Here is a 922,746-nt window from a genome sequence, read left to right as displayed (position 1 = left end):
AGCACCAGCGCCCGCGCCCCCGCGGTGTCTGGCCGGGTGCAGATCCAGGCGTCCCCGGCGAGCTCGCGCAAGTCCACCTCCGCGGCCCCGGCCAGCCGGTGCGCCTCGGGCAGCGCCAGCCGCAGCGGCTCGGCCATCAGCTCTTCCACGCACAGCTCGATCGGCCACTGCCGCGGATCGAGGTCGTACTCGAAGACCACGGCCGCGTCCAGGACGCCGTCCAGCACGTCGCCGAGCACCTCGTCCGGCTCGCCCTCGTCGAGTTGCACCTCGGCGCTCGGCCGTTGGGAGACCACGGCGGCGAGCACGTCCGGCAGCACGCGAGCGTTGGCGGTGGCGAAGCTGGCCAGCCGCAGGCTGCCTTCCTCCCCGGCGACCATCGCCCGGACCTCGCGCTCCAGCGCGTCGAGCGCACCGAGCGCGTCGCGGCTGCGGTCGGCGAGCCGGATCGCCAGCGCGGTGCTGCGGGCGCTGCGCGCGGAACGCTCGAACAGCGGCGCGCCGACCGCGCGTTCCAGCAGCGCCATTTGTTGCGACACCGCCGATGCCGTGTAGCCGAGCACCCGCCCGGCCTCGGCGAACGAGCCGGTGCGAACGCATTCCTGCAGGGTTCTCAAGTGGATCGGGTTGAGCACGCCTGACCCCCTCTGCTCTCGTCTTCCAAGCCGCGCACCCGGGGCCGGCTCGCCCCGAGTGCCGGCAGCGCCGCGCGATGCGAGTTCAACGCAGTCCGCACGCGGTCGCGGCTCTGGGCAATCGACCCCGCAGCCGCATCGCAGTCCGCACGCGTTCCTTGGCCAGGTCCAGCGCCGCCTGGTGCGGTAGTACGCCACCGGCCTGCGCGGTGTCCAGGACCAGCACGGTGTTGCTGCGGGTGCGTTCCGCCACCGTCCGCAGGATCGCCGCCGGTTCCGGCCGGAACGCGGAATGCCGCGCGTCCATGGCGAAACCGGCTGCGATGGCACCGCCGGCGTTGGCGATGAAGTCCGGCACGATGGTGATCTCCCGGCCCGCCAGCAGGTGGCGGGCGTTGGGCGTGGTCGGCAGGTTCGCCCCCTCCACGATCAACCCGGCCCGGATCTCCGCGGCGACGGATTCGTCGATGACGTCCTGCCCGGCGGCCGGGATCAGCACGTCGCAGTCCACCTGAAGCTCCTCGCCGCGCGGGATCCGGTGCCGCGCCGAGGCCTTGGCCACGCACGCGTCGCCGAACTCGGCGCGGGCGTCCAGCCACTGCGGCACGTCGAGCCCCGCCGGGTCGTGCACCGAGCCGTCGATCGTGGACAGCGCGACCAGCTGGGCGCCGAGCTCGTGCAGCCGCTTCGCTGCGGCGGCCCCGACGGCGCCGAAGCCCTGCAACGCCACCCGCGCCCCGGCCACGCCGCGGCCCCGGTGGGCCAGCGCCGCGTCCACGGCCTCGGCGACGCCGTGACCGGTCACGCCCAACTGGTCGTAGGGCACGCCGCCCAGCGATTCGGGGACGCCGACCGCCGCGCCGCGGTCGCCGAGCTCGTCCTGGATGATCGCCGCGTCGTGCTCGGTCATCCCCATGTCCAGCCCCGCGACGTAGCTGGCCGGGATCTGGTCGGCCAGCCGCCGCGCGAAGGCCCGCACGATCCGCTCCTTGTCCGGCGCGTCCGGGTCGGCGAAGATGCCCGCCTTCGCGCCGCCGTGGAACAGGTCGACCGCGGCCCACTTCCAGGTCATCACGCGGGCCAGCCGGGCGATCTCGCCGACGGTGACGGTCGGGCTCATCCGGGTGCCGCCCTTGCCGGTGCCGCGGGCGGTGTTGTCGATGACCAGCACGCCCCGCATGCCGGTGCGCGCGTCCGAGACGCACACCACCTTCTCCGGGCCCCATTCGTCGATCTCCTGCAACAGATCACGCACGGTTCGCGCTCCTTCGCCGGCTGCGCCGAGCACAGTCCGGATATCGGGGGATTTCGCTCGTGTCTCACGAAGTTCTTCGTCCTCGAAGCGGCCGGGCCGCACTGCGTGTCGGGGGAACCGCTCGAAAGGGCCGCGGATGAGCCCGGGTTCCGCCTTTCAGACGCAGTTGTGCTCGGGCCGGACCCCGGTGCCGGCGAAACGGCGGACGTCGAGGCCGGTGACGTCGACGACCGGCGGTCGGCCGAGCACGAGGTCGCGCATGACTTCGCCGATGGCCGGTCCCTGCAGGAAGCCGTGGCCGGAGAAGCCGGTGGCGTAGAGGAACCGGCTCGGTCTCGCCGCCTCCCCGACCAGGGCGTTGTGGTCGGGCGTGACCTCGTAGAGCCCGGCCCAGCCGTTCGCGACGCCGATGTCGGCCAGCCGCGGTGCGCGCCGCGCCACGGTGTCGGCGAGCCTCCCGAGCCAGCGGTCGTCGGTGTTGAGCCGGAACCCGTACTCCTCGTCGGGGTCGGACATGCCGATGAGCAGACCCGGTCCTTCGTCGTGGAAGTAGAAGCTGGTGCTGAAGTCGATGGTGAACGGCAGCCGGGGCCGCAGGTCCGGCACGGGCTCGGTGACCAGGATCTGCCGCCGCAGCGGCCGGACCGGCAGCTCGACGCCGGCGAACTCGCCGACCGACGCCGACCACGCGCCCGCCGCGCAGACCACGGTCGACGTTTCGACGGAACCGAAATGGGTGTGCACCGCGGTGATCTCACCGCCGGTGACCTCGATGCCGGTCACTGGGCAGTGCCGCCGCAGCAGGGCGCCGTGCTGCCGGGCAGCCTGCGCGTAACCCTGCACCACCGCCTCCGGGGTGCAGTGCCCGTCGGTGGGGGAGAAGGCGGCCGCCAGCAGCCCGTCCGGCACCACGTACGGCGAGAGCTCGCAGGCCTCGGCGACGGTCAGCATCCGGCTCGGCACGCCGAACCCGTTCTGCAGCCGCACGCTCTGCTCGAACGTCGCGACGTCGTCGGGATCCGACAGCAGGAACAGGTAGCCGAACTGCTTGAGGTCGATCTCGCCGCCGGGCCGCCGCGCGAAGTCCTCGAACGCGTTCAGACTGCGCTGCCCGAGCTCGATGTTGACCGGGTCGGAGAACTGCGCGCGCACCCCGCCGGCGGCCTTGCTCGTGCTGCCTTCGCCGAGCTCGTCGCGCTCCAGCAGCAGCACGTCCACGCCAGCTTCGGCGAGGTGAAAGGCGGTGCTGACGCCCATCACGCCGCCGCCGATCACGACGACCTCGGCCCGGCCCGGCAGCATCACCGGGCACCGCCGAGTTCCGGGGGCAGCCGGAAGTCCAGCTCCGGCTCGACGGTGTCGACGTCCATCTGGGCCTTCTGCAGCTTGCCGGAGAAGTCCCAGTTCAACGACTGCCAGCGGGTGAACTGGTCGAGCACCCAGATGCCGGACTGGCGGCTGCCGTTGCCGGACTTGCCGTTTCCGCCGAAGGGCAGGTGCGCCTCCGCGCCGGAGGTCGAGTTGTTCACGCTGACCATGCCCGCCCCGATGCCCTGCCGGAACCGGAACGCGGTGGCCGGGTCGGTGGTGTAGATCGCCGCGGACAACCCGTAGCCGGGGGCGTTGCCCAGCTCGATGGCCTCGTCCAGCGCGTCGTAGGTGGTGACGCCGACGATCGGGCCGAAGGTCTCGTTGCGGAACACGTGGTCGTCCGGCCGCAGCCCGTCCAGCAGCACCGGGTGGTAGTACAGCCCGGTCGAGGCATCGCCCTGGAAGCCCTTGCGCGGCGCGGAATCCCCGATCCGCCCGACCGACTCCGAACCCAGCACGGTGTGGTGCTCGGCGATGTTGCCCAGGATGTTCTCGAAGTTGTCCGCGAACTTCTGGTCCAGCAGCGGGCCGTAGAGCACGTCACCGGTCGGGTCGCCGATGGTGGCCGCGCGCAGCGCCGCGTCGAGCCGGCGCACGAACTCGTCGTGCACGTCGCGGTGCACGATCAGGTTGCCCAGCGAGGTGCAGCGCTGCCCGGCGGTACCCCACCCGGAGAACAGGGCGCCCTCCACTGCGAGGTCGAGCTCCGCGTCCGGGGCGACGACCATCGGGTTCTTGCCGCCCAGCTCAAGGCACGGGCTCTGCAGGTACCGGCCGCACAGCTCGCCGACCCGCGCGCCGACCGCGCTGGACCCGGTGAACCCGACCTTGTTGACGGTGCCCGCCGCCAGCGCGGACTCCAGTCCCTCGAAGGTCGTCTCGCCGTCGGTGTAGACGAGGTTGAGCACGCCCTTGGGCACCCCGGCGCGCCAGGCCAGCTCGGCCAGCGCCCGCGCCGCGCCCGCGGCGTACTCGGCGGGCTTCCACACCACGGCGTTGCCGCACAGCAGCGCGGGCACCATGTACCAGGACGGCACCGCGACCGGGAAGTTACCCGCGGTGATCACCACGGCGACGCCCACCGGCACGCGGAAGGTGAACAGCTGCTTGTCCGGCATCTCCGAGGGCACCGTCTGCCCGTAGAGCCTGCGGCCTTCGCCGAGGAAGAAGTCGCAGGTGTCGATGATCTCCTGCACCTCGCCGAGCGCTTCGGCGTAGGGCTTGCCGATCTCCCGGGTCACCAGCCGCGCCAGTGACTCCTTGTTCGCCTCGACCAACCGGCCCAGCCCGGCCACCACCCGCCCGCGCACCGGCGCGGGCACCTGCGCCCATTCGTGCTGCGCCCGCTGCGCCTGTTCGGTCGCGGCCGGCAGTGTCCCGGGTCCGCCGAGGGAGACCTCGGCGACGACGTCCTCCAGGTTCGCAGGGTTGCGCGAAAGGTACTCGCCTCCGCCGTCGACCCGGGCGGGTGCGTCCGGACCGATCACGGAGTTCAACGTCGACTGCACCGACATGCACCTCTTCCAGCTCGTTCGGGTACCAGTGCGCAGGTGTGCCGCGCGACACCTCCGCCGCCGGGATCACCGTAAGTCCCCGGAGGCACGTTCGCGGAGAATCAGAAGAGTGATTTCTGTTCCCCCTGAGCGACAGCACAGCTTGCGCTCGATCGGCTAGGGGATACACGTGCTTCTCCCCGCCTTCCGCGGCGACATGTGGATCGCTACCGCTGCGTGCTTCGCCCCCTTTCCCGGATGATCTCCATCGACGAACGTTCCCGCATCGCGTGAGCGCGAACCGTCGTCGCCAGCGGTGAGGCACTCGGTGCGAGATGAGACTGCTGAGACCGGAGGGTCGCTGTTCGGGACGGGCCGAACGGGATCTTCCGCCGCACGGTATCGAAACGGGAGGAGCAAACCGACCGGCGGATGCTGCGCGTGCCCGGACTGCCGCTGTGGCTGTTCCAGCTGTTCTGGCTGCCGGGAGCCTGGGCCGCGGTGCTGGTGTCGTTCCTCGCAGATCGACCGGTCCGGGCCGTTCCCCGGGCCGTTCCCCGGGCCGGACATGATCGGGCGGCCGGGCCTGGCGTGCTCCCGGAACCTGCGGATGATGGTGTTCAACGGGTGGGACATCATGGTCGCCAACCTGGCCCTGTTCGCGGTCCTGTTCATCGTCCTGATCCGACCCGGGCAGCTGATGGGTGGGGGACACCCTCGATCGGCACAGCCGCTTCTTCAGTCGGCACAGCCGCTCGAAGGTTTCCCTCACCAGGCCGAATTTCACCCGACGGGAGGCGAGTGATGGGGTTTGCGGAGCGGTTGCGGGCCGAGTTGGCGTTCGACGGCCTCCCCGGGCGGGCCGGGTTCGCGGCCTGGGACCTCGACGAACAGGAGCCCGTGCTGGTCGATGCGGAGCGGGTCGTGCACGCCGCCAGCACGATCAAGGTGCTGATCATGATCGCCGCGCTGCGCGCCGTGCAGGATGGGCGGATCGAGCTGGACGAATACGTCGAGTTGCCCGCCGAGCGGGTCGGCGGGTTCGGCATCCTGCGGGAACTTCCCAGCGTGACGCGGATTTCGCTGCGTGACCTGATCACGCTGATGATCGTGATCAGCGACAACGCCGCCACGAACGCGGTGATCGACGCGGTCGGTTTCGAGGCGATCCGGGACTGCGCCGCCGACTTGGGGTGCACGGCGACCCGTGTCGAGCGCCGGCTGATGGACCCCAACGCCCACGGCCGCAACGAGACCACCGCGCTGGACCAGGCGCGCGTGCTCGACGCGTTGGCCAGGGGAACGGCGCTGCCACCGGAGCTGACCGAGCACGCGCTGGAAGTCTTGTCCAAGCAGCAGGTTCGGGACCGGCTGCCCGCGCTGCTGCCGGACGGGGCGCAGTGCTGGAACAAGACCGGCGAGCTGCTCGGGCTGCGCCACGACGTGGGGCTGATCGGCGCCGACCGGCCGCGAGCGGTGGTCGCGGTGCTGGTCGACGAGCTCACCGACGAACGCTCCCGCACCGGCTACCGGGGAGGCCCCGCCTGCGACGTCATCGCAGCCCTGGGGGCAGCGGCATACCGCGCGCTGGCGTGACCTGGGCCGCGCGGGGCGGTTGACGACCGCAGGGCTCGTGCATTGCACCGTCGCGGGTCAGGACGCCGGTGGCGTCCGTGTAGATGATCTCGCCGGTCCGGTCGTCGCCTGTGCTCGGCCCATCCGACAAGATCTAAAATCACTCGAATGCGTGTTCTAAAACGGTCTCTGAAGTGCTAGAATATTGTTGTCGGGCAGGGAGATTGGGCGCATTCAGACCACTGTGGACTGTCGTTTCGATGGACGGTTCGCTGTGGCGTTGGATGCTGCCCTCGACTGCGGGAAGGGGTACTCGTGGACGGTGTGCAGATCAGTCTCGGTTCGTTCCTCGACTACATGCGCAGCACGCCGCGTGGTTGCGCGGGCATCGTTCGGGACCAGCGGGAGATCTACCTCGATGAGACGAGCATGGCGTGGGCGTTCTACGGGCCGTTCCGGCTGGCGCTGCGGCGGGCGGTGACCTCGCCGGACGCGGTGGAGATCGTCGCGGCGGCGGTGCGGCAGGCGCGTCCGGTGCAACAACCGCACTTCCGGCAGCTGCATGCGGGATTCGAGCGCTGGTGGGGGCGCGCCAAGGTCACCGGCCTCCCGACCGTCTCCACGCGTTGGGAGATCGGCGGGCTCGCGATCACGATCTCGGAGCGCAGCTCGCTGGCGTTGCGCCACCGGGGCGGTCGGACCGAGGTCGTGCTGCCGTACCTGAAGGAGCCGCAGCTGGGCACGGATTCCGCGAACCTCGCGCTGCGGGTCCTGGAGCGCGCGATGCCGGCCCTGTGGCCGGGTGCGACGCCGATGGTGCTCGACGTGCGTCGCGGCAAACCGTTGCGGCTGCGCAAGAACGCGAACCGGGTCGAGCTGGACGCGCTGCTGGCCGCCGAGGCGGCCAAGTACCTCGCGCACTGGACGGCCGTGGCCGGAGCGCCGGTCGCGTCGAGTGACGTGGCGTTCCGGCCGAGGCCGGTGTCGGAGAGTTCGCGGGCGGCAGGTATGTAGGAGTTGTGGGAGCTGTGTCAACCGCTCGCGGGTTGGGGCCCCTGTATTTTCGGGGGTCCCAACCGCGGTGATTTCCTGTTTCGGCGTGGTGAATGGGGTATTCACGCGAGCTGCAGCGGGACGAGGACGGTAGTTCTCGCGAGGACTGCTAACCGCGCCGCCGTGCAAATCCGCTCCCGGAACTGCCTTCGGTGTCAACTGCGGCGGGGCTGGCGGTGCATCAGGCCGAAGCGCGACCACTGGGTCTCGGCTGCCTCGATGGACCGACGGGTCCGCTCGGGATCCACAGTAGACAGCTGGGCGGCGATGGCTTGGGCGACCGCCAATCCCGGTGCGAGCGAGGGGAAAACGCCACGCCCTCGGCGGGGATCAGCACGACCTGTTCGGCTGCGGCGGCCAGCGCAGGACTGGCCGCGTCGGTGAGGGCGAAGACCCGGGCGCCGCGGTTGCTTGCCTCTTCGGCCGCCGTCACCGTGCTCTGGTAGAGCCGCCAGAAGCTGATCGCCACCAGCACGTCGCGGGGCTCGATCCGGGACACCGAGTTGGCCAGGTCGGCGTCGTCGCGCACCACCGTCGCGTCGTACCCGGCCAGCCGCACGTTGTGCCCGAGCGCCGAGCCGACCGCGACGTAGCTGCCGTTGGCGATGATCAGCACCCGCCGGGCCTGCGCGATAGCCTCGGCGATGGTCCGGATCTGCTGCTCGTCCAATCGTCGGTTCAGCACGGCCAGCGACTCCAGGTCGCGGCGCAGCGACGCGGCCCCCAACTCGCCCTCGGTGCGCTGCGCGGCGGCGACTTCGGGGGCGCTCAGCGAGGACAGGTAGCGCGCCCGCAGTTCCTGCTGCAGGTCCGACCAGCCGCTGAAGCCGAGGGCCTGCGCGGTCCGGCTCACCGTCGCGACGTTGACCCCGGCCAGCTCGGCGGCCTCGGCGGCGGAGCTGTAGGACGCCCGTCGAGGCTGCGTCAGCAGCACCTCCAGCACCGACGCGCCCTTGCTGCGCAGTCCGCGCTCGGGCACGCGCCCGCGCAGCCAGGTCTCGATCCGTCGGATTCCCGGCCGCGCTGCTGGTGGCGCTGTCGGTGGTCATAGCGTTCCTCTCGTAGGTCGATCGATGCGCGCCGATGCGCGCCGATACACCCTGTAACGAGCCTCAAACGCAACAGGTATTGCATATCTAGATAACTGCACTATATGTTGCCGGTCACTTCGTGCGTATCCGGTCGATCGAGCACGGCAACCTCATCGACGAGTCCAATGTGGCAGAGTTCCTGGAGCACGACGCGTTCCTGGTGCCGACCCTGGTGACCTATCGGGCTTTGAAGGCCGAGGCCCGCGAGTTCGGGTTGCCGGAGGACAGCTGGCGACGACGTGCTGGGGCCGGGTTGGCGGCGCTGGAGATGGGATGGCGCACCGCGCAGGCGTCAAGATCGTCTATGGCAGCGACCTGCTCGGCGGCATGCACCGCCACCAGAACGAGGAGTTCCGGATCCGCAGCGAGGTCCAGCAGCCGCTGTACATCATCCGCTGTACATCATCCGCTCGTCGACCAGCACCGCCGCCGACCTCCTCGGCATGACCGGCGAGATCGGCACGCTGCGGGTGGGTGCCCTGGCCGACCTCGTGGTCCTGGACGGCGACCCGCTGGCCGGCATCACCAACCTCGCCGACCCCGGGCACATCCGCCACGTCATCCAGCGGGGCGCCCTGGTGTGAGTCGTGATGACGATCCGTAGCTGAAGCCCGGCTCCGTCACCCGGGGTTGGCGCAATTTCGCGAGAATTGTGCCTTCACCCGGGTGACGGTCGATTTCTCGCGAAATTGCGCCGCGTCGGGCCTCAGCCGAGCGCCGGGTCCCAGGACGATGCCAGGCGGGCCAGCGCGGTGCCGAGGCCGTTGGGACCGCGGAGAACGCTCGGTGCCGGGCCGAGCGGTGTGGGGCTGAGCGGTGTGGGGCTGAGCGGTGCCGGGCTGAGCGGTGCCGGGCCGAGCGGTGCCGGGCCGAGCGGTGTGGGGCTGAGCGGTGTGGGGCTGAGCGGTGCCGGGCCGAGCGGTGCCGGGCTGAGCGGTGTGGGGCTGAGCGAGGCATTTTGGCGCAGCTCGGAGTCGGAGTACCGCCGGCATTCCTGGTGCCAGTTCAGGATCCCCGCCATCCAGTCCTGCAGTTCGGCGGCGTAGCGTTCGAGCGCCGCGCGGGACTCGGTGTCCAGGTCGTACTCGTCGAACAACGCCGGCAGCTCGACTTCCACGGTGCGCTGGAACTGCTGCATCCGCGCGGTCATCAGCTCATGCACGACGTCGAATGCCCGATCCTGGTCGCAGTCCAGGAAGTTCTGCACCACCAGCACCGCGTTGTGCACCTCGCCCTCGTACTCGATCTCCTTGCGGTACGAGAAGACGTCGTTGAGCAGCGTCGCGTAGTCGGTCGCCGCGTTCGCCATGCTGCGGATCGTGCGGGTCCGGTAGATCTCCGGTGGCACCGCCTGCTTGTGGGAGAAGCGGGACAGGCTCATGGTGAGGTCCGAGCCGGAGGTCCGGCGCCGCATCTCGATGTAGTCGATCGGGTCCGGAATACGGTTCTGGCGGTGGTTGTCCAGCTCCCAGAGCCAGGAGTCGAGCATGACTTCCAGTGTCTTCCGGAAGGTCCGCCGCGCGTCGAGCGACATCGCGCCGGTGGTGCGCGCCCACAGGTCGGCCAGGCCGCGCTCCATCATGTTAACCGGGGTGATCGGGCTCGTGCCCTCGACGGGCATCAGCTCCTCCAGCCGGGCGTTGAGCGCCTTCGCCCCCGCGATGTCGCCGGTGCGGCCGAAGACTCGCGGGTAGTAGTCGTCGCCGTAGGTGCCCCACGTCAGCCAGGCCGAGGAAAGGTCGAGTTCCTCGACGGTGGCGTCCGGGTCGAGCCCGGCGGAGCAGTGCGGGAGGTCGTTGGCCCGCAGCATCTGCTCGTTCCAGACCTGCGGCATCTCGTCGAACATCCCCACGGCGCGGGCCCATTCGACGGTGTGCTCCCGCGAGACGTCGAGGTGCGGGCACATCGAAACCGCGTACGGCAGGTAGATCTCCCGCCGCCGGATCTCGCCCACCGGCTGGAACGGAACGTGGGTGAAGCTGCGCAATCGTTGCGGCGCGGTCGAAATCAGCGACGAGACGATGCGCGCCGCCGAGGTGCCCAGCCCCGTCGGCCCGGCCAGCACGGTCGGCCCGGCCAGCACGGTCGGCCCGGCCAGCACGGTCGGCCCGGCCAGCACGGTCGGCGTGGCGGAGCCGTCCGGATAGCGGCCGGACTGCACGTGCCACTCGTGGCCGCCGGACTGCCAGTCCTGCAGGCCCTTCACGTAGCCGAGCACCGCTAGCCGTCCGGCCGGGTCGATGCCGTGCTCGTCGAGCAGTCGCGGCACCTCCGTCACCGCGGTGTGCTCGAACTGGTGCAGCCGGGAGGTGAGCAGGTCGTTGACCGCGTCCGCGGCTTCCTGCGTCGTGCAGCCGAGGAATTTCTCGAAGACCAGCACGCCGTTGCTCAACTCGCCCTCGTCCTGCACCTCGCGCTCGTAGGAGAACAGGTCGTTGCGCAGGTGCACGGCGTCGGAGAAGGTGTCGCGCAGCACCTCCATCGGGCGGGTCGCGGCGACCTCGGCCGGAACCTCCGCGCCGACGGCGTGCTCAACCAGGTTCGCCGACCACGGCGCGCCGCCCACCTTGCGGCGCATCTCCACGTACTCGATGGGATTGGCCAGCCGGGCCTCGCTGATGTTGGCCAGTTCCCAAAGCGATTCGTCCAGCAGGTGCTTGGTGTTCTCGGCGAACCGCCGCCGCCAGTCCGGGCTCATCGCCGGTACCGTGCGGGCCCACAGGTCGGCCAGGCCGCGCTCCACCGGGTTCGTCGGTTCCGCCGTGATCGGGCCCTCGACCGGTATGAACGCGGGCAGCCGTCCGAGGTGCTCGCGCGCCCCGGCCAGGTCCGGATTCCGCTTGTAGAGCTCGACGAAGTGGTCGTCGAAGTAGAACACCCACACGTACCAGTCGGTGATCAGGTCCAGCTCCGGACCGTCCGCGTCCGGATGCGTGTACGCGCACAGCAGCGCGTAGTCGTGACGGTCGAAGTCCGCTTCGTCCCAGATCGGCTTGCCTTCTTGCGGCACGTCGATCATGTCCATCCCGTAGGCCCACGCCTTGCTGTGCTCGCGCGCCCGTCCGAGGTTCGGGTTCAGCCGCGCCGGGTAGGACAGGTAGAAATCTGGCAGTCGAAAGGGCTGCATTGGTTCGCGCACCTGACCTCTCTGCGATGGTCGCCGACCCTGGGCACGAAACCAGCGAAGGCCGCGACGGCCAATGCCCGCGGAACGGGTTGTACACGATCGGGATTCGGCGTCGCCCGACCAGCCCAGCGCGGCGCTGCGGTGAGTCACGCCTTCCGCTCGTGCACGACCACGCCGTCGACCATCGTCAGGTCCACCCGGCACTGCCCGATTTCCTCTGGTGGCAACGAGAACGGGTCTCGGTCTAGCACGACGAGATCGGCGGCCTTGCCCACTTCGACGGTGCCGGTGTCGCCGTCCACGTGGTTCACCCAGGCACTGCCCGCGGTGTAGGCGGCGAGCGCATCCACCAGGTCCAGTGCTTGTTCCGGCACGAACGGCGCATCGTCGGTGCCGGGTTCGCGCCGGTTGACCGCAACGTGCACCGCCCGCATCGGATCGGCCTCGGAGACCGGCCAGTCGCTGCCGGCGGCGAGCACCGCTCCGGCGGCGCGCAGCGACCGGAACGGGTACTGCCAACCGGCTCGCCGGTGTCCCAGGTGCGGCACGGTCAGCTCGGTCATGGCGGCATCGTTGACCGCCCAGCGGGGCTGGATCGTCGCGGTGACGCCGAGTTCGTGGAACCGCGGGACATCGCTTGGGTGCACCACCTGCACGTGGGCGATCTGGTGGCGCAGGCCCCGGCCGGTGGTGGCCGCGGCGAGCGCGTCCAGCACGTCGCGCACCGCTTGGTCGCCGATGGCGTGGAAGTGCAGCTGGAAGCCGTCGGAGGCGAGCTCGGGCACCACGGCCGAGAGGACACCGGGGTCCACGAAGGACATGCCGCGGCCGTGGTTGCCGAGGTAGGGCAGCTGCAGCGCCGCAGTGAAGCTCTCGCAAACCCCGTCCTGCATGATCTTCACCGCGTCGGCGCGGAACCGCCACCCGCGCGCCCGCCTGCGCCGCTGGCGGAGCTCCTCGATCTGTTCCCTGCCGCGAGCGCGGTCCCACCACAGCGCGCCTCGGACCTTGCCGGTCAGGAGGCTCTGCCGGTCGGCGCTCAGGTAGGTCTCCAGCGGGTCGTCGTAGCCGAGGTACGGGCCGATGATCGCGTCGTGCCAGGACGTCACCCCGCACGAATGCAGGTAGCGCTGCCCCTCCAGCAGCCCCGCGAGGTACTCCTGCGCGCCGGCCGGCGGCAGCACCTGCTCGACCAGGCGGGTGGCGCCCTCGTGCAGGGTCCCGGCGGGTTCGCCGGCGGCGTCGCGTTCGATCCGGCCGTCCGGCGGATCCGGAGTGTCCCGGTCGATCCCGGCCAGCCGCAGCGCCGCGGAATTCACCCACGCGCCGTGGTGGTCACGGTTGAGCAGGTACGCCGGACGGTCGCCGGTCACCGCGTCCAGGGCGGCGCGGTCGGGCGTGCCGTGCGGGAACTGCCCCGTGTCCCAGCCGCCGCCGAGCACCCAGCCCGCATCCGGCCGGAACTCGGCGATGAGCCGCAGGCAGCCGGCGGCGTCGAGGCATTCGGTGAGGTCGCAGCGCAGCCGCTCGATGCCGCCGTACACCGGGTGCACGTGCGCGTCGTGGAAACCGGGCAGCAGCAGCCGGCCGCCGAGGTCGATCACCTCGGTCGACGGGGTCAACCGGGCTCGTACGGCGGCGTCCCCGACGGCCGCGATCCGGCCGCCGCGCACCGTGACGGCGTCGGTGAACGAGCGCGCGGCGTCCATTGTGGCCACCGGTCCGCCCATGAAGGCCACCTCGCGCATGCAGAGATTGTCGCAGCATCACGCCGAGGAGTGGCCCGGTCTTCGGCGAACCAGAAGTCCGGCTCGCCGGGCCACTCCGCCCGGAGGCGTCCCCTCAGCGCGCGAGGCGCTGTCGGTCTCGCGCGAAATCGCGCCGGGCCGAGCGGGCTGTCAGCGGCCGTCGCCGGTGATGACCGCGACGGCCTGCTCGCGGGCGGACTCGTCGACCTCGGGGATCTGGAAGCTGCGGCTGCGGATGTGGGCCACCAGCTCCGCCTCCGGCGCGACGCCGTGCTGGCGCAGGTAGTAGCCGACCGCGCCGGGCCAGATCCAGCTGCCGTCGGTGTGGAAGGTCATTGGCACCGCCGGGCTGCGGTTCGGATCCAGCCGGTCGGTGTCGTAGCTGCGCGCGGCCAGCACGACCGGGGCCCGCTCCAGGTACTCCGCCACCTGGTCGAGCTCGGCCGGGTCGAGCCCCGGCCGCTCGGTGATCGGCCGTCCGCCATCGTCGAAGACCTCCGCGGTGCGCAGCCCCGGCCCGGTGCTCGGCGGCGCCAGCCAGTCCGGCGTGGCCGCCGCGGGGCGCGGGTAGCGGCGCAGCTCCTCGGCGAAGGCTTCGGGTGGGGGAGCGACGCGCCAGTTCGGCTCGTAGTCGCCGTTGAAGTCGACGGTGTAGCTACCCGGTCGCTGCAGCCGGTAGAGCGCGCTGATCCAGGTGCCGCGGTCGGGCTGGTACATGCCGTGGCGCAACTGCACGAACAGACCAGCGACTTCGGTGGGCACGGCCAGCGGGACGACCGTGCCGTTGGGGGCGAGCAGTTGCGCGACGAGTTCGTGGTGGTCGCCGAGTTCGCGGTATTCGACGGTGGTTTGCTGCCAGCCGGGAGGGAGGGAGCGCACGATGACGCGGCCGATCTCCTGGAGTAGCTGCTGCTGCGCGACGTCGTCCAGCGATCCCGGTCGGTCATGGGGTCCCGGTTGGCTCATGCCTGCATCCTCCCAGTCGCGCGGGAACCGTGGGAGCCGTTTCGGCCAAGTTCCGGTCCGGTTCGCGCGGCACCGTCGTACGTCGTGACCGGAAGCTTAAGACCCCGTCCGGGTGATCGTCGCGGCCCAGTTGATCACGTTTCGCAACAAGTTGTGACCCCCGAACTCCCAGGTAACCGGGGGGCAGGCACCCGTTCCGATGACGTAACGAGAGCGCTGAGCGCAGATTGTTGACAATCCGACGAGGTCCCGTTTAATTTCGAGCCATTCCAGCCGGACGCGGGAGGTGTGCTATGCGAACCGAGTCTTATCGCAACCCCAGTCCGGCTCGTTGGTTGTCTTCTTCCCCGCTTTGGCTGCGACATCACTGACCGGAGTCTTCGGCAGTGCCGGTGACGGCCGCGGGTGCCCCGCGGGTCGCCGCAACATCGATCACTGATGGATCCCGGGCGCGAGCGCCCGTGTCAGGTATGCGCTCTGAGAGGAGGTTCGGCCCGTGGCACTCGTCGACCGCGACCCGCTGATGAGGGTGATCTGGACGGACTCGGTGACCGGCTGCAACGGTTACCTGGTCGTGCACAGCTTGGTGTCCGGTCTCGCCACCGGCGGGACTCGGATGCGGGCCGGCTGCACCCTGTCCGAGGTGGAGGCACTGGCCCGAGGCATGGCGCGCAAGACTGCCGTGTTCGACCTGCCGGTCGGCGGCGCGAAGGGCGGCATCGACTGCGATCCGAAGGATCCCGCCGCCCGCGGCGTGCTGAGCCGTTTCGTTCAGGCGATGCGGCCGTGGCTCGATGCGCACTGGGTCACGGCCGAAGACCTCGGGGTGCCGCAGCACTTGATCGACGAGGTGTTCGCCGAGGCCGGACTGCACCAGTCCTACCATGCGGCGATCCGCCGGGCGCCGGACGCGGAGCGCACGCTTCGCCGGGTTCGCGCCGGGCTCAACGCGCCGGTGCCGGGCGGCCTGCTCCTCGGCGACGTGGTCGGCGGCTACGGCGTCGCGCAGAGCTGCCTGGGCGTCGTGCACGCCCGCGGCTGGGCGCAGCAGGAGACCACAGTGGCCGTGCAGGGCGTCGGCACGATGGGCGGCGGCGCGGCCTACTACCTGCACGAGGCGGGGCTCAAGGTCGTCGCGCTGGCCGACGCGGCGGGCACCCTGTTCCACCCGGACGGGCTGGATGTCCCAGCGCTGCTGGAAACCCGCGACCGCTTCGGCGAGATCGACCGGGCCCAGGTGCCGCCGGACGTCCAGCGGCTGCCGCGCGAAGCCGTCCTCTCCGTCGAGGTGGACGTGCTGATCCCGGCCGCGGTCTCGTTCACGATCAAGGCGCCGCAGGTGCCGGAGATCGCCGCGAAGGTGATCATCGAGGCGGCCAACACCCCGGTCACCTCGGACGCCGAGGAAATGCTCGCGACACGCGGCATTCCGGTGATCCCGGACTTCGTCGCCAACGCCGGCGCGGTGGCTTGGGCGTGGTGGTTGCTGCTCGGGCGGGTCGATGCCGATCCGGTGCTCTCGTTCCAGGTGTTGCGCGAGGAGATGCTGGCCAAGATCCCGCCGCTGCTGGCGGCTTGGGACACCGAGGGGCGCACGCCGCGGACCGCAGCACTGCTGCTCGCCGAGCACCGGAACGAGGAGAATCGGGCCGCTGAGGCGGCTGGTCGCGGGCTGCTGAGCATCCCCTGACGCCAGCGGTTTCGAGGTGCTGCGACTGCGGGTTGGCTCGTTGCTGACACGGGGCAATCGATGTGTGACAACCCGCAGTCGGAGTGCTAGCTTTGCGGTGGTTGCAGTTTTGGTCCCAGCAGTACTGGAAAGTGCCTGCCAGAACGCAGGCACTTTTTTTGTGCCGTGGTGCTCCGCAGCAGCGTTGGGCACCGGGTGATCAGCTCGGCGACCGGGGGTCTGCGCAGTGTCGACCCTGGCCAGCAGAATCAGGAGAAACAAGGAATGGCTACCGGTAAGGTGAAGTGGTTCAACGCGGAGAAGGGCTACGGGTTCATCACCCCCGACGGCGGTGGCGCTGACGTCTTCGCCCACTACTCCGCGATCCAGTCCACCGGTTTCCGCACGCTGGAGGAAGAGCAGCGGGTGGAGTTCGAGATCGCTCAGGGGCCGAAGGGTCCGCAGGCCGCGGACATCCGCGTGATCTGAACCAGGTCGTGCCGGACAGGCATGACGACGCATCGGAGAGAGCTCTGATGCCGCCTCCGATGGGCGGCAGATCCGGGCCGCCTGCGGTGCCGGTCTGCCGCCGAGGAGGACAACCCTTTTCACTCATTAAGGGGTACGTTGCCGGGGTACGCTTCCAGCCCGCTGACGTTTAACCCGGTGCGAGGTCGAAGTGCCCCTGCGTGTGGTTGTCGCCGGTGCGACCGGCGTGGTCGGGAGAACACTGCTTCCGCTGCTGCGGGAACGCGGTCATCACGTGACCGCGCTCGTCCGCCACGCGGACCGGCTGGACGGCGCGGCTCCGGCCGACGACGTCGCAGTCGCCGACCTGTTGGATTCGGCCGGATTGCGCCGGGAATTGCGCCGCGTCGAGCCGGACGTGGTCATCGACCAGACGTCCGGCTTCGGAAGAGCCGACCTGGACGAGGGCTTGCGGCGCACCGCGCAGTTGCGCGAGCGCGGGTCCCGGAATCTGGTCGAGGCCGCCGTCGAGGTGGGCGCGCGGCGCATCATCGGTCAGAGCATGACCGCCGCCTACCGCCCGCACGGGCACGACGTGCTGGACGAGGAATCACCACTGTGGACAGACGCGCCGGGCTGCTGGGGCGACGCGGTCCGAGCCCTTGCGGCGATAGAAGAAGCGGTGCTGACCTGTCCGGACATCGAGGGCGTCGCGCTGCGCTACGGCGCGCTGTACGGCCCGAACACCCACTACGCGCCGGGCGGGACGATCCACGCGCGGGTCTGCGGCAGCGCGCTACCGCTGGTGGACGACGGCGTCGGCCTGACGTCGTTCACCCACGTCGACGACGCGGCCGGGGCGGTGCTCGCGTTGGTCACCGGCGGTGAGCCAGGCGCCTACAACGTCGTGGACAACGAGCCCGCCGAATCGATGGAATGGTTACCGGCCTACGCGCGGATGGCGGGCGGCCCGGCCCCGGTTTCGCTGACCATGGACCAGGCCAGGGCGCAGTTGGACTGGTTGACCGTGCACCAGCTGACCGAGCAGCGCGGTGCCACCAACTTCCGATTACGCGAAACGCTGGGCTGGCGGCCGATGTGGCCGAGCTGGCGCGAGGGATTTGCCGCCTTGTTCGGCCTTTGGTCCGGATAGTCGCGGGTGAACTGCGGCGTCGCTCGGCGGGTGGGCCATGATCGTTCCCGCGCGAGCAAGCGCACACTGCGGTCCTGGAGCTGGGAGATCCGCAGTGGCACGGGTTAGGTTCAGAAGTAAGACCATGCGCCCCGAGGCCGGAGACGAGAGCAGCCGATGACCGCCACTGACGTGCACCCGCTGCGGGAGCTGTTGCCGGAAGGCCGCGTGTTCGACGACGTCGACGTGCTGGAGGCCCACCGCAGGGACCGGGCCACCTTCTGCCCGGCCGGAAAACCATCGGTGCTGGTCCGCGCGCGGTCCACTGAGGACGTCGCGACGACGCTGAAATGGGCGCACGAGAACCGGGTTCCGGTGGTGCCGCAGGGCGCGCGCTCCGGGCTGTCCGGTGCGGCCAACGCCATCGACGGCTGCATCCTGCTCTCGCTGGAGAAGATGGACCAGATCGTCGAGATCGACACCGGCGAGCAGATCGCCGTCGTGCAGCCCGGCGTTGTCAACGGCGTGTTCGCGGCGAAGGCCGCCGAGCACGGGCTGTTCTACCCGCCCGACCCGGGTTCCCGCAGCATCTCTACCATCGGTGGCAACGTGGCCACCAACGCCGGGGGCATGTGCTGCGTGAAGTACGGCGTGACCGGCGACTTCGTGCGCGGCCTGGAGGTGGTGCTCGCCGACGGCCGGGTGATGCGCACGGGGCGCCGCACCGCCAAAGGCGTCGCCGGCTACGACCTGACCCGGCTGATGGTCGGCTCCGAGGGAACCCTCGGCGTGGTCACCGAGGTCACCGTCGCGCTGCGGCCGGCCGCAGCGCAGCCGCTGACCGCGGTCGCGTTCTTCCCGACGATCGCCGACGCGGCCCGCGCCGTCGCCGGATACCTGGGGGAGGGCTACCGGCCGTCGGTGCTGGAGTTCATGGACGCCCCGACGGTGCGCGCGGTGCAGCGCATCGCAGACCTCGGCTTCCCGGACGGCGTGGCAGGAATGCTCCTCGTGCAGTCCGACCGCGGCGAGGCCGCTCCGGCCGACCTGGCGGCCTTCGAGCGCGTGGCTCGTTCCTTCGCCGCCACCGAGGTGGTCGTCGCGGACGACCCGGCCGAGGGCGAGCTCCTGATGCGGGCCCGGCGGCTGGTCGGGGACGCCCACGAGAAGCTCGGCCTGTCGCTGCTGGTCGACGACGTGTGCGTACCCCGGCGGCGGCTGGTGGACCTGGTCGAGGGACTGGGGAGGATCGCGGAGCAGCACCGGGTGCAGGTGCTGTGCGCCGGGCATGCCGGCGACGGCAACATGCATCCGGTCGTCGCCTTCGATTCCGACGCCCCGGACGAGGTGGTCCGCGCGCAGCACGCGTTCGACGCGATCATGGAACTGGGGCTGGAGCTCGGCGGCACCATCACCGGTGAGCACGGCGTCGGCCACCTCAAGCGGCGCTGGCTGGGTGAGGAGCTCGACAACGCGGGCCTATGGACCCAGCGAACGATCAAGAACGCCCTCGACCCCCACGGCATCCTCAACCCCGGCCGAGTCCTGCCCGACCCGGTGTGAGAGCCTGTTGGTGAATGGTCTGGGTGGGTGGTCGCTTAGCGGAACCTGAGAGGTTCCCTGGACTGCGGGTGCCCCTCCTGATGTATGTCCAATACGCGGCGGAGGGGCCGTCCTCGCCAGAAAACCTCTCAGAACCCGCCGATGGTCGTCTTGGCAAGGTGAATGCAAGCGGCTACGCCGCTTCCAAAGGCGCGGACGGCATTCGCCGACAGGCTCTGAGGCGATTTCAATCGGAAATCAGCGCGCCGATTCGCATTGAGCCCATCCTGGCCGATCCGCAGCCGCGACGCTGGAAGCCCCATCGGTACGGGGCTGCCGCAAGCGGCGTAGCCGCCTCGGCCCACCTCGCAACTGGCACCGCCGCGGGTTCTCAGCGGTCTTCTCGACGGCGTCGAAGCCGGAGTCGCATACCACACTGCCCCAACTGCCAACCCTGATCCGCCCAGCCCGCAGGTGCGGACAATTTCGCGAGAAATCGCACCAACCCCTGATGAAGCGACCCACCACGTTCCGTGATCACCCCGCGCCGTGCCGTGGGGCGGGGTGCAATTTCGCGAGAAATTGACGTTCACCCGGGTGACGGTCAATTTCTCGCGAAATTGCGCCAACCCCGGCTGGCGGGGCTGGCTTCAGTGCTCGGCGGCGGCGCTGCGGGCCTCGGCGAGGCTCCGCAAGATCGGGTCGACCAGCACGATGCCGACCGAGAGGCCAGCCCGGACGCGTGGTCATACGTGCGTCCGGGCTCCCACAGCCGAGAAGGCCGCTGGGGTTCCGTTACCCGCACCGCTACGCAAGAAGAGGTTGGAGAACGCTCGCTGGAATCGCCGGTGGACCGGTCAGTCGTGGTCGTAGGAGTCGTCCACCGGGACCGGGCGGTGCTGGTCGGCGAGGTCCGCGGGGTCGGCGTCGAGGGGGACCTCGATCTGTTCCGGCTCTTCCTCGTCGGGCATTTCCTCGGCTTGGCGCGCCTGTTCGGCGGCGTCGGCTTCCGGGGTTTCGGGGTCCATCGATTCCTCCAGTCGGTTGCTGGCCGGATCAACCGCAACGGTAACGAGCCCGGCCACACGGCGCGCGGCTCACGGCGACAACCGCGCGAGTTGGTCGCCCAGGTCGTGCAGCCGGTGGAGACCCTCCAAGCGGCGCAGCCATGACTGCGGCCAGCCAGCGGCGCCGCGCATGGCCCCGGTGAGCGCCGCCGCCATGCTGGCGATGGTGTCGGTGTCGCCGCCGGCCCGGATGCACTGCCGCACGACGTCGACCGGGCTTTCGGCGTGGCCGAGGAACGCCCACAGCGCCAGCGGCACCGAATGCGTGGCCCGCACGTCGTTGCCGAGCTCCTCGGCGGCGCGGTGCGGGTCCCGGTGCCCAAGCTGTGCGGCGACCGCTTGCAGCCGCCGCACCCACCCCGGTTCGTGGATGACGTGGGCCAGCTTGCGCAGGAAAGATTCCGGGTCGAGCGACCCGCGGGTGTGCAGGGCCAGGTACGCGCTGCAGGCCTGCACCGCCGCGCCTTCCTGCCCGTCGGGGTGGCCATGGGTCACCGATGCCGCGCGGCGGCCCAGTTCCGCGGCGTGGTGGGCGCTTTGCGCGGCCAACGCCACCGGCGCGCAGCGCATCGCGGCGCCGTTGCCGAACGAACCCTGCCCGCGGAACATCGACACGGCCGCATCCCGCCACGGCACGCCCGAGTTGAGCTGCCCGAATAGGTCCGCCGCCGAGGTTGCGAATCCGCGCCACGGTTCCCGGTTCCAGGCGCAGGCGAGGGCGGCGGCGAGCTCGCCCTCGTCTAGCAGGTGCCCGCCGAGGCGGGCACGCTCCAGCAGGTGTTTGGCCACGGCGATGGTCAGCGCGGTGTCGTCGGTGTAGCGCAGCTGGTGGTTGGAGTGCTCGAACTCCCGCAAGGTCAGCTCGCTGACCGATGGCTTGCCTTCGAACGGGGCGCCCATGGCGTCGCCGAGTCCGACTCCTGTGAACAACCCGCGGGCGCGGTCGTGCGCCGACGCGAAACCGGTCGAGTTCACCCGCGACCTCCCGAGGACACAGGTTGTTGCCGTCAACGGTACGCCCAGCGCGGGGGAATGGACGTGGTCAACCTCCCGCCTTCCCCGGATAGCCGCTGCCTCGAACGCGCTCGAACGCGCTTTCAACCTGGGAGAAAATGGTGTCGGCCGTCCTGGGCGCCCTGATCGTCTTGTCCGCCGTGGCAGCCTTGGCCGGCTGGCGGTGGTCCCGTCCGCACGGCGCGGCGCGCACAACCTCGTTGCGGCATCCGGGTTTCTGGCTTGCTCGTGGTGTCGGGTGCGGTCTACGTGAACCAGGTGTTGTGTACGGTCTACTTGATGCGGGTGTGGCACGGCGCGAAACGATCTCGGCATTGTCGGTCTGGGCCCGCGGAACTCGTCCTCGCGCTGGTGTTGGGCGCGGCGGCCTCTTGCGCCGGATTCCTGGCCGTCGGCGGATATCCCGAAGCCCGGATGCTCGCTGCCGCCGACACGCTCCTCGTCCTAGCCAGCGGTGTGCGGTGCTCGACCGGGTTGTTGTCGCCAGGTGAGCGGGACCCAGGGGTCCCGCTCACCTGAGGCGTTCAGCCGATGGATCGGCCCGCGTACTCCGGCGCGGGCTCGGCCAGGTCGGCGAACCGCTCCGCCACAGCCGTCGGGAACGGAGTCGTGCCGCCCTGCTGGCCGTTCACGTGCAGCGCCATGATCTCCTCGGTCGCCACCAATGCACCGTCGACCGACATCTCGTGGCAGATGTGAACCTTTTTGGCGCCAGTGCTCACGATGCGGCTGGTCACCACCAGGTCCGAAGCCGACTTGACCTCCCGCAGGTAACGCACGTGGGCCTCCACCGTGTAAAGCGAGCAGCCCGTGTCGGTGCGGTAGGACGCGTCCAGCCCCACCTGATCCATCACCGCGTCGGTGGCGAACCCGAACACCAGCACGTAGTAGGCCTCGCTGAGGTGGCCGTTGTAGTCGATCCACTCCGGACGGACCCGCTGCCGGTACTCCCGCAGCCCGGTCACGGCTTGCCGTTGCGCACGCCATCGATCGCACGCATGACGGCGATCACCGCGAGGTCGCGGTCGGCGATCAGTTCGGCGATGCTGCGGCCGTCGGCGGCCTCCTCGCAGCCCTTGACCATGGCGTCGCGCAGCTCGTCGGTGAGCTCCGGCGCCTCCAGCCGGGTCCACGGCGACTTCAGCGACGGGCCGAAGTGGTCCAGCATGTGCGCCATGCCGCCCTCACCACCGGCAAGGTGGAAGGTCAGGCACGGTCCGAGCAGCGGCCAGCGCAGGCCGGGCCCTTCGGTGATCGAAGCGTCGATCTGCGCCGGTGTGGCCTCGCCGTTGGCGACCATGTGCAGCGCCTCGCGCCAGATCGCCTCCTGCAGCCGGTTGGCGATGAAGCCCGGAACCTCGCGGTCCATGGTGATCACCGACTTGCCGGCGACCTCGAAGAACTCCGCTGCCCACTGCACCGCCCACGGCTCGGTCCGCTCGCCGCCGACGACCTCGACCAGCGGGATGAGGTATGGCGGGTTGAACGGGTGCCCGACCACGAACCGCTGCGGCATCGGGCAGTCCACCTGCATCTCGGTCATGCCGTAGCCGGAGGTGGACGACGAGACCACGACGCCCGCCGGGGTCGCCGCGTCGATGCGGGCCAGCAGATCCCGTTTGAGCGCAAGGTCTTCCGGCGCGCTCTCCTGCACGAAATCGGCCTCGGCGACGGCTTCTGCCAGAGTCGGGGCGATGACGAGGTTGTCGCAGGAGGCGCCGTCGGCCAACCCGAGTTCGATCAGGGCGGGCCACGCGGCGTCGACCAGCCGACGCAGCTTGGCCTCGAAGTCCGGGGCCGGGTCCCACGCGGTCACCTGGTAGCCGCGCGCCAGGAAGTGCGCGACCCAACCGCCGCCGATGACACCGGCACCGATGCACGTGACCCGCCGCACCGCCGCGGGGGAGGGGGTGTTCTCGTTCAACTTGGGATTCCTTTTCGAGGTCGTCTTCGACGCGGCCGCAGCCGCTCGCGTCGGGGGCGGCGATTTCGCGCGAAATCGCCAGTCTGCACGGGGGACGGGCGGCGATTTCGCGCGAAATCGGCGGTCTGCACGGGGGACGGATGGCGATTTCGCGCGAAATCGCCAGGGCCTACGGAACGTCTGGTGTCAACGCTTCTCGAGGCCGAGCTGTTCGCGGGCCTGGTCCGGGGTGGCGACCCGGATGCCCATGCCCTCGACGATCGTCACCGCGCGTTCGACCAGCTGTCCGTTGGTGGCCTTGACCCCCCGGCTCAGGTAGAGGTTGTCCTCCAGGCCGACGCGGACGTTGCCGCCCAGCGCGGCCGTCAGGCCCACCCAGCGCAGCTGGTCGCGGCCGATGGCGAAGCTCGCCCAGTTCGCGCCGGCGGGCAGCATGTGCACCATCGCCTGCAGCAGGCCCGGGTCCGGCGGGGCGCCCCACGGGATGCCCGCGCACAGCTGAAACAGCGGCGGGTCGTCGATCAGACCCTCCTCGATCAGCTTGGTGGCGAACCACAGGTTGCCGGAGTCGAAGATCTCCAGCTCCGGCTTGACGCCCAGCTCCTGGATCCGCTTGGCGCCGGCGCGCAGCATGTCCGGGGTGGAGATGTAGAGCTGGCTGCCCTCCCCGAAGTTCAGCGAACCGCAGTCCAGCGTGCAGATGTCCGGCAACAGCTCCTCGACGTGCGGCAGCCGGTCCAGGCCGTTGACCAGGTCGGTGCCGTCCACCGGCTTGAGCGGGTCGTCGACGTCGATGACCAGGTCGCCGCCCATCCCTGCGGTCAGGTTGATGACCACGTCGATCCCGGTCTCCTTGATCCGCTCCACCGCCTCGCGGTAGAGCGACACGTCGCGGGAGCCCTGCCCGGTCTCGATGTTGCGGACGTGGATGTGCACCACGGCTGCGCCGGCCGCGGCGGCCTCCACCGCGGACTTGGCGATCTGCTCCGGGGTGACCGGGACGAACTCGCTCTTGCCGGTGGTGTCACCGGCGCCGGTGAGCGCGGCGGTGATGATCACTTCGTTGCCCATGGGGCTCTCCCTTCCGTGGGGGCGGCTGATCGCCCGGGCGCACCGGAATCCGCGCCCGGGTGGGGTCTTTCACTTCAATGCCGGACGATCTCGCGCTCGACGAACTCGCGCAGCACCCGCCGCATCCGCTCCACCGACCGGCCGGGCCGCCCGGCGAGCACCTGGATGCCCAGCCCGTCGATGAGCGCGGTCAGCGTCACGGTGAGCTCTTCCGCGTCGGTGTCGGTGAACACGCCCTGCTGCTGGCCCTGCCGGATGGTGCGGGCGATCGTGTCGTGCCAGCGCGTGTAGGAATCGCTGTGCAGCACCTGGAGATCTGGGTTCAGGGCGCTCTCGGTCCACACCTGCAGCCAGATCGACCACTCCGCGCGCAGCAGGCCCGGCGTGGGCAGCTGGAGCTCCACCAGCCTCAGCAGGCGTTCGTGGGCGTCCTCGATGCTGTGCAGCTCGGCGACCTGCCGGTCGAAGGCCAGCCGCACCGAGTAGCGGAGGGTCTCGGTGAGCAGGTCGTTGCGGCCGGGGAAGTAGTAGTGGATGGTCGCGGCGCTGGTGCCGCAGGCCTTGGCGACGTCGGCGACCCGCACCGAGTGGTAGCCGCGCTCGGCGATCAGCGTCCAGGCGGCGTCGAGGATCTGCTGGTACCGGCCCGCTTCGCGGAGGTCGCCGGGTTCGCGCCCGGGCCGTGCGGTGCGCTGCGGCGCGGCGGCAACCGTCTCGATGTCGTCGCCGCCGTTGATCAGCCAGTTCACCGTGACGCCGGTGAGCTCGGCGATCCGGGTGAGCTCGACCGGGGTGAACCGGCGGGTCCCGGTCAGCGACTTGGAGAGCTTCGTTGGGTCCAGTCCGATTCGCTCGGCGAAGGCACGCTGGCTCCCGGGATACTTGCGCAACACATCGCGCACTCGCTGGCGCAACGTGGCCGTCGTGTCTTCCACGGGACGGAACGCTAACAGCACGTTGCGAGAATCGCAATGAACTGTTCGTGTTGCGATCCCGGTGGGTTGCCGTGGGCTGCCTCGCATTAGAGCAACATGCCTAGCCAATCGCGTTAACATGGCCCGTGGCGACGATCACGCATGGAGTGGGTTGTGATTGATAAGTCAGTCGGTCGCAATGCCGGTGCGAGTCTCGGATGGTGCGAGCGCAGAACGAACGTGCTGAGCTGAACTCGTGAACAGCACCAGGCCGGTGGCGAAGACCGCCGCGGGGCAGGAGAGCGCGCGGCGCTGGCGAGTACTGGCCATCTGCCTGGTCGCCGGCTTCATGACCCTGCTCGACGTCAGCATCGTCAACGTCGCGCTGCCGTCGATCCAGCAGGGGCTGGACGCGCCGGCGGCGGCGCTGTCATGGGTGGTCTCCGGCTACGCCCTGACCTTCGGCCTGGTCCTGGTGCCGGCCGGTCGGCTCGGCGACGACCGGGGCCGCAGCCGGATATTCCTGCTGGCGCTGGCGGCTTTCACGCTGGCCAGCGCACTGGCCGGATTCGCGTTGACCCCGCTGTGGCTGGTCATCGCCCGCCTGCTGCAGGGGGTGGCCGGCGGGTTGCTCAACCCGCAGGTGCTCGGCCTTATGCAGCAGCTGTTCCACGGCCGCGAGCGCGGCAAGGCTTTCGGCCTGTTCGGCGCGGTGGTCGGCATCTCGACGGCGATCGGCCCGCTGCTGGGCGGCCTGATCATCCAGCTCGCCGGGCAGGAGCACGGCTGGCGCTGGGTGTTCTTCGTGAACCTGCCCATCGGTATCGCGGCGGTGCTCTACGGGCTGCGGGTGCTGCCGCGCGACGGCGAGCGCGAACAGTCCCGCAGCCTCGACCTGGTCGGGGTGCTGCTGCTTGGTGGTGGCCTGCTGTGCCTGTTGTTGCCGCTGGTCGAGCAGGAGAGCGGCCATGGCGCGCCGTGGTTCCTAATGATCGTCGCCGCGGTCCTGCTGGCGCTGTTCGTGGCGTGGGAGTACTGGTACCGGGCGAGGGGGCGCGTGCCGCTGGTGAACATGCGGCTGCTGAAGATCCGCAGCTACTCGTTCGGCGCAACGCTGGGGCTGCTGTACTTCGCCGGGTTCACCAGCATCTTCTTCGTGCTGGCGGTGTACTTCCAGCGCGGCCTCGGCTATTCGGCGCTGCAGGCCGGCCTGGCGCTGACGCCGTTCGCGGTCGGCTCGGCGGTGGCGTCGGCCGTCGGCGGCCGGATCGTGCACCGGATGGGCCGAAGATTGGTGATCATCGGCTTAGCGGCGGCGCTGCTCGGCCTGCTGGCGACGGACCTGCTGCTGGCCACGCATCCGGGAGAGGCGGCTGGAATGGTGACGGCCCTGCCACTGCTGATCGCCGGAACCGGCAGCGGCCTGGTGATCTCGCCGAACCAGACGGTGACACTGAGCGAGATCGACGCCGCCCACGGCGGGACGGCGGCGGGAGTCCAGCAGACGGGCCAGCGCATCGGCTCGGCGGTGGGCACGGCGGCGGCCTCGGGTCTGTTCTTCGGCACCCTGACGACGAGCGGCTTCGACGCGGCGATCTCGGACGGCCTGATCGTCTCGGTCGGCTTCGTCACGGCCGCCCTGGTCGTAGCCCTCGCCGAGGTCGTACTGGCAAGGCGCACCGTTTCCGCTGCTGAAGACCCGTGAGCGCTTTTGGGTGTTATAGCCCCCAAAAGTACTCACGGGCCCTGATCAGCGGAAACGCTATACCTTTAAGGAAGCCAGGAAGGTGCTCCAAGTGGCGGAGCCGAAGCTGAGCACGCCGTCTTCGGGAGCCTTCGAGTCCCGCACGCAAACGGCGCTGCCGAGCAACTGGACCTCGACGCAGTTGTCGCTGCTCGCGGTGCTCCGGGAGCTCTTGAACCAGTCGGTGTTGAGAGGAGTTCGCGACGTCATTCCATACCCTCCAAGATTTGCTCGATCAACCGCAAGGATGCGCGCGGACTGAGCGCCGGGGTCCGCATGCGGTCGAACACACGAGACATGATCGCAATGTCAGTGGTGTCTTGGTAGTAGGTGGAAGGCCCGAACAGCGTCGTCGAGAAGCCAACCGGTGTTCCCCTGTGCCCGAAGCCGAAGACGGTGAGCCCACCGCCCCTCGTTGGGTTCTGGGCATCGTGTCGTAGCACCTGGACGACGAGGTCGTTCCGGTTGTTCGTCAAGTGCAGGATGTGTGCCAACCTCCCGCATGACGTCAGGAACGCCGACTCTTGCGTGTAGGACTTCCTCGGACACCACGAAGTGGAGGGACTTCGTGGTGTCATGGTTCAGCGTTCGCACCTGACGTTCGAGTCGGAAAGCAACACGTTGCTCGCGTTCGGGGTCTTCTGCGCCCCACCAAGCTCCGTCGGCCTCGTCGAAGACAGCGTTGATGTAGCTGGGAGCTTGCAAAAGGCCTGGGATGATTCCTGATTCGCAACTCTTGATCTCCGTGGCGCTGGCCTCGAGGTCAGCAAAGCGCTGGAAGGTTGAGATGGAGGACGAGGTGCCGATGCGGTACGAGATCGATCGACTGAACGATCTCGTGATTCTCTACTGTGGACGCAACAGCGAGTACGTCCTCAGCATCGGCCGGGAGAACCTCGCCGCGCTCATCGGCCTCGGCACCAAGGCGATTGAAGAACTCGCCGCGGCCTGAGTGCACGATTTGCAGCGGGTGAAGGGCATCATCATTGGCCGGCAAAATCGGTCAAAGTGCCCTTCACCCGGAATTCTGTCGGACGCCGATGGCGGATCGTTCGGACGGAGTTAGTCGCGGGCGGCTTCCGGAGTGGGGTTGGCCAGGCGGGCGTGGCGGTGGCCGTAGCCGAAGTAGATCACCAGGCCCAGCACCAGCCAGGTCGCGAAGCGCAGCCACGTGATGATGTCCAGGTTGGACATCAGGTACAGGCACGCCAGGGCGGTGATGATCGGTAGCACCGGCGACAGCGGCATCCGGAACGGGCGGTGCAGTTCCGGCTTGCGGCGGCGCAGCACCGGGACCGCGATGGCGACGATGACGAAGCCGGACAGCGCGCCGATGCTGACCATGTCGGCCAGCTCGGAGATCGGGATGAACCCGGCCAGCAGCATGATCACCACCGCGCCGCCGATGGTCATCCGGTGCGGCGTGCCCCACTTCGGGTGCACCTGGGAGAGCTTCGGCGGCAGCAGGCCGTCGCGGCTCATCGCGAAGCCGATGCGGCCGATGGTGACCAGCTCGACCATCATCACCGACGTCAGCCCGGTCACCGCGCCGAGCGCGATCAGCGCCGCCACCCACGGCTGACCGACGGTCTGGAAGGCCGCCGCCAGCGGGGCAGCCTCGTCGATCTGCCGGTAGTCCACCATCGCGGTGAGCACGACCGCGACCGCGACGTACAGCAGGGTGCACACGATCAGGCTGCCGAGTAGCCCGATGGGCAGGTCGCGCTTCGGGTGCTTGGTCTCCTCGCCGAGGTTGGCCAGCGCCTCGAAGCCGGTGTAGGCGAAGAACACGATCGCCGCCGCGGTGAACATGCCGCCGATGCCGTACATGGACTGCTCCATGCCCAGCGCCGCCTGCAGTAGCGGCTGTTCCAGCACGCTCGCGGTGGTCGGCGCGGGCTGGGCGGGCGGGATGAACGGCACGAGGTTGGCGCCCCTGACGAAGAACAGCCCGGCGACGATCACCAGCACGCACACCGCGACCTTGACCACGACCAGCGCGTTGGTCACCCACGACGATTCGCGTATGCCGATCACTGCGATGACGGTCAGGATCGCGATGATCAGGATCGCGCCGACGTTGACAGCGGCGTCCTCGCCGAACCACTGCGGGGGCAGGCCGAGCAGGTTCGAGACGTAGCCCGACCAGCTGCGCGATACCACCGCCGCGCCTAGCGCGAACTCCAGCAGCAGGTCCCAGCCGATGATCCAGGCGAACAGCTCGCCGAGCGTGGCGTAGCCGTAGGTGTAGGCACTGCCTGCGGTCGGCACCGCCGAGGCGAGCTCGGCGTAGGCGAGCGCGGCCAGCGCCGCGACGATGCCGCCGACCACGAATGACAGCACCACCGAGGGTCCGGCGTGCTCCTTGGCCTCGATCCCGGCGAGCGTGAACACCCCGGTGCCGATGATGATGCCGGTGCCGAAGCCGACCAGGTCGCGCCCGGTGAGCCGGCGGATCAGGCCGCTGCGCTCGCCGCGGGTCAGTACGTCCTCGACGGGCATTGTTCGAAAGACGTTCACAAGCTGCCACGGTAAGAGATGCGAGCGGCGGGGCCCAATCGGCATCGCGTGCGTCATCACGTCGGTACGAAACGTGACCCTGGGTGGTCGGCTGCAGGTTGCGATGCGATCCGTTTGGAGCGAACGGACAGTGAATCTCGATAGAGCGGGCGAACAGATGCTCCTATAGATGTCAAGCGGCGGTTTTTGGAGGGGTTTGTTGTGTTGTGGGGGTGGTGGTGAGTGCGTGGTAGACCTCGCGGGCGACGTAGCGTTTGAGGCAGCGGATGATGTCTTTTTTGGTGAGTCCTTCCTGGGTGCGGCGTTCGACGTAGGCGCGGGTTCGTTCGTCGTGGCGCATGCGGACCAGGACGATGGTGTAGAGGGCGTTGTTGGCGGCGCGGTTGCCGCCGCGGTCGAGGCGGTGGCGGTCGGTGCGGCCGGAGGAGGCGGGGATGGGGGCGGCTCCGGTGAGGTGGGCGAACGCGGCTTCGGAGCGCATGCGTTCGGGGTTGTCGCCGGCGGCAACCAGGAGGGTACCGGCGGTCTGGGTGCCGACGCCGCGGAGTTCCAGCAGCTCCGGGCAGGCCTGCAGGATCAGCGGGGCGATGGCGTTGTCGAGTTCGGCGATCTCGGTGTCGAGGGCCTGGTAGCGCCGTGCCAGTAGGCGCAGGGCGGCGCGGGTGGCCGTCGCCGGGTGGGCTAGGTCCTGGCCGGGTCGTAGCCGGGCCAGGGTGGTGATCAGTGCGGCGGTGTTCAGGCCGGTGGTCTGTTCGCGTAGCACCGCGGGTGCGGAGACCAGCAGTGAATGGATCTGGTTGATCGCCTGGGTGCGGGCTTTGACCGCGCTGGTGCGGGTCACGCGCAGGGCGCGGATGGCCTCGACCACACCGTCACGGCTTTTCGGGATGCCGGTGGCGCGTTCGGCCAGGACCGCGGTGGCTGCGGCGTAGGCATCGATCGGGTCTGTTTTTCCTTTTAGGCGACGGGTTTTACGGTCGGGGCGATCCACCTCGATGACGGTGATGCCAGAGGCGGTGAGTACCCGGGCGAGCTCGGCGCCGTAGGCACCGGTTCCCTCGACCCCGATCGCGACGAGCTGTCCGTGCGACCGCATCCATTCCAGTAGCCGCCGGTAGCCATCGGTGGTGGTGGGGAACTCCTTGTCGGCCAGGTGCCGGCCCACCTGGTCGATCACCGCGCCGTGATGGGTCTGGCCATGGGAATCGACTCCGCCGATGACCCGCGGGCTTTCTTGCGTCATGCTGGTCCTGTCCGTCCTTGTGTCCGTTACCTCGGGCGGCACGCGCCGGTCGGGCGGGAGGACAAGACAGTGACGGGGCTTCTAGCCAAGCTCCTATAAGGTCACAAACGCCCGTCCGGCCGCGTGCGTAGCAACGCCCGGTAAGGCCGACAGATCCGTTCCAGGACAGGCAAGCCGTCAGTCCGTTCGAGGGTCAGACCCACCAGCGGCGTCACTACACACATCATCACTGTCCGTTCGCTTCATCTCACGCGTCGTGAATACGGCCGCGCCACCCGGCACGATCAAAACGCCGCGACAATGTGCTCCTTCTCCGAGTGGGCCATGTTGTTTCAGAACAGAGTGGCCTGGCGGTAGAAGTCCTTGAAGCTTTCGCTGCGCCTGCGGATCTTGTGCCTCTCGGCCTTCTCCTGGTAGTGCGGGAAGGCACCCTCGTCGGCCAGGCCGGGCAACCGCCGCCGAGGCTGTTCTCGACGTAGCTGGTCCGTCCCTTGTGGACGCGCTGCTGCCCGTAGCCGTCCCGCCGGTTGTTGGCGACCTCGGCCACCGGGCGGTTGACCGGCAGCTGCGCGAAGTTCGGACCGCCCAGCCGGATCATCAAGCTGTCGTTGCTTGGCGTCGTGCCCATCGTTGTCGATCGCGGCTGCTCCCCTCGGTGTCGGCTGAACCGCCCCAACGGGTTCCCGGTCACCCGGGCCGGGATGCCACGGTTACGAGCCGAGCGCGGCGGGGAGCCAGTGCAGCAGTTCCGGCGCACCGGCGACGATCAGGAAGTGCAGCGAGCGGCCGATGAGGCTCGCGACGAGGAAGCCGATCAGCGGAATGCCGGCCGCACCGGAGAGGAAGCACATCAGGCTGTAGGGCGGGATGCCGGGGACGGCGCTTAGGCAGAACACGCCCAGTCCCCACCACGGGCGTTCCTGCGTCCGCTGGTGGAACTTCTCGAACCAGGCGGACCACCTGCGGCGACGCTTGGCTTCGACGCGTTTGCGCAACCGCTCGCCGAGCGCGAAGCCGCCCTTGCCCGCCAGGTAGAACAGCGTCTTCCCGGCGATTTGGCCGACGGCCGCGGCCAGCCCGAACGCCCACCAGCCGACGCCGTCCACGGTGGAGACCACGCCGAGCAGGTAGAGCTCGATGTTGACCAGTGGGAACACGCTGCCGAGCGCGGCCGTGCCCGCGGTGGCCAGCAACCACCCGATCATCGGACCACCCGGCCGACGGCACGCCCGCGTTGCGAACCCGGATGGTGGATCAAGTCGAAAGCTCCGTAGCTGCTGGAACAGGCCCGCCAGAGCCTACCGACCCACTTCCGGCCGCCACCCATCCGGACGGATTTTCGCGCCGGGACACCCCCTCGCGACGGTTGGTCGTCAGCGGAAAGAAGGGAAAACTACCGAATTGCGGAAATCTAGTTTCGTTCCCAGCAATTTCCATTGAAATTGGACCTTCGATTTCCATTGAGGTGATCTCAGTAAGAAGTCTCTGGAGGGCGGCCTGCCGGAATGGGTGTGTGATCGGGTAGGGCTGGCCCGGGGAGAGTGGGACGTGGGGTCCCTGGTAGAAGAAGTTCGACCAAGAAAGGATCTTCGACCAGGGAGGGCCCCACGTGGTCACGTATTCTGCCAAACTCGATGTTCCCCGTGAACTGGTGGTCTTCCTCAGCCGGCTGTTGGCCGGTGAACGCCGCCGGAAAGGGACCCGCAAGGGGCGCCGGGCGTTGACCACGTTCTGGCAGGCTGTGCTGGTCCTGCGGTGGTTCCGGGACGATACCGACATCACCAAACTGGCTCGCGATCACGGTGTCGCCCGTGCCACCGGCTACCGGTATGTCGACGAGGGCATCAAGGCACTGGCCGCGCAGGCCCCGGATCTGCACGACGCCCTGCAACGGGCCAAAGACAACGGCGACGCCTATCTGATCCTGGACGGCAAAAACTTCTCCTCCGACCGTCTCGGCGAAAAGACCACCAGTGCCAAAGGCGCCGAGATCGACCTGTGGTACTCCGGGAAAACCCGCGAACAAGCCGGCAACATCCAAGCACTGACAGACCCGGACGGGTTCCCGCTGTGGGCCTCCGACGTCGAGCCCGGGTCCATCCACGACATCACCGCCGCTGAAAACCACGTCCTCGGCGCCCTGTACTGGGCTTACTCCCAGCTCAACCTACCCACCCTGGCCGACGGCGGCTACCAGGGTGCCGGAGCCGGGGTCCTCACCCCGATCAAACGCCCCAAAACCAGCAAAGGCCGCCCACTCGACGTCGACAACCAGACCTACAACAAACTGCTGCGCGGCCTGCGCGCCCTCGGCGAACGTGGATTCGCCCTGCTCACCGGCCGTTGGCGCGTCCTACGACACTTCACCACCAGCCCCCGCAAAATCGGCCTCATCGTCAAAGCCGCACTCGTACTCACCCAATTCGAACACGGCCGACTCGCATAACCCCCTACTGAGATCAATTCATTGAAATTGCGTCAAATCGGACGGTGGTTTCGTGCTGTGGAAATTTGTGCCTTTTAAATCTCGTCTGGGCGGGCGGGTTCGGCGTCGGGGTCCCAGGAGAGGAGGCGGACCCGGCTGACCGTTTGGAGGTGGCGGCGCATGGCGGTGACCGCCGCGCGCGGGTTGCCCGCCCGGATCGCCTCGGCGATGCGTTCGTGCTGGGCCAGCGACTTGCCCGGCCGGTTGGGTTGGCGCAGCGACTCCTGGCGGCTCTCGGTGATCTCCGCGGCGATGGTCCGCATGAAGTCGCCCAGCAGCGAGCTGTGCGCGGCGGCGGTGATCGCGGCGTGGAACCGGCGGTCCCCCTCGCTGCCGAGCCCGCCTTCGGCTATCTCGCGGCGCATGTCCGCCAGCGCCGCGTCGATCTCGGCGAGGTCTGCTTCGGTGCGCCGCTGCGCGGCCAGCTCCGCGAGCTTGGTCTCCAGCGCCTCTCGCGCCTCCAGAACCTCCGGCAGGCGGCGCTTGCGCGCGACCAGGTCGGCGACCGGTTCCGCGTCCAGCGATTCGCGGCGAAGGTAGGTGCCACCGCCGTGGCGCACCTCGACGAGGCCTTGCACTTCGAGCACGACGATCGCCTGTTTGACCGACGCCCGGCTGACGCCGAGCCGCTCCGCGAGCTCCCGCTCCGGCGGTAGCCGGTCGCCGACGCGCAGGCCCGAATCAGCCACGTGCTCCCGCAGTCGCTGCACCACCTGCTCGTACAGGCGGGGGCGGGCGAGTGGGCGCAGGGCTTCGGGCACCGGGTTCCTCCAGGCCGGGAATCAATGGAGAGAAGGCTAGCACCGGCCATCTGGCCGAGTGGATGAGCCAATTTTGCCACACTTCCTTGACGCGGCGTCGAGATCGGCGCGAAAGTGGTCGAGCCAGTGGACCACTGTCGGCTTCCGGCTCACCGGGCATCGCGGGTCCGCGGGCGGGACATTGAGGAGCGTGGAGGTGGTCATGGCCGGCGCGGCGCAGGTGCTGTTTCCCAAGTTGCGAAAGCCCGACGAGAAGGAGGCGCTGCGGTTCGGGCCGCGCGCGCTGAACTACCGGGAACTGTCGGAGGTGGCCGCCGCGATCGCCGAGCGGGTCGGAACCGCGAAGCGGATCGCGGTTTGGGCGACCGCCACGCCGGAGACCTGCGCCGCCGTGATCGGAGGGCTGAGCGCTGGCGTCGCGGTGGTGCCGATCAACCCTAAGGTGGGGGAGCGGGAGCTCGCGCACATCCTCGGCGACAGCAAGCCGGAACTCCTGCTGGCCCCGCCCGGTTTCCAGCGCCCGGAGGGGCTCGGCGACGTGCCGGTGCACGAGGTTGACCTGGGTGCCCGCGGCGGTGAGCTGCCGTCGAAGGCCGGCGAGGACGACCCCGCGCTGATCGTCTACACCTCGGGCACCACCGGGCCGCCGAAGGGCGTGGTGCTGCCCCGCCGCGCGATCCGCGCCAACCTCGACGCGCTGGCCGAGGCCTGGGAGTGGACCGACCGCGACGTGCTGGTGCACGCCCTGCCGTTGTTCCACGTGCACGGGCTGATCCTCGGCACGCTCGGCCCGGTGCGGCTCGGCGGGACGGTCCACCACCTGGGCAAGTTCTCGTCCGCCGCCGTGGCCGAAGAGCTCGCCGGGCCCGCGACGATGATGTTCGGCGTGCCGACCATGTACCACCGGCTGGCCGAGGACGCCGAGCGCGACCCGCAGATCGGGCGGTCGGTCGGCAAGGCACGGCTGCTGGTCTCCGGTTCCGCGGCGCTGCTCGCGGTCGAGCACGAGCGCATCGAGCGCCTCACCGGGCAGCGGGTCGTGGAGCGCTACGGCATGAGCGAGACGATCATGAACTGCGGCGTGCGCGCCGACGGGGACCGCCGGCCCGGCTACGTGGGGCGCCCGTTCGCCGGGGTCGAGCTCAAACTCGTCGACGAGCAGGGCGAGGAGATCACCGCCAGCGACGACGAGACCGTCGGCGAGATCCTGGTGCGTGGCTCGAACCTGTTCAGCGGCTACCTCAACCGGCCGGACGCCACCGACGCGGCGTTCGTCGATGGCTGGTTCCGCACCGGTGACGTGGCCACCCGCGCGCCGGACGGCTACATCCGGATCGTCGGCCGCAAGGCCACCGACATCATCAAGAGCGGCGGCTACAAGATCGGCGCGGGCGAGATCGAGAACTGCCTGCTGGAGCACCCTGCGGTCGCCGAGGTCGCGGTCACCGGCGAGCCCGACGCCGACCTGGGCGAGCGCATCATCGCCTGGATCGTGCTCGCACCCGGCCAGCAGGTCGCCGAGCAGGAGTTGGCCGACCATGTCGCCCGGCTGCTCACCCCGCACAAGCGGCCGCGCGAGGTGCGGTTCCTGGATGCGTTGCCGCGCAACGAGATGGGCAAGGTGCAGAAGAAAGCGCTGCAGCATGGCTGAGCACTCCGCGGCTCGCGCGCTGGTCGAATCGATCAGCCGAGGGTTCGAGGAGTTCGAGCCCCCGGCCGGGCCGTCGGCAGCGGACGGCCCGCTGGGCTGGCCCGGCTACGACGACCAGCGCGCCCGCGCGACCGAGCGGATTGGGGCGGAGGAGTCTGTCCTGTGCGGGCGGGGTTGGGTCGGGTCGCGGCAGGCGGTGCTCGTCGCCTTCGACTTCGCCTTCCTCGGCGGCTCGGTCGGGGAGGCGTCCGGGGCGCGCATCGTGGCGGCTTTCGAACAGGCCCGGGAGCTCCGGCTGCCGGTGATCTCGCTGGTGGCTTCGGGCGGCAGTCGCATGCAGGAGGGGATCTGCGCCCTGCGCCAGTTGCAGGAGATCGCGCGGGCCTGCCTGCTGACCCGCAAGGACCGGATCCCGCACGTCGCGGTGCTGCGCAACCCGACCACCGGCGGCATGTGGGTAGCGCTGGCGGCGGCGGCCGACGTCGTGCTGGCGACGTCCGGCGCGGCGGTCGCCTTCGGTGGCAGCCGGGTGCGCAGCGCGGCGGATAACGGCGAGGCGTTCCACGCCGAGGGCAAGCTTGCCGACGGCCAGGTCGACCGGGTCGTCGACGATGCCGAACTGCCCCGCGTGCTGGCGGACCTGTTGTCGCTGCTGCACCCGCAGCAGCTGGTCTGGCCGGCTGAACCCGCCCCGGTCCCGGCCGCGCTGACCGCAGGCGACCTGCCCGCGACCGGCTGGGACGCGGTGCAGCGGGCGCGCTCGGCCGACCGTCCGCGCGCCCGGGCCTACCTGGACGCCTACCTCGCCCGGCGCTTCGAGATCAGCGGCGACCGGGCCGGTGGCTACGACGAGGGGATGATCTGCGGATTCGGCGACCACAACGGGCGCACCATCGCCTTCGCCGCCCAGACGGGAACCGCGAACACCCCGGCCGGGTTCCGCACCGCGGCCCGGCTGATTCGGCTCGCCGACCAGCTCGGCATCCCCGTGCTGACGCTGGTCGACACCCCGGGCGCGGCCAACGACGCGGCGGCCGAACGCGGCGCCATCGGGCCGGCCATCGCGGAGGTCTTCGCCGCGGTCGCCGACGCGCAGGTGCCGGTCACCACGCTGGTCGTCGGCGAGGGCGGCTCGGGCGGTGCCCTGGCGCTGGCGGCCCCGGAGCGGACCTGGATCACCTCGGATGCGTACTTCGCCGTGATAGCACCGGAATCCAGCGCCGCGATCCTCAAGCACGACCCGGCCGAAGTGCCGGAACTCGCCGGACGCCTGCGCCTGCGCCCGCAGGATCTCCTGGACCTGGGCTTCGTCCAGGGCATCGCGCGCTGACCCGCCCGCGTCGAAGGGGCCGCGTTTTCGCGCGAAATCGGCGTTCGCCGTGCTTGCTGGTTGGCGTTTTCGCGCGAAATCGGCGTTCGCCGTGCTTGCTGGTTGGCGTTTTCGCGCGAAATCGGCGTTCGCCGTGCTTGCTGGTTGGCGTTTTCGCGCGAAATCGGCGTTCGCCGTGCTTGCTGGTTGGCGTTTTCGCGCGAAATCGGCGTTCGCCGTGCTTGCTGGTTGGCGTTTTCGCGCGAAATCGGCGTTCGCCGCGCATGCCGGATGGCGATTTCGCGCAGTGATGATGTGGGTGGTGATCGTCCGGGGTGTCAGGTGGCGCTCGACCAGCTGACCACCACCGGGCCCTGCGCCCACATCGGCTGCCTGATGACCGCGGCCGAGGCGTTCCAGCATGACATCCAGGCGTTCGTGGCCGCCGACGCCGTCGCGGACTTCTCGTTGGCGGAGCACCGGATGGCGCTGGACTACGCGGCCAAGCGGTGCGCCGTGGTGGACACCTCGGCGGCGCTGGGGCGGCCGCTGGTGCTGCACGGCTCCGAAGTGGCTTGACGAGTTCCGGGGAGAGCGTGGGGATGTCGCAGACGTTGACACTGGAAGACGTGCGGGCGCAGGTTGCCGAGCTGCTTTACGAGGAACCGGCTGAACTGACCGACGAGGAGAACCTCATCGACTGGGACCTGGATTGGGTGCGGATCATGTCGCTGGTGGAGAAGTGGCGCCGCCTGGGCGCCCAGATCACCTTCGCCGACTCGCCGAGCGCCCGACCCTGGCGGAGTGGTGGGCGGTCCTCGACCCCAAGGGTGCCCCTCACCTGTTCAACGACTCAGTCTTGCCAGGGGATTTGGGGGGATCGGTGGTAGTCGATGCCCGATGCCGCCAGTCGCGGGGCGTGGGTGGCCAGGCGTTGGCTGAAGGACTCCCAGTTCTGGGCGGACTTGGGAGACCAGCCGAGTTCGGCGATGGCCGGTAGCCGGGGGAAGGCCATGAACTCGATGTGGTCCGAGTTCTCCAGGGTTTCCGACCACAGCGGTGCCTCCACGCCGAGGATCGACTCCTCCGGCACGCCCTTCAGGTAGCTGCCCGGATCCCAGCCGTAGGCGTCGGCGACCTCGATGTAACCCGCCCAGTGCAGGCCCAGCTCGGTGTTCTCGTCGTACTTCTGGTCCAAATAGGACTTATTCGCCGGCGAGGCCAGGATCTTGTTGCCCCGGGCGACCGCATCGGTGAGCAGCGGGTCGAAGTCGGTGGTGCCCCAGTACTGCAGCACCGCGTCGCCCTCCGGAGCCGCCTTGCCGTACTCGTGCCAGCCCAGCGCGGTCTTGCCGTACTTGGCGGGCAGCGGGATCACCCGCTCGAAGAACTGCTTGTAGTCCTCGTCGGTGGTCGAGTGCGCCTCGTCGCCGCCGATGTGCAGGTACGGCCCGGGGGTGATCGCCGCGATCTCCCGGACGACGTCTTCGACGAACTGGTAGGTGATCTCTTTGTCCACGCAGAACGAGCTGAAGCCGACCTCGATCCCGGTGTACAGCGGCGGCGCGACGCCGTCGCAGTTGAACTCGGGGTAGGAAGCGAGCGCGGCGTTGGTGTGGCCGGGCATGTCGATCTCCGGCACGACGGTGATGTGCCGGGACGCGGCGTACTCGACGATCTCCGCGTAGTCCTCCTGCGTGTAGTACCCGCCAGGGCCGCCGCCGACCTCGGTGCTGCCGCCGTGCTCGGTCAGCCGCGGCCAGCTGTTGATCTGGATCCGCCAGCCCTGGTCGTCGGTGAGGTGCAAGTGCAACCAGTTGATCTTGTAGCGGGCGACCTGGTCGATGTAGAGCTTGATCTGGTCCACGGTGAAGAAGTGCCGCGCGACGTCGAGCATTGTGGCCCGGTGCTCGAACCTCGGCTTGTCGACGATCTCGCCGCCGGGCACGGTCCATGGCCCGGGCTGCTCGGTCGGGCTCTCGATCGCGGCGGGCAGCAGCTGGCGCAGCGTCTGCACGCCGTTGAACAGGCCCTCGACACTGGTCGCGTGTATGCCGATGTTGTCGTCGGCCGCCTGCAGTCGATACCCGGCCGCGCCGAGCTCAGGCGATCCGTCGAGCGCCAGCGAGATGTCGCCGGAGCCGAGCGCGCGCTGGTCGACCGGCACCGGGAATCCGGTGGCCGGGCGCAGGATTCCGGCCAGGTACTCGCCGGCCTCGGCGGCTTCGCCGGCGGCTTTGACCGAGGTCTGCCCGGTCAGTTCGAAGGTGGTTCCGGGGGCCGGCTGCACCGACTCGGGGGCGGGGATGATGTTTTCCATCGCGGTGTTCTCCACGGCTGGTGCGCCGCCGACGGGAGCTACGAGCCCACCGGTGAGCAGCGCACCCGCCACGACGGCGAGCGCTGCCTTGCGAACCGTCGGTAGGGGCGGTCTGGTCATGTGTCTCGCTCCATGATCGGGGAACGGCCCCATAAAGGTATAGACCAAATTTGGAACGGACAGCCTCCAACTGGGCGTATCGGGCCTACCTGCCAGGTTCCTTCGCGGCAAACCATGCCAACCCGAAACGAAACATATTTACCCAGCTCCCCCAACAGTTGGGCCCCCCTCGCCGCGAAGCGCGGGCCGCAGCTTGTCCAGCACCCCCGGGTCCTCGATGGTGGAGGGCACCTTGGTGTCGCCGGTATCGGCGATCTCGCGCATCGACTTGCGCAGGATCTTCCCGGAGCGGGTCTTGGGCAGCCCGTCCACCACCGCCACGTCCCGGAACGCCGCCACCGGCCCGATCTGCGCCCGAACCGCCGCGACCAGCTCGTCGCGCAGCGTCTCTTCGGCGATGTCCACACCGGACTTCAGCACCACGAACCCGCGCGGCACCTGTCCCTTCAGCGAGTCGTGCACCCCGATCACCGCGCACTCGGCGACCGCCGGATGCTCCGCGAGCACCGCCTCCATCGAGCCGGTCGACAACCGGTGCCCGGCGACGTTGATCACGTCGTCGGTGCGGCCCATCACGAACAGGTAGCCGTCGGCGTCGATGTAGCCGTTGTCGCCGGTGAGGTAGTAGCCGGGGTAGCGCGACAGGTAGGACTCGTGGAACCGCTCGTCGGCGCCCCACAGCGTCGGCAGCGTGCCTGGCGGCAGCGGCAGCTTGATGCAGATCGCACCGTCGGTCTCCGGAGGCAGCGGCTGCCCGGCCTGGTCGAGCACCACGACGTCGTAGCCGGGCACGGGCACTGTCGGCGACCCCGGCTTGACCGGCATCGGCTCCAGCCCGCGCAGGTTCGCGCAGATCGGCCAGCCCGTCTCGGTCTGCCACCAGTGGTCGACCACCGGCACGCCGAGCCGCTTCGATGCCCAGTGGTAGGTCTCCGGGTCCAGCCGCTCGCCGGCCAGGAACAGCGTCTGCAGGCTCGTGGTGTCGTGGGCGGCCAGCAGCTCCGCGTCCGGGTCCATCCGCTTGATCGCCCGGAACGCGGTCGGCGCGGTGAACAACGCCTTGACGCGGTGGTCGGCGATGACCCGCCAGAACGCACCTGCGTCCGGCGTGCCCACCGGTTTGCCCTCGTAGACCACGGTCGTCGCCCCGGTCAGCAGCGGCGCGTAGACGATGTAGGAGTGGCCGACCACCCAGCCGACGTCCGAGGCGGCCCAGAAGACGTCACCCGGCCCGATGTCGTAGATGTTGGCCATCGACCAGCGCAGGGCGACCGCGTGCCCGCCGTTGTCGCGCACCACGCCCTTCGGGCGCCCGGTGGTGCCCGAGGTGTAGAGCACGTACAGCGGATCGGTGGCCTTCACCGGCACGCAATCGGCCGGTTCGGCCTGCGCCAGCGCGTCCTGCCAGTCCACGTCGCGCTCGCCGAGTTCGGCGAGGGCCTGCTCGCGCTGGAACACGATCACCCGCTTCGGCTGGTGCTCGGTCATCCGCAGCGCTTCGTCGACGATCGGCTTGTACTCGACGATCCGGTTCGGCTCCAGGCCGCACGACGCCGCGACGATCAGCGTCGGGCGGGCGTCGTCGATGCGCGCCGCCAACTCCTTCGGCGCGAAGCCGCCGAAGACCACCGAATGCACCGCCCCGATACGCGCGCAGGCCAGCATCGCCACGACGGCCTCGGAGATCATCGGCAGGTAGATCACGACGCGATCGCCCGGCTCGGCGCCCTGCGCCCGCAACGCCCCGGCGAACAGCGCCACCCGGTCCAGCAGCTCCCGGTAGGTCCAGCGGCGCACCTCGCCGGTCATCGCCGAATCCCAGATCAGCGCCGTCTGCTCGCCGCGGCCATCGCGGACGTGCCGGTCCAGCGCGTTGAAGCAGGTGTTGAGGACGCCGTCGGGAAACCACCGGAAGAACGGATCCCCGGTGGCGTCCAAGGCACGCGAGGGTGCCTGCTCCCACTCGATCGCGGCCGCCGCGTCGAGCCAGAAGCCCTCCGGTTCGGCCAGGCTCCGCCGGTAGGCCTCGGCATACGCACCCATGACCACATTCCTCCCGCTCCCGCCGCGATGTCGCCTGTGGTCCTACCGCACAACGCGGAGTAGCGCCAGGGTCACCCGCAGCGAAGTGCGAAACGCTTTTGTCACAACCGAAACACGGATGATCGGACGAGCGGTGACCGGACTTCGGTCGCGCTGAGCGCCGTTCGGATATCCGGATGCACTTCGGCGACACAACGTGTCCGTTTGGCGCTGGGTGGCCGGATCGGCGCGACAGAGCGTGCTCGGCCGAACACAATCAATCGAAGTCGATGATCGGGCTAACACCACGGCGCATCGCGCCGACAACCGAATCGGAGGTGCTACAACGATGAGCACGGAACCGGCCCTGTCTTCACAGGCATTCGCCGCCCAGTCCGCCGAGGCCGCTGCCGCCGGGGTTGAACCCGCACGCAGCCCGTCCGCCGAACTGCCCACCGCGCCGTGCAGCGTGGTGTGGAGCGGTGGCCATTCCTACGTTCGCGAAGGGTCCACCGGGGCTCGCTGGGCGGGTGTCGACGACCGAGGCCGGGCGCGGTTCCTCACCGATGCGGATCTCCGCCGCCGCGGCTGGAGCCATAGGCAGGCCTAGGCCGCGCCGGTGGCCGACGGCTCCCGCCGCGCGGAGCAGCCCGATCGACCGGCTTCGCGGGAGCCCGGCCGCCAAGTGTGTTGTGCGAGGAATGTGAGACCCTGATCTGGCCGGGATGCACAAGTTGCGTCCGAAGTGGGGGCAGGCCGCACAACCATTCAGGGGAGGCTCGTGGTGCAGGATGCTGAGCGCACCACGGAGAACACCACGAGCGGAGACGGCGGGATGAACGCCGGTCCGGCGGGCCAGGAACCCGCAGCAGGACGACCCGATCCCGGCATAGCCCGGATCCGGGAGGCGGCCGCGGGTGTGTGGGCCGATCCGTGGTGGACGCTGCCGAACCTGCTCAGCGTGATCCGGCTGGCCGGCGTGCCGGTGTTCCTCTGGCTGCTGCTCGGCCCCAAGGCCGACCTGCTCGCGCTCCTGGTGCTGGTGATCAGCGGCATCACCGACTGGCTCGACGGTAAGCTCGCCCGCTGGCTCAACCAGTACAGCCGCATCGGCGAACTGCTCGACCCGGCCGCCGATCGCCTCTACATAGTCGCCACCCTGGTCGCCTTCGTGCTGCGCGACGTGGTCCCCTGGTGGGTCGCCGCCGCGCTCGTCATCCGCGACGTGGTGCTCACGCTGTGCCTGCCGGCGTTGCGATGGCACGGTTACGAGCCGCCGGACGTGCACTACCTTGGCAAGGCCGCGACCTTCTGCCTGATGTACGCGTTCCCGCTGTTGCTGCTGGTGCAGGAGGACTTCCCGCTGTCCGATGTGGTGCGCCCGATCGCCTACGCCTTCACCTGCTGGGGCGGCGCGCTCTACCTGTGGGCCGGCATCCTCTACCTCGGGCAGGTGGTGGCGGCGGTCCATCAGGCCCGCGCCAAACCGGTCTGAGCACCGCTCGGTCGTCCCGCGCGAAGGGCACCTCCCGTTGAGCAAATCGGCAAGAGGTGCCCTTGGTGCGGCATGGGTGCGGCATGGGCTCGAGAGTCGCCTTGCGGCCTGTGCCGCGTGGTGAATACGCTCGCCGAGCCGATCACGTGAACCTCGTGGCCGGTGATCCACAGCACCAGCGGACCAGGAAGGCGGGACCACGTGGCGGCCCCGGACGAGATCAAGTACACCGAAGAGCACGAATGGGTTCAGCGCACCGGCGACGACACGGTGCGCATCGGGATCACCGAATACGCCCAGCAGCAGCTGGGCGACGTGGTGTTCGTGCAGCTGCCGGAACCCGGCCAGCAGGTCACCTCTGGCGAGTCGATGGGCGAGGTCGAGTCGACCAAGAGCGTCTCCGAGATCTACGCCCCGGTGAGCGGCGAGGTGATGGCCCGCAACGAGCAGCTGGAAGACGAACCGGAGCTGGTCAATTCGGCACCGCTGGGGGGCGGCTGGATGGTCGAGCTCAAGCTCGCCGACCCGGCCCAGCTGGACGCCCTGCTCGACGCCCAGGCCTACCAGAAGCTGACCGAATCCTGATCCGACCAGGCAAGATCGTCGGACTGTCGGGGGCCGGTAGGAAAATGTCGGGAGTCCCGCGTTCCGTGCTTGTACCTGCACTGTACGTTGGGTACATACTTGGCACGATCTATCCGCGTAGAGGAGAGCTCAGGTGAGCCAATTCCCCGGGCACGGCGATGTTCCGCCGGAGCAGTCACCGGAGACCACCTCGGTCTTCAGGCCCTTCCTCTCGGAGCCGGAAAGCACCGAGAGTGCGTCCCCGGAGCCCGCCGCCGCATCCGCATCCGCATCCGGGGTCGATGCGCTGCCCGCAGGGTCCGCCCTGCTGGTGGTGAAGCGCGGCCCCAACGCGGGGTCGCGATTCCTGCTGGACCGGGAGACCACCAGCGCGGGACGACACCCCGACAGCGACATCTTCCTCGACGACGTCACGGTTTCCCGTCGGCACGCCGAGTTCCGGCGCGAGGGCAACGACTTCGTGGTCGTAGACGTCGGCAGCCTGAACGGCACCTACGTCAACCGGGAACCGGTGGACACCTCGGTGCTCGCCAACGGTGACGAGGTGCAGATCGGGAAGTTCCGCCTGGTGTTCCTTACTGGTCCGATCGATGGGGGCCCAGGCGCCCGCTGAGGACGCCCTGGGAACGACTTGTCGACCCGCCAGCGGGGCGACGCCGAAGCGGCGTCGCCCCGCTAGCGCGTCAAGGTACTGCGCAGCCGAGATCAACTGCATCCTCGCACGGGGAATTTCCCGACGTCTCAACCGGTTTCCACGTTGCAGCGGTCCTCTTTCCACCGGCCCAACGGGGCGGTGGGCGGTGTATCGTGCTGGTAATGCTCGATAAGGAGCTCAGCCAGTGGTTCGGGCCAGATGCACCGGCAGGAAGGCCGCGAATTCGGTGGTCGACCAGACCGCTAAGGGATGGGCGTGTCCGCCGCAACGCGGGTAGCGTCGGAGGCGTCGGTGCGCGATCCTCGACGGGGATGTCACGCTTCGGCGCGCTGGAGGAGGCGATGTGACGATGAGCAGCGAGATGCGCGTCGTCGGCGTGCGAGTTGAACTACCAGCAAACCAGCCGATTCTGCTGTTGCGCGAGGCGCACGGCGAGCGTTACCTGCCGATCTGGATCGGCTCGGTCGAGGCGACCGCCATCGCACTCGAGCAGCAGGGTGTGCGGCCGCAGAGACCCCTGACCCACGACCTGCTGAAGGACGTCATTGGGGCCCTGGGACGCGACCTTGAACAGGTGCGGATCACCGATCTCCAGGACGGCACCTTCTTCGCCGAGCTGGTGTTCGACGGGGATGTGCGGGTCTCGGCGCGGCCGAGCGACTCGGTGGCGCTGGCGCTGCGCATCGGGGTGCCGATCCACGCCGACGAATCGGTGCTGGACGAGGCCGGGCTGATCATCCCGGACGAGCAGGAGGACGAGGTCGAGAAGTTCCGCGAGTTCCTCGACTCCGTGTCGCCGGAGGACTTCCGCGGCGCGGACACCTGAGCCTGCCGATCGACCCGACGAGACCTCCCGGCCCCCGTCCGCGCGCTGCGGGCGGGGGCCGGGTCGTCCGGGTGCCCGCGCGTCGCGTTGACCTCCCCGCGGGGCAGGCATACCGTCGAACTTACGCGAATTGCCCCGGTGTGATTCGGCCGCTGGGCGGTGTTCGCGGCCCCGGATCGCGACGGTCCGGGAGCTGGTGATCGTCGTCGTCGGCTTCGTGCCGGACGAGGGGAGGCAGGCGTGGTCGAGGAAGCGCCCAACCGGGAGGCTGCCGCGGAGCAGGGCGAGCTGTTCCCCGACGCCGCACTGCCGGACGAGCTGGTCGGCTACCGGGGCCCGGCCGCCTGCCAGATCGCCGGCATCACCTACCGCCAGTTGGACTACTGGGCGCGCACCAAGCTGGTCGGCCCGTCCATCCGCAGCGCCGCCGGCTCCGGCTCGCAGCGCCTCTACTCGTTCAAGGACATCCTGGTGCTCAAGGTGGTCAAGCGACTGCTGGACACCGGGGTTTCGCTGCACAACATCCGGGTCGCGGTGGACCACCTGCGCAACCGAGGAGTGCAGGACCTGGCCCGGCTCACGCTGTTCAGCGACGGGACGACGGTCTACGAGTGCACCTCTGCCGAGGAGGTGGTCGACCTGCTGCAGGGTGGCCAAGGGGTGTTCGGCATCGCCGTCAGCGGCGCGATGCGCGAGATCAGCGGCACCATCCACGACTTCCCGGCCGAGCGGGCCGACGGGGGCGAGCTCGTGCCGCTGGTCGACGACGAGTTGTCCCGCCGCCGGCGCGACCGGCAGGCTGAAACGGGCTGATCGCGGCGGGCCCCGGCCGGGTGGTGTGCGGCCGGTGACATCACGGGTCCGCTCGATCCCCTGGTCGGGTAAGCTGCGGCACATCGCCGACCCCGTGCGGGAGAGTCCGGCCCGGCTTCGGCCGTGGTCGGCGCCGAAGGAGCAAACCTCCCCGCCAACCTCTCAGGCCACCTGGACCGCACGGGCGAGATGCCTCTGGAAAGAGGATGCACCACGGCTGTGGTGCATCCCGCCGACGGTGCAAGCCCGGTTCCCGGGTGAAGCTCTCAGGCGTTCGCTTCGCGGACAGTGACAGAGGGGGAGAGCAGGCAGTTCCGGCTGTTCTGCCGCCCTTTGCCCGCCGCGACAATTGAGGTTTGGCGATGACCGACGTGACGCACGATCGCATTCCACTGGCCGCCCTGGAGCACGGAACGCCGTTCGCCGACCGGCACGTCGGGCCGATGCCGGCGGAGCTTGCCCGCATGCTCGACGTGATCGGCGTCGGCTCGTTGGAGGAGCTGGGTCAGAACGCCGTGCCGGACACCATCCGGGAAGGCGACCTGCAGCTGGCGCTGCCCGAGCCGGCCACCGAGTCCGAGGCGCTGGCCGAGCTGCGCGAGCTCGCGCGCCGCTGTCGCCCGCACGCCGAGATGATCGGGCTGGGCTACTACGGCACGGTCACGCCGCCGGTGATCCTGCGCAACGTGCTGGAGAGCCCGGCCTGGTACACCGCTTACACCCCGTACCAGCCGGAGATCTCGCAGGGTCGGCTCGAAGCGCTGCTGAACTTCCAGACGATGGTGGCCGACCTGGCCGGGGTGCCGGTGGCCAACGCGTCGATGCTCGACGAGTCCACCGCGGCGGCCGAGGGCATGACGCTGGTGCGCCGCGCGGGCCGGTTGAAGTCGCCGCGGTTCGTGGTGGACGCCGACACGCTGCCGCAGACCATCGCGGTGATCGAGACCCGCGCGGAGCCGCTGGGCATCGAGATCGTCGTTGCCGACCTGTCCGCCGGCGCGCAGGCGCTGCCGGAGGACGAGTTCTTCGGCGCGCTGCTGTCCTACCCGGGTGCCTCCGGCGCGGTGCGCGACCAGGAGCAGATCATCGCCGAGGTGCACCGGCGCGGCGCCAAGGTCGTCGTCGCGGCCGACCTGCTGGCGTTGACGCTGCTGCGCTCGCCCGGCGAGATCGGCGCGGACGTGGTGGTCGGCAGCACCCAGCGATTCGGGGTGCCGATGGGCTTCGGCGGCCCGCACGCCGGATTCATGGCCGTGGCCAAGGGACTCGAACGGCAGCTGCCGGGCCGGTTGGTCGGCGTGAGCGTCGACGCCGACGGCAACCAGGCCTACCGGCTGGCGCTGCAGACCCGCGAACAGCACATCCGCCGCGAGAAGGCCACCAGCAACATCTGCACCGCGCAGGTCCTGCTGGCCGTCGTGGCGTCGATGTATGCCGTGTACCACGGCCCCGCCGGGCTGCGGTCCATCGCGACCCGCGCGCACCGGATGGCCGCCGTGCTCGCCGAGCAGCTGCGCCGCGGCGGGGTCGAGGTGCTGCACCGGGAGTTCTTCGACACCGTCGTCGCGAGGGTGCCGGGCAAGGCCGACGACGTTGTCGCCACGGCCCGCCGGGGCGGCATCAACCTGCGCCGGGTGGACGCCGACCACGTCGGGATCAGCTGCGACGAGACCACCACGCGGGCGCATCTGGCGGCGGTGTGGCAGGCCTTCGGCGTCACCGTCGGCGACGCCGACGAACTCGACATCGAGACGCCGGACGCGCTGCCCGTGGCGCTGGAGCGCACCTCGGAATACCTGACGCACCCGGTGTTCCACACCCACCGCTCCGAGACCTCGCTGCTGCGCTACCTGCGGCAGCTGTCGGACAAGGACATCGCGCTGGACCGCAGCATGATCCCGCTGGGCTCGTGCACCATGAAGCTCAACGCGACGGCCGAGATGGAGCCGATCACCTGGCCGGAGTTCGGTTCGCTGCACCCGTTCGCGCCCGCGCAGGACGCCGAGGGGCTGCTGTCGATCGTCAAGGACCTGGAGACCTGGCTGGCGGAGGTCACCGGCTACGACGCGGTGAGCCTGCAGCCGAACGCCGGTAGTCAGGGCGAGTTCGCCGGGCTGCTGGCGATTCGCGCCTACCACCGCAGCCGTGGTGCCGCCGACCGGGACCTGTGCCTGATCCCGGCGAGCGCGCACGGCACTAACGCCGCCAGCGCAGTGATGGCCGGGATGCGGGTGATCGTGGTCCGCTGCGACGACACCGGAAACATCGAGCTGGAGCACCTGCGCGAGCTGGTCACCGAGCACGCCGACATCCTCGCCGCGATCATGATCACCTACCCGTCCACGCACGGCGTGTACGAGGACACCGTGCGCGAGGTGTGCGGCCTGGTGCACGACGCGGGCGGCCAGGTGTACGTCGACGGGGCGAACCTCAACGCCCTGATCGGCTTGGCGCGGATGGGCAAGTTCGGTTCCGACGTCTCGCACCTGAACCTGCACAAGACGTTCTGCATCCCGCACGGCGGTGGCGGGCCGGGCGTCGGCCCGATCGGCGTGCGCGAGCACCTGGCGCCGTTCCTGCCGAACCATCCGATGCAGCCCGCGGCCGGACCGGTCTCCGGCGTCGGCCCGATCAGCGCCGCGCCGTGGGGCAGCGCCTCGATCCTGCCGATCTCCTGGGCGTACGTGCGGATGATGGGTGCCGACGGCCTGCGCCGCGCGACGCTGACCGCGGTGGCCGCCGCCAACTACGTCGCCCGCCGCCTGAACACCTACTTCCCGGTGCTCTACACCGGCAAGGGCGGCTTCGTGGCGCACGAGTGCATCCTTGACCTGCGGCAGATCAGCAAGACCAGCGGAATCACCGTCGACGACGTCGCCAAGCGGCTCGCCGACTACGGCATCCACGCGCCGACGATGTCTTTCCCGGTGGCCGGGACGCTGATGGTCGAGCCGACCGAGAGCGAGAACCTGGCGGAGCTGGACCGCTTCTGCGAGGCGATGATCGCCATCCGCGCGGAGATCGACAAGGTCGTCGCCGGGCAGTGGCCGGCCGACGACAACCCGCTGGTGGGCGCCCCGCACACGGCGGCCTCGCTGGCGAAGGACTGGGACCACGCATACTCCCGCGAGGAGGCGGCCTACCCGCTGGGCACCGATGTGGTGAAGGTGTGGCCGCCGGTGCGCCGCATCGATGGGGCCCGCGGCGACCGCAACCTAGTCTGCTCCTGCCCGCCCCTGGACGCCTACCAGTCGTGAGGGGACGTCCGTTGGGAAGCGCCTCCGGTCCGCCGTTGCGGCCGGGGGCGCTTCCGCGTTCGGGGTGGGTGCGACACGCCCGGCCGGGTTCGGTTTGCGTGCGGTGTGGGCGGGGTGACACGGTGGCCCGGTCATCTGACCGGCTCCGAGAGGAAGTGGAGCAATGCTCACCATCAGTGAGAGCGCGGCGGAGGTCATCAAGCTCGTCCTCGTCGGCGGCGACTCTCCGGAAGGTTCCGGCCTGCGCATCGCGCCGGCCGAGCAGGGCCTGCAGGCGTCGATCGCCGACCAACCGCAGGCCGGCGACGAGGTGATCGAGGAATCCGGCGTGCGGGTGTTCCTCGAATCGCAGGTCGCGACGTTGCTCGGCGACAAGGTGTTGGACGCCGAGCAGGACGCCAACGGGGAACTGGCGCTGGCCGTTCGCGACTGACCGAAGGGACTTGAACCGTCGGCTCGGGTGTTTTGCCCGGGTCGACGGTTTTTTGCGCCGAACTGCGACCTAGGACTCCTGCCAGGTACTGGTGATAGCGGTATTGCGGCAACTACTCTCGATGCGCAACTGCTCAGGTTGGGAGGGAATGCGTCGTGCAGACCACCACGCTCGCCATGCACATGAGTGACGGGCTGCTGAACGCGCAGACGGCGCTGCTGTTCGCGGTCGTGGCGATCGCCGGGCTGGCGGTCGCGCTGGCCAAGGCGCGGGCCGACCTGGACGACCGGACGGCGCCGATGGCCGGGCTGGTGGCCGCGTTCGTCTTCGCCGCGCAGATGATCAACTTCCCGGTGCTGCCCGGCGTCAGCGGGCACCTGCTCGGCGGGGCGCTGGCGGCGATCTTGGCCGGGCCGTGGGTCGGCGCGCTGTGCGTGGCGATCGTGCTCGTGGTGCAGGCGCTGCTGTTCGCCGACGGCGGGCTGACCATGCTGGGCGCGAACATCACCAACATGGCGCTGATCGGCACCGCCGTCGGCTACCTCGTCGCGCTCGCGCTGCGCCGCCTCGCGCTGCGCAGCCGCCCCGGGTTGCTGGTGACTGCCTTCGTCGCGGCCTGGGTGAACACCGTCGCCGCCTCCGGCGGCTTCGTCATCGAGTACGCGCTCGGCGGCGCCGCCGGTTACGGCACGGGCACCGCTGCGCTCGCGGTGGTCGGGGTGCACTGCCTTATCGGCATCGGAGAGGGCGTGATCACGGCCGCCACGGTGGGTGCGGTGGCAGCCGCCAGACCGGACCTGGTCCACCTGTTGCGCATCGGGACGCAGACGAAGGAGAACGTGCGATGAGTGCGTCGCGTCGGCGTTTCCTGTTGGTCTTCGGCCTGTTTATCCTCGTCATCGCGGGCGGGGTCGCCTACTTCGCGGATTCCGACCCGGACGGCCTGGACGCGGTCACCCAGCGCGGCTGCACCGTGGTCGAGACCGACCAGGGCGAGCGGTTGGACGGCCAGTGCATCGCGCAGCACGCCCAGGACCACGCGCTGGCCGGCGGTCCGCTGGCGGATTACGCCGTCGGTGGCGATGACCGCTGGACCGGGGTGGCCGGCGTGATCGGCGCGGTGGTCACGCTCGGTGCCGCGGGTGGTTTGTTCTGGGGCCTGCGTCGCCGGACCGGAGGCGAGTAGCAGTGGGTGCCGGCCACGCCGGCGCGCTGCATCTGCCCGGCGATTCGGCGCCGCACCGCATGCCGCCCGAGGTCAAGATCGTGGCGGCTTTCCTGATGGTGCTGTGCGTGGTGGCGACGCCGCGCGAGGTGTTCTGGGCTTTCGGCGGGTATGCCGGGCTGCTGTCGGGGCTGGTGCTGGTGGCCAGGGTTCCGCCGCGCTGGCTGGCCAGTCGCCTGCTGATCGAGGTGCCGTTCGTGGTGCTCGCGTTGGTGCTGCCGTTCACCGCGGGCGGCGCGACGACGGAGTTGGCGGGTTTCGCGCTGTCCACCGAGGGGCTGCTGGCGGGCTGGAACATCTTGGCGAAGGGCACGCTCGGGCTGGCCACCTCGCTGCTGCTGGCCGCCACGACCGCGCCCCGGGAGCTGGTGGTCGGCCTGCAGCGCCTGCGCGCGCCCAGGCTGCTGATCACCATCATCACGCTGATGCTGCGCTACGCCGAGGTGATCGTCGCCGAGGCCAAGCGGATGCGGGTCGCGCGGATCTGCCGCGGCCACGATCCGCGGTTCCTGTGGCAGATCGGCGCGACCGCGCGCGGGATCGGGAGCCTGTTCATCCGGTCCTACGAGCGCGGCGAGCGCGTGCACCTGGCGATGGTGTCACGGGGTTGGCAGGGTGCGATGCCCGAGCTGGGAGAATCGCGCCGGACATCATCGGCGGCGTGGTGGCTGGGCATGGCGCCACCGGCCGTCGCCGCAGTCGTGCTGGGAGTCGCCTTGTGGACCGCCTGACCGAATCACTGCCGGAGCGCACCGCCGAGTCGGATTCCGCTCCGGCGCTGGAGGTTTCCGGGTTGGCGTTCCGCTACCCGGACGGCCACCGCGCGCTGACCGGGGTGGACCTGCGCGTCGAACGGGGGGAGCGGGTCGCGGTGCTCGGCCCCAACGGCGCGGGCAAGACGACCATGACGCTGCACCTCAACGGCGTGCTGCGCGCCGGCTCGGGCAGCATCCACGTCGGTGGACTGCCGGTGGATTCGCGGAACTTGAAGGAGATCCGCCGCCGCGTCGGGCTGGTGTTCCAGGACCCCGACGACCAGTTGTTCATGCCGACCGTGCGGGAGGACGTCGCGTTCGGCCCGGCGAACTTCGGGGAACGCGGCGAGGCGTTGGCGGAACGCGTCCGGTCGGCGCTCGACGCGGTGGGCATGGCCGAACACGCGGACCGCTCGCCGCTGCACCTCTCCGGTGGTCAGCGCAAGCGGGTCGCGCTGGCCGCGGTGCTCGCGTGCCAGCCGGAGCTGCTGGTGCTGGACGAGCCGTCGTCGAACCTCGAACCGGTGGCCCGGCGCGAACTAGCCGAGGTGCTGCTGGCCTGGGGCGGCACGATGCTCATGGTCACCCACGACCTGCCGTACGCGTTGCAGCTGTGCCCGCGCAGCGTGCTGATCGACGACGGCACGGTGGTCGCGGACGGTCCCACCGCGGAACTGCTGGCCGACGCCGAACTGCTGGCCGCGCACCGCCTCGAACTGCCTTACGGCTTCCGGATTCCCTGACCTCGCCGCCCGTTGCTGGTTCCCGCGTTCTGCGGTGACCGGCTTTCTGGGATCGCTTGGCGTCCTCAGCGCTGGTGCGTGGCCGGGGCGGGCTCCAGGAAGACCACCGGCACCTCGTTTTCCAGCACCACCTTGCCCAGCAGGTCCGCGAGTGCGCCGCGGTCGGTGTCGCTGAGGCCGGCCGGCAGCCTTTCGACCCTGCGGCAGGTCTCGGCGTAGAACTCGTCGACGAGATCGCGGCCCTCTGCGGTGAGGGCGACCCGGACCGCGCGCGCGTCCTCCGGATCCGCCTCGCGCTGGACCAGGCCGCGCTGGGCGGTCCGGTCCACCAGGCCGGTGAGACTCGATTTCGCCAGTCCCAGCATCGCGCCCAGCTCGCCCATGCCGTACGGCTGTGCCATCAGCACGCACAGCAGCTGCCCTTGCTGCGGTGTCAGCCCGTATTCGCGACTCGACTCGGCGTACACGGCATTCACGAGGAAAGCGGAACGTACCAGCGCGGTGACGACCCCCATCGCCTCACCTGAGGTCTTGCTCATTCGCCCAAGTTACCACCGAACGACCCGGTGATTCGTATCGCGAATTACCGTGAGCGCTTTTCGGTGCTATAGCGCCGAAAAGCGCTCACGGGTCCCGGCCCTTAGGTAACCAGTTGTGACCGACTGCTCGAACGTGTTATAGGTACCTCGTGGTTACCAACGAGGACAGCATCCTCAAGCGCGGGAATCTGACGGATCCGAACTGCCCGACCCGTCTGGTGCTGGACCGCATCGGGGACAAATGGACGGTGCTGGTGGTGACGCTGCTGTCCGACGGTCCGATGCGCTTCACGCAGCTGCGCACCGGAATCGGCGGGGTGGCTCCGAAGGTGCTGACGCAGACGTTGCGCGCGCTGGAACGCGACGGCTTGCTGATCCGGACCGTGTACCCGGAGGTGCCGCCGAAGGTGACCTACGAGCTGACCGACCTCGGGCATTCCCTGCGTGGGCCGGTGGAAGCGATCGCCGACTGGTCCGAACGCAACGTCAACCGCATCCTCGCCGCCCGCGCCGCCGCCGGCGAAAGGTGATCACGCCGGCTGGGCGGCCCAGTCGAGGATCTCGCGGCAGGTGTCGATCAGGCGTTGCCGCAGGACGGCGGCCTCGGTGGCGAAGTCGCGCTGCCGCCGGACGTAGTCGGCGCGGCCGTCGGGGGTTTCGATCGGTACGGGCTCGTAGCCGAGGTCGCGCAGGTCGTACGGGCTGGCCCGCATGTCGAGCTCCCGGATCCGAACCGCGAGCTCGAAGCAGTCCGCGACCATTTCCGCAGGGACGAACGGGTCCAGTTTGTAGGCCCATTTGAAGAGATCCATGTTCGCGTGCAGGCAGCCCGGCTGCTCCAGACGCACCTGGTCGGCGCGTTCAGGCTGCAGGGCGTTGCGCGGTCGGGCCTGCGGGGTGAAGAACCGGAACGCGTCGTGGTGCGTGCAGTTGATCGGCATCGACTCGACGACCTCGTCGGTGCCGTGGTGGCCGAGCCGCAACGGCCACCCGGTGTGCCGGATGTCCTCCGGTTGCGTCCGGTAGACCATGGCCCACTCGTGCAGGCCGAAGCAGCCTAGCCGGGCCTTGCGGGACGCCGTGGCGGTCAGCAGGCCGAGCACGAATTCGGTGCTGCCGCGGCGTTTCTTGGTCAGCGCGGCGGGATCTAGCGCGACGCCTTCCGGGGTCTCGACGAACCCCTTGCGGGCCAGGAACTCCTGGCCGTCTGCCAACGCGACGCCGACGCTCGGCTGCCAGCGCTCCAGCCGGGCCGGGCGGAAGGAGTAGTACTCGAAGAGGAAGTCCAGCACCGGGTGCTTCTCGTGCTGGCGCTGGCGCTGGCGGTGCGGCTGCGTCCAGCGCGCGGCACGTTCCCGGTGGGCGGCCTGCCGGGACCGCCATTCCTGCTCGGACAGCACAATCATCGAAGAGAGCACCTCCCGGCCGTTAGCGCACGTGGGTGGCGTCGCGGACGGTGCCGACGTATTCCTCGACGAGGTCTTCGAGGGCGACGATGCCGATGGGTTGGCCGGTGGTGTCGGTTGCGGTGGCGAGGTGGCTGCCTGTGCGGCGTAGGGAGGTCATGGCGTGGTCGAGGCGGGCGTGGGCTGGGACGGTGGGTAGTCGTCGGATGCGGGCGGGGGCGATGGGAGTTGTGGGGTCGTGTCCGGCTTGGTCGAGAACGTCTTTGATGTGGAGGTAGCCGGTGAGTGTTCCGTCGTCGCGGCGGAGGGGGAATCGGGAGAATCCGGTGTGGGCGACGGCTTGTTCGACGTCGCCGAGGGTGGGGTGTTGCGGGAGTGTGGTGAGGTCGGGCAGGGGGACGAGGACGTCTGCGACGGTGTGTTCCACTGAGGACAGTGTTTGGGCGAGTCGGCGGTGTTCGGATTGGTCGAGGAGACCTTCGCGGCGGGATTCGACGAGGAGTTCGGCGAGTTCGGCGGAGGTGTAGGCGGTGTCGAGTTCGTCTTTGGGTTCTACGCGTAGCAGGCGGAGCACGGTGTTGGCCATCATGTTGAACAGGGCGATGAGTGGCCGGGCGAGTTTGACGAAGCCGACCAGGGGTGGGACCAGCCAGAGGGCGAGTCGTTCGGGTTCGGCGATGGCGAGGTTCTTGGGGACCATTTCGCCGACGAGGACGTGGAGTATGACCACGATCGCTAGTGCGATGGTGAACGCCACGGCGTGGGTGATGGTGTCGGGGATGCCGAGGGCGGTGAAGGGTGTTTGGAGTTGGTGGGCGACGGCGGGTTCGCCGAGGCGGCCCAGGCCCAGGGAGCAGAGGGTGATGCCGAGTTGGGCGCTGGTGAGCATCAGCGAGCCTTCCTGGCTGGCTTTGATCACCACTCGGGCGCGGGTTTTGCCTTGGGCCAGCAGCGCTTGCAGCCGGTCCCGGCGGGAGGACAGCAGGGAGAACTCCGCGCCCACGAAGAACGCGTTGAGCAGCAACAGGACAACACCCAGCACGATCGCGAAACCGTCGCTCATCGAACCTCCTCCACGGCCTCGGCGTGGGTCGGCTGGTGGGTGAGGCGCAGTTCTGCGATCCGGTGGCGGTCCATCCGGGTGACGGCCAGCCGCCATCCGTCCGGGATGAGGTGGTCGCCGACCTCGGGAATGCGTCCCAGTCGAGCCAGCACGAAGCCGGCAACGGTCTCGTATTCCCCGTCGGGCATGGCGAATCCGGTGGCCTCGGCCAGTTCGTCCGGGCGCAGTCGTCCGGAGATGATCCAGGTGTCGTCACCGAGGCGGCGCACCGCGGCGATTTCGCGGCGGTCGTGTTCGTCGCGGACGTCGCCGATGATCTCCTCGACGACGTCCTCCAGGGTCACGATGCCCGCGCTACCGCCGTACTCGTCGACCACCACGGCCAGCTGCAACCCCGATCCGCGCAGCCGGTTCAGCAGCGCGTCGCCGTCCAATGTCTCCGGCACGGTCGGCACCGGGCGGGCCAGCGACCTCACCGGGGTCGTTTCGCGGAGTCCGGCGGGGACGCCGAACGCTTGCTTGACGTGGACGACGCCGTGGATCTCGTCCAAATCACCGCCGTGCACGGGGAAGCGGGAGAACCCGGTGCGGCGGGCGGTGTCGAGCAGATCCATCACGCTGTCGCCGGCGGTCAGGGATTCCACGCGGACGCGGGGGGTCATCAATTCCTCGGCGGTGCGGTCGCCGAAGCGCAGCGACCGGTCCATCAGTTGCGCGGTCGAGGAGTCCAGCGTTCCGTGTTCGGCGCTCGAGCGCACGATCGAGCCGAGTTCTTCGGGGGAACGGGCGGACCGGAGTTCTTCTTGGGGTTCGATGCCGAAACGGCGCACGACCCAGTTGGCGCTGTTGTTCATCGCATCGATCAGCCACCGGAAGACCTGCGAGAACCGAGCGTGGTAGCCCGACACGGCACGGGCGGTGGGCAGTGGGCGGGCGATGGCGAGGTTCTTGGGCACCATCTCCCCGAAGACCATCGACAGGGTCGTGGCCAGCAGGATCGCCAGCGTCAGCGACACCGCCCCGGCCGCCTCACCGGGCAGCCCGAGCGCGGTCAGCCCCGGGCGGATCAGGTCACCGATCAACGGCTCCGCCACGTACCCGGTGACCAGCGTGGTCAACGTGATCGCGACCTGGGCGCCGGAGAGCTGGAACGACAACGTCCGGTGCGCCTTCTGCACCGCCCTCGCACGCCGGTCACCGACCTGACGGACATGCGCGTCCACCGTGCTGCGTTCCAGGGACGTCAGCGAGAACTCCGCGGCAACCGCCAACCCGGTGCCCAACGTCAACACGCCAACGAAAACAAGGCCGAGAACGGCCAACAGGATGTCCATCACCGACCACCCCAGAACGGGGCATCGGCCACCAGTCGCGGAAAGCCGGGACTATGTCCCGGCCCGGTACTGCCCTCTGGGGATTGCGCTTCGCGCACTGAAGACGTCACTCCTAGACGCAAATCCGGAAAAATACGCCGCCAGTATACGTGTCCATCGCAGATTCGGCTGCGAGAACGTCATCACGATCTCCCAAGCAGTGCCAGCAGCTTCGTCTGCGCATCGGCGTCGGCCGCCACCGGTCGCGGCGGGGCGAAGATCCCCATGCCCTCCCAAGCCGGGATCTGCGGGGCGAACACCGTGCGCACGGCAGCCACCAGCGCCGGATCCAGCCGGTCGTCGTCGCCGATGCCGCGGGCCAGGTCCCAGGCGTGCACGGCAAGGTCCAGCGTCATCTGCCAGCCGTAGTCCTCGGCCGGGATCACGCCGCCGGTGACGTTGACCTCACCGCTGGTCGCCCCCGGTTCGTCCCACGCGCGCCGGGCCGCCGCGGCTGCCTCCCGCCACGCGCCGACCGGTTCGGTGCCCAGCACGTCGCCGTCGAAGCGGTCGCCGACCTCGTCCAGAGTGGCGCCGTCGAGCAGCCACGGCGCCCACAGCTGCTCGGACACCAGGTGGTTGAGCAGATCCCGGACGCACCACTGCGCGCAGGGCGTAGGGGAGTCCCACTGGTCGTCGCCGATGTGCCCCACCCGGTTGTCGAACTCCGCCATGGCCCTGCGGTGCGCATCCAACAGCTGCATGATTCCTCCTGTGAATTCGGTCACGGGGTGCCCAGTGGTGGCGGCGGAATCCCTGGCCAGGCGTCCAGTGTGGCCGGATCGGGGTGTGCGCGGCATCCGCGCCGCGGCGGGTTTACGCCCCGGTGGTCTGAGCCACTTCTGGTCGCCGTAACCTGCCGCAGTTCGTCGGGCGGCCACCGCCGCCAGGTCACCCAAGAGAGGACGTGATCGTGAGCACACCCACGGTTGCGGACGCACCGCAGCGGGGCTTCTTCGGGCACCCGCGCGGCTTGTCGACGCTGTTCTTCACCGAGATGTGGGAGCGGTTCTCCTACTACGGCATGCGAGCGATCCTCGGGTACTACCTGTACTTCGCGGTCGCTGAAGGCGGCTTGGGCATCCCCGAGTCGACCGCGCTGTCGGTGGTCGGCGTCTACGGCGCCTCGGTCTACATGACCGGTGTCCTCGGTGGCTGGCTGGCGGACCGGGTGGTCGGCGCCCAGCGGGCGGTGTTCTACGGCGGCTGCGTCATCATGCTCGGCCACATCAGCCTGGCCCTGCCTGGCGGCGTCGCCACGGTGGTGCTCGGGCTGGTGCTGCTGGTGATCGGCACCGGCCTGCTGAAGCCGAACATCTCGGGCCTCGTCGGCGGACTCTACGGCGAGAACGACACTCGCCGCGACGCCGGGTTCTCGATCTACTACATGGGCATCAACCTCGGCGGGTTCCTGGCCCCGTTCGTTGTCGGCACCCTCGGCGAGAAGGTCAGCTGGCACGCCGGGTTCGGTGCGGCGGCCGTCGGCATGGCGCTGGGCCTGGTCCAGTACCTGCTCGGGCGCAAGAACCTGGGTTCGGCCGGGCGAGCACCGGTCAACCCGCTGCGCGCCGGGCACAAGGGCCGGGTGCTGGGCCGCACGGCCGGCCTCGCCGCGGTGTTCATCGTGGTTCTGGTGGGCCTTTCGGTCAGCGGTGTGATGGGCCTGGACGGCCTGGTCAACCTGATCAGCCTGATCTCGGCCGTGCTGCCGATCGTCTACTTCGTGGTGATGCTCTCCAGCAAGCAGATCACCAAGATCGAGCGGGACCGGCTGATCGCCTACATCCCGCTTTTCCTGGCGACCGCGCTGTTCTTCCTGCTGTTCGAGCAGCAGCCGAACACGCTGGCGAACCTCGCCGAGGCGGACACCGACCTGAACGTCCTCGGCTTCGTGATCCCGGCTTCCTGGTTCCAGTCCATCAACTCGCTGGCGATCATCCTACTGGCGCCGGTGATGGCGTGGCTGTGGACGAAGCTCGGCGAGCGGCAGCCGTCCACCCCGCAGAAGTTCGTCGGCGGGCTGTTCTTCGTCGGCGTCTCGTTCCTTTGGGTGGTGCTGTCGAAGTTCGTTGCCGGTGACGAGAAGCACCTGCCGGTCATGCTCGCGCTGGTGTTCGTGATCATGACCGTCGGCGAGCTGATGCTCTCGCCGGTCGGCCTGTCGGTGAGCACCAAGCTGGCGCCGAAGGTCTTCGCCTCCCAGACCATGGGCCTGTACTTCCTGGCCCCGGCGATGGGGCAGGGTCTGGGCGCGCAGGTCGTGAAGCTGTACTCGGTGGACAACCAGCAGGTCTACTTCGGCATCGTCGGCGTGGCCACGATCGGTTGCGCGGTCCTGCTGCTGCTCGCCTCGAAGAGCATCAAGCGCTACATGCACGGCGTGAACTAGGGAATTTCCAGGCTCTCGTCTGCGTGGCGGTGCTTCAACAGCAGACCACCAGGGCAAACGGGCGAAGGCCGGTCCCGAAGATCCCGGAACCGGCCTTCTCACGGCGGACGGACTCAGTGCAGGTCGAAGGTCCGGGCGGCCGCCGGGTTCTTCGGGCCCGGCACGCTGACGTTCCCGCTCGGCACCACGCCCCTGACCAGGTAGTCGGTGCCGATTCGGTCGGCGTCGGCGTTGCCGGCCAACGCCCACACCCCGTGCTTGCCCGTGTCCTTCTCGGTGACCAGCACCGAGGACGGCAGCGATCGGTGCCGCAACCTGAACACCCCGGCCAACGCCCGGGATCTGGACCGCGAATGTAGGACAAACAAAAAAGACCCCCTCCCGGCCGAAGCCGGGGAGGGGCTTCTTGTGTTCTCTGACAACTAGAATGTACCGGTCCGGTTCGCTGTCCGGCAGGCTGCCCCGCCGAGGTGCTCGACTCCTACGACCTGATCGGGTTCGACACCCGCAACACCGCGCACAGCAACCCGATCACCTGCGTGGACCCGGCGACCTTCTGGAAGAACCCGCTGCCCGACCCGGACTCCCCGCAGACCCGGGAGCAGAACTGGCGGCGCGCCCAGGAGTACGCCGACGGCTGCCAGCAGCGCGCCTGCTACTGCCGCGTCTACATAGCCTCAGTGAGGAGATGTCTTTTCACGCGCCTGGCAAGAAGATCCACCAAAGCTTCCATTTCTTTCATGTCTTGCTGGCGGACCGGCAGACATATGCGGGATGTATGGTCACTCGTCGAACTTTCGACATTTCTGAATTGCTCAACATTTGACGGCTTGAGGATGCCGAGCTCGTACCCCAGAATCACCGCGCCGACACGGTTGCGTAGATTAAACTTGCGGTAGAGACCACCCAGTCGGGACTTTACGGTATCTTTCGAGATGAACAACCGCATCGCAATTTCACTGTCGGTAAGTTCGCAGGCAATACAATATATGACGTCCCTCTCTCCCTTGGTGAGATTTATCAACTCATCGGTGCTGAATCTTTGCGGTGAATTTCTCACTACATTAGAACCGTTCGTACTAGTTTGAAAATGACGGAATCACGTGGGTGCGGCCGCGACGGAACCGATGCCGGGCCGTGTCTGGGGTCATGCGGTACGTCTATTCCGTCCGATAGCCACTTCGGCGGGTGATTCTTCCCGCATTGCCTCTTCAAGGCAGTCGCGGCACGGTCTCACGAGTGGTGGCGTATTGGACTTGCCCATGTTGAGCCCGCATCGCGACGTCGCAATGGTGCCGGGCTTGCGTTCGTGCACATACCCGAGATGGTCAGTCCAAACCACCCGGACCCCAGGCACACACGCGTACCCTTCCATCGCGGGCGCTGGTCCGAATACGACCGACCCGCTCACTCTGTGCCCCCGTCTGATCTCATGGCATGCGCCCGAACGTGAAGTACATGGGAGAGTCGCCGCAATTTGTCCGCTAGCGCTACCTGATTCTCTAGCGGGTATTCCCCCCGCACGATATTGAACTGCGCATCGCTGATTGCCCATTGGACTTCAGCAAGCATCACAGCAAGCGTATCGGCCGGAACCTGACTCACCACGGGTGGAATATCGGCCAGTCGATCAGCTCGGCCAAGGACGACTAGCAGGCAGGGAACGCACGGTGCCCCCTCACCTTCCTTGCACACCTCCACCTGCACGCGTGGGAACTTCTCCCCAGACACGGACGTCACCGTGCCATCCCGAGATTCTTCCGATCCCTCCGCGCAGTGCAGGACACGTTTCGATTCACGGACGACGCCATGTTTGTAGCGGAACCACTGCACGTTGCTGCCCTCGGGCATCTGGTCGGGCCGACCAGCTGCCATCGGCGAACTCGTTCCCACAACTGGCTCCTCCTCCTTGTTCTGGTAGGGCAGTCCCCGCCGATCGGTCGGGGGGCACTTCGCGAGTACCCGATCGACGGGGACCGCCCGGGAGAAAGTTTGTCGGCGCAGGACGAGTGCAGGTGATACGCGACGTATCACTACCCGATTGGGCTAATTAGTGAACGTTCAACGTCCTAGCGAGAGTGCGCAGTTGTGGTGATTTCGATGCCGGGGTGTGTAGTAGGTCCCTGACAATGGATTTCGGCAGGCGCTGATTTTTAAACCAGAAGGGTACGGCGGCAGCGGTTGCCGATAGCAGTGCAACTGCCCTGTCCTTATCCCCGGTTCTGAGGCATACCAATGCGCGATCTGTATCGTGCCTGCATTTACTTAAGATGGGTAGGGCTGAGCTGCCCCCTGGCATGGTCTTAGTCGCTGCTAGTGCGTCGCCGAATTCGCCTAGATTGATCGCTATGTCTGTATGCTGCATCGCGATCGATGACGGACCGAAGATACTGCCGTGGTGGCACTGTCCGTCAGGGACCTTTGCGGCTATTTCTCGCGCCTCGGACAAGAAATGCTTTGCATCCACAGCGTTACCTGCGCGTGCTTGCGCGTTACCCGCCTGAAGCAACAGAGATCCGTACACGCTCATTTGGGGAGTGGTGTAAGTCCTGCCCGGTTCTATCGCTACGGCGGTTGAAACAGACAGATCTCGTGATTCCTCGTACCTGCCGGAAACCATGAGCTGCCAGGCCAAAGACCCCGTTACGGATGCCGTCATTACGGGATCGTCTAGCTCAGTGGATAGGCTAATAGCCCTCTGCGCGGCTATATGTGCTGCGTCAGGATGCCGTAGTACCGTGAGCGTCCGGGCAGCAGCCCACAGAACCCGTGACAAGGAATAGATGTAAACCGGTCGATCGGCGTCGGCCGACGTGGCAAGCCCCGACTCTAGTCGCCTGATTCGCTCCGGTAGCGCGCGCACAGCGTCGTCATGCTGCCCACTCCAATACGTGCGCCACGTCGCTATTTCGACAAAGCGTGCTTCTTGAATCGTCGCAGGGTCATCCTTCGGGGGGGTTGCCAGACTTACGGCGTGACGTAGCGCCGTCACCCCTTGATCCTGGTCGTGTTCCGGTATCGAGACCGGTACCAGTAGATCCGCGAGTGTCACATCAAGAGCGCGGGCGATTTTGTGGAGGCTTGCGACGCTCGTTGTCTGCCTCGCACCCTGCTCAAGCTTGCGGATCAGGACAACAGACAGACCCGCCCGGTCCGCAAGCGCCTGTTGTGTGTAGATCGCCCCACGCAGCTCCCGTATGCGGTCACCTAGTGACCGTTGGTTACTCATGTGGCCACGGTACAGCCGAGTTGCTCTGCGGAGAAGATGATGCTAATGCGCTCCGTGACAGCTGCCGCATATCTGGCAGGGCACTCCTACGCCGTGTAGCTCTACGTGGATTTCCATAGCGTCTGTTGCCATCTGCCCCGTGTCGACAAGCACGCGGTAGCACCGAGGGCCACCGATTGGGCAAACCCACCAACGGCGTCCGTCGACTAGGACAGCGTCGTAGCCGCTCTCAGACTGGGCCAACTGGGACATGTGAGCCATGCTAACCGGACTGGGCCAGCAACCGAGCCAACGACAGACAAACGTGACACGTTCGGGCTTATGCCCCGGCCGAAGTTGCTCACGTCGTCCCAGCTCGCAGACGAGCTGGGGGTCTCGCGTCGTTCAGTGGCGAGGTACGTGCAGGCTGGGATCTTGGTACCTGAGCTGTTCACGCCAGGTGGTCAAGCCAGGTTCGACCTGGAGGACAGCAAGGAACAGCTCCGGGAGCACACGCGCAAGATGCGCGGTTCCGGTTCTTAAGTGTGTTGTGTTCGAGCAGCAGCCGAACACGCTGGCGAACCTCGCCGAGGCGGACACCGACCTGAACGTCCTCGGCTTCGTGATCCCGGCTTCCTGGTTCCAGTCCATCAACTCGCTGGCGATCATCCTACTGGCGCCGGTGATGGCGTGGCTGTGGACGAAGCTCGGCGAGCGGCAGCCGTCCACCCCGCAGAAGTTCGTCGGCGGGCTGTTCTTCGTCGGCGTCTCGTTCCTTTGGGTGGTGCTGTCGAAGTTCGTTGCCGGCGACGAGAAGCACCTGCCGGTCATGCTCGCGCTGGTGTTCGTGATCATGACCGTCGGCGAGCTGATGCTCTCGCCGGTCGGCCTGTCGGTGAGCACCAAGCTGGCGCCGAAGGTCTTCGCCTCCCAGACCATGGGCCTGTACTTCCTGGCCCCGGCGATGGGGCAGGGTCTGGGCGCGCAGGTCGTGAAGCTGTACTCGGTGGACAACCAGCAGGTCTACTTCGGCATTGTCGGCGTGGCCACGATCGGTTGCGCGGTCCTGCTGCTGCTCGCCTCGAAGACCATCAAGCGCTACATGCACGGCGTGAACTAGGGAATTTCCAGGCTCGTCTGCGTGGCGGTGCTTCAACAGCGGACCACCAGGGCAAGCGGGCGAAGGCCGGTCCCGACGATCCCGGAACCGGCCTTCGCACGGCGGACGGACTCAGTGCAGGTCGAAGGTCCGGGCGGCCGCCGGGTTCTTCGGGTCCGGGTCCGGGTGGCCCGGCACGCTGACGTTCCCGCTCGGCACCACGCCCCTGACCAGGTAGTCGGTGCCGATTCGGTCGGCGTCGGCGTTGCCGGCCAACGCCCACACCCCGTGCTTGCCCGCGTCTTTCTCGGTGATCAGCACCGAGGACGGCAGCGATCGGTGCATCTCCACGGCGCCCGCGTAGGGGGTGGCCACGTCGTACTCCGAGTTGAACACCAGCAGCGGCGGCAGCCCCTCACCGGTGATCTTCACCGGCTGCTGCCGGGGACCGTGCCACACCCGGCACGGGGCGACGCCCCAGCTGTTGTACCAAGCCCCGAGCGGGTTGTTGGCGGCCAGCTCGGCGGAGTCGAGCTCCCATTCGCGGCGGCGGGCGGGCCATGGGGCGTCCGCGCATTCGACGGCGTTGTAGATGGCGTTCTCGTTCTCCGCGGCCGCATCCTTGGTGGAGACCTGCGCGACGAGCTTCTGGTCGTCGTTGCGGAGGCTGAAGTCGGCGATCGCCTCGGCCAGCGCGGTCCAATTGTTCTCGCCGTAGAGCGCCATGAATGTGATGTCGATGAACTCCAACGGGCCTAGCTTGCCGCGCGCGGCCTTGCGCAGCTCGGCCTGGATGCCGTCCCAGGCGGCCTGCACCCGGGCGCGGTCGGTGCCGAGGTGGAACACCTGGTCGTGCCGGGCGATCCAGTCGAAGTAGCGGCCCAACCGCAGCTGCGCGGCGATGTTCTGGTTGAGGTTGTTGCGGTACCACACCTCTGAGGTGTCCGGGTTCACCGCGCTGTCCAGGATCATCCGGTCCACGCGCTCCGGGAACAGCTGGCCGTACACGGCGCCGAGATAGGTGCCGTAGGAGTAGCCGAGGTAGCTGATCTTCTGCTCGCCGAGCGCTTCCCGGATCCGGTCCAGATCCCGGGCGTTGGCCGGGGTGTTCAGGTGCGGCAGGTACTTGCCGGCGCGCTGCTGGCAGCCGTCGGCGTACTCCTGGGCGCGCCGCCAGTTCTGCTCCCGGGTCTGCGGAGAGTCCGGGTCGGGCAGCGGGTTCTTCCAGAAGGTCGCCGGATCCACGCAGGTGATCGGGTTGCTGTGCGCGGTGTGGCGGGTGTCGAACCCGATCAGGTCGTAGGAGTCGAGCACCTCGGCGGGCAGCCTGCCGGACAGCGAACCGGCGAAGGCGATGCCCGGGCCGCCCGGACCGCCGGGGTTGACCAGCAGCGAACCGCGCCGGGCCTCAGGCTTGCGCGCGGGGGTCTTCGAGACCAGCAGCTGCAGCTTCTCGCCGTTGGGCGCGTCGTAGTCCAGCGGCACTTCGACGTTGGCGCACTGCATCTGCGGGTGGGGCTTGCTGATGTCCTCCGGGCACGTACCGAACTGCAGGCCAGGCGCGGCCTGGGCGATCACCCCCGTGACGGCGGTGCCGGTCAGCACCGCCGTCACGGCTAGACCGAGTGCGATCGAGCGCTTCACATGCGTCTCCTCACGGAATGAGATCGGGATCGAACGGAGCGTAATCGTTGATCCGACACCGTACCCGGCAGCGAAAGTACGTGTCCCCCGGCCGTTCCCGGGTCACGCCGCCCGCAGGGCATCCGCGACCGGGGGTTCCCTTGTAGACGGTCGGGGTGCGGAATGCGAAGCCGGTTTCGGTGACGGCGCGGGCCAGCTCGGCGACCCGTTCCGCGGTGGGTGCCTGAAGGCGGCGATTTCGCGCGAAATCGGCACCTGCCAAGCGTGGAGAACGGCGATTTCGCGCGAAATCGGCGTTCCGCCCACCGGGGTGGTCGCTGGTTCCGCGTGAGAGCTCAGCCGATCGGTTGTTTCTCGGGGGTGGCCGCGCCGAGCTCGCGGGCCAGGTCTTCGACGACCTGCGCGGTGCGGTCCAGCCAGCGGATGCTGCGGTGCAGGGAAGTGGGGCCGTCGGTCAGTGATTCGGCGATGTCGTGCAGCGCGTCGGCCGTGCGGTGCGCCGAGGTCATCGCCGCTTCGAAGCTGACCTGCGCCTCGTCGGTCATCGACTCCACCGCGTCGGCCAGCGCCCACAGCAGTTCGGAAAGCCGGTTGCGCGTGTCGTCGTCGACCATGTCGGCAGTGGCCGACAGCGCCACCGCTAGGTTGCGCACGTAGTAGGCGCAGCCGCTGAGCATCGCCACCGACCGGTGGACCTGGCTTCGCAGGGAGCGCAGCCGGTAGCTGGTCAGCGGCTTCGCGCTGTTGATCACCCGCTGCAGCCCGTCGTCGAGCTCCCGCATCGACTCCTGCAGCCCGTTGGCCGTGCCCAGCTCGCTGATCTCGGTGCCCGTGCCGCGCAGGAAGTCGCGCAGCGACAGCAGGAAGTCCTGGATGTTGTCGCGCACCAGGGAGCGGGTGCGGGTGGGCAGCACGAACACCGCCGCCAGCGCACCCGCCGCCGCGCCGACCGCGGTCTCCCACAGCCGAGCCTCCAGGACCGCCACGTTGAAGGTGCCGAGCATCCCGTAGAGCGCGCCGAGCAAGGTGGTGATGAAGAACGTCATCACCGCGTAGGAGTAGCCCGCGAAGTAGAAGCCGAGGAAAACGCAGACCAGGATCATCGCGATCTCGGCCAGGGTGTTGCCGGTGATCTGCGCGGCGACCAGGATGCCCGCCACCACCCCGAGCACGGTGCCCGCGGTGCGCTGCCACGCCCGTACCAGCAGCTCGCCGCGGCTGTTGGTGCTGATGAACACGACGAACGCGGTGATCACCGCCCAGTACCACCGGTTCGGCGAGACCAGCTGGCCGAGCATGATCGCCAGCGCCGTCGCGCAGGTCACCTGGATCGCCATCCGCAGCTCCGGCCGCTGCAGCCCGGTCTCGCCGTCGTCGGATGGTTCCGCTTCCTCGGCCGGTTCCGGTGCTTCCTCGACCTGGCGCTCCCCGCCGAGTTCACCGGTCGCGTCGGCCAGTTCCGCGAGCCCGGCGCCGAGCCGCCGCACCGCCACGCGACCTCCACTGAACCCTGCTGCTCGATCCGCTCGGCGACCAGCCGGGTGGCTTCCCGGATCTCCTCCGGCTCGGTGCGCAGCACCGCGAGCAGCGCGCCGATCGCGTGCGGCACGGTGTCGCCGCCGCTGGGGTGGTCGACCAGCCGCATCAGCGGGGTGAGCAGGTTTTCGGCCGCGAGCTCGACGTCCAGGATGCGCTGCCGCAGCAGCTCGCGGCCCGCCTCGTCGAGGGTGTCGAGCTGGCCGACGGTGTTCTCCAGCATCAGCGAGGTCTCGTTGAGCCGGACCGAGCGGTTGTGCAATTCGCGGCGGCGCTGCGCCGAATCCGGGTGCTCGGCGACGTCGCGCACCGCGTGCAGCAGGCCGTGCACCCGTGCGAGCAGCGTGCGGCGGCCGCGTTCGAGCACGCCTTCGGGATCGTCGCGCAGCACCACGAACCGCATCACGAACGCGGACAGCGCTCCGGCGACTGCAGCCGCGATCAGCGCGGGCAACTGCGGCAGCTGCGGCTCAGGAACATCGCGAAGAAGTAGCCCATGAACGCGACCATGCCCAGCGGGAAGAACCGCGGTCCGAACCGCCGGATGTAGGTGGACGCGAAGATCACCACCAGGAACAGCAGGCTGTGCGGCAGCGCCCACGGCGCGGTGAGGATCGACAGCAGAAGTGCGAACGCAGCGGGCAGCGGCATCAGCAGGTTGGTGATCTGCTGCTGACGCCGGTCCGGGTCGTTGACGCCGAGCGAGGAGTTGATCGCCACCACCGCGCCGATCATCGCCAGCGGCAGCGGCTGCCCCCACCACGCGAGCAGCGGTAGCATGATCGCGATCGCGAGCGCGACCGACAACGTCACCCGAGCCGCGGTGCGCAGTCGGCGCAGCGACGGATCGGAAGCAATGAAGCGGTTCCACCACTCGCTCCACATGCGCCGCACTGCTCCTTAGCCTTAGCAGCCTGTTGGTGAATGGTCTGGGTGGGTGGTCGCTTAGCGGAACCTGAGAGGTTCCCTGGACTGCGGGTGCCCCTCCTGATGTATGTCCAATACGCGGCGGAGGGGCCGTCCTCGCCAGAAAACCGCTCAGAACCCGCCGATGGTCGTCTTGGCAAGGTGAATGCAAGCGGCTACGCCGCTTCCAAAGGCGCGGACGGCATTCGCCGACAGGCTCTCAGACGGGCAAGGACCAGCTGGAGGACGGCACGAGTGGCGGAACCTCGGACGTCGCCTGGACTCCAGGATGTCCGGGCGGCCGTCCTCGCGGGAGGACCGCTGAGAACCCCGCGGCGGTGGGGAGCGCAAGCGCCGCTTCGAGGGCGCCGACCCGGGCCCTCAGCCGCCGCGGTGGCGGCGGACGCTCTCCTCTACCAGGTCCAGCACCGAGCCGAGGTGCTCGGCGGGCAGGCCCATCGCCAGGTGCGACAGGAGGCCTTCGAGCACCAGTTCCAGGTAGGCGGTCAGCACGTCCACGTCGACGTCGTCGCGGAGGTTCCCGGCGTCGCGCTGCCGCTGCAGGCGGGCGCGGGTGGCCGTGGTCAACTGCTCGGAGCGCTGCGCCCAGCGCGCCCGGAACTCCTCGTCGGTGCGCAGCCGGCGGGACACCTCCAGGCGGGCGCCGAGCCAGTCCACGCCGGGGGTGTCGCCGCCGTCGGCGGGATCGTCGAGCAGGTTGCGCATCACCTGCACCAACCCCTGCTCGGCGACCACGTCGGCCATCCGGGTCGCGTCGTCCTCGGCCAGCGCGAGGAACAGCGATTCCTTGTCCTTGAAGTGGTGGAAGATCGCGCCGCGGGACAGGCCGGTCGCTTCTTCCAGCCGTCGCACGGTGGCGCCTTCGTAGCCGAAGCGCGCGAAGCACGACCGGGAGCCGTCGAGGATCTGACGGCGCCGGGCGTCGAGGTGGTCCTGGCTGACCCGAGGCATGGTCTGATCGTCCCAGGTCCGGCCGCCACATTGCAATCCGTACGTACGTTTTGCTGCGCTCGTCTCACCCCCTGGTGGGTCCTCTCGAATCATATGGTCGCCGCGGCCGGCGGAGTCGTTACTCGTGCGCCGCGTCGCTAGTCGGGAAAAGCGGGCGGGGAAACGACATTCCCCGTTCTCGTAGCAGCTGCCGGGCTCAAGAACAAGGGTCGCGGACGTCAGAGGGGAGCGGTAGCGTCGGTAACCGGCCAATTACAGGCGGTGATCATATTGCCCGTTTCGACCGATCCTGCAGCCGCTGACTTCCCAGTCTCCCGGGTCCGCACCCGGGCCGAGGCGGAGGCCTACGTGGCGTCGGTGTGCTTCAAGCACGGCCCACCGCGGCTGCTCGGCATCGAACTCGAATGGACCGTGCACCACTCCGACGACCCGACCCGAACGCTCGACCCGGCGACGCTGATCGCCGCGCTCGGCCCGCACGCCCCGCGCTCCCTGGTCCCGGACAGCCCGCAGCGGAAGTTGCCCAACGGCTCCGCGCTCACCGTCGAACCCGGTGGCCAGGTCGAGGTCTCCAGCCTTCCCACCACGTCCATGCGGTCGCTGTTCGAAGTCGTCGCGGCCGACGCCGAGTACGTCGAGCGCCGGTTGCGCGCCGCCGGGCTGGTGCTCGGCGACCAGGGCACCGACCCGTGGCGGTACCCGAACCGGATCCTGCGGGTGCCGCGCTACGCCGCGATGGAAACCGCCTTCGACCGCATCGGCCTGGACGGCCGCTTGATGATGTGCAGCACCGCTGGGGTGCAGGTCTGCCTCGACGCCGGCGAACCGGACCGGGTGGCCGCTCGCTGGGCTGCGCTGCACGCGCTGGGGCCGGTGATGATGGCCATGTTCGCGAACTCGCCGATGCTGTTCGGCGAACGTACCGGCTGGGTGTCCACCCGCACCCGCGCGCTGCTGCGCACCGATCCGCCGCGCACCCGGCCCGGCCCGATCACAGTCGACCCGGCCACCGGCTGGGCCAAGCGGGTGCTCGACACCACGATCGTGTGCCTCCGCCGCGACAACGGCGACTGGACGGCGCCCAGCGGCATCAGCTTCGCCGAGTGGATCCACGGCGCGCTGCCGGATCCGCCCACCCGCGACGATCTCGACTACCACCTGTCCACGGTGTTCCCACCGGTGCGGCCGCGCGGCTACTTCGAGGTCCGCTACCTCGACGCGCAGCCCGGCCAGGACTGGATGCTGCCCGCCGGGGCGCTGATCGCGCTGTTCCGCGAGGAATCCACGGTGGACAAGGTGCTCTCGGTGGCGTCACCGGCGGCCGGCCGCTGGGTGCACGCCGCACGGCACGGCCTGCGGGACCGGGCGTTGGCGCGCACCGCCCACGACGTGTTCGAGCTGGCGTGCCGGCACTTGCAGGATCCGGACAGCCCGGCGGGACTGCCCGACCGGCTGGCGGATTTCGTGGCGAAGCGGCTCGCCGCGGCCGACGAACGCTGAAAAACCGGAGGTGACCGGTGGAAAGCACGCAAGATCTGGCCGAACTGGGGATATCGAACTTGCGCTCGCACGTGGCCGCCGAACTGGCGCGCACCCGGCAGCGCAGCGCGGTGCTGACCGACGCCGTCGACGACGAGGACCTCGTCAAACAGCATTCGCCGTTGATGTCGCCGCTGGTCTGGGACCTGGCGCACATCGGCAGCCAGGAGGAACTGTGGCTGGTGCGCGATGTCGGCGGCGCGCCGGCGATCCGCCCGGACATCGACGAACTCTACGACGCCTTCCAGCACGCCCGCGCCGACCGCCCGCAGCTGCCGCTGCTGGGGCCGGCCGAGGCGCGCGACTACGTCGGGACGGTGCGCACGAAGGTCTTCGACCTGATCGACCGAGTTCCGCTCGAGGGGCGGCGGCTGGTCGAGCAAGCCTTCGCATTCGGCATGATCGTGCAGCACGAGCAGCAGCACGACGAAACGATGCTGGCCACCCACCAGTTGCGGGACGGGCCGCCGGCCCTCACCGCAGACCCACCGCCGCCCGGCGCGGCAGCGCCGCAGGCCGAGGTGTTCGTGCCCGGCGGGCCGTTCACGATGGGCACTTCGGCGGAACCTTGGGCGCTGGACAACGAGCGACCGGCGCACCAAGTGCACGTCGACGACTTCTACCTCGACAGCACGCCGGTCACCAACGGCGCGTACCTGGCTTTCATCGACGCCGGTGGGTACGACGATCCGCGCTGGTGGAGCGGCGCGGGCTGGGCGTACCGGCAGCGCGCCGACCCGCGGGCGCCGCGGTTCTGGCGCCTCGACGGCGACCGGTGGCTGCGGCGCAGGTTCGGCCACGTCGAACCGGTACCGCCGGACGAGCCGGTGGTGCACGTCAGCTTCCACGAGGCCGAGGCGTACGCGGCGTGGGCGGGCAAGCGGCTGCCCACCGAAGCCGAGTGGGAGAAGGCCGCGCGGTTCGATCCCGCCAGCGGCCGGTCCCGTCGGTACCCGTGGGGCGATGACGATCCGCGGCCCGAACACGCCAACCTGGGCCAACGGCACCTTCAACCGGCACCCGCCGGGGCGTACCCGGACGGGGCCGCGCCGTGCGGCGCGCGGCAGCTCATCGGCGACGTGTGGGAGTGGACGGCGACGGATTTCCTGCCTTATCCCGGCTTTTCGGCCTTCCCGTACCGCGAGTACTCCGAGGTGTTCTTCGGGGCCGACTACAAGGTGCTGCGCGGCGGTTCCTTCGGCACCGACGCCGCCGCGTGCCGCGGCACCTTCCGGAACTGGGACTACCCGATCCGGCGGCAGATCTTCGCCGGATTCCGGTGCGCCCGGACACCACGACGCGGGGAGCGCGACTGACCGATGTGCCGACACCTGGGGTATTTGGGGCCAGCCGTGTCGCTGGCGGAACTGCTGCTCGAACCGGCCCATTCGCTGCTGGAGCAGGCGTGGGCGCCCGACGACATGCGCGGCGGCGGCACGGTCAACGCTGACGGCTTCGGCGTCGGCTGGTACCGGCCGGACGGCGCCACCGCCCGCTACCGCGCCGCGATTCCGATGTGGACGGACGGATCCTTCCGGCAGATCGCCGCGGACGTGCGCAGCGGCGCGGTCGTCGCGGCGGTCCGCTCGGCGACCGCCGGGATGCCGGTGACGCCTGGCGCGTGTGCCCCGTTCACCGACGACACCTGGCTGTTCAGCCACAACGGCCGGGTCCCCGGCTGGCCCGATTCGCTGGCGAAACTGGCCGCCCGACTGGAAGTCGTGGACCTGCTGACCCTGGAGGCGTCGACCGACTCGGCGGTGTTGTGGGCGTTGTTGCGGCAGCGGTTGGTCGAGGGGGCGAAGCCGGATCAGGCGGTGCGGGAGCTTGTCGGCGAGGTCGTCGCCACCGCGCCGGATTCGCGGCTGAACCTGCTGCTCTCCGACGGTACCCGCCTCATCGCCACCACCCGGACGCATTCCTTGTGGGTGCGCCGCACCGAGACGGCGGTGACGGTGGCCTCCGAGCCGTTCGGCGCGGACACCGGCTGGGTGGAGGTCCCGGACCGGTGCCTGCTCGTCGCGGACACCGAGAACGTCCAGCTGTCGTCGTTGCCGGGAGGGGATCGATGAGCGAGCCGGAACTGGTAGTCCGATTCACCGAGGAAGACGCGGCCCGGGAGCTGCGCGCCGAGGCCCGCGCGGGCCTGACCGACAGCCCGAAGTGGTTGTCGCCCAAGTGGTTCTACGACGCCGTCGGCAGCGACCTCTTCGAGCAGATCACGGTCCTGCCGGAGTACTACCAGACCCGGGCCGAGCAACAGATCCTCCAGCAGCGCGCACTGGAGGTCGCCGAGATCACCGGCGCGGCCACCCTGGTCGAGCTCGGGTCCGGTTCGTCGGAGAAGACCCGGCTGCTGCTGGACGCGTTGCGCAAGAACGAAACCCTGGAGCGATTCGTGCCGCTGGACGTCTCGGGCGCCGCGCTGCGCGCCGCGGTGGAGTCCATCGCGCTGGACTACCCGGAACTACGAGTGCGCGGCGTCGTCGACGACTTCACCAGCGGCCTCTCCGCGTTGAACGCGGGCGCCGGGCGGCTGGTCGCGTTCCTCGGCGGCACGATCGGGAACCTGCTCCCCGCCGAGCGCGCCCGGTTCTTCGCCGCCGTGCGCGCGGCGCTGCGGCCGGGGGAGTGGCTGCTGCTGGGCACCGACCTGGTGAAGGACCCCGACCGGCTGGTCCGCGCCTACGACGACGCCCGGGGCGTGACCGCGGATTTCAACCGCAACGTGCTGCGGGTCCTCAACCGGGAACTCGGCGCCGACTTCGAGCCCGGGAACTTCCGGCACGTGGCGTTGTGGAACGCCGAGCAGGAGTGGATCGAGATGCGGCTGCGGGCGCAGCGGCCGATGCGGGTCGGGCTGCCGGGACTGGGGTTGACGGCGGATTTCGCCGAGGGCGAGGAAATCCGCACCGAGGTCTCGGCGAAGTTCCGGCACGATCGCGTTCGCGACGAGCTCGCGGTGGCAGGCTTCGAGCTGCACCGCTGGTGGCTGGACGACGCGGCGGACTTCGCGCTCTCCCTGGCCGTGGCGCGGTAGGGCCGATCGGTGAATCCGTCGGTGATCACCCCACCGGCGGGTGATCAGAATGGCGCGTGCTGCCGGGCGCACGACTATTGCGGCGTAGTGTCCGTTTTTCCCGAAGAAGGGACGATTTCGATGCGGCTACGCGCAATTGTCACCGCGGCTCTCGGTGCGGCCGGTCTGCTGCTCACCCTGCCCGGTTCCGCGCTCGCGGCGCAGGGCGAGTTCATCTACTCGTTCGACCGGTACGGCGCGGTCCAGCGGGATGGGCTCTTCGATCCGGCCGGGCGGTTCTGCCACCGGCTCGACCTGCCCAACCAGTCCGTCCCGGCCTACCGGGTGCAGAACCGGACCGACGCCACGGCGGTCGTCTACCTGGACGACAGCTGCGCCACCGACGTGTTCTACGTGCTGCGGCCCGGGCAGAGCGCCCCGGCCGGGGTCAAGGTGCGATCGGTGATGTTCTCGCGCTGATCTGCGTCGACGAACCGCACCTGTCCGGGCTCCGGACAGGTGCGGCTACACCCGCCACCAGAAGGTGCACGTGCGTGTTTTTGGGTGCTATGACGCCCAAAAGTACGCACGGGGCTTTCGGGGCGCCGGATCCTGAGGCGGCGCGGATGCGTCAGAATGTTGCCGTCGAGGATGCCCGGATCGTGCGTAATTCCAAGCCTTGTGGCCCCTAAAAGGCTCACGAGTGTATCCGTGCGGGCAGCTCGCTTCTCTTTAATGGTGTGCCTCTACTCATTCGAGAATCGGACCAGGCGGATTGGGAGCTGCTGAACCGAAGCCAGCACGCCGTGTTCGCCCGCAAGCAGTTGCGGAAGTTCGGGATCAGCGACGACGTGGTGCGGGCTAACGTCAAGGCCGGGAGGTGGCAACGCGTCCACCGCGGAGTTGTCGCCTTGTTCAGCGGTCCGCTCCCACGATCGGCCCGGATTGCCGCCGCCCTCCTGTACGGTGAACTCCCGGCCGCGCTCAGCCACCGCACCGCTGCGCAGGAATGGGGGTGGTGGCCGGTCGATGACGGCCCTATCCACATCACCGTTCCGTACGGGACTTCAGCTCTGCCGCAGGCAGGCGTGGTCGTGCACCGCAGTCGCGCTTTCAAGAAAATCGTCGTTTCCCACGACCCGCCGCGGACGTCGCGTGCGGATACCGTCATCGACCTGGCCACCGCCGAACCCGATGAGGCGTCGGCAGAGCGGACATTGCTGTCGGTCGCCTCCGCGAACCGTGTTGGCGCGGACGAACTCCGCACCCGGTTGGCGGCAAGACCTGCTTACCGCCACCGGATCGCTCTTGATCGCGCAGTCCGCCTGCTCGGCGAAGGGCTCACGTCGATGCTGGAAACCCGTTACTTCCTCGACGTCGAGCGCGCACACGGGATTCCGCGCGCGCGTCGTCAGGTGCCCGTCAACGCATTCGGCCGGAAACTCCTGGAGGACTGCAGCTACGAGGCGACCGGGGTCCCGCTGATCGTCCGGTTGGACGGGCGGACTTACCACAGCGATGCCGAAACGGCGTTCCGGGACCGCAGGCGGGACAACTTCGCCGAGCTCAGCGGAACGGCCCGGCTGGTGTACGGCTGGCAGGACGTCGCCCGCACCCCGTGCGCAGTGGCGCGCGAGGTCATGGTCGTGCTTCGCAGGGAGGGGTGGCAAGGACCGACGATGAGGTGCCGGAAGTGCCTGGGTCCGTGAGTGGTTTTGGGTGCTGTAGCGCCTAAAACCACTCACGGGACCAAGCCAGCAGCGCGACGTGCAACGACACCAGCGAGGCGGTGGAATTCGCGGCTGCCGTCGTCGATGTGCAGCGCCGCCTCGGCGACCTGCGCGGCCTCGGTCAGCGTCCGGCGCGCCCCGGAGATCATGCCGACGGTGCTGCCGACCGCGATCACCACCGGCAGCGAATGCGCGTCCGCGGACCGGCGGACGTCCGCGGCCAAGCGGATCAGCACCGCGTCGTTGGTCGTTTCGAGTACCACCAGCGCTTGCACCGTGACGTCGTCGACGACCCCCACCAGCACCGGCAACCTCGCCTTGCGGGCGGCGAGCGCCGTCGCCTCGGCCAGATCCCGTAGCGCCTGCTGGGCCAAGCGGGTCGCGTTCGCCGCCGATCTCGACCTGGCCGCCGACGCCGCGGTGTCCGCCGGGTTCGGCTCGGCGGGGGAGCGGTGCATGGCCATCTCCGCGGTCCTCGCCGTCGACCCGGTCGGCGACGAGCTCGTCGCCAAGATCGCCGAGCGGATGGCAAGCTCAACGTCGGTGACGGCCGGCGCAACTGCGACATGGGCCCGCTGGTCACCGCCGCCCACCGGGACCGCGTGACGTCCTATGTGGACGCCGGGGTCGAGGCGGGCGCCGAGCTGGTGGTGGACGGGCGCGGCGTGCAGGTCGACGGCGGGGCCGACGGGTTCTGGCTCGGGCCGACGCTGTTCGACCACGTGGGCACCGGCATGTCGATCTACACCGACGAGATCTTCGGGCCGGTCCTGTCCGTGCTGCGGGTGCCCGGCTACGACGCCGCGATCGAGGTGCTCAACAACAACCCGTACGGCAACGGCACGGCGATCTTCACCGAGAACGGCGGCGCGGCGCGGCAGTACTGCGAAGAGGCCGAGGTCGGCATGGTCGGCGTGAACGTGCCGATCCCGGTGCCGGTGTCGTACTACTCCTTCGGCGGCTGGAAGGACTCGCTGTTCGGCGACGCGCACGCCTACGGCCCGGACGGCATCCAGTTCTACACCCGCACGAAGGTCGTCACCACGCGCTGGCCAGACCCCTCGCACGGCGGCGTCAACCTCGGATTCCCGCAGAACAGCTGAAAAACCTTAGCATCCCGCGCGCCGAAGCCGATCTGGACGGGTGATCGCGCAGCGCCGGGATCGCCGATAGCAGGCGCTGGATCCGGGGAAGAGCGTGGTCCTCGGGGCAGATCCGGAGGCCATCTCCTACGCTCGCGGGCATGCCCGCACTCAGTCCTCGGTCCGTCCTGGAAGGCCGCAGCTCCAACCGCGCCCCGATACCGCTGATCATCGGCCTGGTGGTGTCCGGTTTCTGCCTGCTGCTGGCGCTCGCCTTCTACCTGCTGCAGGGCGGGCCGCTGAACGTCGTGATCGGCACCGCGCTGGCGCTGCCGACCGCGGTCGTGCTCATCGCACTGATCCTGCTCATCGACCGGTTGGAGCCGGAGCCGCAGCTCAACCTGTGGCTGGCCTTCGGCTGGGGTGCCGGGGTCGCCATCATCGGCGCGCTGATCGTGAACACCGGCAGCGGGCTCCTGATGGCCCCGGCGCTGGGTGCCGAGGTCGCCTCGGTGATCACGGTGTCGGTCGTGGCCCCGGTGGTCGAGGAGAGCTTCAAGGGCGCGCTGCTGCTGTACTTGCTGTGGGTGCGGCGGCACGAGATCGACGGGCCGACCGACGGCATCGTGTACGCCGGGATGTGCGGGCTGGGCTTCGCGCTCGTCGAGAATGTCCTCTACTACATGCAGGGATTGGGCGCGGAGACCGGGGAGATCTGGGGGACGGTGCTGATCCGCGGCGTGATCGCGCCGCTCGGGCATCCGCTTTACACCGCGATGACCGGGCTCGGTGTCGCCTACGCCGCGACGCACCGCGGCCCTGGCCGGTTCTTCGCGGTGGTCGGCGGTTGGTGCGGCGCGGTCTTCCTGCACGCGCTGTGGAACGGGAGCCTGACGTTCGCCGGTTTCCTGGGCATGGTGGTGGCGTACCTGGTTGATTTCCTGGTGCTGGTCGCGTTGGTCGTGGTCGTCGTGCTGGACCGCAAGCGGCTGGTGCACCTGATCCGCAAGTACCTGCCCGCCTACATCCCGAGCGGCTTGGTCCAGCCCAACGACGTGCAGATGCTCGGCAGCCTCTCCGGGCGGCGGAAGGCCCGGCACTGGGCGCGCGCGCAGGCGGGCGCGACTGGGGCGCGGGCGATGGGTGACTACCAGTTGGCGGCAACCGAACTGGCACTCTTGCACGCGCACGCGGAGAAGGAGACGATCCCGCCGGACAAGTTCTTCGCCAGACGGGAGGCCATCTTGGGGTTGATGCGGACTGCGCGGGACGCGTTCTTCCGGCGGATGCCGCAGGCGCCCCCGCCGCCGTGGGCGCTGCAGGAGCGGTCCGGCTTCTTCGCGCCGCCGGCGCAGCTGGCACCGGGCGAGCTGCCGACCTACCAGCCGCGTCCGCCGGGCTTCGGCGGCCCGCCGCCGGGCGGGTTCCCGCCTGGCGGGCACCGTCCGCCGGGGCGTCCGCCGCAGCCGCCGGGCCCGAACGGCCCACGGCCCGGCGGGCCGTGGGGACCTCGCTGAGCGTCAGCTGGCGCGGATCCGCGGCCACAGCGCGTGCCACGGCCGCTTCGGGTTCTGGTAGAGCGCGATCGTGTTGCCCTGGACCAAGTTCGCCAGGCCGGTCTCGATCTCACCGAGCTCGCGCGACCGTCCGAAGTGGTCGGCCAGCGGGTGATCGTTGCCGATGTACAGCACGGTGCCGGCGTCGTCCGGTGGTGCGCCGAAGAACCAGTAGGACCGGGGTGCGGGCGAACGGCGGGTGCTTGATTAGGTCGCTGCAGGGCTGAACGCCGTGCAGGAGCCGCCGGATTGGGTTACAACGGGCGCATGGCGGAAAACTCGAACGACGACTTGTCCGCCCTGAAACCGGGGCAGGTCGAGTCCAAGGACAACGGGGAGCGGTTCGGCCGCTCCGCCGGCGGATGCCTGGTGCAGCTGCGCCGCCGCGTTTCCGAGCCGGGGTTCGTCGTCACCGTGGACGCCGAAACACGGCCGGGCGTGCCGACCGAGTTGATCACTCACGAGTGGGGCGCGGCCAACGCCGCGTTCGACCGGTTCATGCACGAATACTGACGCATCCGTCCACAAACGACATCTGGGTTCGAGCGCAAGGCTTCCTGCCGCCCGCAGGCGCGATGACTCGCGCTGGGCGTTGCGGCCAAACCGGAGTTGGATTCAATATACGTTCCACCCCCGCGACGACCAGCTGCCGGTTCGCGGCGCAGGTGCATTTATCGTTATGGAATATGCTTTCCTGGCACGGGGGAAGCAATCCGCCTTTAGGTTTTCTTCTCCTGCCGCATGCCTCCCCTGATGGTGGACAATGGCCCCGATTTGGTGAACCAAAGGTGCTTTATCGAGCAGAATGCGGCGACGGGCGTCTACTCTTCCATTTGTCCCCGGACTGTCTACTTGAGAGGGATTCAGAATGATGCGACGGCGTGTGATTACTGCTGTGATGATCGCAGGAATGATCTCGGTGGCGCTCGCAGGAACCAGTACGGCCGAAGGGGCGACGGGAGTTGGCACGCGGGCCGGTTCCTGTTCGTCGGGACGGGTTGTGAGTGGAAATCAAGAGGGATCAGGTTCCAATTGTTTTCGTGCCGAATATCCAGGGGAAAGATTTCGCGCGGTGGCGTTTTGCGCGAGTCGGCGCGGCCCGTACACGGTATTTGGACCAGATAGGCTGGTAGGCAGCGGACAAAGTTCCATTGCTTGGTGTGCCCCGGGGGACCGAGTTACGGGAGGCGATACGCAGGATCGCCGGTAGCTTCAAGTGCCGAGAATTTTGGGAGCCCCGATCAATGCGATCGGGGCTCCGTCACGTACACGGTCAGTAACACGGCTGGTCGTCTTACCTGGCGGACCGGCGAGCAGCTGCTATCTCGAGCACCGATACGGCGGCGATGTGCTCGCTCGCCGCGAATCCGCGCAGTTCGTCGTCGGTGGCCATCCGGGTCGGGTCCGCTGGGCTGACCAGGTGGGCGAACACTGCGACCGGTGGCATCCCGGCGAGTCCGACCAGGTCGAAGGCCGATTCGGCGAGTCCGGCGTTGCCGAGCACACCGGCATCGCCGACGGCCACCGGCACCACGTGGCCCGGCCGGGTGAAGTCCGCAGGGCCCGCGTCGGGGTCGGCGAGCACGCGAGCGGTCCTGGCTCGGTCCGAGGCGGAAATGCCGGTGCTCACGCCCGTGCTGGCATCCACGGTGACGCACACCGTCGCGCCGTGGTGCTCCTGCAGCCGGGGAGACATGGGCGGCAGCACGAGCGCATCGCAGCGCTCGCGTGGCAGCGCCACGCACAGGAAGCCCGATGAATGGCGGACCGCCAAGGCCGTCAGCTCGACGTCCGCGCGCGAAGCGGCGAACACGAGGCCGCCGTCACCGGACGTGCAGCCGTGGACGATCGCCGGCCGGCCTGCCGCGATCTCTTCCAGTGCCAGGCCGATCGACCTGAGCTCGCCCGGTCGGCGATCGAGAACCGCTGCGCGTTTCCGCTGGTCGTCCATTTTCTCCCCTTGGAAAGACGGATCCGGGCCGATTCAGTTCCACTATCCACATCGGACCAGTGAAGCGGCCCGCGACGTCACACGCCGGGTAGCGTGGCCGATCCGGTCTTCCAAGCATCGCTGCCCGAGATCTCGAACGTCAACGTCTGCCAGCTGCCGTCCCAGTACCTGAAATCCTCGCGCCTCCGGCGGTGACATGCTGCATCGCGCTTGACATCGCGTCGGCCGCCTCCATAGCGTTGCCGTGTGCTCCGACCGCTGCTGACCAATCGCCGCCACGTGGATCTGCTGCGAATTGGTTCGGCGGCGTGTTCGGCCTCCTGATCATCCGAGCCCGAAACACCGCTGCCGATACGGCACGGCTTCGACGTCAGCCGCTTCCGCACGGACCGTCGCTGTTTCCCGGTCTGGAGGCCGGTCACACACTCCGACTCGGAGACTCCGTTGCGCGGTAGCCGGATTCCGGACGTCACCGACCGACGACTGGATCCCCCTGCCAGGAGGCAACCGTGACCACGACCGCCACCACCGGACGGCGGCGTTCTTCGGCAAGGGCATCAACATTGCTTCGTCCTAGCTGGCCGCCTCCTTGTGTTTCGGTTGTGTTTTCCGTGGGATCTTGCCTCGTGGGATGCGTTGGCTGGCCCTGTTTCGCGACATATAGTCCCCTCGTGAGTGATTCACTCCTATGGTCCAGGCGAGAGGTCGACCTCGTGTTCTTCGCCAGCGCTCGGTGTCAGGGCTGATCGACAGCCGTACCGTTCGCGCCTGAGTGCCGGCAGCGAACCTGCGCAATCCTCTGGGTTTCAGAGCCCTTCAAATCTGTGAGAGCGCTGTGCGCGCTCTTCCGCCCAACGGCAGAGAAATCCGCCCGCGGTGGCAGGACCATGCCTGCCGACCACGACGGATGTCACCAGCTCGTGCCGTCGTCCGCTGCCTTTCCAGCACGGGAGAAGTCCATGTCCGACCTTCACAGTTCCATCGAGAGCGCGACCTCCGCGCGCAAGAAATGGCGGTTGCCGGCGATCGCGTTCGCTATCCTGCTGATCGCCGGAATCGCTTTCGCCGCAACCAGGGGCGGCAGCGCCGATCCGGGCGCGGCCGACGGCGCGCCCGTCCGCGGTGGCACGCTGCAGTTCGCGCTGATCGACTACCAGCGCAGCCCCGATCCGCAGTGGGGCACCAACTACGCCGAGTCGCTGATCGGCAACAACATCACCGACAAGCTGACCTGGCAGGACCCCAAGACCGGTGAGATCACGCCGTGGCTGGCCCAGTCGTGGGAGTACAACAAGGACCTGACCGAGTTCACCTTCCACCTGCGTCGGGACGTGACGTTCAGCGACGGGTCGCCGTTCAACGCCGAGGCCGTCAAAGCCAACTTCGACCAGTACGTGCACGGCGACCCGAGCCTGGGGATCCTGCCCAACGGCGCCACCCTGCTGTCCGGCTACCTCGAAACCAGGGTGGTGGACCAGTACACCGCCGTGGTCCGTTTCGAGAAGCCGCTCGCGAGCTTCCTCCAGGCGTCTTCGTTCACGGCCAATGCGCAACCGGGCTTCCTGTCGCCCTCGACGTTGAAGCTCAGCGCGGAGCAGCGGACGGACCCGAAGAAGGTGATCGGTACCGGCCCGTTCGTATACGAGTCGTGGGAGCCGCAGGCCAAAACCGTCTTGGTCAAGCGAAACGGCTACGACTGGGCTCCGCCCGCGCTGCGCCACCAGGGCGAGGCGTACCTGGACAGGATCGTGTTCAACACGATCCCGGAGGCCAGCGTCCGCACCGGTTCTTTGGTGTCCGGGACGATCGACGCGACCCTCGACGTCGGCACGACCGACGAGAAGCCCTTATCCGCACAAGGTTTCGAGATACTCCACCGCGGCGTGTCCGGCACGGCGATCCGGTTCGACTTCAACAGCTCGCTGTTTCCGACCAACGACATCGCGGTCCGCAAGGCGATCCAGCTCGGCTGGGACCGGCAGACGATCCAGAAGACCATCCTGACCGACTCCTACTCGGTTGCGAACTCGATCCTAGAACCGTCGGTGCCCGGACACGTCGACTACAGCGGCTCGGTGCTGAAGTACGACCCGGAGCAGGCCGCGCGGATCCTCGACGAGGCCGGCTGGGCGACCGGCCCCGACGGGATCCGAGTCAAGGACGGGAAGAAACTGGTGGTCAAGCTGCTGGGCATCAACAACCTGGTGGTGAACAAGCCGGCTTACGAGTCGATCCAGCAGGACCTGCGCAAGATCGGTATCGATCTGCAACTCACCGTCGTGCCGATCCCCGACTACACCGCCCAGCAGGCCAAGGCGAAGACCGACTGGAACGTCGTCGCCGCCAACCGCTCCCGCAACGATCCGGCGGTCCTCAACCTGCAGTACGGGCCGCAGAACGGCAACGGCGCGTACGTCACGAAGGACTCCACCGGGGTCGACGCGAACGAGGTCACGCAGGTGCTGGGCAGGCTCGAAACGACCCTCGACCCGGCCGCGCGCACCCAGTACGCCAAGGAGGCGCAGGACCTCCTGCTCGACAAGTACGCGCTGGTGAACCCGGTCTACAACCCCTCGCAGGTGATCGCCCAGGCGCCGTACGTGCACGGCATCGTCTTCGACGCCCAGTCCCGCAACCACTTCGTGGACACCTGGAAGAGCGACGGGAAGTGATCGTCCGCCGGGAGCCCGGGCTCCCGGCGGGCCACGCCTCCTGCGAAAGGAAGAGTCGTGCTGCGTTACGTTGCGCTGAAGGCCGGCCGGGCCGCGTTCGTGGTCTGGGCGGCGTTCACCCTGACCTTCGTCCTCTTGTTCGTGCTGCCGGCCAACCCGGTCGATCTCCTCTTCGACCCGACCGAGCTCAACTCCGTGCCGCCGGAGGTGCGCGCGCAGGTCGCGGACAGCTACGGCTTCAACGAGCCGGTCCTCCTGCAATATCTCGGCCGGCTCGGACACGCGCTGCGGGGCGACTTCGGAACCTCCGTGCAGTCGGGCCAGGCGGTCAGCGCGGTGGTCCTCGACGTGCTCCCGCACACCCTGGTGCTCGCCGTCGGGGCGCTGCTGCTCGCGCTGGTCATCGCGTTCGCCATCGCGCTCGTCGCGACTTCGACCCGGCACCGGTGGTTGCGCAACCTGGTCGAGTCGCTGCCGACGGCCTCGGTGTCGGTGCCGGTCTTCCTCTCCGGCATCCTGCTGCTGCAGATCTTCTCCTTCAAGCTCGGCTGGTTCCCCTCGTTCGGGGATCGAGGCTGGCGGAGCCTGGTGCTGCCGCTGATCACGCTGGCGATCCCGGTCTCCGGTCCCATCGCGCAACTCCTCGTGCGTTGCTTCGCCGCCGAGTTCCGCTCGGGATACGTCACGACGAGCTGGGCGAAGGGCGCCACCCGCAGCCGGGTCATCGTCGGTGACGTCTTCCGCAACGCCAGCCTGCCCGCGCTGACCATCGCCGCCGTCACCTTCGGCAACCTCGTCGCGGGATCGGTCATCACCGAGACGGTCTTCGCCCGCAAGGGACTCGGCCGAATGACGCAGACGGCGATCAACACGCTCGATCTCCCGCTGGTGCAGGGAATCGTCGTCTTCGTCGCCGTCACCTTCGCGCTGATCAACCTGGTCGTGGACCTGATCTACCCGCTGCTGGATCCGCGGCTGCGCGCCACCTTCGCCGTGCCCACCGGCCCGTCCGGCGGCCTGAGGAGGACCAGTTGACCGTCGAATTCGACGCCCTGACCGTGCCCAGCGGCAGCCGGGGGGCCGACATCGCTCGCAGCGCGCTCGACCGGCTCGGTGGGATCGCCCGCAAGCCGGGACTGCTGCTCGCCTGGATCATACTGCTGGTCGCGGTCGGCTGGGCGCTGCTCCCCGGAGCGTTCACCGCCCACAGCCCCTACATCGGCGATCCCGGCGCCAGCTTCGCGCCGCCGAGCGCGGAACACTGGTTCGGGACCGACCGACTGGGCCGGGACCTCTTCGCGCGCAGCGTCTTCGGCGCGGGGACCACGCTGGCCGCCACGTTGTTCGCCGTGCTCATCGGGTTCGGTGCCGGCACCGCTGTGGGACTGGCCGCCGGGTTCGCCGGCGGCGTGACCGACACCGCGATCATGCGCGTGGTCGACGTCTTCCTCGCGATCCCGAACCTGTTGCTGGCCATGGTCATCGTCTCCGTGCTGGGTTACTCCACCAACAACATCGCCCTCGCGGTGGGTATCTCGTCCGTCGCCTCCTTCGCGCGGGTCATGCGAGCCGAGGTGATCACCGTCGTCTCCCGGGATTACGTGCGCGCGGCGTACGGGCTCGGTGTCGGCCGGCTCGGCGTGGTGCTCCGGCACATCGTGCCGAATTCGCTGAGCTCGGTGCTCGCGCTGGCGGCACTGGAGATCGGCACCTCGATCCTCGCCGTGGCAGGTCTCGGTTTCCTCGGCTACGGCGCGCCGCCGCCGACGCCGGAATGGGGACTCCTGGTCGCCGAGGGACGTGACTTCATAGCGGTCTACCCGTGGATATCGCTCCTGCCGGGAGCGGCACTGGCGGTGGTCGTGCTCGCCACCCACCGGATCAGCACCTCGTTTAGAAAGGACCACGACTGATGGCCGACACTGCCACCGCTTCCGTAGCGACCGCCGCTACGGCGGAGGATGACCGGGCGCTGCTGCGGATCACCGATCTGGCGATCGACTACCGCACCGGGCACCGCAGGTGGACCAGGGCGGTCCGCGGGGTCGGCCTGCAGGTGGCGCCGGGCGAGTTCGTGTCGCTGGTGGGGGAGTCCGGATCGGGCAAGACCACCGTGGTCCAGGGCGCGCTCGGCCTGCTGCCGAGCTCCGCGCGGATCCGGTCCGGTTCCATCGTCTATTCCGGCGTCGACGTCACCGGCTGGAACGATCAGCGGATGGCACTGGTGCGGGGCAACCACGTGGGCTTCATCCCGCAGGACCCCAACACCTCGCTCAACCCGGTCAAGAAGATCGGGCAGCAGGTGATCGAGGCGGTCCGGTTCAACGAGCGCGCGGCGAAGAACGCGTCGCAGCATGAGGAGGCCGCGTTGGAGAGCCTGCGCACCGCGGGCCTCAACGACGCCGAGCGGGTGTTCCAGCAATACCCCCACGAGCTCAGCGGCGGCATGAAGCAGCGCGCGCTCATCGCGATCGCGCTGGCCGGCAAGCCGAAGATCATCGTGGCCGACGAACCCACCAGCGCGCTCGACGTCACCGTCCAGAAGGTCATCCTCGACCACCTGCTGCGGCTGCGCGAGGAACTCGGCATCGGCGTTCTCCTGGTCACCCACGACCTCGGCGTCGCGCTGGACCGTTCCGACCGGATTCTGGTCATGCGGCAAGGCGAAATCGTGGAAGACGGCCCGGTGCACCAGGTCCTGGAGAACGCGACCGACGACTACACGCGGCGGTTGCTCGACGCGGCCCCCGCGCGCCACCTCGGTCGTCTCGAACCGGCATCGGGCGCCCGGCTGGTTCCCGCCGCAGCGCCGACGGTGCTGGAAGCACGCGAGCTGACCAAGACCTACCGCCTGCGGGGCCGGGGCGAGCTGAGTGCGCTGGACTCGGCAAACCTGTTGGTGCGCAAGGCAACGACGCACGCGATCGTGGGGGAGTCCGGGGCCGGCAAGTCGACGCTGGCGAGCATCCTGGCCGCCTTCACCGCGGCGGACAGCGGCACGGTGCGCGTCGGCGATCGCGTGCTGGGCGGCCTGCGCCGCGGGCAGCTGCGGGAGATCCGCCGGGACCTGCAGTTCGTGTTCCAGAACCCGTTCACCTCGCTCGACCCGCGGTTCACGGTGAGCAGGATCATCGCGGAGCCGCTGCGCGCATTCGGACTGGCGACGCGCAAGCAGGAGCGGACGGCCCGGGTGGTCGGGCTGCTGGAGGCGGTGGCGCTGGACGCGAGCTACCTGCACCGGCTCCCGAGCCAGCTCTCCGGAGGCCAGCGGCAGCGCGTCGCGATCGCGCGGGCACTCGCGCTCACGCCGAAGGTCCTCGTCCTGGACGAGGCGGTAAGCGCGCTCGACGTCTCGGCCCAGGCGCAGATCCTGCAGCTGCTGGTCGACCTGCAGGCCGAGTACGGGCTCAGCTACGTGTTCGTGACCCACGACCTCGGCGTCGTACGCCTGATCGCGCACGACGTCACGGTGCTGAAAGACGGTGTCGTGCTGGAAACCGGCCCGGTGGAGCAGGTGTTCCGTTCGCCGCGGCACGAGTACACCCGGGATCTGCTGGCGGCGATCCCGGGCGCCCGGCTCGCCCCCGCCGGCGTTCCCTAAAGGGTCCGAATTAAGGCTCTTCTGCTGCTTCCGTGGGTGTCAGGTTCGTCGAGGCGGCGAAGCCTCGTGGACGGCGCAATTTCGCGAGAAATTGGCGTTCACCCGGGTGACGGTCAATTTCTCGCGAAATCGCCACCTAGCAGGCGTGGCGGTGGGCGATTTCGCGCGAAATCGGGCTCTTCTGCGGCGTGGGACTCAGCCTGCACCGCCGCGGGTTCTCAGACGGCGCCTGGCGAGGACAGCCCCTGGACATACATAAGGAGGGGCTCCCACCGTCCGGGCGGCGTCTGAGGTCCCGCTACCGGCACCGCTAAGCAAGCCGTTCTGAAACCACTCCTAAGGAGGAAAAGCGTGTCACGTCAACTGCACATCAACGTCAACATCCTCAACGCGGGAGTCTTCGGCGGGTCATGGCGATTCCCGAACACCGACGGCACCGCGAGCTACCGGATCGAGCACTACACCTCGATCGCGAAGAAGGCCGAGGAAGCCAAACTCGACGCGGTCTTCCTGGCGGACAGTCCGTTGCTCGACCCGAGCATCAAGCACCGCACCGGCAACAACCTGGAGCCCACCACGGTTCTGGCGCGCATCGCAGCCCAGACCGAGCGGATCGGTCTGATCGGGACGCTGTCGTCGTCGTACAACGACCCGGCCGAACTGGCGCGCCGGCTCGGCGACCTCGACCACGTCAGCGGCGGCCGCTTCGGCTGGAACGTGGTGACCACGGCGGGATCGGTGGCGGCGCGCAACTTCGGCCGCACCAGCGAGCCCGAGCACGCTTCGCGCTACCGCCGCGCCGCCGAGTTCACCGAGCGAGTCATCGCAGACTGGACGGGGAGGACCCAATTCGGTTCCCCGCAAGGCCGGCCGGTCGTCGTCCAGGCCGGTGGTTCCAGCGACGGGCGGCGGCTGGCCTCCCGCGTCGCCGAGGTGATCTTCTCCGCCGATCAGGACCTCGACCACGCCCGGGCGTTCCGCACCGAGATCCGCAACGGTGCAGCCGAGTTCGGGCGCAGTCCCGAGGAAATCGTGGTGTTGCCGGGGCTTTCCACCGTCGTGGGCAGCACCGAGACGGAGGCCAAGGCCCGGCGGGAGCTGTTGGACGACATCCTCCCCGACGCCTACGCCCGGAACCGGTTGGCCGGCCAGCTCGGGATCTCCCTCGACGGGCTGCGCGACGACGAACCGATCCCGGCCGAGCTGCTCGTCCACCCCGACGAGGCCGGTGGTTCGCAGAGCTTCTACCGCGTCGTCAAGGAAATCATCGACAGGGAACGACCGACGCTCGGCCGGCTGTTGAAGAAGCTCTCCGGCGGCGGTGGCCACCGGATCGTCGTGGGGACGCCGGAGCAGATCGCCGACGACGTCGAAACGTGGTTCCGCGCCGGTGCGGCCGACGGCTTCAACGTGATGCCCGACGTGCTGCCATCGGGCTTCGACGACTTCGCCGATCACGTGATTCCCGAGCTGCAGAAGCGAGGCCTGTTCCGGACCGAATACGACGGGACGACCCTGCGCGAGCACCTCGGGCTCGGTCTTCCCGCAGTGCCCGCCGCGGCGCACGAGCGCCATCTGCTCGACCCGTACCAGGAAGGACAGGTGATCTCCGCATGAGCAAGGCGATCCAGCTCACCCTCGCGGTCGGCGAGGCGACCGGCCGGCCGGTCGACGGCGCGTCGCCGGTCTCGCTCGCCGAAGCCGCCGCCATCGCAGCGGTGGCCGCAGAAGTCGGGGTCGCAGCGATCCGGCTCGTCGACGGCGGAGCGGGCCGCACGCTCGACCCGACCGTCGTAGGCGCCTACCTCGCCGGCATCCACGGCGGCGTCGGTTTCGTCGCCGAGGTCCCGACGACCCACAACGCGCCCTACAACGCCGCGCGCCGGGTGCTCTCCCTGGACCGGGCCGCCGGTGGCCGAACCGGTGTCGCCCTGCGCGCGGGCGGCGGCGACGAGGTGAGCGAGGCAACCGTTGCGGCCCTCAGCGCGACCGATCCCGCCCAGCGCTGGGCGGAGTACGCCTTGGTGCTGACCCGGCTGTGGGAGTCCTTCCCGCGCGTGGCGCTGATCGGTGACCAGGAGTCGGGCCTCGTCGCCGACGACGCGCTCATCGAACCGATCAACCACGAAGCCGCCTTCTACCGCGTCGCAGGCCCCCTGGACGGCCCCTCGTCGGCGCAAGGACGCCCCGTTCTCGTGGCAGATCTCGGGGCCCTCGACCCGACCGCGGTGGCGCGATCCGCGGATGTCGTCGTGGCCGACCGTGAGCGTGCCGCCGGTGCCGACGTCGCGCTCACGGTGGCGTTGCGGCGAGCCGGCCGTTCCCGGGAGGACGTCGCGCTGCTCGGCCGCGTCGAGGTCGCCGCGGACGACCCGGCTGCCGCCGCAGCCGTCGGCCATGAGCTCCGTGCCTGGGCCGACCTGCACCGGCTGGACGGTTTCGAACTGGTACCCGCCGGTGGCGCCGAGGACGTGGTGACCGTGCTGCGGGGGTTGGTCCCGCAGCTCGCGGACGCCGCTGCCGACTCGTCCCCACCGACCTTGCGGGCCGCGTTCGGCCTGCGCGAGGTCGCGGAGGCGCTGAGGTGAGTGCCGAACTGGTCGACACAGAACCCGCCACTGCGACCGAGCCCCGTGCTGGGCGGCTTCCCACCCCCAGCCGGTTCACAGTCGAAGGCATCCGCACCGCCGTTTCCCCGATCCTGCAGCGCATCGGAGCCTGCGCCGGCGTGCGGGAACGAGCCCGCGAGTACGCCTTCGAAGACGTCCGGGCACTGGCCGAGCAGCGGATCACCTTGGTCGGCATCGCGGCGGAGGACGGCGGTGCCGGCGGCTCGCTGCGGGACGTCACCGACCTGGTGATGGCCATCGCCAGGGCCGACTCCAACGTGGCGCAGGCGTTGCGAAACAGCTACCTCGTCGCCAACCGGGTGGCGACCCGGCGCGATCTGCCGAACCGGGCGGTGACGCTGCAGCGGCTGCGCAACGGCGACCTCTTCGCCGGCACCGCCAACGAGCGCACCGGCGGGGCCAGCGGAACGGTCAACACCACCATCCGGCGCGCCGGCGACGGGTACGTCATCAACGGGGAGAAGTACTACTCGACCGGTGGGCTCTACGCCTCGTGGTTCTCGGGCTCGGCCCACGACGAGAACGGGACCGTGCTGGGCTTCACGGTGCCGGTGGATCGCGAGGGCGTGCAGCGGCTCGACGACTTCGACGCCGTCGGCCAGCGGCTCACCGCGAGCGGCACCACGCGGCTGGTGAACGTGCGAGTCGACGCGGACGAAGTCGAGGTCCGCGACAACACCCGGTTCGACAACCCATGGCTGGGATCCTTCGCCCAGCTCTACCTGGCGGCCGTGGAAGCGGGCATCGCCGCCGCTGCGCTGGACGACGCCATCTGGTTCGCCCGCAAGAAAGCGCGACCGATCAAGCACAGCACAGCCGACAAGAGCGTCGAGGACCCGTACGTGCGCGAGACCGTGGGCGAGATCGCCGCCCGGGCACAGGCAGCCCGCGCGGCGGTGCTGTTCGCCGCCGACGCACTGGCGGGCGTGCACGACCTCACCGGCCCGCAGGCGCGAGCCGCGGGCGCGGCGGCCGCGGTCACCGTGGCGCAGACCGGCGTAATCGCCGTCGAGTCCGCGCTGCGCGCCGCCGAGCTGCTCTTCGACGTCGGCGGAGGCTCGATCACCAACCGCGACCTCGGATTCGACCGGCACTGGCGCAACGCCCGCACGGTCGCCAACCACAACCCCCGGCAGTGGAAAGCCGCAGTGGCCGGCGCGTACCACCTGATCGGCGAGGAGCCGCCGACAACCGGGCTGTTCTGAGCCACCCGATAAACCGACCCAAAGGAACCCGATGACCATCGAAATCAACCGCGCACTCGGCCGCACCGGCGTCCTCGTCACACCGCTGACGCTCGGCACCATGAACTTCGGCCGCTGGCAGGAGGAAAGCGAGAGCACCAGGATCATCCGGGCCGCCCTGGATGCCGGGATCACGGCCGTCGACACCGCCGACGTCTACGCCCAGGGCAAGTCCGAGGAGATCGTGGGCAAGGCGATCAAGGGCCGCCGCGACGACGTCTTCCTGGCCACCAAGTTCCACGGCCAGATCGGCGACAACCCCCAGCACGCGGGCAACTCCCGACGCTGGATCCTCCGCGCGGTGGAGGACAGCCTGCACCGGCTCGGCACCGACCACATCGACCTCTACCAGGCGCACCGGCCGGATCCGCACACCGACCTGCTGGAGACGCTGCAGACCCTCAACGACCTGATCAAGCAGGGCAAGATCCGTTATTACGGCACGTCGGTGTTCCCGGCGCACCAGCTCGTCGAGGCGCACTGGCTGGCCGAGAAGCACGGGCTCATCGCCCCGCACACCGAGCAACTGCCGTACTCCCCGCTCATTCGCAGCGCCGAGCGCGAGGTCTTCCCCGTCGTGCGCAAGTACGGCGTCGGCGTGCTCAGCTACGGTCCGCTCGCCGCCGGCTGGCTTTCCGGGAAGTACCGCGTCGGCGGAGAGCAGCCGGAATCCGCGCGCGCCGACCTCGTCCCCGGCCGGTTCGACATCAGCCTCGAGCGAAACCAGCGCAAGCTGGCCGCCGCCGACGCCCTGGCCCGGCTGGCTGAGGACAACGGCCTGGCACTGGTCGAGCTGGCCGTTTCGTTCGCGCTCAACCACCCGGCGGTCAGCAGCGTGATCATCGGCCCGCGCACGCTGGAGCACCTGGAGGCGTACCTCAAAGCCGCCACCGTCGAACTCGGTGCGGACGTCCTCGACCGCATCGACGAGATCGTCGACCCCGGCACGCACTTCGTCGAGCGGGACACCGGCCACGACACCCCAACGCTGCAGCCGACGGCGCTCCGCCGCGACCGCACGAGCAACCGCTGACCGGCAACAAGAAAGGAATCCAGCCATGAGCTACGGCGTTTTCGAGAAGACTTACGCGGCGGCCGAAGACCGCTACGACAAGATCGAGTACCGGCGTGCCGGCGACTCCGGCCTTGACCTGCCCGCGTTCTCCTTCGGCCTGTGGCAGAAGTTCGGCACCGACTACCCCTACGAGACCCAGCGCGAAATCGTGCTGCACGCCTTCGACCTGGGCATCACGCACTTCGACAACGCCGACCGGTACGGCCCGCCGCACCGCGCCGCGCAGCAGCTGTTCGGGAGGGTGCTGGGCAAGGACCTGGCCCCGTACCGGGACGAGCTGATCCTGTCCACGAAGGCCGGCAACCCGATCGGCCCCGGTCCTTACCAGAAGGGCGGCTCGCGCAAGTCACTGCTGGCCTCGCTCGACCACAGCCTGCGCGATCTGGGCACCGACTACGTCGACATCTTCTACAGCCACCGCGCGGACCCGACCACGCCGCTGGAGGAGACCGTCGGTGCGCTCGTCAGCGCGGTGCAGCAAGGCAAGGCGCTCTACGCCGGCATCTCCAACTACCCGCCCGGGCGGGCGCACGAGGCGGCCGACCTGCTGCGCCGGTCGGGAGTTCCGCTGCTGGTCCACCAGCCCCGGTACTCGATCTTCGACCGCAGCCCGGAGCACAACGGGCTGCTCAAGCTGGCCGCCGAGGAAGGGTTCGGCCTGGTCGTCTACTCGCCGTTGGCGCAGGGACTGCTGACGGACAAGTACCTCGAGGGCATTCCGGCGGGTGCGCGCGCGGAGAACAGCACGTTCCTCTCACCTGACGTCATCGACGGCACCTATCGGCAGCGGGCCAACGCCCTCAACCAGATCGCCGAGCAGCGCGGCCAGTCCCTGGCGCAGCTGGCGCTGCAGTGGGTGCTGCGGCAGCCGCAGGTGACTTCGGCGCTGATCGGGGCCAGCTCGGTGCGGCAGCTGGACCACAACGTCAAGGCGCTCGAATTCCCGCCGCTGACGGAGGAAGAACTGGCGCTGATCGACGAGCACGGTGTGCACGGTACCGGGCTGAGGCTCTGAGATGACCGACCTCGTTGAGACGATCGGGGCCGGTGTCGAGGACGGCCGCCCCTTCCGCCTGGGCTTCCTCCTGCACCTCGACGGTGATCAGCCGCCGGCCCGGGCGTACCGGGAAGCGATCGAGCTGTTCGCGGTCGCGGAGGAACTGGGCTACGACTCGGGATGGGTCATCCAGCGGCACTTCCGGCAGGGCAACGAGCACGTATCCGCGCCGCTGATCTTGCTCACCGCGATCGCCGAGCACACCAGCCGGATCGCGCTGGGCACCGGCGTGCTGGTGCTCCCGCTGGAGGATCCCCTCAAGGTCGCCGAAGACGCGGCGACGCTCGATGAGCTCAGCGGCGGCCGACTCGAGCTGGGTGTCGGGTCGGGACCCTTCCCGGGTGCCTGGGAGGCGTTCGGGAAGGACTTGGCCGACAGGCACCGGCTCTTCGACGAATCGGTGGCACGGCTGCACGAGGTGCTGGCGGGTGCGGCGCTCAACAGCCTCGGCGAGGTGCTCCACCCGCCCGCGGCCGGCGTACGGCGACGGTTGTGGCAGGCCCCCACCAGCGACCCGCAACGGGCCGGTGCCGGGGCGGCCGCCGCCGCAGTCGCCGGCGACGGGCTGCAGCTCTCCCGCGCGACCGGCTGGCGCGGCACGACCGTTCGCGAAGCGCAGCACCAGCAGGCGCGGTGGATCGCGGACTACCGCGCGGCCTGGCGTGAGCCCGACCGGCGGGCCCGGGTGCAGGTCTCCCGGGCCGTTTACCCGCACCCGGACCGCGAAGCGGCGGTGCGGCTGGTCACGCCCGGCGTTCGCCGGTGGCAGAGTTGGCTTTCCGCTCGGCGCGACGTCGCCGGCCTCGACGTCGAGGAGTACTTGACGGGCGACCGCGCGCTGCTTGGTCCGCCGGAGGCACTGGCCGCCGAGCTGGCCGCCGATCCCGCGTTGCGCGAAATCACCGACCTGCTGGTGAGTTTCGTCCCCGGGGTGCCCGATTTCGACGAACACGTCCGCCTGCTCACCTCCGGCGCGCGGGAACTCGCGCCCCTGCTCGGCTGGCGACCCGCACCGCTGTCCCCGGCGCAACCGGCCGGCCGCCCTCTCGTGGGAACCGGCCACCGCACCGGGCGATCAGACCGAGCCACCACGTCGAGAGGGACACCATGAAGGGATTCCACCTCAACCTGTCGGTGATGACCCCCGGCCACTTCCGCCACGCCTGGCGGTTGCCGCACGCAGACCCGCTGTCCTACCTGGACATCGACTACTTCCAGCGGCTGGCGCGGATCGCCGAGGACGCGAAGATCGACGCGGTCTTCCTGGGGGACGCCCCGGCGCTGCACGACGAGATCGAGGAGGCACCGGGCACGGGGCTCGACCCGTTCGTCCTCCTGGGAAACCTGGCGGCGATCACCACGAACCTCGGCGTGGTCATCACCAGCTCCACGACCTACAACTCGCCGTACGACCTGGCCCGCAGGTTGCAAGACCTCGATCACGTCACCAAGGGGCGAGCGGCGGTCAACGTGGTCACCACCGGAACGCCCGCCGCAGCCGCGAACTTCGGCCTGACCGAGCACCCCGACAAGCGGACTCGTTACCGCCGGGCAAACGAGTTCCTCGAAGTCATGACCCGGCTGTGGGACGGCTGGGAACCTGACGCGATCATCGGGGACAAGAACAGCGGTCGCTACGCCGACCCCTCGCGCATCCACCGGATCGACCACGAGGGCGAGTTCTTCTCCGTGGCCGGGCCTCTTCCGGTCAAGGCGGGCCCGCAGGGCAGGCCAGTCGTCGTTCAGGCAGGCGGTTCCGAAGGTGGGCTCGCGCTGGCCGGCCGCTTCGCCGATGTCGTGTTCACAGTGGCGCAAACCCGTGCGAAGGCGGTCGCTTTCCGCGACGACATCCGCCAGCGCGCGGCGGCGGCCGGCCGGCACCCCGACGACGTGAAGACCTCCCTCGGAGTGGTGGTTCTCGTCGCGGCAACCGAGCAGGAAGCCCGACGCCGGGAGCAGCAGCTCTACGCGACACTGCCGATCGAGCGGCTGACCGCTGCGCTACTCCGGAACCTCGGCCTGCCGCACGGCGAATTCGGTCCGGACGACCCGATAGCCGCCGACGATCTCACCGGCACCGTACCGGGCGGGGCGTTCTCCGCAGGCTTCAGCTCCTCCACCCGGGCCCTGATCGCGGAGGGGCCCCGCACTCCCCGCGAGCTCATCCAGCGCGGTGCCGGCGGTGCGGGACATCGGCTGCTGGTGGGCTCCGCGCGCCAGGTCGCCGACGACCTGCAGTCGTGGTTCGAGGCGGGCGCGGCGGATGGCTTCACGGTCATGCCGGCGGAAACCGTCGTCGACCTGGAGAACTTCGCCAACCTGGTGGTGCCGATCCTGCAGGAGCGCGGCCTGTTCCAGGACGCCTACGGCCACCGCACCCTCCGCGGGCGTCTCGGGCTGCCGTTGCCGAGCCGACCATTGCCGACAGCGCTCAAGGCCCTGGCGTGATGTCCGTGCTGCGCATCGCTTTCCAGGGCGAGCCCCACGCAATTCGCACAACCGGCCACCGATCAGAACAGGGGACTCAGCCATGAGCCTCGAACTCCTCTGGTACATCCCGAACCAGGTCTATCCCGGCCATCGCGGCGACGACGTCGTCGACGAACACAACAGCCTGGCGACCCTCACCGGCCACGCCAAAGCCCTCGAAGAACACGGCTGGGGCGGCGCGCTCATCGGCGCCGGATGGGGCAGACCCGACACCTTCACGGTCGCCACCGCGCTGGCCGCGCAGACCACGACGTTCCAGCCGTTGATCGCGATCCGGCCCGGTTACTGGCGTCCGGCGAACTTCGCCGCCGCCGCCGCGACGCTGGACCACCTAACCCGCGGACGGGTGCTGGTGAACATCGTGTCGGGCAAGGACGACCTGGCGGCCTACGGCGACAGCGAAGGCGATCAGGCCTACCGTTACTCCCGTACCCGGGAGTTCCTCCAGATCGTGCGCAAGCTGTGGACCGAGGAGAACGTCACCTACCGCGGCGAGCACTTCAGCGTCACCGACTCCACAGTGCTGCCCCGACCGGTCGTCCGGGGCGGACGCCAGCACCCCCGGCTCTACTTCGGCGGGGCCTCTTCAGCCGCCGAGGAGGTGGCCGCTACCGAAGCGGATGTCCAGCTCTTCTGGGGCGAGCCGCTCGACGGAATCAGCGAGCGGATCGACCGGCTCAAGCGGCTCAGCGAGAAGCTGGGCCGCGAGCACGCTCCGCTGGAGTTCGGGTTGCGGGTCACGACATTGGTGCGGGACACGACCGAACAGGCGTGGGCCGACGCCGAGGCGAAGGTCGCGGAGATGGCGCAGGGCAAGGGAATCGGCCTCCTCGATCCGGACCGGCGGACCGCCGCGGGTCAGCAGCGGCTGCTTGACCTGGCCGCTCGGGGCGAGGTGCTCGACGACAACCTCTACACCACGCCCGGCAAGTTCGGCGGCGGAGGTGCGGGCACCACCTGGCTGGTCGGTTCTGCCGAAGACGTGGCCAAGTCGCTGCGGAAGTACCAGGGCCTGGGCATCACCCACTTCGTGCTCTCCGACACCCCCTACCTGCCGGAGATCAAGCGCCAGGGCGATCAGCTCCTACCGCTGCTGCGCGGATGACCAATACCCCGGATGCGACAGCGACGTCCACTTTGGACAACGCGCACCGCGCGGGCAACGGTGGCACCGCCGTGAGCGGCACGGGCCACGAGGTGGAGATGCGCGACACGCACGACGTGGACGCCTACGCCCCTGGCGCGACAGCTGAAGCGCCCCCCCGCGTCCACGATTCGGATGCAGGGGGCGCTTTCTGCTGTTTCAGGGCGCTGCGCTCGGCGGTAGCTGGTTCCGGGCATCGAGCTGATCCCTACCTGAGTTCCTTGATCAGGACGTCGAAGATCGGCGAACCAGGTAGCGGGTTCCGCTTTTGCGCGACCTTCTGCCAACCCCACTTGGCGTAGGCGTGCTGAGCGGGACCGGCTGCAGGCTGCACCGTGAGGGTTGCTCGTTCTTCGGGCCGGTTTTCCAAGAGAAGATCGTGGAGCCGGGTAGCCACGCCTGCACCTCTCCACGGACGGCGAACGAGCAGCTCGATCAGCACAAAGGTTCGCCCGGGCGGCTCGTCGGCCATGCCAGGCTCAATCTCGGTTGTGAGGTCGGCCCACCACGGGGCGTTCGGTGGCATGGTCAGGCCAAACGAGAAACCAGCCATCCGCCCAACGGAGTCGCGGGCGATTACGAGCCCGGCCCCCTCTCGCTGATGTTGGATCGCGAAGCGGTCCTTGAACAGGCGGACGTGCTCGTCCCCGTACTGGTAAGGAGGTTCTGAGAACACCTCCCGGTAGACCTCACCCAACTCGTCACCGAGCTGGCCTGCTTCTTCGACAGGAACACGACGGAACTCGACTTCACTCACGCCAGCTCGTGCTTTCTTCCTGGGAAGGCTTTGTGCACGTGGTCCGCTACGTTATTGATTCGTAGGGCAATTGTGTGATGTCAGGCGGCGTAGCGGACGTCGGGTTTGCCGAAGTAGGAGCGAACTCGGCCAGGCGGCTTGTGGAGCCGGTGGAGGAAGGAGCGGACCGCTTGTTTCAACTCGTCGCGGGTTTTCGGTGCTGTGCCGGTGGACATGGTCCGCTTGAGGTCGGCACTCCTGGATCTCGTCGGGGTTGAGCTCGGGGCTGTATCCGGGCAGGAAGTGCATCTCGATCGCCGCAGCGTGATCGGTCCAGCCACTTGCGGACGGTGTTGCGGCGGTGGACAGGATGACCGTCGGCGATCACCTGGACCGTACGGTCCAGGTGACGGGTCAGACGGTCCAGAAACGGCACGAACACGCCGGCGTTGAACGACCCGGTGTAGACGGTGAAGTACAGCTCGCCCCTTGTTACCGATCGCGCACATGGCGTTCACGCTGAGCCGTTTCCCCGGTCTTGCCCACCACCGGTGTCCGGGCGGCCGGTGCCCAGGTTCGGCCCACTGCGGCATCCGAGCGGATCCCGGTCTGGTCCAGCCACACGATCACCGCGCCCTCGCGGCAAGCGCGAGCGACGATGGCCGGATAGTCCTCCTCCCCCCATCGGCGCACGGCCTCGGGGTCCCGCTCGTAGGCCCTGCGGATCGGTCTCTACAGCGACACACCCCAACAGCGCAGAGAGTCGCCGACGGTGCGCAAACTCAACACGACGCCGTGGCGCACCCGGATCAACTCGGCCACCGCCTTGCGGGTTCACACCACCCCAGCCGAACGCGGCGGAGCACGACCGGCCCGAAAGGGGACTGCATCCGCGAGGACACCCGCATGCGCTGCCGGCACACCCTCACCACCCGCCTGTGGTCACCCGAGGAGGGCGCAATTTCGCGAGAAATTGACCGTCACCCGGGTGAACGTCAATTTCTCGCGAAATTGGCACCACCCTTCGCCCCACCGAAGGAGAACCACCGATGTCCTGGGCCCAGCTAGGCACGTGCGTCCTGTTCACCCTGCTGATCTTCGCCATATTCTCCACCCAGCTACCCGCAAGAGCCCTCGCGTTCTCGATCCGGCCAGCACGCCGGAGGCGGCGGCGAAGCCGCCTACACGGTCTGGCACCTCATAGCCGACATCGAAGCCGAATGAGGTTCCCCCGGGGTAGTGGACACCACGTTGGCAGGATTGGTTCCTGCTGGAAGGATGTCTCATGCCTCCTCGTAAGCGTCGGTCGTTCACGGCCGAGTACAAGGTCGAGGCTGCGCATCGTGTGATCGATTCCGGCCGCACGACCGCTGAAGGGGCTCGTGAGTTGGGTCTCAACGACGGGTTGCTGAGTAACTGGGTCAAGGATGAGCGGCGCAGGATCGCCGCGGCCGAGGCTCACGGCGAAAAGCCTTTGGAGGCTGCGGAACGCGCCGAGTTGCTACGGTTGCGTAGACAGGTCGCCGAGCTGGAGAAGGACAACGCGTTCCGGCGCTTCTGTGCGGTGACCGGACCTACTTGTCGATCATGTGAAGCGCTCCGGCTGGGCTGGTCTAGAAACCCACATCGGGCCGTAGATGACCAGCTGGCCCTGCTGTAGTGGCCGGTAGCCGTCCCGCTACAGTGCCTCATCCCATCGAGCAAGGGAGGACAATCAGGATGGATACGTTGCCAGTGGGCGCGACACTCGCAGACCTCCAGTGCTACGTAGCGAAGATGGAGGATGAGCGTGGGTTCTCCGACAGCACTGTGCTGGAGCAGTCCCTCAAGCTCGGCGAAGAGGTCGGCGAGCTGTTCAAGGCCATCCGCAAAACGGAAAACCTCCCAATTGACCGCAACTCGATCACCGGGAGCGTCGACGAAGAATTGGCGGACATCCTGATCTACGTGTGTGCGATCGCCAACCGACGGAACATCGACCTCGACGAGGCGCTACGGGAACAAGGAACTCTGCAACGAAACGCGGGTCTGGGTATAAAGGAGCGCGTCGGCGTCGGAAGTCTCGGGCACGATCACGTTCATGTCTGCCGTAGAGGACGTAGACAAGGCGCTGAGCTTCGTGCTGGGCAAGCTCGCCGAAGCGACAGAACAGCTCAGCACGGCGCAGGCTGCGCTGGAGGAGAGCGGCACCGGTCTCTCGGTGCTCGACGTCACCAACGACGATGAGGCGCAACAAGCCCTTGTGTACCAACAGGGACGGCGTGGAGATCGAGGGTTATGTAACCCCGGATGGACAGATCCAAACCGGCTACCCGGTGCGTGGCAAGGGCGTCGTTCAGAACGATGAGTTCGGCAACCCGCACCCGGTACCCTGAAGCGAGTGAGGGAGACAGAACGACAATGGATGCTGCCAAGCTGAATGAGGCGGTGCGCGAGCTACTGGAGCAGCTCGCCGATCGCCTCCCGCAGCGTCGGTTGGCTTCGTACCGCGCTCTGGGCGAAGCCGGTGAGTCGGCGTCGTTGGTCAACGAAATCTGCAAGATGCTGGTCAATCGCCACACCGAAGTGACACCGGCAGAGAAGGAGACGCTGACCCACCTGCTTGATGTGGTCCCCACCGACACCGGCGACTACGCCTACATCCGCAACCGTGGCCAGACGCTAGCCGCGATCCAGGTCGCCGATCAGCCGCGGGTCGTCACCCATGACGACCTGCGCAAACTCAGCGCGGATTCGCATGCCCTTCTGGAACGGCTGGCCGATCGCCTCCCGCCTGACCGGTTGGAGGAGTACCGCACGCTGAGCCGCGTTGGTGAATGGGGAATGTTGGTCAACCTGTTGTCTGCGAGCCTAGTCACCCGACAGATCCCAGTGAATCCTCCCGAACGGGATGCACTGGCCGCTCTGCTGAACTGGTTCCGCCTGGCCACGGTTGGCGACCTCGAATACATCCGCGACCGTGAGAACACGCTTGCCTCGCTGAACGTCGCCGACCAGCCTTGAGCGGTTTGACAGCAACCAGCATCGAGCCCGTTCGGCGTTCTCCCACGTCGTTATCCTCCGCAGCAGAACCCCCGGCGCGACCCCTGCGCCGGGGGTTCTCGCTGATCGGGGCGTCCATGTTTGTGATCTTGTGGGTAGCAGCCGGGTAGCAGGAACGCAGGGGCAAAGTCCTTAGCAGCACAAATAGATACCTTCGAACGGTGAGCGGCCGGTGGGTTCGGCGCAGGTTGTAGTGCCGTACCGGCGTGGTTCTCGTGCGGGCTCGTCGCCCTGGTGCTGAGGGACAAGTACCTCGAGGGCATTCCGAGTCCCTGGCGCAGCTGGCGCTGCAGTGGGTGCTGCGGCAGCCGCAGGTGACCTCGGCGCTGATCGGGGCAAGCTCGGTGCGGCAGCTGGACCACAACGTCAAGGCGCTCGAATTCCCGCCGCTGACGGACAAAGAGCTGGCCCTGATCGACGAGAACACAACTCATCGGAATCAAGACCGGTAAGAACCGGCACCACCACTCACGACCGCACGGGCGCTGGTCGTGAGTGGCTGTTCCGGTAAGAACCGGCATCAGCACTCACGACCCGACGGGCGCTGGCATTCTCGTGGGAAGATCGCCGAAAATGGCGATTAGATGGGCTCTTCTGCCGCTTCCGTGGGTGTCGGGTTCGGCATGGGTGGACAAGCAGCAAAGGGTCTCGTCATGGATCTTGAGGGCACCGGCCGCTGTGTGAACGCCGTGGGGTAGCTACATCGCCACGCCGTTGCCGAGTGGGCTGCCGGATTAGACCGCCGCCGGGTTCACGGCCAACTGCGTGTGGCGGATGAACGGTCCGCGAACCTGACGGGTGCGTCAGGCCCCTGTGCTTGTGTGGGTGGCGAACGTGTCCAGTGCCGCTTTGAAGGCGTCGGGGGCGACGCCGAACGGTCCGTGCAGCGGGTGCAGCAGCTCGATCGAGATGAAGATGGTGAAGCCGATGGTCAATGTCAGCAGTACCATCGTCACGACGTTGGCCGGCCGCATGCTAAGCCCGGTGATCAGCGGGAATGCGATCATCAGCACGCCGCCGAGAATGCTGGCCATTAGCAGCATGATGTTGAAATTCTGGTCATCGGTGGCCACGTCGACCCGCTGGCGATGCCCTTCGTCGATCTGCCGGACGTTCTGCATCGACTGTTCCCGCGCCGTCTTGAGCGTCTCGGTGTCCGCAGGGAGCGCGAGCACCTCGGCACGTAGCGAGTTCAGCAACCGGTCGGTCTCGGGGTCGGTCTCGCCCCGGTCCAGTGCGGACCATTCGTGGTCGGCGACCCGCGCTGCGTACTGGGCGGTCAGGGCCTGGATGGTGGTTGCGTGTGGCTCGGGCGCCCTGCTGACCTGCCAGTGCGTGTCGATGAGCGCGTTCGCCTCTTGGTCTGAGGCCTTGCTGATGTCGTCGCCGTTCTGCCAGGCGAACACGATGTAGAACGCCAGTACAACGGTGAACAAGGCGTTCAGCACGCCGCCGGCGAACGATTGCGAGTCCGAGTCCGCCTCACCGGAGGCTGCGGTCTTGCGGCGGGCGTTGAGCACGGTGAACCCGACGACGAACAGGGGCAACAGCACCAAAGCCAGCAGGGTGAGGAGAAGCACGGAACTTCCGTTCTTGGTTGCCTGACAGGACAAGAATGGGAGCGGATGTGGAGCGGAACCACTCGACCTTCGAAAAACACTACCTGCTGCGGATTGACGTGAAACCCGTCTTGTGACTAGTGCCGGTAACTTCACACGATAGGGTGATCTTGAACGGTCGTCGGGAACGGATACTGCGCATCCGCAACCGCTTCTTGGCGCCGTGTGGTCTCGGGTAATGCCTGAACATGTGGCCGTTGAGTCCATGATGGACATTCGGAAATGCCCTACAGGCACCCGCCTCGCCCCTGCTACGGTCCAGTCGGGTTGATGTGAAAACCCAGGCGGACGTCGTCGCCGGGTTGGATTCGGCCAGCAGGTGTGGGAACTTCTCCCGAGCAAACGCACGAAGGGCGGTGAGATGCTGTGCGGAAACGGCGTGTGTCAAGGCCATCCTGGTTGCTCGTGTTCGCGCTGGTGTTGCTGGCGCCGCTGCTCTGCTCCGCGTACTTCCCCGGGGCCGCGCGGGTCGAGCCGGATGACCCCGGCGCGGGGTCCACGACGATCACAGGCGTCTCGCCTCCCGGTGCTCCGTCGGTGGCCAAGCTGGAAATCCCGCGTGGAAAGCGGGTTGTCGATGCGGAACTCCAGTGGACCGGACTGCAGTCGACCGGCAAGCCGAAGGACTGTCTGCTTCCCGGCATCGGGGAGCTGGAGCCGGTCGTGCCGGCGCTTCCGATCGGTTCGGAGCAGGTGGTGGCCGAACGCATTACCGGGGGTCCGCATGGCGACATCGCACACGCGAACGTGACCGAACGTCTGCCCGGCATGCTCGCTGCCGATGGGAGCACGATCGCTTTCGACGGCTCGTGGCAGGGGCCCGGGGCTTCCTGCGGCGTCGGTTGGACGCTGCACGTCATGTGGACCACCGGGAAGCCTGCCATCGATATCCGCACAGAGGCGACTCCAGCGGAAGGCCTCCCTGGTGACCGGCTAAGCCAGACCGCCGTGATCACCAACACTGGTGATATGCCATTGGTCGGCGTGGTGGCCGATCTCGATTCCGGACCGTGCCCCATCCCGATCGGCCGGCTCGATCCCGGAAAGCAGCGCGCGGTTTCCTGTCCGGGTAAAACGCCCTTACACGGCCAGGTGGCCGCGGAGGCGCGCGGCTGGAGCCTCGGGGGCTGGCCGGTTCATGCGGAGGCGATCGGGCCGGTTCAGCTGCTTCCCCCGCCGCAAGCGGCGGTGTCGCTGGACATCGGGCAGATAGAGCGCATCCCGGGCACGGATGCGGCCGAGGTTCCGGTCACTGTGCAGAACATATCTTCATCGGTACCACTGGTCGACGTCGTGGTGACCGGGCGGCCGGCTTCTTGCCGGCGCGAGGTCGAACGCCTGGAGCCGGGGGAGATTTTTTCCTACCGCTGCCGGGCGAGCCTCGGGGAGTCGGTCGACCTCACGGTTGTCGGGAGACCGTTGATCGGGGGTGAGGTGGCGGAATCCGCACATCTGGTGCGAGCCACCACGCATGCGGTGGTGCCCGCCGCACCGCCCGTCACGCCCCCTGGCGCCGCGCCTGCTTCGCCACTCGATGAGTCTCCAGCGCCGCGCTACGAGCAAACCGAACCCAGTGTCATGCGGGAATCGCCCGAGAAGGTAGCGGGTTTCATCGCAATCCTCGGTGTGCTGGTGATGATGGTCAGCGTCGGTGCGCTGTCCTCGGCGACCCGTGCCGGCAAGTGACCTCGCGCGGGAGCTTCGCATCGGTTCGGCTTGTTGAACAGACGAGTAGCTAGGAGTCGCGCATGTCCGCAGAACTGGTCGTCGTTGGGCTCGGTTACGTCGGGTTGCCGCTGGCAGCCCGGGCGTGTGAAGCCGGTTTAGCAGTCATCGGCCTGGACATCAACAGCGAAGTGGTGGCCGAGATCAACGCGGGTCGCTCGCACGTCCGGGACGTCTCCAACGATGTGATCGCCGGCATGGCAGCGAACGGATTCACCGCGACCACCGACCCTTCGGTGCTCGGCGACGCCGACACCATCGTGCTCTGCGTGCCCACGGGGCTGTCGGACACCGGTGAGCCGGACCTGATGGCGGTGCGGACGGCGGCCCAAACGGTTTCCGGGCACCTGCGCCCCGGCACCCTCGTGGTGCTGGAATCCACCTCATATCCGGGCACCACCGAGGAGGTGGTGCTTCCGATCCTGGAACGGGGCAGCGGGCTGCGCGCCGGTGGCGATTTCCACTTGGCCTACTCGCCGGAGCGAATCGACCCGGGCAACGCGGCGTTCGGTGTACAGAACACGCCAAAGATCATCAGTGGTGTTACTCCGCTTTGCGCCAAGTACGCCGTCGCGTTCTACGGCCGATTCGTCGACACCCTCGTGGTGTCCCGCGGCACGCGGGAGGCCGAGATGGCCAAGATCCTGGAGAACACCTACCGCTACGTGAACATCGCGCTGGTGAACGAGGTCGCGCTGTTCTGCGACCAGATGGGCATTGACGTCTGGGATGTCCTGCATTGCGCAGCGACGAAACCGTTCGGTTTCGCCGCGTTCCATCCCGGGCCGGGGGTCGGGGGCCATTGCATCCCGGTCGACCCGCTGTACCTCCAAAGCAAGGCGCACAGCGTGGGATTTTCGTTCAACGTGCTCGCCGCCGCGCGCGAGGTGAACCAGCGCATCCCGGAGCACGTGGTGACCCGGGTGGTGAAGCTCCTCGAGGAGCAGGGGCAGCCGGTTTCCGGTGCGCGGGTGGTGCTGCTGGGCGTGACCTACAAACGGGATGTGGCCGATACGCGCGAGTCGCCGGCGTTCCCGGTTGCGCGCGGCCTGCTGGCTCGAGGCGCTGATGTCCGCTTCCACGATCCCAACGTGCAGTCGTTCGCGGTGGACGGGGCGGCACTGGTCAAAGTGGACCAGCTGGCCGATGCGCTGCAGACCGCGGACATCGCGATCCTGATGCAGGACCACTCCTGCTATGACCCGGTAGAGCTCGCCGCCTCAAGGTGCGCGCTGCTGGACACCCGGGGACGGAGCACGGGCGCGAACGTGACCCTGCTGTGACGGCCTGTTCGTGAACTCGTTTTGCACCCCCTGACATCGTCGGCGAGATCACCGGACGAAGCGGCCGGTGCTCATCCCGTGGGGGTGGCACCGGCCGCGTTTCGCCGCTGGTGGTTTACTTCGCGGGTAGCAGTGCGGGGGCGAATGCGACCGGCATTTCCGGCTCGAGCCGCAGGTCCGCACCGGTCACCGGTGTCTCGGCTTGGATCAGAATGTTGTAGTGGTTCGGAAAGTGGCAAGCGTCGAAGCCCAGCACGGTCCCGAGCAGCGTTCCCCCGATCCATAACTCGTCGCCGCGGTCGATCACGCCGGCGCACCCGATCTCGGCGAACCCCAGGAAGCCGACGCGGTCGATGCGGGCGCCGGGCGAGGTGTCCTCGTGGTCGGTGGTCACCAGCTCGTGGACCTCGCCTCGCCGGACACAGCGGCTCGCGTGCGGTTCGAGGGACATGCCCCGTTGTTCCCGGCGGTGCAGCAGCACTTTCACCAGCGTGCCGCTGACGGCTCGTTTCGCGCCGTCCTCTTCGAAATTCACCTTGCCTGCCCTTCCGGCGCGAGGACGCCGGCTCGTTCGATTCGATAGCTCTGTGCGACGAGGTCGAGTGCCGGTAGGCCGCCGTCCTCTCGCGGGGCACCGGAGATGGTCGCGGCGAAGTCGCCGAGGATTCCGGCGTATTCGTGCCACAGCGAGGATTTGAAGCCAGGGTGACCGGCCAGCATGTCCGCCTGGAACCGCGTTCCGCGCGAGAGCAGGACGTCGACGTCTTTGATCTCCCCGGAATACGACCAGTCGAGTTCGACGGTGGCCGGGATGCCGGTGGCCGAGCGCAGTTCGATCACGGCTCGGCGGTCCGTTCCGCGCCGGTCGCGTCGCACGCTCGCGGCCGCGACCGTGACATCGCCGACGAACATGCGAACCAGGTCGAAGGCGTTGGGCCCGTTGTCGGCCACGCATCCGCCGCCGCACCGCAGCGGGTCCAGGTACCAGTTGTCGGCACCTATGTGGTCTTCGATGAGTTCGTTGTACCGGACGGTCAGCTTCTCGATGGGGCCGCCCCGGCGGACCTGGTCCGCCAGGCGCAACACGTTTTCGTTGTACCGGCGGTGGAAGGCGGTGAACAGCGGTGTTCCGGTGGCGTCGGCCAGCGCCGCTAGCTCACGGCCGTCGTCGAGCGACACCGCCAACGGCTTTTCCACGCAGACCGGGAGACCCGCGCGCAGGGCGTCCCGGCACACCGCCGCGTGGACGTCGTTGGGCGCGGTGACCACCACGGCGTCCAGGGCTACCTCCTGGAACATCGTGCGGTGGTCGCCGAAGCACGGCGTGCCGGATCGGTGCGGTGCCAGCGCTTCGGAACGGATGTCGCACACCGCCGCCAACGTCCAACCGGGATCGCGGTGGATCGCGTCCAGGTAGTACTTCGAGATCGTGCCCAGGCCGACGATGGCCACCTGTCGCGCGTTCTCGGCTGTCGGGGTCACCTGATCTCCAATCTGCGGATGCCCCGTCCTTCAGGGTGGGGAGGAGCAGATCTCGCGTGTCGGTCGCGTAGCGACCGCTGATAGTCTTGATTTCGGTAGGTGAGACCTACCACCCCCACGCAAGTGGGAACACCCGAGCAAGTAGGTGGGTACCGCTGGTCGAGCGGGAACCCGGACCATCCCGGTCCGAACGCCTGAGTGAGATCGTGTGAGACCGAACCGCCACGGTGGGGACGCTGCGGTCGTTGAAGCAGGAAACTCAGTCCGCGAGGACTGAATCTCCTTCCTTCAGGGAGGAGAGAAGTCAATGGTGCTCACCCGCCGGTTCGGTGCCGGGCAGCCCGAGTTCGAGCAGTTCGCGGTGGACGTGTGCGGGGATCGGGACTCCGCAACGGTGGCGTTCGAGGGCTCGTTCGGCCTCCCACCAGCCGGGATACCGGACAAGGTCGCCCGGGGCCGCCGGCGGGCAGTCGGCCAGGGTGGTGAACATCGTGTGCGCGTCGGCGCCGAAGGCGCCATCTGGGCGAAGCAGATCCGGCGCGATCGCCAGGACGAAGAAGCCGATTCCGTCATCGCGTCCGTGCGGGCCGCCGTCGCCCTGCAGGGCCGCCGGCGCGGGGCCGAGGTCGGCGCCGGGTAGCAACGCGGCCAGCAACTCGACGACGAGACCCAGTCCGTAACCCTTGTAGGCGCCGGTTTCCGGGGATCCACCAAGCCAACCCAGGTGCGCCGTGCCGCGGTCGAAGACAGCGGGATCGGTGACCGGGTTCCCGGCGTCGTCGGTGAGCCAACCCGGTGGAATGGTCTCGCCGCGGCTCGCGGCGATGCGCACCTTGCCGGTGGGAACCACCGTGGTGCTCATGTCCAGTACGAATGGGTGGTCCGGCAAGGCTGGGGCAGCGACGGCGAGCGGATTGGTCCCGAGCATCGTCAGCGCGCCGAGCGGGGGCCGGGCGATGCGTTGGCCTCCGCAGTTGCTCGCGACGATGCCGACCATGCCCCGCTCGGCGGCACGTGTCGCGTGATAGCCCGCACAGCCGAAGTGCGTCGCGTCGCGGACGGACACCAGGCCGATCCCGTGTCTTCCGGCGCGTTCGACGGCGGTGTCCATCGCTTCGGCGGCCGACCACAGGCCGAGTGCGCGCCGCGAGTCGACGACGGCGCAGGCACCGGTGTCCGTGACGATCTCCGGCTCCGCGGCCGGGTCGACGCGGCCGGAGTCGAACAGCGGCAGGTAGAGGCGGGACAGGTTGAACACGCCGTGCGAGTCGAATCCCGTCAGATCGCCGTGGCACAGCGCGGAAGCGGCAGTGCGTGCGCGGTGCGGCGGCATCCCGCGTTCGGTGAACAGTTGGCTGACCCAGGCGTGCAGCTCTTCGTAGCGCACCTGGACGGTGCCCGCGGCGGCCCGCGTTCGCTGTTGCAGCGTCATCGAATCTTCCCTTCCTGGAACTGGCGGCGGTGCTGATCGGCGAAGCCGGTGAGCAGCGAGGACACGATGGACGCAAATCTCCCGAGTTCGTCCAGTTCGGCGAATTCCCCTTCGGCGTGGGCGTTGTTCCCGTCGAGGGTTCCGGGACCCAGCACTGCGGTGTAGGTGTCGGGGACGCCGTGCATCCAGATCGCGTCGCAGGTGAAGGCCGGGGTGCTGTCCGGCCAGCGAGCCGCGCCGGCGTTGGTGAGGAGCTCTTCGGCCCACGCCGCGGAGTTGTGCAGGCACGGCAAGCCGCGCTTGAGCCAGTCCACGCGGGTGATGGACGAGGCGTCGGCCGCGGTGCGGGTGAATTCTCGGGTGCCGGCGAAGGTCGCGGTGAACTGCTCGACTCCGCTGTTGACCGCTGCGAGCAGTTCGGCCTCCGCCGCGGCACCCTCGGAAGCGTTCGAGTAGGAGAGGTTGATCAGCAGTTTTCCGCTGCCGTAGACCCGGTTGTGCAGGTCACCGGTGTGGATTCCGGCGACGCAGAGCCGGCCCGGGCGGTGCCGCGGATCGAGTTCACGGGCGATGTGCTGGGCGAGGAAACCGAGGAGCACGGTGGCGTTGTGCCCGGTGTCGGGCCGGTCGTCGATGGCGCCGTGGCCGTCCACCTGCACGCACGCCGTCATCGAGGCCGTCGCACGGGGCAGGTACTGCAGGCCCGTCGGTTCGCAGAAGATGTTGAGCCGGCCGAAAAAACCGGACTCCACGAGCGGGCGGGTCCCGAAAGTGCCCATCGCGCCGCCTTCTTCGCCCGACACGGCCTGCACGAGGACTCCGACGTCGCGCCCGAGTGCGGGGTTGGTCCGGGTGGCGTCGCGGATGCCCGCGAGCAGGGCCACCGCCGGCCCTTTCGCGTCGATGGCGCCGCGTCCGGTGAAGCGTCCGTCGTGGAAGGCCACCGGTTCGACGCCGGCGACCGTGTCCAGGTGGACGTTGAACAGCACGGTGGCCTCGCGCGGGAGTTCGGGGCCGAGGCGGAGCACCAGGCTCGGTTGTTGTGCGAGGAATTGCGGGTCTGCTGCGGCGTCGCGCACGGTGCGCGGTACGTCGGCACGCGCCAAGACGTCAGGCGCCGGGCTTTCGTGGCGCACCGTCTGGAATCCGAGGGCGGCGGCAGCCTGGGCGTAGCTGCGCTGCGCTTGCCACAGCTGCGGTGGTGGGTCGGTTGCGGACGCTTCCAACGGCCCGACGGTGGGGGTCGCCAGCAGGTGCAGGAGTAGGTCCCGATCGTCGCGGCCGAAGATCTCGCGCTGCATCACGATGTGACGTGCCCGGTCTTGGCGGAACGATCCGGCTCGTCGAGCGCGGCGGGCGTTCCCGCTTCGTTCAGCAGCGTTTCCAGGCACCGGCCGGCCTGCACGAACGGCTCCGCGTCGGAACCGGCCGCCTGGACGCCTTCATGCGGCCGGTTGAGCAGGTGCGGTTCGATCGACAAGGCTCCCGGGTAGCCGGACGCGATCAGCAGTCGCAGGCTTTCGGCGACGCGGCACTGCCCTTCGCCGGGCAGGACGTATGCGGCGTCGCCCGGCGCGCCGATCGCGTCCTTGATGTGCACGTGCGCGACGTGCGGCAGGATTCGCCGGAGTAAGTCGTGGGAGTCGTAGCCGTACTCGACGCCGTTGCCCGTGTCGAAGAGCAACCGCAGCGAGGCACCGCCGGCCTCGCGGACCAGTTCCAGCATCCGGTCGGCGTTGCTGCCTGCCCATCCCGCGCAGTTCTCGTGCACCAGCGTGACGCCGTGCTCTGCGGCGCGTTCGGCCAGCCGGGTGACGCGGGCCAGCGCGCGATCACGCCACTCGGTGTCGGGAAGGCCGTCGTTGGGGTAGGACATGATGCGGATCAACCGGGTGCCCAGTTGGTGGCAACGTTCCGCCAGGACGTCGAGTTCGTGTATGTCGTCGGCGAACGGCGAGGTGATGGTCCGGGACCAGTTGCCGATTCGGGAGGCGAGGCACACCACGTCGAGGTCCGCGGCGCGGACGGTGCGCAGCACGCTGGAGAACTGCTTCGCGTCCAGGTCCGCCAGCGCGATCCCGTCTGCTGTGCGCAGTTCGATCGCCGACCAGCCGAGACGTTTGACGGCGGTGATCTGGTCGGTCAGCGCGGCGGCCGCTTCGTCTCCGATACCGGCAAGCGGGTTCGGCACGGGAGGTTGTTCAGCACGCATCGTGGAGAATCCTGCCTTTCGGCGTGGACGTGACGACCTGCTCGGCCGCCAGGCAGTGCTGCTTCGCTGCCGCAAGCAGCCCGACGACGTCGCAGTGCAGGTCGAACGTCCCGTGGTCGCTGCGCTCGGATCCTTGGAAATGGCGGTAGGCGCGCACCATGAAGCTGGTCAGTGCGTCATCGCGGAAGACCTCCCGGCCCGGGGATTCGCCGCGGATCATTAGCTGTGCGTGGTCGTCGCTGTCGCTGATGGGGTAGTGGCCGATCGCCTGGCCGCGGTCGAATTCCAAGGTGATCTGGCGTTGCTTTACCGGTGCGGTCAGGTCGGAGAAGATCTCGGTGACGACGCCGTTCTGGTGCTGCAGGACCAGCCGTGCGCTGCCCATCCGGGGGAGCACGGCGTTCGGTCCGTGCATGTCGGTCAACTTCGCGTGCCGGACCGTTGCCGGCCCGGCCAGGTGCAGCACTACGCCGAGGGAATGCGGTACCTCGACGTCGAATGCCGTCGGGTGCCCGTCGGTCCCGGTGGAGCGGGTGAACCGGGGTTTGTGTTGCGCCACCGTGATTGATCGGAGTTCACCGAGCCGTTGCTGCCGGATCAATGACACGAGCCGGCGGGTGAGCTCGGAGTCCAGCCAATGCGTCACCACCGCCGGGTCGAGCCCGTGCCGGCCGCGCAGCGCGCTGATCTCACCGAGCTCATCGACACCGGTGGCGAGGGGTTTCTCGATGATGAACCGCTGGAAGCCGAGTTCGGCGAGGCCGGCGAGCGCTTCGGCCCGATTCTTCGGCGGCGTGCAGAGGTGTACCACGGTGCCATCCGGGTCCAGTCGCTGCGCGGCCGCGCGTGCGGAGTCGACAGTGGTCACGCCGGGAGTGGCCGGGCGCTTGTCCGGGTCGGGGTCGCAGGCGACGACGGGACCGGGCCGGAAGAGTTCGCTCGCGGCGGCTCGCGCTTTTGCGAGAACCGGTAAATGCAGGCCGGCGCCTGCCCGGCCAAGGCCGACCACGAATGGTTGCAGCATCGTACTCCGTAGCCCTTGCGGGTTGATTTTGGGGGGACCGGATAAGTGGTTCCATGCCGATCGGAACAACTCGGATCGGCGGAAGTCCGGTCGGAGCGAAGCTACTGTCCTCAAAGGTCTGGTGGAAGTGGCAACGAAACATGGAGATTCATCTCTCACCGGAAAGAGTGAAAAATTCTAGCGAGGAGGCTGACGGCTTTCGGTTCGGGTTGCGAGTCGGCTAGGTTCATGATCGCAAACCCGATCGAGTGTCCTAACAGGAGTGTGGTCGTATTGTCCTGCGGGACGGATCCCGTCAGCGATGAAGGATTAATGACATCGCCGAATGAAACAGCCGCCGCCGACGTTTCTGTTCCGTTCTTCTCGCAAGCCCGAACGTTCGACCGGCTTTGGTCGTCCATCAGCGCCCGCGTCGAGGAGGTCTTCGACAACGGGAAGTTCTCCCACGGGCGCCAGGTCGGCGAATTGGAGCGCCGGCTCGCCGACTACACCGGTGCGCGTTTCGCGGTAGGGGTCAACAGCGGCACCGACGCGCTGATTCTGTTGCTGCGCGCGGCTGGGTTGCGTCCCGGGGACGAAGTGGTGGTGCCGGCGTATTCGTTCGTCTCCACCGCGACGTCGGTCGTGCTCGCCGGCGGGCGGCCGGTGTTCGCCGACATCGATCCCGTCACCTACGCGCTGGATGCGGCCGAGGTCGACCGGGTCGCGGGGCCGCGCACCCGCTTCGTGATGCCGGCGCACTTGTTCTGCCAGATGGCCGATATGCCCGCGTTGCGCGAAGTCGTCGACCGCCGAGGGCTGACCCTGCTGGAGGACAGCGCCGAGAGCATCGGGATGCGGCAGGCCGGGATCCACGCGGGCCTGCACGGTGCCGGTGGTGTGCTTTCGTTCTTCCCCAGCAAGACGTTGGGTGCGCTGGGTGACGCCGGTGCGGTGCTCACGAACGATCCGCAGATCGCTGAGCTGGTCTCCGGGCTGCGGCACCACGGCCGATTCGGCCGGACCCTCGACAACTTCCCGGGCATTTCCACCGAAACCGGTCTGGTGGGCACCAACAGCAAGATGGACGACATCCAGGCGGCCGTGCTGCTGGCCAAGATGACGAGCCTGGATGCCGACATCGCCCGCCGAGCGGAACTGGCCGAAGCCTACCGGGAAAGGCTCCGCGGGGTACCCGGCGTGTTCCGGCTTCCGCAGGTGGTCGACCGGGGACCGGGGTCGGCGGCGGTCTTCTACGCTTACCTGATCGAGGTCGAACATCGCGACGAGCTGGTCGACCACCTGGCCCGGTGCGGGATCGGCACCGAGACGTACTACCCGACGCCACTGCACCTGCAGCCCTGCTTTGCCGGGCACGGGCACCGGCGAGGGGACTTCCCGACCTCGGAAGCCGCCAGCGAGCGGGCCGTGGCGCTACCGCTGTACCCCGATCTCGAAGACGGGCAACTCGACCGGGTCTGCTCCGCCGTTCGCGAGTTCTGCTTCCGGAGGTGCGCCTGATGCGTTCGGAACTCCCGTTCTTTCCAACGGACCTGTTCGCCGACGACCGGAAGGTAATGCTCGAGCTGCTCCGGGAGATCGGCACCGGGCGCGAGCAGAAGTTCATCCTCGGTGAGCGCACCGCCGATTTCGAGGAGCTGCTGCGGGAATCGCTCGGCGCAGCCGATGTCGTCGCCTGCGGTAGTGGCACCAGCGCTCTCGGCTTGGTGCTGCGCGCGATGGACATCGGGTCCGGGGACGAGGTGGTGGTGCCGGCCTTCGGTTGTGCGCCATTGGCGTCGTCGGTGCTCGAGGTGGGGGCGAAGCCGGTCTTCGCCGACATCGCCCCGCACACCATGGTCGTCGATCCGGACGACGTCGAGCGGCGGATCACCGACCGGACCAAGGCGATCATGCCGGCGCACATGTTCTCGATCATGGCGGACATGCCGCGCTTCGTGGAGCTGGCGGCGAAGTACGGGCTGCGGCTTCTCGAGGACTCCGCGGTAGCCCAGGGGGCGGTGCTGGACGGCACGCCCGCCGGGCTTTGGGGTGAGGCCGGCGTCTTTTCTTTCGTGCAGGTGAAGTCCTTCGGCATGCCCGGCGAGGGGGGTGCTGTCGTCACTCGCGACCCAGAGTTGGGGCGCAGGGTGCGGATGCTGCGCAACCACGGGCAGAACCGGCGGCGGTTCGTCTACGAAATCGTCGGTACGAACAGCCGGTTCGACGAGATCCAGGCGGCCTTCCAGACGTACCGGTTCGCGGGACTCCCGGCGCGCCTGGAACGTCGGGCCGCCATCGCCGACTACTACACCGAACGCTTCTCCGGGCTGGACGGTCGCGGTGTCGTGCCCCCGCCGTCGGGTAGGGAAGGACGTTGCTACTACGTCTATTGCGTTCAAGCCGAGGAACGCGATGAGTTGCGCGACCACCTGGCGGAGCGGGGCATCGGCTCGCACGTCTACTACCCGCAGCCGCTTCCGCTGCAGGCCGGATTCGCGCCGCACGCCGCCGCGGGCGGGCGGTGGCCGAACGCCGAATACGCGAGCCGGCGGATCCTGGCACTCCCGATCTACCCGCACCTCAGTGACTCCGAGGTGACGTACATCGCCGACGCGGTCTGCGATTTTGCCGACGAGGAAGGTGTATCGCGTTGACGACGGTCGCATCCGACACGCACGACTACGTGTTCAGTGACAATAGCCGCCGAGGTGAGCAGTACCGCTGTTTGACCGCTGCGTATGACCCGATGACCACCGAACGCCTTGCCGCCACTGGGGTTTCGGACGGCTGGCACTGCCTGGAGCTGGGGGCCGGCAATGGCTCGGTCGCGAGATGGCTCGCCGATCGCGTCGCGCCCACCGGAAGCGTCCTGGCCACCGACGTCGAGCAGGGCCGCATCGATGATCACCCAAACCTGACTGCGGCCGTGCACGACGCCAGGATCGAACCGTTGCCGGAAAACCGGTTCGATCTGATCGTGGCCAGGCTGGTTCTCCAACACCTCCCCGAACGCGACGCGATCATGGCGAAACTCGTCCGGGCGCTGAAACCGGGCGGCTGGTTGCAGATCGAAGAGTTCGACACCGCATACGAACCGCTGCTGCTGGCACCTGATGAACGCGCCGCGCAGGTCTACCAGAAGTTCCTGACTGCCAAGACGAGGTTGATGCGCTCGCGTGGCGGCGATCCCGAGTGGGGAAGGCGGGTCGCCGCGGCGATGCGCGCGGCGGGTCTGGTGGAAATCGACCCGCAGCCGTACATCCAGTTGCGGCACGCGCAGTCGGCGGCTCTGCAGCTGCAGCTGAACCACACGTACCAGCTGCGGGACGGGCTGGTCTCGGTGGGGATGACAGACGAGGAGCTGGCGGAGGTGCGCGCGATGATGCGCGAACCGTCGTTCCAGGCATCGTCCAGCGTCATGTACTCGGTGCAGGGGCGAAAGGAACTGCAGTCGTGACGACGTCGGCTCCGGTTCGGAAGGCGGCCGCAAAGGTCGCCGCCCGGGTGGCGGAGGCGCAGCTGAGCGCCTTGCCGGCGGACTGCGCGGCAGCGCAGGTCGATGCCGATATCGATTGGTCCGGCCCGGTCGGTATACCGCTGCCGGACGAGTCTGCGGTGCAGGCGGCGTGCGGGATCATGCACGTGCACGGGCGGGCCGCCGGTCGGCCGGCCAGGCTTGGCGTGGACTACGCCTCGACGGTGGCCGGGGTACTTGCGGCGCAGGGAGTCCTGGCGGGATCCATCGCACGCGAGCGGGGCGTCCGGCTGAGCGCGGTCCGCACGTCCGTCGCGCAGGCCGCGTTGCTGGCGGTACAGCAGTATCTCGCGGCGGCGACCAGCGACGACGACTGGGTGGAGAGTTGGGAGGCTGGTGGCCGTCCACCGTTCCGGTCGCGGGACGGGATCCGGTTCGAAATTGAAACGTTGTATGCCGAGGGCTGGCAGCTGTTCTGGCGTGCGCTCGGTGCCGAGCCCGCAGCGATCGGCGAGGGCTGGTGGCCCTTCCAGCAGCGTTTCGCCACGGCATCGGCCAATCTGCCGTCGGAACTGCACAAGACGATGGCGGGCTTGGACTACGACGTCATTTCGGCCGCAGCCCTATCCGCCGGTATCCACGCGCTGCCGTTGCGGGAATATCCTGCGCATCCGGTCGACGTTGCCGCGTGCAGCCTGCGCATTCTCCCGGGTATGGGGGAGGTCCGGCCGGCGACATCCCTTGCGAGACCACTCGAGGGGATCGTCGTGGTGGAGTCGACACGGCGGGTCCAGGGCCCGGTAGCGGGGCATGTTCTGCGGATGCTGGGGGCCGAGGTCATCCGCATCGAGCCGCCGGGTGGCGATCCGATGCGGGGAATCCCACCGATGGCGGGCGATTGCTCCGCGCGCTTCCGCGCCCTGAACGAGGGCAAACGGGTTGTCGAGCTGGACTTCAAGACCGATTCCGGTCGGCGCGCAGTTTACGAGCTCGTCGCGGAGGCTGACGTGTTCGTGCACAACTGGGCGCCCGGCAAGGCCGAGCAGCTGGGTCTGGACGCGGCGGATCTCGCCCGCTGCAGACCGGGACTCACCTATGCGTGGGCATCGGGCTGGGAACCGCTGCCCTGGCTCGATAAACCGGTGGGCACCGATTTCCTGGTGCAGGCGCATAGCGGTCTCGGCGCCGCTGCCTACCCCGAGGACGAGCTGAGCGCCCCGTCGTTGATGACACTCACGGACATTCTCGGCGGGCTGGTGTGTGCGCAGGGAGTGCTGGCTTCGTTGCTCAGGCGGGTTCGCACCGGTAACGGGTCGAGGGTGGACTCTTCGTTGTACTCATCGGCCGGCGTGGTGCCGCGGCCTCGCCACCGTCAGGTGTGGACGGAGCTCGATCGTCCCCTGGCGACCGGTGACGGATACCTCGTGCTGCCGCGGGGAATAGCTCCCAGCAGCGTTGCGGGGCCACTTGGACTCAGGTCTTCCGGCACCGCCGCCGAGATCGCTACCAGGCTGCGGGAGCAACCGACGGCGACATCGATCTCGCTGTTGGCCGAGGCAGACGTGGTGGCGACACAGGTGTGCACCGAGCTGCGGGACCTGGCCGCCGATCCGAGATTCGACTTGGCACTGGGACGCGACGAGCACGTATTTCCTCTGACACCTTGGGAGTTCGAATGAACGACCACTGGATTTCTCTGGCGGACACCGAAATCCGGGACTGCGTGCCTGCGGAACTGCGGAGCCAGTGGGTGCGCCAAGGCGACTGCCCGGGTAAGGACATCTACACGCTCTTCACCGAGCATGTTCGCGCACACCCGGATCGCGAAGCGGTCATCGACGCGCAACGGTCGCTCGACTACGCAGCGCTGGACCGTGAGGTGCGCCGGATCGCGGCAGCGCTGACCGATGCCGGGCTTGGCGCGCGGGACATCATCGGAATCCGCATGCCCAACGGGTGGCGGATGGCCGTAGCGGAACTCGCGGTCGCCGCCATCGGCGCGGTGGCGCTGCCGTACCTGGCGGGCCGCGGTAGCAGGGATACGATCAGTTTGCTCGGCCGGTCGCGTGCCAGCGCCGGTATCTTCGGCGCCGCGCCGGACGCGGACGTCGCCCGCGAGCTGCCGCATATTCGCGCGGTATTCACCTTCGGTGCGGGCGAGAACGGAACACGCTCGCTGGACGACGTGTGCCCGTCGAACGATTGGTCCCCGCGGCCGGTCGATCCGGAGGCCCCCGTCCGGATTCTCGTCACCTCTGGTACCTTGGCGGAGCCGAAGATGATCGCCTATTCGCACAACGCCATGGCCGGCGGGCGAGCGAATTATGTGCGGGCCCTGCACGGCGGAAATGGGCCGGCGCGCGGCCTCATCCTCATGTCGATGGCCTCGTCCTACGGTTCGTGCGCGACCTTCGTCGCCATCGCGGCTTTGGGCTGGACGCTGGTGCTCGCTGAGCGGTTCGATTCGGCGCAGGTCCTGCGGATGGTCACCAAGTACCGTCCGACCCATCTGTTCGGGGTACCGACGATGCTGCGGCGGCTATCGGAACATCCCAGCGCACCGGACGAAGACACGTCGAGCCTGCGCGCCGTCGTGTCGAGTGCTGCTCCGCTCTCCGATGTCACCGCGGCGCAATGCCGTCGGCGGCTTGGCTGCGAGGTCATCACCATCTACGGATCATCGGACGGGGTGAACTGTCACACCGCGAGAACCGGCACCAGCCGGGAAAAAGGTACCGGAACTCCGGATGAGTCGGTCGCATCGATCCGCATCGTGGACCGCCAGGGGCAGCCTGTTCCGGTGGGCGAGTCCGGCGAAATCTGGGCTCGTGGCCCGATGACTCCGCTATGCTATGTGGCGGCCCCTGAGCTCGATGCCCGTCATCGCGCCCCGGGCGGTTGGGTACGCAGCGGAGACCTGGGGTTGCTCGACGAGCACGGGCGGTTGCACGTCCTCGGGAGGATCGAGCAGGTCGTCTCGAGGGGTGGCTACAAGATCAGCCCGGCTGAGGTCGAGCGTGAGATCAGCGCACATCCGGCGGTCGTCGATGTGGCTTGCGTTCCGGTACCAGATGACGATCTCGGCGAACGAATGTGCGCGTGCATCAGTCAAGCAGCGGGAACTCCCGAGCTGTCTCTCGCCGAGATCACCGGGTTCCTAGAGCAGGAGCGCGGCCTTGAACGGCGGAAACTACCGGAGTTCCTGGTTCGGTTGCCGGAACTTCCGTTGGCCCCGACCGGGAAGGTATGCCGCCGTACTACCACGGCAATCGCCGTCGAACGCAGTACTGCCCAGATTTGTGACCCGGTTGGGAGCTGAAACCATGAGCCAGCGAGTCAATCTCATCCAGGAATCGCCGGAGAACTTCGGTGCCCTGAACACGCTCAGCCGGGACGCGGAGGAACGCGCGCGGGAATCCGGTGTGGACGCGAAATTGCTCGAGCTCGTCCGCATCCGTGCCTCGCAGCTCAACGGGTGCCAGTTCTGCATCGCGATGCACACGCGGTCCGCGCGAGAGGCGGGCGAGTCCGAACATCGTTTGCAGGAGCTGGAGAACTGGCCGGACTCGAGCCTGTTCACCGAAAGGGAGCAGGCGGCGCTGCGGTTGACCGAGTCCGTGACGCTGCTCAACGACCGAAAGGTGCCAGACGAGGACTACCGGCCGGCGGAGAAGCACTTCGACGAACCGCAGTTGGCGAGTCTGCTATGGACGATCGCGTTGATCAACGCCTACAACCGGCTGTCCATAGCGACCTCCTCGTAGCGAAGCGAGATGTGAGAAAGGAACCCGCATGTCTAGGACGGGTATGGCTCTGCTAAGTTTTTTCGGTGCGCTCGCCGCGATGGGAGCTACCGCAGTTCCCGCCTTGGCAGCCACCGGACAGGTCACGGTTTTCGAATCCGAAGTGCAGCCGCTGACCACATACGAGAACCCGGACGGCTGCTACAAACTGCCGCTCGCGGCGCACGTCTTGAACAACCAGACCGATAAGCCGGTGCGCATCTACGGAGATCCGTTCTGCCTGGGGCCGAGCCTGACTGTCGGGCCGGGACAGGGCGCCCACGTTGCTCCGGGCAGTGGGAGCTTCTCCGTCTGAAACGTGGCGTCGGTGCTCGCTGCGCGTTCGGTACTGCCGCAATCGACCGCGGTATTCCGATGGCTCAAATCTAAGAGCCTGGCGGCGAATGCCGTCCGCGCCTTTGGAAGCGGCGTAGCCGCTTGCATCCACCTTGTCAAGACGACCATCGGCGGGTTCTGAGAGGTTTTCTGGCGAGGACGGCCCCTCCGCCGCGTATTGGACATACATCAGGAGGGGCACCCGCAGTCCAGGGAACCTCTCAGGTTCCGCTAAGCGACCACCCACCCAGACCATCCACCAACAGGCTCTAAGAAATAAACAATCTTACGCGGACGATCAGCGAACGTCTGTGTGAGGCGACGCGCGCTTCGCGCGCCGCTTTTTCCAGGTAATAACGAAATGGAGTGATTGAGAGATGACCACTACCGTCGCCACCGAGCGGCTGCAGAAGCGTTTTGCCAAGTGGGACCACGACGGCAGCGGCCGTTTGGAGCGGGCGGACTTCGAGCAGGAGGCAGCCCAGATCGCTCAGGCTTTCGGTAAGAGCGTGGACTCGGCGGACGTGCAGCCGATCAAGAACGCCTTGATCGGTCTGTTCGAATACGTCGACCAGGAGGCCGGGAGCAACGGCCGGGTCACCGAGGAGCAGTTCATTGGCGTCACGGAGAAGCTCATCTTCGAGAAGGGTGAGGCCGAGTTCAACCGTGCGCTGACGCCGGTGGTACAGGGCATCGTTGCGTTGTGCGACAAGAACGGCGATGGGAAGATCAACGGCGCGGAGTTCGCCACTTGGCTCACCGCCCTGGGGATGGACGAGAGCCAGGCCGCGGCGGCGTTCCAGGGGGTCGACAAGGACGGCAATGGTGAGCTGTCCACGGACGAGCTCCTGGCGGCCGTCCGCGACTACCACTTCGGCCTGTCCGACGTCGAGCTGTTGGGCTGACCTTCACCGCGGATGCTGATTCCGTGCGGCCGGTGCCGTTCTGGTCACCGGCCGCGCGGACATCCGAACTGAGGAGATAATCCTTGTATAACACCACTTCTATTGTCACGGCAGGTGACGTAACGGAAGAGTGGCGGCAGCGGGCCCAGCGGGAGGGCCTGGCCCGCGTGATGCGTGCTTCCCAGCCGGCGGAGTACAACGCCGACACGACGGAGCGGACTCGGCAGGTGGTGGCGGGGCAACTGCGGACCGCGGCACGAGAACTCGCCCGTCCGCTGTCCGCCGCGCTGGAGATCGGATGCGGGATCGGCCGCCTGACACCGACTCTGGCCGCAGAGGCAGACCGTGTTACGGCGCTGGACATGACTCCCGGAATGCTGGACGTAGCAAAGGAATCCTGCTCCGAGCTGTCCAATGTGGAGTTTGAGCTGGGTCGTGCCGAAGACTTGCCCTGGCATGGGCGGAAGTTCGATGTCGCCGTGTCGGTTTGGGTGCTGATGCACGTACTCGACGAGGCGGCACTGGCCGAGATCTGCCGGTCGATCTCGCACTCCAGCCGTTACTTCGTGCTCGTGGAGTACGCGCAGGCAGCGATCCCGGTCAGCGAGTGGTCCCGGCTGCGGTCGGTGGACGACTACCTCGCGCTGATGCCGGGCGCACAGCTCGTTGAGACGCAGGAGCTGGATTACGGCGGGGACCGTTCCACGGCGGCACTGATCCGGTTTCCCGGCTGAAGCGGGTATCGATCATGAACACTGAAACGAGGCGGGGGAGCCCGACCGGAGAAGTCCGGCCGGAAAGCAAGCTCCGCAGTTACGCGCGACTAGCCAAGCTCGACGTCTACGACTACTACCTCAGCATCTTCGTGGCCGCCTCCGCGGTGGTCCTGCCGTTGGGTGCGCTAAACGCACGCACCGTCCTTACCCTGCTCGGCTTCCTCATCGGCGAGGTCCTCGTGACCGTCGCGCTGGTCGCTTTCGACGACCTCACCGGGTTCCGCGACGGCAGCGATATCAAGAACTACGGGCCGGACAATCCGCTCCGTAAGAAGCTGCGGAAGCCGCTCGTCGCCGGCACGCTGCAACCTCGCGAAGCGGAGCGCTTCGGCTGGATCGCCGCGCTGCTTGGGGCCGCGGCCTGGGCGGGCACGCTCGCAATCGCGCCCGCGAGTCCGGTATGGACTGTCGCGGTAACCGGCGTGCTCTATGTCCTGGCGTTGCAGTACTCCTACGGACTCAAGCTGAGCTACCGCGGGCTTCAGGAGATCTTCCTCGTCTGGCTCGGCCTCTCTATGGTTATCGCGCCCTACGGCCTTGTGTCCGGGCAGTTCTCCTGGTTCGTGTTCGTGCAGGGCGTTTTGTTCGGCTTCGGCCCGCTCATGTTCGGTGTCTACTCCAACAGCAACGACGTCGAGGGCGACCGCTTGGTGAACCGGCCGACCGTTGCGGCTCTCGTCTCGGAACGGGGCAACACGATTTTCATCGGTGCGCTCTCGTTCGCCGAGTTCGCCATCGGTGCGTTGGCTTCGGCGCTCGGGGCCGCGCCGTGGTGGTTCGTGCTGCTGATGCTTCCGGCGACGGCGCTGCGCGCGCGGCAGTACTACCTCGGCTTCCGAGCCGGCGACATCATGCGAGCCCGCAAGTTGGGCTTCAAGGTTCACCGGGTCAGCGTCGGGCTGCTGATCGTCGCGAACCTGCTCATCGGTCTGGGAGGCCCGGCGTGAGCACTGATCTCGACGTCGCCGTCGTCGGGGCGGGCGTTTCTGGCCTGACCGCGGCGCACGAGTTGCAGCGGGCAGGCTTGGATGTGCGGGTGTTCGAGGCGCAGCCGGAAGTCGGCGGCCGGATGCACAGCTTCCGGCACGAAGGTTTCGTGCTCGATGAGGGGGCGGAGCAGTTGTCCCCGCACGGCTACCGTGCCACCTGGCAGCTTCTGGCCCGCCTTGGGGTGTCGCTCGACGACATTCCTAAGATCGGCAGCGCCATCGGTATGTGGCGGGACGGGCGCGTTCACCACGGTGTCGCAGACCGGGCTGGGATGCTTACCGGCGCGGGGCTGTCGTTGCGGGCTCGCCTCGACCTGGCTCGAGTGCTCGGCGGCGCATCGCGCCGGAAGGCAGAATACGACTGCGACTTTCCGGAGTCCACACCGCTGGGCGCCGCGACCGTCCGCGAGTTCACCCGGCGCTACCACGACGAACTGCACGATTACCTGTTCCAACCGGTTGCGGGCTGTTTCTTCGGCTGGGATACGGCGCGCTCCGCTGCGGCACCGATGTTGAGTCTGCTGCTGGCCGTTGGCCAGGTCGGCAGCTGGCGAACCTATCGCGATGGGATGGACACGCTCACGCGCCGCCTGGCCGATGGCCTCGACGTGGCCACCGGTGTGCGCGTGGACCAGGTCGCTGCGGAGCGGGATTCGGCACGCCTGCTGATCGGTGGGGATACCGTGACGGCCCGTTCGGTCCTGCTGTGCGTGCCGGCGCCGATCGCCGCGACGCTGCACGCCAACACGCCCGAGCACGAGCGTCCGTTCCTTTCGGCGTGCACGTTCACCCCGACGCTGAAGGTCAGCTGCCTGCTGGACCGACCGGTGGCACCGGAGTCCCGCCATCCGATGTATGTGCTGCTCACCCCGGAAGCCGAGGAATCGGTGCTGTCCGGGATCATCATCGACCACGCCAAGCACCCTGGGCGCGTGCCGGCGGGCAAGGGACTGCTGACCCTGATGGCCAATGCCCGCACCGTCGCGGAGTTGCTGGACGCTCCGGAGCCCGACGTGATCGCGCGGCTGACCGCTGCGGCGGCCCGCTACGTGCCCGGTTTGGAATCGGCCAATGCGGCGAATTTCGTACACCGGTTCCGGTATGGGCTGCCCGAAGCGACCCCGGAGGCTCTGCGGTTGCGTTCCGCGTTCATGGCACGCGCCTGCGCGCCGGTCGACTACGCGGGTGACTGGTTGACACTGCGGCCGTCGAGTGAAGGCGCCGTGCGCGCGGGAGCGCTCGCCGCTTCTCGGACGCTGAGCCGGCTCGGAGGAAAAACAGACCGTCGACGACCGTCGCTCAATTCGGCATTGGAGGCCGTGTGAAACCGGACGATATGGGCGTCCTGTTCGATGAAGTCGCCGAACACGGCACCCCAACCACGGTTCACCTGGACCGCCCTTTCGACCTCGGCGACGACCGTCGCAAGTTCGGCGTCGCGGACCTCGCGGAGCTGGTGCAAGAACTGGCCGGCTGGCTCGCGGCGGCTGGTGCCGGTCACCGCGACCGAGTGGCGATCGTCAAGGAGAACCACTGGGACTACGACTTGTTGTCCTGTGCGGCTGTGCGCATCGGCGCCGTCCCGGCGAAGCTTTCCGACCGCTTGTCCAGCAGCACCGTCGAGGCCCTTCTCAAGCGCCTCGATCCCAAAGTGCTGGTCACTACAGCAGCGGTGCTCGAACAGGCCCGCGCGGCAGGCGTCGACCTGGCGTCGTTCGCCGGCACGACGCTGGTACTCGACGGTGCGGTGCCCGGCACGCTGTCCCTGGATGATGTGCGCGGGCACACCGCACCCGGCCCGCGCCGGCGCCATGGCGACGATCCGCTCGCCGTGATGCATACTTCCGGGACGACCGGGACGCCCAAACTGGTAGTCCACTCGCGGAACACGATCATCGGCCAGTTGGCGAGATTCGAGACGGTGCGCTACCCGGTGATCGGGATGCGTCGTGACGATACGCTCGTCAATGCGAGCGCGTACGCGCATGGCCGCACCTTCTGCTGGACCGCGAGCGCGTTCTGCCTGGCGCCGCGGGAGATCGTCGTCATCTCGCAGCAGGACGCCGACCGGGCGGACCCGGTGTTGCGCGCACATCCGCCGACGGTCATGGAAGCCCTACCGGCGACGTACGTGCGGTTCGCACAGTTGACCGAGCGGCTGGACAACCCGTTCCGGCGGACGCGGCTGTTCGTGAGTACCTACGACGCCATGCACCCGCCCACGATCCGCTCCTATCTGACCGCAAGTCACCGCAAGCGTCCACTGTGGATGCAAGGATGGGGGCAGTCCGAGACCGGGCCGCTGACCTTCCGCTTCCACACCCGGTCCTCGGTTGATCTGAAGCACAGCGGCCGCACGAGCCGCAACGTCGGCTACGCGGTCCCGGCCAAGACCCGGTTGCGCGTGGTCGATCCCGACAGCTTCGAGCCTGTGCCGCGCGGCCGGCCTGGGCTCGTGCTGACCAAGACCGCCGCCCGCTGCCTGGACTACGTCGGGGAGACGGACCGATGGCAGGCCAAGCACTGGGGAGACTGGTGGATCACCGGTGATCTCGGGGTGCGCAACCGGGATGGCAGCGTGGATTTGCTCGACCGCGAGGTCGACATGGTGCCGGGGATGAGTTGTTTGCGTGTCGAAGACATCTTGGAGGAACGGCTACCACAGGCGCTGGAGTGCGTGGTCCTCGGACAACCGGGGAAGGCGCCGCTGCCGGTCGTCGTCACCGTCGACGGCGAGCTCGACAAGGCGAGCTGGCTGCGAGCGACCCACGACATTCTGCCGCTCCAAGCGCCGATTGCCCTGACTTGGGATCAGATCCCACGCACCGGAACCGGCAAGGTCCGCCGCCTCGCCCTACTTCAGGAGATCACGGCAACGGACGAAACCCATGGCACCGGACGGTGGACCTGACACAACGCGGCTGCGGGGATCGAGACCCTGCCCGGAACCTTCCAGCAGGCGGTGGCCTCCAGTTCGCCGAACTCAGCTCTCCCGCCACGATCCTCTGGTCGTGTCCGGGTGGCGGAAGAACACCCGTGAGCGTTTGTGGGTGCCATAGCACCCAAAAACACTCACGGCGTCCCGCTTACCGAAACGCCCGTCGCGATTCCTCAACTCGGAGTGGCTGAGCTTGGGTGGCCGACCTGGCAGCCGCGCTAAACCGGCCAGGTCATCGTCGATTTTGACACCCGTCGTGAGTGGCAACGGTGGGTTCGTGAGTGGCAATGCCGGTTCTTACCGGAATGATCACTCACGAGGTTGGTTGTAGATCCGGTCTTCGATTTCGTGCGCTGCGGCGCGCAGTGGCTCTTCCAGTGCGCGTAGTGCTGGTTCGGTCCATCGGTAGGTCGGGAGTGTGACGTTGACGTACGCCAGATCTCGGCCTGCTCGATCTCGGACCGCCGAGCTGATCCCGCACCACTCCTCGCGGTGCTCCTTGTAGTTCACCGCGACACCGGTTTGCCGGCATTCGGTCAGTTGGCTGCGCAGCGTTGCCGGGTCGGCGACCGTGTATTTCGTGGGTGCCTCCAGCGGTGCTTCCAGGTATCTGGCCAGTTCGTCCTCCGCGAGCGTGGCGAGGTAGAGCTTGCCGATTGATCCGCAGTGCAATGGGATGTCCATCCCGGCGAGGTCGACAAGGACGGGACTTGCGGCCCGGGCTTCGTCGAGCACGACGAGGCGTCCGCGGCTGGCGACTTCGAGGAAGGCGCTGCCATCGGTTTTGGCCGCCAGCCATTGCAGGGTGGGGCGAGCCCGCCGAACCAGTGCCGAGAAGTTGGTCGCCATCGATAGGCGTACGGCCCCGTAGGACACCGTGTACCGGCCGCTGTGCGGGTCCCGCTCGATGAGGTCGAAGTGCTCGAGGGTGCCCAGCAGGCGCCAGGCGGTGGCCCGGTTGACTCCGGCTCGCTGAGCGATTTCCGGGGCGCTGAGCGGATCCGGGCTTGCTGCGACTTCTTCGAGCATGAGCAAAGCTCGTTCGACAGCTTGGACGCGGTCGGTCACTTCATGCTCCCTTGAGCTTCTTCCATCACTACCGGCACTGGACGCGGGTCTCGGCGCGATCGATATCGTGACGCTTGCCGAAGCGGCGAGAAGCCTCGGCTCTTCGTGGTCGTCCGTGCTGTTGGACGCCAGAGTGCGCGCTCAGCTGCGCGACGAGATCCGCCGGGTGCAGCTTGACGTTGGCACCACGACCCTGTTCGTGACGCATGACCAGGAGGAAGCGCTGGCGATGGCCGATCGGGTCGGGGTCATGTCCGCCGGGCGCCTGCAGCAACTCGCCACGCCGGTCGAGTTGTACAACCGTCCCCGTACCGCGTTCGTTGCCGAGTTCGTCGGACTCACCAACCGGCTGGCCGGCGTGGTCGACAACGCAGAGACCACCGTTCTCGGAACTCGTCTGCCGTTGCTCGAAGGCTCCGCGACATCTGGTGACGCCACCGTGTTCGTGCGGCCCGAGTCGGTTCAGGTGACACCGCGCGACGACGGCAACGGACGAGTGCTCTCGGTCAGCTTCCTCGGATCGCTGTGCCGGATCCACACCCGGCTCGCCGACGGTGCCGAGGTCCTCGCCCAGGTCTCCAACACCGAGGGCGCGAACCTTGCGGCGGGAACTCCGGTGCAGGTGTCGATCCGGCCCACACCCGTCCTCGCGACCAGCGGCCGGAAACCCGACAACATCAACTGACGTAGTCCAGCGGAACGACGGCGTGAGGCGGTCCGGCGGCTCCGGCAACGGAAGGCGATTCATGACGAACGAAGACGAGATTACGAACATCGAGACGTTCTCCACCGAAAATGTTGCCCTGGTGCGCGTCCGCACAGCCGACGGAGCTGAAGGCTGGGGACAGGTCGCGCCGTACAACGCCGACATCACCGTCCACGTACTGCACCGGCAGATTGCACCGCACGCCCTCGGTGCCAATGCCGCCGACCTCGCGACGCTGGAAACGGAGATCCTCGAACGAGAGCACAAGTTCCCAGGCTCCTACGTGTGCCGGGCACTCGGGGGTCTGGACACCGCGCTATGGGACCTTCGCGGCAAACGGGCTGGTGCGGGCGTGTGCGAGCTTCTCGATGGCAGGCCCGGGCGGTTTCCCGTCTACGCCTCCAGCATGCGCCGGGACATCGAGCCGCGCGACGAGGCGGACCGGCTAGCACGGCTTCAGGGTGAGTACGGCTATCGCGCCTTCAAGGTGCGTATCGGGCGCGAGTGCGGTCATGACCAGGACGAGTGGCCTGGGCGGACCGAGGAGCTGCTGCCAGCGGTGCGGAAGGCACTCGGAGACGACGCGATCCTGCTCGTCGATGCGAACAGCAGTTACACGCCCACGCGGGCGATCGAGGTCGGGCGGATGCTCGACGACTACGGTGTTGCTCATTTCGAGGAGCCTTGCCCGTACTGGGAGCTTGAGTGGACCGCGGAGGTCAGCGCTGCCCTCAGCCTCGACGTCGCCGGCGGCGAGCAGGACTGCCTGATGCCGGTGTGGCGCAGGATGGCCGAGATGCGGGCGGTCGATGTCATGCAGCCCGACGTCTGCTACGTCGGGGGCATGTCCCGGGCATTGCGGGTGGCGGAACTGGCGCGCACTGCTGGGCTACCCATCGTCCCGCACTCGGCGAATCTCACGCTCGTGACGGTGTTCGCTCTCCACCTGATGAGCGGGATCGAGAACGCCGGGAACTACGTCGAGTTCTCCATCGAGCCCGACGACTACTACCCCTGGCAGCGCGGCATCTTCGAGCCGGAGCTCGTCCCACGCGACGGAACCGTGGAGATACCGCCTGGCCCGGGGTGGGGCGTCGAAATCCGCCCTGAATGGCTACAGCGAGCGAAACACCGGGTAAGCGCCCTGCGCTGAACAGCTGCTCGGTCCGGTCCGGCCGAAGATCATCCGTTGTAACGACGGCTTGGCGGGCTGTGTGGTGCGCCCAGCCACCGCCGCAATGTCGTCGATGGCGGGAACCTGGCGATTATCAAGAGTTGAGAATCGGGTTGTCGCATGTTGATGCCTGAATGACTCTTTAGGCATGCCTGAACCCAACGATCTCGTCGCTGACCTCGCGGTCGTCGGCCACCTCGTCACCTCGGACGCGCAGTACCCGCGCGGCGAGGTGCGGGTCCGCGACGGTCGCATCATCGCCGTCCTCGACGTCCCGAGCGACGCCCCCGCCGAGCAGCGCGTCGACGTGGGCGAAGCGTACGTGATGCCCGGAGTGATCGACCCGCACGTGCACTGCCTGAGCTACGCCGGTGAGGGCATCGAGGCGGGCACCAGGTCGGCCGCCGCGGGCGGTGTGACCACGATCCTGGAGATGCCGTTCGACCAGGAGGGACCGATCTGGTCGGTGTCGGCGTTCAACGACAAGCTGGCGCGGGTACGCCGCGAAGCGCACGTCGACGTCGCCGTGTACGCCACGGTCGAACCTGGTGGCAACGGGATCTCGCAGATCGCCGGCCTGGCCGAGGCGGGGGCCGCCTGCTTCAAGGTCTCGACGTACCACACCGACCCGAACCGGTTTCCGCGCACTCCGGACGACGAGCTCATCGAGGTGTTCGCCGAGATCGCCAAGACCGGCCGTCGGCTGTGCGTGCACGCCGAGAACGACGAGATCGTGCGGGCCAAGGTCGCCGAGCTGCACGCCTCGGGCGAGCTCGACCCGCGCCTGCACTGCGCCGCGCGGCCGCCGGTCACGGAGACCGCGGCGGTGGCCAATGTGCTGGAGCTCGGCCGCGACACGGGCGTGAAGCTGCACTTCTGCCACATCAGCACGCCTCGTGCGGTCGATCTGGTGCAATGGCACCGATCCGGGGGAGCACCGGCCACTGTGGAGGTTTGCCCGCATTACCTGACACTGACCGCCGAGGACATGGTCCGGCGCGGTGCGTGGCTCAAATGCAATCCGCCGCTGCGCGACGCCGAGCACGTCGACGGCCTGTGGGAGCGCTTCCGCGCCGGTCAGATCGACGCGATCGCCTCGGACCACGCACCATGGCCGAAGCACTACAAGGACAGGAAGAACATCTTCGACAACGCCTCCGGCGGGCCCGGTGTCGAGACGCTGCTGCCGGTGACCGCGAGCGAAGCGTTGCACACGCGCAAGATCGACCCGTGCGAGCTGGTGCGCACCACCGCGACGAAGGTGGCGAAGGCGTTCGGCCTCGCCGGGCGCAAGGGCGACCTGAAGCCGGGGCTGGACGGCGATCTGGTCGTGCTCGACCCGCACCGGGAATGGATCGTCGACGGTGCTGAGCTGCACTCCAACGCGGGTTGGAGCCCGTTCGACGGGATGCGGGTGCGCGGCAAGGTGCTGCTGACCGTTTCCCGCGGCGAGGTGATCTGGGACGGCTCCCACCTGCACTCCGAAGCAGGCCGCGGCGAGTTCCTGGCCGCGGATTGCTGACAGGGGAAAGCGATCATGCCCGACCAATCCGGCTCCCCCTCGTCGTTTGCGCGGGGCTTGGACGTGCTGGCCGCCGTGGTGGATGGCGGGCCGCAGCGCGTCGAGGAGATCTCGCGGCGCACCGGCCTGCCGACGAGTTCGGTGTACCGGTTCCTGCGCACGCTCGTCGCAGCGGGCTTCCTCGAACCCGACGACGGGGTGTACCGGGTCGGCGCGCGGCTGGCCCGCAGCGGCGAAGGCGGCAACGAGCGCCTGCGGGAGCTGGCGCTGCCGCTGCTGCGGCGGCTGGTCGAGCAGACCTCGGAAACCGCGCTGCTGACCGTGCGCGTCGGCCGGTCCGCGCTGGTCGTGGAGAGCGTCGACTCCCCGCACTCGATGCGGGTGTCGTTCACCCGGGGCCACCTGCGCCCGCTGCACGCCGGTGCCTCGGCGAAGGCCCTGTTGGCGTTCGCCCCGGCGGAGGTGGCCGACGAGGTGCTCAAGCACGGCATGGAGCGGTTCACCCCGAACACGCCGACCAAGAGCGCGCTGTGCCGCCAGCTGGAGACGATCCGGCAGCAGCGCTACGTGATCAGCCACGGAGAGGTCGACCAGCACGCGGTGGCGATCGGGGTGCCGGTGATGCGTGGCGGCGAGCTCGTCTGCGCGTTCAGCGTCGCCGGACCGGAGCACCGCCTCGACGGCTCGCGCGCCCGCGCGGAACTGCGGGCGCTCCAGGCCGCCGCCGCGCAACTTGAAGCAGCACTCGACGACCCCGGCAAGCCCAGTGCGCTGCCGGGGGCCTGACCTGCGAAAGGCTCAACCATGAAAACGGAATCGTCCCCGACGGTCCCGGCTTGCTCGGCGGCGCGGATCCGCGCGGATCTCGACGCCCTCGCCGAATTCCGCGCCCCGGACCGGCCGGGCTGGACCCGACCGGCGTTCTCGGAGTGGTACGTCGAATCGCGGGCCTGGATGACCGAGCGGATGGCCGACGCGGGTCTGCAGGTTCGCCGCGATGCCGCGAACAACCTGATCGGCACCCTCGCGGGCACTCGGGGTTCGGGACCGGCCCTGGCGACCGGCTCGCACACCGACACAGTCGAGGGCGGCGGCCGGTTCGACGGGATCATCGGCGTGCTGGCCGCGCTGGAGGTGGTCCGCACCCTGCGCGACCAGGGCATCCGGCTGCGCCACGACCTGCGGGTGGTGGACTTCTTCAACGAGGAGCCCAACCAGTTCGGGCTCAGCTGCGTCGGCAGCCGCGCCATCGCGGGCAGCCTGTTGCCCGCGCACCTGGAGCTGGACGACGGCGCGGGCGACACCCTGGCCGCCGGGCTCACCAGGGTCGGCGGTGATCCGGGCCGGGTTGCGGACGCTGCCTGGGATGCCGCGGAAGTGGCCGCCTTCCTGGAGCTGCACATCGAGCAGGGGCCGGTGCTGGAACGGGAGGGGCTGCCGATCGCGGTGGTCAGCGCCATTGCGGGCATCGACCGGTACCGGCTGGAATTTGCCGGGCAGCCCGACCACGCCGGGGGCACCCCGATGGACTTCCGGCACGACGCCGCCTGCGCTGCGGCCGAGGCGGTCCTGGCGGTCGAACGGCTGGCGTCGGACGGCAATGGCGTCGGCACCACCGGACGGATCGAGATCGAACCCGGGGCCGCCAACGTGGTTCCCGGAACCGCGCGGCTGTGGGTGGAGTTCCGCGGCGGCGAACGCAGCTGGCTGGACGCCTGCGGCCGTGCGCTCGGGCAGGATGCGCGGGCGGCGGCCGAGCGGCGCGGCGTGAAGCTGAGCGTGCAACCGCTCTCGGCGGTCGACCCCGTCCCGGCCGACCCGCGGGTGCGGGAGGTCCTGGCGAACGCCTTGCAGCGGCTGGACCTGCCGCATCGGGCCATGTTCTCCGGAGCCGGGCACGATGCCGCGCACCTGGCGCGGTTGGCGCCGATGGGCATGTTGTTCATCCCGTCGCGTGGCGGGCGGAGCCACTGCCCGGAAGAGTGGACCGATCTCGACCAGGTCGCCACCGGCGCGCGGGCACTGGCCCAGTCGCTCATCGAGCTCGACGGCGCGGAGCTTTCATGAGCGGGCTCTTGGTCCTCAACCCGAACAGCTCGGCGTCGGTCACCGAGGCGGTGGCGGTTGCCGCGCGCAGTCTGGTGCCGCCGGAGATTCCGCTGCGGGTAGACCAGCTCGACGATGCGCCGGAAGCGATCGAGAACGCTGCCCAGCACGCGGCCGTCGCGCCGATGGTCGCGGACCACGTCGCGCGGGCGGTCGGCTTCGACGCGGTTCTGGTTGCCTGCCACGGAGATCCCGGCCTCGATCGAGCTCGTGCCGCGACGGATGCGCCGGTTGTAGGCATGGGCGCGGCGTCGCTGCACGCGGCGGCCGCCATCGCCGGGCGCTTCGGCGTCCTGACTCCGGCCGAAGGACTGGTGGAGCGCAAACACGCGCAGGCCGCGCGACTTGGTCTCGCCGAGCAGTGCGTGGCCGTCGAAGTGGTCGGCGGCGGAGTGCTCGCCGGAGTCGGAGCCGACCCGGACCTGACGCCATTCATCGCGGCGTCGCGGCGCGCGGCCGACGCCGGCGCGGAGGCCGTGGTACTCGGATGCGCGGGCTACGCCGGGCTCGCCGGCGCGTTGCAGGACGCGGTTTCCGTCCGGGTCCTCGAGCCGGTGCGGGCCGCCGTCGGCCTGCTCCTACCGCTTTGCCTCGGCGGTGGCCGGTGACCGGGTTTGCGGTCGATCCGACCGCTATCGCCTCCGACGTCGCGGCACTGGGCCGGATCGGTGCACAACCGGACGGCGGCGTCACCCGCACCACCTACGACCCGGCCTGGGTGCAGGCGCGCGACCTGGTCCGGAAGATGATGGCGGACCGGGGGTTGTCGGTTCGGGTCGATGCGGTCGGCAACGTATACGGGAGGCTCGCCGGCACCGACGGCAGCCGCACGGTGCTCACCGGATCCCACCTTGACACCGTGCCCAACGGCGGGAACTACGACGGTGCACTTGGCATCGTGGCCGGCATCGCGGCGCTGGACGCCCTGAACCGCGATCGAGGCCGCCCGCGCGACAACGTCGAAGTAGTCGCGTTCGTGGAGGAGGAAGGCACCCGCTTCGGGGCGGACTTCCTCGGCAGCCGGGCCCTCGTCGGGGGAGCAGACCCCGCGGAACTGCATGCCACACGAGACGTCGACGGGGTCTCGGTCGCCGAGGCGATGCGGGCGGTCGGGCTGGACCCCGGGCACATCGGTGAGGCGAAGCGTACCGATCTGAAGGCGTTCCTGGAATTGCACATCGAACAGGGACCCGTGCTAGAAGGCACCGGAACGGATCTGGGCGTGGTCGATGCGATCACGAGCCTCGCCGTCGAAGATGCGCGGGTCACCGGCCGTGCCGATCACGCGGGCACGACACCGATCACGCATCGCGCCGACGCCCTGCGCGCGGCGGCGCGCATGATCGTGGCTGCCGACGAGCGCGCCCGTGCCTGCGGTCCGCCCGCCACGGCCACCGTCGGGATGTGCCGGGTCCACCCGGGTGGCGCCAACATCGTCGCGGAGCGGGCCGAATTCAGCCTGGACGCCCGACATCCGGATCCGGCGGTGCTGGGACGCTTGGTCGAGGAGATCCACCAGCAGTGGCAGGCGATTGCCGCCACCGAGGGCGTCGACCTCGCGATCACGCCGCGTCGGGTCACCGACGGCGCGCTCATGGACCCGGGACTCGGGGCCCTCCTGCGCGAGGCCGCCGGGGTATGCGGGGCGAGTGCATGGACGCTCACCAGCGGCGCGGGGCACGACAGTCAGGTCCTCGCCCCGCACGTGCCCACCGGAATGTTGTTCGTGCCCAGCCGCGCAGGCCGATCGCACTGCCCCGAGGAATTCACCGAACCCGAGCACGCCGCGATCGGTGCCCGCGTGCTCGCCACCGCACTGCACCAGCTCGCTTATTGACCCGCCCAGGCGCGGGCCCGCCCCAGGAGGTACGCATGAGTTCCCCGCCGACGACCAACCCGCCGAACGCGGTCCGGCGGGTCGTGGCCGCCAGCCTCATCGGCACGACCATCGAGTGGTACGACTACTTCATCTACGGCACCGCCGCAGCGCTGGTGTTCCCGAAGCTGTTCTTCCCGGGCTTCTCCCCGCTGGCCGGGACGCTGTCGGCGTTCGCCACGTTCTCGGTAGGATTCCTCGCCCGCCCGCTGGGCGGCGCGTTCTTCGGGCACTTCGGCGACCGCATCGGCCGCAAGGCCATGCTGGTCACGACGCTGTTCATCATGGGTGGGGCGACGTTCCTGGTCGGGGTGCTGCCGACATTCGCCGCCATCGGAGTGGCGGCCCCGATCCTGCTCGTGGTGCTGCGGTTCGTGCAGGGCATCGCGGTTGGCGGCGAGTGGGGCGGCGCGGTGCTGATGGCCGTCGAACACTCGCCGCCGGGCCGCCGGGGCTTCAACGGCAGCTGGCCGCAGGTCGGTGTGCCCGCCGGGCTGCTGCTGTCCACCGGAGCGTTCGGGCTGCTAGCAGCGCTTCCCGACGAGGCATTCGAGTCCTGGGGTTGGCGGGTGCCGTTCCTCGCAAGCCTGGTGCTGGTCGTGGTCGGCCTCGCAATCCGGCTGAAGGTGGTGGAATCTCCCGAGTTCGTCCGGATGCAGCAGGACAAGGCCCCGGCGAAGCTGCCGCTGGTGGAACTGCTGCGGAACAACCCGTCGGGCGTGCTGGTGTGCATCGGCATCCGCATCGGGACAGACGTGTCGTTCTACGTGCACTCGGTGTACGCGCTGAGCTACCTGACGACGAATCTCGGCCTGCCACGAAGCATCGGGCTGACCGCGACGCTGATCGCCGCCGGAATCGAGATCGTCACCATCCCGATCGCGGGCCTGCTGTCGGACCGCTACGGCCGTCGGCGGGTGATGATGGCCGGGGCGGCAATGCTGGCGTTGTGGGCGTGGCCGTTCTTCTGGCTGCTCGACTCCCGAACCCCGGTCGGGATCGTCCCGCAGCCAAGTTCGCCCTCCAGCAGCCGGCGCAGTGAGCAAATCCGGGAATTGCAGCTGGTCGCCCTGCTGGGAGTTTTCGTCACGAAGTACCGGAACCCCGTGTTCACCGAGCGGGAAGAGAGGTGGGCCGTGCGTGATTTTCGGTGCTATAGCGCCCGAAACCGCTCACGACAACCAGCGACCGGTGTTCATCCCACCGCCCACAGCGGACCCAAGGAGAACATCGCCGTGAGGCGAACAGCGACCATCACGGGTTTCGTGCCTGGACGGCTGGGACTTCTGCCGAGGTGCTCTCGGATACGGCACGTTCTTGCCGCCTGGTCAGGGTGGCCCCGACGAAGGCGACGAGACTGGCCGGCACCCGAACATGACGGGTTCATTGGCGTACAGGCCTGATAGGGCCATGAAGATGATGCACACCACCGAGCCGGCGACAATGTGTTCGCTCGGGGTCGGTCAGGTACTTCAAGGAATGCCTCCCCGGGCTTCGAGCACGGGGGTGCGGCGGATCTGATGTGTGTTGGATGCGATCGCCGAAGCCTATTTGTGATCTGTGATCACAGATCTGAGCCATGCGATCGCCGCACGGTTGCAGCCGGCATCGATCAATGCCGGTCAAACTCCCTTGCGATCACCAGGAGTGCGCGCACGCTCGCTGAATCCAGGTCGAGCCCGAGCAGTTCGCCCACGCCGTGCACCCGTCGTCGAAGGGTCTGGCGGTGCACGGCGAGCGAGCGGGCGGCGATGTCCACGACGCCGTTCGCGTCGAGGTAGGCCTCGAGGGCTTCCTTCAGGGCTAGGTCGGTCAAACGATCCCATGTCGCGGCGCGGAGGTACCGGACTGTCTCGGGTGGAAGAGCCGCAGGAACAACACTTTCGAGCGGGAGGTCACCGGCGGCGATGACTGTTTGGCGCCCTCGCGCGGCGAGTGTGGCCAAACCGGCTGCCTCGTCGTACAGGACCAGCACCTGAGCTGAACGCTCACTGTGGGATAGGCCGATGCGCACGGCCGCCTTCGAGGATCCGCACGACTGCGCCCAGCCACGGAGCGCAGTCGAGAGCACCCCTGATTCTTCTGGCGTCGGTGAGTCGGCTTCGGGACGTCGTACTACGAGCGCGCCGATCGTGTCATTCGTCGACCAGGCCCTGGCCGACCACCCGACGTCGCGAACACAGCGCTCAAGCGTCTCGACATCAGTCGGGACGGTCGGTGCCCCGACCTTGGCCACAACGACCCGAATGTTGTCTGACTGGCCAATGCCGAGCGCGGCAAGCAGACCCGAGCGCGTCTCAGGAGACGTGTCTGCATCGAGGATCGCCCGCAGCGAGGCAGTACGCAGGCGCCGTTCGGGATCACGGAGGACGTGACTTCTCGACAGCTGCAGGGCCAGCAGCGAGGCAGTGCTTGCCAGGAGAAGCCGTTCCTGGTCATCAAACCGGGTTTCCCGCACGACAAGCAGCGTCGGGGCGTTGGCGCCCGGCCCGCGATTGACAACGACGTCCCGGTCCGACTCGCGGATGGCGCCCGAGGCGGGCTCCGAGCCGGCTTGGAATCGCTTGAAAGTTTCGGCGAACTCGTCGGCAAAATCCTCCGCCCCAGCCCCCGAGGCGGCAAGGGTGGCATGTCTGCGATCGACGACCGCCGCGCGGCAGCGCAGCCGCCGGGCGAGCTCGTGGACGAGTGGTTCGCAAGTGTCCTCGGTGAGGCAGAGGTTAGCGAGTGCCGTCTCGGCGATCATCAGCGAGCGCAGACGCCGCCGCGCAGCGTCGATCCGGGCGCGTGCGACATACTCCGAGATGGCAATGTAGGGCGTTTTCAGAGGCACGACCAGCAGTGGGATACCCCGGGCTTCAGCCAGCTCTGCCCATCGATCGGGGACATCAGGGTGCTGCTCATTGACGCCGCATCCGATACCGGCCACGCCGACCCTGACCAACGCATCGAAGATCCGTTCAGGGTTTGCCTCGGGCCGGCGAACGAACAACGTCGTGAGGAGGAATTCGCCGCCTGACAGCCACGGAGTGGGGTCGGCGACCTCGGAGACGTGGACCCAGCGCACGACGTTCGACAGCCCTGCGGCGCCTGCGATGCAGCGAAGTTTGAGCTCTGCCGCACCGAGCAGATCGCCAACGGTGACGCTCAACCTGACCCTCGTTTTCGATCACTGATCTGTCGATCCGCGAATATCGGTATCGCCAAAATAGTGTATGACACGTCTGCGTGTGCTCCTCAAGATGATGAGCGCCGAACGGAGCGGTTCGGCGTGATTCGAGGAGGAGAGCCGGGCACATGCAAGCGCGAGAACAACGGCGGTACGAGCTCATCGGGATCCCGTTCGATGGTGCGGCAACTCTTGGGTGGCCGGGATCGCGCTACGCGCCTGCGCGGATTCGTGAGCAGCTCGCGTGGATGACGATGCGATCGGAGGACGGCGAGGTCTACTCGCTCGAGACCGGAGAGCTTCACCCGGCACCAAAGATCGATGATGTCGGCGATGTTTCTGTTGTGCCGCATGATGTCTCGGAGACACTCGACCGTTCAGCAGAGCAGATCGCCGGCTCTGTCCGTGCGGGCGCGGTGCCGCTGGTTCTGGGAGGCGACGATAGCGTCCTCTACGCCATCGTCGAGGGAGTGCACAGGGCCACGACGGGACGGCTGGGCATCATCCACTTCGACGCCCATCTCGACATCATGAACCACAACCAGCGGCAGGGTTCGTGGAGCCACTCCAGCGGCATGCGGCGCGGGCTTGAGCTTGAGCGTGTCGATCGCGAGCACGCGATCCAGATCGGACTGCGGCACTTCAACTACCCCAGCTCACGTGCGGCCGTGTGCGAACTCGGTCCGGCACAGATCACCGCCAGTGAATTCCACCGAATCGGCGTCGAATCCGTGGTGGAACGCGTCCTCGATCACGTTCGCGGAGCCGATCACATCGTGCTGAGCTTCGATATCGATGCGATCGATCCGGCGCACGCACCCGGGGCCGGTGCCCATGAGCCTGGCGGTCTAACCTCCAGGCAGGCCATCGACACGGTACGCGCGCTCGCACCCCACATCGATGCTTTCGCCGTGACCGAGGTCAATCCGCTCACCGATCACCGTGATCTCACGTCGAACCTCGCCGCCTACCTGACCTATTACACGGCCGTCTTCGGCTGACATACCCGCGTGAGCGGTCTTCCGGACACAGACAAAGGAGTCGTCATGTCCACTCCCACTGGCTCGTCGGATGCGTCGAGAGCCAGCAGCCCCGGCACACTCGATACCGGCTCGATCCTCGTCATCGACCGGGCACGCCTGCGCCGCGCTGTCCGCGGTACCTTCGTCGGCAACCTCATGGAATGGTACGACGTCGGCGTTTTCGGCTATCTCATCGTCACGATGGGGCCGGTGTTCCTTCCCCAGGCCGGTTCTGCGGCACAGGTCCTGTTCATGCTCGGCACCTTCGCGAGCACCTATCTGTTCAGGCCGCTGGGCGGGATGTTTTGCGGCTGGCTTGGTGATCGCATTGGACGCCAGCGCGTGCTCTTCGCGACCCTTGCGCTCGTCGTCGCCGCAACCTTCCTCATTGGCACGCTGCCGTCCTACGACGCGGTCGGCATCTGGGCAGCGCTCCTGCTCATCACCCTGAAGATCGTGCAGGGCTTCTCCGCAGGCGGCGAGCTGACGGGGGCGATCACTTTCGTGAGCGAGAGCGCACCCGACCGCAAGCGCGGCTTTTACACGGCGTTCCTCGACGCGGGCAGCTACCTCGGCTTCACACTCGGAGCCGTGTTCGTGACCGTCCTACAAGTCACGTTCGGACAGCAGGCAATGGAGGACGGCTTCTGGCGGATCCCGTTCCTGGTCGCCGCACCCCTGGGTGTCATCGCCATCTACTTCCGCCTTCGCGTCGGGGAGACTCCCCACTTCGAGCAGGTCAAGGCACTCAGGGCGTCAGGAACCACGGAACCGCCGCGCGCACTCGGACCGTTCGGTCTCCTCCGGCGGTACTGGCGGCAGATGCTCCAGGTACTGGGCCTCGTCGCCGCCGCGAACACCGTCGGCTACGCCTTCACCTCTTACATGCCCACATACCTGTCCGGTGTCCCGGGCTTCGACGCCGTCTCGAGCAACCTCGTGAGCGTGCCCCTGCTCATCGCCATGGCGTGCTCCATGCCTTTCGTCGGCATGCTCTCGGATCGGATCGGGCGAAAGGCCGTGCTCTGGGCCGCGTCGGGATGGGTCGTCGTGCTGAGCATGCCGGCCTTCCTTCTGCTCAACACGGGCAAGATCGGCCTCGTCGTACTGGGACTTACGATGATCGGCATCCCCGTCGCTCTCTACATGGGAGCGCTCGCCTCGACATTTCCAGCGCTTTTCCCGACCAGCCACCGCTACGGCGGACTCGGTATGTCGTACAACATCAGCGTCGCGCTCTTCGGCGGCACTGCGCCCCTGTTTATCGAGTCGCTTATCCGGTGGAGCGGTGACCACCTTTCTGCGGCCTACTACCTCATGGCAATGTCGGTTGTCGGCATCCTCGTTGTCGCGACGCTGCGGGAGTCCGCGCGACAGGCCCTGCCAGGCTCGCACCCGGCGACCGATTCCATCGAGGAGGCACACGCGATGCACTTGGCCCGCTCGAGCGCTGAGCACGACTGACCGACCAGCCAAGCCGGGCTGAGCTGCAGAGGCCCGCGATGCCCTCTGCATGCGGGTGAAATCGATTTTCCATTGAAATCGTGCGAGTTATCCACACCCTCCGGCGTGTCGTGACCCGACACGCCGGAGAACCGCAATTTCAATGGAAATCGGACCTTCGATTTCCATTGAATTGATCTCAGTAGGGGGTTATGCGAGTCGGCCGTGTTCGAATTGGGTGAGTACGAGTGCGGCTTTGACGATGAGGCCGATTTTGCGGGGGCTGGTGGTGAAGTGTCGTAGGACGCGCCAACGGCCGGTGAGCAGGGCGAATCCACGTTCGCCGAGGGCGCGCAGGCCGCGCAGCAGTTTGTTGTAGGTCTGGTTGTCGACGTCGAGTGGGCGGCCTTTGCTGGTTTTGGGGCGTTTGATCGGGGTGAGGACCCCGGCTCCGGCACCCTGGTAGCCGCCGTCGGCCAGGGTGGGTAGGTTGAGCTGGGAGTAAGCCCAGTACAGGGCGCCGAGGACGTGGTTTTCAGCGGCGGTGATGTCGTGGATGGACCCGGGCTCGACGTCGGAGGCCCACAGCGGGAACCCGTCCGGGTCTGTCAGTGCTTGGATGTTGCCGGCTTGTTCGCGGGTTTTCCCGGAGTACCACAGGTCGATCTCGGCGCCTTTGGCGCTGGTGGTCTTTTCGCCGAGACGGTCGGAGGAGAAGTTTTTGCCGTCCAGGATCAGATAGGCGTCGCCGTTGTCTTTGGCCCGTTGCAGGGCGTCGTGCAGATCCGGGGCCTGCGCGGCCAGTGCCTTGATGCCCTCGTCGACATACCGGTAGCCGGTGGCACGGGCGACACCGTGATCGCGAGCCAGTTTGGTGATGTCGGTATCGTCCCGGAACCACCGCAGGACCAGCACAGCCTGCCAGAACGTGGTCAACGCCCGGCGCCCCTTGCGGGTCCCTTTCCGGCGGCGTTCACCGGCCAACAGCCGGCTGAGGAAGACCACCAGTTCACGGGGAACATCGAGTTTGGCAGAATACGTGACCACGTGGGGCCCTCCCTGGTCGAAGATCCTTTCTTGGTCGAACTTCTTCTACCAGGGACCCCACGTCCCACTCTCCCCGGGCCAGCCCTACCCGATCACACACCCATTCCGGCAGGCCGCCCTCCAGAGACTTCTTACTGAGATCACCTCATTGAAATCGCACACCTCCTGGGGAGGTGGGGACGTTCGTCAGTCTGCTTGGCAGCCGATCTAGCGCCGGCACCACACGCCCTGGGGCCTTCGGCTGCACTGAGAGTGCAGTATGATGCCACCATGGGTGAACCGGACAGACCTGCCGTCGATACGAATGCCGTGGCTGAGGCCATCGGTGGGCGCGTCCGACGCTGGCGCGCCGAACGGAACTGGACACTGGACGCGCTTGCTGAGCGGTCCGGCGTGAGCCGACGGACACTCGTGATCATCGAACAGGGCCAGTCGAATCCCAGCATCGCGGTCCTCCTTCGACTCGCGAGCGCCTTCGGCGTCTCGCTGTCCGATCTTGTCGAAGACGGCGCGGTCAGTCCTATTCGCGTTCACCGGGCTGGGGAATCACACACCCTGTGGCGCGGGCCCAGCGGCGGCCGCGGTGTCCTCGTCGGGGCGACTGAGCCGCCGCAGGTCGTTGAGCTCTGGGACTGGGACATGGCGCCTGGTGAGCGGCTCGACAGCGAGCCCCATTCGCGGGGTACACGGGAAGTGCTGTTCGTGCACGCGGGCAAGCTCGAGGTCTACGTCGGCTCGAATGTGGAACGCATCGCCGAGGGAGATTCGGTTGTCCTCTACGGCGATCAGTTGCACGGGTACGCGTGTACGGGAAGCGACAACGTGCACTTCTCGATGACGGTCTTGCAGCCGGGCGTAGGAGGAAACTGATGGAAGCCGGGCTTATCGATCTGGAGTTACTGACCTCCGCATCCGCCGCCGACGGCGTTTTCCGGCTGTGACCTGACTACAGGGCTTTGCTCGTGCTTGCAGAAGGTCTCGTCCCTGGCTCGAGTGACGCCTTGAGCGACCAACTCTGTAGCAGACCCCGCCGCTGACAGAACGCGGTTCCGGGAACTGTTGCGCACGGCAAATCCCTCACCTGAGCTATCGGCGGGGTGAGGGGTGCACTGCGGTCGTGTGTCCCGCAGAACACCACGAGGTATTGCGGTGCACTCCAAGTGCAGTATGATGCAACTATGCGGGCAACGCGACATTGGGCGCTGAGCTGCAGGTTTCGAAACCTCGGCAGGTGCCCGCGCGGTGGAGCTCGTGAGCTTGCAGTACGGCGCGAGGCTTGCCGTGCACGGGCACTCGGGCGTAGTCGGAGTTGACTGTTGCTGGTGGAGAGCCGAGCGATCTCCACCAAGTTTTAACTCGAAGGCACGATTGCCCCGGCTGATCTTATACCGGCTTGTTGACCTGACGAAAGAGATTGATCTTGATGAGTGAGAACGTTCGCAACGGTTCTCGGCCTGACAAGCATGACCTGGCGAGTCTCGCGTTTGCCACTCAGGCTGTTCATGGTGGGAATACGACGGATTCGGCCGGTGGTGCGATTCGTACTCCGATCGTGATGGCGAACTCGTATCTGCTTCCGGATGACCCGTCCGAGATGGACTGGTCTGACACCGAGACGCTGTCGTACACGCGGAACTCGGGGTTTAATCAGATCTGTCTTCAGACGAAGCTGGCTGCTCTGGAGCGTGGCGAGGATGCGGCCGTGTTCGCAACAGGCGTGGCTGCTTTGCATGCCGTCTTCTTTGCGCTGCTGAAGTCCGGCGATCATGTGGTGGTCGGGGACGTTACCTATGAGGCGGTGTGGCGCCTGATGGCGGAGTTGCTCCCCGAGAAGTACGGGATCGAGACGACGTTCGTCGACATGAGTGATCTTGAAGCGGTTCGGGCGGCGATGCGACCGAATACGCGTCTGGTGCATACGGAAGCGATTGCGAACCCGACCACGAAGGTCGCCGATGTTGCTGCTATCGCTGAGATCGCACACGCGCATGGGGCGCTGGTTTCGATTGATTCCACGTTCACTCCGCCTCCGTTCTTCCGTCCGCTCGAACTGGGCGTCGATCTCGTCATCCACTCGTTGACGAAGTACATCAATGGCCACGGCGACTCGATGGGTGGAGTTGTCATCGGCTCCCGTCGGCTTGTCTCGCGCATCAAGTCGGAGGCCCTGGTCGATGTTGGTGGGTCCATCTCCCCGTTCAACGCCTGGCTCATCATGCGTGGGTCTGTGACGCTGCCCTTGCGGTTGCGTCAGCATTTCAGCTCCGCGGAGAAGGTCGCTGCGTTTTTGCAGACCGATCCTCGAGTCGCGTACGTCTACTATCCGGGGCTTGAGTCGCATCCTCAGCACGAGGTCGCTGCACGTCAGTTCCGCGGTCGTGGCTACGGCGCGATGATGGCCTTCGCTGTCGAGGGAGACCCCGACACTCAGAACCGGTTCGTTTCCAACCTCAAGATCATCACCTCCGCGGTGTCTCTTGGCCATGACGAATCACTCATCGTCCACGTCGCAGGGGAAGCGCGTGGCGGCTCGGAAAATTATCCCGAGCTTTTCCAGAAGTATGGTCACCTGCGTCTCTCGGTTGGCCTGGAAGATCCGGACGACCTCATCGCCGACCTCTCGGCGGCTCTTGACGCCACATTCGGAGGCAACTATTGATTCGTAGGGCAATTGTGTGATGTCAGGCGGGCGTAGCGGACTTCGGGTTTGCCGAGGTAGGAGCGAACTCGGTCAGGTGACTTGTGGAGCCGGTGGAGGAAGGAGCGGACTGCTTGTTTCGGCTCGTCGCGGGTTTTCGGTGCTGTGCCGGTGGTCATGGTCCGCTTGAGGTCGGTACCCCTGGATCTCGTCGGGGTTGAGCTCGGGGCTGTATCCGGGCAGGAAGTGCATCTCGATCGCCGCAGCGTGATCGGTCCAGCCACTTGCGGACGGTCCAGAAACGGCACGAACACGCCGGCGTTGAACGACCCGGTGTAGACGGTGAAGTACAGCTCGCCCCTTGTTACCGATCGCGCACATGGCGTTCACGCTGAACCGTTTCCCCGGTCTTGCCCACCACCGGTGTCCGGGCGGCCGGTGCCCAGGTTCGGCCCACTGCGGCATCCGAGCGGATCCCGGGTCTGGTCCAGCCACAAGATCACCGCGCCCTCGCGGCAGCGCGAGCGACAATGGCCGGATAGTCCTCCTCCCCCCATCGGCGCACGGCCTCGGGGTCCCGCTCGTAGGCCCTGCGGATCGGTCTCTACAGCGACACACCCCAACAGCGCAGAGAGTCGCCGACGGTGCGCAAACTCAACACGACGCCGTGGCGCACCCGGATCAACTCGGCCACCGCCTTGCGGGTTCACACCACCCCAGCCGAACGCGGCGGAGCACGACCGGCCCGAAATGGGACTGCATCCGCGAGGACACCCGCATGCGCTGTCGGCACACCCTCACCACCCGCCTGTGGTCACCCGAGGAGGGCGCAATTTCGCGAGAAATTGACCGTCACCCGGGTGAACGTCAATTTCTCGCGAAATTGGCACCACCCTCGCCCCACCGAAGGAGAACCACCGATGTCCTGAATCCAGCTCAGCACGTTCGTCCTGTTCAGCCTGCTGATCTTCGCCATATTCTCCACCCAGCTACCCGCAAGAGGCCTCGCGTTCTCGATCCGGCCAGCACGCCGGAGGCGGCGGCGAAGCCGCCTACACGGTCTGGCACCTCATAGCCGGCATCGAAGCCGAAACCCGCACCGAAGACACCGGGCGGAACAAGAACACCCCCACAGACCACCGGGATCCCCACAGCCGACCCAGGCGAGCTCGGCGCCCCGGGAGGAGCCCACCGGGCGGCACCACCTGTGTGTCTGAACGCTCGTGAGTGATCCTTCCGGTTCTTACCGGAAGGATCACTCACGAGGCCTGACCTCCCCAAGCCGGGCCGGTGCGGCGCCTCCCCCGGCCTCCGCCGCACCAGCCCTTCCCCGGTGACCGGGCGCGAATGCCCCACGCGCCCGGTCACCGACCGCCCTGCGCTTCAGGAAGAACGACATGACACCTTCAGGCCGCCCGGACGCGAGCGGAATGCCCTGGCTTCGCCTCGTAGAGACAACTCACGCCGCACGAAGCGAGTAGGTCGATCAGGTCGGCTGCCGGGCGAACCGGCACCGCAATGGCGAGCTGGTCGTGCTTGACCCTTCGAACCCTGTTTCCGCCACACCTGCGCCCATCCGGACACCGACTGCGGCGCTACCGCGAACACCAGCGCCGCCTCGACCTGCCTCATCCCACCATGCACCGCCGCGACCACCCTGCGCCGCAGATCCTCCTGCACCTCAGGCGATAACCTCCGCGCATCCCGCACACCAGCGATCCCGCCAGACCAACGAAGATCACACCCTTGAGTTCCCTATCAATAAGTCAAGCCGCCCCCTCGGCGCTGATCTGAAACGTCTCAACGACCTCGCCCACGACCGCGCCGCGCCGATCTCGATGACACCAGCCTTGGCTACCGCGGCTGCGACGCGCTCCACGCTGACGGAAGGCCCTCATGACCCGCCCCGCGAAACTCCCCAGGAACCTCGTGCTGTCACCGACACCGACCGCGGTCGCCCGGTGGCTGGCCGGGCTGGCGATGGTAGCGATTACGGCGGCGCTGGCCATCGTGCTCCCGGGCGCCGCCAGCGTAGTGCCACATCTGCTGCCCGACTACGAAAGCTGGCAGAACGAGGCCTACACCAGCATCCCGCAGTTCCTGCGTTGGTGGGTCAGCGACACCACCGAAGCGCAATTCTTCAAGACCGAACTCGGCGGGCTGGGCATGCTCGTCGGCGGCTGGGTCGCCCATCTGGCCTGGAAACGAGGCCGCCGCTGGGCAGGATTTCCCGTCAGCTACGGCACCGGACTGTGGCCTTGGGTAGTCGGCTCCGCGCTGTTGGGACTGCTGCTGTCGGAGATAGCCTGGGGCTGGGCATGGACTGTCACCAGCACGTCGCAGCCCACCTTCGTGCCATTCGTTTCCGTCCCGCCAGCCATCGTCCTCGTCTACGGCGCAGGGTGGGCGGTGGCGGTCACCGGTGCCGTGCTCGGGGCCGCCCTGACAACCCCGGTTGCTCTGCTGGTGGTTAACTTCGGGTGTGCTCCGCTTGGCCTTCCTGGCGTGATCGGCAGCGTCACTGGCATGTGGATCGGCGCTCTGATCGCTTTTCTGTTCTGCCGACACCTGCCGTGGATGCCGCAACCTGGCGGCGATTCGTCCGCGGACACGCCCGAGGCAGCCGGGCAGGAAGACGTTCCGGCAGGCACACCAGCCGTGCCTTCCCGACAGGGACCAGGATGGGTGATCCGGCGGGTTCTCGCCGATTTCACCGAAGCACCCTTCTACGGCAACGAGATCGCCGCAGTCGGTCTGATCGCCGGAACCATTCTGACCTATGTGCTCAACCCGTTGGCTCCGGTCTACGGCACCGGCCTACTGCCTGCGGTGCTGATGGCCCAGGTACTCACTGCGACGATCGGCGTTCTCGTCTACCACCGCCGCTGGGTCGAAGCCGGCTGGTATCCCACTTTCGTCCCGGTCGTTTCCGTCGCGCCGGCCACCGTGCTGACGTATGGACCGACGGTGCAGGCCATCGTCGTCGGTGCTGCCCTCGGAGCTATCGCGGGACCACCGCTGGCCGCCCAAATCTCGAAACGCCTGCCATCCGATTTTCACCCCTTCATCGGTAACGTCTTGTCGATGACCGTCTGCACCCTCATCACCATTCCACTGCTGAGCGTGCTACCGGGCTTCACCTCCGCCAGCTGAGCCACCACAGTCACTGCTGAGCCGTGGCCGGTCGTCCGGCGGACACGCCAGCAAGCCATAGCCAAAGCCATAGCCCCACAGGGCTGGGAAACAGCAGCTGGTTTGCGTTGGGAGAGCCGACGCTTTGGCGTTGTGGGCGTCGGTGGCGAGAACGCCGATGCCGGCGCACAGGGGCGAATTGTCATCGAGACAGTGCAGACAGGCATGGGCTTCGGCCGTTGCGGCATGGTCGCGGTGCCGCTCCTGGCGGCGAGACTTTGCGTAGTCGCACTGTGAGGGTTGCGGCGCACTGCGAAGGAGACATCAAATGAGGCGATATGACCTTGCGCTCATCGGTTTCGGCGGTGTCAATCGGGCGCTTGCCGCGCTGATCGAGGAGCGTGGCGATGAGCTCGCCCAGGAGCTCGGGTTCGCCCTTCGGGTCGTTGCGATCACCGATCTACGTGCCGGATCACTGGTCGACGTTGATGGCCTCGACCTCGCCCCGCTGCTGTCCACGGCTCCCGGCGAGCTGGCTTTCGCAGACATGAAGGGCGGCAGCCCCGATCCGCGAAACGAGTGGGTGATCCGCGAAGTCCCCGCCGACATCGTCGCGGAGGCCACCTTCACCAATCCCGCCGACGGCGAGCCCGCCGTTTCCCACGTGCGCTGGGCACTGGAAGCGGGCAAGCACGTGTGCACCACGAACAAGGGACCGGTCGCATTGCACGGCCGCAAGCTCCGGAACCTGGCTGCCGAGCACGGTGTCAGCTTCGAGTTCGAGGGCTCAGTTCTCAGCGGTACCCCGGTCCTGCGTACCGCGCAGCGTCTGCTCAGCGGCCTCCGGATCACCGGCGTTGAAGGCATCATGAATGGCACCTCCAACTTCATTCTGGGCCGGCTGGAAGACGGTGCCGACTTCGACGCTGCCGTCAGTGAGGCCCAGGACCTGGGATATGCGGAGGCCGATCCCACGGCCGACGTCGAGGGACACGACGTTGCGCTCAAGGTCATGATCCTTGCCAACGAGGTCCTCGGTGCTGACCTGCGAAGCGGGGACGTCTTCCGTGAAGGGATCTCCGGGATCACCGCGGAGGACATCAAGGATGCCGCCGACAAGGGCTTGCGTTGGAAGCTGGTCGGCTCAGCCACCCGTCGCGCCGACGGCAGTGTGGATGCCCGGGTGGCACCGATCGCCCTGTCCGCCGATCACCCGCTGTCCGGGATCGCTGGGCCGGTCAACGCCGTGGCTTTCCGCACCGATCTGCTCGGCACCGTCACCGTCTCCGGGCCGGGCGCTGGGCGTATCGAGACTGCTTACGCCCTGTTGTCCGACATCATCGCCATCCACCAGCGAAACGCAAACGACGCCGCCGCTTCCTGCGGGCACGCCCTTGAGGAGACCGTTCATGGCTGACATCGCCCTAAAAGCCGAGCGCACTTTCGACGACCAGATTTCGGCCGTCCGCAACCCCTATTCCGGTGCGGTCATCGGCTCGGTGCGCATGGTGGACGCCGCTGCCATCGACAGCATCCTCAAGCGTGCCCGCAACGGCAGCCGTACCGCCCAGGCCATGTCGCGCGCGTCGCGGGCGGCCGTGCTGGAGGGGGCTGCTCGGCTGGTCGAGCAGCGCGCTGAGGTCTTCACTTCGCTGATTGTGAAAGAGTCGGGCAAGACCATCACCCAGGCTCGCAAGGAGACCGCACGTGCGGCGAACACCCTGGCGCTGTCGGCGGCTGAGGCCCGGCGTAACGCTGGTGAGATGGTTCCCTTCGATGCTTTCGAGGGCTCGGAGAACCGCAAGGGATGGTTCACCCGGGAGCCGCTTGGCATCATCGCGGCCATCACGCCGTTCAACGACCCGCTCAACCTGGTCGCGCACAAACTCGGCCCGGCGATTGCGGGCGGCAACGCGGTGATTCTGAAACCTTCCGAGCTCACGCCGCTATCGGCGCTGCGCCTGGTGGGCACGCTCGTCGAGGCGGGCCTGCCGGAAGAAGTCGTGACGGTCGTCAACGGTAATGCCGAGGTGGGGGCTGCGATCGTCACCGCCCGCGAGGTGCGGATGGTGTCGTTCACGGGCGGCTTCGCAACTGGCGAGGCCATCGCGCGGTCGGCAGGACTGAAGAAACTCGCCATGGACCTCGGCGGGAACGCCGCTGTCATCGTCATGGAGGACGCCGACCTGGACCTCGCGGTCGACTCTTGCGTCTCTGGCGCATTCTGGGCAGCAGGCCAGAATTGTGTTGGTACGCAACGAATTCTGATCGCTCGTGAGGCGTATGAGAACTTCCGCAATGCGTTTGTCGCCCGCACGAAGCGCTTGCGCGTCGGCGACCCGGCCGACGAGAGCACCGACGTGGGCCCCATGATCACTGCCGACGCTGCCCGTTCCGCCCGGGCGAAGGTGGACACGGCCATCGCCAGCGGCGCGACACTGCTGTGCGGCAACCAGTTGGACGGCTCCTTCTACACTCCGGCGGTTCTGGAGGACGTCCCGGCGGAGTGCGCGATATGGCAGGAGGAGGCGTTCGCGCCGGTGGTGTGCCTCCAGCCGTTCGACTCCTTCGATGACGCGCTCCAACGAGCCAACGAGGTCGACTTCAGCCTGCACGCCGGGATTTTCACCGCGAACCTCGACCGAGCGCTGTCGGCCGCCCAGTCGTTGGAGGCGAGCGGAGTGATGATCAACGATTCGTCCGACTACCGTTTCGACGCGATGCCCTTCGGTGGTTTCAAATACGGCAGCATGGGCCGCGAGGGTGTGCGCTTCGCCTACGAGGAGATGACCCAGACGAAGGTGGTCTGCATCAACCAGAAGGACGGCGTGCGGTGACCGTGTACCGGACGGAATCCGACACGCTGGGTGCGCTGGCGGTCCCGGCGGAGGCCTATTGGGGTGTGCACACCGCCCGCGCTGTGGAGAACTTCCAAGTCAGCGGAATACCACTTTCCGCACACCCGGTGCTGGTACGGTCACTGACCACCGTCAAGCACGCGGCAGCTCTGGCCAACAACGAGATCGGCGCCATCCAGCCGCACAAAGCGGATGCGATCGTCGCAGCCTGCCGGGACATCGAGGCGGGCCGTCACCACGATGAGTTCCGCGTCGATGTCATTCAGGGCGGTGCCGGCACGAGCACCAACATGAACGCCAACGAGGTCATCGCCAACCTCGCGCTAGAGCACATGGGCTACGGGCGGGGACGTTACGACATGCTGTCTCCGCTCGACGATGTCAATCGTTGCCAGTCAACGAACGACGTTTACCCTACGGCGCTGAGACTCGCGGTGAGCATGGCCTTGAATGGGTTGCTGGCCGAGCTCGGTTCGCTCTCAAAAGCGTTCGACGCCAAAGGTCAGGAATTCGCTGCCATCATCAAGGTCGGTCGCACCCAGCTCCAGGATGCCGTACCCATGACGCTTGGCCAGGAATTCACCGCCATCGGTGTCACGCTGGCTGAAGACCGTGCCCGTATCGGGGAGACCCTGCCGCTGCTGCATGAGATAAACCTCGGTGCAACGGCGATCGGCACCGGTATCACGGCCGAACCCGGATATGCCGCGACGGCAGTGCGCCACCTGCGCGCTCTGACTGGGCTGGACCTGCGACCGGCCACCGATCTGGTCGAGGCCACCGCCGACACCGGCGTGTTCCTGCAGGTCTCGGGCGTGTTGAAACGGACGGCCGTCAAGCTGTCGAAGGTCTGCAACGACCTGCGGCTGCTCGCGAGCGGTCCGCAGAGCGGCTTCGCGGAGATCAACCTGCCTCCCCGCCAGGCGGGTTCATCGATCATGCCGGGCAAGGTCAACCCGGTGATCCCCGAGATGGTCAACCAGATCGCCTACGCGGTGGCGGGGGCCGATGTCTCGATCACGATGGCCGCTGAAAATGGCCAACTCCAGCTCAACGCATTTGAGCCGCTGATCGGACACCTGCTACTGACCATGGTCGAGTGGCTCACCCGTGGCTGTGCTGCGCTGCGCACAATGTGCGTGGAGGGCATCACCGCCAACGAAGAACGGCTCGCCCGCCAGGTGGCCGGCTCGGTCGGCTCGGTGACAGCGCTGACACCGCACATCGGTTATGCGGCCGCCGCCGCGATCGCCAAGCAGGCCCTGGCAACCGGATCCAGCGTGGCCGACCTGGTCGAGCAGGCCGGCCTGCTCAGCCGGGAGCAGGCGACTGGGCTCATGGCTCCGATTCCGCAGAGCGTGCCTTCCGTGCGCGGTTGATCACCCGGGACAGTGCGAATGCGGTCACCGTGTCGCTTACGCCAGGCATCTGGGCAATGTCTTCCCAGATGCCGCGTATGCGTTCCAGGGACCGCGCTTCCAGCCGCACCATGAGATCGAAATCGCCGCTGAGGACCTCACAGATGACGACCTCCGGGATTCGTTTGAGCGCGGCCAGGACCTCCCCACCGCGCATGCGGTCCTGCCGGTAGACGAGCACCAGCGCAGACACGAAATCACCGGTGTCGCGGTCCTCATCGCGCACGATCGTGTAGCCACGAATGTGTCCCTGACGCTCCAGCCGGTCGATCCGCTGGCGCACGGCGTTACGGGACAGCAGGACTCGATGGGCCAACTCGGCATGCGAGATACGCGCGTTGCGAGACAGCTCGGCAATGATCTTCTCGTCGATGGCATCCACAGCAGGTGATCTCCTTTGCGCTGCCCCAGGATGGCCAGGTTCCGGCCCCGGGGGCATGCGTTTAATCTGGCCGACAGCCAGGCAACGTGCCACACGTTGCCTGGACCAGCCTGGGCAGGACCCACGGCCCCGGACGGGCGAGGAGCCCCTGGGCTGCGGAACGGGGGACGCACCCGATGCTAGAGCGGCCAACCCGCAAGATAAACCGCCAATAACAACAGCAATGGTTTAGATTTTCCTAATGGATCTGCATCAGCTTCGGGTGCTGCGTGAGCTCGCCGACCATGGCAGCATCGCGGGCACGGCCCGGGCGCTGTCGGTCACCCCGTCTGCCGTTTCGCAGGTGCTGACCGCCTTGCAGCGCCAGTTCGTTGCGCCGCTTACGCACAAGCGTGGCCGGTCGGTCGAGCTCACTGACGCCGGTCGGGCATTGGCCAATGCTGCGGTGTCAGTGGCCTCGGCAATGGCCCGAGCTCAGGTGGCCGTCGACGAGTACCTGGGGGACTTATCGGCGATCGTCCGGGTTTCTGGATTCCATAGCGCCACAGTCACGTTCTTTCCCGCACTGGCCGCGATGTCCAACGGGGCTGACCATCCTCCTGTGGAATGTGTCGACGAGGACGTCGCCCAGGATGCGTTTCCGGCGCTGACGGCGTCCTACGACATCGTTATCGCGCACCGGATGAGTCACACGTATCCATGGCCGTCCCAACGACTGACCGTGGTGCCCCTCCTGCGGGAGCCAATGGACGTGGCGATGCGTGCAGATCATCCCCTTGCCCAGTACGAGTCTGTTAGCCCAACGGAACTCGTCAACGAGTCATGGGTTTCCACGCATGCCGGGTTCTCGCCTGCCGACATGCTCGAAGTGATCGCAGCGTCAGCAGGCCAACCTATGCGGGTGGTGCACAGGATCAACGATTTCACGACCGCTGCGGCGATGGTCGCTGCTCACGGCGATCTGCTGGCGTTGCTCCCGCGCTACACGGCCCGCCCACCAGCCGGGTCCGCCGTGACGCTGCGGCCGCTCGCAGGGGTACGAGCAGTGCGCAACGTCGACGTCCTCGCTCGTCCTGAACAGACAACCCGGCGAGCGGTGTCGGTTGTGCTGGGTTCTCTCCGGCAGATCGCTAACTCGCTCGTGGAGTCAGCTGAAGCTCGCTCGGCAAATTGATGCCTACAGGTCAACGGCGTGGAGCCAGGTGAGACGGGTCGGATTTCGTGGCCGGGTGCACCGAGGGAACGGGTTCTGGTGGAGCATCAAGGGGCTGCGACATTGAATTCCCTTTCGTGGCACAGGTTATGCAGCACACGGCAGGATTGGCGGATGGCTCCGCACGGTGCGCTTCCGGAGCCATCCAGACCGGGATGGCCGGTGCTGGCGGCCCCCACGGGATGGCCATTCCACCCGGGTCAACCAGCACCTCTCGGCTGCAACGCCTGCTGTGGTCGCCGAGCGGTCCGGCGGTGGCTGGGGCCGTTCGCCGCGCGGTCAATTCCTGGACGGACGGTCAGCTGATGATCGACTGACGTATCCCTGCGAGGCACTGAGCGAACTCGCGGGCCTGGGGGCGGGTCAGTCTCGAGGCGGTGATGCGGATCCCGTGCGGGGTCTTGCTTGTCGGGGTTCGGAACGGGGAACCGTCCCGAACCGACCAGCCGGCCTCCCGCAGCGCTGTGACCATGGCGGCGCAACCAGCGGGCTCGGGTACCCAGACATTGAAGCCGTCGGTGGGGAATGGGGTGTCAATTCCCGCTTCGGTCAGCGCCTCGCGCAGTACGTCCACGCGCTCGGCGTACGCATGACGCGCGTGATCTAGTTGTCGTGCAACGGCATCTGACTCGAGGAGATTCGCCGCGAGCTGCTGGAGCAGATGGCTCACCCAGGTGGCGCCCGGCCGCAAACGGCTCCCGAGCCGATCGGCGGTTCCCTCGTCGGAGGCGACGACCGCGACGCGCAGGTCTGGCCCGAGGAACTTCGCCACCGACCGCACGAGCGCCCAGCGTTGCGTGGTGCTTGGGGTAACCCGGTTGTAGCAGTTGCGCGAGATCGCGGAGAAGTGGTCATCCTCGATCACAAGTACGTGCGGATAGCGCTGCAACACGGACCTGATCTCTTGGGCCCGCTCGGCCGTCACGCTGACGCCCGTCGGATTGTGCGCCCGGGGCGTGACGATGACGGCCCGAGCTCCCGCGGCCAGGGCGATCCGCAAGGCTCTTGGCTCCATCCCCTCGGCATCGACGCTGACGGAGGCCGCGCGGAATCCGTTGAGCCGTACCGTCCCTTCGCTTGCGTAGAAGCACGGGTCTTCCATAGCGACCAAATCGCCACGCGTGAGATGGGCGGTGAGCAGTCGCTCGACCGCATCGACAGCGCCGTGCGTCACCGAGATCTCGAAGGGGCAGTCGAGTTCGGGTGCCAGCGTGTTGCGTGCCCACTGGTGCAACCTGGGATCGATGACGGGGCTTCCGTACATCTGCATCTGGTAGTCGATCTGGGACAGCGCCGATCCGATGTTGGGTAGCAGTGCCGGATCGGGGTTGCCGCTGGACAGGTCGACCAGTTCGGTATTCACGGCCATCTCGCCCTCGAGGTGGGGAAGGGACGTGATGACGGTGCCGCGCCGACCATGGGTTTCGGCCACACCGGCGGCGACCAGCATTCGGTAGGCGGCGGCCACGGTGTTGCGATGCACTCCGAGCTCGAGTGCGAGGTCACGAATCGGCGGGACCGAATCACCAGGCTGCAGTCGACCTGTGCTCACGAGGTTCCGCACGCTATCGGAGATCTCACCTGCTGAGGCGCCGATGATCTTGACCGGCGCACGATCCGCGGCGTCTTTCGTCACCTCGCCAGTGTATGGCACGTGACAGAAGTCGTATCTACCCTGTAGAGTCTTTGTCATGTGACAAACTGGGCTGGTTGGCGGTTGCCCCACCCACAGGCGATCGAGGAGTGGTCATGTACCTGCCGAAGCACTTCGAGGTGTCCGAGGACGACACCGCGGCCCTGCTGCGCAAGGGGGGATTCGGTCACCTGGTCACCCCGGCTCCGGACGGCAGCATGGAGGTGACCGCGATGCCGCTGCTCTACGATGCCGACCGTCACTCTCTGGTCGGGCACATGTCGCGGCCGAACCCCCACTGGCAGTACACCGCCGAGGCGGAATCGGTGGTGATCATCCCCGGCGTTGACGCCTACGTCACGCCGGAGTACTACCCGAGCAAGCAAGACACCCAGAGAGTCGTCCCGACCTGGAACTACCAGATCCTCAACGTCTACGGGCAGTTGCGAGCCCACGACGACCGCGACTGGCTGCTCGATCACGTCACCAAGCTGACCGACCACCACGAGAACGGCCGCCCGACGCGGTGGAAGGTCACTGACGCACCTGAAAAGTTCATTGCGACGCAGCTGAAGGGAATCGTCGGCATCGAGTTGTCGATCACTCGTGTGGTGGCCAAGGCCAAGCTGAACCAGAACCGCACCGCCGAGGACCGCACCGGCGTCATCCGCGGTCTGGAGCAGGGCAACTTCCCCGAGCGGGAGACCGCCGCGCACATGGTCGCCATCGGATTGGACAACGCGTAAGAGGACGACCTCGTGACAGCTGCAACCGAACCGACTCAGGCCACCAGCGCCCGAGGCAGGTGGATTCCGGCATTCGTACGCGGTGATGCCCGTCCTGGCCCAGGAGTACGCGAACTTGTTCTCGAAGCGAAGGCTGGCCACCGCCTTCCCGGGCCTTCCCCGGGAAGCCATGTCAGTGTCCAACACGCTAGTGGCGTGACGCGCGAGTACCGAGGTGGCCCGTGCGCGTTTTTCGGGGCTACAGCGCCCGAAACCGCTCACGACACTCGTGCTGGCGGTGTGCTGGTGCTGGTCGGGTGTCGCCTTCGGCGTGCCCTGATTCTCGTTGCTGCGTAGTGGCTTTCGGCGCTTTCGCTTCCGGCGGCTTGGGCTTTGGGTTTTTGGGTTTCGGGTCGGGTGTTTCACCTGATCAAGCCACCATAAAAGAGTGTTCATCCCACCGGCCACAGTAGATCCCGAACGAACACCACGGCCAGGTGGCAGGGCGCTACCCGCCCAGCACCGCGATTACCTCCGGGACCTTATCCCCGCACCACGGGGCCCGGCGGGCGAACCGTGATGTCCTGGTTCGGTCGTGGAGTGTCAGGCCCTTGTGCGGCCTCCGTCGACGTCGATCACCGTGCCGTTGACCTGGGTCAGCACGTAGCCCCGGGCACTCCTGGCGATGCTGTGGAGCTGATGTGCGTACCTGTCGCACGACTTCCCGCCGTACCAGGGACCCCGCGTCCCACTTCTTCCGGGCAGGTCCGACCCCGGACACATCAAACCCCGAGACCACCACCCAAAAACGATCTTACGGGAATCGCCTCAATTGTTGTCCCCCCGAATGGACTATTAAAACGCGAGCTAGCCGAGGCGGGTTTGTGCGCCGCTGTTGCTCCGGTTGAGTGAAGATGCGTCCACTGCTGGTTCGATCTTGACCAGGTCGGGGGAACCTTCTAGTGTTCGAGGCATGTGTGAACTGGGATGAACAAAGTTACTAAGTGTGCCAATTTTTTCTCGAACGTTTTCCGGGGGAGCGTTTTCGAGGGAATTCTTCACGCTATTCCTATGACTGCATTTGCGCGGGAAGCGAGGGAAATATCGGGCGGCGGGTGCGGCCGGGTTCCCTGTTGTGACGAGGTTTCCCGTGCTCGCTCTGCTGCTCGGTCACATCGGTGACAATTCTTTCGATCGCGCTGAAGCGGCCGGGAGCCGGTCCAGCGCGGATTCTGGGGGAGGTACAGTCAGTGAGTTCGGCACAGGAGGCGGCTCCCTGGTCGTTGCGGAGGCTGCCGGAGGCAAGGGCGCTGGAGCGCTACCGCACCCTGCGGGATGAACCGGACGTCGAACTAGAGCTACCGGAGCGGCGAAATTCGGTGGCGGCCGCGTCCCTGATCGGCGCGGACGCCATCGCCCGCGGGCGCAGCGTGGTTTATGTGACCAGTGACGAGCTGGTGGACCAGACTGTGAAGCAGATCGCGGCGCTGCCGGAGCCGGCGGCGGTGAACCTGCACCGGGGCGTGAATCAGCTGCGAGATCTGGTGGCCCACCACAATGCGCAGGCGCTCGGTGTGCTCGGCTTCTCCACCTACTTCAGCGCGAACCCGCGGATCGACCCGGCCGACGTGGTGCTGCTCGACACCGATCGCATCGGTGACGGGGTGATCGGCAGCCTGTTCATGGTCCGGGTGGACCGGCGGTTGCAGCCCCACGCCTACGAGCAGCTGCGCGAGCTGATCGGAGAATCGGCGACGCCGCGGGTGCTCGAAGCGGACGGCTGGACGCCAGTTGCCGCCCAGGCCGGGGAGCTGCTGACCGGGCTGTTCTGCGGGGAGAGCACGCAGTTCGTCTGGTTGCGCTTACAGCCGTTCCTTGGTGATTGCCAGGTTGTTGTCGGGCCGGACGACATCGAGATCCGGCCGCCCCACGAGCTCCTGCACTCTCTGCCGGGTTACCGGCACGCCGGGCAGCGCGTGCACCTGAGCACCGCGCCCGCCGAGGCGGCCGCCGCAGACGTTGATGCGGCGGAGCTGGACCTGGCCGGGCTCTCGCCCAGCGTCCGGTACGCGATGGACTATCTGCGCACCTGCTTCACCGATCCGGATCTCACCCTGAACCGGGTGGCGAGCGCGGTGTACATGAGCCGTTACCACTTCTCCCGCAGCTTCCGGGAGCAAACCGGGTGGCGGTTCATCGACTTCGTCACCATGTTGCGCATGAACGAGGCGCGATTCCTGCTGCGCGAAACGTCGACCTCGATCACCGATGTCGCGCGTGCCGTCGGATACCGGGAGCTGAGCCACTTCCAGCGAATGTTCAAGAAGCGGTTCGGCATGTCCGCCTCCAGTTACCGGGCCGGTGCCGGATCCGCGCGGGAGCGGGACCTCCAGGTCGGCTGAGTGCGCCTCCGCTGCGGGGCGCACTCAGCCGACCTGCTCAATGGCAGCAGCTCTCCCGCGTCCACTCCGGACGGTGCCAGTAGTGCTCGGCGCGGGCCGTCGCCGAGGGCAGCGGCGGGGCCGTGGCCACCGTCCCCGCTGCGGCGAAAGCCCTGCCTGTGGACCGGAACGGCGCCAGCAGATCCGGCACGGTGTGCCGCACCCCGCCGACGAACACCACTCGCACGGCGGCTGCGGCGCGGATGTCGGTCAGCGGATCGCCCTCGACGGCGACCAGGTCGGCAAACCGGCCCGGCGCCACCGCGCCCAGCGTGTCGCCGTAACCGATTGCCTTCGCCGCGTTACCGGTGGCGGTCAGCAGTGCCTCCTGCGGGGTGAACCCGTACTTGACCAGCGCACGGAGGTTCTGGTGGGCGCTGATGCCGATGTCGTCGAGCGGGGCGTCGGTGCCGGAGACCACCAGTCCGCCCGCGCGGTGCACCCGCAGCAACGCGTCGACCATTCCGGCGGTGATCCGGCGGTACGGCTCGGCGTGCGGGCCGATCGCTGCGTCGGCCTTGGCCTGGAGCCGCTCGTACTCCCAGCCGGGGAACAGGGTCCGGGTTCGTTCGTCGTCCACCAGCGAGCGGTCCTCGGCGAGCAGTTCGCTGGCGAAGATCGTCGTGGAGGAGACCCACATCCCGCTGGCCGCCAGCACGTCGACGGCGTCGGCCGACATCCGGTACAGGTTGTAGCTGAGGGTGCGGGAGTAGCCGAGACGGTGCCCGCCGCCGGGATGCTCCATGCCGTCCAGCCCGCTGTGCGCCGCCGGGTACAGGTAGTGCGAGGTGACCGGAATGCCCTTGGCGTGTGCCCGTTCCACGGCCCGGCGCTCCAGCGGTACGGGCAGGCGCATGTACAGCTTGACGAGGTCGTAGTCCAGCCCGGTGGCCCGGTCCAGTTCCCGTTCCAGCTGCCGGGCCGACATCGTCGTGCGCATGCAGTTGTACGAGGCGCGGGAGCCGTCGAGCGCCTCGCCGGAGCCGAGATATCGAGGGCCGACCCGGGTGCCTGCCTCCAGCGCCTCCCGGTTCTCCACCATCTGGTAGGCCGGATCACCGGGGGAACGGCTGGTCGTGACGCCGTAGGACAGCCATAGCCGCCCCTGCCGGTCGCCCCACTGCCGCCCGCGCATGTGCCAGTGGTTGTGGGTGTCGATCAGGCCGGGGAGCACCGTCAGCCCGGACAGGTCGATCACCTGGGCGCTGCCGGGGCTGTGACCCGCGCTGGGCACGAGCGCCGCCACCCGGTCGTCCTTGAGCACGATGTCGACGTCCCGTTGCAGCTTGTCCGAGGTGCCGTCCCACACCGCCCCGGCCCGCAGCACCACCCGGCCGGTGGCGCGGGCCGGCCGGTACCGGAGGTCGGCGGCCACGGTGCGAGCGGCCCCGCCGTCGGTCAGCCGCAGCGTCCCGTTGCACAGGTAGAGCACCGTGCGGCCGTCGCCGCTCACCGAGAGCGAGTCGGTGACCTCGTTGGTCAGCTGTACGGGCGGGGCGGTGATGGTGCCCGACGCGTCCGCCGGCACGCGCCAGGCGAGGCTCTCGGCGCCGAATACGAAGCCATCTTTCGTCCACAGTGGACCGTCGTCGCCCCTGGTGGAGAGGGAACGCTCCGGGGCCACGGCCTGGTAGCGGAGCTCGCCGCTTTCGAGGTCCACAACGAGAATCTGGTTGTGCCCGGTATCCGTGCGCCGTGAGTAGGGTCGCATGGCGGCCAGCGCCAGCTTGCCGCCGTCGGGTGACCAGCTCGGCCGCCCTGGCTGGTACAGGGTGGGCAGCACCTGCCGGGCGGTCCGGGCGGCAATGTCTAGCACCCAGGTGCCGCCCGACTCGTCCTGGTAGGCGATCTTCGTGCCGTCCGGGGAATACCGGGGCATCAGCTGGGCGTCGGTCGCGTCGGTCAGCCGTTCGGACCGCCCGGTGCCCAGGTCCAGCCGCCACAGGTTCGCCGTTCCGGCGCGGTCGCTGACGTAGACCAGCGAGCGGCCGTCCGGTGCGAAGTCGGGGTCGGAGGAGAAGTAGCCGTCGTCGACGACCTTGCGGGCAGTGCCTCCGATCGGCAGCACCCACAGGGCGTTCAGCGCGCGAAAGGCCACCTGCTCGCCGTCACGAGAGAGCACCGGGCTGGCGATGCCCTTGGCCTGCCGGACGGCGGTGGAGCCCAGGTCCCGTGGCGCGCGGTGGTAGCGGCGGGTGGCCAGCGGCAGGACCGCGGTGAACGGGACGTCGGTGCCCGGGCCGGTCAGTCCACGGCGCCGCACGCGGCCACCTGCGGTGTAGAGGAACTCGCTGGCGGACAGCCACGCCATTGGGAGCGGGGAAAGGTCCTCACCGGTGACCACGGCTTGGTCGCCCACCACCAGATCGGTCTTGGGACCCTCGATGCGCACGTAGGTCAGGTTCCGGCCGTCCGGGGTGAAGCCGGGCGCGGCCAGCCCCGCGTCGCCGGTGACCGGGCGCTCGCGGTTGCCGGAAGCAAGGTCCAGCACCTCGATGACGTTGTCGCCCACCAGGTATGCCAATTTGCTGCCGTCCGGAGACCACGCCGGGCTTATGTGCACCTCGTCGGCGCTGGTGACCGCGGTGAGCGTCCCGGAATCCAGCTCCAGCACCCAAATACGGCTGAGGTGGTCGCGATCGGAAGAGAAGGCGAGCCGCTTGCCGTCGGGGGAGAGACGGGGCTCGGTGTTGTAGCCGGGGCCGGTGGTCAGCCGGGTCGGCGCACTGCCGTCCGGGGCGACGGTCCAGGCGTCGTACACCCCGTCACGGAAGGACTGGTACAGGATCCGCCGCCCATCGGGGGAGAACTGCGGGCGGCAGGCGTCGTGGTCGAGCGGGGTGATCAGCCGCGCCGCGCCGCCGGCGACGGGCAGCACCCAAATGCCGCCCGCGACGTCGATGGCCAGCGTGCGGCCGTCCGGTGACACCGTGACACCCAGGTTCGCGCTTTCCCGGACGGTCACCGAGAGGGCCTCCGGCGTGCCTTCCTGGGCCAGTGCCGGGACCGGCCACGATGCCAGCCACACCGCACCGGTTCCCGCCGCGATGCCACCCAGTCTCAGTGCGCCGCGTCGTGAGATCTCCATCTGCGTCCTAAGGTCCGTTTCGAAAGTTGTTTGCGTAGCGGTGCGGGTAGCGGAACCTCAGAGGCCTTCTCACGCATGTGTTCCCCCGACATCATGAATGCCCAATTCACCGCGTCGGGGACTGGCCTCGCCGAGAGCCCTTCGGCGGGCACAGCCCCTGAGAACCCGCGGCGGTGCAGTTGAGTCGCACACCGCAAGCGGCTCCCGCCGCTGATAAAACACGTCCTAAGAGCCCGCGATGGCGATTTCGCGCGAAATCGCCGCGTGGCAGGCGTGGGGGGTGGCGTTTTCGCGCGAAATCGCCGCGTGGCAGGCGTGGGGGTGGCGTTTTCGCGCGAAATCGCCGCGTGGCAGGCGTGGGGGGTGGCGCGCGAAATCGCCGCGTGGCAGGCGTGGGGGGTGGCGTTTTCGCGCGAAATCGCCGCGATCCTTGTCCGAGGTGAGGCGCCAATCCGCGCACCCTCTAAATCCTTCGTGCCGTGGTGTACCGGGGCAGGTCGTTGTGATCGGTGTGGTCGGCGATGTCCTCGAACGCCTGGAGCTCGCCCAGCAACGACATCACGGCTTCCGCCTGCTCGTCGTCATGTTCGATGGCGACTCCGCCGCCGGGCCGCAGCAGCCGCGCCGCCGCGCCGGTGACCGCGCGGATGACAGCCAGGCCGTCGTGCCCGGAGAACAGCGCCGGGTGCGGCTGGTGCTCCTCCCACTCGGGCGGAAGTACCCGGCCCTCCACCACGAACGGCGGGTTCGCCAGCAGCAGGTCGACACCGCCGCGGAGCCCGGAGAACAGGTCGGGTGCGGTGACGTCGCCCTCGTGCAGCGAGATCGGCGTGTCCCCGGCGGCGGCCCGCGCGGCGACGTTGCGGCGGGCCCAGCTCAGCGCGTCCGGCGCCAGCTCGACGGCGTGCACCGTGGCGTCCGGGCGGGCGTGGGCCACGGCCAGCGCGATCGCCGCGGAACCGGTGCACAGGTCGACCACCACCGGGTTCTCGACGTTTTCGAGCACCTTCAGGCCCCAGGCCAGCAGCGGCTCGGTGTGCTTGCGCGGCACGAAGACCCCGGGCCCTACCTCGATGTCGATGCCACCGAGGCGGGCACGCCCGGTCAGGTACTCCACCGGCACCCGCCGGGCCCGGTCGGCCAGCAGCTCCTGGAGCCGGCCGGTCGCGGCCGCCCCGAGCGGCTCGTCCACCGGGAGCTCCTGGGCCGGTCGGCCAAGCACGTGCGCGGCCAGGGTCTCGGCGTCTTGCCGGGGTGCCCAGGCGCCGGCGACGGCCAGCGTCTTCTCGGCGTCGTCCAGCACCTCGCCCAGCGTTCGGGGAGCGCTCATCCGAATCGGGTTCCTTCCAGGATCTTTGCCGCGGTCTCCAGATCGCCGCGTTCGTGAAGGGACGACAGCGCGAAGCGGACCAGGCCGGTGCCCTTCGCGACGGTGGGGAAGAACGCGGGAAGGACCAGCACCCCGGCGTGTTTCAGCGCGGCCGTGGTCTGGAACGCATCCTCCTCGGCGGCGAAGTGCGCGCCGCGCACCGGGGACCACAGGCCGGAGTTGACCAGTCGCCCGCCGGTCAGATCGTCGAAGTCGGTGACGTTGCGCCACAACTTCTCCTGGAGCGCGGCCACCTCCCCGTTCACGTGCAGCTCGGCGGCGGCCACGTTCGCGGCCAGCAGCGGCAGCATGATCGAGTGCCCGAACACCAGTGGGTTGGCGAACTTCCGCAGCACCCGGACGTCGGCCTCGCCCGGCACCAGCGCGAACCCGCCGGAACCGCCGAACGCCTTGGACAGCGAACCGGCGATCACCACGTTCTCCGGCAACTGGTCGCCGAGGCTCTCGAAGGCGTACCCGGCGCCCATCGCGCCCGCGATGGAGATGCCGTGCGCGTCGTCGATGTAGAGGTGGCCGCCGTAGGGCCGCAACGCCTCCAGGACGCCGGCCACGTCGATCAGCCCGCCCATCGAGCCCACCCCGTCGACCAGCGCGATCGGAGTGCGCCCGGTCTCGCCGATCTCGCGCAGCGCGGTCTCCAGCGAATCGGCGGAGTCCAGGTCGAACCGGTGCGTGGGGCCGATCTGCCCCAGCAGGCCACGCAGGATCTGCATCGACGAATGCGCGGTCTTCTCCACCAGGAAGGCGGTTCCGGCGGGCGCGATCCGGTAGCTGGGCAGCGCGCCGCTACCCAGCAGCGGCAGCAGCCCCAGGTGCACGGTGCCCACCGAGGTGAAGGCAACCGCTCGGTTGCCCCGGTAGACCGTGGCCAGCAGCTCCTCCAGCTCAGGCAGGTAGTGCGGCCGCATCCGGTTGCGGGAGGAGGAGAAGTGCACCCCGAACCGGCGCAGCGCCGTCTCGGCGGCGTCGATTAGCGCCGGATGTTCTTCGAGGCCGAGATACGAGCACGAGACGAACTCCAGCGCCGCACTCCCGTCGGCCAGCCGCACCTTCTTGCCTTCGCGGGCGGTGATGGTGTGTCCGGTCAGCCCTTGCTCGAAGGCACGGTCGAGGGAGTCGGAGGTCCGGCTGATCCGGGACTTGACCCAGTTGACCGGCTGGGTCTCCTGCGGCTGGATCATGCTTCCTCGCTTGGGGTTAGGCCGTCGAACAGCTGGGCGCACACGCTCGCGTGCCGGGGCAGCTCGTCGCCGAAGAACGCCCGCAGCCTGGCCAGTGCTGCTTCGAAACCGGCTTCGTCGCCAGCGTCGACCAGATCGGCGATCTGCCGGATACCGGCTGCCAGGGCGGCGCGGGCGCCGGGTGCGTCCGGATTGGCCGCCTGGACGTCCCAGTAGACCTCCGGCGTTCCCGAGGCGATGCGGGCGAGCAGCGCGAGCAGGGTGCGATGGGGCGGCGGGGCCAGGGGCGCCACCTCGCGGACGCCGTCGGCGAGCGTGGTCAGCGCCAGGCCGAAACCCAGCACGGTGGCGTGGGTGAGCGCCTGGGTGGCGGCGGCGAGGCGATCGTGGTCGCCCGCCTCGCACAGCACCGCGTGGCCGCCCCAGTCCCGCAGCAGCGCCAGCAGTTCCGTCACCTTGGGTCCATTGTGGAGGATAACGGCGGCGACCGGCTTGCCGGCGAAGCCCAGCGAGGGGGCGAACATCGGGTTGAGGCTCACCGCCTCGATCCCGCTCATCTCCCGCAGCACCGTCGCGACGGTGCCCTTCACCGACAGGGTGTCGGCGACCAGCGTGCCCGGACGCAGATGCGTTGCCAGCACTGGGAGTGCGGCGAGTGCGGTGCGCTCGGGCATCGCCAGCAGTACCAGGTCGGCGGCGGCCAGCTCGGCGCGCAGCGCCGCGTCCGGGGCGGTGGCGTCCCCGCTACCGGCCGCTGGGTCGGCGATTACCACCTCGGCGCCGGAATCCCGGAGAGCACGCGCGAACAGTTCACCCACCGCGCCCGCACCGCCGAGCACCAGGCAGCGGCGCAGCGACCGCACGCCGGTCACAGCGCGCCACCCATCGCGGGACGCATCGCAGTCCGCGCGACCGCGGTGAGCACGGCACGGGACTTGACCACGGTCTCCTCGAACTCCTCCACCGGATCCGACAGCGCCACGATCGCGCCGCCGACGCCGAAGCTCAGCCGTTCCCCGTCGGCGACCAGCGTGCGGATCACGATACTCAGGTCCGCCGCGCCGGACAGGGAGAACCAGCCGATGGCCCCCGAGTAGACCCCGCGCGGACCCTCCTCCAAGCGGTCGATGATCTCCATGGTGCGCACCTTCGGCGCGCCGGTCATGGAGCCGCCGGGAAACGCCGCCCGCACACAGCTCACCGCCGACTCCCCGGCGCGCAGCGTGCCGCGGATGGTGGAGACGAGCTGGTGCACCGGCGCGTAGGTCTCGACGTCGAACAGCGTCGGCACGTGCACCGAGCCGATCTCGCACACCCTGTTCAGATCGTTGCGCACCAGGTCGACGATCATCAGGTTCTCCGCGCGGTCCTTCTCCCGGGCGGACAGGTCGAGCTTGAGCCTCTCGTCCTCCTCCGGGGTAGCACCGCGCGGGCGGGTGCCCTTGATCGGTTTGGACTCCACCACGCCGTCCGCGCCGATGGACAGGAATCGCTCCGGGGAGGCGCTGAGCACCGCCAGCCCGTCGAAGTCCAGAAACGCGCCGTAGGGCACCGGGCTGATCCGCCGCAGGGCCTGGTAGGTGTGCAGCGGGTCGATCCGCTCGTCCACGGTGACCGTGTTGGTCAGGCAGATCTCGTAGGACTCGCCATGCTTGATCTCTTCCAGGCAGGTGGCCACCCGGGCGAGATAGGTGGCCCGGTCGTGCCGCGGCCGCGCGGTGTCCAGCCGGTCCAGGTCGGTGGCCGTGCCGGGGTCCAGCACCCGTGCTTGTCCGTCCACATCAGACGATGGCAGGGCGAGTAGCCGCAGCGCGGTCTCGTCCAGCCAGGCGATGGCGGTGGCCTCGGTCTGCTCGGTGCTCAGCGCGAGCAAGTACGAGCGGTGCTGGACGTGATCGATCGCGAGCATCCGATCGACGAAGATCATCGCCGCGTCCGGGGTCTCGGACCGGTGCGCGGCCGAGCCCGAGGTCTCCGCCTTCAGCTCGTAACCGAGGTAGCCGACGTAACCGAGATCGAACTCGAACGGCAAGCCCTGCGGCGTCGGCACGGCGCGTCGCCTGAGCTGCTCGTCGAGATAACCGAAGAAGTCCTGCCGGATCCGCTGCTCGGTGCCGTCGCCGCGGCGGACCCGCACGGTCCGCTCCGCGACCCGGTAGGTGAGGTGCTCGGCCAGCGGGCCCCGATCGTCGCCCAGGAAGGAGAACCGGGACTGGCCCGGCCGGACTTCGCTGGTGTCCAGCCAGAAGCTGTGCGTCGCGCCGGCGAACAGCTCACGGTGCGCGGTGGCGGTGTCCGGTTCGCACTCGATCTCCCGGACGTGCACCCGCAGGGCCTGGACGTCCGATGTGGACGGTCTGGCGGGCGGTGGCGGCGCCACGGCGCCCGCCCCCAGCGCCAGGTCACGGAAGTTCGCCAGCAGCTGCCTGCCGTACTCGCTGCTGATCGACTCGGGGTGGAACTGCACGCCCCAAAGCGGCGCGGTGCGGTGCCGCAGCCCCATCAGCACGCCGTCCTCGGTCCATGCCACGGCCTCCAGCTCCGCCGGCAGCCGGGTGACGGTCAGGGAGTGGTAGCGCACCACCGAGAACGGCGACGGCAGACCGGCGAACACCCCGCTGCCGGTGTGGTAGACGGGCGAGCTGCGGCCGTGCATCGGCTCCGGCGCCAGGTCCACCGTGCCGCCGAGGAGGTGTGCGATGCCCTGGTGCCCCAGGCAGACCCCGAGCACCGGCAGTCCCGAGTCCCGGATGGCCTGCGCGCTGGTGCCGACGTCGCGGCTGCGATCGGGCCGCCCAGGCCCGGGAGAGATCACCACGGCGTCGAACTCGGCGGCCAGTCGGGCCGGCAGCTCTTGGTCGTTGCGCATGACCACCGGGGCCCGCCCCGTCACCTCACCGAGCAGCTGGTGCAGGTTGTAGGTGAACGAGTCGTAGTTGTCGATCAAAAGGGTCCGCATGGGCCCGTCCTCCAGCTGGTCCTTGCCCGTCTGAGAGCCTGTCGGCGAATGCCGTCCGCGCCTTTGGAAGCGGCGTAGCCGCTTGCATTCACCTTGCCAAGACGACCATCGGCGGGTTCTGAGGTTTTCTGGCGAGGACGGCCCCTCCGCCGCGTATTGGACATACATCAGGAAGGGCACCCGCAGTCCAGGGAACCTCTCAGGTTCCGCTAAGCGACCACCCACCCAGACCATTCACCAGCAGGCTCTACGGTGCCGCCGGCGTGCCGATGACCAGGTCCTCGACCCGGCATGTCTCGCCGATGACCAGGTCGTAGAGCGCACGCAGGAATGCCTGGTCGATGCCGTGCTCGGCGCCGTAGTCGGCGGCGCGCTGCTGCACCACGCCGATGCGGTGCGGCTGCATCATCGGCACGCCGTGCTCGCGCTTGTGCTCGGCTATGCGCACGCATAGCTCGATGCGTTCCCGCAGCACGTCGAGCAGGCGCAGGTCGATGCCGTCGAGGTCGGCCCGCAGGGCTTCCAGCTTCGTCTCCTGCGAGGTCATCACTGCTCCTTCGGCGTCATTCGGCTGTCAGGCGCGTAAAGAACGGGGACCTTGCCGCGATCGGTGCGCGCGAACAGCTCGGGCGCGACGCGCTCCACGCTGAAGCCGAGGCACTGCGCGCTGTTCAGCACCGCGCGCAGTTGCTGGGCGCGGCTGAGGCAGTCGACCACCGCCTGGGTGGTGATCCATTCGGGCGTCCGGCTGGACAGCAGCAGCCGCAGCCGGTGGCCGTGCTGCTCGGGCAGCACCTGGAGCTGGCAGTCGGCGGGTTCGGTGACGCCGAGCCGGCCGAGCTGGCCGAGCAGCAGGTCCGAGGACACCACCTCGGTGTCTATGTTGAGCGAGGTCGCGGTGCGACCGTGCAGGGTGAGCAGCCGCGCGGGGCTGCCGCACGGGCAGGGGGCGGTGCCGAAGGAGCCGGCATCGCCGATGCGGTAGCGGAACAGCGCCATCCCGGTGTCGCTCAGCGCGGTGACGATCACCTCACCGGTGTCCCCGTCCGGCACTGGCACCCCGGTCTGCTCGTCGACGATCTCCACCACGACCGCGTCCTCGTGCACGTGGTGGGTGGCACCGGAGAGCTGCTCGCACTGGTAGCCGATCGGCCCGGTCTCCGAGGTCGAGTAGGCCAGCGAGCGCACGGCGACCTGGGGCGCGGCCTCCGCGATCGCCTGAGTGCGGGCCTTGCCAAGCAGTTCGCCGATGTAGAAGAAGTACCGCAGTGCGGCGATCTGCCCCGGCGGGGACCTGGTCAGCAGCTCGACGCCGTAACCGGGGTTGGCCGCCAGCGCGTCCACGCGGTGCTCGGCGATGACCGCCGCGCTCTCGGCCGGGCTCGTCTGGCTGGCCAGCGGGTAGGAGCGGGCGCCGGCGAGCCGGATCACCTCCTGCGTGAACAGGAAAGCGCCGCCGCTGAGCTCCGCCGGGTAAAAGCAGTTGGCCACGCGCCGGGCCGGGGCCGAGCGGGTGGCCGCGAGTAACCCGCGGGCACCCAGCCGCCCGACCTGGAGGTTGAAGTCCCAGGAGTGGTACATCATCTTGGGCTTGCTGGCCGTGCCGCTAGAGCGCAGCACCATTCCGGGGCCGTCGCCGCCGAGCTGGAACTCCGGCGAGTGCGGCGGGCTGCCGTCGGCCAGTTCGCGGCTGCTGAGCAGGGGGAGGCGGGCGAGGTCGGCGGTGGTCATGCCTGGCGCGAGGTCCGGCCAGCGGCGGCGGACCGCGGGGGTGGCCAGCGCGGCGTCGACCATCGCGGCGAAGTTCCGCTCCCGCAGCCGCTCCAGCTCCGCGCGGTCCAGCCGGTCTGGGTCCGCCGCGAGCCGGATCTTCGACGCCACTGGGCGATCAGGGTCGCCGGCCGCGTTCAAGGGCATGCTCCGCTCCAGTGCTCTGATGGCTGGTGATCGGGGGATTTCTCAGATATACCGCGTCGTTGTCGCGCCGGACCCCGGTTCGACGGTTACCGGCAACAAACGCGGTGTGGCGCGGCAAGGAAGGTCCACAACCGCAACAAATCCGTCGCGGCGGCCCGGGGCGGCTGAGCACGATCAGTGCTTGAGTACCCGGACCCGAAAGGCGCGACGATGGCTGCGATGGCTCTGTCTGGCCGAACCTTGCTGTCCCCGGAGGGCCGCGCGAAGCTGGCGGCCGATCCCGGACTGGGCGGCGGGAACGTGCTGCGGTCGGCGCTGACCGTCGCCGCGCATCCCGACCTGCCGTTCATCAGCTCGGGCCGGCCGCTGGCCACCCCCGGTGGCGAGTGGCGCACCGATTTCAGCCTGCTGGAGCTGGACAAGCTGGCGCAGAGCTGGTCGGTGCACTACCTGGGCCTCGGTGTGCGCCCGCGCGACCGGGTGCTGGTCTACCTGGAGGACTCGTTCGCCTATTCGGTGCACTTCCACGCGCTCGCCCAGATCGGTGCCATCGGGGTGCTGGTCAACAGCAAAGCGCCCCGGGCCACCTCGCTGGAGCTCTGCCGCCGCACCGCGCCGGTCGGCATCTGCACCACGCGCTCCCGACTGGCCGCGCTCGGCGCGGAATTGTCCGAAGTCGGCAGCGTCGGCTGGCTGATCATCGCAGAGGAGCTGCCCGCCCCGCCGGCCGCCGAGCTGCCCGAGTCGGCCCGGTTCCGGCACGCGCCGGAGGACCCGGTGTCGATCCTGCATTCCTCGGGCACCACGGGCTTTCCCAAACCGGTGGTGCAGACCCACCATTCGAGCATCGCCGGGCCCCGGTTCCGGCTCACCGACTTCATCGACGGGCCCGACGCGACGATGATGGCCGCGCAGCCGCAGTCCCACCTCGGCTCGGTGATGTACGCCAACTACGCCATCCTGGCCGGCACCCCGCTGGTGCCGCTGTACGACCCCACCGGTGCCGAGCTGGCCGAGGCGATCGCGAAGCACCGGCCCACCACGGTGATGGCCTTCGCGCATGCATACGCCGAGCTGGCCGAGGTGGAGGTCGCCGACGGCGCGCTGGACTCGGTGGACGGCTGGGTGACCATGGGCGACGCGATCCACGAGGCGCACCTGAAATCCATCCTGGCCAAACGGAACCCGGAACTGCCCTCGGCGGTGTTCTACGACCGGTTCGGCGCGACCGAACTGGGATGGGGAATCATGGTGCAGCCCCGGTCCCTGACCTCGCAGCGCAACGATCGCTGCGTCGGCCGCCCCGACGCCGTCGCCGAGGTGGTGGTGCTGCGCGCGGACGGCACCCGCGCCGAACCCGGCGAGATCGGCCTGTTCGCGGCCAAGGGCCCGACCATCACCGCCGGGTACTGGAACGACTCGGACGCCACTTACCGCAGCCGCCTGGCCGGGTTCTGGCTCTCCGGTGACCTCGCCTACCAGGACGCCAACGGCGACTTCTACCAGGTGGACCGGGAAGTGGACGCCATCGAGACGGAGACCGGCACCGGGCACTCGGTGCAGCTGGAGGAGTTTCTGCTCAACGAGCTGCCGGCGATCGCCGACTGCGCGGTGGTCGCCGGCAGCCACCGCGGCCGGACCGTGCCGGTGGCCGTGGTCACCACGGCCGACCAGCGCATGACGCCGGACGTGCTGCTGGCCACGGCGAACCAGGCGCTGCGCTCGGCCGGACTGCTGGAGCTGGCCGTGCTGGAGCTGGCCCGGACCGAGGCCGACTTCCCCCAGGGGACCACCGGCAAGGTGCTCAAACGGCTGCTGCGCGAGAAGTACTCCGCGCTGGAAGACTTCCTGGCTGCCGGCGAGCGTTCGAAGACCGCCACCACCCTTGAGGAGATCTGACCGTGTACTCAGCGGTTCGAGAGGTCGTCACTCCCTCGGCCAAACCGGCCGAGCGGATGGTCAACTGGATCTACAACCCGGACGATTTCAACCCCAGCCATCTCGGCAAGATCATCGCCGATATCACCGACCGGTGGACCGCGCAGGGTGCCCGGCACGGCTTCGGCTTCCAGTTCATCCCGGCCAGCGAGCTCACCCCGACCTGCGTGGACCGGCCGCGGCTGTGGCGTGGCGGGGTGGACCTGCTGGAGACCCGGCAGTGCTACATCGTCGACGACATCGGCAACGACCAGCAGGCCGTGTCCTACCTGCACGGCATCTCCCGGATCATCGACGCCAGCGACTCGCTCGTGCTCAACCACGCGATGGCTGCGCCGGAATGGCTGGAGCGCGACAAGCTGGCGATGATCGGCCGGGCGGCGCAGCTCGGCCTGAAGGTGCCCAAGACGGTCGCGCTACCGTTCCGCCGCCACGCGCGGGAGGGCCTGGAGGTGGTGCGTCGCGAGATCGGCGGCGGCCCTTACATCCTCAAGGCGCGCGAGTCCGGCACGGGGTTCGGCGTGCTCAAAGTGGACACCTTCGAACAGTTGCGTTCCGCGGTGGACATCGCCGCCCAGACCGGCAAGGGCTACCTGGTGCAGGAGTTCCTGCCCAACTCCGGCGACCTCCGGGTCGCGCTGGTGGAGGGCGAAGTGGTCACCAGCATGCTGCGCGAGCAAGTGATCGGCCGCTACCTGTCCAACATCGCCCAGGGCGGGAACGCGAGTCCAAGCGCCGACTTTTCGGCGGTGCTCGACGACTGCCTGCGCGTGGTCCGCACGCTCGGCGCCGACTATCTGTGCGTGGACTTCCTGATCACCGAACGGGGCCCGGTGTTCGGCGAGTGGTGCACGGTGATGGCCAACTTCTCGCAGTTCCCCGAGCCGGCTCGGTCCGAGTTGGCCGACGCGTTTTTCCACTGGGCCGGGCGCCTGCTGGAGCAGCGGGGCCGGGGTTAGCAGCGGCTGAGGAGGTCGTGCCCGTTTCAGCGAAACTGATCGCAGGAACCCCGGCCGTTCACGGCCGGGAGGAATGCGATCCCTAGAGCACGGTCTCCCCCGGCAGCGCGCCGTCCGTCGCCAGGAACCCGCAATGTAGGACGGGGACCAGAAGTGGCTCCCCCACAGGTATTTGCGGATGTGCTCGGGAAACTCCCGACGCAGGCGGCGCGAGGAGACACCTTTAAGACTGTTGACCAGGCGAGACAAGGCGACCTGTGGCGGGTAGTGCACTGGTAGGTGCACGTGGTCGGTTTCGCCGTTGAACTCGCGCAGCTGGGCTGCGAAGTCCGCGCAGACCGCGCGCATGGCGTTCACGCTGAACCGTTTCCCCGGTCTTGCCCACCACCGGTGTCCGGCCGACCGGTGCCCAGGTTCGGCGTACTGCGGCATCGGAGCGGGTCCCGGTCTGGTCCAGCCACAAGATCACCGCGCCCTCGCGGCGGCGATGGCCGGATAGTCCTCCTCCCGCCATCGGCGCACGGCCTCGGGGTCCTGCTCGTAGGCCCTGCGGATCGGTTTCTGCGGAGACAGACCCCCGGGAACGCAGACAGTTACCGACGGTGCGCAAACTCAACACGACGCCGTGCCGCACCCGGATCAACCCGGCCACCGCCTTGTGGGTCCACACCACCCCAGCCGAACGCGGCGGAGCTTGCGCGACCGGCCCGAAGCGGACTGGATCCGCGAGGACACCCGTATGCGCTGCCGGCGCACCCTCACCACCCGTCTGTGGTCACCCGAGGACGGCGCAATTTCGCGAGAAATTGACCGTCACCCGGGTGAACGCCAATTTCTCGCGAAATTGACACCCCTCGCCCAACCGAAGGAGAACCACCGATGTCCCGGATCCAGCACGTTCGTCCTGTTCAACCTGCTGGTCCTGCTGATTCTCGCCATGCTCACCACCCAGCTACCCGCAAGAGTCATCGCGTTGTCAACGGGCCGGCACGCCGGAGGCGGCGGCGGTGCCTACACGGTCTGGCACCTCGGCCGACATCGAAGCCGAAACCCGTAACGAAGAGCACCGGGCGGAACAAGAACACCCCCACAGACCACCGGGATTCCCCGCAGCCGACCCAGACGAGCCCGGCGCCCCAGACGAGCGCACCGGGCGGCACCACCTGTGTGCCTGAATTACGCACGGTGTCGATCTGGACCGTGCACGGGCGGATGCGCGACGTTGCGTTCACCGGCTCGGAAAAGCGGCCTGAAAACCCTGGTGGATCACCGGCAGGGTGAGTCGAGCCTGCTGTTGCGGGACGGCAAGTGGTTCATCATCGCCACCTGCGACGTTGCGGAAGAACCACGGTTTGAGCCGGTGGAGGGGATCGGGGTGGACCGGGGCATTAACAACCTGGCCATCACCAGCGACGCCGCGAACTGTTCCGGTCGTCGCCTGAATCGTTACCGGCGTTGGCAGGCTAAGAAGAAGGCAGAGATCCAGGCCGGAAACACCCGTTCGGCAGCTCGCCTGCTGAAAAAGCGCGCGAAGCGGGAAGCGCGGCACGACGCGCACATGAACCATAAGATCGCGAAGGATGTGGTGGCCGTCGCCCAACGCACCGAACGCGGAATCGCCCTCGAAGAACTCGGTGGTATCCGCGAGCGGGTCACGGTCCGACGCGACCAGCGGGCCACGCAATCCTCCTGGCCGTTCGCCCGGCTCGGGGACTACGTCGCCTACAAAGCCCGGCGTGTAGGGGTTCCCGTGATCGAGGTGGACGCGCACTACACCTCGCAGCACTGTCCGCGCTGTGGTCACACCGAGCGGGCCAACAGGCCCAATCGGGACTTTTTCTCTTGTCGTCGGTGTGGTCTCGCTGGATCCGCTGACGTCGTCGCCGGGGTCAACGTGCGCGACCGCGCACGCTCGGCGTGGGTATTTGTAAACATGCCCGATCGCACCGGGTATAGGTGTGTATGCGACCCGTCTCGTCACAGCCAGCGGTGAGACGGGAGCGCAAGCAAAGCCCCTATGAACCGAGCCGCTTAAAAGCTCGGTCCTTAAGGGCCGAGTTGTTTACCCGCGCGCGGTCCGCTCCCCGGAGCGAGCCGCCCCGGCGCGCTGCTCCCAGTCGGTGGCCAGCATCGCGTAGACGGCGAGATCGGCGCGCTCGCCCTTGAGCATCTCGCCCTGGACGAAGAAGGCTTCGCGTCGCATGCCGAGGCGCTCCATCAGGCGCTGCGAGCTGTGGTTGTTCCCGTTGCACAGGCCGACCACGCGGTGGAACCCGTAGCTCTCGAATGCCATTCGCAGCACCTCGGCTCCGGCCTCGGTGGCATAGCCGTGGCCGGAGTGGTCGGGATTCATCACGAACCCGATCTCGGCGCGGCCAAGCTCGGCGCTGAGCCACTCCAGGTTGAAGTCCGCGATCAGGCGGCCGGTCTCGCGCAGTTCCACGGCGATCGCCAGGTTCTCGCCCTCGGCGGCCAGCTCGGTCTGGGTGATGCGCACCGCCAGCGCCTCCCTGGTTTCCTCCAGGGTGCGGGCGTTCCAGAACAGGTAACGTGCGACGTCGGGGCGGCGCTGGATGTCGTACAGGTCGTCCAGATCGGATTTGGTGAACGAGCGGAGCAGGAGACGTTCGGTGACAACGGGTCGCATGAGTGAGGGCCGCTCCGGATCGGGTTCTCGGATCGATGAATTCCGTCGCGCGGATTTTCCGGTCGGACGGCGCGGCAACAATAGCAGCCCGGAATACGACTGTCCCGCATCTCCGCCGGAATCCACCCCGTTCCGGGTGGTCGGCCGGTGACGCGCACGACGCCATTGGTCGCGCTGGTCGCGGCGGGCGGCATCGCCACGGTGGGATCGACGATGACGCTGATCGCCATTCCGTGGTTCGTGCTGCAGACCACCGGCAGCGGGGTGAGCACCGGGCTGGTGGCCGCCGCCGAGACGCTCGGACTGGTGCTGTCGGTGGTGCTCGCCGGCACGCTGGTCGACCGGTACGGTGCCCGGCGCGCCAGCTTGGTCGCGGACCTGTTCACCTGTGGTGCGGTGGCGCTGATTCCGTTGGCGCACAACACGGTGGGCGTGTCGCTGCCGTTGCTTGTGGTGCTGGCGCTGGGCATCGGCGCCGGCCGGGCCCCGTCCCGCAGCGCCAAGCAGGTGCTGCTGCCCGCGGTGCTGGCTGTCACCGGGACCCGGATTTCCCGTGGCACCAGCGCGGAGGAGGCTTCGCAACGGGCGGGTGACCTGTTCGGGGCCATGCTCGGCGGCCTGCTGATCGCGTTGTTCAGCCCGGCCACCGTGCTGCTGGCCGACGGCGCTGCGCTGCTGCTGGCGGCGGTGCTGGTCGGCATGTTCGTGCGGGTGCGTCCCGTGTCCGGTGGCCCCAGCGCCGCCGGTTACCTGCAGGAGCTGCGGGAGGCACTGGGTTACCTGCGGCGGGATCGGCTGCTGGTGGTGCTGGGCGCGAGCAACGCCAGCAACAACGCGCTGACCACCGGGCTGCTTTCCGTGCTGCTCCCGGCGTTCGGCGTGCTGGTCTGGCACAACAGCACGCTGGTAGGGGTGCTCATCGGGGCTGCCAGCGGCGGCAGCGTACTCGGCACCGCGCTCTACGCGCTCCGTGGCACGGGACGGCACCGCTGGCGCACCTTCGCCGTCTGCGGGCTGCTCTCCGGTCCTCCGGTGTACCTCGTGGTGGCGCTCGGCCCCCCGCCGGTGCTGTTGGTGGGGCTGGTTTCGCTGAGCATGGTGGCCAACGGCGCGCTGAACCCGGTGATCGCCGCGGTCAAGTACGACCGGGTGCCGGAACCGTTGCGCGGCAGGGTGTTCAGTGCCCTGCACGCGGTGGGCAGCGCGGCGATGCCACTCGGCTCGGTTACCGCCGGGGTGCTGCTCGATGGGATCGGTCCGCACGGCGCGGCGTACGCGCTCTGCGGCCTGTGCGTGATCGCCGCCGGGTGCCCGTTCGTCTTCAAGGTGTGGCGGCAGATGGACGCCGCTTCGCGGCAGCTCGGTTCAGCTGCCGCGAGCTGACCGCTTCGCGTGGCATGTCGCGCAACAAATGCCACCTGCCCGCAATAATTGCCGTGTTCGTGAGCAACAAAGCCGGTCTGGTGCGCGCCGCGAGTTGCCTAATGTTGACCGGGAAAGCCAGGAAAGTGCGGGTTTCCTCTGCCATTTCGGTTTCTTCGCCATTTCGAGTTCAGGCCGTGTGGTGGCCCGGGAGTTGCGTGTAGATGATTTCGCCCGATCCGACCGTCGCGCGGGTGGTGAGCACCGGCCCGTCAAGGCGTGCCGCCACGGTGGTCCCGCGCTGGCCGGCGCCGGGCGCGGCCACGCCGGTCGGCTGCCGCTTGGAGATACCGGCGGCGTTGCTGGACCGGCTCCACGCGACCGCGAACGCGCGGCACGGGGCTGTCGATTCTTTCCTGCTCGCGGCGCACCTGGCCGTGCTCTCCGCCGTCACCGGTGAACCCGCGCCGGTTGCCGGGTTGATTACCGAATCGGCTATCCGACCGGTGCGTGCGGAGGTCGGCGGCCGGAGCTGGCGGGAGCTGGCGGCGGGCGTCGTCGAGGTGCGCGCGGACTCAGAAACCGAATCCGTTCTCGATCTTTCTCCTGGCGGTGTTGTGCACGACGGGGTGCTCGGTGTCCGGTTCGCCGACGGCGCGCTGTCGGTGACTTCACGATCCGACTTGCTCGATGCCGAGGCGGTGACCCGCATGGCCGGGTATCACCTGAGCGCGTTGCGCCTGCTTGCCGACGACCTCGACGCGGTGCACCGCGTCGAAGATCTCTTGAGCGAGCAGGAAATTCGTCATCAGCTTCGGGATCTCGCTGGGCCGCGCGAGCCGCTGGGCGAGCGGATGTTCGCCGAGCTATTCACGGAGCAGGCCCGCCGACGTCCCGACGACATCGCGGTTTCACATCGCGACCGCAGCTGGACCTACCGCGAACTGGACGAGCGTTCCACCGAGGTGGCTGCCGCCCTGTTGGACCGCGGTCTCGCCACCGGTCAGATCGTCGCCGTGGTCTCGGCGCGGGATCTCGGTTGGGCCGCGGCGGTGCTCGGTGTGCTGCGGGCCGGTGGCGCCTATCTCCCGGTGGACCCGGGCGCGGCCGCGAGCCGGATCGCCGGGGTGCTGGACCAGGCCGGCTGCTCGATGGTGCTGGCCGGAGCGGGCATCGACGGCGCAACGGTGGGTGCCGGGCGTTGTGTGCTCACCATTGACGAATTGCTCGGCACCGGCGCGTCCGCCACCACGGTCGCCGTGGCGGCGGACGCGCTTGCGTACGTCTACTTCACCTCGGGCTCCACCGGGACGCCGAAGGGCGTGATGTGCGAGCACGCGGGCCTGCTCAATCACTTGCTGGCCAAGGTCGCCGACATGGAGCTGACGCCGGGGGAGGTGGTGGCGCAGACGGCCTCCCAGTGCTTCGACATCTCGCTGTGGCAGCTACTCGCGCCGCTGCTTTGCGGTGGCAGCTCGCGAATCGTGGATTCCGAGGTGTTGCTGGACGTGGACGCTTTCCGCGACGAGCTGGCCGCTTCCGGAATGCGGGTCGCGCAGCTCGTGCCGTCCTACTTCGAGGTGCTGGTCGCCCGGCTGGAGAGCCGGCCGGGCGGGCTGGGGCGGCTGCGGGCGATGTCGGTGACCGGCGAGGTGCTGCGCCCGGATCTGGTGCGCCGGTGGTTCGCCTGCTGTCCGGGCATCACGCTGGTCAACGCCTACGGCGCCACCGAGTTGTCCGACGACACCACGCACGCGGTGCTGCGGCATCCGGACGAGCCGGTGACGCTCGGGCGCGCGGTGCGCAACGTCGACGTCTCGTTGATCGGTGACGACCTCTCGCTGCTGCCGCTCGGCGCGCCGGGGGAGATCGCCTTCTCCGGGGTCTGCGTGGGCCGCGGGTATCTCGGTGACGAGGAGCAGACCGCGCGGGCCTTCCGGCCCGACCCGCACCGGCCGGGACAACGGCTCTACCGCACCGGGGACCTCGGCCGCTGGCTGCCTGGCGGGCGGCTGGAGTTCCTCGGCCGCCGTGACGAGCAGATCCGCATCCGGGGCGCACGGGTGGAGATCGGCGAGGTCGAGCACGGGCTGGCCGATATCGACGGAGTCGACTCGGCGGCGGTCGTGGTGGACAGCGCCGAGGGCCGGGAAGCCATCCTGGTGGCGTTTTTCACCGGCTCCGGGGAGCTCGATGGGGGAGAGGTGCGCGCGCGGCTGGCCGCGCAACTCCCCGGCCAGCTGGTGCCCACCTACGTGCACCGGCTGGACCGCCTGCCGCTCAACGCCAACGGGAAGACCGACAAAGCGGTGCTGGTCGCGCTGGCGGCCACGCTTGGGCACGCCGACGGGCCGTACGCCGCTCCGGCCACGCCCACCGAACGGGCGCTGGCCACCGCCTGGGCCGAAGTGCTGCACGTGCCGTTGGAGCGGATCGGGCACGCGGACGACTTCTTCCGCCTCGGCGGCACTTCCCTGTCGGTGGTGCGGCTGCTGGTCAAACTGGACGGGCTGGTGTCACTGCGGCAGGTGCTGGCGCACCCGGTGCTCTCCGAGCTCGCCGCGGTGATCGACGAACGCCGTCCGCTCCCGCCCCAGCGCCTGCTCCACTCTCTGTCCGAAGTGGACTCCGATTCCGTTGCGACGTTGGTCTGCTTCCCGCACGCGGGCGGGAACTCGGTCAACTTCCAGCGGTTGGCGCGGGAGCTGCGGGCACCGGGCGTCCAGGTGCTCGGCGTCGAGCCGCCGGGTCATGATCTCGGCGCCGAACCGGCCGAACTGGCCACGGTGGACGCGATTGCCGAGGCGGTGCGCACGGAACTGCGCGATCACCGGAGCGCGCCCCTGCTGGTGTGGGGACACAGCACCGGCGCCGCTCCCGCATTGGCACTGGCCCGGCTGCTGGAGGACGAGGGCGCACCGGCGCACCACGTGTTCCTCGGCGCGATCCGGCCCGCCACCGAGGACCAGTTGCGGGCCGAGGACATCCGGGTGACCGTGCTGGGTGATCGCGAACTCGTGACGGCGATGCTGGAGGATAGCGGCTACATCGAGGTCGACGGCCTCAAACCGGAGCGGGCCCGCGTCGTCGGGGCCGCCTACCGCCACGACGTGCGCAGCGCCGGTGAGTTCTTCCGCGGCGCGCTGCGCTCGCCGCTCGCGCACCGGGTCGACACCCCGGTGGAGTTGGTCGTCGCCGCCGACGATCCGCACACCAGTGAGGCCGCGCGTCACCTGCCCGCCTGGGCCGGGCTGACCCGCCGACTGAGCCTGCGCGAGCTCGCCGAGGGCGGCCACTACTTTCCGGGCAGCAGAGCCACCGAAGTCGCCGGCGTGGTGCTCGGCGCCTGCCCACACCTGTTTCGAACGAGGAGCCCGGTTTGAGCATCGACCACACCAACCTGACCGGCCGGATCTCGGCCGGGCCCGACGGCCTGCTGCGCACGGAGATCCTGGAACCGCAGCTCCGGTTCGAGCTGGCCTGTCTGCTGCCGCACTACGTGCGCTTGGAGAAGGTGCTGCTCGCCGAGTACGCCAGGATGGGCCTGCTGACCGGCGAGCAGGTGGGGCTGATCTCCGGGCTGCTCGATCGCGCCACCCCGGACGCGGTGGAGCGGTCCGCGCGCGGGGCGATGAGCGACCTGGTGTTTTCGCTGGAACGCTTCATCAGCCAGCGGTTGCCCGAGGTGCCGCCCGCCTGGCACGTCGACCGCAGCCGCAACGACCTCCAGGCCTCCGCGCAGGTGCTGTACGGCCGGGCCCGACTGCTGGACACTGCCGAGCTGCTGATCGAGTTGGGCCGCGCCGCCGGGCGGCTGGCCGCCCGCACCGGCGGGCTGATGATGCCCGGCTACACGCACATGCAGGCCGCCCAGCTGGTCAGCCCGGCGTTCTACTTCTCCGCGCTGGCCGAGCAACTGCTCCACACGCTCTCGCGGCTGGAGCCGGTCTACCTGACCGCCAGCGCCTGCCCGATGGGCGCGGGCGCGATGGCCGGTCAGGAGCTGGGCTGGGATCGCGAACGCATGGCCCGGCTGCTGGGCTGCGAGAGTGTTCAGCGGCACGCGTTGCGCGCGGTGTCGCAGCGGGACTGGGCGCTGGAGGCCTGCGCCGAGTTCTCCATGCTGGGCGTGGCGCTGAGCCGGTTTGTCACCGACCTGATGATCTGGGGCGGCACCGGCTACGGCTACCTCGACCTGCCCGACGACTGGTCGGGCATCTCGTCGGCGATGCCGCAGAAGAAGAACTTCCCTGTGCTGGAGAGGATTCGCGGCCGCACCGCGCATCTGCACGCGGCCTATCACGGCATCGCGACCGCGCAGCGCGCCACCCCCTACAGCAACTCCGTGGAGGTGTCCAAAGAGGCCAGTGCCCAGGTGCCCGCCGCGTTCGACACGCTCGCCTCGATCTCGCGCCTGCTTACCGGCGTGCTGGACCGCCTGGAGTTCAACGAGGAACGCCTCGCCCGTGCCTGCGAGGCGGAGTATTTCGGCGGATTCACCCTCGCCAACCAGCTGACGCTGCGAGCGGGGGTGCCGTGGCGGACGGCCCAGGTGGTCACCGGCCGATACATCGTCGCCGCGGTGGCGAAGGGGCTGCCTCCCGCCGAGCCCGAGCCGGCCCTGCTGGAAAAAGTGCTGGCGGAGCACGGATATGCGACACCGCTCGCGGAAACCCTGCTGCGCGAAGCCATGGACGTCACGGCCGCACTGCCCGCCAAGCGCACCGCCGGGTCGACCGGGCCCGAGCCGATGCGCGAGCTGCTCGCCACGCAGGAGGCCGAGTTCGACCAGCTGGCTTCGGCCTGGGCCGCGCGGCGCACCCGGCTCGCCGACGCCGATGCCGAGCTGGCCGCCGTGCTGGCCGAGGCCGCGGGAGCGCGGGCGTGAGCGGAGCCACCGGCAGCCTCGCCGGGCCCCGGCCGTTCTATCGCGGGGTGACCGGCGTCGGCACCGCCTTCGGAGTGTTCGGTGAACTGCTGCAAGGGGTGCTGCCGGAGCCGGAGGGCGATTTCCTGGTCACCTTGCCGATCGCGCGCTGGTCCGTGGCGACCTTCCGGGGCAGCGCGGACACCGGCGAGCTGACGGTGTGGCCGCGCCGCAAGACCAAGGCGCTCCGGCTGGCCCGGATGATCCTGGCCGACGCCGGGCGGCCGATCGGCGGGGAGATCACCATCGACAGTGGCCTGCCCGAGGGGAAGGGCATGGCCAGTTCCTCGGCGGACCTGGTGGCTACCGCCCGGGCCGTGGCCAACGCGCTCGGCATCAACCTGCCGCCCCGGCGGATCGAGAACTTCCTGGCCCGCATCGAGCCCACCGACGGCGTGCTCTACCCCGCGGTGGTCGCCTTCTACCACCGCCGGGTCGCGCTGCACTCGGTGCTCGGCTCGCTGCCGCCGATGACCGTGGTCGGCGTGGACGAGGGCGGCGAGATCGACACCGTGGAGTTCAACCGCATCCCCAAGCCGTTCACCGCGGCCAACCGGCGCGAATACGCCGGACTGCTGGCGCGGATGGCGGAAGCGGTGGGGCGGCGGGACCTCGCCGAGGTGGGCCGGGTGGCCACCCGCAGCGCCCTGATGAACCAGGTCCTGCGGCCCAAGGCCACGCTGGAGCGGATGCTCGGTGTCTGCGCGGACGTCGGCGGGCTCGGGGTGGTCGCCGCGCATAGCGGGACCAGCCTCGGTGTGCTGCTGGACCCGGCCGTGCCCGGCTACCCGGACCAGGTCGCCGCGGCGGCCGGCGCATGTTCGTCCATCGCGGGAAACGTCGCGGTGTACCGGTGTTTGAGCTTCGACGGAATGGGAATGGGACGGCGCTGATGCTGAGTCACAGCCTAATCGACGCCATCGGCGGCACTCCGCTGGTGCGGTTGCGGGCCGGAGCGGACCGCGGCGTGGAGATCCATGCCAAGCTGGAGTTGCAGAACCTGTTCGCGATGAAGGACAGGGTGGCCAAGCAGATCATCACGCGCGCCCGCGAGTCCGGCGAACTCGCCGAGGGCGCGCCGATCGTTGAAAGCTCATCGGGCACCATGGCGCTCGGCGTGGCGCTGGTCGGCACCCTGCTGGGGCACTCGGTGCACATCGTCACCGATCCTCGTATCGACCGGATCACCCTGGCCAAGCTCACCGGCCTCGGCTGCCAGGTGCACATCGTGTCCGAAATGGACGAACACGGATGGCAGGGCGCCCGGCTGACCAAGCTGAACGAGCTGATGAACACGCTGCCCGGCGCCTTCTGGCCGCGGCAGTACGCCAACCCGGAGAATCCCGCCGCCTACCGCGCGCTGGCTGATGAGCTGGTCACCGACCTGGGGGGCGTCGACGTGCTGGTCGGCTCGGTGGGCAGCGGCGGGTCGCTGTGCGGCACGTCGCGCGCGCTGCGGGAGCGGCTGCCCGACGTGCGGGTGATCGGGGTGGACTGCGTCGGCAGTGTCCTGTTCGGACAGCCGGACTGGCCGCAGCGGCTGCAGAGCGGGCTGGGCAACAGCCTGCACCCGCCGAACCTCGACCACTCGCTGATCGACGAGGTGCACTGGCTCAACGACCGGGAGGCGTTCGATGCCACCCGGGCGTTGGCTCGCGAGGAGAAGCTGTTCACCGGCAACACCTCGGGGTCGGTGTACCGGGTGCTCACCTGGCTCGCCGCCACCGCCCCGCCGGGCACGCGGATCGTCGGCATCTTCCCCGACCGCGGTGACCGGTACGCCGAGACCGTGCACCACGAGGGGTACTGGGCCGAACGCGGCCTCGCTGAGCTGCCGCTCGCGGAAATTCCACGGCAGGTTCGCGCCGGCACCACGGTGTCCAGCTGGTCCTACCGGGTCGCCGACGGCGACCGCCCACCGCTGTTCGTCTTCGTCGAGTCGAACACCACCGGCACTGGCATGCGGGCGCTCGGCGTGGCCAGGGAGCTCGGTTACCGGGCCGTGCTGATGACCAACTGGCCCGAGCGGTATCTGGGCCTGGCCGATACCGGGGCCACGGTGGTCACCTGCGACACCAACGACTTCGACGCGCTGAACCAGGCGGTCGGCAGGGTGGCCGGTCGAGCCCCGATCGCCGCGGTGACCACGACCAGCGAGTTCTACCTGGCCACGGCCGCCCGCCTGGCCGCCGGGCTGGGCCTGCCCGCGGCCGACGCCGAGGCCGTCGGACGCTGCCGCGACAAGGGCGCGCTCCGGGCCGCGCTGGCCGAGGCCGGTCTGCGGCAGCCGGTGTACACCGTCGTCACCGACGCCGTGTCCGCTTGGGAAGCGGTCGCCGGGGTCGGCCTGCCCTGTGTGGTGAAGCCGGTGGACGACTCGGGCTCGACCAACGTGCTGCTGTGCGCCACCGTCGGGGAGGCGATCGCCCAGGTGAACCGGGTCTTGGCCGTCACCGAGAACGGCCGAGGCCAGGCGACCCGCCGCGCCGCGCTGGTCGAGCAGTTCCTCGACCAGCCCGAGTACAGCGTGGAGATGTTCGGCACTGGCAAGGAGCAACGGCTGGTCGGCATCGTCGAGAAAACCGTGACGCCAGGCCCGAACTTCGTGGAGAGCAGGCACATCGTGCCCGCGGATCTGCCCGCCACGGTCGCCGAGGAGATGGCCGCGGCGGTCCGTGCGGCACTTTCCGCGGTGTCGCTGGAGTTCGGCCCCAGTCACACCGAGGTCAAGCACGGCCCGGACGGCACCGCCGTCGTCGAGATCAACCCGCGCCTGGCCGGGGGCATGATTCCCGAGCTGTTCCGGCTGGGCACCGGGATCGACCTGCTGGAGGCCCAGGTTCGCTTCGCGGCGGGCGCGGAGATCGAGCTGCCGGAGTCGTTCGAGGGCTATGCCGGCATCCAGTTCCTGCTGCCGCCTGAGGAAGGCGTGCTCGAAGAGGTGACCGGCGTGGAGCAGACCAGGGCGCTACCCGGCGTGCGGGCCGTGACGGTCACCGCGAAACCCGGGCAGCGCGTCGCCCCGCCGGTCGACGCGTACGGCCGCGCCGGGTATGTGATCGCCACGGCGGCCAACCGCGGGGAGCTGGTCGAGATCCTGGACCGGGCTCGCGCACTGATCGGCTTTCGGTTGCGGCCGGGGTCTGCCCGCGTGGCGTCGGCGTATCCGCTGGTGAGCAGAGAGGCGCGCGAGAGCCGTTCGGTGGTGGAGGTCGGTGGCGTCGCCATCGGCCCGGACACGTTCACCCTGATCGCCGGACCCTGCGCGGTCGAGACGCCGGAGCAGACTTTTGCCGCTGCCCGGCTCGCCAAGGCCGCGGGGGCTTCACTGTTACGGGCCGGCGCGTTCAAACCGCGCAGCTCGCCGTACGGTTTCCGGGGCCTGCGCGCGGAGGCGTTGCGCATCCTGGCCGAGGTTCGTGCCGAGACAGGGATGCCGGTGGTCACCGAGGTGGTCGATAGCCGAGACGTGGAGTTGGTCGCCGGCTGGGCGGACATGCTCCAGGTCGGCACGCGGAACATGCAGAACTTCGGTCTGCTGGAAGCGGTGGGGGACAGCGGGAAGCCCGTGCTGCTGAAGCGAGGCATGAGCGCGACGGTCGAGGAGTGGCTGCTGGCCGCGGAGTACATCGCGCTGCGTGGCAACACCCGAATCGTGCTGTGCGAGCGCGGCATCCGCACCTTCGAACCCGCCACCCGCAACACGCTGGACCTCTCGGCGGTGCTGGTCGCGCAGGCCCGGTCGCACCTGCCGGTGGTGGTCGATCCGTCCCACGCGGCCGGGCGGCGAGAGCTGGTGCTGCCACTGGCCCGCGCGGCCGTGGCGGCCGGGGCCGACGGGGTGATGATCGACGTCCACCCGGACCCGGCCGCGGCGCTGTGCGACGGCCCGCAGGCGCTCGGCGAGCCGGAGGTGGCCGGCCTGGCCGGGGCGATGCGGGACTGGGCCACGCTGGCCGGACGTCTGCCGCAGGAGTTGCTCGGCTCCGAGTCGGCCGCGCTGCGCTGACCCGGCCGAGCATGGTGGGGGCCGGGCGCGGGGTGTGTCCGCAGTGGAGCGTCGGTGCGTGACGATGTCCACTAAGGACGAACATTCACCGCCGCTGAGTGGCCGGCCATGCCGTCATATCCGCCGACCGATATGCGGGCAGCCCATCCCAGATCAAGGTGACCGGTTGACCGCCCAGATGCTCCCGCAGGTCGGTGAGGAACTCGATCAGCGAGGCGGTGTTGTAGGCACCGTGCCTGTTCTGGAACACGAACGTGGCCGGCTGCGGTCGGGCTGATACGCCGGCACACCGGCCATCGACATCCGCTTCCAGGAACATCGGTGGGTCAACACCGGAGTCTGGCCACGCGGCGCCCAGATAGCCCTCACCACTGGCAGCAGCGAGACCCGCTCCCGTCCTGAAAGCAGGTTACGGCTCTCCCCGGCGCCGGGCGCTCCTTTCTGGCTCTTCCGCTTCTTCCATGGGTGGGTTAGGCACGTCAGGGGATTCACACAGCTACCAAGACATGACACCGGTAAGAACCGGCGACACCGCTCACGACGCCACAGGCACTGGTCGTGAGTGGCTGTTCCGGTAAGAACCGGCATTGCCACTCACGACCCGACGGGCACTGGTCGTGAGTGATTGTTCCGGTAAGAACCGGCATTGCCACTCACGACCCGACGGGTACCGGTCGTGAGTGATTGTTCCGGTAAGAACCGGCATTGCCACTCACGACCCGACGGGTACCCGTCCGGATCAACCGACTGGCCCTGGCCACAGCAGTCGAAGAACAAGGACTCACCGTTGACGCCTCGGCCCTGGACCGGCTCGCACTGGTCACCCAACGGCTGCGCCCGTGGCCGGATGCGGCGGCTGCTCTCCGCGCCCTGTCGGGACGTTCACCCTGGCGGCACTGCCCAACGCGGCCACGGCGATGCTCGCCGATATCGGCCGCCGAGGCGCTCTACCTTGGTACCGCGTGCTTTCCAGCGAACTCGTGCGCGCCTACAAGCCCGACCCCGTGGTGTACGAGATGGCGCTGGATCTCCTCCGCGTCGAACCCGAGCAGAGCATGCTCGTCGCAGCTCGGTACGCAGCGGCGGTCCGGGCTGATCCGGTACGAGCCCGGCGCTTGCCCCAGTCATAGCCGGGGAAGCGCCGGGCTCGTCGGCGTCAGCCGAAGTTGCCGGTGGCGACGGCCTTCCAGTCGTTCGCGCAGCCGGGGCCGCACTTCCACGACAGGCGCGGGTCACCGGTCACGGCGCCCTTGCCGTTCAACGTCCACGTCGCGACCTCACCCGTGGTGGCGTTGTGCCACACCACGTCGTTCTTGAAGTCGTTGTTGAAGTCGTTGACACCGACGATCTTCCACTGGTTCGCGCAGTCGGGCCCGCACTTCCAGGACAGCTTCAGGTCACCGGTCACCGTCTGCTTGCCGTTGGTGAGCCATGCCGACACCTCACCGGTGGTGGCGTTGTGCCACAACAGGTCGTCGAGGTTGTCCTCGTTGAAGTCACCGGCACCGACGGCCTTCCACTGGTTCGCGCAGTCGGGCCCGCACGGCCAGGACAGGTTCGGGTTGCCGGTCACGTGTCCCTTGCCGTCGAGCAGCCACGTGCCCACCTCGCCGGTGGACGCGTTGTGCCACACGATGTCCGACTTGTTGTCGGCGTTGAAGTCGCCGATGGCGACGGCCTTCCACTGGTTCGCGCACTCGGGGCCGCACTTCCAGTCGAGGCTCAACGCCTTCGTGACGGTGCCCTTGCCGTCCAGGATCCACGCGGACAGCTCGCCCGTCGTGGCGTTGTGCCACAGCACGTCGGAGGTGAAGTCGTTGTTGAAGTCACCGCCGCCGACCACGCGCCACTGGTTGGCGCAGTCGGGCCCGCACTTCCAGGACAGCCTGTTGTCCCCGAGCACCGTGCCGTGACCGTCGGTGAGCCAAGCGCCCACGTCGCCGGTCCTCGGGTTGTGCCACAGCAGGTCCGCGTTGCCCGCAGCGGCCTGGGCAGGCGCGGCGGTGAACGCGAGTGCTGCCGCAGTCGCCGCGAGTGCGGCGCCGATTTTCCTGCCTAGCATTGGTTTTGTCAGCTCGGCAGATCGCATGTGTTCTCCCGATCGTATTCATAGCCCTTGATCCCTGACGCGCGAGGTAAGGGTCTGTCGGTCGATTGGGCCGTCAGCCAACTACCAGCGCGCAACTTCGAGGATCGTTCGGCGCGGGAAGTTCGTGAATCCCAAGCTTTGGGGGGTGACAAGAGCACGTGTTGCCTGTAGCGCGGATGTGGCCATGCAGCCGTGTCGGCGGCCAGGCCGCGCAGTACTGTGTGACGTCCGCTGATCACACCGCCGACAAGGAGAAACCAGGGTGCACGCAGCTACCCGCCCCCCAAGGCTGTCACGCGCTACCGTCGCCAGACGGCTCACCGCCCGGTTGCTCGCCGTCTCGATGTGCATGGGACTTCTGATCACCGGCACCCCCTCCGCTTCCGCAACCGCGACGGGAGGAGCAGGCTGCACGCTAGTCCCAACCTCGGGAACCGTCAGCCGTGAGGCCGCGGGCAGGACCTACCACGTGAACGTGCCACCGGGTCTGTCCGGACCTTCGGTGCCGTTGCTGCTCAGCCTCCACGGCGCGCTCCAGCCGTACTTCTTGCACGAGAGGGAGACTCGTTGGTCAACTGCCGCCGCTACCAGGTACTTCATCGTCGCTTACCCGTCGGCAGGGGCAGGACTGGTGTGGGACGCAGCCCAGCGGTCCGGTGACGTCACCTACCTGCGTGAGGTGGTCAAGGACATCTCCAGAACCTGGTGTGTCGATCCGCGCCGGATCCACGTGGAGGGCTTCTCCAGCGGCGCCAACATGTCGGCCAGGCTCGCGTGCGACGCCTCCACGGTGTTCGCCTCGGTTGCCGCCTACGGTGGCGTTTCCCCTTCGTTCACCGGCAGCCCCTGTGTACCGGATCGCCCGATCGCGGTGGGTCTGTTCCACAGCGATGGTGACCTCATCAGCCTTCCCCCGCTCGCCGTCGCGCACCGCGATGAATGGCTACGACGAAACGACTGCCCGGCGACCCCGGTCACGGAACCGGGTGTACCGGTGGAGGCCGCCGTGTACGGCCCGTGCCGTGCGGGCGTTCAGGTGGTGTGGCGCGTCTATCGGGGCACTCACTTCTGGCCCGGGGACGACAACCGTACTGATATCGCCAACCGTATGTGGAACTTCTTCATGCGAAATCGGCTCCCGTGAGGTGCTTGACCAATCGACCTCAACGAGACAGCACAGCCATGATCTCCTCGCGGCTGGTGATGCTGATTTTCCGGTAGATCGACTTGAGGTGATCATTCACGGTGTGCACCGACAAGTCGAGCCGTCGGGCGATCTGCTTGGCGGGTATGCCCTCGCGGAGTTGGTCGATGATGGTGCGTTCTCTGCCAGTGATGTCGTACCAGGCCGACAGAGCGGGCAGCAGTTCCACACCAGCCGCCTGGATGATCACTGCCACGTCGCCCGTGCCATCCGCGTTGAGAGGCTGGCCTTGGATGCTGACCCAACGTCCGGCGTATGCCGAGGGCAAACAGGCCACCGGGCGCGATGTTGTTGGGTCACGTACGAACCTCCGGCTGGCCATCGCCACCTCGCTCGAGAGAGCTGTCGCTGCCCACTCGGGCTTCGCCAGGGACGCTGGCAGGCGTATTTCACGTAGCCACGCGTGCCCCTCAGGAGTGATCCCGCGTACCGCGTGATCGGCGCCCACCATGATGACTCCTGGGGGCAGGTCCTGGTCCGGTGGACGCAGGGGGGTTGCCCTGATGTAGCTCCGCGACGCCGCCACCAGGGGTTTGACAAGCTGCGCGACGCGGTCCACATCGCATTGTTCGAAGGGTCTGCCGCCCTGTTCCCGGAACAGCACGAGTGTTCCCCACGACCCATGGGAGCCCCGCAGGAGCAGACGCAACTCGCTGCCGAACCCGTTGTCCAGCAGGATCTTGTACGCAAGCCGGTCGCGCGCATTCACCACCTGCGCCAGGACGCCTCGGTGTGCGTGCTCGGCAGGATGGGCCGGCTCCTGGCCCGAGTACAAGTTGATCATCTGCATTCGGCCGATCTTCGCGGTAAGCCGATGCCAGAATCCGAATGAGGCCATGTTCGTATCCGGGTTCCGCCAGCACACGTGGAGGGAGTCGTGTGCGACCAGGCCGACGATTGTGCGGGAGATGACCTCACCCATCTCGTCTGAGGTCAGGCCGTCCCCGGCCGCTGAACAGAGGTCACGCCCCAGGCGGTCCATGTCTGGTGTCACGATGTTGAGTTTTCCGGATGTGCCGTTCCCGCCGAAAGCGAATATCCTTAGTCGCCTGGCCTTTTCGGTGCACATGGAGACCGTTCGGATCCGGGGCACCAAGCTACGGTGGTGAGCCCAGTGAGCTACGGTCCCCAGCGCTTGCAGTGCGCACCCGTGGTGACCTGCCGATCAAGGTCATTACCCGATGTCGGCGTTTGCCAGGGGGAGCGGCTCGGGAAGCGCTAGAAACCGCCGTCGTGCGCCACCGTGCCGATCCGGTCCTTCACCGCCTTGAGGGTGTCTCCCGCCTCGGTCATTTCGCGTACCGCCACGAGGAAGAGGCGGCCGTTTTCATGGTCCAGGGCCTGTCCGCAGTCCGCGCTGCTCTCCCTCGCCTGCGCGATGAATTCCTGCCAGCGGGATTGGGCCTGCGGCTCGGGTACCGGGAAGAAGCGATCGGCGTCTCGCGCGATCTGGGCGAGGTCATCGCAGAAGGGGCGAACGCGGGCCGGATCGATGGCGCCTTTCGTGACGGTCGCGGCCTCGCGCAGGACCTCGGACAGGCTGCGGGCGTCGGCGGCAAAGCGGTCCATCAGCGCCCATCCCCCGACTCGGCTCCAGGCGATCACCTGCATCGCACGCGTGTGGGCGGAAACCGCTGTGTTGTCGCCGGGAACGATCCTTCCCACGGCCGGTGCGTGTTCCAGTGGGCGTTTCAAGACCAGCGGTATCTCCTGGGCCAACGTGATCACCACCGCCATTGCGCACAACGCGCCTACGCAAGTCCGGCGGGCGAGCAAACCATCCCGCCCCGCCCGGGGCTCTTGCGTCGCTGGCGGCCACGCTCTGCGGATCGCCGACACGGCGGCGGCCGCAAAGACTGCCACCAGCGCACCAAGCACCAGGATGACTCCCAGGATGTGCTGGAAGCCAAGCCAGATCGAGGCGGGACTCACCACGCAGGACGACTGGAGTGTGTTCAGCGGCTGGACACAGCCGTCCATGTCGGCGAGCACGAAAACCCCGGCGAAACCCGCCAAAGCCGCGGTCTCGGCCGCGATGAGCGCAATGAGAAGCCGGTATCGACTCGCCAGCACGCTCGCGATTACGGCGGCGGTGACCACAGCCGCTACCAGGGCCAAGAACACCCATGCCTGGTAGAGCAAGGTGGTGACGTCTCGTTGCCCGAGCGGCGGCTGCCACGTGTGCATGTACGCCATCACGCACACGACGACTGCCCAGCTCAGCACCCCGCCCAGCAGGCCCGGCAGCAACGCCCGTCGCAGCGGCGGCAACCCCTCCCCGTGCGGTGGCACGCCACCGGACGCCCCCACGGCGTCGCGCACCCAGCGGGGCGAGACCGGGGCCGGAGGAATCACCCAGGCCAGCAGCGGCATGAGCCACAACACCGCAACCGCGGACAGCACAACGGGCAAGTAGGTGATCGTCTGCAGTTGTGGCCACCCAAAGGCAATCGCGGACAACGCCGTGTAGTGCTCCGCGACCTGGTCCGGCGACAGTCCCTGCATCAACAGTTGGCGGACGCCATCCGGGTTGACCTGCCACCCGTGCCCGATGATCGCTCCCACGCCCTGCCACCACGCGAACCACGCTGACAACGCCACGCATCCGGCTGCCAGGCCCGGCAGCATCGCCGTCCAGATCCGACGCCCCGGCCACACTACGCTCCACAGTTGGGCGCATTGTGTTGTCCACCAAGCGAAGACCACTCCTGCGAGCACCACCAGCACCAGGACCGCGGGTTGCGCGGGAAGCCACCCGAAGAGGACAGCGCGGTTGACGAACAGTTCCGCAGCCGCCATCCCGGCTCCCAGCCACAGCCCCGCCCGCACACCGGATGGTGCACGCCGAGCGGTGAGCCTCGCATGGGCCACTGCACGCCACAGGGCGATTCCAGCAACACCCGAAACCAGCGTCGCCGCCGTCAGCGCCGCCGCCTGCTCGGCCCACTTGTTGTTCTGGGCGTACTGCTGCGCCAAGGACCACAAATGTGCGTTGATCAGCGCGGCGGCGGCCCCGGCCAGAAACATCGGCAACGCCGGCACAGCGAACAGTGCCGCCGGATTGGTCAGGGCATCCCGGCGCAGATCCCATCGCGGATGGGTGCGCCACAGTTCGGCAAACGAACCGAACGCCGGCCGCGGTGCGCCTCCGGCTGCGGCGGGTGTCCTGGCGGCCCAGGTTCGGGGGTCCGCGCCCCATCGCACGGCCGCCAGGTCGGCGTACATCTCCCGGCTGCGCAACACATCCGCGCGCGCCAGGTAGACCAGCACGACCAGGAATACCGTGAGCAGGAGGCCACGCGTGGCCACCGGCTCCTCGTTGGGGCCGATCGTCGATCCCAGTTCGTGGGCGAACATCGTGATGTAGCGGACCAGAAAAGGCAGCAGCACCAAACCCAGGAACACCCGCCACAGGCTGACAGTGACGTACGTGATGGTGACATCGCCATTGCGGATGTGGGCCAACTCGTGCAGCAGCACCGCCCGAAAACCGGGGGAGTCGGTGCGCCTGCGGGCGAGCAGACCACCGTCCAGGCAGACGGTCGGCCGGCCATTGCGGCCGAACACCACCGCACCGGTCGAGGGCGCCGCCGGATCGACGACGACACGCGGCACACGGGTCAGGCCCGCCACCGCCGCCAACTCGCCCAGCAGCCGATGCAGCGCGCCATCGCGGTCGATCGCCTCCAGCGGGACGACCCGTCCCCGCCGCGTCCGCCAGGCCGGCAGGCCCCAGAACAGCAGGCCTGCACCGATCAGCAGCAGCGTGGGCCACACGACGAGGGTCAGCCACCACGGCGGCGATGACTGGTAGCTAGCGGTGCATGCCTCGAACGCGGGCGCGTGGACGATGGCGCCGATGTACAGGCTGGAGTTCTGGCTGGGATCTCCTCCGGCCGCCAGCACGCAGCTCATGTCGCCTTCGCCGTAGAACCCGAGCGCGACATCCAGCATCATCCGGCCGCTGCTCACCAACAGCAGCGCCACCAGGAGCACGAAGCGTATGGTCGTGCCCGCCACAATCGCCCGCTCGTCGGTTTGCGGTTGATGAATCGTCTTGGTCATCGGGCGCTAGCCATGGGCCGGGGTGCTGGCGTCCGGATCGGTGGGGCCCTGCGCTGGACCGCGGGGCAGCGCCAGCCGAGCCACCACCGCGTCGGCGATCGTGATCGCGTGTTCTGGCTCCAGGCCGCGTTGCGCGGCCAGCTCCAGTACCCGTTGCCGCACCTCGGCGAGCTGCTCGGGGGCTAGCGGCGGGACGACCGCGGGCGTCTTCTTCCGGCGGAAGACCTTGCCCAGCAAGCCCTTTGCGCCCTTCGCCGCGCCGTCCACGGCGGCGCCGGCGAGCCGCTGCGCCACCTCGTCGACCGCCAGCCACACGACGGGAGTCACCATCGCCGCGATCTCGGCCAAGCCGAAACCCAACGGCTCCCGCCGCTGGCCCCAGCGGCTCAACCGCCTCACGACCGTGGCGTCGTCGGACCGCGCCAGTCCGGCCACCAAAGGTAGTTCGTCCGACGCGACCTCGGCCACCACATCGTGGACCACATCGCGCACCCTGGCCCCGCCCGAAGCATCGGTTTGCCTATCTGGCAAGGCTGATCCAGAGCTCATAGCACTCCCAGCGAGTCGCATCCACCGTGCCCAGCCAGTGTCCAGATTCCCGATCACGGCCGACGGGCCTTGCCGAAAAACCACTCCAATGGCTCAACGCCTGCTGATGTCGTGCTCCGCGGGGCGCGGATCGCCGTGTTCGTGGCAATTCCATGAGCGAAACCCTCAGCTCACGTGGCATCGCAGGGTTGTTAAACCCGCATGCTGCCGGAGCGATAGGTCGTGGGTGAGCCCACGCAGTGGCGACCCTAAGGTCCACTGTGGATTAATGGGACCATAGGTATGGCTGGTCAGGCCCTTGCGGGTAGCGGAACTCCTCGATTTCACGCTGATGGATGTTCTCTCCGCCCCGAACGCCAGTGATGCCGGCGTAGCCCTCGTCCTCCATGGCGGAGCATGATCGGGAGCGGACCCACTCGCCTAGAGTTGCGACACGCCCGGGGCGGTCCGCCTGTTGATGAAGCTCGTTGCGACACGCCCGGGGCGGTCCGCCTGTTGATGAAGCTCATGGTGGTGTAGTGTCTGTTGTGGTCGCAGTAGTTCTGGATCGTGTTTCGTGCACGCTCGCAGGATATCGATGCGGGCGAGCCGCTCTCTTTGGTCAAGCTGGAGTTAGCAGCCGTCTGAAATCCCGCCGGCCCTGGCAGGCACGCAAGGTGTCGCGCCGGTTCTAGCTCTAGGTTCTAAGGAGATCGTCATGGCACAGGGAACCGTGAAGTGGTTCAACGCGGAAAAGGGCTTCGGCTTCATCGCCCCCGACGACGGTGGCCCGGACGTGTTCGTGCACTTCTCGGCCATCGAGGCCTCGGGCTTCCGTGAGTTGTCCGAGGACCAGCACGTGACCTACGAGGTCACCCAGGGCCCTAAGGGCCCGCAGGCCGCCAGCGTGCGCGTCTGACCTGCCTCTCTCCGGTGGCTCCCTGTCCGACCTGGGCTGGGAGCCACCGGTGTCTGTGCTAGGCGTCTTTTGTGGATCGACGACTGGCTGAATCACTCCGCGTTACGGGTCCTCCGGTTCACGCCGGGTGAGCACCAAGGGGGCGTCCTCGGTGATGGCGACCGTGTGCTCGGAGTGGGCCGTGCGTGAGCCGTCGGCCGACCGGATGGTCCAGCCGTCGGCGTCATAGACGATCTGGTCGGTCGTGCGGGCGAACCAGGGTTCGAGCGCGAGGGTCAGGCCCGGCCGGAGCGTGAGGCCGCGCCCTGCCTGGCCCTTGTTCGAAACGTGGGGTCCCTCGTGCATGGTGCGGCCGAGGCCGTGGCCGCCGAACTCGGTGTTGACCGGGTAACCGTAGTCGTGGGCTACCGCCCAGATGGCCGCCGAGACGTCACCCAGGCGGTTACCCGGACGCGCCATCTCGATCGCCGCCTCCAACGCTTCCTCGGTGGCGCGGATGATCCGCAAGTCCTCCTCGGCGGCGGTCCCGACGACGACCGTGCGCGCCGAATCGGCCACCCAGCCGTCGACGCTGACCGCGAGATCCGCGCTGAGTACGTCGCCGTCACGCAGCGTGTAGTCGTGGGGCAGGCCGTGCAGGACGGCGTCGTTGACCGACAGGCAGATGACGTTGCGGAACGGGCCGCGTCCGAAGGAGGGCGCGTAGTCCCAGTAGCACGACTCCGCCCCGCGTCGTTTGATCATGCCGCGCACGTGGTGCTCCAGGTCCAGGAGATTGATGCCCACGTCGGCGAGCTGGCCGACCTCGGAGAGTATTTCGGCGACGAAACGCCCGGCGACCTGCATGCGTTGGATCTCCGCAGGCGTCTTCAGTTCAATCACGAATACCTCGCGTCACAGGGTGTTGGTATTACTATACCGCCACCCTAACACTTGCCGGTATAGTAATACCAGTCATATCCTGGGCGCATGGTCCGCCAACCGCTAACACCTGATCAGATCGAAGCAGGCAGGCGTCTCGGCGCCCTGCTGCGCCACGCGCGAGCGGGACGCGACCTAGCGGAAGTCGCGCACGCGGCTGGCATCTCGCCGGAAACCCTGCGCAAGATCGAGACCGGACGGCTACCTTCTCCCGGATTCGGCACGATCATCTGCCTCGGTGAGGCGCTCAACCTGCCGGTGCAGGAGTTGGCAGCCACCTGGCGCGGCAGCGACCTACTGCTGGAAGCCGTCTTGTAGCCGCTGCTCCACCCGTCCACGGAGCATCACCCGTGAGCGTTTGTGGGTGCCATAGCACCCACAAACACTCACGGGTGTTCTTCGATGGGTTCTAGAACTCATCCGGTGAGGTGTGCTAGAACATAGCAATGAGTTCTAGAACAGTTGGAGAGGCGGGGCACCCGGATGGGGGCGCGCTGGATGCGCGGCCGCCGAGCGGGCTTGGCCGGTTCGGCGAGTACGGAGGTCGGTTCGTGCCGGAGTCGTTGGTGCCGGCCTGCGACGAGGTCGAGCGCGAATTTCGCGCGGCATGGGGGGATCCGTCGTTTCGGAGCCGGCTCGAGCGCGTTTTGTCGGTTTATGCGGGGCGGCCGACCCCGGTGACGCCGGCCTGGCGACTGTCGGCCGAGCTAGGGATCACATTGCTGCTCAAGCGGGAAGATCTCCTGCACACCGGCTCGCACAAGATCAATAACGTGCTTGGTCAGGCGTTGCTCGCACAGCGGATGGGGAAACGTCGGCTGATCGCCGAGACCGGGGCGGGACAGCACGGGGTGGCCACTGCGACCGCAGCCGCGTGGCTGGGCTTTGCGGCCACGGTGTTCATGGGGGAACGGGACATCGAGCGTCAGGAACTCAACGTTTTCCGCATGCGCATGCTCGGCGCCGAAGTGGTGCCGGTTAGCACGGGCAGCCGGACGTTGAAGGACGCGACCAGCGAGGCCCTGCGGCATTGGGTTTCTTCGGTGGATGACAGTCACTACTGCATCGGCTCGGTGATGGGGCCACATCCGTATCCCTGGATGGTTCGGGAGTTCCAGCGGGTGATCGGCGACGAGGCGCGGACGCAGTGCGCGGCTGAGCTGCGTACGGGCACGCCGGACTTCGTCGTCGCATGTATCGGCGGCGGCTCGAACGCGGCCGGCACGTTCGCCGGTTTCCTTGACACCCCCGCCCAGTTGGTCGGGGTCGAGGCGGCAGGTGGTGCCGCGGTCAATGCCGGTACCACCGGGGTGCTGCACGGCTTCAGGACGAAGGTGCTGCAGGATTCGCACGGGCAGATCAGCGAGGCGCATTCGATCGCGGCGGGGCTGGACTATCCGGGCATCGGTCCCGAGCACGCGTACCTCGCCGATCTCGGCCGCGCCCGCTATGTGACGGTGGACGATCACGAGGTCGTCAAGGCTCTGCGCAAGCTCGGGGGATCCGAGGGGATTCTCTGCGCGCTCGAGTCCGCGCACGCCGTCGCCTGGGTGCTCCGCGCGGTCGAGCAAGGTGAGATTCCCCCAGGCGCGACCGTGCTGCTGACCCTGTCGGGCCGCGGTGACAAGGACATGCCAACCCTCATGGAGTCGACCCGATGAAGTCCTTGCGCCACGAGGTCAAGGCTCTCGAAGCCCAGACCCGACAGGTCCGCGACGCCGGGGGCAAGATCCTCGCCCCGTACATCACGGGAGGTATCACCGAAAACTGGACCGACTACCTCCATGCGAGCGAGCAAGCTGGTGCCGATCTCATCGAGATCGGGCTGCCCTTCTCCGATCCGACCCTTGACGGGCCCACCGTGCAACGCGCGTCTGAGAAAGCGCTGCGGCGGGGGGCAACCGTCGAGCGGATCCTCCGCGACGTCGCCGGCCTTGGCCTATCCGTGCCGCTGGTCGTGATGACATACGCGAATCTCGTGTTCCGCAACGGTGCGGAGGAGTTCTGCCGGGCACTGTGCGAGTCCGGGATTGGCGGGCTCATCGTCCCGGACCTGCCGGTCGACGAGGCCGGATCGCTGTCCGAGGTGGCCGGCAGACACGGTATCGACCTGGTCCTGCTGGCCTCGCCGGTCACCCCTCCGCAACGGCAGCAGGTGATCGTCGAGCGCAGCCGGGGGTTTGTCTACGCCGTGAGCCTGATGGGCACCACCGGCGAGCGACTGGAACTGGCGGGTTCCGGACGGGAGCTCGCCATGTCCCTTCGACGCCGCACCGACCTGCCCGTGCTTGCCGGTTTCGGGGTGTCGTCCCCGCACCATGCCGCCAAGGCGGCGCGGTATGCGGACGGCGTCGTCGTGGGCTCGGCGCTGATGCGTAAAGTTCTCGACGGTGCCGGTCCTGAACAGCTCGGCGCCAGTGTTGCGTCGCTGCGGGCGGCGCTGGACACGGCCGACGGGTGAGCTGAGGAGCGGACGGGGTGTTGGGCAGTGATCGCGGGCCACGCACGCCGAAGTACGCGGTGATCGCCGCGGACCTCGAGGCCAAGATCAAGGCAGGGATGTATGAGTCCGGCCAGGCGCTGCCAGCGCAGCGTGAGCTCAGCACCGCATACGGCGTCACTTTGATGACCTTGCGGCAGGCGCTGCAGGTGCTCGCCGAACGCGGGCTGGTGACCCGGGAGGCCGGTCGGGGCACCTTCGTGACGGCGCCGAAAGCCGTCTACAACATCGGATCGCTGCAAAGCTTGTCCGACGAGCTCCGCGCGCAAGGGCACCCGATCGACACCGTCTTGCTGAGCCGGACCAGGCGCAAGCTACCCGGATGGGTGGCGGTCCGGCTTGGCCGGGAAGCCGGTGCACCGGCGGTGCGGGTCGAACGGTTGCGTCGAGTCGGTGGTGTACCCGCGATCCACCAGGTGTCCTGGCTTCCGGAAGCCGTCGCCGGACCGCTGGCGCACGTCGATTTCACCAGCACCTCGCTCTACGGCGCCTTGGCCGAAACCGGCGCCGTGGTGGAACGGGCTACCGAACGCCTCAACCCCGGCGTGCTCTCGGCTCGTCTGGGCAAGATCCTGGAAAAGCCGACCGGCGTTCCGGTGTTCCTCAGCGACCGGGTGACCTATTCCGCAGGCGACGAGCCGGTGCTCTTCGACCGCGCGACGATCCTGGGCGAGTTCATCGAGGTCCGGACCGATCGTGCCGCGTCCGCGGTATCCGTTCTGTGGACCCGTGCCGGCCAGGAAACGTCGGCGTAGGCCCGCGCCTGGCTCCGGCGGCTCGTGACAGCCGCGCGATGGTCACGTGTCCTTCGCGCTGGCGCGTGCAGCTTGGAGCAGATCAGCTCCATGACCGACGCATCCTGCAGCGTCGTGCCGTCGCCAACGCACCGATTTCCATTGAAATTGCGGGAGTTCTCCACAGGCGTCGGTGTGTCGTACCTCGACACGCCGATGGACGCAACTTCCATTGAAATCGAAGGTTCGATTTCAATGGAAGTTGCGGGCTACCGAAATGCGGTGCAGTGCGCCGCCCTTCAGGGCGGTGGTGAAGCACCGCGTCGCGAAGCCCGCCAAGGGCTGAGTGGCCCGTTCTCAACGGGGCGTTGCTGTTGCTCGATGTACTGTTTGAGCGAGCTGATGTCCGGGGCTCCGCGGATCGATCCGGCGAAATATGAGCCGGGTCAGAGGCGTTTTGGCTTGCCAGTAGTGCCACTGCGGTTCGGGGAACTCCCTTGCGCATGAACCGGGACGAGACCTCTGTTTGAGGCTGTTCACCAGCCGCGAGATCGCGATTGTGGGCGGGGGAGTTCACCGGTAGGTGCACGTGGTTGGGTTCGCCGCTTGAATTCCACCGGTCGGTTTCGAAGTCTGCGCACACCTCGCGCATCGCCTCTTCCACGCGGCTGATGTGGCGTTCGCGCAACACTGGGTGCCGGTACTTCGTCACGGAAACCAAGTGCTCGTGGAGCATGCGGAAGCAATGCCAAGCCGGCCAGTACGAAACTCTTTGTGTTCAGCGATGAAACCAACGGTATATGATCACGGTGTGCAGCTTCGGTACGGTTTCCGCTTGTACCCGACGCCGGACCAGCAGGCCACACTGGCTCAGGCGTTCGGGTGTGCTCGCGTCGTGTTCAACGATGCCATCCGGGCACGCCAGGTCGCCTATGCTGAAGGGCTTCCCGCACCGAAATCCGCTGAGCTGTCGAAGACGTTGATCACTGAGGCGAAGAAAACGCCTGACCGATCTTGGCTGGGTACGGTGTCAGCGGTGGTCTTGCAGCAAGCGTTGCGGGATGCCGAGCGGGCGTTCAAGAACTTCTTTGACTCGATCAGCGGGAAACGCAAGGGCCGCAAGATGGGGGCGCCGAGGTTGAAGACCCGCCGTGATCGGCGGCAAACGGCCCGGTTCACTGCCAACGCCCGCTGGTCGATCACGCCGGGCGGAAAGCTGCGGTTGCCGAAGATCGGTGACATCCCGGTGCGTTGGTCACGTGCGCTTCCCTCAATGCCGTCGAGCGTGACCGTGATCAAAGACGCGGCCGGCCGGTACTTCGCCTCGTTCGTCATCGACACCGACCCCGAACCGATCATCGACGACTCCCCGGAGATCGGAGTCGACCTGGGGTTGGGGCACTTCGCGGTGCTCTCCGACGGCGGCGAAAATCACCGCACCGAAGTTCTTGCGCAAAGCGGAGAAGAAACTCAAACGGGCACAGCGAAACCTCTCCCGCACAGAGAAAGGCAGCCGAAATCGGGACAAGGCCAGGATCACGGTGGCTCGCGCTCATGCGCGGGTCGCCGACGCACGCCGCGAGTTCCACCACCAGCTCTCCACGCGTCTGATTCGAGAGAACCAAGCGATCGCGGTGGAAGACCTGGCGGTATCGGGACTGGCACGCACCCGCCTGGCCAAGTCCGTACACGACGCCGGATGGTCGGAGTTCGTGGCGATGCTGGAGTACAAGGCCCAGTTGTACGGGCGCAGGGTGGTCCGGATCGGCAGGTTCGAACCCACCAGTCAGGTGTGCTCGAACTGCGGCGTCAAAGACGGACCCAAACCGCTGCACGTGCGCACCTGGCAATGCCGGGTGTGCTGGGCGCATCTGGACAGGGACATCAACGCGGCGGTCAACGTCGCGAAGGCCGCTGGACTGGCGGTGACAGCCTGCGGAGCGCACGTAAGCCCCGAACCTGTTCGGGCTGAGCGCGGTGAAACAGGAACCCACCGAGGTGACCTGGCGGCGCGAAGCCCGCGCCGCCAGGCGCGGTAGGAATCACCGGCGTTCACGCCGGTGAGGAAGTCAACTCCAAGGAATTCGCGGAACGCACACCCGTGGCGCCGTAGAACGCTTCGCCGAAAACCGTCGGTGTGATTCCTCGTGGCCCTCGTTCGAAGAGCTGGACGCCGAGGATGTCCTCCAGCTCATGCAGGCTGCGAGTGACCACCGGCTGAGTGATGTGCAGCTCGGCTGCGGCGCCGACCACGCTACTCTGCCGGGCCAGTGCGTCGAGCAGCACCAGATGACGGAATTACCGTCCGTCCAAGAGTCGCGGGCTCCTCACCCTCTCACCCTAACCTCTAGTTTACTGTCTCTGTTGCTTCGCCTTCCTGTCCGCTCCAGCAAGGGTGTGTGCGGTGCAGGACCGAGGTCCGTGAGCGTTTTTCGGTGCTATGGCGCCCAAAATCACTCACGGCCGAATCCGTTACGTCATACCGCGGTCAGGGACACCGAGCCGAGAGTGCTGAACTTGGCTCCGATCTGGTCTCCCCGGTGGACGAACACGGCGTCCGTCAGCCCGCCAGTGAGCACGATCTGACCGGGCTCGATGGCCTCACCGCGTTGGGCGAGGAGAGTGAGGTTCCCCCTGAGCGGTGGACAGGGGGTTTATGCCGGCGCGGCATGGTCGGCGGATGTTGCGCCTGCAGGCATTGTCACAACGACGCGTGGAGTGGATGTAATCGGAGCGGGCGCACTGTGGAGCAGGCGCACTGTGGAGCGGGACGCCCGGCGGCGCGCCTGCACCGGCATCTCGCCGTCTCGGATGATGTGGTTGTCGTTGCGGGAAAAATTGCCACTGGACGGTGCGGCGTCAACGGACCCGCTTGGTGCGGTGTTGTACCTGGGCGAACAGTCCGGTCGCGACCAGTGCCATCAGGCCAGGAAGCCAGTACTGCCAAGCCTGGGAGAGACCGGCGAACGAGGCGGTGTTCTGTGTCACCTGAAGCAGCAGGACCCCGAAGAGAACCCCGATGAAGCTTCCGCGGCCGCCGAAAATGGAAGCACCACCAAGGACCACCGCGGTGATGCTGGCGAGAGTGTAGGAGATGCCGGCCGTCGGGTCACCGATGCCGGTCTGTGCCGCCAGCAAGAACGCGCCGGATAGCGTGCACATCGAGCCCGCCACGTAAGCCAGCACGTAGACGCGAGTGACGGGGATGCCCCGCTTGTACGCGGCCTGATCGGCGGAACCAGTGCCACGCAGGCACAAACCGGCCATGGTGCGGCGCGACGCGAGTTCGAGAACGACCAGAATTACTGCCCCGGCGATCACGGGCCACGGGACGGGGCCGATCTTGACCTTGAGCAGCGAGGTTACCGGTTCGGCGATCAAGCCACCGGGGACATCGCGCATGAACAGCGAAAAACCCTGCAGCGCCATATAGGTCACGAGTGTGGCCACCACGGGCGTGACGCGGGCGAACTTCACCAAGGTGCCGTTCACCAAGCCGATTCCACCGGCTACCAACACCATCATCACGAACCCCACGACCCACCAGCCCATGGCGTAGTCGTCACTGACATAGAACGACGCGACGACGACGAGCGCTCCGCTCAGCGGCCCCACCGAGAGATCGATTCCGCCCGTCAGCATCACGATCAGCTGACCGGCGGACAGGAACAGCAGCGGGCCAAGGAGCTCCAGCATGCTGGCGATGTTGAAGCTGGACAGAAACCGGTCGTTCTGGGTGGTCCCGACGATGGTCAGCGCGATGATGGCGGCGATCAGGAACGTGCTCGGTCCTTGCTCGCTGGACAGCAGCTTTCGCCAGCGGCGTCCCGGTGCTTTCTCCCGCGACGCGACCCGCTCCTCTTGCTCGGCGGGCGAACCGGTCAGTGCGGCCTCGGTGATCGCGTTATCGGTGATCGCATCGCCGACCAGTTCGGCGACCACCCGGCCCTTCGAGAAGACCAGGACGCGGTCGCACAGTCCGGCGAGTTCCACGTTGTCGGAGCTGAGCACGACGACGGGCACGCCGCTGTCCGCCGTGTCCCGCAGCCGGTGGTAGATGTCCGAGCGGACGCCGACGTCGATGCCCTGGGTGGGTTCATCGCACAGCAGGACCTTGGGATCGGACAGCAGCGAACGACCCAGCACCACCTTCTGCTGGTTGCCTCCCGAAAGCGTCCCGACGGCGACGTCCGGGGACGCGAGCTTGACGCCGAGGTCGGCTACTTCCCTTGCGACGAGCTGATCTTCGCGTTGGACAGCGATGATTCCGGCGCGCGATGTCCGGTCGGTCGCCGCGACGGCCAGGTTCTCGCGGACGGAGTGAATGGTCGCGACACCTTCGACATGACGTTCCTGGGGCATGAGCACGACACCCGACTCGCGCGCCCGGCGAGGGCTCGACACGTCGACCGGTCGGCCTTCGATCAGCACCCGCCCCCGGCTCGGCGCGGCACCGCCCAATGCCCGGATGAATTCGCGCTGCCCGTTGCCCTCGACGCCGGCGAGACCGAGGATCTCCCGCCGGGCCAGGGCGACGCTCACCCCGCCCAGCCGATCGGATGTCAGGTCCCGCACCTGCAGGACCGGTTCGCCCGGATCGGCGGCGCGATCGGGGAACAGCGAGGTGACCTCCCGCCCGGCGACGCGCGTGATGACCTCCTGTTCGCTCACCTCGGCCCGGTTGAAGGTGCCGCGTATCTGGCCGTCGCGTAGCACCGTGATGCGGTCGGCGAGGGCGAACACGTCGGGCAGCCGATGGCTGATGTACACGACGGCGACACCGCGATCGGCGAGCTCACGAATCCGCTCGAACAGCCGCTCGGTCTCGGCGGACATGAACGGCTCGGTCGGCTCGTCGAAGATGACGACGCTCGGGTCGCACGCGAGTGCGCCGCAGATCTCGACCGCCTGCTTCTCGGCGAGGGTGAGCGCGCGAACCGGGACGGTGGCGTCGATCGGCATGCCCATCGCCCGCAACTTCTCCGTCGCCCACCGCGTCGCCTCGCCGAAGCGCGGACGCTTCGCCGCGGGCACCGACAGCATGAGATTCTCCGTCACCGTGAGGTCCGGGAGCAGTGTCGGGTGCTGAAAGGCGATCGCGAGGCCGTGCTCGCGCGCGGCCACCGGGGAGATCTCGGCCAGTGGTCGGCCCGCGATCGCGATATGCCCACTGTCCGGTTTCACCGCGCCCGAAGCGACTGCCATGAGGGTCGACTTGCCCGCGCCATTGCCGCCGACGAGCGCGTGGATTTCACCCGCCTGGGCCTCGAAGTCGACCCCGTCCAGGGCGAGTACACCGGGAAAACGTTTGGTCACACCGCGCATCACCAGGCGGGCGCTCGATTCGTCCATCGTGTGAGTCCCTTCCGGTGCTGGTCCGCGGCCGCCGACCGCGGACCAGCGCACAGATCGATCAGTTGTAGATGCTCTTGAGCTTCTCGGGCGCGAGTTCGGCCGAGAGGATGGCGCTGGTCGGCAGCGCCGACTCGCATTTCGGCTGCTTGCCGCTGTCGAAACTGTCTTCGTAGACCGGGATGTTGATGATGTCCGGCTCGTCGTTGTTGATGCCCTCCTTCGCGGCGACGGCTTTGCGCAGCGCGAGGCGGACGAGCCAGGTCCGGCTCGAGACGGTCACGAGGTTGAAGCCGGGCTGCTGTGCCCTGGCCTTCTGCCATTCGCACGCCAGGCCGTTGTTGTCGTTCGCCGTCCACAGTGGAAGCTTGCGGCCGGCCGATTCGAAGGCGCGAACGCCACCGACCGAGCCGTCGCCCGAGTCCGAGATAATCGCGTCGATCTTGTTGTACTTGGTCAGCAGGCCCGCGACGACCCGCTGCGTCTGGGCCGGGTTCCAGTTCGTGTCGATCGGTTTGCCCGGTTCGTTCAGCAACTTGGCATTCTTGCAGGCCGGGTTGCTCGTGAACTCATCCTCGATGCCCTTGATCTCCGTGGTGCTCTGGGTGTTGCCCGGCGTGCCGCCCAGGAACAGGACGTTGCCACCGGCATCCCCCAGGTGCTCGCAGGTCCAGCGGGCCCAGGTGTGCCCGTCGTTGACCGTGTTGTGGCCGACGAACGTGGTGTAGTCAGTACCGGCGGTGCCACCCGGGTTGGCGGTCCACGGCACGATCGCTACGCCGTTCTGGAACGCCTCCCGCAGCGTTGGGAGGAGCGCTTGGCCCGCGTCGGGGAACACGACGATGGCGTCGGCGCCCTGCGCGACGAGCGCCTTGATGTCGCTGATCGCCTTTTGCGGATTGTTCTGGGCGTCGGAATACGGCATGACGGTGAGGTTCGGGCACTTGCTCGCCTCATCCTCGAACTCGGCCCGTGCCGTCTTGCGCCAGGCGTTGTCCCCCGTACCGTCGGCCAGCGCGACCTTCAGCGGTTTGGTACCGCAGAACTCATTGATCGATTTGAGTTGGGAGACTTCACCGATCTTGCCTTTGTCGCTGTACACCTCGTTGACGTTCGAGGTGGAACCGCCCTTCGGGCTCGCGCATCCGGTGACGGCGATGAGTGCCGCGACGACGATCGACCCGCCTGCCAGCACAGGGCGTCGCTTGTTGACCATTGTCACTCCATTGTGAGGGTTACTGGATGTGGTGGGGAAATGCCTGCCGACTACCGAGACGTGGCCCGGTTCCCGCTCAACCGACGGGGGATCGCGCTCAGCGGCACGCGGCGCAAGACAACGGCCAGGGCGAGAACGGCCGCTTGCACGAGCAGTTGAATCGAGGTCGCGGCACCGGCGGCGAGCACGACCTGGTTGAGCTGGGTCAGGAACAGTGCCGCCACGCCGGTGGCGACCGCGCTGCTCATGCCGCCGGTCAGCAGGCTTCCCCCGAGGACGACCGCGGCAATGGACGACAGCTGGTAGGTGTTGCCGAGCAGGATGTCGGGCGTACGCAGGTACGCCGCCAGCAGAAGTCCCGCCAACGCATACAAGAGCCCGCCTATGGCATAGGCGGAGACCTGGTACCCCTCGGCTCGGATGCCGAGCAACCGTGCGGCGGCCGGGTTGGCGCCCACGCTCAGGAAGCGTCGCCCGGGCACCGAGCGCCGCCGGAGCCACTGGGTGATGGCGACCAGGATCACCGCGACGATCAGCAGGTTGGGCACCGTCCACACGGAACCGGTCGCGAACGCGCTGACGGCCGGGTTCGCAGACGCCGGAAATCCCTTCGATATCTCTAGCACGACACCGATGAGGATCGTGTTCATGGCCAGGGTCGCCACGAACGCGGCGATCCCGAACCGCACCACCAGCACGCCGATGACCAGTCCGCCGGCCGCCCCGGCGAGCAGTCCGAGTACCGCCGAGACGGCCAGAGGAAGTCCGGTCAGCTCGGGCACCTTGGTGGCGAACAGGGCCGCCAGCGCCATCGCACCCGGCACAGAGAGGTCGATGCCGCGCTGAGTGATCACGAAGGCTTGCCCGAGCGCGGCGAGGACCAGGATCGAGGCGAAGGGAAGCATCGAGCTCAACGCGGCCCCGGAAAGGCTGCCAGGCGCGATCAGTGGGCTGATCGCGAACAGCACCGCGGTCATCGCCCACACCGGCACGAACGGACCGCGGGGCAGCCTCAGTCGTGGCCGCCGGGCCTGCGCGGCCCGTTGCACGGATTCGTGTAGGCCGAGGGACATCGCTAATCCTTTCTGTTGGGCCGGAAGGCGGTCACACAGCGGTGTAGCCGCCGTCGACGGGCACATCGGCGCCGGTGATGCCCGCCGCGTTCCGATCCACCAGCAAGACGGGTTTACCGGTGGAGGCGACGGAGCGCGCCACGGCGGCCCCGATCCGGCTGCCGGCGCCGATCCTGCTGCCGGCGCCGGTGACCACGGCGGCGTTACTCACGAGTATGTCCCTCGATCCCGTCGTTCGGCGAATTCGTCCGGGACGACAGATCCCTGACCTGCGCCAATGACTTCCAGAATGGCGATGAGAGTGACATGCTGCATGCAGCATGTCAAGGAGTTGATATGCAGCATGCGGCATGCCAATATCGGCCCGGAGCGGAGTGAGAAGGGCGGTGTTCTGGACTTGAGCCGGACGGATGAAGCGGTACGGATCGCGGTTGCCCAACTACCTTCGGCGGGACCGAAGCTCGACGTCAACCTCGGTGCCACGATCGACGCGATCGAACTGGCGGGGGCGGCGGGCAACGATCTCGTCGTGTTTCCGGAATGCACGCTCAGCGGTTACATGTTCGCCTCGCGCGCTGAGGCCGAACAGGTGGCCATCGGCCTGGGCGACCAGCGGATCGAGCACCTCGTGCGGGCATGCCGCCGCGCGTCGACCGTCGCGGTGGTCGGGTTTCTCGAAACCGACGGCGACGCGCTCTACAACTGTGCGGTGACGCTTGGACCCGACGGCGTGCTCGGGACCTACCGCAAGCAGCACCTGCCCTACCTCGGCGCCGATCGCTTCGTCGAGCCCGGTCGCGGTGAGGCCCCGCGCGTCGTGACGACCCCGATCGGGCGCATCGGCGTGATGATCTGCTTCGACCTCCGCTTTCCCGAATCGGCGCGGGTGCTCGCCCTGCAGGGAGCGGACGTGATCGCGATGCCGACCGCCTGGCCGCAGGACGCCGTGTTTCTCGCCGACCACGTCACCCGGGTCCGCGCTCTGGAGAATCTCGTCTACCTCGCGGTCGCCGACCGAGCCGGCGACGAGAACGGCACGGCTTTCCTAGGCCAGAGCCAGGTGATTTCGCCCGCCGGAGAGGTGTTGATCAACGCCGGAAATGATCACGGAGTCTTCGGCACCGAGGTGGATTTCGCCCAGGCGCGCCGGAAGAAGCTCGTGGTGATTCCCGGCGAATACGAGCTCGGGATCTTCGCGGAGCGCAAACCCGATCAGTACACGGAGATCACGCGTCCAGTCGAGTCGTCGACCAGCGAGGCACGGTAGGAAAGGAGATTGGTCGTGTGTGGACCTGAGCTGATCAGCGAGGCGACGCGCCGCAAGATCGCGGCGTACGCCGCCGAGTTCCGGAAGGTGACCAAGAGCCCGTTCGGCGCCGATGACGAGATCGGCATGCTCAACCTGCTGTCGCCGGAATCGGCGCGTGAGGTGATCCGGCGGGCGGATGGCGGTGCCGCGATCGACTTGTCCGTCGACATGTTCGTGGGCATGCCGTCGTGGGTCAAGGCCGGCGACCCGGCCTTCCAGCAGTGGATGACCCACACGCCCAAGGGCACGATCCTCGACGACCTGACCGGGGCCGGAGATGCGCAAAACCGGCTGGTGTCCTATTCCGGCGACGCGGTGTCGATGTACACCCATACCGGAACGCATATCGACACGCTCAATCATTTCGGCTACCACGGCGAAATATGGAACGGGTTCTCCGCGGCGCAGCATCTGAGCTCGCGGCATTGGACCAAGTGCGGCGCTGACAAGATCCCGCCCCTTATCGGCCGCGGCGTGCTCTTCGACGTGGCCGGACTGCACGGGGTGGATGTGCTCCCCGCCAATTACGGGATCGGTGCCGACGACCTGCGCGCTGCGCTGAAACGGCAGGGCACCACGTTCCTGCCCGGGGACATCGCACTGGTCAGGACCGGACGGATGACCCAATGGCCGGATCCGGCGCGCTATATCGACAACAGTCCGGGCCTGAACCTGGACGGCGCACGGTTCCTGGCCAGGGCCGGGGCTGCGCTGATCGGCGGCGATAACTCCGCGCTCGAGCAGATGCCGGCCGACGATCCCGAGAACTGGCAAGTGGTCCATACCTACCTTCTCGGGGAGGCCGGGGTGCCGATCATGGAGCTCGTCGACTGTGAACAGCTCGCCGCGGAGTCGCTCCACGAGTTCGCCTTCATCGGCGCCGGACTGAAGATCCGAGGCGCGACAGGCGCGCCGATGCGACCAATCGCGATGCCGCTGACCCGCTGAGGACCGCGACCCGTTATCTACAAGTGAGGCGAGTTCCACCATGTCTGAGAATGATTTCACGTCCGCGGTCGACCACAGCCGGACCTCGTACGGCGACGAGGGGTTCAGCCGGTTCCTGCGCCGCGCGTTTCTCGCCTCCCGCGGATTCGACGACGTCGATCTCGACCGGCCCGTGATCGGGATCGCGGTGACCACGTCCGACTACAACACGTGTCACCGCGATATGCCGGCCCTCCTGCAGGCGGTTCGGCGGGGGGTCCTCGAAGCCGGCGGACTCCCCATGGAGTTTCCCACGATCTCGCTCGGCGAGATCCTCACCTCGCCGACCTCCATGCTGTTCCGGAACCTCATGGCGATGGACACCGAAGAAATGATCCAGGCGCTGCCGATGGACGCGGCCGTGCTGCTCGGCGGATGCGACAAGACCGTGCCGGCGCAGCTGATGGCCGCGGCGTCGTCGGACAAGCCGGTGCTGCTGGAAGTCGTGGGGCCGATGATGACGGGCAGTTGGCGTGGGGAACGGCTGGGCGCCTGCACCGACTGCCGCCGGCTGTGGGCGAGCCACCGCGCCGGCGAGCTGGACACCGCGGAGATCACCGAGGCGCGCAGCGAGCTGGTGACGACCGCAGGCACCTGTGCGGTCATGGGCACCGCATCGACGATGGCCTGCCTGACCGAGACACTCGGCATGATGCTCCCGGGCGGAGCCACCCCTGGCGCGTCGACCGGCGCACGGCTACGGCACGGCGTCGCCACCGGGCGGCGCGCCGTCGAACTGGCCCGCCAGGGCACGCCGAAGCCCCGGGATGTCCTCACCAGAGCCGCGTTCGAGAACGCCATCAAGGTCCTGGCCGCCCTCGGTGGTTCCACCAACGCGCTAGTCCACCTGATCGCCGTGGCTCGGCGAGCGGGTGTCGAGCTGTCGCTCGCCGACTTCGACATTATCGGCGCGAAGGTTCCGCTTCTCGTGGACTGCAAACCGTCCGGCGCCAACTACCTGCCGGACTTCCATCAGTCCGGTGGGGTCCCGGTACTACTCAACGAGCTCGAACCGCACCTGGAAACGTCGACGGTCGGCGTCACCGGACGTTCCCTGGCCGAACTGCTTAGCGACGTCCGGCCCCACGACGACACGCGACACGTCATCCGGCCGCTCGACGATCCGCTCGGTCCGCCTGGTGCGCTCGCGGTGCTGACCGGTTCGCTCTGCCCGGACGGCGCGGTGATCAAGACGTCGGCCGCGAGCCCGGAACTGCTGCAGCACACCGGCCCGGCCTTCGTCCTCGATGCCGGGCAGGACATCGCTGCGGTGCTCGACGATCCCGACCTTGACATCACCCCGGATCACGTACTCGTGCTACGCCTGGCCGGCCCGATCGCCGCCGGCATGCCCGAGGCCGGGGCGCTACCGATTCCGGCGAAACTGGCGCGCCAGGGAGTTCGCGACATGGTCAGGGTTTCCGACGGGAGGATGAGCGGCACCTCCTACGGAACCGTGGTGCTGCACTGCGATCCCGAGGCCGCGGCGGGCGGGCCGCTCGCCGCGGTGCGCAACGGCGACCTCATCCGGCTGGACGTCCCGGCACGGCGGCTCGACCTTCTCGTGGACGAGGACGAGCTGGCACGGCGCCTGCGCGAGTTCACGCCAGCGCCGCTGCCGGCTCGTGGCTGGCGGCGGCTCTACGCCGAGACGGTCCTACCGGCCAGTCAAGGCGCTGACCTGTCGTTCTTGTAGGCTGATCGAAAAGGGGGTACGGGACCGATGGCGCTTTTGACATGCCGGCGAAATGGCGCGGGCGAAGCTGGTTCCTCGCTTGTCAACAGAAAGGGTAAGAACGCGTGAAGCCACTGTCGGGCGACAACGCCTCCTTGACCGAGCGGGTTTTCGAGCAGATCAGAACCGCCATCCTTTCCGGGGAATTGGCGCCCGGCTCGCTGTACTCGGTCGTGGAGATCGCGAGCCAGCTAGGCGTGTCACGCACACCCGTGCGCGAGGCACTCCTGCAGTTCGCGGCCAACGGCATGGTCCGGTTCGAACGCAGCCGTGGCGTGCGCATCCTCGAACTGTCGGTCAAGGACATCGAGGAGATCTATTCGCTGCGGCTGCTACTCGAGGCGCCTTCCGCCTATCGCGCGGCGACGCAAATGAACGATCGCGATCGCGCGGTCTTCAAGAAGGCGTTCGCCGGAATGCGCAAGGCGAGCGATGCCGGCGACGAACGCCTCTTTCAGAAGCACGATATGGTCTTTCACGAGACAATTGTCCGGGCGGCGGGCAACGAGCGCGTCGTCCAAGCGGTGGCCAACACGCGCTCGCAGATGCACGCACTGGGCCTTTCCACGATCAAGACGCGAACGCTCGCCGACATCCTCGCCGCCCACGAAAAGATTTACGACGCCGTTCTCGCCAACGATGCGTCCGGTGCCGGCGAGGCGGTGCAGGACCATCTCATCGGCACGCTTAAGGTGCTGGTGAAACAGTCACTCGACTCAACCGAGGCCGGCGAGGACTATCAGCCCCCGGTCGCGCGGTTGAAATTGCTTCCTCAACCTTGATTCACCGGTGGTTGGCCGCATCAGTCCTCCGGCCCCTCGCCAGCCAAGATCAAAAAACTGCGGCTGGGTGCTAACCGCTCCTTATTTTTTGCCTTGTGCCACCAGCGCGGCGATCTGGCTGCGCGAGGTGAAGCCGAGCTTGGTGAGGATGTGTTCGACGTGGGTTTCGGCGGTGCGCTGCGAGATGACGAGCGTTTCCGCGATCTGCTTGTTGCTCATTCCCTGCGCCACGAGGTTGGCGACTTCCTGTTCGCGTTTCGTCAGTAGGTGTTCAGCCGTTTCCGCTCGGTCGGATTTCGTTCGTGCGGCGGGTTCTCCGAGTAGTTGGGTCGCTACCTGATCGAACGTCAGGTGGGTACCTTTCTTGAAGGCCCGGGCGTATCTCTTCTCGCCGAGAGATTGCCGCGCCTGCGCTTGCGTGCGGTCCTGGTACTCGGTGAGGAAAGGGAATTGTGAAAGTGGGCCGCTGCGGTCCCGGCGGAGGGTGTGGGCGGCCCCGGCCAGCTGGGCGGCTTGCTCACTCCGCTCCGTACTCGCCGCGATCCAGCTCAGCGTCTCAAGGCAGTTGGCCGCGCAGGTCGTGTCGTCGAAGACGCGTTGCGCGTCCATGCACTGGAGCTCAAAAGCTTCTGCCCGGTCCCAATCACCTTCGCGCCATGCTGCGAATCCGAGGCCCCACAGGGCCCAGGTCCGGCGCCAGGTCTCGCCGTGGTGCACGCACAGATCCAGCATCTTGGTCCAGTTGGCCATTGCGCGTTCGCCGTCGCTGAGGACCGAGTGACAGATGCCGAGGTTCAGCAGAGCAGAGGCGAGCCAGTCGAGCTCTTCGGTGTCCTGGTGCCGCGCCACGAATTCCTCAAGCAGCACAATAGCCTTGGAAAAGTCCTTTTCCTGCATGGCCGCGACTGCTTCGCACACCTGGTACAGAGTCGCGGACTGCTCCTGGCCAAAGTCCGCGGCCAGCTTCCGGCTTTCTTCAAGACTGTCCTTCGCCGTGGCCAGGTCGTTTTGCATCAGCGCGAGGTAGCTGGCGCTGGCGAGCGCGCGGATCCTCGGCACGCTGGGTTCGACATCGTTGTCCAGCAGTCGGGCGAACCAGCGTCGCCCCTCACTGGTGAGTCCACCGACCCGCCACAAGTCGCGGTAGGCGTCGGCCAGGCGCAGTCCTTGGTGGGATTCATCGGATACGGTGAGGCAGAAGTCAAGCGCAGCGCGGACGTTGGCGTCATTCAGACGTGCCTGCTGGACCAATTCCAGTTGGGCGGGACCGAACCACTGGCGCCGCGTTTCCTCCGCGTTTTTCACGTACCAATCCCGATGCCGCTTCCGAAGCTCCTGCTCTTGCCCGGTCGTGTGCAGCACCTCGCGGCCATATTGCCGGATCGTTTCCAGCAACCGATAACTAACACCGGTTTCCCGCGCATCGCGGATGACGACGGACTTGTCCACCAACCCGGTCAGTGCTGTCAGTATCTCGCCGTGCGGCAATGCGGCATCCGCGCACACGGCTTCCACCGCAGCCACGTCACAACTCCCCGGAAAGATCGACATCCGAGCCCAGAGAGCTCGTTCGTGCTCGGTGCAAAGACCGAAACTCCAATCGATCGACGCTCGCAGGGTCTGGTGCCGCGGCAGCGCGGCCCGATTGCCCGAGATCAATACACGGAACCGGTCGTCGAGACGCCGCAGGAGCTCGTCAGGCGAGAGCACCCGCAGACTCGCCGCGGCAAGTTCGACGGCCAGCGGGATCCCATCCAGCCGCCGACACAGCCCTGCCACTGCTGGCCCGTTGCGGTCATCAACTTCGAAGTGCGGTACTGCTGCCGCCGCGCGGTCCTCGAAGAGCCGGATGGCCTCGAATCGACGCAGTTCCTGGACGGGAGATCGCATGTCGCCGGGGGGCACATCGAGAGCCTGTACGGGCAGCACGCGCTCTCCCTGGATGCGCAACGGTTCGCGGCTGGTGCCGAGAATCCGCAGTCCAGGGCACCGGGTCAGCAGCGTCGCCACGAGTTCGGCACACGAATCCAACAGGTGTTCGAAATTGTCCAGCACCAACAGCACTCGGCGCTCCCTCAACCGCTCCGCCAGCGTGTCCGCGGTCCATGCCGTGAACGAGTCCCGAATCGCCATCGCCGTAGCGACGGTCTGGGGCAGCAGGCGTCCGTCGTCCAGGCTCGCAAGCTCCGTCCAGTAGACGCCGTCGGGAAACGAACGCCGCATCTCCCATGCGGCGCGCATGGCCAGCCGTGTCTTGCCCACCCCGCCCACACCGGTGAGGGTCAACATCCGGGAAGCCGACAACCCGCGCCTGATCTCGCTCAGCTCCGCGCGTCGCCCGACGAAAGAGGTCACTGCGACTGCTTGCAGGCCCTCTGCTGAGACGAGTGCCATGGATGCCCACCCACGCTGGTTTTGCTTGACGCAACAGTGTCTAAATGGTAACTGCGCCTGGAAGCGGCCCACAGCCGCACGTCGTGGCGACGTTATTACGGCGTACTGCTGTGTCCCTCGTTGTGCTTGCTGCCGACGGCCCAGGCGGCGATCTGCGTGCGTGAGGTGGCGCCCAGCTTGATCAAGATGTGCTCAACGTGGGTTTCCGCGGTGCGCTGCGAGATCACCAGGCGGCTGGCGATGTCCTTGTTCGACAGCCCCTGCGCCACGAGCTCGGCGACCTCCCGCTCCCGCCGCGTCAGCACAGACCCACCCGCCGCGGGGACCTTGCCTGGGGGCGGGAGCGGAGCCTGTTCACGCAGCGCGTAGGCCACGGCCTGGTCAACGTCCAGCTGCTTGCCCTGCTGGTAGGCCGCCTCGTACGCCCGATCACCCAGTGCCTTCCTGGCCCGCCGCTCACAGTCGCTTTGCCATCGCACGAGGAACTCGGCGTTCCCCAAGAGCGGGATGGCGCCCATCAGCTTCCACAGCTGCTCGAGCACACCGAACAGCCGCGCCGACCGCTCTGCGTCGCCGCGATCCATCGCCACCAGGGCCAGCAGCATGAGGCACAGCGTCACGTACAGCACATCGTGGAAGCTGTGCGTCAATCGAAGAGCGGCCCGCGCCTCCTCCTCCGCCGCCGCGACGTCGCCGGCGATGCGGCGGACCGCCGCGAGCACCCAGTGCATCCAGCCCTGCGCCAACTCGTCGCCGGCTCGTTCAGAGATCGACCGGCCCTCCTCGCCGAGCGCCATCGCGCGGTCGAGGTCGCCCAGTTCCAGGTACGCGATGGCTCCGTAGACGAAGGTGCGCAGCGCAGGCTGACGCAGCTCGCCCAGAGCCCGGTGCATGGCCAACGCCTGCTCCTCCAGCTCCGCCGCCCGAGCTATGTCGTCACAGAGCACCGCATGAAACCCGAGGAACTGGGTGGCATGGGCAATGGCCGCCCGGTCGCCCACCCGGTCGGCGACGTCGAGGCACTCCCCCAAAGAGCGCTCGATCCGGGGCAGATCGCCCTGCACGAGGCCGATCCAGCCGTCCACCCACAGTGCCCTGGCCCGTTCCCGGCTTGCCCCGTAGGGCAGTGCCAGCACCCGGTCCAGCCAGTACCGGCCGTCGCGGACGAAACCGCAGGCCACCCAGTAGAACCACAGCACGCTGGCCAGCCGCAGCCCGGCCCGGGCCTCACCCGGCTGCGTGCAGCAGAAGTCGAGTGCCGCCCACAGGTTCGGGCCCTGCCCCTGGAACCGCTGCCACCACTGCCGCTGCCGCACCCCCAGCCACTGCGCGTCGGCCTGTTCGGCCAGCGCCAGGTAATAGTCCCGGTGCCGCCGCCGCAGCATTGTCTCCGCACCCTGAGCGGCAAGCCGCTGCCGCCCGTACTGGCGGATGGTCTCCAGCATCCGGTACCGCGTCGTGGTGTCGTTCTCCGCGCGGCTCAGGATCGACTTGTCCACCAGGCCGAATATCGTGTCCAGGACGTCGCCCTCGGCGACGTCGGACCCGGCGCACACCTGTTCGGCGGCTTCGAGGTCGAACTCACCGGCGAACACCGACAGCCGCGCCCAAAGCGTCTGCTCGGTGGGTGAGCACAGGTCGAAGCTCCATTCTATCGCCGCCTGCAGCGTCTGATGTCGCGGCAGCCCGCCCCGCGGCCCGGCGGTCAGCAGCTGGAACCGGTTCTCCAGACGTTGCAGGATCTGTTCCACGGACAGCCCCCGCAGCCGCCGTGCTGCCAGCTCGATCGCCAGCGGCAGCCCATCCAACCGCTGGCACAGCCGCGCCACCGCCGGCTCGTTCTCGCGGTCCACCCGAAATCCCGGCAACGCGGCCGCACCACGCTCCGCGAACAGTGTCACCGCCTCATACTGACCGACGCCGCCGCCCGACGTATCCAGCTGGGGAACTCCCAGCGGCGGCACGGGAAACACCTGTTCGCCGGGAACGTTCAAGGGCTCCCGGCTGGTAGCCAGCACCCGCACCCCGGGCGCCGCTGGCAACACCGCATTCACCATCTGCGCGGCCGCTGTCACCAGGTGCTCGCAGTTGTCCAGCACGATCAGCAACCGCTCCTCTGCCAGGAACTTCAGCAGCGCCGTCAGGGGATATCGCGCCGACTGATCCGGCAGGTGCAACGTCGTCGCCACCGCGTGCACCAACATCCCCGGGTCCTGCACCTTGGCCAGCTCCACCAGCCACACCCCACCCGGGAAAGCGCGCTGCAGTTCCCGGGCCACATGCACGGCCAGCCGGGTCTTGCCCACCCCACCCGGTCCGGTCAACGTGACCAACCGCGACGCCGGCAGCAGCCGCTTCACCTCAGCCGACGCCTGCCGCCGATCCACGAAAGTCGTCCGCTCGGCAGGAAGATATCCGGCATGAGGCCGGGGAATGGTACGCATCGAAAGCCCTCGTCACCGATACTACGAGTGGTGTCAATGCGCGAGCCTGGCTCGGGCCGCGTCGGGGTCCGTGAGTGTTTTTGGTTGCTATGGCACCCAAAAACACTCACGGGCCCTCGGCCAGGGCGTGTGCAAGGTTGACCTGTCCGGTTCAGGTAATCGGGTAGGGAGGTGGGGGGCAGGTTGGCCAGGTGGTGGACCGTTTCGATACCGGCGGCTTTGCCGTTCGGGCCGCGCCAGCGCCATATCCGGATGCCCTGCCGGGCCCCCCGAGCAGATCGGTTCGCAGGTTTCCGTCCAGAACAAGGACCTTTCAGGCTGCGGGCCCTGGCACGTCCGTACCCGTCCACGATTTCCATTGAAATTGCGGAGGTTGTCCACAGGCATCGGCGTGTCGGGGTGCGACACGCCGACGGTCCGCAAGTTCCATTGAAATCGAAGGTTCGATTTCAATGGAACTTGCGGGTTCTCGCCGCCGAGGCGGACTCGATGAACGTCTTCGCACCGGCGGTCACCGCCAGCACCGCCAGGGCCGGCAGCAACGGCAACCCATACAGGATTCCCCGCCCACCGCCTCCAGAGCCCGCCAGAGTCCATCCACACGACCCCGTGAGGACTCGACTGTGAGGGTGGGCCGGTCAAGCACAACCCGAACCTGGGAAGCCAAGAACACAAGAGCGCGGCTCCTGGATAGACCGTCACGGCTTGGACAACCCGATGATCTCCCACCGGAAACCGCGCCCTCGTCTCGCGTCCCACCTGGACAGAAACCCGCCGCAGCCCTCAGATCAACCTTGCACACGCCCTGGGCCCTCAGCTTCCAAGCAGGGCGTTCCTGAGTTTCCGCATCGTGGGAAAACTTGTCGTATGCGACTTCGTATGCGAAGTTCACGGCACTGAAAACGGGTCCGCAGCCGGATCCGGCCGATTCGCCCGCCCAGGAGATCTCCCATGACCAACTTCTCCCTGACCCGGCGCGGTTTCCTCCGCGCGACGGGTCTCGCCGGCGCGGCGACCGTGCTCGCCGCCTGCGGCACGCCGGGTGGGACGTCCTCGTCCGGGGGCGGCCCGGCGGGCACCGAGATCACGATGTTCCACTGGGCCGGAGCCCAGGGGACGGTGCCCGAGCAGGTCGGGAAGGCTTTCGCCGCATCGAGCGGGGTGACCGTCAAGTACATCGAGGGCACCAACGCCGACACGTTCCCGAAGCTCGTCTCGTCGGTTCAGATCAACGCCTCGAAACCGCTGGTCAACCTCGGTTTCTTCAATGCGCAGAGCTTTTCGCAGGGCAACGGCCAAAATCTGTGGCTGCCGGTGCCGGATTCGGTCACCGCGATCGATCAGGTCCTGCCGGAGTACCGGGTCCCTGACCGCCGAGGCGCCTACCTGGTGATGGACGCGATGGGGCTGGTCTACAGCAAGAAGGCATTCCCGACACCACCGAAATCGTGGATGGACCTGTTCGCCGCCGCCAACCGCGGCAAGGTCACCACGTGGGACGCGCCGTCGTTCGGCGTGAACGCGTTACCGGTGATCGCGAAGCTCAACGGGGGCAGTGAATCGAACCTCCAGCCCGGGCTCGATGTCTTCGAGAACGCGGCGAAGGCAGGCCAGCTCCGCGGTTTCATCGCCTCTCTGGACGCCCTGCGCCAGCAGCTCAACTCCGGTGAGGTGGTGATCGCGCCCGGGTTCCAGGGCGTGGCCGAGCCGTGGATCCAGGCCGGGGACCCGATCGGCTTCGCCGTGCCGACCGAGGGTGTGATGGCGTTCCCAGAGGGTTTCCAGATCGTCAAAGGCTCCAGCGACGCCCAGGTCGACGCTACGGCGAAGCTCATGAACCAGATTTTCTCGCCCGAAAACGTCAGTGCTTACTGCAACGCGACGGGAACACTTCCGCTCGTCCAGGGCGCGAAGCTCGACGCCAAATACGCCGACCGGCCCAGTTTCCAGCTCTCGACCGTGGAAAACGCCATCCGCCTCGACTGGAATGCGCTCGTCGCCGCCATCCCGGCCGCGACCAAGGTGTGGAACGAGCAGGTCAAGGCCCATATCTGATGGCACATCCAGCAACCGGTTTCGCCGCCAGCTCCGTCGAGGCGCGTGGCGTGACCCGCCGCTTCGGCGAGCACACGGTGCTCGACGCGGTCGACCTCACGATCCCGTCCAGTAGCTTCTTCTGCCTGCTCGGGCCGTCGGGCTGCGGGAAGACAACGCTGCTGCGGATCATCGCCGGGCTCGACCTGCCCGACGCGGGAACACTCCACATCGGAGGGACGGACCACACCCGCACGCCGACGCATCGCCGGCCCACCAACCTGGTCTTCCAGAGCGGGGCACTGTTCCCGCACCTGAACGTGGCCGAGAACATCGCCTTCGGCCTTCGCACGCGGAAGACGCCGAAGGCCGAAATACGCCGCCGGGTCGGCGAAATGCTCGAGCTGGTCGCGATGGATGGGTATGAAAACCGTTCCCTGGAAACGCTTTCCGGCGGTCAACGGCAGCGCGTCGCGATCGCCCGCTCGCTGGTCCGCCGCCCGGACGTGCTGCTGCTCGACGAGCCACTGAGCGCACTGGATCTGAGCCTGCAGCTGCGGATGCGCCGCGAGCTGCGGACCTGGCAGCAGGAGACCGGCACGACGTTCGTCTGCGTGACGCACAACCAGGCCGAGGCGATGGAGCTGGGCGACCGGATAGCGGTGCTGAACGCGGGCCGGATCGAGCAGGCCGGCACCGGCCGCGAGCTGTACGAGTCGCCCCGCAGCCGGTTCGTCGCCGGCTTCATCGGCGAGAACAACATCTTCGACGCCGCCGACTCCGTTGACGGCATCGCCTTTCCGGACATCGACAACACCGGTGTGGAAGCTTTCGCCGTGCGCCCCGAAGATGTTCGCCTGGTCGGCACGAAAGAGGGTGGCGCCCGCGGCGAAGCCATCGTGCAGACCGCGAGCTTTACCGGCAAGTCGATACGCGTCGCGGTGACCACGAGCACGGGCCGCGAACTACTCGCGGAACTCGCCCCGTCGCACGGCGAGCTCTTTCCCGGGCAGCAGGTCGGCATTGCGTTCCCGGCCGAAGCGGTGCGGCGGCTGGGCCGGGTTCCCGGCCAGGTGCCCGCATGACGGCCACGCGCCGCAGGCTCGGCCTGCTCCTGCTGGCGCCCGGAACGGCGTATCTCGTCCTCGCCTTCGTATCTCTCGCGCTACTGCTCGTCTCCTACAGCGTCCGCATCGAGCAGAAGTCGACCCTCTTCGCGCCCTTCGATCTCGCCACCTGGCGGGCCGCGCTCGGTGACGGATACCTGTGGTCGACGGTCGGCACAACGCTCCGGTTCGGCCTGCTCGTGACCGTCCTTTGTGTCCTGATCGGCTATCCGCTGGCGTGGTGCGTGCGCGGGATGCGCCGACCGTGGCAGGCCGGGGCGATGCTGTTCTTGATCTTCTCGCCGATCCTGGTCAGCGTCGTCGTCCGCAGCTACGGGTGGGCGATGCTGCTGCGCCCCGGCGGGCCGCTGGGCGGTGTCCTTGGCAGCTGGCTGTACCACGAACCGGGGGTGGTCCTCGCGCTGGTACACGTCGAGCTGCCATTCGCGTTCTTCCCGATCCTGGCCGCCGTGCGCACGCTCCCCGCTGAACTGAGCGAGGCCGCGGCCGACCTGGGCGCGCGGCGCGCCCGGCGGTTCTGGCAGGTGCAGCTGCCGCTCACCACGCCAGGCCTGCTCAGTGGTGCGCAGCTGACGTTCACGCTGACGATCAGCGCCTTCGCCACACCCGCGCTGCTCGGTGGCGGGCGTGTGACCGTGCTAGCGCAGAGCATCTACTCCGACATCCAGCAGCTGCAGTGGCCGCACGCGGCGGTGCAGGCCGTGGTCCTTCTCGTGCTCACCCTGGTCGTCCTCGCGATCTTCGGGCTCGTGGGCCGACTGGCCGGACCGAGGAGGCCGTTGTGAACCGTTTGCTGCGCACAGTTTTCCTGACCCTGGTCGGGCTTTTCATCGTCGCGCCGCTCATCGTCATCCTCGTCGCATCGGTGAGCACGGACGAGGCGCTCAGTGGCCTGCCGTCCGGGTTCACCACCCGCTGGCTGAGCGAAGCCCTTGCCAACGACCAGTTCCAGGTAGGTTTCGCCTATTCGATCCGCGTCGCCGCCATCGCCACCGCCTGGGCCGTCGTGCTGGGCACGAGTGCGGCCTACGCGATCCACCGGTTCGATGTGCCGGGGAAATCCTTGCTGCGTGCGGTTTTCATCGCCCCGCTGAGTCTGCCGCGCGTCGTGGCCGGCTTCTGCTTCTTCGTGCTGTACGCGTCGCTGGTCCCGGCGGCATACGGGACTGTCGGAGGGGTCGCGTTCGCGCATGTCCTGCTCCTGCTCCCGTTCGTGGTGTCGCTGGTCGGCGCGGGCCTGGCCAACCTCGACCCCGAGCTGGAGGAGGCCGCACGCGATCTGGGCGCCACGCCGTGGCAGGCGTTCCTGCGCGTGACCCTGCCACGAATCCGCGTGTCGGTGATCATCGCCGCCGTGTTCGGGTTCCTCACGTCATTCGACGAGGTGGACCTGTCGGTATTCCTGATGCCCGCGGATACCACGACGCTGCCGGTCGCGATCTTCCTCCGCCTGCAGCAGAACCAGGATCCGGTCACGTCGGCCGTGTCGAGCCTGATGATCGTCGGGTCGCTCGCGCTCACCGGGCTCGTCGCCCTCGCCGTGCGCCGCGCCGGGCTGTTCGCGACCCGGAAGGAGCGCATGTGAGTTACCGATTGGGCGTCGATGTGGGCGGCACGTTCACCGATGTCGTGCTCGCCGACGCCGTCACCGGCGAACTGGTCACCGACAAGGTTCCCTCCGATGCCGAGCAGCCCGCCCGTGCGGTCCTGCACGGAGTCCGCCGGGTGCTGGACCGCTCGGGCATCTCGCCGGAGCAGATCGAGTACTTCTCCCACGGCCAGACCTTCGCGCTCAACACCGTTTTGCAGCGGTCGGGGGCTCGGGTCGGTCTGCTCGTGACTCGCGGGTTCCCGGATCTACTCAGCATCGGCCGCCTTCGCCTGGATGATCCGATCGACCTGTTCACCGCCGAGCGCACCCCGCTCGTCGCCGAGGCCGATGTCCGTGAGATCAGTGAACGGGTGACGGTCGGTGGCGTGGTGGTGCGGGCGCTGGACCCGGACGAGGTGCGTCGTGCGGTGCGGGAACTGGTCGCGAGCGGGGTCGAGGCCGTGGCGGTCGCGTTCTTGCATGCCCACCTGCATCCCGAACACGAGCGCGCGGCCGCATCGGCGATCGCCGAGGAGTTCCCGGAGCTGCCGGTCGCGTGCTCGGCCCAGTTGTGGCCCGAAGAAAAGGAGTACGAACGCGCCACGGTCGCGGTGCTCGCCGCGCATGTCGGCGGCGCGCTGGGTGCTTACCTCGCCCAGCTGGCCGGAGCGCTCCGCGAACTGGGCCTGTCGTGCCCGTTGCACATCACCAAGTCGAACGGCGGGGTGGCCGCGGTCGACGAGCGCCCAGGCGAAAACCTGCTCGCCGCAGTGGAAACGCTGTTGTCCGGCCCCGCATCCGGTGTCGCGGGTGCGATCCGGCTGGCCGCGGCCGCCGGGGTACACCGGATGATCACGATGGACATGGGCGGGACCAGCGTGGACTGCGCGGTGGTCGACGGCGCGATCCCGTACTCGACGCAGAGCCGGATCGGCGAGTTCCCGTTGATTCTCCCGTCGGTCGAGGTGAGCTCGATCGGTGCAGGTGGCAGCTCGGTCATCCGGGTCGATCCGGCCGGGGTGCTCAAGGTCGGCCCGCGCAGTGCGGGCGCGTGGCCCGGTCCCGCGTGCTATGGCCGCGGTGGTACCGAACCCACGCTGACCGACGCGTACGTCGTGTGCGGCTATCTCGATCCGGAGGACTTCGCGGCCGGCACCGTGCCGATCGACGTGGCGGCGGCGCGCGCCGCGCTGGAACCCGTCGCGAACCGGCTCGGACTGGGCCTGGAGGAGGCCGCCGAGTCGGCGGTATCCGTTGCCACGGCGATGATGCACGCCCAACTCGTCCCGCTGTGCGCCCAGCGCGGTATCGACACCGCGGACCTGGTCCTGGTCGCCTACGGCGGGGCGGGGCCGGTCCAGGCCGCGCTCCTCGCACGGGCGCTACACACAGCCGAGGTGCTCATCCCCGCCTCGCCCGGCACGCTGTGCGCGCTGGGAGCCCTCTCCACCGAACTGCGCGCCGATCTGGTCGCACCGATCGGCTGGCGCGTCGCCGACGAAGTGCTCGCCAGGACCTGGGAAGAGCTGACCGCCAAGGCGCGCGCCTGGTACCTCGCACAGGAGCACACGCTACATCCCGACGTCCAGCTCACCCGCTGGGCCGACGTCCAGCTCGACGGCCAGTCCTTCACCCTGCCGGTCGCGCTCGCCGACGGCGTGCCCGCGACCGTCGCCGCGCTGCGCGAAGCCTTCGCCGCGGATTACCGGCGGGCCTACGCCGTGGATCCGGGCGACGCCGGAATCGACGTGCGGACCCTGCGGATCACCCTGGCCGCCGCGGGGAACCTGCCCCTGGCGCGGCGGCAGACGGCGGAGCCGGCGCAGGTGCGACCGCATCTCGTCGTCGAGAACGGACGTGTCGTGAAAGGGGAGGTACACCGGCGGCCCGGCATAGCCGCCGGCACGGAAATCCAGGGCCCCGCGGTCATTTCCGCACCCGACACCACGGTGTTCGTCCCGTCCGGGTTCCGGGCGACGGTGGACGGGTTGGGCAATCTGCGGCTGCGAGGAGAGGCCAATGCGTAGTTCCCCGGTCTGGCTCGAAATCCTGGCGCACCGGTTCTCCGCGGTGGTGGAGGAGATGGCGGAGACGATCCGCCGCACGAGCTTCAGCACGTTCGTCAAGCAGACCGCCGATTTCGGCACCTGCCTGGTGACTCCCGAAGGCGAGCTTTTCGCGGCGCCCCGGCGGATTTCGGGAAACACCATGATCGGCGTGCCCGCGGGTGCCGCGATCCGTTCGCTCGGCGAATACCGGCCCGGCGATGTCGGGATCAGCAACGATCCGGACTCGACCGGTGGACTGGTCACGCATCTGCCCGACCTGTGGACCTGGTGCCCGCTCTACGCCGGCGACGAGCTCATCGCGTTCGCGCTGAGTTTCGTGCATTCATCGGACATCGGCGGCAGCGTGCCGAGCTCGATCGACTGGGGCCTGACCGACCAGCACCAGGAGGGTCTGCTCATCCCGCCGGTGCGGCTGATCGACGACGGCCGCCGCAACGACGCGCTGTTCGCCCTGATCGCCCGCAATTCCCGGGTTCCGCGGGAGAACATCGGCGATATCGAGGCCCAGATCGCCGCGTTGCGCACGGCCCAGCGGCGAATCGGGGAGATCCACGAAACCTTTGGTGCGCAGGCGATGAAAGACGCCGTCGCCGACCTGCTGGACACCGCCGAAAGCCGAGCGGGGGACATGCTCGGCGAACTCGCCGACGGGACCTACGAGTTCGTCGACTATCTCGAAGGCGCGGCAAGTGTGCCGCCGACCCGGCTGCGGCTGGCGCTCACGATTTCCGGCCGCACCGCGCATCTGTCGTTCGAAGGGACGTCGCCGCAGGTCGTCGAAGCGATCAACCTGCACACCGGCGGCGAGCCGGGACACTACATGCTGGCCTTCGCGCTGGTGAACTGGTTCTACTCCCAGGACAAGTCGGTGCCGTACAACTCCGGCCTGGTCCGTCCGCTGACCGCGACGCTGCCGCCGGGTTCGGTGGTCAACCCGCATGCCGGGGCGACCTGCGGGGTCCGCGCGGCGGTGTTCTTCCGGATCATGGACTGCGTCCTCGGATGTCTCGCCCAGGCCGCGCCGGACGCGGCGATGGCCGCCGGTGCCGGAGCCGTCGCCATCGCGGCGATCTCGCATCGCGACCCGGTCACCGGGCGTCGGCACGTGTCGGTCGGGCAGCCGCTGACCGGCGGTTCGGGCGGGCGCCCGGGGCTGCCAGGGCTGCGCGGTACCAGCTACATGGGCGGCTGGCTGCGCAACGTGCCCAACGAGGTGCTCGAAGCCGAGGTGCCCGTGCTCGTCGAGCAGTACCGCTACCGCCGGGATTCCGGCGGCTCGGGTGCGTTTCCGGGCGGGGACGGGCTGATCGTGGAGCTGCGCAGCCTGGACGACAACGTGACCTTCGCGGTGCGGGGGCTGGAAAGGCTGGTCTACCAGCCCTGGGGCGTACGCGGCGGGGGGCCGGGGCAGCGGGGCCGCGCGACCCTGAACCCTGGCACGCCGGACGAACGCGACCTGGGCCGGGTTCGCACGATCACCCTGAACCGGGGAGACGTGCTGCGGGTGGAGACTCCGGGCGGAGGAGGGCTCGGCGAACGGCCGCCCGGCGAAGGCCTGTTCACGCTCGGCGAAGCCAGGGAAACCCACGACCGCCGCTGGCCAGGCGCCAGCCAGCGTGCGCTGATCGACGCCGTACTCGGCCGTGTTCCGCCGGCACGCCAGGCCACTACATACCGGACGCTGTACCTGGAGGCGGAGCGGCGCGCCGCGGACGGTGTGGTGACCGAAGAGATCGTGCACGCGGTACTGGAGGGGGCGTTGTGACCGCCTTGCGTTTCGGCTTGATGACCCACGAATCGGCACCGTGGCCCGAACTCGCCGAGCGCTGGCGAGGCTTCGAGGCCGCGGGGTGGGACGCGTTGTGGGCAGGCGATCACCTGTGGAGCGGCGGCGATACGGCGAAACCCCGGTTCGAGGCATGGCTGCTGGCCGCCGGGATCGCGAACGCGACCTCGACCGCGGCCGTCGGCACGCTGGTGAGCGCCATCGGCCTGCGGAACCCGTCCGTGCTGGCGAAACAGGCCGTGACGCTGGACCATATGTCCGGCGGGCGTGCGATAGCCGGGATCGGCCTGGGCGGCAACCCGAAGGACCTCGCTGCCGCCGGGCTCGACCCGTGGCCGGCGGCCGAACGAGGGCCACGCCTGGCCGAGTACTGCGCGGTCGTGCGCGCGATGCTCGACGGCGGTGCGGTCGAGGTCGGCGGGACCTATTACCGGGCCCGGGGTTTCTCCGCGCCCGGGCCGGTCGCGGACCGGATCCCGCTGCTGATCGCCGCGCACCTGCCCGCGTCGATCAAGGTGGCAGCGCGCTACGCGGATGTCTGGAGCACCTACGGAACCCTGTTCAGCCAACTAGCCCGAGGCATCTCGCTGACGCCGGACGAGAGCCTTGCCGCGACCGCGCGGCGTTCGCGGTTGCTCGACGCCGAATGCGAGCTCCTCGGCCGCGATCCGGCTTCGGTGCGCCGGTCGTTCATGCTCGCGTTCACCCAGGACACGCCCTGGCTGTCGGTGCAGCACTTCCGCGACACGATCGGCCGCTACGCGGAGCTCGGGATCACCGAGTTCATGTTCCCGTTTCCCTTACAGGGCAAGCATGATCTGGAGGTCTTTGCCGAGGTCGTGGAGTCCGTACTGCCTCGGCTGCGGAAGGGGGAGCGGCCGTGAACGACGACCTGATCGCGCTGCGACGGAGCCTGCACGCCGCTCCCGAGGTCGGGTTGCACCTGCCCCGGACCCAGCAGAAAGTGCTGGACGCGCTCGACGGCCTTCCGCTGAAGATCACCACGGGGATCCGGTGCACGTCGATGACCGCGGTCCTGGAAGGCGCCCGGCCGGGGCCGGCAGTGCTGCTGCGGGGTGACATGGACGCCCTGCCAGTTCGCGAGGACACCGGGCTCGACTTCGCCGCCACGGGCGCCGCCATGCACGCGTGCGGGCACGATCTGCACACCGCGGCTCTCGTCGGCGCCGCCCGGTTGCTGTCCGCGGAGCGCGAAGTGTTGGCGGGCAAGGTCGTGTTCATGTTCCAGCCCGGCGAGGAAGGCCACGGCGGCGCCCAGCTGATGCTCGACGAAGGCCTGCTCGACGTGGCCGGCGCCAGGCCCGACTTCGCCTACGCGCTGCACGTCCTCGCCGACCGGCCGCGTGGACTGGTGCTGTGCCGTCCCGGGCCGGTCATGGCCGCCTACTCGGTACTGGAGGTGACCGTCGAGGGCCGCGGCGGGCACGGCGGTCGCCCGCACGAGGCCCATGACCCGGTCCCAGCGCTGGCCGAGATCGTGACCGCGCTGTACACGTATGTCGCCCGCCGGTTCGATTCCTTCGACCCCGTGGTGCTCACCGTCGGCGAGATGCATGCCGGATCGGCGCCGAATGTGATACCCGACAACGGTTTCCTGAAAGCCGGGGTGCGCACGTTCTCCGAAACGGCGACCACCCGGATCGCGGCCGAGCTGCCCGCGGTGGCGGGCTCGGTGGCCGCCGCGCACGGGCTCACCGCCCGCACCAGCGTCCGTCCGGTAATGGCGCCGACCGTGAACGACCCCGTCGCGGCGGCCGTGTTCGCCGACACCGCGATCCGGCTGTTCGGTCCCGGCCGGTACCGCGACCTCGAGCATCCGCGCGCCGGCTCGGAGGATTTCTCCCTGGTACTGCGGGAAATCCCCGGTGCATACGGATACCTGGGCGCGGCGGAGCCCGGTGCGACCGAGGGCAACCACTCGCCCCGCGCCCGGTTCGACGACAGCGTCCTGCCCGATGCCGCGGCGCTGCTGGCCGGTCTGGCCCGTCATCACCTGAACCCCGCGAGGAAGGCCAAGTCATGACCGAACGATGTACCCGCGGCGCCGACGTGATCGTCGACGCGCTGATCCGCAGTGGTGTGACCACAGTGTTCGGCGTGCCGGGTGATACCGGGGTTGTGCTCTACGACGCGTTCTACCACCGGTCGGGCGAGATCGAGCACGTCCTGGCCCGCGACGAGCGGCACGCCGCGTACATGGCCGACGCGTATGCCCGTGTCACCAACCGGGTCGGCGTCGTCGAGGTGTCCAGCGGCGGGGGCGCGACCTACGCGGTCGGCGGGCTGGGAGACGCGTTCGCCTCGGGCGTGCCGGTGCTCGTGATCAGCTCGGACATCCACGCCGCGAGCCGTGGCAGCGGGGCGCTCACCGAAATCGACCAGCGCGGGCTCTTTTCGGCCGTCACCAAGGCACAGCTCGTTGTCGAACGAGCCGACGAGCTGCCCGCGGCGATCGAGGAGGCATTGACGACCGCGATCACTGGCCGTCCGGCGCCGGTCGTGCTGATCGTGCCCGAGAATGTGCTGGACGAGCACACGTCCGCGACCGCACGAACCAGTGTGATCGCCGCCCCGGCCCGGCGGGAGCACGCCGACGAAGCCGCCGTCGAGATCGCCGCGCGGGCGCTGGCGGGAGCACGGCACCCGGTGCTCGTCGCGGGCGGCGGCGTGCACATTTCGGGCGCCTACCAGGAATTGCGCGAGCTGGCCGAGGCGCTCGGCGCGGGTATCGCGACCACGATCCACGGCGTCGGCGCCGTAGGCACCGGCGATCCGTGGCGGCTCGGGATCGTGGGCAACAACTCGGGCCAGCCTGGCACCAACGCCCACATCGCCGCTGCCGACGTCGTGCTGCTCGTGGGTACCCGGGCCAACGCGACGGACACCAACAGCTGGACGGCCCCGGCACGATACGGTCAGACGGTGATCCAGATCGACATCGACAAGGCCAGGGCGGGCCGTAACTTCCCCGGCTCGCTCCCGCTCGTCGGAGACTGCCGCACGGTTCTGGCTCAGCTACGCCGAGCCGTGACACCGCTGGAGCCCGGACAGCGGGCGCGGCGGCTGGAGGCGGTGGCGTCGGCGCGCGCGAACGCCACCCCGTCGACTGCCTCCGCCGAGTACGCGCCCGGGTTGCTCTATCCACGCGCCGTGGTGGAAACGGTACGAGGCCTGCTGGGCGAAGGCACGACGGTCGTCGCCGACCCGGGCACGCCGACCCCGAACGTCGCCGCCTTCTGGACTCAGCCGCGACCTGGCCGCGGGGTCGTGATTCCACGCGGGCACGGGCCGATGGGTTACGCGATCCCGGCGGCGATCGGCATCGCGAAGGCCCGGCCGGGGCGCCCGGTCGTCGCCGTGACCGCAGACGGAAGCTTCGCGATGGCCTGCGGTGAGCTGGAGACCGCGGCCAGGTTCGCGCTGCCGATCCTGTTCGTGCAGCTGACCAACCACAGCATGGGCTGGATCAAGATGCTGCAGCACCTCTACACGGGCGGCCGGTACTTCGGCGTGGACCCCGGCCCGACCGACGCGGTGATGGTGGCCGCCGCCAACGGGATCGACGGCGCCGCCGTGACTTCGATCGAGGAGCTCGAAAAGCTCGCCGGAGAGTTCGCCGCGAACCCGCGGCCCTGCTATGCCGACGTCGTGGTGCCGCACCTCATCGAGTACACCCCGCCGGTTCCGGCGTGGGACGCGGGCCTGGCCGGTCACGGCGAACGGCCGGTGTACTGATCTCATGCCGACCAGCGCTCCTGTCCCCGGAGGCCGCGCCCGGCTTTCCGAAGAGGTTTACCGCAGGCTTCGGGCCGACATCATCGACGGCGTGATCCTGGCCGGCTCCCCGCTCGTGGAGGACGAGATCGCCGAGCGGCTTGGCGTGTCCCGGACCCCCGTGCGGGAGAGCATCCAGCGGCTCGCGGCCGACGGCCTCGCCGAATCGCGGCGCCGCCGGTGGGTCGTGCGCGCCTACTCCGCCGAGGAGGTCGTGGAGATCTACGGCGTACGGGCGGCGCTCGAGTCGCACGCCGCCCGGCTTGCCGCGCTGAACGCGAGCGATGCGCAGCGCGCGGAGATCGAGGCACAGCGGGAGCTGATGACCACCGAGGACGCCTCCGTGCTCGCGGAACGGGCCAAGACGAACGACATCTTTCATGATCTGATCACCGCCGCGTCCGGCAACAGCCGGCTGCTGGAGGACCTTCGCGAACAGCGGCTGTTCCACTTCAACGCGCGCGTCGCCTCCGTCTACACCGCGGAGGATCTGCACCGCTCTTCGCGCCAGCACGGCGCGCTCATCGATGCCGTGGTCGGTGCCAGGCCGGCCGAGGCGGCTGAAGTCGCGCTGGAGCACGTCGAGTTCTCAATGCAGCTCGTGCTGCGCAAGCTGTACTGAGCGCCGGGCCCGCTTGCCGGCTCTTGTGGACAGTGGATCGCGGTCGCCGGGTGTTCTCGGTGACGGAGTTGGAGGATGTCCGCCGCAGGCGTGGATCGGTACCGCCTGTTGAGGGCGTGGTGTTGTATGCGCGGGTGTCCTCGCAGCGCCAGTGCCGCGAGGGTGCTCTTGTCCGGCAGCGCGTGAGAGGTGAGGTGAGGGGTGAGGCGGTGGCACGAGGAAAGCTTCGGCTGATCGCTGTGCCGGTCACCGCGGCCTCGCCATCCAGGGGCGCGTGTCCGCGATCGTCTCCGGGTGTCGGCTGTCGATGAGCAGGTGCTGACTCGGGTGGGACAGCACCTTGGTTCTCTCGCCCCAGTCTCACCAGGGCAATCCGCGCTATCGTGAGCGCTATTGGGTGCTATGGCACCCAAAAACACTCACGGGTTTGCGAAGGTGGCCATCGGCACCCAGGAACATCAGCACCAAAAATTTGCCCGGTCTTCTTTTGATGTCCGCCCGCAGATCCTTTTTGGAGACCTTGCCGACGTTCGTCAGCGGCAAGGTCTCGACGACCTCGACTCGCTCGGGCATGGCGACGATCGCGGCGTTGCGCACGTCGGGGTGACGTACGAGCAATTCCTCGACCTCATCGGAATGGATCTTCTCGGCACCGCGGTTGATGGCGTCTTTGATCCGGCCGTCGATCCCGTAGTACGCGCGCCCATCCAGCACGTGCAAGGTGACCAGGTCGCCAGTGCGGTAGAACCGTCCGAGGTGAATGTCGACGCGTTGTGTTCGGGCGCCCGGTAGTAGCCGGTGATGGTGTACGGGCCACGGCACGCGAGCTCGCCCGGTGTGGGCTTTCTCCGGTCGGGTCCAGACCCGCGGCGTGGTGGTCGCCCGTGCCGACGTCCAGGTCGAGGAACACGCCATGTGTGCTGGTCATACACCAGGTACTTCGCGTTGTGCGAGAGCTGGTCACCGGTCGGGCGTCGGAGGCTGTCACGGAGAGGAATCTCTCGTTTACGCCACCAGGGAGACAGTAGTCCGGGCGGGCAGGTGGTGCCTGACGTTCGGGTAAGGGGTTTGGGGACTGGGTGTGGTGGGGCTCATACTGCGCTGGAAATGGTTTGGCGAGTGAGGGGGCGCAGCGGCATGAACGAGCTCGCGGAGCGGGCACGCTCCTGGTTGCACGACACCTATGGGCAGCGTGTGGCGCTGAGGGATGAGGAGGCGATCCTCTCGACGGAGCGGGTGGCGTTCTTCGGTTGCCGCTATGTGGAGTCTGATGAGCCGATGTTGGCGGCGACGATCTGCGTGCCGCGGGACGGGGCGGATCCGTTTCCCGCGTCTAATGCCGGTCCGCTGGATGAGGCTCTCAATGTGTCACGGTCCGAGCCGAGGGCGTGGCGCTGGCGGGTCAACGCACGGAACTGTGTGATCGCGACCGATGCCGCGGTGAATTGCTGGCCTGCCTCGGCGCTGCCGTGGGATCCGGCCGGCGAGACGCCGGGCTGGTGGGATCGGATGCTGGCGACGTATTTCCCCGATGCCGAGGTGTTGACCTGCTCGACGTGGGCGGATGCGAGCAGGGCCATTGTGGACGGGGGCGTGGGGACTCGGGCCGTGGTGTGGTTGCGTCGTCAGCTCGGTGGGCGTGAACTGGCCGGTCACCTGCTGTATGCGGACTACGCGGATGACGCTGTGGTCTTTCTCGACGGTCTACGTGGGACTGTCGCCGAGCAGAATGACGCCGAAGTGGCTGAGCTCGTGGTGGCGCGTTTCCGCCGTCGGCAAGATGAGTCGGTCGGCGGGCTGCTGCCGTCGGAGGCCGCGGCGGACGAATTCGCCGGGGCTGTCGAGAAGGCGCAGGCGTGGCTGGCGTACCGCTATGACGGCGAGGTGGAGCTAGTCGGTCCTGATCCGGCCGATGAGACCGAGCGTGGCTGGTTGTTCGCCTGTACCACCCGGAGTTTCCAGCGTAGTGGCGACTGGCGTGACCAGATGCTGGATGCGGCTGTGGTGGTCCCAAAAGCGGCCGGTGAACAGCCGTTCGGTTTGCCCAACCGTGATCCGTGGACGTGGCTGGATGACTGGAACGCCGGGAAGCCGGGGTTGATGCCGCCGCCTGAGCCCGCGCAGGCTGCGTGGTTCGGTCCTATGGTGGCCGAGCTCGGACCCGTGGCCGGTAGCAGCGTTCACGAGCATTGGTTCGGGGTTCTGGAGGAGATCGCTTCTTTTCCCGCGCGAACCCAGGCACTGGTGTGGCTGCGCAGGAGGGATACCCGGGGCCGGGAGAGCGTCGGGCACCTGTTGGTGGCCGTGAACGAGACCGAGGGTGTTCAGCTGTTTGACCCGATGGACGGGCGTGCTCAGCCGCTCATCGAAACCGCACCGTTCGAGTTCCGTGTCATGCGCTTTGACTCGTGAGTACGGATACGTGTTGCAGGTCCCCCTTTTTCGCTCGCAAGCGTATCCGTTGAGAGTGACATCTTCATGAATACGAGTGGCGGGGTGAACCTTGCTGCTTGAAGGAGCCGTGTGTTCGTTGTGAGAGACGTGTTGTGGTTCGGGTGCCGGGCGGCTGAGGCCGCCCGGCTACCGGGCTTTGATGCGTCACCGCGCCGGCAGGTCACGGGGCTGGTTCCCAGCGGGGCCGAAGGGCTGGTTCCCGCATACATCGTTGCTGCCTTGGGTTGGGGCGGCGTTGGGGTGGGGTGGGTGTGATGTTTTCGTCGATCATGGTGCCGGAGGGGGTGAGGCGGCTTTTTCAGGTGTTGACCGGTGAGGATATGACGGATGCGGATGAGGGTGCGTTGTTCGCGGTGGCGGACGTGTTGGAGTCGGGTGCGGCGGGGCTGGGCGAGGTGCGGGCGTTGGTGGCGGAGTTGGTGGGAAAGGTGCGGACGGAGTTTTCGGGGAAAGCGGCGGACCGGTTCGCGGACGGGTTGGGGATTTTTGATGGATTGTTGTCCTCGGGCCAGGCGGGGTTACTGGATTTAGCGGCGTTCGTGCGGAAGACGTCGCAGCAGGTGCGGTATCTGAAGTTGGTGACGATTTATGGTTTGCAATTGCTGGCGGTAGAGATGGCGTGGGCGATGTATTTTGCGGGGGCGACCGCTGGCGCGACGCTGGCGTGGCTCGCGGCGCGGATGGCGGTGATGCGGTTTTTGTTGACGAGCTGGTGGAGGCAGTTGTTCATGCGGTTGGCGATGATGGCGGCTGGTGGTGTGGTCTTCAACGTGCTGCCGGACGTGGCGGCCCAGCTGCAGATGCTGGGTGAGGAATCGGCTGAGAAGTGGGATAGGACGCTGACCGAGCAGGCGGCGGGGATGGGGGCGTTCTCGGCGTTGGTGGCGCTGCCGTTGTCGGCGGTGGGCGGTCTGATCAGCAACGCGTTGACGAAGGTGCTGGTGAAGGGCCTGGGCGATGACGTGGACGCGGCGATCCTGGAGGCGGCGGTGAAGAAAGCGGTGGCCGAGCACGCGGAGTTGTATCCGGTATCGGCGATGGCGAAGTTCGCGGATGTCGTGGCGGAGCATCTGGATAATTATGCGGGGATGTCGTTGAAGGCGATGTGGTTGGCGCGGTTCGGCAGCGGGCTCGGGGAGGCGTTGGCGGGCTCGTTGTCGGAGTTGTTCGGGGAGGCGGGATATTTGGCGGCCACGGGCCAGGAGGTGACCTGGAACCCGTTTAGTTTGACGGCGGGTTTCTTCGAGACGGTGTTCAGCGGTGTGGGCAATCTGGCGGGTTTGGCGTTGCGGGGCAAGCTGCACCCGGAAGGCCCTAGCCCGTACCTCGAGGGCACCGTCGGGGGCGGGGACGGCAGCGACGATGGTGGCGGGTCCGGCGGGGAGAAGACCCCCCTGCCGGGGGCAGGGTCCGGGTCGCAGCCAGGGAACATCCCTGGCTCCCCAGACAAAGACAGCGTGTTCATCCCATCCGATGCCTCCGATTCCTCGGATGGCTCGCGATCGGATGCCTCGCGATCGGATCGCTGGGCCGGCTCGGATTCCGGGGCCGGCTCGGATTCCTCGAGTGTGTCTGATGTGGACTCTGTGTTCTCGGATACCGGGTCGGTGGATTCGGCTGCGGTGTCGGTGCCTTCTGATGATGGCCTGGTGGTGCCCGCTTCCGCTGTGGTGTCTGCCGTTGTTGTGGGCGGCACAGACGGTAAGGACGGTAAGGACGGCACGGACGGCACGGACGGCACGGACGGCACGGACGGTAAGCGGGGTGTCGATGGCGGTGTGCCAGGCGGGACCCCGGCTCGTGATGTCCCGGTGGTGCCCGGTGCCGGGCAGCACCGGCCGGGCACACCACCACCCGCATATTCCGGTGGGGTACCGGGTGTTGGTCCGGACCGGCCGGGCACACCGCCACCGCCGTACAGTCCGGTTGCCGGTGGCGATCAGGCCGTGCCTGGGAGGCGGCCGCTGGAGGTGTCTGCCTCGAAGACACCGGACCCCCCGACAGTGACCCCACATGCTTCCGATGTGCCTGCGGATGCCGCGCGCCCGGAGACTGGCAGGCGTGGGTCTGTCGTGGAGTCCGGCGGTCGTGTGCCTGCGGATGCCGCGCGCCCGGAGACTGTCGGGTCTGGGTCTGTCGTGGGCCGCGACGGTCGTGTGCCTGCGGGGCATCCGGTGTCGGAGACTGTCGGGTCCGGGTCTGTCGTGGGCTCCGGCAGTGGTGTGGCCGGGGGGCATCCGGGGTCGTCGGGTGGGGTGACCGGCCGCGATGGGGACCCCGGTGCGGACTCGGTTGCGGGGCGTGGAGATGCGCATCGCCAGGATGAGACGGTGGTGTCGCCGGACTCGGCGACGCTGCCGGGGGAGGGATCGCTGGCGGCGCCGTCTCTGCATCGGGATCCGGCGGTGCTGCTGGCGGGCTTGCCGGCGGACACGGTGCGGGTGCCGGTGTCCGCGGAGGTGGTTGCTGGTGCCAGGTTGGCGGATTTCATGCCGGACGGTGTCGCGGATTCCCCGGGCGGGCCTGTGCTGCTGGTGTCCGACAGCGATCGGAACGCGGGTGTGGTGGTGACGCGGGACCAGGGGTTGGCACTGGCGAAGGAGACGGGCCGCAACGTTGTCGCGATGATGCCGGGACAGGCCGGGCGCGAGCCGCAGTTCATGGTGTTCCCCGCGGATCGTTCTCGTCCCAAGCCGCTGGCCGGGCCTGGTGCTGCGGTGCTGACCGGCGGGCGGAGTGGGGGCGTGGCCGGTCTGGCGGACGCCTCGGTAACGGTCCCGGCCTCCGGTGACAAGACGGTGGCCCGGGGTAAGGCACCGGCTACCGGGACGGGGTCTGCCCAGGCGAGGTCGGTGGCTGGGGAGGGACAGCCCGCCGCGACCACACCCGATGCCGGGACGGGCACGGTACGGGATACCAGTCGGATACCGGTGGGGCAGTGGACTCAGGAGGATCTGGTCCGCGCGATCGCCGAGGCGAAGGAGCTGGGCCTGTCTAGCAAGGAAAAGGAGACGGCGGGGCAGATTGTGTGGCTCGCGCATGACGTCGCGGGGCTGGCTCGCGGGGATGCTCTCGCGCCGCTGGAGGATGTGGTGGCGCTGGTCGCGGCCAAGCGCCGCGAGCTCGCCAAGGACCACCAGGATCACCAGGATCACCAGGATCACCAGGTGCTGGAGTTTTCCCGGGCGCTGGCGGACTGGCTGCGTACGCGGCGCAGCGAACCGGTCGTCCACGCCGGAGCCGGTCCGGAGGGTCACACAGCGGACGGCGGTGCGCCGGGCTCTTCGTTGGCTGCTGTACCGCCCAATGTGGAGGGACACCCCCTGGCCCAGGTGACCAAGCAGGCGGACGAGCGGATCGAAGCGGCGCGGGATAGGAAGAGAATGCGGAATTTACGTTCCAACCAGCGTCGGGCCGACAGGACGGCGGCGCAGCGTGCGAAGATTGCGGAGTTGGAGGAGTCGCTGGAGGCGCTTAAGGCTGAACAGGCTTCGTTGGAGGAGTCGCTGGAGCTGCTTAAGGCTGAACAGGCTTCGTTGGAGGAGCCGCCGGGGTGGGCGGATGCGGCGGATGCGGATTTGCGGACGCAGCGGGAGAAGCGGCTGGAGGAGCTGCAGCAGAGTATCGCGTCAAAGCAGTGGCTGAAGGAGCTGCTGCAGCAGCGTATCGCGCCGATGCAGAAGGAGTACAACGATCTTAAGGAGAAGGATAAGCGATCGCGTGCCTTGGTCGCGAAAGCCGGTCGTAAGTGGAGGGAGAAGCATGGTAAGTCGCGGGCTGCGCGGTCGGGCCCGGGGCGGTCCGGGGAGTCTTCTGCGGCGGCCGAGCTGAGTAAGTTGATCGCTGAAGCGAACGCTGGGCTGGACAGCATGCGCCAGCAGGGGCTACCAGTAGACCAACTGATCGATGAAGTGAAGCCGCAAACGGAAGCTTTTGAGGGCCATAACGGTCTCCGGGATGTGATGGCGTATCACATCCTGAAAAAACCGGAGAATGAAGTGGACACCCTGGAGTTCGAGTGGAAACTACATAAGTTGACGACGGTGCGGAACTGGGATGAGTGGTACGAGCGGGACGCGACGCGGTTGGATAAGTGGGCCGGGATCGTGGGTCGTGATGCTGTGGACAGGTTGTTGGCTGATGCGGACATGGTCTTGGGGCCGCTAAGTGTGTCGTTGCGGTTCCGGACTGTGCTGGCGCAGTGGTTGGGTGAGCATCCGGGTGACCGTCGTGGTGCTCAGGCGGTGCGGGGGATAATGGCCGATTACCTGGACGGCGACCCTGACCTTGGCGTGGCGGTCAGTGGTTTGACTCTCGACGCGTTCGAGACGGCGAAAGCGGAAGAGGCGCGTTGGCAGGCAGATCGTGCTGCGAACCCGGCGGAGGCTGATGCCCCGATGGTGCGCGGGGTCGCTGATGATCCAGCGCTGGACGTTATTTTCCGGATTAGCTCGATACAGCATAAATTCGAGGATGTCGGTCAGGAGTTGCGGCAGTGGACCCGCGACGCCGAAGATCAAGATGCTGTGGACCTTTTGTATGATCAGGCGGACCAGGTCTTGGGGCCTCTTAAGGAGTCGGAGGCCTTCCGGTATGTGATGGCACACGAGTTGCTGATGAGGCGGAATAACCTGCGGGATGATCAGCAGCTGCAGCAGTTGATGACGAGCCCGCAGGATGATCCGCAGTTGCGGCAGTTGCGGTGGGAACTGGCCCGTTACCTGGCTGGTGACTTGACCGGCGGTGCGGACCCGGATACGGCCGACAACTTGCTTTCCGCCGGGATGGGGCCGTTGCCTGAAGAAAAACGATCTAAAGCAAACCGGATGCATTTGCGGCGCCTGACGATTGGCAAGGCGCTGAGCGGGTTGCAAGAGGATAAGGCTGTCAACCGAGTGTTGCGAGATGCGGCACTTGTGGACCTGCGTCGCGGGGAATACTCCTTCGCCACTTTAGCGAAGCGATTCTACAGAGTTAAGGCCTGGGGCGACAGCGTTTTTGCGATCCGCGATTTGCAAGATGCGGTGGGGTCTCTGCGGCAGGTTTTGGCGGAGGCGGAGACAAACACTGACCTGCGGGACGAATATGAACCCAAGATCGCGGAGTGGTTGACTACAAGTGGGTTGGATTTCGCCGCGATCCGCAGCCGGGCAACAGAAGTTGCCGATGCTGTTCGGTTGCTGCGCCGAGAGAACGCGAACCGGGAATTGCAGAAGGTTTTCAAGGAAGCAGGCGACACGTTAATGCAGCTGCTCGTTCTGCCCGATCAAAATCATGATGTGGTCGGTGAGGTCTACCAGCACTTCCTGGAAAAAATACCGGTTGATGATCACGATTTGTGGGATGCGATCGCGCATCGGCTGCTGACGAATGCAGGTCAGGAGGATCGGATAGGGGATGCGCAGCAGTTCCTGGAGCGGCTGCAGCATCTGAGGCTCGAGGCATCGGCCGTTGATGTGCCTGCGGATCCCGCGCGCCCGGAGACTGACACGTCCAGGTCCGTCGCGGACGCCGGCGGTGGTGCGGCTGGGCGCGAGCCGCAGTTAACGGTGTTCCCCGCGGATGGGGCGGGCGCGGTACGGGATATCAGTCGGATACCGGTGGGGCAGTGGACGCAGGAGGAACTGGTCCACGCGATCGCCGAGGCGAAGAAGCTGGTCCTGTCCAGCGACGAAAAGGCGACGGCGGGGCAGATTGTGTGGCTCGCGCATGACGTCGCGGGGCTGGCTCGCGGGGATGCTCTCGCGCCGCTGGAGGATGTGGTGGCGCTGGTCGCGGCCAAGCGCCGCGACCTCGGCGATGACCACCAGGATCACCAGGTGGTGGAGTTTTCCCAGGCGCTGGCGGACTGGCTGCGTACGCGGCGCAGCGAACCGGTCATCCACGCCGGAGCCGGTCCGGAGGGTCACACAGCGGACGGCAGTGCGCCGGGATCTTCGTCGGCTGCTGTACCGCCCAATGTGGAGGGACACCCCCCGGCCCAGGTGACCAAGCAGGCGGACAAGCGGATCGAAGCGGCGCAGGAAAGGAAGAGAATGCGGAACCAGCGTCGGGCCGACAGGACGGCGGCGCAGCGTGCGAAGATTGCGGAGTTGGAGGAGTCGCTGGAGGCGCTTAAGGCTGAACAGGCTTCGTTGGAGGAGTCGCTGGAGCTGCTTAAGGCTGAACAGGCTTCGTTGGAGGAGCCGCCGGGGTGGGCGGATGCGGCGGATGCGGATTTGCGGACGCAGCGGGAGAAGCGGCTGGAGGAGCTGCAGCAGAGTATCGCGTCAAAGCAGTGGCTGAAGGAGCTGCTGCAGCAGCGTATCGCGCCGATGCAGAAGGAGTACAACGAGCATACGGAGGAGAATAAGCGAGTGCGTGCCTTGGTCGCGAAACGCAGTCGTAAGTGGAGGGAGAAGAAGCATGGTAAGTCGCAGGCTGCGCGGTCGGGCCCGGGGCGGTCCGGGGAGTCTTCTGCGGCGGCCAAGCTGAGTAAGTTGATCGCTGAAGCGAACGCTGGGCTGGACAGCATGCGCCAGCAGGGGCTACCAGTAGACCAACTGATCGATGAAGTGAAGCCGCAAACGGAAGCTTTTGAGGGCCATAACGGTCTCCGGGATGTGATGGCGTATCACATCCTGAAAAAACCGGAGAATGAAGTGGACACCCTGGAGTTCGAGTGGAAACTACATAAGTTGACGACGGTGCGGAACTGGGATGAGTGGTACGAGCGGGACGCGACGCGGTTGGATAAGTGGGCCGGGATCGTGGGTCGTGATGCTGTGGACAGGTTGTTGGCTAATGCGGACGGGGTCTTGGGGCCGCTAAGGGGGTCGGAGCGGTTCCGGACTGTGCTGGCGCAGTGGTTGGGTGCGCATCCGGGTGACCGTCGTGGTGCTCAGGCGGTGCGGGGGATAATGGCCGATTACCTGGACGGCGACCCTGACCTTGGCGTGGCGGTCAGTGGTTTGACTCTCGACGCGTTCGAGACGGCGAAAGCGGAAGAGGCGCGTTGGCAGGCAGATCGTGCTGCGAACCCGGCGGAGGCTGATGCCCCGATGGTGCGCGGGGTCGCTGATGATCCAGCGCTGGACGGTATTTCCCGGATTAGCTCGATACAGCATAAATTCGAGAAGGCCGGTCAGGAGTTGCGGCAGTGGGCCGACGCCGAAGATCAAGATGCTGTGGACCTTTTGTATGATCAGGCGGACCAGGTCTTGGGGCCTCTTAAGGAGTCGGAGGCCTTCCGGTATGTGATGGCACACGAGTTGCTGATGAGGCGGAATAACCTGCGGGATGATCAGCAGCTGCAGCAGTTGATGACGAGCCCGCAGGATGATCCGCAGTTGCGGCAGTTGCGGTGGGAACTGGCCCGTTACCTGGCTGGTGACTTGACCGGCGGTGCGGACCCGGATACGGCCGACAACTTGCTTTCCGCCTGGATGGGTCCGTTGGCTAGAACCGTACAATCTAAAAAAAATCAGATTCGTCACCGGCGCGCGACGATTGGCAAGGCGCTGAGTGGGTTGGACGATGAGGCTGTCAACCGGGTGCTGAAAGATGCGGCGCTTGAGGACCTGCGTCGCGAGAACTACACCCCCGACACTTTGGGGGCGCGGTTCTACAGATCTCGGCAATGGGGCAACGGCGTTTTTGGGATCCGCGATTTGCAAGATGCGGTGGGGTCTCTGCGGAAGGTTTTGGCGGAGGCGGAGACAAGCACTGACCGGCGGGACGAATATGAACCCAAGATCGCGGAGTGGTTGGCTATAAGGGGGTTCGATGACGTCGCGTTCCGCAGCCGGGCAAGGGAAGTTGCCGATGCTGTTCGGTTGCTGCGCCGAGAGAACGCGAACCGGGAATTGCAGAAGGTTTTCAAGGAAGCAGGCGGCACGTTAGCGCAGCTGCGCGGGCTGCCCGGTCAAAATCGTAATGTTGTGGTCGATGAGGTCGACCGGCACTTCGGGGGAATACCGGTTGATGATCAGGAATTGCGGGATGCGGTCGCGCATCGGCTGCTGACGAATGCAGGTCAGGAGGGTCGGATAGCGGATGCGCAGCAGTTCCTGGAGCGACTGCGGCGTCTGAGGGGCGAGGCATCGGGCGTGATTGAGGGCGCGGGGCCGGAGCAGGGGCCGGTTAGGGACATGCAGCCGGAGTCCACCGAGGATGTGTCGGGAAATGCGGCGACCGATGACGCCGGGAGCGTCTTCGGCGAGAGAGCACAGCTCGAGAGGGACCAGCTGCTGGCGCGGCTTCATGGCTTGAGGGGAGACGAGGATCCGTGGGAGCCGCAAGTGGAGGATCCGCCGGAGACGCAAGTGGTGGATCAGACGGACGGCTCAGGGGAGCCTTTTGCGGCGGTCAGGCTGAGCGAGTTGATCGCTGACGCGGAGGCTGGGTTGCAGAGGATGCGCGATGAGGGGCGAGAAGTTCCCGTAGACGGTCTGATCGATGCGGTGAAGCCGAGCATGGGAGCTCTTGGGGTCCATGCAGGACTGCGGCATGTGATGGCGCACTACATGCTGAGTCCTCCGGAGAATGGCAAGAGCATCGTGGAGTTGCATGAAGAACTACGTGAGCGGGTGGTGAAGGACCCGCAGTTGCATCAAGAACTACGTGAGTTGGCGGTGCGGGACTGGGACGAGCGATACAAGCGGGCCGAGGAGCAGTTGGATAAGTGGGCCGGGATCGTGGGTCGTGATGCTGTGGTCCGGTTGTTGGCTGATGCGAACGGGATTTTGGGGCCGTTGAGGGTATCGGCGCGGTTCCGGGTTGTGCTGGCGCACTGGTTGGGTGAGCATCCGGGCGACGCGCGCGGTGCTGAGGCGGTGCGGTGGGAAATGGCCGATTACCTGGCCGATGACCTCGCTGACCTCGGTGACCTTGGTGACCTTGGCGTGGTGGTGAGTGGTGTGCCTCACGACGCGATCGAGGGGGTGAGAGCGGGAGAGGCGCGTTGGCAGGCAGATCGTGCTGCGAACCCGGCGGAGGCTGCTGCCCCGATGGTGCGCGGGGTCGATGATGATCCAGCGCTGCGCATTATTTCTCAGATTAGCTCGATACAGCAGACATTCGAGGAGGCCGGTCAGGCGTTGCGGCAGTTGGCCGACGAACAGGGTCAAAATGCCGTGGACCGGTTGTATGCTCCGGCGGAGAAGGTCTTGGGGTCTCTCAAGAAGTCGCCGTCCTTCCGGGATGCGATGGCACACGAGTTGCTGAAGAAACTGAAGAACCTGCGGGATGAGCAGCAGTTGCAGCAGTTGATGACGAACCCGCAGGGCGATCCGCAGTTGCAGCAGTTGCGGTGGAAACTGGTCCGTTACCTGGCTGGTGACACAACCGGCGGCGCGGACCCGAGTGCTGCCCACGCCCTGCTTTCCGCCACGGTGGCCCCAGCCCCTGGACGGGACGAGAATGGGTCTACAGAGCAACAGATGTATTACCGGCGCGTGGCGGTGGGCAAGGCGCTGAGTGGTTTGCCGGACAATGCCGCTGTCGAACGGGCGCGGGTGTTGGCCGAGATTTCGGCTGCCGAGGGGCGCGTTGCGGGATCGTCTGGTGGGGAAGGCTCGTCTGCTGGTGCGCCGGCTTCCGTTGCCGCGATTGTTGACCCTCGCGCTGTGACGTTGAAGGAACTGGGGGAATTGAGCGGTGCGGCCGCAGCGCGGTTGAAGAAGCTGGGTGATGAAGCCGAGCTCCGTTTCTTGGAGGACGCGTCTAGGAAGTTGGGGTGGCCCCTGAATTCCGATCTGAAATTCGTGAACGTGATGGCCGATTACTTGAGCACGGTGTCTCATGATTTGCCATCAGGTAAAGTCGAGGAGCCGGTCGACGCGTTTCGGGGAAAGCTGGCCGAAATTTCGGCAGCGATAACGGCTGGTGACACGTCCAGGTCCGTCGCGGACGCCGGCCGTGGTGCGGCTGGGCGCGAGCCGCAGTTAACGGTGTTCCCCGCGGATGGGGCGGGCGCGGTACGGGATATCAGTCGGATACCGGTGGGGCAGTGGACGCAGGAGGAACTGGTCCACGCGATCGTCGAGGCGAAGAAGCTGGTCCTGTCCAGCGACGAAAAGGAGACGGCGGGGCAGATTGTGTGGCTCGCGCATGACGTCGCGGGGTTGGCTCGTGGGGATGCTGTCGTGCCGCTGGAGGATGTGGTGGCGCTGGTCGCCGCCAAGCGCCGCGAGCTCGCCAAGGACCACCAGGATCACCAGGTGCTGGAGTTTTCCCAGGCACTGGCGGACTGGCTGCGTACGCGGCGCAGCGAACCGGTCGTCCACGCCGGAGCCGGTCCGGAGGGTCACACCGCGGACGGCGGTGCGCCGGGATCTTCGTCGGCTGCAGTACCGCCCAATGTGGAGGGACACCCGGCCCGGGTGACCAAGCGGCCGGACGAGCGGATCGAGACGGCGCAGGAAAGGAAGAGAATGCGGAATTTACGTTCCAACCAGCGTCGGGCCGACAGGACGGCGGCGCAGCGTGCGAAGATTGCGGAGTTGGAGGAGTCGCTGGAGCTGCTTAAGGCTGAACAGGCTTCGTTGGAGGAGTCGCTGGAGCTGCTTAAGGCTGAACAGGCTTCGTTGGAGGAGCCGCCGGGGTGGGCGGATGCGGCGGATGCGGATTTGCGGACGCAGCGGGAGAAGCGGCTGGAGGAGCTGCAGCAGAGTATCGCGTCAATGCAGCAGCTGAAGGAGCTGCAGCAGCAGCGTATCGCGCCGATGCAGAAGGAGTACAACGATCTTAAGGAGAAGGATAAGCGATCGCGTGCCTTGGTCGCGAAACGCGGTCGTAAGCGGAGGGAGAAGCATGGTAAGTCGCAGGCTGCGCGGTCGGGCCCGGGGCGGTCCGGGGAGTCTTCTGCGGCGGCCGAGCTGAGTAAGTTGATCGCTGAAGCGAACGCTGGGCTGGACAGCATGCGCCAGCAGGGGCTACCAGTAGACCAACTGATCGATGAAGTGAAGCCGCAAACGGAAGCTTTTGAGGGCCATAACGGTCTCCGGGATGTGATGGCGTATCACATCCTGAAAAAACCGGAGAATGAAGTGGACACCCTGGAGTTCGAGTGGAAACTACATAAGTTGACGACGGTGCGGAACTGGGATGAGTGGTACGAGCGGGACGCGACGCGGTTGGATAAGTGGGCCGGGATCGTGGGTCGTGATGCTGTGGACAGGTTGTTGGCTGATGCGGACATGGTCTTGGGGCCGCTAAGTGTGTCGTTGCGGTTCCGGACTGTGCTGGCGCAGTGGTTGGGTGAGCATCCGGGTGACCGTCGTGGTGCTCAGGCGGTGCGGGGGATAATGGCCGATTACCTGGACGGCGACCCTGACCTTGGCATGGCGGTCAGTGGTTTGACTAGCGACGCGTTCAAGAACGCGAAAGCGGAAGAGGCGCGTTGGCAGGAAGATCGTGCTGCGAATCCGGCGGAGGCTGCTGCCCCGATGGTGCGCGGGGTCGATGATCCAGCGCTGGACGTTATTTCCCGGATTAGCTCGATACAGCATAAATTCGAGGATGTTGGTCAGGAGTTGCGGCAGTTGACCCGCGCCGAACCTCAAGATGCTGTGGACCTTTTGTATGATCAGGCGGACCAGGTCTTGGGGCCTCTTAAGGAGTCGGAGCCCTTCCGGGATGTGATGGCACACGAGTTGCTGATGAGGCGGAATAACCTGCGGGATGATCAGCAGGTGCAGCAGTTGATGACGAGCCCGCAGGATGATCCGCAGTTGCGGCAGTTGCGGTGGGAACTGGCCCGTTACCTGGCTGGTGACTTGACCGGCGGTGCGGACCCGGATACGGCCGACAACTTGCTTTCCGCCGGGATGGGGCCGTTGCCTGAAGACATAAGATCTAGAGGCAAGCTGATGTATAACCGCCGCCTGACGATTGGCAAGGCGCTGAGTGGGTTGCAAGACGATGCTGTCAACGAGGTGCTGCGAAATGCGGCACTTGAGGACCTGCGTCGCGAGAACTACACCCACGACAGTTTGGGGAAGCGATTCTACAGAGCTAAGACCTGGGGCCGCACCGTTTTTCGGATCCGCGATTTGCAAGATGCGGTGGGGTCTCTGCGGCAGGTTTTGGAGGAGGCGGAGACAAGCACTGACCGGCGGGACGAATATGAACCCAAGATCGCGGAGTGGTTGGCTACAAGGGGGTTCGATGACGTCGCGATCCGCAGCCGGGCAACGGAAGTTGCCGATGCTGTTCGGTTGCTGCGCCGAGAGAACGCGAACCGGGAATTGCAGAAGGTTTTCAAGGAAGCAGGCGACACGTTAATGCAGCTGCTCGTTCTGCCCGATCAAAATCATGATGTGGTCGGTGAGGTCTACCAGCACTTCGTGGAAAAAATACCGGTTGATGATCACGATTTGTGGGATGCGATCGCGCATCGGCTGCTGACGAATGCAGGTCAGGAGGATCGGATAGGGGATGCGCAGCAGTTCCTGGAGCGGCTGCAGCATCTGAGGAGCGAGGCATCGGCCGTTGATGTGCCTGCGGATCCCGCGCGCCCGGAGACTGACACGTCCAGGTCCGTCGCGGACGCCGGCGGTGGTGCGGCTGGGCGCGAGCCGCAGTTAACGGTGTTCCCCGCGGATGGGGCGGGCGCGGTACGGGATATCAGTCGGATACCGGTGGGGCAGTGGACGCAGGAGGAACTGGTCCACGCGATCGTCGAGGCGAAGAAGCTGGTCCTGTCCAGCGACGAAAAGGAGACGGCGGGGCAGATTGTGTGGCTCGCGCATGACGTCGCGGGGTTGGCTCGTGGGGATGCTGTCGTGCCGCTGGAGGATGTGGTGGCGCTGGTCGCCGCCAAGCGCCGCGAGCTCGCCAAGGACCACCAGGATCACCAGGTGCTGGAGTTTTCCCAGGCACTGGCGGACTGGCTGGGTACGCGGCGCAGCGAACCGGTCATCCACGCCGGAGCCGGTCCGGAGGGTCACACCGCGGACGGCGGTGCGCCGGGATCTTCCTCGGATGCGCGCAATGTGGAGGGACACCCGGCCCAGGTGACCAAGCGGCCGGGCAAGCGAGGACCGAGCGGGATCGAGACGATTCAGGATAAGAAGAAAAGGAAGGTTAAACGAATGATCGAAGCTAGGGAGAAGCGGCGTGCGAGGATTGCGGAGTTGGATGGGAAGGCGTCGCTGTCTGAGGTTGAACAGAGGACGCTCGTTGTGCTTAAGGCGGATGATAAGCGACAGCGTGTCGTGAACGTGGAAGCCAATCGTAGGTGGAGGCAGAACCAGCGTAAGTTGCGGGCTGCGGAGTTGGGCGCGGAAGGGCCTTTGTCTGCTGGTGGGTCCGCTCAGGTAGCGGGACGGTCCGGGGAGTCTTCTGCGGCGGCCGAGCTGAGTGCGTTGATCACTAACGCGGACGCTGGGCTGAAGAGGATGCGCGGTGGGCGGGGGGGAGACGTAGGCGGGGTGGATGTAGGCGTAGACGGTCTGATCGATGCAGAGAAAGTGAAGCAGCAGCAGTCGGGCATGGGAGCTCTTGGGGTCCGTGACGGTCTCCCGGATGTGATGGCGTATCACAAGCTGAGTCAGCCGAGGGATGCCGAGGACGTCAAGGAGTTTGATCGAAAACTACAGAAGTTGGACTGGGAAGCACGATACGAGTGGGCCGCGACGCAGTTGGAGAGTTGGGCCGGGATCGTGGGTGGTGATGCTGTGGACCGGTTGTTGGCTAATGCGGGCGTGGTCTTGGGGCCGTTAAGTGTGTCGGAGCGGTTCCGGACTGTGCTGGCGCAGTGGTTGGGTGAGCATCCGGGTGACCGTCGTGGTGCTCAGGCGGTGCGGGGGATAATGGCCGGTTACCTTGGTGGCGACCCTGACCTTGGCGTGGCGGTCAGTGGTTTGACTCACGACGAGTTCGAGAACGCGAAAGCGGAAGAGGAAGAGGCGCGTTGGCAGGCAGATCGTGCTGCGAACCCGGCGGAGGCTGCTGCCCCGACGGTGCGCGGGGTCGATGATGATCCAGCGCTGCGCGTTACTTCTAAGGTTAGTTTGATACATCGCGAATTCGAGGATGCCGCTCAGGAGTTGCGGCAGTTGACCCGCGCCGAACCTCAAGATGCCGTGGACCTTTTGTATGATCAGGCGGACCAGGTCTTGGGGCCTCTTAAGGAGGTGAAGCCCTTCCGGGATGTGATGGCACGCGAGTTGCTGAAGAAGCCGCGGGGTGATCAGCAGTTGCAGGAGTTGCGGTGGAAACTGGTCCGTTACCTGGCTGGTGACCTGAGCGGCGGTGCGAAACCGGATACGGATACGGCCGACGACTTGCTTTCCGTCGGGAAGGGGCCATTGCTTAGCGGCGATCGACCTAAAGCAGCAAGGTGGGTGTATAACCGGCGCGTGATGATTGGCAAGGCGCTGAGTGGGTTGAGGGACTATGGGGATCTCAACGGGGTGCTGAGAAATGTGGCACTTGAGGACCTGCGTCGCGAGGACTACTCCTTCGACGGTTTGGGGGTACGGTTCTGCAGAGGTCGGAGCTGGGGCGCCACCGTTTTTGCGATCCGCGATTTGCAAGATGCGGTGGGGTCTCTGCGGAAGGTTTTGGCGGAGGCGGAGACAAGCACTGACCGGCGGGACGAATATGAACCCAAGATCGCGGAGTGGTTGGCTATAAGGGGGTTCAATGACGCCGAGATCCGCAGCCGGGCAACGGAGGCTGCCGATGCTGTTCGGTTGCTGCGCCGAGAGAACGCGAACCGGGAATTGCAGAATGTTTTCAAGGAAGCAGGCGGCACGTTAGCGAAGCTGCGCGGGCTGCCCGGTCAAAATCGTAATGTTGTGGTCGATGAGGTCAACCGGCACTTCAGGGAAATACCGGTTGATGATCATGAATTGCGGGATGCGATCGCGCATCGGCTGCTGACGAATGCAGGTCAGGAGGATCGGATAGCGGATGCGCAGCAGTTCCTGGAGCGACTGCGGCGTCTGAGGGGCGAGGCATCGGGCGTGATTGAGGGCGCGGGGCCGGAGCAGGGGCCGGTTAGGGACATGCAGCCGGAGTCCACCAAGGATGTGTCGGGAAATGCGGCGACCGATGACGCCGGGAGCGTCTTCGGCGAGAGAGCACAGCTCGAGAGGGACCAGCTGCTGGCGCGGCTTCATGGCTTGAGGGGAGACGAGGATCCGTGGGAGCCGCAAGTGGAGGATCCGCCGGAGACGCAAGTGGTGGATCAGACGGACGGCTCAGGGGAGCCTTTTGCGGCGGTCAGGCTGAGCGAGTTGATCGCTGACGCGGAGGCTGGGTTGCAGAGGATGCGCGATGAGGGGCGAGAAGTTCCCGTAGACGGTCTGATCGATGCGGTGAAGCCGAGCATGGGAGCTCTTGGGGTCCATGCAGGACTCCGGCATGTGATGGCGCACTACATGCTGAGTCCTCCGGAGAATGGCAAGAGCATCGTGGAGTTGCATGAAGAACTACGTGAGCGGGTGGTGAAGGACCCGCAGTTGCATCAAGAACTACGTGAGTTGGCGGTGCGGGACTGGGACGAGCGATACAAGCGGGCCGAGGAGCAGTTGCGTGAGTGGGCCGGGATCGTGGGTCGTGATGCTGTGGTCCGGTTGTTGGCTGATGCGAACGGGATTTTGGGGCCGTTGAGGGTATCGGCGCGGTTCCGGGTTGTGCTGGCGCACTGGTTGGGTGAGCATCCGGGCGACGCGCGCGGTGCTGAGGCGGTGCGGTGGGAAATGGCCGATTACCTGGCCGATGACCTCGCTGACCTCGGTGACCTTGGTGACCTTGGCGTGGTGGTGAGTGGTGTGCCTCACGACGCGATCGAGAAGGTGAGAGCGGGAGAGGCGCGTTGGCAGGCAGATCGTGCTGCGAACCCGGCGGAGGCTGCTGCCCCGATGGTGCGCGGGGTCGATGATGATCCAGCGCTGCGCATTATTTCTCAGGTTAGCTCGATACGGCAGGCATTCGAGGAGGCCGGTCAGGCGTTGCGGCAGTTGGCCGACGAACAAGGTCAAGAGGCCGTGGACCGGTTGTATGCTCCGGCGGAGACGGTCTTGGGGTCTCTCAAGAAGTCGCCGTCCTTCCGGGATGCGATGGCACACGAGTTGCTGAAGAAACTGAAGAACCTGCGGGATGAGCAGCAGTCGCAGCAGTTGATGACGAACCCGCAGGGCGATCAGCAGTTGCAGCAGTTGCGGTGGAAACTGGTCCGTTACCTGGCTGGTGACACAAGCGGCGGCGCGGACCCGAGTGCTGCCCACGCCCTGCTTTCCGCCACGGTGGCCCCGGCCCCTGGACCGGACGAGGCTCGGTCTAATGAGCAACAGATGTATTACCGGCGCGTGGCGGTGGGCAAGGCGCTGAGTGGTTTGCCGGACAATGCCGCTGTCGAACGGGCGCGGGTGTTGGCCGAGATTCCGGCTGCCGAGGGGCGCGTTGCGGGATCGTCTGGTGGGGAAGGCTCGTCTGCTGGTGGGCGGGCTGTTGCCGCGACTGTTGACCCTCGCCCGACGCCGTCCGCTGACGATGCGCGGGCGGAGACCGATGAGGACATGCAGTCGGAGTTCGCTGCGGATAACAACGATCGCGACTTCGATGAGCAACGGCCAGAGGCGCCGGAGCGGGTTCCTTCGTCTGTGTCTGGGCAGGTGTTGGGTTCGGGTATTGCGGAGATTCCGGCGGGGATTATGGTGTCGCCGTCGGATTTGGGGGAGGATCTCGTTGCTGTAGCGCGTGATTTGCCGGTTGAGGATGGCGTGTTGGCGGTGGTGGCGAAAGGTGATGGGCACGGTGGAGTGCTTCTCGGCGGTGAGAGTCTGACTGCCTCGCAGTTGGCTATTTTGATTCGCAGGTGGCGGTGGGGGAAGAGCAAGATCCGGTTGTATGCCTGTGAGGTCTTGGAGGGGTTCGCGACGACGCTGGATGGGGCGTCGGGTGTTGAGGTGATCTGGACGCGGGGCCTTGTGTGCTTCGGTCCGGATACCAATGGGCTTTCCTCCATGGTGGTTGGTTACTATTTGGATGAGTATTTGCGTCTGAACGTTAGGGAGGACGCCAGCACTTGGGTTACGACCCGGCCGGAGGCTTGGCTACCGGGGCAGTCCCCGTCTGATGTTTCCTTGCCGCCGGACCGGCGCGGGTTGAGTTCTCGCTGGGTGCATTTGCGTGCGGAGACGGCGCGGTTCCGGACGGGGCCGCAGCCGGATCTGGCGTGGCTGCGGGAATCCGGTCAGACCGCGAAGGTGGCTCAGGCTGGTGGCGGGTCCGGTAGGGAGAAGACCCCGCTGCCGGGGGCAGGGTCCGGGTCGCAGACAGGGGACATCCCTGGCTCCCCAGACAAGGACGACAGCACGTTCATCCCATCCGATGCCTCGCAATCGGATTCCTCGGATGGCTCGCGATCGGATCGATGGGCCGGCTCGGATTCCGGGGCCCCGGACTCGGTTGCGGGGCGTGGGGATGCGCATCGCCAAGACGGGGCGGTGGTGTCGCCGGACTCGGCGACACTGCCGGGGGAGGGGTCGCCGGCGGCGCCGTCTCTGCATCGGGATCCGGCGGCGGTGCTGCCGGCGGGCTTGCCGGCGGACACGGTGCGGGTGCCGGTGCCCGCGAATGTGGTCGCTGGTGGCAGGTTGGCGGATTTCATGCCGGACGGTGTCGCGGATTCCACGGGCGGGCCTGTGCTGCTGGTGTCCGACAGCGATCGGAACGCGGGTGTGGTGGTGACGCGGGACCAGGGGTTGGCACTGGCGAAGGAGACGGGCCGCAACGTTGTCGCGATGATGCCGGGACAGGCCGGGCGCGAGCCGCGGTGGACGGTGTTCGCTGCGGATGGTTCTCGTCCCAAGCTGCTGGCCGGGCCTGGTGCTGCGGTGCTGGCCGGCGGGCGCGGGGGCGTGGCCGGTCTGGCGGACGCCTCGGCAACGATCCCGGCCTCCGGTGACAAGACGGTGGCCCGGGGTAAGGCACCGGCTACCGGGACGGGGTCTGCCCAGGCGAGGTCGGTGGCTGGGGAGGGACAGCCCGCGGCGACCACACCCGATGCCGGGGCGGGCACGGTACGGGATACCAGTCGGATACCGGTGGGGCAGTGGACGCAGGAGGAACTGGAACGCGCGATCGCCCGGGCGAACGAGCTGGGCCTGTCCAGCGACGAAAAGGAGACGGCGGGGCAGATTGTGCGGCGCGCGCATGACGTCGCGGGGTTGGCTCGTGGGGATGCTGTCGTGCCGCTGAGGGATGTGGTGGCGCTGGTCGCCGCCAAGTACCGCGATCTCGGCGATGATCACCAGGATCACCAGGTGGTGAAGTTTTCCCGTGAGCTGGCGGACTGGCTGGGTACGCGGCGCAGCGAACCGGTCGTCCACGCCGGAGCCGGTCCGGCGGAACACACCGCGGGCGGCGGTCCGTCGGGATCTTCGTCGGATGCCGTACCGCCCAATGCGGAGGGACACCCCCCGGCCCAGGTGACCAAGCAGACGCGCAAGCGAGGCCGGATCGAGACGGATAAGGAAAGGACGGAAAGGAAGAAACAGAAGATTGCACGTGACAAACAGCTAAGGATCGAAGCTAAGGAGAATCGGCGTGCGAGGATTGCGCAGTTGGAGGGGAAGGCGTCGCTGTCTGAGGTTGAACAGAAGGAGTTCGACGCGTTTAAGGCGGAGGATAAGCGACAGCGTGCCGTGAACGTGGACCGCAATCGTAGGTGGAGGAAGAAACAGGTAGCGGGACGGTCCGGGGAGTCTTCTGCGGCGGCCGAGCTGAGTGCGTTGATCACTAACGCGGACGCTGGGCTGAAGAGGATGCGCGGTGAGTCGCGGCAAGTTTACGTAGACGGGGTGTATGTAGGTGTAGACGGTCTGATCGATGCAGAGAAAGTGAAGCAGCAGCAGTCGGGCATCGGAGCTCTTGGGGTCCGTGACGGTCTCCCGGATGTGATGGCGTATCACAAGCTGAGTAAGCCGACGGAGGACGTCAGGAAGTTTGATCGAAAACTACAGAAGTTGGACTGGGGTGAACGATACGAGTGGGCCGCGACGCAGTTGGATAAGTGGTCCAGGATCGTGGGTCGTGATGCTGTAAACCGGTTGTTGGATAATGCGGACGGGATTTTGGGGCCGCTGAGGACGTCGGATCGGTTCCGGACTGTGCTGGCGCAGTGGTTGGGTGAGCATCCGGGTGACCGGCACGGTGCTCAGAACCTCCGAGTGGAAATGGCCGCTTACCTGGCCAGGAATCCTGACCTTGGCATGGCGGTGAGTGGTTTAACTCGCGTCGCGTTCAAGAACGCGAAAGCGGAAGAGGCGCGTTGGCAGGAAGATCGTGCTGCGAATCCGGCGGAGGCTGCTGCCCCGACGGTGCGCGGGGTCGATGATGATCCAGCGCTGCGCGTTATTTCTAAGGTTAGTTCGATACAGCGCGAATTCGAGGATGCCGCTCAGGCGTTGCGGCAGTTGGCCCGCGCCGAAGGTCAAGATGCCGTGAACCGTTTGTATGCTCCGGCGGAGAAGGTCTTGGGGCCTCTTAAGGAGTCGAAGTCCTTCCGGGATGTGATGGCACACGAGTTGCTGAAGAAACGGCGGGATGATCAGCAGTTGCAGCGGTTGATGACGGACCCGCAGAGTGATCAGCAGTTGCAGGAGTTGCGGTTTAAACTGGTCCGTTACCTGGCTGGTGACCTGAGCGGCGGAGCGGAACCGGATACGGATACGGATGCGGCCGACAACTTGCTTTCCGTCGGGATGGGGCCGTTGTCTGAACGATCTAAACGCGTTCAGATTATTAACCGCCGCCTGACGATTGGCGGGGCGCTGAGTGGGTTGCAGGACGATGGGGCTCTCAGCGGGGTGCTGCGAGATGCGGCACTTGAGGACCTGCGTCGCGGGAAATACACCCGCGACACTTTGGGGGCGCGGTTCTACAGATCTCGGCAATGGGGCGGCGCCGTTTTTGCGATCCGCGATTTGCAAGATGCGGTGGGGTCTCTGCGGAAGGTTTTGGCGGAGGCGGAGGCAAACACTGACCTGCGGAACGAATATGAACGCAAGATCGAGGAGTGGTTGGATATAGGGGCATTCGATGACACCGCGATCCGCAGCCGGACAAGGGAAGCTGCCCATGCTGTTCGGTTGCTGCGCCGAGAGAACGCGAACCGGGAATTGCAGAAGGTTTTCGAGGAAGCAGGCGGCACGTTAGCGAAGCTGCGCGGGCTGCCCGGTCAAAATCGTAATGTTGTGGTCGATGAGGTCGACCGGCACTTCAGGGAAATACCGGTTGATGATCATGAATTGCGGGATGCGGTCGCGCATCGGCTGCTGACGAATGCAGGTCAGGAGGATCGGATAGCGGATGCGCAGCAGTTCCTGGAGCGACTGCGGCGTCTGAGGGGCGAGGCATCGGGCGTGATTGAGGGCGCGGGGCCGGAGCAGGGGCCGGTTAGGGACATGCAGCCGGAGTCCACCAAGGATGTGTCGGGAAATGCGGCGACCGATGACGCCGGGAGCGTCTTCGGCGAGAGAGCACAGCTCGAGAGGGACCAGCTGCTGGCGCGGCTTCATGGCTTGAGGGGAGAGGAGGATCCGTCAGAGCCGCAAGGCTCCGGTGGATTGCCGGAGGATCAGGCGGACGGCTCAGGGGAGTCTTCTGCGGCGGTCAGGCTGAGCGGGTTGATCGCTGACGCGGAGGCTGGGTTGCAGAGGATGCGCGATGAGGGGCGAGAAGTTCCCGTAGGCGGGGTGGACGTAGGCGTAGACGGTCTGATCGATGCGGTGAAGCCGAGCATGGGAGCTCTTGGGGTCCATGCAGGACTGCGGCATGTGATGGCGCACTACATGCTGAGTCCTCCGGAGAATGGCAAGAGCATCGTGGAGTTGCATGAAGAACTACGTGAGCGGGTGGTGAAGGACCCGCAGTTGCATCAAGAACTACGTGAGTTGGCGGTGCGTGACTGGGACGAGCGATACGAGCGGGCCGAGGAGCAGTTGGATAAGTGGGCCGGGATCGTGGGTCGTGATGCTGTGGTCCGGTTGTTGGCTGATGCGAACGGGATTTTGGGGCCGTTGAGGGTATCGGCGCGGTTCCGGGTTGTGCTGGCGCACTGGTTGGGTGAGCATCCGGGCGATGCGCGCGGTGCTGAGGTGGTGCGGTGGGAAATGGCCGATTACCTGGCCGATGACCTCGCTGACCTCGGTGACCTTGGTGACCTTGGCGTGGTGGTGAGTGGTGTGCCTCACGACGCGATCGAGGGGGTGAGAGCGGGAGAGGCGCGTTGGCAGGCAGATCGTGCTGCGAACCCGGCGGAGGCTGCTGCCCCGATGGTGCGCGGGGTCGATGATGATCCAGCGCTGCGCATTATTTCTCAGATTAGCTCGATACAGCAGTCGGAGTTCGCTGCGGATAACAACGATCGCGACTTCGATGAGCAACGGCCAGAGGCGCCGGAGCGGGTTCCTTCGTCTGTGTCTGGGCAGGTGTTGGGTTCGGGTGTTGCGGAGATTCCGGCGGGGATTATGGTGTCGCCGTCGGATTTGGGGGAGGATCTCGTTGCTGTAGTGCGTGATTTGCCGGTTGAGGATGGCGTGTTGGCGGTGGTGGCGAAAGGTGATGGGCACGGTGGAGTGCTTCTCGGCGGTGAGAGTGTGGATGCTCAGCGGTTGGCTAGTTTGATTCAAGGGAGCGTGTCCGGGAAGAGCAAGATCCGGTTGTATGCCTGTGAGGTCTCGGGGGAGTTCGCGACGGCGCTGGATGGGGCGTCGGGTGTTGAGGTGATCTGGACGGGGGACCTTGTGGTGTTCGGTCCGGATACCAAAGGGCTTTCCTCCATGGTGGTTGGTTCCTATGTGGATGAGTATTTGCGTCTGAACGTTAGGGAGGGCGCCTGGGTTACGACCCGGCCGGAGGCTTGGCCACCGGGGCAGTCCCCGTCTGATGTTTCCTTGCCGTCGGGTCGGCGCGGGTTGAGTCCTCGCTGGGTGCATTTGCGTGCGGAGACGGCGCGGTTCCGGACGGGGCCGCAGCCGGATCTGGCGTGGCTGCGGGAGTCCGGTCAGACCGCGAAGGTGGTTCAGGCTCGCAGTGCGATCACGGCGGCTGATGACCGGCTCACCCAGGTTTACAGCATGGTGGATGCGCCGGTGCCGGAGGAGCCGGCCACGACTGTCACGGCGGCCGGTTCCGCCGAGACCGACGTGTTGGTCAAGGCGGCGACGGATGTCACTACCTCGGCCGCGGCGAGTGTCGAGCGTGCTGCGCGGCAAGCCGGGAAGTGGACGGCCGCGCAGCAAGAGTTGACGGCGGCCACGCAGCGGCAGGGCGAAGTGCGTGCCGAACTCAAGGCGGCACGGCAGGATCTTGATGCGCCATGGAAGGACCTGGTTCAGACATGGGCGGAGGAGAGGGTGGCCCGGGAGCGGGTGGAGTTGCTGGGAAACGAGGACGAGGACCAGGGGGTTGAGCGGGAGAAGTTGCGTGCCCAGCACGCTGCCGCGGCAGCGCGGGTGAAGACCGCTGAAGCGGCGCTGACCGCTGTGCAGGAGCGGGTTGATCGACTGGCCAGGGCGGATCGGGAAGCGGGTGAGCATATCGCTGTGGCGGTTGCCCGGGTGGAATCCGAGCGTGGTTTCACTGTGGACGCGGCCAGGACGGCCACCAAGGCGGTGGCTCAGGCCCGTATCGCGGCGGATCGCGCGGATGTGACGGTCCGGCAGGTCGATCTGCCGTCGTATACGGGCGATGGTGCGATGGGCAGCGGGAAGATCTGGAGGCCCGGCGAGATCGATCCGGAGCAGGTTCTTGCGGCGTTGCCGGTCGGTGTGCGCGAGGGCGCCCGGGCGGTGGTCGAGGAGTTGTTCTCCGAGGCCAAGATCGGGGACACGCTGCGGCGTCTTGCCGATGAAGGTATCCGGGTCGAGGTCGATTCCCGTGAGCTGCATGTGAAGTTCGAACGGACCGCGGCGACGCCGGTGCAGGTGCCCAAGGGTGAGGGTTTCACGGAGTGGGGTATTCGCTCGGCCGATGCGAGCCGGACTATCACGCGGGAAGGGGGCCCGCAGTACAGTCTGCCCGCTGGTATCCCGAACATGCTGGGTGCGGCGACCGAAGGGGTGGCTCGTAGCTGGCTGTTGCATCCGTCGGTGCGGCCGTCGTGGGGGACCAACGAGCAACGCAACCTGGTGTCGACGACCGAGTTTTCCCGCGGGATCAACAGCCGGCCCGCGGAGCGGCATAGTATCCAGGTTCCGGAGCGGCATTTCGTTGTCGATGGTCGTTTCGTGATCGATGTGCGGGTGGGGGATGCCCCGCCGCGGACGTACCGCAGCGACGTGATCCGTGATGTGGCATTGGTGCGTTTTTACGGGGAGGATGTGCCACCGGCGACCATCAACCCGGGCCCGGGTGGGCCGGTGCTGCCTGTGCCCGCTTCCGCCTTGCATGAGGTGTTCGTGGTGCCGCAAGCCGCGGCGGTGCGGCGGATCCGTCAGCGGGTTCTGGCCGGGTTGCCATTGCCGAAGGTGGGTGTGGAAGTCCGTGATGCGGTGTCGCGTGAGTTGGCGGAAGACGCCGCGATCGTGAAGTTCGGGGAGATCACCGGTGGTGGTTACCGGTCGAGCCCGTTGCGGTTGCCGGGTGCGACGCTGAACACGTTGTCGTTGGAGGTGTCCGCGGCACTGCGGTCGGTGCGGCGGGTCGATGACCGTGTTGTGCCGGATGTGAACCTGCGGCAGATCGCCGGCGGTGACACGAAGTTTGACACGAGCGTGGCACAGTCGGCGAGTATCGAAGGTTCGGCGAGTGTGGGGCCTGCACTGGTCACCGAACTGAAGGAGCAACGACGCGGTCTCGGCGCGTATACGGTGATCACACCGTTCACGGTGTCCGGTGCGGCGGAATCAGGTGAGACGCTGACGCAGGTGGTGGGCACGAGTTCCGGGAAGAAGACCGTCGCGAGCATCGAGGGCGATTCCGTTCTGGTGGAGGCGACGCTGGACATGCGGGTGCAGCGGTATTCCACGGATCCGGCGCTGGAAGGCTCGGATACCGTGGCGGAGAAGGTGTTTTTGTGGATGCCGGTGGAGGAATTCGCGCGGCTGGAGGAGATTTCCGCGGCACACTCCGCTCTGCGGGTCGCCGAGGAGCACGACGGGCCGCACGAACCCCCCGCGGTTCCGGAGGGGCTGCGGCAGAGCCAGAACTTCCGTGACCTGGTGGATCGTGTGCGTCCCGAGGGCACCCGCACGCCGGCCGAAACCGAAACCGTAACCGAAGCCGAAGCCGTAGCCGTAGCCGAAGCCGTAACCGAAGCTGAAGCCGGGGGAGGGGATGCCCGGCTGGGAAACGACAGGGCCGAGCAGCTCGCCTTGTCGGTCTTGGCTGATTACGGTAAGCGTCCGGAGATCACGATTCCGGTGGGTGGGCGCCGGCAGCCCGACATGCTGGCGGCGGGTAAGAGCACCGGTGGTGGTGTGGTGGATCGGGCGCCGGGGATCGAGCGGGTGCTTCCGGAAGTGCGGCGGTTGCTGCGTGAGTCGGTGGGTGAGGAGCTGGCGTCGCTGGACCATGACCTGCGGTCGGTCGTGGAGAGCTTGTTGTCCTCGGCTTTCGGTGCGCCGGGGTTGTTCCGGGAGTTCAGTGGCGAGTTGCGTGGGGCGACCGAGACGATCCGGGTCGGTGACCGGTTGGTGACGATCGAGGTCAGGCCGCGACTGGGTGCGCTGGTCGGGACCGGTCGGGTGGAGAAGGCCAATGTGGATGTCACCGCGAGGAACGCGATCCGTGGCGAGGGCAAGGCGAAAGCGGGCACGAAGCAGCGGATCGGTGTCGAGTCGGGTGCCACGGTCGGCACCAAACGCAAGGATTTCTGGCGCACCCTGGGTTTCCTCGCCACCGGGTCGGTCCAGTTCTCGCACAGCTATATCGGCACTGTCGGGCAGAGTCACAAGGTCCACCGGCGCGCGAGGTTCGTGGGGCCCGCGGTCACCTTCGACCGGCGGGTGACCTGGTCGATTTCCGTGTCGACGAAGACCATCCCTGCCGAGACCGGGCAGCCGGAGCCGTCGCAGGCCGGGCAGCCGGAGCCGTCGCAGGCCGGGCAGCAGGGGTCGCAGGCCGGGCAGTCGGGGTCGTGGTACCGGGGACTGGGGCTGTTGGGGGGGTGGGGGAGGCGGTCTGATGAGGCTGATAGCGGTGGTATCGAGCTTGACACGTTGTCCGGGGATACCGTGACGGCGGGCAGTGACTCGGACAGTGTGGGGAGTTTTGGGGGTGCTTCGGCGTCCAGTAGTGCCACGACGGTCAGTGGTTCCACGGTCGATGGCTGGACGCGGGTGCTGGTTCCGGAGCCGTTGGCACCCATCACCGAGCAGGGTGATCTGAGGAATCTGGGTACGGTCATCAGGGACTTCGACTACGACGACCAGGACGGTAACCCGTTCCAGGTGCAGGTGGAGTTCGTGATGCCGCAGGGTGTGGCGACGCCGTCCACGGTGTTGGGTGAGCCTGTCGAAGCGATCCTGGAGGACCGTGCGGGTGGGCAGCGGCAGGACTTGACCACGGCTGGTGAGAACTCGCCGGATTCGCTGGAAGCGCAATTCGACCAGTTGGTGTCGCCGGGTGGGGTGGTGATCGCGGGGAGCCGGGTGCGGTTGCGGCTGTTCGATGTTCATCCGGTGGGGACGGCCGCGAAAAAGCTGAATCTGGAGGTGGGTACCGAGGGCGGGCTGAAGCTGGACGGTCAGGAGATGAGGGGGAGAGGTTTCGAGGGGCGTTTGCGTGGTTCGGCGTGGATGTTGTTCGGGGGTAAATCGAGCCGGGCCTATGTGGCTCCGTCGTTGACCGGGCGGGGCAGGTTCGGTGAGGAGGAAGGAGCCACGTTCGGTCGTGGCACCCAACGCCGGCGGGTCGGCCGGACGACCGGGGCCACGCATCTGTACCGGGCGCATGGGGTGTTCGAGATCACCAGCTACGGGGAGTCGGGGTCCGGGGCTGCCGGGAGTACCGAGACGGTCGTGGTCGGTGGTGGTGTGGAGTTCCTGCTGTCCGACATCGTCGCGCAGCGGCTGCGCACCCACCCGGTCCGGGAACCGGCAGCGCAGGGACGGCCCCCGCGGACCCGGCACCTTGAGTTGCCCGCGGGGGTGGAGCCGAAACCGGCACCGGTGACCGAGGTGCGGTATCCGCCGGAGTTCGTGTTCTCCGGTGCCGCGCTGGGCCCGACCCTCGTTACCGAGATCTCCAACGCACACGAGGTCGCTCCGCTGATCAAGAGCATGATCTCCGAGCATGCTCCCGGTTTCCGGTCGGGTCGCTGGCTGGAGGTACCGACCGGGATCGCGGGGTCGGTGGACACACTGGCGTCGGTGAACGCCTTGGCTGCCCGGTTCGGGCAGGAAGCGACGTCCGGGGTGCCGTTGCTGGCGGCCCGGCCGTATCGGGGCGGCACCGAGACGATCGAGTTCGTCATCCGCGCGCGGTACGCGCCGGACGCTGTGGCCACCCCGGATAAGGACACCAAGTCCGACACGTCGTTTTTGCATTCCGAGAAACGGGTGCGCACCGTGGCCCGGTCGCGGGCCGTCGGCGGCGGCGCGAGTGTGCTCGTGGCCGGTAAGGGCCGCGGGAACCTGCGCCGGGGGGGCGCGCACCCCCAGGTGGGCTACGACAACGAATCGTCACGGATCCAACGCGACTCCGAAAGCGATACGTTCAAGTCGCGGGTGCTGGGGACCGAGGCGATCTCTTACTCCTACACCTGGCCGACGTGGTTCCAGGTGGAGATGTACCGGACGTGGACCCCGGACGCGATGCTGAACACCCTGCTGCTGAACAAGCCGAGGCAGGGTATCGAGATGTGGGCGGCGATGCGGGAGGACACCCGGACCCCGCTCCAGCGGGGGTTCACCAGCGAGGGCACGGCCCGGTACATCATCCCGGGGGGCCTGACCACGACCACGCCGCCGCTGCCCCGCCCGGTGCGTATCGGCGGCCGGCTGGTGCCGGCCGGAGGTGCGCAGCGGCTGGGGCCGCTGCCGCAGGATCTGCGGGGGGTGGACGTGATCCCGCTGGCACTGCCCGGAAGCGAGCGGTTGTTCCCGTGGCTGGCCGCGGTGCTGGCGCATCCCGCACCCGAACCGGCCGATGACGCCGACCCGCAGACCTCGGAGGGGTCGATGCGGGCGCCCGCCGGCAACGGCTGGGTCCGCCCGGCCACCCTGCCGGCGCAGATGCTGTGGCAACTCGGCGGGGAAGAAGGCTTGACCGCGATGATGCCGGACCTGCTGGCCGACCCGGTGGTCTTCCCCGCCATGGTCGAGACCGGGATGGTCTGGGACGACGAGCACGGTCTCGCGGTGCGCCTGCGGTTCACCGGGATCGAGTACGTCGACTCTTTCACCGCGACCGGCGAGCTGACCCAGGAACAGAAAACCGAGCAGGAGCTCGTCCAGTCCGAAGGCGGCAAGACCAGCGCGGCTGTGATCGGGCAGGCCACGGTCGATAGCGGCGGACCCGGGGCCAGTGGTGAACACGGCAAGCTCACCGGGGACATGCTCTTACCCGGCGAGACCAGCACGCTTGATCCCTCGGTCGGGCTATCGGCCACCTGGTCGGACCCGCGCGTCCAGAAATTCACCGGCGGCACTACCCGGGAGGCCACCACCGAGAAGAAAGGCACCTACCACGTCTACCGGGCTGCCGAGGCGGTCTACACGATCACCGACCTGACCAAGCGTCGCGTCTTTTCTGCTGCCCTGCCGGGAAAAACGGCCGAGGTCGAGGTGACCATCACCAACGGCGGGTACTTCGCGGTGGAATCCACACAGGCCGCGGCGAAGAACCTGCCCGGACCCCCACCCAAGCCGACCACACCGGCTACCACACCCGCTACCGCACCGGCCCCGACCGCGGCCCTGGGCCCGGCCGCGTTGCCCGCGGTCTGGACACCCCACACCGGCGATGAGCACGCAGCCGGGCTGCTGCCCAAGATCCGTGGCCACCTGGTGGTCGGGCTGACCGCCTCCGGCGGCACCCTCACCGTGCCCGAGCTGGCCGCGCGGATCGAGCGGCTCCCGGGCTGGGCCAGACGGCCGATCGTGCTGGTGGGCACTGAGGGAACGCTGGAGCTCTCCGATGCGGCCGGGCTGCGTGACACCCTTGGTGTCGACGTGATCGCGGCCGATCACGAGGTCTGGCATGCCGCCGACGGCCGAGTGGTCACCGGCAGCTTGTCTTTCGTTCGCGGCGGGGCGCCGACCTGGAGCGAACGGGCCGAAGCGGTACTCGGCGGTGAGGTCCGCTCCGCCACCGCCGGGCACTGGCACCTGCTGTCGGCCGCGGGCGGCACCCGCCGGCTTCCCGGCGCGGATCTCGTCGCAGCACTGGCCAGTACCGGCACCCCGGCACAAGCGGGAACCGCGCCACGATCCGACTTCCGCTGGGGCGCACGCAGCGCGCCGGTAGCTCTGGCCATCCACGGGGCCACCGACACCGCCGACTACACCACCTGGACCCGCTCGCCGTATCACGCCGCCGCCCGCCCGGAGGGCAGCAAACCACTGCTGGTCCTCGGGCACGACGACACCATCATCCCCAACACCGAGGTCACCAATCTGCGCGACCATACCGGCGCGGACGTGCTGGCACGGGTCAACCGGGGCCGGGGCCCGAAATGGATGCTGCACCGCGCCGACGGCAGCCGACCACGACCGGTCGACCCCCCCACCGAGGTGACCCCCACACCACGACCGCAACCCCTGCTGTTCGCCGGCCCCGAGGATTCCCCCGCGACGATCGCACAGGCCGCGCGGTCGGCACCCGACCTGCCGGGCACCCAGCCCGTCGGCGTGCACGTGACACCCGACGGACTGGCGGTGCTGCCCGATGGCCGGAAGGTGACACCCGAAGCCTTCGCCGACGAGGTACGACAACACCCGCGTTTCGTCCCGGGACTGACCATCGCGCTGCTGGGATGCGCCGCCAACCGAGAACCAGAGCCGGGCCAACCCACGTTCGCGCAGCGGTTCGCCCGAGCACTACGCACACGGGTGTGGACAACAACCGACGATGTGGTTCAAACCACGGACAAGCGTGTGCACGCCACCCAGGTCACGGTCACCGGGGACGGCACGTTGCTGCCGCAGTTCAAAGACGGGCAGGGCACCGGACACTGGGACCTGCTAGACCCCGAAGGCCAACCACTGCGGACGGCCGGACCGGACCTGGCTGCCGCGGTCACACCGGACGGCACCGCCCCGCCGCCCTACACCGACGGAACCCATCCGACCCCGGTGATCAGATGGACGGGTCGCAAGCGAAAGGCCGCCGCCGGCCCGGTTGGTGCGGGGGCCTCTGGGCCCTCTGGGCAGCAGGATGCTGAGGCAGGGAAGGCGAAGCGGGTCCGGCGGCCCGGGATCCCTCCGGAGGAGTTGGGTGAGTGGGTGGTGCGGGCTCAAAACGAGGGAGGGGCCAAGACGGCTGAGGAAGGACTGGAATGGGTGCATAGCAAGGAATTCGGGGTTAAGAAAGAAGCTTGGCTGGATGCGTGGCGTGCTGACGGCGGGAAGCAGAAGCGGGTTCCGCGGACCGGGATCCCTCCGGAGGAGGTGGGTAAGTGGGACGAGGAACGCAAACAGAGACGGAAGGAAGTGAACAAACGTTACTGGGCGGAGCTCCCCCCGGACAAGAAAGAGGAAATGCTACAAGAAAGAAGGGAATACAAGAGACTTCGCAGGGCGGAGCTCCCCCCGGACAAGAAAGAGGAAATGCTACAAGAAAGAAGGGGATACGAGAGACTTCGCAGGGCGGAGCTCCCCCCGGACAAGAAAGAGGAAATGCTACAAGAAAGAAGGGAATACGAGAGACTTCGCATGGCGGAGTTCACCGAGGAGCAGAAAGCGGAGAAACGGCGGCAAGAGGAGCTGTTGAAGGAGTGGGTTAGGAAAGCTCAAGCGGTGGCCAAGACGGCTCAGGCTGGGCTGACGTGGGCGAATGGGCAGGGGTTCTGGGTTGGGAAGAACGTTTGGGGGGATATGTGGCGTGAGGAGGCTGGGAAGGAGAAGCGGGGTCAGGGCTCTGTGCGCGATGAGAAGCTGGTGGAGGAGTGGGTTGTGCTGGCTCACGTGGTGGGAGAGGCCAAGACGGCTAAGGCAGGTCTGGAATGGGTGAATAAGCTGGGGGTCAGGGTTAACAAAAATCTTTGGGGGAAGGTGTGGCGTGAGGTGCTTGGGAAGGAGGAGCGGTTTCAGCGGCGTAGGGTAGATAAGATTTCTGAGTTGGTTGTGCTGGCTGAAAAGGTGGGAGGGGCCAGGACGGTTGAGCAAGGGCTGGAATGGGTGAATGGGCTGGGGGTCGGGGTTGACAAAAATCTTTGGGGGGAGATGTGGCGTGGTCGTGCGTTTTTGGATAACTGGTCTACTGCTTTTGAGGATGAGGATCCACTCGGGTGGACGGGGTTTGACGGTATTGGTGAGAGGGATGTTGCAGGCGATCTGAGTTTGGTGCCGATAGATTGGGCGGGGTTTGCCGAGTCGGAGGGTTGGCCGGAGGTCGAGAGGTTGCAGTTGGCTGCTACGGAGCTGGTGAGTCCGTACTTGTTCGCTCCGCAGTTTGTGGGTGTGAGGCCGCCGGAGAAGGTGGCGTTTGATTTGGTGGTGGATCAGGTTGCATTCAGGCTGCATCAAGCCTCGCTGGTTGGTCTGTCCGAGTCACAGGCCGTTGCGGCCGCGCGGACGCGTGCTGAAGAGTTGGCGGATAGGGTGCGCGAGGCGGGTTTGGGGGGCGTGCCGGATTTGGGGCGTACTGCTCCTCCGCCGGTGCGTGGTGTTGAGGGTGTGCCGTCGGTTGTTGGGGGTGTTGGGCAGCGCGAACCAGTAGGGGGTGAGGACTTGGAGCGGGGGTCGGGGGAGGGGTATCCGGGTGAGTCGCAGGCTGGGCCGTCGACGGTCCAGGCCGCCGCCCACCAGGGGTCGGCTGCGGGTGGTGTGGCGGCCTCTGGGCAGCCGCATGCTGATGCGAAAAAGGCGAAGCGGGTTCAGCAGCCTGGGAGAGATAAGGAGCTGTTGAAGAAGTTGGTTCTGCAGGCTAAAAACGAGGGAGCCGCCGATACGGCTAAGCAAGGACTGCAGTGGGCGAACGAACAGGGGTTCCGGATTGGGAAAAACATTTGGGGGGCAATGTGGAATGAGGTGTTTGGGAAGTCGAAGCGGGGGCAGGGGTCTGCGAGAGATAAGAAGCTGTTGAAGGAGTGGGTTACGAAGGCTCAAGCGGTGGCCAAGACGGCTCAGGCTGGGCTGACGTGGGCGAATGGGCAGGGGTTCTGGGTTGGGAAGAATGTTTGGGGGGATATGTGGCGTGAGGAGGCTGGGAAGGAGAAGCGGGGTCAGGGCTCTGTGAGTGATGAGAAGCTGGTGAAGGAATGGGTTGTGCTGGCTCACGTGGTGAAAGAAGCCAAGACGGCTAAGGCAGGTCTGGAATGGGTGAATGAGCTGGGGGTCAGGGTTAACAAAAATCTTTGGGGGGAGGTGTGGCGTGAGGTGCTTGGGAAGGAGAAGCGGTTTCAGCGGCCTGGGGTGGATAAGAATCGGTTGCATGAGTTGGTTGTGCTGGCTGAAAAGGTGGGAGGGGCCAGGACGGTTGAGCAAGGGCTGGAATGGGTGAATGGTCTGGGGGTCGGGGTTGACAAAAATCTTTGGGGGGAGATGTGGCGTGGTCGTGCGTTTTTGGATAACTGGTCTACTGATCTTGAGGATGAGGATCCACTCGGGTGGACGGGGTTTGACGGTATTGGTGAGAGGGATGTTGCAGGCGATCTGAGTTTGTTGCCGATAGATTGGGCTGGGTTTGCCGAGTCGGAGGGTTGGCCGGAGGTCGAGAGGTTGCAGTTGGCTGCTACGGAGCTGGTGAGTCCGTACTTGTTCGCTCCGCAGTTTGTGGGTGTGAGGCCGCCGGAGAAGGTGGTGTTTGATTTGGTGGTGGATCAGGTTGCATTCACGCTGCATCAAGCCTCGCTGGTTGGTCTGTCCAAGTCACAGGCCGTTGCGGCCGCGCGGACGCGTGCTGAAGAGCTGGCGGATAGGGTGCGCGAGGCGGGTTTGGGGGGCGTGCCGGATTTGGGGCGTACTGCTCCTCCGCCGGTGCGTGGTGTTGAGGGTGTGCCGTCGGTTGTTGAGGGTGTGGGGGAGCGCGGGCCGTTTTGGGGTGGGTCCTCGGAGTGGGGGTCGTGGCAGGTGTATCCGGGGCGAGCTATAGATGAGGGAGGGGCCAGGACAGCTGCTCAGGACGGAAGCTGGCCGTGGCCGGTCGATCCGCTGGCCGAAGCGACCCACACGCCACGACCGCAACCGCTGCTGTTCGCCGGGCCCAAGGATTCCCCCGCGACGATCGCACAGGCCGAGCGGTCGGCACCCGACCTGCCGGGCACCCAGCCCGTCGGCGTGCACGTGACACCCGACGGACTGGCGGTGTTGCCCGATGGCCGGGAGGTGACACCCGAAGCTTTCGCCGACGAGGTGCGACTACACCCGCGTTTCGTCCCGGGACTGACAGTCGCGCTGCTGGGATGCGCCGCCAACCGACCACCAGAGCCGGGCCAACCCACGTTCGCGCAGCGGCTCGCCCGAGCACTGCGCACATGGGTGTGGACAACAACCGACGATGTGGTTCAAACCACGGACAAGCGTGTGCACGCCACCCAGGTCACGGTCACCGGGGACGGCACGTTGCTGCCGCAGTTCAAAGACGGGCAGGGCACCGGACACTGGGACCTGCTAGACCCCGAAGGCCAACCACTACGGACGGCCGGACCCGACCTGGCTGCCGCGGTCGCACCGGACGGCACTGCACCGCCGCGCGACCCCGACGGAACACACCCAACCCCGGTGATCAGGTGGATGGGTCGCAAGCGAAAGGCCGCCGCCGGCCCGGATGGTGCGGGGCCCTCTGGGCAGCAGGACGCTGAGGCGGGGAAGGTGAAGCGGGTCCGGCGGCCCGGGATTCCTCCGGAGAAGTTGGGTGAGTGGGTTGTGCGGGCTAAAAAGGAGGGGAAGGCCGAGACGGCTGACGAAGGAATGGAATGGGTGCGTACACAGGAGGTCGGGGTTGACTCAAACGCTTGGCTGGATGCGTGGCGTGCTGACGGCGGGAAGGAGAAGCGGGTTCAGCGGCCCGGGATTCCTCCGGAGAAGTTGGGTGAGTGGGTTGTGCGGGCTAAAAAGGAAGGAAAGGCCGAGACGGCTGAGAAAGGACTGGAATGGGTGCGTACACAGGAGGTCGGGGTTAAAGCAGAAGTTTGGCTGGATGCGTGGCGTGCTGACGGCGGGAAGGAGAAGCGAGTTCGGCGGCCCAGGATAGATGAAAAGCTGTTGAATGAGTGGGTTGTGCGGGCTAAAAAGGAGGGAAAGGCCGAGACGGCTGTGGCAGGACTGAGATGGGTGAATGAACAGGGGCTCGAGGTTAACAAAAACGCTTGGGGGAAGGCGTGGCGTGTTGAGGGCGGGAAGGAGAAGCAGGTTGGGAAAGATAAGAAGCTGTTGAATGAGTGGGTTGTGCGGGCTCACGAGGAGGGAGGGGCCAGGACGGCTGCGGCAGGACTGGAATGGGTGCGTGGACAGGGGGTCGAGGTTGGGAAAAACGCTTGGGGAAGGCGTGGCGTGGTCGTGGGGTTTTAGATTACTGGTCTGCTGATTTTGAGGATGCGGATCCACTCCCGTGGGAGGGGTTCGACGGTATAGATGAGAGGGATGTTGCTGGCGATCTGCATTTGTTGCCGGTGGAATGGGCGGGGCTTGCCGAGGGCGAAGTGGCGAGGTTGCGGTTAAAAGCTGCGGAGCTGGTGAGTCCGTTTTTGTTCGCTCCGCAGTCTGTGGGTGTGGAGGGTGTGGAGTCTCCGGAACGGGTGGCGTTTGATTTGGTGGTGGATCAGGTTGCATTCACGCTGCAGCAAGCCCCGCTGGTTGGACTGTCCGAGTCACAGGCCGTTGCGGCCGCGCGGACACGTGCTGAAGAGCTGGCGGATAGGGTGCGCGAGGCGGGTTTGGGGGGCGTGCCGGATTTGGGGCCTACTTCCCGGCCGCCGGAGCGTGGTGTTGACGGTGTGCCGTCGGTTGTTGGGGGTGTTGGGCAGCGCGAACCGGTAGGGGGTGAGGACTCGGAGCGGGGGTCGGTGGAGGGGTATCCGGGTGAGTCGCAGGCTGGGCCGTCGACGGTCCAGGCCGCCGCCCACCAGGGGCCGACTGTGGGTGGTGCGGTGGCCTCTGGGCAGCAGGATGCTGAGGCGGGAGGGGCCAGGACCGTTCAGGACGGACGCAAACAGAGAAGGACGAAAGCGGCCAGCCGTTACTGGGCGGAGCTCTCCCCGGACGCTCGGGTGTCTGCCTCGCTCATGAGCGAGCGGGACAAGCTGATTGAGGAGGCGAATGCGTTGCCGGAGCTCGATCCGGCTCGAGAGGCGGAGCTTGGTCGTATTGAAGATCTGCAGGGGGGGATAGACGACCTGCAGGAGGAGGCGAGTTCGCGAATACTCCTAGACGAAGAAGCGGCTCCGGCGATCGAGGCGGACTCGGAATCGTTGGGTGCCGCGGTAGCGCCGGACCGCACGGCCCCGCCGCGCTACACCGACGGAGCACACCTGACCCCGGTGATCAGGCGGAGGGGTAGTGAGAAACGGACCAAAGAGGAGCGCCTAGAGAGAAGGCGGGAAACTAGCAGACTTTCCATGAGACGTCACCGGGCGGGGCTCACCGAGGCGCAGAAAGAGGATAAACGGCGGAAAGATCGGGACGCAAAGAGGCGCAAGAAGGAGGAGCGGGACGAGCTGGTGTTGGCGGAGTGGGCTGCGCAGGTGCGGGCATCGCTGGAGGGGATTAAGTCTCGGCAGGATTGGTTTGAGTGGCAGGATCGGGATTCTGCTCTGCAGTTGGGGCAGGAGTTGCCGACGTTGGATGAGGCTATGCGGGACGAGCGGGAGGAGTTGCAACGGCAGTTAGTCAAGATTACGGCGGAGGTGGTTGTTGAGTTGAAGAGGTTGGTCGGGCTTTTGGACGGGCATTTGGCGGCGTTGCCCGCGGATTCCCTTCCGAAGGTGCGCGAACAGTTCGCTCTTGCGAAGGCGGCAGCGGAGCAGGGAAGTTGGCCCCTGGATCAGGTGTACAAGATCGCGTCGAAGCTGGGGGGGATGCTGAAAATGGAGCAGTTTTTGCGGAATTACCGGCTGGGCTTGGCGCGGGACGGCGACTCGAGGCGAGCTCCGGATGACGAGTGAAGCACGGCGGCAGTGCGGCCCCAGCGCCAGCCGGATGACACGGCCCGGACGCGATGGATCGAAACCCCCGAACTCGATTCCGAGGCGTATCGCTGCTGCGTGGTTATGGCTCGTCGGTACCTGTCGGTGTCTACCCGGAGTCCCCGCGATCATTTCCGTCGTTGCCATCATCGGTGCCAGGAGACGAAGGTATTGCTTGGGAAACAAGATCAGATGCCGTTGAACCCTGGAGTGTCACAGCCGTTGCCGATAGGCCTGCAGTGCTTGAGCGAAGCGCTCTGAAGATCGCGTTTTGCTTTGCGGCCCGGAAGTACTCCCGCTTCGAACAGCCTCTTGCGGCTGTGTGCTTGCCGGGAATGTAATCCCTCGACGTCAGGCTGCGTGTCGAGGTATCGCAGGAGCTGCCCGGCATGCGGGGCGCCGCGTTGTCCGGTGTGGTGCTGGAGATGGGTTGTCAGGGTGGGGGGAGACGGGCTGCCAGCGGACGGTTTCGCCTTTTCCGCGGGCGCAGCCGGTACGCCTGCACGGTTCCACGGTCCGCGATGATGTGCGCCTTCGCACGTCGGTGCGCGGCCTCGGACAGGTGCGGTTGGACGAGCCTGACATGGGTGCGTGTGTCGTGCGGGTGCCGATCGAGCGCGTCCAGGAAACCCGCCGCCGTCGCTCGCGCACCGTCGCGCCACGTCGCCGACCAGGGTCTGCTCCGGTCGCCCAGCCGCTCCCAGCGGCTCACGCTCCATCAGTCCCTTGTTCTTCGTCGCCTGGCTGACCGGCTGCTCGAACGGGACCAGCGAGATCTGACGACCCGTACTCGTGGAACCCGACGCCTTCACGTGGATCGCGGTGAGCTGCCCGCCGCCGGTCAGGTGCAGGAAGTCGGCGACCTCGCCGTTGCCGTCATCGCACAGCAGCCAACCGGATCGGCACTGGTCGACGACCCAGGCGAACAACGAGGTGTCACCGTGATCCACGATGTTCCGGTGGATCCGCTGATCGTCCGTCCCGGCGGGTTTCTCCTCGTCGATCGCCTACCCGCTAAAGTCGCCGAACTCGATGTTCGCGAACGGCGTAGTGCCGATGTTGCGGCGGAACAACGTCCGCCCGTCGCAGGCGTGCCCCGATCCGTACAGCACGCGCAACAGGCTTCCGCTGCACAGGTGCTCTTCCACCTCGCGCAGCTCGGGGCGCGGCGTTCCGCCCACGTGACACCTCGTGGACCGCGCACCTTGTGGTGGCCTGGCATGCTCCGGAGATTCGGCCAGCGCCCGTAGGAGGTTTTGAACGTCCTCGCTGTCGGCGTCGACATTGCGGATCGGGTAAGTGTCGGTGGAGTACTGGAGCAGGATCCGGGGCAGACCCGCCTTGGTCCCGTCCGGCAGCACGACGGGCAACGTACGTGTGAGCCGTGCCCGGAAGTTCCCGGCGAGGCCGTCTCGCAGCACCCGTCCTTCGTTCCTTGATCCCGTGAGTACTTTTGGGCGCTATGGCACCCAAAAACGCTCACGGGTCCTATACGGGACGGCATCCAAGAGTTGTACTGACACCTGTCTCATCAGCCCGGGTACATCGTCCAGAACTGGGCAAATCCATGATTCTTCCCCCGAACTCCGGCCCCGGCTCCCCGGGCTGAGAGTCCAGGCGGCGTGCCTAGCCGACGTGCTTCGGTGGCGTCCCCCGCCACCGAATCCCATAGGCGAACCCCGGTTCGAGCCTGCGGAAGTTTGCCCGCACCTCGCCGGCCCCGTCCGGGTCCAGCGGCTCGCCGGTCACCGCTTCGTCCTGCACCTCAAAACACCCCCGTCACATCACATACCAGGTGTCATGTCTGCGGCCGGGACTCTTGTGGACAGGCCGGGGATCAGACCGGGGTGGAACAGCGTGAGGATTGCCAGCACGACGAAAACGGCCGAGGCTGCCCAGGCAAGAGCGTTTCCATGTCGCCACACCTTTTCCAGAAAGATCAGCGCGGTGAGCGCGACCATGGCCACCAGGTTCATCACGCCGACGCCGACCAGGATGAGCATCAGCGCCCAGCAGCAGCCCACGCAGTACCCGCCGTGGAGCAGGCCCACCCGAAAGTCGATTCCTGGTCCCCGTAGCGACCCGAAGCGCAGGAACTGTCCTAGCGGAGACCGGCAATGCCGCAGACACACCCGCTTCAGCGGCGTCAGCTGGTACAGCCCCGCAGCAAGGTAGGCCCCCGCACCAATCCACCGCGCGGCGCCGGGCGACTGACCTACCAGCCGCTCCGCCCCCAGCAGCAGGCCGAAGGCCACCAGCCCGTACACGGTCCACACCACGATGTAGCCGACGACGAACGAGCCTTGCCGCACGACTCGGCGCGTACCCGTCTCCACTCGGTTGATCGACCTGCCCCAGAGGATGACGACGGGCGCCAGGGCGGGAAACATCATCGCCGCCATCATCGGGACCCACATGACGAGGAACACCGGCAGCGCCAGGCCCATGGTCCCCAGCCCGACTCCCATCCGCCAGGACTGACCGACCGTCAGCCCCCATGCAAGCGTGGCCGCGACAAGCAATGCTGCCCAGGTCCAGCCCAGCACCCGAGTCTGGCCGCCGGAAGACTGCGGCCGAAACGGTCCCGTTCCGGGTACGGCCCCCATCGCCTAGCCCGAGTAGGCGAATTCGGTGAAGAAGGCGTTTCGCTCCTGGGTGGAGAAACTCCAGGCGCCGTCGTATCGGACCTCGGTGGACCGTCCCTGCCGCACGGGTTGCGCCACGGCTCCGAATGGCGGATTGGTGATCACCGACGGCTTCTCGCCGTCCATGCCAACGCTCTGCTCCGCCCGCACCGTGAGCACACTGCCGACCCGGACCGATCCCTTCCCGTTCGACGACTCGAACTCGATGGGAACGGCCTCCACGCCGGCTACTTCGGCGATCAGGGGTACCAGATTCGCTAGATGACCACCAGCCTGCCCGGAGAAGATCGCTCCGAGCGCCTCCCGCTGCTCCGAGGATGCGCGGTCATCGAGGTAAAGCGCCACCCGCCAATTCCCGTCGGTCATCTGCTTCGGCGTGTGCACCGCGAGCGCCGCGTTCAACCCCGCCAGATCGACGCCGTCTTTCTCGCCGCGCTCGACCCGCCAGGCGCAGAAAAGATCACAAGCATCCTCCGTCGCCGGTCCGAGGAAGACACAGGGACAGCTGACCGCACAGCTGCAAGCCTCGAAGTAATCGCCCTCGACGGTGAATCCCATATCGCACTCCTCCCGGACGCAGCACCCAATCGCCCGCCGCGGGCAGCAACACCCACTCATGAACGAGGACGACGTCACAATGCGCCACCGCGGCGACACCTCAATTAAAAATCCCACGACCAGGGGCAGCCAGAGGCCTTCTGCCCACCACTCTCCACGATCGTGTTGTACTCGATCCGGAGAATCTCGAAGCCGCGATCTTGCTTCCTGGGTGGTGCGCCCATCACCCCCTGGGGCCTCAACACCCGCTTGTTCGAACACCGAGCACCGGCATCGCCCCTATCCAGCGCGTTCTGGGCACGTATGCGACGGACTCGGTACGGCCGGGCGCAGGACAAGCACTGAGGCGGCGAACCTGCGCGGCGGCGGACACAATCGCCGACATCGCAATGAGCTTGGTACGAGGAGGAAGCCCATGCCTGCGTTTCCGTCGATCGCCCACGTGGCGATTACTGTGACCGATCTCGACCGCAGCACGCGCTGGTACATCACCCTGTTCGGTGCGCAACCCGTGCTCGACGAGGACGAGACGACCGGCGGTTTCCACCACACGGTCTTCGAACTTGACGGTGGGCAAATGTTCGGTCTGCACGCCCACCCGGGCGGCGCCACAGGTGGGCCGTTCGACGAGCACCGGAGCGGCCTGGACCACGTCGCGTTCGCGTGCACGGACCGGTCGGAGCTTGAATCGTGGCGTACGCGGCTTGACGAGCTCGGCATCCAGCACGGCGGGATCGTCGACGCGCACTACGGTTCCGGTCTGTCGTTTCGCGACCCTGACAACATCGCGCTCGAGTTCTTCGCCCCGCCCGCCGACTGAACTCCGGCGCCAGGCGTGGCCGAGACCGTTGTTGTGCCCGCTCGGCGAGACACGGAGTCGGTTGGGGAAGCCCGTCAACGGGATGCTTCGTTGTTCTCGCAGTCGGCCGTCCAGGACGACAAGCTTCGTGCCAATGAAGGCATCTGCTGGTGGCAGACAGGCGACGGTGGTCGCGGCTGCGTAGGCAGAACGGCCCGTGCGTGGTTTTCGGTGCTATAGCACACGAAATCGCTCACGATGCCCTTGCTGCTCGTGAGCCCTCGTCCAGCCGGTCCAGCAGGAGGGCGATCCCGACCACCGCGGAGAACGCCAGGCATCCTCCTGCCACGACATCGGTGGTGTAGTGCAGGTGCATCCGGATCATCACCACGACCATGACGGTGACCACGAAACCGATCCCGGCGAACGCAAGTCCACTGAGAACCGAGATGTAAATATTGGTGCGATATAGAAGGAACACGCCTACCACGGCCAGGAGCGCGACCAGTCCGGTCGTGTGTCCGCTGGGCAGTGCCCAGTAGTCGTTGATCGTGCGGCCGATCAGCGGCTTCAGCAGTTGGCTGAGCACAATGGCCGTCGCGGGCGCGAGCGCCGCGAGCAGCACGTGCGTCCAGCGTCCGCTGAGATATCCGATGCCGGCGACGAGGGCGGTCGCGGCCATCGTGGGCCTGCGATCGCCGAGCTCGGCGATCTCGTGCAGGACTCGGAGCTGCTGGTCGGCGATGTGGCTGCGCAGCCAGTACTCGACCGCGAGATCGAGGCCACCCGGCCCGGCCTGCCCACCGTGGCGGGCACCAAGCATCAGGACGACTAGGGCGCACGCGATCGCAGCAAGTCCCGCCGGGCGCCGGACCCGTCGTGTGATCAACGGTGCTCGTGGTCCTCCCGAGGTGACGGTGTCCACTCGCCGTTCTGCGGAAGAACCGGTTGCAAACGTGCTTTCCTGCCACCGGGCGGACCGTCTGCTCGGATCCCTCACAGCTTTTCCACTCCCGCGGCGTGCACCCGGTTCCGCGTGTCGAGCACCCGATCGGCGTGACGTTCCAACAACTCCCAGTCGAAGGCGTCGTGGTCGGTCAGCACGATCACAAGGTCGGCGCGCGCTATCTGTTCCGGGGCGCACGGCACCATCTGCACGTCCACCGGCACCTGCGCCGGGTCGATCAGTGGATCCACGGCACACAGTTCGGCGCCGAGCGCGTTGAGCCGCTTGGCCACGCTCATCGCCGGGGAGTGCCGGGCGTCGCCGGAGTTCAGCTTGTACGCCAGTCCCGCCAACAGGATCCTGCTGCCGTTGACCGCTTTGTGTCGCCGGTTGAGGTGCTCGACGGCCCGGACGACGACGTAGTCGGGCATGTGCTCGTTGACGTCGTTGGCGAGGTCGACGAACCGGAACGCCTGCCCCAGTGCGCGTCGGGACTGCCAGGCCAGGTACGTCGGATCGATCGGCAGGCAGTGGCCGCCCACGCCCGGACCGGGCGTGAACCGCATGAACCCGAAGGGTTTGCTGGCCGCCGCGTCGATCACCGACCACACGTCCACGCCGAGCCCGTGGCAGTGCATCGCCAGCTCGTTGACCAACGCGATGTTGACGTGCCGGAAAGTGTTCTCCAGCAGCTTGGTCAGCTCGGCCTCGCGGGTGCCGGGAACCGGCACAGTGCACTCCACCAGCGAGTCGTAGAACTCCCGGACCACTGCGGTGGACTTGGCGTCCACACCGGAAACGATCTTGGGCGTGTTGTGGAAGCGCCAGGTCGGGTTGCTCGGGTCGATGCGCTCCGGACTGTAGCCGACCGAGAATTCCACGCCCGCGCGCAGACCCGATCCGGCTTCCAGGATCGGAACGAAGATCTCCTCGGTGGTGCCCGGATACGTGGTGGACTCCAGGATCACGCAGCAGCCCGGCATGAGATGCCCGGCCAGTATCCGCGCCGCCTCCTCGATGTAGTCCAGGTCCGGGGCGCCGTCGCGCAGGGGTGTGGGCACGCAGACCACAGCGGTCTCGAACCCGGCCAGCGCGCTGCGGTCGCTGGTGGGCCGGTACCTGCCCGAGGCCAGGGCCGTGGTGAGCTCGGCGTCGTCGACGTCGTCGATGAACGTGCTCGCTCGCTTGAGCAGGTCGATGCGGTCCTTGTCGGTGTCGAAGCCGACCACGTCGTAGCCGACCTCGACGGCGCGCATCGCGAGCGGCAGGCCCACATAGCCCTGCCCGATGACGACCACGCGACCACCTGCACTGGAGATCATGCCGCCCCCTTACCGCGCCGGCCCCTCGCCCGGCGCGTTCTGAAACGACATGTTTCGAACGCCTGTTCCCGCATCCGATCACTGCCAATCGTGGAAATTTTCCAACGTCGGGCGCGTCCGGTACATCGGCTGATTTCCACCGCACTGTTACGGACGGCGTTGCCTGGTAGCGCTTCGTGCTTGCCCCCGTTGCCGGCAGGCGTGTGGCCAGCTTTCCTCGAATACCCACTTCGGTCCGAAGATCACCACGGGAGACGACCCGGCTCCCGGATAAGGGGCGAAAAGTACTGTAGCAGAAGGGCTTTCTGCCATCAGCCAGTGCTCGACCAGAGTTGTCGGCGAATCGTGCCGTTGGAGTATGCCTGTCCGCCGGCAGCCGCCCCGGCCGGGTGCGTGGCCTGCCCGTCCCGGGCCGGCGAGTTGCCGGCGGATCGTGCGATTGGAGTACTCCTTCTGCCGGGCCCCGCCGCGTGCTGATGGCGCACGTGATCGTGGCGTCCGCGCTGACCGTCCACTCCGGACCCTCCGGTGCATCGCAGCCGGTGCGTGCGACCAAGATTTATCAGTCACGTCGTATCCCCCACACCACTGACGACCGCCGCCATCCCTTGACAAGCGTCGGTGGACGTTGTGAGGCTTTGACATCGAGGTTAGTTATTAACCATCTGGATTTGCCGGTCGCCGCCAGAACTGGGGGCACGTTGCTGGGTGACCGGCAGTCACCGTTCGTCATGGGGGAGGCGACGATGATGCTCGCGCATGTTCAGGACCGCGCGGTTTGCCCGGTGCCGTCGTGACCGCGCAAATCGTTCAATCCGTCCTGCCACGCCTGGCGATCGACGGCGGTACTCCGGTGCGGACGACGCCGCTTCCGGCCTGGCCGCAGTTCGATGATGCCGACGCTCGGGCCGCCGCCGACGTATTGCGGTCCGGAAACGTCAACTACTGGACCGGCAACCACGGGCGGGCATTCGAATCTGAGTTCGCCCGGTGGGCCGGCGTTCCGTGTGCCGTGGCGGTGGCCAATGGCACCGTTGCGCTTGAGCTGGCACTCCGTGCCCTGGGGATCGGACCCGGGCATGAGGTGATCGTGCCGGCGGTGACCTTCATCGGCACGGCGAGTGCCGTCGCTGCCTGCGGAGCACGTCCGGTCGTCGTCGACGTCGACCCGGATTCGCAGGCGATGACCGTCGAAACCGTCACTCGCGCGATCACCAACCGGACGGCCGCGTTGATCGTCGTCCACGTCGGCGGGTATCCGGCGGATGCGGGGGAGCTGGCCGAATTCGCGGTCGCCAAGGGCCTCCCGCTCGTCGAGGACTGCGCCCAAGCGCACGGGGCGTGTCGCGACCTCCGGCCGGTGGGGCGATTCGGTTGTATCGCCGCCTGGTCGTTCTGTCAGGACAAGATCATGACGACGGCCGGTGAGGGCGGCGCGATCACGACGGGCGACACCGACCTGTACCGACGCTGCTGGGAGCTCAAGGATCACGGCAAGAGCTGGGTGGGAGTCCACGAGACCCAACACCCGCCCGGTTTCCGTTGGCTCCACGACACGTTCGGCACGAACGCTCGGATGACCGAGATCCAGGCGGCCGTCGGACGGCGGCAGCTGGCCAAACTCGACGGCTGGGTTGCGCAGCGGCGCGCGCGGGCCGATGTCCTCCGCCGCGCACTCGGGGAGGTTGCGGCGCTGCGACTACCCGCGCTCGCCCCCGGCGTCGAGCACTCTTACTACCGCTTCTACGTGCACCTGCGGGAGGACCGGATGAAGCCGGGCTGGACTCGCGACCGGGTGGTCGTGGCCATCAACGCGGAAGGCGTGTCAGCGGCGTTCGGCGGATGCACGGAGATCTACCGGGAGAAAGCGTTCGACGCGGTCGGACGTCCAGCGAGTCCGCTGCCCGTCGCGCACTGGCTCGGACGTCATTCGATGGTGCTTCCGGTCCATCCGGCATTGTCGGCAATGGACGTGCAGGACGTGGCCGAGGCTGCACGGAAGGTACTCGAGGAGGCCTCGGCATGAGACGCACGGTTGACATCCTCGTCGCGGTCGTCGCTGGGCTCGCGCTTCTTCCGCTGTTCTTCGTACTCGCCTTGACAATCCTGATCGTCATGGGGAACCCGGTGCTGTTCCGGCAGGCCAGGCCGGGGCTGCACAACGTTCCGTTCGTCATCCTCAAGTTCTCCACCATGCGGGCACCTCGGTACGTCGGTGAACCCGATCACGAGCGCACGACTCGACTCGGCGCCGTCCTGCGCGCCACCAGTCTGGACGAGCTCCCTCAGCTGTGGAACATCCTGCGGGGCCACATGAGCCTCATCGGCCCACGGCCCCTGCCCATCCGGCCCAAGGAGTCGTACACATCCGCCGAGCGGGCGCGCCTCGTAATCCGTCCAGGCTTGACCGGGTGGGCCCAGGTCAACGGGCGCAATGCGCTCCTGCCGCAGGAACGCACCGAGCTGGATATCTGGTACATCTGCAACCGCTCGCTGTCCCTGGACCTCAAGATCCTCTTCCTGACAGTCGTGAGGGGGCTGAGCGCGCAGGGAGTCCGCGGGCCACTGGAGCCGCACAAGACCGGGACCGCGTCTCACGTGCCTGGCGACACCGCGATTGCCGGAGTCGCTGAACGCAGCGACGGGGCAGCCGGTTCAAGGAGGCTGGAACGTGGCCAGGCCTGAGAGCCTGTCGGCGAATGCCGTCCGCGCCTTGGAAGCGGCGGAGCCGCTTGCATTCACCTTGCCAAGACGACCATCGGCGGGTTCTGAGAGGTTTTCTGGCGAGGACGGCCCCTCCGCCGCTTATTGGACATACATCAGGAGGGGCACCCGCAGTCCAGGGAAGCTCTCAGGTTCCGCTAAGCGACCACCCACCCAGACCATTCACCAACAGGCTCTGAGCAAGTCGCGAGTCCCACGACGACTGTCGAGCCCGGTCTCCCGTGGTCGCGGTCCTCGCCCGGGAAATCTCGGGCTCGTCACCGCGCCGACGCTCGCGGACTAGTCGAGATCGTTTCACGCTGCCGGCTCTGAGCCGTTCAGGGGCGGGCCATTCAGAATTTGGGGGGAATATGAAGGCATTGGTCACCGGCGCTGCCGGGTTCATCGGAAGTCATCTTGTCGAGCGGCTGATCGGCGAAGGTGCGGACGTGATTGTGCTGGACAACATGTCCACGGGCGTGGGCTATGACCTAGACCGCCTCGCGGCGCTGGGCAAGCTCGACTTCGTCCGCGGCTCGGTGCTCGATGAACCCCTGATGGGCTCCCTTGTCGCGACGGCGGACGTCGTCTTCCACATGGCGGCCACGGTCGGCGTGAAGGCCATTGTGGACGATCCGATCGGCGCGCTGCGAACCAACCTCCGCGGCAGCGAGGTGGTGCTGGAGGCCGCGCGCCTCAGTGGCACGAAGGTGCTTGTCATGTCGAGCAGTGAAGTCTACGGCCACAACACCGCGGACTTGCTGCACGAGGATTCGCCGCGCATCCTCGGTTCTCCGCTCGCCGCCCGATCGTCATATGCGGAGGCGAAGGCGGTCGTCGAGACCCTCGCCCATTCGTACTGGAAGCTCCACGGCGTGCCGACCGTGATCGTCCGGCCATTCAGCGTCGTGGGCCCGCGGCAGACGGGGCGATTCGGGATGGTCATACCCCGCTTCGTCGACGCGGCGCTCGCGGGCGAGCCGATCACGGTTTTCGGCGACGGGAACCAGACCCGCTGCTTCTGCCATGTCGATGACGCGGTGACCGCCATCATGGGCCTGAGTCGTCACCCGGGCGCCGTCGGAGAGGTGTTCAACGTCGGCCGACCGGTGGAGGTGTCGATCAAAACGCTCGCGCAGCGCTGCATCGAGCTGACGAACTCGTCGAGTGTGATCCGGCACAAACCCTACGTGGAGGCCTACCAGGACGGTTCCGTCGACATGGAGCGGCGCGTCCCGGACATCTCCCGGGTGCGGGACCTCATCGGATTCGAGCCCCGGCTGGGACTCGACGACATCCTGCGCAGCGTCATCGCCTCCCGGGGCGGCGATTCGGGCGGGCGGTCACCCGCCCGCAGCGCGCCCGTCGCTCTGTCGGCCGCCGGGACGGGACGGGACGCCTCTCGATGAAGATCGGCATCGTCAGCCAGCTGTTTCCTCCCGAGGAAGCAGCAGTTCCGAGCACGCTCGCCGATGGCCTCGCCGAGCGGGGGCACGACGTCAAGGTGCTGACCGGGTTTCCCAATCACCCGTACGGCAAGGTGTACGACGGATACCAGCAGCGCTGGGCCCATGTCGAGAACCGCGGGCCGGTCCGGGTCCGACGGGTGCCGCTGTATCCCAGCCACGACGTCAACCCCCTGCGCCGCGCCGCCACCTTCCTCAGTTTTGCGATGACATCTGCGGCGGCATCCCGCTTCCTGGCCGACCGCGATGCCATTTACGTGTACTCGACCCCGATGACCGCCGCAGCGGCCGCCGAGGCCGTGCGGCTCACCCGTGGCCGGCCGTACGTGCTGCACATCCAGGATCTTTGGCCGGAGTCGGTGTTCGACTCGGGAATGGCCGACGGACCGGCTCGACATGTGGTGGGCCCGCTGATCGGTCTCGGGCTCCGCTACCTGTATCGGAACGCCGCACACCTGTTGACGATCTCACCGACGATGCGCGAGCTGCTGCTCGACCGAGGCGTGCCGGCGAACAAGGTCTCCGTCGCGTACAACTGGTCCGCCGAGGAGAACGGCACCCGGGTTCGGCCGGACTCGGCCATGCGCCACCGCCTGGGTCGGCCGGATCGAACAATCGCCGTGTTCGCCGGCAACGTTGGTCAGCTCAACGATGTCGACACCATCGTCGACGCGGCCGCCCTGTGCCGTGCCGACACCCCGATCGACGTTGCCGTCATCGGAACGGGAACCGCGGCCGCCTCGGCCATGCGCCGCGCAGGGGACCTCGGAGCCGACAACGTTCGGTTCCTCGGTCGGCTGCCCGCCGCGGAGATGCCCTCGCTGTTCGGGACGGCGGACTACCAGCTCGTCACGCTGAAGGACACTCCACTGTCCCGGGCGACGATCCCGTCCAAGCTCGGTACGGCGCTTGCTCACGCCTGCCCGGTCATCACAACCGTCCCCGGTGATGTGGCCGCGCTGTGCGCCGAGGGCGGCTTCGGCCTCGCTTGCCCTCCGCAGGATCCGCAGGCGCTCGCCGAGACGTTTCGCCGAGCTTGCAGCCAGGACGAATCCGACCGCCGGCAGATGGGCCGGGCCGCGCTCGACTTCTATCACCGGACCATGTCCCAAGCACACTCGATCGCCAAGATCGAATCGGTGCTCTCGCGCGTGGCCGCGCGAACGTAGGCGTACGGATGGTAAGCCATGTTTGACGCCGAGTCGGCACCCGCGGTCGCCCGACGAGCGACCAGGCTCCGGGCACGCTGGTCGATCGCCGACCAGGGGTTGTCGAGCCTCGGCAACTTCCTGCTCGTCATCATCGTCGTCACGACGTCGTCGATCGAGGATGTTGGTCGGTTCGGCCTGATCTACGCGACGTATTTCCTGCTGCTGTTCGTTGTCCGGGGGTTGGCGACGGATCCGCTGGTGATCCGTTACGCGGGCGTTGCTCCGGACCGCTGGCGACACGTGGCGGCCCCGGCAGTCGGGGCCAGCGGAGTTCTCGCGGTCGGCATGGCGTCGGTCCTCTGCGCCGCGGTCGTGTTCCTCGACTGGTCGCTGGGCGAGGGCTTCCTGATGCTGGCAGTGCTGCTCCCGGGACTGCTCACCCAGGACGCCTGGCGCATGGCGTTCTACTGCCTCGGGCGTCCGCTGCAGGCGTTCTGGAACGATCTCGTCTTCCTCGGGCTCCAGGTGATCGGCTTCCTCTGCCTCGCCATCGGCACGGAGGTGGACGTGCTCCATCTCGTCGCGGTGTGGGGCGTCACCGCGTACCTGTGCGCCGGACTTGCCAGCTTGCAGGCACGACTGCTGCCGAGTTGGCGATCGGCTTGGACATGGCTGTCCGACAACCGCGGCTGCGGGCCCGCATACGCCGGTGACTACGTCGCGAACCGCGGAGCGGAGCACGTCGCACTCGCCATCGTCAGTGCACTGGGCGGTCTCGGTGCTGCGGGAGCAGTCACTTCCTGCCGTAGCCTGTTCTCCCCGATCGCGGCCATGCAGACGGGGGTGACCGCCTTTGCTCTCCCCGAAGCGGCCCGCCTGCGGATCGAGGGGTCGATGCACCGACTCCGCGTACTTGTGTGGCTGACCGCCGGCGCCATCACGATGCTGGTCCTGCTCGCGGGTGTCGCGCTGTATGGCGTCCCGGACGGAATCGGGAAAGCGGTCTTCGGCGAGAGCTGGCGCCCCGCTCACGAACTGATCATTCCGATGACCGCCTTCAGCATCGCGAACGCATTGAGCTTCGGGGTGTGGATCGGGCTGCGCGGGTTGCAGCTGGCGAGAGAGACCTTCGTCGCGCGGATCCTGTCGAGCGTTCTGCTGCTCGGCGCGACCTCGGTGGGAGTGTTCATGTGGGGCTCAGCCGGAGCGGTCTGGGGGATGACGGCTGGCATGGTCGTGCAAGCGGTGTGGTTCGTGTTCATCTTCGAGAGGCAGTATCGACCGGCCCGAAAACGCCGCCACAAGAATCGGCTCCGAAGGGGCGAGCTTCGATCGGCGTATTGGGCCACGGCCGTCGCAGCGGTGACGGCCGTCCTCGCCGTCCTGCTGATCTGGCAGCCGCTGTTCGTCGGGCTCGGCCTCGTCGGCGTGTTCGGATTGGTCTATTTCGCAACGGACTTGACGCGTGCCCTGGCGGTCACACTTGCCGTGGCCGCACTGCCGATCTTCGTGGATCCGGAAAAGCGGAGTTTCACGCTGCTCAACATCTTCCGTCCGGGTGCCCAGGATGCGGCGGATCCGGACACCCAGGTACATGTCGCCTTCGTGCTGGTGGCGATGGCCGCGGCCCTGATCGTGCTGCGAGGACGACCGTGGCGGGTTCGCATCCCGCTTCCCGGGCAACGAATCGTCGTCATCCTGTTCGCACTGTTCACCGTATCGATCATCGTCGGCATCCAGGCGGGCGCGGGCGCGGTCGGTCTTGTCTTCTACGCACAGACCGTCGTTCCCCTGACAGCCTGGTTCGCGGCCGCGCACAGCGGTTTGTCGTACCGGACCACCGCGCGGATAGTCATGGCGGCCGTCGTCGCCACCCTGCTGTTGGTCTTCTGCTACATCTTCACCCACGGGGGGATCGAGCGGGCCTACGAGCTGTCCGCCACTGTGGACTCCGCGATTCCGCAATACCGCGGGTTCTTCCCGGGACTCATGGCTTGCGCACTCGCCTTCGCGGTCGCGCGGTGGTCGATCGACCCCCGGCTGAGCGCGGCCGTGGTGGTCGCGTGTGCGATCTCGGTCCCGTTCACCTGGTCCCGGGGTGGCATTGCGATGATGATCATTGCAGCGGCGGTGGCCTTCATCGCCCGACCGGGCAGGATGTCCTCGACGTCTCGGCTGCTCGCTCTGGGCGTTGGCGTAATAGCCGGTCTGGTCGCATTGCCGGAGGCCCTCGATCGTGGTGTGATCGGGAAACGGGAATTGACGACGGACCTGACGGAATCAGACGACACCCGGCTGTCGCTCGCCGTGGAGGCCGCCAAGAGGATCCTGGACCGCCCGCTCTTGGGCGACAGGTTCCTGCCTCATGACTCCGTCCTCATCGGTGGCGTCCAAGCGAAGTTCGAGCGTCTCTTCCCGGCGCACAATCAATATCTCGACTACGGACTGCGGGGCGGCGTGCTGGCCGTGATCCTGCTCATCGCGCTGTTGGTGTTGTTCGGGATGCGCGCGTGGAGGTTGGCACGGACTGCGACGGACCCCGACGAAGCTGGTTACCATGCCGCGCTTCTCGCCGTCATCGTCGCCGTGGGCTTCGGTAACTTCTTCTGGTTGTACGTCATCCAGACGTGGACCGGCTGTGTGTTCATGATTCTTCTCGGGGTCTCGGCGGGGTTCCGGGCGCATCGGCCGCGCTCGCCCGCAGCGCTCGAGCCGGGCGGCCCAGGACACCGACCGACATCAATTCGAAGGGAGGTGGGTGCGTCATGAACGTGCTCGTCTCGTCGGCCGGCCGGCGTGGTGCGCTGGTGCAGATCTTCCGGGAGGTGCTGCACTCGCTGTTCGGTGCGGGAACCGTAGTGGCGGTGGACCGATCACCGCTTTCCGCAGCAGGGATGCTCGCCGACCACTTCGAAGTCGTACCGCCATGTGACAGCGATGCGTTCGTCCCGCACATGCTCGACCTGTGCCGCAGGTACGACATCCGCCTGCTCGTACCCACGATCGACCCGGAACTGGCTGTGTACTCGGCGCACCGACACCGCTTCGCCGCGATCGGAACTACCGTGATGGTTTCCGCACCGCAGGCCATTGAGATCGCCGCCGACAAGCTCCGGACATTCCGGTGGTTCACCGAGAACGCGGTGCCGACCGTCCGCACCGCCTCGCTGGACGAGGTTCTCGGATCACCTCAGCACTGGCGACCACCGTGGATCGTTAAGCCCGTGGCGGGATCGGCCTCCAGCCGGGTGCGCCGGATCGACTCGTGGAGCGAGCTCGAGACGCTCCACCACGAGCCGGACCTCATCGTCCAGGAGGTGGCGCAGGGCCACGAACACACCGTCGACGCCTGGGTGGACCGCAGCGGTCGTTGTCGGTGCGTGTTGGCGCGCCGCCGGCTCGAAGTCCGCGGCGGGGAGGTGCAGAAGGCCGTCACGGTCGAGAACCCGGAGCTCCAGGACCTGGTACGCCGGGTGGTCGAGCAGCTTCCTGGCGCATCTGGTGCGTTGAACGTGCAGGTGGCCGTCGACGGCCCCACCATGTCCGCGATCGAAATCAATCCGCGCTTCGGCGGTGGGTATCCGCTTAGCTGGCAGGCGGGTGCGGACTTTCCGAAGTGGACCGTGGAGGAGGTCGCGGGACTGCCACCGACCTGGGCCGAAGCCCGGCCGAGCGCCGGGCTGGCCATGTTCCGGTACGACGAAGCGGTTTTCGTCAAGGCATCGGAGGTCGGGCTGTGACCGATCACCGCGATATGTGCGTCGTATTCGACATCGACGACACGCTCTATCTCGAACGGGACTACGTGAGAAGTGGTTTCGCCGCGATCGGACGGCTGCCCGGTCTGGGTGGATTCGCGGAGGCTGCGTGGCAGCTGTTCCTCGACGGAGTGCGGGGCGACACGATCGATCGTGCCCTGCGCGTTATCGGCCTGGACCGGGATCCCGCGCTGGTCCTGCAACTGGTCCGCACCTATCGGGAACACCGACCCGACATCCGATTGCTCCCAGATGCCCTGGGTTGGCTGGAACACCACCATGCCGGTACCCGCCTAGCCTGTGTGACCGACGGACCGCTCAGCAGCCAGCGCGCCAAAGCCGGCGCACTCGGCCTCGCCAACTGGTGCCCGACGATCGTCATGACCGCAGCGCTGGGTGCCGAGTACGGCAAGCCGCACGTCCGGGCGTTCCAGGAGGTCGCTCGCGTGACAAGCCTTCCACCGGAGCGATACGTCTACGTCGCGGACAATCCGCGGAAGGACTTCGACGGCCCTCACCACCTCGGGTGGGCAACCATTCGGATCCGCAGGCAGGGTGGACTCCACGCGGAATCGGCGACGCCTGCCTTCGTGGACCACGAGGTCACGGATCTGCACGACCTCGACTCATTCCTCGGCCAGAAACGGTGAGGCGCACGATGGCCGCCTCCGTTGATGACCCGACCAGGACGACAGGGATACCGGGATGAACTTTCGCCAATACTTTCGGGTGCTGCGGGAGGGGTGGGCTCTCGTGGTGACCGCACTCCTCGTCGGACTCAGCGCAGCTGCGGGGATAACCCTCCTCAGCGACAAGCAGTACGCGGCGGACGTGACGTTGTTCGTTTCGGCGCAGAGCACAGGCTCGGGCCTGGACGACGCATACCACGGGATTCTGCTGTCGCAGCAGAAGGTCCAGTCCTACGTCGAGCTGATGAACAGCGAGCGCGTCCGCCAGGACGCCGTCAGAGCGTCCGGACTCAACCTGACGCCGGACTACCTCGAGGGCAAGATCACCACCGAGGCGAAGACGGACACCGTTGTGCTCACGGTGAAGGTGCGGGACGAGTCTCCCGAACGGGCCCGGATTCTTACCGACGCCGTGGTGTATTCGTTCATCCGGCTGGTTGGTGACCTGGAGCGCACTGAGGTCTCCCCGACCAACCCGGGGGGAACACCGAGTGTCCTCGCCCGCGTCGTTGCCCCGGCCGAACGCCCGATCGATCCGGTCTCACCCCGGCCGCTGCTCAACCTCATCCTCGGAGCGAGTCTGGGTCTCGTCGCCGGATACGGCGCTGCCCTACTGCGACACATCCTCGACACGACGATCAAGTCCGGCGAGTCCCTGCAGGAGGTGACCGGCACCCCGGTCCTCGGCAGCGTCGCCTTCGACGAGGGTTTCCCCAGCCGACCGCTGATCCTGCACGAGGATCCGAAGTCTCCCGGTTCGGAGGCCTTCCGCCGGCTCCGGACGAACCTTCAGTTCGCGGATCTCGACCAGCCGTGCAAGACCGTTCTGCTGACCAGCGCGGTACCGGGTGAGGGGAAGAGCACCACCCTGTGCAACCTCGCGATCACGTTGGCGCAGAGCGGAAAGCGGGTTGCCGTGGTCGACGCGGACCTGCGCCAGCCACGGATAGACGACTATTTCGGGATCGAGGGCGGCATCGGACTCACGAACGTGCTGCTGGGTGAGCTGGAGCTGGACACGGTGCTGCAGCCCTGGGGTGGTCACCTGTTCGACGTGATAGGCAGCGGGCCGCTCCCGCCCAACCCCAGCGAGCTGCTCGGGGGTCAACACATGGCGGCGGTGCTGGCGGAGCTCGCGCGCCGCTACGACATCGTGTTGATCGATTCTCCGCCGCTGCTGCCCGTCGCCGACGCGGCCGCTCTCGCATCGCAGACCGACGGTGTTCTCCTGGTCGTCAGATACGGCAAGACGAGCCGCCGACAGGTCACCGATGCCATGGCCGCCCTGACAGCGGTGCCCGCCCGCGTCCTGGGAACAGTGCTCACGATGGTTCCCGAGGTCGGAAAACGTTCGGATTACTACCCCTACTACGAGGACTCACCTCGCTTGGAAGACGTCGTGCGCAACATCCCGCCGGCCGACGTGAAGCAGGTGGCTCCGGTTCCTTCCAGGCCTGCGGACCAGGCGGACGGGGGGCCGGATCGATGACCCCGGCATCGGCCACCGACGGACGGTTTCGGATCCACTTCGTGTGCACCGGCAACCTCTGCCGTTCGCCGACCGCAGAGATCGCCTTCCGCAAGTTGCTGCCGGTAGCGCTTGGTGCGGCCGCCTCCAGGTTCGACGTGTCGAGTGCTGGGACCCACGCCCGGCTCGGGGAGATGATGGATCCCGAGAGCCTGCGGGCGCTGAGCGATCACGGCCTGATCGACGGCGATGTACACGATTTCCACTCTCGTCCGATCACTGCGGAAACGATCCGCCGCGCTGACCTGGTTCTCACCGCGACCCGGAGCCATCGCAGAGCCGTCGTCCAGGCCCGACCCGAGGCGCTTGCCAGGACGTTCACCGTGCTCGAGTTCGCCCGGCTGGTGGGCTCGCTGGATCGCACCTCATTGCCGATCGATCCGCTCGACCGGTTCCGTGCTGGTGTCGTGGCCGCTCGAGATCGTCGGGGCACGATCCCCGCGGTTCCCAAGGCGGCCGACGACATTCACGATCGCCGCGGCCGGACGCCCGCCGCACACGATGAAGCGCTCGTGACGATCCACAATGCACTCCTTCAGATCCTCGGAGTCCTGGCACTGTGGGAACAGCCCGGGGTGCCGCCCCTCGTAGCCGCGGCCGGTGGTGGCGGGAACGGCTCTCGGCCGCAACCAGTCGCCGGCCCCGGTACCCACAGGTTGCATCGATGGGTTCTCCGGCGATCTGCTCAGCCGTCCCTAATCCGTTCGCAAAAGGGGGTTTAGTTCATGTCTGGCGGTAAAATGGACGCCGATGTCTCGGTGATCGGACTTGGGCGGGTGGGCCTGCCCCTCGCATTGGCATTCGCGGGGCACGGGCTCCGGGTGATCGGCATCGAGCGCGACCCGGCGCGGCTGGACGCTCTGCGCGCCGGCACCATGCCCTTCGACGAACCCGGGGCACAGGAGGCTCTGGACGCCGCGCTGGGAGCAGGGCTGTTGGAGTTCTCCTGCGCCGTGCCGGACGCCGCGCGTGCGGCGAGTGTGGTCATCACCATCGGCACGCCCTCCTTCACCCACCTCGAGATCGACATTCGCGACATCCGTGCGGTGATCGACGAACTGCTGCCGGTCATCAGTGGGCGCAGCCTGATTCTCCGCTCCACCGTCGCTCCGGGTACCACCGAGTTCGTGGCCGGTTACCTGCAGCAGAAGCGGGGGCTCGTACCGGGTCGCGATGTCTTTGTCGCACACGTTCCGGAGCGGATTGCGACCGGCAGATTCTTCGAGGAGATCGAGACGCTCCCGATCATCGTAGGTGGCCTGGAATCCGCATCGACTCAGCGCGCTGTCGACCTGTTCAGCTGCTTCGGCGGCCGCATTGTTCCGACTAGCCCGGTACAGGCGGAGCTGGCCAAGATCTGGGCGAACATAGTCCGCTATGCAGACTTCGCGCTGCCGAACCTGCTGATGATGGACTGCGAGCGCTACGACGCGAATGTGTTCGACGTCATCGAGCTGATCAACCGGGACTACCCGCGCGGCGGGATCGCACGCCCAGGTTTCACCGCGGGCACCTGCCTGCGCAAGGACTTCGCGTTCTCCGAGGAGCGCTCCAATGCCCCCGGGATGCTGCTGGCAGTATCCCGGGTCAACGAATCCGTCCCGCACTTCCTCGTGGAGGGACTGAAGCGGCGGATCGGTCCCCTCACCGGACACAAGATCGGGGTGCTCGGACTCGCATTCAAGCGCGACACCGACGACGAACGCGATTCTCTAGCGCACAAGCTGATCAGGTTGCTGGAGCGCGAGCTCGCCGACGTGGCCGTTCACGACCCATTCGTCGCCACACCCACCCTGGGCTTCGAGGAGGCCGTCCGAGACGCCGACGCGGTTGTGGTGGCCGCGAACCATTCGGCGTTCGACGGCCTGGAGCCACTCAAGGTGATCTTCAAACTGGCCAAGCAGGACTGTGTGGTCGTCGACCCGTGGAATACCTTCGGAATCGCCCAGGTATTCGCCGGCCCGGACCAGGCCGCCTCGAGAAAGGAGATGCTGTGACCCGGATCCTGGTGACCGGCGGTGCGGGCACGATCGGCACCGCGGTGGTGCGACGGCTGCTGCGGGATGGAGACCACACGGTCAGGGTGAGTGACCAGCGGCCGGCCCCACGATGGATGCATGACACCTGCGAGGTCCACACCGGCGATCTGCGCGACCTCGCGGAAGCCCACTCCGCGCTGGCCTCCTGTTCGTCGGTGATCCACCTCGCAGCGATCGTGGGTGGCATCGCCAACTTCCACAAGCTTCCGCACACCCTGACCGAGGTGAACAACGGGCTCTACAACAGCATCATGCGGGCGGCTCTGGACGTCTCGGTGGACCGGTTCGTCTACGTGTCCTCTTCCATGGTCTTCGAACGGGCCAAGGTGTTTCCCACTCCCGAGGACTACCTGCCGGACTGCCCCGTCCCGCGGTCGGCCTACGGCTACTCAAAGCTGACCGGCGAGGTCTACTGCCGGGCCGCGCACGCCGAGCACGGTCTGCCCTACACGATCTGCCGCCCGTTCAACGCCTACGGCCCAGGCGAGATGCCGGAGAACGAACCGGGCATCGCGCACGCGGTCCCGGATCTGCTGCGCAAGGCGATGTCGGGCGACGCACCGATGGAGATCTTCGGGTCCGGTCGGCAGACTCGTACCCTGACGCACGTGGACGACATCGCCGACGGGATCGTGACGGCGCTCGAATCGCCGGCCGGACTCAACGAGGACTTCAACATCTCCGCCTCGGAAGAACTGACCGTATCTGAGATCGCCCGCATCTGCTGGATTGCGGCGGGCAATGATCCGGAGCGCTTCGCCCTCGAGCCTGTGCCGTCGTTCGAGGTGGACGTCCAGCGGCGCTGGCCCTCGGTCGAGAAGGCGCGCCGGCTCCTCGGTTGGGAAGCGCAGATCAGCGTGCACGACGGAGTGGCGCAGACTGCGGCGTGGCTCCGCTCGCGGAGACCGGAGGAAAAAGGAGTCGCCGCTGCACCGACCGTTCGGGCTGTGCCGGACAGCCGGTCTTCCGTTGCAGAATCCGGGTTCAGGACATCGTGAACAACTGATTTTTCAGGACATCGTGAACACTGACCGGCCGGACACCCTGCCGGGGCGGCAGGGTGTCCGGGACTCGGAGCGTCGGTGGATTCGATTGCCCGCTCACCGTGATGCTGTTCGGCATTGGGATCTGATCCGGCTTAGCCCTGACTTTTCATGTGGGTCGGTTGTGTTGCGGCGTGCCTGAACACAGAAAGTGCTCCTGACCTGGGAGGATACGGGTGTCTGACGTCCGTATCGCAACCAAGGTGAGGAGCACTTTCGAGGTGCAGGCTACTGGGTGGTCGCGGGGTTTGGAAGTCACCGCTGATGGTGAGGGGATCGTGTCGCACGCCGGGCTTGCGCTGCTGCGCGGGTTGACCGATAAGACGGGTTTGACCGCAGGCTTGTCGAAGGCGCTGGCCGGCACCCGGTTGCTGGTGCATAACCGGGGCCGGGTGGTAGCGGATGTGGCGTGCGCGATCGCCGACGGGGCGCGGGCGATCAGCGATTTCCGGGTGATGGGTGACCAGCGGGAGCTGTTCGGGCCGGTGGCGTCGGTGCCCACCGCGTGGCGGACGTTGGAAGAGATCGCCGACGGCGGAACCCGCACGGCGAAGAAGATCACCGCCGCAGTGAACACTGCCCGCCGGTATGCGTGGGACCAGATCGTGACACGCCACGGCACGCTTCCCGGGGTGCGCATCGCGGACAAGACCCTGGAGGGGGTGACCTGCGTCCGCATCGACGCGACGGTCACTGACGCGCATTCGGACAAGGAGTGGGCGGAGGCGAACTTCAAGGGGTTCGGCCATCACCCGCTGCAGGCCTACTGCGACAACACCGGGGGTGAGCCGCTGGCGTGGATGCTGCGCCGCGGTTCGGCCGGCAGCAACACAGCCGAGGACCACATCGCCATCACCGATAGTGCGATTGCCGCGCTGCCACAACAGTTTCGGAGGCGGTTGATGGTCACTGTGGACGGTGCCGGCGCCAGTCACGAGCTCATCGCACATCTGGACAAGCTCGCGTCCCGGCGCGGATACCAGCTCATCTACTCGGTGGGGTGGGCGCTGACCGAGCGGGAGAAGACCGCGATCCGGCTGGTGCCCGAGCGGGCGTGGGTGCAGGCGATCGGGCCGCGCGGGCAGCTGCGTGAGCGACGCGCCGAGGAAGCCTGCGACAACCCCCGGTGCACACACGCCCGCTGCTGGGTCGAGCAGGCCCACGTGGCCGAGCTGACCGGGCTGCTGCGGCAGGGACCAGGCGGCGACCAACTCTCCGCCTGGCCGGAGAAGATGCGGGTGTTCGTGCGTCGCGAACGTCCCCATCCTGGGGCGCAGCTGACCCTGTTCGAAACCCAAGACGGGTGGCGCTACACACTGTGGGTCACCAACCGTCCCGAGACCACGAAGGGGTGGCTGGGGCAGTCGCAGTACATCGACGCCGCGCACCGGGTGCACGCCCGGGTGGAGGACTGCATCCGCACCGGCAAGGACACCGGCCTGGGCCGATTCCCCTCCCGCGACTTCGCGATCAACACCGCCTGGCTGACCACATCCATGACCGCCGCCATCCTGCTCTCCTGGCTCAAACTCCTCGCCCTCGACGGCGCTCTGGCCAAAGCCGAGCCGAAAACGTTGCGCTACCGCATCCTGCACACCGCGGCCCGCCTCGTCCGCGGCGGCCGCCGACGACGACTCAAAATTCCCCGCACCTGGCCCTGGGCCACCCAGATCGAGAGCGCCTGGCAGCGCATCACCGCCCTGCCACAAGCACCCTAACCAGCGCCAACCCGCCCCTACGACCCAAGAAAGACCCCGGGGCCCGTGGAACCCCCGGCCACCCGGCCCGACAGCCGGGCAACCATCACGCCCAGGCCGCGAAAACCAGCCCCACCACAGCAAAACCCAACCCCCTCACCCGCTCACCGACCGCCATGAAAAGTCAGGGTTAGCTCAGGGAGTAAGCGATTCCGTGCAGGATGTCGTGGTCGCTGATGATCATCTCCTTGGCCCGAGAACATTGCATCACCGTACGCACGCCGAGCGCGCTGACGGGTAGTACGTCGGCCATACCGGTGTGGATTCCGGGTAGCGCTTGTCGCTGGGCGAAGGACATTCCCAGCACCCGCTCTGTCACGTAATCGACCTGGTCGTAGGTCATTCGTGCGTGATGGAGCCTTCGTCCAGGAAGCGCGAGGGCGGCAACTGTGCCGACCGCTTCGGAAACGCCGAGAAGCCGAGTGCCCGACAAATCGGGAAGTTCGGCCAGTGCCTGATCGGCCAGTGCCGTGATCTCTTCCTGTACCGCCGCGAGTTCGCCCGAGGCTGGCGGATCCGACCGCAGGTGGCGTTCGGTCAGCCGTACGCAGCCCAGTCCGACGGAGACGGATCTGTCCACGACACCCGCTGTTCCCAGCGCGAGCTGTGTGGACCCGCCACCGATGTCGGCGACCAGGTAGCTCGCCTGCGGAAGACCGCTGGTAGCCCCGGCGAAAGCGAGCCGTGCTTCCTCGTCGCTGGTGATGCCTTCCGGGGCGCAGCCGAGTGTCTCTTGGACCAGTGTGCGGAATTCGTCGTTGTTGGACGCTCGTCGGGAGATCCATGTGGTGCACATGCGCACGCGCTCCGCACTGGCCGTGGTGATGATTCCTGCGTATTCGGCCAGCACGGCGCGCGCTCGTTCGAAGGATTCGCGGGAGATCGAGCCGTGTTCGTCGACTCTCTGACCCAAACGGACGATGTCGAACCGTTTCGCGACTTCCGTCAAATGCCCGTCGGCACCGAGGTCGGCAACCAGCATCCGGATCGAGTTCGTCCCGCAGTCGATCGCCGCTACTCTGCGGCGCCCCACTTCCTTGCCGGTGGGCCGACGGCCGTGCTGAGTCACGGCAGGCTCTCATTTCTGCTCGACAGCCAACGACACCGGGTCCACGTGAGTGACGTCGAGCTTGGTCATCCAGTCCTGCTCGGCCAGCGTTCCGATGACGTAGACCGGTTTGCCGATCCCGATGGCGTATCCGAGTTCCCAGGAGCAGTCGTTGCCTATCGGAGGCTGGCAGATCACACATTCCGCTTTCTCGATCGCCGTCTGGCACTGCTGCGCGCCGCGGGGAAAGTCGAACGTCACCTCATCCTTCGGCAGCCACAACTCCAAGCCGATCGACGCCGCGAACTTCAGCGCATCCGCAGGATCAGTTTGTTCGTTCTTGCACTTCGCACAGTAGTAAGCGTGCATTGCCCGCCTTTCGATCTACATGCCCGGACAGCGGCTCAGCCGCACGGCCTGAGAATAGAGAAACGGTCTCGAGGCGGTCAGGTCAAGAAGTGTGATCCGCTGTCGGCATCGCGCATCCTCGATGCCTGCAAATTTCACTTGTGGTAACAGGAAACCGCCATCTAAGTGAACGATCCGTGCCGACCAGGCGAAAGCCCGTCCGTTGACAACACGAGAGGAGTAGGCGTCGAATGGCCGCCCGGGCCTGCGGGCACCAGGTGACGTGCTGCGCCTGGAAACTCCGGCGGAGTATGCGGGCTGGCAGGGGCGAATGCTGACCTGCCCGGTGAGTGAGCTACTAGCAGCGTCTCCCGTTCTCTGCTGGGGTTCCGCCGGGGATGCGGTCGGCATCGTTGCGCTGGGCAACTAAGGTGCGCTCGGCCACACATCCTCTAATTGAGTGGTGCGGCAGGGCCGTTCGGATGCATGCTTGTAGTCAGCAACTTGTTGTAGACGGCAAGCAAACCGCTACAAAAGCGACATACGGACCGAAAGACCGACCAATGGATCATCACACCAACGCCGAGCTCGACACCGCAGAGGAGCTTGGTGCCCAGCTCACCCGCCTGGTCCGGCTGGTCCACCGCGCCAAATCCCAATTCACGAAGAAGGGACCGGACGGGATCGAGCAGTCCGCGTACGCGATCCTGTTCCGCCTCATCCAGGACGGGCCGCAGCGCACCGGCCGGCTCGCCGAAGCGCTGCACTCCGAGATCTCCACGATCAGCCGGCAGAGCAACGCGCTCGTCCAGCACGGCCTGGTGGAGCGCCAGGCCGACCCCGATGACGGCCGCGCCAGCCTGCTGGCGCCGACAGCCGAGGGGCAACGGATCTTCCGGGAAGCGCACGACCAGCGCGCCAGGTGGTTGGCAGAGGTGCTGGCCGACTGGTCGCAGGCCGACCGCCAGGCGCTGACCAGCCTTTTCGCTCGACTCAACACCGATATCGAAGCACGCACTCCGAGCCTCGCCGAGCCGACGTGTGCGCCACAGGCCAAGGGGGGCCACGAATGACAACGGCAACAAAGAGTCCAGGGGGATTAGAAACGGCCGAAGACGGGCCGAACCTGACCCACCGCCAGATCGTCACCATCCTGATCGGCTTGATGTCGGGGATGTTCCTGGCGGCGCTGGACCAGACCATCGTCGGCACTTCGATCGTCCGCATCGCCAACGACCTCAACGGTTTCGACCTGCAGGCGTGGATCACCACCGCCTACCTGATCACCTCCACGATCGCGACGCCGATCTACGGCAAGCTTTCCGACATCTACGGCAGGAAGCCGCTCTACCTGATCGCGATCTCGGTGTTCGTGATCGGATCCGCGGCGTCGACGATCGCTGCGTCGATGTACGAACTCGCCGCGTTCCGCGCCGTTCAGGGGCTCGGTGCCGGCGGCTTGATGTCGTTGGCGATGACCATCCTCGGCGACATCGTGCCGCCGCGTCAGCGCGCGAAGTACCAGGGCTTCTTTCTGGCCGTGTTCGGCGTTTCGACGGTGCTCGGCCCGGTGCTGGGCGGGCTGTTCGCTGGAATCGACGAGCTGGCCGGCCTCGACGGCTGGCGGTGGGTGTTCCTGGTGAACGTGCCGATCGGCGTCATCGCGCTGTTGGTCGTCGCCAAGGTCCTCAACGTGCCGCACCAGCGCCACAACCACCGCATCGACTGGTGGGGCGGTCTGGCCCTGGCGGCCACCGTGGTGCCGCTGCTGCTGATCGCCGAGCAGGGCAACAAGTGGGGATGGGGCTCGACCGACGCCATCATCTGCTATGCGATCGCCTCGGTCGGCTTGGTGCTGTTCCTTTTCATCGAGTACGTGATGAAGGATGCGGCGCTGATCCCGCTGCGCCTGTTCAAGAACTCCACGTTCACCGTGGCGATCCTCGGAGGGGTCATCGTCGGCGTCGCGATGTTCGGTGCGATCACGATGATTCCGCAGTACCTGCAGGTCGTGCAGGGCTACACGCCCACCGAGTCGGGGCTGCTGACGCTTCCGCTGATGGCCGGCATCATGTCCGCGTCGGTCATTTCGGGGCAGGTCACCTCGCGCACCGGCCGGTACAAGTTCTTGCCGGTGATCGGCACGTTCCTGGTCGCGGTCGGCGCAGTGGTGTTCGCCCAGGTCGAGTACGACAGCCCGCTGTGGTTGCCGTTGGTGGCCGCGGGAATCATCGGGTTCGGCCTCGGAAACTGCATGCAGACGCTGATCATCGCGGTGCAGAACGCGGGGCCGCGCAGGGACATGGGTGTTTCCACCGCGGCGGCGACGTTCTTCCGGCAGATGGGCGGGACGATCGGTGTCGCGGTGTTCCTGACCGTCTTGTTCAACGTGCTCCCGGGAAACATCGAGAAAGCCTTCGGCGGTAACCTGCCGGCCGCCGCGAGCGGACAACTGGGCGCCCTGCAGTCCAACACGGGTGTGATCGCACAACTGCCCGACCAGCTGCGGATTCCGGTGCTGATCGGCTTCACCGAGTCGATCACCACGGTGTTCTACGTCGCGGCCGGGGTCGCGCTGTTGGCTTGCCTCGTCCTGTTGTTCATGAAGGAGATCCCGCTCGCCGGTGGCCCGGCGCCTGCTGCCTCGGCGGTGGAGGGCGGCGAAGCGCTGCTCGACGAGGAGCCGACCAAGCCGGTTTGGACCGAGCCGGAGTCCACATCGGACAACGAATTGGTGGACGCGGGCAAGCACGCCCTGTCGAACGGGCACGGCGAGTACCGACCCCGGTTCGCTGCCGCGATGTCGGGCGACCTGGAGGCGACTCGGTCGATCAGCGGGCATGTGCGTCGCCAGGACGGGACCTCCGTTGAAGGCGCGGTTCTGACCCTGATCGACCAGGACGGGAGGCAGGTGGCCAGGGCTGTCGGCTCCGCCGACGGCAGCTACACGGTCGCCGTCCCCGATGCGGGGAGCCACGTGCTGATCGTTTCCGCGACCGGTTGCCAGCCCCAGGCGTCCAGCGTGGTTGTCACGGAGGCTTCGACGACGTTGGACATCACGCTGACCGGCTCCGGCGAACTGGCCGGCGTCGTCCGGTCGTCCGGTCGTGGCACTCCGCTGGAAGGCATCACCGCGACGCTGACCGATGAGCGCGGCGAAGTGAACGGCGCATTCGTCACCAAGGAAGACGGCGCGTATTCGTTCCGCGGCGTGGGAGCGGGCAACTACACGCTGGTGGCCAGCGGGGATCGCTACCGCCCGATCGCGGTGACCCTGACCGTGCCAGATAGCGGACTGCTGCACCGCGACATCGAACTGGTCGGTGCGGTGCCGCTCAGCGGCACGGCGCGCAACGACGGCCGTATCGTGCCGGACGCGCTGATCACCGTGATCGACGCCGATGGCAAAACAGCGGCGGTGGCCAGAACCGACATCGAGGGCCGCTACCTGATCAGCGACCTTCCGGTGGGTGACTACACGGTGGTGGCGAGCGGGTATCCGCCGGTGTCGAGCCGGGTCAACCTGCTCGGCGAGGCCGCAACGCACGACGTGCACCTCAGCTACGACCCTGCCGAGGAGCCGGCGGAACAGCCCTGAGTTCGCACACTGAACGCCAAGGGGCAGCGGGCCCCGCTTCCCACCGCCCTTGGCGGTCTTGATCACGAGATCAGGTGGCGCGGGGAAGGGCACCGCCACTTCCGTGCCACTACGGGATGTCGGCGCCGGAGCAGGCGGCCAGCGGCTCGTTGATTTGCGACCGGTAGCGGCGGCGGAGATATCCGGCGGCCAGGCCCTTCAGGCCCTGCGCCAGCAGGTCGTCGAAGCCTTCCACCAGCATGTCGACGTGCTGCGGGCGGATGGTCAGCGGCGGTTCCAGCCGCACGACGTTGCGGTTGTAATCGGTGAAGGCCACGAGAATGCCGAACTCTGAGAGCAGTTGACTGCCGGCGAGCATGGCTACGCTGCCCCGCAGCGGCCGGTCGAGCACCCCCGCCACGCGTCCGGTCAGGCCCGGCAGGCAGCCGCTGAGGTCGGCGAACTCGACGGCGGCCATCAGCCCGCTGCCCCGGACGTCGCGGATCAGCTTCGGGTGGCGGCGGTGCAGCCAGCGCAACCCGCTGAGTAGGTGCTTGCCCTGCTCAGCGGCGTTGGTCAGCAGGTTCTCGTCGTGCAGGACGTGCAGCGTTTCGATCGCTGTGCAGCAGGCTTCGCCCATGCCGCTGAAGGTCGCCGGCCCGTGCACGAGCGCGTTGCGAGCACCGCCGTATGCGCGGTCGTGGATCTCGTGGCCTGCGAGCACGGCCGAGATCGCTGTCTTGCCGCCCCCGAGGGCCTTGGCCAGCGTGACGATGTCGGGAGTGACCCCGGCGTGCCCGAAGGCGAAGAACCGGCCTGTCCTGCCGACGCCGCACTGCACTTCGTCGGCGATCCACAGCACCCCGTAGCGATCGCACAACCGTCGTACCTGCTCCAGATAGCCCGGTGGCGGCAGCACGACTCCGGCGCCGCCCTGCACGGTTTCCAGGATCAGCACGCCGATGCCGCGGTCGCGACGCAGCAGTTCCTCCAGCGCCGCGGCGTCGCCGAAGGGAACGGCCTGGCGGTGCGGCAGGACTTCGAAACCTCCCCGGTAGAACTCCGAGTCGGTGACCGACAACGCGCCGATCGTTTTGCCATGGAAGGAGTTGCGTGCGTATGCCACCTTGGCGCGGCGTGGGCCCTGTGCCCGCTCGGCGAGCTTGAGCGCGGCCTCCACCGCCTCCGAGCCGGTGCAGTGGAGAATCACGCGATCCAGGCCCTCCGGCGCCAGTGTGGCCAGGTTCCGCGACAGGGCGGCGACGTACTGCGACGGCAGGGTCAGCCCGAGCTCATGGCGCTGCTGTTCCTGGAAGCGCCTGCGGACCTCTAGCACACGCGGATGGTTGTGCCCGAGTGCCATCGCGCCGAACCCGCCGAAGAAGTCGAGAATCCGGCGGCCGGAACGGTCGACGTAGTGCACGTTCTCGGCGTGGTCGATGGCGATCCGGTCGAATCCCAGCAGCCCGAACGCCGTCCACTGGCCTGGGCTGATGTACTGCCGGTAGATCTCGGCGACCGTGTCCTGATCGAGCCGCGTCGCCTCGTCGACGCTGAGCAGCTCCGGGTGTGCGGGAATCAGCTGTTCTGTGATCAACACGAAACCTCCGAGGTAAGCGCGCCGTCGTTTGGTACACGCGCCTCGGTCCCGCTGGCGTTGTCCCCCCACACGACTCGCGGGCGTGTCGTCTCCCGCCGCCCGGTTACCCATCCTGGCGGGCGAGTTAACGTCCGTTTAAGAGACTGTTGGGTAACTGAGTGGTTACGCAGCGATGTTGGTTTCGGCGGTGAGTCGGCGGGCGGCTTCGCGTTCGGTGGCGTTGGACCACCGGATGCTCTGGCCGGCGAGCCGGGTGGCCATGAGGCGGATCATCGCGAGTTTGATCATGTTTTCGGAGTTCGCGGTCAGGCGTTCGTAGTCGCGGGCGAGGCGACGGTTGCGGATCAGCCACCCAAAAGTTCGTTCGACCACCCACCTACGTGGTAGCACCTGGAACCCCTTGACATCGTCGCTGCGTTTGACGATTTCCAGTACCAGTCCGAGTTTTTCCTTCGCCCAGGCCAGCAGGCCGTTGACGACGGAGTTGGCGTATCCGCCATCGGCCCACACCAGTGCGATCGAGGGGAACCGGGCGGCCAGGCGCCGCAGGATCTCGCGCCCGCCGCGCTCCGCGCGGTCCTGCACCGATGCGGAGGTGACCATGATGACCAGCAGCAGGCCGAGGGTGTCCACGACCAGGTGCCGTTTGCGGCCTGTCGTTTTCTTGCCCATATCGAACCCGCGTTCCTGCCCTCCCTCGCTGCTTTTGATGGACTGGGCGTCGAGCACGGCCGCCGACGGGTCCGCCGTGCGTCCGGCCTGGCGCCGAACCTGATCGCGCAGCGCGTCGTGGACACGGTCGATCGTGCCGTCGGCACTCCAGTCCCGAAACCAGCGATAGGCCGCGTCCCAGGGCAGCAGATCGCGGGGAATCATCCGCCACTGACAACCCGAACGCAGCACGTAGAAGATCCCGTCCAGTACCAGACGATCGTCGTATTTCCTTGCCATACCGCCCTTTCGGCGGTCTCGTACCGGCATCAACGGTTCCAGGACGGCCCACACCTCATCGGTCAGACTGGACGGATAACATGGGCGGCGATCATCCTCGCCGGTATCGCAGTTGCACACACAACAAGATCACGGCGGGGATGATCTCTTTGTCATCTCGACACACCGGCCGTGATCAACATCACGCCACGCTCAGTGTCGCCCCAGTTACCCAACAGTCCCTAAGACGATCGTCGACGACGCCACCGCGCAAGACCTCCCTCTGCTGCCCGCGCTGGTTCGTTCCAGTATCGCCTTCCAGGGCGAATACCAGCCCCTGCTGATGATTCCGGGCCGCAGCACTGACGGTGAAGGCGAATTCGACTACCGTTCGTCGACAACGACCAGCAGGGCAGAGGACTGGGCGGCCTGCTCATCGTCGACCTGTGCGAACGCGCGGCCGAACGGGGACTGCTGGTGTGGAGGTCCGTGGCCGCCGCCAGTGCTCGTTCGACGGGTGTGATCTGAGCACCGTGCACGGCAGCGCCGACTCCGGTGGTCACGCAGCAACCGAGGAGGCAGAACGGCCGTGAGTGTTTGTGGGTGCTATAGCACCCAATAGCGCTCACGGCGGCGAGTGCGCAGCGCTCGATCGCCTGCTGGACCGGGCCCCGGCCGGTCATCCATGAAGGGGCGGGGCCCGTCAAGGTTCCTCGCTGGGAGCCCGGGGGTGGATTGCCGCCAGGGATCTGAAGACATCGTGAAGAAGACATGAACCCGGGTTGGGCATGCTTCGTTACGAAGGTATGGGAAGCCGATGCTTGGGAGTGCGGACATGATGGCAAACGATCACGGCACGGTGCTCGCCACCATGGTCTTCAACCTGGTAGCCCCGGCGGGTGTGATCGCGCCGGTTGGCGTGGAACTGGGGTACGACAGCCGCAACCCGTACGAGATCTGCATGAAGCTCAACGTGGGCAAGGCCGGTCAGGTGGATTGGGTGATCGCCCGCGACCTGTTGGCCGACGGGCTGGTCGCCGAGGCAGGCGAAGGCGACGTGCGAATCCGCCCTCGACTGGACGATCCGGGGTTGGTCGTGATCGAGTTGAGCTCGCCGTCAGGGCAGGCCGCCTTCGAAGTGAATGCCGATCAGCTTGCGGAGTTCTTGAACGACACCTACGACGCGGTCGCACCCGGTGACGAACACCGGTGGATGAACGTCGACGAGGCGCTGAGCCGGCTGCTCTCGCACAACCTGTAGTGGCCCGGTTCTCCCGAAGCGCCGCACGCCAGCCGGCCCAGCCGCGGGACCTGGTGTGGCCCTGAACACTCCCCTTCTCAGCTCACGGGAACTTCGTTGACGTTCGTCGCATTGATCGGATTTCGTCGCGACACCCAAAAGGCGCCCGCCGCCAGCGCGAGGGGGGACGCCAGCGCAGGCACCACCACTTTCTCGACGACCGTGACGAGGTGCACCGCGCTGGAACCGGCCGCCACCCACGTAGCACCCATCATCCGCTTTGGAAGTCAAAGCCCCGGTGCGCGCAGCGTGGCGAGCAGCTGCCCCGCGCCCGGTCTGGCCTCCCGTGCCAGTCGAACAGGCCAAGAGCGGGGTTGTTCACGGTGTCAACTCCCGGGTGGCCAGCAGTTCGTCGGCTGTCCCGAGGTTGGTGCCTTCGGGTTCGAAGACCTGCACGTCCCGCGGGTGGGCACGCACGGCGACTCGCTGTCCGGAGTGGACCGCGAGCTCGTTGGGGCAGCGCGCGGTTACTCGGCTCGAGTCCAGGTCGAGGTGCACCAGCCGTGACGGCCCGGTCGATTCGACCAGGGCGACCGTCGCTTCTGCTTGCCAGGCAGATGTCGTTGCCGTATCGGTCAGGCGCAGCGACTCCGGCCGGATGCCGATCGTGAGGTGTTCGTGTCCGGTGGGCGCGAACAGCCGAACGGGGTTCGGTAGCCGTCCGGGCCGCGGGTGGTACGGAGCAGGTTCATCGGAGGGGAGCCGATGAATCCGGCGACGAACTCGGTGGCGGGCTGGTGGTAGAGCCGATGAACGACTCGTTGAGGAAGTCGGTGTTCAGTGCGAGTTCGCCGCGGGCGTGCAGTTGTGCCATGCGAGCACTGGTCCCGGTACCGCAGGGGGAGCGGTCGAACATGCCGGGGTGGATCACCATGGCATGCCGGGAGTGCGCACTGGTGGCTCCCGGCGCCTGCAGGTAGACGTGGTGGCAGCCGGTGATCTCCGGATTCCCCGGGTGAACAGGGCGGTCCTGGTCGTTGACGGCGGCCATGATCGCCAGGCCGACATCCATGATCTGGCCCTGTTCGCCCGGGTGAATTCGATCCCGAGCCTGTCGAGTTCGACGATCGCGTAGAAGTTGCCTCCGAAGGCGATGTCGTCCCCGACCGGCCCCCAGCCCGGGACCTCCACGGTTTTGTCCAGTCCCAGCGCAAAAGAAGGCACGTTGGTCAAGGTGACGTCCCGGGCCACGCCGTCGATGACCGACACATTGGCCACGACCAACCCAGCCGGGGTGTCCAACCGGATGGTCGTGACGGGCTCGGTGACCTCGACCATGCCGGTCTCCATCAGGACGGTGGCCACTCCCATCGTCCCGTTCCCGCACATCGGGAGACAGCCCGACACCTCGATGTAGAGCACGCCGTAGTCGGCGTCCGGCCGGGTCGGCGGCTGCAGGATGGCGCCGCTCATGGCCGAGTGACCACGTGGCTCGTTCATCAGGAGACGGCGGATTTGGTCGAGGTGGTCGACGAAGTACCGCCGGCGGTCGAACATGGTGGCGCCCGGGATCGTGCCGACGCCACCGGTCACCACTCGCGTGGGCATGCCCTCGGTGTGGGAGTCGACCGCGTGGAAGATCCGCTTGCTGCGCTTGCTCAGGCCAGACCTTCGGCGACGACCCGCTCGGTGTCCTTGCGCACCTGTGCGGCCTGCTCGTCGGTCAGCGGCAGCCGCGGCGGACGGCTCGGCCCGCCGTACCGGCCCACGATTTCCATGCTGAGCTTGATCGCCTGGACGAACTCGGTTCGGGAGTCCCAAGGCCGCATCCAAGGGTGACCTGGAGACCGCGCTCCCGCTGTACCGCTCCTTGCACCCGCTGCTGCCGCTGACGCCTGCGGAAGCGCGTTGGGGTAACCGGAAATCCAGCCGGGCGAGCCCGCGATGGCCAACTCCAGGGCGACGTCGTCGGTGCCGCACAGCACGTCGAGCTCGGGTGCGAGCTCGGTGATCTGGTAGTAGCGCCGTACGTCTCCGGAGAATTCCTTCACGCTGACGATGAGGCCTTCGCCGTGCCGTTCGGCCAGCAGGTCCGGGGTGAGGTCGATCTTGGTGTCGTGTTGTTGTAGGCCACGATCGGCAGGCCGGCCTTCGAGACGATCCGGTAGTGCTCCACGATCGCGTGGCGGTCGGCGCGGTAGGCATTCGGCGGCAGCAGCATGACCGCGGGCGTGCCGGCCTCGGCGGCCTGCTCGGTCCAGCGGCGGGCGCCGCGTGCGCCTACTACTGCTCGGCTGTGGGTCCGTGTTTCGTTGCCTGGATGTCCGGTTGGCCGTCCAGGCAGCGAAGCAGGTTAGAACCTGTTGATGCGGATGGTGCCGGCCTTGATCACGGCGGCGATCTCGCTTTCCGGATGGGCGAGAACGTTGAGGTCCTGGAGCGGGTTCCCGCCAACGAGCAGGATGTCTGCCAGTCTCCTGCGCATCGCGAGGGCATCAGAGCCGGAATTCACCCAGTCTCAACCCGGCCCCGGCGGGCCGCAATCGGCATCCCCCGTCACCCGGAGAGGGCGCAATTTCGTGAGAAATTGGCACGGCCTCGGGTGACGCCAGATGTCACGCTCCGTCCTGGTTCGCAGTGCGTTCCCCCAGGTGGCGGTCAATTTCTCGCGAAATTGGCACGGCGCCTGGTGATGCGGGCGTCAGCTCGGCGCGCTTTCGATGGCGCCGTGCGCCATCGAGCGCAGCAGGCGGGACATCGCTTCGGCGTCCACCTGTGCCCCCGTGCGGACGACGCCGAGTTCAGCTTCGCTCCGGAGCAGTTCTTTCGGTGACGGTGGTGGCCGAGCGCCGGATCGTCTTGGCGGACTGCACCCGTGCCCGCAAAGCGAACTCCTAGGATTGTCGCCGGTGCATGGCCCCAGGAGGTCCGTGCCGAGGGCGATGTTGACACCAGCGCGGCCAGCTGCGCACGGGACGCCCCCGGCTTTGTGTGTCCTATATCGCTTCCAGCCATGCCAAGAACAGTGCAATGGCACACGTGACACACGTACAGATGTTAATGCAATGTAATATTGCACTGCGTGAAGGGGTTCGAGATACTTCAACGGTGGAGGGCAGATGAGCGCGCAGGTCAAGCCTTGGCACGGTGTCTTGGTGGCGACCGCGTTGCCGCTGCGCGAGGGTCCGTGCGGCAAGCTCGAGGTGAATTACGAGAGCTTTGCTGAGCACATTGCATGGCTGGCGAGCAGCGGGTGCCACGGTGCGACCCCGAACGGATCGTTGGGGGAGTACCAGATGCTCACGCCGCAGGAGCGCGCCCGAGTAGTCACCACCGCCATTCAAGCGGCTCCGGAAGGCTTCACCGTGATGCCGGGGGTGGCCGCGTACGGATCTTATGATGCGCAGCGCTGGACCGAGGCGGCCGCGGAGGCTGGAGCTCCTGCGGTGATGTTGCTGCCGCCCAAGGCCTACCGGGCCGATCGCGTGTCGGTCGTTGCGCACTACCGTGCGGTGGCGGAGGTCGGACTCCCGATCGTGGCCTACAACAACCCCCACGACACCAAGGTGGACCTGACCCCAGAGCTGTTGGCCGAGGTGTGGAGCGAGGGTTTAATCGTCAGCGTCAAGGAATTCTCCGGCGACGTGCGCCGGCCTCTACCAGATCGCCGAACTCGCCCCGGAGCTGGACGTACTCTGTGGAACCGACAACCTCGTGCTGGAACTGGCCATTGCTGGCGCGCCGGGCTGGGTTTCGGGCGATCCCAACGCTTTCCCGCGCGCCTCAGTCCAGCTGTGGGAGGCAGCCCGCACCGGTGATCTGGAAAATGCCCTGTCGCTCTACCGCACGCTGCACCCGCTGCTGCGGTGGGACTCCAAGACCGAGTTCGTCCAGGCGATCAAGCTCAGCATGGACATCGTGGGCCGCTACGGCGGACCGTGTCGGCCCCCGCGCGTTCCGCTCACCGGCACACAGGAAAGCGCAGTGCGCCATGCCACGGAGAAGGCTCTTGCGGAAGGACTGAGCTGACCATGCGCAGCAGCCGGGTCGACAACCTCGACCACATCCGCCGACTGCCCGAGTCACCACAGCAAGGCGCAGCGGATCGCGCTTGTTTCCCACGTGCTGCTCTGGAACGTCAGCGCGAACCGTTGCTTATGCTGGTAAACGTCGGATAGAAAAGATCACCAATGGAGAAAACGATGACCGCAGATGATGGCGCAGCCCTCGCGCTGCCTTCCTTCGAGGGCCGCCGGAGCATGCGCCAAGAAATCATCGAGACCCTGCGTGGAGCGGTCATCTCGGGCGAACTACGTCCGGGTGTCGTCTACTCGGCACCTAGCCTGGCCGAGCAGTTCGGCGTGTCGGCTACGCCCGTCCGCGAGGCCATGCTCGACCTGGCCAAGGAAGGCCTCATCGAAACCGTCCGCAACAAGGGCTTCCGCATCACCGAGCCGACCGAGCGCGAACTAGATGACCTCACCGAACTCCGCTTGCTCATCGAGGTCCCGACGGCGCGCCGGATTGCCGAAGCAGGGGTAGCACCTTCGGACATCGAGCGTCTGCGCCCCCTCGCAGCAGGGATCGAGGACGCCGCCACCCGCCATGACTTCATCGCCCACGTCACGATCGACATGGATTTCCACCTCACCCTGCTCGGGTTCGCTGGCAACGCACACCTCGTTGAGACAGTTCGGTCGCTGCGCGCACGGTCCCGCATCTACGGCCTCAAGACCCTCGCTGAACGCAACGAGCTGATCCCGTCGTCGCACGAACACGCCGAGCTGCTCGACCTCATCGAAGCCCGCGACGCCGAAGGTGCGGAAGAACTCATGCGGCGTCACATCGGCCACGTCCGCGGCATCTGGGCCAGCGAGAAACGCGCCGAGGAAGCCGCGGACGAGGCACCTGGTGATGATTCGAAGCGCTGACCCGCGCCGTTCCATCGCCATTCCGGCTTTGCCTAGGGCGATCGCGCCACGCAGACGGCTGACGCTCGAGACGGACGGGCGGTGGTGAAACCGTCGCGGGCGAGTTTGCGGTGGACGTCCGATGGAACAGCTCCCGTGGGGTGGTCCTGTTCTTTCAGGACCACCCCGCAACGTGGCGGATTCTGTGCCTTCAACGTCGAACCATCGGCTCAGGCGGTCGTCGGCGTCACCTGGCCGTGCTGGCTACCCGGCCTTCAGCTCCCGCTACCGCTGTGCCCGACCGGGTTCACCGGCCAGCCCTGGGCGGTCAGTACGGTTTCGATGGCTCCGCCGCGGCGGATGGTGTTGTAGATGGGGCACGTCGTGGTGAAGCGGTGCAGGATCTCCCGCGCCACCACCTCCGGGACGTGCGGGAGCGAGAGGGTCAGCACCACCGACCGGTATCGGGTGGGGTCATCGGGATCGCGTTCGGACTGAGCACTGACCGACGCACTGGTGAGGTCGGCGCCGAGGTCGCGGCCGTGCAGGTTGACGTTGGCAAGCGCGCACGAGACCGCGGCGGCAATGAACAGCTCGCCCGCCGTCACCGCCTCGCCCGGCCCGACCCGCGCGTCGGAGACGAAATGGTTCGTTCCGGCGCTGAGCAGGAAACGTCCCTCCGTCGGGGTCAGCGTTCCGGTGACGGTGGCGACACCGTTGTGTGCCGTGGTCATCAGTCCTCCTCACGCGCCGCGCGCTGGTGCCAGTCCCCGCTCGCGGGCCGGTCCAAGCCGAGATTCTCGCGCAGCGTCGAACCGGTGTACTCCGTGCGGAACAGACCGCGCTTCTGCAGGTGCGGCACGACCTCGTCACCGAACTCATCGAACGCGCCGGGTTGATAGATACCGCTGACGGTGAACCCGTCGCAGGCGTCCTCGGTGAACCACTGTTCGAGCGCGTCGGCCACCTCGGAGCCGGTGCCGATGAAGTCGCCCTCGTGGGTGCCGCCGTACTGCTTGCCGAGTTCCCGCAGTGTCATTCCGTGCTTCTCGGTCAGCTCGCGCACCTCTTGGTAATGCCCCTGGACGCCCGGCACCTGCATCTCGGGCAACACCTCGTCGTGCGGGAACGGTGCGAGGTCGATGTCCAGATGATAGGACAATGTGGACAGACCAGCCTCCGGCACGACGAGGTCCGAAAGCTGCTGCGATTTCTCCCTCGCGGCTTCGGCGGTCTCGGCGACGACGGGGGTGATCGCTGGCAGGATCTTGATCTGTCTCGGGTCGCGACCGTGCGCGGCAGCGCGGCCCTTGATGTCGGCGTAGAAGTCCTTGGCCGCGTCGATGGAGGCGTGGCTGCAGAAGATCACGTCGGCCCAGCGCGCGGCGAAATTCCGCCCCGACGGCGAGGCGCCGGCCTGGATCAGCACCGGGTATCCCTGTGGCGGTCGCGCCACGTTGAGCGGGCCCTGCACGTTGAACCATTCGCCGTGGTGGTCCACGCGATGCACGCGTTCGGGGTCGGCGAACATAGGTGCCGCCGGGTCGAGCACCAGCGCGTCGTCGTCCCAGCTGTCCCACAGTTTCGCGGTGACCTGGAGGAACTCCTCGGCGCGCTGGTAGCGTCGCGTGCGGTCGAGGTGGGTGTCCTTGCCGAAGTTGCGGGCCTCGGCGTCCTGGAACGAGGTCACGATGTTCCACGCCGCCCGCCCGCTGGACAGGTGGTCGAGCGTGGCGAACGAGCGAGCCACCGTGAAGGGTTCGACGTAGGTGGTGGACACGGTCGCGGCGAGCCCGAGGTGCTCGGTGGCGCCCGCGAGCGCGCCGAGCACCGGCGTCGGGTCCAGGCGCATCGACCCGAGCGCGCCGTAGCGCAACTGCGGGTCGAGCGAGTCGCCGTAGCGGTAGGGCACGGAGAGGATGTCGGCGAAGAAGATCAGGTCGAACTTAGCCCGCTCCAGGGTGCGGCCGATCCGCTGGTAGTACTTCGCCGAACGCCAGTCGGAGACCGAGTTCGGGTGCCGCCAGCCGCCGGGCCGTCCCGGGCCGGCGGTGACGAACGCGGCGAGGTGCATCTGCTGCTCAGGCGAGGACATCGGAAACCGCTTTCTTGACGTGGTCGAACCGGCCGTCCGCAAGCCAGTCGCGGACGGCGATCTGCTGCGGGTAGACGCCGAGGGAGTGGAAGTTGTCCGCCAGTTCCTGGGTGTTCGCGGCCGCCGCGTCGCCGATGGGGCCGAGCTGGGGGCCGGCGAGGGACTCGGAGAGCCGCCGCGCGACGATCAGGTCGCGGTAGACCTCCTGCGTGAGCTGGTCGTTGCCGAAGCCACCTGCGGCCGCGAACGCCTGTACGGCCGCATCCGGGTTGGCGTTGATCCAGTTCTGCGCGTCGCGGACCACCCGCACCGCTTTGACCGCGGTGTCCAAATGCGACTCCGCGAAGTCCTCACTGGTGATGAAGTAGGCGTAGTCGTAGGTGCGTACCCCGGGGAGCGCGACGGCGTCGTGACGGCGTTTGGCTAGCTCGATCTGCGGTTGCCAGCTGATCCAGGCGTCGACGGACCCATTCGCGAACGCCGCTTCGGCGTCGGCGGCGGCGAGGTTCTGGTACTGCACGTCCTGCAGGGTCAGCCCGGCGGTCTGCAGGTACTTGATGAGGCTGTAGGTGCCGGTGGTGCCCTGCTGGTCAGCGATCCGCTTGCCACGCAGGTCGGCAGCGCCGGTGATGGGGGAGCCCTTGGGTACCAGGATGTCCACCTCGTCGCCGGGCAGGGGGAAGGCGGCGAGCGGGACGAGCGGAACCTTGCCGCCGACACCGTAGATCACGGCGGTCGCAGTGGCGAACGTGAAGTCGATCTCCCCGGCCTTTAGCGCCTCCATCACCGGAAGCGAGGCGGTGAATCCGGGCTGCCAGGTGACTTTCACGCCACCGAGCGCGGCTTCGAGGTCGAGACCGCCGAGCTTGGCGCGCAACGCGGCCGGGATGCCGAGGCGGCCGTCGCCGATCACTGCGTACCGCAGCTGGGACGGCGCGGACTGGGCTCCGGCGCCGACCGGGCCGACGGATGCGGAACCGCAAGCGGCGAGGGCGAGCGTGGCGGCGCTGGCGCCGCTCAGGCCGAGGAACCTGCGGCGCGAAATCGCGGGCATGGCAAGAACTCCGTTCGTGGGGAAGGGAAAAGTCAGGCGGTGGTGACGGTTTCCTGCGCGAGTAGCTCGTCGAGCAGTTCGGCGCGCCACCGCGCGAGGCGTTCGTCGTCGCGCCGCCGTGGGCGCGGCAGGTCGACGGCCAGGTCGCGGACGATTCGGCCGCCAGCGAGTACGAGGACGCGGTCGGACAATGCGAGCGCCTCGTCCACGTCGTGTGTCACCAGCAGGACGGTGCTGCCGCGTTCCTGCCACAGTCCTTCGAGCAGGAGCTGCATGCGGACACGGGTGAGCGCGTCGAGCGCACCGAAGGGCTCGTCGAGCAGCAGCAGATCCGGCCGGTGGGCCAGCGCGCGGGCGAGCGCGACGCGCTGCCGCTGACCACCCGAAAGGTCCGAGGGCCAGGCGCGCTCCCGCCCGGCGAGCCCGACCGCGTTCAGCAGTTCACTCACGTCGGCTGCGCGCGGGAGACCTAGCCGTACGTTGGCCTCGACCCGCTGCCACGGCAGCAACCGGTCCTCCTGGAACATCGTTCGCACTCGCGGCTCGCCGCCCTCGGGCCGGCTGAGACCGATCTCGCCGTCGTCGGTCCGTTCCAGCCCGGCGACCAGGCGGAGCAAAGTGGACTTTCCAGTTCCGCTCGCCCCGATCAGCGACACGAATGAGCCCGCCGCGACGTCGAGGTCGAGACTGGCAAGCACGGGATGGTCGTAGGTCTTTGTCAGGCCACGTAGGCACACCGTCGTCGTCATGCGGAAGCTCCTCGCCGGAAATGGGGATGCCAGCGCAACGTGACCCGTTCGACGCTGCGGATCAGCGCGTCGGCAAGGAAGCCGGCGATCGCGTACAGCAGCACCGCCAATACGATCTGGTCAGTACGCAGCAGTTCGCGTGCGTTCTGCGCGAGGAAGCCGATCCCATCCCGCGAGGCGATCGTCTCCCCCACCACGAGCGTCAGCCACGCCACGCCGAGTGCGTAGCGGATTCCGGTCAGGATGGACGGCAGCGCGCCGGGCACTACCACCTGGCGGATCACGCCGAGCGGGCCGAGGCCGTAGGAGCGGCCGAGTTCGACGAGTTTCGGCTCTACACCACGGATCCCGTTGACCGTGTTCAGGTAGACCGGGAACAGGGTGCCGAGCGCGACCAGCAAGACTTTGGGCAGCTCGCCGATGCCGAACCAGGCGATCATCAGCGGCACCAGCGCCAGGTGCGGGATCGTGCGCACCATCTGCAACGAGCGGTCGAACAACCCCTCGGCGAGCCGCGACATGCCGACTGCGAACCCCAGCAGCAGCCCGGTCGCCGCGCCGATGCCGAAGCCGATCGAGATGCGCCGCAAGGAAGTCAGGATGTGCCGCTGCAGTTCGCCGGTGCCTTCCAGGTAGCGGCCGGTGTCGAGCACCTCGCTGATCGGCGGGAGTACCTCCTCGGGAATCAGCCCCGTGGACGAGCCCGTCTGCCACACGACGAGTAGGACGACAGGCACCACCCACGGCAGCCCGGCGCGCCAGACGCGACCGGGCCGCGCGCGGCGCGCGGGGGCTGAGGGAGTGGAAACAGAATCGACCGTGAGCACGGGTTCGGACATCGCGCAGCCTTCGGTGAGGGTGAACCGAAAAGGAGACCGGAAAGCGGCGAATGCGCACGCGGGCGCGACCGCGGTTCAGCGACAGAACGCGCCAGCGGTACGCACCAGGTCGATGTGCCGGCGGCTGGTCAGCTGCAGTCCGGCGATGGGGTTCATGGCGCATACCCTCGCCGATCTGTGAACGACGTGTCAATGCGATCGGTGACACATGAATACACCTGACGACAGTCGTCAACACTTCGGACAGAATGAGCACATGGCGAATTCCGTGACCGTGCCGGCCGGTGACACGACGGCTTATCTGCAGATCCGTGGCCGGATCCTGGACGGCGAGCTCATCGCGGGCAGCACTGTCACGGCCAGCGGGCTTGCGTGCGAGCTGCAGGTGTCGCGGTCACCGGTGCGGGAGGCACTGAGCCGCCTCGAACTCGAAGGACTCGTCGAGCGCACCGCGACGGGCTACCGCGTCCCGCTGCGGTCGGCCGAGGAGATCCTGGAGATCTGCGATGCCCGCATCGCCCTTGACGCCGCGTCCGCGCAGGCGGCGGCGCAGCACGTCTCGGAACTGGACCTCGCGCGGCTGGAGCATCTCCTCGAACAGGCGGCGGGCGCGGAGGACATCCCCTCCCGGCTGCGCCTTGATCACGAGTTCCACCTCGCGCTTCGGGCGGCCGGCCGCAACAAGACGATCAGCCGCCTGCTCGACGGTCTGGAGACCCGGCTCGCCGCCCACGACTCTCGGTCCACGTCCGCGCCGGACAACCTGGAGCGGATCCTCGACGAGCACCGCGAGATCTTCGACGCGGTCCGCGACCGGGACGCAGAGAAGGCACGCGCGGCTATGACAGCGCATCAGAGGAGGGCGCGCGACCTGCGCATCGCGACCCTCGTCCGCCACGGCAGCTGAGCCGCGGCCAGCTGCGCGCAACGGTAGGCATCACTGTTGTTGGGTGGCGTCGCGATCCGCTTTCCGCGCAGGTCGGCGACCGCCCGGTATGGACTGTTTTCCCGTACCAGTCTCGGGTTTCGGTGGGCCCAAACTGTTCGGAGCTACGGACATCGTCCCGGAGCGCGGCGCCGAGGCAGGGGACCGAGTTCGGGGCCTGACCGGTGGGCGACGAGCGCTCTGCGTCGTGGAATGCGTCGGTACCCGATCCTCCCTCGACACCGCACTGGCCGTGGTTCGCGACGGCGGATCGATCGCGATGGTCGGCGGTCCCCACGGCCCGGTCGACGACATTTCCCCCATCTTCCGCCACAATCTCACCCTGACCGGCGGGCTGACGCCGGTCCGGGACGTGACACCGACGCTCGTCGATGATGTGCTGTCCGGCGAGCTCGACCCGTCCCCGGTGTTCGGCATGACCGTCGATCTCGACGGCATCCCCGCCGCATACCTGGCCATGTCCAACGCGCCGCGATCAAGGCACCGGTCCGTATCTGACCGCGGCGATTTCGCGCGAAATTGACAGACCCCACGCAGGAGAAGCGGCGATTTCGCGCGAAATCGCCCGGAAGCGAGGATTGCAGATCGTCGATGAGAAGGTCGGCGGGTGGGAGCGTGAGGGTTGCGTGCTGGAGTGCCTTGGCTCGGTTGTGGAATCCGTTGTGGGTCAGCACCTGGCTGGGTGCGTCGGCGACGGTGTCGAGCGACGCGGGACCTTACCGATCGCGACGACTCCGGTCACGGGAAGGTACCGAGCGTCTCAATGAGAACGTCCAGAATGGAGGGTCTGGACCCCAGTGCTTTGGGCAGATTGGAACCCATGCTCGCCAGGGCCCGCTACGCCGACCGCGCCTACGACTCCGAAAAACACCGGAACGAGTTGCGCGACAAGGGAATCGACCCGCAGATCGCCGAACGCGGAACCGGGCACGGCTCCGGACTCGGCACGATCAGGTGGGTCATCGAACGAACAATAGCGTGGTACCACGGCATGCGACGCCTGCGCATCCGCTGGGAACGCCGCGACGACATCCACGAAGCCTTCCTGGGACTGGCCGTACACCCACTGGAATCGTGGTCAGCACCTGAGGCGCAGCCACGGTATGGCCATCAGCCAGCGAGCTCCAACGTCCTGCCTTCGCTGGGGGCGGTCACATCGGCCTCAACAACCCGCGCATCGGCTGCCCGCCAGCCGAAGGTCACCTCGTCGCCACTGCGGCGAGCTGGGGCGTCGCCGTACTCGAGAACCCGGACGGGGCCGATGTCCGACTCAACCACCACCTGTCGGCAGGTGCCGAGGAAATCCGAAGACATGACCCGTCCGGCGCCAATCGCCTGGACATCGGCAGGCGGTGACGACTCCCGCGCCCACACCGACACACGCTCCGGTCGTACCGCGACCACGGCTGGCCCCTTCGGCTGCTCGCTGTTGGCAATACTGGCCTCGAAGATGGCGCTGCTATCCGTATGGACCTTCACTCGGCCCGACGAGATCTCCTGCAGCGTCACTGGAACGAGGTTCACTTCGCCAACAAAGCCGGCTACGAAGGCATCGAGCTGGACCGGCGTCGGCCGGTCATGGTCTCGGTGATGATCTGGTGGTTGTCGGCGAGTTGCTGGCGGGCTACCGCCTCGGCGGCGTCGTCGCTGCCCTCGATCAGGAGCTCGACGAGATCCTCGTGGGTGTGTGCGACGTTGGTGACGATTTCGATGGCCTTGCCGGATGCATAGATCTGACGTTCGAGTCGCTCGAAGAGGATCCGCACGAACCGGGTCATGAGGGCGTTGCCGGTTGCGTGGGCGATGGCGGCGTGGAAGTTGGTGTTGGCGTGCAGGAACCGGGTGGCGTCGTCGAGGGTGCGTACGGTCTTGGCGTCGCGGCAGCGAGCATCGAGATCGAGCAGTTGCTTGGCGTCGACCCGCCCGGCTGCGAGTCGTGCGGCGGTGGGTTCGAGGACCAGCTGCAGCTGGTAGAGATCACGAGTTCCGAGCTCGTCGTCGCCGGCGACGACGTAGCCGTAGCGGGGCAGGACGTCGACGAGCGCCTCTTGGTAGAGGCGGTTGAGCGCGACGCGGATCGAGGCCCGCCCGAGCGTGTAGCGGTCGGCGAGTTCGGCTTCGGTGAGGCGGGCGCGCGGTGGGATCACGCACTGCACGATGTCGGTTTTGATCGCGTCGTAGGCCGCGTCGGACTGTGAGGTCGCTGGGACGCCGACGATGCTGAGCCGGCCGCGATAGTTGCGGCCGCTGACACCAAGAGCGTCGAGGTCGTCGGTCATGCCTGGTCCAGCGCGGCGAGTGCGGTGCGCAGCTGTTCTTCGACCTCGGGGCCCACGGGCTGCAGGGGCGGGCGCGGCGCACCGGCCGGGCGGCCGATGAGCCGCAGACCGCACTTCACCGCGGCGCTGAGGTTGTTGTTGACCAGCAAGTTGGCCAGTGGCGCGAGTGCACGGTCGAGCTGCTGTGCCCGGTCGAGGTCGCGGTCCTGCACCGCGGCTTGTTGCAGCTGCACGCACAGCCGGGGGACTAGGTTGGCCATCCCGGTGGTCCATCCCCGGGCGCCGGCGACGAACGCGGGCAGCGCGTAGGGGTCGAAGCCACCTCCGAGAACCTCCAACCGGTCGCCCACGGTCTGCTGAATCAGCGGGATTCGGTTGACGTCCATCGTCGCTTCCTTGACCGCGACCAGCGTCGGATTTTCCACCAGCTTCTCCAGCAGGTCGGTGGTGAGGTCGACCTGGGAGGTGAAGGGGTTGTTGTAGAGGATCAGGGGAAGCTCGGTGCTCGAAGCCACGGCCTGGACGTGGGCCAGCACCTGCTCGGCACCGAGGGCGTAGTAGGTCGGGATGCTCAGCAGGACCCCGTCGGCGCCGATGTCTTGTGCATGGCGGGCGTTGGCGACGGCGTCACGGGTCGTGACAGCGGAGACCCCGATGATGGCTGGGACCTGGCCGCTGAGCGTCTTCACCGTCGCCTCGGCGATCGAGCGTCGCTCGTCCGGGTCGAGGTAGGCAAACTCGCCGTGCTGCCCAGCGGGATGATGCCGTGCACCCCACCCTCGCCGATCCAGCCCAGCAGGCTCTCATAGGCGTTCAGGTCGAGGCGATCGCCGGCGTTGTCCATCGGCGTGGCCGGGAACGCGAGCACGCCGTCCAGGGTCAGGTTCACAGGTTCTCCTCGGGAAGAAGATCGATTGCGCCGACCAACGCTGGTCTTGAAATCTCTCTGACATGTCAGTGTGCACTGAAGCTACGTCGTGTCCTGTACGTCGTCAACAGGTCCGCCGTGGGGAGTATTTCGGGATCGAGGAAGACGAAGTACGCAGGTAGCGGAACCAGAAGGATCTTCGCGGTCGGCGTGCCGGGTTCGGTCGCAGCGTCTCATCTCGTGGGCAGGACCCGGCTCGGGTTTGTCCTGATCTTGAAGTGCTTCGAGATAAAAGGCCGGTTCCCGACTTATCTTGAGGAGATTCCGCCGGCCGCGGTGGAGTTCCTGGCCGAGCAGCTCCAGGTCGCCCCAGAGGCGCTCCGGGTCCCGGTCTCGACGGGTCCTCTTCGGCTGGTGGCGCGGTATCTGGCCTGGCGTCGGCCCAGTACCTTCCGCCGGAACTCCCGGCGGAAGGTACGTCGCCGTTCAGGAAACGTGTCAAAACGTTCCTTGAGCCATCGCCTTACGGCGTGGCCGTGACCCATCCCTTGTGAGGATGGCCTTCTCATGGCAATACCCGCCGCCAGCAAAGCTGGTCTTACGTGGGTTTCCAGCGAGCTCGTTTAACGTCACCCCGCAACACTGGGAAGACGCCTGCCGAAGCAGGAAATCAGGTTTCCGACAGCCCAACTTGGTTTTCGTTGGCAAGACCGGATTCCTTCGCGACGAAGCGTCGCATGCATCACATTGGCACGTTTTGACCCTCGATTCGACAGTTCACAGCCCCATGCCACCTTCTCAGGATCGAGTGGCACAAGAATCCAAGAATCTACCTCCGGAGAACCCGGGGCACACAGCCGGTGTGTTACTCCTTGCGGCCCCATGCGGTGAAAACGGCCAGTGAGAGGTCCCGGAAGGTTGGGTCGCTCATTTCGGCGTACGCGCGCTCGAACAGGGAGTCCGGCGCCAGCCCCGCGGAGACGATGCCGGGGCGTGACTGTTCGAGACTAAGGCGCCACCACTGGGACTCGGCGTCGTCTCCGCGGATCTGTTGGAAGCGCGCCCGCATGTCGATGCCGGTGAGCCCTTTTCCGAATAGGGGCGTAGGCAGGCTTCTGGCCCACTCGGTTCGGGTGCCGACCGTGTCCTCTAAATAGTCGCGCAGCGCGCACTGCACCGTCCGGTAGGCATGGTGCGGTGCGTTCAGGATGGGAAAGAACGCCGGTTCTTCCACTAGCAGTATGCCGCCGGGGGCGAGCCAGCCGGCCAGCCGGGAGATCGCCTCATCCTGGTCAGGAAGGTGGGTCAGGACGTATCGGGTGTGGATGAGGTCGAACGATTCGGATGGGAAATCGTCGGTGCACAGGTCGTGCTGCCGCACCGTGATCGACGGCTCATCGAGGCGGTCCAGGTACGTGGTATCCAGGTCGGTGGCGGTCACGGAGGCGCCTTGTCGGGCCATCCATACGGCGATAGAGCCTGCGCCGGCGCCGACCTCCAGGCATCGCCACCGGTGACCGACTCCCAGTTGGCTCAGCATGTCCTCGGTATGGGGATCGAGGACGGACTCGAGCAGCCTCAGCCGTTCGTGTTCGGTCGCCAGCGCGTGACTGAAGACGCCGTCGCGGTAGCGGGTGGGCAGCCACTCGGAGTGCGCTGACGCCGAAGCCGCACCGCGGTGTGCTCGTGTGTCAGTCACGCCAGGTCTCCCGACTGCTGTGTGGGCACCCGGCTGTGGCTGGCGCGCGCGAGGTCGAGCAGGCGAAGGCCGATGTCGCGCCCACACGCGCCGAGTTGGCTGTAACGCCGCATGGCATTGAGGTCGCGTTGGTGGCTGAAACTTGTGTGGTAGTCACGCCGATGCGCGGCGGCCGCCAATGCGGCGAGGTGGGTGCGTTGACGGATCAGGGCGATGATCTCCATGTCCCCGTTCGTAACCTGCCTTTGCAGGGAGTCGGCGCGGGCGTCCAGGGTGCCGAGGCATCCGCGATCATCGTTCCGGGCGGATGGCAGGTCGTGATGTGTGGGCGTTATCAGCACGATGTCCTCACATTGGGCGAATTCCGGGGGTCGTTGCAACACAATTGGTCAACTGGCTTCGGCCAGGAGCATAGCGAAGTGCTCGGCTGGGGTGTCCCAGCCGAGCGTTTTGCGTGGGCGGCCGTTGAGTTCGGCGGCGACGGCGTCCAGGTGCCCCGGGGCGTGGACGGACGAGTCGGTGCCTTTTGGGAAGTACTGGCGCAGGAGGCCGTTCGTGTTCTCGTTGGAGCCGCGCTGCCAAAGGCTGGCCGGGTTGCAGAAGTAGACCGGAACCCCGGTGGCGACGGATCTCGATCGGTTCATGGCCGCGGCCGCCGAGCTTGGGTTCACCGAACGGGTCCGGTTCACAGGCACTATCTGGCGGCAGCCAGCAATGCCCAACGGGTGTTGTTGTTTCACCTGGGAATCGTCGATGAGCCGCCTCGCTCAAGCGGGCCGGTCCCGTTCGCCGACTGGCTCGCCGACCTCCAGCCGCCGATCCGCGAGACAGTGATCGCCTATCTGGAACGCAAACGGGCAACCTGTCAACCCAAAACGGTGTCGGCGATCGCGACCCGCCTCAAACACGGTCAACACCGTCTTCGACCGGGAGCCGGTTATCTGAAGGTCGGTTCTGGCCTCAGCCACATCAACGATCTTGTTGTCCCGGTCGGGTGACTTGTGAGTATCCGGGAGTTCCCGGCGTTGATCATCCGGTAGATCTTCGTCGTGATCTTTCGCGTGGAGCGAGCGGTGGCTGTCGACGACTTAGTTCGTTCGCGTGGTGTAGATCTGATTTCCGGTCCGAATCGGCAAATCCAGGTCTCCGGCCGTCACCTTCGATAGGAGAACGATGGACATTTCGGAAGAAATTCCGTACGAGATCGTGATGCGCCAGCTGCTCCTCGGCCGTCTCGTGTCGTCCGCGCTGCACGCGGCGGTCGTCCTGCGGATTCCCGACGTCGTGCACGAAGACCCCTGTACCGCGGAGGAGTTGGCCGTCCACCTCGACGTGAATGAACCGGCCCTGCGGCGGCTGGTCCGAGTGCTGATGAACCTCGAGGTGATCAGCGAGGATCCGGCAAACGGCGTGCTGACGCTGACTCCGTTGGGCAACACGCTCCGCGAGAACGTTCCGGGAACGGCCCGCCACTCCGCGCTTCTCGTGGGAGGTCCCATTGGCCGGTGCTGGGACCAGTTGCTGGCGGCCGTACGCACCGGTGAACCGGCGTTCGACGCAACGTTCGGCGTCGACGTGTTCAGCTACCTGGACGGCGAGGCGGACCTGCAGGGTGTGTTCTACGGCTCCCAGGCGGCTGATCTGGAGATCACACTGACGGAGCTGGTCGTGGTCGGTTGGGAGTCCTACCGCACCGTAGTGGATGTGGGCGGGGGGGACGGTGCCTTGCTCGAACACGTGCTGACCGCCTGTCCCGAATCCCGCGGCGTAGTGCTGGAAACGGCTTCAGTGGCGCAGCTGGCTCGAAGTCGCATGGCCGCCGCCGGACTCGCGCAGCGCTGCGAGGTGGTCATCGGGGATTTCTTCGAATCCGTCCCCTCCGGGGGCGACCTGTACGTTCTTCGGGACGTCGTCCATGACTGGCCGGACGAGAGGTGCGCTGCGCTGCTGCGGGTTTGCCGACGAGACATGCCTGCGTCGGCCGCGCTGCTGGTCATCGAACGCACCATGGCCTCCAACGAGGATCATCTGCTCAACCACTTGATGGACCTCTACATGTTGGCTGTTGTCGGGGGCCGGGAACGCACTGCGGGGGAGATGGAACAGCTGCTCTCGGACGCGGGTTTCATCGTCCGGAAGCGGCACCGGCTCAACGGCGGTGTGGTCGCGGTCGAGGCGACCCAGGTTTCTTGAGGGCAGCGGGCCGGCCATATGAATCCGATCGTCGCCAGCACGCAGAACAGCTCCGAGTACAGACTTCCCTCCGGGGCGAAGTCACCGCTGGTAATCAGCGCCGGGCCAGATATCGAGGCGCCGGGCTACAGGCTCGATGTCACCAAGACCTGCGACGAGCTCGCTGCTACGGCTTCCCGTAGTCTGTCGGGCGGCCGCCGCTTATGCACCTGCTGTACGCCCAGCGTGACCCGGACGCCCCGGTGAACACCGGTGTCATCGTGACCGTCCGCGAGCAGGAAGGAACCGTTGTGTCCGTGGACGAGGTCGAGGCCCGGTGACGGTCAGTGACACGGCTGCGCGGCTTGCTCTCGATCAAGCGTATCAACGTGGGCTCCAAAAGTGAGAAGGACGCCCTCATCCTGCACTCCGGCGGGCAGGACTACGTGGTACGCCGGCCCGGCGAGCATTCGTTTCAGGCAACGAGCCTGGACCACTTGTCCGGCCACCTCGTGGAAGTACAGGGCGAAATCGACCAGCAGTACTTCTACGTCACCGACTGGACCGTGTTGGACAACGAATGACACCGCGTCGACGCACGATCTGCTCGGCACAGTCGAGCAGATCGTGCGTCGCAACTTGAACGCTGATCTCCGCCCGTGCCCCGCGCGGCCAGTCCGGTCGCGGCGTTGTGGATGGCCATCGCGGCGACCCGAAGGTGTTTGCGCACAGTGTTGAGCGAGCTGGACGAATGCGTCGGCTCCGCGTGGTGATCTCAGATCGAACGAGGTGTAGCCGAACGCGGCGAGCACCTGCGGGTATTAGGACTCTGAAAGAGCACTGAGGTCGACCGGTTACGCACCGCCTTGGCCCGGCTGCCATTACCGCGTGCCGCCTACGGGCGGGATCGTTCTGGCCGTGGACGTCTCGCCCTGGCTGCGCCCGGACGCCGCGTGCAGCCCCGAGCGGCTGTTCTGCCATGTCTATGGCCGCTCCCGTAGTGCCTCGCAGCTCATCCCGGGCTGGTCCTACTCCTTTGTCGCCGCGCTGGAGACCGGGCGTACCTCGTGGACGGCGATCCTGGACGCGGTGCGGCTGGGGCCCGCCGACGATTCGGTGAACGGGGTGATCTTGGCGTTGGCCCGGTCCACGTGCTCGTCGCCGAGCACCTCGCGGCGCACGCCCATGCCCTGCGCGTAGCGGGTTTCGTCGTCGAGCCGGTCGGGCATCATGCGCTCCTCGTGAAGTGGTCCAGCAGCAGCCGGTTGACGTCCTCGGGTCGTTCGGCGTTGGCCAAGTGCGCGGCGGGCGAGAGCACCTGCACGCGAGCGCCCGGGACGGCGGCGCCGATCCGCTCGGCGTGCGCCGGGGGAGTGGCCGGGTCCTCGGCACCGGCGATGACCAGGGTCGGTGCGGTGATCTCGCCGAGCTTGGGCAGCAGGTCCATGTCGGCGATCGCCTCGCAGCAGCCCGCGTAGCCCTCGTCGTCGGCGGCGACGAGCATGCCGCCGAACTTCTCGACGATGTCGGCTCGCCCGGCCAGTTCCGGCGTGAACCACTTCGGCAGGGACGGCTCGACCATCGCCTGCGTGCCCTTCTCCCGTACCACCGCGGCGCGGTCCCGCCACATCGTCGCCGGGCCCAGCTCGGCCGAGGTGCAGATCAGCGTGAGCCGGTCGATGCGTTCCGGCGCGTTCTCGGCGAGCCACATGCCGGTCATGCCGCCCAGCGACACCCCGGCGAAGTGCGCCCGGCGGATGCCGAGTGTGTCCAGCAGCGCCAGCACGTCGCCGCCCAGCTGCTTGAGCGTGTACGGGCCAGGCTTGCTGGGAGTGGCGCCGTGGCCGCGCTGGTCGTAGCGCAGCACCTGGAACTCCTGCGCCAGGGCGGGAACCTGTTCGTCCCACGACGTCAGGTCGGTGCCAAGCGAGTTGGACAGCACGACGACCGGAGCACCGTCCGGTCCGGTCAGTTCGTAGTTAACGTTCACCGGTTCTCCAATTCGGCGTGTGCGGCCAGGGCTCGGTCGACGAAAGCTGGTGCGGCGCCGAGGTAGTCGGCGGATTCGGTGGCCGCGACGACCTCCGCCTCCGAGAGCACCGCCCGCACCTGCGGGTCGGCCAGCAGCTCGGAGCGCAGGGTCGTGCCCTCCTGCACCGCGCGGCGGCACAGTCGGGAGACGAGGTCCTGCGCCTCGGTGCGACCGAGGGCGCCCAGCAGCGGGCCGACCGCGCTCTCGGCCATCACCAGCCCTCGGGTGAGGTCGAGGTTGGCGGTCATCTTCTCGGGATGCACGCGCAGCCCGGCCAGCAACTGCCGGGTCCGCGCGGCCGCCGCGGCGACCAGCCGCAGCAGCTCGGTCAGCGGTTCCCACTCGGATTGCCAGGCCCCGGCGGCACGCTCGTACTCCTGCGGCATCGCCGACAGCAGCGTGGCCACCAGGCCCGGATCCTCGGCCAGCCGGGCGCATTCGTCCGCCGCAGCGCGCAGATCCGCGATGACCGGCCCGAGGACGTCGCGTGCCACCAGCATCGCGGCGGTGTCGATCACGTCCTGGCTGGTCGCACCGCAGTGCACGTGCAGCCTCGCGTCCGTGTCCAGCAGGGCGGACAGATCGCGCACCAGCGCGATCACCGGGGTCGCCGCCGAGGTCGCGCGGTCGGCGATCGAGGCGACGTCGAACAGCTCGACTCGGCAGTGCCGGGCGATCTCTTCGGCGGCAGCGGCCGGTACGAGGCCGGCTTTGGCCTCGGCCGCGGCCAGCGCCGCCTCGAAGTCCAGCATCGCCTGCAACCACGCCGAACCGCTGGTTCGCTCGGTCGCCGCAGGCGTGCTGAACATCGGCACGAACAGGCTGTCGGTGCCCACAGCCAAGCCTCTCTATGAGTTTGAGCGCAATGGGCGCTCGGAATTCATTTTGGCGGCAGCCAAGCGGCGAAGCCGCTTTCTCCCACCTACGCCCGACGAGAGTCGTCGGGGAAGGCTGAGAGCGTGTCGGCGAATGCCGTCCGTGCCTTGGCAAGCGGCGTAGCCGCTTGCGTCCACCTTGCCAAGATGACCATCGGCGACAACTCAGCCATGTCGCCCTCAAAGAGCGAAGAAGACGGTTTCGTCATCGCCCTGCAATCGGATGTCGAAGCGGTAGCCGCGGTCGTCGGTCGCCGCGACCAGCGTGGCGCGCCGCGCCGGATCTACCGCGGACAGCACCGGATCGGCAGCGTTGGCCTGCTCCTCGTCCGGGAAGTAGACGCGGGTGACGACCCGGTTCAGCATGCCGCGGGTCAGCACGGTCACGTCAATGTGCGGCGCCTCGGTCGCCCCGTCCGGGGTGGGCAACGGGCCAGGCTTGACGGTGCGGAACCAGAACCCGCCGTCGGCGTCGGTCGGGCATCGGCCGAAGCCCTGCCACCCGGAGGACTCCGGCCGCGGGTCGTCGGGATGGTCGAACCGACCCTGCTCGTCGGCCTGCCAGATCTCGACGGTCGTGCACCGACCGGTGCCGGAGAAGTTCGGGTCCAGCGGTGCCGGGTGCCGGTCGCCCTGGTGCAGGTAGCGACCTGACGAGTTGGCCTGCCAGATCTCGACCAGGGTGTTCGGCACCGGCTTGCCGCCGGAGTCCAGCACCCGGCCGCTGACGATGATCCGCTCGCCAAGCGGCTCGCCGTTGTGCTGCACGGTCAGGTCGTGGTCGTGTTCGCCGCAGCGTTCTTGGCCCAGCAGCGGCCCGGTGACCTCGGTGAGGTACTGCGGCAGGTACTGCAGCGGTTGCTTCGGGTAGCGCAGCGCCGACGAGCGGTACTCGGGCGTGTTCAGCTCGGGATGGGAATCGGCATCGCGACCGTAGGTCGGCAGGATCAGCCCGGCGGGCGACCGGGTCTCGTGTGTGGTCATCACAGCTCCTTCGCTACGAAGCTGTCAGGCATGCAGGACGACTGCCAGTCCCTGGCCGACGCCGATGCAGATGGCGGCCAGGCCCCAGCCGCCACCCGCGCGGCGGAGCTGGTGGGCGAGGCTGCCGAGGATGCGAGCGCCGGAGGCGCCCAGCGGGTGGCCGATCGCGATCGCACCACCTTGCACGTTGACGATTTCCGGATCCAGCTCGGGCCATTCGGCCAGGCAGGCCAGTGACTGCGCGGCGAAGGCCTCGTTGAGCTCGACGGCCCGCAGGTCGCCCCAGCCGATGCCCGCCCGGCGCAGCGCGGTTTTGGCCGCCTCCACCGGTCCGATGCCGAAGACGTCGGGGTCGACCCCGGCCGCGCCGCGGCTGACGATCCGCGCCAGCGGCTCTGCCCCGATGCGCTGCGCGGCCCGCTCGTTGCCGACCAGCAGCGCGGCGGCGCCGTCGTTGAGCGGCGAGGAGTTGCCCGCTGTCACCGTGCCGTCGGCGCGGAACACCGGCTTGAGGTTGCCCAGCGACTCCAGCGAGCTGTTGGCCCGCACGCCCTCGTCCCTGGCGACCTCGGTACCTGGCACCGGGACCACTTCGGCGTCGAAGAGCCCGGCCTTCCACGCGGCGGCCGCCTGCTGGTGACTGCGCAGCGCGAAGGCGTCCTGCTCGTCCCGGCTGATCTTGTAGCGGTCGGCCAGGATTTCGGCGCTCTCACCGAGCGCGATCGTCCATTTTTCCGGCATGTTCGGGTTGACCATCCGCCAACCGAGCGTGGTGGAGTGCAGGGTCTCGTGGCCACGCGGGTAGCCGCTCTCGGGCTTGGGCAGCACCCACGGCGCGCGGCTCATCGACTCCACGCCACCGGCCAGCACGAGGTCCGCGTCGCCGACCTGCACGGTCCGGCTGGCGTTGATCACGGCTTCCAGCCCGGAGCCGCAGAGCCGGTTGACTGTCGCGCCCGGCACGCTCGTGGGCAGCCCCGCCAGCAGTGCCGCCATCCGCGCCACGTTGCGGTTGTCCTCGCCGGCGCCGTTGGCGTCGCCGAACTGGATGTCGCCGATGGTGGCCGGGTCCAGGCCGGAGTGCCGTCCGACCAGCGAGCCCACCACGTGCGCGGCCAGGTCGTCGGGGCGCATCCCGGCGAGGCCCTTGCCGTAGCGGCCGATGGGGGTGCGGACGGCGTCCAGCACGAAGACGTCGGTCATTTCGCGCCTCCCTCGATGGTCGCCTTGAGCTCCCGCAGCACCGTCAGTTCGGTCTCGGTCGGGGTCTGCTGCACGGTCGGTTCGTCGACGGCCTTCAGTGGCCAGCCCACCGCCTCCCGGGCCTGCTCGGCCGTGGCGCCGGGGCTGAGCTGAGTGAGGGTCAGCTCGCAGGCATCCGGGTCCGGTTCCAGCACGCCCAAGTCGGTGATCACCTTGACCGGGCCGCGGCCGCGCAGGCCGAGCGCCTCCCGATCGCCCTGGCCGGTGCCGTAGCCGACCGAGGTGATGAAGTCGAGCTTCTCCACGAAGCTGCGCGGGTTCATCCGCATCACGATGAGGACTTCGCGGCAGGACGCGGCGATCTCCGGGGCGCCACCGGCGCCGGGCAGCCTGACCTTCGGGTTCGCGTAGTCGCCGCCGATCACGGTGGTGTTGATGTTGCCGAAGCGGTCGACCTGCGCGCCGCCGAGGAATCCGGTGTCGATGCGGCCGGGCTGCAGCCAGTAGTTGAAGATCTCGGGCACGCTGATCACCGAGTCGGCGGTGTCGGCCAGCACGCCGTCGCCGATGGACAGCGGTAGCCGGCCGGGCTTGGCGCCGAGCGTGCCCGACTCGTAGATCAGCACCAGGTTCGGGGCGTGCGTGCGGCGAGCCAGGTTCGCCGCGGTGCTGGGCAGGCCGATGCCGACGAAGCACGCCGTGCCGTCGCGCAGCGACCGGGCGGCACCGACGGTCATCATCTCGTCGGCGGTGAATTCGGGGGAGCTCATCGGGCACTCCTTTCGGCACCGACGACCTCGGTCTCCAGCCAGTTCTCGAACTGCTCGCGGTCCCGGCCGATCGGGTCCCACTGCTGGTAGTAGGCGTTGTCGCGCTCGTAGTAGCCCTGCGCGTAGGACGGGGCGGCGCCACCGGGGACCGCCGCGATGGCGGTGACCACCCACTGGGGCAGCACGACCGCGCCGGGGCGCGGGGTGAGCTCGTCGACGATCTCCTCGACGGTGACCAGCGAACGGGCCGAGGCCAGCACGGTCTCTTTCTGCACGCCGGTGATGCCCCACATCTGTACGTTGCCCGCCCGGTCGGCCTGCTGGGCGTGGATGATGCCGACGTCCGGGTTGACCGCTGGTACGGCGGCCAGCCGCTCGCCGGTGAAGGGGCATTCGATCGTCTTGATCGTGTCGGTCTGCTCGGGCAGGTCGGTGCCCGCGTAGCCGCGCAGCACGGCGAAGGGCAGCCCGCTGGCGCCGGCGGCGTAGCGGTTGGCCATGCCTGCGTGGCTGTGCTCCTCGATCTCCAGCGGTACCGGCCAGGAGTTCTGGATGGCGTCGCGGAAGCGGTGCAGCGAGCCGACGCCGGGATTGCCGCCCCAGGAGAAGATCAGCTTCCGCGCGCAGCCCGCCCCGATCAGCTGGTCGTAGACGATGTCGGGCGTCATCCGGACCAGGGTCAGGTCCTTGCGGCGCTGGCGGATGATCTCGTGCCCGGCCGCGACCGGGATCAGGTGGGTGAAGCCCTCCAGGGCCACCGTGTCGCCGTCATGGACCAGCTCCGCGATGGCCTCGTCGAGCTGCAGGATGCGTGCCACCCCGACCACTCCTCGCTGTTCGCATAGTGAACGTCTGTGCTTTCTGCGAACGATACGTCAGTTCGACGGCACCGGTCAAGGAAAGGGCGGCGGATTTGCCAGGTCGAGGCCTGCTCGGGTGCTTCGCCGACCGCGGCGTTTCGCGAGGATGCTGTCGACACCGGAGTTTGGCAGCTACCTCGAGTGGGCGGCAGACGAGCTGCCTCGCATCGGTGTCGAGGTCCGCACCGGTGTGACCGTCGACGCCGCGATCATCGCCCAGACCGAGTCAGATGCAGTCGTAGTGGCCACCGGTGGCCGGGTTCCTCCCAGTCGAAGGACCTCAGCGGCGACCTCGAGGCCTGGACATCAGGAGCACCACGCCGTCCGCCTGCACGATCGTCGGCGGTGATGTCGCTGCGATGACGCTTGCGGACACCTTGTCGGCCGCCGGGACCCGCGTCGAGATCCTCGCCCGAGGTCGGGAACTGGCACCTGAGGTCGGGCGGCACGCGAAGATCCTCGTGATGCCCCGGCTGCAGCGATCGGAAAGCGTCACGATCCGGCTGGAGACGCGGGTCCTGGACGAAGCCCACGGCAGCCTCGAGATCGAAGATCGGACAGGGCGACGGTGGATAGACGTCGCCGAGCCGCTCGTGCATTCCCACGGCACCGAGCCCGACCCAGATGCGTCGGCGCTGATACCTGTCGGCGTCCGGTGGGTCGCTGTCGGTGGCGCGGTCGGACAGGGGGCGACGATCGGAGATGCGGTGCGTCACGCTTCCGATGCCGCGAGGGCTCTCGCCTCCGAGCTTGCTGTGTGGCTGCCGACAGCGTGACGGGTCGCTTCTACTGCTGGGCCAGGTCACACAGCCGACGCAGCCCCGAAGCGTCCTGGGCCTTGGATGCGAGGACCTGCAGCCCCGGACGCCGCCGATGATCGTCGGCTTCCCGCACCCGCGGAATCCAGCGGAGCAGTCCTCGCGCCTGAGCTGGCGAACTGGAACGGACTCGATCGACAGCCGCCCGGCACACCGTCGGGAACCGGCTCGGCCTGCCGGCCCGACCACAGCGGGTGGCACGCCGGCTGACCACAAACCCGTTGATCGAGTACTTCGGCATCGGCGGGCTGCGTTACCTGATGGCCGCAGGCATTCCGGTCCGCTCTACGCGACCGGCGGTACATGCCCGCTCCTTCGTGCAGAGACGCCTGGGAGAGAGGGCGCGCCATCCAGGTGGCGCCTTGGGCGCCGGCGAGATTTACTGCTATCTGGCCCTTTGGGGACGACGGGAGCACGTATTGACACAGGCTCCGGTGCGGGAGGCTGGCGGTCTGCCGCACGAACTGACCAGCTTCGTGGGGCGTCGCGAGGCGACGGCCGGGGTGAAGCATGCGCTGGCTGACGCGCGGCTGGTGACTTTGATTGGCTTCGGAGGGGTCGGTAAGAGTCGCCTGGCGGTGCATGTCGCCTCGGAGCTGCGGCGGGCCTTCCCTGACGGCGTGCACCAGGTGGAGTTGGCGAAGGTGCAAGATGTCGCGCTGGTGCCGCAGGCCGTTGCGGCCGCACTGGGCCTCCACGATCAGACGGTCCGCGACGCCACGACGGTCGTCGTCGAGTATCTGGCCGACAGGAAGCTGTTGTTGGTGCTGGACAACTGCGAGCACCTGGTCCACGCCTGCGCCGCGCTGGCCTCCACGCTGCTGGCCAGCGCTCCGGAGCTGCGGGTGCTGGCCACCAGCCGGGAACCGTTGGGCATCCTCGGGGAGCAGGTCTGGCCGGTGCCGCCGCTGTCTGTACCTGCGGCGGACGAACCGCTGGACTCGCCCAAGCGGTGCGAGGCGTTGACGTTGTTCGAGCAGCGCGCCGCGGCGGTGTCGCCTGGGTTCACCCTGGGCGACGGCAACAGGGCAGCGGCGGCCCGGTTGTGTCAACGGTTGGACGGAATCCCGCTGGCTATCGAGCTGGCAGCGGTGCGAGTGCGCGCGCTGTCAGTGGAGGAGATCCTCAACCGGTTGGAAAACCGGTTCCAGCTACTGACCGCCGACCAGCGGACGACGCTGCCCCGGCACCAGACGCTGCGCGCGACCGTGGACTGGAGTTACGAGCTGTGCACCGAAGCGCAACGGCTGCTGTGGGCGCGTTGTTCGGTCTTCGCCGGTGAGTTCAGCCTCAACGCCGTCGAGGCGGTCTGCGCCGGAGAAGGCCTCACCAGCGCAGACGTGCTCCAGGGCGTGACCGGGTTGATCGACAAGTCGGTGCTGAACCGGGTGGGGGACGCTGACGCGCCGCTTGCCCGGTACTGGATGCTGGACACCATCCGGCACTACGGTCGGCAACGCCTCGCCGCGGCGGGGGAGGATGCCACGCTGCGTCGGCAGCACCGCGACTACTACCTCGGGTTGGCCGAGCAGTCCGATGCCGAATCCGCCGGTCCGCGCCAGGGCGAGTGGATCGCGCGGCTGCGTGCGGAACGTCCGAACCTCTGGGCCGCGCTGGACTACTGCCTGGCCATACCGGCCGAGATCCGCACGGGTCTCCGTCTGAGCACGGCGCTGTGGTTCTACTGGATCGCCGGCGGCTCCGTCCGCGAGGGCCGCCACTGGCTGGACCGGGCACTCGCGTTGGACACCGAGCCCAGCCCCGAACGCGCCCGTGCGCTATGGCTCACCGGATGGATCGCCATCTGCCAGGGGGACGTCACAGGGGCCCTGAGTCTGCTCGAGCAGAGCCGTCGTCTTGCCGCACAGCTCGGGGACACGATGACGCTCACCGATGCCCTGCAGGCAATCGGGTGTGCCCTGGAGTGGAACGACAAGCCCACCCAGGCCACGGCGCTGCTGGACGAGGCGTTGGCACGCCACCGCGCGTCGGGGCGATGGACCGCTCCCGGCTTGCTGAACTTCGCGGAGCGGGCGCAGGCCGCGGCCCTGCTCGGCGACACCGAGACGGCCACGGCACTGCTGCGCGAGGCACGGACGCTGTGCATGCGGCGCGGCGAACGCTGGGCGCTGTCGTGGACGGAGTGGGGCGTCGGCCTGGGCTGGTGGCGGGTGGGCAAGCCCAGCCAGGCAGCCCTTCACCTTTCTCCTGCTCTGCGGAAGAAGCAGGATGTCGACGATCGACTTGGCATCGTGTGCTGCGTCGAACTGCTGTCCTGGGTCGCCGTGGCCGCCGGTAATCCCGACCGAGCGGACGTACTGCTAGGTGCCACGGAGTGGATGTGGGAACGCATCGGCAGACCACTATTCGACACGCCTACCCTGCTCGCCTGGCGCGACCAGGCGCGTGTGTGTGCCCGGGAAGCGCTCGGAGAGGATGAGTTCGAGAGCTGCCGCCGGCAGGGCAGCCAGATGAACCAGCACGACGTGATCGCCCTCGCATTGGGCGAGCGCGCCGCACCGGCTGCCTGCGCACCAGCACAGTCACCGGTCACCTCGCCGCTGACCAAACGGGAACGCGAGGTCGCCGCGCTGGTCACCGCAGGCAAGTCCAACAGCCAGATCGCGGCCAGCCTGGTGATCTCCCAGCGGACCGCCGAAGCCCACGTCGAACACATCCTCACCAAACTCGGGTTCACCTCCCGATGCCAGATCGCCGCGGCGTGGGCTGCAAAGGACCAGCAACGCTGAGGACCTCGACACCCCACGATCACTCCATCACGTAACACAAGCCGACGATGAAAGGCGCTGTTCCCACGCCTTAGCGCCGACCGCGGTGCGCGGATGTGCACGGCCTCTACCGCTACGTCAACCGGGCATTCTGTGGTCTCTACGGCCACAATGCCGCACACCCGCGGCAGCCAAGCCCGCACGACACAGCCCCGTCCAGACAGCACCGTCGGACACCACGCCGTCGTCGGGGACACCCTCGCCCGTGGACACGTCGTGGCGGAAAAGCGGTACCGCAGGTCCGACGGCCAGATCGGCTGGATGCGGTGTCAACGGACGTTTGGTAGTCCGGATGGGTGGACAGTTGGCCTCCGGGGTGGTGGACATGGGTGTTCCGAGTTGATGGACAGCAGCGAGCTGGCCATATCCACACCGTGGTCGTGATCGATCGGTCCTCGCCGCACGTAGGTCTCGGGCAGGTCCAGGCCGCGTGCCGCGAGCCCATCCCGTACGCCGTCCTCACGGTCGCGGCCCTTGCTCACGTTGCGTCGGACGGTGACTAACGGCGATCCTGCGGTGCCCCAGCTCGGCCAGGTGATTCGCGACCAGCTCGCCGCCCGCGTGGTCCTCGCTCACGATGGCGTCCACCGCTAGACCGCTTACGTCACGGCTCAGCAGCACCACCGGCATTTGAGCGGCAATTCTGGCGGCCGTCTCCGAACCCTCCGTCGCCGACATGAAGATCACTCCGTCGACGATCGCTTCGCTCAGGACTTCGGTGGCGTCGGTGTCGAGAGCGTCCTCGGGGTCGCGGATGAGCGCCATGCGGTACCCGCGTGCCGCCGACCGTTCCTGGATCGCGGCGATCGTCGGCGCATACAGGGGGCTGGTCAGGTCGGCCACGACGACGCCGATTGCCTTCGCCCGGCGAGTGACCAGCATCCGCGCCGCTGGATCGGGGCGATATCCCAAGGCCTGCGCCGCCTCGACAACCCGCTTGCGGGTCTTCTCGGTGACCGTGGGATGTCCGATGTCCGCGCAGCGCCCGCGACACCGTGGCTTGTGACAGCCCCAGATGCCGAGCCAGATCGACAAATGAGGTTACGCGAACGGTCCTGGCGTCCCGCGAGGAACCCGGCCGCAGGATCTCCCCGAGCCGCGCCCCCTTCTGGCCTGACGGGGCAGGCTAAGGCAAGATCGCGCGGAGTGATCAACTCGGCTCGTAGGGTAGCCGGCCGGGTTGGCGTGCCGGGCCGGGAGATGGAGGATGGCCTCCTTCTGGGATCATGGAAATTGCGAAAAACCAAACTCCAGAAGAAGGCCATCCGTTGTCATCTTCTCATGGCTCGTCATGGGCGTCGTTTCCGGGTAGCGCCGGCGGTGACGATGCGATCTGGCGGAACTGATGAAGTTGCTCGGCAAGGTGCCGGATCGCCATAAGCGGAAGGGCCGTGTGTACAGTTTGGCGTTCCTTCTCGCGGCGTCGTTGATCGCAGTGCTGGCGGGCGCGTCGAATTTCCGGCAGATCGCCGACCAGGTCGCCGATCTGCCGGCGTCGCTACGACCGTTTGACCCCGCCGAGAATAATTCTGATAATCCGTGTCGCTGCTTGTAGGCGTCTTTGTCGAATGCGGCGCGGTTGTCGCGGGACCCGTGGGCCAGGGCGTGTGCAAGGTTGATCTGAGGGTTGCCGCGGGTTTCTGTCCAGGTGGGACGCGAGACGAGGGCGCGGTTTCCGGTGGGAGATCATCGGGTTGTCCAAGCCGTGACGGTCTATCCAGGAGCCGCGCTCTTGTGTTCTTGGCTTCCCAGGTTCGGGTTGTGCTTGACCGGCCCACCGTCACAGTCGAGTCCTTGCGGGGTCGTGTGGACGGTCTCTGGCGGGCTCTGGAGGCGGTGGGCGGGGAATCCTGTATGGGTTGCCGTTGCTGCCGGCCCTGGCGGTGCTGGCGGTGACCGCCGGTGCGAAGACGTTCATCGAGTCCGCCTCGGCGGAGAGAACCCGCAAGTTCCATTGAAATCGAACCTTCGATTTCAATGGAACTTGCGGACCGTCGGCGTGTCGCACCCCGACACGCCGATGCCTGTGGACAACCTCCGCAATTTCAATGGAAATCGTGGGCGGGCACGGACGTGCCAGGGCCCGCAGCCTGAAAGGTCCTTGTTCTGGACGGAAACCTGCGAACCGATCTGCACGGGGCCCGGCTCGGGGCCCGGCAGGGCATCCGGATATGGCGCTGGCGCGGCCCGAACGGCAAAGCCGCCGGTATCGAAACGGTCCACCACCTGGCCAACCTGCCACCCACCTCCCTATCTGAAACTACCTAAACCGGACAGGTCAACCTTGCACACGCCCTGACCCGTGGGCCTTGTCGTCGAGCGCCCGGTTCGGCCGGCGGCGGGGTCGGCCGCGACCAGGCCGGGGCACCCAGATACGGTCGAGTACCACGATGAACGTCTTCGCCCCGGCGGTCACCGCCAGCACCGCCTGGGCCAGCAGCAACGGCAACCGATACAGGATTGCCCGCCGATCGCGGGGATCGCTCACCGCTTCCAGAGCCTGCCAGAGACCGTCCACACGACCCCGCAAGGACTCGACTGTGACGGTGGGCCGGTCAAACACAACCGGAATCGGGGAAGATAAGGACACGAGGGCGCGGCTCCTGGGTAGACCGTCACAATCGAAGGGCCTTTTTCCCGTACCGGCGTGCCCCCTTCAAGCGCGTGACTGTTGAGGAAGCGCGCCCATGGCGCCTGGCCCGCTGCAAGATCTGCCCTCCCGAACTTTCCGCAGCTTGGCGTTGACGGCACCTCCGATGTGGCGTCAACTTACTGACATCACACTGATCTGTCGCGGTTCGCGTCAGCTGCGAAGCGGTGCCTTCTGCGGCGCAATAGCCAGCGTCGCAGTTCGTCGGTGCCCCAGACGATGATGGGATAGGGCAAGACGAAGGCGAGCATGTCCGGCGGCAATGCCGCTGTGCCGAGCAGTTCTTGCAGGGGCGGGAGGTAGATGATAGCGAGGGTGGGGACTAGCTAAATAGGTCGGCACCTGCCGTCTTCCAACGACTGGCCCCTATTCTCCCGCTGGTGCGTCCCATCGAGCGAGAGCGAAGTTGACGAGGCATCATCGAGGGTTCAATCTCTTCACCCGTCCGGCCTTCCCCTTACCTGTAACCCCTGGATGGAACAAGGATCCTTGGGCGTTTCCCCAGGTTTCGCACCCCGCGATTACTCACGACGCACGCTGAGGCGGGGACGGGCCTTGTGCACTGGCCCAGGTCTTTCACCTTCGACAGATGTCAAACCTCCTTGGCGATTTCCACTCAATACAAGCGACTTCGTGTCGCAACAGCGCGTACTTCCAGTCCATGCCGAACCGGACCCGGTGTGCCGCACCTCCGGTCGGTCAGGTTCTCAGCCATCTGTAACACCGTGACCAGCGCCAACCGTCCTGGTGACCACCCCGGCCTGCCCCGCGCCCCGAACGCCTCGGTGAACTCCGCATCGCTGAACAGCTCACCCAACTCCTCATGGACCCTCATCGCCAACGGGTACTCGCCCGTGCCCGCCGCCGCCCGCGCGGCCCGCACGGTCGCCTCCGGAATCCGCGGCCACGGCCGGGACTGCGTAGACACCACACACTCCATCCTGCGGCCAGGAAGCGGGTAAGTCGACCGCAGAAAGATGGAACGCTGGACCACTCTGATGCTCCTGGCTCACCTCTTCCTCGCCATCACCACCATCGCCGCACGCGCGCCAAACTCACACCCGCCGGGCTAATTCCCTTATTCCTCAACGAAAACTGGCACCTATCCACGGCGCGCTGACCGATTGCCCGGTGGCGGTCGAGCGGTTGTTCTGTGGTTACGGGTGTGCCGGTTCTTCTGCGATGGCCAGGACTGTCCAGTTGGTACATTCGCTGAGCAGGTCGATGGCCTGACCGTCAAGCACGCGCGTCGGACCTCGTTGTGCCGCAGGGTGTTGGAGCAGGTCGGGGTTACCTTGGGCGGACGGGCCGGGGCGCGCGCGAGCATTCAGGTGTCCAGGTCGTGTGCCGCGACGGCTCGGCCGCCTACGCTGACGCCATCCGACAAGGGGCTCCGACGGCGGTCCAGGCCAGCCACCGGTGGCATTTGTGGCACGGCCTGGCTGCGGCGGCAGAGAAGTGCTTTGTCGCCCACGCGGCCTGCTGGAACACCACGCCCCGCCCCGCGCGCTCGGCGCTGGCCGCACGCACCAGCGAGCGGCACGCCGCCGTCCACAGCCTACTCGCTCAGGGCGTGGAGTTATTGGAGTGCTCTCGATGCCTGGGCTGCTCATTGAACACGGTCAAGCGCGGCGGGCGTGAGCCCCTCTTTGCCAGAGCTGCCCATTCAGGCACGGATTCCCGTACGTACAAGCAATGGCCTTCTGCTGGAGCACCGGGGCCGTCACGCTGAAAGCCAAGTCAGCGGCGCGCGATGCCAGGAAGCCCGCAGCGTGGGCGCGTATCTGACCACCGAACCTTAGCCACGCCCAGCGGCTCGAATACGTTGCGCCCGTCAGTGCGTCCTCCCATTTGGGCGACCTTGGTCTGAAGGAGTACCGGATGACTCTGAGCCTTGATCTTGTTGCCGCCGTTGTCCTCGGTGGTCTGAGCGGCGGTGCTGCCGCTGAGGCAGGTGCGCAGCAACTGCTCGGGCCGAAAGGATTCCCAATGACGTAGTCAAGCAGTGAGAATGGCGGCCCGCTGCGAGTTCGTCAGGCCGCTACCGTGCCGTGGTCGGGCGCGCCTACCTGGAAAGCGCGGTTGTCGCGGATGAGTGTCCACAGCACACTCCAGCGACGACGGGGCAATGCCAGCCGGCCTGCTTGTATGCCTTGCCTTCGCGCCGCTTCCTGTCGTAGCGGGCTCGCGACGTTGGGCAGCAACGGATGGCTACCTGCGCGGACAGGTAGAGCATGCGCAACAGTCGCCGGTTGTAGCGGCGTAGTCGACGCAGATTGCCTCTGTTGCCGCCGGTCAATCCGATGAACTCGGCGTCTGGGCGCTCTTGATCTTACGACTGAACAGAACAAACCCAACTCGGATGATAAGGACACCGAATGTACTCGCACGCGCATACGGTCGGCTCCACGCTACGTCACCAGGAGCCGCCCGCGGCATACCAGCAGCCGACCGAGGGCACCATCAGCTACGCCCGCGCCGACACTTTCGCCCCCGACACCTCGCAGTACACGGATGTCGAGGCAGCACGAGCGCTCGCTCACCGTGTCCGTCTGGGCGGAGTCGTGAACCGATGGCCTGCGACTTCCCCGGACCCGGCACCCAGCAGAGCACTCAGTGACCTGTTCACATCCTGTCGTCGCCAGCAACGCGCGGCGCTCATTGGGTATCTTCCGGCGGGCTATCCCACCATGGCCCGCTGTCGCGCGGCACTGCACGCGATGGTCAGCAGCGGAGTCGATCTGGTCGAGATCGGATTGCCATACCCCACACGGTTGGACGGTCCCACTGTGCGGGCGGCCACCCAGGCGGCCAGCGCGGGCGGCGCCACCGTGCAGCAGGTGTGGGAGCTGGTTGAGTCGGTCAGCGCCGCTGGTGGCAAGGCAATGGTGATGGGCTGCTGGGGCCCGATCCAGCAATACGGCCCGGCGGAGTTCGCCCGCGACCTCGCCAGCGCGGGCGGGCTGGGCGCAATCACCCCGGATCTGCTGCCCGGCACCCACCCCGAGCAAATCTGGCGGCAACACACCGACGACTACGGGCTGGAACGCACCTATCTGGCCTGGCCTGGCGACAGCGATGCCGCCGTAGTCGCTGCGGCAGATGCCTCCACCAGCTGGGTCTACGCCGCCACCGGACACCGCACCGGCGGCGCCGCTCCTGGCGCGCAGCATGCCCACGCCCTCGTGAAACAACTCCGCGCCTTTACCGAGTTGCCCATCGGACTCGGATTCGGGATACGTACCGGCGTCCACGCTGCGGCTATGGCCCGCCACGCCGAGGCCGTGATCGTCGGCAGCGCCCTCGTGGAAGCCGCCTCGCACGGGCCGTCCGAAGTGGCCGGCTTGACCACCGCGCTTGTCCACGGCCTGCGACGCCGCGAGCTTGCCACCGCCGGATCCTCGCAGGAACACGAGACCCACGCCGACTCGTTACCGCAGCAGCGTTCGCGAACTGCACCGGCATAGCCCCAGTCCAAGTCGCAAGAGGTCAGCGTCTCGGTCTCACCGATCACCGCAGCTCAGCGCGATCAGGTGTGTTTGTCCTATCGTTGTGGTGGGGAGAGCTTTCGAGTTCAAAGGCGGGTGTAGGACTCGATGTCCTGCTGGAACTCCGAGATCGCACCGGGCGTCAGGGTCGGCCTGGTGTCCGAGATTGCCTGGAGGTAGTCCTCGGTGGTCGCGGTTTCCCCGTCCGAGTCGAGAACGTCCCGCTCGAAGGCGAACTGGGCGCCCTTGCGGGCGGCGAACTCGATGTCGGCGGGCGTGAACAGTTCGCTGCGCTGGACCAGGAGGTCGAGGTCGACCGAGTCGCGTGCGGGACCGAGGTAGCGGGACCAGATGGCGCGGCGGGCCGGTGGGTCCGGTGGGCCGACCGGGATGAGGTAGTCGAAGCGCCCGGGACGCAGGAACGCCGGATCGAGGGAGCGGACCGAGTTCGTGGCGCAGACCAGCAGTCGGTGGTCGTGCTCGCGGAAACTGGGGATCAGCTTGAGCAACTCGTTGGTTACGCCGTGGGCTGGGCCCGCCGCGGGTGTGGAGCGCGTGCCCGCGATCTCCTCGACCTCGTCGATGAACAGTACAAGGTCGTCGAGTTCCTCCAACTCGGCGAAGGTCCCGCGCAGGGATACGGCGAGGCCGCCGGGGGACGACGCCGCCAGCCGGGACGGGAACAGTTCCACGAACGGCCATGTGAGCCGGGATGCGATGGCCTTGGCGAAGCTGGTCTTGCCGGTGCCCGGCGGACCAAACAGCACCACCGCCTTGGGCGGGAGCACGCCGTGTCGCTCGGCGCGCTCAGGGTGCGAGAGCGGCAGGACGATGCGGCGTTCGATGATGTCTTTCTCGCGTTCCATGCCCGCCAGCGCCTCCCACAGTCCGGCGGGCAGCAGTCGGCCACCGAGATCATCGAGCACGCTGAACTCGGCCGGGGCGAGGTGCTGTACCTTCTCGAAGTACGTCAGACCGGTTCGCGGTCGGTAGCCGGAATTCTGCATCGACTTGAACCCGGCGTCACCTTCGGGGACGAGGCTGCAGATGCGATGCACTCCCGTCGAACGCAGCTTCTTCTCAAGCTCGGCGAGCAGAGCGCTCCCGATGCCGCGGTTGCGCCACCGCGAGTCCAGGGCGAACAGCGCCAGCCACGCGCGTTCGCCCTGCACGTGGGCCACGGCCATGCCGACGACGTTGCGGTCGACCGCGGCGACCAGCGCCGGGTGGCCGGCTCTGGCCATCGCGACCACCTCGGCTGCCGAGAAGACCGGCTCCACTCCTTCGCGGCTCTGGTCCCAGATGTGGATGGCCTGGTCCAGGTCGTCGTCGTGGAAGTCGCGAACTCGCCACGCTGGCAACGAAATCCTCCCGAGTCCAGTGGCCGGTAAGTCCAGCCGCGGCGACGATGTTAGGGCGCCGGCGTTGCAGTCGCGTTGCAGGTGTGCGATCAGGATCGTCCACTGTGCCCAGTGTGCCGACTGTGGCCTGTTGTGCCCACAGCACTGATCGCTCGCTCGCCGACTTCCGCGACGGGCCCGCTCGCGTCGATTTGCACCAGCAGACCTCGTTCTCGGAAAAAGCCGAGGAGCGGGCGTGTTTGCTGCGCGTAGAGGTCCAAGCGGCGGCGGATCGCCTCCTCGCGGTCGTCGTCGCGCTGGGCTAACGCGCTGCCGCACGCATCGCACGAGCCTTCCACGCGGGGCGGATCGAACTCGACGTGCCAACTGCGACCGCATTCCCGGCACGTTCGCCGACCCGCGAGGCGACGCACGATTTCGTCCTCGCCGACGTGCATTTCCAGGACCCCGTCGATGTCGGTTCCCGATCGCCGGAGGAGCTGTTGCAGGAAGACGGCCTGCTCGACGGTGCGGGGGAATCCGTCGAGTAGGAAGCCACCGGCGGCGTCGTCTTCCGCGAGACGGTCGCGCACCATCTCCAGGGTGATCTCGTCGGGAACCAGCTCGCCCCGGACCATGAAGGTTTGAGCCCGCTCGCCGAGAACGGTTCGGCTACCGACGTGGCGGCGGAAGAGGTCTCCGGTGGAGATGTGGGCAACGCCGAGGTGGGTTGCCAGGGTGTGTGCTTGGGTTCCCTTGCCCGCCCCGGGAGGTCCGACGAGGATCACGCGTCGGGGTATGTCGTGCTTCGCCTCCGCGGTCGTGCGGCTGGTTTCGGTCCACGTCATCTTCGTCTCGCCCTCCACAACGCCCGGCAACAGTGGCCGCATTTTGGTGCTGTTGCCGTTGCAGTCGCGTTGCCGCAGGAGGCCGGGTATCAAAACTCTTCGGCTAGGACGCGTTGCATTCGCGCGGTCACCACGTGTCGGCGTGGGTCGTGGCGCGGGAGCCGGTGCGCCAGTTGACCCAGCACTTCGAGGTCATCCGCGGGCTGATGGCAGAACAGCCCCCACAGCGCTTCGACGTCACCGCGGTCGAGGACCGCGCCGCGGAGGGAGGCGAACAGTTCGTCCCGTTCGTCGCGAATCGCCGGTGCCTCGCTGGCTTCCAGAAGAGGCCCGCGATAGGACTCCGCGGCCGCCTTGATGTCTCCGGCACGCAGCGCTCGGCGAACCGACAGGAAGTCGGCGTCGATCTCAGCGTTGAGGCGGTAGGGCTTGGTGCTGATCACGTGCTCTCCGAGGTGCGCGCGGAGCCGATGGATCTCCGCGCGAGCTGTCACCGGGTTGCCGCGGTCTCCGTAGAGCTCGCAGGAAAGCCGGTCTGCCGTGAGCCCGCTGGGGTGCATCGCGAGGAGGGCGAGGATCTCGGCGTGCCGCAGGGTGAGCGGTAGGTCCCGACCGTTGAGCACGGCGCCGGGGCCGGAAGTGTCTAAAAAGGACAGCGACAGCACTGCTCGCGGCTGCGCCCGCGAGCCAGCTGTGCCGGGTAGTCGCAGCAGGAAGCCCTCGGCGAGGCGTTCCAGGACGGCTTCCCGCCCGTCGTCGAGCAGGACGCGGCCATGGCCGTCGCTGACGTCGATCCGCTCAGGCAGGCACAGACCCTGCCCCGGCTCGAGCGCCAGCACTCGTCCGGTCGGCGTGAGCAACGCGCCGCATTCGCCGCGCAAACCCCGCAGGTGCGGCATGTTCTTGGCCCGCAGGCGTTCGTCACGGGCGGCCATCTGCGCGCGAAGGTGGCTTTCGGCCAGTTGGGCGGCGGCAGTGACCAGGGCGACCATCGCCGGGTGAACGGTGCGGAGCGGTCCGCTGATGTCCACCGAGCCGAGGATCTCGCCGGTATCTGGGTCGCGGATGGGACTGGCCGCGCACGTCCAGTTGTGATATGTGCGAACCAGGTGCTCGGCGGAGTAGATCTGCACCGGTTTGCCGACGGCGAGCGTGGTGCCCATCGCGTTGGTGCCGATGGCGTCCTCCGACCACCGGGTTCCTTCCGCCAGCCGCACCCGGTCGGCGTGCCGCGCGACGCCGGCGTTGCCCTCGCGCCACAGGATCAAGCCATCCCGGTCGGTCACGATCATGACGTGCATCGCCTCGTCGGCGACGCGGAGCACGGTTTCCCGAAGCACCGGGATCGCGGCGGCCAGTGGGTGGACCGAGCGGATGTCGCGCACCTCGTCGCGTTCCCAGACCACGGGTGCTTCGCGCGCATCGGGGTCGACGTCGGCGGCGAGCGAGCGCTGCCAGGAGTCCGAGACCAGCGGTCGGGGAGACCTCGGCGAGCGATCTCCGCGCAGCATGGCGTCCCACACCCGCTCCAGCAGCGATGCGTACTCGATCGGATCCGCTAGCAATTCCGCGGTCACGTACTCGTCATTGAGGGTCACCCTGCCTCCTGGCCACGACGCGATCCGTCCCACATCCGGCGACACGGGTGATGGCCATGATGACTACTAACGACCGGAGCCGACAAGGCCACGGTGCGTCCAGCCGTCGAATACTGACCGTTGGGACAGGTCTGAACCGGAGTTAACGACGTTGCAACGTCGTTGCAACGTGTGATCCAGCACGCTTCTGCGCCATCTTCCCCGTTTCTGTGCAGGAGGCAGCACATGACGAAGTACGCAGCGCCGGGAACACCTGGCAGCGTCGTCGCGTACGAGGCGCGCTACGACCACTTCATCGGCGGTGAGTACGTGCCGCCGGCCAAGGGCGGCTACTTCGCGAATCAGACACCGGTGACCGGCGAGACCTTCACCGAGATCGCCCGCGGCACCGCCGAGGACGTGGAACGGGCGCTGGACGCCGCGCACGGAGCCGCGGCGGGCTGGGCCAAGACCTCGGTCGCCGAACGCGCGAGCCTGCTGAACCGGATCGCCGACCGGATGGAGGCGAATCTCGAGCAGCTGGCGGTGGCCGAGACGTGGGAGAATGGCAAGCCGGTCCGGGAGTCGCTGGCCGCCGACATCCCGCTCGCGATCGACCATTTCCGCTACTTCGCGGGGGCGATCCGGGCGCAGGAGGGCGGCATCGGCGAGATCGACGGCGACAACATCGCGTACCACTTCCACGAACCACTGGGAGTGGTCGGGCAGATCATCCCGTGGAACTTCCCCCTGCTGATGGCCACCTGGAAGCTGGCCCCGGCACTGGCCGCCGGCAACGCGGTGGTGCTCAAGCCGGCCGAGCAGACGCCGGCATCCATCCACGTGCTGCTCGGTCTGATCGCCGACCTCCTGCCGCCCGGTGTGGTCAACGTGGTCAACGGTTTCGGCGTCGAGGCGGGCAAGCCGCTGGCGTCCAGCAATCGGATCGCCAAGATCGCCTTTACCGGGGAGACCACGACCGGCCGGCTGATCATGCAGTACGCCAGCGAGAACATCATCCCGGTCACGCTGGAACTGGGCGGCAAGAGCCCGAACATCTTCTTCGGCGACGTCGCCGATACCCGCGATGCCTTCTACGACAAGGCGCTGGAGGGATTCGCGATGTTCGCGCTCAACCAGGGCGAGGTGTGCACCTGCCCATCCCGTGCGTTGATCCAGAGCAGCATCTACGAGGGTTTCCTGGGTGACGCAGTGGAGCGCACCAAGGCGATCAAGCAGGGGCATCCGCTGGACATCGAGACGATGATCGGTGCGCAGGCGAGCAACGACCAGTTCGAGAAGATCCTTTCCTACATCGACATCGGCAAGGCGGAGGGCGCGAAGGTCCTCACCGGCGGGGAGAAGGCCGACCTCGGCGGGGAGCTCTCCGGCGGCTACTACGTCCAGCCGACGGTCTTCGAGGGCGACAACAAGATGCGCATCTTCCAAGAGGAGATCTTCGGGCCGGTGGTGTCGGTGGCTCGGTTCGACGACTACGACGACGCGCTGAAGATCGCCAACGACACGCTCTACGGGCTGGGCGCCGGGGTGTGGTCGCGCGACGGCAACACCGCCTACCGCGCCGGACGTGACATCCAGGCCGGTCGGGTGTGGGTGAACAACTACCACGCCTATCCCGCACACGCGGCGTTCGGTGGGTACAAGCAGTCCGGCATCGGGCGGGAGAACCACAAGATGATGCTCGACCACTACCAGCAGACGAAGAACCTGCTGGTCAGCTACTCGCCGAACAAGCTCGGGTTCTTCTGAGACGACGGCCATGAGCTACTCCCGCGTGGCGCTCACCTCGGGGGCGGCGGAACTGCTCCGCCGCCTCCGGGACGAGCACGGACCGCTGATGTTCCACCAGTCCGGTGGCTGCTGCGACGGCAGCGCGCCGATGTGCTATCCGGCGGGCGAATTCCGCACCGGGAACTCCGATGTCCACCTCGGCGACCTCGACGTGGACGGGGTCGCCGAGGCGATCCCGGTCTGGATGTCCGCAGCGCAGTTCGAGTACTGGAAGCACACTCACCTGACCATCGACGTGGTGCCGGGACGCGGCAGCGGATTCTCCTTGGAAGCCCCGGAAGGAGTGCGCTTCCTGATCCGCTCTCGACTGTTGACCAACGAAGAACTAACCGCTTTCGGCCTCGTCTGAACGAACTGTCCTCGGTGGTCGGGGTAGCCCGCCACCGAGGACGCGCGTACCCCGCGAATCTCGAAGGAGCACGATGACCACCGATCGGACCGAGCGGGTGGAGGACCTGCTGGCCGTCCCGTCGTTCGACCCGCCCGCGGAGTTCCGCGAGCAAGCGCTCGTCGCCGACGACTCGCTGTACCGGTGGGCGGCCGTTGACCGGCTCGGTTTCTGGGCGGAGCAGGCGCGCACCCTGCACTGGGACCAGCCCTTCACCGCGGTGCTCGACGACTCGGATCCGCCCTTCTACCGCTGGTTCGACGACGGGCGACTCAACGCCTCGTACAACTGCCTGGACCGGCATGTGGAAGCCGGACTCGGCAGCCGGGTCGCCTTCTTCTGGCACGGCGAGGAAGGCGACGAGCGTGCCCTGACCTACGCCCAGCTCCTGCGTGACGTGCAGCGTTTCGCCAACGCGCTCAAGGACCTCGGCGTGCGCAAGGGCGATGTCGTGGGCATCTACCTCCCGATGGTTCCGGAGGTCGTCGTCGCGATGCTCGCCTGTGCCCGCATCGGCGCGGTGCACAACGTCGTGTTCGGCGGGTACGCGCCGGAGGCAGTGCGGGACCGGATGCAGGTCTCCGGGGCCAAGGTGCTGGTCACCTCCGACGGGGCGCGCCGAAAGGGACGGGTCAATGCGGTCAAGGACAACCTTGACGGTGTGCTCGACGAGATCCAGTCGTTGGAGAAGGTCGTCGTGGTTCGCGCGACGCGCTCGGCTGCGACGATGCGTCCGGGCCGCGACGTCTGGTTCCACGAGGTATGCGCCGCCGCGGATCCGGTGTGTCCCGCCGAACCCGTGGAGGCCGAACACCCGCTGTTCATCCTCTACTCCTCCGGCTCGACGGGGAAACCGAAGGGGATCCTGCACACCACGGGCGGCTACCTCACCGGCGTTTCCTACACGCACCGCCTGGTGTTCGACCTGCGTCCCGACACCGACGTGTACTGGTGCACCGCCGACGTCGGGTGGATCACCGGCCACAGCTACGTGATCTACGGACCCCTCGCCAACGGGGTCACGAGCGTGCTGTTCGAGGGCGCGCCCGACTACCCGCACAAGGGCATCTGGTGGGAGGTCGTCGAGCGGTACCGGGTGACCACCTTCTACACCGCTCCCACCGCAATCCGCGCGTGCATGCGGTGGGGCGCCGACCATCCGGCCCGCCACGACCTGAGCTCGCTGCGGCTGCTGGGCAGCGTGGGCGAGCCGATCAACCCGAAGGCCTGGATCTGGTACCACGTGGTGATTGGGAGCGAGCGCTGCCCGATCGTGGACACCTGGTGGCAGACCGAGACCGGCTCGATCATGATCGCGCCGCTGCCGGGCACCACCAGCGCCAAGCCGGGGTCGGCGACCAGGCCGCTACCCGGCGTGTGCGCCGACCTCTTGCCCGGCTACGCGGCCGGGGACGAGGGGAGCGGCCTGCTGGTCCTGACCGAGCCGTGGCCGAGCATGCTGCGTACGCTGTACGGCGACGACGAGCGGTACGTCAAGACGTACTTCCCAAGCGGTCCGCGCACCTACCTCGCCGGCGACGCAGCACGCCGGGACGAGGACGGCTACTACTGGGTGCTGGGCCGGGTGGACGACGTCATAAACGTCTCCGGGCACCGGCTGTCCACCGCTGAGGTCGAATCGGCTCTCGTCGCCCACGACGACGTCGCCGAGGCGGCTGTGGTGGCCCGGCCGGACGAGCTGACCGGGCAGGCGATCGTCGCTTTCGTGACGTTGCGCAGCGGTGTCGAGCCGAGCGACGAGATCGAAGCCGACCTCCGCGAACACGTGGCGGCTCGGATCGGCAAGCTCGCCCGCCCGGCGAAGATCGTCTGGGCCGACGACCTGCCCAAGACGCGCAGCGGCAAGATCATGCGGCGGCTGTTGCGTGACGTGACTGAGGGGCGCGAGTTGGGGGATGTCACCACGCTCGGAGATCCAGGGGTGCTGGATGGACTGCGTTCCCAGCTCGTCGACCCGAGCGAGGACGAGTGAGCTCGCCCGCCCGCCATGGGCGGAACTGACCGATCGGACAGGTTCCGCCCGCCCGGTCGGACGGTAGCGCTGGGCGACCGGCACCCTAGCCTGACTGTGTGGTAAGCGTCACTCATGGGACTACGATGGTGCTGAGATCGGAGCGCAGCCGTCGGTGGGGAACCGGAGATTATCGAGGTCCGCGTGCAGCCGAGCATTGCGGAACAGCCCTGCCATGGTGCTTGGAGGATGCCCCCATGACCGTGCGAAGCCGCATGCCCCGGCTTGAGCACAGAGAAGCAGGCGAAGCGCCCGGGGCCGAGTTGCTCCAGGGCCCGCAAGCCGCGGGCGAGCGAGTGCGAGCGGACACCACGAACCGGTTGGCCAAGTTCCACGTCCCGGAGATCGTGTTCGGGCCCGGCGCCCTGGCCGAACTCGGGCACTGCGCCCGGAGGCTGGGCGCTCGGCGACCCTTTCTCGTGACCGACCCAGGGCTCACCGAGGTCTGCTGGGCGGCCGAGGCGGTCGGTCACCTCAGACGGGTGGGGCTGTCCGCGGTCGTGTGGGACGCCGTGACACCGAACCCGAAGGACCACGAGGTCGAGGCCGCGTACGAGCGCTACGTCGAGAGCGGCAGCGACGTGATCATCGGGGTCGGCGGGGGCTCGGTGATCGACGCGGCCAAGGGAGTCGCGATCCTGTCCGGCAACGGCGGCCGCATCCTCGACTACGCGGGCGTGGACAAGGTCGTGCATCCGATCCCGCCGCTGGTGATGGCCCCGTCCACCTCCGGTACCGGTGCGGACGTCTCGCAGTTCGCCATCATCACCGACACCGCCGCGGCCACGAAGATCACCATCCTCAGCCGGACGCTGGTGCCGGACATCTCCCTGGTGGACCCCCGACTGCTGATCACGATGCCGGACTGGCTGAACGCGGCGACCGGGCTGGACGCCCTCACGCACGCGATCGAGTCGTTCGTCTCGCTGGCGCACAACACGCTCACCGATCAGCATTCCCTGCACGCGGCGCACCTGATCGTCGAGAACCTCGCGCGCACGATGTTCCGGCCGACCGAAGCTGCGCCGCGGGTGGCGATGGCGCAGGGAGCGCTGGAGGCCGGAATGGCCTTCACCAACGCCATCCTCGGCGCCACCCACGCGATGAGCCACCAGGTGGGCGGTCTGCTGGACGCGCCGCACGGCGTGATCAACGGGGTGCTGCTGCCTCACGTGATCCGGTTCAATGCGGAGACCGACGCCGAGCGCTACGTTCCGCTGGCGGCGGCGGTCGGCATCGAGACCGCGGGCGTTCCGGCCCGCGAAGTGGCGTGCGAACTCGCCGACCGGGTCCGCGAACTGGCCGACATAGTCGGTGTTCCCCGGGGCCTGAGTTCGCTCGGCGTGACCGGTGCGGACGTTCCGCTGCTCGCCCGCAACACACTGAAGGACGCCTGCCTGACGACCAATCCGCGAGATGCCCGCGAAGTCGACATCGACCGGCTGTTCCGGGCAGCATTGTGAGTCCTGGCCAGCACAGCGAGGTAACGGTGGCAGCGCGCAAGGAATCCGGGAACGGCACCAATAGTCACACCGACCTCGGTGCGCTCACCGGGCTGCGCTCGGGCAAGCGGTCGTTCTACCCGGAGTACGTCCGCTCGGCCGAACGGCTGGAGTACGCGGTGCAGGCGCTCGACCGGATCTCCCGCGCACTGGTGCGGACCGTCGAGGGCCCGCGCAGCCTCGTCGAGGCGGTGGTCCGGGCGGCCGCGGAGCACCTGCAGGCGGACTGGCTGCTCCTCGCGATCGCCGACGGCGCGCTGCGCGCTGCGCGGCCGAGGTTCCTGTTGCTGTGCAACGGAGATCTGATCGACGACGAGGCCGGATTGCCGCCCGAGGTCGGCGAGCACCTCGACGCGGTGCGGTCGCGTCCGTGGGAGGTGGAGTGGGAGCCCAGCGGACCCGGATGGGTCCGGGCTCCGATGACCCTGGACGGTGAGCCGGTCGGCGGGATTGTGGGCTGGCCGGGCAGCGAGGTGTCCGTCGCCGACACCGACCTGGCCATCCTGCGGGTCCTGGCCAACCAGGCCGCGGTCGCGTTGCACAACTCGTTCCTCTTCCACGCCGCCGTACAGCTGCGCGGTCGCACCGAGCAGCTTTCCGAGGCCGCCGCGAAGCAAGCACGCGACCTGGCCGCCCGCAACGCCGAACTCCAGGAAACCCAGCGACGCCTAGTCGAGGCGATGCAGCGCCAGGCGCTCGACGACGAGCGGCACCGCATCGCGCGGGAACTGCACGACACGGTCACCCAGTACGTGCTCAGCGCCGGTATGACGATTGAGGTGTGCCGGTCCGAGCTGGAGGCCATGGGGCCGGAAGCGGCCCGCGTCGCGGAACGGTTGGCGCCGGCCAGGGGAGCCACTCAGCAGGCCGTCGAGCGGCTCCGCGCGGCGATCTATGCCCTCCACCACAGCGCTGAGGAACCGCCGGGCTCGTTGCCCGTCCTGCTGCAACAACTGTCCACAGTGCACCTGCCCAGCGACCTGAAGGTGGAAGTGCGCGTGGAGGGCACCCCAGCGCCGCTGCCGCCCGAGGCGGAGAACTCGATTCTCCGGCTGACCGGCGAAGCGTTGTTCAACACGGTCGCGCACGCGCACGCGTCCCGATCTCTGGTGCACTTGGTCTACAAGGCCGATCACCTGCGGCTCACCGTGTCCGACGACGGGACCGGCGATCCCGCGCAGTTGCGGCGGTCGCTGCACCTGTCCTCAGCAGCGGACCTCGCCGGGCGCCATCGAGGACTGGTCAACATGGCTGCCCGGGCACGGGAACTCGGCGGGACCCTGTCGATCCGGCGGTCCCGGATGGGCGGGATCTCGTTGCAATTGCGTGTTCCGCTGCCGTCGCCGACGTCTTCGGAGGTGACGATGTGACCAGGACCTGGAAGGAAGTCCCGATGCAGCCCGACAAATCGACTGGTGCGTCGGAGCACGTTCGGATCGTGCTGGTCGACGACCACGCGATCGTCCGGCACGGCCTGCGGTCGGTCCTGGAACGCGAGAACGACCTGCAGGTCGTGGGGGAGGCGGCCACGGCGAGGGAGGCGCTTGCGGTCGTCGAGCGGACGCGGCCGAACATCGTGTTGCTGGACCTCAAGTTGTCTACTGGGGACAACATGGAGGGCCTGGCCCTGTGCGGGGAGCTCACCCGGCAGCACCCGGATCTCGGGGTACTGATCCTCACGACGTTCCTGGACGGCGGCCTGGTGGTCGACGCGATCCACCGCGGCGCCCGCGGTTACGTCGTCAAGGACGTGGACACCACGGAGCTGGTCCGTTCGATCCGAGCGGTGGCGCGTCGGGAGAGCTCGTTCGACTCGCGATCCGCTGCGGCCATGGTGCAGTCGATGAACGCACCGACGAGCGAGCCCCCGCTCACCGATCGGGAACTCAACGTGCTCCGAGAACTGGCGCGCGGCCTGAGCAACCGCGACATCGGGAGCAAGCTGTTCATATCGGAAACCACGGTCAAGTTCCACGTGCGCAACATCATGCGCAAGCTCGGAGCCGCCACCCGCGCCGAGGCCGTCTACGAAGCCAGCAAGAGGAAACTGATCTGACTGTCCACGGGCGGCCGAGAGTCTGTTCGACGACCGCACGACAAATCTAGGATTCGCCGGTGTAGAGCTAGAATCCGGCGACGTTGCCAGCTTCCAGGATTCCGCTTTCGGTCGTGGCTCGAAGAACTGTGTCCGGTGGTTTCGGACGAAAGTGCCCTTCCCTTCAAAACGCGCCGTCGTACGCTGCACAAACGCTTCTTGTGCTGGTCACAGGGGATCTGTAGACCCTGCTTGGTCTAGCACTCGGCCGGTAGTTGATCGGTATCTATTTGTGCTGGTAAGGGCTTTGCCCCGGCGTTTCTGCTACACGGCTGCTACACACGAGATCACAAACATGGACGCCCCGATCAGCGAGAACCCCCGGCGCAGAGGCGCGCCGGGGGTTCTGCTGCGGAGGGTATCGACGCGGACGCGGACACTGCTCGATCAGCGGCAGTCAGTACCGGGTGTCACCGTGAGCGCGGCCAGTATCTCGTCGCGCTTGTTGATGTAGTCGTAGCCCTCGACAGGGACTGGGTACATGGCAAGTAGGTCGGCCAAGGCGTCCCGCTCATCCTGCGTAACAGGGACGTTCCGTTTGACCAGCACGGCGCACATGATGTCGACCATTTCGTTCCACTCGCAGCCCTTGCCGGATTCCCGGCACATCCTCAGCTGATCGGGCGGGAATCGGTCCGCCAGTCGTTTGAACAGCGCCTGTGAGTCTCGGCTCAGCTTGACCAAGTCCATTGTTCGTTATCACCTTCTTGGCTCAGTTGGGCATGGGATTGCCGTGCACGTCGTTCTGGATGACTCCCTCGCCCCCAACACGATGACCTGGCCGGTTTAGCGCGGCTGCCAGGTCGGCCACCCAAGCTCAGCCACTCCGAGTTGAGGAATCTCACCGTCCGGTGTTCGTCACGGTGGGCTGCTGCGATCACCGCGGGAAGCGGCGGGGGCGTGTTCGCGGTTATGGGGATCGCGACGAGCGTTTCGGTAAGCAGGACGCCGTGAGTGTTTTTGGGTGTTATGGCACCCAAAAACGCTCACGGCTGTTCTCTGCAGGCGAGCCGATGCTCAAGAAAGTCCGCCAACTCATCGAGTCGGTCAACGACACCCTGAAGGGACAGCTGGACCTGGAACAACACGGCGCCCACACGGCCGAGGGTGTCGGCGTGCGCGTCGCCAAGCGTGTGCTGGCCCTGGCCGCCGCGATCTGGCACAACTTCCGCCACCGGCCAGCCAGTCACTCGCTCGCTCACCGCCTACGATCACTGGTCGTATTCAGACTTACTCGACTAGTCCGCGTGGGACGGCCGCGTCGAGCACGGCATGTTGGTCTCGTGGGGCAATGCGTGGGGCACGTCCCACGCATCACCCATATCCTTGCAGGTCACGACCGGTCCCAGCGCGGCCCCGCCAAAGGTGCCCTTCACCAGGCCCGCCCCCACACTCCGCTCGTCCAGAAAGTGCCGTGAGTCGCTCTGGTCGTTGGAACGACCAAAAGGGCTCGCGGCTCTTCATCGGCCGACGTGGACGACGAGCCAGCCACCGTGGTGTTCGTCGACCTCGAAGCGGTGTCCCGCTGCGTGGCCGAGCTCGACCAGGTCCTGGCGGGTGAAGGTGCGGACGTGGCCGTAGGCGGCGGTGGGCTCGTCCTCGAAGGGGACGGCGATCACGACCCGGTCGCGGGCCAACCGAAGCGCCTCGACCAGCACCACCTCGCCCTGCATCGCGTCCAAGTGTTCCAACAGGTGCACCGCGGTGACCACGTCCACCGACCGGTCCGGCAGCGGCACCCGGGCTGCGTCGCACACCAGGGTGTGCAGTCGGGTACCGCGCGCCTCGGCGACGGCGCTGAGGAGCTGCATGCTTCCTGGCACGAGGTCCGAGGCGATGACCGTGTTCTGGCCGCGCTGGGCCAGCAGGAGGGGCAGGAAACCGAAGCAGGAGCCCATGTCCAGCACCCTGCCCGGCGGGACCAGCTGCATGGCCCGGCGGTAGACCGGGGCGAAGCTGGCTATCGACGATGGGGCGGGCTCGTCGACGGGGCGGGACCAGCACTCCTCTATGCGGGCAAGGGTGTTGTCGTAGAAGGTCATCCAGGCGCGGAGCGGATCGTCGATGACGGAGCGGACCACCCCGGTGAAGACCCGCTCGAAGATCTCCGCACCGCTGAGCCATCCCGGGGCGAAGAGCTCCTCTGCGAGGATCCCGGCGAGGTTGTTGTCCAGCTGATCGGGCTGGATCCAGTGGGTGATCTCGATGCGCTGCTCCCGCCGGTGCAGCCTGAAGTGCCGGGTGCGGGTCACCTGCGCGTAGTGGTCGCGGGGTGGTCCGCTGTCCCGGACCACCGTTACCAGCCGGTCAGCGGGCCGCTTGGCAGACCCGAGGGGATCGATGCGGTGCAACTGCAACGCCGCCTGCGCCGGATCGGGTGCGCTCACCGGCCGGTCACCTCCACGGCCATCGTCTCCGCCGCACGCTCTAGGCCCGACAGGTCGCGCACGACTCGCACCTGGCTGCAGTGCTCGGCGTACAGCGGCAGATCGCACTTCCCGAGCGACCAGGAGTAGCGGGGTTCGGGCGTGAGCCAGAGGGTTTCTCGGGCCCGCCTGGCGATCTCGGCGAAAGCTTCGACGCCAGGGGCGTTTCCGTTGCCCCGCCCGTCGCCGAGGATCAGCACGGTGGTGCGGCGGTTGAGCGCGGCGCCGTGCTCTTCCAGGAAAGCAACGAAAGTGCTGCCGTAGTCGGAATTGCCGTCGACGTCGAGCACACCTCCCTGCGGCAGGCCGTCGAAGACGAGTCCGAGAGCGCGTTCCAGCGGGTGGTCGGCGAACAGTTCGGTGATCTCGACCGGTTCGTCGACGAACGCGAACGTGCGGACCTGGCCGAACATCGACTGGAGTCCGTGCACCAGGTGCAGCGTGAAGCGGGCCGTCGACCGCACCGACAGCGACACGTCGGCCAGCACGACGAGGCGCGGTTTGTCCTCGGCGCGGGTGATCGTCACCGGCCGGAAGGGAACGCCGTCGTAGCGCATGTTCCGCCGCATCGTGCGAGCGGGGTGCACCCGCCCCCGCGGCGTGTTGCGGCGTCGACTGGTCAGGGCCCCGCGGAGGCTGTGGGCGATCCGGCGCAGCGATTCCTCCAGCTGCTGCCGTTCCTGCTCGTCGACTCGGTCGAGCCGGCCGCTGGTGATCTCGCGGGACTCCAGCGCCGTGGACTCCAGCTCGGCGAGCCTGGCGAGGTGTCGCTTGAGCAGTTCGGGGAGGTTCTCCAGGACACCGGCGAGCTGACGTCGTGGAGAGGCAAGCGGGTCGTCGGGTTCTTCCTCGCAGGCCAGCCAGTCGAGCAGGGTCTGCTCCTCGGCGACAGATAGTTGGGTGTCGACCCGGTGGCCCGTGTGGTTCGCGAGCTGGCCGGGAACTCCGGCGTTGTGCAATCGCTCGGTCTCCAACTGGACGTTTGGCACCGAACCGGTTCCCGCGCCGGTGTCGCTGTTGGAGAAGACGACCTCGTCGGTCATAGCCGCGAGGTCGATCTTGTTGCTCTCTTGGTGCAGGTTGAACTGCTGCGCCAGGTCTTCCGGGGCGAAGTAGTCGCGGATGTCCGCAGGTTTGCCGTGGGTGTGCCCCTGCTGGGGGGCGTCGGACGGTTCCTCGGAGAGCGTGAAGGACTGCAGATCGCCGGTGTCGGCGAGGTCGTCGTGTTCGTGCGAGTGCCCGTGACCGTTCTCGTCCCCGACGACCGGCTGGAGTGAGAAGAACGCGCCGAACACCTCGTCGAAGATCTCCTCATCGCGCCGGTCCTTGACGAGGGCGACCTTGAGCGCGTCGCGCAACGTGTCTCTGGTGTGGAGCATGCCCGGCTGTGAGGCGCAGCGCATCGCGTCAGTGGCTTCGGACACCGACACGCGCAGGCCGAACAGCCGGAGTAGGCGGACGAACCGGTGCAGAGCGGATTCCATGATGGCCTTCCTTGTCAGCGGCCGCGCGTGTGCCCGCGAAGTCGGGATCCGGAGGCTAGGGACGACGCCGCGTGGCGGCGCCGAACGCTCGGTGGCCCTGACCGCCGACCCGTTGCTGCGAAAGGGTTTTGGTGCGTGATCCGGGTGCTCCATAGTAGTTCTCGTCGAAACGTCCGGGCAGGTCCTTGGCGGCTCGAACCTCGCGGCCGTCGACCTCGTCGTCCTGGTCGTGGTCGTGGTCGTGGTCGTGGTCGTGGTCGTGGTCGTGTCCATGCCCATGCCCATGCCCGTGCCCATGCCCATGCCCATGCCCATGCCCATGCCCATGCCCATGCCCGTGCCCGTGCCCGTGGCCGTGCAGGTCCTCGGGGACCTGCCGATTCGGGTCCACTAGGCGCGGGATGGCGCTGAGGGCCTGCTGGAGGTCGCGCTCGTACTTCACCACCACGTTCACGGTTTCCGAGAGCAGCTCGGCATCGAGTTCCTCCGCACCGAGGACGGCCAGGGTGCGCGACCAGTCGATGGTCTCCGAGATGCTCGGTGCCTTGCGCAACTTGAGGTTGCGCAGTTCGCGCACCACGGTCACCAGCTGGCGAGCCAGGTTCTCCGGCAGACCGGTGCGCTTGGACCTGACGATCTCCAGCTCGCGTTCGTGATCGGGGTAGTCCAGGAACAGGTGCAGGCAACGGCGTTTGAGCGCAGCAGACAGGTCCCGGGTGTTGTTGGACGTCAGCACGACGTAGGGCGGTGTCGTAGCCGAGTAGGTACCGATTTCGGGGACGGAGACCTGGAACTCGGCCAGGCACTCCAGCAGCACCGCCTCCAGCGCTTCGTCGGCCCGGTCGACCTCGTCGACGAGCAGCACCGCCGGTTGTCCGCCGCGGATCGCATCCAACAGGGGCCGGGCGGCGAGGAAACGGTCGGAGAAGAACACGCTGTCCTGCGCACCGATGCGTTCCACCGCAGTGGCGAGGTCCGGCGCATCGGCGATGACCTCGCCGATCTTGTCACGCAGCATCTGCGTGTAGAGCATCTGCTTGCCGTAATCCCACTCGTAGAGGGCCTTGCTTTCGTCCTGCCCTTCGTAGCACTGCAGGCGCAGCAGGCGTCGGCCGGTGACCTCGGCGAGCTTCTTCGCCAGTTCCGTCTTGCCGACGCCGGCCGGTCCTTCCAGCAGCAATGGCTTGTCCAACCTGGACTGCAGGAAGACGGTGGTGGCCAGTCGGCGGTCCGCGATGTAGCCGCACTCGGCGAACTTCGCGATCACCTCCTCGACCGAATCGAACTGCTCGTGGCCGGTGTGGGGCGGGGCCGAGATGGTGTCGGGCACGGGAACCTCCAGTTGTGAGCGGGGAAGCCGTGGTGCCGCCGGGTCAGCGCGGCACCACGGCCGGTCGCGCGGGTCAGCTGAGCAGGTCGTCCAACTCGCCCGTCATGCAGTGCTCGACCACCGGACGCACCGTGTCGAACGTGCATTCCTTGGCGTTGCCCGGGGTGCAGGCATCACCGAGCACGTGGTTGGTGATGCGGTCGACGTCCTCGGCATCGCCCTTGATCTCCTTGGCTCGCTCGTAGAATTTCGTCGGCCCCTGCCCCAACCGGTTCTTCGAGTAGGTGTCGGCATGCACGTCGGCGAACCGCTCCGGGATGCCGACGTCGCGCAGCAACCGGATGGCCGCGTCCAGCGCCGCGTCGGCCGCCTGCACGGTGGTCTTGCCGTGCGTGTCCACGCCCATCGCCTCGGCGATGTCGGCGAACCGCTGGTAGGCAACCGGCATGTTGAACGCCCACACCCGGGGCAACGCGATGGCGTTGTTCAACCCGTGGTGGGTGTCGTAGAAGGCGCTGACCGCGTGCGAGATCGAGTGGATGATGCCCAGGCCTCCGGAGTTGAACGCCTGAGCGGCGATGTACTGGGCGTACATCATGCCTTCCCGACCGGGGAGGTCTTGGCCGTTCCACACCGCGTGCCGCAGGTTCCGCGCTGTCAGCCTGATCGCGTGCAGCGCGTTGCCCAGCGACGGCTCGAAGTTCAACCGAGACACGTATGGCTCGGAGGCGTGGGCCAGCACGTCGAAACCGCACTGCGCGGTGTAGTCGATCGGGCAGTCGTAGTACAGCACCGGGTCGTCGATCGCCAGGCTGGCCACCGAGGCGTCGTCGAAGGCGACGTACTTGTGCGGATTGTCCGGGTCGGTGGTGGTGTCGGTGATGACGTAGGCCCAGGACGTCTCCGAGCCGGTGCCCGCCGTCGTGGACACCGCGATGTGCGGCGGGTTCTTCGGGTTCTCCGATTTGTTGAAACCTTCGAACTCGTTGACGTTGCGCCCGTCGTGCGCCACCGAGATCCGCGCTCCCTTGCAGGCGTCGTGGGAGGAGCCGCCGCCGATGGAGACGAACGAGTCGCAGGCGTTCTCCTGATACAGCGCGACGGCGTCCATGACGTTGTAGTCCTTGGGGTTGGACTCGACCTGGTCGTACACCACGACCTCCAGGCCGTGGTACTTCATGGACTCGGCGATCTTGTGCACGATGTCCGTGCCGCGAAGTCCCGACGTCATCACCAGGGTCCGCTTGAAGCCCAGTTTCAGAGCCTCCGGACCGATGAGTTCGTGCGCGCCCGGGCCCATCAAGGCGCGTGGGAACGGGTGGAACTCCTTGATGGGAAAAGGTTTGAGCAGCTCATCGACCTGCATTTCGCAGTCCTTTCCACGCGCGGCGTTGCACGTTGACCACTGGCTACGGCTGGTCCGGGCGGTGTCGGGATCGGGCCCGGCTGAGTGGCGAAGGTAGTGCGGTGCGTCACGCCCGAGAACCCTTCTGGAACCAAGACCCGTCCTCCGGAAGCGCGGTCCGAACGATCGGTGGGGACCGCCCCCGTCCGTTTGGACAGGTGCCCCAGCCCCACGGCTCAGCCGCCGGTGGTGGCCGGGGTTCGACCTGTTCGAACGGACGGGGGCGGAAGGTCCAGTCGCATGGCGAGCCGTGTGCCGCCGCGTTCGTAGCGTGTTCTTGCCGCAAGCGTTGGCGGCGCACTTTCCCACAAGATCCCGCAGCAGAGGTGAGAAGCAATGGAGCAGCAGAGCCTCGGAACCGAGTACGAGCACACCACCGGAATCTCCGAGTACGACGAATCTCGCGACGTGGTCGAGGAGATGCTGGTCGAAGAGGTCTCCATCGACGGCATGTGCGGCGTCTACTGAGGACGGTGGTTTTGCGATGGGTAGCCCGGCCTTCCAGCCCGACCTCCCGTACCGCCAGAACCCGCAGGTGGCCCTGCGGCCGGAACCCTTCGGCGCGCTCGCCTACCACTTCGGGACGCGGCGGCTGTCGTTCCTGAAGAGTCGACGGCTGGTCGAGGTCGTCGAGCAGCTTGCCGACCACGGCTCGGTCGACGAGGCGCTCGGCGCCTGCCAGGTCGCCGACCGGCAACGGCCGAGCTACCTGCGAGCCCTGGCCTCCCTTGCGCAGGCCGAGATGATCGTTCGCCGACAACCACTTTCGGAGAGGGACGAGGAATCGCCATGAGGATCGCCGAGCAGCGCCGGGAGATGACCGAACAGGTGCCGTCCCTGGTCGAGCAGTTCAAGCACGGTCTCGACGCACCGATCTGCCTGACCTGGGAGTGGACCTATGCCTGCAACCTCGCCTGCGAGCACTGCCTGTCCTCGTCAGGCAGGCGCGACCCGGACGAGCTGACCACCGCCGAGATCAAGTCCGTCGTCGACGAGCTGGCGCGGATGCAGGTCTTCTACGTCAACGTGGGTGGCGGAGAACCCACGGTCCGCCCGGACTTCTGGGAACTGCTCGACTACGCGGTGTCCCGTTATGTGGGTGTCAAGTTCTCCACCAACGGTGTCCGGCTCACCCCGCAACGGGCGCGCCAGCTCGCGGCCACCGACTACGTCGACGTACAGATTTCGCTGGACGGCGCCACCCGTGAGATCAACGACGCGGTGCGCGGTCCCGGCTCCTACGACATGGCGCGCCGGGCCATGGACAACCTGGCGGAGGCCGGGATGCGCGGGTTCAAGATCTCGGTGGTCATGACCCGGCAGAACGTCGACCAACTCGACGAGCTCAAAGTGATTGCGGACTCCTACGACGCCCAGCTGCGAATCACCAGGCTCCGTCCCTCCGGGCGCGGGGCGGACGTCTGGGACGAACTGCACCCGACGGCCGAGCAGCAGATGCAGATCTACCACTGGCTGCTGGACCACGGCGAAGAGGTGCTGACCGGGGACTCGTTCTTCCACCTCAACGCGTTGGGCAGCAGCCCCCTGCCCGGGTTGAACCTGTGCGGCGCCGGCCGCGTGGTGTGCCTGATCGACCCGGTGGGCGACGTCTACGCCTGCCCGTTCGCGATCCACGACGTGTTCAAGGCCGGCAACGTCCGTGCCGCCGGGTTCGGCGAGGTCTGGCGGAACTCGTCCCTCTTCACCGAGCTGCGCACGGCGCAGACCGGCGGCACGTGCGCATCCTGCCCGGCGTTCGACGCTTGCCAGGGCGGATGCATGGCAGCGAAGTTCTTCACCGGGCTGCCGTTGGACGGTCCCGACCCGGAGTGCGTCAAGGGACACGGAGCCCAACTCCTGACCACTGTGGACAACTCTGGGGTGCCGCGTGCGACGCAGGACCACTCGCGACGGGGAGAGCGGGGGAAGGTCCTCCTCGGTCTGCCTGCCGTGCGGGCTTCGCAGCGGCCGTGCGACGAAAGCCCGCTCGCCGGAATGGCGTGAACATCGCTTGGCGGGACGGAACAGCCACAACTGGGGACACGAAGAGGTGAGTCATGACCGCACGCCTTGCCGAGCGGACGTGGACCGAGTTGGAACCGCGCAGACCGGTAGTGCTGTTGCCGCTGGGGTCCTGCGAGCAGCACGGGCCGCACCTGCCGCTGGACACGGATGCGGCCGTCGCGACCGCCGTGGCGGAAAGAGCGCTCGCCCTGCTGCGCGGCGAGGTCGACGCGGTGCTCGCGCCCACGCAGAACTACGGCGCCAGCGGGGAGCACGAGGGCTTTCCCGGGACGGTTTCCATCGGCCACACCGCGCTGCACCTGCTGGTCGTCGAACTCGGCCGTTCGGTGCTGCGGTGGGCGGAAAGGTTGGTCGTGGTCAACGGCCACGGGGGCAACCTGAGGAGCCTGGTCGGTGCGGTGCGTCGACTGCGCTACGAGGGGCGCGACGTCGCGTGGTGGGCCTGTTCAGGTGGCGAGTCTCACGGGCACGCCGGACGCGCCGAGACGTCGTTGATGCACGCGCTGCGGCCCGATTCGGTCCGCAGCGCACGGATGGAGTCCGGGCCGCTCGGGTCCGATGACCGGGTGCTCGAACGCCTCATGTCGGTTGGCGTGCGGGCGGTGAGTCCGAACGGCGTCATCGGCTCGCCGGACGGCGCGAACGCCGCCGAGGGGGGCGAACTGCTCGCGGAGATGTCCGCGGGGCTCGCCGAGGCCGTGCGAGCCTGGCACGTGGACGGCACCGGGCGGCTGGCGAACGCCTCGCGGGTGGGTGTGCCATGAGCGAGCGTCGCGTGGCGGTAGTGACCGGTGCGGCACGCGGTATCGGCGCGGCGGTGGTGCGCCGCCTCAGCAGGGCCGGTTGGTCGGTCGTGGCGGTCGACCGCTGCACCGACATGCTTTGCGCCACGGCGAAGCTGTACGGGCTCGCCGACCCGGAGGAGCTCGCCCAACACCAGCTCGTGCGCCGGTTGCTCGCCCCCGAAGAGGTAGCCGAGGCCGTGGCCTGGGTGTGTTCCCCGGAGTCGGCGGCAGTGACGGGTTCGGTCGTGCACGCGGACGGAGGATTCGCCGGATGAACGCGGCACGCCCGGAAGCACCAACCGACGTGATGCGGGCACCGGAAGAGACCCGACTGCCGGACGGATTCGCGGTCCGGCTCGCCTCGGACGTGCACCGCTCCCGCAACGGTGGCCTGCTGTTGGGAGGTTCGCCGATGCGACTGGTTCGGTTGAACGGACGAGCGGCGAAGCTGCTCGCATCCGGCGGATTCACGGTGTCCGGACCGACGAGCGCAGCGGTTGCCCGAAGGCTCCTCGACGCCGGGATCGTCGATCCGCGCCCGCCCGAGGTGCAGGTGGCTGAGACGACAGTGGTGATCCCGGTCCGGGATCGCACCGACATGGTCGAACGGCTCCTGACCATCTTGAGGTGCGATGCGCAGACCGCAGATCTGCCGATCGTGGTGGTCGACGATGGCTCGCGCGACCCGGAGCGGCTCGCCGCTACCGCTTGCCAGTGGGGTGCGTGGGTGTTCCGGCATGAGCGCAGCCTCGGGCCTGCGGCGGCGCGGAACACGGGATTGCGACGTTGCGGCACCCGGTTCGTGGCGTTCATCGACTCCGACGTCGTGCCTTGGCCGGGGTGGCTTCCGACGCTGCTGGCGCAGTTCCTCGACCCCGCCGTCGGTTTGGCAGCGCCGCGCGTCGTATCCCTCGACCAGGGCGGGCGGAACTGGCTGGAGACCTTCGAACGAACCTGTTCCCCGTTGGACATGGGGACGCGGGAGGGCCCCGTCGCACCGCTGACGCGGTTGGCGTACGTGCCCGCGACGACCGTCGTTGTACGCCGCGACGCCGTCCTCGGGTTCGCCGCGGACATGCGGGTAGGTGAGGACGTAGACCTCTGCATGCGCCTGCACGAGGCCGGCTGGAGGGTTCGCTACGTGCCCGCTGCCCGCGTCGCGCACGAACACCGGACGGACCTTCGGAGGTGGATGGCGCAGCGCGCGTTCTACGGAACGGGAGCGGCGCCGCTCGCGCTGCGGCACCCCGGCCAGGTCCCGCCCCTGCACGCCGCAGTGTGGTCGCTGGCGGCCGCAGTGCTGCTGACGAATCGCCGACTGGCTCCGCTGGCGGGGGTGCTGGTCGCGGTGGCCGCCGCGCGACTGGCCCGCCGCATGCCAGACGCCGATGCACCGGTCCGTGCGGCGACGCTCCTGGCACTTGGCGGCTTGTACGGCACCGCCCGGCAACTCGTGCGCGCCGCCACACGCCACTACTGGCCGATCAGCGCCGCAGCAGCGCTGACGAGCCGGCGGGCGCGCAAAATCCTCGTCGCCGCAGCGGTCGTGGACGGCCTGCTCGACCACCGCAACAGCAGGAGCTCGCTGCACCCCGTGCCGCACGTGCTCGTACGTCGCTTGGACGACCTGTGCTACGGCGCCGGCCTGTGGTGGGGCGCGGTTCGCAACCGCACGATCGCGCCATTGCTGCCCCGCCTCGCGCGGAGCTCGCGCTCACGAGATCAATGACGATCAGAAATGGGAGGACCAGGAATGTCGGAGTGGTTCGAAACGGTCGCCGAGGCGCACCGACGCGCCGAGAAGCGCCTGCCGAGGCCCGTCTACAAGGCACTCGTCGCGGGTAGCGAACGAGGCTTGACCCTCAACGACAACATCAGCGCGTTCGGCGAGCTAGGCTTCGCGCCGCACGTCGCGGATCTGCCCGCCAAGCGCGATCTTTCGACCACGGTGCTCGGGCAGGAGATCTCACTTCCAGTGATCATCTCGCCGACGGGCGTGCAGGCCGTGCACCCCGAAGGCGAGGTAGCGGTCGCGAGGGCGGCGGCAGCCGCCGGGACCGCGATGGGGCTCAGCTCGTTCGCCAGCAGGTCGATCGAGGACGTCGTGGAGGCCAACTCGAAGACCTTCTTCCAGATCTACTGGGCTGGAGATCGCGACCGGATCCTCGCGCGCATGCAGCGCGCCAGGGACGCCGGTGCAACGGGCTTGATCGTCACCCTGGACTGGTCCTTCGCCACCGCCAGGGACTGGGGCAGCCCACCGATCCCGGAGAAGATGGACTTGCGGACCAAACTGCGCTTCGCGCCGCAGGGGATGTTCCGTCCTCGCTGGCTGTGGGACTTCCTCCGCCACGGCTTGCCTGACTTGACGACGCCCAATGTAGTCCTCCCCGGGGAGACGGCGCCGACGTTCTTCGGTGCGTACGGCGAATGGATGCAGACGCCGCTTCCGACGTGGGAGGACGTGGCGTGGCTGCGCGAGCAGTGGGGCGGCCCCTTCGCCATCAAGGGGATCACCCGGCCCGACGACGCCCGTCGCGCGGTCGACGTCGGAGCCACCGCCATCTCGGTGTCGAACCACGGGGGCAACAACCTCGACTCCACGCCGGCGGCGATCCGACTGCTGCCCGCGGTCGCTGACGCCGTCGGTGACCAGCTCGAGATCCTCTTCGACGGCGGAATCAGACGCGGCAGCGACGTTGTCAAAGCACTGGCGCTGGGCGCCAACGCCGTCATGATCGGACGTGCCTACCTGTGGGGGCTGGCGGCCAACGGGCAGGCCGGGGTCCAGAACGTCCTCGACATCCTGCGCAGCGGCATCGACTCGGCCCTGCTGGGCCTGGGCAAGCCCTCGATCCACGAACTCGCCCCCGACGACCTCATCATCCCTGACGGATTCCGCCGCGAGGTCAACACCTGAACGAGCGAGCCGCGATGACCCTGCCCACCCCGCGGTGCCGGGCATCGCGGCCCTCCGTGGAGCCGAGGACGACCTGAAATGCATGGAACCACGTTCACCGAAGCCCGATATGCGGCGCTGGCCGCTGTGTACGCGGGCAAGATCTGCTACCAGAATGGACTTGCCCGACCCGGCCTCGGCTACGAGTGGGGGACGGGTGTTCCGGGCCCGATGACCGACGAGTTCCGCCACACCCTCCGCGAACTGTGGGCTGCCGACCTCATCGACATCGACGTGCACCGGCTGTTCGCACCGCGCGGCCATCGAGTCGCGATCACGGCCAAGGGATACCGCGCGCTGCGCGAGTGGTCCGGGCTCGCTGATCCCTGCCGCCCGGCGAACTCGCCGCCGTCGCCGCAACCGGGGGTCGCTGGCGGGTGCTGGTCGGGCGGGGCGAACGCCCCAACTTTCCGGTGAGCAGCTCGCGGAGATCAAAGCGAGTTGCGCCACGTGACGAAGTTCACCGAACGTCTTTTGTCCAGCGGTTTCTCTATTGTCCAGCGGTTTCTCTATGCGACACGGCTTGGCTCCACTAGTGGTGGCAACGGTTCACCGGGTGTTCCTCGGAGGTGCATACGGTCTGTCGAGCACAGAGCTGTTCGACAGCGGCCCCGGGGGGCAATGTGGAATTCAGGCACCTTGAATCCTTCCTAGCGATCGCCGAAGAGCTGCACTTCAGAAGGGCCGCCGCCAAGTTGCACCTGGCGCAGCCGTCGCTGAGTCAGCACCTGCAACGACTGGAACGCAGTGTGGGCACCGAACTGGTCGCCCGCACCTCGCACGAAGTCCGGCTCACGCCCGCTGGCGAAGCCTTCCGCGACCAGGCCCGTGCGATCGTGGCGCAGGTGTACAAGGCCGGGCAAACGGCTCGCGAGGCCGCCGCAGGCCGGTCGGGAACCGTCGATGTCGGGTACAACTTCGCGGCCGGGCACCAGGTCCTGCCCGCGGTGCTCACCAAGATGCACACGGACCACCCCAACGTCGGCGTCATGCTGCACGAGATGCGCACCGGTCCGCAGCTGCAGGCGCTGCGGGCCGGCGACGTGGACGTGGCCATGGTCTACGGGCGGCCGGTCGGTGCCGAGTTCGAGTCCCGCCCGCTGGCGAAGTTCTCGCTCGTCGCGGTGGTCGGGCCGAGACACAAGTGGGCCGGACGGCCCGGCGCATCCTTCAGCGAGCTCGCGCACGAGCCGTGCATCCTGTTCGGGCGCGAGCAGTGCCCCGCGATGTACGACTCGATCTTCGGCGCGGCGTCGAGCAGCGGCATCACGCTCAACGTCGAGTACGAAATCGACGACCCAGGTGCCGTGGCGATCATGGCGTCGGTGAAACCCCTCGTCGGTTTCGCGTCGACGCTGCGGGGCAGGCACATCAGCGGCAACGTGTGCACGGTGCCGGTACGGCTGTACGACCCGGTGCCCACCGTCGAGCTTTACGTCGCATGGCTGAGCGGGAAGACCTCTCCGGCCGCCGATCTGTTCCTCGAATGCGTCGAATCGCAGGCGACGGTGCCCGGTGCGGAACCGCTGCAGGTCTGAGAGCCTGTCGGCGAATGCCGTCCGCGCCTTTGGAAGCGGCGTAGCCGCTTGCATTCACCTTGCCAAGACGACCATCGGCGGGTTCTGAGGGGTTTTCTGGCGAGGACGGCCCCTCCGCCGCGTATTGGACATACATCAGGAGGGGCACCCGCAGTCCAGGGAACCTCTCAGGTTCCGCTAAGCGACCACCCACCCAGACCATTCACCAACAGGCTCTGAGACGGCGAACAACGGCTGAACTTCGCGTGTGATCCCTCGGTGCGGCCGATCGGATCCGGCAATCGCGCGATGGCCGTCCGCGGACCGCATTGACGGTTTCCGGTGCGCCGCAGAAGTATTCGCCCTTGACGAGGTTCGGATCTTCACCGCGCACCCGGAGGACGACACATCGTGGCGCAGCAGCTGAATCGGGACGTGTTCGAGGGGTTCGCACCGTACGCGGGCTCCTCGGACGGCACGGCACCCGACTACGAGAAGATGTGCGAGCACGCCAACACGATGGTGCCGTTCAGCAACCACGTCGGTACCCGCATGATCGAGATCAGCCCTGAGCGGGGAGTCGTGGAGGTGCCAGCCGGCGAGCAGATGCACAACCACATGGGCGGCGTCCACGCAGGCGCCCAGTTCCTCGCCGCCGAGCTCGCCGGGGCGATGGCCTTCGGCGGAGCGTTCGCGCCGGTGATCACCCAGGTGAAGCTGTTCATCCTGCGCAGCTGCACGGTGTCGTTCCTCAAGCCCGGACTCGGCCGCATCCGCGCGGTTGCCACGCTGGATCCGCGCACCGTCGCCGACGTGCTCAGCGGAGAGGTCACCGGGCGGTTCGAACTCGACGGCAAGGCCTGGCTCTACGACGAGGGCGACACGGCCGTGGGCAAGGTCTACCTCGACTACGTCGTCGACGTGCTGCCCCGATGAAGCCGCGAGCACCGAAACGCTTTCCCAGCAACGAAACACGACGCACGCGTAGGGATGGTCGAGATGTCACAGCAAGCACCGAGCCTGTTCGAACCCCTGGCGGAGTACGGCGCAGGAACCGCGGACTACGAGAAGCTGCGCGAGATCACCAACTCGATGGTGCCCTTCAGCGTCCACGTCGGCGTCCAGATCACCGAGATCGGACCGGAGCGCGCCGTCGCCGAGATCCCCGCGGAAGACACCATGAACAACCACATGGGCAGCGTGCACGCGGGCGCGTTGTTCCTGGCGGCTGACATCGCCAACGGCTCGGCGTTCGTGGGCGCGATGGCTGCGCGGCTGGCCTCGGTCACCCGGTTCGTGGTCCGCGAATCCCGGTGCACGTTCCTCAAGCCGGCCTTCGGCCGGATCCGCGCCATCGCCACGGTCGACGAGCGCATCGTCTCCGACGTGCTTTCCCGCAACAGCACCGAGAAGTTCGACATCGACACCAAGGCCTTGTGCTACAACGACAACGACGTTCTTGTCGCCAAGTTCTCCTTCGACTGCGTCTGCAACATCGCCGCGGACTGACGCGAACCTTTCCGGCACCGCACCAAGGAGCCCCCATGCCCGAAGACAAGCCGGCGCCGACCGGATTCCAGGCGCTGGAAGCCGTCGAGGTGACCACCCCCGACAACGTCCGGTTCGTCGTGCGCGTCAAGCCGCAGGACGACCCCACCGCCCCGGTGGTCCTCGTTCTGCCCGCGATGGCGATGAAGGCGAAGTTCTACTACCCGCTGGTCAAGGCGCTGCACAACGAGGGACTGTCGGTGGCCACAGCCGACCTCCGAGCGCAGGGGGAGAGCACGCCGTCGCTGGAGGACAGCGGGAACTTCGGTTACCGCGAGATGGTGGAGACCGACCTGCCCGCGATCATCGAAGCCGTGGCGAAGCGTTTCCCCGGGGCCGCGCTGCACGTGTTCGGGCACAGCCTCGGCGGCCAGACCGCGCTGCTGCACGCCGCCGCCGATCCGGGCCGGATTGCCGGACTGTGCCTGTTCGCCACCGGAAGCGTGTTCTGGCGCGCGTTCCCGCCCGAGCGCCGGCTGAGCGTGCTGGCCGGTGGTCGCTACATCGGGTCGGTGTCGAAGCTGCGCGGGCGCTGGCCGGGCGGGCTCTTCGTGCCCGCACCCGTCGCGGGCCGGGTGATGACCGACTGGTGCTACCAGAACCTGACCGGCCGCTACCGGCTCGGCGGTTCCAAGCGGAACTACGCGCCGCTGCTGCGCGAGCTGACCATGCCGGTGATGGCGATCTCCCTGGACAACGATGAGCTGGGGCCGAAGTCCAACGTCGACTACCTGTGCACCCGCATTCCCCGGGCCAAGCTGACCCGCCGGCACTGGGACGCCGAGTCCGGCGTCGTGGAGAACTTGGACCACTTCGGGTGGATCAAGGACAGCCCGGCAGTGGCGGGCAAGGTCGCCGAGTGGATCACTCACGCGGCCTGACCACACCGAGGCCCAGGGGCGCACCGCAAGTCAATCGCGTTGCGCTCCTGTGGTTTTGCGGCGATAGGACATCGCAACCGCGCGTTAGCCAGAGCCGCATTGCCCTGCCACCGCGGGCGAACCAAGATTGAACGCAGGTCGGCACGACGGCGTGTCCCTCGCAGGGAAGACCGCCGCGTGACACGAGCACCAACCGGTGTCCGCGTGCACGACCGGATGCCTTCCTTGCGCTCCACGCCGAGTCCGAGCGAACCACCCCGGCAGCCGCTGGACGCGAATGACCTTGTTTCCCACCGCGTTCCCGGCACGGGTGCTGTGTCCGAAATCGACGGTAAAGGTGATCAGTGGTGCGGGAAAGCAGCGGTGGCGAGGGCCTGAGACTACCCGACGATCAAGGCCTCGCCCATGTCGTGGACGAAGGAGCCCGGCTCACTCCGGACCGGCCCCTGTTCAGCAGGCAGGTGGAGGGCGGGTGGCAGGACATCACCTGCCGCGAGGTCGCCGAGGACGTGCGACGCGTGGGCCGGAGCCTCATCGAGGCCGGAGTGCGCCGCGGCGACCGCGTCGCAGTGCTGGGAAACACCTGCTACGAGTGGGTGCTGGCCGATTTCGCCGTGCTGAGCATCGGCGCGATCACCGTTCCCATCTACCCGACCGCCTCGGAGGAGCAGGTCCGGCACATCATCACCGACTCCGGCGCCACCTGGTGCTTCGCCGAGACCACAGACCAGCGGCAGGACCTCGTGCGCATCGGCGGCGACGCCTGGCGCGTGTGGGAGTTCGCGGACCTGGCCGACTGGCGCACGCACGAGGCGTCCGACGGGGTCCTCGACGAGCGGCGCGCGCAGGTGCGGGCCGAGAACTTGGCGACGATCGTCTACACCAGCGGCACCACCGGCATGCCCAAGGGATGCATGCTGACCCACCGCAACATGTTCGCCGCCTCCGCGGCCAGCGTCGAGCACCTCGGCGAGGCGTGGCGTAGCAATGGGGGAGAGCAGGCCTCGACGCTGCTGGTGCTGCCCCTGTCGCACATCTTCGGTCGCACCATCCTCGGAGCCTGCCTTTACGCCGGAACGCGTACAGGACTTCTGCCGGGTTTCCCCGCGTTGCTCGGCGCGTTCGGCTCGTTCCGCCCCAGCTTGATGGGGCTGGTTCCCTACGCGCTGGAGAAGATCCGCAAGGCCGCCCGGCAGATGGGGGTCGATCCCGCCGCCGAGCGCGTCGCGATCGAGGCCGGCCGGGCGCGTTTCGACGGCGTGCCGATCCCCGCCGAACTCCGCGAGGAGTTCGACAGGTTCGACTCGACGGTGTTCGCGACGCTGCGCGAGGGCCTCGGCGGACGGTGGACGCACGTGATCTCCGGTGGTGCCTCGCTGGACGAGACAACGGCACTGTTCTTCCGGGGGATCGGCGTCAACGTCCTGGGTGCCTACGGGCTGACCGAGGCCGCGACCGCGGTCACGATCAACCCGTTGGAGGACAACCGGATCAACAGCTCGGGCCGCCCCGTTCCCGGTGTCACCGTCAGGCTGTCCGAAGAGGACGAAGTCCTCGTTCGCGGGCTGAACGTGACGCCCGGCTACTGGCCCGGTGCCGCCGAGGGCGACCCGCTGGCGGTCCACGACCCGGCTTCGGACTGGTTCCCCACCGGTGACCTCGGTCGTCTCGACGAGGACGGCTACCTTTACATCACCGGGCGCCGCAAGGAAATCCTGGTGACCAGCAGCGGCAAGAACATCTCGCCGACCCCGTTGGAGGACCGCGTCCGGCTGCACCCGCTGGTGAGCAACTGCATAGTGGTCGGCGACGATCGGCCCTTCGCCAGCGCGCTGATCACGGTGGACCCGGTGGCGGTCGGAAAGTGGGCCGCCGACAACGGAGTCGACCTGCAGACCCCCGGCTGGGCCGGTGATCCGGGCCTGGTGGCGGAGCTGCGGTCCGCTGTGGACGAGGCGAACGCACTGGTCTCACGGGCGGAGTCGATTCGAGAGTTCCGCGTGTTGGAGACCGACTTCACACTCGACGCCGGTCACCTGACCCCGTCGATGAAGCTGCGCCGCAAAGTCATCGAGCGGGATCACGTCGAGGTGATCGAGTCGATGTACAGCAAGTAGCGGCCGGGCACTCCACTGTTCATTTCTAGTTCCTTAATTCCAGGTTTCCGGAAACGGCGCGTTCGGCCAGGTGAACGAGAAATCAATTCTTCCTGAAGTCGTCCGCCGACCATCGGCGCATGTCGACATCGCTGATTGCATCGGCCTATCGCTCGATGCGCCGAGGCGTTAGATGTTGACCCAATTCGAGTCCAGGCAAGAGTATTCGTGTGAAGTCGCAAATGGGCCAGCGGATTTTCTCGCCCGGTGATGACGGGAGTTTTTTCCACATGTACGACGTGATCGTTGTCGGCGCGCGCTGCGCCGGATCTCCACTGGCGATGCTGCTGGCCAGGCAGGGGCATCGAGTGCTGGTCGTGGACAGGGCGACCTTTCCCAGTGACACGATTTCGACGCACTTCATCCAACAGGCCGGGCTGTCCCGCCTGAAGTCTTGGGGCCTGCTCGACCGGCTGGTCGCCACCGGCGTACCGCCGATCCGCCGGATGAACTTCGCCTACACCGGCATCGAACTCAGCGGTTTCGCCGAACCCATCGACGGGCTCACCGAGGTCTACGCCCCGCGCCGCACGGTGCTGGACGCTATCCTCGTCGACGCCGCCCGTGAGTCCGGCGCCGAGGTGATCGAGGGATTCGCGGTCGAAGAACTCGTCTACGACAACAACGACCGGGTCGCCGGAGTGCGCGGCAAGGTCGTCGGCGAAGAAGAGCAGAAGGAATTCCGGAGCCAGTTCGTCGTCGGTGCCGACGGTCGTAACTCCACCGTCGCCGAACTCGTGAAAGCCGAATTCTACGACGTCGTGCCTGCCGCCTGCTTCGTGTACTACAGCTACTTCAGCGGCATCGAGTGGGAATTCCACCACCAGACCGATTACAACCACCAGCAGATCGGCACTTGGCCCACCCACGACGGCCAGATGCTGTGCGCGGTCATGCGCCGCAAGGGCCGGTTCCACGAGTTCCGCGCCAACGCCGAGGAGAACTTCCACTCGATCTACGACGAGATCGTTCCCGAACTCGGCCAGGATCTCCGGGACAACGGCAAGCGCGAAGAGCAGCTGCGCCCGATGGTGTATCCCGACAACTACCGCCGCCGGTCCAACGGGCCCGGCTGGGCGCTGGTCGGTGACGCCGGCTACCACAAGGACCCCTTCACCGGCCTGGGCATCACCGACGCGCTGAAGTACACCGAGGTGCTGGCCGACAAGCTGCACCAGGGCCTCGCCGGGGACCAGCCGATCGACGAGGCGGTCGCCGAGTACGTAGCGCACCGCGACGAGGACAGCCGCGGCTCCTACGCGCTGACCACCAGCATCTCCGAGCTGGAGCTCACCCCGTTCTTCGACTCGGTATTCCGCGCGACCAGCCGCAGCGAGCACTTCAAGAGCCGGTTCTTCACGATGCTCGGCGGCGGTATCCACGGAGACGAGTTCTTCGCCCCCGACCAGTTGGAGAAGCTCTACGACGAGGTGGACTTCCCGGCCGACAAGCGACTGCTCTCGCCCAGCTGACATCCCCTTTCGAGGCGCCGTTTTTGCGGCCGCGAGAACGAAGGAACTTCACATGCCGGTGATCCGATTCGCAGCGCTGGGCGACAGCTTCGTGGAAGGCCGCGGTGACCCCGGACTCGACGGCCCGTTCCACGGCTGGGTTCCCCGGCTCGCCGAGCGGCTGGCAATCCCGCGCCAGGGCGTGCTCAACCTCGGGACCTACCAGGCGACGACCCAGCACGTCGTCGACCATCAGCTCTCGGTCGTGCTGGCGAACAAACCCCCGGTGATCGGTGTGATCGTCGGGGTCAACGACCTCGTCAGCGACTACGACCCGGAGCGGTTCCGCCGCAACCTGACCACGATCTATTCGAGCCTTCGCGGCGTGGACACCACGGTGTTCACCGCCGCCTACCCGGACATCCCGAAGAACCTGGCGGTCCCGGAGTCGTTCCGGGACCTGCTGCGGCGGCGGTTCGGCGAGGCGAACTCGGTGCTTCGCGAGGTCACCGCGGCGACCGGCGCGCTGTGCCTGGACGTGACCGCGATCGATGAGTGGTCGCAGCCGCGCATGTGGGCCGAGGACGGACTGCACCCCAGCGTCCTCGGCCACCGGCTCTTCGCCGACCAGCTGACCGATTTCGTCACCGGTGCGACGGGTCTGGTGCCGTCGGCACCGCTCGTCGCCGGGTGACGCCCGCCCAGCCACGCCGACGAGCCGACGCAGTCCCGGCGGCGATGACCACTTCACCTACGGCGGTACGTGCCTTCGTGCCGTCCGTGCGTACGAGAAGGACCTTGAGAGGAAGACGTGAGCGAGGGTACAGATCCGATGGACCGGGACCTGACACACCGGCGACTGGCGAACAACCCCATCGCGATTGTGGGCATGGCGGGCTTGTTCCCGATGGCGCGCAACTACCGCGAGTTCTGGCAGAACATCGTCGACGGCACGGACTGCACCGAGGAGGTGCCGGAATCCCGCTGGCGTCTCGAGGACTACTACGACCCCGACCCGTCGGTACCGGACAAGACCTACTCGCACCGCGGTGGATTCGTCCCCCACGTGGACTTCAGCCCGCTGGAATGGGGCCTGCCGCCCAACCAGCTCGATCTCACCAGCACGATGCAGCTGCTGAGCCTCGGCGTCGCCCGAGACGTGCTCCGCGACGCCTCGGCCGTGTGCTCGGACTGGTACGACGCGTCCACCACCGGGTGCGTGCTGGGCACCACCGGGCCGGTGCCGCTGACCCACCCGCTGGCTGCCCGCCTGTCCACCCCGGTGCTCAAGGAGGTCGTGCGCAGCTGCGGGCTGACCACCGAGGACGCCGAGAAGATCGCCGAGAAGTACACCCAGGCCTTCACCCCGTGGGAAGAGAGCACCTTCCCCGGGCTGCTCGCCAACGTCGTCGCGGGCCGGGTGGCCAACCGGCTGGGACTGGGCGGCATGAACTCCACCGTGGACGCCGCCTGCGCCGCGTCGCTGTCCGCGGTCCGGGTGGCCATCGCCGAGCTGGTGGACGGCCGCGCCGACATGATGATCACCGGCGGGGTCGACACCGAGAACTCCATCTTCGGGTTCATGTGCTTCAGCAAGACCCAGGCGCTCTCGCGCAGCAGCAAGATCAGTCCCTTCTCCGACGCTGCCGACGGCACGCTGCTCGGTGAGGGAGTGGGCATGCTCGCGTTGCGCCGCCTCTCCGACGCACAGCGGGACGGCAACCGGATCTACGCGGTCATCCGCGGTCTCGGTTCCTCCAGCGACGGCCGGTCCAACAGCATCTATGCCCCGCTCGCGAAGGGACAGCGGGTTGCGCTGGACCGCGCCTACGCCGACGCCGACTGCCCGCCTGACTCCGTCGAGCTGTTCGAGGCGCACGCCACTGGCACGCCGGTCGGCGACCGCACCGAGCTGTCCGCGCTGGGCGGCCTGCTGCGCGAGTCGTCGGCGGAGCAGCACTTCGCCGCGCTGGGAAGCGTCAAATCCCAGATCGGCCACACCAAGGGCGCGGCGGGTACCGCGAGCCTGATGAAGCTCGCGCTGAGCCTCTACAACAAGACGCTGCCGCCCACCATCAACGTCGAGCGCACCAACCCATCGGTCGACTTCTCCGACGCCCCGTTCTACGTCAACGTCAAGACCCGCCCGTGGATCCGCGACCCGCACCGCCCGGTGCGTCGCGCCGCCGCCTCGGCGATGGGCTTCGGCGGCACCAACTTCCACTTCGTGCTGGAAGAACACACGCAGGACCGCTCGGAAATCGAGACGCTCCACCGCGCCGCACGCGGCCACCTCTGGCACGCCGAGACCCCGCAGCAGCTGCTGGAGCTGCTCCGGTCGGGCGCCGCGCCGACGGAGGACGGGCAGATCCCGGACGCGCACGCCCGGATCGGCTTCGCAGCAGACGACCAAACCGCCCAGGAACTGCGGGAACTGGCCGCCGAGCAGCTCGCGGGAGCACTCGACGCTGAGGAGTGGACGCACCCTCGGGGCGTCTTCTACCGCGCCCAGGCGCGCCCGAACCTCAAGGTCGGTGCGCTCTTCGCCGGTCAGGGCAGCCAGTACCTCGAGATGGGGCTGGAGGCGGCGCTGAACAACCCGGTGGTGGGTGCGGCCTTCGACGCCGCGAACGCCGCGTTCGACGGGGCTGAGACCCGCCTCGCGCAGGTGGTCTACCCGCCGACGCTGCTGGACGCCGAGCTCCGCCAGGACCAGGAGGCCACGCTGCGCAAGACCCGCTACGCTCAGCCGGCGATCGGCGCGCTGTCGGCCGGCCAGTTCCGGTACCTGTCCTCGCTGGGACTGGAGTGCGCCGGGTTCCTCGGGCACAGCTTCGGTGAGCTGACCGCGCTGTGGGCCTCCGGTGCGATCACCGACCTGGACTTCTTCCGGCTGGCGCGGGCGCGCGGCGAGGCGATGGCCCCGCCCGCAGACCGGCAGGACGACGACCACGGGACGATGGCGGCCGTTCAGGCCGGCCGGGACCAGGTCACCGAGCTGCTGGCGGACTTCCCGGACGTCGTGGTGTGCAACAACAACGCGCCGGACCAGGTGGTCGTCGGCGGCCCCACGGCCGACGTGGAGGCATTCGTCGGGGTGGCATCCAAGCAGGACATGCCCGCCCGATTGCTGTCGGTGTCCGCGGCCTTCCACACCTCGCACGTCACACACGCCGTGGAGCGGTTCCGGCCCGCGGTGGCATCAGTCGACATCGGAGACCGCAGCAGCGCCGTCTACGCCAACAGCCCGGGCGCGAAGTACGGAGCCGACCCGGCGGCCAACGCCGAGACCTTGGTGGGGCAGCTGCTCGAACCGGTCGAGTTCGCCGACGCCGTGCGGGCCATGCACGACGACGGCTGCACGGTGTTCGTCGAGTTCGGCCCGAAGCAGGTCCTGACCCGGCTGGTGCAGCGCATCCTCGCCGACGAACCCGTCGTCGCCATCCCGACCGACGCGGGACCGCTGGGCGACAGCGACGTCGCGCTGAAGCAGGCCGCGGTCCGCCTGGCCGTGTTGGGTGTGTCGATGACCGGGATCAACGCCCACATCGCCGCCGACTTCGAAGAGATCACGCCGACCGGGATGACCGTGCCGATCTCCGCGGCCGAACACGTGCCGAGCGCGCGCCGCGAGGCCTACGTGGCGGGCCTCGTCGACGGCTTCGAGGTCTCCGCGCCCGCCCAGACCGCAACGCATTCCGCAGACCACGTCCGGCCAGTGTCCACCGTGGACGAGCCGGTGCACGAGAGGGAGCAGATGAACGACTCGCACGCCGCCTCCCAGCCCGCCTACCAGGTGCCCGCCCAGCCCCGGTCGCCGGAAGCCGACGACGCCGTGCAGCAGCACGTCGCGCTGCACACCCAGTACCTGGACGGCCAGCTTCAGGTGGCCGAGGCGCTGACCGGGCTGATGCGCGAGCACGGGCAGTGGGACCGCCCGGACTCGCGGCTGCCGGAGGTCGTGGAGAGTGTGAAGAACCAGAGCATCGCGATCTCGCAGGCGCACACCCGCGCCAACGAGGTGCTCGCCGAACTCACCGCCCTCGAACTGAGCGGGCAGCGTTCCTCGCAGCCTAGGGAGACGGTGTTCGCCGAGGCCACCGCGGTGCGACCGGCCGCGCCGCAGCAGGCGCTGCCCACCCGGCCCGAGCCCGAGAGCCTGCCTGCCGCGCCGCCTGTCGTGCCGGAACCTGCTGCGGTGAAGCCGGAACCGGCCCCTGAACCGGCTGCTCCGGTTTCGGCTGGTGTGGATGGGGTTTCGGTGCGTGCGGCGCTGCTGGAGGTGGTGTCGGACAAGACGGGGTATCCGGTGGAGATGGTCGATCCGGGGATGGATCTGGAGTCGGATCTGGGTGTGGACTCGATCAAGCGGGTCCAGATTCTGGGTGTCCTGCAGGAGCGGTTCCCGGGTCTGCCCTCGGTGGGTCCGGAGCAGCTGGGTGAGTTGCGCACGCTCGACCAGATCACCGAATTCCTGGTGCCGGCCGCGGGTGATGCGGACCCAAAAGCCCAGACCCGCTGAGCGACGGGGCCGCGCCTGCCGGGCATGGCCCCACCCCTCGGCACAAGGTCGAACTGGTCGCACTGCCCTGTCGTGACCTGCTTGGTGACGCCTACACCGCAGAGCCGGTGGCAGTGGTCGCCGATCGCGGTGGTGACGACGCCGAGGCGATCATCGGCGGACTGCGGGCACGCGGCTGGACCGTGCGCCGAATGGAGCTCAGCGGTTCCCCGGACGTCTTCGACGGCGCCACCGATGAACTGGAAACTGCTCTGGCGCAACACCTCCAGGGGCGCGTGGATCTGTGCGTGAACCTGCTGGACGGGCAGACTTGGGACACGAGCGTGCGGCAGGTCGCCGAGACGATCCTGGTCGCCAAGCACGCCGTCGCCTCGCTCACCAAGACCGCTGCGGCGGGTTCGCGGGCCGGTTTCGTCACGGTGACCCGGCTCGACGGCGGCCTGGGACTGCGCGGTGGGCGCCCCGCCGAGGAGGCCCTGGCTGGTGGCGTGGGCGGGATGGTGAAGACGCTCGCCTGCGAGTCACCCGATGTCTTCTGCCGGGCGCTCGACGTTGACCTGGGCGTGGACCGCGACGAGTTCGTCGCGGCGCTGCTCGGCGAGATCGCCGACGCGGCCACCGACACCACCGAAGTCGGAATCGACATCGACGGTGTCCGCTGGACCGTCGTGCCCGGATCCTACCGGCACGCCACCGCGCACCGCGACGAGATCGGCTCCGGTGTCCCGGACATCGGCCTCGGTGCGGACGACGTGCTGGTGGTCACCGGCGGCGCCAGGGGAGTCACCGCCCTGTGCGTCCGCGCGCTGGCGCAGCACACGCAGGCCGAGTTCGTCCTGCTGGGCCGCACCGAACTCGCCGACGAGCCGTCCTGGGTCCAGGGCGTCGCCGACGACGGGCTCAAGGCCGCGGCGATCGAGGAGATCAAGGCCCGCGGTGAACGCCCGACGCCCCGCGAGGTCGAGCGGCGTTCGCGCGACCAGATCGCACAACGGGAGATCCGCGCGACCGTCGACGCGGTGCGGCAGGCCGGTGCACAGGCCCGCTACATCGCGGTCGACGTCACCGACGACGACGCCGTCGCCTCCGCGCTCGCGCCGCTGCGCGACCGCATCACCGGTGTCGTCCACGGTGCCGGAGTGCTGGCCGACGCGCACCTGACCGACAAGACCGGTGACGAGATCGATCGCGTGTTCCGGACCAAGCTCACCGGACTGCGCACGATCCTCGAGGTCACCGACGCCGACGCGCTGCGGCACCTCGTGCTGTTCACCTCTGTGGCAGGGTTGCTCGGCAACGCTGGCCAGGCCGACTACGCGGCGGCAAACGAGGCGCTGTGCCGGCTCGCGGCGAGCTGGAAGCGGCGACACCCCGAGTGCCACGTCACGGCGATCGACTGGGGCGCGTGGGACGGCGGCATGGTCACCCCGCAACTGCGCGAGGTCTTCCACGCGCGCGGCGTGCGGCTGCTGGAACCCGAGGTCGGCGCGCAGGCGTTCGTCGAGCAGTTCGGCAGCGACCGCGCCGACGACGTGTGCGTGCTGGTCGGCGAGGACAAGTCCCTCACCGCTGGTGACGAGGCCCTGGCGGCCTCGTTCACCGCGCACCGCGACATCGCGCCACTGGCCGGTGACCCGGTGCTCGGTGCTCACGTCGTGGGTGAGCACGCGGTGCTGCCGGCGACCTTCGGGATCGGCTGGATGATCCACGTCGTCGAGCGCGCCAATCCGGGCCGTCGGGTCGTCGAGGCGCGTGATTTCCAGGTGTACAAGGGAATCCTGTTCGACGGGTCGCTGGGCGGCGGGCAGCACGTCGCCGTGGAGCCCGCCGGGGACGCGACCGTGAAGGTGTCGGTGCGCACCGACACCGGCGGGGCGCTGCCCGTGCTGCACTACGCGGCGACGCTCGTGCTCTCGGCGTCCTCTGTGGACGCTCCGGTGTTCACCCGCTCCTACCCGCTGGGCGAAGGCCCCGAGAACGGGCTGGACATCTACCGCAACGCCGTGCTGTTCCACGGCCCGCTGCTGCAGGGACTGCGGCGAGTGCTGCACCACTCCGACGACCGGCTGGTGCTCGAATGCCGGCTCACCGACACCCCGGTCGGCTCCGGCGCCTACCGGGGCGAGCTGCACAGCCCGGTGCTGGCCGACCTGCTGCTGCAAGGGCCGTCGGTGCACGGCAACCGGCTGCTCGGGCAGGCCAGCCTGCCGCTGGGCTTCGGACGTGCGGAGTACTTCGCGGCACTGCCCGGCGACGAGCCGTTCGTGCTGATCGTCGACGACGTGCGGCAGGCCCCGGCCGCGATCACCGTCACCGCCACGGCCTGCGACCGGCGCGGAACCGTGCTCCAGCGGTGGCACGACATCGAGATGGTGGCGACACCGGAGATGTCGGAGAAGTTCCACGAGGGCACCCGGCGGTGGTCGGGCGAATGAGCACTCCCACCACGCCGAAGCGAACTGGGACATCCGGAGGAGACGCAGTGACCAACGACCTGGAGGGGCTGGGCTTCGACGGCGAGCCCTTCGACCCCTTCGCCGTCCCACCCGCCGGGGCACAGCCTGCTCCGGCGGCACGACCGGCTCCGCAGACGCCGTTGGCCGGGCACGACGGCGTCACCGGGAACCTCGGTGCCGTCGCACGGGAGTTGCGGCGCGCGATCGCCGACGCGCACCGCAACGCGCTGCACGCACAGGTGCTGATGCAGGAACGGACCCTCAGCCGGTGGGGCGTCGGCATCGCGGAGTCCGCCGTCCCCGCAGTTGTTTCCCGCTACTTCGAGATCGTCGACGGCCGCATCAGCCTTACCACGGCCCCGCCATCAGCGCAGACACCGCCGCCGGTGACCACCGAAGCCCGATTCAAGCCGCTGGCGCGCAGCGCCCGGACCAGGCTCGACCGCGACGACCTCGCCCGACTGGCCGACGGGGACATCTCCGGGGTCTTCGGCCCCGGCTACCTCCAGCCCGGGTGCAACCCGTCGGTGAAGCTCGCCGCCGGTACGACCCTGTTGCTCGACGAGGTCGGCCGGATCGAGCTGCGTGGCGGCAGCAGCGGACGCGGCGCTCTCGTCGCTTCCGCCGCACCGCTGGACGGCACACCGGGACAGCTGCTCGCAGCGGGCGAGCAGGCGGCCGAGGTCTTCGCGCTTTACCTGGGCCTGCACCTGTGCCTCGCCGACGCGGTCTTCGCGCCCGGCGATGGCAGCGGTGAGCCAGCGCGCAGCGAAGCCGAGATCGTCGGACCGCTGTACGCCACGCGAATCCGGCTCGACGTCACCTGTGTCGACCTGGTGCCCCGGCCGCACGTCCGTGCCAACGTCGAATTCTGTTCCGGAGACGCGGTCGCGGCACGGATCACCGGGCTGTGCCTGGCGCTGGTGGAAAAGCCCGGTGTGCCGATCGGGCCGGCCCGCGGCGGCACCGTCCCGGCGTTCCTCGGGCGGTACTCCGCGGCCGGTGAGCAGACGTTGATCAGTGAGTTCCACATCGCCCACTTCGCCAGGGGCAGCCACGGGATCGCTTTCGGCCCGGAGTTCGAGCACTACTCCGACCGCAGGGCCACCCGGGTTCCCGACGGCGGGCTGACCCTGGTGGACCGCCTGGTGTCGATGGACGGCCGCCGGGGCGAACTCGACGGCGCGAGCTATGAGACCGAGTACGACGCGCCCGCCGACTCTTGGTACTACGCCGACACCGCCAACGCCTCCATGCCGAACATGATCTACATGGAGACCTCGCTCCAGTCGGCGCTGTCCATCGGGTACTTCCTCGGACCGACCCTGTCCGACCCGCAGGCACCGGTGAGCCTGCGCAACCTCGGCGGCACCGCGACCGTGCTGCGCGAGGTCGACCTGCGGGACAAGACCATCCGGCAGCGATCGAAACTGCTGTCGACCACGCTGAACAACGGTGCGTCGCTGCAGAGCTTCTCATACACGATGCTGGCCGACGGCGAACCGTTCTACGAAGGCGAAACCCTCTTCGGCTACTTCAGCGAGAAGGCGATGGCCAACCAGACCGGTCTCGACGCGGGCCGGGCCGCGCCCACCTGGCTGGACGAGCAGCAGCCTCGGCCCGCCGTCCGCACCATCGACGTCGCCGCCCGGCGCGCCAAACCCGCCGCCGCGCTGTGCGCCCGCGACCACTTCGCGCTGCTCGACGACCTGCACGTCGTCGACGGCGGCGGGCGGTACGGCAACGGCTACCTGCACGCGGTCCGCCGGATCGACCCGGATGACTGGTTCTTCGCCCGGCACTTCCCGCACGACCCGGTGATCCCCGGCTCGCTCGGCGTCGAGACGGTCATCCACGCGATGCAGGAGTGGCTGCTGGACGCGGGCCTGGGGGAGGGCATGGCGGATCCGGGTTTCATCCTGCCGGTCGGTGCGCCCTTCACCTGGAAGTACCGCGGCCAGTTTCTGCCCACTGATGGGGAAGCGACCCTCGAAGTGCACATCAAGGACGTCCGTCGAGGTCTCGGCCGTGTTCGCGTCACCGGCGACGCCAGCGTGTGGAAGCCGGGCCTGCGGATCTACGAACTCACCGACATCGCGGTGGAACTGCGTGAAGAAGGAGCACGGCCATGGTGACCACCACCCCGATATCCGGGCTCGCGCGTGACGCTGGCGCGGTCCACAACCGGCTGCTGCAACTCGACCGGCCGTTCTACCTGGTCAGAGATGCCCAGGGCGTCGCAGCCTGCGACAGCGCCGTGCCGGGTGTGCAGGTGCTCGCCGCGGTGCCGCCGCTGCCCGCGCCGGCGCTGGGGGACAAGGAATTTCTCACCGACCACGGCGTCGGGCACGCCTACATGGCGGGCTCGATGGCCAACCGCATCGCCTCGGCGGACATGGTGATCGCCCTGGCCGAGCAGGGGTTCCTCGCCTCCTACGGCGCGGCCGGTGTCGTCGCGCACCGGGTGGACGCAGACCTCGCCCGCATCCGCGCGGTGCTGCGCGGACGTTCGTTCGCGTGCAACCTCATCCACAGTCCGAACGAGCCCGCGATGGAGCGCTCGACGATCGACCTGTGCCTCATGCACGAGGTCCGCACCATCGAGGCATCGGCGTTCCTGGACCTGACGCCGCAGATCGTGCGGTACCGGATCGCGGGCCTGACCCGCGGAGTCGACGGAACCGTCGTCGCCGGCAACAAGGTCATCGCCAAGGTGTCCCGCACCGAGGTCGCCGAGAAGTTCCTGCGCCCCGCCCCGGAGGCGATGGTGCGTGAGCTGCTCGCCTCGGGCGCGATCAGCGCCGAGCAGGCCGAGTGGTCGCGGCAGATCCCGGTGGCCGACGACATCACCGCCGAAGCCGACTCCGGCGGGCACACCGACCGCCGTCCGCTGATGGTGCTGCTGCCGGAGATCATCTCGGTGCGCGGTCGCGTGCAGCGAGAACTCGGGTACCCGCAGCGGATCCGGATCGGCGCGGCCGGCGGCATCGGCACCCCGGCCGCGGCGGCCGCTGCCTTCGCCCTCGGCTCCGCCTACGTGGTGACCGGCTCCATCAACCAGGCCACCGTCGAGGCCGGGCAGTCGTGGCAGACCAAGCGGCTGCTGGCCGGTGCGGGCGTCAACGACTGCGACATGGCGCCCTCGGCCGACATGTTCGAGATGGGCGTCGAGGTGCAGGTCCTCAAGCGCGGCACCATGTTCGCCACCAAGGCCAAGCGGCTCTACGACGTCTACCGCGCCCACGACGGGATCGAGCAGATCCCCGCAGCGGAACGAAACAGCCTGGAGGAGCGGATCTTCCAGCGTCCGCTCGACGACGTGTGGCAGGAGTGCATCACGTTCTTCCAGGAGCGCGACCCGGGCCAGATCAGCCGGGCGCAGGACAACCCGAAACGCCGGATGGCACTGATCTTCCGCTGGTACCTGGGACTGTCCTCCGGCTGGAGCATCTCCGGCAACGAGGGCCGGGTCTCCGACTACCAGGTCTGGTGCGGTCCCGCGATGGGCGCGTTCAACAACTGGGCCGGCGGCACCTACCTGGCCGCCGTGGAGAACCGGCGCGCCGCGGAGCTGGCCACCCACGTCATGCGCGGTGCGGCGTTCACCAGCCGCGTCACGCAGCTGCGATTGGCGGGCGCCAGGCTGCCCGCGAGCGCGTGTTCCTACGTCCCCGAACCACTGGAGCTCGGCACCGGGAGGAATCGATGACCAAGTCCCTGGCCGCCCCGACACCGGATGCGGGCACCTCGTGGCTGGTGTGCCCGGGTTGCTCGGAGATGGTGTACCGCAAGCGGTTCACGCGGGCCCATCAGGTGTGCCCGGAGTGCGGGCTGCACTCACCGCTGACCGCCCCGCAGCGGATCGACCTGCTGCTGGACGCCGATTCCGTTGAAGTACTGGACTTCTCGCTGCCGGACAGCGATCCGCTCGGCTTCACCGACACCAAGCCCTACACCGACCGGCTGCGGGAGGCCCGCGCGCGCACCGGTCTCGACGAGGCGATCGTGTGCGCCCGAGGCCGCATCGAGGGCAACCCGGTGATCGTGGCGGCCATGGACTTCCGCTTCATGGGCGGCAGTCTCGGCTCCGCGGTGGGGGAGGCGGTGACCCGAGCCAGCGAGACCGCCCTCTACGAGCGGACTCCACTGCTGCTGGTGACCGCCTCCGGCGGTGCCCGCATGCAGGAGGGGGTGATCTCCCTGATGCAGATGGCCAAGACAAGCGCGGCCCTGGGACAGCTCGACGAGGCGGGCATCCTGACGGTCTCACTGATCACCGACCCCACCTTCGGCGGAGTAGCGGCCTCGTTCGCGACGCTGCCCGACGTCATCATCGCCGAACCCGGTTCCCGGCTCGGCTTCGCCGGCCGGCGCGTGATCGAGCAGACCATCCGCCAGCAGCTGCCCGAGAGCTTCCAGACCGCGGAGTTCCTGCAGCGCCACGGCGTGATCGACATGATCCGCCCCCGCGACGAACTCCGGCCGGCGCTGGCCAGGCTGCTGTCGGTGGCCAGCCGGCGCCCCGACGACGCGGCGCCGTCCCGGCACGCTCCGGCGACCGCGCTGGTCCGCGACCCAGGCCGGTTGCCCGAAGCCGACGCGTGGGAGAGCGTGCGGGCGGCCCGCAGGCTCGGCCGCCCGACCACCGCGGACTACATCGTCGCACTGCTGAAGGACTTCTCCGAGCTCCGCGGCGACCGCATGTCCGCCGACTGCCCCGCGCTGCTGGCCGGAATCGGGCGTCTCGAAGGAACCCCGGTCGCAGTCATCGGCACGCAGAAGGGGCACACCGCAGAGGAACTCGCCGCGAGCAACTACGGCATGCCCAACCCCGCCGGATACCGCAAGGCGGCACGCGTGATGCGGCTAGCGGGCAAGCTCGGCCTGCCGGTGATCAGCCTGGTGGACACCGCAGGCGCCTACCCGGGCATCGAGGCCGAGGAGAACGCGCAGGCCTCCGCCATCGCCGAGAATCTGCGCCTGATGGCGAGCCTGCCGGTGCCGGTGATCAGCGTGATCACCGGAGAAGGCGGCAGCGGCGGGGCACTGGCGCTCGCCGTCGCCGACCGGGTGCTGATGTCCGCCAACGCCGTCTACTCGGTCATCAGCGCCGAGGGCTGCGCGTCGATCCTGTGGAAGGACCCCGCCGCCGCACCCGAGGCCGCCAACGCCCTGCGCGTCAACGCGCGGGAACTGCTGCGGCTCGGCGTCGTCGACGGCGTCGTCACCGAACCCGACGGCGGAGCCGACACCGACCACGTGCGGGCCGCCGACGCCCTGCGCGATGCCTTGGTCGGCTGCCTCGCCGAACTGGCGCCGCTGGATCAGATGAACCTCGTGACCCGCCGCCACGCCAGGTTCCGCCAGTTCGGGGCCCTCGAACAGATCCCCGTGCCCGGCGAAGCCGCCCGTACCGACCCCGACGACGAGAAGGAGAACGTCTGATGAGCCCGACATCCGTCAACGGCACCCAGCTCCCGCTCCACGGCACCGACGATCTAGACCAGATCGTCACCGTCCTCCGGGAGCACGTGCACGCCCTGTCCGAGCGCTCTTCACGGGCCCCCAGTGCGGTCCGCCTGTCCGCCCGCGGCGTCGAACTGGAGATGACCTGGCCCGACGCACCCCTGCCGCACGCCTACGAACACCCCCGCACATCCGCGCCTGAGCCCGCCCCGGCCGCCGCGCCGGCCGAGACCGCGGAGGCCGACACGTTCGTGCTGTGCGCGGAGACCGTCGGCGTGTTCTACCGCGCGCCGGAACCAGGAGCGAAGCCGTTCGTCAACGAGGGCGACACGGTCCAGCCGGGTACGCAGATCGCGATCGTCGAAGCGATGAAGCTGATGATCCCGGTCGAAGCCGATCGGGCGGGCACCGTGATGGAGGTGCTGGTCGCCGACGGCGAGTCGGTCGAGCACGGGCAGCCGTTGATGAAGCTGGCCCCGGCCGAGCCCGGAGGCACCACGCGATGATCAGCAAGGTGCTCATCGCCAACCGCGGTGAGATCGCGCTCCGGATCGCCCGCACCTGCCGGGAGCTCGGCATCGCAACGGTCGCTGCGCACTCCTCGGAGGACCGCGACTCGGCCGTCGTGAGCTTCGCCGACGAGAGCGTACAGATCGGACCGGGCCCGGCGAAGTCGAGCTATCTCAGCATCCCGGCGCTCATCGAGGCGGCACGCGCCCGCGGGGCCGACGCGATCCACCCCGGTTACGGGTTCCTATCCGAGAACGCCGATTTCGCCGAGGTTTGCGAGCTGGAGGGCATCACCTTCATCGGCCCGACGGCCGAGGCGATGGGACGGCTGGGCGACAAGTCCAGCGCGCGGGCGATCATGCTCGACGCCGAGCTGCCGCTGCTGCCGGGCAGCCGCGACGGGCTTACCGGCGCGCAGGAGGCGAAGCAGCTCGCCGACGACATCGGCTACCCGGTCATCATCAAGGCCGTGGCCGGTGGCGGCGGGCGCGGCATGGCCGTCGTCCGGGACCCGGACGACTTCGAGCGTGCGTTCACCCAGACCCGGGCCAACGCCCAGGCCGTGTTCCGCGACGGGCGGCTCTACGTCGAACGCTACCTCGACAGCGCCCGCCACGTGGAGATCCAGGTGCTCGGCGACGGTCACGGCCACGTCGTGCACCTGGGCGCGCGGGACTGCTCCCTTCAGCGGCGGCACCAGAAGCTCGTCGAGGAGTCTCCCGCGCCGCGCCTCGATCCGCGGATCGTCGCGGAGATGGGCGAGGCGGCGGTGCGCGGTGCCCGCGCGGCGGACTACACGGGTGCGGGCACCTTCGAGTTCCTCGTCGACGGGGACGGCCGGTACTACTTCATGGAGGTCAACTGCCGGTTGCAGGTCGAACACCCGGTGACCGAGATGGTGACCGGCATCGACCTCGTCCGCGAACAGCTGCGGGTCGCCGCCGGTGAGCCGCTGGGATTCACCCAGGGCGACGTGCAGCACCGGGGTGTGGCGATCGAGTGCCGGCTTAATGCCGAGGACCCCGCTCGCGATTTCGCCCCCACCCCCGGCACGCTCACCCGCTGCGTGCTCCCGGGTGGCCCGTTCGTGCGCGTGGACACCCACATCGAGCACGGCTACCGCATCCCGGCGCTCTACGACTCGCTGCTGGCCAAGCTCATCGTGTGGGCCCCGGACCGGGATGCCGCGTTGGCCAAGATGCGGCGCGCACTGGCCGAGACGCGTATCGAAGGAGCGGGTGTGAGCACCACGGCCGGCTTCCTCGGCGAGCTGCTGGACCACCCGCGGGTCCGCGCGGCCGAGCACGACACGGCACTGATCGGCAGCCTCACGCCCGTCGCTTGACACGAACCGCCCGGCGGCCCCCGACGGCCGGGCGGTTCGCTTCGGCAGGACCAGACTTGGAGGACACACCGTGCCCGACGACCAGCCGACCCCTTCACATCAGACCCTGCGGCTGCGCGTGGCCGCCACCGAGATCGAGGCCGACGAGACCAGGTCGTTCGTGCTCGTCCCGGAATCCGGCGCGGACCTGCCGGAATGGGCCCCGGGCGCGCACGTCGACCTGCACCTGCCCGGTTGCATGATCCGGCAGTACTCGTTGTGCGGTGACCCGGCCGACCGCGGGCGGTGGCGGATCGGCGTCCTGCGCGAGCCCGCCGGCCGCGGCGGTTCGGCGCACCTGCACGACCAGGTCCGCGCCGGAACCATGCTCGAAGTCTCCGCGCCGCGCAACAACTTCCCATTGCGGGATGCCGCGCGCTATGTCTTCGTTGCGGGCGGGATCGGCATCACCCCGCTGCTGCCGATGATCGGCTACGCCGAGGCCACCGGGGCCGACTGGGCCTTGCACTACGGCGGCCGGAACCTCGCCAGGATGGCCTTCCGCGGCGAGCTGGCGACCTACGGCGACAAGGTCACCCTGTACCCCGAGGACGAGTCGGGCCTGTTGCCGCTCGACGACATCATGCGCTCGGCCGGTGAGGACGGGCTGGTCTACTGCTGCGGGCCCGAGCCGCTGCTGGCGGCGGCCGAGAACGCCTGGCGGGACAGGTCTTCCGAGCGACTGCGCATCGAGCGCTTCCACCCCCGCGAGGTGGTCGCCGACCCCGCCGCGGACGGGGCGTTCGACGTGCGGATTCACAGCACCGGCCGCAGCGTCCGGGTCGGCGACGGGCAGTCCATTCTGGACGTGCTCGCCAAGGTGGGCCTCGACGTGCCGTCCTCCTGCCGCGAAGGCACGTGCGCCACGTGTGAGACGGGCGTGATCGAGGGCTCGGTCGACCACCGCGACTCCATCCTGTCCGAGGAGGAGAAGGAGGCGGGCAAGACCATGATGATCTGTGTGTCCCGCTCCCGGTCCGCGGAACTGACGCTGGACCTGTGACCGCAGAGCGAGAAGCCCGGTCCGCGCCGCGCGCGGACCGGGCTTCTCGCGTTCTCAGGCGAGCACCGTGCTGGGCTGCCAGGATTCGAAACCCGATTCCAGGTAGCGCTTCTTCGCGGCGCGGCGCATGATCTTGCCGCTGGTGGTCTTGCTCAGCTGGCCGGGAGCGGCCAGCACCACGTCGCCGGGCGAGAGCTCGTGCTCCCGCACGATCGCTTGCCTGATTGAGGCGAGGACTTCGGCCGCGTCGACCTCGGTGCGGTCGCGCTTGACCTCCTGTACGACCACTAGCTTCTCGCCCTCTGGGCCGTCGATCGCGAAGGCTGCGCAGGCCGTGGGCTGCAACGCCGGGTGTGCCGACTGCGCCGTGTGCTCGATGTCGTGGGGGTAGTAGTTCCGGCCCCTGATGATGATCACGTCCTTCAGCCGGCCCACCACGTACAGCTCGTCGTCGATGAGCACGCCGAGATCACCGGTGCGCAGGTACACGCGCTCATCCACGCCTTCGCAGCGGGCTCGCAGCGTTTGCTCGGTGAGCTCGGGGCGTTGCCAGTAACCGGTGGCGACGTGATCGCCGGAGATCCAGATCTCGCCGATCTCGTCCGCAGCGCACGGACGGCGGGTCTCGGGATCGACGATCCTGACGTCCCCGGTCGGCGGCAGCAGACCCGACCCGACCAGCGTCCGGCCCGGTCCCGGAGCCGCCGCGACGAGCCGCCTCCGGCCCAGTGCGTCGATGTCGGCTTCGACTGTGCGCGGACCCCGGCCCTTCCGGCTGCCGGTGGACAGCAGCGTCGCCTCCGCCGACCCGTAACACGGGTACAGCGCCGACGGGCTGAAACCGAACGGCGCGAAAGTCTCGGCGAACCGGCGCAGCGTGTCGTACCGGAGCGGCTCGGCACCGTTGAAGGCGACCTTCCAGCTGCTCAGATCGAGGTCAGTGACGCCGGTCCTCTCAGCGTGCGCGATGCAGGCGTCGAAGGCGAAATTCGGGCCGCCGCTGGTGTGCGCGCGGTACCGGGAAATGGCCGACAGCCAGTTGAGCGGTCGGCGGATGAACGCCCCGGGCGCCATCAGCACACTCGTCACACCGAGATAGAGCGGCTGGAGCACGTTGCCGATCAGGCCCTGGTCGTGGTGCAGCGGAGTCCAGCCGACGAACGTCGAGTGCTCGTCGTGGCCGAAGGCGTGCTGGATCATCTCCTGGTTGGCCACGAGGTTGCGGTGCGAGACCATGACGCCCTTCGGCGCGGCGGTCGAGCCCGAGGTGTACTGCAGAAACGCCGTCGAGTCCAGCGACGCGGGCTCGGGAACGAACCGCGGGTCCGCGTCGAGCTCGTCGACCGGAACCCACTGCGCAGCACCGGAGACGGGTTCGAGCAGCGGTCTCGCCGTGGCCATCATGGTGGCGGTCGTGAGCACGGCGGCCGGTCGGCAGTCGGTGATGATGCCGTGCGTGGCTTCCTGCACCCGGGTCGGGCGCGGCGCGCTCACCGGTACCGCGATCACTTGGGCGTACAGGCAGCCGAAGTAGGCGACGATGAACTCCAGTCCGGGCGGGAACAGCAGCACGGCCCGGTCACCGGGCCGGCAGGACCGGTGCAGCCGGCCGGCGACGGCGCGCGCTCGCGCGTGCAGCTCGCCGTAGGTCAGCACCGACTGCTCCTGCCCGTGCTCGTCGAGGAACACGTACGCCCTGCGGCCGGGCTCGGCCACGGAACGACGTTGCAGGATCTCGGGAAGCGTCTGCGGCATTGTGGTCTCTCCTCAACCCACCGTGACTGGAAGTCGTTTGAGCCCGCGCACGATGAAGCTCTGGTCCTGCCACTCCAACTGATCGGAGCCGAGTCGCAGCGACTCTGGGCGGCGGTACAGGCACTCGAACGCCACCTCGGTCTGCAACTCGGCCAGCAGCCCGCCCAGGCAGCCGTGCATGCCGTGGCCGAAGGCCAGGTGAGACCGGACGCCGCGGGTGATGTCGAACTCGTCCGGCCGGTCGAACATCGCGGGATCCCGGTTGGCGGCACCCAGGCACAGCAGGACCTGATCGCCCTGCTCGATCAGCTCACCGCCGACCTCGACGGCGCGCGTGGCCACGCGCTTGGTCTGTTGCAGCGGGCTGTCGTAGCGCAGCGCCTCGGCGACCGCACCCGGAATGTGGCCGGGGTCGTCGCGCAGCAGGGCGTCCTGTTCCGGGTGCCGGAGCAGGGCGAGAAGTCCGTTGCCGATGAGGGATTTCGTGGTCTCGTTGCCCGCGACGAAGCACATCATGCAGACGAACACGATTTCGGCGTCGCTGAGCCGGTCGCCGCCGCCGGTTTCCGCCGCCAGCAACTGGCTGACCAGGTCATCGCCCGGCCTGGACCGGCGTTCGGTCACCAGCGCGCCGAGCCGGTCGGCGAACTCCTGGACGACGTCGCAGACGTGGGCGAAGTCCGCGTTGTTCATCAGTCCCGGTTCGAGCAGGAACCGGATGTCGTGGGTCCACTGGGTGACGTGCTCGCGGAGATCGTCGGGCAGGTTCATCCAGCGGGACATCACGGTGCTGGGCAGTGGCGCGGCGAGATCGGCGATGGCGTCCATGCCACTGTCGGCCCACGCCCGCTGCACCAGCTCCTCCGCGGTCTCGGCGACCAGCGGGCGCAGCCCCGCCGCCGCGCGGGCGGTGAACACGCGGTTCACCAGCCCGCGCAGCCGCGCGTGGTCCGGATTGTCTGTGAACACCAGCGATTTCCGGGCGAGCTGCTGGATGGTTGCGATGTTGTGCTGCGTGAGACGGCCTGCCTGGCGGTCGATCAGCTCCGGGATCAGCCCGGCGCCGAAGGTGCGGTCGAGCAACACCTGCCGCACCTCGGCGTGTCGGGTCAGCACCCACATGCCCATCGTCCGGTGTACCGGACGGGTCTCGCGGAGCCGCCGGTAGACGGGGTAGGGATCGTGCCGGAAATCCGCGTTGAAGGGGTTGAACCGCACCGGTGCGGGTTTCTGCGAAGTCATTGCGCTCCGGCTGCGAACAGGCTCGCGGGGTAGGGGCGGAGCACGAGCCGCAGCAGGCAGATCTTGCCCATCCGGAACCCCATCGCGGATTGCTTGAGGTACCGCTCGTAGCGGGCGGTGACCTCCAGCCCGACGAGGCGCACCGCCTCGTCCCGGCGCTGCCGGAGCCGGTGCGCCCACTGCTCGCAGGTCCAGGCGTAGTCGAGCCGGCCGTTGACGACCGACTGCACCTCGAAGATGCCCTCGGCGGCCGCGGTGATCTCGGCCAGCGTCGGCAGGTCGGCGTCCGGGAAGATCGATTCCTGGATGAACGTGCTGGCCTGCTCGCGGGACATGTTGGCGTACGCGATGGTCTGCAATGACAGCGTTCCGCCGTCATCGAGCCAGTCCCGGCAACGGGTGAAGAACTCCCGGTACTGCGCGATCTTCTCGGCCGATGATTCGTCGGGCCTGGCGAAGTGCTCGAACGCGCCGATGGAGATGATCCCGTCGAACCGGGAGTCCGGCTCGTAGCGGGACCAGTTCTCGGTGCGCACGTCCACACCGGCCAGTTCCAGGCCCTGTATGTGGGCGGCCTGCTCCTCACTGAGCGTGAGGCCGACGGATTCGCCGACGCCGTGCGTGGTGGCCAGCAGGCGCAGGGTGGAGCCCCAGCCGCAGCCGATGTCCAGGACCCGATCGGCGTCGTCGGCGCCGATCGCGTCCAGGTGGTATCGCAGCTTGTGCTGCTGGGCGGCCTCGAGGGTGTCCTCCGGCGTCCGCCGCAGGGCGCACGAGTAGGTCAGCGACTCGTCCAGCCACAGGCCGTAGAAGTCGTTGCCCACGTCGTAGTGGTGGCGGATGGCGGCGGATGCCTCGGTGTCGCGGATGCTTCCGGTCGAGGTCATGCTCACGCCACAGGGTTCTGCGCGTGCGCCCGCACGTAGGCGGCGACCGCGTTGATGGTGGGGTTGTCGAACAGCTCCTCGGGCGGCAGGTCCACGCCGTAGTTCTGCTCGATCTCGATCAGCAGGGACACGGCTAGCGCGGAATCGAGCCCGAGGCGGTCGAAGTCGGCGTCGGGCTCGATCTCCGGGACGGGCACATCGAGCAGCTGCGCGAGGTATTGCTGGCACCACTCGACGATGGAATCCTGGTCAAGCATGGGGTTTCTCGCTTCCTTAAGCCGCGGCGTCGGCGGTGCGGTCAATTTTGTTGTAGATCCGCTTGGCTTCCCGGCGCTCGCTGGTGGGGACCTTCAGATCCCAGGCGAGACCGGTGATCTCGAGCAGTTTGACCAGCCAGTAGCCGGGATCGAGCCGGTACCAGTCGAGTCCGAAGGAGGGCGACTCCGGGAACGCGTGGTGGTTGTTGTGCCAAGCCTCGCCGAAGGTGATCAGGGCGAAGATGGCGCCGTTGCCGCTCTCCTCGCGGGACCGGTACGGGCGGGTGCCGAACATGTGCAGGAAGGAGTTAATGGCCCACACGATGTGTTCCAGCACGAAGATCCGCACGAGCCCACCCCACAGCAGGCAGCTCACGGCACCGGTCCAGCTCTGGTAAACGATGCCGCCGACGACCGCCGGGATCACCAGCCCCAGCACGATCCAGTAGTAGTAGAAACGCGCGACCCGGACCAGAGAACGGTTCTTGAGCAGGTCCGGCGCGTAGTGCACGACGTTCGGGTACTCGTGGCGGCGCATCCACAGGAAGTGGGAGTGCATCAGTCCGCGCAAACGCCCTTTCAGGCCTCGGCCGGCGAGGTTGGGCGAGTGCGGATCGCCTTCGCGGTCGCTGCACTCGTGGTGGCGCCGGTGCAGCGCGACCCAGGACACCATGCCGCCCTGACCCGCCATCGACCCGGTCACGGCGAGAAGGTTCGCGATCCACGGCTTGGCCTTGAAGGAGCGGTGGGTGAACAGCCGGTGGTAACCCACGCTGATGCCGAGGCCGGTGACGACCCACATGGCCAGCAGCAGCACGAGTTCCGGTGTCCCGAACGGATGGACGGCGAGGAAGGCGAACGCGGCGACGGTGCCGAAGATGGGGAGGACGTCGAACAGGAGGAAGTGGCGGCGCTGTAGCCGGTGCACGTAGGCGTTGCTGATCGTTTTCCTGCGTGGTTCCTGGCGGGAGATACCGGTGTCGTCTTCAGTGGACTCAACGTCGTTATCGGCCATCTCAACCTCGAAGGTAGCGGCGAGCACGTTTTCGCTCAAAAGCTAGGAGACCGCAGCTGGTTTGTCCCAAGCCGGTAGGCAATTTCAATCGCGCGATAGCGCAACCGGCTGGTGCGTCAGGATTTCGCTGGCTTGGTGACGGGAATGATGGTGGCCAGAACGGTGGCGACGTGCTTCTCCTTCTCGCCGGTGACGGCGAACACGTCACCGGCGGCGATCACCAGACGCGAGGAGGCCTTGACGACTCGCCCGCGCCCGATCAGTTTGTCACCAACGGCCGGTGCGAGCAGATGGAGCTTGTACTCCGCAGTGACGACGTCGCCGACGATCGACGCTGCCGCCCACGTGCACGCGTTGTCGGCGACGCACCCGACGATCGCCCCGTGCGCGAACCCGTGGTGCTGGGTCAGGTCCTTGCGGATCGGCACCTCCAGCTCAGCGACCCCGTCGGAGCACACGGTGATCTCCGTGCCGAGAAGAGCGGTGAACGGAGAATTCGGGATGATCTGATCCCGCATCATCTCTAGAGTAGCGACCTGCCGGTCATCCATCGGCTTCACGGAATTCTCCTTCACTGAGCAGCAGCGCCGAGGCAGATTAGCACTGCAAGCCGCGCAACGGAGGCCGGAAAATCCCGATGAACTCGCGATTGGAAATCCCGATCGCACGAACATCCGCTCCTATCGCGGAAATGCGAATGGTGACCGTCACGCTGTTCGCTTCGGCACTGCGACAATGAGGTTCCGACCCGCTCATCCAACGTGTCCATCAGCTCCGGGTGTATGTAGGAGAGCCGCTGCTGGCCTTCGTAGTACTCTAGGAGGCGACGCAGTTCGGGCAGCTCTTGGTTGTGCTCGTGAACCAGTTGCGTGATCCACTGCCGCTCGACCTGCGTGGGAGCTCGCCGATCGCCATCAGCTCACCCCCTGCCGTGGTGGCCTGAACTGGTAGCGCTACGGGTGCGACCTGCGCGAATCGCGCTATGTGGGGAACGTGCTGGCACTACCCGTCCACCGAGCCAGCCACTTGCGTTCACGGGCCCGTAAGCGAGCCCGAACATAAGCCCGAAGGCGAGCGATTCCAGAAGTCCTCGACCACATACTGATCCTGGGCAAAGCTCATGCGTGTCAGGTCCTGGCCGAATACCAGAGGCATTACAACGCGCACCGCCCCCCACCGGTTCACGAACAACCACCTCCAGTCGGTGTAACGGCCAGCCGGAGACTCCTGCGCTCCCGCGTCCTTGGCGGGCTGATCAATGAGTACCGATACGCCGCGTGACCAGCAGCGAGGAATATTCGAGCCCCACAGCCTCGTATCTCGCGGCGCGTTGGTGCATCCGTGCAAGATGGTTCATTTGGACGTGGCCTGGGGTCTACCGGGGTGAGTTAGACAGTCCCGGTGATCAGAGCCAACTCGAACGCCGTCGATCGGCGTCGCTTTATTACTGCCGTCTCCGTCGTGGCGAGCGCTGCCGCGGTTGCCCAGTTGCCCGTCGGCCGTGCGGCCGCTACGACCCGGCCGAGCGGGGGTAATTATCCGTTCCTCCTGGGCGTCGCGAGCGGCGATCCCACCTCATCCGGTGTCGTGCTGTGGACACGGCTGGTGCCGGACCCGTTCGTGCCGGGCGGTGGGATGGAGCCGAAACGGGTACCGGTCAGGTGGGAGATCGCTCGCGACGAGCAGTTCCGCAAGATCGAGGCCAGCGGCGATGCGTGGGCCCTTCCCGAACTTGCGCACTCGGTGCATGTCGAGGTCGATGGACTCGCACCTGACCGTGAGTGGTTCTACCGCTTCCACTACCGCAGCGACGTCTCCCCGGTCGGCCGCACCCGCACAGCGCCCCCGCCGCACAGGCCCACCGGCTCGCTGGCGTTCGCTTTCGCGTCCTGTCAGAACTGGGCCAGCGGCTACTACCCGTCGTACCGCCATATGGCGCAGGAGGACCTGGATCTGGTGCTGCACCTGGGCGACTACGTCTACGAGGGCGGCATCCCTGCTGGCGGCGGCTACCGGCGGACAACGACTCCGGACACCCTTCGGCCGGCGCCGCAGGACCTCGAACGCTGGCGCATGCAGTACGCGCTCTACAAGAGCGATCCGGATTTGCAGGCCGCGCACGCCCGTTTCCCGTGGTTGGTCACGTGGGACGACCACGAGGTGAAAAACGATTACGCCAACACACAGCAGGGGCAGGCAGGCGACATCAGCGCGCTGCGCGCGGCGGCCTACCAAGCCTGGTACGAGCACCAGCCGGTCCGTGCGCCCGCGCGTCCGGACCGGCACGGCGGTCCGCGCATCTACCGTCGGCTGGAGTGGGGAAACCTCGCGCAGCTTGACGTCGTCGACGGCCGCCAATACCGCAGCGTGCCGCCCTGCGGCTGGGGAGAGGCCGATGCATGCGCTGCCGCGTACGGGCCCGACATCACGATGCTTGGTTTCGAGCAGGAGCGCTGGCTGTACTCGGGCTTCCAGGCCTCCAAAGCGACCTGGAACATTCTGGGCAGCAACGTGATGCTCGCCCGCCTCGACCACGACGGTCCCGAGGGAGACCGGCTGTGGCACGACGCCTGGGACGGCTTCCCCGCGGCGCGCAACCGGCTCACCGAGGCGTGGGTGCGTCACGACGTCAGCAATCCGGTTGTGGTGACGGGCGACTGGCATTCGACCTTTGTCAATGACATCCACCAGGACTTCGACCGGCCCTCGTCGCCCGTGGTGGCGACCGAGTTCGTGGGCACGTCGATCTCGTCCAACGGCGATGGCGCGGTCTATGGCCCGTACTACGGCCCGATGATCCAGTACAACCCGCACATCAAGTTCTTCGACGGTGACCGCCGCGGCTACGTGCGCTGCCACGTCGACCGCGACCAGTTCACCGCAGACCTGCGGATGGTCAGCACGGTCAGCACCCCCGAGGCGCCCGAGTCCACGTTCGCCTCGTTCGCGGTCGAGAACGGCAAGCCCGGAGCCCAACGCGACTGATCGCGACAAACCTCAAGCACGACGAAGCCTTTCGGGACGAACGGCGTCCCGAAAGGCCGGCGATCCTCGTGCGGGCACCGGAGTTCCGGACGGTCGCGCTGAGCCGACCGGTTGGAGTGGACGACCGGGGAAGTCGGGATCTTGATGGTCTTCCCGTACCTTGTCGGGGAATGGCCTCGTGGTTCCTGGTCACGGCGGCAGGCGATGAGCTCGTCGGAGGTGCCGGCCGCCGTGTAGCCCGTCTCGTTTTCAAGGCGGTCCTGCCCGCGAAACCGGAACAGCGCAGCCACCCCGGCCACGGACTCGGCGGGTGGGTTGCGAGTCGGTCGGGGGAATGCTCCTGCGAGAGAACAGGGGCCTCCTCCAAGATCCAATGGCGATTTCGTGGCGACGGGAACGCGCGGCAACGCGTCAGAAGCCGTCGGAATGAGGAGGAAGGATGGCCGCTGACCTGCGGTGGAGCGCGAAGGTGCTGGTCGTGAACCAGTCGCCACTACCTTGACACCGTAGCGCTTTGACACCGTAGCGCTTGGTATTGGTGTTTCTGCTGTTCGGCTCGGTCTGATGTCCATGCTGTGGCACCAGCTTGGATAGGCATATGGGTCGATACGCCCCACCGACCCGTTCTCCTACGGGCGTGGTCAGCTGGTCGGGCGCTCATAGTCCGTGGAGGAGGGCTACGAGGAAGCTTGAGTCGTCGGTGAACGGACGCAGGTCCCAAGTGGACAGCAGCACGTCGGGCTCGAGTGCTGCTGCCGTCGCGTCCTCGAAGAAGTCGGTGAACTCGTAGCCGCGGCCGGCGCCGAAGCCGATCGCGATCCGGCCGCCCGGCGCGAGGTGGGCACGGAGCCGTTTCAGCACAGCACCGCGCGTGGTTGGTGCGAGGAAGGTCATCACGTTCCCGGCGCAGACGATCGCGTCGAAGGGTGCGGTGATGCCCTGGGCGGGAAGGTCGAGTTCAGCTAGGTCGCCAACCATCCAGAGTGGCCCCGGGTGGTCTTGCTCGGCGGCCCGGATCAGGACCGGGTCGACGTCGACGCCGACGACGTCGTGGCCGGCTTCGGCAAGCAGGCCGCCGACTCGGCCGGGGCCGCAGCCGGCGTCGAGGATGCGGGCGTGGCGCGGCACCATGGCGTCCACGAGGCGGGCTTCCCCGGCGAGGTCGTCGCCGGCGCGAGCCATGGAACGGAAGCGTTCGATGTACCAGGTGGAGTGCCCGGGGTCGGCGGTGACCTTCTGCATCCAGATGCTTTGCTCAACCATGCCCGCATTCTCCCGGAGCCCAGTGGGTGCCCAGCGATCGCCGACCGGATGACCGACTTCCCGCTCGACGCGCACCAGCGGCCGGCCATGACGTCCGTGTGGCAGCAGCGAAGCTGCGGGGTGCTCGTCTGCTCACCCATACGACCCCGACCGGCACGCTGCGCCCCGAACCGCTCAACCGCCCGGGGACCTGGCCGTGCCCGGACATCTCGGACCGCACGGCAAAACTCTGTTGGCTGGACATCGCCAAGGGTGAGGTCGTCGTGGTTATCGGTCCTTCCGGTTCCGGTAAGTCGACGTTGTGCCGCACCATCAACCGGCTGGAGACGATCAGCGGCGGATCTCCGCACTGGCGAGGTTGTGGGCACGTTGCGGCACCACAACCTGCGCGTGATGGACCGAGAACGCTTCCACGGGAGACTTCGCCGACTCTGAGCGGGGCAGCAACCCGATAACCGTTGTTGCTGTTCGCGGGTGACCTGGGGCGAGCTGCGGCCGAGCGCCGAGGGTGTTGCGGAGCACGGCGAGGAGTTCTGGCAGCGATACGTCAGCTGCCCACACGCGCTTCTGCTCGACTGCCGCAAGTCGCCATGACCGAGGTGCCAACCCAGTGCGGCGTGCCGTGGCACTGCTCACCGGTTCGCGCTTCTGGTAGGGGGACCACCGGAGTACGTCAGAAAAGCGCAATGACCCCGAATAGGTGCCGGTAGAACGGTTAGTTACTGCGGCTCGCCCGTAGTATGCGGCTCGCGCGCAGTGCCTGGGGCGGTTCGCCCAATGAGTTCTGCGGCGGAGTGATCTTCGACGTCGGTGAAGCCGAGCGAGCGCAACTGTGCAGCGATGCCGTCGGGTGTGAAGTAGCTGAACCAGTGTTCGCCGGCAGCCGCCAATAGATTCGCGCGCTCTCGCAGCTGCGCACGATCCTTGTCGGTGCCGGCCGGTTGCAGGTAATCGAAAATTACCTCGACCGGTTGGTCCTGACCAGCGATGTATTCGAGGGTGGCGTTCCTGTTGCCAGCGCATAGGCTTCGAAGTCGACAGGCACGAAAGTCAACATCTCGGGGCGGTCGATACCGGCCGCGGCAAGACGTTGGTGTTGCCACGCTTGGGTAGCCGGATGGTCAACCTCGAACACGCGCAGGCCCGGGTGCGGATTGCGGTAGGCGAAGGTGTCCAGGCAGGGCGTGTGCAAGGTTGACCTGTCCGGTTTAGATAGTTTCGGATAGGGAGGTGGGTGGCAGATTGGCCAGGTGGGTGGCAGGTTGGCCAGGTGGGTGGCAGGTTGGCCAGGTGGGTGGCAGGTTGGCCAGGTGGGTGGCAGGTTGGCCAGGTGGGTGGCAGGTTGGCCAGGTGGTGGACCGTTTCGATACCGGCGGCTTTGCCGTTCGGGCGGCGCCAGCGCCCTATCCGGATGCCCTGCCGGGCCCCGAGCAGATCGGTTCGCAGGTTTCCGTCCAGAACAAGGACCTTTCAGGCTGCGGGCCCTGGCACGTCCGTGCCCGCCCACGATTTCCATTGAAATTGCGGAGGTTGTCCACAGGCATCGGCGTGTCGGGGTGCGACACGCCGACGGTCCGCAAGTTCCATTGAAATCGAAGGTTCGATTTCAATGGAACTTGCGGGTTCTCTCCGCCGAGTGCTTTCTGCGGCGCAATAGCCAGCGTCGCAGTTCGTCGGCGCCCCAGACGATGATGGGATAGGGCAAAACGAAGGCGAGCATGTCCGGCGTCAACGCCGCTGTGCCGAGCAGTTCTTGCAGGGGCGGGAGGTAGATGATCGCGAGGGTGAGGACTAGTTCGAACGCGATTCCCCACAGCAGCAGCGGGTTGGACAGCGCGCCGATGGATCGCAGCGACGCGTGTTCGGTGCGTGCGGCGAAGGCGGTGCCGATCTGGCCGGCGACCAGACCGAGGAAGGTCATCGTCGTGGCTTGGAGGTAGGAGTGGTGCAATGGCGTGCCGGGGACAATGGGGGCGCCGGGATACCACCCCGCGGTGAGCAGGACGTAGCAGAATCCGGCCATTGCCAGGGCCGCGGCGATCACGCCGAGGAACAGCCAGGCCCGCAGCAGCATCGGGGCCGTGACGACCGGTTCGCTGCGTTTGCGGGGCGGCCGCCGCATCAGGCCGGGTTCGGCAGGTTCGCGGCCGAGTGCAAGCGCAGGGAGGGTTTCGGTGCCGACGTCGAACGCCAGCAGCTGCAGGACGGACAGCGGTAACGGGATGGCGCCCCCGGAGAGCGCGAACACCAGGAAGGGCGTCACTTCCGGGGTGGCGTGGGCGAAGATGTAGACGATGAACTTACGAATGTTGTCGTAGACCTGCCGCCCGGCCTGGATCGCTTCGGTGATGGTGGCGAAGTTGTCGTCGGTGAGCACCATTGTGGACGCTTCCCTGGCGACGTCCGTGCCCGAGCGGCCCATGGCCACCCCGATGTCGGCGCGCCGTAAGGCGGGGGCGTCGTTCGCGCCGTCGCCGGTCATCGCGACTACGTGCCCGGTGACGCGCAGCGCGTCGGCGATGCGCAGCTTCGCTTCCGGTGACGACCGGGCGAAGATCAGCTCGGTCGTTTCCCGGAGCAACTCGTCGAGGTCGTTCTCGTTCATCCGGTCGAGTTGGTCGTCGGTGACCACCACGGGCTCGCCGCGGATGATCCCGACCTGGGCGGCGATGGCGGCTGCGGTCAGGCCGTGGTCGCCGGTGATGACGATGATGCGAATGCCGGCTTCGTGGCAGCTGGCGACCGCGTCGGGCACCTCGGCCCGGGGCGGGTCGATCATGGCGGCGGTACCGAGCAGGACCAGGTCCCGCTCGGCCTGCTCGCGGTCTTCTGGAGTGTTCTCGTCCGCTGCCAGGCATCTTTCGGCCACTGCGAGTACTCGCAGTCCGTTCCGCGCTTGGGCATCGATGAGTTCGTCGAGCGCGGTGCGTCGCTGCGGTGTGAGCGGCTGCGGGTGGCCGCTGGCGTCGAGTTCATGGGTGCATCGAGGTAGGACGGTTTCGGGGGCTCCCTTGACGTGGACCCGGATCTGGCCGTCGCTGGCCTCGTCGATGGTGGACATGCGCTTGCGAGCGGGGTCGAAGTGGAACTGGCGGCGTCGCCTGCGTTGTCGGTCGTCGGGATCGACCTGCACGCCCAGCGCGGCGCTGGCGTTGAGCAGCGCGATCTCGGTGGGATCGCCGACCGCGCCGCCCGGATCGTCGATGCGGGCGTTGTTGCATGCCGCCATCGCGATCGCCAAGTGGGCGAGCGGCACGTCACCAGGTGCTGCTCGGTCGGGTTCCGCGTTCCCGGTCGTGGTGCTGATGGTCGTGACGCGCATTCGGTTCTCGGTGAGGGTTCCGGTCTTGTCGGTGCAGATCACGTCCGTTGAACCGAGCGTCTCGACCGCGCTGAGCCGTTTGACGACCGCGCCGCGGCGGGCGAGTCCGCGCACTCCGATCGCCAGTGCCAGGGTGATCACCGGGAGCAGGCCTTCGGGGACGTTGCCGACGAGCAGACCGACCGCGAAGATCACGGCGTTGAGGAACGACAGCCCGGCACCCAGGGTGGCTACTGGGATGAATGCCGCTCCCAGCAGCACCGAGATCAGCGCGATCAGCCAGGCGACCCGCCGCACCTGTGTTTCCAGCGGGCTTTCGTCCTTCTTCACTCGCTCGGACAACGCGGCGATCCTGCCGAGCTCGGTGTGCATGCCGGTGGCGAACACCACCGCGCGCGCTTCGCCCTCGGTGCATGTGGTGCCGCTGAACACGAGGTCACGTGCGTGCAGCAGGGGAACGCGGCTGTCGACCAGGTCGGCCGAGCGGAAGGCGGGCATCGATTCACCGGTCAGCGCGGACAGGTCGACCTCGATGCCGCCGTCGAGCAGCCGGGCGTCCGCCGAGACCCGATCGCCTTCCTCGATGATGAGCACGTCCCCGGGCACCAACTCGATGGCCTCCACCTCGGTCGCCCGCCCGTCACGGAGGACCTTCGCACGCATCGGCAGGTAGGCAGCGAGCGCCTCCACCGCCTTCTCCGCGTGTTGTTCCTGGACGAACGCGAACGCGGCGTTGATCGCGATCACCACGACGATGGCGATGGCAACCGGTTCGATGCCCACTGCCCACGCCAGGCCGGCCGCCGCCCACAGCAGCAGCGCTAGCGGGTGCGTGAACTGCCGTGCCAGCTCGCCCGGCCACCTCCGGCCACCTCGTCGCCGCAGTTCGTTCGGCCCGGCGTGGACCAGCCGCCGCTGCGCTTCGCGGGTGGTGAGCCCGGACCGGGAGCTGCGCAGGTCGCGCAGCAGGAGGTCGACCCGCTCGGTCGGGTCGAGGCGAACTCCGGGCCCCAGATCAACGGCCTCGGCCATCGGGCACCCCCATCGACTTCGGTTCCGCCACCGTCCAGGGCTACCCACCGCAGCGGTCGGCCTCGCCGGAAACACGGGGCGCCCAAGGCTGCGTGCGCGGGTGGTCTGCGCGACCATCGGTGGGTCGGGGCCGCGTGCGGGGAGGAAACGCGGATGCGAGGAATACGGGGTTTCTTCGAGCGCTTTCGCTCGGCGGGAACGCCAGGAGCGGCGGTACGCCCCGGTGTGCCGGTCGACCGCGTGGCGGAGGCGTCCGCTGAGCTGGCACCTGTGTTCGCGCTGCTTGAGGACGCCGAGGCCGAGGCGGAGCGGATCTGCGCGAGGGGCCGTGAGGAGGCCGCTCAGATTCGGCAGCAGGCCCAAGCACAGGCCGAGGCAATCATTGCCGATGCCAACCTTCGTGCCGAGGCTGTGCGTGCGGACGTCGTGGCTGAGGCTCGGCGTGTGGTCGAGCGAGAATCGGAGAGCGCCGCCACGTTGGCCAACGAAACTGCGGCGCGACTGCGGGACCGCGCGCGTGGGCGCATGCCCGTGTTGGTCGACCGAGCCGTGTCCGCGGCGCTGGTCACTCTCGGTGAACCCTCGGAACGCGCGCCATGAGTCCTGGATGGAGCGCCGGATGCGTGCGGGCGAGGTCGCTGCTCAGCCGACGCCTTGGGGCTGGCGGCGCACGAGAATTGGCCGCGTGCTCCTCATTGGCGGAGGCGCTGCACGTGCTTGCCGACGGCCCGTACCACCAGGAGGTCCGACCCGGGCAGTCGCTTGAGGACGCAGAGCGAGCCGTGGCCGCGACGGCGTTGTGGCATCTGCGGGTGCTGGCCGGGTGGCAGCCGCGTGAGGGGGCGGAGCTGGTCCGGACCCTGGCCGGTTGGTTCGAGGTGTCCAACGTCGTGGAGCGGACCCGGGCGAGGGGGAGAGGGAGGGGTGCGCTTCCCCGTCCGTATCACCTTGGTGCGCTGGCGGTTTCCTGGCCGCGACTGGCTACGGTGGAAACGCAGGACGAATTGCGGCGCGCGCTGGCAGCATCCCCGTGGGGCGACCCTGGCGGAAGGACTGCTCTGGCGGTCGCTGTTGGGATGCAACTCGCGTGGGCGGTACGAGTCGCTGTGCGAGTGCCGCAGGCACAGACGTGGGCCGCTGGAGGTGCGGCTTTGCTGGTCGCGCGTGAGCAGTTCCTCGGAGGCCGTCCGCTGGCGGAACCGGCTGCACGCCGAGCTGCAGCGCTGCTGGGGGCCGATGCGCTGGAAGCCACTTTTTTGAGCGATTTCAAGGACAAGCTGCCCGGCGAGGCTCGGTGGGCCTTGTTAGGCGTTGAGGAACCGGGCGAATTGTGGCGGACGGAGACCGCCTGGTGGGCCCGTGTGGACAGTGACGCGCGCAGGTTTTTGCGGTCTTGGGAATTCGGGCCGGACGCGGTCCTCGGGTGCGTCGCGTTGCTGGGGGTCGATGCCCGGCGGGTGCGGACTGCGCTGGAGCTCTCAGCACGTGGTGGCAGGCCGCTGGAGGCGTTCGATGTTCTGGCGTGAGGCTGCGCGACCGGTGCGAATGCAGCGTGTGGCCGTGCTCGCCCCGACCGATCTCTTCCGTGAGGTGCTGGTGCGCGTGGCCGAAGTGGGAGTGGTCCAGTTCGAGTCGGGCGGGGAGGGTGACGGCGAGGCATTTCGGAGGCTGCAACGGGTGCGCTCAGGCGACGTCGCCCCGAAGCTGGCTGCGCACCGTCCCGATCTGGATGCCCTGGTGGACACGGGGCGCTCCGACCTGTTGGCGGGGGAAGCGGAGCTCGAAGGCCACCTGAGTACAGCGGTACGGCATGGCGCGGTTGCCGGGTTGGTCGGCTGGTGTCCGAGCGCGGAGCTGCCGGCATTGACGGCGAATCTGACTGCGGTCGGTGGCGCCGTGGTACCGCTTCCCGCGCCGGTCGGCGTCGATCCGCCGACGTTGCTGCGCTCGGGAGGTCCGGTGCGCCGGTCGTTCGCCGGGTTGGTGCGGACCTACGGCACGGTCGCCTACCCCGATGTGGATCCGACCTTGCCAGCGGGCATCGCCTACGTGTTGATGTTCGGGATGATGTTCGGCGACGCTGGGCACGGCTTGCTGCTCATGGCGGCCGGTGTCGTTCTGGCGACCGGGCGGCCGAGTCGGCTGGCGCGATGGTGGTCGGCGTGGCCGTTCGTGGCCGGTGCTGGGTTCGCCGGGATCCTGTTCGGCCTGCTCTACGGGGAGTTCTTCGGGCCGACCGGGGTGTTGCCGGTGCTGTGGCTGGCTCCGCTGGCCGAGCCGGTCCGGCTGCTTACCGCAGCGGTCGGAGCAGGTGCGGCACTCCTCTCGGTCGCGTATGCGGTCGCGATCATCAACCGATGGCGCGAGGGCGGCCCTCGGCTCGCGGTCTACGCGTCCTCGGGGATCGCCGGAGCGGCGCTCTTCCTCGGCATCGGCTCCGCCGCCGGGGGCCTGTACCTGTCCAACGACGTCCTCGCCGTGGTCGGCGCAGGAGTGGCGGTGGTGGGGCTCGTGCTGGCCGCTATCGGGTTCTTCGCTGTCGCTGGCGGCGGAGCAGCGGGGGCGCTACAGGCAGGTGTCCAGGTGTTCGACGCGGTCATCCGGGTCGGCTCGAACCTGCTTTCCTTCTCGCGGCTGGCCGCCTTCGGTCTCACCCATGCCGCTCTGGGCTGGCTCGTGTGGCGCGGCACTGCGGCGTTGTTCGGTATGGGCCTTCTTGGTGCATTCGCCGCCGTCGGGCTGTTCGTGGTGGGCAACGCACTGACGTTCGCGTTGGAGGCGTTGGTGGCCGGGATTCAGGCATTGCGGTTGGAGTTCTACGAACTGTTCTCGCGCGTGTTCGCGGTCGAAGGCCGACCGTTCCAGCCCTGGCACGTGCCCACCGAACACACCGCTTCGTCCGGGGAGGCGCCATGATCGCCTGGTTGTTGGGTTTGCCCGCGTTGCTGGCGGTGGTGTTCGCAGTGGTCTTCGTCCCGCGGCGCAGCGGACGTGCGGCATTGAAGGTGTTCCTCGCGTTGGATGCGGTGCTGCTGGTCGCCGCGCTTGTGGTGCTGGTGGTGGCGATGACCGGCGGCTCCGCCGAGGCGATGCCACCGGAGGCTTCGCCCGAGACCGCGCCCGGCAACTGGGCAGCGCTGCTCGGCGCGGCGATCTCGGTCGCCGGTTCGTCGATCGGCGCGGCGATCGCCGTCGCCTACACCGGTGCCGCGGCACTGGCCGCGCTCAGCGAGCGGCCCGAGCTGTTCGGTCGAGCGATGGTGATCGTCGGGCTGGCCGAAGGCATCGCCATCTACGGGTTGATCGTCGCGATCGTTCTCATTGGGAGGGCTTGACGGAGATGGGCACCGTGGTGGCGATCGGCGAGTGGGCGCGGGTGCAGGGTTGGGGCCTCGCCGGTGTCGAGGTCCTCGGGGGAGAAGACCGCGCGGCAGTGCAGCACTCGTGGGACTCCTTGGGTTATGACGTATCGGTGGTGATCCTGACTCCTGCCGCAGCAGAGGCCCTCGCCGACCGGCTCGACGGCAGTGCATTGCCGCTCGTGGCGGTGATGCCGCCATGAGCGCCTCGGTACGAACGGCGCTGGCCCCACTGTGCGAGACGTTGGTGGCGCGGGCCGGGCACGAGGCGGAGCGAGACCTCCACGAGGCTCGGCAGGACGCTGGGATGATGGTCGCCAACGCCCGGAAGACTGCTCAGGCCATCATCGACGATGCCGCGGAACAAGCACGGGCCGGTGCCAACGCCATGCTTGCTACCGAAGAGGCCCGCAGCAGGCAGGCCGCACGAGCGGTCGAACTGGTGGCTCAACGAGAGGTCTTCGAGGAGCTGACGACCGAGGTCACCACCTCCTTGGCTCGACGCGGCGATCCAGTGCTCCGAGATCGGTTGGCAACCCGGGTGCGCACGGTCCTCGGCGGCGGGGCGCAAGTGCGCGATGCGCCCGGCGGCGGGGTGATCGGAGAGGCATCGGGGCGGCTGCTGGATCTCAGCTTCCACACGGCGGCGGCGCGGGGGGTCGAAGAACTGGGCGCCGATGTGGAGCGGCTGTGGGCTCCATGAGTACCGGACGGATCCGGCGGATCGCCGGGCCCCTCGTGGAGGCCGAGGAGCTGGGGCCCGTGGCGATGTCGGACGTCGTCTCGCTCGGGGCAGCCGGGTTGCCCGGCGAGGTCGTGGCCATCCGCGACGAAGTCGTCACCGTGCAGGCCTACGAGTACACCGGCGGACTCGCCCCCGGAGATTCGGTGCTGCCGCGGGGAAAACCGCTGGAGGCACACCTCGGCCCGGGACTGCTCGGGAACGTCTTCGACGGCCTGCTGCGGCCGTTGTCGACGGCACCGCCTTTCCTGACTCCAGGCACCGTCGAAGCCGACGCGGCACGCACGTGGCGGTTCGAGCCACGGGTGGCAGTGGGGGACCGCGTGTCGGAGGGAGAAGTCATCGGAGTGGTGCGCGGGGTCGGACCGCCGGAGTACCGGGTGCTGGTGCCGCCAGGCTTGGCAGGTGCGGTGGACGATCTGGCAGCAGGCGAGCAACCGCAGAACGCCGTGGTCGCGAGCGTCGACGGAACACCTGTGGGCTTGTGGAGCGACTGGCCGGTGCGTCGGCCGCATCTCTACCGCGCCCGACAGGCGGAAGTCGGGCCCCTGCACACAGGGCAGCGAGTGCTGGACATGCTGTTCCCCGTCGCACAGGGCAGCACGGCCGCGGTGCCGGGAGGTTTCGGCACGGGTAAGACCGTGCTGCTGCAGCAGGTGGCCAAGTGGTGCGACGCCGATGTGATCGTCTACGTCGGCTGCGGTGAACGCGGCAACGAGATGGCCGAGGTCGTCGCCGAGCTGTTCGCGCTCGCCGATCCACGAACCGGTGGTCGGCTCGCCGACCGGACGGTTGTCATCGCCAACACCTCCAACATGCCGATGATGGCCCGGGAGGCCAGCATCTACACGGGCGTCACGGTTGCCGAGCACTTCCGCGACATGGGCCACAACGCGGTCGTCATCGCGGATTCCACCTCCCGCTGGGCCGAGGCGTTGCGGGAGTTCGCCTCCCGCACCGGGATCCTGCCCGCCGAAGAGGGCTACCCCGCTAACCTGGCATCGGCTTTGGCTGCGTTCTACGAACGGGCCGGAGCTGTCGAGACGCTCGGCGGGGCGACTGGCTCGGTGACCATCGTCGGCGCCGTGTCCCCACCGGGCGGAGACATGACCGAACCGGTCACGGCTCACACCGAACGGTTCGTGCGATGCCGGTGGGCACTGGACCGGGACCTCGCCTACGCCCGGCACTACCCGGCGGTGTCGTGGTCGGACTCGTTCTCCCGCGACGCCGACCTGCTGGCGCGACACCAAGTCCGTGCGGGCGACCCGCAGTGGTCTCAGCGGCGGGCGCGAGTGCTTGGCCTGCTCGCCGAGTCGGACAGGCTGTCGGAGTTCGCCGAGCTGGTCGGTGCCGGTGCGCTTCCGGAGCGAGAACGAGTCGTGCTGCTGGGTGGCCGTTTGATCCGGGAAGCGGTCCTGCAGCAGAACGCATTGTCCACTATGGATTCCTTCTGCGGGGAGGAGAAATCGGTCGCCTTGGTCGAGGCGGTACTCGCAATCACAACCGAATGCCAGGGGTTGGTCGGCGCAGGCGTATCCGTCGAGGTGATCGAGGAATTCGATTTCACACCCCTGGTGCGCGTTCGGGAGGAGACCGCACCGCACGATGCCGACGGCGTCCGCCGGGTCTGCGGGGCTGTGCTCTCCGCGCTCCGGGAGTTGCAGCCGTGATCGCCCGTCAGCGCATCGAGTACACCGGGGTTCGCGAGCTTCGCGGCCCGCTGGCGTTTGTCGCCGGTGTTCGGGGTGTCGGTTGGGACGAGTTCGTGTGGATCCGGTTGTCCACCCGCGAGCTGCGACACGGCCTGGTGCTGGAGGTCGACCGGGACCTCGCCGTCGTGGAGGTGCTGGAGGGCACGGTCGGCATGGACACCGCGGGAACCCGGCTGGAGTTCAGCGGAGAACCGCTGCGCGTCCCGGTCGGACCAGGCTGGCTGGGTCGGGTTTGCAATGGCCGAGGTGATCCCGCCGACGGCGGCCCCCCGGTGTTCGGGGCGCGGCACGCCACGGTGGCCGGTGCCCCGATCAACCCCGTGCGCCGCGAACCCCCGGCCGAGCCGGTGCTCACCGGGCTGTCCGCGGTCGACGCGCTGACCACCCTGGTGCGCGGGCAGAAACTGCCGGTGTTCTCCCTCCCGGGACTGCCGCACCTGGAGTTGGCCACCCAGATCGCGGCGCAGGCCAACGTCGGGGGCGAGCCCTTCTCAGTGGTGTTCGCAGGCATGGGCCTGACGCACACCGATGCCGCGTTCGTCCAGGACGCTCTGGCCCAACGCTCGGCCGCTGGAGAGCTCGTGTTGTTGCTGAACACCGCCGATGACCCGGTGATCGAGCGAATCCTCACGCCGCGGCTGGCGCTGACCATCGCAGAGGCGCTGGCCTTCGACGGCGGGCGGCACGTGCTCGTGGTGTTGACCGACATGACCAGCTACGCCGAGGCCCTGCGCGAGGTCTCCGCCGCCCGCGGCGAGATCCCGGGACGCCGCGCCTATCCCGGGTACCTCTACAGCGACCTGGCAGCGGTGTATGAGCGGTGCGGCCGGATCCGCGGTCTGCCTGGTTCGGTGACGGTGCTGCCCGTGCTCACCATGCCGGGCGGCGACATCACCCACCCCGTGCCCGACCTCACCGGCTACATCACCGAGGGGCAGATCGTGTTCTCCCGCGAGGTGAACGCACAAGGCATCTACCCGCCGATCGATCCCCTGTCCTCGCTGTCCCGCCTCATGCGAGTCGGAGCCGGCCCGAACCGCACGAGGGCGGACCACCTGCCCGTCGCCGCGCAACTGGTGGCCGCGCTCGCCAGGGCCCGGCAGCTGCGGGAGCTGTCCGAACTGATCGGAGCATCGGCGCTGAGCCGAACCGATCGGGCATATCTTGATTTTGAGGAGGCGTTCCGGCACGACCTGGTCGCCCAACGCCCTGACGAGTCCCGAACCCTGGACGACACCCTCGAACGCGCCTGGCAGGTGCTCCTGCGCCTCCCGGTCCGCGAACTGACCATGTTGCCGAGCGACCTCGTCGACCGGCGACGCAGCGATTCGGCGGAACAGCAGGAAGCGGGGTGACCGAGGTGGCCGAGATCCGGGTCCCACCGGGACGAGCCGGACGGCTGCGGCTGCGCCGTCGGCTGGAGGTCGCCGAGCGAGGTGCCGCGCTGCTAGAGCAGAAACTGCGTGCTTTGCAACAAGAAGAGCACCGACTGGCGCAACGGGCCCGCACCAGCGAACAAGAATGGACCAACACGGCAAAGGAAGCCGAAACCTGGCTGATGCGCGCAGCCCTGCTCACCGGGCAACGCGGGCTCCGAGTCGCACATCCCGATCAAGCCGCCGAAGTCCGCATCCACTGGACCACCGCGATGGGGGTGCGGTATCCGGACGACGTCACCTGCACCCTGCCGCGGCGCGGCCATGACTCGCCGGCAATACTCTGCAGCGCTGCCGTGATCAAAGCAGAAGCAGCACACAAAGCAGCACTCGGGACGGCCGTGCGTCACGCCGTCGACCTCGCGGCGTTGCGGTTGATCAGTGCGGAAGTAGCCACGACCCGGCAGCGCGTGCGCATGCTGCGGCATTACTGGGCACCTCGGCTGCGGAACGCACTGATCGCCACGGACCTCGCGCTGGAGGAACAAGAGCGAGCCGAAGCAGTGCTGCGCCGCTGGGCAAAGCACAGCTAACCCCTGGTCCCATGCCGCATCAGCATCGGCGCCGGCTTGGCAACTCGCCAGCATGCACGTGAGACGCATCCAACGACAGGTGTTTTGTGAGCTCCTGCGACATGGCCTGGGTCCGGATAGCGTGGACATATCGCACGTAGATCGGTTGTCCTGCGATATCAACAAAATTGGGGGTAATGCCATGCTGTGGTACTGCCGTTTCCGATGGCACCAGAACACTCGTGCGGACGACGTTCGGCGCCGGGTGCTTGAACAGCACGATGCAGGAACCAACAAGCCGGACAAGATTCGCGGCTGGTACAACCTGGCCGGCGGTGGCTCTGGTTTCCTGCTCGTCGATACCGATGACCCGCACGAGCTCACCGATCTGCTCCAGCCGTACATGGACCTGGTGAGTTGGGACGTGCATGCCGTCTACGAAGTGACCTACCAGGAGATGGTTGACCAAATCCGCCAGAAGTTTCAGACGACCACGTGATAGACGGCCCATCGCTACCGCACAGGCGAACTGCCACCCGGCGAGGCGGCGAAGCTCCTAGCGGTCCAACCCCTGCATTGCCACTGTTGGGCGCCCATTCACCCGAGCGGCAGATCGTTCGAAGACGCTTCCGTGGAAGCAGATGGGCGGCGCGAGCGCCGTGTGCGGCTGCGGGCGCGCCGGATCCTGCTCATCGCCGCCGGCTTGTGCGGCGATGAGAAAGCAAGCCGAGCAACGTCAACCCAGCGAGGCCAACAGCAATGATCAATAGGCGGCGCATAGCAGCAACTTCCTCCGTGTAGCAGTCAGGATCGAGAGATTGACGAAGGACCCGCCCAGTACATCAGCGATGTCCTCGGCAGGCGCGCTCAGTAACCGCAGCGAGTGACCCCGGCCAGGCGGTGGCGCCTGGCCGCCGCCTTTGCACGCCTGCCCCGCGGGTTCGCCCGCTTCCGAGGGCGCGTCCAGCAGACCATCGGCGAACTGGTCGGTGATGCCCCGATGCAGATCATCGTGCGGATGTCGGGTTCCTTGGATGCCCTGCCCGCGACGTTGGCGGAGCACACCGAAGCGGTCGTTCGCGAAGCGGTGAGCAACAGCGACCGCCACGCCCGGGCGTCCGAGCTATCTGTAGCGGTCTCACTGGACGGCGGGTCAGGGCGCAGGGGCAGAGTCGCCGACCAGAGATCGCCAGGGCGGTCATCATCCCAGCGAGCCATGCTCTGGGTGGACACACTGGGAAGAATCCGACGACCTAATGCGACGTTCGTGCTTGATAGTGAGGTGTCGCGTCATGACGGCGAACAGCAGCATGCCGGTGCTGGTGGGAGTTGACGGCTCTGAGCCGTCGTCGGTGGCCGCGTTGTGGGCAGCGAAGGAGGCGGATCTCCACAACGCCCCACTGCGCTTGATGATCGTCGGCGAGAATCCGAGCCGGGATGACGAGGCGTGGGAAACGCTCTCCAACGCCGCGGAGCTGTGCCGCAACGACCGCCCTCTGGTGGAGGTTTTCGAGGAGATCAGGCACGGGCGTCCCATCGAAGAACTGCTCTGGGCCTCAGCGGAGGCACGGCTCGTGGCGGTCGGATCGCGCGGGCTCGGCCGCGTTGCCGAATCGGTGCTGGGCTCGGTGAGCACGGCTGTGGCCATGCACGCTCGTTGCCCCGTCGCAGTCATCCGGGACCGACGCACCAGCTTCACCGCCGGTCCCGTCGTGGTCGGCGTGGATGAGTCCGCACCAAGCCAGGCGGCACTGTGGTTCGCCTTCGACGCGGCGGCTGCGCGGCGGACAGACCTGGTGGCGATGCACGTGTGGCGTCCGATCACGGCCGAGTACTCGTGGATCGAGGCACCCTCGGGCGCAACCTGGTTCAGCCTGGACGATGCGCAGCAGGCGCTGTCTGGGCAGCTGGGGCAGTGGCGCGAGAGCTACCCAGATGTCACGGTCCGCGAGGAGGTGCGTTTCGGACACCCTGTCGAAGAACTGACGAAGGCGGCCTCAGGCGCTCAACTGCTCGTCGTGGGACACCGCGGGCGGGGTGGATTCGAGCGACTGCTGGGGTCGGTAGCTCACGGCGTGCTGCACCACGCCGAGTGCCCAATCGTCGTCGTCCGCGCCAGCCACACGCTGTGATGCAGCCGAGCCCGCCGGACCCGATGACCGAAACCGAGCAGAAACAAAGGAATATCGATCTTCTCGAAGAAGGTTTGTCGAGGGGAGTTGCGAAGCGCGTTTGGTGTGGCGGGTGGGTATCGGTCGATTGGCTTGAATGCCGGAAACCGGGTTCTTTGCGGCCAACGGTGCGCCGTAGCGTTTGTGTATGGCTACCGTTGTGAAGATCGTGCCCCGCACGTCGCGTACCCAGAACCTCTTCGAGGAGCAGGTGGGCAACGAGTTGGCCGTGGCGCAGCAGTACCTTGCGATCGCGGTGTGGTTCGACCAGCGGGATCTGCCCCGGCTGGCTTCGTACTTCTACCGGCACTCGGTGAAGAAGCGCAACGATGCGATGCGGATCGTCCAATACATGTTGGACAACAACATCGAGGTCGAGATTCCCGGAGTTCCGGCCGCCCGCAACACCTTCGAGGATCCCCGTGAGCTCATCGCCCTCGCCTTGGAGAAGGAGCGTGCCGTGACCGACGAAGTCACGACGTTGTCGCAGACGCTCCGGGAGGATGAGGACTACCTCGGCGAGCAGTTCATGCGTTGGTTCCTGACCGAACAGGTCGAACAGGTCGCGGAAATGACCACGATGCTCGATGTCATGGACCGCTCGCAGGGCAACATGTTCGACATGGAGGACTACCTCAAACGAGACCCCATCGGCGACGACAGGAACGAGTCGGCAGCCCCGCGCACGGCGGGCGGGACACTATAAGCGAGACTGGCACCACTTCGGTGCTTGATGTCCAGTTGAATTTAATGTTCGGTCCTCTGTTGCGTGGGAGCTGGGGCGCACGAATTTCGGATCGCTTCGATGACCTGCAAGTCGTCTCACCTGCATCTCGAGTACCGCGCTGCCCAGGTAGCACCACCCTGCCGGGCGCAGAGCGGTGCGGAATCCGCTTGATGAGCCACGCCGGTCGTGGTCTCACAGCCAGGTTTCGATGGCCAGCAGGTCACGCATGGAGATCACGCCGACGACCATTCGGCCCTGCTTGACCGGTAGGTGACGGATCCCGGCGTCGAGCATCCGCCGTGCGACATCTCGGGTGTCTTCCCCGAAGACTGCGGTTTCCAGTTGGTGCGATGCGAACAGGGTGGCTGTTGCCGTTCGCGGATCGGCCTTCTCCGCGACGGCCCGGACGATGTCCCGTTCTGAGATGATGCCGGTGATCCTGTCGTTGTCGAGCATGGCGAGAGCGCCGACGTGGTCCGCGTTCATCTTCCTGGCGACCTCTTCGAGCGGATCGGACGCGTCACACGTCAGCGTCCCTGGGTGGAAAACTTCTTCGACTTGCATGGCTTCCTCCGTACGCTACGCGTGCAGTCGATTCGGCTCGGCTTCGACCACGGTCACCTGCCGCGTACCCGGGGTTGCCAGCGCCAACGCGCGGGCGATGTCGTGGCTGGCCGGGTCGCCGACCGGGTCGGTGATCTCGACCGCGCCGTCGTGCACGGACACCGGCCACTGGTCGAGCCCGCTGCAGCGGTCGAGGTTGCGGCGAACGTCGTTGCGGATCACGACGTCGTCGTGGGCGATTCCGCGCATGAGGTCGCGTCGGGTGACGATGCCGACGACGACGCGATTCTGCACGACGGGGACGGCGCGCAGGTTGTGCTTCAGCATCGTCTCTGCGATGTCGGCGCAATCGGTGGCCGGTGCCGCGGCGCGCACCTTCTTCGTCATGATCTGGTTCACTGCGGTCGGCGGTGCGCTTTGCCACACGTCGCGAACACCGCTGCGGGGATCGTGGGGAATTGCGTCTCGGATCAGGTCGGCCTCGGTGATGATGCCGATGAGGACGCCGTCGTCGTCGACGACCGGTGCGGCGGTGAAACCGTGTTCGGCCAGCACTCCGGCTGCGGTCTTGATCGTGTCGAAATCGCGGACGGTGACGACCGGCCGTGACATGATGTCTCCGGCTTGCATCGCTCCTCCCCGAATCCCCCGGCTTGCCGCTGCGAATCGCATTGGATGGTGTCGTCCCGTTTTATCCTGCGAGGCCACGGTGGCGAGAACTGCGGCTGCGCGGGAGGGCCGATCGACCTCGAATCAGGACGGTCGTTGAGAAGGCGCGGCCGGCTGGTGATTCTCCAACGGTTCGGTCCGTGAGCCGGTTATCTGGCAAACCCGGTTCGTGCTCACCGTGTCGGCGTGATGCGTACTGCGGTGACCTTGTACTCGGGGCAGCCGGTGGTGTTGTCGGTGTGGGGCGAGGTGAGGTCGTTGATGGCCGCGTTCGGGAAGTGGAAGGAGGCGAAGGCCTGGCCTGGCGCGATGTCGTGGCTGGGGTGGGCGGTCAGGGTGGCTCGGCCCCAGCGGCTGGTCACGGTCACCTTGGTGCCTGCTAGCACGCGGAGGTGGGCGGCGTCGGTGGGGTGGAGTTCGAGGGTTTCGGTGGGGCGGAGTTCGGTGTTGGGGGTGCGGCGGGTCATGGATCCGGTGTTGTAGTGCACGAGCCGTCGGCCGGTGATCAGCAGGTAGGGGAACTCGGCGTCGGGTTGTTCGCCAGGTGGGAGGTAGGGGAGTGCGGCCAGTGCTGCTCGGCCGTCAGGAGTGGAGAACCGCTCGCGGTAGAGCACGGCCTCTCCGGGTTGGTCGGGTGCTTGGCAGGGCCAGTGCAGCGGGCCTTCGGTGTCGAGCCGGTGGTGGGAGATTCCGGCGAAGACCGGTGTCAGGGCAGCGCATTCGGTGAGTGCTTCGGCGGGTGTGTGGCACCCGAGGTCGGCGTCCAGGGCGCGGGCGAGGCGGTGCAGGATGCCGAAGTCGGTGTCCGCCTGGCCCGGTGGGGTGAGTGCGGGGCGTACGCGTTGGAAGCGGCGGTCGAAGTTGACGAAGGTCCCGTCCTTCTCCAGGAACGAGGCGGCGGGCAGGACGACGTCGGCGTGCTCGGCGGTCCGGGACAGGAAGAGGTCGTGGCAGACCACGAGGTCGCATGCGCGCAGGGCGGCGCGAACGTGGCCGGTGTTCGGGTCGCTTTGGGCGATGTCCTCGCCTATGACGTACAGCGCCCGTACGTTTCCATTGATGGCTGCGTCGAACATCTGCGGGATGCGCAGGCCGGGGCGTTCGGGCACCGGGTGACCCCAGGCGGCTGCGAAGCGGTCGCGGACGGCCGCGTCCGTGACGGGTTGGTAGCCGGGCAGCGTGTCCGGCAGTGCACCCATGTCGGATGCGCCTTGGACGTTGTTCTGTCCGCGCAGTGGGAGGATCCCGCAGCAGCCCGGGGTGCCGACCGCGCCGCGCAGGATGGCGAGGTTGGCGAGGGTGCGCACGCCGTCGGTGCCGTGGGCGTGCTCGGTGATCCCGAGCCCGTAGACGATGACAGGATGCTCTGCCCGTCCGAAAATCCTTGCGGCTGCCACAAGGGCCGCGGGTGGCACGTTGGCGATGCCGGCGACGGTGTCCGGCCGGTAGTCCTGGAGGAGCGCGGCGGCCTCGTCGAACCCGGTGGTGCGCTGGTCGAGGAAGTCGTGAGCGATGTGGTCGTCGTCGATCAGCTGGTGTGCGAGCGCGTTGAAGACGGCGACGTTGGAGCCCGGCCGGTTTTGCAGGTGGACGTCGGCGAGCGCGGCGAGTTCGATGCGTCGGGGATCAACAACGACGAGCCGGGCTCCGGCCAGCACGCGTTGCTTGATGCGGGCCCCGACGACGGGGTGGGCCTCGGTGGGGTTGGCGCCGGCGAGCAGGATGCAGTCGGCGTGGTCGAGGTCGTCGAGCGGATTGGTGCCGCCGGCTAGACCGAAGGTAGCGGTGAGCCCGGCGGCCGAGGGTGCGTGGCACAGGCGGGAGCAGTTGTCGATGTTGTTGGTGCCGATGGCGGTGCGGATGAACTTCTGGGCCAGGTAGTTCTCCTCGTTGGTGGCGCGGGCGGAGGAGATCATGGCGATGGCGTCCGGGCCGTGCCGGTCTCGGATGTCCGTCAGTCGCTGGGCGATCGTGGTGAGGGCTTCGTGCCAGGTCGTTTCGACCAGTTGCCCGTCGCGTCGCAGCAGGGGTGTGGTCAGGCGGTCTTCGGCGCGGGTGAAGGCGTGGGCGAATCGGCCCTTGATGCAGGCGTGACCGCGGTTGACCGGAGCGCCGTGCGTCGGGGTGATGGCGGCGATGGTGCTGTCGCGGACGTGGACGTCGAGGGTGCAGCCGACGCCGCAGTAGCCGCAGGTGGTCGTGGTCGTCGTGGTGATGGGGCGGAGGTCGAGCAGGCCGGGTTCGGACAGTGCGCCGGTGGGGCAGCTGTCGACGCAGCCGCCGCAGCCGACGCAGGGGGAGGAGACCCATGGCCCGCCGTCGCCTGGCGTGACGACGGTGTTGAAGCCGCGGCCGGTGAGTTCGAGTGCGAAGGTGCCTTGGACTTCGGCGCACATGGCTACGCATCGCCCGCAGGCGATGCACAGGTCGCGGTCGAGCTTGACGTAGGGGTGTGAGTGGTCGACGCCTCGGTCGTGCGTGGCGCCGGTGAAGCTGCTGGCGGTGATGCCGAAGTGGGCGCAGGCCCGGACGAGTTCGCTGCGTTCGGCCGGGATTTCCAATGCTCTTGCAGGGAGTTCGGAGATGATCAGTTCGACCGCTTCCTTGGCCGCTCGTCGGGCCGTGGGGTCGTCGAGGTCGACGTGCATGTCTTCGCTGGTGGGCGTGGTGCACGCGGCGACGATTCGGCCTCCCGCGCGGACCAGGCAGGTGCGGCAGGACCCGCGTGGGGATAGCCGGTCGTCGTGGCAGAGGGTCGGCAGGTCGGTGCCGCTGGCGCGCACGGCGTCGAGGACCGTGGCGTCGTCCGCGACGTCCACAGTGGTGTTCTCGATGGTGACGCGCATCAGCGTTCTCCTGCGAGGAGTTCGTCCCGGTAGACGCGCAGCAGGCTTCGTACCGAGCCCGGTACGCCCCGGCCGAAGGCGCACAGGCTGCCGGTGCTCATCACGTCGAGCAGTTTTTCCTGCTGTGACAGTACTTTCTCCGAACTGGTCGGGAAGCATGCAGCCAACTCCCGGCCGCGCCGGGTGCCGACGCGGCAAGGGGTGCAGGCGCCGCAGCTTTCGGCTGCGGCGAAGCTCCACACGTGCCGGAGCAACTCCCGCGCGGTGATCCCGTCGTCGATGGCGACGAGACTGCCGTGCCCGAGCGCCACCCCGGCTTCGGCGAGCGCCTCGGCCAGCAGCGGGACGTCCAGGTCGTCGGGGGAGAGGAACCCGCCGAGCGGCCCGCCGACCTGCAAGGCCCGAAGCCGGTAGCCGGGTTTGAGGCCACCGCCGAGAGTTTCGACGAGGTAGCGCAGCGGGACCCCGAACTCGACCTCGTAGACGCCGGGATTTCGGAAGCGCTGGCTCAGGCACACCAGTTTGGTGCCGGTTTCGACCGGGGTGCCGAGTCGTGCGTATGCGGTGCCGCCGTGTCGCAGCACCCACGGCACCGCCGCGAGCGTTTCGACGTTGTTCACCACGGTGGGCTGCCCGGCCAGGCCGTACTCGGTCGGGTACGGCGGCCGGGGCCGGACGCTGCCGCGAAACCCCTGCAAGGCGTGTAGCAGCGCGGTTTCCTCCCCGGCGACGTAGGATCCTGCGCCTTCCACGATCTCGACGTCGAAGTCGAACGACGAGCCGTGCACACCGGCCCCGAAGTGCCCCGCAGCGCGCGCTGCTTCCACCGCAGCCTGCATCCTCCCCACCGCAACGGGGTATTCCGACCGCACGAACACCACGCCCCGGTTCGCGCCGACCGCAAAACCGGCGAGGGCCAGTCCTTCCAGCACGCGGTGCGGGTCGCTTTCCAACAGCAGTCGGTCGCAGAACGAACCAGGATCGCCCTCGTCGCCGTTGGCCACCACGAACCTCGGCGCCGGGCCGCGCACCGCCTCCCACTTCTGCACCACCGGGAATTCGGCACCGCCTCGGCCGCGCAGGCCGGCGATCGCGACCTCGGCGCGGACCGCGTCCGGGGATCCGTTGGTGACGAGATGCGGCCACACCTGCCAGGCGTCCTCCGCACCGGTCAGCCCCGCGAGCGTCACGGCCCGGCGGCCGGCGACGCGGTAGGGGATCGCGGGCGCCGGGGCGACCGGGTGGTCGGCGGAGAGCAACCGGTCACCGAGCGCAGGACCGGTGATCGGCGTGTGCCCGTCGAGGGCGGTCGGCGAGGCGTAGCAATAGCCCAGGCAGTAGACCCCGGCCAACGACGTCGAACCATCGGCGCTGGCGTGGCCCGGTTCGACACCGAGAGCCGCTTCGGCCAGCGGCATGGTGTGGCCTCCTGCCGAGACGAAGCACGAGGTTCCGGCGCAGATCCGGACGTGACGAGTGCCGCGCGGACCGGCGAAATCGGCGTAGAATCCCGCCGCACCGGTGACCGCGGCCACCGGCCGCCGGACCTCCTCGGCGATGACGTGCAGGTCGCTCGCGCTGATGCGCTCCCGTCGCGCAGCAGCGGCATGCAACCGCCCGAGCACTCCGGTCTCGCCGTGCCCGAACCGCTGTTCCCATTCCACGAACGCATCTCGCCCCACGGACTCCCCCTCCGGGAAGAGGCCTTCAGCCCGGGACCACCGCGACCGGACACGGCGGGTGGTGCAACACGCCTCTGGCCACCGAACCCACCAGCAGACCGGGAAATCCCCCGAGCCCACGATGGCCCACCACCAGCAGCTGCGCATGCTGTGCGGCCTCGCGCAGTACTTGCGCCGGCGGGATGTTCGACACGATCTGGCGCACGACCACTTCCGGGTAGGACTCAGTCCAGGCGGACACCTGTTCGGCGAGGCGCTTCTTGGCGTTTGCCACGAGTTCGTCGCGGTCCGGGTGGTCGTAGGGGCCGGGGATGAAGTAGGCGTTCGGCAGCGCCTGCACTGCGACGAGTTCACTGCGGCGTCGGTCAGCGGCGTCGAAGGCGTAGCGCAATGCCTTCCGGCTCCCGGTCGAGTCATCGACCCCGACGACTACGGGTCCGGACGTAGCGGCGCCGGGGGCGGGGACGACGACTACCGGGGACGAGGCGTGCGTGGCGACCGCTGCGCTGGTTGAACCGAGCAGCGTCTCCCGGAACGCGCCTTGTCCGCGGGAGCCCACCACGATCAGCCGCGCGGAGGCCGATCGGTGCACCAACTCCTCGGCGGGATGTCCGTTGGTGACTTCTTCGCTGACTTCCAGGTCGCTCACGGCCCGGCGGCAGGTGTTGCCGATGTCGCGCACCACTTCCTTGGCGAACGGATCGCGGGTGGGATCGTTGTTGACCAGGACCACGCGCAGCGGAAGCAATAGGCGTTCGGCTTCGGCCGCTGCCCACAACGCCGCTTCCAACGATGACTCAGAGCCGTCCACGCCGACGACGACGGACTGCTTCGTACGTGCCATGCCTCGCGCTCCCCACGATGCCAGGTCCGCAACTCTGACCACGCTGCCAACCACGACCGTCGTGCTGATAGGGCCGATGGGCCCTATCGTCGCCGTTGAGGTGGGGTGGTCTTCTCACGAGTGCGGGGAATCGCGTGAGGGGAGCCGAGCCGGTGCCAGCAGTAGACAGCACGGAGGCCGTGCGGGCGGTGCTCACGGATGGCAGCGTTGTCACCGTCCGCCCGCTGGAGCCTGGCGATCTCGCCGAGCTGGAACGCTTGCACGGCACGCTCTCGACTGAGGACCGCTACTTCAGGTTCTTCGGCGCACCGTCGGAATCGGCCGTCAAGCGATTTGCGCAGAAACTGGTGGAAACCGGTGATGCGCATGTGGTCGCGCTCGGGGTGTTCACCGGTCAGCTTCTAATCGGCGTTGGCCATTTCGAGGTGGTGATCCCGGAAGTGGCCGAAGTGGCGTTTCTGGTCGAACACGCTCGGCACGCGCGTGGGGTGGCGACCTTGCTCCTGGAGTACCTGGTCGCGGCAGCACGGCGACGCGGTGTGCGGGCGTTCCTCGCGGAGGTGTTGGCGGCGAACTCGGCGATGCTGCGGGTGCTCCGCGACAGCGGCCTGCAGTACGACGCCCGTCTGGACGGTTCGTCGTACCAGGTGAGAATCGCGCTGGATTCCGGGGAGCCGTATTACGCCAGGGTCAGCGACCGCGAGCGGGTCGCGGACGTCGCCAGCCTCCGCCGCGTGCTCTGCCCGGCGTCGGTGGCGGTCGTCGGTGCGAGCCACCGGGCATCGGCGGTGGGCAACGCCTTGCTGTGCAACATCATCCAGGGCGGATATACCGGAACGATCTACGCGGTCAACCGCCGCGGCGGCGACGTCCACGGCCTGACCGCTTTCCGATCCGTGGCCGATCTTCCGGAACCGCCGGAAATGGCGGTGTTGTGCGTGCCTGCCGACAGCGTCCCGGATGTGGCGGAGGAATGCGGACGGCGCGGGGTGCGTGCACTGGCCGTGGTGGCAGCGGGAATCACCGGTAAGCCAATCGTTGTGGACGGCTTGCTCACGGCCGTTCGTCGGTGGGGGATGCGGCTGGTGGGACCGAATTGCCTCGGCGTGGTCAACTCCGACCCGGCCGTGCGGCTGGATGCGACCTTCAGCGCTGCGGGGATCCCGGAGGGCGAGGTGGGCATCGCCACGCAGTCCGGCGGCGTGGGCATCGCCTTGCTGGAGAAACTCGACGACGTCGGGCTGGGCGTGTCCACCCTGGTGTCCACAGGGGACAAGTACGATGTGAGCGGCAACGACATGCTGCTGTGGTGGGAGCGCGATGCACGCACCCGAATCGGCGTGCTGTATCTGGAATCCTTCGGCAACCCCCGCAAGTTCGCGTGGCTGGCACGGCGGATCGGCCGGACTAAGCCCCTGATCGTGCTGCGCAGCGGTGCCAGCCCGATCGCCCAGCAAGCCGCTCTCTCGCACACGGCAGCGACCGCGACCCCGCGCAGCAGCCGGGACGCCTTGCTGCGGCAGACCGGCGCGATCGGGGTCGACGATCTGGAAGAACTCGCCGCCGTGCTCTGCGTGCTCAGCTGGCAGCCCTTGCCAACCGGACCGCGCGTGGCTGTGATCAGCAATGCAGGTGGCCTCGGCGTGCTCGCCGCCGACGCCTGCGCGCAAGCCGGACTCGAGTTCGCGGTGCTGCAACAGGCAGAACGTGAACTCGCGGAGCTGCTGCCGAAAGAGGCCAGCGTGCGCAACCCGGTCGACACGACCGCCACGATCGACGAGGCCGCCTTCGGCCGGAGCGTGGAGCTCGTGTTGCGGGACCCCGCAGTCGAGGCCGTGGTCGTTCCGGTCCTACAGACCGCAGTCAGCAACCCGGCTGCGATCCTCGCCGACACCGTGGCCCGCGCCCGCGCCGACGGATGCGACAAACCGGTGCTCGCCGTGCACGCAGGACAGCGGGAATCGTTGATCTCGCTTGCTGCCGGTGAGATCCGGGTGCCAATGTTCGCCGACACCACGCTCGCCGCCCGTGCGTTGGCTGACGTCACCGGGTATGCCCGCTGGCTGGCCAGACCGCAGGGCGCCGTGCCAGACCTCCCGCACATCGACGTGGCTGCCGCGCGCCGTCTCGTGGCCGAGGCGCTGGCCCGAACGCCCGAAGGCGGTTGGCTTGAACCCGATGCGGTGCAGGAACTCCTCGCGGCCTTCGGACTCCCGACCGTGCCCTCGACGGTATGCAACACCGAAGCCGCAGCCCGTGCCGCGTTCAACGAGCTGGGCGGCAGCGTCGTACTCAAAGCCCAAGCGGAGGGACTCGTGCACAAAGGCCGAGCCGGCGGCGTGGTGCTCGCCGTGTCCACGGTCGCCGAACTGCGCGCTGGATGGGCGCGGCTGCGGAACCGCTTCGGCACCGGGTTCCACGGTGTCGTGGTGCAACCCATGGTCGAGCCGGGGCGTGAGTTCCTAGTCGGTGTGCTCAGCGAACCCTCCTTCGGCCCGATCGTCGTCTTCGGCATGGGAGGCACCGACACCGACCTGATCGCCGACCGCAGCCGACGCCTCGTACCGCTCACGACCCGCGATGCCCAGGACATGCTCCACGAACTGCGGGCCGCGCCCCAGTTGTTCGGCCCGCGACCGGACCGGCCGCTGGATGTGGACACCGTGATCGATGTGCTCCTGCGCACGGCACGGATGGCCGAACTGCTCCCCGAGGTCGCCGAGGCCGACCTCAACCCCGTGATCGTCACCGAGCAGGGCGTTCGCATCCCCGACGCGCGCATCCGCTTGGAGCCACACGAACCCGAAGATCCCTTCATCCGCAAGCTCCGCGTCTGACGGCGGCGAGTGACCATCTCCCCTAGCTGGGACGCTGCGGGCGCGCGACGGTCGGGACCGGGTACGGCCCTTCGAGGTGGAACATGACCGACCAGGAAACCGCGCTCGACCTCGCCAGCACCCCCGTGGTCGCGGTCCGACCCGAGCTGGCCGCGATGGATGCGTTGTACGAGATGTACCGCCGCGACGTGCACCACCTCGCCGTGGTCGCCGACGAGGACACCGTGGGGCTGGTGAACGCGGCAGACCTGCTGCAGGGCATCGCGGCCCAGTACCCGAAGACGACCACTTCGGTCGGCTCGCTGTGCCCGGCGCAGGGACCCCGGGTGGACGCGGCCGACGACATCGGTGTCGCAGCGCAACGCATGATCGACGCCCACACCGATGCCGTCTTGGTCATGCGGCACGGGCGGGTGTGCGGCGTGCTCACCGCGGTCGATCTCGTCCGCAGCATCGCCCAGGACTCCGTCGCACACCAGGAGAAAGAGGGGTCGCGATGAGTGTCGGCAGCGCCGAGATGGACGGGAGCCACGGGCCGGACGCGTGGTCCGCCGCGGAATCGGCCATGCTCGGTGAAGCGGTCGACTGTGCACCGTCCGTGCACAACACCCGCCCGTGGGCGCTGACGATCCACGGCCGGACCGCCCAGCTCCGGGAGCGACCGAAACTGCTGGCGCAGCACGACCCCCATGGGCGGGACCGGCGCATCTCCTTCGGCGCGGCCCTGGCGAACCTGGTACTGGCGATCCGTGGACTGGGCTGATGGGTTCGGTCGCGGTCGCCCTGTGCGCACGCGGGCACTGCTCGGTCGCAGTGGTGCGACGGCCCTCGACGGAAGCCTCCGACGCCGCCGTCGTAGTTGGCGTGGACGACTCGCCTGGCGTGGAAACGGTGCTGAACACGGCATTCGAGGAGGCCGCCATGCGCGGTGCACCCCTCGAAGCCGTCCACGCCTGGCACACGGTCGGCACCGAGCAGGCTTGGTACAGCTTCCACGTCGAGGGCCGCGCAGCGGCGATCCAAGACGAAGAGGAGCGCGTCCTCGCCGACACCCTCGCGAGCTGGAGCGAGAAGTACCCCCATTCGACGAAGAGGAATACCGGCGCCGGATGACGGCATTGGCCGACCACAGACGCCGGAGGTGACAGCTGGGTTGGGCGTTCGGCACCGGTGGTACCCGAGAACGAGTTGGGTAAGACCCGGTCCATCCGATCTCGACGTGGGGGAAAGCGGATGCGGTGCGTGCTGGCGGGCGTTGATGGCTCCGCTGAGTCGGCGACCGCAGCCCTGTGGGCGGCTGACGAGGCCGCCCTGCGTGGTGTGCCGTTGCGGCTGGTGACGGTCGTCGCGAGCGGCGACAGCTCGCAGGCTTGGAGCGTCGTGCGCAGCACCGGCGCGTTGTGCCGTCGTCAGCGTCGCAAGATCGAGGTTTCCGAAAACGTGGTGCACGGTTTCCCGCCGAATGCACTGGTCTGGGAGTCCGGCGACGCCCAGCTGCTCGTCGTCGGTTCGCGCGGCCGGGGTGCCGTTGCCGAGACGCTGCTGGGATCGGTGAGCAGAGCGGTCGCGGAACGAGCGAGCTGTCCAGTCGTGATCGTTCCGCAGCGTCGGACCAGTTTCGCCCTGGGGCTGGTGGTGCTCGGTGTAGCAGAGCCGCTATTCGGTTCGGCGGCGGTCTCGTTCGCCTTCGCAGAAGCTGCCCTGCGCGACGCCCTGCTGGTGGCGGTGCACGTGTGGCGGCCGGTCACCGGCCGGCAATTCCGGATCGGGCCCGCATCGATGGCGATGTGGTCGACACTGGACGAAGCCCGAAGCGATCTGGCAGTGAACCTGACCGATTGGACGGCGAAATACCCCGGCGTCCAGTTCGGCATGGACGTGCGCTACGGCAATCCCGCCGAGGAGTTGAGCCCTCGCCGCTTCCTCGGCCCAGCTGCTGGTCGTCGGCCACCGCAGCACGGTAATCGGTTTCGGTTCGGTCGCCCGCGGTGTCCTGCACCATTCGGACTGCCCGGTCGTCATCGTCGGCGAAACCCAACACGATGAAGGGAGAAGGGCTGATGAATGACGAGACCGACAAGACGCGGACCCAGCCCCCTGACGTCGCCTCGGCGGCGTGGGAGGTCACCGAGCGTTCGGTGAGCGTCGACGACTTCGCGGCGCGCTACGACGTCGGCGCGGTCGAACACCTGGTCGTCGACGCGCCGCCGGAGACGATGTACCAGGCGCTGCGACATCTCGACCTGCTCACCATCAGGTCGCGAACCGCGGACCTGGCCATGTGGGCGCGGGGACTGCCGGAACGGCTCAAACGCCGCGTTCCGCCTCGGGTTCCGACCCGCTTGACCTACGACGACCTGTGCATCAGCGGAGACTGGGTGCTGCTCGGCGAACAGCCAGGCCGGGAAGTGGTTTTCGGTGCGGTGGGCAGGTTCTGGACGCCGATCGTGCGCATGGAGGAGATCACGGCCGAGGAGTTCGCAGAGTACGGCAAGCCCGGCAGGGGAAAGATCGTCACCTCGCTCTCGGTGCGCCCCTACGGCCGTCGCGGCAGCCTGGCCACCTACGACATCCGCACCACGCTCGACGATCCGATCACGCGCCGGATCTTCACGCTCTACTGGCGGACGGTGTCGCCGTTCGTCAAGGCCATCATGCGCGCCACCCTGCGCGCTGCGGCAAAGCAGGCGCGCTCGTGAGTGATTCTTCCGGTAGGAAAGGGGACTCTCCCGCCGGGAGCCGGTGCGCGGTTCGCAAGCCACGGATGGGCCCTGCTCAAGGCGGTGTCGCGCGGACTGCCGAACCGCGCGACACCTCAGGTTTCGAATGCTTCGGCGACACCGTTCACAAGCATGTCACCGACGTCGCGGCGGGGTGAGGCGACCGACGGTGCGCCGTGGCCGATCCGCAGCAGTGCTCGTGGGATGACGTTCCCGCCGAGCAGCCGTTGGAGCTCCTCACGCGTGTCCGGCACCTCGACGACCTCGGAGATCATCGATGCGACCAGGCCTTGTGCGGTTGCGGTCAGCCAAGTGCCGTGCTCGCCTGGCTGTACCACGTGCGGCCAGGCTTGCTCTTCGTGGGCAGCGCGCATCAGCAAGTGCCGGTCTTCTGTGGACACCGGTATGTTGCGGAACGGCTGTCGATGGCTGTGCCGCTCGGTTGATCACCTCGTAACACCGGAGGTCGTCCGGGCGCTGATGCGCTTGGCCGCCGCTGCGCACCTCGGCGAGCGTGGTGGCGGCCGCCAGGTGCGGGAACAAGGTCACCACCGGTCGGATCCCTGCTTGTTCCAGAGCGAGTCGCAGGTTGAACAGCGCCGTCCCGCACGCCAACCGCAATTCCCTGTCCTCGGGGTCGGCGACCGGCAGTTGCCGCTTCGGATCGGTGTGCAGTTCGATCAGGTGAGGCAGGATCCGGAAGCGCCACGGCTGGCTGTTGTGCAGCGACGGAGCCATCGCGGCCAGCCGGATGATCTGCTCAGTCTGGCCGGATGTCAGCCCGAAGGCCGCTGGGAACGCTCGCATGCACGACTCCTCATCCGCACGTTCGATGCCGTCACTGTGATCGTTCAGCGTTCGCTCGGCGAGGGTCCTGGGGCCCCTGACCTGAACCTGAGGCGCGAGTGACAAAGTGCCCTAATTCCGGTCGAACGCATGGCGCAGCCTTGACATCGATACCGATCCGCTCGGGGAGCCAGCGATGAACGGTTCGCCGAGAGACAACCTGCGATGGCTGGTCCAGGCGTTGCGACGCTGGGTCGATCGCGTCGTTGCGACGATCATCGCCGTCTTGTTGGGCGTTGCGCTGCTCGGGATCGCGATGCAGATCATGCTTGGTGCCATCACGGCCGCTGCGTTCGTCCGGATCGCGTGGCAGGTGCTGTGCCTAGCACTGATCGTCGGTACTCGGGTTGTTCCCGATTCGCTCGCGGAGCAAGCGTGGCACCGGGAGTGGGACGTCGTCGAACCGAAGTGGATTCGCTTGCGCCGAGGCAGGAGTGCGAGGTGGGAGCAGTGACCGGCTATGAGGTTCTCGTGGTGGGAGTGGACGGATCGGACGCGAGCGCGCGAGCGCTGCGCTGGGCCCTTGCTGAAGGACGGCAGCGGTGCGTCCCGGTGCGCGCGGTCATGGCTTGGACGTCGCACGCTGTTCTCGCCGGGCCGGGCCCGATGTTGATGCGTCCTGGCCTGGCGCCGCACCACGTGCGGGAACAGCTTTGGGAGGACCTGAAGAATGTGGTGCGCGGCTGCATGGGCGGAACCACGACGCCGGAGGTCCACATCGAACTCGTCGAGGGTGATGCTGCCGAGGTGTTGGCCGAGCGGTCGGCGCACGCCGCGATGCTGGTGCTGGGTGATCGTGGTCGAGGGCGGGTCGCTGACGCGATTTTGGGCAGCACGGCGCTGCGGTGCATCCACAAGGCACGATGCCCGGTGCTAGTCGTCCCCGAGGGAATGCCGGAGCGGACCGAGCAACAACTGCAGGCCGGTGGGGCCTCGCTTGATCCCGCGCTCGATTAGAGCGAGTCAGCAGTGAGGGGGAGATCGGGATGAATGAGACCAGCCGCAAGGCGGTGGTGGTGGGGTTCGATCTGACGGAGTCTTCTCGACGGGCTGTGTGGTGGGCAGCGCGCGAGGCATCCAGTCGGCGTCGGCCCCTGCTGCTGGTGCACGTGCTTGCGTGGCCGTTCGAAGAGCACACCCCGATCAAGGTGCCGGGCGAAGGTGATGTCCTGGAGCCGCTGCAAAAGATCCTGCGGCAGGAGCTCGCGGAACTTGTCGCCGGCTGCCAGGAAATCGACGCGGCGCTGGAAGTGCACAGCAGCATGCCGTTCGGGGATCCGGCGGAGGTGTTGGAGGACCTGGCGGGCGAGGCCGAGGTGCTGGTGCTCGGTGGGCCGCGCATCGAGGTGGAGCTCGGAGTGCTGGGCTCCACGTCGGCGGAACTGCTGACGCGGCGTACCGGGGCACCCGTCGTTGTGGTCCGCGGTGAGCGCGAGCAGCCTGGTTCGGCGCCGGTCGTCGTCGGCGCCGACGGATCACCGGCCAGCCGACTCGCCATTGGCTTCGCCTACGACTTCGCCTCTCGTCACGGCAGTGAACTGGTCGCGGTGCACGCTTGGAGCGACCTGCCGCTGGACCCCTTCGCCCGGGTACAGCAGTGGGAGCTGCCTTGGGGCGAAGTGCGCGAAGAAGCCGAGGAAGTGCTCGCCTCCTCCCTGTCGGGCTGGGGCGAGAGGTATCCCGATGTCAGCGTTCGGCGGGTGGTGACGCCGGAAAAGCCCGCCGAGGCGCTGTTCAGAGAAGCCGAGGGCGCGAGCCTGCTGGTGGTGGGCAGCCATGGGCGAGGACGCATCCGTCGCAGCCTGCTCGGCTCGGTGAGCCACGCGGTCGTCAACCGCGCCTCTTGCCCGGTCGCGGTCCTGCGCGCCGGGTGACGTGCCGGCCCTACTGCGCTCCCCGTCCTGTTTCAGAGCAGGAAGTTGCCGCTCACGACGTTCCTCCTGCGGCACGGACGACAGCCACAGGGCACTGGGCATGGTGCAAGACGCCTGCGGCTACCGAGCCCAGGAAAAGCCCGTCGAACCCGCCGCCGCCCCGGTGCCCGACGACGAGCAGACACGCGTCGCGGGCCGCGTCGGTCAAGGCTGCTACGGGGTGTCCCCGCTGGGCCACCTCGCGCACCGTGACCTTTGGGTGTTCCTCGCGCAGGGCAGCGGTTTGCTTGCCCAGCGACTGTTTGATCCCCCGCTCCACCTGTTCGCGGTCGGCGGGCGTCAAGGGCACGGCGAGCAGGCCTTCTTCGTGCCACACCTCCATCGCGACCAGGTCGGTGCCCAGCCGCTCTGCGGCGGCGAACGCGAACCGCAGCGCTTCCTGGCTGCACGGTGAATCATCCACACCGGCGACCACTGGGCCCACGGTGGTGGGGATGCCCTTGCGCACGATGACGACCGGGCAGGCCGCGTGGGTGGCCACGCCGACACTCACCCCGCCCAGCAGGGCGTCGGTGAAACCGCCATGCCCACGCGCACCGAGAACCACCAACTGTGCTTTCGCGCTCTGACGCAACAGCACCTCGACGGGATGACCGGTCGCGACTTCGGCGGTCACCGCAAGATTCGGCCGGTTGGCACTGCACTCCGCCGCGGCCTTCTGGACCGCCTTCTCGGCGTAATCGGCGCGGGCCGGATCGTCGTTGGTGATCACGACGTGAAGCGGCGCGTGGCGGCGATCCGCTTCCGCGGCGGCCCAGGCGGCAGCCGCGATCGAGCTGTCTGATCCGTCAATGCCCACCACGACGGGCTGGTCCGGTGTTGACATGGCACTCCCTCAACCTTCCGCGTCACGGACGACAGCGACCGGGCACTGGGCGTGGTGCAGCACGCCGGCGGCCACCGACCCCAGCAGCAGTCCGGTGAACCCGCCGCGTCCGCGGTGCCCGACAACCAGCAGCCGTGCATCTTCGGCTGCGGCGGCGAGCTCGGCCACCGGGTGTCCCCGCTGGGCGAGCTTGCGGACAGGCACGTTCGGGTAGGGCTCGGCCCAGCCGGCGAGCTGCTCTGCCACCCCGCGCAGCGCTTCGTCGCGCAGATCGGCCAGCTCGTATTCCAGGTGGGGCACGACCGCGTAGTCGATGTCTTGCCACACCTGCACGGCCACGAGCTCGCACTCGTACCGGTCTGCAGCATCGAACGCGTAGTGCAGGGCGGCACCGCTGAGCGGGGAGTTGTCCAGCCCGACTACGACCGGGCCGCTGTCGCGGTGGTCTCGGACCACGACGACCGGGCACCGCGCGTGGGTAGCCACCTTGGCGCTGACCGAGCCCAGCAAGGTCGCGGCCAGTGCGCTTCGTCCGCGTGAACCGACCACGACCAGCTCGGCGCCGTCGGAGAGCTGCAGCAGGACGTCTGCCGGGTCGCCGGGCACGACGTCGGAGGAGATTTCCAGTCTCGGGTGGTGGCTTGCGATCCGGTCCGCCGTAGGCCCGACGATGTCCCATGCGTCGTCGTCCCACATTGGGTCACCGGAGACCATCACGACGTGTACTTGCTTGGTGTGCCGGAGGTCGGCTTCTTTCGCAGCCCACCCCGCCGCCGTCAGTGACGATTCGGAGCCGTCCACTCCGACGACCACGCGCCCACTCGACTCCATGCCAAACCTCCTGCTGCCCGTCTCATGAGTACCCGGATCTGCTCCGGGAAATAAGGCCAGTTGGCCCTATCGAGGCCGCGCGGCGGAGTGGCGTCGTAGTCATCCCCTTGGGGCGGGCAGCGAACTGGATGACCGGCCTCCAGCCTCGACGTCTGGTCTGGCCGTGCCGGGTTCAGCCGGCGACAGGGGTGCGATCCGGTGGCGGCGCAGGCGGTTGGCGTTGCCCACGACCGACAGCGAGGACAGGGCCATTGCGGCGGCGGCGATCATCGGAGAGAGCCGAATGCTCAGCATTGGGTAGAGCACGCCCGCGGCGACGGGCACGCCGATCGCGTTGTAGATCAAGGCGAAGAACAGGTTCTGCCGGATGTTGCGCATGGTGGCTCGGGAGAGCCGGATCGCGGTGACCACACCGGCCAGCGAGCCGGAGGTCAGGGTGATGTCGGCGGATTCGATGGCCACGTCGGTACCGGTGCCGACGGCTAGGCCGACATCGGCCTGGGCCAGCGCGGGGGCGTCGTTGATGCCGTCTCCGACCATGCCGACCCGGCGCCCCGCGGTTTGCAGGCGGCGGATCTCGTCGGCCTTGTGCTCGGGCAGCACCTCGGCGAGCACCCGACGCACCCCTACCTGCCGGGCGATGGCGGCGGCGGTGCGGGCGTTGTCGCCGGTGATCATCACGACCTCGATGCCCAGCCGCCGCAGGTCGGCGATCGCTGCGGCGGAGTCGGCCTTGACGGTGTCGGCGACTGCCAGCACCCCGGCGGGTTCGCCGTCGACGGCGGCCAGGATCGGGGTCTTGCCCTCGGCGGACAGCCGTTCGCTGATCGGGTCGAGCGAGTCGGCACCGACCCCGGTGTCGGCAAGCAGGGCAGAGGTCCCGACCACCACCGCATGACCGTCCACAGTAGCCTGGACGCCTTTCCCGGTGACGGAGTCGAAACCGCTTGCCGGAGGTGGGGCCAGGCCGCGATCGTGAGCCCCGGCGACGACAGCCATGGCCAAGGGGTGCTCGCTGTCGGCTTCGGCAGCGGCGACCCACGCGAGTAGCTCGGCGTCGTACATCGCCCCGGTCGTCACGACGTCGGTGAGCACAGGCTTGCCCACCGTGATGGTGCCGGTCTTGTCCAGCACGATGGTGTCGAGCTTGTGCGCGGTCTCCAACGCTTCCGCGGAACGGATGAGGATGCCCGCTCTGGCTCCCTTGCCGGTGCCGACCATGATGGACAGTGGCGTGGCGAGGCCGAGTGCGCAAGGGCAGGCGATGATCAGCACCGCGACCGCGGAGGTCAGCGCGAGGGTCAGCGTGGGCGGCGGGCCGAGGACGAACCAGACCGCGAACGTGGTGATGGCGACGGCGATCACGGTCGGTACGAAGTAGGCGGCGGTGGCGTCGGCAAGGCGTTGGATCGGGGCCTTGGAGGCTTGCGCCTCCCGAACCATGCGGATGATCTGGGCGAGCATCGTGTCGGTACCGACTTTCGCCGCGCGGACCCGCAGCGAGCCGGTGCCGTTGATCGTCCCGCCGATCACGGTGTCACCGGCGTGTTTGGTTACCGGCATCGGCTCGCCGGTGACCATCGACTCGTCCACCGCCGAGGACCCGGCCAGCACGGTCGCATCGACGGGAATCTTCTCCCCAGGGCGGATCACCACCTCGTCGTCGACCACGACGTCCTCGACGGGCACTTCCACCTCGACGCCGCCGCGAACGACGCGCGCGGTACGAGCCTGCAGACCGAGCAGCGCGCGGATCGCCTCACCCGTACCGGCTTTCGCGCGGGCTTCGAAGAGTCGGCCGAGCAGGATCAGGGTGAGGATCACGCCTACGGCCTCGAAGTAGACCGCGCGCACGTCTTCCGGGAACGCGCCCGGGAACAGGGTGACCAGCAGGCTGTAGCCGTAGGCTGCGGCCGTGCCCAGGGTGATGAGGCTGTTCATCTCCGCACTGCGGTGGGCCAGCGCCAACCAGCCGGTGCGGTGGATCGGCCACCCCGTGTAGAACATCACGGGCGTGATCAGCGCGAGCTGCACCCAGTGGTCGAGCAGCGCCGCGGGCATCCAGGGCACTTCGAAGAACGACTGGGCCATCACCGCGAACACCACCGGCGCGGTGAGCACCGCGCCCACCAACACCCGGCGGGTCAGATCGGTGATCTCGGTGCGCCGCTCCGCTGCTTCGACATCGCCGCTTTCGAGGGCAGGCGACTCGGCTTGGCGGCTCGCCGCCGCGGTCTGCGCGGTTTCGTCATCGGTTGCGGAGGTGTCCGATGGTTCGACCAGCAGGGTGCCGTGGACCATGTTCATCCCGCAGGCGAACCCGAACGAGCCGGGCTCGTCGGGCATGAGCCGGATCGTGGTCCTCTCGTGCGCGGGCAGCGCCGCGCTGACCCTCAGCTCGGGGAAGACGACCCGGGCGGTGCAATCCCCGGATTCCCGGCGGTCGAACACCACCTCCACCGGCACGCCCTGGCGCACCCGGATGATGTCTGGCCGGTACCCGCCGCGTACGGTCACCTGCGCCCGCTGCACCCCGTTCGCGAGACGCGCGGTGCTGGCTCGGCGCGGCCCGAAGAAGAACCAGCCCAGCACGGCGATGGCTGTCACGGCGAGGACCACGACGACGATGTCAACCACCGACATGGCGCGCCTCAGGAAGCAGGTCCCCGTGCCGACGCGGGGCATCGTCGACGACGGGTTGCAGGAACATGGCTATCCACCTCGATCGCTCGGTTTCCCGCGATGCCGCTACCAGAATTCCCACTCAATACCTGGAGGGGGTAGGGGATTTGGGTAGTCGTTCGCGGCTTGCCGCGAACAGCGTGTGGCGATCTGGCGGACACCGGCGTGGGTGGGGTCGTTGGACCCTGATGTGGAGTCCGCTCTGCCCTGCATGGTGAGGAGTTGACCTGAGCAGCGGGGAAGGCAACCATGGCCGGTTGTACTCCCGCCGCACCACCGGAGCACAGGGGAGCGAGGATGCGACAGCGGGTCCGCACGATCGCCCAGTGGGCAGTGGTGTTGGGTGGACTGGGGGTCCTGGGGTGGCAGCTGCCCGTACTGGTGAGCGAGGCGGGGCGTCTTGGTGCGGAACTCGCGCATCTCCGGTGGGGGTGGGTCGGTGCGGCGGTCCTGCTGGGTGTCGGGTCCTTGGCTGCCTACGGGGAGCTGCACCGGTGGCTGTTGATCGCGGGTGGCGTGCGTTTGCCGGTGCGGACCGTCCAGGCGATCAATTTCGCGGAGAACGCGCTGTCGACCACCCTGCCGGCGGTGGGCAACGCCGCCGGGTTCGTCTATGCGGCCTACCAGCTACGCAAGCGCAACGTCGATGTCGCTTTGGCGGCGTGGTCGGTGGTGTTGTCCGGGGCCGTTGCCACGGTCGTGTTGATGCTGCTCGGTATCGCGGGGACGGGTGGAGTCGGGCAAATCCAGCCGCTCGTCGCTGGTGCGCTCGCGGGTGGCGTCGTCCTCACCGCATGGGCGTGCTGGGCGGTGGTGAACCGCCCCTCGGCGCTGCGCCGATGCCTGCTGGCCGTGACCTGGCTGGGACGGCGGCTGCCGGGCCGCTGCCGAACGTGCCGGCGCGCCTGGATGACCGATCCCGACGCGACCGTGCGACGCCTGTCGGACCGGATCGGACTGCTCCGCCCCAGCGGGCCCCAGTGGGTGGCCGTTGCCGCACTCGCGGCGCTGAGCTGGATCCTGGACTACCTCAGCTTGTGCTTGAGCGTCGTGTCACTCGGGCATCCGGTGCCGTGGTCGACGCTCGTGCTGGGATTTCTGGCGGTGCAGGGCGCCATCGCGTTGCAGATCTTCCCCGGCGGAGCGGGCCTGGCCGAGGGAGGCTTGCTGGGCGTGCTGATCACGTCGGGGCTCCCGGCTGCCCCGGCCATGGCGACCGTGCTCGTTTACCGGGCCATCAACTGGCTCGGCCTGGCCGCTCTGGGCTGGGTCGTTTACGCCGTCCAGATCCACCTCGCCCCTCGGCACAAACACATGCACGCACCGGAAGCACCCACCGTCCCTGCGTCACCGAGGCGCACAGCACGGTCCCGGTCGAACGGCCCGGCGAACTACCGCATTACGAACTGAGGGGGTGTGCGTGCGGCCTGCCCGTCGCCGTGAGCGGCGCTCGACAGGGTTCCACCGCCGAAATCAGCTTCGATGACGAAATGCCCTGATCGCGCCTGGGCGCGTCGTCCAGCCTGGAGGGGACTGCTCTCCCCAGGAACATGTGATGAACCACGGTTCTGTGTCGCTTGGTGCCAGCTGGCTCAGCCACGCGTTGAGCCCGAGGCCGAATCCGTTGCGGCGTCGTCTGGATCGAGTCCAAGCGCTCTTGGTGCTCGGTCTGCTCATCGCCGCATTGACCGTCGTTCCGATGGTGGCGATCACCTGGGGAAGAGCAACATACGAGGCGAACCAGCATGCGGCCGCGGTCGCCGCTGCTACCAGGCACGAAGTGGATGCGGTCGTGATCGGTGAGCCCACCGAGCAAGTGCTGGCGGCCAATCCCGACTTCCAGGTCACCAGCCACCGGGCCGAGGTGCGGTGGGCGGGTGCCGACGGGGCACCCCGGGCGGAGACGGTTGAGGTTCCGCCGGGCAGCAAGGTGGGGAGCAAGATCCCGTTGTGGTTGGACGCCGCTGAGCGCGTCACGACAGCTCCGCCCAGCGCAAGCCAAGTGCGTGCGTCCGCTGTCGGGTTCGCCTTCGGGATCATCTTCGTAGGTGAGGCGCTGTGCTTCGTGCTGATCGTCTGCGTTCGAGCGATGGCCGACGTGCGTGCAGAACGCGCGTGGCACCGGGAGTGGGAGATCGTCGGGCCGAAGTGGACTCGACAGGAACACTGAGCTTCTGCCCAGGCCTCAACTGCTCTAGCAGCGGAGGACGGCCACCGGGCACGACGCGTGCTGGATCACCCCAGCGGCCACCGACCCCAGCAACCCGTTGAACTCCTCGGCCGCGGTGTCCGACGACCAACAAGCGTGCCGTGTCGGCGGCGGCGAGCTCGGCCACCGGATGTCCGCCTTGCACGACCTCGTGAACCGGCACGCCGGGGTACTGCTGCGGCCACCCGGCTAGTTGCTCCGCGAGGACTCGTTGAGCTTGTTCCCGCAGATCAGCCGTCTCGAAACTGAGCGTGGGCACGCTCGGGGCGTATCCGACATCTCGCCACACCCGCATTGCGACGAGCTCGGTCTCGTAGCGAGCTGCGGCGTCGAACGCGAAACGCAAGGCCGCGCGGCTGTAAGGAGAGCTGTCCAGCCCCACCACGACCGGGCCGGTGTCGCGGTGGTCCCGCACCCACGACGACCGGGCAGCGCGCGTGCATGGCGACCTTGGCGCTGACCGATCCGATCAGTATCGCGCTCAACGAACTCTGGCCCCGTGAGCCGACCACGACCAGCTGAGCCGCATCCGACTGGCGGACCAGCACATCTGCCGGGTGTCCGGGCACGACCTCGGTCGAGATCTCCAGCCGCGGGTGTTCAGCGGTCACCCGGTCAGCCACGGCGGACGTAGCTTCCCGAGCGTCGTCGTCGGCCAGTGGATCGCGGGTGACCACCACGAGGTGCAGCTGAGGTGAATGCCGGAGATCGGCCTCGTCGGCGGCCCACGTCGCCGCGGAGATGGAGTGCGAAGAGCCGTCCACGCCCACGACTACGGCCCGGTCTGCCGTCATGACCAGCTCTCAAACCCGGGTGCACCGCTGGTGCCAGGTGCCGACTCTTGGGTACCCGGGCGAGAGCCGCGATATAAGGCCGGTCGGCCCTAGCGGCCGTCCGTCGGCGCGGCGGACGCTCTACGAGATGCTGATGTTCATCGGTGCACCGGCCCGGTACGTGATTCACTCGGTGGAATCCAAGACCTTGCACGAGCAGGCGGTCGCGACTTCCACGCAGCGGCTGTCGCTGATCGCGGGCAAGTACGTCGGCAAGGACGACCCGGTGATGATCGTGCGTTGCCAGTCCGGGCTGCCCGCCCTCGGCGAGGTGCTGGAACCGTTCGCCTTCGCCTACACCGCGGGCGGGTGCATGCGCGGGTCGCACCACGCGCCGATGATGCCGGTCAGCGTCGACGACGCGCATCCCGCTCGGTTTGACGGTCCGCCGCGGGTGGTGGCCCTGGGCTTCCAGGTCCACGAGGGCAAGCTGATCGGACCGCGGGACCTGTTCGACGACCCGTCGTTCGACCGGGCCCGGGCGCAGACCAACGAGGTGATGGACTACCTGCGCCGCCACGGACCGTTCGAGCCGCACCGGCTCCCGCTGGAGGACCTGGAGTACACCACCATGGCACAGCTGGAGAAGCAGCTGGCCGACCGGTGGCAAACCATGCCGACGGCAGCGGTGCCCGCACCACGCTGACCAGCTCGCTGCGAACGACTCCGCCGGTCGGTCCCGGACATTGTCCGGCGACAGACCACGCACCTGGCCGGAACCCGGGAAAGCGACTCGCGGCACTGTGGATTCGACAAGGGAAACCGAGATGCTTGAGAAGCTGACGCACGCACCGGACGGGATCGACGCTGTCAAAGCCATTGGCACGGTGTCGAAAGAGGACTACGAAGAGGTCTTCGAGCCGCTCGTGGAGTCGGCGCGGAGGGAGAACCGGCGCATTCGACTCCTCTACCAGTTCGGGGCGGAATTCCGGGGTTTCACGCCGGGGGCGGCTTGGGAGGACACCAAGCTCGGGTTCGGGGCGATTCAGCTGTTCGACGGCTGTGCGGTCGTCAGCGACACGTGGTGGATCCGGGAGTCGAGCCGGCTCGCGGGCTTCCTGCTGCCCTGCCCGGTGCGGGTCTTCGGCAATGACGAACGGGATGCGGCGATCGACTGGCTGAGCTCATTGCCCGAAGGTCCCGGCGTGTCGCACCGGCTCGTTCCTGAATCCGGAGTCCTCGTGGTCGAGGTCGAAGAACCCCTGCGGGTGCAGGACTTCGACGCCCTGGCGCAGACGGCGGATACGTGGCTGAACGAGCACGGTGATCTGCGTGGCCTGGTCATCCACGCCCGCGAGTTTCCCGGCTGGGAGAACGTCTCGAGCATGCTCCGGCACGTGCGATTCGTGCGCGACCACCACCGCAAGGTCAAGCGCGTGGCGCTATCGGCGGACAGCAAACTGGCGAGTCTGGTACCGCATCTCGCCAAGCACTTCGTGCAGGCCGAGGTGAACAGTTTCAGGTACGACGAGATCGACGATGCGATCACGTGGGCGGCGGGCACTACCGGACGAGGCACCTGAGACGTCGTGGGGCGGGGGCCGATGGGCTCTAGTTGTCCCCTCCTCGGCCCGCGATCATCTTCCTCGTAGGTTCGGTTCGCTCGGTGCATCTCGGGAGGTTCCGATGCTAAGACGCTACGAACGGCGCCTTCTCGAAGAGATCGAGCGGCAGCTGTGTTCCGAAGACCCGGAGTTCGCGCACAGGATGACCCATGTGCGCCCGTTCATGAAGGCCTTGGGATGGCTCACGGTTCGCAGGGCTCTCGGGGTTGTGGCGGCGTTCCTCGCCCTGCTGTGCGTGGTGTTCAACGAAGGTACCGAATTCTTCGTTGCCGGCCTCTCGCCGCAGCACTGTTCCTGTCCGAGAGCTGGCAGATCCAGACCGAATGACGAGGAGTTTCGCGATGCCCACGACAGAGCACTGGTCGGTCGACATCTACCTCACCGAGGAAGAAGACCGCACTCACGCCCAAGCGCAGTTGCACACTCGGGACGCGACCGATCTGCGGGGCACCGGGTTGGCCAAGCGGAGCCCCGAGGACGTCAACGTTCCGGAGGTCGGTGCCGAACTCGCTGCGGCCCGGGCGTTGTTCGAACTCGCCCATCACCTGCTCCGCGCGGCGACTGTCGACGTCGAACAGCTGACCGGCAAGCCTGCGCGCCTGCACAGCTAGTGCTGTAGCTGCTTGGACGCAAGAGGTTCTTGCTGCAGTTGATGAGACCGGCCGCGATTGCGGCAGCACCCTGATGAAGGGGGGACTGCCGCTAAAACGTCAACCTCGAGTGCCAAGCCCTGGGGATCACGGTGGGCTGTGAAGAAGACATTGTGGACTGCCTGACGTAACAACCCGCCTGATGCTCGTAGCTATAGCCCAGCGGTACGTGATCAGTGAACGACGGCGACGGGACATGGGGCGTAGTGCAGTACTGCGTGGCTGACCGAGCCGAACAGCGCCGTCCGGACGACGCTGCGTCCGTGCGTTCCGACGACGAGCAGGTCGGCGTCGGCGGCGGCAGCGAGCAACGCCTCTGCGGGGTGTTCGACCGCCGTGACTTCGTGGTGCACGACGAGATCCGGGTAGTGTTCGCTCCAACCTGCGAGGGATTCGGACAGCTCCCGGCGGCAGGCCTCGATCGTGTCGAAGTCGAACTGCCATCCCCGGTTCGGCGGCAACGTGTCCGGCAGCTGCTCGGTGTAGGCGAGGATCGCCGTCAGCTCGGCGTTGTGCCGGGTGGCGAAGTCGTATGCGAACCCGATCGCACGCACACTGCACTCGGAGCCGTCCACACCCACGACGACTTGGTCGAACTCCGGTGTCAGCGACTGCGGACGCTTCCGCTCGCCGCGTATCACGATGACCGGGACGTGCGCGGTGCGCACGACTTCGGCGGCAGTGGAGCCCAGCAGCACTCGTCGGGTGCGGCTGAGCGTTGGCGGGCCGACCACGAGCGCACTCGCGCGGGCGGCGGCGTCGGTCAGAACAGTGGCGGGATGGCCTAGGCGCACCTCGGTCCATACGTCCAGTCCGGGCAGCTTCTGGCGGCACTCTGCGGCCATGTCCTCCACCGTCCGCTCCGCGGCACCACGCATCGGTTCGAGCGTGACTGCCTCACTGGGCAGGTGGATCCGGGTCAGTTCCTCCAGTGGAACGGCGAATGCGTGCACCAGGAGCAAGGACTGGCTGCGTGTCGTGGCCTCAAGAGCGGCCCACCACACCGCCCGCTGCGATTCGGCGGACCCGTCGAATCCCGCGACCACCGCTTCCGCCTGCAACGTACGCATGCCCGCCACCTCCGCCTTGTCGCCAGGATGCGCGCGCGGCGCCGGGGATGCAGTCCGCTCAGGTCGCTGGACGTGACCAGAGCAGGGCTGCCGTCCACCACCGGGCGGGTCAGAAGTCGTGGTCGGTGTCGGCGAGTGCGAAGTAGTTCTCCTCTTCCTGGGTGAAGTGCAGGCGGAGCACGGCGTGCAGGCCGTACAGGGTGGCGAGGAGGTCCTCGATCTGGTCGTCTCCGATGCGGCCTTGAGACTCGGCCAATGCCAGGTGAGTCCCGATCCGCCTGCTGAGCCTGTCGATCTCGGCGTGCATGCGGCTCATCGTGGCGGTGGCTTCGGAACTGCCCAGGGGAGCGGCGAGGGCCGGGTAGAGCTGGGTCTCCTCGGCCTGTTCGTGCGGGATCAAGCGCTGGTCGAGGAAATCCCGAGTCCGGCGCAGCGCGGCGAGCGCCTTCGTGGAGCCGGGGGCTTCGGAGAGGAGGTCTGCGGTGTCGCGGATCAAGGGCAGGGTTTCGCGGAGTTTTTCCTGTTCAGTGTCGAATTGGTGCAGCAGGTCCTCCGTGGAGTGCGGCACGGTGAGCTCACCTCGGTGACTGCCGCCCAGAGCACGTAGCGCGTTGGCGATAACCGCGAGGTCGATGCCTTCCTGAAGCAGCGCGCCTGCCGCCGGTGGTAGCCAGCCGACGGCGGCGACGCCCATGGCGATGATGGACAGACCCATGCCGACGGCGGCGCTTTGCACCGCGATGCCGCGCGCTCGGCGGGCGATGCTCACGGCGTCGGCGAGGCGATCGAGTCGGTCGGTGGTGAGCACGATGTCGGCGGCCTCCGACGAGGCGGTCGAACCCCGGGCGCCCATGGCGATTCCCACCGTTGAGGCCGCCAGGGCGGGGGCGTCGTTGACCCCGTCGCCGACCATGACGGTGGTTGCCGTTTCGCTTTCGGCGCGGACGCGGGCCACCTTCTCCGCGGGGGTTTGCTCCGCGTGCACCCAGTCCAGCCCCAGCACGCTGGCGACGTCTCGGGCGGGTTCGCAGCGGTCGCCGGTGAGCATGACCAGGCGCTGCAATCCCGCGTTCCGCAGCCGTCTGAGGGTTCTGGGGGCGTCCCTGCGAAGGGGATCGCGAAGCAGTAAGGCGCCGTGCAGTTCGCTTTCGCAGCTGACCCAGGCGATGGCGGTGGCGTCGAGCATGGCTCGGTTGAGCACGGCGTCGGCCCAACGGGGTCTGTTCTCCGGTAGTGCGAGTCTGCCGACTTCGACGCGCTTGCCGTCGACGATGCCGCTCATTCCTCGCCCGGGTTGTTCCGTCGCGTCGCGCGGTGGGAGCAGAGCGAGGTGCTGCTTTCGGGCGTGCGCGACGATGGCGTCGGCGAGTACGTGCGGGGATGCCTGGTCGAGTGAGGCGGCCATTCGGAGCACTTCCGACGCGTCGACGGTCGGTGCTGCGATGACGTCGACGACGGTCGGGCGTCCTGCGGTCAGGGTGCCGGTTTTGTCCACGATCACGGTGGTGGCGTGGCCGAGGTTCTCCAGAGCTGCGCCGTCGCGGATGATCACGCCGATCCGGGAGGCTCGGGACATGCCCGACACGATGGCCACTGGGACTGCCAGCAGCAGCGGGCACGGAGTGGCGACCACCAGCACGGCAACAGCGCCAACAGGGGAGCCGGTGATCAGCCAAGCGCCACCGGCCAGGAGCAGGGCCAGGGGTAGGAACCACGTCGCATACCGGTCGGCGAGGCGGACAACGGGTGCCCGCTCGGCACCGGCGTCCTGCGCCAACCGCACGATTCCGGTGTAAGTGCTTTCCTCGGCGGTCGCGCTGGCCCGCAGGTCGAAGGCGGAGCCGGCGTTGACGACCCCGCTGCGAACGGGCTCTCCGGCAGTGCGTTCGACGTGGGCGGGCTCGCCGGTCAGCACCGATTCGTCGAGGACTGCGGCAGTGCTTCCGACCTGGCCGTCCACCGGCACGACCTCGCCGGGGTTCACCAGCAGCAGGTCGCCGACGCTCACTTGGTCCACGACGACGGTTTCGAGCGCGCCATCCGCGTATCGATGGGCGAACCGCGGCGCGTGTTCCAGCAAGGCTCGCAGGTCGTGGGAGGCGCGGCGCTGCGCTGCGGCGTCCAGGGCCTGCCCGGACGCCAGCATGACCGCGATCAGCGATCCGGCGAGGTACTCGTGCACCACGAGGGTGCCACCGAGCGAGAGCACGGCGATGAGATCTACCCCGGTACGTCCGCGCCACAGCGCGTGCGCCATCCACGTCAGCGCGGGCACGATGGCTACCGCGGTTCCGGCCACCCATGCCGCGTCGGCCGTGCTGGTGGCGCCGACCGCCCAGGCGATGACGCCGAGCAGCAACGCGCCCGCCGTGACAGCGAGAAGGGTTGGCTCGAACCACAGCCGAACGCGGCGTGCAGCGTTCGGCCACCTGGGTACTGAGCGTGGTTCGGACATCAGCGGCACATCCCCAATAGTCGGAGCTGGCTCCGGCGTCATGACCAAGCGGTGAGGAAGTCGACTGCCGAGTCCATTGTGGTGAGTCTGTCGTAGTCGTCTTCGTCGATGCGGATTCCGCTGGCATTGCCGAGGGTTTCGACGAAGGCGAGGAAGTCCAGGGAGTCCAGTTCGAGCGCCTCGCGGAAGTCTTCGTGGTCGTCCAGCTCGTCGAGGTCTGCTCCGGGCATGGCCTTCAGCAGCGCATCACGCACGAGGCAGCGGGCGTGCTGTGGTGTGGTCGGCTGGGTCATCACAGTTCCTCCGGATGCTGCAGGAACGTATCGATGGTGGTGAGGAAACGGCCGCCGGTGGCGCCGTCGGTTGCGCGGTGGTCGCCGGACAGCGTTGCGGTGACGATCGGGCGGATCCCGATCAGGTCGCCGACGGCCCATGGTCGGTGGACGACTGAGCCGAATCCGATGAGTGCCACCTGGGGCGGGTAGATCACGCCTTGTACGGATTCGACGCCGAGATCGCCGAGGTTGGTTACCGTGATGGTGGCCGGTGTGGTGTCCGAGGAGCGTAGGCGGGCGGTGCGGGCGCGGGAGACCAGCTCGCGCAGGCGGTGCATGATTTCGATGAGGGGAAGCTGTTCGGCGTTGACGATGCTGGGGGTGAGCAGGCCGCCGCCGTGCAGCGTCACTGCGACGCCCAGGTGCACTGCGTCCGCGGGTTCGAAGTGGTCGTTGATCCAGTGGCCGTTGAGATCGGGGACGTCGCGTGCGGCGAGGGCGGTGGCCTTGAGCAGCGTCGCGGCGGGCACGATCCGGTCCGCTACCAGGGCGCGGCGGTTGCGCTCGCGCAGCCACTCCAGCGCGGTGCTGAGTTCGATGGTGCTGGTGAGGTAGTAGTGCGGGATCTCGCGCTTCGACTTCGTCATTAGGGCCGCGATCGCTTGCCGCATGGCTGCGGGTCCTCGGCTCACGCCTGGTGCTGGCGAAGGGAGGGTCGGCTTTTGCGCGGCGGCGCGGACATCGCGTGCTCGAACGGCACCGTCTGCGCCGGTTCCGGTCAACCGGCTCGCGTCGGTGCCGAGTTCGGCGGCCAGCCGTCGGGCGTACGGCGAGATCCGCTGTCGTGCCGCAGGCGGTGCCTTGACGCGCGGTTCCGCGAGTTGCTGGATGACCCCTTCCACATCGGCGTGCGTGATGGCACCGCCGTGGCCGGTACCGTGGACCGTCGCAAGGTCGATGCCGTGCTGAGCGGCGAGCTTGCGCACCGGGGGCGTGGCGACAGCGGGCTTGTGCTTGGGCGGAGGCGGGGACTTCTCCGCCGCGGGCTCGGCTGGTGCGGGACCGGACGGAGCTCCCTGGGCTCCGGCGGAAATCACCGCGAGCGGGGTTCCGACGGGCACCGTCTGGCCGGGCTCGACCAGCAGGCGGTCGATGATGCCGGTGTCGAAGCATTCCACTTCGATGGTGGCTTTCTCGGTGTCGACGGCCGCGACGAGATCTCCTTTGTGGACGGTGTCGCCTGGCTGGACAAGCCATTCGACCAGGGTGCCCCGCTCCATGTCCGCACCCAGGGACGGCATCCGGAACTCGGCCATCTCAACCCACCGCCCGCCGCGCCGCGGCCACCACGTCATCGGCTTGCGGTAGCGCGGCGTCTTCGAGGTGCTTGGCATAGGGCATGGGGACCTCGGCGGTGCACACCCGCTCCACCGGGGCGTCGAGGTCGTAGAAAGCGTGCTCGGTGATGCGGGCGGTGACTTCGGCGGAAAGACTGCCGCTGCGCCATCCTTCGTCGACCACGACGGCGTGGTGGGTGCGGCGGACCGAGTCGAGGATGGTTGGCTCGTCCAGAGGGCGCAGCGTGCGCAGGTCGATGACGTCGGCCTGGATGCTGTCGGCGGCGAGTCGTTCGACGGCGGTCAGCGTGGTGGGCAGTGTGCCGCCGTAGGTGATCAGTGAAACGTCCCCGCCGCTGCGGCGGATGGCCGCGGTGTCGATGTCCACCGGCTCGGCCGGTTCGGCGAGGTCGCCTGCGGCGTTGTACAGCGAGCCGTGCTCGAACATCAGCACCGGGTCCGGGCACTCCAGCGCGGGGCGCAGCATGCCGCGGGCGTCCGGCAGGGTGGCCGGGGCGATGATGCGCAGCCCGGGGATGTGGGCATACCAGCCCTCCAGGCTGTGGGAGTGCTGCGCGGCGAGCTGGCGGCCGGCGCCGGTGGTCATGCGGATGACCAGGGGAACGCCCAGCTGTCCCCCGGACATGTGCAGCAAGGTGGCGGCGTTGTTGAGGATCTGGTCCAGCGCCAGCAGGCTGAAGTTGACGGTCATGATCTCCACGATCGGACGCATCCCGGCCAGTGCCGCGCCGATGCCAGCGCCGACGAAGGCCGATTCCGACAGCGGGGTGTCCCGGATGCGTTCCGGGCCGAACTCCTCCAGCAGACCGAGGCTGACGGCGAAGCACCCGCCGTAGCGACCGACGTCCTCGCCCATCAGGAACACCCGCTCGTCGTCGCGGAGCGCTTCGCGCAGCGCCTCACGGATGGCGTCGCGGTAAGTGGTGTGCGTGGTGGTCATGGCTGCTCGGTGTAGACGAATCGGGTCAGGTCCTCGACCGGCTCCAACGGGCCGGCCTGGGCCTCGGCCACCGCCTGGTCGAGCTCCCCGTCCACTTCGGACTCAAGATCCTTCAGGGCATCGTCGGTGATTTCGCCGTTGTCGCGCATGCGGGCGGTGAGCTTGTCGATCGGGTCGAATTGCCTCCAGTGCTCCACCTCGGCTTTGTCCCGGTAGCGTTCGGCGTCGTACATCGAATGCGCCCGGAACCGGTAGGTCCGCAGTTCCAGGAAGCACGGGCCCGGACTGGCGCGCATGGTCTCCACCGCGCGATTGCCCGCCGCCGAAACGGCCTCCACATCCATGCCATCGACCGCCCACGACGGCATCCCGTAGGAGCTCGCCCGCAGAGCCAGGTCCGTTTCGGCCTGCGCCCTGGCCAGCGCGGTCCCCATGGCGTAGAGGTTGTTCTCGCAGCAGAACAGCACCGGCAGGTGCCACAGCGCGGCCAGGTTCAGGCATTCGTGGAACTCGCCTTCGGCGACGGCGCCGTCGCCGAACAGGCACGCGGTCACCTGCGGACGGCCCGACATCGCGTCGGCCAGCGCCAGTCCCACTGCGATCGGCAGACCGCCGCCTACGATCGCGTTTCCGCCGTAGAACCGGCGAGTGACGTCGAAGAGGTGCATCGATCCGCCGCGTCCCCGGCTGCATCCGGTGGCTCGGCCGAACATCTCCGCCATCACCGAGACCATCGGCACCCCGCGGGCCAGGGCGTGACCGTGTTCGCGGTAGGTGGACACCACGGCGTCGTCGCGGCTCAGCGCCTGCAACAACCCGGCCGCGACGGCTTCCTCGCCGATGTAGAGGTGCATGAACCCGCGGATCTGTGCAGCGCTGTAGAGCTCGACGCAGCGCTCCTCGAAACGCCGGATCCGCACCATCTGCAGCAACAGCTCAGCGCGTTGCTTGGCTCGCGGGCTGGTCGCTGGTGATCCTCGTCGACTCATCGCACCCCCTCCAGGGAGGACAGATCACCTTCCGGAAGCCCGAGCTCCCGGGCCTTGAGCAAGCGACGCATGACCTTCCCGCTGCGGGTGTGCGGGAGCTCGGCGTCGAAGTCGAGTTCCTTCGGCGCGACCGCACCGAGCCGACGCCGGCCGAAGGCCAGCAGCTCGGTCCGCAGCTCGTCGCTCGGGGAGTGCCCGGGGCGCAGCGACACGAACGCCTTCACCAGCTCGCCGGCCACCGGGTCCGGCTTGCCGATCACTCCAGCCTCGGCTACGGCCGGATGCTCCATCAGAGCGCTCTCCACCTCGAATGGCCCGACGAGGTGTCCAGCGGACTTGATCACGTCGTCGGCCCGGCTGACGAACCAGTAGTAGCCGTCGGCGTCCCGCGCGGCGATGTCCCCGGTCAGGTACCAGCCGTCGGCGAAACTCGCCGCATACCTGGCCTCGTCGTGCAGGTAACCGCGGAACATCGAGGGCCACCCTGGCCGCAACGCGAGTTCGCCCTCGACGTCGGCACCGGTCAGTTCGTGCACCTTCCCGTGCGCGACGCGGGCCCGGCCGTCCTCGCCGCGCTCCAGCAAACCGACCTCGACGCCGGGCACGGGTCGCCCCATCGAACCAGGCCGGATCTCGTCGACGCGATAGTTGCTGATCATGATCGCGCCGGTCTCCGTTTGCCACCAGTTGTCGTGGATCGGCAGCCCCAGCACCTCCTGCCCCCACACCACGACCTCGGGATTGAGCGGCTCCCCGACACTGGCCACGTAGCGCAAGGCGGACAGGTCGTATCGCGAGGCCAACTCCGGTCCGTGCCGCATCAACATGCGCAAAGCGGTCGGCGCGGTGTACCAGACGGTCACCCGCTGCTCGGCGAGCACGCGGTACCAGCGCCGTGCGTCGAACTCACCTTCGTCGCTGACCACGGTGGCGCCGTGCGTCAGGGGAGCGATGACCCCGTAGGAGGTCCCGGTGACCCAACCCGGATCGGCCGTGCACCAGAACACGTCATCCGGACGCAGGTCCAGCGCATACGCCGCGGTGGCGTGATGTGCGACGACCGCGTCGTGCACATGCACAGCTCCCTTGGGCCGGCCTGTGGTGCCGCTGGTGAAATGCAGCAACGCCCAGTCCTCCGGAGATGTCGGCGGGATCTCGAACTCGGTACCGGCCTGGGCGAGCGCGTTCGCGAAGTCGGTGGTCCCGGGTTCGGCTGCGCCATCGCCCACCAGCAGCACGTGCCGCAGCTGTGGAAGCGCCGCGCGCAGCTGCCGGATCTTGCTTCGGTAAAGCCGAGGCGTCGTCAGCAGCACAGCCCCTTCACCGATCTGTAGCCGGTCGAAAACGGGTTGCGGACCGAACGCGGAGAAAAGCGGTGCAAGCACGCAGCCCGCCTTCAAGGTCCCGAGGGCTGCCACGTACAGCTCGGGAACTCGCCCGAGCAAGGTGTACACCCGCTCGCCCTTGCCCACCCCGAGACCGCGCAGGACATTCGCGAAACGGTTGGTCCGGTCCCGCAACTCCGCGTAGCTGATTTCCGTCACGCGGTCCTGCTTGTCCACGCAACTCAATGCCGCGACATGCGCCCGATCGCCGACGGCGTGCCGGTCCACCGCCTCGTAAGCAATGTTCAAACCCCGGCCGCCGGGCAAGCCGGACAGCTGCGAGCGCGCCGCAGCCCAGTCGAACGCACGTCGAACCTGCACGTAGTCACGCATGTTCGACACGGCACGCAGCTCGGCCGGCTTGCTGATCGGCTCCCACCGCATCAGATCCCTCCCGGTCTCACCTGACCAGGCAAGCCCGGCGGACATCACAGCCGCTAGAGGCCAACGGCTCTCACGGGCAGCGGTCGTTCCGAAGGCGAACTGAAGTGCGAACAGGCTGCTTGAGGGCATGCTTTCGCTGACTGGGACCAACGACCGCATCGCAGGCCGGTTCGGCAAACGCACCGTGCGACCAGTGGTGTGCCGCCCTTTCCGCGTTCGACAACGGCTTCGAAGCACGTGCGTGGCCCGTGCGGAAGTCGCACGCGTCGTTCGGAGGGAGGTCGCCGGAAAAGGGTCCGCATCAGACGGCGGACATGGTGTGTCTCGACATCGGTGTGCGTCTCGCCCATCAGCGTTGCCTCCATCGGCGCCCGTCCCCAGAGGACTTCGTCAGCAGAGGCTCGGCTGCGCCGATGTGCGATCTCGCGTAGGGGCGAGTACACCCGGCGTCATCGACCTCCAGGTGCTGACCTGTGGTCAGGAAACGGGGGAGCTATGACCGAGGACAAGCCGCGGATCGTGGTGGGTGTGGACGGTTCGCCCGGCTCCCAAGCTGCACTGCGCTGGGCGCTGCGCTACGCCGAGCAGAGCAACGGACGTGTTTCGCGTTGACTGCGTGTGGGTGTCCGGCCCTCATCGACATGGTGTTGCCGATGCCAGAGGACGGCGTAGCCGCCGAGGCCAGGCGCGAGCTGCGGAAAGCGGTCGAGGAAACCGCCGCCTCACTGGGAGCGAGGGTTCCCGTGGAGCAGACGGTGGTGCGAGATCACGCGGCGCAGGCCCTGCTGGACGAGGCACAGGAGGCGGACTTGCTCGTGGTGGGCAGCCACGGGCACGGTGGATTCGCCGGTGCCCTCCTCGGATCCGTCGGCCAACACTGCGTGCTCCACGCGCAGTGCCCGGTAGTCGTCGTCCGCCCGCCCCGCCGCTGAATGACCACGCTCTGGATGATTTGTTCCGTCGTAGTTCAGTCACTGCCGACGTGCGATCTCATGTCGTTGCGAGTACATCGGCTTCGATTGTCGAGTTGGGACGGTGGGGAATCATGAACGAGAACGCGCCGCGGATTGTTGTCGGCGTGGACGGCTCACCTGGATCGAGAGCTGCGCTGCGGTGGGCGCTGCGCTACGCCGAGCAGTGCGGCGGCGCGGTCACGGCGGTGATCGCATGGGCGTCGTCGACCTTCACCGAGATCACGCCAATGCCCCCGGCGCTCTCGGACGAGGATTCGGTTGCTCGTGCGGAGTGGGAGTTGCGGAAGGCGGTCGACGAAACCTCGGCCTTGCTGGCGACGTCGGTGCCCGTTCATCGAGAGGTGGTTAGCGGGCATGCCGCGCGAGCGTTGCTGGACGAAGCTCAGGGCGCGGATCTGCTGGTGGTGGGAAACCGTGGACACGGCGGATTCGTCGGTGCGCTGCTCGGATCGGTGAGTCAGCATTGCGTGAGCCACGCGCACTGCCCAGTGGTTGTTGTCCGTCCTACCGCGAGATGACGTGGCGTGCATGGGAAGGGGAAAGCGCGGCCGATGTCCGCCACGCCTTCCAGTTGTTCACTTGCCCTTGCGCATCACCGGGATTTCCTTGCGGGTCTCGGCTTCTCGGCGTGGCATGTGGATGGTGAGGATGCCCGCTTCGTATTCGGCGTTGATGTCGTCGGTGTTGCAGCTGGTCGGCAGCAGCAAGGTGCGGCTGAACGAACCGTAGAAGAACTCGCTGTGCCGGTCAGTGCGTTCTTCGTGCTTACGTTCGGCATTGATCTTGAGCTGGTTGCCCTCGACGTTGATGTGGATGTCCTTGTCGGGGTCCACGCCGGGCAGTTCGCAGCGGACCACGAACCCGTCCTTCTCGGTGTAGGTCTCCACACGCATCGCATGCCGTTCACCGAAGGGCCACTCGGTTTCGAACATCCGGAAGATGTCAGGCAGGCCCAGGCTCGGCCGAGGCAGCAAGCTGGTCATGGTGTCCTCCGTTAGCGAAAGATGAACGATGTCCACGGTCCGTCGTGCGATCGGCGTGGAATAGGGCCGACCGGCCCCGTTCGGGCTGGACACGTCGTGGGTACCCGGGCGGAGTTGAGCGTGAAACCCGTGGTGCGGGGGGAGTGTCGTGATGGCAAGCAGAACGGTCCCGTCGCAGGAGACGATGCGGTCGGCGCTGGGCCTGGCGTGCCGGGCGCCGTCGGTGCACAACAGCCAGCCGTGGCGGTGGAAGCTGGCCGTGCATTCGGTACACCTCTACCTCGACCGTTCCCGGCTGCTGGAGATCATCGACCCGACCGGGAGGGAGATGGTGATCAGCTGCGGGGCGGTCCTCAACCACGCCCGCATCGCGTTCGCAGCTGAAGGGTGGCGAGCCCGGGTGCACCGCCTGCCCAACCCGGCACAACCGGACCATCTGGCGTCGATCGAGTTCACGGAGTTGACCGAGGTCGACCCGCACGTCGAGACGTTGGCGGCAGCGGCGGCGAACCGGCGCACCGACCGGCGGCCCTTCCTGGCAGACCCGGTGGCGCAGGAGGTCCTCGCGCCTTTGCGCGAGTTCGCGCGGCTGGAGGACTGCACGCTCAGCTTCGCCTTGGAGGACCGGGAGCGCCGCGAAGTGGAGCTGGCGATCCAGCATGCCGGCGCGGAGCAGCGGGACCGACCCGAGTACCGGCAGGAGCTCGCCGCTTGGGCGGGGCGGCATGCGTCCGCTGAGGGAGTGCCGGCCCGCAGCCTTCCGGCGGAACACCTGCGCGGCATGCCCGAGCGCGACTTCGCGCTGGTCGCCGAGGGGGAGCTGCCGGTGCCGATCCTGGATGACGGCGCGGTACTGGCGGTGCTGGCCACCCGCGGCGACAGCTATGAGAGTTGGCTGGCCGCGGGGGAGGCGCTGAGCGCGGTGCTGCTCAGCGCGACGAAGCAACGCCTGGCGACGTGCCCGTTGAGCCAGGTCGGCGAGGTCGGCACAGCCCGCAACCAGGTCCGGGACCAGGTCCTGGGTGGAAGTGGCTTTCCGCAGATGGTGATCCGGTTGGGGTGGCCGGTCACGAGTGAGTTCCCCGGACCGCTCACGCCGCGCCGCCCGCTGTCGGAGGTCGTCGAGCCGTTGTTCCCCCGGGAGTGAACGCTTAGACCTGAGATCTGGCCGCTTCCAGGAGGATCTTGCGTTCGGCAGCGTCCACGACCTGCCGCACCGCGGTCACCGCGTCAGGGTTGACCGAGATCGACGTGATGCCGAGCCGCACCAGGTGCTCGGCGAACTCCGGGTCGTTGGACGGGGCCTGGCCGCACAGCGACGAAGTGATTCCATTCCGGCGGGCGGCGCCGATGATGCGCCCGATCGCGTCCAGCACCGCAGGATCGGACTCGTCGAACAGCGGCGCGCACACCTCGGAGTCGCGGTCGACGCCGAGGACAAGCTGGGTGAGGTCGTTGCTGCCGATGGACACGCCGTCTATGCCCAGCCGGATGTAAGCGGACAACCAGTACTGCACTGATGGGACTTCGGCCATGACCCACCGGTGCAGACCGGGCGAGTTGCCGAGCGGGCTGCGGTCGACCTCGGCCAGGCATTGCTGGAGTTCCCATCGGGTGCGCACGAACGGGATCATCAGGTGCAGGTTGGGGGTCTGCTCCCGCACTCGGGTGAGGGCTTCGAGTTCCATGCGGAACAGCGACGGGTCGCGGACGTACCGGTAGCAGCCGCGGTAGCCGATCATCGGGTTGTCCTCGACCGGTTCGAAATCCTCCCCGCCGGCTAGGTTGCGGAATTCGTTGCTGCGGAAGTCAGCGGCCCGGTAGATGACCGGCCGTGGGGCGAAGGCGCGGGTGATGGTGGAGAGCGCTGCCACCATCGCGCCGATCGCCGCTTCCTGACCACCGCGGGCCAGGATGTGCCCGGGGTGTTCGCCGCCGAGCGCATCGGTGAGTAGGAACTCCGCGCGTAGCAGGCCCACACCATCGACCGGCAGCGCAGCAGCGTGCTCGGCCTGGTCGGGCATGGCGAGGTTGACGTAGATCCGGGTCGCCAGGGGCTGCACCGGGGCTGCGGGAGGTTCGGTCACCCGAGCTGGATGCCGGACCGCGCTGACAGCCCCTTCGAGCACGGTGCCGTTCTCCCCGTCGACGGTGACCTGCAAGCCGTCATGCAGAGTCGTGGTAGCGGTGCGAGTGCCCACCACGCACGGCAGTCCGAGCTCGCGGGCGACGATCGCGGCGTGACAGGTCATGCCGCCGCTGTCGGTGACCAGCGCGGCAGCCTTGCGGATCGCCGGCAGCCAGTCCGGTGCCGTCATGGGGGCGACCAGCACCTCGCCAGCCTGCAAAGCTCCGCCCTCGGCGGGAGACTGAATGACCCGGACCGAGCCCGAGGCGGTACCGAAGGAGGCACCGAGTCCGGAGACGAGGATCGCACCCGGCTTGGCGCGCCGCTGGAGGGTCGTGACCGGACGGGATTGCACCAGCCACCAGGTGTTGTCGGCGATCGCCCATTCCACGTCCTGCGGACTGCCGTAGTGATGTTCCACCCGAACCAACAGGTGTGCCAGGTCGGCTATCTCGATGTCGCTGAGCACCCGTTGATCGGCTTCGTCCGGCCCCACTTCCACGCGGGCCTGCCGGCCGTCGGCGTCGCGCACGATCTTTTGGGTCTTGCGGCCGATGTCGACGTGCTTGAGCCTGGCGTCGGCTTTCCGGATCGTGTACGTGTCGGGCTCCACTGCTCCGCTGACGACGGATTCACCGAGACCGAAATTGGCCTCCATCAGCATTTCGTCGCGTGCGCCGGTGGCGGGGTTGGCGGTGAACGCCACGCCGGAGCGGTCCGCGTCCACCATCCGCTGCACGATCACGGCCATGGCCGGTGCCTCGCGCACGCCCTGTGCCGTCCGGTAGACGATCGCCCGCGGGCTGAACAGCGACGCCCAGCAGTCCACCACCCGCGCGGTCAGGTCGTCGGCGCCGGAGACATTGGTGAAGCTCTCGTTCACCCCGGCGAACGAGATGTCCGGTGCGTCCTCGGCGGTGGCCGACGAGCGCACCGCGACCAGGCAGCCGCCGTCGAGTTCGTCGTGGGCCTTGAGCAGCTCCGCACGTGCGGCGGGCGACAATCCAGCCTGATGCACCAGCCTCTGGAGCCGAGCGCAGGTCTCGGCGAGTAGGGCCTGCTCGTCTGCGACCCGGACGGCTTCATCGAACAGGCGGTCGAGTTCCGACCGGACGCCTGCCTCCGACATGCAGGCCCGGTAGGCCTCGGCGTCCAGCACGAATCCAGGTGGAACCGGAAGACCAGCCTGGGCGAGCTCACCGAGGTTGGCCCCCTTCCCACCCACCACGGGCACGTCGGCGAGACCGAGCTCGGAGAACCAGCGAATCCAGGTCATAGCCACCTCGCAAATTCACCGACAGCCGTTCGACGCAGCAGCAATTCCGTGGTCGGGGTGTGACGAGGGCGCAACGTTGGCGCGCGGCTTCAGGTGCTGCGGGAGGTTGCGCTCCAGGTGCGCGTCCGGTCCGGGGAAGAACAACGTCACGCGCCCATCGTCGAGCCAATGCACCAGGTAGGGCGGTTCACCGTCGGGGCCGTGCACCTCGACGATCTGGCCCTTGCGCCGATGACCGTCGAGGTGGACCGCTTCGGCGACCAGCCATTCGCCCACTTCCGCGCGCATGATCGTGCTCCCGTTTCCGACGGCGCTGCGAGTCCGAGCTTCGCGTCAAGCGCGGCGGTTGCGGCAGAGCCGAAGGACTCCAATGCGCCACCCGGATCACCCGACTTGTGCGGTTCTGGCGCGGTCTTACGGTCGAGGCGAGGGAAGGAGACAGTCATGCGCAAGGCCAACATCCTGGACGTCGACGGGTCCCGCGTCAGCGAGGCCGCCGCCGAGCGCCTGGCCGGGTGGCGGGAGGAATACCCGGATGTCGAGGTGCGGCGCGTGGTGGAACGGGACAGGCCTGCCCGCTACCTCGTCGGCCACGGCAGGCAGGCGCAACTGATCGTTGTGAGCAGTCGAAGGAGAGGCGGCATGAGCAGGATGCTGCTGGATTCGACCAGCCGGGCCCTGCTGCGTATGGCCCCGTGCCCGGCCCTGATCGCCCGCTCAGAGATGTGACCTCTGTGGAAGATCGAAACCGTGGGATCCAGGCGACACCGACGCGCTTTCTCGCGCCGGACGGCGTCGGGATCGCCCAAAGCCACTGCGCGGTGGTCGTGTTCATCGGTGACCGTGCGTACAAGCTCAAGAAGCCTGTCGACCTAGGCTTCCTCGACTTCCGCACCGTGGCGGCCAGAGAAGCGGCGTGCCGACGAGAGCTGGTCCTCAACCGCCGGCTCGCCCCCGATGTCTACCTGGACCTCGCCCAGGTCCAGGACGGACGCGGCCGGACCTGCGATTGGCTCGTGGTCATGCGCCGCATGCCCGCTGCGCGACGGTTGTCGACGCTCGTCGAGCGAGGCGCTGAGGTGCGGGCTGATCTGGAGCAATTGGCCCGCATGCTCGCGTCGTTCCACAGCACGGCGCGGCGCGGGCCGGAGATCGACCGGATCGGTGGCCCGACCGCGCTGCACAAGCGGTGGACCGACAACTTCGCCGGGATGGAGCCGTTCGTCGGTGAGGTGATCGGGCGCGACCGATTCGACGAGATCGTCGAGCTGGCGCTGCGCTACCTCGACGGCTGCGCCAGCCTTCTGGAGGATCGGATCAGCCGCCGGTGCATTGTGGACGGTCATGGTGATCTCCTGGCCGAGGACATCTTCTGCCTCGCCGACGGGCCGAGGGTGCTCGACTGCTTGGAGTTCGACAATGCACTGCGCTGCGTTGATGGTCTCGACGATGCGGCCTTCCTGGCGATGGATCTCGAACGCCTCGGCAGAGCCGATCTGGCGCAGCAGTTCTTGGCCTGGTACCAGGAGTTCTCCGGGACCCCGGCACCGTCCTCCCTGACGCACCACTACGTGGCCTACCGAGCGTTCGTCCGCGCCAAAGTCGCGTGCCTCCGCCACGCCCAGGGAGTCGGGGGCGCGGCGCGCACGGCTAGGCACCTGACCGGGATCGCACTGCGGCACCTGCGCGCCGGCCAGATACGGCTGGTGCTCGTCGGCGGCCTGCCGGGTACCGGCAAGTCGACCCTCGCCGGAGCGCTGGCCGACCGCATGGGGGCGGTTCTGCTGCGCACAGACCAGATCAGGCGGGAACTCCCAGGCGCGGCGGGTTTGGCGATCCACGCGGGCTACGGTCGCGGCCTATACGAGGCTGCACATGTGCACGACACCTACCAGGAGATGCTGACCCGCTCCCGGATCCTCCTCGAACACGGCGAAAGCGTAGTCCTGGACGCCAGTTGGAGCAGCGCGGACGAACGCGAGTCCGCCCGGGCAGTCGCGCACGGGACAGCCGCACTCGCGACAGAACTGCGGTGCGTCGCCCCGCTGGACATCACCGAGGCCCGCATCGCAGACAGGACGGGCGATGTCTCGGATGCGACGGCGGACATCGCGGCGCAGATGGCGCGCCACTTCGACCAATGGCCGGAAGCCGCTCGCATCGACACCTCGGGTCGAGCTGGGACAGCGCTCGACGAGGCCTGGGAAGCTCTCCGATTCGAGTGAATGGAATGGTCGGCGTCGAGAACGGGGAACCGAACCGACGGAACCAGGACGGGGACGCGGCGGAGTTAGTCGCCGACGGTGAACGAGCGATGATCTTCGGCTGTCGCCGCTGGGCGGTCCGCCGAGTAGGGATCGAACAGACTCATCTCCGCTCCGGACATCACCTGGTGCAGCCCGGACAGCACTGCGTCCAGCAGCGCGTCCTGGTGGAAGAGGTCATCGATGCTGTAGGAGGACAGACCGAGCTCGGGGAACAAGGTCAGCACAGCGTGGTCCGATGCCGCACGGCGAGCCAGGTCGAGGATGCGGTCGGCGTTGAGCTCGGGATCGACCCCGGCGACCGCGGGCATGCCCACCGCCACCCGTGCGAAAGCGTGCCCGTACAGCGATCCGAAGTCGGCCATCGCCGACCATCATCGAACATACCCCGAATCGGCGCAGCAGGACGCCAACCTCGACGCCCCGCGATGCAAGCCCGCGATTCACCGCATCCACTGAGGACAGGAAGGCGTATCCAACAGCGTTCGAGTCCGCGTGCGTTCTTGGATGGCCACGAGTCGATAACGGGGTTGTGTGAGTTCCTGAGCCAGGTTTCGCTCGACCACTCCTCCGCACAGTTGCTAAGCCCCAATCCACCGATGATCTTGGGTAACGGTTCGGTGGCGAGAGGACGAGATGCCCTTCTGACCTGGGATGATTGATCTTGTCAAGGGATCGATCAACTCGAGGCGAAAGGGCATCTCGCAGGTGCGATCTTCTCATAGTGCCGCGCGGGTGAGCGCGGTGTTCGATGATCCGAATCTGGTGGCCTCGGCGGGCCTGGTTCCGGTGATGCGGTTGGCCGAACGCGTGGGGTTGCACGAGGTGGTCTCCGAGCGTGTCCGTGTACCAGGATCGGTGGGCGCGAACGCCGATGTGAAGGTCGCCTCGATCGTGGCCGGGATGCTCACCGGCGCCGACAGTATTGATGATCTCGGAGTGATCCGGCATGGGGCGATGCCGAAGTTGTTCGGCGGGATCCGGGCACCGTCCACTGTGGGCACGTTTCTGCGTGCGTTCACCTGGGGGGATGCACGGCAAGTGGAGTCGGCCGCGCGGGAGGCGTTGGTGGGCCTGGTTCGGCAGACTCCGGTGCTCGCCGGTGCCGACGAGAGGGTGTTCATCGACGCGGATTCCACCCTGGCCCGGGTGTTCGGGCACGCGAAACAGGGTGCAGCGTTCGGGCACACCAAGATCGGCGGCCACAATGTGCGGCTGCGGGGCTATCATCCGCTGCTGACCACGCTGTCCACACGCCAGTCGGCGCCGGTGGTCGCCGGCACCCGGATGCGTGGCGGCAACGCGGGCTCGGCGCGCGGCGCGGCGTCGCTGGTCACCGAGACGATCAACCTCGCCCGGCGGTGCGGCGCCCGGCCCGACCGGATGCTGTTTCGCGGTGATTCCGCCTTCTATGCCGGGGAAATCGTTTCCGCCTGCCGGAGGCAAGGGGTGGAGGTGTCGGTCACGGTGGCCCAGTATCCGAACGTGCAACGCGCCATCGCCGCCATCGACGACGACGCGTGGACGGTGATCCGCTATCCCCAGGCTGTCTGGGACGAGGCCGGCCAGTCCTGGGTCAGCGACGCCGAGATCGCCGAAACCCCTTTCACCGCCTTCGCCGACGACAAGAACCACCGAGTGGCCGGCCGGTTGATCGTGCGCCGGGTCAAGGACAAAAACCATCCCGACGCCCTGTTTCCCGTATGGCGCTACCACGCCTGCTTCACCACCAGCACCCTGCCGCTGGTCGAAGCGGAGAAAACCCACCGGCAGCACGCGATCATCGAGCACGTCAACGACGACCTCGAACACGGGCCACTGGCCCACATCCCCTCCGGGGTCTTCGCCGCCAACGCCGTATGGCTGACCCTGGCCGCCCTGGCCCACAACCTGCTGCGCGCCGCCGGCAGCCTGACCAGCGCCTTTCACGCCAAGGCCCGCGCCGCGACCCTGCGCCGCACTCTGATCAACATCCCGGCGCGGGTGGCCCGGCGAGCCCGCTCGATCACACTGCACCTGCCCACCCACTGGCCCGGGGAACACGACTGGCACCACCTGTTTCACGCCACCCACGCCCCACCAGCAACAAGCTGAACACCCCCTCCCGACCCGCCCGCACAGGGCCCGACCCCAGGACACCACGGAAAAGCTGGGCAGACCAGCGAATCCCGCGCGCCCACCCACAACCATCAAGATCAACACGACCTACCCACAACCCAAAGATCAACATTAAACCCCACCGGTGGATTGGGGCTAAGTGGCCGGATTCGGCGCGGCGCGGTTCGACCTGATCAACGTCACGAGCGGAGGATCGTCGACTCAGACCCGCCCGCCCGGCTGCGCGCGGTACACGCCGACCGGCAGCATCGACCCAGTCTCGGACAGCAGCCGCACACAGGAGTAGACCGCGCCGATCTGCAGCGCTTCCTCCCGGGTGACCGACACGACCGCGCTGCTGCAGGAACGGCATCCGCGTCTCACCCCACCGGACCTTGCCGACGACGAGCAGCACCAGGCCGAAGACCACAAGCCCGGCGATTACCGAGGCGAGGAACCCGGCGACCGCCAACGCGGCCAGCCCGGCGACCTCCGCGCCGATCTGCACGGCCTCGACCAACGCCACCCGCGAGGCGAGTGCCAGTCTCTGCCGCCGGACGGGCAGCAGGGACGCAACTCACGCGGCGAACATGCCCACAGCCGGGCAAATGCGGCCCGCTTGTGATGCGGCTGTGGTCATCGTGTGCCCCTCCCTGCTCGATTGGATGACTTGATCGCATGGGCAAACCTGTCGACGGCTCATGTTGCACGACATGATCCTGCGGATTCTTCAACGCGGCGTCTGGTCATCAAACCCACCCACCTCATCGGCGGCTACGGCCAGCTCAGCTTCGCGTTCAACTACCACGGTCCCACCGGCAGCCAGCGAGACGAGATCACCACCATCCGGCGTCGCGGACAGGAGGTGCGGTTCTGATGCGCGTGATGGCCCAGATCGCGATGGTGATGAACCTCGACAAGTGCATCGGGTGCCACACCTGCACGGTGACCTGCAAGCAGACCTGGACCAACCGACCCGGCGCCGAATACATCTACTTCAACAACGTCGAGACCAAACCCGGAGGGCGGGCGACGTTACTCCCCATTCGTGGTCAATGTCGAACGGCGCAAGCCCTGGCACACGTTGAGCGGGCGCATGCACTTCTTCCTCGACCACGAATGGATCCACGAGTACGGCGAGGCGCTGCCGACGTACCGACCACCGCTGAACTACCGTCGGCATTTCGGTGACCAGGGGCTGGGAGAGGACGGCCGCCCCGAGATCACGGTGCGCTACCTGACCCCGCATTCCAAGTGGTCGATCCACTCCGAATACCAGGACAACCTGCACATGCTGCGGTTGTTCCGCGGCGGCCCCGTGGTCTGGCTACCCGAGACGTTACGAAGACCAGGAGCAGTGGAAGGGCGGCTGGGAACTCGACCGCAAGGGCCGCCTCAAGCTCAAAGCGGGCGGTCGACTGCGCAAACTGCTGACCCTGTTCTACAACCCCGACCTGCCCAGCATCGACGACTACGGAACTCCTTGGACATACGACTACCAGACCCTGACCAACGCCCCCTGGGCACACCCAACCCGAGCGCGCACTCGATCTCCACGCTGACCGGGAGGGACATGAAAGTGACCTGGGGCAGCAACTGGGACGACGACCTCGCTGGCGCCCCGGAAACCGCGCCCGACGACCCCGACCTGGCCGGTCTGGAAGAGCGCATCAGGATGCAGTTCGAACAGGTATTCATGTTCTACCTGCCGCGCATCTGCGAGCATTGCCTCAACCCCTCATGCGTTGCCTCCTGCCCGTCGGGGGCCCTCTACAAACGTTCCGAGGACGGGATCGTCCTCGTCGATCAGGATTGCTGCCGCGGCTGGCGATTCTGCGTCTCCGGCTGCCCGTACAAGAAGGTGTACTTCAACCACCGCACCGGTAAAGCCGAGAAATGCACGCTGTGCTTCCCCCGCCTGGAAATGGGCGAACCTACCATCTGCTCGGAGACCTGCGTGGGTCGACTGCGTTACCTCGGCCTCGTCCTCTACGACGCGGACGCGGTCCTGCACGCGGCCACCCCCCCCAATCCACAGGACCTCTACGAGGCGCAGCTGTCGGTGTTCCTCGACCCCGACGACCCACGGGTGCAACAAGCCGCACGCCGCGACGGCATTCCAGAGGACTGGCTTGACTCCGCGCAGCGGTCACCGGTGTATTCGCTGGCTGTGCGACATCGGGTCGCCGCTTCCCCTGCACCCGGAATACCGCACCCTGCCGATGGTCTGGTACATCCCACCACTGTCGCCGGTCGCCGACATCGTCGACCCCGCCGGTTGCGGCCCTGATCAGGTCTTCGCCACCGTCGACGCCCTGCGCATCCCCATCGACTACCTCGCCAACCTGTTCACCGCGGGCGACGGCGACACTATCCGGCACGTGCTGCGCAAACTCGCCGCGATCCGCACCTACATGCGCGCCCACCAGCTCGGCTCGGAGCCACCCAAGAACCTGCTGGCCTCGGTCGGTGCCAGCCCGGTCGAACTCCACGATCTGTACCGGCTGCTGGCCATCGCGAAGTACGACGAGCGTTACGTCATTCCCAAGGCACATGCCGAGGATGCCGGCCGGCTCATGGCCCAGCACGAGCAACTGTTCTGCAGCCTCGACACCGAAGGGGGCCCCGGCATGGGCGGTCACGGCCCACCGGACGTGGAGACGTTTCATTCCAAAGGCGGGCCGAAGGGCGGTCAGACCTTCCGTGATGGTAATGGGCGGAGACACTTCAACCTGCTCGGCTGGAACGGTCACGGCAGCGCGCCTTACCTGTTCGGGGAAGGTGACCTGTCATGACTCCCGCCAACACTTCTCCCATCAGCCCTTACAAGCTGGCTTCGGTACTGCTGCAATACCCGACGATCGCGCTGTTCGACGGACTCGACCACCTCGAACGCACGGTCCGCTTCGCCCGCACCGGCCACAGCCGGGAGTCATTCGACCGATTTCTCGGATGGCTGCGATCGACGTCGCCCACCGAGGTGGCCCAGCACTACGTCGCGACCTTCGACCTGCAGCGCCGCTGCGCGCTGTACCTGACCTACTACCGGCAAGGAGATACCCGCAAGCGCGGTATGGCCCTGTTGGAGTTCAAAGCCGCCTACCGGGTGGCGGGATTCACGCCCTCCGACACCGAGCTTCCCGATTACCTGCCGCTGGTGCTCGAATTCGCGGCACTGTGCCAACGAGGGCGGGAGCTGCTCCGTCGCCACCGCGCTGATCTGGAACTGCTCCGCCGCGCGTTGACAGAGGCCGCAACCCCGTACGCCGACGTCATCGAGGCGATCTGCGCACAACTGCCCAAACCTCGCCGCAGGGACTGGATTCTCGTGAGGCGGGCGTGGGAAAAGGGCCCTCCGGCAGAAGAAGTCGGCCTGGAACCCTTCGCCCCACCGGAATACCTGGCCGGGAACAAGGAGTTTTCGTGAACCACGTCAGCCCCGCAGAGCTGTTCTGGTGGGTCGGGCTGCCCTACCTCGCCCTGGGGATCTTCGTCGTCGGGCACGTCTGGCGGTGGCGCTACGACCAGTTCGGCTGGACCAGCCGATCCACCCAGCTGCAGGAACATCGGCTGCTCAAGTGGGGATCGCCGCTGTTCCACTACAGCGCGTTCGCCGCCATCATCGGTCACATTATCGGCATCCTCATCCCCGAATCCCTGACCCGCGCACTGGGCATCCCCGAACACGTCTACCGCTGGTTCTCGGCCGTCACCGGTGCCATCACGGCGGTGCTCGTCATCGGCGGCGTCATCGTGCTCGCCGGTCGACGGCTCCTGATCCCAAGGGTGCGCGCCACCAGCGACCCAGTCGACTACGTGGCCCTGGTCCTGTTGTTGATCGTCATCCTCACCGGAATCGCCCCGACTCTCGCGGTGAACCTGTTCGGATCCGGATACGACTACCGGATGACCGTCGCGCCCTGGTTCCGCGGGTTGTTCATCGGCCAACCCGACATCGAGGCGATCTCCGCCGCCCCGTTGATCTACCAAGTGCATGCCACCGCCGCGTGGGCGATCTTCGCCGTGTGGCCGTTCAGCAGACTCGTACACGCGTGGAGCTACCCGCTGTGGTTCCTGTGGCGCCCCTACATCGTCTACCGCAGCCGAATCCCCGCCCCGCCTACCGAACCCGGCACCACCGGCCGCAGATGGCGCAAGATCGGAGGGCCCTCCTGAGCTCGTACCGTCTTGCCGGAGCCCGCCCGCGCGACAGCGGGTCCTACGCAGACCTCTGCGGCGTCAGCCCATTCGAATCCTCCTCCGGTAACACCGATTCCTCGACGAGAACCGCAGCCAGCTTGCCATGACGAAGGCCCTTACCTCCCGGGCTACCTGTGTGTCGAGCGCACGACCTTGTCGTGACTCCACCGGTCCCGGTAGAACGCGTCACCCTCACGCCCTCCGCGATGCGTGATCGTGCGCAGGTCATCGGAGACCTTGCCGGGCTGCAGAAGTTTCCTGGTGCTGAGAAGAAATTCCGACAGCGACCAGCCCGCAGCGCGCTCTTCACCCGTCTCGACCGCCCTCCCTCCGTCGAGCTCGTGCACGGTCGCAGGTCGACTCGCTGTCCACGGGCTCGTGGACCACAATGCGCGCTTGGCCCGATTTGCGCAGCGCATGAGCTTGCGGGCTGACTGGGCTCAGTCGGAGGGGCACGTGAACGAGGACAGCGACGACCAAGACTCGGCAGATTCGGCTTCCGGTGTCAGGGGAGAGGCCGGAAGTGCGCAGGTCTCCGACACGGCCCGGACCGTGTTGGTCGTGGCCACCCTCGCCTTCCTGGTCAACTTCTGGGCGTGGGCACTGCTCGCCCCACTGGCACCGTTCCTGGGGCAGAGCATGCGGCTTACTCCATTCACCCAAGCACTGCTGGTCGCACTGCCGGTGATGATTGGATCACTCGGACGAGTCCCGGTCGGCTCGCTCACCGACCGCTACGGCGCGCGCCCGATGTTCACCCTGTTGAGCCTGCTGACGATCATCCCGGTGCTGACCATCGGCTACTTCGGCAGCTCGATGCCGGTGCTCATGATCGCTGCGATCTTGCTCGGACTGGGTGGCACGACTTTCGCCATCGGCGTCCCGGCGGTCAACGCGTGGTTCCCCCGCCGGCGGCGCGGCGCGGCGCTGGGGCTGTTCGGCCTCGGCACTGGCGGTACCGCCATCGCCTCGTTCACGACCATCCCTTTGATCAAGGCATTCGGCCCAACCGCGCCGTTCAACACCGTCGCCCTCGCCCTGGCTGTGATGGCCGTGCTGTGCTGGACGCTGTTGCGCGACCCCGCCGACCGCTCGGTCCCGCCCGAATCCATGGTCCGGCGTACGACCGACACCCTGCGGATGCCGGTGACCTGGCAACTGGCCATCCTCTACGCACTGACCTTCGGGGGGTTCGTGGCCTTCAGCGTCTACCTGCCCTCCTACCTCAAGAACGCCTTCGCCCTCGACCCGGCGGACGCGGCCTTCCGCACCGCAGGGTTCGTCGTGATCGCCGTCGTCGCCCGGCCCATCGGAGGCTGGCTGTCCGATCACCTCTCCGGCATCCAGGTGCTCGGTGGCTGCTGCGTGCTGGCCGGGCTCCTCGCGAGCATCGTCTCTTTCGAGCTTCCGTTGATCCCCATCGGCACGATCACGTTCCTCTGCCTGGCCGCAGTCCTGGGTGCCGGCGCCGGAGCTGTATTCGCCCTCGTCGGCACACTCGCGCCAGCAGGCAAGGTGGGAGCGGTCACCGGTGTCGTGGGGGCAGCCGGAGGACTGGGCGGGTTCTTCCCGCCCTTGGTCATGGGCTCGATCTACGGAGCCGTCGGTGATTACACGTTCGGCCTAGTGCTACTGGCGGCCACCGCGTTGCTCTGCGCCTTACTGACCTATACCGCGCTGCGGCACCGAGCCACGACCGATTAGCCCGATGCGGAAGAGCCCGGCGGAATGCGGAGTCGTCAACAACCCGGTGAATCCAGTTCGGCTCAGCGGACGATGGCCACCGGGCAGGCCGCGTAGTGAGCAACGGCATGGCTGACCGAACCGAGCAAGGTCGAACGGACGATGCCGCGTCCGCGGGTGCCGACCACCAGGAGATCGGCGTCGACCGCAGCGGTGAGCAGGGCTTCGGTCGGGCCTTCAGTGCTGATCACGTTCTGGTGCACGACGACATCCGGGTAGTGGTCGCGGTATCCGGCCACGGATTCGGCCAGCACCCGGCGGCAGGCGTCGATGGCGTCGGAGTCGAACGTCCATCCGCGGTTCGGCGGCAGCGCGTCCGGTGGCTGCTGGGCGAACGCCAGCAGCGCGGTCAGTTCGGCGCGGTGGCGGGAAGCGAAGTCGTAGGCGAAGCCGACCGCCCGCACGCTGCACGCGGAGCCATCGACCCCAACGACGACCCGGTCGAATGCAACCGGAGGCCGGGTCGCGGCGAGCTCCCGGTCACCGCGTACGACGACGACCGGGACGTGCGCGGTGCGCACCAGTTCGCTGGCGGTTGAGCCGAGCAGGACCCGTCGAGTCCGGCTCAGCCTGGGCGGGCCCCTCAGGTCATCGACATGGCAACCAGGGCAAATCGTGAGTAAGGTCAGGCTTGCCTATGTTCTGGATCGCTCGCCTGCCGCCAGCAGAGGAAGATGCGAATGCTATTCAGTAATGCGTTGATCGGACTGCGCGAAGGCCTGGAGGCCGTTCTCGTGGTGAGCATTCTGGTCGCATTCCTAGTCCGAACCGAACGCCGCCGCGCGCTGCCGTTGGTCTGGGCCGGGGTCGGCGTGGCAGTGGCGCTGTCGGTGGCCGTGGGCGCGGTGCTCACCTACACCGCGGCGACGTTGAGCTTCGAGGCCCAGGAGGCCTTCGGCGGGATCGCCTCGATCATCGCGGTCGCCTTCGTCACCGGCATGATCTTCTGGATGCGCCGCGCCGGCCGCACCCTGGCGGCCCAACTGCGCGGACAGCTCGACGAGGCACTGCAGCTGGGCCCGGTCGCCGTGGCCACCGTGGCGTTCCTGGCGGTCGCGCGGGAAGGGCTGGAGACCGCGGTGTTCTTCTTTTCCAGCGTGCAGTCCGCCGGTGGCGGCACCGTTTTGCCACTGGTCGGGTTCCTGATCGGCATCACGATCTCGATCCTGCTCGGCGGCCTGCTCTACGCCGGGGCGATCCGGATCAACCTGTCGAAGTTCTTCACCGTCACCGGGGTGCTGTTGATCTTCGTCGCCGCCGGGGTCTTCGCCTACGGCGTGCACGACCTGCAGGAGGCCTCGCTGCTGCCCGGCCTGCAGACCCTCGCCTTCGACGTCAGCTCCTACGTGCCGCCGACGTCTTGGTACGGCGCGCTGCTGAAGGGGATCTTCAACTTCTCCCCGCAGACCACCGTCCTGGAGGCCGTCGTCTGGACCGGCTACGCCGCGGTCGTGCTGCCGCTGTTCCTTCGTCCGCACCGCGGCGCCACCGTGCCCGCCAGAACCCGCACCGAAGAGGCCAAGTGACCGTCAATGCCCGCACCCTGGTTCCCGTGTGATCACCGTGCAGGCCGGGGACAACAGCTGCACGTTGTCGGCGACCCCGCGCCGCCCGCACGATCCGCTTCGACATCACCAACACCGGCGGCCAGGTCACCGAGTTCTACCTCTACGGAGAGTGGGACAGGGTGCTTAGAGAGGTCGAGAACATCGGTCCCGGCCTGAACCGCCAGCCCGTCGCCGAGGTGCCGCAGGGCGGCAAGTACACGACCGCGTGCAAGCCCGGCATGCGGGGCGCGGGCATCCGCGGCGAGTTCACAGTCACCGGGCCGGGGCCACCCTGATTCGTAGGGTCGTGAGTGCGAAAGCGGGCGTCACGCGCTTAGCGCTGATCGTTTACGGGTCGATGTTCGGCAATACCAAGGCAGTAGCGGAGGAGGTGGTGACGGGGGTGCCGGAGGTGCTGCCTGCCGACGTCGTGGAGGTGTCGACTGCTCCGGGCGCCCTTGCAGACGATGTGCGGCTGTTGATCGTCGGCGGGCCGACGACATGTGTTTGGCATGACCCGCGCCATCCGGCGGCCAGCTTCTTCGTCGAAGGTGTGAGCGGCCCGTTCGCGCCGCTGGAACGAGATCGTGCGTATCACTGGGCCAGCTCGTCGCGGCGAAGGCCACCGGGAAATGATTCTGAGTCGTGGTGACGTAGAACACCTTGGCTGAGTGGCGAAGGGCCTGGTCAGAAAGGTGTTCGTGGCCTACATGCTTGTGGTGGTTGCGGGGCCGCGGAGCGGGTGTTGGCTCGGTTCCCTGCTTGATCGTTTGCGGTCTTGGTCCACACGAAGGGTTTCGGGTCCAGGCCGAGCGAGATGCGTTGCAGGGATGGGCGCGGCGTCTTCGAGGGCTTTGACGCTGCGGTGGGACGAGCGGCGGAGGGTCCGAATTGAAGGGCACCGTGGCTGTGCGGGGAGCCATCCACCCCGACGACAATCGGCCCGCCGGGGTGGGGTTCTCGCACCAACGCGGTGAGACCACCACGGTCCGTCGCAAGGGTTGAGCGACCGGGTATGCGTGTTCCGTGCCGGCGCGATAGCAAAGGAGATCCCCGGCTCGCCGCGGTCACCTCGAGGACCGTGAACTCTAGCAACAGGCGGCTATCTGCGTAGGGTCGGGCGACGCCGGTACGCCGAGGGCTTCCAACGTGCTATGAGGCACGCCGACCTGACCGCTTTCCGCGCCCGGCAGAAGCAGCACCGAAGCGAGGGACGATTCACCGGAATCGGGTCGGCAACCTATGTCGAGGGTACCGGCGTCGGCCCGTACGAAGGCTGCACCGCCGCGCTCAACCCGAACGGCCGGATCGTCGTCGACGTGTCCGTACCCTCCCAGGGACAGGGACACGCGACCACGTTCGCCCAGTTGGCCTCGGACGTCCTCAGCTGCGATCCCGCCAGCGTTGTCGTTCGGGCAACATCAGGCGGCGCCGGCGCAGTGGGCCACGGAACTTTCGGCAGTCGCGCCGCCGTGATGGCCGGCAACGCCGTGGCCGCGGCGGCCACGAACCTGCGCCGGCAGATCCTCGCAACGGCAGCAGAGTTCTTTGAGTGCTCCGCCGAAGACCTGTCCATCGACGACGGATTCGTCCAGGTCACAGGGACCGGCGCGCGCCTCTCTCTGGCAGACCTCGCCACCGGAGTCAACCCGATCCGGTACCCGGCCGTACCTGCGACATCAACGCCGTGGACCGGTGGCAGCGCGCCGCCGATCGCCCTGGCAGCTACCGAATACTTCTGCAACCGACAGTGGGTGTTCGGCTTCGGCGCCCACGTCGCCGAGGTGGAAGTCGACATCGCCACTGGCAAGACGACCCTGCACCGGCCAGCAACCAGCTGGTCGGCCAGGCAGCCCGGAAAATCGTCGATGGACGCGATGTGTCGCCCAAAGGCGACCCGGACGGCTATTGGGTCGGCCCCACGCTGTTCGACCACGTCACCCCGGAGATGACGATCTACCAGGACGAGATCTTCGCGCCGGTGCTGGCGGTCGTGCGAGTGAGCACCTACGAGCAGGGCGTGTGCAAGGTTGATCTGAGGGCTGCGGCGAATTTCTGAGCAGGCTGGACACGCGGCACGAGGGCGCGGCCTTGATGGGAGATCATCGTGGTGTCTAGTCCGTGATGTTCTACCCGAAAGCCGCGCCCTCGTGTCCTCATCCTCCCCGATCCTGACTGTGCTTGAACCAGCCCCCCTCACCGTGGAGTCCCTGCAGAGCCGTATCGACGGCCTGTGGCAGGCCCTGGAAGCGGTGACTGATCCCCGCAACGCCCGCGGCCTGCGGTATCGGCTGCCGTTGCTGCTGTCCCTGGCGGTGCTGGCCGTGGCCGCCGGAGCGAAGACCTTCCTCGAGATCGCCGAGATTTCCGCGGATCTGCCAACCCGGTTGCCGGCCGAACTCGGCGTGTGTTCGTGGTCGGGCACGCCGTCGAACTGGACCTTCTCCCGGGTCCTGGCCAAAGTCGATCACGACGAGCTTGACCTGGCCTTATCCGGCTGGAGATGCAGGAGGACAAGCCCGCTGAGGCGGTCGCTGTCGACGGCAAGACGATGCGGGCCGCGACCACCGGGCAGACCGACATGCCCCAAACCCAGGTCGTGGCCGCGATGAACTCCCGCGGTGAAGTTGTTGGCCAGAGCGCGGTCCAGGTCGGTGATGAGAATGCCGCCGCCCGCGACCTTCTGGCCCGGCTAGGACGAAAAACCCTGTCCGGCACGGTGATCACCGCTGATGCCAAACACACCAGCGCCGATTTCGCCGCCGAGGCCGACAAAGTCGGGGCGTTCTGGCTCCTGCCGGTGAAGGGCAACCGCCCCCGCCTGCACCGGAGGCTGACAAGCCTGCCCTGGAACAACGCCCGACTTGACACCCACGATCGCAGTCGCGGGCACGGGCGGGCCGAGACCCGCAGCCTGAAAGTCCTGATCCTGGACGACGATCTGCGATCAGAGTCGCTGAACGCCAGGCAGGCGGTTCAATGAGGGCTCCCTGGCCACCGGCCCCGACACCGATCCGGTGCGTCACGACCTGACCGCCGAGGCGATCCATGGGGCAGCGCTTCACACCCTTCGGAACCATGACCATCTGCCCTGCCAACTGAATCGTCAGCTCGCCCACGACACCGACGAGGAACAGCTCGTCAGTGTCGTGGTGAGTGTCGACTACCGCTTGTTTTACAGTCCCTCCTCTGAGCGTTATTCAGGCAGCGGGTGATCACCCGGCGAAATAGAGCAACGACCCCAACCAGGTAAGATCGTTTTCTCCCAAAGAAGACGACTTAAAGGTAGGGCCGTTGCGTTATCAGTCTACTACAGGGCTTGCTGCTGACCAGATCGAGGAGCTTGTCGTGCGTATCTGGCAGATCGTCCAGTGTCGCGGCAAGCAACCGTGGCCTCTGACGGTGGGACTGTATCGGGCTGTCGTGATCACTTTGGTGTATGTCCGACAGAATTTAAACCAGGCAGCTGTCGGCGATTTATTCGGTCTGAGCCAGCCGACTGTATCGCGGATCTATCGAGGGATTCTTCCCTTGATCGGGGAGGCATTATGTCTGCACATTCCAGATCTCAAGGATGCCATCCGTGGCCGACTCGTCCTGGTCGACGGAACCGATGTCCCGACCGGCAACCGCGCTGGTCACGAGGTCAACTACTCCGGCAAGCGCCGCCGCGCAGGCCTCAACATCCAGATCGCAGCAGATACCGATGGTGACCTGTTGGGAATATCCGCGCCGAATGCGCGGCTCGATGCATGACCGCAAAGCATTCGACGAGTGCGGTTGGGAAGATCGCCTCTCGGAGACCCCTACTATCGCCGACCCCGCATACCAAGGGACTCACGCGATCACTCCACGCAAGAAACCCAAGGGCGGTGAACTCTCCACAAACGACAAGGCGAACAACAAGACCATCTCCTCAATACGGTCTGCCGTCGAGCGATGCATCGCCCACGTAAAGAACTGGAAAATACTCGCCACCGGCTATCGGGGACGCCTCGCCGAACTGCCTACCATCATCCGCATTATCGCAGCGCTCGAATTCTACCGCCTTGGGTGGTAACGCTCGTGAATAACGCTCTCTGTAGGTCTATTCGCCGCGGTAGACGCAGTACAGTTGGTTGTTGAATACCGCGAGCGCCGGCCCGGCGGCCGATTTGTTGTAGTTGGTGACGGGTTTGTCGACGCTCCATTGGGTGCCGTCGAAGGACGAATACGCATGTGTGTCGTCGTTTCCTCCGCGGTGGACACAGTACAGCGAGTTGTTGAACACCGCCAGGGCCGGTCGTGCGACGGTTTGGTGATTGGAAAACTCTTTTTCGCTACTCCAGGACTTGCCGTCGAATACGATGTATCTGAGGTTAATGTCGGCGTTGTCGCCGCGGTAGACGCAGTACAGTTGGTTGTTGAATACCGCGAGCGCCGGTCCGGCGGCCGATTTGTTGTAGTTGGTGACGGGTTTGTCGACGCTCCATTGGGTGCCGTCGAAGGACGAGTACCAGAGAGTTGTGTCGTTGCCGCCCCGGTGGACGCAGTATAACAAGCCGTTGAACACGGCAAGGGCTGACCCGGTCGTGGACTGGTGGTTGGGAAACTTCGTTTCGCTGCTCCAGGACTTGCCGTCGAATACGATGTATCTGAGGTTGATGTCGGCGTTGTCGCCGCGGTAGACGCAGTACAGTTGGTTGTTGAATACCGCGAGCGCCGGTCCGGCGGCCGAGTGGTAGTTGGCGATGGTGGTGTCAGTGCTCCACTGGGTGCCGTCGAAGCCGGTGTACCAGACGGCGGTGTCGTTGCCGCCGCGGTGGACGCAATATAGGGTGTTGTTGAATACGGCGAGAGCCGGCTCGCTGGCGGTTTGGTGATTGGGAAACTTGGTTTCCGCGCTCCATTCGTTGCCGTCAAAGCTGATCCATCGAACGGCATAGTCCGACATGACTGTTCACCTTTCTTTGAATGGTACCGTGCGGCAATGTATCTGATCATGCTCGCGGAGCGAGTCTAAACCCGCGCCAGGTGGGACAGGAAGCGTCCAATCAGGTTCCGCTACGGCCGATGTAACTGGTCATTCGGCGGAGGGCAGCCAAGGACGTCCCGCCACCAACTCCGCCAGCACATGCAGACACCCGAGCCCATGTTTTGTCGGCTGCCAGGACCCTGCTGGTTAATTCCTGATCATGCTGCGAGGGCGTGTTCGAGGCGGGTGAGATGGCTGGTGCGGGTTCGGTCGAGGGGGTGGCCGTTCCACCAGGCATCGAGGCGGATCAGGTTGAGTGCGACCGCGGAGAACACGTGTTGCAGGTGGGTTTTGGCCAGTCCGCGGTAACGGGCGTGGCGCAGGTCGGTGACCGCGATGCCCTGGCGGATGGTGCCCTCGACCCCGGCCCGCAGCGCGTATTTGGCTTGCCAGTCCTTGGTTTCCTGGTCGGCGCGGGCAGCGCGTTGAGCCTCGTGGACGGCCCGCGGGTGCACGGTGATTTGCCGGCGCCGGGTCCGGGAGGTGGTGCACTGCTCGCGGACCGGACAGGGCCCGCAGGTGGCGGTCGCGAAGGTGATCACGATCGTGTCGGTGCCGCGCTGGGTGGCCGGGTTCCAGGTGGAGCTGGTCTGGCCTTGCGGGCAGGTGGCCTGCTCGCGGTCGAAATCGATGGTGAAGCGGGTGCGGTCGAACCCGGCGCCGGCCCTGGCCTGCGGTGAGTGGTCGGCCGGCACGGGAGTGATCAACGTGACACCGAAAAGCCCCGGTTCGCGAGGTCGCGGATGTGGCGGTGCGCCCGCCGGAATCGCCGCTGCAGGCCGCCCTGAGACGAATCCGCGGGACGGTCCACAACCCAACCTATGGAGTGCTGGCTGATGACGACGGGCAGACCCGGATCGCGGCCCGGGTCGTGGTGGTCACGGCCCGGGAGGCGGCTCAAGACGTCCCGGGAGTGCGGGTCGCCTTGAGCCGCCTACACCGGCCCGGTGGCGGCTCGGTAGGCCAGGAGAACGCGGTGCGAGTCGGCATGGCTGGCCAGAGCACGGCGATCGTGCTCACTGTGGCCGCAACTTACGGCAGGGATCTGTACGAACTTGCGGAGCGCATCCGTATTGCGGTCGATGAACAGGTGCGCGCGGTGACGGGGCTGGAACCCGTGGCCATCACTATCGACATCGACGACGTGTTCGCAGCGCACAGCGACATCGCCCTCTCCGACTAATTAGGCGACCGGTGATGCTCCCTACGGCCGGGTGTGCGAGGGCCCCGGCTGTTCGCGGTATCGCTTCACCGCACGTCCCCCATTCGGGGGGCATTGGGTTTGGGGTCGTGAGGAATCGGCGCGGGCACGTGTCCTACGAGAGCAAGTGCCGTTAGCGCCGCGACACGCGGTGAACTCGGCCTTGTCCGATCGTGAGGGAGAACCGGGCCATGACTACACCGACTGGTCAGCAACAGAGTCAAGGCTCGCAGGCCGTGAGTTCTGCCCCGGCGACGCCGTCGCCGCGCAGCCCGGCCGTGGGCGAGTCGCAGCTGGAGAGCAGCCAGGGCAAGACCACCGTCGCCGATGTGGTCGTGTCGAAAATCGCCGGGATGGCGGCCCGCGACGTTTCCGGGGTGCACGGTTTCGGGAGTGGGACTACCCGGGCTATCGGAGCGTTGCGTGAACGCATCCCCGGGGCGCGCGCCTCGTCCACGCAGGGCGTGACGGTCGAGGTCGGAGAAAAGCAGGCCGCGATCGATCTCGTCCTCGTCGTCGAGTACGGCGTGGCGATCGCTGAGCTGGCCCGGGGAGTACGCCGCAACGTCATCGGCGGCATCGAACAGATGACTGGCCTGGAGGTCGTGGAGGTCAACATTCACGTCACCGACCTGCACCTTCCCGGTGACGACACCGGCGAGCAGTCATCGACGACCGGGCGCGTGGAATGAGCACCCCAGCTCTGATGGGTGAGGTGGCCCGCAGAGCCGATGCCGTTGCCACGGCTGTGGCCGGGTGTCCGCTCGTGGCCGGGTTGCACGGCGGCCGGTACGGCCACATCGCCACCTACCTGCCCGGGCGCCGCGTTGCCGGCATCCGCTTGACCGAGACCGGGCTGGACGTCCACGTCGTGGCCCGCTTCCCCGCTTCGGTGGCCGAGGTCGCCGACCAGGTCCGCGCGGCCGTCACCCCCTACGCGGGTGGCCTGCCAGTCACGGTCGTCATCGAAGATCTCGAACTTCCCGGACAGCACCAGCTCCGGGACAACCAGACCCAGGAGTGCTGATCATGAACGCCACCCTCATCTGCCTGGCCGTGGGCCTCGTGCTGGGCCTGGCCGGCGCGTTCGGCGGGTTCTCCGCCTTTGCCATCGTGGCCATCCTCGGCGCCCTGGGATTCGGGGTCGGACGTTACCTTGACGGTCACCTCGATCTGGCTGACCTCTTCAGCACCGAACGCGAGCGAGCCCACCGATGAACCCGTCGACCGTCGCGGGGCCGGGCGCGACAGCCCCCCACCCCAGAACCGCACCCGCAGAGGAGACGGTGTTCCACCCGGGTGCCCGCCACGCGGGCACCCGGGGCGGGCAGGTCCCACCGGAGGAGAGGGGCTCGACCACCCTCTCCGACCGGGTGATCGAGGCCATGGCTGCCCACATCATCGCCGAGGTCGACCAGGTCGGCGGGGCCGCCCGCCGGGTGTTCGGCGTGACCGCAGGCAGCGAGCACGCCGAACAGCAACCCCGGGTCACCGCTGAGGTGCACGGCAGTGTCTGCGCGTTGCGTGCACGCCTGTCGGTGTGCTATCCGGCCCCGGTCGCCCAGGTCACCGAAGAGGTACGCCAGCACCTCATCGACCGGATCGCAGTGTTGGCCGATGTGCGGGTGCGCACCGTGGACATCACCGTCACCGCGTTATACCGGCCGGCCGTTCGTCGGGAGGTCCGATGATTCGCCGACCCCGCCGCAGCGTGCCCGCCACCGTGGTTGCCGTGGTGCTGCTGGCTCTGGTGGTGCTCGCCGCCACCGCCGCCATCCAGCACCTGCTCGGATACGACCCGATCGTGTCGCCGCAGGCCCTGGCCGCCCCCGTGGTGGGCCGCGCGTGGAACGACCCCGTCATCATCACCGCCGGCGTTATCGCCACCCTGTTCGGACTGATCCTGCTCGCCACCGCGCTTCGGCCTGGAACGCCCACCGTCCTGCCTCTGGCCGACGACCCAGGCACCGGGCGTGAACACACCGACACCGGGGTCTCCCGCCGAAGCCTGCGCAGGGACCTCACCTCCATCGCCGCTGCGGCCGACGGAGTCAGCGCGGCCCGGCTCAAGGTCGGCCGACGCCGCATCACCGTCACCGTGCGCACCCCCGTCGCCGACACAGGCGGCATCCCCGAGCAGGTCCGCGGCCTGCTGGCCGACCGGCTCGACGACATCAATCCGGCGCGCCGGCCCGCGCTGCGCATCAAGACCTCCACGGAGGGACTGTAATTTTAACGGTGTAACTCCTGAGATGTAGGAGGCACCAGTGACTGAGGTGAAGACCGAGCAGGCCAGCGAGGCCGCCGCGGCAGACCTGGCGGTGATGGATGAGCAGATCCAGCAGCTGGCCGATCGGGCCCGTGCCGAAGGGCTGCGGCTGACTGGTGAGGGTGGGCTGCTGGGCCGGCTGACCAAGCTGGTCACCGAGGCCGCGCTAGCCGGCGAGATGGATGATCATCTCGGCTACGGCAAGCACGACCCGGTCGGCCGCGACGGCGGCAACTCGCGTAACGGCACACGGGCCAAGACGGTGCTGACCGAGGCCGGTCCGGTGGGAATCAGCGTGCCGCGGGATCGCGACGGGAGTTTCGAGCCGGCGATCGTGAAGAAGCGGCAGCGCCGCCTGTCCGGGGTGGACGATTTGGTGATCTCGTTGTCCGCCAAGGGGTTGACACACGGCGAGATCTCGGCTCACCTGGCCGAGATCTACGGGGCCGAGGTGTCCAAGCAGACGATCTCCACGATCACCGACCGGGTGATGGACGGGATGGCCGAGTGGCAGAACCGGCCGTTGGACCCGGTCTATCCGGTGATCTTCATCGACTGCATTCACGTCAAGATCCGCGAGGGTAACGTGGCCAACCGGCCGATCTACGTCGCGCTCGCGGTGACCGTGGACGGCACCCGCGACGTCCTTGGGCTGTGGGCCGGCGAGCACGGCGACGGGGAGGGCGCCAAGTACTGGCTGCGGGTGTTATCCGAGATCAAGAACAGGGGTACCGCCGACTGCTGCATCGTGGTCTGCGACGGGCTGAAGGGCCTGCCTGAGGCCATCGCGCAGGTGTGGCCGCAGACGATCGTGCAGACGTGCATCGTTCACTTGCTGCGCAACAGTTTCCGTTATGCCTCCCGTAAGGACTGGAGCGCGATCGCCAAGGACCTCAAGCCGGTCTACACCGCACCCAGCGAGCAGGCGGCGCTGGACCGGTTCGCCGAGTTCAGCGAGAAGTGGGAGTCCCGGTACCCGGCGATCGTGCGGCTGTGGACCAACGCGTGGGCGGAGTTCGTGCCGTTTTTGCAGTTCGACACCGAGATCCGCACGATCATCTGCACGACCAACGCCATCGAGAGCATCAACGCGCGCATCCGCCGCGCGGTGAACGCTCGCGGCCACTTCCCCAGCGAGCAGGCTGCCTTGAAGTGCGTCTATCTCGCAATCATGAGTCTTGATCCCACCGGGACGGGCCGCAAGCGCTGGTCCAACCGCTGGAAGAAGGCCCTCAACGCCTTCGAGATCACCTTCGACGGACGCCTGTCCGCCGGACGCCGATAAAACCGAAAACAACAGTTACACCGAAAACTTGACAGCCCCTCCACGGAAAGGGGCAGCTGATGGCCAGCCCCAACCGGCCCGCTCGTCTCAACCGCATCCTGCTGGTGCTTGTTGGTGTTGTGCTGCTGGCCGGCGGCGTGTGCATCCTGGCCAGCGCATTGGGTGCGATGCCACTGCTGGCTCCCGAGGCTCCGGTTGTTTCCACCGTGCCACCGCTGGCGGGGTGGGTGCCGTGGGTGGTCGCCGTCGTGGCGGTGATCGTGGGGCTGTTGTGTCTGCGCTGGCTGCTGGCCCAGACTCTGCGCCGCGCGAAAACCGGCACCTGGCAGCTGAGCCAGAACCCCCGCAAAGGTCAGACCCGCCTCGACACCGATACCGCTGCCGCACCGCTGGTCGAGGAGATCGAGACCTACCCCGGGATACACCGGGCCCGGGCCCGCCTGGCCGGCACCCGCGCTCACCCGGTGCTGCACCTGGCAGTGGTCACCGAGGACCGCGCCGACATTCGCCAGGTGCGCCACCGCATCGACGCCGAAGCCATCCCGCGGATGCGTCAAGCCCTCGAACTCGAGCACCTCGCCTCCGACCTGCTGCTGCGCCTGGGCGCCGCCCACAGCGCCCGCACCCACTGAAACGGACGACCGGACCGGACCCGGCCCGTTGACCAAAGCACTGCGCGCTTCCCAGTGATCGTGGGCCCAACCAAGAAGTGTTGCGCCGCAGCTTGGGGATCACGCAATGGATGTCATCCGCAGCGGGCCTCGGGGAGAGCTCATCGTCGGGATGGCGGGTGCCTATTAGGCGACAGGTAGAGCCGAGAGAATCGGGGTGTAATCGCGACGAGGGCGAGGCGTGTCGCAGGGGAATGGTGGTGAGAGGGGTAGCGATGAGGATGTGGCGGTTGCGGGAGTTTCATGATGAGGACCTGGACCAGGCGATCCGGGTGTGGGATCAGAGCCGGAAGTCCGACGAGCCGTCTCCGGTGTTTTCGGTTTCGGAGGTGATGGCGGCGGCCCGAGCCGGCCAGCCCGTAGTAGTGGCGGTAGTTGGCGACGAACTGGTCGGCATGGCCGTGGCGCAGGCTCAGGGCGAACGGGCGTGGGTGCTGCTAGTGGCACTGGCTGCCCGCTGGCGCAATCGGGGCATTGGGAGTGCGCTGCTCACCGAGCTGGAGCGGCGGCTACGGGGGCTAGGGGTGCGACGCGTCGGCGCGCTGTTGCCCGCCGACGCCACCGGGACGAAGGCGCTGGTCAACTCGGGATACCAGCCTCGCGCTGGTTTTACCTACTACGAGAAGGTCGAGCCCCATGGCGCTGCCGATGCCGTCCTGCTGACCGAGCTCGGTGGCCAGGTTTTACCGGCTGACATGTGGGACGCGGTGGCCGGGATGGTGCGGGAGAAACAGATCATCGAGAGGCGGATCGTGCTGCCGCTGGCGCAACCGGCAATGGCCGAGCGGTACGGTGTGCTCCCGCCCAAGGCGGCGATCCTGTTCGGGCCGCCGGGCACCGGCAAGACCAGCTTCGCTAAGGCGGTGGCCTCCCGGTTGGGCTGGCCGTTCGTCGAGCTGTTCCCGTCCCGGCTGGCCACCGATGCCCCTGGTGGCCTTGCGGCATCGTTGCGCGAGGAGTTTGCCGAGCTGGCCGAACTGGAGGCGGTGCTGCTGTTCATCGATGAGGTCGAGGAGATCGCCGGCACTCGTTCCGGGATGGCTGTCGATCCCGGGCACGGGGTGACCAACGAACTGCTCAAGCTGATCCCGAGCTTCCGCGAGCATGACGACCGGCTGCTGATCTGCTCCACCAACTCGGTGCGTTCCCTGGACACGGCGTTTTTGCGCCCCGGCCGGTTCGATTACGTCCTCCCGATCGGCCCACCGGATCCGGACGCGCGCTCCGCGATCTGGTCCCGTTACCTCGGCACTGCAGCCGAGGCCATCGACGTATCCCGTTTGGTGGAGGCAAGCGAGATGTTCACCCCCGCGGATATCGAGCTGGCCGCTCGCAAGGGTGGTCAGGCAGCGTTCGAACGCGAAATGCAGTACCGCCAAGGCGAGCCTGCTACCACCGATGACTACCTCAGCGCCATCGCCGACACCCGCCCCACTCTCACCCGGCAGGCCCTTTCCGACTTCGAAGAAGACATCGAGCACTACGCCCGGCTGTGAGGGGCGGCCCGCTATCCATCGCGTACAGGTTGGGATTCATGATCGGGCGTCCAACTTGTACGGACGGCTCAAGGCAAAGGCAAGATCACTGTGTGTTGCGCCCCGCAACTTGGAGTGACACGACGGGGAGTGTTCGTGTGCGGTCCCTGCTGATCCATTCGGTTGTCCGGCGGATGTCGTTGTGTCCAGTTATGCGAAGCATCGATATTGCGGTATTCCGTAATGTTGCCAGGCGGGGTCAAACGGTCGTAGCGACGCTGGATAAAATCTTGGTAGCGTCGATTGATGGGAATGGTGGATGAGCCGGCACGGCCCTACCTTTAAGTCGTCTTCTCTGGGACGAAAACGATCTTACCCGGTTGGGGTCGTTGGTCTATTTTGAGGTGATCACCCGCTGCCTGAATAACGCTCCGAGCCGTCAAACTCGCTGCCCGCAACGCCTACGGCTTCCGCAACCCGAGAACCAACGCCTACGCACACGCAGCGTCACCAGCAAAGTGACCGTGCCCGGGCCGTGCCCGGCTAAATTCGAAGCCCCAGAAAATTTGTGGTCGATCTTGTCGAACGCGGATTTCAGGTCTGCATCCAGCGCCCATTCACGTTGCGTGTTCTTGACTGCGATAACGCGGTGGATCATCTCGATCGCGTCATGACATCCGCGCGGATCGGGACTGAACCCGTATTGTTCTGGGTCCAGACGTGCTTCCCACTCGGGTTTCAGCGCGTTTACGCACCCGTGGTTGCTGGGCACGATCGGCGATGACCATGCCAGGCCTTAACCGAGATAACTATTGACACATGTCCTACAAGTGAGGATGCTGTCGGCCAGGGCAGACGGTGCCGTCTGGCTAGCTATGCAGAACAGTTCAGTGCAGGTCGGACGGGCATCACTCCGGCCGAGGACCGCCCGAGGATGGATATGACCTACCAGACTTCACCTACAACAGTGCCCGACGCCGGCACCGACCCCCGCCTGACCAACCCGGACCTCCTCCAGACTGCGGTCAGCGAGCGACGGTGGGGGGCGTGGAACTTCGCCTCCCTCTGGATGGGCATGGTGCACAGCGCCTTCGGCTTCGCCGTCATCGGCGGCATGATCGCTACCGGGATGTCCGCGTGGCAGGCACTGGCCGTCGTGTTCGTCGCGAACTTGCTGCAAATGGTGTTGATGGCGCTCACGGGAAGGGTCGGTTCTAGGTATGGCATCCCCTTCGCAGTGTGGGCGCGCTCTGCTTTCGGCGTCTTCGGCGCCAATATCCCAGCGCTGCTGCGTGGGGTCGTGGCCGTCGGGTGGTTCGGCGTCCAGTCCTACCTGGGCGCAACCGCGATCAACGTGCTGGTGGGAGCCACGTTCCCTGGCTGGCGGGACTGGGACACCGTGTTCGCGGGTGTGGCAGCGAATCTCTGGGTCTCGATGATCGCCTACTGGGCCATCAACCTGCTGCTGATCCGGCACGGTATGGAGACGATCAGGCGGTTCGAGGGCTGGGCGGGCCCGCTCGTCTTCATCGTGATGGTTCCCCTGGTGATCTGGGCGCTGGCCAACATGGACGGCCTTGGTCCGGTCTTCGAGAACTCCAGCCGCTTCGAGTCTACGGGTCAGTTCCTGTGGCAAGGCTTCCTTCCGGGGGTCGCGCTGTTCATCTCCGCCAGCTGGGCGACCATGGTGCTGAATCTGCCCGACCTGACCCGGTTCGCACGCTCTAACCGCGCGCAGGTAACTGGGCTCTTCTACGGGCTGCCGGTCGCGACTCTGGTCTTCTACGGCATGGCGTCGATCATCGTTTCGGGGACACAAGCCGTCACCGGAAAGGTGCTGTGGAATCCCGCGGACGTGCTGGTGGCGATCGGCAACCCGGTAATCACCATCGTCGGCGCAATTTGCATCGCGATCGCCACGATGTCGGTGAATCTCGCAGCGAATCTCGTGTCACCGGCCTACGACTTCACGAACCTGCTGCCCAAGGTTTTCACCTTCAAACGGGCGGCCTTGGTGAGCATCGTGCTCGCGTTCGTGTACATGCCGTGGAAGTTGATGGAGAACCCCAACACGCTGTTCTCGGTGCTGAACAACGTGGGCGCGGTGATCGGCCCTGCGACTGGGATCCTGATCGCCGACTACTACATCGTGCGGCGGGGACGCCTCGATGTGTCCGCCCTGTACCGCTCGCACTCAGTGTACTGGGGGTACGGCGGCTACAACGTGTGGTCGCTCGCCGCTCTGGTCGTCGGTACCGGTTTCTGCCTGCTGGGGCAGTGGGTAGACGCGATCCACTGGGCCTACGAATACGCTTCCGTGCTCGGCATCGCCCTTGGCTTCGTCCTGTACCTGGCGCTAATGCCGTTGGCCAGGCGTAGTTCGATCGGCGCGTCCTTCGCGCCCATCGGCGAGCTTGGCGAGGAGAACAACGAGGTGCTGAAGGCTACGCCGTCGGCGGACCGGGTCTAGCCCGAGTTTCCGGCTTTCGAAACTGATTGTCTCGTTTCCGTTGCGGCGCTTAGGTTTTGGGCCGGTCGACCGTATTACCCAATACGACAGCGAGTAGGATCCTGGACGGCTTTGAGCGGTGTCCGGCTTCCTCGGCCTCACGCCGTTGACCTGCGGGTGCGCCGTCGCGCCTGTCGGGCGAGTTGGGAAATACACCGGGGATCATGAAACATGCCTGCTGACCAGCGGAGACGGCGAGGTTGATCAAGAAAAGCCGGAAGCTCCGGCTAGAGGTGGCTGGTGTCGAACGGCCTCATTAATTCATCGCAAGACCGATCCGGACAAATCACGCAGGGCTGAGATCGCCATAGGCGGCCGGAAAGACAGTCGCCGACCGAATCAGCCCTGAGCCTCGAAGTCCGAGGCGCTTGCTTGACACTTCCCGAAAAACACCAGCCCCCTAAGCCCGTGTCCGATGCCGATCATGGGTTGTGAGGAAGGAGAACTATGCGCACCCTGCTTCGCGGCGGCACCGTCGTAACGGCGACCGACCAGCTCCGCGCGGACGTCCTTGTCGAGGACCGTCGGATCCTGGCGCTCCAGCAGGACCTCGAGGCGACGGCAGACCAGGAGTTCGACGTGTCCGGCACTCTGGTGCTGCCAGGTCTCGTCGACAGCCACACCCATCTCGCCATGCCGACCATGGGAACGGTGACCGCCGACGACTTCGCCTCCGGCACCGAGGCGGCGGCCGCCGGGGGGACGACGACGATCATTGACTTCGCCCTGCAGACCGACGGCTCACTGCGTCGCGGGCTCGCCGCCTGGGAGGAGCGCGCCGACGGAATGGCGCACATCGACTACGGGTTCCACCTGGCGATCACCGAGGCCACCCCGGACGCCATCGCGGAAATGGCCGACGTGGTGGCCGACGGAGTGACGTCCTTCAAGATCTTCATGGCCTTCAAGGGCTCATTCATGGCCGACGACGAGCAGCTGCTCCGGGTGCTCCGGCGCACAAGGGAGACCGGTGGCCTAGTCCAGGTCCATGCCGAGAACGGCGACGCCATCGAGGTCAATATCACCGAGGCGCTCGCCCGCGGGGAGACCTCGCCGTTCGCGCACGCGACTACCCGGCCGACCAGCACCGAACAGGAGGCGACTGCGCGGGCGGTGCACTTGGCGCGGTGGGCCAAGCGCCCGATCTTCGTCGTCCATGTCTCGAGCGCCGACGCGGCCCGCGAGATCCAGGCAGCACGGGACGAGGGCGTACCGGTCTATGGGGAGACGTGCACCCATTACCTGACCTTGACCGAGGACGAGCTCGCCCGCCCGGGGTTCGAGGGGGCCAAGTATGTCTGCTCGCCGCCGCTGCGCTCCCACGCCGACCATGAGGTGCTGTGGTCGGCGCTGCGACAGCGCGCGCTGCAGATCTGCACCACAGACCACTGCCCCTTCACCTTCTGCGGGCAGAAGCAACTCGGCGAAGACGACTTCTCGAAGATCCCGAACGGCCTGCCGACGATCGAGCACCGGCTGCCGTTACTGTTCCAGCACGGGGTCCGCGCCGGTCGGCTGTCGGTGTCGGACCTCGTCGCGGTGGCGTCCACCAACCCGGCTCGGATGTTCGGACTGGAGCGCAAGGGCGCGATCGCTCCGGGCTTCGACGCCGACATCGTCGTCCTCGATCCCGAGAAGTCGCTGACGATCAATGCGCAGGCCCAGCACATGGCGGTCGACTACACGCCCTTCGAGGGATGGGAGTGCCGCGGGGCCGCGGCGCTGGTGTTCAGTCGGGGCGAGCTGATCTTCGACGGGACCGAGGTACTGAGCCAGCCCGGCCGCGGGGAGTACGTGCCGCGGTCGTTCGGCGACTTCGGCCCCGGCGAGATCACCAGGCTCTAGTCGTGAAGATCCTGTGCATCAATCCGAACTCCAGCGCGTCGATGACCGGCATGGTCGCCGAGCTCGCCCGTCGCGCGGCGGGCCCCTGCACCGAGTTAACGGCCGTGAACCCGGCAGCCGGGCCACCCGCGATTCAGACCATCGAGGACGAGCGCGATGCCACCCGTCAAGTTCTCGCCCACCTGAAGGGGTGGCGGATCGACGACTTCGACGCGGCGATCCTCGCGTGCTTCGGAGATCCCGGTCTGGACGAATTGCGGGCGGCCACCACAACGCCCGTGGTGGGCATCGCCGAGGCAGCGATGATGGTCGCCTCGACGCGAGGACGCACCTTCTCGATTGTCGCCGCCCTGGAGTCCGCGGTCCCGATCATGACGTCACTCGCCGGCAAATACGGCGTAGGCCCGCGGCTGGCAAGCGTGAGAGCTGTCGGCATCAGCGTCCTCGATCTCGCCCGCGGGACCGACGAGGCCACCGCGGTTATCTCAGAAGTTGCAAGGGCCGCCGTCACCGAGGACGGGGCGGAGGCGGTCTGCCTCGGCTGCGCGTCGTTGGGCCCCCGCGCGAACGCAGTTGCCGCGGCCACAGGCGTGCCCGCGCTTGACGGGGTGACCTGCGCAGTCAAGGTCATCGAGGCTAGCGGACCCCTGCGGTGACGGCCTCCCAGCACGCGTTCGACAACACAGGAGGAGTGCCGTGCAAGCGTCGTTGTTGATTACCGCCGCAGGCGTGATCAGGCCCACGGACCGTCGATGTGGCGGTGGGCGACGGTGTCATCGCCCTGGTGGAGGCGGCAGGTGAGCGGGTTAATGGCACCGGCAAGGTGCTGCTGCCCGGCTTCATCGACTTGCACGCGTACTCCGCACCGCGCTCGTTCGACGACGCATTCTGAGCGGCAAGGTCGGCCAAGGCTCCACCACCGATCCGGGCTTCGGTCCCGAGTGCGCCCACACGGTCGATGAGTGCATCGCGGTCAGTGAGGTAGCGGCGGGTGTCCGGGGGTACCAGGCGCCCCTGCACGCCCTCCTCGTCGGCGCCTGACACGAACGGGGTCCCCAACAGGCTCGCCGATCACGGCTCGCGTCGGCGTCGCAACTGCAACGTGAAGGACGCGGGCGCCAGCCACGTCTCGCTGCGGTTGACCAGTTTCCCCAGTGTGTCGCGGGTGAGCTCGCTCAGCTGTAGCAGTGGAGCGCCGTCGGGCACATTGAGCTGCTGGCACAGCGCGGCGTCGGCGGCCACGGCAGTCACCGTGCAGTCGGAGTATTCCGCGAGGCCGTGGAGGAGGAGCAGGTCGAGAACCGAACCGTCGAAGCCAGCACGGATCGCCTCCAGCGGGAGGACCGCCTCCGGGACGTAGTCCACGATCAGGGCGACCCGGGCGTCGCCGATCCGCTTGGTACGGCTGATCTTGGTGACCAGAGCGGCGCCGAACATCTCAGCGAGCGGCTCCTTGGCCGGCGAGGCGATGCGGGTGATCTCTAGGTCGTCAGTGTGGATCTTCTGGCCCGCCAGGGTCGCATAGGTGTCGAACGAGGAGAGCCGGTCGATCCCGGATTTGATCGTCTCGGGGCGGGGCAGGACCGTCGAACCGGAGCCGCGCACGATCCGGATGTAGCCCTGGTCCTTCAGGCTCTGCAATGCCGTCCGGATAGTGACCCGAGAGGCGCCGAACATCTTGGTCAGCTCCGCCTCGGACGGCAGCCGGTCCCCGGGCTCGAACCGGTTGGACAGTATGAACTCGTGGAGCATGGCGTCGCGGATCTCATCCTGGAGCGGCCGCCGAGCGCGTATGCGAGCGATGTCGTCGCCCTGCCGCACCTCACCGCTCCCGGCCATCGAGCCTCTTGTCGTCGGCATCCCATCTCCTCCACATCGATCAGTAATTACCGTACCCAAGAATCGAGCTGTAGTCATTTGGCAGTTGTCCTACTAAACTCCTGTTATGATCCGTGGAGGAGTCTCGATGTCGTCACGCGGCTGGTCCCAAACTTCGGGTCGACAAGCGTGTGGTGGGAGCCCTCGACGGCAGCTGCCAGCAACACAGGGGCGGTCTCCCACCCGGCAGACGGCGCTTGACCTCGCCGTATGACACCGACGCCCGCTGGGGAGTCAAACGGGACACCTTCTGGACAAGGTGCACATCAGTGAGACCTGCCAGGCTCCTGAGTCCGCGGGCGCCCCCGGCCACCGCGCCCGGTCACCGCCCGGGTGCGGCACCGAGGCCGAATCTGATCACGAACGTCGCCACGACCGACGCCACCGTCCCCGACAGCGCGATGCTCCCACCGATCCACCAAGCCCTGAGGAAACGGGGCCTGCTCCCCGACGAGCACTACCTCGATTCCGGCTACCCCTCCGCTGAACTGATCGTGGGATCCCTGGATGCCTTCGGCATCGCCCTGATCACCCCCGTGCTGCTTGATCACTCCCGTCAGGCCAGAGCTGAACAGGGTTTCGCCGCACCGGACTTCACCATCGACTGGCAAGCCCGGCAGGTGACCTGCCCAGCTGGGCAGACCAGCTCGTCGTGGACCCCTTGTGTCCAATACGGGTCTGCACGGACGGTGGTCACGTTCTCCAAGGCCGTTTGCGGTCCCTGCCCGGTCCGGACACGGTGCACCACCGCGAAAAGCGGCCGTCGCCAGATCTCCTTACATCCCAGGGAGATGACCGAGGCCCTGCGTAGCGCCCGCGCCGAGCAGCAGACCAAGGACTGGCGCAGGGACTACGCGCTACGCGCGGGCGTCGAAGGCACGTGTTCGCTAGGCAACGGCCGTCACCGGACTCCGCCGCACCCGCTACCGGGGCCTGGCCAAGACCCATCTCGAACACGTCTACTCCGCCGCCGCACTCAACCTGATCCGCCTTGATGCTTGGTGGAACGGCCACCCACTCGACCGAACCCGCACCAGCCACCTCGCCCGCCTCGAACTCGCCCTCGCAGCATGATCAGGAATTAACCACCAGGGTCGCCGTGCAGGATGCCGACGAGTCGGTTGGACAGCTGGCGTAAGGCGGCGTGATGGTTCATGCCGCAGTCGCGGAGTTCGTCGCAGTAGGCGCGGGCGCCGGGCGAGGTGCGGAGGGCACAGAAGGCCTGTTGGTGCAGCGCGTCGACGAGCCGGTCCTTGTGCTGGCAGCGTCGGATCGATGCCGGTGACCACGCCTGTGATGATCGACTGCGGATCCCTGTTGTCCTGGTCGGCACTTGCTGCATCGTGGTCGCCCCTGCCGATCGCGGCTGGCGATGATCCGTTCCTGGCCGCAGGAAGTGCATCGCTTTGGTTGCGGACCGCAAGCCGAGCAGTACCAGTCCTGGCCACGACGCTGCAGAGTGTGCAGGTGTATGCCGCACTGGGCGCAGACTGGCGGCGAGATGCTCACCGCGCCAGCCTTGCGCAGCGCGATCAGCAAGTCTGCGACAACCCGTGGGCCTGGGGCACGGCCATCGGTCAGCACGATCGGTTGGAGTGACAACTATTGACAGATGTCATACAGGTATTGCAGGCTGCAGAGCACCCGGCGCCGGGCTCATCCAGGCGAACCGAGGAGGATTCGCCATGACGCACCGTGGACAGATATGGAGTCCACGGGGAGCGAGCGTTCAGGCCGACGGCATCAGTGTGCTGGAGCTCGCCACCGATCAGGACGGAAGCGCGGATGTGATCGCGGACGTGGCCACAGGCGCAGCAGATCAAGATACTTCGAAGGTGTGAGGAATTCCCATGCAAGCTGCACTGCTCATCACGCAGGCCGAAGTGGCCGACGAGACCGGCGTCCGGACCGCAGACGTCGCTGTTGAGAACGGCGTCATCACCGCCGTCGCGCCCTGCTTACCTGTCGAGTCCGCACGGGAACGGGTGGCGGGAACCGGCCTGCTGCTGATGCCGGGCTTCATCGACCTGCACGCACACTCCGCCCTACGACCGTTCGACGACCCGTTGCTGGCCGCCAAGGTCGGTCAGGGGTTCACGACCGAGTTGATCTGCCCGGACGGGCTGGGGCCCGCTCCGCTGACCGACGCCACGCGGGCAGGGCGCGAACAGTACCTACAAGGTCTCGAGCCGAGCGTCGCCGCGCACTGGGACTGGCAGGGTATGGACCAATTTCTCGCTGCGGTTGGCGCGGCGCGCCCATCGGCGAGCATCGTCTCCTGCGTCCCGCACAGCGCGGTCCGCGAATGCGTTATGGGTGCGGCCAATCGCAAGCCGGACGCCAGGGAGATGACGGCCATGCGAGACCTGGTGGAGAGTTCCCTGGCCGCGGGATGTCGTGCCGTCTCGTTCGGGATGATCTACGCTCCCGGCCTCTACGCTGACACAGAAGAGCTGATCGGGATAGCGGAGGCGGCGGCGAAGTTCGACGTACCGCTGGTGCCGCACGTGCGCAACGAAGCGGCCGGAATTATCGACTCGATCGCCGAGTTTGTACGCGTCGCCGAGCTCACCGGCGCCGCGCTGCATGTGTCGCACGTGAAGCTCGTCGGTGTCCCGCACCTGCTCGCGCAGCTGATCGATTTGCTCAGCTCCGCGCAGAAACGCATCCGGCTCACCTTCGATCAGTACCCCTACGGCGCGGGCAGCACGATTCTTTCGGTGTTGCTGCCGCCGTACGCGTTCGACGGCGGGCCGGCCGCGGTGCTGGAGCGGGTTCGCGATAAGGGCGAACGTGACCGAATGGCGCGGGACATGCACGCCGGACTCCCCAATTGGGAAAACCTTTTCGCCGCCTGCGGTCCGGAGAACATCATTGTCACCCAGGCCGCGGCGCCGCGCGACGGCGATGTTGGCAAGACCGTGGCACAGATCGCCGAAGAGACGGATGCCGATCCCGCTTTCGTGGTGATGGATCTGCTCTCCGACACCGGGCTCGACGTGGCAATGATCGACCACTACTCGGAGGAGGAGGTAGTCAAGGAGATCTTCGTGCGGTCCGGCGCACTGGTCGGCTCGGACGGGGTCTTCAACCCGCACCCGCATCCCCGGCTGTACGGCACGGCGCCGAAGGTGCTCGGGAGGTTTGCCTTGCGGGACAAGATGATCACGGTTCCGGAGGCGGTCACCCGGCTGTCCGCGGGTCCGGCGAGACTCCTCGGCTTGGACGATCGCGGCGTCATCGCCGAGGGCCGGCGGGCGGATCTGGTGCTGCTCGATCCCGCGCGCTACGTCGACAACGCCACGTACGAACAGCCGCACCAGACCCCAGAGGGCGTCGAGTTGGTCACCATCGGCGGCACCCCGGTCTGGCGTCACGGCCGCCACACGGGTGCGCGCCCAGGCGTGGTCCACGGGGCGGTGAGTTGACATGGATACCGCACGAATGCGGGAGTTCCTACTGCGGCTGCTGGCGGCGCGCAGCTACGCCACCCAGGAGGCGGCCGCAGCGCGGGTGCTCAGCGACGAGCTCGCTGCGGTTGGTTTCGTCGTCGACACCGATGACTGGGGAAACGTCATCGGTACGCTCCGGCTCGGCGACGGCCCCACCGTGCTGCTCGACGCCCATCTGGACACCGTCGAGGTCACTGATCCTGAGCAGTGGCAACACAATCCGTGGGGAGAGGTGGTCGACGGCATCGTCTACGGTCGCGGCACGATCGATATGAAAGGTGCGCTCGCCGCCGCCGTGCATGGGGCGGCCTCGCTGCACGCCGAGCGGCGCGGCACGATCGTGATCGCCGGGTCGGTATGCGAGGAACTGGTTGAGGGTCCTGCGCTGAGCCGGGTGATCGAGCAGGTGCACCCGGACGCCGTGATCATCTGCGAGCCGTCGGCGAATCGGCTCATGCTGGGGCAGCGCGGACGTGCCGAGATCGAGGTCGAGGTTCACGGCAGGATCGGTCACTCGGCCTACCCTGAGTCCGGGGTCAACGCTGCCGAGGTGATGGCCGACGTCATGACCGCAGTTCGGCAATTGCGGTTCGGCGAGCACCCCGACCTCGGTCCCGGCATGATCGCGCTCACCAATCTCAAGTCGTTTCCCTACCCGAATGTGTCGATGGTGCCAGACCGGTGCACCGCCACCTACGACCGCCGCACGATCCTCGGCGAGTGCGACGCCGACGTGTTGAAACCGATCCGTGAGCTGGCGGAGCCGATCGCGGCCGCCGCTGGTGCACAGGTCGACGTCCGCATTGCCATGGCGGAATTCACGACGTACCAAGGGATTCTGGTTCGGACCGCCTCATTCGCCCCTGCGTGGCGGGCGGATGCGGCGTCGTGGCCCGCGCGGGACGCACTCGCGAGGTTGGCGAAGGCCGGATTGGACCCGACCCCTGGATACTACAAGTTCTGCACCAACGGATCCGCGAGTGCAGGCAGATGGGAAATTCCCACGCTCGGGTTCGGTCCCGGCGATCCCGACCGCGCGCACACGGTCGACGAATCCATCACTATCGACGACCTGAACCGCGCCGCACGCGGTTATTCCGTTCTACTCGAAGCAATTCTCACAGCCTGATCGGCGTTAATCAAAAAGGGATATGGCATGAACCTGATCGCGATTATAGTGGCGGTCTATCTGGCCGTTATGATCGGCATCGGCCTCTATGCGAAAACCCGGGTCAAGAGCAGTGCCGATTATCACCTCGCCGGGCGTAGACTCGGCGTGATGATGATGGCCGGAACCTTGGCCGCTACCGAGATCGGCGGAGGTAGCACCGTCGGTGTCGCTAGCAAGGCGTACGGCGACTGGGGCCTGTCCGCCGGGTGGTACGTCGTCGCCGCGGGCATCGGAATCTTGCTGGTTTCCTTCGTGGCACCGGCGATGCGGCGCAGCATGGCGGTCACCGTACCGGAGGTGATCGGCCGACGTTACGGCGCAGCCAGCCAGTCGATCACCGCCGTCCTCGGCAGTGTCGCGCTGGTCGCCCTCGCCGCAGTCCAGATCACGGCAACAGCCACCATCGTGTCGACCCTCGGCGGTGTGAATCTGGAGTGGGCTATCCTCGCGACCGGCGTTGCGGTGGTCATCTACACCTGGATAGGTGGAATGTGGAGCGTCACGCTCACCGATTTCGTCCAGTTCTTCCTCATCGTCGGTGGTTTCGCCATCTCCGTACCGATTGCCATGCATAACGCCGGCGGTTGGGAATCCATCGTGTCGCGGCTGCCCGAAGACCAGCTCGGATTTACCAAGATCGGGATCCCAACAATTATCGGTCTTGTCATTCTGTACTTCATGACGTTTTCCACCGGGCAGGAAGCGGTACAACGCTACTACTCGGCGCGGACACCACGCGTCGCCGTGCTTGGCTCCTTGCTGTGTGGGGGCCTGATGACGCTCTACGCCTTCATCCCGGCTGTGCTCGGGCTGATCGCGCTGGCGGTGTATCCAAATATCGACGAGAACAACGCGCTGTCGACGGTCGCCATCGGCCTGCTGCCGCCGGTCGTCGCCGGATTGCTGCTCAGCGCGGTGATCTCCGCGACGCTGTCCAGCGCGAGCGGCAACATGCTCGGGTCGTCGACCATCTTCATCAAGGACCTGCTGCCGAAGCTCGGCGGGAGGGTGACTGAGGAGAACGAGCTCAAGTTCAGCCGCATCGGGGTGCTAGCGGTCGGTGTTCTGGCGACAGTGATCTCGCTGTGGAGCCAGGCGATCATTCCGCTGCTGATCTTCGCTTTCACGATGCGTTCGACGGGGCCCTTCTGCGCTTTCATCGCGGGCCTGATTATGCGGAAGACCAGCCGGCTCGCCGGCCTCGTGTCCATCATCATCGGTACGGTTGCTGGATTCGTGTGGCAGATCGCGGGAGAGCCCCTCGGCATCGCGTCGATCATTTTCGGCAGCGTTTGCGGTGTGGTGTCGTTCTGGGTGATCCACGTGATCGATGCGCGGCGCGGCCGACTGGTGGGTGACGCCGACGGTTCCGCTGCGTCAGCAGCAGCGCAGCGGGACGAGCAGACAAGCGAGGCGTTGCAGTAACCTGCTCAACTCTCGCGGCGGCGACGCAGCTGGAAGGTGAACGAATCGGGCAGCAGCCACGCTTCACTGCGGTTGATGATCTTGCCCACGGTGTCCCGAGTCAGCTCGCTGAGCTGGAGCAGTGGCGTGCCTGCCGGGCAGCGGAGTCGCTTGAGCACGTCGCCGACGGCCGACACCGAAGTCAGCGTGCAGTCGGAGTACTCGGCGAGATCCGGAACCATCGACCGCCTTCCGTGGTGACAGGGTTTTTCAGCTGGTCTGTAACGCAGAGTAACAGGCAAACGTCGTATCAAGTAACTTGACGGTTGTCCTACAAATCTTTAAGTTGCCTTGCAGGGCAACCGCGCAATGGAGGAGCACATGCCGCAACCCCGCGTCATCCAGAACCCACTCGTAGACAGGAGGGCTGTCAAGTCCCTTGTCGACGAAAGCCAGGCGTTCCACCGGTCAATGCCGGGTTATCAACCCACGCGGATCACCACGGCCCCGGGCATCGCGGCAAAGCTCGGTGTGCGGTCCGTCCACGTCAAGGACGAGTCCGGCCGGATGAACATGCCCTCGTTCAAGGTCCTTGGCGCGTCGTGGGCCACATACCGGACCATCCTGCGGGCCTTGGGACTCCCCGTCGATGCGGGGATCGGCCTGCCCGAACTCAAGCGACGGTTGGCCACCCGCCCCGGACTGCGGCTGATCGCCGCCACCGACGGAAACCACGGTCGGGCCGTGGCCAGGATGGCCGCGCTGCTCGGCATCGGCGCGCACATTCTGGTGCCCGACGACATGGTCCAGCCGCGCATCGACGCCATCGTCTCGGAGGGTGCGGAGATCGAAATCGTGGACGGCGGGTACGACGACGCAATTCAGCGCAGCGCCGACCTCGCGGACGAGAACAACTTTGTAGTGTCGGACACCTCATGGGGCGGATACGTCGATCCGCCAGGCTGGGTCATCGACGGCTACTCCACGATGATCAACGAGATCCTGCAGGAGATCGAGTCGAGCACCGTACCGCGCCCCACCGTGGTGCCCGCCCAGATCGGCGTCGGCGCGTTCGCAGCTGCGGTGGTCAGAGGATTCGCCGGTAGCGAGCACACCCGCCTGATCGGGGTCGAGCCGACCGACGCCGACTGCATGGCGGCCAGCATCGAGGCAGGCGAGGTCGTCACCATCCCCGGGCCACAGCGGTCCATCATGGCTGGCCTCAACTGCGGCACCCCTTCTATGATCGCTTGGCCGGACGTGTCGCGCGGCTTCGACGCGTTCGTCACGGTGACCGACAGCGCCGCCGAAGAGGCGGTGCGGCTGCTGTATGCCGACGGCGTCTTCTCCGGCGAGAGCGGTGCGGCCGGACTCGCCGGGCTGCTCGAACACGCCGCCGCGCTCGGACTCGGCACCGAGGACGACATCCTGCTGATCTCCACCGAGGGCCCGACGAACGTGCCCGCTTTCAACCGCATCACCGGTGCGCAACTCACCGAACAGGGGCAGAAATGACCAACGACACCGCGTGCGTGCGCATCGACAAGGGCCGCCTGTGGGACTCGCTCATCGCGCTCGGCGAGGTCGGTGCCTATCACGATCAGGACACCGATCTGCAAGGCGTGTGCCGACTCGCGCTCACCGACGAGGACGTTGCCGGACGCGAGCTGGTCATGGGCTGGATGCGGAATGCGGGCCTGACGCTGCGTCGCGATCAGATCGGCAACGTCTACGCCCGCAGGGAGGGCGAGGACAACTCGTTGGCCCCTGTGCTCGTTGGCTCCCACATCGATAGCGTGGCGACGGCCGGGCGTTTCGACGGTTGCCTCGGTGTCCTCGGCGGGCTGGAGGTGGTGCGGACGCTAAACGACAACAACATTTTCACCAAGCGTTCCGTCGAGGTGGCCATCTTCACCGAAGAAGAGGGGGTTCGCTTCGGCACCGACATGCTCGGCAGTGCCGTTGCGGCGGGCCGGATCCAGCTCGCCGATGCCCGTGCGCAGGTTGACAGGAACGGCATCAGCGTCGGCGCCGAGTTGGACCGGCACGCACTGGTCGGCGATGTGAAGGTGCCGATTCACCCGCCGTACGCCTATCTAGAGTGCCACATCGAGCAAGGGCCGATCCTTGCCGAGGGCCGCATGCAGGTCGGCGTGGTGCGCGGTGTGCAGGCGATTACCTGGCTTGAGTTGACGATCACTGGGCGGGCGGCGCACGCGGGTGCGACGCCGCAACGCCTGCGCAAGAACGCCGGCCTAGCCGCAGCTATGATCAACGTGCACCTCAACGACATGGTGGAGTCGGGCGACTATGGGCAGATGCTCGCCACTGTCGGGCGGCAGGACAACTACCCGAACCTGATCAACATCGTCCCCGCGAACGTGTTGATCACCGTCGATCTGCGTAACCACGACGGCGAAGCGATGCAGCGCTCGATCGACGACCTGCATGCCTACCTTGCGGAGGTCGAGAAGGTCACCGGTGTCAAGATCACCTCGCGCACCACAGCCCAGACACCCCCGGTGGACTTCCCCGAGCAGATGCGGGATCTAGTCGAGAAGCAGGCGACCCACCTTGGGCTGACCTGTGATCACATCACGTCGGGCGCTGGTCACGACGCCGGCGAGATCGCCGCGCTCAGCCCAGCCGGAATGATCTTCGTACCTGGGCTCTACGACGGGATCAGCCACAACCCACGTGAGTACTCCACCCCGGAAGCGTGCGCGGACGGCATCAACGTGCTGCTCCAGGCCGTGATCGAGCTGGCGAATACCACCGACTGAGGAGGACATGGGGCTCAATGTTATTGATTCGTAGGGAAAATGTGTTGTGCGCGAAGAAGAGCACCTGCCGCCACAACAACCGGAGCACGTGGATCGAGACCGGGCCGGGAGCTGCTTGATCAGGCCCTCGTTCGAGATGAAGACCTCGGCGCCCTCGTTGATGCAGTTGCCGATGAAGCCCCAGATGATGAAGCCCACCGCCAGGTACGGCAGGTGCACCTCGAGAGGGTTGCCGAACAGTTGCGAGTACAGCAAACCGAGTGCGGTGCCGGTGCCTTTGCCGAGAACCTCATCCGTGCACGTCATGCGGCATGCTCGCGTGGAGGATGCCGCGGAGGCGATCGCGTCGGCGTATGTTCAGGCGAGCGATCTTGTCGGGATCTGCGGTAGGCGTGGGTAAGGGAGTAAGGGGTTCAGCGGGCGGTTGTTGGGACGTGGAGCAGGTGACGCTGGTTCCAGATCAAGGCGCGATCCAGAAGCTCCCGTCGGCGGGTCTGCACCCATCTCTCCATGATTGAGTTCATCCTCGGCATCTGGACGCCGCTGAGCACGATCTCGATCCAGGTATCCGACAGACCGTATCGAACAGGGCAGGGAATTTGCCGTCGCGGTTCCGGATGAGGAACCGTGCTCGGCAGCCTGCGTCTTCGAGGTCCATGACGAGATTCCTGGTAGCTTGTGTCACCAGGAGGCTGTGGAGTGTGCGGTGGCGCCCAGTGTCCGGATCCGCCGGGTGGCGTGCTCGCATGGCCCAGGTGAAGAAGTTCTTGGCACTATTGCGTTGGTGGCCAAGGTGAGTGGCGTGCCAGCGGTCAAGCGCGGCCTGGGTGCAGTTCGGCAGTGCCTGGTTGTGCTCGGCCAGCCAGGTAGGTAGCGCGCATGATCTGGGCGCCGGCGTTGCGCCGGGTGCTCGGTGACAGGGGGCCACGCTCGGCGCGGGTCCGCAACCAGGGGAGGACCTTCCAGGTCGCGAATTGCTGGACGACGGGTCGGTGTGCTTGGTCGTCGATCGCGCTGAGGTGTTCGGCCAGCCAGCGATCGAACAGCAACAGCTGCTTGTCAACTGCGGGCAGCAGGCCGCAGCCCATGAGGATCTCGCGCAGATACGCGGCAGCCCGCCACGGTTGTAGCGTGTCGAATGCCTTGTGTGACAACGGAATCTCTCCTGTGACCAGTCCACGCAGGAACCGGGGTACGTGCGGCCGGTAGAGCCATGTCAGCCCGGTGAGCGGGTTGTCCATCCCCACCAGCACCTCGAACAACGGGGCCAGCTCGGGAAGGATTTGGCCGGTGTCATCGCCGAGCAGTTCGGTCAGCTGATCGGCGAAGGTGCAGCGGGTGCAGAGCTTGCGAGCGTGCAGCTTGCCCTCGTGGCCGCAGCGCCGGCAGCGGTAGGACGTGCGGAATCCAGCGCAATCGGTGCAGATCGGCTGTCCGTCGGGCGCGACGCCGGCAAGGACTCGGTGATGTCCGCAGCGTGGGCAGGTTCCGCGGACCAGCAGCGCTCGATCGTGGCAGGTGCGGCAGACCGGCCCGTCTGGCCACCAACCGCTGGCGAAGTGCCGGTTTCCGCAGCGTGCGCACGTCTTCTTGAACCACCGTTCGTACTGTTCGTCGGTGGCATAGGTGCGGCTCATTCGTTCGGGAGGATTCGGGCTGCTCGGGGCCGTAGCTTGGCGACGGCCGCAGGCGGCGCCGGGCGGTCGTCGGTGGCGGTCTTGCGGACGCCGGCGGTTCTCGGCAGTGGTGGTGATCAGGTCGGCCGGGGTGCAGCCGAGGATGTCGCAGAACGCGGACAGCACCTGCAACGACAGGCGTTCCGGGGTGCCGGAGACTAGGCGGTGGACCTGGGAGGCGGACAGGTCGATGCCGCGTTCTTTCAGCAGGGGAACGAGTTCGGTGGCGGTGAAGATCTTGCGGGTGGCCATCACTTCCCGCAGCCGCCAGGAATAGCCGATCTTCCATTTCATGCCTGGTTCTCCTGTCCGGCAGCGCCTCGGCGATCGTGGCGTCGAGGTGGCGGCGCAGGGTGCGTCGGCGGAAGTCCGAGGAAACGCAGGTATATATGAAAGTGTGCTTGCGTGCTCGTGGCCAACCTGCTCCTGCATTATCTTGAGCCGTCTGCTCCCTCGGAGCCGTGACCTGCGGTGTTCCTTTGTGGACGTTGTTCTTGACGTATCGGGTGCATGCATGTTCGTGGCCTTTCAGCATGAGCTGATCGTTACCGGACCGGGATCGCGGTGGTCGGCTCGCGCCGACGCCGTTTCGTTGTGTGGCGGTTTCCAGCCTCCGCAACAACGAGGCGTCCGACGATCGCTGCCGGGCGGGCACCTGCGTTGCAGGAGCTCGGCGGTGTGCGGCGCGGAGGCGCTCGATCTCGGCGCGGACATCAGGTTCGGCGTAAAGCCAGGATCGGGAGACCGCCGCCGCTTGAGCGACCGCTTCGAAGGTGACGGGTCTGCCCTCGGCGTCGAGTTTGCGAAGGGCTTGGATCGCTTTGGCTCGGGTCAGCTCGTGGCGTTGCTGGGCGGCGGCGATGATGTGGCGGGAGTTGTCAGCACGCATCGGCGGCCTCGGTTCCGTCGGTGTCGGCTTCCAGCGCGGTGATGATGTTGTCGAGGTTGCCCAGGACCTGATGGTTCATCTCGGCCAGCCGCTGTTGGCCGCGGGCCTCGGCGGCGGTGATGATCTGCAGCACTTGTTGGCGGTGTTCGCGGTGCTGTGGCAGGAATTCCGGGGTCGTGATGAACATCGGGCATGTCAAACAAGCATTCGCGTGTGGGCAGGTTTTCACCGCGGGAAGGCCGCAGAAGCCGTTGGGCAGGGCTTGGGTGGCGCGGCCGAGTCGTTGCTTGGCCCAGTTCGCCTCGGCCAGTGGCCCGTCGGGGTCGATGGTGATGGTCTCGCCCTTGGTATTGACCTTGCGGGCGTTCTCCCAGTGCCGCCGGACGGTGGTGTCGTGCAGCCGGGCATAGTGCGCCGTCATCTCGCCGCTGACGTGGTCAAGCAGGACTCGGACGACTTCTTGGGGGACGTCGCGGTTGATCAGACGGGTGCCGAAGGTGTGCCGCCATTGGTGCGGAGTGAGGTGCACGGGTCGGCCGTACTCGTCTCGGACATCGCAGCGACTCAGCCAGTCGTTGAGTTGGCCGCGGTAGGAGTGCGTGGTCAGGGGCTTGCGGCCGTCGGGGTTCATTCGAGGAGCCGGGAACAGCCAGGGACTGCCGTCAGGCCAGCGTTCCAGGATCCGCCGTTGTTGCTCGGTGATGGCTTGTTCGACTTCCTCGTCGATCGGGACGAGGGCTTCCCGTTTCATCTTGCGGTTGGCATAGCGCAGGTAGGGCGCGTCGTCGCCGTCGCGGACCAGGCAGTCGAATGCGATCTGGCTCGCGTCACCGACGCGCAGGCCGCAGCGCATCAGGATGATGGTGAGCAGGCGCCCCTCGGGGTTGTGCCATCGGTCGAGGTTGTCCGACTGCTCGACCTGGGACATGACGTGCTCGGCCAGGCCCCGAGGGAGGCGTTTCTCTGGCTTGGGGAAGTCGTCGGGATAGAACGCCGCGTTGGCGGGCAGGTCGTGGTTCCACTCGTGCCGACGGATCGCCTCCAGAAACGCACCCAGCGAGCTGATGTCCCGGCTGCGCGAGTGCAGCGCTCGCGGGTCAGTAGCCAGGTCAGCGAGGTAGCGTTCCAGCATCGCGCGGTCCAGGCCGGCCAGGCTCGTGGCGTCGACCGAGGGCGAGGCCAGGAACCGGGCAAGTCGTGTGATCGCTTGGACGTCGATGAACGCCTGGTTGGGGCTGCGTCCGATGCTCAACCGCCATCGCGTGAACCGCTTGGCCAGCTCCCGTAGCCAAAGTTGCGGGATACTGTCGAATCTCAGTCGCTTGCGGCCCTCGATGCCCAATCGGCGCAGTTCCCAGACATCCCGGGGGAATTCGGCTTCCCATCCGGTCCCGCAAACGAGATCCTCGATATGTTCGTGGGCGTAGCGGAGGAAGGCGCGTTGGCCGTTCCGGTCGTGGCTGGGCCCTCGGTGGTCGGCGAAGTATTCGGCCCAGCGTGGCATCGGCCAATCCAGCAGCGAGGTCACCCCGCTGGCGGCGACGACGTGCACGACGACGTTGACCGTCCAGCTTCCGGTGTTGATCTGGCGCTCGTCGTGACGGCACTGTAGCGCGTACTGCAGCTCCAGCTTGAGTTGTCGTGCGTCGTCCAACGGTCGGAAGTCGAACCTGTCGTCTCCCCGCGATTCGCAGGCGGCCACGAACTCGTCGATGTCGGGTTGGCCCACCGCATACCAGCGCGACTTGTGATTGAGGCAGAACGGCGAAGTGCCTTGGGTCCACAGCGTGCAGAACGACAGCCGGCAGACGTCCTGGCCGTCGTGCTCGACGACTGCCAGACTGGCCACCCATCCCGCACGGTCCGGCTTACCCGCTCGCTCCCAGAACCCGTGGTGGCGCACGCACAAGCCCTGTCGCGCAGTGCCGTAACAGCAGCCCGGGACTTCGCACGCGGTCAAGTTTTTGCGTCCCGCCAACTCCGGCAGTGCGGTGGACGCGAACACAGCGATGTCGGGTTTATCCTGCTGGATCCACTGCCGATAGTGGGCCCGGCAAAGGCCACGGGTGCGTGGTTGGCCGATGCAGCTGGTAACCCGGCAGGCGTCGTTGTTGAAGATCAGAGCGCCGCGTTCGGGAACGAACATGTCCACTCGGAATTCGGGACGCACCTCCGCCATGAGCTTCGCCAGCAGACCGTTCCGGGCAGGCACGGCGGCCGTATAGTTCTGGTCACTCACCAGCGCACCTCGTTTCCGGTCAGGAAGCCGGCGGCCTCAAGCGCCCGGCGGGCGTCCTCAACGGTGAGATGCCCGTAAATGTCCAATGTGGTCGCAATCGAGGAATGCCCGAGCAACGTGCTGACCACTTCAATCGGGGTGCCCTTGCGGAGCAGGCGAGTGGCGTAGGTGTGCCGGTACCAGTGCGGATCGAAGTCGACGCCGGTGACACGGCGCAGGCGTTGCACCAGGTCGTAAACCGCCGGGTAGGCCCACGGGCGCCCGAGTGGTTGGCCCCAGAGGTTGACGAACACGTAGTCGGAGTCGAGGTCGCCGTACTCCTCATGCAGGTAGTCGGCATAGAGCCGGATGACTTCCGGACTGACCGGGATGGTGCGCGGTGTCGCCGACTTGGCCCGTGCTCGGTTGTCGTTGTCCCGAGGCATGACCGTCAGCTCGCCCTCGGCGGCGGCCAGGTCCTCGTGCCGTAGGCCCAATGCCTCACCGATCCGGATCCCTTCTCCAGGGGTTCCCAACCCGTTGCATGACGTCGCCCGAACCGGGTGATCTTGTCGGTGGTGCGGTGGTTCTCCGGGGGTGTGGTGCTCGTGGCTGGTAGTCGTTCACGTAACTGTCCACTTGAGAGTGAGAAACGCATGCGGGCATTCCCGGTGAGATTGCCGTCCGGCCAGCGGTATTGGACGGTGCTGGATGAGGATCTGCAGGTGGTGGCCGTCGCCGATGACTTTCTGCGGCAGCAGCGGTTCGGTCGCGACGGGGCGGAGTCCACGACGAAGGCGTATGCGCATGCGATCGCGTTGTTCCTGCGGTGGTGTGCCCGCACTGGGCGGTCCTGGCAGGCCGGTATCGAACACATGGCGTTGTTCATGACCTGGCTGGCTCATGCCGGGCCGGACACCTCGAGCGCCGAGGCGTCCGGTAGCGGTGGGGTGGTGTTCGCGGGTCCTGGCGCCGCGCCGGCGCGGTCCCCGTCACGGATCAACGCGATCCTGACCGCGGTGCGGGGCTTGGTGGTGCACGCGGTCGCCGCCGGGCAGGCCTCGGCTGGTTTGGTGTCGCTGCTCTATGAGGTGGCCGACGACCGTGATCTGCCGGAGGCCGCTCGGGATGCCGAAGGGCGGATGGCGTGGCGGCTGCGAGCGCGGCATCGGCTGCGGGAGCCGGAAACCACAGTCGATCGGGCCAGTGACGCCGAGATTGTCGCGCTGTTGCGGGCGTGCCGCTCGGCGCGGGACCGGCTGATCGTGTTGTTGATGGCTCGGGCAGGGCTGCGCCGTGGGGAGGTGTGCGGGCTGCGCCGCAGCGATGTCCACTTGCTGATGGACTCGCGTGCACTGGGGTGCGAGGTGACCCGGTCGCATCTGCACGTGGTGCGCCGGGAGGACAATCCGAACGGGGCATGGGCGAAGTCCCGCCGACAACGGACGGTGCCGCTGGATTTCCTTGTGGTGCAAGCCTTTGACACCTACGAGTTCGAACGCATGAAGGTGCCGGCAGCCCGGGGCAGCGACTTCGTGCTGGTCAACATCTTCCGTGGCCAGATCGGCGTGCCGATGCGTCCTGACGCGGTCGGGGAGCTGATGGCGGCGGCCTCCCGCCGGGCGGGGCTCGACGGGCCGGTCCGCGCGCACCAGCTGCGGCATGCCGCCGGCAGCAATATCGCGGATGCCGGCGCCGGGATCGACGTGGTCGCCGAGGTGTTGGGGCACGCTGCGGTCTCCTCGTCGAGTGTGTACGTGCATCCTGACCCCTCCCGGCTGCGGGCTGCGGTGGACGCAGTGCCCAGCCCACGCGAGCAGACGGGGGTGGGCCAGTGAGCACCGCCGTGGCGCGCGCCGTCGCGGTCGCCGGGGATGCGTGCGAGTTCCCGCACGTGCTGGGTGGGGTCGGGCTGGACGGCCCGGCGGCGCGCCTGGCCTCGATGGTGGAGCGCGACTTCCTGGATGAGGCGGGGTGGGATCCGGCAATGCAGGTGTTGTCTCCACCCGCGGAGCATCGGCTGCTGGGTCGGCGGGTCTGCCGGGCGCAGGGGTGTGAGGGCACCGCCCACAGCAGGTTCCGCGTGGTGTGTCACCGCTGTTCCACTCGGTTGACCGGGCTGGGGATGAGCGCCGAGGAGATCGCTGCTGCTGCGCAGCTGCCGGGAGAGCCTGCGCGGGCGGAGCGTTGCGCGGTGCCGGGATGCCAGTGCGTGCCGACGATGCGGCATGCGGTGTTGTGCGAACCGCATGCCAAGAAGTTCCGTGTCCGGCGGCCGCGGAGGTCGCTGGAGGAGTTCCTGGCCGATCCGCGGGTGCGACCTTTCCCGCCGATGCGGCCGTGCCAGGTGGCGGCGTGCACCCGGGCGGCGGACGGTGCGTGCGGCTACTGCAATACCCACTATCAGCGCTGGCGCGCGGCCCAGGGAAGCGACCCCGAGCTGGATCAGCGGGTGTGGCAGGCCATCGAATCGGGTGTGGCCGAGCCTGGGCAAGTGAACCTGCGAGCGCTGCCGGTGCGGGTGGTCGTGGAGGTGCTGTTCGGCATCCAGCAGCGTGTCCGTGGCGGGGCGCAGATCCCGCAGGGGAGTTTGCGGGTGCTCTGCGACACGCTGCGCCGTCAACAGGTCGGCTCGATCGAGAACGGTGAGGTTGTCCGCGATAAGCCGGTTCGGGTGTTGCTCACCGCGCTGACCCAGCATGTTCGTCGCGCGCTGGCCGACCCCGGTGTCGAACAGGGCAAGGATGTCTGGGATTTGGCGATCTTCGGTCACCGCGGAACCCTGTCGTTCCTCGGGATCGGGCAGCCGTGGCTGCGCCGGGCCGTCAAGCGGTGGGCGGCCGAGCAACTGCCCCGTCACCGTGGCCGCGGCGCCGCCCGGGTCCGCAGCAAGGTCAACGCGCTGAGGCTGCTGTCGGAGTATCTCGGCTGCCGATCGGACCGTGGGGGCGATCCTGCCGCGCTGGGCCGCCGGGACGTCGAGGGGTTCCTCAATCGGCTGGCCTACCTGAATCCAGCGATCAGATCAGCCGCTACCGCCGGAACTGCCTCTGCCGCGACGTGCGGGCGGTCCTGGCCGGGATTCGCGCCCTGGGCCTGACTCGGCCCGGTCAGCCCGCGGCGGGGCTGCCCGGCGATTTCGCCCTCGGGCGTAGTGACATCCCGGCCGAACCCGAGCGGGGTGAGCCCGGCCGGGACCTGCCGCCGGAGATCATGGCCACGTTGTGCGCCAACCTCGCCAACCTCGAGCCCGTCGATGCCAGGGTTGCCGCCCAGCTCGGTATCGACACCGGACGCAGGCCCGAAGACATCCTCGGCCTGCCGCTGGACTGCCTGGACCGCGATAAGGACGGTGGCCCCGTATTGGTCTATGACAACCATAAGGCCGACCGGCTGGGCCGGCGTCTGCCGATCAGCCAGGCCACCGCCGCGGTGATCACCGAGCAGCAAGACCGGGTTCGGGCCCGCTTCCCCTCTATCCCACCGGCCCGGCTGGTGCTGTTGCCCTCACCACGCCGTAATCCCGACGGGCGCACGGCGATCAGCATCGACATGCTGGACAACCGCCACCGCGAGTGGGTTGATGCGCTGCCGATGCTGCGCACCCGCGAGGGCGCCGAGTTCGACAAGACCAAGATCACCCCATATGCCTGGCGGCATTCCTATGCCCAGCGCCATGCCGATGCAGGGGTGCCGATCGACGTGCTGGCGGAGCTACTTGATCATCGGGACTGGGGCGCGACTCGGCGTTACTACCGCATCGGGGAAGATCGGCGCCGCGCCGCCGTTGACGCGGTCACCGCGCTCAGCTTCGACCGGCACGGCAACCGGATCTGGCGTGACGCGCGGTCCTTTTTGGACTCTGAACATGCTCGCTACGCGATCGGGGAAGTTGCCGTGCCCTACGGGGCCTGCAGCGAACCATCCAACGTGCAGGCCGGGGGCGGAGCCTGCCCGGTGCGCTTTCGATGTGTTGGCTGTTCCCACTTCCGGACAACGGTTGCGCACCTGCCCGACCTACAGGCCTACCTCGACGATCTGTTGCACACCCGTGAGCGGTTGCCCGCCACCGTCGACGGGGTCGACGAGTGGGCCCGCCTCGACGCCACCCCCACGCAAGAGGAAATCACCCGGGTCCGGCAGCTGATCAACCGCATCAAGAGTGACCTCGCCGACCTGGACCAGACCGAGCAAGCCCGCATCGACGACGCGGTCGCGGTGGTGCGCCGTCACCGCGCCGCGCACGCCGTTCCCCTCGGCATGCCCACCGTCCGGACCGCCGCAGTCCCGGCGCCGACTACCACCGCGGAGGCCACCGCATGACCGCCACGACGAGCCAGCCAGTCAACACCATGCCGGCAAACAGGAGGACCCAAGCGATGCGCGATGGTCGTCACGCCGACACCGCACGTTGTCGACAACGCGTCCTGGCCGCCCTCGACCGCGCCGTCGCCGAGGGCTCCGAGCTCGGCGCATCCGCCATCGCCCGCGCCGCGGGCGTCGATCGCAGTTTTCTCTACCGACACCGTGACCTGCTGGAGAAGATCCACGCCGCCGACGCCGAGCCACCTGCCGCCGACAAGGGCACCGGGCCAGCGGTCACCCGGGCCTCGCTGCAGACCGATCTGCTCGCCGCGCACGAACGCGCCGCCCGCCTCTACACACGAATTCAACACTTCGAGAAGCGGCTCTCCGAGGCCCTCGGGCAGCAGGCCTGGCGCGAATCCGGACTCGGCACCCCAACCGACATCGACGCCCTCCACCAGCAGATCACCCACCTCGAACAACAGGTCGTCGACCTACGCCTGCAACTCGCCGAACGCGACGAGGACCTCGAAGCCGCCCGCACCGCCAACCGCGAACTCATGACCCGCCTCAACGCCCCCAACACCAACAGGTGAACAACCCCCAGCAGCCACTTGCACCACACCTGTCTCACCAATAACATCATCACCATCGGCCTCTGAGCTGCGCAAACGCGAGGAAACGACCTCCACCACAGGGCGGACCCGCGGAGAAAAGCCCGGTGTCCCACAACAGAGCCCACAGCAGTCGGTCCCGCAAGCGGGTACAGGCGTCAAGGATCGCCTGGACTTGTTTGGCGGTCAGGATAGTCGGATGCTTGCGCGGGCTCTTGAGCTTGATGGTGCGGCGCCGTTCCGGCCCACCGTCGCTGAGGTGATGCAGGAACGGCTTCCACCCCGAGCGCCGTCGACGCGCCGGTTGCAGTTCGGTGACCAGGTCGCCAAGGTCGACCCCATGTCGAGCATGGAACGTGTAGAGCCCACCGATGGCAGAGAGCTTCCTGTTGACGGTGCCGGTCGAGCAGTGGTGCTCGGCTGAGGGCAGCATCGCCACCCCGCCGCCCCGGCCAACTGGCGGCAGCCGCAGCCAGGCGACGAACTCGCCGAGATCTTCCAGACGGACCTCGCGCCAGTCCAACCCTCGCGTGTCGACGAACTCGAACCAGTCCTTCAAGTCATGGGCGTACGCCTTGACCGTGTTCGGGGACCGCTCAATATCGGTGAGGTAGGCCAGGTAGCGCTCGATCGGCTCCACCGGCCTCCCGCTATCGCCGAGGACCGTCCAGGACTCAAACGATGAAACGGGCATCAGCACCCGCTGCACAAGCATCGAACCTCCGGGGTATCTGCGTGATGGACGGCCGCAGATAACCACCTCCACCACGCAGATTCCCACCGGTCCCGGCCGCGTGGTGCACGTCGCGGACACCCTCTATCGGACTCAAGAGAACCTGCACGAACCGTGGATCCCAGCCCGCCTCGATCAGATGCGTGACATACGACCTTCGCAGCGAATGGAAATCGACCGCATCATCGAGCCCAAGTTCCTTGCGGTAGACGATGAACCGGGAGTTGAGCCGCTGACATCCCACGCGCAGCCCGCGCTCCGACGGCCAGGCCGCCGGGTTGTCATCTGCACCGAACAACGGCCGGATCTCGGTGAACCACTCCTCCAGGATGTCGCGGGTCCAGTCCCAGACGGTCATCACACTGCGCTGCTTGGGCGGTGAGCCCTTCTTCGCTTTGCCGAACCGGACCCGGCACAACCCGTACTCACCGAACTCGGACCCGGCGACGTTGCGGCCGAAGTCAGCAGCATCAAGCATCCGGGTTTCGTTGCGCCGCAGGCCGAAAGCGTAGGCGGTCTTGAACAGCGTCGCGTCACGGAACGCCGGCAACCAGCCCTTCCGCCCGAACGCCCGGATCCGGGCGACCTGGTCATCGCAGTGCGCGAAGAAGTCGTGCAGCTCCTTCTTGGTGAACGCCCGCTTCTTCGGATCGGCCTCACCGGCCTGGACGTGTGCCGCGGTGTTCCACTCGTGCACGACCTGGATCGGGTGCGTGCCGAACCGTTGCTCGCACGTCGTCGACCACTCGTAAGCCGGGTCGGTGATGAAGTGGCAGAACGCCCGCACCGCCTCGGAATACGACCGGATCGTCGAGTGCTTCAGATCCCGCAGCGACCGCAGATCACCAAGCCACTCGTCGACCATCGCCGCCGACCACTGCCACGGGAATGCGTTCACGTAGTCGGCGAACGCCTTCACCGTGTTCTCCCGCCCCTCGACAGTCGACCGGGCCAGGTTCCTCGCGAGCTGTTGGTTGGCGAACCCGGCGAGCATTTCCCTATTAGATGTGCGTGTTGATGCACGTCGAGAGGGAACCGAAGCATGGCGAGTTGGCGGGTGTTCTGGGTGCCGCAGGACGAGGTCCGGAGCGGGGTACGGCGCAGGGTGTTGGCCGGGTGGGAGGATCTCCCGGCTCGTGAGAATGAGGTAGGGATCCGGGCAGGAGATCCGATCTTTTTGGCTCCGGACTACACGGTGGACCCGGTGCTGGGTCTGTACGGGCAGTCGACGACGTTCCGCCGGTACACCGCGGAGACGCGGCGGAACTACGCAACCGACATCGCGCTGCTGCTGACCTTCCTGTCGCAGCGTGGCCGGGGGTGGTCCGACGCGGTAGCTCGGGATCTGGAGGACTTCGAGCACTGGCGGCGGTTCGCTGAGGCCAATCCTGGGCGGATCGGCGGTACCAAGTGGGATCGGGAGTTGGCCGCGTTCGCCAGTCTGTATCGGTGGGCTGTTGAGAAGGGCCATGTGCGGCGGAATCCGGTGGCGATGAAGCAGGTCGTCGGCCGCGAGGGCGACGTACTCACGGTGCCGGCGGCGCGGGCCAAGGACTCCAAGTCCAGCAACGTGCACTGGCTGACACCCCGGACGTGGCGGCGGTGGATCGACATCGGCCTGCGCGGTCACACCCGTGACGGCGTTCCCGAGCCTGGATGGGTAGGGCGCGTGGAGGACCGCAACGTGGCCTTCGTGCGGTTGCTGACCAGCTCCGGACTACGCCGGGCGGAGGGCGGATCGCTGCTGACATTCGAGGTACCGACGTCGCGACTGGATGGCGGCCGCTACTACCGGGGAATCGTGGCAGCCGAGGTCACGCGCTCGAAGAAACGCCGCACCTTCTACATGTCCGCTGACGCGGTCGGCGAGATCGAGTCCTACGTGGACTCCACGAGGGTCTTGGCCATCCGTCAGGCCCAACGCAAGGGCCGCTACGACCAGATCCCCGGTCTGCGGGTGGTCACCGCGGTCACCAGGGGGCGCACCCCGACGGTCCGCTGGCGCGACCAGGATGGTGTGGTCGGCGAGCGGGTCTTGGACGAGCTGACGGTGCGGGAGCGGATGAAGCTGTTCACCGAAGGCCCGCGCGGACTCGAACCACTCTGGCTCTGGCTGAACGAGCAGGGGATGCCGTTCCAAGTGTCGCGCTCATGCCGACGTACCCACGTACGCAGCGTCTCGGGATGCATGCCGAGCGACCGCGCGACATCGGCTACGGATTTGCTGGATTCCAGGGCCAGCTGGACCGCTTCTTCGCGGAACTCTGGCGAGTACTTGCTCGGTGGTGCCACTAGATCTTCCCTCGATTCCCTTGCAGGGTAACCCTATTGGGTCCCTGTCCGGGATCTTCGAGGCCCCTCACCGAGGCCATCGCACCCGATCCGAACGGCGCGATCGGGACCGCCCGGTTCCGGCGCAGTCTCGCGTGGCACGTCGCTCGTCGGCCGAACGGCCTTGTCGCGCTGGCCATTCAGTATGGACATCTTCGAACGGCCGTGGCTGGTAGTTACGCGGCTCGCAGTCGGGGCGGGATCCAGGACCTGATCGACATCGAGACCGCTCGCGCGGTCGCTGACACCGTCGCCGATCTCCACGACGACCTGGAAGCCGGTGGAGGCATGTCTGGTCCGGCCGCCCACCGGGCGATCAAGGCCGCCGCGACCGCACCCCGCTTCGCCGGCACGGTCATCACCGCCACCACTGCACGGCGGCTGATTGCGAACGAAGACGCCATGATCTACGACAACCCGCACGCGCTACTTCTCTGCCACTACAAGCGTTCCACCGCACTCTGCCACCGCGACGGGGTCAAGGACACGCCCAGTCTGGATCACTGCGTCCCGGGCTGCGGCAATATCGTGCGCACCGACCAGCACGCCATTCAGCTCCGCGAGCGCGCTACTGCCATGGACACCCGGGCCGCCCGGGTTCCCGGTCCGCTGGGCGAGCGGCTGCGCGGCAACGCCGACAAGCTTCGGGGCTACGCCGACGCCCACGACCGCACCCGCATCACCCTGACCGAGGACGCCGGATGAACCCCACGCCCGACGAGCGAGTCCGGATCCGCGCCGCGATGGACCGCATCCTGTCCGGGACCGCTGAACACTCCAACGGCGCGCTCACGATCGTCGCCCTGGCCCAGGAAGCCGAGGTCCCCCGAAACGCACTCACGCAACGCCACACCGACCTGAAAGCCGAGTTCTACACGCGGGTAGCCGAGCGCGGGGCGCCCTCGGAGGTCGAGAGCCGACTGCGGGCCACCATCACCGCACTGAAGAAGACGATCGCGAACAAGAACGCCGAACTCGCCCAGCTTCGGGCCGACGTCCCCGCCCTTGTCCGGGCGGTGAATCAACTCACCCTGGAGAACCAGGAGCTGCGCGAAGCCCTGGCGAACCCCAGCGCCGAGGTCATCCCGATTCGGGGACGGCGGTCGCGCCACGTCGAGGATTGATCGCGCTTGCAGCCTGCTGCGGGCACACCTCCGACGACTCGGACTTGTGCCTCCATTTCAGTCTCGGCCATGCGCCGAGGGCCGACCATGGCGGCTGCCGCAGGTTGGGCGGGGAGCATGGCTTCAAGATCTCAACACGCTGACTTGACAGGGAACAGCATCGCCGAGAAAACCTGCTCCTCCGGCCGCAGCAGCGACACCCCGTCCACCAGATGCAGACTCGCCGCACCCGGCACCACACCGATCGGCCTCACCGGCCACCACCCTCCGTCACTCGCATAGGACGCGATAAAACCGCATCTGATGCGAGCCCCCTGGTAGACGCGCGGGATAGTCATCCAGACGAGTGATCGTGACCGACGCGATCACCTACCGAGCAGGACGGTAGAGTCGCCTTTCCCAGCGCTCCAGCTGCTGGTCACGCGACGACATCAGCTTTCACAGCGGCCGCCGTTCGCAAAGTGTCGCGAATTCGCATCGTGCCCGCTGGCCCGTCCTGCCTGAGTTCTGATGTCGTCGATCGACTGGCCGCATCGCAGCCCTGCACAACAAGGGACTGCGCGTGGTTACGTGGGTAACCGTGCCGGGGCCAAAAAATCAACCGGCTGCACCGCTCGTTCCCTGACCGGGTACCCGGCGGCGCACCACGGGATCTGCAGGCCGTACACGCACGTCGGTTGTTGCGGCAGGCGCGAGCTCAGTCGTGGCGTGGTCGGAAGAGATGGAGCTTCGCGTAGAGCCAGCCGTCGGCTTCCAGTCCGCTCGGATCCACTCTGGCGGCGGACAACGTCTCCAGCACTCGCGATTGTTCCTGCGCGGAGGCGAACCGGCGCTGTTTGAATACACCGGGTACGGGAACGATGTCGTAGCCTAACGCCGCTAGGCCTTCTGCAATCGGTTCTATCGGAAACATCCGCAGCACGAAGTGCGCCATCCAGGGCCGGTGCTGCTGGGCGATCCTGGCCAGCGTCCGTTCGCCGACGTAGCCGATGCAGCCGGTCGAAATCACCAGATCCGTTCCGGTGAGCCGCGCGCGTTGCTGTTCGGTGGGGTCGTGCGCTTCCAGATCCGCGTGCACCGCATCGTCGAGGAACCCCGCCGCAAGCGCATATGAGAGGGCCGGTTCGGAGTTGTCGAGTCCGACGAATCGGATGTCCTTGAGCTGACTGCGCGAACGAACCAGATTCCGGTCGCGGGCCAGCAACCAGTCGCGATCGGCAGTACGGGCATCAGGACGGCAGTAATGCTCATTGAGCTCGTCGATCGTGGCGTCACATTTCAACAAAGCCGCGTTGATGCCGTAGGAACAGCCGAGGTCGAGGATGGTCGGCACGCGAACCTCCTGGGATTCCCGGTATTCCTGGATGACCTTCTGGAAGTACGGCTTGGCAAGCTGCGGAATGCAGTAGTCGAGCTCACGCAGCGTGTTGAAGTAGGCACGTGGATCGGGCTGGGTGTAGATCTCGTCGAGCGAGATCTTTCCAGTGGCATCGAACCGCACGGACCGTTCTCCTCGCTTCATGACAAGTGGCCATCTGGCCTGGCGTTCAATCCAGCAGCTGGCCGCTCCGCACCGTGCGTCCCCCAGCGGCCAGGTGGCAGGCGGCACCCGGCCGATGATCTGCCGCGTTCGCGCCATGCTGCCGATGGCACCAGGATGCTCGCTGAAGGCAAAGATCGCCGTGTGACCAGTTTTTTCGCCTTGCAATGGTTACCAGATGTAGCGAGTGACGGCCCTTGATCAGCTGCAGGTCACTGGGTACGCAGGTAGCATGGCTACCCAGTTCAGCAACCACGCTGTTGTCTGCAGCTCACGCAGCCACACCGTCAGCCGACTCCCGGACCCGGTGTCGTACCCTGCCCCGCACCAACGGAATCCTGCACCGATGCCGCAGTCACGATCATCACCAGCAGCAGCCCCAACACATCGGGTACGCAACAGTCGACGAGTTCCTGAGTTGATCAGCCCGTCACCGACCCGTCCGTTGTCCCTGGACCAGCAGCTTTGACCCGGCAACCTCGGTTATACCCCCCTTTGAACTGGACTCAGTATCCATGACGTGATCACCACTAACGCGATGATTCTTCATTCTGGGTGAAGTCGAGGAGGTGTGGGTTGGGGCTGGCCGTCGTGAGCGACCTGCGTGACATTGGGCGCCCGCAACCGAGGAGGAGCTCGCCGACCTTGAGACCGACGTGCTCGCAGGGTTCGTGCTCGCTCGCGCGGCGGCGGGGCTGGTCGACAGCACGATCCGCAACGACACCAACCACCTCGAGCTGATCCGGGACTGGTTCGGCCTGCCGTTGTGGGAGATGCAGCCCAGTGACGCGGACAGCTACTTCGGCAAGGTCCTGCGGGACGCGAAGCCCTCGACGCGCACCGGTCGCGCGGCCGCTCTCACGGTGTACTTTTAGTTCCTGGAGCTGCGGCACAAGGTTGAGCTGCACAACCTGACCGGCCGGGTGGTCGAGTGCGCGCTGGATGAGATGAACCGGCCGCGGGCCTCGGTAGAACCGCAGCTGCGGATCCCGCCGAGCGAGGCCGAGATCGAGCAGCTGTTCGCCGGGTGGCGCGAGGAGTTGGCCACCTGCCGCAAGTTCGCGCCGGCCGCTCGCAACTACGCGGTCGCCCGCTTGGCCAGCGATGTCGGGTTACGGATCAACGAGGCTCGGATGCTGGACCTGGACGACGTTCGGTGGGAGCTGGGCCGGTTCGGCAAGCTCAACGTCCGCCACGGCAAGGGCTCGCGCCGGCGAGGGCCGAAGCCGCGGCTGGTGCCGCTGATCAACGGCGCCGACCGGAACCTGCAGTGGTTCATCGAGGATGTCGGGGGCGAATTCGACAGCGATCCCACTCGGCACGGTGCGCGGCTGTTTCTATCCGAGCGCAAGAACGCAGATGGATCCTGCATGCGAGCGACGGCCGACGTGTTCCGCCGGTCGTTGGCCGAGGCCGCCGCTCGGCACATCCCGGCCTGGACCGGCAAGCTCACCCCGCACGTCTTGCGGCATTTCTGCGCTTCCCAGCTCTATCTCGGCGGCATGAGCTTGTTTGCGATCCAGGAACTACTCGGTCACGCGTGGATCGGAACGACGGCCCGGTACATCCACGTTCACGCCACCCATGTCGAGGACGCCTGGGTCACCGGGCAGCAACGCGCGACCGACCGATGGAAGGGACTGGCCTGATGAAGTGGAACCTGCGCCTGGCCGCGGCCAACCGCGGCATCTGGAAGGCCAGCGAGTTCCAGCGGAAACTCGCCGAGCGCGGCCTGGTGATCAGCGCCGGGAAGATGTCCGGCCTGTGGTCGGGCACCCCGAACACCATCAAGCTCGACGAATTGGACGTCATCTGCGCGGTGCTCGGCTGCGGTGTCGAGGAACTGCTGCTGCCCGAGCCGGATACCGTGCCTGAGCCCAAACCCGCGATCGATGAAAAGTCCGCCGCCGTTGGCGAGGCTCGCGCTGTCACGCCCCGACCGCGCACCGGCAGGTCCTTGCCACCACGGTGAAGTGCGTCCACTGTGGAGCACCCATCCCGGCGGGAAGTCGCCGGGACCGGTTGTACTGCAACAACAAGTGCCGCGCCTATGCGTCGATCGAGCGACGCAAGACAGGAACCCCACCGCCCGCTGGCTGGCAATACCCTGCCCTGCAGTCCAGCGATCCCGTGCTGCACGCCGCCGCACTGCGCGGCCGGCAACTCGGTGAGGCCAACGGCTGGAGTCCGTCAACGATCCGGTGCACGATGGACGGCCTCTCCGCGCTCCTGAACGACCGAATAGCCGGGCACCGCGTCGCCCTCAGCGAGATTCGTGCGCGGACATCCCGGCACACCTCCACTCCGCGGGTCGCCGAAGTGCTCGCCGACCTCGGCCTGCTGGACGAGAACACCACACCCGCGATCCGGTCTTGGATCGACCACCGCACCGGCGAGCTCCCGGTCGGCTTCGCCAGCCCGATCCGGGACTGGCTCCTCGTGCTGCTCGACGGCGACACTCGTGCCCGGCCCCGCTCGCACTCCACCATCTACGTCTACTTCGGACCCATCAGGCCGATTGTCGAGCGCTGGGCGGCCGAGCGGGGACACCTCCGCGAGATCACCCGCACCGACATCACCACCGCGCTCGACCAGCTGCGCGGATGGCAGCGTCGCAACGCCATCACCGCCCTGCGCTCGTTGTTCCGCTTCGCCAAGCGGCACGGCATCGTCTTCGCCAACCCCACCACACGCCTCAAGACCGAAGACATCGACCACAGCCTGCTTCCGATGACCGACACCGAGATCCGCGCGGTCGAACAGGTCGCCATCAGCCCGGCCCAGCGCGTGATCGTCGCCCTCATCGCCGTCCACGCCGCCCGCCCCAAGTCGATCCGCAACCTCCTGCTGGATCCAGAAGATGGTCATCGGCGTATCTGGTGTATTTGAGCCGACGGTATCCGGGGTCCTGAGGGTCACACGAGGGGAGTTGGCGAAGCTCACGGCGAAGCGCACGAACCGCATCACGGTCCCCACGCTCACGTGCTCGCCATATCCTCGAATGTATCCTCCAATACTCGGTGTTGGGCTTTCTTCGTTCCCCTCGGGTGTATTGCGGGATCAGAACCGTCTCGACAAAGACGTCCAGCTTGTCCAAATAGATGTTGGACAAGATCGGCGAGACCACACCGCCTTGCGGCGAGCCACTCAACGATTGATGGTATCGCCAGTCTTCCAGATACCCGGCTGTGAGCATGTTGCGGATCATTCGCAAGAATCGGTTGTCACGGATGTTCTCTCCCAGGATCTTGATCATGATATCGTGATCAAGGCTGCCGAAACAGTCGGAGATGTCTCCTTCAACAAACCACACCGTCCCGGTCCAGGTGCGTTCCACCTCGCGTAGCGCGGTGTGGCAGCCCCGGCCGGGCCGGAATCCATGCGAGTAGCCGGAAAACGTCGGTTCGTAGTATGCCTCCAGCAGGAGGAGGCCTATTGATTCGGCGAAGGCGTACTCCGGATCCTGCGGCGCAAAGGCCTCTGGAAACTCCCTGATGACAGCAACACCAGCGAGGACACCGCCACCATCCCCTTCGCGGGCGCGACACCAGTGCGGTCAGACCGCCGTACGGGTGGCGAGTCGAGCTAGTTCCTGCCCGGGTCGGCCGCCGAAGGCGATCTCGGAGATGTGACACCAAGCGCTTCGTGAGGGGTGGTTCCAGCCGCCGCCATGAAGCGCTGTGGGGCCTCGCTCAGCGTGTGGTCACGACTTGCTGATCGTTGCGTAGTCGACGAACACGCTGGGGGTCTCGTGGATTCCTGTGACATTCGACCGGAAGATCCGTGACAGGCGGTCCTGGTAGAGGAAGACCCAGGGGGCGTCGTCGGCGATGACGTTGCCGGCTTCGCGGTAGAGACCGCGGCGCTTCTCCGGTTCGATGCTGTTGCGTGCTTCGTCGAAGACCGGCGCCAGCTCGGTGTTGACGTACCAGCCGCGGTTCACGCCGGCCCTGGGTATCTGGTCCGGGCCGAACATCCGCTCCAGCCAGTACCCGCTGTCCGCGCCGGTTGTCCAGCCGTTGAAGGAGCCGTTGACGTCGGCGTTGTATCCGGGGCTCTCGAGCTGGACCAGCGAAGTGAACTCGACGTACTCGACATCGAGCTGGACACCGACGTCCTTTAGATTTTGCTGGATGAGCGACATGATCTGGTTCGCCTGGGCGAAGCCCGGACCGCCACTCGGCGCATAGACCTTGACGGTCGCCGGCAGCTGGACACCTGAGGCCTGGATGAGTCGGCGAGCTTCGTCCTGGTTGAACTCGTATCGTGGCTGAGCGCCCTCTTCGAAGGCGTCGTTGCCCGTCGGGATCGGCCCGCCCAGCGCCTGCCCCATGCCGTCCAGCGCGGCGATGATCCCGTTGCGGTTGATCGCGTAGTTCAAGGCTTGGCGGAACTGCTGATTGTCGGTCGGCGTCGCCTTGGTGTTGAGCCGGATGAAGTACTGGTTGGCGGGGTCCGGGTACTGCACCACCGCGTCTCGGCCTTGCAGCTGCCTGACCTGCTCCGCGCTCGCGCTGAGGATCGCATCGATCTCGCCGGTCTGCAGTGCGGCCGCCATCGTCGTGGGGTCCTGCATGTTCACGAACACGAGGCCATCGAGCTTCGGGATGCCCCGCCAGTAGGCCTTGTTGGCGTAGAGGTGCAGATCCGTGCCCTGCTCCACACTGTCGATCCGGAAGGGACCGGTACCGTCCGGATGCTGCCCGACCTCGTCACCGGGGTACTTCGCCAGAGCCACCGGGCTGATGATCGCCATCCGGCGGTCCGTGAGCAGACGCGGAAGCTCCGCGAACGGCTGCTTCAGGGTGAGGGTGAAGGTGGACGGTCCGGTTGCCCTGGCGCTCGCGATCCAGCGGGTCAGGAACTTCATGTTGGCGCTCGCGACCTGGTTGTACAGCGCCGAGCGGTCGTCCATCAGGCGTTCGAAGTTCGTGGCGACGGCCGCGGCGTCGAGTGGCGTGCCGTCGTGGAACTTCACGCCGCCGCGGATCTCGAAGGTGTAGACCAGACCGTTCGCCGAGACGTTCCAGGATTCGGCCAGGCCTGGCATGATTTCGGGGGCCTTCTTGGTCACTGTCTCAAGATCCTCGCGAACGAGCGTCTCGTAGATGGCATCGGTGACGCGAAGGCCGATGGTGCCGCTGATGCTCTGCGGGTCGAGTGCTGGGAGCTCGCTTCCCGAGGCGATGACAAGGACCCGTTGGTCGCCGTCCCCCTGTGTCACACCGGAGCAGGCGGCGACGCCGAGAAGGGAGGTGGCGGCAAGAACGGCGGACACGATACGCCTCGCGCGCATTCTCATGGGAACTCCGTGATCGTTGCAAACGATTGCGATATGAGCAGAGAACGTAAGGTGGCCGACCCGGCTTGTCAACAGGCGCGGTTGGGTCCGGCGACAGCGGTCCGCGAAGCGCGAACGCGTTCACCCGCCGCCCGGTTTCAGCGCAGCCAATGCCCTAATTCCCTATTATGAAAGGGATTTCGTAAGAAGGCGCGCCATCTGAGGGGTGCTCAGCGAGGGCGGTATGGGAGCAGCTTCCTGGCGTGCTCGGCACTGGCGCGACGGTGCTCGTCGCGATGCAACCCTGGGCCAGGGCGGGCATGTCGCAGCTTCACTGCAATCGTTGACACCGATGTTGCGCTGTGTCTATCGTCCTGGTCGACGCACTCCCCGACAACCTCCGCAATGAGGCTCCGCACCTTGCGATCAGGTTCCTCCGGCGTTTCGTAACGGCATAGGGGAGGCGATCGGGCAGGCCGCAGGCTCTGCCAACGAACGACAGAGGAGTTGAACTCAGAATGCTTCTAGGTTGGCGTGCCAAGATCGGCCAGATCCGCCCTGCGACCGCCATCGAGGGTGCCGAGGAGTGGCGTAGCGTGGCTCCCACCGGCGTCGCCTTCGCGGATGCGCGCACCATCGTCCCCAAGGTGGACCAGGGGGGCCTGAAGGTGATGATGTCGCAGGTGCTGGAGGCATCGCGCCAGCTCGCGACCGCCAAGGTCGATCTCATCGTGCAATGCGGCGCGCCGGGGACCTTCCTCGAGGGACCCGCGGCCGACGAGCGCATCACGAGCGAGATCACGGCGCACACCGGGATTCCGGCCATCACGATGCAGCAGTCGGCGGTCAAGGCACTTCAAGCTCTCGGAGCGAGCACCGTCGCAGTCGCAACCATCTACACCGACGAAGTGAACGACGCGCTGGCGGCCTCGCTCGAGAGCCACGGCATCAAGGTGAGCGCGATCGAGGGCCTCCAGATGACCGACCCGTACGACGCCAGCACCCACGACGCCGACAGTGCTTACCGGCTCGGCAAGTCGGTGTACAAGAAGGCGGGCGGCGCGGACGCCATCCTCATCTCATGTGGCACCTACCGGACCTTCGAGACGTTGCCTTACCTCGAGATGGACACCGGTGCCGCAGTGGTCAGCAGTAACCAGTCGACGCTCTGGAATGCTTTGCGCACGCTTGGCCTGCCGGACGTCATCCCCGACCTCGGTCGCCTGTGGACTGTGGCCTGAGCCGGCCGGTCCGAGACCGAGAGGATGATCGAGATGGCGGCTGGTGTCGTCGAGCAATCCGTACCTCCCCAACGTCGCGTGCTCAGCGACTTGCTTTCGACCTTCATGAAACCCGCCCACGTCATGGGCGTAGTCATCATCGGTGCGGTCGTGTTCTGCGCGATCTTCGCCGATCTCATCTCGCCACACGACCCGATCCTTGCCGACCCGTATCAGCGGTATCTGTCGCCGTTCTCCCAGGGACACCTCCTCGGGACGGACGAGCTCGGACGGGACGTTCTGAGCCGGTTGATCCACGGCGCCAGGTTCGCCCTCTTCGTCGCGGTCGTGCCGACACTGATCGCACTGGTCATCGGCGGGCTGATCGGACTGCTGTCGGGGTACGTCGGCGGCAAGATCGACGCGGTGGTCATGCGCGTGTTCGACGTCGTTTTCGCCTTCCCGGGCGTCCTGCTCGCGCTGGGCATCGGCGCCGCGCTGGGGGCGGGCACCGGATCGATGATCATCGCGATGGTCGTGGTCACCATTCCCGAGGTTGGCCGACTCGTGCGCGGAAGTGTCCTGGGCGAGAAGGAACAGCCCTACGTCGAGTCGGCGCTCACGCTGGGCCTGGGACATTTCCGGACCGCCACCAGGCACATCGCCCCGAACGTCGTGAGCCCGCTGGTGGTCATCGGCGCGCTCCAGACGGGCAAGAACGTGATCCTGGCGGCGAGCCTCAGTTTCCTCGGGCTCGGCGTGCAGCCCCCGGCACCGGACTGGGGAGCGATGCTCAACGGGGGCCGGGCCGCCATGTTGAGCGCGCCGCACGTGGCGACCCTCGCCGGGCTGGCGATCGTCATTCTCACCGTCGGATTCAACCTGGTCGGCGACGCCGTCCGTGACCACCTGGATCCGCGAACGCGGAACAAGGCCTGAGGAGGCACACGTGCTCAGGTACACGGGCAAACGGGCGCTCCAGCTGCTCCCGGTCATCTTCGGCGTGACGTTCGCGGTCTTCCTGCTCAGCCAGATCATTCCGGGGGATATCGCCGACGTGCGGCTCGGCGGCAACGCGAGCGAGGCGGAAAAGCAGGCGCTACGGGACGAGCTCGGCCTTGACCGCAACATCTTCCTCCAGTACCTGATCTACCTGGGAAATCTTCTGCGAGGAGATCTCGGGGTCTCGACGTCCTTTCATCAGCCGGCGCTCGACGTGCTCTTGTCACGGCTGGTGAACACCGCCGTCATCGCGGTTCCCGCCGTCGTCGTGGCGGCGGTTCTCGGAATCGCGCTCGGCAGCTGGGCGGCGTTGAAGGCGAACTCGTTGCGTGACCGCGGCTTGACGGTGTTCGTGCTCGTTCTCACCAGCATGCCGTCGTTCTGGCTGGGGCTGATCCTCATCATGCTCTTCGGTCTGACCCTCGGCTGGCTACCGGTGAGCGGCATGCGAAGCGTCCTTGGCGGAGGAGGACTGGGTGACGTCGCCGCCCACGCGATCCTTCCGGTACTCACACTCGCGGCGTGGTCGGTCGCGGTCATCGCGAGAATGACGCGAGCGTCGATGCTCGATGTCATGAGCAGCGACTTCGTGCGCAGCGCCCGATCCCGCGGCACGCCGGAGCACAAGGTCGTGTACCGGCACGCATTGCCCAACGCGATGCCCCCGGTGATCACCGTCGTGGGCCTCCAGGCCGGCTTCCTGCTCAGCGGAGCCGTGCTCACCGAGACGGTGTTCGCGTGGCCCGGCATAGGTCTGGCCCTGTCCCAGGCGATCAGTCAGCGGGACACCGTGCTGTTGCAAGGGGGCATCCTGGTGATAGCCGTTATCTTCGTGCTGATCAACTTCGTTGTGGACATCCTGTATGCCTATTTCAATCCGAAGATCAAGCTCAGCTGAGGGGAGACCAGATGTTCGCGGCCGTGACGTTTCTCGGGGGATACGCATGACTAGCGGCCCGAGCCGGGAGATAGGGCAAGGCATGACGAAACCGGACACCGGCACCATGGCCAAGATCGCCGAGGCCACCGGCTTTTCCATCTCGACCGTGTCCCGGGCGCTCAACCGTCCGGAGCTGGTGGCGGAGAAGACACGCAAACAGGTGCTGAAGGTCGCCGATGACTTGTCGTTCCACCCCAACCGGGCGGCCTCCGGCCTGCGATCAGGCTCCCACCGGTGTCTGGCCCTCCTGGTCGGCGACATCTCGCAGCCGTGGTACTCAATGATCACGAAGTCGGTCGACACGGTGTGCGCGGAGCACAGCTTCGCGCTCCAGCTGAAGAGCTTCGGCCACGACCGGGCCAAGGCGCTGAGCTATCTTGCCCGCATCCCGTACGAGGGCGTCGACGGGATCATCATCAACACAGGTGACGACCTCGGCATTCCGGAGATCCGCGCACAGTTGGCGAGGATCGTCGAGCGGGGGATTCATGTCGTGACGATCGGGCAGACCATTCCGGACCTGGACGTTCCGACGATTCTCTACGACGACTACTCCGGTGCCGAGCAGGCCACCACCCACCTCGCCGAGGCCTGGGGCATGCCGCTCGCTTTCCTCGGTGCGATCCGGGGCTCGATCCCGGCCGAGGATCGTTGGCAGGGTTTCCGCAGTGTGGTCCGCAGTCACGGGCAGACCGACGGGATCCGGATCGTCACCGACGGCTACGACTACAAGGCGGGGTACTCCGCCATGGCGGCGCACCTGCGCGTCGGGCCCTGGCCCAGGGGTGTGCTCGCCTCGAACGACCAACTGGCCGTGGGCGCAGTGCGTGCCATCAAGGACCTCGGCGGCACCGTCGGCACCGACATCGCCGTTGTCGGCTTCGGTGACCTCGACTTCGCGCCGTACCTCGTACCGTCGCTGTCCTCGGTCAGCGGCTCTGTCCAGGAGATCGCCGGAGCCGCGACCAACAGGCTCATCAGCATGGTCAAGGGCGAGGCACAAGGCACTGCGATCCCCCCGATCACGGCACCCCGGAAGCTCGTCATCCGGGAGTCGTCACAGCCGCCGGCCAGCGCCTCTGGTGAGCGTCACCCCCAAGGAGAAGGTGCATACCCATGAGTGAGTCCCCCGACCCCGACGGGCGGCCGCTGCTCACCGTCGACGACCTCGTCGTCGGTTTCACCGGCCCGAACGGATCCTCGGACGCCGTCAAGGGCGTGTCGTTCCGCGTCGGACGCGGCGAGACGGTCGCGGTCGTCGGCGAATCGGGTTCCGGCAAGTCCACCATGGCGATGTCCGTCATCCGACTGCTCGCCGCCAACGGCAGGATCCGGGCCGGGAGCATCCGCTTCGAAGACACCGACCTCACCACGAAGTCGGAAGCCGAGCTGCGGAGCGTCCGTGGCCGCCTCATCGGCCTGGTGCCGCAGGACCCGATGTCGAACCTGAACCCGAGCATGAAAGTCGGTGCCCAGGTCGCGGAGACCCTGCTGACACATGGGGCCGCGACCAAGCGTGACGTCCGGCGGAAAACCCACGACGCGCTCGCGGCCGCGGGAATCCCGGAGCCCGAACACCGCGCCGCGCAGTATCCGCACGAGCTGTCCGGCGGGCTGCGGCAGCGCGTGCTGGTCGCGATCGGGCTCGCCTGCCGGCCGAAGCTCCTCATCGCGGACGAACCGACCAGCGCACTCGACGTCACCGTCCAGCGGATGATTCTCGACCAGATCGACAGGATGACCGCCGAGATCGGCACTTCGGTCCTACTCATCACCCATGACCTGGCCCTCGCCGCCGAACGTGCCGAGCGGATCATCGTGATGAACAAGGGAGAGATCGTCGAGCAGGGGCCCACCGGCCAGGTGCTGGCAGATCCGCGCCATCAGTACACGAAGGCCCTTATCGAGGCCGCTCCGACCATCGCGGCGGCGCGCGCTGACTCCGGTCATGCCGCACACGGTGAGCACAACGACGGCGAGCCGAACCTCGTGGAGGTCAGGGAAGCGACCAAGATCTACCGCCCCCGAGGCAGGCGCAAGGAGATCCGGGCCGCGGTCGGCGTCTCCTTCGAGATCCCGCGCGGCAAGACGGTGGCCGTCGTGGGCGAGTCGGGTTCGGGGAAAACGACCACATCCCGGATGCTGCTCCGGCTCATCGAACCGTCCTCGGGCTCGATCTCCTTCGAGGGGCAGGACATCGCGGCGATGGGCAAGGCACAGCTCGCCCGGTTCCGGCAGCGTGTGCAGCCGGTCTTCCAGGATCCGTACTCCTCACTGAACCCGATGTATACGATCGGCAGGATCATCGAGGAGCCGTTGGCCTTCTACAAGCGCGGCGACAAGAATGAACGACGGGCACGGGTGCTTGAGCTTCTTGAGCAAGTCGCCCTCCCCTCGGACGTGGTCGATCGCAGCCCTGCCGAGCTGTCCGGCGGACAGCGGCAACGCGTCGCGATCGCCAGGGCAATCGCCCTCAACCCCGATCTCATCGTGTGCGACGAACCGGTTTCCGCGCTCGACGTCATGGTGCAGGCGCAGATCCTCCGGCTTCTGGACCGGTTGCAGGCCGAGCTCGGCCTCAGCTTCCTGTTCATCTCCCACGACCTCGCGGTGGTAAGGCTGATCGCGGACTACGTCTGCGTGATGAAGGACGGCGAGATCGTCGAAGCCGATACCAACGACGAGATCTTCGGGAACCCGCGGCATCCCTACACGAGAAAGCTGCTCGGCTCCATTCCCGGCCACGAGCTTTTCCAGCCAGCATCCGACAACTAACCCGCAGAAACGATTTCAGCGCACGCCCGAACGGGGCGCTCTTCAGCGCGCCCGAAGAACTGTCAAGAACCGCACAGGAGTCCGCGTGACCGTGTCCATACCCCCACCGCTCGTCACTCAACTTTCCACAACGGAATTCCACTCGGACATCAACGGCCGCACGCGTCGGGGCACCCGGACCGAGACGCTCTTCGACCCGGCCACCGGACGGCCCTGGGGTTCGGTGAGCCACGATGCCGACTTGGTCGGCGAGGCCGTCGCCGGTGCCAGGGCGAGCCACACCGGCGGTGAATGGCGCTCCCTCACCCACCTACAGCGCGCCGACGTGCTCGACGCGATCGGCCGCGGTATCGACGCGCGCGTCGAGGAGATCGCCGCGCTTGAGTCCCTCGCCAATGGCAAGCCGTTGGCCGCCACCAAGGCCGAGGTCGCCGTCAGCGCTCGCTGGTGGCAGTACTACGCCGCGTTGCTGCGCACCACGCGTGAGGACCGCATCGCGATCTCGGCGACGAAGGAGGCGACCCTGCGGCGTGAGCCGGTGGGAATCGTGGCCCTCATTACTCCGTTCAACGGTGCGTTTTCCCTTGGCACCTGGAAACTCGCCCCGGCGCTGGCCGCGGGTAATACGGTCATCATCAAGCCGCCGCTCAACTCGCCCGGTTCGACCATCATGCTCAAGAGGATCGTGACCGAAGCCGGTGTACCCGACGGTGCTCTGACCATCGTTCAAGGCGGCGTCGATGTCGGGCAGCGGCTCGTTGAGCACGCGTCGGTGGACATGGTCTCGTTCACGGGGAGCACCGGCGCGGCCATGCAGGTCGGAATGTCCGTCACCGGGCACCTCGGCCGCTTCGTCGCCGAGGCCGGTGGCAAGTCGGCCCACATCATCTTCGACGACGCCCGCCTCGACGACGCCGTGACCGCGGTGGTGCAGGGTGGTTTCTCCGCGACCGGACAGACCTGTGTGGCCGGTTCCCGGGTGCTCGTGCAACGAGGTGCGGCCGAGGAATTCACCGCCGCGCTGCTGCGGCGCGTGTCCCGGCTGCGCGTCGGTGCGCCCACCGAAGACGGGACCCATCTCGGGCCGGTCGCCTCGGCCCAGCAGCTCCAGCGCATCCAGTCGTTGATCTCCCAGGCGATCGCCGACGGTGCGACCGTACTCGCCGGCGGCGCCGAGCCCCCGCGGATGGCTGCCGGCCTCGAGGGTGGTTACTGGGTGGCGCCGACCGTCCTCCGCGTAGCCGATAACAGCGCCGACATATGCCAGACCGAGGTCTTCGGCCCGGTACTGACGCTCACGGAGTTCACGACCGAAGAAGAAGCAGTCGCGATGGCCAACGATTCGGCCTTCGGGCTCGCCGCCGGCTGCTGGACCTCCGATATGGCACGAGCCCGCCGGATGTCGCAGAGCCTCGACGCCGGAACGGTGTGGATCAACACCTACCGGGGCATGGATTGGCAGACACCGTTCGGTGGCGTGAAGCAGTCCGGGATCGGTCGGGAGAACGGCATCGAAGGCTTGCGCGAGTTCCAGGAGGTCAAGGCCGTTGTACAGGACTTCGCCGCGGCAGCCGACCCATTCGGGCTCGCATGACCCGAACCACTGAACCACGAATCCGAAACGGCACGAAAGTAGAGGACATGACTGCAGGAGTGGAGACCGCGGCGATCGTCGTGGACTGTCTCGAGTACAGCAAACCTTCGCGCAAGCGGTTTCTGGAGTGGCGCGACGGCCACGTCGGCTGCGTCCACGTGACGGTCGCGGTGTGGGAAACGGCCCGTGAGACGCTGTCCGTGCTGGGCCAGTGGAACGACCTTTTCGCCGAGAACGCCGACCTGATCGCACCGGCTCGCACCGCGGCCGAGATCCGTGAGGTGGTCGCGTCCGGGCGGACCGCGGTCGTTTTCGGGTTCCAGAACACCGCGCCCTTCGAAGACGACATCCGGCTGGTCCAGGTCTTCCACGACCTGGGCGTGCGGATCGTACAGCTCACCTACAACACTCAGAACAGCATCGCCGCCGGGTGCTGGGAGAACGACGACGCGGGCCTGTCCACTCACGTGGGACGGCAGTTCGTGAAGGAGCTGAACGAGGCCGGAATGCTCATCGACCTGTCGCACTGCTCGGAGCGGACGTGCCTGGACACCATCGAGTTCAGCCAGGGTCCGGTTGCGATCACGCATGCCAACCCGCTGGAGTTCGTCGGCACCAATGTCGAGCTCAGTCGCCGCCCGAAGTCCTCCACCGTGCTGCGCGAGCTCACGAGCGCCGGTGGCGTCGTGGGCCTGAGCCCGTACGTACGGATGCTCAAGAACGGCGTCAAGACAACCGAGCAGGAATTCGTGGACATGATCTCGTGGACCGTCGAGCGGTTCGGTGTGGAACATGTCGCCCTCGGCACCGACTTCTACACCGGATACGACATCGAGGCCGTGAAATGGTGGCGCATGGGACGCTGGGGGCGCGAAAGCCCGGTCCCGATCGACGAGAGTACCCCGGTGGTCGAGTGGCCGACGTGGTTCCAGTCGCCTGCCGCTTTCCCGACGCTGGTCGAAACCATGATGCAGAGCGGGTTCACCTCCGCCGATCTGGATCTGGTTCTCGGCGGCAACTGGCTGCACCTATTCGAGCAGGTCTTCGACCACCGGTCCGCATGAGTCCCCATGTGGTCATCGTCGGCGGAGGACACAACGGCTTGGTCGCGGCCAACTACCTGGCGCGCTTCGGGATGCGGGTAACCCTCCTGGAGGCACGCCCCACGCTCGGCGGGATGGTCGGTCGGGTGGAGTACCTGCCCGGCTACTTCGGGGCGATCACCAACTCGCCAGGCTCGCTGGAGGGGCGCGTCATCCAGGAGTTGGAGCTGGAGCGGCACGGGCTGCGGTTCGTCAGCCCGAACGTGACGCTGCTACAGCGGATGAGCGAGGGGCTGTTCGTCGGCTGGCGCGACCGTGACCGGGTGGCCGCACAGCTGGACGCGTTCGCCGCCGGTGAGGCCAAGCGCCATCGTGTGCTCGTAGAGCGACTCGATGCCCTCGGGGCCGCGAGTGGGCTCTCGATGTGGGAACCACCGCCCTCGCTGAACGAGGCGCTGGACCGGATGCCGGCAGCGGTGCGGGAAGAGTTTCGCCGTGTCGTACTCGAGGGCAGCCTGAACGATCTGCTCACCGAGTCGCTGCGGACCGGCGCCGCCCGGAGCCTGATGATGATGCTCGCCCTCAACGGTCAGCTCGTCTCGCCGGACGCGCCGGGGTCGGCGATGGGACTGCTCATACGGCCCATCTCCCGCGCCTCGTCGACCGACGATGCGCTCGGTATCGGCGACGCGCCCCTGCGTGGTTCAGTCGGGCTACCGGTCGGCTCGATGAGCGCGATCATCGACGCGCTTGAGAGTGCGGCGGTCGAGCACCACGTCCGGATCCGGACGAACGCTCCGGTCACCGGCCTCGAACTCGACGGCAAAGGACGCGTCGAAGCCGTCGTGCTCGGGTCGGGCGAGAAGATCACCAAGGTGGACGCCGTGGTTTCGGCGGTCGAACCGTCCCGGCTGGCAGCGATGCTTCCCCAAGGAGCGATCGCACGCTCCGCGGCGCCCGAACCCCCGGAGGGATCGGCTTTCAAGATCGCCCTGGCGCTGGGGGCTCTCCCGGACGTCGCCGACGCTCCCGGCGACGTGCCGGTGGAGACCCTGCTCTCGGCGCAGTTCCGGATCGCGCCGGACCCGGCGTACATCACCGCGGCGGTCGCGGACGGCCTGGCCGGGCGCCCGTCGGCGAAGCCGATCATGTGGGGACTGGTTCCGAGCCTGACGTCGGACGGCCTTGCGCCTGACGGCAAGCACCTCATGAGTGTCAACGTGTGGCACGCACCTTACCGGCTCGGCCGGGAGTACTGGCGCACGCACGGTCAGGGATTCGTTGACGCTTGCCTGGCACAGCTCGAAGAGTCTTTTCCGCGTCTCCAGGAACGAATCGAGGACATGCGGTGGTTCTCGCCGCACGACCTCGAGGACGAGTTCGGTCTGACCGGGAGCAACATCACTCACGGCGACATGCTGCCGCCACAGCTGCTGGATGGTCGGCCGGGACCGGATTTCACGCAAGCTGTGCGGTCGATGGGAATCGTCGTGGGCGGTGCTGGCGGGTGGCCCGGTGGTTATGTCACAGGAGCACCTGGGCGGAATGCCGCGACAACGGTACACACGATAATGAGGAGTACGAGCCGTCGATGAAGGAATTTCTGGTCAATATCAAGATCGAGTGGCCGCGCGATCTTTCGGAGGAGACCATCCGGGAACTGTCGGTCGACGAGCGGACGATGGCTGCGGAGCGAGCGGCTGAAGGACACCTCGTCCGGATGTGGCGAGTGCCCGGACGCCGGGAGAACTGGGGACTCTGGCGCGCTGAGGACGCGACTGCGCTGCACGAGATCATCAGCGCCCTACCGGTGTGGCCGTACATGGACGTCACAGTGCATCCGTTGGCCACGCATCCCGTCGATCCGGGCACCTCGACCGCCTGAACCAGGCGATCGAGGCAGGTGCGAGCCTAACGACTCCCGCCGGTTGGGCGATCGCCCGGGACTGCTTGAGGTGTTGGGGGGCAGCGAAGCGTGCGGTCCGGCACCCGGTCCGGTCCTGCCCAGGACCGGACCGGGCTGAGCGAACGTCGCCGCTACCGCCCCGAGAGCGGCGACCGCTGCCAGGCCGACCGCGACCCGCCACGACAGCGTCGTCGCGCCGCTAGCCTCGTGTTTCGCACATGAGGATGGTTGGGGTCGGCCAGGTTTAGCGTCTTGATCATCTTATCGTGGTCGGATGCGTGAACGACCACGTCTACAACCGATCGCCTATGGCGGGCCGAGTATGGAGAAGATGCTGGGTGCGCTGCCGGTGGTGGCCGGCTATTGCCGCAGGTTGGACCTGGCTGGGGTCATCGATCGTGCCTGTCCGGTACGGGATGTGGCGATCCTGACCCATGGGCAGGTGATCGAGGCGCTGGTCGCCAACCGGTTGACCTCGCAGGCGCCGCTGCTGCGGGTCACGGACTGGGCGCGGGCGTGGGCGGGCGAGGAGACGCTGGGCATCGATCCGGCCGCGCTCAATGACGACCGGATCGCCCGCGCGTTGGACGCGATCGCCCGGAGCTGGATCGGATCGTTGGATCGGTTGGTGCACAGGCGATCGCGGCGTTCGGGCTGGAGGTGTCCCTGCTGCTTTGGGACATGACATCGATCTCGCTGTACGGGGCCTACGAGCAGATCGATGACGCCTTCGCCGCCCCGCGCTTTGGGCACCCGAAGGACCGCCGCCCGGACTTGAAGCAGGTCCAGGCCGGGCTGGCCGTCACCGGCGACGGTGGGATTCCGGTGTTGCACCGCGCCTATGACGGTGGCGGCGGGGAGGTCAACCAGGTTGTGCCCGCGATGACCGCTTTGCAGAAGATCGCTGGGCCACGACAGTTTCTGCTTACAGCAACATCCGAAACATGATCGCCGCGCACGTGGAGTTCATCGCACCCGCGTCGAAGACCTACGTACCCGCCCGTGTACTTGCCGCCCTCGACCCGCAGGACGCGACCGAGGTGGACTATGTCGCCGAGCGCGATGCCGGTATCCCCGCCGAGCAGCGAGGACGATGGCGGGTCACCGAAGACACCATGACCATCTCCGGGCCACGCAAGAAAGATCCGGTGCTGGGTCTGCGGCGGGTATTCGTGCATTTCCACCGCCTGGGCACACGCCGCCAAGGCCGCACGGGCGAAGAAACTCGACCGAGCCCGCGACGACCTGGACCGACTGACCCGGGGGCTGGGCAGCCGCCACTATCCGACACAGAAGGACCGAACGGGTCACCGCGATCGGCCGCGCCCGCCGGGTCACCGCCTACCTACGCACCGAGACCGGTACGGATCCGGCCACCGGCAAACCCACCCTGGCCTGGTCCTTCGACCAGGCCGCGATCGACGCCGAGGCCGCCACCGACGGGTGGTACGCGCTGCTGACCAACCCTGCCCGCCACCGTCGACGCAGCCGAGGTCCTGATCCGCTACAAGGGCCAGGAGGTCGTAGAGCGCCGCTACTCGGCGTTCAAAGGCCCACTCGAGGTGGCGCCGATGTTTCTCAAGACCAACCGGCGCATCGAAGCCCTGATCACTGTGATCTGCCTGGCCCTGCTGATCTTCTGCCTCATCGAACGAGCCGTCCGTCACGCACTCGCGCGCGAGGTGAAGATGACCGGCCTGGTTCCTGGACAGAAGGCCAAACCTACCGGTCGCCTGGTCTTTCAGGCCCTGGCTGGGTTACGGCTGATCCCCGCGACAGCCAGCCAACCGGCGCTCATCCCGCAACCCACACCGGTCCAAGCCCGATTACTCGATCTGCTTGCGGTCGACCCCACCCAACCGCCATGATCAACCAGCCGGGCATTCCCGGGTCCATCCCACCCTCACCCATGTGCGAAACACGGGGCTAGCCAACGGCCGCGGTCGCCGCGGTGGGCGGTGCCTGGGTATGCCAGCTGGTGCGCTGCTGGTAGGCGTGGGCGACGGTCAGGACGGTGGTGTCGTCGCCGGGACGCCCGACGATCTGGAGCCCGATAGGCAAACCGGAGCCGGTGAAACCACAGGGGACCGAAACCGCTGGCGCACCGAGAAGATTCGCCATTCGGGTGAGCCGATTACCAGCCCTGGCCATATGCCGGGCACCGAACTGATGCGCGGGCTGCTCACCGAATCGCTGTGGCGGTTCGGGGGAGGTGAGGGTGAGAAGGACGTCCCTGCCGTCGATAGCTTTGCGGAACTCGTCCTGGAACACCTTGCGAACCCGCGAAGCCCTCAGGTAAGCCGACGCAGGCACGGTACTGGCCAGGGCGACCCGACGCCGCGCCCCCGGACCGAACTGCGCGCTCCGAGCACGGAACAGCTCTTCGTGCACGGAATAGGACTCTGCCAGCACCAGCACCGAATGCGCTGTCTGGGCTTGTTCGATCATCGGCAGGGTGACTGATCCTCGGACCATTCCCGCCTCTTCAAACACCCGCACCGCGTCTTCGAACGCCGTCACGAACTCCGGATCCACATCATCGAGAAAAAACCCACTCGGAATCCCGAACCGCAGCCCACGCACCCGGCCACCAACAACCGCGTCCGTATCCACCGGCGGCATCTCCACCGATCCCGAATCACGCGTATCGAACCCCTCCACCGCCCGGGTCGTCAACGCCGCATCCGCCACATCACGAGTCAGCGGACCCACATGATCCAAGGTCCAGCTCAACGGCAAAACCCCAAATCTACTGACTCGGCCGGCGCTCGGTTTAAAACCGACAACACCGCACCCCGAAGCCGGCCCGCGAATAGAACCACCCGTGTCCGTCCCCAACGACGCAAACACCATACGAGCAGAAACCCCGGCCGCACTCCCACTGCTCGATCCCACCGTGACCCGCTCAAGATCCCACGGATTACGAGTACGCCCAAACGGATAAGCAGTGCCGGGGCCCATTGCAAACTCATAAGTCTGCGCTTTGCCCACAATAATCGCACCCGCAGCACGCAGCCGCTCCACCACAGCCGCATCAAACTCAGGCACAAAGTCCGCCATCGCCTGCGACCCTGCGGTATTACGCACACCACGAACAAAAATCAGGTCCTTCAGCGACACCGGCACCCCATGCAGCGGACCGCGATACTCCCCGCGGGAGAACTCGCTCTCCGCAACACGCGCAGCAGCCAACGCCTGCTCGCCCATCACCGTCACAAACGCACCCACCACCGGCTCCAACCCGGTAATCCGCTCAAGCGCGTCCTCCACCACAGCGACCGGAGACACCTCACCCCGCCGCAACAACCCCGACACGGCCGCCAGCGACAACTCACCCAGCGACATCAGCCACGCCCCTGGCCGACAACGAGGGTGCCTGGGTGTGCCAGCTGGTGCGCTGCTGGTAGGCGTGGGCGACGGTCAGGACGGTGGTGTCGTCGCCGGGACGCCCGACGATCTGGAGCCCGATAGGCAAACCGGAGCTGGTGAAACCACAGGGAATCGAAACCGCTGGCGCGCCCACGACACTGAACGGGCGACGGAACCGATTCTGCGCCGCCCGAGCCGCACCCCGGCCGTTATCCCTCGGCAACTGTTCATCGAACCGCGCCGGTGGGCGCGGGGAGGTGAGGGTGATGATGATGTCGGTGTCCTCGGTGGCTTTGCGGAACTCGTCCTGGAACACCTTGCGAACCCGCGAAGCCCTCAGGTAAGCCGACGCAGGCATCGTGCTGGCCAGCGCCATCCGACTGCGCGCGCTCGCCCCGAATTGAGCACCGCGCGCCCGGAACAATTTCTCATGGACCGAATACGATTCGCCGAGCAAAATCGTCGAATGCGCTGTCTGGGCTTGTTCGATCATCGGCAGGGTGACCGATCCTCGGACCATTCCCGCCTCTTCAAACACCCGCACCGCGTCTTCGAACGCCGTCACGAACTCCGGATCCACATCATCGAGAAAAAACCCACTCGGAATCCCGAACCGCAGCCCACGCACCCGGCCACCAACAACCGCGTCCGTATCCACCGGCGGCATCTCCACCGATCCCGAATCACGCGTATCGAACCCCTCCACCGCCCGGGTCGTCAACGCCGCATCCGCCACATCACGAGTCAGCGGACCCACATGATCCAAGGTCCAGCTCAACGGCAAAACCCCAAATCTACTGACTCGGCCGGCGCTCGGTTTAAAACCGACAACACCGCACCCCGAAGCCGGCCCGCGAATAGAACCACCCGTGTCCGTCCCCAACGACGCAAACACCATACGAGCAGAAACCCCGGCCGCACTCCCACTGCTCGATCCCACCGTGACCCGCTCAAGATCCCACGGATTACGAGTACGCCCAAACGGATAAGCAGTGCCGGGGCCCATTGCAAACTCATAAGTCTGCGCTTTGCCCACAATAATCGCACCCGCAGCACGCAGCCGCTCCACCACAGCCGCATCAAACTCAGGCACAAAGTCCGCCATCGCCTGCGACCCTGCGGTATTACGCACACCACGAACAAAAATCAGGTCCTTCAGCGACACCGGCACCCCATGCAGCGGACCGCGATACTCCCCGCGGGAGAACTCGCTCTCCGCAACACGCGCAGCAGCCAACGCCTGCTCGCCCATCACCGTCACAAACGCACCCACCACCGGCTCCAACCCGGTAATCCGCTCAAGCGCGTCCTCCACCACAGCGACCGGAGACACCTCACCCCGCCGCAACAACCCCGACACGGCCGCCAGCGACAACTCACCCAGTGACATCAGACCATCCCCTCACCAGCGGCAGCTCGGCATTCGGGTCAATCCCGGTGATATCCACCTCGGCCATCCCCCTGATCGCCTCGATGAGCGACGCGATCAGCGGGACCAGGGCCGGGTCGGCCGTCTCCTCGGGCAAGCAGAAGAGTTCTCGCACCTCTGCGGGCAGACCGTCGTTCACTCTCCGCTCCCCTTGAGGATCTGGGCGACCTGCTCGTCGCTCTTGGTCCAAGCGGCGTCAACCTCTTGAGGCGTCATGTAGTTCAGCAGGAAGCCGAGCTCCGCCGCCTTGGCGATCACCGCCTGATCCTGCATCGCTACCTTGGTCGCCTCGCTAAGCCGGGTAACGATCGCGTCTGGCGTCCCCGCCGGAACCGACAGGATGCCGACCGAAGCCATTTCCAGGTCGAAACCCTGCTCAGCGAAGGTCTTCACGTCCGGCAGCAGCGACACCGGCTCCTTGGCCATCACTCCAAGCGCGCGCATCTGACCGCTCTTGACGTACTGCTGGATCTCCGGCACGGACGAGAACGCGACCTCGATATGCCCGCCGAGCAACGCCACCGCCGTCGGGCCACCGCCGTCAAACTGCACGTTCGCGAAGCTGATCCCAGCGCTGTTTTCCAGGAGCACGCGGGCCATATCCGCCGGTCCACCCAGCGCGCCGGTGCCGACGGCGAGCTTTGCGGAGTTCGCCTTCGCCTTCGTGACGAGATCGTTTACCGACTTGAGGTCACTGTTGGCGTTGACCACCGCGACGATCGGGGTCGAGAAGTAGTTCGCGAAGCCCTTGAAGTTCTCGCGTTTGAACGCTGCCTTCCGCTGCGGGTCAAGGTAGGCGTTGGGGGTAGTCGGCAGCAGGGTGTAGCCGAAGGTGTAGCCGTCGGGCTTGGCCTGACTCAATGCGGTCATCCCGACCTGACTGCTCGCCCCGGGCTGGTTGATGACCTCGATGGAAGTGCCAAGTTCCTTGCCCAGGGCTGGCGTCAGGACGCGTGCGGAGACGTCAGTGAGGCCGCCGGGCGCGAAGGGGATGATCATGGTGATCGGCTTCCCCTGCTTGGGAAAGACGTCATTTCCCCCACCGGAGTTGGCCGTCGTGCAGGCGGCGAGCCCGATGGCGGCGGCGAACATCACCGCCATCATCCGCAGTGTCTTTCTGGCGTTGCGCACTGTTTTCCCTTTCGTTCGGAGGTGGTCCGGTATGCCTGCCGCAGACGTCATTCGTCGACGGTGACGCGGTGCTCAGCGCGCACCGCACGCGTCGCGAAGGCGGCGACCGCCACGACGCTCAAGCACAGCAGGACGATCGAGATAGGACTGGATACGAGGATCGAAGGATCACCCTGCGACACCGACAACGATTGACGCAGCGCCTTCTCGACCATCGGAGCGAGGATCAAGGTTAAGCAGAGAGGGGCGAGCGGTACATCGAGACGTTTGAACGCATACCCGATGAAGCCGAAGGCGATCATGACTACGACGTCGAACACGTTGGCGCGCAAGGCATAGGCACCCACGACGGCGAATACGATGATCAGCCCGTACAGCAGGGAATAAGGAATCTTGAGAATCGCCGCCCATGCCGGGATCAGCGGCAGATTCAGCACCAGCAGGATTACGTTGCCGACGAAGAAGCTCGCGATGATCGCCCATGCCAGCTCGCCATGTTCGGCAAAGAGCAACGGTCCCGGGGTAAGCCCGTTTTGCAGGAACGCGCCGGTGAGCACGGCCAGTGTCGCGGAAGCCGGGATGCCCAGGGTGAACAGCGGGATCAGCGATGAGTTCGCGTACGCGTTGTTAGCCGTCTCCGGGCCTGCCACCCCTTCAATCGCTCCCTTGCCGAAGTCACCCGGCTTCTTCGACATGCGCCGTTCCAGGCCATACGACATGAAGGTGGGAACCGCGGCGCCCACCCCAGGAACCAGGCCCAGCAGGAAACCGATACCGGTACCACGAGCCACAGCCGGACCGGTTTTCGCGATCGCCCGCCATTCCGGCCGCCCAGTCTTCTGGATGGCCACATCGGTGTTGTCACGCCCAGTGAGGTTCAGCAGGATTTCACTGAGGCCGAAGAGGCCCATGAGTACCGGAACGAACTCGATACCATTGAGCAACTCGGTGCTGCCGAAGGTGAATCGTGGTTCCCCGACGACCGGGTCGATGCCGATGGCGGCGATCAGCGCGCCGACGATCGCACTGATGAAGGCGAGCTTGAGGGACCGGCCAGCCAGGCCAACTACCAGAGTGAGGCCGAAGAGAACTAGCGCGAAGAACTCTGCGGGACCGAACTTCAGGGCGATGCTGCTCAACGGGATGGCCAGGAACACCAACCCCAGTGACGCTATGGTGCCCCCGATGAACGAACCGATGGCGGCGGAGGCAAGCGCGGTGGCGGCCCGCCCTCGTTTGGCCATCTGGTGACCGTCAAGGCAGGTTACCGCCGACGACACCTCGCCAGGAGTGTTCAGCAGCACCGAGGTGATCGTGCCGCCGTACTGCGCGCCGTAGTAGATCGCACACAGCATGATGATCGCGGCGACCGGGTTGAACCCGGCAGCGATGGGAATGAGCATCGCCGTCGTCGCCGTCGGCCCGATGCCGGGCAGCACGCCAACCAGTGTGCCGAGCAGGCAGCCGATCAGCGCGAAGAGCAAGTTCTCCGGCTGCAGGGCCATAGAAAGGCCCTGACCGAGCAGGCTCAGCGAGTCGAACATATGGATCAGACCCCCAACAGACCGACCGGCAGCGGCACGGCCAGCAGGTCAGCGAACACGTAGAAGGAGAGCGCGCTCGCTCCCGCCGCGATTAGCACACTGCTGACCACACGCCGCCGTTCGACGAACAGCAGAACGTAGAGAACCAATGCGAGGATCGTCAGACGGAACCCCAAGGGTTCGAGTACGAAGGGGATGACGACGAGCGCCCCGACCACCAGCCATACCCGCGCTGGCCGACGGAAACGGCGTCGGGGTGCGGGATCTGCCTCGCTGGCCTCCTCCGACTGACGTGGCTGCGCACCGTCGGTTTCCCCTTGGCGGCGCTGGTCCCACATCACGGCGAGGGCCAGCAGGCCGAGCACTGCGCCCAGGATAACCGTGAAGAAGCCAGGGCCAGGTCCGATCGGCGTCCAGATCACCAGCGATATGGACTCCACGCAGACGACGATGGCGACCGCGAAAATGGCTAATCCGAAGGCCAGGTATTGCCGTCTCATGATGCTCCTCTCCGGCCGTTGGCTGCGGTCGGTCCGCCGGCCACAACGCCGGCCCGGATAACCTGTGCCACAGCACTCAACGCACTCGTGTCCACTTCGGGATCACCGTGGACCAGCCGAAGATCGGCGGCCTTGCCCGGCTGGATCGCGCCCAGTCGGTCACCCTGCCGAACGGCCGCGGCGGCCCGGCCCGTAACCGAGTGGATGACCTCCGGGATGCCCATACCGATCGAGTCGACCAGGAAGCGCATCAGGTTGGGCAGGTCGTTGAACGGGGTGCTCGTCATCCCGGCGTCGGTGCTGGCGATCAGCTGCACACCCATGGTCCGGAACCTGCGCAGGACGTCCATCCGCTCGTCGCGAATGGCCCGCTGCTTCAGCTGGCGAGGGGTGAGGTGCTCTTCGATCGAGGAATCCGTGCGCCACCGCCGCGCCATACCAAGGCTCACGGGGATCCTTTTATCGACGATCTGCCGGACGATGTCTTCGTCGAAGCTGATTCCGCCGTCCTCGTTGAAGAACTGGCAGTGCTCCAGCCGGTGGATACCGGCGGCGATGGCGTTGCGGATCCCTGGAGTGCCATGCACATGGGTGGTGACCGTGATGCCGCCACGCTCCGCCTCGTCGATGACGATCTGGAATTCCTCCACCGAGTACTGGGCCCGCGCCGGATTGGAGGTCATCGTCAGTCCGCCGCCAGTGCCGAACAGCTTGATGTGATCCGCTCGCTGCTTCACCAGCGTCCGGGCGGCCTTGCGCAGTTCGGTATCGGAGTCGGCCTCAATGGCGAACCAGTTGAAGTGACCACCGGTGATGGTGATGCCGGGTCCGGTGGTCAGTACTCGCGCTCCCTGCACGATTCCGGCGTTAATCGCGTCCCGCACGGTCATTGTGACGTACTCCCGGCCGCCACAGTCGATGACGGTCGTCACGCCTGCCTCAAGCGCCTGCTGGGTATTGCCCAGGACGCGAAGCGCCAGTTCGCTGTGGTCGATGAACATCGGATCGAACCGGGCAGGTCGCTGATGTTCGGCGCAGAGATGCACGTGGCTGTCGATAAAGCCCGGCATAATCGACATCCCGGCTGCGTCCAGCACCAAATCATCCGGGCCTGCCAGTGGAGCATCGTCGGCGGGACCAGCCCACTCGATGAGCTCTCCTTGCACGATCACGATCGAATCGGCGACCGCTGGCGCACCGGTTCCATCGTAGAGCCGAGCTCCCTCGATACGGAGGGATTCCACACGCTCCGACAACTGAAACTCCTTGTCCTCGACGTACTGGAAATCAGGCACTCATCCTCAGTCATCGGAATAGCCAGGTCCATGGGGCGGGGTCGCATCTTGGGTATGAGATCCGGTCCTATGCCGCCGGCCCGGCTCGCATGAGCGCAGGTCAGCGGCGGTGCTACAGTCCCGGACCGATGGACGCCGAGACACGAGTTGACCGGCTCCGGGTCCTGCGGGCGATGCTGCCCCAGCCAGGTATCCGGCTCACCGTCGTGCGAACTCCCGCCGGCTACGGCAAGTCGGTGCTGCTCGAACAGCTCCGTGAGGCGTTGTCCCCCGGCGCGACATTGCTGAAATTGACGGCCGATCATGCGGATGCCGACACGCTTCGGCGTCAGCTCCAAGCGGCGTTATTGCTCGCCGACCGGGACGGCCGCTGCGGTGACGATCCGGCGGAGAGCCACTGCATCCTGCTCGACGACTACGACGCCATCGCCGTCTTCCCGCAAGCCAACGAAGTCCTGGAGAGCTTTCTGTTCAGCCTTCCCGACGGCGTGCACGTCGTGCTGGCCGCCCGCGCCCGGCCACGGCTTCCCCTGGGACGGCTCCGGGGTATGCGCGCCCTGCGGGAGCTGGGCGCGGATGATCTCGCGTTCACTGCCGCCGAATTAGCCGAGGTGCTGGCCGATTCCTGGGGTTCGCCGCTGGATGCGGCGGCCACGGCCTCGATCACCCGGCTCACCGAGGGCTGGATCACCGGAGCGGCGCTGTTGGTCGGCCCGGTCGGCAACGACCTCGACCCACCTCCGTTCGAACCTGCGGTCTGGGCCTCGTTCGACTACTTCGCCGAACTCGCCGAACGATTCCTACCGCCCGCGTTGCTGGAGTTCGCCACGACCTGCTCGGTGTTGCAGGAACTCCGACCCGAGGTGTGCCACCAGCTGACCGATGATCCGGCGGCGTTGGCGAGCCTGCGACTACTCGCCGATGGTTCCCTGTTTACCGCTGCTATCGCGCACGGTGCCAGCCGCTTCCGCTTCCATTCGATGTTCCGGGCTTTCCTCCAGCACCGGCTCACCCAGACCCGTTCCAGTTCCGAGGTGAACAGGCTGCACGCGATCGCCGCCGACGCGCTGGTGGCCGGTGGTGAGCCGACCAGTGCGTTGATCCACCTCCTGCGGGCGGGGCGGCCGGACCGGGCTGCGGCGCTGATCGAGGCAATCGGTATCGGCCAGCTGGAAGCGGGCTCGCTGGGCGCCATCGAAGATCTGCTCGATGGACAGTCCGGTGACGTGATGCGCCGACACCCCTGGCTGCTGGTCCTGCTCGGCAGGCTCAAGCGGCTGCGCAATGACTTTGACGGCGCGCTGGCCACCTTGCACGTCGCCGATCAGCAGTTCCAGGCCCAAGCACATGAGGAGGGGCACGCCTGGGTGTCGAGCGAACTCAACCAGGTGCGCTACCGCGATGAGGTCTACGCGGGTTCGGCGTCGAAGGTGCGGCAGGACTTGGCACGGGAGTCGCTGTCTTCGATTACCCGAGCGAATCTGTCCGCGCATCTGTGTTGGTTGCTCTGTGAAACCGGCCCCGTTCCGGAGGCGATCGCCGCCGGTGAGTCGGCGCTGTCTGGCGCGATCCTGGTGGACGACGCGCTGTTGCGACGGCGTGTGCTCGGCCGCGCGCACCGGAATCTCGCGCTCGCCTCGGTCTATTCCGGTGATGTCGATCGTGCGATCGCCCTCGTCGACCAGGCCAGGATCACCAGTAGCGACGATGTCTTCGAACTCGCGTGGAGCGATGTCATCGCCGCGGTCTCGCTGATCACCCGCGGAGAGCTCGCGGAGGCTGAGGCAGTGCTGACTGCGAGCCTGAGGCGCCGAACGCCATACACAAGTACGCAGCTTCGCTGGGCGCAGTGGTGGCTGGGCAATCTCCGACGAGCACAGGGCCGCCATGAGGAAGCCCGCGACGCCTATCACGCGGCGGGTCCGATGGCCCTGATCGACGACGCGGTGACACCGCCCCAGGGGCATGGGGTGGAACGGTTCGCCACGGTGGCCGATCGAATCGGGCAGCACGACCATACCGCACAGTCGACCCTCCGCCGCGCCGGTGCCAAGCTGGTCCGGGCACTGGCCCGCACCGAAGACGATCCACCGACGGCCATGGGGATGCTTGCGGCAGTCGCCCAGTATCTTGAGTCCAGTGGGCACCGGCTGCACGCGATGAGTGTCGCGTCGTATCGGGCGCGGCTGCTCACCGCGACCGGCCGTACACAGGAAAGCGCCGAACTTCGTGCCACCGTCGTCGGCTTCATGATGCACCGCAGAATCAGCATCCTGCCGTGGGGTGTGGCCCGTGCTCCTGAGGGCGAGCTCACCTTCGCCGACCGGGCCGGACTGAACGACGACGGCTTCGCCTTGATCATCGAGGACTGTCCTGACCCGGCGATCCGGAAGCGGCTGGCCACTGCCCATCGCGCGGCGGAAGTCCCGGCGGCGATCATTGAGCAGCTGCGTGCACGCTCGCTCACCTGGCGGGAGATCGACGTATTCATCGTCTACTACCTACGGGCGGGCGGACATCTGGGCACTGGTTCCTCGCTTCGCGACCGGACAGCGAGGACGCTGGGTATTTCCGAACACACACTGAAGAGCCACATCACCCATATCCGCGCCAAAATCGGTCACCCGCTCGAATCGCGCGAGGACGCGGTCCGCTGGGCGCAGGGGCTCGGCTCCTAACGGCGCGACGATCGCGTGGAGACGTGTCGACGCCCAGCCTCCCCAGACCAGGCGTCACCGGCCCGGATCGTCACTGGACTGGCTCGCTCACCGCGCCCGAATGAGGATGGTGCGTCTTAGCGGAGCGCTCGGCAAGCGATCTGAAGCGCCAGCCTGATTTCGGGGTCGTCGAGTCTCAGATTCATCAGTTGTTGGATCCGGTCGAGTCGCTTGACCACGGTGTTGCGATGAACGTTAAGCCGGTTGGCTGTGTGGGCAATCGAAGATTCCAGGCCGAGATAGGTCTCCAAAGTGGTCAGCAACACCGGCGATGTCTTGCCCAGTAAGGGTTTGAGTAATCGGCGGCTTCGGCGAGCGGTCTCCTCGTCGGCGACGGCACCCATCACCAGCCGTCGGGTCGGCGAAGCCCGTGCGTCCTCGACCACCTTGCGACCCGGTGCGTGTCCAGCGGTCACCGCTAGTTCCTGCGCCTCCAAAATCACTTCCGCCAGACCCGCACCGCCGCGCCGGGGCCTGCCGACCCCGGCCACCAACCTCGCGTCGACCTCCGCCACCACCAGCCGGGTGGCATTGACGAGCGCGTCGAACCGTTCGGCCGATGGTTCCCCAGGGAAGGTCGACCAGCTGACCCAGCCGTCGCCGAGCCGCACGAACTCACTGCCCGGCAACCGTTCCCGCAACACCCGTTCCACGGTGAGGGTCAACGGGTCCATCCGGGCCGCATCCGGAAGTGGGTCGGAACGCAGGCATACCGCGACATGCCAGCCATCCAGCCGCCAACCCGCGGCGACGCTCTGCTCCACCAGATGCGCCGAAACCCCCGATGTCGAGGTGAGCAGCTGCGCCAGTACGGACGTCTTGAACGCCGCGTCGCGTTGGGCATCGAACCGCTGTGCCACCGCCCAACCCGCCAGCGCCACCGCGGCGATGCCCAGTACGTCCTCGACCAGATTGCCAAAGCTTTCGGTGACTTCAGGCAGGTCGGCGATCAACCAGAGCGCGGATCCCTGCGTCGCACCCGCAGCCTGGGGCAGGGCCGGCAGCACCACCCGCAGTCTCTCCGCCGACGCGCTGCGCGTCGGCCCGGTCGTGACCAGGTCTTCGTGGGTAGGCGGGACGGCTACCGCGCCGGCCAGCACCACCGCGTCCGCGCCCACCACCGCACACTCGATGCCCACCTGCTCCCGCAGCAGGCTGACCACCACCTCCGGGGTGGCCATCCTGCCGCGCAACTTACCGGCCAGCCTGGCGCAGGCTTGTCCACGCGCAATCACGTCACCGTGCACCAGGTGATCGAGGCGGACGGCCAACTCCACCGGATCGCTTTCTGGGCTCGCCAACAGCGGCAGAGCGAGCCGATCGGCAAGCCATCGAGTCGACGTCAGCACTGTCTCGGCGGGTACCCTCGCCACGATCGCCGCCGTCCCGGCCGCGTGCAGCCGGGGCAACAACATCTCCAGCAGATGCCCGCGCAGCTCTCCCAGCACCACGATGGCCCCGGAGAATTCCACCTCGGGCAGCGCGGCAACCTGGTTCGGCGCGAGACCGCGCACCGAGCTGACCCCGCCGTCGAGCCCTGCTGCCCCGGCGACTAGGTGTGCGGTACTGAGCGCGGGCGCGGTGAGTAGCTGCCGGACCCGCGGCAGCCGATTCCGCGGCGTCACGCGTTGTCCTTAGCCAGCAGGTAACCGAACGAGGCCGGGGCGACCCGCCGCCACAGCCGCTGGTCCAGCCACCGCTGCGGGGCTCGCAGCACCACTACGTCGACCTCGTAACCGGGCACCACCTGCTCGGCCAGCAGCGGGGTGGCCGTCCGGGTGTCGATCAGACAGATCAGATCCGGCACGCTGGCCACCAACTTCCCCTGGTCAAAGGCCAGCAAAAATTCGTTCTGACTTTCCACGCGCAGCGGACGCGGCTCATCACCGCGCAGCCACACCACGACACTGCCCTCCGCATACGTTTCGCCCTCAACCCAGTGAACTTCGACCACGCGGCCGGTCCCGAGATGCCGGGCGTCGTCACAAAGCTCGCTCCAGCGAGCCCCCGCGGTGCCCTCGGCCCCGGTGCGCATGCTCGCCGCCGCGCGCAGTTTCGCCCCCAGCTCACGTGCCCGCGCCAGCGACCGGCGCACCCCGTACTGGGCCGCCTCCGCTGCGCTCATCGGGTAGCCGGCGAAAGCGGACCACCCGCCCATCAACACGGTCAGCGTCCGCAGGTAGCGCTCCGCATCGGCACCATCGATCCGTTCCAGGATGACCGTGCGGTTACCGGGCTCGGTCAGCACGAACGGGCATATCGGCAGGCCGGCGACGTCATAGCTGGTCTGGTCGAGCCAGGACAGGCCCCGCCCCATTCCGTCCACATCCACCAGGGGCAGCCCGGTGTGCGCGGCGACGGTGAGCGGGGTGAACACATTCGCACCGGCGGATTCATAGCCCGCGATCGCCATCGGGTGCGGACTTCCCAGATGCGTACGCAGTCGCTGGACCGCCTCGGTGAATTCCTCGCCGGTCGCGGCTTTCTCGGCGAAGGCGGTCACCGCGCCGACCAAACCGACACTGACCACGGTGGTTTCGGGATCCAGTTCCTCCGGTTCGAACACCGGAACCGGTCCGTGCTCAGCCAGCGCGCTAGCGGCCAGCAGGTGGGCTAGGTAGGGGTCGCCCGCACCACCGGAGCCCAATACGCGGGCACCGACCACAAGATCGGCCAGCGAGGACTCATCGATCTGCCACATGGGTTCCTCAGGTGTGTAGAAACGCCACTGATACGTCCAAACTAGGTCATCGTGACCACTGTGGGCCAGTCACATTCTTCCTAGAGTTCGACACACCAGATCGCACGGACCAGGAAGGACGGGCTCCAATGACGCAAATCCCGTCGACTTCGCACGGCTCACCCGACCATGACCCACCCGCGCCTTCCCACGCCGACGTCGGGCATGACGACTACGCACTGACCCGCGTGCCCGAGGCAGCTCGATACAGCTGGTGGTCCGTTGCCGTGCAGCGGTTCGGCCAGATGTCCGCGCTATCGCAGTTCTTGCTCGGCGCGGCGCTGGGCTTCGGCATGGACTTCTGGAATGCCATCCTCGCCATCACGCTGGGCTCGGTCATCCTTGAAGTGGTCGCGATCGCCACCGGACTCATTGGTCAACGGGAGGGCCTGTCGACCTCGATGCTGACCCGCTGGACCGGCTTTGGCCGCCACGGCTCCAGCCTGATCGCCTTGGTCATCGCCCTGAGCCTCACCGGCTGGTTCGGTGTGCAGAGCGCGGTGGCGGCGACCGCGCTCACCAAATTCGTGCCGAGTGTCCCTGTCTGGGCCTGGTCCCTAATCGTCGGCGCGGGAGTCACCGCGATCGTGGTCTACGGCTTCAAGAGCATGGCCTGGACCGCCTACCTGACCGTGCCGGCTTTCCTGTTGCTGGCCGGCTGGTCGATCGTCAGCGAGCTGAGCAAGCATCCGCTTGGGGCATTGACGACTTCCGAACCTGCCGGGCCCGTGCTGTCCCTGGCCACCGGCACCACCTTGGTCGCCGGCGGATTCATCGTCGGCATGGTGATCACACCGGATATGACCAGGTTCAACCGCCGACCGTCCGATGTGGTCAAACAGACGGTGATCGGTGTGACCATCGGCGAGTATCTGGTCGCCGTGACCGGGGTCCTGCTCGCCCACGCGCTGCGCACCAGCGACATCATCGAGATCGTTACCTCGACCAGCGGCTTCATCGGGGCGATCATCGTGGTCGCCGGCACTATCAAGATGAACGACTGGAACCTCTACTCAGCCTCGCTCGGCGTGGTGAACTTCATCGAAACGGTCTTCAATCGCTCCACCAACCGAGCCACGGTCAGCATCGCCGTCGGCGCACTGGGCAGTCTGCTTGCCGCGGCGGGCATCCTCGACCACTTCGCCGATTTCCTTGTCCTGCTCGGAGTCGCCATCCCACCGGTGGCCGGAATCATGGTCGCCGAGTACTACGTGGTGCGCCGGTGGCGAGCCGAGTTAAGCGCGTCGAGCCCAGGCTTGCCGAGCAGTGAACCGACCTGGGTTCCGGCCACCCTGGTGGTCTGGCTGCTAGCCAGCCTCGGCGGCAAATTCCTGCCGTGGGGCATCGGGTCGCTCAACGCCCTCGTGCTGTCCGTACTGCTCTACGTGCTCGCGGGCAAGCTCGGCTTGGTACGCGGCACCGGGGTGCACCACCGTTCTAGTTGATCAACCGGGCGAACTGACCATCCCCTGCCCTTAGGAAGGATCCAGCACCGATGCGCATTGGAATCGACGTCGGCGGCACCAACACCGACGCAGTACTCATCGATGGCAAGCGGGTACTCGCCGAGATCAAGACCGCCACCGCCGCCGATGTCACCAGCGGCATCTCCAGCGCCCTGCGTCAGCTGCACGCGGCCGCACAGTTCGACCCCGCCGCGATCGATGCCGTCATGATCGGCACGACCCACTTCGTCAACGCACTGGTGGAGGCCCGAAGGCTCGCCCCGACCGCCGCGATCCGGCTCGGACTGCCGGCCACGCGCGGGCTACCGCCGTTCGTCGGTTGGCCGAAACGGCTCCGTGAAGCTGTCAACGCGCTGCCCTACCTCTGCTCTGGCGGACATGAGTTCGACGGTCGGGCGATCTCGCCGCTCAACGACGACGAGGTCCTGCGAGCTCTGGACGACGCGGTCAGCCGGGGTGCTCGCAGTGTCGCTATCTCCTCGGTGTTCTCCCCGGTCAACGAGGAATTCGAGCGGCGCGCCGCCGAACTCGCGGCCAAGCAGTTCCCCGAACTTGCGATCAGTCTCTCACATGAGGTAGGCCGGGTCGGGCTTCTCGAACGAGAGAACGCGACCATCATCAACGCCTCGTTGCGGGAATTGGCGCAGGACATCTGTCGCTCGCTCGATCTGGCGCTGGAATCGGTCGGGATCACTGCGCCGCTGTTCTTAAGCCAGAACGACGGCACGCTGATGGATGTCGAGTACGCCCGCCGCTATCCGGTCGCCACCTTCGCTTCCGGTCCGACGAACTCCATGCGTGGAGCTGCCTTCCTGTCCGGTCTGACCGACTGCGTGGTGGTCGACATCGGGGGCACCACCTCTGATGTCGGTGTCCTCCAGTCCGGGTTCCCCCGAGAGGCCGCGACCGAGGTCGAGGTCGCGGGTATCCGGACGAACTTCCGGATGCCGGATGTGCTGTCGGTCGGCCTCGGCGGAGGCAGCCGTGTACGGACCGACTCTGGGACCCAGGTGGGTCCGGACAGCGTGGGCTATCGGGTCATCGAGCAAGCCCTGGTGTTCGGTGGCGACGTCCTCACCGCGACCGACATCGTGGTCGCCGCCGGACGCGCGGAGATCGGCGACCCGAGCCTGGTACGGCATCTCGACCCGGCCCTGGTCCGCGCCGCGCTCACCGAGATGGAGAACGCCATCGAACGCACTGTGGACCGAATGCGGACAAGTGCGGAGAAAGTCCCGGTAGTCGCGGTGGGCGGGGGCAGTGTGCTGCTCCCCGAGCAGCTGGCCTGCGCCAGCTCGGTGATTCGGCCCGAGCACGCTGGCGTGGCTAACGCGATCGGTGCGGCGATCGCCCAAGTGGGCGGTGAAGTAGATCGGATCTTCGCGGTCGCGCCGGGCCAGCGCTCGGCCGTCCTCGACCAGGCCCGTCATGAAGCGATCGACAAGGCTGTGGCCGCCGGCGCCGCTCCCTCGACGGTGTCGGTGGTTGAGATCGACGAACTACCACTGGCCTATCTGCCGGGCAACGCGTCCCGGATCCGAGTCAAGGCGGTCGGCGACCTGCCGCTGTCCACCGGCACAGAAGGAGCATGAAGGTGAGCTTCCTGCTGACCAATGACGATCTACCCGACCTCGCCCGGGGCGCCGCAGTGCTGGGCACCGGCGGCGGCGGTGACCCGCTCGTCGGGCGGTTGCTCGTCGAACAAGCGCTCGACGAAGGACATCGGGTCGAAGTGGTGGAAGCCGACGAGCTCGCCGACAGCGACCTCGTCATCTCCACCGCGATGATGGGCGCCCCGACCGTGGTGATCGAGAAACTGCCCGCGGGCGACGAAGCGGTGCACTCCCTGCGGCGGCTCGAAGCCCACCTGGGCCGGACCGCCATCGCCACCATCCCGATGGAATGCGGCGGGCTGAACTCGATGATCCCGCTCGTCGTGGCCGCCCGCGCGAACATCCCGGTGGTCGATGGTGACGGCATGGGCCGAGCCTTCCCCGAACTTCAGATGGAGACTTTCGGGGTCTATGGGGTGCCCGGGTCACCGTTGGCGGTATCCAATGAGCACGGTTACAGCGCGGTGATCGACACCGGCGAAGACAACCATCAGATGGAGTCCTTCGCGCGGGCGGTGACCATTCGGATGGGTGGCGCTGCCTATATCGCCGAGTACTCGATGTCCGGTGCCGACGTCAAACGCACCGCGATTCCCGGCACGCTCACACTGGCCTGCGACCTTGGCCGGACCATCCGGCTGGCTCGTGAGGCCCATCGCGACCCATTCGACGCCCTCCGCGGACACCTCGCCGAAACCATCTACCGATTCGGCACCGTGCTGATGCGCGGCAAGATCGTTGACGTCGAACGGTCAGTGGCGGATGGATTCACCGCCGGGGTGGCCAAGATCGACGCCTTCGATAGCGACGACACCATGAGTATCCATTTCCGCAACGAAAATCTCGTGGCATACCGCAATGATGAAGTGGTAGCGATCGTTCCCGACCTGATTACCGTGCTGGACGCGGAGACGGCACAGCCGATCACCACCGACGGGATGCGGTACGGCCAGCGGGTCGCGGTGTACGGCATCTCGACGCCGGAGATCATGCGCACCCCTGAGGCACTCGCGGTATTCGGTCCGCAGGCATTCGGATTGGCCCACCCGTGGGCCCCGTTGGAAGAGTTGTCCGCATGACGTCGCTGCTCGATCGCCTGTGGGCCCAGGCCGACGGGGCTGACCGAGTACTGCTGGCCGATCCCGTGGTCCGCGCGGTCCCTGTGCAGGAATGCGGCGAGGAACTCATCGACATCGCCGAGGTCGACCAGTTGCGCGTGGACACTCGGCTGGCCGATCCAGCCGGGCACCACCGGCTGTTGCGCGTCGGCGTGGTCGAGCGACTGGTCGATGCGGCCAAGGGACTGGGCGACGTGCGCATCGCGGTGGTCGAGGGCTTCCGCCCGACGGTACTCCAGCAACGCTATTTCGACGACCATGTGGCGAGCCTGACCGCACGCCATCCGGAATGGCCGCCGGATCGCGTGCATCGGGAGGCCACCGCCTATGTCGCCGAGCCGACCGAATTTGCTCCCCACGTGTCGGGAGGAGCGGTGGACCTGACCCTGGTCGGCCCGGATGATGAAGAACTCGACATGGGCTGCGCGGTGAACGCCACTCCGGCACAGTCCGCCGGCGGCTGCGCTACCGGATTCCCGGAGCTGCCCGCTCCCGCACGGGCCGCCCGAGCGCGGCTAGCCGACGCGCTTCACGCGGTCGGGCTAGTGAACTACCCGACGGAGTGGTGGCACTGGTCCTACGGTGATCAGCACTGGGCGCTGCGCACCGGCGCCGCACACGCGAAATACGCGGCCATCCCTCCGGTCAGGCCAGAAGCTCCCATCCGCCCAACACTGCCCGACGACGGCACTGGTGCGCTCATTCGACGTCAACGCGGTTCAACGGCAGTTGATCTTCCACACGGATGACGGGGACAACGACCCGCACGGACTGGTCTACGTGCGGCCCGAGGACGAAGCGGCGGTGCGCACCGGGTTCAAGCAGCCGTCGCCGCTGGCCCTGCATGCGAGTGCGGGGGAGTGAATCAGGATCACGTTGACCAACAAGCTGCCCCCGGAGGGCCAGCCTCCGCACGCCGGTGACGTGCCGCTGCCTGCGGAGTCGCCTTTCCCGCGCGGCAAGCGGGGTGTCGCCGCACGGCGGGGATGACCGACTACGATGTGCGGACCTCCGATGGATCCGCAGTGGGTTTCAACTCGAACCAGACCGTCGGGCCCGGCGAATCGATCACCACGTACTGGTTTGCTCCGCCGTAGATCGCCAGCTCCACGATCACGCTGTCCGACTTCGACGACCACAGCGGCAACGCGCATCACGGCGTGTTCCGAACACTGGTCATCGAGCCCCGGGTGCGACGTGGACAGACCCCGTGACGGGCGCCCCCGCCACCGGAACGCCGCTGACGTCCACTGGACCGAGGACGGTGTGGCGTGGTCTACGCGAGTTCGTGACGATCTGGCAGGACGGCGTGCAGCTGCGCGCCTGCGGTGGAAACCCGATTCCGCCGGCGCCCGGACGGCGGCCCCGAGTTAGATCAATACGAGGAGGGCAACCGTGGGATCAACTACCGCAACGAGCGGTTCGCCCCGTGGTTGGCGGTCAACCCTGAACAGGCCCGCGCACGCGGGGATGGTTTGCTACACCAGCCGGTGCAAGCCAGCCGAGCAGCGTCGACCCTGCGTACGCGGGGATGGTTCGTCGGCGTGGATGGCGAACCAGGTCCTGGACCAGTCGGCCCCGCACATGGTGTCGATGTCCGTTTCGATATCGATCTTCTTGTCGACGACCGCCACGGGCAGGTATTCGGCGACGGCTTGGGTCTGGCGTGGGTTCGAGCGGTGCATGCCGACGCAGATCAGGCCGTCGATTGCCACGGCGCCTGCGACGAGGTCGCTGAGGCTGGAGTCCCGCTCGGCGCGCCTGCCGGTCACGCACATCATGATCGAGGTCCCGGCCGCGGCTGCGAGGTTGGCGGTCTTGTCGGCGAGCCCGGCGAAGAACGGGTCGATGAAGTCGAGCACGACCAGGGCCACGACGCGCTCGCGCTCCGGCTTGGCCAGCTCAGGGTGAGGCGCCTGTTAGCCGAGTTCTCGCACGGCCTGCGCGATCCGGTAGCTGTCTCGTCCTGGACCTTGAGCTGGCCGCGGAGGTACCGAGACGCCGTGGAGGTGGACACACCGACGAGTTGCGCAACACGTGTCAACGTGAACTGCACCACGGCTTCACTGGTGGCGGTATGCGGTGGTGATTCCGGTGGTGGCGCTCCATTCGATGTAGCCGCCTTGGAAGTCGCTTCGTCGTCCGGTGGGCACCGGGTATTCGTCGCTGGTGGGGTAGCCGAGCCAGGATGTTTCCCAGCCGAGGGCGCTCCAGTGCTCCCGGATGGCTCCGTGGACGAGGTGGGCGTCGGTGGTGGGTGTCCAGTAGATCGAGGCGTGCTTGGTGAAGTGGTTGAAGCGGCCGATCGTGTCGGGCGTGGCCAGTTCGCCGGTGGTGGGGTAGCCGGCGGGTCCGGTTTCCCATCCGTTGGCGGCCCAGGCGTTGCGGATGGCTCCGTGCACAGCGTGGGCGCCGGTGTCGGGTGTCCAGTAGATCGAGGCGTCGTGGGTGAAGTGGTTGAAGCGGCCGATCGTGTCGGGCGTGGCCAGTTCGCCGGTGGTGGGGTAGACGCCCGCGATTGGTCCGCCGAGCTGGTTGTAGGTGGTGTGGATGTCGCCCTTGACCTGGTGTGCGCCGAGATCGCTGCGCCAGGCGATTGTGGAGGATCCGCTGCCGAACACGGTGGCTCGGCCCTCTTCGGGCCAATTGGTCTCGACCGCGTAGGCCGGGCCTGCCGCGTTCTCGCCGCCGAGTGCCTGCCATTTCTGGTGGATCGGCCCGCTGCGCCAGTCGCCGGCCAGTTGCACGGTGCGGTCACGGAGTGATCCGAGGGCGTCGTAGCCGAAGTTGCCCGGGCAGGTGGTTCGTCCCACGTCGCGGTGGGCAAAGAGGGTGGGTAGCGTGGCCGGTGTTCCTGCGGCGTATTTCGAGGTGCCGCCTCCGGCGCTGACGAGTGTGACGCTGCCGATCGGATCGACGTAGCTGTTGGCGAGCTTCCACGCGATCATCTGCGAGGCGGATTCCAGCATGGCCGCGCTCGGTGGGATTGCGTCGTAGTCGCCGATCATCGAGACGCCGAAGACGTGCCGGTTGAATCCGCCGGTGTGGGCGCCGATGGTCGGCAGGTGCAGGCCGCCGGTGCGGCCTTCGAAGATGGTGCCGCACTTGTCGACTAGCGCGTTGTAGCCGATGTCGCCCCATCCGTTGGTCACCGAGTGGTAGTAGTAGATGCCGCGCACCAGTGCTGCGGATTGGTCGCAGGTGTAGTCATTGCTGTCGGCGGTGTGGTGCAGCGCGGCGGCCTTGACCGTGGTTGCGTATTCCGGGGCCCAGGTCATCAGTGATTCATCGGCACCCCACTGCGCGCGCGTGACGACCGTCGGCATGGTGGACACGCTGCTGCCCGCGGCGGAGAGCTGGCTGATCTGGGCGTCGTTGGTCGAGGTCCCCGGATCGATGGCGACCAAGGTCAGCTCGTCGGTAGCCGGTCTGCCCGCCCGCACGCGGACCTGAACGCGGGTGGCGGGCCCGGTCCACAGCGGTTCAGTCGTCTTCGGCGACTGCGGCGGTCCGGACCACCGTCCTGCTGGTCCAGGGTCTGCCAAGAGCTCCACGAACCCCGCACCGACCGGGTGCGGAGCTCGATCGAGTCGGGCTCTGCGCCCTGCCAGGTCAGGCCGATGAGCGAGAACTGCCGCCGTGGCGCGGCTTCCCGCATGTCAGCCGGAGCTTCCAATGGCTGTTCCGCATCGGCCAGCGGGACCTTCTCCGCTCGCGGTGTGACAGGGTTGGCGGTGGGCAACGCCGCCGGATGAACGGTTTTCTCCGCGAGTACGGCTGGATTCGCCTGGACTTGGGGCAGGCCACTGACGGACAGCGCCAAGACGATGGCGATGAGGGCGATTCTCGGTGACGATGCGTCGTCATTGCTACCTCGGCAGGTCAGAACCACAAGAACAGCGGGAGTTTCGGGACGCGACCGGGACGCGACTAACCTAGAACCGCTGTGGCTCAGTCGGTTCGCGTGGCAGTAAGGGCGAGTGCCGGGCCGTGGGGGTGATCGGGCGTGTCGAAGCCGATGTTGGTGACCGTCCAGCCGAAGTGTTCGAGGGCGGCGAGCAGGTCAGCACGGGTAAGCCAGTTGCTGAAGGGCGCGCTGCCGCCGCAGAACCCGTTGCGGTGCAGGGCTTCTGCGTATTCGAAGCGATACAGGGTGTGCGCGAATCCCTGGTGGGTGGCCGGTTCATGGCTGGGGAAGCGTGGTGCGAGCAGCTCGCTGCTGGTGATGACGTCCTCGTCGTAGACGTGGGTCCACAGGAAGAGCTTCGTGGCGACTTTCGCGGTGAGCGCAATGGTTTCGACGGGGTTGCGCATGTGGTAGAGCACGCCGCTGGCGAAGCACATGTCGAAGCGCTCTTCCGTGGAGCGCAGGTAGGGCGTGAAGTCACCCAGCAGGAACCGGGCCCGGGGTATGCCGAGCAGTTCCTTGGCGATGAGGCATTTCAGGTAGGCGCGACCCTGCGCTTCGACAGCGACGATGTCGGCACCGGCGGCGTGGAGCTGGTAGGTGTGCCCACCTTCGAGCGGTCCGAGTTCGAGCACGCGGCTACCTGCCACACCACCGAAGCACTCGATCGCCCACGTGACGCGGGCATCGTCGAACAGCGGAAGGGGACCCGCCTGGACGTGCTGCAGCGGCGCGGGGAGCTGGGAGGACCATTCGCCGGCGAAGAGGTCGACGGCGTTCTGTGGTGAGGGCGTGCTGGTTACGTACTCGTCCAGGATCGATGGCGCGGCCATCGCCGGTGGCTCCGGTGACGGTGGCGTGGATGTGCGGGACCTGCGAAGGAGCGAACGCACGGACTGGCCCTTTCTGCTCCTGGTCAGCGGCGGCCAGGTGTGTGGTTGTCGCTCGGCGCTGCCATTGCGCCGAAAGCTGAGGTGTCGCGGCCTCTATCGGCGCGACCACATCGGGCGTTACTCGAAAAACTTTCTCCCACAGGAATTTTCGTTCACGTCACATGCGTGGCCGTCCACGATGGCCGTTACGTACCGCCTCGGCGACGTCACTGTCGGCTATCACCCGTTTGTCGTATTGGTGTTCCGATGGTCATCTGGTGAAGATTTGAGCGCTTTCTTGGCGCGAGTTGTGGGGCCTGCACCGATTCTTCGAGGAGTTTCGGAATGGTCCCAGCTCGTCCTGGTGCTGACGCGCGCTCTCGTGCGCCGGTACTTTTCCCGTTGGCTTTCCGTTCTTCTGGTGTTCGCGGTCGGTGTCTCGATCGTCGAGGTCGTAGTGCCGCCTGCGGTAGCGTCGGCCGCGCCGGATCCTGCACGCGATCCGCGAGAGAATCCGATGCTGCCCGGCCATTCTGCGGTTAACGAGGTTTCTCCTGGCGGGACCGATGCCGACTTCGAACCGTTGACCGGGCGCGACGGATACGCGGGGTCCCGGTTCGATCCGGCGCGATCGAAACCGGTGTCGCGGTCGATGTTTCTCGAGGAGTGGGCGAACCCGGACGGGACCCGGACGGTGCGGCAGTCGACAGTACCGCTGAACGTCCAGGACGCGGCGGGGCAGTGGCAGCCGGTGAACACCACCCTGCAGCGCGACCAACGATCGACACGCGCACACGCGCAGCGGCATGTCCTGCATCCCTCGGTGGCAGCCAAGGCCAACGACCCGGCAGTGGTCGCCGTAGAGATCGAGGGCAAGAAGGCGATGTTATCGCTGGAACAGGCCGCAGACCGACCGGCGCGACTCGACCGGGACACCGCGACGTTCTCCGATGTCCAGCCGGACACGGACCTGACCTACGAGATCACGCCAGGCGCTGTGAAAGAGACGATCGTCCTCAAGCGCCAGGGCCGGTCGTCGTGGCGTTTCCGCCTGAACACCGAGGGCCTCGCGCCTGAACTGGACGCCACCGGTGGTGTGGTGTTCAAGGAGGCAGCCGGCGTGGTGAAGGTGGTTCTGCCGCCGATCGAGGTGTGGGATTCCTCCGGCAGCGGCGACAAGGCGCCCGCGATGACCGGCGGTCGCTACGAGCTGAGCCCGGACGGGCCGCAGTGGTTCCTCACCGTCTCCGTGGATGAGCAGTGGTTGCGGGCGCCGCAGCGGCAGTACCCGGTGTTCGTGGACCCGACGATGTCGTTCGGCGTGATCGACTCACGCGTCCCCAATCCACCGATGATCTTGGGTAACGGTTCGGTGGCGAGAGACGAGATGCCCTTCTGACCTGGGATGATTGATCTTGTCAAGGGATCGATCAACTCGAGGCGAAAGGGCATCTCGCAGGTGCGATCTTCTCATAGTGCCGCGCGGGTGAGCGCGGTGTTCGATGATCCGAATCTGGTGGCCTCGGCGGGCCTGGTTCCGGTGATGCGGTTGGCCGAACGCGTGGGGTTGCACGAGGTGGTCTCCGAGCGTGTCCGTGTACCAGGATCGGTGGGCGCGAACGCCGATGTGAAGGTCGCCTCGATCGTGGCCGGGATGCTCACCGGCGCCGACAGTATTGATGATCTCGGAGTGATCCGGCATGGGGCGATGCCGAAGTTGTTCGGCGGGATCCGGGCACCGTCCACTGTGGGCACGTTTCTGCGTGCGTTCACCTGGGGGGATGCACGGCAAGTGGAGTCGGCCGCGCGGGAGGCGTTGGTGGGCCTGGTTCGGCAGACTCCGGTGCTCGCCGGTGCCGACGAGAGGGTGTTCATCGACGCGGATTCCACCCTGGGCCGGGTGTTCGGGCACGCGAAACAGGGTGCAGCGTTCGGGCACACCAAGATCGGCGGCCACAATGTGCGGCTGCGGGGCTATCATCAAGGCCGTGAAGTTTGGCTGTTGTAGTGATCGTCAAGGGTCTGCGGGTGTGAGGATGTCGACGCCGACAGTGGCTTTGTAGCTGGTTCGGTCGATGTTCGGGCCTCGGGCCTGGTATTTGGAGATGGCGCGTTTGACGATGCGGGGACATACCCGTAGTCGTCGGGCGGGCAGCAGGTTGGCCAGGATGTGGCGGCCGATGGTGCCGACCAGATCGATGACCGTGTCGGCGATGACGTTGGCGGCCTGGATGAGTTGGTCGCGGGCGGCCTGGTAGGCGATGGTGAAGCTGGCTCGGTCGGGATCAATGTCGGGTTGGGTGTTGGTGGCGTCGGCCATCGCGGTGCGCAGCAGGTGGTAGGTGACCAGCAGGGCGTAGATCTCCTGTTCGGCACCGGCCGGGGTGCGGGCGCGTAACACCCGGCCGCCGAGGATGGACGATTTCAGTTCCAGGTAGGCGGTTTCGATCTCCCACCGGTGGTGGTACAAGGTGATCAACTCGGCGGCCGGGTAGTGCTGGTGATCGGTCAGTGTGGTGGCCAGTCGGTAGACACCGGTGTGCCGGCCGGCGGTGGTGGAGATGGTGATCTCGCACTCGACGACCCGTACCAGCAGCCGGCCCAGCATCGACAGGTAGGACCCGTCGGGGTATCGGGCCAGGACTGGCATCTTGCGGCCGTTTTTCAGCCGGACGAGGACGTCGGCGCCGGTGTCTGCGATCTCAGTGATGAGGTCTTTGGCGCCAAAGTTGCGGTCGGCCAGCAGGATCATCCCTGGTCGCAGACTGCGCAGCAGGTGTGGTGTGTAGGTGGTCTCGCCGGTGGTGGTGGGGCCGAACACCGCGTCGATCAGGGTGCGTGTGCCGCAGGCGAGCAGGGCCACCAGCCGGATCTGGGGGTAGCCGGTGCCACCGTGGTTGCCGCGGTGTTTGGTGAAGCGGGCCAGCATTCTGGGGTTGTCGGGCACGGTCAGGGTGGTGCCGTCGATCGCACAGACCAGCAGGCCACGCCACCAGGTTCCGCGCTGCCCCACCGTGGCTGCCGGTCCGCGGAGCAGGTCGAACAACCATCGCAAGGGCGCGACGCCGATCCTGCGGCGGGCTTGCGCGAGTCCGCTGGTGGTGGGGATGACCAGGGGCAGGCCAGTGAGCGAGGCGGTGAGTTTGCGCCATACGCCGGGATAGCCGATCTCGGGGAACAGACACGCGGCCAGCAGCAGGTAGACCACCACCCGTGAGGGCAGATCCCGCAGCCGGGACTGCGTGGTGCGGGTGGCGGTCAGGGCCTCATCGACCATCTCGAAGGGCAGGTGCTGGGTGAGTTCACCGAGGTGGCCGGGTGCGAACCGGCCCCCGGACACGGTGATCGTGCGGGTGATGACAGACTGGGTATCCAACGGAGTTCCTGTTATTTGGTGATCTTGGTCGACACCGTTCTAGCAGGGACTCCGTTGCCCGTTCCCGGGGGGGTTGACAAACCGGCTCACGCCTTAACTACACGGCCTTGGGGCTATCATCCGCTGCTGACCACGCTGCCCACACGCCAGTCGGCGCCGGTGGTCGCCGGCACCCGGATGCGTGGCGGCAACGCGGGCTCGGCGCGCGGCGCGGCGTCGCTGGTCACCGAGACGATCAACCTCGCCCGGCGGTGCGGCGCCCGGCCCGACCGGATGCTGTTTCGCGGTGATTCCGCCTTCTATGCCGGGGAAATCGTTTCCGCCTGCCGGAGGCAAGGGATGGAGGTGTCGGTCACGGTGGCCCAGTATCCGAACGTGCAACGCGCCATCGCCGCCATCGACGACGACGCGTGGACGGCGATCCGCTATCCCCAGGCTGTCTGGGACGAGGCCGGCCAGTCCTGGGTCAGCGACGCCGAGATCGCCGAAACCCCTTTCACCGCCTTCGCCGACGACAAGAACCACCGAGTGGCCGGCCGGTTGATCGTGCGCCGGGTCAAGGACAAAAACCATCCCGACGCCCTGTTTCCCGTATGGCGCTACCACGCCTGCTTCACCACCAGCACCCTGCCGCTGGTCGAAGCGGAGAAAACCCACCGGCAGCACGCGATCATCGAGCACGTCAACGACGACCTCGAACACGGGCCACTGGCCCACATCCCCTCCGGGGTCTTCGCCGCCAACGCCGTATGGCTGACCCTGGCCGCCCTGGCCCACAACCTGCTGCGCGCCGCCGGCAGCCTGACCAGCGCCTTTCACGCCAAGGCCCGCGCCGCGACCCTGCGCCGCACTCTGATCAACATCCCGGCGCGGGTGGCCCGGCGAGCCCGCTCGATCACACTGCACCTGCCCACCCACTGGCCCGGGGAACACGACTGGCACCACCTGTTTCACGCCACCCACGCCCCACCAGCAACAAGCTGAACACCCTCTCCCGACCCGCCCGCACAGGGCCCGACCCCAGGACACCACGGAAAAGCTGGGCAGACCAGCGAATCCCGCGCGCCCACCCACAACCATCAAGATCAACACGACCTACCCACAACCCAAAGATCAACACCAAACCCCACCGGTGGATTGGGGCTTAGCTGAGAAACTGGAGATTATTAACACGCAATCTTCAGCCTCGTGTTTCGCAGCTACGCTGCGGCTGCGGCGCAGGCCAAGGCGTAGTCTCGCAATATCTCGGGGTCGGTCTGGTCTGGGCTAACGGCTGAAAACCGGGCCGCGATAAGGGTTTTGCGGAGCTTGGTGAGCATGTCTTCGAAGGATGGTTCGGTCTTGGCGTCGTACCATGGCTGGGCTTGACGGCGACGGACGACATCGTCGGGGTGGTAGCCGGACACCGTGTACCAGACGATGGCCAGCGTCTGGGTGAGCATGCCGAACGGCACGGTCCGTTCGACGGCCTTCGGGAGCCGGTTGCGGGCCTGTCCGACTCCCATGTGCTGTTTGCCCGTAGCGTTCGCCGCTTCGATCGACCATCGCGTTGCGTATCGTTCGACGATCCCAGTCGTGCAGGAGGCGGTGTCAACGGGGAACAGCGCCAACTCGTAGGGCTTGGCCGAGTTGGTGTCGCGGACCAGCACGCACCGGCCGGGAGTGTTGCCGAAACTGCCGTACCAGATACACCCCACCTCGGCCACCTCGACGGTCTCGGTCCTGCCGTACCGGCCGACCGTGGCCTGCCGCCAGGTCACGCCTGCGGCCAGATCGGCGGGCTTGCCGAGCTTGGCGCCCTTGAGACGGGGCCGGCCCCGTTTACCTGTGCGCGGCGGTGCCAGGGCGAACAGAGCCGCGTTGACCGGCAGCCGGGTGGTCCAGGTCGCGCCCGCCACCAGCAGCGCCGGGCCGTGGTAGGCCGCGTCCCCGACCCCGTGTACCTGACGATCGCCGAACTCCGCGACCAGCAGCGTGAGTAACTCGCCGGCCAACTCGACCGGGCTGGCGGTGCCCTTGCCCGCCCACAGCCGAAACAGCACCGGCAGGCACACCGGCGAGGAACACAACGGCAGCCGCACCGTGATCCCGGCGATCACCCACCGGTTGCCCCGGCCGATCTTCTGCTTGCCTTGGGCGGCCCCGTCATGGGTCCAGAACGCGTGGTGGACCTTGCGGCCCCAGCGTTTGAACAGCGTGTCATCGACCACCACCACGACCGGTGCGTCCGGATCCAGCAGCCGTGCGACGACCAGCCTCGCCACCAGCAGTCCCAGACGATCGACATCCCACACCGCTTGGGAGAAGAACCGGCACGCCGCGTGAAACGACACCACCCCGGCCATCCGCGCTCCGGCGAGCATCCCCACCACACTGCGCCGCCCGCTCTGCGCCACCATCCCGGTAGCCAGCATCGTAAACAGGGCGAACGTTGCCCGGCGGCGAAACGCGCCACGCAGCGGCTCCAGCACGGCAGCCCACGACACGGGCAAGATCATGACTCCGACGGTACTGAACCGGTTGATCACGCCGGAGGAGAATCAATCACCTGGCGATCCGGTGTTCCCCCCGCGAACCGACCAGACCATCATGGACGCCATGCCAGCCGTCATCGACCAAGCCACCCGCACCGCCGTGACCCGACGGATCGTCGCCCATGTCAAGCGCGGCTGGCCGCGCCTGAACGCCCCCACGGTGCGCTTCCGCGGCCATTTCTGCTACGTCGATGCTGTCCTACCCGGCCAACGTCGGCCCGCACCGATTCTCCGACTGCGCTATCAAGGATCGATCGAACAGTGGGACATCGGGATCTACCTCGCAAGTGACGAGCGCTATACGGAGTCCGAACTCCCAACATCCTTCGGACCCCGCACCGGCACACCCGAAGAAGGCATCGACCACACCTTCATCCTCTACGCCGGACCCAGCGCTCAACACTGATAACACTCACCGCCACCCGCGGGCCTCACCGACCTCGCGAACCGGCTCCGGCTGACCGAACCGCTCGACTACCCGGTGCTGCTCACCTTCACCCTCGTCCGCAACGCGGCGGGCCTGGTCACCGACTCGGGTGGCATCCAGGAAGAAGCCACAATCCTCAAGCGACCGATCCTCATCGTCCGACGCAGCAACGAACGCCCCGAAGTCGAAAAAGTCTTCGGTAGCAGGACACTCCCCACCGACGAGGGAATCACCCGAACCCTCGCAACCTGGCTGCGCGACGCCCCGGCGATCAACGCCCGCTTGGCCGACCTCCCCACCCCCCTTCGGAGACGGCACCGCCTCCAGCCGCGTCGTGCAGGCCCTACGCTCCCGGTTCAGCAGCAGCCGCCAACAGCACTCCACCGAGGCCCGAGGCGTACGCACCCAACGACTGCCGACGCGCTGAGTTCTTTGTATGCCAACGGTTTCGGCCACGGTCTGCTCATTGCCAGACGACGGTGATGGGATTGTGAGGCCGGTCGAGGAAGAACCGGCCATCGGCTGGATCGGGGGATGCGGTGCCAGCGGCGGGGATCTCGAACTGGACGGTGCGATTTCGGTATTGCTCGCTCCAGGCGCGGACTTCCTCGGCAAGGCGGGTGGAGAGGTCAGCTCCCACATCGCTGTGGCCGATGACCCGACCTCCATGATCTTGCCGCCGCCTTTGGTGTGTCCGGCAAGGCTCCACGTCAAGTAGGCGACCTCGCGCTCGCCGGGCACGGCCATCATCCCCCGCGGAACATCGGCTCGACCAGACCAGCATCGATCGCGGCTTGGCTCGACCGACCTTGAGCACACGCTGGTGTCCAAGACACACGCGAGCCACAGGTAGAGCCATTCCAGCGACTGCATGCGCCCGAACGTGACGCCGGTCCACGCCTCGAATCGAGGACGGTCAAGCAACCCCAACCAAGCCCGCCGAGTCGATCATGTGTTCCTGGTTGAGCTGGAGCTCCACTGCCATGTCAGCGATCAGCGGAATCTTCCGCCGTGGGGTCGTCGGCGATCCCCGCCCGCAGAGGCACAAAGCCGCATGGTGGTCCACGCTGCGCCAGACACCATTGTTATCGCGCTCGAACGCGGTCGAGCGCGAGACGCTTCCGCGGATGCGTCCAGGCACTACCAGCCTTCCCACTGGTGCGAGCTGTGCGAACCAGGCGTCCGGGATGCCATAAGCACCAACTTCTCCGGCCCCTGATGATCTTGGAACGGTGACGATCACGTGGGTCGTAGGGAGCGTGATCGGGACCGCCGTGCTCGGCGTCGGCGAGCACCACCGCCGCTTGGGGCTTACCAGCGGTGGAGAGGAACCGGGTGGCGCGGTCGACGATGTCCGGGTCGACGTCGACGGTGGCGTTTCTCCGGTCGGGCCGACCAGCTCCGCGAGTAGCGCCGCGTTGTAGCCGCCGGATCCGATTTCCAACACACGCATGCCACGGGTGATTTGGGCGTGCTCGAGCATCATCGCTTGCGTCCCGCGTCTGGGTCGGGAGGTCGGCACGTCGTGACCGATTCCGGTCAGCGAGACCGACCCGGTCAACGCAGCGCCTCGACCAACTGGCCCAGCTAGCCAAGCAGCGGGCTGCTGCCGGCACTCGTCCCCATCGGCATCGAGTAAAAGCTCGACGAATACCTCCGCAGCCAGGAGATTCGGCGGTGATCAGCACACCACATTCGCCATTGAACGATTGTGGCGCCCGGCGTGGATGTTCGATCAGAGATGGAACCAGGAGCCCGACAAGAGGGCCGAACTGACCTGCGATAACCAGTCCAAGACCTCCGCATTAGCCTGTCCCAAGGTCGAGTAGTACCGCACGCCGCGCAGGCCGAGCATCGTCCCGCCCCGCCCAACCGCGTAGACCGCGACAGTCGCCAGCATCAACGCCGCGATCCCCGTAGCCACGCTGGTTAGCGCAACCTCCGACAATGGCCCGAGCACACGCATTTTCTGTTCTCTCTCAATAGGTTTCAGCGATATCCACGTCGCTCGAGTGGTAGGTGCGCCGCCCGGTTGACCGCTGCTTTCGCGCCGTTAACCGGGCGCCACCAAGTAACAGGGCAACGGTCAGAACAGCGATCCCCACGATCGCGTGGCCTGCTCCCCGGTGGTCAGGTTCGCAAGCGGGGCGACCGGGACAATCTCCTCCGCGCTCCCACTCCTCGTACCCTTCGTCGTCTGCTGCCATGCCCTTTCGCCTTCGTTGATCATGTCGCCAATGCAGGCCGCGTTGAGCCACCACCGACGCATCAGCTCGATGTGCTTGGTGCTGGTGAAGACGTGGACGAGGCGTTCGACGCCGTGGCCGATCCAGAGCGGACGTGCCCACGGCTTCGGCTTCCCGACCGACCGCACCGCGCGCTCCTCGTGCGGATCAGCGACCGGGACCACCACCTCCGGACGCCTCTGCAGCGCCGGCTGTATCCGGATCACCGCGAGTGCCCGGCGCTCGTGTGTTGCCCGGCATTCAAAATGAACATGGCGGCGGCGCTGTAGATGATCACGAACAGGGCACCGTTCGTGCTCACGGTGACGCCGTCATGCTCATCCTGTCGGACCTCGCCCTCCGTGCCGGTGACCAACTGCGGACACACTGATGCCACGACATGTCCGTGTTGATCATGGTGGAGAAAGCAGGCGGCCAGCGGTGAAAACCCCGATCAGCGTCCACGCCTGGACAGGTCGGGCGAAACGGCGCCGCCAGGCCAGCACGGCCGCAGCCAACGCGCACAGCGCGTCGCCCAACGCCGTGGCCTGCACCGTGAGGTCCACCAGCAGGTCCTGGTCCAGCTCGAACGTCCGCTGCACACCTTGACGCCGCAGCCACTCCACCTGATCGCCCCGGACGCCGCGCAGCCAGTGCCGCACGGTGGAGACCGGGCGGCCCAGCTCACGCGCGATCGAGCGGTAACCCTGCCCACGCGCCTTCGCGACCAGCGCCGCGCCGATGACCTCGGCCGCGTCCGCCCGCCGGGGCAGGCACCAGGCCGGCATGAGCACCTGGGTGGCCCGGCAACCCGAACAGCGTGCCCGGCGCGGTCGCACCAGGCGGTGCGAACCGTCGAGCTGCCGGATCTGTCGGGCCGACGCGGAGGACCACGGTCGTAGCACCGCCGAGCAGTGTGGACAGCGCAGCGCACCGGCGTGCAGGTCGACCTCGGCCTGCTCGACGTCCAGCACGATGATCACGGCGGCGGGCTCCTCGCACAGTGGTCCAGCATGCCTATCACGCTTGTGGCGGTCCAGGGGCCAGTTCGCGTTGCTGATCGTGGTCCTGGATCGTCCACAGTCGACGGACGGCCGGGCGATGTGCTGCCGTCACGATGAACATGAGGGATCAGGAGCGGTCAGCCCTGTGCTGGGCGGGCGCGCGTGGTGTTCATTCTGCCGCCGGGGACGAAGCTCTTGGGCGTGCTCACCGTCAATGCCGCCGACAGGGCTCCACGTCGTTATCCAGAACGCCTGACAACAGACGGGTGAATAGCGTGAACCCTCGTTGACGCCTCGTCATGGGCACTCCCGCCGATGGGATGTTTCAGTGGGAGATAGGGACCGGTCGCTGAGAGCGCGACAGGTGCCGCCCGGACGAATTTGGCCGGGCGGGAGCGCACCACCGTCCCCGGGGTACAGAGGGCACCCAACCCGGTCATATCTGTCTCATGTGGAACGTGACAACCCCGATGAGGTCCAAGCGGGATGCCGTTTGGTAGGCCGACCGTAAGGAAGGCGGAATTCCGCAGCGGGCGCAGGACGGCTCGAGAAGCGAATGCCGGTAGCCGAAAGGCACCAGGAAACCGGGCACCACAATGCTGGCTCCTCCGCTGGCGGTGTTCGTATAACTGGCCGGATAGGGGCGAATGCCCTGGCCTGAAAGGGTGCTGACGCGAGCCGGGTGAGCCTGCGAAGACTCAGATGATCGATAGCGCTGGAACCGAAGGACAAGTTGGACGCCATGACCATGCTGGAGACGACCGCGGTCGCTGACGGCGGCGACATGGTGAACGGACCCGAGGACCGAAGTCTCGACTGGGATGCTGTGAAATGGCGGCTGGTCGAGGATGAGGTACGGCGGCTGCGTCAGCGGATCTTCGCGGCGTCACAGGCAGGGGACCACAAGAAGGTCCGCAATTTGCAGAAGTTGATGGTGCGTTCCCGCAGCAACGCACTGCTTTCGGTGCGGCGGGTGACGGAAATCAACGCTGGCCGCAAGACAGCCGGGATCGACGGCAAGGTCGTGGTGACACCGGAACAGAAGGCCGATCTGGTCGATTGGCTGGTGCACCAGGCCGAACCGTGGTCCCCTCGGCCGGTCAAGCGGGTGTATGTGCCCAAAAGCAACGGGCGCCGCCGCCCGCTCGGAATTCCCGTGATCGCCGACAGATGCCTTCAAGCTCTGGCGGTCAATGCTCTGGAACCCGAGTGGTTGTGAGCACGAACGTGGGAGGCAGACCGAGAGGTTGATGGCAGGTCTGCTGGCCTGCGGTGCTGAACGATCCGAGATCATGTCAACGAGAATGTCTTGCGCCAGTTGCGGTTTCGTTCGAAACTCGGTCTTGTCGGGAACACCGAGCGCGACACGACGATCAGGATCGTCGAGCTGTTCGGCCGGCACATAGATGCGGGCACCGACCAGTGCGTGCCCGCCGGGGGTGGCGTACGAGCAATAGACTGTGTTCACCCCATTCGCGACCCGGCCCGCGCAGCCCATGTACTGCCGTTTGGCGCCCGCAGTGCATTCCCCCTGTTTCTCCTGACCGGACTCGTCCAGCGCCACCACCCGCAACGGCTGGTCTCCTAACTGGTCGACCACGAACCGTCGCACCACCCCCTGAACCTGATCGTGGTCCCACACCGCGTGATTGAGCAGCCGCTGCATCGTAAACATTCAGCGGGTTCGTGAGGGTTGAGCGGCCGGTCTCCGTGCTGAAGGTGATCTTGGGTGGCTACGGTTGAAGGTATGGCTATCGAAGATGCTTGGGCTGTGGTCGACGCGCTCGCTGATCCGGAGACGCTGTATGTGTTCGGGGTGATCGCGGTGGGCGCGACACATGTGGGGATGAAGACTGAGCCGGGGACGCGGTCTATGCGGTATGTGACGACGTTCGGTGTGCAGCGCCAGACTTCGCTGTCGCGGGAGGTGGTGGAGTCGGCGGCCGCGCGGTTGAAGGCCGTGGGGTTGCTGGACGTCGTCGTCGATGAGGAACGTGGCTATGAAAGCTGGCGGGTGAGCGAGGCGGCGTTGGCGGCTGCGGCGGGCGAGGCGGTTCGGCCGGGTCGAGGCTGACCGGGTAGTCGAACCGGAGGGGGCCCTGCTGGTGTGTTGATCAGCGGTGGCGGCTGTAGTTTGATCTGGATGTGCCCGTTCCGGAGGAGATGTCGCGTGAGGAGTTGATCGCGCTTGTTGCCCACCGGGACTGTCAGCTCGCGGCGCGGGATGTGCGGATCGCTGCTCGGGATGAGCGGATCGCTGCGTTGTCGACACAGGTGGCGGGCCTGTTGGAGGCCAACGAGGAGTTGGCGGCGAAGCCGGCCCGGCTGGAGCACCTGCTGACCCGTAACTCGAGCAATTCCTCGATACCGCCGTCGAAGGATGACGACCCTGGCCGGATGCCGCCGGCGGTGAAGCCGGCACGGCGGGTTGGCGGGCCGAAGCGTGCGCGGGGTAAGCAGCCGGGGGCGCCGGGGGCGAACCTGGCCTGGGCCGACAACCCGGCCAAGCAGGTAGACCGGTTCCCGACCGGGCGTTGCGAGTGCGGCCATGACCTGGCCGGGGCCACCGATCTGGGGATCGTGGATCGCTATCAGCAGCACGAGATCCCGCTGATCAGCGTCACGGTGACGCAGTACGACCAGCATCAGGTGCGCTGCGGCTGCGGCCGGCTGCACACCGCCACCCGCCCCGAGGGCGCCCGCACCGGGTTGGTCGGGTACGGGCCGAATCTGCAAAGTTTCGCTGTCTATCTGATGGTGGTGCACTTCATCCCCGCCACGCGAGTGGTCGAGGTGCTCCAGTCGCTGACCGGCGCCACCCCCAGCGTCGGGTTCGTGCACGGCATGCTCGACCGCGCCGCAACACTGCTGGTTGAGGCGGACAAACGCATCCGCGCCCTGATCACCCTGGCCTACGCGGTCTCCGCCGATGAGACCCCGCTACGCGTCGGTGGCAAGACCCCGAAACCCGGGCGGAAGAAGGCCGACAAGTACCTGCTGGTGGCCTGCACCGAGCTCTACACCCACTACCTGCTCGGCAACCATGACCTGGACACCTTCAAGGCGTTCGTGTTCAAGGACCTGATCGACTCGGTGGTGGTGCACGACCGCTACCACCTCTACGACTCCGCCGAGATCGGCGAGCTGACCCACCAACTGTGCGGCCAGCATCTCCTGCGTGATCTTGCTGATGCCGCCGAAACCTACTCCGACGCGCACTGGCCCACCCAGATCGCCGACGCGCTGCGCGGCCTGATCCACCACGCCAACCTCGCCCGCGACGCCGGCCGCCGCGCCCTCAACGACGCCGTCCGCGACAAGCTGATCAACAATTTCCGGGACGGGGTGAAGGTCGGGCTGTCCGACACCACCAGCCACGGCACCAAGCCCGGTGAGCGCAAGGCCAGGCTGCTACTGGAGGTCCTGCGCGACCGCGAGGACGACGTGCTGCGATTCGCCCACGACCTGCGCGTACCACCCACCTCCAACCAGGCCGAACGCGACCTGAGACCGGCCAAGATCCAGCAGAAGATCTCCGGGCGGCTCACCAGCGAAGCCCGCACCAAGGACCGCTACCTGATCCGCGGCTACCTCTCCACCGCTGCCAAGCACGGCCGCAACATGATAGACGCCCTGCGCGAAGCGATCCTCGGTCACCCGTGGATGCCGCCAGACCCCGCCCCAGCCTGACCCCGCACCCCCTCCGGCAACCCCGCGGCACCGCGGGCAATTCGGCATGCCCTCACGACCAGAAACCGCACCTCAAACCCGCCCCTGAATGTTTACGCTCAGTCGACGTGTGAAGGCGCCTGGCATGATTCCAAAACGCGAGACCTACCCAGCGCGCGCGGACGGCGATGCATCGATTTTCAACAACACGGCCACCAAGATCGACCGGTCAACATCACGAAAGATCGAGGCCGGGAGACGAGAGGAGGCGAGGAGGCGAGAGACTAGAATTTTTGCCTCACCCAGGCGGCGATTTGGGTGCGAGTGTTGAAACCGAGTTTGACCAGAATATGCTCGACATGGCACTCGACAGTGCGCGGTGAAATGACGAGTTGTTCTGCAATACCTTTGTTGGACATGCCTTTGGCAACGAGCATGGCAGTTTCGCGTTCACGGCGAGTGAGCGATGGCTCCGCGGACGCGGCAGGGGCAGAAACCGTTGTGGACGGCTTCGTTTTCTCACCGAGGGCCTCACCGACGGCACGACGAATAGTCAACTGCGCGCCCTGTTCATAAGCAGCATCAAACGCACTGTCCCCGAGTGATCTCCGAGCCCGCGTTTCACATTCCGCGTATAGCTCATTAAAGGCGTAGAAGCCGAACCGAGGGTTACCGATCGGCCGCCACATCGCGTCGCTTGCTCCAAGCAGCCGCGCAAATTGTGTGACGTCGCCTTCAGCAGCGCTGATCACGGCCGCCACGTCGAGACAAGCCGGCTGGCCCAGCAGATCATCGAGATTCTGCATGATCCCAAGCGCCTCCCGTATGCGTGCGCGTGCTTCGCTGAGGTCGCCGTCGATCAACCGAGCAAAGGAAATCGCCCACAGAGCCCAGGACATTACCCATTGCTCGCCATGCGCTGCGCAGAATTTCTGACACTCGCGGAAGATATCGGTAGCACTGTCGAGATCCCCTAGGCAGGCGGCGGCCAACGATCGGTGAATGTATGCAATACCGGTAAGGCAGTTCAGTTCGTCCAACGCCCGATGCTCGGCGAGTGACCGGTCCCACATCGTCGTCGCGGTCGCGAGATCACCTTTCAACAGGAAGGACATGCCCAAGAACTGCGTCGCATGCGCCAGCACCCGTTCGTCGCCGCTCTGGCGCGCTAGTGCACAACTCTCGTCGAGAAGCACGATGCTCTGCGCGATGTCCCCTTGCAGGCCGGCAATATAGCCATTAATACAGAGCGCCCAGGCTCGGTCCCGGTCGGGCTGCGTATGTTTCGCGAGTGCTCGTCCCAGCCAGTAACGTCCGTCACGCAGGCAACCGCACGCGATCCAGTAATACCATAGTGCCGCTGCCATGCGTATCGCGGCGCGGGATTCGCCCGGTTCAGTCAGGCAAAAGTCGAGTGCCCTCCAAAGGTTAGCTCTATCGAGTCTGAGACGTTGGCTCCACTGCTTCTGATCGGGGCCGAAGCAACCGGCGTAAAGCTGCTCCGCGAAACGAAAATAATGATCCCGGTGTTGGCGGCGCACTATCAATTCCTTGCCGTCGTCGACAAGCCGCTCGTGTCCAAACTGTCGAATCGTCTCCAACATCCGATACCGCGCCGGAGAGCCTATTCCCTTCTCGCGAGTAAGAACCGACTTTTGCACCAGCCCCGCCACTCCGGTGAACACGTCCTGCGCGTTCATCCCCTCATCCGCGCAGACGCTTTCCGCGGCCTGCAGATCGAATCCCCCGGCGAACACCGACAACCGAGCCCACAAGACCCGCTCCTGCTCCGAGCATAGATCGAAACTCCACTCCACTGCTGCCCGCAACGTCTGGTGGCGAGGCAAAGCGCCTCGATTGCCGCTCGTCAGTAGTCGGTACCGGTCCTCCAACCGGGCCACAATTTCCTCTACCGACAACACTCGCATCTGCACGGCGGCCAACTCGATAGCTAATGGCAAACCATCCAACCGCTGACACAGCCGCGTCACGGCAATCTCGTTATCCCCACTCAGCTCGAAACCGGGCAGCACCGCGGTAGCACGTTCCTCAAACAATGCCAGCGACTCGTACTGTGAGCCCTGCCGTGGGTCGTTGACCGTCAGTTCGCCATTGTTGTTCGTGCTGGTCACATCGGGCAACGACAAGGACGGCACCGGCCACACGTGCTCGCCCGCCACACCCAGTGATTGCCGGCTGGTGACCAAAAATCGCACGCCGGGGGCAGCGGGCAGCAGCCTGCTGACGAGCTCGCTGCAGGCATCGAGCAGATGCTCGCAGTTATCCAAAACGAGAAGCAGACGCTTATCCACCAAGTACTCGATCAACACCGCGTCCAACGCGCGCGTCGAACGGTTACGCAACTCCAACGCCTCAAATAGGGCGTGATACAGCAACGATGGGTCCTGCAGCTTCGCTAACTCGATCAACCACGCCCCTTGCGGGAAAGCCCGCCGAACATCCCGAGCTACCCGCAACGCGAGCCGCGACTTACCCACGCCGCCAGCACCAGTCAACGTCACCAACCGCGACGCCGACATCAATCGCTTAACTTCCGCCACAGCCTGCCGTCGGCCCACAAAGCTCGTCGGTTCCCCCGGCAGACCGCCCGACACACTGACCATCAGAACCACCAGAGAATCTAAAGTTCAACGTTACATAATACCGGAGGACCTGGTCGAGTCAATGAGCCGCGTTGACTCATCCAAAATGCCCGCGTAGATGAGTCGTTGCCTCACGTAAGAATGCCCGCGTACGGCGTGTCGTGCGTCACCTGTGGGGGCTGGTGTGCTCATCGTGACCGATGGGACTAACGATGAGCCAGCGCAAGGCCGTGACGAAGGCAACCGCGATCCGGTATCGTTCGGCGTCCAAAAAGGACAAGACCGTGATCTTGGCGGAGTTGTGCGAGCTGACGGGCTGGCACCGCGACCACGCGCGGAAGGCGCTGCGGCTGGCACTGGGACCGAAACCCGTTGCCAGGAAACGGAAACAGCGGCCACCGGTGTATGGCGAGGACGTGCTGGTGCCGTTGCGGAAGATCTGGGCGGTGCTGGACGCGCCGACCGGTAAGCGGCTGGCCCCGTTCCTGCCCGAGATCGTGGCGGTGCTGGAGCGGGCCGGTGAGCTCGACCTGGAGCCTGGGGTGCGGGCGAAGCTGGTGTCGATGTCGGCGGCCACCATCGACCGCCGCCTGGCCCCGGACCGGAAGAAGGTGCAGCTCAAGGGCCGCTCGGGCACCAAGCCGGGGTCACTTTTGAAGTCGCAGATCCCGATCCGCACCTGGGCGGACTGGAACGAGAACACCCCCGGGTTCGTCGAGATCGATCTCGTCGGGCACGAGGGCGGCAACCCCAGCGGCGACTTCTGCCACACCCTGACGGTGACCGACATCGCCACCAACTGGACCGAAACCGCCGCGGTGCGCAACAAGGCCCAGAAGTGGGTTTTCCCGGCCCTGCAAGGCATTCTGGACGCATTCCCGTTCCCCGTGCTGGGTATCGACTCCGACAACGGGTCGGAGTTCATCAACGATCACCTGCGGCGCTTCTGCGAGAAAAACAAGATCACCTTCACCCGGTCACGGCCGGGCAACAAGAACGACGGCTGCCACGTCGAGCAGAAGAACTGGTCGTGGTGCGCCAGGCGGTCGGGTAGCACCGCTACGACACCCCGGCCGAACTCGAGCTGCTCAACGAGCTCTACGCACTGCTTCGCCTGCAGCTCAATTTCTTTTCCCCACAACAAAAAACTGCTCTCCAAACACCGCGAAGGCGCCAAAGTGATCAAAAAAATACGACACCGCCCGCACCCCGTATCAACGGGTCCTGGCCGACAAGAACATCCCGAAGCAGATCAAGACAGCGCTCACCCGCCGGTACCGCACGCTCAACCCCGCCCAGATCCGCCGCGACATCCACGCCATCAACGACCGGCTTCTCGTGCTCGTCACCGCCAAGCAACCAGCACGCCTGCCCACCACCCCACCCCAACCATCCCGGGCAAAATCATCTGAGTCAACGAAACCCCGTTCGCGGGCATCTTGACATGAGTCATCGGGTGAGCCTTTCCGCGTAACCTCCCGTGGCGTTGTGTGATCAATTTGGTTGATCATGTGGTGCGGCCGTGTTCGTGGTGGAGCAGGACCAGGGCGGCGGCGACGATGTCGCCGAGGCGCCAGGGGCAGCCGCGGTAGCGACGTAGAGCCTTATAGGTGGTCTTGAGTAGCGAGTTGGCGCGCTCGCCGAGGCAGCGCAGGGCGCCGTGGATGGCGTTGTAGGACTGTTGGTCGATGGTGAGTTGCTCGTCTTTGGGCTTCTTACACGGGATCGTGAAGGTCTCGGGCTCGCCTTCATAGCCGAGGTCGGCAAGGGCGAGGGCGCCGTCGGTGATCCAGTCGGTGATCCGCGTGAGCAGTTCGGGGTCGGCGCGGGCGGCACTCATGTCGTGCTCCCGGCCGGGTCGCACGTCGGAGGTCCACAGCGGCCATCCGTCCGGGGCGGAGACAACCTGAATGTTCCCGCCGTGAAGGCGGTGCTTGCCGCTCCACCCCAAATCCACCCCGCGGGTGGGGCCTGGGGTGGAGATCCGGTCGGTGTGGATCAGCGTGCCGTCCACGATCACATGCGAGTGACCAGCCGCCTTGGCCGCCAGCAGCGCCCCGTGCAGCGACGGCCGGCGCGCGGCGAGCACCGCAATGCCCTCGTCCCGGTACTCATACGCCGTCGACAAGGCGACGGCGTTGTCCCTGGCCAGCGCCACCATCCGGGTGTCTTCCAGGAACCAGCGCAGCACCAAAACGGCCTGCTTGTAGGTCCCCATCGCACGCCGTCCCTTGCGGGTACCCCGCCGGAGACGCTCGGCGTGCAGCAGTCCGGACAGGAACAAGACGCTGTCCTCGGATACCTCCAGAACAGCGGTATATGTGACACTCGTAGACACGCGGGGTCCCTGTGAAGTTGATCTGGGAGAAGACCACTTCGTAGCAGGGATCCCGCGTCTTCACGCGCATCCCCGCTCGGCGCGCCCCAAGATCACACAGCGTCGCGAACCGTTACTCGGAACGGCTCAATGCCGATTGCTTGGGCGAATTCTCTTGACATGAGGAACCGAATGCGCTCGTAACAGGTATAGCTGGGCTATTTGACCACGGGAACAGCACTGTGCCTGGCCGGGTGCAGCCGCATTTGCACACGGCCGATGGGCATTTGTTTGGCAGTCTTTCAAGACACCGACTTCTGGGGAGAGTCAATGTCTTTGCAAACAGGTTTCCGTTATCCAATCTCGCATTCTCAGGCGTTTCCCATGGGGATACGCGCTCTGCCATCACGCGTGGAACCCGCACTTGTTGATGGCGACGGCGGCGATGGCCTCCGGCAGCGAGTCGACGCCGACACCGGGCTGCCCGTGTGGCTGCTGGAGATCTCGGACAGGGCGTTGGTGATGCAGCCCAGCCACTTGTTCACCGTCGAGTTGCTGGCCAAGGATAAGCCTTACGTTCCTGCCGAGGCGATCGAGCTCGTCGGCCTGACCGTCGAGCCCATCGTGGGGGGCACCGACGAGGCGCGGTGGACCGACTTCCAGCATCGGGCGCTGGGGGTAACCGCCGCTCCGCGAAACCACGAGGACACCAGGCTGCCGCCGATGGCGCTGCTGCTGGGGGGCCGAGGAGGTTCGTGGCGATTCGACGACGACACGCCCCGGCGAAAAGGCATCGTGATGTGCGACGACGCGTTGCGCAAGGAGATCATCGCGGCCAGACCGCCGGGTGAATCGATCCTCGACTTCCTGCCTAGTAGAGGGGCTTCTCGACCGGAAGCCCGCCGAGCTCTCCGGCGGCCAACGCCAGCGGGTCGGCATCGGTCGCGCCCTGGTTCGCGGGCCCAGCGTGCTGCTGATGGACGAACCACTGAGCAACCTCGACGCCCAACTCCGCGTGGAAATGCGCGCAGAACTGCTCGCACTGCAACGCGACCTGGGAACCACCATGGTCTATGTCACCCACGACCAAGTGGAGGCGTTGACCCTCGGCAGCACGGTCGTCGTCATGAACGGCGGGAAAATCTCCCAGGCAGGCATCCCCGAACAGGTGTACACCCGCCCCGAGAACGCCTTCGTCGCCGGATTTCTCGGCGGGATGAACCTCATCGACGGCCACGTCGACACCCGCCACCTCATTTCCGGCGAGGCCAGGATCTCGTTGCCCAGACACCTGCACAGCTTCCACGGGCGACGAATCACCCTCGGGATCCGCCCGGAGTCGCTCTCCCGCGGTCGCGCAAGCGACGACGAACTCGGCGCAACTGGCCCGGTGGTGCTCACCGAGCTACTCGGCAGCGACCGCATGATCCACATCGGCGGATATTCCACCGCCCTGCGAATGCGCGAAGAACACCACACGCCTGTCGGCGACTCCGTCGCCGTTCGCGCCGATGCCGCAGACATCCACGTCTTCCTTCCCGATCGCGACGGGGAAAGAGCAGAACTCCCATGACCATCACAAGCGTCCCCGAGCACATCACGGTCCTCGGTGCCGGAATCCTCGGCGCCGCTGCGGCCCACCACCTCTCCCGACGCGGAGCACGAGTCACCGTCGTCGACGCCCAGGCCCCAGGCTATCGATCGACGACGGCTTCCTTCGCCTGCGTGAACGGCAGCGCAAAGATTGAACCAGCCCTCGCCGCTCTCAACGATCGCGGCGTCGCCGAGTACCACGACATCTCCGCCGCACTCGGAGACGCGGCCGTTCGATTCACCGGCCAGCACTTCGTGGCCACGGACCCGGATTCGCTGCGCGTGGCCGAACAACGCGTGAACGCCGCACGCGCCCGCGGCTACGGTGGCGAGCTCGTCTCCGGCGCCGCCTTCCGCGAACGCGAGCCGCGACTGCGCCTCGACACCGCCGCTTTCGCGGTGGCGTGGTTCCACGCCGACGGATGGGCGGACCCGGACGCGATCCGGAGGCACTTTCTCACCGGCTTGCAGGTACAGCGCCGCCGAGCCACCTCCATCACACCCACCACATCAGGGCGCGTCCGCATCGACTTCGACGACGGAGACTCGGTCGACACAGATCGCGTCGTCAACGCGACCGGCGCCGGCGTGGCCGACATCCGTATCCCGGCAGCCCGTGCCGCGCGAGGTACCGCCTCGTCAGGTTTCGTCGTATCGGTGGACACCCCGGTCGACCTCGTCTCTACTGTGATCCGGACCCCACGCCTCGGCATCCGCCCCGACGGCCCCAACCGGGCCCTTCTGCACAGCCACGACGTGGACGGCATGATCACCAGAGGCGAAGCCACCACGCACACGGCCGCTGACGTCCTCGTCGACCGGGCACGGCGCATGTTCCCGGACACTGGAGACATCGAGATACGACGCATTGCTGTCGGCCCCAGACCGACTCCGCCCGACGGAGCCCCCTCCGTCGGCGCCCGGGCCGACGTGGCCAGATATTACGAGCTATCCGCTCACAGTGGAGTCACCCTCGCGCCGCTGCTCGGACGCCTCCTCGCCGAAGAGATCGTCACTGGTACAACCGACCCGCTGCTCGCCCCCTTCCGACCCGATCGCTTTCGGGAAGCCCTCTGATGATTTCAGCGGACACGGCGTCGGCTGACGGAACCTACTGCGAGGGATGCGGGGTATCACTGACCGCTCGAATCAAGATCACACCGGGCAGTGTTCGCATGTGAATCAGAGCCCGCCCGGTATGTCCGGGCGGGCGCTGATTCGGCTTCGTCGAGCCGCACACGGTCACGTCCTTCACCTTGCGCACCAGCTCTCGCGCCTCATCCCGCACTGTCGGCCGATCCGTTCGTGCCGCCGCTTCACCGTGGCGGCCGCACCCGCGTCCGACGGTAGGCACCGAACCGCGCGGTGTCACACCCCCGGCGCAACCCCCTCCAGCCGCGAACTACGCGTGGTGTGCGACCGGTAACGGTCAGCCAGGTCCAGCATTCTGCCTCCCCGTCGTTACCTGACGGCTGGTGAGCCGCTGCCTGGTTGGCGCGAGTTCGACGACAGCACGGAGTTTGCGACATGGAGGCTACTCCGCGGGTTCACTGCCGCTTCAGCTGTTGGCCAGCAAGACGATCAAGGCTGTCCTGGTCGGATCATGGCTCGAAGCGCGCGGAGTGAAACGTGGTTCCTTTCTCCATCAACAGAAGGCGTTTCATGGCGTTGGCGGGAGGAACGCTCGGTGCGGTGACCGCAGGCCAACTCGTCGACGGCGCACCGTCAGCGCAGGCAGCCGATCTGGACCCCGCTCCGTTCACGCTCGGCGTGGCCTCGGGCGAGCCGAATCACGACAGCGTCGTGCTCTGGACGAGGTTGGCGCCTGATCCGTTGAACGCCGAAACCGGTGGTATGCCAGCGGAACAGGTACCGGTTCGTTGGGAAATCGCGGCCGACGAAAACTTCCGCCAAGTCCTGCAATCCGGCACGGCGACCGCTAGCCCGCAGTCGGCTCACACGGTGCACGTCCTGGTGCGCGATCTCGCTCCGGGCCGCTGGTACTGGTACCGCTTCCAGGCCGACGGGACCTACAGCCGGATCGGCCGCACGCGCACCATGCCGCCGCTCGGCGCCCCGGTCGACCGGATGCGGTTCGCGTTCGTCTCCTGCCAGTCGTGGGTGGGCGGGCCCTACCCCGCCTACCGCGATCTCGCCGACCAGGACGTCGACTTCGTGATCCACCTCGGCGACTACATCTACGAGACCGCGAACGGCAGCCTGACCGAGTTCCGCGGGCTGCACGCGCGGTACAAGACCTCGCCGGACCTGCGTGCCGCGCACGCGCGTTTCCCGTTCATCCTCACCTGGGATGACCACGAAGTGCAGAACAACTACGCCGGTGCGGTCGCCGGAGGGACCGGCGACGGACGGCCGTTCCTCGAACGGCGCGCCAACGGCTACCAGGCGTACTACGAGCACCTGCCGATGCGGCCGGAACAACAGCCCCATGGGCCGGAGGCATTGATGTACCGGCGAATCCGCTTCGGGCGCCTCGCCGAGTTCAGCGTCCTGGACACCCGCCAGTACCGATCGGACCAGGCACTCGGCGACGGACGCAAGGCGCCGGCCGGCGAGGTGTACGATCCCGCCCGCACGATGACCGGGCCCGCGCAGGAACAGTGGCTGCTGCAGGGACTGAGCGAGTCCGCAGCCAAGTGGAACGTGATCGCGCAGCAGACGATCATGGCCGCCTTCGACTACGACCTCGGTCCGGGACAGATCGTCAACCTCGACCAGTGGGACGGTTACCCGGCGGCCCGCTCCCGCATCCTCGACTTCATCGACCAACACCGGCCGTCCAACCCGGTCGTGCTCAGCGGCGACTGGCACACGCACTGGGTCAACGACCTCAAGACCGACTTCACCGACCCGGCTTCGGAGACCATCGCCACCGAGTTCGTCGGCACCTCGATCTCCTCCGGAGCGGGCTGGGACGCCGACGTCAGGCAGGGTCTGGCGGCCAATCCGCACGTCAAGTTCTACAACGGCAGCTATCGGGGCTACGTGCTGTGCGACGTCACTGCGCAGCGCTGGCGCAGCGACCTGCGGATCGTGCTCAACGCGAGGGATGCGGTCTCTCCTGCGTACACGATCGCCGCATTCGAAGTGCGCGACGGCATCCCGGGCGCCCAACGGATCGACGCGGGTGACGGTCTCGTCGGCAAGGTCACCGACGATTCCACCGGCGCCGCGCTGCCGAACGTCGAAGTGGCGATCATCGGCGCCGACGGTAACCGGGTGACGGCGAGCACCACCGATCCTTCCGGCGAATACACCGTTTTCGTCCCGCCCGGCACATACACCGTCGCAGCCAACGGTGTGGGCTACAACCGCGCCAGCAGCGTGACGACGGTCGAATCGGGGAAACCGACTCGGGTTGACCTCCGCTTGTCGCGAGCGGTCGCGCACGCCAGCACTGGTCGCACCGTGCCCGGACCGCAATCGCAGGCCACGACGTCTGACATCGTCATCGGCAACGACCTGATGGCGCTGGCGGTGTCGGCGGGGAGCAATGACGGCCAGTTGCCCGGTGCCACCGTCGGCAAACCGCTCGACCTGGCCGCGGTGGGGCACCTCGACCAGCTCGACTGGCTCAACCTCTCGTACGCCTCGACCGCGCAGCCCCGCGGCGCCAACGCGTGGCAGCAGCTCACGGTCAAGTACACCTCGGTCGAGGTCGTGGCGACCACCGACTCGTCGGCCGTCGTCCGCGCCGCCGGAACCAGCACCGACTTCCCCGACGTGGAAGCGGTCACCACCTACCGCATCGACAACGGCCAGCCGTGGGTCACCGCGGAGACCACGTTCACCAACCGGGGCGCGCAGGCCTGCACCTTCTGGACTGGCGACGTGATCGACCACGACGGCGCCGGGCAGCGCAGCGGGATCGCCGGACATGGAACCATCACCACCGGCTACGGAAGCCCTGGCGACTACGTTCCGAGCGGGACGTGGATCGGGATGACCGGTTCCGACCGCCAGACCTACGGGCTGCTCTACGAGAACTCGTCATTCGGCGCCTACGGCAATGGGAACTGGATCATGAGCCAGCTGCAGGTGGCCCTCGAACCAGGAGCGACGTTCACCCTCCGACGACGAGTAGCCGCCGTCGACAGTGGAGCAGACTCCGACCCGTTCACAGCGCTCGCCCGGCTGTGAGCAAGCGGGACGTGGCGTCCATTGGGGACACTGCCGGGAAGTTCCCGCCACGTCCCGCAACCGGGCCTGTGGGGCTCGATTATTCGTCGTTGCTGTTCAAGCGGTGTATCGGTACTCGTTGGTGACGCCCCGGACGTGGGTGCGTAGGACGTGGCAGGCGGGCGAATCCTGAACTGGGGGTGGGTTGTTCCTGGGCTTCGGGTGGTATCTGGTTGCGGGCCCGGTGGGGCGGTGTTTGTTGTAGTGCTCTTGGTACTCGGTGAGAACGCGGCGTGCATGGGTCTTACCGATGATGAGGGAGTGGTCGGGGACTTCTCGATGGAGGCTGCAGATCGCTCTCTCGCAGTGCGCATTCGCTCGTGGCGCCCGCGCCGGTGTCTTGATGATCTCGATATCGTCCGTGTACTTGCTGTTTGCGGTCTCCGGTGAGGAAACGCAGCGAGTCCATACGCGTGCCGAGGCCGGTGGCGACGTTGCACGCTTGCTGAGTAGCCCAGGCGGCCGTCGGGTGTGCGGTGACGCCGGGGATCTGCAGGCGCCGCGCGCGGTGTTCTAGGAAGACCAGGGCGTATGGGCGTTGTAGACCGGTGGTGTCGATGCTCAGGAAGTCGCAGGCGATCAGACGGCTGGCTTGTGCGGACAGGAACTCGCGTCAGGCGGGCCGCTGTGGCGCGGGCCGGATCGATGCCGGCTGTGTGCAGGATTTCCCAGACGATGGAGGCGGCGATCGGGTGTCCGAGCCGGGCCAGTTCGCCCTGGATCCGGCGGTGTCCCCACTGACTGTTTTCGCGGGCGAGGCATAGCACGAGCTTCTTGATGGCCGGCCTTGTGGGCGGTCGTCCAGGTCGGCGCCGATCGGAGTAGTCCCACCGTCGGGCCACAAGCTTGCGGTTCCAGGCCATCAGTCGGCGTGTCTGGGAAGACCCGCACCCAGCGGCGGCGGGGATCAGCGAGGACAGGACGGAGAGCCGCAGCGGTCCGCGGGCTCGAACCGCACGGGTGCTTGGAGTTCGCGTCAGAGCACCGGATTCTCGTCCTTAGGGACTGGAGATTATTAACACGCAATCTTCAGCGTTCGCGGGTGAATCCGGTTGCACCGGAGATGAATTCGTGTATGTCTGCGGCGGTGGTGAGGGTGGTTGCTGTCGGTTCGGGCAGGCAGGTGGTCGGTGTCGTCGAGGAGCGCGTGGGTGCGTTTGATGGCTTTGGCTTTGGCTATGGCGGCTGGGCTGATTCCGATGAGTTCCGCGAGGATGGTCAGGGGTGTGGAAAAGCGTTGTTTCTGCAGGGTGATGGCGATCCGGTCGGCGAGGGAGGTGGCGGGGTGGCGGCCGTTTGCCCGGGCACGGCGGCCGGCTTGGTCTTTGGGGGTGAGCGCGGTGACGAGCTGGTCGAGTCGGCCGGGTGGGAGGCCGGTCAGTTCGGGGGCGCGGAGCCAGAGAAGGTCGTCGCGTTGCCGCCCGGTCGAGGTGGTGGTGGTGTCGCTGGTGCCCGATTCTGGCGTCGAGGTGAGGGGTTCGGGGCTGATGGTGTAGTTCCATTCGCCGTGCCAGTCATGACGGGTGATCGGCACGGCGGCGAGTTGTTCGTCGCTGACGGTGACGCCGGTCGGGTAAGTGCCGGTATCGAGGTGCGCTGCCACGCTCAGCCCGGTGCGGGTGGTGGTCGCGGCGATCGTGTTGATGATGACGTCGTGGCTGATCAAGGGACGTCCGCGACAGTTGGTGGAGATATGGGAGAACAAGCGGTGCTCGATGGCGTTCCATTTGCTGGTGCCTGGCGGGAAATGACAGACGGTGATCTGCAGGCCGATCTCGGCGGCGAGCGCGGCGAGCTCGGTTTTCCAGGCGCGGGTGCGGTAGCTGTTGGATCCACCTGCATCGGCGGTGATCAGCAGGTGCGTCGCCTCGGGGTAGGCGGTTACGCCGCTGCTGACCCACCAGCGGCGCAGCGATGCCACGGCGAACGTGGCGGTGTCGTGGTCGGTGCCGACGTTGACCCACCCGGCGTTGCTGGTGGGGTCATAGATCCCGTACGGAATCGCCTTGCCCACCGCCGAACTGGGGAATGTGCGAGAGCAGCCGGCTCAGCGCCTCGTCGACGTTCATCCACCGGTGTTCGTCACCGGGTGCGACCGCGTCGTAGGTGTCGTTCAAGAATTCCACAAGCTGATCGGCATTCACTTCGAAGGCGGCCTGCCCTGACGGCGAGCTCAACTCGATCACGACCAACCCCGGATCGTCCAGTCGAGGGCGGATTCGCACGTCGCCTTCGCCTGCCTCGGCGACCAGCCCGTCGGCCAGCAGGTCGCGGGCGATCACCCAATCCACCTGACCGGCCTTGCCCACGTTGAGCTTCATGCAGATCTCGTACGGGTTGCGGCTGTCGTACCCCAGTTCCACGCCAACCGGCGCGATCACACCCGCCGGGGCTACCAGGTTGAAGACCATGGTGGCGAGCACCGTGCCGTGATCGTTTGCCATCATGTCCGCACTCCCAAGCATCGGCTTCCCATACCTTCGTAACGAAGCATGCCCAACCCGGGTTCATGTCTTCTTCACGATGTCTTCAGGCCCTGATCGCGCCAGCGAGAACATCGCACAGGAAGAGGTACGTCGCAGCGCAGCGCGATCACGTCACCCTGACACCGTGGCGAGCGGTGCCCTTGCGTGGGCCCCGAAGCGGCCACGCCCTGCGGGGCCCGGTCGTCGAGCCGGGCCCCGCAGGTGCGCCGAAGCCACCTCGCCACACTGGCCGGATCACCCCTGACTTCATCGGAACCGGGCGTGTCTCGGCCGGGCCGCCGCGGCGGTTGCTTATCGTGGTCCGCCATGTCGCCCTCATCGCACCACGGAATCGTTGGCCAGGTTCAGGCAGCGGTCGACACGGCCCTGGTGAAGGTGCTCACCGTCGACGCAGCAGCCATGCCGCGGGTGCGGTCCCAAGTGCAGCACGCCTTGGGGCTGCTGGTCCAGATCGACGGCGATCAGGCGATCATCGTGCATGACGCGGCGGACGTCATCCGCGCCGCGGATGAGCACCTGAACGCGGGCCGTTGGCAGGAGGCCCGTTGCGCACTGGTCACCGCACGCGGACGACTGGCACGGCCCGGCGCCCGCTATACCGGCACCACCTCGCCAACGGACAACCCCACACCCGAATAGGCCGTTGAGCCGACGAGCAGTATCCGTCGCCCATGCACGTCGCCGAGGGTTGGCTCCTACGTTTCGAGTTCGGCAAGTAGGTGCCGAAGTGGCTCGGCGATTTCGGGGTGATCGCCCATGCCGACTTTGTGCAGTAGCCGAGCGGCGACGTGGAACAGTGCGGTGGTTGCCCACTGGGGTTTCGAGCACGTCGGCGAAGGTGTCCCACACGGTCGCGGCGGTACCGGGTGCGAGCAGGCTGCAGCAGAACAGCGATGCCGCGTCGGTCCCTGCGGGCCGCGTCCCAGAGTTTCCAGTCGAGGCGGCCGAAGTCGGGTTGCAGCAGGTTCGCCCAGTGCAGATCACCGTGCACGGTTTCCCACGCCTGCACCTCGATGGCCAGGCCGAGGCGTCGTGGACCGCCTTGCGGATAGCTTATTCGTCCTTGCGTATCCGCGCTGTCGGGGTCGCCATCGGGCATGCGCGGCTTGCGTATGCCGGTGATGGCGTTCGCGTCCCTGTTGCCGGTCCGCCAATCGCCCTCGGCCCACTAGATTTGCTCGGAGACGACTTGTAGCCACCGTTCGGCCCGCACCCGCCCGGCGGCGTCGGCTAGCACGACGGGTTGCAGGCCAGCGAGCTCGCGTAGCTCGGCCACGGCCTGGTCGTTGCGCTGCCCTTCCCACAGGTTCACCATCCCAACCCGCAGCGGGATCGACCTCGCGGATGTTGGCGTTGGTGCGCTCGTACGTTGGCCGCCGCGTGATCGCGGCGTGCTCGTCCAGGATTGGTGGAGTAGTACGACGTCGCCAATCGCACACCGGGTTGCTCGAATACCTCCCGGAGCTCCGGCCGGATCTGCACCAGGTTCAAGACAACCTCGACCTCGACACCGCGCCGCCGATCAGCTCGGGTAACGCCGGGTGCAGGGCGGGTTCGCCACCGATGAACTGCACCATCCCTGCGCCGAGCTCGGCGCCTGGTCGACGACGCGCCGCCAGTCCTGCACCCGCATCCGTCCATCCATGATCACCAGCGGAGCCGGGGTCGGCGTAGGAGTGCACACTCCAATTAGCACTAACACCGACCGGTGATCTTCAACCAAACTGAATGGTATTCCCGTGTCCACAGTGAACCTCCGAACTCGCGGCTTGCACTCTCGTTCGTTCCCACGCAGCACCGTGTCGGGGCGCCGTTGCTGGGGTGCCCCTCGCGCGGAGAGCCGGTTGCGGGTATTCCCAACCGCGAAAACGCGAGTTCGGGTGTGGCTGTCGCGCGCCGGGGCTTGGACCGGGCGGCGGGCGCTTGGGTCTGTTTCGAAAGTCATGGGAGCCACTCGTTGATCCCTGCGATGGTGACGGTGGCTCGTAGCGGACGGCAAGCTTGTCGTATCTGGTGGCCACGGATCGGTTCCGTTTGACGCGGTTGATCCCGCACTCGACAGCGTGTCGCTGCTTGTGACGGCGTCCTGGGACATGACGTCGCTGCGTCGCGCAGCGTTGCCATCTATTTAGTTTGCCTCCGCCGCCTGAGCAGTGGCCTGTTCATGTGCGGCGATGGCCTGCTGTGTTTCCGCTGTCGGCGACGAGATCACGCAACCCCAAGTCGCTGGCCAGCCAGCGCAGTGGGGCGCGGGGACTCTCCCTGCTGTGGTGTCTTTCGGCGCGAGAGTGCTCAGATCGCGCTCGATACGCTATCGGCAGGTCTGTTTGGGCAAGGGTGGTGTGGTGGTGGTTTCCGACGGAGCTGAATCAGCGGCCGAAAAATCGTGTGTGCCCGAGGTGGCGGCCGAGAACGTCGCCTGGCGTCCGCGCTGGTGGTTCGGGGTCTTCGCTGTACTCGCCGCGATCCACCTCGCTGGTGGCTGGACGTCGACCACCGCGATCGGTTTGCCTCTGGGCTTCGCCTGCACGCTGGTCCTGGTGTTCGTCCGGCGGCTGCCGCCCTGGCTGACCGGTGGGTGGTCACCGCGACCGTGGTTGTCGCGCTCCGGGATGCGGGTCCGCCGCAACAGGCTGACATGTGTGCTGCTGCTCGTCTGGTTGCCGGCGGCGGCGATCGTGGCCGGCATAGCCGAACATCCCCCGCACGGTGTCGACGTCCTCTATGCCGTGTTCGTGCTGGGCTGTGGTCTGAGCCTGCTGGTGTTCGTGCTGGTTCGATGGGCGCGCACCCTCCGCGCTCTCCGCCTCCTCGCCGGTCCGCGGACACCATTGCCAGCCCGCATCGACCCACAAGAGCTCGTTGACGGCGACCCTCTCGCCCCGTACGTCACGGGGACCGTGATCTTCCCGGACGGCTCGCCGGGGTATTTCACGCTGCGCGACTGCCCCATTCCCCTGGTCGAGGCGATCGAGCACACCGGGCGGCTCTGGGTTACCTCTGCCCTCCCGGGCACGGTGCTCGCCGGGTTGCCCGACGGTGATGACTTCGCACACGCCGCGCTCGCTACCGCTCAGTCCGGCTTGTACGGCCGGGCGCCGATCTCGCGGGCGGCCTTGGGACGGCACCTTCGCCTTCGCACGTTCGCCCTCTCGACCGTCATGGTTCTAGGCGTTGCGCTGGAGATCACGGTGTTCGTCACCTTGGGTGGCGCGCTGCCATGGGTGCTGCTGGTGCCGCTACTGCTCGCCGTGGTGGCCGCCGTGAACTGGCGGTCGCGCGTCGCGTCCCCGGTGCGGCTGCTCGCGGCCGGCCCGTGGACAGAAATCGCCGCCGCCGTCGTGGCACAGGACATCCGGCCCGGACGGCCGATGTTGGGCTGGGCCCGGTTCCCCGATGGAATCCGTGCCCGTTTCCGCGTCGCGAGCTGTCCACCCGACATCGCCACCGAACTTGTCAACCGACGCCATCTTTGGATCGTGGGCGAACCGCGCGAGGGCGATGTCGCCATCGGAATTCCCGACAGCGACACCTTCGCCATCGCCGCTTTCACCGTTAAGAAGCGAGAATACCGGCGCACCCGGGCAACGCCGATCCCCATCTCTGGAGGCGAATAGCTAGAAATCGGACCGGCGGGATTGCCGCCCATGTAAAGTACTGCTACCGAAGCACTTCGCCATCACCCCTGGAGTCAATGGCTCGGTGCAGTGCGTGGCCACGATGTCCTCTGATTACGCCCGACAGGTTGTCGCACCTGTCGGGCCGTCGGCTACGTGTCTGACAGCTCGCGCGGCCTTCGTCACCGGATTCCGAGATCAACACCTTCGCCGGCCTGATCGCTGGTGAACTCGCCAGCGATCCGGGCTATCAAGCGATCCAGCAGATCCCGGGTGTCGGTCCGGTGCTGGCGGCCATCTTTGTGGCAGAGATCGGCGACGTTCACCGCTTCGCCTCACCGCACCATTTGTGCTCGTGGGCCGGACTGACCCCGCGGCACCGGGAATCCGACACCACCGTGCACCGGGGCCGGATCACCAAACAGGGCTCCGGCCTGGTGCGATGGGCTGCGGTAGGAGGCAGCCCAGAAAACCCCGTCCTCGGCGGCCTGGCTGACCCGTTCCCGGGCCGGGATAGCCCAACGCCGGGGCCGCAACGTCGCCACCGTCGCGGTGGCCCGCAAACTGCTCACCCTCGTCTACTACGGGCTGCGCGACGGGCACATCCGTGCCCTGGCCGGCCCGGCAGCCGAGGTGGCGTGAGCAGGTCGGACGTGATCGGGTGCGTGGTCGCCGCTGGTCTGGCCCCCACCCCGCGGGATGGCGTGGCCGCCCTCTCTGATTGACCCCACTCGATCACGGTCGTAGAACACCATGCCCCCTCTACAGCGAATGGATGCCCGGCAGCCGACCCCTCTCGGGGTCCGGCCGCCCTTCCAGCACCGGTTCCGGAACCTGGTGAACACGACCCCACACGAACAAAGACAACCACCGACAACCACCGCCGGGCCTCGGGTTCCCGGCGTAAACAACGATCGCGCGCGCGGTGTCGGCGTCAAGGCCAAGCCCCTGACAGGGTGGCCTCAGGGCCAGCCCTGACGCCGGCACCAGGATCTCCGATTCCGCCCTCCGTCAGGAACCCCGCACTCACACGTGGTGTCTCACATCAGTCTGGCAAATAGGGAACCGTGCAGGGCTTGGCCTTCTGGTTGGGACCGTGCCCGTTTCCAGTCACGCCCGGATCTGGGCCGTGAGTTGGGCGTCGGGGAGCGGGTGCTGTGCGTGGGCGGGTCCGTGGCGCCACTCGTCGAGCAGCACCATGCGCGGCAGGGCTCGGAGGAGACGCCGAGCACGTAGACCGTGCGGTGAGGATCGACCCGGTCGGCTCGCCCGAGGTGTGGTGCACCTGTTCGGCGAGCGCGGTCGAACAGAGTGGGGGCTTGCACGGCGCGAACACGTTGCGTGCGGCCGAGTCTCGGGTGGGGTCAACGACGGCCAGCTGTCCACCACGGGGAGCTTGAGAGACGTAGATCAGCCACCGCAGCAGGCTCGCGATCGTCTTGCCGGAGCGCGCCGCGCCCGGCCAGAGGTTCGCCTACTTGCGACGATCAGCTGGCCGCGGGCGGGACCTCTGCGTGGTGGCCGGCCGCGGCCAGGCCCGACGCGGCGGCCGCGGCCAAGGCGTCGATGGCGGCGTGCCTTCGCCGCGATACCCACACCACCGAAGTTCGCCAGGACAGCGGGGAATCCTCCAGCGGGCACCAGGTCAACCCCGCCCGAGGCTCGCCAGGGGGCGGTTCGTTGAAGTGCACTCCGCGGCTGGACAGCACGAGGCCGTGCACGAAGTGCGGGTTGCGCGCGTGCCGGATCGCGCCGGGGCGGAATCCTTCGGCGCGGCAGATCGACAGGAGGTGGTCGTAGAGCATCGGCGCCATCGCGCGCGGAAAGATCACCAGCGGTTGACCATTGAGGTCCCGCAACCGTACCGGTTCCGGGCCGGCGAACGGATGCTCGGTGGGGAGCAGCACGCCGAGCGGGCGGCGGGCGATCGGGCTGGAGTCCAGGCCCGAGACGTCGCAGGGGTGGCGCACCATCGCGGCGTCCAAGGTGCCCTCCCGCAACGCCGCCAGCTGTTCGTCGGTGGTGAGCTCGTGCAGGTCGACCAGGACGTCCGGCGCGCGTTCGGCGAACTCGTGCAGCATCGTGCGCAGCGTGACGGGCATGGTGTCCGGCGGGATCCCGACGCGCACGACGCCGTTTTTCCCGGGAAGTAACCGGCGCATCGCCTCCTGCGCTGACTCGGCGCTCTCCAGCACCCGGCGCGAATGCTCCAGCAGCAGCGCACCAGCCTCGGTGAGCTGCACTTGGCGGGGGCCGCGGTCGAACAGCTGCACCCCGAGCTCCCGCTCTAGGTCGCGGATGCGCTGAGACAGCGGTGGCTGCGCCATGTGCAGCCGGGCCGCCGCACGGCCGAAGTGCAGCTCCTCGGCCAGCACTGTGAAGTAGCGCAGGTGGCGGAGTTCCATATCGCTTTGATATCACGGCCGGAGCGGAATGGTGTTGGACGCGGTGCTGCTCCGCTTGCTTGCATTCCATGCACCCGGTTCTGGAAGTCCCAGCTCCCGGCCCTGCTCCACGGACTCGTCACGCGCCTTTTTCGCATCCGGATCGCTTTTCGCGATCTCCTGGAGGTATTCCCATGAACGTTCCAGCAGCCACCGCTTCGAGCACGGAGACCGTCCTGCTGCGGCGCGAAGTGGTGCCCGGCGGCACCGTCGGCGTGGTCACGCTCAACCGGCCGGCCAAGCTGAACGCCTGGACTCACGATATGCGCACCCGGCTGGTGGAGATCTTCGCCGAGCTCGGCGCGGACGAGGACTGCCGCGCGGTGGTGATCACCGGTGCTGGGCGGGCCTTCTGCGCTGGTCAGGACCTCGCTGAGACGGCTGCGATCGATCAGTCGGACCACGCCGCGGCGGAGGCTTGGATCGACAGCTTCGACACGTTGTACCGGGCGGTGCGCGACATCGACAAGCCCACCGTCGCAGCGATCAACGGGGTCACGGCCGGTTCTGGGTTCCAGTTCGCACTACTGGCCGACCTCCGGGTCGGGCATGCCGGAGTGCGCATGGGGCAGCCCGAGGCGCGGTCCGGAATTCCGAGCATCACCGGGATCTGGGCGATGTGGGACATCCTCGGCAAGGCCAAAACGATCGAGTTCACGCTCACCGCGGAGCTGGTCGACGGGGTGGAGGCCCAGCGGCTCGGCTTGCTGACTGAGCTGGTCGACGAGGACGCCGTGCTCGACAAGGCGATCGCGCTCGCTACGAAGCTCACCGAACTCCCGTCGGGCGCCGTGGGACTGACCAAGGCGCGGCTGCGCGAGATCGACGATGCTGCGCTCACTGATGCCATCGAAGCGGCGAAGAGGGTACACGCCGCCGCCTACGCCACCGGCGAACCGCAGCGCGAGATGGACCGGTTCCTGAGCAAGCGCCGCTGACCCCCACCGCATGAACAGGAGTGCACCAGCCCGCATGAGCACCATCGAATCCGAACACCCAGGCGTGCCATCCGCGGAACTCGCCGCAGGCGAGCGCGCCTACCGCGAGCTGATCGCCGGTCAGCGCTGGCACGTGCCCGAGCGCTACAACATGGCCGCCGACGTCGCCGACCACCACCCGGCCGACCGGACCGCGCTGATCTTCGAGGACCACACCGGCCGACACCAGGAGGTGAGCTGGGCGGAAGTCCGCGAGCGGTCCCTGCGGGTGGCCGCGCACCTGCACGAGCTCGGAGTCCGCAAGGGCGACCGGGTGGCGGTGCTGCTGCCGCAGCGGCCGGACACCCCGGCGACCTACCTCGGGGTGCTGCGGACTGGGGCCGTGCTGGTGACCATGTCGCTGCTGTGGGCGGACGAGCCGATCGCCTACCGGCTCGCCGACTCCGGCAGCACCGTCCTGCTCACCGAGCAGGCAGAGCTGGAGCGCGTCCGGCCGCTCGCCCGCGAGGCCGGGGCATGCCTGGTGAGCGTGGACGACCCGGCGATCGGGCGGCGTCCGGCGGAGTTCGCCACGGTGGACACCGCGGCCGACGATCCGGCGCTGATCTTCTACACCTCCGGCACCACGGGCGAGGCGAAGGGGATCGTGCATGCGCACCGAACCCTGCTGGGACACAACGAGTTCCAGTACTGCCACGATCTCCGCCCCGGGGACGTCTTCTACGGCGCGGGCGACTGGGCGTGGTCGATGGCCAAGCTCATGGGACCGCTGTGGGTGGGCGCCGCGCACCTGGTCTACCGACCTGCGGCCGGGTTCGACCCGGACGGGCTGCTGGCCGCCATGGCTCGCAACCGGGTCACCACAGCGCTGGTGAACCCGACCCTCGTGCGCAAGATGCGCGCGGAGGTCCCCGATGCGGGGATCCGCCACCCGCAGTCGCTGCGGGTGGTGTGCTGCGCCAACGAGCCCCTCTCGGCCGACCTCATCGACTGGTTCCGCGAGCAGTTCGGCGTGACCCTGCTGGACTACTACGGCTCCACCGAGTCCTACCCGCTGGTGGGCAACTTCCCGGGCGTTCCGGTCAAACCGGGTTCCATGGGTCGCCCGCTGCCCGGCTGGGACGTAGCGCTGCTGGACGAGCAGGAGAGGCCGGTCGAACCGGGGCAGCCCGGCGAGATCTGCCTGCGCGCGGGCAGCAACCCGCAGTTCCCACTGGGTTACTGGCAGCGACCGGAGGCGTCGGAGAAGGACTTCAGCGGCGACTGGTACCACACCAAGGACCAGGCGGTGATGGACTCCGACGGCTACTACTGGTTCCTCGGGCGCACCGATGACGTCATCAAGACCTCCGGATACCGGGTCGGGCCGTACGAGGTCGAGGCGGCGCTGCGCGAACACCCGGCGGTCGCCGACGCCGGGGTGGTGGGTCTGCCGGACCCGGTCCGCGGCCAGGTGGTCAAGGCCTGGATCGAGCTCGCCGATGGGTTCGCACCGAGTCCGGAGCTGGGCGAGCAGATCATGTCGTTCGCCAAGGAGAACTACTCCCGGTTCGCCTGCCCGCGGCTGGTCGAGTTCGACCCGCGACTTCCGCGGTCGGCGACCGGGAAGATCCAGCGCGCCGAGCTGCGGCGGCGGGATCTCGCCTGAGTTGCGGTGGTGGGGCACCGGTCCACCCGATGCCCTACCACGTCTTTTGCCAGACCCCACAGGTTTCCCTGCTACGACAGATGCCGGGCGAAGCACCGGACGCAATGGACAGGAGTTCGGAAATGCCACCGGACCAGCAAACAACCGCGCAACCACCGACGGCCGAGATGGCCAGGACGCGGCGCCGGGTCACCCTCGCCACCGCCATCGGCAACTTCGTCGAGTGGTTCGACTCCGGTGCCTACGCCGTCATGTCGGCCACCATCGCGATGTTGTTCTTCCCCCGCTTCGACCCGGCCGCAGCGCTGCTCGCGACCTGGGCGATCTTCGGCGCGGGCTTCGTCGCCCGCCCGATCGGGGCGCTTTTCTTCGGGCGCTTCGGCGACCGGGTCGGACGCAACCGCGCGCTGGCGTTGAGCGTGCTGTGCATGAGCGCCTCGACGTTGGTCATCGGGCTGCTGCCCACGTACACGACCATCGGCCTGGCCGCGCCGCTGCTCCTGCTGGTGATGCGCATGGTGCAGGGCTTCTCCACCGGTGGTGAGTACACCGGCGCCTCCTCGTTCATCATGGAGTACGCCCCGGACGGTCGACGGGCTCGCTACGCCAGCGTCGTGCCGATGACCGTCGGCGTGGCGGCAGTGGTCGGGTCCGGGGTGGGTGTACTGCTCACCAGCGTGTTGTCCGAGGACGCGCTGCAGTCCTGGGGATGGCGGATCCCGTTCCTGATCGCCGGTCCGCTCGGCGCGATCGGGCTTTACCTGCGTTCCCGGATAGCGGACACGCCGGTGTTCCGCACGCTCGAGAACGCGGAATGCACGACGCGGACGCCGCTGCGGGACGCGTTCAAGGTGGCGCGCAAGCAGATCTTCGCGCTGTTCGCCTACAGCATCACTAACGCGGTGGGCTACTACTTTATGAGCAGCTACATGATCTCCTACATGTCGACGTCCTTGGGTTACACCAAGACCGAGGCGCTGCTGACGAACGTGCTCTCGATGCTGGCCTACACGGTGGCGTGCCCGCTGATGGCGATGGCCAGCGACCGTTTCGGCCGACGCCCGATGCTGCTGGCCGCCTGCGCCGGTTTCGTCGTGCTGACCATGCCCGCGTTCCTGCTCATGGAGACCAGCCTGCTGGGCGCCGTGATGGGCAGCTCGGTGCTGGCGGTGCTGGTGGCGACGATCGGCACCAGCAACGTCCCGGCGATGGTCGAGCTGTTTCCGGCGCACTTGCGGGCCAGCGGTTCGGCCATGGGCTACACCGCCGCCTACGTCCTGTTCGGCGGTACCGCGCCGTTCGTGGCGACCTGGCTGGTGGGCACCTCCGGCAACCCGAGCGCCCCGGCGTTCTACCTGATGGGCGGCGCAGTGCTCAGCCTCCTGGCGGTGGTCTTCCTGGTCGCCGAGACGAAGACGCTGTCCCTGTCCCGCACCACCATCCGCTGACGACTGCCAGTCCCCTCCGGTCCGCCGGGCGGGGGACTGGCGCCTTCTGCGGACAGGCCCGAGAAGCAGCAGCGAAAGTGGTTGTAGCAGGGGAGTTTTGCTGTTCAGCTGGTGTCTCGCCGGATGCCTTTGCGGGACAGGCGATGTTACTTCGTGCGCTGCGGAAACGTTGGTTGTTCGAAGGACGGGACACATGCTGTCGTATCGACGAACGCGCTCCCACGTCAGCCCTTTGGAACGGGGCGCTGTTGGTTCAGTCGGCGCCGTGCCGCTCGGCGGATGATGACCCGTCGAACGTGAGAATCAGTCGTACGCAACTCGGTGTGGCTAGCTCCGGCTCCCATCTCGCCTTGCCTGGCGCGATCACGTGGGATGCGCGGCCGCTGTCGGTGGCCGCGGGAAACTGCCCAGGTACGGCCAGTTGGGTGCCCGGTGGCGGTGATGAGTTTTACCCGCTGACGGTCACGAGATCTGCCCGACATGACTTGTTGTTCGACCTGTGCCTACGGGGTATGGGGCTTGTCCTCGGCTGAGCTTTGCGGTGACCAAACCGTTGCTCGGTTCCCGAGGAGGGACGAGTGAAGTCTGCCGAGGAGATCATGCAGATTCTAGAAGCGTTCGATTTGACCGGTTCGTATCGTGATGCGGCGGAGCTGGCCGGGTGCTCGCATCACACTCGCGCACTATGTGCAGGCCCATGAAGCGGGCCGGCTGACACCGGGGTGTGCCGAGCGGCGGCCGATGCTGGTGGGATGAGTTCTTGCGGAAGCTGGAGGAGTGCGTAGACCGCTCGAAGGGCAAGATCCGCGCGGATGTGGCGCACGACAAGCTCGTCGGGCTGGGGTACGCGGGCTCGAAGCGCACCACGCCCCGGGCGGTGGCCGAGCCACCCGCAGCGGCCGGCCGTTATCGATGAGACGGGCCACCACCAGCCGGGCCAGCGTCAGCCGGGCCAGCGCCAGGGCGTCCGGACTCCAGCGGGCATCGGAGAAAACCGGTTTCCCCGTGCGTGATGCGACACCCTCGCCAGCCCGGCCGCGCCCCACATCCCGGTCACCGTCCGCGGGCCCGTGGCCGCCAAAAGCCCGGTCACTGGCGAGAAACGTTATGGCGGCAGGGCATATCCCGCTCTTTCGCACTGCCCCCTGAGTGACCCACGATCAGTGTCGGTGCGGCCGTGTCTACCTGGCTTCACCGGAAGCGTTTTGGACGACCGGTCAGACGATCGGCCTCAACGGCGGCAGCCGAACCCGCTGAACCCTGGGCGAGCGAGCATGGCGACTTAGGAAGAAGTCTTCGGCGGTGGCCTGGCCGTCGTCACCGGCGCGGCCGCCGGGATTGGCGAAGGTTTGCCCCGCCACCTCGTAAGGCGGCTCAGCCATGACGGGTGGGGTCGCCGACGTCGACGAGGCGGCGGCCCGCCAGGTGGCCGCCGAGCTCCCAGCCCCCAGGCCGCAGCGTGCCCTGCACTGTCGACATCCGCAACGCCGACGCGGTGGCTGCGCTGGCTCAGTGGTGCGTGCGGGTATCGGGCGAGTGCAACGACGCGTGCGAGGTTTGCGCCGTGGCGCCGAGGTGCCAGAGCGCGGCGTTGTGGGCGGACGATCGATTTGTGTCTGATTGTGTCGTTAGGTGCGACACACGATGGATCACTGTGGACACACGGAACCCCTTTCGTCACGGGCCGTCGTCGACTAGTTGTGGATACATGGCAGTACTTACCGTGATGTAGGTCGACTTGGTTTGGAGATGAATCATGGCTCGGGTCATTCAGAATCCGGGTGAAGTGGATCGCGCTGCTGTGACGGTGCGGGTCGCTGCGACGATGCTGTCGCTCTCGCCGTGGCAGGTGAGGAAGTTGATCGCTGACGGGAGGCTGCGTGCGCGGAATACCGGTAAGGCGTACATCATCTCGGTCCACGCGATCGATGAATTCCTTGCCGGCTCGGATGCTCCGATGCGACACCCCGACTCGACGTGATCGGCTGGGAGCTTGGCTTGGGCGCGCACTGGGCGACTGTGAATCGCTATGGGCGGGCAAATTCGGGTTGAGGCGTCCCCATCAGTGAAGTTTCTGGACTTTCCGGGGAGGAGCGCATGATGTCGAAGATCGACGAGCGGGTTGCCGTTCCACGGTGGTTGTATGACCGGCTTTTGATGGATGCTGCGGCGTGGCGAGAGTTCGGCCAGGAGTTGTACTGCGAGGTGCCTGTGTTGGCGTTGCTCGCTGAGTCGCCGTATGTGCGCGACCTGATCCTGGGCTGGGTCGAATGGAACCGGCGGCGCCAGGCGGCCGACGCTTCTCATGCGATCAGCGGCGCCGTGAAGTGGACGGTTGCTGGTGCTCTGACGTACGCCGAGCTGCGGCGTCGACGGGCTCGGCTCGGTGCGATCGCCGAGGATGCCCGTCGGCGTCGTGGTGAGTACTTCGGTGGTCCGGTGGACTGGCATACAGGGATGCCGATCGCCCCAGGCTGCGGTTCATGAGCATTCGTTACGGGGAGGGGAATCCGGATGCTGACGCCTGGTACGACCCGGCCGACGGCGCGGTGTACGCCGGCGGCGAGACCGTGGACGAGGCACTGGCGCAGCGACAGCGACGGGAACAGCAGGACCGCGAGGTGGCAGACATTGTCCGCATCGACAGCAAACGTCCCGCTGAACCGTCGCGTCGCGTGGCCTGGAGAAAGGCCAGTGGGATCGCGGTCAAACGGCGGACGTGGTTGTGGGCGGACCGGGTGCCGCTGGGGGAGACCACCCTGTTCGTCGGTCACGCCGGCGTGGGCAAACGATGAACTCGTATACTTACTTGCTACCGGGGTTCCTTCGCGAAGTATGCTGCGGCCTTTTTCAAGAAGGAGACTTCCATCTCCAGTTCGCGATTACGGCATTCGAGTTCTTTGAGCCGGGCTCGCTCCTCCACCGACAACGGCTCGTCCTGATTTCCATGCTCGCGCTCATGCCGACGTACCCACGTACGCAGCGTCTCGGGATGCATGCCGAGTTCCCGCGCGACATCGGCTACGGATTTGCTGGATTCCAGGGCCAGTTGGACCGCTTCTTCGCGGAACTCTGGCGAGTACTTGCTCGGTGGTGCCACTAGATCTTCCCTCGATTCCCTTACGGGGTAACCCTATTGGGTCCCTGTCCGGGATCTTCGAGGCCCTTCAGAATACACTCCAAATCAACGGGCTGCGGCCTTGGTAGGCGCAGCTGGGTTCGAACCAGCGACCCCTTGCTTGCAAGTTGTGTCCACAGGAGACAGTGAGCTGCAAAAATAGAGAAAACGCAGGTCAAGGCCGTGCAGCTCGGTGCCGTTGAGCGCAGTACAACACTGTTCAAGGCCACACGATTCTCCCATTTTCCTCCCGCCCAAGGGCAACGTCTGCCGGGTTTGAACCGCCAATGGCGACCACGAGGCAGCCGGTTGGGTGTACGCGTGCCTGGGCGTATGACGGCAGCCAGCTGGTCGTGTCACGCTGCTGCAACACGGCAGGTCCGGCGATGGTGTGCGCAGCAGGCAGGGTGTCTCGCTGGAGCACGGCGGCGTTGACCCAGCCGACGCCGAGTTCGTAGACACGCGAACTGACACCGTCGCGCCCTTCATCAGGTAGCTGCGGTCGTGGCTCCGGCACGCCGACAGCGCGTTGTGCGGTGACCCGGAGGGTCACGAACTCACACTCCTCGTCGAAGTCGGCGAATGCGTAGGCCTGCTCGTGCCGTCGATGGAATTCGGCGACCGTCTGCTCGACTACGGCGGCGTCCACGACGCCGCTCGCGCACGGTACGAGCACTTCGTATGCCTGCCCGCGGTATCGCACGTCGCACCATCGCTCGATCTCGACGTCACCGGCGAGGTTCGCCTCAAGAAGCCTCGCGCTGGCTTCGGTCTCGAGCTCCTTGTACAGCTTGCTGAGCACGGCGGGCAGTTCCGGTTCCGTGCTCGTGTGTACTTCGCTCCTCGACACGTCGATCCTGGCGTCCGCCGACAGCAGGCCGAGCGCGCAGACGGTGCCTGGGTGCGGCGGGATGACCACCGTGCGGATCCCGAGGCTGCGCGCGAGTTCGCACGCGTGCAGCGCGCCGGCGCCACCGAAGGCAACCAGCGCGAAATCGCGTGGATCGTCGCCGCGCTGTCGGAGAGCTATCCGGATGGCACCCTCCATCGATGCGTTGACGACGCTCAGGACGCCGGCCGCGGCGTCGTCGGTGGACAGTCCAAGAGGCTTGGCCAGACTGTTGTCGAGGGCGGCCTCAGCGAGATCCGCACGCAGGTCGAGCCGGCCCGCCAGGCGGTGCGCCGGTGCCAGCCTGCCCAGTACGACATGGGCGTCGGTGACGGCGGGTTCCGTCCCGCCCCGCCCGTAGGCCGCTGGCCCGGGATCTGACCCGACGCTGCGTGGCCCAACGCGCAGGGCACCACCTTCGACGTACGCCACGGAGCCGCCGCCCGCGCCGATCGCGTCGACCCGGATGCTGGGCAGGCGGACGGGAAGTTCGCCGATCGACAATTCCGTGGTGACCCGTGGCGTGAAGTCGGTGACCAACGATACGTCAGCGCTGGTACCGCCCATGTCGAGGCCGATGAGGTTCGGCAGATCGAGCGCCCGCCCGAGGCGTTCCAGCGCGACGACGTCGGCCACGGGCCCGGACAGTGCCAGTGTCACCGGTCGTTCCCTGGCGAGCTCGGGTGTTTGCATGCCTCCGTTGGACTGGCTGATCAGCACGGCGGAGTCGACACCGGCTTCGGTGAGCCCCTTCTCGAGCCGCTGAAGGTACTGATCGATCAGCGGCATCAGGGCCGCGTTCAGTGTCGTCGTCGCCGTGCGCTCATACTCCCTGACCTCGCGCATGAACGACGCGGACGCGCACACGTGCCAGTCGCCGACATCGCGGAGACGCCGCGCGAGCCGCTCCTCATGCTCGGGGTTGGTGTAGGAGTGCAAAAGCGTCACGGCGACGGCGGCAACGTCCGCGGCACGCAGTCGCGAGAGCAGCCGGTCGATGTCCGCGTCGTGCAGCGGCTCGATCACGTGGCCGGCCGCTTCGAGTCTTTCCGGCACCTCGAATCGCTTGTCGCGCGGCACCAGTGCCGACTGCGGCGAGTAGAACGGATCGTAGAGCTCGCTGCGCCAGGTTCGGCCGATCTCGAGGACGTCGCCGAACCCCGCCGTCGTGACAACGGCTGTGGGGGCGAGTTCGCGCTCAATGATCGCGTTGGTCGCGAGCGTCGTTCCATGAAGTACCAACCGGATGTCCGACGAGGCGATGCCCTCCTCATCACGCAGCGCGTCGACGCCGCGCAATACGGCCGCCGCAGGATCGGTGCGCGAGGACGGCACCTTCAGGTAACGGGTGTCCGCCGTGTCGAAGTCGACAGCGACGATGTCGTTGAAGGTTCCGCCGATGTCCACACCCACGCACCACGCGCTCATTCGATCTCCTCCAGGTTCATTCCGTAGTCGTTGGTCAAGGAGTGTCGGCTCACCTTGCCGAGCCGCACGTCGGTGGCGGCAGCAGCCACATCCCGCTCGCGGGGGTCGCCGAGTCCGCCACCACCCTGGGTACGGACCGTCAGCACGTCACCGGGGTGGAGCCGCAGTCCGACGACTTTCCCGGGGATGCGGGTGACGTCGTCACCGCTGCGTTCGAGCTCCAGCTCGCCTGGCGCACCTTCCCCGCCTCCCAGCAGGCCAGGTACGCCGAACTTCATCCGGTCGAACTGTGCAGAGAACTCGCATTCGGCGAGCACGAGAACGCGCCGCTCCAGCCCGAGCCCGCCGCGCCAGCGACCCGCCCCGCCTGAGTCGGTCCGGTAGGCATAGCGCAGGATGCGGCAGGGAAACTCCTGCTCAACCAGCTCCACCGGGTTGTTGCGCGAGTTGTGCACACCTTGGGACAGCCCGTCTGGACCGTCCTGCCCCGGCCTGCCGCCCCATCCGCCGACGCCAATCTCGAACAGGACGCGGGCTGCGCCGGAGTCCGTCCGGTGGCTGAGGATGGAGACGTTGGAGTTGCCGTAGTGGTGTGCGCAGGCCCGGTCCGGCAGGGCCTGACCGAGTGCGGCCATCACCACGTTCGCGATGCGGTGTGTGAATACCGAGCGTCCGACGACCGGCGCGGGATGGCGGGGGTTGAGCACGAATCCCTCGAGTGCGATTACGTCGATGGGTTCGTAGCTGCCGCAGTTCGGTGTCGCGCCGGGCTGCAACACGGCGGACGTCCCGTAGTACACGGCGCTCTCGGTCGCGCCGATCGGGCTGTTGATGGGCCCGCGAACCTGGGCGTCGGTCCCGGTGAAGTCGACGGTGAGCCGGTTGTCGGCGGATCTGCGTATCTCGACCACGATGCGCACCGGTTCGTCGTCGATGCCGTCACCGTCGATGACGTCCTCGGCTCGGAATGCCCCTCCGGGCAGCATGCCGATGGCCTCGGTCATCACCCGCCTGGCGGCGGCGACCAACTCGACGGCTGCTGCGAGGAAGTCGGCGGTTCCGTACCTCCGCACGATCCGGGCCACCTCACCGGCACCGATGCCCAATGCGGCGATCTGCGCCTTGAGGTCACCGACTGTCGTGTCGGGCAGTCGGATGTTCTTGGCAAACAGCGGAAGGAACAGTTCGTTCCAGTGGCCCTCGCGGACGATGCGCAGGGGTGGGATCTGGAAGCCTTCCTGGTACACCTCGGTGGCGTCCGCGCCGTAGCTGGCCGGTGCCCTGCCACCGACATCGGCGTGATGCCCGATGGTGCCGACGATCGCCACGCACTCGCCGTCGACGACCACGGGGGCGAACGTCATGATGTCCGGCAGATGCTGGCCACCGGAGTACGGGTCGTTCGTGATGTACACGTCGCCGGTGCGCCAGTCCGCCAACGGATACAGCTCGAGCAGGCGGCGCAACGGTCTGGTCATGGAGTTCAGGTGGATCGGGATGCGAGTCGACTGAGCGATGATGCCGCCGGAAGCGTCGAAGACGCCGGTCGAGTAGTCGAGCATCTCCCGCACCACCTGTGACCGTGCTGACCTCTCCACCGCGGCGGCCATCTGCTCGGCCGCAGCCGTCAGCCCGTGCCTGACCACTTCGCATGTCACGGGATCGGGGGCTCTGTTGCTCATCGGTGTCTCGTCCTTTCGAATCTGTCTACGGCGCAAGCGGTGAACGCGTCCGGCAGGCGATCAAAAATCACCATGTCTCTCACCGCGCAGGCGGTGACTGGCGCCAGCGTGATCCCGAGCGTCCCGTGCCCGGTGGCGACGAACAGGCCACCGTGCCCCGGCACAGGCCCGACGAACGGGAGGCCGTCGGGCGTCGCCGGACGCAGCCCCGACCACGCGATGCCACGAGTCAGGTCGGGCTGCCACTCGCGGAAATACGGCTGCGCTGCGCGCAGCACCGCGGGCAACCGGCGCGGAGACAAGCGCGCGTCCGCTCGGGTCAAGTCGAAGGTGCCGGACAGTCGGACCGCGCCATCAACGGGCGAGCACGCGACCTGGGCCTCGAGGAGCTTGACCGCCCGGCGCGGTGGCGTGCCGCTGCCCGCGGAGGTCAGGCTGCATCCCCTCGCGGACTGGACAGGCAACCGAACCCCCAGCCCCGCGACGACCGAGGGACTCCACGCACCCGCGGCGACGACTACCCGATCGGCGGTGATGGTCGCGTCCCGCGTTTCCAGCCGCCACGTACCCCCTGCCCGGGCCAGCCGATATACCGCACCGTGGTGCGCAGCAGACCGGGGCCGCCGAGAGGCGTCGACAGCGAGGGGACGACCCATCCCGCGTTCCCCCACGAAGCCCCGGTACCGCACGTCGAACGTTCGAGCAACACCACGTCCGCGCCCGCCCGTTGCAGCTCGCCCGCGCACAGAACTCCGACGGCGCCACCACCGATGACCGCGACCCGGTTCGACGATGCGGTCATCGCTGCGCCCGCAGTGTCTCGGGCAGCAAGAAGACAAACACGGTCGACACCGCGGCAATCACCATCACGTAGTAGGCCGGGACGAGGGTGCTACCCGTTGCTGACACCAGCCACGTGGCGACCAGCGGCGCCGTCCCGCCGAACAACATGTAGGCGACGTTGTAGCTGATGGACGCCGAGCTATACCTGCCCCTGGTCGGGAACATCTCGCTGATCACCACGGCCGCGATCGCGGTACTCGCGGCCTGGGCGAGGACGATCAGAGCCATACCACCGAACGCCGCCGCCACACTCGGCTCGCGGAACAGCAGGAACGCCGGCAGCGGTGTGGCCACGTAGAGGATCGTGGACGCCAGCATGAGCGGCTTGCGGCCGACCTTGTCCGAGAGGCCACCGCACACCGGTAGCAGCAGACAGATGAGCACGAGCGAAGCGGTCTGCGCGATCAAGGACTGCCGGTCGGTCAGTCCAACGGACGTCTTCAAGTACGTCGGAATGTAGGTGATCAGCAGGTACGGCCATGAAGTCGCGAAAGCTGGGCGGCTGGACTGGCACCTCCAGACGCACGTGATCGGCTGGGAATCGCTATCCTTTCGCGAGGACTTCGCGTCCGATCTCGACGGCCAGCGGGAGTCCGAGTGCGGTGAGCTCGGTCATGGTCCGTGGCCCGGTGATGGGGTAGATCCATCTGCCGTCCAGGACTCCGATGTGGACGTTCCGCTCGGTGCGGCGGTAGGTGACGAATCGCATGGCGTGTCCTAGGCGTGGGTGGGCAGCGTGCCGCCGTGAAAGGCGAGCATGTCGGCGAATGCCTGTGCTTCGTCCACTGTGAACCGGCTTCCCGGGACTTCCGTGTAGGCACGGTGGAGGTTGGTTACGATCCGTTCGGCGTCCAGCCAGTCGGCGAACTCCCCGAGCCGAAGCCGTCCCGCCAGCTCCAGCGGGCTCTCGCCGCGAGCGTATCCGTCGGCTGCGGCTTTGCTGACGAGCTCCAGATATGCCTGTGTCTGTTCGACGACCTCGAGGCCGCAGACTGGCCCGTGCCCGGGGACGATCGTCCGGGGTGCCATTCGTCGGACGGTGTCCTCCAGCGCCGACCGCAGTCCGGCGATCGAACCGGAGAGGACGAACGGTGTCCCGCCGTTGAACAGCAAGTCGCCCGCGAATAGTACGTCCGCGTCGGGGATCCACACGATCACGTCGCCGCGGGTATGCGCCGTCCTGCCGACGTGGCGGATCTCGCAGGTCAGGTCGGCATGCCACAGTGTCACGCCTGACTCGAAGGTCAGTTCCGGAGGGCGGCAGCGGACCTCGCCCCAGTCGATCCTGGTCCAGCTGGTCAGTTCCGGCGGGTCACCGAAGGACACCATGTCATGACGAGCATTGTGGTGACCGAGTACCACCGCCTCCGGCACCAGGCTGTTGCCGAACGAGTGGTCGCCGTGGTGATGGGTATTCACGATAGTGCGGATCGGCACCGGCCCGGCCACTCGGGCCACGGTGTCGAGGAGCGGACGAGTGCGTCGTTCCGTGGCCGCGGTGTCGATCAGGGTGACGGCGTCAGGGCCGACGACGAAGCCCGCGTTGTTGATCCACCACGAGCCGTCCGGCTGGGTGTAGGCGTGGACACCGTGGCCGAGCGCGAGGTGCTCGCCCAGGGCGCCGTTCTTGACGGACATGCTGCTCCTTGTCAGACGAGTTCGAAGTAGCGGGACATCTCCCACTCCGACACGACCGGTGACCCTCCCGCGCCCGCCGCGTGGAAGGCGCGCCATTCCCAGCGGCGCGTCCCGACCCAGTAGTCGATGAACTCGCGGCCGAGGGCGGTGGCGAGCAGGGGGTCGTTCGTCAGCGCGTTCGCGGAGCGATTGATCGAAGAGGGGATCATGGGCAGCGCCCCGTCCGGGCGCATCCACGCCAGCCCCTCGATCGGCTGCTGGGGTTCGAGCCGGTTCTCGATGCCCGCCTCGATTCCCGCGAGAATCCCGGCCATGACCAGGTGTGGATGGGCATCGGCCCCCGGCAGCCGGTGCTCGAGCCTGGCGGCGGGGCCGAGCGACGGCACGGCCCGCACTGCGCACGACTTGTTGTTCAAGCCCCAGGTGACCGTGGTGGGCGGCCCCTCCAGTTCCGCGAGCCTGCGGTAGGAACTGGGGAACGGCATGGCCAAGGACGCGAAACCTGGCAGCGTGGCGAGCAATCCGCCCGCGGCGTGCCGCATCAGGTCGGGTACCGGCTCGTCGCCGGTACCGGTCAGCAGGTTCACGCCGTGCGGGTCGCGCAGCGAGACATTGACGTGCGCCCCCTGCCCGTACTCCTGGTCGTGCCACTTCGCCATGAAGGTGACCGAATGCCCGAGGTCGTGCGCCACCTCGCGCAGGCATTGCTTGACCCGCGCCGCCTGGTCGGCCGCCTCGGGGGCGGGTGCCGGCGGGAGGTTGATCTCGACCTGACCGATCGCTGCTTCGTCGCTCCAGGCCTCCCAGCCGATCCCCTGCTGGTCGAACCGGTCCAGCAGCTCGGACATGAACCGCTGGTACGCCGGGGATTTGGTCATCACCAGCATCGCGCCGCTACGCCCGCCGAGGGGTGTCAGGTCGCGGTAGTGCTGCGCCGCCGCCTCGGCGTAGGACTCCTCGAAGACGGTCGCTTCGATCTCAACGGCCGCGAACGCGTGCAGGCCTCGCTCGCGGAGCCGCCCGTCCACGCTTCTCAGCAGCGTGCGGGGGCAGACCGCCAGCGGTCGCCCCGAGTTCTCGCGGAAGGAGGCCAGCACCCGGGCGACACTGGAGCCGACGGGAGGCCAGACCATCGTGTCCAGGTCCGCGACGAGGACCACATCGGGGAGCTCGCCGCGCCAGGCGCCCCAGTCGAAGCCGAATTGCACCGTGTTGCCCAGGCACAGCCCGAATGCGAGATCCGGCCAGGCCCACCCCCGCTCGATCCCGGCGAGAAACTTGGCGCGGGAGACCACCTTCCCGCAGTGCGTCCCGTCCAGGTTGAGGTACTCCAACCGGACGGCCGCGACGCCGTGGTCGGCCAGCAACGCCTCGTCAATCGAGAAAGCCATCGAACGCCTCCCTCATCGATGCCCCGATTAGGACGGAGACCTGCCCCAGCCCGCCGACAATGCGGATCAGGTTCGCGAACAGGACCTCGTCGAACAGCACGTCGCCACTGAACAGCCGGCTGAGCACCCGGTCGGGGCCGAAGATCGTGAACAAGCAACCGGGTTCACCGAGCAGAATCTCGTTCTCGCCGTCGATGCTCACCACCCGCAGCCCGCTGGGCATACCGCTGAGCGGCTGCCACTTCGGCCATACGCGATGCGCGGCCTCCTGCCAGTCATCGACCGTAATCGGCGCCAGGACTGCGGATATGGAGCCTGCGGTTGCCGAGCTGGTGTCGTCGACCCAGTCGATGTCCACCGAGCCGACGGTATCGGGGACGGCGGGGAAGGGTGGCTGACCGGTGACGTGGTAGCCGTCGGCGTTCCGCTCGACCCAGCAATGCTGAGCCGAACGGGCGTCGCGTACCCGGATCGTGCCCAGGTCCAATAGCATCATGAGCTTTAATAGTCGCGTTCCGAAAATAGCAAATTCTGATGGTGGCTCCTATGCCGGTCGCGGATGGTGGGGAGGATGCGGTGGACATCAAGCAGCTCAAGGCGCTCGTGACAGTCGCCGAGGCGGGCAGCGTCACCCGGGCAGCTGAACTGCTGCACCTGGTCCAGCCTGCGGTCACCCGGCAGATCCGCACGCTGGAGCAGGAGTTGGGCGTCGTCCTGTTCGAGCGGACCCGTCAGGGCATGCGGCCCACTGAGGCCGGGGCGGTGATGGTCGACCGTGCACGGCGGGCTCTGAACGAACTCGAACGGGCTCGGGCCGAGGTGCAGCCGACACCGGGTGTGGTGACGGGGGTGGTAACCGTCGGTCTGCTCGAAAGCGCGACCGACCTGCTCGCCGAACCGCTGGTGTCCGCCATAGCGCGGGAGCAACCCGGAATCGAGTTGCGGTTGATGACCGCGTACTCGGGATATCTGCAGCAGTGGCTCGACGACGGTGATCTGGACGTGACCCTGCTGTACAACCTGGCCAGCACCCCGTCGCTGAACGCGCACCGGTTGGTGGGGGAGCGCCTGTGGGCGGTCGCGCAGGCGGCCGACGGGCTGCGGCCCGAGCAGCCCATTTCGTTCTCCGAGGCCGCCGGGCATCCACTTGTCATGCCGGCGGCCGGCCACGCCCTGCGGTCGCTGATCGACTCGGCCGCCGCGCGAGCCGGTGTCGACATGGACGTGGTCGTGCAGACGAACTCCATGCGGGTGCAGAAGCAACTCGTCCTGGCCGGCTATGGCTGGACCATCCTGCCTGGGGTGGGCATCGCCGAGGACGTCGCCCGCGGTTCGCTCAGCGCCGCGCCGCTGTGCGAGCCCGACGTGCGGCGCTCGATCGTCCTCGGAACGCAGCGAAGTGGGCGCACACCACCTGCCGTGGAGGTGGTGGCCCGCGAGATCACCCGGCAGGTCCGCCTGGCCGTGCGGGACGGTCGTTGGCCTTCAGCCGAGTGGCAGGCCAACAGTGGCGCTGCGGGGGACGAATGATCCGGTGTGCTGAATCCAGCTCCCCGCCAGGAAACACGCGCTGACTGTTCCGGTTTTCGGCACCGATGCCGCCAATGCATGATGCCATCAGGACTTTCTATTGTTCTGCGGACCTCATCAGTGCACATGATGTGTGCCACGAACCGAGGCGAAGACGACCGACAAGTAACGCATCCCGGACGGAAAGCGCATGCACGACACCGCGGACACGCTCGACAAGTATGTGGAAGGGTGGACTCCGGCTCCGGTCACCGATGAGGACCCGATGCCGGCCGGTCCCGCCACGGCGATGTCGGCGTTGCTGGACCAACCCGACCTCGTCGCGGAGTTCGGTGACCCGCTGCCGCCGCTGTGGCACTGGTTCTACTTCCTGCACTGGCCGAGGCAGCACGAGCTTGGCGCCGACGGCCACCCGAGCGGCGGACACTTCCTGCCACCCATCCCGGACCGGCAGCGGATGTTCGCCGGTGGCCGCTGCGAGATTCTCGACCCGCTGCGGCTCGGCACGCCGGCCGAGCGCATCGCCAGCCTGAAGAACGTGGCCGTCAAGCGCGGCAGGACCGGTGAGATGGTGTTCGTCACCCAACACAACGAATTCCGCCAGCAGGGCCGCACGTGTCTGATCGAGGAACTGGACATCGTCTACCGGTCGGGTCGCAGCGCGGCGGAGCACCCCGCATCGCTGGACACCACCGTCGCACCGCAGCCCGACGGGGCGTGGCATCTCGGCGCTCAGCCCGATTCGACGCTGCTGTTCCGCTTCAGCGCCCTCACCGCGAACGCACACCGCATCCACTACGACACCCCATACGTGCGGGGAGAGGAAGGCTATCCAGGCCTGGTCGTGCACGGCCCGCTGCTGGCAGTGCTGATGATGGAACTCGTGCGCCGCAACGCATCCCAGCAGGTGCGTTCCCTGTCGTTCAGGCTACGCAGCCCCGTGTTCGCGGGCGAGCAACTGGCGGCGTGCGGAACACCGGTGGAAGAAGGTGTGGACCTGCATGTCGCGACCCACCGCGAGGCACGGCACGCCACCGCGGAGGTGATGTTCGCGTGCCCCTGACTCGAGAGCGGATCGCTTCAGCCCGCAGCTTCCTGTTCGTACCTGGCCACCGGCCTGACCGGTTCGCCAAGGCCCTCCACTACGGTGCCGACGTGGTCATCATCGACCTCGAAGACGCCGTCGCCGGCGAGGACAAAGACCGCGCCGAGGCCACGTCGGCGAGTGGCTCGAGCACGGGAACAAGGCCGCCGTCCGGATCAACCCGCCCGGGGACTCCCTGGTTCGAGGACGATCTCGCGACCGCGGTCCGCCATGGGTGTCCGATCATGGCGCCCAAGGCAGACGTCATTGGGCGTAGTGCTTCAAGAAGGGTTCGCTGGCTGTGATCTGGGATTTCGTCGGGCAGTCAGGCTGCTTGGCGGTACTCGTTGATGAGTCCTGCCACGGTTTGTAGGCGTTCGATCCGAGCCGTCGGCGGCGGTATGACGTTCGGGTTGTCGAGGGGTGCCCGTTGGTCGCTGGCACTTGGTGGGCCTATGGGTGTTGATGCTGACAAGAGGTCTACCAGCAAAAACAAGGGAGGTGGTGGGCTGCTGCCGATCCCTTCTCCCCACGGACCGCGGAGAGTTCCGGCCAAGGCTCCGCACCCCGCAGCCGACTGCGTGTGCATTGCGCGAGCGTGTGTAATGACGTGATAGGCGATGACGTGGACCACATCAGCGACTACTCCGACGGGGCGCATACCGATCTCATGAGGTGGATATGATCGACCGTTCCCCGGCCCACCGTGCGGCCAGCGCCTTTGACGACGCCGACTATCCCGCCTACACCATGGCCCGCGCCGCCGCGATCCTCGGTGTCACCCCCGAGTACCTCCGCAGCCTCGATGCCACCGGCCTGCTCACCCCCGACCGCTCCGCCGGCGGACACCGCCGCTACAGCCGCACCGAACTAACCCTCGCCGCCCGCGTCCGCGGACTCCTCGACTCCGGCCTCACCGTCCTGTCCGCCGCTTGCCGCATCGCCGAGCTCGAACGCGACCTGGCTATCACCCGCAGGCGCCTCACCGAACCCGACCTCACACCCCACACCGACGGACCGCACAGCCGCCCCGCTGGGTCAGCTGGAACAACCTGATCACGCCGTGCCGACGTCCCCCCGGCGCGTGAACAACGTGCCGACCGTGAGCGCTTTTGGGCGCCACAGCATCCGAAACCACTCACGTACCTGAACCGGCCGCCTGGTGCTGCCAGGTTGTGCCAGCCATTCACCGTAGGCATACCGCGGGGAAGAGCTCATGTTGGAGCGCACGGAGAAACCCCGATGATTCATGTCAAGATGCCCGCGAACGGGGTTTCGTTGACTCAGATGATTTTGCCCGGGATGGTTGGGGTGGGGTCGTGGTGGGCAGGCGTGCTGGTTGCTTGGCGGTGACGAGCACGAGGAGCCGGTCGTTGAGGGCGTGGAGGTCGCGGCGGATCTGGGCGGGGTTGAGCGTGCGGTACCGGCGGGTGAGCGCTGTCTTGATCTTCTTCGGGATGTTCGTGTCGGCCAGGACCCGTTGGTACGGGGTGCGGGCGGTGTCCTATTTTTTTGATCACTTTGGCGCCTTCGCGGCGTTTGGAGAGCAGTTTTTGTTGTGGGGAAAAGAAATTGATCTGCAGGCGAAGCAGTGCGTAGATCTCGTTGAGCAGCTCGAGTTCGGCCGGGGTGTCGTAGCGGTGATACCCGACTGCCTGGCGCACCACCGACCAGTTCTTCTGCTCGACGTGGCAGCCATCGTTCTTGTTGCCCGGCCGTGACCGGGTGAAGGTGATCTTGTTTTTCTCGCAGAAGCGCCGCAGGTGATCGTTGATGAACTCCGACCCGTTGTCGGAGTCGATACCCAGCACGGGGAACGGGAACGCGTCCAGAATGCCTTGCAGGGCCGGGAAAACCCACTTCTGGGCCTTGTTGCGCACCGCGGCGGTTTCGGTCCAGTTGGTGGCGATGTCGGTCACCGTCAGGGTGTGGCAGAAGTCGCCGCTGGGGTTGCCGCCCTCGTGCCCGACGAGATCGATCTCGACGAACCCGGGGGTGTTCTCGTTCCAGTCCGCCCAGGTGCGGATCGGGATCTGCGACTTCAAAAGTGACCCCGGCTTGGTGCCCGAGCGGCCCTTGAGCTGCACCTTCTTCCGGTCCGACGCCAGGCGGCGGTCGATGGTGGCCGCCGACATCGACACCAGCTTCGCCCGCACCCCAGGCTCCAGGTCGAGCTCACCGGCCCGCTCCAGCACCGCAACGATCTCGGGCAGGAACGGGGCCAGCCGCTTACCGGTCGGCGCGTCCAGCACCGCCCAGATCTTCCGCAACGGCACCAGCACGTCCTCGCCATACACCGGTGGCCGCGGTTTCCGTTTTCTGGCAACGGGTTTCGGTCCCAGTGCCAGCCGCAGCGCCTTCCGCGCGTGGTCGCGGTGCCAGCCCGTCAGCTCGCACAACTCCGCCAAGATCACGGTCTTGTCCTTTTTGGACGCCGAACGATACCGGATCGCGGTTGCCTTCGTCACGGCCTTGCGCTGGCTCATCGTTAGTCCCATCGGTCACGATGAGCACACCAGCCCCCACAGGTGACGCACGACACGCCGTACGCGGGAATTCTTACGTGAGGCAACGACTCATCTACGCGGGCATTTTGGATGAGTCAACGCGGAAACTTTCCGTATGCAGGGTTAGGTGCATACTGATGGGCGAGCACGGTGTCCGTCATGCCAGACACCGCGAGGCGCTAATGATCGAGGTTGTCAATGGCCCGAAGCGGCATCGACATCCTTGGAGAAGGGGTGCAGCGCCATGACGTGGTTTCCTCGCCTGCTTGGCATCGGAACTGCCGCGGTCGGCGCAGTCGTCGTATTGCGTCCAGAGACCCTCGCGAGTGCCTGTGGGCTGTGTGATTCGGATGGGAACGTCGAACCGAGTACAGCTGTCCTCTGCCGTGGCATCGGTGTACGAGACGTCCTTTCCGGGCTGGCAATGATCTTTGTGCCGAGCCAGGACACGCTGCGACTGGCCGTCGTGGCCCGTGCCACGGCCGACTTCGGTGACGCAGCCGTCCTTGATCTTCTGCCCGGCGCTTCGCAGACACGGAACATCGTGGCGACGTTGGTAGCCGGCCGAGGCGTGCTGTGCGCGTTGAGTGGCCTGACCATAGGTTCGGACGCAGCAGACGAAGAAGCTGCAGAGCTGGCAGACGACCAGCAAACCTGCGTTTGGGGAAGAGAATCCCGAGAGGGGCGCGTGACCGGCTGGACGTCGCCCGTGCGGCGCTGGGTAAGGGAGATTGTCGAAGAGGAGCTTCGAGATGCGGGCGTGGGCTGACTTCGACCGGCGTTCGTGAGGACGAGGAGTACCGCGAAAGGTGCCAAGGGTTACGTCGAAGACGAGGAGGATGAGAAAGAGCACGGACGGCGTCGCCGTGAACCTGTGACACCCAGCCGGAGAAGGTGATCGCATGACCGTCGCAAGCATGCAAGGCGGCGGTGGGTCCCCGGTACAGCGGGGAACTGGAGGCACTCTTGCAGATGTAGTCGAGCTAATTCTCGACAAGGGCCTGGTCATTGACGTATTCGCGCGTGTCTCGCTGGTGGGGATCGAGATCCTCACGGTCGATGCGCGCGTCGTCGTGGCCAGTGTGGACACCTACCTGCGGTTCGCCGAGGCGACCAACAGGCTGGACCTGGATCAGACGGGCGGCAAGGACCTTCCAGAGCTGATGCAGGGCATGGCTGAGGGCGGGGCCAAGGGTAAGACCAAGGGGGTGATCGACGCCGCCAAGGAAAAGTTCGACGAGTTCCGCGGTGCCAACCAGGATGCTAAGCGGGAGAAGCAGCCCTTACGGCGCCGGGAATGACGTTTTCGGGAGCGTGAACGATGGTCCCACGCGCAGAACGAGGCGAACAGGTCCAATCAGGACAGCAGGGCAGCATCGATCGCGGCGTGTATGTGTATGGGATCGTCTACCACCGGGAGAAGCTCCCGGAAGAGCTACCCTCGTTTCGGAGACGGCGCGGAAGAAGTAGGTGTCGCCTCGTACGGCAAGACGGCAAGCTCTCCGCATTGGTCAGCGAGGTGCAACTCTCTCGCCCGCTCGGGACACGCAAGGATTTGCTCGCGCATGAACGTGTACTTGACACTTTGGCGGCGGAAGCCACCGTGATACCAATGCGTTTCGGATCCGTCGTAAGTACCAAGGAAGCTGTCATCGACGAGCTCCTGGCGCCCCATGAAGGCCACTTCAATGCGATGCTCTCCGAGCTCGCCGGGCTGGTGCAGTTCACCGTTCGTGGCAGGTATGCGAACACGACGCACCTTCGTGAAATCGTGTCTGAGGAGCCCGGAGATCCAGGAACTGCGCGCAGTCGTTCAAGATAGTCCCGAGGATGCCGGCTACGCCGAGTGACGGCCGCCGCGTGTTAGCTGCGGAAATGGGGCCGATCGGCGTGCGGTTTCGCGCGGGACCGGTGCGGGTAGTGCGAGGGAAGTCCAGCACCGCATTCGAAAGGAGCAGCCATGACCACGGCGCGCGACATCATGCATGCAGGGGCGAAGTGCATCGATGAGGACGACAGCCTGTACACGGCCGCGCAGATGATGCGCGACCTCAAGGTCGGGTCGTTGCCGATCTGCGGTCGGGACAACCGGCTGCACGGCATCATCACGGACCGCGACATCGTCCTGCGCTGCTGCGCGGAAGGCCGCAACCCAGCCGAAATGAGGGCCGGGGAACTGGCCCAGGGTAAGCCACACTGGGTCGACGCCGGCTCCGATGTGGATCAGGTGCTGTCGATGATGGAGCAGCACCAGATCCGGCGGGTGCCGGTCATTGCCGACCACAAGCTGGTCGGCATGATCAGCGAGGCCGACCTGGCCCGGCACCTCAGCGAGGAGCAGCTGGCGCATTTCGTGGAGAGCATCTACGCGGCGAGGTGATGCCCGAGACCGGTGCCCGGTTGCCGCCGGGTGCCGGTTGGTCGCCGCCTTCGGCGGGTTATGGCCAGCGCCCAGTAGAAGCGCTATTTATCCTGGTCAGTGCCCTCCCTAGGAATCCGGGGCGAAGGGGGCGGGAAAATCAGATGACCACACGCGTCTTCGTGGTCGACGACCACGATGTGATTCGGCGGGGTATAGCGGCCCTAGTTGGGGCCGTGGACGACCTCGAACTGGTCGGCGAGGCCGCCACGGTCGCCGAAGCGCTGGCCTGGGTGCCGAAGGCCAACCCTGATGTTGCGGTCCTGGACGTGCGGCTGCCGGACGGCAACGGCGTCGAGCTTTGCCGCGACCTCCAGTCTCAGCTGCCTGAGCTGCGCTGCCTGATGCTGACCTCCTTCGACGACCACGACGCCCTGATGGACGCGATCATGGCCGGCGCCGCCGGATTCGTGCTCAAGGGCGTGGTCAGCGAGGAACTGGTCACCGCGATCCGCACCGCCGGGGCCGGGCAGTCGCTGCTCAGCCCCAAGAAGACCGAGGCGATGCTGTCCTGGCTGCGCCGGGAGCAGCAGCAGACCGACCCGCTGCGCGAGCTGACCGCGCGCGAGCGGCAGGTGCTGGAACTCATCGGTGAGGGACTCACCAACCGGGAGATCGCTAAGCGCATGTTCCTAGCCGAGAAGACCATCAAGAACTACGTGTCGCAGATGCTGGCCAAGCTGGCCATGCGGCACCGCAGCGAAGCGGCCGTGCTGGCCACCGAGCTGCGGCTGGACCGCGATTCGCGCGGCAAGCGCTGACGCGGGGCGGAGGTCGTCATGTCGTCACAGCCGCCGGACGTGCCGTCCGCGGAGCCGGATCTCGCCCAACCGGTGAGAGAGGATACGTTGTTGCGCCTGGTGATCGGGTTGCGCGAGCTGCGGGACGGCAACTTCCGCCGCCGCCTGGTGTTCTCCGGTGGCGGGTTGGCGACCGAGGTCGCCACGGTGTTCAACGAGCTCGCCGAGCGAAACCAGTTCCTGGTCGGAGAGCTGGAGCGCGTCAGCGCCGCCGCGGAGCGGGGCGAATGGCCGATCCCGCAGATCGACTTCGACGGCTCCGCGCACGGCGGTTGGACGGTCGCCGCGAACTCGGTGAACACGATGACCAGCACCTTGCTGGCACCGATGGCGGAGCTCAACCGGGTGCTGGGGGCGTTCACCCGCGGCGACCTGACGCAGCGGATGCCGCGCCGCGCGGCCGACGCGGCGCTGCCCGGGGAGCTGGCTGGACTGAGCACGGCGGTCAACGAGATGCTGGACCAGCTGTCGCTGTTCGCCCAGGAAATCACCAGGGTGGCGCGGGAGATCGGCACCGAGGGCAAGCTCGGTGGTCAGGCGCAGGTACCCGGCCTGGTCGGCACCTGGAGGGACCTGGCCGATTCGGTCAACGGGATGGCCGCCGACCTCGCCGGCCAGCTGCGCGACATCTCGCACGTTGCCAAGGCGGTCGCGGCCGGCGACCTGACCCGCAAGATCACCGTCGAGGTCTCCGGCGAGACGCGTGAGCTCAAGGAGACCATCAACACGATGGTCGACCAGCTGTCGGGGTTCGCCGAGGAGGTCACCCGGGTGGCCCGCGAGGTGGCCAGCGAGGGCCGGCTGGGCGGTCAGGCCGAGGTGCCCGGCGCGGCCGGCACCTGGCGCGGGCTGGTCGACTCGGTGAACTTCATGGCCAACAACCTCACCGTGCAGGTCCGCAACATCGCGCAGGTCGCCACCGCGGTCGCCCGCGGCGACCTGACGCAGAAGATCGACGTGGACGCCCGCGGCGAGATCCTGCAGCTGAAGAACACCATCAACACGATGGTCGACCAGCTGTCGGCGTTCGCCGACGAGGTCACCCGGGTGGCCCGCGAGGTCGGCACCGACGGCAAGCTCGGCGGCCAGGCGCGGGTGCACGGCGTGGCGGGCACCTGGAAGGACCTGACCGACAACGTCAACATCATGGCCGACAACCTGACCAACCAGGTGCGCAACATCGCCCAGGTCACCACCGCGGTGGCACGCGGTGACCTGTCGAAGAAGATCATGGTGGAGGCCAAGGGAGAGGTCGCTGCGCTGGCCGAGACGATCAACGGGATGGTCGAGACGCTGCGCGCATTCGCCGAGCAGGTCACGCTGGTCGCGCGCGAGGTCGGCACCGAGGGCAGCCTCGGCGGCCAGGCGCGGGTGCCCAACGTGGCGGGCACCTGGAAGGACCTGACCGACAACGTCAACATCATGGCCCGCAACCTGACCAACCAGGTGCGCAACATCGCCCAGGTCACCACCGCGGTGGCACGCGGCGACCTGTCCAAGAAGATCGACGTGGACGCGCGCGGCGAGATCCTGGAGCTCAAGACCACCATCAACACGATGGTCGACCAGCTGTCGGCGTTCGCCGCCGAGGTCACCCGGGTGGCCCGCGAGGTCGGCACCGAGGGCAAGCTCGGCGGCCAGGCCGAGGTCGCCGACGTCTCCGGTACCTGGCGGCGGCTGACGGAGAGCGTCAACCGGCTGGCTGGCAACCTCACCACCCAGGTGCGCGCCATCGCCCTGGTGGCCACCGCGGTCACCGAGGGCGACCTGACCCGCCAGATCACCGTGGACGCCTCCGGCGAGGTCGCCGAGCTCAAGGACAACATCAACGCGATGATCAGCAACCTCAAGGAGACCACCAGGGCCAACCAGGAGCAGGACTGGCTGAAGACCAACCTCGCGCGGATCTCGGCGCTGATGCAGGGCCAGCACGACCTGGACGAACTCGCCCAGCTGATCATGACCGAACTGGCGCCGCTGGTGTCGGCTCAGTACGGCGCGTTCTTCCTGAGCCGGCCGGGGGAGGACGACCGCACGATCCTGGAGCGCACCGCAGGCTACGGCCGCCCCGGCTCCCGCGACGGGGGTCCGCCGCTGCGCTTCGAGGTTGGGGAGTCGCTGGTCGGGCAGGTCGCGGCGGACCGCAAGTCGATCCTGGTGACCGACGTGCCGCCGGAATACGTCCGGATCAGTTCCGGGCTCGGCGCAACCGCACCCGCGGACGTGGCGATCGTGCCGGTGCTGTTCGAGGGCGAGGTGCTGGCGGTCATCGAGCTGGCGTCCGTCAACAAGTTCACCTCGGTGCACCTGGACCTTCTGGAACGGCTGAAGGAGACCATCGGCGTCGACGTCAACACGATCGTGGTGAACTCGCGCACCGAGGCGCTTCTGGCCGAGTCCCAGCACCTGGCCAAGGAGCTGCAGGCGCGCTCCGAGCAGCTACAGCAGCAGCAGACCGAGCTGCAGCGCTCCAACACCGAACTGGAGGAGAAGGCGGCGCTGCTGGCCAGCCGCAACCGGGACATCGAGCTGAAGAACATCGAGATCGAGCAGGCCCGCCAGGAGCTGGAGGAACGGGCCCGGCAGCTGTCCCAGGCCTCCGCCTACAAGTCGGAGTTCCTGGCCAACATGTCGCACGAGCTGCGCACCCCGCTGAACAGCGTGCTGATCCTGGCGAAGCTGCTGGCCGACAACATGGAGGGCAACCTCACCTTGCAGCAGGTGGATCTGGCGAAGACCGTGCACCAGGCGGGGACCGACCTGCTGCAGCTGATCAACGACGTCCTGGACCTGTCCAAAGTGGAGGCGGGGCAGATGCACCTGCTGCCCGAGGACGTCGAGCTGGTCGACCTCGCCGCGCACATGGAGTCGCTGTACCAGCCGCTGGCGGCGGACAAGGGGCTGGCCTTCGAGGTGTCCGTGGCGCCGTCGGTGCCGCCGACGGTGCGCACCGACCGGAACCGGCTGGAGCAGATCGTGCGGAACCTGCTGTCCAACGCGGTGAAGTTCACCGACAAGGGCGCCGTCGAGCTGCGGGTCCGCCCGGCCCAGCCCAGCGAGGTGCACGACCAGGGCCTGCGCCACGCCCGGCGGCGGGTGGCGTTCTCGGTGCGCGACACCGGAATCGGCATCCCCGCCGACAAGCTGAGCCTGATCTTCGAGGCGTTCCAGCAGGTGGACGGCACCACGGTGCGTAAGTACGGCGGGACCGGTCTGGGGCTGTCCATCAGCCGCGAGCTGACCGCCCTGCTCGGCGGCGAGCTCCAGGTGGACAGCGAGCCCGGACGGGGCAGCACCTTCACGCTGTACCTGCCGATGGAGCCCTCGATGACCAAGCCGGTCGAGCCGGTCGCCGAGCCCGAGCCCGTGCCCTGGCCGGTGGCCGTGCCGGAACGCCCGCCGCGTGGATACGTGCCGAGCACGGCGGAGTCCAGCCTGGACGTGTCAGCCGAGGGCATCGACCCGCCGATGCGGTCCACCGAACTGATCCAGCAGGAGGGCCACCAGCACATGCTGCACGTCGAGGAGCCGGCGGAGCGCGCGTCGTTGCAGTTCAACGGGGAGAAGGTGCTCGTCGTCGACGACGACTACCGGAGCGTGCAGGCGATGCGCCTGCTACTGGAGCAGCACGGCCTGCAGGTGGTGCACGCGGACAACGCGCTGGCCGGGCTCAACGCGCTGCAGCACCAGGGCGACATCATGATCGTGCTGATGGACGTGATGATGCCGGAAATGGACGGCAACGCCACGATCCGCATCATCCGGGAGATGCCGCGCTACCGGGACCTGACGATCATCGCGATCACGGCGAAGGCGATGAAGGGCGACCGGGAAGCGAGCATCGCAGCCGGGGCCACCGAGTGCATGAGCAAACCGGTCGACGTCAACAAGCTGCTGGAGCTGCTCGCCGAGCACCTGCCGGCGGGACGCGCCCCCGAAACAGAGGGATGAGGCTCAGTCGACCTGCTCTGGCTCTTCGATCGTCGGCATCTCGGCGAGCTGCTCGCGCAGCTTCTGGGCCCACGCGAGGTCGCGCGCGAAGGTCGCGTCGAAGCGGTCGATGCCGTGTGGATCAGCCATGGCGGTTCCCAACTGTGCTAGCTCGCAGGCTGTTGCCGACCACAATAACCGCAGGTGGAAGACCCATCGGCGGGTCAGTCCTGCCGATTCCGCGACGGCCGGGGCGGCCGGGGCCGGTGTGCCGCCAGTGGCGGTTCCGCAGCGCCGACCGCCCCGAACCGAAGACGGAAGTCACGTTTCAGGGTCTTTCGGCACTGTTGCGACCGCCACGGGCTGCTCCACCGGCACCGGCGCGACCAGCGGATCCTGGCGCAGCTCGCGCCACAAGGAGAACGCCAGCCCGAGCATTACCAGCACGAACGGGGCGGCCGTGACGATGACCGTCTTCTGCAGGGCGTCCAGACCACCGGCGACCAGCAGGACGATCGCGGTCACACCGGTCAGCACGCCCCACAGCGCCAGCACCGACGTCCTCGGCCTGGCGTGGCCGTCCGCGCGCCTGCGGAGCAGATATTCCTTGCGGTCCAACGGGTTGTGGCCCGTGCGAGGCCGGGTTGGGAGGATTTGGCTTCCTACGGGGAGTTTCGGCAGCGCCCTGGAACGATTGGCCCGCGGTCGGCGCGGCAAGCCGCCGGGGTGACGAGAAGCACGCGATCGGATGTGCGGTCGGGACTACCGGTCGCGGGGTTTCGCGCGGGTGTGCATGCGCTCGCCCTGCGGGCCGAACAGGCTGAGAAGCTCCACCGGCGCTTCCCCGGTGCTGCCGAACCAGTGCGGCAGGCGCGTGTCGAACTCGGCGGCCTCGCCGACCTTGAGCACGATGTCGTGTTCGGCGAGCACCAGCCGCAGCTTGCCGCCGAGCACGTACACCCACTCGTAGCCCTCATGCGTTCGCGGCTCGGGTTCGCTGCGGTCGGCGCCGAGGATCATCTTGAACGCCTGCAGGCCGCCGGGCTGCTGGGTCAGCGGCACCACCGTCATGTCCCCGTGCTTCACCGGCTTCAGCCGCACCCGGGGATCGCCGACCGGCGGTGCGCCGACGAGTTCGTCCAGCGGCACCTGGTGGGCGTGCGCGATCGGCAGCAGCAGCTCCAGGCTGGGCTTGCGCTGCCCGGACTCCAGCCGCGACAGCACGCTGACGGAGATCCCGGTCTTTTCCGACAGCGCCGCGAGCGTGCAGTTGCGCTGCTGGCGGATGGTCCTGAGTCGCGGCCCGACGGCGGCGAGTACGTCCTGCATCCTTTTATTGCAGAAACAGCAACAAGGTTTGTCAAGTCGTCGCCACGGCGTGCATGGTCGGTGTCATGAGTTCGAACGTGGAAGACGTACTGGTCATCGGCGGTGGGGCCGCCGGGTTGAACGTCGCGCTCGTGTTGTCGCGGGCCCGCCGCCAGGGGTTGGTGGTCGACTCCGGCGGGCTGCGGAACGCGCCCGCGCACCCGTTGCACGGGTTCGTCTCGGCGGCGGCTGGCGCCAAGGCCGCGGTCGCGGTGAACGGGGACCTGATCGAAGCGGACATGCCGGAGGTGGCGCGGTGAACGACATCGATTGGGCCGCGATGGCCGACCTGTTGGAGCTCGAAGGCGAGACGCACAGCCCGTGCGTGCAGGGAGCTCTCGGCGAGCTGGCACACCTGGCACCGCAGCGGATTCTGGACATCGGCAGCGGGCCGGGCGTCGCGGCCTGCGAGTTGGCGGCGGTGTTCCCGCAAGCCGAGATCACGGCCGTGGACGGGACGCCGCAACTGCTGGCGCGCGCCGGAGAACGGGCCGAGCGGCTCGGCGTGCGGCTGCGGACCCAGGTGGCCGAGTTCCCGGCCGGGCTCGCCGACCTGGTCCCGGCCGACCTGGTGTGGTCGGGGCAGGTCGTGCACCACGTCGGCGATCAGCAGGACGTGCTGAACCGGCTGGCCGGGCTGCTCGAACCCGGCGGCGTGCTGGCCATCGTCGAGGGCGGCCTGCCGGCCCGCTGGCTCCCGCGCGACCTGGGCTTCGGGCGTCCCGGCCTGCAGTTCCGGCTCGACGCGGCTATGGCGGACCGGTTCGACCAGATGCGGGCCGACCTGCCCGGATCCATCACGGTGGCCGAGGACTGGCCGGGCATGCTGCGCGCCGCGGGGCTCACCGAGGCACGCGCCAAGACCTTCCTCGTGGACCACCCCGCGCCGCTGGCCGATGGGCCGAGGCGGTTCGCGCGGAGGGTGCTGGAACGGCAGCGCGGAGGTCTAGCGGACTCCCTTGATGCGGAGGACCTGGCGACGTTGGACAGGCTGCTGGACCCGGCCGACCCGGCGGGTATCGACCGGCGGCCGGACCTGTTCCTGCTGACCGCGAAGACCGTGCACTTCGGCCGCAAGCCCCGATCCTGATGCACCCGTGCGCGCTCCGGGCTGCTACCCGGAGCGCGCACGGTTGCCATCGTCGAGCGGCGTGGGTTGCCAGGCACGGGCGAGTTGGTTGCGCAGCAACGGTTCCGGACTGTCGTCGTCGCAGTTGAGGCGATCGTCGAGCCGGATGAGCGTGTCGGCAACGGGCGAGCGCGAGGCCTCGGGCGCGAGCGGCCGCGTCGTGACCGGCCTGCTCGTCGATCGGCCGCACCGCGAGCGGGCCGGGCAGCGCCAACGCTTCCGCGACCAGCGAAGCCGCGCGCCGGGCGGTCAAGTTCGTCACGCCGGCGATTGCCCGCGCTCAGCCCTCGGCGTTCTGCCGCAGGTAGGTCTCCCGGGTGTGCTCGGTGTGCTCCCGCATCAGCTGGGCCGCCCGGTCGGCTTCGCTCTTGCTGATCGCGTCGATCAGGGCCGAGTGCTCGTCCCAGGACTTCTTGCCCCGGGACTTGGCCACCGGGGTGTGGTACCAGCGGACCCGGCGGTCCACCTGGGCCGCGATCTCGACCAGGATCTTGTTGCCGGACATCTCGGTGATCCGGGCGTGCAGTTCGGCGTTGGCCGCGAACACTTCCTCGGTGTCGTCGGCCTTGAGGGCCTGGATGCCGCGCTTGTAGATCTGCTTGAGCTCGGCCACGCCCTCCTTGGTCGAGTTCAGCGCCGCGAGCCGGGCCGACTCGCCCTCCAGCAGGGTGCGGACGCTCAGCAGTTGGTCGGCCTCTTCCGGGGTGGGGCTGTGCACGAACGCGCCGTAGCCCGGCCGCAGGTCGACCCACTCGTCCTTCTTTAGCCACTGCAGCGCCTCGCGCACCGGCTGCCGGGAGACGCCGAGCAGTTCGGCGAGTTCCTTCTCCACCAGGTGCTGACCGGGCTTGAGCTCGCCGGTGATGATCAGCTCCAGGATGGCTTGGTAGACGGTCTCCCGGAGCGGGACCGGGCGCGCGACCTGGCGCGCGCCCTGCGGCAGTTTCGAGGTCAGCGACATGCGGTTACCTTCGGGGCTGGGCCAGGTCCGCCCGGCGGGCCCGCCGGTTCGTGCGCTTGCGGCCGGCATTCTTCGGCGGGCGTTTTGCCCGATGGCTTTAGTATGCAGTATGCGACCGTCCCGAGCTTGCAAAAGCGCCGCGCGTCGTCGTCGCGCAGGTGATCGCCCGTGAGGTCGGGTCTCTGGAGGCGTGGAATTAGCGCGGCACGCCCGGCGTTGCGCAATAACCACGATTTTCCGGTTGGAGGCCGAGTTGGCTTCGGGAGAGCGGTTCGAGGGGCTGGACGCCTACTCGCGGACGGTTGCCGCCGTGGCCTCGGCGATCACGCCGAGCGTGGCGAGCCTGCACTCGTCCGGTGAATGGGGCGACGCGGCCGGGTCGGCGGTGGTGTTCACCGCGGACGGCTTCATGCTGACCAATGCGCACGTCATCGGCCGCGCCACCGGCGGCACCGCGCGCTTCGCCGACGGCACCAGCGCCCCGTTCGCCGTCGTCGGCACAGATCCGCTCTCCGACCTGGCCGTGGTCCGCGCGGCCGGCGAGACCCCGCAACCGGTGCAGCTCGGCGACAGCGACCAACTGGTGGTCGGGCAGCTCGTCGTCGCAGTCGGCAATCCGCTCGGGCTGGCCGGTTCGGTCACCGCGGGCGTGGTCAGCGGGCTCGGGCGGTCGCTGCCCGCACGAAGCGGCAACGCCGCCAGGATCATCGAGGACGTGATCCAGACCGACGCCGCGCTCAACCCGGGCAACTCGGGTGGCGCGCTGTCGGACTCGCGGGGCGTGGTCGTGGGCGTGAACACCGCGGTCGCCGGGGTCGGCCTGGGCTTGGCGATCCCGATCAACGCCACCACCCGCCGCATCATCGACTCGCTGGTCCGGAACGGCCGGGTCCGCCGCGCCTTCCTGGGCCTGGTGACGATCCCGGCGCCGCTGCCCGACGAGCTGGCCGAACGCACCGGGCAGGACACCGGCCTGCGGGTCGTGGACGTGGTCCGGCAGAGCCCGGCGGCCCGAGCCGGGCTCCACCGCGGCGACCTGGTGCTGACCGCGGGCGGCAGCCCGGTGCGCGATGCGCAGGGCCTGCAACGGCTGATGTTCGCCGAAGCCATCGGGCGACCGCTGCAGATCACCGTCACCCGCAACGGCGCGCTGGTCGACGTGATAGCGGAGCCCGTGGAACTGCTCGACAGCCCGCGCTGACCGGCCCGGGCGGAGCCCGCCCGGCGGCTAGAGTCGGACGGTGCCCTCCGCATCCATCCCGGTCACCCCGGCGCTCGGCGTGGCCATCGCGTTGCTGCTGGTCGCCGCCGCCGCGGTGGCCGGCCTCGGCGGGCTGGCCCGGTACCGCAACGTGCTTTTCGCCGGTCTGCGCGGCGTGGTGCAGCTGCTCGTTGTTTCGCTCCTGATCGCCTACATCGTCCGGTGGACCGCCCTGGCCGCCGCGTTCATCGTGCTGATGTTCGCGATCGCCGCCCATACCGCCGGGCGGCGCATCACCAGCGACCGCACTTGGCTGTGGGCCGGACTCCCGATCGCCGCCGGAGTCGCGCCGGCGGTGCTGGTGCTGGTCGTCACCGGTGCCGTCCCGCTGACCGGACTGGTGCTGATTCCACTGGTGGGGCAGCTGATCGGCGGAGCCCTGGTGGCGACCGCGCTGGCCGGGCGGCGGCTGCTCGACGAGCTGCAGCAGCGGCGCGGCGAAGTGGAGGCGGCGCTGGCGCTGGGCATGGTGGACCGCGCGGCGCGGCTGGAGATCGCCCGGCCCGTGGCCGGAAGCGCCCTGGTGCCCGCGCTGGACCAGACCCGCATCGTGGGCACAGTGACGCTGCCGGGGGCCAGTTAAGTTAGTAGATGGGTCGCTCGTCGTGAAAATAGAGAGATGGGTGTCCGTCGTAAAAACTGGGGGCCACGTCGGCGATGTCGGGGGCCGTGGCCCCGACTCCAGGTGCTTGACCTGCAGGTTTCGTGATGATGTCCTAAGTTGTGCAAGCTGCACAGCCCAGGGACGGGCGGCGTGGCCTGCTGGTCTGTGCGATCGACGGCACCACCCTGACCGTGCCCGACAACCCCAGAATGCTGGCCCGCTTCACCAAACACCGCGGCAACCACGGTGGCACCGGCTACCCCCAGATCCGGCTGGTGGCCCTGCTCGCCTGCGGCACACGCACCCTGATCGACGCGGTGTTCGGCCCCACCACCACCGGCGAGACCACCTACACACCACACCTGCTGCGCAGTCTGCGACCAGGGATGATCCTGCTGGCCGACCGCAACTTCGGCGCCAAAGACCTCATCACTGAGATCGCAGACACCGGCGCCGACGTCCTCGTCCGGCTGAAAAACGGCCGCAAGATGCCAGTCCTGGCCCGATACCCCGACGGGTCCTACCTGTCGATGCTGGGCCGGCTGCTGGTACGGGTCGTCGAGTGCGAGATCACCATCTCCACCACCGCCGGCCGGCACACCGCTGTCTATCGACTGGCCACCACACTGACCGATCACCATCACTACCTGTTGTCAGGCGTTCTGGATAACGACGTGGAGCCCTGTCGGCGGCATTGACGGTGAGCACGCCCAAGAGCTTCGTCCCCGGCGGCAGAATGAACACCACGCGCGCCCGCCCAGCACAGGGCTGACCGCTCCTGATCCCTCATGTTCATCGTGACGGCAGCACATCGCCCGGCCGTCCGTCTACTGTGGACGATCCAGGACCACGATCAGCAACGCGAACTGGCCCCTGGACCGCCACAAGCGTGATAGGCATGCTGGACCACTGTGCGAGGAGCCCGCCGCCGTGATCATCGTGCTGGACGTCGAGCAGGCCGAGGTCGACCTGCACGCCGGTGCGCTGCGCTGTCCACACTGCTCGGCGGTGCTACGACCGTGGTCCTCCGCGTCGGCCCGACAGATCCGGCAGCTCGACGGTTCGCACCGCCTGGTGCGACCGCGCCGGGCACGCTGTTCGGGTTGCCGGGCCACCCAGGTGCTCATGCCGGCCTGGTGCCTGCCCCGGCGGGCGGACGCGGCCGAGGTCATCGGCGCGGCGCTGGTCGCGAAGGCGCGTGGGCAGGGTTACCGCTCGATCGCGCGTGAGCTGGGCCGCCCGGTCTCCACCGTGCGGCACTGGCTGCGCGGCGTCCGGGGCGATCAGGTGGAGTGGCTGCGGCGTCAAGGTGTGCAGCGGACGTTCGAGCTGGACCAGGACCTGCTGGTGGACCTCACGGTGCAGGCCACGGCGTTGGGCGACGCGCTGTGCGCGTTGGCTGCGGCCGTGCTGGCCTGGCGGCGCCGTTTCGCCCGACCTGTCCAGGCGTGGACGCTGATCGGGGTTTTCACCGCTGGCCGCCTGCTTTCTCCACCATGATCAACACGGACATGTCGTGGCATCAGTGTGTCCGCAGTTGGTCACCGGCACGGAGGGCGAGGGCCGACAGGATGAGCATGACGGCGTCACCGTGAGCACGAACGGTGCCCTGTTCGTGATCATCTACAGCGCCGCCGCCATGTTCATTTTGAATGCCGGGCAACAACTACCCGGCCGCCGAGTTGATCACCTTGTACCACCACCGATGGGGTGCGACGTGAAGTCGCACGATGTGAGTGGTCACGTTGTTTGGAGGTTCCCATAGTGAAGACGTGATCCGATCCAGTGTCCGCGGGATCGTCTCCGCCCTGGCATGCGTCGAGCCTGGCCGCCGTTATGACTTGATCATCGTGACGGTCGGCGCGTGGGACGTGCCTCCGGCTTGGGTAAGCCAGCTGACCGATGATGGAACGCTCGTGGTTCCCCTGCGCATCTTGGGGTTGACCCGGTCCTGGGCGCTGAAGCGATCCGGGGACCGGCTGATCAGCTGTTCCAACCTTGTGGCCGGGTTCGTGCCGATGCAGGGGGCCGGCGCCCACAAGGGTCGCTCGGTTGTTCTAGTAGCCTAGGGTGAGCTGGCGGAAGAACACCCGTGAGCGTTTTTGGGTGCCATAGCACCCAAAAACACTCACGGGTGTTCTCTGCTTACCGAAACGCTCGTCGCGAACCGCATAGCCGCGAACACGCCCCCGCTGCTTCCCGCCATGGCGCGGCCAGGCGTTGTTTATAGCGCGGATTGCCCTGGTGAGACTGGTTTTCTGGAGCACCCAGGCACCGCAGGGACAATCGGTAACGGATCATGGACGCCGTCGCCTCATGCCCGCAGGAATTTGGACTTACTCGTCTAGGCGACGGCGTCAATCTGTGGCTCACCGAGCCCGACCAGCATGTCGATGATGCTGGCATCGAGGGCGTGTTCTCTCAGGAACGGCACGAGGCCTCGTCAGGTGTGATCGTCTCCTCGGGGCGGCAATCGCCCGATCTTGACCTGTGGCTGGCCTCCCACCTGCCCGGGTTCGCTGCGCTGATCGCGCAGCAGAGCGCTCTTCGCTGGGCCGTCGCAGCAGTCCGGTAGGAGCTGAGCGCAATCGGATACACACCAGGGCCCGTCCCTGGGCTGTGCAGCTTGCACAACTTAGGACATCATCACGAAACCTGCAGGTCAAGCACCTGGAGTCGGGGCCACGGCCCCCGACATCGCCGACGTGGCCCCCAGTTTTTACGACGGACACCCATCTCTCTATTTTCACGACGACACAGCGCCCTCGGTGTCCTCCCCGACGGGGCAGTTCAGGAGGCGCACCAGCGGCTGGCCGACGATCTTCTTCCGCGACTGGCGGCCTTGGCCGCCGGCACCCATCAAGCCAGCCGCCTTGCCGCAGCACACGTCCGGCTGGCCGCGCTGCCCGTCGAGCTGGACCAGGTTCGGGACCTCCTGCAGACCGTGCGGAGCCACACCGAGGAATGGATCAACCAGCACGGCGGCACCGCAGCGGTCTCCGCGGCACCGTCCCGGCCTGCGGCGGCCACCGGTACCTCGGAGCGAACGACCGCGGGGCGGGTCGCTGCCTATCGCGCCCGGCTGGAGCATCCCTGGCCGTATGGCAAGCCTCTCCAGGGGTGGCGGCTGGCGGTTGGCGACGGTTCGAGCGATCGGGAGCTGGCCAGTGGGACCAAACTGGCCTCCGGCCAGACCGACCCGTCGTACACCGCCGCGGTCCAGCGCGCCCGTGAACTCGGGTTGGCTCGCGGCGGCTTCGTGCCTGACATCGCCCGGCACATCGAGATCAAAGAAGCCTCCACGATGACCGCGGGCGAGACCCGGACCATCGTGATCGGGAAGGACCCGTGCGGTATCGACCCGGTGACCAATGTCAGTTGCCACCCGTTCCTGCGCTACTTCCTCCCGCCCGGTGCGACACTCATCGTCTACGGTCCCCGCGGGGAGCCGTACCGGTATGAAGGGAAGCGCACGTCGTGACGATCCAAGCCCAGTACTGGGCCTACGAACCCGACCAGCCGCCCGCCGAGCACGTCGCCGAGCTGGCCACACCCGAGCAGGTGCGCGAGTTCGTGACGCTGCTATCCAGCGACCAGGTCAGCGACGCCCTGCTCACCCATACTCAGCGCCCCCGGATGGAGACGCTGATCCCGGACGAGGACGACCCCGATGCGTTCCTGACCGTGCCGGACCACTCCGTGATCGCCGGCGTCCACGGTGACCGCGGCGCGCTGTCCTACCAGGGCAACGACGGCCACGGCACTGAGCCGGTACACCTCTACAGCCACGGAGACGGTCCCGAGCGGCCCGTGTTGTACGAAACCGACGAATTCCCCCCGCACTGCGAAGTCACCATCGACGCGATCGCGGAGGCGTTGATCGCGTTCCTGCGGACCGCCAAGCGTCCGGCCACGCTGACCTGGCAACCCGCACACGACTGCGCCCGCCAGTGATCCCGTCGGCGGCATGCCGCCGAGCTTCGATCAAACGGATGTGCGAGCGTCTGGGTGCGGGTGAACTTCGAGTCGGACGGGGAGGTCGTGGTGGCAGTCAAGATCGTCCACACGACGCGGTCACAAGAGGTGCGGTTCAGTGATCGGGCAACGGCCCAGCACTACGCCGCCCAGTAAGGCGGACTTGACGCATGGCGGGTCCTGCCGGTCCTGGGGGCACCTCCCCGGCGGGAGCCGAACGGGCAGCCGTGACGCCTACCGCCGCTGACCGCAAGCGAGTAAGCCGTTGGCCAGCGCTCACTCGCCTCGGCCCGCTGGGGCAGAGTGCGCGACCCGGCCTGACGAGCAAGGCCGCGAAGATCGAGCGCGGCCAGGGTGGCCAGTAGCGTTCGGCGACGTAGTGGGCGTCGCGGGTGACGCCGCGGATGTCGGCAGGGGTAGGTCTCGGAGCGGCATCTGTCGGTGACTTCGCCGCACGGCTTGAGGATGGAATTTGCGGCAGAGCACGGGTTTCCACTGGCTACTTGGTGAGGTGGGTGGAGTCGTTGTGGGTGAGTAGAGTCCAGCGCCATCCGGTTCCGGGGCGGGTCCAGGAGAGTGGCTGTTTGCTCCCATCGCGTGATGCTGGCGTAGTTCGCGGCGAACGCTGCGGTGGCGCGGAGGCTGGCGGCGAGGTCGAGGAAGTGGTGTGCAACGGCGGTGATGGTTTCACCGTGTCCGACGATCAGCACTGTGCCGCCGGCGTGGCAGGCGAGGATGTTCTGCAGGCCCGTGATGGCGCGCTGGAGGTAGGAAGTCCAGGTTTCGGCGCCAGGTGCGAGTGGGTGATCGGGGTGTTGGGAGTTGGTGACCTCGCGATTCAACTGTCGCGTGTTCGTCGTGCTGTGTCACCGGGAGTGGTCATCGGGGCGTAGCGGGCCCAGGCTCTCCAGCCTCGGTGGCGAGTCGGGCGGCGTGGTCGAGGGTGTAGCCGAGCATCCTGGCGACCACCGACGCGGGTGCTTGGAGGATGAGCTGCCGGAGCGCCGTCGTGCGGCCGGTGAGCGTGCGGATGCCGTATCGGCGGAGGCGGAGTTCGACCGTGTCGGTGGTCATGGGTTGGCCGCCACGCCGGCCAGGGAACAACCAGCGTGCCTCGGGGTTGGTAGCGGTGGTGAGGTTGAGCCGCTGCTGGATGTGCTGTTGCAGCAGTCCAGCGAAGGGATCTGGGACCGGTGTGGGTGGTTCGCCGAGCCGGATGCTGACCTCACCGTTTCGTCGACGGTCAAGCGCAGGATGCGGGTCAGCGGTTGCGCGTAGAGCAGCATCAGGATGGCGGCGACGCGGGTGAGCAGAGGGATGTCCTCGTCGGTGACCAATCGCCGGATCAGGGCGAGGCGGTGGTGTTGGCTGAGTGGGGCCGGGTTGCGGGTGTCCTGGTGCGGGAGCGTCACGCGGGCCAGCAGCTTGTTGCGCATCGCCCAGCGCAAGAAGGCGTGGGGCCGAGCACCATCACGACCCCCTTCCTGGAGTATTCGGTTCCCACCACACCCCAAGTAACGTGGGTGGGCGTACCTTCCCGAGGATGATCTGAGAAGGCAGGAGAAGAAATATGCGTACGGCCTGGATCGCCCGCCTCATCGTCGCTGGCACCTCGGCGCTGGCCCTGGTGGGCCTGACGGCGGTCCCCGCCGCCGCAGTCGAGAACAAGACCCTCGTCGACTCCCACGGGCAGTTCACGTTCATCGATGACGGTGATGTCTTCAAGATCTGCGACACCAAGGCCGACGGCCACGGCGTCACCGGGCAGCTCCAGCTCCGCTCCGGGGTCGACGGCAACATCTCGACGGTCATGACCATCAACGACGGTGGCGACGAAAACTGCGACAAGCAGGGCTTCAACATCGGCAACTGGCACACCTACCGGATGGTCTACTGGTGGAACGGCAACAAGGCCGACACCGTCCAGGTCACCCCCTGGTTTAACGAGTAGTCCCGGCCTGGCCGCTAGTTCGGCAACCGCGGTACCGCTGCTACTCAACCCCGGTCCTCACACTGGCAGCCGCCGCCTCGACCCGCGACGCAGGTCTGGTCGGGTTGGTGGTGCTGGTGGTGCTGGTGCTGACCGGCCGCAAGCAGTGCTGGCCGAGCACACCCAGCGCCACACCGAGGCCGATGCCGCCGGGCAGCGCGTCACCGAGCTCTACACCGCCGCCGCCGATCAGTTGGGCTTGGACAAACGAGCGGTGCACTGGCCGGGGTCTACGCCCTGGAACGGCTGGCCCAGAACAACCCGGCCCACCGCCAGACCATCGTTGAGGGGCGCCTGCCCGGCGCCTACTCCTCGGGATCGTGATCACGGACTGGGGGTTTCTCCACGACTTCTTCCAGCCAGCATTCTTCGATTGCGGTGCGGTTGTCGTTGAGGGTGAGACGGAATTTCAGAGTTGCTTCGTGGTACTCGTGGACGTGCATGTAGTGGTCGTTCCAGTCGGAGTCCTGCACGTCAAAGCTGATGTGGTCCTCGATGTAGACGTCGCCTTTGAACACGAATCCGTCCATGGTGACGTTGGCGTCCACCGTCGCCGTTCGGCGATCTCGGCCACGGTGGCCTTCGCGGTCCGGCTCGCCCGGACCAGCGTGGCCGAGGCCCAGCCGGTCCAGTTCCCGCAGCCGAGCAGGTGCAGTCGCGGCTCCTGCAGGCAACGGGTCCCCTCGGTCGGCACCGCCCCATTGCCCACCTCCAGGCCCAGCTGCGCGAGGTGGTCGAGGTTCGGGTGGCTACGCCCGCGAGCGGCTGACCGACATCGCCAAGAATCACGGAGTCACCGTGTCCTCCACCCCTGAGGTCCTGTTCGTCTGCGTGCACAACGCCGGTCGCTCTCAGATGGCCGCCGCTCTGCTGCACCACCATGCCCAGAGCCGAGTGACCGTCCGCTCCGCCGGATCCGCCCCCGCCGACACCGTCAACCCGCTGTGGTCGAGGTGATGAACGAACTCTGCCTGGACCTCTCCCAGGAGTTCCCGAAAAAGCTCACCACCGACGCCGTCGAGGCCGCCGACGGCGTCATCACCATGGGCTGTTGTTTCTGCCTGGTGGCAGTCGGTAAATCCGCAGGTCAAAGGTAGGCAGGTTGACCCATCTGTGTGGGCAATGTTCGTGCTCTTTTTGACCCATCTCCGGGTTGAACTTTGGTGCTCCGCGCCGGGGTGATGGCTATCCCAGCCACCCCAGTCTGGACGCTGACTCAGACGTGAGGCTCGACCCGAGCGTGAACCTGTTCTTTCTCGGATGGCACCCATCCCCGCTGATCCGACCAAGCGTCTGACCGTGGGACGTTTCCGCACATTGGCGCATTTCATCGTGCGCCGCGACGCGGTGCTCGCTCCGCTGCTGTCGCTGCGGGGTTGGAGAGCCGGCGGAGCCACGGCCAGCTCGCTGAGCAAACGTCACGCACTGCCGCGCATCCAGCAATGATCACCTTCCGGTGGCGCCGCTTCGCCTGGCGAATGCGGCCCACCGGGGTACGGCACTGCTGTTTTTTGCCTCATGAACGCCGCTGGCGCCGCACCATTCGTACGGCACTCCACGCCCGCGAAAGCAGTGCACCAGTCGCGGGCCGGGGCGTTGCCGGTTCAAGTCCGGGTCAGCCGGCCCAACGCCACCATGTACAGCGTGACGACGATCGCGACGGCCTCCACCGCCAGCAATGAGATGAGGACGAACAGCTGTACCACCCCCGCCTCGACCGGGCTTGCGCCCCCGAGCAACATGCCCACGAAAGCGCCCGGCAGGGTCACGGTGCCCACCGTCCGCGTCTGATCGAGCGCGGGAACCAGGGCACCCCCGGCGACCGGCTGCGCGATCTCCAGCCTCGACTGGCTGTCCGTCAAGCCCAGCGACAGCGCGGCCTCCACCTCACCCCGACGCTGTGACAACTCCTCCAGTAACCTGCGGCCGGCAAGCGTGGTCGCCGTCAGCGCACCACCGATGAGCTGACCCACCAGCGGAATCAGGACCAGCCCTGTCGCCGGAACCACACCCGTGACGAGCAGAACAGCCACGACCGGCACAACCCCCACAGCGATGGGCAAACCCGCCCACCACCAGGTGCGGTCGAGCGTGATCCGCCGCCCGGCAGTGCGTGTCGCGATACCGAACATCATGATCAGGAACGCCATGACGAGCACGACCGAGTTCACAATGTGAGCGATCACCAGGGACACGATCACCAGCTGCAGCGCTCCGCGCGAACCTGCCCCGAGCACCGCCTGCCACCGGCCCAGAGCACCCAGCGCAACGACACCGGCCGCCGCGACGAGCAGCACGATAATGACGCCAGCCAGCACCGGTGTGACCGGAATTGCGCCCGAACCAGCGGTTATCGGCATACACCGACCTTACTGAACCCATGCTGCCGAACATGCCTCGTGAAGACAGCGGCGCTCCACCTTGCCGAATCCACGGGCACGTTGCGGTCGCGCAGTGGAACATGCTGTGGGAGGCGGCTCAGTTCCGACGTCGGTTTTTCGACTCGGACGACCTGTCGGAGTCGATGGCGAAGATCGCCGACCTCGGCGACGTCAACGTGGTGTTCGTGCCAAGAACACGGACAAGATACTTCGAATACTCTCCGCTGTTTCACCTCCTGCCCAGGCGTGTCTTGCACATGTTCGGACCCCCGGTGCTACGTGGTGGCCAATGGCCGTTTCTGGCTGACTGGGCTGGCATCGATGACTTTCTGCCGCCGGACTTCGATACCCGGCTTGCCCGCGCTTGGGCATGGACCGTGTGGCCCCGCCTCGTGTCGGGTTCGAAGATGAAGGCGTTCATCGGCCGATGACCCGATTCGGCTACTGTCCCATAACCTGGACTTCTGGGTGCCTGCCGTCACTGACACCATCCAAGATCGGGTGCAGGACTTTTCCGAAGTCGACAAGGGCAGGACTCCCAGGCCAGTCACTCTGGAGGACGGCGGAATGCTCGCTGGGGCCATGGCTGGTAACCCACGGGATGGCGGGCCCGTGTGGTTCGGCGAGGACGAAGCCCACGATGCTCTTGTCGAGACCGTTGAAGCCGCAGACAGGACTGGTCGCCTTCGCGGCATTCTGGATGCGGTCCGGTCCCATCGGATCGAAGACGACTTCTCCAGCCACTGGTCGTACTCGCGGGAAGACTTCGAACGCAAACTGCACGGAAAACGACGCAAGGTCAAGGTGACGTTCGTCGAGCTGACCGACACCACACCAGTCCAAGGACCAGAGAGCGAAGTACTGGGCAACCTCGTCGCCAACGACTTCCTTGCGCTGTTGGACGCCCGGAACCGGCAGATCGTCGTGCTGCTCAACAGCGGCGTCACAAAGAAGACCGAGATCGCCGACATACTCGGGTACGCCAACCACAGTGCAGTTTCAAAACGATTGGCACAGATCCGTTGGGCCGCAGAAGCGTACTTCGACGAAAACTGAGGGCGGGCAGTGCGACACTGCGGCGACCATGAAGGCGGTCGACCATATGGTCCGGTGTGGTGTGTTGATCCGCCGTACCTCCGATGCCGCGTTGCTGCGCCGTGGGAGGACGACGGGAAAGGGATCGGCGGCGGTTTCGACATCAATCCCGATGCGTTGCTGCAGTTCATCGATCCGCACACCGTGCATCATGTGTTCATCGCCGACAGTGGAGACGTTGAGGAGGTTCGGATAGCGACGCGCCGGCAACGCATGCTGCGTCGCCTATTGGAAGACACCGTGTTGCTGTACGGCGACCTGCATCCCGAGGATGCCGACTACGCTCGCGCGCAACGCTCTTCGCTGGTTACCGCTGTGACGGAGATGACCGGTGGCACAGTGGAGATCAGGGCTGAGGGCATGCTGCTACGGCTGCCGGAGGACAGTCCGGCGGGACTTGTTGTGGCCTTTCCTGGAAGCAGGCGCTCGTCATGGTTCGCGCTGAACATCCTGGACGCCGTGATTGCTGCCGGCCCACCGCCTGATGCCGTAGGTCGGGTCGCGGTGGCATCGGCCGTTGTTGACGAACGCATCGCGGACGTCGCCGCCCGGTACGCCGAGGCGCTGACCGACGAGCTGCGTGGTGGAGTGAGCCGGTTGCGAGCCGCAGTTGAGCCGATCCTGCAAAGCGTCGGCCTCGTGCGCATCAACCCTAGTCGTGAGTGGATCGTCCAACCCATTGCTGCGCGATACCGCAATCCGCGGGTCAGCTTCCAGCCCGTCCTCGCTGCCGACCTTGGCGAGTCGGCCCCTGAACCGATGATCACATTTGAGATGGACGATAACCGATGACCCAGACAGATGACGCTGCAACAGAAGAGCATGCCGATGCTGCGCTGCGTTGGCGTGAGCAAGCCGAGCACGGTGGATTGCCAATGCCAGGACGGCGGCGTTGGCAGCCTCTGCGAGTCGGCGTGGTCAACCTATGGGAGTTCGACCGCGCCGAGGCGTGGTTCGCCGACGGGAGGCTGCAGCTGGCAGGCGCCAACGAGTCCGGCAAGTCCACCTTGATGACCTTGACCACCCAAACGCCGGCGAGTTCCGGCCGCCGCCGGAGGTCGACCTCGCCGGGTACCCGCGGCGGACCGGAACCCCAGCCGGGGAGGCGGAGGCGGTCTTCCTCAGCCCTGCACTGCGGTGGCGATGGCCTTGCCGAGGTCCTCGGTGGTCGCCTTGCCGCCGAGGTCCGGGGTGCGCGGCGCCGAGGCATCGGTCAGGACCTGCTCGATGGCTCGGACCACGTCCGCCCCCGCCGCTGGCAAGCCGAGGTGGTCCAGCATCATCGCCGCCGACCAGATCTGGCCGATCGGGTTGGCGATGCCCCGGCCCGCGATGTCCGGCGCCGAGCCGTGCACCGGCTCGAACGTCGATGGATAGGTGCGCTCAGGGTTTATGTTGCCCGACGGCGCCACCCCGATCGTGCCGGTCACGCCGGGCCCCAGGTCGGACAGGATGTCGCCGAACAGGTTGCTGGCGACCACCACGTCGAAGCGTTCCGGCGACATCACGAACCGGGCGCACAGGATGTCGATGTGGTCCTGGTCGACGGTGATCTCCGGGTATTCGGCGGAAATGGCCGCGAACCGCTCGTCCCAGTACGGCATCGAGTAGTAGATGCCGTTGGACTTGGTCGCCGAGGTGACGTGCGGCTTGCCGAGCTTGCGGGCCAGCTCGAAGGCGTAGCGCATGATGCGGTCGGTGCCGCGCCGGGTGAACGCGGCGGTCTGCAGCACCATCTCGTTCGGCGTGCCCTCGCCCTGCCGGCCGCCGAGCTGCGAGTATTCGCCCTCGGTGTTCTCCCGGACCACCCAGAAGTCGATGTCACCGGGCTGCTTGTCGCGGACCGGCGGGGTCACGCCTGGCAGCAGCCGCACCGGCCGCAGGTTGACGTACTGGTCGAACTCGCGCCGGATCGGAAGCAGCAGCCCCCACAGCGAGATGTGGTCGGGCACGCCGGGCCAGCCGACCGCGCCGAGCAGGATCGAGTCGTGGTCGCGCAGCCGGTCCAGCCCGTCGGCGGGCATCATCCGCCCGGTGCTTTGGTAGGTCTCGCAACTCCAGTCGAAATGCCGGTAGTCGAACCGCACGCCGTACTTCGCGCCGATCACGTCGAGCACCCGCAACGCTTCCGGCATGACCTCGTTGCCGATCCCGTCGCCGGGCAGCACCGCCAGTTCGTACTGCTGCACTCTGCACCTCGCGCCTCGTCGAGAAAAACGGTTTTCTAGCCGCCATCTAACGCCGCGCACCCGGCCGCGGCCAAGCCCCCGGGGAGAATCGCCGGTGGCGCGACGACCGGGCAGCGGCTACCAAGGACGGCGTGGATGCGACACGGGCACTGCGCGAAATCGCGTTCTGGCTGGAGCGCGAGGGTGCGCCGACCTACCGGGTGCGGGCGTTCCGCCGCGCCGCCGCGATCGTCGACGACCTCCCGGACCTGGACGAACGGGTGGCGTCCGGCCGCCTGACCGCGCTGGAGGGCATCGGCCGGACCACCGCCGCCGTGATCGAGGCCGCGCACCGCGGCGAGACACCGGAGTACCTGGCGCGCCTGCGGTCCGAAGTGGACGTTCCGGAGCAAGGGCGGCGGCTGCGCGAGGCGCTGCGCGGCGACTGCCACACGCATTCCGACTGGTCCGACGGCGGCAGCCCGATAGCCGAGATGGCCACCACCGCCCGGGCCCTCGGGCACGAGTGGATGGTGCTCACCGACCACTCGCCCCGGCTGACCGTGGCCCGCGGCCTGTCCGCCGGGCGGCTGCGCCAGCAGTTGGCCGTGGTCGCCGAGCTGAACGAGCGCCTAGCGCCGTTGCGCATCCTCACCGGCATCGAGGTCGACATCCTCTCCGACGGCACGCTGGACCAGGACGAGGATCTGCTCGCGGAGCTGGATCTCGTGGTGGCCAGTGTCCACTCCGAACTGCGGATGGCGGCGCAGGCGATGACGCGGCGGATGTGCGCGGCGGTGGCCAACGCGCATGTCGACGTGCTGGGGCACTGCACCGGGCGCCTGATCGGCGACAAGAAGCGGCCCCAGTCCACGTTCGACGCCGTGGAGGTGTTCGAGGCCTGCCGGGACAGCGGCGTCGCGGTCGAGATCAACTCGCGCCCGGACCGGCTCGACCCGCCGCGGGAGCTGATCCGGCTGGCCCGCGACACCGGCTGCCTGTTCAGCATCGATTCCGACGCGCACGCACCCGGCCAGCTGGACTGGCTGTCCTACGGGTGCGCGCGGGCCGAGGAGTGTGGGATCCCCGCCGATCGAGTGATCAACACCCGGACCGCGGAAGAGCTGCTGGACCGGCGGTGAGGGTGCGGGCCGCGGCGGCTAACATCCTCCCGGCAGGCGGTGCTGGTCAAGCATGGTATTTGAATGCTCAAATACTCTCGGCGTATGCTGTTCGGGTGACCGAACCGCGATGGCTGACCGACACCCAGCAGTGCGCCTGGCGGAAGTTCGCCGCCCTGATGACCGTCGTTCCGGCCGCGCTGGACGCCCAGCTGCAGCGGGACGCCGGGTTGACCCACTTCGGCTACTGGGTGCTGGCGATGCTCAGCGAGGACCCCGAACGCGCGCTGCGGATGAGCGATCTCGCGGCCCGGTCCAACGCCTCGCCGTCCCGGGTGTCGCACGTGGTCGCCCGGCTGGAGCAGCAGGGGTGGGTGCGCCGCCACCGCGCGTGCGGCGACGGCCGCGGCAACGTCGCGGAGCTCACCGAAGCCGGCTACGAGAAGCTCGTCGCCTCGGCCCCCGGTCACGTGGACAAGGTGCGCGACCTGATCTTCGACGGCCTCTCGGAGGCCCAGGTGCGCCAGCTCGACGAGCTCTGCGCCGCCGTGCTCGCCCACCTGGACCCCGAAGGCGGCCTGACTACCGCCCCGCCGCAGAAGGGCTGACTCAAGCGGCTTCGTCGGCGTCGTCCTGCTGCGCGAACTGGGTGCGGTAGAGCTCGGTGTAGAGGCCGCCGCGAGCCAGCAGTTCGGTGTGCGTGCCCTCCTCGGCGATGCGTCCCTCGGAGACCACCAGGATCCGGTCCGCCTCGCGGATCGTGGCCAGCCGGTGCGCGATGACCAGCGCCGTCCGCCCGGAGAGCGCCGTCTTCAGCGCCTTCTGCACGGCCGCTTCGGATTCCGAGTCCAGGTGCGCGGTCGCCTCGTCGAGCACGACGATCGGCGGCGCCTTCAGCAGCAACCGGGCGATCGCCAGCCGCTGCTTCTCCCCACCGGAGAGCCGGTAGCCGCGGTCGCCGACGACGGTGTCCAGCCCGCCCGGCAGCGACGAGATGAGGTGCCCCAGCTGCGCCGTCCGCAGCGCCTCGACCAGCTCCTCGTCGGTGGCGTCGGGCCGGGCGAAGGCGAGGTTGGCGCGGATCGAGTCGTGGAACAGGTGCGCGTCCTGGGTGACCACGCCGACCGTCGCGTACAGCGAGGCCAGCGACGTGTCGCGGACGTCCACGCCGCCGATGCGCACCGCGCCGGAATCGACGTCGTAGAGCCGCCCGGCCAGGTTGGTGATGGTCGTCTTACCGGCGCCGGAGTGGCCGACCAGCGCGATCGTCTGGCCCGGCGCGGCGTGGAACGAGATGTCGTGCAGCACGTCGTGCGCGGGCGCGTTGTCCGGCCGCGCCACCGATTCCAGCGACGCCAGCGAAACCTCGCTGGCGGCCGGGTAGCGGAACGAGACCGCGTCGAACTCGACATCGGACGCCCCGGCCGGCAGCGGCTTCGTGTCCGGCTTCTCCTGGATCATCGGACGCAGGTCCAGCACCTCGAAGACCCGGTCGAAGCTGACCAGCGCCGTCATGATGTCGACGTGCACGTTGGACAGCGCGGTCAGCGGCCCGTACAGGCGGCTGAGCAGGGTCGCCAACGCCACCAGGGTCCCGAGCTGGAACGCCCCAGCCAGCACCAGCCCACCGCCGAGCCCGTAGACCACCGCCGTGGCCAGCGCCGCCAGCAGCGTCAGCGCGACGAAGAACACCCGGCTGTACATCGCCGACACCACACCCATGTCGCGCACCCGCGCCGCCCGCCGGGAGAACCGCTCGGACTCCTCGTCGGCGCGGCCGTAGAGCTTGGCCAGCATCGCCCCGGCGACGCCGAAGCGTTCGGTCATCAGCGAGCTCATCTCGGCGTCCACCTTCATCTGCTCCCGGGTGACCCGTTGCAGCCGCCGCCCGATCCACCGCACCGGCAGCAGGAACAGCGGCAGCAGCGCAAGCGCGATCAGGGTGATCTGCCAGGACAGGGTGAACATGGTGGCCAGCACCAGCACCAGGCTCAGCACGTTGGACACCACCGACGACAGGGTGCTGGTCAGCGCACGCTGCGCGCCGATGACGTCGTTGTTGAGCCTGCTGACCAGCGCGCCGGTCTGCGCCCGCACGAAGAACGCCACCGGCATCCGCTGCACGTGGTCGAACACCTCCGAGCGCAGGTCGTAGATCAGCCCCTCGCCGAGCCGCGCGGAGTACCAGCGCTGCAGCAGCGACGCCGCGGCTTCGAGGAGCGCGACGCCCGCCACCGCCACCGCCAGCCAGACGACCAAAGACATGTTCTGCGGCACGATCCCGTCGTCGATGATCGCCTTGAACAGCAGCGGGTTGACGATGCCGAGTACCGCCGCGAACGCCACCAGCGCCAGGAAGGGGACGATGTCGCGGGTGTAGGGCTTGGCGTAGCGCAGGATGCGCCGGGCCAGGCCGGGGGAGAGGCGTTTCCTGGTCACGGAACCGTCGCTGGCGAAGGAGCGCATCGTCTCCCAGCTCATCGTCATGGTCACAGTCTCCTTCAACCGGGTTCGGGGTCGGGCACCATCCTCAAACTTCAAGCTAAGTCGAAGTCAACGCTGCGGGACGAGCTTCGATTCCCGCCCGGACGTTCTGTTGCCGCAAGTATTCGGCCACGGGCCGACTCGGACCGGTGCCGCTCCGGACGGTGGTCTTGAACAACGTTTCATGTACGTTACTCTGTGCGCTGATTCGGACACGGTCCGAACTCGGGGGCTGACTGGCAGGGCATGGCGCAGCGTCGGACGGGAGCGACCGCGTGTTGATCGGCACTTCGGCCGGGGGTGGCCGTTGACGGTTTCCGGGCAGGAGCCCGCACGCATCCCGCTGCGCGTGGCAGACCGGTTCTTCCTCGCCGCGCACACCGGTGAGCAGCGCCTCTCCGCCAGGGTCGACGGCGCGCTGGTGGCGCTGGGCTGCGCCGGCGCGCTGCTGGCGGAGCTGATCCTGGAAGAGGAGATCGCGGTGACCCCCAGCGTCCGGCCCAGCGGCAAGGGACGCTGCCCGGATTTCCTGTCCTGGACGATTCTGCGGGAGGTCCGCCAGGAGTCGGGCCACGACATGCGGACCTGGCTGGAGTACCTGGGCCAGACCGCCACGGAGAAGGTGCGCGCCCGGCTGACCATCATCGACGTGCTGCGGGAGGTGCCGGTGTCGGGCGGCTGGCGCGGCGGCACTGCCGCGGCGTGGCAGTTCGCCGAGGACGGCGCCAGCAAGCCGGAAGCGGACCTGGAGGCGCTGTTCACCAGCGTCGAAACCGCCGGCGGCAGCGGCATGATCACCGTCCCTTCCCGGATCGCCGAGATCTCCCTGGCGCTGCTGCTGCGGGAAACCGGGGTGCTGCGCCAGATCCGGCTCCCCAAGCACATCGCGCGGCAGGGCGAGTACCGGATGGAGTCCTGGGAGCCGCGCATCCCGGGAGCGCTGCGCAGCCTGATCAACGAGGTCGGTGCCGCCCGCGGGCAGGCCGCGATCACCCCGAGGCACTGAGCGACGTGGCCGAACCGGGAGGTCGCGCCCGTTCCACGGCACCGTGACGCCGGGAGGCGCCAAGCGCGGAATTCGCACCGCCACGCAAAGAGAACCGATTATCCCGTTAGGAGCGAGCTGTTGCCCCCGTCCAAAGTGTCCGCCGCCCTGGCTCGCGCCCGCTTGGGCGTGACGTCGATCGTGTTCTTCACCGTCGCAGCCGCGGCGCCGGAAACGGTGGTCGGCGGCGGCGCGGTCAGCGGGTTCGCGGTCTCCGGGGTGACCGGGATTCCGCTGGGCTACCTGGCGATCGCGCTGGTCCTCGGGCTGTTCGCGATCGGCTACGTAACGATGTCCCAGCACGTGGCGAACGCGGGCGCGTTCTACGCCTACGTCGCCAAGGGGCTGGGCAGGGTGACCGGGACCGCGGCCGGTGGGGTCGCGCTGGTCTCCTACCTGATGATCCTGACCAGCCTGGCCGGAGGTTTCGGGGTCGGTGCGTCCGGCTTCGTGCGGCAGGTCAGCGGCGTCTCGGTGTCGTGGTGGCTGCTCGCCGCCATCGGCCTGGCGGTGATCGCGCTGCTCGGCGTGCTGCGCATCGACGTCAACGGGCGCGTGCTGGGCGTGCTGCTGCTCGCCGAGGTAGCGATCATCCTGATCTTCGACGCGGCGTTCGTGTCAGCGCCGTCGGAAAGCGGAGTCGTGCTGGACACGCTCAACCCCGACCAGCTGATCACCAGCGCGGCCGGGGTAATCCTGGTGATCGCCTTCACCGGGTTCATCGGGTTCGAGAACTCCACGGTACTGGCCGAGGAGGCGAAGAGCCCGCGCACGGTGATCTACGCGACCTACATCTCGCTGGTGATCATCGGCGGCTTGTACTCGCTGTCGACCTGGGCGATGACGGTGGCCACCGGCCCGGGCAACATCGTTTCGCAGGCCGGAACCCACTCCACGGAACTGCTTTTCGTGCTCGCCGGGGAGCGGCTGCCGGATGCGGTGGTGACCATCGGCTCGGCGCTGTACGTGACGAGCCTGTTCGCCGGGACGCTGTCGTTCCACCACGTCTGCGCCCGGTACTTCTTCGCGCTGGGCAGGGAAGGCGTCGGCCTGCACTGGTGGGGGACGACCAGCTCGCGCACCTCGGCCCCGGCGGCGGGCTCGGTGACCACCACCACGATCGCGATGGTCGTGGTGGCGCTGGTGGCGATCACCGGCTTGGACCCGATCACCTACCTGTTCTTCTGGGGAGCGTCGCTCGGCGCGCTCGGCGTGCTGACGCTGGTCCTGCTCACCTCGGTTGCGGTGGTCGGCTACTTCATCCGCGAGCGCGACCACGGGCACGGCAGGTGGCGGACCACCGTCGCACCGGCACTCGCCGCACTGGTACTCGCGGTGGTGCTGTTCCTGACGGTGGCGTCGTTCGGCACTGTGCTCGGCGTGGACGACGGCGACCCGGCGGCCTGGATTCTGCCGCTGGGCTTCCTGGTCGTGCTCGTGCTCGGCGCGATCTGGGGCGCGGTGCTGAAGCGGGCCCGACCGCGGGCGTACGCGCGGATCGGGATGGGCGCCCGCGCCACCATGGTCCAGATCGACGAGGAGCCGGCCGATGTCCACTGAGGACGCGCGGGTGCGCACGCTGCTGCGGGCCTTCGGCGACGACGCCTTCGCCCAGTGGCTGGTACCCGACCAGGAGCACCGGCACCACGTGTACCGCGAGTGGTTCGCGATGGTGTTAGCGCACACCGAAACGGCCGGTCGAGTGATCACCGGCGAGGACGATCTCGCGGTCCAGGTCTGGCTTTCGGCGCGCACTGGACCGCCGGACATGCTCGACGAAGCAGGCGTCCAACGCCTGTTGGAGCTGGCGGGACGCCGCGCGCACCGGTTCCGGGAGTTCGGTGCGCTGAGTGCGGAACGCCACCCGCGCGAACCCCACGAGTACCTGGCCCTGATCGGTGTCGATCCCGCGGTGCAGGGCACCGGCGTCGGCTCCCGAGAACTCGGCGAAACCCTCCGGCGATTGGACGCAGACGGCGTGCCATCCTACCTGGAGGCCAGCAGCCCCCGAAGCCGAAACCTCTACCTCCGCCTGGGCTTCGAACCCCTCGGCGCCCCGATAACCCTCCCCGACGAAGGCCCCCACCTCTACCCGATGTGGCGCCCCGCCCAGTGATCAATATCGCGCCGTTGTCGACGGGCAGTCGAACCCCCTCGTCGCGGCCGCGACGGTCAGGTCTCCGCGCCGACGTAGTCGAATTCCCAGGTCCCGTCCGGTCGCTTCCGGCCGCGCTCGTAGATCAGCAGCGGCGGTACGGCCTGGGCGTTGCGAGCCCGCGCGGGCAACGTGATGCGCGGGACCGGTTTCCCTGCCTCGTCCGCGGAAACGGCGACCTCGTGACCGTCCTCCGGCCCACCGCGCAGCCGGACCCGGATCTCTGCCACGCGAATCTCCTTCGCTCGACCAAGTACTGCCTCGACCAACACTGCCGTGATCGGCGCCTCGATCGGCGACGACACTCCTTCGACAGCGGCGCGCGGAACTCGGTTCCGGCTGTCACTGAATCGTGTGGTCTGGCGGGGAGTCGATTGTCAGATCATCTCGGTGATGTTGGGTTCGACGCCAAGCAGCGCGCGGCCGAAAAGCTCGGCGCTGCTGGCCGGGTGCGCGAGCGCGTGCCGGCTGGCGGTCTGGATGTCGCGCAGGATGGCGTGCAGCGGGTCCGATTCGGACAGCGCCGCCGCGCCGTAGGCGGAGACGAGGTCGTCGACGGCCTCGCGGCACTGCCGCACCGCGTGGCTGGAGTGCTGCCGCAGCCGGGCGCGCTCCAGGTAGTCCGGATGGGTTCCGGACAGCGCGTGGCCGTCCACCACGGCCGCCGACCGGTGCGCGATCAGCCGCGCGACATCGATCTTTGTCGACGCCTCCGCCACGGCCAGCTGGAACGCGGTCGAATCGCGCTGGCGTTTGTAGCTGGTGAACGCGATGCCCTTGTGGTCGGCCTGGGAAAGCACGTGCGCGAGCGCTTCCTCGGCCATGCCGAGCAGCGGGGCGATCAGGAAGGTGGCCAGCGTTGGGACCAGGGCGGTGCGGTAGCGTGGGGAATCGTTGAGCTCGCGCGGGAACACGCCTCGCGTCGCCGGTTCCCGGCGCAGCACGCGGTGGTCGGGGACGAACAAGTTCTCGCCGATCAGCAGGTTGCTGCCGGTCCCGCGCATGCCGAGGGTGAACCAGGTGTCTTTGACACGCAGCTCGTTCATCGGGATCAGGCCGAACGCGGCACCCGCCGGCTCATCGTGCTCCGGTAACGTCATGCCAAGCATGGCCCAGCCGGAGTGCAGGCAGCCGGACGCCGGCGCCCAGTTGCCGCTGACCTCCCAGCCGCCGTCGACGCGCCGGGCTGCGGCCTTCGGCGCGAGCACCTGGCACACCTTGGTGTCCGGGTCGGTGCCGAATACCTCTTCTTGGGCCTGGTCGGGGAACAGGCCGGTGAGCCAGTCGCCGCAGCCGAGGATCAGCACCAGCCAGCCCGCCGCGGCGTCGCCCCGGGTTACCTCGGCGGTGGCGTCCATGACGGTGCGCAGGCCGGTTTCCAGGCCGCCGAACCGGCGCGGCACCCACGCGCGGAACAGGCCGGCCTCGTCGAGCGCGGCGATCGACTGGTCGGCGAGCCTGCGTTCCTGCTCGCCCTCGGCGCGGTGTTGTTCCAGTAGCGGCCGCAGTGCCGCCGCCCGCTCGAGGAGATTCACCCGCTCGTCGGTCCCCATGCTCGGCTCCTCAAAAATCACTGATCTCGATGATCAGTGTGCACGGAGCGCGACCTGCAAGGGAGGCCCGGTCCGCAACTGCCTCAGCCTGGACTCGGGGTGTGGACCGTTTGGTGGAATGTGTTCAGGGTATTGGGGAATGTGATGGTCGCGATCAGCCTCGCCCGACCGCGCGGGAGGTCGGTGCGACGGCGAGGTCGGCGCCGATCCGGGCCGCGGTCGTCAGTAGCGGCGGCAGGAGGTTCTGGCGCGCGTCCTCGGGGCTGCTGCGGGAGGCGTGCGAGGAGATGTTCACGGCCGCGACCACCCGGTTCGAGCGGTCCCGGATCGGCGCCGCGATCGAGCGCAGGTCCGCCTCCAGCTCCTGGTCCACCAGCGCCCAGCCCTGCTCGCGGATGCGCGCCAGCTCGGCCTTCAACTCCGCCGGAGTCGTTATGGTGTGCGGGCCCAGCGGCTCCAAGTCCACTTCGGACAGGTAGTCGTCCAGCTCGGCGGGGCCGAGGTCGGAGAGGATCACCCGGCCCATCGAAGTGGCGTAGGCGGGGAAGCGGGTGCCGATGTTGATCGACACCGTCATGATCCGTGAGGTGGGCACGCGGGCGACGTAGACGATGTCCGGGCCGTCCAGCACCGACACCGACGCCGACTCGTGCACCTCCGCCACCAGCCGCTCCAGGTAGGGCTGGGCGATCTCCGGCAGCGACACGCTGGACAGGTAGGCGAAGCCCAGCTCCAGCACGCGCGGAGTCAGCGCGAAGATCCGCCCGTCGGTCCACACGTAGCCGAGGTGCACCAGGGTGTGCAGGAACCGGCGGGCCGCCGCGCGCGACATGTCGGTCGCGCGGGCGACCTCGGACAGCGTCATCTCCGGGTGTGACTCGTTGAACGCGCGGATCACCAGGAGCCCACGCGCCAGCGACTGGACGTAACCACCGCTCGTGTCGGACACGGGCTCCATGGTGATCTCCTGTGGTCTCGGGGTCAGCCCGGCTGTTCTTCGCCGAGAATCGTATTGGCGATCGCGAAGGCGCTGTTGGCTCGGGGCGCCCGGCGTAGATCGCGACGTGCATCAGCATCTCGCGGCTGTGCTCCGGCGGCACGCCGTTGCGGCGGGCGGCCTTCACGTGCATCGCGAACTTCGTCCTCGCAGCCCACCGCCGCCAGGATCGCTGAGGCGCGATGGCCAAGGCTGCCAGCCGGATCTACCGGCGGAAGTGCGAGCGTGCGCTCCGGTCGGTCAGAGGTAGCCAGTCTCGGGCAGGCCGGAGCAGGGCAGCTCGAAGACGTTGACCGCCGCGTCGGCGGCGGCGGTCGCCTGCTGGTAACCGGTCTCGCCCCAGGCGAGCAGGTCGCCGGCCTTGCCCGGGTGGACCAGCAGCCGCCGGTAGATTCGTCCGCTGTCCGGGTCGGGCTCCGACGGGTGCACGGTGGTGATCAGCGCGGCCATCCGGACCTGGGCGTACGGCGAGATGCCGTCGTCCACGCACTGGTATCCCAGGTAGTGCGGTTCGCCGATATCGACGGTGACCTCTTCCATGGTCTCCCGGCGCAGGATGTCGACATACTCGGCCTCGCCGGGCTCCGGTCGACCGCCCGGCAGCGAGTGCTTGTTGCCGTCGAGGCGGATCAGCAGCCGCCCGTCCGGGACGAACAGGAACCCGTACACCTGCCGCACCGGCAGGCCCTCGGGCACAGCGTTGGTGTGCCAGGTGAACTTGGGCATCGCTGCGGATCCCTTCCACGGTGCTGGAAAAGATCACCTTAACCGAGGAACCAGCGGAATCCCCCGAACGCCGCGCGGCGGCTCAACCGAAATTCCGCACGACCTTGCCCGAATCCCGCACGACCTTGCCCGCCGGACCGGAGCACAGGCCACGGGCCGCGTCCCGATCGGCAGCACCTCGTGCACGTGCGGCACTCAACGGCATTCGCTGCGGATGCCGAGTTCTGCGCAGGTCGAGGCGTCGAGGTAGTCGAGGGCGAGGCGGCGGAAGACGTAGTCGGGGAGGGAGTGGGCGTACTCGATGTCCGGGTCGGTCACCGGGCCGCGCGGTTCGAACTGCATGCCCGCGTACCTCGCCACGTACTTCTCCAGTGGCACCCCGTGCTGCAGGCCCAGCGACACGGCGGCCGACAAGCTGTCCAGGAAGCCGCTGAGCGGGCTGCCCTGCCGGTCGACGCTCACCCAGACCTCGCCGAGCTTGCCGTCCGGATAGGCGTTGGTGGTCAGATGGCCCGTGACGCCGCCGATGTCGAAGCGGACCGTGTAGCCGCGGCGGCGGCGCGGCGGGTGCTGCCGCGCCACGCTCTGGTCCATCCGGATGATCCGGCGCGAGCGCGCCGGGGCGACGTCGGTGCGGGCCATGCCGGGAGGCGCTCCTTCGGATCGGTCGTCCTTTATGGACAATGCGGGACCGTACCTCAGTGCTGCGCCGGTGATGCGCTCGGGCGGCGGCTCGCGTGCAGCGTTCTGTTCGACAGCTCGACGGAGGTGCCGAAACCGGCGCTGATCCGGGCCAACGTGGCGCACAGCCATTCGGCGTCGGCGGCCGAGGCCGGGTGCAGGCGCATCCGCCTGGCCTGCATCGGCAGCATGCGCAGGTCGACGAGGTCACCGGAGGGCGCCAGCGACGCGAAGAACAGCAGGCGCAGGTCGTCCCGGTACTGCTCGTAGCCCGGGATGCCCTCGTAGTCGTCGATGAAATCGCCGCAGCCGTAGAGCACGAGCCGGTTGCGGTAGATCTCGATCGGCCGCGGGTGGTGCGAGGAATGCCCGTGTACCACGTGCACCCCGCCGTCGATCAGCCGGTGTGCGAAGCGGACCTGGTCGGCGCCGACGTGGTACTGCCAGTTCGTGCCCCAGTGCAGCGAGACGACCACGATGTCGCCGGGTCGGGTCCGCTCCCGGATCTCGCCGGTGATCCCGGCGGCCCAGCGATCGGAGAGGTCGGGCAAGAAGTTCACGCCCGACCGGTTCGCGGTCGCCGCCCAGCTCGCCGGGATGCCGCTGGACTCGGCACCGTAACCGAAGACCACGACCCGACCGTTCGGAGTGCCGATCACCGCCGGCCGGTGCGCTTCGTCGGCGTCGTGCCCGGCGCCGACCCAGCGCAGGCCCGCCCCCGACAGCGCGTCGAGCGTGTCGGCCAGTCCTTGGCGGCCGAAGTCCAGGATGTGGTTGTTGGCCAGGCTGCACACGTCCGGCCGAGCGGCGCGCAGGCAATTTACGTTCGCCGGGTTCATCCGGTAGTGCACGCCCTTGTCCGGGGCGAACTCGCCCCCGCCGGTGATGCTGGATTCGAGGTTGATCACCCGCACGTCCGGCGCGGTCGAGTCGAGGGCGCGCAGCGCACCGCCCCAGGGCCAGCCGAAGCCGACCGGGCTGCTGATCGGACCGTTGCGCGCTTCGGCCGCCGCGACGTAACTGCGCGCGTCCCGCAGGTATTGCTCGTGCAGGACGGGGTTGCCGGGGTGCGGCAGGATCTGGTCGACGCCACGGCCGGGCATCACGTCGCCGCAGAGGAAAAGCCGGATCAAATCCATCCCGCGCCCCCTCACGGCGTCAGCACGATCCACACCTGACCGGCCGCGGGCAGCAGCGCCTCGCCCGAAGGCCCGGCGTAGGTGGCGGCCGCGTCCGGGGCGGGCCGGGACCAGGTGCCGTTGAACGCCCGCCCGTCGCGGAGCACGGTGACCGGGCCGCTGCCGACCGTCTCGGCGATCGGCGAGGGGTTTCCCGCGACGTCGTGGATCGCGGACTCACGGACCTTGACCCGCTCGATCACCACGGTCGGCGGGCCGAGCCGGCCGCTGTCGACAGCCGCGTACGGGGCCCCGTCCATCGACACCAGCCACCGCTGCTCCCCAGCGGACCAGTCGAAGCCGACGGTGGCGGACGGGAAGGTGACCTCGTAGTGGCCCGTCGGGGTCCCGCCGCCAGGGGCGGGGCCGGGGGTGAGCCGGTTCTGGCCGGGCCACGGCGCGCCGGGCGGCAACTTCGAAGGGTCGACGAACAGGTTGTGCGGGACGGGCCGCGACTCGTCGCGGGCGAAGGCCGCAGGCTGGTGCGCGTCGGAGGCGTCGGTCACCGGTGCCGCCGCGATGAGCGGCAGCAGCTCGGGCGCCGCGCCGGAATACGCGAGCGTCGGGTGCCCGAACTGGGGGAGCAGTTCCGCATCGGTCTCCCGGGCGCTGCGCACCGGCCCGATCTCCGGCGGCTGGTGCGACGCGAAGATCCCCAGCAGGCGGCTGTAGCCGCCCTCTACCGGTTCGACGTAGACCACGTCAGCGGCGCCGATGCCGACCGGCGGCCGGGCTTCGGACACGTTGTCGACCTTCACCGCGAGCACCGCCGGGCCCGGAGGCGGAGCGGGGGCGGGGGTGGTGCTGGCGGGAGGCGGTGATTCCGGCCGCGAGGGGTACCCGGCGCGCGGCGTCGAAAACAGGCCACAAGCGGCCATGCCGAACACCGCGAGCAGAATCAGCGCCGCTGCGAACAGCACGCGCATGTGCTCGCGCCGCATGATTTCTCCCGGAATCCCTCCGGGTTCCAGGCTACGCCCGCGACGGGTTCATTTCTGCGGCTGCGCTCCGTGCGTGTTTTTCGGTGCTATAGCGCCTGAAACCGCTCACGGAACTCATCACTGTTGCGGGGTCAGGCGGGCGATGTGCTCGTCGATCAGTACGTCCAGCTCCGCCAGGCGGGCACGCAGCGCCTCGGCGCGGCGGCGGGAGGCGCTCGGCAACTGCGCCGCCAGGTGCCCGTACTCGGCGAGCACCGTGGGCAGATCGTTGCCGTCCTGCTGCCTGGGGATGTGGTCCATGGCTTGATGGTGCGGCCCGGGACGGGATTCGTCGATTCGATCAGTGGCGGCGCCGATGCGCGTGGCGGCCGGGGCCGTTCGACGCCGGATATGCTCGCCGCATCGGGTTCACCCGATGGAATGATCTCGGGAGATTGGGGTGTGGAGATGACCGACAAAGCCGCGCTGGTGCGGGCACGGACGCTGCTCGCCGAGCACCCGGTGATCGATGGGCACAACGACCTGCCTTGGGCGCTGCGCGAGCAGGTCGGCTACGACCTGGACCGCCGCGACATCGCCCAGGACCAGTCGGCGCGGCTGCACACCGACCTGGCCCGGCTGCGCGCCGGCGGCGTCGGCGGCCAGTTCTGGTCGGTCTACGTCAAGGCCGAGTACCAGGGCGACAAGGCGGTCAGCGCCACGATCGAGCAGATCGACTGCGTGCGCGCCCTCGTCGCGCGCTACCCCGAACACCTGCAGCTCGCGCGCACCGCCGACGAGTTAGAGGCCGCCCGCGCCAACGGCCGCATCGCCTCGCTGATGGGCGCCGAGGGCGGCCACTCCATCGCGTGTTCGCTAGCCACCTTGCGCGCCCTGCACGAACTGGGCGTCCGCTACCTCACGCTGACCCACAACGACAACGTGCCGTGGGCGGACTCGGCCACCGACGAACCGGCCGCGAAGGGCCTGACCCGCTTCGGCGTCGAGGTGGTGCGCGAGATGAACCGGCTGGGCATGCTGGTGGACCTCTCGCACGTCGCCCCCGACACCATGCGGGACGCGCTGGGTGCCACCCGGGCCCCGGTGATCTTCTCGCACTCCTCGGCACGGGCCGTCTGCAACCATCCGCGCAACATCCCTGACGACGTGCTGGCCGCGCTGCCCGCCAACGGTGGCGTTGCGATGGCGACCTTCGTGCCGAAGTTCGTGCTTCCTGAGGCGATCGAATGGAGCAAGCGGGCCCAGGACGTGCTGAGGGAGCAGGGCTTCGATCCGCTGGACACGACGCCCGAGGTACTGGAGGCGCTGCGGGCGTACGAGGCCGCAAACCCGCGGCCGGTGGCCACCGCCGGAACCGTGGCCGACCACCTCGACCACATGCGCGATGTCGCGGGCATCGACCACATCGGCATCGGCGGCGACTACGACGGCACCGCCTTCACCCCGCAGGGCCTGGACGACGTCGCCGGGTACCCGAACCTGGTCGCGGAGCTGATCACCCGGGGCTGGTCCGAGGCCGACCTCGCCAAGCTCACCTGGCACAACGCCGTGCGCGTGCTCCGCGACGCGGAGCACGTGGCCCGCGACCTCCAGCGCACCGAACGCCCCTCGATCGCGACCATCGATCAGCTGGACGGCTGATGCGGAGCTGATCCGCTAGCCGGTCGGGCGAGAGGGTGAGACGGTTGTTGACCAGCTGTCTCACCGCTGGCTACGGTCGCGGCAATCGAACACCGCCCGGGACGAGGTGCTGCGCAATGAGGCGTTTCGACCGGCTGGAGCGGATCCTCGCGCTCGATCCCGATCGCGACTGCGAGAAGATCTACCGGCTGCTCGCCGAGTACGAATTCCCTTGGGACATCACCAAGGCCCTGGAGTTCGCGCTGTTCCGAACCTACGCGGTGCCCCGCATCGGCCGGCTGCTGGACCACACCGGCGAATTCACCCGCTCCGCGCAGAAGCGCTACGACGACACCGTGCTCGTCCTCTACGAGATCTTCCACTGGGGCACCACCAGCGACCGCGGGCGGCAGGCGCTGGAACAGCTCAACGCCATCCACGGCCGGCACAGGATCAGCAACGACGACTACGCCTACACGCTGTCGACGTTCGTGGTGACGCCGGTGCGCTGGATCGAGCAGTTCGGCTGGCGGAAGCTGCACCCGCGCGAGGTGCGGGCGCTGACCAACACCATGCGGCGGCTCGGCGAGGGCATGAAGCTTTCCGGAATCCCGGAGACTTACGCGGAGTTCGAACGGCTCTTCGACGACTACGAGCGCGAGCACTTCGCGTTCGACGCGGGCGGCCGCCGGGTCGCCGACGCAACGCTGGACCTGTTCGGCTCCTGGTATCCGCGGTTGCTATCCCCGGCCGTGGCGCGGGCGGCGCGGTTCCTGATGGAGCCGCACCTGCTGACCGCCTTCGGCTTCCCGCAGGTCGGGAACGCCGGCCGCAAGGCCGCCGAGGCGGCGCTGAAGGTGCGCGCCGAGCTCGTCCGTGTGGGACCGGTCCGGCCGGATTCCCGCCCGGTCGGGCCCGATCCGATGTCCTATCCGGACGGTTACGAGATCGCCGACCTCGGGCCGGACTCGTTCCACCGCTACCAGGCCAAGAGCCGGGCGAAGCAGACCTGCCCGGTGGCCACGTGACATGCTGCTCACTCCGCATGGCTGCATCCCGGCGGAGGACGACGCGCGGTCCCGAGCCTTCGCTCGCGCCCACCTGGTCCCCGTGATCGCCGGTTAGAGCTGGTCAGCGGCCGGGCCACCCCACGGTCCTGGCGATGTCCGATGTGGACAGCCGCGAGTTGCGGCCCTGGCCGGACGGCCGCCGGGCGACCGCCGGGGGGACCTGGGAGAGTGCGGACAACGGTCTTGGGTTGTTGCCCGGATGTCAATGTACGCCACCCGATTGTCGGCGCAGGGGAATCGGTGCCGCAGCGGCTGTGACCGGCGGATTGTTGACGTTGTGTCGGTTCGGTCGGTGCGGGCTCGGCGGCCCGTCCGGTCCACCGTGGTGATCGTCCCCGCGTCCTATGTAGACCACGATGGTCTTCTGGTCGAACAACGTTACGAATCATGGGAAAACTCGGTGCATCGTGGCTCGCCCTGCGGAGCCGCATAGGTGCTCATACGATGCCGAATGCGCCTCCTGGTCGGCGGGGATAGGAGGAGGGGTCGATGGTCTTGTCGCTGCCTCATAGCGCGATGTCCGGCGGGAATTCCGAAAACTCGGACGGGTTGCCACGTTCGGGTGATTTTCCGCGGAGTGCCGCGGTGCTCGCCCGGATGCGGTCGGAGAACTTCCCGGTCGCCGCCCGGATCCTGCCGCGCGGGCTGCGGCGGCACCTGCACGCCCTGTACGGCTTCTTCCGGCTGGTCGATTACGCCGGGGACGAGGCTCCCGGCAACCGCGGGGCGCTGCTCGACTTCCTCGAAATCGATCTCAAGCGCGCCTACCAGGGAACGGCTCGGATTCCGATGCTGCGTGCGCTGACACCGACGGTCGCCGAGTGTGCCATTCCGCACGAGGTGCTGGTCAAGTTGATCGACGCCAACCGGCAGGACCAGCAGGTCCGGCGCTACGGCAGCTTCCCGGACCTGCTCGACTACTGCGCCCTGTCCGCGAACCCGGTCGGGGAAGCGGTGCTGCACGTCTTCGGGCGGGCCGAACCCGCGCTGATCACGCTGTCTGACCGGATCTGCAGCGCGCTGCAGATCCTGGAGCACTGCCAGGACATCGCCGAGGACTACCGCCAGGACCGGGTGTACCTGCCGACCGACGACATGCAGCGCTTCGGCTGCGAGGAACCGGAACTGGTCGCCGACCGCGCCTCGACGATGCTATGCGGGCTCGTGAAGTACGAAGTGGACCGCGCGCGCCGGATGCTCGACGCCGGCGCGCCGCTGGTCGGGGAGCTGTCCGGGATGGCCCGGATAGCGGTGGCCGGTTATGTCGCGGGCGGACGTGCCACGGCGGCCGCGTTCGCTGCGGCAAAGCACGATCCGCTCGGCTTCGACGTGCGGCCGGGGCGGGGGCGGACCTTCGCCGAATGGGGGCGGTTGTACGTGTTGGGAGGCATTTGGTGACCGATTGGGCCTGGATCCGGGACGCCTACCTGGAGTGCGAGCACATCACCCGGGAACAGGCGCGAAACTTCTCCTACGGGATCCGGCTGCTGCCCGGCCCGAAGCGGCGGGCGCTGTCGGCGGTCTACGCCTTCGCCCGCCGCGTGGACGACATCGGCGACGGCGACCTGCCGCGCGAGAAGAAGCTGCGGAGCCTGAAGCAGGCCCGCGAGGCGATCCACGCGGCGAGCATCGGCGCCGCCGACCCGGTGCTGGTGGCGCTGGCGGACTCGGCGGCGCGCCTGCCGGTGCCACTGGCCGCCTTCGACGAGCTCATCGACGGCTGCGAGGCCGATGTCCGCGGCGTGCGCTACGGCACCTTCGAGGAGCTGCTGCACTACTGCCGCTGCGTGGCCGGATCGATCGGACGGCTGTCACTGGGCGTGTTCGGCACCATCGACCCGCCCACGGCCGAGCGACGCGCGGACGCGCTCGGTGTCGCGCTGCAGCTGACCAACATCCTGCGCGACATCCAGGAGGACCAGCTGGCCGGGCGGGTCTACCTGCCTGCCGAGGACCTCGAGAGGTTCGGCGTTCGGCTGGAGCCGGGCAACGGGCGGGTCGAGGACCCGGAGAGGTGGGACCGGCTGATCCGCTTCCAGGCCGCCCGCGCCGAGCAATGGTACGCCGAAGGGCTTCGGCTGCTGCCGATGCTCGACCGGCGCAGCCGGGCGTGCTGCGCGTCGATGGCGGGCATCTACCACGAACTGCTGGCCCGCATCGCCGCCGACCCGCGTGCCGCGCTGCACCAGCGGACCTCGCTGTCCGGCTGGCGGAAGGCGGGCGTCGCGGCGCGGTCGCTGGCCGGGATGGCACCGTGAGCCGGGGGCGCGTGGTGGTGGTCGGCGGCGGGCTGGCCGGGGTGACGGCGGCGCTGCGCTGCGCCGAACTGGGATTCAAGGTCGAGCTGCTGGAGACGCGCCCCAGGCTGGGCGGCGCGACTTACTCGTTCGTACGCGGCGACCTCGTGGTGGACACCGGGCAGCACGTCTTCCTGCGCTGCTACACCGCCTACACCGGCCTGCTGCGGCGGCTCGGCGTCGCCGACTCGATCAGCGTGCAACCCCGGTTCCACGTCCCGGTGCTCAGCCCCGGCGGCCAGGCTTCGGTGCTGCGCCGCTGGGACCTCCCGGCACCGGCACACCTGACCCCGACGCTGCTGGGATACCGGATGCTGACCGCGGCGGAACGGATGCGGGTGGCGCGCACCGCGCTGGCGCTTCGGCGGCTCGATCCGGCCGACCCCGCGCTGGACGACATCAGCCTCGGGCAGTGGCTGAGGCAGCGCGGCGAGTCGCCGCGCGCCGTCGATGCGCTGTGGGGGTTGTTGGCGTTGGCGGCGCTCAACGCCGAGCCCGCGGACGCGTCGATGGCGTTGGCGGCCAAGGTGTTCCGGACGGGCGTGCTGGACACATCCGACAGCGCCGACATCGGGATTCCCCAGGTGCCGCTGGGACAATTGCATGGCGAAGCCGCCCACCGGGCGTTGCTGGAAGCGGGTGTCGGCATCCGGCTCCGCTGCAAGGCCCGGGCGATCCGCCGCTCCGGCGCGGGTTTTCAGGTCCCGGTGCGCGAGAACACCGGGGAATCGGCGCGTACTGCGGACTCGGTCATCGTCGCGGTCCCGCACCGCGCGGCGGCGACGCTTGTGGCGGACCTCCCCATACCGGGCGTGGCGACGTGGGCGAAGCTGTCCGCGGCACCGATCGTCAACGTTCACGTGCTCTACGACCGGCCGGTCACCAGCCTTGCGATGGCCGCCGTGCTGGACTCCCCGGTGCAATGGGTCTTCGACCGGACAGCCACCTCCGGCGCACCCCGCGGGCAGTACCTGGCGGTCTCGCTTTCCGCCGCGCAAGAGCACGTCCAGGCGCGCACTGATTACCTGCATGACCTGTTCATCCCCGCACTGCGGCAGGTCTTCCCGCACGCCCGCAGCGCGCGGGTCCTCGACTTCTTCGTCACCCGCGAGCCCAGCGCGACCTTCCGGCAGGCGCCCGGCACCGCCGCGCTCCGGCCGCAGGCCCGCACCGCGGTGCCCGGCCTGGTGCTCGCCGGGGCGTGGACCGCCACCGGATGGCCCGACACGACGGAGGGAGCGGTGCTCAGCGGTACCCGCGCCGCCGAGGTAGTGGATCTGGACCAGCGCTCGCAACATGGCGTGGAGGTGACCGCATGACGACCGTTCTGCCACCAGCCCTGCAAACCGCCAGGGAGGCGGTGGATCCAGTGCTGCGCAACGCAGTGGACCGCCTCGACCCGGACACCCGCCGGGTGTGCGAGTACCACTTCGGCTGGAGCGACGCCGACGGCTCCCCGGGAGGTGGTGGCGGGAAGGCCCTGCGGCCGGCGATGGTGCTGCTGTCCGCGCGCAGCGTTGCCACCGCGGGGGATCCGATCGTCGCGGCGGCCGCGGTAGAACTCGTGCACAACTTCTCCCTGCTGCACGACGACGTGATGGACGGCGATACCTCCCGCCGCCACCGGGCGACCGCGTGGACCGTCTTCGGAAAACCGGCAGCGCTGCTGGCCGGGGACGCGTTGCTGGCGCTGTCCAACGAGATACTGCTGGAATCGCCGTCGCGCCATGCGGCGGCAGCGGCCCGGTCGCTGTCCATCGCGACCCGCGTCCTGATCGCCGGGCAGGCCGCCGACCTGGGCTTCGAGTGCCGCGCCGAGGTCGGGCTCGACGAATGCCTGCAGATGGCGCACGACAAGACCGCCGCGCTGCTCGCCTGCGCCTCATCCATCGGCGCGCTCCACGTCGGCGCGCCGCGGGAAACCGTGGCCCGGCTGCACGCCTACGGCACCGAACTGGGGATGGCCTTCCAGCTCGTCGACGACCTGCTCGGCCTGTGGGGCGACCCTGACGTCACCGGCAAGCCCGTGCTGTCCGACCTGCGGGCCCGCAAGAAGTCGGTGCCGGTCGTGCACGCGCTGAGCTCCGGGACCGCCGCCGGCGATCGGCTGCACCGGCTGTACGCGCAGGCCGAACCGCTCATCGAGGACCAGCTGCAGGAGGCTGCCGAAATGGTGCAGCGGGCCGGCTCGGCGGACTGGACCCGCCAGGAGTGCGAGCGGCGGCTGGCCGCCGCCGACGAGTACTTGCCCGATGGCGACGTGACCGAGTCGTTGACCGAGCTGGCCGAGTTCATCGTACGGAGGAAGCTTTGACCGATCAGTTGCAGCAGCCCATCCGCACCGGCGTGGTTTCGGCTTCCGCCGCGCGAGCCGATGCCCGGATCGCGCTGGCCGCCGGCCGCGACTACCTGCTCTCCCTGCAGCACCCCGACGGCTGGTGGAAGGGCGAGCTGGAGACCAACGTGACGATGGACGTCGAGGACCTGCTGCTGCGGCAGTTCCTGGGCATCCGCACCGCCGCCGAGACCGAGCAGGCCGCCCGCTGGATCCGCGCACAGCAGCGCCCCGATGGCACCTGGGCGAACTTCTACGGCGGACCCGGCGACCTGTCCACCACGGTGGAGGCCTACACGGCGCTCAAGCTCGCCGGTGACGACGTCGACGCCGAGCACATGGCGGTGGCGCGCGACTGGATCCTGGCGCGTGGCGGGCTGGAGGCCACCCGGGTGTTCACCCGGATCTGGTTGGCGCTGTTCGGCGAATGGTCCTGGGACGAACTGCCCGCGATGCCGCCGGAACTCGTGTTGCTGCCGAAGTGGTTCCCGCTGAACGTCGCGGACTGGGGGTGCTGGGCGCGGCAGACCGTCGTCCCGCTGACCGTGGTGTGCACGCTGCGGCCATGCCGGAACCTCGGCATCGACGTGCGCGAACTGCGCACCGGACGCGCGGCGGAAGGGGTCCGTCCACAGTGGTCGTGGAAGTACGGTTTCCACGCCCTGGGCCAGGTTCTGCACCGCTACCACCGACGCCCGCTCAAGGCGCTGCGCAAGCACGCGATGCTGCGCGCGGCGGAGTGGATCGTGGCGCGGCAGGAAGCCGACGGCTCCTGGGGCGGGATCCAGCCGCCGTGGGTGTACTCGCTGCTGGCGCTGCACCTGCTCGGCTACCCGCTGGACCACCCGGTACTGCGGCACGGGCTCGCCGGGCTGGAGGGTTTCCTGATCCGCGAGCAGACCCCGGCCGGCCCGGTGCGGCGGCTGGAGGCCTGCCAGTCCCCGGTGTGGGACACCGTGCTCGGCATGCAGGCGCTGCGCGATGCGGGGGTGCCCGCCGACCACCCATCGCTGCGCCGGGCGACCGATTTCCTGCTGACCGAGGAGATCCGGGTCAAGGGCGACTGGTCGGTGCGCCGCCCGGACCTGCCGCCCGGAGGAGGCTGGGCGTTCGAGTTCGACAACGACGGCTACCCGGACATCGACGACACCGCCGAAGCGCTGCTCGCGCTGAACCGGATCGAGCACCCGGACCGGGAGGCGGTGCGCGGCGCCATCGAGCGCGGTGTCCGCTGGTTGCGCGGCATGCAGTCCCGCGACGGCGGCTGGGGCGCCTTCGACGCCGACAACACCCGGACGCTGGTGCGCAAGCTGCCGTTCTGCGATTTCGGCGAGGTGATCGACCCGCCGTCGGCCGACGTGACGGCGCACGTGGTGGAGGCGCTGGCCGCGCTGGGGCACGACGACCGGGTGCTGCGACGGGGCGTGAAGTGGCTGCTGGACAACCAGGAGAAGGACGGGTCCTGGTTCGGCCGTTGGGGCGCGAACCACGTCTACGGCACCGGAGCCGTGGTCCCGGCGCTGGTCCGGGCGGGCCTCGAACCCGATCACCGGGCGCTGCGGCGGGCGGTGCGGTGGCTGGAACGCCACCAGAACGCCGACGGTGGCTGGGGCGAGGACCTGCGTTCCTACCGCGACCCGGAGTGGATCGGCCGGGGCGATTCCACGGCGTCGCAAACCGGCTGGGCGTTGCTGGCGCTGCTGGCGGTAGGCCGGCACGGCACCGACGCGGTGCACCGCGGCGTGCAGTACCTGGCCCGCACCCAGCGGGTGGACGGCGGTTGGGACGAACCGCAGTTCACCGGCACCGGGTTCCCCGGCGACTTCTACATCAACTACCACTTGTACCGGGTGATCTTCCCGCTCACGGCGCTCGGGCGGTACCAACGTGCTGGGGACTGAGGTGACTGCGATGCGGCTGCTGGTCTGCGCCCCGCTGGGCATCGAAGCCCGAGCCCTGCGGGCGGCACTGGGCCCCGGAATCGTGCACCGCACGGGCTACGGGCCGCGCCGCAGCGCCCGCAGCGCGGCCTCGCTCGCCAGGGCGGACTTCGACGTATTGGTCGTCGCTGGGCTCGCCGGCGGGGTCGGCGCCGAGGTCTGCACCGGCGATGTGATCGTGGCCGATGAGCTCCGCGGTCAGCGCGGCACCGTGCGCTGTCCAGCGGCACCGGCGTTGGCAGCGGAGTTGCGCCGCGCCGGGTTCCCGGTGCGTTGCGGGCCGATCGCCACTGCCGGTCGCGTGGTGCACGGCACCCAGCGCGCCGAGCTGGCCCGTGCCGGGGTGCTCGCCGTCGACATGGAGTCGGCAGCGCTGGCCGAGGCAGCAGGGGGACGTCCGCTCGGCGTCGTGCGGGTCGTGGTGGACACCGCACGGCAACCGCTGCTCCGGCCGGGCACGCCGGGCCGCGCGCTGACCGCGCTCGCCCGGCTGCACGCCATCGGCTCGTGCCTGCCGCGGTGGGGCCGCGCCGTCCTGCGGGAGCGCGCCGTCCTGCGGGAGCGCGCCGTCCCGCCGGAGATCCGATCCGCCGCACCCGAGGAGGTGTCCTGATGGGCATTCCGATGCGCCAGGCGATCCGCGTCGGCGCTTACCTGGTGAAGCAGAAGCTCGCGCGCCGCGAGAAGTTCGCCCTGACCTTGGAGCTGGAGCCGCTGTTCGCGTGCAACCTGGCCTGCGCGGGCTGCGGCAAGATCCAGCACCCGGCGAGCGTGCTCAAGCAGCGGATGCCGGTCGAGCAGGCCGTCGCGGCGGTGGAGGAGTGCGGCGCGCCGGTGGTGTCCATCGCCGGCGGCGAGCCGCTGATGCACCCCGAGATCGAGCTCATCGTCGAAGAGCTGGTCAGGCGCAAGAAGTTCGTCTACCTGTGCACCAACGCGCTGCTGCTGCCCCGCAAGATCGACAAGTTCCGGCCGTCGCCGTACTTCGCGTGGGCCGTGCACATCGACGGGCTGGCGGAGCGGCACGACGAGTCGGTGTGCAAGCAGGGCGTGTTCGCGCAGGCGGTGGACAACATCAAGGAGGTCCAGCGGCGCGGGTTCCGGGTGACCACCAACTCGACGTTCTTCACCTCCGACACCCCGCAGTCGGTCATCGAGGTGCTGGAGTACCTCAACAACGACCTCCGGGTCGACCAGATGATGCTCTCGCCGGCCTACGCCTACGACAAGGCACCCGACCAGGAGCACTTCATGGGCGTGACGGAGACCCGCGAGCTGTTCCGGAAGGTCTTCGCCGACGGGCGACGCAAGAAGTGGCGCTTCAACCACTCGCCGCTGTTCCTGGACTTCCTGGAGGGCAAGGTCGACTTCAAGTGCACGGCCTGGGCCATCCCGTCGTACTCGCTGTACGGCTGGCAGCGCCCGTGCTACCTGATGAACGACGGCTACGCGGGGAGCTACCAGGAGCTGCTGGCCGACACCGACTGGTCCGCCTACGGGCGCGGCCGTGATCCGCGCTGCGCCAACTGCATGGCGCACTGCGGCTACGAACCGACCGCCGTGCTGGCGACCATGGGCTCGCTACGCGAGTCGATCCGCGCGTTGCGGGGGTGACTGATAAAAAGCGGCTCTTCTGCTTCTTTCGTGGGCCAGGCGTGGTCTAGGCGTGTCCAGGGATTGACACGTCTACCGAGACATGACACCGGTAAGAACCGGCATCACCACTCACGACCGGACGGGCACCCCTCGTGAGTGATGGTTCCGGTAAGAACCGGCGTTGCCACTCACGACCCCACCGACACCCATCGTTAGTGGCAATGCTCCGTTGCAAAGACACCTGGGTGGTTGCGAGATACAGCGCCCGCCACCGACGACGCTCACCACGGCACGCCATGAACTGCCCTTCGGCACGCCGTTCTCCGCTCCTCGGTTCCTGACTCTGGACAAGCCAGAAACCTAGACGAAGCAACGGTGTGCCCTCGTCTCCGGACCCAAGAACCCAGCTCAAACCACCCACAGAAACGTCACAAGAGCCGAAAAAGTGCGCGGTTTTGCGTGGCGGTGCGGGCGGCGGAACTCAGCCGAAGCGGCGGGCGAGGCGGTGGAACGTGCCGGGCAGCAAGCCCTGCAGCCGAGCGGGCGCGGTGAGCCACTTCGGGACGAACACCTCTGCCGCGTCCCGCTCCACGCCGCGCACCAGCGCCTGGGCCACTTCCTGCGGGCCGACGATCCGCGGGAAGCGGCGGTCGTAGCGGCGCCCGGCGAAGAAGGGCGTGTGGACCGCGCCGGGGAACACCGTGGTCACGCCGATCCCGTCGCAGTAGCGGAGGCTCGCGCCGAAGGCACGCAAGCCCGCTTTGGTCGCCGAGTAGACCGCCTCGCCGGGCACGCCCACCATGGCGATCGAGGCGACGAACACGACGTGCCCGCACCGCTGCCGCAGGTCGGGGAGCGCCGCGCGGGTCAGCAGCATCGGCGCGGTCAGGTTCACCGCCGTCAGCGCCTCGATCCGCTCCGGTGGCATCGCGCTCAGGTCTCCGGCCCAGCCGACGCCCGCGCTGTGCACCAACAGATCGACTTGGCGGGCGGCCGCGGCGGCCCGGTCGAGCCCGGCCGGATCGGTCAGGTCGGCGGGCACCGGTTCGCCACCGGTGCGCTCGGCGACCTCGGCAAGCCGGTGCTCGTCGCGGCCGACCAGCAGGACCCGGCACCCGCGGGAGCTCAGCTCGGCGGCGGTCGCCGCGCCGATGCCCGAGGACGCGCCCGTCACCAGCGCGGTGCGCCCGCGCACCGTCAGCCCCACGACGAATCCGTCGTGCCGTCGTTGCGCTCGCGTTCCTCCATCGCGCGGCGCAGCTGCTCGCCCCGGCGGGTAAGTACCACGATCCCGCCAATGATCACCACGACGGAGATCACCTCGCCGACCAGGATCGCGGGGGAGGACTCGATGCGTTCGCCCAGCCAGTTCACCCCGATCGCGGCCGCCACCAGCGGATCCACCGTGGTGATCACGGCCAGTGCGGGCGACATCAACCGGCCCCGCTGGAAGGTCTGCTGGCTCAGCAGGAACCCCATCGGCCCGATCACGCACACCGCGTACAGCGACCAGTGGTGGAACGGCTCGGCGAGCCCGCCGCTGCGGAAGTGCCCGGCCACGACCTTGATCAAACCGGCGGTCACGCCGTAGAACACGCCGGTGGCCACTGCCATGCCGATCACCCCGACCTCGCCGGGCAGCCACCGCGCGGCCAGCAGCGAGACCACTACGAGCAGCCCGAGCGCCAGCGCCAACGGCAGGATCGACGCCCCGGTGAACTCGTTGCCCTGCCCGGACGGCCGCCCCAGCACCAGGAACGCGGACAGCCCGCCGACGCAGGCCAGCCCTCCCAGCGCCAGCACCAGGTCCATCTTGCGGTGCGCCAGCCATGCCGCGAACGCCGCGCCGAAGAGCACCGAGGTCACCAGCAACGGCTGCACCAGCACCAGCGGGCCGAAGGCCAGCGCCACCACCTGCAGCGACAGCCCGATGATCACGGTGCCGATGCTGAGCACCCAGATCGGCTTGCGGACGAGGTCGAACAGCAAGCGGGGGCTCAGCGTGCGCACCTTCGGCACCTGCTTGGTGACGCGGTGCTGGATCGCGCTGGCCAGCCCGAAACTGGCCGCACCTAGGACGGCCGCCGGAACGGCCACGACGAGCACGGTGCCCTGCGCGCTCACCGCCGGTCTCCTCGCAGCTCGGCGAAGGCGTCGCGGAGGTGACCGGCGAGCTCGGTGGCCTCCGGCGCCAGCCCAGTGTCGGTGGTGATCCCGAACCCGATCCGCTCGCCCCAGCTGACAGCGCCGATCGCCACGCCCACGCCGTCTGCCAGCGACAGCACCGGCACGACGCCCGCGATCAGCGTCTGGCCGAGGTGGGTCGGACGACGCCGTCCCGGCATCACGGACACCACGGCGTTGAAGAAGCGACGCTGGTAGATCTGCCGCACGACCCAAGCGTGCAGCGGCGCGGGCAGCACGCCAAGTGCCGCGAGCACGGCGCTGGCCGCGGCGGGCTGGCCGGTGCGGTCCGGCTCGGCAAGTCCGGCGGTGACCTCGGCGAGGCGGCGAGCCGGCGGCATCGGCCCGACCGGTAGGTCGAGCGACAGCGAAACGGTGTGGTTGCCGGGCGCGCCGGTGCCCGCGCCGCCCCGCCCGGTGCGTGCGGTACGCGGCACCATGACCCGGAACCGTTGGCCCGGTGTGGTGTCGCCGAGTGTCCGGTGCAGCGCCTCGGCCACCATGCCGAGCAGGAACGCCGTGCTGCTCACCCCGTGCGCGCGTGCGCAGGCGCGTGCCTCGGCGGCCGGGAGCTCGACGCCCGCGTACGACCTGTTCGGCGTGCTGCGCCCTGCCAGATGGCTGGTCGGCGCGGTTCCGGCCCCGGCTAGGCTCACCAATCCGCGCGCGACCTTCCCGGCCCGGCGGTACCACGGCTGGTCGGCGCGACTCGGCGATGTCGCCGCGTGCGGGCCGTCGCTGAGCAACCGCAGCAGCGTGCTGGTCACCGCGACACCGTCGCCCAGCGCGTGGTGCATCTTCGCCAGCAACGAGGCGTGGCCGGTGCCGACGTCGCTGAGCAGCAGCAGTTCCCAGGGGGGCTGGTCGGTGCGCACCGGGGTGCCGAAGAACTCCTCGAGGATCGGACCCGCGCTCTGCCCGCTGTTCAGCTCGCGGCACCGCAGGTGATCAACGACGTCGACCGCGTCGCTGTGAATCCACTGTGGCCGACGACCGCGCCGAACGATCAGCCGTCGGGTCAGCATCGGCAATCCCGCCGCACGCTGGGAGATTCGCCGACCGACTTCTTCGCAGAGGTCCGATGTGGACGGCTTCGGTCCTTCCATGCGCAGGATCGCGCCGGTGTGCTGGGAGACGACCGGGGTAGTGGCGTACACGAAGAACGCGTCCTGCGGGCGCAGCGGGCGGCGGCCGTGGTGGCGGGGCAGGTGCGCCAGCGCGGCCACCTGGTCGGCGAAGTCGGCGGCCTGGCTGTGCTTGAGCGCCCGGTGTTCCCGCTGCGCGAGCTCGTCCGGCTCGGCCGCCCAGCGGCGCAATGTCCCGGTCAGATCGCTCTCCCGCGGGCACAGCTCGGCCAGCTCGGCGTCGGCCATCAGCTCGGCGTTCGCGCGCCCGTGCCCGGCGATCGGTTCGAACATCACCACGGCGCGCCCGCAGGCCAGCGCCTCCAGCGCCGTGGCCCCGCCCGCGTTGGTCACCACCACGTCCGCGGTGGCCGTCAGACCGGGCATGTCATCGACCCAGCCCAGCGCGACGATCCGATCGTCCGCGCGGTCGGCGAAGCGCCGTCGCAGCGCGGCGTTGCGACCGCAAACCACGACGACCCGCTCGACCCCCTCGGCCAGCAGCGCCGCATCCACTGCGCGCTCGACGGAACCGAACCCGAGCGAGCCGCACGAGATCAGTACCGTGAAACCGGATTCCGGGAGCCCGAACGACCGCCGCGCCGCGGCCCGGTCGGCGGGCCGGAACGACGACACGACCGGCGGCACGCAGACCGCGCCGACGGCGTCCGGTTCCGCCCGCCGCATCGCCCGCAGGCTCGCCTCGCTCATCACGTAGTGCAGGTCGACCTCGGGGTAGACCCAGAACGGGTGCGGCGAGAAGTCCGACACGACCGCCGCCACCGGCACGTCCAGGCCGCCCCGGCGGCGCAGCCAGTCGAGCCCGGCGGTGCCCAGCGGATAGGTCGAGACGATCAGTTCCGGGGCGTGCTCGGCGATGGCCCGGCGCAGCAGCCGCCCGCTCCACGCGCCGACGAACCGGCGGGAGGCGTTGGCGAACCAGCGGTAGCGCCACAGCGACTCGTAGAAGAAGTCGTAGAGCCACGGCGTTGATTCGACGTTGGTGACGTAGATCCAGTTGAACGTCACGGGCACCCACCGGCCCATCGCGCGCAGGGCGTCCAACCAGGCGATCTCGCACCCCGGCCACACCTGCCTGGCCGCCTCCTCGACGGCGCGGGCGGTCGCGTTGTGGCCCTCGCCGATGGTGGCGCTGATCAGTAGCACTCGACGCGGCTGGACGGTCACCAGGCTGGATCCTTTCGCCCGATCCGTGCCTTCGCAGGCTAACGTGATCGACCAGGATCGGCTGGCCGAGCGGCCAGGCCCAGCGATGTCCGAAGTGGACGCCAGCAGGCAGCCACAGTGGATCCCGGGGGTCAGTCCGCGGGCAGCAGCGGGCCGTGGCTGCCGACGAGCCGGACGGTGCCGTCGGTGAGGCGGTAGGAGAGCCCGGCGAGCGCGCAACGACCCTCGGCCACCGCGTTGGCCAGCAGCGCGGAGCGCTCCAGCATCAGGTCACCGGTGCGCTGGATGTGCACGTCCACGATGTCGTCGACCTCGGTGGCGCCGCTGGCGCGGGCGGCCAGCACGCTCGGCGTCACCCGCTCCACGACGTCGCGGATGTAGCCGTGCGGCGCGGTGCCTTCGATGCACGCTTCTCGCGCGGCCGTGACCGCGCCGCAAGAGTCGTGTCCGAGCACCACGACCAGGGGCGCGCCAAGCACGCCGACGCCGTATTCGATGCTGCCGAGCACCTCGGAGCCGATGACGTGCCCCGCCGTGCGGACCACGAACAGGTCGCCGAGCCCCTGGTCGAAGATGATCTCGGCGGCCAGCCGGGAGTCGGAGCAGCCGAAGAGGACCGCGAAAGGCCGCTGCGCCGGAGCCAGGGCGGCGCGGTGGTCGGCGTCCTGGTTCGGGTGCAGGCGCGCGTTGTCGACGAACCGGCGGTTGCCCTCCAGCAGTACTTCGTAGGCTTCGGTGGGCGAGGACGGCGGATTCGTCATGTCGGAAAACTACCGCACGCAGGTTCGAAGCGATGCTGCTCAAGCCCCCATATGGGCGACGTCACTCCGGCCGCGCGGTGTAGCAGGAGGTGCGATGTAACGCGTGATACTTTCATCCTCGTGACGGACGTGCAGGTGATGAGGTGGCTGGTTCTCGTCGTGCGGCTGCCCGCGCAGCCGTCGCGGCACCGCGTGGCGGTGTGGCGGGAGTTGCGCCGGGTCGGGGCGCTTTCGCTGGGCCAGGGCACCTGGACGCTGCCGGACGTGCCTGGCGTCGCCGCCGGTGTGGCGCGTGCCATCGAGCTCGCCGAGCGGGGCTCCGGTGAGGTCGTGGTTCTGGCCGCCACGGGGCGCGACGAACCCGATTCGGCGCGGCTGACGGAGATGTTCACGGCCGAGCGGCAGGAGGAGTGGGCGGAGTTCCTGGCCGACTGCGGCAAGTTCGACGCCGAGATCGACAAGGAACTGCGCAACGGCAAGCTGACCATGGCCGAGCTGGAAGAGGAGGAGCAGAGCCTGGATCGGCTGCGCCGTTGGTACCGCGAGCTAAAGGCGCGCGACGTGTTCGGCGCCCCGGCGGCCGCCGAGGCCCAGCAGCAGCTGCGGCACTGCGCCGACCGGTTGGCCGACTACACCGAGCAGGTCTTCCGAGCACTGCACCAGATGTGACCAAACGCGCCGAAATGGACGACAAGGAGGTGGCCGGATGTCCGGCACCGAGCCGGTGACCGGTCAACGCGCCGGGCAGGTTCTCCCGCTGTACGCGGCCGGATTCGTGACCGCCTTCGGCGCGCACAGCATCGCCGCCGGGCTCGGCGCCTACACCGGTTTCGCGTCCCTGCTGGCGCTGGGCCTGCTGCTGGCCGTCTACGACGGCGCCGAGGTAGTCCTCAAGCCGGTCTTCGGCGCGGTCACCGACCGGATCGGCCCGCGGCCGGTGCTGTTCGGCGGGCTGCTCGCGTTCGCGGCGGCCTCGGCGGCGTTCGTCCTCGCCGGTGACCCGGCTGCGGTCGGCCTCGCGCGCTTCGGCCAGGGCGCGGCGGCCGCCGCGTTCTCCCCGGCAGCGGGGACGCTGGTCGCCCGGCTGGCGCCGGACTCCCAGCACGGGCGCGCGTTCGGCAGCTACGGCGCCTGGAAGGCCCTCGGGTACGCCCTCGGCCCGGTCCTCGGCGGCGTCCTGATCACCTTCGGCGGGTTCGACCTGCTCTTCGGCACGCTCGCCGGGCTCGCGCTCGCGGTGCTTGCGTGGGCGGTGCTGGCCGTGCCGGCGGTGCCGCCACTGCCGCGGACCCGCCAAACCCTGTTCGACCTGGCCCGCCGGTTGGCCGCTCCCGGGTTCCTGCGGCCGACCGCGGCGCTGGCGGGCGCGACGGCGGCGCTGGCGGTGGGCGTCGGGTTCCTGCCGGTGGTGGGCGCGGCCGGTGGGCTGGGTCCGTTGGCAACCGGCGCGGCGGTGTCGGTGCTCGCGGCGACCGCGGCGTTGGTGCAGCCGTGGGCCGGCCGAGCGCGCGACGCGGGGCGGCTGCCCGATGTGCCCGGCATGGCCGGCGGCCTCGCGGTCGCGGTGGTCGGGTTGCTCGTGGCCGCGGTCGTTCCCGGCCTGCTCGGGGTCCTCGTGGCCGCCGTTGCGATCGGTTTGGGCACCGGGGTCGTGACACCGTTGGGTTTCGCGCACCTGGCCGCCTCGACGCCGCGGGAGCGGCTTGGCCAGACGATGGGTTCGGCGGAGGTCGGGCGCGAACTGGGCGACGCGGGCGGCCCGCTACTGGTCGGCGTGCTCGCCGCAGCTGCCTCCCTGGGGTGGGGCCTGACCGGTCTGGCGGTCGTCCTGTCGATCCTGGTCGTGGCGCTGTGGGTGGGCACCGCGACCCGCCGGTGAGCGGTTTTTGATCTCGCAACTACCACCGCTGCGGCGTATCGTTGGCCAGCGGTGATTTGGTCGGTGGTGAGACGGGCGAGGGGGCCGCCTCACCACCGGCGCTGCCCGGTCAGTTGACGCACGGGACGCCGTTGGCGATGATCGAGTCCGGGCTGGAACCTGTGTTCTGTTGCCGGTGCGGTCCGTCGAGCTGCACGGCGCGCGGTGGCGCGAAGCCCGGCGCGGCGGGCCCGTGGTAGTCGCCGCCGATGACCACCTGGACCCGGCCGCGGGGCATGGACTCGTCGGCCTCGATCGGCAGGCCTCCCAGCAGCGTCGCGATCCGGTTGGCGTCAGCATCGTCCTCCGGGCCGTGGCGCACCACGGACTTGGCCCGCGCGGGAGCGTTGCCGGCCTGACCCACCTGTTCGCCCCGATTGGCGAGCTCGGTCCGCACGCGCTGGGCCAGCCCCGGTGTCTTAGTCGCGTTCAGCACGTCCACCCTCGCGGCCGCGGACTGGGACTTCGTCTCGCCAGGCTGCCCGGCTTCGGCCGTCGACGGGTCGATCGTGCTGCTGATCGCGGCCTTCACCTTGCGGGGATCGACCAGGATGGCGTCGCCGTCCTCCGGGGTCTGGTAGTCGGCGTTCTCGATGGGGATGGTGGTGAACCGGACCGCGCCGCCGGCCAGCCCGCGCAGCCGGTCGGCGAACGCCAGCACGTCCCAATCCCGGTCCAGCACCACGGATTCCTGCAGCGACCCGATCAGTTCGCGCAGCCGGGACGGGTTGGCCAGCACACCACCGGAGAGCACCGATTGCGTGAGCCCGGCCAGGAAGGCCTGCTGGCGCACGACGCGGTCCAGGTCGCCGCGCGGCAGCCCGTGTCGCTGACGCACGAATGCGAGCGCGTCCGGGCCGGAGATCGTCTGCGGCCCGGCTGAAAAGTTCGCGCCCGAGTAGGAGTCCCGGGCGGGCGCCAGCAAGCACACCGGGACGCCGCCGACGGCCTCCGTGATCCGCGCGAAGCCGAGCAGGTTGACCTCGGCGTAGTGGTCGACCGACACGCCGGTCAGCTGCTCGACGGTGCGCACCAGCAGCTTCCGCCCGGCGTCGCCGCCGAGCCGCGCCAGCTCCGCGGGGTCGGCGGTGCCGCGCTTGGTCTGCACCGCGATGGCGTCTTCCTTGCCCCTGCCGTAGGCGGAATTGATCTTGTGGCGGCCGAAGCCCGGGATCTGCACGTAGGCGTCGCGGGGGAAGGAGAACCCGACGGCGCTGGATCCGTCGTTGGGGATGTGCAGCAGGATGATCGTGTCGGTCAGCGCCGCGTCGTTGGCCCCGGCGTGCAACTCCCGGAGCACGTTCTCGGGCAGCGGTTTGCCGTGCGCGTCGGTTCGGCTGTCCATGCCGACCAGCAGGATGTCGGTCGCCCCGTCGGCCCCGGCCCCGTCGGTGACGTCGCTGGTCGCGAGGCCGTCGAGCAGGTGCCGGTAGTTGGACCACGCGTATCCCGTCACCGCCAGGACCAGCACGGAAAGCACGGTCACCGCGGCGCGAGCGCTGGCGCGGGCGCGGTCCGCCGACCGGCCGCGGGCCGGCGAGCGGCGCGGTGCGGCGGGCCGGCGGCTTGCTGGCCTGCGGGCGGCCGCTCGGGCGTTGCGGTGCGGTGGCACTGGTACCTCCGGCGGGTGCGCCCCAGGCGCTACTCGGACCTCGGTGACCCCTTCAGCATCCCACTCACCAGGGCATTCAGCAGATCATCCGATAGCGGATGATCTGACGACGCACGGTAACGGATGTGTTCGTCCACTGCGGACGGTGCGAAAGGCCACAGTGGATTTTCGGTCAGTCCTGGGGTGGGCCGGGAGTCGGTCCGCTGGGCAGGTCCCCCTGCCGGATGCGGTAGACCTGCAGCGAGGTGTCGTAGTACTTGGTGGTTTCGCCGACCCACTCCATGCCGATGCGTTCGGCGGTGGCGATGGCGCGGGTGTTGTCCGGCAGCGCCAGGCCGAAGACCGCGTCGATGTCGAAGGTGAACGCCCAGCGCAGCAGCGCGGTGGCGGCCTCGGCGGCGTAGCCGTGGCCCCAGACCTCCGGGTGCAGCTGCCAGATCAGCTCCAGGTCGTGGTCGTACGGTGGGAGCATCCGCAGCACCAGCCCGCCGACCACCACGTCGTCGGACCGGCGCTGCATCGCCCACCGCCCGGTGGGCGGCACCAGGTTCGGCTGCGACTCGATCCAGGCGTGCACGACGGCGCGCATCGTGGCGAGATCGGCGACGTTGGCGACGACCGGTGTGAGCCACTCGGTCACCTCCGGGCGGCCGTAGAGCGCGAGCGCCGCCTGCACGTCGCTATCGCTGGTAGTCCAGTCGCGCACGATCAGGCGGTCGGTTGTCAGGAGAGGCATGGCGGCCACCGCCTTCGGCGACGCTGGGGGGAGGCACTCCTGATTCTAGTTCGCGCACGTCGTCGGATATTTTGCTGATTACACCTATCGCTTCAGTGTTGATTGAAATTAATGGTAGTAGACGCGGCTGGCGACCGGGTTCGCGCGGTCGTGCTCGGCAACCTGCTCGCGGATCGCGCCTTCGAGGTCCTCGACCGCGCCGGCGGCGAACCGCTGTTCGATCGGGATCATCCTGGGGAGTGCGGAAGGGGCCGGTCGTAGGCTGGGCGAATGCCAGTGAAGCGCCCGAATCCCGCCCGGTGGTTGCACTACCAGTACGGCGGCAAGCTCCCCGAGCTCTACCGGGAGTGGGTGCTGCGCGATGCCACTTGCAAGACGTGGGTGCTGCGGGTGCTGGTCCGCGGCCTGATCCAGATCGCGCCGCTGGGACTCGCGTTGTTCCTCGGGCTCGGCCTGCTGGGCGGGTCGTGGCCGATCGCCGCGGGCGCGCTGCTGCTGGGCATCCTCGTGGTGGGTCGAATCGTGGTGACCAGCGCGGTGGACAGCGTCGACGCGCGGCTCGTCCGCTACGGCTATCCACCCGGCCACGGCTCGGCGGTTCGGGGGCAGCGCGATGCCGACGCCGCCGAGCGCTACCGCGCCATCTGGCGCCAGCCGCCGCAGGCGTAGCGCGAACTACCCGCCGAGGGTGCGGATCACCGCCACCGGGCACGGTGCGTGGTGCAGGACGCCGTTGGCGACCGAGCCGAGAAGCAGTCCCGCGAAGCCGCCACGGCCGCGGTGACCGACGACGAGCAGCTGAGCCTGCCGGGCGGCCTCGCACAGCGTCGCGACGGGGTGCTGGTTGGCCACCTCGCGCCGCACTGTGACGTCGGGGTAATCAGCGCACCAGCCGGAGAGCTGTTCGGCGAGGTGCAGGTCGGCCCGGTTCTGGATCTCCTGCCGGTCGGGCAGGGGATAGGTGCCAACGGTGAAGAAAGCATCGGGCAGCGCCTGGACCGCGATCAGGCCGGTGTGCCGCCGGTTCGCGGCGTCGAAGGCGTAGTGCACCGCGACGTGGCTCCCCGGCGAGTTGTCGACACCGACGACGACCGGGCCTGACGCCGCTGCGGCACCGCGCACCACGACGACCGGACAGCGGGCGTGCGCGGCCACCGAAGTGCTGATCGCGCCGAGCAGCACGTCCCGGAACACGCCGTGCCCGCGAGATCCGACGACGACCAGCTGGGCGCTTTCGGAGCGGTGGACCAGTTCTTCGGCCGGGTGTCCGACGGCGACCTCATCGGTGATCGTCAGCTCGGGCCGCGCGCGGTGGCAGCGCTCGGCGATGTCGCGGACCGCCTGCTTGGCGAACCCTTCCCGCGCGGGATCGTCGTTGACCACGACCAGGTGCACCGGAACGGCCAACCGCGTCGCCTCGGCGGTGGCCCACAGCGCCGCCTGCGCGGACGATTCCGAACCGTCGACTCCCACCACGACCGACTGCTTCGTCCTGGCCATCTCCAACCGCCTCCTCAGCACCACAATGCGCATCCGCCAGCGCGCGGTAGTAGGGCCGATGGGCCCCGCGCCGACGCACCCGAACGGAGGCTTGCCGACCAGCGCATTTAGTATCGGTCGGTGTCCGATGAGCTGACTCCCGCAGCGATCTTCCGCGCCGGTACCCGCCTGCGGCAGGTGGTCCGACGAACTCCGTTAGAAACGAGCAGCCGCCTGACCGGCGAACTTGGCGTCCCGGTTCGGTTCAAGCGGGAGGATCTGCAGGTCTGCCGCTCCTACAAGGTGCGCGGCGCGTACAACCTGATCTCCTCGCTCGACGCGGACGAGCGCAAGCGCGGGGTGGTGTGCGCGAGCGCCGGCAACCACGCGCAAGGCGTGGCGTTCGCCTGCCGCGAGCTGAAGATCAAGGGCCGGGTGCACCTGCCGGCGAACACGCCTCGGCAGAAGCGCCGGCGGATCGCCGAGATCGGTGGCGAATGGGTCGAGCCGGTGATCACGGGCAGCTCCTTCGACGAGGCCAGCGCGGCGTCCAAAGAGGACAGCGAGCGCACCGGTGCGGTCTACGTGCACCCCTTCGACGACCCGCGGACCATCGCCGGGCAGGGCACGGTCGGACTGGAGATCGCGGAGCAGCACGACGGCCCGATCGACACCGTGATCGTCCCGGTCGGCGGCGGCGGGCTGCTGGCCGGCGTGGTGCTGTGGCTCAAGGAGCATTTCCCCGAGGCGCGGGTGATCGGGGCCGAGCCGGCCGGGGCGGCCAGCATGCGCGCCGCTCTGGACCATGGCAGGCCGATCGCCCTGCCGTCGGTGGACACCTTCGTCGACGGCGCTGCGGTCGGGCGCGTCGGCGAAGCCGGCTTCCGCGTGGTGCGCGAACTGGTCGACGAACTGGTGGCGGTGCCCGAAGGCGCGGTGTGCACCGAGATGATCGAGCTGTACCAGACCGAGGGGATCATCGCCGAGCCCGCCGGGGCGCTGGCCAGCGCGGCGGCCCGGCTGCCGCTGGTGCGCCCGCCCCGGGGGCCGGTGGTGTGCGTGGTTTCCGGCGGCAACAACGACCTCAGCCGCTACGGCGAGGTCGTCGAACGCTCGTTGGTGCACGAAGGGCTCCGGCACTACTTCCTGGTCACGTTCCCGCAGGAACCGGGAGCGCTGCGGCACTTCCTGGACAATGTGCTCGACGACGGCCAGGACATCGTCGCGTTCGAGTACGTGAAGAAGAACAACAGGGAGACCGGCCCGGCGCTGGTCGGCATCGAGCTCGACCGCGCCGACGAGCTGGACGGTCTGCTGACGCGGATGAAGGGCTCCCCGCTGCAGATCGAGCAGGTCTCCCCGGGCTCCCCGCTGTTCTCGTTCCTGGTCTGACCTGACTGTTCCAGGCTCGTTTGCGGTGCGGGTCAGGGCCGTCCTGGGCGGCCGCCAGCCAGCCGCGGACGTTCACCAGCGGGTCGCGCAGTTCGTGCGCGATGTCGCTGCGACCACGCCGAGCGCAGCTACTGCGACAACATCATCACGTTCGCCGTCCTCGCCGTATTTGTCCACAAGGGATAGTCCACTGTGCTTGATCAGGTGGATTGGGCTCCGGCGCTCAGGAGCACCGCGACGTCGAGCAGGGCGACGAGGACGACCGCGTGGAACGCGGTGCGGGAACCCGGGCGGCGGCCAAGCGCGAGACCAGCGCCGAGCACGGCCGCCGCCAGCGGCAGGATCACCCATGAAACGTCCACCAACGTCGCCGACGCGGCCAGGACCAGGCATGCGGCCACCGCGGTGCTCCGCGCCGCGCCCAGCCGGTGTGGCAGGCCGTGGACGCCGGTGGCCGCATCATCACCGAGGTCCGGCAGCACGTTCACGAAATGAGCGGCCGAACCCAGCAACGCCGCCGCGAGCACGAGCCAGACCGGCGGCGGCCCGCCGCCGCCGAACATCACGAACGCGGGCAGCAGCCCGAACGACAGCGCGTACGGGAACACCGAAAAGGGACCGGACTTCAAACCAAGGTCGTAGGCCCACGCGGACACCAGCGCGATGAGGTGCGCGATCGTCGCGACGGCGCCGAACGGCAGCGACAGCACCACGGCCGCCGGAGCCGACACCAGCACGGCGACCAGCGCCGTCCGCCGGGAGATCGCGCCCGCCGCCACCGGCTTACCCCGCCGCCCGACCCGGGCGTCCCGGTCGGCGTCCACCAGATCGTTGAGCCACCCGACGGACAACTGCCCGGCCAACACCGCCGCCGCCGTCAGGGCCAAGCCGCCCGCATCGCGCCCGACGGTCATCGCGAGCCCGGTGGTGATCGCCGTGACGGCCAGCGCCGGGACCGGGTGCGAGGCCCGGATCAGCGAGGCCGCAGTTGCGAAATGCCGCACCCGGCCGAGTGTGCCAGCCTGGAGCGCATGGCACGTTCCGGCCGGACCGTGCGGCGCAACGATCCTCTGCTGTACGAGGTCTTCGCCGACCAGTGGTGGCAGCCGCGTGGCGTCTTCGCGATGTTGCACTGGCTCGCCGCCGCGCGCGGCGCGCTCGTCCCCACCGCGGCGCGAACCGGAGCGGTGCTGGTGGACCTCGGCTGCGGCGCGGGACTGCTGGCCCCGCACGTGGCGGGAAAGGGGTACTGGCATGTCGGTGTGGATCGGTCGCGGACCGCGTTGCGGCAGGCCGCCGAGCACGGGGTGCAGCCGGTCGCCGGGGATGTCCTCGCGGTCCCGCTGCCGGACGGGTGCGCGGATTGCGTGGTGGCAGGGGAGGTTCTGGAACACGTGGTTGATTTGCCCGCCGCGGTAAGGGAAGCCTGCCGGTTGCTGCGGCCCGGGGGCCTGCTGGTGCTCGACACGCTGGCGGCGACGGCCTTGTGCCGGTTGGTGGCGATCGGGATCGCCGAACGCGTTCCGCACGTGGCAGTGCGCGGAGTGCACGATCCGGCGCTGCTGGTCGACCGCGGCGAGCTGATCACCGAAGCGGCCCGGCACGGCGTCGCGCTGACCCTGCGCGGGGTGCGCCCGTCGCTGGTGGACCTGCTGACCTGGGCCGCAGGCCGAGGGGGAGGCGTTCGGCTGGTCCCGTTCTCGTCGACAGCGGTGCTGTTCCAGGGCATCGGCCGGAAGAAGGGGTGAGGGCTGTTGTCGCTGTTCTCGGTCGTAGAACCGTTTTCACCGGCCGCCGCGCAGGAAGCGGCGCGCGACCTGGTTCCGCGGATCGCCGCGCGCGCAGAGCACTACGACGCCTCCGGCGCTTTTCCCAGCGAGGACTTCGTCGACCTGCGTGCTCGCAGCCTGCTGGGGCTCATGGTTCCCGCGGAACTGGGCGGGTTTGGCGCATCGTTCGCCGATTACGCCGCGTTCGCGGCCGAACTGGCCGGTGGGGCCGGTTCGACGGCGCTGATCTTCAACATGCACGCCTCGGTCACCGGCGCGCTGGCGCACACGCCCGAAGAACTGCTTCGGGAACTCGGCGCGCCGGAAAGCTGCTTCGCCGCGCGGGATCGGCTGCTCGCCGCGGCGGCCGACGGCGCGCTCTACGCGGTGGCTATGAGCGAACGGGGCACGGGTTCGAGGTTGTCGCGCACCGCCACCACCTTCCGCCGCTGCGACGGTGGATATCGGATCAACGGCAGCAAGGCCTTCGTCTCTGGTGCCGGGCATGCCGACGCCTACCTGGTCACCGCCAGGGACGTCGACGCCGCCGAGCCGAAGGTGTCCTACTTCGTGGTCCCGACCGGCGACGGCATCCGGGTGGAACCGACCTGGGATTCGATGGGCATGCGCGCCACGGGAAGCCACGACGTGCACTTCGAGGTGTCGGTCGGCGCGGATGCGCTGCTGGGTGGAATCGAGGGCATCACGCTGCTGACGGCGCAGGCGATGCCGCAGTGGCTTGTCGCGTCGTATGCCGCCGTGTACGTAGGCGTGGCGCGGTCGGCGCTGCGCGTGGGTGGCATGCACCTGCACGAGCGCAGACTGCACACCTTGCCGACCGTGCGTTCCCGGATGGGGCGGGCGGACGCGGCGGTCGCCGCGGCCGACGCCGTGGTGCGGGAGGCGGCCCGGCGGGTGTCGGAGCGGCCGGGGGAGCCGGAGACGAACCGCTGGGTGTGGCGGGCGAAGCTGGTCGCCGGTGACACCGCGGCATCGGTGGCTTCGTCGGTGCTGGAGGCCGCCGGGGCGTCGGCGACGCGGCGCGGGCACCCGCTGGAGCGGATCTACCGCGACGCGCGGTGCGGTGCGTTGCAACCGGCGACCTCCGACGTCTGCGCCGACTGGCTCGGGGTGGCCGCGCTCGGCGGCGACCCCGACGACGAGACCGAGTCGCCGCGTTGGTGACGCCGTTGATCGCCGGCTTCGGCTCGGCGCTGCCGGACACCACCGAGCAGCAGGTGCTGTGGGACGACTTCTTCCAGGAGCATTTCCGCGCCAGCCGCCTCGCCCGGCGGGTGTTCGCGGGCGCCGGGGTGCGTCGCCGCCACACGGTCGCCAACCCGATCAAGGAGGACCTGTCCGGCTGGTCCACGGCGGCCCGGATGCGCCGCTTCAGCGAGGAAGCCCCGCGTCTGGGACACCAGGCGGTCGCCGCCGCGTTGGACGACGCCGGCATCGACGGCGACGATGTCGGCCTGCTCACCGTCGTCTCCTGCACCGGGTACGGCACGCCAGGGCTGGACATCAAGCTCGCCGCCTCGCTCGGGCTGCGCCCGGACCTGCGGCGGCTGTTCGTCGGCCACATGGGTTGCTACGCGGCCCTTCCGGCCCTCGGCGGCGTCGCGGACTTCGTCGCGGCGCACGGGCGAGCCGCGGTGCTGCTGTCCGTCGAGTTGACCTCCCTGCACATCCAGCCGCCGACCGATGACCCGCAGCAGGTCGTCTCCCATGCGCTCTTCGGTGATGCGGCCGCGGCCGCGGTCCTGCAGCCGCACTCGGCGGGGCTGGCTGTCGTCGACATCGCCGCCTTCACCGACGCCAGCGCCAGCACCCACATGACCTGGGACATCACCGATCTCGGCTTCCGGATGGGGCTTTCGCCGCAGGTGCCGGACGTGCTGGCCCGGCACCTCGGCGCGGTGCTCGACGACCTGCTGGGCCGGAACGGCCTGCGGCGCAGCGACATCCGCGGCTGGGCGGTGCACCCGGGTGGCCCGCGCATCCTCGACACCGTCGAAGACACCCTCGGCCTGCCTCCCTCGGCCCTGCAGCCGTCGCGGGATGTTCTCGCGGAGCGCGGCAACTGCTCCTCCGCGACGCTGCTGATGGTCCTCGAAGAGCTCCGGGCCGGCGGCGAACTCCGGCCCGGGAGCCACATCGCGGCCCTTGCATTCGGTCCCGGACTGACGCTCTACGCCGCGCTGCTGGAAGTCATCATGTGAGCCATGGGACTCGAACCGATCACACTGGCCGCGCCCCACCAGTTGCGCTGGTCGTTCACCTGTCAGGTCTGGCGCGACGTCGTGTTCGTGCATTGGCCTTGCGCGGCACGGCAAATCGAGGCGGTGCTGCCGTCGCGCACCCGGCCGGATGTGTTCGACGGCACGGCGTGGGTCGGCGTGGTCGGTCTGGGGATGGTGGTCACCAGTCCGCTGAGGATGCGGTTCACCGAGGTCAACGTGCGGACCTTCGCCGTCGACGAGCACGGCCGCCGCGGATTGGTGTTCCTGTCCTTGGCCGCCTCGCATCCGGCGTTCGTGCGCCTCGCCAGGGCGGTCGGTCATCTTCCGTACCGGTCGGCGGCGGTCGAATGCTCGACGACCGCAACCGAAACCGCCTACCGTGTCGAGCGATCCGGCATCGGCCTGAGCATGCGCATCCGGCGCCGCGAGCGCGTCGCGCCGACCAGCGCGGACCGGTTCCTCACCGCGCGCTGGCGGATGTTCTCGACGTGGCACCGCTGGCCCGTCGCGGTCCCGGTGGTGCACGAGCCCTGGGCGCTGGATTCCGCCGAACTGCTCGAGTTCACCGATGCCGGCCTGCTGGGCGAGTTCGGCCTGGCTCCGCCGGCCCGGCCCGTCGTCCGGTTCGCGTCCAGAGTGGACGCCCGGTTCGGCCGGCCCGCCCCGGTGTGACGACGCGGCGGGCCCGGCTCCGTGTGGAGCGCGGGCCCGCCGGTTTCGGGGAAACGCCGGTCGGACGGTCATTTGCCGCCGACGTCGAGGTCGACGCAGGCGTAGAAGGCGTTCGCGGTGTCGGCGACGTTCCAGACCGCCAGCACCTTCTGCTTGCCGCTGACGCCGCCGAGGTCGACGGTGTGCGACAGCTGCGATGGCGGCTGCTGGCCGCCCTGGTCGAACACGGCGACCCGGTTGCCGCCGATGAAGTACTCCCAGGTCGTCGTGCGGTGCGCGGTGGTCAGCGTCCAGTTGAACGTCACCGAGTTGCCGACCGGCGTCGCGGTCCAGCCCTTGCTGTCGTCGTCAAGCTCCGCGAATCCCTCGTTGCCGCCGCTGCAGCTGGTCAGGCCCCTCGGGCCCTCGACGCTCTGCGGCTCGTACTTGATCGCGCCGCACGGAACGGTTCCGGCGGCGCACTGGGCCTGCCGGCTCGCCGGCGAGTCGACGTAGCCGTGCGCGCTGGCGCTGCCCGCCGGGATCGTGATCAGGAAGGGGGCGAGCGCCGCACCGACCACGGCAGCGGCGAGCTTCGGGTTCTTGTTCATCTCAGCTCCTTTGGTGAGACCGCCTCGTCAGGTGGGTGGTGCCTGACTGGCGGTTGCTGGGGTGGAACTTGGCGGAGGAAGGGGAGAGAGAACATTCCGGCGACCACCGGTCAGCCGGGCGGACCCCACGCTCAGCCGTGGTCTGGACCATAGGTTTCGGTTGTTGCGGCGGTCAAGATTCGTCCGGTTCGGCGCCCCGTTCACGCCGCCCGGATCGACGGCTGGTCTGCGACGATGTGCCAGATGTCCGTTTCGAGCGTATTTTTCCCAAGCCGTTTGCCGTTTTTCACCCGCCGTTCATGAATCCTTCATGCTTCCGGCCGTATTTCGGTGCGCGAGTCCGCGTGGTGGGACGGCCGGTGCGGCCGTTGACACCGGGTGGCGGCCCGCTCGACGATCGCCTGGTGATGATCGCGTTCACCCGGCGTCGGCACGTCGATCTGCGCCGCGTGGCCAGCCAGCCCTGTCGCCGGTGACTGGCGCGCGAACCAGCGCGTCGAACTTTCAAGTCCTAAAAGGACGTCCCAGTTCCCGCTTTCTCGGGTCGCCGTCGGGAGTGACCCGCGTCGAGGCGCGGTAACCACAACCCACACCCCAGCCCAACCCCGGGTCGCTTATTGATTCGTAGGGCAATTGTGTGATGTCAGGCGGCGTAGCGGACTTCGGGTTTGCCGAGGTAGGAGCGAACTCGGTCAGGCGGCTTGTGGAGCCGGTGGAGGAAGGAGCGGACCGCTTGTTTCAACTCGTCGCGGGTTTCGGTGCTGTGCCGGTGGTCATGGTCCTTTTGAGGTCGGCACCCCTGGATCTCGTCGGGGTTGAGCTCGGGGCTGTATCCGGGCAGGAAGTGCATCTCGATCGCCGCAGCGTGATCGGTCCAGCCACTTGCGGACGGTGTTGCGGCGGTGGACAGGATGACCGTCGGCGATCACCTGGACCGTACGGTCCAGGTGACGGGTCAGAAGGTCCAGAAACGGCACGAACACGCCGGCGTTGAACGACCCGGTGTAGACGGTGAAGTACAGCTCGCCCCTTGTTACCGATCGCGCGCATGGCGTTCACGCTGAGCCGTTTCCCCGGTCTTGCCCACCACCGGTGTCCGGGCGGCCGGTGCCCAGGTTCGGCCCACTGCGGCATCCGAGCGGATCCCGGGTCTGGTCCAGCCACACGATCACCGCGCCCTCGCGGCGGGCGCGAGCGGCGATGGCCGGATAGTCCTCCTCCCCCCATCGGCGCACGGCCTCGGGGTCCCGCTCGTAGGCCCTGCGGATCGGTCTCTACAGCGACACACCCCAACAGCGCAGAGAGTCGCCGACGGTGCGCAAACTCAACACGACGCCGTGGCGCACCCGGATCAACTCGGCCACCGCCTTGCGGGTCCACACCACCCCAGCCGAACGCGGCGGAGCACGACCGGCCCGAAAGGGGACTGGATCCGCACCTGCATGCGCTGTCGGCACACCCTCACCACCCGCCTGTGGTCACCCGAGGAGGGCGCAATTTCGCGAGAAATTGACCGTCACCCGGGTGAACGTCAATTTCTCGCGAAATTGGCACCACCCTCGCCCCACCGAAGGAGAACCACCGATGTCCTGAATCCAGCTCAGCACGTTCGTCCTGTTCAGCCTGCTGATCTTCGCCATATTCTCCACCCAGCTACCCGCAAGAGGCCTCGCGTTCTCGATCCGGCCAGCACGCCGGAGGCGGCGAAGCCGCCACGGTCTGGCACCTCATAGCCGGCATCGAAGCCGAAACCCGCACCGAAGACACCGGGCGGAACAAGAACACCCCCACAGACCACCGGGATCTCCCCAGCCGACCGAGGCGAGCTCGGCGCCCCGGGAGGAGCCCACCGGGTGGCACCACCTGTGTGTCTGAACGCTCGTGAGTGATCCTTCCGGTTCTTACCGGAAGGATCACTCACGAGGCCTGACCTTCCCAAGCCGGGCCGGTGCGGCGCCTCCCCCGGCCTCCGCCGCACCAGACCTTCCCCGGTGACCGGGCGCGAATGCCCCGCGCGCCCGGTCACCGACCGCCCTGCGCTTCAGGAAGAACGACATGACACCTTCAGGCCGCCCGGACGCGAGCGGAATGCCCTGGCTTCGCCTCGTAGAGACAACTCACGCCGCACGAAGCGAGTAGGTCGATCAGGTCGGCTGCCGGGCGAACCGGCACCGCAATGGCGAGCTGGTCGTGCTTGACCCTTCGAACCCTGTTTCCGCCACACCTGCGCCCATCCGGACACCGACTGCGGCGCTACCGCGAACACCAGCGCCGCCTCGACCTGCCTCATCCCACCATGCACCGCCGCGACCACCCTGCGCCGCAGATCCTCCTGCACCTCAGGCGATAACCTCCGCGCATCCCGCACACCAGCGATCCCGCCAGACCAACGAAGATCACACCCTTGAGTTCCCTATCAATAAGTCCCAGGCATTGCAAGTAAGTTGGGAGCAGGTGCCCTTCATTCGGAGGTTGGTGGACGATGGGTGAGCGCTCGTTCGAGCTGAGGAAAGTTGCGCTCGCGGCGTTCGGGCCGACCCTGCTGTTCGCCACCGGCGAGGGCGCCATCATCCCGATGATCCCGCTCATCGCCGCCGATCAGGGTGCCGGCCTGGGGGTAATGGGCTTGATCGGCGCCATGATCATGGTGGGGGAGCTCATCGGCGACGTGCCCAGCGGTGCGTTCGTGCACCCGCCTCGGCGAGCGGGCTGCGATGATCGGCGCCTCGGTCGTGTCGGTTCTCGGCCTGCTCGGCTGCTACTTATTGATCTGGGTGGCAAATGTGTGATGTCAGGCGGCGTAGCGGACTTCGGGTTTGCCGAAGTAGGAGCGAACCCGGTCGGGCAGCTTCTGGAGCCGGTGGAGGAAGGAGCGTACCGCTTGTTTCAACTCGTCGCGGGTTTTCGGGGCTGTGCTGGTGGACATGGTGCGTTTGAGGTCGGCATTGAGTATCTCGTCGGGGTTGAGTTCGGGGCTGTATCCGGGCAGGAAGTGCATCTCGATCGCCTCAGCGTGCTTGGTGATCCATTGCTGGATGGTCTTGCGGCGGTGGACGGGGTGTCCGTCGACGATCAGGTGGACCTTGCGGTCCAGATGGCGGGTCAGCCGGTCCAGGAACGGCAGGAACACCTTGCCGTTGAACGAGCCGGTGTAGACGGTGAAGTACAGCTCGCCTTTGTTCCCGATCGCGCACATGGCGTTCACGCTGAACCGTTTCCCCGTTTTGCCCACCACCGGTGTCTGGCCCGCCGGTGCCCAGGTGCGGGCCACGGTGGCGTCGGAGCGGATCCCGGTCTGGTCCAGCCACAGGATCAGTGCGCCCTCGCGGCGGGCGCGGGCGGCGATGGCCGGGTAGTCCTCCTCCAGCCATCGGCGTACGGACTCGGGGTCCTGTTCGTAGGCCTTGCGGATCGGTTTCTGCGGCGACAATCCCCAGGAACGCAGGTAGTTGCCGACGGTGCGCAGGTTCAACACGATGCCGTGGCGCACCCGGATCAGCTCGGCCACTGTCTTGCGGGTCCACACCAGGCCGGTCAGCCCGAACGTGGCCGGGGTGTGCTCGGCCACCGCATACCGCAGCTTGCGCTGCTGGCGGGCACTCAACGCTTTCTGCTCGCCGGGTTTGCGACCCCGGCGACGCCCGGTGAGACCCTTCGAGCCGCGTTTCCGCCACGCCTGCACCCATCTGGACACCGACTGCGGGGCCACCGCGAACACCCGGGCCGCCTCGACCTGCGTCATCCCACCATGAACAGCAGCGACCACCCTGCGCCGCAAATCCTCCTGCGCCTCAGGCGATAACCTCCGCGTGTCCCGCACACCAGCGATCATGCCAGAACAACGAAGATCACACCTATAAGTTCCCGATCAATACTTCTCGACGAGCCCGTGGATGTTGGGCGCGAGCGTGTTCCTCGTCGGCCTTTCGACGGCGGTTTTCGCGCTCGCCAGGCACGCGTTCATCACCACGACGGTGCCGCTGCGCTTCCGGGCCAGGGCGTTCAGCGTGCTCGGCGGGCTGTTCCGCGCGGGCTACTTCATCGGCCCGTCCCTGGCGGTGCTGGTGCTGATGGTGACACCCGACAAGCGGGCGGTCTTCCTGCTGCACGTCGCGTTCGCCCTGGCTGCGGTGGTCCTGCTGCTGTGCACCAAAGACCTCGGCACCGCCGAGGATCCGGCGGCCTCGCCCGAGCACCGAGGACTGGTGGGAACGTTGGTGCGCCACCGCGGCGTGCTGGTGCGGATGGGCACCTGCGCCGCGCTGATCGGCGGCCTGCGGGCGTCCCGGATGGTGGTGCTGCCGATGGTCGCGGTCGCCACCGGGCTGCCACCCTCGACGACCGCGATCGTCATCGGCATCGCCGGCGGAATCGACTTCGCGCTGTCCCGTGTCCGGGCTGACTGAGCTGCTCGGGGTCGGGTTCGCCGGGGCGGGCATGGGCGTGCTCGGCCGGCTGGGGGCGGGCCTGCTGCTGCGCTACCGGAATGCGGGCCAGTGCTCTGCCCTTTAGGGCGGGGGTGAAGGCTCGCGCTGGGAGGGCCGTCATGGCCCGAGCAGTGCTTTAAGCCGGACGGTTCTGCTGCTCGATGTACTGCTTCACGACGCTCAGCGGTGCCCCGCCGACGGAGCCTGCGAAGTACGAGCCTGACCAGAGTTTGTTGGCTCGGTAGTAGTGGGGTACGAGGTCGGGAAACTCCTGGCGCAGGCGCCGGGAGGACACGCCCTTGAGGGAGTTGACCAGGCGGGCCACGGCGACCTTGGGCGGGTAGTTGACGAGCAGGTGGACGTGGTTGTTCTCGCCGTTGAACTCGACCAGCTCAGCCTCGAAGTCCCGACACACGTCCCGCATGATCTGCTCCATCCTCGACAGGTGCCGGTCGCCGAACACCTTGTGCCGGAACTTCGTCACGAACACCAAGTGAACGTGCATCGCGAAAACACAGTTTCTGCCAGTTCGAATGCCTTCTATTTCACCCATAAACCAATGGTATAGTGCGCTCGTGCAGCTCCGTTTCAATTACCGCGTGTATCCGACGCCGGGCCAGCAGATCGAGTTGGCCCGGGCGTTCGGGTGCGCGCGGGTGGTGTTCAACGACGGGCTGCGCCTGCGCCGGCAAGCGAGGGACGCACACGAGAAGTACATCTCGGACAGCGAGTTGTCCCGGCGGTTGATCACCGAGGCCAAGCTGACGCCGGAACGGGCGTGGCTGGCGAGGTGTCCGCCGTGGTGTTACAGCAGGCCCTGGCGGACCTGAAAACCGCGTACCGCAACTTCTTCAACTCGATCACGGGCAAGCGCAAGGGCCGCAAGGTGGCCCCGCCGCGGTTGCGGTCCCGCAAGGACAACCGGCAGGCCATCCGGTTCACCAAAAACTCCCGGTTCAAGGTGCTGGACAACGGGCAGCTCAGATTGCCGAAGGTCGGTGACCTGGAGGTGCGCTGGTCACGGCAACTACCCTCGGACCCGTCTTCCGTAACGATCATCAAGGACGCGGCGGGCCGGTACTTCGCATCGTTTGTCGTACAGACAGGTGAGGACGAAACGTTGCCGCCGGTCGACTCCGAGGTGGGCATCGACCTGGGCCTGACTCACTTCGCGGTGCTGTCGGACGGCACGAAGGTCGCCGCCCCGAAGTTCCTGCGCCGCGCGGCCCGCAAGCTCAAGCGGTTGCAGCAGGACCTCTCGCGCAAGCAGAAGGGCTCGGCCAACCGCAAGAAGGCCGTGACCAAGGTGGCTCGCGCTCAAGCACGGGTGGCCGACACCCGGCGGGACTGGCAGCACAAACTGTCCACGACCATCGTCCGGGAGAACCAAGCGGTGTACGTCGAGGACCTGTGCGTTGTCGGTCTCGGCCGGACGAGACTGGCGAAGTCGGTGCACGACGCCGGGTGGGCCGGCTTCACCAGCATGGTGGAGTACAAGGCCGCCCGGTACGGGCGGACGTTCGGCCGGGTGGACCGGTACTTCCCGTCCACCCGGATGTGTTCGGCCTGCGGGCGCATCAACGACAAGATGGCCCTCACCGTCCGATCGTGGGACTGCCCGTGCGGCAGTCACCACGACCGGAACGTGAACGCGGCGAAGAACGTGTTGGCCGCCGGGCAGGCGGACGACGGAAACGACCGTGGAGCGCACGTAAGACCGGGACTCGTCCCGGCGGCGCGCAGGGAAGCGGTAACCCACCCGGACGCCGCGCGGTCCACGCGCAGCGTGGAGGGAATCTCCGTCCTTTAAAGGACGAAGAGGATGTCAAATCCCCCGGTACATCCCGCGGGCCGAGGTGAGCGGCTGAACGTCGGTGTGCCGGGTCACATTACCCACCCGGCGGCGTGAGCCGCGAGCGGGCGGGTGATCGAATGGCGGCGACACCGCCGCCGGAGCAGGGGAGACGCATGGCTGCCAAGAAGTCCGTCTGGGCGTCGGTCGTGGCGGCCGCGCTGCTGGGCCTGATGTGGGTGGTTTTCGAGTCCGGCTTCTTCGACCCGCAGGGCGGTGCCGCCGGGTCCGCCACCGGCCCCGCCGCCGAGCAGCTCGCCGAACTCCGCGTCGCCCAGTCGGTTTCGATGGATGGCTACTCGCGGGAGCGGTTCAAGCACTGGATCACGAAGCCGGAAGCCGGGAAGAACTGCAACACCCGCGAGGCGGTGCTGGCGCGGGACGGTCAGAACGTCCGCTCCAACAACGCCTGCGAACCTACTTCCGGGACGTGGACCAGCGTCTACAGCGGCCAGCAGCTGACCGACCCGTCGGCGATCGACATCGACCACATGGTGCCGCTGGCCAACGCTTGGCGCAGCGGCGCGAACAAGTGGGACGACCAGCGCCGCGAGCAGTTCGCCAACGACATGGAGCTGCCGCAGCTGGTGGCCGTCGACGCGAGCTCCAACCGCAGCAAGGGCGACCAGGACCCGTCCCAGTGGAAGCCCGAGCGCGCCAACTGGTGTAGCTACGCGACGAGCTGGATCACGGTCAAGCGCTCCTACGACCTGACCGTCACCGAGCCGGAGAAGAAGGCGCTGCAGGAAATGCTCGCGACCTGCGGCTGATCCCACGCCGTGAGCCGTCCGCCTGTACCTGGTTTGGGTACAGGCGGAACCGCGCCGGCGTGCAGGCCGCCAAACGCGGCCTGCTGTAACGGGAATCAGCCGCCGAGGGCTTGCTTGGCGCCCTGGTGCAGCGGGATCGGGTCGGTCTTGGTGGCGTTGTCCTTCGTGATCTCCTTGGCCGAGGGGTGGACTTACGGTGCGGTTCCCGGACATTCGTCCACAGTGGATTGTCATGTGCGCGGCACGGTCCGGCGGACGTTATCGTGCTGTGACGGTCCCGGTGTTGATTCCGCGATCCACGGTCCGTCCGAAGAGGCGTCCAGGATGCCCTCCTCCAGCCAGGAATAGCGGCCGTCCAGCACCTTTTGCGCAAGGCCCCGGTCGGCGGCGTCGGTGTTGTGCCAGAGCTGCCGGAACAGCGTCTCGACGCGGCGGCGCGCCTGGCGGCAGAACGCGTCGGCCAGCTCCACCGCGGACGGGTCCTGGCCTGCCGAGCGGGCGTGCACGCAGCTGGCGCTCATCGCGTAGAGCTCCGCGCCGATGTCGACGATGCGGCCCAGGAACAGTTGCCGGTGCTCCAGCTTGCCCTGCCAGCGCGACATCCCGTAGAAGGTCTGGCGCGCGATCCGCCGGCTGGCCCGCTCCACGAACCGCAGGTGCTCGGCCAGCGGCCCGTATTCGCCGAAGCCGCCCGGCAGCTGCCCCTTGCCGGCCACCAGCGTCGGCAGCCAACGCGCGTAGAAGTTACCGGCGCGGGCGGCCGCGCGCGCCTTGCGGGAGAGGTCCGCCTTCGGGTCGATGATGTCGCCCGCCACCGACAGGTGTGCGTCGACCGCTTCGCGGGCGATCAGCAGCTTCATGATCTCGCTGGAGCCCTCGAAGATCCGGTTGATCCGCAGGTCGCGCAGGAGCTGCTCGGCGGGCACCCCGCGCTCGCCCCGCGCGGCCAGCGAGTCGGCCGTCTCGTAGCCGCGCCCGCCGCGGATCTGCACCAGTTCGTCGGCGACCAGCCAGGACATTTCCGAGGCGTAGAGCTTGGCCAGGGCCGCTTCGATGCGGATGTCGTGCCGGTCGGCGTCGGCCAGCCGGCCGGAGAGTTCGAGCACGGCCTCCAGGGCGAAAGCCGTGGCTGCGATGAAGGAGACCTTGTCGGAGATCGCTTCGTGCTCGCCGATCGGCCGACCCCACTGGACCCGCTGCGCCGACCACTCGCGGGCGATCAGCAGGCACCACTTCGCGGCGGCGGCGCACATCGCGGGCAGCGACAGGCGCCCGGTGTTCAGCGTGGTCAGCGCGATCTTCAGGCCTTCGCCCTCGCGGCCGATCCGGTTCTCCGCGGGTACCACGACGTCGTGCAAGCGGGTCACGCCGTTCTCGATGCCGCGCAGCCCGAGGAACGAATTGCGGTTCTCCACGGTGATGCCGTCGGCGTCGCCTTCGACGACGAATGCCGTGACGCCGCCGCGATGCCCCTCAGAGCGCGGCACCCGCGCCATCACCACCAGCAGGTCGGCGAGCACGCCGTTGGTCGTCCAGAGCTTGACCCCGTTGAGCGTGTAGCTCCGGCCGTCCGCGCTCGGCACCGCGCTGGTGGCCAGCCGCGCCGGATCGCTGCCCACGTCGGGCTCGGTGAGCAGGAACGCGGTGATCTCGCGGACGCAGCGCGGCAGGAACTGCCGCTTCTGCTCGGCGGTGCCGAACATCTTCACCGGCTGGGGCACGCCGATGGACTGGTGCGCGGACAACAGCGCGCCGATCGACGGGTTGGCCGTGGCGACGAGCATCAGCGCCCGGTGGTAGTAGACTGCCGGCAGCCCCAGGCCCCCGTACTCCGCGGGAATCTTGATGCCGAAGGCGCCGATGTCCTTCAGGCCGTTGATGACCGCGTCCGGGATCCGGGCGTCCCGTTCGATCTGGCGTCCGTCGACCTCCGTCTCGCAGAACTCGCGCAACCGCTCGAGGAACGTCTCCCCCTGGGGTGAGCTCTGGCCGTCGGGCATCGGGTCGATCAGGTCGAGCCGCAGCCTGCCGAGGAACAGCTCCTTGCCGAAGCTCGGCCGGTCCCAGCGGGATTCGCGGGCCTCCTCGGCCACCTGCCGGGCCTGCGCGGCGTCAACCCGAACCTCGCGATTTCTGTCCACTGTGGTCATCAATGCCCCCAACGGTTCGAACGTTGGTGATGTCGGTCACGCAACGATACTACTGATCGGTAACCGGCAAAACCCGACGGCCGGGTGGTTGCTCCGCACGTCAGCCGATCGGGCGGCGCGCAGCACCGCCCCGGCGACGCCCTGTTCGACGGGATGCCGCACCGGTGGACGACGCCCGGATCTTCCTGACCTCCGGCGGCGGCCGGTTTGTAAGCTCGGCGGGCGCAACACCGTCGATGTGGCACCTGGGAGAGGAAGCACCATGACCACCGAGCTGAGCGCCGACGCCCTGACCGGGCTCCTTGAGCGGGCTCGCCAGGACTACCAGGACCTCGCGGAACGCCTGCTCTCGCTCGACCTCACCCGGGGCAAGCCCTCGCCGGAGCAGCTCGACCTCTCCGATGACCTGCTGAGCCTGCCCGGCGGGCGGCACACCGCCGCCGACGGCACGGACGTTCGCAACTACGGCGGGCTGCAGGGGCTGCCCGAGCTCCGGGAGATCTTCGCCGGGGTGCTGCAGGTGCCGGTCGCGCAGCTGCTCGCGGCCGCGAACTCCAGCCTTGAACTCATGCACGACTGCCTGGCGCACGCCCTGCTGAGCGTCCTGCCGGGCGCCGAATCGCGCTGGGTGGACCAGCAGCGGATTGCGTTCCTGTGCCCGGTGCCCGGTTACGACCGGCACTTCGCGCTCTGCGAGCGGTTCGGGATCGACATGATCCAGGTGCCGATGACCGCTGACGGCCCGGACATGGACGTCGTGGAGCGGCTCGTCGCCGAGGACCCGGCGATCAAGGGCATCTGGTGCGTTCCGAAGTACAGCAATCCGGACGGCGTCAGCTACGGTGACGAGACCGTGGCGCGGCTGGCGTCGATGAGCACCGCCGCGCCCGACTTCCGGATCTTCTGGGACAACGCCTACGCGGCCCACCACCTCACTGACGAGCCCGTCGAGATCGCCGACCTCCTAGCCGCCTGCGACGAGGCCGGGAACGCCGACCGGGTCTTCGTGTTCGGTTCCACTTCGAAGATCACCGCGGCGGGCGCGGGCGTCGCCTTCTTCGGCTCGTCGCCCGCGAACGTGCAGTGGCTGCTCGGCAACAACTCCAAGCGGTCGATCGGCCCCGACAAGATCAACCAGCTGCGGCACGCCATCTTCCTGCGCGACGCGGACGGGGTGCGGGCCCACATGGAGCGCCAGCGCGCCCTGCTGCAGCCCAAGTTCGAGGCGGTGGCGCGGATCCTGGAGGCGGAACTCGGCGGGACCGGGCTCGCCACCTGGGCCTCGCCCAAGGGCGGGTACTTCGTGTCCCTGGAGGTGCAGGACGGGTGCGCCAAGGAAGTCGTGCGCCGTGCCAAGGAGGCCGGCATCGCGCTGACCCCGGCCGGCGCGACGCACCCGTACGGCAACGACCCGCGCGACGCCTTCATCCGCATCGCGCCGAGCTACCCGGGGCTGGAAGAGCTGGAGCGGGCGATCGAGGGGCTCACCGTCTGCGTCCGTCTCGTCGGCTACGAGAAGCAGGCCAGCTAGGAGGCTGTTTTTTCGCGGTGGTGCGGTTGAGCGGCGCTTGGCCGTACCGCAGTCGGTTCGTTGCTCGCGTAACGCAATCGGGCTGCGGATCTTGTGGTTCGGTCGTCCGGCGGGGCAGACTCCTGCGTCATGGCGAAGTCGACGCGCATAGCGCTGCTTTCCGTTGTCGTAGCAGTCCTTTCCGTGCTGGGCTTCGTCGCGCCGTCCCAGGCGGCGCCGCCCGGCCGGATCGATCCCCGGCCCAGCACCGCCGAGTTGGCCCGGAAGTTGGACGAACTCCAGGGGCGGAGCCACGGCGCGATCGAGGTCGCCGCGATCGGCAAGTCCAACCAGGGCCGGCCGGTGTGGAGCGCGAGGGTTGGCGACGGGCCGCTGCGCGTCCTCTACGTCACCCAGCAGCATGGCGACGAGCCGCTCGGCACCCCGGCCGCGCTGGAGTTCCTGCGCGAGGTCGGGGTCGGCCAGAGCCGCTACCAGCGCTGGCTGCGGTCGCAGGTGACCGTTGACATTGTGGTGCGGGCCAACCCGGACGGCCACGAGCTGAACTGGCGGTACAACTACGCCCCCGACGCGGCTCCGGATTACGGCGCGGCGGGCAAGGGTTACGACATCAACCGCTACCACGACCCGGCGGTCGCGCCCGAGAACAATCCCGCTACCGAGGCGGGCCTGATCCAGCGCCACTACACGGAGTTCCAGCCGCAGATCGTGGTCGACTACCACATGCAGGGTCGCTACGCCGGCGGTGGCGGACGCGAGATCACCGCATCGCTGATGTGGCCGACGAACCCGGGCGTTACGCCGAGCAACCTCGAGTTGGCCAAGCAGATCTCGGTGGTGGCGCAGCGGTCGATGACCGATGGCGGGGCGAACGTTTCGCAGTACCCAGGCGGCGACTACCGGGGCATCGCCCGCAACGCCTACGGCCTGCGCGGCAGCGGCAGCGTGCTCATCGAACTCAGCGACATGGGCCCGCAGCACGAGCAGGCGCAGATCGATTCGGCTCTGCGGTCCATGTTGGCCATCGTGCGGAGTGCGGCCGATGGTTCGCTTGGGACGATCGACCCGGCCGATGCGGACGCGATCCCGCCGCGCGGCGAGCCGATCCCGCAGGCCGCTGCGGCCGGCACGCATGCCGACTGACGCGAGCGGGAAACGGCCTCAGGATGTCGGCGGCCGCGAGGTCGAGGCTCGGGTGCTCGGCCGTGCGGCGGTTCTGCCCAGGCTCCTCCATACTCGCGCCGGCGAACCGTCCAGCGCGCTCTCGCCGAGCCCCCGCTGGTCCACAGGCCGGGCGCCGTCGCGGACGCTCGCGGCCGGACTTTCCGCTACCGACCCCGCGCGCCGCCGCGGCGAAGGTCGCCACCTGGCCGTGAGTGATTTTGGGTGCCATAGCACCGAAAAACGCTCACGGTCCTCGGTCCTGCACCGCGCACACCAACCGTCCGATGTGGACATCGCTCGACTCTGGAGGCGCCCACCCAACCGCAGGCAGACCCCGTGTTCGGCGTGCACAGCAATGGGACGGCACGGCCGGCGCTCATGAGCTCTCGCCGAGCTCGATCGCGGCGGCGGGGCACATGCTGGCGGCTTCGCGGACGGAGGTGTGCAGCGACTCGACCGGCTCGGCGTCAAGCAGGATCACGATGCCGTCCTCCTCCCGCTGGTCGAACACCTCGGGGGCGAGCAGTGCGCATTGCCCCGCCCCGCAGCACTTCTCCTCGTCAACGGTCACCGAAGAAACGTAGTGCGGAGGCCCCCGGATTTATCCGTGGGGAGGAAGCACAAAGCACGTCAAGCCGTGATTAACGCGTCCAGCGGTAGCCATCCCACCAGATGACTACTGGTGTCGGCCCGCTGTGTAAAATGATCAGTGTGAGGACTGCGTACAAGGTTCGGGCCTATCCCGGCCCCGAGCAAGCGGCCCAGCTGGGCCGCACGTTCGGGTGCGTACGCCTCGTGTGGAACAAGACCCTCGCCGAACGCCACCGCTGCTACCACGCAACCGGCAAAAAGACCTCCTACAAGGAGACCGACGCCGCGCTGACCGCGTGGAAGAAGACCGAAGAACTGGCGTTTCTGTCCGAGGTGTCGTCGGTGCCGTTGCAGCAGACGTTGCGGCACCAGCACACCGCCTACGCGAACTTCTTCGCTGGACGTGCTCGCTACCCGCGCTTGAAGTCGCGTAACGGACGTCAGTCGGCGCACTACACGCGCAGCGCGTTTAGCCTGCGCGATGGAAAGCTGAAGCTGGCCAAGCACAACGCGCCGCTTGAGTATGTGTGGTCCTGGGGTGCAGAGGTTCTTCAGTTTCTGAATCCGACGATGGTGATCGTTTCCCGCGAGTCTGACGGCCGCTGGTACGTGACCTTCGCCGTGGACACCGACGAGCCCGAACACGCCCCGGCCACCGGCCGCGCGGTCGGCGTTGACCTGGGTGTGAAGGACTTCGCTGTCCTGTCCACCGGGGAGAAGATCCCCAACGCTGGGCACGTGGACCGTAGGGCCCGCAACCTTGCCCGTTATCAACGTCAGATGGCCCGCAAGCAGCGCGGTTCAGCGAACTGCCGCAAGGCTAAGGCCAAGGTTGCTCGGGCGCACCGCAAGGTGCGGCACGCGCGGCAGGACTTCCTGCACCGCACGTCAACGGACCTGGTTCGTAACAATGACCTGGTCGCGGTCGAAGACCTCGCGGTGAGAAACATGGTCCGCAACCGGAAACTGGCCAAGGCGATCTCCGATTGCGGGTGGAGCGAGTTCCGGCGCCAGCTTGAATACAAAGCCGAGCGGGCGGGAAAGGTCGTCGTTGTCGTTGACCGCTGGTACCCGAGTTCGAAGACCTGCTCGGACTGCGGGCACCTGCTGAAGAACCTGAAACTGTCGGTGCGGCACTGGAGGTGCCCCGACTGCGGCACTCGGCACGACCGGGACCACAACGCCGCGAAGAACATCCTTGCCGCTGGTCGAGCGGTAGCCGGGTGGAAATCCGGCGATGCCTGTGGAGCTGGTGTAAGCCGGGGCGAGCTTGCTCGCGCGCAGTCGGCTATGAAGCAGGAAACCCAACCTGTGAAGGTTGGATTCCTCCGCCTTTAGGCGTGGGGAGGAAGTCAACTTCAAGAGCAGTTCTCCTCTGCTTGGGGTCCGGATCAGGGGCGTGATGTGACCGGTGCCAGCCACATCCCGACGATCGCGTCGATCAGCCCGGCCGCGGCGTCGTGCCAGCTCAGCCGTGGCGTGGCAGTGCCATCGGCGAGGGCGCGTTCGCGTTCGGCGCACATGTGGACCATCAGCTGGCGGGCCATGTCGCCGCGTTCCAGGTGCACATCGATCGGCAGGTCGGGCAGGCAGCGGTTGAGCCCGTCGAGGACCCGCAGCAGCGACGGCGAGGTGAGCGCCTCGTCGATCATGATCTCGCGCAGCGCCGGGTCGGTCATCACCTGGGCGCCGAACCGGGCGAACCAGGTGGGGCTGCCGAGAGCGGCCAGGTGCTCGGTGGTGGGGCACACCAGGCAGGCGACCCAGTCCCGCGCCTCGGTGGAGCCCTCGACCTCGGCGACCATCTCCAGCCGCAGCCGTTCGATCTGCTCGGCGTGCTTCCGCGCGATCGCCCGCACCAGGTCGGTCTTGGTGCCGAAGTGGTAGCCGACAGCGGCGTTGTTGCCCTGCCCCGCGGCCTCGCTGACCTGGCGGTTGGACACCGCGAGCACCCCGTGCTCGGCGAACAGCCGTTCCGCCGCCGTCAGGATCTGCTCCCGCGTCGCGTTCACCCGGTCCGCCCGAACGGTCCTCCCGGCCATCGTCACCACCGCACCGGGAGTTCGCGCAGACCGCCGACGGCCAGTCCCTCGACCCGGTTCAGGTCCTCCACCGCGACGGCCAGTTCCAGCGTGGGAAGCCTCCGGAGCAGCACGTCGAGCACGGCTTGCAGTTCGGTGCGGGCCAGCGCCTGCCCCAGGCAGGAGTGCGCCCCGGCGCCGAAAGCCAGGTGGGGGTTCGGGCTGCGCCCGAGGTCCATCTCATCGGCGCCGTCGAAGGCCGTGGCGTCGCGGTTGGCCGCGGCCATGCTGCACACCACGGTCGTGCCGGCGGGCAGCTTGGTGCCGGAAACCTCGGCCTCCTCGCTGATGTACCTCGGCATGCCGAACCCGGGGTTGGCGTCGAACCGCAGCGCTTCCTCCACCGCCGTGCGCACCAGCGCCCGTTCGGCGAGCAGCTGCTCCCACCGCCGCCGGTCGGAGAGCAGCATCGCCACCATCTTGCTGATCATGTTCGCGGTGGTCTCGTGCCCGGCGACCAGCAGGCCCTGGCCGGTGGCCACGAGCTGCCCGTCGGTCAGCCCACGCCCTTCGGCGTCCGTGGCCGTGATGAGCTCGCTGAGCAGGTCCACACCGGGTTCTGCCCGCTTGGCGGCGACGTGGGCGGCCATGTAAGCGACGAACTCGGCCTGCGCCGCGTCGATCTCCTCCTGCCGGTACCGGGTCAGGTTGAGCAACGTGTCGGACCAGTACGCGAACTTGTCCCGGTCGCTGTCCGCGACGCCGAGCATGTTGCAGATGACCCACACCGGCAGCGGGAAACCCAGGCCCGCCTTGAGATCGGCCGGGGCACCGCGCGCCACCATGTCGTCGATGAGGCGATCGGCCATCGCCTCGATCTCGGGCCGCAGCGCGGTCATCCGCCGCGCGGTGAACCATTTGGCGACCATGCGTCGCCACCGCTGGTGCCCCTCGCCGGTCTGGGGCAGCGAGTCGGCCATCGAGCTGTTGAACACCCCGCCCGATTCGTTGGCCGAGATCCGGGCCGCGCCGTCGGCGTTGAGCTGGCGGGTGAACCGCGGGTCGGACAGCACCTGCTTGACGTCCGCGTAGCGGGTGAGCAGCGCTGCCCCGTCCCCGCTGGGCAGCGTCACCCGCGCGACTGGGCATTCCTGCCGCAGTTGCGTCCACTCGGCCGGCGGCTCCAGCGCCGCCGTGCCGGGGATCGGGTAGCTCAGCGCTCGTTCGCTATCGACGTTGCCCGCCATGCATGCTCCTCCGGGTCGGTCGCCTGTCGGCGACCAGTTAACCGATTCCGCTGGTTTAAGTCAATCAATTGATTTAATGTCTGGTCTCGCAGAGTGACCACCCACGCATGCCCGACAGAGGCCCCCGACATGCCCAACGCCCCAGTCCAGCCCGTCGGCACCGCGGTATCGAGCCCGCCGCGGTCCAACACCGTCGTGGTGGTACTGGCCTTCAGCGGGATCGTGGTCTCGTTGATGCAGACCCTGGTGATCCCGCTGGTCCCCGTGCTGCCCGCGCTGCTGGGGGCGTCGGCGGCCGACTCCGCGTGGGCCATCACCACGACGCTGCTCGCCGGGGCCGTTGCGACCCCGGTGGTGGGGCGGCTGGGAGACATGTACGGCAAACGGCGCATGCTGCAGGTGATCATGGCGATGGGCGCGGCAGCGGCCGTCATCGCCTTCGCGATCGCGGCCTTCCTGCCCCGAAAGCCGGCGATCAGCTGACCGCAGCGGTGGTCACGGGGCCGTGAGTTTTGGGCAGCTATGGCAGCCCGACAGACGCACGGCCCCGGACCTGCGGAAACGGGAAGCCTGGCGCTGCGGTCAGCGGGGTTGGTAGAGGGCGCTGCCCTTGACGTAATCGTTCCAGGGGATCGTCCAGTCCGGGATGTCCCCGTCGGCCGTGGTCAGCGGGCGGTCGGAACCGACGATCTCCACCGGGTCGCCGATCTGCACGAAGTCGAAGTACCACTTTCCGTTGGCCGGCGACAGGTTCACGCATCCGTGCGAGACGTTGGCGACGCCCTGTTGCCCGACGGTGGCGGCGTTGACGTGCACGAATTCGCCGTTGTTCGAGATTCGCACCGCGTTGGGCAGGACCTCGTCGTAGTAGCCGGCTTGGCCCTTCTGCGGGCCTCCCCAGGTGTCCGAGCGCATCCGCGTCGAGGTGTGCTTCTCGAAGGCGACGTGGATGCCCGACTGGGTCGGGTAGACGCTCCTGCCGTAGGAGGCCGGGAACTGGCGGATCTGCTGGCCGTCCTGGAAGACGGTGAAGGTGTGGTCCTCGACGTTGCCGACCGCGCGCTGGTCCCGTCCGACGAGGAAGCTGCTCTCGTGGTCGGCGGTTCCCATGACGCCGCCGCCGGTGTCCACGCCGTACAGCCGCGCGCGAACCCGGACGCTGGTTCCGGGTTGCCAGAAGTCCTTGGGGCGCCAGTTGATCTGTTCGTCGCTCATCCAGTGGAACGAGCCTTCGGTCGGCACCGACGGCTCGACCGACAGGCGGCGTTCGACGGCGGCCCGGTCGGTCACCGGCTTGCTGAAGTAGATCGACACCGGCATCGCGATGCCGACCGTGTCGCCGTCGGTGGGCCGGGTCCTTTCCACGGTGACGGTGTCCACGGGCGTGACGGTGCGGAACGTCGAGTTCAGCGGGACTGAGGGCTTGCGGTCCACGTCCTCGGCCTGGGCCCGCACGTGATAGGTCTTGCCGAACTCCAGCGGCACCGTCGTGCGCCACCTGCGGCCGCCGTCGCTCAGCGAACCGGGCACCGCAGTTCCCCCGTCTGTGGTAATCGCGACCGAGGTGAGCGTGCCCTCGTGCGCGGAGACGACCAGAGGCTCGCTGGGGGCGATCTGGCTGGCCCGATCCGGTACCGAGGCCGTCACGCTCGCCACGGACGGCTTGGGTTCCGAGCACGAGGTCAGCGCGCAGGCGAGCACGCTTCCGACGACCAGCCCCGCTGTTGTGACCCGCATTCCGGCCCCCACCCCCGCAGCCATCCGACTCGACATCGGACACCACTGTCCGGGGCCGATGCGAATGTCTCAACACGATCATGCGGTCGTGAACGGCTAGGAAGTCCCTCACTTGCCGGGGAGGTGCTGGGGTTCCCACTGCCGAGCCTTGGTGCCGTTGCACTCCCAAAGTCGCGCCGCCGCGCCGCCGCTCCCGACGCCCATGCACTTCCCGAGCGCGCGGAGGGTGCCGTCACCGTGGTCGGTCCACCGCTGGGCTCCGGTCGGGTTGCAGGTCCACTGCCGGATCGGGGTGCCGTCCTTGGTGTCCGAGTCGGCGACGTCCACGCACTTGCCGGACAAGCCGACGATCGCACCCGTCGGCCCCGCCGGGGGCGGCGCGTCATAGGACGGCGGCGCGTCCGCCGGGGAGCTTCCCCAGGTGATGTCGGGCTCGTCGCCCAAGGCGAAGTCCAGCGTCCCGCCCGCCGCGACGAAATCCTCGCCGAGCCACGGTTTCCTGCTTTCGGTTCCGTTCGCTTTCAGGCCGTGCACGTACTTGGCGTTCTCGGCGGCACCTGGCGCGTTGATCGTGATCTTGGTGCCGTTGCCCCGGTCGATGACCACCGAGGAGAACAGCGGGCTGGCGAGCACCAACTCGGCCCGCCCCGGCGCCTGCGGGTACATGCCGATCGAGGCCCAGACCGCCCAGGACGACATCTGGCCGAGGTCGTCGTTGCCGACCTCGCCGTCCGGCGTCGACTTGAACAACTCCACGAGCGCGCGGCGGACGATGTCCTGCGTCTTGTGCGGCTGCCCGGCATATGCGTACGCCCACGGGGTGTTCAGCGTGGGCTCGTTGCCGAGGTAGGCGGTGGGCTCGTCGGGACCTCCGTTGAGCTCGGTGAAGAAGGCGTCCAGCCGCGAGGTGACCCGCTCGTCGCCGCCCATCAGGTCGAACAGCGCCCGGTGGTTGTAGGGGACCATCCAGGTGTACTGCGCGCCGTTGCCTTCGACGTACTCGTCGTGCTGCACGGGGTCGAACGATGGCCAGGAGCCGTCGGCGTTGCGCGGCTGGAGGTACTCGTTGCCTGGGTTGAAGAGGTTTTTCCAGTTCTGCGCGCGAGTCATGAACGCGTCGTGCACGTCCGCGGCTCCGATGCGGCCGGCCAGCTGCGCCACGGCGAAGTCCGCGCTGGTGTACTCGAGAGTGGTGGACGCCGATCCCCACACGCCGTTCACGCCCGGAGGCACGTAGCCGAGCGAATTGTACTGGTTGTAGCCCGCGCGTTCGCTGGGGTTCGCGGCGCCGTCGACCATCCTCTTGAGCGCCCCGGCTGCGTCGAAGTCGGTGGCGCCGAAGGCGTAGGAGCTGGCGATGATGATCGGCAGCGGGTCTCCGACCATGACACCGGTGCCGCCGTTGGCCACCGTCCAGCGGTCGAAGTACCCGCCCTGAACGGACTGGTTGAGCGCGGACTGCGCGATGTCGGAGGCGATGCCGGGTGCGATCAGCGCGACGAGCGGGATCTGCGAGCGGTAGACGTCCCAGCCGGAGAAGTTGGCGTACTGGGCATGTCCTTCGGTAGCCGCGTGCACCTGACCGTCGAACCCGGTGTACTGGCCGTTGGTGTCGCTGAAGACGTTCGGGTGCAGCAGCGAGTGGTAGAGGCCGGTGTAGAGGCGTCGGCGGTCCTCATCGGTGCCACCGCCGACGTCGATACGGCCGAGCATCCAGTTCCACGCGGCGCGGGTGCCGTCGCGGATCTCGTCGAAGCTCTTCGTGCCCTGCTCGGCTTCCGCGTTGGCCTTGGCGTTCTCCGCGCTGACGAAGGAGATTCCGACCCGGGCGACGACCGGGGAATCGGTGCTGGTGTCGAACTTCACGAACGCCTGCGCCCCGTCGCCGGCCCCGGAATGGGCGGACGACGGGCTGGCGTGCTTGGTCGGCTGCGCGGCGATTCCTGCTGATGCGCCGGAGATCTGGGTGCGGTTGTGGTCGACCTCGCCAGACGCGACGACTCCGGTGCTCGAGAAATCGCGGTCGAAGCTGGCGTGGAAGTAGACCTTGTACCGGTTGTCCGCCCCGCAGAACCCGCCGCTCTCGCTGTACCCGCTGATGGTGTTGGTGCCGATGGTCAGCGAACCGGTCGCGTTGTTGAACGCCTTGGCCGCGTCGATGGACAGCGCGGCTTGCTGCCCCTGCGGATAGGTGAAGCGGGCGATTCCGGAGCGTTGGGTGGCGGCCAGCTCCGCCTTCAGACCGTTGTCGAAGGTGACCCCGTAGGTGCCGGGTGCGGCGGATTCGTTGCTGTGGGAGAAGGTGTAGTTGTCCACCGGGCGATCGCCGAGGACGGGCATGAACGGGATGTTGCCGAAGTCCCCGCAGCCCGCGCCGGAAATGTGGGTGAGGCTGAAGCCGCGGATCCGGTTGTCGTCGCGGAAATATCCGCCGTGCTGGTAGGTTTCCGTGTCCGGGCTCCACTGCATCATGCCGAACGGGGCCACCGCGCCGGGAAAAGTGTTGCCCGCGCCGCCGCCGTGGCCGAAGTCCGGCCCGCCGGGCTTGGTGCCGACGAACGGGTTGACGTACTGCGCCGGATCGCCGGCCATCGCCGCGGTTCCGGCCGGCGCGGCTGCGGCAGCCGACGGCAGGGCAGCCGACGGTAGGGCGGCCGCCACAACCGATATTGCGAGCAGCGCGGTGAACCGGGATTTTCTGTTCGGCCTCAGATGAATTCGCCTTCTCGATTCGTTCATCATGCTCCTCTTCGGGAGGGGTCGGGGTATCAGGCCGGGGCCGTGGCCACGCCGAGCACCGAGTCGGCCATGCCGTAGTACAGGAACCAGCGGTCCCGGAACCGGACCAGGCCCTCGCTGAACACGACGTGGTTGACCTGGCCGTTCTGCTCGTCGTCGGCGGTGGGGAAGATGAAGGGGCGTTCGAGGCGGGCGAGGGCCTTGGTCGGGTTCTGCGGGTCGATGAGCAGCTGCCCGCCGGAGTACTGCCCTTTCTGGTAGCCGCCGCTGCCGTCGGCCCGGCCGTTGTAGATCAGCAGCAGGCGGCCGTCGTCGGTCAGCACCGGTGGCGGGCCGGGCTCGATGAGCGATTTCTCCCACGGGAACACCGGTGTCGCAACGGGATCGTCGTTGCCAGGCGTCTCCCAGTCGAGCAGATTCCTCGACCGCGCCCAGAAGATGTTCGACTCGCCGAAGTACATCCAGTACCAGCCCTGGATCGGCACCGGTGCGATCGCACCGGACTTGTTCCAGGGTTCCGGCCCGTGGCCGGGATCGGGCAGGTTCGGGAACAGCGGGGGATGTTTCGCCCAGCGCACCAGGTCGGTCGAGGTGGCCATGCAGAGCAGCGCCCGTCGGCCGTCGTAGGCGGTGTAGGTCAGGTAGTACGTGCCGTTGATCCGCACGACTCGCGGATCCTCGCAGCCGCCCGGGATCTCCCAGGGCTCGGTGGGTGTGAGCACCGGTTCGGGATGGCGGCGAAAGGTCACGCCGTCGTCGCTGAACGCCAGACCTATGCAAGAGGTCTTCGCCGCGTTCTGCGCCCGGTAGAGCAGCGCGACCTGGTCCTCGACGAGGATCGCGCACGGATTGTAGAGGTAGGCGGATTCCCATTCGTGGGCGGGATCCGGCCGCAGGATCGGGTTGTGCGGGCTCTTCTCGAACGGCCCCAGCGGAAATGCCGCGGCGTTTTCCCGAGAGGCGGTGGCTTCACCGGAAAGCGCCGGAATCGCGGCTGCTCCGATCGCAGCACCTGCACCTGCCAGGAGCGCGCGCCGACGATTGATCGGGACGTCGTTTGGGCGTGGCAAGAGACCTCCCATTGACAACGTTGTCTGCTCGCAGATCGTTCCAACGTATCGAGCCACCCGGTCCCCGGCAATATCCGATCGGGTATGACAACGAGACAAGAATTGGGTATTGTCAGCCAGGACATGCACTTTCATCCTGCGTGATTCCAGTTAGGACGAATTCGTGCTTCTGCTCTTCGCGGAGATTCCCTTTGCAAAGGCCGTCGGCCACGACGAGATCGCGTGCACGCACTGGGCGAGACCGGACTGGAACGCCGGGACGAAGAGCACGGCCGCCGCAACGGCCTTGATCGGGGAAACGTAGTGCGCAGACCCCTTGCTTTAGATGGGGTTATCGGGTGGGTTCGGTTTCGCTGACGGTCGTGGTGGATCACGACACCAGGCGGGTGGTGTGGGCCGCGCCGGGGCACGATTCCGCCACCGGTCGATTTCGCGCGAAATCGACGCCTTCCCCCCAGGGCCCTCGCCGATTTCGCGCGAAATCGACGCCTCCCCATCGGGAGTGGCCCGGCTCTGCCTCGCCAGCCGCTGTGAAGCGAACGGCCTCTTTTCATTGGCGACGCCGCCAGCCGCCAGCATGAGTTCCGTGAGCGGTTTCAGGCGCTATAGCACCGAAAAACACGCACGGCTAGCGCTGGTTGGAATCTCCCAGCTTTAGCTTTGGACCATCCCGGTCGGGGAGCCGCGGTGTCCACAGAAAAGCGGTAGCTCCCGCCCGTGAAGACGAGAGCTACCGCGAACAGCAGGACTGCGTTGGGTTGGATGTGGTTTCCGGAAAGAATAGGGCCTCCCGGGACGTCAGGGCCTGATCACCAGCGACGGCCCCAGCGGCCCCAGCCGCCCCAGCCCCAGCCGTGACCCCAGCCCCAGCCCCAGCCCCAGCCCCAGCCGTGGCCCCAGCCCCAGCCGTGACGGTTGCTGAAGATTTCGCTGATCTTCATCGTGGTCCCCCGTTGATCGATGGCGAAGCCCTGGACGGCCGGGCACTTCTGGAATGCCGAGGTGGCACGCTCGGGCGGAGATCCCGATCGGTTCCGCCCTTATCCAGGCGTCGGCGTGTCGTCGGGTTCGCCGTGTTGTTTGGAACATCGTCCACGGTAGGGCTCGACGACAGCGCGTAAAACGGGTCTTTCGCCCCGAGTGCGTTTTGTAGTTACCGGTCACGTTGTGCAGTCGGTCGAATATCCACTGCGGGTAAACCGATTTCGCGCAGTGTTCCGGTCAACGAACGTCCGGGTGCCGCAGCGCGCGGGGGATGGATGCCGTGCCCCGCCGCGGAAAGCGGTCGGGAGTGCGGCTCACGCGCTGGCCGGCGAACTGGTGGCGGAACCGCGGCCGGCTGCGGGCACCGCGGGCCGGGCGGTGACCACGACCGGGCCGCCGCAATTCCAGCATTCCGGTTCATTGTCGGGCGAGGTTCGCCCCGCGACGTCGCAGCCGGGGCACATCCAGGCGGTCAGGATTATGTGACCGAGAGGGGCATGCTGGGGACGCATCGGCAGCCACCCATTTCTGATCGTGTCGGGTGCCGCCTGCACGTTGTGACTGCTCCGACGGGGTGCTCACACTTATGGGTGGAAATTATCGGCAAGGTTCGTACTCAGAGTCAATGGTGCCCCGTGTCACGCGGAAGCCGATCACCCGGCGAGGGGAGCTGCTTGTTCGGTGCGCCGTTCCCGCGCTTGACAGCGGACGGCACCCGGCGTCTCCTCGGTTCTGGGGCGCCGAGTCGAGTCGGTGCCATCGCCGCCGTAGGCGGCCGAAGGGCGAGAACGAGTTGGTCCACGGGGAAGGACCGGCCCAATCATGGCGACTTACGAGTACGATTGCCCTCGGTGCGGTCGCTTCGAGACGCATCAGCCGATCGGAACCGCATCGGATTCGCACGACTGTCCCGGATGCAGTCGACCCGCCCGCAGGGTCTTCTCCGCGCCGCATCTCACCACCGTGCCCAGGCAGTTCGCTGCCGCGCTCGAGCGCGAGGAACGAAGCGGCGCGGAACCGGAGGTGGTCACCGAGGTGCCGCCGGGGCGTCCGCGGCCTGCGCCGCACCCGGTGCTGTCCCGGCTTCCACGTCCCTGACTGATCCCGGGCACCAGTGGAGGTGTCACCGGTGGCATATGTGGGATTGCTCTACGTCGGCGCCGTGCTGTTCCTCAACGGCGTCATGCTGTTGGGCAAGGCGGATCCGAAGGCGATCGCCGTGTTCAACCTCTTCGTCGGCGGGCTCCAGGTGATCACGCCGACGATTTTGATCGGCACGCACCTCGCGGACCCTGTCACCATCCTCAGCGCATCGGGCATCTACCTGTTCGGCTTCACCTACCTCTACGTCGGAATCGGGCTGCTCGGCGACTTGGACAGCAGCGGCGTCGGCTGGTTCTCGCTGTTCGTCGCGATCATGGCGCTCGGCTACTCGTACGCGAATTTCCGCTTGCTCGGGGACAGCCCGTTCGGCGTGATCTGGTTGTACTGGTCATTTCTGTGGCTGCTGTTCTTCCTGTTGCTGGGCCTCAAGTTCGAACGGCTCACCCGCTTTACCGGCTGGGTCGCGGCGATCGAAGGCTGGGTCACCGGCGCGATCCCGTCGTTCCTGATCCTTACCGGCCACTGGCAGAACCCGAACGCCATCGCGCTGGCGCTGCTGGTCTTCGGCGTCGTCGTATTCGTCGCGCTGTGGTTGTTCACCACCGGCGTGTGGTCGGTCCGGGGCCTGCGGTCGGGCACCCGGGCGATGTCCGCAGCGCGCCGGACGGCACATCAGTGAGGAGGATTCCCATGCCAGAAGTGGTTTTCAGCGTCGACCAGTCGAAGTCGATGCGGGAGCAGGCCGTGCCCGGGCACAACCGGTGGCACCCGGACGTCCCGGTGGCCGCGATGGTCCGTCCCGGCCAGGAGTTCCGCGTCGAATGCCGGGAGTGGACCGACGCGCAACTCGGCAACAACGACTCCGCCAACGACGTCCGGGACGTCAACCTGGACCTCACGCACATGCTCAGCGGCCCCTTCGGTGTCGAAGGCGCCGAACCCGGTGACCTCCTGGTCGTCGACGTCCTGGAGTTGGGTCCGGTGCCGCAGGAGGTCGGCGAGGCCCCGGGGCAGGGCTGGGGTTACACCGGCGTGTTCGCGAAGGCCAACGGCGGCGGATTCCTGACCGACTACTTCCCGGACGCCTACAAGGCGATCTGGGACTTCCACGGGCAGCAGTGCACCTCCCGGCACTTGCCGGGGATCCGCTACACCGGCATCACTCACCCCGGCCTGATCGGTACGGCTCCGTCGGCCGATCTGCTGGCCAAGTGGAACCGGCGGGAGCAGGCGCTCATCGACACCGACCCGAACCGGGTGCCCCCGCTCGCGCTGCCGCCGACCGAGCCCGGCGCGCTGGCCGGCCAGGCCGACGGCAGCGAGGCGCAGCGGATCGCCCGCGAAGGAGCCCGGACGGTTCCCGCCCGGGAGAACGGAGGCAACCAGGACATCAAGAACCTCACCCGCGGGTCGCGGATCTTCTTCCCGGTCTTCGTCGAGGGTGCGAAGCTGTCCATGGGCGACCTGCACTTCAGCCAGGGCGATGGCGAGATCACCTTCTGCGGTGCGATCGAGATGGGCGGCTTCATCGACCTGCACGTGGATCTGATCAAGGACGGCATGAACAAGTTCGGCATCAGCACCAACCCGTTGTTCATGCCGGGCAACGTCGAGCCGCGGTACTCGGAGTTCCTGTCGTTCTCCGGGATTTCGGTGGACCACGACACGGACACGAACCTCTACATGGACGCGACCGTGGCCTACCGCCGCGCCTGCCTCAACGGCATCGAATACCTCAAGAAGTGGGGCTACACCGGCGAGCAGGCGTACCTGCTGCTCGGATCGGCGCCCATCGAGGGGCGGATCAGCGGCATCGTCGACATCCCCAATGCCTGCTGCACCCTCTACGTCCCGGCGGCGATCTTCGACTTCGACGTCCGGCCGAACGCGACTGGACCCGTGCGCGAAGATCGCGGTCAGTGCGCCGTCACGTCCTGACCACCGGCAGCGGCCCCGCGGGGCCGCTGCCCCTTGCCATGCTGCGGACGTTCGAGGAATTCGCGCAGTTCCATCGGCCCGATCAGGTGTGGAGGTGGGCGGGCTGGCCCGTCATCTGCTCGACGTCGTGCTCGGCGGTCTTGAGCAGCCGGCGGGCCAGGTCGAACAGGGCTCGGGCGGCGGCCAGCTCGTCGCCGATCTCCGGGACGCTCCGGTCCTCGGGGTTGCGCCGCGCCGATCCCTTGCCGTGGAGGTCCCCGGCGGCCGGCGCCTGCAGCCGCGCCTCGGCGTGCGTGTGGTCGACGTCCTCGTCGAAGTAGACGTCGACGGTCCAGTGCTTCGTCGCAACCATCGCCGGTTCTCCACGTTCGTCCGGGAGCCGTCGGGCTCCGTTGAAAACCAGCATCGCGGACTCGCGCCGCCGGGCGGCAGAGCCCATTGGCACCGCTGAGGTGATTCCTCGCTATCGCAGCGAACTGCCTCGCCGGTTCTTCCCGGACGGCGAGCACGTGCGTTCGGTGGTGGTTTCACCTCGGCATGCGGGTAACCCGGTGGCTTGCGGTATCCGACCAGAGGAGGCTGCGATGAACGAACGTGCATGGGAGCGCGTAGGAGCGACGAGCGGTTTGGCGGCGGCAGTGTTGCTGCTGGCCAGCTTGTTCCTCAACCCGTCGGCACCGACCGGTGAAGAACCGGTCCTGACCTTTTTCTACGTGGCCGCGAACCGGGTGACCGTGTTGCTGGCAGCTCTGTTCGGGACGCTCGCGGCGGTGGTGTTCCTGTGGTTCGTCGGGCACCTGCGCCACCTGTTGCAGCGCGCCGAGGGCGGCGCTGAGGCGTTCTCGCCGGTGGTGTTCGCCGCGGGTGTCGTGCTGTCGACGACGACCTTGCTGAGCATGCTCCCGGTGATCGCGCTGGCCTCGATGAGCCGGGACGTGACTACCGCGAGCCAGTCGTCGGTGTTCGTGCTCTCCGAGTTGCACCGCCTGTCGCTCGGTCCTATCGGCCTGCTGGTGGCGTTGTTCGCCTCGACGACCGGGGCCGCGATGGTGCGCCGCGAGCTGCTCGCTCCGTGGGTCGGGTGGTTCGGCTTCGTGGTGGCGCTGATCGGGTTGATCGCTGGTGTCACGGCCTTCTTCCTGACCGGTCCGTTCGTCGTGGTCGCAGCCATGGTCACCGGCGTGGTGTTCGCGGTGTGGATCGGCGATGCCGCGGTGCTGATGCTGTACCGGCCGGAGGTCGACCGTGTCCGAACCCCGGGAACGGCGTTCGCGCACTGATCACCGAAGCCGCGGAGCGGCTTGCGGTACGTCATCGGGCGGTTCCGTGCACCTCCTCGCGGCATTGGCAGCTCGGGCAACTGGGGGCTTCCCCCGCGTTGCCGCGCATCCCCTGCTTGCGCCGGTACATGTCCTGGTCCGCATCGTGCAGGAGCGCCGCCGGCTGGGTGGCCGGATCGGCGGTCGTGGCCAGCCCGACGCTGGCCCGGATCCGCAGGCGGTAGTCGGGCGTTTCGCGTTCGGTCCGCAGGCGCTGGGCGACGTGGTCCCGAAACTCCTCGGCTGCCTGGACGTCCGGATGCGTGCTGACGACGGCGAATTCGTCGCCGCCGATCCGGGCCACGGTGTCCCCTGGGCGAGCCGCGTTCAGCAGCTCGTCGGCGGTAGTGGTGAGGAGCAGATCGCCTGCGGCGTGCCCGTAGGTGTCGTTGACCGGCTTCAGCTCGTCGAGGTCCGCGACGAGCACGGCGACCACGCCGCCGGCCCGTTCGAGTTCTGCGAGGACGTGCGCCAGGCGGTCGGCGAGCAGGGCCCGGTTGGCCAGCCCGGTCAGCGGGTCGTGCAGCGCGAGGTGGGCGAGGTGGGCGTCGGTGACGCAGCGTTCGCTGAGCTCCTCGCACTGGCTGACCAGGTACGCCGGGCGGTCATCGGCGCCGGTGACCACGCTGGTCCGGACTAGCACCCAGATCGGGTGACCATCCTTGTGCCGGTAGCGTTTCTTCAGGCTGACGGTGGGCAGCTTGCCTTCGACCAGGTCGGCCAGCGCCGCGGAACCGTGTTCCTGGTCCTGGGCGTAGGTGACGTCGGAGTAGCGCATCCCCAGCATCTCGTGCCTGCTGTACCCGAGCAGGTCGCACCATGCGTCGTTGACATCGGTCCAGCGGCCGTCGAGGTCCAGCAGCGCCATGCCGATGGGGGCGTTGGCGAACACCCGGCACCAGAGGACGTTGGTCTCCGGATGGTCTGCGATCTCGTGGAACTGCGAGAGCAGCAAACCCGGTTCGCCGTCCGGATCGAGGATCGGTGAGGTGCTTTGGCGCATCCACAAGGTGCTCGCATCGGACCGTCTGAAGCGCCGATCGACCACCGCTCCGTCACCTCGAACCTCTCCGGCGGTGAAGTCGTCGAGCGGGCGGTCGAGCAGGCTGTCCCGCCCGTACCCGAGCACCGCGCAGAGCGCCTCGTTGGCGTGCACGAAGTGACCGCACGGGTCCAGCAAGGCCATCGGGGACGCGGCACGATCCAGCAGCAGCTGCCACTGTGAGGACGAATTGGTCAACTCGCATTCGGAAGTTCGCATCATGCTCCCGTGGAAAGGTTCTGCCGACGTCCGGCCCTGGCACGGGAATTGCCAACCGGTGCTCGCCGCGTGGTGGTGCCCGCGAAGTCGGTGGCATACGCTGCCGGAAATGCATGCACAACCCCGTGGGGGCTTGCTGCTCGGCTCGAGGTGATCTTCGCCGATCGGGGGCGAACGTGTCGCGACCTGCGGTGGGAAACATTCCCGTCGACACGACCAGCTTCGTCGGCCGGAGTCGTGAACTGTCCGAAGCGAGCCGGCAGCGGCTGAACATCGCGGCGGAGGCGCTCATGGACGTCCCCCCGTTGTCCGAAGGCGTCGCGCTGTTCGTCGAGCGGGCCAAGGCGGTCCGGGCCGATTTCCGACAGGGCAACGCGGAGCGGGCTGCGGAGCTGGAAGGGGAGAGCCTCCGCCTCAACCGGGGCCTGGACGATCGCATGGGCATCGTGCTGAACCTCGACGAAGTCGTCGCCCTCGCCGTCGCGGGGGAGCCCCGGTCCACCACGCGATCGGCGTCCGGTGGGCCCGCCCTGCTCACCCGCCGGGAATCGCAGGTCGCCGAACTCATCGCGCGGGGCATGACCAACAAGGAGATCGCGGCCGAGCTGGCGAACGCAGTGCGCACGGCGGAAAGTCATGTCGAACACATATTCGCCAAACTCGGCGTCACCTCCCGCGCCCAGGTCACGACATGGGTCATCGAGCACGCGAGGGTCTCCGAGGACTGACCTCGTTCTCGCGCCAGATGCCGGGCGTCGCGGGCGGGCAGCGTTGTCGGGTTGTCGGTGGTCGTTGAACAGGGACATGTCGACCTCGAGCATCGGGGAATCGGGGACGATCGATCCACCATGCGCGAAGTCGCGGCGAAAAACGGCGTAAGAACTACCGACTTCCATACCTAGATTTGCCGTGCGATCGTCGCCGGGACGTTCGGCCGGCTCCACATTCGGCCGCAAGAGCCGCAACTGCGGCTCCTCCAGGAACACCTGGAACATGCGGCACCAAACGGACGAACCGTGGATATACCCTAGATGCGCTTGCAGCGTCAGAACACCCGGGCTGGTAATGGTTTTCTCGATGCTATCGCTTTTTCCAGCCCGGTGCCGAATTTCTCGTGGGGGTCGGCAATGCTGATCAAGGTGAACGAGAACAGGTCTCTCGGCAGGAAATCCAGCGGAACGAGGCGAGCATTGCTGGGCGTGCTGCTCGGCGTGGTCGTGTTGGTCGCGGCCGTCTGCACCGGGGCTTCGGCTGCGGCATCCCCGGCGCCGACGGCGCACGCGGGCGGCGGCGGGCCGCACCTCGTGGTCGTCAAGATGGTCGATTTCCGGCTCTTGCAGCCGGCTTTCCTGCCGCCGGGGCAATACACGTTCCGGGCCGTCAACGACGGGCGAGCCCCGCACGCCCTGCAGATCAGCGGGCCAGGGGTCACGAACGCGCGCACTCCCGTCGTCCAGGCGGGCCACGCGGCAGATCTAAACGTGACATTGCGTCGAGGTGTATACGATTTCTGGTGCCCGGTCGGTGACCACCGGCAGATGGGGATGCAGCTCGACGTCTACGTCGGCTGATCCGATTTCGTCCTAATTGGACGCGCTCGGGCTCGTCCGGCGACGCCGGGCGGGCCCGGACCGGATTTGCTAGCCAGGTGAGTTGACCAGTGCCGCATTGGGCAGAGCTCGGCGGAGTTCCCGGCGCGAACCGATGGCGAGCTTGGTGAACACCTTGCGCAGGTGCCATTCAACAGTGCGGGGGCTGAGGAACAACTGGGCGCCGATCTCCGGGTTCGTGTGGCCGTCGCGGGCCAACCTGGCGATCTGCGCCTCCTGCGCGGTCAGCACCACCAACGTCTGCGGCGTGGCTCGATGCACGGTTTCGCCGGTGACCACGAGTTCCCGGCGAGCGCGCTCGGCGAACGCCTCGGCACCGATGCGGCTGAACATGTCGTGGGCGCAACGGAGTTGTTCGCGTGCTTCCAGCCGCCGGTTCTCCCGACGCAGCCATTCGCCGTGCAGGAGATGGGCGCGGGCACGCTGCACGGCGGCATGGCTGTGTGCGAGCCGTTCCGTGGCCTCCCGGTACAGCGCCTCGGCTTGCTCACCCGTGCTCAGCAACGCCCGTGAACGCGCCTCGATCCCTAAAGCCCAATCCGTGCCGCACGCGCCAGTTCGCTCTTGAAGCCGCCGGAGCGCGTCGGCGGCGACGTCGCGGTGCCCGCTCCGGACGCCCGCTTCGACCAGCTCACCCAGGGCCCACCAGTAGACGCTCAGCTGGTCGCGCTGGCACGCTCGGTCGGCGGCGCCGAACGCCCTCTGGTAGTCGCCGAGGCCGTTGTAGAGCAGCGCGGTCGCGTAGTCGGCCATGGTGATCGCCCGGCCTTCGCCCCTGGCGTCCGCATCCCGCGCGCTGGTCTTGATCAGCTCCAATGCCGGGCCTTCGCGGCCGCGGGTCGCAGTGAGCGTCATCGCTGCGTAGCGGTGGGGCGCATTGCCGGCTGCCTGGGCGATCGCGTCAGCCTCGTCGAGCATCTCCGACGCCACGTCGAGCTCGCCGGCATGCACGTGCGCGCCCGCGCAGTAGCTGAGCGCGGTAGCGAGCGCGGTGAGCGCGCCGGTGTCGCGAGCGCGGCTGAGTCCGCGCGTGGCGAGCTCGTGCCACGCCTCGTCGTCGCACAGATCCGTGGCGACGCGGCACACCAGCCCGCCCCAGCGCAGGTCTTCCGCGCTGGGCGTATCGCTCAGGCGGAACGCCTGCACCGCGCGCTGCAACTGCGGCGCTCCGGCGGCGAAACCTTCGGTGAACCGCACGGCCAGGCCGTCCAGCATGAGGTCTATCGGTCGCGGCGGCTGCGGGGCGGGTGGCGCGGGCCTAGCGGCCTCGGCAGCTCTCAGTGCATCGTCGCCGTCACCGATGCGGCCCGTGAAGATCGCCGCCTCGAGTGCTTCGAGGTAGGTTTCGCGCGCCAGCGCGACGTCGAGCGGTTCAAGGCGCTCGGCAGCCCTCAGCAGCAGCGGCGGAGCGTTGCGGCCCCGGTTGACCGCGAGCGCGATTTCGGCGCGCAGCAAGTCGGCGCGCGCGTACTGGAGCTCATCGAGCGGTGCCGCCTCCGCGATTGCCAGCAGCCCGAGCGAGGCGTCGGGAGCACCGGCGTCCAGCTTCGTCTGCGCGGCGGCCAACGCACGCGTGCCTCTGCGAGCCGGCTGCGGCGTCAGCTCGGTCGCCTTCGCCAAGAACGCGGCTGCCGCCGCGATGCCGCCGCGACTCTGCGCCCGGTCGGCCGAGCGTTCCAGCTCTCCGGCCACCATCTCGTCGGGCCCTTGGGCCGCGCGGGCGCGGTGCCACGCTCGCCGGTCGGGCTCCACCTCCGGATCGGTCACCTCCGAAAGAGCGCGGTGCACCTGCTGGCGCTCCTGCGGTGGTGCCGACCGGTAGGCGGCCGAACGCACCAGCGGATGCCGGAACCGCACCTGGGCACCGATTTCGATCAGCCCGGCGGCCTCGGCGGGAGCCGCAGCATCGGCCGCGATCCCGAGCCGCGCGACCGCCCGCCACAGCAGGCCGGCGTCGCCGGAGGGGTCCGCGGCAGCGGTCAGCAGCAGCCGCCGGGTGTCGGCCGGAACGGACTGGAGCCGGCGGGTGAAGCACCGCTCGACGCAACCGGCCACGGGCCCGGGGCTGGGGAGTCCGAACCCGCCGGCCAGCTCGGCCGGGGTGAACGCCCGAGGCAACTCCAGCAGGGCCAGCGGATTGCCCCGGGTCTCGGCGATGATCCGGTCCCGCACCTGCTCGTCCAGCCGCCCGTGGATCACCGAAGCCAGCAGCTGGGCCGCGTCGGCATCGGCGAGCCCCGTGATGGCGAGTCCCGCCAGGTCGCGCAGCTCGTGGTCGTCGGTGGGCTCGCGCACCGCGAAAACGACTGCGACGGGTTCGGCCAGCAAGCGGCGCGCCGCGAACGCCATGGCCTGGACCGAGGCCCGGTCCAGCCACTGCGCATCGTCGACGAGGCAGACGAGTGGCCGCTCGGCGGCAGTCTCCGAGAGCAACGTCAAGACCGCCAAACCCACCAGGAACCGATCGGGAGCGCCGCCTTCATGCAGGCCGAAGGCGACGCGCAGCGCGTCCCGCTGCGGTTCGGGCAGCCGATCCAGTCGGTCGAGCATCGGCGCGCACAGCTGGTGCAGACCGGCGAACGCGAGCTCCATCTCCGACTCCACACCCACGACTTGGGCGAGGTGGCAGCCCGATGCACGCTCGCGCACGTAGTCCAGCAACGCCGTCTTGCCAGTGCCGGGCTCGCCGCGAAGCACCAACGCGGAACTCTGCCCAGTCCGGACTCGCGCCAACAGGCGATCCAACACGTCGCACTCGCGGTCCCGACCGCGCAGCCCGGCCCCGGCACGGCTGCCGGAAATAGCCATGCCCGATGGTAGAGGCGTCGCCCCCTCGATTCGCAACTCCTCTGGTACGCCTACGCCTCCCGAGCGCTTCCGGGCCCCCGGGCTGAATCGCGAACCTCGTTGGCGCGCCCGGGAATCGCCAGGGAGGGGGCCCGGGTCTTTCCCTGGCGCAATGTGGGTGCGACCGGAGAAAACTCGGTGGTAGTGGGAAGCCGGTGGCTGTCCACGATCCGCGGAAATGGACAAGGGACTTAGGTAACGAACATGCACGTTCGGCATCGAACCCTCGGCTAGAGCGCCGCATTTCCCGGTTCTGAAGGGAATCCCGGAAAGGGAGCACATCTCCGCGCACGAAGCCAGGAGGAATCTAAATGCGGACAGCGGTACGAGCACTGGCCGGTCTCGCGTTGGCACTGCCCCTCGCACTCGGAGTTGTCGACGCCGGATCCGCCGCCGCAAGCGGCACGGCGAGTCTGGTGGCGGTGCGCCACTCGGGCGACACCGGAAACCACACCTCCAACAGCGACGGGAAAGCCAGCCAGAGCAGCACCAGTAGCAGTAGCAACCGGAACAAGAACAGCAACAATTCCACCGACCAGTCCGTCGGAGGGAACGAAGTGACGGTGACGCCGGGGTGGCCGCTCGCCGCGTACGGATGGTAGTGACGCTCCAGCTCGATCCAAGCGGTGATCCAGGCCGCCCAACCGGACTGATCTGCCATGCCGAACCCGCGCAGGCCCGGGCCTAATCCCTGCGTCCCGTTGCGGCGACCGTGACGCCGAGCCGATCATCGCCAGCCCGCCGGCCCCGCCGACGAGGGCCAGTTGCTGCGGTGAGCGGGCGAACCAGTTCCGCGCGGTGGCCGCGGCGAGCCCCCAGATGCTGTCGGAAGCCACCGCGATGACGTTGAACACCAGGCCGAGCAGCAGCATCTGGATCGCGACGTGCCCCTGATCGCGGTCGACGAACTCCGGTACGGCGGCGAGCAGCCCGTAACCGGCGAGGACGCGGCTCAGGCAGAAGAGCGCGAAGTTGAGCTCGAACCCTTCCGGCGTCACCCGCCGGTGCGCCTGGAAGAAGCTGGCGCACAGGACGAGCCCGTCGATGTTCGGGTGCGACTCGGTCAACTCGTGGACGATCCGCCGGTTCTCGGACACCAGGCTTGGGTCCGCGTGCACGAAGGAGGCCGGAGCGGGCCGTTCGGGCAGGGTCCTGACGTTGATGATCGCCGAAGGGCAGTCGGGAGCCGCAGCGGTCGGGTTGATTTTCGCTGGAAACCGGTGGATGCCCGGAGGACGGGGCGTTGCTGTTGACATTGCCCGTCCGCGGACGAGACTGGAGGCGTGGTCAAGACGCTGCACCCGCAGAACTACAACGACGTTTACTACGTCGGTGATTACTTCCGCCAAGGCGTGCCTGTGGTGATGGATCTGACGAGCTTGTCGAAGGCGGAGGCGGTGCGGCTCATCGACTTCGCATCGGGCATGGTCATCGGGCGGGGCGGTACCATCGACCGGGTGGCACCCAAGGTCTTCCTGCTGACACCGCCGGGGGTCGAGGCCGGAGAGGTTCGGCCGGATCCGGCGGGCGTTCCCACCTGACGGGCACGAGAAGCGCCGGGCCCCCCGGGGTTCCCGGGGACCCCGCGAGGTTCGTCGGTCCCGACCGGAACCGAGGTGCTCAGCCGCAGATCGCCGACGGAACATCCGGTCTCGGCGGTGTAGGAGCCGGGGGACCAGTTGCTGGCCGTCGGCCTGCTCGAACCGGTCGGCAGACGACGCGCCGAAACCGAGTTCGATCTGGCCATGCTCGTGATCTTCGGCGGTCGCGAACGCCGGGTCGACGAGTTTCGCACGCTCGCCTCGGCCCACGGACTGGTCCTCGACACCGTGACCGACCTGACTGACCAGCGCTGCCTTCTGGAGTTTCGTCTTGCCGCCCCCAGCTGACCCTTGACCCCAGCCGACGGTGCCTAACCGTTCCTGGAGCTTGCGCGGGAGTGAGTCCTCGACCAGTGTGTTAATGGTTTTTCCATCTTCACGTTCGATCATCCTCGGCACCGGGATCATCGCCATCGCACTGCCGGTCCCGGCAAGGTAGTCCGGCGGGCGGTGCTGGCCTGCGAGGTCAACGCTTTTCGTTAAAGCTCCCCGCCTCGAACTCACGCTGCTCGCGAGCGCCCGGTCGGTCGGAACTGTCCTTTTCCTGGGACTGTGCCGTGCGGGGCGGCAGGAACGGGGCCGCACCGAAGGGCATTTGGGACTCGGACTCGTAGGATGCCTGGGCCGACGCCGAGCCGGGTACCGCCGATCCCGTCTGGGGCACCTGCGACGGTGCATGGGCCTGCGACGACGGCAGGTGCGGCAACGGGGACGCACCCCCCGCGTACGACGCTTGGGCGGCTGCGCTAAAGGACGCCTGGGGCGTTCCCGAGTCGGGCAGTGCCTGAGTTTGCGCCACGCCGGACACGCTCGACGGCTGGCCCGGGATCCCGACCGATCCCGCCACGGACGTCGGCTTCCCGGACGTTTCGGTGCTCGCCTGGCAGCGCTCGCTGATCTGCGCGATTTTGTCGGTCACCTTAGCCACGGCCTGCGCCGTCGAGTTGACGTGCGTCATCAGGTTCTGGCTGCTGGACAACAGGTTCTGCATGTGCCCGAGGATCCGCCCGCCGTATTCGACGGCGACCTGCACGGCTTGCGGGATCGCGGCCGCGATGCTCGCGCCGAAGGTCGCCGGGGCCGCGGCGAGGGCCTGGTTGATGATCATGATGATCTTCGCGGTCGCCTCGTTGACCAGGGTCGTGACCTCTTGGAGCGTCTTCGCGACCGCCTCGCCCGCGCCGGCTGCCGCTTCGGCCAACGCGACGCTCGCCTGGCCGAGCCCGTTGATCCCGTCCACCAGCTCCGCGCCGGTCTTCAGGTACTCCGAAGCCGCAGCACCCGACCACCCGCTGGTCTGCGAGCCGGCCGATTCCCGATACGAGTCGGAGATCGAGGAAACGACCTGTCCGGCGGCCTGGAAGCCCTGGGAGCCCGACGAGATCGAACTCGGGTCACCGGCAAGCTGCTGCAGCGGTTCCGCCAGGAACGACACCGCTTCCGTGATGAAGCCGAAACCGGCCCCGGACAGCGCCGACAGCGGGTCGGGCACCGAGGCGATGATCCGCAGCCCCGGGCTCGCACCGCCGAAGTCACCGGACAGCCAGGCCTTGCCCTGCACCGCCCGCGTGGTCGACTTCAGGTCGTCGACGACCTGGGACATGCTCGACTGCCCCAGATCCGGCTGGTTCGTCGCAACTGTGGTCACCGCGAGTCCTTCCCGAGCAGCAGAGCGGCGTTGTGCTCATCAGAGCGCTGGTAGTCCTCGGCGGTCCGCACGAGCGCCGCGCTCACATCGTCCACAGCCGACGCTGCCAGCGCGATGGCGTCCGTGACCTGGGTCATGGCGGTGCCCAACCCGGCCGTGAGGAACTGGACGAACGTGCCGAGCGCGTTCTCGGCCGGATCGCCCGGCAGGCCTCCGCCGGCGGAGGACAGCCCGCTGGCGATGCCGGAGACCGTGTTGGCGTGCTCCCGGATCTGGGCAGGATCGACCTGGAAGTTGTTGGGTGCGCTCATCAGACGATCACCTGCGGGTTCGCGAAGTAGTCCTCGTCGTTGTCGATCGCGCGCGCACCCGACGTTGCGTCGACCCCGGTGGCGGGCGGCATGTTCTGCTTGACGAAATCAAGCGCGGGGCCGTCGCCGACGTAATCGGTCATGATCTCGACGACCTGGGAGCCGACCGAGCGCTGCGCTTCCTGCGCGGTGGCCAGGATGAGCTTCGCGAGCTGCTCGACCTCCATCGCGCGGGCCGTCGGCGTCAGCCGGATGTCCTCCAGCGCTCCGCTGGGGCCGACCTGGACTGCAACTTCGCCGCGCGGGGAAGTAGCGGTGCCGCTCATCCGGCTCAGGGTTTCGCTCGCGGCCTTGGCGTTGGCCGCCGCCCGCGCGAGCTTCTGGTCGTAGCTCGCCAGCCACTGTGCTGCTGAATCCACGGTGTTTCCTCCGACTCGTCCTGAACAGTTCGCGCTACCGCGGCCTGCGTGCGATTCCGGCCAGCTCGTCCAGCGCGAACCGGAGGTCGTCCCCTCGCAACGGGTTGATGCTCATCCAGCCGTTGCGGGCGGGGTTGACCCGAACCCGCCCGCGCGGACCGTCCAGCCAGGACAGTTCGGTGCCGGCCCGAACGCTGCCGTCGCCGCCGCGGCGCGTCGCGCCGAGCTGGCCTCGACCGGTCAGCGACGGGAGCAGGCCGGCGAGGTGGTCGAGCACGTCCGGATCACCGCCGCAGTCGCGAACGAGCTCGCGCAGCAGCCTTTCCTTCGCCGCGTCGTCCGCTGCGGCGCTGATCAGGTCCGCCGCGGTGCTGATCGCGCGTTCGGGCAGCGAGATCGGCATCGACCTGGCCCCCGCCACGTCGGGCACCATCGCGAGCAGCGAGTCGGTCAGCGCGTTCGCGACCACCCGGCGGATCCGAACCGGGCTGGCCGGGTCGTTGTCCAGCGGTTGCTCGCAGATCAGCGCCCAGGAGCGGTAGACCATCGCCACGATTGCGGTCGCCCCGTCGCCGTCCACCAGCACGAGGTCGACGGTGCCTCGGTGCTCGCGCAATGCCGTGGCCAACTCGGCCGCGGCGCCAGCCGGTCCGTCCTCGTCGGCGAGACCGCGGGCCTGGAGGGTCTGCCCAGCCGCAGCGAGCAGGACCTCGCGCTCACCGGCGATCCGCCCGAACGACGGCACGCGGAGCGGGAACGGGAAGGGCACGCCGACGTGGGTGGCGATCAGGTCGAGCTCGATCTGTCCGAAGTGGATTCCTTCGGGGGCTCCGCGCCGTGGGGTGTGCGTGGTCGCGGCCGTCATCGCGCGGCACCGCCCGTGTTCCGCAGCGCCCGCGCGCTGTCGTCGTCGGTTTGGAGGTATCCGGTGACGGTCGCCTGCAGCGCGGTGCGGAAGCTGTGCAGCTCGGTGTCGGCGGCGCTGATCTCACCGGTGAGCCCGTAGTCGCCGGCTGCCTCGCGCAGCCGCTTCGCCAGGTGCAGCGCGGGCGGTGCGGTGCCGAGCATCGGCATCCGCCCGGCCAGCTCGCCGGCAGACGTCACTAGGCCGTTGGTCCGCTCGCCGATCCCGGACAGCGCCGTGACCTGCGACGCGAGGTCTTGCGGCGCGACCTGGTAGCCGCGCCCGGGGTTTCCTTCGGAGGTCAAGGTTCTCGCTCCTGTCCTGCTCAGATTCCGATGACCGGTGCGCTGGCCGGCCTGTCGTCGGCGAACAACTTCTGGTCGACGGTGGGCATGCGGTTCTGGTGCACCTGCTCTTCTTCTTCCTCCGCGCTGCGCCGCGCGCCGTGCGGCATCATGCTTCCGCTGCCCGCGCCGCGTCCGGCGAGACCCGACGTCGCGGCCGCCGGCGCCATCAGCGCACCCCCGAGCGCCCCGCCGAGTGCCCCGCCGCGCAGTCCCGCACCCAACGGATCGGCGCCGCCGACCAGCTTCCCCCAGGGCACGCCGCCCGCCGAACCTCCGCCACTGAATCCGGCCGCGGAGGTTTGCGCCGGTGCGGTGTCGAAGGCCTCGGCCGCGGTCGACCCGGCCGGCGCGATCGCTCGGCTGCTGTTGTGGAGGCTCGCCTCGTAGCGCTGCATCACGTGCACCGCCTCAGCTTTCTTCTGGGCGGCATCGACGCTGGCGAGGAACAGGCTGCCGCCGCCGGCGGCCACGGCGCCGATGGCGGCACCCATCACGGCGCCCGGGCCGGCGCCGATCCCGCCCGCAGCCGCACCGACCATGCCCCCGATGACCGCACCCGCACCGGCTCCGGCTACGGCGCTGGACAGGGCCGTCCCGGTCGGGTCGCCGGGCGGCGGCGGCATCGTGTTGCGTGCGACGGAGAGCGCGTCGCCGGCGTCCTGGGTGGCCTGCTGGACGGTGCTCGCGCGGGTGCCGATGTCGGAGGTCCGGTCCCCGAGCTCGCCGAGCCGGTTCGTCGCCAGGTCCGCCGCCGTGCTGCTCCAGTGCGACTGCATGACGCCCCGCTGCTGGCGCATCGAGTCCGCTTGGTGGGTCAGCTCGGTGCTGTGCCGCCCCCATTCGGCGGCGACCGTGCTGACGTCACCGACGTCGGCGTTGTCCCACAGCATCTGGTGGAGTTGTTCGTGGGTGTAGGCGTTCCAGTTCGTGCCGTCGGACGGGATCGGCGAACCGAAGTACCCCTCCCACACGTTGCGTAGCGCGTTCACGACGGGCTGCGCCAGCGCGCCGGCCGGCCCGGCCTGGTCCAGCACGGAGGTGGCGGCGCTCGCCAGTTCCTGCACACCGGCGGACGCCGTGTCAACGAGATTCGCTGTTCCGGAGTCGTCGATCATTCCCGGTCTTCTGCCTTCCAATCGGTGCCCCGGCTCGCCGGCGCGCCACCATCACGAACATTTTCTGTGGTCAAGGGTGTTTCAGCCGTGCCATGACCAAAGGCACGAAGTGGTTCATGCCGGCCTGCAGGCATGCGTCCTGGTTGTGCTTGCCGGTACAGCCCGGCGCCCAGTTGCTGCCATCGCGGTAGTCGGAGATTCGTAGGGGATGCCTGCCTCGGTCAAGTTGGCTGCCGTGACCAAGGCCGTCTGCCTGGGGTTCTCCACTGCGGCCTGGACGGGGTCAACCGCCAGGTCGCCGCCGTCGCCGGTGTACCTCGCCACGCCCATGCGGCGCAGCGATTCGACGTGCTGGGCGGGGCTCTGCTCGTTCCAGACGCCGTCGAGCGGCCACACCGGCGGGCTGAAGACCGATTCGACTGGGACGGTCGGCGTGCCGTGCGAAGGCATCTGCGCGGTGCCGATGACAGCGGCGCGCATTTCCTGGCTCAACAGGTCGAGACCGCCGGAGAAGCTGCCCACGTAGCTGAAAGGCTCCGGCCGGTGCTCGGCGTAGTGGAACGCGGGGAAGCCGCCCATCGAGTGGCCGGAGATCGCCCTGCCCTCCCGGGTGGGGGATCGGTCCTTGAAACGCGGGGGCGCGTTCGCCGCGGGCGCCCCGGACGCGGCCGTTCCCGACGCAGCGACGACGCCGACCAGCGCGGCGACCCAGCCGCGCAGCACGGACCTGCGCAGGAGGTTCATGCGGTGTTCCACCTTTGATGTCGGGCCTGCTTCCCCTCGGCAGACACCGAATAAAGATCATCAGAACCGGCCCGCAGAATCATCAGCAACATTGCTGATGTTGTCGGTATCCCGTAGGTATGCCGCGTTGACGTCGCGCGATTCGCGTACGTCGTGGCCGGTTGCGCGAAATGGCCGCCCAGGAGGGGCGAGCTGCTGCGACGACCGCGGCTCGACGTCGGGGCGAGGACTTTCGGTGCCACCGGCATCGGTGGCGGGCATTCGGGGCTGGTGGTGGGCTCAGCCACGATGCTCGAATCCGAGCACGATCTCGACGCGCGACGAGTAGCCGAGCTTGGCGAGGATCCGCGACATGTGCGAATCGACCGTTCGGACCGAAACGACCAGTCGTTCGGCGGCCTCCCGGTTGGTGAGGCCCTGCGCGACGAGCTCCGCCACGCGCAGCTCCGCGGCGGTCAGGCTGTCCCAGCCGTGCTTCGGGCGGCGGCGGGGCCCCGTCGCGCCGCGCCGGACGCCGTACGCGCGCAGCGCCGCGTCGGCTCGCTGGATGGCGCCGGTGGCCGTCAGCGCGGCGTACCGGTCGATCGCGGTCTGGTAGGCCGCCCGGGCATCGGTGGGTCTCCCGGACGCGGCCAGGATCCGCGCCGCGTCCTCCGCCGCGCTCGCGGCGGAGATCGGCGATCCGTTCTGGGCGAATCCTTCGGCGGCGGTCAGCAGCAGGTCGACGTCGCTGTCGACCAAGCCCTGGCAGTACATCAGCGCATTGCGCTCGCCGGCTGATTCGCCGGTGCTCAACTCCCGGATCTGCGCGAGCAGCCGGGCAGCCAGGTCGTGGTCGCCGCCCGCGATCGCGATGCGCACGATCCGGGCGCCGACGGTCGAGACCGCGTGGCCGTGGTGGACCCCGACGGCGCCGTCGGCGAGGCTGCGCACGAGCTCCAGCGCCCGCTGCGCGTCGCCTTCCGCGTCGGCGACGACAGCGCGCGACAGCACGGTGATCTGCTCGTAGAACACGGCGACCCCGCGGCTGACGGACTGCTCGGCGAGCTCGACGTGGAGGCGAGCACCGGGCAGGTCACCGCGGTTCAGCAGGATCGACGAGGCCACCCCGTGCAGCGGCCCGCCCATGCCGTACAGGTCGGGTAGGGCCATGGCCGCGTCGATCTCGTCGAGGGCTTGATCCCACAGCCCGTTGTTGAACGAGGCCAGCGCCGCGATGGTGTGTAGCCAGGCCAGCAGGCCCGCGCCGAACACCCGCGCGAGCGGACGCGCTTCCTCGACCGTCTGCAGCGCCGTCCGGTCCTGGCGCAGGTCTTGGACGACCGCGCGCAGCAGGCGCGACATCAGCCATTGGCCGCGGTCGGAGACCGCGATGTCGAGCAGTGCGTCCGCCTGGTCAAGCACCTCCAGCGCCCCGGCGAGGTTGCGGAACACGAAAAGACCCGTCGCGCGGACGTTCAGCAGGTACACCTCGATGAGCGGGTCGTGCGTGGCTTCGGGCGCCGCGACCTCGACGGCGCGCTCCGTGCCCTCCAGATCGCCGGCCAGCAGGCAAGCCGTGGCGTCTATCGCGGCGAGCCGTCCGGGGAGTTCCCCGTGCACCCGTTCAGGATCGAGGGCCGTGGCGGCGCCTTCGGGATCCATCTCCCGGATGCAGCTCAGGGCGAGCACCGCGCGCAGCCGGTGCCTGATCGGCGGGTCCGGATGCGCGGCCAGACTGGTGTTGGCGGCGCGCAGCGCCTCATCAACCCGGCCCGACCACATCAGCGCCTCGGCCAGCGCGGCCCGCAATGGGTGCAGGCGCGAATTTCCGGGCGGGAGCCAGGAAACGGCGCGGTCGAGCAGCTCCACGATCGCCGGTGTCGGCTGGGTGGCGAGGCGGTCGGCGTGGTCGTCGAGCCAAGCCAGGGTCCAGGCGTCCATCGGCGTGTGCGCGAGCTGTTCGGCGACCGCGGCGGCCGCGGCGCCGCAGCCCGCGAGCGCCCGCGCCGCGGAACCGCGCAAACCCACCGAAGTCGCCGCCACGTCGCGGCGCACCACCGGATGCCGGAACCGCACCAGCCCGGCCTGCTCTTCGACCAGCCCTTGCGCGGCCAGCCGCGCGACCCCGGCCAGCACGTCCACCGGTGCCTTTTCGACGACGGCGGCCAATTCGTCGACCGAAGCGGGTTCGTTCAGGATCGCGGCGAAACGCAGCAGGGCGGCGTCGCCGCCCGCCAGGTCGGTCGCCCGGGCGGTCACCGCCGAAGTGCGGTCGTCATCGGCGAGGCGGGTCAACAGCCACGGGTTGCCGCGGGCCTCGTCCGCAAGCCGCAGCAGCGATTCCGGCGGCTCCCCACCGGATACTTCGGCGAGGACAGCGCTGACAGCGTCGTCCTCCAGCGGGAGCAGGTCATGTACGACTGCCATCCGATCGAGCCGCTCGAACCGGGCGGGAGTAGTACCGCGATGCCGCCCGGTGACGACCAGTAGCGAGCGGTCGCGGAGTCCTTCGGCGAGCGCATGCAGCGCCAGCAGCGTCGCGTCGTCCGCGCGGTGCAGATCGTCGATCACGACCACGGCGGGCTCGGTCCACTCCGGCACACCGGTCGACAACTCCGTGCATCCGCTCGGCGGTAGCACGACAATCCGGTGCGTCCGCATGCCAATGCCGCGCGCCGCGGCCGAGTGGGCGTCCAGCAGGGCGGTCATGCCGAGACCCGGATTTGCGCGCAGCATGATGAGCCCGCCGCGTCCGGCCCGCGCTTGCGCCGCGGCGTTGGCGAGCAGGCACAACGACTCGTCTCGTCCGAATAGGTCCACCATCGTTCCCGGCGGGAGCTTACAATCGGTGGATCTTGCGCCGGGTCGAATTGCGGAAGTTGGGCTGGCCGCAGCCACGGGAGGTTGCTCGGTCCGGAACGTCGGCGGTGTGCGCCAGAATGCTGGGCATGGGTGTGCCGAGCGGTAAGTTCATGCGGATGGTGGACCGCCTCGCCGAGGTCGAGCGCGCGGAGGCGAGGGACTACACGTCGTTCAGCGTGCGTGGCAAGCGGTTCGGTTACTACTGGCCGCGAACGGAGACGGTCGGCCTGAAGCAGACGCTGTCCGAGCAGATCGCACTGGTCACCGAGCGCCCGGACGTGTTCGAGGTGCAGTTCACGGCAGGCGGATTCGGCTGGGTGGTCGTGCATCTGCGGGGGATCGACGCCGATGAGCTCAAGGAGCTCGTGTACGAGGCATGGCGGCTGTCGGCCCCTGAGCCCCTCGTCGAGGAGCACCCGACTCCGTAGCCCGAGGGCCGGTCACCGGCGTGGTCTGCCCACCGAGTCGCGGTGCTTCGGCTCCGGTGCGATCAGCTTGCGCCGGCTGCGCCGGTTCTTGTCGACCGCTTTGAGCACGCGCTCGACGACCGCGTCGACGACGGTCTGCACGTCCCAGCGGTAGGTGGACAGCGCGGGTGTCAGCAGTCGGGACACCGGATGGTCGTCGTAGCCGAGGACGGACAGGTCCGCGGGGATGGCCAGGCCGAGATCGCGAGCTGCCTCGTAGACGCCGTAGGCCATCGAGTCGGTGAGGCAGAACGCCGCGGTGGGCCGGGGTTCCTCGGCGAGCGCGGTCCGCGCCACCTCGGCCGCGCCGGTCAAGTCGTTGGGGCAGGCCAGGACACGCAAGCTCATCCGCAGTTCGCGCGCGACCTCGTGGACGACTTTCTCGGCCGGGCGTTGGCGCATCAGGCGCGGTCCCGGAGTCAGCACCAGGACCTCGTCGTGCCCGGCGGCGCTGAGGGTCTTCAGCGCGTCGGTGACGCCCAGGCTGTTGTCGAAGACCACCTCGGCGGCGGTGGACGCCCCGGGCAGCGGGTCGCCGATCGCGACGAGCATGGTCCGCTCGGCGGCTTCCGGCCAGTGCTGGGACGTCGGGTCGACCGGGATCGTGACGAGCGCGTCGACCCGCTGGTCGAGGAGGTTCTTGGCGAGCAGCGCCTCGCGCGCGGGATCGGCGGCGGAGTCCATGAACAGGGTGTTGCGGTCCGCGGCGAGGAAGCGCCTGCCGAGCGTGGTGGCGAAGTTCTGCTGCCACAGATCTTCGAGCGAACTGCACAGCACGCCGACCATCCCGGTGCGCCCGCTGGCCAGCGCGCGGGCGACCGGATCGGCCTCGTAACCGAGGCGGGCGGCGACTTCCCGCACGCGCTGCTGGGTTTCCGGGGGGACCTGCAAGCCGCGGAGCGCGTAGGACACCGCGGCAGGGGAGAGCCCCGTCTCCGCCGCGATGTCCTTGATCGTGGGGCGCTTGCGGCGTTGCACCTGGAAAGCCTAGCGCGCGGCGGATGGGCGCGTTCGCCCCTTGACCGCACGCCCGCTGAGGCGGTTCACTGAAGCCGTTCACTGAAACGCTTCACAAGGCTTTGCCGTGCCCGGATTGATGATCGACGTCCACCAGCACCTGTGGCCTGCGGAATTCATCGACGCGTTGCGCGCACGGGCGAACCCGCCGCTGCTGCGCGGCTGGACCCTGCACGTGGCGGGCGAGCCGCCATTCGAGGTGGACCCGGCCGACCACGAACCGGCGAAGCGCGCGGCCCAGGAAGACGGGATTGCGGTCATTTCACTGTCCAGCCCGCTGGCCATCGAATGGCTGCCGCCGGAGGGCGCGGAACCGCTGCTGGACGCATGGCATCGTGGCGCGTTGGAGCTGCCCGATCCGTTCCGGGTCTGGGCCGCGGCCAACGTGCTGGTACCCGACGCCGAGCTGGTGCGGGACGCGCTCGGCAGCGGATGCGTCGGCCTGCAGATCCCGGCCGACGCCATGCGGAAACCCGCTGACGTGGAACGCATCGCCCCGCTGCTCGCGGTGTGCGAGCAGCACGACCGACCGGTCATGGTGCACCCTGGCGCAGCGACTTGCCCGCCTGGCGTGCCCGGGTGGTGGCCGCCGGTCGTCGACTACGTGGCGCAGATGCAGGCGGCGTGGTGGTCCTGGCACGTCGCGGGCCGCACGCTGCTGCCGGAGTTGCGGATCTGCTTCGCCGCCGGAGCGGGGCTGGCACCCGTGCACCACGAGCGCCTGGTGGCCAGGGGCGGGGCGTTCGACCGCATCGACCCGGATGTCTTCGTCGACACGTCGTCGTACGGGCCGCGCGGGGTGGACGCGCTGGTCCGGGTGCTCGGGATCGACCCGGTCGTCCTCGGCACCGACCGCCCCTACGCCGAGCCGACCGATCCCGGCCTTGGGGAAGCCGCCTCCCGGGCCATCCGCTGTTCGAACCCGCGTCGCCTGCTCGAAGGAGGACTACCGTGATCGGCGAATCTCACGCGACTGTCGAGGTGCCTGCCCGGCGAGCGCTCCCGATCGGCGAGGTGCCAACCGGTTTCACTCTCGAAACCCTGCCCGGCCGCTGCCTGGACCCGCGCGAGCTGCTCGGCCTGGTCGCGGACCTGGCGCGCCGACCGGAGCTGTGGCGGCACCACGTCGCTTTCAGTGACTACCAGCGGCATTACGCATCGCTGCACCGGGACGCGCACGTCGACGTGTGGGTGCTGTGCTGGACGCCGGAGAACGACACGGGCTGGCACGACCACGACATCTCCTCGTTCGCGGTCGCGGTGGCCGGGGGTGCGCTCGTCGAGCACAACCTGGCGGTGGCCGGGCCGAGCTTGGCGACCGAGGTCGGCGCCGGCTTCGTGTTCGGCTGCGGCCCCGAGCACATCCACCGGCTCACGGGCAAAGAGCGCAGGAGCGTCTCGATCCACGCGTACTCCCCACCGCTGTGGCGGATGGGGCAGTACGCCGTGTCCGGCGGCGTGATCCGGCGAGTTTCCGTGTCGTACGCCGAGGAGCTGCGTCCCATCGACGACACAGCCCTCATCTGACCCTGTGCGTGGAGGGAGGAGTCGTGACTGCCGTTCGGGGTGCGTTGCGCGCCGGAAATCCCGTGCTCCTCGGCGGTCCAGAACTGGCCGCTGAGGACGTGGTTCGGATCGCGGACGGCCTTGGGGTCGGCGCGTCACCGGCCGCGTTGGACCGTCTCCGAAAGCGTTGGCTGAACGCGCGGAAGCCCGTGCCGCGGCCGGTGTACGGGCGCACCACCGGCGTCGGTGCCAACCGTGCCGAAGTGGTGCCCGGAAGCGCGGCGCACGGGATGCGGCTGCTTCGCAGCCATGCCAGCGGAATCGGGAACCTGCTGCCCGAACGAGACGTCCGGGCGATGCTGGCGGTCCGGGTGAACCAGGTTCTGCGCGGTGCCGCGCTGCAACCCGCTATCGCCGAAGCAATGGTCACCGCGCTCAACGCCGGTACCTGTCCGGAGGTGCACGAGCACGGCGCCGTCGGAACCGGCGATCTCGGCCCGTTGGCCGAACTCGGGCTCGCTCTCGCGGGAGAGGCGAGCTGGGCCGGTGGGGGACGGCCGCCGGATCCGGTCATCATGACCGACGGCGACGCCCTGGCATTGATCAGCAGCAACGCCCTGACCATCGCCCAGGCGGCGCTGGCGGCGGAGGAGGTGCACGGGCTTCTTGATGCGACCGCTCCGATCGCCGCGCTGACCTTGCTCGCCGTCGATGGGTCGACCGAGCCGTTCGCGCCTGAGGTGCACGCCGGGCGGCCGAACGCCGGAGCGGCCCGGGTCGCCGCCGACATGCTGGCATTGCTCGGCGGGGCGGTGACTGCTGGACGCAGGGTCCAGGACCCGTTCGGTCTGCGGTGCTTCCCCCAGGTCCACGGCCCCGCGTTGGAGGCCTTGGCCGACATCGACTCGGTCTTGGCCGTGGAACTCAACGCCGCAGGCGAGAATCCGCTGATCACCGACCATCAGGTCCGCCACCACGGCGGGTTCCACGCCGCCCAGCTCGCCCTCGCGCTGGACCGGCTGCGGCTGGCGATGCTCTCGACCGCGCAACTGTCGGCAGGGAGGCTGTCGCTGCTCACCGACCCCGAGATGACCTGCCTGCGCCCGTTCCTTGCCACCGGCCCGCCGGGCAGCTCGGGAATCATGGTGCTCGAGTACGGCGTCGGTTCCGCCTTGGCCGAGCTGCGCAACGCCGCTTATCCCGCGACGCTGGGCCACGTGGTGCTTTCCAGGGGCACCGAAGAACACGCGAGTTTCGCTTCGCAGGCGGCCAGGCAGTCCCGCCGCGCGGCGGAGGCGTACCGGCTCGTCCTGGCTTGCGAACTGGTGGCCGCGGTCCGCGCGCTCCGGTTGCGCGGGGCTGGCCCTGTCCAACCGGTCCAGGCGGTTTACCGACGGGCTTGCGGCGCGCTCGATCCGGATGCCCGGGATCGCCCGTTGTCCGCCGATGTCTCGGCCGCTGCCGCGATCATCGACGAGATCGCCCGGATCGGCCGGCGGCTCGTTCGGGCAGGAGCAGGTGCGGATTGACCCCAGACGCGAAAAGCTTCAGTCCTGGCAACGGGTTTCAGTCGGTCGGTCTTGGCGAGCAGGGCGGCGATGCCGAGCAGGAGCCAAGCGAGGTGGTGCAGGCCGTCAGTGGTGGCGCCGTGCTGGTAGCGGGCGGCCTTGCCTGCCTCGTCAAGACTGGGCCACGTCGTCCAACAGCGCCATCGCGTCGATGATCACCAGCCGCTGCTCCTCGGTGCAGCGCTCTTGCAACGTCCGCGCCAGCCATGCCTGACGAGCCTGCCGAGAGCCGGCTCGCCTCTCTCGCCACACTTCGGTGAGGGGCCCCACTTCGGTGAGGGTGACCAGCTGCCGCCGTCCGTCATCGAGGTCGGGGTGCCGGTCCACCAGCTCGGCTCGTTCGAGCGCCGCGACGATCGTCGCCATGGACTGGGGGCGCACGCGCTCCCCGGCGGCCAGCTCGCTGGCCGGGGCCGCTCCGTCCTTGTCCAGCCGGGCCGGCACCGAGGCCTGCGCCGGGGTGAGGTCTCCCTCGCCGGTCAGCTCCTTCAGCCTGCGGCGCAGGCGGCTGACCGCCACCCCATGCGTCGCTGGCGGCGCGGACCGCCGACTCGGAAACGCCTTACTGCTGCGTTTCGGGCGTAAGTCCTGTCCAGATTCAGCTGGGCAGCTCAGACTGTCTTACTGCCGCGTTTCGGGTGCCTCCTCGGTCGCCCGCCCCGGTTCCGGCGGCGCGGCGCGGGCGGCCAAAACCTGGCCGATGAACAGGTCGTAGACGACGGCTCCGATGACGCCCCCGACGAGCGGCCCGACGATCGGGATCCAGAAGTAGTTGCTGAACCACTGGTAGCTCCCGGGTAGCGCGATATCGCCCCAGCCTGTTACGAACGTCCACAGCCGAGGCCCGAAGTCGCGCGCCGGGTTGATCGCGTAACCGGCGTTCGGGCCGAAGGTCAGGCCGATCGTGGTGACGACCATGCCGATCATGAACGGCCCGAGGTTGGCGGACGGAGCGACGTTGCGAGTGTCGATGAGCGCGAAGATGAGCAGCACCAGGATCGCGGTGCCGACGATCTGGTCCAGGAACGGTCCCCACCACGATCCGTCGAAGTACTTGGCGGGGAATGTCGCGAAGATCGCGAACGTGTCCAAGGACTGGTTGCGGGCGAGGCCGGCCTTGGCGTTGAACGCGTCGATCGCCCAGCTGTAGACGGAGTACACCACCGCTGCGGCCAGGAACGCGCCCACGAACTGAGCCGCCACGTACGGAACGACCTTCCGCCACGGGAAGGCCCGCCGCACCGCGAAGGCGAGTGTGACCGCGGGGTTGATGTGCGCACCGCTGACGCCGCCGGCGACGTAGACGCCGAACACCACGGCGAATCCCCAACCGAACGCAACGATGAGCCAGTTCCCTGGCCCGAAGGCGTCGGACTGGCGTCCCGAACCGGGCAGGCCCGCGACCGCGACGGCGACCGATGCGCACCCGAACAGGATCAGGACGAAGGTTCCCAGGAGCTCGGCCAGCAACTCGCCGCCGAGTCCTTCCCGGTAGCCGTGACGGCGTTGGTTTTCCTCGGACATCGGAGACCCCAAACCCGAGTAGATTTCCCCCATCGCATAGGGCTATCTAGCCGAAGCGCCGCGGCGGAATCGGTACTTCGAGTGTAGGACCCGGGACCTGAACGTGCCGCACGCGAATGCGCTGTGCGCAACGGGGCGCACTCGAACACCCTGGCGTGGGCAGGGCCGCACCTGATGGGCCCGCGCGTCCACTTGGGGGTTTTCGAAGACGAATTTTCGGCATACCGTAATCTCTTGGTCGCCGGGCCGAACTACGGCTCGCGCGGGTGTGCGGGACAACGGGAGGCAGTCATCAACGGTCAGGAAGCCAGGGCGGCAGCACGGGTGGATCAATGGGCATGACCAGGATCGATGCGCAACAGGGCCCGCGACCGGCCGTCGGGCAGGTGCTCGGACGAGGCCGGATGCGCGGCGCGCTCGCGATGCTGGGGCCGGCATTCATCGCGGCGATCGCGTACGTCGACCCCGGCAACTTCTCGACGAACATCGGCGCCGGCGCGGAATTCGGTTACGCGCTGGTGTGGGTCGTGGTGCTGGCGAACCTGATGGCGATGCCGGTGCAGTTCCTGTCCGCCAAGATCGGCGTAGTCACCGGCAAGACCCTTCCCGAGGTATGCCGGGAGCGGTATTCCCGGCCGATGCGGTGGGGGCTCTGGTTGCAGGCGGAGATCGTCGCCATGTCCACCGACCTGGCTGAGTTCGTCGGCGCGGCTCTGGGCCTGTACCTGCTCTTCGGCATCCCGATGATGCCGGCGGCGCTGATCACCGCGGTGGTCGCGTTCGTGCTGCTGGGCCTGCAGGCGCTGGGCTACCGGCCCTTCGAGCGGGCGATCGCCGGGTTGCTGCTGCTGATCATCGCCGGTTTCGCCTACGAACTGCTGCAGATCGGCGTGGAGCCGGCTCAGGCCATCTCCGGGCTGGTGCCGACGCTGCCCAGCGGCAGCGCCTACCTCGCGGTGGGGATCGTCGGCGCCACCGTGATGCCGCACGTCGTCTACCTGCACTCGGCGCTGACGAGCCGCCGGGTGGCGTGCTCGAACGACGACGACCGCCGCCGGGTGCTGCGCTTCGAGCGCTGGGACGTAGTCGTCGCGCTCGGACTCGCCGGAATGATCAACCTGTCGATGCTGCTGGTCGCGGCGAAGCTCTTCCACGCCACCGGGAACACGGGCATCAGCACCATCGAGGACGCGCACGCGGGCCTCGCCACGCTCGCCGGTGGTGCCGCGGCCCTGGTGTTCGCGGTCGCTCTGCTCGCGTCCGGGATCTCCTCGTCCGGCGTCGGCACCTTCGCCGGGCAGGTCGTCATGGCGGGGTTCATCAACTTCCGGATCCCGTTGCTCCTCCGCCGGTTGATCACGATGGTGCCCGCGCTCGTGGTCATCGCGCTCGGCATGAACACCACCGACGTCCTCAACTTCAGCCAGGTCGTGCTGAGCTTCGGCATCCCCTTCGCGCTGATCCCGCTGCTGCTGGTGACCCGGGACCGCGCGGTGATGGGGGAGTTCGCCAACCCGCGCTGGCTGACGACGGTGATGACCCTGATCACCACCCTGATCGTCGGCCTGAACTGCTACCTCCTCTACGACCAGTTCATCGGCTGACGCGGCGGTCGACCGGTTTCCCTCGGCGAGATCCAGGACCGGTGGATCCACAATTCCGAGCGCCCGCGCCGCAGCTGCGACGCGCAAGAGCCGTTGTTGGAACCAGCGTGGGAGGCGAGGGACACCCTTGAGTAGCTGTTGAGAAGTAGCTGTCGAGCCCAAGGGTGCGCTTTTCTACGCAGCTTGGCGTTGACCCGGGAAAACGCTGGTTACGGGTGGTGCGACCGGCGGTTTGGTCATGCATAGTCTATACGCTGCTGATCTGCTGTTAGTACGTCATGTGATGGTTTCGAGCCCACGTTTGCCCCACGCGGTTTGATCATGGTTTGCCCCACATGGGCGGCGGGTCGACGCTGCTTCTCAACGGGTGCCAGGAGTTCGCATCGGCCGTCGGTGTCTCGTCACCTGATCAGGATCTGGCTACCCTGGGTTACCTCTTCGCGGAGGTACGCCTCCGGTCGACGGGCCGGGGGTAAGCGAAGGGGCCGACTCCGCGAAGGGTGGTGCCCTGGCATGGCTGACGAACTGGCAGGCAAGGCGATCGGTGAACGCATCCGGGAACTGCGAGGCAGGCTCTACACCCAACGCCAGCTAGCCGAGCGGGCTGGGGTGTCCGTCGACCTGGTTCGAAAGCTCGAACAGGGCACCCGGAACACAGCCAGTGTCGCGAGTCTGCACCGGCTCGCCCGCGCACTGGACGTGACCCTCGCCGATCTCATGGGACGGGGGTCTCTGCCGGAGCACGACCAATCGGAGGGTGTGACCGCGCTTCGCTTCGCCGTGAGCGGTGTCGACGACCTGATCGGCGGGTTAAGCGTCGCGGTCGAGCCGATGCCGCACCGGGAGGCGGGGCGGACACTTACGTACCTGTGGGGTACGTACTGGGCAGGCAAGTACGACCAGCTCACCGCGTTGTTGCCGCCCGCGCTGCACTCCCTACGAGCCACGTTCGAAGCCAGCGACGGCAACCAACGAGCGCAGGCGGCGGAACTATTGGCGCGGGGCTACTGGGTTGCCGGTTGCGCGCTCGTGCACCTGCGTCAGTCCGACGCCGCGTTCCTGGCAGTCCGTCAAGCGGTCGCCGCTGCCGACCAGAGCAACGATCCGCTTCTCGCCGCGACTCTGCGCGGGTCGGTGTCCTGGCAGTTGCTCGTCTCCGGCCGCTACGCCGAGTCCGAAGCGCTGGCGGTGAGGACTGCCGAGACGATCACGCCACGCGGAGACGTGAGCTTTCCTGATCTGTCCGCGTCGCTCGTGCTCACGGCCGCGACCGCTGCGGCCCGTGCTAAGAACGGCAGCCGTGCCCGCGATCTGGTCTCCGAGAGCGCGGAGGTCGCCGACCGGATGGGATGCGACCGCGACGACTATCAAACAGCGTTCGGACCGTCGCAGGTCGCGATGCAGACCGTCGACGTGGGGGTGCAGACCGGGGAGTTTGGCCAGGCGCTGACCGCCGCCCGGACGATGCCCAACGATGGGGCGGCGTTGCCTCTGGCGTCCCGTGCCCGTCACCTCACGGATCGGGCGCTCGCGCATACCAAGCTTGGACAGCACGAACAGGCCGCGAACCTTGTCGTGGCCGCCGAACAGATCGCTCCGGACTGGGCCAAGCACCAGAACCTAATCAAGTCCGTGACTCGCGATCTGCTGCACACTCCGGTGTCCCGTGTGCCTCGTCTGCGCGGTCTCGCCGGGCGTCTCGGCGTTCGCTAGTCCGATCGTGCAGTAGGACACTGCGTCCTACCTAGTTCAAGATCACCCGCCATACGTTCCAGGTATGGCGGGTGATCTTCTTTCTGATTTCGGTTCCAGGCAAGCCGCAGCGGTGTGCGACATCTGGACCGACCATGAGGGGACAGTGCACGAACGGCGGCCTGGATCGCGCAATAACACGCGGTGCGGGCCGACGATCGGTCCGCCGAATCAGACTATTTGTGTTCGTGCGTGCCGCTCGTGCGTCGAGGAAAATCGACGCGAGTACGCCCTTTCGTACGATTGCAAGGCAGGCGGGTGTAACGCGTCAAACGCCGGTCAGGTGGGCGGCGGCATTCCCCGAACCCTGTCCGCCTGACCGGTTTCCATCCCAGCGGGACGGCAAACCCCCAAGCCGTCGCGCTTCATGCCGGTCAGGGAGTGCTGAATCCGCCCGCCGTACTCCCTGACCGGTTCCCCAACCAATTCGACGAAGGGAGCTCCGATGTCCATTGCCGAGCAGGCAATGCAGTTGCAGGCATTGTCCGAACAGGTTCAGGTGAATGGCGCCCAGGAATTACAGGGACAGCTCGAAGGAATTCAGCAGCAGGTGGCGGGAATTCAGCAGCAGGTGGCGGGAATTCTCGGCGACACCGCGACGGCGCAAGAGCTGCACGGACAGATCGGGGCGGTGTCCAACGAGATCAGCCAGCTAATGGCGGGTCTTGAACAGCTCCGCCTGATGATCGTTGAGAAGGCGACCTACCACGCGCAAGGATGACCGGCGAGGCGATCGGCGACCGTGCCCAGCAGTTGAGGACGGTCGCCGATGCCGTGCCGGTGCAAACGGCAGGTAACCTGTGCGATCAGGTCGAAGCGGTACGAGACCAGCTCGCGGAGATCACCGGGCCGGAGTCCGACATCATCGGCCAGACGCAACAGGTCGTCAGCGCGACCACCGATGTGATCCGCGCTCTCGTCGCACTCCGCACGAAGATCGCGGAGGTCGCCGAGCATCATCAGGGAGGCGGCGCGGGTCCGCCGAGCAGCGGTGGCAACCCGACACCAGCGGCACCGGCACAACCGGAACAGCAGGCGCCGGAGACCGTCGCAGACGAGGAGGGCGGAGTCCGCAGCTTCCCGTCGTTCACCGCCGCGAAGCGGACACTCGGGAAGCGACCAGGGCACGAGCTACACCACATCGTCGAGCAATCGCAGACCAAGGATCACCGCAGTGGATTCTCCACCGAAAGGATCAACACCACCAATAACTTGATCTTTCTGCCCGTTGAGGTGCATCGCAGGATCACCAGGTTCTACGCGAGCAAGCCTCTCGGTGGGGACAGCACAAGACGCGATAGCCTGAACGGCACGTCATGGGACCACCAATACCGGCGTGGTATGCGAGCCGTCAGACGGGCGCTACGAGGCGAGGATCAAGATGACCGAACAAAGCCCGATCAGTGAAGCTCAAGAACGGTTCCGACAAGCGGTGTCCGCGCACTGGTCCGCCATCCGCAGCGGCACGACACGGGACGCGGACAAGCACTCGGAGACGGCGAGCCAACTCGTTGCGGACGCCGCCAACGCGTCCGAGTTGCTTACGCCGCTGCTGGATGACGCCGAGTCGCCGCAAGTGCGGTGCGCAGCGGCAACGTTTCTCCTGAACCGTGGTCACGCGGATGAAGCGGTTCCGGTGCTCGAAGCGCTGGCGGACGATGATGACATCGGGCTCGTGGCCGAGGATGCAGACATGGCGCTTGAATCCTGGCGGAGCAAGAACGCCGAATAGCTACGGCCACTCCTTACCGAGCAGGTTAGACTCCCGGTAGGACCGTGCCCGAACAAGATGTTGATCAATCTAGCGGGTGATCTCGGCGGCCGATGACGGGACCATCGCGTGGCGGGTGCCGGAAACGGATTCCCGGCACCCGCCTGCCTCGGGTGATCAGAATTCTTCTTCGTCGCCCTCGAAAACCCCTTCCATGATCTCGCCCGCGACCATTCCGCCGAGGAATCCGGCGCCGGCGCCGAGCGCGGCGCCGGCGACCATGCCACCCATCCCGGAACCGCGCCGATGGTGCTCTTCGTGGTAGCCGTGCGGTTGGTGGCCGTAGCCCTGGCGCTGGTCGTAGCCGCCCATGTGGTGGCCCATGCCGCCGCGTCGTTCGGCGGCCTGCTCGAGCCAGCCGTGGATCTGCCCCGCCCAGTCGGTGGTGAGCGCTTCCTCGTGGGTAACGTGGAAGCGGCCGAAGGCGTCCTGGCTCGGGGCGAAGAACCCGCCGCGCTTGTCGGCCTCCAGCACCACGTCCAGCCCGTGCGGGCCGGCGACGAAGGTCAGCTCGACCTCATTGATGCGCCCAGAGAACTGCGGCGGCGGGAAGAACTCGATCTCCTGGAAGAATGGCAGTTCCTGGCGGACGCCGTGCAGGTGGCCTTGCTCCAGGTCGGCGCTCTTGAAGTGGAAACCGAGCTGGGAGAACGCTTCGAGCACCTTCTCCTGCGCGGGCAAGGGTTCCACGATGACCGGGTCGAGGTCGCCCTTGTTCGCGACCTTGGCGATGGCCAGTTCGGTGCGCACGCCGAGCGTCATGCCGTGCAGGTGCTGGCCGTAGACGCTGGTGATCGGCGTTTCCCACGGCACGGGCAGCTCGAACGGGATGGTCTTGTTCTCGCCCTCGCGCAGCGCGAAGTTCCCGGCCACCACGGCACGGTGGAACTCCACCCCGGCGTGTCCGTCGCGGCCGCCGTGCTCGGTCTCGGTGCGGGTGACGAAGCCGAGCGCGACGTGCTCGACGTTGACGTCCTGCTTGCCGCCGGTGATGCGGACCTCGCCGACGAGGTTCTCGCCCGGGCGCACGTGCGGGTGGTGCAGCACGGTGTCCACCGACGGGCCGCCGACACCGAGCGCGCCCAGGAGCTTCTTGAAGACCATTCTGCTGGACCTTCCTTCTCTCTTCGCTGTCAGTTGATGCGGTGCGTGTTCTCGAATGGGTAGCGGGTGGTGCGGCTTCCCGGTCGATCGGAGATTCGGCGCGGCCCGGTCAGCGTTGTTCTGCGGGGCCGTGAGCCTGCGCGATGCACTTCGGCGTTTCCGCGTTCGACGTCCCGGAAGGCCGAGGGGGCACAGGAAGGGGGAGTTGGTCGTCCGGTGGAGGAGCGCTCGCCGGTTCTCCGCCGCGCGGCGCGGAAGCGCGCAGAACTCCCCAGTGGTCCGAAGTGGACGATGTCTAGGTCCGCGGGTGGCGTCGACTCGCGGACGTGTGGCGACGCGGCTCCGCGCGGCCTGCCGGCTTTCGGTGGCGTCAGCGTCCTTGTGGGGTCCGCGCTCCTCGAACTGCCAGGAGCGCGGCTGGGACTGCCAGGATCATCGTCCATGTCCATTGGAACGGAACAGTAGAGCAGCGAGTTCCGGACAAACACCCCAAAGATCGTGATCAACACAACATCGCCCGTTTGGTCGAGTCGGCGCGAGTTCGTGTATCTGTCCGGACTTGACCGGCTGGGCGCGACGGCCTGCGGTCGCCCAAGAGTGTGATCTCGATCTAGTTTGCTCGCTCGGGTGCCAGCCCATTCGGGATATACTGCGTGTCCCTTTCCTCCCCTTTGTTTGTCTAGGAGTGACGTCTTCAGTGCGCGAAGCGCAATCCCCAGAGGGCAGTACCGGGCCGGGACATAGTCCCGGCTTTCCGCGACTGGTGGCCGATGCCCCGTTCTGGGGTGGTCGGTGATGGACATCCTGTTGGCCGTTCTCGGCCTTGTTTTCGTTGGCGTGTTGACGTTGGGCACCGGGTTGGCGGTTGCCGCGGAGTTCTCGCTGACGTCCCTGGAACGCAGCACGGTGGACGCGCATGTCCGTCAGGTCGGTGACCGGCGTGCGAGGGCGGTGCAGAAGGCGCACCGGACGTTGTCGTTCCAGCTCTCCGGCGCCCAGGTCGCGATCACGTTGACCACGCTGGTCACCGGGTACGTGGCGGAGCCGTTGATCGGTGACCTGATCCGCCCGGGGCTGACCGCGCTCGGGCTGCCCGGTGAGGCGGCCGGGGCGGTGTCGCTGACGCTGGCGATCCTGCTGGCCACGACCCTGTCGATGGTCTTCGGGGAGATGGTGCCCAAGAACCTCGCCATCGCCCGCCCACTGCCCACCGCCCGTGCCGTGTCGGGCTACCACGCTCGGTTCTCGCAGGTCTTCCGGTGGCTGATCGATGCGATGAACAACAGCGCCAACTGGGTCGTGCGCCGTTTCGGCATCGAACCCCAAGAAGAACTCCGGTCCGCCCGTTCCCCCGAAGAACTCGGCTCGATCGTGCGCTCGAGCGCCGAACACGGAACGCTGGACTCCTCGACCGCGCAACTGATGGACCGGTCGCTGCGCTTCGGCGACCGCACCGCCGAGGAATTGATGACCCCCCGCGTCCGCGTGGAATCCCTGACCGCCGGCGACAGCGTGATGGATCTGCTCGACACCGCCCGCCGCACCGGGTTCTCCCGCTTCCCCGTGCACGGCGGTGATTTGGACGAGATCCACGGCGTCGTCCACGTCAAGCAAGCGTTCGGGCTGCCAGCCGGGGAACGCGAACGGACCACCGTCGGATCACTCGTGCAACCTGTTTCGACGGTGCCGGAGACGTTGGCCGGTGACGCGCTGCTGGAGACGCTGCGCGGATCGGGGTTGCAACTGGCGGTCGTGGTCGACGAGTACGGCGGTAGCGCGGGCATCGTGACCCTGGAGGACGTCGTCGAGGAGATCATCGGCGACGTCCGCGACGAACACGACCGCCGCGAAATCCCGGCCGTTCGGCAGGTTGACGACAACACGTGGATCATCTCAGGCCTGCTGCGCCCGGACGAACTCGTGGACGCCGTCGGGGCTCCGTTGCCGGACGGGGATTACGAGACTGTCGCCGGTTACGTGCTGGGTGAACTCGGCCGCATACCCGAGGTCGGCGACAAGCTGCCCCTGGATGGTTGGGTGCTGACGGTGACGCGGATGGATCGCAACCGCATCGCAGATCTCCGTCTCACCCGCGAACCCGGCAACACCGGGAGCGCCGAGGCCGTGGAGGAGGTTCGATGAGCGACGGTTTCGCGATCGTGCTGGGTGTTGTCCTGTTGCTGCTCAACGCGTTCTTCGTGGGCGCGGAGTTCTCCCTGCTGTCCTCCCGCCGGGACCGGCTGCAAGCGCTGCTGGCCCAAGGCAAAACCCGCGCCCGAGTGGTGATCAAAGCCAGCCAGGAAGGCTCGCTGATGCTCACCAGCGCCCAACTCGGCATCACCCTCTGCTCCCTGGGCCTGGGCCGCCTCGGCGAACCCGCCGTCGCCCACCAACTCCAAACACCCTTCACCGCCCTCGGCATCCCCGACACCATCACCCACGCCGTGGCGTTCACCATCGCACTAGCGATCGTGGTCATACTCCACGTCCTCGTCGGCGAAATGGTCCCCAAAAACCTCGCCATCGCCGAACCCGAACGACTCGCCCTCTGGCTGGTCCCACCCCTGGTCGGCTTCGTCAAACTCGCCCGGCCACTCATCGCCCTGTTCAACATGATGGCCAACACCGTGCTCCGCCTGCTACGCGTAGAACCCAAAGACGAACTCGACACCGCCTACACCTCCGCCGAACTCGCCGAACTCCTCGTCGAATCCCGCCGCGAAGGCCTCCTCGACCAATCCGAACACCGCCGACTCGCCCAAACACTGTCCTCAGTGGAACACACCGTCGCAGACGTCCTCGTCCCCCTGCCCGACCTCACCACACTCCCGCAACACCCCACCCTCGGCGACGTCGAACAAGCCGTCGCCCACACCGGATTCTCCCGATTCCCCCTCCGCCGCGACGACGGAACACTCACCGGCTACCTCCACATCAAAGACGTCCTCGACCAAGCCGGACACGACCCCACAACCCCCATCGCCCCCGCCCGCATCCGACGACTACCCACCGTCCCAGCCCACGCCCGCCTCGACCACGCCATGACCTCCCTACGCCGCACAGGCAGCCACCTCGCCACCGCAACCGACACCACCGGCCAACCCATCGGCATCGTCGCCCTCGAAGACCTCGTCGAGGAATACGTCGGCACCGTCCGCGACGCCACCCACGTCGAGTGATCCGGACAACCCGGCGATAGGTGGTGCGGCCATGCACGTCGACAGACGTGCCCCGGCCGCACCACCGGCGGCCTCGAGACCGCCGGGGACGTTCCCGCCAGGGCCCTGACCCTGCCGGGTTCTCGAGGGGCCGGATCGGTGCGGCCGGGCCTACGCTGAGCCCGTGCGGCTGTCTGAAGTGCTGAAACGGTTGCTCGTCGGCCGGCCGGTGCGCAGTGACCGGCTGGGGGAGACGCTGTTGCCGAAGCGGCTGGCGCTGCCGATCTTCGCCAGCGACCCGCTGTCCTCGGTCACCTACGCCACCCAGGAAATCCTGCTGGTGCTGTCGCTGGGCGGGCTAATGTTCCTGCACCTGACGCCCTGGGTCGGGCTCGCGGTGGTGGTGCTGCTGGCCATCGTGGTGGCGTCCTACCGGCAGGTGGTGCACGCCTATCCCAGCGGCGGCGGATCGTACGAAGTCGTCTCGGAGAACCTGGGTTCGTCGGCGAGCCTGGTGGTGGCCAGTGCCCTGCTGGTGGACTACGTGATGACAGTAGCGGTGTCGGTCGCGGCCGGGGTTGACAACATCATCTCCGCGGTGCCGGAGCTGAACCCCCACCGGGTGGGGATAAACCTGCTGTTCATCGTCGTGCTGATGGCGATCAATCTCCGCGGCGTGCGGGAGTCTGGCCGGGCCTTCGCGGTGCCGACGTACCTGTTCGTCGCCGGGGTCATGCTGATGATCGTCGTCGGGCTGGTGCGGACCGCGGTGGGCGCGCCCCCGGTGGCCGAGAGCGCCGGGTACGGCATCCAGCCCGAGCAGGCCGGGCTGACCGGGCTCGCGCTGGCGCTACTGGTGCTGCGCGCGTTCTCGTCGGGTTGCACCGCATTGACAGGGGTCGAGGCGATCTCTAATGGCGTGCCAGCCTTCCGCCGCCCGAAGGCCGTCAACGCCGGCCGGACGATGCTGGCGATGGGCACCATCGCGATCGTCATGTTCAGCGGCGTGACGGTGCTGGCGATGATCTCCCAGGTCCACGTCGCGGAGAGCACCTGCGACCTGGTCGGCTTCGCAGGCAACTGCGAGACCGATCCGCAGCGGACCGTGATCGCCCAGATCGCCGCCGCGGTCTTCGGCGGCGACAACACCTTCCTGTTCTACTACCTGCAGGCAAGTGCGGCGCTCATCCTGATCCTGGCCGCCAACACGGCGTACAATGGGTTTCCGCTGCTGGCGTCGATCCTGGCCCAGGACCGCTACCTGCCGCGGCAGCTGCACACCCGGGGCGACCGGCTGGCGTTCTCCAACGGCATCGTGCTGCTCTCGGTCATCGCCGGTGCGCTGATCTACCTCTACGAGGGATCGGTGACCGGGCTGATCCAGCTCTACATCCTTGGTGTGTTCACCTCGTTCACCCTCAGCCAGATCGGCATGGTGCGGCACTGGAACCACGAGCTGACCACCACGTCCGATCCCGCGCAGCGGCGGAAGATCCACCGATCCCGGCTGATAAATGGGTTCGGCGCGGGCATGACGGCGGTGGTGCTGGCGGTGGTGCTGGTCACGAAGTTCACCCACGGCGCCTACCTGGTGGTGATCGCGGTCCCGGTGCTCTACGTGCTGATGCGGTCGATCTCCCGGCACTACCGCCAGGTCCGCGAGGAACTGCGGCTGGACGACGAACCCGCCACGCTGCCCAGCCGGGTGCACGCGATCGTGCTGGTGTCGACGCTGCACAAGCCGACGGTGCGGGCGCTGAACTTCGCGCGCGCCGCCCGGCCGGACACGCTGACGGCGATCACGATCAACGTCGACGACGAGGACACCCGCGCACTGCAGCAGCAGTGGGAGGAGCGGGACATCGGTGTGCCGCTGAAGGTGGTCGAGTCGCCGTACCGGGAGATCACCAAGCCGATCGTCGACTACGTCAAGCACATCCGGCGCACCAGCCCGCGTGATGTCGTCTGCGTCTACATCCCGGAGTACGTGGTCGGGCGCTGGTGGGAGAACCTGCTGCACAACCAGAGCGCACTGCGCCTCAAGGGCCGGTTGCTGTTCGTGCCGGGTGTGATGGTCACCAGCGTCCCCTGGCAGCTGCACTCCAGCAACGTCCGCCACCCGGACCGGGAGGCGCACAGCCCCGGTGAGGTCCGGCGCGGCATCAGCCGTACCTTCCGCTCCGGCCCCGAGCACCGGTGACGGTGCCTGGCCGCGCCATGGCGGGAAGCGGCGGGGGCGTGTTCGCGGCTATGTGGATCGCGACGAGCGTTTCGGTCACCCGTGAGTGTTTTTGGGTGCTATGGCACCCAAAAACGCTCACGGGTGCCCAGATCTCCACGTCCGTTCGGGAGATCACCGGATCAGTCCGGCTTCGGATGACGTGACCAAGCGCGGCTGCCAGGTCGGCCACCCAAGCTCAGTCACTCGAGTTACTGTGTCTGGCCGTCATGCTACGCAAACCACTTTCGGAACGGGCCTTAGCGCCGCCGCGACTCGCCGCGCCTGCGCGCCTGAGCCCAGCGCAAGGCGTTGTTGACCAGGCGTAAGGCCTTGCGCGCAGCCGGGTGCTGCGTGAGAACGTGCTGCTGGTAGCGCCAGGGCGGCTGCAAGCTGTTCCGGGTGGACATCGCGTAGCAGAAGTCCACGGCATTGCGATGCGTGTAGCGGTCGGCGTTCTCGAACCACGCCATGCTGGTGCGCGCCGAGGACTGCGCCATGCGCAGCGCGGCGTGGCCTTCCAGGTCGAATTCCTTGAGCGCCATGGCCATTTGCTCGCGCTCCAGCAGTTTCTGCGCGAGCATGACCGCATCGACGATGGCCAGCCTGGTGCCCGAGCCGAGCGTGAAGTGCGTGGTGTGCGCGGCGTCGCCGATCAGGATCATGTTGTCGTGCCGCCAGGTTTCGTTGTAGACCTGCGTGAACCGCTGCCACGACGCGGGTTTGCCCCGAGAGGAACTGATCAGCGAATGCCCGGCAAGCGGCTTGTCGAAGATGTCCTCCAGCAGCCGCATGCTCTCGTCGGCGCCGAGCTGGTCCAGGCCGAGCCCGTGCCAGGTCTCCTCCTGGCATTCGACGATGAAGGTGCTTACCCCGGCGCTGGACGGGTAGGCGTGGAACCAGATCCAGCCCTGCGGGGTCTCCTCGAAGTCGAAGGTGAACTTGTCGAAGACCCGGTCCGTGCCCAGCCAGATGTAGCGGTTGCGCCCCTGGGACACCTCGGTGCCGAACTCGTCGGCGTACTGCTGCCGGGTCCGGCTGTTCGCGCCGTCGGCGACCACGATCAGATCCGCATCGGAGAATTCCGACAGGTCCTCCACCGCCCGCTCGTACTGGATGTCCACCCCGAGCATCGCGGCCCGATCGGCGAGTATCTCCAGCAGCGGCGCGCGGTTCACGCTGTAGCCGTACCCGCTGAGGTAGGCGTGTTCGGTGCCGTGCAGCGAGACGATCTGTTCCTGCCAGAGCGTCGATGCGGCGCGGATCCGCTGCGCGCTCTCCCGGTCGTTGCGGTACAGCGTGTCCAGCAGGTCGTCCCAGTACACGACGCCCCAGCCGTAGGTGGCGCCCGGTGGATCGCGTTCGATCACCGTGATGTCGTTGCCGGCGTCGCGCAGCTTCGCCGAGATGGCCAGGTAGAGGCCGGCTGGTCCGGCCCCGATGCACACGATCTTCATGAGCGTCTCCCCACGAGCGGCGGACGAGTGGTCGGGCCCGGTGGCCCCGTGCCGAATGCTCGGGAGAAGGCACGAGCGGACCAGCATCAGCGTGGGTCGGGTACGCCCCCGTTGTACCCCGGCCGGAAGTTGGCCGCACCTGGCACCGCGCTAGCCCCGACGCTTTCACGTCATGGACGTGGCAGGGCTAGGGGCTTTGGACCCGAATCGCCGCGGCCGTGGGCCTTTCGGGCGGAGGAGCCTGTTCCAGGCTCGTCCTGCGTGGCGGTGCGGGGAGCGGAACCTCAGCCACCGCCCGGACTCCGGGAGCCCCGAATTCGGCCCGGGACTCACTCCGCGCGCAGCTCGACGACCCGCACGCCATAGGCGGGCAGCGGGATCTTGGAAAGTTCTTCACCGGTTTCGAGGTCGTGCAGTGAATATCCGCTCGCGAGCGGAGTTACCGCGGCTTCCTGGTCGTGCTGGCCGACGAGCCAGACGAACCGCCGCCCGTCCTCCTGGCAGCACCTCGCGGCCACGTATGCCTGCTGCAGCGAGCTGAAGATGAGCGGTAGGTCGTCGTCGGGCTGAACGGGTACCCGCGCTCCAGGAACTCGGTCACCACCAGGGCCGCCTGCGCGTCGGTGCGCTCGCAGCGGTCGAAGTCTGCAGTGGACAGGATATCGGCGAACGCCGCCAGTTCGTGCAGCGGCGGTTTCGGCTTCCCGGTGTTGTCGGTGATCCCGAAGTGCCGGATATGTGCCCCACGATGATGGGTCGGGAGCGACGGCATGCCGATCTCCTTGCACGTCCAGGAAGTCGGCGAAGTGCTCGACCTTGGCCTCGACGCTGTCCGGCGTGGGGCATGAAGTCGGGCCAGTAGGAGAAGGAACGGTCTGCCGCAGGCCGTGCTCGAAGCGCACCCGCAGTCCCTCGCGCACGACCTGGGGTGAGCAGTTCCGCCACATCAGCGGGCCGCCGGTCCGCGACCAGAAGTTCGCGCCGAGCGGCACTGCCGGTTCCCCGGCAACCGAGATCTTGGCGGAGTTGCGTCGCATCAGATGCCCTTTTGTCATTGATCCACTGTGGATCGCTGATCGACGCGCGGAGCGGCGGCGGGGATCGTAGGCTTTTCTGGTGGCGAATCACGGCGGTGACTTGGCCACACCCGATGGTGAATGGGCCGGTCGACTACCGCGGGGCTTGGTCGTGCTCCTGGGGATGGCCTCGGCTGTCGTGGTCGTCGCCGGGGTTCGGGCCGCCGCTTGGCTGATCGCGCCGACGTTCCTCGCGCTGGTCATCGTGATCGTGACGAACCCGGTTCCGGCGTGGCTGATCCGGAAGGGCTGTCCGCGCTGGCTGGCAACCACGGTGCTGGTCGTGCTGGTGTACGCGGTGCTCATCACGTTTGCCCTGGTCGTGTTCGTCTCGGTGGCCCGCTTGGCGGAGGTCCTCCCGCACTACGCGCAACGCGCTGACGCGCTCGGCGCCGAAATCGTCCAGGGGTTCGCGAAATTCGGCATCGGGCCGGAGCAGATCAAGACCGCCGCGAGCAAGGTGAACTACACCGAGCTGGCCGGGTTCGTCGGCGACTTGCTGTCCGGGGTGGCGAGCGTGAGCTCCAACCTGGTGTTCCTCCTGGCGTTGCTGTTGTTCCTGGGCATCGAGACCAGCGGGGCCGGTCGCAGGCTCGGAATCGTGTCCGACCGGCATCCGCGGATGGCCGAGGCGCTGGTCGGTTTCACCCGTGGCACCCGCAGCTACCTGGTGGTCTCCACGGTGTTCGGACTGATTGTCGCGGTCCTGGACACTATCGCCCTGGCGCTGCTCGGGGTGCCGCTGCCGGTGCTGTGGGGGCTCCTGGCGTTCGTCACCAACTACATCCCGAACGTCGGTTTCGTCATCGGCCTGGTGCCGCCGGTCCTCCTCGCCATGCTCCAAGGAGGTTGGCAGCTGGGCGTCGTCGTGGGCGTCGTTTACACGGTGCTCAACTTCGTCGTGCAGAGCCTGGTGCAGCCGCGCTTCGTCGGCGACGCCGTCGGACTTTCCGTCACCGTGACCTTGTTGTCGCTGGTGTTCTGGACGTGGGTGGTCGGGCCGCTCGGGGCGGTGCTTGCCATCCCGTTGACGTTGCTGGTCAAGGCGTTGCTGGTGGACAGCGACCCGCGTGCGGCGTGGGCCGACGCGTTCCTCGTCTCGGACCGGGTCAGCACCGAGGAGATCAACCGCCGGTGGCGACGAGGAGGATGAAGATCAGGCAGACGATAATGTTGACCAGCCAGCTGTGGACGTTCATCCAGTCCCTGACCCGCGGCATGGCGATGATCGCCCGCTTGTGGAAGATCAGGTAGAGCAGCAGCGGCAGGGCGACGAGCAACGTCGTGGCCGCGATGAAGAGTACAGCGTCGCCGTACCCCGCGCGGTGGTGCTGCAGGTTCATCCCGACGGTGAGCATGACCACGATGTCCGACGGCATTGCCAGGATGACCAGCAGGCCCGTCTTGAACGCGGTGGTCGGGGTCGCCGACAGCAGGGTGCCGAGCCATTTCGGCGGTTCCGTCGTCTTGCGCCGCAGGTAGTTCCGCACCGCGACCAGCACCAGCAGGGCGATGAGCACGATCTGAATGGCCTTGCCCAGCGTGCTCGCCTCCGGCGACTCTCCATCGACGGGCAGGGCGCTGCCGAGCAGTGCAGCCAGTAAGCGAGCGATCAGCACGCCGACGGCCGTCGCCAGGACCACGCCCATGAGGAACGCGATGGAGACCCGCACCGCGCGCGACGTGGTCACGAACACGATCGCCGACATGATCTGCGGTCCGGCCACCATGGTGATGGCCAGGGGCAGGACTTGCAGGTGCACGGTTCGCCTCCGCGCTGCCGGATCCGCGGACTACCTGTTGCTGACCTCTCGGCCGTGGGCGGCCAACGCGTAGATCACGATCACGTCGAGCACGATCACGACCGCCGACCACAGCGGATACGCCGTGAAAAAGGCGAGGTTGGCCAGCACGCTGATCGCCGCCATGACGATGGCCACGGCACGTGCCCAGGTGCGACCGCCGAACAGCCCGATTCCGGTGAGGACGAGCACGGCACCCGTGATCAGGAAGCTCCAGCCGACCCCGGCGTAGCTGATCTGGACCGCCCCGGCCGGCATCACGTACGTCGTGCCGGAGCGGGCGAACGCGATCACCCCGTTGATCACCTGGACGATGCCGGCCAGCAGCAGGACGACGGCCGCGAAGTACACCCATCCCACCCATCCGGTGTGCGTGCGTCGTGCTCTGTGCGTTGTCATGTCGCCGCCCCTTCCGCTTGCCCGGACCGTTCGATCGGCAGGCCGATCAGGCACGCGCTCTGCCAGGATTCACCGTGCGGGAGCTGGAACGGCCGGTTCCAGGGGCCAAAGGCCCCGGCTTTCAGATCGGGGGCGGCGCAGAATCGTCGTACTGGAAGGTGGTCCGATGCATCGGGGATGCCGAGGTGCCGATGATGCCAGCAGCTCTCTTCGAGATGCCCGAGCCCAGCTCGCCGGCCGGCGGGCAGTACGGCATCTGGGCCTACCTCGCCGTATTCGTGCTCGTGCTGCTCTCATCCGCCGGGGTACCGGTCATCGGGACCCTGGCGGTCGGCGGCAGCGCGGTGCTGGCCAGCCAGGACCACGTCGCCCTCGCCGGCGTCCTCATCGCCGCGGTGCTCGGCGGTGAGGCCGGTGGGATCGTCGGCTACCAGATCGGCCTGCGGTGGGGCCGCCGTCTCATGGAGCACCCCGGGTGGCGCGAGGAACAACGGCGGAAACTCCTCTCTCGCGGGGAACAGCTCTACGCCACCTGGGGACGCCTCGCCGTCTTCGTCACCACCGCGATGATCTCCGGCACGGCGAAGATGCAGTTCTCCCAGTTCGTCGTGTGGAACCTGGTCACCACGACCGCTTTCGTCCTCGCCGTGGGTCCCGCCTCCTACGGCGCGGGCAAGATCGTCCGCGGCCACCACGATCCGGTCAGCGTCGCGATGCTGGTCTTCGGTCTGGTCGTCGCCGCGGTCCTCGCCTGGATTGCGGTGCGCCACCGGCGGCGGAGCAAGCCGATTCCGGCGCCAACCCGGTCTTGACGAGGCTCGGGCTCAAGCCGCCGTGTGCGTCGGCCAGGCCCGGCGTGGGTGAAGCGGCGCAGCGGAGTGGGGTGCTCGGTGGCCCGCTCGGCTTCCAGGACCCGGGTCGCGCGGCGTGCCCATCCGGTCGGAGCGGTGTCTGCCATGGTGCGGTGTCTGCCATGGTGCGTCGTCTGCCATGGTGCGTCGCCTCGCGGATCAGATTGGGGCGGGCGAGCATAGCGACTGCTCTATTGAGTGCGGATCCGGCGTCGACGACTACGCATCGTGGTTCGACTCACGCCACGTCCAGCACTACGCGGATGCCAAGGCGGTTTGTTCCATGATCAGCGCTGACGACCGGTGGGCCGACCGGTATGTACCGGTCGGCCCACCGTCGGGTGGCGCGGGTCAGTCCCAGTAGGCTGCGGCCCGCTTGTGGAGCAGTTCTCGGTACTGGCGCGTGGTGTTCTCGTGCAGCTCGCCGGTTCCCCAATCGACGATCACGCCGTACCGCCTGATCGAATCGAGCATGTCCAGTTCGCCCGCGCGATACCGGTGGGCCACCACGTGCGGGTCCTCCACCAACCAGCCCCGCCGCTCGGCGGCGATGGACCTCCGGAGCTCCTCGGTGGCGGCGATGTCTACTTCGTACCGGTCCAGCTCGGGGTCGACCGGTTCGACGACGACGCCGTAATCCTTGGCCGCACGCTCGATCGAGACGTACCCGTCGATCACGTCTTCGACCACGAGAGCGGGATCCCGGGTGAGCGGGTCCCCGTGACCGCCGCCACCGGCCGACGGCCGGGTAAACGTATCGCCGGGCTCGATCGCGACGTTCGAGAACGTCGCGCCGAGGAACCGCTCGTCTTCGGTGCCCTTGTTCAGCCAGACGCCGTGCGGCAGCGAGGGCAGGCCACCGGCGATGCCCCAGGTGATCGACCGTGCGCGGTCACAGCAGTACGACATCACGGTGCTCTCGCAGTCGGTGAGCACACCGCCCTTCTCCAACCCACAGCCGCCGCGATGGCGTCCCGGTCCACCGGAGTCCGTCACGATGGTGTGCTCGGTGGTCAGCACGGGGGAGAGCCGTTCCTGGCCTTCGACCGGCTGCACTGCGAGGCCCGGCCCGAAGACGGGCGCCGTCGCTCCCGATCCGTCCTTGGTCGCTCGGCCGCCCCAGCCGCCGGCCATCCAGTCGTACCACATGAAGTAGGGGCGGTCCTCCGTGCGGCCGTCCTTGCCGCCGACCAGCAGGTACTCGAGGTTGAACGCGCAAGCCATGGCCCGCTCGGGCATGACCTGCGACCAGATCTCGAAAAGCGCGTTCATCAGTTTCTCGTAGGGGCCGGAGCAGAATCCGGTGACCGCGGTCGGCCAGCTGGCGTTGACGACCGTGCCCTCGGGGCCGAGTTCGGCGTGCACCACCCGGTACAGCCCAGAGTTGAGCGGCACGTCGGGGAAGAACGTCTTGGTTCCGGCGTACAGCGCCGAATGGGTTGTGCCGTAACCGGAATTGAGGAACGTGGACACCGCCGGGGCGCTGCCGGACAGGTCGTAGTGGATGCCGTCGTCGTCGATGCGCATCTTTACCGAGATCGGCACCAACCCTTCCGGCTTGCTGGGGTCGGCGTCGAGGTAGTCGACCGTTTCCCATTCGCCTTTGGGGAGTTCGGCCAGCTTGTGGCGGACGATGCGTTCGACGTAGTCCTGGGCGCCGCCCATCGCTGCCACGACGGTGTCCCTGCCGTAGTGGTCGACCAGGCGGAGGATTTCGCGCTCGCACACCGCCGTGGCTTCGGCCTGCGCGTTCAGATCGCCCATGCAGCTGTACGGCGATCTCGTGTTGGACACCAGCAGCTGCGCCACGTCGCGGAGCTGGCGTCCCCGGTGCCACACCCGGACCGGGGTGATGCGAAGGCCTTCGCTGAAGTGCTCCTTCGCGTTGACGTCGAAGGAACCGGGGACGTTGCCGCCGATGTCGGCCCAGTGGCCCTTGTTCTGGGCGAACCCGATGATCTCCGCTTCCACGAAGATCGGCCGGATGAAGCTCACGTCGTTGAAATGCGTACCGCCTCGGTAGGGGTCGTTCACCGCGAATACGTCGCCGGGGTTGATGTCGTCGCCGAACTCCTCCAGGACCGCCTTGCACTGGAAGTGCAGCGTGCCCACGTGCACGGCGATGTCGGCGCTGCCTTGCATCACGGTGTTGCCGTCGGCGTCGCACAGCGCGGAGGAGAAGTCGCGCGCGTAGATCACGAAGGAGTAGCAGGTGCGCATGATCTGCTCGCTCATCAGGTCGACTGCGGTGACGAAGGCGTTCTTCAGCACCTCGAAGGTCACCGGGTCGAGGCCTGCGGGGGTCACCGCGCCGGATGGCGCCGGCCGCTGGTCGGACGTCATGGTTCAGGCCTCCGTCAGGTGGATGCGGATGTTCAGCCACTCGTCGATCTCCACCCGGGCATCCGGCGGTACGACGGTGGTGGAGTCCAACTGCTCGATGACCGCGGGCCCGGTGAGCCGGCACCCGGCGGGCAGCGCGGCTCGGTCGTGGACGGGCGTGTCGACCCATCCCGGGCCTTCGAAGTACACCTTGCGGTTCTGCTGCGCCGTCGGCGCTGCACCGGTCGTGACCTCGTGCGGAGCGACCACCGGTTTGGGCGTGACGCCGATCGCGGTCAGCCCGAGCTGGTAGATCTGCACGGGCGTCTCGTCCCTGCGGAACGAGTACTCCCGTTCGTGCTGCTCGTGGAACAACTCGATCGCCTCGCGGAGGGCATCGGGCCCGCTACCGCACTTCACGGTCAGGGACCGCCATTGGCCCAGGTAGCGCATCGAGACGGTGCGCTGCAGAACGCCGTCCTCGGCGCTGACGCCCTCGTGCCGCAGCCGGGCCGATGCCTCGGCCTCCAAACCGGCGAACGCGTTCTCGAACTCCTCGACGTCGGCCTCGTCGCCAACGGCGTCGAACATCGCCGACAGGTCGTGGCGGATGTCGACCAGCAGGCACCCGAGCGCCGACGTCACACCCGGGTTCGGCGGGACGACGACGGTCGGGATGTTGAGCTCGCGCGCCACCTCGGCACCGTGCAACCCGCCCGCACCGCCGAAGGCGATCAGGGCGAAATCGCGGGGGTCGTAGCCGCGGCGGATCGAGATCAGGCGGACCGCGTCGGCCATGTTGGCGTTGGCGACCCGGAGGACGGCGCTCGCTGCCTCCTCGATGCTGAGCCCGAGCGGCCGGGCCACCTGGTCACGGAGGGCGTTCTCGGCCAGTTCCGGGTACAGCACCTTCGCCCCGCCCGCCAGGGCGGTGCCGAGGCGGTTGAGCACCAGGTTCGCGTCCGAGTTGGTGGGTTCGGCGCCGCCCGTGCCGTAACACGCCGGGCCGGGCGAGGCGCCCGCCGACTGGGGGCCGTTGCGCAGGGAGCCGGCCTCGTCGATGTGGGCGATGGAGCCGCCGCCGGCGCCGATGGTCAGCACTTCGATCGACGGGAAGATGATCGGGTACCCGTACTCGACCGACCACTCCTTGGTCACCCGGAGCTCGCCGCCGTGGACCATGGCGATGTCGGTGCTGGTGCCGCCCATGTCCAAGCCGATGGCGTTGGCGTAACCGCACTGGGCGGCGACGTGCCGGGCGGCGATGGCGCCCGCGGCGATGCCGGATGCAGCCAGGCGGACGGGATACCGCTCCACCATGCGCGGCGTCATCGACCCGCCGCCGGAATGCAGCAGCAACAGGTCTCCGCGATAGCCACCCGCGCTCAGCTCTTCGGCGAGCCGGTTGACGTAGCCGCTGACGAGCGGCGCGAGGACGGCGTTGGCGACGGTGGTGTTGAACCGGTCGTGCTCGAAAATCTCCGGGAGAATCTCCGCGCTGGTGGAGATCGCGACCCCCGGCAGTTCCTCCTCGAGGATCTCCCGCATCCGGATCTCGTGGGCGGGATTGGCGTAGGAGTTGACGAAGCAGACGGCCACGGTCCGCGCCCCGCGCTTGCGGAGCAACGCCGCCACGTTCCGTGCCTCGGTTTCGTCGAGCGGTTTCACGACGTGGCCCGCGTAGTCGATGCGTTCGGTGACCTCGAAGCGATCCCGGCGGCGGATGTACGGCGGGGACACGTCGTGGTACGCGTCCCACAGGTTGTCCTTGGTCCCGTCGCGGATTTCGATCACGTCCCGGAAACCGGTCGTCGTGACCATCGCGGCGGGCTGGAAGTTCCTGGTGATCAGCGCATTGGTGGCGACCGTCGTTCCGTGCGAGAACAGCGACACCTCGGAGAGGTCGATGTCGCCGCGTTCGACGCCGCTCAGCACGGCGCGCATCGGGTCGTCCGGGGTGGATGGAACCTTGGTGACTCGGATGCTCCGGTCGTCCTCGTCGAACACGCACACGTCGGTGAACGTGCCGCCGACGTCGACGGCCACACGCTGTTTTGCCATGTGGAGGCCTCCTCGAAAGTCGTGCGGGTCGGGCTGGTATCCGCCGCCGGCTGCGGTTGGAAGAGAAGGTTGCCCCACGCTGTAGGCGCTGTCACTATGAGAATTACAAATGCGGCGGAGTTGATCTGTCCTGTCCCACAGTTCCAGCGCCGGGGCGCGGAGAGGACGTCGATGAGCACCGATAGCCGCGGCGGCTGGCCGCAGCTGGCCTTACGCAACCTCGTCGACGAGCCGAGCCTGCAGCTGACCGTGGAGGAACCCGGCGACCTCTCGGCGGTGGTCGGCTCCGCGCACTCGATCGAGATCGCCGACGCCGCGAGCTGGCTGCGCCCGCGCTCGATCGTGCTCACCACCGGCCTGCAGTTCACGGCCGCCCCGGAGGATCCCGCGCCACAGAGGCAGCTGATCGCCGACCTCGTCTCGGCCGATGCGGCCGCCCTGCTGTTCGGCACGGGCGTCCACTTCGATCGGGTTCCGCGAGCACTCCGCGCCGCCGCGCGGGAGCGGAACTTCCCACTGCTGAGTGTGAGAGGCGGGAGCCGGTTCGCCGCCATCGAGGACTTCATCAACCGCGGCGCGCTGTCCGCGGAGACCTACCTGCTGAAGCGGGCGGTCTGGCTGCAGAACGACCTGCTGCACGCGTTGTCGGCGGCAGACCCGGTGAGCGCCCTCGTGGTCCGGCTCGGCACGCTGTGCAAGGGGGCAGCGGTCCTCTACGAGGGCGCGGGGCGGATCGTCGCCTCGACTGGCCACGGGCCCCTGCGGTTGGTTTGGGAGGAGATCAGCGCGCGCGAGCCGGGACCGCAGCGCTTCGTGGTCGGGCAGTGGATGGTCGCAACCCGGCCGTTCCGCCTCCGGGGATCCGGCTTCCAGTTGGCGGTGGCGTCGCGGAACAGGTCGCTGCTCGACGACATCAGCCCAGAACTGCTGGAAACGGCGGAACGGGTACTCGCGGCGGCCAATGCCTCGCGGTCACTGGTGATCAGCCAAGAACGAGCGGAGGCCGCCCGAATCGTGTCGGCACTGCGCGGTGGCGTGACCACCTCGCAGGTGCGCCAGACCTGGGACCGGTTGCGGGCGTTCGGTTTTCGGGTCGGCGACGACCTCCGCGTCGTGGCCGCGAGCGCGATCGGCGACCGCGCCGCACGCGGGTCGACGACCACCGCCGAAGCCCTCCTGGAAGCTGCGGAGGCCGAGGGCGTGCCGCTGGTTTTGTCCGACGACCGCGACGCCGAAGATCCGGCGACCGGGCTGACGGCCGTCATCGCGGAGCGAGACGCCGCGGCTGCCTGGCTCGGGGTGCTCGCGCGCACCCACCTGGTCGGGGTGAGCGGTGCCTTCAGCGACATCACGGTGGCGAGCCGGTACGCCCACGAGGCCGAGACCGCCCGGCACCTGGCCGGCCGCCGCCATGATCGGGGCAGCAACCAGACGATCGTTCGACTGGACGAGGTCGATTTCGCCGCATGGCTGCTCACGCGCCGCGACGACGCCCAGGTGGCCGACCGGTTGGAAAGGCACTTCGGCGACTTGATCAAGGCGCCGGATCTGGTCGAAACGGTGGTGCTCTACCTCGCTTGCGAGCAGGACGTGAAGCGAACCGCCGAGTTGCTGTTCATCCACCCGAACACGGTGCGCTACCGCCTCCGCAACGTCGAGAAGCTCGTCGGAGGCCGGATCACGTCGGCGCAGGTCGTCGCGAACCTCTACCTCGCGTTCCAGGACGACATCCTCGCCCACACCAAGCGGGACCTCGGCCGACAACACCTATGAACGCCGCGGAGTCACGGTCCGCGCCGGCCACGGATTCCGAAGTGGACGGTCTGTGCCGCGACGGCTACGGAGCTGACACCGGGAGGTGGAAGGGCCACCGGCCGATGAGCATCCGCATCGGGTGAGCCGAAGCGACCGTCGCTCACGACGGGAGCGGGTGGCCGTTCACGAGGAGGGTGGTGAGTTCGGCTTCGGGGACCGGGCGGGCGAACAGGAAACCCTGGTAGACGTCGATCCCGACGTCGCGGAGCAGGTCGAACTGCTCCGCGGTTTCGATGCCCTCGGCGACGCTCTGGCAGCCCAGCGCGCGGGCGAGGTCCGCCACCGCCTGGGCCACCGCCAGATCCCGGGAGCCGACACCGAGATCGGCGACGAAGCTGCGGTCGGCCTTGATGATCTGCGCTGGCAGGTCCTTGATCCGGGCCAGCGACGAGTAACCGGTGCCGAAGTCGTCGACGGCGAACCGGACGCCGCGCTCGACGAGGTCGAGCATGGCGCGGCGGGGTTGGGGCGGCAGGTCGACCAGCACCGTCTCGACCAGTTCGAGCACGACCCGGTTCGGATCGATGCCGGACTCGGCGATGGCGTCGGTCACCTCGGCGGTGAAGCCGTGGTCATCCGGCAGCAGCCCGGCGAGGTTGACGGCGATGCCCACCGGGCGCCCGCCGACATCGGGCCAGGCGGCGGCGTGACGCAGCGCCGTGCGCAGCACCCACCGGTCCAGGTCGCGCATCAGCCCTCCCTGCTCGGCAACGGGCAGGAAGACGTCCGGGGGGAGCAGACCGTGTTCGGGATGCATCCAGCGGACCAGCGCCTCGGCGGACACCACGGCGCCCGCGGCGTCCACGACGGGCTGGTAGTGCAGCACGAGACCGTCGTTGTCGATGGTGTCGCGCAGCTCCCCCTCGAGCCGCAGCTGCCGGTTGATGGACTCGGCCAGGCCTGGATCGGCCAGCGCCACGCGCCCCGGTCCGCGCCGCTTCGCCCGGTACATGGCGGCATCCGCGAAGCGGAGCAGGTCCTCGCCGTACGCCCCGGCGCCGTCGAGCACCGCGCCGCCGACCGCTGCGGACACCTGGACCTGCTGGCTTTGGAGCCGCACCACGGTGCGCAGCAGGCCGGATACGGTCTCGGCCAGCGTTTCGAGCCCGCCCACCGCCTCGACGTCTGGGCAGACCACCACGAACTCGTCGCCGGAGAGCCGGGCCGGGGTGCACCCTGCGGGTACGCCGCCCTGCAGCCGTCGGGCCAGGGTCGCGACCAACTCGTCGCCGGCGTCGTGCCCCAGGGAGTCGTTGATCCGCTTGAAGTTGTCGATGTCGCAGAACAGCACGCCGACCCGGTCGGCGCGGGGGCCGCGCACCAGATCGTTCAGGAGCTCCTTGACCGCGCGGCGGTTGAACAGGCCGGTCAGCGAGTCGTGGGTGGCCTGGTAGTGGAGTTCTTCGGCTCGCTGGTGCCGTTCGGTGATGTCCTGGAACGCCACCAGCCAGAACAACCGGCCATCATCCTGCACCGCCGCAGTGCAGCGGAGGTCGCAGTGCACCGGCCGGCTGTCGGTCCGCTTCAGCACGCGATGGGTGGGGGCATCAAGGATCGGCGCCCGCGGGATCATCGGCTCCAACCCGTCCTGTGGGTGCAGCAGGTCGTCGGCCCGCGTGTCGTGCAGTTCGGAGATCCCGGCGCCGAGCAGGTCGCACAGCGCGTCGTTGGCCCGGGCCAGGCGGTGCGATTCGTCGAACAGCGCGATGCCGACCGGCGTCAGACCCATCAGGTTGGTGAATCGCTCACTGGAGCGCTCCAACCGGGCGCGGGGTTCGGTGTCGTCCCTTACGACCTTCGCGTAGCCGCGCAGGCTTCCGTCGGAGGACCGCAACGCGGCGGTGACCACGTGGGCCCAGAACCGGCTGCCGTCCTTCCGGACGCGCCACCCCTCGCCCTGGTGGTAGCCGGTGCGCGCGGCGTGCTCCAGCTCCCACTCCGGGGGGGTTTCGGCGAGCAGTTCGGGAGGGTAGAACAGCGAGATGTGCTGCCCGACGATCTCGTCGCTGCGGTAGCCCTTCAAGCGCTCGGCGCCGGGGTTCCAGCTGGCCACGCGCCCGTCCAGGTCGAGCATGAAGATCGCGTACTCGTTGATGGCGGTCGCCAGCAGGTCAAGCCCGACCTCTTGCGTCCGCAGGTGAGGAGGAGCGGCATGCCCCGAACGGGTTAGCCCATCGCTCGTCCGCAGGTTGATCACCTCCTGAATGCGCCCGGCGTCATGAGGTTGCCCCCCGCCGAGGGTAGCCATGGCCCGGACCGGGTGACAGCCTTCGGGCGGCGTGACTCCCAGTAAACGTGTGCAACGACACTGCGCCAGGTCGGCTCCGCGTCTCGTGGATGGTCCGACGCCCGCCACGCGCTTGATCTACTGTGGAGCTTCGGTGGCGAATTGACCGCCATCGCTCGTCGTAGGTGAATTCCCAGTGCCTTCTCAGCGTTTTCCAGCGGGAGGGCGCGGTGTCGCCGGTAGCGTAGAAGGCGCAAGCCCGGTGGGTGACGAGTGGTCGGCTGGGCCCGCGGCGCCGGAGTGAGCCGGGCTTGGCGGGTTCCCGGACGACCCGGAATCGGCAGCCATCGCGTGCACGCGGCGGCGACCCGGATCCGTCAGGAGGACGTCATGAACCAGAGTAGATTCGGCACGGCGGCGTCGCCCACGGAAGCTTTCGGCGAAGTACCGCCCGCTGCGATCCCCGCACAGGCAGGCGTCGACACACCAGCACCACGTGCCGCAGCGGCCCCGGCTGTTAGCAGCGCGGAGCTCGTGATCGCCCGCGGTCCGCAGGCGGGCACGGCCATCCCGGTCACGGGAACGCCGCTGACGGTTGGTCGCAGCCGGGATTGCGACATCACGCTCGACGCGCCGACCGTCTCCCACTTCCACGCCCAGATCCACCACGACGGCGAGCAGTACACGATCACGGACTCCGGCTCGCTGAACGGCACCTATGTCAACCACACCCCGGTAGACCGAGCCGGGCTGGCGGACGGGGACGAGGTCTGGATCGGAACCTTCCGATTCACCTTCCGCACGAAGTAGGCGATGGCGATCTTGGGGTCTGCGCGTTCAGTGGGCGCCGCTGGTCGCGACGTCGTCGGTGTTGCCGGAGTGGTCGGGTGCCGCCACCGGGATCATCGCGAGCAGCCCGATCAGCAGGATGAGGACGATCCCGCCCATGCCTGCGCGTTGGGTGCCGAACAGGGCGATGAAGCCGCTGAAGGCCAGTGGTCCGAGAAAGCTCACTGCCCGTCCGGTGGTGGCATACAGGCCGAACACCTCGCCTTCCCGGCCGGGCGTGGCGATGCGGGCGAGGAAGGTCCGGCTGGCCGATTGCGTCGGCCCGAGGAAGATCGCCAGCAGCAGCCCGCACACCCAGAACGCCGGTTTGCCGGGCAGCACCACCAGTGAGCTGCCGACCACGACCAGCCCGATCAGCGCGGCGAGGATGACGGTTTTCGGGCCGAACCGGTCGTCTGCGCGCCCGCCCAGGAACGCGCCTAGGCCGGCCACGAGGTTCGCGGTGATCGCGAAGACCACCACTTCGCTTGCGGTGAAGCCGAAGGTGCCCGCCGCGATCACGCCACCGAAGGTGAAGATCGCGGCCAGGCCGTCCCGGTAGAGCGCACTAGCGACCAGGAACCCCAGGGTGCGCCGCTCGGTGCGCCACATCCGCGCCAGCCTTTTGCCGAGCACGAGGTAACTGCCGAGGATGGCGTGACGCAGCGGCTCGCCGGACGACTCCGCCTCGGGGACGAAGAAGAACAGCGGCAGCGCGAACACCGCGAACCACGCGGCCGCGAACACCGCTACGACGCGGATGTTCAGGCCGTCCTGGGAGGTCACGCCGAACAACCCGACTTCGGGTTGCACGAAGCCGATGAGCACGATCACCAGCGCGATGAGGCCCCCGAAGTAGCCCATGCCCCAGCCGAAGCCCGAAATGCGGCCGATCGTCGCCGGCGTCGAGACCTGGAGCAGCATCGCGTTGTAGTTCACCGTCGCGAACTCGGAGAACACGCTGCCCACCGAGATCAGCACCAGCCCCAACAGCAGGTACCGCGGGGCGTCCTGGACGAAGAACAGTCCGGCCGTGCTGGCCACGACCAGCGCGGTGTGCACCGCCAGCCACCTCTTGCGCCGTCCGCCGGCGTCGCTGCGCTGACCGGTCACCGGCGCCACCAGCGCGATGCACACGCCCGAGATCGTGAGCGCGAGGCCCAGGGCCTCCGACCCGCGCTTCGGATCGGCGGCCACGCCCTCGGTCAGGTACACCGTGAACACGAAGGTCAAGATCACGGTGTTGAACGCCGCGGAACCCCAGTCCCACAGCGCCCAACTGATCACCCCGCGCACGTCCCGCTGAGCTGCGGGCGAAGGATTCGCAGACATGGCCACGTCACGATCAGACCAGCAGACACCGGGCGCAGCCAGTCGAAACCCCACCGGAACCCGGACCGCGCGACAGCCGACACGCCGATAACGGTCGAAAAACATCCGGATGGTTGACCGGTACGTGGCCCGGACCACGCAGGAGTTCGACGACGCCGGCCGGCTTCGCAGTCCAGTGTGGATGGTGCGGTATCACCGCCGGTCGGCGGGCGCTGGGAACAGCTCGCCGATCGGATATGGCTTGCCCAGGTGGTAGCCCTGCCCCTGGTCGCAGCCGAGATCGCGGAGGATGGCGAGCTGGGTGGCAGTCTCGATGCCCTCAGCCACGACGTCGAGACCGACCGCGTGGGACATGGCGACGATGCCGGCGACGATGACCTCGACCTCGTCGCAGGTGCCGAGGTCGGTGACGAACGTCTGGTCGATCTTGAGGATGTCCACGGGCAGCCGCCGGAGCTGCGCCAGCGAGGAGTACCCGGTTCCGAAATCGTCGATCGCCAGGACGATGCCCAGCTCACGCAGGGCGGTCAGGATGCGGGTCGCGGCGGTGGGGTCCTGCATGATCGCGTTCTCGGTGATCTCCAGGCACAGCGCGTGGGCCGGCAGCCCCGAATCCGCGAGCGCGTGCTGCACGTGGTCCAGCAGATCGGGATCTTCGAGCTGGCGCGGTGAGAGGTTCGCGTTGAGGTGCAGGTCGAGGTCGTGGCGTTCGCGTTCGGCGGCGATCTGGCGCGTCGCAAGGCGCAGCATGTGCGCGCCTATCGGGATGATCAGGTCGCTCTCCTCTGCCAGTGGGATGAATTCCCCCGGCGAGACCGTTCCGTGCAGCGGGTGCGACCACCGGAGCAAGCCCTCCACGGCGACCATGCGGTCGCCGCGCAGATCGACGACGGGTTGGTAGGCCACCCAGAGCTCGTCATTCGGCACGGCGTGGCGCAGGTCCTGCTCCAGCACCATGTGCCGCTGCACGCGTTCGCGCAGGTCGACGTCGAAGAACGCGCAGCGGCCGCCGCCCTGCGCCTTGGCCTGGTACATGGCGACGTCGGCGTCGCGCAGTAGGTCCATCCCGGACCGGGTGTCGCCAGTGCCGACCATGACCACCCCGATGCTGCCGTTGACGTGCAGTTGCCTGCACTGCACCCGAACCGGTTCGGTGAGCGCGGCGAGCAGCCGTTGGACGAGCCTGCGGAGCATGGCGTGGTCGCTCTCGCCGTCGACCAGGACCACGAACTCGTCCCCGCCGAGGCGACCGACCAGCGCTCCGCAGGGCGTCGCGCGCACCAGGCGCTCCCCGGTTATCCGCAGCACTTCGTCGCCGGTGCCGTGGCCCAGGGAATCGTTGATGCGCTTGAAGTTGTCCAGGTCTATGAACAGCACTGCCGTCGGGAGCGCTCGTCGCCGCGAGCCTTCGAGGTGCCGCAGGACCAGCGTGCGGTTGGCAAGCCCGGTCAGCGGGTCGTGGGTGGCCTCGTGCTCCAGGCGTTCCCGGGCGGCCCGGCTCTCGGTAATGTCGGTGAACGAGGCGACGACCTTGTGCGGCGGGCGGTCCTGGGGGTTCAGCGGGCTGCACGTGACCCGCAGCCACGTCTTGCGGCCGTCCGGCCGGTCCACGCGAACCACTCGCGAGTTCTCCGGTTTCCCGGTCTGCCGGGGCATCACCGACGGGTGTTCCTCCGGTCGCAGCGTCACCCCGGATTCGTCGGCCAACGGCCAGGACGTCGGTGAGGTGCCGACGATCTCCGCTGCGGGCACGCCGGTGATGCGCTCGGCAGCGGGGTTGGCGGACTCGACGACCCCCGTCCGCCCCATCACGACGACGCCTTCGTCCAAGGCGGCGACGACGGTCGCGAAGTCCTGCTCGGCCTGCCGCCGCGCAGTCTCGTCGGCGCACACCAGCACGTACCCGGAGTCCATCTCCGCCGCCGAAATCCGGATGATCAGGGCGGATCCGTCCTGGTGCCGGTGCACGGCCTCGGTGACCCCGCCGCCGGCGATCAGTGCTCCGGGCCGCAGCGGGGCGCCGACGAGCGTCGCGACGTGCCGCCCCAGCGCCTGGTCGGCGGGCATCCCGTAGACGGTTTCGGCGGCCGGGTTCCAGCTGGTGACCACCCCGTCGCGGCTCGTCGCGATGATCGCGTTGTTGACGTGCTGCACTAGCGCCGCTTGGTAGCGCAACGCGGCTTCAGCCGCTTTTTGCGCGGTGACGTCCCGCCCGATGACCTGCACGGCCGGGTGTCCCTCCCAGGTGGTGTGCACCGCGACCAGCTCCACTGGGACCGGGGCGCCGTCCACTCGCCGCAGATCGGCCTGCGCTCGCGGCGTCGCGGTGCCGGCGGTCGTCAGCGACCGGATCCGCTCGTGCATCTCGGCGATCGAGTGCGGGGCGACGAAATCGGCGACCGGCCGCCCCAGCAGCTCTTCGCTGGACTCGGCGCCGACGATCGTGCTCATCGCCGCGTTGGCGTACTTGATGATCCCCTTCTGATGGACGCAGATCGCCTCCGGGCTGAGCTCGACGAGCAGCCGGTACCGGCTGGCGAGGTCCGCCAGGGCCTGCCTGTCCCGGTGCTGATCGGTCACCTCCCGGACCAGCCCGATGAGGCCGGAAGCTCGCCAGTCGCCGAACGGGCGGGCGTGGAAGTGCAGCAACCGCGTTCCGCCGTCGGCGGTGGTGATTGGTTGCTCCAGGTCGAGGTCCTGCCACTGTGTGGTGGTCTCCGCCGCCACCGTCCACGGCTCGATCAGCTCGGCCAGACGGGCCTGCAGGGCTTCGTTTGCCGCACCGGACATGCCCAGAAGCGCGTCCAAGCCGGGCGTCCAGGTGATCCGGTGATCGGCGAAGCCGAACGTCCACCCGATCGCGCCCTGTGCGGACAGCGCGAGCTCCAGGAACTCGTCGTTGAGGCCCGAACCGCTCGAAATCCCGCCCCCAGGATCGATCTCCATGATCCGTCCAATTAGAGACCTCGCCCAGCCGCTCACAGCGTGAGCCGCGTCCGTTGTGGCCACAGCGCCATGTCTTCCATTCGACTTAGCAGTTCCCATAACTGCTGGCCACCAACCGCTTACCAACCGCTGGTGCCGAGCAGCACGCGCCGTGGCCGATCACGAGCGATCCTCCACCTCAAATGCCAACACGAATTTAGGCCAAAAGTGCAGCCACTTTCGATCTCGATCTTCATTCATCCGTGTGGAAAACCGGAGAGTCGAAACACATATCGTGGCGATCAATTGTATCGATCTTAACTCTTGTGGGTGCCGTTCGGGATCAATTTTCTCATGCGGTGACTACGAAAAATCGATCTGGACGCCCCGCGGTCCCGGGCGATCCACCACGACGGTCAATGGTGGCCGGTTCGGAGGAAGACGAGCAAATGGGCGCGCAGCACTGCGGAATCAACGGCATCGGCGCGGTGACCGGCTACGGCTGGGGCCGCGAGGCCTTATGGGACGGACTGGTCGGCGGCGAGGTGGCCGCGCGACCGATCGGCGGGCACGGCCCCGACCGGGACCAGACGGCGTGGGTCGCGAACGTGCCGGACGGCGGCGACGAGCTGGACGGTCCGAGCCGCTTCGCCAGGGCCATGCGAGCCGCCGCGCGCGAGGCGATCATCGACGCCGAGGGCCGGGGCTGGCGGCCCGGGCGGCGGGTGGGGCTGCTGCACGCGGCCGTGCTCGGGGACCTGGAACTGTGGCGGAACTTCTACGCCACCCGGGGCGCGGACGTGTCGGTGCGCGACTACCTGTCGCTGATGCCGTCGACCCCGGTGTCGACGTTCATGCAGGAGTTCTGCTTCCACGGCCCGGCGATGAACGTTTCGGCGACCTGCGCCTCCGGCAACGCGGGCCTGCTCTCCGCGAAGGCCTGGCTGAATGCCGATATCGTCGACGACGTGGTCTTCGTGGCCACCGACCTGTCGTCCACGCCCGAGACCGTGCTGCACTTCAGCCGGCTCGGGGTCGCGATCACCGATGCCGAACCGCTGCAGGCCTGCCGACCGTTCCAGGAGGGCAGCCGCGGCTTCATCATGGGCGAAGGCTCGGTCGGGATGGTGCTGTCGAAGCGGTCGCCGAACCCGTACGCCCACGTTCTCGGCGGCGCGATGTCGCACGATGCCCACCACGTGACCTCGGTCGACCCGAACCTGACCGAGCTGGTCCGCTGCTTCACCGAGGCACTGGCCAACGCCGGTGCGGATCCGTCGCAGGTGCGCTACCTCAACGCCCACGGGCCCGGCACCCAGCAGTGCGACCGGGCCGAGGCGGCCGTGTTCGAAAAACTGCTCCCGACCGACGCCGAGCTCTACTCGGTCAAACCGCTGGTGGGCCACTGCATGGGCGCGGCCTCGGCGGTGGAGATCTCCGCGACCGCACTCGGGTACGACCGCGGCCTGATCCCCGCGCCGCCCAAGGTCGCCCCGGGCCACCCGAGGCTGCTGGACGGCCCGACTGCACCGGCCGACGGGCTCACGCTGAAGTCCTCGCTCGGGCTGGGCGGCCACAACTCAGTGGTGGTGCTCGGCCCCCCGGCGTGACCGCCCCGGACCCCGGCGCCGCCTACTAGGACGAGTAAGTCCAAATTCCTGCGGGCATGAGGCGACGGCGTCCATGATCCGTTACCGATTGTCCCTGCGGTGCGTGGGTGCTCCAGAAAACCAGTCTCACCAGGGCAATCCGCGCTATCGAACAACGCCTGGCCGCGCCATGGCGGGAAGCAGCGGGGGCGTGTTCGCGGCTATGCGGTTCGCGACGAGCGTTTCGGTAAGCAGAGAACACCCGTGAGTGTTTTTGGGTGCTATGGCACCCAAAAACACTCACGGGTGTTCTTCCGCCACGCGCTTCGGATGATGGCTGCTCACCCTAGGCTAGGGCTGGCCAGCGCCGTGGCGCCCGTAGGGCACGGCGCGCACCAAGGTCACCCGCACGGTGCCGCCGTTGGGGACGCAGTAGCTCCGCTGCTCGCCCTGCTTGGCTCCGGACAGCGCGGCGCCCAGCGGTGAATCGGGCGAGTAGACGGTGAGCCCGTCGAGGTCGGAGCCATCGCGCGCGCCGAGCAGGAACGTCTCCGTCTCGTCGTCGTCGAAGCGGACGGTGAGGACCATGCCAGGTTCGGCGATTCCGTCGTCCGGTGGTGCCTCGCCGACCACCGCGTTCCGGAGCAGTTCCTGGATCTCCCTGATGCGTCCGCGGCGACGACCCGCGTCCGTGGCGAAGTCCTGGTCGTCGGCTGTGCCCTCGGCGGAGCCGCCCTGGCGGTGGTCGAGCAGCTCGGCCAGCTCTTCCCGGAGCCGGTCGTGGGCGTGCTGGGTCAACCAGAGGCGTTGCGTCGTGGCCATGGCGTGTCCTCGTGTCTGTTCATCGGTGGCGTCCCGGATCGGCGGATGCCGGGACCGTTCGGCATGTGGCGGCAGGGCGGCGGGCGCGATTGCTGCGAGCGGGAGAACGCGGTCCGGGCTCCGGTACGGCGACGATCGACTGCCCGAGACCCGAATGCGGTGCGGCACCACGGCTAAACGGCGGATGCGTGGCTCGCTCAGTGGGGTCGCTGGCGGCTACCGGCCTGCGTGGTCCCACGAGCTCCGGGCCACCGCGTCGACCCGGACGACGGTGATTACGTCCAGAGCCACCGCGCTGCAGTGCGAGCGCAACCGGGCGTATCCGTCCGGACCGCGGTCACGGCCTGCGGATCACGGCTGTGACCGGTGCTCTCGCCGTCCATGACCAACCTCCGTGATTGGAACTGCCGAACCGTTCCAGACCGAGAATGGCCGACGGTCCGTCGGTACCGGTTGTCCGAACCGAACAAATCCGCTCCCGATCTTGTCCGGTTACGCCAGTTCCACTCGCCGGAAGAGATGATCTCCTGGCTGATCGGCTTCACGGAGTCGTGCCCCGCATGGGCACAGCGGAGCGCGGGTGTGGAGTTTGCTGGAACCCGCATTCCGAGTTCCGGAAGGTGGGGGCGGGGATGGAGGTGTCGAGTGAGAACACTCGGTGCGAGGGTTCGAAGCGCTCGGCGGCTCGGTGGCGTCCGTCAACCCCGGTCGGCTTGCCGCGCCACGTTTTCTAGCCGGTCCAGGTAGGCCTGCCACCACGCTCGGTCGCCCGGTGGCATGTTGTCGTTCTCCCGGCGCAGGCCGGTGGCGCCGTCGATGAGCTCCCGGATGATGTCGGCATGGCCGGCGTGCCGGTGGGTCTCGGCGATCATGTGCACCAGGACCCGGTGCAGCGTGATCCGCTTCCGGTCGTCCGGCCAGTGCGGCACCGTGCCGGCGTCATCCAGCGCCAGCTCGTCGATCGTGGCGTCCGAGTGCGCGCACACCCGGTGGTATAGCCCGACGATCTCCTCGCGCGATTCGTCCGCGGTCGCCCACATGTCCACGTTGGGTTCGGCGTCGTCGGTCAGCCAGGGCAGCGGCTCGTCGAACGGACGCCCGAAGGTGATGCCGAAGTACCCCAGCTCGCAGCCGGTCAGGTGCTTGATCAGTCCCAGCAGGTTGGTGCCGGTCGGTGTCAGCGGTCGGCGGCTGTCGTACTCGGACAGCCCGTCCAGCTTCCACAGCAGGGCCTCGCGCGCTGTCCGCAGGTAGAGGTGCAGGTCGGACTTCGGTCCCGGCTCGGCCATGCCGGCGAGAGTACCGCGAGGTAACCGGCGAACGGCCCGGAAACGGGAAGATCACCGCCGGCGGAATTCATGCCATCGGGCGGACTGCGGGACCGGTGGCTCGGTTACCCCCAGGAGAACAGCGGGAGGCGCTGTTCTGGTTCGGGGGGAAACCAATGGACATGACGAGTCCGGCAGCAGGTGGTTTGATCAACTACGTGCGCACGGTGGCGGGCGACTTGGGCGACGACGTGTACGAGGTGGACGTCGACCTGGAAAGCGGGTTGGCCACGGCGATCATCCTCGTGCACTCCAAGGTGCCCACCCTCGTGGACTTCCCGCTCCTGCTCACCTGGGATGAGGTCAGCGGCTGGGCGCTGCGGGTCGAGACCGACGGCCGGGGGGACACCACGGCCATCGAGTTCATGGGCGAGGACATCCTTCCCGACCCCGGCTTGGTGCGGCATTTCCTGCGGGAGGCGATCAGCGGCCGCAACCCGGGCATGCTCCAGCCGCCGTCGTTCCGCATGCCGAACGCGGGCGACGACCTGGAGGACCGGCTTGCGCGCTTCGCAGCCTGACCAGGCGCGCGGGAGGCAGTGGGGAACTCCCGGCGTCGTCGGGTCCGCGGTGACGCGACCGCGTCAAGCGTGCGTGCGGTGGAAGATCAGGCGGTAGAGCAGCAGGAGGACCAGTGAGCCTATGACCGCCCACACGAAGCTCATGGCGTTGAAGCCGGTAACTCCTGCACCACCGGCAAGGCGGGTTGAAATCCATCCCCCGAGCAGTCCACAGACGATCCCGATCACGATGGTCACGATGATTCCGCCGGGGTCTCGGCCCGGCAGGATGAACTTGGCAATCGCCCCGGCGATCAGGCCGAACAAGATCCAGCTAAGAATTCCCATGACGAAGTCACTCCCAAGCACGAGTTCAACATCCGACCCAGGTATTCCCCGCGCGCCCGGCTCAAAGGTGTGCTCGGGAAGGCAGGTCCGAACGCGTTTCTGGTTTCTGGCCGCGCCTGCGCGGGTAGGGCGGAAGCGCACCACTGCGACGAGGAGCTTCCTGTCGGGCGTCGGGGAATCGGATGCCGACCGGCGCGGATTGGAACGGTACAACGCAATTGGGATGATCCAGATGATCCAGGAGGAGAGCGCGGTGCGGACCGACGTCGAGAAAACCGGGGATGTACCGCCGACGGCCAGCAGCTCGGCTCCGGAACCGACCGAGGGCAACGACGATGACGACATGATCACCCTCGGTTACGACTGAAAGACAGTTGCACTGTCCTAAGAGGATGTTCGGGCTCGATTCCCGGAAGTCGGCCGGGCTGTAGCTACGTACCAGACAATCGGCGCCGCGAGGAGTGCCCTGGCTGAGGTACTTTCGCCACAGGCACCCGCGTCGCCATCGCGATCGCCGGGGTGCTCATCCTGGGCACGCCGGTCCTGCTGCCCCGCCGGGAACACGCCGAACCACGCCCCGAGCTCGCCGGGGACCGCGCATGACCGGTCGGAACTCGTGGAAGTCCAGTGTTGCCAACGAATTCTGACCTCGTCTCAGTCGCGAGCGAACCTGCGCGCCGAGGTGCTCGCGCGGACTGGCAGCTGCAGGCGCTCGCCAACATCATGCATGCCTTCATGGCGCCGCAGGCGAACAGCCGGGAGCCTGCGGATCCAGTACGACGAACGCTCCCCGAACGCTCCTGGTCGGGGCTGGAACGATTCCTGGCTGAGTGCCTTGCAGCCCCGTCGAAGTCGTGAGCGACCCGCGCCGTAAGGAAGTCCACATAGGACAAGGGTGGCCAGCCCGGGTAGCCGGAGGGCAGGGGAGTGGACCGCAGCGCGTGGTCCACGCCGATGGCGATGAATTCGCGTCGCGGACGAAGTCGGGGTCGGCCGCCGGATCCGGGGTCAACATCCACGGCGGCACACCCGTCGGGGCTTGCTTTCAAGGGACGGCCTGTTTCGAGCACGCGGCCAGCGGCACCGCGACGGCGGCGTCGGCGAGGAACTGCCGTTGCGAGCATCCGCGGTGCTCATCGGTCATCTGCGGTCCTCGTCGCGCGGGCTTGGCCGGCGTGGTGGAGCAACTCGACGACTTCGGCATCGGGAGTCTGGGTGAAGTCCCGGTACCACTGGCCGATCGCCATGAACCAGCCCGGAGTCTCCAGGCAGACCTGCTCGTCGGTCACTTCCTCAAGTCGTTCCAGCGCGTGCGGCGGCGCCACGGGCACGGCCAGGACCACGCGGGCGGCGCCCTGCTCGCGGGCCACTCGGCAGGCCACGTGCGCGGTGGAGCCGGTGGCGATCCCGTCGTCGACGACGATCGCAGTTCTGCCGGTCACGTCCACGCGTCGGCGATCGACGCGGAACAGCCGCGCGCGCCGGTCGAGTTCGACCCGTTCGCGCCGCTCCACCTCGTCCAGTTCCCTCGCGCTGACCCCGGTCTTCCACAGCACCTCGTTGTTGATGATGCGAACGTCGCCTTCCCCGATGGCGCCCATGCCGAGCTCGGGATGGGTGGGCACGCCGAGCTTGCGAACCACGATCACGTCCAGCGGCGCGCGCAGCGCCTGCGCGACTTCGAACGCCACCGGCACCCCACCGCGCGGCAATCCGAGGACCACGGCGTCCGCGCTGCGGAAGTGCAACAACTGTTGCGCCAGCCGACGACCAGCGTCCCTCCGGTTCTCGAACGGCACCCCCGAGCACCCCCTCACCAGCCCGCGCACCAAGCGTGGCTCAGATGTGAGGTTGCGGAACAGAGGCGATCGGCACTCGGTGCCGGTTCAGCCGCGAGTCGCGTCCGCTCGGGAACCCGTACGCCGACCGTGGTCGAGCACCCGCGAGGTCCCCCACGGAGACATCGCCGAACAGGTCCGCAGGCTGATCAGCCTGGGCGTACATCGTCATGACCGCGGTGACGTAGGGGCTGTCCTCGCGCAGGGCGGTCGGGCCGCGCGTCACCCCGAGCGCGGGGATTACGTCCCGCTCGGGCGGCGATCCGCGCTGGTAGAGCTGCCGGCGCAGGTTCCCGCGAGCCCGGCTGAGGTCGCGCTCGCCCCCGTGACCTGATGAGCTCGAGCGCGCTGATCTCAGGCGAGGTGGCCGAACACGATCAGGTTGTCCTCGTAGCTGCGGCGCGACTTGTCGAAATCCCCGCCGCACGTGATCAGCCGGATCTCCGGACGGGGCACGTCGCCGTACACGGCGTCGGTGGGGAACTTGTCTTTCGGGAACCGCTCGATGCGGTCGACCAGGTAGGTGACCTGCGAACCGTCCCGGCGGTCGACCCGGATCCGGTCACCGGCGCGGAGATCGCGCAACCGGTAGAACACCCCGGCCTCGGTGTAGGAGTCGACGTGGCCCAGTACGACGAACGGGCCGACCTCGCCCGCTCCCGCCCCGCCGTCGTACCAACCGGCCTGCCTGGGCGTCTCGATCGGGGGAACTTGGACGGAACCGTCCGCGTTCAACCCCAGCGGCACGAGGCTCGACGCCACCCGGATGGACGGCATGGCGATCCCGATGGGATGGGGATCGCCCGGCACCGACGTCGCCGGTACCACCGGTGCGGGGGCTGCGGCCGGCGGCGGTGCGGAATCCGCGCCCGCCGGGCCGAAGACGGCCGCGCCCGCCGCGGACAGCAGCAAGGTGATCCACAAGGCTAGAACTCCAGCTCTCACGTTCCACCTCCGTGCTTCCGCGACGGCGAGTTCCGCCTGTGTGCGGGCATTCGTGCGGGATGGTGGTGTGCGCTTCCGGAGCGCACACCACCATCCCGGCTGGATCAGCGCTGCGACTCGGCACGCCGACGTCGGTGCGCGTAAGCGCCACCAGCCGCCAGGACGACGACCGCCGCGCCGCCTGCTGCCAGCAGCGGGCCGGAGACGCCGGAGTCGTCCTGTGCCGTGGCCCCGCCACCCGCCGGAACGGCGCCGACCGGCTTCTGCACGACCTGCGGCGTCGGCGGGACGGTGGGCTTGGCCGTCGGGACGACCTGCGGCCTGGCCGATGTCGGCCTAGCCGACGGCCGCTGTGCTGGCGACTGCGCAGGTGGCACCGCTGCCGGAGGCTGGGCCGGAGGCACAGCTGCCGGTGGCACCGCCGGAGGCACCGCTGCCGGTGGTGCAGGCGGCGGCGCGACCTCCTCCGGCGGGCAGTTCTCCACGCACGGAGGCGGGCACTCTTCGAAGTTGCACGGCAGCAGCGGTGGCGCTGGGCACTCCCCAGGTTTATCGCACTTGTCGTCGGCCGTGCGGACCAGCGGTGGTGTCGCCGAATTCACTTCAGCGCTCCCCAGTGGAGCAAGACCGATCGAAGTACCCAACACGAAGGCGGCAATCCCGCCAAGGCGAACAAGCGTTGAGGACACTCGAGCCTCCTTTTGATCAATGCGCGAGAATCCCGCATTCGAGATCATTTTCCCCAAATCGCCTCGCGAGATCCGGAAGGCGACTATTCGTAACGGTAAACACGGTCTTTCCGGTCGGCAGCGGCAGAAATGCATGATCCTACGATCGTGGTGCTGTTGATATGTCCAATTGGGAACACTCCTCACTCAAGGTGAGATCGACACGTTCTCGGCGCCTAAGATGTCCCCTGTACGTTGATCGAGCCTGCGAGATCAGGGGGTGCAGTCACAGATCGTCACCATCGTGATGTGTCCAGGCGTGGCGATCGTCCAAATAGCTAGATCGATCGCATTTGTGATCTGCCGTCGTCGGAGATCAATAGTTCAGGGTCGCCGGTAAATGACTTTGAAAAAATGATCGACGCCGTGATCGAATTGTTCAAAGAAATTCTCGATCAATTCGTCGGGGGCGTCCTCGGGAGTGGCGGGCGAAAGTCGGAAAGGTGCCTGCAATCGGCTCGCTAGGACAGCCGCGCCGCCAGTTTTCGGCGGTGATCAGGTATCTGCGGTGCGGCCTGCCGTATTCGAAACATTCGCCGTGTGGCCGGAATCCGAGCTTGTCGAGCACGCGCGCCGAGGCGGGGTTCCGGGGATCGACGACCGCCGTCAACTCCGGCAGGTGGAGTTGGTCGAATGCCGCGGCGAGGCAGAGCTGCCCGACCTCGGTGGCGAGGCCTTGACCCCACGACTGGCGTGCCAGCGTATAGCCGAACTCGGCGCCGACGTCGCGCGCCTCGAACCCGGCGTCGCCGATGAAACGGCCCGTCGAGCGCTCGATCACTGCCCAGAACGAGTAGCCGTGCATGCGTTGGTGCTGGATGTAGTCATCGACCATCGCCGCGCTCTCCGTGGCAGGGACCGCGTTCCCGTACGCGACGTAGCGCATCACCTCGGGGTCGCCGTAGACCGCGTGGATCGCGGTGCGGTCCTCGGTCCGGAACGGGCGAACCTGCAGGCGAGCACTCGTCAGCGGGAACTGGATGGCCACGAGGCCAACTCTTTCCCGTCCAAGTCCCGCTGGGCAAGCCGATTACCCCGCTATAGTGACCAAAGTCGAAGTTCTGGTCACTACGAGCAGGTGAGATCAGGTGCCGCGGCCGCAGATCCCCAACCGGGTGGTCGCGATCTTCGATGCCGCCGAAGGTTTGGTGCTGCGCGATGGTTTCGACGGAGTCACCGGTCGAGCGGATCGCTCGCCGTGCGGGGATCGGCAAGGGAGCGATCTACCGCGAGTTCGGGAGCAAGCACGAGCTGATGGACGCGCTGCTCGCCCGGTGCACGCGGCGTCTGGTCGACCAGGTCCGCCAAGGCGTCCTCGCGGCGTCGACGCCGGTCGGGTTGAGCGCCGTCTACCGGTTCGGGATCGAGGCGTTGCTCGACGATTCGCTGCTGACCGCGGCATTCCTGGACGTGCCGGTGGTCGCCGCGCCGGTGCGTTGGGGGGCTCGGACGGGAATCATCGCGAGCAGGCCGATCAGCAGGATGAGGACGATCCCGGCCATGCCTGCGCGTTGGGTGCCGAACAGGGCGATGAAGCCGCTGAAGGCCAGTGGTCCGAGGAAGCTCACGGCCCGTCCGGTGGTGGCGTAGAGGCCGAACGTTTCGCCTTCCCTCCCCGGCGGCGCGATGCGGGCGAGGAAGGTCCGGCTGGCCGATTCCGTCGGTCCCAGGAAACCTGCCAGAAGCAGCCCGCACACCCAGAAAGCGGCCTTGCCGGGTAGCACCACCATCGAACTGCCCACCACGACCAGGCCGAACAGCGACGTGACGATGATGGGCTTCGGGCCGAACCGGTCGTCCGCTCGACCGCCCAGGAAAGCGCTGGCACCGGCGATCAGGTTCGCCGCGATCGCGAAGACCACCACCTCGCCGGGGCTGAAACCGAAGGTGCCCGCCGCGATCACACCGCCGAAGGTGAAGATCGCGGCCAGCCCATCCCGGTAGATCGCGCTGGCCGCCAGGTATCCCAACGTGCTCCGGTCGGTGCGCCACATCCGCGCCAGCCGTTTGCCCAGCACGAGGTACCCGGTCAGGAAGGACCGCTGGACTTGATCCGCAGGCGATGGGGCCTCGGGAACGAAGATGAGCAGTGGCAACGCGAAGAGCGCGAACCACGTGGCCGCGAACAGCGCGACGACGCGGATGTTGAGTCCGTCCTCGGAGGTCACGCCGAACAGGCCGATTTCGGGTTGCACGAACCCGAACAGGACGATCGCCAGCGCGACGAGCCCCCCGAAGTAGCCCATCGCCCAGCCGAATCCCGAGATTCGGCCGATCGACGCCGGCGTCGAGACCTGGAGCAGCATCGCGTTGTAGTTCACGCCCGCGAACTCCACGAACACGCTGCCGACGGCGACCAGCACCAGGCCCAGCAGCAGGAAGGACGGAACGTCCTGGACGAAGTACAGCCCGGCCGTGCTGACCACTACGAGGGCGGTGTGCAGCGCCAGCCACCGCTTGCGCCGTCCGCCGGCATCGCTGCGCTGCCCGGTCACCGGCGCGATCAGCGCGATGCACGCTCCGGCGATGGTGAGCGTGACACCGAGCGCTTTGGACCCGGTCTGCGGGTCGCTCGCCACCGAGCCCGTCAGGTACACGGTGAACACGAAGGTGAGGATCACGGTGTTAAACGCCGATGATCCCCAGCCCCAAAGCGCCCAGCAGATCACCGAACGCCAGTCCCACCGAGCCGCAGCGACCGGATTCGCAGCCACATCCATCCTGCGATCAGACCAGCCCGCCGCCACCCGAGCCACTCGAAAGCGCCGCGTTGCGGCCGAACTTCGCGGTGGTCTTCGGGTGGTCGAACGGCCGTCAAATCGGGTAGATCGGGCGGCGATCCGGGTTTCAAGGAGCTGCCTTCGCCGTGGGCACGACCGGGGAAGACCCGTGCTTCGTTTTGCCGGTTGGCCCGGGTGCCTCGGCGGTCGGGCCACCGAGAAACCCGGCGTTCACCCCTTGACGCAGACGACCTGCTTCAGGTGCGTCACCACCTCGACCAGGTCGGTTTGCGCGGCGATCACCGAATCGATGTCCTTGTAAGCGGCCGGGATCTCGTCGACCACGCCGGCATCCTTGCGGCACTCCACGCCGGCCGTCTGCGCTTCCAGGTCAGCGGCCGTGAAGGTCTTGCGGGCCTTGTTCCGTGACATTCGCCGACCGGCGCCGTGCGAGGCGGACTGGAACGACCGCTCGTTGCCGAGGCCGCGCACGATGTACGACCCGGTGCCCATGCTGCCCGGGATGATGCCGAGATCACCCCCGCCCGCCCGGATCGCGCCCTTGCGGGTGACGAGCACCTCGACGCCGTCGTAGCTCTCCTCGGCCACGTAGTTGTGGTGGCACGAGATCGGCGTGTCGAACCTGGTCCCCGGCACCGTTTCGGCTAGCGCCCGCTGCACCAGGGCCAGCATCGTGGCGCGGTTGCGCGCCGCGTAGTCCTGCGCCCAGAACAGGTCCCGGCGGTAGGCCTGCATCTCCGACGTACCCGCGACGAACACCGCGAGGTCCGGGTCCGGCAGGTCCGCGTTGTGCGGGAGGCGCCGCGCGATGTCGATGTGCCGCTTCGCCAGCTCGTTGCCGATCCCGCGCGAACCTGAGTGCAGCATCAGCCACACGCGGCCGGCGTCCGGGCCGCCCTGCTCCAGGCAGACCTCGATGAAGTGGTTGCCGCCGCCGAGGCTGCCGATCTGTGCCCGCGCCCGGTCCTGGAGGTTCTGCACGCCCGGGTGCAGTTCCCCGAAGACGGACCAGAACTCCTGCCAGCCGCTCAGCCCGGGTACGCGCGACGGGTTCACCGGGGTGCGGTGCATGGCGAAGCCGACCGGCACGGCCGATTCGATCCGGCCGCGCAGCACACGCAGGTCGTCCGGCAGATCGGCAGCGGTCAGGGACGTTCGCACGGCGCTCATCCCGCACCCGATGTCGACGCCGACCGCCGCCGGGGACACGGCGTTGCGCATGGCGATCACGCTGCCGACGGTGGCGCCCTTGCCGTAGTGCACGTCCGGCATCACGGCGAGTCCGTGCACCCATGGCAGGTTGGCGACGTTGTGCAATTGGCGCATGGCGGCGTCTTCGACCGACTGCGGGTCAGCCCACATCCGGATCGGCACCCTTGCACCTTCAACTGCCGCGTACATCGTTCTTCCTGCCTCTCGGTGACTTTGATGCAGCAATGATCTACGGTTTTCCCGCGCCACGCCACCGAATTAATTCAACTCGACGCACTCGGCCGCGCAGGCCCACGTTGGACGGTTGCGAACCGCTGCGCGTCACCACAGCGCGCGAAATCGTCCAATAAGGATAATTGTGCGCTGGATCCGCCGTAGCTCGGGCAACGCGGGGCCGCCCCCGGAGGTGATCCACCGGTGGGCAGCTCGAGCGAGTCGGCGGCGGTGGGGGCGCGAGGTCGCGGAGGTGACGCGAACCGGTCGCCCCCGCGACACCGGTTCATAACCGCAGCGTCGTGAAATCGGCAGTAACCTTCTCTGCATGACGCGCAGGATCGAGTACCGGAGCACCTACGAGTGGCCCGCTGCTCGGGTGTTCGCAGCGCTGACGGACTCCGACTGCCTCCGCGAGCGGCTGCGAGTGCTCGGCGGTGACAACGAGTTGGTCGAGCACGAGGCGACCGCTACCGGCGCGCGGTTCCGGATCCGCCAGGGCGTGCGCGCCGGGGCGATCCCCTCGGTGGCGCGCGCAGTCGTCGGCGGGGACCTCTCGATCGACCGCAGCGAGGTCTGGCGTCGTGAGGCCGCCGGTGGTTACGCGGCCGAAGTGACGGCGGGTGCGTTGGCCGTGCCGCAGGCGATCACGGCTTCGCAGCGGCTGCGGGACCTGCCGGCGGCGGGGTGCGAGTTCGTCGTAGAGGGCGATGTGAAGGTGGGCATCCCGTTGCTCGGCGGCAAACTGGAAGACCTCTTCGCGAGTGAGGTGCACAGCCTCCTGGCGGCCGAGCACGAATTCACGGTCGACTGGTTGTCCCGGCACGGCTGACAACCTGGCTCTGCTTCCAAGTGCCGATGTCCGCGATGACGCGCTGTCCGATGAGGAGTGCTCTCGTGGTCGGCACCCAGCGGGTGACTTCCGCGCCCGCCTTCCGGGCGGATCCTGTCATCCGTCCACAGTGTCCGGAGCGCGCGTCGCACCGTGCCCAGACGGGTCAGGTGTCCGGCCGGTGGTGATCTGCCCAGCGTCCGGGACCGGTGCGCGGGAAGCCGCGCTGGTCAACACGGTGCGCCCCGACTATCGCCTGCCGGCTCCGAATCGGCACTCCGCTTGGGGCATGCGACTGCGGCGGTCCTGTTTGGACGAGTGCCGACCGGCATGAACTGGTGGGCTTCTACGGGCACCGCTCGAACCCGACGGAGTCGCGAAGATGCGTGCCGTGGCCGAGGAGAACCCGGATCTCGTCACCGAGCACGGCGGCGTCAACCCCAGCGAGCACGGCACGGCCTGGACCGCAGCGAGTTCAACCGGCAGATCTTCGAGGATGAAACTCCACGAGGCGATGCGATAGGAACGTCCCAGCCGGCCGCTGCCGGGCGAGGCATCGTCCAGCAGCGGCATCCCGCCGGGTCAGCGTCCCGAATCCGCCGGCCGGTCGGCGAAGATCCCTTCGAGCATCCCGGTGGCCTGGCCGACTTCGATCAGGTAACCGTCGGGATCGCGCATGTAGCAGCGGATCTCGGCCTTGCGGTCGATGGGTTCGGTGAGGAACTCGGCGCCCTTCCGGCGCGCCGCGGAGTGGAAGGCGGCGATGTCGGCCACGCGCACGTTCATGAAGGCCGACACCGTGGTGGGCCGATCCGGGGGCTCCAGGACGACGTCGGGCTTGTCGGGAGTGGGACCGCCACCCGGGTTCATGATGATCCACGAATTGGCGACCTTGACGATCGCCGGGTTCTCCTCCAGCACGACCCGTCCGCCGAAGATGTCGGCGTAGAACTCCCGTGAGCGGGCGACGTCGCGCACGGTGAGGAAATGCGTGATGACGAGGCCTTCCTCGGGTGTCGGCCAGTCCTCTCGAAGCATGAGCCTCCTTTCGCGGTACCGACCGGTACCTGAATCGGCGTTCGGCTCCGCGAGCGGTGGGTGGACCCCGACCAACAATGGAACACCCGGTTGGCGGCGGACGCAGCGCGACCGCCACCGATGCCTTCCCGCCTCGGGGATTCACGCACTCCCAGGTCCAGGCGCCGTCTTCGCCTCGTGGTGCGGCCGGGCCCACTCGCGGAGGGTCGCGGCGCGGATCTTCGAACCCGTTCGTACCAGATGCGGTGGGCATCCGGTCGATGACGTGGTTCGCCGGGGGCACCTCGAACCGGGCGAGGGTCTTCGCGCACCAGGCGCCCGGTTCTTCCGGTTCCGCGGGCCTGTCGAGCACGACGAAACCCACCGCTTCCGTCGCACGGCTGCTGAAAGTCGGCTCGCCGTCCACTTCGGCACCGGCCCGGGCGTCCTCGGCCGGGCAGCGATCTGCAAAACCCGGTGGCACCGCCCGGAGCCCTGTTGCTACGGTGGAGTGGATTGCGAGTGAGGGAGACCAGACGTGATTGGTGACGACGACATCTCCGGGTGATACCCGGACGTGATCTGCCACCTGCAGGCGCTCGTGTGCGCCGCCGTCGTGGCCATGTCGTCGTTCCATCGTTCTTCTCCGGGCCGCCTTGGTGCGCCCGCATCACCCACGAGGGCTCTCACACATGTCCGATGCGTTCATCACCTGCTCCAACCTGTCCTTTTCCTGGCCGGACGACACGCCGGTCTTCCAGGACCTCTCCTTCACCATCGGCGGCGGCCGCACCGGTCTCGTGGCCCCGAACGGCGCGGGCAAGAGCACGCTGCTGAAGCTGATCGCCGGCGAGTACCGGCCGACCGGAGGTTCCGCGTCCGTCGAAGGGGTGCTCGGCTACCTCCCGCAGAGCTTGCCTCTGGATGGCGATCCGGCCGTGGCCGAGGTCCTGGGCATCGCGCCGGTGCTCCGGGCCCTTGCTGCCATCGAGTCCGGGGATGCGAGCGAGGAGAACTTCGCCGCGGTCGGCAATGACTGGGACATCGAGGAACGCACCCGCGCACAGCTGGAAAGGCTGGGCCTCGGGGACGTCTCCTTGACCCGGCGCCTGCACACCCTCAGCGGCGGCCAGGTCGTCTCGCTCGGCCTGGCGGCACAGCTGCTGAAGCGGCCCGACGTGTTGCTACTCGACGAACCGACCAACAACCTCGACGTCGACACGCGCCGCAAGCTCTACGGCGTGCTCGAAGACTGGCAGGGCTGCCTGCTGCTGGTCAGCCACGACCGGACGCTGCTCGACCGCATGGACCGCATCGCCGAACTGGACCAGGGCGAGATCCGATACTACGGCGGGAACTTCACGGTGTACGAGGAGACCGTGCACGCCGAGCGCGAGGTCGCGGAGAAGAACATCCGCAGCGCAGAGCAAGAGGTCAAGCGCGAGAAGCGGGAGATGCAGCAGGCCCGCGAGCGGGCGCAGCGCCGGGCCAGCAACGCCGCCCGCAACATCGAGAGCGCTGGGCTGCCGAAGATTCTCGCCGGGGCGCGGAAGCGACGCGCCCAGGAGTCGGCGGGGAAGGCCGACGAGACGCACGCCGCGCGGCTCAACCAGGCCAAGGCGCGGCTCGACGAGGCCGAACGTGCGTTGCGCGATGAGCAGCGGATCGCGCTGCAGCTGCCCGGGACCAACGTTCCGGCCGGGCGCACGGTCTTCCTCGGCGAAGGGATGCGGGTTCGCCGCGGGGAGCGAGACTTCTTCGCGGGCGAAGGCGTCTCCCTGTCGATCCGGGGGCCCGAGCGGATCGCGCTGACCGGGCCCAACGGCGCCGGGAAGTCCACGCTGCTGCGCGTGATCAACGGCGATCTGGAGGGCGGCAGCACGAAACACGCCGTTGGCCGTATCGCCTACCTCTCGCAACGGCTGGACCTGCTGGACCTCGACCGCACGGTGCTGGAGAACTTGGTTGCCTTCGCGCCGGAAATGCCGGAGTCGCAGCGGATGCACTTGCTCGCCCGATTCCTGTTCCGCGGCACCCGCGTGCACCTTCCGGTCGGGGTGCTCTCCGGCGGCGAGCGGCTGCGCGCGACCCTGGCCTGCGTCCTGTTCGCCGAACCGGCCCCCCAACTCCTGCTGCTCGACGAACCGACCAACAACCTCGACCTGGTGAGCGTCGGGCAGCTCGAAAGTGCGCTCAACGCCTACGAAGGCGCGTTCGTGGTGGTGAGTCACGACGAGCGGTTCCTCGCGAACATCGGCGTGAACCGCTGGCTTCGCCTCGCCGACGGCAGCCTGGTGGAAACTGGCGCACCAGCCTGAAACGGGCGCTGGCAACGCCGACCGTGAGTCTTCTGGGTTGCTGTAGCAGCCAGAAGACTCACGGCACTACCAGCCGGCCGCGGCGCGGACCTCGGCGGCGAGGCTCGTCGGCGGCTCGTGGGAGGAGTCCAGCACGAGGTCGTCGAGTCCGGCCGCGTCGGATCTCGGCGAGTTCGTTCGTGCGGTCCAGGCGCCAGCGCAGGCTGGGTTCGTCGTCAGCGTGCCGGTCCCGGAGGCGGTCTCGGGCCACGGAGGGGTCGACGACGAGCCGGACCAGCAGGATGCCGGTCGAGTCTGACGCGCCCGGTCGCGGGCCCCAGCAGCCCCAGTTGTCACTTCCGAAGCACACGTCGCCGCCTGTCGTCCAATCCGGTAGCGGTATCGGCCCGGGTGCCCCCAGCCCTGGGCGGCTTCGCTTTTCCGGCGTTATGGTGCCCAAGTCCGCGGTGCTTCGCACCGCGTGCTTGGGGGAATCAAATGCTGGTTCGTTGTGCGCCGCCAGGTCGTCGAGACACCCGCGAACGCGCCGTCCGCGCGTTCGCGGCCCGCCCGAACGCGCATTCGAGTTGGCGTTTCACTGGAAAGGAATGGATCGTCGTGACCGACGTCGCAGAGTTCGCGCTGTCCAGCCTCGCAACGGTGGTCCGGATCGAAAAGCCCTGGGGCTACGAAGAGATCTTCGCCGTTGTGCAAGGCCGATACGTCGGCAAGGTGCTGCACATCCGCGCGGGTGAGGCGCTTTCGCTGCAGTACCACGAGAAGAAGGAGGAAACGGTCGCTGTCCAGTCCGGCTTCGCGCTGCTCGACATCGGGCCCAGCCGGACGTCGCTGTTCCGAATGGAGCTCAGCCCCGGCCAGACGGCGAGCATCCCGTCCGGGGTTCTGCACCGGATCATCGCGGTGTCCGACGTGGTCCTGCTGGAAGCCTCCACGGCGGATCCGGGGTGGCAGGCGGACGTCGTCCGCCTGGAAGACCGCTACGGCCGCGCCGTAACCGCGTAGCCGGGGCGGAAGCGAGTCAGGCCGGCACTTCGGAGTGGTCTGCCGCCCAGAGGGTGTGGAACGAGCCTTCGCGGTCGGTCCGGCGGTAGGTGTGGGCACCGAAGTAGTCGCGTTGGCCTTGGGTGAGCGCGGCCGGGAGCCGGTCCGCGCGCAGCGCGTCGTAGTAGGCGAGTGCCGCCGCGAATCCCGGTGTCGGCACGCCCTGGGTGGTGGCGGCGACCAGTACCGCCCGCCAGTCGTCCTGGGCGGCGGTAATCTCCTGCGCGAACGTCCGGTCGGAGAGCAGGCTCGGCAGGTCGGGGCGCGAATCGTAGGCGGCGCGGATGCGGTCTAGGAACGCGGCGCGGATTATGCAGCCGCCACGCCAGATCGAGGCGATCGCACCCAGGTCGATGTTCCAGTCGTATTCCGCGCTGCCTGCGGCGATCTCGTGGAAGCCCTGCGTGTAGGACACGATCTTGGACGCGTACAACGCCTGCTCGACCTGGTCGGCGAACGCGGCCGCCTCGGAGCTGCCCAGCGGTCTCGCCGCGGGGCCCGCGAGCCCGTGGGAGGCTTCGCGCAGCGCGGTGTGGCCGGACAGCGAGCGGGCGAAGACCGCTTCAGCGATGCCCGGCACCGGTACGCCCAGTTCGAGCGCGAGCTGCACGGTCCAGCGTCCGGTGCCCTTCTGCTCCGCCTGGTCGGCGACCACGTCCACGAACGGCTTGCCAGTCGCGGCGTCCACATGGGACAGGACCTCGGCGGTGATCTCGATCAGGTAGGAGTCGAGGCGGCCGGTGTTCCAGGTGCGGAAGATGTCGGCGATCTGGGCGGGGGAGAAGCCCGCGACGTCGCGCAGCAGCTGGTAGGCCTCGCCGATCAGCTGCATGTCCGCGTATTCGATGCCGTTGTGCACCATCTTCACGAAATGGCCGGCGCCGTCGGGGCCGATGTGCGTCACGCAGGGTGCGCCGTCGGCGGCCTTCGCGGCGATCTTCTCCAGCATGGGTCCGAGGGAGTCGTAGGACTGCGTGGATCCGCCGGGCATGATGCTGGGTCCGTGCAGCGCGCCTTCTTCGCCGCCGGAGATGCCGGTGCCGACGAAGTGGATGTCGTGCTCGCGCAGTTCGCGCTCCCGGCGTCGCGTGTCGGCGAAGTGCGCGTTGCCACCGTCGATGATCATGTCGCCCGGTTCCAGCAGGGGCGCGAACTCCTGGATGACGGCGTCGGTGGGATCACCGGCCTTGACCATGATCACGAGGCGGCGGGGGCGTTCCAGCGCGGCGACGAAATCGGCCGGGGTTTCGGTCGCGACGAAGTCGCCTTCGTGGCCGAATTCGTCCATGAGCGCCCGGGTCTTCGACGCGGTGCGGTTGTGCACGGCGACCGCGTAGCCGTTGCGCGCGAAGTTGCGGGCGAGGTTGCGCCCCATGACGGCGAGCCCGGTGACGCCGATCTGCGCTGAAGTGCTCATGCGGATAGCTCCTGTGGGTTGCGTCGTCGACGCGGCGCGGGTGTGTTGACCCGACAATTCTCGAACAGCAGCCGACCCGGCGCAGGGTTCCCGACCGCGCTCATTGCCGGGAGCGTCAGCTGCCGGAAAAGGGTTTCCGGATCTTGCGGGTCATGGGCGGAGTTCTCCGACGATCTCCAGGCGGCGTTCGTGGTAGGCGACGTCTTCCGAGTCGTGGACTGTTCCCCGTTCCTCCGCCTGATGGAAGAATGCGGCATCGCGGCGCAACCGGTGGCGGATCATCAGGTGGGGAAGCGCCGGCCCTACCGGTCACACGCGGTCGGCCGGCTCACCCGGGAATCAAGTTCGGCTGCCGTAGCTCAGAGGCGTTGTTGCGCCAAGAGCGCAGAAAGGAGTCGTATGTAGGTATCGACTCACTAGATGTGTTGCTGTGTGAGAGATGAAGGAGTTCGGGGCCCTTCGGCATCGTTCTGCGGGGAATGGTGTCAAACCACCTCATGGTGCCTTAGCTGAAGACTGTGGTGCTGAGCGATGAGGAAAAGGCATCCGTTTGAGGTGTCAGGTAGGGAACAGGAAGGCGAACGTGAGTGAACCGCTGATGAAGTGTCGTTACTTAGAAATCGGCATCAGAACCGGGGTGACCAATGCGATCCCGGGATGAGTCTGGCGGGAGTCCCGTTTATTGGCCAGGCGGTGCCCGGCACAGAGGCGGCGTGAGCCTGTTCTGCGGCTCTTGCACGGAACTTGGGAAGGCGGGTTCGGGTTCCGATATGTCCGCCCGGCTTTGTCGGGTGGTGAGAGGGAGAGCATTGAGCGACAGAAATCGTGAGGTGTTGAGTACCGTTGCGGAATCCGCTGGCGGACCGGCTCGTAGTAGTGATGAAACTCCTGTAATGGGGGTGGAGCGAAGGCGCCGGCTCATCGAGGTTTGTTCGCGCGAGCAACCAGAGCGTTCGTTCTGGGAGGACGAAGAGTGAGCAAGTCAGGTCAGAAGAGCAGGTCGTTTCAGATACCGAAGCAGCTTGTGTGGGAGGCGTATAAACGGGTTGCGGCGAACAAGGGTGCCGCTGGGGTGGACAAGATGTCCGTAGACGAGTTCGAGGCCGATCTTCAGGGAAACCTGTACAAGATTTGGGTTCGGATGTCGTCCGGGACGTATTTCCCGCCTCCGGTGCGTGCGGTGGAGATACCGAAACCGCATGGTGGAACGAGGATTCTTGGGGTGCCGACGGTGGCGGACCGTGTCGCGCAGACAGTGGTGGCGTTGCGGCTGGAACCACGGACGGAGTCGATCTTTCATCGCGACTCGTACGGGTACCGGCCGGGACGTTCGGCGCATGACGCGCTGCGGAAATGTCGTCAGCGGTGCTGGGAGAGCAACTGGGTGGTCGATCTGGACATCCAGAAGTTCTTCGACACCTTGGATCATGAACTCGTCCTTAAAGCGGTGGAGGCCAACACCACCGACCGATGGGTGTTGTTGTATGTGAAACGGTGGCTGACAGCGCCGTTGCAACTACCCGATGGTGCCGTGACGGAACGAGTCCGCGGAACGCCTCAAGGGTCGGCGGTTTCACCCGTGCTGGCGAACCTGGTTCTGCATTATGCGATGGACCTGTGGCTGGAACGGGAGTTCCCGACCGTGGGTTTTGAGCGTTACGCAGACGATGCCGTGCTGCACTGCACGACCGAGTATCAAGCACAAAGAGTGCGCGATGCTCTCGCGGAGAGATTGGAAAACTTGGGACTTCAGTTACATCCCGAGAAAACCAAGATCGTGCTCTGCAAGGACGATAACCGGCGAGGCTCGCATGAGTACACGTCGTTTACGTTCTTGGGGTATGAGTTCCGGGCACGTAGCGCGCAGAATAGGAACGGGCAACTGTTCACCACATTCTCGCCTGCGGTCAGTCCTGACGCGCTCAAAGCGATGAGTCGTAAAGTGCGGGGCTGGCGCATCCATAAGCGCAGCAATACCGACCTCGCGGACCTAGCCGAATGGATCAACCCGATCGTGCGTGGTTGGATGAACTACTACGGCAGGTTCAACAAATCGAGGTTACAGCGTCTCCTGCAACGCATCAACACCTACCTGGTGCGATGGGCACGCAACAAGTATCGACGACTGGGAACCTTCAAGAAAGCCAAACGGTGGTGGCGCGGACTCATCAATCGAGAGCCCGCACTATTCGTCCACTGGAAATGGGTAACCACGTTCTAACGATTGATGAGAAGAGCCGTGTAACGGGAGACTGTTAAGCACGGTTCTGTGAGGGCCGGGGGGTGAGATTCCCCCCGGCTACTCGGCACCCAAGATCACCTTCAGCACGGAGACCGGCCGCTCAACCCTCACGAACCCGCTGAATGTTTACGCCTCGCCGAACTGCCTACCATCATCCGCATTATCGCAGCGCTCGAATTCTACCGCCTTGGGTGGTAACGCTCGTGAATAACGCTCTGAATTGATCGACCCGCCCACAAGCTCTCCTTCTATAATCCGGGATGGATGGTTCATGCCCGAAACCCGCAGGTATTCCAAAATCAGATTCCCGAGTCTGCCGCAGCCGAAATCGGTGCGCGCGAAAACCGTGGCGCTGCTCGCCGTTCCGGTGGTCTCGCTCATGGCGCTGTGGTCGCTGGCCACGGTCTCGGCGGTGCAGAACGCCTGGACGCTGCACCAGGTCGAGGAGCTCAACGAGAAGCTGGCTGGTCCAGTGCGGAACCTGTTCGACAGCCTGCAGGGCGAGCGCGCCGCGGCCGTGCAGTACCTGGCCGCTCCGCGGGCCGCGGGGGAGCAGGCGCTCTCCGCGCAGCGTGCGCGCACGGCCGAGGCCGCGACAGCGCTGCTCGACGGCGTGACCGTGGCCAAGGCCGACATAGCGAGCCTCGCCCCCGAGGTGAACCAGCGCATCAACGTTCTCGTGCAGGGCCTCGACCAGGTTCGGGATGAGCACCCGCGCCTGGTAGCGAAGCAAACGGACTGGTACAGCGCCTACAACGCGTATACCGCCGCGATCGACGATGCCTTCGCGGTGGGCGAGGTGTTGACGGGGGTGCAGGACGGGCAGGCCGCGGCCACCGCCCGGGTCGTCCTGCAGCACAGTCGCGTGGCCGAGATGATCGCGCGCCAGGACGCGGTGGCGACCTCGGCGCTCGTTTCCGGGCGGATGACACCGGAGCAGCACCGGGCGTTCGCCGGCGCCCTCGGCGGCCAGCAGGTGCTTACCGCCAGCTTGCTGCCCGACCTCCCGGATGCGAACCGGGCCGCATACCAGCAACTCGTCGACGGCGACGCCTACCGGTCACTCAGCGCGATGCAGAGCGAAATGCTCGACACGGCCACCAGCACGTTCTCCCTCGACCAATGGCGCGGCGCGGTGCGAGTCCTGGAGCAGGCGGTGGACGCCAGCCAGGCCAATGCGCGTGCCGTGGGCGCTGCGCAGGCGGAATCGGCTGGCCAGTCGGTGACGACCCAGGCGGCGCTGACGGTGATCCTCGGTCTGCTCGCCGTGCTGCTCGCGTTGGTGGTCTCCGTCCGGATCGGTCGGGGCATGGTGATCGAGCTGGTCGGCCTGCGCGACTCGGCGTTGGAGCTGGCGAATCGGCGGCTCCCGCAGGCGATGCGGCGGATCCGGACCGGGGAGAAGATCGACATCGAGGCCGACGTCCCGGTGGTCGCGCCCGGCGAGGGCGAGATCGGCCAGGTCGGCGATGCGCTCAACGCGGTGCAACGCGCGGCGCTGCAGGCCGCGGCCGAGCGCGCCGAACTGCTCACGGGCGTCTCCGGCGTGTTCGTCAACCTGGCCCGGCGCAGCCAATCCCTGGTGCACCGGCAGCTCGGCATCTTGGACGCGATGGAGCGCCGAACGGAGGATCCGGCGGCGCTCGAAGACCTGTTCCGGGTCGACCACCTGGCGACGCGGATGCGCCGCCACGCCGAGGGGCTGATCATCATGTCCGGTGCCACTCCCGGCCGGGCCTGGCGCCAGCCGGTGCCGTTGATGAACCTGGTCCGCTCGGCCGTCTCCGAGGTCGAGGCCTACGCGCGCGTCGAAATCCGCCGGATGCCCCAGCTGTCCGTGCTCGGCTCGTCGGTTTCCGACATCACGCACCTGTTCGCCGAACTGGTGGAGAACGCCACCACTTTCTCGCCGCCCGACAGCACCGTGCTGGTGCACGGCGAGCCGGTCGGCACCGGGTTCGTCGTGGAGATCGAGGACCGCGGCCTGGGCATGAGCCCGGAGCGGCTGGACGAGGCCAACCGCTTGATCGCCGAAGCGCACCAGCTGGAGCTGTTCGAGGGCGACCGGCTGGGCCTGTTCCTGGTGAGCCGCCTGGCAAACCGGCAGGGCTGCACCGTGTCGCTGCGTCGCTCTCCCTACGGTGGTACCACGGCGGTGGTGCTGCTTCCGATGTCGATCCTCGCTTCGGAACCGGCCTCGGAGCCGCCTGAATGGCCGTCCGAGTCGTTCGCGGCGCCCGACGATCAACCCGCTGCGCTGCCGAAGAAGGCGGTCGCGACGCGGCTTCCGGTCCGGGTACCGGCGAAGGTCGAGCCCCCGGCGCCGACGCGGCAGCCGGTCTGGCGGGAGCCGGCGGCGATCGGCGCGGCCTCGGCCGAGGAAGCCCCGGCCGAGGAAGCCGCTGTCGAAGTCGAGCAGGACACCGAAGTCCTGCCCCGCCGGACCCGGCAGGCGAGCCTCGCCCCTGGGCTGCAAGCAACCGATTTCCGGGACAGTAAGACCGAGTCGGCCCCGACGGCCTCGCTGTCGCCGGAGCAGGCGCGAAGCATGATGTCCGCGCTGCAGCAGGGGTTCGCCCGCGGGCGCGGCGCACCGACCGACGACGCCTGAACCCCTTCCACCGCAAATCGAGGAGCAAACCGATGTTTGGGACGGCCGAACATTCCGGGGAGTTGAGCTGGCTCTTGGACGAGCTGGTCCACAACGTGCCGCGAGTCACGCTCGCGCTGCTGCTGTCCAACGACGGGCTGGCCATGGCGGTTTCCTCGGGGGTCAGCAACGAGGACGGCGAACACCTCGCCGTTGTCGCGTCGGCGCTGCATAGCCTCGCCAAGGGCACCGGACGGCACTTCGACGCCGGTTCCGTCCGCCAGGCCATGATCGAACTGGATGGCGGTTACCTGTTCGTCGTGGCCGCCGGCGGCGGCACGTGCCTCACGGTCTTCGCCGAGGCGGGTGCAGACATCGGCCTCGTCGCCTACGAGATGGCGCGCCTGTTGACGTCCTTCCCACGGCTAAAGCCGGGGGATTCCAACCAGCGCTAACGCCGGTTGCGGTTCCTGCTTCACGGACCGCCTAACGGCGAGGTCTCCACAGGCTGTCACCGCCCGTCCGGCGGCGAGAATGTTCTTCGCCGCGTTCACGTCAGCGTGCGCCGTGTGGCCGCACTGGGTACACCGGAAAACCGCTTGGCTCTCACGGCTTTCCGGGTCCACAGCACGGCACACCGCGCACGTCTGCGACGTGTACGCAGCAGGCACCTTCACGATCTCGCTGCCGGTATAGCGGGCAGCGTTACGCAGGGCCAGTTCAAGCTTGTGCCAGCCTTTGTCGAGGATGGCGCGGTTCAGGCCGGACTTTTGGGCGACGTTCCGGCCGGGTTCTCCGGCGGTTCCGCTCGCCGACCGGGTCATGTTCCGGGTACGGAGGTCTTCCAGCACGACCAGCGCGTTGCGGTCGGTGAGCTCGGCCGCGACCTGCGAGCAGAAGTCCGCTCGCCGGTCGCGTTCGCGCCGCTTCAACCGGCGCATCTTGCCGAGCGTCTTCTTACGGTTTGCGCTGCCCCGCTTCTGCCGGGAAAGCTTCTGCTGCAACCCGCGGTAACGCTCATCCTCGCCAGGCGAGACGAAATCGCGGTCAATGAGCTTGCCGTCACTGGTAGCTACCGCTGCCGCGACTCCACGATCGACACCGACGCCGCTGTGGGGTGCGGCGTGCCGTTCTGGGGTGATGGCGCCGTCGTCGACGAGGAACGACACGAACCAGTCCCGGCCGTCGCGGGACACTGTCGCGGACCGCACGGCACCGCCGAGCTGGCGGGTCATGCGGAACTGCACCCACCCCAGCTTCGGGAGCTTCGCCCGTCCCCACCGCTTGTTCAGCCGCTCGACCTCGATGAGCTTGCCCATCGGGAACCGCAACGACGGGTTCCAACGCTGCTTGCCGCGCCACTTAACCCGGAACGTGCCGTGGTCGCGGCACGCCCGGTCCAGGTCCTTCAACGCCTGCTGGAGGATGTGCGACGGCACGGTCTGCAACCAGTCGTGCTCGGTTTTCGCGTCGGCGAGCTGTCCGGCTTGCTCGTTGTAGTTCATCCACGCCCCCCGCCGCCGGTACTCGCGGCGTTGTTCCAGGGCGGTGTTCCACACTGCCCGGCAGATATTGCCGAACTCCTCGCACTGGGCGGCCTGCGCGGTGGTGAGCTTCAAGCGGTAGCGACGTCCCGTCAGCATCGGCTCACCGGGCCTTCTGCTGTTCGACGTAGCGCTTGATGACCGACAGCGGTGCGCCGCCGACCGTCGCGACGAAGTAGCTGTTGGTTCACAGCGTCGGAAGCTTCGACCGCAACCACGGGAACTCTTCCCGCAACACCCGCGACGAACGTCCCTTAATCGCTTTGACCAGCTTGTGCACCCCGTACTGCGGGTCGACTTCGACGAGAACGTGAACGTGGTCCGGCATCGTTTCCAGCTCCACCAGCCACGCCCCCTTCTCCTCGACGACTTCCCGGATGAGCTGCTTCAAGCGTTCCTCCATCCGGCCACCGATGACCCGGCGCCGGTATTTCGGGCACCACACGACGCGGAACGCGCACTGAAAGGTGATGTTCGCGTTCGATCGCAGCGTGACGGCCATACCCAGAACTATACAGCACCGAACTATCTAACGTTGGCAGGGTTACCGCTGGGCACGTCAGGATCGGACTCGACGTGCTAACCCCACAGATAAATCCGGGGGTCTGCGCACTACGTCTACCTGATCAACCAGGTCGGCGACCACATGCACGCCGCCGAACGCTCACGCGGCGAATCCGGAGGCGCACTATGACGCACCCGGCGCGGCGCGGGGGAGGCCGCAAGCCGTCCGCAGCCGGAGAAGGCGGCCGGCCGTGAGCGGGGCCGGTCAGAACTGGTACGACGACGATGCGGGCCCCCTGGTGCGGCTGTACGCGATGACCGGGGGACGTGCCCAGCCGCGCCGCGGCGTCCTGGACATCATCACGCTCGTCGTGGCCACCACGGCCCCCGAACACGACCTGACGCTCACCCCCGAACAAGCCGGAATTCTCAACCTCTGCCGGGGCCGACAGCTGTCGGTCGCGGAGATCGCCGCCCGCGCGGACCTGCCGTTGAGCGTCGTCCGGGTGCTGCTCGCCGATCTCCTCGACGCCGGACACGTCCACGTAGAACGCCCCACACCACCGCGCGAACTGCCCGGTGAAGACCTCCTGCAGGAAGTGATCAATGGCCTTCGCGCGCTCTGAAGAACGGACCGGCTCACCCCGCACCGCGCTGAAGATCCTGATCGCCGGCGGGTTCGGCGTCGGCAAGACGACGATGGTCGGCGCGGTCAGCGAAATCCGGCCGCTGCACACCGAGGAGCAGCTCACCGAGGCCGGGCGCGGCGTGGACTCCACCAGCGGTGTGGAGCAGAAGACCACCACAACTGTGGCGATGGACTTCGGCCGCATCACGCTGCAGGACAAGTTCGCGCTGTACCTGTTCGGCACGCCCGGGCAGGACCGCTTCTGGTTCTTCTGGGACGACATCGCGCAGGGCGCGCTCGGCGCGGTCGTGCTTGCGGACACCCGCCGCCTGCGGGACTGCTTCGCGGCGGTGGACTACTTCGAGAGCCGCGAGATCCCGTTCATCGTGGCGGTCAACCACTTCGCGGGCTCGCGGCGCTTCGGCGCGGAGGAGGTAGCCACGGCGCTCGACCTCGACCCAGGCATCCCGGTCGTCCCGTGCGACGCCCGCGACCGCGACTCGGCCAAGGAAGTCCTGATCGCCCTGGTGGAACACGCCAGCCACATATACGCCAAACGCCGATGACCGGGGATCCGCTGTGGACGGACCAAGGGGTGTGAGCGCCGAAGCTTTCGGCACTCGCACCCCTTGCTCGTTCGTCAGCTCTTCAGGACGTCGGCGACGTTCAGGTCGTCGCGGGTGAACCGGGCGAGCAGCGTCGCGTCGACGCCCGCCAGCTCCAGGGCCAGACGCTCTCTACGAGGCCGTCCCGCAGCACGTGCACGAGCGGCACGTGCGCGGGAACGCCGACCGGGGGCGTCCGGGTCATGCGCCGGCCTTTTCGAGCACCGAGGTGTCGATCTGCTTGCGGACCCGGAACCAGCCGATGACCAGCGCGATGATGATCAGCGGCAGGGCCATCAGGGTGAGCCGGCCGATTTCGTCGAAGGTGGGAGAGCACGGTGACGAACGGGCTCTCGCCCTTGCTGTAGCCGTCCCACGGCATGAGCATCGCCAGCAGCACGACGCGAACGACCCGCACACCGCGTAGGCGATCGCCAGCGACGGGCCGGCCTGCGCGAGCCGGCCACCGGCTCCGAGGAACAGCCCGGTGCCGATCGCCCCGCCGATGGCGATCATGTTGATGTGCCGCGCTTTCAGCAACTTGCTGTAACCGGCGTCACCGGCGTCGGCGGGCCCGTCGCCACGTTGCGACGGCCGCAGGGTCTGGTCGGTCATTGGATTCAGACTTCCCGTTCTCATCCACTGCGGGAGCCGCGGTCGCGGTCTTGGGCCCGACGATGTTGCTGAGCGTGCTTTCGACACGCGTCAGGTGCTGGGTCATCGCCTCGGTCGCGGCGAGTTCGTCGCCGCGACCGATCGCTTCGAGGAGTATCCGGTGCTCGACGTTGGACGCCGTGCGCCGGTCGGTGAGCTGGTTGAGCAGGGTCGACTGCCTGGCCAGCGCGTCCCGGATCTCCTCGATCACCTTCCCGAAGACCGGGTTGCCCGATGCCTGGGCGATGGTGATGTGGAACAGCGAGTCCAACGCCACCCAAGCGGTGTTGTCGGTCTCCTGCTCCATCCGCTCCACCAGTTCGGTGAGTGCATCCAGGTGGTCCGAGGTGTGCCGCTGGGCGGCGTAGGCCGCGGCCGGGACCTCCACGTGCCGTCGGACTTCGAGGATGTCCCGCGCCGAGTAGGGACCGAACACCGGGTTGTCGACTGGCCGGTTGGAGACCACGAACGTGCCCTTGCCGGTCTTCGACGCCGTCAGGCCGAGGGCCTGGAGGCCCCGCAGCGCCTCCCGGACGACCGACCGGCTGACTTCGAACTCCTTGCCGAGGCTGGCCTCGGCAGGCAGCTTGTCGCCGACCGCGTACTCGCCCCGCTCGATCGCGTCGCGCAGGTGGGCGAGGACTGCTTCCATCGCGCCGATGCGCCGGACGCCATGCCTGGCTGTCCGGCTGTCGGACAGGTTAATGGCACGAAAGAGTGAATGCGAAGCGCGCTGCTGTCAAGGTGGGTCGAGTCATACGTTGGATTAAGGTGAAATTTACCGGTTTGATGCCTGTGTGACCGCTGTCGGACGACTGTGCCCGGTGCTTCGATCGAGCCCTCGAGCGGCTGGTGTGCCCGCGTCTCGCGACTCGAGGGCGCGTCGATCGGCGCTCCCTCAACCGCGCCGAGGAAGTTGCAGTCTCGATACCTGCCCGGGGCCGTGAAAACGGTGGTGCGCGCCCTAATATGCACCGGTGCAGATGTACTTCGAGGTCCCCTACGACGCGCAGCAGCTGCGGCGCACCATCCGGTTCCTGGTTCGCAACCAGCTGATGCTCATCCGCATCCTTGGCGGGGTGCTCGCGCTGCTGGGGCTCCTCCTGGTCGTGCTGGACCCATCGGACCCGTTCGGGTACACGGCGGTGGTCGGCGGACTGGTGCTGGTGTTCGCGATCGGGCCGATCCTGGTGGCGGTGGTGATGCGGATGCAGGCCGCGGCCATCAAGCAGGGATTCCGCCTGGTGCTCAACGACGAGTGGATGCAGATCTCCTACCCGTTGTGCGAGTCGCGGCTCTGGTGGGCCGGTCTCGGGCGCGCGGTGGAAACTCCCGAGGTCTGGTACGTGATGTTCGGCAAGGCGCAGGCCGTGGTGGTCCCGAAGGGCGTGATGACCCCGCAGCAGCAGGCCGAGTTCGCGGACTTCGTCGCGCGGCTGCGGCCCGCCCCGGCCTGACGAGGCGGACCCGCACATGTCCTTTCCCCGCACGGGTTTTCACCGCTGGCGCTAAGATCGTCCGGTAACGTCGCATTGGGCCAGATGGCATGGGGGTGGGTGGCTCGTGGGCGATGAGGGCGAGACGAACAACGAGCAGAGCGGCACGGTCAACGGGCCGGTTGCGCAGGTGGGTGCCGTCTACGGCGGTGTTCACTTCGGCGGACAGCACCAGGCGCCGGTGGTGCCGCGGCAGCTGCCGCAGGCCGTTGCCCCGTTCGCCGGGCAGGCGGATGAACTGGCCGCGTTGCACGCCGTGCTGGCGGATTCCGCCCGGGCGGTGGTGATCGCGGCGGTCGAGGGCACCACGGGCATCGGCAAGACGGCCCTGGCGGTGCACTGGGCGAATCAGGTGGCGGACCGGTTCCCCGGCGGGCAGTTGTACGCGGACCTGCGGGGTTCTGACCCTTCCGGCTGGCCGGCGCGACCCGGCGATGTGCTCCGGAGTTTCCTGGAAGCCTTGGGAGAAGACAGGATTCCGTCGGACGTTGCTGCTCAGGCGGCCCGGTACCGCACGTTGCTGGCCGACAAGCGGGTTCTGGTGGTGCTGGACGACGTCCGCGACGCCGAGCAGGTGCGCCCGTTGCTGCCCGGTGGTTCCAACTCCTTCATCGTGCTGACCAGCCGAAACCCGCTGACCGGCCTGATCGCCGAGGGCGCCCGCTCGGTGATGCTGGACGTGCTCAGCGCGGGCGAGGCGCGCGAGCTCCTGGTCCGCCGGTTGGGGGAGGACCGGCTGGCGGCCGAGCCGCAGGCCGCCGACGAGCTGATCGAACTTTGCGGGCGGCTGCCACAAGCGCTGAGCGTCGTGGCGGCAAGCGCGGCGAGCGTGCCGTTTTCCGCGTTGGCAGCGGAGTTGCGCAACGCGGTCAGCCCGCCGGGCGTCGGCAACCTGTCGGCGAGGATGGCGGCGGTGCTCGACTGGGCCCGCGCGCGAACGGCGCCACCGCCGGTCGATGGGGACTGGCGCAGCCGCGTGCGGACCCCGGTGTGGCTCCGCAGCCCGAAGGTGCTTTTCGCGGCAGCCGCGGCGGTCGCGGCGACCACGTTGTTCGTCTCCACCCCGATGATCGCCGCTTCGAGCTTCCTGGGGCTCGGCTACCTCTTGATCCGGTTCGCCCTGCTGTTCGCCGGGTTGGTGCTGATGGAGCGCCCCGGCGGACGGGGCGCGGTCGGTAGCGGACTGGTCGTCGCGAACGCGGTCTACTGCCTCGTGGACGCGCTCGCCTCGATCCACGCCGAGGCCGATGTGTGGGTCTGGCTGGAGTTCTTCGCTGTGATCGCCCTCACCGTCATGCTGGCCATGCGGCTGGCGCCGTTCGACGTGCTGCCCCGGCGCGCCCGCATCGTGCCGCCGACCCGGCGCCCGCTCGCTTACGTCGTGGTGGGCGCAGCCGCCGCGCAGTTCATCCTGCTGTTCGCCGGGATCCCGCACGAATACGGCAGCGTGACCGTGCTGGCCGGGGTGGGAGCGCTGGCGGCATTGCTGCCGGTGGTCGCGATCGGCGGGCTGTGCGCGGCCACCGCGCTCACGGAGCCCGGCGACGAATCCCAGCGGGCCTTCGTCGCCGCGACCGTCGCCGCCTACCTCGGCCCGGAACTGCTGCTCCTGCTCGGCTCCCTGCTCCTCGGCCCCCGATTCACCTACCTCGGCAACGCCTTCTGGTCCGACGGCGCATATCAGGGTTCCTGGGGCACCTTCGCGGTTGCGCAAGCCGTCGCGGCGGCAGCGCTGCTTGCGTCGACATGGGTGCTGCTCCGGCGCGCCGCCGCACAGGCCTGACCTGGACCAGCCTGCGCTCAGCGATCCAGCCGTTCGGCGGCTTGGGTTGCCATTTCCCTGGTTGCGCGACCGACCCGCCGCGATACCTCTGTGCTGCGGTTGATTCGCGCGAGCGCGCGTGCCGCGGCGAAGCGAGTTTGATCGATCTTCGCTCCTGCTGCTCCCGCACCGCGGTCGTCCTGAAGTGTGAGATGTCGTCTGCGGTAGCTGTTCTTGGGTGCGCGGAGATCGGGGCCGTGCCATTCTCGGCGCCGCGTGATCGTCTCGTCCGAGGAGTGGATCGGTGTCATCGGTTCGTGCAGGTTCGGTTGTCGCGCTGGCGGCGGCGCTGGGTGCGGGGATTCTGGCCCCGACGGCTTCCGCGCAGCCGGATTCGCCGCAAGACCTGGAAGTTCTCTTCGTCGGGGCGCATCCGGACGACGAGGCTTCGCTGCTGTCGACCTTCGGTCGCTGGCAGCACGACCACCAGGTGCGAACCGGTGTCGTGACCATCACCCGCGGCGAAGGGGGTGGCAACGCGGTCGGGCCGGAGGAAGGACCGGCGTTGGGCCTGCTGCGCGAAGGCGAGGAACGCCGTGCTGTCGGAGGTCTCGGCATCTCGGACGTGTACAACTTGGACAAACCCGACCTCTACTACACGGTGAGCGCGCCGCTGACCGAGCAGGCCTGGCACTACGACGAGGTGCTGGCGAAGCTCGTTCGCGTCGTGCGGCAAACCCGGCCCGAGGTCGTGGTGACCATGGACCCCGCGCCCGCGCCGGGCAACCACGGCAACCACCAGTACGCGGCGCGGCTCGCGCTCGAGGCCTACCGCCAGGCCGCCGATCCCGCGGCGTTCCCGGAGCAGATCAGCGACGAAGGACTCTCGCCGTGGTCCGTGCGCCGGCTGCTGTCCAACTCGGCCGGGGCGGAGGAGGAAGCCCGCGGCCCGGACTGCGAGAAGCGCACCACCCCCGCGGATTCCCCGGGACCCGAGTACTACGTGTACGGGGTCGGCGGGGACACCAACTGGGAGCAGCGGGAACGCGTCGCCGAACGCGTGTACCAGAGCCAGGGGTGGGCCACCCGGCCGGACATCCCGGGCGATCCCGCGCAGATCGGATGCGATCACCTCACCGAGATGGCCAACCGCGCGCCGCACGTGCCAGCGGCGCAAGGCGCGGATGCGCCGTTGCTCGGGGCATTGCTGCCGATTCCCGGCGGCTTGCCGGCCGGAACCGGGCTGACCGCGACCGCAGAGCGCTCGCGGATCACCGCCGGTGGGAGCACGCCGGTTCAGGTCGAGGTGACCGCCCCGGCGAACACGGCGTTGCGGGCGGGTCGGGTCGCGCTGGATCTGCCGCCAGGATGGCAAGTCCAGGGCGACGGCGCGTTCCGGCCGCTGGAACCGGGGGCGACCGAACGAGTCGACCTAGCGGTGGCGGTTGCTGGCCAGCACCGCTCCGAGCGGGTTCAGGTGCCGGTGCGCATCGAATCCCCGCAGGGCCGCGGGGAAAGCGAGCTGCGATTCGACGTCGTCCCGCCGGTCGTGGCCGAGCAGGCGCCGCTGCCGGGTGTCGCGGAGTTCCAGCGGTGGACCACCGAAGCGCAGCTTCCGCTGCTGCAGAACGAGGTCGCACCGGTCCAGACGGTCCCGGCCCTCGGCGAACGCGATGTGCAAGTGGTCGTGCACAATTACAGCGCGCAACCCCGTTCCGGCACGGTTCGGTTCGTGCCGCCTCAGGGGTTCGACGTGCCAAACGCCGAGCAGCCGTTCCAGGCAATCGCTCCCGGGGAAACCGCGATGCTCACCTTCGGGGTGCGCAGCACGGACCCGGAAATGCCCACCGGAATGCAGGGCGGCGATCACACCTACACCCTGATCACCCGCACCGATGACGGCGCGACGGGCGAGAGCGCCGCAGCCCTGGAACTGGTACCGGCCACGACGATTCCGCAAGCCGGCACCGAGCCGGTGGTGGACGGCGAAGCGGAACCAGGGGAGTACCCGGGCACACCGCTCGACGCATCCGCGCTGTGGGAAGGTGAGGAGTGCGCGGCGCCGGATTGTGCCGCTACCGCAAGGTTTTCCTGGCGCGATGAGACGTTGTACGCGTTGGTCGATGTAATGGACGAGCAGCAGGGCGCGCTCCTGACGGCCGAGGACTGCAAGCAGCATTGGCGCACCGACGCCGTCGAGATCACCATCGACCCGAAGGCGGATTCGGAGAACACGTCGAGCACGTTCAAGGTGGCGGTGCTGCCGACCACCAGCGGATCCGGGGCACCCTGCTACGCCAGGGACGCCGACAACCACCAGGGCCCGGGCGAGGAGACCGCGCCCGGCGTCAAGCTCGCGTCCAAGCTGCGCGAGGGCGGGTACGCGGTCGAGCTCGCCATCCCGCTGCGGGTGCTGCCTGGTTCGGTCGATCCCCGGAAGCTGGGCCTGAACGTCCTGGTGTACGACTCGGACACCCAGGACCTGACCGGTCAGTCCCGGATCGGCTGGTCCACCTGGGGAGGCGTGCAAGGCGACCCGTACCGCTGGGGCTGGGCGATCCTCCAGGACCGGCCGGCCGACCAGCCGGCCCCGCCACCTGCCCCGGTCCTCCCTACGGACGCTCTGTCCTCCGTGGACTCTCCGCGGTCGATAGACCAGGCGGTACGGCTGAACACCTCGCTGGGGGGCGCGCCGCCGGCGGGCGACGCGGGAACCGGGCTCACCGGTGCGCAAGCCGGGCATGGTGAGGTTCACGCCCGCCTCGACGTGAACGCCCCGGGCCGGGTCCACTTGTTCGCGCTGGACGGCAACGGAGCAGTCCTAGCGGACCAGCAGCTCGACGTGAACGACCAAGGCGAACGAAACGTCTCGATCAAGGTCGCCAACGGCACCCCGGCGAGGGTCCTGGCCGGCTTCACCACCCCCGGCGGAGCCACCACAGCCTCCGCAACCGATGTGCCGTGAACAGCCAGAACCCTCTTCAGGCGCGGCGTTTCAAGCCGTGGTGCAGGCCGCGGTGTGGGGAAACCAGGCAGACCTCGCGTTCCGGATGTCGGCGGGCACCGAGGGCGCCGCGGCGGGATTGGTGGCCGGTGACAGCCTGCTGTTGTGGTCGCTGTTCGCCGCGCCCGGGTCCCGCCCACCTCGTCGCCGACAACTCCGCTGGCGAGCTGGCCGCCGACCTGGTGCTGGTCGACCACCTGCTGACGACCGCACGCGCGGACCGCGTCGTCCTGCACGTCAAGCCGAACCGGTACTACGTCTCCGATGCCACGCCCGCCGACGTGCTCGGCGTCCTGCACCACCTGATCGCCCGCGGCCGATCCGGACCGTGGTGGACCGGATGCTGGCCGACCACCCGGAGGTCTGGGCGGGCGCGGGCTCCAAGCACGCGATGTTCCCGACGACGTTCGGCGAGCTGGTGCGGATCACCGGCGGCTTGCCCGCCGAAGTGGAGAAACCCGAGCCGCACGCCACCCGCACCAGCTCACGACCCCACGCACCAGCTCGTGAGTGATGATTCCGGTTCTTACCGGAAAACTCACTCACGACCCCACGCACCAGCTTGTGAGTGATGATTCCGGTTCTTACCGGAAGACTCACTCACGACCCCACGCACCAGCTTGTGAGTGATGATTCCGGTTCTTACCGGAAAACTCACTCACGACCCCACGACGCCCGTCGCGGCACGTGGTTGCGCCGCGACGGGTTTCCGGGTCAGATGCCGGTCCGGGACTCGCGCACGCTCCGGGCGATGTCGGCGAGCCCGAGCTGGTCGAAGGCCTCGGCGGCGATGTGGCTGCCGATGAGCAGGCTGGAAGTCGCCGCCGGCGACGGGGCGTTGAGCACGTGGATCGCGCGCGGGGTGTGGCTGATGACGAAGTCGTCGACCAGCTCGCCGGTGGCCTTGACGGCCTGCGCCCGCACGCCGCTGCCGTGCCGGCGCAGGTCTTCGCCGTTGATCTCCGGCAGCATCCGGCGGACTTCGCGGACGAACAGCGGCCAGATCAGCGATCGGCTGATTTCCGCGAGGCCGTAACGCCAATAGCGTCGCGCGAGCCCGCGCAGGGCGGGGTCGCGCAGCAGTTCGCCCAGCATGCGCGGGTCGACGTCGCGCCACCGGTATCCCTGGCGCGCCAGGGCGGGCACGGCGTTGGGACCCACGTGCACGGTGCCGTCGAGCATCGGCGTCACGTGCACGCCGAGGAAGGGGAGCTCCGGGTCGGGAACCGGGTAGACAGGATTGTTGATCAGCCCGCGGCGAGCCGGGCGGATCTCGGCGTATTCGCCGCGGAAGGGCATGATCCGCACCGGCGGCAGGTGCCCGGCGGCTTCGGCGATCTTGTCGCTGTGCAAGCCGGCGCAGTTGACGATGATCCGCGCCTGGACCTCGCCGGTGGGCGTGTGGACGACTGTCCGGTCGCGGCCGACGGTGAACGACCGCGCCGGCGAGTTCGTGCGCAGGTCGGCGCCGAGTGCGGTGAGCTCGGCGGCGAAGGCGCGGCATACCTGGCCGAAGTCGGTCATCGCGGTGTCGGCGACTGCCAACGCGCCGACCCCGGCGACGTGCGGTTCCCGCTCGGCGATATCGGCGCGGCTCAACCGCTGCACCGTGACCCCGTTTTCCCGGCCTCGGACTGCGAGCGCGTCCAGCCGCGGCAACTGGTCCTCGGCCGTGGCGACCACGATCTTGCCGGTGCGCTTGACCGGCACGCCGTGCTCTTCGCAGTAGCGAATCATCGCCTCCCCGCCGGCGCGGGCCAGTCGCGCTTTGAGGCTGCCCGGGGCGTAGTAGAGGCCACTGTGAATCACGTTGCTGTTGTGCCCGGACTGGTGCGCGCCCCACCGCGATTCCTTCTCCAGGACAGCCACGGCGGCGTCCGGGTGTGCGCGCAGCACCGCCCTCGCCGTTGCCAGCCCGAGCAATCCACCGCCGATGATCGCCACGTCGACCTCACCGGACATCCGGGAACCTTCCTCTCGCATTGAACCGCTGCGAATGTATACAGTCGCTGCGGATAGGAGTCTTCGACATCAACTCGATGGCCGGCAAGCCACCGTCGGTGATGTGGGAGTACCTGTTCACCGACGACGACGCTGCCGCCACCGCGCGTGCCTGGTGCCTTGATAGAGCTCTGATCGCGGAGTGGCTGGTCACCGGCCAGGGCACCGGGTGAGCGATCCCGTGCGCGGTCGGCGGTTTCGCTACGACGAGCTGCGGGCCTCGGTCGTGGTCCTCACGGCGCCACGGATCGTCCGTTACATGATGGTGGGCCCGGCAGGGGTGACCCGCTTCTTCCCGGACCGGGCAGCGATGAACCAGGAGCACGCCCGCCGGTCAGATCCCCCCGTCGCGGAACTTTTCGATCATCCGGCGGTCGCGCTTCGTGGGCCGTCCGGCGCCCCGCTCGCGGCGGGCCACCGGCATCGTGACCTCCGGCGGCGGGGCCGGCGTCCGGTCGATGTAGCAGGTGGAGGCATCGGCCGCGCCGACGCGCCGCTGGATCACCCGCACCACCTCGACAATCCGGGTCCGGTCACCGACGCGCGCTCGGATTTCGTCACCGGGGCACACGGTGGTCGCGGGCTTGGCGGGGCGGTCGTTGACGCGCACGTGCCCGCCGCGACAGGCTGCGGCGGCGTCCGGACGGGTCTTGGTCAGCCGGACGGCCCAAAGCCAGCGATCAACACGGGTGGACTCCACAGCACTACATGATTGCACGATCAGCCAAGGCCCGAAGCGGGTGCGGTCGGCGGCCTTCAGGTGACTCCCTGACACGGCACGGGGCTGTGAGTCTTTCGGGCGGCCACGAGACTCACAGCCCCGTGCGGATCAGGCCGCTGGCTGGGCGGAGTGCGGAAGGTCGAACTCGCCGGCGCGGACCCCAGCTACGAAGGCATCCCACTCGGCCGCCGTGTAGGACAGCGTTAACGAGCGCGCGGGAAGCGACTGGAGATCGGCCCCGCCGTCGGTGCGGTGCACGATGCGGATGGTGCCGCTGGTGCCGACGGGAAGTCGCCCGGCGACCTCGGCGAGCAGCGTCGACCAAGCGTTGCCGGACACGCTGATGACAGGACCTTCGCCGCAGTCCTTGGAATCCCGAACATAAACTGCCCTGTCGCTGAAGCGAACTTCGACGCACGCTTGCGACGGGTTGCTAAACGAACTCTTGAACCAGCCGGTTGTCGGCTGCGTGGATGAGGCAGCGGTGTTCATGACGTCTCCATCTCCTTGCGGACCTGATGGATCATCTCAAGCGAAGCATCGAGATCCAGTGCGCGGTCCACCGCTTCGTCGAAGCTGGCACTGAGTTCGCGCACCACGTGCGGCTTGTCGATCAAAGATCCCGTGGTCACCGACTCCTGCCAGACCATGTCGGGCAGCCAGCGAGAATCGAACGCCAACAAGACGAGCCCGCCGCCGATGACCGGATGCGCGCCCGCCGTGTAGGGCATGACGTGAATTCTGAGGTGGTCATGGCTGTCTTCGGCGAGTTTGGCAAGACGTGCCAGCTGGTTTGCCATGATCTCGCGACTGCCGACCTCTTGGCGGAGGGCGGTCTGACCGATGACGACGGTGCACGTGAACGGGTCGGGACCTTGTAGGCGAGTTTGCCGCGCGAGTCGGGATTCAACGCGGGGACCGACGTCGACAGGTTTGATGTAGGGCGATCCGCCTCGGATCATGGCGCGGGCGTAGTCAGCAGTCTGCAATGGACCAGGAATGGTCTCGGGCGCGTATTCACGTGTCGCAGACGCGCCAGCCTCAAGACCGAGGAAGCGCAGGAAGTCTTCCGAGTACATGCGCGCGTAGTCGTCCCACCAGCCGCGCTGCCCGGCTTGTGCGCGCAGCTCTTCGAGTTCGGCGTGCTCGTCGGCGGAGAGCTCGTAGACGCGCGCGAGTTCGTCGAGCTTGGTCGCGGTGAGCTTGCGCTTCGCGATCTCGATCGACGACATGTTGTTGCCGCCGATGCCGGTCTGCTTGCCCACTGCTGCGGCCGTGAGCCCAAGCTGTTCGCGGCGTTCGCGCAGGCGCATTCCCAGCTCAAGAGCCCGAACGGTGCTCGACGCAGGTGCTTGTCCCATCGATGTAGCTCTCCCTGTGTTCTCGGAGCGGTCGACAGATTGTCGATCTCAGTATCACAACCGGTCAGCGTGTACCCGATCGATCGATGCCACTCTGAGTGTTCTTGCGATAACTTGAGTGTACTCACGATGATATTGAGATCTAGTGAGGTTTCTTCAACTTAGGCAGTGTTTAGATCCGCTTCACTCGAGGAGGGGCAAATGCAGGAGTCACGCGCCATGTCACGGGCCTGCGGGATATCGGAGAGGGGCGAGGTCCGGTACTTCCAGTACCGTCGGGGCGTTGTCCCGGAGTGGTGTCGGTTCACCCACATCCTTTGCCGCACAAGGGATTCGCTCATCGTCACGTGGTGCCGACAGGTCCTCGAGTTCGACGAAGTCGAGGAATGTTCGCAGCCGGCTGGTTTGACGCTCGGTCTGCCCCGAGCTGTCCGGGAGTGCACGGACTGCATCGTGTCCGCCGCATTCGGAAGCGCTGGTGGGCAAGGAGAATCCGACGCTTTGGCGGCGGACGGCATCCCGGCGCGGATCGACACTCCTGGACAAATGGTGTCCGCCATGCGCTTGCTCCAGGGCGACCTCGCCTGCGAAGCGGAGCAGATCTCCCTCGGTGATGTCGATACGGCAAGCCTTGGATTCCTGGCTGCCGAAACGGAGCGGTTTGCCCGCGCGCTCCATCGGTTCGGGTGGCTCGCTGCACAGCGCTAGTCGAGGGGTCGCGCCCTGCCAGGCCGTGGCGTTCTCACACTGGTCGGGCGCGATTTCGCGAGGAAACGCATGCACGTTCGAAAGAGCGCTCCGCAGCGCGGCGGGGTGGTGGGGAATGCACACTGGGGCCGTCAGTCACGCGTGCCGGGGGGCGGCTATGACGGGTGTTCGAGATTCGGTCGGGGATTGGCCGTCGCTGCGCGTGCAGGATTGGGCCGATACTCGCGACACGCTGCACATGTGGACCCAGGTCGTGGGGAAGGTCCGGTTGGCGATGGAGCCCATGGTCAACCACTGGTGGCAGGTTCCGCTGTACGTCTCGGCTCGCGGGCTGACCACCTCGGTGATGCCGCACGGCGGGCGGTCCTTCGACATCGAGTTCGACTTCTGCGCACACCAGCTGCACATCCGGTCCAGCAGCGGCGACGCGCGGGAGGTCCGATTGGAGCCGAAATCGGTCGCGGAGTTCTACCGGGAGACCATGGCCGCGCTCCGCGAGCTCGACCTGCCGGTTTCCTTCTGGACGATGCCGAGGGAGATCGAGCATGCCATCCCGTTCGAGGAAGACACCGAACACGCCTCCTACAGCCCGGAGCACGCGCGCCTGTTCTGGCGGCAGCTGCTCGCCGCCCACCGGGTGCTGACCGAATTCCGGTCCCGGTTCGTGGGGAAGGTCAGCCCGGTCCACTTCTTCTGGGGCGCGATGGACCTGGCGGTCACCCGGTTCTCCGGCCGCACCGCACCGGAACATCCGGGCGGCGCCCCCAACTGCGCGGACTGGGTGATGGTCGAGGGTTATTCCCACGAGCTCAGCAGCTGCGGCTTCTGGCCCGGCGGACCCGGTGAGGGCACCTTCTACTCTTACGCGTACCCTGAACCCGCCGGGTATGCCCAGCACCCGGTCCGCCCGGACGACGCCTCCTACAACCCCGAGTTCGGCGAATTCCTGCTGCCCTACGAAACCGTGCGAACCGCAGCGGACCCGGATGCAACCCTGCTCGAGTTCCTGCAGACCACCTACGAAGCCGCCGCCGAACGCGGTGGCTGGGACCGCGGCCAGCTGGAAACCACCCGGTAATCGAGGCGTGGTGCGTGTGGGGCGTCGATTACCGGGGCGACTTTCCGGCTAGGTGAGCAGTTCGCGGATGTCTTCTGCGTTCAGGCCAGCACCGAACAGATTGCCCTCGTCCATAACGCCGGCGAAAAGTTCGCTCTTGCGGGCCTTGAGCGCCATCACCTTCTCTTCGATGGTGTCCCTGGCGATCAGCCGGTACACCATGACGTTCCGTGTCTGCCCGATGCGGTGGGTCCGGTCCACCGCCTGCGCCTCGGTCGCGGGATTCCACCACGGGTCGAGCAGGAAGCAGTAGTCAGCCTCGGTCAGGTTCAGCCCGAACCCGCCGGCCTTCAGGCTGATGACGAAAACCGGGGCCGATCCTTCCTTGAAGCGCTTGAGTACTGATGCCCTGGCCCGGGTCTTGCCGTCGAGGTAGCAGTAGTCCAGACCTTCGGTCGCCAGCCGGGCGCGCACCGTATCCAAAAATCCGGTGAACTGGCTGAACACCAGTGCACGGTGTCCACCGGCGGCCACGTCCCGGAGTTGATCGATCAGCGTGTCGAGCTTGGCGGACGGCATGTCCCGGTGCTCGTCGCCAACGAGCCCGGCGTGCAGGCTGAGCTGACGCAACAACGTCAGCGAACGGAGAATGGTGAACCTGTGCTTGTTCATGTCGTCGATCAGACCGAGCACCTTTTGCCGCTCTCGTTGCAGGTGGGTCTGGTAGAGCTTGCGGTGCCGAGGATGCAGGTCGACGTTCAGGACCTGCTCCTGCTTTTCCGGAAGATCGGCGACGACCTGTTCCTTGGTGCGGCGCTTGACCAGTGGTCTTACTCGTCGCCGAAGTTGAGCGAGCAGTTCCGTGTCGGCCTGCTTCTCGATGGGAGTCGCGTAGTAGTGCCGGAATTTCGTCGGGTTCGGGAACAGTCCGGGCGAGGTGATCGACAACAGCGACCACAGCTCCATCAGATTGTTCTCCATCGGCGTTCCAGTGACCGCGAGTTTGAACTCGGTGGGCAGCCGCCGGGCGCATTGGTAGATCTTCGACTGGTGGTTCTTGACGAACTGGGCTTCGTCCAGGATCAGCCCGGACCACGGCAGCTCGTGGTATTCGTCGAAATCGATGCGGAACAACGCGTATGACGTGATCACCACATCGGCGCCTTCGATGGCCGCGTCGAGGTCCTGCCCCCGGCGCTGCCGGGTTTCGGTGATCGGCACGGTCGTCAGGCCAGGGGCGAATCGGTCCGCTTCGGAAGCCCAGTTCGACACCACGCTCGTCGGCGCGACGATGAGGAACGGTGCGCCGTCCGGTTCGGTGTCCTTGGCGTGGCAGATCAACGCCAACGACTGCACGGTCTTGCCGAGCCCCATGTCATCCGCGAGGATGCCGCCGAGGCGGTGCCGCCACAGAAACGCCAGCCAATCGAAGCCGTCCCGCTGGTACGAGCGCAGCTGGGCCGCGAGCGTTGCGGGAACATCGGGCGAATCCAGCGACTCCAGCGACAACAGGCCCTGCACCTGCTTGCGCCAGGCGGTCGCCTGGCCGTCGACGACACCGAGTGCGGCGAGCTCGTCCCACAGCCCAGCCTGGAAGCGGCTGATCCGCAGCGTTTCGCCTGGTGAATCGTGCAGCGTGCGCGCTTCCTCGATCAGCCTGTACAGCGTCTGCAACTCGGGCTTCTGCAGCGAGAAGTATGCTCCGTCATCGAGCAGCAGGTGCGTCTGGTCCGTCGCCAGAGCCGAGAAAACCCGGGCGAACGGCACTTCCCTTCCCTCGATCCTGATGCTCACACCAAGGTCGAACCAGTCTGTTTCGCCGGAAACGTCGTGGGTAGCCACGCCGATCTGCAGCGAGTCGCTTACCTCGCGGTAGTCGGCCGGCTCCCCGCTGACCTCGACGGCAACGCCCGGCTGGTCATCGAGCAGCGGTAACAGCTCGGTGGTGAACCGCATGGTGTCGATGGCGTCGAGCGCGGTGTCGTTGAGCGCGGTGTCGTTGAGCGCGGCGTGACCGCTGCGGCTGGGCTCGGGGTCGTAGCCCCGCAGACCAAATTGGTCCAGCGGAGCATTGAGCCCGGCGAGCACTTCGCGCTCGGCGACCAGGTCGCGATAGCCCGCGGCACCTGTCTGGTCCGCGGCCAGCGGCGCGCGTCGCTGCTCCTCGCCGATGTCGTAGGCCCACTCCCAGCTGAGTTCGAGATTGTGCTTAGCGCCGTAGTCGGCATGCAGCACGAGCGTGGGATCCGAGATCGCTGGTGGGGTGAACGACTCGTCGGCGGAGATGATCGGTGCCAGGTGGCGCAGCCGAGGGAAGTACTGCTGGCTGAACCGGGCGCTTTCGGCGGTTGGGATTTCCAGTCGCTGGCCGCTGCGCACCATTTGCTGGAGCTGTTGCGGCACGCCTCTGGCGAGCTTGATGAGGCGAAGCTGGACCTGGCCGAGATCGACGTCGCCTTGAAGCCGTGCGCGGTCGACGCATACCGCGCCATGCCCCTCGCGGCCGATGAACAGGATCGGCACAGCATCGGTGCTTTCGCCGTCGATGTGCAACGTGGGGGCGACCGCCAGCGTGCCGTCGTGCTCCCTGGCGTCCAGACAGAGCTCGCCGGCATAGCGCGCGACATCGCCGAGCGCCTTGCGCGCGTGCACCAACCGCAGCCCGACCGCCTTGGCTTCGTCCAGCAACGGCCACAACTGGCGAGAGCCGAATTCGGACAGGTCGATGGTCTTGACCTCGCCGTAGTAGCCCGAGTGGCGCGAGCTCGCCTGGTAGAAGGCGTACAACTCCTGCAACACCCGCAGGTGTGAGTCCAGGTACTCGCCGTAGTAGTAATGCGGCGAGCTCACTTTCGACCAGTTCAGGTTTCCGGCGACCCAGCCGGACCTGCCCGGCCGCACAAGCCGAGCCATCAACCTGGGTGCGGGAGCCGGCGCCCGGCCGAATGCCGGGGTCTTCTGCACGGAAAGTTCGATCGCCACCGGCAACGCTTCAGCGGAATACGTCGGTTGGTTCGGCTGGGGTTCGAGTAGTGCGCCCAGGACCCGTTCCCAGTCGTCTGCCTGTGCTCGACGCGTGGTCGGTTGTTTCTTCTTCTGGGCCTGCCGCGCCGGACGCGGCGGGGCCGGGCGCTTCTTTCTTTCCTGCGTCGCGGTCAGCACAAGAGCGACCACGTGCTTGCAGTTGAACGAAACCGGACAGTCGCACTTGCCTTTCGCGAACCCGAGAGACGCGCCGCCGAGCTCGCGGAAGTACGCCACCGTCTGGTAGAAATCGCCGGTCCGGCCGTGCACGGTGCCGGCGAGGGCGTTTTCCGGATCGTCCCAGTGCATCCGCACGACCGCGTGCTGCTCGGCGTACTGCACACCACGTGTGTAGGAGCGATCATCGACAACGGCGCGCAGGGTGTCGAGATCGACACCCTGCAAGGACACGAGCTGCATGCGGGCACATTATCGTTCGCCCCCAGGGGGGGCCTGCGCCGGTGGCATCGCGTCGGTCGTCAGCCGAGGGCTCGGTCGAGGTTGAAGGCGGCGCTGATCAGGGCGAGGTGGGTGAAGGCCTGGGGGAAGTTGCCCAGTTGTTCGCCGGTGTGGCCGATCTCCTCGGCGTAGAGGCCGAGGTGGTTTGCGTAGGTGAGCATCTTCTCGAAGGCGAGCCGGGCTTCTTCGAGGCGTCCGGCGCGGGTCAGCGCCTCGACGTACCAGAACGAGCAGATCGAGAACGTGCCCTCGGTGCCCGGCAGCCCGTCCGGGCTGGCCTGCGGGTCGTAGCGGTAGACCAGCGAGTCCGACACCAGGTGCTCGCCCAGCGCGTCGAGCGTGGACAGCCACTTCGGGTCCGTCGGGGAGACGAACTTGGTCAACGGCATCATGAGCACCGCGGCGTCGAGCACGTCGTCCTCCTCGTGCTGGACGAACGCGTGCCGCTTGTCCGACCAGCCGCGCTTCATGATCTGCCGGTAGATCGTGTCGCGGGCCTGTCGCCACCGCGGGATGTCGGCGGGCAGACCCCGGTGGTTGGCCAGCCGCATGGCGCGTTCGATCGCCACCCAGCACATCAGCCGCGAGTACAGGAAGTTCTTGCGTCCGCCGCGGGTTTCCCAGACGCCCTCGTCGGGTCGGTCCCAGTTGGCGCAGACCCAGTCCACCACGCCGACCACGTCGTCCCAGCGCTCGCTGGAGATCGGCGCACCCCACTTGTCGTAGAGGTAGATCGAGTCGATCAGCGCCCCGTAGATGTCCAGCTGGAACTGGTGGACGGCGGCGTTGCCGACGCGCACGGGGGCGGAGCCCTGGTAGCCGCTGAGGTGGGGGATTTCGCGTTCGGGCAGTTCGCTGCGCCCGTCGATGCCGTACATGATCTGCAACGGTCCCGACGAGTCGCAGTGGCGGAGGTCGACGTGCTTGGACAGGAACCCCATGAACGCCTCGGCCTCCGCGGTGAACCCCAGCCGCAGCAGGGCGTAAACGCAGAACGCGGCGTCGCGGATCCACACGAAGCGGTAGTCCCAGTTCCGCGCGCCGCCGATGCTCTCCGGGAGGCTCGTCGTCGGCGCGGCCACGATCGCGCCGGTCGGCGCGTAGGTGAGCAGTTTCAGCGTCAGCGCAGATCGGTGAACCATCTCTCGCCACCGACCGCGGTAGCGGGACGCGGACAGCCACTGCCGCCAGAACCGCACCGTGGCGGCGAACTCGCGTTCGGCCTCGGCAAGCGGGCACGTCCGGGGCATCACGTCGCCGCCGACCTGGTCGAGGGCGAAGACCGCGACCTCGCCCTCGTGCAGCTTGAACGCCGACCAAACGTCCGTTCCATCGGGCTCGACCGGCACGCTTGCGGTCAGTGCCAGGGACAGCGACTCCGACTCGAAGATCGCGTGGCAGCCCTCGATGCGCAGGGTGTGCGGACGCGTGGCGTAGTCGAGCCGAGGCGCCACCCGGGCGCGGAACGGCAGCGACCCCCGCACGCACACCACCCGGCGGATCAGCCGGTGCCGGCCTGCCTCGCGCGAGTCGTTCACGATCGGCATGAAGTCCTGAATCTCGCCGACGCCGTCCTCGGCGAAGAACCGGGTGATCAGCACGTTGGTGTCCGGGAAGTAGAACTGTTTGGTCCGCGCGGGCACGTCGGCCGCGAGTTCGAACGAGCCGCCCCGGTCGGCGTCGAGGATGGCGGCGAAGACGCTCGGACCATCGAAGCGGCCGCAGCAGTACCAGTCGATCGTGCCGTTGGTGCCCACCAGCGCCACGCTGCGCAAGTCGCCGATCAACCCGTGGTCGGCGATCGGCAGGAATCCCGGAGGTTGTTGGCTCGGAGTCACGGGCGCCTCCCGTGCGGTGTTCCCCGTGCGCCTGCTCGCCGGCGCCGGGTCCGACACCCTTGTTCTACTATGCGCCCCGGCGATGCACCAGTGTGAACGAGCGTGGCCCGGCGGAATCCGCCGGGCCACCGCTGCGCCGTGCCTGCGACGGGCGTCAGGTCAGCTTGATCTGCCGGTTGACGTCCTTGTAGAGCAGGTAGCGGAACTTGCCCGGACCACCCGCGTAGCAGGCCTGTGGGCAGAAGGCTCGCAGCCACATGAAGTCACCGGCCTCGACCTCGACCCAGTCGTCGTTGAGGCGGTACACCGCCTTGCCCTCGAGGACGTAGAGGCCGTGCTCCATCACGTGCGTCTCGGCGAACGGGATCACCGCGCCGGGTTCGAACGTCACGATGTTGACGTGCATGTCGTGCGAGAGGTCGTTCGGGTCGACGAACCGGGTGGTGGCCCACGCACCGTTGGTGTCGGGCATCGGTGTCGGCTCGATGTCCTGCTCCTGCACGGCGAACGCCTTCGGCGTCGGGTAGCCCGCCACCGGCTCGTAGGCCTTGCGGACCCACTGGAAGGCCGCCGCGGCGTCGGACTCGTTGGCCACCGACCAGCTGTCGCCCGCCGGGAGGTACGCGTACCCGCCCGCGGTGAGGACGTGCTTCTCGCCCTCGATGACGACGTTCAGCGTGCCGGTGAGCAGGAACAGCACCGACTCGACGCCGCTCTCCGGCTCAGGCTCGGTGCTCCCACCGCCGGGCGAGACCTCGACGATGTACTGCGCGAACGTGGTGGCGAACCCGGCAATCGGCTTGGCGAGAATCCACGCGCGGGTGTTGTCCCACCCGGGCAGGTTGCTGGTGACGATGTCGCGAAGCACGCCACGAGGGATGACGGTGTACGCCTCCTTCACGACGGCCCGGTCGGTCAGCAGCGTGGTCTGCGACGGCAGGCCGCCCTCGGGGGCGTAGTACGTCGGCTCGCTCAAGTTGCAACTCCTGTCTTGATCGACGTTCACACGCTGCCGTGCAGTGCTTGCCGGGTGCGCCGCGGGCGGAGCGTTGTGTGATGCGGACAGCGTAAGACCCCGAAGCGGCTCGGGAACATCCGTGAGTGTTTGTGGGTGCTATGGCACCCACAAACGCTCACGGGTGTTTCCAGGTGTGACCCGGACCCTCCTCGACCAGTCGCTACAGCCAGGCGTTGAGATCGCCGAACTCCCCCGAATCCGTGAGAAGGTGTGTTCGCCACCGAGGATTTCCGGGAGGGCGTCCAGTCCTTCGTGGAACGGTGCGCGGCCGTCTTCCAGGGCCGATGAGCCGAGAACAACGCACAACCAGAGAGCGGGTCTGCTGCATGTCCACCGAGTACGCCCTCGATGGTCCCGTCGCGATCATCCGAATCGAGAACCCCCCGGTCAACGGGCTCGGGCACGCCGTGCGCGAGGGCATCGTGCGGGATCTGCGCCGGGCCCTGGACTCCGCCGACGTGGAAGCCGTCGTGCTGACCGGCCGTCCGGGCTTCTTCTCGGCGGGTGCCGACATCACCGAGTTCGGGACGCCCAAGTCCGCGGCCGAGCCGACGCTCGGCGACGTCATCGCCGCGCTGGAGACCGCCGGCAAACCGGTCGTCGCGGCCATCGACGGCACGTGCTTCGGCGGCGGGCTGGAGCTCGCGCTGGGCACGCACTACCGGGTCGCCACCGCCGCCAGCAAACTCGGGCTGCCGGAAGTGACGCTCGGGCTCGTTCCCGGCGCCGGCGGCACCCAGCGGCTGCCGCGCGTCGTGGGGCCCGCGGTAGCGGCCGAGATGATCACCAGCGGCAAGCCGCGCACCGCCAAGGCGCTCGCGGGAGTCGAAGGGCAGCGGTTGCTGGACCGGGTCGTGGACGGCGACGTGGTGGCGGCCGCGACGGAGTTCGCCCGCGAGATCGCCGCGGCGCGGCCGCTGCCGAAGGTCCGGGACCTCAGCGTCGGCCGCGTCGACGAGGTGAGCGCGATGCGCGAGCCGCTGCGCCGTCGCAGCCGCGGGTTCGAGGCGCCGCTGGCCGCGCTCGCACTGGTGGAGCTGTCCGGGACCGCGCCGTTCGACGAGGCGATGGCCGAGGAACGCCGGACGGTCCTGGAGCTGATGGGCGGTCCGCAGTCCGCCGCGCTGCGGCACGCCTTCTTTGCGGAGCGGGCCGCCCGCAAGCTCCCCGACGTCCCGCGCGAGACGCAGGCCCGCGCCGTCGAGAAGGTGTCCGTCATCGGCGCGGGCACGATGGGCGGCGGGATCGCGATGAACTTCCTCGACGCAGGTATCCCGGTCGTGATCGTGGAAACCGGCCAGGAGGCGCTGGACCGGGGGCTGGGCATCATCCGCCGGAACTACCAGGCCCAGGTGAACAAGGGGAAGCTGGCCGCCGACGTGCTCGGACGCCGGATGGCGCTGCTGATGCCGAGCCTCGACTACGCCGACGTGTCCGACAGCGACCTCATCATCGAGGCGGTTTTCGAGGACATGGCCGTCAAGCGCGAGGTGTTCACCAAACTCGACGCGGCGGCCAAGCCCGGCGCGGTCCTGGCGTCGAACACCTCGACCCTCGACATCGACGCGATCGCCGCGGTGACGGGGCGGCCCCGGGACGTCGTCGGCATGCACTTCTTCAGCCCCGCCAACGTGATGAAGCTGCTGGAGGTCGTGCGCGGCGCCGAGACCGCCGACGACGTGCTGGTCACGGCGATGACGGTGGGCCAGCGGGTCGGCAAGACCGCAGTGGTGTCCGGGGTGTGCGACGGCTTCATCGGCAACCGGATGCTGGCCAAGTACCGGGAGGCGGCGATGGAGCTGGTGCGCGCCGGGGCGTCGCCGGCCGAGGTCGACTCCGCGATCGAGGGCTTCGGCTTCGCGATGGGCCCGTTCCGGATGGGCGACCTGGCGGGCAACGACATCAGCTGGGCGATCCGCAAGCGCCGCTATGCGGAGGACCCCGACGCGCCGCGCGACGAGATCTCCGATGCCCTGTGCGAGTTGGGGCGTTTCGGCCAGAAGACCGGGGCGGGTTGGTATGACTACCAGTCCGGAAGCCGCGAGGCGATCCCGAGCCCGGTCGTCGACGAGCTGCTGGCCTCGTTCCACAAGAAGCACGGCATCAAGCGCCGGAGCTTCGAGGCGGAGGAGATCGTGCAGCGCCTGGTCTTCGCACTGGTGGACGAGGGCGCGCGGATCGTCGACGAGGGAATCGCGCTGCGCGCCTCGGACATCGATGTGGTGTACCTGGCGGGCTACGGATTCCCCCGCCACCGCGGCGGCCCGATGCACTACGCGAACGCCGTGGGCACGGCCAACGTGCTGGCCGCGCTGCGCAAGTTCCACGACGAAGCCTGGGAACCGGCGCCGCTGCTGGTCCGGCTGGCCGACGAGTCCGGAACCTTCAAGTGACGTAAGCCCCGACCCGCCAAGCAACGGCCACAGCGGATGCGTTTCGCTGATCCGGGTGCGCAGCGCCGCTCTGAACCCGGTGGACTGGAAGCTGATGGCCGGGTACCTCGACGGCGCGATGCAGACGTACTTCGCGCTGGAACAAGCGGCCGAGGCGCTGCGGCTGAACCAGTTCGCGGAGCGGGTCCGGACCGTCGTCGCCGTGCTCGCCGAGCAGGAGCGGGACGCGGCCGAATTCGCGATCGCCAAACGCGTCTACGTCGCCGTCGACGAAACGCCCGAGCGGAGGCGGGAGCGAATTAATGCGGCGCTGGAAAGGCTTTACGGGCGCCGCTCCTCGACCATCGAGGCCGCAGCGGTCGCCCGAAGACCGTCCACGATGGATGATCAGGAGAACGGGGTGCGCGGCTGCTCCTGGCGTTCGCCGTCGATGGTGATCTCCACCCGCTCGTCGTAGAAGCAGGCGAGACCGGCGATCTTCTGGCTCTCCGGGAGCGGCGTGCGGTAGGTCCAGGCGATGTCGGCGTGTTCGGTGCCGTCGATCATCGCGTTCCAGTACGTCGCGGTTCCCTTGTACGGGCATTGGGTTCGCCGGTTCGACGGCCGCAGCAAGTCCATCCGGACGTCGGTCAGCGGGAGGTAAGAACGCGGCGGCAGCCCGGTCTCGAACAGGACGTGCGGGCGATGCGAGTCGGCCACGACGACGCCGCCGATCCGCACGGTGACGTGCCGCGAGCTGGCCAGGACGTCGACCCGCTTGTACGGGTCGCGGGGGTGGACGTACACGGGCTCGTCCTCCTCGAACCACTCGTCCATCGCGCCCCATTCGAGCCGCACCAGGCCCGGTGCCGCAGAGGAGTCCGGAAACTGCACGGCGGCGCCCTCGGCGACGGTTCCATCGACCAGCACGTCGTGCACGTCACCGTCCCCGACGCGGTCGATGTGGCGGGTTTCACCGGTCGGGCGCAGCTTCGCCTGGACGTCCTCCGCCGGTAGGTAGTAGGTCGGGTAGTAGGGGTGCTCCCAAACGAGCATCGGACCCCTGGTGTCCGCGACCAGCCGGCCGCGGAGGTAGGCCCGCACCCGCTTGGGCGATCGCTGGATCCTCGGCTGCTCACCGGTGTTGTCGGTCATCGTGCCCTCCGATGTCGTGCGGTACCCCCATCTTGGCTCTCGCGCGCGTGGCGGACCAACAGTCCTAAGTGGATGATCTAACGGGGTGGGGCTTGGGCCGTTCGGACGTGCCTGCTGGGCGCACTGTCCGAAGTCGGCCGGGCACGCGGCGCAGCGTGGGGCGAACGCCCCATTTCCGGGGTGGTCGGAAGGCTTGATCTCGCGCCTGGCCTTGGGCAAGCTGTTCGCGCAGAACGGGCGGGTCGGGGGCTCAGGCGTGGCACGCCGGGCAAGCGTCCGAGAAGTGGACGCGGCATGCCCTGGAGGCACGAGGAATGCTCACCCCCGACGACGTGCACAACGTTGCGTTCGCCAGGACGTGGCGGCGCAGCCGCGGCTTCGACGAGGCAGAGGTCGACGAGTTCCTCGAACGCGTCGAGGCGACGCTGCGAGGGAAGCGGCTGGTGACCGTACGCGATGTGCTTACCGCCCGGTTCAGCCCGGGCAAACCTGGGCGGGCCTACAAGAGGACCCAAGTAGCTGAGTTCCTGGACCAGATCGCGCTGACCCTGATGAAGCTGGAGGTGCGGGAGTCCGAGCGCCGCGGGCAGCGGGGGAGCCGCACGGCGAGCGAGCGGAAGACTGTGGTCCGGCGCGTCGACCGGGCTGTGGCGGCGCCGCGGCCCGAACCGGCGCAGCGGGTCGCCGAGCGCGTGCCGCCGGGACGTGTCGAGGTCTTCGACGGCCACGCGACGTCGCAGTCCGCGCTGGACAAGGCCGAGGTCGACGCGTTCATGGACCGCGTCGAAGCCACCCTCCGTGGCGCCGACACGCTCACCGCGCAGGACGTGCTCGGCGTCCGGTTCAACCCTCCCGGGCCGGGCCAACCGGGTTACCAGGAGGCCAGCGTCTTCGCCTTCCTCGTCATGGTCTCCACGATCATCAAGCACATGACACCGCGCCAGGGGGACCTTCCGACGCGGCGTATCCCGATCGGCCGCACCTTTCCGCGACCGGTGGGCCCGGAGATGCCCCAGCTCACCTCGGAGGCGATCGGCAGCGTGGTGCTGAGCGGTTCGACAGCGAACAAGCCCGGCTACGACGAGGCCCAGGTCGACGACTTCCTGGACCGCGTCGCCGCGACCCTGCGCGGCACCGACACGTTGACCTCGAAGGACGTGCAGGCCGTCGTCTTCCGCGAGCAGCCCGTAGCCGGTGCCGGCTACGACCAGGCGGAAGTCGAATCGCTGCTGGGCCTCATCGCGGACCGCCTGGATAGCGACGCCCCGCCAGCGCCGGTGGGCGTTCGCCCCGGACGGAACCGGGGTGAACGCCCACGCGGTTGATCACGAGCCCAGTGTCATCAGCTGCGCAGTGCCTTGCGGGACAACAAGTTGCCCAGGTACTGGGCCGCCTGCACCAGCACGATGATGATCAGCACCGCGATCGCGGTGATGCCTCACTCGAAGCGCTGGTAGCCCTAGACGAGCGGGCATCGGGCGTCGGCTGGCCGGGATGGCAGTATGGGGCCGTTATGCTCGACTTCCCGGATCTTCCCGTACGTTCCGCGCTCGGCGACGTCACCCGTGCTCTTTCCGAGCACGGCACGGCGGTGCTGGTGGCTCCGCCGGGCACCGGGAAGACGACGTTGGTCCCGTTGGCGCTTGCCGAGCAGGGCCTGCGCGTCGTGGTCGCCGAGCCGCGGCGGTTGGCGACCCGGGCCGCGGCGGAGCGCATGGCGAGCCTGCTCGGCGAGAAGGTCGGGCAGCGCGTGGGGTACTCGGTTCGGGGCGAGCGCCGTCGTGGTGCGGAAACGGTCGTCGAGGTGGTGACCTCCGGCCTGCTGGTGCGGAGGCTGCAATCCGACCCCGAGTTGTCCGGGGTCGACGTGGTGATGCTCGACGAATGCCACGAGCGGCATCTCGACGCGGATCTCCTCCTGTCGTTGCTGCTGGACGCGCGGGACGGTCTGCGGCCGGATCTCCAGGTGCTGGCGACCTCGGCCACGGTGGCGGCCGGCCGGGCGGCGGAACTGCTCGGCGCCGCCCCGGTGCTGGAGGCGCACGCGCGGACGCACCCGGTCCGAACCGCGTACCTGCCGCCGGCGCGAGGCGAGCGGATCGAGTCTTGCGTGGCGCGGGCGGTGCGCACCGCGTTGGCCGAGCAAGACGGCGATGTGCTGGCGTTCCTGCCCGGGGCCGCCGAAATCCGCCGCGTCGCTGGCCAACTCGATAGGTCCGATGTGGACGTTCTGCCGCTGCACGGGCGGCTCAGCCACGCGCAGCAGGATTCGGCGCTGCGGGTGGGGGAGCGGCGCCGGGTGGTGCTGGCGACGGCGGTCGCGGAATCGAGCCTGACCGTGCCCGGCGTGCGCGCCGTCGTGGATTCGGGCCTTTCCCGGGTGTCGAGGGTGGACAACCGGCGCGGCCTGGCCGGGCTGGCCACGGTTCGGGTGTCGGTGGCGGCGGCCGAGCAGCGGGCGGGCCGCGCCGGCCGGCAGGGGCCGGGTGTGGTGTACCGGTGCTGGCCGGAGCACGAGCACAGCACGCTGCCCGCCTACCCGGAACCGGAGATCCGGACGGCGGACCTGACCCGGCTGGCCCTGGAACTGGCGTGCTGGGGAACGCCTGACGGGTCGGCGCTGACGTGGTGGGACAAGCCGCCCGCCGGTGCGCTTGCGGCGGGCCGGGAGGTGCTGCGCGGGCTCGGCGCGTTGGAACCCTCCGGCGCGGTGACCGACCGGGGCCGCCGGATGGCCGAACTGGGCCTGCATCCGCGGCTGGCCCGGGCCTTGCTCGACGGCTGCGAACTGGCGGGTGTGGACATCGCCACCGAGGTCGTCGCCCTCCTCGACAACGATGCCCTGACCAACGAAATCGACGTGACAACCGCACTTTCCCGATTGCGGCGGGGCGCGCCGGGCAGCGATCGGTGGCGCCGCGAGGTCCGCAGGCTGCGTGCGTCGGTGCAGCCGCACCCCGGAACCTCCGATCGCGACGATGCGGCGCTGGTCGTCGCGCTTGCGCAGCCCGAGCGGCTCGCGCGGCGCCGGGGAGCGGACTCGGCGGTGTACCTGATGGCGTCCGGCACGGCGGTGGAGCTGCCCGGCAACTCCGGGTTGCGCGGCTCGGAATGGCTTGTCGTGGCTGTCGCCGACCGGGCCCCTGGCAGCGCTTACGGCACCGTCCGCATGGCCGCACCGGCAGGCGAGGAGCTGGCCCGGAGCGCGGCGCCCGCCCTGGTGACCACCGGCGACGAGATCGGCTGGGCCGACGGCGATGTGCGCGCGGTCCGGATCGAGCGGCTCGGCGCGATCGTCCTGAGCCAGCGGACGATCCGCGACCCGGACCCCACCGAAGTCCGGAAGGCGCTGCTGGCGGGCCTGCGTGCCGAGGGGCTGGAACTGCTGTCCTGGAACGAAGATGCGCGGCGGCTGCGCCAGCGGCTCGGGTTCCTGCACGCCGCGCTCGGCGATCCCTGGCCCGCCACCGACGACGGAGCGCTTCTGTCCGCAGTGGACCATTGGTTGGAGCCCGAGCTCTCGGCGGCCCGGCGGCGGGCCGATCTCCGGATTCCGGCGGGCGTCGCGTTGCGACGGCTGATCCCCTGGTCGGCCGCGAGGCGGCTGGACGAACTCGCGCCGGATCGGATCGAGGTCCCGTCCGGCTCCCGCATCAAGGTGGACTACCGGGACGACCGCCCCGCACTGCCCGTGAAGCTGCAGGAGGTCTTCGGCTGGCAGGACGTGCCCCGCATCGCCGACGGCCGGGTCCCGGTCGTGCTGCACCTGCTGTCCCCGGCAGGGCGGCCGGCGGCGGTCACGGCCGACCTCGGCTCGTTCTGGCGCAGCGGGTACCAGCAGGTGCGCGCGGAACTTCGCGGTCGTTACCCGAAGCACCCGTGGCCGGAAGACCCCGCCACCGCGACCCCCACCCGCCGCACCCGGAGGTGAACCCGGTGGCTCGTCGTGCCGCCGATCAGTGCCGGAAGGCGTCCCCATCGGCCGGGCGCAAGTGCACGATCCGTTCACCCCTTCCGGGGGTATCGCGGCATGATGTGTGGCGCGGAGCATAGCCGCTGGCAATGCCGGGGCAAAGGAGCGCACGGCAGGAAGGGGCCTTCGGTGAGCATGGAGTCGAGCGCCGCAGCCAGGACAACACCGCAGCTGGAACGAGTCGCCGAGCTTCTCGCCCGGTTCGATTCGCCGGCAGCGTGCGCAGCCGAGCTGCTGTGCGATCAGCACCCCGCCGACGCCGTGGCCTGCACCGTCGTCGAGGCGGACCTGTCCAGCCGCGACCTCACCTACGGCCGGCTGCGCCGGGACTCGGCGCGGTTCGCCGCCGCGCTCGCCGACTTGGGCGTCGAGCCGGGTGACGCGGTCGCGGTGCTGATGGGCAAGTCGGCCGACCTTGTCGTGGCATTGCTGGGGATTTGGCGCCGCGGCGCCGTGCACGTGCCGCTGTTCACCGCATTCGCGCCGCCCGCCATCGCCCTGCGGCTGAACGCCAGCGACGCGCAGATCGTCGTGGTCGACGCGGATCAGCGCGCCAAGCTGGAGCCAGGCGAGGACATGCCCGCCGACGCGCCGTGGCGGGTCATCGTCGCCGGAGACGCCCCCGGCGAGCTGTCCTTCGCCGCGCTGCTCGACCGGTACAGCGGCGACGAGCCGACCGCGCAGCCGGCCCGCTTGGGCGGAGAGGGCGTCCTCGTACAGCTGTTCACCTCGGGCACCACGGGAACCCCGAAGGCGGTTCCGGTGCCGATCAAGGCCGTGGCCTCGTTCCAGGCCTACCTGGAGTTCGGGCTCGACGTCCGCGACGACGACGTGTTCTGGAACGCGGCCGACCCGGGCTGGGCGTACGGCCTGTACTACGCGATCCTCGGTCCCCTGGCCGCAGGCCGGCGCAGCATCCTGCTGCACGCTGGGTTCTCGGCCGAGCTGACCTGGCAGGTCATGCGCGAATTCGGCGTCACGAACTTCGCCGCCGCGCCCACGGTGTACCGCAGCCTGCGGACCGGCGCGGCCGCGGTTCCCGACGGGATCCGGCTCCGCCGTGCATCCTCGGCCGGGGAACCGCTGACCCCGGAGGTCGTGTCCTGGTCTAAAGACCAACTGGGCGTGACGGTGCGCGACCACTACGGCCAGACCGAGCACGGCATGGTCATCGTCAACGGCTGGGCCGACGGCGTTCGCCAGCCGGTCAAACCGGGGTCGATGGGCGCGGTGCTGCCGGGATGGTCCGCCGAGGTGCTGCACGACGACCGCGACGAGCCGGCGCCCCCGGGCACCGCCGGGCGCATCGCGCTCCGCGTCGCGGACAGCCCGCTCATGTGGTTCTCCGCCTACACCGACGCACCGGAGAAGACCGCCGAACGCTTCTCCGCCGACGGACGCTGGTACCTCACCGGCGACGCCGGGACGCGGGACGCCGACGGGGCGTTCTTCTTCTCCTCCCGCGACGACGACGTGATCATCATGGCCGGGTACCGCATCGGACCGTTCGACGTCGAGAGCGTCCTGGTGCGCCACGACGCGGTGGCGGAGGCGGCCGTCATCGGCGTGCCCGACGCGCTCCGCGGCGAGGTCCTGGAGGCCTACGTCGTGCTCCGCGCCGGGGCCACCGGGGACGACGCGTTGGTCGCGGACCTCCAGCAACTGGTGAAGCGCAAGTTCGCCGCGCACGCCTACCCGCGCGCGGTGCACTTCGTCGAACAGCTCCCGAAAACGCCGAGCGGCAAGATCCAGCGCTTCCTGCTGCGCCGGCAGCGCCGGGCCGACGGCTGACTTCGGCACCCACCGGATCTGATGCCGGGCCGCCGGGCCCGGCCCATCATGGTGGTTGTTGCCGATGAAATCAGGTGGGAATCATGGAAATGCCTCTGGTGAACAAGTGCACCGCCGATAACTGCGCGTTCAACCACGGCCAGAACTGCCATGCCCTAGCCATCACCATCGGCGATCCGCTCCGCGCGCAGTGCGACACGTTCTGCACCGCTCCGGTCGAAGGCGGCGTGCCGGACGTGGTCGGCCATGTGGGCGCCTGCAAGATGTCCGACTGCCGGTACAACAACCACCTCGAATGCCAGGCACCCGGCATCTCCGTCGGCTACGAGCAGGACATCGTGGACTGCCTGACCTACCAGCCCGCTTGAGCCGCACGCGTGCCGGTTCTTACGATGTGGAAAAGTCTCGACGCTCCGCTGTGCGTTCGAGACGCTGAGTGGCGAAACCGTTCTGTCGAGGGGACGAGATGAGTTCTCCAGCCGAACACGAGCTCGATCCAACCTTCTACCGCAGCCCGGGCGAAGCCATCGCCGCGCCCGCCGAACGACTGGCCTACGTCGTCGCGTTCGACCGTGCCGGTGAGCAGCCGGACGCGCTCACCGTCGTGGACACCGATCCGGAATCGGCGACCTACGGCCAGGTGGTCGGCTGGGCCGACCTGCCGACCCGGGGCGACGAACTGCACCACTTCGGTTGGAACGCGTGCAGCAGCGCGTTCGCCCACGCCGGCCACCACACCGACGGCCTGCAGCGCCGCTACCTGCTGCTACCCGGACTGCGATCGTCGAACATCCACATCTACGACACCCACCCAGATCCGAGGCAGCCGAGGCTGGTGCGGACCGTGGCGGCCGGCGAACTCGCTGCCAAGGCCGGCTACTCCCGGCCGCACACGCTGCACTGCGGCCCGGACGGGATCTACCTGTCCTGCCTCGGCGGCGCCGACGGGGCCGACGGGCCCGGCGGGATCGCGGTGCTCGACCACGACACGTTCGACGTCGTGCGCGCGTGGGAAACCGACCGGGGACCGCAGCACCTGGCCTACGACGCGTGGTGGCACCTCAACCAGAACACTTTGATCACCAGCGAGTGGGGCACGCCCTCGATGATCGAGGACGGGGTCGTCCCGGAACTGCTGCTGAACAACGAGTACGGCCACGCCCTGCACTTCTGGGACCTGGCCGAGGGGCGCCACCTCCAGCGCGTCGATCTCGGCGCGCAGCACCAGATGGTGCTGGAGCTGCGCCCGTCGCACGATCCCGGCGCCACCTGGGGCTTCGCCGGCGTGGTCATCAGCACCGAGGACCTTTCCGCGTCGGTCTGGCGCTGGCACCGCGAAGGCGGCGACTGGCAGGCGGAGAAGGTGATCAGCATCCCCGCCGAGCCCGCCCCCGCCGACGAGCTCCCGCCCGCGCTCAAGCCCTTCGGCGCGGTGCCACCGCTGGTCACCGACATCAACCTATCCGTCGACGACCGGTTCCTCTACGTCTCTTGCTGGGGCACCGGCGAGCTGAAGCAGTACGACGTCAGCGATCCGGCGCACCCCCGCGAGACCGGGTCGGTCCGCCTCGGCGGGATCACCGGGCGCGTCCCACACCCGGCCGCGCCGGACGAGCCGCTGACGGGCGGGGTGCAGATGGTGGAGGTCAGCCGCGACGGTCGGCGCATCTACCTGACGAACTCGCTGTACGGATCGTGGGATGACCAGTTCTACCCCGACGGCGTCGGCGCGTGGTTCGCCAAGATCGACACCGATCCGGAAGCCGGCGGTGGCCTGTCGGTGGACGAGCGCTTCTTTCCGCGCGGCGACGAATTCCGCGGGCGGCGGGTCCACCAGGTGCGCCTCCAGGGCGGCGACGCCTCCTCGGACTCGTACTGCCAAGCCTGACCCCGTTCCCCCGGGACGACCAAGCAGGACAAGGATGTTGCCCCGGAAATGACCGCTGCATTCGCCGTCACCTGGGACTACCGCTGCCCGTTCGCCCGCAACGCGCGGGCGCCCCGCTGCGGCGTGTCCCCGGCGACCGGACCGGCCAGCGGTCGGGTCGCCGGGGGAGCGGTCACCAGGTTTCCTTCTTAGTGCTGCCCCAGTGGACGTCCTCGTCGTCCCAGGTGACAGGTCGCGAGGGCGGTTCCGGCGCGGGTTGCCCGGCTTCGCCCTCGATGCTGATCAAGTAGTCGCCGACCACGGCCGCGACCTCCGCGCCGCACCCGGCCTGGATCGCGAGCATGCCCTGCCGCAGGGAGTCCGTGCCCGCTTCGTTGCTCAGCCGGGAGATCTCCGCGGCCAGCCCCGCGGGGCCCAGCGCGAGCGCCCGGTCGTCGAGTTCGAGTCCGACCAGCATCCCCTGCAAGTCCACCGCCAGCGAAACGCCTTCACCACGCGCGGTTCCGCGAACGGCGTCCAAGCCCGCGGCGAGCCCGTTCGTCCGGGGCATCCCCTCGGCGATCTCGATCAGTTCGTCGATGCTGCGTTCGTCCATCAGCGCCTCCAGGCTTCTGCTGCGGCTGTGTCGTCGGTGCCGGCGTCCGCGTCGTCCTGGGGGAGCCCTAACGCGGCCAGGACGTCCGGGTGCAGCTCGCCGGACTCCTCGCGGATGGCTTCCCCGGCCGTCCGGTTCGCCTTTGCCGCCGCAGCCCGGACCAGCGCCTCGATCGTGGCCGCGAGCCGCGCGGCCCCGAGCTCCAGCGCCTCGGGGGCCAGTTCCAGGGACTGCAGCGCGCCACCGGGGACGACCTCGACCGAAACCCCATTGCGCTGCGCACGTCCGATGATCATCACTTCGGATGCACCCCTCCGTAGAACCGGTCGGCGTCCTTGGGCAGCGTGTAGGTGCGACGGGCTACCTGATCGCTGGAGTTGCCCTCGATCGTGGTGATCTTGTTGCCCTCGACCTTCTCGATGAGCCCGATGTGCTCGCTCTGGCCATGACCGGAGCCGGTGCCGAACAGCAGCGCGTCACCGGGCTGGGCGTTTTTGAGCAGGTCGCTCTGGCCGTAGGCGGTGCCCTGCTGTTCGCCCCATTTGTAGACGTCCCCGGTGTAGCCGTATTTCGGGATGTCCACGCCGGCCTCCCGCCACATCGAGGTGGCGAAGTAGGAGCACCAGGGCTGCCCGGTCGGGCCCCACTTGTTCTGGTTGTCCGGGCCCTCGTGGTAGCCGATGTGCTTGCGGGCGTTGTCCAAGATCTCGTCGGCTTTGCCGGAGCCCTTGCCCTTGCCGGGGCCGCCGTCGCCTCCATTGGCGCCGTCTTCGCCCGGCTTGCGCGGCTGCTTCTCGGGATCGGCGACGCCGTCGGAGTCCACTTCCTCCAGCAGCGCGCGCAGTTTCCGCGCCGCCTCTGCCATCTCGTCGCGAGCGTCCTTGAGCTCGCCGCCGGACTGCTTGATGTATCCGCCCGCGAGGTCGGCGACCTCGGCCACCGCCCGCATCAGTCCCGCCGGTGCCGCGACTCCGGCGACGGCCATCCCGGCCTGGATGACCTGTCCTGCCTTGGCGATGAAGTCCTCGACGAGCGACCCGACCGCGCTGTGCCGGCCGTCCAGCGCCTTTGTGACTTCCGCGACGATCTTGGCGCCCTTGGCGCTGGCCTCTGCGGTCGCGGTGAGGTCCTGGTCGAACTTCGTCGCCTTCTTCTGGAAACCATCCGTGGCCTTGCTCTCCCAGTTGCTCAGCAGCTGGCCGGCGGCCTTCTGATGCGTCTCGCGTTGTTGCTGGATGGCGTTGGCCGCCGACTCCAGGGCGGCCTGCGCGCGCTGCACCTCGCCCGCCTTGCCTTCGAGCTTTCCCTGGTGAGTGAACAATTCGCTGGCGAATCTCGATGCGATGCCATCAACATCCACTTCGGGCTCCTCGGATCAAGTCAGGAGTTTCTTGAGCTCTCTGGCGGATTCCTCGTCGATGTCCCGGTAGGCTTTCGCGGCGTCGGTCGTTGCCGCTCCCAGCTTGCGCGCGTTCGCCCCGGTCGCGTTGACCTGCTTTTCCAGGCTCTTGCTGAAATCGCCCAGGGCGGCGGAGAAGCCGGTTTCCTGGCCGACCTTGCCGAAGCTGTCGTTGGCGATGCCGGTCACGGAGTGCACGGTCTTCTTGCCGGTGTTCGCCAGCTGCTCGGCGATGTCGTCGGCTTCCCTGGTGTAGGCGAGGAGATGGTCCGGGGCCACCTTGAATCCGTCGCCGCCGGGCTTGCCCCCACCACCGTCAGGGGAGCCCTCCGGCGCCTTGGTCTTGCCGCCGTTGCTGGTGACCGCCTTGGCCGCCGCCTCGGCTTCGTCGAGGTGCTTCTTGTAGGCCCCGTTGGTGTAGGTCGACCAGGGGTCGAACGACTTGCCGTGGTTGGAGATCGCGTAGGCGGCCTTGGCGTTCTCGTCCGGATCGAACAGGTCCTTGTTCGAGTCGAGCCCGAACTGCTTGCGCCGCTCCGGGCCCATGTCCCCGAGCATGTTGACCTGCCACAGACCGTAGGAGTCGTCCGGCGGGGTGGGGTTGTGGGAGCGGGGGTTCCCGCTGGACTCCGCGAGAGCAACCGCCACCGATGTGGTCAGGGCCTTGCCGCGGAAACCGGCATCGTAAGCATGCTGGGCGATCTGCTCCGCTGTTAGTTCGCTCACGCGGGCAGTATGGTCGCGAACTCGTCGCCGTTGACAAGTTTGCCCTGCACATAGCCCTGATGGACTAGCGTGACGGCCCTTGCTCCGACGACTGGCGCAATGCCTCGCAGGCATTGGAAGCATCGCCCTGGGCGTGCACGGATCGCGCGGAGATCGGCGTGAAAGCTGAATCCACGTCGCCGCCCGGGGCGATTTTCGACCGACGGCACGGCACCACCGCGCTCTTGAGATCTGTAGCCGACATGCGCAGGCCAGCGGCCACTGGCCGTGGCTTGCTCGCAGGTGCTCTGGTCGAGGGCGGCGCAGGGGAGTGGTGGGGTTGGTGGGACGTGACCTCGGTGGTGTGGCCAGTGTGGCCGGTGTGGCCTGGTACTGTTCGGTGGCTCTTGGTCGAACCCGGACTGACGTGCGCTTTCGCGCATGTGCTGGGGTGGGTTGGAGCCGTGTTGACAAACACCCGGGGCGGTTCCAGAATGTCGTCACGCCGGGTTTGACCGACACGATGCGCCGGCACGGCGCAACCGCGGGCTGAGAGGCGCTGCAACGGACGTTTCGTCCGCCACGCTCAGCAGGCGGCTCAAGGACCACGGTAAGGGCGCCTCCTGCGGGAGGCGCCTTTTTTGATGAGTGGCTTGAGATTCCGGCCCCGGAACGGCCCTTCGCGTTCAATGTCCGATTGAAGCCGGGCCGCATCGAATCCGTCTGGTGGGGCACCTCGGTTGGCGCGCACATGCCTGAGCACAGGGGTTGCCGGACGGTCCGGGCGTTCCACTTTGGATGGTCGTGTCCGAATGAATAGTTCTGCAAGGGAAAGGTAGTCATGAGCGTCGAGTTGCAGAAGGTCAACGGCCTGGAGTTCGCTGTCCGGGATCTGGGGTTGGCTGAGGCCGGGCGGCATCAGATCCGGTTGGCTGAGCATGAGATGCCGGGTTTGATGGCGACGCGTGAGGAGTTCGCGGCCTCGCAGCCGTTGAGGGGTGCGCGGATCGCGGGTTCGTTGCACATGACGGTGCAGACGGCGGTGTTGATCGAGACGCTGGTCGCGCTGGGTGCCGAGGTTCGGTGGGTGTCGTGCAACATCTTCTCGACCCAGGACGAGGCCGCCGCTGCGGTTGTGGTGGGTCCGGACGGGACGCCGGAGGCGCCTGCGGGTGTGTCGGTGTTCGCGTGGAAGGGTGAGTCGCTGGAGGAGTACTGGTGGTGCACCGACCAGTTGTTCCAGTTCGGTGGTGGTGAGGGTCCGAACATGATCCTCGATGATGGTGGTGACGCCACGCTGTTGGTGCACAAGGGTGTGGAGTTCGAGGCTGCCGGGGTGGTGCCGCAGGCTGGAGATGATGACCCGGAGGAGTACAAGGTCATCCTGGAGACGCTGCGTGCCAGCGTCGCCGTGGACGGCAAGCGGTTCACGAAGATCGCCGGTGCGGTCAAGGGTGTGACCGAGGAGACCACGACCGGTGTGCACCGGCTGTATGAGCTGGCCAAGACCGGGGATCTGTTGTTCCCGGCGATCAATGTCAATGACTCGGTGACGAAGTCGAAGTTCGACAACAAGTACGGGTGCCGGCACTCGCTGATCGATGGCATCAACCGTGCCACGGATGTGCTCATCGGCGGCAAGGTCGCGGTGGTGTGTGGTTACGGCGACGTGGGTAAGGGCTCGGCGGAGTCGCTGCGGGGCCAGGGTGCGCGGGTGATCGTGACCGAGATCGACCCGATCTGCGCGTTGCAGGCGGTGATGGACGGTTATCAGGTGACCACGCTGGAAGATGTCGTGGAGATCGCTGACATCTTCGTCACGACGACGGGGAACTTCGACATCATCACCGCCGAGCATATGGGGCGGATGAAGCACCAGGCGATCGTGGGCAACATCGGTCATTTCGACAACGAGATCGATATGGCGGGGTTGGAGAAAACGCCTGGTGTCCGCAAGCAGGAGATCAAGCCGCAGGTCCACGAGTACGTGTTCGAGGACGGGCATTCGATCATTGTGTTGTCGGAGGGCCGGTTGCTGAACCTGGGCAACGCCACCGGGCACCCCAGCTTCGTGATGTCGAACTCCTTCACCAACCAGACGATCGCGCAGATCGAGTTGTTCACCAAGCCGGGGGAGTACGACAGGCAGGTGTATGTGCTGCCCAAGCACCTGGACGAGAAGGTGGCCCGCCTGCACCTGGACGCTCTGGGTGTGAAGCTGACCAAGCTCTCCAAGGAGCAGGCCGCCTACATCGGTGTCGACGTCGACGGCCCCTACAAGCCCGACCACTACCGCTACTGATCGAACTCCCCGGAACCCGCCGCAGCGCCGCCGCGCCTGCGGCGGGTTCCGCGTTCAAGCCGCGCCATTTATTGCTTATAGTCACTATCCATTCAGTATTGACCGAAATTATTGCTCGTCGCAACACCCGGCCATCACGCCCGGCTACCACCTCAACAAGCGACACTGGAACACAGTCGTCGTGGACGCTTCCGTGCCCGATCAGCTCGTGCTGGACATGATCGAGGATTCCTACGATCTCGTCGTCGCAGGCTTGCCGAAGCGCGAGCAGGAGAAGTTGCGCTGGAGCGCGCTCAGCCGCGAGGAGTGATGTATCTTCACCACTCGATTCGCCGGAGTTTCTCCGCCCGCCGCACCAGGTTCATCCGAAGTGCCCGTCCAGGTCAGGTCCGCGCAGTCGGCTGCCAGGCCGCAGGCGTAGCCTCAGTGGGCCCCTGGACGAGCCCGCCCTGGCGGCGCCAGTCGATCTTGAAGCGAGAAATCCGGCGACGAGGCGACGACGGATCCGCGCGCGAAGCCATGCGTCAGCCGGAACTGACGACCGGCTCCTACCCTTCGCTCATCGCTGCTCGTCGAGGTTGAGGAGTTTTTCGGCGGTCTGGCGCATTTCGACCTTGCGGATCTTCCCAGTCACCGTCATGGGGAACTCGGCCACGATGTGGACGTAGCGGGGGATCTTGTAGTGTGCGAGCTTGCCGGTGCAGAACTCCCGCAGGGCCTCCGCGGTCAGGGCCTCGGCGCCCTCGCGCATGCGGATCCAGGCCATCAGCTCCTCGCCGTAGCGCTGGTCGGGGACCCCGATGACCTGGGCGTCGAGGATGTCCGGGTGGGTGTAGAGGAATTCCTCGATCTCGCGGGGGTAGATGTTCTCGCCACCTCGGATCACCATGTCCTTGATCCGGCCGGTGATGCTGACGTAGCCGTCCGCGTCCATCACCGCAAGGTCGCCGGTGCGCATCCAGCGGAGGTCGAAGGAGTCGAAGTCCGGGTGGTCGAGCTCGGCGATGAACATCGTCGGTACCCCGTACAGCGACGTGCACCGCTCCACCGCGACCGCCGCCAGCGACGCGGCGGGGCGGACCTCCGCCACCATCGCGGCGTAGTCGGAGGATTTGAACGACTGGGCGGAGACCAGCAACCGGACCCCGGCCTGGTTCAGCACGTACTCCAGCTCGTGCACCCGGTACGCCGGGTTGATGTTGACCAGGATCGCGCCGATCTTCGCCGTGGCGTACTGGATCAGCGTCCACTCCGCCCCGTTCGGCGACCCGCGTGGCGGAAGCTTGCCGAAACGCTCGCCGCGATCCGCATAACCGCGACTGGTTTTCTGGAGCACCCAGGCACCGCAGGGACAACCGGTACTGGTCCTCGGATGCCCGGGTGATCGCGCGGCCTCGGGGCCCACCTTCGACCCGGGACACCTCAAAGGCGCACCGGGTCGCCATGCGGCTCAAGGCGGGTTCTGTTTGGATCAACCAGTACAACGGGTTCGACACCGCGCTTCCCTTCGGAGGTTTCAAGCAGTCCGGTTGGGGGCGAGAGTTGGGGCCGGACTCGATCGACCTCTACACCCAGACCAAAGCAGTCAGCGTGGCGCTGTGATCGGAGGAATTCGGACGTGAAGACCAAGGCAGCGGTCCTGCGGGAAGTGGGCAAGCCGTTCGAGATCATCGAGCTGGACCTGGACGGCCCGGGGCCAGGCGAGGTCCTGATCAAGTACACCGCGGCCGGGCTCTGCCACTCAGACCTGCACCTCACGAACGGCGACCTGCAGCCCCGGTATCCGATCGTCGGTGGGCACGAGGGCGCCGGCGTCATCGAGGAAGTGGGGCCCGGTGTCACTAAGGTCAAGCCCGGCGACCACGTGGTGTGCAGCTTCATCCCCAACTGCGGCACCTGCCGCTACTGCTCGACCGGTCGGCAGAACCTGTGCGACATGGGCGCGACGATTCTCGCCGGGTCCATGCCCGACGGGACGTTCCGCTTCCACGGCGAAGGCCAGGACTTCGGTGCCATGTGCATGCTGGGCACCTTCTCCGAACGGGCGACGATCTCGCAGCACTCGGTGGTCAAGGTGGACGATTGGCTGCCGCTGGAGACCGCGGTGGTGGTCGGCTGCGGGGTGCCCAGCGGTTGGGGCACCGCGGTCAACGCCGGCAGCGTCCGGGCCGGTGACACCGTGATCATCTACGGCATCGGCGGGCTGGGCATCAACGCCGTGCAGGGCGCGGTTCAGGCGGGGGCCAAGTACGTGGTCGTCGTCGATCCCCTGGGGTTCAAGCGGGAAACGGCGTTGAAATTCGGTGCCACGCACGCGTTCGCGGATGCCGACGAGGCCCAGGCGAAGGTCACCGAGCTGACCTGGGGTCAGGGCGCGGATGCGGCGCTGATCCTGGTCGGGACGGTCGACGAGACCGTGGTGTCGAAGGCGACCGCGGCGATCGGCAAGGGCGGCACCGTCGTCATCACCGGCCTCGCCGATCCGGCGAAGCTCACGGTGCACGTCTCCGGCGCGGACCTGACGTTGAACGAGAAGACCATCAAGGGCACGCTCTTCGGCTCGTCCAACCCGCAGTACGACATCGTGCGGCTGCTGCGCCTCTACGACGCCGGGATGCTCAAGCTCGACGAGCTGATCACGACGCGCTACACGCTGGAGCAGGTCAACGAGGGCTACCAGGACCTGCGCGACGGCAAGAACATCCGCGGTGTGATCGTGCACGACTGATCCGTCTGCCGGCGCCCGCGGCTGCTTCGCACCAGAAGCACCTGCGGGCGCCGCAGTTCGTCCGAACGGCAGCGATCAGGTGCCCTGGGCGAAGGTTTCGACGATCTTGTTGTTGAACGCGGGCAGGTCGCGCGGGCTGCGGCTGGTCACCAGCCCGTGGTCGACCACGACCTCCTCGTCGACGACCTCGCCGCCGGCGTTGCGGATGTCGGTGCGGATGCTGTGGAACGACGTCAGCTTGCGGTCCCGCACCACGTCGGCCTCCACGAGCGTCCAGGGCCCGTGGCAGATCGCGCCGACCGGCTTGCCCGAGTTCACGAAGCTCCGGACGAACTCCACCGCGCGTGCGTCGCGCCGGAGGTTGTCCGGGTTGATCGTGCCGCCGGGCAGGATCAACGCGTCGTAGTCGTCGGCCGAGGCCTCCGAGATCTCCCGGTCGACGGTGAACCGGTCGCCGGGGTTGATGTCGTGGTTCATCGCCTGGATCTGGCCTGCGTGCACCGAAACCAGCTCGGCCTCGGCGCCGGCCTGCTCCACGGCTTGGCGCGGCTGTTCGAGTTCGACCTGCTCGACACCGTCGGCGGCGAGGATGGCCACCCGGCGGCCGCGCAGTTCGTTCGCCATGTCCGATCACCTTTCCCGATGTGGATCTGCAGCGAGATTTCTGGCACCGGCTCGACTCGCGGGTACCGGCCAGTTCCAGGGTGCGCCGCCGTGTCCGGCACGCAACTCGGCGACGCCGCCGTTGCGGACTGACATCGGCGGACAGCCACCTGGCAAGCGCACCTGCACGCGGTATCGACTGTAAATCACCGACCTACTGGGGAATGAGTGATTTCCTCGCAATGCGCAGCCTCCGGCAGCCGATGGGAGCCGTCGTCTAACGTGCAGATGTGACTGCTACTGAGGCAAGCGGGTTGGTCGGCATCGGGAACATCGAGGCAGCGGCGGAGAGCATCGCAGGACACGTCGTGCGGACTCCGACGGTGCCCAGCCCGGGCCTCACCGAGCTGCTCGGGGCGCCGGTCACCGCGAAGCTGGAACTGCTGCAGCGCACCGGCTCCTTCAAGGTGCGTGGGGCGACGGCGAAGCTAAAGGCGCTGAGCGAAGCCGAACGCGCGGCTGGGGTCGTCGCGGTGAGTGGCGGGAACCACGGGATCGCCCTCGCGGTCATGGCCGGTGCGTTGGAGATCAAGGCGACCGTCGTCATGCCGCGCTCGGCGCCGGCTCGCGCCGTCGAGGTCGCTGAGGCGGCCGGTGCCTCCGTTCGAGTCACCGACGACATGGCTACGGCGTTCGCGCTGATGACGGAGTTGCAAGCCAGCGGGCTCACCCTCGTGCACCCGTTCGACGATCCAGTTGTCATCGCAGGTCAGGGCACGGTCGGCCTGGAGTTCGCCGACGACGCGGATGACGTCACCGATGTGCTGGTGAGCATCGGTGGCGGCGGTCTGATCGCCGGTGTCGCAGCGGCGCTACGCGCGCGACGCCCCGATGTGCGGATCTGGGGGGTGGAAACCCGCGGTGCGCATGCCATGTCCGAGGCGCTGGCAGCCGGCGGTCCGGTGCCGGTCGAGCTGTCGTCGGTGGTGTCCACGCTCAGCGCCCCGGCGGTCTCGCAGCTGACCTACGACCACGTGTCCACATTGGTCACCGATGTCCTGGTGGTGTCCGACGCCGAAGCGGTGCAGGGGACCCTCGATCTCGCCAACCACGCGAAGGTCTGGGCCGAGCCCGCAGCAGGATGCCTCCTCCCGGCCGCCCGGCGCGTGCTGGCGGAGGTCGGGGCCGATGCAAAGCTCGGCCTCGTGGTCTGCGGCGGAAATGCGACGACCGCGGACGTCACTACCTGGGCGGACCGCTTCGGCCTGAGCTGACCCCGACCCGTCGGTCCACAGTGGAGCAAGCTAACAGGGTTCCCGGGTGGCCGCGGCGGCTCGCCGCTGCCCGAACTCTGGGTACCCGGGCGTGCCGAGCGGTGCTTTCCGCACCGCGGATGCGGAGGGGGCTGTGATGAACGAGCGGTCATGGGGGCGGGCGGGTGCGGCCAGCGGGCAGGTCGCCGCCGTGTTGTTACTGGTCAGCGTGCTCCTCAATCCCTCGCCGCCGCCCAGCGACGAGGCGGCATGACCTTTTTCTACGTTGCCGTGCACCGCTCGACCGTGTTGCTGGCGGCGTTGCTCATGACAGTTGCCGCCGTGGTGTTCCTGTGCGCGGCTCCGTTGATCCCGAGCAGCGCACGGGCCACGATCAGCATCTCCCGGTAGTCGTCGGTTCAACCGAGAAGCTAGACGCTTGACCAAACTGGAGATCAATGGATCGTCAAGAGCCGGTAAGGAAGATCGTGCTCGGAGTCCGTCCGGGATGGGGATGTTGGGCCTTGGTGCACGTTGCATTCAGTCGTCGAGGAACGTCAGGTCGAGGTCGCGGAGGCGGTCCGGGTCGGCGAGGATGTCGAGCGCCACGACCTTTCCGCGGGCGACCGTGAACGCCGTGAGCGAGATTGGTCGGCCTTCCGAGATCGCAACCGCCCCGGGTGCGCCGTTGACGATCGCGGGTCGGGTCAGCTTGGCGATCTGCGAGAAGATGATCGCGCCCCCCGCCACCGCCTTCGCACCGCGCCGGGTGGTGTTCGGGCTCAGCGAGCCGCCGTCGGTGCGCACCACGACGTCTGGGTCGAGGACCGCGAGGAGAGCATCGAAATCCCCGGCGCGCGCGGCCGTGAGGAAGGCGTCTACGACTTCGCGCTGCTGGGCCAGATCTGCGTCCGGGGCCGGAGCCGCGCCCTGCACCCGCCGGCGGGCCCGGCTGGCGAGTTGGCGGGTCGCGGGCGAGGTACGCCCGACGATGGGGGCGATCTCGTCGAAAGGCACCGCGAACATGTCGTGCAGCACGAAGGCGAGCCGTTCGGCGGGCGTGAGGGTTTCGAGCACCACCAGCAGTGCGAGGCCGATCGAGTCGGCCATCAGCGCCTCGTGCTCCGGGGTGATGTTGTCCGGGCTGCTGATGACCGGGTCGGGCACATGCGTGTCCAGCGGCTCCTCGCGGCGGGCGGTTCGCGCGCGGAGCATGTTCAGGCACACCCGGCCGACGACCGTGGTGAGCCAGCCGCCAAGGTTCTCGATCTCGTCGGTGTCGGAGCGGCTGAGCCTGAGCCAGGCCTCCTGGACCGCGTCGTCGGCCTCGCTCAGCGAGCCGAGCATCCGGTAGCCCACCGCCCGCAGGTGGTCGCGGTGGGCCTCGAATCGGCCCGCCAGAAAATCCTTTTCGTCCATCGGTCGCAGCCCTCCGTTGCGTCGTAAGGAGTGACCCGCCGGACTCGGCCGATGTGACACGCCTACACCGGCGACGCTTCCTGGCGGGCAGCGATCAGGCAACTGCGGGTGGAGAACCCGGCCGTGGTGCTCCCGGATGCCATGAAGGGCAGCCACCTGTCGAAAGGTCGCCGACGTCGGTGGTGTGCCACGGCGGTCCCGGAGTCGATCGGGCTGCGCACCAGCCGGATCAACGGTTGCAGCGCCTGCATCCAAGGCCACTTCCGGCGGCATCACCGCCCGGTCACGGATGCGGCCAGATACCGGAGGTGCCGCGGCGGTGGCTGTCGACGAGGTGCGTGTCGACCATGCCGATCGCCTCCATGAGCGCGAACATGGTCGTCGGGCCGACGAATGCGAATCCCTTGCCCCGCAGTGCTTTTGACAGCGCCACGGATTCCGGTGACGTGGTGGGGATCTCTGTGATCGTCCGCGGGCGTGGCGTGGTGTCCGGTTTGAACGACCAGACGAATGCTTCCAGACCGTCCTCGGCGCGCAGTTCGGTGGTCGCGCGGGCGTTGGTGATGGCTGCGCGGATCTTGGCTTTGTTGCGCACGATTCCTGAGTTGTCGAGCAGGCGCGCGACATCTTCCTCGGTGTAGGCCGCGACGGCGTCCGGATCGAAGTGGTCGAACGCTTCGCGGAAGAAGGGGCGTTTGCGCAGGATCGTCGCCCAGGAGAGCCCGGCCTGGAAGCCCTCCAGGCTGATCCGCTCGAAGAGGGCCTGTTCGCCGCGCACGGGCATGCCCCATTCGGTGTCGTAGTACTCGCGCAGCAGTGGATCGCGGGCCGCCCACGGCGGACGCGCCAACCCGTCCTCGCCGATCACGACCCCGGCGTCGGTCGTGGTGTCTGCCGCTGCGGGACTCAATGTCTCGCTCTCCTCGGGTTCTCGTGGTGTGCGACCGGTACCTGGCCGCAGGTGCTTTTGGGTTATACCAGCAGAAAGTGCTCAAGGGGTCGAATCGGTGCGGTGCAGGAGCATGGTGCGGACCACTTCTCAGGTGCCGCCGTCACGGGTTGCGCCGCGCAGCCCGTCGAAGGTTCCCACTCGCCGAGGGCGATCAGGTCCTCGGTGGCGAAGGCGGTGCCGATCGTGCGGGCCGTTCTTCCACTCCCGGTACCGATCGGGCAGGCACACCGCGCAGGGCCGGTAGCCGGCCGCACGTGCGGTGGCCTCGTCCGCGAAGAACACCCGGTGCGCCATGTAGCCTCCGTCGGCGATCGCGCGCAGCGCGGACGGGCAGTCGAGCCGCCCGTAGATCCTGCCGCGCCGGTATCCGCCGAGGCGACCTGGCGCGGCGCTTACGTACGGTCGCCCGTCGGCCCCGAGCAGCGTGTAGGTCATCAGGTCGCGTCGTGGAAGACCAGCCCCAGCGTGTGGCGCCGTCCGGAACGCACCGGCGAGACCCCATGCCGCACCGGAGACGCGGACCAGCCGCGCGCCGAGCGCACCGGCCGGTCGCGAGTGGTGAACGCCAGGCCGTGCCCCTGCGGGATCAGCGTTGCGGTGCCCCGGGACTGGGCGCGGGAGCGCTGCTCCACCAGCGTGCTCATGCTGCCTCCAGGTTCAGCAGGATTGCTTTGGCCTCCACGCCGCCGACGTATCCGCCCGAAGTGCCGTCCGAGCGCACGACGCGGTGGCACGGCACCACGACCGGCAGCGGGTTCGTCGCGCACGCGCTACCCACCGCGCGCACCGCCCTCGGGCTCCCTGCGACCGTGGCGACCTCGGCGTAGCTGGCGGTTCGGCCGTAGGCGATGTCGGGCAGGTGCGACAGCACGTTGAGCCGGAACCCGCGCGAGAGGCGCCAGTCCAGCGGCAGGTCGAAGGTGCGCCGCCGCCCGGAGAAGTACTGCTCGATCTGCCGGGCGACCTCGTCCAGCCGGTCCGGTGCCCGCAGGATGCGCGGGCTGATCGTCGCGGCCAGCGACGCCAGGACTTTGTCGTGCCCCTGACGGGCGAAGGCGACCCGCACCAGGCCGCGTTCGGTACCGGCCAGCAGCAGCTCGCCGACCGGAGTGTCCATCGTGCGGTAGGCGACGTCGAGCAGCCCTTCCCGCTTGGCCGCGTTCACCAGCTCGATGTGCAGCCGCTTGCTGGCGTCGAAGTCGATCGCCGGGAGCGCGTCGAACAGGTGCCTGTCGTCGTTTTCGTGGATCGTCATCATCGCGCTTCCCCTCCCACGCTCGTGGCATGTCTGTACGTCGTGCGCAGTGTCTTTATGCCGTCCGCCGCGGCCCGGCGGGCGGCATCGGTGCTGCCGCCGAGGATCGCGGCGATCTCGGCGTAGGGCAGGTCGGCCAGGTAGTGGTAGGCCACCGCCATGCGCTGCTTGGTGGGCAGCGCGCTCAGCGCCGCCCACAGGTCTCCGTCCCAGTCCTCCGGGCGGCCCGTGGTGCTGGGCCGCTCAGGCACGCGCTCGACCATCACCGGTCGGCGTGCCGTCGCCCGGGTGACGTCGACCGCCTTGCGGTGGGCGATCGTGACCAGCCAGGCCTCCACGTTCGCGTCTTCGGCGAGCTCCGGGTAGGCGCGCAGCGCGGCCAGGAACGTCTCGGACCAGGCGTCCTCGGCGTCGGCCGGTCCGAGCACGGCCCGGCACACTCGCAGCACCATCGGGCCGTACTCGTCAACGATCTGCTCGAACGGTTTCACTTTCACTCCCCGTAGACGGCCCGGCCCGTCGGAACGTGAGATGCGGATCCGGCCCACGCCGCGATCGTCACCCGCCCGGGGGCCCCGCCGGTCGCGCGCCGCGCCGGCCCGCGGCTCGGGCGTCGCGACCCCACGTGACGAGCCTCTCACCGACGGCGCGAGGGCGAGCCGGAAGGGCGTGTTCACCACGGAAGTCACCGGATGCGCGGTGGTCGTCCGGCACGGTCCGCGCATGCCCCGGGCCCTTGCCAACGGCTGCCCAGTCGGTAGCCTCCGTTGTGCTGGTGGTTCGTCCACCCGGATCGCGACGGGAGTCGTGGCCGCGGGCGGGCGAGGCAAGAGGGAATCCGGTGCGAATCCGGGACTGCCCCGCAGCGGTGAGTGGGAACGAACGCCGTCCCCGGTCCGAGACCGGGCACAGCACTGGGCATGCGTGCCTGGGAAGCGACGGCCAGTAGGAACCCCGGCGTCGGCCGGGACGTGCCCGCGAGTCCGAAGACCTGCCACCGGTGCGCGCACCCGGTGGTGCGCGCGGTCCGGGGTCTCGCGGGAGGACCTGGCGGACGACCGGTTCGCGCCGCGCGGCGTTGCCGGTTCGCCTGCGCCTTCCCAGACCTCGGGGCATCCGTCGTCGAGCTCGCGAGGAGAGGGCGTTGACCAGCAAGATCGGATCTACCGTACTCGGCTATCCCAGGATCGGCCCCAACCGGGAACTCAAGCGCGCGTTGGAGCGCTACTGGTCGTCCCGCATCGACGAGGCGGAACTGCGTGCGGTCGCGCGGGAACTGCGCGTCGACGCGTGGCGCGCGCTGCGGGACGCGGGCCTGGATTCGGTGCCGGGCAACACGTTCTCGTTCTACGACCAGGTGTTGGACACCGCGGTCACCTTCGGCGCGGTCCCGCCGCGCTTCGCCGGGCTCGGGTTGGGTCCGCTGGACACCTACTTCGCGATGGCGCGCGGGGTGGAATCCGCGCCGCCGCTGGAGATGACGAAGTGGTTCGACACCAACTACCACTACCTGGTGCCCGAGATCGGTCCGGACACGCGGTTCTCGCTGGCCGACCGCACGCCGGTGGAGCAGTACCGGGAGGCCGCGGCGGAGGGCGTGACCACCCGACCGGTGCTGGTCGGCCCGCTCACCTTCCTGCTGCTGGCCAAAGCCGCCGACGGGGCCCCCGAGTCGTTCCGGCCGCTGGATCGGCTCGACGGGCTGCTCGATGCTTACGCGGAGCTGCTGGGCGAACTGCGCCGGGCCGGTGTGGAGTGGGTGCAGCTGGACGAGCCAGCGTTCGCTGCGGACCGCACGCCGGACGAGCTCGATGCGCTGCGCGCCGCGTACCAGCGGCTCGGTGAACTGGAGGAGCGCCCGAACCTGCTGGTCGCGGGCTACTTCGGTGATCTCGGCGAGGCTCTGGGCGCGCTGGCGTCCAGCCCGGTCGAGGCGCTCGCCGTCGATCTCGTCGCCGGGAAGTCCACAGTGGCTTCGGTGTCGACGGTTCGGGGCCTGAGCGGCAAAACCCTGGTCGCCGGGCTCGTCGACGGGCGCAACGTCTGGCGCACCGATCTGGACAAGGCGCTTGCAACCGCAGCCACGCTGCTCGGCTCGGCCGACGAGGTAGCGGTCAGCACGTCGTGCTCGTTGCTCCACGTGCCCTACGACGTCGCGGCGGAAGCCGCCATCGATCCGCAGGTGAAGTCCTGGTTGGCGTTCGCCGCGCAGAAGGTTCGCGAGGTGGTCGTCCTCGGCCGTGCGCTGAGCGAGGGCCGCGACGCGGTGGCTGGTGAGCTGGCCGAGGCACGAGCCGCGATTGCCGACCGCGCCAGCGCGGACCGGGTCCGCAACCACCGCGTCCGGGCGCGGCTGCAGGCTCTGCGGCCGGAGTACTCGCAGCGCAGCGACTACGAGGCGAGGCGCGCCGCCCAGCAGAAGTCCTTGCGCCTGCCCGCATTGCCGACCACGACGATCGGTTCGTTCCCGCAGACCACGGACGTCCGCAAGGCGCGCGCCGCGTTGCGCTCCGGCCGCATCGACCAGGCGACCTACCGGCAGCGGATGCGGGACGAGATCGAGCGCGTCATCCGGCTGCAGGAGGAGATCGGGCTCGACGTCCTGGTGCACGGCGAACCCGAGCGCAACGACATGGTGCAGTATTTCGCCGAGAACCTGAACGGCTTCGCCAGCACCGACAACGGCTGGGTGCAGTCGTACGGATCGCGGTGCGTGCGGCCGCCGATCCTCTTCGGCGACGTTGCCCGCCCGAAACCGATCACTGTCGAGTGGACGAGTCACGCCCAGCGGTTGACCGAGAAACCGGTCAAGGGCATGCTCACCGGCCCGGTGACGATCCTGGCGTGGTCGTTCGTCCGCGACGACCAGCCGCTGGCGGACACCGCGAAGCAAGTCGCGCTGGCCATCCGGGACGAGGTGAACGACCTGGAAGCCGCCGGCATCCGGGTCGTCCAGGTCGACGAGCCCGCCTTGCGCGAACTGCTGCCCCTGCGCTCGGCACAGCACGCTGACTACCTGGACTGGGCGGTGACGTCGTTCCGGCTGGCGACCTGCGGCGTCGCCGAGTCCACCCAGATCCACACCCCCTGTGCTATTCGGAGTTCGGCGATGTGATCAACGCGATCGTGGCGCTGGACGCCGACGTCACCAGCATCGAGGCCGCCCGCTCGCGGATGGAGGTGCTGGCAGACCTCAACGCGGTCGGCTTCGGTCGCGGCGTCGGGCCCGGCGTTTACGACATCCACTCGCCGCGCGTGCCCGAGACCGCCGAGGTCGTGGATCTGTTGCGGGCCGCGCTCGCGGCCGTTCCGGCGGAGCGGTTGTGGGTCAATCCCGACTGCGGGCTGAAGACCCGCGGCTACGCCGAGGTCGAGGCGGCGCTGAAACACATGGTCGGGGCCATCGCCGAGCTGCGCTGACGGCGGACCCGCGGGCGGCGCGTGCGTCGAACAGGACTCCGGTCAGGTGTTCACGCGGCGGATGGGAGTTGGTCGTCGCGTCGGACCAGTGCCGCGTAGCGGCCGTCGGCGGCCAGCAGTTCGTCGTGCGTGCCGCGCTCCACGATCTGGCCGCCGTCGAGCACCACGATCTGGTCCGCGTGGCGCACGGTCGACAACCGGTGCGCGATCGTGATCGTGGTCCGGCCCGAGGACAGCTCGTCGAGAGCTTTCTGCACCGCGCGTTCGGTCCGGGTGTCCAAGGCGCTGGTGGCCTCGTCGAGGATCAGGATCGGCGGGTCGCGCAGGATCGTGCGGGCGATCGCGAGCCGCTGCTTCTCCCCGCCGGAGAACCTGTATCCGCGCTCGCCGACCAAGGTGTCGTAGCCGTCCGGCAGCTCGGCGATGTGGTCGTGGATCTTCGCCGCCTTCGCCGCGGCGACCAGTTGTTCGTCGGTGGCGTCGGGCTTGGCGAAGCGTAGGTTCTCGGCCACCGAGGCGTGCAGCAGGTAAGGCTCCTGGGAGACGACGCCGACCGCGGCGGCGAGCGTGTCGAAGCCGAGCTCGCGCACGTCGACACCGTCGATGCGCACCTGCCCGTCGGTGACGTCGTAGAGGCGCGGCACCAGGTAGCTGAGCGTTGTTTTTCCGGACCCGGTTTCGCCGACCACGGCGAGGCTGGTGCCGGCCGGCACGGTCACGTCGATTCCGGTGAGGGTTCCGTCGGTGCTCTCGGGAGAGTAGGCGAACGACACGTTCGCGAACCGCACTTCGCCCTCGATCGGCGACAGCCGCTCCGGCCGTTCCGGTTCGTCGATGTCGATCGGCAGGTCGAGGTATTCGAAGATGCGGCCGAACAGCGCCAGCGAGCTCTGCACGTCCACACCAGTGGACAGCAGCGACAGCGTCGGCCGGAACAGGGCCTGCTGCAAGGTTACGAAGGCGACCAGCGTGCCCAAGGTGATCAGCGGGACGCCGAAGGTGCTGGTGACGCCGGCCGCCCAGTAAATCAGCGCGGGCAGCGCGGTCATCACGATCTGGATGCTCGACATCCGCCACCGGCCCGCCATGCTGGAACTGACTTCGAGCCGGGCCAGCTCGGCCGACTCGGCGGCGAAAGCATCGGTGAGAGATTGCGCCCGGCCCATTGTGCGACCCAGCAGGATTCCGTTGACGGAAAGGGATTCCTGCACGCCGGCGGACATCGATGCGAGTTGACGCTGCCGCTTCGCGGTGATCCTCTTGCGTTCCCGGCCGATCCGGCGGCTGACCCACACGAACACCGGCAGTAGGGCCACCGACGCGATCGTCAGCCGCCAGTCCAACGCGACCATCGCAATCACGGTGGCCACCACGGTGGTGAGGTTGGAGACCAGCGAGGTGGCGGTGGACGTGACGGTGGCCTGCATGCCGCCGATGTCGTTGGCGATGCGGGATTGGATCTCGCCGGTTCGGGTGCGGGTGAAGAACGCCAGCGACATGCGTTGCAGCCGGGCGTAGACCGTGGAACGCAGGCCGTGCATCACGCTCTGCCCGACCTTGGTGGACAGGTACGTCTGCGCGACGTTGAACACGCTGGTCGCGACGGCCACGCCGATCATGCCGAGCACAAGTGCGGTCAGCAGGCCGAGCCGTTGCCGCGGGATGGCGACGTCGAGGACCTCGCGCAGCAGGAACGGCGACGCGACGGAGACCAGGGACGACGCGGCGACCAGCAGCGCGACGACCAGGAGCATGCTCCGGTGTGGGCGGAAGAGGCCGCCGATGCGGCGGAGCTGCGCGGGTGGGGGAGTGGTTTTCTCGGGCGCTGACATAGGCGGCTCCAGTGATGGCAGATGCGGAGACGCCTTCATATTTACCATAGCTCACTATTACTGTCACTCTGTTAAACTGGCCGGGTGGATGCCGGTGGTGAAGAAGAACGTCTCGGCGGGCTATTCCTGCGGCTCGCCAAGTCCGCGCACGTCCTGCAGCGGCGCGGTGCCGGGGATCTCGGGCTGACCCCGGCGCAGGCGCGTGCGCTGTCCGTGCTCGGCAGGTGTGAGACGCCGCCGCGCATGGCGGAGCTGGCGGAACTGCTGCACGTGGTGCCGCGAGCGGTGACGCCGATCGTCGACGCCCTCGAGGACGTGGGCTTGCTGCGGCGCGAGGTCGATCCCGGAAATCGCCGCTCCACCCTGCTGGAACTGACCGGGGAAGGCCGGAAGATGTGCAAGCGGCTGGCCGACATCCGCGCCCGCGCGGCGGCGCAGCTGTTTTCCCCGCTCACCGCCGAACAGCGGCAAACCCTGCTGGAACTGCTGGAAAAGGTCGACTCGGCGACGACGGGCTGACCGGCCGCGGCCGGACAAGACGGCCCGCGAGTCCGAACAGGACTCGTGGGCCGACGGTCGCTACGTCGAAGACGTCTACGTCGGCTGACACCGCCGGCGGCACCGCGGAGCTCCGCTCCGCCGTGCCGGGCGGGGTTCCTTCACGGGTGCCCGATTGCGTGGTGATGCCGACGAGCAGGCTGGTGAGGCCAGCACTTCCGGGTCAACGACCGGTGACCGCGCCGGTTACTGCGCCGGTTACTGCGCGAAATGGCGGGGAGGGGAGAGAGCCGTGATGGTGGCCATAGTGCGCACGTCGCGTGACCGTGGCAGTGGCGTTCCGTGTTCAGTCGCCATCGGAGGTCGCCTGATCGTGCAGAACTCGGCGGGAGCCGCGAGGATCTGGGGAACCGACGAGGAAAGGCGGAACCGGCATGGATGAGGAGACCCGCCACCGGCTGACGGAGGTGCGTTCGCTGGCCGAGGAACTGCACCCCGAGCAGATCGAGGCCGAGATCGGCCGCGCGCGGGTCGAGGCGTACCAGGAGGGCATGCGGTTCGCCGCCGACTACGTCGAGCACGGACCGCGGCGCAGCGAGCGCGCGGACATCCCGCTGCCCCGGAGCTGAGTGCTCCACAGTGGATTCTTGAGGGGCAGGGCACCTCTCCCTTGCTCAGGGAAATCGCGCCGGGGCTGCCAATCGGTGTGGTTCGCGGCTCGGCCTGTGTTGGGAAGAGGCAGCCTGGGGTTCTCGATCTCCGCGAGTCACAGTCTCTTGTGGATCGTTCCGGCGGCAAGGGGCGGATTCCCGGAGCAGGCTTGCCCGGACTGGTGGAGTGCGGCTCCGCTCCGGGGCGACGAGATGGAGCCGGACGCTGTTCGTTGGAGTGCCCGGCTCGATAACGTCGATGGGTTTCAGCGCCGGGACTCCGTGTTGGGGATGCCGTGGAATGCCCCGCGCAGGGCGAGGGAGCTCGCACCGCGGGTGGCCCAGAACGCCACGGCGATGTAGAGGACCTGTTCCGGAATGCGCTGCCACAGCGGGGACACAGGTTCGCCGGCGAGCATGACTTCTGCGCTGGTGGCGTAGATGTTCGCTGGCAGCAGCACGACGAACAGCAGCGCTAGGCAGTAGCCGGTCGCGCGGCGGGTCCAGGGGATGATCAGGCCCAGGGCACCGAGTAATTCCAGGACACCGGTGAGGTAGACCATCCCCGACGGGAACGGCACCGCGGGCGGCACCATCCGGACCAGGTCGTCGTGCGTCGGCATGACGGTGACGCCGGCCGGGGCGAAGTGCGCGCTGGCGGTCATGACGAGCATGATCGCCAGCGCGTGCGCCGCGGCGGCGGGCCAGGTGGCGAACCGGCGTACGCCGACGGCGCCGAGCCCGCGCAGTCCCAGGAGTGCGATGAGAAGTACGAGGAGTGTCATGACGGTTCCGATCTAGTCACTGTCAAGTTTTGCTCGAAGCTACCGAGTGCCTGGTATCTTGTCAACGACAAGTTCGCCTCCGGGTGCAGTCCACGTCTGAGCGAAAGGCCCGCTGTGAGCAAGATCGGATACCACCATGGGGACCTTCGCCGCACGATCGTCGCCGCCGCCGTCGAGGCCATCGGAGATTCGGGTCTCGACGGCTGGAGCCTGCGGGAACTTGCTCGGCGTGCCGGCGTCTCGCACGCTGCGCCCGCACACCACTTCGGTGACAAGAGCGGCGTGCTGACCGCCATCGCCGTCGAAGGGTTCACGCTGCTCGCCGACGCCCTCGAAGCGGCCGAACCTGACTTGCTCGACATGGGCCTCGCCTACGTTTCCTTCGCCGTGACCTATCCGGCCCACTTCGGCGTGATGTTCCAGCCCGGCCTCTACCGGGACGACGACGAGGCGGTCCAGAAGGCCGAGGCGCGCGCCGGTGACGTGCTGCGTGCAGGTGCGCGGGCCGTAACCGTCCCGCCGTCCGGCCCGGAGCACACCACCCTCGCGGCCTGGTCGATCGTGCACGGCTTCGCCAACCTGTGGCTCAGCGGCGCATTGCGGATGCCCGCCGACACGGATCCGGTCCAAGCAGCCCGGCCGGTCCTGCGCCGGCTCCTCGAACATTGAGGATGTGCGCGGACCCACACCCTCGTGGCCGCCAACGGAGATCGGCGCAAAGAAGTCCGCTTCGCCACGGACAACACCGGGCCGCAGATCTCCTCGATCAGTCCCGCCGATGGGTCGACGGTCTCGAGCGGACGGGTCGAAGTGACTGTGGCGGCACATGACGCCGTCTCGAACGTCGCGTCGACCACGGCGGTGCTCGACGGTACGAAGATCCCGGTACGGGACTCGTTCCCGGCCGAGGACATCCCGGCGGGCAAGCGCGGGTCGCGGGCTCGATGGCTGGATATCGGCAGCTCCCGTGGGTGTTGACGACATGCGATCTCGATGGGTCTGGAGTAGGCAGATCTCTTGGGGCAGCTGATGGACCACATTCGTCGACTGCCCCATTCGAACCGAAACTACGGGGGTTCAGAAATGACACGTCAGATGAGCACCGAGATGCAGCAGTGCATCGACATGTGCAACAAATGTCACGACAAGTGCGAGCAGATGTTGTCCCGCTGCATGGAGATGCGCAGTGAACAATCGATGCAGATGAGCATGATGTTGATGTCCTGCGCGGAAATGTGTCGCATGTGTGCGGACATGATGATGCGCTGTTCGAGCATGACGAAGGCCGGCGCGGACATGGTGCAGATGTGCGTACGGATGTGCGGAATGTGCGCCGACATGTGCGAGATGTCCGCCGACATGTGCAGGCAGACGGATGCCAAGGAGATGACCGAGCTGGCGGATCTGATGACGCAGTGCGCCGCCATGTGCCGTCAGGTGACGCCGCAAGCGATGCAGCCTGCGTGACCGGGCAGGACCACGTCCGCTGCCTCGTGCCTTCAGGGCGGAGGACGTGGTCCTTTACCCGCATGATTGCCCAGCACGTCATGGCTGCGGTGCAAACCCGCTCCGCCGACGCTACGCAGTGGCGTCGAGGGCTGCGCCCGGGTGTTCGGGTGGAGAATTCGACCGGGGAATGAGCGGGGCCGGGCGTGTTGCGGATTGCCTATCACCTCCTGCGGTGGGCCGTCTTCGACGACGACCCAACCGTCCATGACGGACCATGCGGGCCGGTACCTCGCGGGCGAAACCCACCTCGTTCGTGGGATTCGGCGACCGCGGTGGACCTGACACTGTGGATCGCGTCGACCTGCGCGACCACTGTTATCGTGTTTGCGTGACGACGGACATGGTGACGGACAGCGCCTCGGTGGGCGAGGCCGTGGTGGGCGAACTGACCGGCCGCGGCATGCAGCCCAGACAGCTGATCGTCACCGTCTACGGCTTGTACGCGCGGGCGGCCGGCGGCTGGCTGTCTGTGGCGTCGTTGGTGCAGCTGCTCGCCGATCTCGGCGTCGACGAGCCCGCGGTGCGCTCGTCGATCTCGCGGCTGAAGCGGCGCGGGATTCTGCTGGCCGAGCGGCGCGGCGGGGCGGCGGGCTACGAACTGTCCGGTGCTGCGCTGGAGATCCTGCGGGAAGGCGACGAGTGGATCTTCCGACCGGAGCGCGCCACCCTCGCCGGAGGTTGGGTGCTGGCGGTGTTCTCGGTCCCGGAATCCGAACGGCAGAAGCGGCACGTGCTGCGCACCCAGCTGACGCGGCTGGGCTTCGGCACCGCCGCGCCGGGGGTGTGGATCGCCCCGGCCGACCTGCGGGACGCGGCGAGCAGCGTCCTGCGGCGCTACGAGCTGGCCGGCTACGCCGATCTGTTCCACGCCGAGCACCTCGCTTTCGGCGATCTGCGGACCAAGGTGGCGCAGTGGTGGGACCTGGAGCAACTGCAGCAGCTCTACGGCGAGTTCATCGGGGTGCACCAGCCGGTGCTGCGGCGGTGGCGGCGTCGCCGGGCACCGCGCGGACCGGAGGCCTTCGCCGACTACGTGCGGGTGCTCACCGACTGGCGCCGATTGCCCTACCTCGACCTCGGGCTGCCCGCCGAGCTGCTCCCGAAGGACTGGAACGGGACGGTGGCCGCGGAGGTGTTCTTCACGCTGAAGTCCATGTTGGAGGAGCAGGCCCACGAGCACGTCGAAGCCGTCACGGCGCGCTGATCGGTTCGGCGGGGATCGCGGCGGTGGGTGCGGGATTCGTCTCGGTCGGCCATTCTCCTAGGTGGTGTGGGTGGTGATGATCGCTGCGTTCCGAGGTGGCCCGTGCGCGGTTTTCGGGGCTATAGCGCTCGAAACCGCTCACGACATAAACGTCCCGATCAATATCGGTGTCCGGGCACGTCGACACGTTGTGCCGGGACAACCTGCCGCCACGCGAGCAGTGGCCGCCGGCACGCCGGAAAACCGAAGGCCACCACGCACTTCCACCGCGACGTGCTGGACCGACGACCTGATCATCTCCGTGGGCTACAACATCGCGGGCCGGCGCTTCGTGCTCCGCGAGCTCACCCGGGCCTGAACTCGCGAAGCGGGCTGGATCGTCACGGCTTCCCGCGTTCGTCGACGAGTTGGTGGAGTGCGGAGAGACCGTTGTGGACCTCGGCGAAACTGGTGCTCAGCGGGGCGAGGCCGATGCGGATTCCGTCCGGTGCACGGAAGTCCGGGATGACAGCGCGTTGCCAGAGCAGCTCGGTGACCTCCCGGAAGTCGGCTCGGCGCACTGTGATGTGGCCGCCGCGGCGCTCGGGTTCGCGTGGTGAGGCCAGCTGCACGCCCCGGTCGAACAGCCACGCGTCCGCCAGTTCGAGGGCGTATTGGGTCAGCAGCGACGACTTCGCGCGGACTGCTTCGATCCCCGCTTCCTCGAGCATGTCCAGGCCGGTGAGCAGCGGGAGCATCGCCAGGATCGGGGCGTGCCGCTGAGCAGCCCGCGGATGCCGTCGGCGGGTTGGTACCCGGGCCCCATCGTGAACGGTTCGCGATGTCCCATCCAGCCCCAGATCGGCTGCTGCTGTGCGAGCCCGTGGTGGCGCTGGTTGACGTAGCCGAAGGCAGGAGATCCGGGCCCGCCATTGAGGTACTTGTAGGTGCAGCCGACGGCGAAATCGGCGTCCCACGCGTCGAGGTGCACGGGTACCGAACCGACCGAATGGCAGAGGTCCCACAGCACCAACGCACCGGCTCGGTGTGCCGTGCGCGTGATGGCTTCGGCCATCGACCATTGATTCTCCCCACGCTCCGCCCGAGCAGGGGGAGCCGACTCCGGTCCATGTCGAATTCTAGACGAACGTTACGAACAAACAATACTCGATCCTGCGGTGTGACGGGCCGGGGCGGACGTGCATGCCAGCTGTGGACGATCTGCCGAAAACGATGCACGGGTGCCGCGTCGTGCGCCGATGGGTGTCGCTGGTGCGCATGTACGCCACCAACGCGACACTTCGACCCGGTGTTTCCCACGTCCGTGCCATGCTCCCGACCCTCCTGGACTTCGTCAGCCGTACCGGGTTTCCGGCTGAGCAGGTCACCCCGCTCACCGCTGACTGGGAAGACGTGCCCAGCGCTTTCGCAGCAAGGACGACCAATCTCGTGCTTCGCCGCGATCCACTCTCGGCCGACGCCTGGACCGGGGAATGCGCACGGTCATCGTGAAGGGGCAATGTGCGTATTGGGGCTTGCTGCGTCCGCGGGCGCGGTTCGTCATCTCCGTCGGCGCGCTGACGTATTCTCCAACGGCACGCCGTCTTTCGAGAGCTTCGGTGCGGGTAGGTCCGCGCTGGAGGTGAGCGGCGCCGCCCCTGCCAGCGGCTGTCCGGCCGGCTCTTTGAGGAACAAGGCGCTCACGAGCCCGATTGCACCTGCCCCGGTGAGGTAGTAGCCAGGCCAGTCGAGGTTGCCGGTCGTGGTCACCGCGACACCGATGACCGTGGGCGCCGTGCCCGCGAACGCGGAAACGAAGAAGTTGAAGATGATGGCGAGGCTGCCGTACCGGATGAAGGTGGGAAAGAGCGCGGGCAGTGTCGAAGGGGTCACCGCCGCGAAGCAAAGCAGCGCGAAACCCATGATCAGCAAGCCGAGGACCTGGCCGGTGAGCCCCGCTCTCAGCAGCCAGACCGAAGGCAGGCCGAGCAGGACGAGCGAGACGCTGCCGGTAATCAGGATCGGCTTCCTGCCGATCCTGTCGCTGAGTTTGCCGACGAACACGATGATGCAGAGCATCGCCAGCATGACGGCCACCTGGAGCGTGGTCGAGAGCGCCTCGCTGGTCCCGCTTTTGCCGTAGGCCGGTAGGGTGCCAGTCAGGTAGGTCGGCACGTAGTTCGTCAGAACGTAGTTGGTGACGTTCCAGGCCACGATCAGTCCGCCAGCGATCAGCGCCGCCGAGCGGTAATGGGTCACCAAGATCTGGAAGACACGTCGCAGCGACATGGTGGCCATCGCCGGTGAACGCTCCATCAGCTGCCGGAACGCGGGCGTCTCCTCCAGGCGCATCCGCAGGTAGATCCCGGTGATGCCCACCGGAATGGCGAGCATGAAGGGCAGCCGCCATCCCCAGGTCAACAGATCGTCCGCCGGCAGCACGGCGACCAGGATCGTGCAGATTCCCGCGCCGAGGGTGTACCCGACCAGCGTGCCAAACTCCAGCCAGCTGCCCAGGAAACCGCGCCGCCGGTCGGGGGCGTACTCCGCGACGAGGGTCAGTGCTCCGGTGTACTCGCCGCCTGCGGAAAAGCCCTGCAGCATCCGGATGAACAACACGATCAACGGTGCCGCGATCCCGATCGCGCCGTAGCTGGGAACGAGCCCGAGTAGTGCAGTGGCGATCGCCATCAGGAGAACCGTGGCGGAGAGGACCCTGGTCCGGCCGATGCGGTCACCCAGCGGGCCGAGGATGAGTCCGCCGAGCGGGCGAACCAAGAACGCGGCGGCGAACGTGCCCAGGGTGAACACCGCCGCCCACTCCCCGGCATCGGGGAAGAAAACCCGATCCAGGGCGATTGCTGCGAGATAGGAATAGATGCCGAAGTCGTACCACTCGGCGACGTTTCCCAGTGTTGCAGCCGTTGTCGCGCGACGAATGGTCTGCGCATCCGCGACGGCTACCTGGTCGACCGCGGCCCGAGGATCTTCGGTCGCCCCGCTCACCCGGCCGCTCCATTCCGTCCCATGCACAACGAAGACGTGCGGTGGCGTGAATTCATGATCACCCGTGTTTCATGAGACTGATATATCTATGCAAGTTATTAGATGTGTTAGTTAGTGGTCAAGGGTCGCTGCGCCGGCTACGGGACCGCGAGACTTTGCAAGCGATCGAGGATCTCCTCTGCGGCTTGGACGAGAATGCGTGAAATGCCCTGGAAGTCCGCGGGGCGGAGATGGGCCTCGTCCGCCGATACGCTCAGCGCTCCGGCGATGCGCCCGCCCGGGCCGCGCACCGGGACGGCGACGGTGTGGAGATCGGGTTCGAACTCGCCGCTGGCGGCTGCCCAGCCGCGGTCGCGCACCCGGTTCAGGTCTGCCAGCAAGGCGCCGCGCGAGGTAACGGTGTGCGGGGTGAAACGCCGCAGCGGTTGCTTCAGGGCGTCGTCGAGCTCCTCGAATCCGAAGCTCGCCAGCAGCACTTTTCCGCTCGCAGTCGCATGGAGCGGGACTCGGAGGCCGATCCAGTTGCGCTCAGTGCTCGGCTCCTGCACGACGGCGGTCGCACCGCCGCCCTCGAAGACGCTGAGGCTCACCGTTCCGCGCAGTTCGGATGCCAGCCGAGCGCAGATCGGCCTGCTTTCGCCGGCGATGTCCAGTTGTGCCGCCGTCGCTCCGGCGAGCCGGACGATGCCGAATCCGAGCCGGTATCTTCCGCGCGGGCCTACCTGTTCGACGAACCGGTGCTTCTCCAGGGCGGTCATGAGGCGGGATGCCGTGGACTTGTGGACCCCCAGTTCGCGGGCCAGCTCGGTCACGCCGGCCGGTCCGCGCTGGGCCAGAAGGACGAGCATCGACAGCGCCCGGTCGACGGCCTGGGTCTGCGTCCGGGGCTCAGACTTGGCCGCGATCTTGTTGTTGTTGTGCATGTTGCAACTCCGAACCTGAGGTGAGTCGATCTGGGATCGGTTAATTGACGGGAAACGATAAGTGCCGGATGCTCTGTTGCGAATAGCACGTCGTGTTCCGCAATAAGCAACAGGAGCAACGATGATCTTAGTTGGCGCGGTGTCCGACATCCCGGTCGGGGAGTCCGTACGTGTGCAGGGCAGCGTGACGATCGCGGTCTTCAACGCGGACGGCATCCTCTACGCGATCGACGACACGTGCACCCACCAGGATGCTTCGCTGTCGGACGGCTGGCTCGAAGGATGCGCGGTCGAATGTCCGCTGCACGCCGCCTGCTTCGATCTCCGCACCGGACGGCCCAGCGGGCCGCCCGCGCGGAAACCGGTGCGCACGCACGAAGTCGTCATCTCCGACGGTCAGGTCTACGTGCACGAGTCGGTGGAAGTCGAGGCGGTAGTCGTAGGGGCGCTTACGGAAGAGGTCCGATGATGCGGACGATCACTGTTGTCGGGGCTTCTCTCGCCGGGCTCACGGCGACCCGCGCGCTGCGTGATCAGGGTTTCGAGGGGCGCATCGTCGTGGTCGGCGACGAAGCTCACGCGCCTTACGATCGCCCCCCGCTGTCGAAGGAGTTCTTGGGCGGAACGGTTTCGGAAGACGACCTGAAGCTGGCGACTCCTGAGGACGCCGCACTGCTCGCGGAGTGGCGCCTCGGATGCACCGCGACTGCCCTCGACACTGGTGGGCGGGCGGTGGTGCTCGACGACGGTGAACGGATCGTGTCCGACGGCGTGGTGCTGGCGACCGGTGCCCGGGCCAGGAACCTCCCTGGGGAGATGCCCAAGGGAGTGCACACCCTCCGCACGCTCGACGATGCCATGGTGCTGCGCGAGGAGTTGGTCGCGGGAGCCCGTCTGGTTGTGATCGGGGCGGGGTTCATCGGTTCCGAGATCGCGTCGACGGCGGTGGGATTGGGCGTCGAGGTCGATGTCGTCGAGGCTGCGCCCGTGCCGCTGCTGAAGCCGCTCGGCGCTGAGATGGGCGAGATCTGCGCCGGGCTGCACGCCACCAGGGGAGTCTGGCTGCACACCGGCGTTTCGCTCGCCGAGCTGGTCGGCAGCACGCAGGTGAAGGCCGTCCGCCTGACCGATGGCCGCGAACTCCCCGCCGATGTGGTGGTGGTCGGGATCGGGGCGGCACCGTCCGTGGATTGGCTGAGCGGGTCGGGCGTCGACCTCGACGATGGTGTGGTGACCGATGCGCAGGGCGTCACAAACATCCCTGGCGTTGTCGCGGTCGGCGACTGCGCCAACTCCCACCGGAACTACCTCGGCTCGGCCCGACGCATGGAGCACTGGACCAATGCCGTGCAGCAGCCGGTTGCGGCAGTGTCCGCTCTCCTCGGTCGGAGCTACCTGCCGCCAGCGCATCACGAGGTGCCGTACTTCTGGTCGGACCAATATGGTCACAAGATCCAATTCGCCGGCCACCGCACCGCGGATTCGACGATCGAAGTGCTCGAGGGCGACCTCGAATCGCTCGACTTTCTCGCGCTCTACCGCGATCAGGCCGGCAATCCGGTAGCAGTTCTCGCGGTCGACCGCGCCCGCTCGTTCGGGAGATGGCGTCGCCAGCTAGCGGGATTCCGGCCGGCGCAGCGCTGATCCGGCGAACGTTGGGTCCTTCTCATCCATTTCCGTCCCCGTGCTGGCGCGGTGATCCTCGGGCACCGGCTCGGCCCGGGTGTTTCCTCGAGCTCTCTGCTGCCCAGGATCCGCGCCGACTATTCATCGCCGCATTGAAATAGAGGGAAAGGATTGTTGTGAGCTCCGTCGAAGTCCACAGCCAGCAGCCGGAATCCGCCTCCAGCCTGATTCCGACCTTGCCCGGATCGCATTACACCGATGCCGCGGTCTTCGAGATCGAGCAGTCCCGGATCTTCCAGCGCAACTGGTTCGCCGCGGCCCGCAGCAGTGACATGGCAACACCGGGCAGCTTCCGCAACGTCGACGTCGGAGGGGAGAGCGTGCTGATCGTGCGTGGCCGCGACGGCGCTTTGCGAGCTTTCCTCAACGTGTGCCGGCACCGCGGCGCACGCCTGTGCCTCGAAGAGTCCGGATCGGTCCGCAGGTCCTTGCAGTGCCCTTACCACGCGTGGACCTACGGCCTCGATGGCTCGCTCATCGCGGCACCGAATCTGAACTCCATGCACGACGTGAACCGCGACGAATACGGCCTCATCGGCGTCGCCCTGCAGGAATGGCTCGGAACTGTCTGGGTCTGCCTCGCCGACGAGCCGCCGTCCTTCGCCGACACGGTACAGGCAGCGGTTGCAGCCCGGCTCGGTGATTCCGACGTCATCGACGGGTGGGGGATCGACGACCTCGTGGTCGGTCGCCGGATCACTTACGACGTGAAGGCGAACTGGAAGCTCATCGTCGAAAACTTCATGGAGTGCTACCACTGCGCGACCATCCATCCTGAACTGACTGAAGTGCTGCCCGAGTTCGCCGATGGCTACGCGGCGCAGTACTTCGTGGGGCACGGAGCGGAGTTCGGCGAGGAGATCACCGGCTTCACGGTGGACGGGCAGAGCGGCTTCGAAACCCTCTCAGGCGTTGACGAAGACCACGATCGGCGCTACTACGCGATCACGATCAACCCCCAGGTGTTCATCAACCTCGTCCCGGACCACGTGATCTTCCACCGCATGTACCCGGTGGCGGTGGACCGGACGATCGTCGAGTGCGACTGGCTCTACACGCAGGAGGTCATCGACAGCGGGGCCGATCTCTCGCGTTCGGTAGAGCTCTTCCACCGGGTCAACCAGCAGGACTTCGACGCATGCGAGCGTTGCCAGCCGGCGATGTCCTCGCGGGCATACGCATCGGGTGGTGTGCTGGTTCCCAGCGAGCACCACATCGGCGAGTTCCGGGATTGGGTGGCGGCCGCGATCTCCGGATGACGTCGGCCTGCCGGGAATCCCAGTTGATGACGTTCCGCGAGCCGACACCTTATGGTGCCGACGTTGGCCAGTGCCCGTCCGGCGCTGGTCTTCCCGTGGCGATACCCGCCGCCAGCACAGTGCTGGTTTTACATGGGCTTCCATCGGGCTGTCACGACCGCCACCGGGCGGTCCTACTCCACCTTCGACACGATCGCCGGCTCGATCAGCCGGACTCTGCTTGCCCTCCCAGGCGAAACCATCGTGCATACCGGGCATGGTGACTCGACCACCATCGGTGCCGAGGCGCCGCACCTGGAGGTGTGGATGGCGCGGGGACATCTCCCGAATTCCGGGAGATGTCCCCCGGGCTGTTGACCGAGCCCGGCGCCGAGGTTAACTTGACCTGTAACTGATATATCAACCATCGAACACAGATACACGGGAGGTCGACCCGTATGTCCACAACGGTTGATCGTCAAGCGGTCCCGAGAGCCGAACGCCCGGAGCTGCAGGCATGAGTGCAACCACCACGCCTCCTGGCGCGCAGCTGCCCGAACATCCTGACTTCCTCTGGCGCAACCCGGAACCGAAGAAGTCCTACGACGTGGTCATCGTCGGTGGCGGTGGGCACGGCCTGGCGACCGCGCACTACCTGGCGAAGAACCACGGCATCACCAACGTCGCTGTTCTGGAGAAGGGCTGGCTCGCGGGCGGCAACATGGCCCGCAACACCACGCTGATCCGGTCCAACTACCTGTGGGACGAATCCGCGGCGATCTACGAGCACTCCCTGAAGCTGTGGGAGGGCCTGGAGGAGGACCTCGGCTACCCGATCCTGTTCTCGCAGCGCGGTGTGCTCAACCTCGCGCACACCGAGCAGGACGTCCGCGATTCGGTCCGCCGCGTGGAGGCCAACAAGCTCAACGGGATCGACGCGGAGTGGATCGGACCCGAGGACGTCAAGGAGATCTGCCCGATCGTCAACATCTCCGCCGATATCCGCTACCCGGTCCAGGGCGCGACGTATCAGCCGCGCGCGGGCATCGCCAAGCACGATTACGTGGCCTGGGGCTTCGCGCGCCGCGCGGACGAGGCCGGGATCGACGTGATCCAGAACTGCGAGGTGACCGGGTTCGCCGTGGACGGTGACCGGGTGACCGGGGTGCGCACCTCCCGCGGCGACATCGCCTGCGGCACCGTGGCACTCTGCGCGGCCGGGCACACGTCGGTGCTGCTGGACATGCTCGGTGTGCGCACCCCGCTGCAATCGCACCCGCTGCAGGCGCTGGTTTCCGAGCTGCTGGAGCCGGTGCACCCGACGATCGTGATGTCCAACGCCGTGCACGTGTACGTCTCCCAGGCGCACAAGGGCGAACTGGTGATGGGTGCGGGTGTGGACTCCTACAACGGCTACGGCCAGCGTGGTGCCTTCCACATCATCGAGCGCCAGATGGCTGCTGCGGTCGAGCTGTTCCCGGTGTTCGCGCGGGCGCACCTGCTGCGCTCCTGGGCGGGCATCGTGGACGTCACCCCGGACGCGAGCCCGATCGTTGGCCACACCCCGTACGAGAACCTGTTCGTCAACTCGGGGTGGGGGACCGGCGGTTTCAAAGCCACGCCGGGGATCGGTTGGTGCTACGCGCACACCATCGCCCACGGCGCGCCACACCCGTACGTCGCCCCGTTCGGCCTCGACCGGTTCACCACCGGCGCGCTCGTCGACGAGCACGGCGCTGCGGCCGTCGCCCACTGAATCCGAGGACTGCCATGCAACTCATCCACTGCCCGTGGTGCGGCCCCCGCGAGGAGGTCGAGTTCCACTACGGCGGCCAGGCCGACATCGCCTACCCAGAAAAGCCCGCCCAACTGTCGGACCAGGAATGGGCGGAGTTCGTGTTCTACCGCGACAACCCCAAGGGGCCGTTCGCGGAACGCTGGAGCCACAGCCTCGGCTGCCGCCGCTGGTTCAACGCCGTCCGCGACACCCGCACCTACGAGTTCCTCGCCACCTACGACGTCGGTGAACCGGTCGCCGGCGTGGCGCGGGCCGAACAGGAGGTGCACCAATGAGCCGGGTCGACGGATACGGCCGCATTGACCGCAGCCGCACGCTCACCTTCACCTTCGACGGCCGGACCTACACCGGCCACCCGGGTGACACGCTCGCTTCGGCCCTGCTGGCCAACGGCGTCCACCACGTCGGCACCAGTGTGAACTTGGGCCGCCCGCACGGGATCGGAGCCGCCTGGACCGAAGACCCCACCGGCCTGGTGCAGATCGAGAAGCCGTTCCCGGAGCCGATGCTGCAGGCCACCACGGTCGAGCTCACCGATGGGCTCGTCGCCCGTGGCGTCAACGGGCAGGGACGTCTCGCCGACGTGCCCGACCCCGCCCGCTACGACCGCAAGCACACCCACACCGACACGCTGGTGATCGGCGCCGGACCGGCCGGGCTGGTCGCCGCCCGCAGCGCGGCGCGCGCGGGGGAGAGCGTCGTCCTCGTCGACGACCGCGTCACCCCTGGCGGCAGCCTCACCGGTACCGAGCGCATCGACGGTCGTCCGGCCCGGGAGTTCGTCGACGAGGTCGTCGCCGAACTGGCGGGGAATCCGGAGGTGCTGCACCTGCAGCGCACCACCGCGTTCGGGCAGTACGACGACGGGTTCGTGCTTGCGCTGGAGCGGCGCACCGACCACCTCGGCACCGCCGCGCCCGCGAACCGCTCCCGGCAGCGGGTACACCGCATCCGTGCGCTCAAGGTCGTCGTCGCCGTCGGCGCGCACGAGCGGCCGATCGTGTTCGAGGACAACGACCGCCCCGGCATCCTGCTCGCCTCCGCAGCACGGGACTACCTGCACCGCTACGGCGTGCTCGCCGGACGCGAGATCGTCGTGTTCACCAGCGACGACACCGCCTATGCCGCGGCGATCGACCTCGCCGACGCGGGCGCGCGCGTGACCATCCTCGACGCGCGGGACACCGCACCCGAGGAATGGAAGAACCATGCCGTGGCACGTGGAACCACGGTCCATCCGTCCACTGTGGTCACCGGAACCGAAGGCGAGGAGCGCGTTTCCGGCGTGCTCGCCCGCAACGCCGGCGGTGCCGTGCGGCTGCCCGCTGACCTGCTGCTGGTCTCCGGCGGCTGGAACCCGGTGGTGCACCTGTTCAGCCACATCAAGGGAGCGCTGGTCTACGACGCCGCGCTCGGCGCCTTCCGCCCGTCCGGAACACTGCCCGGCGTCACCGTGATCGGCGCCGCGAACGGCACCTTCGACCTGGCCGGGGTGGTGCGCGAAGGCGCCGGTGACGGAGCTCCGCCCGTCGACGCCGAACCCGCCCGCACACCGACGAAGGTGTTGTGGCGGACCGAAGGCGACCCGGACCGCCAGTTCGTCGACATCCAGCGCGACGCCACCGTCGCGGACATCCAGCGGGCTGTCGGCGCCGGGCTGCGGTCGGTGGAGCACGTCAAGCGCTACACCACCATCGGCACCGCGCACGATCAGGGCAAGACCTCCGGCGTGATCGCCTCCGGCATCACGGCCGAGCTCCTCGGCCGCCCGATCGAGGAACTGGGCACCACCACCTTCCGTCCGCCGTACACCCCCGTGGCGTTCGCCGCGCTAGCCGGGCGTGAGCACGGCAAGCTGTTCGACCCGGAGCGCACCACCTCGCTGCACGCCTGGCACGTAGCGGCCGGGGCGGTGTTCGAGGACGTCGGGCAGTGGAAGCGCGCGCGTTACTACCCGAAGCCCGGCGAGGACATGGACACCGCCGTGCTGCGCGAGTGCGCCGCCACCCGAGCGAGCGTTGGCATCCTCGACGGCTCCACCCTGGGCAAGATCGACGTTCAGGGCCCGGGTGCCGGGGTGCTGCTCGACCGGATCTACACGAACATGTTGAGCACGCTGAAGGTCGGACGGGTGCGCTACGGCGTGATGTGCGGCAACGACGGCATGGTCATCGACGACGGCACGGTGCTGCGGATCGCGGAGAACCGCTTCCTGGTCACCACGACGACCGGCGGGGCCGCGGCCGTTCTGGAGTGGATGGAGGAGTGGCTCCAGACCGAGTGGCCGGAGCTGCGCGTGCACTTGGCTTCGGTCACCGAGCACTGGGCGGTGTTCCCGGTCGTCGGCCCGCGGTCGAGGGACGTGGTCGGCGCGGTGTTCCCCGACCTCGACGTGTCGAACGAGGCGTTCCCATTCATGGCCTGGAAGGACACCGCACTCGACGGTGTGCCGGTCCGCGTCGCGCGGATTTCCTTCTCCGGCGAGCTGGCCTACGAGGTCAACGTCAACTCCTGGTACGGGTTGTCGCTGTGGAAGCGTTTGCTGGAGGCCGGGAAGCGCTTCGACATCACCCCGTACGGCACCGAGACCATGCACGTGCTGCGCGCGGAGAAGGGCTACCCGATCATCGGGCAGGACACCGATGGCACGGTCACGCCTCAGGACCTCGGCATGAACTGGGTGGTGTCGAAGAAGAAGGAAGACTTCATCGGCAAGCGCTCGTTCGCCCGGCCCGAGAACCACAACCCGCTTCGCAAGCAATTCGTTTCCCTGCTGCCGACCGATGGACTCACCAAGCTGCGCGAGGGCTCGCAGATCGTGGAGCTCCGCGAGGACGGGGCCCTACCCGAGCCGCCGGTCCCGATGCTCGGCCACGTCACCTCCAGCTACCACAGCGCCGAGCTCGGGCGACCGTTCGCGCTCGCACTGGTGAACAACGGCCGCGCCCGCATCGGTGACCTGGTGCACGTTCCGATGGGCGGCAAGCTCATCGAGGCCGAGATCGGCGACACCGTGCTGGTGGACCCGGAAGGAGCACGCCGCGATGGCTGAAACCCTCTACCCCGCGCACCCCCTGCAAGCGTGGAAAGCCGCTCTGGCCGAGCTGACGTGGGCGGTTGACGGGCTGATGGTCAAGCCCGAGGAGCCAGTGGCCGCGGTGGACCTGCGCGTCGATGCTGCAGGACCGGGCGCCGCGGCAGTGGAACGCGCGTTGGGTTCGGCGCTGCCCGTCGAACCCAACACCTGGACCCACACCACGGAAGGCCAGATCATCTGGCTCGGTCCCGATGAGTGGCTGGTGACCAGCAAGAACGCCCGCCCGCACGAGCTGGAGGACTCGCTCGGCCGGGTCGTATCCGCTCACGGCGGCGCGGCCGCGGACGTGTCCGCGCAGCGCACCACCATCCGGCTCAGCGGTGGGCGGGCCCGAGAGTTGCTGTCGTTCGGGTGCTCGATCGACCTGCGATCCTCGGCCTTCCCCAACGGATCGAGCGCGCAGACCAGCATCGGGCAGACCGGTGCACTGATCCTCGCCCTCGGCAGCGGCGACGACTTCCGGCTCTTCGTCCGGCCGTCGTTCGCCGGGTACCTCGCGGATTGGCTGCTCGACACGGCCCAGGAATTCCGCCCCGCCCACTAGCGCCGGGCGTCCTCGATCGTCGGCCCGGCCCGGCTTTCCCATCCTTCACAGGCATCTTCGCAGCGGTCGCAGTGGACCGTATTTAGGAGAGACCCGTCATGAGCACCACCCCTCGTGTCGTCATCATCGGAGCTGGGATCGTCGGTGCGAACCTGGCCGACGAGCTCACCGAGCGCGGCTGGACCGAGGTCGCTGTCGTCGATCAGGGCCCGCTGCCCCTCACCGGAGGCTCGACCTCCCACGCGCCCGGTCTCGTGTACCAGACCAGCGCCTCGAAGGTCATGACCGAGCTGGCAACCTACACGGTGGAGAAGTTCAAGAGCCTCGACGTGGACGGGGCCTGGTGCTTCAACCAGGTCGGCGGCCTCGAGGTCGCCACCACCCCGGAGCGGCTCGCCGACCTGCACCGCAAGCAGGGGTGGGCCACCTCCTGGGGGGTGCCCGGCGAGGTCGTCGGGCCGCAGCGGTGCGCCGAACTGCACCCGCTGCTCGACGGTGAACGGGTGCTCGGTGGGTTCCATACCCCGACGGACGGCTTGGCCAAAGCGTCCCGCGCCGTCGTCGCAGTGGCCCGCCGCGCCGAGTCCCGCGGCGCGGTGTTCCGCGGCTCGACCCGCGTCATCGAGATCCTCCAGCAGGGCGGTCGGGTCACCGGGGTGCGCACCGACGGCGGCGAGGAGATCCCCGCCGACATCGTGGTGTCCTGCGCCGGGTTCTGGGGGCCGGCCGTCGGTGAGCTTGCCGGGATGAAGGTGCCCCTGCTCCCGATGGCCCACCAGTACGTGCGCACCGGGCAGATCGCCGAGCTCCTCGGCCGCAACGACGAGCGGATCGAGGCACGGCTGCCGATCCTGCGCCACCAGGACCACGACCTCTACTACCGCGAGCACAACGACTGCCTCGGCATCGGCTCCTACGCCCACCGCCCCATGCCGGCGCGGCTGTCCGAGCTGCCCGAAATCGACGACGACGATCTCACCGAGGCGGCGATGCCGTCGATGTTGCCGTTCACCGAGGAGGATTTCGCGCCGTCCTGGGAGCACAGCAAGGTGCTGCTGCCGACGCTGCGGGAGGCGAAGATCGAGTCCGGGTTCAACGGCATCTTCTCCTTCACCCCCGACGGCGGACCGCTGGTCGGAGAGTCCCAGCAGGTGGCCGGGTTCTGGATCGCCGAGGCGGTGTGGGTGACCCACTCCGCGGGTGTCGCCCGCGCCGTCGCGCAGCTGCTCGTGGACGGCCGCAGCGACGTCGAACTCCACGGTTGCGACGTTAACCGGTTCGACGAGATCGAGACGACCGAGGCTTACGTCAGCGAGACCTCGCAGCAGAACTTCGTGGAGATCTACGACGTGCGGCACCCGCTGCAACCGAAGCTGTCGCCGCGCGACCTGCGGGTAAGTCCGTTCCACGCGCGGCAGAAGGAACTGGGCGCGTTCTTCCTCGAGGCACACGCCTGGGAGCGGCCGCACTGGTACGAGGCCAACGCGCGCTTGGTCAAGGAACTGCCGACCGACTGGCAGCCGCCGTCGCGCGACGCTTGGTCAGCGATGTTCCACTCGCCGATCGCCGCGGCGGAGGCGTGGAAGACCCGCACTGCGGTCGCCATGTACGACATGACCCCGCTCAAGCGCATCGAGGTCAGCGGCCTGGGGGCGATCGAGTTCCTGCAGCGGCTGACCACCGGCAAGATGGACAAGTCAGTCGGCTCGGTGACCTACACCCTCGCCCTGGACAAGGCCGGTGGTATCCGTTCGGACCTGACCGTCGCCCGGCTCGGCGAGCACCTGTTCCAGGTTGGCGCCAACGGCAACCTCGACCTGGACTACTTCCGGCGCGAGGCACCGGACGACCACAGCGTCCAGATTCGCGACATCACCGGCGGTACCTGCTGCGTCGGCGTGTGGGGGCCGCTGGCGCGTGACCTGGTGCAGCCGTTGAGCGGCGACGACTTCTCCCACGAGGCGCTGAAGTACTTCCGCCTGAAGCACGCACACATCGCCGGCATCCCGGTCACCGCGATGCGACTGTCCTATGTGGGCGAACTCGGCTGGGAGATCTACACCAGCGCCGAATACGGCCAGCGGCTGTGGGATGTGCTGTGGGAAGCGGGGCAACCGCTCGGTGTCATCGCAGCCGGGCGCGCCGCGTTCAACAGCCTCCGCCTGGAGAAGGGCTACCGGTCGTGGGGCAGCGACATGACGACCGAGCACAACCCCTACGAGGCCGGTCTCGGGTTCGCCGTGAACAAGAAGAAGACCGGCTATGTCGGCTACGACGCGATCGCTGGGCTGAGCGACGAAGCGGTCACCAGCCGTCTTGCCTGCCTGACCATCGACGACGGTCGTAGCGTGGTGCTGGGCAACGAACCTGTGTTCCTCGATGGCGAAGCCGCGGGTTATGTGAGCTCGGCCGCGTTCGGCCACACGATCGGTAAGCCCATCGCCTACGCCTGGCTCCCCGCGTCGGCCACGGCAGGCACCTCGGTGGAGATCCAGTACTTCGGGCGGAAGGTGCGCGCCACTGTCGCCGTCGAACCGCTGGTCGACCCGGAAATGGCCCGAATTCGCCGCTGAGCGGCCCCCGAGCAGGGTGCGCGGTCTGCAAACGGTCGGTGTCCGCGCACCCCACCCGCCTGCGGGCCCAGCCCCCGAGGACGAAAGACCGATGTCATGCGCATGAACAGTCTCGAAACCTTCCTGCAAGAACTCGCGATGCGGACCGGTCAGATGATCGCCCGTATTGCCTTCTCGAATCCGGTGACGTGGTCTCGGGCGATCTTCTCGGCCCTCCGGCTCTCGCCATCGGCGACCGCTCGCAGCAGGCCCACGTGTTCCTCGATGTGCCGGTCGAAATGCGTGATGCGTTCCAGGAACACGCAGAAGATCCGGGTGGCGAGGTTGTTGTAGCGAACCAGCGTGTCTTCCAGGTGGGGGTTGCCTGTTGCGCGGTAGATCGAGCGGTGCACCCGCAGGTCCCACTGCATCAGCTCGTGTCGCGACATGATCAGCACATCGTTGTCCTGGATGGTGTCGGCGAGCTCGACCAGCTTCTCGCGCACGGCCTTACCGGCGTTCTCGGCGGCCCGGCGGGCGGCCAGCGGTTCGAGCTGCACGCGGATTTCGGAGATGTAGGCGAGGTCGGTGATGTCCACGCCGGTCGCGAAGGTGCCGCGACGCGGGTACGAGATCACCAGACGATCCACCTCGAGACGCTTGAGGGCCTCGCGGACGGGGGTGCGTCCAATGCCGAGCGACTCGCTCAGCGCCAAGTCGTCGATCGGCGCCATCGGCGGGATGTCCAGCATGATCAGCTGGTGCTGGATCGCGGCGTAGGCGCGGTCGGCCAGCGAGGTGGTCGGCGATTCGAGTTCCTGTCGGGCAGTGGTCACGGGCATCATCTTAGGGCCTGAAATCCAGGGGAACATGCACCGGCACTTCTTTAGAGCAGACGTTCCATGAGATTGATATATTAGTTCAATATTTGAAGGAGGGTTAGGGAACGCTGATGACCATCTCCGTGTTCGACCTGTTCAAGGTCGGGATCGGACCCTCGAGTTCGCACATGGTCGGCCCGAGCGACGAGCTGCTTGCGCTGACGAGGGAGACCGTGCTTCGCATCAGCGACATCATGCTCGCCAAGACGATCAAGACCATGCGCGAAACCGGCGCGGGCATGAAGGACAAGTACCAGGAGACCGCCCGCGGCGGGCCGGCTCTCAACATCGTGGAGTGCTGAGGAGATCTGCGTGAGTCACACCTGCACCCTCACCCTGAGCTGCCCCAACCGGACAGGCATCGTGCGCGCGGTGAGCGGATACCTGTTCGAACACGGATGCGACATCGGTGAGCACCAGCAGTTCGACGACGCCGTACGTGACCGGCTGTTCATGCGCACCCAGGTCACGGCACCCGGCGGCACCGATCTGGAGGAGCTGTCGCGCGGATTCGCGACGGTGGCCGCTGAGTTCGAGATGACCTACGACTTCAACGCCAACCGGAACGCCCGGATCCTGGTGATGGCATCGAAGCTCGGCCACTGCCTGAACGACCTGATCTACCGGTGGCGGGCCGGAAGTCTCGGGGGTGACATCGTCGCAGTGGTGTCCAACCACCAGGACCTGCGCCCGATGGCCGAGGCCGCCGGCTTGCCGTTCGTGCACATTCCGGTCACCCCGGCGACGAAGGAGGCTGCCGAGGCGCGCCTGTTGCAGCTCGTGGATGAGTACGACGCCGAGCTGGTCGTGCTGGCGCGGTACATGCAGATCCTCTCGGACGAGACCAGCAAGGCTCTGTACGGCCGCGCAATCAACATCCACCACTCGTTCCTGCCCGGGTTCAAGGGCGCCAAGCCGTACCACCAGGCGTACCAGCGCGGCGTCAAACTCGTCGGTGCCACCGCACATTACGTCACCTCGGACCTGGACGAGGGGCCGATCATCGAGCAGGAAGTCATCCGGATCGACCACACCTACGACCCCCGTGCACTGCAAACTGTGGGTCGCGATGCCGAGGCGCTCGCGTTGTCCCGCGCGGTGCGCTGGCACTGCGAACGCCGGGTGCTGCTCAACGGCCACAGCACGGTCGTTTTCCCGTGACCACGGTGTCTATTGGGACTGCCCCGACGAACGCCTCGACCGAGTCGGGGCAGTCTGGTGCGTACCGGGTCGCGCTGCTGGCAGCGTTCAACAGGGCGATCCGTGATGCAGCCGCTGGGTTTTGCTCGCATCCAAAGTGGACTGGGCGAGGTCGCCTCCGGGTGACCCGACTTGACGCGCAGCCTGCTGCTCCGTGATTGGGGCAGAAAGGCCTTGGTTCGGCTCTGCTGTGCTGCGGCAGTCTGGCGAAATAAGGGTGCTGTGCAACGGCGTGACCAGCTTCGTCATCTGAAGGTCGGCTCGGGCCTGCGTCACCTGAACGATCTTGGTGGCCGGTGGTGTGGCTGAGGGGATCTCCTGGTAGCGGCTCGGAGGATACGATGATCGGTTCCGATCTCGGGAACGGCCCACGGGTCGCTGCGCCTCGCTGGGAGGGGTACGCGCCGCTGCGGGAGTACGCGGCATTGGGCGATGGTCGCACCGTTGCCCTCCTCGCCCGGGACGGCTCGGTCGACTGGCTGACGATGCCGGACCTGGACTCGCCTACGGTCTTCGGCGCAGTGCTCGACGCTCGTCGGGGAGGCTGTTTCGCCCTGCAACCGGAGCTGCCCTACCAGGTGAGCCGCCGGTATCTCCCGAGCACGAACGTCGTGGAGACGACGTTTACCACGGCCGCGGGCGCGGTCCGGGTGACCGACGCTTTGACACTGCCCGGAGGGGCGTTGACGCCCACCCGGGAACTGGTCCGCAAGGTCGAAGGACTGTCCGGGGCAGTACCCATGCGCTGGAGCGTGCAGCCCCGTTTCGGCTACGGCGCCGCAAGCCCATGTATCAGCCGGCGAGCAGGCTTGCCGGTGGCGTCGGCAGGTACAGACGCGCTGGCCGTGTGCACCTGGGGTGCGGGCGAGCCGCTGTGCGCCGGTGACGAGATCGAAGGCGCCTTCGAGATCCGGCTGGGTTCACGGGCGGATCTCGCGCTGAGCTTCGCGCACGAGGAGCCGCTGGTGGTGCCCGCACGCGCGGAGTGCGCGGCGCGGCTGGAGGAGACCGGCCACCGTTGGCGGGCCTGGCTTCGGGATCGCGCCTGCGCCGGGCGATGGCAGAAAGCCGTGACGCGCAGTGCGTTGGCGCTGAAACTGCTGGTGTACGCCCCGTCGGGCGCGGTGGCCGCCGCTGCGACCTCGTCGCTTCCAGAGGAGATCGGCGGCGAACGCAACTGGGATTACCGGTTCTCCTGGCTGCGGGATTCCGTCTTCACACTGGACGCCCTTCTCACACTCGGGTGCCCCAGCGAGGCGCAGGCCTACTTCTGGTGGCTGATGCATGCCACTCAGTTCAACGAGCCGCGCCTGCGCCCGCTGTACCGGCTCGACGGAGGGGTCGGAGCATCCGAGCGGGTGCTCGCATTGGAGGGGTACCGCGGGTCGGCGCCGGTGCGGGTGGGCAATGCGGCAGCCGAGCAGCTGCAGCTGGACACCTACGGCGAACTTCTGCAGACGGCCTGGCTGTATGCGACGGCCAGCGGCCAGCTCGATCCCGACATCGCTCGGCGGTTGGCAAGGGTGGCCGATTTCGTGTGCGCGAGCTGGCGGCAACCGGACGAGGGGATCTGGGAAGTCCGCAGTCCGCCCCAACATTTCACCCAGTCGAAGATGATGTGCTGGATCGCTCTCGACCGCGCGCTGCGCCTGGCCGAACGCGGGCTGCTCTCCCGTCGGCACGCACCCGCGTGGCGACGGGAGCAGGCCGTGATCGAGGATTTCATCGAAACGCGCTGTCTGAGCGAGAACCTGAACAGCTACGTGCGCAGCGCCGACGCCGAGGAGGTAGACGTCAGCGTCTTGCTCGGCCTGCTGCGCGGCTACGCGAGTCCGCAGCATCCTCGGATGCATGGCACGATCGAGGCCATCCGCCGTGACCTGGCGCACGGGCCGTTCGTGTACCGCTACGGCGGTGACGATGGTCTGCAAGGGACTGAGGGGGCGTTTGTGGCCTGCTCGTTCTGGCTGGCTGAGGCCCTGGCTCGCTGCGGCCACCTCGGGGAGGCCGCAGAGCTGATGGACCAACTGGTCGGACTGGCCAACGACGTGGGCCTCTACAGCGAGGAAATCGACCCGAACACGGGGGAGTTCCTGGGAAACATGCCGCAGGGCCTGACCCATCTGGCGTTGATCAGCGCGGCTTGTGCGATCACCGAGCAGGGGATGACGCGGTGACGATCTGGGGAGCGCTCGCTGGCGGGTTCATCGGCACCTTGGTGCTGACCACGGCATTGCGTGCGGCGAATGAGCTCAAACTGACCCGCATCGACATCCCTTTCCTGCTCGGCACCTGCGTAACGGTCAACCGCTCCCGAGCGAAAGCCCTCGGCTACCTGGCGCACTTCGTGTTCGGGGAGCTGTTCGCCTTGGGCTACTACGGGCTGTTCGTCGCCCTGGGGACCAGCAGTTGGTGGTTGGGGGCGCTGTTCGGTCTGGTCCACGGCATGTTCGCTGGCACCGCACTGGTGAACCTCCTGCTGCCGGTGGTGCACCCGCGGATGGGAACCAACCTGACCAGCGCTCCCCAGAGCGCGCTGCTCGAACCGCCGGGTTTCCTCTTGCTCAACTACGGAGTGGTGACACCGATCGTCAGTCTTCTGGGGCATGTCCTCTACGGTGCCCTCGTCGGTGGATTCATCTCCTACACCAGCTGACCGGCGATGCGGACAAGGCAGCGGGCACTGGTGCACCCGTCTTTGAGGCGCTGGTACAGGGCTGTTAGCGGCGAGTGGGCACCCGCGTGATCGGACAAACGTAGCGCGCGCAGACCCCTTGCTTTAGCTGTGGGGTGAGCGCGTCGAATCTGCTGTTGACGTGCTCAGCGGTTACCTTGCCAACAGTAGGTTTCTCGTCCGGCGCGTACTTCGTGCGGCCCGGCGAAACGGCCGAGCAGTCCAAGCGATCCGAAGCGGACGCCAAGAAGTCGTCTGATCGCAGCATCGAGCGGGATGCCCGACCACCGGGCGAGAACTAGCGCTCAGCCGAGCCGGGAAAGCCGGGGGCGGACGGCTTCGGCGAATGCGTCCGGCGACTCGATCGACGGCAGGTGCCCGGCACCGGGCAGCGTCACGAGCTCGCTTCCTGACAGCGCGCCCGCGAGTTCGCGCGCGTTCTCCGGCGGCGTCAGGGTGTCCTCCTCGCCGACGACCACCAGCGCCGGGCCGGTATTAGGACCGGAGGGTTTCGACACCCTCGGGGCGTCCCGCCATCGCCGGCTGCGCCCAGGCGACAGGCCGGGCGCCGTCGCGGACGCTCGCGGCCGGACTTTCCGCTACCGACCCCACGCGCCGCCGCGGCGAAGGTCGCCACCTGGCCGTGAGTGATTTTGGGTGCCATAGCACCGAAAAACGCTCACGGGCCTTGGGCCTGCACCGCGCACACCGAACCATCCGATGTGGACACCGCTCGACCGGCTGCCCGCATCCGGTGCACCACTCGCGGATATTCCGAGCACGCGGACGTCAACGCGGCCCGCAACATTCTCGCCGCTGGACGGAAAGAAGCCGACGTGCTTCAAGCGGTGACAGCCTGTGGAGACCTCCAACCGTTGGGCGGGTCTGCGAACCAGGAATCTCAGTGATGGGGGAGACTGACTAGCGTTGCTGGTTGGAATCCGGCGGCTTTAGCCGTCCGGAGGACGTCACGAGGCGGAGAGCATCGGCGAGGCGTTCGCGATGTTCGCTGAAGGTTTCCGGGGAAATTCCCTCGGTGGCAATGGAAACGAGGTGGTCGGTCGCCGCGCGCAGCGCCGCGCTCGTGGCGGCGGCCTGCATGCGGACTTCGAGCGCGTCGGACGGCATGCCCATGCGCTCGGCGAGTACGTCGGCGAAGGCGGACTCGTCGCGCTCCCGCAGCACGAGGTAGGCGGCGCGCAGCGTGGGCTCGTCGTGCGTCATGCGGACCACGGCGAGCACCGCCTCGACGTCGGAGTCGGAGGAGTCGAGCACGGGCGTGTAGGCCGCGCGCAGGTGCTCGGCCAGCTCCAGTTCGGGCGGCCAGGTGCGCAGGACCTCCTGGAACGCGTCGATCGTCTTCGTCAGCAGCGGTTCGACGCAGCTTTCCTTGCTGCGGAAGTAACGCCACAGCGTGCGCTCGGACACCCCGGCGGCCCTTGCGATCTGCTCGCCTGATGTCGCGGCCACGCCCTGCTCGCGGAACAGCCTTACTGCGTGGCGGGAGATGTCGAGCCGTTGCTGTTGGCGTTGCTGGTCGCTCACCGGTGGGCGCCCGCGGCGGATCCTGCGGTCGTGTCGCTCAACCAAGGACACCTCCACCGGCAGATCGAGGGTTGCGCGTTGGCACACCCTAACCGACTCAACATTATTGGCAGTGACTGCCAATAATCGGTAGGGTTAGGAGTGGTCCACGGCTGCGAGACACCACAGGAGGAAGCCATGAGCGCTGCCGCCGAGCGCCTGCAGTTGCCCTTCGAGAGGCCGAACGTGCTTGATCTCGCACCGCTGTACGAGGTGCTGCGCCGAGAAGCGCCGGTCACGCCGGTCACCGCCCCGGCCGGTGACCCCGCCTGGCTGGTCACGCGCTTCGACGAGGTCCGCGAGCTGCTCAGCGACAAGCGACTCGGGCGGTCGCACCCCGAGCCGGAGCGGGCATCGCGCATCACGACCGCCGCGGTGCAGGACGGTCCCACGGGCAACTACGAGACCGAAGAAGCCGACCACGCGCGGATGCGCCGACTGCTGACCCCGGCGTTCTCGGCCAAGCGGATGCGGATGCTTTCCGGTCACATGCAAGACCTGGTCGACGACTACATCGACCAGCTGGTCGCCGAGCACGACGCCGCGCCCGACGGGATCGTCGACCTGCACGCCGGGCTGGCCTTCCCGCTGCCGGTCGCGGTCATCTGCCAGCTGCTGGGAGTGCCCGAGAGCGACCGCGAGCACTTCCGGTCACTATCCGATCGCATGGCCAGCTACGCCAGCGGGGACGACGCCCACCAGGCGCGGGCCGAGTTCGGCAAGTACATGGCACGGTTGGCGGAGGGCAAACGCGCCGAGCCGGGCGAGGACATCATCTCCGACATCGTGCGCGCCCAGAGCGCCGACGAGCGGTTCGACTACGACGAGATGGTCCGCCTGTGCGTCGGACTGCTCTTTGCCGGGCACGAGACCACGGTCAACCGCATCGGACTGGGCACCCTGTTACTGCTCACCCGCCCCGATCAGTGGCAGTCGTTGACCGCCGACCCCACCGGCCGGGTCAACGCCACCATCGAGGAGATCATGCGCCTAGGAGCACCGGGCGACCTCGGCCTGCTGCGCTACGCCCACACCGACCTCGACGTCGCAGGCACCACCATCCACCGCGGCGATGCCGTCATCCTGTCCATCAACGCCGCCAACCGGGACCAGGCCGCCTACTCGAACGCCGAGACCTTCGACCCCGACCGCGAGGAACGCGCCCACCTCGGGTTCGGGCACGGCTCGCACTTCTGTATCGGCGCCAGCCTCGCCCGCACCGAACTCCGGATCGTCTTCGCCACCCTCGCCCAGCGCCTCCCTGGCCTACGCCTGGCCAAGGACCTCGACGAGCTGGAGGTGCGCACCACCATCACCGGCGGCGTCACTGAACTGCCCGTGACCTGGTAGTCGCACACCACCGAGGAGGCGGACCGATGAAGGTCGGCTGATCAACCGCGTCCGGCGGCCGTTCTTCGCGAACTTGGCGGTCACAGCGACGTCCTCGAAACGAACCGAAGACGCGGGTTCCAGCGCTCGACGCCCGCCGGTCAGCGGACGGCGATGGCGATCAGCTGGGTCTGCTGGTTGGGCGAGAAGTTGTTGTCGCTGACCACCAGGAGCACCCGTTCCCCGGTGGGCAGGAGCGGTCCCCAGCTGATGCCCTCGACGTTGTCGGTGTAGGGCACGCCGATCTCGTCCAGGTCGACCAGCAGCTTCTTCTGCACGGCGCCGCGCCAGATGTCGATCGCCGGATAGGTGGTGCCGTCCGGGCGGCGGAACAACGACGCCCCGGTGAACGTCACGTCCTCGACGCCGCGCTCGGTCACCGAGACGTCGGCCCGGTAGTAGCGGGCCGGTGCGTGGTCGGACCAGTCGTCGCTGACGAAGATGAAGTCGCCGCTTCGGCGGTCGTAGTCCACCGAGGACAGACCGCCGACCGGGGTGCCGTCCACCCGCAGGTCGTGCGGCACCACGTAGGTCCCCAGCAGTCGGGAAGAGGCGGATTCCTGCGCCGCGGCCGGGAACGCGGCCGGGGCGAGGAACAGCAGGGCGGCAGCGGCGAGCACTGCCGATCGGGTTCGGATTTGCATGATCAACAGCCAACCGGTACCCGGTCGGCCGCGCCAGCTCGATCACTCTTCCGAGGAGGCGGCCGCGTGCCCGTTGCTTCTGCCTGGTGAGCAGGACGTCGCAACCGGAGCGCAGAAAGCGAGCGCCTTGGAAGCCGCCGTGGCGGTTCGCCGACGGCTCAGACCGGTGGTAGCTGCTGCTCGACGTCGAGGAGGGCCGCGAAGGGGTCCCCGACCGTTGCGATCCGGTCCAGGACGGTGCGGATCGTCCACCGGTCGGGGGCCAGGTCCGGGTCGTCGAGCTCGTCCCACTCCAGCGGCACGGACACCGGGGCGCCCGGCCGCGGGCGGGCGCTGTAGGGGGCGACCAGGGTCTTGTTGATGACGTTCTGGGTGTAGTCCAGCCGCGCCAGGCCGCGGCGGTCGGTCTTCGTCCACGCCCAGCTGACCAGCTCGGGGACGGTGCCGCCGACGGCCTTGGACACCTTCTCGACCCAGGCCCGGGTTTCCGCGTAGGTGTAGCGCGGTTCGACCGGCACCCAGATCTGGATGCCGCGCTGCCCGGTCACCTTCGGGCGGGCCTCGACGCCGAGGTGCTCCATTGCGGTCCGGTGGAGGCGAGCGAGGACGAGCACTTCCTCGAACGTCGTCCTGCTGCCCGGGTCGATGTCGAACAGCGCCCAGGTCGGGTGGTGGACGTCGGATGCGCGCGAGGTCCACGCGTGCAGTTCCAGCGCCGCGTAGTTGGCCAGCCAGGCGAGGGCGGGGACGCTGTCCGGGATGAGGTACCACTGGGTGTCGTCCGGGTCGGCGTCCTCGTAGCGCCAGCGGCGGAGCCAGTCGGGGGCGTGGCTCGGGACTTCCTTGTGCCAGAAACCGGGTTCGTCCACCCCGTTCGGGAAGCGGTGCGAGTTCAGCGGTCGGTCGGCGAGGTAGGGCAGCATCACTGGGGCGATCAGCGCGTGGTAGCGGATCAGGTCGCGCTTGGTCACCGGCGCCTCGTCGTCGCGGGCCGGGAACAGCACCTTGTCGAGGTTGGTCAGCGCGAGGTTCCGCCCGGCCAGCCGCCATCGGCCCTTGCTGCCGAGCTCGTCGAGCGCCGCCAGCTCCTCGCCGGTGGGCGGATCCCAGTGCGCCTTCGCGCGGGACTTGTTGGCACCCAAGGGAATTTCGGCTTCCGACGGCGGTAGATCGCTGCGCCACATCGCTTCCGGCGCGGCGGCGACCTCCTCGTTGGTGCGGCCGCTCTTCACCGACCGCGGATGATCCTCCGGATTCCAGCCCGGCTCGGCGTGTTCGTCCTTCTTGTGCAGCAGCAGCCACTGCTTCTCGCCGCGCCGCACCAGCACGAACCGGCCCACCAGCTTGTCGCCATGCAGGTCGAAGTGCAGCGTCCCGGCCTCGATCGCGGCGGCCGGATCGTCCTCCACAGCTTCCCAGGTGCCGCGGTCCCACACGATGACGTCGCCGCCGCCGTACTCGCCGGCCGGGATGGTGCCCTCGAAATCGGCGTACTCCAGGGGGTGGTCCTCGACCTGAACCGCCATGCGCCGCGCCGACGGGTCCAGCGTCGGGCCCTTGGGCACGGCCCAGCTCAGGAGGACGCCGTCGAACTCCAGCCGCAGGTCGTAGTGCCGGCGGCGGGCCCGGTGCCGCTGCACGACGAAGCGGTCGCCGGTCGCGCGCACCTCGCCGTCGCCGCTGGGTTCGGCGGTGCGGGTGAAGTCGCGCATCTCCCGGTACTTCGCCAGCCGCTCGTCGTTCACGTCTCCCAAATACCCGATATCAGGCGCGAACAAAAATCGGGGACGTCATTCCAGCACCAGCAGCTGGCGTTCGGCGGCGATCTCGGCACCGGCCGCGCGCACCTCGGCGAGCTCCGGCGCGTCGGGGTGCGCCAGCGGATTGGTGTTGTTCAGGTGGGTGAACAGGAACCGCGTCCTCGGGTGGCGGGCGATCTCCGGCAGGGCCGCCCGGATCGGCAGGTGCCCCATGCTGCTCGCGGGGCGGTCACTGCCGGAGGCATGCGTCAGCTCGTCCTCGGTGAAGAAGGTGCCGTCCAGGAGCACGACGTCGGCGCCGTCGATGACCTGCTCGAACGCGTCGTTCCAGGCGGGCAGGCACGGCGCGTACACCAGGCTTCGGCCGGAGCCGGTGAACCGGTAGGCCACGACCCAATCGGTTCCGCGCAGATCGCCCGCGTAGCGGGGGCGCTTGTCGCCGACGACGGCGATCTCGGCGGCGAGCCCGCCCGCCAGCACTTGGCGATCGGAGACGATCTCCGGCTGCACGGTGGTGTAGCTGCCGACGACCTCGGTGATCGGGAATGCCTGCTGAAGCGCCTGGTGGACGGCGGCGGTCGCGTAGATCGGCAGCCGGGAGGATTCCCGCAGGGTGAGCAGGCCGAGGGTGTGGTCCAGCTCGGCGCTGGTGAGCAGCACGCCTTCGACGGGGGTACGCCGGGTGCCCGGCGGTGGACGGAGTTCGGGGGTGGCCAGCAGCTGAGTTCGCAGGTCCGGCGACGCGTTCACCAGGTACCAGGAGTTTCCGTCGCCGCTGATCGCCAGGCAGTCCTGGCTGAGCTGCACGCCGAGTTCCGCGGCCCGGCAGCAGCTCTGACAGCTGCAGTTCCACTGCGGAAGGCCGCCGCCGGCTGCGGTGCCGAGGACGCGTACCCGCATCACATCCGCCTCGGAACTGCGGGCTGCGGTTGGAACTCGGTCCGGATCAGGTCGTGGTGTTCGGACAACGAGCAGGCCGGATCGGTGACGGCCGCGTCGCCCACGAGCTGGTAGGCCTGGCATCGGCAGCCGCCGAAGTCGACGTCCTTCAACGCGCAGCTGCGGCAGGGATCAGGCATCCACTCGGTGCCCCGGAAGCGGTTGAACGCCGCGGAATCGAACCAGACCGCCTCCAGCGTCGAGTCGCGCACCGAGGGAGCGTCCAGGCCGGGCAGCTGCCCGGCGGCCAGGCAGGGGAGCACGTCGCCGTTCGGGGCCACCGTCAGTTGCCGGCTGCCCCAGCCGTAGTTGCACGGTTTGGGGCGCGGGCTGAAGTAGTCCGCGGTCACGTACACGATCTCCAACCGGTCGCCGTAGCGCTCGCGGGCCAGCGCCGCGTCCGCGTCCCCGCGCTGCACCTGCTCCCGGCGGGGCATCAGGGCGGCGCGATTGCGCAAGGCCCAGCCGTAGAACTGGGTGTTGGCCAGCTCGACGCGTTCCGCCCCGAAATCCGCTGCGAGTTCGACGATGTCGAGCAGCCGCGCGATGTTCCCGCGGTGCAGGACCGCGTTGACGGTCATGGGCAAGCCGGTTTCGGCGATGCTGCGCGCGACGATCATCTTGCGGGCGTGCGCGCGACGTCCGGCGATGGCGTCGGCCGGCATCGCGGCCGAGTCCTGCACGGACAGCTGGATGTGGTCCAGGCCGGCCTCGGCGAGTTCGTGCAACCGCTTCGGCGGCAGGGAGAACCCACTGGTGACGAGGTTCGTGTAAATGCCGAGTCCGCGGGCCGCCGCGACGAGGGGAACGAGGTCCCGGCGCAGTGCCGGTTCGCCACCGGAGAGGTGCAGTTGCAGTACGCCGATCGACCGAGCCTGCTCGATGACGCGCAACCAGTCTTCGGTGTCGAGTTCGTCCTGGTAGTCGGCGAGGTTCAAGGGGTTCGAGCAGTACGTGCACTGCAACGGGCACCGATAGGTCAGCTCGGCAAGCAAGCCCAGGGGCAGTCCGGATCGCGGCTCCTCCTGTTGTGGACCGGATTCCGCCACCTCGGCCGGTTCCGCCCCCAGCATTCGGCGACGCGCCAGGTCCGCGAGCATTTCGAGCACGGATTCGGCGGTCACGCCCTGGTACGCGGCCGTTAGCTCGCTGACGATTTCGGTGACCGTGCGCTTGGTGTCGCACCTGCTCACGATGTCGGCTGCGGTGTCGTTGAGCAGCAACACACCTTCCGGGTACAGCAGGGCGTGCCTCGCGCGGACGCGGTCATGCACAAACCGGACACCGCGCCGCAGCCCGGGGCGGCCGTCGGCGGTCACGTCCATGACTGTCCCTTGTAGTCGATGGCGTCCAGCATCGCCCAAAGCACATCGCATTTGAACGCCAACGCCCGCACCGCGGCGTCCTGCTGCTCGCGCGTCTCGCAGTGGTCGAGCACGACCTGCAGCGTCAGGGTGCTGTCCGCGCGGGCGGCCGGGATCCGCCGCTCGAAGTAGGCCAGCCCGCCGGGTTCGATCCAGTGGTAGTGGCGCCGCCAGGCCGCCATCCGGTCGGACATGTGATCGGGCGAGAACATCTCGGTCAACGCCGCGGCCACACCCTCGATCCACGGCTTGCGCCGGCAAAAGTCCAGATACGCGTCAACGGCGAACCGAACGCCGGGCAGCACGTGGCGCTCGTCGAGGACCTCGGACCGCTGCAGGCCGACCGCTTCGGCGAGCACCAGCCAGTCGTGCAGGCCGCCGTCGGCGTCGCTGGATCCGTCCTGGAAGCCGATCCGCTCGACCCAGATCCGCCGCACCTCCGGAAGCGGGCAGTTCGCCGCGATGGCGGCGTTCTTCTGCGACAGGTGCCGTTGGTAGTACCACCGGTTGGCCACCCACAGCCGAACCTCCGGCTGGCTGCAGCGGCCGTCGTGCAAGCGCCGGTGGAACGGGTGGCGCGCCCAGTAACGCTTCGCCAACCGCTGCAAGGATTCCCGGAACTCGGTCTCGCCCAGCGGCTGGCTCACCGACTGCCGTCGTGCGCGTAAGCGGTGACCTCGGGACGGGTTTCGTATTGTTCGACCAGCGGTGGGGTCCAGCTCGGCGGAGCGGGGGCGGGAACGGATTCCGAAGGAGCGGCCATCACAAGACCTCCATTTAGCAAGAAGGACAAGCGAAATCGGACCGTACTAGTGCCGAACCACCGGAATCAAGATTCCGAACCGCGAACAACACGACCGCCGCAACCGGTACCGCCGATCAGCCGCGAATTTCGCCGCCCGGCTCAAGCAACGGGAAAACCGCGCTGCCGGGCAGCCTCGTAAAGCAGCACGGTTCCCGCTGAGGCCGCATTCAGCGAACTCGCGGCGCCCCCGATGGGAACCCGGACGACCTCGTCGCACATTTCCTGCCAGGTGGTGCTCATCCCGGTTGTCTCGTTGCCGATAACCAGCAGGACGGGCCGGGTGAGATCGCATTCGGTGATCTCGGAGGTGCCGTTCTCGTCGGTGCCGACGACCGCGATCGGCACCTCGCGCCGCCGGTGTTCGGTGACCCAGTCGAGGACGCTGCGCGGTGACGGCACCCGGACCGCAGGCACCGAGAACAGCGACCCAGTGCTCGCGCGCACCGACTTCGGGTCGTAGACGTCTGCGGCATGACCGCTCACGATCAGGCCGTCGGCGCCGAAGGCGTCCGCGGAGCGCACCAGGGTTCCGATGTTGCCCGGGCTGGTGGGCCGGTCGAAGACCACGCCCAGGAAGTCCTGCTCCACCGGCACCCGGTCGAGGTCGTCGGGCCGCAGCTCGGCGACGGCGATGAGTTCCGGTGGTTCGGATTCGCGCTCGCCGAGTTCCCGGAGCAGATCCGGGTGCACTTCAACGGTCTTGACGGCGCATTCATCGATCAGCCGGCTGGCCCAGGAGGAGAGCTTCCTGCCCGACGGGTACAAGAGATTGCGCAGTGGCCAACCGCGCTCCACCGCGAGCGTAATCGGTCGCACACCGTGGATCAGGAACTCGCCGGAACGCTGTCGCTTGGTGCGGTTCGACAGCAGTGCTTGCCACTGCTGGAAAAGTGCGTTGTGGGTGCTGACGCGAAGACTTTGGCCGGAACGCGCGCCTGCACTGCCCTTGCCGCGGATTTTCCCCGGATCACGTCTTGCGCCTGACACCGTGCAAGGCTAACAGGCACTGCGGAAGACGACTTCGCGGCGCGCGGCCGGCTTGGTGCTGGCCGACGGCGGACAGCTCGGCGCCGACAACGTGGTGTGGACCGCCGGGTTCAAGGCTCCAGAGCTCGCCCGGGCTTCGGCCGGTGAGCTGGCGATCTTCCGGCCAGTAGAATCGGCCCGTGGAGCTCTTTCGCGGTGCGCTCGGGGTTGGCGCGGATCAGGCGCTGGAGGTCGCGGTAGCGCATGCGATGTTGCGCCGCGTCAGCCGAGGCGAGTCGGGTCCTGCGTTGCGGGTGTACCGGCCGGGCGCCCGGGTCGTCGCCTTCGGACGGCGGGACACGCTGCTGCCCGGCTTTCCCGGCGCGGTCCGCGCCGTTCGGGACGCCGGGTTCACGCCGGTCCTGCGCGCCCCGGGCGGACGTGCGGTGGCCTACACCGAGCGGTCGCTGGTGGTCGATCACGTCGGAACCGACCCCGGTTACCTGGCGGGCATGGACGAGCGGTTCGAGGGCTACGCCGAGCTGTGGGCCGGGGTGCTGCGCAACCACGGCGTCGGCGCGCGGGTCGGTGCGGTGCCGGGGGAGTACTGCCCGGGCGCGCACAGCGTGAACGCGAGGGGCCGCGTGAAGCTGGTCGGCACGGCGCAGCGGATGGTGCGGGGCGCATGGCTGTTCAGCGCGGTGGCGATCTTCGACGACGCCGAAGTGCTGCGCCCGCTGCTGACCGACGTCTACCGGCACCTGGATCTGCCCTTCGACGACGACTCGGTGGGCTCGGTGGCCGCGGAGTCGCCCGGCGTATCACTCGACGACTTCGAAGCAGAGGTCGTCGCGGCCTACGACGAACGATTCGGCTTGGTCCCGACGCGGTTGGCCGACGACCTGCTGGCCAAGGCCGGCGAGCTGACCGACGACCACCGCATCTAAAGGCGTTCAGGCGGCGGTCACCTCGGGTGTGCAGGCCGCCGGTTCCGGCTCGGGCCGGGAGCGCTTGCGCGGCACCACCATGCCGATGACCGCGAAGAGGATCACGAAGGTGGCGCCGACGATGGAAACCGCATGGAGACCGCTGGTGAACGCCTCTCGTGCCGGGGCGAGCACGATCGCCTGGTCGGCCAGCCGCCCCGCCGCGCTCATCGCGCCGGCCATCCCGTCTCGGGCCTCGACCGCGATGCCAGAGGGCACTTCCGCCGGAATCGCGACGCCACAGTCCGAACACGTATTGGACGAGGGATTCGGCCACCCGACCAACCTCCCTGGTGACGGTCGGTTTCGTCGGTGGGCGCGGGTTATTCATCCGAGGGCGAGTTGCCGCACCAGAGTGAAAACGATTATCATCGCCGATCGTTGATCATAACCGCTCGGAGGGAGTTGGCGTGGGCCACCTGTTGTTGGTGGAAAGCTGGGTAGGTGCGATGAGCACGTTGCTGCCGCGGAGCATCAGAGAGGGCGGCCACCGATTCAGCTTCGTCACCCGCGACCTCCAGCACTACCTGCGTGCAAAACCCATGACCGGCCCGCATCCGTTGCTGAGCGCCGACAACCTGTTCACGGTCGAGACCAACGACGTCCAGCACTTGCTGCGCCACCTCGAGAGCCTGCAAGCAGTCCTCGGATTCGACGGGGTGCTGACGTCCTGCGACTACTACCTGGCTGCAGCAGCAAGGGCCGCCCAACGGCTGGGGCTGCCGGGGGCGCCGCCGGAAGCGATTGAGCGCGCATGCTCCAAGGACCTCACCCGCAAGGCCCTTCGTGAGGCCGGTGTGCCGGGCCCGGCGTTCGCCCTCGCCGAGACCGCCCGCGGACTCGAAGAAGCCGCCGAAGCGCTGGGATACCCCCTCGTGGTCAAACCGGTCGACCTGTGCGCGGGCATGTTCGTGCGCAAAGTGGACGGACCGGCGCAGCTGCGCGAGGCACACGCCGCCCTACAGGGCTTCCCGGTGAACGCCCGCGGGCAACAGCGGAATCCGGTCGTGCTGCTGGAGGAGCTGCTCACCGGTCCGGAGGTGAGCGTCGAGACGGTCACGTTCCGGGGTGAAACGACGGTCGTCGGTGTGACGGACAAGAGCGTCGCCGGTGAGCCGTGGTTCGTCGAGACCGGGCACATGTTCCCGGCCGCGCTCGATCCCGACACCGAGGAAGCAGTGGCGGGAACGGCAGTCGCCGCCATCGAAGCGCTCGGGCTGGACAACGTCGTCGGACACACCGAGATCAAGATCACACCAGCGGGGCCCCGGGTCGTCGAGGTGAACCCGCGCCCGGCGGGAAACCAGATCACCGAGCTCATCCGGCGGGTGACCGGCATCGACCTGGCGGCCGTCTACGCCCAGCTCGCGTTGGGGGAGAAGCCCGATCTGCACCGCGTCGACACCGGTGCGGGAAGTGCGGCGATCTCGTTCCTGCTCCCGCCCAGGGAGGGAACCATCACCGAGATCGGCGGGCTCGACGCGCTGGCAGCCGATCCCGCGGTGGTGGACTGGGTCGTCAAGGAGGCCGGGCACCGGACGGGCGCAGCTATCAGCAACAACAACTACCTCGGGCATGTGATGGTCACCAGCGGGAGCCGGGGCGAGGCGCGGCGTCACGCCGATTCGTTCGTCGCCGGTCTGGACGTGCGCTACGCCGCGGAGGCCGGCGAGTGACGCCGCATTCGGTAGAGGAACTGACCGCAGAGGTCCTCAGCGGACGATTCGGAACCGCAGGGGTAGAGGTCAGCGTCGGGTTCCTGACGCAACAGGGCGTGCGGCACGCGGCGAGGGAACGCTCGTACCGCAACCACGTGCTGAGCCTGCGGGTCGAGGACGCGGTGGGGTCGTGCGCGGTGGAACCGGGCGAGATATCCGACGAAGCCGTCCTCGACTACGTCGGGATGCCGATCCGGGAGCTCTTGCGGAGCCCGTTACTGCCGGTGCGCACCGCCGCGCTCGACGCCTACCTGCAGTGGGTGCGCCCGCATCGCAGCCATGCAGAGGAAGTCGTCATCGGCCGGGGGAACTCGCTCCAGAAGTCGTTGCACCGCGCCAAATCGGTGGTGGACCTGCTGCCAGTCGGGCCAGGTCGGCGGGTGCTGGTCATCGGCGTCGTGAACTCGCTGCTGCAGCACCTCCGCGAGCGCGGGAACAGCTACGTCGCGTGTGACTACAAGGGCGGCGAAACCGAGTGGGGCGAGCCGGTCACCACCGATGCCGTCGCGGCCCTCGGCGACTGCGCCGCCGTGCTGGCTTCGGGCATGGTCGTCGGCAACGGCACTTTCCAACCGCTGCTCGACCACGCGAGGGCCACGGGCAAGCCGCTGGTCATGTTCGCGCAGTCCGCGAGCGGCATCTTGCCGTGCTTCCTGGGCGACGGGGTCACCGCTGTCTCGGCGGAGCCCTATCCGTTCTTCTGGCTCGACGGCGGCCCCAGCACGATCTATCGCTACCGCCAGGAGGCGTGCTGATGTGGGGTAATCCGGATCTGCTCGGCCTGCTCCGGGACACGCCGCTGGCGCGGGTGAGCGCCGCGCTGCCGCAACCGCAGCCGGGCTTCTGGGCGAAGCTCGAGTGCCTGAGCGCGGGCGGGATGAAGGCCCGTGCGGCGGTGTCGATGCTCACCGGGGCCTGCCGCCGCGGCGAGCTGCGGCCGGGAGCGGCCGTGGTGGAGTCGACCAGCGGGACGCTCGGCGTCGGCCTGGCCTTCGCCGGGCAGGCGCTGGGACATCCGGTGGTGCTGGTCGTGGACGAGGAGCTGGAGCCGACCATGCGGGCCCTGCTCAAGGCGCACGGCGCGCGCCTCGAAGTGGTCGACAGGCCGCACCCCGTCGGCGGATGGCAGCAGGCCCGGCTGGATCGGGTGCAGCAGATCCGCCGCGAGCTGCCGGAGTCGTTCTGGCCGGACCAGTACAACAACCCGGACAACCCGGCGGGTTACGAGGCGATGGGCGAGGAGATCGCCCGGCAGATCGACCAGGTGGACGTGCTGGTGTGCAGCGTTGGCACCGGCGGGCACAGCGCGGGCACGGTCCGCGCGATCCGGCGCCGCTGGCCGCGGGTGCGGCTGATCGGGGTGGACACCGTCGGCTCGACGATCTTCGGTCAGCCCGCCCGGCCGCGCTTGATGCGCGGACTGGGCAGCAGTATCCACCCGCGCAATGTCGCATATGGACAGTTCGACGAGGTGCACTGGGTCGGCCCTGGCGAGGCGGTGCAGGCCTGTCGCACGCTCGCCAGGCAGGCCTTCATCACCGGCGGCTGGAGCACCGGGGCGGTGGCGCTGGTTTCGGCTTGGGCGGCGCGGGTCGAGCCGGGCGCGAACGTGGTGACGGTGTTCCCCGACGGTCCGCACCGCTACCTGAGCACGATCTTCGACGACGACTACTGCCGCGCGCGTGGCCTGCTGAACCGGCCGACGGCAAACCGGCCGGTGGAGATCGCGCACCCCGCGGTGGAGGCGACGGGGTGGACGAGGTGCCGGATCGTCTCGGATCCGTTGCTGGCGATGGAGGTTCCCGCATGAAGCTGCGGTGGGTGGTGCGCAGCCTCGCGCTGCGTGAGCCGTTCCGCATCTCCCGATCGGTGATGTCCGAGCGAGATGCGGTCACGGTGGAGGTCGAGCACGACGGCGTCATCGGCCACGGCGAGGTCGTCACCAGCGAGTACTACGGGCTGACGGTCGAACGCATCGAGACGGAGCTGGCCGCCGCCCGCGAAGTGCTGGCAGGCGTGGATGATCCGGACCAGATCCAGCCGCTGGACTGCGCGCCTGGCGTGTCGGCCGCGCTGGACTCGGCGCTGCACGACCTTGTCGCCAGGCTTCGCGGCGTGCCGGTCTTCGAAGTGCTGGGTGAGGCCCGCTGGCAACCGACGCCGACGGCCTACACGATCGGCATCATGCCGACGGAGTCCGCCGCGCGGACCGCGTGCGAGCTCACCGCCCGGGGCTTCACCGTGCTCAAGGTCAAGCTCGGCGCGGGGGAGCAGCGGCGGGAACTCGCCCGTCTGGCGGCGATCCGCGAGGCCGCCCCCGACACCCGCCTGCTGCTGGACCCGAACGGAGCGTGGGAACCCGAGCAGGCGGTGCGAATGCTCAAGGCCGTCGAGGAGTTCGGGATCGAAGCGGTCGAGCAACCGATCAAGCCGGGCACGCCGGACGTGCTCGCGGAGGTGGCCGCTCGGTCGCCGGTGCCGGTCATCGCGGACGAGGACGCCGCCACCGTCGATGATGTGCGCGTCCTGGGGCCGCGGGTGCACGGCGTCAACGTGAAACTGCCGAAGTGCGGCGGAATCCGGGCCGCGCGGGAAATCATCGACCTCGCCCGGAGTAACGGCGTGGACATCATGCTCGGGTGCCTGGTGGCGAGTTCGCTCGGTATCGCTCCGGCGGTGCACCTAACCGGGTTCGCCCGCTGGGTCGACCTGGACGGGCACCTGTTGTTGGCGCACGACCCGTGGACCGGGATCGGCGGTGCCGACGGGGTGCTGCGGCTCGCCGGCGATCTCGGGCTGGGAGTGCGTCCAGCGGAGTTGTCGTGAGGACCTGGCGGCTGATCCGGAGCTTCCCGCCGGCCGTGCAGGTGCTGCTGGTCAACCAACTCGGCGTCAACACCGGCTTCTACCTGCTGATCCCGTACCTGGCCGGGTACCTGGGCCACGACCTGGGCATGTCGGCGTTGCTGGTCGGGGTGGTGCTCGGCGTGCGCAACCTCAGCCAGCAGGGGCTGTTCCTGCTCGGCGGTTCGGCAGCGGACCGGTTGGGCGCGCGGGGCGTCATAGTCGCCGGGTGCGCGTTGCGCGCGGTGGGTTTCGGCGTGTTCGCGTTCGGCACGTCGTTGCCGGTGTTGTTGCTGGCATCTGTGCTGAGCGGGTTGGCCGGGGCGCTTTTCAACCCGGCCGTGCGCGCCTATCTCACGCAGGAGGCGGGTGACCGGCGTGCCGAGGCGTTTTCGCTGTTCAACATCTTCGCGAGCACCGGGGCCTTGTTGGGGCCGTTGCTGGGGAGCGCGTTGCTGGTGGCCGGGTTCCGGCTGTCGGCAGTGGCCGCCGCGGTGGTCTTCGCGCTGCTGACCGTCGCGCAGGTCGCGGTGCTGCCGATTCGCCGCGTCGAGCCCCCCACGACCTCGGTGCTGACCGACTGGCGCGGGGTCCTCACCGATCGCCGGTTCCTGGCCTTCACCGGGGCGCTCACCGGCATGTTCGCCCTGCAGAACCAGCTCTATCTGGTGTTGCCGATGCAGGCCGAGCGGCTCACCGGCTGGTCCGGTGCCGTGGCGGTGATCTTCCTGGTCTCCACGGCGGCGACCCTGGCGTTGCAGGTGCGGATCACCGAACTGTTCCAGCGCCGGTGGGGCCGCGGCACATCCATCGCCGTCGGCTTGGGGCTGATGGGCGCGGGTTTCGTCGCCACCGCGGTGGCCGCAGCCGTCGTCCCCGCAACGCCTGCGGCGGGCGTCGGCGAGATCTCCGCCCGACTTGCCCCTGTGCTGGTCACGGCGTTGTTGCTGGCGTTCGGCGTGATGCTCGCGCAGCCCTTCGTCTACGAGCTGATCCCGTCGTTCGGGCGGCCGGAGCTGTCCGGCACCTACTTCGGCGTCTTCTACCTGGTTTCCGGGGTGACTGCCGCAGCTGGCAATGCGCTGATCGGCTGGCTGACTGACCTCTCCGGCGACGAGTGGACGTGGTTGCCCTCGACACTGTGCGTCCTAATCGGACTGTGCTCGGCGCTGGCCGTGCTGGCGCTGGATCGGCGCGGTGGTATCGGGCCAGTCCGGAGAACGGGAGAATCCCTTTGCACCCCAACATCGTCAGCGCCAACTTCCTGACCGACAACCCAGTCATCTACGAGCAGCGCTTCCCGGACCCCGGACACCTCGCGGCGCGGTTCGTCGACGACCTCGTGCACCGCTTCGGAAACGGGCGAGACCTGCTGGACGTGGGCTGCGGCACCGGCCGCGACGCCCGCTACTGGAGCGCGCACGGCTACCGGGTCACGGGCCTGGACTCCTCGCCGCAGATGGTGGAGCACGCGCAGGCGCACTGCCCGGGGGCGGATTTCGTGGTGGCCGACATGCGGTCGTTCGAGACCGCGAGGCTTTTGGGCGGTCATGGCAACCCGAAGGACCCACGGCCCCGGTTCGACGTCATCACCTGCTTGGACAGCGCGTTCCTGTACTGCCACTCCAACGACGACATCGATGCCTTCCTGCGGCGATGTCACCAGCACCTGCGGCCGGGTGGGCTGCTGATCGCGGAGATGCGCAACGGCGCGTTCTTCCTGGGCAACACCGAACTGCTCGACGAGGTCCGGGAACAGGTGGTCGTCTGGGACGGGGTGGAGTACCGGTCGCGCACGCGCCTGTGGATCGACCACGAGGACCAGCTCCTGCGGCGGGAACGCCGCTGGGACTGGCCGGGACGCGTCGAGCCGTTGACCCAGCATTCGGCCTGGCGGCTGCTGTTCCCCCAAGAACTAAGGTACTTCGCGGTTCGGCACGGGTTCGCGGTGGTCGCGATGTTCGACGAGCCCGGCCCGCGCGCCGAAACCCCGTGGCGGCGCGACGCCGAGCTGTCCACCCGGCTCAGCGGCGATCGGCTGCACGTGGTGCTGCGGCGCAACGAGTGAGGCGCGCCTCAGCGCAGTCCCTTGGCGACTTAAATGAAAACCAATATCGTTATCAAAAATTCTCGGCGTGGGCCGACATCGAATGGAGAAACGCAGCATGCACGAATCCGGACCTGCTCGCGGCCTGAGCCGACGCGGCTTCCTGGGCCTGACGGCGGCGGGTTCCGTAGCGGTGCTCGTCGGCTGCGCCGGCCGAGCCGGAGTCGCAGCGGTCGGCCCACCGCGTCCCGGTGGCCGGTTGCGTGCGGCGTTCTCCGGCGGTGGCGCGGCAGAGGTGCTCGACCCGCACGAAACCGACCTCTACATCGAGATCGCCCGCGCCAAGGCGCTCTACGAGAAGCTCGCCGACTACGGCTCGGACATGTCCCCGCAGCCCCGGCTGGCGGAGCGCTGGGAGGCCAGCCAGGACCTGCTCGCCTGGCGGATCACGTTACGGCAGGCGGCTTTTCACGATGGCCGACCGGTGCGCGCCAGTGACGTGCTGGCCAGCTACGCGCGGATCGTGGAGCCGAGCAGCAGCCGCAGGGCGAAGGCCAGTCTTGCGGTGATCGACCTGCCGGGCAGCCGCGCGATCGACGACCGCACCGTCGAGTTCCGCCTCAAGCGGCCGTACGCGGAGTTCCCCAACGCGCTCGCCACCCTGGGCGCCTACATCATCCCGGAGGGCACGACTGACTTCGACCGGCCGGTCGGCTCCGGCCCGTTCCGGTTCGTCTCCTTCGCGCCCGGCCGCAACTTCGTGGCGGCCCGCAACCCCGACTACTGGGAGGGAACACCGCACCTGGACGAGCTGGAGATCGTCGTGACCAACGACGAGGCGGCCCGGGTCAACGCGCTGCTGGGAGGCCAGGTCGAGTACGCCCACGACCTGACCCCGACCAGCGCCCGCACGCACGAGAACACCGGCCGGGTGCGGGTGCACCGGCTGCCGCTGAGCAACTTCCACGGCCTGGTCATGAAGACCGACCGGCCGCCGTTCGACCGACCCGAGCTGCGCCAGGCGATGTTCCACCTGGTGAACCGGGACGAGCTGGTCAGGTCCGTGCTGCAGGGCTCCGGGCAACTCTGCAACGACGTTTATGGCAAGGGCTACCGGTACTACGCCGACGCGCTGCCGCAGCGCACCCAGGACCTCGACAGGGCCCGTGCCCTGATCAAGCAGGCGGGCGCCGAGGGCCTGACGATCGACCTCGACACCTCCGACACCTCGACCGGGCTGAAGGAGGCGGCGCTGGCCATCAGCGACCAGGCCAGGCAGGCCGGGCTGAACCTAAACGTGCGGCTGGGCAACAAGGACACCTACTGGTCCGACATCGCCAAGAACGGGGTGATGGCCAGTTACCGGTCCGGCGCGATGCCGCTGGAGTCGCACATCTCGCAGCGGTTGCTGACGACGTCGACAACGAACAACACCAAGTGGCAGCGCCCGGAATTCGACGCGCTCTACCAGGAAGCGCAGTCCACAGCGGACGATGCCCGGCGGGAGCAGCTGTACTTCCAGATGCAGGACCAGCTCCACCGCGAGGGTGGCTTCCTGTGGTGGGGCGTCTCCGACTGGATCGTGGCGTCGGCGCCGAACGTCGGCGGCATCGACGACCGGGCCCCGGCCAACACCCTGGACTGGGCCCGCTACGACAAGGTGTGGCTGGCGTGACCGGGTACGTCCTCCGGCGGGTGCTGTTGGGCGTGGCGCAGGTCCTCCTGGTGATGGCGGCGGTGTTCTTCCTGACCGAGGCCCTGCCAGGCGATGCGGCCGTGACGATCGCCGGTGACAACCCGGACCCCGCGATCATCGAGTTGCTGCGGGAACAGCTCGGTCTCGACGAGCCCGCGTGGCAGCGCCTCGTCGGGTGGTTGCTCGGCGCGCTGCACGGCGATTTCGGCCATTCGCTGGTCGGTCCCCGGGCTGTGGTCGACATCATCGGCTCGGCGATGGGCCCGACCCTGCTGCTGGCCGGGTTGACCCTCGCGCTGCTGGTACCGCTGTCGGTGGTGTTGGGCATGCTCGGTGCGCACCGCGAAGGAGGGCGGATCGACCGCCTGATCACCAGCGGTACCCTCGGCCTGTACTCGGCTCCGGAGTTCGCGATGGGCGTGCTGGTGGTGACCGTGTTCGCCGTGCAATTGGGCTGGTTTCCGCCCACCGCGGTCGGATCCGCCGGGTTGCTGGCCAACCCCGCGGTGCTGGTCCTTCCGGTCTTCGTGCTGCTGCTGCGCCCGATCTGCTCGCTGAGCAGGTTGGTGCGGGCCGGCATGATCGACGCGCAGCGAGCCGAGTACGTGCGCCACGTCCGCAGGCTCGGACTTGCGCCGGCCCGCGTCCGCTTCGCGCACGCGCTGCCCAACGCCATCGCACCGGCGGTGCAGCAGCTGGCCCGGACCACGGACTGGTTGATCGGCGGCGTGATCGTGATCGAGGCGATCTTCGTCGTCCCCGGTCTGGGAACCACCCTGGTCGAGGCGGTCTCGGCGCGGGATCTGCCGGTTGTCCAGGGCTTGGCGGTGGTGCTCGGCGGAACCACGGTGCTGGTCAACCTGGCGGCGGACATCGCGGCCCGCGCGCTGGCCCCGGCATCGGAGGTGGGCCGGTGACCAGGTACGCGCTGCCCGCCGTGCTCGTGGGCGTGCCAATCCTGCTGGCGCTGTTCGGGCCGTTGTTCGCTTCCGGGGACACGGCCAAGGACGTGGCCTTCGCGTTCGGCGGCGGGCACTGGTTCGGCACCGACTTCGTCGGCCGGGACGTGTGGAACGAGGTGTTGCTGGGCGGACGATCCCTGGTGCTGACCGCCGCGACGGCTACGGCCTGCACCTACCTGCTGGCGGTTCCGCTTGGACTGGCGGCGGGCATGACGAAGAGCCGTGTCCTGGACGAAGTGCTAATGCGGCCGCTGGACCTCGTGCTGGCGATCCCGTCGATGCTGATGCTGTTGCTGCTCGCGTCGATCGCACCCGATGCCACCTGGGTGCTGATCGGTATCGTCACGCTGATCAACCTGCCGGACGTGGTGCGGATCAGCCGCGCGTCGGCGCTGTCGCTGGCCAGCCGCCCCGCCGTCGAGGCGATGCGCCTGCAGGGCGAGAGCAGGCTGCGCATCGGCCTGGGTTACGTGGCCCGCGCGATGTGCCGGACGCTGGCCGCGGACCTGGGCACCCGCTTCACCGGCGCGATCTATCTGGTCGCTTCGGCGAGCTTCCTCGGCGTCGGGATCTCGCCCGGGGCCAGTGACTGGGCGGCGATGGTCGACCGCAACCGGACCGGCCTGTTCATCCAGCCGTGGGCGGTGGCGCTGCCCGCACTGCTGATCGTGCTGCTGTCGGTGGGCGTGAACCTGGCCTTCGACCGGTGGCTGCGCGATCGATCGACCGCTCTGGAGGCACGTTGACCGTCGTGAACGTCCGCAACCTCACCGTCGTCGTCGACGACGACCGCGAGATCGTGTCCGGGGCGTCGTTCGCCCTGGCCGCGGGTGAGGTGACCGCGCTCGTCGGTGAGTCCGGCAGCGGGAAGACGACCACGGCGCTGGCGCTGCTCGGTGAACAGCCGGCCACAGCGCGCGTCACGGGTCACGTCGAAGTCGCCGGCTTCGAGGTGGATGCCGACCACCCGCCGGAACCCGGTCTCGTCGGCTACATCCTGCAACAACCGTCGGCGTCGTTGAACCCGGTCCGTCGCATCGGACCGGTGCTGCATGAGATCGCCCGCCTGCACGTCCACGCCGATACCCGCGCGGACCGTAAGCGGCTGGTGCGCGCCCGGTTGCTCGAAGCGCTGCGCCAAGCGCAGCTGCCGGATGGTGAGAAGCTGCTGCGCCGCTACCCGCACCAGCTCTCCGGCGGGCAGCAGCAGCGCGTCGTGCTGGCCCACGAGCTCATCGGCCGCCCGCGCGTCCTCGTCGCCGACGAGCCGACCACCGGGCAGGACGCGGTCACCCGCGGCCGGCTCGTCGATGAGCTGAGAGCCGTTGCGGCGCGAGGAATCGCAGTCCTGCTGCTGACCCACGACCTGGACCTGGTGCGGACACTGGCGCACCAGGTGCTGGTCATGAGCAGCGGCAACATCGTGGAATCCGGGCCGAGCCAAGAGGTGCTCGGTTCACCCCAGCACCCGTACACGAAGCGCCTGATCGCCGCGCAACCCGATCTGGCCGCCGCAGGGAGCCCCGCTGAGACGGGCCGACCGCTGGTGGCGGTCCGGGAAGTGACCGCTGGCCACGGCCGGGTGGATACGTTGCACGAGGTCACGCTGGACATATACGCCGGCGACAAGCTCGCGGTGGTGGGGCGTTCAGGCAGCGGCAAGACAACGCTCGCGCGCTGCATCGCGGGCCTGCACCCGTACCGCGCGGGTGAGATCCGGCTGGGTGGCGAGACGCTGTCACCCCGGCTCCGCAGACGCACGAGGGACCAGCTGGCCCGGATCCAGTACGTGTTCCAGGACGCCAGGGCGTCGTTCAACGAGTTCGTCCCGGTGCTCGACCAGATCGCCCGAACCGCCGAAAGGCTGCGCGGCGCAACAGGTCCGGCGGCCCGCAACCGCGCGATCGAAGGCCTCGCCCGCTTCGGCGTCCCGGAGTCCAGCGCGGCGCGCCTGCCCCGCTGCCTGTCGGGCGGGGAACTCCAGCGGGCGGCCCTGGTGCGCGCGTTGCTCAGCGAACCGGACCTGCTGATCTGCGACGAGATCACCTCGGGTCTGGACGCCGTGACCCAAGCCGAACTGCTCGAAGCGCTGAACCAGTTGCACCGGGACGCAGGCAGCGCGTTGGTGATGATCACCCACGACCTCGCGGTGGCGACGAGCCTGGCGAACCGACTCGTGATCGTGTACGGAGGAAGAATCGCCGAACACGGTGGAACCGCGGAGGTCCTCGCCAACCCGAAGCACCAGGCCACCGTTGAACTCGTCGAAGCAGCAACGTAAACACAGGAGGTAGCGTCCCAGCGTTCTGCACCATGACATGGGATCGGCCATGGCTATCCGATTGAACCGGTGAGTTCAGCTCGGGTTATCCTGCGGGCGTGAGCCAGGCGGACACTTTGGCGACGTGGGGGCGCAGCGCCACGCGCGGTCGCATCGACAAGCGCCAGGCGATCCTGCAGGCCTTCGCACCAGAACGGGACTAAGGCCTGTTTCGAAAGTGGTTTGCGTAGCGGTGCGGGTAGCGGAACCTCAGAGGCCTTCTCACTGCGGGATCCCCGACATCATGAATGCCCAATTCACCGCGTCGGGGACTGGCCTCGCCGAGAGCCCTTCGGCGGGCACAGCCCCTGAGAACCCGCGGCGGTGCCAGTTGAGTCCCACACCGCAAGCGGCTGCCGCCGCTTATAAAACACGTCCTAGGCCCGGCGATCATGGGCCAGTAGGGCGGGCGTTGCGGATCTGTGCGTCGCGCCGAATCGAGCGCTTCCCGGTAATACCTGATGGCTTCGTCCAGATCCGCCGGGTGGAACGTCGGCTTCGAACCACAGGTGCATGGCGTTGCCGAGGTTTTTCACGGCGGCGCGCATTGCGCATCGTTGGGCGGAATCTCCTCCATTATCTGTACTGCCTCTACCCCTGTGAGGGTTGTGAGTTCAGTGGCGTTGACACGCCGGTGCCTCAGCTTCGCCAGACTCTCCCACCCACAGCGCTAAACGCAACAGTGTTGGCCTTGACCGGAAAGCAAGTCACGCGTTCGCCGAGGATTCATCCGTTGGCAACACGGCTGACGTCAAACGACCAACGAGATCCGACAGCAGAATCAATATCGCCAGGTCAACCGATTATTTCAGTCGGTGAGCCCGACGCCCGCAATACGCAGAACCACACCGCTTGAGGCCGATCGGAGTATGCAAGATCGTGCATAAGGGTTAAAATTCACTGGTATAGATGGGCGATTGCGGGATGGTCCAGATTCAGGCAGTGTTCGAGTCGTCGGTATATACCAGCCGGAGTGATCAAAGTGAATGCTGATGCAATATAGGCCGATCTTTGGCAGCAATGTCGCATGGCGCCGTGAAATCGAGTCATGCCAAAAATTCGCGTGGAGCAGTCGTGACTGGTTGACAACTCGTCGGATCAGCGGCGCTAGCCTTTCAAGTCACCGCCTGAGGTTCCGTCATGAGACTCCTGACCAAGCCGATACACGCCGCTTTCTCAGGCGTTAGCCTGCTCGCGGAAGCAGCTGATCGACTAGCTGGAAACCAACTGCTGCGACAGCGCATCAACCACAAGGCGTGATCTTTCAATAAACGCGACCAAGATCCAAGCGAGACGCGCTCGGCGGGTGAGACCGTGGCCGGAGCTTTTAGCCTGAGTGTCTTTGCCCTTCTACGAGATGCCGACCAGTTGGCTATGTTAAAGGAAGATCCTAGTCTATTTAAGCCTGCTGTCGACGAGCTTCTTCGTTTCTTCACGGTTATTCAGGGTGACGGTCGAGTTGCCTCGGAAGATGTCGAGGTGGGTGGACAACTGATCGCCAAAGGCGACGCGGTAATATTCAGCCTACTGTCTGCCAATCATGACGAAAGCGTTTTCCCTGACGCGGCTACGATTGATTTGCATCGTGACGCGCGGCGACATTTCGCATTCGGCCTCGGTGTTCATCAATGTATCGGTCAAGCTCTAGCCAGAGTTGAGTTGGAAATAGCCTTGGCTAGCTTGTTCCGTCGTTTTCCCACATTGCGACTTGCGACCGAAATCGAGAATATTCCTTTTCGTGGCGACATGCTCGTATATGGCGCGTACGAAATGCCGGTGACATGGTAGCCTTGAGTCAAGGGTGTTGAAATGAAGATAAACATTGATCGTAATCTTTGTTATGGTACCGGCAGGTGTGCGGAAACTTTGCCAGAAGTTTTCGGTCAGGATCCACGTGACGGGCTGGTGGTTTTACTTGTTGACAGCCCGCAGGCGGTTGATGGCGATGACGTGCGATTTGCTGCCCAATTCTGCCCTTCGGGCTGTATCTCGATAGAGAATGACGACCAGGTTTAATTAATGATTGTTCGACCTATCGAATTGGGATGGGCATCATGATCGGTGCTGCTCGTAGCGCCACTATTGTCGGCGCCGGCCAGGGAGGGCTTCACCTGGCGTATGGGTTAATGGCCAGCGGTTGGAAGGTTCGGCTCATCGCCGATCGCACCCCTAGTCAGAGCGTTATTCAGGCAGCGGGTGATCACCCCAAAATAGAGCAACGACCCCAACCAGGTAAGATCGTTTTCTCCCAAAGAAGACGACTTAAAGGTAGGGCCGTTGCGTTATCAGTCTACTACAGGGCTTGCTGCTGACCAGATCGAGGAGCTTGTCGTGCGTATCTGGCAGATCGTCCAGTGTCGCGGCAAGCAACCGTGGCCTCTGACGGTGGGACTGTATCGGGCTGTCGTGATCACTTTGGTGTATGTCCGACAGAATTTAAACCAGGCAGCTGTCGGCGATTTATTCGGTCTGAGCCAGCCGACTGTATCGCGGATCTATCGAGGGATTCTTCCCTTGATCGGGGAGGCATTATGTCTGCACATTCCAGATCTCAAGGATGCCATCCGTGGCCGACTCGTCCTGGTCGACGGAACCGATGTCCCGACCGGCAACCGCGCTGGTCACGAGGTCAACTACTCCGGCAAGCGCCGCCGCGCAGGCCTCAACATCCAGATCGCAGCAGATACCGATGGTGACCTGTTGGGAATATCCGCGCCGATGCGCGGCTCGATGCATGACCGCAAAGCATTCGACGAGTGCGGTTGGGAAGATCGCCTCTCGGACACCCCTACTATCGCCGACCCCGCATACCAAGGGACTCACGCGATCACTCCACGCAAGAAACCCAAGGGCGGTGAACTCTCCACAAACGACAAGTCGAACAACAAGACCATCTCCTCAATACGGTCTGCCGTCGAGCGATGCATCGCCCACGTAAAGAACTGGAAAATACTCGCCACCGGCTATCGGGGACGCCTCGCCGAACTGCCTACCATCATCCGCATTATCGCAGCGCTCGAATTCTACCGCCTTGGGTGGTAACGCTCGTGAATAACGCTCAACAACTCGGCGTGCGGGGTGGACTTCGCCCTAAGTGCCAACGGCGCCGACATAGACGTGCACTTCCAAGGCGACTTCGAGGCTCCGGCCATAGCAGTGGACACGCGCTTGAAATGTTCACGGGCCCTGGAGACATTCATCCGTCGCAACGGAAACGTAGTCTACCACTCCGCCGGCGTGAAGGACTTGGAAGAGTGGGCTGAGCAGGACGATGCGGTGTTCGTCGCAACAGGTAGGGGAGCACTGTCCGGTCTATTTGAACTGGACGAGGCTCGCACCGTCTACGAGAAGCCGCAACGAGAACTGCTGTTGCTTATTGTTCGTGGCATACAGGCTCCCAAAGAGGAGAACGTCGGCCGTATCAAGTTCTGTTTCAACCCCGAACACGGCGAACTCTTCTATGGCCCGCAGGTCCATTTTACCAACACGCCGGTATACCAGGTGCTCATCGAGGCTCGTCCCGGCGGCGCGATGGACCGCTTCGCGGGGATCAGCGACGGAGAGCAGGCATTGAAGGTTGCTCAGTCGATTTTTGCCGACTTCGCAGGTTGGGAGGCCGACAATGTCAGCGGCATGCGGCTAGCTGATCCGAAGGCATGGCTGCGCGGAGCGGTGCGACCGCTCGTCCGTAAACCGGTCGCGACGCTGCCCAGCGGTCGACCTGTCTTTGGAATTGGTGACGTGCTAATGGTTTTAGATCCTGCTGCGCGACAAGGAGGTAATGCCGCTGCCTGGGGGATCGACGACTTGCTCGAGGGCCTGCGCGAACCGGATGGCCCAGTAGTGCGGCGGGATTGGTACGAGGACCGATTCGAACAGTTCTGGGCGCGCGAGGGGAGACATTTTTCGACGTTCTCGAACATGCTCATCGAGCCTCCGAACGAAGCGATTCAGACCCTATTTGGCGCGTCGTTGCGGTCGCGTGTGGTCGCGGACCGCTTGGTCTCGACCTTCGCGCATCCCAAAGTCCTGATGTCCTACATTGACTCCGTCGAATCGGCCGAGCGTTTCGCTCGCGAAGCCGAACAGAGTGTTCGTCTGTAACCGCCTTTGTCATGCTCGTGAAGCGCCACCAGGCTGCTTAGTGCTCCAACAGTACTTTGAGATCTTTGCTGGTCGGGGTGGTGTGGGGACGGGCGCGGCCACCGTTGATCATGGTGTTGGTGAGGACAACCAAAGATCAGGCGGTGACCGCTGCCGTCAGCGTAGACCTTGCCGGGTCGGCATTTCGTGGCTTATGACGAGCGTGCGGTAACGCCGAAAGGGCTTATGTGACCGTGCGTAGCCCGGGTGCTCTGTCCCGGTGCTCCTGATAATTTCGCGACATCGTGATCCATGACGCCTCCCGTCTTGTAGGTAAGTGCCGAGGAGGCGGAGGAGCTACGAGGCGGATCGTCGTGAAGGGGCGGCTGGCCGCGTTTGCGGACGGGTGGCGTCGTGACTTGGTCGGCCAGGAATACGCGCTGGACACGATCTGTGATCGCGTGCATCTCCTGGCCGACCTGAGTGACTGGCTCGAGAGTCAGGGATGGACGCCGCTGATCTCACCGGGCAGGTGGCGGAGGAGTTCCTGCGTGTTCGCCGGGCGGCGGGTCCCCGGATTGGTGTCACACACCGCGCGAAATCTGTAGTGGGCAACTCAATCACCGCTCCGCCCACAAAAATCTGACACTCTCGGACAAGAGGGTGACACCGCATACCTTGCAGCATTCGGCGCGATGCGCGACAACGCCTCGGTTGTCTCCGGGTGCGCAGCGAGATCACGGCTTCGCACCATGTGCTGGAGCGCGGCGATGACCACCTCCTGGCTCGCTGCCTGCGGACCTCCCGGCGAACTGGTCATCAAGCTCCACTTCGTTCAGGCACATCGGTGACAGGTGACAGGGTGCGGCCGGTCCGACCGCTTTGGCATCCGCCGAACGGCGTGTCCGGTCGCCCGGCACCCGCCCGGCCGGTGTCGTTCGCCGATCGGTGCAGTGGAAATGCCTGGAGCGCAGGCGGAAACGCGAGGTCGGTCCGGAGGTGGCAGGTTGCTCCCGCGCCGAGGTTAATCGCTTGACCGACCCGCCACCGTCCGGCAGATCGAGGTGTAATACCTTGACCTCGAGTTTGCTTGGAGAACCCGTGCCTGGCGAACCCGGCTCGTTGACCGACGATGTACGTCGATGAGGAGGCCGAAGATGTTCCGCACGAACACGCCGGGCACCCCGAGCGGTCTTCCCCGCCGCATTGCCCGCCGACAGTGGACTGATTCGGAATCCCGGCTCGATGTACGAGAATTCGCTGCTCCGTCGATGGAGAGTTGAGAGGAAGGAAACGCGTGTCGATTCAAGAATCCAATGTGGAGGACCGGGAGGACCTGGAGGGCGCGGAGGACGCGTCGAATGAACTATCTGTGTTCGAGGCGGAATTCGATCTGGACGAGAGCCACCTGGTGCGCGGCTACAACTGACGCGCCGGTCGGTCAGCTCGTCGGCTGGTGGGGGCCGAGCACCCGGCGGGTGTAGGCCATGTGGTCCCGCATCAGCTGTTCGGTTCGAAGCACATCCCATTCGCGGCGCCCCGTCCGGTGTGGACATTGGAATCCGGTCGAGCGCGATCGTCCGGGCAAGCACCAAAGCCCTGCGCCCCGCCCGGTGTTGGCTAAGCAGGTTGCCAGAAGTTGTGTCTGTTACTGATGTGAGACCCCTTGTGAACGTGAAGAACCTCGTCGGGTTGGATCTGGTCACCACAACTGGATCGACCCGACGAGGCCACAACAAGTATGCGCCCGGCACACATCTACGCCGACCTGACCCCCGCACAGCACCGCGATCTGATCACCGCCCTGCACCGGCAGTGGCGTGTCGCCGCCCGCATCGTCATGATCCTGCTGTCCGCAGCCGGGATGAGTGCCCCCGAAATCGCCGAACTACTGCACTACGACCCAGTCACCGTGCGGCGATGGATCAGCCGTCACACCCGCGACGGCATCGACGGGCTGCCCGACCGGCCGCGCAGTGGACGGCCCCGCCTGGGCAGCCCACGGCTCGGGCAACGCATCCGAAACCTGTTACAGACCCCGAAAGCCTGGACCACCAACCGTGTCTGGCGTGCGGCCGGGCGACCACAGATGAGCCTGCGCACCTTCTACCGGCGGCTGCGCGAACAAGCCACTTGGTGCCGCCCCCGCCTGATCGCCAAAGGAGACCCCGACCACGACACCATCTGCGCCGACATTCAGACCCGCATCGCTGCTCTCCCCGCCGGATCGGTCGTACTGGCCGAAGACGAAACCCACCTCGACCTACTGGCCCGAGTCCGGGCCTGCTGGATGCCCGCCGGCCTGCGACACAGGATTCTCACTCCCGGCAGCAACGTTCGCCGCACCGTGCACGGCGCCGTCAACCTCGCTACCGGGGCCTGGCACCACCACATTTCGGTGAAGAACGTCTCCGTGGTGTTCTGCTACTTCCTCCAACTCCTGCTCGACGCCTACCCCAACGCGCCGGTCGTGGCCGTTGTCTGCGACAACGGATCCACCCACCACAGCGGGATCACCAAGCGGTGGCTGGCCGAACACCCGCGCCTCATGCTGATCGAGGGCGCGAAGTACAGCCCGCAGGACAATCCGGTCGAGCGAGTCTGGGCCGGGCTCAAACAGTGGATCGCCAACACCGCACCCGCCACCATGGCCGACCGTGTCCGGCAAACCCACGCCTACTTCCGCGGTCGCACCCCCGAACAAACACTCGCCACTGCAGCCCCCTGGACCACGCCCTGGCTACCCGAAGGTTTCGGACAAGACTTTTGGCCAGGTGCTTAGGATTGCCGGGTAAGCGCGACCAGCACGGCAAGGCGGCGGATGAGCGTGGCAGACACCCGAGAATCCTCGGTTGCGGGTGCCCACACCCTCGACCGGGGAATCCGCATCCTCTGGCACTTGGCTGAGCGGCCGAACGGCGAGACGCTGACCGAGATGGCGCGCTCGCTGGGGATCAACCGCAACGCGCTGCACCGGTGCTGGAGGTGCTCGCCGCGCACAAACTCGGCCATGCACCGGTGGCGGCGCGGATGACCTTGGCGTGCGATTGCGCGGTTTCCCGTGAGTACTTTTGGGCGCTATGGCACCCAAAAACGCTCACGGTGGTGGTCAGGCGGTGACGTGGTCGCGCAGCTGGGTCGCCAGGTCGCGGATGTCGCGGGCGATGACGTCCCAAGCGTCGGTGGCGTGCAGGTCGGACCGCTGGGTGGTTCCGAACTCCCGCGGTCGCGCGACGAACGCCGTCCGAAGACCCGCGCTGCGGGCTGCGGCCAGGTCCGAGTTGTGCGCCGCGCACAGCATGACCCGGTGCGGCGGCAGGTCGAGCAGCCGCGCCGCGCCGAGGTAGGCGTTCCGGTCCGGCTTGTAGGACCGGGTCACGTCCGAGCCGATGATGACGTCCCAGGGCAGCCCGGCGTGCTTGGCCATGTTGGTCAGCAGTGCGAGGTGCCCGTTGGACAGCGGGCCGATGATGAAATGCCGCTTGAGCTCGGTCAGCCCGGGCACGCTGTCCGGCCAGCCGTCCAGCCGGTGCCAAGCCCGGTTGAGCCATTCCACGTCGGCCGCCTCGATCCGCTCGATGGGCACGCCCATCTCCTCGGCCGTGGCGATCAGGTTCTCCCTGTGCAGCTCGTCCAGGTTGCGGAACTCCCGGGCGCCGCTGCGGATGGGCTCCAACGAGCGCTGGTAGCGCGCTCGCCACCGCAGCGCGAACTCGGCGGCGTCGACCTCGAATCCGTACCGGTAGGCGATCGCCTCCACGGCGTCGGTCACGCCGGACTTCCAGTCGACGACGGTGCCGAAGGTGTCGAAGAGAACGGCGTCGACGATCCGCTGCGGAGCTGCCGGAGCTCCCGGTCCGATCGCCATCGCTGGACCTCCCTCGTTGGGCCGCGCTTCGCTGATCGACACTAGCAAGGAGGCGGGACGGAGATCCACTCAGCGAGATCTGCTCGACAGCGCTCTCGGAGGTCCTATGTGGACAACGTCCTACCTCGGCGGGGTGGCGCGGGTCTGCTCGGCGAGCAGCGCGATGACGTCGGCGATGTCGTTGTGGCGGGCGTGCGCCAAGCGCTGGCGGTGAGCGCCGCTGCCATTCCGCAGCACGCGGTCGAGGAGGTCGGTCACCAGTCGGGTGTCTCCGCTGGCGTCCAGGGCGGGCAGCGCCGCCTCGACTGTCTCGTCCAGGAGGGATCGCGCAGGTCTGAGCTCCCCGGTCACGTCCAGGCCCCGCCCCTCCAGTCCGTCGTGCGCGGCGCGCCACGTGGCGAGGCGGAGGTGCTCGTCGGGGAGTTCGGGTGCGGGGCGGTCCTCGGCGATGTCGTGCAGTGCCGCTGCGGCCAGTGCGCGCACCAGGAGCGCTAGCAGGAGTACTTCTTCCGCTGTGGCGACGGCGTCCGCCACCCGCACTTCCAATGTGGACAGATGCGGTGCGGGGCGGGCGAACCAGTAGACCATGGCGTGGTCCAGCGCGGCGCCGCTGGCCAGCAGCGCGTTGACGGCGCGTTGGTAGGAGGCCGGATTCCGGTGCATCGGCGGCGGTCCGGCAGACGGCAGCCGGGACCAGACGACCGTGCGCCAGCTGGCGTGGCCGGTGTCCCGGCCGTCGTAGAACGGGGAGTTCGCGGTGAGCGCGAGCAGCGCCGGGAGGTGCGGGCGCAGGTGGTTGGACACCTCGAGGCTGGTGGCCAGGTCGGGCATACCGACGTGGACGTGGCAGCCGGTGGTGGTGTGCGAGTCCAGCAGCTGCCCGAAGTGGTCGATGATGCGCCGGTATCGGGGAGTGTCGGTGATCGGGACGGGGTCGGGGATGCCGAGCGGGGAGTACCCGGTGGAGACCAGCCGCAGCTTGTGCCGATCGGCCGCGGCGACGAGGGCGCGCCGGGCCGCGAGTAGGTGTTCGTGGGCTTCGCCGGCGGTGCGGCAGACTGGGGTGTTGGATTCCAGCTGGAAACGGGCGAACTCGGTCTTGAAGGTGCTCGTGGCGTCGCCTTCGACCGCCGGGATGTCGCCCAAGACCTCGGCGGCTCGTGGCGCCGGGCGGCCGGTCTCGGTATCCAGCAGCAGGAACTCCTCTTCGATCCCGAACGTGGGGAGGGGTGAGCCGCGATGCATCGGATGCCCTTTCCGGCGGCTCGCCTTGTCAGTCTACTGTGGACGAATTGGTCGGGCCGGCCCGGTGCGAGTCGGGGTTCAACACCGGGCCGGGGATTTTTGGGGACCGGGACCAGGGGGGGCGGGCCGGCGCGCCGGAGCACGCGTTCGTCGGGAACTGAGTGATCCTCACGCGCTCGGCCGCCTCTCGGTCTCCCCGTTCTCGGTCGCGATTTGAAGTATGGAGAAGCCGGCTCGCGCATTTCAAGCAATCCGCGCAACAACCCGGTAATTCCAACCCGAACGGCCCAGTTGATCACGACAGTTGCATCACCCGGTTCGGCTGTTTGAGTTGCGCGACGGGCCGACGCTTGACCGAATGCAGGTATTGCACAGACGATGCATGAGTCTCCGAACAAGGAGGAGCAAGTGAAGTTGACCTTCCAGGGAACGACGTCGCACGCCGGTACCTGCCCCACGCTGTACAGCACCGACCAGGGAACCTACGTCGTCCAGGGCTACAAGGTCACCGATCCGGAAGCGCTTGCCGCACTTAGGGAGCGCGGTCTTCCCGACCACGAGACCGCGGTTGAGGTTCCAGCTGCTCTGCTCGACTTCGTGCCGAAGGCGGCGCCGTGAGTACCTGGGTGTTACCCGGCGCGGAGTTCGAGGAACTCCTGCGCTCGTTCCGGCACCGGGCATGGCGGTGGGAATGCCAGGGCACCTACCGCCAGCCCGCCGAAGCCGAACCCTGGCGCCGCTGGCGGGCCGGCGAACCGGACGACCTGACCTGGCTGCGGCCCTGGCTCGAGGAGGTCGCGGCCGCGACCCGCGCGGGCCGGATCTTCTCCCGGGTCCGGGTCTTCCGGGAGCCACCCACCGAATACCAGCGCTGGCAGCTCGACGTCAGCCCGGCCAACATCGCCGCCGGTGAGGACCTGCGGGTCCTCACCCAGGCCGAGGCGGACGCGCTGGGCCTGCCAGCCCGCGATTTCTGGCTCTTCGACGAGACCAAGGTCGCGTTGATGCACTTCGAGAACCAGCGCTTCGCTGGCACCGAGATCATCGCCAGCCCTGGGGAGGTGAACCGGTATCGGGCCTGGCGGGACATCGCATGCGATCATGCGATTCCGCTGATGGTTTACCTGCACGACCTGACCCAGAGGAGCCGGTGACCGACTTCGACACTCGCCGCCTGGCGTTCGGCGACGCGCTGCGTCGGCTGCGCCTCGCGGCCGGGCTGTCCGGGAAACAGCTCGCTCAGCAAGCCGGGTGGACGTCGTCCAAGGTCTCGCGGGTGGAGACGGCGAAGCAGTCCGTCTCCGACGCGGACGTGGTCACCTACTGCCGGCTGACCGATGCTGCCGACGATGTGGTGGCCGAGCTGCGGCAGGAGCTGCGCGAGATCCGCATCGAGGCAGCGAGCTGGAAGCGCCAGCTGCGCACCGGGAATCGCGCCCGACAGGAGTACAGCCAGCAGCTCGAGCACGGCGCCGAGCGCATCCGGCTGTTCGAGATCGCGCTGGTACCCGGTCTGGTGCAGACCGCCGAGTACGCCCGGCACGTCTTCGAGGTGGTTGCGGACCTGCACCAGAGCCCGCGGGACGTCACCGAGTCGGTCGAACGGCGAATGTCCCGCCAGAGCGTGCTTTTCAGCCCGCGGACGGCGGTCGAGATCCTTTGTTCGGAGGCCGCGCTGCGGCATCCCATCGCCCCGCCTCAGGTCATGGTCGCCCAGCTGGACCGGCTGCTGGCCCTCGCCGGCATGTCGACGATGCGACTGGCGATCCTGCCGCTGGACGCGCAGCTGACGGCGGTTCCGCTGCACGGCTTCGTCATCATCGACAACCTCGCGCTGGTGGAGACGGTCAACACGGAGATGACCGTCACCGAGGCCGGAGAACTGGCGCGGTTCCACCGCCTTTTCGACGCTCTGTCGGCAGCGTCGTTGGCGGATGCTGCGGCCCGCTCGCTTTTGCAGCGGCTCATCGCGCACTATGCCGCGGCCGACCAGCCGTGAGTTTTTGGGCCGGTCGCGCGGCCCGTCCGCGGCTCCGCCGCGAAACGTCCATTGTGGAAACTACGCCGTCCGTCGAGCGGTGATCCACAGCACCGGGCCGCTGCGGTGAGTGTGCACGGCTCCCACTCCGGCGTCCTGCAGCGACTCGGCAACCTCGGCGGCGTCGAAGAACTCCAGGCCGGACCGCTCGCCGACCAACTTCGCCGCGTGGTGCAGCAGGCTGCCGCGCGGCGTCGGCACCATGACCGCGATCCAGCCGGCGGGGGCGAGCACCCGTGCCATCCCGGCCAGCACCTCGTGCGGGTCGGGGATCAGCTGCAGCGCGGCGAAGCTGGTGACGAGGTCGAAGGTGCCGTCGGGGAACGGTAGCTCGCGCGCGTCGGCGCGGATGAACCCGACGTTGCCGGTGCTCTCGGTGCGGGCGGCCCGCGCGAGCATCGCCCTGGAGACGTCGATGCCGATCGCGAGCCCGGTCGGGCCGACGGCGCTCCCCAGCCGGGCGGTGACGTTGCCGGGCCCGCAGCCGATGTCCAGCACCTGCCCACCGGTGGGCGGATGTGCCCGGGTGGGCAGCCCGAACCACATCGGGAGCACGCGCCGGGCGAGTGACTGCGCGTGGTCGTAGAGGGCCGAACCGGCGCTCGATTCCCAGAACGACTGGATCGGGCCGGACGGCGCCTCGCCCTGCGCGCCGAGCAGGTCCAGGTATCCGCGACTGGTGTCCGGATGCTCCGGTGCGGGCGTCAACAACGGCAGCACCCGCTCGAAAACCGCAGGCACGGACTGGTCGGTCATGCGCACCTCCCGCTGGTCGGCACCACCCAGCCTAGGGTGACGGCGCCACCAGCGGCCAGTCGTCCGGGCCGGACGCCGCAGGGCCTGCAACGCCCCGACGAAATTTCGCGGTTCGAGATCTTCACAGCGCGCGTTCCAGGGGAGAGGATTTACCGGCTTCGGCGCCGTTCGCGCCGTCCGCCCGGTCATGGAGGAGTGCCCATGTCTACCGCTGTCAGCTCGCCACCCACCGCGGTGCCCAAGGGGCGCATCGTCGCGGCGAGCTTCATCGGCACCGCCATCGAGTTCTACGACTTCTACATCTATGGCACCGCGGCGGCGCTGGTGTTCGGCCACTTGTTCTTCCCGACGTTCTCGCCGCTGGCGGGCACGCTCGCGGCGTTCGCCACCTTCGGCGTCGGGTTCATCGCCAGGCCGGTCGGGGCCGTGGTGTTCGGCCATTTCGGCGACCGCGTCGGTCGCAAGACGATGCTGATCGTCTCGTTGCTGCTGATGGGGACCGGCACCGTGGCGATCGGTCTCCTGCCGACATTCGAGACGATCGGCGTCGCGGCGCCGATCTTGCTGGTGACCTGCCGGTTCGTGCAGGGTTTCGGGCTAGGCGGTGAGTGGGGCGGCGCGGTGCTGCTGGCTACCGAGTACGCGCCGGAGGGCAAGCGCGGGCTGTGGTCGAGCTTCCCGCAGGTCGGTCCGGCGGTCGGCTTCGTCATCGCCGGTTCCGCTTTCCTGGTGCTCGGCGGAACCATGTCGGAGGCGTCGTTCGACTCGTGGGGCTGGCGGGTGCCGTTCCTGGCCAGCGCGCTGCTGATCATCGTCGGCTACTACATCCGGATGAAGATCGCGGAGACGCCGGTGTTCGAGAAGGCCATGCGGGAGCAGGAGAAGGCCAAGGCGCCGATCGTCGAGGTCTTCAGGCGCCAGCCCAAAACCCTGTTGCTGGCGACCTGTTCGTTCATCCTCGCGCACACGCTGTTCTACACGATCACCACGTTCTCGCTGTCCTACGGTACCGAGGTGCTGCACCTGAGCAAGAACATGCTGCTGATCTGCGCGATGATCGCGGTCGCGGTGATGGGCATCGCCACCCCGGCCCTGGCGATGTACTCGGACCGGGTCGGTCGGCGCCGGGTCTGCCTGGGTGCCGCGATCCTGGCGATCGCGTGGGCGTTCCCGCTGTTCGCCCTGATCAACACGAAGCAGCCGGTGCTGATCGCCATCGGCATGTCGGTGGGCATGATCGCGTTCGCGGCCCTGTTCGCGCCGATGGGCGCGTTCCTGCCGGAGCTGTTCGCGACCCGCTACCGCTACACGGGCTCGTCGGTGGCCTACAACGCCAGCAGCATCGTCGGCGGCGGGCTGAGCCCGATCCTGGCCACCCAGTTGATCGCGTGGACCGGCTCGTCGCTGCCGATCTCGGCCTACGTGGCGCTGATCGCCGTGATCTGCGCGGTGTGCGTCTGGTTCATGCGCGAGACCCGCGATGCCGACCTGACCGTCGAACAGACCGAGAGGTAGCGGGGAGCGGGAGTGGTCGCCGGCCACTCCCTGCCCGCTCAGCGGTGCTCGGGGTTCTCGAAGTGGGGGCGGCAGCCCGCGTCCCACTCCGCGCGCTGGTTGCCGTAGGCGGGGATGCCGCCCGCCCGGTCGAGCATCGCCGCCACGTGCATGAGGTTGTAGGTCATGAACGTGGTGTTGCGGTTGGTGAAGTCGTTCTCCCGACCACCGGAATCGGGGTCCAAATAGGACGGACCGGGGCCGATCGAGCCGATCCATCCGGCGTCGGCCTGCGGCGGGATGGTGTAGCCGAGGTGCTGGAGGCTGTAGAGGACGTTCATCGCGCAGTGTTTGACGCCGTCTTCGTTGCCGGTGATCAGGCAGCCGCCGACGCGTCCGTAGTAGGAGTACTGGCCGGCGTCGTTGAGCAGCGACGAGCAGCCGTAGAGCCGTTCGATGACGTGCTTCATCACGGAACTGTTGTCCCCGAGCCAGATCGGTCCGGCCAGCACCAGGATGTTCGCGGCCAGGACCCGCTGGTACAGCTGCGGCCATTCATCGGTGGCCCAGCCGTGCTCGGTCATGTCCGGCCAGACACCTACGGCGATGTCGTGGTCGACGGCGCGGATGCTGTCGACCTTGACGCCGCTGCTGCGCATGATTCCCGAGCTGAGTTCGAGCAGGCCTTCGGTGTTGCTGCGCTCCGGCGAGCGCTTGAGCGTGCAGTTGATGAACAGCGCGCGAAGGTTGTCGAAAACTGGTTCGGTCGCCTCGGTCATCGTCCTCGCCCCCCGGCAACGTCTCCCGAGCGGTAAGTGCAGCACCGAGCGCCGCACTGGGCAACTCGCCGAACGGGGGGAGCGGGCGGCGAGAGGAATGTTGATCCAGGTAACACCGATGGCGGGCAGCGTCTATTTAGCGGTGAGGCGGAAGCCCCGGTAATCGTCGGCGGCGATTTCGCGGCAGTGCTCGCGGTAGGTCCCGACGCCGCCGGTCGGCCACGTGCCGGGCGTAGTGCAGGATCTCCGGCTGGCGACGGGTAGCGCTCGGTCCACTGCCATTCCTGTTGCGGGAACCGGGGCCCGAGTAAGTTGCCGTCATGGTCTTGTCAGTATTGCGCTGGTGGGCGTCAAGGCGGCGGAAACTTCACGGACAACAACTTCCGGAGGCGTCTAATAGTCGGATGATGCGCTCGGAATCGCAGGTTCTGCCAGGAGGTTTCGGATATCCGCTCGGGTTCGCCAGCGGATTCGTGGTCGTCACGGCGTGCATCGCGGTGGACGAGACGGCCCGCCCCTCAGCCGTCGTGGTGCTGCTGGCGATCCTCGTCGCCATCGTCTCGGCCCTCACGACGGTGCCCGCAGCCACCGCGACCGCGGCGGTGTGCTGGGCCCTCTTCGCCACCTTCTCGATCGGCGTGCGAGGTGACCTCACCGTCGACCGGTCGACCGTCGTCGGGCTCTGCATCCTCCTGCTCGCCGCCGTGGTCGGGCTGATCGCGGGCGCTGTGTCGCGCGCGAGACGACGTCACTCGGCTGCGCAGTCCACGCCGTTCGTGCCGGCACCTCGCCAGCCGTCGGTGTGGGAGCGGCTCAGCCACTAAGGCCTGTTTCGAAAGTGGTTTGCGTAGCGGTGCGGGTAGCGGAACCTCAGAGGCCGTCTCGCGCTTGTGTTCCCCGACATCATGAATGCCAATTCACCGCGTCGGGGACTGGCCGCCGAGAGCCCTTCGGCGGGCACAGCCCCTGAGAACCTGCGGCGGTGCCAGTTGAGTCCCACACCGCAAGCGGCTGCCGCCGCTTATAAAACACGTCCTGGCCGCGCCGGTCACTTCCGCGCTTTCGGGGCGTTCTCGGCGGTCTTGCCCGGGTCGCGTTCGGCGACCGGGGCGAGGATCTCGTCCATGCGCCGCAACAGCTCGGCCTCCAGCTTCACCCCGGAGGCCGCGACGTTCTCGGTGATCTGCTCGGGCCGGGAGGCGCCGATGATGGCCGCCGAGACGTTCGGGTTCTGCAGCACCCAGGCCACCGCGAGCTGCGCCAGCGACAGCCCCGCCTCGTCGGCCAGCGGCTTGAGCAGCTGCACCCGTTTCAACACCTCGTCGCGGAGGAAGCGGGACACGAACGTCGCGCCGCCGTTCTCGTCCTTGGCGCGGGAACCCGCGGGTGGGGCGGCCCCGGGCACGTACTTGCCGGTGAGCACGCCCTGCGCGATGGGGGACCAGACGATCTGGCCGATGCCCAGCTCCGCCGAGGTCGGCTCCACCTCGTCCTCGATCACCCGCCACAGCGCCGAGTACTGCGGCTGGCTGGACACCAGCGGCACGTGCAGCTCCCGGGCCAGCGCGTGCCCGGCGCGGATCTGCTCGGCGGTCCACTCCGACACCCCGATGTAGAACGCCTTCCCGCTGCGGACCACGTCGGCGAACGCCTCCATGGTCTCCTCCAGCGGCGTTTCCGGGTCGAAGCGGTGCGCCTGGTACAGGTCCACGTAGTCGGTCTGCAGCCGCCGCAGCGAGGCGTCGATGGACTCCATGATGTGTTTTCGGCTGAGGCCGCGGTCGTTGCGGCCCGGCCCGGTGGGGAAGTAGACCTTGGTGAAGACCTCCAGGCCTGCGCGGCGCTCGCCCCGCAGCGCTCGCCCCAAGACGGCCTCGGCGCGGCCCGCGGCGTAGACGTCGGCGGTGTCGAACGTGGTGATCCCGGCGTCCAGTGCCGCGCGGATGCACGCGGTCGCGGCGTCCTCGTCGACCTGGGATCCGTGAGTGATCCAGTTTCCGTAGGCGAGTTCGCTGATGACCAGGCCGCTGCGGCCGAGATGGCGGAATTCCATGACTCCCCTTCGAACGCGGACGCGGACGGAGCCGAACTTACCCGCTCGGTCCGGCGCGGGCGACGTGCGTCGCGGAGGTGCCGATCGCGGCGAGCACCGAAATTTTCCTTGCGCAACCGGCGAGTAACGAGCAATGTGTCCGTCGCACGCTCCGGACGGGGCACGACCCCGGACGGCGTGCGGCCTGGCGGGACAACGGGGTCTTGCCAGGCGTCGGGTCTCGGGCGGGCGCGGTGGCGCCCGGCCCAGCAAGATCGAAGGGTTCTACGTGAGCCACGAACGGCAGCAACGACCACCTCGCCGGGCCCGCACGACCCCGGTCCTGGGGCGGGCCGGAACGACACGCGTGCTGCTGAAGGCCGCCTGGCTGGAGCTCCACGCGGTGCTCCAGCGCTGATGCCGGGTGCGGAGGCGTCGCCCGCCCCCGCACCGTCAGGCGTCCTTGGTGACCACGCGGGCGATGGTGGCGGACAGGCCGATCAGCAGGTAGCACCCCGCGCGGAACAGGCCGGTGACCAGCGTGTCGCCGCTCATCGGATCGCGCAGCACGTCCATCACCGCCGACCAGTCCGTGGTGATCAACACCGGCTGCAACCAGTCCAGGGCCGGGATCGTGCCGAGCACCCCGAACACGATCAGGCCGCCCATGGTGGCGGCCATGACCACCAGCGGGTGCTCGGTGAGCGACGAGATCGCCAGCGCGACCGCCCCCACGGCGGCCATCTGCACCGCGGACCACCCGGCCGCCAGCGCCACCCGGCCCAGCGCCGAACCGATCGGCAGCGTGGTGCCCGAGAGCGTGACCATGCCGTCGCCGCCGACGATGACGAGTCCGGTCAGAACACCGCTGACGGCGACGACGGTCACCGCGAGCACCGCCAGCACCAGCACGCCGAAGGCCTTGATGCCGACCAGCCGCACCCTGCCCACGGGCGCGAGCAGCAGGCCGCGCAGCGTGCCGTGCGAAGCCTCGCCGGCCAGCGCGTCCGCCGCGACCATCGCCACCACCAGCGGCAGTAGCAACGACTGCGCGAGCACGAGGGCCGCGACCGGCAGCACCAGCCCGTTCCCGGCCACGGCGGCGAGGATCGAACCGCCGCCGCGGCTGCCGGGTCCGCCGGTGATGGCGATCGCGGTGCCGAGCAGCACCGGAAGGCCTGCGAGCAGCAGGAGCGCCAGCAGGTTGCGTGGCCGGCGCAGCACCCATCGCAGCTCGGCGAGCAGGACTCGGCCCAGCGGGGCCGATGTCCGCGCTGTTGTCGTGACTGCAGCTGTCGCCGTCACCTGATCTCCAATCGGCGGATGCCCCGGCCTTCAGGCCGCGGCGGAGTCGATCCCTCGCGTCCGGTCGTGTAGTGACCGGCTATGCTGATCAACGTGCTGAGCGAGAACCAAGCCAGCATCAAAGACCTCCTTTGTTGGGGGACCGGGCGGGTTCCGTCTCGGCTGGCGTTGCGGACGTCAGACTTACTTGCCTGCTAGGCAAGTAAGCAGTCCGAGCCAGGAATCTTCCGCGTTCACACGGGAGAGGGTTCAAAGTTCCTCCTCGGTCAACCGGGCGAAGAGGTCCTCCAGCCCGGTCCGGGCGCGGCGCGCTTCTTGCACCGGCACCCCGGCGTGCACGAGTATCGCTACTACCTCGGAGGAGTCCACATCGGACAACTCGACGCGGACTGATCCGCTTTCCTCCCGCGCCGCCACGCCCTTGTCGTGCAGTGTCGCCACGGCTCCGGAAACGTCCGATGTGGACACCACGAGGTGCGGAGCGCCGGACTCCAGCATGGCGGCCAGCTCGCCCTGCGCGACCAGCGAACCCCGGTGCAGCACCGCGGCGTGCGTGCAGGTCGCCTCGATCTCGGTGAGCAGGTGCGAGGACACCAGCACGGTCGTACCCGCCTCGTGCAGTTCCGCGATGATCCGGCGGATCTCGCGGGTGCCTGCCGGGTCCAGGCCGTTGGTGGGCTCGTCGAGCACAACCAGCTCGCGCGGCACCAGCAGGGCTGCAGCCAGGCCCAACCGCTGCTTCATGCCGAGCGAGTAGCTCCGGTACCGCCGTCCGGCGGCGGCGTCCAACCCGACGCGTTCCAGCGCTTGTCCGACCACCCCGCGGATCTCCGGACCGCGCAGCGCCGGTTCCATAGCCGCGCAGCGGAGCAGGTTCTCCCGACCGGACAGGAACGGGTGGAAGCCGGGCCCTTCGACCAGCGCGCCGACCCGCGGCAGCACCCGTCCGCTGTGCTCCGGCAACCGGTGGCCCAGCAGCTCGACCTCGCCAGAAGTGGGGGCGGTGAGGCCGAGCAGCATCCGGATCGTGGTCGTCTTTCCCGAACCGTTGGGGCCGAGCACGCCGACCACCCCGCCGCGCGGCACCGCGAGGTCGACGCCCGCTACTGCGACGGTCGTGCCGTACGTCTTGCGCAGGCCCACGGTCCGCGCGGCGAGATCGCCCGCGGTGGGGGCGGCCGCAGCCGCCCCCACCGCTTCGACTGCGTTCGTCATCACGCCTCGCCGAGAGCGGCGGTGAGCACCTGCTCCGGCACCGCGCCGACCGCGACCCGGCCGTCGGAGGTCAGCAGGGCGTTGCCCGCCACGGTCCCGATGATCCAGCCGTTGCCCCACGGCCCGCTGATCGGCTTGCCGACCCGCTCGGCGATCTGGCGCGGGTCCTGGCCGTTCTGCTTCTCCTGCTGCGGCAGCTGAGCCACCAGGACCGAATCCCAGCCGTCGCCGACGACCTTGTGCTCGCCCTGCGGGTGGGCCGGGCGCTGCTGGGGCGAGTGCTCGGCCTTGCCGTCCTCCACCTTCGCGCCTGCGGGCGGGGTGAACTGGAACAGGGACGGGTCCGGCGTGCTCATGTCGACGCTGCTGAATCCGACCTGCAGCGCCGGGTCATTCGAGCCGTTGGTGAGCACCGAGAGCTCCAGCGGAACGCGCTTCTCCGCGTCCACCGCGACCCGCACCTCGCGCAGCAACGTGCGCTCGGTCGGCTTCGGCGTCAAGACCAGTTCGTAGGCGTCGCGGCCGGCGACGCTGGCCGTGCCGTCCACCTTGATGTCGCTGGTCTGGCGGAGCTTGTCGATGATCTCGCGCGCCGTCGCAGCAGGGTCAGCCGGGGCCGCGTGCTCTGCCGCTTCCGGCGCGTGCTCGGGGGAGCGGACGACCTTCTGCTCGGCGGAGTCCCACTTCCACACCGTCGAGCCGTCGTCGACGACGGTCAGCTCACCGTTGTGCGAGGGAACCGAAACACGGTGGTGGCCTTGGCCGTCGGCCCACACCTGGAACTTGCTGGTTCCGTTGGCGAGCATCTCGGAGGCCTGCCCCGCGCCGGGGATCGCGGGTAATCCGAGCGCGTTGTCCACCTCCACGGTGCCGGTCAGCGCCGGTGGCTGAGCCCGCATCACCGACTCCACCAGTTGCTCCGGTGCCACCTCGGGCAGCGCCGGGGCCGCACCCGCGCCGGCGGGCAGCGCCAGCATGGTCAAGCCCAGGACGCCCGCCGCGGCACCGGCGGTCGCCGCGTAAGCAACGTGCTTGCGTTTCATCAGATCCTCCTGTCGGGTCCTGTGACCAAGGGTGTCTGAAGGCAGCTGAGATAACGCTGAGAGCGGCCCGCAGGCTGAGAACCGGCTCAGGCTGGTGCTTTGCGAACGAACCTGAGATAGTTCATGTATTGATCAGTTCGGAATGGGGGTGCGATGGCCGCGAACGAGCTGGACTTCTGGTCCTTCGTCGAACTGGCGAACCATAGGTTGGCGACGGAGTACGGCTTCCGGCACCAGTTGGCCACCGAGGTGCTACTGACGCTCAACCGGGCGTCCAACATCGTCACCTACGACCTGGAGGCGGCGGTGCACCGGCCCCGCGGCCGGTCCTGGTCGGGCTTCCGGCTGCTGTTCGTCACCTGGCTGGCCGGCCCGCTGGAGGCAAAGAAGGCGGCCGAGCTGACCGGGATGAGCCGGGCCGCGGTATCGAACCTGACCAAGACGCTGGTCGCCGACGGGCTGCTGGACCGGGCGCCGGGCGAGCGCGACGGCCGTTCGGTGCTGCTGTCGCTGACCGAAGCCGGGCAGCAGGAGATGGTCGAGGTGTTCCGGGCGCAGAACGAGCGGGAGCACGAATGGACCAGCGTGCTCACGGAGACCGAGCAGCGCATCCTGATCATGCTGCTGGACAAGCTGATCACCAACCGCGACCAGTTCGACATCCGCGGCCGGAACTGATCTGTCCGGCTGTTGCGCGACCGGGCAAGTGGTAAATACATTAACTAAATGAAACGTCGGGGCGCCGATGCCCTGGACCGTTGCGAGGAGGCGGGTCGATGGCGTACTACCGGCAGGTCGGCGAGGTGCCGCCGAAGCGGCACACCCAGCACCGCAGGCCGGACGGCGGCCTGTACTACGAGGAGCTGATGGGGGAGGAGGGCTTCTCCAGCGACTCGTCGCTGCTGTACCACCGCAACCTCCCGTCGGCTCTGGTGGACTCGTCGGTCTGGGAGCTGCCCGGCCTTGAGACCGAGCCGAACCACCCGCTGCGGCCCCGGCACCTGAAGCTGCACGACCTATTCGGCGGCCAGGAGTGGAAGCGCCACGACGTCGTCACCGGCCGCCGGCTGGTCCTGGGCAACGCGGACGTGCGGATCTCCTACGTGGTCGCGGGCGAGGTTTCCCCGCTGTACCGCAACGGGATCGGCGACGAGTGCGTGTACGTCGAATCCGGCGAGGGCGTCGTGGAGACGGTGTTCGGCGCGCTGCCGTTCCGGCAGGGCGACTACGTGATCCTGCCCAGGGCGACCACGCACCGCTGGCTGCCGCAGGGCGACGAGCCGGTGCGGGCGTACTGCATCGAGGCCAACTCGCACATCACGCCGCCGCGCCGGTACCTGTCGAAGTTCGGCCAGCTGCTGGAACAATCGCCGTACTGCGAGCGCGACCTCCACGGCCCCACCGAGCCGGTCCTGGCCGACGGCACCGACGTGGCGGTGCTGGTCAAGCACCGCGGCAGCACCGGCAGCAGCGGCATCGTCGGCACCCGGTTCGTATACCCGGAGCATCCGTTCGACGTGGTCGGCTGGGACGGTTGCCTGTACCCGTACACCTTCAACGTATCCGACTTCGAGCCCATCACCGGCCGCGTGCACCAGCCGCCGCCCGTGCACCAGGTCTTCGAGGGCGACAACTTCGTGGTGTGCAACTTCGTGCCGCGCAAGGTCGACTACCACCCGCTGGCCATCCCGGTGCCGTACTATCACTCCAACGTGGACTCCGACGAGGTGATGTTCTACTGCGGCGGGGACTACGAGGCGCGCAAGGGCTCCGGAATCGGCCAGGGCTCGATCTCCCTGCACCCGGGTGGGCACTCGCACGGGCCGCAGCCCGGGGCGTACGAGCGCAGCATCGGGGTGGAGTTCTTCGACGAGCTGGCGGTCATGATCGACACGTTCCGCCCGCTGGAGCTCGGCGAGGGCGGTCGGGCGGCCGAAGATCCCGGCTACGCCTGGACCTGGGCGGGACGGGGGCCGAAGCAGTGAGCGTGCCCGATTTCGCGAACTCGTTGTGCGATGACGCCGCGGTGTTCCCGCCCGGCCTTTCGCCGCTGCCCGAAGCCGTAGCCGCGCACGCCAGGTACGCGGCTACCCCCTACGCGGAGCTGGTCGGGCCGCTGGTCCTCGCGGCACCGGCGCTCGCGGAGCTCGGCGGACTGCTCGAACCCGGCGGGACGCTCCGCCTCTCGGTCACCGCGCCGAACGGGCCGCGGCAGCTCCCGGCCGTGTTCGCGGCGGCCGAATCGCTGCCGGTGCGCCTGCGGGCGCTGGAGGTCGCGGTGCGCCCCGGGCAGGCTCCCGTGGAGTTCTTCGCAGAGCTCGACGGGGCCTGCGCGGCGGCCGACGACGTGACCGTATTCGTCGAGGTACCACGGGACGAGCGGCGCCCGGAAGTCATCGCCACCTGCGCGTCGACCCGCTACCAGGCAAAGTTCCGCACCGGCGGGGTGAAGGCCGAGCTTTACCCGGACGAGGCCGAACTGGCCGCCGCGATCCGGGCGGTCGTCGACGCCCGGGTGCCGTTCAAGGCGACCGCCGGACTGCACCACGCGATCCGCAACACCGACCCGAACACCGGCTTCGAGCAGCACGGCTACCTGAACCTGCTGCTGGCCACCGATGCGGCCGTGGATTTCGCCGACGAAACCGAGATCGCCGCCGTCCTCGCCGAACGGGACGAGCGCAAGATCGCAGAACGCGTCTCGAACCTGGACACCGCGCGGGTCGCGGCCGCCCGCGAGTTGTTCCTGTCCTTCGGCACGTGCAGCATCATCGAGCCGCTGACCGAGTTGATCGACCTGGGCCTGGTGCCGGCCCAGGTCCTTAGCGGAGAAGGAGCCGATTCTTGACCATGATCGACATCCCGGGTGGTTCGTTGTTCGGGCTCGACAACCTGCCCTACGGCGTGTTCTCCACGGCCGGCACCGAGCCGCGCGTCGGCGTCCGTGTCGGCGAGTCCGTTGTGGACTTGGCCGTGGCGCTGGGCGACGCGGTCTTCGCGCAACCGACGCTGAATGCGTTCATGGCGCAGGGGCACGCCAGGTGGGTGCAGGTGCGGCAGCAGATCACCGAACTAGTGTCGGGCGATGTGCCGGATGTGGCGGTGCACCCCGTCGCCGAGGTGACCATGCACCTGCCCATCGAGGTCGCCGACTTCGTCGACTTCTACGCCTCCGAGCACCACGCGTCGAACCTGGGCCGGCTGTTCCGGCCGGACGCCGAACCGCTGATGCCGAACTGGAAGCACCTTCCGGTCGGCTACCACGGGCGTAGTGGAACGGTCGTGGTGTCGGGCACCGACGTCGTCCGCCCCAGCGGCCAGCGCAAGGCGCCGGATGAGGACGTGCCGACGTTCGGCCCGTGCCGCCGCCTGGACATCGAGGCCGAGCTCGGTTTCGTCGTCGGCACCGGCTCCGAGCTGGGCACCGCCGTTTCTACCGAGGACTTCGCCACCCGGGTATTCGGCGCGGTGCTCGTCAACGACTGGTCGGCGCGCGACATCCAGGCGTGGGAGTACGTGCCGCTGGGCCCGTTCCTGGGCAAGAGCTTCGCCACGTCGATCTCGGCATGGGTGGTGCCGCTGCTCGCACTGGGAGCCGCGCGCGTCCCGATCCCGGCCCAGGACCCGAAACCCCTGCCGTACCTGCAGGAAGCCGAACCGTGGGGCCTGGACATCGACCTGGCGGTGTCCTGGAACGGCCACGAGGTCGCCCGCCCGCCGTACCGGGAGATGTACTGGTCCCCGGCCCAGATGCTGGCGCACATGACGGTCAACGGAGCCACCAGTCGAACTGGGGACCTCTACGCGTCCGGCACGATCTCGGGCGCGGAGAAGGACCAGCGCGGAGCATTCATCGAGCTCACCTGGGGAGGGAAGGAACCCGTCCAGGTCGGCGGCGAGCAGCGCACCTACCTCCAGGACGGCGACGAAGTGACGATCACGGCCACGGCTCCGGGGCCCGACGGCACCCGCCTCGGATTCGGCGAAGTTTCCGGCCGGATCCGCCCCGCCCGTTGAAATAGGTTGTACGGGTACCCGAGCAGACAAGCTCGTGAGTGCGTAACCGGGCTGGAGCCGTGTTACGTACTCACGAGCTTTGTGCCGGGCAGTGCGGGCAGGCGTGGTGTGCACCTGCCCAACCTTCTCGACGCAGCACTGCCAAAACCTCTTGGGCCACCGCGCACGGGTTTTTGCGGACATCTTGCCAGCCGTACACCAGCCGAGCCCTGCCGGCGAGTTCGGCCGCGTTGTCGCGGCGTCGATCCCGGAACGCTATGCGCTTGGTCGCGTGGAACTCCCGGCCATCCAGTCGAACGGTCAGCGGCACGCCCGAGGCGTCGTAGACGACGTCCTCCCATAGGACGATGTCGTCCACGACGAACGGCGACTGCCGCCGGGCGGTCGGAAGTCCGTGCGCCTGTTCCACACTCCGCAGGTATTCCGCCTCCAGAACGGAAACCGCGCCCCCGGTCAGCAGTTCAAGCGCCTGCTTCACCGCTTTGCGGTGGCGGTACGGTGGCCGGTTCTCAACTTGTTCGTGCACCCGCCACAGCGCGATCTGATTCGCGCCGATCAACTGAACCACGAGATCACGGGCCTGGTCTGCCGTCGGTTCGGCCGCGGCCAGGTCGATGACGGTGTCTTCCCTGCTCGTTCTCGGCGGGTCAGACGGCGCGATGATGTGCTGGAATGCGCGCGAGCGGTGCACGTGGACGAAGGGCAGTTGCGAAACCGCGGAATGCTTGTAGGGCACCGTGATGTGCACTGGCGCATCCTCGGCCACCGGCAGCATCCCCCACTCTTCGGCCGCAGTGCGGTGGCTCAGCACTGTCCACGGTCCCCCGTACCGAAGTGCGGCACTGATCAACGACGACCTCGGGAGCGGCCCGGTGAAGACCGCGTAGACATCGGGGACGACTCGCTGCCACCGCTGCGCCTCGATCTGCGCCTGGGGAAACTCCCTCGGTAGGCCGAATTCACGGATCTGCGCGCCGGAAACCACACCGTGCTGGCTGTCCACCAGCTTTGCCCAGCGCTCCCGGTCCTCGGCGGAGAGCGATACGTAACGGGAGCACTTCAGGTTGTTCGACATAGTTCCAAGATCCACGTCGACGCAGAGCTCCACCAGCGAATTCCGGGTATCTGTGGACTACTCGCCCACCTGTGGAGAAGTCGTGAGTGCGCAGCCGACCTGGAACCCGGTTACGCACTCACGACCCGCCGGAGCAGCAGCCAGGCCACGTTCGCCGCAGCGGTCGACTGGTCGCCCGTGCGGGCTGGCTGCCGATCACGGTCCGCGCCGGGGGGAAGCGTGTGGTTGCGGTCGGGCTGGGTGGGGTGGTCGTGCACCGTTCGCAGCGTGGCCGCAGCGTCGGGCATTGGTGGTCCGCGCGGCGGTGGACCGGGATGCGCCGGCTCGGGCGTCCGATCGGAATGCTGTTCTGCCACGAAGAACTCGTGCCCTACGTTCTGCGGCGGTGTGCGCAGTCGTGAGTGCGCAGCCGAGCCGGAGCCCGGTTACGTACTCACGACCGATCAGTACCTCATGCCGAAGTCGTAGGGGAAGAGGGGCTGTTGGCCGTCTCCATCGTTGATGGGTTTTGCCGCCGCCGTTGGCCAGTGGCAGCACGTTGCCGTCGTTCTTCAGCAGGACCTGCGACGCGCGGACCGCCTCGCGGGCGAGGTCGCGGTGCTCCGGGCTGCCGACGGTTCTGGTGAAGCTGCGGTCGGTGAAGGGCCGCTCGAACAGGCCGAGCTCGAACTTCTTCGTCAGGATGCGGCGATTGGCGTCGTCGATGCGCGACATCGGCACCCGATCGGCCTCGACCTCGGCGCACAGCAGGTCCATGAACTTCTGGTAGTCGTAGGGCACCATGATCATGTCCAGCCCGGCGTTGATCGAGCTGCGCACCTCATCGGCGGTGAAGCCCTCCTGCCGTCGATCTTGTCGATCGCCTGCCGGTCCGACACGACGAATCCGGTGAAGTCCAGCTCGCCCTTGCGCACCCCATTGATCAGGTAATCGTTGGTGTGCATCTTGACGTCGCTCCAGCTGCTGTAGGAGATCATCACCGAGCCGACGCCGCGTTCGATCGCGGCCTGGAACGGCGGCAGGTGCACCACGCGCAGCTCCGCCTCGTCGATCTCTGTGTTGCCCTGGTCGTCGCCGCCGGTCGTGCCGCCGTCGCCGACGTAGTGCTTCGCGGTCGCCAGCACGGATGCCGGACCGTCCAACTGGACCCCTGCAGGCCGGTCACCGCGGAGGCCATCGCCGTGGGCCGCTCCGGTGAACGCTACGGCCGGCACCTGCACGCGGTTGGCAACAACCGGGATGCCGCGCACCGAGCCGGGGTGAACGTCGCCAAGATCAGGATGAGCGCGTTCATCGTCTGCTCCTCGGTCGCGGCGCTGGGCGCCATCGTCTACACCTCGAAGGTCGGATCGGTCGACGGCAGCGCGGGCAACGGAAACCTCGTGCTGTTCGCGGTCGGTGCCGCGGTCATCGGCGGCGCCTCGCTGTTCGGCGGGAAGGGCCGCATGCAGGATGCTGTCCTCGGCGGCGCGGTGCTGGCCACGGTCCAGAACGGACTGGACCTGCTCGGATTCCAGGCGGCCCGGTGAACATTATCGCCGGCCTGGTCCTGGTGCGCGAGGCACCGAACCTGCACTGGACCGAAGTGCCGCTCGGCGACTGGCTTTCCAAGGCGCTGGGCGGCCGGCGGGTGGAAGTCGGCAACAACGCGGAACTCAGCGTGCTCGCCGAGCACCTGCGCGGGGCGGCGCGGGGAGTGACCGATGCGGTTTTCGTCGGAGCCGATGTCGGTGTCGGTGGCGGGGTGATCTCCGGCGGCATGCCGTTGCGGGGCAGCGGCGGTTATGTCGGGGAGCTCGGCCACCTGGTGGTGCGGCCGGACGGGCACGAATGCTATTGCGGCAGCAGGGGATGCTGGGAGACCGAGGTGGGAGAGCGGGCCCTGAGCAGGGCGCTGGACCTGCCGGAGGATTCGCCCCGCGGCGTCGTCGTCGCCGAGCTGCACGCGCTGGCGCAACAGCCCGACGAGGTGTTGCAGCGGCTCGGGGAGTTCGGCGAGTGGCTGGCCCATCGGGCTGTGCAACGTGGTCAACCTGCTGTGCCCGCAACTGGTGGTGCTCGGTGATCTGTTCACCGCGCTGCCGCGCACGTTGATCGACCACGTTGGCAAGCTGCTCTCCGAGCGCAGCCTGGTCAGCCGTGCGATGGGCGGCACCAAGCTCGTCACGTCCTCGCTCGGCGGCGACGGCAAGTTGCTCGGCGCCGCCGAGCTCGCCTTCGAGCAGGTCTTGGCCAGCGGCTGAGCCGAACGGCCGAAACCGTTGCCCCGGCGGGGAAAGCGCACGTTGCGATGCGGTTACGCCGAACCTGCTTGATCAATCAAGCAATCTTCTTCGCGGCGCCTTCCGGTGATATGTTCCTGCGGGCAACATACTGGACCGGAGTCGAACCCGACCCGGTCGAGCACATCTTCTTCGCGTCCTGCGTTCTCGGCACGTCACTCCGGCGTTCCTGCGAAAAGAGGGACCACTTTGTTCACTGGGAGATGGGACAGTACCCCGGTGCTGGCTCAGGGTCAGCTGCTTGACGCCAACGCGGTGGATTTTGCGTTGTTGGCGTTGTACTTCGCTTTTGTGCTGGGTATTGGGTACTTGGCGCGGCGTGCGGTTTCCACCAGTCTGGACTTTTTCTTGTCGGGGCGGGCGTTGCCGGCGTGGGTGACGGGTTTGGCGTTCATCTCGGCGAATCTGGGTGCGATCGAGATCATCGGTATGTCGGCGAATGGTGCCGAGTACGGGATGCCGACGATGCATTATTTCTGGATCGGTGCGGTGCCGGCCATGCTGTTCTTGGGCGTGGTGATGATGCCGTTCTACTACGGCTCGAAGGTGCGCAGTGTTCCGGAGTTCATGTTGCGGCGGTTCGGGAAGGCGGCGCATCTGGTCAACGGGATCAGTTTCGCGGTGGCGCAGATCCTGATCGCGGGTGTGAACCTGTATTTGCTGGCCAGCATCGTGAATGCGTTGCTGGGTTGGCCGTTGTGGTTGTCGGTGTTGCTGGCGGCGGCGATCGTGTTGTCGTACACGGCGTTGGGCGGGTTGTCGGCGGCGATCTACAACGAGGTGTTGCAGTTCTTCGTGATCGTGGCGGCGTTGTTGCCGTTGACGATCGTGGGGTTGGTGAAGGTCGGCGGTGTGCAAGGTCTGGTGGCGAAGGTGTCGGCGGGTCCGGGGGGTGCGGCGCAGCTGTCGGCGTGGCCGGGCACCCAGTTGACGGGGTTCGACAACAGCGTGCTGAGCGCGGTGGGTCTGGTGTTCGGGTTGGGGTTCGTGCTCAGCTTCGGGTACTGGACGACGAACTTCGTCGAGGTGCAGCGGGCGATGGCGTCCAAGAGCATGTCGGCGGCGCAGCGGACGCCGATCATCGGGTCGTTCCCGAAGATGTTCATCCCGTTCATCGTGGTCATTCCGGGGATGATCGCGGCGGTGCTGATCCCGGAGCTGGCGGCGTACAAGCAGGCCGGTGGCACCGGTGGCGGGGGTGTGGATTACAACGATGCGATCTTGTTGTTGATGCGGGATTTGCTGCCGAACGGGATTCTGGGGATCGCCCTGGCCGGGTTGCTGGCATCGTTCATGGCGGGGATGGCGGCGAACTTGTCGTCGTTCAACACGGTGTTCACCTATGACATCTGGCAGTCGTACGTGGTGCGGGACCGGGCGGATGGTTATTACCTGCGGATGGGTCGCTCGGTGACGGTGGCGGCGACGCTGGCGGCGGTGGGCACGGCGTTCATCGCGGCGGGTTATTCGAACTTGATGGATTACCTGCAGCAGTTGTTCTCGTTCTTCAACGCGCCGTTGTTCGCGACGTTCATCCTGGGGATGTTCTGGAAGCGGATGACCCCGCATGCGGGGTGGGCGGGTCTGGTGCTGGGCACGGTGTCGGCGGTGGTGGTGTTCGGGCTGTCGGAGTCGGGGGTGCTGGACCTGCCGGGGCAGGGCGCGAGTTTCGTGGGTGCGGGTGCGGCGTTCGTGGTGGACATCGTGGTCAGCGTGGTGGTGTCGTTGGCGACGCGTCCGAAGCCGGAGACGGAGTTGGCGGGGTTGGTGTACTCGTTGACGCCGCGGGCCAGCCGGCAGGCCGCGACCAGCGGGGAGGACGCGGGCTGGTACCGGCGGCCGGGCCTGCTGGCCGGGATCGCCCTGGTCCTGATCATCGCCCTCAACATCGTCTTCGGCTGACGCTGACCGAAGCAGACAAGGAGGTCTCCCCATGGCGAGCCGGGGTTCGGGGCACACCGCTGGTGCCTTCGACATTCGGACGATAATCGCGCTGCTGTTCGGCATCTACGGCATCGTGCTCATCGTCGTCGGTGCGACGGCTGGCGCTGACGACGTCGCGAAGTCCGGCGGCATCGACATCAACCTCTACTCCGGCATCGGGATGCTCGTCTTCTCCGCTGCCTTCGCCGTCTGGGCGCGGCTGCGACCCATCGCAGTCCCCGCCGCGGACGAGGTGCCGAAGTCCTGAGTAGAAGTCCGATGTGGACATACACGGGTCCGGGTGACGCGTGAAGGGCACCTCCTGCGAAGTTGATTGGCGGGAGGTGCCCTTCACGCGGAACGGTCTGTCAGGGCTTCGGCACGGAGACGACCATGCCGCGCAGTTCGTAGCCGCCGATCGCGTCGTTGAACGAGACGCGCGGCGGCTTCGACATCTCGACGCCCGGGAGCGCGAGCAGCTTCGTCAGGAAGACGTCGGTTTCCAGGATCGCGATGTTCGCGCCCGGGCACTTGTGCGCGCCGTCCCCGAAGGACAGCCCGGGGGCCGAGGCGTCGTTGAGGGAACGGGCGGGGCACACCGCCAGCGGCTGGTCGCCCACCGCTTGCGGGTCGGTGTTCGTGGCGCTGACCTGGATGTCGATCACCTCGCCGGCCGGGACGGTGACCGTCTCCTGGTCGTCGGTCGGCAGCTCGACAGGGGCGGTGGTGCGCCGCTTGAGGTGGCCGACGACCGGTTCCAGCCGCAGCAGCTCGTGCAGGATCGCGAGGCGTTCGGGCTCCTCGGCGGCGCGGTAGCGGTCGAGCAGCGCCTCGTCGGTGAACAGGTGCCACGCGGCGACGCTCACGAACTCGCGGGTGGTGACCATGCCCGCGGCGGCGAAGGTGATGCACTCGCCGAGGATTTCGGCCGACGAGCAGCCCTCGTCCAGCAGGTGCGAGATCAGGTCGTCGCGGCGTTGCTTGCGCCGCGCGCGCACCGCGGGCCGAACGTCGCCGAAATAGATCCCGGACCAGTTGGTGGCCTGCCGCCACACCCAGTAGAGCCCGTGGAGGCTGGTGAAGCCCGGTTTGCCGAACTCCTCGGGGAAGAACCGCTCCAGCCGTTGCTTGAGGCCGGGGCGGCTCTCGGTCAACCCGATCACCGCGCAGGCCACGTCGATGGCGAGGTTGAAGCTCAGCTCCGAGAGCTGCGCCTGCCCGGCCCCACGGAGCTTCTCGAGCTGGGCATCCGAGATCCGCTCCATTAGCCCGCGGTAGCTCTCATCCACCCGGCGCGGCGTGAAGTACTTCGCCGTCTGGCGCCGGTGCTCCCGGTGCTCCGGTCCGTCCCGGTACAGCACGGGGCGCCGGATCTTGCCGGGCATCTTCTCGAGCGACTCCACCCCGAGCCCGGCCTGGACGGTGTCGGTGCTGCGCAACGCGGTGCGCGCGGCGGCATAGCTGCGGATCGTCCAGACGCCGTCGGAGCCGCGGCTGACCGGGCAGCCGGTCTCGGGTTCGCCCCGGTCGATCTTGCGTGCGTTCGTCCCGTCGGTCGACATCGGCGGACCGGTCCTTTCCACAGCCGGGTGGTCGAGCATGATCCACTTCTTCTATCAGCCGGGAACGTGCGACGCATCGATCTGCATCGGTTCGTAGCGGAAACTTCACCAGCGACAGCCGGTGTTCAGCCGATCTCCTTCGGTCACCACCAGGCGTGGTCGACGAGGTGGCGCTCGGGGCGTGCGGGGACCGTGTGAGTCGCCTAATAGGATGGCGCGCGAGGTCGGTCTTGAGGAGTTGCGCACGGTGAAGTGGCAGTTCGGTCCTTACCGGGTGGAAGGATTGATCGCGCGGGGTGGGATGGGTGAGATCCTCCGCGCGTACGACACGCGCCACGATCGCATCGTCGCCCTCAAGCTGCTGGCCCAGCACCTCGCGGTCGACGAGGAGTTCCGCGAGCGCTTCAAGCGGGAGGCGCACGCGGCCGGACGGCTCCGTGAGCCGCACGTCATCCCGATCCACGCCTACGGCGAGATCGACGGCCGGCTGTACCTGGACATGCGGCTGGTCGAGGGCAGCGACGTCGGGTCCCTGCTCGCCGCCAACGGCGCGATGCGCCCGACAGATGCGGTGGCGGTGCTGGAACAGATCGCGGAGGCGTTGGACGCCGCGCACCGGGAAGGCCTGGTGCACCGCGACGTAAAGCCGTCGAACATCCTGGTCAGCCACAGCGGTTTCGCCTACCTCGTCGACTTCGGTATAGCCGCGTCGCTGCGCCCCACCGCCTCGCTGACCTCCACCGGCTACACCGTCGGCACGCTCGCCTACATGGCGCCGGAGCGGTTCGACGACGGCCCCGTCGACCACCGGGCAGACGTCTACTCGTTGGCCTGCGTGCTCTACCAATGCCTGACCGGTGCGAAGCCGTTCGGCGGGGACACCGCGGCGTCGCTGATCAACGCGCACCTCAACCAGCCGCCGCCGGTGCCGACCGGCGTTCGCGGCGACATCCCGCGCGAATTCGACCAGATCGTCGCGCGCGGCATGGCGAAGGACCCCGCCGAGCGCTTCTCCAGCGCCGGTGAGCTGGCCCGCGCGGCGCGCCAGGCACTGACCAGCGTCACGGCGATCCCGGCGCAGTTCGCGGCGCCGCCAGCGGAACCGATGCGCAAGGGCGGCATCGCGCGCTGGGGGTACGTGCTGGGCGGGGTCGGGGTCGTCGCGGTCGTGGCCGGTGCGGTGGCAGTCGCGGCCATGATGCACACCGAGCCGGGCCAGGCGATTCCGGCGGACGAAACCTCGCAGCCGGTAGGGGAGACGATGGCGCCGCCGATCCCCACCCCGTTGCCTTCCAGCGCGCCCCCGTCCCCGCCGCCGTCCTCCCCGCCGATCCAGCCGCCGGAGCAGAAAACCGAAACGCAAGCTCCCGAGACCCAGGATCCGTCGGCGGATCCCGAGACACCGCCGTCGAAGCCGATGCAGACCGAGTGGTGCCAGTCGATCAGCTTCAAGGGCGAGGAGCGCGGCACGGGCTGCTTCGAGGCGGTCGGCGACCACCTCTTCGCGCACGACACCAACAAAGACGGCATGTGGATCAAGACCGTGTCGGAGACCGACTACGGTCGCACGGACGAGTGCAAGGACCTGAACAGCGACGGTCCGCCGGTGGACTGCAACCTGGACCTGAGCGAGAAGGGCATGGTCCGCATCAAGATCGAGCTCTGGGACGGCAAGAGCAAGCTCAGCGAGACCGCCTGGTCCAAGTTCGTCCCGATCGGCCAGTGACCCTGCGCCGCGCGTTCAGGTGATGGGCCGCAGCCGGGCCGCGGCGATGCGGGTGGAGCTGAACTCCCGGATCGCCGCGGCGGATCACAGCCGGGGATCGACGGGCTCGGATTCCAGTACCAGCACGGCGAAAACGCACTCATGCACCCGCCACAGCGGCTCGCCCCACGCGACCCCCTCCAGGCCTTCGAGACCGAGCGCGTACTCGCGGGTCGCCAGGCCGCGTTTGCGGCCGAGGGCCCGCTGGCGGAGGCGGTCCATGTTCGCTGCCTCGGTGTAGTCGGGTCCGTAGATGATCCGCAGGTACTCCCGGCCGCGCACCTTCGCACCCGGCTGGGCCAAGCCCCGCTGCCCCCTGGTGAGGTTCGCCATCGGCTTGACCACCATGCCCTCGCCGCCGCCCCCGGTCAGCTCCTCCCACCACTCGATGCCCGCCGCGGTCGAGGCCGGGTCGGTCGTGTCCACCGCGACCCGGCGGGTGGTGGCGAACAACTCCGGGTCGGTGCCGACGAGCCGGTCCGCCAACGCCAGGTGCCAACCGTGCTCCAGACCGTGGTAGGTCCGTCCCTCGGTGGCCAACACCTGGAACGGCGCCAGCCCCCCAGCGCCGGACGGGCGCTGGCCAACGTCGGCACCGTAAGGGTCGGCTCGCGGAACGTTTTTACACGTTGCGTGAACGGTGCGACCGGTTTCTGGGGTGTGACCGGCGTTGCGTTAGTCGGCCAGCCCCGACTGGTAGGCGAAGACGACGAGTTGGGCGCGGTCCCGCGCGCCCAGCTTGATCATCGCCCGGCTGACGTGGGTGCGCGCCGTCGCCGGGCTGACCACCAGGCGTTCGGCGATCTCCTCGTTGTTCAAGCCCTCCGCGACCAGGCCCAGCACCTCGCGCTCGCGTTCGGTGAGCGTGTGCAGCTGCGGGTGCGGTCGGCGCGACCGCGGCGCCATCGACACGAACTCCCGGACCAGCTGCCTGGTCGCTGACGGCGCCAGCAGCGCCTCACCGCCGGCGACCAGCCGGATCGCCCGGAGCAGCTCAACCGGCTTGGTGTCCTTCAGGAGGAATCCGCTGGCTCCGCCGCGCAGCGCGGCGAAGACGTATTCGTCGATCTCGAAGGTGGTCAGCACGATCACCTTGGTGTCCGGCAGCTCCGGGTCCGCAGTGATCCGGCGGGTCGCCTCCAGACCGTCGACGCCGGCCATCCGCACGTCCATCAGGACCACGTCCGGGCGGTGCTCGCGCGCCGCGGCCACCGCCGTCAGCCCGTCGGCGGCCTCGCCGACGCAGGTCAGGTCGTCCTCGCTGTCGATGAGGGTGCGCAGGCCGATGCGCACCAGGTCCTGGTCGTCGACGATCAGCACGGTGATCATGGATGTCCTTCGATGGGCAGGCGGGCTTGCACTTCGAACCGGCCGTCCCCGGTGGGACCTGCGGTGAACTCGCCACCCAGCGACGCGACCCGCCGCCGCATTCCGGGGATGCCGAGCCCGCCGCTGTCGTCCGGCGAGCCGGTGAGCGGGTTGGTGACCGTGATTACCAGGGCGTCGGTCGCGTAGTCGACGGTGACCTCGGCGCGCTTGTCGCCGCTGTGGCGCAGCACGTTGGTCAACGACTCCTGCAGGATCCGGTAGCCGGTCAGGTCGACCGCAGCGGGCAGCTCCCGTGGCCGACCCGTCGTGACCAGCTGGACCTGAACACCGGCTTCGATCATCCGTTTCCGCAGGTCGTCGAGCCTGGCCACGCCCGGGGTCGGGCCTGGCGAGGCGGTCCGGCGCACCACGGCCAGTGTCGCGCGCAGCTCTTCCAGCGCATCGCTGCTCGTGCGGCTGATCGCCGCCAGCGAGACCTCCGCCTGCTCCGGCTTCTTCGGCAGCACGTGCAGCGCCACGTCCGCCTGCATCTTGATGGCGGCCAGCCCATGCCCCACGACGTCGTGCACCTCCTGCGCGATTCGCAACCGCTCGTCGTCCACGCGCTGGCGCAGCACCTCAGCCCTGGCCCGGGACGCTGCCTCACGCTGCAACCGGACGACACTGCCCACCGCGAACGGCACCACCACCCACGCCGAACCCGGGATCACCCCGAGCAGGCCGGGCACCGCGGTTGCGCTGGTGAAGATGTGGACCAGCAGCACGACGAGGGCGGCGAACGCCGTCGGCACCGAGGTGGCCGGCCGGCGGTGCCTGGCCAACGTGTAGACCGCGATCATCAACGCCAGCAGGACCGGGCCGTAGGTGAAGCCCAGAACCAGGTACGTCGAGGTGAGGGCGGCGGCGACGAGCAGCGTCACCACCGGTTGGCGACGCCGCAGCACCAGGACCAGCCCGGTGGCCGCCACCAGCACCAGGCCGAGGCCGTCGATCGGCCGGTGCGCGGTCGCAGTCCAGTGGTCGGCACCCAACGTGCCGACGATGCCGGTCAACGTGATGAGGACGGCGAACACGGCGTCCCCGATCAGCGATTTCATCGCGCGCATGTTCGCAGTCTCCGCGATGCGGGAGGCGCAGGGGTCGGCCGAGGAGCGAACATGTCTCTACTCTTCCCGACGTAGCCGGCGGTGCCACGCCAGTTCGGGGAGTCGTTGCAGCCACCCACGGGGACCTGGGCTCTCGCACTTGAGGGCGGCGTCGGCGAGCAGCGGGTGGTGGCCGTCTAGCAGGACGATGTCGGCCGCGCCTACTAGTTCGGCGATCTCCGGTGCCTGCCGCACCTGCGCGCGGTGGTGTCGATGTGGTCCGGCATGTGGACCGCTGGATTGCGGGTGCGACGAGTCGGGGAGCGGTGTACAACGAGGGCGTCACGCGGACAAGACGTGCCGCCCGGTGCGCCTGCGCAGCTGCCCGCCTGTTTCCAGGAGGTGCTGTGCCGTGAAAATTGTGTGCATCGGAGCCGGCCCCGCTGGGCTGTACTTCGCCATTTCGACGAAACTGCGGGACGCCGGGCACGACGTGACAGTAATCGAACGCGATCCGCGCGGCGCCACTTATGGTTGGGGCGTCGTGTTCGGGGATGATCTGCTGGACATGCTGTACCGCAACGACCGGGGAAGCGCTGAGCGGATCCGCGCGGCGTCGACGTTGTGGCAGGGACAGGTCATCGAGATGTGCAGCCAGGACAAGGCGTATCTCGGGGGGTACGGCTACAGCATCAACCGCGCCACGATGCTGGAGATCCTCGCCGAGCGGGCGACGGACGTCGGGGCGCACATCGAGTACGAGCGCGCCGTCGACGACCTTTCCGAGTTCTCCGACGCCGACCTGATCGTGGTGGCCGACGGCGCGAACAGCCGGATCCGGGGGCAGTACGCCGACGAGTTCGGCACCCGGGTGGACCAGGGGCGCAACCCCTACATCTGGCTGGGCACGGACCGGCGGTTCGACATGTTCACCTACGACTTCGAGGAGACCCCGGAGGGCTGGATCTGGTTCCACGCCTACCCGAGCAGCGCCGGGGTCAGCACCGTTGTCGTCGAATGCCAGGAGCGGGCCTGGCGGTACCTGGGCCTGGATCGGCTAGGCCACGAGGAGGGCACGCGGGTGCTGGAGCGGATCTTCGCCCGCCCGCTGCGGGGCTGTTCGCTGGTCAGCCAGTCCCGCGGGAAAGCCGCTTCGTGGCAGCGCTTCACCCACGTCTACAACGAGTCGTGGCTGCACGACAACATGATCCTGATCGGCGACGCCGCGCACACAACGCACTTCACCATCGGTTCCGGAACCAAGTTGGCGCTGCTGGATGCGGTAGCGCTCGCGCAGAACCTGTTCGACCACGGCGACTCGAACGCAGCGTTGAAGGAGTTCGACGAGCAAGGCCACGCGCAGCTGCGCCTGGCGCAAGCCGCCGCGCGCACCAGCATGGCCTGGTTCGAGAACGTCGACCGCTACGCCAACAGCAACGCCGTGGACTTCACTTTCGCAATCGCCAGTCGGTACGGCGCGCATCCGCCGTGGCGGTACCAGCAGCACCTCGTGAACCAGAACTTCTTGGTGCGCAAGGGAAAGTTGCTTGCTGGTACCGGCCAGCGGTGGTTCCGCGCGCGTCGGCGCGGCGAATCCTGGCGCTAATGCGGCGTCCTAGCCGGGCATGTGCCCGTCCATGTGCCCGTCCGGTCGGGCCGGAGTTTCCGGCGGTCCGACCGGACGCTCCGGGTGGTGCAGCCGGTAGAGGTGGGCGTAGCCGTTGTTGTTGGCCAGCAGCTCGTCGTGGGTGCCGGCTTCGGTGATCGTCCCGCGGTCCAGGTAGATGATCTGCTGCGCGTCGCGGACCGTGAGCAGGTTGTGCGAGATCACGATGGTGGTGCGCCCGGCCATCAACCGGCGCAGTGGCGCCAGGATCCGCTGCGCGGCTTCGGCGTCCAGGCTCGTCGTCGGCTCGTCCAGTAGCAGGATCGGGGCGTCGCGGATCATCGCGCGGGCGATCGCGATGCGCTGCCGCTGCCCTCCGGAGAGCAGGCGGCCGCGCTGCCCGACCCGGGTGTCGTAGCCCTCCGGTAGCTGCTGGATGAACTGGTGCGCGTCGGCGGCCTCGGCCGCCTCGACCAGCTGCTCGCGGGTGGCGTCCGAGCGCCCGGCCAGGATGTTGTCCGCGATGGTGCCGTCCAGCAGCAGGGTTTCCTGCAGCACGATCGCGATGTTGGCGCGCAGCGCGTCCAGGTCCACGGCCCGCAGATCGATGCCGTCCAGCAGGATCCGGCCGTGGGTGGGGTCGTAGAAGCGCAGCAGCAGCTTGGTCAGCGTGGACTTGCCCGCGCCGCTGGTTCCGACCACTGCGGTGGTTTGCCCCGGCAAGGCGCAGAAGCTCACCCCGCGCAGCACGTCGGCGGCGGTGTCGGGGTAGCGGAAGCCGACCCGGTCGACCTCCAGACGGCCGGTGATCCGTCGCGGCAGCGGGATCGGGTGCGCCGGGTTCTGAACCAGTGGGCGCTGGTCGAGCAGGTCGATGATGCGCTCCGCACTGGCGGACGCGGCGAAGACGGTGTTGGACAGCTGGCCGAGGCTGCGCACCGGCGTGTAGAGCTGGGACAGGTAGACCAGGAACACCAGCAGCCCGCCGAGGCTGATCCGGTCCGCCGACAGCTCGTAGATGCCGACGCCGAGGATGGCCATCACGCCGAACACTTCCAGCAGGTCGACCAGCGGGGAGAACAGCGCGCCGACTCGCACCGAGGCCATCGCGGCGGCGACGTTGCCGCGGCTTTGCCGGGTGAAGCGGTCCACCTCGGCCTGTTCCCGCCCGTAGGCCTGGATCAGCGGCGCGTTGCCGAGGCTTTCCTCGGCGACGGTGGAGATCGAGCCGCTGCGCCCGCGGACCTCGCGGGATGCCTCCCTGATCCGCCGCGCGAAGAACTTGGCGACGACCCAGAACAGCGGGGCCCCGACCAGTGACACCAGGGCCAGCAGCCAGTCGAGGTAGAACAGCACCCCGGCGAACAGCAGGACCTTCACGACCGAGGCGAAGGTCTGCGCGACCCCGGACAGCACCAGGCTCTCGATGGCGGCCACGTCCCCGGTGAGCCGGGACAGCGTGTCGCCGATGCGCCTGCGGTCGAAGAACCCGATCGACAGGGTGTGCAGGTGGGCGAAGACCTTGGTGCGCAACTTGTTCAGGAAGTTCTCGCCGATCCACGTCGCGAGGTATTGCCCGCAGAAGTCCAGCACGCCCGACGCCAGTGTTATCAACGCGTACGCCACCGCGATCGCGGGGAAGAGCGAGAAGTTGCGTGGGGCCAGCACGTCGTCGATGAGCACCTTGAACAACCAGATCGCCGCCGCGTCCAGCAGCGGCGATACCAGCACCAGCACCAGGCTGACCAGCAGCCAGCCGCGGTATTGCCGCGCATCCGGCCAGAAGCGGCGGAAAACCTCGCGCACCCGCACCGTCGGCGCGCGCTCGACCAACCCCTCGGTGTCCCGTTCGGCCGGCCGGAACAGCCAGTTCACCAATCCCGGCAAATCATCACCCCCAATTACAGGCGTAGCTCCCACCCCGGGAGGAGTGGGAGCTACGCGTCTACACGGTCCTGTGGACGTCTAGGACGGTCCTGTGGACGCTAGGGCTCATCACCAGCAGCCCCAGCCGCCCCAACCACCCCAGCCGCCCCAGCCGCCCCAGCCGGAGCCCCAGCCGGAGCCCCAACCGCCCCAGCCCCAGCCGGAGCCCCAACCGCCCCAGCCGCCCCAGGAGCGGAACCGGTCGAACCTGAACGAGTCCTTGATCTGCATTCCCATCACCATTTTCGGTCGATGCACGTCACGTGCCGGATAACCCTGAGATCCGGCGCGCGCTTGCATGCAGCGCATGGAGATTCCAGTCCCCCGCAGACCACCCGAGCGGAACGATCTGGGCCCTGGATCGAACGTGTGCCCGGTGGGAGCTTTGCGAACTGCGGACCGGCCGGAAATCTTTTCTCCTGCGCCGGGCCACTTCGCTGGTGAGTCGGTCTTCCCCAGTAGCCGATGTCATTTGGCACTGACCTCGGCCGGCTCTTTCCTCGATGTGACCGGTTCCCACCCTAAGCGGTCCACCCGGGGAGGACAAGCTGGCTTTCGTGTTGGTTCGGCGGATTTTTTCGCCTTTGCAGACCGCATAGGCGCCGTTCGTGAGGGATCCGGGTATTTAGTCCCGAGCTTTTTCCGTGCTTTGTTTCGGTGTTGAGGGAGTGGGTATTGAGCACGATCCTTTTTAAGTCGCTGGCCGCGCTTTCACATGCGGGGAATCAATCATGGGCATGTTTTCGGCCAACCTGGATCCATTGGGTTGGAAAGTATCAGACAGCGCAGTTGGTGAATAAATTGTCGGCGATGACCCCGTCGGACGTGCGCAGTCCTGGCCGGTCAGCCGGCGAATAGGTGCTGGAAGAACGTCGTCAGCGAATTGGCCATTGCGCTGATCGCCGACACCAGCAGGTCGAACCCGGACCGGACGGCGTCCGCCGACCCGACCGGGTCGCGGACCAGCAGCGAGCCAAGTACGACGACCACGAGCGCCACGACCACGATCACGGCCTTGCGGTTCATGAGCTCAGCCCCCTGTCCTACCACCCTCGACGCCGACGAGACCCTACCCGGCGGCCACCGGCAGCTCACCACCCGCGTGGGGAAAGCCGATCACATCCGGCCGCCGATCACAACCGGCCGCGCCGGTCGCGCCGGGAGATGGGCCTGGTCAGCCGGAGGCTGACGCGGGAACCGGTCCGGTGGGGGAGCTCTTCCAGGTGGGTGCCGCCGCGGCGTTCGGTGTGCGAGGCTCGGAGAACGACGGCGAAGTCGAGTTCCCTGGAGCGCCGATGAGCAGCCCGGAGTATCAGCATTTGCGGACCGAACAGGATGGTCCGACCGTCCGGATCACCATGAACCGCCCCAAGAGCCGCAACTCGCTGTCCGCGCCGCACCTCGCCGAGCTGCGGCAGGCGTTCGAGGCGGCGGCCGAGACGAAGGCGACCGGGATCGTGCTGGCCGGCGCGGGTCCGGTGTTCAGCTCCGGGCACGACTTCGGTGACATGGCCGAGCGCGACCTGGCCGGGATGCGCGAGCTGCTGCGGTTGTGCGAGTCGGTGATGCGCACCATCCATGCGGTTCCGCAGGTGGTGATCGCGCGGGTGCACGGGCTGGCGGTGGCGGCCGGTTGCCAGCTGGTGGCCACCTGCGACCTGGCGGTGGCCGCCGAGTCGGCTGGTTTCGCGCTGCCCGGCGGCACAGGCGGCTGGTTCTGCCACACGCCGGCGGTGCCGGTGGCCCGCTCCATCGGCCGCAAGCGGCTGATGGAGATGGCGCTCACCGGCGATCCGATCGACGCCGCGACCGCCGAGCGCTGGGGCCTGGTCAACCAGGTGGTGCCCGACGTGGGACTGGACGAGGCCGTCGCGGCGCTGCTGGAGCGAGCGACGCGCGGCAGCAGGCAGGCCAAGGCGGTGGGCAAGCAGACGATCTACGCGCAGCTGGACCGGCCGGAGGCCGACGCCTACGCGATCGCCACCGAGGTGATGGCCGCGACCTCGCAAACCCCGGACGCGCGCGAACGGATGCAGTCGTTCCTGGAGAAGCGCGCCCCGGCCTTCGGCGACTGAGCACCGAGATCGCGGTCCGCGCAGGCACCATGACTTTCTGCCCTGGACCGATCAGTTGGCGCTGCGAACGATGGTGCTTGACCCGAAGTTCGTGAGGACGTGGTAGTGGATGACACACGTCTCTGCTCCGTCTTACGACAGCGTGTGTTCGGCGCTGTCCCTGACGTGTCGAGCGCCCTCGGTGCACAACTGCCAACCATGGAGGTGGCTGCTCGCCGAGCGATCACTGCAGCTCTTCCTGGACCTTTCGCGACTGCCGGAGGAGCTCGATCCGGCGGGGCGCGCGCAGGTGATCAGCTGCGGCGCCGCACTGAACTACGTACGGGTCGCGTTCGCCGCGCTCGGGTGGCGGGCGTTGGTACACCGCCTGCCGAACCCGGCCCAGCCCGGACACCTGGCGTCGATCCAGTTCAGCCCGCGCGATCACGTCTCCCCGGAGATGGTCGCGCTCGCCGGTGTCGCGGGTCAGCGGCGCACCGCGCGGTGTTCATTCCGCGCGGAGCCGGTTCCGCCGGAGTTGTTGACGGCCCTGCGGGCCGCGGCCGAGACGGAGCACGGCGTCCTGGTGCGTGCCGCTGAGCACCGCTCGCTCCTGGTCGACGCCCTGCGGAGAGCCGGGCAATACCGGGAAACCCCCGAATACCAGAAGGCGATCGCCGATCTGGACGATCCCGAACCGGCGGTTCCGGTGCTGACCGACGAAGCGGTGCTCGCGGTGCTGGCCACCCGCGGCGACCGCGTCGACAGCTGGCTGGCGGTGGGGGAGGCGCTCAGTGCGGTCCTGCTGGCGGCGGCGCGGGAGGGACTGGTCACTTGCCCGCTGAACCAGTTGGGCGAGGTGGCCGAGGAGCGGGAACGGGTCCGGGCGGCGGTCCTCGGCGGTGCGGGGCATCCCCAGTTGGTGCTGCGCCTGGGCTGGCCGGCTTCGGACGAGCCGCTGCCGATGATGCCGCGCCGGGTGCTGGCGGACTCGATGGAACTGCTGCCGCCGCGCCGTTGATCGTGCACAGTAGAGCTCTACTGTGGACTTCCAATGGTCACCGGGGACGCCCGTTCAGGAGGCTTGGCGCGTGCAGGACAACGGGTTTCGAGCAGGCCCAGCAGACGCGAAATCGGTGCGCCGCTGGCGGCGCCGGCTCGCCGGCGAGCACGAGGAGGCCAAGGTCTACCGGGAACTGGCCGCCCGGCGCTCCGGCGAGGAGCGGGAGATCCTGCTGGGGCTCGCCGAGGCCGAGGAACGGCACGCCGCCTACTGGGAAGAACTGCTCGGCGACGAGGTCGGTCCGAAGCGGCGCGGCCAGTTCCGGATGCGGCTTCTGGTGTTCCTCGCCCGCCGGTTCGGTTCGGTCTTCGTGCTCGCCCTGGCGCAGCGTGCAGAAAGCCGCACACCGTACCGCTCCGACAGCGACGCGCCCCCGGCGATGGCCGCCGACGAGCGGATTCACGAAGAGGTGGTGCGAGCCCTCGCCGCGCGCGGGCGGGCCCGCGTTTCGGGAACTTTCCGCGCGGCGGTGTTCGGCGCCAACGACGGCCTGGTCAGCAACTTGGCGCTGGTGCTGGGCGTCATCGGCGCGAACGTACCGACCTCGACCGTGCTGCTGACCGGCTTGGCGGGGCTGCTGGCCGGCGCCCTGTCGATGGGGGCTGGCGAGTACATCTCGGTGCGCTCCCAGCGGGAACTGCTGGCCGCGGCCGCCCCGAATCCCGACGCCCGCGCGGTGGTGCCCTACCTCGACGTCGATGCGAACGAACTCGCGCTGGTCTACCGGGCCCGGGGGATGTCCGCCGACGAAGCCCAGCGCCGCGCGGACGCCCTGCTGCGCGACCCCAAACCGCCGGTGCCGCCCGAAAAGCCCGCCGACCACCACGAGATCGTCGGCACCGGCACGAAGGCGGCGCTGTCCAGCTTCGCCTTCTTCGCCTCCGGCGCGCTGGTCCCGGTGCTGCCGTTCGCGTTCGGTCTCACCGGCGGCCTCGCCGTCCTCATCGCCGTCGTGCTCGTGGGCCTAGCGCTGATGCTCACCGGCGCCGCCGTCGGCGTGCTCTCCGGCGCCGCGCCGCTGCCCCGCGCCTCGCGTCAGCTCGCCATCGGCGCGGGAGCAGCGGCAGTGACCTACCTGCTCGGGTTGATTTTCGGCGCGACCGCCGGGTGAGCGATCACCGGTCCAGCCGGGCCATTCCGGCGGGCGTGTAGCGCTCGCCGGCGGCGGCACCGGGCGGGAACTGCTCGGACAGCTCGGCCACCACCGCCGGGTCCAGCTCGGTCTTGGCGGCGTGGATGTTGGCCTGCACCCGCTCGATGCGGCGGCTGCCCGGGATCGGCACGACGTCCTCCCCCTGGGTCAGCAGCCAGGCCAGCGCGAGTTGCGCCGGGGTGAGTCCCAGCGCTTCGGCCCGCTCCCGCAGCGGCCGGGTCAGCTCGATGTTGCGGCGCAGGCTCTCCTCCTCGAAGCGCGGGTACCGCTGCTTGCGCACTTCAAGGTTCTCCACGTCCGAGGCGCTGCTGAAGGCACCGGTCAGCACGCCGCGGCCCAGCGGCGAGTACGCGATGAGCGCGACGCCGAGCTCCCGCAGCGCGGGCAGCAGCTCGGCCTCCGAGTCGCGGGTGAACAGCGAGTACTCCTGCTGCACCGCCGCGATCGGGTGCACCGAATGGGCGCGGCGCAGGGTTTCGGCGCTGATCTCGGACAGGCCGAGGTGCCGTACCTTGCCGGCCTGCACCAGCTCGGCCATCGCCCCGACCGTTTCCTCGATCGCCGTGGCCGGGTCGAGCCGGTGCAGGTAGTAGAGGTCGATGTGGTCGGTGCCGAGCCGGGCGAGGCTGGCCTCGACCGCCTGGCGCACGTACTCGGGGCGGCCGCCGCCGATGTCTTTGTTGGCGCCGAACTTGGTGGCCAGCACGACCTCGTCGCGGCGCTTCGTGAGCAGGCCGCTGATCAGCTCCTCGTTGTGCCCTTCGCCGTAGACGTCGGCGGTGTCCAGGAAGTCGACCCCGAGGTCGAGCAGCTGGTTCAGCAGGCGGGCCGACTCCGCGTCGTCGGCGGCGCCGTACACCCCGGACAGGCCCATCGCGCCGTAGCCGATGGCGCTCACCAGTGGGCCGCTGCGACCCAGTCGACGACGGGGCAGGGACGGTTGCGACACGTGCGCTCCGATCAATGTTGTTGGCTTTCGGTCCTGCTCCCAGCCTAGTCGCGCCCGGTCGGCCGGCTCAGCATCTGGACCGACCACAAAGGACGGTCGGAGTCGGCGCGCGCTTCCGCCTTTACCTGCGGTGTGGTCTGGTCGAGACTCGGAGCTTCGAGTGCGAGCGAGGAGAACGTGGCATGACGGAGCTGGCTGACCTCACGGCCGTGGAGCTGGCGGCGGCGTACCAGGCGGGCGAGATCTCGCCGGTCGAAGTCGTGGATGCCGTGCTGGAGCGCATCGATTCCTACGAGCCCAAACTGTGCGCCCTCTACGCGCCGGACCCCGAAGGTGCGCGCGCTGCAGCGCAGGCGTCGGAACAGCGTTGGCGTGCCGGTACCCCGGCGGGGCCGGTCGACGGGGTTCCGGTGACGGTCAAGGAGAACATCGCGACGAGGGGAACGCCCGTGCCGCAAGGCACCGCGGCCACCGAGTTGTCCCCAGCTGGCGCGGACGCCCCCGCCGCGGCGCGTCTGCGGGAGAGCGGCGCGGTGATCTTCGCCAAGACGACCATGCCCGATTACGGCATGCTCTCCTCGGGAGCGTCGAGCTTCCACCACCTCTCCCGCAACCCTTGGGACCTGGGCCGCACCCCCGGCGGTTCCAGTGCCGGGGCGGGCGCGGCGGCCGCCGCCGGATACGGGCCGCTGCACGTGGGCACCGACATCGGCGGCTCGGTGCGGCTGCCCGCCGGGTGGTGCGGGGTGGTCGGGCTCAAGCCCAGCTTCGGCCGGATCCCGGTCGCCCCGCCGTACCCGGGCCGGGTCATCGGCCCGCTGACCCGCACGGTCGCGGACACCGCGCTGCTGACGTCGGTGCTTTCGGCGCCGGACGCACGAGACCACACGGCGCTTCCCCCGGCCGGTGTCGACTGGACGCAGCTGGACTGCGACGTCTCCGGCCTGCGCATCGCCCTCCTTCTCGACCAGCGCGTGGGGCTGCCCGTCGAACCGGCGGTCACCGCCGCCGTGACCGCCGCGGCGCAGCTCTTCGAGTCGGCAGGGGCCGTGGTGGAACCGATCGACCCGTTCCTGTCCCGCGAGATGCTCGACGGCATGGACCGGTTCTGGCGGTTCCGGTCCTGGACCGACATCTCGGCCCTGCCCGCGGAGCGCCGCGCCAAGATCCTGCCGGGCATCGCGCAGTGGGCGACCAGCGCCAAGGACGTCTCGGCCGCCGGTGTCTTCCACGGCTTCAGCCAGATGGATGCGATCTCGGTGGCCGCCAACCGGGTGGTCCGCAACTTCGACTTCGTGCTGTCCCCGGTGGCGCCGATCCCGGCGTTCCCCGCTGAGCAGGCCTACCCGACCGGCGACCCGATGCGCGCGATGGAGCACATCGCGTTCACGCTGCCCTACAACATGTCCGGCCAGCCGGCCGTGTCGGTCAACTGCGGCTGGACCCCGGAGGGCCTGCCGATCGGACTGCAGATCGCGGGCAAGCGCTTCGACGACCTGGGGGTGCTTCGCCTGGCCTGGGCCTTCGAGCAGCTCCGCCCCGCGCAGCGCCCCTGGCCGAGGTTGTGATTACCAGGTGTGCGGGTCGTCGCCCCAGCGCTCGGGGATTCCGGCGGTGGCCAGGTCGATGGCTTCCTCCACGAGCTCGACCAGCCGCTCCAGGTCTCGGCGCGGGTCGGCGCACATCGCCTCTAAGCCGATGCGCAGCGCGCCCCAGACCATCCCGACCAGCACCCGCGGCCGCATGTCCCGGGCCGGGTCGACGCCTTGCCGCGCGGCGATCTCCGCGGTCAGCCGCTCCTCGCTGCCGGCCGCTCGGCGGAGGTTGCCCGCCAGCAGCGGCGGAGTCTTGTTGATCAGGTGCTGGACGTGGAGGAACCGGCGGACGTCGTCGGAGGCCGATTCGCGGATCATGCCCAGCACTGCGTGCCGCAGGGCGGTCAGCGGCGGATCGTCGGCGGGCCGGGCGGCGAGGGCGTCGAGCACGAGGCCGTCGAACTCGGCGCCCTTGGCCAGGGCCACGTCCTCCTTGCCTGCGAAGTAGCGGAAGAACGTGCGCGACGAGATTTCCACCTCGGCGGCGATCTCGTCGATGGTGGTCGCGTCGTAGCCCTTCGCCAGGAACAGGTCCAGGCCCGCGTCGATCAGGGCGGCCCGCGTGCGCTGCTTCTTGCGAGCGCGCAGGCCACCATGGTCGGTCGGGACGGTCATGCCACTCATTGTGCCAGACCGCGACATAAGTCATGTCACGACAATTGGCATAGTCTGACATTTTCTGTGGTGTCGGTCCCGACCGCATCCGTGAAGGAGTTGCAGATGAACAAGGGCCTGGAAATCCGCCTCGCGTCCCGCCCCAAGGGCTGGCCGACGCCGGAGAACTTCGACATCGTCGAGGTCGATGCACCCCAGCCCGGCGACGGTGAGCTGCTGGTCCGCAACCTGTGGATGAGCGTCGACCCGTACATGCGCGGCCGGATGAACGCGGGCAAGTCCTACGTCCCGCCCGTCGAGGTGGGCAAGGCGCTGCAGGGCGGCGCGGTCGGCGAGGTCGTCGCCTCGGACGCCGAGGGTTTCCAGCCCGGTGACCTCGTGCTGCACAACTTCGGCTGGCGCGACTACGCGGCGTTCGACACCAAGCACGCCGTCAAGGTCGACCCGCAGGCCGCTCCGCCGAGCGCCTACCTCTACGTGCCCGGCATGCCCGGCATGACCGCGTACGTCGGGCTCGTCGACGTCGCCGAGCAGAAGGAAGGCGACGTCGTGTTCGTCTCCGGTGCGGCCGGAGCGGTGGGTTCGCTGGTCGGTCAGATCGCCAAGCTGCGCGGCGCGTCCCGGGTCATCGGCAGCGCCGGATCCGCGGAGAAGGTCCGCTATCTGCTGGACGAGGTCGGCTTCGACGCCGCGTTCAACTACCACGACGGCCCGGTCGCAGAGCAGCTCAAGGCCGCCGCGCCCGATGGCATCGACGTCTACTTCGACAACGTCGGCGGCGAGCACCTGGAGGCCGCGATCGGCTCGCTCAACGACTTCGGCCGGGTCGCCGAGTGCGGCATGATCTCGCAGTACAACAACGCGGAGCCGCGGCCCGGCCCGAACAACTTGTTCATGCTGGTCCAATCGGCTGAATCTGCAGGGCTTCATCGTCGGCGACCGCGCGCACCTCAAGGACCAGTTCTTCGCGGAGGTCGGGGGCTGGCTGCGCGACGGCAAGATCAACTACCGGGAGACGGTCGTCGAGGGCCTGCGCAACGCCCCGGACGCCTTCCTCGGCCTCATGTGCGGCGAGAACACCGGCAAGATGCTGGTGAAGATCGCCTAATGGGAGCTACTGGCGGCTCGCGACGAAGGTCTCGATGCCGTCGAGGATCCGCTGCAGGCCGAACTCGAAGGCGTGCTCCGGGTTGTGCGCCGAGCCGTGGGCCTCGCCCGCGGCGGCACCGACGCGGGCAGCGGTCGGGTAGCGCTGCGGGTCGAGGAGCCGGCCGAGCAGCGGGGCGTGCGCACGCCACCATTGCTCGTCGGTCATCCCGCTGCGTCGCTCGACCTGCGCCATCTCCACCGAGCGGCGGGCGGCGGCCTCGGTGTGCCCCAGCACCAGGCTCAGCACGGAGTCCATCTCGACCTCGGCGAGCCCCAGCTCCGCGACCGCGCCCAGCTCGTAGTCGTACTTGGCGATCGCGTTCGGCCCCACCACCGCGCGCCCGGCCGCGACCTGCAGCATCCACGGATGCCGGTGGTAAAGCGCCCAGTTCTCCCGGGCGACCTGCGCCACCCTGGCGCGCCAGTCCGATTCGGTTTCGGGGCGGGCGGTCTCGCCGTAGACCGTGTCGAGCATGACGTCGATCAGCTCTGCCTTGCCCGGCACGTACGTGTACAGCGACATGGTGCCGACGCCGAGGTGGTCGGCGACCCGGCGCATGGAAAGCGCGGCGAGCCCGTCGGCGTCGGCGATCTCGATCCCGGCCCGCACGATGCGGTCCACGCCGAGCTCGGAACGCCCCTTGCGGCCGCTGCCCGGCCCGTCGTGGGTCCGCCACAGCAGCGCCAGGCTGCGCGCCGGATCACCGCCGCCGCTGTACTCGGTCGCCATCGCACCCGCCTCCGTACTCCGTACGACCAGATCGTAGGAGAGCGGTCGGCGCGCCCGCCCCGGGGTGGACGGCGGTCACTCGGGGGGATGCGACTGCAGCCACTCCGCCCAGGTGATCTTGCCCCGGCGACCGCCCGGGCAGGTCATGTCGGTGGCGATGCGGCGCAGCCGCTGCGGCGCCGGGAACCCCACCACCCGGCGGTCGCTGCCGCGGGCGCGCTGCCAGGTCCGCAGCGCATCGCGGAGGGTGAGCACCTCAGGGCCGCCGAAGTCCTCGCGCCGCTGCCCGGCACCGTCGCGAATGCATTCGACCAGGTAATCGGCGAAGTCGCCGACGTCAACGGGCTGCGTGGGCAGCGCGCCCGGCAGCGGCAGCACCAGCAGCCGGGACGCCCGGTTGAACATCCGGTCCAGCAGCCAGTGGAACTGGGTCGCGCGTACGATCGACCAAGGCACGTCGGCAACGCTGACCAGCTCCTCTGCGGTGTGCTTCAGTCGCAGGTACGGCATCGCCGGCCGGTCCACGCCGACGATCGAGACGTACAGGAAGTGCCGGACCCGGGCCGCGGTGGCAGCTTCGAGCAACCGGCTGGTGCCGTCGACGTCCACGTCGGGCGGGCTGCGCCAGAAGTCGACCGGGTGCATGAAACCCCGCTGCGCGACCGGGGAATACGTCGCCGCGTGCACCACGGTGTGCGCGGCGGCCACCGCCTCCGCGACACCTTCTCCGGTGGTGAGGTCGCCCCGCACCCACTCCACTTCGGGGTCGGTGCCGGGGCGGCGAGTCAGGACCCGCACCCGGTGCGTGGGCTTGAGCAGGCGCACCAGCTCCCGCCCGAGGTGTCCGGTTCCGCCGGTGATCGCGACTGTGTCCATGTCGGCACCCCCTGGATCAACTGTCTCACCGGGGTGCCGGGGTCGCGAAGGCTAGCGGTTCAGACCCGTGATGCCGTCGATGACGCCACCGAGATCCGGCAGCAGGCCTGGGTGCGTCGGCTTGGAGGTGCTCGGCGGGGTCGGCTCCGGCTCGGACTGCGAAGGCGGGGCCGGCTCGCTCGGCTGCTCCGACGGCTGCGTGGTCTGGGACGGCTCGGAGGACTGGGTCGGCTCCGGCTGCGAGGACTCCGCGGGGGTCGAGGTCCGGGAAGTCGCCTTCGGCGCCTTCGTGGTTTCCGGGGCCGCGGTCTGCGCGGGTCGCTTGGTGGTCGTCGGCGCGGTGCCGGTGGTGGCCGGCCCAGGCCCGGGGGTCTCGCTGGCGACCAGCCGCGGCTCCGGCGTCGGGGCGGTCAAGTCCGGGACGGTGGGAGTGACCTGCGGCACGAGGAACTTCGCCCCGGACTGGGCGGCGGCCACCCGCGGAGCCGGCTCCGGGGCTGCCTGCGGCGCGTCGGTGCGGTGGTAGGCGCTGCCGACCGCGATCACGGTTAGGGACACCGCGACCGCGTAGCCGATCACCCGCGGGGGAGTGGCGTGTTGCCACGTCTTGGGTTCCACCCGCCGGTGGCGGCCCCGAGTGCGGGCTCGCGGCAACGACGACTTACCCATTGCTGTCACCCCACCTGTCGGCCGTATGGTCTGCTCGCGACGCCGCCGTTCACTCGAACGAGTGAGGGCGGCCGGTCGAACCCTACGACACTGCGGGACCGGGTCGCCAGCCCCCCGGTACGACGGGGATTACAAGATCATCACCGGTGGGGCGGTGGTACGGCCGCCTGGCGGACCAGAACGGCCCCGCCGCAGGCGAGGCCGGAGTCCATTCTGGACGATCAGCGGTGGCCGATCAGGCGGATCTCGCGCCGCAACTGCGCCACCGCATCCTTCAGGCCGTGGCCCGACGACTCCTTGCCGTCCAGCACATCGGTGAACATGACAACACCCAAGATCAGCACGAACAGCAAGGCCACAACGACGACGAACATGTTACTCACCCCTTCTGCCCAGAACATCGATCAAGGGCGCCGTTCGTTACTGGCTATCCGGCGGATGTGTCGCGGGACGCACGCGGCGGAGGGGACGGGTGCGGGCGCCGAGGCGCGCCGCTCATAGGATTGCGCCGTTGTCCAGGACCGGCCGAACGGGCGGCTCCGGCCAAAACCCGCGAAGACTAGCCTGAGACTAGCCTGGAGAAATGGCGAAGAACCGGCCCAATCCAGCGCAATGGGTCTGGTACGCCTTCGGTGGCAGGCTTCCGGACCGGTGCGCCGAGTGGGTGTTGCACGACGTCACCTGCCCGACCTGGGTGCTGCGGCACCTCGCCCGCGCCCTCACCCAGCTGGCGCCGTTCTGCCTCCTGGTGCTGCTGCCCGGTCCGCTGTGGATCAGGCTGGTCTCGATCCTGCTGGGCTTGCTGGTCGGACTGTTCTACTCGGTCTGCTACCTGGGCGAGACGGCCGAACACCGCGCCATCAAACACGGTTTCGCGCCGGGTGTCGCACGCGAGACCCGGGAGCTGCGCCGGGACGTGAACCGGGCGGCGAGGCACGGCGTCGGCTACCAGCCGTGGTGGGAATAGCGGCGGATGAACCAGCGCGACCCAGCGTTGGCCGACATCTAAATAGCCGTGTACTGGACGGATCGCGCCGACCGGCCGACGTCGCCGGGACCGCTGCCGGGCGATGACCGGGCGGACCCCTTGGTGGCGGGCGGCGTAACCCTCCTCGACAGTCTCGGCATCGGCTTCGGCAGCTGAGCGAACGGCCCGTTTGTCTCGTCTACCGGAGTCAACGGGCCGTTCGCTTCGGTCGCTAGGCGTCGGGGTCGATCCAGTCTCGGTCGCCTTCTTGTAGCCAGTCGCTGATGCTGCTCAGCTTCGAACCGAGCACCGGCCTGTTCTGGGCCGATCAGGATGTGCCGCCCGGCCGAATCGGTGACGCGCACTTCGGGAATCCGCAGTGCGACGGTGACCGGCCCCTTGCCAGCCTGCGCCGGAATGTGCCAGGACTTTTCCGTGGCGGTTTCGGACATGATCCGCAGTTCTAGTTCGGTCCGCTTCCGTGCGAGCTCGCCGCTCATACCCTCTCCCGAATTGATCTCATGTTTGCCCTGGTCGTGGGCCTGATGCGGCGAAGTTCGCATGATGCAATGCCTGCAAGCAATCATCCGATCAGGTCATTGTGGACGGTCCGCTGGCTTCGAGATCCTGATCAAAACAACGCTTCGCAGGAGGTTGCCATGCCGGGAAACCGCCATACGTCAGTGCGTTCTCGCCAGATAGCAAACGAATTGCGGCGATATCGGGAGAAAGCGGGGCTCAGCTGCACTGAAGCAGGTGCCAAGCTGGGGGTGTCCGGCAGCAAGATCAGCCGCATCGAGACCGGCGTCAGCGGCCTGCAGATCGAGGACGTGGCGGCGCTGCTCGGGCTCTACCACGTCCCGGCTGCGGAACGGCACACGTTGGTCGAGTTGGCCAAGAGTGCCGATCAGAAGGGCTGGTGGGAACGGCAAACAGGCTTGCCGCAGAACTGGAAGAACCTCATGGAGTTCGAAGCCAAGGCAAGCCGCATCCAGAATTTCGAGAACATGTTCGTGCCCGGTCTGCTCCAGACGGCGGAGTACAGCAGGGCAATCCTCCGAGCGATCGACGACACGCTTAGCGAGGATGAGTTGGAGAGCCTCATCGCAACGCGGATGGCGCGTCAGATCGTGCTCACCAGGTCGCAGGCGCCCCAGTTTCTCGCGGTCATCGACGAGAACGCCCTACATCGGAAGATCGGCGGATCCGGAGTGATGAAGCGACAGTTGCAACATCTGTTGACCATCGCTGATGCACGCAACGTGGTCCTACGAGTGGTCTCGACGTCGGCTGGTGCGTACGTCGGGCTGCAAGGGCCGTTCCTCTTGCTTGAGTTCCGAGACGAGCCGGACATCGTCTATGTCGAGAACCACTACACGATGCTCTTCTTGGAAGAAGAGCAAGATCTGGCCTCCTATCGCATGGGTTTGCGGAATATCCTCGGCGTGGCTCTTGCACCGGGTGCAACGGCCGAGCTCATTAAGAGCGTTGTTGGCGAAGCTTGACCACGAGAGGTGTGCACGATGCCTGCGCTGGACCTAAGGACTGTGCGATGGCGCAAGAGTAGCCGCAGTAGCGCCGCTGCGAACTGCGTTGAGGTGGCGTTCCTCGACGCGGCTTGGTGCAAGAGCAGCCGGAGTGGGGCGAACGCCAACTGTGTCGAGGTCGCGTTCCTTGACGCCGGGTGGCAGAAGAGCAGCCACAGCACCGCAGCTGCCAACTGTGTCGAAATTGCGTTCGCTGGGCCTGCGGTCGGAGTGCGGGACTCAAAGGACCCTGGCGGGGCCGTGCTGGCCTTCCCTGCCGATCGGTGGTCTCGGTTCGTCGAGTCGCTGCGCTGAGGGTGGGCGACGGATCTTCTTTCTGTGTTGCCTGCGTCCTGCGTTCCTGCTTGCCGTCGTGCTGATCTCGGCCTCGTCCATCGCGGACGCTGGTGACGCACGTGGTGCGTCGTGCTGGTGAGATAGGTGGTGCAGTCTGCCGTCGGCTACTTGGAGGAATGACATGGGCAAGGTCACGGCCAGCGCGGAGCGCCGGACCGGCGCATCCGCGGAGCAGGTGCGGACGATCATCGCCGACTACGCGCAAAGCCGGCCGAAGATCCTGACCGAGCACTACCGGGACTACGCGGTCGTCGAAGGCGGCACGGGTGCGGGAACGATCGCGACCTGGAAGCTCCAGGCGACCTCCAAGCGCGTGCGCGACGTCAAGGCCGTCGTGAGCGAGCCCGAATCCGGCAAGCTCGTCGAGACCGACGCGAACTCCAGCATGGTGACCACCTGGACGGTGCGCGAGGAGAACGACGGCTGCGTCGTGCGGATCGAGACCACGTGGGAAGGCGCGAAGGGAATCGGCGGATTCTTCGAGCGAACGTTCGCCCCGGGCGGCCTCAAGCGCATCTACGCCAGAGTTCTGGAGAAGTTGGACGCCCTCCCCAAGGAGTCGTGACAAGGCGCGGCGGGTATGCGCATCTGCTCCTCGCCGTGTCCGACACACCGGCGCTTCGCCTGTTCGAAGGAATTCGCACGGCGAAGCGCCGGTGCGTTTCTGCCATCTTCGCTCGCCGGGGCGCATGTCGGGTTCCCGCCAGGCAGCGAACGGGAACTCCGGGTAACCGCTTGATCATTGCGCGTGGTGGCCGCTGGTCATACCTTCAGTGAACGGGCCGACCGGCTCGTCATGGTCGCCCTCCGAACGTCGTCTTAGAGGGCATCACGGACCGAAGGGGTGCAGCGCAACCATGCCCAACATCGTTCGTGCGGCGCTGGTCCAGGCGAAGTGGACCGGCGACACCGCCTCGATGGTCGACCAGCACGAGAAGCACGCCCGCGCCGCCGCCGAACAGGGCGCCCGGATCATCGGTTTCCAGGAGGTCTTCAACGCCCCGTACTTCTGCCAGGTGCAGGAGGCGGAGCATTACCGCTGGGCGGAGCCGGTTCCGGACGGCCCGACCACGCAGCGGATGTGCGCGCTGGCGCGGGAACTCGGCATGGTCGTCGTCGTGCCGGTCTACGAGATCGACGGCCCCGGCTTCTACTACAACAGCGCCGCCGTGATCGACGCCGACGGCAGCTACCTCGGCAAGTACCGCAAGCACCACCTGCCGCACCTGCCCGGGTTCTGGGAGAAGTACTACTTCCGTCCCGGCAACCTCGGCTGGCCGATCTTCAACACCGCGGTCGGCCGGGTCGGCGTCTACATCTGCTACGACCGGCACTTCCCGGAGGGCTGGCGGGCGCTCGGGCTGGCCGGCGCGCAGCTGGTCTACAACCCGTCGGCGACCAGCCGCGGCCTCTCCTCCTACCTGTGGAAGCTCGAACAGCCCGCCGCGGCGGTCGCCAACGAGTACTTCATCGCGGCGATCAACCGGGTCGGCGTCGAGGAGTACGGCGACAACGACTTCTACGGCACCAGCTACTTCGTCGACCCGTACGGGCAGTTCGTCGGCGAGCCCGCCAGCGACACCGACGAGGAACTTGTGGTGCGCGACCTCGACTTCGACCTGATCGACGAGGTCCGCCAGAAGTGGGCGTTCTACCGCGACCGGCGCCCCGACGCCTACCGCCTGCTGACCGAGCCGTGAGGGAGCGACGATGACGAGCACGCACTCCGAGTTGACCAAGCGGCACCGCGCGGTGCTGCCGGACTGGCTCGCGCTGTACTACGACGAGCCGATCGACATCGAGCGCGGCGAGGGTCGGCACGTCTGGGACGCCGAAGGCAACCGGTACCTGGACTTCTTCGGCGGCATCCTCACCACGATGACGGCGCACGCGCTGCCCGAGGTGACCGCGGCGGTCAGCGCGCAGGCCGGCCGGATACTGCACACCTCGACGCTGTACCTCAACCGCCCGATGATCGAGCTCGCGGAGCGGGTCGCGGAGCTGTCCGGCATTGAAGACCCGCGGGTGTTCTTCACGACCAGCGGCACCGAGGCCAACGACACCGCGCTGCTGCTGGCCACCGGCTACCGCGCCTCGAACCAGGTGCTGGCGCTGCGCAACAGCTACCACGGCAGGTCGTTCTCGGCGCTGGCGGTGACCGGCAACCGCGGCTGGTCGCCGACAAGCCTGTCCCCGGTGCAGACGGCGTACGTGCACGGCAGCCGTCGGCGCGGCACCCCGCTCGCCGGCCTGCCGGACGAGGAGTTCACCGCCGCGTGCGTGTCCGACCTGGAGGACGTGCTCGGGCAGTTGCACGGCAACGTCGCCTGCCTGATCGCCGAACCCATTCAGGGCGTCGGCGGGTTCGCCAGCCCACCGGACGGATTGTTCGCGCGGTTCAAGGAGGTCCTCGACCGGCACGGCATACTGTGGATCAGCGACGAGGTGCAAACCGGCTGGGGGAGGACCGGCGAGCATTTCTGGGGCTGGCAGGCACACGACGCCAACGGGGCACCGGACATCGTCACCTTCGCCAAGGGCATCGGCAACGGCCTTTCGGTCGGTGGCGTCATCGCCCGCGCCGAGATCATGAACAGCGTCCGCACGAACTCGATCTCCACCTTCGGCGGCAGCCCGATCACCGCCGCCGGGGCGCTGGCCAACCTCGAGCACCTCCTCGCCAACGACCTGCAGAGCAACGCCGCGCGCGTTGGTGCGGTCCTGCGCGAGGAGCTAGACGCAGCGCTCGGCCGGGTCCCGGCGGTCGTCGACGTGCGGGGCAAAGGCCTGATGATCGGCGTCGAACTGGCGCACGCCGACGGAACGCCCGCGCCGGAGATCGCCACCGAGGTGCTCGAATCGGCCCGGCGGCGTGGCTTGCTCATCGGCAAGGGCGGGCTGGACGGCAACGTGCTGCGCATCGCCCCGCCGCTGAGCCTCACCGAGGCCGAGGCGCGCGAGGGCGGCCGGATCCTGCTGGCGGCGCTGGAGGAGGCGGGGCGGCAATGAGCCGGACGATTATCCGCGGTGGCCTGGTGATCACCGCGACCGAGGAGACCCGAGCGGACGTGCTCGTCGACGGCGAACAGGTCGCCGCGATCGCCGCGCCAGCCGTCGCCGAGCAATGGGTGTCCACTGCGGACAGCGTGATCGACGCGTCCGGGCACTACGTCATCCCGGGCGGCGTGGACGGGCACACGCACATGCAGATGCCCTTCGGTGGGACGTTCGCCTCGGACACGTTCGAGACCGGGACCCGGGCCGCTGCGTGGGGCGGTACCACCACGATCGTCGACTTCGCGATCCAGCCGGTCGGCGGCTCCCTGCGCGAGGGCCTGGACGCTTGGCACGCCAAGGCCGATGGGCAGTGCGCGATCGACTACGGCTTCCACATGATCCTCTCCGACGTCGGCGACGAGGCGCTGAAGGAGATGGATGTGCTGGTCGCCGAGGGGATCACCAGCTTCAAGATGTTCATGGCCTATCCCGGCGTGTTCTACAGCGACGACGGGCGGATCCTGCGCGCCATGCAGCAGGCCGCCGACAACGGCGCGCTGACGATGATGCACGCCGAGAACGGCATCGCCATCGACGTGCTGGTGCAGCAGGCGCTGGCAGCCGGGCGCACCGACCCGAAGTTCCACGGGCAGGTCCGGCACCCGCTGCTGGAGGCCGAAGCGACGCACCGGGCGATCCAGCTGTCCAGAGTCGCCGGTGCGCCGCTGTACGTCGTGCACGTCTCCGCGGCCGAGGCAGTCGCGGAGATCACCCGGGCCCGCGACAACGGGCTCAACGTCTTCGGCGAAACCTGCCCGCAGTACCTGTTCCTCACCACCGACGACCTGGCGCGGCCGGAGTTCGAAGGCGCGAAGTACGTCTGCTCGACACCGCTGCGGCCGGTCGAACACCAGGCGGACCTCTGGCAGGCGCTGCGCACCAACGACCTCTCCGTGGTGTCGACCGACCACTGCCCGTTCTGCTTCAAGGACCAGAAGGAACTCGGCCGCGGCGACTTCTCGAAGATCCCCAACGGCATCCCGGGCGTGGAAAACCGGATCGACCTGCTGTACCAGGCCGTGGTGGAGGGGCGCATCAGCCGCCGCCGGTGGATCGAGCTGGCCTGCACCACCCCGGCCCGGATGTTCGGCCTGCACCCGCGCAAGGGCACCATCGCGCCCGGTGGCGACGCGGACATCGTGATCTACGACCCGCGCGCCGAGCAGGTGCTATCGGCCGAGACACACCACATGAACGTCGACTACAACGCCTACGAGGGCAAGCGGATCACCGGACAGGTCCGCACCGTGCTGTCCCGCGGCGAGGTCGTCGTCGACACCGGCACCTACACCGGCCGGGCCGGGCGCGGCCGGTTCCTACCGCGCGACACCTGCCAGTACCTGATCTGACCAGCTTGGGGGTTACAGCATGGACTTCGGGCTTGTTCTGCAGACCGATCCGCCGGCCTGGTCGGTAGTAGACCGGATGTGCCGGGCCGAGCGGCTCGGCTTCAGCCACGGCTGGACGTTCGATTCCTGCGTGCTGTGGCAGGAACCGTTCGTCATCCACAGCCAGATCCTGGCTGCCACCGAGCGGCTGACCGTCGGCCCGATGGTCACCAACCCGGCCACCCGCGACTGGACGGTCACCGCCTCGACCTTCGCCACGCTCAACGACATGTTCGGGCCGCGCACGGTATGCGGCATCGGCAGGGGCGACTCCGCGGTGCGTGTCACGGGGGGCAAGCCGACCACTCTCGCGGCGCTCGAACACGCCATGCACGTGATCAAGGAACTCGCCGAGGGCCGGGAGGTGCAGCTGCGCGGCACCCCGGTGCGCCTGCCGTGGGTGCGCGATGGTCGGCTGCCGATCTGGATGGGTGCTTACGGGCCGAAGGCCCTGGAGCTCGCCGGGCGGCAGGCCGACGGCTTCATCCTTCAGCTCGCCGACCCGTACCTGACGACGTGGATGGTCGACCACGTCCGGCAGGCCGCCCGCGACGCGGGCCGCGACCCGGCGTCGATCACCGTCTGCGTCGCAGCCCCGGCCTACGTCGGCGACGACCTCGACCACGCCCGCGAGCAATGCCGCTGGTTCGGCGGCATGGTCGGCAACCACGTCGCCGACCTCGTTGCCCGCTACGGCGACACGACTGGGGCGGTGCCCGCCGCGCTCACCGACTACGTCAAGGGCCGGGACGGCTACGACTACTCGCACCACGGCCGGGCCGACAACCCGAGCACCGAGTTCGTGCCGGACGAGATCGTGGACCGCTTCTGCCTGCTCGGCCCTGCCCAAGCGCACGTGGCCAAGCTGCGGGAACTCCGCGACGCGGGCGTCGACCAGTTCGCGATCTACGCCATGCACGACGCCCTGGACGCCACTGTGGACGCCTACGGCGAGAGCGTCATCCCGGCCATGTCCTGACGCCCCACGGCCCCTGCGGCGGCGGTCACACGGCAACCGGTTTGTAGAGTTCCGCCCGAAGTGGCAGCCCCGATCGGCGGGGTGAAACGGGGAGGGGCGCCATGCGGCAGGGACTCGGCGCGAAGCTGGGCATCGGCTGGAAGCTGCACGGGGACGGCTCCACGCCGCGCCCCGGCGAGGCGGTGGCCCCGGACGAGCGGCTGTCCTGGGGGCGCACCGTCGGGCTCGGCGCGCAGCACGTGGTGGCCATGTTCGGCGCCACCTTCGTTTTCCCGGTTCTGATGGGCCTGGACCCGAACCTCGCGATCATGGTCTCGGGCGTGGCGACCATCCTCTTCCTGCTGATCGTGCAGGGCAAGATCCCCAGCTACCTGGGCAGCAGCGCGTCGTTCGTGGGCGTGGTGACGGTGATCCGGGCCGGCGGCGGGGACAGCTCGACGGTCACCGGCGCGATCCTGGTGCTCGGCCTGGTGCTGTCCGTGCTCGGGGTGGTCATCCACTTCGTCGGCCCGCAGGTGGTGCACCGGCTGTTGCCGCCCGCGGTCTCCGGCGCGGTGGTGATGCTGATCGGCTTCAACCTCGCCCCGGTGGTCGCCGAGTCGTACTGGCCGCAGGACCAGTGGATCGCGCTGATCACCATGATCGTCGTGCTCGGCTGCAGCGTGCTGCTGCGCGGATTCTGGTCCCGCATCGCGGTGCTGATCGGACTGGTCGTCGGCTACGCCCTGTCGTGGCTGTTCGACCTGGGCTTCGGACCGATCACCGCGCCGAACGCCAGCGGCGTGGTCAGCACGCACTTCCGGCTCGACCTCAGCGGCGTCGCGGAAGCCAGCTGGTTCGGCCTGCCGACGCTGCACGCGCCGTCGTTCGATGCAGCGGCGATCATCGTCGTGCTTCCCGTGGTGATCGCGCTGATCGCGGAGAACACCGGGCACGTCAAGGCCGTCGAGGAGATGACCGGCACGAAGCTGGACGGCAGCCTCGGGCGCGCGATCTTCGCCGACGGCCTCGCCAGCACCCTCTCCAGCGCTGTCGGCGGCCCACCCACGACCACCTACGCCGAGAACATCGGAGTCATGGCCGCCACCCGGGTGTATTCCACGGCGGCCTACTGGGTGGCCGCGATGGTGGCGATCCTCTTCGGGTTGTGCCCGAAGTTCGGCGCGGTGATCGCGGCGACCCCGGGTGGCGTGCTCGGAGGCATCACCGTCGTGCTCTACGGCATGATCGGCCTGCTGGGCGCGAAGATCTGGACGGAGAACCGTGTCGACTTCGGCGACCCGGTCAACCTGATGCCGCTGGCCGCCGGGCTGGTCGCCGGCATCGGCGGGGTGTCGCTGCAGATCACCCCGCAGTTCAGCCTCAGCGGCATCGCGCTGGGCACCGTCGTGACGCTGCTGGGCTACCACGTGCTGCGGTTGCTGGTGCCCGCCCGCAGGTGACCGCCTCCCAGTCTCTGATCGTCAGTGCGGGTGCGGCTGGCAGGCCTTAGGTTCGCAGACGACGACCGGTGTCGAGGAGGCCGCCATGCTGCGTCCCGTGCACTTCGAGATCCACGCGGGAGACGTGGACCGCGCCCGCACCTTCTATTCGACAGTGTTCGGCTGGCGGTTCCAGCAGGGGGGCGACGAGCAGTACTGGTTGGTCTTGACCGGTGAGGGCCCGGGCATCGACGGCGGCTTGCTGCCCCGCAAGGGCCCCGAGCCCTCCGACGAGACCCCGATCGCGGCGTTCGCGACGACTGTGGAAGTGGACGACGTCGAAGCCATGCTGTCGATCGTGGAAACCGCGGGCGGCCGGGTGGCCATGCCCAAGACCGCCCTGACCGGCATGGGCTGGGTGGCCTACTGCCGTGACACCGAAGGCAACATCTTCGGCATGTTCCAGGCCGATGACCTGGCGAGCTGACCTCGGTTCACCCGGGCACGCCCCGCACCATCGCGATGTCGGCCGCGGTCACCGGGCGGCCGGGCAGCGGTGTGCCGGGCCGGGCCTGCAGACCGTCGAGCATCAGCGTCAAATAGCGAGCCGGGGCTTCGTGGCGGATGTCGTCGGGGGCGCCGTGCACGCCTTGCAGCACGAGGGACAGGATCACGCCCAGGTCGCCGCTGCTGACGTCCGGTCGCAGCGAGCCGTTGGCCTGCGCGGCGCGCACCAGCCCGTCCAGAATTTCCAGCAGTTCGTTGCGGGTCTGCTCGACTTCCGGGTCCGCGCCCAGGATTCCCCGGGCGCGGGGGGAGAGCATGGAGAATCGGATCACCGTGCGCAGGTCCACCGCGCGCAGCAGGAAACCGGTCAGCGCGCGCCACGGATCGGACTCGCGGTCGCTGATCGTGCGGGCTTCGTCGAGGACCCGCTGGAACGCGTCCCGGCCCACGGCGCCGATCAGCGAATCGCGGTCCGGGAAGCGCCGGTACAGGGTGCCGATCCCGACCCCGGCGGCGCGCGCGATCTCCTCCATCGGAACCTCGGTGCCGCGCTCGGTGAAGACGGTCCGCGCCGCCGTGATGATCCGGTCTCGGTTGCGGCGGGCATCGGCCCGCAGCCGTGGCGTGGCGTCGGTCGTCATGGTCCTCGCTCGCGTGCCGGGTGCTGGGTTGGGCGGATTGTCGCATGTTCCGGGCCGAAAGTAGGTGGACGAAATTCTTCCGGTTGACTATAACCGGAAGGGAGTCGTCCATTTGTTCGCTCGGTGATCAGGGAGTCACGATGTCCGACGAAGCCGTTGACCCGGCGGCCTACCCGAAGGTCCGCGCCTGTCCGTTCGCGCCCGAACCGGAATACGCCAAACTGCGTGCCGAAACGCCGATCGCCAAGGTCCCGATGGTGGGCGGCGGCAACGCCTGGCTGGTGACCCGGCATGACTTCGTCCGCCAGGTCCTCGGCGATCCGCGGATGAGCTCCGACCGGCGCCGCCCCGGATTCCCGCAGCTATCGCCCGACCAGCGAGCCGTTGTCACCGACATGGCCCCGTCGCTGATCGGGATGGACCCGCCGGAACATTCCGAGGCCCGACGCGCCGTGCTGGGCGAATTCACCGTCCGGCGGATCGAGGCGATGCGGCCGCGCATCCAGGAGATCGTCGACGAATGCATCGACGAGATGCTCGCCGGGCCCCGCCCGGTCGACCTGGTGCGGTCGCTGTCGCTGCCGGTGCCGTCGCTGGTGATCTGCGAGCTGCTCGGCGTGCCCTACGCCGACCACGACTTCTTCCAGCAGCGCAGCAGCCTGATGCTGCGGAAGACGGTCTCCGCCGAGAGTCGCAGGGCCGCGGTCGAGGACATCCGGAAGTACCTGGACGAACTCGTCGCGGGCAAGGAGCGGGAGCTCGCCGACGACCTGATCGGCAGGCAGATCCGCAAGCAGCGGGACGCCGGCGAGGTTGACCACGACGCGCTCGTGCGGATGGCGTTCCTGCTGCTGATCGCCGGGCACGAGACGACCGCCAACATGATCTCGCTGGGCACCCTGGCGCTGCTGGAGAACCCCGATCAGCTGGCGGAGCTCGTCGCAGACCCGGCCAAGACCCTGCCCGCAGTCGAGGAACTGCTGCGGTACTTCACCATCGTCGAGGCGGCGACCTCGCGCACCGCTCTGGAGGACGTCGAGATCGGCAGCGTGCTGATCCGGGCGGGGGAGGGCGTCGTCGCGCTGGGCACCGCGGCCAACCGGGACCCGGAGGTCTTCGACCGGCCCGACGAACTGGACATCAACCGCAATGCCCGTGGCCACGTGGCGTTCGGCTTCGGCCCGCACCAGTGCCTCGGGCAGAACCTGGCGAGGCTGGAACTGCAGATCGTCTTCGACACGTTGTTCCGCAGGCTGCCAGGGCTGCGGCTGGCCGTTGGCGTCGACGACTTGCCGTTCAAGTCCGACGCGAACGTCTACGGGATCTACGAAATGCCCGTGACCTGGTGAGAGGAATGATCATGCGGATCAAGGCGGATCTGGACCGCTGCGTGGGCGCCGGCCAGTGCGTGCTGACCGCACCCGCGCTGTTCGACCAGAACGACGAGGACGGCCGGGTGGTGCTGCGGGCGACCGAGGTCGACGAAGGCAACGACAGCGCGGTGACCGCAGTGCGGGAGGCGGTGCACGTCTGCCCGTCGGGTGCGCTGTCGTTGGTCGACGACCGGTAGTCGACCAGGGGATTGCGGACTGCTTCCACATCCGATGTGGTGGTGGGCCACCGACATCCACCCGGGAGGCGGCGGAGATGTACAGCGAGCGCATCGGCGGCTTCCACATGCGGCCGAACGCAGATCGCGGCGATGTTCGGCGACCTGGAGATGCTCGAACCGGGCCTGGTGGACCTGACGGAATGGCGGCCGGATTCCCGGAAATGCCGCCCGGCGGCAAGCCCTGGACCGATCCCGCCGGGGTCGGCCGGAAGCGCTAGCGGCGCATGAAGCGGCGCCACCTCCCCCTCTCCCGGAGATGGCGCCGCTGGCGCGGTTGAGCCGCCATCCGGCAGCTTGCTGCCTGTGACGCCGCGGTCACAGGGCATTAGGTCCCGGGACAGGCTCGATTAAGGTTTTGTTGATTTTACCGCAGCAGCAAGTCGATTCCGCGAGCCGCCGCTCGCCCGGCGCGGTTGGCGCTGGCCGACGGTCCGTAGCCGACGAGGTGCAGGCGGGGCTCGGCGACCGCGCGGGTCCCCTCGACCCGGATGCCGCCGCCCGGTTCGCGCAGGTGCAGCTTGGATGCCGGTTCGCTGCAGGTGGTACGAGCCCGTCAGCCCTGCCTGACCAGCCCCGATCACCACGACGTCGATGCGCTCCACATCCGGCAGAACAGCCGCCACGCCGGAATCTTCCCGCGCCGGAAGTGGTCTGTGCCACTGCCGCGGAGTTGTTCGGATAGGCCAAGAGGGTGCGACGCAAGACACCCGCGGGTGCCTTTAACCCTGACTTTTCATGGCGGTCGGTGAGCGGGTGAGGGGGTTGGGTTTTGCTGTGGTGGGGCTGGTTTTCGCGGCCTGGGCGTGATGGTTGCCCGGCTGTCGGGCCGGGTGGCCGGGGGTTCCACGGGCCCCGGGGTCTTTCTTGGGTCGTAGGGGCGGGTTGGCGCTGGTTAGGGTGCTTGTGGCAGGGCGGTGATGCGCTGCCAGGCGCTCTCGATCTGGGTGGCCCAGGGCCAGGTGCGGGGAATTTTGAGTCGTCGTCGGCGGCCGCCGCGGACGAGGCGGGCCGCGGTGTGCAGGATGCGGTAGCGCAACGTTTTCGGCTCGGCTTTGGCCAGAGCGCCGTCGAGGGCGAGGAGTTTGAGCCAGGAGAGCAGGATGGCGGCGGTCATGGATGTGGTCAGCCAGGCGGTGTTGATCGCGAAGTCGCGGGAGGGGAATCGGCCCAGGCCGGTGTCCTTGCCGGTGCGGATGCAGTCCTCCACCCGGGCGTGCACCCGGTGCGCGGCGTCGATGTACTGCGACTGCCCCAGCCACCCCTTCGTGGTCTCGGGACGGTTGGTGACCCACAGTGTGTAGCGCCACCCGTCTTGGGTTTCGAACAGGGTCAGCTGCGCCCCAGGATGGGGACGTTCGCGACGCACGAACACCCGCATCTTCTCCGGCCAGGCGGAGAGTTGGTCGCCGCCTGGTCCCTGCCGCAGCAGCCCGGTCAGCTCGGCCACGTGGGCCTGCTCGACCCAGCAGCGGGCGTGTGTGCACCGGGGGTTGTCGCAGGCTTCCTCGGCGCGTCGCTCACGCAGCTGCCCGCGCGGCCCGATCGCCTGCACCCACGCCCGCTCGGGCACCAGCCGGATCGCGGTCTTCTCCCGCTCGGTCAGCGCCCACCCCACCGAGTAGATGAGCTGGTATCCGCGCCGGGACGCGAGCTTGTCCAGATGTGCGATGAGCTCGTGACTGGCGCCGGCACCGTCCACAGTGACCATCAACCGCCTCCGAAACTGTTGTGGCAGCGCGGCAATCGCACTATCGGTGATGGCGATGTGGTCCTCGGCTGTGTTGCTGCCGGCCGAACCGCGGCGCAGCATCCACGCCAGCGGCTCACCCCCGGTGTTGTCGCAGTAGGCCTGCAGCGGGTGATGGCCGAACCCCTTGAAGTTCGCCTCCGCCCACTCCTTGTCCGAATGCGCGTCAGTGACCGTCGCGTCGATGCGGACGCAGGTCACCCCCTCCAGGGTCTTGTCCGCGATGCGCACCCCGGGAAGCGTGCCGTGGCGTGTCACGATCTGGTCCCACGCATACCGGCGGGCAGTGTTCACTGCGGCGGTGATCTTCTTCGCCGTGCGGGTTCCGCCGTCGGCGATCTCTTCCAACGTCCGCCACGCGGTGGGCACCGACGCCACCGGCCCGAACAGCTCCCGCTGGTCACCCATCACCCGGAAATCGCTGATCGCCCGCGCCCCGTCGGCGATCGCGCACGCCACATCCGCTACCACCCGGCCCCGGTTATGCACCAGCAACCGGGTGCCGGCCAGCGCCTTCGACAAGCCTGCGGTCAAACCCGTCTTATCGGTCAACCCGCGCAGCAGCGCAAGCCCGGCGTGCGACACGATCCCCTCACCATCAGCGGTGACTTCCAAACCCCGCGACCACCCAGTAGCCTGCACCTCGAAAGTGCTCCTCACCTTGGTTGCGATACGGACGTCAGACACCCGTATCCTCCCAGGTCAGGAGCACTTTCTGTGTTCAGGCACGCCGCAACACAACCGACCCACATGAAAAGTCAGGGTTAATCCCGCCGAAACAACGCCCTACGATTGATTGCGTAAGCGATGGTCCCCAAACCTTCTTCCGTTCATCCTGCCCTTTGTCGGCGGTGCCTGGCGTGTACGTGCGGAAGACGGGGAGGTTTGCAGAAGGGAGGCAAGAAGTGACAACGGTGTGGGTGGCCCTGGCGGTCGAGTCGGTTGTGCTGCTGGCGGTAGCGGGAGCGATGACCAAGTGGGCGCAGCGGCTGCAGCCGGGCACCCCTGACCAGGTGATCGAGCCGATCGGCCCAGCGTCCGAGCGCGTCGCCTGAGGAAGCGTGTAGTGGGGCTTGCCCCCGCAGCCGGGAACGAGCCCCGAACCTCGAACCGGCCATGGCGCGGTGAATTCAATCGCCGCCCGGCCGGTTTTCGTTACAATTCCGGATGTCTTTTTGATTGACGTGCCCCACGCGTCGATTCCGCGATTTTCCCGACGCAGTTATTTGCAAAGGCGACTAGTGTCGCGGTTGTCCAGGTATGCGTGATCGGCATGTGATGCCGCACATGTCGGTCGCGGCAGGTGCGGCGACCGATAGGGTGGGCCGAACGAGCTCCGCACGCCGATCGGGAAGGGCATCCGTGAGTCCAGTCGAACAGTCCAGTGGTCCGCAGCCGGGTGGTCCGGTGCTGCCGAGTTCGGGCTCCGGATCGGTACTGACCAACTACCGGACGTTCTTCGAGCGCGCGGTGCGCAAGCCGAACCTAGTCGGTGCGGTCGCGCCCAGCTCGCCGAACCTCGCTCGCGAGATGGCGGCCGTGGTGCCGACCGCTGGCAGTCCAGTGGTCGTGGAGCTGGGGCCCGGCACCGGCGCGCTCAGCAGCGGGATCGCCCAGCGGCTGCCCGTTGGCGGCCGCCAGGTGGCGATCGAGGTGGACTCCGGCATGGTCGAGTATCTGCGCGCGGAACTGCCGTGGCTGGAGGTGATCCAGGGCGACGCTTCCCGGCTCGGCGACCTGCTGGCCGATGCGGGCATCGACAAGGTTGACGCGGTGGTCAGCGGCCTGCCGTGGTCGATCTTCCCGGCCAAGCTGCAGCAGGACATCCTGGACCAGGTCGGCGCGGTCCTCGCGCCCGGCGGCGCCTTCACGACCTTCGCCTACGTGCACGCCCTGGGCATGACAGGCGCCCGGCAGTTCCGCCGCCGCCTGGACCTGAGCTTCGACGAGGTGCTGACCTCGCACACGGTGTGGCGCAACATCCCGCCCGCCCGCATCTACGTCTGCCGCCGCCCCCGCCGGATCTGATCCCCAGGAGCGGAGTCGGCACCGACCACGTCGTCGGGTTGCACCTGGTGGGCTGCCCCATGGCGAAGGCGGACTTTGGGTCGTACTCCACAGTGGAGTCCCGGCCTTGGTTGCGGTCACCTTCACCGTCTGCGGGATCTCGCCCTCGTTGAGTTTGGTGCTGCCCGAGAGGGTTTCAGGCGAGGACTGGCCGGCCGGGGAGTCCGGCTTGACCGAACCGTCCCACGACCGCGCGCGTACGCTCGTAACCAGCGGACGGGAGGCGATCACATGTCCAGCAACGAGATGAGCCTCGGCGAGCGGATCAAGCGCATCCGCATGCGACGGCAGCTCACCCAGGAGAAGTTCGCCGAGAAGGCAGATGTCAGCGTTGACCTGGTACGAAAGCTGGAACAAGGGGTCCGCCACACCGCCAGCATGAGTTCCCTCACCCGCATGGCAACCGCCCTCGATGTCGAGGTGGCCCAGCTGCTCGGCCAGTCATCCACCGTCGAGCCGACCGTGGACACGGAGGCAACCGGAGTCCTTGCCATCCGGGACGCGCTGACCTCTCTTGCTTATTTTCCCGGCCTGGGCAGCTCGGAGATCGTAGCGGATGAGCCTCCGACGGTCGCGCACCTGCGATCCGCTCTAGATGATTGATTCCGTGAAGTTGGTGTTAGTGGTCGAACGCGATGAGTGAGCGTTTGCTGGTCGCGCCGGTTTCCCAGTTGTGCCAGATGCCTGCGGCCATGGCCAGCAAGCGCTGGGCGACGCGGGTGAACACGCCTGCCGGGGTGCGTCCGCCGTGCTGTTCGAGGCCGAGTTGGCTTTTGAGGGTCTGGTTGACCGACTCGATCCACTGGCGCACACCGCCGAGGTTGCCGCATGCGTAGGTTTCGTCCTTGCGGTCCGGGCGCAGTAGCCGCAGTTGCTTCGACTCGGTGAGTTTCTTGAACTCCTTGCCGGAGAAACCCTTGTCGGCCAACAGAATCTGGCCGTTGCGGATCAGGTAGTGGTTGTTGTCGAGTAACGCGGCCAGCACCTCGCGTTCGCCGATCTTGGGGTCGGCCAGGCACCACATGACCGGCATCCCGTCCCCGGTACACACGAGGTAGAGCTTCAGGCCCCAGTACCACCTGGAGTGTGACGCGCAGTAACCATAGTTGGCGTGGCCGGCCAGGTCCGAGCGTTTCACCGTCTCCCGGGACATGCCGCATGGCACCGGGGTGGCGTCGGTGATCCACAGGTCGTCGAACCAGGACGGGCAGCACGCGGCCAGGGTGATGATTGCCTTGCACAGCAAGGGCTGCGCGTTCCTCAAACGCTTGTTGTATCCGGGCTGGCGAGGCACGTGCGGGAACATCGCCAGCAGCTCGGGGTTGCTATGCACGTGCCGCATCCAGCGACGCTCACCGTTGTAGCGCAGCAGAACCTGAGCCACCGCCAGCGTCAGCAACTCACTGTCGGTGAACAGCGGGCGCCGTCCCCGTCCGGTCCGAGCCGGGACGACATGGTCATCGATCAGCACGTAGAGTGCGGTCAGGAGGGTGTTCAGTTCTTTCGTCACAGTTTGATCTTGAACACCCTCCTCCCAGGCCGTCACACCGGCCCCCTTCACATGATCTTCACGGAATCAATCATCTAGCGCACTGCGAGAGAATCAGAAAGCAGGGCTCATTCGCTCAGCTCGGCGCGATACTTCCCGGTCTCATCGCCGAGGCGCATGGTGCGACGCGTGAGCTGACCGGCGATGACCAGGCTGCGGCCTTCGGGGTACTCAGCGAGGCGTTCCAGATCGCCTCGACCATGATGGCGGCGCTCGGGCAGACCAACATCGGCTATATCGGCCTGATCCGGGCGCAGGAGGCGTCACAGCGTGCCGGGGACGATCTGCTTCAGGCGATGAATGTGTCGTCGTTGTCTTGGGTCTTGTTCAAGCAAGGGCGTCTTAAGGATGCCGAGGAGGCAGCGGTTCGCAAAGCCGAGCAACTGCGGCCGGACTTCATCCACGATAGCGCGAGAAAGCTTGGTGTCTGGGGAATACTCATGCTTCGGGCGGCAAGCGCGGCCGTCCGCAACAAGAAGCCGGATGGTGCGGAGGAATACCTGAGCCTCGCTCGCACCGCAGCGGCACGGATCGGCAGCGACCAGACGATCTGCGCGACACCGTTTGGCCCCGCCAATGTCGGAATCGCCGGTGTGAACGCCGCGGTCGAGAGCGAACGCTTCGAAAACGCCCTCACTCTGGCCCGCTCGGTCTCGCTTCCCGACAACGACTCCCTCTCTCCGACGTGGAAGGCTCGCTACCTGCTTGATCTGACGATCGCCTACAGCGGTCTGGACCGGGACCATGAGGCAGCAGTGCAGCTTCTCAAGGCCGAGCAGTTGGCACCCGAGTGGATGCGCTACCACACGCTGACGCGCCAGACCGTGTACGAGCTTGCCGAGCGTGCCAAACGACGGCGAACACCGATCCAGGAGCTCGCCGACCGGCTCGACATCCTCGACTGAGCCTTTATCGCACATTTCGGCCCAGCTTTGGCATGTCAGCACCACCGACTGGGACATCCTGTCCTTGTCGGGATGAAAGACCGCGTAGATATCGCAATCGGCGTCGCTTCAGAGATTGCCTCTTACCTGCCAAGGTCAAACTGCTCCTGAAAAGCAGCAGGTGAGGAGATCACAATCATGCGGTCCGGAGTCTTCAGCGGCACCGAATCCTCGGCCATAGGCAGAGAAGCAATCAATATGAATGGTATTCCGGATCCTGATGATCCGGGTCGGTGGTTGGTGCGGCCCTGGCCGACGAATGCCAGTTTCTGTAATGTGGTGCGGCATTTCTTGAATGTTTACGTGTGGCGGCTTGTCCAGGACACCGATGTTCGCCGTCAGCTCGACTATTTTTCGGCTTATCGGGCCGCGCTGGAAAACGCGTCGACGCATGAGCTGACGTGTGCTGCGGATTGGCAGTGGCGGGAGGAACTTCTGGCGTGGTGGAGAGGTGCGTGGACCTGTTCGAGGCGCGTCTTTGCGGCGAGCGGAAGGTGAACCGGGACCATCTGCGGTTGCCGGAGGCGACCGCTCTGGCGCTGGCTCCTGGGCGAACTGTCCACAGTGTCTAGTTTCGTGTGGTGGGCCGTGACACCGTCGGGATGCGGTGACCGCGGAGCACTACCCCCGGCGGACTCCACCCGCGTGGAGGTACATGCCCGACCATCGCACACCGATGGTTATTACGGAACCGCAAGGGAGGCAGATCAGGATGGGTAAGCACGACACCAACGTCGAGCGTGACGGTCATGGCGAATACGACCACACGAAAACCAAGCCGGTTGAGGAGTCCTCGGAGGGAACACATTCCAGTGATGACAAGGGTGGCGAATGAGCTCCCGCAGGTACCTGCCCACAGACCCGTGGACGAGCGAGGTACCCCGGGAACCGTTCATCCCGGACCGGATTTGGGTTTACAGCGAGCCGAACGGTGGCCGCGACCTCATCGAGATCGATCGGGTCACTGACCCGGAGCGCTGGTCCGCCGAGGTCGCCGCGAACGTCCCGATCATCACCCAGGTCAACATGGGCAAGCCGATCGAGCCCGGCGAAACCCTGGTCCCCACGTCATCCTGCTCCATGCCGTCGCTCGTAACCGACATGGTGGATGCCCTCGGTCCCCAGCCCGGCGACGGCATACTGGAGATCGGAGCCGGAACCGGGTGGAACGCCGCGCGCCTCGCCGTCCGCGTCGGGGGAGGCGGCCACGTCGTCACCGACGAGGTGGACCCGGAACTGGCTGAAACGGCGCGGAAAAATCTCGCCGAGTTCGGCTCAACGGCGTGCGTAGTCACCGCTGACGGGCTCCAGGGGTGCGCCGAGGAGGCGCCGTATGAGCGGATCATCGCCACGTGCGCGATCCGGGAAAGAATCCCGGTAGCTTGGCTCGACCAGCTCACACCGGGCGGGCGGATCATCGCGCCGTGGGGAACGGAGTTCTTCACTGGTTGCATGCTGACAGCCGACGCCGACGACGAAGGCAGTGTGACGGGCCGGTTCTCGGGTGATCTTGCGTTCATGCGCGCTCGATCACAGTTGCACGCGTTCTACGACTACGAACCCGCTATCGAGGTCAAACGCTCCGCGCCGTGGGAGACCACCAGCCACACCGGGACCGAGACGCTCGATGCAGTCCTCGATCCAAGCCGGGCGCGGTTCGCCATCTCCACCCGCGTGCCGGACATCGGGCTCACCATCGCGTGGGACCTATTCGGCGACCGCCACCATTCGATCGAACTCGACGACTGGGCAACGAAGTCGTGGGCGCAGCTCGCCGCGCACATGGACTCCGGCGAACCCTACGAGGTCCGACAGCATGGCCCCCGCCGGTTGTGGGACGAGGTCGAGGCCGCGCTGACCTGGTGGCACGACCATGACCAGCCGGGAATGGATCGCTTCGGGATCACCACATGCCGTTCCGACGGGCGGCAATGGCTGTGGCTCGACGACCCGGATCACCTGATCTCCAATCTGCGGATGCCCCGTCCTTCAGGATGGGGAGGAGCAGATCTCGCGTGTCGGTCGCGTAGCGACCGCTGATAGTCTTGATTTCGGTAGGTGAGACCTACCACCCCCACGCAAGTGGGAACACCCGAGCAAGTACGTGGGTACCGCTGGTCGAGCGGGAACCCGGACCACCCGGTCCGAACGCCTGAGTGAGATCGTGTGAGACCGAACCGCCACGGTGGGGACGCTGCGGTCGTTGAAGCAGGAAACTCAGTCCGCGAGGACTGAATCTCCTTCCTTCAAGGAGGAGAGAAGTCAAAGCATGCGGGTCCTTGTCCACTGAGCACTGAGGCCTGATGTCGATTGGCGGTCGCGGGACGAGCATCTGGGGCCGTTCCGGTGGCTGGCTCGCATTGGACGGCCCCCGCATTGACAGGCGATAGTGCAGCGGCGTGGTGGAGTTCCAGACCCCACCACGCCGCGTGCTTGAGTTACGAGCGGATCATCTTGCGCAGCACGTACTGCAGGATGCCGCCGTCGCGGAAGTAGTCCGCCTCACCGGGGGTGTCGATGCGGACCTTGGCGTCGAACTTCACGGTGGAGCCGTCGGCCTTGGTCGCGGTCACCTTCACGGTCTCCGGGGTCCCGCCCTCGTTGAGCTTGGTAATGCCCGTGAAGTCGAAGGTCTCGGTGCCGTCCAGACCCAGGGACTTGGCGGACCGGCCCTCCGGGAACTGCAGCGGGATGACGCCCATGCCGATCAGGTTCGAGCGGTGGATGCGCTCGAAGGACTCGGCGATGACGGCGCGGACCCCGAGCAGCCGGGTGCCCTTGGCGGCCCAGTCGCGGGACGAACCGGAGCCGTACTCCTTGCCGCCGAGCACCACCAGCGGGATGTCCTGGGCGGCGTAGTTCTGCGCGGCGTCGTAGATGAATGCCTGCGGGGCGCCGTCCTGGGTAAAGTCCCGGGTGTAGCCGCCCTGCACGTCGTCCAGCAGCAGGTTGCGCAGCCGGATGTTGGCGAAGGTGCCCCGGATCATCACCTCGTGGTTGCCGCGGCGGGAACCGTAGGAGTTGAAGTCCTTGCGGTCGATGCCGTGGTCGGTGAGGTACTTGCCCGCAGGCGAGTCCGGCTTGATCGCGCCCGCCGGCGAGATGTGGTCGGTGGTAACCGAGTCGCCGAGCAGCGCGAGCACGCGGGCACCGGAGATGTCGGTGACCGGAGCCGGTTCCATCGCCATGCCCTCGAAGTACGGGGGCTTGCGCACGTAGGTTGAGTCGGCGTCCCACTCGAAGGTCTGGCCCTCCGGAGTGGGCAGCGACCTCCACCGCTCGTCGCCCTTGAAGACGTCCTCGTAGGACTTGGTGAACATCTCGTTGGTGATCGCCGAGTCGATGACGTCCTGGACCTCATGCGGCAACGGCCAGATGTCGCGCAGGTAGACGGGCTTGCCCTCGGTGTCGGTGCCTAGCGGGTCGTTCTCGAAGTCGAAGTCCATCGAGCCCGCGAGCGCGTAGGCGATCACCAGCGGCGGCGAGGCCAGGTAGTTCATCTTGACGTCGGGGTTGATCCGGCCCTCGAAGTTCCGGTTGCCCGACAGCACGGAGACCACCGACAGGTCGTTGTCCTGCACCGCGGCGGAGATCTCCTCCGGCAGCGGGCCGGAGTTGCCGATGCAGGTGGTGCAGCCGTAGCCAACCAGGTGGAAGCACAGCTTCTCCAGGTACGGCCAGAGACCGGCCTTCTCGTAGTAGTCGGTGACGACCTGCGAGCCGGGGGCCATCGAGGTCTTCACCCACGGCTTGCGGGTAAGACCCTTGTCGACGGCGTTGCGGGCCAGCAGCGCCGCGCCCAGCATCACCGACGGGTTGGAGGTGTTGGTGCAGGAGGTGATCGAGGCGATCACCACGGCGCCATGGTCCAGCTCGAACTCGCCGAGCTCCTCCGAGGCGACCTTGACCGGCTTGGAGATCCGGCCGTTCGAGCCGTTGGCGGCCGAGAAGATCTGCGGCGCGGACTCGTGGTGGGTGAGTGCCGGGGCGTCGCTGGCGGGGAAGGACTCCTCACCGGCCTCGTCGAGCGCCTTGTCGTCGGCGGTCTCGACCTTGGCGTAGTCGGTCAGCGTGGTGCGGAACGACTGCTTGGCCTCGGCCAGCACGATCCGGTCCTGCGGGCGCTTCGGCCCGGCGATGGACGGGACCACGGTGGACAGGTCGAGCTCCAGGTACTCGGAGTACTCCGGCTCGTGGCTCGGGTCGTGCCAGAGGTCCTGTTCCTTGGCGTAGGCCTCGACAAGGGCGACCTGCTCGGCGGAGCGACCGGTGAGCTTGAGGTAGCGGACGGTCTCGTCGTCGATCGGGAAGATCGCGCAGGTGGAGCCGAACTCCGGGCTCATGTTGCCGATGGTGGCGCGGTTGGCCAGCGGCACTGAGGCGACGCCGGAACCGTAAAATTCGACGAACTTGCCGACGACGCCGTGCTTGCGCAGCATCTCGGTGATCGTCAGCACCACGTCGGTGGCGGTGGCGCCGGCCGGAATCTCGCCGGTGAGCTTGAAGCCGACGACGCGCGGGATGAGCATCGACACCGGCTGGCCGAGCATCGCGGCCTCAGCCTCGATGCCGCCGACGCCCCAGCCCAGCACGCCCAGGCCGTTGACCATGGTGGTGTGCGAGTCGGTGCCCACGCAGCTGTCCGGGTAGGCCTGGCCGCCCCGGGCCATCACGGTGCGGGCCAGGTGCTCGATGTTGACCTGGTGCACGATGCCGGTGCCCGGGGGGACGACCTTGAACTCGTCGAAGGCACCCTGGCCCCAGCGCAGGAACTGGTAGCGCTCCTTGTTGCGGCCGTACTCGAATTCGACGTTGCGCTCGAAGGCGTCCGGCTTGCCGAACACGTCGATGATC

832 protein-coding genes, 50 pseudogenes and 2 riboswitches (2 of these 884 cut by a window edge) are annotated in these 922,746 nt (G+C 67.8%); of the genes and pseudogenes, 512 read left to right on the top strand and 370 right to left on the bottom strand.

Features of this window, described 5'->3' with window-relative positions:
- The 4 genes from FDZ84_RS36015 to FDZ84_RS36000 all read right to left on the bottom strand — a co-directional run.
- Positions 1–635 carry the 5' portion of a LysR family transcriptional regulator gene (locus FDZ84_RS36015; RefSeq protein ID WP_168589469.1) on the bottom strand. Its footprint begins 289 nt before the window's first position, so only the first 635 of its 924 coding nucleotides appear in the window; its start codon is at positions 633–635; its stop codon lies off the left edge, out of view.
- An 85-nt stretch (positions 636–720) separates the two neighbouring features.
- The gene (locus tag FDZ84_RS36010) at positions 721–1,890 is read right to left on the bottom strand and encodes a Glu/Leu/Phe/Val dehydrogenase (protein ID WP_168589468.1); all 1,170 of its coding nucleotides are present in this window, start codon (positions 1,888–1,890) and stop codon (positions 721–723) included.
- Positions 1,891–2,046: 156 nt separating this feature from the next.
- The gene (locus FDZ84_RS36005; RefSeq protein WP_210435335.1) at positions 2,047–3,192 is read right to left on the bottom strand and encodes an FAD-binding oxidoreductase; all 1,146 of its coding nucleotides are present in this window, start codon (positions 3,190–3,192) and stop codon (positions 2,047–2,049) included.
- A complete protein-coding gene (locus tag FDZ84_RS36000; RefSeq protein WP_210435334.1) occupies positions 3,192–4,775 on the bottom strand; it encodes an aldehyde dehydrogenase family protein in 1,584 nt (527 codons plus the stop codon). The genes FDZ84_RS36005 and FDZ84_RS36000 overlap by 1 nt, the downstream gene beginning before the upstream one ends.
- A 589-nt stretch (positions 4,776–5,364) precedes the next feature.
- On the opposite strand from FDZ84_RS36000, the gene FDZ84_RS35995 reads away from it, so the two are divergent.
- The 3 genes from FDZ84_RS35995 to FDZ84_RS35985 all read left to right on the top strand — a co-directional run bounded on the left by FDZ84_RS35995 (position 5,365) and on the right by FDZ84_RS35985 (position 7,343).
- The gene (locus tag FDZ84_RS35995; protein ID WP_168589467.1) at positions 5,365–5,559 is read left to right on the top strand and encodes a hypothetical protein; all 195 of its coding nucleotides are present in this window, start codon (positions 5,365–5,367) and stop codon (positions 5,557–5,559) included.
- Positions 5,559–6,350: a serine hydrolase gene (locus FDZ84_RS35990; RefSeq protein WP_246868670.1), complete on the top strand. Its 792-nt coding sequence runs from the start codon at positions 5,559–5,561 to the stop codon at positions 6,348–6,350. Before FDZ84_RS35995 ends, FDZ84_RS35990 begins: the two co-directional genes overlap by 1 nt.
- Positions 6,351–6,644: 294 nt before the next feature.
- Positions 6,645–7,343, top strand: a complete 699-nt coding sequence (locus tag FDZ84_RS35985; RefSeq protein ID WP_168589465.1) for a hypothetical protein — start codon at positions 6,645–6,647, stop codon at positions 7,341–7,343.
- Positions 7,344–7,537: 194 nt separating this feature from the next.
- Here FDZ84_RS35985 and FDZ84_RS35980 read toward each other — a convergent pair.
- Positions 7,538–8,394: pseudogene (locus FDZ84_RS35980) on the bottom strand (MurR/RpiR family transcriptional regulator).
- Positions 8,395–8,558: 164 nt separating this feature from the next.
- Here FDZ84_RS35980 and FDZ84_RS35975 point away from each other — a divergent pair.
- A pseudogene (locus FDZ84_RS35975) lies at positions 8,559–9,057 on the top strand (amidohydrolase family protein); the annotation flags it as partial.
- A 122-nt stretch (positions 9,058–9,179) separates the two neighbouring features.
- Here the strand turns inward: FDZ84_RS35975 and FDZ84_RS35970 are convergent.
- From FDZ84_RS35970 to FDZ84_RS35960, 3 genes are all read right to left on the bottom strand, one after another.
- Entirely contained in the window at positions 9,180–11,600 is a 2,421-nt protein-coding gene (locus tag FDZ84_RS35970; RefSeq protein WP_168589464.1) for a germacradienol/geosmin synthase, read from the bottom strand.
- Between the two features lie 146 nt (positions 11,601–11,746).
- Positions 11,747–13,348, bottom strand: coding sequence for an amidohydrolase (locus FDZ84_RS35965; RefSeq protein ID WP_168589463.1), 1,602 nt, complete (start codon positions 13,346–13,348; stop codon positions 11,747–11,749).
- A gap of 150 nt (positions 13,349–13,498) precedes the next feature.
- Positions 13,499–14,314 carry a hypothetical protein gene (locus FDZ84_RS35960; RefSeq protein ID WP_168589462.1) on the bottom strand — a complete coding sequence of 272 codons (816 nt, stop codon included), beginning with the start codon at positions 14,312–14,314 and terminating at the stop codon, positions 13,499–13,501.
- Between the two features lie 523 nt (positions 14,315–14,837).
- Between FDZ84_RS35960 and FDZ84_RS35955 the strand changes: the two genes are divergently transcribed.
- The 4 genes from FDZ84_RS35955 to FDZ84_RS35940 all read left to right on the top strand — a co-directional run bounded on the left by FDZ84_RS35955 (position 14,838) and on the right by FDZ84_RS35940 (position 19,146).
- Positions 14,838–16,004, top strand: a complete 1,167-nt coding sequence (locus FDZ84_RS35955) for a Glu/Leu/Phe/Val dehydrogenase (protein ID WP_168590607.1) — start codon at positions 14,838–14,840, stop codon at positions 16,002–16,004.
- Between the two features lie 264 nt (positions 16,005–16,268).
- Entirely contained in the window at positions 16,269–16,472 is a 204-nt protein-coding gene (locus FDZ84_RS35950; protein WP_168589461.1) for a cold-shock protein, read from the top strand.
- Between the two features lie 190 nt (positions 16,473–16,662).
- On the top strand, positions 16,663–17,604 hold the full coding sequence (locus tag FDZ84_RS35945) for an NAD(P)-dependent oxidoreductase (protein WP_246868669.1): 942 nt from the start codon (positions 16,663–16,665) through the stop codon (positions 17,602–17,604).
- 156 nt (positions 17,605–17,760) lie between these two features.
- Positions 17,761–19,146, top strand: coding sequence for an FAD-binding oxidoreductase (locus FDZ84_RS35940; protein WP_168589460.1), 1,386 nt, complete (start codon positions 17,761–17,763; stop codon positions 19,144–19,146).
- Between the two features lie 836 nt (positions 19,147–19,982).
- Here FDZ84_RS35940 and FDZ84_RS35935 read toward each other — a convergent pair.
- Both FDZ84_RS35935 and FDZ84_RS35930 read right to left on the bottom strand, forming a co-directional pair.
- Positions 19,983–20,153 carry a hypothetical protein gene (locus FDZ84_RS35935; RefSeq protein ID WP_168589459.1) on the bottom strand — a complete coding sequence of 57 codons (171 nt, stop codon included), beginning with the start codon at positions 20,151–20,153 and terminating at the stop codon, positions 19,983–19,985.
- A gap of 69 nt (positions 20,154–20,222) precedes the next feature.
- Positions 20,223–21,167 (bottom strand): ADP-ribosylglycohydrolase family protein, encoded by a 945-nt coding sequence (locus FDZ84_RS35930; protein WP_210435332.1) that lies wholly within the window; start codon positions 21,165–21,167, stop codon positions 20,223–20,225.
- Positions 21,168–21,428: 261 nt separating this feature from the next.
- On the opposite strand from FDZ84_RS35930, the gene FDZ84_RS35925 reads away from it, so the two are divergent.
- On the top strand, positions 21,429–21,725 hold the full coding sequence (locus FDZ84_RS35925; RefSeq protein ID WP_168584148.1) for a hypothetical protein: 297 nt from the start codon (positions 21,429–21,431) through the stop codon (positions 21,723–21,725).
- A gap of 5 nt (positions 21,726–21,730) precedes the next feature.
- Here FDZ84_RS35925 and FDZ84_RS35920 read toward each other — a convergent pair whose 3' ends face one another.
- The 4 genes from FDZ84_RS35920 to FDZ84_RS35905 form a co-directional block, all read right to left on the bottom strand.
- Entirely contained in the window at positions 21,731–22,162 is a 432-nt protein-coding gene (locus FDZ84_RS35920; RefSeq protein ID WP_210435817.1) for a thioesterase family protein, read from the bottom strand.
- Between the two features lie 5 nt (positions 22,163–22,167).
- Positions 22,168–23,130 (bottom strand): 3-hydroxyacyl-CoA dehydrogenase NAD-binding domain-containing protein, encoded by a 963-nt coding sequence (locus FDZ84_RS35915; protein WP_168589456.1) that lies wholly within the window; start codon positions 23,128–23,130, stop codon positions 22,168–22,170.
- 186 nt (positions 23,131–23,316) lie between these two features.
- Positions 23,317–24,201, bottom strand: a complete 885-nt coding sequence (locus FDZ84_RS35910; RefSeq protein ID WP_168589455.1) for a 3-keto-5-aminohexanoate cleavage protein — start codon at positions 24,199–24,201, stop codon at positions 23,317–23,319.
- A 74-nt stretch (positions 24,202–24,275) separates the two neighbouring features.
- The gene (locus FDZ84_RS35905; RefSeq protein WP_168589454.1) at positions 24,276–25,136 is read right to left on the bottom strand and encodes a TetR/AcrR family transcriptional regulator; all 861 of its coding nucleotides are present in this window, start codon (positions 25,134–25,136) and stop codon (positions 24,276–24,278) included.
- Positions 25,137–25,371: 235 nt separating this feature from the next.
- Here FDZ84_RS35905 and FDZ84_RS35900 point away from each other — a divergent pair, with 235 nt between their 5' ends.
- Positions 25,372–26,820, top strand: a complete 1,449-nt coding sequence (locus tag FDZ84_RS35900; protein ID WP_256413625.1) for an MFS transporter — start codon at positions 25,372–25,374, stop codon at positions 26,818–26,820.
- Positions 26,821–26,877: 57 nt separating this feature from the next.
- On the opposite strand, the gene FDZ84_RS35895 is transcribed toward FDZ84_RS35900, so the two are convergent.
- The 3 genes and pseudogenes from FDZ84_RS35895 to FDZ84_RS41405 all read right to left on the bottom strand — a co-directional run.
- Entirely contained in the window at positions 26,878–27,069 is a 192-nt protein-coding gene (locus FDZ84_RS35895; RefSeq protein ID WP_168589453.1) for a DUF397 domain-containing protein, read from the bottom strand.
- Complete coding sequence (locus FDZ84_RS41410; protein WP_371812740.1) at positions 27,066–27,437, bottom strand: Scr1 family TA system antitoxin-like transcriptional regulator; 372 nt, start codon at positions 27,435–27,437, stop codon at positions 27,066–27,068. Before FDZ84_RS41410 ends, FDZ84_RS35895 begins: the two co-directional genes overlap by 4 nt.
- Positions 27,367–27,648, bottom strand: a pseudogene (locus tag FDZ84_RS41405) (Scr1 family TA system antitoxin-like transcriptional regulator); the annotation flags it as partial. The gene FDZ84_RS41410 and the pseudogene FDZ84_RS41405, both read right to left, overlap by 71 nt.
- Here FDZ84_RS41405 and FDZ84_RS35890 point away from each other — a divergent pair.
- Positions 27,647–27,811, top strand: coding sequence for a hypothetical protein (locus FDZ84_RS35890; RefSeq protein ID WP_168589452.1), 165 nt, complete (start codon positions 27,647–27,649; stop codon positions 27,809–27,811). The pseudogene FDZ84_RS41405 and the gene FDZ84_RS35890 sit on opposite strands and share 2 nt — an antisense overlap.
- Positions 27,812–27,921: 110 nt before the next feature.
- Here FDZ84_RS35890 and FDZ84_RS35885 read toward each other — a convergent pair whose 3' ends face one another.
- From FDZ84_RS35885 to FDZ84_RS35870, 4 genes and pseudogenes are all read right to left on the bottom strand, one after another.
- The gene (locus tag FDZ84_RS35885; protein ID WP_168589451.1) at positions 27,922–29,361 is read right to left on the bottom strand and encodes an amino acid permease; all 1,440 of its coding nucleotides are present in this window, start codon (positions 29,359–29,361) and stop codon (positions 27,922–27,924) included.
- 190 nt (positions 29,362–29,551) lie between these two features.
- Positions 29,552–30,622: an IS110 family transposase gene (locus FDZ84_RS35880; RefSeq protein ID WP_168589450.1), complete on the bottom strand. Its 1,071-nt coding sequence runs from the start codon at positions 30,620–30,622 to the stop codon at positions 29,552–29,554.
- Positions 30,623–30,957: 335 nt separating this feature from the next.
- Positions 30,958–31,229: pseudogene (locus tag FDZ84_RS35875) on the bottom strand (catalase); the annotation flags it as partial.
- A 103-nt stretch (positions 31,230–31,332) separates the two neighbouring features.
- A complete protein-coding gene (locus FDZ84_RS35870; RefSeq protein WP_168589449.1) occupies positions 31,333–31,827 on the bottom strand; it encodes a VTT domain-containing protein in 495 nt (164 codons plus the stop codon).
- Positions 31,828–32,231: 404 nt separating this feature from the next.
- Between FDZ84_RS35870 and FDZ84_RS35865 the strand changes: the two genes are divergently transcribed.
- Positions 32,232–33,068 carry a transposase family protein gene (locus FDZ84_RS35865; protein WP_168584616.1) on the top strand — a complete coding sequence of 279 codons (837 nt, stop codon included), beginning with the start codon at positions 32,232–32,234 and terminating at the stop codon, positions 33,066–33,068.
- A gap of 74 nt (positions 33,069–33,142) precedes the next feature.
- On the opposite strand, the gene FDZ84_RS35860 is transcribed toward FDZ84_RS35865, so the two are convergent.
- Entirely contained in the window at positions 33,143–33,868 is a 726-nt protein-coding gene (locus FDZ84_RS35860) for a FadR/GntR family transcriptional regulator (protein ID WP_168589448.1), read from the bottom strand.
- 202 nt (positions 33,869–34,070) lie between these two features.
- On the opposite strand from FDZ84_RS35860, the gene FDZ84_RS35855 reads away from it, so the two are divergent.
- The 5 genes from FDZ84_RS35855 to FDZ84_RS35835 are packed head-to-tail and all read left to right on the top strand — an operon-like array spanning position 34,071 to position 37,718.
- On the top strand, positions 34,071–35,519 hold the full coding sequence (locus FDZ84_RS35855; RefSeq protein WP_168590604.1) for an acyl-CoA synthetase: 1,449 nt from the start codon (positions 34,071–34,073) through the stop codon (positions 35,517–35,519).
- On the top strand, positions 35,512–36,849 hold the full coding sequence (locus FDZ84_RS35850; protein WP_168589447.1) for a carboxyl transferase domain-containing protein: 1,338 nt from the start codon (positions 35,512–35,514) through the stop codon (positions 36,847–36,849). The genes FDZ84_RS35855 and FDZ84_RS35850 overlap by 8 nt, the downstream gene beginning before the upstream one ends.
- Before the next feature lie 49 nt (positions 36,850–36,898).
- Entirely contained in the window at positions 36,899–37,189 is a 291-nt protein-coding gene (locus FDZ84_RS35845; protein WP_168589446.1) for a hypothetical protein, read from the top strand.
- Positions 37,171–37,407 carry an isochorismatase family protein gene (locus tag FDZ84_RS35840; RefSeq protein WP_371812739.1) on the top strand — a complete coding sequence of 79 codons (237 nt, stop codon included), beginning with the start codon at positions 37,171–37,173 and terminating at the stop codon, positions 37,405–37,407. Before FDZ84_RS35845 ends, FDZ84_RS35840 begins: the two co-directional genes overlap by 19 nt.
- A gap of 23 nt (positions 37,408–37,430) precedes the next feature.
- A complete protein-coding gene (locus tag FDZ84_RS35835; protein WP_246868668.1) occupies positions 37,431–37,718 on the top strand; it encodes a hypothetical protein in 288 nt (95 codons plus the stop codon).
- Here the strand turns inward: FDZ84_RS35835 and FDZ84_RS35830 are convergent.
- Entirely contained in the window at positions 37,682–39,268 is a 1,587-nt protein-coding gene (locus FDZ84_RS35830) for a beta-N-acetylhexosaminidase (protein ID WP_168589445.1), read from the bottom strand. The two genes, FDZ84_RS35835 and FDZ84_RS35830, sit on opposite strands and share 37 nt — an antisense overlap.
- Positions 39,269–39,406: 138 nt before the next feature.
- Positions 39,407–41,311, bottom strand: a complete 1,905-nt coding sequence (locus FDZ84_RS35825) for a propionyl-CoA synthetase (protein WP_168589444.1) — start codon at positions 41,309–41,311, stop codon at positions 39,407–39,409.
- 328 nt (positions 41,312–41,639) lie between these two features.
- Between FDZ84_RS35825 and FDZ84_RS35820 the strand changes: the two genes are divergently transcribed.
- The 12 genes from FDZ84_RS35820 (at position 41,640) to FDZ84_RS35765 (ending at position 52,077) form a co-directional block, all read left to right on the top strand.
- Positions 41,640–41,900, top strand: a complete 261-nt coding sequence (locus FDZ84_RS35820) for a hypothetical protein (protein WP_168584147.1) — start codon at positions 41,640–41,642, stop codon at positions 41,898–41,900.
- Positions 41,901–42,071: 171 nt separating this feature from the next.
- A complete protein-coding gene (locus FDZ84_RS35815) occupies positions 42,072–42,785 on the top strand; it encodes a CDP-alcohol phosphatidyltransferase family protein (RefSeq protein WP_190815259.1) in 714 nt (237 codons plus the stop codon).
- A gap of 201 nt (positions 42,786–42,986) precedes the next feature.
- Positions 42,987–43,370: a glycine cleavage system protein GcvH gene (gcvH, locus tag FDZ84_RS35810; RefSeq protein ID WP_168589443.1), complete on the top strand. Its 384-nt coding sequence runs from the start codon at positions 42,987–42,989 to the stop codon at positions 43,368–43,370.
- Positions 43,371–43,503: 133 nt separating this feature from the next.
- Positions 43,504–43,983 (top strand): glycogen accumulation regulator GarA, encoded by a 480-nt coding sequence (gene garA / locus FDZ84_RS35805; protein ID WP_168589442.1) that lies wholly within the window; start codon positions 43,504–43,506, stop codon positions 43,981–43,983.
- A gap of 391 nt (positions 43,984–44,374) precedes the next feature.
- Positions 44,375–44,851 carry a bifunctional nuclease family protein gene (locus tag FDZ84_RS35800; RefSeq protein ID WP_029534961.1) on the top strand — a complete coding sequence of 159 codons (477 nt, stop codon included), beginning with the start codon at positions 44,375–44,377 and terminating at the stop codon, positions 44,849–44,851.
- Positions 44,852–45,091: 240 nt separating this feature from the next.
- A complete protein-coding gene (locus tag FDZ84_RS35795; protein WP_168589441.1) occupies positions 45,092–45,664 on the top strand; it encodes a MerR family transcriptional regulator in 573 nt (190 codons plus the stop codon).
- A gap of 87 nt (positions 45,665–45,751) precedes the next feature.
- A riboswitch (glycine riboswitch) is annotated at positions 45,752–45,853 on the top strand.
- A gap of 173 nt (positions 45,854–46,026) precedes the next feature.
- Positions 46,027–48,921 (top strand): aminomethyl-transferring glycine dehydrogenase, encoded by a 2,895-nt coding sequence (gene gcvP, locus FDZ84_RS35790; RefSeq protein WP_168589440.1) that lies wholly within the window; start codon positions 46,027–46,029, stop codon positions 48,919–48,921.
- Between the two features lie 163 nt (positions 48,922–49,084).
- Complete coding sequence (locus tag FDZ84_RS35785) at positions 49,085–49,354, top strand: HesB/YadR/YfhF-family protein (RefSeq protein WP_168589439.1); 270 nt, start codon at positions 49,085–49,087, stop codon at positions 49,352–49,354.
- Between the two features lie 176 nt (positions 49,355–49,530).
- Positions 49,531–50,202 carry an energy-coupling factor ABC transporter permease gene (locus FDZ84_RS35780; protein ID WP_168590602.1) on the top strand — a complete coding sequence of 224 codons (672 nt, stop codon included), beginning with the start codon at positions 49,531–49,533 and terminating at the stop codon, positions 50,200–50,202.
- Complete coding sequence (locus tag FDZ84_RS35775) at positions 50,199–50,540, top strand: PDGLE domain-containing protein (RefSeq protein WP_168589438.1); 342 nt, start codon at positions 50,199–50,201, stop codon at positions 50,538–50,540. The genes FDZ84_RS35780 and FDZ84_RS35775 overlap by 4 nt, the downstream gene beginning before the upstream one ends.
- A 2-nt stretch (positions 50,541–50,542) precedes the next feature.
- Complete coding sequence (gene cbiQ, locus FDZ84_RS35770) at positions 50,543–51,310, top strand: cobalt ECF transporter T component CbiQ (protein WP_168589437.1); 768 nt, start codon at positions 50,543–50,545, stop codon at positions 51,308–51,310.
- Positions 51,298–52,077 (top strand): energy-coupling factor ABC transporter ATP-binding protein, encoded by a 780-nt coding sequence (locus FDZ84_RS35765; RefSeq protein WP_168589436.1) that lies wholly within the window; start codon positions 51,298–51,300, stop codon positions 52,075–52,077. The genes cbiQ and FDZ84_RS35765 overlap by 13 nt, the downstream gene beginning before the upstream one ends.
- A 65-nt stretch (positions 52,078–52,142) precedes the next feature.
- On the opposite strand, the gene FDZ84_RS35760 is transcribed toward FDZ84_RS35765, so the two are convergent.
- Entirely contained in the window at positions 52,143–52,616 is a 474-nt protein-coding gene (locus FDZ84_RS35760; RefSeq protein WP_210435331.1) for a MarR family winged helix-turn-helix transcriptional regulator, read from the bottom strand.
- A 149-nt stretch (positions 52,617–52,765) separates the two neighbouring features.
- On the opposite strand from FDZ84_RS35760, the gene FDZ84_RS35755 reads away from it, so the two are divergent.
- On the top strand, positions 52,766–53,146 hold the full coding sequence (locus FDZ84_RS35755; protein WP_168589435.1) for a helix-turn-helix domain-containing protein: 381 nt from the start codon (positions 52,766–52,768) through the stop codon (positions 53,144–53,146).
- On the opposite strand, the gene FDZ84_RS35750 is transcribed toward FDZ84_RS35755, so the two are convergent.
- The 4 genes from FDZ84_RS35750 to FDZ84_RS35735 form a co-directional block, all read right to left on the bottom strand.
- Complete coding sequence (locus tag FDZ84_RS35750) at positions 53,147–54,022, bottom strand: 3-methyladenine DNA glycosylase (protein WP_168589434.1); 876 nt, start codon at positions 54,020–54,022, stop codon at positions 53,147–53,149.
- 22 nt (positions 54,023–54,044) lie between these two features.
- Entirely contained in the window at positions 54,045–55,085 is a 1,041-nt protein-coding gene (locus FDZ84_RS35745) for a hemolysin family protein (RefSeq protein ID WP_168589433.1), read from the bottom strand.
- Complete coding sequence (locus tag FDZ84_RS35740; RefSeq protein ID WP_168589432.1) at positions 55,082–56,419, bottom strand: hemolysin family protein; 1,338 nt, start codon at positions 56,417–56,419, stop codon at positions 55,082–55,084. Before FDZ84_RS35740 ends, FDZ84_RS35745 begins: the two co-directional genes overlap by 4 nt.
- Before the next feature lie 182 nt (positions 56,420–56,601).
- Entirely contained in the window at positions 56,602–57,162 is a 561-nt protein-coding gene (locus FDZ84_RS35735; RefSeq protein ID WP_168589431.1) for a TIGR03086 family metal-binding protein, read from the bottom strand.
- Between the two features lie 209 nt (positions 57,163–57,371).
- Here FDZ84_RS35735 and FDZ84_RS35730 point away from each other — a divergent pair, with 209 nt between their 5' ends.
- The gene (locus tag FDZ84_RS35730; protein WP_371812738.1) at positions 57,372–58,847 is read left to right on the top strand and encodes a peptide MFS transporter; all 1,476 of its coding nucleotides are present in this window, start codon (positions 57,372–57,374) and stop codon (positions 58,845–58,847) included.
- Between the two features lie 113 nt (positions 58,848–58,960).
- Here the strand turns inward: FDZ84_RS35730 and FDZ84_RS35725 are convergent, their stop codons facing one another.
- The 3 genes from FDZ84_RS35725 to FDZ84_RS35710 form a co-directional block, all read right to left on the bottom strand.
- Positions 58,961–59,161, bottom strand: coding sequence for a hypothetical protein (locus FDZ84_RS35725; RefSeq protein ID WP_246868667.1), 201 nt, complete (start codon positions 59,159–59,161; stop codon positions 58,961–58,963).
- 353 nt (positions 59,162–59,514) lie between these two features.
- Positions 59,515–59,907, bottom strand: a complete 393-nt coding sequence (locus FDZ84_RS41400; RefSeq protein ID WP_168589430.1) for a response regulator transcription factor — start codon at positions 59,905–59,907, stop codon at positions 59,515–59,517.
- 990 nt (positions 59,908–60,897) lie between these two features.
- Positions 60,898–62,076, bottom strand: coding sequence for a helix-turn-helix domain-containing protein (locus FDZ84_RS35710; RefSeq protein ID WP_168589429.1), 1,179 nt, complete (start codon positions 62,074–62,076; stop codon positions 60,898–60,900).
- Between the two features lie 321 nt (positions 62,077–62,397).
- On the opposite strand from FDZ84_RS35710, the gene FDZ84_RS35705 reads away from it, so the two are divergent.
- Both FDZ84_RS35705 and FDZ84_RS35700 read left to right on the top strand, forming a co-directional pair.
- A complete protein-coding gene (locus FDZ84_RS35705) occupies positions 62,398–62,598 on the top strand; it encodes a helix-turn-helix domain-containing protein (RefSeq protein ID WP_168589428.1) in 201 nt (66 codons plus the stop codon).
- A gap of 7 nt (positions 62,599–62,605) precedes the next feature.
- Positions 62,606–63,175 (top strand): oligopeptide:H+ symporter, encoded by a 570-nt coding sequence (locus tag FDZ84_RS35700; RefSeq protein ID WP_246868666.1) that lies wholly within the window; start codon positions 62,606–62,608, stop codon positions 63,173–63,175.
- Between the two features lie 111 nt (positions 63,176–63,286).
- Here the strand turns inward: FDZ84_RS35700 and FDZ84_RS35695 are convergent, their stop codons facing one another.
- The 5 genes from FDZ84_RS35695 to FDZ84_RS35685 all read right to left on the bottom strand — a co-directional run bounded on the left by FDZ84_RS35695 (position 63,287) and on the right by FDZ84_RS35685 (position 68,212).
- Entirely contained in the window at positions 63,287–64,798 is a 1,512-nt protein-coding gene (locus tag FDZ84_RS35695) for an alpha/beta hydrolase (protein ID WP_168589427.1), read from the bottom strand.
- 335 nt (positions 64,799–65,133) lie between these two features.
- Positions 65,134–66,096: an FUSC family protein gene (locus FDZ84_RS38350; RefSeq protein WP_246869278.1), complete on the bottom strand. Its 963-nt coding sequence runs from the start codon at positions 66,094–66,096 to the stop codon at positions 65,134–65,136.
- 23 nt (positions 66,097–66,119) lie between these two features.
- A complete protein-coding gene (locus FDZ84_RS39785) occupies positions 66,120–66,788 on the bottom strand; it encodes a hypothetical protein (protein ID WP_246868665.1) in 669 nt (222 codons plus the stop codon).
- Positions 66,776–67,219, bottom strand: coding sequence for a hypothetical protein (locus FDZ84_RS38345; protein WP_210435329.1), 444 nt, complete (start codon positions 67,217–67,219; stop codon positions 66,776–66,778). The genes FDZ84_RS39785 and FDZ84_RS38345 overlap by 13 nt, the downstream gene beginning before the upstream one ends.
- Before the next feature lie 402 nt (positions 67,220–67,621).
- Entirely contained in the window at positions 67,622–68,212 is a 591-nt protein-coding gene (locus tag FDZ84_RS35685) for a TetR/AcrR family transcriptional regulator (protein ID WP_168589426.1), read from the bottom strand.
- A gap of 270 nt (positions 68,213–68,482) precedes the next feature.
- Here FDZ84_RS35685 and egtA point away from each other — a divergent pair, with 270 nt between their 5' ends.
- The 6 genes from egtA (at position 68,483) to FDZ84_RS35655 (ending at position 74,479) form a co-directional block, all read left to right on the top strand.
- A complete protein-coding gene (gene egtA, locus FDZ84_RS35680; protein WP_168589425.1) occupies positions 68,483–69,712 on the top strand; it encodes an ergothioneine biosynthesis glutamate--cysteine ligase EgtA in 1,230 nt (409 codons plus the stop codon).
- A gap of 17 nt (positions 69,713–69,729) precedes the next feature.
- Positions 69,730–71,067, top strand: a complete 1,338-nt coding sequence (gene egtB, locus FDZ84_RS35675; RefSeq protein ID WP_168589424.1) for an ergothioneine biosynthesis protein EgtB — start codon at positions 69,730–69,732, stop codon at positions 71,065–71,067.
- A gap of 3 nt (positions 71,068–71,070) precedes the next feature.
- Positions 71,071–71,823, top strand: coding sequence for an ergothioneine biosynthesis protein EgtC (gene egtC / locus FDZ84_RS35670; protein WP_168589423.1), 753 nt, complete (start codon positions 71,071–71,073; stop codon positions 71,821–71,823).
- Positions 71,820–72,791: an L-histidine N(alpha)-methyltransferase gene (egtD, locus tag FDZ84_RS35665; protein ID WP_168589422.1), complete on the top strand. Its 972-nt coding sequence runs from the start codon at positions 71,820–71,822 to the stop codon at positions 72,789–72,791. Before egtC ends, egtD begins: the two co-directional genes overlap by 4 nt.
- Positions 72,792–72,911: 120 nt before the next feature.
- Positions 72,912–73,250: a hypothetical protein gene (locus tag FDZ84_RS35660; protein ID WP_168589421.1), complete on the top strand. Its 339-nt coding sequence runs from the start codon at positions 72,912–72,914 to the stop codon at positions 73,248–73,250.
- Positions 73,251–73,576: 326 nt separating this feature from the next.
- Complete coding sequence (locus FDZ84_RS35655; RefSeq protein ID WP_246868664.1) at positions 73,577–74,479, top strand: hypothetical protein; 903 nt, start codon at positions 73,577–73,579, stop codon at positions 74,477–74,479.
- A gap of 32 nt (positions 74,480–74,511) precedes the next feature.
- Here FDZ84_RS35655 and FDZ84_RS35650 read toward each other — a convergent pair whose 3' ends face one another.
- Positions 74,512–74,958, bottom strand: coding sequence for a hypothetical protein (locus FDZ84_RS35650; RefSeq protein ID WP_168584146.1), 447 nt, complete (start codon positions 74,956–74,958; stop codon positions 74,512–74,514).
- On the opposite strand from FDZ84_RS35650, the pseudogene FDZ84_RS35645 reads away from it, so the two are divergent.
- Positions 74,891–75,603 (top strand): annotated as a pseudogene (locus FDZ84_RS35645) (aldehyde dehydrogenase family protein); the annotation flags it as partial. The gene FDZ84_RS35650 and the pseudogene FDZ84_RS35645 sit on opposite strands and share 68 nt — an antisense overlap.
- Before the next feature lie 140 nt (positions 75,604–75,743).
- Entirely contained in the window at positions 75,744–77,099 is a 1,356-nt protein-coding gene (locus FDZ84_RS35640; protein WP_168589420.1) for a PrsW family intramembrane metalloprotease, read from the top strand.
- A 3-nt stretch (positions 77,100–77,102) separates the two neighbouring features.
- Here FDZ84_RS35640 and FDZ84_RS35635 read toward each other — a convergent pair whose 3' ends face one another.
- Positions 77,103–77,273 (bottom strand): hypothetical protein, encoded by a 171-nt coding sequence (locus FDZ84_RS35635; protein ID WP_210435328.1) that lies wholly within the window; start codon positions 77,271–77,273, stop codon positions 77,103–77,105.
- Between the two features lie 132 nt (positions 77,274–77,405).
- Between FDZ84_RS35635 and FDZ84_RS35630 the strand changes: the two genes are divergently transcribed.
- Positions 77,406–77,651 (top strand): hypothetical protein, encoded by a 246-nt coding sequence (locus FDZ84_RS35630; protein WP_246868663.1) that lies wholly within the window; start codon positions 77,406–77,408, stop codon positions 77,649–77,651.
- Between the two features lie 781 nt (positions 77,652–78,432).
- Here the strand turns inward: FDZ84_RS35630 and FDZ84_RS35625 are convergent.
- Positions 78,433–79,089, bottom strand: a complete 657-nt coding sequence (locus tag FDZ84_RS35625) for a 3,4-dihydroxy-2-butanone-4-phosphate synthase (RefSeq protein WP_168589418.1) — start codon at positions 79,087–79,089, stop codon at positions 78,433–78,435.
- 246 nt (positions 79,090–79,335) lie between these two features.
- On the opposite strand from FDZ84_RS35625, the gene FDZ84_RS41395 reads away from it, so the two are divergent.
- The 13 genes from FDZ84_RS41395 to FDZ84_RS35565 all read left to right on the top strand — a co-directional run bounded on the left by FDZ84_RS41395 (position 79,336) and on the right by FDZ84_RS35565 (position 94,963).
- Positions 79,336–79,413 carry a putative leader peptide gene (locus FDZ84_RS41395; RefSeq protein ID WP_371812942.1) on the top strand — a complete coding sequence of 26 codons (78 nt, stop codon included), beginning with the start codon at positions 79,336–79,338 and terminating at the stop codon, positions 79,411–79,413.
- A gap of 635 nt (positions 79,414–80,048) precedes the next feature.
- Positions 80,049–81,761, top strand: a complete 1,713-nt coding sequence (locus FDZ84_RS35620) for an ABC transporter substrate-binding protein (RefSeq protein ID WP_168589417.1) — start codon at positions 80,049–80,051, stop codon at positions 81,759–81,761.
- Between the two features lie 57 nt (positions 81,762–81,818).
- Entirely contained in the window at positions 81,819–82,796 is a 978-nt protein-coding gene (locus FDZ84_RS35615) for an ABC transporter permease (protein WP_168589416.1), read from the top strand.
- Complete coding sequence (locus FDZ84_RS35610) at positions 82,793–83,674, top strand: ABC transporter permease (protein ID WP_168589415.1); 882 nt, start codon at positions 82,793–82,795, stop codon at positions 83,672–83,674. Before FDZ84_RS35615 ends, FDZ84_RS35610 begins: the two co-directional genes overlap by 4 nt.
- Positions 83,674–85,362, top strand: coding sequence for an ABC transporter ATP-binding protein (locus FDZ84_RS35605; protein WP_168589414.1), 1,689 nt, complete (start codon positions 83,674–83,676; stop codon positions 85,360–85,362). Before FDZ84_RS35610 ends, FDZ84_RS35605 begins: the two co-directional genes overlap by 1 nt.
- A 351-nt stretch (positions 85,363–85,713) precedes the next feature.
- Positions 85,714–86,979 carry an LLM class flavin-dependent oxidoreductase gene (locus FDZ84_RS35600; protein WP_168589413.1) on the top strand — a complete coding sequence of 422 codons (1,266 nt, stop codon included), beginning with the start codon at positions 85,714–85,716 and terminating at the stop codon, positions 86,977–86,979.
- The gene (locus FDZ84_RS35595) at positions 86,976–87,950 is read left to right on the top strand and encodes an LLM class flavin-dependent oxidoreductase (protein WP_168589412.1); all 975 of its coding nucleotides are present in this window, start codon (positions 86,976–86,978) and stop codon (positions 87,948–87,950) included. The genes FDZ84_RS35600 and FDZ84_RS35595 overlap by 4 nt, the downstream gene beginning before the upstream one ends.
- The gene (locus FDZ84_RS35590) at positions 87,947–89,197 is read left to right on the top strand and encodes an acyl-CoA dehydrogenase family protein (protein ID WP_210435327.1); all 1,251 of its coding nucleotides are present in this window, start codon (positions 87,947–87,949) and stop codon (positions 89,195–89,197) included. The genes FDZ84_RS35595 and FDZ84_RS35590 overlap by 4 nt, the downstream gene beginning before the upstream one ends.
- 31 nt (positions 89,198–89,228) lie before the next feature.
- Positions 89,229–90,269, top strand: coding sequence for an aldo/keto reductase (locus FDZ84_RS35585; RefSeq protein ID WP_168589411.1), 1,041 nt, complete (start codon positions 89,229–89,231; stop codon positions 90,267–90,269).
- 25 nt (positions 90,270–90,294) lie between these two features.
- Positions 90,295–91,326 (top strand): aldo/keto reductase, encoded by a 1,032-nt coding sequence (locus tag FDZ84_RS35580; RefSeq protein WP_168589410.1) that lies wholly within the window; start codon positions 90,295–90,297, stop codon positions 91,324–91,326.
- Position 91,327: 1 nt separating this feature from the next.
- On the top strand, positions 91,328–92,479 hold the full coding sequence (locus FDZ84_RS35575; protein WP_168589409.1) for an LLM class flavin-dependent oxidoreductase: 1,152 nt from the start codon (positions 91,328–91,330) through the stop codon (positions 92,477–92,479).
- Positions 92,476–93,816: an NtaA/DmoA family FMN-dependent monooxygenase gene (locus FDZ84_RS35570; RefSeq protein ID WP_168589408.1), complete on the top strand. Its 1,341-nt coding sequence runs from the start codon at positions 92,476–92,478 to the stop codon at positions 93,814–93,816. Before FDZ84_RS35575 ends, FDZ84_RS35570 begins: the two co-directional genes overlap by 4 nt.
- 82 nt (positions 93,817–93,898) lie before the next feature.
- On the top strand, positions 93,899–94,963 hold the full coding sequence (locus tag FDZ84_RS35565; RefSeq protein WP_168589407.1) for an LLM class flavin-dependent oxidoreductase: 1,065 nt from the start codon (positions 93,899–93,901) through the stop codon (positions 94,961–94,963).
- A gap of 247 nt (positions 94,964–95,210) precedes the next feature.
- Here FDZ84_RS35565 and FDZ84_RS35560 read toward each other — a convergent pair whose 3' ends face one another.
- From FDZ84_RS35560 to FDZ84_RS38340, 3 genes are all read right to left on the bottom strand, one after another.
- Positions 95,211–95,759, bottom strand: coding sequence for a GNAT family N-acetyltransferase (locus FDZ84_RS35560; RefSeq protein WP_168589406.1), 549 nt, complete (start codon positions 95,757–95,759; stop codon positions 95,211–95,213).
- An 80-nt stretch (positions 95,760–95,839) separates the two neighbouring features.
- Complete coding sequence (locus tag FDZ84_RS40300) at positions 95,840–95,974, bottom strand: hypothetical protein (protein WP_256413622.1); 135 nt, start codon at positions 95,972–95,974, stop codon at positions 95,840–95,842.
- Between the two features lie 256 nt (positions 95,975–96,230).
- Positions 96,231–96,431 carry a hypothetical protein gene (locus tag FDZ84_RS38340; protein WP_210435111.1) on the bottom strand — a complete coding sequence of 67 codons (201 nt, stop codon included), beginning with the start codon at positions 96,429–96,431 and terminating at the stop codon, positions 96,231–96,233.
- 592 nt (positions 96,432–97,023) lie between these two features.
- Here FDZ84_RS38340 and FDZ84_RS35555 point away from each other — a divergent pair.
- The 5 genes and pseudogenes from FDZ84_RS35555 to FDZ84_RS35535 all read left to right on the top strand — a co-directional run bounded on the left by FDZ84_RS35555 (position 97,024) and on the right by FDZ84_RS35535 (position 99,232).
- Positions 97,024–97,398 carry a transposase gene (locus FDZ84_RS35555; RefSeq protein ID WP_168589405.1) on the top strand — a complete coding sequence of 125 codons (375 nt, stop codon included), beginning with the start codon at positions 97,024–97,026 and terminating at the stop codon, positions 97,396–97,398.
- Between the two features lie 59 nt (positions 97,399–97,457).
- Positions 97,458–97,724: pseudogene (locus FDZ84_RS41390) on the top strand (MazG nucleotide pyrophosphohydrolase domain-containing protein); the annotation flags it as partial.
- Positions 97,725–97,818: 94 nt separating this feature from the next.
- The gene (locus FDZ84_RS39780; RefSeq protein WP_168589404.1) at positions 97,819–98,085 is read left to right on the top strand and encodes a hypothetical protein; all 267 of its coding nucleotides are present in this window, start codon (positions 97,819–97,821) and stop codon (positions 98,083–98,085) included.
- A gap of 53 nt (positions 98,086–98,138) precedes the next feature.
- A complete protein-coding gene (locus FDZ84_RS35540; RefSeq protein WP_168589403.1) occupies positions 98,139–98,741 on the top strand; it encodes a hypothetical protein in 603 nt (200 codons plus the stop codon).
- Between the two features lie 254 nt (positions 98,742–98,995).
- Complete coding sequence (locus FDZ84_RS35535; RefSeq protein WP_246868662.1) at positions 98,996–99,232, top strand: aldo/keto reductase; 237 nt, start codon at positions 98,996–98,998, stop codon at positions 99,230–99,232.
- Between the two features lie 351 nt (positions 99,233–99,583).
- On the opposite strand, the gene FDZ84_RS35530 is transcribed toward FDZ84_RS35535, so the two are convergent.
- The gene (locus FDZ84_RS35530) at positions 99,584–100,360 is read right to left on the bottom strand and encodes a DUF4239 domain-containing protein (RefSeq protein WP_168589402.1); all 777 of its coding nucleotides are present in this window, start codon (positions 100,358–100,360) and stop codon (positions 99,584–99,586) included.
- Between the two features lie 420 nt (positions 100,361–100,780).
- Between FDZ84_RS35530 and FDZ84_RS35525 the strand changes: the two genes are divergently transcribed.
- The gene (locus FDZ84_RS35525; protein ID WP_168589401.1) at positions 100,781–102,085 is read left to right on the top strand and encodes a hypothetical protein; all 1,305 of its coding nucleotides are present in this window, start codon (positions 100,781–100,783) and stop codon (positions 102,083–102,085) included.
- Between the two features lie 62 nt (positions 102,086–102,147).
- The gene (locus tag FDZ84_RS35520; protein ID WP_168589400.1) at positions 102,148–103,407 is read left to right on the top strand and encodes a nucleotide sugar dehydrogenase; all 1,260 of its coding nucleotides are present in this window, start codon (positions 102,148–102,150) and stop codon (positions 103,405–103,407) included.
- Positions 103,408–103,522: 115 nt separating this feature from the next.
- Here the strand turns inward: FDZ84_RS35520 and FDZ84_RS35515 are convergent, their stop codons facing one another.
- The 6 genes from FDZ84_RS35515 to FDZ84_RS35490 all read right to left on the bottom strand — a co-directional run bounded on the left by FDZ84_RS35515 (position 103,523) and on the right by FDZ84_RS35490 (position 109,557).
- Complete coding sequence (locus FDZ84_RS35515) at positions 103,523–103,942, bottom strand: hypothetical protein (protein WP_168589399.1); 420 nt, start codon at positions 103,940–103,942, stop codon at positions 103,523–103,525.
- Positions 103,939–104,889, bottom strand: coding sequence for a Gfo/Idh/MocA family protein (locus FDZ84_RS35510; protein WP_168589398.1), 951 nt, complete (start codon positions 104,887–104,889; stop codon positions 103,939–103,941). Before FDZ84_RS35510 ends, FDZ84_RS35515 begins: the two co-directional genes overlap by 4 nt.
- A gap of 304 nt (positions 104,890–105,193) precedes the next feature.
- On the bottom strand, positions 105,194–106,321 hold the full coding sequence (locus FDZ84_RS35505) for an Ldh family oxidoreductase (RefSeq protein WP_168589397.1): 1,128 nt from the start codon (positions 106,319–106,321) through the stop codon (positions 105,194–105,196).
- Positions 106,318–107,622, bottom strand: coding sequence for a M20/M25/M40 family metallo-hydrolase (locus FDZ84_RS35500; protein WP_168590597.1), 1,305 nt, complete (start codon positions 107,620–107,622; stop codon positions 106,318–106,320). Before FDZ84_RS35500 ends, FDZ84_RS35505 begins: the two co-directional genes overlap by 4 nt.
- On the bottom strand, positions 107,622–108,533 hold the full coding sequence (locus tag FDZ84_RS35495) for a sugar phosphate isomerase/epimerase (RefSeq protein ID WP_168589396.1): 912 nt from the start codon (positions 108,531–108,533) through the stop codon (positions 107,622–107,624). The genes FDZ84_RS35500 and FDZ84_RS35495 overlap by 1 nt, the downstream gene beginning before the upstream one ends.
- Positions 108,523–109,557, bottom strand: a complete 1,035-nt coding sequence (locus FDZ84_RS35490) for a Gfo/Idh/MocA family protein (RefSeq protein WP_168589395.1) — start codon at positions 109,555–109,557, stop codon at positions 108,523–108,525. The genes FDZ84_RS35495 and FDZ84_RS35490 overlap by 11 nt, the downstream gene beginning before the upstream one ends.
- Before the next feature lie 312 nt (positions 109,558–109,869).
- Between FDZ84_RS35490 and FDZ84_RS35485 the strand changes: the two genes are divergently transcribed.
- The 12 genes from FDZ84_RS35485 (at position 109,870) to FDZ84_RS35430 (ending at position 122,713) form a co-directional block, all read left to right on the top strand.
- Positions 109,870–111,057, top strand: coding sequence for a DegT/DnrJ/EryC1/StrS aminotransferase family protein (locus FDZ84_RS35485; RefSeq protein ID WP_168589394.1), 1,188 nt, complete (start codon positions 109,870–109,872; stop codon positions 111,055–111,057).
- Positions 111,057–112,193, top strand: coding sequence for a DegT/DnrJ/EryC1/StrS aminotransferase family protein (locus FDZ84_RS35480; protein WP_210435325.1), 1,137 nt, complete (start codon positions 111,057–111,059; stop codon positions 112,191–112,193). The genes FDZ84_RS35485 and FDZ84_RS35480 overlap by 1 nt, the downstream gene beginning before the upstream one ends.
- On the top strand, positions 112,190–112,996 hold the full coding sequence (locus FDZ84_RS35475; protein WP_168589393.1) for a class I SAM-dependent methyltransferase: 807 nt from the start codon (positions 112,190–112,192) through the stop codon (positions 112,994–112,996). Before FDZ84_RS35480 ends, FDZ84_RS35475 begins: the two co-directional genes overlap by 4 nt.
- Complete coding sequence (locus FDZ84_RS35470) at positions 112,993–114,693, top strand: CoA transferase (protein WP_168589392.1); 1,701 nt, start codon at positions 112,993–112,995, stop codon at positions 114,691–114,693. Before FDZ84_RS35475 ends, FDZ84_RS35470 begins: the two co-directional genes overlap by 4 nt.
- Complete coding sequence (locus FDZ84_RS35465) at positions 114,690–116,333, top strand: class I adenylate-forming enzyme family protein (protein WP_168589391.1); 1,644 nt, start codon at positions 114,690–114,692, stop codon at positions 116,331–116,333. The genes FDZ84_RS35470 and FDZ84_RS35465 overlap by 4 nt, the downstream gene beginning before the upstream one ends.
- Positions 116,334–116,337: 4 nt before the next feature.
- Positions 116,338–116,778, top strand: coding sequence for a carboxymuconolactone decarboxylase family protein (locus FDZ84_RS35460; protein ID WP_168589390.1), 441 nt, complete (start codon positions 116,338–116,340; stop codon positions 116,776–116,778).
- A gap of 28 nt (positions 116,779–116,806) precedes the next feature.
- On the top strand, positions 116,807–117,112 hold the full coding sequence (locus tag FDZ84_RS35455) for a hypothetical protein (RefSeq protein ID WP_371812737.1): 306 nt from the start codon (positions 116,807–116,809) through the stop codon (positions 117,110–117,112).
- Between the two features lie 397 nt (positions 117,113–117,509).
- Positions 117,510–118,037, top strand: coding sequence for an EF-hand domain-containing protein (locus FDZ84_RS35450; protein ID WP_168589389.1), 528 nt, complete (start codon positions 117,510–117,512; stop codon positions 118,035–118,037).
- Positions 118,038–118,120: 83 nt separating this feature from the next.
- Positions 118,121–118,771 carry a class I SAM-dependent methyltransferase gene (locus FDZ84_RS35445; protein ID WP_168589388.1) on the top strand — a complete coding sequence of 217 codons (651 nt, stop codon included), beginning with the start codon at positions 118,121–118,123 and terminating at the stop codon, positions 118,769–118,771.
- 14 nt (positions 118,772–118,785) lie between these two features.
- Positions 118,786–119,760 carry a UbiA family prenyltransferase gene (locus FDZ84_RS35440; protein ID WP_168589387.1) on the top strand — a complete coding sequence of 325 codons (975 nt, stop codon included), beginning with the start codon at positions 118,786–118,788 and terminating at the stop codon, positions 119,758–119,760.
- Positions 119,757–121,127 (top strand): NAD(P)/FAD-dependent oxidoreductase, encoded by a 1,371-nt coding sequence (locus tag FDZ84_RS35435; RefSeq protein ID WP_168589386.1) that lies wholly within the window; start codon positions 119,757–119,759, stop codon positions 121,125–121,127. Before FDZ84_RS35440 ends, FDZ84_RS35435 begins: the two co-directional genes overlap by 4 nt.
- 11 nt (positions 121,128–121,138) lie before the next feature.
- Positions 121,139–122,713: a class I adenylate-forming enzyme family protein gene (locus tag FDZ84_RS35430; RefSeq protein WP_168590594.1), complete on the top strand. Its 1,575-nt coding sequence runs from the start codon at positions 121,139–121,141 to the stop codon at positions 122,711–122,713.
- A 336-nt stretch (positions 122,714–123,049) separates the two neighbouring features.
- Here FDZ84_RS35430 and FDZ84_RS35425 read toward each other — a convergent pair whose 3' ends face one another.
- Positions 123,050–123,808: an IclR family transcriptional regulator gene (locus FDZ84_RS35425; RefSeq protein ID WP_210435324.1), complete on the bottom strand. Its 759-nt coding sequence runs from the start codon at positions 123,806–123,808 to the stop codon at positions 123,050–123,052.
- Positions 123,809–123,875: 67 nt separating this feature from the next.
- On the opposite strand from FDZ84_RS35425, the gene FDZ84_RS35420 reads away from it, so the two are divergent.
- From FDZ84_RS35420 to FDZ84_RS35385, 8 genes are all read left to right on the top strand, one after another.
- Positions 123,876–124,493 carry an ABC transporter ATP-binding protein gene (locus tag FDZ84_RS35420; RefSeq protein WP_210435323.1) on the top strand — a complete coding sequence of 206 codons (618 nt, stop codon included), beginning with the start codon at positions 123,876–123,878 and terminating at the stop codon, positions 124,491–124,493.
- A gap of 61 nt (positions 124,494–124,554) precedes the next feature.
- Positions 124,555–125,667: a mandelate racemase/muconate lactonizing enzyme family protein gene (locus tag FDZ84_RS35415; protein ID WP_168589383.1), complete on the top strand. Its 1,113-nt coding sequence runs from the start codon at positions 124,555–124,557 to the stop codon at positions 125,665–125,667.
- Positions 125,668–125,836: 169 nt separating this feature from the next.
- Positions 125,837–127,210 carry a dihydroorotase family protein gene (locus FDZ84_RS35410; RefSeq protein ID WP_168589382.1) on the top strand — a complete coding sequence of 458 codons (1,374 nt, stop codon included), beginning with the start codon at positions 125,837–125,839 and terminating at the stop codon, positions 127,208–127,210.
- Between the two features lie 15 nt (positions 127,211–127,225).
- Positions 127,226–127,996 carry an IclR family transcriptional regulator gene (locus tag FDZ84_RS35405; protein WP_168589381.1) on the top strand — a complete coding sequence of 257 codons (771 nt, stop codon included), beginning with the start codon at positions 127,226–127,228 and terminating at the stop codon, positions 127,994–127,996.
- An 18-nt stretch (positions 127,997–128,014) separates the two neighbouring features.
- Positions 128,015–129,277, top strand: a complete 1,263-nt coding sequence (locus tag FDZ84_RS35400) for a Zn-dependent hydrolase (protein WP_168589380.1) — start codon at positions 128,015–128,017, stop codon at positions 129,275–129,277.
- Positions 129,274–129,924, top strand: coding sequence for an aspartate/glutamate racemase family protein (locus FDZ84_RS35395; protein WP_168589379.1), 651 nt, complete (start codon positions 129,274–129,276; stop codon positions 129,922–129,924). Before FDZ84_RS35400 ends, FDZ84_RS35395 begins: the two co-directional genes overlap by 4 nt.
- Positions 129,921–131,153: a Zn-dependent hydrolase gene (locus tag FDZ84_RS35390; RefSeq protein ID WP_168589378.1), complete on the top strand. Its 1,233-nt coding sequence runs from the start codon at positions 129,921–129,923 to the stop codon at positions 131,151–131,153. The genes FDZ84_RS35395 and FDZ84_RS35390 overlap by 4 nt, the downstream gene beginning before the upstream one ends.
- A gap of 35 nt (positions 131,154–131,188) precedes the next feature.
- Entirely contained in the window at positions 131,189–132,595 is a 1,407-nt protein-coding gene (locus FDZ84_RS35385; RefSeq protein ID WP_168589377.1) for an MFS transporter, read from the top strand.
- A 209-nt stretch (positions 132,596–132,804) separates the two neighbouring features.
- Here the strand turns inward: FDZ84_RS35385 and FDZ84_RS35380 are convergent, their stop codons facing one another.
- Positions 132,805–134,343, bottom strand: a complete 1,539-nt coding sequence (locus FDZ84_RS35380) for a PucR family transcriptional regulator (protein ID WP_168589376.1) — start codon at positions 134,341–134,343, stop codon at positions 132,805–132,807.
- Between the two features lie 146 nt (positions 134,344–134,489).
- Here FDZ84_RS35380 and FDZ84_RS35375 point away from each other — a divergent pair, with 146 nt between their 5' ends.
- Together FDZ84_RS35375 and FDZ84_RS35370 are read left to right on the top strand one after the other, a co-directional pair.
- Positions 134,490–135,362: an agmatinase family protein gene (locus tag FDZ84_RS35375; protein ID WP_168589375.1), complete on the top strand. Its 873-nt coding sequence runs from the start codon at positions 134,490–134,492 to the stop codon at positions 135,360–135,362.
- A 45-nt stretch (positions 135,363–135,407) separates the two neighbouring features.
- Positions 135,408–136,847: an MFS transporter gene (locus FDZ84_RS35370; RefSeq protein ID WP_168589374.1), complete on the top strand. Its 1,440-nt coding sequence runs from the start codon at positions 135,408–135,410 to the stop codon at positions 136,845–136,847.
- A gap of 189 nt (positions 136,848–137,036) precedes the next feature.
- On the opposite strand, the gene FDZ84_RS35365 is transcribed toward FDZ84_RS35370, so the two are convergent.
- A complete protein-coding gene (locus FDZ84_RS35365) occupies positions 137,037–137,873 on the bottom strand; it encodes a transposase family protein (protein ID WP_168584616.1) in 837 nt (278 codons plus the stop codon).
- A gap of 270 nt (positions 137,874–138,143) precedes the next feature.
- Between FDZ84_RS35365 and FDZ84_RS35360 the strand changes: the two genes are divergently transcribed.
- The 6 genes from FDZ84_RS35360 to FDZ84_RS35335 all read left to right on the top strand — a co-directional run bounded on the left by FDZ84_RS35360 (position 138,144) and on the right by FDZ84_RS35335 (position 147,880).
- Positions 138,144–138,743 (top strand): helix-turn-helix domain-containing protein, encoded by a 600-nt coding sequence (locus tag FDZ84_RS35360; RefSeq protein ID WP_168589373.1) that lies wholly within the window; start codon positions 138,144–138,146, stop codon positions 138,741–138,743.
- A gap of 553 nt (positions 138,744–139,296) precedes the next feature.
- Complete coding sequence (locus FDZ84_RS35355) at positions 139,297–140,532, top strand: PLP-dependent aspartate aminotransferase family protein (RefSeq protein WP_168589372.1); 1,236 nt, start codon at positions 139,297–139,299, stop codon at positions 140,530–140,532.
- Positions 140,533–142,440: 1,908 nt separating this feature from the next.
- Positions 142,441–143,664 (top strand): hypothetical protein, encoded by a 1,224-nt coding sequence (locus FDZ84_RS35350; protein WP_246868661.1) that lies wholly within the window; start codon positions 142,441–142,443, stop codon positions 143,662–143,664.
- A gap of 307 nt (positions 143,665–143,971) precedes the next feature.
- On the top strand, positions 143,972–145,060 hold the full coding sequence (locus FDZ84_RS35345; RefSeq protein WP_168589370.1) for a homoserine dehydrogenase: 1,089 nt from the start codon (positions 143,972–143,974) through the stop codon (positions 145,058–145,060).
- Positions 145,053–146,480, top strand: coding sequence for an aldehyde dehydrogenase family protein (locus FDZ84_RS35340; protein ID WP_168589369.1), 1,428 nt, complete (start codon positions 145,053–145,055; stop codon positions 146,478–146,480). Before FDZ84_RS35345 ends, FDZ84_RS35340 begins: the two co-directional genes overlap by 8 nt.
- A gap of 2 nt (positions 146,481–146,482) precedes the next feature.
- Positions 146,483–147,880 (top strand): aspartate ammonia-lyase, encoded by a 1,398-nt coding sequence (locus FDZ84_RS35335; protein ID WP_210435811.1) that lies wholly within the window; start codon positions 146,483–146,485, stop codon positions 147,878–147,880.
- Here FDZ84_RS35335 and FDZ84_RS35330 read toward each other — a convergent pair.
- Positions 147,837–148,301, bottom strand: coding sequence for an Lrp/AsnC family transcriptional regulator (locus FDZ84_RS35330; RefSeq protein WP_210435322.1), 465 nt, complete (start codon positions 148,299–148,301; stop codon positions 147,837–147,839). The genes FDZ84_RS35335 and FDZ84_RS35330 overlap by 44 nt on opposite strands.
- Before the next feature lie 241 nt (positions 148,302–148,542).
- On the opposite strand from FDZ84_RS35330, the gene FDZ84_RS35325 reads away from it, so the two are divergent.
- Positions 148,543–149,475, top strand: coding sequence for a LysR family transcriptional regulator (locus FDZ84_RS35325; protein ID WP_168589367.1), 933 nt, complete (start codon positions 148,543–148,545; stop codon positions 149,473–149,475).
- Positions 149,476–149,812: 337 nt separating this feature from the next.
- Here the strand turns inward: FDZ84_RS35325 and FDZ84_RS35320 are convergent, their stop codons facing one another.
- On the bottom strand, positions 149,813–151,150 hold the full coding sequence (locus tag FDZ84_RS35320) for an aminotransferase class I/II-fold pyridoxal phosphate-dependent enzyme (protein WP_210435321.1): 1,338 nt from the start codon (positions 151,148–151,150) through the stop codon (positions 149,813–149,815).
- Positions 151,151–151,263: 113 nt separating this feature from the next.
- Here FDZ84_RS35320 and FDZ84_RS35315 point away from each other — a divergent pair, with 113 nt between their 5' ends.
- Complete coding sequence (locus tag FDZ84_RS35315; protein WP_168589365.1) at positions 151,264–151,893, top strand: FMN-binding negative transcriptional regulator; 630 nt, start codon at positions 151,264–151,266, stop codon at positions 151,891–151,893.
- A 1,229-nt stretch (positions 151,894–153,122) separates the two neighbouring features.
- Complete coding sequence (locus FDZ84_RS35310; protein WP_168589364.1) at positions 153,123–154,274, top strand: helix-turn-helix transcriptional regulator; 1,152 nt, start codon at positions 153,123–153,125, stop codon at positions 154,272–154,274.
- 37 nt (positions 154,275–154,311) lie between these two features.
- Here FDZ84_RS35310 and FDZ84_RS35305 read toward each other — a convergent pair whose 3' ends face one another.
- The 7 genes from FDZ84_RS35305 to FDZ84_RS35275 all read right to left on the bottom strand — a co-directional run bounded on the left by FDZ84_RS35305 (position 154,312) and on the right by FDZ84_RS35275 (position 164,848).
- On the bottom strand, positions 154,312–157,401 hold the full coding sequence (locus tag FDZ84_RS35305; RefSeq protein WP_168589363.1) for an amidohydrolase family protein: 3,090 nt from the start codon (positions 157,399–157,401) through the stop codon (positions 154,312–154,314).
- 463 nt (positions 157,402–157,864) lie between these two features.
- The gene (locus FDZ84_RS35300; protein ID WP_168589362.1) at positions 157,865–158,731 is read right to left on the bottom strand and encodes a HemK/PrmC family methyltransferase; all 867 of its coding nucleotides are present in this window, start codon (positions 158,729–158,731) and stop codon (positions 157,865–157,867) included.
- A complete protein-coding gene (locus tag FDZ84_RS35295) occupies positions 158,728–159,972 on the bottom strand; it encodes an aminotransferase class I/II-fold pyridoxal phosphate-dependent enzyme (protein ID WP_168589361.1) in 1,245 nt (414 codons plus the stop codon). Before FDZ84_RS35295 ends, FDZ84_RS35300 begins: the two co-directional genes overlap by 4 nt.
- A complete protein-coding gene (locus tag FDZ84_RS35290; protein ID WP_168589360.1) occupies positions 159,969–160,844 on the bottom strand; it encodes a prephenate dehydrogenase/arogenate dehydrogenase family protein in 876 nt (291 codons plus the stop codon). Before FDZ84_RS35290 ends, FDZ84_RS35295 begins: the two co-directional genes overlap by 4 nt.
- A complete protein-coding gene (gene pabB, locus FDZ84_RS35285; protein ID WP_168589359.1) occupies positions 160,841–162,931 on the bottom strand; it encodes an aminodeoxychorismate synthase component I in 2,091 nt (696 codons plus the stop codon). The genes FDZ84_RS35290 and pabB overlap by 4 nt, the downstream gene beginning before the upstream one ends.
- A 247-nt stretch (positions 162,932–163,178) precedes the next feature.
- Positions 163,179–163,478, bottom strand: a complete 300-nt coding sequence (locus FDZ84_RS35280) for a chorismate mutase family protein (RefSeq protein WP_168589358.1) — start codon at positions 163,476–163,478, stop codon at positions 163,179–163,181.
- Positions 163,478–164,848, bottom strand: coding sequence for a phenylacetate--CoA ligase family protein (locus FDZ84_RS35275; protein ID WP_168589357.1), 1,371 nt, complete (start codon positions 164,846–164,848; stop codon positions 163,478–163,480). The genes FDZ84_RS35280 and FDZ84_RS35275 overlap by 1 nt, the downstream gene beginning before the upstream one ends.
- A 210-nt stretch (positions 164,849–165,058) precedes the next feature.
- Here FDZ84_RS35275 and FDZ84_RS35270 point away from each other — a divergent pair, with 210 nt between their 5' ends.
- Together FDZ84_RS35270 and FDZ84_RS35265 are read left to right on the top strand one after the other, a co-directional pair.
- Positions 165,059–166,747 carry a class I adenylate-forming enzyme family protein gene (locus tag FDZ84_RS35270; RefSeq protein ID WP_246868660.1) on the top strand — a complete coding sequence of 563 codons (1,689 nt, stop codon included), beginning with the start codon at positions 165,059–165,061 and terminating at the stop codon, positions 166,745–166,747.
- A gap of 2 nt (positions 166,748–166,749) precedes the next feature.
- Positions 166,750–167,745: a RimK family alpha-L-glutamate ligase gene (locus FDZ84_RS35265; protein WP_168589356.1), complete on the top strand. Its 996-nt coding sequence runs from the start codon at positions 166,750–166,752 to the stop codon at positions 167,743–167,745.
- A 123-nt stretch (positions 167,746–167,868) separates the two neighbouring features.
- On the opposite strand, the pseudogene tnpA (FDZ84_RS39775) reads toward FDZ84_RS35265, so the two are convergent.
- Both tnpA (FDZ84_RS39775) and FDZ84_RS41385 read right to left on the bottom strand, forming a co-directional pair.
- Positions 167,869–168,093 (bottom strand): annotated as a pseudogene (gene tnpA / locus FDZ84_RS39775) (IS200/IS605 family transposase); the annotation flags it as partial.
- 117 nt (positions 168,094–168,210) lie between these two features.
- Positions 168,211–168,318: a winged helix-turn-helix domain-containing protein gene (locus FDZ84_RS41385; RefSeq protein WP_168590591.1), complete on the bottom strand. Its 108-nt coding sequence runs from the start codon at positions 168,316–168,318 to the stop codon at positions 168,211–168,213.
- Positions 168,319–169,039: 721 nt separating this feature from the next.
- Here FDZ84_RS41385 and FDZ84_RS35250 point away from each other — a divergent pair.
- A complete protein-coding gene (locus FDZ84_RS35250) occupies positions 169,040–169,738 on the top strand; it encodes an RNA-guided endonuclease TnpB family protein (protein WP_168589355.1) in 699 nt (232 codons plus the stop codon).
- Between the two features lie 69 nt (positions 169,739–169,807).
- On the opposite strand, the gene FDZ84_RS35245 is transcribed toward FDZ84_RS35250, so the two are convergent.
- Positions 169,808–170,392: a GNAT family N-acetyltransferase gene (locus FDZ84_RS35245; protein WP_168589354.1), complete on the bottom strand. Its 585-nt coding sequence runs from the start codon at positions 170,390–170,392 to the stop codon at positions 169,808–169,810.
- A 147-nt stretch (positions 170,393–170,539) separates the two neighbouring features.
- On the opposite strand from FDZ84_RS35245, the gene FDZ84_RS35240 reads away from it, so the two are divergent.
- From FDZ84_RS35240 to aroF, 5 genes are all read left to right on the top strand, one after another.
- The gene (locus FDZ84_RS35240) at positions 170,540–171,775 is read left to right on the top strand and encodes an MFS transporter (RefSeq protein WP_168589353.1); all 1,236 of its coding nucleotides are present in this window, start codon (positions 170,540–170,542) and stop codon (positions 171,773–171,775) included.
- Positions 171,776–171,978: 203 nt separating this feature from the next.
- Positions 171,979–175,137 (top strand): amino acid adenylation domain-containing protein, encoded by a 3,159-nt coding sequence (locus tag FDZ84_RS35235; RefSeq protein WP_168589352.1) that lies wholly within the window; start codon positions 171,979–171,981, stop codon positions 175,135–175,137.
- Positions 175,134–176,642: an argininosuccinate lyase gene (locus FDZ84_RS35230; RefSeq protein WP_168589351.1), complete on the top strand. Its 1,509-nt coding sequence runs from the start codon at positions 175,134–175,136 to the stop codon at positions 176,640–176,642. The genes FDZ84_RS35235 and FDZ84_RS35230 overlap by 4 nt, the downstream gene beginning before the upstream one ends.
- Positions 176,639–177,574 carry a kinase gene (locus FDZ84_RS35225; RefSeq protein ID WP_168589350.1) on the top strand — a complete coding sequence of 312 codons (936 nt, stop codon included), beginning with the start codon at positions 176,639–176,641 and terminating at the stop codon, positions 177,572–177,574. The genes FDZ84_RS35230 and FDZ84_RS35225 overlap by 4 nt, the downstream gene beginning before the upstream one ends.
- Positions 177,574–180,690, top strand: a complete 3,117-nt coding sequence (gene aroF, locus FDZ84_RS35220; protein ID WP_168589349.1) for a 3-deoxy-7-phosphoheptulonate synthase — start codon at positions 177,574–177,576, stop codon at positions 180,688–180,690. Before FDZ84_RS35225 ends, aroF begins: the two co-directional genes overlap by 1 nt.
- Before the next feature lie 85 nt (positions 180,691–180,775).
- Here aroF and FDZ84_RS35215 read toward each other — a convergent pair whose 3' ends face one another.
- The gene (locus tag FDZ84_RS35215) at positions 180,776–181,009 is read right to left on the bottom strand and encodes a hypothetical protein (protein WP_246868659.1); all 234 of its coding nucleotides are present in this window, start codon (positions 181,007–181,009) and stop codon (positions 180,776–180,778) included.
- A gap of 520 nt (positions 181,010–181,529) precedes the next feature.
- Here FDZ84_RS35215 and FDZ84_RS35210 point away from each other — a divergent pair.
- Positions 181,530–181,820 (top strand): hypothetical protein, encoded by a 291-nt coding sequence (locus FDZ84_RS35210; protein WP_168589348.1) that lies wholly within the window; start codon positions 181,530–181,532, stop codon positions 181,818–181,820.
- Positions 181,821–181,846: 26 nt separating this feature from the next.
- On the opposite strand, the gene FDZ84_RS35205 is transcribed toward FDZ84_RS35210, so the two are convergent.
- Positions 181,847–182,752: a VCBS repeat-containing protein gene (locus tag FDZ84_RS35205; protein ID WP_168589347.1), complete on the bottom strand. Its 906-nt coding sequence runs from the start codon at positions 182,750–182,752 to the stop codon at positions 181,847–181,849.
- 496 nt (positions 182,753–183,248) lie between these two features.
- Between FDZ84_RS35205 and FDZ84_RS35200 the strand changes: the two genes are divergently transcribed.
- Complete coding sequence (locus FDZ84_RS35200) at positions 183,249–183,923, top strand: PHB depolymerase family esterase (protein ID WP_168589346.1); 675 nt, start codon at positions 183,249–183,251, stop codon at positions 183,921–183,923.
- Between the two features lie 19 nt (positions 183,924–183,942).
- Here FDZ84_RS35200 and FDZ84_RS35195 read toward each other — a convergent pair whose 3' ends face one another.
- The 3 genes from FDZ84_RS35195 to FDZ84_RS35185 form a co-directional block, all read right to left on the bottom strand.
- Positions 183,943–184,773, bottom strand: a complete 831-nt coding sequence (locus tag FDZ84_RS35195; protein WP_168589345.1) for a helix-turn-helix transcriptional regulator — start codon at positions 184,771–184,773, stop codon at positions 183,943–183,945.
- 428 nt (positions 184,774–185,201) lie between these two features.
- Positions 185,202–188,048 carry a M48 family metallopeptidase gene (locus FDZ84_RS35190; RefSeq protein ID WP_168589344.1) on the bottom strand — a complete coding sequence of 949 codons (2,847 nt, stop codon included), beginning with the start codon at positions 188,046–188,048 and terminating at the stop codon, positions 185,202–185,204.
- Between the two features lie 6 nt (positions 188,049–188,054).
- Positions 188,055–188,579, bottom strand: a complete 525-nt coding sequence (locus tag FDZ84_RS35185) for a hypothetical protein (RefSeq protein WP_210435320.1) — start codon at positions 188,577–188,579, stop codon at positions 188,055–188,057.
- A gap of 715 nt (positions 188,580–189,294) precedes the next feature.
- Between FDZ84_RS35185 and FDZ84_RS35180 the strand changes: the two genes are divergently transcribed.
- Positions 189,295–189,495 carry a cold-shock protein gene (locus tag FDZ84_RS35180; protein WP_168589343.1) on the top strand — a complete coding sequence of 67 codons (201 nt, stop codon included), beginning with the start codon at positions 189,295–189,297 and terminating at the stop codon, positions 189,493–189,495.
- A 102-nt stretch (positions 189,496–189,597) separates the two neighbouring features.
- Here the strand turns inward: FDZ84_RS35180 and map are convergent, their stop codons facing one another.
- Positions 189,598–190,377 carry a type I methionyl aminopeptidase gene (gene map, locus FDZ84_RS35175; RefSeq protein WP_168589342.1) on the bottom strand — a complete coding sequence of 260 codons (780 nt, stop codon included), beginning with the start codon at positions 190,375–190,377 and terminating at the stop codon, positions 189,598–189,600.
- Positions 190,378–190,464: 87 nt separating this feature from the next.
- Here map and FDZ84_RS35170 point away from each other — a divergent pair, with 87 nt between their 5' ends.
- The 5 genes from FDZ84_RS35170 (at position 190,465) to FDZ84_RS39770 (ending at position 194,157) form a co-directional block, all read left to right on the top strand.
- Positions 190,465–190,734: a helix-turn-helix domain-containing protein gene (locus FDZ84_RS35170; protein ID WP_168589341.1), complete on the top strand. Its 270-nt coding sequence runs from the start codon at positions 190,465–190,467 to the stop codon at positions 190,732–190,734.
- 128 nt (positions 190,735–190,862) lie between these two features.
- Positions 190,863–192,077 (top strand): tryptophan synthase subunit beta, encoded by a 1,215-nt coding sequence (gene trpB / locus FDZ84_RS35165; protein ID WP_168589340.1) that lies wholly within the window; start codon positions 190,863–190,865, stop codon positions 192,075–192,077.
- On the top strand, positions 192,074–192,877 hold the full coding sequence (gene trpA / locus FDZ84_RS35160) for a tryptophan synthase subunit alpha (protein ID WP_168589339.1): 804 nt from the start codon (positions 192,074–192,076) through the stop codon (positions 192,875–192,877). The genes trpB and trpA (FDZ84_RS35160) overlap by 4 nt, the downstream gene beginning before the upstream one ends.
- Positions 192,878–192,894: 17 nt before the next feature.
- Positions 192,895–193,671: a GntR family transcriptional regulator gene (locus FDZ84_RS35155; protein ID WP_210435319.1), complete on the top strand. Its 777-nt coding sequence runs from the start codon at positions 192,895–192,897 to the stop codon at positions 193,669–193,671.
- A 90-nt stretch (positions 193,672–193,761) separates the two neighbouring features.
- Complete coding sequence (locus FDZ84_RS39770) at positions 193,762–194,157, top strand: hypothetical protein (protein WP_246868658.1); 396 nt, start codon at positions 193,762–193,764, stop codon at positions 194,155–194,157.
- Positions 194,158–194,218: 61 nt separating this feature from the next.
- On the opposite strand, the pseudogene FDZ84_RS41380 reads toward FDZ84_RS39770, so the two are convergent.
- Positions 194,219–194,386, bottom strand: a pseudogene (locus FDZ84_RS41380) (transposase); the annotation flags it as partial.
- Positions 194,387–194,395: 9 nt separating this feature from the next.
- Here FDZ84_RS41380 and FDZ84_RS35145 point away from each other — a divergent pair.
- Positions 194,396–195,689 (top strand): annotated as a pseudogene (locus FDZ84_RS35145) (RNA-guided endonuclease InsQ/TnpB family protein).
- A gap of 13 nt (positions 195,690–195,702) precedes the next feature.
- Here the strand turns inward: FDZ84_RS35145 and FDZ84_RS35140 are convergent.
- The 5 genes from FDZ84_RS35140 to FDZ84_RS35120 all read right to left on the bottom strand — a co-directional run bounded on the left by FDZ84_RS35140 (position 195,703) and on the right by FDZ84_RS35120 (position 201,502).
- Complete coding sequence (locus FDZ84_RS35140; RefSeq protein ID WP_246868657.1) at positions 195,703–195,936, bottom strand: LysR family transcriptional regulator; 234 nt, start codon at positions 195,934–195,936, stop codon at positions 195,703–195,705.
- Positions 195,937–196,509: 573 nt separating this feature from the next.
- The gene (locus FDZ84_RS35135) at positions 196,510–199,002 is read right to left on the bottom strand and encodes an ATP-binding cassette domain-containing protein (protein WP_168589337.1); all 2,493 of its coding nucleotides are present in this window, start codon (positions 199,000–199,002) and stop codon (positions 196,510–196,512) included.
- Between the two features lie 61 nt (positions 199,003–199,063).
- Positions 199,064–200,197 (bottom strand): substrate-binding domain-containing protein, encoded by a 1,134-nt coding sequence (locus FDZ84_RS35130; RefSeq protein ID WP_168589336.1) that lies wholly within the window; start codon positions 200,195–200,197, stop codon positions 199,064–199,066.
- A gap of 71 nt (positions 200,198–200,268) precedes the next feature.
- Positions 200,269–201,291 carry an ABC transporter permease gene (locus FDZ84_RS35125; protein WP_168589335.1) on the bottom strand — a complete coding sequence of 341 codons (1,023 nt, stop codon included), beginning with the start codon at positions 201,289–201,291 and terminating at the stop codon, positions 200,269–200,271.
- Between the two features lie 31 nt (positions 201,292–201,322).
- A complete protein-coding gene (locus FDZ84_RS35120; RefSeq protein ID WP_210435318.1) occupies positions 201,323–201,502 on the bottom strand; it encodes a hypothetical protein in 180 nt (59 codons plus the stop codon).
- Positions 201,503–201,634: 132 nt separating this feature from the next.
- Between FDZ84_RS35120 and FDZ84_RS35115 the strand changes: the two genes are divergently transcribed.
- From FDZ84_RS35115 to FDZ84_RS35100, 4 genes are all read left to right on the top strand, one after another.
- Positions 201,635–202,558: a carbon-nitrogen hydrolase family protein gene (locus FDZ84_RS35115; RefSeq protein ID WP_246868656.1), complete on the top strand. Its 924-nt coding sequence runs from the start codon at positions 201,635–201,637 to the stop codon at positions 202,556–202,558.
- Positions 202,559–202,645: 87 nt separating this feature from the next.
- Positions 202,646–203,548, top strand: a complete 903-nt coding sequence (locus tag FDZ84_RS35110) for a cyclase family protein (protein WP_246868655.1) — start codon at positions 202,646–202,648, stop codon at positions 203,546–203,548.
- Between the two features lie 40 nt (positions 203,549–203,588).
- Positions 203,589–205,283 carry a dihydroxy-acid dehydratase gene (locus tag FDZ84_RS35105; protein ID WP_168589333.1) on the top strand — a complete coding sequence of 565 codons (1,695 nt, stop codon included), beginning with the start codon at positions 203,589–203,591 and terminating at the stop codon, positions 205,281–205,283.
- Positions 205,284–205,387: 104 nt separating this feature from the next.
- A complete protein-coding gene (locus tag FDZ84_RS35100) occupies positions 205,388–206,104 on the top strand; it encodes a GntR family transcriptional regulator (protein ID WP_168589332.1) in 717 nt (238 codons plus the stop codon).
- A gap of 81 nt (positions 206,105–206,185) precedes the next feature.
- Here FDZ84_RS35100 and FDZ84_RS35095 read toward each other — a convergent pair whose 3' ends face one another.
- A complete protein-coding gene (locus tag FDZ84_RS35095; RefSeq protein WP_168590587.1) occupies positions 206,186–208,498 on the bottom strand; it encodes a LuxR C-terminal-related transcriptional regulator in 2,313 nt (770 codons plus the stop codon).
- 95 nt (positions 208,499–208,593) lie between these two features.
- Positions 208,594–210,942, bottom strand: coding sequence for a LuxR C-terminal-related transcriptional regulator (locus FDZ84_RS35090; RefSeq protein WP_168589331.1), 2,349 nt, complete (start codon positions 210,940–210,942; stop codon positions 208,594–208,596).
- A 951-nt stretch (positions 210,943–211,893) separates the two neighbouring features.
- Between FDZ84_RS35090 and FDZ84_RS35080 the strand changes: the two genes are divergently transcribed.
- From FDZ84_RS35080 to FDZ84_RS35035, 10 genes are read left to right on the top strand one after another with little or no spacing between them, the layout of a single operon-like run.
- Positions 211,894–212,997, top strand: a complete 1,104-nt coding sequence (locus FDZ84_RS35080; RefSeq protein WP_168590586.1) for a PotD/PotF family extracellular solute-binding protein — start codon at positions 211,894–211,896, stop codon at positions 212,995–212,997.
- Positions 212,997–214,061, top strand: coding sequence for an ABC transporter ATP-binding protein (locus tag FDZ84_RS35075; RefSeq protein ID WP_168589330.1), 1,065 nt, complete (start codon positions 212,997–212,999; stop codon positions 214,059–214,061). The genes FDZ84_RS35080 and FDZ84_RS35075 overlap by 1 nt, the downstream gene beginning before the upstream one ends.
- On the top strand, positions 214,058–214,888 hold the full coding sequence (locus FDZ84_RS35070; protein ID WP_168589329.1) for an ABC transporter permease: 831 nt from the start codon (positions 214,058–214,060) through the stop codon (positions 214,886–214,888). The genes FDZ84_RS35075 and FDZ84_RS35070 overlap by 4 nt, the downstream gene beginning before the upstream one ends.
- The gene (locus FDZ84_RS35065) at positions 214,885–215,688 is read left to right on the top strand and encodes an ABC transporter permease (RefSeq protein WP_168589328.1); all 804 of its coding nucleotides are present in this window, start codon (positions 214,885–214,887) and stop codon (positions 215,686–215,688) included. The genes FDZ84_RS35070 and FDZ84_RS35065 overlap by 4 nt, the downstream gene beginning before the upstream one ends.
- Entirely contained in the window at positions 215,685–217,721 is a 2,037-nt protein-coding gene (locus FDZ84_RS35060; RefSeq protein ID WP_168589327.1) for a hydantoinase/oxoprolinase family protein, read from the top strand. The genes FDZ84_RS35065 and FDZ84_RS35060 overlap by 4 nt, the downstream gene beginning before the upstream one ends.
- The gene (locus FDZ84_RS35055) at positions 217,714–219,528 is read left to right on the top strand and encodes a hydantoinase B/oxoprolinase family protein (protein ID WP_168589326.1); all 1,815 of its coding nucleotides are present in this window, start codon (positions 217,714–217,716) and stop codon (positions 219,526–219,528) included. Before FDZ84_RS35060 ends, FDZ84_RS35055 begins: the two co-directional genes overlap by 8 nt.
- Positions 219,525–220,433 carry an LLM class flavin-dependent oxidoreductase gene (locus FDZ84_RS35050; RefSeq protein WP_168589325.1) on the top strand — a complete coding sequence of 303 codons (909 nt, stop codon included), beginning with the start codon at positions 219,525–219,527 and terminating at the stop codon, positions 220,431–220,433. The genes FDZ84_RS35055 and FDZ84_RS35050 overlap by 4 nt, the downstream gene beginning before the upstream one ends.
- Complete coding sequence (locus tag FDZ84_RS35045; RefSeq protein WP_168589324.1) at positions 220,430–221,593, top strand: M20 family metallopeptidase; 1,164 nt, start codon at positions 220,430–220,432, stop codon at positions 221,591–221,593. The genes FDZ84_RS35050 and FDZ84_RS35045 overlap by 4 nt, the downstream gene beginning before the upstream one ends.
- Positions 221,590–223,305 carry a thiamine pyrophosphate-binding protein gene (locus FDZ84_RS35040; RefSeq protein ID WP_168589323.1) on the top strand — a complete coding sequence of 572 codons (1,716 nt, stop codon included), beginning with the start codon at positions 221,590–221,592 and terminating at the stop codon, positions 223,303–223,305. Before FDZ84_RS35045 ends, FDZ84_RS35040 begins: the two co-directional genes overlap by 4 nt.
- 4 nt (positions 223,306–223,309) lie before the next feature.
- Positions 223,310–223,966: a GntR family transcriptional regulator gene (locus FDZ84_RS35035; protein WP_168589322.1), complete on the top strand. Its 657-nt coding sequence runs from the start codon at positions 223,310–223,312 to the stop codon at positions 223,964–223,966.
- Positions 223,967–224,356: 390 nt separating this feature from the next.
- Here the strand turns inward: FDZ84_RS35035 and FDZ84_RS35030 are convergent, their stop codons facing one another.
- Entirely contained in the window at positions 224,357–224,686 is a 330-nt protein-coding gene (locus FDZ84_RS35030) for a hypothetical protein (RefSeq protein WP_168589321.1), read from the bottom strand.
- Positions 224,687–225,103: 417 nt separating this feature from the next.
- Here FDZ84_RS35030 and FDZ84_RS35025 point away from each other — a divergent pair, with 417 nt between their 5' ends.
- The 3 genes from FDZ84_RS35025 to FDZ84_RS35015 all read left to right on the top strand — a co-directional run bounded on the left by FDZ84_RS35025 (position 225,104) and on the right by FDZ84_RS35015 (position 261,623).
- Entirely contained in the window at positions 225,104–226,378 is a 1,275-nt protein-coding gene (locus tag FDZ84_RS35025; RefSeq protein WP_168589320.1) for a YrhB domain-containing protein, read from the top strand.
- A 296-nt stretch (positions 226,379–226,674) separates the two neighbouring features.
- Positions 226,675–260,031, top strand: a complete 33,357-nt coding sequence (locus FDZ84_RS35020; protein WP_168589319.1) for a hypothetical protein — start codon at positions 226,675–226,677, stop codon at positions 260,029–260,031.
- The gene (locus tag FDZ84_RS35015; RefSeq protein ID WP_168589318.1) at positions 259,998–261,623 is read left to right on the top strand and encodes a hypothetical protein; all 1,626 of its coding nucleotides are present in this window, start codon (positions 259,998–260,000) and stop codon (positions 261,621–261,623) included. The genes FDZ84_RS35020 and FDZ84_RS35015 overlap by 34 nt, the downstream gene beginning before the upstream one ends.
- Before the next feature lie 1,028 nt (positions 261,624–262,651).
- Here the strand turns inward: FDZ84_RS35015 and FDZ84_RS35010 are convergent.
- The 4 genes from FDZ84_RS35010 to FDZ84_RS34995 form a co-directional block, all read right to left on the bottom strand.
- Positions 262,652–263,065, bottom strand: a complete 414-nt coding sequence (locus FDZ84_RS35010; protein WP_168589317.1) for a hypothetical protein — start codon at positions 263,063–263,065, stop codon at positions 262,652–262,654.
- 205 nt (positions 263,066–263,270) lie between these two features.
- A complete protein-coding gene (locus tag FDZ84_RS35005) occupies positions 263,271–263,408 on the bottom strand; it encodes a hypothetical protein (protein WP_168589316.1) in 138 nt (45 codons plus the stop codon).
- Positions 263,409–263,428: 20 nt separating this feature from the next.
- Positions 263,429–264,190, bottom strand: coding sequence for a DUF2182 domain-containing protein (locus tag FDZ84_RS35000; RefSeq protein WP_210435317.1), 762 nt, complete (start codon positions 264,188–264,190; stop codon positions 263,429–263,431).
- Positions 264,191–264,253: 63 nt separating this feature from the next.
- Complete coding sequence (locus FDZ84_RS34995) at positions 264,254–264,847, bottom strand: DUF1326 domain-containing protein (RefSeq protein ID WP_168589314.1); 594 nt, start codon at positions 264,845–264,847, stop codon at positions 264,254–264,256.
- A gap of 415 nt (positions 264,848–265,262) precedes the next feature.
- Here FDZ84_RS34995 and FDZ84_RS34990 point away from each other — a divergent pair, with 415 nt between their 5' ends.
- Positions 265,263–265,667 (top strand): VOC family protein, encoded by a 405-nt coding sequence (locus tag FDZ84_RS34990; RefSeq protein WP_168589313.1) that lies wholly within the window; start codon positions 265,263–265,265, stop codon positions 265,665–265,667.
- Positions 265,668–265,899: 232 nt separating this feature from the next.
- Here FDZ84_RS34990 and FDZ84_RS34985 read toward each other — a convergent pair whose 3' ends face one another.
- Together FDZ84_RS34985 and FDZ84_RS34980 are read right to left on the bottom strand one after the other, a co-directional pair.
- The gene (locus FDZ84_RS34985) at positions 265,900–266,535 is read right to left on the bottom strand and encodes a hypothetical protein (protein ID WP_168589312.1); all 636 of its coding nucleotides are present in this window, start codon (positions 266,533–266,535) and stop codon (positions 265,900–265,902) included.
- 107 nt (positions 266,536–266,642) lie between these two features.
- Positions 266,643–267,914: a nucleotide sugar dehydrogenase gene (locus FDZ84_RS34980; RefSeq protein WP_168589311.1), complete on the bottom strand. Its 1,272-nt coding sequence runs from the start codon at positions 267,912–267,914 to the stop codon at positions 266,643–266,645.
- A gap of 793 nt (positions 267,915–268,707) precedes the next feature.
- On the opposite strand from FDZ84_RS34980, the gene FDZ84_RS34975 reads away from it, so the two are divergent.
- The 9 genes and pseudogenes from FDZ84_RS34975 to FDZ84_RS41375 form a co-directional block, all read left to right on the top strand.
- Positions 268,708–269,940 (top strand): DegT/DnrJ/EryC1/StrS aminotransferase family protein, encoded by a 1,233-nt coding sequence (locus FDZ84_RS34975; RefSeq protein WP_210435316.1) that lies wholly within the window; start codon positions 268,708–268,710, stop codon positions 269,938–269,940.
- Positions 269,937–270,599 (top strand): sugar transferase, encoded by a 663-nt coding sequence (locus FDZ84_RS34970; protein WP_168589310.1) that lies wholly within the window; start codon positions 269,937–269,939, stop codon positions 270,597–270,599. Before FDZ84_RS34975 ends, FDZ84_RS34970 begins: the two co-directional genes overlap by 4 nt.
- 260 nt (positions 270,600–270,859) lie before the next feature.
- A complete protein-coding gene (locus FDZ84_RS34965) occupies positions 270,860–272,026 on the top strand; it encodes an NAD-dependent epimerase/dehydratase family protein (RefSeq protein ID WP_246868654.1) in 1,167 nt (388 codons plus the stop codon).
- On the top strand, positions 272,023–273,252 hold the full coding sequence (locus FDZ84_RS34960) for a glycosyltransferase family 4 protein (protein ID WP_168589309.1): 1,230 nt from the start codon (positions 272,023–272,025) through the stop codon (positions 273,250–273,252). The genes FDZ84_RS34965 and FDZ84_RS34960 overlap by 4 nt, the downstream gene beginning before the upstream one ends.
- An 18-nt stretch (positions 273,253–273,270) precedes the next feature.
- Positions 273,271–276,003: an O-antigen ligase family protein gene (locus FDZ84_RS34955; protein WP_168589308.1), complete on the top strand. Its 2,733-nt coding sequence runs from the start codon at positions 273,271–273,273 to the stop codon at positions 276,001–276,003.
- Positions 276,000–276,974: an ATP-grasp domain-containing protein gene (locus FDZ84_RS34950; protein WP_168589307.1), complete on the top strand. Its 975-nt coding sequence runs from the start codon at positions 276,000–276,002 to the stop codon at positions 276,972–276,974. The genes FDZ84_RS34955 and FDZ84_RS34950 overlap by 4 nt, the downstream gene beginning before the upstream one ends.
- Positions 276,971–277,642, top strand: a complete 672-nt coding sequence (locus tag FDZ84_RS34945) for an HAD family hydrolase (RefSeq protein WP_168589306.1) — start codon at positions 276,971–276,973, stop codon at positions 277,640–277,642. The genes FDZ84_RS34950 and FDZ84_RS34945 overlap by 4 nt, the downstream gene beginning before the upstream one ends.
- Positions 277,643–277,697: 55 nt before the next feature.
- Entirely contained in the window at positions 277,698–279,170 is a 1,473-nt protein-coding gene (locus tag FDZ84_RS34940) for a polysaccharide biosynthesis tyrosine autokinase (protein ID WP_168589305.1), read from the top strand.
- A pseudogene (locus tag FDZ84_RS41375) lies at positions 279,167–279,535 on the top strand (hypothetical protein); the annotation flags it as partial. The gene FDZ84_RS34940 and the pseudogene FDZ84_RS41375, both read left to right, overlap by 4 nt.
- A gap of 39 nt (positions 279,536–279,574) precedes the next feature.
- Here the strand turns inward: FDZ84_RS41375 and FDZ84_RS39765 are convergent.
- Positions 279,575–279,871 carry a hypothetical protein gene (locus tag FDZ84_RS39765; protein ID WP_246868653.1) on the bottom strand — a complete coding sequence of 99 codons (297 nt, stop codon included), beginning with the start codon at positions 279,869–279,871 and terminating at the stop codon, positions 279,575–279,577.
- Between the two features lie 63 nt (positions 279,872–279,934).
- Here FDZ84_RS39765 and FDZ84_RS34930 point away from each other — a divergent pair, with 63 nt between their 5' ends.
- The 3 genes from FDZ84_RS34930 (at position 279,935) to FDZ84_RS34920 (ending at position 284,009) form a co-directional block, all read left to right on the top strand.
- Positions 279,935–281,206: a nucleotide sugar dehydrogenase gene (locus FDZ84_RS34930; protein ID WP_210435315.1), complete on the top strand. Its 1,272-nt coding sequence runs from the start codon at positions 279,935–279,937 to the stop codon at positions 281,204–281,206.
- A complete protein-coding gene (locus tag FDZ84_RS34925; protein WP_168589303.1) occupies positions 281,203–282,246 on the top strand; it encodes an NAD(P)-dependent oxidoreductase in 1,044 nt (347 codons plus the stop codon). The genes FDZ84_RS34930 and FDZ84_RS34925 overlap by 4 nt, the downstream gene beginning before the upstream one ends.
- A 221-nt stretch (positions 282,247–282,467) precedes the next feature.
- Positions 282,468–284,009, top strand: coding sequence for an IS1380 family transposase (locus FDZ84_RS34920; RefSeq protein ID WP_246868362.1), 1,542 nt, complete (start codon positions 282,468–282,470; stop codon positions 284,007–284,009).
- A 169-nt stretch (positions 284,010–284,178) separates the two neighbouring features.
- Here FDZ84_RS34920 and FDZ84_RS34915 read toward each other — a convergent pair whose 3' ends face one another.
- Entirely contained in the window at positions 284,179–285,117 is a 939-nt protein-coding gene (locus FDZ84_RS34915; RefSeq protein WP_210435314.1) for a Ppx/GppA phosphatase family protein, read from the bottom strand.
- Between the two features lie 9 nt (positions 285,118–285,126).
- Entirely contained in the window at positions 285,127–285,465 is a 339-nt protein-coding gene (locus FDZ84_RS34910) for a hypothetical protein (protein WP_168589302.1), read from the bottom strand.
- A gap of 542 nt (positions 285,466–286,007) precedes the next feature.
- On the opposite strand from FDZ84_RS34910, the gene FDZ84_RS34905 reads away from it, so the two are divergent.
- Both FDZ84_RS34905 and FDZ84_RS34900 read left to right on the top strand, forming a co-directional pair.
- Entirely contained in the window at positions 286,008–286,517 is a 510-nt protein-coding gene (locus tag FDZ84_RS34905; protein WP_168589301.1) for a MarR family winged helix-turn-helix transcriptional regulator, read from the top strand.
- On the top strand, positions 286,514–289,042 hold the full coding sequence (locus FDZ84_RS34900) for an MFS transporter (protein WP_168589300.1): 2,529 nt from the start codon (positions 286,514–286,516) through the stop codon (positions 289,040–289,042). The genes FDZ84_RS34905 and FDZ84_RS34900 overlap by 4 nt, the downstream gene beginning before the upstream one ends.
- Before the next feature lie 109 nt (positions 289,043–289,151).
- Here FDZ84_RS34900 and FDZ84_RS34895 read toward each other — a convergent pair whose 3' ends face one another.
- A complete protein-coding gene (locus tag FDZ84_RS34895) occupies positions 289,152–290,618 on the bottom strand; it encodes an aspartate aminotransferase family protein (RefSeq protein ID WP_210435313.1) in 1,467 nt (488 codons plus the stop codon).
- 165 nt (positions 290,619–290,783) lie between these two features.
- On the bottom strand, positions 290,784–291,692 hold the full coding sequence (locus tag FDZ84_RS34890; protein WP_168589298.1) for an IS5 family transposase: 909 nt from the start codon (positions 291,690–291,692) through the stop codon (positions 290,784–290,786).
- A gap of 694 nt (positions 291,693–292,386) precedes the next feature.
- Between FDZ84_RS34890 and FDZ84_RS34885 the strand changes: the two genes are divergently transcribed.
- The gene (locus FDZ84_RS34885; protein WP_210435312.1) at positions 292,387–292,812 is read left to right on the top strand and encodes an SsgA family sporulation/cell division regulator; all 426 of its coding nucleotides are present in this window, start codon (positions 292,387–292,389) and stop codon (positions 292,810–292,812) included.
- A 77-nt stretch (positions 292,813–292,889) separates the two neighbouring features.
- Here the strand turns inward: FDZ84_RS34885 and FDZ84_RS34880 are convergent, their stop codons facing one another.
- The 6 genes and pseudogenes from FDZ84_RS34880 to FDZ84_RS34860 form a co-directional block, all read right to left on the bottom strand.
- Positions 292,890–293,048: a hypothetical protein gene (locus FDZ84_RS34880; protein WP_168584145.1), complete on the bottom strand. Its 159-nt coding sequence runs from the start codon at positions 293,046–293,048 to the stop codon at positions 292,890–292,892.
- Positions 293,049–293,169: 121 nt separating this feature from the next.
- Complete coding sequence (locus FDZ84_RS40295) at positions 293,170–293,451, bottom strand: TOBE domain-containing protein (protein WP_256413789.1); 282 nt, start codon at positions 293,449–293,451, stop codon at positions 293,170–293,172.
- A gap of 88 nt (positions 293,452–293,539) precedes the next feature.
- Positions 293,540–294,399, bottom strand: a pseudogene (locus tag FDZ84_RS34870) (proline racemase family protein).
- A gap of 50 nt (positions 294,400–294,449) precedes the next feature.
- Entirely contained in the window at positions 294,450–294,851 is a 402-nt protein-coding gene (locus tag FDZ84_RS34865) for a dihydrodipicolinate synthase family protein (protein ID WP_246869275.1), read from the bottom strand.
- Positions 294,839–295,012, bottom strand: a complete 174-nt coding sequence (locus FDZ84_RS39760) for a hypothetical protein (protein ID WP_246868652.1) — start codon at positions 295,010–295,012, stop codon at positions 294,839–294,841. Before FDZ84_RS39760 ends, FDZ84_RS34865 begins: the two co-directional genes overlap by 13 nt.
- Positions 295,013–295,144: 132 nt before the next feature.
- Positions 295,145–295,303: a hypothetical protein gene (locus FDZ84_RS34860; protein WP_168589297.1), complete on the bottom strand. Its 159-nt coding sequence runs from the start codon at positions 295,301–295,303 to the stop codon at positions 295,145–295,147.
- Between the two features lie 607 nt (positions 295,304–295,910).
- Between FDZ84_RS34860 and FDZ84_RS34855 the strand changes: the two are divergent.
- Together FDZ84_RS34855 and FDZ84_RS34850 are read left to right on the top strand one after the other, a co-directional pair.
- Positions 295,911–296,820: pseudogene (locus FDZ84_RS34855) on the top strand (dihydrodipicolinate synthase family protein).
- A 173-nt stretch (positions 296,821–296,993) separates the two neighbouring features.
- Entirely contained in the window at positions 296,994–297,722 is a 729-nt protein-coding gene (locus FDZ84_RS34850) for a GntR family transcriptional regulator (RefSeq protein WP_168589296.1), read from the top strand.
- 254 nt (positions 297,723–297,976) lie between these two features.
- Here the strand turns inward: FDZ84_RS34850 and FDZ84_RS34845 are convergent, their stop codons facing one another.
- The 6 genes from FDZ84_RS34845 to FDZ84_RS41370 form a co-directional block, all read right to left on the bottom strand.
- Positions 297,977–298,435 carry an OsmC family protein gene (locus FDZ84_RS34845; protein ID WP_168589295.1) on the bottom strand — a complete coding sequence of 153 codons (459 nt, stop codon included), beginning with the start codon at positions 298,433–298,435 and terminating at the stop codon, positions 297,977–297,979.
- Positions 298,435–299,796, bottom strand: a complete 1,362-nt coding sequence (locus FDZ84_RS34840) for an LLM class flavin-dependent oxidoreductase (protein WP_246868651.1) — start codon at positions 299,794–299,796, stop codon at positions 298,435–298,437. Before FDZ84_RS34840 ends, FDZ84_RS34845 begins: the two co-directional genes overlap by 1 nt.
- Positions 299,783–300,850 (bottom strand): NrtA/SsuA/CpmA family ABC transporter substrate-binding protein, encoded by a 1,068-nt coding sequence (locus FDZ84_RS34835; protein WP_168589294.1) that lies wholly within the window; start codon positions 300,848–300,850, stop codon positions 299,783–299,785. Before FDZ84_RS34835 ends, FDZ84_RS34840 begins: the two co-directional genes overlap by 14 nt.
- A 32-nt stretch (positions 300,851–300,882) precedes the next feature.
- Positions 300,883–301,599, bottom strand: coding sequence for an ABC transporter ATP-binding protein (locus FDZ84_RS34830; RefSeq protein WP_168589293.1), 717 nt, complete (start codon positions 301,597–301,599; stop codon positions 300,883–300,885).
- Positions 301,596–302,438 carry an ABC transporter permease subunit gene (locus FDZ84_RS34825; protein ID WP_168589292.1) on the bottom strand — a complete coding sequence of 281 codons (843 nt, stop codon included), beginning with the start codon at positions 302,436–302,438 and terminating at the stop codon, positions 301,596–301,598. The genes FDZ84_RS34830 and FDZ84_RS34825 overlap by 4 nt, the downstream gene beginning before the upstream one ends.
- A 75-nt stretch (positions 302,439–302,513) precedes the next feature.
- The gene (locus FDZ84_RS41370) at positions 302,514–302,594 is read right to left on the bottom strand and encodes a putative leader peptide (RefSeq protein WP_371812941.1); all 81 of its coding nucleotides are present in this window, start codon (positions 302,592–302,594) and stop codon (positions 302,514–302,516) included.
- Between the two features lie 100 nt (positions 302,595–302,694).
- On the opposite strand from FDZ84_RS41370, the gene FDZ84_RS34820 reads away from it, so the two are divergent.
- The 3 genes and pseudogenes from FDZ84_RS34820 to FDZ84_RS34810 form a co-directional block, all read left to right on the top strand.
- Positions 302,695–303,345: a GntR family transcriptional regulator gene (locus FDZ84_RS34820; RefSeq protein ID WP_168589291.1), complete on the top strand. Its 651-nt coding sequence runs from the start codon at positions 302,695–302,697 to the stop codon at positions 303,343–303,345.
- A gap of 88 nt (positions 303,346–303,433) precedes the next feature.
- Positions 303,434–303,907, top strand: a complete 474-nt coding sequence (locus FDZ84_RS34815) for a zinc-binding dehydrogenase (protein ID WP_168589290.1) — start codon at positions 303,434–303,436, stop codon at positions 303,905–303,907.
- Between the two features lie 315 nt (positions 303,908–304,222).
- Positions 304,223–304,438 (top strand): annotated as a pseudogene (locus FDZ84_RS34810) (IS5/IS1182 family transposase); the annotation flags it as partial.
- A gap of 56 nt (positions 304,439–304,494) precedes the next feature.
- Here the strand turns inward: FDZ84_RS34810 and FDZ84_RS34805 are convergent.
- Genes FDZ84_RS34805 through FDZ84_RS39755 form a run of 4 tightly spaced genes read right to left on the bottom strand, consistent with a single transcriptional unit; the run spans position 304,495 to position 306,552 of the window.
- Complete coding sequence (locus FDZ84_RS34805; protein ID WP_168589289.1) at positions 304,495–304,893, bottom strand: TOBE domain-containing protein; 399 nt, start codon at positions 304,891–304,893, stop codon at positions 304,495–304,497.
- Positions 304,894–304,925: 32 nt separating this feature from the next.
- Positions 304,926–305,663: a GntR family transcriptional regulator gene (locus tag FDZ84_RS34800; RefSeq protein WP_168589288.1), complete on the bottom strand. Its 738-nt coding sequence runs from the start codon at positions 305,661–305,663 to the stop codon at positions 304,926–304,928.
- Positions 305,660–306,367 carry a dihydrodipicolinate synthase family protein gene (locus FDZ84_RS34795; RefSeq protein ID WP_246869274.1) on the bottom strand — a complete coding sequence of 236 codons (708 nt, stop codon included), beginning with the start codon at positions 306,365–306,367 and terminating at the stop codon, positions 305,660–305,662. The genes FDZ84_RS34800 and FDZ84_RS34795 overlap by 4 nt, the downstream gene beginning before the upstream one ends.
- Positions 306,349–306,552 (bottom strand): hypothetical protein, encoded by a 204-nt coding sequence (locus tag FDZ84_RS39755; protein ID WP_246868650.1) that lies wholly within the window; start codon positions 306,550–306,552, stop codon positions 306,349–306,351. The genes FDZ84_RS34795 and FDZ84_RS39755 overlap by 19 nt, the downstream gene beginning before the upstream one ends.
- A 117-nt stretch (positions 306,553–306,669) precedes the next feature.
- Here FDZ84_RS39755 and FDZ84_RS41365 point away from each other — a divergent pair, with 117 nt between their 5' ends.
- Positions 306,670–307,071 (top strand): DUF4158 domain-containing protein, encoded by a 402-nt coding sequence (locus FDZ84_RS41365; RefSeq protein ID WP_371812940.1) that lies wholly within the window; start codon positions 306,670–306,672, stop codon positions 307,069–307,071.
- A gap of 325 nt (positions 307,072–307,396) precedes the next feature.
- Here FDZ84_RS41365 and FDZ84_RS34785 read toward each other — a convergent pair whose 3' ends face one another.
- From FDZ84_RS34785 to FDZ84_RS34775, 3 genes and pseudogenes are all read right to left on the bottom strand, one after another.
- Positions 307,397–308,071 carry a bifunctional 2-polyprenyl-6-hydroxyphenol methylase/3-demethylubiquinol 3-O-methyltransferase UbiG gene (locus tag FDZ84_RS34785; protein ID WP_246869273.1) on the bottom strand — a complete coding sequence of 225 codons (675 nt, stop codon included), beginning with the start codon at positions 308,069–308,071 and terminating at the stop codon, positions 307,397–307,399.
- Positions 308,072–308,226: 155 nt separating this feature from the next.
- Positions 308,227–308,454, bottom strand: a complete 228-nt coding sequence (locus FDZ84_RS34780; protein WP_168589285.1) for a hypothetical protein — start codon at positions 308,452–308,454, stop codon at positions 308,227–308,229.
- A 165-nt stretch (positions 308,455–308,619) separates the two neighbouring features.
- A pseudogene (locus tag FDZ84_RS34775) lies at positions 308,620–308,886 on the bottom strand (transposase); the annotation flags it as partial.
- A gap of 69 nt (positions 308,887–308,955) precedes the next feature.
- On the opposite strand from FDZ84_RS34775, the gene FDZ84_RS34770 reads away from it, so the two are divergent.
- From FDZ84_RS34770 to FDZ84_RS41360, 4 genes and pseudogenes are all read left to right on the top strand, one after another.
- Entirely contained in the window at positions 308,956–309,228 is a 273-nt protein-coding gene (locus FDZ84_RS34770; RefSeq protein ID WP_168589284.1) for a hypothetical protein, read from the top strand.
- Between the two features lie 175 nt (positions 309,229–309,403).
- On the top strand, positions 309,404–310,423 hold the full coding sequence (locus FDZ84_RS34765; RefSeq protein ID WP_168589283.1) for a methyltransferase: 1,020 nt from the start codon (positions 309,404–309,406) through the stop codon (positions 310,421–310,423).
- A 326-nt stretch (positions 310,424–310,749) separates the two neighbouring features.
- Positions 310,750–310,986 (top strand): hypothetical protein, encoded by a 237-nt coding sequence (locus FDZ84_RS34755; protein WP_168589282.1) that lies wholly within the window; start codon positions 310,750–310,752, stop codon positions 310,984–310,986.
- 258 nt (positions 310,987–311,244) lie between these two features.
- Positions 311,245–311,518: pseudogene (locus tag FDZ84_RS41360) on the top strand (transposase); the annotation flags it as partial.
- Here FDZ84_RS41360 and FDZ84_RS34745 read toward each other — a convergent pair.
- The 7 genes and pseudogenes from FDZ84_RS34745 to FDZ84_RS34715 form a co-directional block, all read right to left on the bottom strand.
- A pseudogene (locus FDZ84_RS34745) lies at positions 311,515–311,631 on the bottom strand (4-carboxymuconolactone decarboxylase); the annotation flags it as partial. The pseudogenes FDZ84_RS41360 and FDZ84_RS34745 sit on opposite strands and share 4 nt — an antisense overlap.
- The gene (pcaD, locus tag FDZ84_RS34740) at positions 311,631–312,392 is read right to left on the bottom strand and encodes a 3-oxoadipate enol-lactonase (protein ID WP_168589281.1); all 762 of its coding nucleotides are present in this window, start codon (positions 312,390–312,392) and stop codon (positions 311,631–311,633) included. The pseudogene FDZ84_RS34745 and the gene pcaD, both read right to left, overlap by 1 nt.
- Positions 312,389–313,270 (bottom strand): lyase family protein, encoded by an 882-nt coding sequence (locus FDZ84_RS34735; RefSeq protein WP_246868649.1) that lies wholly within the window; start codon positions 313,268–313,270, stop codon positions 312,389–312,391. Before FDZ84_RS34735 ends, pcaD begins: the two co-directional genes overlap by 4 nt.
- A gap of 219 nt (positions 313,271–313,489) precedes the next feature.
- Positions 313,490–314,293, bottom strand: a complete 804-nt coding sequence (gene pcaG / locus FDZ84_RS34730) for a protocatechuate 3,4-dioxygenase subunit alpha (protein ID WP_168589280.1) — start codon at positions 314,291–314,293, stop codon at positions 313,490–313,492.
- A 24-nt stretch (positions 314,294–314,317) separates the two neighbouring features.
- Positions 314,318–315,496: a thiolase family protein gene (locus tag FDZ84_RS34725; RefSeq protein WP_168589279.1), complete on the bottom strand. Its 1,179-nt coding sequence runs from the start codon at positions 315,494–315,496 to the stop codon at positions 314,318–314,320.
- Complete coding sequence (locus FDZ84_RS34720; protein WP_168589278.1) at positions 315,493–316,266, bottom strand: CoA-transferase subunit beta; 774 nt, start codon at positions 316,264–316,266, stop codon at positions 315,493–315,495. Before FDZ84_RS34720 ends, FDZ84_RS34725 begins: the two co-directional genes overlap by 4 nt.
- Positions 316,263–317,084: a CoA transferase subunit A gene (locus tag FDZ84_RS34715; protein ID WP_168589277.1), complete on the bottom strand. Its 822-nt coding sequence runs from the start codon at positions 317,082–317,084 to the stop codon at positions 316,263–316,265. The genes FDZ84_RS34720 and FDZ84_RS34715 overlap by 4 nt, the downstream gene beginning before the upstream one ends.
- 293 nt (positions 317,085–317,377) lie before the next feature.
- Here FDZ84_RS34715 and FDZ84_RS34710 point away from each other — a divergent pair, with 293 nt between their 5' ends.
- Both FDZ84_RS34710 and FDZ84_RS34705 read left to right on the top strand, forming a co-directional pair.
- Positions 317,378–317,902 (top strand): NAD-binding protein, encoded by a 525-nt coding sequence (locus FDZ84_RS34710; RefSeq protein WP_256413619.1) that lies wholly within the window; start codon positions 317,378–317,380, stop codon positions 317,900–317,902.
- A gap of 461 nt (positions 317,903–318,363) precedes the next feature.
- The gene (locus FDZ84_RS34705; protein WP_246868648.1) at positions 318,364–320,694 is read left to right on the top strand and encodes a LuxR C-terminal-related transcriptional regulator; all 2,331 of its coding nucleotides are present in this window, start codon (positions 318,364–318,366) and stop codon (positions 320,692–320,694) included.
- Positions 320,695–321,192: 498 nt separating this feature from the next.
- Here the strand turns inward: FDZ84_RS34705 and FDZ84_RS34700 are convergent, their stop codons facing one another.
- On the bottom strand, positions 321,193–321,768 hold the full coding sequence (locus FDZ84_RS34700) for a LacI family DNA-binding transcriptional regulator (protein WP_168589275.1): 576 nt from the start codon (positions 321,766–321,768) through the stop codon (positions 321,193–321,195).
- A gap of 310 nt (positions 321,769–322,078) precedes the next feature.
- Here FDZ84_RS34700 and FDZ84_RS34695 point away from each other — a divergent pair, with 310 nt between their 5' ends.
- Entirely contained in the window at positions 322,079–322,288 is a 210-nt protein-coding gene (locus FDZ84_RS34695) for a transposase family protein (protein WP_168589274.1), read from the top strand.
- A 723-nt stretch (positions 322,289–323,011) separates the two neighbouring features.
- Here FDZ84_RS34695 and FDZ84_RS38325 read toward each other — a convergent pair.
- Both FDZ84_RS38325 and FDZ84_RS41355 read right to left on the bottom strand, forming a co-directional pair.
- On the bottom strand, positions 323,012–323,221 hold the full coding sequence (locus tag FDZ84_RS38325; protein WP_210435310.1) for a hypothetical protein: 210 nt from the start codon (positions 323,219–323,221) through the stop codon (positions 323,012–323,014).
- Between the two features lie 804 nt (positions 323,222–324,025).
- A pseudogene (locus FDZ84_RS41355) lies at positions 324,026–324,152 on the bottom strand (transposase); the annotation flags it as partial.
- 1,609 nt (positions 324,153–325,761) lie between these two features.
- On the opposite strand from FDZ84_RS41355, the gene trpA (FDZ84_RS34665) reads away from it, so the two are divergent.
- The gene (gene trpA / locus FDZ84_RS34665; protein WP_168589271.1) at positions 325,762–326,850 is read left to right on the top strand and encodes a tryptophan synthase subunit alpha; all 1,089 of its coding nucleotides are present in this window, start codon (positions 325,762–325,764) and stop codon (positions 326,848–326,850) included.
- Between the two features lie 107 nt (positions 326,851–326,957).
- Here trpA (FDZ84_RS34665) and FDZ84_RS34660 read toward each other — a convergent pair whose 3' ends face one another.
- From FDZ84_RS34660 to FDZ84_RS34650, 3 genes are all read right to left on the bottom strand, one after another.
- On the bottom strand, positions 326,958–328,232 hold the full coding sequence (locus FDZ84_RS34660) for an ATP-binding protein (protein ID WP_168589270.1): 1,275 nt from the start codon (positions 328,230–328,232) through the stop codon (positions 326,958–326,960).
- Between the two features lie 89 nt (positions 328,233–328,321).
- A complete protein-coding gene (locus FDZ84_RS34655) occupies positions 328,322–329,059 on the bottom strand; it encodes an adenylate kinase (protein WP_168589269.1) in 738 nt (245 codons plus the stop codon).
- Between the two features lie 89 nt (positions 329,060–329,148).
- On the bottom strand, positions 329,149–330,570 hold the full coding sequence (locus tag FDZ84_RS34650) for a helix-turn-helix domain-containing protein (RefSeq protein ID WP_168590575.1): 1,422 nt from the start codon (positions 330,568–330,570) through the stop codon (positions 329,149–329,151).
- 312 nt (positions 330,571–330,882) lie between these two features.
- Between FDZ84_RS34650 and adh the strand changes: the two genes are divergently transcribed.
- From adh to FDZ84_RS34620, 6 genes are all read left to right on the top strand, one after another.
- Positions 330,883–332,406, top strand: coding sequence for an aldehyde dehydrogenase (gene adh, locus FDZ84_RS34645; RefSeq protein WP_168589268.1), 1,524 nt, complete (start codon positions 330,883–330,885; stop codon positions 332,404–332,406).
- A gap of 10 nt (positions 332,407–332,416) precedes the next feature.
- Positions 332,417–332,797 (top strand): DUF779 domain-containing protein, encoded by a 381-nt coding sequence (locus FDZ84_RS34640; RefSeq protein WP_168589267.1) that lies wholly within the window; start codon positions 332,417–332,419, stop codon positions 332,795–332,797.
- Positions 332,798–332,870: 73 nt separating this feature from the next.
- Positions 332,871–334,829 (top strand): acetate--CoA ligase, encoded by a 1,959-nt coding sequence (gene acs, locus FDZ84_RS34635; RefSeq protein ID WP_168589266.1) that lies wholly within the window; start codon positions 332,871–332,873, stop codon positions 334,827–334,829.
- A gap of 236 nt (positions 334,830–335,065) precedes the next feature.
- Entirely contained in the window at positions 335,066–336,331 is a 1,266-nt protein-coding gene (locus FDZ84_RS34630; protein WP_168589265.1) for an iron-containing alcohol dehydrogenase, read from the top strand.
- Between the two features lie 26 nt (positions 336,332–336,357).
- The gene (locus tag FDZ84_RS34625) at positions 336,358–337,740 is read left to right on the top strand and encodes a histidine kinase (protein WP_246868647.1); all 1,383 of its coding nucleotides are present in this window, start codon (positions 336,358–336,360) and stop codon (positions 337,738–337,740) included.
- A 23-nt stretch (positions 337,741–337,763) separates the two neighbouring features.
- The gene (locus FDZ84_RS34620; RefSeq protein WP_168589264.1) at positions 337,764–338,426 is read left to right on the top strand and encodes a response regulator transcription factor; all 663 of its coding nucleotides are present in this window, start codon (positions 337,764–337,766) and stop codon (positions 338,424–338,426) included.
- Between the two features lie 426 nt (positions 338,427–338,852).
- On the opposite strand, the gene FDZ84_RS34615 is transcribed toward FDZ84_RS34620, so the two are convergent.
- Positions 338,853–339,155, bottom strand: a complete 303-nt coding sequence (locus tag FDZ84_RS34615; protein ID WP_168589263.1) for a hypothetical protein — start codon at positions 339,153–339,155, stop codon at positions 338,853–338,855.
- Between the two features lie 335 nt (positions 339,156–339,490).
- Here FDZ84_RS34615 and FDZ84_RS34610 point away from each other — a divergent pair.
- Positions 339,491–339,707 (top strand): annotated as a pseudogene (locus FDZ84_RS34610) (hypothetical protein); the annotation flags it as partial.
- 218 nt (positions 339,708–339,925) lie between these two features.
- Here FDZ84_RS34610 and mftM read toward each other — a convergent pair.
- From mftM to mdo, 4 genes are all read right to left on the bottom strand, one after another.
- Entirely contained in the window at positions 339,926–340,852 is a 927-nt protein-coding gene (gene mftM, locus FDZ84_RS34605) for a mycofactocin oligosaccharide methyltransferase MftM (protein ID WP_246868646.1), read from the bottom strand.
- Complete coding sequence (locus FDZ84_RS34600; protein ID WP_168589262.1) at positions 340,849–342,375, bottom strand: VWA domain-containing protein; 1,527 nt, start codon at positions 342,373–342,375, stop codon at positions 340,849–340,851. The genes mftM and FDZ84_RS34600 overlap by 4 nt, the downstream gene beginning before the upstream one ends.
- A gap of 55 nt (positions 342,376–342,430) precedes the next feature.
- Positions 342,431–343,705 carry a MoxR family ATPase gene (locus FDZ84_RS34595; RefSeq protein ID WP_246868645.1) on the bottom strand — a complete coding sequence of 425 codons (1,275 nt, stop codon included), beginning with the start codon at positions 343,703–343,705 and terminating at the stop codon, positions 342,431–342,433.
- Positions 343,706–343,778: 73 nt separating this feature from the next.
- Positions 343,779–345,071 carry an NDMA-dependent methanol dehydrogenase gene (gene mdo, locus FDZ84_RS34590; RefSeq protein WP_168589261.1) on the bottom strand — a complete coding sequence of 431 codons (1,293 nt, stop codon included), beginning with the start codon at positions 345,069–345,071 and terminating at the stop codon, positions 343,779–343,781.
- A gap of 375 nt (positions 345,072–345,446) precedes the next feature.
- On the opposite strand from mdo, the gene mftA reads away from it, so the two are divergent.
- From mftA to FDZ84_RS34480, 23 genes are all read left to right on the top strand, one after another.
- Positions 345,447–345,578 (top strand): mycofactocin precursor MftA, encoded by a 132-nt coding sequence (gene mftA, locus FDZ84_RS34585; RefSeq protein ID WP_246868644.1) that lies wholly within the window; start codon positions 345,447–345,449, stop codon positions 345,576–345,578.
- 16 nt (positions 345,579–345,594) lie between these two features.
- Entirely contained in the window at positions 345,595–345,903 is a 309-nt protein-coding gene (gene mftB, locus FDZ84_RS34580) for a mycofactocin biosynthesis chaperone MftB (RefSeq protein WP_168589260.1), read from the top strand.
- Complete coding sequence (gene mftC / locus FDZ84_RS34575; RefSeq protein WP_246868643.1) at positions 345,900–347,114, top strand: mycofactocin radical SAM maturase; 1,215 nt, start codon at positions 345,900–345,902, stop codon at positions 347,112–347,114. Before mftB ends, mftC begins: the two co-directional genes overlap by 4 nt.
- 53 nt (positions 347,115–347,167) lie before the next feature.
- A complete protein-coding gene (gene mftE, locus FDZ84_RS34570) occupies positions 347,168–347,899 on the top strand; it encodes a mycofactocin biosynthesis peptidyl-dipeptidase MftE (protein WP_168589259.1) in 732 nt (243 codons plus the stop codon).
- Positions 347,896–348,195, top strand: a complete 300-nt coding sequence (locus FDZ84_RS34565) for an SDR family oxidoreductase (RefSeq protein WP_168589258.1) — start codon at positions 347,896–347,898, stop codon at positions 348,193–348,195. The genes mftE and FDZ84_RS34565 overlap by 4 nt, the downstream gene beginning before the upstream one ends.
- Complete coding sequence (gene mftF, locus FDZ84_RS34560) at positions 348,192–349,649, top strand: mycofactocin biosynthesis glycosyltransferase MftF (protein WP_246868642.1); 1,458 nt, start codon at positions 348,192–348,194, stop codon at positions 349,647–349,649. The genes FDZ84_RS34565 and mftF overlap by 4 nt, the downstream gene beginning before the upstream one ends.
- Positions 349,650–349,673: 24 nt before the next feature.
- The gene (mftD, locus tag FDZ84_RS34555) at positions 349,674–350,840 is read left to right on the top strand and encodes a pre-mycofactocin synthase MftD (protein ID WP_168589257.1); all 1,167 of its coding nucleotides are present in this window, start codon (positions 349,674–349,676) and stop codon (positions 350,838–350,840) included.
- A gap of 78 nt (positions 350,841–350,918) precedes the next feature.
- Positions 350,919–351,296: a hypothetical protein gene (locus tag FDZ84_RS34550; RefSeq protein WP_168589256.1), complete on the top strand. Its 378-nt coding sequence runs from the start codon at positions 350,919–350,921 to the stop codon at positions 351,294–351,296.
- 206 nt (positions 351,297–351,502) lie between these two features.
- Positions 351,503–352,417, top strand: a complete 915-nt coding sequence (locus FDZ84_RS34545; RefSeq protein WP_168589255.1) for a LysR family transcriptional regulator — start codon at positions 351,503–351,505, stop codon at positions 352,415–352,417.
- A gap of 390 nt (positions 352,418–352,807) precedes the next feature.
- Entirely contained in the window at positions 352,808–353,332 is a 525-nt protein-coding gene (locus FDZ84_RS34540; RefSeq protein ID WP_210435308.1) for a DUF4442 domain-containing protein, read from the top strand.
- A gap of 63 nt (positions 353,333–353,395) precedes the next feature.
- Positions 353,396–353,905, top strand: a complete 510-nt coding sequence (locus FDZ84_RS34535) for a PaaI family thioesterase (protein ID WP_168589254.1) — start codon at positions 353,396–353,398, stop codon at positions 353,903–353,905.
- Between the two features lie 35 nt (positions 353,906–353,940).
- Positions 353,941–354,825 carry an alpha/beta fold hydrolase gene (locus FDZ84_RS34530; protein WP_168589253.1) on the top strand — a complete coding sequence of 295 codons (885 nt, stop codon included), beginning with the start codon at positions 353,941–353,943 and terminating at the stop codon, positions 354,823–354,825.
- Between the two features lie 347 nt (positions 354,826–355,172).
- Positions 355,173–356,942, top strand: a complete 1,770-nt coding sequence (locus tag FDZ84_RS34525; RefSeq protein WP_168589252.1) for a long-chain fatty acid--CoA ligase — start codon at positions 355,173–355,175, stop codon at positions 356,940–356,942.
- Between the two features lie 221 nt (positions 356,943–357,163).
- A complete protein-coding gene (locus FDZ84_RS34520) occupies positions 357,164–358,453 on the top strand; it encodes an NAD(P)/FAD-dependent oxidoreductase (RefSeq protein ID WP_246868641.1) in 1,290 nt (429 codons plus the stop codon).
- A 52-nt stretch (positions 358,454–358,505) separates the two neighbouring features.
- Entirely contained in the window at positions 358,506–359,126 is a 621-nt protein-coding gene (locus FDZ84_RS34515) for an SGNH/GDSL hydrolase family protein (protein ID WP_168589250.1), read from the top strand.
- Positions 359,127–359,243: 117 nt separating this feature from the next.
- Positions 359,244–362,954: a type I polyketide synthase gene (locus FDZ84_RS38320; protein ID WP_246868640.1), complete on the top strand. Its 3,711-nt coding sequence runs from the start codon at positions 359,244–359,246 to the stop codon at positions 362,952–362,954.
- Between the two features lie 107 nt (positions 362,955–363,061).
- The gene (locus FDZ84_RS38315; protein WP_210435307.1) at positions 363,062–365,389 is read left to right on the top strand and encodes an SDR family NAD(P)-dependent oxidoreductase; all 2,328 of its coding nucleotides are present in this window, start codon (positions 363,062–363,064) and stop codon (positions 365,387–365,389) included.
- Positions 365,390–365,436: 47 nt separating this feature from the next.
- Positions 365,437–367,545 (top strand): beta-ketoacyl synthase, encoded by a 2,109-nt coding sequence (locus tag FDZ84_RS34505; protein ID WP_246868639.1) that lies wholly within the window; start codon positions 365,437–365,439, stop codon positions 367,543–367,545.
- A complete protein-coding gene (locus tag FDZ84_RS34500) occupies positions 367,539–369,119 on the top strand; it encodes a PfaD family polyunsaturated fatty acid/polyketide biosynthesis protein (RefSeq protein WP_168589248.1) in 1,581 nt (526 codons plus the stop codon). Before FDZ84_RS34505 ends, FDZ84_RS34500 begins: the two co-directional genes overlap by 7 nt.
- Positions 369,116–370,855, top strand: a complete 1,740-nt coding sequence (accD, locus tag FDZ84_RS34495) for an acetyl-CoA carboxylase, carboxyltransferase subunit beta (protein WP_168589247.1) — start codon at positions 369,116–369,118, stop codon at positions 370,853–370,855. Before FDZ84_RS34500 ends, accD begins: the two co-directional genes overlap by 4 nt.
- Positions 370,855–371,382, top strand: coding sequence for an acetyl-CoA carboxylase biotin carboxyl carrier protein subunit (locus FDZ84_RS34490; protein ID WP_168589246.1), 528 nt, complete (start codon positions 370,855–370,857; stop codon positions 371,380–371,382). The genes accD and FDZ84_RS34490 overlap by 1 nt, the downstream gene beginning before the upstream one ends.
- Positions 371,379–372,731 (top strand): acetyl/propionyl/methylcrotonyl-CoA carboxylase subunit alpha, encoded by a 1,353-nt coding sequence (locus FDZ84_RS34485; protein ID WP_168589245.1) that lies wholly within the window; start codon positions 371,379–371,381, stop codon positions 372,729–372,731. The genes FDZ84_RS34490 and FDZ84_RS34485 overlap by 4 nt, the downstream gene beginning before the upstream one ends.
- A gap of 70 nt (positions 372,732–372,801) precedes the next feature.
- Complete coding sequence (locus FDZ84_RS34480; protein WP_210435306.1) at positions 372,802–373,773, top strand: PDR/VanB family oxidoreductase; 972 nt, start codon at positions 372,802–372,804, stop codon at positions 373,771–373,773.
- 54 nt (positions 373,774–373,827) lie between these two features.
- On the opposite strand, the gene FDZ84_RS34475 is transcribed toward FDZ84_RS34480, so the two are convergent.
- The 6 genes from FDZ84_RS34475 to FDZ84_RS34450 all read right to left on the bottom strand — a co-directional run bounded on the left by FDZ84_RS34475 (position 373,828) and on the right by FDZ84_RS34450 (position 379,480).
- On the bottom strand, positions 373,828–375,528 hold the full coding sequence (locus FDZ84_RS34475; RefSeq protein WP_168589244.1) for a fatty acyl-AMP ligase: 1,701 nt from the start codon (positions 375,526–375,528) through the stop codon (positions 373,828–373,830).
- Positions 375,529–375,540: 12 nt separating this feature from the next.
- A complete protein-coding gene (locus FDZ84_RS34470) occupies positions 375,541–376,770 on the bottom strand; it encodes a cytochrome P450 (protein ID WP_168589243.1) in 1,230 nt (409 codons plus the stop codon).
- A complete protein-coding gene (locus FDZ84_RS34465; RefSeq protein ID WP_168589242.1) occupies positions 376,767–377,657 on the bottom strand; it encodes a cyclopropane-fatty-acyl-phospholipid synthase family protein in 891 nt (296 codons plus the stop codon). Before FDZ84_RS34465 ends, FDZ84_RS34470 begins: the two co-directional genes overlap by 4 nt.
- A 2-nt stretch (positions 377,658–377,659) precedes the next feature.
- Positions 377,660–377,914, bottom strand: coding sequence for an acyl carrier protein (locus FDZ84_RS34460; protein WP_168589241.1), 255 nt, complete (start codon positions 377,912–377,914; stop codon positions 377,660–377,662).
- Between the two features lie 16 nt (positions 377,915–377,930).
- On the bottom strand, positions 377,931–378,929 hold the full coding sequence (locus FDZ84_RS34455) for a fatty acid desaturase (RefSeq protein ID WP_168589240.1): 999 nt from the start codon (positions 378,927–378,929) through the stop codon (positions 377,931–377,933).
- 116 nt (positions 378,930–379,045) lie between these two features.
- On the bottom strand, positions 379,046–379,480 hold the full coding sequence (locus FDZ84_RS34450; RefSeq protein ID WP_168590566.1) for a PaaI family thioesterase: 435 nt from the start codon (positions 379,478–379,480) through the stop codon (positions 379,046–379,048).
- Positions 379,481–380,417: 937 nt separating this feature from the next.
- Here FDZ84_RS34450 and FDZ84_RS34445 point away from each other — a divergent pair.
- A complete protein-coding gene (locus FDZ84_RS34445) occupies positions 380,418–381,914 on the top strand; it encodes an alkaline phosphatase (RefSeq protein WP_210435304.1) in 1,497 nt (498 codons plus the stop codon).
- Positions 381,915–382,571: 657 nt separating this feature from the next.
- Here FDZ84_RS34445 and FDZ84_RS34440 read toward each other — a convergent pair.
- Positions 382,572–383,177, bottom strand: a complete 606-nt coding sequence (locus FDZ84_RS34440; protein ID WP_168589239.1) for a bifunctional 2-polyprenyl-6-hydroxyphenol methylase/3-demethylubiquinol 3-O-methyltransferase UbiG — start codon at positions 383,175–383,177, stop codon at positions 382,572–382,574.
- A 206-nt stretch (positions 383,178–383,383) separates the two neighbouring features.
- On the opposite strand from FDZ84_RS34440, the pseudogene FDZ84_RS34435 reads away from it, so the two are divergent.
- Positions 383,384–383,521: pseudogene (locus FDZ84_RS34435) on the top strand (ATP-binding cassette domain-containing protein); the annotation flags it as partial.
- Here the strand turns inward: FDZ84_RS34435 and FDZ84_RS34430 are convergent.
- On the bottom strand, positions 383,508–383,738 hold the full coding sequence (locus FDZ84_RS34430) for a hypothetical protein (protein WP_168584144.1): 231 nt from the start codon (positions 383,736–383,738) through the stop codon (positions 383,508–383,510). The pseudogene FDZ84_RS34435 and the gene FDZ84_RS34430 sit on opposite strands and share 14 nt — an antisense overlap.
- 397 nt (positions 383,739–384,135) lie before the next feature.
- A complete protein-coding gene (locus FDZ84_RS39745; RefSeq protein ID WP_256413618.1) occupies positions 384,136–384,369 on the bottom strand; it encodes a class I SAM-dependent methyltransferase in 234 nt (77 codons plus the stop codon).
- A 158-nt stretch (positions 384,370–384,527) separates the two neighbouring features.
- On the opposite strand from FDZ84_RS39745, the gene FDZ84_RS39740 reads away from it, so the two are divergent.
- A complete protein-coding gene (locus FDZ84_RS39740; RefSeq protein WP_246868638.1) occupies positions 384,528–384,767 on the top strand; it encodes a hypothetical protein in 240 nt (79 codons plus the stop codon).
- 16 nt (positions 384,768–384,783) lie between these two features.
- On the opposite strand, the gene FDZ84_RS34420 is transcribed toward FDZ84_RS39740, so the two are convergent.
- Positions 384,784–387,531, bottom strand: a complete 2,748-nt coding sequence (locus FDZ84_RS34420; protein WP_168589238.1) for a cation-transporting P-type ATPase — start codon at positions 387,529–387,531, stop codon at positions 384,784–384,786.
- Positions 387,532–387,684: 153 nt separating this feature from the next.
- Here FDZ84_RS34420 and FDZ84_RS34415 point away from each other — a divergent pair, with 153 nt between their 5' ends.
- From FDZ84_RS34415 to FDZ84_RS41350, 10 genes are read left to right on the top strand one after another with little or no spacing between them, the layout of a single operon-like run.
- Entirely contained in the window at positions 387,685–388,131 is a 447-nt protein-coding gene (locus tag FDZ84_RS34415; protein WP_168589237.1) for a hypothetical protein, read from the top strand.
- 23 nt (positions 388,132–388,154) lie between these two features.
- Positions 388,155–389,057 carry a hypothetical protein gene (locus FDZ84_RS34410; RefSeq protein ID WP_210435303.1) on the top strand — a complete coding sequence of 301 codons (903 nt, stop codon included), beginning with the start codon at positions 388,155–388,157 and terminating at the stop codon, positions 389,055–389,057.
- Positions 389,044–390,447 (top strand): V-type ATPase 116kDa subunit family protein, encoded by a 1,404-nt coding sequence (locus FDZ84_RS34405; RefSeq protein ID WP_210435302.1) that lies wholly within the window; start codon positions 389,044–389,046, stop codon positions 390,445–390,447. The genes FDZ84_RS34410 and FDZ84_RS34405 overlap by 14 nt, the downstream gene beginning before the upstream one ends.
- The gene (locus FDZ84_RS34400) at positions 390,444–390,866 is read left to right on the top strand and encodes an ATP synthase subunit C (RefSeq protein WP_168589235.1); all 423 of its coding nucleotides are present in this window, start codon (positions 390,444–390,446) and stop codon (positions 390,864–390,866) included. Before FDZ84_RS34405 ends, FDZ84_RS34400 begins: the two co-directional genes overlap by 4 nt.
- Complete coding sequence (locus FDZ84_RS34395) at positions 390,863–391,093, top strand: hypothetical protein (RefSeq protein WP_210435301.1); 231 nt, start codon at positions 390,863–390,865, stop codon at positions 391,091–391,093. The genes FDZ84_RS34400 and FDZ84_RS34395 overlap by 4 nt, the downstream gene beginning before the upstream one ends.
- On the top strand, positions 391,090–391,593 hold the full coding sequence (locus FDZ84_RS34390) for a hypothetical protein (protein WP_168589234.1): 504 nt from the start codon (positions 391,090–391,092) through the stop codon (positions 391,591–391,593). Before FDZ84_RS34395 ends, FDZ84_RS34390 begins: the two co-directional genes overlap by 4 nt.
- Complete coding sequence (locus tag FDZ84_RS34385; protein WP_168589233.1) at positions 391,590–393,305, top strand: V-type ATP synthase subunit A; 1,716 nt, start codon at positions 391,590–391,592, stop codon at positions 393,303–393,305. Before FDZ84_RS34390 ends, FDZ84_RS34385 begins: the two co-directional genes overlap by 4 nt.
- The gene (locus FDZ84_RS34380; RefSeq protein WP_168589232.1) at positions 393,302–394,702 is read left to right on the top strand and encodes a V-type ATP synthase subunit B; all 1,401 of its coding nucleotides are present in this window, start codon (positions 393,302–393,304) and stop codon (positions 394,700–394,702) included. Before FDZ84_RS34385 ends, FDZ84_RS34380 begins: the two co-directional genes overlap by 4 nt.
- Positions 394,699–395,316 carry a V-type ATP synthase subunit D gene (locus FDZ84_RS34375; RefSeq protein WP_168589231.1) on the top strand — a complete coding sequence of 206 codons (618 nt, stop codon included), beginning with the start codon at positions 394,699–394,701 and terminating at the stop codon, positions 395,314–395,316. Before FDZ84_RS34380 ends, FDZ84_RS34375 begins: the two co-directional genes overlap by 4 nt.
- 52 nt (positions 395,317–395,368) lie before the next feature.
- The gene (locus FDZ84_RS41350) at positions 395,369–395,794 is read left to right on the top strand and encodes a DUF3303 domain-containing protein (protein ID WP_371812732.1); all 426 of its coding nucleotides are present in this window, start codon (positions 395,369–395,371) and stop codon (positions 395,792–395,794) included.
- A gap of 264 nt (positions 395,795–396,058) precedes the next feature.
- Here FDZ84_RS41350 and FDZ84_RS34365 read toward each other — a convergent pair whose 3' ends face one another.
- Entirely contained in the window at positions 396,059–396,403 is a 345-nt protein-coding gene (locus tag FDZ84_RS34365; RefSeq protein WP_168589230.1) for a hypothetical protein, read from the bottom strand.
- A gap of 184 nt (positions 396,404–396,587) precedes the next feature.
- Here FDZ84_RS34365 and FDZ84_RS34360 point away from each other — a divergent pair, with 184 nt between their 5' ends.
- The gene (locus FDZ84_RS34360; protein WP_168589229.1) at positions 396,588–397,427 is read left to right on the top strand and encodes a universal stress protein; all 840 of its coding nucleotides are present in this window, start codon (positions 396,588–396,590) and stop codon (positions 397,425–397,427) included.
- A gap of 187 nt (positions 397,428–397,614) precedes the next feature.
- A complete protein-coding gene (locus FDZ84_RS34355; protein ID WP_168589228.1) occupies positions 397,615–398,172 on the top strand; it encodes a ferritin in 558 nt (185 codons plus the stop codon).
- Between the two features lie 213 nt (positions 398,173–398,385).
- Here FDZ84_RS34355 and FDZ84_RS34350 read toward each other — a convergent pair whose 3' ends face one another.
- The 5 genes from FDZ84_RS34350 to FDZ84_RS34330 form a co-directional block, all read right to left on the bottom strand.
- Positions 398,386–398,757, bottom strand: coding sequence for a CBS domain-containing protein (locus FDZ84_RS34350; protein WP_168589227.1), 372 nt, complete (start codon positions 398,755–398,757; stop codon positions 398,386–398,388).
- A gap of 15 nt (positions 398,758–398,772) precedes the next feature.
- Positions 398,773–399,387: an HPP family protein gene (locus tag FDZ84_RS34345; protein ID WP_246868636.1), complete on the bottom strand. Its 615-nt coding sequence runs from the start codon at positions 399,385–399,387 to the stop codon at positions 398,773–398,775.
- Positions 399,388–399,599: 212 nt separating this feature from the next.
- Positions 399,600–402,272: a formate dehydrogenase subunit alpha gene (gene fdhF / locus FDZ84_RS34340; protein ID WP_168589226.1), complete on the bottom strand. Its 2,673-nt coding sequence runs from the start codon at positions 402,270–402,272 to the stop codon at positions 399,600–399,602.
- Positions 402,272–403,954, bottom strand: a complete 1,683-nt coding sequence (locus tag FDZ84_RS34335) for an NAD(P)H-dependent oxidoreductase subunit E (RefSeq protein WP_168589225.1) — start codon at positions 403,952–403,954, stop codon at positions 402,272–402,274. Before FDZ84_RS34335 ends, fdhF begins: the two co-directional genes overlap by 1 nt.
- Positions 403,955–403,979: 25 nt before the next feature.
- Positions 403,980–404,798 carry a universal stress protein gene (locus FDZ84_RS34330; protein ID WP_168589224.1) on the bottom strand — a complete coding sequence of 273 codons (819 nt, stop codon included), beginning with the start codon at positions 404,796–404,798 and terminating at the stop codon, positions 403,980–403,982.
- Between the two features lie 152 nt (positions 404,799–404,950).
- On the opposite strand from FDZ84_RS34330, the gene FDZ84_RS34325 reads away from it, so the two are divergent.
- The 7 genes and pseudogenes from FDZ84_RS34325 to FDZ84_RS34300 all read left to right on the top strand — a co-directional run bounded on the left by FDZ84_RS34325 (position 404,951) and on the right by FDZ84_RS34300 (position 410,334).
- On the top strand, positions 404,951–407,635 hold the full coding sequence (locus FDZ84_RS34325; protein WP_246868635.1) for an acetate--CoA ligase family protein: 2,685 nt from the start codon (positions 404,951–404,953) through the stop codon (positions 407,633–407,635).
- Positions 407,636–407,718: 83 nt separating this feature from the next.
- Positions 407,719–408,135, top strand: a complete 417-nt coding sequence (locus FDZ84_RS34320) for a cyclic nucleotide-binding/CBS domain-containing protein (RefSeq protein WP_168588224.1) — start codon at positions 407,719–407,721, stop codon at positions 408,133–408,135.
- Positions 408,132–408,398, top strand: coding sequence for a hypothetical protein (locus FDZ84_RS34315; protein ID WP_168589223.1), 267 nt, complete (start codon positions 408,132–408,134; stop codon positions 408,396–408,398). The genes FDZ84_RS34320 and FDZ84_RS34315 overlap by 4 nt, the downstream gene beginning before the upstream one ends.
- The gene (locus FDZ84_RS34310) at positions 408,398–408,748 is read left to right on the top strand and encodes a universal stress protein (RefSeq protein WP_168589222.1); all 351 of its coding nucleotides are present in this window, start codon (positions 408,398–408,400) and stop codon (positions 408,746–408,748) included. Before FDZ84_RS34315 ends, FDZ84_RS34310 begins: the two co-directional genes overlap by 1 nt.
- Before the next feature lie 120 nt (positions 408,749–408,868).
- A pseudogene (locus tag FDZ84_RS39735) lies at positions 408,869–409,177 on the top strand (universal stress protein); the annotation flags it as partial.
- Positions 409,178–409,568: 391 nt separating this feature from the next.
- Complete coding sequence (locus FDZ84_RS38310) at positions 409,569–409,703, top strand: universal stress protein (RefSeq protein WP_210435804.1); 135 nt, start codon at positions 409,569–409,571, stop codon at positions 409,701–409,703.
- Positions 409,696–410,334, top strand: a complete 639-nt coding sequence (locus FDZ84_RS34300; protein WP_246868634.1) for a hypothetical protein — start codon at positions 409,696–409,698, stop codon at positions 410,332–410,334. The genes FDZ84_RS38310 and FDZ84_RS34300 overlap by 8 nt, the downstream gene beginning before the upstream one ends.
- 116 nt (positions 410,335–410,450) lie before the next feature.
- Here the strand turns inward: FDZ84_RS34300 and FDZ84_RS39730 are convergent, their stop codons facing one another.
- Positions 410,451–410,756, bottom strand: coding sequence for a hypothetical protein (locus tag FDZ84_RS39730; protein ID WP_246868633.1), 306 nt, complete (start codon positions 410,754–410,756; stop codon positions 410,451–410,453).
- Positions 410,757–410,922: 166 nt separating this feature from the next.
- Here FDZ84_RS39730 and FDZ84_RS39725 point away from each other — a divergent pair, with 166 nt between their 5' ends.
- The 4 genes from FDZ84_RS39725 (at position 410,923) to FDZ84_RS34280 (ending at position 413,075) form a co-directional block, all read left to right on the top strand.
- Positions 410,923–411,264, top strand: coding sequence for a hypothetical protein (locus FDZ84_RS39725; protein WP_246868632.1), 342 nt, complete (start codon positions 410,923–410,925; stop codon positions 411,262–411,264).
- A 73-nt stretch (positions 411,265–411,337) separates the two neighbouring features.
- Positions 411,338–411,655 (top strand): hypothetical protein, encoded by a 318-nt coding sequence (locus FDZ84_RS34290; protein ID WP_168589221.1) that lies wholly within the window; start codon positions 411,338–411,340, stop codon positions 411,653–411,655.
- Positions 411,652–412,158, top strand: a complete 507-nt coding sequence (locus FDZ84_RS34285; protein WP_246868631.1) for a universal stress protein — start codon at positions 411,652–411,654, stop codon at positions 412,156–412,158. The genes FDZ84_RS34290 and FDZ84_RS34285 overlap by 4 nt, the downstream gene beginning before the upstream one ends.
- 29 nt (positions 412,159–412,187) lie before the next feature.
- The gene (locus FDZ84_RS34280) at positions 412,188–413,075 is read left to right on the top strand and encodes a universal stress protein (protein ID WP_168589219.1); all 888 of its coding nucleotides are present in this window, start codon (positions 412,188–412,190) and stop codon (positions 413,073–413,075) included.
- 52 nt (positions 413,076–413,127) lie between these two features.
- Here FDZ84_RS34280 and FDZ84_RS34275 read toward each other — a convergent pair whose 3' ends face one another.
- The 3 genes from FDZ84_RS34275 to FDZ84_RS34265 form a co-directional block, all read right to left on the bottom strand.
- The gene (locus FDZ84_RS34275) at positions 413,128–413,961 is read right to left on the bottom strand and encodes a universal stress protein (protein WP_168589218.1); all 834 of its coding nucleotides are present in this window, start codon (positions 413,959–413,961) and stop codon (positions 413,128–413,130) included.
- A gap of 9 nt (positions 413,962–413,970) precedes the next feature.
- The gene (locus FDZ84_RS34270; RefSeq protein ID WP_168589217.1) at positions 413,971–414,792 is read right to left on the bottom strand and encodes a universal stress protein; all 822 of its coding nucleotides are present in this window, start codon (positions 414,790–414,792) and stop codon (positions 413,971–413,973) included.
- A gap of 99 nt (positions 414,793–414,891) precedes the next feature.
- Positions 414,892–417,435, bottom strand: coding sequence for a heavy metal translocating P-type ATPase (locus FDZ84_RS34265; protein ID WP_168589216.1), 2,544 nt, complete (start codon positions 417,433–417,435; stop codon positions 414,892–414,894).
- Between the two features lie 336 nt (positions 417,436–417,771).
- Between FDZ84_RS34265 and FDZ84_RS34260 the strand changes: the two genes are divergently transcribed.
- Positions 417,772–418,884, top strand: a complete 1,113-nt coding sequence (locus FDZ84_RS34260) for a lysylphosphatidylglycerol synthase transmembrane domain-containing protein (RefSeq protein WP_168589215.1) — start codon at positions 417,772–417,774, stop codon at positions 418,882–418,884.
- Positions 418,885–419,510: 626 nt separating this feature from the next.
- Here the strand turns inward: FDZ84_RS34260 and FDZ84_RS41345 are convergent.
- Positions 419,511–420,029 (bottom strand): universal stress protein, encoded by a 519-nt coding sequence (locus FDZ84_RS41345; protein ID WP_371812939.1) that lies wholly within the window; start codon positions 420,027–420,029, stop codon positions 419,511–419,513.
- Positions 419,914–420,477, bottom strand: a complete 564-nt coding sequence (locus tag FDZ84_RS34250; RefSeq protein WP_371812731.1) for a universal stress protein — start codon at positions 420,475–420,477, stop codon at positions 419,914–419,916. Before FDZ84_RS34250 ends, FDZ84_RS41345 begins: the two co-directional genes overlap by 116 nt.
- Between FDZ84_RS34250 and FDZ84_RS34245 the strand changes: the two genes are divergently transcribed.
- The 4 genes and pseudogenes from FDZ84_RS34245 to FDZ84_RS34230 all read left to right on the top strand — a co-directional run bounded on the left by FDZ84_RS34245 (position 420,476) and on the right by FDZ84_RS34230 (position 422,692).
- A complete protein-coding gene (locus FDZ84_RS34245) occupies positions 420,476–421,162 on the top strand; it encodes a fructose 1,6-bisphosphatase (RefSeq protein ID WP_305852025.1) in 687 nt (228 codons plus the stop codon). The two genes, FDZ84_RS34250 and FDZ84_RS34245, sit on opposite strands and share 2 nt — an antisense overlap.
- A 121-nt stretch (positions 421,163–421,283) precedes the next feature.
- Positions 421,284–422,039, top strand: a complete 756-nt coding sequence (locus FDZ84_RS34240) for an STAS/SEC14 domain-containing protein (protein ID WP_168589213.1) — start codon at positions 421,284–421,286, stop codon at positions 422,037–422,039.
- A pseudogene (locus tag FDZ84_RS41340) lies at positions 421,996–422,322 on the top strand (DUF3040 domain-containing protein); the annotation flags it as partial. The gene FDZ84_RS34240 and the pseudogene FDZ84_RS41340, both read left to right, overlap by 44 nt.
- 100 nt (positions 422,323–422,422) lie before the next feature.
- Complete coding sequence (locus FDZ84_RS34230) at positions 422,423–422,692, top strand: DUF1876 domain-containing protein (RefSeq protein ID WP_168589212.1); 270 nt, start codon at positions 422,423–422,425, stop codon at positions 422,690–422,692.
- 212 nt (positions 422,693–422,904) lie between these two features.
- Here the strand turns inward: FDZ84_RS34230 and FDZ84_RS34225 are convergent, their stop codons facing one another.
- The 7 genes from FDZ84_RS34225 to acsA form a co-directional block, all read right to left on the bottom strand.
- Positions 422,905–423,801 carry a universal stress protein gene (locus tag FDZ84_RS34225; RefSeq protein WP_168589211.1) on the bottom strand — a complete coding sequence of 299 codons (897 nt, stop codon included), beginning with the start codon at positions 423,799–423,801 and terminating at the stop codon, positions 422,905–422,907.
- A 109-nt stretch (positions 423,802–423,910) separates the two neighbouring features.
- A complete protein-coding gene (locus FDZ84_RS34220) occupies positions 423,911–426,256 on the bottom strand; it encodes a heavy metal translocating P-type ATPase (RefSeq protein WP_168589210.1) in 2,346 nt (781 codons plus the stop codon).
- A 38-nt stretch (positions 426,257–426,294) separates the two neighbouring features.
- Complete coding sequence (locus FDZ84_RS34215; RefSeq protein ID WP_168589209.1) at positions 426,295–426,549, bottom strand: acyl carrier protein; 255 nt, start codon at positions 426,547–426,549, stop codon at positions 426,295–426,297.
- Complete coding sequence (locus FDZ84_RS34210) at positions 426,549–427,925, bottom strand: 2-oxo acid dehydrogenase subunit E2 (protein ID WP_246868630.1); 1,377 nt, start codon at positions 427,923–427,925, stop codon at positions 426,549–426,551. Before FDZ84_RS34210 ends, FDZ84_RS34215 begins: the two co-directional genes overlap by 1 nt.
- Positions 427,849–428,829 (bottom strand): alpha-ketoacid dehydrogenase subunit beta, encoded by a 981-nt coding sequence (locus FDZ84_RS34205; RefSeq protein ID WP_168589208.1) that lies wholly within the window; start codon positions 428,827–428,829, stop codon positions 427,849–427,851. Before FDZ84_RS34205 ends, FDZ84_RS34210 begins: the two co-directional genes overlap by 77 nt.
- Positions 428,826–429,818, bottom strand: a complete 993-nt coding sequence (gene pdhA, locus FDZ84_RS34200) for a pyruvate dehydrogenase (acetyl-transferring) E1 component subunit alpha (RefSeq protein ID WP_210435299.1) — start codon at positions 429,816–429,818, stop codon at positions 428,826–428,828. The genes FDZ84_RS34205 and pdhA overlap by 4 nt, the downstream gene beginning before the upstream one ends.
- Complete coding sequence (gene acsA, locus FDZ84_RS34195) at positions 429,815–431,587, bottom strand: acetate--CoA ligase (protein ID WP_168589207.1); 1,773 nt, start codon at positions 431,585–431,587, stop codon at positions 429,815–429,817. The genes pdhA and acsA overlap by 4 nt, the downstream gene beginning before the upstream one ends.
- Positions 431,588–432,082: 495 nt before the next feature.
- Between acsA and FDZ84_RS41335 the strand changes: the two genes are divergently transcribed.
- The 3 genes from FDZ84_RS41335 to FDZ84_RS34180 all read left to right on the top strand — a co-directional run bounded on the left by FDZ84_RS41335 (position 432,083) and on the right by FDZ84_RS34180 (position 433,079).
- Positions 432,083–432,199: a universal stress protein gene (locus tag FDZ84_RS41335; protein ID WP_168589206.1), complete on the top strand. Its 117-nt coding sequence runs from the start codon at positions 432,083–432,085 to the stop codon at positions 432,197–432,199.
- Between the two features lie 41 nt (positions 432,200–432,240).
- Positions 432,241–432,519, top strand: a complete 279-nt coding sequence (locus FDZ84_RS41330) for a universal stress protein (RefSeq protein ID WP_371812729.1) — start codon at positions 432,241–432,243, stop codon at positions 432,517–432,519.
- Between the two features lie 113 nt (positions 432,520–432,632).
- Entirely contained in the window at positions 432,633–433,079 is a 447-nt protein-coding gene (locus FDZ84_RS34180) for a universal stress protein (RefSeq protein ID WP_168589205.1), read from the top strand.
- 57 nt (positions 433,080–433,136) lie between these two features.
- On the opposite strand, the gene FDZ84_RS34175 is transcribed toward FDZ84_RS34180, so the two are convergent.
- Positions 433,137–433,544, bottom strand: a complete 408-nt coding sequence (locus FDZ84_RS34175; protein ID WP_168589204.1) for an Hsp20/alpha crystallin family protein — start codon at positions 433,542–433,544, stop codon at positions 433,137–433,139.
- A 151-nt stretch (positions 433,545–433,695) separates the two neighbouring features.
- On the opposite strand from FDZ84_RS34175, the gene FDZ84_RS34170 reads away from it, so the two are divergent.
- A complete protein-coding gene (locus FDZ84_RS34170) occupies positions 433,696–434,691 on the top strand; it encodes a nitroreductase family protein (RefSeq protein WP_210435298.1) in 996 nt (331 codons plus the stop codon).
- Positions 434,692–434,695: 4 nt separating this feature from the next.
- On the opposite strand, the gene ppsA is transcribed toward FDZ84_RS34170, so the two are convergent.
- Both ppsA and FDZ84_RS34160 read right to left on the bottom strand, forming a co-directional pair.
- Positions 434,696–436,948: a phosphoenolpyruvate synthase gene (ppsA, locus tag FDZ84_RS34165; RefSeq protein ID WP_168589203.1), complete on the bottom strand. Its 2,253-nt coding sequence runs from the start codon at positions 436,946–436,948 to the stop codon at positions 434,696–434,698.
- A gap of 15 nt (positions 436,949–436,963) precedes the next feature.
- A complete protein-coding gene (locus tag FDZ84_RS34160; RefSeq protein WP_168589202.1) occupies positions 436,964–437,236 on the bottom strand; it encodes a DUF1918 domain-containing protein in 273 nt (90 codons plus the stop codon).
- Between the two features lie 156 nt (positions 437,237–437,392).
- Between FDZ84_RS34160 and FDZ84_RS39720 the strand changes: the two genes are divergently transcribed.
- Together FDZ84_RS39720 and FDZ84_RS34150 are read left to right on the top strand one after the other, a co-directional pair.
- Positions 437,393–437,677, top strand: coding sequence for a universal stress protein (locus FDZ84_RS39720; RefSeq protein WP_246868629.1), 285 nt, complete (start codon positions 437,393–437,395; stop codon positions 437,675–437,677).
- 5 nt (positions 437,678–437,682) lie between these two features.
- A complete protein-coding gene (locus FDZ84_RS34150) occupies positions 437,683–439,173 on the top strand; it encodes a bifunctional aminoglycoside phosphotransferase/ATP-binding protein (RefSeq protein ID WP_168589200.1) in 1,491 nt (496 codons plus the stop codon).
- 65 nt (positions 439,174–439,238) lie between these two features.
- Here FDZ84_RS34150 and FDZ84_RS34145 read toward each other — a convergent pair whose 3' ends face one another.
- Positions 439,239–439,577 carry a hypothetical protein gene (locus FDZ84_RS34145; protein WP_168589199.1) on the bottom strand — a complete coding sequence of 113 codons (339 nt, stop codon included), beginning with the start codon at positions 439,575–439,577 and terminating at the stop codon, positions 439,239–439,241.
- A gap of 343 nt (positions 439,578–439,920) precedes the next feature.
- Here FDZ84_RS34145 and FDZ84_RS34140 point away from each other — a divergent pair, with 343 nt between their 5' ends.
- Positions 439,921–441,306 carry an IS1380 family transposase gene (locus tag FDZ84_RS34140; RefSeq protein ID WP_168589198.1) on the top strand — a complete coding sequence of 462 codons (1,386 nt, stop codon included), beginning with the start codon at positions 439,921–439,923 and terminating at the stop codon, positions 441,304–441,306.
- Positions 441,307–441,531: 225 nt separating this feature from the next.
- Here FDZ84_RS34140 and FDZ84_RS40285 read toward each other — a convergent pair whose 3' ends face one another.
- Positions 441,532–441,657: a hypothetical protein gene (locus FDZ84_RS40285; RefSeq protein ID WP_256413617.1), complete on the bottom strand. Its 126-nt coding sequence runs from the start codon at positions 441,655–441,657 to the stop codon at positions 441,532–441,534.
- Between FDZ84_RS40285 and FDZ84_RS34135 the strand changes: the two genes are divergently transcribed.
- From FDZ84_RS34135 to FDZ84_RS34105, 8 genes and pseudogenes are all read left to right on the top strand, one after another.
- Complete coding sequence (locus FDZ84_RS34135) at positions 441,647–441,934, top strand: hypothetical protein (RefSeq protein WP_168589197.1); 288 nt, start codon at positions 441,647–441,649, stop codon at positions 441,932–441,934. The genes FDZ84_RS40285 and FDZ84_RS34135 overlap by 11 nt on opposite strands.
- A gap of 45 nt (positions 441,935–441,979) precedes the next feature.
- Positions 441,980–442,186, top strand: coding sequence for a hypothetical protein (locus tag FDZ84_RS34130; RefSeq protein ID WP_168584143.1), 207 nt, complete (start codon positions 441,980–441,982; stop codon positions 442,184–442,186).
- A gap of 78 nt (positions 442,187–442,264) precedes the next feature.
- Positions 442,265–442,639: pseudogene (locus FDZ84_RS34125) on the top strand (hypothetical protein); the annotation flags it as partial.
- Positions 442,640–442,882: 243 nt separating this feature from the next.
- Positions 442,883–443,599, top strand: coding sequence for a 4Fe-4S dicluster domain-containing protein (locus FDZ84_RS41325; protein ID WP_371812938.1), 717 nt, complete (start codon positions 442,883–442,885; stop codon positions 443,597–443,599).
- Positions 443,532–444,104, top strand: coding sequence for a hypothetical protein (locus FDZ84_RS41320; RefSeq protein WP_371812728.1), 573 nt, complete (start codon positions 443,532–443,534; stop codon positions 444,102–444,104). The genes FDZ84_RS41325 and FDZ84_RS41320 overlap by 68 nt, the downstream gene beginning before the upstream one ends.
- Entirely contained in the window at positions 444,101–444,736 is a 636-nt protein-coding gene (gene narJ / locus FDZ84_RS34115; protein ID WP_168589196.1) for a nitrate reductase molybdenum cofactor assembly chaperone, read from the top strand. Before FDZ84_RS41320 ends, narJ begins: the two co-directional genes overlap by 4 nt.
- Entirely contained in the window at positions 444,733–445,485 is a 753-nt protein-coding gene (narI, locus tag FDZ84_RS34110) for a respiratory nitrate reductase subunit gamma (RefSeq protein ID WP_168589195.1), read from the top strand. Before narJ ends, narI begins: the two co-directional genes overlap by 4 nt.
- Before the next feature lie 480 nt (positions 445,486–445,965).
- Complete coding sequence (locus FDZ84_RS34105) at positions 445,966–447,213, top strand: nitrate/nitrite transporter (protein ID WP_246868628.1); 1,248 nt, start codon at positions 445,966–445,968, stop codon at positions 447,211–447,213.
- A gap of 62 nt (positions 447,214–447,275) precedes the next feature.
- Here FDZ84_RS34105 and FDZ84_RS34100 read toward each other — a convergent pair whose 3' ends face one another.
- Positions 447,276–447,773 (bottom strand): universal stress protein, encoded by a 498-nt coding sequence (locus tag FDZ84_RS34100; protein WP_246868627.1) that lies wholly within the window; start codon positions 447,771–447,773, stop codon positions 447,276–447,278.
- A gap of 159 nt (positions 447,774–447,932) precedes the next feature.
- Between FDZ84_RS34100 and efeU the strand changes: the two genes are divergently transcribed.
- The 9 genes from efeU (at position 447,933) to FDZ84_RS34060 (ending at position 452,859) form a co-directional block, all read left to right on the top strand.
- Entirely contained in the window at positions 447,933–448,778 is an 846-nt protein-coding gene (gene efeU, locus FDZ84_RS34095; protein WP_168589193.1) for an iron uptake transporter permease EfeU, read from the top strand.
- A 161-nt stretch (positions 448,779–448,939) separates the two neighbouring features.
- Positions 448,940–449,095 (top strand): hypothetical protein, encoded by a 156-nt coding sequence (locus tag FDZ84_RS41315; RefSeq protein ID WP_371812727.1) that lies wholly within the window; start codon positions 448,940–448,942, stop codon positions 449,093–449,095.
- Between the two features lie 11 nt (positions 449,096–449,106).
- On the top strand, positions 449,107–449,451 hold the full coding sequence (locus FDZ84_RS34085; RefSeq protein ID WP_168589192.1) for a flavodoxin family protein: 345 nt from the start codon (positions 449,107–449,109) through the stop codon (positions 449,449–449,451).
- A 502-nt stretch (positions 449,452–449,953) separates the two neighbouring features.
- Positions 449,954–450,751, top strand: coding sequence for a molybdopterin cofactor-binding domain-containing protein (locus tag FDZ84_RS39710; RefSeq protein ID WP_246868626.1), 798 nt, complete (start codon positions 449,954–449,956; stop codon positions 450,749–450,751).
- Positions 450,679–450,858 (top strand): aldehyde dehydrogenase family protein, encoded by a 180-nt coding sequence (locus tag FDZ84_RS39705; protein ID WP_246868625.1) that lies wholly within the window; start codon positions 450,679–450,681, stop codon positions 450,856–450,858. The genes FDZ84_RS39710 and FDZ84_RS39705 overlap by 73 nt, the downstream gene beginning before the upstream one ends.
- Before the next feature lie 142 nt (positions 450,859–451,000).
- Entirely contained in the window at positions 451,001–451,411 is a 411-nt protein-coding gene (locus tag FDZ84_RS34075) for a transposase family protein (protein WP_168589191.1), read from the top strand.
- Positions 451,303–451,782 carry a transposase gene (locus tag FDZ84_RS34070; RefSeq protein WP_371812726.1) on the top strand — a complete coding sequence of 160 codons (480 nt, stop codon included), beginning with the start codon at positions 451,303–451,305 and terminating at the stop codon, positions 451,780–451,782. The genes FDZ84_RS34075 and FDZ84_RS34070 overlap by 109 nt, the downstream gene beginning before the upstream one ends.
- 311 nt (positions 451,783–452,093) lie before the next feature.
- Positions 452,094–452,555: a transposase family protein gene (locus FDZ84_RS34065; RefSeq protein WP_168589189.1), complete on the top strand. Its 462-nt coding sequence runs from the start codon at positions 452,094–452,096 to the stop codon at positions 452,553–452,555.
- Complete coding sequence (locus FDZ84_RS34060) at positions 452,548–452,859, top strand: transposase family protein (RefSeq protein ID WP_168589188.1); 312 nt, start codon at positions 452,548–452,550, stop codon at positions 452,857–452,859. The genes FDZ84_RS34065 and FDZ84_RS34060 overlap by 8 nt, the downstream gene beginning before the upstream one ends.
- 27 nt (positions 452,860–452,886) lie before the next feature.
- On the opposite strand, the gene FDZ84_RS34055 is transcribed toward FDZ84_RS34060, so the two are convergent.
- A complete protein-coding gene (locus FDZ84_RS34055; RefSeq protein ID WP_210435297.1) occupies positions 452,887–453,732 on the bottom strand; it encodes a hypothetical protein in 846 nt (281 codons plus the stop codon).
- 239 nt (positions 453,733–453,971) lie between these two features.
- Positions 453,972–454,520, bottom strand: coding sequence for a transposase (locus FDZ84_RS34050; protein ID WP_168589187.1), 549 nt, complete (start codon positions 454,518–454,520; stop codon positions 453,972–453,974).
- A gap of 44 nt (positions 454,521–454,564) precedes the next feature.
- On the opposite strand from FDZ84_RS34050, the gene FDZ84_RS34045 reads away from it, so the two are divergent.
- The 9 genes from FDZ84_RS34045 to FDZ84_RS34005 all read left to right on the top strand — a co-directional run bounded on the left by FDZ84_RS34045 (position 454,565) and on the right by FDZ84_RS34005 (position 460,735).
- Positions 454,565–454,996 carry an Asp23/Gls24 family envelope stress response protein gene (locus tag FDZ84_RS34045; protein WP_168589186.1) on the top strand — a complete coding sequence of 144 codons (432 nt, stop codon included), beginning with the start codon at positions 454,565–454,567 and terminating at the stop codon, positions 454,994–454,996.
- 254 nt (positions 454,997–455,250) lie between these two features.
- The gene (locus FDZ84_RS34040) at positions 455,251–455,706 is read left to right on the top strand and encodes an Asp23/Gls24 family envelope stress response protein (protein ID WP_246868542.1); all 456 of its coding nucleotides are present in this window, start codon (positions 455,251–455,253) and stop codon (positions 455,704–455,706) included.
- Positions 455,703–456,041, top strand: coding sequence for an Asp23/Gls24 family envelope stress response protein (locus tag FDZ84_RS34035; protein WP_168588646.1), 339 nt, complete (start codon positions 455,703–455,705; stop codon positions 456,039–456,041). The genes FDZ84_RS34040 and FDZ84_RS34035 overlap by 4 nt, the downstream gene beginning before the upstream one ends.
- Before the next feature lie 2 nt (positions 456,042–456,043).
- Entirely contained in the window at positions 456,044–456,232 is a 189-nt protein-coding gene (locus FDZ84_RS34030) for a hypothetical protein (protein WP_168589185.1), read from the top strand.
- A complete protein-coding gene (locus FDZ84_RS34025; RefSeq protein WP_168588648.1) occupies positions 456,229–456,705 on the top strand; it encodes an Asp23/Gls24 family envelope stress response protein in 477 nt (158 codons plus the stop codon). Before FDZ84_RS34030 ends, FDZ84_RS34025 begins: the two co-directional genes overlap by 4 nt.
- Positions 456,702–457,244 (top strand): DUF6286 domain-containing protein, encoded by a 543-nt coding sequence (locus tag FDZ84_RS34020; RefSeq protein ID WP_168589184.1) that lies wholly within the window; start codon positions 456,702–456,704, stop codon positions 457,242–457,244. Before FDZ84_RS34025 ends, FDZ84_RS34020 begins: the two co-directional genes overlap by 4 nt.
- 94 nt (positions 457,245–457,338) lie before the next feature.
- Positions 457,339–458,568, top strand: coding sequence for an IS256 family transposase (locus FDZ84_RS34015; protein ID WP_168590287.1), 1,230 nt, complete (start codon positions 457,339–457,341; stop codon positions 458,566–458,568).
- A 59-nt stretch (positions 458,569–458,627) separates the two neighbouring features.
- Positions 458,628–459,200 carry an alkaline shock response membrane anchor protein AmaP gene (locus FDZ84_RS34010; RefSeq protein WP_168589183.1) on the top strand — a complete coding sequence of 191 codons (573 nt, stop codon included), beginning with the start codon at positions 458,628–458,630 and terminating at the stop codon, positions 459,198–459,200.
- 260 nt (positions 459,201–459,460) lie between these two features.
- Complete coding sequence (locus FDZ84_RS34005) at positions 459,461–460,735, top strand: ATP-binding protein (RefSeq protein ID WP_246869269.1); 1,275 nt, start codon at positions 459,461–459,463, stop codon at positions 460,733–460,735.
- Positions 460,736–461,153: 418 nt separating this feature from the next.
- Here the strand turns inward: FDZ84_RS34005 and FDZ84_RS41310 are convergent, their stop codons facing one another.
- Positions 461,154–461,486: a reverse transcriptase domain-containing protein gene (locus FDZ84_RS41310; protein ID WP_210435296.1), complete on the bottom strand. Its 333-nt coding sequence runs from the start codon at positions 461,484–461,486 to the stop codon at positions 461,154–461,156.
- A gap of 195 nt (positions 461,487–461,681) precedes the next feature.
- Here FDZ84_RS41310 and FDZ84_RS33995 point away from each other — a divergent pair, with 195 nt between their 5' ends.
- The 4 genes from FDZ84_RS33995 (at position 461,682) to FDZ84_RS40280 (ending at position 465,960) form a co-directional block, all read left to right on the top strand.
- Positions 461,682–463,184, top strand: a complete 1,503-nt coding sequence (locus tag FDZ84_RS33995; protein ID WP_168589181.1) for an NCS1 family nucleobase:cation symporter-1 — start codon at positions 461,682–461,684, stop codon at positions 463,182–463,184.
- 486 nt (positions 463,185–463,670) lie between these two features.
- Complete coding sequence (gene hydA / locus FDZ84_RS33990; RefSeq protein WP_168589180.1) at positions 463,671–465,068, top strand: dihydropyrimidinase; 1,398 nt, start codon at positions 463,671–463,673, stop codon at positions 465,066–465,068.
- A gap of 2 nt (positions 465,069–465,070) precedes the next feature.
- On the top strand, positions 465,071–465,724 hold the full coding sequence (locus FDZ84_RS33985) for an aspartate/glutamate racemase family protein (protein WP_256413616.1): 654 nt from the start codon (positions 465,071–465,073) through the stop codon (positions 465,722–465,724).
- A 104-nt stretch (positions 465,725–465,828) separates the two neighbouring features.
- Positions 465,829–465,960, top strand: coding sequence for a hypothetical protein (locus tag FDZ84_RS40280; protein ID WP_256413615.1), 132 nt, complete (start codon positions 465,829–465,831; stop codon positions 465,958–465,960).
- A 179-nt stretch (positions 465,961–466,139) separates the two neighbouring features.
- On the opposite strand, the gene FDZ84_RS33980 is transcribed toward FDZ84_RS40280, so the two are convergent.
- Positions 466,140–466,928 (bottom strand): GntR family transcriptional regulator, encoded by a 789-nt coding sequence (locus FDZ84_RS33980; protein WP_168589178.1) that lies wholly within the window; start codon positions 466,926–466,928, stop codon positions 466,140–466,142.
- Between the two features lie 419 nt (positions 466,929–467,347).
- On the opposite strand from FDZ84_RS33980, the pseudogene FDZ84_RS41305 reads away from it, so the two are divergent.
- Both FDZ84_RS41305 and FDZ84_RS41300 read left to right on the top strand, forming a co-directional pair.
- A pseudogene (locus FDZ84_RS41305) lies at positions 467,348–467,824 on the top strand (transposase); the annotation flags it as partial.
- 37 nt (positions 467,825–467,861) lie between these two features.
- Positions 467,862–468,020: pseudogene (locus FDZ84_RS41300) on the top strand (hypothetical protein); the annotation flags it as partial.
- A gap of 7 nt (positions 468,021–468,027) precedes the next feature.
- Here FDZ84_RS41300 and FDZ84_RS41295 read toward each other — a convergent pair.
- Positions 468,028–468,288: a hypothetical protein gene (locus tag FDZ84_RS41295; RefSeq protein WP_210435295.1), complete on the bottom strand. Its 261-nt coding sequence runs from the start codon at positions 468,286–468,288 to the stop codon at positions 468,028–468,030.
- A 508-nt stretch (positions 468,289–468,796) separates the two neighbouring features.
- On the opposite strand from FDZ84_RS41295, the gene FDZ84_RS33965 reads away from it, so the two are divergent.
- From FDZ84_RS33965 to FDZ84_RS33955, 3 genes are read left to right on the top strand one after another with little or no spacing between them, the layout of a single operon-like run.
- Positions 468,797–470,374: an amidohydrolase family protein gene (locus FDZ84_RS33965; RefSeq protein ID WP_168589176.1), complete on the top strand. Its 1,578-nt coding sequence runs from the start codon at positions 468,797–468,799 to the stop codon at positions 470,372–470,374.
- 1 nt (position 470,375) lies between these two features.
- On the top strand, positions 470,376–471,527 hold the full coding sequence (locus FDZ84_RS33960) for a YgeY family selenium metabolism-linked hydrolase (protein ID WP_168589175.1): 1,152 nt from the start codon (positions 470,376–470,378) through the stop codon (positions 471,525–471,527).
- 27 nt (positions 471,528–471,554) lie between these two features.
- On the top strand, positions 471,555–472,994 hold the full coding sequence (locus tag FDZ84_RS33955; RefSeq protein WP_168589174.1) for a sodium:solute symporter family protein: 1,440 nt from the start codon (positions 471,555–471,557) through the stop codon (positions 472,992–472,994).
- Positions 472,995–472,999: 5 nt separating this feature from the next.
- On the opposite strand, the gene FDZ84_RS33950 is transcribed toward FDZ84_RS33955, so the two are convergent.
- Entirely contained in the window at positions 473,000–473,215 is a 216-nt protein-coding gene (locus tag FDZ84_RS33950; RefSeq protein ID WP_168589173.1) for a hypothetical protein, read from the bottom strand.
- 139 nt (positions 473,216–473,354) lie between these two features.
- Between FDZ84_RS33950 and FDZ84_RS33945 the strand changes: the two genes are divergently transcribed.
- Positions 473,355–474,488, top strand: a complete 1,134-nt coding sequence (locus tag FDZ84_RS33945) for a diaminopropionate ammonia-lyase (RefSeq protein WP_168589172.1) — start codon at positions 473,355–473,357, stop codon at positions 474,486–474,488.
- Complete coding sequence (locus FDZ84_RS33940) at positions 474,485–475,756, top strand: hydantoinase/carbamoylase family amidase (RefSeq protein ID WP_168589171.1); 1,272 nt, start codon at positions 474,485–474,487, stop codon at positions 475,754–475,756. The genes FDZ84_RS33945 and FDZ84_RS33940 overlap by 4 nt, the downstream gene beginning before the upstream one ends.
- Positions 475,757–475,799: 43 nt before the next feature.
- On the opposite strand, the pseudogene FDZ84_RS39695 reads toward FDZ84_RS33940, so the two are convergent.
- From FDZ84_RS39695 to FDZ84_RS33910, 5 genes and pseudogenes are all read right to left on the bottom strand, one after another.
- A pseudogene (locus FDZ84_RS39695) lies at positions 475,800–476,062 on the bottom strand (ABC transporter permease); the annotation flags it as partial.
- Positions 476,063–476,568: 506 nt separating this feature from the next.
- Positions 476,569–477,726 carry a helix-turn-helix transcriptional regulator gene (locus FDZ84_RS33925; RefSeq protein WP_246868624.1) on the bottom strand — a complete coding sequence of 386 codons (1,158 nt, stop codon included), beginning with the start codon at positions 477,724–477,726 and terminating at the stop codon, positions 476,569–476,571.
- 382 nt (positions 477,727–478,108) lie between these two features.
- Positions 478,109–478,321 (bottom strand): annotated as a pseudogene (locus tag FDZ84_RS40275) (DUF6262 family protein); the annotation flags it as partial.
- Positions 478,311–480,560: a tyrosine-type recombinase/integrase gene (locus tag FDZ84_RS33915; RefSeq protein ID WP_210435294.1), complete on the bottom strand. Its 2,250-nt coding sequence runs from the start codon at positions 480,558–480,560 to the stop codon at positions 478,311–478,313. The pseudogene FDZ84_RS40275 and the gene FDZ84_RS33915, both read right to left, overlap by 11 nt.
- Positions 480,557–481,075 carry a tyrosine-type recombinase/integrase gene (locus FDZ84_RS33910; protein WP_256413614.1) on the bottom strand — a complete coding sequence of 173 codons (519 nt, stop codon included), beginning with the start codon at positions 481,073–481,075 and terminating at the stop codon, positions 480,557–480,559. Before FDZ84_RS33910 ends, FDZ84_RS33915 begins: the two co-directional genes overlap by 4 nt.
- A gap of 135 nt (positions 481,076–481,210) precedes the next feature.
- Between FDZ84_RS33910 and FDZ84_RS33905 the strand changes: the two genes are divergently transcribed.
- Genes FDZ84_RS33905 through FDZ84_RS33890 form a run of 4 tightly spaced genes read left to right on the top strand, consistent with a single transcriptional unit; the run spans position 481,211 to position 485,440 of the window.
- A complete protein-coding gene (locus tag FDZ84_RS33905; RefSeq protein ID WP_246868544.1) occupies positions 481,211–482,377 on the top strand; it encodes a tyrosine-type recombinase/integrase in 1,167 nt (388 codons plus the stop codon).
- Positions 482,374–483,639, top strand: a complete 1,266-nt coding sequence (locus FDZ84_RS33900; RefSeq protein WP_210435292.1) for a hypothetical protein — start codon at positions 482,374–482,376, stop codon at positions 483,637–483,639. The genes FDZ84_RS33905 and FDZ84_RS33900 overlap by 4 nt, the downstream gene beginning before the upstream one ends.
- Positions 483,600–484,862 carry a tyrosine-type recombinase/integrase gene (locus FDZ84_RS33895; protein WP_210435291.1) on the top strand — a complete coding sequence of 421 codons (1,263 nt, stop codon included), beginning with the start codon at positions 483,600–483,602 and terminating at the stop codon, positions 484,860–484,862. Before FDZ84_RS33900 ends, FDZ84_RS33895 begins: the two co-directional genes overlap by 40 nt.
- Before the next feature lie 56 nt (positions 484,863–484,918).
- Positions 484,919–485,440 carry a hypothetical protein gene (locus tag FDZ84_RS33890; RefSeq protein WP_168589169.1) on the top strand — a complete coding sequence of 174 codons (522 nt, stop codon included), beginning with the start codon at positions 484,919–484,921 and terminating at the stop codon, positions 485,438–485,440.
- Between the two features lie 49 nt (positions 485,441–485,489).
- Here FDZ84_RS33890 and FDZ84_RS33885 read toward each other — a convergent pair whose 3' ends face one another.
- Positions 485,490–486,098, bottom strand: coding sequence for a site-specific integrase (locus FDZ84_RS33885; protein ID WP_246868623.1), 609 nt, complete (start codon positions 486,096–486,098; stop codon positions 485,490–485,492).
- Between the two features lie 34 nt (positions 486,099–486,132).
- Positions 486,133–487,185, bottom strand: a complete 1,053-nt coding sequence (locus FDZ84_RS33880) for a site-specific integrase (RefSeq protein WP_168589168.1) — start codon at positions 487,183–487,185, stop codon at positions 486,133–486,135.
- A 48-nt stretch (positions 487,186–487,233) separates the two neighbouring features.
- Here FDZ84_RS33880 and FDZ84_RS41290 point away from each other — a divergent pair.
- A pseudogene (locus FDZ84_RS41290) lies at positions 487,234–487,647 on the top strand (site-specific integrase); the annotation flags it as partial.
- Between the two features lie 476 nt (positions 487,648–488,123).
- Here FDZ84_RS41290 and FDZ84_RS41285 read toward each other — a convergent pair.
- Positions 488,124–488,483, bottom strand: a complete 360-nt coding sequence (locus FDZ84_RS41285) for a transposase (RefSeq protein ID WP_371812937.1) — start codon at positions 488,481–488,483, stop codon at positions 488,124–488,126.
- A gap of 204 nt (positions 488,484–488,687) precedes the next feature.
- Here FDZ84_RS41285 and FDZ84_RS33865 point away from each other — a divergent pair, with 204 nt between their 5' ends.
- Positions 488,688–489,227, top strand: coding sequence for a hypothetical protein (locus tag FDZ84_RS33865; RefSeq protein ID WP_210435288.1), 540 nt, complete (start codon positions 488,688–488,690; stop codon positions 489,225–489,227).
- Entirely contained in the window at positions 489,224–489,646 is a 423-nt protein-coding gene (locus FDZ84_RS33860) for a hypothetical protein (protein ID WP_168588765.1), read from the top strand. Before FDZ84_RS33865 ends, FDZ84_RS33860 begins: the two co-directional genes overlap by 4 nt.
- A 131-nt stretch (positions 489,647–489,777) precedes the next feature.
- Here FDZ84_RS33860 and FDZ84_RS40270 read toward each other — a convergent pair whose 3' ends face one another.
- The gene (locus FDZ84_RS40270; RefSeq protein ID WP_256413591.1) at positions 489,778–489,900 is read right to left on the bottom strand and encodes a hypothetical protein; all 123 of its coding nucleotides are present in this window, start codon (positions 489,898–489,900) and stop codon (positions 489,778–489,780) included.
- 443 nt (positions 489,901–490,343) lie between these two features.
- The gene (locus FDZ84_RS33855; RefSeq protein ID WP_168589167.1) at positions 490,344–491,147 is read right to left on the bottom strand and encodes a class I SAM-dependent methyltransferase; all 804 of its coding nucleotides are present in this window, start codon (positions 491,145–491,147) and stop codon (positions 490,344–490,346) included.
- A gap of 695 nt (positions 491,148–491,842) precedes the next feature.
- Here FDZ84_RS33855 and FDZ84_RS39690 point away from each other — a divergent pair.
- From FDZ84_RS39690 to FDZ84_RS33840, 4 genes are all read left to right on the top strand, one after another.
- The gene (locus FDZ84_RS39690) at positions 491,843–492,061 is read left to right on the top strand and encodes a hypothetical protein (RefSeq protein ID WP_246868622.1); all 219 of its coding nucleotides are present in this window, start codon (positions 491,843–491,845) and stop codon (positions 492,059–492,061) included.
- A 72-nt stretch (positions 492,062–492,133) separates the two neighbouring features.
- Positions 492,134–492,835, top strand: coding sequence for a site-specific integrase (locus tag FDZ84_RS33850; protein ID WP_246868621.1), 702 nt, complete (start codon positions 492,134–492,136; stop codon positions 492,833–492,835).
- A complete protein-coding gene (locus FDZ84_RS33845; protein ID WP_168589166.1) occupies positions 492,835–493,158 on the top strand; it encodes a helix-turn-helix transcriptional regulator in 324 nt (107 codons plus the stop codon). Before FDZ84_RS33850 ends, FDZ84_RS33845 begins: the two co-directional genes overlap by 1 nt.
- 50 nt (positions 493,159–493,208) lie before the next feature.
- Entirely contained in the window at positions 493,209–494,075 is an 867-nt protein-coding gene (locus FDZ84_RS33840; protein WP_168589165.1) for a hypothetical protein, read from the top strand.
- Here the strand turns inward: FDZ84_RS33840 and FDZ84_RS41280 are convergent.
- On the bottom strand, positions 493,987–494,607 hold the full coding sequence (locus FDZ84_RS41280) for a reverse transcriptase/maturase family protein (protein WP_371812936.1): 621 nt from the start codon (positions 494,605–494,607) through the stop codon (positions 493,987–493,989). The genes FDZ84_RS33840 and FDZ84_RS41280 overlap by 89 nt on opposite strands.
- A gap of 282 nt (positions 494,608–494,889) precedes the next feature.
- A complete protein-coding gene (locus FDZ84_RS33830) occupies positions 494,890–496,464 on the bottom strand; it encodes an ABC transporter substrate-binding protein (RefSeq protein ID WP_168589164.1) in 1,575 nt (524 codons plus the stop codon).
- A gap of 521 nt (positions 496,465–496,985) precedes the next feature.
- On the opposite strand from FDZ84_RS33830, the gene FDZ84_RS33825 reads away from it, so the two are divergent.
- The 12 genes from FDZ84_RS33825 to FDZ84_RS38295 all read left to right on the top strand — a co-directional run bounded on the left by FDZ84_RS33825 (position 496,986) and on the right by FDZ84_RS38295 (position 508,815).
- A complete protein-coding gene (locus FDZ84_RS33825; RefSeq protein ID WP_168589163.1) occupies positions 496,986–497,708 on the top strand; it encodes an aspartate/glutamate racemase family protein in 723 nt (240 codons plus the stop codon).
- Between the two features lie 33 nt (positions 497,709–497,741).
- Positions 497,742–498,626, top strand: a complete 885-nt coding sequence (locus FDZ84_RS33820; RefSeq protein WP_246868620.1) for an ABC transporter permease — start codon at positions 497,742–497,744, stop codon at positions 498,624–498,626.
- A 10-nt stretch (positions 498,627–498,636) separates the two neighbouring features.
- Positions 498,637–499,587, top strand: a complete 951-nt coding sequence (locus tag FDZ84_RS33815) for an ABC transporter permease (protein WP_168589162.1) — start codon at positions 498,637–498,639, stop codon at positions 499,585–499,587.
- A gap of 82 nt (positions 499,588–499,669) precedes the next feature.
- Entirely contained in the window at positions 499,670–500,749 is a 1,080-nt protein-coding gene (locus FDZ84_RS33810; RefSeq protein ID WP_168589161.1) for a LacI family DNA-binding transcriptional regulator, read from the top strand.
- Positions 500,746–502,404 carry an ABC transporter ATP-binding protein gene (locus FDZ84_RS33805; RefSeq protein WP_168589160.1) on the top strand — a complete coding sequence of 553 codons (1,659 nt, stop codon included), beginning with the start codon at positions 500,746–500,748 and terminating at the stop codon, positions 502,402–502,404. Before FDZ84_RS33810 ends, FDZ84_RS33805 begins: the two co-directional genes overlap by 4 nt.
- A gap of 85 nt (positions 502,405–502,489) precedes the next feature.
- Positions 502,490–503,998, top strand: a complete 1,509-nt coding sequence (locus FDZ84_RS33800) for an aldehyde dehydrogenase family protein (protein ID WP_210435287.1) — start codon at positions 502,490–502,492, stop codon at positions 503,996–503,998.
- Between the two features lie 47 nt (positions 503,999–504,045).
- Positions 504,046–505,062 carry a membrane dipeptidase gene (locus FDZ84_RS33795; protein ID WP_210435286.1) on the top strand — a complete coding sequence of 339 codons (1,017 nt, stop codon included), beginning with the start codon at positions 504,046–504,048 and terminating at the stop codon, positions 505,060–505,062.
- Complete coding sequence (locus tag FDZ84_RS33790) at positions 505,059–506,636, top strand: NAD(P)/FAD-dependent oxidoreductase (RefSeq protein WP_246868619.1); 1,578 nt, start codon at positions 505,059–505,061, stop codon at positions 506,634–506,636. The genes FDZ84_RS33795 and FDZ84_RS33790 overlap by 4 nt, the downstream gene beginning before the upstream one ends.
- Positions 506,633–506,926, top strand: coding sequence for a muconolactone Delta-isomerase (locus FDZ84_RS33785; protein ID WP_168589159.1), 294 nt, complete (start codon positions 506,633–506,635; stop codon positions 506,924–506,926). The genes FDZ84_RS33790 and FDZ84_RS33785 overlap by 4 nt, the downstream gene beginning before the upstream one ends.
- Before the next feature lie 295 nt (positions 506,927–507,221).
- On the top strand, positions 507,222–507,632 hold the full coding sequence (locus tag FDZ84_RS38305; protein ID WP_210435285.1) for a DUF4277 domain-containing protein: 411 nt from the start codon (positions 507,222–507,224) through the stop codon (positions 507,630–507,632).
- Positions 507,629–507,895 carry a hypothetical protein gene (locus FDZ84_RS38300; RefSeq protein WP_210435284.1) on the top strand — a complete coding sequence of 89 codons (267 nt, stop codon included), beginning with the start codon at positions 507,629–507,631 and terminating at the stop codon, positions 507,893–507,895. The genes FDZ84_RS38305 and FDZ84_RS38300 overlap by 4 nt, the downstream gene beginning before the upstream one ends.
- Before the next feature lie 623 nt (positions 507,896–508,518).
- Positions 508,519–508,815, top strand: coding sequence for a hypothetical protein (locus tag FDZ84_RS38295; RefSeq protein WP_210435283.1), 297 nt, complete (start codon positions 508,519–508,521; stop codon positions 508,813–508,815).
- A 58-nt stretch (positions 508,816–508,873) separates the two neighbouring features.
- On the opposite strand, the gene FDZ84_RS33775 is transcribed toward FDZ84_RS38295, so the two are convergent.
- Genes FDZ84_RS33775 through FDZ84_RS33745 form a run of 7 tightly spaced genes read right to left on the bottom strand, consistent with a single transcriptional unit; the run spans position 508,874 to position 516,215 of the window.
- Positions 508,874–510,292, bottom strand: a complete 1,419-nt coding sequence (locus FDZ84_RS33775) for an amidase (protein ID WP_168589158.1) — start codon at positions 510,290–510,292, stop codon at positions 508,874–508,876.
- Entirely contained in the window at positions 510,279–511,706 is a 1,428-nt protein-coding gene (locus tag FDZ84_RS33770; protein ID WP_168589157.1) for an amidase, read from the bottom strand. Before FDZ84_RS33770 ends, FDZ84_RS33775 begins: the two co-directional genes overlap by 14 nt.
- Positions 511,693–511,884 (bottom strand): hypothetical protein, encoded by a 192-nt coding sequence (locus FDZ84_RS33765; RefSeq protein ID WP_168589156.1) that lies wholly within the window; start codon positions 511,882–511,884, stop codon positions 511,693–511,695. Before FDZ84_RS33765 ends, FDZ84_RS33770 begins: the two co-directional genes overlap by 14 nt.
- Positions 511,881–512,876, bottom strand: coding sequence for a tripartite tricarboxylate transporter substrate binding protein (locus tag FDZ84_RS33760; protein WP_168589155.1), 996 nt, complete (start codon positions 512,874–512,876; stop codon positions 511,881–511,883). Before FDZ84_RS33760 ends, FDZ84_RS33765 begins: the two co-directional genes overlap by 4 nt.
- A gap of 47 nt (positions 512,877–512,923) precedes the next feature.
- The gene (locus FDZ84_RS33755) at positions 512,924–514,420 is read right to left on the bottom strand and encodes a tripartite tricarboxylate transporter permease (RefSeq protein ID WP_168589154.1); all 1,497 of its coding nucleotides are present in this window, start codon (positions 514,418–514,420) and stop codon (positions 512,924–512,926) included.
- A gap of 5 nt (positions 514,421–514,425) precedes the next feature.
- The gene (locus FDZ84_RS33750; RefSeq protein WP_168589153.1) at positions 514,426–514,920 is read right to left on the bottom strand and encodes a tripartite tricarboxylate transporter TctB family protein; all 495 of its coding nucleotides are present in this window, start codon (positions 514,918–514,920) and stop codon (positions 514,426–514,428) included.
- Positions 514,917–516,215 carry an amidohydrolase family protein gene (locus FDZ84_RS33745; RefSeq protein ID WP_168589152.1) on the bottom strand — a complete coding sequence of 433 codons (1,299 nt, stop codon included), beginning with the start codon at positions 516,213–516,215 and terminating at the stop codon, positions 514,917–514,919. The genes FDZ84_RS33750 and FDZ84_RS33745 overlap by 4 nt, the downstream gene beginning before the upstream one ends.
- Before the next feature lie 128 nt (positions 516,216–516,343).
- Between FDZ84_RS33745 and FDZ84_RS33740 the strand changes: the two genes are divergently transcribed.
- Positions 516,344–518,893 (top strand): hypothetical protein, encoded by a 2,550-nt coding sequence (locus tag FDZ84_RS33740; protein WP_168589151.1) that lies wholly within the window; start codon positions 516,344–516,346, stop codon positions 518,891–518,893.
- Positions 518,894–519,009: 116 nt separating this feature from the next.
- Here FDZ84_RS33740 and FDZ84_RS33735 read toward each other — a convergent pair whose 3' ends face one another.
- Positions 519,010–520,557, bottom strand: coding sequence for a helix-turn-helix domain-containing protein (locus FDZ84_RS33735; protein WP_168589150.1), 1,548 nt, complete (start codon positions 520,555–520,557; stop codon positions 519,010–519,012).
- On the bottom strand, positions 520,554–521,633 hold the full coding sequence (locus tag FDZ84_RS33730; protein ID WP_168589149.1) for a DUF917 domain-containing protein: 1,080 nt from the start codon (positions 521,631–521,633) through the stop codon (positions 520,554–520,556). The genes FDZ84_RS33735 and FDZ84_RS33730 overlap by 4 nt, the downstream gene beginning before the upstream one ends.
- A 128-nt stretch (positions 521,634–521,761) precedes the next feature.
- Here FDZ84_RS33730 and FDZ84_RS33725 point away from each other — a divergent pair, with 128 nt between their 5' ends.
- Genes FDZ84_RS33725 through FDZ84_RS40265 form a run of 5 tightly spaced genes read left to right on the top strand, consistent with a single transcriptional unit; the run spans position 521,762 to position 526,733 of the window.
- Positions 521,762–523,117, top strand: a complete 1,356-nt coding sequence (locus tag FDZ84_RS33725) for a cytosine permease (protein WP_168589148.1) — start codon at positions 521,762–521,764, stop codon at positions 523,115–523,117.
- Positions 523,118–523,167: 50 nt separating this feature from the next.
- A complete protein-coding gene (locus FDZ84_RS33720) occupies positions 523,168–524,730 on the top strand; it encodes a hydantoinase/oxoprolinase N-terminal domain-containing protein (RefSeq protein WP_168589147.1) in 1,563 nt (520 codons plus the stop codon).
- Entirely contained in the window at positions 524,727–525,830 is a 1,104-nt protein-coding gene (locus FDZ84_RS33715) for a DUF917 domain-containing protein (protein WP_246868618.1), read from the top strand. The genes FDZ84_RS33720 and FDZ84_RS33715 overlap by 4 nt, the downstream gene beginning before the upstream one ends.
- Positions 525,827–526,618 carry a M15 family metallopeptidase gene (locus tag FDZ84_RS33710; RefSeq protein WP_168589145.1) on the top strand — a complete coding sequence of 264 codons (792 nt, stop codon included), beginning with the start codon at positions 525,827–525,829 and terminating at the stop codon, positions 526,616–526,618. The genes FDZ84_RS33715 and FDZ84_RS33710 overlap by 4 nt, the downstream gene beginning before the upstream one ends.
- A complete protein-coding gene (locus FDZ84_RS40265) occupies positions 526,599–526,733 on the top strand; it encodes a hypothetical protein (protein ID WP_256413612.1) in 135 nt (44 codons plus the stop codon). Before FDZ84_RS33710 ends, FDZ84_RS40265 begins: the two co-directional genes overlap by 20 nt.
- A 614-nt stretch (positions 526,734–527,347) precedes the next feature.
- Here FDZ84_RS40265 and FDZ84_RS33705 read toward each other — a convergent pair.
- The 4 genes from FDZ84_RS33705 to FDZ84_RS33690 form a co-directional block, all read right to left on the bottom strand.
- The gene (locus tag FDZ84_RS33705) at positions 527,348–527,743 is read right to left on the bottom strand and encodes a hypothetical protein (RefSeq protein ID WP_168589144.1); all 396 of its coding nucleotides are present in this window, start codon (positions 527,741–527,743) and stop codon (positions 527,348–527,350) included.
- Complete coding sequence (locus FDZ84_RS41275; protein ID WP_371812725.1) at positions 527,647–527,925, bottom strand: LacI family DNA-binding transcriptional regulator; 279 nt, start codon at positions 527,923–527,925, stop codon at positions 527,647–527,649. Before FDZ84_RS41275 ends, FDZ84_RS33705 begins: the two co-directional genes overlap by 97 nt.
- A 7-nt stretch (positions 527,926–527,932) precedes the next feature.
- Complete coding sequence (locus tag FDZ84_RS33695) at positions 527,933–529,276, bottom strand: N-acetylmuramoyl-L-alanine amidase (RefSeq protein WP_246868617.1); 1,344 nt, start codon at positions 529,274–529,276, stop codon at positions 527,933–527,935.
- 544 nt (positions 529,277–529,820) lie between these two features.
- Complete coding sequence (locus FDZ84_RS33690; RefSeq protein WP_168589142.1) at positions 529,821–530,609, bottom strand: bifunctional 2-polyprenyl-6-hydroxyphenol methylase/3-demethylubiquinol 3-O-methyltransferase UbiG; 789 nt, start codon at positions 530,607–530,609, stop codon at positions 529,821–529,823.
- 691 nt (positions 530,610–531,300) lie between these two features.
- Between FDZ84_RS33690 and FDZ84_RS33685 the strand changes: the two genes are divergently transcribed.
- Together FDZ84_RS33685 and FDZ84_RS33680 are read left to right on the top strand one after the other, a co-directional pair.
- Positions 531,301–532,047, top strand: coding sequence for a hypothetical protein (locus tag FDZ84_RS33685; protein ID WP_168589141.1), 747 nt, complete (start codon positions 531,301–531,303; stop codon positions 532,045–532,047).
- Positions 532,048–532,134: 87 nt separating this feature from the next.
- Positions 532,135–532,656, top strand: a complete 522-nt coding sequence (locus FDZ84_RS33680) for a hypothetical protein (RefSeq protein ID WP_168589140.1) — start codon at positions 532,135–532,137, stop codon at positions 532,654–532,656.
- A 6-nt stretch (positions 532,657–532,662) separates the two neighbouring features.
- Here FDZ84_RS33680 and FDZ84_RS33675 read toward each other — a convergent pair whose 3' ends face one another.
- Positions 532,663–534,024: an IS4 family transposase gene (locus FDZ84_RS33675; RefSeq protein ID WP_168588383.1), complete on the bottom strand. Its 1,362-nt coding sequence runs from the start codon at positions 534,022–534,024 to the stop codon at positions 532,663–532,665.
- On the opposite strand from FDZ84_RS33675, the gene FDZ84_RS33670 reads away from it, so the two are divergent.
- Positions 533,938–535,008: an IS1380 family transposase gene (locus FDZ84_RS33670; RefSeq protein WP_371812724.1), complete on the top strand. Its 1,071-nt coding sequence runs from the start codon at positions 533,938–533,940 to the stop codon at positions 535,006–535,008. The two genes, FDZ84_RS33675 and FDZ84_RS33670, sit on opposite strands and share 87 nt — an antisense overlap.
- 215 nt (positions 535,009–535,223) lie before the next feature.
- Here the strand turns inward: FDZ84_RS33670 and FDZ84_RS33665 are convergent, their stop codons facing one another.
- On the bottom strand, positions 535,224–536,522 hold the full coding sequence (locus FDZ84_RS33665; RefSeq protein ID WP_168589138.1) for a transposase: 1,299 nt from the start codon (positions 536,520–536,522) through the stop codon (positions 535,224–535,226).
- Positions 536,523–536,544: 22 nt separating this feature from the next.
- Here FDZ84_RS33665 and FDZ84_RS33660 point away from each other — a divergent pair, with 22 nt between their 5' ends.
- From FDZ84_RS33660 to FDZ84_RS39685, 3 genes and pseudogenes are all read left to right on the top strand, one after another.
- A complete protein-coding gene (locus FDZ84_RS33660) occupies positions 536,545–536,964 on the top strand; it encodes a hypothetical protein (protein WP_168589137.1) in 420 nt (139 codons plus the stop codon).
- 42 nt (positions 536,965–537,006) lie between these two features.
- Positions 537,007–537,468 (top strand): annotated as a pseudogene (locus tag FDZ84_RS41270) (UDP-N-acetylglucosamine 2-epimerase); the annotation flags it as partial.
- 749 nt (positions 537,469–538,217) lie between these two features.
- Positions 538,218–538,409 (top strand): hypothetical protein, encoded by a 192-nt coding sequence (locus tag FDZ84_RS39685; protein WP_246869296.1) that lies wholly within the window; start codon positions 538,218–538,220, stop codon positions 538,407–538,409.
- A gap of 311 nt (positions 538,410–538,720) precedes the next feature.
- Here FDZ84_RS39685 and FDZ84_RS33640 read toward each other — a convergent pair whose 3' ends face one another.
- The 4 genes from FDZ84_RS33640 to FDZ84_RS33625 form a co-directional block, all read right to left on the bottom strand.
- Positions 538,721–538,909: a hypothetical protein gene (locus FDZ84_RS33640; RefSeq protein WP_168589135.1), complete on the bottom strand. Its 189-nt coding sequence runs from the start codon at positions 538,907–538,909 to the stop codon at positions 538,721–538,723.
- Positions 538,910–539,071: 162 nt separating this feature from the next.
- Complete coding sequence (locus tag FDZ84_RS33635) at positions 539,072–539,359, bottom strand: hypothetical protein (RefSeq protein WP_168589134.1); 288 nt, start codon at positions 539,357–539,359, stop codon at positions 539,072–539,074.
- Between the two features lie 74 nt (positions 539,360–539,433).
- Positions 539,434–539,586, bottom strand: a complete 153-nt coding sequence (locus FDZ84_RS33630; RefSeq protein WP_168589133.1) for a hypothetical protein — start codon at positions 539,584–539,586, stop codon at positions 539,434–539,436.
- A gap of 37 nt (positions 539,587–539,623) precedes the next feature.
- Positions 539,624–540,193, bottom strand: coding sequence for a DUF6431 domain-containing protein (locus FDZ84_RS33625; protein WP_168587152.1), 570 nt, complete (start codon positions 540,191–540,193; stop codon positions 539,624–539,626).
- Positions 540,194–540,956: 763 nt separating this feature from the next.
- On the opposite strand from FDZ84_RS33625, the gene FDZ84_RS33620 reads away from it, so the two are divergent.
- On the top strand, positions 540,957–541,433 hold the full coding sequence (locus tag FDZ84_RS33620) for a reverse transcriptase N-terminal domain-containing protein (RefSeq protein WP_246868614.1): 477 nt from the start codon (positions 540,957–540,959) through the stop codon (positions 541,431–541,433).
- A 72-nt stretch (positions 541,434–541,505) separates the two neighbouring features.
- Here the strand turns inward: FDZ84_RS33620 and FDZ84_RS41265 are convergent.
- Positions 541,506–541,880, bottom strand: a pseudogene (locus tag FDZ84_RS41265) (transposase); the annotation flags it as partial.
- Positions 541,881–541,961: 81 nt separating this feature from the next.
- Here FDZ84_RS41265 and FDZ84_RS33610 point away from each other — a divergent pair.
- Together FDZ84_RS33610 and FDZ84_RS33605 are read left to right on the top strand one after the other, a co-directional pair.
- Positions 541,962–542,288: a hypothetical protein gene (locus FDZ84_RS33610; protein ID WP_168589132.1), complete on the top strand. Its 327-nt coding sequence runs from the start codon at positions 541,962–541,964 to the stop codon at positions 542,286–542,288.
- An 89-nt stretch (positions 542,289–542,377) separates the two neighbouring features.
- Positions 542,378–543,904 (top strand): IS66 family transposase, encoded by a 1,527-nt coding sequence (locus FDZ84_RS33605; protein WP_168589131.1) that lies wholly within the window; start codon positions 542,378–542,380, stop codon positions 543,902–543,904.
- 263 nt (positions 543,905–544,167) lie between these two features.
- On the opposite strand, the gene FDZ84_RS33600 is transcribed toward FDZ84_RS33605, so the two are convergent.
- Positions 544,168–546,507: a LuxR C-terminal-related transcriptional regulator gene (locus FDZ84_RS33600; protein ID WP_168589130.1), complete on the bottom strand. Its 2,340-nt coding sequence runs from the start codon at positions 546,505–546,507 to the stop codon at positions 544,168–544,170.
- Between the two features lie 191 nt (positions 546,508–546,698).
- Between FDZ84_RS33600 and FDZ84_RS33595 the strand changes: the two genes are divergently transcribed.
- Positions 546,699–547,898, top strand: coding sequence for a DDE-type integrase/transposase/recombinase (locus FDZ84_RS33595; protein WP_210435282.1), 1,200 nt, complete (start codon positions 546,699–546,701; stop codon positions 547,896–547,898).
- Between the two features lie 95 nt (positions 547,899–547,993).
- Here FDZ84_RS33595 and FDZ84_RS33590 read toward each other — a convergent pair whose 3' ends face one another.
- On the bottom strand, positions 547,994–548,824 hold the full coding sequence (locus FDZ84_RS33590; protein WP_168589129.1) for a transposase family protein: 831 nt from the start codon (positions 548,822–548,824) through the stop codon (positions 547,994–547,996).
- A 384-nt stretch (positions 548,825–549,208) separates the two neighbouring features.
- The gene (locus tag FDZ84_RS40260) at positions 549,209–549,340 is read right to left on the bottom strand and encodes a hypothetical protein (protein WP_256413610.1); all 132 of its coding nucleotides are present in this window, start codon (positions 549,338–549,340) and stop codon (positions 549,209–549,211) included.
- 310 nt (positions 549,341–549,650) lie between these two features.
- Between FDZ84_RS40260 and FDZ84_RS40390 the strand changes: the two genes are divergently transcribed.
- The 3 genes from FDZ84_RS40390 to FDZ84_RS33575 all read left to right on the top strand — a co-directional run bounded on the left by FDZ84_RS40390 (position 549,651) and on the right by FDZ84_RS33575 (position 554,557).
- The gene (locus FDZ84_RS40390) at positions 549,651–550,376 is read left to right on the top strand and encodes an ABC transporter ATP-binding protein (protein WP_210435281.1); all 726 of its coding nucleotides are present in this window, start codon (positions 549,651–549,653) and stop codon (positions 550,374–550,376) included.
- Entirely contained in the window at positions 550,373–551,473 is a 1,101-nt protein-coding gene (locus tag FDZ84_RS33580) for an FAD-binding oxidoreductase (RefSeq protein ID WP_168589128.1), read from the top strand. Before FDZ84_RS40390 ends, FDZ84_RS33580 begins: the two co-directional genes overlap by 4 nt.
- Before the next feature lie 585 nt (positions 551,474–552,058).
- Entirely contained in the window at positions 552,059–554,557 is a 2,499-nt protein-coding gene (locus tag FDZ84_RS33575; RefSeq protein WP_168589127.1) for an alkaline phosphatase D family protein, read from the top strand.
- Between the two features lie 96 nt (positions 554,558–554,653).
- Here FDZ84_RS33575 and FDZ84_RS41260 read toward each other — a convergent pair whose 3' ends face one another.
- The 3 genes and pseudogenes from FDZ84_RS41260 to FDZ84_RS33560 all read right to left on the bottom strand — a co-directional run bounded on the left by FDZ84_RS41260 (position 554,654) and on the right by FDZ84_RS33560 (position 557,043).
- Positions 554,654–554,941, bottom strand: a complete 288-nt coding sequence (locus FDZ84_RS41260) for an integrase core domain-containing protein (RefSeq protein WP_371812935.1) — start codon at positions 554,939–554,941, stop codon at positions 554,654–554,656.
- 1,135 nt (positions 554,942–556,076) lie between these two features.
- Positions 556,077–556,625, bottom strand: a pseudogene (locus tag FDZ84_RS41255) (ISAzo13 family transposase); the annotation flags it as partial.
- Positions 556,579–557,043, bottom strand: a complete 465-nt coding sequence (locus FDZ84_RS33560; protein WP_210435280.1) for an SsgA family sporulation/cell division regulator — start codon at positions 557,041–557,043, stop codon at positions 556,579–556,581. The pseudogene FDZ84_RS41255 and the gene FDZ84_RS33560, both read right to left, overlap by 47 nt.
- Positions 557,044–557,388: 345 nt before the next feature.
- Here FDZ84_RS33560 and FDZ84_RS33555 point away from each other — a divergent pair, with 345 nt between their 5' ends.
- Complete coding sequence (locus tag FDZ84_RS33555; RefSeq protein WP_168589126.1) at positions 557,389–557,721, top strand: hypothetical protein; 333 nt, start codon at positions 557,389–557,391, stop codon at positions 557,719–557,721.
- A gap of 529 nt (positions 557,722–558,250) precedes the next feature.
- Here FDZ84_RS33555 and FDZ84_RS33550 read toward each other — a convergent pair.
- Complete coding sequence (locus tag FDZ84_RS33550) at positions 558,251–558,397, bottom strand: hypothetical protein (protein ID WP_168589125.1); 147 nt, start codon at positions 558,395–558,397, stop codon at positions 558,251–558,253.
- 1,075 nt (positions 558,398–559,472) lie between these two features.
- Here FDZ84_RS33550 and FDZ84_RS33540 point away from each other — a divergent pair.
- Positions 559,473–560,699 (top strand): hypothetical protein, encoded by a 1,227-nt coding sequence (locus tag FDZ84_RS33540; protein WP_210435279.1) that lies wholly within the window; start codon positions 559,473–559,475, stop codon positions 560,697–560,699.
- Between the two features lie 182 nt (positions 560,700–560,881).
- On the opposite strand, the gene FDZ84_RS38285 is transcribed toward FDZ84_RS33540, so the two are convergent.
- Positions 560,882–561,025 (bottom strand): hypothetical protein, encoded by a 144-nt coding sequence (locus FDZ84_RS38285; protein WP_210435829.1) that lies wholly within the window; start codon positions 561,023–561,025, stop codon positions 560,882–560,884.
- On the opposite strand from FDZ84_RS38285, the pseudogene FDZ84_RS41250 reads away from it, so the two are divergent.
- Positions 560,984–561,088 (top strand): annotated as a pseudogene (locus tag FDZ84_RS41250) (transposase); the annotation flags it as partial. The gene FDZ84_RS38285 and the pseudogene FDZ84_RS41250 sit on opposite strands and share 42 nt — an antisense overlap.
- Before the next feature lie 1,098 nt (positions 561,089–562,186).
- Here the strand turns inward: FDZ84_RS41250 and FDZ84_RS33530 are convergent.
- A complete protein-coding gene (locus FDZ84_RS33530; RefSeq protein ID WP_168589124.1) occupies positions 562,187–563,104 on the bottom strand; it encodes a LysR substrate-binding domain-containing protein in 918 nt (305 codons plus the stop codon).
- A 173-nt stretch (positions 563,105–563,277) separates the two neighbouring features.
- Between FDZ84_RS33530 and FDZ84_RS33525 the strand changes: the two genes are divergently transcribed.
- From FDZ84_RS33525 to FDZ84_RS33495, 7 genes and pseudogenes are all read left to right on the top strand, one after another.
- The gene (locus FDZ84_RS33525) at positions 563,278–564,081 is read left to right on the top strand and encodes an enoyl-CoA hydratase/isomerase family protein (protein ID WP_168589123.1); all 804 of its coding nucleotides are present in this window, start codon (positions 563,278–563,280) and stop codon (positions 564,079–564,081) included.
- Positions 564,082–564,115: 34 nt separating this feature from the next.
- A complete protein-coding gene (locus tag FDZ84_RS33520) occupies positions 564,116–565,729 on the top strand; it encodes an acyl-CoA synthetase (RefSeq protein ID WP_168589122.1) in 1,614 nt (537 codons plus the stop codon).
- Between the two features lie 122 nt (positions 565,730–565,851).
- Positions 565,852–567,177: an MFS transporter gene (locus tag FDZ84_RS33515; RefSeq protein ID WP_168589121.1), complete on the top strand. Its 1,326-nt coding sequence runs from the start codon at positions 565,852–565,854 to the stop codon at positions 567,175–567,177.
- Positions 567,178–567,755: 578 nt separating this feature from the next.
- Positions 567,756–568,090: pseudogene (locus FDZ84_RS39660) on the top strand (IS21 family transposase); the annotation flags it as partial.
- A gap of 843 nt (positions 568,091–568,933) precedes the next feature.
- On the top strand, positions 568,934–569,158 hold the full coding sequence (locus FDZ84_RS41245; RefSeq protein WP_168589120.1) for a helix-turn-helix domain-containing protein: 225 nt from the start codon (positions 568,934–568,936) through the stop codon (positions 569,156–569,158).
- A gap of 116 nt (positions 569,159–569,274) precedes the next feature.
- Positions 569,275–569,664 (top strand): hypothetical protein, encoded by a 390-nt coding sequence (locus FDZ84_RS33500; protein WP_168589119.1) that lies wholly within the window; start codon positions 569,275–569,277, stop codon positions 569,662–569,664.
- On the top strand, positions 569,661–569,972 hold the full coding sequence (locus tag FDZ84_RS33495) for a hypothetical protein (RefSeq protein WP_168589118.1): 312 nt from the start codon (positions 569,661–569,663) through the stop codon (positions 569,970–569,972). Before FDZ84_RS33500 ends, FDZ84_RS33495 begins: the two co-directional genes overlap by 4 nt.
- Positions 569,973–569,989: 17 nt before the next feature.
- Here FDZ84_RS33495 and FDZ84_RS33490 read toward each other — a convergent pair whose 3' ends face one another.
- The 10 genes and pseudogenes from FDZ84_RS33490 to FDZ84_RS33450 all read right to left on the bottom strand — a co-directional run bounded on the left by FDZ84_RS33490 (position 569,990) and on the right by FDZ84_RS33450 (position 578,662).
- Positions 569,990–570,277, bottom strand: a complete 288-nt coding sequence (locus FDZ84_RS33490) for a transposase (RefSeq protein WP_168589117.1) — start codon at positions 570,275–570,277, stop codon at positions 569,990–569,992.
- A 238-nt stretch (positions 570,278–570,515) separates the two neighbouring features.
- Complete coding sequence (locus FDZ84_RS33485) at positions 570,516–572,612, bottom strand: hydantoinase/oxoprolinase family protein (RefSeq protein ID WP_168589116.1); 2,097 nt, start codon at positions 572,610–572,612, stop codon at positions 570,516–570,518.
- Positions 572,609–574,294, bottom strand: a complete 1,686-nt coding sequence (locus tag FDZ84_RS33480; RefSeq protein WP_168589115.1) for a hydantoinase B/oxoprolinase family protein — start codon at positions 574,292–574,294, stop codon at positions 572,609–572,611. The genes FDZ84_RS33485 and FDZ84_RS33480 overlap by 4 nt, the downstream gene beginning before the upstream one ends.
- A complete protein-coding gene (locus tag FDZ84_RS33475) occupies positions 574,291–574,950 on the bottom strand; it encodes an FAD-binding oxidoreductase (protein WP_168589114.1) in 660 nt (219 codons plus the stop codon). The genes FDZ84_RS33480 and FDZ84_RS33475 overlap by 4 nt, the downstream gene beginning before the upstream one ends.
- 26 nt (positions 574,951–574,976) lie before the next feature.
- Positions 574,977–575,096: pseudogene (locus FDZ84_RS41240) on the bottom strand (FAD-dependent oxidoreductase); the annotation flags it as partial.
- Entirely contained in the window at positions 575,093–575,602 is a 510-nt protein-coding gene (locus tag FDZ84_RS33470) for an MFS transporter (RefSeq protein WP_256413786.1), read from the bottom strand. The gene FDZ84_RS33470 and the pseudogene FDZ84_RS41240, both read right to left, overlap by 4 nt.
- Positions 575,603–575,681: 79 nt before the next feature.
- Positions 575,682–575,846 (bottom strand): Rv2993c-like domain-containing protein, encoded by a 165-nt coding sequence (locus tag FDZ84_RS33465; RefSeq protein ID WP_168589112.1) that lies wholly within the window; start codon positions 575,844–575,846, stop codon positions 575,682–575,684.
- An 8-nt stretch (positions 575,847–575,854) separates the two neighbouring features.
- A complete protein-coding gene (locus tag FDZ84_RS33460) occupies positions 575,855–576,775 on the bottom strand; it encodes an MBL fold metallo-hydrolase (protein WP_168589111.1) in 921 nt (306 codons plus the stop codon).
- Positions 576,776–576,786: 11 nt separating this feature from the next.
- The gene (locus FDZ84_RS33455; RefSeq protein ID WP_168589110.1) at positions 576,787–578,166 is read right to left on the bottom strand and encodes a glutamine synthetase family protein; all 1,380 of its coding nucleotides are present in this window, start codon (positions 578,164–578,166) and stop codon (positions 576,787–576,789) included.
- Positions 578,150–578,662, bottom strand: coding sequence for a hypothetical protein (locus FDZ84_RS33450; protein WP_168589109.1), 513 nt, complete (start codon positions 578,660–578,662; stop codon positions 578,150–578,152). The genes FDZ84_RS33455 and FDZ84_RS33450 overlap by 17 nt, the downstream gene beginning before the upstream one ends.
- 50 nt (positions 578,663–578,712) lie before the next feature.
- Between FDZ84_RS33450 and FDZ84_RS33445 the strand changes: the two genes are divergently transcribed.
- The 4 genes from FDZ84_RS33445 to FDZ84_RS33430 all read left to right on the top strand — a co-directional run bounded on the left by FDZ84_RS33445 (position 578,713) and on the right by FDZ84_RS33430 (position 581,836).
- Positions 578,713–579,696 carry a LysR family transcriptional regulator gene (locus FDZ84_RS33445; RefSeq protein WP_246868613.1) on the top strand — a complete coding sequence of 328 codons (984 nt, stop codon included), beginning with the start codon at positions 578,713–578,715 and terminating at the stop codon, positions 579,694–579,696.
- Positions 579,697–579,886: 190 nt separating this feature from the next.
- On the top strand, positions 579,887–580,759 hold the full coding sequence (locus FDZ84_RS33440) for a hypothetical protein (RefSeq protein WP_168589108.1): 873 nt from the start codon (positions 579,887–579,889) through the stop codon (positions 580,757–580,759).
- On the top strand, positions 580,750–581,085 hold the full coding sequence (locus tag FDZ84_RS39655; protein WP_371812723.1) for an aldolase/citrate lyase family protein: 336 nt from the start codon (positions 580,750–580,752) through the stop codon (positions 581,083–581,085). Before FDZ84_RS33440 ends, FDZ84_RS39655 begins: the two co-directional genes overlap by 10 nt.
- A gap of 376 nt (positions 581,086–581,461) precedes the next feature.
- Positions 581,462–581,836: a MerR family transcriptional regulator gene (locus FDZ84_RS33430; RefSeq protein ID WP_168589107.1), complete on the top strand. Its 375-nt coding sequence runs from the start codon at positions 581,462–581,464 to the stop codon at positions 581,834–581,836.
- A gap of 227 nt (positions 581,837–582,063) precedes the next feature.
- Here FDZ84_RS33430 and FDZ84_RS33425 read toward each other — a convergent pair whose 3' ends face one another.
- Positions 582,064–583,266 carry a DDE-type integrase/transposase/recombinase gene (locus tag FDZ84_RS33425; RefSeq protein WP_210435276.1) on the bottom strand — a complete coding sequence of 401 codons (1,203 nt, stop codon included), beginning with the start codon at positions 583,264–583,266 and terminating at the stop codon, positions 582,064–582,066.
- A gap of 265 nt (positions 583,267–583,531) precedes the next feature.
- On the opposite strand from FDZ84_RS33425, the gene FDZ84_RS33420 reads away from it, so the two are divergent.
- The 6 genes from FDZ84_RS33420 to FDZ84_RS33395 all read left to right on the top strand — a co-directional run bounded on the left by FDZ84_RS33420 (position 583,532) and on the right by FDZ84_RS33395 (position 590,457).
- Entirely contained in the window at positions 583,532–584,056 is a 525-nt protein-coding gene (locus tag FDZ84_RS33420) for a hypothetical protein (RefSeq protein WP_168589106.1), read from the top strand.
- Between the two features lie 133 nt (positions 584,057–584,189).
- Positions 584,190–584,588 carry a gas vesicle protein GvpJ gene (gene gvpJ / locus FDZ84_RS33415; protein WP_168589105.1) on the top strand — a complete coding sequence of 133 codons (399 nt, stop codon included), beginning with the start codon at positions 584,190–584,192 and terminating at the stop codon, positions 584,586–584,588.
- Between the two features lie 20 nt (positions 584,589–584,608).
- Entirely contained in the window at positions 584,609–585,109 is a 501-nt protein-coding gene (locus FDZ84_RS33410; protein ID WP_246868612.1) for a GvpL/GvpF family gas vesicle protein, read from the top strand.
- A 138-nt stretch (positions 585,110–585,247) separates the two neighbouring features.
- A complete protein-coding gene (locus FDZ84_RS33405; RefSeq protein ID WP_168589104.1) occupies positions 585,248–585,667 on the top strand; it encodes a CBS domain-containing protein in 420 nt (139 codons plus the stop codon).
- A gap of 143 nt (positions 585,668–585,810) precedes the next feature.
- Positions 585,811–586,467 (top strand): response regulator transcription factor, encoded by a 657-nt coding sequence (locus FDZ84_RS33400; protein WP_168589103.1) that lies wholly within the window; start codon positions 585,811–585,813, stop codon positions 586,465–586,467.
- A gap of 18 nt (positions 586,468–586,485) precedes the next feature.
- Positions 586,486–590,457 (top strand): HAMP domain-containing protein, encoded by a 3,972-nt coding sequence (locus FDZ84_RS33395; RefSeq protein WP_168589102.1) that lies wholly within the window; start codon positions 586,486–586,488, stop codon positions 590,455–590,457.
- A gap of 3 nt (positions 590,458–590,460) precedes the next feature.
- Here FDZ84_RS33395 and FDZ84_RS40255 read toward each other — a convergent pair whose 3' ends face one another.
- The 3 genes from FDZ84_RS40255 to FDZ84_RS33385 all read right to left on the bottom strand — a co-directional run bounded on the left by FDZ84_RS40255 (position 590,461) and on the right by FDZ84_RS33385 (position 591,765).
- The gene (locus FDZ84_RS40255) at positions 590,461–590,586 is read right to left on the bottom strand and encodes a hypothetical protein (RefSeq protein WP_256413609.1); all 126 of its coding nucleotides are present in this window, start codon (positions 590,584–590,586) and stop codon (positions 590,461–590,463) included.
- Positions 590,587–590,757: 171 nt separating this feature from the next.
- Positions 590,758–591,054, bottom strand: coding sequence for a BCCT family transporter (locus tag FDZ84_RS33390; protein WP_246868611.1), 297 nt, complete (start codon positions 591,052–591,054; stop codon positions 590,758–590,760).
- 144 nt (positions 591,055–591,198) lie between these two features.
- Positions 591,199–591,765 (bottom strand): helix-turn-helix domain-containing protein, encoded by a 567-nt coding sequence (locus FDZ84_RS33385; protein ID WP_168589101.1) that lies wholly within the window; start codon positions 591,763–591,765, stop codon positions 591,199–591,201.
- Between the two features lie 65 nt (positions 591,766–591,830).
- Between FDZ84_RS33385 and FDZ84_RS33380 the strand changes: the two genes are divergently transcribed.
- Positions 591,831–592,064, top strand: coding sequence for an FAD-binding protein (locus FDZ84_RS33380; protein ID WP_371812722.1), 234 nt, complete (start codon positions 591,831–591,833; stop codon positions 592,062–592,064).
- Positions 592,061–592,894, top strand: coding sequence for a class I SAM-dependent methyltransferase (locus FDZ84_RS33375; protein WP_168589100.1), 834 nt, complete (start codon positions 592,061–592,063; stop codon positions 592,892–592,894). The genes FDZ84_RS33380 and FDZ84_RS33375 overlap by 4 nt, the downstream gene beginning before the upstream one ends.
- 319 nt (positions 592,895–593,213) lie before the next feature.
- Here FDZ84_RS33375 and FDZ84_RS33370 read toward each other — a convergent pair whose 3' ends face one another.
- Complete coding sequence (locus FDZ84_RS33370) at positions 593,214–593,894, bottom strand: GntR family transcriptional regulator (protein ID WP_168589099.1); 681 nt, start codon at positions 593,892–593,894, stop codon at positions 593,214–593,216.
- 253 nt (positions 593,895–594,147) lie between these two features.
- Between FDZ84_RS33370 and FDZ84_RS33365 the strand changes: the two genes are divergently transcribed.
- The 8 genes from FDZ84_RS33365 (at position 594,148) to FDZ84_RS33330 (ending at position 599,713) form a co-directional block, all read left to right on the top strand.
- Positions 594,148–595,095: a S1C family serine protease gene (locus FDZ84_RS33365; RefSeq protein ID WP_246868610.1), complete on the top strand. Its 948-nt coding sequence runs from the start codon at positions 594,148–594,150 to the stop codon at positions 595,093–595,095.
- 40 nt (positions 595,096–595,135) lie between these two features.
- Positions 595,136–595,738, top strand: coding sequence for an ABC transporter permease (locus FDZ84_RS33360; protein WP_246868609.1), 603 nt, complete (start codon positions 595,136–595,138; stop codon positions 595,736–595,738).
- A 140-nt stretch (positions 595,739–595,878) separates the two neighbouring features.
- Positions 595,879–596,457, top strand: a complete 579-nt coding sequence (locus FDZ84_RS33355; protein WP_168589097.1) for a transposase — start codon at positions 595,879–595,881, stop codon at positions 596,455–596,457.
- Between the two features lie 232 nt (positions 596,458–596,689).
- On the top strand, positions 596,690–597,259 hold the full coding sequence (locus FDZ84_RS33350; RefSeq protein ID WP_168587152.1) for a DUF6431 domain-containing protein: 570 nt from the start codon (positions 596,690–596,692) through the stop codon (positions 597,257–597,259).
- Between the two features lie 236 nt (positions 597,260–597,495).
- On the top strand, positions 597,496–597,828 hold the full coding sequence (locus FDZ84_RS39650; protein WP_168589096.1) for a hypothetical protein: 333 nt from the start codon (positions 597,496–597,498) through the stop codon (positions 597,826–597,828).
- Between the two features lie 230 nt (positions 597,829–598,058).
- Complete coding sequence (locus FDZ84_RS33340; RefSeq protein ID WP_168589095.1) at positions 598,059–598,334, top strand: hypothetical protein; 276 nt, start codon at positions 598,059–598,061, stop codon at positions 598,332–598,334.
- Positions 598,335–598,601: 267 nt separating this feature from the next.
- On the top strand, positions 598,602–599,240 hold the full coding sequence (locus FDZ84_RS33335; protein WP_168589094.1) for a DddA-like double-stranded DNA deaminase toxin: 639 nt from the start codon (positions 598,602–598,604) through the stop codon (positions 599,238–599,240).
- On the top strand, positions 599,237–599,713 hold the full coding sequence (locus FDZ84_RS33330) for an Imm1 family immunity protein (RefSeq protein WP_168589093.1): 477 nt from the start codon (positions 599,237–599,239) through the stop codon (positions 599,711–599,713). Before FDZ84_RS33335 ends, FDZ84_RS33330 begins: the two co-directional genes overlap by 4 nt.
- Before the next feature lie 161 nt (positions 599,714–599,874).
- On the opposite strand, the gene FDZ84_RS41235 is transcribed toward FDZ84_RS33330, so the two are convergent.
- Genes FDZ84_RS41235 through FDZ84_RS33315 form a run of 3 tightly spaced genes read right to left on the bottom strand, consistent with a single transcriptional unit; the run spans position 599,875 to position 601,170 of the window.
- The gene (locus tag FDZ84_RS41235; protein WP_168589092.1) at positions 599,875–600,576 is read right to left on the bottom strand and encodes a histidine phosphatase family protein; all 702 of its coding nucleotides are present in this window, start codon (positions 600,574–600,576) and stop codon (positions 599,875–599,877) included.
- Between the two features lie 37 nt (positions 600,577–600,613).
- Positions 600,614–600,808 (bottom strand): hypothetical protein, encoded by a 195-nt coding sequence (locus FDZ84_RS33320; RefSeq protein WP_168589091.1) that lies wholly within the window; start codon positions 600,806–600,808, stop codon positions 600,614–600,616.
- Entirely contained in the window at positions 600,805–601,170 is a 366-nt protein-coding gene (locus FDZ84_RS33315; RefSeq protein ID WP_168589090.1) for a hypothetical protein, read from the bottom strand. Before FDZ84_RS33315 ends, FDZ84_RS33320 begins: the two co-directional genes overlap by 4 nt.
- 134 nt (positions 601,171–601,304) lie before the next feature.
- Here FDZ84_RS33315 and FDZ84_RS33310 point away from each other — a divergent pair, with 134 nt between their 5' ends.
- Positions 601,305–601,685 (top strand): hypothetical protein, encoded by a 381-nt coding sequence (locus FDZ84_RS33310; RefSeq protein ID WP_168589089.1) that lies wholly within the window; start codon positions 601,305–601,307, stop codon positions 601,683–601,685.
- A 40-nt stretch (positions 601,686–601,725) separates the two neighbouring features.
- On the opposite strand, the gene FDZ84_RS33305 is transcribed toward FDZ84_RS33310, so the two are convergent.
- Positions 601,726–601,944 (bottom strand): hypothetical protein, encoded by a 219-nt coding sequence (locus tag FDZ84_RS33305; protein WP_168589088.1) that lies wholly within the window; start codon positions 601,942–601,944, stop codon positions 601,726–601,728.
- An 85-nt stretch (positions 601,945–602,029) separates the two neighbouring features.
- Positions 602,030–602,398 (bottom strand): hypothetical protein, encoded by a 369-nt coding sequence (locus FDZ84_RS33300; RefSeq protein ID WP_168589087.1) that lies wholly within the window; start codon positions 602,396–602,398, stop codon positions 602,030–602,032.
- A 181-nt stretch (positions 602,399–602,579) separates the two neighbouring features.
- Here FDZ84_RS33300 and FDZ84_RS33295 point away from each other — a divergent pair.
- Positions 602,580–602,776, top strand: a pseudogene (locus tag FDZ84_RS33295) (arsenate reductase ArsC); the annotation flags it as partial.
- Positions 602,777–603,328: 552 nt separating this feature from the next.
- Here the strand turns inward: FDZ84_RS33295 and FDZ84_RS33290 are convergent.
- Positions 603,329–604,084 carry an ABC transporter permease gene (locus FDZ84_RS33290; RefSeq protein WP_168589086.1) on the bottom strand — a complete coding sequence of 252 codons (756 nt, stop codon included), beginning with the start codon at positions 604,082–604,084 and terminating at the stop codon, positions 603,329–603,331.
- 32 nt (positions 604,085–604,116) lie between these two features.
- Between FDZ84_RS33290 and FDZ84_RS38270 the strand changes: the two genes are divergently transcribed.
- From FDZ84_RS38270 to FDZ84_RS33280, 3 genes are read left to right on the top strand one after another with little or no spacing between them, the layout of a single operon-like run.
- Positions 604,117–604,536: a hypothetical protein gene (locus FDZ84_RS38270; RefSeq protein ID WP_210435275.1), complete on the top strand. Its 420-nt coding sequence runs from the start codon at positions 604,117–604,119 to the stop codon at positions 604,534–604,536.
- 37 nt (positions 604,537–604,573) lie between these two features.
- Positions 604,574–605,161, top strand: a complete 588-nt coding sequence (locus FDZ84_RS38265; RefSeq protein ID WP_210435274.1) for a hypothetical protein — start codon at positions 604,574–604,576, stop codon at positions 605,159–605,161.
- Positions 605,162–605,215: 54 nt separating this feature from the next.
- Complete coding sequence (locus FDZ84_RS33280) at positions 605,216–605,992, top strand: DUF2398 family protein (protein ID WP_168589085.1); 777 nt, start codon at positions 605,216–605,218, stop codon at positions 605,990–605,992.
- Positions 605,993–606,321: 329 nt separating this feature from the next.
- Here the strand turns inward: FDZ84_RS33280 and FDZ84_RS33275 are convergent, their stop codons facing one another.
- The gene (locus FDZ84_RS33275; protein WP_168589084.1) at positions 606,322–607,389 is read right to left on the bottom strand and encodes a tartrate dehydrogenase; all 1,068 of its coding nucleotides are present in this window, start codon (positions 607,387–607,389) and stop codon (positions 606,322–606,324) included.
- Between the two features lie 131 nt (positions 607,390–607,520).
- On the opposite strand from FDZ84_RS33275, the gene FDZ84_RS33270 reads away from it, so the two are divergent.
- Positions 607,521–608,510 carry a PHP domain-containing protein gene (locus tag FDZ84_RS33270; protein WP_168589083.1) on the top strand — a complete coding sequence of 330 codons (990 nt, stop codon included), beginning with the start codon at positions 607,521–607,523 and terminating at the stop codon, positions 608,508–608,510.
- Between the two features lie 95 nt (positions 608,511–608,605).
- The gene (locus FDZ84_RS33265; RefSeq protein WP_168589082.1) at positions 608,606–609,097 is read left to right on the top strand and encodes a MarR family winged helix-turn-helix transcriptional regulator; all 492 of its coding nucleotides are present in this window, start codon (positions 608,606–608,608) and stop codon (positions 609,095–609,097) included.
- Between the two features lies 1 nt (position 609,098).
- Here FDZ84_RS33265 and FDZ84_RS33260 read toward each other — a convergent pair whose 3' ends face one another.
- Complete coding sequence (locus FDZ84_RS33260) at positions 609,099–610,976, bottom strand: ABC transporter ATP-binding protein (protein WP_168589081.1); 1,878 nt, start codon at positions 610,974–610,976, stop codon at positions 609,099–609,101.
- A 304-nt stretch (positions 610,977–611,280) separates the two neighbouring features.
- Between FDZ84_RS33260 and FDZ84_RS33255 the strand changes: the two genes are divergently transcribed.
- The 3 genes from FDZ84_RS33255 to FDZ84_RS33245 all read left to right on the top strand — a co-directional run bounded on the left by FDZ84_RS33255 (position 611,281) and on the right by FDZ84_RS33245 (position 614,134).
- Positions 611,281–611,979 carry a GPP34 family phosphoprotein gene (locus FDZ84_RS33255; protein WP_246868608.1) on the top strand — a complete coding sequence of 233 codons (699 nt, stop codon included), beginning with the start codon at positions 611,281–611,283 and terminating at the stop codon, positions 611,977–611,979.
- 120 nt (positions 611,980–612,099) lie between these two features.
- The gene (locus FDZ84_RS33250; protein ID WP_168589080.1) at positions 612,100–613,578 is read left to right on the top strand and encodes an APC family permease; all 1,479 of its coding nucleotides are present in this window, start codon (positions 612,100–612,102) and stop codon (positions 613,576–613,578) included.
- Positions 613,568–614,134, top strand: a complete 567-nt coding sequence (locus FDZ84_RS33245) for an N-acetyltransferase (protein ID WP_168589079.1) — start codon at positions 613,568–613,570, stop codon at positions 614,132–614,134. Before FDZ84_RS33250 ends, FDZ84_RS33245 begins: the two co-directional genes overlap by 11 nt.
- 56 nt (positions 614,135–614,190) lie before the next feature.
- Here the strand turns inward: FDZ84_RS33245 and FDZ84_RS33240 are convergent, their stop codons facing one another.
- The 8 genes from FDZ84_RS33240 to FDZ84_RS33200 form a co-directional block, all read right to left on the bottom strand.
- On the bottom strand, positions 614,191–614,403 hold the full coding sequence (locus FDZ84_RS33240) for a hypothetical protein (protein WP_168589078.1): 213 nt from the start codon (positions 614,401–614,403) through the stop codon (positions 614,191–614,193).
- A gap of 147 nt (positions 614,404–614,550) precedes the next feature.
- The gene (locus tag FDZ84_RS33235; RefSeq protein WP_168589077.1) at positions 614,551–615,726 is read right to left on the bottom strand and encodes an acyl-CoA dehydrogenase; all 1,176 of its coding nucleotides are present in this window, start codon (positions 615,724–615,726) and stop codon (positions 614,551–614,553) included.
- A 154-nt stretch (positions 615,727–615,880) separates the two neighbouring features.
- Positions 615,881–616,684 (bottom strand): IclR family transcriptional regulator, encoded by an 804-nt coding sequence (locus tag FDZ84_RS33230; RefSeq protein WP_168589076.1) that lies wholly within the window; start codon positions 616,682–616,684, stop codon positions 615,881–615,883.
- Positions 616,685–616,963: 279 nt separating this feature from the next.
- Positions 616,964–617,449, bottom strand: coding sequence for an NUDIX domain-containing protein (locus FDZ84_RS33220; protein ID WP_168589075.1), 486 nt, complete (start codon positions 617,447–617,449; stop codon positions 616,964–616,966).
- A 195-nt stretch (positions 617,450–617,644) separates the two neighbouring features.
- Positions 617,645–618,091, bottom strand: a complete 447-nt coding sequence (locus tag FDZ84_RS33215) for a hypothetical protein (protein ID WP_168589074.1) — start codon at positions 618,089–618,091, stop codon at positions 617,645–617,647.
- A gap of 56 nt (positions 618,092–618,147) precedes the next feature.
- A complete protein-coding gene (locus FDZ84_RS33210; RefSeq protein ID WP_168589073.1) occupies positions 618,148–619,269 on the bottom strand; it encodes a CapA family protein in 1,122 nt (373 codons plus the stop codon).
- A gap of 11 nt (positions 619,270–619,280) precedes the next feature.
- Entirely contained in the window at positions 619,281–620,249 is a 969-nt protein-coding gene (locus FDZ84_RS33205; RefSeq protein ID WP_246868607.1) for a DUF3048 domain-containing protein, read from the bottom strand.
- A gap of 117 nt (positions 620,250–620,366) precedes the next feature.
- The gene (locus FDZ84_RS33200) at positions 620,367–620,549 is read right to left on the bottom strand and encodes a hypothetical protein (protein WP_168589072.1); all 183 of its coding nucleotides are present in this window, start codon (positions 620,547–620,549) and stop codon (positions 620,367–620,369) included.
- 147 nt (positions 620,550–620,696) lie between these two features.
- Between FDZ84_RS33200 and FDZ84_RS33195 the strand changes: the two genes are divergently transcribed.
- From FDZ84_RS33195 to hpnH, 9 genes are all read left to right on the top strand, one after another.
- A complete protein-coding gene (locus FDZ84_RS33195; RefSeq protein ID WP_168589071.1) occupies positions 620,697–621,890 on the top strand; it encodes a dipeptidase in 1,194 nt (397 codons plus the stop codon).
- 116 nt (positions 621,891–622,006) lie between these two features.
- Complete coding sequence (locus FDZ84_RS33190; RefSeq protein WP_168589070.1) at positions 622,007–622,897, top strand: oxygenase MpaB family protein; 891 nt, start codon at positions 622,007–622,009, stop codon at positions 622,895–622,897.
- A gap of 531 nt (positions 622,898–623,428) precedes the next feature.
- Positions 623,429–624,337: a squalene synthase HpnC gene (gene hpnC, locus FDZ84_RS33180; protein ID WP_168589069.1), complete on the top strand. Its 909-nt coding sequence runs from the start codon at positions 623,429–623,431 to the stop codon at positions 624,335–624,337.
- Complete coding sequence (gene hpnD, locus FDZ84_RS39645) at positions 624,334–625,197, top strand: presqualene diphosphate synthase HpnD (protein ID WP_246868606.1); 864 nt, start codon at positions 624,334–624,336, stop codon at positions 625,195–625,197. Before hpnC ends, hpnD begins: the two co-directional genes overlap by 4 nt.
- On the top strand, positions 625,194–626,555 hold the full coding sequence (gene hpnE / locus FDZ84_RS33175) for a hydroxysqualene dehydroxylase HpnE (protein ID WP_246868605.1): 1,362 nt from the start codon (positions 625,194–625,196) through the stop codon (positions 626,553–626,555). The genes hpnD and hpnE overlap by 4 nt, the downstream gene beginning before the upstream one ends.
- Positions 626,552–627,550: a polyprenyl synthetase family protein gene (locus tag FDZ84_RS33170; protein ID WP_168589067.1), complete on the top strand. Its 999-nt coding sequence runs from the start codon at positions 626,552–626,554 to the stop codon at positions 627,548–627,550. The genes hpnE and FDZ84_RS33170 overlap by 4 nt, the downstream gene beginning before the upstream one ends.
- Positions 627,547–629,472, top strand: coding sequence for a squalene--hopene cyclase (shc, locus tag FDZ84_RS33165; protein WP_371812720.1), 1,926 nt, complete (start codon positions 627,547–627,549; stop codon positions 629,470–629,472). The genes FDZ84_RS33170 and shc overlap by 4 nt, the downstream gene beginning before the upstream one ends.
- Before the next feature lie 10 nt (positions 629,473–629,482).
- Entirely contained in the window at positions 629,483–630,124 is a 642-nt protein-coding gene (locus FDZ84_RS33160; RefSeq protein WP_168589066.1) for a hypothetical protein, read from the top strand.
- On the top strand, positions 630,124–631,125 hold the full coding sequence (hpnH, locus tag FDZ84_RS33155) for an adenosyl-hopene transferase HpnH (protein ID WP_168589065.1): 1,002 nt from the start codon (positions 630,124–630,126) through the stop codon (positions 631,123–631,125). The genes FDZ84_RS33160 and hpnH overlap by 1 nt, the downstream gene beginning before the upstream one ends.
- Positions 631,126–631,588: 463 nt before the next feature.
- Here the strand turns inward: hpnH and FDZ84_RS33150 are convergent, their stop codons facing one another.
- The 4 genes from FDZ84_RS33150 to FDZ84_RS33135 all read right to left on the bottom strand — a co-directional run bounded on the left by FDZ84_RS33150 (position 631,589) and on the right by FDZ84_RS33135 (position 636,364).
- The gene (locus FDZ84_RS33150) at positions 631,589–632,314 is read right to left on the bottom strand and encodes an SDR family oxidoreductase (protein WP_210435273.1); all 726 of its coding nucleotides are present in this window, start codon (positions 632,312–632,314) and stop codon (positions 631,589–631,591) included.
- Positions 632,305–633,231, bottom strand: coding sequence for a DMT family transporter (locus FDZ84_RS33145; protein WP_168589064.1), 927 nt, complete (start codon positions 633,229–633,231; stop codon positions 632,305–632,307). Before FDZ84_RS33145 ends, FDZ84_RS33150 begins: the two co-directional genes overlap by 10 nt.
- Positions 633,228–635,603, bottom strand: coding sequence for a wax ester/triacylglycerol synthase domain-containing protein (locus FDZ84_RS33140; RefSeq protein WP_168589063.1), 2,376 nt, complete (start codon positions 635,601–635,603; stop codon positions 633,228–633,230). The genes FDZ84_RS33145 and FDZ84_RS33140 overlap by 4 nt, the downstream gene beginning before the upstream one ends.
- 131 nt (positions 635,604–635,734) lie before the next feature.
- Complete coding sequence (locus FDZ84_RS33135; RefSeq protein WP_168589062.1) at positions 635,735–636,364, bottom strand: carbonic anhydrase; 630 nt, start codon at positions 636,362–636,364, stop codon at positions 635,735–635,737.
- A gap of 138 nt (positions 636,365–636,502) precedes the next feature.
- On the opposite strand from FDZ84_RS33135, the gene FDZ84_RS33130 reads away from it, so the two are divergent.
- Together FDZ84_RS33130 and FDZ84_RS33125 are read left to right on the top strand one after the other, a co-directional pair.
- A complete protein-coding gene (locus FDZ84_RS33130; RefSeq protein ID WP_168589061.1) occupies positions 636,503–637,033 on the top strand; it encodes a Chromate resistance protein ChrB in 531 nt (176 codons plus the stop codon).
- Positions 637,034–637,070: 37 nt separating this feature from the next.
- Entirely contained in the window at positions 637,071–638,243 is a 1,173-nt protein-coding gene (locus tag FDZ84_RS33125) for an MFS transporter (protein ID WP_168589060.1), read from the top strand.
- A gap of 109 nt (positions 638,244–638,352) precedes the next feature.
- On the opposite strand, the gene FDZ84_RS33120 is transcribed toward FDZ84_RS33125, so the two are convergent.
- The 3 genes from FDZ84_RS33120 to FDZ84_RS40250 all read right to left on the bottom strand — a co-directional run bounded on the left by FDZ84_RS33120 (position 638,353) and on the right by FDZ84_RS40250 (position 640,861).
- The gene (locus FDZ84_RS33120) at positions 638,353–639,894 is read right to left on the bottom strand and encodes an LCP family protein (protein WP_168589059.1); all 1,542 of its coding nucleotides are present in this window, start codon (positions 639,892–639,894) and stop codon (positions 638,353–638,355) included.
- A gap of 172 nt (positions 639,895–640,066) precedes the next feature.
- On the bottom strand, positions 640,067–640,630 hold the full coding sequence (locus FDZ84_RS33115; protein WP_168589058.1) for a GNAT family N-acetyltransferase: 564 nt from the start codon (positions 640,628–640,630) through the stop codon (positions 640,067–640,069).
- 108 nt (positions 640,631–640,738) lie between these two features.
- Entirely contained in the window at positions 640,739–640,861 is a 123-nt protein-coding gene (locus FDZ84_RS40250) for a hypothetical protein (protein WP_256413605.1), read from the bottom strand.
- Positions 640,862–640,900: 39 nt separating this feature from the next.
- On the opposite strand from FDZ84_RS40250, the gene FDZ84_RS33110 reads away from it, so the two are divergent.
- Complete coding sequence (locus FDZ84_RS33110) at positions 640,901–641,299, top strand: DUF5313 family protein (protein ID WP_168589057.1); 399 nt, start codon at positions 640,901–640,903, stop codon at positions 641,297–641,299.
- A gap of 6 nt (positions 641,300–641,305) precedes the next feature.
- On the opposite strand, the gene FDZ84_RS33105 is transcribed toward FDZ84_RS33110, so the two are convergent.
- On the bottom strand, positions 641,306–642,130 hold the full coding sequence (locus FDZ84_RS33105) for a universal stress protein (RefSeq protein ID WP_168589056.1): 825 nt from the start codon (positions 642,128–642,130) through the stop codon (positions 641,306–641,308).
- 120 nt (positions 642,131–642,250) lie between these two features.
- On the opposite strand from FDZ84_RS33105, the gene ilvA reads away from it, so the two are divergent.
- The gene (gene ilvA / locus FDZ84_RS33100) at positions 642,251–643,501 is read left to right on the top strand and encodes a threonine ammonia-lyase IlvA (protein WP_168589055.1); all 1,251 of its coding nucleotides are present in this window, start codon (positions 642,251–642,253) and stop codon (positions 643,499–643,501) included.
- Positions 643,502–643,701: 200 nt separating this feature from the next.
- Here ilvA and FDZ84_RS33095 read toward each other — a convergent pair whose 3' ends face one another.
- Positions 643,702–644,505 (bottom strand): UbiA family prenyltransferase, encoded by an 804-nt coding sequence (locus FDZ84_RS33095; RefSeq protein ID WP_168589054.1) that lies wholly within the window; start codon positions 644,503–644,505, stop codon positions 643,702–643,704.
- A gap of 27 nt (positions 644,506–644,532) precedes the next feature.
- On the opposite strand from FDZ84_RS33095, the gene FDZ84_RS33090 reads away from it, so the two are divergent.
- From FDZ84_RS33090 to FDZ84_RS33075, 4 genes are read left to right on the top strand one after another with little or no spacing between them, the layout of a single operon-like run.
- Positions 644,533–645,249, top strand: coding sequence for a bifunctional 2-polyprenyl-6-hydroxyphenol methylase/3-demethylubiquinol 3-O-methyltransferase UbiG (locus tag FDZ84_RS33090; RefSeq protein WP_168589053.1), 717 nt, complete (start codon positions 644,533–644,535; stop codon positions 645,247–645,249).
- A 6-nt stretch (positions 645,250–645,255) separates the two neighbouring features.
- The gene (locus FDZ84_RS33085; protein ID WP_210435272.1) at positions 645,256–646,455 is read left to right on the top strand and encodes an acyl-CoA dehydrogenase family protein; all 1,200 of its coding nucleotides are present in this window, start codon (positions 645,256–645,258) and stop codon (positions 646,453–646,455) included.
- Positions 646,452–647,492 carry a type III polyketide synthase gene (locus FDZ84_RS33080; RefSeq protein WP_246868604.1) on the top strand — a complete coding sequence of 347 codons (1,041 nt, stop codon included), beginning with the start codon at positions 646,452–646,454 and terminating at the stop codon, positions 647,490–647,492. The genes FDZ84_RS33085 and FDZ84_RS33080 overlap by 4 nt, the downstream gene beginning before the upstream one ends.
- A gap of 3 nt (positions 647,493–647,495) precedes the next feature.
- Positions 647,496–648,185, top strand: coding sequence for a DUF2071 domain-containing protein (locus FDZ84_RS33075; protein ID WP_168589051.1), 690 nt, complete (start codon positions 647,496–647,498; stop codon positions 648,183–648,185).
- A 68-nt stretch (positions 648,186–648,253) separates the two neighbouring features.
- Here FDZ84_RS33075 and FDZ84_RS33070 read toward each other — a convergent pair whose 3' ends face one another.
- Positions 648,254–648,775: a lytic polysaccharide monooxygenase auxiliary activity family 9 protein gene (locus tag FDZ84_RS33070; protein ID WP_168589050.1), complete on the bottom strand. Its 522-nt coding sequence runs from the start codon at positions 648,773–648,775 to the stop codon at positions 648,254–648,256.
- Between the two features lie 137 nt (positions 648,776–648,912).
- On the opposite strand from FDZ84_RS33070, the gene FDZ84_RS33065 reads away from it, so the two are divergent.
- Positions 648,913–649,251, top strand: a complete 339-nt coding sequence (locus FDZ84_RS33065) for a putative leader peptide (RefSeq protein WP_168589049.1) — start codon at positions 648,913–648,915, stop codon at positions 649,249–649,251.
- A gap of 167 nt (positions 649,252–649,418) precedes the next feature.
- Here the strand turns inward: FDZ84_RS33065 and FDZ84_RS33060 are convergent, their stop codons facing one another.
- From FDZ84_RS33060 to FDZ84_RS33040, 5 genes are all read right to left on the bottom strand, one after another.
- Entirely contained in the window at positions 649,419–649,685 is a 267-nt protein-coding gene (locus FDZ84_RS33060) for a hypothetical protein (RefSeq protein ID WP_371812934.1), read from the bottom strand.
- 145 nt (positions 649,686–649,830) lie between these two features.
- Positions 649,831–650,010 carry a hypothetical protein gene (locus FDZ84_RS33055; RefSeq protein ID WP_168589047.1) on the bottom strand — a complete coding sequence of 60 codons (180 nt, stop codon included), beginning with the start codon at positions 650,008–650,010 and terminating at the stop codon, positions 649,831–649,833.
- Between the two features lie 39 nt (positions 650,011–650,049).
- Positions 650,050–650,157 (bottom strand): winged helix-turn-helix domain-containing protein, encoded by a 108-nt coding sequence (locus tag FDZ84_RS41230; RefSeq protein WP_168589046.1) that lies wholly within the window; start codon positions 650,155–650,157, stop codon positions 650,050–650,052.
- A gap of 1,079 nt (positions 650,158–651,236) precedes the next feature.
- Positions 651,237–651,467: a hypothetical protein gene (locus FDZ84_RS33045; protein WP_168589045.1), complete on the bottom strand. Its 231-nt coding sequence runs from the start codon at positions 651,465–651,467 to the stop codon at positions 651,237–651,239.
- A gap of 99 nt (positions 651,468–651,566) precedes the next feature.
- Entirely contained in the window at positions 651,567–652,607 is a 1,041-nt protein-coding gene (locus tag FDZ84_RS33040; RefSeq protein ID WP_168588396.1) for an IS630 family transposase, read from the bottom strand.
- A 55-nt stretch (positions 652,608–652,662) separates the two neighbouring features.
- Between FDZ84_RS33040 and FDZ84_RS33035 the strand changes: the two are divergent.
- Together FDZ84_RS33035 and FDZ84_RS40245 are read left to right on the top strand one after the other, a co-directional pair.
- Positions 652,663–653,181, top strand: a pseudogene (locus FDZ84_RS33035) (MFS transporter); the annotation flags it as partial.
- Complete coding sequence (locus FDZ84_RS40245; RefSeq protein WP_256413604.1) at positions 653,165–653,287, top strand: hypothetical protein; 123 nt, start codon at positions 653,165–653,167, stop codon at positions 653,285–653,287. The pseudogene FDZ84_RS33035 and the gene FDZ84_RS40245, both read left to right, overlap by 17 nt.
- Positions 653,288–653,338: 51 nt before the next feature.
- On the opposite strand, the gene tnpA (FDZ84_RS33030) is transcribed toward FDZ84_RS40245, so the two are convergent.
- Positions 653,339–653,755, bottom strand: coding sequence for an IS200/IS605 family transposase (gene tnpA / locus FDZ84_RS33030; RefSeq protein WP_168589043.1), 417 nt, complete (start codon positions 653,753–653,755; stop codon positions 653,339–653,341).
- A 22-nt stretch (positions 653,756–653,777) separates the two neighbouring features.
- On the opposite strand from tnpA (FDZ84_RS33030), the gene FDZ84_RS39640 reads away from it, so the two are divergent.
- From FDZ84_RS39640 to FDZ84_RS39635, 3 genes are all read left to right on the top strand, one after another.
- Positions 653,778–654,032, top strand: a complete 255-nt coding sequence (locus FDZ84_RS39640) for a helix-turn-helix domain-containing protein (protein ID WP_246868603.1) — start codon at positions 653,778–653,780, stop codon at positions 654,030–654,032.
- Complete coding sequence (locus FDZ84_RS33025) at positions 654,002–655,012, top strand: transposase (RefSeq protein WP_246868602.1); 1,011 nt, start codon at positions 654,002–654,004, stop codon at positions 655,010–655,012. Before FDZ84_RS39640 ends, FDZ84_RS33025 begins: the two co-directional genes overlap by 31 nt.
- A gap of 158 nt (positions 655,013–655,170) precedes the next feature.
- Entirely contained in the window at positions 655,171–655,824 is a 654-nt protein-coding gene (locus tag FDZ84_RS39635) for an HNH endonuclease family protein (RefSeq protein WP_168589042.1), read from the top strand.
- 230 nt (positions 655,825–656,054) lie between these two features.
- Here the strand turns inward: FDZ84_RS39635 and FDZ84_RS33015 are convergent, their stop codons facing one another.
- The gene (locus FDZ84_RS33015; protein ID WP_168589041.1) at positions 656,055–657,974 is read right to left on the bottom strand and encodes an acyl-CoA dehydrogenase family protein; all 1,920 of its coding nucleotides are present in this window, start codon (positions 657,972–657,974) and stop codon (positions 656,055–656,057) included.
- A gap of 262 nt (positions 657,975–658,236) precedes the next feature.
- On the opposite strand from FDZ84_RS33015, the gene FDZ84_RS33010 reads away from it, so the two are divergent.
- On the top strand, positions 658,237–659,505 hold the full coding sequence (locus tag FDZ84_RS33010) for an aminotransferase class I/II-fold pyridoxal phosphate-dependent enzyme (protein ID WP_168589040.1): 1,269 nt from the start codon (positions 658,237–658,239) through the stop codon (positions 659,503–659,505).
- 129 nt (positions 659,506–659,634) lie between these two features.
- Positions 659,635–660,648 (top strand): M14 family zinc carboxypeptidase, encoded by a 1,014-nt coding sequence (locus FDZ84_RS33005; RefSeq protein ID WP_210435271.1) that lies wholly within the window; start codon positions 659,635–659,637, stop codon positions 660,646–660,648.
- A 397-nt stretch (positions 660,649–661,045) separates the two neighbouring features.
- Here the strand turns inward: FDZ84_RS33005 and FDZ84_RS33000 are convergent, their stop codons facing one another.
- A complete protein-coding gene (locus FDZ84_RS33000; protein ID WP_168589039.1) occupies positions 661,046–661,240 on the bottom strand; it encodes a ferredoxin in 195 nt (64 codons plus the stop codon).
- Positions 661,241–661,371: 131 nt separating this feature from the next.
- On the opposite strand from FDZ84_RS33000, the gene FDZ84_RS32995 reads away from it, so the two are divergent.
- Complete coding sequence (locus FDZ84_RS32995) at positions 661,372–662,598, top strand: RNA-guided endonuclease TnpB family protein (protein ID WP_210435270.1); 1,227 nt, start codon at positions 661,372–661,374, stop codon at positions 662,596–662,598.
- Positions 662,599–662,651: 53 nt separating this feature from the next.
- Here the strand turns inward: FDZ84_RS32995 and FDZ84_RS32990 are convergent, their stop codons facing one another.
- Entirely contained in the window at positions 662,652–663,302 is a 651-nt protein-coding gene (locus FDZ84_RS32990) for a TetR/AcrR family transcriptional regulator (protein WP_168589037.1), read from the bottom strand.
- Between the two features lie 2 nt (positions 663,303–663,304).
- Positions 663,305–664,528: a cytochrome P450 gene (locus FDZ84_RS32985; RefSeq protein WP_168589036.1), complete on the bottom strand. Its 1,224-nt coding sequence runs from the start codon at positions 664,526–664,528 to the stop codon at positions 663,305–663,307.
- 129 nt (positions 664,529–664,657) lie between these two features.
- On the opposite strand from FDZ84_RS32985, the gene FDZ84_RS32980 reads away from it, so the two are divergent.
- Complete coding sequence (locus FDZ84_RS32980; RefSeq protein WP_168589035.1) at positions 664,658–665,011, top strand: MFS transporter; 354 nt, start codon at positions 664,658–664,660, stop codon at positions 665,009–665,011.
- A 99-nt stretch (positions 665,012–665,110) separates the two neighbouring features.
- On the opposite strand, the gene FDZ84_RS32975 is transcribed toward FDZ84_RS32980, so the two are convergent.
- From FDZ84_RS32975 to FDZ84_RS32965, 3 genes are all read right to left on the bottom strand, one after another.
- Complete coding sequence (locus FDZ84_RS32975) at positions 665,111–666,265, bottom strand: Ig-like domain-containing protein (protein ID WP_168589034.1); 1,155 nt, start codon at positions 666,263–666,265, stop codon at positions 665,111–665,113.
- Between the two features lie 108 nt (positions 666,266–666,373).
- Positions 666,374–668,926: a GH92 family glycosyl hydrolase gene (locus tag FDZ84_RS32970; RefSeq protein ID WP_210435269.1), complete on the bottom strand. Its 2,553-nt coding sequence runs from the start codon at positions 668,924–668,926 to the stop codon at positions 666,374–666,376.
- A 107-nt stretch (positions 668,927–669,033) separates the two neighbouring features.
- A complete protein-coding gene (locus FDZ84_RS32965) occupies positions 669,034–670,074 on the bottom strand; it encodes a glycoside hydrolase family 130 protein (protein WP_210435268.1) in 1,041 nt (346 codons plus the stop codon).
- A gap of 163 nt (positions 670,075–670,237) precedes the next feature.
- Here FDZ84_RS32965 and FDZ84_RS32960 point away from each other — a divergent pair, with 163 nt between their 5' ends.
- Positions 670,238–670,378 carry a hypothetical protein gene (locus FDZ84_RS32960; protein ID WP_168584142.1) on the top strand — a complete coding sequence of 47 codons (141 nt, stop codon included), beginning with the start codon at positions 670,238–670,240 and terminating at the stop codon, positions 670,376–670,378.
- A 505-nt stretch (positions 670,379–670,883) separates the two neighbouring features.
- Here FDZ84_RS32960 and FDZ84_RS40240 read toward each other — a convergent pair.
- A complete protein-coding gene (locus FDZ84_RS40240) occupies positions 670,884–671,015 on the bottom strand; it encodes a hypothetical protein (protein ID WP_256413603.1) in 132 nt (43 codons plus the stop codon).
- A gap of 865 nt (positions 671,016–671,880) precedes the next feature.
- On the opposite strand from FDZ84_RS40240, the gene FDZ84_RS32955 reads away from it, so the two are divergent.
- The 3 genes from FDZ84_RS32955 to fmdA are packed head-to-tail and all read left to right on the top strand — an operon-like array spanning position 671,881 to position 674,100.
- Positions 671,881–672,156, top strand: coding sequence for an FmdB family zinc ribbon protein (locus tag FDZ84_RS32955; protein ID WP_168589032.1), 276 nt, complete (start codon positions 671,881–671,883; stop codon positions 672,154–672,156).
- Positions 672,157–672,187: 31 nt separating this feature from the next.
- Complete coding sequence (locus FDZ84_RS32950) at positions 672,188–672,841, top strand: AmiS/UreI family transporter (RefSeq protein WP_246868601.1); 654 nt, start codon at positions 672,188–672,190, stop codon at positions 672,839–672,841.
- A gap of 11 nt (positions 672,842–672,852) precedes the next feature.
- On the top strand, positions 672,853–674,100 hold the full coding sequence (fmdA, locus tag FDZ84_RS32945; protein WP_168589031.1) for a formamidase: 1,248 nt from the start codon (positions 672,853–672,855) through the stop codon (positions 674,098–674,100).
- An 82-nt stretch (positions 674,101–674,182) separates the two neighbouring features.
- Here fmdA and FDZ84_RS32940 read toward each other — a convergent pair whose 3' ends face one another.
- Positions 674,183–674,452, bottom strand: coding sequence for a DUF1876 domain-containing protein (locus tag FDZ84_RS32940; protein ID WP_168589030.1), 270 nt, complete (start codon positions 674,450–674,452; stop codon positions 674,183–674,185).
- A 232-nt stretch (positions 674,453–674,684) separates the two neighbouring features.
- Here FDZ84_RS32940 and FDZ84_RS32935 point away from each other — a divergent pair, with 232 nt between their 5' ends.
- Positions 674,685–675,380: a hypothetical protein gene (locus FDZ84_RS32935; protein WP_168589029.1), complete on the top strand. Its 696-nt coding sequence runs from the start codon at positions 674,685–674,687 to the stop codon at positions 675,378–675,380.
- Positions 675,381–675,411: 31 nt separating this feature from the next.
- Here the strand turns inward: FDZ84_RS32935 and FDZ84_RS32930 are convergent, their stop codons facing one another.
- Positions 675,412–676,659 carry a sensor domain-containing diguanylate cyclase gene (locus FDZ84_RS32930; RefSeq protein ID WP_246868600.1) on the bottom strand — a complete coding sequence of 416 codons (1,248 nt, stop codon included), beginning with the start codon at positions 676,657–676,659 and terminating at the stop codon, positions 675,412–675,414.
- Between the two features lie 212 nt (positions 676,660–676,871).
- Here FDZ84_RS32930 and FDZ84_RS32925 point away from each other — a divergent pair, with 212 nt between their 5' ends.
- Complete coding sequence (locus FDZ84_RS32925; RefSeq protein WP_246868599.1) at positions 676,872–677,408, top strand: LuxR C-terminal-related transcriptional regulator; 537 nt, start codon at positions 676,872–676,874, stop codon at positions 677,406–677,408.
- A 399-nt stretch (positions 677,409–677,807) separates the two neighbouring features.
- Positions 677,808–678,251, top strand: a complete 444-nt coding sequence (locus tag FDZ84_RS32920; protein WP_246868598.1) for a hypothetical protein — start codon at positions 677,808–677,810, stop codon at positions 678,249–678,251.
- 69 nt (positions 678,252–678,320) lie between these two features.
- On the opposite strand, the gene FDZ84_RS32915 is transcribed toward FDZ84_RS32920, so the two are convergent.
- Positions 678,321–681,098: a LuxR family transcriptional regulator gene (locus FDZ84_RS32915; RefSeq protein ID WP_168589026.1), complete on the bottom strand. Its 2,778-nt coding sequence runs from the start codon at positions 681,096–681,098 to the stop codon at positions 678,321–678,323.
- Positions 681,099–681,367: 269 nt separating this feature from the next.
- Positions 681,368–682,234, bottom strand: a complete 867-nt coding sequence (locus FDZ84_RS38255; RefSeq protein WP_210435267.1) for a hypothetical protein — start codon at positions 682,232–682,234, stop codon at positions 681,368–681,370.
- A 186-nt stretch (positions 682,235–682,420) separates the two neighbouring features.
- Between FDZ84_RS38255 and FDZ84_RS32900 the strand changes: the two genes are divergently transcribed.
- Together FDZ84_RS32900 and FDZ84_RS32895 are read left to right on the top strand one after the other, a co-directional pair.
- Complete coding sequence (locus FDZ84_RS32900; protein WP_168589024.1) at positions 682,421–682,678, top strand: cell division protein SepF; 258 nt, start codon at positions 682,421–682,423, stop codon at positions 682,676–682,678.
- A 138-nt stretch (positions 682,679–682,816) separates the two neighbouring features.
- On the top strand, positions 682,817–683,026 hold the full coding sequence (locus FDZ84_RS32895; RefSeq protein WP_246868597.1) for a hypothetical protein: 210 nt from the start codon (positions 682,817–682,819) through the stop codon (positions 683,024–683,026).
- A 178-nt stretch (positions 683,027–683,204) separates the two neighbouring features.
- On the opposite strand, the gene FDZ84_RS32890 is transcribed toward FDZ84_RS32895, so the two are convergent.
- From FDZ84_RS32890 to FDZ84_RS32855, 8 genes are all read right to left on the bottom strand, one after another.
- Entirely contained in the window at positions 683,205–684,386 is a 1,182-nt protein-coding gene (locus FDZ84_RS32890) for a hypothetical protein (protein ID WP_168589023.1), read from the bottom strand.
- Positions 684,383–684,697, bottom strand: a complete 315-nt coding sequence (locus FDZ84_RS32885) for a type VII secretion target (RefSeq protein WP_168589022.1) — start codon at positions 684,695–684,697, stop codon at positions 684,383–684,385. Before FDZ84_RS32885 ends, FDZ84_RS32890 begins: the two co-directional genes overlap by 4 nt.
- Positions 684,697–685,116 carry a YbaB/EbfC family nucleoid-associated protein gene (locus FDZ84_RS32880; protein WP_168589021.1) on the bottom strand — a complete coding sequence of 140 codons (420 nt, stop codon included), beginning with the start codon at positions 685,114–685,116 and terminating at the stop codon, positions 684,697–684,699. The genes FDZ84_RS32885 and FDZ84_RS32880 overlap by 1 nt, the downstream gene beginning before the upstream one ends.
- 34 nt (positions 685,117–685,150) lie before the next feature.
- Positions 685,151–685,981: an ESX secretion-associated protein EspG gene (locus FDZ84_RS32875; protein ID WP_210435266.1), complete on the bottom strand. Its 831-nt coding sequence runs from the start codon at positions 685,979–685,981 to the stop codon at positions 685,151–685,153.
- Positions 685,978–686,325 (bottom strand): hypothetical protein, encoded by a 348-nt coding sequence (locus tag FDZ84_RS32870; RefSeq protein WP_168589020.1) that lies wholly within the window; start codon positions 686,323–686,325, stop codon positions 685,978–685,980. The genes FDZ84_RS32875 and FDZ84_RS32870 overlap by 4 nt, the downstream gene beginning before the upstream one ends.
- 20 nt (positions 686,326–686,345) lie before the next feature.
- Positions 686,346–687,482, bottom strand: a complete 1,137-nt coding sequence (locus FDZ84_RS32865) for a hypothetical protein (RefSeq protein ID WP_168589019.1) — start codon at positions 687,480–687,482, stop codon at positions 686,346–686,348.
- Between the two features lie 114 nt (positions 687,483–687,596).
- Positions 687,597–688,226, bottom strand: a complete 630-nt coding sequence (locus FDZ84_RS32860) for an alpha/beta hydrolase-fold protein (protein ID WP_246868596.1) — start codon at positions 688,224–688,226, stop codon at positions 687,597–687,599.
- Positions 688,227–688,505: 279 nt separating this feature from the next.
- The gene (locus FDZ84_RS32855; protein WP_168589018.1) at positions 688,506–691,031 is read right to left on the bottom strand and encodes a LuxR family transcriptional regulator; all 2,526 of its coding nucleotides are present in this window, start codon (positions 691,029–691,031) and stop codon (positions 688,506–688,508) included.
- Positions 691,032–691,156: 125 nt separating this feature from the next.
- Here FDZ84_RS32855 and FDZ84_RS32850 point away from each other — a divergent pair, with 125 nt between their 5' ends.
- Positions 691,157–691,498 (top strand): MmcQ/YjbR family DNA-binding protein, encoded by a 342-nt coding sequence (locus FDZ84_RS32850; RefSeq protein ID WP_168589017.1) that lies wholly within the window; start codon positions 691,157–691,159, stop codon positions 691,496–691,498.
- A 12-nt stretch (positions 691,499–691,510) separates the two neighbouring features.
- On the opposite strand, the gene FDZ84_RS32845 is transcribed toward FDZ84_RS32850, so the two are convergent.
- Complete coding sequence (locus FDZ84_RS32845) at positions 691,511–692,515, bottom strand: LacI family DNA-binding transcriptional regulator (RefSeq protein ID WP_168589016.1); 1,005 nt, start codon at positions 692,513–692,515, stop codon at positions 691,511–691,513.
- A 106-nt stretch (positions 692,516–692,621) separates the two neighbouring features.
- Here FDZ84_RS32845 and FDZ84_RS32840 point away from each other — a divergent pair, with 106 nt between their 5' ends.
- From FDZ84_RS32840 to FDZ84_RS32830, 3 genes are read left to right on the top strand one after another with little or no spacing between them, the layout of a single operon-like run.
- The gene (locus FDZ84_RS32840; RefSeq protein WP_246868595.1) at positions 692,622–693,509 is read left to right on the top strand and encodes an amidohydrolase family protein; all 888 of its coding nucleotides are present in this window, start codon (positions 692,622–692,624) and stop codon (positions 693,507–693,509) included.
- Positions 693,506–694,081, top strand: coding sequence for a cysteine dioxygenase family protein (locus tag FDZ84_RS32835; RefSeq protein WP_168589015.1), 576 nt, complete (start codon positions 693,506–693,508; stop codon positions 694,079–694,081). The genes FDZ84_RS32840 and FDZ84_RS32835 overlap by 4 nt, the downstream gene beginning before the upstream one ends.
- Before the next feature lie 23 nt (positions 694,082–694,104).
- Positions 694,105–695,589, top strand: coding sequence for an aromatic amino acid ammonia-lyase (locus tag FDZ84_RS32830; protein WP_168589014.1), 1,485 nt, complete (start codon positions 694,105–694,107; stop codon positions 695,587–695,589).
- Between the two features lie 150 nt (positions 695,590–695,739).
- On the opposite strand, the gene FDZ84_RS32825 is transcribed toward FDZ84_RS32830, so the two are convergent.
- Positions 695,740–696,147 carry a MarR family winged helix-turn-helix transcriptional regulator gene (locus FDZ84_RS32825; RefSeq protein ID WP_168589013.1) on the bottom strand — a complete coding sequence of 136 codons (408 nt, stop codon included), beginning with the start codon at positions 696,145–696,147 and terminating at the stop codon, positions 695,740–695,742.
- A 102-nt stretch (positions 696,148–696,249) separates the two neighbouring features.
- On the bottom strand, positions 696,250–697,152 hold the full coding sequence (locus FDZ84_RS32820; protein ID WP_168589012.1) for an MIP/aquaporin family protein: 903 nt from the start codon (positions 697,150–697,152) through the stop codon (positions 696,250–696,252).
- A 338-nt stretch (positions 697,153–697,490) separates the two neighbouring features.
- On the opposite strand from FDZ84_RS32820, the gene FDZ84_RS32815 reads away from it, so the two are divergent.
- The 5 genes from FDZ84_RS32815 to FDZ84_RS32795 all read left to right on the top strand — a co-directional run bounded on the left by FDZ84_RS32815 (position 697,491) and on the right by FDZ84_RS32795 (position 702,240).
- The gene (locus FDZ84_RS32815) at positions 697,491–698,756 is read left to right on the top strand and encodes an Nramp family divalent metal transporter (RefSeq protein WP_305852024.1); all 1,266 of its coding nucleotides are present in this window, start codon (positions 697,491–697,493) and stop codon (positions 698,754–698,756) included.
- Positions 698,757–699,269: 513 nt separating this feature from the next.
- Entirely contained in the window at positions 699,270–700,469 is a 1,200-nt protein-coding gene (locus tag FDZ84_RS32810; RefSeq protein WP_168589011.1) for a helix-turn-helix domain-containing protein, read from the top strand.
- Positions 700,470–700,953: 484 nt separating this feature from the next.
- A complete protein-coding gene (locus FDZ84_RS32805) occupies positions 700,954–701,229 on the top strand; it encodes a hypothetical protein (RefSeq protein ID WP_168589010.1) in 276 nt (91 codons plus the stop codon).
- On the top strand, positions 701,226–701,915 hold the full coding sequence (locus FDZ84_RS32800) for a hypothetical protein (RefSeq protein ID WP_168589009.1): 690 nt from the start codon (positions 701,226–701,228) through the stop codon (positions 701,913–701,915). Before FDZ84_RS32805 ends, FDZ84_RS32800 begins: the two co-directional genes overlap by 4 nt.
- Positions 701,890–702,240, top strand: a complete 351-nt coding sequence (locus FDZ84_RS32795) for a HEAT repeat domain-containing protein (RefSeq protein ID WP_168589008.1) — start codon at positions 701,890–701,892, stop codon at positions 702,238–702,240. The genes FDZ84_RS32800 and FDZ84_RS32795 overlap by 26 nt, the downstream gene beginning before the upstream one ends.
- Before the next feature lie 156 nt (positions 702,241–702,396).
- Here the strand turns inward: FDZ84_RS32795 and FDZ84_RS32790 are convergent, their stop codons facing one another.
- A complete protein-coding gene (locus tag FDZ84_RS32790) occupies positions 702,397–703,383 on the bottom strand; it encodes a sporulation protein (protein ID WP_168589007.1) in 987 nt (328 codons plus the stop codon).
- A 795-nt stretch (positions 703,384–704,178) separates the two neighbouring features.
- Here FDZ84_RS32790 and FDZ84_RS32785 point away from each other — a divergent pair.
- The 3 genes from FDZ84_RS32785 (at position 704,179) to FDZ84_RS32775 (ending at position 708,741) form a co-directional block, all read left to right on the top strand.
- Entirely contained in the window at positions 704,179–705,525 is a 1,347-nt protein-coding gene (locus tag FDZ84_RS32785; protein ID WP_168589006.1) for a hemolysin family protein, read from the top strand.
- Positions 705,522–706,562: a hemolysin family protein gene (locus FDZ84_RS32780; RefSeq protein ID WP_168589005.1), complete on the top strand. Its 1,041-nt coding sequence runs from the start codon at positions 705,522–705,524 to the stop codon at positions 706,560–706,562. Before FDZ84_RS32785 ends, FDZ84_RS32780 begins: the two co-directional genes overlap by 4 nt.
- Before the next feature lie 163 nt (positions 706,563–706,725).
- Entirely contained in the window at positions 706,726–708,741 is a 2,016-nt protein-coding gene (locus FDZ84_RS32775; protein WP_210435265.1) for an APC family permease, read from the top strand.
- A 278-nt stretch (positions 708,742–709,019) separates the two neighbouring features.
- On the opposite strand, the gene FDZ84_RS32770 is transcribed toward FDZ84_RS32775, so the two are convergent.
- Together FDZ84_RS32770 and FDZ84_RS38250 are read right to left on the bottom strand one after the other, a co-directional pair.
- Positions 709,020–710,216 (bottom strand): FAD-dependent monooxygenase, encoded by a 1,197-nt coding sequence (locus FDZ84_RS32770; protein ID WP_168589004.1) that lies wholly within the window; start codon positions 710,214–710,216, stop codon positions 709,020–709,022.
- Between the two features lie 329 nt (positions 710,217–710,545).
- Positions 710,546–711,253, bottom strand: coding sequence for a hypothetical protein (locus tag FDZ84_RS38250; RefSeq protein WP_210435264.1), 708 nt, complete (start codon positions 711,251–711,253; stop codon positions 710,546–710,548).
- A gap of 100 nt (positions 711,254–711,353) precedes the next feature.
- Here FDZ84_RS38250 and FDZ84_RS32755 point away from each other — a divergent pair, with 100 nt between their 5' ends.
- Complete coding sequence (locus tag FDZ84_RS32755) at positions 711,354–712,445, top strand: AI-2E family transporter (RefSeq protein ID WP_168589002.1); 1,092 nt, start codon at positions 711,354–711,356, stop codon at positions 712,443–712,445.
- Here FDZ84_RS32755 and FDZ84_RS32750 read toward each other — a convergent pair.
- Positions 712,417–713,055: a GAP family protein gene (locus FDZ84_RS32750; RefSeq protein ID WP_168589001.1), complete on the bottom strand. Its 639-nt coding sequence runs from the start codon at positions 713,053–713,055 to the stop codon at positions 712,417–712,419. The genes FDZ84_RS32755 and FDZ84_RS32750 overlap by 29 nt on opposite strands.
- A 30-nt stretch (positions 713,056–713,085) precedes the next feature.
- Positions 713,086–713,493, bottom strand: coding sequence for a hypothetical protein (locus FDZ84_RS32745; RefSeq protein WP_168589000.1), 408 nt, complete (start codon positions 713,491–713,493; stop codon positions 713,086–713,088).
- A gap of 74 nt (positions 713,494–713,567) precedes the next feature.
- Between FDZ84_RS32745 and FDZ84_RS32740 the strand changes: the two genes are divergently transcribed.
- Positions 713,568–714,305, top strand: coding sequence for a DedA family protein (locus FDZ84_RS32740; RefSeq protein WP_246868594.1), 738 nt, complete (start codon positions 713,568–713,570; stop codon positions 714,303–714,305).
- A gap of 390 nt (positions 714,306–714,695) precedes the next feature.
- Here the strand turns inward: FDZ84_RS32740 and FDZ84_RS32735 are convergent, their stop codons facing one another.
- Together FDZ84_RS32735 and FDZ84_RS32730 are read right to left on the bottom strand one after the other, a co-directional pair.
- Positions 714,696–716,687: a hydantoinase B/oxoprolinase family protein gene (locus FDZ84_RS32735; RefSeq protein WP_168588999.1), complete on the bottom strand. Its 1,992-nt coding sequence runs from the start codon at positions 716,685–716,687 to the stop codon at positions 714,696–714,698.
- A gap of 3 nt (positions 716,688–716,690) precedes the next feature.
- The gene (locus tag FDZ84_RS32730) at positions 716,691–718,727 is read right to left on the bottom strand and encodes a hydantoinase/oxoprolinase family protein (protein WP_168588998.1); all 2,037 of its coding nucleotides are present in this window, start codon (positions 718,725–718,727) and stop codon (positions 716,691–716,693) included.
- A 171-nt stretch (positions 718,728–718,898) separates the two neighbouring features.
- Here FDZ84_RS32730 and FDZ84_RS32725 point away from each other — a divergent pair, with 171 nt between their 5' ends.
- The gene (locus FDZ84_RS32725) at positions 718,899–720,500 is read left to right on the top strand and encodes a PucR family transcriptional regulator (RefSeq protein WP_168588997.1); all 1,602 of its coding nucleotides are present in this window, start codon (positions 718,899–718,901) and stop codon (positions 720,498–720,500) included.
- A gap of 142 nt (positions 720,501–720,642) precedes the next feature.
- Here FDZ84_RS32725 and FDZ84_RS32720 read toward each other — a convergent pair whose 3' ends face one another.
- Positions 720,643–722,790 (bottom strand): bifunctional diguanylate cyclase/phosphodiesterase, encoded by a 2,148-nt coding sequence (locus FDZ84_RS32720; RefSeq protein WP_246868593.1) that lies wholly within the window; start codon positions 722,788–722,790, stop codon positions 720,643–720,645.
- Between the two features lie 369 nt (positions 722,791–723,159).
- Here FDZ84_RS32720 and FDZ84_RS32715 point away from each other — a divergent pair, with 369 nt between their 5' ends.
- Positions 723,160–723,579, top strand: coding sequence for an FHA domain-containing protein (locus tag FDZ84_RS32715; RefSeq protein WP_168588996.1), 420 nt, complete (start codon positions 723,160–723,162; stop codon positions 723,577–723,579).
- 27 nt (positions 723,580–723,606) lie between these two features.
- Here the strand turns inward: FDZ84_RS32715 and FDZ84_RS32710 are convergent, their stop codons facing one another.
- Entirely contained in the window at positions 723,607–724,929 is a 1,323-nt protein-coding gene (locus tag FDZ84_RS32710; protein ID WP_210435263.1) for an MFS transporter, read from the bottom strand.
- 192 nt (positions 724,930–725,121) lie between these two features.
- Positions 725,122–727,875, bottom strand: coding sequence for an EAL domain-containing protein (locus tag FDZ84_RS32705; RefSeq protein WP_168588994.1), 2,754 nt, complete (start codon positions 727,873–727,875; stop codon positions 725,122–725,124).
- 398 nt (positions 727,876–728,273) lie between these two features.
- Here FDZ84_RS32705 and FDZ84_RS32700 point away from each other — a divergent pair, with 398 nt between their 5' ends.
- A complete protein-coding gene (locus FDZ84_RS32700) occupies positions 728,274–729,464 on the top strand; it encodes a beta-ketoacyl synthase N-terminal-like domain-containing protein (protein ID WP_210435262.1) in 1,191 nt (396 codons plus the stop codon).
- A 330-nt stretch (positions 729,465–729,794) separates the two neighbouring features.
- Here the strand turns inward: FDZ84_RS32700 and FDZ84_RS32695 are convergent, their stop codons facing one another.
- Both FDZ84_RS32695 and FDZ84_RS32690 read right to left on the bottom strand, forming a co-directional pair.
- Entirely contained in the window at positions 729,795–730,265 is a 471-nt protein-coding gene (locus FDZ84_RS32695; protein ID WP_168588993.1) for a GreA/GreB family elongation factor, read from the bottom strand.
- 698 nt (positions 730,266–730,963) lie between these two features.
- Positions 730,964–731,554 carry a DinB family protein gene (locus FDZ84_RS32690; protein ID WP_168588992.1) on the bottom strand — a complete coding sequence of 197 codons (591 nt, stop codon included), beginning with the start codon at positions 731,552–731,554 and terminating at the stop codon, positions 730,964–730,966.
- A 161-nt stretch (positions 731,555–731,715) separates the two neighbouring features.
- On the opposite strand from FDZ84_RS32690, the gene FDZ84_RS32685 reads away from it, so the two are divergent.
- Entirely contained in the window at positions 731,716–732,114 is a 399-nt protein-coding gene (locus FDZ84_RS32685) for a DUF6292 family protein (protein WP_246868592.1), read from the top strand.
- Positions 732,115–732,177: 63 nt separating this feature from the next.
- Here the strand turns inward: FDZ84_RS32685 and FDZ84_RS41225 are convergent, their stop codons facing one another.
- From FDZ84_RS41225 to FDZ84_RS32655, 6 genes are all read right to left on the bottom strand, one after another.
- Positions 732,178–732,786 (bottom strand): GlsB/YeaQ/YmgE family stress response membrane protein, encoded by a 609-nt coding sequence (locus FDZ84_RS41225; RefSeq protein WP_371812718.1) that lies wholly within the window; start codon positions 732,784–732,786, stop codon positions 732,178–732,180.
- A 788-nt stretch (positions 732,787–733,574) separates the two neighbouring features.
- Positions 733,575–734,240 (bottom strand): phosphoribosyltransferase, encoded by a 666-nt coding sequence (locus FDZ84_RS32675; protein ID WP_168588990.1) that lies wholly within the window; start codon positions 734,238–734,240, stop codon positions 733,575–733,577.
- A gap of 40 nt (positions 734,241–734,280) precedes the next feature.
- On the bottom strand, positions 734,281–734,505 hold the full coding sequence (locus FDZ84_RS32670) for a hypothetical protein (RefSeq protein ID WP_168588989.1): 225 nt from the start codon (positions 734,503–734,505) through the stop codon (positions 734,281–734,283).
- Between the two features lie 128 nt (positions 734,506–734,633).
- Positions 734,634–735,224: a class F sortase gene (locus tag FDZ84_RS32665; protein WP_246868591.1), complete on the bottom strand. Its 591-nt coding sequence runs from the start codon at positions 735,222–735,224 to the stop codon at positions 734,634–734,636.
- A 104-nt stretch (positions 735,225–735,328) separates the two neighbouring features.
- Positions 735,329–735,826 carry a hypothetical protein gene (locus tag FDZ84_RS32660; RefSeq protein ID WP_168584141.1) on the bottom strand — a complete coding sequence of 166 codons (498 nt, stop codon included), beginning with the start codon at positions 735,824–735,826 and terminating at the stop codon, positions 735,329–735,331.
- A gap of 505 nt (positions 735,827–736,331) precedes the next feature.
- Positions 736,332–736,940 (bottom strand): GNAT family N-acetyltransferase, encoded by a 609-nt coding sequence (locus tag FDZ84_RS32655; RefSeq protein ID WP_210435261.1) that lies wholly within the window; start codon positions 736,938–736,940, stop codon positions 736,332–736,334.
- Between the two features lie 143 nt (positions 736,941–737,083).
- On the opposite strand from FDZ84_RS32655, the pseudogene FDZ84_RS41220 reads away from it, so the two are divergent.
- Positions 737,084–737,179, top strand: a pseudogene (locus FDZ84_RS41220) (hypothetical protein); the annotation flags it as partial.
- Positions 737,180–737,301: 122 nt separating this feature from the next.
- Here the strand turns inward: FDZ84_RS41220 and FDZ84_RS32650 are convergent.
- Both FDZ84_RS32650 and FDZ84_RS32645 read right to left on the bottom strand, forming a co-directional pair.
- Positions 737,302–738,666 carry an MFS transporter gene (locus tag FDZ84_RS32650; RefSeq protein WP_246868590.1) on the bottom strand — a complete coding sequence of 455 codons (1,365 nt, stop codon included), beginning with the start codon at positions 738,664–738,666 and terminating at the stop codon, positions 737,302–737,304.
- Between the two features lie 237 nt (positions 738,667–738,903).
- Positions 738,904–740,094 carry an RtcB family protein gene (locus FDZ84_RS32645; RefSeq protein WP_168588987.1) on the bottom strand — a complete coding sequence of 397 codons (1,191 nt, stop codon included), beginning with the start codon at positions 740,092–740,094 and terminating at the stop codon, positions 738,904–738,906.
- A 352-nt stretch (positions 740,095–740,446) separates the two neighbouring features.
- Between FDZ84_RS32645 and FDZ84_RS32640 the strand changes: the two genes are divergently transcribed.
- Complete coding sequence (locus FDZ84_RS32640) at positions 740,447–740,950, top strand: DUF2505 domain-containing protein (RefSeq protein ID WP_168588986.1); 504 nt, start codon at positions 740,447–740,449, stop codon at positions 740,948–740,950.
- Positions 740,951–741,332: 382 nt separating this feature from the next.
- Entirely contained in the window at positions 741,333–741,473 is a 141-nt protein-coding gene (locus FDZ84_RS32635) for a hypothetical protein (protein WP_168584140.1), read from the top strand.
- Between the two features lie 59 nt (positions 741,474–741,532).
- Here the strand turns inward: FDZ84_RS32635 and FDZ84_RS32630 are convergent, their stop codons facing one another.
- Positions 741,533–741,988 carry a VOC family protein gene (locus FDZ84_RS32630; protein ID WP_168588985.1) on the bottom strand — a complete coding sequence of 152 codons (456 nt, stop codon included), beginning with the start codon at positions 741,986–741,988 and terminating at the stop codon, positions 741,533–741,535.
- Positions 741,989–742,659: 671 nt separating this feature from the next.
- Here FDZ84_RS32630 and abc-f point away from each other — a divergent pair.
- Entirely contained in the window at positions 742,660–744,285 is a 1,626-nt protein-coding gene (gene abc-f / locus FDZ84_RS32625; protein ID WP_168588984.1) for a ribosomal protection-like ABC-F family protein, read from the top strand.
- 597 nt (positions 744,286–744,882) lie between these two features.
- On the top strand, positions 744,883–745,287 hold the full coding sequence (locus tag FDZ84_RS32620) for a cupin domain-containing protein (RefSeq protein ID WP_210435260.1): 405 nt from the start codon (positions 744,883–744,885) through the stop codon (positions 745,285–745,287).
- Positions 745,288–745,303: 16 nt separating this feature from the next.
- On the opposite strand, the gene gndA is transcribed toward FDZ84_RS32620, so the two are convergent.
- The gene (gene gndA, locus FDZ84_RS32615; protein WP_168588982.1) at positions 745,304–746,743 is read right to left on the bottom strand and encodes an NADP-dependent phosphogluconate dehydrogenase; all 1,440 of its coding nucleotides are present in this window, start codon (positions 746,741–746,743) and stop codon (positions 745,304–745,306) included.
- A 973-nt stretch (positions 746,744–747,716) separates the two neighbouring features.
- Between gndA and ltrA the strand changes: the two genes are divergently transcribed.
- From ltrA to FDZ84_RS32600, 3 genes are all read left to right on the top strand, one after another.
- On the top strand, positions 747,717–748,964 hold the full coding sequence (gene ltrA / locus FDZ84_RS32610; protein ID WP_168588981.1) for a group II intron reverse transcriptase/maturase: 1,248 nt from the start codon (positions 747,717–747,719) through the stop codon (positions 748,962–748,964).
- A 352-nt stretch (positions 748,965–749,316) separates the two neighbouring features.
- Positions 749,317–751,596 (top strand): ATP-binding protein, encoded by a 2,280-nt coding sequence (locus FDZ84_RS32605; RefSeq protein WP_168588980.1) that lies wholly within the window; start codon positions 749,317–749,319, stop codon positions 751,594–751,596.
- A 32-nt stretch (positions 751,597–751,628) separates the two neighbouring features.
- The gene (locus tag FDZ84_RS32600; RefSeq protein WP_168588979.1) at positions 751,629–752,030 is read left to right on the top strand and encodes a roadblock/LC7 domain-containing protein; all 402 of its coding nucleotides are present in this window, start codon (positions 751,629–751,631) and stop codon (positions 752,028–752,030) included.
- Here the strand turns inward: FDZ84_RS32600 and FDZ84_RS32595 are convergent.
- Together FDZ84_RS32595 and tnpA (FDZ84_RS32590) are read right to left on the bottom strand one after the other, a co-directional pair.
- A complete protein-coding gene (locus FDZ84_RS32595) occupies positions 752,001–753,218 on the bottom strand; it encodes an RNA-guided endonuclease TnpB family protein (RefSeq protein ID WP_168588978.1) in 1,218 nt (405 codons plus the stop codon). The two genes, FDZ84_RS32600 and FDZ84_RS32595, sit on opposite strands and share 30 nt — an antisense overlap.
- A gap of 4 nt (positions 753,219–753,222) precedes the next feature.
- Positions 753,223–753,621, bottom strand: a pseudogene (gene tnpA, locus FDZ84_RS32590) (IS200/IS605 family transposase).
- Positions 753,622–753,874: 253 nt separating this feature from the next.
- Between tnpA (FDZ84_RS32590) and FDZ84_RS32585 the strand changes: the two are divergent.
- Positions 753,875–754,249: a DUF742 domain-containing protein gene (locus tag FDZ84_RS32585; protein ID WP_223838482.1), complete on the top strand. Its 375-nt coding sequence runs from the start codon at positions 753,875–753,877 to the stop codon at positions 754,247–754,249.
- Positions 754,230–754,817, top strand: a complete 588-nt coding sequence (locus tag FDZ84_RS32580) for an ATP/GTP-binding protein (protein ID WP_168588977.1) — start codon at positions 754,230–754,232, stop codon at positions 754,815–754,817. The genes FDZ84_RS32585 and FDZ84_RS32580 overlap by 20 nt, the downstream gene beginning before the upstream one ends.
- 441 nt (positions 754,818–755,258) lie before the next feature.
- Here FDZ84_RS32580 and FDZ84_RS32575 read toward each other — a convergent pair.
- Positions 755,259–755,471: pseudogene (locus FDZ84_RS32575) on the bottom strand (L-asparagine permease); the annotation flags it as partial.
- On the bottom strand, positions 755,413–756,162 hold the full coding sequence (locus FDZ84_RS32570) for a FadR/GntR family transcriptional regulator (RefSeq protein WP_168588976.1): 750 nt from the start codon (positions 756,160–756,162) through the stop codon (positions 755,413–755,415). The gene FDZ84_RS32570 and the pseudogene FDZ84_RS32575, both read right to left, overlap by 59 nt.
- Positions 756,163–756,493: 331 nt before the next feature.
- Between FDZ84_RS32570 and FDZ84_RS32565 the strand changes: the two genes are divergently transcribed.
- The gene (locus FDZ84_RS32565; RefSeq protein WP_246869264.1) at positions 756,494–756,967 is read left to right on the top strand and encodes a YcxB family protein; all 474 of its coding nucleotides are present in this window, start codon (positions 756,494–756,496) and stop codon (positions 756,965–756,967) included.
- Positions 756,968–757,073: 106 nt separating this feature from the next.
- Positions 757,074–758,789, top strand: a complete 1,716-nt coding sequence (locus FDZ84_RS32560; protein ID WP_168588974.1) for an NB-ARC domain-containing protein — start codon at positions 757,074–757,076, stop codon at positions 758,787–758,789.
- 17 nt (positions 758,790–758,806) lie between these two features.
- On the opposite strand, the gene FDZ84_RS32555 is transcribed toward FDZ84_RS32560, so the two are convergent.
- Positions 758,807–759,079 (bottom strand): hypothetical protein, encoded by a 273-nt coding sequence (locus FDZ84_RS32555; RefSeq protein WP_168588973.1) that lies wholly within the window; start codon positions 759,077–759,079, stop codon positions 758,807–758,809.
- Here FDZ84_RS32555 and FDZ84_RS32550 point away from each other — a divergent pair.
- From FDZ84_RS32550 to FDZ84_RS39630, 3 genes and pseudogenes are all read left to right on the top strand, one after another.
- Positions 759,073–761,733, top strand: coding sequence for a sugar-binding protein (locus FDZ84_RS32550; protein ID WP_168588972.1), 2,661 nt, complete (start codon positions 759,073–759,075; stop codon positions 761,731–761,733). The two genes, FDZ84_RS32555 and FDZ84_RS32550, sit on opposite strands and share 7 nt — an antisense overlap.
- Positions 761,730–762,026 (top strand): annotated as a pseudogene (locus FDZ84_RS41215) (ARMT1-like domain-containing protein); the annotation flags it as partial. The gene FDZ84_RS32550 and the pseudogene FDZ84_RS41215, both read left to right, overlap by 4 nt.
- 86 nt (positions 762,027–762,112) lie before the next feature.
- Positions 762,113–762,286, top strand: a complete 174-nt coding sequence (locus FDZ84_RS39630; RefSeq protein ID WP_246868589.1) for a hypothetical protein — start codon at positions 762,113–762,115, stop codon at positions 762,284–762,286.
- A gap of 200 nt (positions 762,287–762,486) precedes the next feature.
- Here the strand turns inward: FDZ84_RS39630 and lhgO are convergent, their stop codons facing one another.
- Positions 762,487–763,734 (bottom strand): L-2-hydroxyglutarate oxidase, encoded by a 1,248-nt coding sequence (gene lhgO, locus FDZ84_RS32540; RefSeq protein WP_168588971.1) that lies wholly within the window; start codon positions 763,732–763,734, stop codon positions 762,487–762,489.
- Positions 763,735–763,811: 77 nt separating this feature from the next.
- On the opposite strand from lhgO, the gene FDZ84_RS40230 reads away from it, so the two are divergent.
- Positions 763,812–763,946: a hypothetical protein gene (locus tag FDZ84_RS40230; protein ID WP_256413599.1), complete on the top strand. Its 135-nt coding sequence runs from the start codon at positions 763,812–763,814 to the stop codon at positions 763,944–763,946.
- Positions 763,947–764,107: 161 nt separating this feature from the next.
- Here FDZ84_RS40230 and FDZ84_RS32535 read toward each other — a convergent pair whose 3' ends face one another.
- The 3 genes from FDZ84_RS32535 to FDZ84_RS32525 form a co-directional block, all read right to left on the bottom strand.
- Positions 764,108–764,473 (bottom strand): RNA-binding S4 domain-containing protein, encoded by a 366-nt coding sequence (locus FDZ84_RS32535; RefSeq protein WP_168590519.1) that lies wholly within the window; start codon positions 764,471–764,473, stop codon positions 764,108–764,110.
- A gap of 129 nt (positions 764,474–764,602) precedes the next feature.
- A complete protein-coding gene (locus FDZ84_RS40225) occupies positions 764,603–764,986 on the bottom strand; it encodes a DUF397 domain-containing protein (RefSeq protein WP_168588970.1) in 384 nt (127 codons plus the stop codon).
- Complete coding sequence (locus FDZ84_RS32525) at positions 764,983–765,807, bottom strand: helix-turn-helix transcriptional regulator (protein ID WP_246868588.1); 825 nt, start codon at positions 765,805–765,807, stop codon at positions 764,983–764,985. The genes FDZ84_RS40225 and FDZ84_RS32525 overlap by 4 nt, the downstream gene beginning before the upstream one ends.
- A 501-nt stretch (positions 765,808–766,308) precedes the next feature.
- On the opposite strand from FDZ84_RS32525, the gene FDZ84_RS32520 reads away from it, so the two are divergent.
- Positions 766,309–766,563 carry a hypothetical protein gene (locus FDZ84_RS32520; RefSeq protein WP_168588968.1) on the top strand — a complete coding sequence of 85 codons (255 nt, stop codon included), beginning with the start codon at positions 766,309–766,311 and terminating at the stop codon, positions 766,561–766,563.
- Positions 766,564–766,720: 157 nt separating this feature from the next.
- Entirely contained in the window at positions 766,721–767,641 is a 921-nt protein-coding gene (locus FDZ84_RS32515) for a DUF5996 family protein (RefSeq protein ID WP_168588967.1), read from the top strand.
- Positions 767,642–767,689: 48 nt separating this feature from the next.
- Here FDZ84_RS32515 and FDZ84_RS32510 read toward each other — a convergent pair whose 3' ends face one another.
- From FDZ84_RS32510 to FDZ84_RS32500, 3 genes are all read right to left on the bottom strand, one after another.
- Positions 767,690–771,064, bottom strand: coding sequence for an SNF2-related protein (locus tag FDZ84_RS32510; protein WP_168588966.1), 3,375 nt, complete (start codon positions 771,062–771,064; stop codon positions 767,690–767,692).
- Positions 771,065–771,123: 59 nt separating this feature from the next.
- The gene (locus FDZ84_RS32505; RefSeq protein WP_168588965.1) at positions 771,124–772,941 is read right to left on the bottom strand and encodes a glycoside hydrolase family 15 protein; all 1,818 of its coding nucleotides are present in this window, start codon (positions 772,939–772,941) and stop codon (positions 771,124–771,126) included.
- 154 nt (positions 772,942–773,095) lie between these two features.
- The gene (locus FDZ84_RS32500; protein WP_168588964.1) at positions 773,096–773,917 is read right to left on the bottom strand and encodes a bifunctional allantoicase/(S)-ureidoglycine aminohydrolase; all 822 of its coding nucleotides are present in this window, start codon (positions 773,915–773,917) and stop codon (positions 773,096–773,098) included.
- 368 nt (positions 773,918–774,285) lie between these two features.
- Between FDZ84_RS32500 and FDZ84_RS32495 the strand changes: the two genes are divergently transcribed.
- Together FDZ84_RS32495 and FDZ84_RS38245 are read left to right on the top strand one after the other, a co-directional pair.
- Positions 774,286–776,352, top strand: a complete 2,067-nt coding sequence (locus tag FDZ84_RS32495; RefSeq protein ID WP_168588963.1) for a 3-hydroxyacyl-CoA dehydrogenase NAD-binding domain-containing protein — start codon at positions 774,286–774,288, stop codon at positions 776,350–776,352.
- Between the two features lie 55 nt (positions 776,353–776,407).
- A complete protein-coding gene (locus FDZ84_RS38245; RefSeq protein ID WP_210435258.1) occupies positions 776,408–776,809 on the top strand; it encodes a hypothetical protein in 402 nt (133 codons plus the stop codon).
- Here the strand turns inward: FDZ84_RS38245 and FDZ84_RS32485 are convergent.
- A complete protein-coding gene (locus tag FDZ84_RS32485; protein WP_168588962.1) occupies positions 776,740–777,486 on the bottom strand; it encodes a DUF427 domain-containing protein in 747 nt (248 codons plus the stop codon). The two genes, FDZ84_RS38245 and FDZ84_RS32485, sit on opposite strands and share 70 nt — an antisense overlap.
- Before the next feature lie 314 nt (positions 777,487–777,800).
- On the opposite strand from FDZ84_RS32485, the gene FDZ84_RS32480 reads away from it, so the two are divergent.
- The 5 genes from FDZ84_RS32480 to FDZ84_RS32460 all read left to right on the top strand — a co-directional run bounded on the left by FDZ84_RS32480 (position 777,801) and on the right by FDZ84_RS32460 (position 785,138).
- Entirely contained in the window at positions 777,801–778,811 is a 1,011-nt protein-coding gene (locus FDZ84_RS32480; RefSeq protein ID WP_168588961.1) for a DivIVA domain-containing protein, read from the top strand.
- 188 nt (positions 778,812–778,999) lie between these two features.
- Positions 779,000–781,417 carry an ATP-dependent helicase HrpB gene (gene hrpB, locus FDZ84_RS32475; protein WP_168590518.1) on the top strand — a complete coding sequence of 806 codons (2,418 nt, stop codon included), beginning with the start codon at positions 779,000–779,002 and terminating at the stop codon, positions 781,415–781,417.
- Between the two features lie 177 nt (positions 781,418–781,594).
- Positions 781,595–783,250, top strand: coding sequence for an AMP-binding protein (locus tag FDZ84_RS32470; RefSeq protein WP_168590517.1), 1,656 nt, complete (start codon positions 781,595–781,597; stop codon positions 783,248–783,250).
- 83 nt (positions 783,251–783,333) lie between these two features.
- Entirely contained in the window at positions 783,334–783,618 is a 285-nt protein-coding gene (locus tag FDZ84_RS32465; RefSeq protein WP_168588960.1) for a DUF1540 domain-containing protein, read from the top strand.
- Positions 783,619–783,716: 98 nt separating this feature from the next.
- On the top strand, positions 783,717–785,138 hold the full coding sequence (locus tag FDZ84_RS32460) for a selenium-binding protein SBP56-related protein (protein WP_168588959.1): 1,422 nt from the start codon (positions 783,717–783,719) through the stop codon (positions 785,136–785,138).
- A 172-nt stretch (positions 785,139–785,310) separates the two neighbouring features.
- Here the strand turns inward: FDZ84_RS32460 and FDZ84_RS32455 are convergent, their stop codons facing one another.
- Genes FDZ84_RS32455 through FDZ84_RS32440 form a run of 4 tightly spaced genes read right to left on the bottom strand, consistent with a single transcriptional unit; the run spans position 785,311 to position 787,858 of the window.
- A complete protein-coding gene (locus FDZ84_RS32455) occupies positions 785,311–785,733 on the bottom strand; it encodes a hypothetical protein (protein WP_168588958.1) in 423 nt (140 codons plus the stop codon).
- Entirely contained in the window at positions 785,733–786,029 is a 297-nt protein-coding gene (locus FDZ84_RS32450; RefSeq protein WP_168588957.1) for a YbaB/EbfC family DNA-binding protein, read from the bottom strand. The genes FDZ84_RS32455 and FDZ84_RS32450 overlap by 1 nt, the downstream gene beginning before the upstream one ends.
- Entirely contained in the window at positions 786,029–787,093 is a 1,065-nt protein-coding gene (locus FDZ84_RS32445) for a CHAP domain-containing protein (protein WP_168588956.1), read from the bottom strand. Before FDZ84_RS32445 ends, FDZ84_RS32450 begins: the two co-directional genes overlap by 1 nt.
- Positions 787,094–787,108: 15 nt before the next feature.
- Positions 787,109–787,858, bottom strand: coding sequence for a transglycosylase SLT domain-containing protein (locus tag FDZ84_RS32440; RefSeq protein WP_168588955.1), 750 nt, complete (start codon positions 787,856–787,858; stop codon positions 787,109–787,111).
- 820 nt (positions 787,859–788,678) lie between these two features.
- Here FDZ84_RS32440 and ahcY point away from each other — a divergent pair.
- Complete coding sequence (gene ahcY / locus FDZ84_RS32435; RefSeq protein ID WP_168588954.1) at positions 788,679–790,139, top strand: adenosylhomocysteinase; 1,461 nt, start codon at positions 788,679–788,681, stop codon at positions 790,137–790,139.
- Between the two features lie 124 nt (positions 790,140–790,263).
- Positions 790,264–790,449, top strand: a pseudogene (locus FDZ84_RS32430) (MmcQ/YjbR family DNA-binding protein); the annotation flags it as partial.
- Between the two features lie 249 nt (positions 790,450–790,698).
- Here FDZ84_RS32430 and FDZ84_RS32425 read toward each other — a convergent pair.
- Entirely contained in the window at positions 790,699–791,475 is a 777-nt protein-coding gene (locus tag FDZ84_RS32425) for an AMP-binding protein (protein ID WP_305852023.1), read from the bottom strand.
- A 44-nt stretch (positions 791,476–791,519) separates the two neighbouring features.
- Between FDZ84_RS32425 and FDZ84_RS32420 the strand changes: the two genes are divergently transcribed.
- The gene (locus FDZ84_RS32420) at positions 791,520–791,741 is read left to right on the top strand and encodes an aldehyde dehydrogenase family protein (RefSeq protein ID WP_246868587.1); all 222 of its coding nucleotides are present in this window, start codon (positions 791,520–791,522) and stop codon (positions 791,739–791,741) included.
- A 16-nt stretch (positions 791,742–791,757) separates the two neighbouring features.
- Entirely contained in the window at positions 791,758–792,867 is a 1,110-nt protein-coding gene (locus tag FDZ84_RS32415) for an NDMA-dependent alcohol dehydrogenase (protein WP_168588953.1), read from the top strand.
- Between the two features lie 75 nt (positions 792,868–792,942).
- Here FDZ84_RS32415 and FDZ84_RS32410 read toward each other — a convergent pair whose 3' ends face one another.
- Complete coding sequence (locus tag FDZ84_RS32410) at positions 792,943–793,491, bottom strand: type 1 glutamine amidotransferase domain-containing protein (RefSeq protein WP_168588952.1); 549 nt, start codon at positions 793,489–793,491, stop codon at positions 792,943–792,945.
- A gap of 269 nt (positions 793,492–793,760) precedes the next feature.
- Here FDZ84_RS32410 and FDZ84_RS32405 point away from each other — a divergent pair, with 269 nt between their 5' ends.
- Positions 793,761–794,744, top strand: coding sequence for a threonine/serine dehydratase (locus FDZ84_RS32405; protein WP_246868586.1), 984 nt, complete (start codon positions 793,761–793,763; stop codon positions 794,742–794,744).
- A gap of 249 nt (positions 794,745–794,993) precedes the next feature.
- Positions 794,994–795,134 carry a hypothetical protein gene (locus tag FDZ84_RS32400; RefSeq protein ID WP_168588951.1) on the top strand — a complete coding sequence of 47 codons (141 nt, stop codon included), beginning with the start codon at positions 794,994–794,996 and terminating at the stop codon, positions 795,132–795,134.
- A gap of 129 nt (positions 795,135–795,263) precedes the next feature.
- Here the strand turns inward: FDZ84_RS32400 and FDZ84_RS32395 are convergent, their stop codons facing one another.
- The 6 genes and pseudogenes from FDZ84_RS32395 to FDZ84_RS32365 all read right to left on the bottom strand — a co-directional run bounded on the left by FDZ84_RS32395 (position 795,264) and on the right by FDZ84_RS32365 (position 798,846).
- Positions 795,264–796,142 (bottom strand): sigma-70 family RNA polymerase sigma factor, encoded by an 879-nt coding sequence (locus tag FDZ84_RS32395; RefSeq protein ID WP_168588950.1) that lies wholly within the window; start codon positions 796,140–796,142, stop codon positions 795,264–795,266.
- A gap of 283 nt (positions 796,143–796,425) precedes the next feature.
- Positions 796,426–797,052 (bottom strand): DNA-3-methyladenine glycosylase I, encoded by a 627-nt coding sequence (locus FDZ84_RS32385; RefSeq protein ID WP_168588948.1) that lies wholly within the window; start codon positions 797,050–797,052, stop codon positions 796,426–796,428.
- A gap of 129 nt (positions 797,053–797,181) precedes the next feature.
- Positions 797,182–797,529, bottom strand: coding sequence for an Ada metal-binding domain-containing protein (locus FDZ84_RS32380; RefSeq protein ID WP_246868585.1), 348 nt, complete (start codon positions 797,527–797,529; stop codon positions 797,182–797,184).
- Positions 797,529–797,744: pseudogene (locus tag FDZ84_RS32375) on the bottom strand (2OG-Fe(II) oxygenase); the annotation flags it as partial. The gene FDZ84_RS32380 and the pseudogene FDZ84_RS32375, both read right to left, overlap by 1 nt.
- Positions 797,735–798,352 carry a methylated-DNA--[protein]-cysteine S-methyltransferase gene (locus FDZ84_RS32370; protein WP_168588947.1) on the bottom strand — a complete coding sequence of 206 codons (618 nt, stop codon included), beginning with the start codon at positions 798,350–798,352 and terminating at the stop codon, positions 797,735–797,737. The pseudogene FDZ84_RS32375 and the gene FDZ84_RS32370, both read right to left, overlap by 10 nt.
- Entirely contained in the window at positions 798,349–798,846 is a 498-nt protein-coding gene (locus FDZ84_RS32365; protein WP_168590514.1) for an RNA polymerase sigma factor, read from the bottom strand. Before FDZ84_RS32365 ends, FDZ84_RS32370 begins: the two co-directional genes overlap by 4 nt.
- Before the next feature lie 331 nt (positions 798,847–799,177).
- Positions 799,178–799,342: riboswitch (cobalamin riboswitch) on the top strand.
- Between the two features lie 151 nt (positions 799,343–799,493).
- On the opposite strand from FDZ84_RS32365, the pseudogene metE reads away from it, so the two are divergent.
- Positions 799,494–801,769 (top strand): annotated as a pseudogene (metE, locus tag FDZ84_RS32360) (5-methyltetrahydropteroyltriglutamate--homocysteine S-methyltransferase).
- A 50-nt stretch (positions 801,770–801,819) separates the two neighbouring features.
- On the opposite strand, the gene FDZ84_RS32355 reads toward metE, so the two are convergent.
- A complete protein-coding gene (locus FDZ84_RS32355) occupies positions 801,820–803,601 on the bottom strand; it encodes an ABC transporter ATP-binding protein (protein ID WP_305852022.1) in 1,782 nt (593 codons plus the stop codon).
- 84 nt (positions 803,602–803,685) lie between these two features.
- On the opposite strand from FDZ84_RS32355, the gene FDZ84_RS32350 reads away from it, so the two are divergent.
- The 7 genes from FDZ84_RS32350 (at position 803,686) to FDZ84_RS32320 (ending at position 808,247) form a co-directional block, all read left to right on the top strand.
- Positions 803,686–804,120, top strand: a complete 435-nt coding sequence (locus FDZ84_RS32350) for a MarR family winged helix-turn-helix transcriptional regulator (RefSeq protein ID WP_168588945.1) — start codon at positions 803,686–803,688, stop codon at positions 804,118–804,120.
- Between the two features lie 413 nt (positions 804,121–804,533).
- On the top strand, positions 804,534–804,728 hold the full coding sequence (locus FDZ84_RS32345; RefSeq protein ID WP_168588944.1) for a hypothetical protein: 195 nt from the start codon (positions 804,534–804,536) through the stop codon (positions 804,726–804,728).
- 399 nt (positions 804,729–805,127) lie between these two features.
- Complete coding sequence (locus tag FDZ84_RS41210) at positions 805,128–805,190, top strand: hypothetical protein (protein ID WP_371812933.1); 63 nt, start codon at positions 805,128–805,130, stop codon at positions 805,188–805,190.
- Positions 805,191–805,648: 458 nt separating this feature from the next.
- Entirely contained in the window at positions 805,649–806,203 is a 555-nt protein-coding gene (locus tag FDZ84_RS32335; protein ID WP_168588942.1) for a TetR/AcrR family transcriptional regulator, read from the top strand.
- Between the two features lie 24 nt (positions 806,204–806,227).
- The gene (locus FDZ84_RS32330) at positions 806,228–806,512 is read left to right on the top strand and encodes an Ig-like domain-containing protein (protein ID WP_168588941.1); all 285 of its coding nucleotides are present in this window, start codon (positions 806,228–806,230) and stop codon (positions 806,510–806,512) included.
- 117 nt (positions 806,513–806,629) lie between these two features.
- Positions 806,630–807,001 carry a hypothetical protein gene (locus FDZ84_RS32325; protein ID WP_246868584.1) on the top strand — a complete coding sequence of 124 codons (372 nt, stop codon included), beginning with the start codon at positions 806,630–806,632 and terminating at the stop codon, positions 806,999–807,001.
- 382 nt (positions 807,002–807,383) lie between these two features.
- Positions 807,384–808,247, top strand: coding sequence for a PaaX family transcriptional regulator C-terminal domain-containing protein (locus FDZ84_RS32320; protein ID WP_168590513.1), 864 nt, complete (start codon positions 807,384–807,386; stop codon positions 808,245–808,247).
- Positions 808,248–808,627: 380 nt separating this feature from the next.
- Here FDZ84_RS32320 and FDZ84_RS39615 read toward each other — a convergent pair whose 3' ends face one another.
- The 3 genes from FDZ84_RS39615 to FDZ84_RS32305 form a co-directional block, all read right to left on the bottom strand.
- Complete coding sequence (locus FDZ84_RS39615) at positions 808,628–808,984, bottom strand: hypothetical protein (protein ID WP_246868583.1); 357 nt, start codon at positions 808,982–808,984, stop codon at positions 808,628–808,630.
- Between the two features lie 802 nt (positions 808,985–809,786).
- Positions 809,787–811,232 carry an MFS transporter gene (locus FDZ84_RS32310; RefSeq protein WP_168588939.1) on the bottom strand — a complete coding sequence of 482 codons (1,446 nt, stop codon included), beginning with the start codon at positions 811,230–811,232 and terminating at the stop codon, positions 809,787–809,789.
- A gap of 137 nt (positions 811,233–811,369) precedes the next feature.
- Positions 811,370–812,155 (bottom strand): IclR family transcriptional regulator, encoded by a 786-nt coding sequence (locus FDZ84_RS32305; RefSeq protein WP_168588938.1) that lies wholly within the window; start codon positions 812,153–812,155, stop codon positions 811,370–811,372.
- A gap of 121 nt (positions 812,156–812,276) precedes the next feature.
- On the opposite strand from FDZ84_RS32305, the gene FDZ84_RS32300 reads away from it, so the two are divergent.
- From FDZ84_RS32300 to FDZ84_RS32260, 9 genes and pseudogenes are all read left to right on the top strand, one after another.
- Positions 812,277–812,624 carry a bifunctional 3-phenylpropionate/cinnamic acid dioxygenase ferredoxin subunit gene (locus FDZ84_RS32300; RefSeq protein ID WP_168588937.1) on the top strand — a complete coding sequence of 116 codons (348 nt, stop codon included), beginning with the start codon at positions 812,277–812,279 and terminating at the stop codon, positions 812,622–812,624.
- Positions 812,624–813,799, top strand: coding sequence for an NAD(P)/FAD-dependent oxidoreductase (locus FDZ84_RS32295; protein WP_168590512.1), 1,176 nt, complete (start codon positions 812,624–812,626; stop codon positions 813,797–813,799). Before FDZ84_RS32300 ends, FDZ84_RS32295 begins: the two co-directional genes overlap by 1 nt.
- Positions 813,800–813,957: 158 nt before the next feature.
- Positions 813,958–815,100, top strand: a complete 1,143-nt coding sequence (locus FDZ84_RS32290) for an aromatic ring-hydroxylating dioxygenase subunit alpha (protein WP_168588936.1) — start codon at positions 813,958–813,960, stop codon at positions 815,098–815,100.
- Between the two features lie 159 nt (positions 815,101–815,259).
- Positions 815,260–815,457: pseudogene (locus tag FDZ84_RS32285) on the top strand (hypothetical protein); the annotation flags it as partial.
- A 139-nt stretch (positions 815,458–815,596) separates the two neighbouring features.
- On the top strand, positions 815,597–816,835 hold the full coding sequence (locus tag FDZ84_RS32280) for a sarcosine oxidase subunit beta family protein (protein WP_168588935.1): 1,239 nt from the start codon (positions 815,597–815,599) through the stop codon (positions 816,833–816,835).
- Between the two features lie 14 nt (positions 816,836–816,849).
- Complete coding sequence (locus tag FDZ84_RS32275) at positions 816,850–817,152, top strand: sarcosine oxidase subunit delta (RefSeq protein ID WP_168588934.1); 303 nt, start codon at positions 816,850–816,852, stop codon at positions 817,150–817,152.
- On the top strand, positions 817,149–819,929 hold the full coding sequence (locus tag FDZ84_RS32270) for a 2Fe-2S iron-sulfur cluster-binding protein (RefSeq protein WP_168588933.1): 2,781 nt from the start codon (positions 817,149–817,151) through the stop codon (positions 819,927–819,929). Before FDZ84_RS32275 ends, FDZ84_RS32270 begins: the two co-directional genes overlap by 4 nt.
- Entirely contained in the window at positions 819,922–820,518 is a 597-nt protein-coding gene (locus FDZ84_RS32265) for a sarcosine oxidase subunit gamma (protein WP_168588932.1), read from the top strand. The genes FDZ84_RS32270 and FDZ84_RS32265 overlap by 8 nt, the downstream gene beginning before the upstream one ends.
- 98 nt (positions 820,519–820,616) lie before the next feature.
- On the top strand, positions 820,617–823,091 hold the full coding sequence (locus FDZ84_RS32260) for an FAD-dependent oxidoreductase (protein WP_168588931.1): 2,475 nt from the start codon (positions 820,617–820,619) through the stop codon (positions 823,089–823,091).
- 149 nt (positions 823,092–823,240) lie between these two features.
- On the opposite strand, the gene FDZ84_RS32255 is transcribed toward FDZ84_RS32260, so the two are convergent.
- Positions 823,241–823,915, bottom strand: a complete 675-nt coding sequence (locus FDZ84_RS32255; protein WP_168588930.1) for a GntR family transcriptional regulator — start codon at positions 823,913–823,915, stop codon at positions 823,241–823,243.
- 107 nt (positions 823,916–824,022) lie between these two features.
- Between FDZ84_RS32255 and FDZ84_RS41205 the strand changes: the two are divergent.
- The 4 genes and pseudogenes from FDZ84_RS41205 to FDZ84_RS32235 all read left to right on the top strand — a co-directional run.
- Positions 824,023–824,091, top strand: a pseudogene (locus tag FDZ84_RS41205) (serine dehydratase beta chain); the annotation flags it as partial.
- A 172-nt stretch (positions 824,092–824,263) separates the two neighbouring features.
- The gene (gene purU, locus FDZ84_RS32245) at positions 824,264–825,112 is read left to right on the top strand and encodes a formyltetrahydrofolate deformylase (protein ID WP_168588929.1); all 849 of its coding nucleotides are present in this window, start codon (positions 824,264–824,266) and stop codon (positions 825,110–825,112) included.
- Between the two features lie 380 nt (positions 825,113–825,492).
- Positions 825,493–827,328 carry a glycoside hydrolase family 15 protein gene (locus tag FDZ84_RS32240; protein ID WP_168588928.1) on the top strand — a complete coding sequence of 612 codons (1,836 nt, stop codon included), beginning with the start codon at positions 825,493–825,495 and terminating at the stop codon, positions 827,326–827,328.
- A complete protein-coding gene (locus tag FDZ84_RS32235; RefSeq protein WP_168588927.1) occupies positions 827,325–827,807 on the top strand; it encodes a hypothetical protein in 483 nt (160 codons plus the stop codon). Before FDZ84_RS32240 ends, FDZ84_RS32235 begins: the two co-directional genes overlap by 4 nt.
- Positions 827,808–828,130: 323 nt before the next feature.
- On the opposite strand, the gene FDZ84_RS32230 is transcribed toward FDZ84_RS32235, so the two are convergent.
- Positions 828,131–828,385, bottom strand: a complete 255-nt coding sequence (locus FDZ84_RS32230; RefSeq protein ID WP_246869263.1) for an alpha/beta fold hydrolase — start codon at positions 828,383–828,385, stop codon at positions 828,131–828,133.
- A 361-nt stretch (positions 828,386–828,746) separates the two neighbouring features.
- Entirely contained in the window at positions 828,747–829,415 is a 669-nt protein-coding gene (locus FDZ84_RS32225) for a TetR/AcrR family transcriptional regulator (protein ID WP_246868582.1), read from the bottom strand.
- Between the two features lie 132 nt (positions 829,416–829,547).
- Here FDZ84_RS32225 and FDZ84_RS32220 point away from each other — a divergent pair, with 132 nt between their 5' ends.
- Complete coding sequence (locus tag FDZ84_RS32220; RefSeq protein ID WP_168588925.1) at positions 829,548–830,759, top strand: cytochrome P450; 1,212 nt, start codon at positions 829,548–829,550, stop codon at positions 830,757–830,759.
- A 140-nt stretch (positions 830,760–830,899) separates the two neighbouring features.
- Here the strand turns inward: FDZ84_RS32220 and FDZ84_RS32215 are convergent, their stop codons facing one another.
- The 6 genes from FDZ84_RS32215 to FDZ84_RS32190 form a co-directional block, all read right to left on the bottom strand.
- Positions 830,900–831,442 (bottom strand): esterase-like activity of phytase family protein, encoded by a 543-nt coding sequence (locus FDZ84_RS32215; RefSeq protein ID WP_168588924.1) that lies wholly within the window; start codon positions 831,440–831,442, stop codon positions 830,900–830,902.
- 158 nt (positions 831,443–831,600) lie between these two features.
- The gene (locus FDZ84_RS32210) at positions 831,601–833,187 is read right to left on the bottom strand and encodes a DNA polymerase ligase N-terminal domain-containing protein (RefSeq protein ID WP_168588923.1); all 1,587 of its coding nucleotides are present in this window, start codon (positions 833,185–833,187) and stop codon (positions 831,601–831,603) included.
- 45 nt (positions 833,188–833,232) lie between these two features.
- Complete coding sequence (pqqB, locus tag FDZ84_RS32205; protein WP_168588922.1) at positions 833,233–834,102, bottom strand: pyrroloquinoline quinone biosynthesis protein PqqB; 870 nt, start codon at positions 834,100–834,102, stop codon at positions 833,233–833,235.
- On the bottom strand, positions 834,102–835,466 hold the full coding sequence (gene pqqE / locus FDZ84_RS32200) for a pyrroloquinoline quinone biosynthesis protein PqqE (protein ID WP_168588921.1): 1,365 nt from the start codon (positions 835,464–835,466) through the stop codon (positions 834,102–834,104). Before pqqE ends, pqqB begins: the two co-directional genes overlap by 1 nt.
- The gene (pqqC, locus tag FDZ84_RS32195; protein ID WP_168588920.1) at positions 835,457–836,152 is read right to left on the bottom strand and encodes a pyrroloquinoline-quinone synthase PqqC; all 696 of its coding nucleotides are present in this window, start codon (positions 836,150–836,152) and stop codon (positions 835,457–835,459) included. The genes pqqE and pqqC overlap by 10 nt, the downstream gene beginning before the upstream one ends.
- A gap of 257 nt (positions 836,153–836,409) precedes the next feature.
- Positions 836,410–837,297 (bottom strand): TrmH family RNA methyltransferase, encoded by an 888-nt coding sequence (locus FDZ84_RS32190; RefSeq protein WP_246868581.1) that lies wholly within the window; start codon positions 837,295–837,297, stop codon positions 836,410–836,412.
- A gap of 179 nt (positions 837,298–837,476) precedes the next feature.
- On the opposite strand from FDZ84_RS32190, the gene FDZ84_RS32185 reads away from it, so the two are divergent.
- Positions 837,477–838,223 (top strand): lipoate--protein ligase family protein, encoded by a 747-nt coding sequence (locus tag FDZ84_RS32185; RefSeq protein WP_168588919.1) that lies wholly within the window; start codon positions 837,477–837,479, stop codon positions 838,221–838,223.
- A 6-nt stretch (positions 838,224–838,229) separates the two neighbouring features.
- Here the strand turns inward: FDZ84_RS32185 and FDZ84_RS32180 are convergent, their stop codons facing one another.
- Positions 838,230–838,481 (bottom strand): hypothetical protein, encoded by a 252-nt coding sequence (locus FDZ84_RS32180; RefSeq protein ID WP_210435257.1) that lies wholly within the window; start codon positions 838,479–838,481, stop codon positions 838,230–838,232.
- Positions 838,482–838,672: 191 nt separating this feature from the next.
- Between FDZ84_RS32180 and FDZ84_RS32175 the strand changes: the two genes are divergently transcribed.
- From FDZ84_RS32175 to FDZ84_RS32100, 17 genes are all read left to right on the top strand, one after another.
- Entirely contained in the window at positions 838,673–839,938 is a 1,266-nt protein-coding gene (locus FDZ84_RS32175; protein ID WP_168588918.1) for an ATP-grasp domain-containing protein, read from the top strand.
- Positions 839,935–840,735, top strand: a complete 801-nt coding sequence (locus tag FDZ84_RS32170) for a Rossmann-like domain-containing protein (RefSeq protein ID WP_168588917.1) — start codon at positions 839,935–839,937, stop codon at positions 840,733–840,735. The genes FDZ84_RS32175 and FDZ84_RS32170 overlap by 4 nt, the downstream gene beginning before the upstream one ends.
- Positions 840,735–841,790: a PLP-dependent cysteine synthase family protein gene (locus tag FDZ84_RS32165; protein ID WP_168588916.1), complete on the top strand. Its 1,056-nt coding sequence runs from the start codon at positions 840,735–840,737 to the stop codon at positions 841,788–841,790. The genes FDZ84_RS32170 and FDZ84_RS32165 overlap by 1 nt, the downstream gene beginning before the upstream one ends.
- Positions 841,787–842,806: a dipeptide epimerase gene (locus FDZ84_RS32160; RefSeq protein WP_168588915.1), complete on the top strand. Its 1,020-nt coding sequence runs from the start codon at positions 841,787–841,789 to the stop codon at positions 842,804–842,806. The genes FDZ84_RS32165 and FDZ84_RS32160 overlap by 4 nt, the downstream gene beginning before the upstream one ends.
- Positions 842,803–844,092: an MFS transporter gene (locus FDZ84_RS32155; RefSeq protein ID WP_168588914.1), complete on the top strand. Its 1,290-nt coding sequence runs from the start codon at positions 842,803–842,805 to the stop codon at positions 844,090–844,092. The genes FDZ84_RS32160 and FDZ84_RS32155 overlap by 4 nt, the downstream gene beginning before the upstream one ends.
- Positions 844,059–844,892 (top strand): bifunctional 2-polyprenyl-6-hydroxyphenol methylase/3-demethylubiquinol 3-O-methyltransferase UbiG, encoded by an 834-nt coding sequence (locus tag FDZ84_RS32150; protein ID WP_246868580.1) that lies wholly within the window; start codon positions 844,059–844,061, stop codon positions 844,890–844,892. Before FDZ84_RS32155 ends, FDZ84_RS32150 begins: the two co-directional genes overlap by 34 nt.
- Before the next feature lie 97 nt (positions 844,893–844,989).
- Entirely contained in the window at positions 844,990–846,546 is a 1,557-nt protein-coding gene (locus FDZ84_RS32145) for an ABC transporter substrate-binding protein (RefSeq protein WP_168588913.1), read from the top strand.
- The gene (locus FDZ84_RS32140; protein ID WP_246868579.1) at positions 846,543–847,484 is read left to right on the top strand and encodes an ABC transporter permease; all 942 of its coding nucleotides are present in this window, start codon (positions 846,543–846,545) and stop codon (positions 847,482–847,484) included. Before FDZ84_RS32145 ends, FDZ84_RS32140 begins: the two co-directional genes overlap by 4 nt.
- Positions 847,481–848,275, top strand: coding sequence for an ABC transporter permease (locus FDZ84_RS32135; RefSeq protein ID WP_210435256.1), 795 nt, complete (start codon positions 847,481–847,483; stop codon positions 848,273–848,275). The genes FDZ84_RS32140 and FDZ84_RS32135 overlap by 4 nt, the downstream gene beginning before the upstream one ends.
- A 5-nt stretch (positions 848,276–848,280) precedes the next feature.
- Positions 848,281–849,810, top strand: a complete 1,530-nt coding sequence (locus FDZ84_RS32130; protein WP_246869261.1) for an ABC transporter ATP-binding protein — start codon at positions 848,281–848,283, stop codon at positions 849,808–849,810.
- A gap of 1,353 nt (positions 849,811–851,163) precedes the next feature.
- Complete coding sequence (locus tag FDZ84_RS32125) at positions 851,164–851,637, top strand: cytochrome P450 (protein WP_168588912.1); 474 nt, start codon at positions 851,164–851,166, stop codon at positions 851,635–851,637.
- Positions 851,638–851,658: 21 nt separating this feature from the next.
- Positions 851,659–851,865, top strand: coding sequence for a ferredoxin (locus FDZ84_RS32120; protein ID WP_168588911.1), 207 nt, complete (start codon positions 851,659–851,661; stop codon positions 851,863–851,865).
- Positions 851,866–852,126: 261 nt separating this feature from the next.
- Positions 852,127–852,891: a transposase family protein gene (locus FDZ84_RS32115; RefSeq protein WP_168584374.1), complete on the top strand. Its 765-nt coding sequence runs from the start codon at positions 852,127–852,129 to the stop codon at positions 852,889–852,891.
- A 36-nt stretch (positions 852,892–852,927) separates the two neighbouring features.
- Positions 852,928–853,953: a styrene monooxygenase/indole monooxygenase family protein gene (locus tag FDZ84_RS32110; protein ID WP_168588910.1), complete on the top strand. Its 1,026-nt coding sequence runs from the start codon at positions 852,928–852,930 to the stop codon at positions 853,951–853,953.
- Positions 853,954–855,229: 1,276 nt separating this feature from the next.
- Complete coding sequence (locus FDZ84_RS40220; protein WP_256413597.1) at positions 855,230–855,361, top strand: hypothetical protein; 132 nt, start codon at positions 855,230–855,232, stop codon at positions 855,359–855,361.
- Between the two features lie 312 nt (positions 855,362–855,673).
- Positions 855,674–856,714: an IS630 family transposase gene (locus tag FDZ84_RS32105; RefSeq protein WP_168585154.1), complete on the top strand. Its 1,041-nt coding sequence runs from the start codon at positions 855,674–855,676 to the stop codon at positions 856,712–856,714.
- A 39-nt stretch (positions 856,715–856,753) separates the two neighbouring features.
- On the top strand, positions 856,754–856,966 hold the full coding sequence (locus FDZ84_RS32100) for a helix-turn-helix domain-containing protein (RefSeq protein ID WP_168588909.1): 213 nt from the start codon (positions 856,754–856,756) through the stop codon (positions 856,964–856,966).
- A 75-nt stretch (positions 856,967–857,041) separates the two neighbouring features.
- On the opposite strand, the gene FDZ84_RS32095 is transcribed toward FDZ84_RS32100, so the two are convergent.
- Both FDZ84_RS32095 and FDZ84_RS32090 read right to left on the bottom strand, forming a co-directional pair.
- Positions 857,042–857,800, bottom strand: a complete 759-nt coding sequence (locus tag FDZ84_RS32095) for a haloacid dehalogenase type II (RefSeq protein WP_168588908.1) — start codon at positions 857,798–857,800, stop codon at positions 857,042–857,044.
- Positions 857,801–857,920: 120 nt separating this feature from the next.
- Positions 857,921–859,045 carry a glutamate--cysteine ligase gene (locus tag FDZ84_RS32090; protein ID WP_168588907.1) on the bottom strand — a complete coding sequence of 375 codons (1,125 nt, stop codon included), beginning with the start codon at positions 859,043–859,045 and terminating at the stop codon, positions 857,921–857,923.
- 408 nt (positions 859,046–859,453) lie between these two features.
- Here FDZ84_RS32090 and FDZ84_RS32085 point away from each other — a divergent pair, with 408 nt between their 5' ends.
- From FDZ84_RS32085 to FDZ84_RS32075, 3 genes are read left to right on the top strand one after another with little or no spacing between them, the layout of a single operon-like run.
- Positions 859,454–859,663 carry a hypothetical protein gene (locus FDZ84_RS32085; protein ID WP_044573530.1) on the top strand — a complete coding sequence of 70 codons (210 nt, stop codon included), beginning with the start codon at positions 859,454–859,456 and terminating at the stop codon, positions 859,661–859,663.
- A complete protein-coding gene (locus FDZ84_RS32080) occupies positions 859,660–860,199 on the top strand; it encodes a DUF6879 family protein (protein ID WP_168588906.1) in 540 nt (179 codons plus the stop codon). The genes FDZ84_RS32085 and FDZ84_RS32080 overlap by 4 nt, the downstream gene beginning before the upstream one ends.
- Positions 860,196–861,044, top strand: coding sequence for a helix-turn-helix transcriptional regulator (locus FDZ84_RS32075; protein ID WP_168588905.1), 849 nt, complete (start codon positions 860,196–860,198; stop codon positions 861,042–861,044). The genes FDZ84_RS32080 and FDZ84_RS32075 overlap by 4 nt, the downstream gene beginning before the upstream one ends.
- Before the next feature lie 60 nt (positions 861,045–861,104).
- Here FDZ84_RS32075 and FDZ84_RS32070 read toward each other — a convergent pair whose 3' ends face one another.
- Positions 861,105–861,839 carry a methyltransferase domain-containing protein gene (locus FDZ84_RS32070; protein ID WP_168588904.1) on the bottom strand — a complete coding sequence of 245 codons (735 nt, stop codon included), beginning with the start codon at positions 861,837–861,839 and terminating at the stop codon, positions 861,105–861,107.
- Positions 861,840–862,040: 201 nt separating this feature from the next.
- Here FDZ84_RS32070 and FDZ84_RS32065 point away from each other — a divergent pair, with 201 nt between their 5' ends.
- Positions 862,041–863,354: an MFS transporter gene (locus FDZ84_RS32065; protein WP_168588903.1), complete on the top strand. Its 1,314-nt coding sequence runs from the start codon at positions 862,041–862,043 to the stop codon at positions 863,352–863,354.
- Between the two features lie 38 nt (positions 863,355–863,392).
- On the opposite strand, the gene FDZ84_RS32060 is transcribed toward FDZ84_RS32065, so the two are convergent.
- Positions 863,393–864,112 carry a flavodoxin family protein gene (locus tag FDZ84_RS32060; protein WP_168588902.1) on the bottom strand — a complete coding sequence of 240 codons (720 nt, stop codon included), beginning with the start codon at positions 864,110–864,112 and terminating at the stop codon, positions 863,393–863,395.
- Between the two features lie 404 nt (positions 864,113–864,516).
- Between FDZ84_RS32060 and FDZ84_RS32055 the strand changes: the two genes are divergently transcribed.
- Positions 864,517–864,936, top strand: a complete 420-nt coding sequence (locus FDZ84_RS32055) for a hypothetical protein (RefSeq protein ID WP_168588901.1) — start codon at positions 864,517–864,519, stop codon at positions 864,934–864,936.
- 224 nt (positions 864,937–865,160) lie between these two features.
- Here FDZ84_RS32055 and FDZ84_RS32050 read toward each other — a convergent pair whose 3' ends face one another.
- The gene (locus FDZ84_RS32050) at positions 865,161–866,165 is read right to left on the bottom strand and encodes an aldo/keto reductase family protein (RefSeq protein WP_168588900.1); all 1,005 of its coding nucleotides are present in this window, start codon (positions 866,163–866,165) and stop codon (positions 865,161–865,163) included.
- A gap of 268 nt (positions 866,166–866,433) precedes the next feature.
- Between FDZ84_RS32050 and FDZ84_RS40215 the strand changes: the two genes are divergently transcribed.
- Positions 866,434–866,562 (top strand): hypothetical protein, encoded by a 129-nt coding sequence (locus FDZ84_RS40215; protein ID WP_256413596.1) that lies wholly within the window; start codon positions 866,434–866,436, stop codon positions 866,560–866,562.
- Positions 866,563–866,597: 35 nt separating this feature from the next.
- Here FDZ84_RS40215 and FDZ84_RS32045 read toward each other — a convergent pair whose 3' ends face one another.
- From FDZ84_RS32045 to FDZ84_RS32035, 3 genes are all read right to left on the bottom strand, one after another.
- Positions 866,598–867,449, bottom strand: coding sequence for an ABC transporter permease (locus tag FDZ84_RS32045; RefSeq protein ID WP_168588899.1), 852 nt, complete (start codon positions 867,447–867,449; stop codon positions 866,598–866,600).
- A 249-nt stretch (positions 867,450–867,698) separates the two neighbouring features.
- Positions 867,699–868,664: an ABC transporter ATP-binding protein gene (locus FDZ84_RS32040; RefSeq protein WP_168588898.1), complete on the bottom strand. Its 966-nt coding sequence runs from the start codon at positions 868,662–868,664 to the stop codon at positions 867,699–867,701.
- Positions 868,664–869,707 carry an outer membrane lipoprotein carrier protein LolA gene (locus tag FDZ84_RS32035; protein ID WP_168588897.1) on the bottom strand — a complete coding sequence of 348 codons (1,044 nt, stop codon included), beginning with the start codon at positions 869,705–869,707 and terminating at the stop codon, positions 868,664–868,666. Before FDZ84_RS32035 ends, FDZ84_RS32040 begins: the two co-directional genes overlap by 1 nt.
- 153 nt (positions 869,708–869,860) lie before the next feature.
- On the opposite strand from FDZ84_RS32035, the gene FDZ84_RS32030 reads away from it, so the two are divergent.
- The 4 genes from FDZ84_RS32030 (at position 869,861) to fahA (ending at position 873,724) form a co-directional block, all read left to right on the top strand.
- Positions 869,861–870,385 carry a MarR family winged helix-turn-helix transcriptional regulator gene (locus tag FDZ84_RS32030; protein WP_168588896.1) on the top strand — a complete coding sequence of 175 codons (525 nt, stop codon included), beginning with the start codon at positions 869,861–869,863 and terminating at the stop codon, positions 870,383–870,385.
- 98 nt (positions 870,386–870,483) lie between these two features.
- Entirely contained in the window at positions 870,484–871,692 is a 1,209-nt protein-coding gene (locus tag FDZ84_RS32025) for a homogentisate 1,2-dioxygenase (protein ID WP_168588895.1), read from the top strand.
- A complete protein-coding gene (locus FDZ84_RS32020) occupies positions 871,689–872,555 on the top strand; it encodes a hypothetical protein (RefSeq protein ID WP_246868578.1) in 867 nt (288 codons plus the stop codon). Before FDZ84_RS32025 ends, FDZ84_RS32020 begins: the two co-directional genes overlap by 4 nt.
- Positions 872,552–873,724 carry a fumarylacetoacetase gene (gene fahA / locus FDZ84_RS32015; protein WP_168588894.1) on the top strand — a complete coding sequence of 391 codons (1,173 nt, stop codon included), beginning with the start codon at positions 872,552–872,554 and terminating at the stop codon, positions 873,722–873,724. The genes FDZ84_RS32020 and fahA overlap by 4 nt, the downstream gene beginning before the upstream one ends.
- Before the next feature lie 70 nt (positions 873,725–873,794).
- On the opposite strand, the gene FDZ84_RS32010 is transcribed toward fahA, so the two are convergent.
- Complete coding sequence (locus tag FDZ84_RS32010; protein WP_168588893.1) at positions 873,795–874,799, bottom strand: hypothetical protein; 1,005 nt, start codon at positions 874,797–874,799, stop codon at positions 873,795–873,797.
- Positions 874,800–874,885: 86 nt separating this feature from the next.
- Between FDZ84_RS32010 and FDZ84_RS41200 the strand changes: the two genes are divergently transcribed.
- Positions 874,886–875,200, top strand: coding sequence for a GNAT family N-acetyltransferase (locus tag FDZ84_RS41200; protein ID WP_168588892.1), 315 nt, complete (start codon positions 874,886–874,888; stop codon positions 875,198–875,200).
- A 106-nt stretch (positions 875,201–875,306) separates the two neighbouring features.
- Here FDZ84_RS41200 and FDZ84_RS32000 read toward each other — a convergent pair.
- A pseudogene (locus tag FDZ84_RS32000) lies at positions 875,307–875,994 on the bottom strand (glycoside hydrolase family 3 protein); the annotation flags it as partial.
- Position 875,995: 1 nt separating this feature from the next.
- Between FDZ84_RS32000 and FDZ84_RS31995 the strand changes: the two are divergent.
- From FDZ84_RS31995 to FDZ84_RS31980, 4 genes and pseudogenes are all read left to right on the top strand, one after another.
- A pseudogene (locus FDZ84_RS31995) lies at positions 875,996–876,363 on the top strand (ABC transporter permease); the annotation flags it as partial.
- Positions 876,352–877,042 (top strand): annotated as a pseudogene (locus FDZ84_RS31990) (ROK family protein); the annotation flags it as partial. The pseudogenes FDZ84_RS31995 and FDZ84_RS31990, both read left to right, overlap by 12 nt.
- Positions 877,043–877,300: 258 nt before the next feature.
- A complete protein-coding gene (locus FDZ84_RS31985; RefSeq protein WP_168588891.1) occupies positions 877,301–878,983 on the top strand; it encodes a sodium:solute symporter family protein in 1,683 nt (560 codons plus the stop codon).
- Between the two features lie 31 nt (positions 878,984–879,014).
- A complete protein-coding gene (locus tag FDZ84_RS31980) occupies positions 879,015–879,272 on the top strand; it encodes a hypothetical protein (protein WP_168588890.1) in 258 nt (85 codons plus the stop codon).
- 100 nt (positions 879,273–879,372) lie between these two features.
- Here the strand turns inward: FDZ84_RS31980 and FDZ84_RS31975 are convergent, their stop codons facing one another.
- Positions 879,373–880,605 (bottom strand): cytochrome P450, encoded by a 1,233-nt coding sequence (locus FDZ84_RS31975; RefSeq protein WP_246868577.1) that lies wholly within the window; start codon positions 880,603–880,605, stop codon positions 879,373–879,375.
- A 208-nt stretch (positions 880,606–880,813) separates the two neighbouring features.
- Between FDZ84_RS31975 and FDZ84_RS31970 the strand changes: the two genes are divergently transcribed.
- Positions 880,814–882,292, top strand: a complete 1,479-nt coding sequence (locus tag FDZ84_RS31970; RefSeq protein WP_168588889.1) for a serine/threonine-protein kinase — start codon at positions 880,814–880,816, stop codon at positions 882,290–882,292.
- 84 nt (positions 882,293–882,376) lie between these two features.
- Here FDZ84_RS31970 and FDZ84_RS31965 read toward each other — a convergent pair.
- The 4 genes and pseudogenes from FDZ84_RS31965 to FDZ84_RS31950 form a co-directional block, all read right to left on the bottom strand.
- Positions 882,377–882,889 (bottom strand): annotated as a pseudogene (locus FDZ84_RS31965) (polynucleotide kinase-phosphatase); the annotation flags it as partial.
- 117 nt (positions 882,890–883,006) lie between these two features.
- Positions 883,007–883,660 carry a response regulator transcription factor gene (locus tag FDZ84_RS31960; RefSeq protein ID WP_168588888.1) on the bottom strand — a complete coding sequence of 218 codons (654 nt, stop codon included), beginning with the start codon at positions 883,658–883,660 and terminating at the stop codon, positions 883,007–883,009.
- Positions 883,657–884,766, bottom strand: coding sequence for a sensor histidine kinase (locus FDZ84_RS31955; RefSeq protein ID WP_168588887.1), 1,110 nt, complete (start codon positions 884,764–884,766; stop codon positions 883,657–883,659). Before FDZ84_RS31955 ends, FDZ84_RS31960 begins: the two co-directional genes overlap by 4 nt.
- Positions 884,767–884,823: 57 nt before the next feature.
- Positions 884,824–885,000, bottom strand: a complete 177-nt coding sequence (locus tag FDZ84_RS31950) for a hypothetical protein (RefSeq protein WP_168588886.1) — start codon at positions 884,998–885,000, stop codon at positions 884,824–884,826.
- 157 nt (positions 885,001–885,157) lie between these two features.
- On the opposite strand from FDZ84_RS31950, the gene FDZ84_RS31945 reads away from it, so the two are divergent.
- A complete protein-coding gene (locus FDZ84_RS31945) occupies positions 885,158–886,351 on the top strand; it encodes an FAD-dependent monooxygenase (protein ID WP_246868576.1) in 1,194 nt (397 codons plus the stop codon).
- Positions 886,352–886,360: 9 nt separating this feature from the next.
- Here the strand turns inward: FDZ84_RS31945 and FDZ84_RS31940 are convergent, their stop codons facing one another.
- The 3 genes from FDZ84_RS31940 to FDZ84_RS31930 all read right to left on the bottom strand — a co-directional run bounded on the left by FDZ84_RS31940 (position 886,361) and on the right by FDZ84_RS31930 (position 889,303).
- A complete protein-coding gene (locus tag FDZ84_RS31940) occupies positions 886,361–888,226 on the bottom strand; it encodes an ABC transporter ATP-binding protein (protein ID WP_246868575.1) in 1,866 nt (621 codons plus the stop codon).
- A 120-nt stretch (positions 888,227–888,346) separates the two neighbouring features.
- Entirely contained in the window at positions 888,347–888,508 is a 162-nt protein-coding gene (locus FDZ84_RS31935; protein ID WP_168588885.1) for a putative RiPP precursor, read from the bottom strand.
- Between the two features lie 612 nt (positions 888,509–889,120).
- Entirely contained in the window at positions 889,121–889,303 is a 183-nt protein-coding gene (locus FDZ84_RS31930) for a hypothetical protein (RefSeq protein WP_168588884.1), read from the bottom strand.
- Positions 889,304–889,572: 269 nt separating this feature from the next.
- On the opposite strand from FDZ84_RS31930, the gene FDZ84_RS31925 reads away from it, so the two are divergent.
- The 3 genes from FDZ84_RS31925 to FDZ84_RS31915 all read left to right on the top strand — a co-directional run bounded on the left by FDZ84_RS31925 (position 889,573) and on the right by FDZ84_RS31915 (position 892,505).
- Positions 889,573–890,352 (top strand): enoyl-CoA hydratase-related protein, encoded by a 780-nt coding sequence (locus FDZ84_RS31925; protein WP_168590503.1) that lies wholly within the window; start codon positions 889,573–889,575, stop codon positions 890,350–890,352.
- Between the two features lie 109 nt (positions 890,353–890,461).
- The gene (locus FDZ84_RS31920) at positions 890,462–891,352 is read left to right on the top strand and encodes a nitroreductase family protein (RefSeq protein WP_210435254.1); all 891 of its coding nucleotides are present in this window, start codon (positions 890,462–890,464) and stop codon (positions 891,350–891,352) included.
- Positions 891,353–891,422: 70 nt separating this feature from the next.
- Complete coding sequence (locus FDZ84_RS31915; protein WP_210435253.1) at positions 891,423–892,505, top strand: VIT1/CCC1 family protein; 1,083 nt, start codon at positions 891,423–891,425, stop codon at positions 892,503–892,505.
- 4 nt (positions 892,506–892,509) lie between these two features.
- Here FDZ84_RS31915 and FDZ84_RS31910 read toward each other — a convergent pair whose 3' ends face one another.
- Positions 892,510–893,496 carry an aldo/keto reductase gene (locus FDZ84_RS31910; protein WP_168588883.1) on the bottom strand — a complete coding sequence of 329 codons (987 nt, stop codon included), beginning with the start codon at positions 893,494–893,496 and terminating at the stop codon, positions 892,510–892,512.
- Positions 893,497–893,678: 182 nt separating this feature from the next.
- Here FDZ84_RS31910 and FDZ84_RS31905 point away from each other — a divergent pair, with 182 nt between their 5' ends.
- Positions 893,679–895,064 (top strand): amidase, encoded by a 1,386-nt coding sequence (locus FDZ84_RS31905; RefSeq protein ID WP_168588882.1) that lies wholly within the window; start codon positions 893,679–893,681, stop codon positions 895,062–895,064.
- Here FDZ84_RS31905 and FDZ84_RS31900 read toward each other — a convergent pair whose 3' ends face one another.
- On the bottom strand, positions 895,065–895,706 hold the full coding sequence (locus FDZ84_RS31900; protein ID WP_246868574.1) for a TetR family transcriptional regulator: 642 nt from the start codon (positions 895,704–895,706) through the stop codon (positions 895,065–895,067).
- A 105-nt stretch (positions 895,707–895,811) separates the two neighbouring features.
- Here FDZ84_RS31900 and FDZ84_RS31895 point away from each other — a divergent pair.
- Positions 895,812–896,814, top strand: a pseudogene (locus tag FDZ84_RS31895) (NADP-dependent oxidoreductase).
- A gap of 6 nt (positions 896,815–896,820) precedes the next feature.
- Here FDZ84_RS31895 and FDZ84_RS31890 read toward each other — a convergent pair.
- The 4 genes from FDZ84_RS31890 to FDZ84_RS31875 form a co-directional block, all read right to left on the bottom strand.
- Positions 896,821–897,585 (bottom strand): TetR/AcrR family transcriptional regulator, encoded by a 765-nt coding sequence (locus tag FDZ84_RS31890; RefSeq protein WP_168588880.1) that lies wholly within the window; start codon positions 897,583–897,585, stop codon positions 896,821–896,823.
- 75 nt (positions 897,586–897,660) lie between these two features.
- Positions 897,661–898,461 (bottom strand): SDR family oxidoreductase, encoded by an 801-nt coding sequence (locus tag FDZ84_RS31885; RefSeq protein WP_168588879.1) that lies wholly within the window; start codon positions 898,459–898,461, stop codon positions 897,661–897,663.
- A gap of 51 nt (positions 898,462–898,512) precedes the next feature.
- A complete protein-coding gene (locus FDZ84_RS31880; RefSeq protein WP_168588878.1) occupies positions 898,513–899,130 on the bottom strand; it encodes a hypothetical protein in 618 nt (205 codons plus the stop codon).
- Positions 899,131–899,351: 221 nt separating this feature from the next.
- Positions 899,352–899,504: a hypothetical protein gene (locus FDZ84_RS31875; protein ID WP_168584138.1), complete on the bottom strand. Its 153-nt coding sequence runs from the start codon at positions 899,502–899,504 to the stop codon at positions 899,352–899,354.
- 209 nt (positions 899,505–899,713) lie between these two features.
- On the opposite strand from FDZ84_RS31875, the gene FDZ84_RS31870 reads away from it, so the two are divergent.
- The 11 genes from FDZ84_RS31870 (at position 899,714) to FDZ84_RS31820 (ending at position 909,312) form a co-directional block, all read left to right on the top strand.
- On the top strand, positions 899,714–900,097 hold the full coding sequence (locus FDZ84_RS31870) for a DUF5313 family protein (RefSeq protein WP_168588877.1): 384 nt from the start codon (positions 899,714–899,716) through the stop codon (positions 900,095–900,097).
- Positions 900,098–900,381: 284 nt separating this feature from the next.
- Positions 900,382–900,564, top strand: a complete 183-nt coding sequence (locus tag FDZ84_RS31865) for a hypothetical protein (protein ID WP_168588876.1) — start codon at positions 900,382–900,384, stop codon at positions 900,562–900,564.
- Between the two features lie 54 nt (positions 900,565–900,618).
- The gene (locus FDZ84_RS31860) at positions 900,619–901,602 is read left to right on the top strand and encodes a helix-turn-helix transcriptional regulator (protein WP_246868573.1); all 984 of its coding nucleotides are present in this window, start codon (positions 900,619–900,621) and stop codon (positions 901,600–901,602) included.
- 18 nt (positions 901,603–901,620) lie between these two features.
- The gene (locus FDZ84_RS31855; RefSeq protein WP_210435252.1) at positions 901,621–901,938 is read left to right on the top strand and encodes a DUF397 domain-containing protein; all 318 of its coding nucleotides are present in this window, start codon (positions 901,621–901,623) and stop codon (positions 901,936–901,938) included.
- A 163-nt stretch (positions 901,939–902,101) separates the two neighbouring features.
- Positions 902,102–902,545 (top strand): SRPBCC family protein, encoded by a 444-nt coding sequence (locus FDZ84_RS31850; RefSeq protein WP_168588875.1) that lies wholly within the window; start codon positions 902,102–902,104, stop codon positions 902,543–902,545.
- Positions 902,546–902,837: 292 nt separating this feature from the next.
- Positions 902,838–903,680 (top strand): nitrilase-related carbon-nitrogen hydrolase, encoded by an 843-nt coding sequence (locus FDZ84_RS31845; protein ID WP_168588874.1) that lies wholly within the window; start codon positions 902,838–902,840, stop codon positions 903,678–903,680.
- A gap of 10 nt (positions 903,681–903,690) precedes the next feature.
- Complete coding sequence (locus FDZ84_RS31840; RefSeq protein WP_168588873.1) at positions 903,691–904,989, top strand: aspartate aminotransferase family protein; 1,299 nt, start codon at positions 903,691–903,693, stop codon at positions 904,987–904,989.
- A complete protein-coding gene (hydA, locus tag FDZ84_RS31835) occupies positions 904,986–906,386 on the top strand; it encodes a dihydropyrimidinase (RefSeq protein ID WP_168588872.1) in 1,401 nt (466 codons plus the stop codon). The genes FDZ84_RS31840 and hydA (FDZ84_RS31835) overlap by 4 nt, the downstream gene beginning before the upstream one ends.
- Positions 906,387–906,405: 19 nt before the next feature.
- On the top strand, positions 906,406–907,404 hold the full coding sequence (locus FDZ84_RS31830) for a TIGR03842 family LLM class F420-dependent oxidoreductase (RefSeq protein WP_168588871.1): 999 nt from the start codon (positions 906,406–906,408) through the stop codon (positions 907,402–907,404).
- 101 nt (positions 907,405–907,505) lie between these two features.
- Positions 907,506–908,846, top strand: a complete 1,341-nt coding sequence (locus tag FDZ84_RS31825) for a uracil-xanthine permease family protein (RefSeq protein WP_168588870.1) — start codon at positions 907,506–907,508, stop codon at positions 908,844–908,846.
- Positions 908,847–908,931: 85 nt separating this feature from the next.
- A complete protein-coding gene (locus tag FDZ84_RS31820) occupies positions 908,932–909,312 on the top strand; it encodes a VOC family protein (RefSeq protein WP_168588869.1) in 381 nt (126 codons plus the stop codon).
- Between the two features lie 7 nt (positions 909,313–909,319).
- Here the strand turns inward: FDZ84_RS31820 and FDZ84_RS31815 are convergent, their stop codons facing one another.
- Entirely contained in the window at positions 909,320–909,973 is a 654-nt protein-coding gene (locus FDZ84_RS31815) for a TetR/AcrR family transcriptional regulator (protein WP_168588868.1), read from the bottom strand.
- Positions 909,974–910,113: 140 nt separating this feature from the next.
- On the opposite strand from FDZ84_RS31815, the gene FDZ84_RS31810 reads away from it, so the two are divergent.
- The 3 genes from FDZ84_RS31810 (at position 910,114) to FDZ84_RS41195 (ending at position 911,813) form a co-directional block, all read left to right on the top strand.
- Positions 910,114–911,322, top strand: a complete 1,209-nt coding sequence (locus tag FDZ84_RS31810; RefSeq protein WP_168588867.1) for a cytochrome P450 — start codon at positions 910,114–910,116, stop codon at positions 911,320–911,322.
- An 11-nt stretch (positions 911,323–911,333) separates the two neighbouring features.
- Positions 911,334–911,543 (top strand): ferredoxin, encoded by a 210-nt coding sequence (locus tag FDZ84_RS31805; RefSeq protein WP_168588866.1) that lies wholly within the window; start codon positions 911,334–911,336, stop codon positions 911,541–911,543.
- Between the two features lie 132 nt (positions 911,544–911,675).
- The gene (locus FDZ84_RS41195) at positions 911,676–911,813 is read left to right on the top strand and encodes a hypothetical protein (RefSeq protein WP_371812717.1); all 138 of its coding nucleotides are present in this window, start codon (positions 911,676–911,678) and stop codon (positions 911,811–911,813) included.
- A 136-nt stretch (positions 911,814–911,949) separates the two neighbouring features.
- Here FDZ84_RS41195 and FDZ84_RS39605 read toward each other — a convergent pair.
- Together FDZ84_RS39605 and FDZ84_RS31790 are read right to left on the bottom strand one after the other, a co-directional pair.
- Positions 911,950–912,102 (bottom strand): annotated as a pseudogene (locus tag FDZ84_RS39605) (pyridine nucleotide-disulfide oxidoreductase); the annotation flags it as partial.
- Between the two features lie 375 nt (positions 912,103–912,477).
- Positions 912,478–914,019, bottom strand: a complete 1,542-nt coding sequence (locus FDZ84_RS31790; protein WP_246868362.1) for an IS1380 family transposase — start codon at positions 914,017–914,019, stop codon at positions 912,478–912,480.
- 218 nt (positions 914,020–914,237) lie between these two features.
- Between FDZ84_RS31790 and FDZ84_RS31785 the strand changes: the two genes are divergently transcribed.
- The 3 genes from FDZ84_RS31785 (at position 914,238) to FDZ84_RS31775 (ending at position 916,002) form a co-directional block, all read left to right on the top strand.
- The gene (locus FDZ84_RS31785; protein ID WP_168584137.1) at positions 914,238–914,387 is read left to right on the top strand and encodes a hypothetical protein; all 150 of its coding nucleotides are present in this window, start codon (positions 914,238–914,240) and stop codon (positions 914,385–914,387) included.
- Between the two features lie 415 nt (positions 914,388–914,802).
- Complete coding sequence (locus FDZ84_RS31780) at positions 914,803–915,360, top strand: class I SAM-dependent methyltransferase (protein ID WP_168590498.1); 558 nt, start codon at positions 914,803–914,805, stop codon at positions 915,358–915,360.
- A 270-nt stretch (positions 915,361–915,630) separates the two neighbouring features.
- Complete coding sequence (locus FDZ84_RS31775) at positions 915,631–916,002, top strand: helix-turn-helix domain-containing protein (protein WP_168588865.1); 372 nt, start codon at positions 915,631–915,633, stop codon at positions 916,000–916,002.
- Positions 916,003–916,018: 16 nt separating this feature from the next.
- Here FDZ84_RS31775 and FDZ84_RS31770 read toward each other — a convergent pair whose 3' ends face one another.
- Complete coding sequence (locus FDZ84_RS31770) at positions 916,019–916,909, bottom strand: IS982 family transposase (RefSeq protein WP_168584373.1); 891 nt, start codon at positions 916,907–916,909, stop codon at positions 916,019–916,021.
- 239 nt (positions 916,910–917,148) lie between these two features.
- On the opposite strand from FDZ84_RS31770, the gene FDZ84_RS31765 reads away from it, so the two are divergent.
- From FDZ84_RS31765 to FDZ84_RS31755, 4 genes are all read left to right on the top strand, one after another.
- Positions 917,149–917,853 carry a hypothetical protein gene (locus tag FDZ84_RS31765; protein ID WP_168588864.1) on the top strand — a complete coding sequence of 235 codons (705 nt, stop codon included), beginning with the start codon at positions 917,149–917,151 and terminating at the stop codon, positions 917,851–917,853.
- Positions 917,854–918,030: 177 nt separating this feature from the next.
- Positions 918,031–918,390, top strand: a complete 360-nt coding sequence (locus FDZ84_RS31760; protein ID WP_168588863.1) for a hypothetical protein — start codon at positions 918,031–918,033, stop codon at positions 918,388–918,390.
- Between the two features lie 214 nt (positions 918,391–918,604).
- Positions 918,605–918,727 carry a hypothetical protein gene (locus tag FDZ84_RS40210; protein WP_256413594.1) on the top strand — a complete coding sequence of 41 codons (123 nt, stop codon included), beginning with the start codon at positions 918,605–918,607 and terminating at the stop codon, positions 918,725–918,727.
- Entirely contained in the window at positions 918,724–919,932 is a 1,209-nt protein-coding gene (locus tag FDZ84_RS31755) for an rRNA adenine N-6-methyltransferase family protein (protein WP_168588862.1), read from the top strand. Before FDZ84_RS40210 ends, FDZ84_RS31755 begins: the two co-directional genes overlap by 4 nt.
- Before the next feature lie 398 nt (positions 919,933–920,330).
- Here FDZ84_RS31755 and acnA read toward each other — a convergent pair whose 3' ends face one another.
- On the bottom strand, positions 920,331–922,746 hold the 3' portion of the coding sequence (gene acnA, locus FDZ84_RS31750; RefSeq protein ID WP_168588861.1) for an aconitate hydratase AcnA. Its footprint extends 401 nt past the window's final position; only the last 2,416 of its 2,817 coding nucleotides appear in the window; its start codon lies beyond the right edge, outside the window — the gene reads right to left on this strand; it ends in the stop codon at positions 920,331–920,333.

The sequence above is a fragment of the Saccharopolyspora sp. ASAGF58 genome (genome assembly GCF_012277335.1).
Classification (GTDB): Bacteria; Actinomycetota; Actinomycetes; order Mycobacteriales; family Pseudonocardiaceae; genus Saccharopolyspora; species Saccharopolyspora hattusasensis.
This window is presented reverse-complemented; position numbering and strand designations above follow the sequence as displayed.

Coding starts and splice junctions, on each gene's coding strand:
- FDZ84_RS36005 (WP_210435335.1), bottom strand. CDS start 3,192: ATGCTGCCGGGCCGGGCCGAGGTCGTCGTGATCGGCGGCGGCGTGATG.
- FDZ84_RS36000 (WP_210435334.1), bottom strand. CDS start 4,775: ATGTCGGTGCAGTCGACGTTGAACTCCGTGATCGGTCCGGACGCACCC.
- FDZ84_RS35995 (WP_168589467.1), top strand. CDS start 5,365: ATGATGGTGTTCAACGGGTGGGACATCATGGTCGCCAACCTGGCCCTG.
- FDZ84_RS35990 (WP_246868670.1), top strand. CDS start 5,559: ATGGGGTTTGCGGAGCGGTTGCGGGCCGAGTTGGCGTTCGACGGCCTC.
- FDZ84_RS35970 (WP_168589464.1), bottom strand. CDS start 11,600: ATGCAGCCCTTTCGACTGCCAGATTTCTACCTGTCCTACCCGGCGCGG.
- FDZ84_RS35965 (WP_168589463.1), bottom strand. CDS start 13,348: ATGCGCGAGGTGGCCTTCATGGGCGGACCGGTGGCCACAATGGACGCC.
- FDZ84_RS35960 (WP_168589462.1), bottom strand. CDS start 14,314: ATGAGCCAACCGGGACCCCATGACCGACCGGGATCGCTGGACGACGTC.
- FDZ84_RS35955 (WP_168590607.1), top strand. CDS start 14,838: ATGAGGGTGATCTGGACGGACTCGGTGACCGGCTGCAACGGTTACCTG.
- FDZ84_RS35950 (WP_168589461.1), top strand. CDS start 16,269: ATGGCTACCGGTAAGGTGAAGTGGTTCAACGCGGAGAAGGGCTACGGG.
- FDZ84_RS35940 (WP_168589460.1), top strand. CDS start 17,761: ATGACCGCCACTGACGTGCACCCGCTGCGGGAGCTGTTGCCGGAAGGC.
- FDZ84_RS35935 (WP_168589459.1), bottom strand. CDS start 20,153: ATGGACCCCGAAACCCCGGAAGCCGACGCCGCCGAACAGGCGCGCCAA.
- FDZ84_RS35910 (WP_168589455.1), bottom strand. CDS start 24,201: ATGGGCAACGAAGTGATCATCACCGCCGCGCTCACCGGCGCCGGTGAC.
- FDZ84_RS35895 (WP_168589453.1), bottom strand. CDS start 27,069: ATGACGTCGCGAACTCCTCTCAACACCGACTGGTTCAAGAGCTCCCGG.
- FDZ84_RS41410 (WP_371812740.1), bottom strand. CDS start 27,437: ATGACACCACGAAGTCCCTCCACTTCGTGGTGTCCGAGGAAGTCCTAC.
- FDZ84_RS35890 (WP_168589452.1), top strand. CDS start 27,647: ATGGAGGACGAGGTGCCGATGCGGTACGAGATCGATCGACTGAACGAT.
- FDZ84_RS35885 (WP_168589451.1), bottom strand. CDS start 29,361: ATGCCCGTCGAGGACGTACTGACCCGCGGCGAGCGCAGCGGCCTGATC.
- FDZ84_RS35880 (WP_168589450.1), bottom strand. CDS start 30,622: ATGACGCAAGAAAGCCCGCGGGTCATCGGCGGAGTCGATTCCCATGGC.
- FDZ84_RS35870 (WP_168589449.1), bottom strand. CDS start 31,827: ATGATCGGGTGGTTGCTGGCCACCGCGGGCACGGCCGCGCTCGGCAGC.
- FDZ84_RS35855 (WP_168590604.1), top strand. CDS start 34,071: ATGGCCGGCGCGGCGCAGGTGCTGTTTCCCAAGTTGCGAAAGCCCGAC.
- FDZ84_RS35850 (WP_168589447.1), top strand. CDS start 35,512: ATGGCTGAGCACTCCGCGGCTCGCGCGCTGGTCGAATCGATCAGCCGA.
- FDZ84_RS35835 (WP_246868668.1), top strand. CDS start 37,431: ATGTCGCAGACGTTGACACTGGAAGACGTGCGGGCGCAGGTTGCCGAG.
- FDZ84_RS35830 (WP_168589445.1), bottom strand. CDS start 39,268: ATGACCAGACCGCCCCTACCGACGGTTCGCAAGGCAGCGCTCGCCGTC.
- FDZ84_RS35825 (WP_168589444.1), bottom strand. CDS start 41,311: ATGGGTGCGTATGCCGAGGCCTACCGGCGGAGCCTGGCCGAACCGGAG.
- FDZ84_RS35820 (WP_168584147.1), top strand. CDS start 41,640: ATGAGCACGGAACCGGCCCTGTCTTCACAGGCATTCGCCGCCCAGTCC.
- FDZ84_RS35800 (WP_029534961.1), top strand. CDS start 44,375: ATGAGCAGCGAGATGCGCGTCGTCGGCGTGCGAGTTGAACTACCAGCA.
- gcvP (WP_168589440.1), top strand. CDS start 46,027: ATGACCGACGTGACGCACGATCGCATTCCACTGGCCGCCCTGGAGCAC.
- FDZ84_RS35785 (WP_168589439.1), top strand. CDS start 49,085: ATGCTCACCATCAGTGAGAGCGCGGCGGAGGTCATCAAGCTCGTCCTC.
- FDZ84_RS35780 (WP_168590602.1), top strand. CDS start 49,531: ATGCACATGAGTGACGGGCTGCTGAACGCGCAGACGGCGCTGCTGTTC.
- FDZ84_RS35775 (WP_168589438.1), top strand. CDS start 50,199: ATGAGTGCGTCGCGTCGGCGTTTCCTGTTGGTCTTCGGCCTGTTTATC.
- FDZ84_RS35760 (WP_210435331.1), bottom strand. CDS start 52,616: ATGAGCAAGACCTCAGGTGAGGCGATGGGGGTCGTCACCGCGCTGGTA.
- FDZ84_RS35750 (WP_168589434.1), bottom strand. CDS start 54,022: ATGATTGTGCTGTCCGAGCAGGAATGGCGGTCCCGGCAGGCCGCCCAC.
- FDZ84_RS35745 (WP_168589433.1), bottom strand. CDS start 55,085: ATGAGCGACGGTTTCGCGATCGTGCTGGGTGTTGTCCTGTTGCTGCTC.
- FDZ84_RS35740 (WP_168589432.1), bottom strand. CDS start 56,419: ATGGACATCCTGTTGGCCGTTCTCGGCCTTGTTTTCGTTGGCGTGTTG.
- FDZ84_RS35735 (WP_168589431.1), bottom strand. CDS start 57,162: ATGCAGCTGTTGGATGCGCACCGCAGGGCCATGGCGGAGTTCGACAAC.
- FDZ84_RS35710 (WP_168589429.1), bottom strand. CDS start 62,076: ATGAGTAACCAACGGTCACTAGGTGACCGCATACGGGAGCTGCGTGGG.
- FDZ84_RS35705 (WP_168589428.1), top strand. CDS start 62,398: ATGCCCCGGCCGAAGTTGCTCACGTCGTCCCAGCTCGCAGACGAGCTG.
- FDZ84_RS38350 (WP_246869278.1), bottom strand. CDS start 66,096: ATGCTCGGCCAGCTGGTCTCGCCGAACCGGTGGTACTGGGCGGTGATC.
- FDZ84_RS38345 (WP_210435329.1), bottom strand. CDS start 67,219: ATGTGGAGCGAGTGGTGGAACCGCTTCATTGCTTCCGATCCGTCGCTG.
- FDZ84_RS35685 (WP_168589426.1), bottom strand. CDS start 68,212: ATGCCTCGGGTCAGCCAGGACCACCTCGACGCCCGGCGCCGTCAGATC.
- egtC (WP_168589423.1), top strand. CDS start 71,071: ATGTGCCGACACCTGGGGTATTTGGGGCCAGCCGTGTCGCTGGCGGAA.
- egtD (WP_168589422.1), top strand. CDS start 71,820: ATGAGCGAGCCGGAACTGGTAGTCCGATTCACCGAGGAAGACGCGGCC.
- FDZ84_RS35660 (WP_168589421.1), top strand. CDS start 72,912: ATGCGGCTACGCGCAATTGTCACCGCGGCTCTCGGTGCGGCCGGTCTG.
- FDZ84_RS35650 (WP_168584146.1), bottom strand. CDS start 74,958: ATGCACCGCTCCCCCGCCGAGCCGAACCCGGCGGACACCGCGGCGTCG.
- FDZ84_RS35640 (WP_168589420.1), top strand. CDS start 75,744: ATGCCCGCACTCAGTCCTCGGTCCGTCCTGGAAGGCCGCAGCTCCAAC.
- FDZ84_RS35630 (WP_246868663.1), top strand. CDS start 77,406: ATGGCGGAAAACTCGAACGACGACTTGTCCGCCCTGAAACCGGGGCAG.
- FDZ84_RS35625 (WP_168589418.1), bottom strand. CDS start 79,089: ATGGACGACCAGCGGAAACGCGCAGCGGTTCTCGATCGCCGACCGGGC.
- FDZ84_RS35620 (WP_168589417.1), top strand. CDS start 80,049: ATGTCCGACCTTCACAGTTCCATCGAGAGCGCGACCTCCGCGCGCAAG.
- FDZ84_RS35605 (WP_168589414.1), top strand. CDS start 83,674: ATGGCCGACACTGCCACCGCTTCCGTAGCGACCGCCGCTACGGCGGAG.
- FDZ84_RS35595 (WP_168589412.1), top strand. CDS start 86,976: ATGAGCAAGGCGATCCAGCTCACCCTCGCGGTCGGCGAGGCGACCGGC.
- FDZ84_RS35585 (WP_168589411.1), top strand. CDS start 89,229: ATGACCATCGAAATCAACCGCGCACTCGGCCGCACCGGCGTCCTCGTC.
- FDZ84_RS35580 (WP_168589410.1), top strand. CDS start 90,295: ATGAGCTACGGCGTTTTCGAGAAGACTTACGCGGCGGCCGAAGACCGC.
- FDZ84_RS35575 (WP_168589409.1), top strand. CDS start 91,328: ATGACCGACCTCGTTGAGACGATCGGGGCCGGTGTCGAGGACGGCCGC.
- FDZ84_RS35570 (WP_168589408.1), top strand. CDS start 92,476: ATGAAGGGATTCCACCTCAACCTGTCGGTGATGACCCCCGGCCACTTC.
- FDZ84_RS35565 (WP_168589407.1), top strand. CDS start 93,899: ATGAGCCTCGAACTCCTCTGGTACATCCCGAACCAGGTCTATCCCGGC.
- FDZ84_RS40300 (WP_256413622.1), bottom strand. CDS start 95,974: ATGTCCACCGGCACAGCACCGAAAACCCGCGACGAGTTGAAACAAGCG.
- FDZ84_RS35555 (WP_168589405.1), top strand. CDS start 97,024: ATGCCTCCTCGTAAGCGTCGGTCGTTCACGGCCGAGTACAAGGTCGAG.
- FDZ84_RS39780 (WP_168589404.1), top strand. CDS start 97,819: ATGTCTGCCGTAGAGGACGTAGACAAGGCGCTGAGCTTCGTGCTGGGC.
- FDZ84_RS35540 (WP_168589403.1), top strand. CDS start 98,139: ATGGATGCTGCCAAGCTGAATGAGGCGGTGCGCGAGCTACTGGAGCAG.
- FDZ84_RS35520 (WP_168589400.1), top strand. CDS start 102,148: ATGTCCGCAGAACTGGTCGTCGTTGGGCTCGGTTACGTCGGGTTGCCG.
- FDZ84_RS35505 (WP_168589397.1), bottom strand. CDS start 106,321: ATGACGCTGCAACAGCGAACGCGGGCCGCCGCGGGCACCGTCCAGGTG.
- FDZ84_RS35500 (WP_168590597.1), bottom strand. CDS start 107,622: ATGCAGCGCGAGATCTTCGGCCGCGACGATCGGGACCTACTCCTGCAC.
- FDZ84_RS35495 (WP_168589396.1), bottom strand. CDS start 108,533: ATGCGTGCTGAACAACCTCCCGTGCCGAACCCGCTTGCCGGTATCGGA.
- FDZ84_RS35490 (WP_168589395.1), bottom strand. CDS start 109,557: ATGCTGCAACCATTCGTGGTCGGCCTTGGCCGGGCAGGCGCCGGCCTG.
- FDZ84_RS35485 (WP_168589394.1), top strand. CDS start 109,870: ATGACATCGCCGAATGAAACAGCCGCCGCCGACGTTTCTGTTCCGTTC.
- FDZ84_RS35480 (WP_210435325.1), top strand. CDS start 111,057: ATGCGTTCGGAACTCCCGTTCTTTCCAACGGACCTGTTCGCCGACGAC.
- FDZ84_RS35465 (WP_168589391.1), top strand. CDS start 114,690: ATGAACGACCACTGGATTTCTCTGGCGGACACCGAAATCCGGGACTGC.
- FDZ84_RS35460 (WP_168589390.1), top strand. CDS start 116,338: ATGAGCCAGCGAGTCAATCTCATCCAGGAATCGCCGGAGAACTTCGGT.
- FDZ84_RS35455 (WP_371812737.1), top strand. CDS start 116,807: ATGTCTAGGACGGGTATGGCTCTGCTAAGTTTTTTCGGTGCGCTCGCC.
- FDZ84_RS35450 (WP_168589389.1), top strand. CDS start 117,510: ATGACCACTACCGTCGCCACCGAGCGGCTGCAGAAGCGTTTTGCCAAG.
- FDZ84_RS35440 (WP_168589387.1), top strand. CDS start 118,786: ATGAACACTGAAACGAGGCGGGGGAGCCCGACCGGAGAAGTCCGGCCG.
- FDZ84_RS35430 (WP_168590594.1), top strand. CDS start 121,139: ATGGGCGTCCTGTTCGATGAAGTCGCCGAACACGGCACCCCAACCACG.
- FDZ84_RS35415 (WP_168589383.1), top strand. CDS start 124,555: ATGACGAACGAAGACGAGATTACGAACATCGAGACGTTCTCCACCGAA.
- FDZ84_RS35410 (WP_168589382.1), top strand. CDS start 125,837: ATGCCTGAACCCAACGATCTCGTCGCTGACCTCGCGGTCGTCGGCCAC.
- FDZ84_RS35405 (WP_168589381.1), top strand. CDS start 127,226: ATGCCCGACCAATCCGGCTCCCCCTCGTCGTTTGCGCGGGGCTTGGAC.
- FDZ84_RS35400 (WP_168589380.1), top strand. CDS start 128,015: ATGAAAACGGAATCGTCCCCGACGGTCCCGGCTTGCTCGGCGGCGCGG.
- FDZ84_RS35395 (WP_168589379.1), top strand. CDS start 129,274: ATGAGCGGGCTCTTGGTCCTCAACCCGAACAGCTCGGCGTCGGTCACC.
- FDZ84_RS35385 (WP_168589377.1), top strand. CDS start 131,189: ATGAGTTCCCCGCCGACGACCAACCCGCCGAACGCGGTCCGGCGGGTC.
- FDZ84_RS35375 (WP_168589375.1), top strand. CDS start 134,490: ATGCAAGCGCGAGAACAACGGCGGTACGAGCTCATCGGGATCCCGTTC.
- FDZ84_RS35370 (WP_168589374.1), top strand. CDS start 135,408: ATGTCCACTCCCACTGGCTCGTCGGATGCGTCGAGAGCCAGCAGCCCC.
- FDZ84_RS35360 (WP_168589373.1), top strand. CDS start 138,144: ATGGGTGAACCGGACAGACCTGCCGTCGATACGAATGCCGTGGCTGAG.
- FDZ84_RS35355 (WP_168589372.1), top strand. CDS start 139,297: ATGAGTGAGAACGTTCGCAACGGTTCTCGGCCTGACAAGCATGACCTG.
- FDZ84_RS35345 (WP_168589370.1), top strand. CDS start 143,972: ATGAGGCGATATGACCTTGCGCTCATCGGTTTCGGCGGTGTCAATCGG.
- FDZ84_RS35340 (WP_168589369.1), top strand. CDS start 145,053: ATGGCTGACATCGCCCTAAAAGCCGAGCGCACTTTCGACGACCAGATT.
- FDZ84_RS35325 (WP_168589367.1), top strand. CDS start 148,543: ATGGATCTGCATCAGCTTCGGGTGCTGCGTGAGCTCGCCGACCATGGC.
- FDZ84_RS35315 (WP_168589365.1), top strand. CDS start 151,264: ATGTACCTGCCGAAGCACTTCGAGGTGTCCGAGGACGACACCGCGGCC.
- FDZ84_RS35305 (WP_168589363.1), bottom strand. CDS start 157,401: ATGGAGATCTCACGACGCGGCGCACTGAGACTGGGTGGCATCGCGGCG.
- FDZ84_RS35300 (WP_168589362.1), bottom strand. CDS start 158,731: ATGAGCGCTCCCCGAACGCTGGGCGAGGTGCTGGACGACGCCGAGAAG.
- FDZ84_RS35295 (WP_168589361.1), bottom strand. CDS start 159,972: ATGATCCAGCCGCAGGAGACCCAGCCGGTCAACTGGGTCAAGTCCCGG.
- pabB (WP_168589359.1), bottom strand. CDS start 162,931: ATGCGGACCCTTTTGATCGACAACTACGACTCGTTCACCTACAACCTG.
- FDZ84_RS35280 (WP_168589358.1), bottom strand. CDS start 163,478: ATGACCTCGCAGGAGACGAAGCTGGAAGCCCTGCGGGCCGACCTCGAC.
- FDZ84_RS35275 (WP_168589357.1), bottom strand. CDS start 164,848: ATGCCCTTGAACGCGGCCGGCGACCCTGATCGCCCAGTGGCGTCGAAG.
- FDZ84_RS35270 (WP_246868660.1), top strand. CDS start 165,059: ATGGCTGCGATGGCTCTGTCTGGCCGAACCTTGCTGTCCCCGGAGGGC.
- FDZ84_RS35245 (WP_168589354.1), bottom strand. CDS start 170,392: ATGCGACCCGTTGTCACCGAACGTCTCCTGCTCCGCTCGTTCACCAAA.
- FDZ84_RS35235 (WP_168589352.1), top strand. CDS start 171,979: ATGATTTCGCCCGATCCGACCGTCGCGCGGGTGGTGAGCACCGGCCCG.
- aroF (WP_168589349.1), top strand. CDS start 177,574: ATGCTGAGTCACAGCCTAATCGACGCCATCGGCGGCACTCCGCTGGTG.
- FDZ84_RS35215 (WP_246868659.1), bottom strand. CDS start 181,009: ATGTTCCTGGAAGCGGATGTCGATGGCCGGTGTGCCGGCGTATCAGCC.
- FDZ84_RS35205 (WP_168589347.1), bottom strand. CDS start 182,752: ATGCTAGGCAGGAAAATCGGCGCCGCACTCGCGGCGACTGCGGCAGCA.
- FDZ84_RS35195 (WP_168589345.1), bottom strand. CDS start 184,773: ATGCAGATGATCAACTTGTACTCGGGCCAGGAGCCGGCCCATCCTGCC.
- FDZ84_RS35190 (WP_168589344.1), bottom strand. CDS start 188,048: ATGACCAAGACGATTCATCAACCGCAAACCGACGAGCGGGCGATTGTG.
- FDZ84_RS35180 (WP_168589343.1), top strand. CDS start 189,295: ATGGCACAGGGAACCGTGAAGTGGTTCAACGCGGAAAAGGGCTTCGGC.
- FDZ84_RS35170 (WP_168589341.1), top strand. CDS start 190,465: ATGGTCCGCCAACCGCTAACACCTGATCAGATCGAAGCAGGCAGGCGT.
- trpB (WP_168589340.1), top strand. CDS start 190,863: ATGAGTTCTAGAACAGTTGGAGAGGCGGGGCACCCGGATGGGGGCGCG.
- trpA (WP_168589339.1), top strand. CDS start 192,074: ATGAAGTCCTTGCGCCACGAGGTCAAGGCTCTCGAAGCCCAGACCCGA.
- FDZ84_RS39770 (WP_246868658.1), top strand. CDS start 193,762: ATGACCGACGCATCCTGCAGCGTCGTGCCGTCGCCAACGCACCGATTT.
- FDZ84_RS35135 (WP_168589337.1), bottom strand. CDS start 199,002: ATGGACGAATCGAGCGCCCGCCTGGTGATGCGCGGTGTGACCAAACGT.
- FDZ84_RS35125 (WP_168589335.1), bottom strand. CDS start 201,291: ATGTCCCTCGGCCTACACGAATCCGTGCAACGGGCCGCGCAGGCCCGG.
- FDZ84_RS35115 (WP_246868656.1), top strand. CDS start 201,635: ATGCGGCATGCCAATATCGGCCCGGAGCGGAGTGAGAAGGGCGGTGTT.
- FDZ84_RS35105 (WP_168589333.1), top strand. CDS start 203,589: ATGTCTGAGAATGATTTCACGTCCGCGGTCGACCACAGCCGGACCTCG.
- FDZ84_RS35095 (WP_168590587.1), bottom strand. CDS start 208,498: ATGGCACTCGTCTCAGCAGAGGGCCTGCAAGCAGTCGCAGTGACCTCT.
- FDZ84_RS35090 (WP_168589331.1), bottom strand. CDS start 210,942: ATGCGTACCATTCCCCGGCCTCATGCCGGATATCTTCCTGCCGAGCGG.
- FDZ84_RS35080 (WP_168590586.1), top strand. CDS start 211,894: ATGACCAACTTCTCCCTGACCCGGCGCGGTTTCCTCCGCGCGACGGGT.
- FDZ84_RS35075 (WP_168589330.1), top strand. CDS start 212,997: ATGGCACATCCAGCAACCGGTTTCGCCGCCAGCTCCGTCGAGGCGCGT.
- FDZ84_RS35070 (WP_168589329.1), top strand. CDS start 214,058: ATGACGGCCACGCGCCGCAGGCTCGGCCTGCTCCTGCTGGCGCCCGGA.
- FDZ84_RS35055 (WP_168589326.1), top strand. CDS start 217,714: ATGCGTAGTTCCCCGGTCTGGCTCGAAATCCTGGCGCACCGGTTCTCC.
- FDZ84_RS35040 (WP_168589323.1), top strand. CDS start 221,590: ATGACCGAACGATGTACCCGCGGCGCCGACGTGATCGTCGACGCGCTG.
- FDZ84_RS35035 (WP_168589322.1), top strand. CDS start 223,310: ATGCCGACCAGCGCTCCTGTCCCCGGAGGCCGCGCCCGGCTTTCCGAA.
- FDZ84_RS35025 (WP_168589320.1), top strand. CDS start 225,104: ATGAACGAGCTCGCGGAGCGGGCACGCTCCTGGTTGCACGACACCTAT.
- FDZ84_RS35020 (WP_168589319.1), top strand. CDS start 226,675: ATGTTTTCGTCGATCATGGTGCCGGAGGGGGTGAGGCGGCTTTTTCAG.
- FDZ84_RS34995 (WP_168589314.1), bottom strand. CDS start 264,847: ATGGGATTCACCGTCGAGGGCGATTACTTCGAGGCTTGCAGCTGTGCG.
- FDZ84_RS34990 (WP_168589313.1), top strand. CDS start 265,263: ATGCCTGCGTTTCCGTCGATCGCCCACGTGGCGATTACTGTGACCGAT.
- FDZ84_RS34980 (WP_168589311.1), bottom strand. CDS start 267,914: ATGATCTCCAGTGCAGGTGGTCGCGTGGTCGTCATCGGGCAGGGCTAT.
- FDZ84_RS34970 (WP_168589310.1), top strand. CDS start 269,937: ATGAGACGCACGGTTGACATCCTCGTCGCGGTCGTCGCTGGGCTCGCG.
- FDZ84_RS34960 (WP_168589309.1), top strand. CDS start 272,023: ATGAAGATCGGCATCGTCAGCCAGCTGTTTCCTCCCGAGGAAGCAGCA.
- FDZ84_RS34955 (WP_168589308.1), top strand. CDS start 273,271: ATGTTTGACGCCGAGTCGGCACCCGCGGTCGCCCGACGAGCGACCAGG.
- FDZ84_RS34950 (WP_168589307.1), top strand. CDS start 276,000: ATGAACGTGCTCGTCTCGTCGGCCGGCCGGCGTGGTGCGCTGGTGCAG.
- FDZ84_RS34940 (WP_168589305.1), top strand. CDS start 277,698: ATGAACTTTCGCCAATACTTTCGGGTGCTGCGGGAGGGGTGGGCTCTC.
- FDZ84_RS39765 (WP_246868653.1), bottom strand. CDS start 279,871: ATGCAACCTGTGGGTACCGGGGCCGGCGACTGGTTGCGGCCGAGAGCC.
- FDZ84_RS34930 (WP_210435315.1), top strand. CDS start 279,935: ATGTCTGGCGGTAAAATGGACGCCGATGTCTCGGTGATCGGACTTGGG.
- FDZ84_RS34910 (WP_168589302.1), bottom strand. CDS start 285,465: ATGCACGCTTACTACTGTGCGAAGTGCAAGAACGAACAAACTGATCCT.
- FDZ84_RS34905 (WP_168589301.1), top strand. CDS start 286,008: ATGGATCATCACACCAACGCCGAGCTCGACACCGCAGAGGAGCTTGGT.
- FDZ84_RS34900 (WP_168589300.1), top strand. CDS start 286,514: ATGACAACGGCAACAAAGAGTCCAGGGGGATTAGAAACGGCCGAAGAC.
- FDZ84_RS34885 (WP_210435312.1), top strand. CDS start 292,387: ATGATGGCAAACGATCACGGCACGGTGCTCGCCACCATGGTCTTCAAC.
- FDZ84_RS39760 (WP_246868652.1), bottom strand. CDS start 295,012: ATGCTGCTGCCGCCGAATGCCTACCGCGCCGACCGCCACGCGATCGTG.
- FDZ84_RS34850 (WP_168589296.1), top strand. CDS start 296,994: ATGACCGCAGATGATGGCGCAGCCCTCGCGCTGCCTTCCTTCGAGGGC.
- FDZ84_RS34845 (WP_168589295.1), bottom strand. CDS start 298,435: ATGACCACGGCACACAACGGTGTCGCCACCGTCACCGGAACGCTGACC.
- FDZ84_RS34840 (WP_246868651.1), bottom strand. CDS start 299,796: ATGTCCTCGCCTGAGCAGCAGATGCACCTCGCCGCGTTCGTCACCGCC.
- FDZ84_RS34835 (WP_168589294.1), bottom strand. CDS start 300,850: ATGCCCGCGATTTCGCGCCGCAGGTTCCTCGGCCTGAGCGGCGCCAGC.
- FDZ84_RS34830 (WP_168589293.1), bottom strand. CDS start 301,599: ATGACGACGACGGTGTGCCTACGTGGCCTGACAAAGACCTACGACCAT.
- FDZ84_RS34825 (WP_168589292.1), bottom strand. CDS start 302,438: ATGTCCGAACCCGTGCTCACGGTCGATTCTGTTTCCACTCCCTCAGCC.
- FDZ84_RS41370 (WP_371812941.1), bottom strand. CDS start 302,594: ATGAACCCCATCGCCGGACTGCAGCTGACCAGCCGCCGGCACATCGAC.
- FDZ84_RS34820 (WP_168589291.1), top strand. CDS start 302,695: ATGGCGAATTCCGTGACCGTGCCGGCCGGTGACACGACGGCTTATCTG.
- FDZ84_RS34815 (WP_168589290.1), top strand. CDS start 303,434: ATGGACTGTTTTCCCGTACCAGTCTCGGGTTTCGGTGGGCCCAAACTG.
- FDZ84_RS34800 (WP_168589288.1), bottom strand. CDS start 305,663: ATGACCGACGACCTCGACGCTCTTGGTGTCAGCGGCCGCAACTATCGC.
- FDZ84_RS34785 (WP_246869273.1), bottom strand. CDS start 308,071: ATGCTGAGCCAACTGGGAGTCGGTCACCGGTGGCGATGCCTGGAGGTC.
- FDZ84_RS34780 (WP_168589285.1), bottom strand. CDS start 308,454: ATGGAGATCATCGCCCTGATCCGTCAACGCACCCACCTCGCCGCATTG.
- FDZ84_RS34765 (WP_168589283.1), top strand. CDS start 309,404: ATGGACATTTCGGAAGAAATTCCGTACGAGATCGTGATGCGCCAGCTG.
- pcaG (WP_168589280.1), bottom strand. CDS start 314,293: ATGACCACACACGAGACCCGGTCGCCCGCCGGGCTGATCCTGCCGACC.
- FDZ84_RS34725 (WP_168589279.1), bottom strand. CDS start 315,496: ATGACCGACGTCTTCGTGCTGGACGCCGTCCGCACCCCCATCGGCCGC.
- FDZ84_RS34720 (WP_168589278.1), bottom strand. CDS start 316,266: ATGAGCTCCCCCGAATTCACCGCCGACGAGATGATGACCGTCGGTGCC.
- FDZ84_RS34695 (WP_168589274.1), top strand. CDS start 322,079: ATGAAGTTGCTCGGCAAGGTGCCGGATCGCCATAAGCGGAAGGGCCGT.
- trpA (WP_168589271.1), top strand. CDS start 325,762: ATGTACTCGCACGCGCATACGGTCGGCTCCACGCTACGTCACCAGGAG.
- FDZ84_RS34655 (WP_168589269.1), bottom strand. CDS start 329,059: ATGACGTGGACCGAAACCAGCCGCACGACCGCGGAGGCGAAGCACGAC.
- FDZ84_RS34650 (WP_168590575.1), bottom strand. CDS start 330,570: ATGCTGCGCGGAGATCGCTCGCCGAGGTCTCCCCGACCGCTGGTCTCG.
- adh (WP_168589268.1), top strand. CDS start 330,883: ATGACGAAGTACGCAGCGCCGGGAACACCTGGCAGCGTCGTCGCGTAC.
- FDZ84_RS34640 (WP_168589267.1), top strand. CDS start 332,417: ATGAGCTACTCCCGCGTGGCGCTCACCTCGGGGGCGGCGGAACTGCTC.
- acs (WP_168589266.1), top strand. CDS start 332,871: ATGACCACCGATCGGACCGAGCGGGTGGAGGACCTGCTGGCCGTCCCG.
- FDZ84_RS34630 (WP_168589265.1), top strand. CDS start 335,066: ATGACCGTGCGAAGCCGCATGCCCCGGCTTGAGCACAGAGAAGCAGGC.
- FDZ84_RS34620 (WP_168589264.1), top strand. CDS start 337,764: ATGCAGCCCGACAAATCGACTGGTGCGTCGGAGCACGTTCGGATCGTG.
- FDZ84_RS34615 (WP_168589263.1), bottom strand. CDS start 339,155: ATGGACTTGGTCAAGCTGAGCCGAGACTCACAGGCGCTGTTCAAACGA.
- FDZ84_RS34600 (WP_168589262.1), bottom strand. CDS start 342,375: ATGGAATCCGCTCTGCACCGGTTCGTCCGCCTACTCCGGCTGTTCGGC.
- mdo (WP_168589261.1), bottom strand. CDS start 345,071: ATGCAGGTCGATGAGCTGCTCAAACCTTTTCCCATCAAGGAGTTCCAC.
- mftA (WP_246868644.1), top strand. CDS start 345,447: ATGGAGCAGCAGAGCCTCGGAACCGAGTACGAGCACACCACCGGAATC.
- mftB (WP_168589260.1), top strand. CDS start 345,595: ATGGGTAGCCCGGCCTTCCAGCCCGACCTCCCGTACCGCCAGAACCCG.
- mftC (WP_246868643.1), top strand. CDS start 345,900: ATGAGGATCGCCGAGCAGCGCCGGGAGATGACCGAACAGGTGCCGTCC.
- mftE (WP_168589259.1), top strand. CDS start 347,168: ATGACCGCACGCCTTGCCGAGCGGACGTGGACCGAGTTGGAACCGCGC.
- FDZ84_RS34565 (WP_168589258.1), top strand. CDS start 347,896: ATGAGCGAGCGTCGCGTGGCGGTAGTGACCGGTGCGGCACGCGGTATC.
- mftF (WP_246868642.1), top strand. CDS start 348,192: ATGAACGCGGCACGCCCGGAAGCACCAACCGACGTGATGCGGGCACCG.
- mftD (WP_168589257.1), top strand. CDS start 349,674: ATGTCGGAGTGGTTCGAAACGGTCGCCGAGGCGCACCGACGCGCCGAG.
- FDZ84_RS34550 (WP_168589256.1), top strand. CDS start 350,919: ATGCATGGAACCACGTTCACCGAAGCCCGATATGCGGCGCTGGCCGCT.
- FDZ84_RS34535 (WP_168589254.1), top strand. CDS start 353,396: ATGTCACAGCAAGCACCGAGCCTGTTCGAACCCCTGGCGGAGTACGGC.
- FDZ84_RS34530 (WP_168589253.1), top strand. CDS start 353,941: ATGCCCGAAGACAAGCCGGCGCCGACCGGATTCCAGGCGCTGGAAGCC.
- FDZ84_RS34520 (WP_246868641.1), top strand. CDS start 357,164: ATGGGCCAGCGGATTTTCTCGCCCGGTGATGACGGGAGTTTTTTCCAC.
- FDZ84_RS34515 (WP_168589250.1), top strand. CDS start 358,506: ATGCCGGTGATCCGATTCGCAGCGCTGGGCGACAGCTTCGTGGAAGGC.
- FDZ84_RS34500 (WP_168589248.1), top strand. CDS start 367,539: ATGGTGACCACCACCCCGATATCCGGGCTCGCGCGTGACGCTGGCGCG.
- accD (WP_168589247.1), top strand. CDS start 369,116: ATGACCAAGTCCCTGGCCGCCCCGACACCGGATGCGGGCACCTCGTGG.
- FDZ84_RS34490 (WP_168589246.1), top strand. CDS start 370,855: ATGAGCCCGACATCCGTCAACGGCACCCAGCTCCCGCTCCACGGCACC.
- FDZ84_RS34485 (WP_168589245.1), top strand. CDS start 371,379: ATGATCAGCAAGGTGCTCATCGCCAACCGCGGTGAGATCGCGCTCCGG.
- FDZ84_RS34475 (WP_168589244.1), bottom strand. CDS start 375,528: ATGCCGCAGACGCTTCCCGAGATCCTGCAACGTCGTTCCGTGGCCGAG.
- FDZ84_RS34470 (WP_168589243.1), bottom strand. CDS start 376,770: ATGACTTCGCAGAAACCCGCACCGGTGCGGTTCAACCCCTTCAACGCG.
- FDZ84_RS34465 (WP_168589242.1), bottom strand. CDS start 377,657: ATGACCTCGACCGGAAGCATCCGCGACACCGAGGCATCCGCCGCCATC.
- FDZ84_RS34460 (WP_168589241.1), bottom strand. CDS start 377,914: ATGCTTGACCAGGATTCCATCGTCGAGTGGTGCCAGCAATACCTCGCG.
- FDZ84_RS34455 (WP_168589240.1), bottom strand. CDS start 378,929: ATGGCCGATAACGACGTTGAGTCCACTGAAGACGACACCGGTATCTCC.
- FDZ84_RS34450 (WP_168590566.1), bottom strand. CDS start 379,480: ATGGATGACCGGCAGGTCGCTACTCTAGAGATGATGCGGGATCAGATC.
- FDZ84_RS34440 (WP_168589239.1), bottom strand. CDS start 383,177: ATGGTTGAGCAAAGCATCTGGATGCAGAAGGTCACCGCCGACCCCGGG.
- FDZ84_RS34420 (WP_168589238.1), bottom strand. CDS start 387,531: ATGGCCGAGGCCGTTGATCTGGGGCCCGGAGTTCGCCTCGACCCGACC.
- FDZ84_RS34415 (WP_168589237.1), top strand. CDS start 387,685: ATGCGAGGAATACGGGGTTTCTTCGAGCGCTTTCGCTCGGCGGGAACG.
- FDZ84_RS34405 (WP_210435302.1), top strand. CDS start 389,044: ATGTTCTGGCGTGAGGCTGCGCGACCGGTGCGAATGCAGCGTGTGGCC.
- FDZ84_RS34400 (WP_168589235.1), top strand. CDS start 390,444: ATGATCGCCTGGTTGTTGGGTTTGCCCGCGTTGCTGGCGGTGGTGTTC.
- FDZ84_RS34390 (WP_168589234.1), top strand. CDS start 391,090: ATGAGCGCCTCGGTACGAACGGCGCTGGCCCCACTGTGCGAGACGTTG.
- FDZ84_RS34385 (WP_168589233.1), top strand. CDS start 391,590: ATGAGTACCGGACGGATCCGGCGGATCGCCGGGCCCCTCGTGGAGGCC.
- FDZ84_RS41350 (WP_371812732.1), top strand. CDS start 395,369: ATGCACGTGAGACGCATCCAACGACAGGTGTTTTGTGAGCTCCTGCGA.
- FDZ84_RS34360 (WP_168589229.1), top strand. CDS start 396,588: ATGACGGCGAACAGCAGCATGCCGGTGCTGGTGGGAGTTGACGGCTCT.
- FDZ84_RS34355 (WP_168589228.1), top strand. CDS start 397,615: ATGGCTACCGTTGTGAAGATCGTGCCCCGCACGTCGCGTACCCAGAAC.
- FDZ84_RS34350 (WP_168589227.1), bottom strand. CDS start 398,757: ATGCAAGTCGAAGAAGTTTTCCACCCAGGGACGCTGACGTGTGACGCG.
- FDZ84_RS34345 (WP_246868636.1), bottom strand. CDS start 399,387: ATGCAAGCCGGAGACATCATGTCACGGCCGGTCGTCACCGTCCGCGAT.
- fdhF (WP_168589226.1), bottom strand. CDS start 402,272: ATGCGCGTCACCATCGAGAACACCACTGTGGACGTCGCGGACGACGCC.
- FDZ84_RS34330 (WP_168589224.1), bottom strand. CDS start 404,798: ATGGCACGTACGAAGCAGTCCGTCGTCGTCGGCGTGGACGGCTCTGAG.
- FDZ84_RS34320 (WP_168588224.1), top strand. CDS start 407,719: ATGACCGACCAGGAAACCGCGCTCGACCTCGCCAGCACCCCCGTGGTC.
- FDZ84_RS34315 (WP_168589223.1), top strand. CDS start 408,132: ATGAGTGTCGGCAGCGCCGAGATGGACGGGAGCCACGGGCCGGACGCG.
- FDZ84_RS34310 (WP_168589222.1), top strand. CDS start 408,398: ATGGGTTCGGTCGCGGTCGCCCTGTGCGCACGCGGGCACTGCTCGGTC.
- FDZ84_RS34300 (WP_246868634.1), top strand. CDS start 409,696: ATGAATGACGAGACCGACAAGACGCGGACCCAGCCCCCTGACGTCGCC.
- FDZ84_RS34290 (WP_168589221.1), top strand. CDS start 411,338: ATGAACGGTTCGCCGAGAGACAACCTGCGATGGCTGGTCCAGGCGTTG.
- FDZ84_RS34280 (WP_168589219.1), top strand. CDS start 412,188: ATGAATGAGACCAGCCGCAAGGCGGTGGTGGTGGGGTTCGATCTGACG.
- FDZ84_RS34275 (WP_168589218.1), bottom strand. CDS start 413,961: ATGTCAACACCGGACCAGCCCGTCGTGGTGGGCATTGACGGATCAGAC.
- FDZ84_RS34270 (WP_168589217.1), bottom strand. CDS start 414,792: ATGGAGTCGAGTGGGCGCGTGGTCGTCGGAGTGGACGGCTCCGAATCG.
- FDZ84_RS34265 (WP_168589216.1), bottom strand. CDS start 417,435: ATGTCGGTGGTTGACATCGTCGTCGTGGTCCTCGCCGTGACAGCCATC.
- FDZ84_RS34260 (WP_168589215.1), top strand. CDS start 417,772: ATGCGACAGCGGGTCCGCACGATCGCCCAGTGGGCAGTGGTGTTGGGT.
- FDZ84_RS34245 (WP_305852025.1), top strand. CDS start 420,476: ATGACCAGCTCTCAAACCCGGGTGCACCGCTGGTGCCAGGTGCCGACT.
- FDZ84_RS34250 (WP_371812731.1), bottom strand. CDS start 420,477: ATGACGGCAGACCGGGCCGTAGTCGTGGGCGTGGACGGCTCTTCGCAC.
- FDZ84_RS34240 (WP_168589213.1), top strand. CDS start 421,284: ATGCTTGAGAAGCTGACGCACGCACCGGACGGGATCGACGCTGTCAAA.
- FDZ84_RS34230 (WP_168589212.1), top strand. CDS start 422,423: ATGCCCACGACAGAGCACTGGTCGGTCGACATCTACCTCACCGAGGAA.
- FDZ84_RS34225 (WP_168589211.1), bottom strand. CDS start 423,801: ATGCGTACGTTGCAGGCGGAAGCGGTGGTCGCGGGATTCGACGGGTCC.
- FDZ84_RS34220 (WP_168589210.1), bottom strand. CDS start 426,256: ATGTCCGAACCACGCTCAGTACCCAGGTGGCCGAACGCTGCACGCCGC.
- FDZ84_RS34215 (WP_168589209.1), bottom strand. CDS start 426,549: ATGACCCAGCCGACCACACCACAGCACGCCCGCTGCCTCGTGCGTGAT.
- FDZ84_RS34210 (WP_246868630.1), bottom strand. CDS start 427,925: ATGCCAAGCACCTCGAAGACGCCGCGCTACCGCAAGCCGATGACGTGG.
- FDZ84_RS34205 (WP_168589208.1), bottom strand. CDS start 428,829: ATGACCACCACGCACACCACTTACCGCGACGCCATCCGTGAGGCGCTG.
- pdhA (WP_210435299.1), bottom strand. CDS start 429,818: ATGAGTCGACGAGGATCACCAGCGACCAGCCCGCGAGCCAAGCAACGC.
- acsA (WP_168589207.1), bottom strand. CDS start 431,587: ATGCGGTGGGAGCCGATCAGCAAGCCGGCCGAGCTGCGTGCCGTGTCG.
- FDZ84_RS41335 (WP_168589206.1), top strand. CDS start 432,083: ATGACCGAGGACAAGCCGCGGATCGTGGTGGGTGTGGACGGTTCGCCC.
- FDZ84_RS41330 (WP_371812729.1), top strand. CDS start 432,241: ATGCCAGAGGACGGCGTAGCCGCCGAGGCCAGGCGCGAGCTGCGGAAA.
- FDZ84_RS34180 (WP_168589205.1), top strand. CDS start 432,633: ATGAACGAGAACGCGCCGCGGATTGTTGTCGGCGTGGACGGCTCACCT.
- FDZ84_RS34175 (WP_168589204.1), bottom strand. CDS start 433,544: ATGACCAGCTTGCTGCCTCGGCCGAGCCTGGGCCTGCCTGACATCTTC.
- FDZ84_RS34170 (WP_210435298.1), top strand. CDS start 433,696: ATGGCAAGCAGAACGGTCCCGTCGCAGGAGACGATGCGGTCGGCGCTG.
- ppsA (WP_168589203.1), bottom strand. CDS start 436,948: ATGACCTGGATTCGCTGGTTCTCCGAGCTCGGTCTCGCCGACGTGCCC.
- FDZ84_RS34160 (WP_168589202.1), bottom strand. CDS start 437,236: ATGCGCGCGGAAGTGGGCGAATGGCTGGTCGCCGAAGCGGTCCACCTC.
- FDZ84_RS39720 (WP_246868629.1), top strand. CDS start 437,393: ATGCGCAAGGCCAACATCCTGGACGTCGACGGGTCCCGCGTCAGCGAG.
- FDZ84_RS34145 (WP_168589199.1), bottom strand. CDS start 439,577: ATGGCCGACTTCGGATCGCTGTACGGGCACGCTTTCGCACGGGTGGCG.
- FDZ84_RS41325 (WP_371812938.1), top strand. CDS start 442,883: ATGAAAGTGACCTGGGGCAGCAACTGGGACGACGACCTCGCTGGCGCC.
- FDZ84_RS41320 (WP_371812728.1), top strand. CDS start 443,532: ATGGTCTGGTACATCCCACCACTGTCGCCGGTCGCCGACATCGTCGAC.
- narJ (WP_168589196.1), top strand. CDS start 444,101: ATGACTCCCGCCAACACTTCTCCCATCAGCCCTTACAAGCTGGCTTCG.
- efeU (WP_168589193.1), top strand. CDS start 447,933: ATGCTATTCAGTAATGCGTTGATCGGACTGCGCGAAGGCCTGGAGGCC.
- FDZ84_RS39710 (WP_246868626.1), top strand. CDS start 449,954: ATGAGGCACGCCGACCTGACCGCTTTCCGCGCCCGGCAGAAGCAGCAC.
- FDZ84_RS34070 (WP_371812726.1), top strand. CDS start 451,303: ATGCAGGAGGACAAGCCCGCTGAGGCGGTCGCTGTCGACGGCAAGACG.
- FDZ84_RS34060 (WP_168589188.1), top strand. CDS start 452,548: ATGCATGACCGCAAAGCATTCGACGAGTGCGGTTGGGAAGATCGCCTC.
- FDZ84_RS34055 (WP_210435297.1), bottom strand. CDS start 453,732: ATGTCGGACTATGCCGTTCGATGGATCAGCTTTGACGGCAACGAATGG.
- FDZ84_RS34035 (WP_168588646.1), top strand. CDS start 455,703: ATGAGCACCCCAGCTCTGATGGGTGAGGTGGCCCGCAGAGCCGATGCC.
- FDZ84_RS34030 (WP_168589185.1), top strand. CDS start 456,044: ATGAACGCCACCCTCATCTGCCTGGCCGTGGGCCTCGTGCTGGGCCTG.
- FDZ84_RS34025 (WP_168588648.1), top strand. CDS start 456,229: ATGAACCCGTCGACCGTCGCGGGGCCGGGCGCGACAGCCCCCCACCCC.
- FDZ84_RS34020 (WP_168589184.1), top strand. CDS start 456,702: ATGATTCGCCGACCCCGCCGCAGCGTGCCCGCCACCGTGGTTGCCGTG.
- FDZ84_RS34015 (WP_168590287.1), top strand. CDS start 457,339: ATGGATGAGCAGATCCAGCAGCTGGCCGATCGGGCCCGTGCCGAAGGG.
- FDZ84_RS34010 (WP_168589183.1), top strand. CDS start 458,628: ATGGCCAGCCCCAACCGGCCCGCTCGTCTCAACCGCATCCTGCTGGTG.
- FDZ84_RS34005 (WP_246869269.1), top strand. CDS start 459,461: ATGTGGCGGTTGCGGGAGTTTCATGATGAGGACCTGGACCAGGCGATC.
- hydA (WP_168589180.1), top strand. CDS start 463,671: ATGCGCACCCTGCTTCGCGGCGGCACCGTCGTAACGGCGACCGACCAG.
- FDZ84_RS33980 (WP_168589178.1), bottom strand. CDS start 466,928: ATGCCGACGACAAGAGGCTCGATGGCCGGGAGCGGTGAGGTGCGGCAG.
- FDZ84_RS41295 (WP_210435295.1), bottom strand. CDS start 468,288: ATGCAGCAAGTGCCGACCAGGACAACAGGGATCCGCAGTCGATCATCA.
- FDZ84_RS33965 (WP_168589176.1), top strand. CDS start 468,797: ATGCAAGCTGCACTGCTCATCACGCAGGCCGAAGTGGCCGACGAGACC.
- FDZ84_RS33960 (WP_168589175.1), top strand. CDS start 470,376: ATGGATACCGCACGAATGCGGGAGTTCCTACTGCGGCTGCTGGCGGCG.
- FDZ84_RS33955 (WP_168589174.1), top strand. CDS start 471,555: ATGAACCTGATCGCGATTATAGTGGCGGTCTATCTGGCCGTTATGATC.
- FDZ84_RS33950 (WP_168589173.1), bottom strand. CDS start 473,215: ATGGTTCCGGATCTCGCCGAGTACTCCGACTGCACGCTGACTTCGGTG.
- FDZ84_RS33945 (WP_168589172.1), top strand. CDS start 473,355: ATGCCGCAACCCCGCGTCATCCAGAACCCACTCGTAGACAGGAGGGCT.
- FDZ84_RS33940 (WP_168589171.1), top strand. CDS start 474,485: ATGACCAACGACACCGCGTGCGTGCGCATCGACAAGGGCCGCCTGTGG.
- FDZ84_RS33925 (WP_246868624.1), bottom strand. CDS start 477,726: ATGAAATGGAAGATCGGCTATTCCTGGCGGCTGCGGGAAGTGATGGCC.
- FDZ84_RS33890 (WP_168589169.1), top strand. CDS start 484,919: ATGCGCGATGGTCGTCACGCCGACACCGCACGTTGTCGACAACGCGTC.
- FDZ84_RS33880 (WP_168589168.1), bottom strand. CDS start 487,185: ATGCTCGCCGGGTTCGCCAACCAACAGCTCGCGAGGAACCTGGCCCGG.
- FDZ84_RS33860 (WP_168588765.1), top strand. CDS start 489,224: ATGAACCCCACGCCCGACGAGCGAGTCCGGATCCGCGCCGCGATGGAC.
- FDZ84_RS33850 (WP_246868621.1), top strand. CDS start 492,134: ATGAACCGGCCGCGGGCCTCGGTAGAACCGCAGCTGCGGATCCCGCCG.
- FDZ84_RS33845 (WP_168589166.1), top strand. CDS start 492,835: ATGAAGTGGAACCTGCGCCTGGCCGCGGCCAACCGCGGCATCTGGAAG.
- FDZ84_RS33825 (WP_168589163.1), top strand. CDS start 496,986: ATGCTTCTAGGTTGGCGTGCCAAGATCGGCCAGATCCGCCCTGCGACC.
- FDZ84_RS33820 (WP_246868620.1), top strand. CDS start 497,742: ATGGCGGCTGGTGTCGTCGAGCAATCCGTACCTCCCCAACGTCGCGTG.
- FDZ84_RS33810 (WP_168589161.1), top strand. CDS start 499,670: ATGACGAAACCGGACACCGGCACCATGGCCAAGATCGCCGAGGCCACC.
- FDZ84_RS33805 (WP_168589160.1), top strand. CDS start 500,746: ATGAGTGAGTCCCCCGACCCCGACGGGCGGCCGCTGCTCACCGTCGAC.
- FDZ84_RS33795 (WP_210435286.1), top strand. CDS start 504,046: ATGACTGCAGGAGTGGAGACCGCGGCGATCGTCGTGGACTGTCTCGAG.
- FDZ84_RS33790 (WP_246868619.1), top strand. CDS start 505,059: ATGAGTCCCCATGTGGTCATCGTCGGCGGAGGACACAACGGCTTGGTC.
- FDZ84_RS33785 (WP_168589159.1), top strand. CDS start 506,633: ATGAAGGAATTTCTGGTCAATATCAAGATCGAGTGGCCGCGCGATCTT.
- FDZ84_RS38305 (WP_210435285.1), top strand. CDS start 507,222: ATGCGTGAACGACCACGTCTACAACCGATCGCCTATGGCGGGCCGAGT.
- FDZ84_RS38300 (WP_210435284.1), top strand. CDS start 507,629: ATGACATCGATCTCGCTGTACGGGGCCTACGAGCAGATCGATGACGCC.
- FDZ84_RS38295 (WP_210435283.1), top strand. CDS start 508,519: ATGTTTCTCAAGACCAACCGGCGCATCGAAGCCCTGATCACTGTGATC.
- FDZ84_RS33775 (WP_168589158.1), bottom strand. CDS start 510,292: ATGTCGCTGGGTGAGTTGTCGCTGGCGGCCGTGTCGGGGTTGTTGCGG.
- FDZ84_RS33770 (WP_168589157.1), bottom strand. CDS start 511,706: ATGTCACTGGGTGAGTTGTCGCTGGCGGCCGTGTCGGGGTTGTTGCGG.
- FDZ84_RS33755 (WP_168589154.1), bottom strand. CDS start 514,420: ATGTTCGACTCGCTGAGCCTGCTCGGTCAGGGCCTTTCTATGGCCCTG.
- FDZ84_RS33750 (WP_168589153.1), bottom strand. CDS start 514,920: ATGAGACGGCAATACCTGGCCTTCGGATTAGCCATTTTCGCGGTCGCC.
- FDZ84_RS33740 (WP_168589151.1), top strand. CDS start 516,344: ATGGACGCCGAGACACGAGTTGACCGGCTCCGGGTCCTGCGGGCGATG.
- FDZ84_RS33730 (WP_168589149.1), bottom strand. CDS start 521,633: ATGTGGCAGATCGATGAGTCCTCGCTGGCCGATCTTGTGGTCGGTGCC.
- FDZ84_RS33725 (WP_168589148.1), top strand. CDS start 521,762: ATGACGCAAATCCCGTCGACTTCGCACGGCTCACCCGACCATGACCCA.
- FDZ84_RS33720 (WP_168589147.1), top strand. CDS start 523,168: ATGCGCATTGGAATCGACGTCGGCGGCACCAACACCGACGCAGTACTC.
- FDZ84_RS33715 (WP_246868618.1), top strand. CDS start 524,727: ATGAAGGTGAGCTTCCTGCTGACCAATGACGATCTACCCGACCTCGCC.
- FDZ84_RS33710 (WP_168589145.1), top strand. CDS start 525,827: ATGACGTCGCTGCTCGATCGCCTGTGGGCCCAGGCCGACGGGGCTGAC.
- FDZ84_RS33690 (WP_168589142.1), bottom strand. CDS start 530,609: ATGGCCGCGCCATCGATCCTGGACGAGTACGTAACCAGCACGCCCTCA.
- FDZ84_RS33685 (WP_168589141.1), top strand. CDS start 531,301: ATGTTTCTCGAGGAGTGGGCGAACCCGGACGGGACCCGGACGGTGCGG.
- FDZ84_RS33665 (WP_168589138.1), bottom strand. CDS start 536,522: ATGATCTTGCCCGTGTCGTGGGCTGCCGTGCTGGAGCCGCTGCGTGGC.
- FDZ84_RS33620 (WP_246868614.1), top strand. CDS start 540,957: ATGACCATGCTGGAGACGACCGCGGTCGCTGACGGCGGCGACATGGTG.
- FDZ84_RS33610 (WP_168589132.1), top strand. CDS start 541,962: ATGGCTATCGAAGATGCTTGGGCTGTGGTCGACGCGCTCGCTGATCCG.
- FDZ84_RS33605 (WP_168589131.1), top strand. CDS start 542,378: ATGTCGCGTGAGGAGTTGATCGCGCTTGTTGCCCACCGGGACTGTCAG.
- FDZ84_RS33600 (WP_168589130.1), bottom strand. CDS start 546,507: ATGGTCAGTGTGTCGGGCGGTCTGCCGGGGGAACCGACGAGCTTTGTG.
- FDZ84_RS33595 (WP_210435282.1), top strand. CDS start 546,699: ATGAGCCAGCGCAAGGCCGTGACGAAGGCAACCGCGATCCGGTATCGT.
- FDZ84_RS33580 (WP_168589128.1), top strand. CDS start 550,373: ATGACCATCACAAGCGTCCCCGAGCACATCACGGTCCTCGGTGCCGGA.
- FDZ84_RS33575 (WP_168589127.1), top strand. CDS start 552,059: ATGGCGTTGGCGGGAGGAACGCTCGGTGCGGTGACCGCAGGCCAACTC.
- FDZ84_RS33560 (WP_210435280.1), bottom strand. CDS start 557,043: ATGATGGCAAACGATCACGGCACGGTGCTCGCCACCATGGTCTTCAAC.
- FDZ84_RS33555 (WP_168589126.1), top strand. CDS start 557,389: ATGTCGCCCTCATCGCACCACGGAATCGTTGGCCAGGTTCAGGCAGCG.
- FDZ84_RS33550 (WP_168589125.1), bottom strand. CDS start 558,397: ATGGTGAACCTGTGGGAAGGGCAGCGCAACGACCAGGCCGTGGCCGAG.
- FDZ84_RS33530 (WP_168589124.1), bottom strand. CDS start 563,104: ATGGAACTCCGCCACCTGCGCTACTTCACAGTGCTGGCCGAGGAGCTG.
- FDZ84_RS33525 (WP_168589123.1), top strand. CDS start 563,278: ATGAACGTTCCAGCAGCCACCGCTTCGAGCACGGAGACCGTCCTGCTG.
- FDZ84_RS33520 (WP_168589122.1), top strand. CDS start 564,116: ATGAGCACCATCGAATCCGAACACCCAGGCGTGCCATCCGCGGAACTC.
- FDZ84_RS33515 (WP_168589121.1), top strand. CDS start 565,852: ATGCCACCGGACCAGCAAACAACCGCGCAACCACCGACGGCCGAGATG.
- FDZ84_RS41245 (WP_168589120.1), top strand. CDS start 568,934: ATGGCTCGGGTCATTCAGAATCCGGGTGAAGTGGATCGCGCTGCTGTG.
- FDZ84_RS33500 (WP_168589119.1), top strand. CDS start 569,275: ATGATGTCGAAGATCGACGAGCGGGTTGCCGTTCCACGGTGGTTGTAT.
- FDZ84_RS33495 (WP_168589118.1), top strand. CDS start 569,661: ATGAGCATTCGTTACGGGGAGGGGAATCCGGATGCTGACGCCTGGTAC.
- FDZ84_RS33485 (WP_168589116.1), bottom strand. CDS start 572,612: ATGAGCGCGTGGTGCGTGGGTGTGGACATCGGCGGAACCTTCAACGAC.
- FDZ84_RS33480 (WP_168589115.1), bottom strand. CDS start 574,294: ATGAGCAACAGAGCCCCCGATCCCGTGACATGCGAAGTGGTCAGGCAC.
- FDZ84_RS33475 (WP_168589114.1), bottom strand. CDS start 574,950: ATGGGTCGTCCCCTCGCTGTCGACGCCTCTCGGCGGCCCCGGTCTGCT.
- FDZ84_RS33465 (WP_168589112.1), bottom strand. CDS start 575,846: ATGCGATTCGTCACCTACCGCCGCACCGAGCGGAACGTCCACATCGGA.
- FDZ84_RS33460 (WP_168589111.1), bottom strand. CDS start 576,775: ATGTCCGTCAAGAACGGCGCCCTGGGCGAGCACCTCGCGCTCGGCCAC.
- FDZ84_RS33455 (WP_168589110.1), bottom strand. CDS start 578,166: ATGGCTTTCTCGATTGACGAGGCGTTGCTGGCCGACCACGGCGTCGCG.
- FDZ84_RS33450 (WP_168589109.1), bottom strand. CDS start 578,662: ATGATGCTATTGGACCTGGGCACGATCCGGGTACGCGACGCCCGTTCG.
- FDZ84_RS33445 (WP_246868613.1), top strand. CDS start 578,713: ATGCCGGTCGCGGATGGTGGGGAGGATGCGGTGGACATCAAGCAGCTC.
- FDZ84_RS33440 (WP_168589108.1), top strand. CDS start 579,887: ATGCACGACACCGCGGACACGCTCGACAAGTATGTGGAAGGGTGGACT.
- FDZ84_RS33430 (WP_168589107.1), top strand. CDS start 581,462: ATGATCGACCGTTCCCCGGCCCACCGTGCGGCCAGCGCCTTTGACGAC.
- FDZ84_RS33425 (WP_210435276.1), bottom strand. CDS start 583,266: ATGAGCCAGCGCAAGGCCGTGACGAAGGCAACCGCGATCCGGTATCGT.
- FDZ84_RS33420 (WP_168589106.1), top strand. CDS start 583,532: ATGACGTGGTTTCCTCGCCTGCTTGGCATCGGAACTGCCGCGGTCGGC.
- gvpJ (WP_168589105.1), top strand. CDS start 584,190: ATGACCGTCGCAAGCATGCAAGGCGGCGGTGGGTCCCCGGTACAGCGG.
- FDZ84_RS33410 (WP_246868612.1), top strand. CDS start 584,609: ATGGTCCCACGCGCAGAACGAGGCGAACAGGTCCAATCAGGACAGCAG.
- FDZ84_RS33405 (WP_168589104.1), top strand. CDS start 585,248: ATGACCACGGCGCGCGACATCATGCATGCAGGGGCGAAGTGCATCGAT.
- FDZ84_RS33400 (WP_168589103.1), top strand. CDS start 585,811: ATGACCACACGCGTCTTCGTGGTCGACGACCACGATGTGATTCGGCGG.
- FDZ84_RS33395 (WP_168589102.1), top strand. CDS start 586,486: ATGTCGTCACAGCCGCCGGACGTGCCGTCCGCGGAGCCGGATCTCGCC.
- FDZ84_RS40255 (WP_256413609.1), bottom strand. CDS start 590,586: ATGGCTGATCCACACGGCATCGACCGCTTCGACGCGACCTTCGCGCGC.
- FDZ84_RS33385 (WP_168589101.1), bottom strand. CDS start 591,765: ATGCAGGACGTACTCGCCGCCGTCGGGCCGCGACTCAGGACCATCCGC.
- FDZ84_RS33380 (WP_371812722.1), top strand. CDS start 591,831: ATGAGTTCGAACGTGGAAGACGTACTGGTCATCGGCGGTGGGGCCGCC.
- FDZ84_RS33370 (WP_168589099.1), bottom strand. CDS start 593,894: ATGTCGCTGACCTCGAAACTGCCGCAGGGCGCGCGCCAGGTCGCGCGC.
- FDZ84_RS33340 (WP_168589095.1), top strand. CDS start 598,059: ATGGACGCCGTCGCCTCATGCCCGCAGGAATTTGGACTTACTCGTCTA.
- FDZ84_RS33320 (WP_168589091.1), bottom strand. CDS start 600,808: ATGACCACCGACACGGTCGAACTCCGCCTCCGCCGATACGGCATCCGC.
- FDZ84_RS33315 (WP_168589090.1), bottom strand. CDS start 601,170: ATGCGCAACAAGCTGCTGGCCCGCGTGACGCTCCCGCACCAGGACACC.
- FDZ84_RS33310 (WP_168589089.1), top strand. CDS start 601,305: ATGCGTACGGCCTGGATCGCCCGCCTCATCGTCGCTGGCACCTCGGCG.
- FDZ84_RS33290 (WP_168589086.1), bottom strand. CDS start 604,084: ATGCCGATAACCGCTGGTTCGGGCGCAATTCCGGTCACACCGGTGCTG.
- FDZ84_RS38270 (WP_210435275.1), top strand. CDS start 604,117: ATGCCTCGTGAAGACAGCGGCGCTCCACCTTGCCGAATCCACGGGCAC.
- FDZ84_RS33260 (WP_168589081.1), bottom strand. CDS start 610,976: ATGACGATGAGCTGGGAGACGATGCGCTCCTTCGCCAGCGACGGTTCC.
- FDZ84_RS33245 (WP_168589079.1), top strand. CDS start 613,568: ATGTCCACTGAGGACGCGCGGGTGCGCACGCTGCTGCGGGCCTTCGGC.
- FDZ84_RS33235 (WP_168589077.1), bottom strand. CDS start 615,726: ATGGGGACCGACGAGCGGGTGAATCTCCTCGAGCGGGCGGCGGCACTG.
- FDZ84_RS33230 (WP_168589076.1), bottom strand. CDS start 616,684: ATGGAGCCCGTGTCCGACACGAGCGGTGGTTACGTCCAGTCGCTGGCG.
- FDZ84_RS33220 (WP_168589075.1), bottom strand. CDS start 617,449: ATGCCCAAGTTCACCTGGCACACCAACGCTGTGCCCGAGGGCCTGCCG.
- FDZ84_RS33215 (WP_168589074.1), bottom strand. CDS start 618,091: ATGGCCCGCACCGACGTCGCCCCGGCGCGCTCGCGCCGGATCATCCGG.
- FDZ84_RS33210 (WP_168589073.1), bottom strand. CDS start 619,269: ATGGATTTGATCCGGCTTTTCCTCTGCGGCGACGTGATGCCCGGCCGT.
- FDZ84_RS33205 (WP_246868607.1), bottom strand. CDS start 620,249: ATGCGGCGCGAGCACATGCGCGTGCTGTTCGCAGCGGCGCTGATTCTG.
- FDZ84_RS33200 (WP_168589072.1), bottom strand. CDS start 620,549: ATGGACCACATCCCCAGGCAGCAGGACGGCAACGATCTGCCCACGGTG.
- FDZ84_RS33195 (WP_168589071.1), top strand. CDS start 620,697: ATGACCGACAAAGCCGCGCTGGTGCGGGCACGGACGCTGCTCGCCGAG.
- FDZ84_RS33190 (WP_168589070.1), top strand. CDS start 622,007: ATGAGGCGTTTCGACCGGCTGGAGCGGATCCTCGCGCTCGATCCCGAT.
- hpnC (WP_168589069.1), top strand. CDS start 623,429: ATGGTCTTGTCGCTGCCTCATAGCGCGATGTCCGGCGGGAATTCCGAA.
- FDZ84_RS33170 (WP_168589067.1), top strand. CDS start 626,552: ATGACGACCGTTCTGCCACCAGCCCTGCAAACCGCCAGGGAGGCGGTG.
- FDZ84_RS33160 (WP_168589066.1), top strand. CDS start 629,483: ATGCGGCTGCTGGTCTGCGCCCCGCTGGGCATCGAAGCCCGAGCCCTG.
- hpnH (WP_168589065.1), top strand. CDS start 630,124: ATGGGCATTCCGATGCGCCAGGCGATCCGCGTCGGCGCTTACCTGGTG.
- FDZ84_RS33135 (WP_168589062.1), bottom strand. CDS start 636,364: ATGACGAATCCGCCGTCCTCGCCCACCGAAGCCTACGAAGTACTGCTG.
- FDZ84_RS33130 (WP_168589061.1), top strand. CDS start 636,503: ATGAGGTGGCTGGTTCTCGTCGTGCGGCTGCCCGCGCAGCCGTCGCGG.
- FDZ84_RS33125 (WP_168589060.1), top strand. CDS start 637,071: ATGTCCGGCACCGAGCCGGTGACCGGTCAACGCGCCGGGCAGGTTCTC.
- FDZ84_RS33115 (WP_168589058.1), bottom strand. CDS start 640,630: ATGCCTCTCCTGACAACCGACCGCCTGATCGTGCGCGACTGGACTACC.
- FDZ84_RS40250 (WP_256413605.1), bottom strand. CDS start 640,861: ATGATCCCGATCGAACAGCGGTTCGCCGCCGGCGCGGTCGAGGACCTC.
- FDZ84_RS33110 (WP_168589057.1), top strand. CDS start 640,901: ATGCCAGTGAAGCGCCCGAATCCCGCCCGGTGGTTGCACTACCAGTAC.
- FDZ84_RS33105 (WP_168589056.1), bottom strand. CDS start 642,130: ATGGCCAGGACGAAGCAGTCGGTCGTGGTGGGAGTCGACGGTTCGGAA.
- FDZ84_RS33090 (WP_168589053.1), top strand. CDS start 644,533: ATGGCACGTTCCGGCCGGACCGTGCGGCGCAACGATCCTCTGCTGTAC.
- FDZ84_RS33075 (WP_168589051.1), top strand. CDS start 647,496: ATGGGACTCGAACCGATCACACTGGCCGCGCCCCACCAGTTGCGCTGG.
- FDZ84_RS33070 (WP_168589050.1), bottom strand. CDS start 648,775: ATGAACAAGAACCCGAAGCTCGCCGCTGCCGTGGTCGGTGCGGCGCTC.
- FDZ84_RS33040 (WP_168588396.1), bottom strand. CDS start 652,607: ATGATCGCTGGTGTGCGGGACACGCGGAGGTTATCGCCTGAGGCGCAG.
- tnpA (WP_168589043.1), bottom strand. CDS start 653,755: ATGGGTGAAATAGAAGGCATTCGAACTGGCAGAAACTGTGTTTTCGCG.
- FDZ84_RS39635 (WP_168589042.1), top strand. CDS start 655,171: ATGGCTGCCAAGAAGTCCGTCTGGGCGTCGGTCGTGGCGGCCGCGCTG.
- FDZ84_RS33015 (WP_168589041.1), bottom strand. CDS start 657,974: ATGACCACAGTGGACAGAAATCGCGAGGTTCGGGTTGACGCCGCGCAG.
- FDZ84_RS33010 (WP_168589040.1), top strand. CDS start 658,237: ATGACCACCGAGCTGAGCGCCGACGCCCTGACCGGGCTCCTTGAGCGG.
- FDZ84_RS33005 (WP_210435271.1), top strand. CDS start 659,635: ATGGCGAAGTCGACGCGCATAGCGCTGCTTTCCGTTGTCGTAGCAGTC.
- FDZ84_RS32995 (WP_210435270.1), top strand. CDS start 661,372: ATGATCAGTGTGAGGACTGCGTACAAGGTTCGGGCCTATCCCGGCCCC.
- FDZ84_RS32990 (WP_168589037.1), bottom strand. CDS start 663,302: ATGGCCGGGAGGACCGTTCGGGCGGACCGGGTGAACGCGACGCGGGAG.
- FDZ84_RS32985 (WP_168589036.1), bottom strand. CDS start 664,528: ATGGCGGGCAACGTCGATAGCGAACGAGCGCTGAGCTACCCGATCCCC.
- FDZ84_RS32980 (WP_168589035.1), top strand. CDS start 664,658: ATGCCCAACGCCCCAGTCCAGCCCGTCGGCACCGCGGTATCGAGCCCG.
- FDZ84_RS32975 (WP_168589034.1), bottom strand. CDS start 666,265: ATGCGGGTCACAACAGCGGGGCTGGTCGTCGGAAGCGTGCTCGCCTGC.
- FDZ84_RS40240 (WP_256413603.1), bottom strand. CDS start 671,015: ATGAAGATCAGCGAAATCTTCAGCAACCGTCACGGCTGGGGCTGGGGC.
- FDZ84_RS32955 (WP_168589032.1), top strand. CDS start 671,881: ATGGCGACTTACGAGTACGATTGCCCTCGGTGCGGTCGCTTCGAGACG.
- fmdA (WP_168589031.1), top strand. CDS start 672,853: ATGCCAGAAGTGGTTTTCAGCGTCGACCAGTCGAAGTCGATGCGGGAG.
- FDZ84_RS32940 (WP_168589030.1), bottom strand. CDS start 674,452: ATGGTTGCGACGAAGCACTGGACCGTCGACGTCTACTTCGACGAGGAC.
- FDZ84_RS32935 (WP_168589029.1), top strand. CDS start 674,685: ATGAACGAACGTGCATGGGAGCGCGTAGGAGCGACGAGCGGTTTGGCG.
- FDZ84_RS32920 (WP_246868598.1), top strand. CDS start 677,808: ATGCTGATCAAGGTGAACGAGAACAGGTCTCTCGGCAGGAAATCCAGC.
- FDZ84_RS32915 (WP_168589026.1), bottom strand. CDS start 681,098: ATGGCTATTTCCGGCAGCCGTGCCGGGGCCGGGCTGCGCGGTCGGGAC.
- FDZ84_RS32885 (WP_168589022.1), bottom strand. CDS start 684,697: ATGAGCGCACCCAACAACTTCCAGGTCGATCCTGCCCAGATCCGGGAG.
- FDZ84_RS32875 (WP_210435266.1), bottom strand. CDS start 685,981: ATGACGGCCGCGACCACGCACACCCCACGGCGCGGAGCCCCCGAAGGA.
- FDZ84_RS32865 (WP_168589019.1), bottom strand. CDS start 687,482: ATGATCGACGACTCCGGAACAGCGAATCTCGTTGACACGGCGTCCGCC.
- FDZ84_RS32860 (WP_246868596.1), bottom strand. CDS start 688,226: ATGAACCTCCTGCGCAGGTCCGTGCTGCGCGGCTGGGTCGCCGCGCTG.
- FDZ84_RS32855 (WP_168589018.1), bottom strand. CDS start 691,031: ATGGTGGACCTATTCGGACGAGACGAGTCGTTGTGCCTGCTCGCCAAC.
- FDZ84_RS32850 (WP_168589017.1), top strand. CDS start 691,157: ATGGGTGTGCCGAGCGGTAAGTTCATGCGGATGGTGGACCGCCTCGCC.
- FDZ84_RS32820 (WP_168589012.1), bottom strand. CDS start 697,152: ATGTCCGAGGAAAACCAACGCCGTCACGGCTACCGGGAAGGACTCGGC.
- FDZ84_RS32815 (WP_305852024.1), top strand. CDS start 697,491: ATGACCAGGATCGATGCGCAACAGGGCCCGCGACCGGCCGTCGGGCAG.
- FDZ84_RS32810 (WP_168589011.1), top strand. CDS start 699,270: ATGGCTGACGAACTGGCAGGCAAGGCGATCGGTGAACGCATCCGGGAA.
- FDZ84_RS32805 (WP_168589010.1), top strand. CDS start 700,954: ATGTCCATTGCCGAGCAGGCAATGCAGTTGCAGGCATTGTCCGAACAG.
- FDZ84_RS32800 (WP_168589009.1), top strand. CDS start 701,226: ATGACCGGCGAGGCGATCGGCGACCGTGCCCAGCAGTTGAGGACGGTC.
- FDZ84_RS32795 (WP_168589008.1), top strand. CDS start 701,890: ATGACCGAACAAAGCCCGATCAGTGAAGCTCAAGAACGGTTCCGACAA.
- FDZ84_RS32790 (WP_168589007.1), bottom strand. CDS start 703,383: ATGGTCTTCAAGAAGCTCCTGGGCGCGCTCGGTGTCGGCGGCCCGTCG.
- FDZ84_RS32785 (WP_168589006.1), top strand. CDS start 704,179: ATGGACATCCTGTTGGCCGTTCTCGGCCTTGTTTTCGTTGGCGTGTTG.
- FDZ84_RS32780 (WP_168589005.1), top strand. CDS start 705,522: ATGAGCGACGGTTTCGCGATCGTGCTGGGTGTTGTCCTGTTGCTGCTC.
- FDZ84_RS32770 (WP_168589004.1), bottom strand. CDS start 710,216: ATGAAGATCGTGTGCATCGGGGCCGGACCAGCCGGCCTCTACCTGGCC.
- FDZ84_RS38250 (WP_210435264.1), bottom strand. CDS start 711,253: ATGCGACGCAACTCCGCCAAGATCTCGGTTGCCGGGGAACCGGCAGTG.
- FDZ84_RS32745 (WP_168589000.1), bottom strand. CDS start 713,493: ATGACAACGCACAGAGCACGACGCACGCACACCGGATGGGTGGGATGG.
- FDZ84_RS32735 (WP_168588999.1), bottom strand. CDS start 716,687: ATGACGTCCGACCAGCGGCCGGCGCCATCCGGCGCGGTGACCCCCGCA.
- FDZ84_RS32730 (WP_168588998.1), bottom strand. CDS start 718,727: ATGGCAAAACAGCGTGTGGCCGTCGACGTCGGCGGCACGTTCACCGAC.
- FDZ84_RS32725 (WP_168588997.1), top strand. CDS start 718,899: ATGAGCACCGATAGCCGCGGCGGCTGGCCGCAGCTGGCCTTACGCAAC.
- FDZ84_RS32720 (WP_246868593.1), bottom strand. CDS start 722,790: ATGGCTACCCTCGGCGGGGGGCAACCTCATGACGCCGGGCGCATTCAG.
- FDZ84_RS32715 (WP_168588996.1), top strand. CDS start 723,160: ATGAACCAGAGTAGATTCGGCACGGCGGCGTCGCCCACGGAAGCTTTC.
- FDZ84_RS32710 (WP_210435263.1), bottom strand. CDS start 724,929: ATGTCTGCGAATCCTTCGCCCGCAGCTCAGCGGGACGTGCGCGGGGTG.
- FDZ84_RS32705 (WP_168588994.1), bottom strand. CDS start 727,875: ATGGAGATCGATCCTGGGGGCGGGATTTCGAGCGGTTCGGGCCTCAAC.
- FDZ84_RS32700 (WP_210435262.1), top strand. CDS start 728,274: ATGGTGGCCGGTTCGGAGGAAGACGAGCAAATGGGCGCGCAGCACTGC.
- FDZ84_RS32695 (WP_168588993.1), bottom strand. CDS start 730,265: ATGGCCACGACGCAACGCCTCTGGTTGACCCAGCACGCCCACGACCGG.
- FDZ84_RS32690 (WP_168588992.1), bottom strand. CDS start 731,554: ATGGCCGAGCCGGGACCGAAGTCCGACCTGCACCTCTACCTGCGGACA.
- FDZ84_RS32685 (WP_246868592.1), top strand. CDS start 731,716: ATGACGAGTCCGGCAGCAGGTGGTTTGATCAACTACGTGCGCACGGTG.
- FDZ84_RS41225 (WP_371812718.1), bottom strand. CDS start 732,786: ATGTCGTCATCGTCGTTGCCCTCGGTCGGTTCCGGAGCCGAGCTGCTG.
- FDZ84_RS32645 (WP_168588987.1), bottom strand. CDS start 740,094: ATGTACGCGGCAGTTGAAGGTGCAAGGGTGCCGATCCGGATGTGGGCT.
- FDZ84_RS32640 (WP_168588986.1), top strand. CDS start 740,447: ATGACGCGCAGGATCGAGTACCGGAGCACCTACGAGTGGCCCGCTGCT.
- FDZ84_RS32635 (WP_168584140.1), top strand. CDS start 741,333: ATGCGTGCCGTGGCCGAGGAGAACCCGGATCTCGTCACCGAGCACGGC.
- FDZ84_RS32630 (WP_168588985.1), bottom strand. CDS start 741,988: ATGCTTCGAGAGGACTGGCCGACACCCGAGGAAGGCCTCGTCATCACG.
- abc-f (WP_168588984.1), top strand. CDS start 742,660: ATGTCCGATGCGTTCATCACCTGCTCCAACCTGTCCTTTTCCTGGCCG.
- gndA (WP_168588982.1), bottom strand. CDS start 746,743: ATGAGCACTTCAGCGCAGATCGGCGTCACCGGGCTCGCCGTCATGGGG.
- FDZ84_RS32600 (WP_168588979.1), top strand. CDS start 751,629: ATGTTTGGGACGGCCGAACATTCCGGGGAGTTGAGCTGGCTCTTGGAC.
- FDZ84_RS32595 (WP_168588978.1), bottom strand. CDS start 753,218: ATGCTGACGGGACGTCGCTACCGCTTGAAGCTCACCACCGCGCAGGCC.
- FDZ84_RS32580 (WP_168588977.1), top strand. CDS start 754,230: ATGGCCTTCGCGCGCTCTGAAGAACGGACCGGCTCACCCCGCACCGCG.
- FDZ84_RS32570 (WP_168588976.1), bottom strand. CDS start 756,162: ATGGAAGCAGTCCTCGCCCACCTGCGCGACGCGATCGAGCGGGGCGAG.
- FDZ84_RS32565 (WP_246869264.1), top strand. CDS start 756,494: ATGTACTTCGAGGTCCCCTACGACGCGCAGCAGCTGCGGCGCACCATC.
- FDZ84_RS32555 (WP_168588973.1), bottom strand. CDS start 759,079: ATGACACCGATCCACTCCTCGGACGAGACGATCACGCGGCGCCGAGAA.
- FDZ84_RS39630 (WP_246868589.1), top strand. CDS start 762,113: ATGCTGGCCGACCACCCGGAGGTCTGGGCGGGCGCGGGCTCCAAGCAC.
- lhgO (WP_168588971.1), bottom strand. CDS start 763,734: ATGTCCGGTGAGGTCGACGTGGCGATCATCGGCGGTGGATTGCTCGGG.
- FDZ84_RS40230 (WP_256413599.1), top strand. CDS start 763,812: ATGGCCGGCAAGCCACCGTCGGTGATGTGGGAGTACCTGTTCACCGAC.
- FDZ84_RS40225 (WP_168588970.1), bottom strand. CDS start 764,986: ATGAACACCGCTGCCTCATCCACGCAGCCGACAACCGGCTGGTTCAAG.
- FDZ84_RS32525 (WP_246868588.1), bottom strand. CDS start 765,807: ATGCGCCTGCGCGAACGCCGCGAACAGCTTGGGCTCACGGCCGCAGCA.
- FDZ84_RS32515 (WP_168588967.1), top strand. CDS start 766,721: ATGACGGGTGTTCGAGATTCGGTCGGGGATTGGCCGTCGCTGCGCGTG.
- FDZ84_RS32510 (WP_168588966.1), bottom strand. CDS start 771,064: ATGCAGCTCGTGTCCTTGCAGGGTGTCGATCTCGACACCCTGCGCGCC.
- FDZ84_RS32495 (WP_168588963.1), top strand. CDS start 774,286: ATGTCCACCGAGTACGCCCTCGATGGTCCCGTCGCGATCATCCGAATC.
- FDZ84_RS32485 (WP_168588962.1), bottom strand. CDS start 777,486: ATGACCGACAACACCGGTGAGCAGCCGAGGATCCAGCGATCGCCCAAG.
- FDZ84_RS32480 (WP_168588961.1), top strand. CDS start 777,801: ATGCTCACCCCCGACGACGTGCACAACGTTGCGTTCGCCAGGACGTGG.
- hrpB (WP_168590518.1), top strand. CDS start 779,000: ATGCTCGACTTCCCGGATCTTCCCGTACGTTCCGCGCTCGGCGACGTC.
- FDZ84_RS32470 (WP_168590517.1), top strand. CDS start 781,595: ATGGAGTCGAGCGCCGCAGCCAGGACAACACCGCAGCTGGAACGAGTC.
- FDZ84_RS32465 (WP_168588960.1), top strand. CDS start 783,334: ATGGAAATGCCTCTGGTGAACAAGTGCACCGCCGATAACTGCGCGTTC.
- FDZ84_RS32460 (WP_168588959.1), top strand. CDS start 783,717: ATGAGTTCTCCAGCCGAACACGAGCTCGATCCAACCTTCTACCGCAGC.
- FDZ84_RS32455 (WP_168588958.1), bottom strand. CDS start 785,733: ATGGACGAACGCAGCATCGACGAACTGATCGAGATCGCCGAGGGGATG.
- FDZ84_RS32450 (WP_168588957.1), bottom strand. CDS start 786,029: ATGATCATCGGACGTGCGCAGCGCAATGGGGTTTCGGTCGAGGTCGTC.
- ahcY (WP_168588954.1), top strand. CDS start 788,679: ATGAGCGTCGAGTTGCAGAAGGTCAACGGCCTGGAGTTCGCTGTCCGG.
- FDZ84_RS32410 (WP_168588952.1), bottom strand. CDS start 793,491: ATGGCGAACGAACTGCGCGGCCGCCGGGTGGCCATCCTCGCCGCCGAC.
- FDZ84_RS32400 (WP_168588951.1), top strand. CDS start 794,994: ATGACCTTTTTCTACGTTGCCGTGCACCGCTCGACCGTGTTGCTGGCG.
- FDZ84_RS32395 (WP_168588950.1), bottom strand. CDS start 796,142: ATGGACGAAAAGGATTTTCTGGCGGGCCGATTCGAGGCCCACCGCGAC.
- FDZ84_RS32380 (WP_246868585.1), bottom strand. CDS start 797,529: ATGACCTACACGCTGCTCGGGGCCGACGGGCGACCGTACGTAAGCGCC.
- FDZ84_RS32370 (WP_168588947.1), bottom strand. CDS start 798,352: ATGATGACGATCCACGAAAACGACGACAGGCACCTGTTCGACGCGCTC.
- FDZ84_RS32355 (WP_305852022.1), bottom strand. CDS start 803,601: ATGTCAGCGCCCGAGAAAACCACTCCCCCACCCGCGCAGCTCCGCCGC.
- FDZ84_RS32345 (WP_168588944.1), top strand. CDS start 804,534: ATGGATGAGGAGACCCGCCACCGGCTGACGGAGGTGCGTTCGCTGGCC.
- FDZ84_RS32325 (WP_246868584.1), top strand. CDS start 806,630: ATGAGCACCGAGATGCAGCAGTGCATCGACATGTGCAACAAATGTCAC.
- FDZ84_RS32320 (WP_168590513.1), top strand. CDS start 807,384: ATGGTGACGGACAGCGCCTCGGTGGGCGAGGCCGTGGTGGGCGAACTG.
- FDZ84_RS39615 (WP_246868583.1), bottom strand. CDS start 808,984: ATGCTCCCGCTGCTCACCGGCCTGGACATGCTCGAGGAAGCGGGGATC.
- FDZ84_RS32305 (WP_168588938.1), bottom strand. CDS start 812,155: ATGCACAACAACAACAAGATCGCGGCCAAGTCTGAGCCCCGGACGCAG.
- FDZ84_RS32300 (WP_168588937.1), top strand. CDS start 812,277: ATGATCTTAGTTGGCGCGGTGTCCGACATCCCGGTCGGGGAGTCCGTA.
- FDZ84_RS32295 (WP_168590512.1), top strand. CDS start 812,624: ATGCGGACGATCACTGTTGTCGGGGCTTCTCTCGCCGGGCTCACGGCG.
- FDZ84_RS32280 (WP_168588935.1), top strand. CDS start 815,597: ATGAGTGCAACCACCACGCCTCCTGGCGCGCAGCTGCCCGAACATCCT.
- FDZ84_RS32275 (WP_168588934.1), top strand. CDS start 816,850: ATGCAACTCATCCACTGCCCGTGGTGCGGCCCCCGCGAGGAGGTCGAG.
- FDZ84_RS32270 (WP_168588933.1), top strand. CDS start 817,149: ATGAGCCGGGTCGACGGATACGGCCGCATTGACCGCAGCCGCACGCTC.
- FDZ84_RS32265 (WP_168588932.1), top strand. CDS start 819,922: ATGGCTGAAACCCTCTACCCCGCGCACCCCCTGCAAGCGTGGAAAGCC.
- FDZ84_RS32260 (WP_168588931.1), top strand. CDS start 820,617: ATGAGCACCACCCCTCGTGTCGTCATCATCGGAGCTGGGATCGTCGGT.
- FDZ84_RS32255 (WP_168588930.1), bottom strand. CDS start 823,915: ATGATGCCCGTGACCACTGCCCGACAGGAACTCGAATCGCCGACCACC.
- FDZ84_RS32240 (WP_168588928.1), top strand. CDS start 825,493: ATGATCGGTTCCGATCTCGGGAACGGCCCACGGGTCGCTGCGCCTCGC.
- FDZ84_RS32220 (WP_168588925.1), top strand. CDS start 829,548: ATGAGCGCTGCCGCCGAGCGCCTGCAGTTGCCCTTCGAGAGGCCGAAC.
- FDZ84_RS32215 (WP_168588924.1), bottom strand. CDS start 831,442: ATGCAAATCCGAACCCGATCGGCAGTGCTCGCCGCTGCCGCCCTGCTG.
- pqqB (WP_168588922.1), bottom strand. CDS start 834,102: ATGCGGGTACGCGTCCTCGGCACCGCAGCCGGCGGCGGCCTTCCGCAG.
- pqqE (WP_168588921.1), bottom strand. CDS start 835,466: ATGGACGTGACCGCCGACGGCCGCCCCGGGCTGCGGCGCGGTGTCCGG.
- FDZ84_RS32165 (WP_168588916.1), top strand. CDS start 840,735: ATGTGGGGTAATCCGGATCTGCTCGGCCTGCTCCGGGACACGCCGCTG.
- FDZ84_RS32160 (WP_168588915.1), top strand. CDS start 841,787: ATGAAGCTGCGGTGGGTGGTGCGCAGCCTCGCGCTGCGTGAGCCGTTC.
- FDZ84_RS32145 (WP_168588913.1), top strand. CDS start 844,990: ATGCACGAATCCGGACCTGCTCGCGGCCTGAGCCGACGCGGCTTCCTG.
- FDZ84_RS32120 (WP_168588911.1), top strand. CDS start 851,659: ATGAAGATAAACATTGATCGTAATCTTTGTTATGGTACCGGCAGGTGT.
- FDZ84_RS32105 (WP_168585154.1), top strand. CDS start 855,674: ATGCGCCCGGCACACATCTACGCCGACCTGACCCCCGCACAGCACCGC.
- FDZ84_RS32100 (WP_168588909.1), top strand. CDS start 856,754: ATGAGCGTGGCAGACACCCGAGAATCCTCGGTTGCGGGTGCCCACACC.
- FDZ84_RS32095 (WP_168588908.1), bottom strand. CDS start 857,800: ATGGCGATCGGACCGGGAGCTCCGGCAGCTCCGCAGCGGATCGTCGAC.
- FDZ84_RS32090 (WP_168588907.1), bottom strand. CDS start 859,045: ATGCATCGCGGCTCACCCCTCCCCACGTTCGGGATCGAAGAGGAGTTC.
- FDZ84_RS32070 (WP_168588904.1), bottom strand. CDS start 861,839: ATGACCGACCAGTCCGTGCCTGCGGTTTTCGAGCGGGTGCTGCCGTTG.
- FDZ84_RS32065 (WP_168588903.1), top strand. CDS start 862,041: ATGTCTACCGCTGTCAGCTCGCCACCCACCGCGGTGCCCAAGGGGCGC.
- FDZ84_RS32060 (WP_168588902.1), bottom strand. CDS start 864,112: ATGACCGAGGCGACCGAACCAGTTTTCGACAACCTTCGCGCGCTGTTC.
- FDZ84_RS32055 (WP_168588901.1), top strand. CDS start 864,517: ATGATGCGCTCGGAATCGCAGGTTCTGCCAGGAGGTTTCGGATATCCG.
- FDZ84_RS32050 (WP_168588900.1), bottom strand. CDS start 866,165: ATGGAATTCCGCCATCTCGGCCGCAGCGGCCTGGTCATCAGCGAACTC.
- FDZ84_RS32040 (WP_168588898.1), bottom strand. CDS start 868,664: ATGACGAACGCAGTCGAAGCGGTGGGGGCGGCTGCGGCCGCCCCCACC.
- FDZ84_RS32035 (WP_168588897.1), bottom strand. CDS start 869,707: ATGAAACGCAAGCACGTTGCTTACGCGGCGACCGCCGGTGCCGCGGCG.
- FDZ84_RS32030 (WP_168588896.1), top strand. CDS start 869,861: ATGGCCGCGAACGAGCTGGACTTCTGGTCCTTCGTCGAACTGGCGAAC.
- FDZ84_RS32025 (WP_168588895.1), top strand. CDS start 870,484: ATGGCGTACTACCGGCAGGTCGGCGAGGTGCCGCCGAAGCGGCACACC.
- FDZ84_RS32010 (WP_168588893.1), bottom strand. CDS start 874,799: ATGTCGAACAACCTGAAGTGCTCCCGTTACGTATCGCTCTCCGCCGAG.
- FDZ84_RS31980 (WP_168588890.1), top strand. CDS start 879,015: ATGGCGAGCCGGGGTTCGGGGCACACCGCTGGTGCCTTCGACATTCGG.
- FDZ84_RS31975 (WP_246868577.1), bottom strand. CDS start 880,605: ATGCTCGACCACCCGGCTGTGGAAAGGACCGGTCCGCCGATGTCGACC.
- FDZ84_RS31960 (WP_168588888.1), bottom strand. CDS start 883,660: ATGATCACCGTGCTGATCGTCGACGACCAGGACCTGGTGCGCATCGGC.
- FDZ84_RS31955 (WP_168588887.1), bottom strand. CDS start 884,766: ATGCGCGCGATGAAATCGCTGATCGGGGACGCCGTGTTCGCCGTCCTC.
- FDZ84_RS31935 (WP_168588885.1), bottom strand. CDS start 888,508: ATGCAGATCAAGGACTCGTTCAGGTTCGACCGGTTCCGCTCCTGGGGC.
- FDZ84_RS31930 (WP_168588884.1), bottom strand. CDS start 889,303: ATGAACCGCAAGGCCGTGATCGTGGTCGTGGCGCTCGTGGTCGTCGTA.
- FDZ84_RS31925 (WP_168590503.1), top strand. CDS start 889,573: ATGAGCAGCCCGGAGTATCAGCATTTGCGGACCGAACAGGATGGTCCG.
- FDZ84_RS31920 (WP_210435254.1), top strand. CDS start 890,462: ATGACACACGTCTCTGCTCCGTCTTACGACAGCGTGTGTTCGGCGCTG.
- FDZ84_RS31905 (WP_168588882.1), top strand. CDS start 893,679: ATGACGGAGCTGGCTGACCTCACGGCCGTGGAGCTGGCGGCGGCGTAC.
- FDZ84_RS31900 (WP_246868574.1), bottom strand. CDS start 895,706: ATGACCGTCCCGACCGACCATGGTGGCCTGCGCGCTCGCAAGAAGCAG.
- FDZ84_RS31890 (WP_168588880.1), bottom strand. CDS start 897,585: ATGGCGACCGAGTACAGCGGCGGCGGTGATCCGGCGCGCAGCCTGGCG.
- FDZ84_RS31885 (WP_168588879.1), bottom strand. CDS start 898,461: ATGGACACAGTCGCGATCACCGGCGGAACCGGACACCTCGGGCGGGAG.
- FDZ84_RS31880 (WP_168588878.1), bottom strand. CDS start 899,130: ATGGGTAAGTCGTCGTTGCCGCGAGCCCGCACTCGGGGCCGCCACCGG.
- FDZ84_RS31875 (WP_168584138.1), bottom strand. CDS start 899,504: ATGTTCGTCGTCGTTGTGGCCTTGCTGTTCGTGCTGATCTTGGGTGTT.
- FDZ84_RS31870 (WP_168588877.1), top strand. CDS start 899,714: ATGGCGAAGAACCGGCCCAATCCAGCGCAATGGGTCTGGTACGCCTTC.
- FDZ84_RS31865 (WP_168588876.1), top strand. CDS start 900,382: ATGCTGCTCAGCTTCGAACCGAGCACCGGCCTGTTCTGGGCCGATCAG.
- FDZ84_RS31860 (WP_246868573.1), top strand. CDS start 900,619: ATGTTTGCCCTGGTCGTGGGCCTGATGCGGCGAAGTTCGCATGATGCA.
- FDZ84_RS31855 (WP_210435252.1), top strand. CDS start 901,621: ATGCCTGCGCTGGACCTAAGGACTGTGCGATGGCGCAAGAGTAGCCGC.
- FDZ84_RS31850 (WP_168588875.1), top strand. CDS start 902,102: ATGGGCAAGGTCACGGCCAGCGCGGAGCGCCGGACCGGCGCATCCGCG.
- FDZ84_RS31845 (WP_168588874.1), top strand. CDS start 902,838: ATGCCCAACATCGTTCGTGCGGCGCTGGTCCAGGCGAAGTGGACCGGC.
- FDZ84_RS31840 (WP_168588873.1), top strand. CDS start 903,691: ATGACGAGCACGCACTCCGAGTTGACCAAGCGGCACCGCGCGGTGCTG.
- hydA (WP_168588872.1), top strand. CDS start 904,986: ATGAGCCGGACGATTATCCGCGGTGGCCTGGTGATCACCGCGACCGAG.
- FDZ84_RS31830 (WP_168588871.1), top strand. CDS start 906,406: ATGGACTTCGGGCTTGTTCTGCAGACCGATCCGCCGGCCTGGTCGGTA.
- FDZ84_RS31825 (WP_168588870.1), top strand. CDS start 907,506: ATGCGGCAGGGACTCGGCGCGAAGCTGGGCATCGGCTGGAAGCTGCAC.
- FDZ84_RS31820 (WP_168588869.1), top strand. CDS start 908,932: ATGCTGCGTCCCGTGCACTTCGAGATCCACGCGGGAGACGTGGACCGC.
- FDZ84_RS31815 (WP_168588868.1), bottom strand. CDS start 909,973: ATGACGACCGACGCCACGCCACGGCTGCGGGCCGATGCCCGCCGCAAC.
- FDZ84_RS31810 (WP_168588867.1), top strand. CDS start 910,114: ATGTCCGACGAAGCCGTTGACCCGGCGGCCTACCCGAAGGTCCGCGCC.
- FDZ84_RS31805 (WP_168588866.1), top strand. CDS start 911,334: ATGCGGATCAAGGCGGATCTGGACCGCTGCGTGGGCGCCGGCCAGTGC.
- FDZ84_RS41195 (WP_371812717.1), top strand. CDS start 911,676: ATGTTCGGCGACCTGGAGATGCTCGAACCGGGCCTGGTGGACCTGACG.
- FDZ84_RS31775 (WP_168588865.1), top strand. CDS start 915,631: ATGTCCAGCAACGAGATGAGCCTCGGCGAGCGGATCAAGCGCATCCGC.
- FDZ84_RS31765 (WP_168588864.1), top strand. CDS start 917,149: ATGATGGCGGCGCTCGGGCAGACCAACATCGGCTATATCGGCCTGATC.
- FDZ84_RS31760 (WP_168588863.1), top strand. CDS start 918,031: ATGCGGTCCGGAGTCTTCAGCGGCACCGAATCCTCGGCCATAGGCAGA.
- FDZ84_RS40210 (WP_256413594.1), top strand. CDS start 918,605: ATGGGTAAGCACGACACCAACGTCGAGCGTGACGGTCATGGCGAATAC.
- FDZ84_RS31755 (WP_168588862.1), top strand. CDS start 918,724: ATGAGCTCCCGCAGGTACCTGCCCACAGACCCGTGGACGAGCGAGGTA.